Genomic DNA, 922746 nt, shown 5'->3' with positions numbered 1-922746 from the left:
GACCCAGGGCTTCGTGCGGCAGATGGTCGAGCGGCGCAAGGGCAAGATCGTCTTCGTGTCGTCGATCGCCGGCCTGCTCACCGGGCCCTTCACCGGCGCCTATTGCGCCTCCAAGCATGCCCTGGAGTCCATCGCCGAGGCCCTGCACATGGAGCTGGCGGAGTTCGGCATCCAGGTCGCGACCATCAACCCCGGGCCGTATTCCACCGGCTTCAACGACCGAATGATGGAAACCTGGAAAAGCTGGTACGACCCGCAGAAACACTTCACCGATCACTCCGGGCTGAAGTTCCCCTTCGAGCAATACGATCCCGAGGAAATGGTGGCGAAAATGGTCGAGGTGGTGGAGGCGGATGGTGGGGCTTTCAGGAACCTGCTGCCGGCGCACTTCGTCGACATCGTCAAGCAGGACCAGCAGGACGCCTGGACGCGCCAGCAGTCCTGAGGCCGGTTCAAAAGGTCTGCCCCATGGAGAACTGGAATACCTGGGTGTCGGCGTTGTCGGGTTTGCGCACCGGGTACGCCAGGTTGAAGCTCAAGGGGCCGAGCGGGCTGTACCAGGTCACGCCGACTCCCACCGAGCTGGCCATCTGGGCGAGGTCGACGCCGTCGCAACCCTGGGTGGTGCTCAGGTAGCACTTGTCCGAATAGACGCTGCCGACGTCCCAGAACACCGAGGTGCGCACCGACTTGTTGTCCTTGATGAAGGGCATCGGGAACAGGTATTCCACGCCTCCGGTGATCAGGATGTTGCCGCCCAGGGCGTCGGTGTCGCGGTCGGAGTAATACGCCTGGCCGGCGCTGGCATAGGTACCGGTGGCGGGGGTGTTGCGCGGGCCCAGGGTGCCGCTTTCGAAGCCGCGCACCGAGCCTTCGCCGCCGGCGGTGTAGTTCTCATAGAAGGGCAGGCCGTCGGTCGAGCCGTAGCCGTTGCCATAACCGAGCTTGGTATGGAAACGCAGCGAGGTGGCGCTGCTGAGCGGCAGGAAGGCCTGCCCGCTGTAGTCGAGCTTGTAGAAACTCAGGTCGCTGCCGGGCACCGTCAGCGTCAGGTTGAGGCTCTGCGAGTGCCCGCGGCTGGCCAGCACACCGCGGTTGAGGGTCGATTCCGACCAGCCGAGGTTGGCCTTGAAGTTGGTGAATTCCTTGCCCTCGCGCTCGATGAAGTCGTAGATCTCGTCGGCGCTGTAGGTGCCCGGCTCGATGCTGTCGTGTTGCACGGTCAGGCCGAAGTTCAGACGCGAGGTTTCGTTGATCGGATAGCCCAGCGAGGTGCCGGCGCCATAGCTGTTGATGGAGTAGTAGGAGACGCCGTCATCGTAGTAATCGTTGTAGTCGGTGCTGCTGTAGAACAGGTTGTAGCCCAGGCTCACGCCGTCCGGGGTGAAGTAGGGGTTGGTGAAGCCGAAGTTGTACTTGCTTTGGTATTCCGAGCGGGTCAGGCCCAGGCTGGTGTAGTTGCCGGTCCCCAGGAAGTTGTTCTGGGTGATGGAGCCGCCGAGGATCAGACCGGAGCTCTGGGCAAAACCGACACTGGCGGTAATCGAGCCGGAAGCCTGCTCTTCAACCGCGTAGTTGACGTCTATCTGGTCGTCGACCCCGGGCACGGCCGGGGTCTCGACATTGACCTCCTTGAAGAATCCCAGGCGCTCCAGGCGAGTCTTGGACTGGTCGATCAGGTAGGTCGATGCCCAGCCGCCTTCCATCTGGCGCATTTCCCGGCGCAGTACCTTGTCGTCGGTCTTGGTATTGCCGCGAAAGTTGATGCGGTTGGCGTAGGCGCGCTTGCCTGGGTCGACCACGAAAGTGATATCGACGGTGTGATCCTCGTCGTGGGGCTGTGGTACACCGTTGACGTTGGCGAAGGTGTAACCGTCGTTGCCCAGCCGGCGGGTGATCAGCTCGGACGTGCTGGTCATCAGTTTGCGCGAGAACACCTGGCCCTTTTCCACCAGCAACAGCGACCGGACCTGCTCTTCAGGCACCTTCAGCTGGCCGCTGAGCTTGACCTCGCGAACCGTGTATTTCCGGCCTTCGTTGATGTTGACCGTGATGTACACGTACTTCTTGTCAGGGGTCAGGGAAACCTGGGTCGAGGCGATGTCCATGTTGATGTAGCCGCGGTCCAGGTAATAGGAGCGCAGGCGCTCCAGATCGCCGGAGAGTTTCTCGCGGGCGTACTTGTCGTCGTTCCTGAAGAAGGACAGCCAGTTGCTGGTCTTGAGCTGGAACTGATCGGTCAGCTCCTGCTGGGTGAACACCGTGTTGCCCACCACGTTGATGTGCTGGATGGCGGCCACGCTGCCCTCGTCGATGCCGATCTTCAGTTGTACACGGTTGCGCGGCTGCGCCAGTACTTCGGCGTCGACCGTGGCCGAGTAGCGACCCTGGGCGACATATTGGCGTTGCAGTTCGTTGCGCACGCCTTCCAGGGTGGCGCGCTGGAAGATCTCGCCTTCGGCCAGGCCGGATTGCTTGAGGCCTTTCATCAGGTCGTCGGTGGAAATCGCCTTGTTGCCTTCTATGACGATGCCGGAGAGCGACGGTCGTTCGACCACGGTGATGATCAGCACGTCACCGTCGCGCCCCAGTTGGATGTCCTGGAAGAAGCCGGTCTTGAACAGGGCGCGGGTGGATTCCACCAGACGCTGGTCATCGACTTCGTCGCCGACGTTCAGCGGCAAGGCGCCGAACACGCTGCCGGCGGAGACCCGTTGCAGTCCGTTGATCCGGATATCGGAGATTTTGAAACCTTGGGCGTGGGCCAGAGTGGCATTGAGCAGCAGCGCAACCGAGCAGAGCAGGCGCGAAAAATTCATCGGGATCTTTTCCAGGACACATCGACAAGCAGCGCAGGCGCGTTTGAATGACCCGCCGCAGACGGGACAACCCACAGCGGCCTGGCGGGTGGAGGTCAAGCATAAGAGTGCGGGGTGTTTGGTGCGGTTAACCGAATGTCAAGTTAGGTAAAGGTTGGGCCTGGGGCGATGACGCTGCATGGCGCGCAGGGGATAATGCGCCGGTGCCCTTTCAAGAGTTCGCCATGATTTGCGTATTGCTCGTCGACGATGACCAGGAACTGACTGGCATGCTCATCCAGTACCTGGAGCGTGAAGGTTTTGCGGCGACCGCCGTGCACTCGGGCGAGGAGGGCGAGGCCCAGGCGCTTTCCGGAGGCTATGACATCGTGGTGCTGGACGTGATGCTACCGCGCCTGTCGGGCATCGAGGTGCTTCGGCGCATCCGTGCCAGCAGCCAGATCCCAGTGGTGTTGCTCACCGCCCGTGGTGACAACATCGACAAGATCACCGGCCTGGAACTGGGCGCCGACGACTACGTGCCCAGTGCCCAAGCCCAGCTCGCCGGGCGAACTGGTGGCGCGCTTGCGGGCGATCATGCGCCGGGTGCAGCCGGCCGAGCCGCCGACCAAGGAGGTGATCAGGACCGGCACCCTGGCCCTGTGGCCCGGCAAGCGCCAGGCCCAATGGCAGGGCGGCGAGCTGGAGCTGACCAGCACCGAGTTCAGCCTGCTCGAAGAGCTGGCCCGTTGCGCGGGGCAGGTGGTGAGCAAACAGGACCTGTCGCTCAAGGCCCTGGGGCGTCCCTTGACCCGCTACGACCGGCGTATCGATGTGCATATCAGCAGCATTCGCCAGAAGCTTGGCCCGCGCCCCGACACCAAGGCCTGGATTCAGAGCGTGCGTGGCCTGGGCTACCTGTTGATCGCCGGATGATGAAGCCCAGCCGGCTGTTCTGGAAACTGTTCCTGGCTTTCTGGCTGGCCACCAGCCTGACCTTCCTGGTCGGGCTGGGCATCCTGCTGCTGGGCAGCTTCGTTCCCGGAGATCCGCATCTGGAAGCGATCCTGGCCAGCGAGGAGCAGTTGCTGCAACAGTACGGCATCGATTCCGGCAGGCAGCTGTTGACGGTCTGGCAGCACCCGCCGGACCAGGCCATTGGCGTCTATGACAGCAGCGGCCAACTGTTGGCCGGATCGCCAGTCGCGCACCTGGCCTATGAAAAGACGCTGGTCAGCAAGGAAGGGCTCAGGCTTTCGCTCAGGTCTTCCTTGGTGCCTGGCGATCACCGCCGACCGCCGGGGCGTTTGATTCCGCTGTTGATCGGTACGCTGATGAGCGCGCTGTTCAGTGCTTACATGGCCTATTACCTGGCCTGGCCACTGGCCTATCTGCGACGGGCGATGGGCGACGTCGCCCAGGGGCGTTTCGAGACCCGGGTCAAGCCGATGATGGGCTCGCGCCGCGATGAAATCGTCGACCTGGCCGAAGACTGCGACCGCATGGCCAATCAGTTGAAACTGTTGGTGGAGGCCCAGCAACATCTGCTGCATGACATTTCCCACGAACTGCGCTCGCCCTTGACCCGCATGCAGGCGGCCATTGGCCTGTTGCAGCAGGACCCGGTACGCCAGGAAATGCTTGGGCGCATCGAGCGCGAGTCGGAGCGCATGGACACGCTGATCGAAGCGCTGTTGACCCTGGCGCGCCTTCAGGGCCGGCCCGAGAGCATCGAGAGCGAGCCGCTGGATATCATCGAGTTGCTGGCGGTGATAGTCGAAGACGCGCGGTTCGAGGCAGGCATGAAAAGCTGTCAGGTCAGTCTGCAGGCCTGTCCGGATTTTGTCAGCCGGTGCAACGGCGAGCTGCTGTATCGCTGTTTCGAGAACGTCATTCGCAATGCGGTGCGCCATACCGCGGCGGGAACCGGGGTCCAGGTCAGCGCGCGCAGCGATCTGCCCGGCCAGTGCCTGATCGTGCGCATCATCGACCAAGGCCCTGGCGTCGAAAGCACGCGCTTGCAGAGTATTTTTCAGCCGTTCGAGCGTGGCCCGGGCGAGGCGGCCAGCGGTTTCGGCCTGGGCCTGGCGATCGCCGCCAGGGCTGTGGAGCTGCACGGTGGCAGCATCGAGGCCCACAACGAGCCGGGCACCGGGCTGGCCGTGGCGATCCGCCTGCCTCGACGGGCCTGATCTTTACACGAAATTACACTGCCTTGACGGCCCTGTACGTCGCCCCTCAGTAGACTTGCGGCTCAAGCGTACTTCAGCGTTTTTGCTGTTCTGGCGGGGCCATTGAGTGGAGGTGGCGATGTTTCTGGTGCATAAAAAGGGATTCGTTTCCGGCAAGAAAATGGTCGATGGGCTGGTGCCCTACGACTTCTTCTGTGAGGACAATCCGGCCATCAACCTGTTCGTGTTCACCGGTTCCAGCGCCCCCGGCAAGGTGGTGGAGGAGCAGACACTCTGGGGGTTCACCCGTCTGGAGCGTTTCGAGGCGCTGACCCGGACCCTGGTGTTGAACAAGAAGGGCCAGGGCTGGTTTCAAACGGTCAACGTGCTCACGGGCCCCGCGCAGAATGGCACCCAGAGCCTGAAGTTCCAGCGGGTGCTGAAGATCATCAAGCATGCCGACCCCTCGGGACGCGTCGCCAGCAAGGTGGAGTACGAGATCCACACCGACGAAGGCGATACCTATTTCACCCGCCGGCCCGCGGCCACCAACAGCGGAAAGACTGTCATCTATGCAGCGGATTGCTGACTTCTGAAGGGATGCGGGGCTGGCGTGCTCCTGTAGAAGTAGGAGCGAGGCTTGCCCGCGATGGCAATAGATCAGGCGGCGCCGGTCCGCCGGATCGTCACGGCCGTACCGGCCGATCGCAGCCTTCGGCAGCGGCTACAGGTGTGCGGTCGGTCGACACTCGATTGCCCGGACTGTGCCGGGCCACAAGATCACCGCCTAGCCGAACCTCACTCCTGCCGCGAGTTGCGGGTACTGGTTTTTCATTTCGTCCAGGCATTGCCGCAGCAGCCGGGCATCCCTCGGCAAGCGCGTGGCCAGATCGTCCCAGCCATGGAATTTCAGCTGCACGGGCATTTCCACCAGGCCGCTGATGGCGTCCCAGAAGGCGTCCCAGTTGGCGCCGTACCCATTGGGGAAGCCCAGGGCCTCGCGCAGGGTGGCGTGCAGTTCGGCGGTGCTGGTCACCGCGTTCAGGTCAATGTCCAGCCGCTGGAGTCGGGGCATGTTGTGCGCCTTCGAAATTCTCGGCTGCGCAGGATACCCCGGCTTGGCGCGATTGCTCAGCCCGGCAGCGCGCCCAGTTCGAGTTTGTAACCCACTCCGTACAACGACTGGATCGGGTCTTCCCCGGGGCAGGCCTGGGCCAGTTTGCGCCGCAGGTTGCGCACGTGACTGTCGACGGTGCGGTCGGTCACCACCCGGTGGTCGGAGTACAGGCGGTCGAGCAACTGGTCGCGGGAGAACACCCGGCCAGGGGCGGCAGCCAGGGTCTTGAGCAGACGCAGCTCCACCGGGGTCAGGTCCAGGGCGATACCGTCGAACGAGGCGCGGTAGCGCTCTTCGTCGATCTGCAGGCGGGCCTGTGCGAGTGCCGTCAGTTGCGGGCTGCGGCGCAGGATGGCCTTGACTCGGGCCACCACTTCACGCGGGCTGAAGGGCTTGCAGATGTAGTCGTCGGCGCCCAGGTCGAGGCCCAGCAGGCGGTCCACTTCCTCGACCCGGGCGGTGATCATGATGATCGGCACTTCGCTGAACCGCCGCAGCTCCTGGCACACCTCCAGGCCGTCGCGCCCGGGCAGCATCAGGTCGAGCAGGATCAGTCGCGGCCGGTGGGCGCGTACCGCTGGCACCACGTCCAGGCCGTTGTCCAGGCTCAGGCTGGGGTAGCCGGCGGCATCCAGGTAGTCGCGCAGCAAGGCGGCGAGTTTCGGTTCGTCTTCGACGATCAGGATCGGTTGTCCGGTGCTCATGCTTCAGCCTTGCCGGGCAGGCGCAGGGTCAGCCACAGGCCGCCCAGGGGCGAGTGATCGGCGTCGAGGCTGCCGCCGTGGGCCAGGGCGATGCTGCGACAGATCGCCAGGCCCAGGCCGGCGCCGCCGCTGGCGCGGTTGCGCGAGGCCTCGCCACGGTAGAAGCGCTCGAACAGCCGCGGCAGTTGTTCGGCGTCGACCCCGGGGCCGGAGTCGATGAAATCGACCCGCAGGTTATCGCCCTCGACGCAGGCGCGGATGCGCAGCTGGCCGCCGGTATCGGTGTAGCGCAGGGTGTTTTCCAGCAGGTTGGCGAACAGTTGTTGCAGGCGCTTGGGGTCGGCGTCCAGCTGCATCGGCCGCTCCGGCAGTTTCAACTCGACCTCAAGCCGTGCGGCCTGGCAGCGCTCCTGGAACATCGCCACGCTGGCCTGCAGCAGCTCGTTGAGCGAGCACTCGCTCTTGCGGTAGGTGAGGGCGCCGACGTCGGCCAGGGACAGCTCGTACAGGTCGTCCACCAGCTTGCTGAGCATGCCCACTTCGTTTTGTAGCGATTGCATCGAGTGCCGGTCGAGCTTGCGTACGCCGTCCTCGATGGCCTCCAGTTCGCCACGCAACACCGACAGCGGGGTGCGCAGCTCGTGGGAGACATCGGCCATGAATTCGCGGCGCATCTGTTCGTTGCGCTCCAGGGTGTAGGCCAACAGATTGAAGTCGCGGGCCAGTTGGCCGACTTCATCGTTGGAGGCCACGGCCACCCGGTTGCTGTACTCCCCGGCAGCCAGGCGGTGGGTGGCCGCGGCCACGCGCTTGACCGGGTCGAGCAGGGCGCGCGAAATCCACCAGGCAATCAGCATCGCCAGCAGCAGCGAGGCCACGCCCACCGCCAGGCTGGTGCGCAACTGGTACTGGAAGAAACGTTCGCCGCCGGCTTCGCTGACACTCTGGAACGGCGATACCGCCAGCCAGCCGACCGTGCTGCCGGCCACCTCGATCGGCCGCAGCAGGGCATCGTCGGCGATCGCCGCATAGCCGATCACCAGCTGCTTGTCGCGGTCCAGCAGGGCAATGCGAAACAGCGCGCCGGTCAGGTCCGAGGTCAGCGGCAGTTTCAGCTTGCGGATCTGCGATTGCTCTTTGGGTCCCGGGCGCATGATGTCGAACCAGCGGTCGGGGTTGTCGCGGATGAATTCCCAGTCACCTGCCTGCGCGTAGGCCTGGGCCAGGCGCGGCAGCACTGGCTCCATGCGTTGCAGCGCCTGTTCGTTGAGGTAGCCGAGGAAGCCGCGGCCGAAGCTCCAGCCGGTGGCCAGGCCCATGCTCAGGATGACGAATAGCACGCTGGCCAGGACGGCGCCGAACAGTTTGGTGGAGATACTCAGTTTCATGGGCTCGCGCGGCTGGAGGAATGGCCCGCTCATTTAGGCCCCGGCGCGGCAAAGATTCAAGGTCGCCGGGTAATCTTCAATTTTCCTGCACATTTGCTTCGCAGCATGGCGGACAGGCACAAGCCATCCCGTTTTGCAGAGGCATTTATGTCGACCAAACTTTTCGCCAAATCCCTGGTGACCGCCGCGGTCATCGTTTCCCTGATGCTGCTGTTGGTGTTGAGCGGTTGTTCGCCAGCGGCGCCCGAAGCCGCCGCCGAGGTCCCCAAGGTCTCGGTGATCACCGTGCAGCCGCAAAGCCAGGCCCTGAGCACCGAGCTGGCGGGGCGCACCCAGGCGTTCCTGGTGGCCGAGATCCGCCCCCAGGTCGGCGGCATTGTCCAGAAGCGGCTGTTCGTCGAAGGCGCCGAAGTCAAGGCCGGGGACAGCCTCTACCAGCTGGATGCCGCCAGCTACAAGGCGGCCCTGGCGGAAGCCCAGGCCACCCTGGCCAAGGCCCGCGCCACCCTGAAGTCGGCCCAGGCCACCGCTACCCGCGATGCCCAACTGGCGAAGATCGATGCCATCAGCCAGCAGGACAACGAAGACGCCCAGGCCAGCCTGTTGACTGCCCAGGCCGATCTGCAGGTGGCCCAGGCCGGCGTCGAGACGGCGCGCATCAACCTGGCCTATACCCGCATCGGCTCGCCCATCGGCGGGCGCATCGAAACCTCCACCGTGACTCCCGGGGCCCTGGTGGTGGCCAACCAGGACGCGGCGCTGACCACGGTGCAGCAACTGGACCCGATCTATGTCGATGTCACCCAGTCCACCACCGAGCTGCTGCGCCTCAAGCGCGACCTGGCCAGCGGCGCGCTGCAAGGCAACGCAGCGGATGAAATGCCCGTCAGCCTCAAGTTCGACGACGGCAGCACCTATGCTCATGAGGGCCGCCTGAAGTTCAGCGGGGTCAGCGTCAGCCAGGGTACCGGCACCGTGACCCTGCGTGCCGTGTTCCCTAACCCGGAGCGCCTGCTGCTGCCGGGCATGTACGTGCGGGCGGTGCTGGAGCAGGCCCGCGACGAACAGGCGATCCTGATTCCGCAACGGGCAGTGAGCCGTAGCGCCAGTGGCATGACCTCGGTGCTGGTGGTGGTCGAAGGCAAGGTCGAGCAACGCCAGGTGACCATCGACCGCGCGGTGGGCAACCAGTGGTGGGTGACGGCCGGCCTCAGCGCTGGTGATCAACTGATAGTCGAGGGCGGGCAGAAGGTCCGGGTTGGCGCCGCGGTGGTGGCGCAGAACAACGGCACCGGTACCCGCAGCCGTGTGCCGCAGGCACCGTCCACCGCCCTGGCGCAGGAGGGTTGAGCATGGCGCGTTTCTTTATCGACCGACCGATTTTTGCCTGGGTCATCGCCATCGTCATCATGCTCGCCGGGGCCTTGTCCATCAGCCAGTTGCCCCTGGAGCAGTACCCGGACATCGCGCCGCCGACGGTGCGGATCTCCGCCACCTACACCGGTGCCTCGGCCAAGACCGTGGAAGACTCGGTGACCCAGGTCATCGAGCAGCAGCTGACCGGCCTGGACAACCTGACCTACATGTCGGCCACCAGCAGCTCGGCGGGCAGCGCCAGCATCAACCTGACCTTCGCCGCCGGCACCGACCCGGACGTGGCGCAGATGCAGGTGCAGAACAAGCTGCAGCAAGCCGAGTCGCGCCTGCCTCAGTCGGTGCAGAGCGAAGGCCTGACCGTGACCAAGGGCGGTTCGGACTTCCTGATGATCGCCGCCCTGGCCTCGGACGACGAGAGCGTCACCGGCACCCAGATCGGCGACTACATCTCCAGCACCTTGCTTGACCAGATCAGCCGGATCGATGGCGTCGGCGAGGTGCAGACCCTGGGCTCGGGCTACGCCATGCGCATCTGGCTGGACCCGGCCAAGCTGGAGAAATATGCCCTGATGCCGTCCGACGTCAGCGCGGCCCTGGAGGCGCAGAACACCGAAGTCTCCGCCGGGCAGTTGGGCGCCATGCCGGCGGTGCCCGGGCAGCAACTGAACGCGACCATTACCGCGCGCAGTAAGCTGCAGACCGAGGACGAGTTCCGCAATGTGGTGGTCAAGTCGTCCAGCGACGGCGCGGTGGTGCTGCTGAGCGATGTGGGGCGAGTCGAACTGGGCAGCGAAAGCTATGACATGAGTTCGGCGCTCAATGGCCGGCCTGCTTCGGCCATGGGCATCAAACTGGCGACCGGGGCCAACGCCCTGAGCGTCGGCGACGCGGTCAAGGCCAAGCTCAAGGAACTGGAACAGTTCTACCCGGCGCAGATGCAACTGAAGAACGTCATCGCCTACGACACCACGCCCTTTGTCAGCCTGTCCATCGAGGAGGTGGTCAAGTCCCTCGGCGAAGCCATCGTCCTGGTGGTGCTGATCATGTTCCTGTTCCTGCAGAACTTTCGGGCCACGCTGATCCCGGCGATCACCGTGCCGGTGGTGCTGCTGGGTACCTTCGGCGTGTTGGCGCTGCTCGGCTATTCGATCAACACCCTGACCATGTTCGCCATGGTTCTGGCCATCGGCCTGCTGGTGGACGACGCCATCGTGGTGGTGGAGAACGTCGAGCGGGTGATGGTCGAGCAAGGGCTGCCGCCCCTGGAGGCCACGCGCCAGTCGATGGCGGAAATCACCAGCGCGTTGATCGGCATCGCCCTGGTGCTCAGCGCGGTGTTCATTCCCATGGCGTTTTTCGGCGGTTCCACCGGGGTTATCTACCGGCAGTTCTCGGTGACCATCGTCTCGGCCATGCTGCTCTCGGTGCTGGTGGCGATGACTCTGACCCCGGCGCTGTGCGCGACGTTGCTCAAGCCAACCGATGCCCAGGGGCATGGACCGCAGCGTGGTTTCTTCGGCTGGTTCAACCGCCATTTCGAGCGCAGCGCCCAGGCTTATCAGCGGCTGGTCGGCGGCATCCTGCAACGCAGCCGTAGCAGCCTTCTGCTGTACGGGGTGCTCCTGCTGGTCATGGGTGTCGGCTATGTCAATCTGCCGACTTCGTTCCTGCCGGACGAAGACCAGGGCACCCTGATGGCGCAGATCCAGCTGCCGGTGGGCGCCACTGACAGTCGCACCCAGGCGGTGATGAAACAGTTCGAGAGTTACATGCTCGAACAGCCGGAGGTCGAGGCTTTGATCAGCATCAGCGGCCTGGGCATGGGCGGCAACAGCCAGAACACCGGCCGCGCCTTTATCAAGCTCAAGGACTGGAGCCAGCGCCTGGGCGCCGGCCAGGACTCGGCGTCGATTGCCCAACGCGCGACCCTGGCGCTGGCGAGCATCGGCGATGCCAATGTATTCGTCATGCAGCCGCCGGCGGTGCGCGGCCTGGGGCAAAGCTCGGGCTTCGACCTGCAGCTCAAGGACCTCGCCGGCCTGGGCCACGACGCCCTGGTGGCGTCTCGCGAGCAGTTCATTCAGCTGGCGCAGCAGGACCCGCGCCTGCTCGGGGTCCGCAGCAACGGCCTGGACGACACGCCGCAGCTCAAGGTCAGCATCGACGATCGCAAGGCCGGAGCCCTGAGCCTGAGCACCAGCGACATCAACAGCACCCTGTCCACGGCACTGGGCGGCACCTACGTCAACGACTTCCTCAACCAGGGTCGGGTGAAGAAGGTCTATGTGCAGGGCGAGGCCGCGGCGCGGATGCAGGCGCAAGACCTGGACCATTGGTTCGTGCGTAACGCCAACGATGAAATGGTGCCGTTCTCGTCCTTCGCCAGCAGCGCCTGGAGCTACGGTTCGCCGTTGCTCGAACGCTACAACGGCATCTCCTCCCTGGAGGTGGTGGGCGATCCGGCGCCGGGGGTGAGTTCCGGGGTGGCCATGGACGTGGTCGAGTCCATCGTCAAGCAACTGCCCGAGGGTATCGGCTATGAGTGGACCGGGCAGTCCTATCAACTGCGCCTGTCCGGCTCCCAGGCGCCGTTGCTCTACGGGATTTCGATTCTGTTCGTGTTCCTTTGCCTGGCGGCCTTGTACGAAAGTTGGTCAGTGCCGTTCTCGGTGATGCTGGTGGTGCCCCTGGGCGTGGTCGGGGCGGTGCTGGCGACCCGGTTCAGTGGGCTGAGCAACGACGTGTACTTCCAGGTGGGGCTGTTGACCACCGTGGGGCTGTCGGCGAAGAACGCGATCCTGATCGTCGAGTTCGCCAAACACCTGCAAGAGCAGGGCGCCAGCCTGCTGGAGGCGACCCTGACCGCGGTGCGCCAGCGCCTGCGGCCGATCCTCATGACTTCTTTGGCCTTTATGTTTGGCGTGCTGCCCCTGGCCTTGAGCTCCGGCGCCGGTTCGGCCGGACGCCGGGCCATCGGCACCGGGGTGCTGGGCGGCATGTTCAGCGCCACGGTGCTGGGGATCTTCTTCGTGCCGCTGTTCTTCGTGCTGATCCGTCGCCGCTTTACCCGTGCTTCCACCCCCTCCACTCAACCCGCTGCAACAGGTGACGCATGATCAATTTTCGTTGGGCCCTGGTGCCTGCCCTGGCGCTGTTCGGTGGCTGCATCAATCTGGCGCCCGAGTACCAGCGCCCCGAGGCGCCGGTTGCCGAGCAATGGTTGCCGGGCAGCAAGGCATCCACCGGGGAGGCCGCCGCCGATATCCATTGGCAGCAGTTCTTCACCGACAGCCGCCTGACGCGCTTGCAGGCCCTGGCCCTGGCCAACAACCGCGACCTGCGCCTGGCCAGTCTGAATATCGAAAAGGCCCAGGCGCAGTACCGCATCCAGCGCGCGGCGCTGTTCCCGGCGATCGATGCCGGGGTCAGCGGCACCCACAGCCGCACGCCGGGCTCGACATCCGGCACGGGCGTGGCCAGCACCAGCCATGACTACAGCGCGCAACTGGGCCTGAGCAGTTACGAGCTGGATGTATTCGGCCGGTTGCGCAACCTCAAGGACGAGGCGCTGGAAGACTACCTGTCGCTGGCCGAAACCCGGCGCAGCACGCAGATCAGCCTGGTGGCCGAGGTGGCCACGGCCTGGCTGACCCTGGCGGCGGACAACGAGCTGTTGCACCTGGCCCAGGAGACCCTGCGCAGCCAGCAGGCGACCTACGAGCTGACCCAACGTAGCCATGCGTTGGGCGGTTCCTCCGGACTGGCCCTGGCCCAGGCGCAGACCACCGTGGAGTCGGCCCGCGGCGATGCGGCGGTGTACGCCAGCCAGATCCTCCAGGACCGCAACGCGCTGCGCCTGCTGGTGGGCAGCGAGATCCCCGACGAACTGCTGCCCGGCGCCAGCCTGCAATCGGCGGCGCTGCTGGTGCGGGTGCCGGACGAGTTGCCGTCCAGCCTGTTGCAACGCCGTCCCGACGTGCTGGCGGCGGAACATACGCTGAAGTCGGCGAACATCGATATCGGCGCGGCGCGGGCGGCGTTCTTTCCCAGCATCAGCCTGACCGCCAACGCCGGCTCGGCGAGTTCGGCGCTGTCAGGGTTGTTCAAGGCCGGCAGCGGCGCCTGGACCTTCGCCCCGAGCATCAGCCTGCCGCTGTTCGACGCCGGCAGTAACCGTGCGACCCTGGACGCGGCCAAGGTCGAGCGCGAGATCCAGGTGCAGACCTACCAGCAGACCGTGCAGAGCGCCTTCAAGGAAGTTGCCGATGCCCTGGCCGAACGCAGCACCCTGGCTGAACGCCTGGACGCCCAGCAGGCCCTGACCGACGCCAGCCGCAAAAGCTTCGAACTGGCCGACGCGCTGTATCGCGGTGGCTCGCAAAGCTACCTCGAAGCCCTGGACGCCCAGCGTTCGCTGTACAGCGCGGAGCAGGACCTGATCAGCCTGCGCCTGACCGAGCAGAGTAACCGGGTGACCCTGTACAAGGTGCTGGGCGGCGGCTGGCAGTGAGCGCACGGCCTATATCAGGTGGGCGGCGAAGCCTTGCTGGCCGGTGGCGATCTCCGGCTGCAAGGTAAGCTCCGGGATCCGGTAGGCGCCGGCGTTCTGTGGGCGGAAGGCGATGGGCGCGGATTGTTGCAGCTGGTCGAGGCGCTGCCCGAGCTGGTCGCAGATCGTGGCGAAACGCGCCGCGTCGATGCGCCCGGTGCGGTAGATCACGAAGGGCGGCAGCACGTCGAAGCCCGGGTAATAGAGGATGCCGTGGTGGATCGGGAACAGCAGGTCGTCCATCGGCCCGTTGATGCCCCGCGGGCCATAGTGGGATTCCCAGCCGCCGGCGCTGACGATCAGCATCGCCCGCTTGCCGGCCAGGGTGCCTTCGCCGTAGCGATCGCCCCAGCGCGCATCCGAATGCTCGCCCACGCCATAGGCGAAACCATAGGCGTAGACCCGTTCCACCCAGCCCTTGAGAATCGCCGGCATGGAGAACCACCACAGGGGAAATTGCAGCAGCACGGTGTCGGCCCAGAGCAGTTTTTCCTGCTCGCGGGCGATGTCCGCCGACTGCCGGCCTTCTTCGAAGGCGCGCTTGGAGTCCAGGGACGGATCGAAGCGGCTGTTGTCCGCCCGGCCCAGGCTGTCGTCGGCATCCAGCGGCGCCTTCCAGTTCATCGCATACAGGTCCGAAACCTGGACCGCGTGGCCGGCGGCCTGCAGGCGCTTGATCGTGAAGTCCTTGAGCGAGCCGTTCAAGGAGCGGGGTTCGGGGTGGGCATACACCAGCAGTACATTCATCACAGGGTCTCCAATGTCGGGAGACAGCAGGATCGGTCGCTGCCAGGTATATTGGAAATGAATATCCAATATTCCAGGTATTGTCGTGAATAATTTAAGGCGCTTGGACATCAACCTGCTGCTGACCCTGGATGTGCTGCTCGCCGAGCACAACGTGACCCGCGCGGCGCAACGCCTGAACCTGTCGCAACCCTCGGTCAGCGTGCATCTGGCCAAGCTGCGGGAGATTTTCGGCGACCCGTTGTTGCTGCCAGGGCCGCGGGGTATGCGGCCCACTGCCAGGGCCGACGAATTGCGCGAGCCGTTGCGCCGGGCGCTGGAAGCATTGGAGCTGGCGGTGTCGCCGGCCAGCCCGTTCGACCCGGGCGCGGCGGCCAATACCTGGAGCGTATCGGCGTCCGACTACGGCGAGTCGACGGTGATCCTGCCGGCGCTGGCCGGCTTGCGCGCGGCGGCCCCCGGAACCCGGCTGGCGGTGCTCGAACTGGAGCCGGGGCGTCTGGTCCAGCAGGCTGAGCAGGGCATCATCGACCTGGCCCTGCACACCAGCGAGGACTCGCCGCCGGGGCTGCGCCGCCGCGTGCTGTTCAGCGAGCGTTACGTGCTGACGGGCCGCGCGGGCCATCCACGCCTGCAACGACGCCCGAGCCTGGCGCAGTTCGCCAAGCTGGAACATGTGGTGGTGTCGCCCGATGGCGGCGGTTTCCAGGGTGTCACCGACAGCGCGCTGGGCGAGGTGGGCCTGACGCGCCGGGTGGTGCTGTCGGTGCCGCATTTTCTGTTTGTCCTCTCGGCGCTGGCGAGCACCGACCTGGTGGCGATGCTGCCGTCGCGCCTGGTGCGCGACAACCCGGCGCTGAAGGTGGTCGAGCCGCCGCTGGAAGTCCCGGGTTATGACATGGCCATGCTCTGGCACGAGCGCTGCCACCGCGACCCGGCCCATCAATGGCTGCGGGAGTTCATCGTCGCTTCGCTGTGAACGCTGCTACGGCTCTTCCCTGGCCGGCGTTTCCCAGGGCGCGCCCTGGGCAAAGCGCGCCTCGATCCAGTGCTTGAAGGCCTGGGTGGTGGCGCTGCTGAAACGCGCTGACGGGCGCAGCAGGAAGATCCCCGAGTCGCTGTCCAGCTGCCACTGCGGCAGCACCCGGACCAGATGCCCCGAGGCCAGGTCCTGGTTCATCAGCCAGTCGCCGCCGGCAAGAATGCCGACGCTCGCCCGGGCCGCGGCGAGCAGCGCTTCGTTGTCGTTGCTCTGCAAGGTGCCGTGGATACGCACGGTTTCCAGCCGGCCCTGGCGGGTCAGCCGCCAGTCGGGCCAGGAACGCAGGCCGGTAAAGCCCAGGCAGTTGTGGCTGGCAAGATCGGCGGGCAGCCGCGGTTCGCCATGGCGTTGCAGGTAGTCGGGCGACGCGCAGAGGATGCGCCGGTGCGCACAGAGTTTACGCGCCACCAGCTGGCTGTCGGCCAGTTCGCCGATGCGGATCGCCGCGTCGAAACCTTCGCCGACGATGTCGACGAAACGGTCCGAATATTCGGTCTCCAGCGTCACCCCGGGATGGGCCAGGGCGAATTCTGCAAGGATCGGGCTGAGCCAGCGTCGGCCCATGGCGGCCGGCAAGGCCAGGCGCAGGCGCCCGCGGATCTGCGCGGCGCCCTGGGAGGCTTCGTGTTCGGCTTCGCTGATCAGGCCCGCCGCCTGCCGCAAGCGCTCCACTAACCGCGCGCCTTCGTCGGTGAAGCGCAATTGCCGGGTTGTGCGTTGCACCAGGCGAATGCCCAGGCGGCTTTCCAGTGCCGCCAGGCGCTTGGACAGCACCGAAGGGTGGCGCTGCAAGGCACGCCCGGCGGCGGCGAAAGAGCCGTGCTCGAAGAGCGCCATCAAGGTGGCGAGTTCATCGGCCTGTCGGCTGTCGAACGGATCCATGTGCCTGGGCTGCCTCGTTGTGCGGCCAAATGGCCGGAAGGAACGGAAAGGATCGGCCTCAAGGTATCAGCACAATGGCGCCTTGCGCGCGTCCGTCGTGCAGGTCGGCGTGGGCCTGGGCCACGTCGGCCAAGGGATAACGCTGCCAGATCCGCGGCTGGATGATACCCGCGGCGAAGGCGTCCAGCACATCGGCGGCGCGCATCTGGTATTCGCTGGCGCTGGCGGTGTGGGCGGCGAGGGACGGGCGGGTGAGAAACAGCGAGCCCTTGGCGTTGAGCGTGCCGACCTGCACCGCCTCGGGAGCGCCCGACGCCGTGCCGAAGGACACCAGCAGGCCGCGTGGACGCAGGCTGTCGAGGGAGGCTTCGAAGGACACCCGGCCGATCGGGTCGTACACCACATCGACCTTGTGCCCTTGAGTGACCTCGACGACCTGTCGGGCGAGGGTCGCGGCGTCGAACACCAGCACCTCGTCGCAACCGGCGGCCCGGGCCCGCTCGACGCTTTGCGCCTTGGAGACGACGCCGATGACCGTGGCCCCCAGGTGCTTGGCCCAAGGCACCATCAACTGGCCCAGGGCCCCGGCGGCGCCATAGATCAGCACCCGGGTGCCAGGGCCGACGGGGTAGGTGGTCTTGAGCAGGTACTGGGCGGTGATGCCCTTGAACAGCAGGGCCGCGGCGGCGTCCGAGGCCAGCGCCGGCGGCAGCTTGACCAGGCGCTCGGCCGGGTACAGGCGGGCGCTGGCATACGCGCCGAGGGGCCCGGTGGCATAGGCGACGCGATCACCCACCTGGACCTGGGTGACGCCGGGACCAATCGCCTTGACCAGCCCCGCGCCTTCCAGCCCGAGCCCGCAGGGCAGGGCAACCGACACCGCGCCGCTGCGCTGGCTGAGGTCCAGCGGATTGACGCCGATGGCCGTCTGCTCCAGCCAGACCTCGCCGGCACCGGGCGCCTGGGTTTGTGCCTGTTCGAACTGCAGGACCTGAGGGGCGCCGACTTGGTGAAGCTGTACGCGGGTGACCATGCTCGATCTCCTTGGAAGCTTTGCGGTAGGAAGCTGGGTGTAGGAAACGAGGATAGGGCTACGCTCCATGATCAACAATCCGGCCTGTTTGCATTTGACTGCTGCATGTGGTGCAGCAGTTGACAGGAAAATCTCGGCGCGTGGCCGGGATTTCCAGGGGCAATGCAGGCGCTTTCGCGACGCTACAGCACGGCGCCGCAGAAGCGGCGGATGGCCTCGCAGGCCTGGCGCAACGATCGATCGTCCAGGGCATAGGCGATGCGAATGTAGGGGCCCAGGCCAAAGGCGCTGCCATGCACCACCGCGACATCGGCTTCGTCGAGCAGGGCATGGGCCACGTCCTCGTCGCTGGCCAGTAAACGCCCGCCGGGCGAGGTGCGCCCGATCAGCCCGGCGCAGCTGGCGAAGGCATAGAACGCCCCGGCCGGCCGGGCGCAGTGCAGCCCGGGTGTGTCGTTGAGCAACTCGACCATCAGGTCGCGGCGGCGCTGGAACGCCGCGCGGCTGTGCTGGATGAAGTCCTTGGGGCCGCTCAGCGCGGCCAGCGCCGCCTGCTGGGAAATGGCGCTGGCGCCGGAGGTCTGTTGGCCCTGGAGTTTTTCCATGGCGTCCAGCAGCCAGCGCGGACCGGTGGCGAAACCGATGCGCCAGCCGGTCATGGCGTAGGCCTTGGACACACCGTTCATGGTCAGGGTGCGCGCGGCCAGGCGCGGCTCGACCTGGGCCAGGGTATGGAACGGCTGGTCATCGAAGATCAGGTGCTCGTAGATGTCGTCCGCCAGGATCAGCACCTGCGGCTGGGCCAGCAGCACCTTGGCCAGGGCCTGGAGTTCGTCGCGGCTGTACACCGCGCCGGTCGGGTTGGAGGGCGAGTTGAGGATCAACCAGCGGGTCCGCGGATTGATTGCCGCGGCCAGGGCCGCCGGGGTCAGCTTGAAGCCGCTCGCGGCGTCGCAGGTGACGATGTTCGGCGTGCCGCCGCACAACTGGACCATTTCCGGGTAGCTGACCCAGTAGGGCGCCGGGACTATCACTTGATCGCCGTCGTTCAAGGTCGCGGCCAGGGCGTTGTAGATCACTTGCTTGCCACCATTGCTGACGATGCTGTCCTGCCAGCCTGCTTCCAGGCCGTTTTCGTCGCGGAACTTGGCGGCCACCGCTTCGCGCAGCGCACGCACGCCGGCCACCTGGGTGTAGCGGGTATGGCCGCTCTCGATGGCCTGGATGGCGGCCTGGCGTACGTGCTCGGGGGTGTCGAAGTCCGGCTCGCCGGCGCACAGCGAGATGATCTGCGCGCCTTGTGCCCGGCGTTCCGCCACCCGGTCCATGATGCGGTAGGTCGCCGAAGGCCGGGCACTGGCCAGGCGCTGGTTGAGGCGCTGGATATCGTTACTCATGCACGGCTTCTCCACTCGGTCAGGTTCATCAGTTCCAGGGTCGAGCGGCCTTCGCTCAGCGCCTGCATCATCTGCGCTTCCTTGTGGGCGCGGGCCTCGCCTGCGGCCAGGGTGCGGGCGGCGTCGGCCTGGGGAATGACGATCACGCCGTCATCGTCGGCCACCAGCAGATCGCCCGGCGCGACCCAGGCACCATTGAAATTGAACGGACGACCCACCGAGGGCGCGCTGGCCTTGAGGGTGCCCTTGACCGAGATACCGCGGGCGAAGACCGGGAACCGGCGCTTTTTCAGGGCGGCGATATCGCGCACGCCGCCGTCGATCACCAGCCCGACCACGCCGGCCGCTTCGGCGGCCACGGTGAGCACTTCGCCCCAGTAACCGGCGATGAAATTGTCGGTGCCCACCACCAGCACGCTGCCGCGGGGCACCCGTTCCATGGCCAGGTGCAGGGCCAGGTTGTCGCCCGGTGAGCATTGCAGCGGGTAGGTCGGGGCGGCGATGAAGGCGCCGTCCCAGACCGGACGGATCGCGCTGTCGACGGCGCAGGGCAGGTGCGAGGCTTCATACAGCGTCGAGCTGCCGAGTACTTTGGCCCGCTCGTGGAAGTCGAGGGGCAGGGGGAGCGTGGTCATCGGACTTGCCTCTGCAGATGGTGGTAACCCAGGGCGGCCCGGGCTTCCTTGAGGGTCTTGCCTTGATCGATCAAGGCACGGATATCGGCTTCGACCGCTTCGATCTGCCGGGCACAGGCCGCCACTTCGGCGGCGCGGGCGCGGGGCACCACCACCACGCCGTTGGCGTCGGCGACCACGATGTCGCGGGCACAGACCCGGGCGCCGCCGATGGACACCGGCTGGTTCACCGACTGCACTTGCACCCGATCCTTGCCGGTGCGCATGAAGCGGCCCTGGCTGAACAGCGGATAGCCGTCGCCCAGGGCCTTGCCGACATCGCGGCAGACACCGTCGATCACCGTGGCGGCGATCCGTCGGCTGCCGGCGTACTGGGTCATGATGTCGCCCCAGACGGTGCAGTCGGTGCGGCCGCCGTTGGCAATCACCACCACGTCGCCCGGGGCCACGTCGTCGATGAAGTCACCGACGGTGCCGGGTGGCACGCTGGCCGAGACGTACTGCACGGTGAACGCCGGGCCGACCACCACCTGGCGGTAGTTGTCCAGCGGCGCTATGCCAAGGCACTGGCCGGGCAGGCCGAGCTTGTCCAGGGCATCGGAGACGCCGGGGGTATCCAGGCCGGCGAACAGCTCGACCAGTTGCTGATCATTCATGTGCGTGCTCCACCGCGATGGCTTCGAACTGGCGGTCATGCATCACCTCGGCGACCGAGCGGCCAGCGCGCACCGCCTCGACCATGGCGTGCTGGCGACGGTCGATGCGCTCGCCCAGGTCGAGGACTTTTTCGATATGCCGGGCGGCGACAAACACCGTGCCGCAGCGGTCGGCGATCACGTAGTCGTCTTCGCTTACCTGGACCCCGGCAATCTGCACCGGCACGCCGGCGTCGAGCTGGATCACCCGGTTGCGCGCGCTGATCATGGTCACGCCACGGCCATAGACCGGGTAGCCGATGGCGGCGCTGCCGTCGATGTCACGGCTGCAGCCGTCAATCACGCTGCCGCGGATCCGTTTGTGGCGCGCCGCGTTGGCGAGGATGTCGCCCCAGCAGGAAATGCCTTCCAGGCCGCCGGCGATCACCAGGATGCGATCGGCGCTGGCGATCCGTTCGACCACCGGGGAAATCAGGTGCACGGTCGGTGCGCTGTCGGTCTTGGCGCCCAGCAGCACGGTGCTGGCGCGGCCGACGATCTTCGGGCAGTCCCACAACGGCCGCAGGCCGACGGTGGCGCCGGGCAGGCCGAGGAAATCGAGGGCGTCGGACACCGTGTTGGTGTCCAGCGCCGCCAGGCGATCAAGCAAGGTGGCAGTGCTCATGGGGTAACCCCTGTGGTGACGGAGGGCCCCAGTGTCGATGAGCGCATTTGATAGGTATATTACGAATCAAGTAAGCCTTGCATACGAAAAACCTATGGTGCCGCCATGATCAATTTTCGCTTGATTCGTCATCTCTGGCTGTTCCTGGCAGTGGCCGAGGAACAGAACTTCAGCCGCGCCGCCAAGCGCCTGGGCATGTCGCAACCGCCGCTGACCGAGCAGATCCAGGTGCTGGAGCAGGCCCTCAAGGTCAAGCTCTTCGACCGTTCGCGCCGGGGTGCCAAGCTGACCCCGGTGGGCCAGGCCATCCTGCCGGCGGTGCGCAAGTTCGCCGAGCAGCTGGAGCGCCTGGAGCTGGCCGTGCACGAGGCGGTGGCGGGGCAGTCGGGGGTGCTGACCATCGGCGCCATCACCACGGCGATGCTCGACGTACTGCCGGCGCTGATCGAGAAACTGAAGGCCCGGTATCCGCAGCTCACGGTGTCGGTGCGGGAGATCGACAGCGTCGAGGCAATCCCGGCCCTGGAGGCCGGCGACATCGACCTGGCCTTCGCCCGCGTGGAAGGCGAGCTGGGCAGCAGCGTACGCTCGATTGCGCTGACCGAGGATCGCCTGGCGGTGGCGCTGCCCAGCGACCATCCATTGGCCGCGCGTTCGCGCATCAGCCTGGCGAGCCTGGCGGGCGAGCCGCTGGTGCTGTCGTCGCGCAAAGTCAGCCCGATGTATTTCGACAACCTGATCGCCACCTGCCGCGCCAGCGGCTTTTCCCCGCGGGTGTTGCACGAGGTACGTTCGGTGGCTTCACAGATCGCCTTTGTCAGTTGCGGGCAGGGCATTGCCCTGGTGCCGGCGTCCTTGAAAAAGGTCGCGCCGAGCAATGTGGTGCTGCGCCCGCTGAGCCAGCGGCTGAACGTGGTCACCACCGCGCTGGCCTGGAACCCGACGCGCACCAACCCGCTGGTGGAGGAACTGGTGGCGCAGTTCCAGGGCAAGGGCCGGGTCAACGTTCCATAGGTTTGCCGTATGGATGCCTTCTTGAATCCGGAATTTACATAAGTCCCGCGTCCCCGGAGAGTGCGCGATGCACCGGCCGTCACCGTCTGCCGGCGGCGATTCGTCAAAGGAGCGTTCAACGTGGCTGCGCAAGCAGAATTCATCGCTACACAGGTGCCGCTGACCGTGCAGGGCGTCGAGCTGAGTATCGCCAGCCTGCATCGCGCCGGCGAGCGGGCGCCGATCCTGTTCCTGCACGGGTTTGGCTCGACCAAGGAAGACTACGCCGACATCGTGCGGCAGGCGGCTTTCGCCGGGCGGCCGTTCGTGGCCTACGATGCACCGGGCTGCGGCGCCAGCCACTGTGCCGACCTGGGAAAAATCTCCATCCCGTTCCTGCTCGACACCGCGCTGCAGATCCTCGAGCACTTCCAGATCGAGCGCTTCCATCTGGTCGGGCATTCCATGGGCGGCCTGACCGCGCTGATGCTGGCCCATAAGCTTGCGGGGCGGGTGCTGAGCTTCGTCGATATCGAAGGCAATATCGCCCCGGAAGACTGCTTCCTCAGCCGGCAGATAGTCGACTACCCCGAGGCCGACGCCGAGCGCTTCTTCGATGATTTCATCGAGCGCGCCCGACAGGCGCCGGCCTACGCCAGTGCGCTGTATGCCGCCAGCCTGCGGCACAAGGTGCGCCCCGGCGCGGTGCGCGGGATCTTCGAGTCGATGGTCTGGCTCTCGGATCATGGCGAGCTGATGGACACGTTTCTCGGCCTGGGCTGCCCGCGGATGTTCATGTACGGCGAGCAGAATGCCCACCTGTCCTACCTGGCGCATATCCAGGCCCGAGGTGTACAGCTGGCGCAGATCCCGGCCTGTGGCCATTTCCCGATGTATTCCAACCCCGTGGCGATGTGGCAGCACATCGCCGAGTTCCAGGCCGGCGTGCGCGCCGGTTGAAGCCTGTAACCTGCCGCGCTTGCGCTACAGCGTTTTTACGAGGAGCCGCCCCATGCTGATCGATCACCTTGACCATCTGGTCCTGACCACCGTGGACCCCGAGGCCTGCCAGGACTTTTACCTGCGGGTGCTGGGCATGACCCTGGAAACCTTCGGCAACGGCCGCATGGCGTTTCGTTTCGGCAACCAGAAGATCAACCTGCACGTGCGCGGGCAGGAGTTCGAGCCCAAGGCGCATCTGCCGGTGCCGGGCGCGCTGGACCTGTGCTTTATCAGTGCCCAGCCGCTGGAGGCAGTGGTCGCCCATCTGCAGCGGCACAACTGGCCGATCGTCGAAGGGCCGGTGCAGCGTACGGGCGCCACGGGGCCGATCCGTTCGGTCTACGTGCGCGACCCCGACCTCAACCTGATCGAAATCTCGCAATACCTGTAGCGCGCAAACGCGTCGCCCCGTTGGCTCGGGGCCTTGCGCATCCCCATCCCTCTGGCGGCATTAGTCTTGAACGATCATTCACGGTTACCGGGCGTCCCCGGCATTGTTGTCCTGGGGCTGTTGCAGATCCTGGTCTGGGGCGGTTCGTTCTTCCTGATGGCGGTGATGGCCGGGCCGATCATCAAGGACACCGGCTGGGCCAGCCAGTGGGTGTATGGCGCGCTGTCCCTGAGCATCCTCGTCTCGGCGTTGCTGGCGCCCCTGACCAGCCGGCTGATCGCCCGGCATGGCGGGCGCGGGGTGCTGGCCAGCAGTGGCCTGGCGGTCGCCGCGGGTCTGGGTCTGATGGCCGCTTCGACAACACTGGCGATGTTCCTCCTGGCCTGGGTGGTGATCGGCCTGGGCATGGCGCTGGGTTTGTATGAAGCCTTGTTCGCCAGCCTGGGCGCGCTTTATGGCGAGCGGGCGGGCAGCGCGATCACCGGCATCACCTTGATTTCCGGGTTTGCCAGCACCCTGGCATGGCCACTGGTGGCGCTGCTGATCGAGCACATCGGTTGGCGCGCCACCTGCCAGGTGTATGCCGTGCTGCTGGCGCTGACCGTGGCGCCGCTGTACCTGTGGGCATTGCCGCGCGGGCGCGGGTCCCTGGCGAAACAGCAAACCGCCGTTGCTGCCGTGGTCGCGATCGACCGGCGTATTTATGGGCTGCTGACCACGATCTTCGCCCTGGGCGCGGTGATCATGACGGCGATCTCCGTGCAACTGGTTTCCCTGCTGCAGGGCCTGGGATATTCCCTGGCCGCGGCCATTGGTTTTGGCGCGTTGCTGGGGCCCAGCCAGGTAGGCTCGCGGGTGCTGCAAGTATTCGCGCGCAAGCGGCACCCGGTGTGGACTGCCTTGATCTCCGTCACCCTGGTAGCCTCGGGGCTGCTGCTGGTGGCGCTGGCGCCTGGCGCGACGGCGCTCGGCCTGGTGCTTTACGGCGCCGGCAATGGCCTGCGCGCCATCGTTCGCGGCCTGTTGCCGCTGGCCCTGATGTCACCGGCGGACTATGTCCTGCTGATGGGGCGCATGTCACGGCCATCGCTGATCGGCCAGGCCCTGACGCCTCTGGCCGGCGGCTTCCTGTTGCAAGCGCTGGGGGCGGGCGGGGTGCTGGCAACACTCTGCTCGCTGGCGCTGCTGAATGTGTTGTTGGTGGGGTGGTTGATCAGGTTGGTATCACGCGCTCCGCAAAGACCGTCATGACAGTCCTGTTAGTCTGTCGATGCCCGCCACAGGATAAAAGAAGCAGGGAAGGGGGCTTGCGCCAGACACGACGGATGCCGGCGCCGGGCATTGAATTATTTTATTCCTGTTCTTGACATGCCCGGCGAACAAGTCCAGAATTGCGTCCATTCCTGATTCAGGAACGCGAAAAACCCCTTAGAATTCAAAGGGTTGGAAGCTAGATCAAGTTCAGGTTTCCAGCTTCGAGTTGTATGCCTTTGATGCGGTTGCAAAGCATCGAAAGTTTGGCCGAGTAGCAAAATGGTTATGCAGCGGATTGCAAATCCGCCTACGCCGGTTCGATTCCGACCTCGGCCTCCAAACTGAAAAGCCCGTAGATCAATGATCTACGGGCTTTTTTATTGGCTGGAAGAAAGTAGGCGTTCCATCGTTGGGGCCAGGCGGTAGACGCGACTGAGCCGCTGGATCGGGTGGCTCTGGTCGGCGAACCCGCCTTCATGGGAGCCTTCGTTCATGCGCAGGACTTTGGCTGCGAGATAGGGTGGAGTGGGCGCCATTTTGTTCCGGCCGGCTCTTTCGGGGGGGCATCGTCCGCTGTGTGGAGGCGATGGGCTCGACTGGCGAAGCCTCCTGCCGTTGGTTCGAAGGAGGCAAACAGGATAACGAGCGGGAAGGGTTACCGATAATCCAGAAACACGGTCATTGCCCCGTTTACCGTTCCGGGTGTAGCCGTCACATCAGTCCTGATGTAGGACGCCTGCATCGGAATGGCAAACGAGCCACCTGCCGTTTTGTTGTATCCATCGACCGCTACCGAGGTCCCCAGGGTTGCCGGAGCGCCCTGGGCGTTTTCAACCCGGATCTTTATGCCGCTCGCGCTTGAACCGCCAGTAAGCGGCAATACCCCGGGCGAGTTCGCAATCACGCCGCCAACCGGGTCAAGGGTATAGCCAATCCGGTTATAGCCCTTGGGGCAGTTGTTGATCTGTATCTGGAAGCTCTGGGTGCCGGCTGTCGAGCCGATGCGGTCCAGGCGGTTCAGCAAGGTCTTGGGTAGCTTTACCGTTTGGTTCGGCACCGAGCAGGTGCCGTCGATCGGGGTGATAGTGCCTCTCAGATAGATAGCAAGTCTGGTGCCAGCTTCTTGAGTGTTGAGGGAATAGTAGTACGGTGAAGCATGGGCGCCTGCCAGGGAGCCGCCTAGATTTTGGCGACCATCGCTGAGCAACTGTACTTCGATTGGCTGGGTGAACGCGACCTCTGGATATGAACTTCCGTAGGCTGTTCCATTGATCAACAAACGAGTCGATATGCCTGAGACGTTTGTGGTCATTATTGGTGAGGTTGAGCCTGTTACGCCGCCACTTGGGTAGGCGTTAACTTTTGTGACTGTGCACTTCGATTGGCCGCATGTCTGCTGCGGAGTGATGTAATGTCGAGCCAGTATGGTGCCGCTGGCCGTGTTTTTCGGGATCGAGAGATCCAGCCCGAATGCTGTTACATCTGCTGCCTTCGCGGCCGGTGACACGGCGAGGGCTGTGAATGCTATTACGCACAGTTGCGGCACGATAAATATTGCGCTGAAAATTCTTTCTGCTGTGGTCTTCATTGCCTGTTTCTCTCTGATCGGCCTTGAATAGGGTTCGTGGGTGAATTGCTCTTGCACACCCTGGTTCCATGCGTTCGGAAATGATTTTCTTTGTTTGGGCGAAGATTGTTGGCGAAGTGTGTATTTCACTAAGAAGTGATATTCAGCCGATAACAAGACGCTGGGTTCAGCGACAAACAAAGAGTTCTGACCTTTAACCTGGCTCAACTGGATAGGTCGCCTGAGTGCTGTACCGCTACGCCATCGTCGTTGATGCTTTCGAACTCGATCTTTGTTGCTCCGCCTGGCGCCAGGGAAGATGCCCCCTCGATCGCGAATGATTGGCTTGAATAGGGGGGCAGCATGGTCGCGGGAACCGAATAACTGTTCGAACCGCTCTTGACGTTTACCGTGCCGAAAGAAATGTGAAACGCAGAGTCATTCCTGATTTCCAGGCCCGGTTTGCCCTCCTTGGACACCCTGCGCCATTGCAGCCTGGAGGGGGCCTGGTCAACGTCGCCGGGCAAGCCGGCGGGCCGGTAAAACAACTTGATGCGCTGGCGCACGGCAATCTGCAGGATGTTTTCATCCTTCGACTTCTGGGGGATTTCCTGCACGCTCAACCAGAACACCGACTCCCTGTCCGTGGGTAGCCCCAGGCCCTGATACAGGACACGCAACTGCTGTCGGGCGTTCCCGCTCAGGCGTTTCAGGGGAGGGGTGAGGGCAAAGGGGACGTCCTGATCGGAGCTTGTGCCGAAGGGCTCGATCCAGGACTGGATCATGATGGGCGTCGATTCATCGTTCAGCACCAGCATGGAAGTTTCTTTCTTCGGTCCGGTCAGTACCACTCGAGTTCCATTCAATGAGATACCGGCATGGGAGGGCAGGGCAAACAACGACAGAAGTCCGGCAAACGCCACACTCATGGCAAGGGACTTTTTCATGGAGTTTCTCGAAAGTGTTGAAAGAGACATCGGTGCGCTGCTTTCTTATGGCGTGTTCATTAGTCAATGCGGGTGATTGTGGGACTTTCATCGCATGCCTTTATAAATGCCTGGGGGATACTAATGGCACTGGACTTTCCCAGGTATCAGTCGATTCTTAAAACGCTGGTGACCCCTGGGGCCCTGGGATAGAAGTGCACAATCGGGAGTATTCCGCGACTTTTGGCAGCTATGGCGCGACCTACTCGCTATATTGATGGCGTCCCATCCACCGGCTTGCTATCGCAGCCCGTTCAAGATATTGGCTTGGCGGGTAAGGGAGTTCTGTGCCCTGTTCGCCGAGTTGGATAAGCAGCAAGCCAGCCCCGCCTCGAACGATTGCGTCGATACGCTAGCCCGCCCGATCACCGCTCAACCGAGGTACTCGCACGCGTGCTTCTGACGGCTACGTCCAGGTTTGCTCACGCCGTTCAGGTTTCTTCAGAATTGTCTTCGAGACATGCGCGTCTGCTCTGATTAGAGTGGTCGCGCTTGCCCGGCCAGGTGTGTTTACGATGGATTGCTGAACGGCCAACAGCTGGTCAGGGTGGGCGCCAATTCAGATCCGGCATTGTGCCGGGTGATGTTGTGGTGCCTTTGAATAATCCCTCGCTGAAAAAATCCGGAAGAGTGATGCAGCTCTTTCTCTGTCCTTAGGCTTCGCTGATCGCGCCTTCGCGGTTTGGCCTATGGCCTGTGTCTTCGGCTCCGCTGGCCCATGAGTTCAGCCATCCCAGGATCCCTGCGCCGGTTGGGCAAAATCTGCCTTTGCCTGTCTCGTAATTGATAATTCTTTTAAAATCATATGGTTATGATTTTTTTGGTGTGATAGCCTGCTGGCATCTCTGGTTTTATCAGTGGCATGCAGCTTCCTTCTGCGCCGGTTCGATTCCGACCGTAGCCCCCACCGATAGAAACAGCTCTGTAGATCTATGATTTACGGAGCTTTTTGTTTATTGGCCGGCTCGATATTCAGTCTTGAATTTGACGCCAACGAACTTGCTTCAAAGGGAGGGGATGTATATATTTCACCCCCTTGCCGCAAGGCGCTGAAACGGCTCAAGCCTTTCAGACTGCAACACCGCGCTACCGCCCGAATGGCGAAACTGGTAGACGCATGGGACTTAAAATCCCCCGCTCGTAAGGGCGTGCCGGTTCGATTCCGGCTTCGGGCACCATCTATTTCAAGGGTTTGCTGGCGAAAGCTGATGCAAACCCTTGTTCGTTTCCGGTCTGCAAATTCAAATCCGGTCTGCGATTTACGCGGTTGGAGAGGCTTTCTTGCCTTTCTGCTGGCGGATGTATTTCTCTGTCATTGCCATTGGGCAAAAGTCACTGGCGTATTGCAGAGAGGTCTACGCAGCTCTGCAGATGGATGTAATAAGGACATTAGGTGTTTCGGAAAGTGATTCTGTTGGTGTTGGTCAACTGCCTGAGCGGCTGCGCCGCGGTGGCGATGCGCATGGACTACGACCACCCTTGCCCCTACAAGGGCGTGCGCCTGGACTGGTGGTTGGTAGGCACCTCCCATGGAAAGCTGATTCCCTTTTTACTGATCGATGCACCGTTTTCCTTGGTGGTCGATACGGTGTTTTTTCCATTCGAGTATCAGTACAGCTGCAATGACTAATCTGTTTTGGGATTTCGTCTGCAAAGCGGCAGCCCTGCGCGATTTGCCGATGCTCTTGGGTGATGCGTATTCGCCATTAGCACACCAGCCCTAATCGTCTGCTGCCGAGGCCGGGCATATAGTGCGGATGACCATCCTCGTCGGGGTGGCTCTCACAAGAAAGTGCCGATACGAAAAAGGAGATTCACCATGCCATTCAAGAAAATCGTCTACGCCTCCGCCGTGGTCCTGGCCCTCACCGCCTCGAACGCCCATGCATTCGCCAGAGACTGTAACGACTCGCTGTGGAAGTTCAGCGGCATCGAAGCACTGACCTGCATCTTCTCGGGCCAATGGTAATCCGCCGTTTCCCGGGTTGAAGCTGTCCCAACGACAAGGCTGACTGTGAATGGCCGCTCAATCCGGTCAGCCTTGTTGTTTTTCCATTCCTGCGGATTCATCGCGCGGTTCTCAATCCTCCATCCGGCCATTGGTCAATATTTGCCGGTTGCGCAGGGGACGGTTCTGCTGGCTGGCAAAACGCAGCAGTCTGCATGAGTGGTAATGAGTACGTGGTGAACTGGGTGACACCACAGTTCTACTTTCACCTCGTCACGGCCTACAACATCCTGCGACATAACGGCGTACCACTCGGTAAAGCCGACTATGTGCAGCACATGCTCGCCTACTTGCGGCAGTAAGCGACTGTCTGATTTCCCAGGCGGACTAAAAGAAAAGTGCTGAACCGGGCGTCAAGTCTCGGTTTTATCGCGTTTTTCAGGTGAGCTTTTTCTGTTGAAGCGCGCCGAGATGTCTTGGTAGGTCTCGTTATCGGTTGCAGCGAGCAGTGTCAGGCCATCCTTCAAGGTGGCCAGAAATGTCACCTCGGTATTGTGGCCCGCCAGAAGATAGCCGGCGACGGCACCCACAGGCCCCAGAAACATGGCGCCAACCATTCCAAGGCCTATGGCGCTCTTAATGTTCTTGTTCGAGTCGGTATTTTCGACGGTGAGGTCCTTGAACTCGGAGACGAGAAAACTTTTCCCTATCAGCGGCTTATTGGCGGTCTTGAGCGTGATGGTTCCGCGCAGATACTCCGCGTCACCCTGGGGGAAGTCACCGGCCAGCACTATGATCTTTGCCATCTGGAAAGGCCCCAAGGCGATCATTTTTAGGGGGCCATTGCGCGCCTTAAGGGATAGAGCGTCAACGCTGTGACGACGACTGGCGGCACCATTGGTCTATGGCAGGGCGAAAACACCGTCAGACCTGGGTATGGGCAGGCATGCGCGGCAGTTCAAGGCTGTGCTTGAGCGGCGTGGCTTTCCAGATCCGGATGCGCCAGGTATCGATAAAAAGAAGATATCGAGTGCCGATATGCTCAAGTGCTGGCCGGATGAGTTGGGACGGGCGCGGAACAGGGGATACACTTGCCGCCAAGCCCCTGGTGGGCTGGACGGATGAACCAAGGAAGAGCTTCAGTGATAACTATTCAAAACGCGGCACCCAGACTTTCTTATGCAGAACTTGCCAAGATGGTTGAGCAAAAGAGGGCGGTAGAGCATGTCAATCTGCTTGAAGCCAAATTGAACCCAGCCTTCCTGGCCAAACTTGAGGCCGCGACAGAAAACGCGGATATGAAGCAGGAAGTTCAGCCGACTTTCCCTATCGAAGTTTGACCGACCTGGACCGGGTGATACTCGGCCAGATCCGACAACAGTGCTCAGTTTCAAGACAAGGACGAAGGATGCGAATTTTTACCGGTGAACGGGCTCGATGGCTGATGGCGGCTGGTATCACCGCCTTGGCAATGGCGACTAACGCGCAGGCGCAAACGACGCCTCAGGCAGCCCGGGAGATAAAGGGCTTGCTGGATTTTGTCGAGCACAGCCAGTGCCAGTTCGTGCGTAATGGCACCGAGTATCCAGCCCCCCAGGCACGACAGCACCTGGAGAAAAAACTGAATTACCTCGAAGGCAAGGACATGGTGAGCAGCGCGGAGGACTTTATCGATCTTGCGGCCACTAAAAGCAGCATGAGTGGCAAGGCCTATGAGGTGCGCTGCGCTACTGGATCGCAACCGGCAAGCAGCTGGTTAAAGGCAGAGTTGCAGAGGCAGCGTCAGCCTCATTGATTCAGTTTTTGGCCAGGCAAAGCCCAGCTCGTACGCTGGGCTTTTTGGTTTTTTGGAGGGCAATAAAAAGCCAGGGCTGGATATACCGTGACGGGCTACATGGATCAGAGCGGGGTGCTGCTCATAAGGTATTCCTGCTGCCCCGTTTGCTCATCCGTCTGCTCGTGGGTCACGACAAAGCCTTGTGCCAGGTAAAAGCCGCAGCTGGCCGTATTGTCCTTGTACACCGCCAGGCTCAACACGGGACGCTGTGCCCTGGCATGGGCGAGCAGTTGCTTGCCAATCCCCTTGGCCTGGAATGCAGGTGCAACAAAGAGAGCGGCCAACTGGTCGGCGTGCAGCGAATAGAAACCCCGCACTTTGGATTGTCGCTCGATGACATAGGTCTCTGACGCCGGGAGGTACAGGTTGCGCATGTTGTCGACTTGCGACTGCCAGAATGAGGCGTCGATAAAATTGTGGGCTTTCAGCGAGGCCTGCAGCCAGATGTCCAGCACGGCATCCATATCTTGCTGTTCAAATCTTCTGATCATTTCTCTTGCGCTTTTCCTGATAACGGGTTGCAGGCTAGAAGCAGGCGCTGGCCAGTTCAAGAGCCGACATATTAAAAGATGCAGGAGTGCGGCGGGGGAGGCGACCGACTGATTGAGGATCAGGCGGCCGCAGTCGGATATCAAGGCTCCACTGATTCAGTACGGATCAGTCAGGAGATGTGTGGGATTTCGTCGATATACGCGATTCGTTCGCCGTTGTGGAAGATTTCAATCGCGCTGTAGAGCGTGGCGTTGGGCGGCAGCACCCGGGTGAACCTGACTTGCGTGCAGGTGATTGTCTGAATCCATTGCCCTGGCCTTTGGTACAGGTGCAGATCCAGTAGGAGTATTGCCGGGTTGATACCCTGCGGGACTCGTACCGTCAGATAGGCCTTGATCCCTGGGTTGGCGACTTCAACGTCTCCGACTACATGAAGTTCGTCCGGTTTGGGTGGCATGGTGTCCAGCCAGGCATGCCAGTTCGTGCAGTTCGTGATCATTTTTCCGTTCCTTGAGAAATGAAACTCGAAGCTTGAGGTACTGCGGTTTCGCATGGCGCTTCGTGTGCCATCGAATCGAATGTCGGCTGCCCAATCCTCCATATCCAAGAGCGGCGCTGAAGTGGTCGGATGAATACGACCGGAAGTCCATGGTTAAAGGTGTAGATGAGGAACGGGACAGGGCGTCACGGTCTGGACGAGCGGTACCCATTGGCTGTGCCCGGACCGTCATTTTCCCCTGACTTTTGGCGCATATCGAACGTGATCTTTATTCGTTTGCGTGTCCTTATAGGCCGCTGAAGCACTGGCGTTTTGCCGCGCTCACAAGGAGGTTCCCAGTGATAGCAAAGCTGTTTGTGACGATCGGGATTATCTTCTACGCCGTTGTGGTGCCGGTGCTGGAGATCAATGAGACTCATGTTTTCAACCCGGCCTGGGAGTCGCATGCACGGTTGCATGAGGTCTGGCAGCTGTTCACCAATACGACGATCGGTGCATTCAGCCTGTGGCTGGTGTGGTTGAAGAGCAACCTTCGCCTGTCCAGCCTCCTGACGGTGTTCGTCACGGGTGGCTTCTTGCTGGCTTACGGGCTTCGGCAGTCTTACGGTGGGTCGATGGTGCTCACCGATGGCTCTGAGAAGTTGATCCTGGGCATCAACCTGGGGCTCTTTGCCTACACCCTGGCGATCCTGCTGGCGGCGATCGCGGTTGCGATCGACCGGCGCCAGCCAAGGGCGCGACTCTGAGTCAGAGCGGTTCTGTAGAAGCAAGAAAGCAGAAGCCCGGACATGGCCGGGCCTCATTGGATGGGTGCCCGTTCAGCGTGAAGAATAGGGCTTGCCTTCACGCCCCGCGTTTTCTACCGACAACCTGCGTCTACGCCTTTGAACCCAGTTCCAGAGTGCGTGCACAGGATGAATGAACACCGCCAGCACGCACAGCAGCAGGACAATGAAGATGGACATCAGACCGAGACCTTCATGGGAAAACATCGTGGGTTACTCCTGTAGTTCACTTTGTCGGTCCCGCAAGGGTAGGCACTCAGACGCTTCGCTTCATGAAGGTTACTTAAAGATAGTTTCATCTGTGCCCGAGCCATGAGGGTAGAAGAGGGCGCCGCCGGGCGAAGGCAGGAACGAAAAAGCCCGGCGCTGGGCCGGGCTTTTCATGCGGGGAGATGCTGACCAACCGAGGGTATTGAAACCGATTCAGCTGGAGAGCATGAGGCTGGGTCTATCGATCATTCTTGCTCGAGGAGACGCTGGCGTTGCCCAGGCCTTTCGAGTTGTGGTCCCCGGGCGTGGTGTCCGAGATCGCAGTGGCTTTTGACAGTCCGCGGGTATCTTTGGAATGAGCCACGCCGGAAGTGGTCGAGCCATGGCCGTTGCTGTCATTACGAATGCTGCCGTAATGGTTGCCATTTTCTCCAAGATTGCGAACCGACTTGCCGGCTGGGTCGCTTTTCAGGCCGCCGTTATGGCCCTTGCTGCTGGCCCCTCCCGAGTGACCACCTGCCTGGCCACCATGACCACCACTGTTACCACCGCCATGCCCCCCGCCGTTGCCACCGCCATTTCCGCCACCATGGCCACCGCCGTCCTTGGCATAAGCGGACGTCATGGGAAGCAGAGGAGCCGCTGCCAGCATCAGTACACAGGTCACGGCAGTCACGAGATTTTTTTTCTTTAAAAGCATGATTGCTTCCATAGATAGGGAGAGGTTTGCATGAACTAAGACGCAATCGGCTGTCTATAGTTCGGGTGTCATGACGAATGGCACCACGGCTGGATTCATGCAGAGGACTGCAGAGATGACGACTCGTTCGGTTGTAGCTGTTTTAGCAAGCGCCGCGTTTTTATTCGGCTCGACTGCCTTGTATGCGGACCCAGGGAACGGCAAGGGCAACCCCCATGGCAATCAGGGCGGACATGGCAATAAAGGCAACAAATCCCAGGACTACAAGCAGGGCGGGAGGTATGACGGCCCTCAAGTCGATGTCGGTGGTGTTCGCGTGATCATCGGCGACAGTCGTGACTACTGGTCACCCGGGCCGGCCCTGCCGCCGGGCATCCAGAAAAACCTGGCCCGAGGCAAGCCACTGCCGCCGGGCATCGCGAAAAAACTCGATGGCCGGATGCTCGGCCGCCTACCTCACTATGACGGCTATGAGTGGCAACAGGCCGGCACTGATTTGATCCTGGTCGCCATCGCCACAGGCATCATCTACGAAGTTCTGCACGACGCCCTGGACTGATTCCGGGCCGGCCCACCAGCAAGCCCGGTGCAAGACCGGGCTTTTGCCTGACATGCGGCGTCCGGCACTCCCCCAACATCCTGATGCTGGTTAGATTCCAGTGCCCCCTGTTTTCGTTGGCTCAAGTACGGATAACCGCCTTGGCGGAGATTTTGCCGAGCCTCCTCTTCAGCAACATTCCAGCGCGATCTGATAATTGAGTGGAGCGTTTCGGAAGTGTCCTAGGGACGCCGATTTGGCGCCGTTCTAAGGTTTCAGCGTTCGCCGTGTGCGCTTTTTTGACGGGTACCGACTATCGAGCCGGCTGCGTTTCGTCCATTGAAAAAGTGCATGGCGACAGGCAGGAAGAGTGGCCTGGGTGGCTGCTCCGGACTGAACCGATCGCATGTTTGCATTCAATTAAAGGAATAAATAATGCCCACTCAAAATGTTGGTAAGTTCTTTGACTTTCGCGCCAGGGTTACCGCTCCCACGTGGACGATCGATCCTGATAATGGCCTGGGGGCGAGTGGCGTTCCCGGCGCCTCACGTCGGCGCTCCAGCGGCATGGAGCGGGTGGTCGAACTGGGTACATCGAGCCTTGATGTGCTTCAGGCGGGTGGCAGCCTTCCGCAGTTTTTCAGCGTCGAGCTGAACGAAGACAGGCTCAAGGGGGCGAGCAAGGTCCAGGTCTACTTTGATGGCATCACCAGTGATGGTGTGATCTTGATGAATGACTATGAAGAGGCCGGCTCCGCACGCAATGTGGGCGTTCAGCTGCTGGACAGCGAGGGAAAAGTCGTGCTTCTGGGCCATGAAGGGCGTGCCGAATACCCGGTGGCACCGGGTTTCAGGCTGTCCTTCGCGGCAAGGTTGGTCAGCGCCAACGGGCCAGTGGAAGCCGGTGAGTTTTCCTCGTTTTCGGAGTGCGTGATCCTGTATGCCTGATGGCGGGCAAGCGGTTCACGCAGGCGTAGTCATGCGAAAAGAAGGGCGGTGGCGCTTTTTTGCTGGCGCCAACAAGGTGACGAATCGGCCATTGCCAGAAAAAACATGTGGTTATTTAAGGGCTTAGAAAATATTTAGGGTAAAAATAACCTCAAAATATATTGTTACATGTTCTTCGGGACGTTAAGATAGCCCCGCGTTCACCTACCACGGTTTATGCATTTTTAGCCCCAAGTGTCCATCAGCTACTTGGGCTTTTTTTTGCCTGGAATTTGCCTTCGGCGGGCCTTCCCGCCACTCGATGCCACTTTGGCTCCTTCCTCAAGGGCCTCCTGCAAGGCAAAAAAAAGCCCGCGGGGAGCGGGCCAATAGTTGAATGAGCAGGGTGGAATCTACCCGCCTGGCGCTCGGCTCACAGTGAAAGAAATTTCATCTGGCCATGCCCACCCGCAATCGCCGCCAATTCTGGCCAACGCTGCTTAATAGCCGCCACCCATGTCTCCCGTGTCGCTGCCTGGAGCCCTGGCTTTCTGCTGGGCGTGGCTCCATTCGGCGCAAGTGAGGAAGCTTTTGTGATCGACTTTGCCGTTGCCGTCGAAGCTGACATTGAACGGCTGGTTATGGCCGGCCTGGGTCAACACATAGTCGAAGCAGGTGCCGAGTTCCACGGTGCGAGGGGTGACGGCCACAGGTTCGCCGCCGATCTGCCGGACTTGTTCCTGGGTCATGCCGGTCTCGACCTTCGCCACCAGCGGCTGATTGCGGTAGACATGAGCGTCGCTGGTGCAGCCGGCGACGGCTGACAGCAGAGCGGTCATGACGATAAGTGTTTTGTTCATGGCAGGGCTCCCGATGGTAGGTGTCATGAAGAGACACCTGGGTGCATCAGTTGAAGTAAAGCCGAGCGACGAGGGCAGCGGGTCGTATTCGCGAAAGACGGGACGCGGGGAGGGCGGATAGACAAAAAGCCCGCATGGGCGGGCTTTTTGCAGAGGGGGAGCTGATCCGTCAGCTGCAGCCAGTGTGCGCTTGCGCTATGGCCCTAGCAACGACAGGGCGACGAAACGCAGGCCTGGGTACGGGCTGATAACGTGGCTGATGATCCGGCTCTGGCAGACCTGCCAAAACGCCATAAGCACGGCAGAAAACGCTGTTTGATCGATTACCATTCGTCAGCTGTTTTGCACCCTGCATGAGAATGGCCCTCTCATTGAAAGACATTCCATCGTGGTCGGGAGGTATCCATGAGTACGAACAGGCCAACGGGCCCGCGTTCATCCGAGCACGCTTCCGGCAAGGACGAACTAGGCTTCGACCCTGACTCTCCGGATCTGGCCGATCCGCAGGTGGACCCCATAGGTCCGGCGAAAGCGCCCAGGGACAACAGGCCGGAGAAAGAACCCAAGTCCCGGGCGTATGACCCTCTGGGAAACCTGAAGCCCAAGTGAAAGACCGGCAGCGCGTTCCTGCCCCGTGGCGATGGGTGGAACCCCCACCCGCGCGGACCGGGTGTAAGGTGTTCGCGACAACCTCGGCCGATCTCTACCGAAAGGGAGGCGATTATGAGCGTTCCAATGCTGAACAAGATGCACATGAACGGCTATGACGTGGTCAGCGTCAACAGCGGCCCCTGGCGGGTCTGCACCAAGGGCGACCGTCTTGGCTCCTTTGGCACCCGGGAGGAGGCCCTGGCCTACGCGGCAGCCTTGCCGGCCTACAAGGCGAAGGCCAAGAAGGCTGCGCGAGGGGCCAATACCCGATAACCCCATCCACGACCCTGCCCGGCAGCCTGGCTTGTTCCCTGGCTGTCGGGTTTTCTTTTGCCCTCAGGCCGGCGACTGGGCCTGGGCGGATTTCCAGCCCTTGAGCTCCTCTGCGATGAAGTGTTGCACCAGGTCGCTGTAGAGCTTTTCGATGGCGTCGGCGCTCAGGCCCTCGGCCTGGGCCCATTCCCGGCGTTGCAGGAGCATGGCGCGAAAGCGCTCGGGCGCGCGCACGGCAGTTTCCGAGGTCTTGAATTTCGACGCGGCCAAGACGTACCGGAAACGTTCGCCCAGCAGCTTGATGACAGCCTGGTCGAGGCGATCGATCTCGCGGCGGATATCCTCCATGCCTGCGCATTGTTCGGGGGCTCGCGACTGAATGACATCCATGTGAATACTCCAGGTGGGAAAGGATCGGCGGTTATCCGCTGGCGGATTTAATCACGGACAGGCTCGCCCTTGGCATCGCCTTGCAGGCCGCTGCGGCAACCGCGCCCGGCATGCTCCCCATCGCCCCCCGCGGAGGGTCTGTTACCATCGCGTTTTTTTGCGACCCCGCCCGGGTTCAGGGCAGGGTCGCGCCGGTCAAAGGAGAATGCCGTGATTATCACTACCACCCACGCGATCGCGGGGCGAGAGATCGCCGAGTACCTGGATATCGTAAGCGCCGAGTCCGTGCAGGGGATCAACGTCGTGCGGGATGTCTTCGCCGGGATGCGCGACTTTTTCGGTGGGCGTTCCCAGACCCTGGAGCGGGCGCTGAAAGAAGCCCGGGTGCAGGCGACCGACGAGATCAAGGAGCGCGCCCGCGATCTGCGCGCGGATGCGGTGCTCGGCCTGGACTACGAGATCAGCATGCCCAGCGGCCGTGGCGGCATGGTGGTGGTGTTTGTCACCGGCACCGCTGTCAGGCTCAAGTAAGCGACGGCTACCCGCATCGCACAGCCCCGCCCGTGTGCGGGGCTTTTTTATGCCTGGCATGCTCTGCCAGGCCGCCGCCCGGCCCTTGTTGATCGCCCATAAAAAAGACCCACCAGGGGAGCGGTGGGCCAGTCGGGAGTCTTCAATAAGCGTGAGCCACTTTAGCGAAGCCTTGGCAGGTTCACAGTGAAAGAAATTTCATCATTGCCGGCGAGTGGCCGCAGCCCCCGGTTGTCCATGGTTTCAGGCGCGGCGGCTGGCGGCATTGAGCCGGCGGCACTCGCGCACGGCGTCCTCTTGCAGGTCGTAGCCATCGCCGATGAAACCATCGGTGCGGGTGTCGGCGATGCGGTACCAGTGGGCGGCGATCGGCGCGCCGTGGGCGGCTTCCCCGGCGCGTCGACCCTGGATGATGATCTTGTTGCAGCGCTTTACGACAAAAATGTCTTCCATGGCGCTTCCCTGGTTGATAGCTGCTCAGAGCAACTATAGAAGCAACTTTGAAATTCGTGCAAAAGCCTGTTCATTGGTTTTCCTCGTCCAGTCTCCAGCCGGCTGGCGTCCATTGCAGCCAGTGGCTGGGCGCCATGGCGGCGAGGAACTCGCGGTCGTGGGACACCACCAGCATCGCGCCGGGGAAATCGCGCAGGGCGCTTTCGAAGGCTTCCACCGATTCCAGGTCCAGGTGGTTGGTCGGCTCGTCCAGGAGCAACAGCTTGGCCGGTGTGTCGCGCCACAGGGCAATCGCCAGCGCGGCTTTGAGCCGTTCGCCGCCGCTGAGCCGGCCACAGGGCTGGGTCACGCGCTGGGCGTCGAGTTGCAGCAAGGCCAGGCGGCTGCGCAGCAGGCCTTCCTGCAGTGGCCGGTCGAGGGCTCCCAGGTGGTCGAGGATCGAGCGCTCGGGATCGAGCAGCGACAGGCCCTGGTCAAGGCAGGCGCTGGCCACCCGCACTTCGCATTGGCCGCGCAAGGGCTGGATCTCGCCGGCCAGCATCTTCAGCAGGGTGGATTTTCCGCAGCCGTTGGGCCCGCTGACTGCGATGCGCATGGGCCCGGTGACGGTCAGGTCGAGGTAGCTGGCAGCGGCCTCGGGCGGCAGCCAGGGCAGTTGTGCTCGGGTCAGGCAGAACACCTGTTGTCCCTGGGGCACCGCGGTGCCGGGCAGCGTCACCAGGGTTGGCGCCTGCGGCACCAGCCGCGCGTAGGCGTCGCGGACCTGCTGATCGAGACTGTCTTTGTGGCCCTGCTGGCGGTTGCGTACATGGCCCATGATGTCCCGGGCGGCGCCCTTTATCTTCATCCGTTCAAAGCTGGCGATGTTGGCAGTGTCGGCATAACGTCGGGCGCCGGCGGCGTGGCGCTGGATAGTGTCGTGCTCGCGCTGCAGGCGCTTTTGTTCGCGACTGCGTTCGGTTCGGGCGTGTTCCAGGGCGTCCCGCGCAGCGCCGTGCTCGGCTTCGCGCTGGGCGCGGAACGCCGCGTAGTTGCCGCCGTAGATTCGCGTGCCCTGGGGCGTGAGTTCGATGATGCGCTGCATCTGCGCCAGCAACTGGCGGTCATGGCTGATCAGCAGCAGTCCGCCGCGCCACTGTTGAAGCTGCGTCAGCAGCCACTGGCGACCGGGCTCGTCGAGGTGGTTGCTCGGTTCGTCGAGTATCAGCAGCTGGGCATCGCTGAGCAGGGCGCCGATCACCGCGATACGCGCGCGTTGCCCACCGCTGAGACTGGCGGCCGGATCGTTGGGGCCGATCCTGTCGAGACCGGCCTCGTCCAGCAGGCGGCACAGGCGTTCGCCAAGGTCCCAGCGCTCATCTACTTGCGCCAGGTCGGCCATCGAGGCCTGGCCCGCGGCGAGGCGCCCGAGGGCGGCCAGGGCCTCAGCGATACCGGCGACCTGGGCGACGCTCTGGCCCTCCTGCGCCAGATGCTCCTGGGCAACATAGGCCACGCGGGCGAAGCGCGTGATGCTGCCCGAGGACGGTGAAAGTTTGCCGGCGATCAGGCGCGCGAGCACGCTCTTGCCGGTGCCATTGCGCCCGACTATGCCGGTGGGCAAGGCATCGAATGTCAGGTCGAGCGAATCGAACAGGGTTTCGCCATGGGCGAACTGGAAGGTCAGCTGGTTCAGGGAGACCAGCGCAGGCAGCCGTGTGACGTGAGTCATCAGCACCTCCGGAAAATGTCGAAAAAGGCCAACAAGCGCTGCAAGGCGGCTTGTCGCGAATACATTTCTGGAAGGCTTAGTTGTTCACGTCGGCAATCGTCCGGTGACGGGGAAGGGCGGCTAGCCTAACGCGCCAGCGTCCCGGATGACAACCCGGCGGTACCCGGGCGGCTATTGCGAAAAGCCTCAGGCCTGCTGCGTCAGGCGCTCGAGAAACATCCTCAGGCCGACTTCCTCGGCCCGCAGCCCTTTGCGTTTGCGCGGTCTCGGCAGGGCGGCCAGGTGCCCCTGCACAAAGCCCTCGAGCAGCGCTGGATGGATGTAGCACTTGCGGCACACGGCGGGGGTATTGCCCAGTTGCCGGGCGACGTCCTTGACCATCTCGACGATGTGCTTTTTCGCATCGGCTTCGGGTTCCCAGCGCAGCTCGCGCAGCACCGCCAGGGCCAGGGTGCTGCCGGCCCAGGTGCGGTAGTCCTTGGCCGTGAAATCGGCACCGGTCAGCTCCTGCAGGTAGGCGTTGACGTCGGAGGAGCTGACACTGTGGCGCTCGCCGTTCTCGTCGAGGTACTGGAACAGGTTCTGTCCGGGCAGCTCCAGGCAGCGCTTGAGGATCCGCGCCAGGCGCGGGTCCTTGACGCTGATCTGGTGTTCGATGCCGCTCTTGCCGCGGAACTGGAAGAGGATCGAGCTGCCTTTGATTGCCACGTGCCGGTTGCGCAGGGTGGTCAGGCCGTAGGAGCGGTTGTCGCGGGCGTACTGGCTGTTGCCGACACGAATCAGCGTGGCGTCGAGCAGGCTGATGACCGTGGCCATGACCTTGTCGCGGCTGAAGCCGGGCGTGGCCAGCAGGGCTTCCAGTCGCTGGCGCAGGCGCGGCAGGGCGCTGCCGAATTCCAGCAGGCGCGAGTACTTGTCGGCGTCGCGCACTTCCCGCCAGCGCGGGTGGTAACGGTACTGCTTGCGCCCGCGAGCGTCGCGGCCGGTGGCTTGCAGGTGACCGCGCGGGTCGGCGCAGATCCACACCTGGGTATAGGCCGGCGGCACGGCCAGGGCGTTGATCCGCTGGATCTCGTCGGGCGCCCGGATACGCTGGCCTTGCGGGTCGAAATAGACGAACGTGCCGCGCACTTTCTTGCGGCTGATCCCCGGCTGCGTGTCGTCGACGTAATGCAGGTCCGTTGGCAGGTCTTGGTGCAGTGGGCTGTCGGGCATGGCGGAATCCTTGGCAATCAATCGATAAGGCCTGTCTGGCGATTGACCGCGGCGCGGCACAGGGGTGCCAACCCATTTGCCGGGGACTCAGGCGAGCACGGCCACCGCCTTGATCTGGGCCCAGAGTTGCTGGCCCGGGTGCAGCTCCAGCTGGTCGCGGGAATAGCGGGTGATCCGTGCCAGCAGCGGGTTGCCGGCGACATCCAGGCGCACCAGGACATGCGCGGTGTTGTCGGCGGGGATTTCGCCGCTGACCGTCACCGGCAGGCGGTTGAGGATGCTGCTGTGCTCGCCCGCTTGCAGGCTGAGGCTGACGTCCCGCGCCTGGACCTTGAAGCGCAAGTGCTTGCCGATGACCATCGGCGCATGGGCGACCCGCACCCGCAGCTGGCTGCCGGGCAGTTGCAGGGCGAGCAACTGGTAACCGGCGTCGTAGTGGCTGACCTGGCCTTCGATCACTACCCCGGCGTCGTCGCCCAGGGCCAAGGGTAGGTCGAGACGGGCCAGGGTTTCGCCGATCGGCCCGCTGGCCAGGGCGCGGCCGTTCTCCAGCAGGACGATATGGTCGGCCAGGCGCGCCACTTCATCCTGCGAGTGACTGACGTACAGCACCGGGATTTCCAGCTCGTCATGCAGGCGTTCGAGGTACGGCAGGATCTCGCCTTTGCGTTTGCTGTCGAGGGCCGCCAAGGGTTCGTCCATCAGCAGCAGCCGCGGGCTGGTGAGCAGCGCGCGGGCAATGCCGACACGCTGGCGTTCGCCGCCGGACAGGTTGTGCGGGTGGCGCCGCAGCAGGTGGCCGATGCCCAGCAACTCGCTGGCCTGGGCCATGTCCACACGACGCTGCGCGCGTGGGATGCGTTTGAGGCCGAACTCCAGGTTGGCCTGCACCGACAGGTGGGCGAACAGGCTGGCTTCCTGGAACACATAACCCAGGGAGCGTTTGTGCGGCGCCACGAACAGTTGGCGCTGGCTGTCCTGCCAGACTTCGTCGTTGATCCGCACCAGGCCCTGTTCGGCCTGTTCCAGGCCGGCGATGCAACGCAGGCAGGTGGTCTTGCCGGAGCCGGAGTGCCCGTACAGCGCGGTGACGCCACGGCCTGGCAGCTGCAGGTCGAGGTCGAGGCTGAAATCTTTATAGGTGCGCTTGAGGCGCACATGGATCGATGCACTCACGATTCAACTCCAGCCAGCGCGGGGTTTGCGGCTGGAGTACAGCGCCAGCAACACCAGGAACGAGAACACCAGCATGGCACCGGCCAGCCAGTGGGCCTGGGCGTATTCCAGGGCTTCGACGTGGTCGTAGATCTGCACCGAGACCACCCGGGTCTTCTCGGGAATATTGCCGCCGATCATCAGCACCACGCCGAACTCGCCGACGGTGTGGGCGAACCCGAGAATGGCCGCGGTGATGAAGCCGGGCCTGGCCAGCGGCAGGATCACGCTGAAGAAGGTGTCCCAGGGATTGGCGCGCAAGGTCGCCGCCACTTCCAGCGGACGGCTGCCGATCGCGGTAAAGGCGTTCTGCAGCGGCTGCACGACAAAGGGCATGGAATAGATCACCGAGCCGATCACCAGGCCGCTGAAACTGAAGGTCAGGGTGCCCAGGCCGAGGGCCTGGGTGAGCTGGCCGATGGAGCCGTTGGGGCCGAGGGCGAGCAGCAGGTAAAAGCCGATCACCGTCGGCGGCAGGACCAGGGGCAGGGCGACGATGGCGCCGATCGGCCCCCGCAGCCACGAGCGCGTGCGCGACAGCCATAACGCAATCGGCGTACCGACGATCAGCAGGATCAGGGTCGTCAGCGACGCCAGTTGCAGGGTCAGCCAGATGGCGGAAAAGTCGGCACTCGATAGCGGCATTTAGCGTTGGTAACCGTAGGACTGGATGATGGCAGCGGCTTTCGGTCCCTTGAGGTAGTCAACCAGGGCCTTGGCCGCTGGGTTGTCCTTGCCCTTGTCGAGGATCACCGCGTCTTGTTTGATCGGGTCGTGCATCTCGGCCGGGACTATCCAGGCCGAGCCGCTGCTGACTTTGCCGTCTTTGTAGATCTGCGACAAGGCGACAAAGCCCAGTTCGGCGTTGCCGGTGGAGACGAACTGATAGGCCTGGGTGATGTTCTGGCCTTCGACGAGCTTGCCCTTGATCTGCTCGCTCAGGCCCAGCCTGGCCAATACCTGGGTGGCGGCCAGGCCGTAAGGCGCGGCTTTCGGGTTGGCGATGGACAGGTGCTGGTACTGGTTGGCCTTGAGCACCTGGCCCTGGCTGTCGACGTAGCCAGCCTTGGCCGACCACAGCGCCAGGGTGCCGATGGCGTAGGTGAAGCGCGAGCCTTTGACGGTGGCGCCTTCGCTGTCGAGTTTTTCCGGGGTGCTGTCGTCGGCGGCGAGGAACACTTCGAACGGCGCACCGTTCTTGATCTGGGTATAGAACTGCCCGGTAGCGCCATAGGCGGCCACCAGCTTGTGCCCGGTGTCTTTCTCGAAGTCGGCGGCGATGGCCTGGATCGGCGCGGTGAAGTTGGCGGCGACCGCCACCTGCACTTCAGCGGCCTGGGCCGGGCCCAAAGCGCAGGCGGCGAGCAAGGCGGCAAGGCAGGTCGGGGCAAAACCTGAGAGACGACGGTTCATGAACAGCTCCATTGGCGAAGGGACGTTGGGCGGTTGGCGGTATTGGAAATGGACGGCACCGGGGGTGGGTGAAACGCTGTATACGGAAATATATAGCGAATCGCCAGCGAACGGAACTGCAAAGGTCGCGCGGCCTTGAGGGTAAATGGAGGTTTTGCGCAAAACGCCGCGACCGCAGTCGCGGCGTGCCGGGTTTAGCGGCCGGTCAGCTTGGCCAGGGCCTGGGCGGCCAGGGTGCGGGTCAGTTCCGCGGTCGGCAGTTCGACCCCGAGGCGCAATGCCTGGCCGGACCAGAGGCTGGCGAAGTCGGCGTCGTCCTTGGCGCGCAGCGGCATCAGCGCGCCACCGGCGAGGGGGAAGGCCGGCGCCAGGGGGCTGAGCGGGCCGATGTCGCGCATCACCCGGTTGAGAATGCCCCGCGCCGGGCGCCCGGTGAACAGATTGGTCAGGGCGGTTTCGCTCTCCTTGGCGGTACGCAGGGCCTTGTGGTGGGCGGCGCTGACCTTGGCTTCCGGGGTGAACAGGTAGGCGGTGCCCAGTTGCACCGCCGAAGCGCCGAGGGCGAAGGCCGCGACTATGCCGCGGGCGTCGCCGATCCCGCCGGCGGCGATCACCGGCACCCGCACCGCATCGACGATCTGCGGCACCAGGGCCATGGTGCCGACCTGACTGTTGAGGTCTTCACTGAGGAAGATCGCCCGATGGCCGCCGGCCTCGTAGCCCATGGCGATGATCGCATCGCAGCCGTGCTGTTCCAGCCAGACGGCTTCATCGACAGTGCTGGCCGACGACAGGATTTTCGCCCCGGTGGCCTTGACCCGCGCGAGCAGGGCCGGCTCCGGCAGGCCGAAGTGGAAGCTGACGATTTCTGGGCGCAGTTCTTCCACCAGTTCGCAACTGACGGTGTCGAAGGGCGCGCGGCTGCTGACCGGGGTCGGCGCATCGAAATCGACGCCGAGCTCGCGGTAGTAGGGTTCCAGGGTATTTTTCCAGCGGGTTTCCCGTTCCGGGTCGGGTGTCGGGTTCTGGTGGCAGAAGAAATTCAGGTTCAGCGGCGCGCGGGTCGCCTGGCGGATGCTCTGGACATCCTGGCGGATCTGCTCGGCCGTCAGCATGGCGCAGGGCAGGGAACCCAGGCCTCCCGCCTGGGCGGCGGCGATCACCATGGCGGTAGTGGTCGCGCCGGCCATCGGCGCCTGGATGATCGGCAGCTCGATGCCCAGCAGGTCGAGAATACGGGTGTCAGGCCATTGGCTCATGTTGAATGATTCTCCGACGTCAAAAAAAGAAGGACGGCAACCCGGGGTTTGTATCAGGTGACAGGCGATCAAGGCCAGTCGACTTTGGCCGCTACCCGGGTTGCCAGCGATAACGCTATCGCGGGCAAGCCTCGCTCCTACAGACAGGACAGGGCGCGAGCGTCCTACGACGAAAAGAGCGTGGATTTTTTGCGCCCGGGCTGGGAAGGTGGCGACTTTGTAACCTGAAACTCAAGTTCACGGCCCGGCCATGGGCCTGGTGGGAGGCAGTGATGTTCAAGGGGATCTTGATCGAGAAAGACGACGCCGGTTATCGCGCGGCGCTGCGTGAGATTGACGAAGATCAGTTGCCCGAGGGCAATGTGACGGTGCGGGTGGCCTACAGCACCCTGAACTTCAAGGACGGCCTGGCCATCACTGGCAGCAGCCCGGTGGTGCGCAAGTTTCCCATGGTGCCGGGGATCGATCTGGCAGGCATTGTCGAGTCCAGCAGCCACCCGGACTATCAGCCCGGCGACTCGGTGCTGCTCAACGGTTGGGGCGTGGGCGAAGGACATTGGGGCGGCCTGGCGCAGAAGGCACGGCTGGACGGCGACTGGCTGATTCCCTTGCCCCAGGCGTTCAGCGCGGCCGAGGCCATGGCCATCGGCACCGCCGGGTACACGGCGATGCTCAGTATCCTGGCGCTGGAGCGCCATGGCCTGACCCCGGACCAGGGCGAGGTGCTGGTCACCGGGGCCAATGGCGGGGTCGGCAGCTTTGCCATAGCCCTGTTGGCCCGGCTGGGTTATCGGGTGGTGGCGTCCACCGGGCGCATTGCCGAGCAGGACTACCTCAAGCGCCTGGGCGCCAGCGAGGTCATCGACCGCGCCAGCCTGTCCGCGCCGGGCAAGCCGTTGGCCAAGGAGCGTTGGGCGGCGGTGATCGACTCGGTGGGCAGCCATACCCTGGCCAATGCCTGCGCCAGCACCAAGGCCAACGGCACCGTGGCCGCCTGCGGGCTGGCCCAGGGCATGGACTTCCCGGCGTCGGTGGCGCCCTTCATCCTGCGGGGCGTGACCCTGGCCGGGATCAACAGCGTGACCCAGCCCAAGGCCCGACGGATCGAGGCCTGGCAGCGCCTGACCCGCGATCTGGACCCGACCCTGCTGCCGTTGATCAGCCATGAGATCGGCCTCAGCGAAGCCATCGCCGCCGCGTCGCGCCTGTTGGCCGGCGAGCTGCGCGGGCGCGTGGTGGTGGATGTGAATCGCTGATACCGTGCGCGCCGATCACCCAGATAAACGCCAGACAGGAGTACCCAGCATGGATGTCAAACTGCGAGAGGTTCAGCCGTTCTGTGTCTCGGGCTTGCAGGTACGCACCTGCAATGCCGACGAGCAACAAGCGGACAGCGCGCGGATCGGGCCGATGTGGGAGCGGTTTTTTGTCGAAGGCTTGTTCGACAGCATCGGTCACCGGCAGTCGGATTCGTTCATCTACGGTGTGTACTCCAACTACGAGTCCGATGCCTCGGGGCACTTCGATGTCACCGCCGGCGTAGCGGTGGGCGAAGGCAACGCCGGTTATCCGTTGGTGCAGGTGCAGGGCGGCGAGTACCTGGCGTTCTCCGCCAAGGGGCCGATGCCGGACGTGGTGATCCAGACCTGGGGCCTGGTCTGGGCTTACTTCGAGGACAACCCGCAGGTCCGCCGGCGCTTCGCCACGGACTTCGAGGTGTACACCGGGCCGGAATCGGTGTCGGTGTACATCGGCATTCAGGCCTCGGACGAGTTCTCGCGTTCGAGCAACTGACGCTTGCGCTCCACGCCCCAGCGGTAGCCGGACAAGTTACCGTCGCTGCGCACCACCCGGTGGCAAGGGATCGCCACCGCCAGGCTGTTGGCCCCACAGGCCTGGGCCACGGCGCGAAAGGACTTCGGCGCGCCGATGCGCTGGGCGATCTCGGCGTAGCTGGCGGTGCTGCCCGGCGGAATCTCCTTGAGAGCCAGCCACACCCGCTCCTGGAACGCCGTGCCTTGCAGGTCCAGCGGCAGGTCCAGGCCAAGCGCCGGTGCTTCGATAAACCCCACCACCTTGGCCACCAGTTGCTCGAAACCCTGGTCGGCGCCGATCAGGTTGGCCCGCGGGAATTTGTCCTGCAGGTCTTGCACCAGGGCATTGGGGTCGTCGCCCAGCAGGATCGCGCAGACCCCGCGGTTGCTCTGGGCGACCAGGATCGCGCCCAGGGAGCACTGGCCGACGGCGAAGCGGATATCGGCGTTCAGGCCGCCGGCGCGGTAGTCGCTGGGTTTCATGCCGAGCAACTGGTCGGCGGTTTCGTAGAAGCGGCTGTTGGAATTGAAGCCGGCGTCGTACAGCGCGTCGGTCACCGAGTGGCCGTGCTCCAGTTGGCGCCGCACCCGCCGCGAACGGTGGGCGCTGGCGTAGCCTTTCGGGGTCAGCCCGGTGGCGGCCTTGAACACCCGGTGAAAGTGGAAGCTGCTCATGCCGGCTTGCTCGGCCAGCTGTTTCAGGCTGGGCAGCGCTTCGGCCGACTCGATCTGCCGGCACGCGGCGGCCACCAGGCTGGCATGGTGCGCGGCCACCTGGGTCTGGTCGCTGGCGCTGCGTTTGCTCGGCCGGTAACCGGCGGCTTCGGCTTGCTCCGCGGTGTCGAAGAATTCGACGTTCTCCGGCCGTGGCAGACGCGACAGGCTGCTGGGGCGGCAGTAGACCCCGGTGGTTTTTACCCCATAGACGAACTGGCCATCGGCGCTCGCATCACGGGCCAGGACGGCGAGCCAGCGTGGATCGCTGGCGGTGGTGGGCTTGGGCTGGACCATGGTCATGGGCTCTACTCGGTGGTGGATGTCGCTCAGATTAACCAAGGGCAGGGTGCCTGGCACTCTGAGTCTTGCGCTTGAATTCTCGCGGGATCAACCGGCCCGGCGAAAGGTCAGGTTGATGCGCCGTGGGCCCAGCAGCGGGTGCGTGCCTTCCTTGAGTGGCAGCACGCCGTGATAACGCAGACGGTCGACACCGCCCCAGACCACCACATCGCCATGCAGCAGCGGCACCCGCAACGGGCGGTCGCTGCGGCGCTCGCCACCCAGCTGAAACACCGCCGGCAAGCCCAGGGAGACGGAGACGATCGGTGCATCGTAATCGCGTTCGTCCTTGTCCTGGTGCAGGGACATGCGGGCGCCGGGCACATAGTGATTGATCAGGCAGGCGTCCGGTTCGAACCCGGCAAAACCGGCCTGGGTCGCGGCGGCCCGGGCCAGTTCGCGCAACACCTCGGGCATCGCCGGCCAGGGCTGGCCGCTCTGCGGATCGATGGCGGTGTAACGGTAGCCACTGCGGTCAGTGGTCCAGCCCAGCTGGCCGCAACTGCTCAGGCCCACCGACATGGTGAAACCGCCCGGCGTGACCATCTGCCGGAACGGCGCGGCGCGCAGCACGCCGCGCAGGGCCGGCAGCAGGCGCTCGACCCAGGGCAGGGCGAAGCCGCGAAGCACAAAGGACTGCGGGCCGACCTGTTCGGTGCGCGGGGCCTGTTGCGGCTCGGGTTCGCCGAACAGCTCGCCGGTGAAATTACTGGGCATCGTGGAAGATCACTCCTAGCGTATGGCGGCGACCGCTGTGCAGGCGGCTGATGCCATGGCGCAACGTCACCCGGTAATGGCCGCGCACGCCGGGTACCGGACGATGATGCACGGCGAAGATCAGCGCATCACCCTGCTTCAGACCGATGACCTGCGGCCGCGACTGCATGCGCGGGCGCTGTTCGGTGATGACGAATTCACCGCCAGTGAAATCGATCCCGGGACGGGACAGGAGGATCGCGACCTGCAGGGGGAATATGTTGTCGCCATACAAGTCCTGGTGCAGGCAGTTGTAATCCTGCGGGCCATATTGCAGCAACAAGGGTGTCGGCCGCTGCTGACCGGCGGCGTGGCAGCGCTGGAGAAAATCTTCATGCCGGGGCGGGTATTGCACGGGGATATTCATCAGCTGGTTCCAGCGATTGGCCAGCGGCACCAGGCGCGGATAGAACTGGCCGCGCAATTCGGCGACCCGTTGCGGCAAGGGGTAGGCGAAATACTGGTATTCGCCGCGGCCGAAACCGTGCCTGGCCATGACCACCCGCGAACGAAACAACTCGCTGTGGGGATACAGACTGCCGAGCTCGTGACATTGGTCGGCGCTGAGCAGGTTGTCGATCACCGCGCTGCCGTCCTGGTCGAGCTGCTGCTCGATCGAGGCCCAGTCCAGGCAGGCGAGGCGTTGTTCGAGGGAGGGGGCGGACATGCTGGCGGTTCCCGGAGTAGAGGCTGAGGTCCGCCATTCTGGGAAGTGCGCGGGCCGCTCACACTCCGCTGCTTGCGCTCGAATTCGTCACAGGTTCTAGGAGTAGGGACTTACAGCGCCTTGCTCACGCTGACATCGCTGATGACGTCGTCGGTCTGGCCATGCAGGGCTTCCAGCGCGGCCTTGGCTTCTTCCTGAGTGCCGCTTTCCAGCTGGGCGAACTCGAAACGGCGCTCGCCGTTGAGTTTGTATTTGATGACGTACTTGGTCGTTTGGGCCACGGTGATACCTGTTGGTCGCGGGCTGGGGCGGGGTTCAGCGCAGTTTCGAGCTGGACCGGCGGATGATCTTGATCGAGTGGGTCAGGTTCGGCTTGCGGGTAACGCTGATGGGCCGGCGGTTGACGGTGTCGATGGTGATATTCCAGAAGCCGGTGCTCGGCGCGGTGATCTTGGCCGGGAATTTGTCGAACGCGCCGCCATGATAGGTGTGACGTCCGCCGTTCTTGAAGCTTCGGAAGTTGGCGTCGTTCATCAGGCGGATGTTGCAGACCTGGGAGCATTCGATGACGACGATATCGTCTTCGTTGAGGTGCTCGCGCTGGTGGATAAATTTCATGGGCGCCTCCAGAAGGGCTTTTGCTACAAAATCAAAACGATGGCGCAGTTTATCAGGCCGCGGCAGGCGGCTTTGACAATTTAAAACAGTTATTTGCCGATTATTTAGGATAAATCTGACTTATCCGGAGAAAAATGCCATTTCTGCGGTCGGACGGTCTTTATCGGAGGAAATGTATGAAGTGGGGTGTGTTGATTCTGGCTTTGGCGATCAGTGGCTGTGCGACGGTCTCGGATATTAACCAGACATTGCCCACCCTGAACGTGATTTCAGGGAAAAAGCCGCAGGAGTACGCCAAGTGCGTCAGCGACAAACTGGCTGACAGTCGTGGCCAGTTGCAGGTCGAACCGCATAAGGACGGCATGCGCATTATCGTTCCGCAGAAAGTCTCGTCGGGCCCGACCGCGGTATTCGATATCGAGGAGCGTTCCGGCGGCAGCAGCATCAAGCTGCATGAAAGCATGTCCAATGTGCCCATGCGTCCGGGCGATATCCGCAAGGCGGCGGAGGACTGCATTTCCGGCTGATGGCCAAGCGATTTTTCAACAGCCCGCCCTGGCCCGGATTTCCGTGGCGAGGGCGGGTTTTTTTGTGCCCGGTGGCAAGGCAGGCCCGGCTGGTTTCGCGTTGTAGCCAAAGGTCTATTGGCCTACTCTTTGTAGGCTTATATAAAATAAGCCTAAGAATATAACTAGAAAATGGAGTTCGCCATGATCCCTGTGGATCGAATACTGCTGAGCAGCCTGATGCTGTTTTTTGTCGCCAATGCCCAGGCCGTGGATGGGCAGAAAGTCTTTACCCAGGGTGGAGCGCAGCCCGGCGCCACGGCGTGCCTGGCCTGTCATGGTGGCGATGGCCTGGGCCTGGCGGCCGCCGGGTTTCCGCGCCTGGCGGGATTGTCGGCGGGTTACCTGCGCAAGCAGCTGGAAGATTTTCGCAGCGGTGCGCGCAGCAACCCGGTCATGCAGCCACTGGCCAAGGCCCTGAGCGATGACGAGATAGACGCGGTCAGCCAGACCCTGGCGGCCATGCCGGCTGCGACGCCAGCGCCGATCAACCGCAGTTCCCTGGCTGAAGGCGTGGGTGCGAGGCTGGCCTTGCGCGGCGCCTGGGAGCGGCAGGTTCCGGAGTGCGTGACCTGTCATGGGCCGGGTGGCGTGGGCGTGGGAGACGCCTTTCCGCCGTTGGCCGGGCAACCCGCGGCGTACCTCGCCGGGCAATTGAATGCCTGGCGCGACGGCACGCGCCGCAACGATCCGAACGACCTGATGGGACACATCGCCAAGGCCCTGAGCCCCGAGGAAATCACGGCGGTGGCCGATTATTTCGCCAAGGTCGGCAGTCAGTTGGCCAAGGCCGATAACCAGGAGTCCAAGCCATGAAGCGTGATCTTCTATTGGGCTTTTCCCTCGCCTTGCTGACGGCCCAGGCTTATGGCGCCGCGGTCGCCATGGAGGACCAATCACAGTTGCGGGAGCCGGCGGTGAACGCTGCCCATCCCGGGTATTTCCAGCCACCGGCGGAGAGCGAGCTACCGGACAATGCCTACGGCAAGATGGTCCGCGACGGTTATGCGCTGTTCGTCGATACCAAGCGCCTGGCGCCGAAGTTCGTCGGCAATGGGCTCAATTGCAGCAACTGCCACCTGGATCAGGGGCGGCTGGCCAACTCCGCGCCGCTGTGGGGCGCCTATCCGATGTACCCGGCGTACCGTAAGAAGAACAACAAGGTGAACACCTACGCCGAACGCTTGCAGGGCTGCTTCCAGTTCAGCATGAACGGCACGCCGCCGGCCGCCGACAGCTACGAGATCACTGCGTTGTCGGTGTATTCCTACTGGCTGGCGAGCAAGGCGCCGATCGCTGTCGAGTTGCCCGGGCGGGGTTACCCCGAGGTGCCGCAGCCGGCCCAGGGCTACGACCTGGCCCGTGGCGAGCAGGTATACCGGGCGCAATGCGCGGTTTGCCATGGCGATAACGGCCAGGGCCAGAAGGTCGGCGCGGACTATGTCATGCCGCCGCTCTGGGGCAAGGACTCCTATAACTGGGGCGCGGGCATGCACCGGATCAACACGGCCGCGTCCTTTATCAAATACAACATGCCCCTGGGCAAGGCCGGCAGCTTGAGCGACCAGCAGGCCTGGGACGTGGCGGCGTTCGTCAACCGCCATGAACGACCACAGGACCCACGCCTGGTGGAGGGCTCCATCGAGAAGACCCGGCTCAAGTTCCACGCCAACGACGGGGTCAATCTGTATGGCCAGACGGTAGATGGCGTGCTGATTGGCCAGGGCATCCGATAAACTGTCGGCCATTGTCAAAGATGCCGTCGAAACCCAGGTTTCGGCGGCATCGTTTTTTGGGAGAAAGCATGAAGCGCGAAACAGTCCGGGAGAGGCATGCAGAGGGGCATATCTCTGCGACCCATGTGATTCAGAATCCGGCGAATTCCGGGGAATGGATCGTATTCTTCAAGAAAAGTGCGGGGCGCAGCTATTTTCTGGTGGATGACAACGATGAAGTCGAGTCATTCGACCGACTGGACGACCTGATCGAAACCATTCGCAACCTGGGCATCAAGTTTGCCGAGATTCATATGTAGGCCGTGCGCCTGCTACTTGCAGACCACCACCACGCTGCGGCTTTTGTAGTTGCCAACGTCCGCCCCCAGGGTCTTGTCGCTTTCCTTGAGCGACGGCGTGCCGTCGGTGCCAATGATCCGATAGCCGGTGCCGGCACAGGAGGCGTCGGCCTTTTCATAGCAGCTGGCCCAGGAGCTGGCTTCGCCGGAGCAATCGATGCTCAGGCCTTGCTCGCCGTTTTCCAGGTAGGTATCGGAAACGGTGGCGCATCCGCTCAGGGCCAGTACCGCGGTCAGTGCCAGAAGTTTGTGCATGGGTGTGGTCGTCGTCGAGAAGTTTGAGCCCCGGGGGAGGGCTGGACACCCTTGGCGAGCGTCTGGGACGAGATGCTATAGCGAACCGCCACTGCGGTATAGATCGGCATGAAAAAGCCCTGCGCGGGGCAGGGCTCTTTAGTGCGGAGGCGGTCTCAGGACTTGGGGCTGCGACGCGCCGAGGCGTGACCTGCGGAATCTTCGAACACCGATGCCACTTCGACCGCCATCGCCTCGCTGGCGAAAGGTCCGGCGACGTTCTCGCCCTGGGCGCTGACCAACCACCACTGACCGTCTTTCAACTGCTTGATCTGGTAACCGTTTACGCTTTTTGTTGCCGACATCTATCTGCCTCGTTGGCGGGATTCAAGGGCGCCATGATAGCGGTAAACGAGTTCCTGTAAGAGGGTGGACAAGGGCGGGGCGCAGAAAATTCAGGCTTTGCAGCCAGATGGCGGTTTACGGCGCGGGCTATCTGTACGATGCTGCGAAGCTGTGTCTGCAAGCCTGTTCGAAACTATGTGCGGAGCGTGCAGAACAAGGTGGGGAGCTATGTGGGGAACTATCCGCGGCAATATTTCTCTTAGATGGCAGCGGTTAGCCACTGCGACCCATTGTAAGGCGCACGCGGCCTGATTAGACTGCGCCGAAATTCGTACGTACAGCCCTTTTAAGGACTCATATGATCAAGAAATGCTTGTTCCCAGCAGCCGGTTACGGTACTCGCTTCCTGCCAGCGACTAAAGCCATGCCTAAAGAAATGCTGCCGGTGGTGAACAAGCCACTGATCCAGTACGGCGTTGAAGAAGCACTGGATGCCGGTCTGAACGAAATCTCCATCGTCACCGGTCGCGGCAAGCGCGCCCTGGAAGACCACTTCGACATCAGCTACGAGCTGGAAAACCAGATCAAGGGCACCGACAAGGAAAAATACCTGGTCGGTATCCGCCGTCTGCTGGACGAGTGCTCGTTCTCCTACACCCGCCAGACCGAAATGAAAGGCCTGGGTCACGCGATCCTGACCGGCCGTCCGCTGATCGGTGACGAGCCGTTCGCCGTGGTGCTGGCGGACGACCTGTGCGTCAACCTCGAAGGTGACGGCGTGCTGAAGCAGATGGTCAAGCTGTACAAGCAGTACCGCTGCACCATCGTTGCAATCATGGAAGTCGACCCGCAAGAAACCAGCAAGTACGGGGTGATTGCCGGCGACCTGATCGGCGACGACCTGTACCGCGTACGCAACATGGTTGAGAAGCCGAAGCCGGAAGATGCGCCGTCGAACCTGGCGATCATCGGTCGCTACATCATGACCCCGGACATCTTCAAGCTGATCGAAGAAACCGAGCCGGGCAAGGGTGGCGAGATCCAGATCACCGACGCCCTGATGAAGCAGGCCCAGGACGGCTGCGTGATTGCCTACAAGTTCAAGGGCAAGCGTTTCGACTGCGGTGGCGCCGAAGGCTACATCGACGCGACCAACTTCTGCTTCGAGAACTTCTACAAGACTGGCAAGGCTTACTGATAGCCCGCTTGATCCTTGTACTGAAAAGCCACCTTCGGGTGGCTTTTTCGTTTTATGCCCCTATGTAAATCCTCTAGCGCTGACCGGATACGCATCTGCGGTTATGCTGTCAGCCTGCCTGGGAGAGTGAAATGGCCTACGATTTTGATCTTTATGTAATTGGCGCCGGTTCCGGCGGTGTGCGTTCGGCGCGGTTCGCCGCGGGTTTTGGCGCGAAAGTCGCGGTCGCCGAAAGCCGCTATCTGGGCGGTACCTGTGTCAACGTCGGCTGCGTGCCGAAAAAGCTGCTGGTGTACGGCGCCCACTTCGCCGAAGACTTCGAGCAGTCCGCAGGCTTCGGCTGGAGCCTGGGCGAAGCCGATTTCGACTGGGCCACGCTGATCGCCAACAAGGATCGCGAGATCAATCGCCTGAACGGCATCTATCGCAATCTGCTGCTCAACAGTGGCGTGACCCTGCACGAAGGCCACGCCAGGCTGATCGACCCGCATCAGGTGGAGGTCAATGGCCAGCGCTACACAGCCAGGCACATCCTGATCGCCACCGGCGGCTGGCCGCAGATCCCGGACATTCCGGGGCGCGAACACGCCATCAGCTCCAACGAGGCGTTTTTCCTCAAGGAACTGCCCAAGCGCATCCTGGTGGTGGGCGGCGGTTATATCGCGGTGGAGTTCGCCGGGATCTTCCATGGCCTGGGCGCGGACACCAAGCTGCTGTATCGCGGCGAGCTGTTCCTGCGTGGCTTCGATGGTGCGGTGCGCAAGCACTTGCAGGAAGAGCTGACCAAGCGTGGGCTCGACCTGCAGTTCAATGCCGATATCGAGCGCATCGAAAAGCAGGCCGACGGGAGCCTGAAGGTCACGCTCAAGGATGGTCGCGAGCTGGCCACCGATTGCGTGTTCTACGCCACCGGCCGGCGGCCGATGCTCGACAACCTGGGGCTGGAAAATACCGGGGTGAAGCTCGACAAGCGTGGCTTCATCGAGGTCGATGAGCAGTACCAGAGCGCCGAGCCGTCGATCCTGGCGATTGGCGATGTGATCGGGCGCGTGCAGTTGACGCCGGTGGCCCTGGCCGAAGGCATGGCCGTGGCGCGGCGTTTGTTCAAACCGGAACAGTATCGCCCGGTGGACTACAACATGATCCCGACCGCGGTGTTCAGCCTGCCGAATATCGGCACCGTCGGCCTGACCGAAGAGCAGGCGCGGGAAGCCGGGCACAAGGTGCAGATCTTCGAAAGCCGCTTCCGGCCGATGAAGCTGACCCTGACCGAGTGCCAGGAGCGCACGCTGATGAAGCTGGTGGTGGATGCCGAGACCGACAAGGTGCTGGGCTGCCATATGGTCGGCCCCGACGCCGGTGAGATCGTCCAGGGCCTGGCGATTGCCTTGAAGGCCGGCGCCACCAAGCGTGACTTCGACGAAACCATCGGGGTGCACCCGACGGCCGCCGAAGAGTTCGTCACCATGCGCACGCCGGTCGCCGGTTAAGCTTGCTCTGGCGGCTCCGGCCGCTGCTCTTCTGTTTCTGGCTGCGCCTCGGTCTTCGCGGCGGCAGCCAGTTGCAGAGCCTCCAGGCTGGCCTCGGCCTTGGCGGCGCGCAGTTCCAGTTGTCGATTGTCCTGCAGCTGCTGCTCCAGGTTCTGCTTGAACTCATGACTTTCCAGCAAGGCGACGCGCAGACGTTCCTGGAGGAGGGTGTGTTCGCTGTTCAGGCGAGTGGATTGCTCCAGCAACTGGCCAAGCTTGCTGTCGGTTTTCTGTACCTGCTCCTGTGCCTGGCGCAACTCTTTCTGGGTGGCGCGTTGCTCGCTGGTCAGGCGTTCGTTGTCGCGGTGCAGTTGGGTGATCTCGTCCTGGCGCACCAATGCGCTTTGCTGGGCCTGGCGCAGTTCCTGTTGCGCTTGCTGCAGCTGGCCTTCATGGCGGCGCTGGTCCTGCTCGCGCTGCTCCTTGACCGCGCTGCGGTAATGCTCGAGGGCGTCCCGGGCGTGCAGGTGCTTTTCTTCCAGTGAACGAATCTGCTCGTCCTTGTCTTTCAGGCGCAATTCGAAGTCGGCCAGGGCCTGGTTCAGTCCGGCATTGCGCGTCTGTTCGCTCTGCAGGATGGAGCGGGTTTCCTGCAGCAGCGTGCTTTCGCTGGCCAGGGCTGCAGCCTGGGTCTGCAGTTGCTGCCGCAACTGGGCCTGTGCCTGCTCGGACGCGGCCTGCTGCGCCGCCAGTTCCTGATTCATTTCCTCCACTTGCGCCTGGGCCTGCGCCACGGGCTCCTGAGCCTGTTCGCGCAGGCGCTGGGCCATGCGCTGGATCAGTTCCGTCAGTTCTTCTTCCAGGGCTTCCTGTGGTGCGGCGCGGCGGGCTTCGCTTTGCTCCAGCTCCTTCAGGTAGCGGTGAATGGTGGTTTTCGAGCCGGTATTGCCCATTTCGATGCGCACCGCATCGATGCTGGGGTGTTCGCCGCGGGCGAGGATTGCCGAACGGGCGATTTGCACCACCGCCTTGTTAACGCCGCCACGAGCCATGGGATCTCCTACGATTACGTACTTTTTTACGTGGTATGTATAAAGTGTAATTATACAATAAAATAAAAGATAAATATTCGAATTATTGACATGGGATATACTGGTATTACCCCGTGTCATGATCAGAACGCCTTGTTGCACCCCGCCATTTCCGTACGCAAGACGAGTCGAGCAAGCCATGAGTGATCTGGATCGTTATCTGCACGCCGCGACCCGCGACAACACCCGACGCAGTTATCGGGCGGCCATCGAGCATTTCGAGGTGACCTGGGGCGGGTTCCTGCCGGCGACCAGCGACAGCGTGGCGCGTTATCTGGTGGCGTATGCGGGGGAGCTGTCGATCAACACCCTGAAGTTGCGGCTCTCGGCCCTGGCGCAGTGGCACAACAGCCAGGGTTTCGCCGACCCGACCAAGGCTCCGGTGGTGCGCCAGGTGTTCAAGGGCATTCGTGCGCTGCACCCGGCGCAGGAGAAACAGGCCGAGCCTTTGCAGTTGCAGCATCTGGAGCAGGTAATCGCCTGGCTGGAGCAGGAAGCCACCCAGGCCCGGCTCGATGACAACCAGCCGGCGTTGCTGCGGGCGCGGCGTGACAGCGCGCTGATTCTCCTGGGGTTCTGGCGTGGCTTTCGCAGCGACGAGTTGTGCCGGCTACGGATCGAGCATGTGCAGGCGGTGGCGGGTTCCGGCATCAGCCTGTATCTGCCCCGCAGCAAGAGCGACCGCGACAACCTCGGCAAGACCTGGCACACCCCGGCGTTGCGTCGGCTGTGCCCGGTCCAGGCCTATATCGAGTGGATCAGCGTCGCCGCCCTGGTGCGTGGCCCGGTGTTTCGTGGCATCGACCGCTGGGGCCATCTGAGCGAGGAGGGGCTGCACGCCAACAGTGTGATTCCGTTATTGCGCCAGGCGCTGGAGCGCGCCGGGGTTGCCGCCGAGCAATACACCAGCCACTCCCTGCGCCGCGGTTTTGCCACCTGGGCCCATCGCAGCGGCTGGGACCTCAAGTCGCTGATGAGCTATGTCGGCTGGAAGGACATCAAGTCGGCCATGCGTTACGTCGAGGCCAGCCCGTTTCTCGACATGGCCCTGACCCAGGAAAAGCCGGTCGGCGAGTAAATACGCATTTCTTCTATTAATACTGCGCGCTAATAGCCAAACCTAATCAGCAGCATCAGCTTTGCCAATGAGCCTTGGCTGGGAGCATTGGTTAGGATTCTCCCCATCAAGTTTTCAACCCAAGTTTTTACCCACTGATGGAGAATCACCGATGCCTATCATCAACAGCCAAGTCAAACCGTTCAAAGCAACCGCCTTCAAGAATGGCGAGTTCATCGAAGTGTCGGACGCCACCCTGAAAGGCAAATGGTCCGTCGTGTTCTTCTACCCGGCTGACTTCACCTTCGTTTGCCCAACCGAGCTGGAAGACCTGGCAGACAACTACGCCGAATTCCAGAAACTGGGCGTGGAAATCTACAGCGTTTCGACCGACACCCACTTTGCCCACGCTGCCTGGCACAACACTTCGCCAGCCATTGGCAAGATCCGCTACACCATGATCGGCGACCCGACCCTGGCCATCTCCCGCAACTTCGACGTGTTGATCGAAGAAGCCGGTCTGGCTGACCGTGGCACCTTCGTGATCAACCCTGAAGGCCAGATCAAGATCGTTGAAATCAACGACGGCGGTGTTGGTCGTGACGCTTCCGAGCTGCTGCGCAAGATCAAGGCCGCTCAATACGTCGCTGCCCACCCAGGCGAAGTCTGCCCAGCCAAGTGGAAAGAAGGCGAGGCTACCCTGGCTCCTTCCCTGGACCTGGTCGGCAAGATCTAAGCCTGTGACTCGCTACAGCAGGGCGGACCGCCGCACCTAAGTCAGCTGCACCGCCCCCAAGAACGCCCGGGCGAGATTCGCTCGGGCGTTTTTTTTCGATCTGAATAAAAGGAAATCGCCCGTATGTTGGACGCCAATCTTAAAGCCCAGTTGAAGTCATACCTGGAACGGGTCACCCAGCCGATCGAGATCGTTGCCTCTCTCGACGACGGTGCGAAATCCCAGGAAATGCTCGAATTGCTGAAAGACGTTGCCAGTCTTTCCAGCCAGATTACCTTGCTCGACAACGGTAGCGATGTTCGTAAACCATCGTTCTCGATCAATCGCCCGGGAAGCGACATCAGCCTGCGTTTCGCCGGCATCCCCATGGGCCACGAATTCACTTCCCTGGTGCTGGCCTTGCTGCAAGTCGGCGGCCACCCCTCGAAAGCCAGTGTCGAAGTGATCGAACAGATCCGCGCCCTCAAAGGCGAGTTCAACTTCGAGACTTACTTCTCGCTGTCCTGCCAGAACTGCCCGGACGTGGTCCAGGCGCTGAACCTGATGGCGGTGCTGAACCCGAACATCCGCCACGTCGCCATCGACGGCGCGCTGTTCCAGGACGAAGTCAACGATCGCAAGATCATGGCGGTCCCCAGTGTCTACCTCAATGGCGTGAACTTCGGCCAGGGCCGCATGGGCCTGGAAGAGATCCTCGGCAAGCTCGACACCGGGGCCAGCGAGAAACAGGCGGAAAAAATCAGTGCCAAGGACGCCTTCGACGTCCTGGTGGTCGGCGGTGGCCCTGCCGGTGCGTCGGCGGCGATCTACGCGGCCCGCAAAGGCATCCGTACCGGTGTCGCGGCCGAGCGTTTCGGCGGCCAGGTGCTGGACACCATGGCCATCGAGAACTTCGTCTCGGTCCAGGAAACCGAAGGGCCGAAACTGGCCAGCGCCCTGGAAGAGCACGTTCGCCAGTACGACGTCGACATCATGAACCTGCAGCGTGCCAGTGCGCTGGTGCCGGCCAAGGAAGTCGGCGGCCTGCATGAAGTGCGTTTCGAAAGCGGCGCGAGCCTCAAGGCCAAGTCGCTGATCCTGGCCACCGGTGCCCGCTGGCGCGAGATGGGTGTGCCCGGCGAGCAGGAATACAAGGCCAAGGGCGTGTGTTTCTGCCCGCACTGCGACGGTCCGCTGTTCAAGGGCAAGCGCGTGGCGGTGATCGGTGGCGGTAACTCCGGCGTCGAAGCGGCCATCGACCTGGCGGGCATTGTCAGCCACGTGACCCTGCTGGAGTTCGACAGCAAGTTGCGCGCCGATGCCGTGCTGCAACGCAAGCTGTACAGCCTGGCGAACGTCAACGTGATCACCAGCGCGCTGACCAGCGAAGTCAAGGGTGACGGCCAGAAGGTCACCGGCCTGGTGTACAAGGACCGCGATTCGGGCGAGTTCAACACCGTCGACCTGGAAGGTATCTTCGTGCAGATCGGTCTGCTGCCGAACACCGACTGGCTCAAGGGCACCGTCGAGCTGTCGCCTCGTGGCGAGATCATTGTCGATGCCCGTGGCGAGACTTCGCTGCCCGGCGTGTTTGCCGCCGGTGACGTGACCACCGTGCCGTACAAGCAGATCGTGATCGCGGTAGGCGAGGGCGCCAAGGCCTCGCTGAGCGCCTTCGACCACCTGATCCGCACTTCCGCGCCGGCCTGAGTCGACCGCGGAAAAAACAAAACCCCATGAGCCTTGGCTCATGGGGTTTTTTGTTGGTGGCTTCTGTAGGAGCGAAGCCTGCTCGCGATCAACGATGACGCGCTGGATCAGCCAAGTCGCTGCCTACCGTGGGCGCGTCCTGCTCCCGCAGGAAGCGCGAGTTACAGCGGTGCCGGCTGGATGATTTCAACCCAGTAGCCGTCCGGGTCCTTGATAAAGGCCAGGCTCTTCATGCGGCCGTCGTTCAGGCGCTTCTGGAAATCGCAGCCCAGGGCTTCGAAGCGCTCGCAGGCGGCGACGATATCCGGCACCGAAATGCAGATATGGCCAAAGCCGCGCGGGTCGGTGTTGCCGTTGTGATAGGCGAAGTCCGCATCGTTCTCGGTGCCGTGGTTGTGGGTCAGCTCGAGGATGCCGGGGATCGACTTCATCCACTCGGTACGGGCCGCGGCGTCGGCCGGGATCTGCGCCTTGTCCACCAGGGCGAGGAAGTACAGGCTGAATTCGGCTTCGGGGAAGTCGCGTTTTTCCACCAGCGAGAAACCCAGGACCCGGGTGTAGAAGTCCAGGGACCTGGTGATGTCCTTGACCCGCAGCATGGTGTGGTTGAACACGAAGTTGGCGGTGGCGGTGTCAGGCTGGGCGGTTACGCCGGGGAAAGTATTGAGTTCGTGCAGGCTCATGGGCCCTCCGGAAAAGAAGTGGGCAAGAATACTCATGCTAATGAGCCCCTTGGCTTGCAGGGCTTCGGGCGTCCTTGCGGTCGGCCAATAATACGCAAGAGCGGCAGGGCGCACCAAACACAAAGCTACGAATCTGTTGCTCGATACTCGTGCCAGCCTCAGACTTCAAGGCTCGTCCCTTACGTGTTCATGACCATGCGCTTATCGTTCAAAACCCTGTGTCTGCTTGCACCCTGGCTTCTGGTTCCGGCCCTGGCCGAGGCGGCGGACCCGGTGATCACCTGGCCCAGCGGCTGGCAGATCGAAGAGTTGCCACAGGCGCAAGAACAACCGGCCAAGGTATTCCGTCAGCGCGCGGTGAAGAACGATGCCGGCGGCACGCCGCTGATGGTCATGGAGTTGACCATGACTCAAGTTGAAAGCGGACATCAGGTCAATCTGCAGGCGGTCTTGCTGGAAATGCGCAAGTCGGTGCAGAAGGACTTCGGGCGCGGCGGTTATCAAAGTGTGTGCACGCGCATTCATGACACGACATTGAGTCGCCTGGTGGCGCTGGAAACCACTTGCACCATTACCGAAAACGGCCGTCATGTGTTGTCGCAAACACTGGTGGCGGCTGTCGATGGCGATAAGGCCTATGTATTGTCTTATGCCGGACAGGCTGCGGTTTATGTCGAAAGTCAGGAGGAAATTCGTGGGGTGCGAAGTAGCCTGAAACTTTAGTGGAGGGGGGGCGATTGTCCTACGTCGATCGGCGTGGTTCGCGCCTTTGAACTAAGTACAAAGTTGTAGGATCAAGCAGGGGGATTGGTAGGCAGGTGCAGTTCCGACTGGGTGTTTATGGCCGCTCAGGCAATCTAGGGGTTGCAACTTATTCGATTTCGAAACAAAGAGCCTTGGCTTAAAGGTAAAGACCCTGCATTGGCAGGGTCTTTTATATACATCGGTTGCTTAACCGCGCAGCCAGGAATCTACAGTGGCGGCGCCGTACTGTTCTTTCCAGGCTTTAAGGCCACGGTGATTGCCGCCCTTGGTTTCGATCAACTCGCCGGTGTGCGGGTTCTGGTAAACCTTGACCACGCGTGCACGACGGGTTTTCGGCGCGCCCGAGAGCGGCAGAGCGGATTTGCCCGGATTAGGATCGAGAATGGCGATAATGTCGCGCAGGCTTTTGCCGTAGGTCTTCATCAGGCCCTGGAGCTTTTCTTCGAACTCGATTTCTTTCTTGAGTCCGGCGTCGTTCTTCAGGGATTCCAGCTGGGCGAGCTGTTCTTGAAGGGCCTTTTCTGCTGCACGAAATTCAGCGAGTCTGGACAATATCTTTACTCCAATAGTGTATTTGGCTGATACCAACCGCAAACAAAGCTATAAGCCAAGAGCCTTAGAACGACTCGATTATAATGGCCCACCTGTGAATCTTGTACAGGCTTGAAAAATTGTAGTAGTTAATCTGGCGCAAGTAAATCACGTCGTTGTTGATGCACGCAATTTGTCATCTTCTGATTCAAATTGGTGCGCGAAACAATTACCGAGTTCAATAAATCTTCATGAAAAATGGCTATTTAGTGGCGCGCCAGTGCTTGTAGGAATTCTTCCCCGGGCATTGGCCTGCCGAATAAGTAGCCCTGCAGGAAGTCGACGCCATGGGCGGCCAGATAGTCCTGTTGTTCCACTGTTTCCACGCCCTCGGCGACTATCCCCAGTTCGAGCTTGCCCGAGAGTTCGATGATGCTGTCGAGTATGTGCCGGGACAGGGCATCGACTCCAATCATGGCCACGAAGCTCTGGTCGATCTTCAGGTAATCGACATTGAACTTGCGCAAGTAACCCAGGCTTGAATGGCCGGTACCGAAGTCGTCGATAGCGATCATTACCCCCAACTTGTGCAGTTCCTCGAACAGGCTGTGGGTGATCGCGGTCGGTTCTATCAGTTCGCGTTCGGTCAGTTCCAGGACCAGTCTTACCTTGCCTGGCGGGAACATGCCGAGAAACTGCCGGCAGTCCTCCAGCAACTCCAGGTCCTGGCAATGGCTGGCGGTGATATTGATACCGATATGAAAGTCGTCGATGAAGGCCGGGGCGTGGGGCGCCAGCAGCAGGGCGGTCTGCTGCATCAGCGAACGGGTCATGGGCACGATCAGGCCGGAGTGCTCGGCGAAGGGAATGAACAGGTCCGGACGCACCAGGCCTTCCCGGGGATGTTTCCAGCGCATCAGCACTTCGATGCCGGCCCACTGTTTCGTGTCGCCGCGCACCACGGGCTGGAAGTACGGGATGAACTCCGCCGCTTCCAGGGCGCGCTGCAGTTCATGGCTGGGCGACGACGAGCGTTTTTGCAGCCAGTGGCCAAGGGCCGCCGCCAGCACCCCGAAGAAGATCAACAGGCTGAACAGGGCAGGGTACTGGGACTTCATGTAGAGCCAGATATCGCCCTCGGGAAACCCCGCATTGACGCTGTAGGGGTAGCGCGAAGAGGCCATCTGATAAGGGGTGACCGGGGGCGGCGGAGCGATGGATTCATGGACCTGGCCATCGTCGGCCAGCCAGTAGGGGCCGACTTGCAGTTGCAGTTCGGCAAAGCGGCTGATCAGGCGCAAGGCGTTGCTCAGGTGATAGCCGTCGATGGTGGCCAGGACCGCGCGTTCACCCTCTTGCAGGCGATAGACCAGCAGCGCGGTATTGGGCGTGACCTGATTGCCGTCCATCAACCACAACTTGCCGTCGACATAGTCCGCCGGGTCCAGTAGGAACGAGGATTGGCCGAGCAGCGAGCTGCAGTAATTGTCATTGCGCCACACCAGATTGGTCGAGCGTACGAACGGGCGGCGAGTCACCTGTTCGCGCAGGGCCAGTTGCCGGAAGTCGTCGCAGGGCTGGCCGACTTGTGCCATCAGTGCCCGGGCGGCGAGGTCGGCGTTATCGAGCATCAGGTCGAACTGGCGGATCGCTTCCTCGGCAGTCTGCTGGCTGCTGTGAGTCAGCGCACGCTCGGCCTGCATATAAAGGATCGCCACGCCCAGTACCACCGGCAGCAAGCCGATCAGCAGGGTTCGCAGGTTGCGGGTGGAGCGTTTCAACGGGCCTTTGGCGGTCAATGGCATGGAGGAAAAACCTGTGGCGAAGTGGGGGCCAGAGAACGCTCAAAAGCCGCTGGGCGGTATGGCGGCAGGTCCGGCGGCATCCGGTCCATGGGCATGATAGACGGCGCCTCCGGGTTGCGCTCAGTCACCGCGATACAGACTCCGTGCCTGCTCGATAAAGGCCAGGGTCGCTGGTGACGCTTGCCGCCGGTCCAGCACCGCCAGCCCTACCTGGCGCCGGGCGGGAGGTGACAGCGGCTTGATCTGGTAGCGCGGGTCGCTGGCCTCGGGCAGCGACAATTGTGCGACCAGGGTCAGGGCCTCGCCGCGGGCCACGGTCTCCAGGGTGCTGAGCAGTTGCGAGCTGCGATAGCGGATGTTGGGGCTGAGCCTGGCCGCGAGGAACAGCCGGGAAACCAGCTCGGCGGAACCGGCCTCGGTGAGGATGAACGGGTCGTCGCACAGCTCGGCGAGACTCACCGAATCCTTGCTGGCCAGCCCATGCTGGCTGGGGATCAGCGCCACCATCTGGTCTTCCACCAGGGCGAAGCAGTCGAAGCGTTCCTGGGGTAGCACCACGAAACCGACATCAATGCGCCGTTCCTCCAGCCATTGCAGTACCTGGCGGTCGGGCCCCTCGTCGATGTGCACCTCGATACCGGGATGGGCCTGGCGGTAACGCTGGAGGATTGCCGGCAGCAGTTTCATCGACGAAGTCGGGCCGAACGAGCCGATGCGCAAGGTGCCGCGTTTCATGCCGCGGGCGTCGGCGGCTTCCTGTTCCATGGTGGCGGCCAGGCCGAGGATGGCGCGGGCCCGCAGCAACAATTGCTGGCCGATATCGGTGAGTTCCACCAGCGACTGATGCCGGCGGATCAGCTCGACCCCCAACTCCTGCTCCAGGGACTTGAGCGCGTGGGACACCGCGGACTGGCTGATGCCCAGCCGGCTGGCGGCGCTGGTGAAACCGCGCAGCTCGGCCACCAGGGAGAAGATCTGCAGTTGGCTCAGGGTCATGAGTAAAAGCTCATTTTACGATGATCGGGCATTAGTCGAAGAATACCCGAACCTTCCTTTATCCGCGCCTCGGGGCCTTATGAAAACTGTCGATCAAACCTGTGCCGGGCCTTCCGATTGGCCGGTGTATTGCAAACTGGCGGCGGTCACCATGATCTGGGGCGGCACCTTCGTCGCCGGGCGCCTGCTGGCCGGCACCCTGGAGCCTTTGTTGGCCGCCAGCCTGCGTTTTCTCCTGGCCAGCCTGGCCTTGCTGCTGTTCATGGCGATCGCCCGGATTGCCCTGGTGCGCCCGAGCCTGGCGCAGTTCGTCCAGCTGGCGCTGCTGGGGTTTTTCGGGATCTTTTTCTACAACCTGTGTTTCTTCGAGGGCCTGCAGTCGATCAATGCCTCGCGTGCCTCGTTGATCGTCGCCCTCAATCCGGCGGTGATCGCCCTGGCATCCTGGGCGCTGTTCAAGGAGCGCTTGAGTGGCGCCAAGCTGTTCGGCATTGCCTTGTGCCTGGGGGGAGCGGGGGTGGTGATCCTCAGCCGCGACCCGGGGGCCTTCTCCAGCGGGCCGGGCAGTTGGCGCGGGGACCTGCTGATTTTCGGCTGTGTGCTGGGCTGGGGCGTCTATTCGTTGTTTTCGCGCACCCTGAACCAGACCCTGGGCCCGTTGCAGACCGTGACCTATTCGATCCTGCTGGGCACGGCAATGCTCTGCAGCACCGCGGCCCTGCGCGGCGAGGTACGCCTCGAAGCGCTGTCGAGCCTGACCCTGGAGCAGGGCCTGAGCCTGCTGTACCTCGGCGTGCTGGGCTCGGCCCTGGCGTATATCTGGTATTACGACGGCCTGCGCAAGATCGGCGCGACCCGCTCGGGGGTGTTTATCGCGCTCAATCCGCTGACTGCGGTGATCCTTGGCGCGCTGCTGCTGGACGAACGCCTGAGCCTGGCCATGTGCCTGGGCGGCGGGTTGATCCTGTGGGGCATTTACCAGTGCAACAAACCCCTTGCGAGCCTGGAAAAAAAGCGGATTTTATAGAGAGTGCGGACAAACAGTTTTACGCTGTGTAGAATCTGGTTACGCATACAATAATAAAGTCTTCTGGCAGCAGAAGCCTCGCCCCCCAGCCGGTAAGACAAGGGTCGACATGAAGATTCTCGGGTTTCAACTGATTTACGGTGACTTCCTCGCGCGCAGCGTGCGGGGCATCTCTTGCGCGCCACCTGCCTACCTCAGCATTGCTAGCAACTAACGATCCGTTAATTCCAAGCTATTGATTCTAAAAGCATGATGAGGCGCCAACCATGGCAGATATCTTCGAAAACCCGATGGGCCTGATGGGCTTTGAATTCATCGAATTCGCATCGCCTACTCCCAATACCCTCGAGCCGATCTTCGAGATCATGGGTTTCAGCAAAGTCGCGACCCACCGTTCCAAAGACGTGCACCTGTATCGCCAGGGCGCGATCAACCTGATCCTCAACAACGAGCCCCACAGCGTCGCTTCGTACTTCGCCGCCGAGCACGGTCCGTCGGTGTGCGGCATGGCGTTCCGCGTCAAGGATTCGCAAAAGGCCTACAAGCGTGCCCTGGAGCTCGGTGCCCAGCCGATCCACATCGAAACCGGCCCGATGGAGCTGCACCTGCCGGCGATCAAAGGCATCGGTGGCGCACCGCTGTACCTGATCGACCGCTTCGGCGAAGGCAGCTCGATCTATGACATCGACTTCGTGTTCCTGGAAGGCGTCGACCGTCATCCAAAAGGCGCCGGCCTGAAGATCATCGACCACCTGACCCACAACGTGTACCGCGGGCGCATGGCTTACTGGGCCGGCTTCTACGAGAAGCTGTTCAACTTCCGCGAGATCCGTTACTTCGACATCAAGGGCGAATACACCGGCCTGACCTCCAAGGCCATGACCGCGCCCGATGGCATGATCCGCATCCCGCTGAACGAAGAGTCGTCCAAGGGCGCCGGACAGATCGAAGAGTTCCTGATGCAGTTCAACGGCGAGGGCATCCAGCACGTGGCCTTCCTCACCGACGACCTGATCAAGACCTGGGATCAGTTGAAGAAGATCGGCATGCGTTTCATGACCGCGCCACCGGATACCTACTACGAAATGCTCGAAGGCCGCCTGCCGAACCACGGCGAGCCGGTGAACGAGCTGCAGTCGCGGGGCATCCTGCTGGACGGCTCCTCGGAAGAGGGCGACAAGCGCCTGCTGCTGCAGATCTTCTCGGAAACCCTGATGGGCCCGGTGTTCTTCGAATTCATCCAGCGTAAAGGCGACGATGGTTTCGGCGAAGGCAACTTCAAGGCACTGTTCGAATCGATCGAGCGCGACCAGGTCCGTCGTGGCGTGTTGTCCACCGACTAAGCCGCATCCTGCCTGACAATCGAGCCCGGTCGGGGAATTCTCGACCGGGCTTTTTCTTGCCTGTCGGTTGGCGATTGTGAATGTGTTAATGTTCGGCCTTTGTGGCGCTCCGCGTCGCCATCCAGCCCTGTGAACGACCCGCACATGACCAACCCAAGACCTTCCCTGACATTGACCCTGCTCCAGGCCCGCGAAGCGGCCATGGCGTTTTTTCGTCCATCCCTCAACCAGCACGACCTGACCGAGCAGCAGTGGCGGGTGATCCGCATCCTGCGCCAGAACGGCGAACTGGAAAGTCATCAACTGGCGAAAATGGCCTGCATCCTGCCGCCGAGCATGACCGGCGTGCTGACCCGCCTGGAGCGCGACGAATACGTCAGCCGGCGCAAATCCCCCGAGGACCAGCGCCGGCTGTTCATCACCCTGACGGAAAAGGGCGAGGCCTGTTTCGAGTCCATGAGCGGCGACATGGAAATCAACTACCAGCGCATCCAGCAGCAGTTTGGCGAGGAGAAGATGCAGGCCTTGCTGGCCCTGCTCAACGAACTGAAGCAGATCAAACCCTGACCCCCAACGCGGACCGGTAGCCGGTGCCGCAGGCTGCGAACGAGGCCGCAGGACTCGCCATCGGCCGTGATGCGATCTGTGGGGAGCCGCGTCTTCTGTCGCGGCCGCTTCGCACGGAGTGCCGCCCAGACCGATCGCAGCCTGCGGCAGCGGCTACAGGTCTAGCGTCAGCTTCTGCGCTGACGCATCAAGTGCTTGAACCCCTCGTACACCAGCACCAGCACCGCCAGCCAGATCGGCAGGTAGGTCAGCCATTCCCCGGCCTTGATGCTTTCCCCCAGCAGCAGGGCCACGGCCAGCAGCAACACCGGTTCGACATAGCTCAACAAGCCGAACAGGCTGAAGGGCAGCAGGCGGCTGGCGATGATATAGGCCACCAGCGCCGAAGCACTGATCAACCCCAGCAACGGAATCAGCAGGTACAGCCAGGGGTGTTGATCGACCACGGCAAAACCCTGCTCGCCGCCTTGCACGAACCACAGCGCGATCGGCAGCAGCAGGGCCATATCGAGCCACAGGCCGCCCAGGTTGTCGGCGGCCAGGCGTTTGCGTAGCACGAAATAGACGGGATAACCGATGGCCACCACGAGCGTCGCCCAGGAAAAACTGCCCACCTGATACAACTCGTTGAGCACCCCCAGGGTCGCCAGGCCGGCGGCGATCTTTTGCAGCCGCGACAGCTGTTCGCCATAGACGATGCGCCCGGTCAGGACCATGGTCAGCGGCAGCAAAAAATACCCCAGCGACACATCCAGGCTGTAGCCATTCAACGGCGCCCACATGAACAGCCACAGCTGCACCCCGAGCAGCGCCGCGGACAGCGGCAGCGCCAGCAGCAGAAGAGGTTGGCCCAGCAGTCTCTTGAGGATGGCGCCGACATGCCGCCATTCGCCGCTCACCAGCATGAATACCGTCATGCATGGGGCGGTGAGCAGCATGCGCCAGCCGAAAATCTCCACCCCGGTCAGGGGCGCCAGCAAGGAGGTGTAGAAATACATGACGGCAAACAGCACCGACGCCAAGACCGATAGAGCAATACCTTTAGACAAGCTGTCCTCGTGTGACCTGAACCAGGCAAATGGGATGGTGGGAAAACTGCGGGGAATATAGAGGGTTTGGCGCGAGACGTTTACTCGGATTTATCGCAAGTTACGGGAAAATATCCCGTTTGCCGCCACTGACCGGCAGCGCGGCAGCAGGTGGCCCGCGGAAGGGGCCACCGCTGTGGGGGAGGTCAGCGCGGCGTGCGTCCGGAGACGAAGTGGCTGACGTCGTTGAAGCCGGGGGTCGAGGCATGCCCCGGAGTGACCAGCGAATCGATGAAGGCTTCATCCTCGGCGCTGATCTTCACGTCCAGCGCCTTGGTGTAGGCGTCCCACTGTTCCTCGGTGCGCGGGCCGACGATTGCTGAGCTGACCGCGGCATTGTTCAGCACCCAGGCGATGGCGAACTCGACCATGCCGACCCCACGGCCCTGGGTGTACTGCTGGATCTGCTGGGCGATGCGCAGCGACTCGACGCGCCATTCGGTTTCCAGGATGCGTTTGTCCTGGCGCCCGGCGCGGCTGTTGCTGTCGGGGGCGACATCCGGCGCGTACTTGCCGCTGAGCACGCCACGGGCCAGCGGGCTGTAGGGCACCACGCCGAGCCCGTAGGCCTGGGCCGCGGTGATCTGTTCGGTCTCGGCCTGGCGGTTGACGATGTTGTACAGCGGTTGGCTGATCACCGGTCGGTCGACGCCGAGCCGGTCGGCGACGCGGATCACCTCGGCGATGCGCCAGCCGCGGTAGTTGGACAGGCCCCAGTAGCGGATCTTGCCCTGGCGCAGCAGGTCGCCGATGGCCGACACCGTGACTTCCAGCGGCGTGTTGTGGTCTTCGCGGTGCAGGTAGTAGATGTCGATGTAATCGGTGCCCAGGCGGGTCAGGCTGGCGTCGATGCCATTGAACATGTGCTTGCGGCTCAGGCCGCTGCGGTTGGGCACGCCATCGACGGGGCCGAAGCCGACCTTGGTCGCCAGCACCCATTGGTCACGCTGGCTGGCGATGGCTTCGCCGACGATCTCTTCGGAGCGGCCGCTGGTATAGACGTCGGCGGTGTCGATGAAATTGATGCCCTGGTCCCAGGCCTTGTCGATGATGCGCAGGGAGTCCTCGGTACTGGTCTGTTCGCCGAACATCATGGTGCCGAGGGTCAGGGGGGACACGTGCAGCCCGGAATGGCCGAGGATGCGATAGCTCATGTACGAAATCCTTGTGCGTGAGGTAAGGCCGGCGCGACAACGGCCAGCGACCGGTCATGGGACGCCCATCAAATACCAGAACGGGCGTAGGGGGCAATCTGAATTATCCGGCCAGCAGCTGGCAGCGGGCCTGCAAAAAGCGTTGCAGCACCTTCACCCGTTCCGAGACCTGCAAACGGTGCGGGCACAGCAGGTTGAGCGGCACGCTTTCGCCTTGCCAGTCGCCGAGCAGGGGCACCAGGCGCCCGGCGCGGATATCGCTGGCCACATCCAGCCAGGCCTTGTAAGCGATGCCATGGCCGGCCAGGGCCCAGCGCCGCGCCACTTCGCCGTCGTCGCTGAGGTAGTCGCCGCGCACCTGGACCTCCTGCACCTCGCCGTCGCGGCTGAAATGCCAGCTGTTGTAGGGGCGACCGTTGCGCAGATAGATCAGGGCACTGTGCTCGCCCAGTTCGGCGGGCGTCTGCGGGGTGCCGTGGCGCGCCAGGTAATCGGGGCTGGCACAAGCCAGCCGGTGATGCCGGGGCAGGATCGGCAGGGCCACCAGGCTGGAATCGCTGGGCACGCCGAAGCGCAGGGCGACGTCGACGGTCTCGCGGAACAGGTCGCTGTGCCGGTCGTTGAGCAACAGTTGCAGGCGGATATGCGGGTGTTCGCGCTTGAAGTCGTCCAGCCAGGGCAGCAGCAGGTTGCGCCCGAAGTCCGACGGCGCCGCCAGTTGCAGCACGCCGCTGAGGCCCTGGCTCTGTTGCTTCAACGCCTGTTCACCCTCCGCCAGGGCCGCCAGCGCCACGCGCACGCTGTCCAGGTAGCGCCGGCCTTCTTCGGTAAGGCGCATGCTGCGGGTCGAACGCGCCAGCAAGCGCATACCCAGGCGGGTTTCCAGGCGCTTGAGGGCGATGCTGGCGGCGGCGGGGGTCAATTCCAGGCTGCGGGCGGCGGCGGAAATGCTGCCGGAATCGGCGGTACGGACGAAGACTTCAAGGTCGAGAATCGAGCTCATTGCTAAAAATCCTTTAAAGATCTTTGCGTTTTACCGGGATTTTTCCTCGATTATCAAGCTGAGAATATGCAGTCACTTCCATCGCACCAGGGTGACCCCATGAAAACGCTCAGTACGTTCTTGCCGGATCGCACCGCCGTCATCGGTGGCGGAGGTGTGTCATGACCTGGCACTTCGACCATCTGGCCTTCAACACCGCCGAGGGCGATGCCTTGCAGCAGGCATTCCAGGCCCTGCTCGGGCTGCAGGCTGGACGGCGCCCGCCGTTTCCCTTTCCCGGACGCTGGCTGTACCAGGACGGGCAGGCGCTGGTGCATGTGATCGAGCAACCGACTTTCGCCGAGACCGCGCTCAGCCATATCGCCTTCAGGACCGAGGAGGATGCCGCGCAGCTATTGCAGCGGGTCCAGGCCAGCGGCTTGCCGCATCAGGTGGCGCAAGTACCGCAGGACGGCACCTGGCAGATTTTCGTGCGGATGCCGGGTGGCCTGGTACTGGAACTGGATGCACCGGCGAGCCCCGACCTGCATCCGGGGTATCGCTATGCGGCGGACGGCGGCGCGCCGGCCTGAAACATGGCCGCGCCAATACGGGGGGCGCAAGCATCTGCTCCGTCAGCGCAGAAGCCGAAACTGTAGCCGCTGCCGCAGGCTGCGATCGAGGCCGCAGGACTCGCCATCAGCCATGACGCGGTCTGTCAGCAAAACGGCTTCTCTCCGGTCACGGCTGCTTCGCAGGGAGTGCCGCCCAAACCGATCGCAGCCTGCGGCAGCGGCTACAGGTGAATGCCTTGAAGCGCGGCGACCCCGATGGCCGGGGCCGCCGGCAATCAGGCCGAATGCAACTGGTAGCGCACCGCATAACCGCTCAGGCGCTGCTCCAGAGCCGCACGGCGGGTGGCATCCAGGCCGGGCACATGGATATCCACCCGTTGTCCATGGCGCTCGTCGCTGAGGGCTTCGACGCGGATGCCCTCGGCAACCTGGCGCACCTCGTCTTCGAACACCCGGCGAATGGCGTCCAGGCGCAGGGCCGGCTTGAAGGTCTTGCCCACGGCCGTCAAGGGGATCTGCTCAAGCAGCCAGACGTCCTTGGGCAGCGCGGCCCGTTCATGGATATGCCGCGCGGCGTGCTCCAGCAATTCGGTCGGGTCGGCGCTGGCGCCGGCCTTGAGCTGGACGTACACCACCGGCAGCTCGCCGGCCTTGATATCCGGCTTGCCCACCGCCGCGGCCATGGCCACGGCCGGGTGGCGATGCAGGGCTTCTTCGATCATCTGCGGGTCGATGTTGTGGCCGCCGCGGATGATCAGGTCCTTGCTGCGCCCGGTCAGCCAGATGTAGCCATCCCGGTCGATGCGCCCCAGGTCACCGGTGTTGAACCAGCCGCCGTCGAGCCACAGGCCCTGGTTCTTGTCGGCCTGCAGATAACCCTTGAACACTGTCGGCCCGCGCAGGCAGACGTTGCCGGGTTCGTCGGTGGCGGCGTCGCGCAGGTAATGGCCGTCGCTGTCGAGCACGGCGATCTTGACCTCGCAGTACGGCAGGCGCAGGCCGATGGAGCCGGGGCGGCGCTCGCCGTCCTGGGGGTTGCAACTGGTGGCGCAGGTGCCTTCGGTGAGGCCGTAGCCCTCGATGATCTTCAGCCCCGAACGCGCTTCGAACTGACGGATCAGTTCCACCGGCATGGGCGCGGCGCCACACACGGCAAAACGCAGGCTGGAGACATCGATGCCGTCGTTGGGCACCTGCAGCAAGGCCGCATAGATGGTCGGTACGCCGCTGAAACAGCTGACCCGATAACGCTCCACCAACTGCCAGAAATCCTTGATCAGGGTCGGGTTGCGGTAGCCCTGGGGGCCGGCCAGCAGCACCCGGGCGCCGCGGTGGAAGGCGGACAGGCCGGTGACCATCACCCCGTTGACATGGAACAGCGGCAGCCCGCAGAGCAGCACATCGTTGCTGTCGTAGTCGCCGTGCAGGCCGATGATCTCGGCCATCACCACTTCATTGAGGTGGCTGTGGGGCGCCAGTTTCGGTGTGCCGGTGGTGCCGCCAGTGTGGAAGTACGAGGCGATGTCGTCCGTCTGGATCACCCGGCCGCTTTCCAGGTGGTCGGCGGGGCAGGCGGCCAGCAGGCTGTCGAAGTCCAGCACGCCTTCCGGCATCGCCGGGCGCTGGCTCTGGATCGCGCTGCGTTGCGGCTCGGGCAGCAGGTTGGCCAGGTCGATGGTGACGATGGCCTCCAGCTCCGGCAGGCGCTCGCGCAGGTTGGCGACCTTTTGCCAGAGGTCGGTGCCGGGGAAGGGCGCCAGGGTCACCAGCACCGTGGTGCGCGAGGCGCGGACCAGTTCGGCGATGTGCGCAGGCTCCAGCAGCGGGTTGATGGCGTTGACGATCCCGGCGGCCTCGCCGCCCCAGATCACGTAATGGGTCTGCGGCAGGTTGGGCAGCAGGAACGACACCGCCTTGCCCGGGCGGATGCCCAGCCGGTGCAGGGCGTTGGCGGTACGGGTGACCTGGGCGAACAACTCGGCGTAGCTGATGTTCCAGGGCTGGTCCTGGATGCTGCCCTGGGGCAGGAAGGTCAGGGCGGTGCGCTCGCCGAAACGGCTGGCCGAGCGTTGCAACAGTTGATAGGTGCTGGCGGGAAGATTGCGCCGGGCCAGGGGCTGCTGTTGTTCGAGGGCTTGGATATCGCCGAGGCGGGCGAGGGAGATGGGCGCGGTCATGATCGTGTGGGTCTTCCTTCGGTAAGGTCTGCGAGGGAGTCATCAATCGATCCAGCCAATGGAAAACTGCCGCGGCCGGACGTCTGTCCGATATACCATGGGGGCGCTGAGGTCGGCTGTTGCTTTTTGTAGCGAGGCGATGACAAACCGCGGTTTGTCCCGGGAAGCCGGGCCCGCCAGAGGGCAGGCCCGGTGGCAGGCTCGGAGGTATGGCTCAGCGTTTCAGCGTGCGGGTCATGCGCAGGGCCAGCAGGCTACCCGCGACGATGACACCGGCCAGCAGGTACAGCGCGGCGTCGGTGGAGCCGGTGCTGTCCTTGACCCAGCCGACGATGTAGGGGCTGAGGAATCCGGCCATCTGGCCCATGGAGTTGATCAGCGCCAGGCCCCCCGCGGCGGCGCCGGCGCTGAGCAGCGCGGTCGGCACCGGCCAGAACATCGGCAGGCCGGTGAGGGCGCCCATGGTGGCGAGGGTCAGGCCGAGGATGGCGATGGTCGGGTTGGCGGCGAAGTTGACCGCGATCACCAGGCCGATGGCGCCCATCAGCATCGGTACTACCAAATGCCAGCGGCGTTCCTGGCGCAGGTCGGCCGAGCGCCCGACCATCAGCATGAACAGCGCCGCCAGCAGATAGGGAATGGCGCTGAGCCAGCCGATCACCAGGTTGTCGCTGAAGCCGAGGTTCTTGATGATCGACGGCAGCCAGAAGTTGATGGCGTACACGCCACTCTGGATGCAGAAGTAGATCAGGCCGAACGCCCAGATGGCCGGGTTCTTGAACACCGCTGCCAGGGAGTCGCCGCTGGTGCGTGGCTTGCTCGCGGCGTCTTCGGCCTGGTCGGCTTCCAGCAGCGCGCGTTCCTGCGGGCTCAGCCACTTGGCGTGGGCGAAGTTGTCATTGAGCAGGAAGTACGCCAGGGCGCCGAGGATCACCGTGGGGATGCCCTGCAGCAGGAACATCCACTGCCAGCCGGCCATGCCGCCCTGGCCCGCGGCGAAGTGGTTGAGGATCCAGCCGGAGAACGGGCTGCCGAGCAGGCCGGATACCGGGATCGCCGACATGAACAGGGCCATGATGCGCCCGCGGCGAAAGCTCGGGAACCACTGCGAGAGGTACAGCACCACGCCGGGGAAGAAGCCGGCTTCGGCGGCGCCGGTGAGCAGGCGCAGGCTGTAGAACTGGGTCGGGGTGGTGACGAACAGCAGGCAGGTCGACAACGTGCCCCAGGCGATCATCATCAGCGCGATCCAGCGCCGCGGGCCGAACTTGTTCAGCGCCAGGTTGCTCGGCACGCCGCACAGCACGTAGCCGATGAAGAAGATCCCGGCACCCAGGCCGTAGACGGTTTCGCTGAATTTCAGGGCATCGAGCATCTGCAGCTTGGCAAAGCCGACGTTCACCCGGTCCAGGTAGTTGAACAGGTAGCAGATGAAGATGAAGGGGATCAGGCGCAGGGTGATGCGCTTGTAGACGGCGTTTTTATCGTCATCGGTGGCCAGGGTGGCAGCGGCGCTCTGTGACATGGCGTGTCTCTCTTTATTATGATTTTTTGCGATGCGAGGTTAACGTTGATCGCCCCGAGAGTCTCGGTCACCCCATGGGCCGCTGTCTTTGTGCCGGCGCACAGGCTTTGCCGGCTTCCCCTGTGCCGGTGAACAAGCCTTCGCCATCGCACCCGAGCCCGCCTTCCTAGGAACACGCCGCTATGTTCGAACTGGATCACGACCTGGCGCAGGATATCGTCGACCGGACGATGGCCATCCTGCCCTACAACGTCAACGTCATGGACAGCCAGGGCCTGATCCTTGGCAGCGGCGAGCCCGAGCGCATCAATACCCGCCACGAAGGCGCGCAACTGGTGCTGGCCAACGGCCGGGTGGTGGAGATCGACGCGCAGACCGCCAAGCACCTCAAGGGCGTGCAGCCGGGGATCAACCTGCCGCTGCTGCACGACCAGCGGCTGATCGGCGTGCTGGGCATCACCGGCGAGCCGGAACTGCTGCGCACCTATGCCGAGCTGGTGCGCATGACCGCCGAGATGCTGGTGGGCCAGCGCCACCAGCAGGCCGAACAGCAATGGCGCCGCCAGCGTTGCGACGACTTGCTGGCGCTGTTGCTCAGCGACAGTGGGGATTCGCCGCGGCTGGTGGACGAGGCGCAGCAGATGGGCCTCAAGCCGCAGTTGCCGCGCACGCCTTATCTGTTCGAACTGGGACAGCCCCAGGAGGGCGGGGCGCAGACCGTCGAGGCCCTGAGTGCCTGGCTGATGTCCCGTTACCCGGACAGCTGGTGTGTCAGCTCGGCCAAGTCCTCGTTGCTGTGGTGCCGGCCGGCGACCCTGAGTGTCGATAACCCGCGACTGCTGGAAAAGCTCGACAGCCTGGGCTGGAACATCCTGCGCATTGCCGTGGGCGGCCAGGCCGACGGGCTGGCGGGGCTGCGCCGTTGCTACCGGCGGGTCGGCGACTTGCTCGCCTATGGCCGTGATGTGCTGCCCCAATCGCGCTTGCTGACCCTCAATCGTTTCCGCCTGCCGGTGATGCTCTGGCGCCACCGCAATGACGATGCCCTGGACGAGTTGCTCAGCCCTTTGCACAAGGTCATCGCCAAGGACAGCAATGGCCAGCTGCTGGCGACCCTGCGCAGTTGGTGCGACCACGACGGCCAGAGCCAGGCCTGCGCCGACGCCCTGGGCATCCATCGCAACAGCCTGCGCTACCGCATGGAACGCATCGCCGAACTCAGCGGCGTCGACCCGCTCAAGCTCGACGGCATGCTGGCGCTGTACCTGGGGGTGCAGCTGTTGCCGCAGACCGAGCCATCCCCGTTGTAATGCCAGGCCCTGTAGCCGCTGCCGTAGGCTGCGATCGGGGCAGCGCCCCGTAAACCCGGCGACGCGGTATGTCTGTCTATCGGTGTGGCGCGGTTCTGCGACCGCTGCGCGGTCGTGCGCAGCCTCGCCAGGGCTCGACAGCGGCTACAGACGCGGGCGATGCAGCTATTGTGAAAATGAACAATAAAGCCGCCCCACACTTGTGCAGCGGACCGGGGTCAAGGTCGCGGCCAACTGGCAGCATGGGCGCCATAAGAACCGGAGATAGCCCATGAAAATCATCATCGCCCCCGACTCCTTCAAGGACAGCCTGAGTGCCTCTGGCGTGGCCAGCGCCATCGCCGACGGCCTGGCGCGGGTGTGGCCGGACGCGCAGCTGATCCAGTGCCCGATGGCGGACGGCGGCGAAGGCACCGTGGAGTCGATCCTCGATGCCTGTGAGGGCCAGTTGCGTACCACCCGGGTCCAGGGACCGCTGGGCGCACCGGTGGAGGCGCGTTGGGGCTGGTTGCCGCAGAGCCACACCGCGATCATCGAAATGGCCGAGGCCAGTGGCCTGCAACTGGTGCCGCCGGGCCAGCGCGATGCCTGCACCAGCAGCACCCTCGGCACCGGCGAGCTGATCCGCGCGGCCCTGGATGCCGGCGCGCGGCGGGTGATCCTGGCCATCGGCGGCAGCGCCACCAACGACGCTGGCAGCGGTGCCTTGCAGGCGCTGGGCGTGCGCCTGCTGGATCGCGATGGCCAGGCCTTGCCCCTGGGCGGCCTGGCCCTGGCGCGGGTGGCGCGGGTCGACCTGAGCCACCTCGATCCACGGCTGGCCGAGGTGCGTTTCGAGATCGCCGCCGACGTCGACAATCCTCTCTGTGGTCCTCACGGCGCCTCGGCGATTTTTGGCCCGCAGAAGGGTGCGTCGCCACAGCAGGTCGAACAGCTGGACCGGGCCCTCGGCCAGTTCGCCGACCAGGCCGCGCGGGTGCTGGGCAAGGACGTGCGCGACGAGCCGGGCAGCGGCGCCGCCGGCGGCCTGGGGTTCGCCGCCAAGGCGTTCCTCGGCGCGCGGTTTCGTCCGGGGGTGGAAGTGGTGGCCGAGCTGGTGGGGCTGGCCGAGGCCGTGCAGGGCGCGGACCTGGTGATTACCGGCGAAGGTCGTTTCGATGCCCAGACCCTGCGCGGCAAGACCCCCTTTGGCGTGGCGCGCATCGCCAAGCAGCACCAGGTGCCGGTGATCGTGATCGCCGGGACCCTGGGCGAAGGCTACGAGCAGATGTATGAACACGGGGTGGACGCGGCCTTTGCTCTGGCCAGCGGCCCCATGCCTCTGGAGCAGGCCTGTGCCGAGGCCCCTCGCCTGTTGCGCGACAGGGCGGCGGACATCGCCCGGGTCTGGCGCCTGGCGGCGCGCCAGGGTTGAGGCCATTGCGGGCGCAGACCTGTAGCCGCTGCCGAGCCCGCGAGGCTGCGAACGACTGCGCAGCAGGCGCAAAACCTGTGATTGCTTTGGGTCTGGATAACCGCGTTGGCCCCGTTGCGGCCGCTGCGCGACCGATCGCAGCCTCGCGGGGCTCGGCAGCGGCTACAGGGGTTAGTAGACCCCGCCACCCGAGGTAGGCGTCGCCACCTCCTTGTACTGCCCCAGCAAGCCCTGCAAGCCCTTCATCAGCACCGTGGTATCCACTCCCACGGCGACGAAGTTCGCCCCCAGCTCGATATAGCGCTGCGCCAATGTCCGGTCGGCGCTGAGGATCCCGGCCGCCTTGCCGGCTTTGCGGATGCGCGCGATGGCGTCCTCGATCGCCGCGACCACCTCGGGATGCCCCGGGTTGCCGCGATGGCCCATGGACGCCGAGAGGTCGGCCGGGCCGATAAACAGGCCATCGACCCCATCCAGGGCGGCGATGGCATCCAGGTTGGCCATGCCTTCGAGGTTCTCGATCTGCAGCAGCAGGCACATCTGCTCGTCGGCCTGGTCCAGGTAACCGGGAATGCTGTTCCAGCGCGAGGCCCGGGCCAGGGCACTGCCGACACCACGAATGCCCGCGGGCGGATAACGCATGGCGCGCACCAGTTGCCGGGCCTGCTCGGCGCTTTCGACCATGGGGATCAGCAGGGTCTGGGCGCCGATGTCCAGCAGTTGCTTGATCAGTGCGGTGTCGCCCACCGGCGGGCGAATGATGCCTTGCACCGGGTAGGGCGCGATGGCCTGCAACTGGCCGAGCAGGCTGTTGAGGTCATTGGGCGCGTGTTCGCCGTCCAGCAGCAGCCAGTCGAAACCGGCGTTGGCCGCCAGCTCCGCGCAATAGGCATTGGCCAGGCCCAGCCACAGGCCGATCTGCGGCGCGTCCTGGCGCAGGCGTTGCTTGAAATGATTGATCGGCAGTTGCATGAGCGTTCTCCTCAGACAAAACGGCAGGCGATGCTGCCGAGCTGATCGTAGTCGACGTGGAAGGTATCGCCGGGTCGGGCCGCCACCGGGCGGGTGAAGGAACCGCCGAGGATGATCTGCCCGGCCTCCAGGCCGACGTCGTAGGCCGCCAGTTTGTTGGCCAGCCAGGCCACGCCCTTGGCCGGATGGTTGAGTACCGCGGCGGACACCCCGGACTCCTCGATCACGCCGTTGCGATAGAGCACCGCCGGCACCTTGCGCAGGTCGATATCGTTGGGGCGCACCGCGCGGCCGCCCATGACCACACCAGCGTTGGCGGCGTTGTCGGAAATGGTGTCGAACACCTTGCGCGTGGCCTGGGTTTGCGGATCGACCTGCTGGATGCGCGCGTCGATGATCTCCAGGGCCGGGATCACCCATTCGGTGGCGTCGAGCACATCGAACAGCGTGCAGTTCGGGCCCTTGAGCGGCTTGCCGAGGATGAACGCCAGTTCCACCTCGACCCGCGGCACGATAAAGCGCTGGAACGCAATGTCGCTGCCTTCCTCGAACAGCATGTCGTCCAGCAGGGCGCCGAAGTCCGGTTCTGTGATGTTCGACGACACCTGCATGGCCCGCGAGGTCAGGCCGATCTTGTGCCCGACCAGCTTGCGCCCGGCGCGGATCTTGTGTTCCACCCAACTGCGCTGGATGGCGTAGGCGTCCTCGATGGTGATGCCGGGAAACTCCAGCGACAGCTGGGCGATCTGTTCCCGGTTGCGTTCGGCGGCGTCGAGGCGGGCGGCGGCCTGCTGGATGTCCGAAGTGCTGAGCATGGTTACTTCTCCTGGGGATTGACGATAAGGGCTGGCACCCGCAATACCAGCCAGGCACCGAAGGCGATCAGCAGGGCCAGGGCATACAGGGCGAGGCTGGCGCTCTGGGTGGCGTCGCGGACCACGCCGATCAGGTAGGGCGCGAGGAAGGCGGCGATGCTGCCGAAGGAACTGATCAGGGCGATTCCCGCGGCCTGGGTGTTGCTGGCGAGAAAGGCCGGCGGCAGTTGCCAGAACATCGGCAGCGCGGCGCTGGCGCCCATGCCGGCCACCAGCAGCCCGGCCATCACCAGCCAGGCGTTGTCCGGGGCGACGCCTGCGACGATCAGGCCGAGGCTGGACATCAGCAGCGGCACGCCGAGGTGCCAGCGCCGTTCGCGCAGGCGGTCGGAGGAACGGCCGACACCGATCATGAACAGGCAGCCGGCCAGGTACGGCAGGGCGCTGAGCATGCCGACGCGGCTGTCGCGGGCGATGCCGGCGTGGTGGATCAGGGTCGGCATCCAGAAGGCGATGGTGTTGACCGCCAGCATCACTGCGAAATAGATGCACACCAGCAGCCAGATATGTTTGTCCTGGAGGATGCCGGCGAAGCGGGTGATCGGCTTGTGCTGTTCTTCCTCACTCAGGGCCGCGTGCAGTTGCTGCTTTTGTGGGGTGCTCAGCCAGGCGACGCTGTCGATGCTTTCCGGCAGCGCCTTGAGCACCACCAGGCCGAGCAGGACCACCGGCAGGCCTTCGATCAGGAACATCCATTGCCAGCCGCGCATCCCGCCCAGGTCATGGAAACTTTCGAGAATCCAGCCCGACAGCGGCCCGCCGATCACCCCGGCCATGGGCACGGCAATGGCGAACAACGCGGTCACCTGGCCGCGGCGGCTGGCCGGGAACCAGCGGTTGAGCAGCACCAGGATGCCGGGGAAAAACCCGGCCTCGGCCACCCCCAGCAGAAAGCGCAACAGGTAGAAGCCGGCGGCGCTGTCCACCAGCAGCATGGCGCTGGACAGCAGGCCCCAGACCACCATCAGGGTGGCGATCCAGCGGCGCGGCCCGACCCGGTCCAATGCCAGGTTGCTGGGCACGCCGAACAGCGCATAGGCGATGAAGAACAGACCGGCGCCGAAGCCGTAGACGCTGTCGCTGAAGCCCAGGTCCTGGGTCATCTGCAACTTGGCGAAGCCGATGTTGATGCGGTCCAGGTGGGCGAAGATGTAGCAGGTGAACAGCAGGGGCATCAGCCGCCAGGTGATCCGGCGATAGGTGTCGTTGGTCTCCACCGCGCTGGGCAGGGCAAGGGTCGAGCTGGACATGGGCGGGTCTCTTTTATTGTTCTTGTCGATAGGGCACGGACTCTGTAGCCGCTGCCGCAGGCTGCGATCGGCCGGGACGGCCGCAGCGACTTCAAGCTCGCTGAAGGCCTTCGGCCTTATCGCAGCCTGCGGCAGCGGCTACAGGTCACGCTTGCCGCTTGAGAAACTCATGCACGTTGTTGTGCTTGAAGTTCAGCTCGGCATCCAGCTCGCTCATTTCGAACGACAGCGCCAGCAGGCGCTGGGCCTGGAGCTCGGCGAAGTGCGCCTTGATGATCTCGAACAGGTCCTCGGCGACCTTGCGTCTTGTCGCCAGGTCGCGCCCGGCGCCGACCTGCAGGCGCATATGGACGAAGGCGTAGTCGTGCTTGCCGTCGGCCATGCGCCAGGTGTCCAGGCGCACGCCGCGGCTGCGGATGCCACCCAGCGGAAACACGCCGCTGGCCCCGAGGCAGTCATGGACCTTCTCGAACAGCCCTGGCAGGTCGGCGGCTTGCTCGATGTTGTCGGTGTATTCAGCGATGAAATGCGGCATAGGGGCCTCCTTTGGAGGCAGCGGCAAGCTACAAGCTACAAGCTGCAAGCGGCAAGATAACCCTCTTGCGGCTTGTGGCTTGCAGCTTGCCGCTGCTTCAAATCTCAAAAATGGCGTTGATCTGGCCGGTGCCGGAGCTGCCGAAAGGCGCGGTGACGATTTCCGCCGGCCGGTTGTATTCGGGGCCGCCGAGCAGGCCCAGGAGCATGGCGGTGTCGTGCATCCGGCCTTCGCCGAAGCAGTGCTCGGCATAGTCCGGGAGCATCGAGCAGAACTCGCGGAAGCGCCCCTGTTGCCACAGCTCGACCACTCGCAGGTCCATCTGTTTGTCGAACTCGCGGGTCCAGTTGTGGATGTTGGCTTCGGCCTCACGGTCGTCGGAGAAACGGTGCGACAGCGAGCCGGAGGCCAGCACCAGGACCTTGCGGTCGCTCTTCTCGATGGCCCGGCGCACCGCGGCGCCGAAGGTGAAGCTGTCTTCGAGCTTGTGCCAGGCACACCAGGCGGCGATGGAAATCACCTGGAAATGCTGCTCCGGCGGTACGTCCATGTGCATGTAGCGCATCGGCACCAGGGTGCCGTATTCCAGCTCCAGGCTGGGGATGTTGTGGGCGAGGGTGCGCACATCGGCAGCATTGGCTTGGGCGGCAATCAGCTCGCCCAGCTCCGGGCAGCCCTGGTAGTCGTAGTCCATGTTCTTGATGAAGTGCGGCAGTTCGTTGCTGGTGTAGGTGCCCTTGAAGTGCTCGCCGCAGTTGATGTGGTAACCGCTGTTGACCAGCCAGTGCACGTCGAACACCACGGCGGTGTCGGCCCCCAGCTCACGGGCGCGACGGGCGATTTCCTTGTGCCCGGCGATCGCCGCTTCGCGACAGCCGTGGTGCTTGCCCGGCAGTTCGGACAGGTACATCGATGGAACGTGGCAGACCTTGGCGGCCATGACGACTTCGCCCATGGTGCTTCTCCTGAAACATCTTATTGTTCGGCCCGTAGCCGCTGCCGAAGGCTGCGATAAGTCCCGCAGGGACTTCAAAGAGCGGCGTCTCGTTCCGAGACGAGCGCAGCCTTCGGCAGCGGCTACAGGATTGCAAAACCTTACACGCCCCAGCGCGGGATGTGGTGGCTGCCCATGGAGATACAGATGTTCTTGATCTCGGCAAACACCTCGAAGCTGTACTCGCCGCCTTCGCGGCCGGTGCCGGAGCCCTTGACCCCACCGAACGGCTGGCGCAGGTCGCGCACGTTCTGGCTGTTGATGAACACCATGCCGGCCTCGATGCCACGGGCCAGGCGATGGGCCTTGCCGATGTCCTGGGTCCAGATATAGGAGGCCAGGCCATACTCGGTGTCGTTGGCCAGGCGCAGCGCCTCGGCCTCGTCCTTGAACGGGATCAGGCAGACCACCGGGCCGAAGATCTCTTCCTGGGCGATACGCATCTGGTTATCGACGTCGGCGAACACCGTCGGCTGGATGAACTGGCCACGGCTGAGGTGCGCCGGCAGGTTGGCCGGGCGCTCCAGGCCACCGGCGAGCAGGGTGGCGCCTTCTTCGATGCCGATGCGGATATAGCCGGTGACCTTGTCGTAGTGGGCCTGGGTGATCATCGAGCCGACCTGGGTCTTCGGGTCCTGCGGGTCACCGACAATCAGGCGCTTGGCGCGGGCGGCGAACTCGGTGACGAACTGCGGGTACACGCTTTCCTGGACGAAGATCCGGCTGCCGGCGGTGCAGCGTTCGCCGTTGAGCGAGAAGATGGTGAACAGCGCCGCATCCAGGGCGCGCTCCAGGTCGGCGTCTTCGAAGATCAGTACCGGCGACTTGCCGCCCAGTTCCATGGAGTACTTTTTCAGCCCCGCGGTCTGCATGATCTTCTTGCCGGTGGCGGTGCCGCCGGTGAAGGAAATGGCGCGCACGTCCGGGTGGCGCACCAGGGCATCGCCGGCGGTGGCGCCGTAGCCCTGGACGATGTTCAGCACACCATTGGGAATGCCGGCTTCGAGGGCCAGGCGCCCCAGTTCGTTGGCGGTCAGCGGCGACAGCTCGGACATCTTCAGCACCGCCGTGTTGCCCAGCGCCAGGCACGGCGCGGTCTTCCAGGTGGCGGTCATGAACGGCACGTTCCACGGCGACACCAGCGCGCAGACGCCGACCGGCTGGTACAAGGTGTAGTTGAGCATCTGGTCGTCCACCGGATAGCTGTGGCCATCCATGCGGGTGCAGACCTCGGCGAAGAAGTCGAAGTTGTGCGAGGCGCGCGGGATCAGCACGTTTTTGGTCTGGTGGATCGGCAGGCCGGTGTCGAGGGTTTCCAGCTCCGCCAGGTGCGGCACGTTCCGATCGATCAGCTCGCCCAGCTTGCGCATCAGCCGCGCGCGTTCCTTGGCCGGGGTGTTGGCCCATTTCGGAAAGGCTTCCTTGGCCGCCGCGACCGCCTGGGCGATTTCCTCGGCACCGCCGCTGGCCACTTCACCGATGGCTTCGCCGGTGGCCGGGTTGTAGTTGACGAAGGTGTCTTGGCTTTCGACCTCGCGGCCGTTGATCCAGTGTTTGATCATTTATGCGTGCTCCTTGGCCGCCCGTTGCGTGTCGTGTTGCGTCTTGATCCTGAAGAACTCCGCCTCGCTGACGATGCGGTTGACCAGCCGGCCGACGCCTTCGACTTCCACCACCACTTCGTCGCCGGGCACCACATCGGACAGGCCTTCGGGGGTGCCGGTGGCGATCATGTCGCCGGGTTGCAGGGTCATGAAGCTGGACAGGTATTCGATCAGGTAGGGGATGTCGAAGATCATGTCGCAGGTGCTGCCTTCCTGGCGCAACTCACCGTTGACCCAGGTGCGCAGCTTCAGCCGGTTCGGCTCGGGCACGTCGGCGACGTCGACTATCCACGGCCCGACCGGGGTGGTGGCGTCGCGGTTCTTCACCCGCAGGTTGGGCCGGTAGTAGTTTTCCAGGTAGTCGCGGATCGCGTAGTCGTTGCACACCGTGTAGCCGGCCAGGTAATCCAGGGCGTCCTCGCGCTTGACGTTGCGCGCGGTCTTGCCGATCACCGCCACCAGTTCGCACTCGTAGTGCATGTAGGCGACGTTGTCCGGGCGCCAGGTGATCTGGTTGTGGCCGGTGTAGGTGCCGGGGGACTTGATGAACACCAGCGGTTCGGTCGGCGGCTTGAAGGCCAGTTCGGCGGCGTGGTCGGCGTAGTTCAGGCCCAGGGCGAACATGCTGCCGGTGGCCGGGGGCAGCCACTCGACCTGATCCTCGGCGAGCACACGGCCATCGGCCAGTTTCACGCTGTTGGGCGCATTGACCACGACGTCGTGGACCTGGCCTTGATAACGGATGCGGGCGTGTTTCATGGCGGCTCCTTATTCGGCGGCTATTTCTTCAGCGACAACGTGATTGGCGAGACGGCCCAGGCCGCTGATCTCCACTTCGATGCGGTCGCCGGGCTTGACGTCGACCCGGCCTTCGGGGGTGCCGGTGATCAGCACGTCGCCCTCGTGCAGGGTCATGAACTCGCTGATGTCGGCGATCAGCTGGGGAATACCGCGCACCAGGTTGGCGGTGCTGTTGCGTTGCAGCAGTTCACCGTTGACCCACAGTTTCAGTTCCAGGTCATGGGGATCGCGCACCTGGGCCGCGGGCACCAGTTCCGGGCCGAAGGCGCAGAAACCGTCGCGGCACTTGGCCTTGACGGCGGGGCGGTAGTAGCTGTCTTCCGGCAGGCTGAATTCGTTGACGATGGTGTAGCCGGCCACATGCTGCAGGGCGTTTTCCACGCTGACCCGGCTGGTGCTCTTGCCGATCACCACGCCCAGCGCCGGGCCCGGTTGCAGGCGCTCGACACCTTGCGGATAGATCACGGCGCCGCCATGGACATTGCGGGTGTTGGGGGTCTTGATGAACAGCACCGGCTTGACCGGTGGCTTCTGGTAGGGCGGCTGGGTGAAGGATTCCAGGTGGCTGCGCAACAGGCCCTGGTAGTTCAGCGCGACGCCGAACAGGGTGCCGGTGGCGACTTCATGCAGTGCACGGCTCATTGTGGTTTTCTCCTGAGCATCGCGGAAGACGAGGTGATTTCGTTAATGTGTTAACGTTATATTTAATATGTTAACGATCGTCAAGCACCGGCCAGGAGCAGACCTCGAACTGTCCGCCGCGTGCTGGTGAACAGGCCGCGAATCACGCAGGATGTGGGCGCTTGCCGTGGGTAAAAAATAAAAGCGTCGCGGGCGAAAATAAAAAGCGCCGCGAGCAAAAAAAGAGACATACCACCATGAGCGATCGCCAGCCGATCCCCAACATCAACATCGGCCAGGTCTACGACCAGCGTTACGCCGACTCGCAGGTGCATTACGACAAGCTGAGCAATCTGGCCGGGTTCTTCGGCCGCAACATGCCGGTGCACCGTCACGACCGGTTTTTCCAGGTGCACTACGTGAAAAGCGGCGCGGTGCGGGTCTACCTCGACGACCAGCAATACCTGGAATCGGGGCCGATGTTTTTCCTCACGCCGCCGACCATTGCCCATTCCTTCGTCACCGAGGCCGACAGCGAAGGCCACGTGCTCACCGTGCGCCAGCAGTTGGTGTGGGAGCTGATCGAAGCCGACAGCCGCCTCGCCAGCGGCCCCCAGGTGGCGCCGGCCTGCGTGGCCCTGGCGCGCCTGGACCCGGGGTTCGCCGGCGAGGCTCGGCGCCTGGCGCTGCTGTTCGATGAGTTGCAGGAGGAAGTCGCCGGGCAGGGCGCCGGGCATGCGCCGGCGCTGGAGGCCCTGACCCGGTTGATCCTGATCAGCCTGCTCAGGCTTTCGGCCAATTCCCTCAAGGCCCGCCCGGCGCGGCATGAAGACCTGCAGATCTTCCATCGCTTCAACGAACTGATCGAAGCCCGCTACCTGGAGCATTGGCCGCTGTCGCGCTATGCCGGGCAGATCGGCGTCACCGAGGCGCGCCTCAACGATGTCTGCCGGCGTATCGCCGACCTGCCGTCGAAACGCCTGGTGTACGAGCGCCTGATGCAGGAGTCCAAGCGCCTGCTGCTGTTCACCGCCAGTTCGGTGAACGAAATCTGCTACCAGCTGGGGTTCAAGGACCCGGCGTATTTCAGCCGGTTCTTCCAGCGCTACGCGAAGATGACGCCCGGGGAATACCGGGCGCGCCAGGGCGCGGCGAAACCCTCGCCCTGAGGGCAAAAAAGCTGGGAGCGCCAGCGCGCTGCGTGGGACAATCGGCGCTTTTGCCCGACAAGGAAAGTCCCATGTTGCAGCGCACCCTGATGGTTCTTTTGCTGACCGCCAGCGCCGCCCAGGCGATGGCGCAGGACGCCGCGGAAAAGGTGCCGTTGCTGCGCCAGACCAAGGAATGGATCACCGGCTGCGACAACCTGCGCAGTTGCCACGCCCTGAGCGCGCCCAACGGCGAGCACGGTGTGCAGTACAGCAGCCTGACCCTGCACATCCAGCGTCGCGCCGGCCCCGACGGCCCGCTGGAGATACGCCTGGACCAGCGCGGCGAACCCGCCGAGCTGACGGCCTTGCGCCTCGACGGCCAGCCGTTGGAGCCACAGCTGCTGGACGCCCTGGTGCTGTTGCCGGAGAAGAAAGGCGCGCAGATCCAGGTTACCCGCTATGAAATCGCCGACCCGGCCCGGGCCCGTCAGTGGCTGGAACGCCTGCGCAATGCCGAGGAACTGAAGCTGGAGGGGAACGACGAAGCCCGGGTGCCGTTGTCCGGATTATCGGCGGCGCTGCTGTTGATGGACTCGGTACAGGGCCGGGTCGATGGCGTGACGGCGTTGTGGCGGCCAGGTCAGCGTCCGGCCAGCGAGGTGCCGGCGCGGCCGCTGCCGGCTCAGCTGCGGGCTTATCCGGGGGCACCGGAACTGACGGCGGCGCAACGCACGCGGATCTCGGCGGCCGCGGTGAAATTCGCCGCGCCAGGCACGCCCAACGACGATGAAGACTTTGTGGCCGAGCCCCAGGTCGAGGTCTATCCGCTGACCGCGCAGCGGGCGTTGACGGTGGTGCTGAGCGACTGCGCGGCCTACAACTGCGACTACCTGATCAGCAGCTGGTCGCGCGGCAACCCGCCGCAGCTCGAGGAGTTGCGCCGACAGGCCTTGCCCATGAACAACGCGGACGGCTCGGGCGGCGCCCACTACGACCCCAAGACCGGGGTGCTGACCACCTTCTATCTGGCGCGCGGCATCGGCGACTGTGGTGAAACCGGACACTGGCTGTTCGACGGCGAAAGCTTCCAGCTCAGCGATTACCGGCAGATGCCGACCTGCAATGGCTTGTCCTCCGAAGACTGGCCGCGGCTGTGGAACATCGCGCCGCCGGCCAACCGCTGAGGCGTTTCAGGCCAGGCCGGGATGGCGGCGCGCGAACTTCTGTTCCAGCACGGTCTTGCCCCATTGCGCCGCCGGCTGTTCCTCCACCAGCTGGAAGCCGAAGGCTTCGTACAGGTGCCGGGCGGCGTCCAGGCCGCTGAAGGTCCACAGATAGCAGGAGGTTGCCCGCACCCGGTCGCAATGCTCCAGCGCCGCCTTGAGCAGCAGGCGGCCGGTGCCGGTGCCGCGGGCCGCCTCGTCGAGGATAAACCAGCGCAGATGGGCGACTCTGTCGGCCTGAGGGCGATCCGCGGTGTCGCCGAGGTCGATGGCGATCGAGCCGACGATCTGCTCGTCCAGCACCGCCAGCCAGACGCCGTTATCGGGGTTGTCCAGGCGCTCGCTGAACTCCGCCAGGCCCGCCGCGACGCGCTGTTCAAAGAACTGCCCGAAACCCACCAGGCGTGAGTAGTAATGCGCATGCAGTTCGGTGATGCGGCCGATCATGCCCGGCCGATAGCCACGGAGCACGCTCGGGATGGCCGCGGCGATCTGCGCATGGCCCAGGCGGCAGGCCTGCAGCGCCTGGCCATAACGGCGCAGTCCGGCGACCACCTGGCTTTGCTCGCGGGGTGCCAGCAGGCGCAGCGCCTGTTGCACCTGGGCGCTGCCAAAGGCATGGAGCGCGGCGACCTGTTTGCGCCCGCTGGCGGTCAGGCCCAGGTGCTTTTCCCGGGCATCGGTGGGGCTGGGGCTTTCTTGGATATCGCCGCGCTCGATGAGCTTGCCCAGCAGGCGGCTGACCGAGGACTTCTCCAGGTTCAGGGTCTTGCCCAGCTGGGCGGCGGTGAGCGGGGCGTGCAGGTCGAGTTCGATCAGCGCATGCACCGCAGAGGGCGGCAGATCGGAACCGGCCAGGGTGGCGCCCATAAAGCCCAGCTCGCGCACCAGTTTGCGCGATTCATTGCGGATCTGATCCACCAGCGGCGAAGGGGAGGACATGGCGTGGCTCCTTGGTAGTTGTGCAATACAACTATATGTTTGAACGGCATCAAAATCCAGATAGCCGCCGACCCGTGGGCTAGCACCTGCCGGTGCGATGCCGAATCGCTGTCGACAAGGACGCTCCGTAGCCGCTGCCGAGCCTGCGAGGCTGCGATCGGCCAACGGCCGTAAACCGGACGCCCCGTTCTTCCTGGTAAACCGCGGGCCCAGGTTTGCGAGGACTTCGTCGGAATGCCGCCCACCTCGATCGCAGCCGCGGCAGCGGCTGCGGATTCGGCGCGCGAACACGAAACCCGTAGGGGGCTTTTCAGCCAATCGCCAGGGTGGATGCCGGCTCTTCCAGGCGAACAGGGCTTTCCATCGTCGGTGGTGCTTTACCCAGCAGCAGGTCCGCGGCCTTTTCGCCGATCATGATCGCCGCCGCGTTGGTGTTGCCGGTGGTCAGGCTCGGCATGATCGACGCGTCGGCCACCCGCAGGCCCTGCACGCCGTGGACCCGCAACTGGTCGTCGACCACCGCCTGGGCGTCATGGCCCATCTTGCAGGTGCCGACCGGGTGGAACACGGTGCCCAGGTTGTCGCGAATCCACTGCTCGATCTGCGCCTGGCTTTCCACCTGCGGGCCGGGCACCAGCTCGCCCTTGAGGTGCCGGGAGAAGGCCTGGCTCGCCGCCAGCTGGCGCACCAGGCGCACGCCCGCCACCAGCTTGCGCAGGTCTTCCGGGTGGCTGAGGAAGTGACTGTCGATGATCGGCTTGTCATGGGGATCGGCGGAGTTGAGCCGGACCTGGCCACGGCTGTGCGGGTGCATCACCGCGATGTGCAGGCTGACCCCATGGCCCAGCGGCACCAGGCGCTGGGGCTGGTTTTTCAGCGCCGGGGCGACGATCAGGCCCAGCTCCGGGGCGGCGTCCTCGGGATGCAGGCGCAGGAAACCGCCGGACTCCACGGTATTGGAGGTCAGCGGGCCGCTGCGCCGGCTCAGGTACTGCCAGGGCGAACGGGCCAGGGGCAGCAGGCCTTTGGCCGACACGCCGTAGGTCAGCTCGCTGTCGCAGCGGTACATCAGCACCACGTCCTGATGGTCCTGCAGGTTGTGGCCGACTCCCGGCAGTTCATGGCGCTGGGCGATGCCATGGCGCGCCAGTTCCTCGGCCGGGCCGATGCCGGAGAGCAACAACAGTTGCGGCGAGTTGATCGCCCCGGCGCTGAGGATCACTTCGCGCCGGGCCTGCAGCCGGAACACCGCGCCATCCTGGCTGACCTCGACGCCGCAGGCGCGATTGCCCTCCAGCAACACGCGGTGGGTCAGGGTCGAGCTCAGTACGCTGAGGTTGGGCCGCGACAGCGCCGGGTACAGGAAGGCCCGCGCGGCGCTGCAACGCTCGCCGTTGATCTGGGTGACGTGGAAGGGGCCGTAGCCTTCCTGCTCATCGCCGTTGAAGTCCGGGTTGTAGCGCCAGCCCAGTTCCTCGGCGGCCTGATAGAACACCTCATTGACCGGGCTCGGGCTGCGTTGCGCGGCGACGTTGAGTTCGCCGCCCTGGCCATGCCAGGGCGAGGCGCCGGGCTCGAAATGCTCCGAGCGCAGGAAGTACGGCAGCAGTTCGTCGTAGCTCCAGCCCTGGTTACCGGCCGCGGCCCAGCGATCGTAGTCGCTGCGGTGGCCGCGGATATAGATCATGCCGTTGATCGCGCTGGAGCCGCCCCATAGCCGGCCGCGGGGGCAGGGGATCGGGCGCTCGCCGCTGGCGGCCTGGGCGCTGAACTGGTGCATCCAGTTCCACTTCGGGTTGGCGATCAGGCGGATGATGCCCGCCGGGGTGCGCACATAGGCGCCGGGCAACAGGCTGCGGTCGCTGGGGCCGGCTTCGATCAGGCAGACGCTGAGCTGCGGGTCGGCGGACAGCCGGTTGGCCAGCACGCAACCGGCCGAGCCGGCCCCGACCACGATGTAGTCGAACGAACGCGGGGCGGAGTCAGTCATGGGAGATACCTCGTTGGCAGTGAAAAGCAGGTTTACAGCCCCAGCGCCGCGCCGACGTCGTACATGACTTGCAGGCCGACGACAAAACCGTTGCCGCTGAGCTCGCGGGCCTCGGGGTTGTAGAAGTTGTCCGGGTTGATCAGGTACTGCACGCTGGGTTCGAGCGCCAGGTGCCGGGTCAGGGCGAAGTGGCCGTTGGCCTCGATGGCGTACACGTTGCGTTCGCCCAGGCTGGGGTCGCCGTCGTTGGCGATCCGCGCCTGTTGCTGGAAGCGCAGTTGGTGGTCGTTGAGACGCAGATAGCTGGCCTTGAGGTTGAGCTTGTCCTGGACGCGGTCGAAGGGCGCCAGGTAAGTCAGGCCGATCTCGGCGAAATGGCTGAAGGGCTGCTTGTCGTCGGCCGCCAGGGACAGCGAACCGAACGCCAGCAGCGCCTGGGGCGCGGTGCCCTGGCCGCCGTCGGCCCGCCAGAAGCCTTGCTGGAACTTGAAGAAGGCGCCACCGGTGCCGTGCTCGCTGGCGCCGGTCAGCGGGTCGTGCTGCTTGGCGGTGTTGTAGTAGCCATTGAGTTCATAGTGGGCGCTGTAGGCGCCGTCGTGCTTGCTGCCGATGCCCAGCAGCAGGCTGGTGCCGCTGGCGTCGTCGGTGCTGAAGTCCAGGCCCTTGCGTTTTTTCAGGTAGTCCACCGGGTTCGATTCGAAGGCACCGGCATGCACATAGAACCCCGGCGTCGCCTGGTACTTCAGGTAGCCGCCCCAGCTGCCGTAGGGCGGTGGCAGGATGCCGGTGGACGAATCGATGATCGGGTCGTTGCAGGTGACCACGGTTTCGCAGTTGTAGATATAGAAGTAGCGCCGCGCGTTGGTGCGCCCCAGGCTCATGTCGACTTGGCCGTCGAGCCAGGTCTGCTGGTAGGTCAGCAGGCTCAGCTGGTTGCTGGTGATGTCGTTGTGGATTGGCGCGCCGGCGAAGTAGCTGCCGGCGGCGCCTTGCCAGTTGCGCGAGGTCGGCTGGCCGGTGGCGGTGTCGAGGATGAAGAAGGTTTCCTCGAAATGAACGGCCGCGCCTGTAAGGCCGGCGAGGGTATCGAGGTCGAAGTCGGCGCCGACGAACAGGTCGCCGCTGTTGCCGAAGCTGTGTTCCCGCGGACCGGTGTCGAGATTCTTCATCGACAGGCTCCAGAACTGCGCATGGGGTCGGATGCCGTAGCCGGCCAGTTGCTCGCCGAGCCCGGTCAGGGGGCCTTCGCGGCCGGGTGCCGGTGTCTCGGCCTGGCACAAATGGGTGAACAGGACCGCCGCCAGCAGCGGGCACAGCAGGGGAGTGCTTTTCATGGTCGATACTCGTTTCTTGTTGTTTTTGTGAGTAGCCGCTGCCGAAGGCTGCGATCGGACGCGCAGCGTTCGCCAACGGGTTACCAGGAGGCTGCCGATTGCGCTGGCGAGGACTGCGTCCTCGATCGCAGCCTGCGGCAGCGGCTACAGGTCATGCCTTGGCCAGTTCGGGGTTGGGATTGACCAGCACCTTGATCTGGCTCTTGTCCCGCAGCAGCGCTTCGAAGCCATGCTCCACGGCTTGGTCCAGGGTCACGCAGCGGGTCACGGCGCGGGTCAGGTCCAGGCGGCCGCTGGCCAGCAGCTCGATCAGCGGCGGGTAGGCGTTGCGATAGCCCACGCTGCCGAGCAGGCGCAGCTCGTGGTTGACCAGGTGGAAGGCATCGACGCTGACCTCGCCCATCAGGCCCACCAGCACCACCTCGCCGCCCTTGCGCAGCGAGTGCAGGGCCAGGCTCAGGGTCTGCTGGCTGCCGGCGGCCTCGAAGGCCGTGTCGACGCCACCACCGCTCAGTTCGTGCAGGCGTTGCGACAGGTCGGCGGCGTGGCCATCGAGCACTTCCTGGGCGCCGAAATCGCGGGCCAGTCGCCGTCGTTCCGGGCTGATGTCCACAGCAAAGATCCGCTCCACGCCGCGCAGGCGCGCCAGCAGGATCAAGAGCAGGCCTATAGGACCGAGGCCGAACACCACGCAGCTGTCACCGGCCAGCAGGCTGCTCTGGTTCAGCGCGTGAAAGGCCACCGCCGCCGGCTCCAGCACCGCGGCCTGCTTGAAACTCACCGAATCCGGCAGCGGGTGCAGCATGTAGGCCGGCACCAGCACCTGTTCGGCGAAACCGCCGTCGCCCATCAGGCCGATAAACCCCATGGACTGGCAGAGGTTGTACTGGCCGGCGTGGCAGTACTGGCAATCGCCGCAGCGGTACTCCGGCTCCACCGCCACTCGGCTGCCGACCCGGACCCGGTCGACGCCCGCGCCCACCGCCAGGACCTGGCCGCAGAACTCGTGGCCGAGGGTCAGCGGCGCGCGGCAACCGGACAGCGGGTGGGGCACCTGTTGCGGAATCGAGTGCGGGCCGTCGGCGTATTCGTGCAGGTCACTGCCGCAGATGCCGCAGTAGGCCACCTGGACCAGTACCTCGCCCGGGCCGGGCTGTGGCAGTTGCAGATCGCTCAGGCGCAGGTCGCGGGCGGCATGCCAACGCAATGCTTTCATGGCTGGTTTCCTTGCAGGACAGGAGAGGGGGAAGGTTCGGCGCGGCGGCCGCGCGCCAGGACCGCCGGCGCGGTTTCCTTGAGGAACAGCGCCAGCAGCGCCGCCAGCAGGGCGCCGCCGCAGGAGATCCACATGACGATGGACAGGCCGAAACGGTCGGCGGCAAAGCCGGCGATGGTCGGCGAGACAAAACCGCCCACCAGCTCGCCGATGCCCATGATCATGCCCAGGGCGGTGGCCATGACCTCGCGGGGCACGGTTTCCGCCGGGATGGTCGCCATGAACAGGGTGAAGCAGCCCAGGCCCGTGTAGGTCAGCAGCATCAGCACGCCCATCAGCAGCGGGCCGTTGGCGTAGAGCAGGGCGATCGGGCAGCAGGCGGCGATCAGCGAGAACAGCACCAGGGTCGGGCGACGGCCGAAACGGTCGGAAATCGCCGCCACGCCGAAGCCCCACAGCACCCAGGCGCCGCCCAGGCAACTCATCACCGTGCCCATGCTCGCCGGGCTGTAGCCACGGACCTTGACCAGGAAGGTCGGGGTGAAGGAGATGAGGATCACGAACCAGGTGAGGAACACGCAGCTGATCAGGGTGCAGAGCACGATGTTGCGGCTTTTCAGCAGGGCCAGGCGGTTGACCGGAGCAGCAGGAGCGTTGTCCGTGATCGGTGCCGGCGGCGCGTCGTTGCGCACATAGCGCCAGATCAGCAGGGCGATCAGCAATCCGGGGATCAGCGAGACGATAAAGGCATGGCGCCAGCCGTAGGCCTCGGCCAGGGCGATCAGCACCGGCGGGCCGATCACCGCGCCCAGCAGCCCGGCCGCCGAGCCTTGCAGCAGGCCCATGTTCAGGCCCCGGCGATGGGGCGAGGAGGCCTCCACCATCAGCGATTGCGAGAGCGGCAGGATCGGCCCTTCGGCCAGGCCCATGATGCCGCGGAACAGCAGCAGGCTGAGAAAACCGGTGACCAGCCCCGACAGCGCCGAGCACAGGGAAAACAGGATCACCGCGACGATCAGCAGCGGCTTGCGCTTGCCACGGCGGTCCGACCAGGCCCCGACCAGCGCGCCGGACACCGCCCAGGCCAGGGCCAGGATCGACGACAGCATGCCCAGGTGGCTGTTGCTCAGTTGCAGCTCGTCGGCCATGAAGGGGAACAGGAAGGACAGGGCCAGGCGATCGAAAAAGACGAAGCCGAACGTCAGGAACAGCACGCCCAGCAGGATGTTCTCGTAACCGGCTTTATTGTTGTTGTAAGCCATGGTCGTTCTCCGCGGGAGGGACAGGTGAAGTCGAGACTTCAGCGAAACAGCGTGTCGATATAGGCCGCGCCGAGGCCGATCTTTTCGTAGTGCGCGCGGCACAGGGCGATGTAGGAGTGCACGTCGAAGTAACCGTCCGGCTCGCCCTGTTCGTCGAGCCAGATCAGCGGGCCCTTGACGATGAAAAACGCGCGCATCGGTTGCTCGTGCTCGTAGGCCACCAGGGTGTGGCCTTCGCCCGGGGTCTCGTAGACGAAGTCGCCGGCGGTGGCGGTCCAGTCGTGCTCCAGGTAGCCCCACTTGCCGGACAGGGTGTAGGCGAACACCTCGTGGGGGTGGTAATGCCGGTTCACCAGGCCAGCGCTGCTGGCCATGAGGATGTCGCACCAGCGGTTCTCGCTCGGCGAGATCCACAGCGGCCGCGAGGACACGGTTTCGGTGAAGGGCACATACAGCTTCAGGTCGTCGCTGGCGGCATTGGCCAGGTAGACCTCGGGCTTGGCGTCCGGCTTGAAGCAATTGGCGATCGGTTGCAAGTCTTTCCAGAATTCACGGCGGGCGGCTTCGGGCATGGTCGGCCTCTATTCGTTGTGGGAGTCGAGGCGACTTTAGGCGCGGCGCGCGGGCGGGGTTTTATCCAATCGGACGGGATTGTTGACTGGATCGGACGAGACTTTTCCTACAGGCTTCAGGGACGCCGTTTACCCTGGCAATCGACTTGTGCCCACTGCGTTTCACGTTGACAGGGCATAAGCTTCATATGTTAATGAATCGCCGCGAGCGCCACCTGTCGCGGCCTCGGAATCCGGTCACTGCCTTGCCGACCGGGAATGCTTCCTAGCCATGAGAAGAATAAAAATGTCTCCATGCGCCTTGCTCGAAACCCGGCATGCCTGCACCCAGAGCATCGCCCTGGATCAGCGGCTGGCCTTCTGGGAGGACTACAACGCCTCCACCCTGGTCGGCCTCAAATGCACTTCCTTTTGTGAAAGCGGTTTTGCCGCCAGCCAGGACAACCTGCAGCTGGAGGGCATGCGCCTGGCGCGGATCGAGGGCAACGAGCACGTGGTCGAGCGTGACAACTCGATGATCCGCGCGGTGCCCAAGGAGTCGGTGTTCGTGTCCTTCGTCACCGGCAGCGGCTCGTTCTTCTATCAGGATGGCGCCTGCCAGTTGCTCGAACCGGGCGAGCTGATCGTCTACCGCACCGACAAACCCTATCTGTTCGGGTTCTCCGGGCCGATGCGCCAGTTCATTTACGACATTCCCCAGGCACTGTTCGCCGAGCGCTGCCTCAAGCGTTTCGACCGTCCGCTGAAGATCGGCGGGCAAAGCGGCGTGCAGCGCCTGTTGCTGCGCACTCTGGGCGAGCGCACCGGAGGCTTTTTCCAGCAGCCGCTGAGCGAGGACGCCGAGAGTTATCAGAACCAGGCGCTGGAGCTGTTGGCCAGCCTGATCGCCGGGCAGGCGGGAGGGCGGCGGATCAATGCCCTGAGCGCGTCCTATCTGCTGGCGGCCAAGCAGTGCATCAGCGAACAGCTGGCCGATCCTGGCCTGAGTTGCGAGCGGGTGGCCGCGCAGACCGGCATTTCCCCACGGCACCTGAGCCGCCTGTTCGCCCTGGAAGACAGCCAGCCCAGCCGCTTTATCCTGGAAAAACGCCTGCAACAGGCCCATGACCTGCTGAGCAGCCCACGGGGAGCCGGCCTGGATATCGGCGAAATCGCCTACCGCCACGGCTTCACCAGCCAGGCCCATTTCGCCCGGGCGTTCAAGACCCATTACGGCCAGACCCCAAGCGAAGTCCGCAAAACCCTGTAGCCGCTGCCGCAGGCTGCGATAGGTCCGAAGGACCTCCTGCGGTCGGGAGATCGCTACGCCTGTTCCGGTCGATCGCAGCCTTCGGCAGCGGCTACAAGGTGGTTGAGGTACGGGTCAGTCGTTGAAGAAGGTTTGCGCCAGATCATCGATCAGTTGGCGTTGAAAGGCCTGGAACCGGGGATTGGGCTGTTGCAGCTGCACGAACTCCAGCATCGGGTCGGTCACCGCGGTCCTGACGCCGGCCAGCTCCTCGACCGTCGCCAGCCCGCAGAAGGGCACATAGGCTTCGGAATAACCGCCCTCATGCACCAGCACCAGGCGGCCCTGGCACAGGCGCTCGGCGGCTTCGCGCACCTGGCGGGTCATGGCGCGGAACGAGTCGCTGTGCAGCAGCATCCGCGCCAGCGGGTCGACCGCGTTGGCGTCGTAGCCGCAGGCAACGATGATCAGCTCCGGCTCGAAGCGCTCCAGGGCCGGGATCACGATGCGTTGCAGGGCATGCAGGTATGCATCGTGGCCGCTGCCGGGCAGCAGCGGGATATTGATGTTGGCCCCCAGCCCGGCGCCGCGGCCGCGGTCCTGTTCGCCGCTGTAGCCGGGCGGGAAGCAGCCGTCCTGGTGCAGGGAAAGGGTCAGCACGTCGCCGCGCTCCTCGAAGATCGACTGGGTGCCGTTGCCGTGGTGCACGTCCCAGTCGATCACCGCGACCTTGCCCAGGCCGCGCCTGGCCTTGGCCGCCTCGATGGCGATGGCGATATTGGCCAGGAAGCAGAAGCCCATGGCGCCGTCGGCCAGGCAATGGTGCCCCGGCGGACGCGACAGCGAGTAGGCGTTGTCGGCTTCGCCGCCGAGCACCGCGTCCACCGCGGCGATGGCCAGGCCGGCGGAGAGCCGGGCGATTTCGTAGCTGCCCGGGCCGATCGGCGCTTGCGGGCCGAGTTCGCCGCCACCGGCCTCGCTCAGGGCCTTGAAGCGTTGCAGGTACTCGGCGCTGTGCACCCGCAGCAGGTCCTCCTCAGTGGCGGCCGTGGCGCTGCGCACCTGCAGTTGGCGGGTCAGGCCGGAGACGTCCAGCAGGCTTTTCAGGCGGCGCTTGGTTTCCGGCGATTCGGCGTGCCCGGCCGCGGCGGGCGGTTGCACCCAGCCGCCCACCGGCAGCGTCAGCGCATGCAGCCCGGCGCTGTGCCAGAGGCTGAGTTCATCGAAGAAAAACGCGGTTTTACGGGTCATGGGCATCTCCATCTATGAGGGAATCTGTAGCCGCTGCCGCAGGCTGCGATCGACCGGAACGGTCGCTGGGATCTCCCGGGCGCCAGAGGTCCTTCGGACCTATCGCAGCCTTCGGCAGCGGCTACAGGGGTTCAGGGGATTCAGGGATTGCGCCGGCAGCCGAGGATCAGCGCCAGCGACAGCAGGGTCAGGCCGGCCCCGCCGATCAGCAGGGGCTGGAAGCCACCGGTGCTTTCGATCAACCGCCCGGCCAGCGCGGGGCCGATGGCCAGGCCGCCGCCGATCACCAGGTTGGAGGCGTTCATCAGCTTGCCGGAGCGGTCGAGGTCGGCCAGGCAGGCGAGGATCAGCGGCAGGATGAAAGTCCAGGTGAACTTGAAGACCAGGGCGGCGAGGGCGAAGCGCGCCAGGGGCGGCGCGCCCAGCAGCAACAGCACCGAGCCGGCCATCAGGCTGTAGCCGAACAGCAGCAACAGCAGGCGCGGCAGGCGATTGCCGATCAGCGAGGCGCAGCCGGCGCCGACGATGCCCATGACCGTGGCGACGGCCAGCAGCTCGCCGCTGGCTTGCGCGGAGATGCCGGCCTTGGCACTGATCGAACCGATAAAGGTCCAGACCCCGCTGAGGCTGATATAGAAGCCGAGGATGCCGAGAATGCCGCACAGGGCCTTCCACTTCGGTGCGGCGGCTGCCTGCCCCGCGGTTTTTTCCGGGGGCGGCGCGCCCTGGGGAAAGTAGCGCGCCAGGGGCAGGCACAGGCTCATCAGCAGCGCCAGCAGCAGGTAGCAGGCCGCCAGGCCGTAATGCTCGAACAACCGCGGCAGAATGCTCAGGCCGATTGCCCCGACCACCAGTTGGCCCATGACCCACAGGCCGTAGGTCCGGCTGGGGTTGGCGGTGGAGGCGGCGCTGGACAGGCAGATGATCATCAGCGAACCGCCGGCCAGGGCACTGCAGAAACGCAGGGCCAGCAGCGCGCCATAACCCTGGGCCCAGATCGACAGCAGGTTGGCGACTATGAACAGCGCCCCGGCCAGCAGCGCCGCGCGGCGCCAGTCGACGCGCTTGAGCCACCAGAAGGCGGGCAGGGTGGCCAGGCTCATGGCCCCCAGTTCAGTGGAGAACAGGTCGCCGATCTGCGACGGGCTCAGTTGCCATTGGCTGGCCAGTTGCGCGGCCACCGCCGGGGCGGTCATGAGGATGGTCGGGGTGATGGCGGCGAACAGCACGATGGCCGCCAGCAAAGCCAGGGATGAGGCTGTGTGCGGCTGCTCGCCGGTGAGCGCCTGGCTCTTGTCGATCATGGGGGTCGTCATGGTGGGTAGCTCCGGAAAAACGCTTCAGAACACGTGGACCAGGCGCAGCAAGGCGTCGGTGCCGTGGTAGCCGTTACGGGTGGCGACGTTTTGCGAGAGGCCGAACATCAGCTGGTTCTGCTGGTCCAGCCAGTGGCCGACCTCGAAGCCGACCTGGGTGTAGCGCTTGTGGGTGTCGTCGATGCGCTGGTCGTTGATCCGCAGCTCGCCACCGTCGGCGTGGATCAGCCGCAGGGCGCCATAGGTACTGCTGGTGAAGTCATAGGAGGCGAAGGCTTGCAGGCGGTACAGCGGGTCCTGCTTCAGGTCGCTGCCGAAGTAATCGTCGTTCTTGGCGTAGAGCTGGGCTTCGAGGTTGGCTTCCAGCACCCACTTCTCGCCGACGCCCTGGGTGTAGTTGTAAACGAAGGTCGCGCCCCAGCGGTTGGCGCCCGGCGAGACATCCGGGTTGTCGCCGTGGTATTCGCCCACCGGCAGGGTGATCAGGGTCAGCAGGCCGCTGTAGGTTCGGCTGGCCGGGTCGTTGATGAAAAACAGGGTGCCGCCGACCTGCGGGTCGCCGAAGCCGCTTTCCCCGGTGTGGCGATTGGCGCCGGGCAGGCGCGCGTCGATATCGGCGAAAGGCACGATGAATTGCGGGGTGCACAGGGTGCCGCAGATGTCGGTGAAAAATACCTGGCGATAGGCCAGGGCGTTGACCTTCAGCTCGGCCTTGCCGGTGCTGTCGGCAGGACCGTGGAAGTCGTCGGCGCGGGTCGCCGGCAGGTACAGCACGCCCAGGCTGGTGCCCGAGGGCGCGCCGAAGAAGTCACGGGCGTTGAGGTCGGCGGCGCTGGCGTTCAGGCTCAGCAGGGCGCCGGTGAAGGCCAGGGCGGTGTGGTGCGCAAGCGTTCTGGTCATGGGCGTAACGTCTCTTCTTTGAGTTGTTGTGCGGCGAAGTGCTCGCCGGTACGCGGCAGTGGCTGGAAAAAGGGCAACAGCGGCCCGTGGCCGTCAAAACGACAGCGCGAAAGTCAGTCAGCGAGGGAGGTAAACGTCAGTCGGGTGGGGCGTGCAGCAGATGGGCGATGCGGGTCTTGTCCTTGACCCCGAGCTTGTTGTAGATGGCGCGGATGTGATGGCGCACGGTGTTCGGCGACAGGCCCAGCTCGCGGGCGATTTCCTTGTAGGTCTTGCCTTCGCCGAAGCCCAGGGCCACGTCGTTTTCCCGTGGGCTCAGCTGGGTCAGCAGCGTGCGGCCGCGGGCGGCGAGCAGGAACAGGTCGCCCACCGGCGAGGCCTCGAACTGCAGGTGCCGGCCTTCGTAACCGCCATCGACCATGGGCACGGGCAGGCAGGGGCCGCTCCAGTCCGGCCACTCGCCGAGCAGCAGGTCGACGAAGCCGCGTTCGGCGCAGTGCAGGGTGCCGCGCTGGTCGCACACCGCCAGCGCCAGGTTGCGCGGGCTGGTGAGGGTTTCGCGCATGGCCACCAGGGTGCGGATCTGGTTGGCCGACACCGCGGCCACCAGGTGCAGCATCAGGTTGTTCAGCAGCAGGCAGTCGTCGGCGTCGAAGCGTTTGGCGCCGGGCGCGCGGTACAGCGCCAGGTGGTCGCTGAGGTGGGTCTGCGGGTCGATGTACACCACGCACAGCAGCTCGCCGATGCCATAGGTCGTGCCCAGCCAGTTCAGGCCGGGGCCGTTGGCCGGGTCGCGCATGTCGACGATCACCGCCCGGCCCGGGTGGGCATGGACCCGGCCGACGGTGACGTCGACGTGCTTGATCGACTGCCAGTCCGGCAGGTAGCTGGGGGGCAAGTGATGGAGGTAGGAGCTGTGTTCTTCCGGCAGGCCGTCGATCAACGCGGCGCGGCCCCACCAGGCGCTGTCGAAGGGCAGCAACTGGCCGATGCGGTTCAGCGCATGGCCATGGAAATGTTCGATGTCCTTGTGCTGCGCCAGGCGCTGCAACTCCAGGGTCAGCGAGCTGAAGGCTTCCAGCAGGCTGGCGTGAGCATGATCATGACGGCTCATCGGGTGTTCCTCTGTGCGACGTTCTTATTGTTTTCGTCACGGAGTCAGTAGGGACCGGAACGTCCAGGGACGTGGGCAGGGCCTGGGCACGAGTATCGTCGGGTTGGCGGGGGATCGCTATCCTACAGATGCAGGATGAAGGGGAGGCCTGGCGGAGATATTGGCTTCTGTAGGAGCGAGGCTTGCCCGCGATAGCCGCGCAGCGGCGATGGACCTGACAACGCGCGTTATCGTTGTAGATTTATCGCGAGCAATCGAGCGTCGACCGGCCGCTCCTACAGAAGATCAGAAGAGCTGTAGATCACGCCGCCTGGACGGCCCGCTGCAAACGATGGAAACCACGGCTGAAATACACCAGCGAGTCGCCGTGTTCGCGCACGCAGATTTCATCCAGCTGCACCAGCATCACCGAATGGGTGCCGACTTCCTGCACCTCGGTGATGCGTCCCTGCAGGCTGGCCAGGGCGCCGTCGAGCACCGGCAGGGCGCCCTGGCCGTCGCGCCAGGGGTGCAGGCTGAAGCGCTGCTCCATCTCCACTCCGGTCATGCCGGCGAAGTGCCGGGCGACCTCTTCGTGTTCACCGCAGAGCACGTTGACGCAGAGCTGGCCGTTGCGCTTGAACACCGGGTTCAGGGCGCTGTTGCGGTTGACGCAGACCATCAGGCTGGGCGGACTGTCGGTGACCGAGCAGACCGCGGTGGCGGTGATGCCGCAGCGTCCGGCCGGGCCGTTGCTGGTGATGACGTTGACCGCCGCGGTCATGTGCGCCATGGCATCGCGAAAAGCCTGTTGCTTGGGATCGAGTTGAGTCATGACAGATTCCTCGGGTGAACCCGCGGGCGCCGGCAATCGGGGGGCGCCCCGCGGGTCATTCAGGTCGGACGGCGCTTACTGGCGGATGCGGTCGAGCATGTTGATGTCGTCCGGATTGGTCAGGTGCGGCACCGTCCAGCCGTCGAGGTCGTAGTCGCCCAGGCATTGGTCCACCAGATCGGTCATGGCTTTCATCGAGCCGGTGGCCTGGGCATGGCGCAGGCACTGCATGCGGATTTCGTCCTGGCTGCCGGCGTAGTTGATTTCGTACAGCTCGTGGCGGCCGCCGAACTCGGTGCCGATGGCGTCCCACAGCAGCTTGAGGATCTTGATCCGCTCCTCGTGGCCCATGCCCGCCGAACCCCGGCAATAGGTGCTCAGGTACTGGTTGAGCATCGGGTCCTTGAGGTCGCGGGAGCCGGACGGCAGGTAGATCAGGCCGCTGGCCACCACCTGCTCGATGATCTTCTTGATGTCGGTGTAGGCCTGGGGCGCCAGGACCCGGTAGGCCTGCAAGGCCTGGGCGCTGGGCAGGAAGGCGCCATTGAGCCATTCGCTGGCGTTGCCGTGCATGGCGTCGGTCAGCGACCAGAACAGGTTGCGCCAGGCCACCACCTCGCCAACCTGCGCCTGCACCCCGCGAAACTCCAGGGAACCGGTGCACTGCAAGGCCTTGACCAGCAGCCCGGTGATGAAGTCGAGCTTGACCGCCAGCCGGGTGCAGCCCTGCATCGGGAACAGCCGGCCGAAACCGCCTTGTGGGAACCACTGCCGGCAGCGTTCGAAGTCGCGGTAGATCAGCACGTTTTCCCAGGGGATGAACACCTTGTCCATGATCAGGATCGCGTCGTTCTCGTCGAAGCGGCTGGACAGCGGGTAGTCGAACGGCGAACCGGTCATGCCGGCCTGCAGTTCATAGGACGGGCGGCAGATCAGCTTCATGCCGCGGGTGTTCATCGGCGCGATGAACATCAGGGCGAAGTCGGTGTTGTCCCCCAACAGCTGCGCCGAACCCTGGCCGACGAAGTTGTAGTGGGTCAGGGCCGAGTTGGTGGCCACCACCTTGGCGCCGCTGACGATGATCCCGCCTTCGACTTCCTCGTCCACCGAGATGAACACGTCCTTGACCTGGTCCACCGGTTTGTCGCGGTCGATCGGCGGGTTGACGATGGCGTGGTTGAGGTACAGGCAGGCTTCCTGGATGCGCTTGTACCAGGTGCGGGCGTTGTCCGCGAACTTGCCGTAGAACTCCGGGTTGGCCCCCAGGGCGCTGCCGAAGGCGGCCTTGTAGTCCGGGCTGCGGCCCATCCAGCCGTAGGTCAGGCGCGACCACTCGGCGATGGCGTCGCGCTGCTGGCGCAGGTCGTCGGCGCTTTTCGCCGAGCGGAAGAACTTGTGGGTGTAGCCGCCGTTGCCGGTGTCGGTGGCCCAGCACAGCTTGTCCTTGGTCTCGGGGTCGTGCAGGGCGTCATAGAGGCGCGCCATGGAGGCGGCGGAGTTGCGGAACGCCGGGTGGCGGGTCACATCCTTGACCCGGTCGCCATAAATGTAGATTTCGCGATCATCGCGCAGGCTGGCCAGGTATTCGGCGCCGGTCAGCGGGCGGTTGGTCTCGGCACGGAAGTCTTCGGGTTTCATCATCCACTCCAGTCATTGTTGTTATCGGTTGTCTTTATGAGCTGGGCCCCATGATGGGCAGGACGGGGCGGCGACTGAATGGCTTTTCCGGCGAATGAATTGCACTTTTCATGGGGCTGGTCATGGAGCAGGTCATGGACGCGGAACCGATCCGGCAGGCCGTCCGTTTCATCGTTGAAACACTTTCGCGGCGACGAAAAATATTTTCTCCGGGGCCTGCAAAAAACCTAAAGCCCGGCCGATATCGCTATTAGGCCCACAGACCAACTACAACAGTGGCGCCCACCTGTCAGGCCGCCAGCCGCCGCTGGCGACAGGGTTCAGTGCATGGATGCTCGCAGTCCTCAATATCCCGAGAGTCATCCTATGTCCCTACGTAATATGAATATCGCGCCTCGAGCTTTCCTCGGTTTTGCGTTCATCGCGTTGCTGGTCATCGCGCTGGGTGTGTTTGCCGTCAACCGCATGTCGATCATCCGACAGGCCTCCCTGGAAATGGAAAGCAACCAGCTGCCCAGCGTAGGGTTCCTCGGCAACGTCACCGAAAACGTGCTGCGCCTGCGGATTCTCTCGTTCCGGGTACTGGTCAACCGCGAGCCGGCCGGCCTGCAGGAAGCGCAGACGCGCATTGGCGTGCTGGTGGACAAGCTCAAGCAGGCCCAGGCCAGCTACGCCGCCTTGCCGGCGGGGGAAGAGGAAGTGGCCCTGTACAAGACCTTCGCGGCCACCCTGGAAAAGTACCTGCAAGCGCAGAACGACATGCTGGAGCTGTCGCGACAGAACAAGCTCGAGGAGCTGCGCACCCTGATCAATACGCGGATCAAGGACGGCACCGACCAGATGGGCGAACAGCTGAACAAACTGGTGGCGATCAACAAGGCCGGGGCCACCCAGGCGTCTGACCTGGCCGGTGAGCATTACCACGGCGCCATCACCGGCATCATCGCCGTGGCGGTGGTCGCGGCCCTGCTCACGGTGGTGCTGGCCCTGCTGCTGACCCGCAGCATCGTCACCCCGTTGAACCGCGCGCTGCTGGCCGCGCAGACCATCGCCGCGGGCAACCTGACCAAGGCCATCGAGGTCGACGGCAAGGACGAGCCGGCCCGCCTGCTGGTGGCGCTGAACGAGATGCAGGGCAACCTGCGCAAGACCATCGAGCAAATCTCCGGCTCGGCCACCCAGCTGGCCTCGGCCTCGGAAGAACTCAGCGCGGTCACCGAGGAAGCCTCCCGTGGCTTGCAGCAGCAGAACAACGAAATCGAACAGGCGGCCACTGCGGTCAATGAAATGACCGCCGCCGTGGAAGAGGTGGCGCGCAACGCGGTGTCGACTTCCGAAGCCTCGCACCAGTCGACCCAGGCCGCCCGCGAAGGCCGCGATCGGGTGGTGGAAACCGTCGACGCGATCCAGACCATGACCCACGACGTGCAGAGCACTTCGCTGATGATCGAAGGCCTGGCCACCCAGGGCCGCGACATCGGCAAGGTGCTCGACGTGATCCGCGCCATCGCCGAGCAGACCAACCTGCTGGCCCTCAACGCAGCCATCGAGGCGGCCCGCGCCGGCGAGGCCGGGCGCGGGTTCGCGGTGGTGGCCGACGAGGTGCGGGCCCTGGCTCATCGCACCGCGCAATCGACCCAGGAAATCGAAAAGATGGTCGCCGGCATCCAGAACGGCACGGGCGAGGCGGTGCAGTCGATGCAGCAAAGCAACCAGCGCACCCAGAGCACCCTGGAAATGGCCCGCGCCGCCGGCGTGGCCCTGGAGCAGATCGCCGAATCGATCAACCTGATCAACGAGCGCAACCTGGTGATTGCCAGCGCCTCCGAAGAGCAGGCCCAGGTGTCCCGCGAGGTCGATCGCAACCTGGTGAATATCCGCGACCTGGCCACCCAGTCGGCCGCCGGGGCCAACCAGACCAGCGCCGCCAGCCATGAGCTGTCGCGCCTGGCGGTGGATTTGAATGCGATGGTGGCGCGCTTTGTGATTTGAGTTAGGGTTGTTGGAATGCGTGCCCAAGGAGAGCGAGATGCGCTATTCAGCCCTGACCCAACGGATCGCCGGCGAAGGTGCCGCGGCCTGGCAGATTCACTACCGCGCCCTGGAGCTGCGCGAGGAGGGCGTCGATGTGCTGCTGCTGACCATCGGCGACCCGGATTTCGACACCCCGCGGCCGATCGTCCAGGCCGCCATCGATAGCCTGCTGGCGGGCGACACCCACTATTCGGAGGTGCGCGGCAATCGTTCGCTGCGCACCCGCATCGCCCACCGCCATGCCACCCGCAGCGGCCAGGCGGTGGGCGCCGAGCATGTGGTGGTGTTGCCGGGGGCGCAATGCGCGGTGTTCTCCGTGGCCCAGTGCCTGCTCGACCCCGGCGACGAGGTGCTGGTGGCCGAGCCGATGTACGTCACCTACGAAGGGGTGTTCGGTGCCTGCGGGGCCAAGGTGTTGCCGATTCCGGTGCGCCCGGAGAACGGTTTTCGTGTCGAGCCCTCCGTGGTCGCCGCGCGTATCACGCCGAAGACCCGCGCGCTGATGCTCAACAGCCCGAACAACCCCTCCGGCGCCAGCCTGTCCCGGGAAACCTGGCAGGCCCTGGCGCGCCTGTGCGTCGAACACGACCTGTGGCTGATTTCCGACGAGGTCTACAGCGACCTGCTGTTCGACGGCGAGCACATCAGCCCCGGCAGCCTGCCGGGCATGGCCGAACGCACGGCGACCATCAACAGTCTGTCCAAGTCCCATGCCATGACCGGCTGGCGGGTCGGCTGGGTGGTGGCGCCCCAGGCTCTGGCCGGGCACCTGAGCCATCTGGCGCTGTGCATGTTGTACGGGCTGCCGGATTTCGTGCAGAACGCCGCGGTGGTGGCACTGGACGCCGACCTGCCGGAACTGGAACAGATGCGCGAGGAATATCGCCAGCGCCGCGACCTGGTGTGCGCGCAGCTGAGCCAATGCCCGGGGTTGAAACCGGTCAAGCCCGATGGCGGCATGTTCGTCATGGTCGATGTGCGGGAAACCGGCCTGGGCGCCCAGCAATTCGCCGAGCTGCTGCTGGAAGGGCACGGCGTCTCGGTGCTCGCCGGCGAGGCCTTCGGCCCCAGCGCGGCGGGGCATATCCGTATCGGCCTGGTGGTGGATCAACAGCGTCTGGCGGACGCCTGCCAGCGGATCGTGCGTTGCACCCAGGACCTGCTCGAAGGCCGAACCTCAAAACGCCGCTGAGCCTGTAGCCGCTGCCGCAGGCTGCGATCGACCGGAAGAACGGTCGTGGCGATCGTCGAAACGCCGCTGCCCCTGTAGCCGCTGCCGTAGGCTGCGATCGACCGGAACGGTCGTGGCGATCTTCAGGACGCCGAGGTCCTGCGGACCTATCGCAGCCTGCGGCAGCGGCTACAGGGTGGATCGGACGGTCGGGTAGCTACAGCGTCACACCGCGGCCTTGCGGCGCTCCCAGGCCTGGGGGTTGACCAGGTTGGCCGGGCGCTGGCCGGCCAGGGCCGCCAGCAGGTTGTCGACCGCGCAGCGGGCCATGGCCTCGCGGGTCTCGAAGGTCGCCGAGCCGATGTGCGGGGTGGCCACCACATTGTTCAGCTGCAACAGCGGCGAGTCGTGGCCCAGGGGTTCGCGCTCGAACACATCCAGCCCGGCCGCGCGAATCCGCCGTTGCTGCAAGGCTTCGATCAGCGCCTGTTCGTCCACCACCTTGCCCCGGGAAATATTGATGAAGATGCTCTCGGGGCGCATCAGGGCGAACTCTTCGCGGCCGATCAGGCCCAGGGTCTGGTCCGTCAGCGGCAGGGTCAGGCAGATGAAGTCGGCCTGTTGCAGCAGTTCCGGCAGGCTGCAGTAGCGGGCGCCGAAACGCTGTTCCACCGCCGGTTTCGGGCTGTTGCTGTGGTAGATCACCGGCATGCCGAAGCCGAAATGACCGCGCTGGGCCAGGGCTTCGCCGATCCGCCCCATGCCGATGATGCCCAGGGTCTTGCCGTGCACGTCGCTGCCGAAATGCAGCGGGCCGATATTGCGGTTCCACTGGCCGGCGCGCACCAGGTTGGCCAGCTCCACCACGCGCCGGGCGCTGGCCAGGATCAGGGCGAAACCGGTGTCGGCGGTGGTTTCGGTGAGCACATCCGGGGTGTTGCTGAGCAGGATGTCGCGGCGGGTCAGGTAGTCGATGTCGTAGTTGTCGACGCCCACTGAGACGCTGGCCACCGCTTCCAGGCGTGGCGCCAGGTCCAGCAGCTCGGCGTCCAGGCGCAGGCTGGCGCCGAGCAGGCCCTGGGCGGCGGGCAGGGCGCCGCGCAGTTTGGCCAGGCCCTGGGCGCTGAGGTCTTCGATCAGGGTCACCTGGGCCTGCTCGTGCAGGCGGGCCATCAGCGGCGGCGAGAGTTTCTTGTACAGCACGACCTGTTTTTTCATGGGGTTCACCTTGTTCGATTCAGGAATGCGCCAGGCGGCGACGTACCGGCAGCGCGGTGCGGCTGCGGTCGCTGGCGCCCGGGTTGAGAAAGAGGGTCAGCAGCACCGACAGCAGCAGCGCGCCGCTCATCAGCAGGTAGGAGGCGCCGGGCGAGCCGGTGGCGCTGTTCAGGTAGCCCACCAGGTAGGAGCCGCCGAACGAGCCCAGGGCGCCCATGCTGTTGATCAGCGCCATGGCGCCGCCGGCGACGTTGGCCGGGAGGATCTCCGGGACGATGGCGAAGAACGGTCCGTAAGGCGCGTACATGCAGGCGCCAGCGATCACCAGCAGGCTGTAGGACCACCAGAAGTGCTCGGCGCCCAGCAGGTAGGAGCCGTAGAAGGCGAAGGAGGCGATCAGCAGCGGCGGCCAGACGAAACGCTTGCGCTTCTGGATCCGGTCCGAGCCCCAGGACACCCCGAGCATGGCGATCACCGCCGCCAGGTAAGGCAGCGCCGACAGCCAGCCGGCCTCGACCATGTCCATTTGCGCGCCGTGCTTGAGGATCGACGGCAGCCACAGCACGAAGCCGTAGACGCCGATGCTCCAGCAGAAGAACTGCAGGGCGAGGATGATCACCTTGGGCGAGCGGAAGGCTTCGGCGTAGTTCTTCACCGCCTTGATGCCCACCTGCTCGGCGGCCAGGGCGCTTTCCAGGTCGTGTTTTTCCTGGTCGCTGAGCCACTTCGCCGCGCTTGGGCGGTCATCGGCCAGGCGCCACCAGATAAAGGCCCAGAGCACCGCCGGCAAGCCTTCGATGATGAACATCCAGCGCCAGCTGAAATGCTCCACCAGGTACCCCGAGACCACCGACATCCAGAGCATGGTCACCGGGTTGCCGAGGATCAGGAAGGTGTTGGCCCGCGAGCGTTCGGCCCGGGTGAACCAATGGCACAGGTAGACCAGCATCGCCGGCATCACCGCGGCTTCGACCACCCCGAGCATGAAGCGGATGGCGATCAGCCAATAGGCGTTGGACACCACGCCGGTGAGGGTGGCCAGGCCGCCCCAGAGGATCAGGCTGACGAAGATCAGCTTCTTGACGCTGTGTTTTTGCGCGTAGATCGCCCCCGGTACCTGGAAGAAAAAGTAACCGAGGAAGAACAAGGCGCCGAGCAGGGACGACAGGCCCGGGGTGATCATCAGGTCGGCGGCCATCCCGGAGGCGGCGGCGAACCCGTAGTTGGCGCGGTCCAGGTACGCCAGGCTGTAGGTGATGAACACGATGGGCATGATGTACCACCAGCGGCGGGTGGCGAGTTTCAGCGTTTGCATAAGGGTGCTCCTGAGCTTGTTGTTTTTGTCGCAACAGGTAACGCGTTGGTTCAATCAGGCGGTGTTGTTTTCACGGTTTTATCGCGAGCAAGCTCGCTCCTACAGAACTTGCGCAGCCACTGTAGGAGCGAGCTTGCTCGCGATCGGTCGCGCAGCGACCGTCGGTAATTCATCGCGGCTCGGCAGGCCTTCCATGTCACCGCGGCTCTGCACCGCGCGGCTGCCGATCCAGTTGGCGCGCTGCACCGCTTCGGCGACGCTGTGGTTTTCCAGCAGGGCGCTGATCAGGCCGACGGCGAAACCGTCGCCGGCGCCCACGGTGTCGACCACCTGGGTCACCGGTACGGCCTCGACGAAACCTTCGTGCAGCTGGGTGCGGTAGTAGGCGCCATGGGCACCGAGCTTGATCGCCACGACCTCGACGCCCTGGTCCAGGTAAAACGCCGCGATATCGGCCGGGTCTTCATAGCCGGTCAGCAGGCGGCCTTCGCTCAGGCCCGGCAGCACCCAGTGGGCGAGCACGGCCAGGCGGTTGATTTCGTCGATCATCAGTTGTTCGCTGCCCCATAGGCCGGGCCGCAGGTTCGGGTCGAAGGACACGCTGCGGCCGGCCGCGCGCATCTTGCTCATCAGGCTGTGGGACAGGTCACGGGCCGAGGTCGAGAGCGCCGGGGGAATGCCGGTGGCGTGCAGGTGCCGGGCGCGCAGCAGCTGGGGGGCGATGTCGGCGACGCTCAGGTGGCTGGCCGCCGAACCGCGGCGGAAGTACTCCACCCGCGGATCGTCGCCGTGCTCCTCCAGGGACTTGAGCTGGAAACCGGTGGGGTGGTGCCGGTCGGTGGCGACGTAGCGGCAGTCCACGCCTTCGGCTTGCAGGCTGTCGATGACGAAGCGCCCCAGGGAGTCGGCGCCGACCCGGCTCAGCCAGCCGACCTTGAAGCCCAGGCGCGACAGGCCGATGGCCACGTTGCTGTCGGCGCCGGCGATGCGTTTGTGGAAGTGGCCGACCCGGGCCAGGTCGCCGCTCTGTTCGGCGACGAACATCGCCATGGTTTCACCGAACGACAGGATATCGAGCTCAGACATGGGCGTGCTCCAGGCGGGACTGGCCGAGGCGGGCGAGGGTGGCGACGTGTTCGCGGGTCAGCTGCACCAGGTCTTCGCCTTGCAGCGGGTATTCCACGGCCCGGGTCACACCTTGAGTCATGTGCCGCAGCAATTGTTCCCACAGGTGCAGGTCGGCCATGCCCGGCGGTATCGCCACCAGCTTGCCGTCGGCGCGCCGGGCCACGGCCTTGCAGTGCACGTAGCCGACATGCCGGCCGAGCAGGCGCGCGGCGGCGGAGGCGGACTGGTCCTGCCACTGCCAGTTGCCGATATCGAAGGTCATCTGCACCGGCAGGCGGTGGCGCTCGACCTCGGCGAAGAAGCGCTGGAAGGGTTCGATGCGCCCGCCGTGCAGGGTCTGGTCGTTTTCCACCAGCAATTGCACCGGGGACTGCGCCAGCAGCAGGGCCAGCTGGGGCAGGTCGTTGTGCTCGGTGAAATACCCCAGGGACACCTTGAGGCTTTTCGCGCCGAAGGCTTCGGCCCGTTGCAGCGCCTGTTCCAGCAGCGGGTTGGCTCGGGAACGCCCGGCCACCCAGAGTTCCAGCGGCGAAGAAAACACGCTTTCCAGTTGCCGCTCGCGGGTGGCCCGGGCCAACTGGGACGGGTCTTCGACGGTCAGCAGCTCTTCGCGCCATTCGATGCGCGACGCGCCGGCGGCGGCCAGCACCTCGATGAAACTGCCTTGGCCCTGCTCACGGACGCGGTCGGCGCCGTAGCTGGACAGGCTGATGGAGACAGGCGATTTATTCATGGTCATGGCCTCTGAAACCGGTTTCATTTCTTTGCAAAAAAAAGCGTAAAGTTTGCTGCCTGCATTCCGTTGCTTGCCGCATTCCCTGTAGCCGCTGCCGCAGGCTGCGATCGGCGGCGTAGCCGTGGTAACCCGGCCGAAGCGTTTTCCAGGCAGATCGCAGATACAGGTTTTGCGGCAACTGCGTTGCCGATCGCAGCCTCGCTGGCTCGGCAGCGGCTACACCGGCACCGCGATTCCCGAGTCGATCAGTGGTTACAGAGATCCTCGCTGTCGGGTGGAACCGCGGACGATCAGCTCGGCCGGAAAGTCCAGCACCCGCAGCGGCTCGACATCGCCGCGCAAACGCTTGAGCAGGCACTCGAAGGCGCTGGCGCCGATGCGTTCGGTGGGTTGGGCGAGGGCGGTGATGCCGCTGCCCACCAGCGGATACCAGTCGAGGTCGTCGAGGGCGATCAGGCCGATCTCGTCGAACAGCGGGCAGTCCAGCTCGCGCAAGGCTCGGGTCGCGGCCAGGGCGGCGACGCCGTTGGCGCAGAACAGCGCTTTCGGGCCAGGGCCGGGGGCGGCGAGGAACTGTTGCAGCTGCTGGTTCAGCGCGGTGCCGGTTTCCACCGCCGCGCCTTGCAACGCCGGGCGTTGCTCGATCTGCGCCTTGAAACTGTTGCTGCGCTCGATCCGCGAGCTGGTGCCGTCATGGGGTTCGCTGACCAGCAGCAGGTCGCGGTAGCCGCGCTCTTGCAGGTGTTCGATGGCGCTGCGCACGGCTTGCGGGTTGTCCAGGCCGACCAGGTCGCTGTGCAGTTGCTCGACCTTGCGGTCCACCAGGACCATGGGCATTTCCCGGTGCAGTTCGCGCAGTTCGTCCAGATGATGGCCCAGGGTGTTCACGATCAGGCCTTCGATGTTGTACGAGCGCAGGTTGGCCAGGTGCTGGCGCTCCTGCTCGTCGTCGCGGTCGGTGTTGCACACCACCAGGCTGTAGCCGTGCTGACGGCAGGCGGTTTCCACGCCATGCATCACGGCAATCGAATAGGGGTTGCGGATATCGGCCACCAGCATGCCGATCAGGCGCGTGCGCCCGCGTTTCAGGCCACGGGCCATCTGGTTCGGGCGGTAGCCCAGCTCGGCTATTGCCTGTTCGATGCGCAGGGCGATGGCATCGGAGAGCAGGGCGCGGTCTTCGCCGATAAAGCGCGACACGCTGGCCTTGGAGACCCCGGCGCGTTCGGCGACATCGAGCATGGTGACGCGGCTGCGCTGGGCGGCGGAAAAACTGTTCACGGGCGGCGACCTGTCTTTGGCGTTCTTGTTATGGGGTATATCCGCTCCAGGTGCGACGTTCCGCCGCATCGCTGAAACCGGTTTCAGGAAACAGCAAAGCGCTTTCGCCGTCAAGCGCGATCAGCGCCAGCGGCATGAAAAAAATGTCATGCAGTCGATCGCGGGCGGTCTTCTTCGGTAGAGGGAGGTGTCTGGCACCTGCGTTGCTGGTGATCGCGGGCAAGCCTCGCTCCTACGGGGGAAGTCATGCGCTTGACGGGCTCTTCGTAGGAGCGAGGCTTGCCCGCGAAAAGGGCCGCGCGGTTTCGCTGAAGAAAGACTATCCGAGGCAGGCCCGCAGATAGTCGAGCAGGGCGCCATACAGCGCATCCACCTCCGGCGCCAGGCCTCGGGCGCGCAGGCAGCCATGCACCAGGCCGAGGCCCGGGTACAGCTGGCTGTGGCCGTCGGCGGCCAGCAGTCGCTGGTGATACAACTCGCCGTCGTCGCGCAGCGGGTCGAACTGCGCCAGGGCGATAAAGGCGGCGGGCAGGCCGCGCAAGTCCGTGGCCAGCAAGGGCCGGGCATAAGGCGAATGCCGTTCCGGGCCGGGCAGGTACAGGGCCTGGTAGGCGTCCAGGTCGTTGCTGCCGAGCAGCGGCGCATCGGCGCACTGGCTGCGCGAGGGCAGGTCGGCGCCTCCGCCGAGGCCGGGGTACAGCAGCACCTGGGCGGCGGGCAGCTGTTCGCCGGCATCGCGCAGGGCCAGGCACAAGGCCGCGGCGAGGTTGCCGCCGGCGCTGTCGCCGATCACCAACTGCCGCCGGGCATCCAGGGCAAAGGGGCTGGCGCCGGCCTGCAAGGCGCGCCAGGCCGCCAGGCAATCGTCGAAGGCGGCGGGGAACGGATGCTCGGGCGCCAGGCGGTAATCCACGGCAATCACCAGCACCTGCAACTGCGCCGCCAGGTAGGCGGTGATGAAGTCGTGGGAATCCAGGTCGCCGACCACCCAGCCGCCACCGTGCAGGTACAACAGGCAGGGCCAGCCGTCGGCGGGCATCGGGCGGGCGGGGCAATAGGCGCGCGCCGGCACCCCGGCCAGTTGCAATTCGCTGACCCGCAGGCCCTCGGGACGGGGCGGGGTGAAGGCGCGGCACATGCGGCTGTAGTTGTCGCGCAGGCCCTGGGGGCTGTTGTCGGGGCTGGTGAAGCTCAGGGTGCGCTCGACGAAGGCGGCGAGTTGGGGAGAGAGCGGGTAGTGGCGCATGGGCGGGAGTGTCCGTTGTCTGGAAGAGGGCCATCGCGAGCTGGCTCGCGATGAGACCGGCAGGACGCCACTATTTCAGGCTGGCCTGCACCGCCGCCACGCCGTCCTTGCCCTCGAAGCTGCTGACCCCGACCAGCCAGCGTTGCAGGTCTTCGGGGTGCTCGCGCAGCCATTGCCGCGCCACGTCCTGAGGCGTCTTGCGTTCCATGATCGGCACCATCAGCTGGCTTTCCTGGGCCGCGCTGAAGGTCAGGTTCTGCAGCAGGCGCTGGACATTGGGGCAGCGCTCGGCGTAGTCCGGCGCGGTGACGGTGGACACCCTGGCCGCGCCTTCGTTGGGCCCGTAGACGTCTTCGCTGCCGGTCAGGTAGGCGATTCGCATGTTGATGTTCATCGGGTGCGGGGTCCAGCCGACGAAGACCACGAACTCCTTGCGGTTGATCGCCCGTTGCACCGCCGCGAGCATGCCGGCCTCGCCGGACTCCACCAGCTTGAAGCCCTTGAGGCCGAAGCGGTCGCTGTCGATCATCGTCTTGATGGTGGTGTTGGCGCCGCTGCCGGGCTCGATGCCATAAATCTTGCCGCCCAGTGGCTCCTTGAAGCGGGCGATGTCGGCGAAGGTCTTCAGGCCCGCGGTGGCGACATAGTCCGGCACGGCGAGGGTGGCCTGGGCGTCGGCCAGGCTCGGTTGGTCCAGGACCTTGACCTGCCCGGCCTCGAGGAACGGCGCGATGTTCTTGTCCATCGCCGGTTGCCAGTAGCCGAGGAAGATATCCAGGCGCTTGTCGCGGATGCCGGCGAAGATAATCTGCTGCACGGCGCTGGTCTGTTTGCTGTCGTAACCCAGGCCGGTCAGCAGCACGTCGGCCATGCCGCTGGTGGCGATGACGTCGGTCCAGTTGACCACGCCCATGCGCACGGTCTTGCAGGAGGCGGGCTCGCTGGCCCAGGCATTGGCGCTGAGCAGCAGGGCGCCACAGAGCAGCGGGAGACAAGGCTTGAACAGGGTTTTCATCGGAGGGTCTCGTTCGGCAGGTCGTTATTGTCGGGGGCGGCGTCTTGTTGCGCCGTGCCCACCACTTTAGGTAACCCTGATCGTTATGAAAGCGCCCTGAGGCGACTGGCTTTTGCACTGGGGCGACGGCGGCCAGCCTCTTCAGGCCCACAGGCTCGCCCAGGCCGAGACCAGCAGCAACAGTGCCATGCCCTGGTTGAAACGCTGCAAGGCCAGCGGCGAACGCAGCAGCCGGGCGGAGCCGGCGCCGAGCAGCGCCCAGGCGCCGAGGCAGGGCAGGGACACCAGGAAAAACACCAGCGACAGGTACAACACCTGGTCCTGGCGTTCGCTGCCGTTGCCGGCGAACACGCTGATCACGGCCAGGGCCATCATCCAGGTTTTCGGGTTGACCAGTTGCAGGCTGGCGGCGCCGAGCAGGCCCAGGCGCCGGTGGTGGGTGTCCGCTTGTGGGTCGAGGGACGCGGCCGGGGCACGGAAGATCTGCCAGGCCAGGTAGCTCAACCAGATCACCCCGGCCCAGCGCATGGCGCTCGGCAGGCCGGGCACTTCCATCAGCGTGCGGCCGAGGCCGCTGCCCACCAGCACGACTATGCCGGCGGCGGCCACGCAGGCGCCGACAACGATCGGCAGCGCGGCCTTGAAGCCGTAGCGGGCGCTGTTGCTCAGCACCAGGATATTGGTCGGCCCCGGGGTGATCGAGGCCACGAAGGCGAACAGCAGGAAGGGCAGCAGGCTAGGCAGGGAAGGCAAGAAGGAGAACATCGTGGGCAGGCTCCAGTGAAGATCGAGGGAGGCGATCTTCGCCGGTGCGGGTTCAGGTGTCTGGAAGGTTTGAGCAGCGCTTGCGGTAGGCCGCCGGGGTCAGGCCATAGGCGCGGACGAACCAGCGGCCCATATGGCTCTGGTCGGCGAACCCCAGGGCCATGGCCACCTCGGCCGGCTGTTCGCCGCGGGCCAGCAGGCGTCGGGCCTTGGCCAGGCGCAACTGCACCAGGTAAGCGTGGGGTGGCAGGCCATAGGCGGCCTTGAAGGCGCGGGTCAGGCGGAAGCGGTCGACGCCGCAGACCGCGCCCAGCTCGTCCAGGCTGATGTCCTGCTGGGCGTGGGCATGCAGGTAGTCGCGGGCCTGGTGCGCCACCAGGGGCAGGCGCGGGTCTGCGTGGTAGCGCTTGCGCCAGTGCAGGTGGCCGGTGAGCTGGTCGAGCAACTGGTCCATGGCGCTCTGGCGGACGATGCGCAGCTCGCCGTGGTGCAGGCTGTGGAAGGCATTGCTGGTGGCCAGGGCCAGGCGCTGGTCGCTGGCCAGGGTGGTGGCGAAACTCAGCTGGCTGTCGGCCGGCGCCTCTTCGAACAGCGCGCTCAGTTCACGCTCCAGCCAGTTCGGGTCGAGGTACAGCATGCGGTAGGTGAAGCCGCTTTCGGTGGGGGCATCGCCGTCATGGATTTCCCCGGGCTCGAGCAGGAACACCTTGCCCGGGGTGCTGTGAAAACGCTCGCGCCGGCAGTGGAATTGCTGCACGCCTTCTTCGGTCACGCCCACCAGGTAGCTGTCATGCCAGTGCGGGTCGTAGGCATGGCCGGTGAAATGGGCGCGCAGGGTTTCGATGCCGGTATCGGCGTCCTGGGCCAGATCGATCCAGTTGTGCGCGTTCATGAAGTGTCCGTGGCAAGGGCGAGCGTGACAGTTAGCGCCCGCCGGCCAGGGCGGGTCTAGAAGATTTGTGCGACTTCAACCGAACAGCCCGGCGGCGATGTTGATGGAAAACCCGAGGATCGCGGTGTTGAACAGAAAGCCGATCAGCGACTGGGCCAGGACGATCTTGCGCAGCTCGCGGGTGGCGACGCCGACGTCGGAAGTCTGCACCGCCACGCCGATGGTGAAGGAGAAGTACAGGAAGTCCCAGTAATTGGGGGTGGTCAGGCCTTCGGGAAAGCGCAGGGCCGGGTCCTTGCCGTTCCAGGTGTAGTAGAGGCGGGCGTAGTGCACGCTGAAGATCACCCCGATCAGCAGCCAGGAGCCGATCACCGTGAGGCCGGTAAAGGCGTAGTGCAGCAGGCGCCGGCCGGTTTCCAGGTCCTTGCTGCCGGACAGCGAGAGGGTGATGGCGGCGAGGCTGGCGATGGCCGCGATGCAGACCATGAGCAGTACCAGCCCGGCGTTTTCGTCCTCGACCTCGGCAATGCGTTTCACATCGTCGGCCTTGGAGCGCGCGGTGAGCCAGCACATCAGCGCCAGGTAGCTCCAGACCCCGGCGTTCCAGCCGATGAGAATCTTGCTGATCAGGGTGTCGGCCGGCACCAGGACGCCCGCGGCCAGGCCGATAAGGGCGCCGATGGTCAGGCGAGGGTGGGTACGTACAAGAAGGGACATGGCGGCTCGCAGTGGCGGATTTGCCGCAAACCTTAGCATGCCGTCGCCGCAGGGGCGGGGCCCCTGCGGTTACATGGCTCTTGTGTAGGAGCGAAGCTTGCTCGCGATGAGTCTTCAACGATGGCTTGATAAGCCTTCAACGATCACGCGGTACGCTGAAGACCCGCCGCCGCATGACTATTCGGCCGCTCCTGGCGCCGTGACGCTCACCGCTTGTTTGCCGTTGCGCCTGACCAGCCTCATCACCACCACGAAGAACACCGGCACGAATACCACCGCCAGGGTCGCGGTGATCATGCCGCCGATCACCCCGGTGCCGATGGCCTGCTGGCTGGCCGAACTGGCGCCGCTGGCGATGGCCAGGGGCACCACGCCGAGGATGAACGCCAGCGAGGTCATGACGATCGGCCGCAGGCGCAGGCGCGCGGCCTGCACCGTGGCGTCCACCAGGTCGTGGCCTTCGTCGTACAGGCTCTTGGCGAACTCGATGATCAGGATCGCGTTTTTCGCCGACAGGCCGATGATGGTGATCAGCCCGACCTTGAAGAACACGTCGTTGGGCATGCCGCGCAGGGTCACTGCCAGCACCGCGCCGAGCACACCCAGGGGCACTACCAGCAGCACCGAGGTCGGAATCGACCAGCTCTCGTACAGCGCCGCCAGGCACAGGAACACGATCAGCAGCGACAGCCCGAGCAACAGCGGCGCCTGGCTGCCGGACAGGCGTTCCTGCAACGACAGGCCGGTCCATTCCTGGCCCAGGCCGGTGGGCAGCTGGCTGACCAGGCGCTCGATTTCCGCCATGGCCTCGCCGGTGCTGTGGCCCGCGCTCGGCTCGCCGGAAATGCTGATGGCCGGGTAGCCGTTGTAGCGGGTCAACTGGGTCGGGCCCTGGGTCCAGCGCGCCTGGGCAAAGGCCGACAGCGGCACCATCTTGCCGAGGTTGTTGCGCACGTTGATCTTCAGCAGGTCTTCCACCTGGCTGCGTCGATCGCCCTCGGCCTGGACCACCACCCGCTGCATCCGCCCCTGGTTGGGGAAGTCGTTGATGTAGCTGGAACCGACCGCGGTGGACAGCACATTGCCGATGTCGGCAAAGGACACGCCCAGGGCGTTGGCCTGCTTGCGGTCGACTTCCAGGTGCACCTGCGGCGCCTCGGCCAGGGCACTTTCGCGCACGTTGACGAGGATCGGGCTCTTTTCCGCGGCGGCCAGCAAGTCGGTGCGGGCCTGCATCAGCGCGGCATGGCCGAGGCCGCCGCGGTCCTGCAGGCGGAACTCGAAGCCGCTGGAGGTGCCCAGGCCGTCCACCGGTGGCGGCAGCACGGCGTAGGACACCGCGTCCTTGATTTCACTGAAGGCGGCGTTGGCCCGGTCGGCGATGGATTGCGCCGAGTCGTCGCTGCCGCGTTGCGACCAGTCCTTGAGGGTGGTGAAGGTCAGTGCGGCGTTCTGCCCGCTGCCGGAGAAGCTGAAGCCGAGAATCACCGTGCTGTCGCCGACCCCCGGTTCGCTGGCGTTGTGCGCCTCGATCTGTTCCACCACCTGGATCGTGCGGTTCTTGCTCGCGCCCGGTGGCAGCTGGATGTCGGTGATGGTGTAGCCCTGGTCTTCCACCGGCAGGAACGAAGAGGGCAGGCGGCTGAACAGCAGCCCCAGGCCCACCAGCAGCACGCCGTACACCAGCAGGTAGCGGCCGCAGCGTTTCAGCGCATAGGCGACCCAGCGCTGGTAGCCGTCGCTGAGGTTTTCGAAGCGCCGGTTGAACCAGCCGAAGAAGCCGCCTTTTTCATGGTGCTCGCCCTTGGCGATCGGCTTGAGCAGGGTGGCGCACAGGGCCGGGGTCAGGGTCAGGGCGAGGAAGGCCGAGAACAGGATCGAGGTGGCCATCGACAGCGAGAACTGCTGGTAGATGACGCCCACCGAACCCGGCATGAAGGCCATCGGCAGGAACACCGCCACCAGCACCAGGGTGATGCCGACGATGGCGCCGGTGATCTGTTGCATCGCCTTGCGCGTCGCCTCCCTGGGCGACAGGCCCTCGCTGGCCATGATCCGTTCGACGTTCTCCACCACCACAATGGCGTCGTCCACCAGGATGCCGATGGCCAGGACCATGCCGAACATGGTCAGCACGTTGATCGAGAAACCCAGCGCCAGCATGGTGGCGAAGGTGCCCATCAGTGCCACGGGCACCACCAGGGTCGGGATCAGGGTATAGCGGATGTTCTGCAGGAACAGGAACATCACCGCGAACACCAGCAACATGGCTTCGCCCAGGGTGTAGACCACCTTGGTGATCGAGACCTTGACGAAGGGCGAGGTGTCGTAGGGGATCTTGTATTCCACGCCGGCCGGGAAGTAGCGCGACAGCTCGTCCATCTTCGCCCGGATCAGGGTCGCGGTGCTCAGGGCGTTGGCCCCCGGCGACAGCTGCACGCCGACGGCAGTGGAAGGCTTGCCGTTGAGGCGCGTGGAGAATTGGTATTCCTGGCTGCCGACTTCCACCCGGGCGACGTCGCCGATGCGCACGGTGGAGCCGTCCGGATTGGCCCGCAGGACAATGTCGGCGAACTCTTGCGGCGTCGACAGCTGCCCCTTGACCAATACCGTGGCGGTGATTTCCTGGTTCGAGTGGCTCGGCAGGTCGCCGATGCTGCCGGCCGAGACCTGGGCGTTCTGCGCGACGATCGCCGCGTTGACGTCGGCCGGGGTCAGGTTGAAGCCGATCAGCTTCTGCGGGTCGATCCATACCCGCATGGCGCGCTCGGCGCCGTACAGCTGGGCCTTGCCGACCCCGTCCAGGCGGCGGATCTCGTTCATCACGTTGCGCGCCAGGTAGTCGCTGAGCGCGGTGTCGTCGAGCTTGCCGTCGCTGGAGGTGAGGGTGATCAGCAGCAGGAAGCCGGCCGAGACCTTTTCCACCTGCAGGCCCTGCTGGGTCACCGCTTGCGGCAGGCGCGGCTCCACTACCTTGAGGCGGTTCTGCACGTCGACCTGGGCCATTTCCGGGTTGGTGCCCGGTTGGAAGGTGGCGGTGATGGTGGCGCTACCCAGGCTGCTCTGGGACGAGAAGTACAGCAGGTGGTCGGCGCCGTTGAGTTCTTCCTCGATCAGGCTGACTACGCTTTCGTCCACGGTCTGCGCCGAGGCGCCCGGGTACACGGCGTAGATCTCGATGCTCGGCGGGGCGACGTTGGGGTACTGCGCCACCGGCAACTGCGGGATGGCGAGGGCGCCGGCCAGCAGGATAAACAGGGCGACCACCCAGGCGAACACCGGACGGTCGATAAAGAATTGCGGCATGAGGGTTCCTACCTACTGTCCAGTGGTCTGGGCAAGGGGAAGAGGGCTGTCGTCGATCTGCACCTTTTCGCCCGGACGGGCGTGCTGCAGGCCCTCGACGACGATACGGTCGCCGGCCTTGAGGCCGTCGCTGACGATCCAGCGGTCCTGTTGCACGGCGCCCAGCTGCACCGGACGCTGCACCACCCGCTGCTCGGCATCCACCAGCAGCACCTGGGCGATGCCGGCGCTGTCGCGCTGGATGGCCCGCTGCGGCACGCTGATGCCCTGGCGGTTCACCGCCTGCTCCAGGCGTACGCGAATGAAGCTGCCGGGCAGCAGGTCGAGGTCCGGGTTGGGGAACTCGCTGCGCAGGATGATCTGGCCGGTGCTCGGGTCGACGCTGAGGTCGGCGAACAGCAGCTTGCCCGGCAGCGGGTAGAGGCTGCCGTCGTCCTGGATCAGCGTGGCCTTGGCCTGGTCCTGGCCGACCTGCTGCAACTGGCCGGCGCGGAAGGCGCGGCGCAGGTCGTTGAGCTCGCGGGTCGACTGGGTGAGGTCGGCGTGGATCGGGTCCAGTTGCTGGATCAGCGCCAGCGGCGTGGTCTCGTTCTGGCCCACCAGTGCGCCTTCGGTGACCAGGGCGCGGCCGACGCGCCCGGAAATCGGCGCGGTGACGGTGGCATAGCCCAGGTTCAGCCGGGCGCGCTGCACGGCGGCCTGGTTGGCGGCTACGTCGGCGGCGGTCTGGCGCGCATTGGCCCGGGCGTTGTCGTATTCCTGGGCGCTGATGGCCTGGTCTGCGATCAACTGGGCGTAGCGCTGCTCCTGCAAGCGGGCCTGGAAGGCGTTGGCCTCGGCCTTGCGCAGGCTGGCCAGGGCGCTGTCGAGGTCGGCCTTGAACGGTGCCGGATCGATGCGAAACAGCACGTCGCCCTGCTTGACGTCGGTGCCTTCGCGGAAGGTCCGTTGCAGCACCACCCCGGCCACCCGTGCGCGCACCTCGGCGATACGCGGCGCGGCGATGCGCCCGCTCAGTTCGCTGCTGATCGACAGCGGGCGAGTCTCGACGGTTTCGATCCGGACCTTGGCCAACGGCGCCTGTTCTTCGGCGGTGGAGGCCTGGTCGCAAGCGCTCAGCGCGGCTGCCAGCAACAACAGGCAGAACGGCGCAAACAGGTTTTTCGACATGCTGATACCCCAATGATGACTGCGGCATGCTAAGGGCATGCCGCCAGGACCGCTGTGAAGCTGTGTAGGTGCTGTGTGAAAAAGTGTGAAACGAATGCTCGGGCGGGCGCGAGGTTGTATATCCTTTGTGTCTCGCTGATCGGGCGACGGCTTCCCAGGGAACATTCTAAGGAACGTTGTCGCTGTGTTTTTATTCACTCAAAGACTTCAATCCCCATGCCCAACATCCTTCTGGTCGAAGACGACTCCGCGCTCTCCGAACTGATCGCCAGTTACCTGGAGCGCAACGGCTATCAGGTCAATGTCATCAGCCGCGGCGACCAGGTGCGCGAACGGGCGCGGGTCAACCCGCCGGACCTGGTGATTCTCGACCTGATGCTGCCCGGCCTCGACGGCCTGCAGGTCTGCCGCCTGCTGCGGGCCGATTCGGCGTCGCTGCCGATCCTGATGCTGACCGCCCGTGATGATAGCCATGATCAGGTGCTGGGTCTGGAAATGGGCGCTGACGATTATGTGACAAAACCGTGCGAGCCGCGGGTGCTGCTGGCGCGAGTGCGCACCCTGTTGCGCCGCAGCAGCCTCGGCGAGCCGCAGACTGCCAGCGACCGGATCCTCATGGGCAACCTGTGCATCGACCTGTCGGAGCGCACCGTGAGCTGGCGCGACCAGCTGGTGGAGCTGTCCAGCGGCGAATACAACCTGCTGGTGGTGCTGGCCCGGCATGCCGGCGAGGTGCTGAGCCGCGACCAGATCCTGCAACGCCTGCGGGGCATCGAGTTCAACGGCACCGACCGCTCGGTGGACGTGGCGATTTCCAAGCTGCGGCGCAAGTTCGACGACCATGCCGGCGAGGCGCGCAAGATCAAGACCGTGTGGGGCAAGGGTTACCTGTTCAGTCGTTCCGAATGGGAATGCTGAGTCGATGCTGAGAATCCTGATTCGCCTGTACCTGGTGACCATCGTCTCGTTCAGCGCGGCGATCTACCTGGTGCCGGAGCTGGTGGTGAAGGTCTTCCACGAGCGTTTCGTCACTTACAACCTGGATTATTCCCGGGGCCTGCAAACCCTGATCGTCAAGCAGTTTCGCGGCGTGCCCTCAGAGCAGTGGCCGGCCCTGGCCGCGGAAATGGACCAGGAATTCCAGCCGCTGCACATCGTTCTGACCCGCAACGACGATGCCGATTTCACCCTGTACGAGCGCGAACGCCTGCAACGCGGCGAGAACGTGGTGCGGGTCGGCGACTGGGGCTGGCGCACCCTCGCGGTGGCGCCGCTGGACGAGCAGATGGCGGTGCAGATGGTGGTGCCGCCGGACCCGATCGACGTCAGCCTGCTGTACTGGAGCATCAACGTGCTGATCGGCGCGACCATGCTCGCCTGCCTGTTGCTCTGGCTGCGGCCGCACTGGCGCGACCTGGAGCGTCTGAAACACGCCGCCGAGCGTTTCGGCAAGGGCCATTTGAGCGAGCGCACACAGATCCCCTCAAGCTCCAATATCGGCAGCCTGGCCAATGTCTTCGACACCATGGCCGGCGACATCGAGAACCTGCTGAACCAGCAACGCGACCTGCTCAACGCGGTGTCCCACGAGCTGCGCACGCCCTTGACCCGGCTCGACTTCGGCCTGGCGCTGGCGCTCTCCGACGACCTGCCGGCCACCAGCCGCGAGCGCCTGCAAGGGCTGGTGGCGCATATTCGCGAGCTGGACGAACTGGTGCTCGAGCTGCTGTCCTACAGCCGTCTGCAGATCCCGGCGCAGTTGCCGGAGCAGGTCGAGGTGTCGCTGGACGAGTTCATCGACAGCATCCTCGGCAGCGTCGACGACGAACTGGAATCCCCGGACATCGTCATCGATGTGCTACTGCACGGCAGCCTGGAGCGCTTCAGCCTCGACCCGCGGCTGACCGCCCGGGCGATCCAGAACCTGCTGCGCAACGCCACGCGCTATTGCGAAAAGCGTATCCAGGTGGGGGTGCACGTCAGCGAGCGCGGCTGTGAGATCTGGGTCGACGACGATGGCATCGGCATTCCCGACGACGAGCGCGAGCGGGTGTTCGAACCCTTTTACCGCCTGGACCGCAGCCGCGATCGCGCCACCGGCGGCTTCGGCCTCGGCCTGGCCATCAGCCGCCGGGCCCTGGAAGCCCAGGGCGGGACCCTGACCGTCGAAGCCTCACCGCTGGGCGGCGCGCGTTTTCGCCTGTGGCTGCCGATGCCGGCCTGAGCCTTGCCGGGCACCCCCGGCGACGGGGAATGCCCGGCAAACCGGCGTTTAGGGAAGGTGTTGTTTCAGCACAATGCGGTCGGCTGCAGCTCGCTGGCCTTGATCAGGTTCACCCCCGCCGCGCGCATCTGCCGGGTGGCCTTGTCCAGCGAGCCGTCCATGTCGATGGCCCGGCAGGCATCGACGATCACGAAGGTATTGAACCCCGCCGCCCGCGCATCCAGCGCCGACCAGGCCACGCAATAGTCCAGGGCCAGCCCCACCAGATACACCGTGTCGATGCCGCGCTGGCTCAGGTAGCCGGCCAGGCCGGTCGTGGTGCTGCGGTCCGCCTCGACGAAGGCCGAGTAACTGTCGATATCCGGATTGCAGCCCTTGCGCAGGATCAACTGGGCGTGGGGCAGGTTGAGTTTGGGGTGCAGTTCGGCGCCACGGCTGGCCTGTACGCAATGGTCTGGCCAGAGCACCTGCGGACCATAGGGCAATTGGATGATGTCGTTCGGTGCGTGGCCGTCGTGGCTGGAGGCGAACGAGATATGCCCGGCCGGGTGCCAGTCCTGGGCGATCACCACCTGCTTGAAGTGGCTGCCCAGGCGATTGATCAAGGGTACGATCTGGTCGCCTCCGGGCACGGCCAGCGCGCCACCGGGGATGAAGTCGTTCTGTACGTCGATGACCAGCAGCGCCTTGCGTGAGCGGCGGCTGCTGGCGGTTTTGGCAGTAGGCATGTGCAAGCTCCCTGGGTTGAGCAATGAGTCCATTCTCCCAGAGCATAGCGTGCCCGTTCCATGGCGCCGTTCCGCCGGTCAGGGCGTGGGAATCGACTGACTTCGGGTCTTGCCGCCAGCGGCGATGGCCTCTTCGTAGCGGTCATGGGAGAGCAGGCCACTGGCCTGGTCGGCGTCCGGTAGCCGGGTGGTGCGCTGGCTGACGCAGCGCTGGTTCTTGCTGTCCCAGACCTGGCCGTCCGGGCAGTTGGCGGCGACCGCCAGCAAGGTCGTCAGCAGGCTGCCGGCGAGCAGCAGCGGGGCGCCGAAGGCGAGGGGAGGGAGGTTCATCGCGCGGTCTCCATGCGGATAGCGGTCCCTCCATTAAAGGTCCATCGCCCTGGCCGCGCTGCCCAAACTGACAGATTTTTCATGCCGTCAGTCGCCTGGGCGGGGCTATGCTGGGCAGCACTGGCCAATGATCTGGAGCCGACCGATGAAAGACCCGCAACCTGCGATCCATCACGCTGCCGCCGACGGCTACAAGGGCGCGGCCGACACCTATGTGCGTGGCCGCCCGGACTACCCGCCGGCACTGGACCAGTGGCTGCGCACAAGCCTGGGCTTGCAGGCCGGCCAGGTGGCGGTCGATCTCGGCGCCGGCACCGGCAAGTTCACCGGGCGCCTGCTGGCCACCGGGGCGCGGGTGATTGCCGTGGAGCCAGTGGCGCAGATGCGCGCCAGGCTCGCCGCCAGCTATCCCCAGGCCGAAGCCCTGAGCGGCACCGCCACTGCTATTGCGCTGGCCGACGAATCGGTGGACGCCGTGGTCTGCGCCCAGGCCTTTCACTGGTTCGCCAGCCATGAAGCGTTGAGCGAAATCGCCCGGGTGCTCAAGCCGGGTGGCCGCCTGGGCCTGGTGTGGAACCTGCGCGATGCGCGGGTGCCGTGGGTGCAGCGCCTGGACCGGATCGTCAACGCCCTGCAAGGCGATACGCCGCGCTATTACACCGGGGCCTGGCGCCAGGCCTTTCCCCATTCGAGTTTCACGCCCTTGCAGGAGCAGCACTTTCGCAACAGCCACAGCGGCGCGCCGCAGAACGTGATTTTCGATCGGGTGCGCTCCACCAGCTTTATTGCGGCCTTGCCGGATGCGCAGAGGGCGGAGGTCGACCGGCAGATCGCCGCCTTGATCGCCGAAGAACCGGAGCTGCGGGATAAATGCGTGGTCAGCGTGCCTTACGAAACCGCGGCGTTCTGGGCCCACAAAATCCCGTGATCCGCCAATCCTCCTGCCCACAACCCATAGAGAATAGATAGGCCGTTGTGTGGCCAGTCCCGGTTTTGGCCGATGCGCTGCCTTACTGCGCGGCACAGGCCCTTGCTATAGTTCGGGCCTCATTTTTTTGCCCGGTAAGGAATGCTGCCATGTCCGAATATCAAGCCTTTCGCGTCGAACTTGCTGACAACATCGCCCATGTGCAGATCAACCGGCCGGAAAAGATCAACTCGATGAACGCCGCGTTCTGGAGCGAGATCATCGAGATCTTCCGCTGGATCGACGATACCGACGCGGTCCGCGTGGTGGTGCTGAGCGGCGCCGGCAAGCACTTTTCCTCGGGCATCGACCTGATGATGCTGGCCGGCGTGGCCAACGAACTGGGCAAGGACGTCGGGCGCAACGCGCGCCTGCTGCGGCGCAAGATCCTGCAGCTGCAGGCATCCTTCAATGCCGTCGACAACTGCCGCAAGCCGGTGCTGGCGGCGATCCAGGGTTACTGCCTGGGCGGCGCCATCGACCTGATCGCCGCCTGCGACATGCGCTACGCTGCCGCGGACGCGCAATTCTCGATCAAGGAAATCGATATCGGCATGGCCGCCGATGTCGGCACGTTGCAACGTTTGCCACGTATCATCGGTGACGGCATGCTGCGCGAACTGGCTTACACTGGGCGCACCTTCGGCGCCGAGGAGGCGCGCAGTATCGGCCTGGTCAATCGCACCTACGCCGACAGCGAAAGCCTGCTCGACGGCGTGATGGGCATTGCCTGGGAAATCGCCAGCAAGTCGCCGATCGCCGTCAGCGGTACCAAGGAAATGATCGGCTACATGCGCGACCACCGCATCGACGACGGCCTGGAATACATCGCTACCTGGAACGCCGCCATGCTGCAATCCACCGACCTGCGCGTGGCCATGGCCGCCCATATGAGCAAACAGAAACCTGAATTTCTGGACTGATTGAACATGACTTCACGCTGGACCACCGCAGTACTGGATATCGACCTTCCCGGCGGCTGGGCCGTGGCCCGTGGCCCGCAGGGCTTTCTGTTCGACGACAATGGCGCGCTGTTCCCCCGCGAATGGCTCAAGCGCCAGGACCTGCCGATCCTCGCCGAGCACGGCATCGGCCACCTGGATGGCGAGCCGGTGTACCTGCTGGAGCTCAAGAGCGTTTCCGAGGTGCCGGGCTGCAACTGGAAAGGCCTGCGGGCGTTCATGCTCGACGGCGATCACACCCTGTACAAGGTCCTGGGGTATGCCGCGCAGATCGGCACCTGGGCCCGCGAGCACCGCTTCTGCGGCAACTGCGGCCAGCCCATGACCCAGGTGATGCGCGAGCGGGCGATGTACTGCGAGCCCTGCGACCTGCGCAGCTACCCGCGGATTTCACCGAGCATGATCGTGCTGATCACTCGCGGCGACGAGGTGTTGCTGGCGCGGTCGCCGCGTTTCGTCCCGGGGGTCTACAGCACCCTGGCCGGGTTCGCCGAGCCGGGCGAGTCGGCCGAGGACTGCCTGGTGCGCGAGGTGCACGAAGAGGTACAGATCGAGGTCAAGAATATCCAGTACATCGGCAGCCAGTGCTGGCCGTTCCCGCATTCGATGATGCTGGGTTTCCATGCCGAGTACGCCGGCGGCGAGATCGTGCCGCAGGAAGACGAGATCGAGGATGCGCAGTGGTTCAACGTGCATGCGTTGCCGCCGCTGCCGGCGTCACGCTCGATTGCCCGTTACCTGATCGATCTGTATGTGGCCCGGCGCCTGGGCTTGGCGGAGCCTGTATTGCCGGGTTGAGCCCCGGCTGGACGCAAGCTGGAAGGAGCTGGAAACAAACAGCGCGGGCGAATCCATTGGGTTCGCCCGCTGTCGTTTCAGTGGGTCAAACGGCGCTGAACCAGTGCTGCCAGGCCAGGCGCACGGTCAGGCCCAGGACCACGGTGATGAACACTGGGCGAATGAATTTCGCGCCGCCGCTGATGGCGGTGCGGGCGCCGAAGAAGGCGCCGACCATCAGCGACAGGCCCATGCTCAGGCCGATGGCCCAATCCACCTGACCGGAGAAAATGAAGATCGACAGCGCCGCCGCGTTGCTGACGAAGTTCATGCTGCGCGCCACGCCGCTGGCCTTGACCAGGTCGATGGGGTAGAGCAGCAGGCTGCTGACGGTCCAGAAGGCGCCAGTGCCGGGGCCGGCCACGCCGTCGTAGAAACCGAGGCTGAAGCCTTGGGTCGATTGCCACTTTTTCTTGATCGGCGCCTCGCTGTCCAGCGGCGCTTTCGGCGTGCCGCCGAACAGCAGGTACACGCCACAGGCGAAGACGATCACCGGCAGCATCTTGTTCAGCCATTCGGCCGGCAGGTAATGGGCCACCACCGCGCCGCTCAGCGCACCCACCAGGGTGCCGACGATAGCGTGGGTCCATTGCCGCGGGTGGAACAGCTTGCGCCGGTAGAAGGTGAAGCTGGCGGTGGCCGAGCCAAAGGTCGAACTCAGTTTGTTGGTGCCCAGCACCAGGTGCGGCGGCAGGCCGGCGGTGAGCAGCGCCGGGGTGGTGAGCAGGCCGCCGCCGCCGGCAATGGCGTCGATAAAGCCGGCAATGAAGGCGACGAGGGCCAGAATGGCGAGGGTGGTCAAATCTACGCTGAGTTCGAAAGGCATGGGATCGACTTATTTCGGCGGGGCGCAGAAGAGCTGCGCGAAAGGTCGGTATCTTACCCGTAAGCTCGGATGCCTGCGACCGTGCCAGAGCCTTATCGCGAGCAAGCTCGCGCCTACAGAATGGCCTGACTCCTGTAGGAGCGAACTTGCTCGCGAAAGATCCCTCAGTCTTCCCAGCCCCTCAGGCTTGTTTGCGCTCCGGCCCGTTGCCGATCTGCCACACGAACGGCGGTTCGCTGCCATTGATCAGCCAATCGCCGACGATGCGCGCCTTGTAGATCACCGGGTTGTGCGACGACAGGGTACGGGCGTTGCGCCAGTGGCGGTCGAGGGCCTTGCCCTGGCGGATATCCGAAGCGCCCAGGGCATTGAACAGCTCGCTGGTGGCGCGCTGGATCAGCTCGGTGACCACCACCTGGGCCGTGGCCGACTGGATTTCCGCGGCGACATTGGCTGCCCGCTCTGCCTCGTCATTCCCGGCAAAGCGTGCCAGGTACGCCTGCTGCGCCGGTTCCGCCGCGCGCACCGCGCTGGCCTCGGCGGCATACACCAGGGCCGAGATTTCCCCGACCACCTGCTGCACCTGGGCATCCTCGCTGACCCGGGGCGCGTTGCCGTGGCTGTAGATGCGCTTGCGCGCGCGCACCTCGTGGGCCACATCGCGCACTGCGGCGCGGCCGACGCCCGCCAGTGTCGCCAGCAGCACCAATTGATAGAACGCGGTCTGGTATTTGAAGCGGGTGGCGAAGTCGATAAGGTTCTCGGCCTCCACCTCGGCATCGACAAAGCGCGAGGTGCCGCTGCCCGTGGTGCGCTGGCCGAAGCCGTCCCAGTCGTCGCTCTGCACGATGCCCGGCTGGCGGGTGCGCACCGCGGCGATCACGTCGCCACCGGTGTCGCTGCGCCGGGCGTAGACATCGATCCAGTCGGAGAAAATGCTCCCGGTGCTGTAGAACTTCTCGCCGTTGAGCCGCCACTTGTCGCCGGCCGGCGAGACCTGGGTGATCACCTCGCCAATGGCCACGCTGCCGATCTCGGTCCAGGCGCAGCCGACGATGTCGCCCTCGACGAAACGCTTGAACCACAGGTCCCGTGCCGGCCCCGGGGCAGCGTTGAGGCGGTCCTCGGCAAAGGCGAAATGCCCGCGCAAGGCTTGCGGCACGTTGGAGTCGGCCTCGGCCAGTTCGATCAGCAACTGGAACAACTGCGGCAGGGAGGCGCCGCCGCCACCGTATTCCACCGGCACCCGCACCGCGCCAAAACCGGCCTCCTTGAGCCACCCGATCGCCTCGTACGGCAGGCTGCGCGATTGCTCGCGCTCCACCGCGCCGGCGGCGATCCGCTTGAAGATCGGGCGGAAGCGCCCGGCCAGGGCTTCGTAGTCGACGCCTACGGACAATGGGTTGATTACCTGGTATTCGGTCATGGGCACAGCTCCTTGAGTCGGCAGTGAAAAAACGTGGTTTCTGCGGACGGGATTGCACGGTCCGTGCCGGGAGGCGGGTGGCCGTAATCAGCGGGCCGGGCGCAGGGTGGCTTGCCGGCAACTGTTGCCCAGCCAACAGCGCATCAACAAATCGACCTGTTCACGCAGGGTTCGACGGTCTACCTGTAGCCGCTGCCGCAGGCTGCGAAAAGGCCCGAAGGGCCTTCCTGCGTCGGCACAGGCAGCGTCTGCTGCGCAGCCGATCGCAGCCTGCGGCAGCGGCTACAGGGGTGCGCGGCCCTGGAGTTTTCCGGCTGGCACGGTTGCTGCTCTGTTCCCCGGACACTTCAGTCGCGAGGACACGCCAATGAGTCAGCAAGCCGTCAAATTTGCCTACTGGGTACCGAACGTCAGCGGCGGGCTGGTGGTCAGCAAGATCGAGCAGCGCACCCACTGGGGCATCGACTACAACCGCAAGCTGGCGCAGCTGGCCGAAGCCGCCGGTTTCGAGTACGCCCTGACCCAGATCCGTTTCACCGCCGGTTACGGCGCCGAGTTCCAACATGAGTCCGTGGCGTTCAGCCATGCGCTGCTGGCCGCCACCGACAAGCTCAAGGTGATCGCGGCGATCCTGCCCGGCCCCTGGCAACCGGCGCTGGCGGCCAAGCAGCTGGCGACCATCGACCAGCTGACCCATGGTCGGATCGCGGTGAATATCGTCAGCGGCTGGTTCAAGGGCGAATTCCAGGCCATCGGCGAACACTGGCTGGAGCACGACGAGCGTTATCGGCGTTCCGAAGAATTCATCCGTTCCCTCAAGGGCATCTGGAGCCAGGACAACTTCAGCTTCCGTGGCGACTTCTATCGCTTCGACAACTACAGCCTCAAGCCCAAGCCGCTGGGTCAGCCGGAAGTGTTCCAGGGCGGCAGTTCCCGCGCCGCACGGGACATGGCGGCACGCGTCTCCGACTGGTATTTCACCAACGGCAACACGCCGGAAGGCATCAAGGCCCAGGTCGACGACATCCGCGCCAAGGCTGCGGCGAACAAGCATTCGGTTAAGGTCGGGGTCAATGCCTTCGTGATTGCCCGCGACACCGAGGAGGAAGCACACGCGGTGCTGGCCGAGATCATCGACCAGGCCGATCCGGAAGCGGTGAACGCCTTTGGCGACGCGGCGAAACAGGCGGGCAAGGCATCGCCGGAAGGCGAGGGCAACTGGGCCAAATCCACCTTCGAGGACTTGGTGCAGTACAACGACGGGTTCAAGACCAACCTGATCGGCACGCCGCAGCAGATCGCCGAGCGCATCGTCGCCTTGAAGGCCGTGGGCGTGGACCTGGTGCTGGCGGGGTTCCTGCATTTCCAGGAAGAGGTGGAGTACTTCGGCAAGCGGGTGTTGCCACTGGTGCGCGAGCTGGAAGCCAAGGCGGCGCTGAAGCGCGAGGATGCCGCGGCTTGAGGTGGACGACTGTAGGAGCGAGCGGGCGGCGATCCGACTTGCCCGCGATGCCGGCAACGCGGTGTGTCCGCCAAACCGCTATCGCGAGCAAGCTTCGCTCCTACAGAAGAAGGTTACAGGCCCAGGTCGGACAGCCCCGGATGGTCATCCGGGCGCCGGCCCAGCGGCCAGTGGAACTTGCGCTCGCTTTCCTTGATCGGCATGTCGTTGATGCAGGCGTAGCGGTTGGCCATCAGGCCGTGCTCGTCGAACTCCCAGTTCTCGTTGCCGTAGGAGCGGAACCAGTTGCCCGAGTCGTCGTGCCATTCGTAGGCGTAACGCACGGCGATGCGGTTGTCGGTAAAGGCCCAGAGTTCCTTGATCAGGCGATAGTCCAGCTCCTTGGCCCATTTACGGGTCAAAAAACCCTTGGCTTCTTCGCGGTTGTGGGCGAACTCGGCGCGGTTACGCCATTGGGTGTCCAGGGTGTAGGCCAGGGACACCCGCTGCGGGTCGCGGGAGTTCCAACCGTCTTCGGCCAGGCGGACCTTTTCAATGGCCGATTCGCGGGTGAAAGGGGGAAGTGGCGGACGAACTTCAGCGTTAGATGACATTTAAAGTCTCCAATGAAAGTTGAGGTTCAGCAGTGTCGAACTTGTTTTAAACGATTACAGGTCCAATAACTTTCGCGCCATGCATTGCGCATTATCGGCGGCACTGCGATCACCCATCACAAGTGCAACGGTAATGGCGCCGTCGATCAGGATCAGCAGCTGTCTGGCTTGCTCCTCCGGATCTTCGGTGCCGGGTTTTTCCGAGGCGTGTTCCTTGCAGAGCTCGAACACGTAGTCGAACAGTTTCTGTTTGTGCGCCCTGGCCACCACCCGTACCGGGTCCTGCGGGTCGCCGGTCTCGCCGCTGGTATTGATGAAGGCGCAGCCGCGAAAGTCCTCCGAGGCGAACCAGCCGCCCAGCACCGTGAACAGGTTGAGCAGGCGCGCGGCCGCGGTCGGGGCCTTGTCCACTTCGCTGCGAAACCAGTGCATCCAGCGCAGGTCGCGGCGTTGCAGGGCGGCCACCACCAGTTCGTCCTTGGTGGTGAAGTAGCGGTAGATGCTCTTTCTGGAGACGCCGGCGGTCTTCACCAGAAGATCCATGCCCGTGGCGGCGATGCCACTTTTATAGATCAACTTTTCGGTGACATCCAGAATGATATCGCGTGTGTCGTTGCTAGTGATTTCGTTCATGTGGCGTACAGTAGAACGATCGTTCTCCTTGGTCAACAAGTTATTTTCGATCGATGAATTTATTGTCGCGACCCATCCCGTCACCCGCGCTTGCGCGGCAGGCGCCAGAGGGCAGGCGACAAATCTTCACAGCGCCCCGCAAGACCCGGGCCGGCACCTTGGTGTAAGCTCTTGCGCTCTTTTGGATTCGACCTTCTGCGAGCCCTATGCCGTCGCTTTTCAAACGTTCCCTGCTGCCAAAATTGCGCAGCTTCCCGCTGGCTGCCGATGACCTGTCCATCCTCAATGGCGCCGCCGAATTCCGCCGTTGCCTGCTGGAGAAGATCGCCCAGGCCACCCGGCGCATCTATATCGTCGCGCTGTACCTGCAACAGGACGAGGCCGGCCAGGAAATTCTCGATGCCTTGCACGCCGCCAAGGCCGCGCGTCCGGAGCTGGACGTGGTGGTCGTGGTCGACTGGCTGCGCGCCCAGCGCGGGCTGATCGGCGCCGGCAAGCAGCCGGGCAACTCGGCCTGGTACCAGGAAATGACCCGCACCCACGAAAGCGTAGTGCCGGTGTACGGCGTGCCGGTGCAGACCCGCGAACTGTTCGGCGTGCTGCACCTGAAGGGTTTCGTGATCGACGATTGCGTGATCTACAGCGGCGCCAGCCTGAACAACGTGTACCTGCACAAGTTCGACAAATACCGCTTCGACCGCTATCACCTGTTGCACAACCGCGAGCTGGCCGACTCCATGCAGCACCTGGTCCAGCATGGCCTGGTGGCGTCGCGGGCGGTGCATCGCCTGGACCTGCCGAACCTGCCGACCACCCGCAGCCTGCGCAACGACATCGGCGACCTGCGTAGCCGCCTCAAGCACGCGGCCTACGACACCAGTGCCGGCGGGGTGCTCAAGGACCAGTTGTCGGTCAGCCCGCTGCTCGGGGTGGGCAAGAACAACCCGTTGAGCCGGGTCATCTGCGAACTGATCGCCAGCGCCCAGCAGCAACTGACCATCTGCACGCCGTACTTCAACCTGCCGCTGGCGGTGACCCGGGAAATCAACCGCGCCCTGGCGCGCGGGGTGAAGATTGACATCATCGTCGGCGACAAGACCGCCAACGACTTCTACATTCCGCCGAGCGAGCCGTTCAAGGTTATCGCCGCGCTGCCGTACCTCTACGAGATCAGCCTGCGGCGTTTCGCCAAGCGGCATCAGAAGGCCATCGACAGCGGCCGCCTGAACCTGCACCTGTGGCGCGATGGTGACAATACCTACCACCTCAAGGGCATGTGGGTGGACCAGCGCTACACCTTGCTCACCGGCAACAACCTCAACCCGCGAGCCTTTCGCCTCGACCTGGAAAACGCCTTGCTGCTCGACGACCCCAAGGGCGAGTTGCTGGAACCGCGGCGCCAGGAGCTGGAAACGATCTTCCGCCACACCCGGCGCATCGAGCATTTCCAGCGCCTGGAAACCCTGGTGGACTACCCGGCGGCCGTCGGCAAGTTCCTGCGCCGGGTCAGCCGGGTGCGCATCGAGCGGTTGCTCTACCGCATCCTCTGAGGTCCGCGGCGAACGATCCACGATGGGGTCGTTCTTGCTGGCCCTGAAGCCCCTGCGGGGCTTATCGCAGCCTTCGGCAGCGGCTACACGAAGCCAGGCCCCGATCCTGTAGCCGCTGCCGAGCCCGCGAGGCTGCGATAAGGCCCGCAGGGCCTTCATCGGTCTTGAGATCGCCGCGCCCCTTCGGGACGTACGCAGCCTTCGGCAGCGGCTACACGAAGCCAGGCCCCGATCCTGTAGCCGCTGCCGAGCCCGCGAGGCTGCGACAAGGCCCGCAGGGCCTTCATCGGTCTTGAGATCGCCGCGCCCCTTCGGGACGTACGCAGCCTTCGGCAGCGGCTACACGAAGCCAGGCCCCGATCCTGTAGCCGCTGCCGAGCCCGCGAGGCTGCGACAAGGCCCGCAGGGCCTTCATCGGTCTCGAGATCGCCGCGCCTCTTCGGGACGTATGCAGCCTGCGGCAGTGGCTACAGCTGTATCAGCGGCCGGATCAGCTGGGGCTTTTCGCCGCCGGCCAGGCCGCCACCAACAGCAGCAACAGCGTGGCAATCAGGTAGGGCAGGCGCGGTTCGACGGCGTAGATCAGCGAGCCGGCCAACGGGCCGATCACCACGCCAAACCCCTGGGCCGCGCCAATCGAACCGGCGGTGGCGCCTTGTTCCGAGGCGTCCACGGCGTTGGCCGCCAGGGCAGAGAAGGACGGGAAGATCGCACCCATGCCCGCCGCCGAGACGAAGAACCCCAGCCACAGTCCCCAGGCGGTCTCCACCAGCATGCAGCCGGCAAAACCGCTGGCGGCCAGCAGCGCGCCGGCGCGGATCATCCGCAGCGGCGGCCATTCGAGTTTGCGCACCACCAGTTGCGAGCAGATCAGCGCCACGCCGACCATGGCCAGGGCGATACCGGCGGCCTGGGCGGCGTCGGCGCTGTCCAGGCCCAGGCGGTCGAGGGCGTAGAAGCTCACGGTGATCTGCGCGATGGACACGCAAAGCATGGCGACGAAGGCCACCGCCATCGGCCGGCGCAGCCGTGGGTCGCTCAGGCGTACCGAGCGCGGCGCCTGCTTGAGGTGCAGTTCCTGGCGCGGCAGCTTGTACAGCAACACCAGGAACGCCGCCAACGGCAGCACGGCCATGGCATACAGCGGCAGGCTCAGGCTGACCCGGGCCAGCAGCGCGGCCACGGCCGGCCCCAACACCAGGCCGACGGCGTTGGCGGCGCCCAGGGTGGCCATGGCGCGGGCCCGATGTTCGGGTTCGACGTTGTCGGCGATCAGGGCAAAGCCGCCCACCGGAATGGCCGCGTAGAACACCCCGATCAGGCCGCGCCCGAGCATCAGGCCGATAAAGGCCAGCCACATGCCCGGCAGCAGGTGCAGCGAGACATCGATGAACAGGCACAGCGCCCAATAGGCGAGGGTGAAGCCGGCCGTGCCGAGCAGCAGCACCCGACGGCGCCCGAAGCGGTCGCTGGCCTGGCCCCAGGGGCGCGCCAGGAGCATCCAGATCACCCCGGAAACGGTCACCGCCGCGCCGGCCTGCCAGGTGGCCAGGCCGAGCACGCGCACGATCGGGCCGATCAACGAGACGAAGGCCATCATCGACATGGTGCAGGCCATGTAGGCGAGCATCAGCGGTAGCAGTTTGAACGGCGCGGCGGTCTGCGGCGGTTGGGCCGTGGCAGTGGACATGCAGGGTCTTCCATGAAAGTCGGGAGTGCGCGGGACGTTATAGACAAAACGCGCCCGCGCCCAGGGTTATTGGCGCAGGTGATGGTAGCCCAGCAGGGCAGGTGACGGGGCGAGTCATCGGCACGCCGGCCGGACGGCTGCCTGTAGGAGCGAAGCTTGCTCGCGATAGCCGCGCAGCGGCGGTCGTCAAATTTCACCGCGTTGTCCTGGCGGGTTTATCGCGAGCAAGCTTCGCTCCTACGCAAGATCGGGCCGGGTACCCGGAGCTCAGTCCAGGCCCAGCTTGCCGCGCAGGGTCGAGAGGTCTTCGGCCAGGGTATTGACCGGGCCCACCAGCGCCTTGCGGTCGTTGTCCTTGACCTTGTCGTAGGTCTCGAAGCCGCCGTCGGCGGTTTTGTACTTGGCCAGGATCTTGTTCACCGTGGCGAAGTTCTTGTCGACCTTGGCGACGAAGGCCGGGTCCTGCTGCTCGATCTGCGCACGGAACAGGTCGACGATTTTCTTCGCCCCGTCGATGTTGCCCTGGAAGTCGTAGAGGTCGGTGTGGCTGTAGCGGTCTTCCTCGCCGGAGACCTTGGTCGCGGCCACTTCCTCCAGCAGGGCGGCGGCCCCGCCGACGACTTTTTCCGGTGGGAAGGTCAGGCCGGCGACGCGGGCCTGCAGGTCCTTGACGTCCTTGTTCAGGCGGTCGGCCAGGGCGTCCAGGCCCTGGGTGGAGTTCTGCGCGAACAGCGAATACTCGATGCGGTGGAAGCCGGTGAAATCCTCGGCCTCGACGCCTTGTTCGTGGTCGTCGACCCGCGAGTCGATGGCCGCGTCGAGGTCGCTGAACAGTTCGGCGATCGGCTCGATCGACTCGTAGTACACCCGGGTCGGTGCGTAGAGTTTTTTAGCCGTAGCCAAATCACCTTTCTTTACCGCGTCGGTAAAGGCCTGGGTGTGGCTGGCCAGCTCGTCGAGCTGCTCGGTGACGTAGATCTTGTAGTCGGAAATCGGCCCCACCAGCTCCAGCGGCGAGGTGGCGGCAACCGCCGACAGCGGAACATGCAGCAGGCCAAGGGTCAGCAACACAGCGAGGGGCGACTTTTTCATGGGACGTTTCCGTAGGGGGGTGGGTGGTGGTCAGGCGCTGGTTTTCGCTTGGGTGGCCTCGAGCAGCGTGCGGCCGAGGAAGTCCTGCTCGCCGCTGACGCCGGGCAGGCTGAAGAAATAACCGCCGCCCACCGGCTTGAGGTATTCCTCCAGGGGCTCGCCGTTAAGGCGGGTCTGTACCGCGATGAAGCCTTGCTCCAGGTCGGCCTGGTAGCAGATGAACAGCAGGCCCGTATCCAGCTGGCCGTTCTTGTTCACCCCGTTGGAGTAGTTGAACGGCCGGCGCAGGATCAGGTTGCGCTGGGTTTCGGCGGTACGCGGGTTGGCCAGGCGGATGTGGGCGTCGAGCTTGGTCAGCTGGCCGTGCGGGTCCTTGCGGTAGTCCGGCACCTGGTGTTCCTGCTGGCCGTCCATAGGCGCGCCCGAGGCCTTGACCCGGCCGATGATGCTTTGCTGTTCCTGCAAGGGTGTGCGGTCCCAGCGTTCGACGAAGTTGCGGATGATGCGCACCGCCTGATAGCTGCCGTGGGCGGCCCAGGCCGGTTCGTCGCTGCCTGGCTGGACCCAGACGATCCGCTCCATGGCCTTGCGGTCGTTGGAGTCGGGGTTGGCCGAGCCGTCGCGAAAACCCAGGAAGTTGCGCGCGCTCTGCGCCGGCTCGCCAGGACGCGCCGGGGCCTGGGGCGGCACGCTGCCTTCCTGCTTCCAGCGCACCAGCAGCAGGTCCGGGAGGTTTTTCACGATGTCGCGCAGGGCGTGGATATTGGTGTCGGCGGTGTTGGCGCAGAACTGCAGGCTCAGGTCGCCGTGGCAGCAGTCGGGCTCCAGCGCATCGTTGGGGAAGCCGACCATGCGTATCAGGCGCTTGGGTTTGGCCGCGGCCAGGCCGAAGCGTTCGTCGAACAGCGAGGCGCCCACCGAGACGGTGATGGTCAGGTTGTCCGGGGTCACCACCGGGCCGAGGATGCCCGAGTCCAGCGGCGGCAGTTTCGGGTCGACCTGGGGTACCGGGCCGCCGGTCATCAGGAAGCGGATGCGCTGGTCCAGGGTGCGCAGCAGCCGCTCCAGGTCCTCGCGGTCGCTGGCCAGCACGTCGAACGCCACCAGCATGCCGGCCGCCGGGCGGGGGGTGACGATGCCGCTTTGATGCTGGCCATGGAAGTCGTGGCGGTCCTGGGTCTGGTCGCTGTTCGGTGCTTGCGTGACCTGGGCGGCGGCTTTCCCGCCCTGGGCTGCCAGCGCCGGGCAGCTCAGGCTGCTGCCGGCCAAAGCCACACCGGCGGCGCCCATGCCCAGCAGCACGCGACGGCGTTGGGCGGAGAAATCTGGATTGGAAGCGTCTGAATCGTTCATCGGGAGGGCGTCTTCTGCTTACAGGCCGGAGAGGCCAAGGACGGGATCGATTCCATCGAGTGCATCGGCCAGAACCTTGGCCTGGTCGGCGATCCGCTTGCGCTGATCGGCGCCGACACTGTCGTAGGAGGCATAGCCCTCGGTGCTGCGCAAGGCGCTGTACTGGCTGTCGAGGGCGCCGAGGGCGCTGTCGATCTGCGCCAGCAGCGGGGCGGAGGGCTTGGCCAGCAAGGGTCGCAGCAGGTCGACGACCTTGCGCGTGGTCTCCAGGTTGGCGGCAAAGCCGTTGAGGTCGCTGTGGCTGTAGCGTTCTTCCTCGCCGCTGGCGGCGCGCACCTCGGCGATGCTGTGCTGGGTGCGCGCGACCAGGCTGACCAGTTGCTCCGGTGGCAGCGACTGGGCCAGCAGTTGTTGCTTGAGCGTGGTGACATCGCTGAGCAGGCGCTGGGCGATCGGCGCCAGGCCGCTCAGGTCGCGTTGCTGGAACAGCGCGTATTCGAGGCGGTGGAAGCCGACGAAGGCGGGGTCCTGCTCGCGTTTTTCGAAATAGTCGGCGCGGGCGTTGATGCTGTTGTCCAGCTCGCCCAGGCGCTGGGCGGCCGGGGCAAGACGCTGGTAGGCCGCGCGCGCCGGCGGGTACAAGGCCTGGGCCTGGGCCAGGTCGCCGGCCTGGATGGCGTGCTCCAGTTCGCTCACGGCCTTGATCAGGGCGCTGCTCTGGCGGCTCAGGTAGACCCGGAACTCCGACAGCGGGCCGATAAAGGCGACCATCGACGGCCGGGCCTTGGCCTGGGCGTCGGACTCGGCGGTCGGGGTCACATGCAGGGTGCCGCGCGGGTTGCTCAGCAGGCCGCAGGTGATGGCGTAGTCGCCGGGCTGCAGCCTGGCGTTGATCACCTGGCTCAGGCCCGGCGCGATGTTTTCCCGTTCTTCGACCACCAGCACGCCGTCGAGGATTTCCCATTCCACGGCGCGGTCCGAGCGGTTGACGATACGAAAGCTCGCTGGCCCGGCCGGCACGCTCAGGGCGTTCGGCTCGCAGCTGCGGGGGTGGATGGTCACGGTGATTTCGTCCTGGTGCGCCTGGCGCTTGCTGGCGGCCAGCTGCGAGGCGTAATAGAACAGCCCGCCGGCGGCGATCATCACCATCACGGAGCCCGCGAGTGCCCAGCGCAGGACGCTCGGTGCCGGGGGCTGTGGGGAGGCTTGCTGGGTCATGGAAAGGCCTTACTGGCTGGAAACGGAAGACGATGGGCTGGCGGCGGGTGCCGCGCCGGGCATGAAGAACAGCACCAGGGTCACCAGCAGGTAGATCAGATAGGCGCCCAGGGTGCTGACGGTCGGCGCGTCCTGGTAACCGAACATGCCGGCCAGCACCGAGCCCAGCGGGCCGTCCATCGGCAGGCTGGCGCTGAAGTCGAACAGCACGCCCTGCAGGTGGTTCCAGACCCCGGCTTCATGCAGGGCCTGCACCGAGTTGGCGAGGATGCCGGCGGCCACCACCAGGATGAACAGGCCGGTCCAGCGGAAGAACGCGCTGAGGTTCAGGCGCATGCTGCCGCTGTAGATCAGCCAGCCGACGACGATCGCCAGTACCAGGCCGAGCAGGGCGCCGATGGGCGCGGCGGGGCCCTGGCTCTGCTGGAACACCGCGAGCAGGAAGAACACGGTTTCCAGGCCTTCGCGGGCCACGGCGAAGAACACCATGGCGATCAGCGCCGTGACCTGGTGCCGGGAACCGGTCAGCGCCTGGTCCAGCGAGGTTTGCAGGGAATGCTTGAGCGAACGCGCGACCTTGCGCATCCAGAACACCATGGAGCTGAGGATGCCCACGGCCACCAGGCCGACGATGCCTTCGAAGAGTTCCTGCTGCTTTTGCGGAAACTCGGCGCTCATCAGCTCCAGGCCACCGCCCACCAGCAGGGCCAGGGCCGCGGCGAGAAACACGCCGATCCACACGGCCGGCATCCACTGGCCGCGTCCGGTCTGTTGCAGGTAACTGGCGATGATGCCAACGATGAGCGCGGCTTCGATCCCTTCGCGCAGCATGATCAGAAATGGAACGAGCATTCAGCACCGGCGGGGAGATAGATAGGGAGCTAAGTTGTAACATAATGATACGTATTCACAAATGGCGATGATTGCTATTTGCTGAACGTGAGCTGAACGGGGCGCGTTTCGTGGGGCGCGTGTTTGTGTCTGTAGGAGCGAGCGGGCGGCGATCCGACTTGCCCGCGATAGCCACGCCGCACAATGCCTGACACACCACAGTGCCTGCATCGCGGGCAAGCCTCGCTCCTACGAAGGGGGCGGCGGTGTTTGTGGGGTCAGGCCAGGTTCTGTTCGGTCAGGCGCTGCACGGCCAGGCGTCGGTAGTGGGAAGGGGTCATGCCCTTGAGTTGCTGGAAGCGCCGGTTGAAATTGGAGATGTTGTTGAAGCCGGACTCGAAGCACACGTCGGTCACCGGCTTGTCGCCGTCGGCCAGCAATTCGCAGGATTTGCTGATGCGCAGGCGGTTGACGAACTCGACGAAGCAGCGGCCGGTGGCCTGCTTGAACACCCGGGAGAAGTAGGTGGGTTTCATGCCCAGGTAGTCGGCGACTTCCTCCAGCGGCAGTTCGCGGGCGTAGTGGGCGAAGATGTAGTCCACCGCGCGGTTGGTGCGGTCGACGTTGTGCTCGTCGGCCAGTTGCACGTTGGTGGCGCCGGACAGCAACTGGTAATCGTCACAGGCGGCCAGCAGTTCCAGCAGGATGAAAAAGTGCCCGAGGCGGGTGATGCCGCTGGAGTCGGCGATGCGCTGCATCAGCTCCATGGCCTGGGCGATGGTGCGTTTGCAACGAAACTCGATGCCGTACTGCGCGCGCTCCAGCAGCGGCGTCAGGCTCTTGAGTTCGGCGAACACCTGATAGCCGCTTTCGAACAGCTCGTCGGTGAAGTTCACCAGCATGTCGCGCTTGGCCACCACTTCGTCCTCGGCCACCTGGCTGATCCAGTTGTGGGGCAGGTTGGGGCCGGTGAGGAACAGCGATTCGGGGTGGAAGTTGCCGATGTAGTCGCCGATGAACACCTTGCCGGAGCTGGCGACGATCAGGTGCAGCTCGTATTCCTTGTGGAAATGCCAGCGCACCAGGGGGCAGGGGAAGCCGTGCTGGCGATAGATGATCGACAGGCCGTTGTGGTCGTCCATCAATTCGTAGGAAGGGTCGGTGACTCTCGCTGATCGGCTCATGGCGCTGCGCTTTTTATCGTTGTTGCGCCCGATCATGCCTCCTTCAAACCCTCAGCACCAGTGCCGAAGCACATCCCTGTAGCCGCTGCCGAAGGCTGCGAACGACCCGAAGGGGCGCTGCTCTTGAGGGCCTTTGAAGGTCCTGCGACCAGCGTGGCCCGGACCATCGCAGACTGCGGCAGCGGCTACAGGGCCGGGTGTCCGGGGGATCGGCGGGCGTGCCTCAGGCCAGGCGGTTTTTCGCTTCGATCCACTGCGCCATGTACTGGGTGCTCTTGTGGTGATGGTGACGCAGCATGCCGCCGGTGAAGTTATCGCGGCGCAGTTGCGCCAGGTTCGCCCGGCAGTACTGCAGGCGCTCGATCAGGGCCGGGCCGTGGACCTGTTGCCGATAGCGCGCAAGCAACAGTTGGCGCCCCTGTTCCTGGGCCGCGCTCCACAGCGCCTGGTCCTGGTACAGGCGCACCGCCGCCGCGGCGATGGCGCTGGCCGACTCGGCAATCGCTCCCGGCCAGGGCGCGTCACCGTGCATGGCTTCGGCGCCGACCGGGGTGGTGACGCTCGGCGTGCCACAAAGCATGGCGTCCAGCAGCTTGCCCTTGATGCCCGCGCCGAAGCGCAGCGGCGCCAGGCAGATCCGCGCGGCGGACATGACTTGCAAGGCATCCTCGGCCCAGTTCATCACCAGGAAACCCTGGGCCGGGTTGTGCAGGGCCGCGGCCTTGGGCGGGGTGTAGGCGCCATAGAGATGCAACTGCGCGCCCGGCAGCTGCTGGCGGATCAGCGGCCACACGGCGTTCTTCATCCACAGCACCGCGTCCCAGTTCGGCGCGTGGCGGAAGTTGCCGATGCTCAGGAAGTGCGCCCGTTCGGCGAAGGGCACATAGCTGTGCGGCATGTGCTCGGGCATCAGCGGGCACCAGTGCAGCAAGGCCGGCGGCAAACCGAATTGCCCGACCAGCAGCTCGATCTCGAACTCGGAGATCATCAGGCTCAGGTCGCAGCGGTACAGCGCGGCGATTTCGCGACGGGCCTGGTCGGTGTCGGCCATGGCGGCGAACTCCTGCGCGGCGGCGGGGGCGAACAGGGCGCTGAAGTCATCGTTGTCGTCGCTGGCCTTGAGGTGCTCCTTGAGGCGCTGATGGCGGGCGTGGCGCAGGCTCTGCAGGTCGGAGGTCTCGAGCACGCGCAGCGCGCCGGGGCACTGTTGTTCGACGCGCCAGCCGAACTGTTCCTCCATCATGAACTGGTCGAACAGCACGATATCCGGCGCCAGTTCGGCGATGAAGCGGTCGAAGCTACTGTTGTTCAGTTCGATCGGGCACTCGCGGATGCCCAGGGCGCTCAGGTCTTCCTTGTGCTCGCCGGGGTTGGCCGGGCTGCTGAAGGTGATGTCCCAGCCTTGCCCGAGCAAGACCTGGAGGATCTGCATCAGGTGCCCGCTGGCCGCCGATGAGCGGGGTTCGGGCCAGACGTAACCAATGACCAGGACTTTGGTGGCGGCGGTCGGACTCATGAGTGGGTATTCCTGAAAAACGCGGGGGTGTCTGCGGGGGGCGCCATTAAACCACAGCAGGGCGCTGGCGCGGCCGCCCTGGCGCCCATGGCCGAGGCGCTCGTCGGGTCGGCGCGGGTTACCGAGGGTTCAGCCGAGGATGGCGCGGACCTTGTCGCGCAACTGGTCGATGGAGAAGGGCTTGCCGATCACCGCCATACCGGCGGGCACCTCGATGTTTTCCGCGTAGCCGCTGGCGAACAGCACCGGCAACTCCGGGCGCAAGGCGCGGGCGCTGGCCGCCAGTTCCTTGCCGTCCATGCCGGGCAGGCCGACGTCGGTCATCATCAGGTCGATCCGCAGCGCGCGGTCCTGCAACCGGGCCAGGGCCTCTTCGCTGCCCGCGGCTTCCAGCACCTTGAATTCCAGCTCCTCCAGCACATCGACAATCAGCATGCGCACGATGGCATCGTCTTCGACGACCAGGATGGTGGAATCGGTGGGGGACATGGCAAGGCTCTCGAAAATAAATGGAAAAAAAGGACGGCAGCGGAAAAAAGTGCTTGTCTCTTGCATCAGTAAATAACGCGCAATGACAAGTTCCCAAAGCTGTACAAAAAAGTAATCCTGTACAAGCTGTGCCAGAATAACCTGTCTGCTCGAGGGTGGGCAGTGCAGGATGAAAAATTGCCACCGAGCTTGTCGCAAGCATAGATACGCTCCCCTCCTTTGGGGCAAACTCCATGGTTTTTGACCCTTTACCAAGGCCTTTCAATGATCTCTTCGTCTTCGGTCGATGAACAGAGTTTTCGCAAGCTGCTAAGCCGCAACATCGCGCTTCCCCTGGGCGTGGGCGTGCTCAGCGCGGTGGTCTTTGTGTCCCTGATCAGCTATCTGCTCTCGGCGATCCAGTGGGTCCAGCACAGCGATCGGGTGATCAACGGCATCAACCAGGCGGCCAAGCTGACGGTCGACCTGGAAACCGGCATGCGCGGCTTCCTGATCACCGGCGACGAGCATTTTCTCGACCCGTATGAAGTGGCCAAGCCGCAGATCTTCAGCGAATTGCGCGAGCTGCGCGGGCTGGTGGCGGATAACCCACAGCAGGTGGATCGCTTCAAGCGCCTGGAAGCCTTGCAGGAAGAGTGGGGCCTGCACGCGAAAAACATGATCGAGATGCGCCGCCAGGAGGGCGATTATCGCCGCTCGGTGCAGTCCGGCCGGGGCAAGCGCCTGACCGACCAGATGCGCAAGGAGTACGACGAAGCGGTGGCGATGGAGCAGCAACTGCGGGTCGATCGCAACGAGAATGTCACGCGCACCACGATCCTCAGCGTGGTCCTGTACCTGCTGTTCGTGGTGGTGATCAGCGGCCTGCTGGCCTATATCGGGCGCCGCGACCTGCTCAACCTGTCGAAGAGCTACAGCGCCAACCTCGAGGCCCAGCAGCAAAGTGCCCGGAGCCTGGCGCAACAGGCCTGGCTGCGCAGTGGCCAGACCGAACTGGCCGAGCAGTTGCTGGGGCAACTGACGCTGAACCTGCTGGGGCGCAACCTCCTGCAGTTCTGCGCGCAATACCTGGGCAGCGTGGTGGCGGCGCTGTACGTGCGTGAAGAGCACGGCGGCCTCAAGCGCGTGGCCGCCTACGGCTTCTCCCGCGAGCAGGAAGAGCGCGAACAGTCGATTTTCCTCGGTGAAGGCATGGTCGGCCAGGCGGCCCAGCAGGACCGGCTGATCCGCCTGGACGAGGTGCCCGCCGATTACTTCAAGGTCAGCTCCGGCCTGGGCGAAGGCGTACCGCGCAGCGTGCTGGTGGTGCCGACCAGCGACGACGACCGGGTCAACGGGGTGATCGAGCTGGGCTTCCTGCGCGCCCTTAGCGAGCGTGATGTCGAGCTGCTGGAACTGATCGCCGGCAATATCGGCACCGCCATCGAGGGCGCGCGTTATCGCCAGCGCCTGCAGGAAGTGCTGGCCGAAACCCAGCAGCTCAACGAAGAGCTGCAAGTGCAACAGGAAGAACTGAAGACCGCCAATGAGGAGCTCGAGGAACAGTCGCGGGTGCTCAAGGAGTCCCAGGTGCACCTGGAGGCCCAGCAGGTGGAACTGGAGCAGACCAACGAGCAGCTGGCGGAGCAGCGCGACGCCATGGACCGCAAGAACGGCGAGCTGAACCAGGCCCAGGTGCAGTTGCAGGAGCGTGCTGAGGAGCTGCAGCGTTCGAGCAAGTACAAGTCGGAATTCCTCGCCAATATGTCCCACGAGCTGCGCACGCCGCTGAACAGCTCGCTGATCCTGGCCAAGCTGCTGGCGGAAAACGCCGAGGAAAACCTCACTGCCGAACAGGTGCAGTTCGCCGAGTCGATTTATTCGGCGGGTAACGATCTGCTCAACCTGATCAACGACATTCTCGATATTTCCAAGGTCGAAGCCGGCAAGCTCGAAGTACGCCCGGAAAACGCCAGCGTCGCGCGCCTGGTGGAAGGTCTGCGCGGGCTGTTCCAGCCGCTGACCGCGGACAAGGGCCTGGAATTTCGTGTCGAGTTGCAGCCTGGCGCGCCTTCGATGCTGTTCACCGACTGCCAGCGGGTCGAGCAGATTCTCAAGAACCTGCTGTCCAACGCGGTGAAGTTCACCGAGAAGGGCCAGGTCAGCCTGACCGTGTCGCGCGAGCCCGAGGCGGGCATTGCCTTTGCTGTGCGCGACTCAGGGATAGGCATCGCCCCGGAACAGCAGGAAAGCATTTTCGAAGCCTTCCGCCAGGCCGATGGCACCACCAATCGCCGTTATGGCGGCACGGGCCTGGGGTTGTCGATTTCCCGCGACCTGGCGGCATTGCTCGGCGGTTCGATCACGGTCGCCAGCGAGCCGGGGCAGGGCAGTGTCTTCACCCTGGTGCTGCCGGAACAGTACGTCGAGCACGCACCAGAGCCGCAAGAGGCGGCCAGGCCCGCCGCCGTGCGGGTGATGCCGGTGCCGAGCAAGCCGGCTGCACCGCCGGTGCCCGAGGTGGAGATTGCGCGTTTCGCCGACGATCGCGACAAGGCGCCGTTCGCCACCCGCTGCATCCTGGTGGTGGAGGACGAACCGAACTTTGCCCATATTCTGTATGACCTGGCCCACGAGCTGGGTTACCAGTGCCTGGTGGCCCACGGCGCCGACGAGGGCTACAGCCTGGCCGAGCAGTTCGTGCCGGACGCGATCCTGCTGGACATGCGCCTGCCGGATCATTCCGGCCTGACGGTGTTGCAGCGCCTCAAGGCGCATGCCACCACCCGGCATATCCCGGTGCATGTGATCTCCGTGGAAGACCGGGTCGAGGCCGCCATGCACATGGGCGCCATCGGCTACGCGGTCAAGCCCACCACTCGGCAAGAGCTCAAGGATGTGTTCGCCCGCCTGGAGGCCAAGCTCACCCAGAAGGTCAAGCGTGTGCTGCTGGTGGAGGACGACGACCTGCAGCGCGACAGCATCGCCCGGCTGATCGGCGACGACGACATCGAGATCACCGCCGTCGGCCTGGCCCAGGAGGCCCTGGAGCTGCTGCGCGACAACCTCTACGACTGCATGGTCATCGACCTGAAGCTGCCGGACATGCTCGGCAACGACCTGCTCAAGCGCATGTCCACCGAGGACATCTGCTCGTTCCCGCCGGTGATCGTCTACACCGGGCGCAACCTGACCCGCGACGAAGAGGCGGAGCTGCGCAAGTATTCGCGCTCGATCATCATCAAGGGCGCGCGCTCGCCCGAGCGCCTGCTGGATGAAGTGACCCTGTTCCTGCACAAGGTCGAGTCGCAGCTGTCCCACGAGCGGCAGAAGATGCTCAAGGCCGCCCGCAGCCGCGACAAGGTCTTCGAGGGACGCAAGGTCCTGCTGGTGGACGACGATGTGCGCAATATCTTCGCCCTCACCAGCGCCCTGGAGCAGAAAGGCGCGATCGTGGTCATCGGCCGCAACGGCCATGAGGCGATCGCCAAGCTCAACGAAGTCGAGGACATCGACCTGGTGCTGATGGACGTGATGATGCCCGAGATGGACGGCTACGAAGCCACCCAGGAAATCCGCAAGCAGCCGCGCTGGCGCAAGCTGCCGATCATCGCGGTGACCGCCAAGGCGATGAAGGACGATCAGGAGCGCTGCCTGCAGGCCGGCGCCAACGATTACCTGGCCAAGCCGATCGACCTCGACCGGCTGTTTTCCCTCATTCGAGTCTGGTTACCCAAGATGGAAAGAATCTAGTGGAGCGCAATACCGAGATCGAACTGCGCCTGTTGATCGAAGCTATCTACCTCAAGTACAGCTACGACTTCCGCGATTACTCCGGCGCCTCGATCAAGCGCCGGATCAACCATGCGCTGCGCCAGTTCGAATGCAAGACCATTTCCGCCCTGCAGGAGCGGGTGCTGCACGATCCGGGCGCGTTCATGCAGCTGCTGCAGTTCCTGACGATCCCGGTCAGCGAGATGTTTCGCGACCCGTCGCACTTCCTGGCGATTCGCCAGGAAGTGGTGCCGCTGCTCAAGACCTATCCCTCGATCAAGATCTGGATCGCCGGCTGCAGCACCGGCGAAGAGGTCTATTCCATGGCCATCCTGTTGCGCGAGGAAGGGTTGCTGGAGCGCACCATCATCTACGCCACCGATATCAATCCCAGCTCCCTGGAGAAGGCCAAGCAGGGCATCTTTTCCCTGGAGAACATCCGCGCCTACACCCAGAACTACCAGCAGGCCGGCGGTTTGCGCTCCTTTGCCGACTACTACACGGCGGCCTACGACTACGCGATCTTCGACAAGACCTTGCGTGAGAACGTGACCTTCGCCGATCACAGCCTGGCGACCGACAGCGTGTTTTCCGAAACCCAGCTGATTTCCTGTCGCAACGTGCTGATCTATTTCAACAAGAAGTTGCAGGACCGGGCCTTCGGCCTGTTCCACGAGTCGCTCTGCCACCGTGGGTTCCTGGTGCTGGGCAGCAAGGAAACCCTGGACTTCTCGGCCTACGGCGAGCATTTCGAGCCGCTGGTCAAACAAGAACGGGTCTACCGCAAATCATGAACGATGACGCCATCGGGCAATCCGCCTTGCCGCGGGTCGAGGCCATAGTGATAGGCGCGTCGGCCGGCGGCGTCGAGGCGTTGCTGAAAATCTTCACGGCGTTTCCCGAGGGCTTCAGCCTGCCGATAGTGGTGGTGCTGCACCTGCCCGAAGAGCATCGCAGCCAGTTGGCCGAGCTGTTCGCCCAGCGCCTGGCGCTGCCCGTGAAAGAGGCCCGCGACAAGCAGACCATCGAGCGCGGCACCCTGTATTTCGCCGTGCCCGGTTATCACTTGTCGGTGGAACAGGACCGCAGCCTGTCCCTGAGCCAGGAGGAGCGTGTGCATCATTCGCGTCCCGCCATCGATTACCTGTTCGACTCCGCCGCCGATGCCTATGGCCCACGCCTGGCCGCGGTGCTGCTGACCGGGGCCAACCAGGACGGCGCCCATGGCCTGGCCCAGGTCAAGCGGCGCGGCGGCCTGAGCATTGTCCAGGACCCGGCCGAGGCCCAGGTGGCGACCATGCCCGAGGCGGCCATCGCGCTGCACCGACCGGATTACATTCTCCCTTTGCACGGCATCAGCCGTCTGCTTGTCGAGCTGGAACGAATCGCATGTTAAGTAATATCCAAGCCAAGCTGCTGATCGTCGACGATCTGCCAGAGAACCTGTTGGCCCTCGAAGCGCTGATCAAGCGCGAGGACCGCCAGGTGTACAAGGCGCTGTCAGCGGACGAGGCATTGTCGCTGTTGCTCCAGCATGAGTTCGCCATGGCCATCCTCGATGTGCAGATGCCCGGCATGAACGGTTTCGAGCTGGCCGAGCTGATGCGCGGCACCGAGAAGACCAAGAACATCCCCATCGTGTTCGTCAGCGCCGCCGGGCGCGAGCTCGACTATGCCTTCAAGGGCTACGAAAGCGGCGCGGTGGACTTTTTGCACAAGCCGCTGGATACCCATGCGGTGAAGAGCAAGGTCAATGTGTTCGTCGACCTGTACCGGCAGAGCAAGGCCATGAAGCAGCAGGTCGAAGCCCTGGAGCAGAGCCGGCGCGAGCAGGAGGCGTTGCTCAAGCAGTTGCAGGCGACCCAGAACGAGCTGGAGCAGGCGGTGCGCATGCGTGACGATTTCATGTCGATCGTCGCCCACGAGGTGCGCACGCCGCTGAACGGCCTGATCCTGGAAACCCAGCTGCGCAAGATGCACCTGGCCCGCGACAACGCCGCCGCCTTCACCCTGGACAAGATGCATGTAATGGTCGACCGCGACGAGCGCCAGATCAAAAGCCTGATCCGCCTGATCGAGGACATGCTGGACATCTCGCGGATCCGTACCGGCAAGCTGTCGATTCGCCCGAGCCGGGTCGACCTGGTGCAGCTGGTGCGCGGCCTGCTGGAGAGTTTCGCGCCCCAGGTCGAGGCTGCCGAGTCGTCGATTGCCCTGAGCGCCGAAGACTCGGTACTCGGCCAGTGGGACGAGTTCCGCATCGAACAGGTGATCTCCAATCTGCTGACCAATGCCCTGCGCTATGGCGCCAAGAGCCCGATCGAAGTGCGGGTGTACAGCGCGGACGGGCAGGCGCGGGTCGAAGTGCGCGATCACGGGATCGGCATCAGCGAGGAAAACCAGGCGCGTATCTTCCAGCAGTTCGAGCGCGTCTCTGTCAATCATGCGGTGGCCGGGCTCGGGCTGGGGTTGTTCATTTCCGAGCAGATCGTCACCGCCCATGGCGGCACCATCGAAGTCGACAGCAGGATCGGCGAAGGTGCCCTGTTTCGCGTTTGTCTGCCGCTGTAGGAAAACACCGGCTCCCACGCAACCTTCTGGATGACCGGATGGTCGTATCAGCAGCTATTGACCGAACAAAGGCTTCTCATGAGTGAAGATGCACAAGACGTCGTACTGATCGTCGAAGATGAACCGGTGATTCTGATGTTGCTCGCCGACTATCTGTCGGGCCTGGGCTACCGGGTGTTGCAGGCGGAAAACGGCGAGCAGGCATTCGAGATCCTCGCCAGCAAACCGCACCTGGATGTGATGATCACCGACTACCGGCTGCCGGGCGGGATTACCGGGGTGATGATCGCCGAACCCGCGGTGAAACTGCGCCCCGACCTCAAGGTGATTTTCATCAGTGGCTATCCCACCGAGATTCTCGAATCCGGCAGCCCCATCGCGAGAAGCGCGCCGATCCTGGCCAAGCCCTTCGACCTCGACAGCCTGCAAGAGCAGATCCAGCGCCTGCTGGCGTGACCCTCTCTACAACCGCCGCGCTGTAGCCGCTGCCGAGCTTGCGAGGCTGCGATCGGACTGGGCGGCATGCCGAGGCAGTTGTCGCAAAGCCTGATTCTGCGGTGGATCAGAAAGATCCTGAACTCAGGACTTGCGCCTGCTGCGCAGGCGATCGCAGCCTGCGGCAGCGGCTACATGAAGTCTGCCGCGCTCCTGTAGCCGCTGCCGAGCCCGCGAGGCTGCGCTCGCCTGCAAAGCAGGCGTAAATCCAGGCCGCGCACTCCACCTGGTCCACCGCAGAATCAGGTTTTGCGACAACTGCGTTGTCGATCGCAGCCTTGCAGGCTCGGCAGCGGCTACAGGGAATAGCCTTTACAGGCCCTGCTGCAAGGCCGGATCGTCGGGGTTCTGTTGCTCCAGCTGGGCCAGGAGGATCTGCACGTTCTGCAACTGGCCGCTTTCCTTCCAATACTTGATCAGCAGCACCCGCGCCTTGCGGTTGGCGGGTTGGCGCTGGACGATTTCCTCGAGCTGTTTCTGCGCCGCTTCCAGCTCTTCTTCGCTGTGCAGGGTGGTGGCCAGGTCATAGCGGTAGTCGGCGTTGTTCGGCTCCAGTTCCACGGCGCGGGACAGGCCGAGCAGGGCGAACTCGCTCTGGTCGTGGTGCAGCAGCCACATGCCCAGGGCGTGTTGCAGGTAGGCGGAATCCTGTTGCGCCTGCAGTTGTTTGGCCAGCAGCTTGCGGGCATCTTCGCTGCGGCCCTGGCGGTCGAGCACCTCCAGTTGCAAGATCACCGCTTGCAGGTTGTCCGGTTGCAGGCTCAAGGCGTGCTCCAGCGTCTGCTGGGCCTGGTCCAGGTTGGCGTTGTGCAGGTACAGGCGCGCCAGTTGGTATTGCGCCTCGACGTTCTCCGGCTGGGCCTTGAGCACCTGGGTGTACTCATCGATCACTTGCTGCAGCGGTCCGAAATACAGGCCCTGTTCATCCGGCGACAAGCCGAGCAGGGCGGTGACGGCGGCGAAGCGCACGCCTTGCACTTCATCGTCCAGCAGAGGGCCGATCAGCAGGCTGCGCTGGCGCGCCGGGACCAGGCCGAGCACCGCCTGGATGGCGGCCTCGCGGACCTCGGGCTCGGCGTGGTGCAGGCCGGCGTCGGCCAGTTTCAGCGCCTGTGGGCTGGGGTAGTTGTGCAGCTCGGCGAGCAGGCGGATGCGCCGGCTGTCCGACAGGTCCGGACGCCCCAGCTGTTGATACAGCACCCGCGCCGCGCCGGGCTGGCCGTTGCGCGCCTGTTCCAGCGCCTTGCCGTAACCGTGCCTGATCGCATCCGGCACCGCCGGGGGCGTGGTACGCAGGAACAGCCACGCCAGGCCCAGGGCCAATACGACGAGGAGGCTGATCAACAGGGTGCGGCGGGGCTTGGTCATGCAGGCATCCATGGCAGGGGCGGCTTTACGAAGGCGCAAGCTTCGGTCAGGTTCCCCTCGGAGTCAAACCCGCTTGCGGGGCGGCGGGCAGGACTCGGGTTTTCGCGGCGGGGCCAGGCCGCAAGAGCGGCGCCGGCTGCTCCAATCACTCTGCTTGACCAAGCGATTGGCGCGAAGGATCGACAGTTCGGGAAAAATTGCCTTCCTGCCGGGAAGGCCGGGACGATAAGCTTTCCCGGCCGCAGACTGACTACGCTAGCCGCAGGTGCCCCTTTGTCCAGAACCCACTCATGCAGCCACTGATCAATTACTTCAAGGTCGTGATCCACCCGGGGGGCGCGGTGCTGCGCTTCGCCCTGCGTACCATCGCCGCCGGCCTCTTGACCCTGTACCTGGCGTTCATCTTCGACCTCGACCAGCCCAAGTGGTCGCTGATGGCGGTGATCATCGTCAGCCAGCCCCTGGCTGGCATGGCCCTGGCCCGCAGTTTCGGCCAGGTGGTCGGCACCACCCTGGGGGCCGCGGTGGCGGTGCTGATCATGGCGATCTTCCCCCAGGCGCCGCTGCCGTTCCTGGTCACCCTCGGCCTGTGGCTGGCGTTGTGCACCGCCGGCGGCACCTTGCTGCGCTACACCAGCTCCCAGGCCTTCGTGCTCAGTGGCTACACCGCGGTGGTGGTAGCGATGCTGGCGATCCCCGATCAAGGCAACACCCTGATGCTGGCCATTACCCGGGTCACCGAAACCCTGTTGGCGGTGGCTTGCGTCTGCGTGGTCAGCCTGCTGACGGCGCGGCCCGAGGCCGTGGCCCATGGTTACTTCGCCAAGATCGACCAGGTGCTCAAGTTGCTGGCGACCCACGCCGCGGCGGCGATTCGCACCGACGAAAGCGAGCCCGACTTCCACAAGCGGCAGATGCAGTTGCTGGGCGAGATCAGCGCCCTGGAAGGGTTGCGCCGCCACCTGTATTTCGACGCGCCACGCCTGCGCAGCGCCGATGGCTTGGTGCAACTGTTGGGCAACCAGCTGGTGCTGCTGACCTCGCGCCTCACCGTACTGCGCCACCAGCGCGAGCTGTTGCGGGCGCGCTGGGTCGGCGAGCTGCCGGAGGCGATCCAGCAACTGCGCGCCGACGAGCTGGCGTTTCTCGACGAGCTGGCGCAGCACGGCCGCGCCTTGCCCGCCGCCTCGCGGCAGCAGTTCGCGCACTTGCAGCAGCGCTTCGACGAACAGGCGCGACGCGCCGAGCGCGAGGCCGATGCCTTGCCCGCGACCCTGCGCTCCCTGGCCTGGGCCCTGCGCTGGGAGCAGGCGCGGATGCTCAAGCAGCTCGAAGACATTCTCGAATTCAGCGATGCCATCCAGGACGGTCGCCAGGCCAGTTGCCTGTACCGCCAGGGTCGCTCAAACCCACTGCACCTGGACTGGCCGCTGGCGGCGATGAATGCGCTGCGGGCCTTCACCGCGCTGCTGGTCGCCGGGCTGATCTGGATCGAAACCGCCTGGGACGGCGCGCGTTCGAGCATGGTCCTGGTGGGCATTCTCTGTTCGCTGATGGCGACCTTCCCGCGGCCCCTGGCGGCGGCGCAAAGCTATATGCGCGGCCAGGCCCTGGCGCTGGTGATCTCGGCGGTCTACGTCTTCGCCCTGGTGCCCTTGATCGGCGATTTCGAGTGGCTGGCGCTGTTGCTGGTGCCGCTGCTGTATACGGTCGCGGTGGGCCTGGCCAGCCCGATGACCGCCGGCATCGGCATGGGCCTGGGGCTGTCGAGCCTGCTGATGATCGGCCCGCAGAACATCGGCGCCTGGCAGAACAATGCCGCTCAGTGGTTCGAGTTCGCCGGGGCCTATGTCAGCGGCGGGGTGCTGTCGTTGCTGGTCTATGCGTTCATTTTTCCGTTCAACCCGGTGCTGCGCATTCGCCGCTTGTTCCGCGACACCCGCGAACAGGTGTACGCCTTGCAGAAAACCACGGCCAGCGATGAGGAGCAGTTTGTCTTCGAGAGCCGCATGGTCGACCGCCTGACCCAGATGCTCGGGCTGTTGCCCGCCGCCGGCGACCGGGCTTCCGCCGAACGTTTCGAGACCAGCCTGGCCTGCATGACCCTGGGCGTGGCGATGAACCAGCTCAAGCAGCAGAGCCTGGACAACCCCTGGCTGAGCAGCGCGGCCAACGCCGACCTGCAGCAGTTGCTGCGGCGGGTCGGGCGGTATGTGGCGGGGCGCCCGGGGCTGGATGTGGACCCACTGCTGGCGCGGCTGCGGGAACTGGGCGACCACCTGGACCAACTGCACACCGACGACCGGCCCCAGGCCCACGAACAGCTGTGGTCGGTGTTCCGCATGCGCGTCTCGCTGCTGATCGTCGGCGCCTTCCTGGAGCGCTACCGCCCCATGCTGCAACCCACGGAAACAGGAGAACCGGCCCTTGCCCATTGATTTCGAATTCGGCGGCGTCTACCTGCCGCCCATTGCCCAGGCCCTGTTGCTGGCCTTGCCGATTTTCCTGCTGCTCGACTGGGGGCTGCGGCGCCTCGGTGTATTGCGTTTCGTCTGGCACGAAGCGTTGTTCGAAGGGGCGCTGTATGCCTGCGTCTGCGCCACGGTCATTCTGTTGATGGGAAGCCTATGAATCTGAAAAATACCCTGGCCCGTTCGATCACCCTGGTGGCGGTAGTGCTGGCGCTCGTGCTGGGCTGGTTCGCCTGGGAGCATTACACCCGCGCGCCCTGGACCCGTGATGCGCGGGTGCGGGCCGATGTGGTGACCCTGTCGGCGGACGTCGCCGGGCGCATCGTCAGCCTGCGGGTGCAGGACAACCAGCACGTGGACAAGGGCCAACTGCTGCTGGAGATCGACCCGGCGCAATATGCCCTGGCCGTGGAGCATGCCAAACGCTCGGTGGAAGTGGCGGTCGCCACCCTCGGCCAGTCCGAGGCGGCGATTGCCGCCAGCGCGGCGCAGCTCAAGCAGCGGCAAAGCGAAGAGCGTCGACGCCGCAGCCTGAAGCAGGGCTTCGCGATTTCCGGCGAGGAGTGGGAGAAGTCCAATACCGATGTGGCGGTGGCCCAGGCCGACCTGTTGCGCGACCAGGCCAACCTCGGCCTGGCCCAGGCCAACGTGCACCTGGCCCAGGCCGCGCTGAAGCAGGCCGAACTGGACCTGCAGCGCACCCGGGTCGAAGCCCCGGTCAGCGGCTACGTGACCAACCTGCAGACCCGCCAGGGCGACTACGCCAGTGCCGGCGCGGCCTTGCTGGCCCTGGTGGACAGCGACTCTTTCTATATCAGTGGTTATTTCGAGGAGACCAAGCTGCCGCGGATCGAGGAGGGCAGCGCGGTGCGCATCCAGCTGATGAGCGGCGAGACCTTCAACGGCAAGGTGCAGAGCATCGCCTTCGCCATTACCGACCGCGAGAACTCCCAGGGCAGCCGCCTGCTGGCCAACATCAACCCCAGCTACACCTGGGTCAAGCTGGCGCAGCGGGTGCCGGTGCGGATCGCCATCGACCCCGATTACCCGGGCAAGGACAGGTTGCGCGCCGGCACCACGGCGACGGTGACGGTGCTGGAGTAGGTCGGGAAATGGCGGTGCCGGCGAGGGCGCCTATCGCGAGCAAGCTGTTCCATGGGCGTGCACGGCTCATGTAGGAGCGAGCTTGCTCGCGATGCTGTTCCATGGGCGAAAAAAAGCCCCGTGACCGAATGAGAACACGGGGCAAAAAATTGGTTGGTTGCGGCCAACCAAAGGAGCTCGGTTGAAGCCTTATTTGCTGGCGACCGTCTCCGGCTGCCAGCCGCCACCCAGGGCCTTGTAGATGGCGACGATGCCACGGTACAGGTCGACCTCGGCCTGGGCCTGGGAGTCCTCGGCGGCCAGGCGTTCGCGCTGGGCGTCGAGCAGCACCAGGAAATCGACGGTGCCTTCGCGGTAGCGGATCTCTGCCAGGTCGGCCGCGGCGCGGCTCGACTCGCTTTGGCGAATCAGCGAGATCAGGCGTTGCTGGCGCTTGCCGTAGTCGCTGAAAGCGTTTTCCGACTCTTCCAGGGCCAGCAGCACTTGCTGCTCGTAGGTCGCCAGGGCGCCGTCGGCGTCGGCATTGGCGCCCCGCAGACGGGCGCGCACGCTGCCCAGGTCGAAGGCCGCCCAGGTAATGCTCGGGCCCAGGGCCCAGGCATTGGCGGCCGAGGAGCCGATCTGCGAACCACGGCCGGCGGTGAAGCCGAGGAAGCCGCTGAGGCTGACCCGCGGGAACAGGTCGGCCTTGGCCACGCCGATCCGCGCGGTGGCGGCGGCCAGCTGGCGTTCGGCGCTGAGGATGTCCGGGCGGCGCTGCAGCAGTTCGCCCGGGTCGCCGATCGGCAGGGCCTTGGCAATCGCCGGCAACTGCGCGGGTTTGAGATCGACACTGAGCTTGTCCGGACGCTCGCCCAGCAGGGTGGCGATACGGTTGCGCTGGCGCACCTGTTCGGCCTGCAGTTGCGGCACGCTGGCCTCTACCGCGGCCAGGCGCGCGTCGGCGCGAACCACGTCGAGCTGGTCGCCGACGCCGGCGTCACGCAGGCTTTCGGTGATCTTGCGCGACTCCTGCTGGTTGTCCAGGTTGGCCAGGGCGATCTTTTCCCGCAGCTGAGCGCCACGCAGCTGGCCGTAGGCGTCCACCAGCTCGGCAATCATGGTGACTTGCAGCTGGTAGAGGTCGGCCTCGGCGGCCTGCTGGTCGGCTTCGCTGGCTTCCAGGTTGCGCTGGATGCGGCCGAACAGGTCCAGTTCCCAGGCCATGTCCAGGCCCAGGTCGTAGCGTTCGCTGTTGACCCGGCGGGTGGTCTGGCCGGGGATCTGACCCTTGGCCAGATCGCTGCTGGCGCGGCTGGTGATGGTCGGCATCGCATCGTTGCTGGCATCGTCGCGGATCGCCCGGGCGGCCCGCAGACGGGCGAAGGCCACGCGCAATTCACGGTTGCCCTGCAGGGACTTTGTCACCAGCTGGTTGAGCACCGGGTCGTCGAACTGCTGCCACCAGATGCCTTCGAAGCGCGCGCGGTCGAACTGCTTCTGGCCCGCGGCGCCATCGGCGGCGGCCGCGATATGGGCCGCCTCGGTGGTCGGGGTCTGGTAGTCCGGGCCGACGGCACAGGCACTCAGGGCCAGTGCCAGCAAACTCGGCAGGAAGACTTTCAGGCTCATTGTTGCGCCTCCAGTTTCAGGGCACGGGTCGCTTTGCGGGCTTCGCTGCGCTCCACATAGTTGCGGATCAGGACGTAGAACACCGGGGTCAGCAGCAGGCCGAAGAAGGTCACCCCGAGCATCCCGGAGAACACCGCGACACCCATGGCATGACGCATTTCCGCGCCGGCGCCGCTGGAGAACACCAGGGGCACCACACCCATGATGAAGGCGAACGAGGTCATCAGGATCGGCCGCAGACGCAGGCGGCAGGCTTCCAGGACCGCGGCCAGCGGATCAAGGCCCTCTTGTTGCTTGTCCTTGGCGAACTCGACGATCAGGATCGCGTTCTTGCACGCCAGGCCCACCAGTACGATCAGGCCGATCTGGGTAAAGATGTTGTTGTCGCCACCGGACAGGATCACCCCGGCGATGGCCGACAGCAGGGTCATGGGCACGATCAGGATCACCGCCAGCGGCAGGCTCCAGCTCTCGTATTGCGCGGCCAGTACCAGGAAGGCCAGCAGCACGCAGAGCGGGAAGACGAACAGCGCGGTGTTACCGGCCAGGATCTGCTGGTAGGTCAGCTCGGTCCATTCGTAGGTCATGCCGTTGGGCAGCTCTTCCTTGAGCAGTTTCTCGATCGCCGCTTCCGCCTGGCCGGAGCTGTAGCCCGGTGCGGCCGCGCCGTTGATTTCCGCGGTGACGAAGCCGTTGTAGTGCATCACGCGGTCGGGACCGGCGGTGTCACTGACCTTGATGAAGGTCGCCAGCGGGATCATCTCGCCCTTGTTGTTGCGTACTTTCAGCTGGCCGATCTGCTCGGCTTCGAGACGGAACTGCTGTTCAGCCTGGACGTTGACCTGGTAGGTACGGCCAAAACGGTTGAAGTCGTTGGCGTACAGCGAGCCCAGGTAGACCTGCAGGGTGTCGAAGATATCGCTGATGGCCACGCCGTGGGTCTTGGCCTTTTCCCGGTCGATAGCCGCGTCGACCTGGGGCACGTTGACCTGATAGCTGGTGAACAGCCCGGCCAGTTCCGGCACGCTGCGACTCTTGGCGATGACGTTCTGCACTTCTTTATACAGCTCTTCGTAACCCATGCCGCTGCGGTCCTCGACCTGCAGGCGGAACCCGCCGATGGTCCCCAGGCCCTGTACCGGCGGCGGTGGGAAGATCGCCATATAGGCTTCCTGGATATCGGCGTACTTGCCGTTCAGGGCGCCGGCGATGGCCCCGGCGGACATGCTCGGGTCCTTGCGCTCGTCGAAAGGCTTGAGGGTCACGAACACGATGCCGTTGTTCGGGCTGTTGGTGAAACCGTTGATCGACAGGCCCGGGAAGGCCACCGCGCTTTCCACGCCCGGTTGCTTCAGGGCGATGTCGGACATGCGCTTGATCACGTCCTCGGTGCGGTCCAGGCTCGCGGCGTCCGGCAGTTGGGCGAAGGCCACCAGGTATTGCTTGTCCTGGGCCGGGACGAAGCCCATCGGCGTATGGGCGAAGCCGAACCAGGTCAGTACCATCAGGCCCGCGTAGAGGAACAGGGCGATGCCGCTGCCACGAATCACCCGGCGCACGGTGCCGACGTAACCACCACTTGCCCGGTCGAAGAAGCGGTTGAAGGGTTTGAACAGCCAGCCACCCAGCAACTTGTCGAGGAACTTGGAGAAGCCGTCCTTCGGGGCGTGGTGATCCTTGAGCAATACCGCGGCCAGGGCCGGCGACAGGGTCAGGGAGTTGAAGGCCGAGATCACCGTGGAGATCGCGATGGTCAGGGCGAACTGCTTGTAGAACTGCCCGGTCAGGCCGCTGATGAAGGCCGCCGGCACGAACACCGCGCAGAGCACCAGGGCGGTGGCGATGATCGGCCCGGTCACTTCGCGCATGGCGCGCTTGGTGGCTTCCACCGGGTTCAGGCCGAGGCCGATATTACGCTCGACGTTTTCCACCACCACGATGGCGTCGTCCACCACGATACCGATGGCCAGCACCAGCCCGAACAGCGACAGGGCGTTGAGCGAGAAGCCGAACAGGTGCATCACGGCAAAGGTACCGATCAGCGAGACCGGCACCGCCACCAGCGGGATGATCGAGGCGCGCCAGGTCTGCAGGAACAGGATCACCACCAGCACCACCAGGATCAGCGCTTCGAACAGGGTATGCACCACTGCCTCGATGGAGCCACGCACGAAGATGGTCGGGTCGTAGACGATGCTGAAGTCCATGCCTTGCGGGAAGCTCTGTTTCAGCTCGGCCATCTTGGCCCGCACTTCGTTGGAAATCTCGATGGCGTTGGAGCCAGGGCGCTGGAAGATCGGGATCGCCACCGCCGGCTGGTTGTTCAGCAGCGAACGCAGGGCGTACTGGTTGGAACCCAGCTCGACCCGGGCGATGTCTTTCAGGCGGGTGATCTCGCCGTTGTCGCCGGAGCGGATGATGATGTTCTCGAACTCTTCCTCGGTCACCAGGCGACCCTGGGTGTTGACCGACAGCTGGAAGCTGGTGGCGCTCGGCGCGGGCGGGGCGCCCAGGGTACCGGCGGCGACCTGGCGGTTCTGCTCGCGAATGGCGGTGACCACGTCGGTGGCGGTCAGGTTGCGCGAAGCGGTCTTGTTCGGATCGAGCCAGACCCGCAGCGAGTAGTCGCCCATGCCGAACAGCTGCACATCGCCGACACCGCCGAGGCGCGCCAGCTCATCCTTGATATTGAGGATGGCGTAGTTGGACAGGTAGAGCATGTCGTAGCGTTTGTCCGGCGAGGTCAAGTGCACGACCATGGTCAGGTCGGGCGAGGCCTTGTCCACGGTGATGCCGATGCGCGTCACCTCTTCAGGCAGCTTGGGCTCGGTGCGGGTCACGCGGTTCTGCACCTGCACCTGGGCGTTGTCCAGGTCGGTACCCAGGGCGAAGGTGATGGTCAGGGTGATCTTGCCGTCGGCGGTGGACTGCGAGGACATGTAGAGCATGTTCTCGACGCCGGTGATGGCCTGCTCCAGGGGCGCGGCCACGGTTTCGCCGATGACTTTCGGGTTGGCGCCCGGGAAGTTGGCGCGCACCACCACGGTCGGCGGTACCACTTCCGGGTATTCGCTGATGGGCAGCTGGAACAGCGAGATGGAGCCGGCGATCAGGATCAGCAGCGACAGCACCGCTGCGAAGATCGGCCGTGAAATGAAGAATTGGGAGAAATTCATCTTGAGTCTTTTCCCTTAACCGCGTGGAGTCGCAGCGCTGGCCAGTTTCGCAGCCGCTTCAGACGCGCCCTTGGCGGGGGCGACTTGAGGCAGATTGCTGGCTTCCAGGGCCTTTCTTTGTTGCGCCAGGGCGGCGAGGGTTTCCTTGCTGGCCATCGGCACCACTTCAGGGCTGACCGGCGCGCCCGGACGGGCGCGCTGCAGACCCTTGACGATGATGGTGTCGTCCTTGTTCAGGCCGTTGCGCACGATGCGCAGGCCTTCGATCTTCGGCCCCAGCTCGACGGCGCGGTACGCCGGCTTGTTGTCGGCATCCATCACCAGCACGAACTTCTTGCCCAGGTCGGTCCCCACCGCTTCGTCGTTGATCAGCACGGCGGAGTAGGTGCCGCTGCCCACCAGTTTCAGGCGCGCATAGAGGCCCGGGGTGTAGCTGCCGTCGGCGTTGTCGAACACCGCGCGACCGCGGATGGTGCCGGTCTGCGGGTTGACCTGGTTGTCGACGAAGTTCATCTGGCCCAGGTGCGGGTGGCCTTCTTCATTGGACAGGCCGAGGTAGACCGGGGTGGTCTGGCCACGCTGGCCCTGGCGGGCGAGCTGGGCGTACTTGAGGTACACGCGCTCGTCGGCGTCGAAGTAGGCGTAGACCTTGTCGGTGGAGACCACGCTGGTCAGCGGGGTGACATCGGCGGTCACCAGGTTGCCGGCGGTGATTTGCGCACGGCTGACGCGACCGCTGATGGGCGCGCTGACCCGGGTGAAACTCAGGTTGAGCTTGGCCACGTCCAGTTGCGCCTGGATTGCGTCGACTCCGGCGCGGGCTTCCTGGGCGGCGCTGGTGCGGGTGTCGGCCAGCTCGGCGGAGATCGCGTTGCTGGTCAGCAGGCGCTGGCCGCGCTGGGCTTCATTGGCACTGCGGGTGGCGGTGGCGCGGGCTTGTTGCAGCTGGGCTTCCAGGCGGCGCACTTCGGCCTGGAACGGCCGCGGGTCGATCTGGAACAGCAGGTCGCCTTTTTTCACCAGGGCGCCTTCGGTGAAGGCCACCTGGTCGATCTGGCCGGAAACCCGTGGGCGGATCTCTACGGTTTCCGGCGCCTCGAGGCGCCCGGTGAACTCGTCCCATTCGTTGACCGGCTGTTCGAGCACCTTGGCTACGCTGACTTTGGCGGCGGGCATGCTGGCGGCCGTTTCCGGCGCCTTGCCACAAGCGCTCATCACCAGCACGGCCAGGAGTGCGAGAGGGAAGCGTAAGTGTTTGAGTGACTGTTCCATGGATCATCCGCCAATGTATTTGAGATGGGCGGATGATGCTCGGCAGGGTTGTATCGCACGAATCGAATGAGACGAAGGTAACTATCATTCGGAATGATATAAGCGCGATGAAAGCCCTCTAGCATGCACCTTTCGTTAGGGGGCTATCAATTCCCTAAACGGAATTTCATTGTTTCCGCGATTGCAAGGGTAGGAGGCAGAAGCGCGGGGAGGGGACTCATCCTGGCGCGAGCCATCGTGGATCGACCCACGGGTTTTGCACCCGACTGAAAAGCGGCATTTGCCCCGCTGGAGCGAGCCGGCTCGCGGTAGGCCTGGGTTGCGAGGGAGAGGGCTTCGGCAGGTGCGTTACGCCAGGCTCGTCTTTAAATGCAAATTTTGCATATTAAGTTATTCCTAAAATGACTTTTACAGCGCTCCTCGATGTCGTTAGCTTATAGGCTGTGGTTTTTAAGGTTTCTTCTTATATAACCAAATAGATTACAGCCCCGACTTTCGACTTCCTGGAGATTGCCTTGCGTACACTTCTGCAACTGGCCGCCGCCGCGCTGGCCGCGTCCATCAGCCTCGATGCCTCGGCGCTCACCCTCACCGTCGGCGACCAAAGCTACAACACCCGCGCGGTGATGGATGCCGCCGGTGTGCTCGACAACCTGCCTTATACCCTGGAGTGGAAGCAGTTCACCGCCGGCTCGCCGGTGGCCGAAGCGCTGAACTCCGGCAGCCTCGACCTCGGGTTGCTGGGGGATGCACCGCCGCTGTTCCTCGGTGCCCTGGGGGCGCCGATCAAGGTGATCGCGGTCACCCAGCAGAACCTTTCCGGGGTGGCCATCGTGGTCAACCAGGATTCGCCGATCAAGACCGTCGCCGACATCCGCGGCAAACGCGTGGCGATCTGGAAGGGTTCCTGGAGCCAGCAACTGCTGTTCAGCGCGTTGGACAAGGCTGGCGTGCCCCGTGACGCGGTGGACATCCGCTACCTCAGCGCCCTCGATGCCTTCCATGCGCTGGAAGGCGGCTCGGTGGATGTGATCGCCACCTGGGAACCCTACGTGACGCAACAGGAGCGGCGCGACGGCCGGGTGATCGCCACGGCGCAAGGGCTGATCCCGGCGCAGAGTTTCGTGGTCGGCAACAACCGTTCCCTGGAAGAAAAACGCGCGGCCATCAGTGATTTCCTGCAACGACTGAAAAAAGCCCGGTCCTGGAGCGTAAACGATCCCGCCCATAGCGAGGCCTATGCCGATGCCTGGGCCGAGCGCACCCGCGCCGATCGCGAGATCGCCCGTGCCTGGTTCCGTCGGGCGAAAACCGACGTGGGGCCGATCAGCCCGCAGAACATCGCCGACGCCCAGAAGACCGTGGATTTCTTCAGTGGCATTGGTCTGATCAAGTCCTACCCGGCCGCCAGCCTGTTCGACACTTCCTTTAATGCCGCCTTGCAGAATCCTTCTGTGACGCTTCAGGCCGCGCCGTAACCACCAAGGACCTTCCATGAGCACACGACAACTGAAACTGGGCGCCCTGACCATGGGTGTCGGTGGCCCCGGCCGGCACAACCTGTGGCTGGACCCCGAATTGCCGGCCGACGCCAGCGTCAATATCGACTGGTACATCGACATTGCGCGCCAGGCCGAGGCGGCGTTGTTCGACCTGATCTTTATCGTCGACAGCCAGTTCATCACCCCGGGTTCGCCGCCCCATTACCTGAATCGCCTGGAACCGCTGACGCTGCTCTCGGCCCTGGCGGTGAGCACGCGGCATATCGGCCTGGTGGGCACGCTCACCACTTCCTATAACGAGCCGTTCAACGTCGCCCGCCGCCTGGCGTCGCTGGACCTGATCAGCAAAGGCCGCGCCGGCTGGAATGTGGTCACCAGCGGCGACGCCGGCACCGCCGGCAACTACGGGCGTGACGAGCACTACGACTACGACACCCGCTATGGCCGGGCCCGGGAGCATGTGCAGGTGGTGCAGGGCTTGTGGCAGTCCTGGGAGGACGACGCCTTTGTCCGGGATCGTGCCAGCGGGCGTTATTTCGACCCGGCCAAGCTGCATGCGCTGAATCACAAGGGCGAGCATTTTTCCGTGGTCGGGCCGCTCAATCTGCAACGCTCGCCACAAGGTCAGCCGGTGATCTTCCAGGCGGGTGACTCCGAACAGGGGCGTGAGCTGGGCGCGGCGATTGCCGACGTGGTCTTCACCCATGCCCCGAGCCTGGAGCAGGGCCAGGCGTTCTACCGGGAAATCAAGGAGCGTGCGCTGCGCCAGGGCCGCGATCCCGAGCAGGTGCTGGTGCTGCCGGGGGCCGAGGTGTTCGTTAGCGATAGCGACGAGCAGGCGCGGGAGCTCGAACGCCATTACCACGCGGCCGATCACAGCTTCGAGCAGGCCCTGCTGGAGTTCGGCCGTTCCTTTGGCTGGCACGACTTCAGCCAGTACGAACTGGATGCACCTTTCCCGGCCCAGGCCCTGGAGTTCGCCCGCAGCAGCTTTTTCACGGTGGCCAAGCGCATCACCGATCGCGCGGTCAGCGAAGGGCTCAGCCTGCGCCAGGCGGTGCAAGCCTCCCGGCAATTGCGCCCGGGTGCCTTTGTCGGCAGCGCCGAAACCGTCGCGGCGAAGATGAGTGAGTGGTTCGAGGCGCGGGCCGTGGACGGTTTCAACATCTATATCGGCCACCCGGGGCAGTTTCGCCGGTTCACCGAGGAAGTAGTGCCCTTGCTCCAGGAGCGTGGGGTGTACCGCCGCGAATACCCGGGCAGCACCTTGCGCGAAAACCTCGGGCTGAGGATTCCGCGCAATCTGCGCTGATGCACAGAAACCCCCGATAGCCAGACAGTTTTTTACTCTCTAGCAACCACAAAAATCATAATTTCGGCATTTCCCGCCTTCTCCCAGAATGCGTCCTACACCTCCCACGGCTGCCTACGTGGGATCACTCAACAGGGCGCAGACATGACAACCCATAAAACAATAATCGACACGCTTGTAGTGGGCGCCGGCCAAGCCGGCGTGGCCACGAGCGAACACCTGAGCCGCCTGGGCGTGCCGCACCTGGTGCTGGAACGCAACCGCATCGCCGAAGCCTGGCGCACCGGGCGCTGGGATTCGCTGGTGGCCAACGGCCCGGCCTGGCACGACCGCTTTCCGGGCCTGGAATTCGAAGGCCTGGACCCCGATGCCTTCGCCGGCAAGGACCAGGTCGCCGACTACTTCGAAACCTACGCCCGCAAGTTCAATGCGCCGATCCGCACCGGCGTCGAAGTCAGGAAGGTGGTGCGTAACGCCAACCACCCGGGCTTCACCGTGGACACCAGCGACGGGGTGATCGAAGCCCGGCAAGTGGTGGTGGCCACCGGTCCGTTCCAGTGCCCGGTGATCCCGCCGATCGCCCCGCAGGATCAGCGTGTGCTGCAAATGCACTCGGCGGCCTACCGCAATCCGCAACAGCTGCCCGAAGGCGCGGTGCTGGTAGTGGGCGCCGGTTCGTCGGGGGTGCAGATCGCCGATGAACTGCAACGTGCCGGCAAGCAGGTCTACCTCTCGGTCGGCGCCCATGACCGTCCGCCGCGGGCCTACCGCAACCGTGACTTCTGCTGGTGGCTGGGGGTGCTTGGCGAGTGGGATGCCGAGACCATGCAGCCGGGCAAGGAGCACGTGACCATCGCCGTCAGCGGCGCCCGTGGCGGGCATACCGTGGACTTCCGCCGGCTGGCCCACCAGGGCATGACCCTGGTCGGCCTGACCAAGGCTTTCGAGAACGGCGTGGTCAGCTTCGAGGCCAACCTGGCCGAGAACATTGCCCGCGGCGACGAAAACTACCTGGCGCTGCTCGACGCCGCCGATGCCTACATCGCCCGCAACGGCCTGGACCTGCCGCAAGAGCCCGAAGCGCGGGTGATGCTGCCGGACCCGCCGTGCCTGACCCAGCCGATCCTCGAACTCGACCTGGTCAAGGCTGGCGTCGCCACCATCATCTGGGCCACCGGTTATTCGGTGGACTACAGCTGGCTGCAGGTCGACGCTTTCAAGGACAACGGCAAGCCCCGGCACCAGCGCGGCGTGTCCAGCGAGCCCGGGGTCTATTTCGTCGGCCTGCCGTGGCTGTCGCGCCGTGGCTCGGCGTTTATCTGGGGCGTGTGGCACGACGCCCGGCACATCGCCGAGCATATCGTCAAACAGCGCATCTACTTCGATTACCGCGACGCCGCGCAGCGTCAAGCCGAGCGCGAATCCGCCACTCAACCCGCCAGCCGCATGGGAGCCCGCTGATGCCTACTCATACCCGCATCCGCATGTTCAACACCAAAGACACCTACCCGAACCAGAGCCTGGACAACGACCTGTGCCAGGCCGTGCGCGCCGGCAACACCGTGTATGTGCGCGGCCAGGTCGGCACTGACTTCAATGGCCAGCTGGTCGGCCTCGGCGACCCTCGGGCCCAGGCCGAGCAGGCCATGCGCAACGTCAAGCAACTGCTGGAAGAGGCCGGCAGCGACCTCAGCCATATCGTCAAGACCACCACCTACCTGATCGACCCGCGTTACCGCGAACCGGTCTACCAGGAGGTCGGCAAGTGGCTCAAGGGCGTGTTCCCGATCTCCACCGGGCTGGTGGTCAGCGCCCTGGGCCAGCCGCAGTGGCTGATGGAAATCGACGTGATCGCGGTTATCCCCGAATAAGGAGTGCGCCATGACTTTTTCCATCCTCGGCCGCTGCGCCGAAACCGGCCAGCTGGGCATTGCCATCAGCTCGTCGAGCATCGCCGTCGGCGCCCGTTGCCCCTGGCTGCGCAGCGGCGTGGGCGCGGTGTCGAGCCAGAACATCACCTTGCCGGCCCTCGGCCCGCAGGTGCTCGACGGCCTGGGCGAAGGCCTGGTGCCCGCGCAGGCCCTGGACCAGGCGCTGACCCGCAATGGCTACAGCCAGTACCGCCAGGTGGCGGTGGTGGATGCCCGGGGGCGCACGGCGGTGTTCAGCGGCAATCACGCGCTGGGCATTAACAACGCGGTGGCCGGTGAGCAATGCGTGGCGGCCGGCAACCTGCTGGCCAGCAGCGCGGTGATCGAGCGCATGGTCGAGGCCTTCGAAAGCAGCGAGGGCTGCCTGGCGGCGCGGCTGCTCAGCGCGCTGCAGGCCGGGCAGGACGCCGGGGGCGAGGCGGGCGCGGTGCATTCGGCGGCGCTGTCGGTGGTCGGTGAGCTGGTCTGGCCGATCGTCGACCTGCGGGTGGACTGGGCCGAGGCCAACCCCATCGGCGAGCTGCACAGGCTCTGGAGCGCCTACGAGCCGCAGTTGCAGGATTACCTGACCCGCGCCCTCAATCCGACCCTGGCGCCGAGCTACGGAGTGCCGGGCGATGAGTGAGCTGCGCAGCCGCGCCTTGCTGGCCAGGCTGGTGGGCTTTGCCACGGTCAGCCGCGATTCGAACCTGGCCTTGATCGAGTTCGTGCGCGACTACCTGCACGGCCTGGGCGTGAGCTGCGAGCTGATCTACAACGCCGAACGGACCAAGGCCAACCTGCTGGCCAGCATCGGCCCGGCGGTGGAGGGCGGCATCGTGCTGTCCGGGCACACCGACGTGGTGCCGGTGGACGGCCAGCCCTGGACGCTTGAACCCTTCAGCCTGACCGAGCGCGACGGCAAGCTCTACGGGCGCGGCACCGCCGACATGAAAGGCTACCTGGCCTCGGTGCTGGCCGCGGTGCCGCTGTTTCTCGAAAGCCCGCTGCGCCGGCCGGTGCACCTGGCGTTCTCCTATGACGAGGAGGTCGGCTGCCTCGGCGTGCGCAGCCTGCTGGAAGTGCTGCCACAGCGCATCCCGCAACCGGCGCTGTGCCTGATCGGCGAGCCCACCGAGCTCAAACCGGTGCTCGGCCACAAGGGCAAGCTGGCCATGCGTTGCCATGTGCACGGCGCACCGTGCCACTCGGCCTATGCGCCTTATGGGGTCAACGCCATCGAGCAGGCGGCGCGGCTGATCGGCCGGCTGGGGGAGATCGGCCGGCGCCTGGCGGCCCCCGAGCATCACGACGCCCGCTTCGACCCGGCGTTCTCCACCGTGCAGGTCGGGGTGATCCAGGGCGGCACGGCGCTGAATATCGTCCCGGCCGACTGCCGCTTCGACTTCGAGGTGCGCGCCTTGCCAGCCTTCGAACCCCGGGCGGTGGTGGACGAACTGCAAGGCTATGCCGAACAGGAGCTGTTGCCGGCGATGCAGGCAGTCAAGGCCGACACGGCGATCCGCTTCGAAGCGATCTCGGCTTATCCAGGTTTGGCGACTGCTCCCGAAAGCGCCGCCGCGCAACGGGTGGCGAAGCTGTGCGGGAGCGATGCCTTCGGCACCGTGGCCTTTGGCACCGAAGGCGGATTGTTCGACCAGGCCGGCATCCCGGCGGTGGTCTGCGGCCCCGGCAGCATGGACCAGGGCCACAAGCCGGACGAGTTCGTCAGCGTCGAGCAGATGGCGGCCTGCGACCGGCTGATGGAGCGCCTGGCCGAATACCTCTGCACGCATCGATAACGATTTTTCAATAAGAACAAGGAATCCGCGGTGAAAGATTTCAACGAGTGGACAGCCCTGGCGCAGCGCCAACGTCTGATCGACAGCGCCTTTATCGACGGTGAGGCGTGCCAGGCCGAGAGCGGCGCGCGCTTCAATGTGGTCAACCCGGCCACCGAGAAACGCCTGGCCCAGGTGGCCGCCTGCGGCGCGGTCGAGGTCGACCGGGCGGTGCGCAGCGCCCGCCGTGCGTTCGAGCAGGGCCCCTGGGCCAGGATGGCGCCGGGCGAGCGTAAGGCGATTCTGCTGCGCCTGTCGCAGCTGATGCTGGAGCACCGCGATGAACTGGCCTTGCTCGACTCCCTGAGCATGGGCAAGCCGGTGATGGATGCCTGGAATATCGATGTGCCGGGCGCGGCCCATGTATTTGCCTGGTACGGCGAAAGCCTCGACAAGCTCTATGACCAGGTGGCGCCGAGCGCCAGCAATGTCCTGGCGACCATCACCCGAGTGCCGCTGGGAGTGATCGGCGCGGTGGTGCCGTGGAATTTCCCGTTGGACATGGCCGCCTGGAAGCTGGCCCCGGCCCTGGCCGCTGGCAACAGCGTGGTGCTCAAGCCGGCCGAGCAGTCGCCGTTCTCGGCCCTGCGCCTGGCCGAGCTGGCCATCGAAGCCGGCCTTCCCAGGGGCGTACTCAACGTGGTGCCGGGCCTGGGCGAGGAGGCCGGTCGCGCCCTGGGCCTGCACATGGAGGTGGATGCCCTGGTGTTCACCGGTTCCACCGAGGTCGGCAAGTACTTCATGCAGTACGCCGCGCAATCGAACCTCAAGCAGGTCTGGCTGGAGTGCGGCGGCAAGAGCCCGAACCTGGTGTTCGCCGATTGCCAGGACCTGGACCTGGCGGCCGAGAAAGCCGCGTTCGGCATCTTCTTCAACCAGGGCGAAGTCTGCTCGGCCAACTCGCGCCTGCTGGTGCAGCGCTCGATCGCCGATGGGTTCATCGAGCGCCTGGTGGCCAAGGCGCGCCAGTGGCAGCCGGGCAATCCGCTGGACCCGGCGAGCCGGGCCGGGGCCATTGTCGATGCGCGCCAGGCCCGGCGCATCAAACGGTACATCGAACAGGCCCAGGCCGAGGGCGCGCAGCTGGTGTGCGGCGGTCGGCAACTGAGCTTCGACGGCTCGAGCAACTTTATCGAGCCGACCATCTTCACGGGCGTGACCGCCGATATGACCCTGGCCCGCGAAGAGGTGTTCGGCCCGGTGCTGGCGGTCACGCTGTTCGACGACGAAGACCAGGCGGTGGCCCTGGCCAACCAGCACATCTATGGCCTGGCCGCTTCGCTGTGGACCGACGACCTCAATCGCGCGCATCGAGTGGCGCGGCGGCTGAATGCCGGGACCGTGTCGGTGAACACCGTCGATGCGCTGGATGTCACCGTGCCCTTTGGCGGCGGCAAGCAGTCGGGCTTCGGCCGCGACCTGTCGCTGCATTCGTTCGACAAGTACACCCAGCTGAAAACCACCTGGATTCAACTGCGCGGCTGAGGCCCCCGAAACGCGGCACCGATCTTCAAAAAAATAGAACAACAAGACGGAGCAACCGATGAACAGCAATGCAAGCGTGCAAACCGGCGCCCTGGCGCCGCCCGCGAGTCGCAAGAAACTCGGCCTCACCGCGCTGTTGGCGGTGGCCATCGGCCTGGTGGTCTCACAAGGCGTGATGGTGCTGATGCTGCAAGGCGTCGGCATGGCCGGCCTGGGCTTTATCGTGCCCCTGGGCCTGGCCTACCTGTTGGCCCTGAGCTATGCCTGTTCGTTCTCCGGACTGGCGCTGATGATCCCCCGCGCCGGCAGCCTGAGCACTTACACCGAGGTCGCCATCGGCCAGTTCCCGGCGATCCTGGCGACCTTTTCCGGCTACATAGTGGTGGCGATGTTCGCCTTGTCGGCCGAGCTGTTGCTGATGGAGTTCATCATCGACAAGGTCTACCCGCACTCCATGCCGCCGCTGACCGTGGCCCTGGGGGTACTGGCGCTGTTCACCGTGCTCAACCTGTTCAACATCGACATCTTCGCCCGCCTGCAGACGGTGCTGGCGGTGGTGATGACCGTGGTCCTGCTGGTGATGGGCCTGAGCGCGATGAACAGCGACATTGTCGTGCCCAACCCGACGCTGTTCGACAGCGCCCACTGGAACCCCCTGGGCCTGGGGGTGATCGCCCTGACGGCCATGGCGGTCTGGGGCTTCGTCGGCGCCGAGTTCGTCTGCCCGCTGGTGGAAGAAACCCGGCGTCCGGAGCGCAATATCCCGGGCTCGATGATGCTCGGCCTGACCATCATCTTCGTGATCATCAGCCTGTATGGCCTGGGCGCCTTGCTCACCGTGCCCCAGGCGGAACTGACCAGCAACGGCCTGCCGCATTACCTGTTCGCCACCACGGTGTTCGGCGAGGCGGGCAAGGTGTTCCTGGTGACCGCCGCGATCACCGCCACCTGCAGCACCCTCAACAGTTCGCTGGCAGCGATCCCGCGCATGCTGTTCGGCATGGCTCGCAATGGCCAGGCCTTTGGCGTGTTCAAGCGCCAGGGCAAGCGCACCGGCGCGCCCTGGGTGGCGGTGCTGTTCATCGCCGCGGTCACTGGCCTGCCGTTGCTGCTGATGCACGACCATGCCGATGCGATCAACCAGCTGTTGCTCTCGGCGGCCCTGGCCTGGCTGCTGGCCTACATCATCACCCACGTCAATGTCATCGCCCTGCGCCGGCGCTACCCGCAGGTGGCGCGGCCGTTCCGCACGCCGTTCTACCCCTTGCCGCAGGTGTTCGGCATCGCCGGCATGCTGTTTGCGATCTGGAACGTGTCGCCCAGCCCGGAGATGACCTTTTCGATTTTTGCCTATGCGGGTCTCGTGCTGCTGATCGTCTCGATCATCGCCGTGCTGTGGATCAAGGGCGTGATGGGCAAGCCACTATTCAAGCCGGAGCCGCTGGCCAGCGTGCTCGGCACTCTCGATAAAAAACCGCAAGGAGACTCGCAATGACCGTTCAGATCAAACCCGTGCGCAGCACCGGCGACTACCAGGCCGCGGATGCCGCGCACCACATTCATGCGTTCCTCGATCAGAAGGCGCTGAACGCCGAAGGGCCGCGGGTGATCGTGCGCGGTGAGGGCCTGGCGCTCTGGGACAACGACGGCAAGCGCTACCTGGACGGCATGTCGGGCCTGTGGTGCACCAACCTCGGCTACGGTCGCAAGGACCTGGCCGCGGCCGCCAGTCAGCAGCTCGAGCAACTGCCGTACTACAACATGTTCTTCCACACCACCCACCCGGCGGTGGTCGAGCTGTCGGAGCTGCTGTTCAGCCTGCTGCCCGCGCACTACAGCCACGCGATCTACACCAACTCCGGCTCCGAGGCCAACGAGGTGCTGATCCGCACCGTGCGCCGCTACTGGCAGATCCTCGGCAAGCCGCAGAAGAAGATCATGATCGGCCGCTGGAACGGCTACCACGGCTCGACCCTCGGCGCCACGGCGCTGGGCGGGATGAAGTTCATGCACGACATGGGCGGGGTGATCCCGGACGTGGCGCACATCGACGAGCCGTACTGGTTCGCCCACGAAGGCGACCTGACCCCGGCCGAGTTCGGCCTGCGCGCTGCGCGGCAACTGGAGGAGAAGATCCTCGAACTGGGCGCCGAGAATGTCGCGGCCTTCGTCGCCGAGCCGTTTCAGGGCGCCGGCGGCATGATCTTCCCGCCAGAAAGCTACTGGCCGGAAATCCAGCGCATTTGCCGCCAGTACGACGTGCTGCTGTGCGCCGACGAAGTGATCGGCGGTTTCGGTCGGACCGGCGAGTGGTTCGCCCACCAGCATTTCGGCTTCGAGCCCGACACCCTGTCGATCGCCAAGGGCCTGACCAGCGGCTACATCCCCATGGGCGGTCTGATCCTCTCCAGGCGCATGGCTGAGGTACTGGTGGAGCAGGGCGGGGTGTTCGCCCACGGTCTGACCTATTCCGGCCATCCGGTGGCGGCGGCGGTGGCCATCGCCAACCTCAAGGCCCTGCGCGACGAAGGCATCGTCAGCCGGGTCAAGCACGAGACCGGGCCGTATCTGCAGCGCTGCCTGCGCGAGGTGTTCGACAACCATCCGTTGATTGGCGAAGTGCAGGGTGCAGGTCTGGTCGCCGCCTTGCAGTTCGCCGAAGACAAGGCCAGCCGCAAGCGCTTCGCCAACGAAAACGACATGGCCTGGCGTTGCCGCACCATCGGCTTCGAAGAGGGCCTGATCATCCGCTCGACCCTGGGCCGGATGATCATGGCCCCGGCCCTGGTGGCCAGCCACGCCGACATTGATGAACTGGTCGACAAGACCCGTACCGCCGTAGACAGGACCGCCCGCGAATACGGTCACCTGTAAGCCCAAAGCGGCCGGCGCGCGCGGGCGCGTCGGCCTATTCGAGGAACCGCTACATGTCCAGATCCTTGCGTTGCTGTGTTCCCTTTGCCCTGGCCCTGTTGTGCACCGCGGTTGCGGCCGCACCGCAGAGCCTAACCGTCATCTCCTTTGGCGGTGCCACCAAGCAGGCCCAGGACAAGGCCTACTTCCAACCTTTCACCGCCAGCGGCGCAGGACGCGTGGTCGCCGGCGAATACAACGGTGAGCTGTCGAAAATCAAGGCCATGGTCGATGTCGGCCATACCAGCTGGGACGTGGTCGAAGTCGAAAGCCCGGAGCTGCTGCGTGGCTGTGACGAAGGCCTGTTCGAACGCCTCGACCCGGCGCGCTTCGGCGACGCGGCGCAGTTCGTCCCGGGGACCCTGAGCGAATGCGGGGTGGCCACCTATGTCTGGTCGATGGTCATGGCCTACGACCAGGACAAGCTGGCCAAGGCGCCGACCTCCTGGGCGGACTTCTGGAACGTCGCCGACTTCCCCGGCAAGCGCGGCTTGCGCAAGGGCGCCAAGTACACCCTGGAAATCGCCTTGCTCGCCGACGGGGTCAAGCCGGACCAGCTGTACCAGGTGCTGGGCACTCCCGAGGGCGTGACCCGGGCGTTCGCCAAGCTCGACCAGATCAAGGGCAATATCCAGTGGTGGGAGGCGGGCGCGCAGCCGCCGCAATGGCTGATCGCCGGGGACGTGGTGATGAGCGCGGCCTACAACGGGCGGATCGCCTCGGCGCAGAAGGAAGGCATGAAACTGAGCATCGTCTGGCCGCAAAGCCTGTACGACCCGGAGTACTGGGCGGTGGTCAAGGGCACGCCTAACAAGGCGCTGGCCGAAGACTTCATCGCCTTCGCCAGCCAGCCGCAGACCCAGAAGGTGTTCTCCGAGGAGATCCCCTACGGGCCGGTGCACCGTGACGCGCTGGCGCTGCTGCCGGCGGCGGTGCAACGGCAGCTGCCCACCGCCGAGGCCAACCTGGCCGGGGCGCGGGCGGTGGACGCGGAGTTCTGGGTGGACCATGGCGAGGAGCTGGAACAGCGCTTCAACGCCTGGGCGGCGCGCTGAGGTCAATGGCCGCCAGCTTCGTAAAGGAGGGCACCCGCTCTTTGTAGGAGCCAGCTTGCTGGCGATAGAGGCAACGCGGTGTGCCTGATGCGACGCTTCGCGAGCAAGCTGCGCTCCTACAGATGCAGATTGGGTATTGGCCGCGAGCCCGGGGCTGGCCCATAACCTGTTCAACCCTGGATAGGCGTGTTGCATTGGCCGCATCGCCGGCAAGCCGGCTTCGGTTATACCTGGGGTGCTATTTCAACCACGCAGCGAACTGTTCCTTGCAGTAATCGACGAACAACTGCGCAGGCTTGGTCAGCTGCGCCCGTTTCAGCCAGCCGGCCACCAGCGCCGAGCCGGTGACATCCTCGGCAATCTCCACACAGACCACTTCCTGGCCGTCATAGGTGCTGTTGCCATGAGGCCTGGTCACCAGCAAGGCAAAGCCGAACCCCTGGCCGACCATGCCGCGCACCATCTCGATCGACGGCGAGCCGAAGACGATATTCGGCGTCAGTTGCAACTCCTCGAAGATGCTCACGAAGTAGGTGCGGCTGGGCTGCACATCCAGCAGGATCATCGGCTCCAGGACCAGGTCGCGCAGCGACACCTGGGACTGCCCGGCAAAGCGGTGCCCGGCCGGCACCAGGGCATACGGCCGTTGCGGCGCCATCAGCGCCTCGGTTTCGATGGTGCTGTCCAGGTCGTGCTCGTAGAAGATCGCCAGGTCGAAGCGCCCGCCGGTCAACCCCTGCACCAGCTCCTGCTGCTCGCCGTCCTGCAGGCGGATCTCCACCCCCGGAAAACGCTGGCGAAAGCCGGCGATCAGCCGTGGCAGGTAGAGCGGGGCGACCGTCTCGAAACAACCGATATCGATCTGCCCGCACACCACATCGTTGTCGGCCAGGGCGTTCTGCTCGAACTCGTGGGCCATGCGCAGCAGTTCCTGGGCCTTGCGGTAGAAACGCGCGCCACCCGGGGTCAGGGACACGCCCTGGGCGTGATGACGGATCAGCAACTGCACGCCGAAGCTGTCTTCCAGGCCCTTGACCGCGGTGGAGATCGACGGCTGGGCGATATACAGCTTGCGCGACGCCTCGGCGACGCTGCCACATTCGACGGTGGTGACGAAATACTTCAATTGACGCAAGGAATAGGACGCCACAGTGCACCTCTGGCCGATGGTTTTGCTCCACGATACCCGCTCCGCGGGCCGGCGCTGCAGCGGATTTTGCTCGGCAGTGGGGATATTTTCGCTGGGTAGGCGCGCAGTGCCGCAAAGGCTTGCAGGTAGAGGTACAGCTTCCAGGTGCCGCCTGGACATGTAGGACTTTTACTTCAAGTAGGGTAGGAGAAATCTAGGTGTACTGGTTATATATCCAGTATTCTCAGGCGATTCCTCTGCCAGTGTGATGCGGAACGAAAAATGGGTGCGTGGACAGAAAATCCAGCTCGGTTAATTTGAAGACCTCTCCTTTGGAAAGGGAGAGTTTCTTAAATCAATGGAGCAATAAACATGAACAAACCACAAACCCAATCACCGCTTCGCCACGGTCGCGTCACCTCCCCAGCCTCCCGCGGCGCAGTCGCCATCGACCTGGGCCTGTTGGGCGGTTGGCAGGTCAATGAGATGGAAGGCGGCAAGAACTTCCCGGCCCTGGCCGCGGGTCCGTTCCCTGCACCGTTCAACACGGACAACCCAAGCGACGTGCCGCCGGCCGATGGCTTCATCCTCAGCGGTGGCAAGACCGATGCCCGGGACTGCGTCAACTTCACCGATGAGGAGATGAGCAAGAAGCTCGGCCGCGCCTTCACCTGGCCGACGCTCAACGTCAACCCCGGTCAGATCTTCAAGGTGACCTGGCAGTACACCGCACCGCATACCACCCGTGGTTATCGCTGGCTGATCACCAAGGACGGCTGGGATCCGAAACAGCGCATCACCCGCGCCCAACTGGATGCTCAACCTTTCGCCGAGGACTTCTATCCGCAGGTGCCTTACTACAGCCATGCCGGCGAACTGAAGGCCAAGGTCGATCACGAAGTGAAGCTGCCAGCCAATAAAAAGGGCCGTCACGTGATTGTCCTGATGTGGATCGTGGCCAATACCGGCAACGCCTTCTATCAGGCCTTCGACGTCGACTTCAAATAAGTCTGCGGATCGTCCAAACGTTCTGAAGGATTAGAACATGTCAAAGATTGACTTTACCCAACTGAAAACGACGCAGGATGATGCCGCGTCGCGGATGCCGAGCCTGGATGGCAAGAAAATCCTCATGGGCTACTGGCACAACTGGCCGGCCGGCCCCTCGGACGGCTACCAGCGCGGGCAGTTTGCCAATATGAACCTGGAGGATGTGCCCCGGGACTACAACGTGGTGGCCGTGGCGTTCATGAAAGGCAGCGGTATTCCGACGTTCAAGCCGTACAACCTGTCCGATGCCGAGTTTCGTCGCCAGGTGGGCGTGCTGAACAGCCAGGGCAGGGCGGTGCTGATGTCCCTGGGGGGCGCCGACGCTCATATCGCGTTGAACCCGGGCCACGAACAGCCCCTGGCCAATGAAATCATCCGCCTGGTGGAAACCTACGGCTTTGACGGACTGGACATCGATCTTGAACAGAGTGCGATTGACTCTGCCAGCAACAAGATCGTCCTGCCGGCCGCGTTGAAGCTGGTCAAGGATCACTATGCTGCCGAGGGCAAGCATTTCATCATCAGCATGGCGCCGGAGTTCCCCTACCTGACCGCTGCCGGTCGATACGTCGACTACCTCAAGGCGCTGGAAGGCTACTACGACTTCATCGCGCCGCAGTTCTACAACCAGGGCGGCGATGGCCTCTGGGTTCAGGAGGCCAACAACGGCAAGGGGGCCTGGATCGCCCAGAACAACGACGCCATGAAAGAGGACTTCCTCTATTACCTGACCGAAAGCCTGGTGAGTGGTACTCGCGGTTTCACCAGGATTGCCGCTGACAAATTCGTCATTGGCCTGCCCGCCAACGTCGATGCCGCGGCCACCGGATACGTGGTCAACCCGGCGGCCGTTGCCAATGCGTTCAAACGCCTCCATGCCAAAGGGCTGTCGATCAAGGGCCTGATGACCTGGTCGGTCAACTGGGACAATGGGTTCAACAAGGACCACGTGCCCTACAACCAGGAGTTCAGCCGGCGCTACGGGCCGTTGATCAACGGTGGCAAGCTGTCCTCCTCGACGCAGGAGGAGCCCCACCCGCAGAGCGCCCACTAGCATTCGGTCAAGGAGACCTCCGGCAGACGTGCCGGATGCTCGACAGTCAAGCCTGTTGACTTGATCGCTGAGGGCAAGCAATGAAAATCCGATGTCGCAAGGCATCGGATTTTTTTTGGCTTTCAAGATGGGGGCCACCCACCAGGTCCTGGCAGAGGACGGCAGCGTGGAGGGCCCGACTATCGGGCCATTGCAACTGCTGCGCATCAGTGCCGGCGACATGCTTGCCTAGGCGCTCAACTGATGAAGATGATCTTCGACACCAGTTCTGCGCTGTTCTTGGCCTGAAGCTTCTTCATCAGCCGGGCGCGGTGGACTTCCACGGTGCGGTGGGAAATGCCCAGCTTGCGCGCCACTTCCTTGCAGGTCAGGCCATTGACGATATGCAGCGAGATTTCCCGTTCGCGCGGGGTCAACTGGATCATCGGCGCCGGTTGGCGGTCCAGGCGCTCGAAATGCCAGACCATCAGCTTGAACGGGTCCTCGGCCGTCAGGGAAAAACCGTGGGCGCGGGCCCAGAACACCTCGCCGTTGCGATGCTGCATGAAGCGTTCATCGGAGTAGAAGGTGCCGGGTCCGTTGCGCAGCCAGTGCTCGCTGCGTTCGCCGATGCTCTGGTAGTCGGCCTGGGAGGGGTACAACAGCAGGGTCAGGTGGCCTTGCAAGTGTTCGCGCTCGTAGCCGAACAGGCGTACGAAGGCCTGGTTGCAGTCGAGCATCCGGCGATGTCCGGTGATCATCTGCGGTGCGGGGGAAACCTGGAAGGCCAGGCGCTCGAGGTCCTGGAATTGCTGGGCGTGTAGGGTCATCAGGCATCCTGCCTCGGGTTTATCGGCGCGCCCCTTTTTTGGGGGGGCGGGGGACTACTTACTGCCGTACGTAGTTCCCCCAACTAGCGTGTGATTCGGGTGTTGAATCATTGTATGGAATACCCGCTTCAAGGAAGAAGAAAATCACATGGTTCATGATTCCGTATCCATCGTCGCTGCCGCCCATAGTCCTTTCGGTCGTCTGGACGGCCTGAACCTCGAGGACCTGATCGTCCAGGTTACCCGCGAGGCCCTGGCAGACGCTGAGATCGAGGCTGCACAAATCGACGCGCTGTTTCTCGGGCACTTCAACGCCGGCCTGGTGGCGGACGGTTTTCCCGCCTCGCTGATGCTCCAGGCCGATCCGCAACTGCGCTTCAAGCCCGCCACTCGCTGCGAGAACGCCTGCGCCTCCGGTTCGGCGGCGATCCAGGCCGGGATCAACGCGATCCGCAGCGGCGCCGCCGAACTGGTACTGGTGGTCGGCGCGGAGAAAATGACCGGCAACAGTACCGTCGAAGTCACCCGGGCCCTGGCCGGCGCCGGCTACCAGAACGCCCTCCAGGAGGCCGGCATGAGTTTCGCCCAGCTTTTTGGCCGGGTGGCGCAGCAGTACGCCGACCGTTACCACAACCCGTTGTCCTCAATGGCCATGATCGCGGTGAAAAACCATGCCAATGCCATGGCCAACCCCCTGGCGCAGATGCACCGCGTGATGGATTTTGAACATTGCAACAACGTTTCCCAGGGCAACCCGTTGATCGCACCGCCACTGCGCCTGACCGACTGCTCGTTGATCAGTGACGGTGCGGCGGCGATCATCCTGGCCTCGCCCCAGCGCGCCCGTTCGATGCGACGTCAGGTGGCGATTCGTGCCATGACCCAGGTGAACGACTTCCTGCCCTTGTCGAGCCGTGACATGCTGGCCTTCGAGGGGCCGCGACGGGCCATCCACGGGGCCCTGCGCCAGGCCGGCGTGACCCTCGGCGACCTGAGTTTCGCTGAGGTACACGACTGCTTCACCATCGCTGAATTGCTGATCTACGAAGCCATGGGCCTGGCGCCCAGGGGCGAGGGGCACCGGGCCCTCGACGACGGCACCGTGCGCCAGGGCGGACGCCTGCCGGTGAACCTGTCCGGCGGGCTCAAGGCCAAGGGGCATCCGGTGGGGGCCACCGGGGTATCGATGCATGCCCTGGGCTTTGCCCAACTGATCGGCAAACCCATCGGCCTGGGTGTGCCCGGTGCCGAGTTCGGCTTGCTGTTCAACATGGGCGGCATGGCGGTGGCCAACTACGCCAGCGTCCTGCAAGCGGTCAAGGTCTGAGGATGAACATCGCCCATTGGCTGCACGATGCGGCCCAGCGCTGGCCGCGGCGGGGAGCTCTGTTCGAGGGCCGCCGCCAGGTCGCCGACTACCAGGCGTTTGCCGAGCAGGCCAGGGCACGCGCCCTGCAACTGCGCCATGAGTACGGCATCGAGCCTGGCGACCGAGTGGCGCTGCTGCTGAAGAACAGCTGCGGTTATCTCGAACTGTTGTACGCCATCTGGTGGAGCGGGGCGGTGGCGGTTCCGATCAACAGCAAGCTGCATGCACTGGAAGCCGCCTGGATTGCCGGCAATGCCGGGGCCCGGCTGATCTACACCGATGAGGGCCAGAGCTTCGACACCGCGACCCTGCCGGCCGGCTGCCGCGAACTGGCCGCGCCCGGGCTGGCCGTGCAAGGCCGGGTGCCGGGCGATGAACTGGTGGAGCCGCACCTGCGGGAGGACAACGACCTGGCCTGGCTGTTCTACACCTCCGGGACCACTGGGCGCCCCAAGGGGGTGATGTTGTCCCATGGCAACCTGATCGCCATGTCCTTGTGCTATCCGCTGGACGTGGATCCGGTGGCCGCTGATGACGCCGTGGTCTATGCCGCGCCGATGTCTCACGGCGCCGGCCTCTACAACTTCATCCATGTGCGCTGTGGCGCGCGGCATGTGGTGCCGACGTCCCAGGGGTTCCAGGCGGCGGAATTGTTCGAGCTGGCGCAGGCGCTGGGCCAGGTCAGCCTGTTTGCCGCGCCGACCATGCTCAAGCGCATGGTGCAGCAGGCCCGGCAGCAGGGCTATTGCGGCGAAGGGATCAAGACCATCGTCTACGGCGGCGGCCCGATGTACCTGGCGGATCTCACCCAGGCCCTGGACACCTTCGGCCCGCGGCTGGTGCAGATCTACGGCCAGGGCGAATGCCCAATGACCATCAGCGCCCTGTCCCGGGAGACCATTGCCGACCGCGGGCATGCTGACTGGCCGACCATTGCTGCCTCGGTAGGGCGTGCCCACGCCTGCGTTGAGGTGCGCGTGGTGGATACTGCGGGCCAACCCCTGGCTGCCGGAGAGATGGGGGTAATCGCCGTACGCGGGGCTGTGGTGATGCAGGGGTACTGGGACAATCCGCAAGCCACCCGGGAGGCCCTGGTGGACGGCTGGCTGCTCACCGGTGACATCGGTTTCCTGAATGAGCGGGGTTACCTGACCCTGACCGATCGCAGCAAGGATGTGATCATCTCCGGCGGCAGCAACATTTACCCGCGGGAAGTCGAGGAAGTGCTGATCCAGCACCCCGAGGTATTCGAAGTGTGTGTGGTGGGGGAGGCCGACCCGCAGTGGGGCGAGTCGGTGGTGGCCTTCGTGGTCCTGCGTTCGCCCGGCAACCTCGACGCGCAGGCGCTCAACCATTGGTTCCTGGCGCGCATGGCCTCGTTCAAAAAGCCGAAGAAGTACCTGTTTTGCGCCGAGCTGCCCAAAAATAGCTATGGCAAGATTCTCAAGACCCGCTTGCGCCAGTGGTTGCAGGACCCCACCGGGCCCTTGAGCAACCTCTGAAGCGCGGCATTTCATGGATAGCACTACGACAGGAGTCCCCACGATGGGCGTGCCACCTTCCAACCCCCAGCGCCAGCGGCGCCGGGCCTTCATCGGCGCCACTTCCGGCCACTTGATCGAGTGGTACGACTATGGCGTCTACGGTTTCCTGGCCTTGTACATCGGCAAGGCCTTCTTCGTCTCTGACGACCCCACCAGCAGCCTTCTGGCAAGCTTCGCGGCCTTTGCCCTGAGCTTCTTCATCCGGCCCCTGGGCGGCCTGTTCTTCGGCCCCCTGGCCGACAAGATCGGCCGGCGCAAGACCCTGATCACGGTACTGGTGATGATGGCCGGCTCCACCTGCCTGCTGGGCCTGTTGCCGACCTACGCCAGCATTGGCATCGCCGCGCCGGTGATCCTGGTGCTGGTCCGCTGTGTGCAGGGTTTCTCTGCCGGTGGCGAGATCGGCACCATCACCAGCTTCATTTCCGAATACGCCAGCCCAGGGCGCCGGGGATTCGCCACCTGCTGGCTGATGGTCACCGCTGTGCTCGGCCTGCTCCTGGGCGGCGCCGTGGCCAACGGCATGACTTGGGCCCTGGGCGCCGAACTGATGCAGGACTGGGGCTGGCGGATCCCGTTCCTGATCGCAGGTCCCCTGGGCTTCATCTCGCTGTATATCCGCCTGAAGCTGGAGGACAGCCCGGAATTCCTCGCCCTGGTGCAGGCCGGGCAGACCTCCAAGGCGCCGCTGCGGGAGGTCTGGCAGTGGAAGCGCTCGATCGCCCTGGTGTTCTTCATCATTACCCTGCACAGCTCGATCTTCTACCTGGTGCTGACCTTCGCCTCGACCTACATGTCCAACACCCTCAAGTTCGACAGCGGCACCACCTTGCTCTATGTATTCGTCGCCAGCCTCTCGGCGGCGGTGGTCATGCCGTTCGGCGGCGCTTTCACCGATCGCTACGGACGCAAGCCGTTCCTGATGGTGATCGGTACTCTGGCGACCCTGGCCATGTACTGGTTCTTCAAGGCCGCGCCCAACGCGACCCCGGCCACCTTGTTCTGGCCGCTGATGGCCGTAGCGATCCTGTTCGGGCTCTATGCGTCCTCGACCTACGCCCTGATGAGCGAGCTGCTGCCGACCCGTATCCGCTCCACCGGCATCGCCGTGGCCTACAACATCCCGGTGGCGGTGTTCGGCGGCAGCGCGCCGCTGATTTCCACCTGGCTGATCAAGCTCACTGGCGACATCACCGCGCCCTGGTACTTCTACGTGGCGACCGGGATCGCGTCGCTGCTGGCCCTGGTAGTGCTGCGCAAGGAGGACTTCGTCGCCTGTACCCACGACGTCCGGCACCAGGGGCATGGGGCAGCGCAACTCCTGGTCAATCCGCAAGCTTAAGCCCACCTGTCAGCGCCGGCCCCGGCCGACTGGCGTCACCCGGCCGCGTATCGCGGCCTGGCGGCCAGGACGTCGGTATGGGTCAGTGGTGGGCAATGGCGTCGGGCGGGTCGAGCGCATAGCTGCAACGCTCGGTGTCAGCCCAGAAACAGAAAAGTCCCGCGAGCGGCCAGTCAGGACTGGCCCTTTTGCCTATGGCAGACGATCCGGTTTGTGTAGGGATCAAAGGCTATCGGGGTCGCCGAAGAACATCTGAATCCGCGAGCGCAGCCAGCGTTCGCCCGGGTCGTTGTCCTGGGAGCCGCGCCAGGCCATGTGCAGTTCGAAGGTGCGCACCGGCAGGGGCGGGTCTTCGGCGCGCACGCCGCCGGCGGCGGTCAGGGCTTCGGCGGTGTAGTCCGGCACGGTGGCGACGATGTCGGTGCCGGTGAGCAGGGTGCTCAGGCCGTTGAACTGCGGGACCGCGAGCACCACGTGGCGCTTGCGCCCGAGTTTTTCCAGTTCTTCATCGATAAAACCACTGAGGTCGCCGGCGAACGACACCAGGGCGTGGGGGCGGGCGCAGAAGTCATCGAGGCTCAGGGCGCCGGGCATGCTGTCGGCCCGCAGCAGCTTGGGCAGGCTGCGGCGCAGCACCTTGCGCTTGGCGTTGGCCGGCAGGTCCTGGGTGTAGCTGACGCCGATGGAGATCTCGCCGGAGGCCAGCAGGGCCGGCATCAGCAGGTAGTTGGCGCGGCGCACCACCAGCACGATCCCCGGCGCTTCGGCGCGCAGGCGCTTGAGCAGCATCGGCAGCAGGGCGAACTCGACGTCGTCGGACAGGCCGATGCGGAACACCGCGGTGCTGGTCGCCGGGTCGAACTCGGCGGCGCGGCTGACCGCGGTGGAGATCGAGTCGAGGGCGGGCGAGAGCAGGGCGAAGATTTCCACCGCCCGGGCCGACGGCTCCATGCTGCGCCCGGTGCGCACGAACAGCGGATCGTCGAACAGGCTGCGCAGGCGCGACAGCGCCGCACTGATGGCCGGCTGGCCGAGGAAGAGTTTCTCCGCCGCCCGGGTCACGCTGCGTTCATGCATTAATGTTTCGAACACGATCAACAGGTTCAGGTCGACACGACGCAGGTCATTACGATTCATCTTGAGTCCTGGCAGAGTCAGCAAACTTGACGAGAGCGGCCATATGAGAACAATGGCCGGCATGAATCTTACGGGGAAAGGCTGCTACTCTGCACCGGCTAATTGTTTTTTCCTGTAAGGAACCCTTCGCTCCGGCACGCTGTTTCCCCGTTGTTGCAGGTGCTGCGGAATCAATGACAGGCATGTCGACTATTAATAGTCACTGATGGTCTTGGCCGGAAAGCCCAGATAGAGTTCAGGGCATTAGAGGTTACTTTGACGAGGTTTGCGATGTCCCGCACGATCCGTTTTCACAAGTTTGGTCCGGCCGAGGTGCTCAAGTGCGAAGAGCATGCGGCCGCTCTGCCTGCGCCAGGCGAAGTGCAGGTGCGTGTCGAAGCGATCGGCATCAGTTGGTACGACGTCCTTTGGCGCCAGAATCTGGCGTCTTCCCATGCCCGCCTGCCTTCCGGCCTTGGCCATGAGATGGCCGGCGTGGTGACTGCGGTCGGCGAAGGTGTCGACGACCTGGCCATTGGCGACAAGGTTGCCAGCTTCCCGGCCGAAAGCCCGAACGATTATCCGGTCTATGGCGAGCTGATTGTCCTGCCACGCTCGGCGTTGACCCGCTATCCCGATGTGCTCAGCCCGGTGGAAGCCGCGGTGCATTACACGCCGCTGCTGGTGGCCTACTTTGCCTATGTCGACCTGGCGCGGGTCAAGCCCGGGCAGTTCGCCCTGGTCACCGATGCCAGCCACTGCGCCGGTCCGTCCTTTGTCCAGCTGGGCAAGGCGCTCGGAGTGCGGGTGATTGCCGCGACCAAGACCGCTGAAGAGCGTGAGTACCTGCTGTCCCTGGGGGCCGAGAAAGTCATCGTCACCGAAGAGCAGGACCTGCTCATGCAGATCAACAAATACACCGACAACCGTGGTGTCGACGTGGTGTTCGATGGCCTGGGCGGTCCGCAGATGTCGATGCTTGGCGACGTCCTGGCGCCGCGCGGCAGCCTGGTGCTGTATGGCCTGCAAGGCGGCAACCAGACGCCGTTCCCGGCCTGCGCGGCATTCCAGAAGAACATCCAGTTCTTCGTGCACTGCATCGGCAACTTCACCGGCAAGCCCGAGCTGGGCATCATCCAGGACCAGGTGGCCTTGCAGCGCGCCTTGCGCGACATCAACCAGCTGACGGCGGACCGTGTGCTGCTGCCGCTGAAGACCCGGATCTTCCCGTTCAACGAGTTCGTCGAAGCCCACCGCTACATGGACGAGTGTCCTTGCCGCGAACGGGTCGCACTGCAGGTCGAACCGGCCTGATCCTGACGCCAGGGTTCGCCATCGCGCACTCTGGCGTTTCTGTCCTCGCAGTCACTCCCTTCCTTATTCCCGTCTCGATCCTGAGCAGCCTCTGTGCAGCAGCCGAGCATGGCCTAGCTGCACCTGCCGATTGTGCAAGCCTCCACGGATAGATCCCGTCGCGTTGCGGTCAAACTGCCAGTAAACTGCGCAGCACTCACCGAACCATCCATTTCCCGAGGTTTTGCATGACACTCAGTCCTTTTGCGGGCAAACCGGCACCGACAGAATTGCTGGTCGATCTTCCGCGACTGGTAACGGCCTACTACACCGGCCAGCCCGATGCCGCCATCTCTACCCAGCGGGTCGCCTTCGGCACCTCGGGGCATCGTGGCAGCTCGTTCGACCTGAGTTTCAATGAATGGCATGTCCTCGCCATCAGCCAGGCGATCTGCCTGTATCGCCAGGCCCAGGGTATCGATGGCCCGCTGTTTGTCGGCATCGATACCCACGCCTTGTCCACCCCGGCCGGCGCGAGCGCCCTGGAAGTGCTGGCCGCCAACGGCGTGACCGTGATGATTGCCGCGGGTGACGAGTACACCCCGACGCCGGCGGTGTCCCATGCGATTCTCTGCTACAACCGCGGCCGCACCAGCGGCCTGGCCGACGGCATCGTGATCACCCCGTCGCACAACCCGCCACAAAGCGGTGGCTACAAGTACAACCCCACCAACGGCGGCCCGGCCGATACCCACATCACCAAGTGGATCGAAGCCAAGGCCAACGAGCTGCTGGCCAACAAACTGGCCGGAGTGAAGCGCATCAGCTACGAGCAGGCGCTGAAGGCCGACACCACCCATCGTCACGACTACGTCAACAGCTATGTCGCCGACCTGATCAACGTCATCGACCTGGACGCTATCCGCAACGCCAAGCTGCGCCTGGGCGTCGATCCGCTGGGCGGAGCAGGGGTGCGCTACTGGTCGGCGATTGCCGAGCACTATCGTCTGGATCTGGAAGTGGTCAACAAGGAAGTCGATGCCACCTTCCGTTTCATGTCCGTCGACTGGGATGGCCAGATCCGCATGGACCCGTCGTCCAGCTATGCGATGCAAGGCCTGATCGGCCTGAAGAATCGTTTCGACGTGGCCTTCGGCTGCGACCCGGACCACGACCGTCACGGTATCGTGACCCCGACTGGCGGCCTGCTGGCGCCGAACAATTACCTGGCGGTGGCCATCGACTACCTGTTCCAGAACCGCCCGCACTGGCGCGCCGACGCGGCCGTGGGCAAGACCGTGGTCAGCAGTGGCCTGATCGACCGTGTGGCGGCGCGCCTGGGTCGTCGCCTGTACGAAGTGCCGGTGGGCTTCAAGTGGTTCGCCGACGGCCTGTTCGACGGCTCCCTGGGCTTTGGCGGTGAAGAGAGCGCCGGCGCATCGTTCCTGCGCAAGGACGGTGGCGTCTGGAGCACCGACAAGGACGGCCTGATCCCGGCCTTGCTGGCCGCGGAAATGACCGCCCGCACCGGCCGCGACCCGAGCCAGGCCTACCGTGCCTTGTGCGACGAGCTGGGCGAGCCGTTCTCGGTGCGCGTCGATGCCAAGGCCAACCCGCAGCAGAAGGCGCTGCTCGGCAAGCTGTCGCCGGAGCAGGTGACCTCGACCCAGCTGGCCGGCGAAAGCATCCAGAAGATCCTCAGCCACGCGCCGGGCAACGACCAGGCGATCGGCGGCCTCAAGGTCATGACCGAGAACGGCTGGTTCGCCGCGCGTCCATCGGGCACCGAAGACATCTACAAGATCTACGCCGAGAGTTTTATCGGCGACGATCACCTGAAGCAATTGGTGCAGGAAGCGCAGACCCTGGTGGACGGCGCGATCAGCGGCTGATCCAGCGGCGTTTCGCGGCAGACGAAAAAGGGGCGACCAGAAGGTCGCCCCTTTTTATTGCGGCTGTGTCTTGTAGGAGCGAGGCTTGCCCGCGATGGCTGCCGTTTGAGCGACAGCTAGCTTCAGTTGGAACGGAATCAGCTTCGGGGCTGCTTTGCAGCCCATCACGAGCAAGCTTCGCTCCTACAGAGATGGAGCATTGCTTCGCTGTCTCAGGCCAGGTCCACCAGGACGATTTCGCTGTCCTCGAGGGCGGTGACCCGCAGCAGGCGTTCATCCTCCACCGCGACACCGTCTCGAGCTTCGGCGCGCAAGCCATTGACTTCAATCACCCCGGTCGCCGGCACCAGGTAGGCCCGACGGCCCTGGTCCAGCGGGTACTCGGCGGACTCGCCGGCCTTCAGGTTGGCGGCTACCAGGCGCGCGTCGGCACGAATCCGCAGGCTCTGGTCATCGCCTTGCTTGCCGCTGGCCAGGGTCACGAAGCCTTCGCGCTGGCCTTTGGGGAACGGCTTGGCGCCCCAGGACGGCGCGGAGCCGGCCTGGTTGGGGATGATCCAGATCTGGAAGATCCTGGTTTCGCCGGCTTCCAGGTTGTATTCGCTGTGGGCAATCCCGGTACCGGCGCTCATCACCTGCACGTCGCCAGCCTCGGTGCGGCCCTGGTTGCCCAGGTTGTCCTGGTGGGTGATAGCACCTTCACGGACGTAGGTGATGATTTCCATGTCCCGGTGCGGGTGCTGCGGAAAACCGCTGCCGGGGGCGATCACGTCGTCGTTCCACACGCGCAGGTTGCCCCAGTTCATGCGTTTGGGGTCGTAGTACTCAGCGAACGAAAAGTGATGGTGGGCATCCAACCAGCCATGATGGGCGCCGCCCAGGGATTTGAAGGGTCTGAGTTCAAGCATGATCGTCTCCTGTCAGGGTTCGTCATGGGGCGCCTTGGTGGAGCCGCAGAACGAGACCGGTGATTGATGGCGCTCATCATCCATCAGCAAAGCATCGATAAAAAGCGCAAAAATCACCGTTATCAGATCTAATAAATAGATATATTTTGTAGTATTCATTCTGCTTCCAAACATTCAGTTCGGGGCTTAAGTGGATGACCTGTAAGCATTTCACTAGAAGTCATCGACGAATGAAGCGACCATACCGTCCCACACAGCCTCACACCCTGGAGTCAGCGTGCCGCAACACACCCCCGATCTTCCTCCCGAACTCTTGCCCCTGGCCGAAATGCCGCTGCTCAAGCGCTTGGCGGCCAGGTTCTTCGGTCATGGCCTCAGTCGCTTGCGCGCCCAGCATCGCGCGTCCTGGTTGCATGGCCAGGCGGACGGCTTTCGCAGCGGGCATACCGCCGGGGTGGAATACGGTTACCAGGAGGGCAAGGCCGAGGGACTGGAGCAGGGCCGTCAGGTCCTGCTGATTCGCGACAGCCGCTCCACCGAGCATCTGGCGCCCGGGGTAGACGATTATCTGTTCGACGACTGGCGCCTGCCGCTGAGCGCCGAACTGAAGAAGCGCATCAAGGCCGATGTTGGCCGCCTGCTGCCGGCCCATGCCCAACCCAGCAGCGCGCAATGGAAGATGATCTTCAGCGAAACCCCGTCCACCTCGGTGATTGCCGGCGCTGGCGCGGGCAAGTCGACTTCCCTGGTCCTGCGCATCCTGCTGCTCAATCATTACCTGGGCTTCGAGCTCGACTCGATGACCGTGGTGACCTTCACCCGCGAGTCGCGCAAGGACTTCATCAACAAGCTGCTGGAAGTGTTCGCGCTCTGGGGCCGGCCCCTGGGCCTCAAGGAGGCACGGGAACTGGTGCGCACCTTCCACTCGCGCATCCTGCCGATGGTCCGCAGCCTGCCGGGTTTCGAGCGCCTGCAGGCGTTCGAAAACCTCAGCGATCGCCCGGTGGCGGGGGATCTGGAGGTCGACAGCAACCCCTTCGACCTGCGGATCAACGACGCCCAGCGCAAGCACCTGAATGCCTGTTACCACGCCCTGCACCGGCGTGACGGGCGTTTTCGCGAGGCGATCAAGCCGTTGCTGCGCCATGCCCTGCAACTCAAGGAGCTGGAGCGCGATCACCCGGACGTGCAAAAACGCATGGCCGTGACCGAACTGGCGGCCAAGCGCGACGAAGAACTGTGCGACACCCTGGAAGACCTGTGGTTTCGTGCCGGCGCCTGGCCGATCAAGGGCATCGAGCCGAACCGGCAGACGGTCGAGATCAACGGCTCGCAGTTCCATTGCCATGGCTACGTCGCCGAGCTGGATGCCTGGGTGGTGCTGGGGTTCGACCCTCGGGAAAATCCGCAGTTGAGTCGCCCCGGATCGAAGCTTTCGGTGCGCGCGGAGTGGGCGGTAAAACGCACCCTGTTTCAAGCTTTCTGTCGTAAGCCAATGATTTGGCTGGATAGTTATGATTCGGCAAAGCGCGTCCTGTCTTCCCTGGCCGGGGATGCCAGTGCCGGGCCGGGCTTCGACTACAAGGTCAAGGGTGAGCTGGCTTCGGCGCCGCTGCTGGACTGTTTTGTCGCCGCGGCCGGGTTTATCGAGAACCTCGGGCTGGACGTCTCGGTGGCCGTGGGCCAGATGGTGTTTGCCCGGGACGACCCGGACCGCTTTTTCTTCGAGGCACTGAGCCTGTTCTGGCGGGCGCTGGATGATCATCTGCTCGACCAGTCGCCGCCGATCATGAGCTACAACCGCATGTTCGCGCTGTTCGGCGAGAACACCCCGGAGAACTTCAAGCTGCTCGGCGATGAGCACTTGCGGCCGATGTCGCACCTGATGATCGACGAATTCCAGGACGTCTCGCCGCAGATCGTCTCCTGGATTCGCGCCAGTCTGCGCGAAATCCGCAGTCGCGGGCCGGCCATGCATGTCGGCCGCGGGGCACAGCGCTCGTCGTTGCTCTGCGTAGGGGACGACTGGCAGTCGATCTACGGCTGGCGTGGCAGTTCGCCGAAATTCTTCATGGAGTTCAACAAGGAATTCCCGTCGCCGGCCACCACCCGAGTGATGCTCAGCGAGAACTATCGCAGCCATCAGCACATCATCGACGCCGCGGAACATATCGTCCGCGCGGCGCCGGCGATTGCCGGGAAGAAGGCCAAGGCCAGCGGCGAACCCAAGGAAGTGTTGCCGGTGAATGTGCTGGACCGCGACGACCAGGGGCTTGCAGCACGGCTGGCGGAGCACTATCGCAATGGCGATTCAATTTTGATGCTATTTCGAAAAAGTAGCGATAAGTCATTGATTGAAGAGCATATTTTACCAATAGTTAATGTTGATTCTAGATTGCCAGCCGAGGACCGACGCCTCAAGCAACTGACCTATCACAGCTCCAAGGGCTTGCAGGCGGATGCGGTGTTCCTGCTGGGCGATTGCCAGCACCTGACCAGTTCGCCCTACAAGAACCAGGTCTATCGCATGGCCGGGCTGGGCAAGGATGGCGACAGCGAGCCCTACGACAATGCGCAGAAGGACGAGACCTTGCGCCTGGCCTATGTCGGAATCACCCGGGCGGTGAAACATTGCTACTGGTATGTGGACCGCCCGGACACCCAGGCGGCCAATGCACCCAAGGCGTCGGACCGGATTCCCCAGGGCAAGCCGTTCTTCGCCGACCTGCGGGCCTGAAAAAGCCCGCTCGATGGCGGGCTTGAAAACAGTCTGGAGTGGCCTAGGGCCAGGAGCAGAGCGACTCTAGGCTTTCAGAGCGACCTTAGGCTTTCAGCGCGAGTGGCGGCATGAAAGCCTCCAGCTCGTCTTCCACCGCCTCGATTATTCGCTCGACATCGGTGGCGTTCATCACGGTGGCACAGGGGATGCCGGCAATGGCGATCATGGTCTCGCCGCTGGCACGATCGAAGAGCCGGGCGATCATGCTGCCGGGTGCATCCATGCTGGCCTCGAAGCCCATGGGGTGAAAATGCCAGCGCATCAGCTGGCAGGCGTTGGGAAAGGTGACTTTACTGGCGGAGACTCTATTCATGGATTGCCCACCTTGATCATTGAGCGCTTCCTTGTGCTCGCGGTAGGTACGGAAGGACCGTCACTGGACCAACCTGTGGAGCTTTTAAAAATAGCACCGGGATATGACATTCAACGGTTTTTTTCAGGCCGTTTGGCGATTGTCTGGCACTTTTTTGATGCAGGTCATTTCCGCCCGCGGTTTAGGCAAAACGCCAGTATCCAGGGGCCGTGCATTGGCCATTGAAGCGTTGGACGAACTTCGGCAAGCTGCGCCTTTCCGTCCCCTGAACCGTTATATCTGCCCCTATGTCTTCCCTTGATGATGGCCCGGCGCAAACCCAGGCCACCGGCGAGACGGTGCTGCGCTATCACCTGTGCTGGAAGCACCGCGACCTCGATGGCGTCATGGCGCTGTATCACCCGCAAATCCAGTACAACGACTTTTTCCAGAACCGCACCCTGGGCCTGGACGAGTTGCGCGAATACGTGCGCAACAGCATGCCGCGCGCACCCGATGAGGCCCTGGAGCACAGCGACCGCATCCGTCTGGACGGCAACACCGCGTTCATTCAATACCAGGTGACTCTGCGTGGCGGGCAGGGCCTGGTGTCGTTTCGCGCCAGCGAGGCGATCACCGTGCGCGACGGCCTGATCTGGCGCGTCAATGAATACGCCTCGCTGGTGCGTGAGGCCGCGCCGGGCAAGGCCCAAGGCAGCGCGCGGCCGGCGGTCAGCCGCCTGGGGCTGTCGCCGCGCCAGTTGAGTTTCATGGCCGAGGACCTGCAGCAGTACTTCGAGCGCCAGCAGCCGTACCTCGACCCCGAGCTGGACCTGCAGCGGGTGGCGAAGGAGTGCGGCTACAGCCGCAACCAGATCTCTTACCTGCTCAACCAGGTGCTGGGGCAGAGCTTCTACCGCTATGTGAACCAGGCGCGCCTGCAGCATCTGCTGGCGGCGCTGGACCAGGCGACGCCGCCGGTGCGCATCGACGAGCTAGCGTTCGCCGCTGGCTTCAACTCGCTGTCGGCGTTCTACAGCTGTTTCCGCCAGCATACCGGCCTGTCGCCCAAGGCCTACGCCAAGCAAATTTCTTTGCGTGCACGCGCGCAAGACAACCCCTGAGCCCAGGCACTAGGATCGGCGCCATCGAAGTTCGGGTGGTGGAGTGCGTGTATGCCAGCGTGGCGCAATATCAGTTTGTGGATGGATCAGCTCGACGAGCCGCTGCTGGCCCGGCCGTCGCTGGAGCAGGACCTGGATCTCGACGTGGCGATCATCGGCGCCGGTTATACCGGGCTGTGGACCGCCTATTACCTCAAGCGCCTGGCGCCGACCCTGAACATCGCCATCGTCGAGGCGCAGACCGCCGGCTTCGGCGCCTCCGGGCGCAACGGCGGTTGGCTGATGGGCAACCTTTTGGGGGAGGAGCGGTTGCTGGCCGGGCTGAGCCCCGAACAGCGCCGCGCCTCCTTCGACCTGCTGCACGGCATTCCCGATGAAGTGGCCATCGTCCTTGAACGCGAAGGCATCGACTGCGATTACCGCAAGGGTGGGGTGCTGTACTGCGCGGCGCGTTACCCCGAGCAGGAAATCACCCAGCGCCGCTACCTGGACAAGCTCTACCGCCAGGGCCTCGACGAGCGCGACTACCGCTGGCTGAGCCCCGAGCAACTGGCTCGGCAGATCCGCGTGGCCAAGGCCTACGGCGGCATCTACGCGCCCCATTGCGCGACCATCCAGCCGGCCAAGCTGGTGCGCGGCCTGGCCCGGGCCGTGGAGCGCCTGGGCGTGCCCATCTACGAAAACAGCCCGGTCAGCCACTGGCAGGCCGGCAGCCTGCAAACCGCCAAGGCCAGCGTGCGTTGCCGCTGGATAGTGCCGGCGGTGGAGGGCTATTCGGTGACCTTGCCGCCCCTGGGCCGTTACCAGCTTCCGGTGCAAAGCCTGCTGGTGGCCACCGAGCCCTTGTCGGCCGCGACCTGGGACGAGATCGGCCTGAACCAGGGCCAGGCGTTCAGCGAAAGCAGTCGCCAGGTGACCTACGGCCAGCGCACCGCGGATAACCGCCTGGTGTTCGGCGCCCGCGGCGGTTACCAGTTCGCCGGCAAGCTGCGTCACGACTTCGACCTGACCCGCAGTGAAGTCGAGTTGCGGCGCTACCTGTTCAGCGAGCTTTTCCCGCAGCTGAACAATGTGCGGATCACCCATTCCTGGGGCGGTAACCTGGGCATGTCCCGGCACTTCCGGCCGCACATGCTCTGTGACCCCCAGCGCGGCATCGCCTTGTCCGGCGGCTACGGCGGCGAAGGCGTGGGCGCCAGCAACCTCGGCGGGCGGACCCTGGCCGCATTGATTCTCCAGAGCAACAACGAATTGACGCGCCAGCCCTGGGTGATCCCCGAGGGCGGCCTCGACGCCTTGCGCGCCTGGGAGCCGGAGCCGTGCCGCTGGCTGGGCTACAACGCGATCATTCGCAGCTTCGTCCATGAAGACCAGACCCTGGCCAACCCGGCCACGCCGCCCTGGCGCCGGCGGCTGGCCAGCCGGGTGGCGGGCTTCATGGAAGGCCTGATGCACTGACCAGGTTTTGACAGCGGTTTTTTCCATCGACAGGTAGCGCCATGAGCATCACTCAATTCAAGAACACCGCCCACGTCACCCTGGAGCAATCGACTCCGGTGGCCGTGCCCCTGGGCAGCCCGGTCGCTGGTGGGCACTTCTTGTTTGGCAATAGAGAAGATTGAACTCCTAAGCAGGAAATATGTTGTACGTCTCCACTACAGATGTCCTGGGCGAGCTGGTGGCACGCACCGATGCGCATCGATGGGCCTGGTGCATAGCGTGGTGGTGATCGCCGCCAATGTTGCGGACATCACCCAGGTCGACAAACTGCTGCACGGCGAGGAAAACAAATGTTGCGCTACTTCAGACCATCCTTAGCGGCGGGCTGATTAGGCGCAAAAAACCGTACGCAAAACTTTTCGTTATACCGAATGCCTTTGCGTTTCAGTTTGTTAATTCGGAAACGGAATTTGCGTCGCTTTTCCGGCAGGCTAGAGTCTAAATCTCACAGCACATTGATGTGCCTCTTGCACGGATGCACGGAGACTGGCGGCCTTCCCCTCGTCACAGGCAGGCCGCCTGAAACAAGGAGTGTTATGAACAAGCCGATCAAGAATATCGTCATCGTGGGCGGCGGCACTGCGGGCTGGATGGCCGCCTCGTACCTCGTCCGGGCGCTCCAACAGCAGGCGAACATTACGCTCATCGAGTCTGAAGCGATCCCCCGGATCGGCGTGGGCGAGGCGACCATCCCTAGTTTGCAGAAGGTGTTCTTCGACTTCCTCGGGATACCGGAGCGGGAGTGGATGCCCCAAGTGAACGGCGCGTTCAAGGCCGCGATCAAGTTCGTGAACTGGAGGAAGTCACCCGACTCCTCGCGCGACGATCATTTCTACCATTTGTTCGGCAACGTGCCGAACTGCGACGGCGTGCCGCTTACCCACTACTGGCTGCGCAAGCGCGAACAGGGCTTCCAGCAGCCGATGGAGTACGCGTGCTACCCGCAGGCCGGGGCGCTCGACGGCAAGCTGGCACCGTGCCTGCCCGACGGCACCCGCCAGATGTCCCACGCGTGGCACTTCGACGCGCACCTGGTGGCCGACTTCTTGAAGCGCTGGGCCGTCGAGCGCGGGGTGAAGCGCGTGGTCGATGAGGTGGTGGACGTTCGCCTGAACGAGCGCGGCTACATCTCCAACCTGCTCACCAAGGAGGGGCGGACGCTGGAGGCGGACCTGTTCATCGACTGCTCCGGCATGCGGGGGCTCCTGATCAATCAGGCCCTGAAGGAGCCCTTCATCGACATGTCCGACTACCTGCTGTGCGACAGCGCGGTCGCCAGCGCCGTGCCCAACGACGACGCGCGCGAGGGGGTCGAGTCGTACACCTCCTCGATCGCCATGAATTCGGGGTGGACCTGGAAGATTCCGATGCTGGGCCGGTTCGGCAGTGGCTACGTCTTCTCGAGCCATTTCACCTCGCGCGACCAGGCCACCGCCGACTTCCTCAACCTCTGGGGCCTCTCGGACAATCAGCCGCTCAACCAGATCAAGTTCCGGGTCGGGCGCAACAAGCGGGCGTGGGTCAACAACTGCGTCTCGATCGGGCTGTCGTCGTGCTTTCTGGAACCCCTGGAATCGACGGGAATCTACTTCATCTACGCGGCGCTTTACCAGCTCGTGAAGCATTTCCCCGACACCTCGTTCGACCCGCGGTTGAGCGACGCATTCAACGCCGAGATCGTCTACATGTTCGACGACTGCCGAGATTTCGTCCAGGCGCACTATTTCACCACGTCGCGCGAAGACACGCCGTTCTGGCTCGCGAACCGGCACGAGCTGCGGCTCTCGGACGCCATCCAAGAGAAGGTTCAGCGCTACAAGGCGGGGCTGCCGCTGACCACCACGTCGTTCGACGATTCCACGTACTACGAGACCTTCGACTACGAATTCAAGAACTTCTGGTTGAACGGCAACTACTACTGCATCTTTGCGGGCTTGGGCATGCTGCCCGACCGGTCGCTGCCGCTCTTGCAGCACCGACCGGAGTCGATCGAGAAAGCCGAGGTGATGTTCGCCAGCATCCGGCGCGAGACCGAGCGTCTGCGCACGAGCCTGCCGACGAACTACGACTACCTGCGGTCGCTGCGTGACGGCGACGCGGGGCTGTCTCACAGCCAGCGCGGACCGACGCTCGCGACGCAGGAAACCCTGTAGTGGAACGCACCTTGGACCGGGTAGGCGCATTCGCGGCCACGCACGCTGCCGTGGCGGCCTGCGATCCGCTGCAGGCGCGCTCGCTCGTTCTGCAGCTGCCGGGCCTGAACCGTAACAAGGACGTGCCGGGCATCATCGGCCTGCTGCGCGAGTTCCTCCCGGCGCGCGGCGTGCCCTCCGGCTGGGGCTTCGTCGAAGCCGCCGCCGCGATGCGGGACATCGGGTTCTTCCTGGGGTCGCTCAAGCGGCACGGACACGAGCCCGCGGACGTGGTGCCCGGCCTTGAGCCGGTGCTGCTCGACCTGGCGCGCGCGACCGACCTGCCGCCGCGCGAGACACTCTTGCATGTGACGGTTTGGAACCCCGCGACGGCCGACGCGCAGCGCAGCTACACCGGGCTGCCCGACGAAGTGCACCTGCTCGAGAGCGTGCGCATCTCGATGGCGGCCCTCGAGGCGGCCATCGCAATGACCGTCGAGCTGTCCGACGTGCCCCTGCGCTCGCCCGCGTTCGCGCAAGGGTGCGACGAGCTGGAAGGCTATCTGCAGAAAATGGTCGAATCGATCGTCTACGCGTACCGCTTCATCTCGCCGCAGGTCTTCTACGATGAGCTCCGTCCCTTCTACGAACCGATCCGAGTCGGGGGCCAGAGCTATCTCGGCCCCGGTGCTGTAGAAATGCCCCTCTTCGTGCTGGAGCACGTGCTGTGGGGCTCGCAATCGGACGACCAAGCTTATCGAGAATTCAAAGAGACGTATCTGCCCTACGTGCTTCCCGCGTACAGGGCGGTCTACGCTCGGTTCTCCGGAGAGCCGGCGCTCATCGACCGCGCGCTCGACGAGGCGCGAGCGGTCGGTGCGCGGGACGAGCACGTCCGGGCTGGGCTGACAGCCCTTGAGCGGGTCTTCAAGGTCCTGCTGCGCTTCCGGGCGCCTCACCTCAAATTGGCGGAGCGGGCGTACGAAGTCGGGCAAAGCGGCCCAACAATCGGCAGCGGGGGGTACGCGCCCAGCATGCTCGGTGAACTACTCACGCTCACGTATGCCGCGCGGTCCCGCATCCGCGCCGCGCTCGACGAATCCTGATGCGCGCGACCAAGTGTTATCTCACAAGGAGAGTTTGCCCCCATGACTCAGAAGAGCCCCGCGAACGGACACGATAGCAACCACTTCGACGTAATCATCCTCGGCTCGGGCATGTCCGGCACCCAGATGGGGGCCATCCTGGCCAAACAACAGTTTCGCGTGCTGATCATCGAGGAGTCGTCGCACCCGCGGTTCACGATCGGCGAATCGTCGATCCCCGAGACGTCTCTCATGAACCGCATCATCGCCGATCGCTACGGCATTCCGGAGCTCGACCACATCACGTCGTTCTACTCGACGCAACGCTACGTCGCGTCGAGCACGGGCATCAAGCGCAACTTCGGCTTCGTGTTCCACAAGCCCGGCCAGGAGCACGACCCGAAGGAGTTCACGCAGTGCGTCATTCCCGAGCTGCCGTGGGGGCCGGAGAGCCATTATTACCGGCAAGATGTCGACGCCTACTTGTTGCAAGCCGCCATTAAATACGGCTGCAAGGTCCACCAAAAGACTACCGTGACCGAATACCACGCCGATAAAGACGGCGTCGCGGTGACCACTGCCCAGGGCGAACGGTTCACCGGTCGGTACATGATCGACTGCGGAGGGCCCCGCGCGCCGCTCGCGACCAAGTTCGGGCTCCGCGAAGAGCCGTGTCGCTTCAAGACGCACTCGCGCAGCCTCTACACGCACATGCTCGGGGTCAAGCCGTTCGACGACATCTTCAAGGTCAAGGGGCAGCGCTGGCGCTGGCACGAAGGGACCTTGCACCACATGTTCACGGGCGGCTGGCTCTGGGTGATTCCGTTCAACAACCACCCGCGGTCGACCAACAACCTGGTGAGCGTCGGCCTGCAGCTCGACCCGCGTGTCTACCCGAAAACGGACATTTCCGCGCAGCAGGAATTCGACGAGTTCCTCGCGCGATTCCCGAGCATTGGGGCGCAGTTCCGGGACGCCGTGCCGGTGCGCGACTGGGTCAAGACCGACCGCCTGCAGTTCTCGTCGAACGCCTGCGTCGGCGACCGCTACTGCCTGATGCTGCACGCGAACGGGTTCATCGACCCGCTCTTCTCGCGGGGGCTGGAGAACACCGCGGTGACCATCCACGCGCTCGCGGCGCGCCTCATCAAGGCGCTGCGCGACGACGACTTCTCCCCCGAGCGCTTCGAGTACATCGAGCGCCTGCAGCAAAAGCTTCTGGACCACAACGACGACTTCGTCAGTTGCTGCTACACGGCGTTCTCGGACTTCCGCCTATGGGACGCGTTCCACAGGCTGTGGGCGGTCGGCACAATCCTCGGGCAGTTCCGGCTCGTGCAAGCCCACGCGAGGTTCCGCGCGTCGCGCGACGAGGGCGACCTCGATCACCTCGACAACGACCCCCCGTATCTCGGATACCTCTGCGCGGACATGGAGGAGTACTACCAGTTGTTCAACGACGCCAAAGCCGAGGTCGAAGCCGTGAGCGCCGGGCTCAAGCCGGCGGAGGAGGCCGCCGCGCGGATTCACGCCCTCATCGACGAGCGAGACTTCGCCAAGCCGATGTTCGGCTTCGGGTACTGCATCACCGGGGACAAGCCGCAGCTCAACAACTCGAAGTACAGCCTGGTGCCGGCGATGAAGCTGATGTACTGGACGCAAACCAGAGCGCCGGCGGAGGTGAAAAAGTACTTCGACTACAACCCGATGTTCGCGCTGCTCAAGGCGTACATCACGACCCGCATCGGCCTGGCGCTGAAGAAGTAGTCGGCCGATGAACGACATTCAATTGGATCAAGCGAGCGTCAAGAAGCGTCCCCCGGGCGTGTACGACGCGACCACGCGCCTGGCCGCGAGCTGGTACGTCGCGATGCGCTCGGACGACCTCAAGGACAAGCCGACGGAGTTGACGCTCTTCGGCCGTCCGTGCGTGGCGTGGCGCGGAGCGACGGGGCGGGCCGTGGTGATGGACCGCCACTGCTCGCACCTGGGCGCGAACCTGGCTGACGGGCGGGTCAAGGACGGGTGCCTCCAGTGCCCGTTTCACCACTGGCGGTACGACGAGCAGGGCCAGTGCGTTCACATCCCCGGCCACAGCCAGGCGGTGCCCCGGCTGGAGCCCGTGCCGCGCGGGGCGCGCCAGCCGACGTTGGTCACCGTCGAGCGATACGGCTACGTGTGGGTCTGGTACGGCTCCCCGCAGCCGCTGCACCCGCTGCCCGAAATCGCCGCGGCCGACGTCGACAACGGCGACTTTATGCACCTGCACTTCGCGTTCGAGACGACGACGGCGGTCTTGCGGATCGTCGAGAACTTCTACGACGCGCAGCACGCGACCCCCGTGCACGCGCTCCCGGTCTCGGCCTTCGAGCTCAAGCTCTTCGACGATTGGCGCCAGTGGCCGGAGGTTGAGTCGCTGGCCCGGGCGGGCGCGTGGTTCGGTGCCGGGATCGACTTCACCGTGGACCGGTACTTCGGCCCCCTCGGCATGCTGTCGCGCGCGCTCGGCCTGAACATGTCGCAGATGAACCTGCATTTCGATGGCTACCCCGGCGGGTGCGTCATGACCGTCGCCCTGGACGGAGACGTCAAATACAAGCTGCTCCAGTGTGTGACGCCGGTGAGCGATGGCAAGAACGTCATGCACATGCTCATCTCGATCAAGAAGGTGGGCGGCATCCTGCGCCGGGCGACCGACTTTGTGCTGTTCGGGCTGCAGACCAGGCAGGCGGCGGGGTACGACGTCAAAATCTGGAACGGGATGAAGCCGGACGGCGGCGGCGCGTACAGCAAGTACGACAAGCTGGTGCTCAAGTACCGTGCGTTCTACCGGGGCTGGGTCGACCGCGTCGCGAGTGAGCGGTGATGCGTGAAGCCGAGCCGGTTTTGGCCGCGTCGCTGCGCCAGGCGCTCGCGAAGCTGGCGAGCGGCGCCACGGTCATCACGACGTACGGCGCGGCGGGCCCGCTTGGGCTCGCGGCCACCCGCTGCGTGTCGGTGTCGCTCTTGCCGAGGTATTCATGACTATCTGGCTGTTGCAACTCGTGCTGGTGATCGCGCTCTGCAACGTCTGCGGCCGCATTGCCGAACGGCTCGGCCAGTGCGCGGTCGTCGGCGAGATCGCGGCCGGTCTGCTGTTGGGGCCTTCGCTGTTGGGCATGATCGCACCGAGTTTCTACGACCTGTTGTTCGGCCCAAGTGCGCTGTCAGCGATAGCGCAAGTCAGCGAAGTCGGCCTGATACTGCTGATGTTTCAGGTCGGTCTGCATATGGAATTGGGCGAGACGCTGCGCGGCAAGCGCTGGCGCATGCCCGTCGCGATCGCAGCGGGCGGGCTCGTCGCACCAGCCGCGATCGGCATGATCGTCGCCATCGTCTCGAAAGACACGCTCGCCAGCGACGCACCGGCGCTGCCCTATGTACTCTTCTGCGGTGTCGCACTTGCGGTATCAGCGGTGCCGGTGATGGCGCGCATCATCGACGACCTGGAGCTCAGCGCCATGGTGGGCGCACGGCACGCAATGTCTGCCGCGATGCTGACGGATGCGCTCGGATGGATGCTGCTTGCAACGATTGCCTCGCTATCGAGCGGGCCTGGCTGGGCATTTGCGCGTATGCTCCTCAGCCTGCTCGCGTATCTGGTGCTGTGCGCGCTCCTGGTGCGCTTCGTGGTTCGACCGGCGCTTGCGCGGCTCGCATCGACTACGCATGCGGCGCGCGACCGCTTGGCCGTGTTGTTCTGCTTCGTAATAGCGTCGGCACTCGCGACGTCGCTGATCGGATTCCATAGCGCATTTGGCGCACTTGCGGCGGCGCTGTTCGTGCGGCGTGTGCCCGGCGTCGCGAAGGAGTGGCGCGACAACGTCGAAGGTTTCGTCAAGCTTGTGCTGATGCCGGTGTTTTTCGCGTATGCGGGGCTGCATGCGTCGGTCGGCACGATCGACGACGCGGCATCATGGATGTGGTTCGGTGTATTCCTCGCGGGCGGATTCATCGGCAAGTTCGGCGGCAGCTATCTGGGCGCGCGTGCCACCGGGCTTGCGCCACACGATGCGATGCTGGTGAGCTCGTTGATGAATACGCGCGGCTTGATGGAGCTGATCGTCCTGTCAATCGGTCTGCAGATGCAGATCCTTCCGCCAAGGGTCTACACGATCCTCGTGGTGTTCGCGCTGGTGACCACGGCGCTGACCGCACCGTTGATTCGATTCACGCTGCGCGTGCAATCGCGCGCAATGAGCCAACAGGCTGCCTGAGCCAGCTTGAGGGGAGAGATCACCATGAATGCCGCCACCGAAACCAAGGCTCACGATTTGCTCGATGCCGAGGGCCGCGGTGTCCGCGAACTGCGTAACTTGCTGGGACAGTTCGCTACCGGTGTGACCGTGATCACCACGCGCACCGCTGACGGCCGCAATGTCGGTGTGACCGCCAACTCGTTCTCCTCACTGTCGCTGTCGCCGGCGCTGGTGCTCTGGAGCCTGGCACGCACGGCACCGAGCCTGAAGTTTTTTTGCTCGGCGAGCCACTTCGCCATCAACGTGCTGGGCGCGCACCAGCACCACTTGTCGGAGCAGTTCGCACGGGCAGCAGCTGACAAGTTCGCCGGTGTAGCTCATTCCTATGGCAAGGCGGGAGCTCCGGTGCTGGACGATGTGGTGGCAGTGCTGGTGTGCCGCAACGTCACCCAGTACGAGGGCGGTGACCACCTGATCTTCATTGGCGAGATCGAACAATACCGATACAGCGGCGCAGAACCGCTGGTCTTCCATGCAGGCCAGTACCGGGGTTTGGGGAGCAATGGAACAGAAAGAGCACTTAAGCTCGAATAGCCCGGTTTGTGTGATCTTTTGGATCAAGAACGACACCAAGGTCTACCCGAGCCCGGACATGATGGGCAAGCTGTTCGCCCTGGAAGCCATGCCGCTGAAAATCGACCGGATCCGCACCGGCAGTTGAAGCATTGCTACCGCTCCCCGACTTGGCGACCGCCGTCGGGGAGCGGCGTTTTTATTGCTTTATCTTCAGGCGCATCGCCAGCATCACCCCTAGCACTGCGGCGGCCAGCACCAGCGCCGCGGGGGCGGACCAGCCGGCATAGGCGACGGCGGCGCTCAGGGCGATGGGCGCGAGCACCTGGCCCAGATAGTTGCCTTGCATCACCAGGCCCAGGCACAGCGGGATCAGCGCGGGTTCCGGCGAGGTCAGCGAGGTGCTGGCGAGAAGGGTGGCGGGCAGCATGCCGGCCACTGCGCAAAAGAAGAAACACAAAGGGATTACCAGGCCGGTCGGCGTGACCGAAAGAAAGATCCCCATCCCGAAAAGCCCCATGACGATACTGGTGCCGGCGAGCAGGGCTTGTGGGCGGACGCCCCGTGACAGCAGCAGGCCGGCGCTGAGGTTGCCGACGATATTGACCGCCACCACCGCGGCGCTGACCACCCCGGCGCTGGCGATCGACAGCCCGACCCGCTGCATCAGGAACACCGGCAGGAAGGCCATCACTGCGAAGAACTGCAGGTTGTAGGCGGTGAACATCAGCGCCATCAGCAGCGGCTGGCGGGCGCGCAGCACGCTGCTCAGCGAGTGGCGCAAAGCGGATTGCGCCTGGCGGCGCAGCGCCAGCGGGTCCCTGGGCGTGGTCAACGGCAACAGCAGCGCCGCCAGCAGGGTCAAGGCCGCGCCGGCGATCCAGCTCTGTTGCCAGCCGCCCAGCAGCGGCCCGATAAGCATCGAGGTGCCGATACCGAACGCCATGAAGGTGCTCCAGATGCCGAACGCCAGGTGGCGTTTGTGCGCCGGGACCAGGCGATTGAGCACTGCCGGCGCCGCGACCACCACTATGACGAAGCCCAGGCCTTCGACAAAACGCGTGGCCAGCAGCCCATGGAAGTCGTGCAGGCTGGAGCCCAGCGCGCTGGCGGCGCACATGATCAAAAGGCCGAGGGCCAACAGGTAGCGGTCGCCCCAGCGCTGCACGAGGATGCCGGCGGCGATGCCGCCGAACACCCCGATAAAGGGGAAGGCCGACATGATCCAGCTCAGGGACTCCAGGGGCCGGTCGAATTCCTGCTGCAGCTGCGGCAGGGCGATGGTGGCCTTGCCGATATGCAGCGCCGCGGCAATGCCGGCAAACAGCACGTTGAACACGGCGGGCCAATACCCGGTATCGGCGACGGCGTAGCTGAGGGTGTCGGGCTTGGTTGAGGTCATGGGCTTCTCCGAAAGCAGGCGGGCGGGCGAGGATCGCCGGGGTGGGGCGCGCCAATGGGTCGGAGCCGACTCTAAAAGTTAAAGTTAACTTCAAGTCAATCGGTAAAAACGGGATGCAGCGTTCTACCCATAGCACCATTGAGCCGTTGATCTCGCTGGGCGAAAGGGCCGGGCGAATGGTGCTGTCGGGGTTGGCGTGGCGGCGCCCGGTCGGGCGCCGTGGGTGAGGGAGGGCGTCTGCCGTCAGATGAGCTGCGTATTCTCCGGCAGCAGGGCGCCGCCATCGACGATCAGGGTTTGCCCGGTGATATAGCCGGCCTGCTCGGACGCCAGGAACAGCATGACGTGGGCGATGTCCTGCGGGCTGCCCAGGCGCTTGAGCGGGATGCTGGCGGCCAGGGCCGGGGAGTCGCCGAGGTTGGCCATGGCCTGGGTGGCGATCAGCCCGGGTTCGACGCCATTGACGGTGACCCGGTGTTCGGCCAGTTCCAGGGCCGCCGCGCGGATGAAACCGTTGACCCCGGCCTTGGACGCGGCGTAGTGGGACAGCCCGGGAATCGCCGTGCGCGGCCCGGTCACCGAGGAGGTGATGACGATGCGCGGATGCTCGGCCCGGCACAACGCCGGCAGCGCCGCCTGGGTCAGCCAGAAACAGCTCTTGAGGTTCACCGCCAGGGTCGACTCGAGGATTTCATCCCTCAGGTCGCGCAGGTTTTCCATCGGGAACACCGCGGCGTTGTGGATCAGCAGGTCCAGTCCGCCAAAGGCCCTGAGCGTGGCGGCCACCGCCTGGTTGGCCGCGGCCCGGGTGCTCAGGTCCACGACCAGCAGCTCGGCGCTGCCGCCGGCTTCACGGATCAGGCGCAGGGTTTCGGCGCCCGAGGCTTCGCTGCGAGTGGCGAGCAGCACCTTGGCGCCCTGGGCGGCGAAGACTTGCGCGATGGCGCGGCCAATGCCCTGGCCGGAGCCGGTGATCAGGGCGATACGGCCGCTGAGGTCGAGGATCATGGATGTTCTCCTTGAGTGACGGTGCCCAGGCATTCGTCCAGCAGGCGGTTGTGCAGGTCGACGTCGTCGCTGGTAGCCGCCGGGCAGATCAGCGCCATGTTGTGGAACGGGGTCAGCAACACCCCGCGGTTGAGCAGGTAGAGATGCAGGTAGGCCTCGATCAGGCCATGACGGGCATGGTGGGCTTCGCCGCCGTTGCGCGGCGCGTGGTCCATGAACAGGTATTCGACCCGGGCGCCGATTCGCGTCACGTGCCAGGGCAGGCGGTGCTTGGCGATCAGCGCCTGGACCCCGGTCCGCAGGCGTTCGGCCAGGGCGATCATGTGCGCGTAGTTGGCCGCGTTCATGACCTCGCTGAAGGTGGCGCGCATGGCGGCCATCTGCAGGGCGTTGCCGGCCAGGGTGCCGCCGAAGCCGAAGTGGTTGATCGCCTGGCCGGGCTGGAAATGCGGCAGTACCTGCCAGATACGCTCGGCCATGGCCTGGCTGGCGCCCCACACCGCGGTGGGGATGCCGCCGGCGATGCACTTGCCGAGCACGAAGAAGTCCGGTTGCAGGCCATGTTCGCCGCTGTAGCCGGCGGGGCCGCAGGAGATGGTGTGGGTTTCGTCGATGATCAGCGGCACATCGAAACGCCGGGTCAGCTCGCGCAAGCCGTCGTGGAAGCCGGGGGCGGGCGGGACCATGCCGACGTTGGTCATGAAGGGCTCGGTCAGCACCGCGGCCACGTCGCCGTGGGCCAGTGCCGCTTCCAGCGCCGGCAGGTCGTTGAACTCCACCAGCCGGGTGGTGGCGTCGTGGCGCAGGCCATTGGCGTGCACGCCTTCGCGGGGAATCATCTGGCCGCTGGCGTCGAACTCGACCTGGGACTCGTCGACGCTGCCGTGGTAGTTGCAGTTGAACACCAGCACTTTCTCCCGGCCGGTGATCATCCGGCACAGGCGCAGCACAAAGCGGTTGGCGTCGGTGGCGGAGGTGGTGACTTGCCAGAACGGCAGGCCGAAGCGCCGCACCAGTTCCTGGCCGACCCACAGGCTGTCGGCCGTCGGCAGCATCAGGGTCGAGCCGTGCCGGGCCTGATGCGCTATGGCCTCGGCCACGGCGGGCTGGCCATGGCCGAACATGGCGCCGGTGTCGCCCAGGGCGAAGTCGACGTAGCGGTTGCCGTCGCAGTCGGTCAGCGTCGCGCCCTGGGCGTCGGCCACCAGGATCGGGTATAGCCCCGGCCATTGCTGCATCCAGTGCAACGGCGCGCCGTACAGCCAGTGTTTGAGGTTTTCCCGGTAGAAGCCGGCGGAACGCGGGTGGCGTTCGGCGAACAGTTGCAGCTCGGATTGGTAACGGCTGGCGACGCGATCGAGGTTGAGGCCGAGGGTCATGGTCGAAGTCCTGGAATAAAGGGTTGTCGCTGACAGGTTTTTGTAGCCGCTGGCGAAGGCTGCGATCGGCCCGAAGAGCCGTAAAGGCAGCGTCTGCTACGCAGCCGATCGCAGGCTGCGCCAGCGGCTACAGGAACCAGTGTCTGGGTAGCCGCTGCCGAGCAACGCGAGGCTGCGATCGGCAACGCAGTTGCCGCGAAACCCGAGCGCGCGGTGTGTCAGGCCGAGCGCGCTGTGCGGATCGCGACAGGTAGCATCAGATGTAAGCGGTACGGTTCAGCACATGGGCGAGGGCGCCCACCGGGAAGTTGCTGGGCGCGGCGAAGTCGCTGCCCTGGTAGCCGAAGATCTTGCCATCGGTCCTGCCCGCTTGCAGGTCGATCAGCACCAGGCCCAGGGTCGGCACGATCTTTTCGCGCCAGACGAACAGGTACAGCTGTTCGGCGAGCTTGTAGTAATGACAGCGGTCGGTGTCCGCCAGGCCCTGCTCGACGCCCTTGAGGCACTGCCAGCTGTAGAAGTTGCGGTTCAGGTAGACGTGCTCGTAGGCCTCGGTGGCGCTGTAGACGTACTGGTTGCGCAGGCCGACCAGCTCTTCGGTCAGCGCGTGTTGCGGGCTGCTGGCGGTCAGTGGGATGTCGATGCTGCCGTGGATGAACTGGGCCTGGACGCTGGTCAGCTCGCGGCCGGACAGGGCGCGGCTGAACAGATCGACCCGGGTCTCGGCCTGGCTCGGCATCTGCCCGATCACTGCGGTGAAGATGTTCCGGCCCAGGTCGAGGATCAGGCTTACCGAGTGGACCTGGTGGTTCTCCGACTTGAGAAAGTCCACCAGATAAATGCCGGAACGTATTGAAGTGGCTCGATAAGTCGTCTCGCCACTGGCTTGGTTTTCAGTGTCCTGCCAATGCAGCGAGCGTGAGCCGAAAAGGTGTTCGATGCGCCAGCCATTGGCGAAATGCAGGGTCAGGCTGCGGCCGTTGAGGTCATCCAGGCTGGGCAGGATATGGTTATCGGCGGCAAAGCCTTCGGCCAGGGCGCCAACGGTAATCCATTCGGGTTGCAGGTTCATGAGGGCGGACCTTGTCGATGAAGGAGAACCTCATGTTCACCGCGCAAGCCGTTGTTGCCCATCAACCGAATGGTTGAGGCACGGCGGTTTTTTACAGGAACAGCGCGCTCACCAGTTCGGTGCGGTTGTTCACCCCGACCTTGCGGAACAGGTTGATCAGGTGGGTCTTGACCGTCGGCAGGCCCAGCGCCAACTGCTGGGCGATGGTCTTGTTGCAGGCGCCGTCGCGCAGCAGTAAGGCGATCTGCCGCTCCCGGGGCGTAAGGGCCTTCAGGCGTTCGTCGTGGCGCGAATAGGGCGCCTGGGCGGCGATTTCCAACAGGCCTTGCAGCGCCTGCAGGGTGTTCAGCTCGTCTGGCCGGAACGGGCCCAGGCTGGCATCGCGCAGCAGGGACAGGCCGGCGATCGGGCTGCCGCCGGCATTGCGCGCGAGGATCTCCACCACATCCAGCACCCCATGGCGTTGCAGGAAACCCTGGTAGACCTCGGTTTCGTGCCGCCCCTGCTGGGCCATGCCCATGTGCAGCGACAGCACCGGGCGGCCCGCCGCCACGCAGTTGCGCGGCCGCAGCGGGTCGTAGTGCCGGTAGCGTTGCAGGTAGGCCTCATGCATCTGCGGGCTCATGTGGTACAGCGAAAAATGCTCGGCCTGCAGCTGCGCGTCAATGCGGTAGAAGGCGCACAGAGTCGCCGGCACCACCCGGGTAAAGGCGCTGATGCAGCACTGGCCAAGCTGTTGGGCATCCGGCAGGTCGGTTGGCGTATGCATGGGACGACTCCCTCTTCATGAACGGCCGGTAAAGAGGGCCGTAACCCTCTGATGCCACGGAACTTCAGACAGATCGCGAGTCCAGGTTTTGCGGCAACTGCGTTGCCGATCGCAGCCTCACGGGCTCGGCAGCGGCTACACGGACACTGTGTTCCTTGTAACTGCTGCCGCAGGCTGCGAACGACCGCGTAGCGGGCGCCAAACCTGATGCCACGGTATTTCAGACAGATCGCGAGCCCAGGTTTTGCGGCAACTGCGTTGCCGATCGCAGCCTCGCGGGCTCGGCAGCGGCTACACGGGCACCGCATTCCTTGTAGCCGCTGCCGCAGGCTGCGAAAAGCCCCGCAGGGGCTTCCCGCGATCACGCAGACCGCGCTGATATCGGCTCCAGCGCGGTCCGGGTTTCAAGGCTGCGGCGTCAGGCTCAACGGGCCTGGGTGAAACCCAGCTCCAGGGCGGAGACGATGGCGTCGATCTGCGGCGGCTGGATCACCAGCGGCGGCGACAGGATGATCTTGGTCCCCACCGGACGCACCATCACCCCGTTGTCGCGGGCGATCTGCGCTACCTGGTTGGCATAGCCGCCCATGGGGTCGATCGGCTCGCGGGTGGTTTTGTTAGCCACCAGGTCGAGGGCGATCATCAGGCCCTTGCCGCGCACTTCACCGACACTGTCGAAGCGCTCGGCGAACGGCAGCAGCTTGTTCAGCATGTAGTCGCCCATCTTCGCGGCGTTGGCCGGCAGGTCTTCCTTGACCACGATGTCGAGGCTGGCCAGGGCCGCCGCGCAGGCCACCGGGTGCCCGGAGTAGGTGTAGCCGTGCATGATCGCGCCGGTGAAGTTGGCGTTTTTGCTGAACGCCGACTCGATCCGCTCGTTGACCACCGTGGCGCCCAGCGGGATGTAGCCAGAGGTGATGCCCTTGGCCAGGCACATGATGTCGGGCTTCACGCCCCACAGGCGGCTGCCGAACATCGAGCCGCTGCGACCGAAGCCGGTCACCACTTCGTCGGCGATCAGCAGTACGCCGTACTTGTCGCAGACCTCGCGGATCAGCGGCCAGTAGTTGGCCGGGGGCACGATCACGCCGCCAGCGCCCTGGATCGGCTCGGCGATAAAGGCCGCGACGGTGTCGGGGCTCTGGAACTGGATTTCCCGCTCGAGCAGGTCGGCGCAGATCTTGCCGAGTTCTTCCGGGTCCTGGCTGTAAGGGTTGCGGTACAGCCACGGGGTGTCGACGTGGAAGCAACCCGGCAGCAGGGGCTCGTAGTTGCGCCGGAATACCGTGTTGCCGTTGACCGAAGCGCCGCCGAAGTGGGTGCCGTGGTAGCCCTGGCGCAGCGAGATGAACTTGGTGCGGTCGGCCTGGCCTTCGAGTTTCCAGTACTGGCGGGCCAGTTTCAGCGCGGTTTCGATGGCATCCGAGCCGCCGGAGCTGAAGGCCACGCGGCGCATGCCCTCGGGCTCCAGCAGGTTCATCACCACCCGCGACAGCTCTTCGGCGCGCGGATGGCTGACGCCGTCGAACAGCTGGAAGTATTCCAGTTCGTCCAGCTGGGCGGTGATCGCCGCCTTCACTTCCTTGCGGTTGTGGCCGACGTTGACGTTCCACAACCCGGCGACGCCATCCACCAGCTGGTGGCCCTGGTCGTCGTACACGTAGCAGCCATCGCCACGGACAATGCGGATCGGCTCGCGTTGTTGCATTTCGTTGGGGTGCAGCATGGGATGCCAGAAACGGCTTGGTTCGCTCACGTTGAATCTCCTGAAAACGCACAGACAGCGTGGGACATAGTAGTGCGCCCTTTGCCGGATGCCTGCTTGCCTCTGTGTGCCAGGCATTTGACCGCCACTGCCATCGACCCGGCGTCCCGCGCATTATGGATCTGCCCGGAAAAATGCGTTCGCAGGCTTGGCGACGGCTACGCCGCCGAGCGCAGGCTGCGCCAGCGGCTACCGGGCACGCGGTGTTTTTGTAGCCGCTGCCGCAGGCTGCGATCGGCCATGAAGTGGTCGTCCTCCAGGCACAGTGGTTTCTCAGGCATTGCGCGTTGGCCGGTTTTGCGTCTGCTTCGCAGCCGAGCGCAGGCTTCGCCAGCGGCTACCGGGCACGCGGTGTTTTTGTAGCCGCTGCCGCAGGCTGCGATCGGCCACGAAGTGGTCGTCCTCCAGGCACCGCGGTTTCTCAGGCATTGTGCGTTGGCCGGTTTTGCGTCTGCTTCGCAGCCGAGCACAGGCTTCGCCAGCGGCTACAAAAAAACGCGCCGGCCGCGTTGCGGTGTTCCCTGGCAGCCAGTGGCAAGTTTCGCGGCAGCCAGGATCAAGACGCTGGCCGGCATTGGTCTCAGAGTTCGATCCATGAGGCCAACTAGCGAGGATTGCCCATGAGTATTGCCATCGACCCACGTGTCGCCGCCTTTATCGACAGCCAGCACGGCCTGTTGATCGACGGGCGCAGCCAGCCGGCCTTGTCCGGCGCGCAGATGCCGGTGTTCAACCCGGCCACCGGCGAAGAACTGACCCGCGTCGCCGCCGGCGCCGACGCCGATATCGACCTGGCGGTGGCCGCCGCGCGACGGGCTTTCGAGGGGCCATGGGCGGCGCAGCGCCCGGCGGATCGCGAGCGCCTGCTGCTGAAGCTTGCGGACCTCTTGGAAGCCCATGGCGAAGAGCTGGCGCAGCTGGAAACCCTCAACAACGGCCAGTCGATCCACCTGGCCCGGGCCCTGGAAGTCGGTGCCGCCGCCGAGTTCACCCGCTACATGGCGGGCTGGGCGACCAAGATCGAAGGCAAGAGCCTGGACCTGTCCATCGCCGCCGTTCCGGGCGCGCGGTACCGCGCCTATACGGTGCCGGAGCCGGTGGGCGTGGTCGGTGCCATCGTGCCGTGGAATTTCCCTTTGTTGATGGCCATCTGGAAAATCGTCCCGGCCCTGGCCTGCGGCTGCACCGTGGTGCTCAAGCCCGCCGATGAAACCCCGCTGACCGCCTTGCGCCTGGGCCAGTTGTGCCTGGACGCCGGGATCGCCCCGGGGGTGGTCAACGTGGTCACCGGCAGCGGCGCCCAGGCCGGCGCGGCGCTGGCCGCACACAAAGGCATCGACAAGCTGGCCTTCACCGGCTCGACCCAGATCGGCAAGGTCATCGGCCATGCCGCGGTGGACAACATGACCCGGTTTTCCCTGGAGCTGGGCGGCAAGTCGCCGGTGATCGTGCTCGAGGACTGTGACCCCCAGGCCGCGGCCGCCGGTGCCGCCGGGGCGATCTTCTTCAACCAGGGCCAGGTCTGTACCGCCGGTTCGCGCCTGTATATCCAGCGGGCGATCTTCGACCAGGTGCTGGAGCGTTTGTCGGCCATCGCCGGCTCCCTGAGCATCGGTCCCGGGCTGGACGAACAGGCACAGATCAACCCGCTGATTTCCGCCAAGCAGCAGAAGCGCGTGCTGGACATGATCGGCCAGGGCGTGGCCGACGGCGCCCGGGTGCTGTGCGGCGGAGTCGCCTATGGCGAGCAGGGCTTCTACGTGCGCCCGACGGTATTGGCCGACGTGCACGCGGGCATGCAGGTGGTGCGCGAGGAAGTCTTCGGCCCGGTGGTGGTGGCCACGCCTTTCGACGAGATCGACGAGGTGGTGGCGCTGGCCAACGACAATCAGTACGGGCTGGGCGCGAGCATCTGGTCCAACGACCTGGCGAAGGTCATGGACCTGATCCCGCGGATCAAGGCCGGCACGGTCTGGGTTAATACCCACAATATGCTCGACCCGTCGATGCCGTTTGGCGGCTACAAGCAATCGGGCATCGGCCGCGAGATGGGCCACGCGGCGATCGAGGCGTATACCGAGAACAAGTCGGTGTGCATCGCGTTCTGATCCCGTAGCCGCTGCCGCAGGCTGCGATCGCGCCCGCAGGGTGCGCAAGATCTCAAGATCGCCGAAGGCCTTCGGCCTTATCGCAGCCTGCGGCAGCGGCTACAGTCGGACACAACCGGCCAGGCTGCGCAGACAGCCAGGTAAAACACGCCCGTCCGGCGTGCCCTTGAAATGCCTAGAACAACAACATCACCCATGCTTTCGAGGTCCAGCACCATGTCTTTCAACGACAGACTCACCCGCCACCTGAACCAGGGCGTGGTCGGCTTTCCCACGGCCCTGGCCAGCGCCGTCGGCCTGATCATGGCCAGCCCGGTGATCCTCACCGCCACCACCGGCTTCGGCATCGGCGGCGGGGCGTTCGCCGCGGCCATGCTGATCGCCATGCTGATGATGCTCGCGCAATCGACGACCTTCGCCGAAGCGGCCTGCATGATCCCCACCACTGGCTCGGTGTACGACTACCTGGCCTGCGGCCTGGGACGCTTCTTCGCGATCACCGGGACCATCTCCGCCTACCTGATCGTGCATGTGTTCGCCGGCACGGCGGAAACCATCCTCAGCGGCGTCATGGCCCTGGTGAACTTCGAGTCCCTCAACACCCTGCTGGAACAGAGCGGCAGCGCCTGGCTGGTGGGTGTCGGGCTGGTGATCTTCTTCGGCCTGCTGAACGCCGTGGGCATCACCGCGTTCAGCCGCGCCGAGGTGATCCTGACCTTCGGCATGTGGACCACCCTGATCATCTTCGGCGTGGTCGGGGTGTTCAAGGCGCCGGCGGTGGAGCTCAGCGGCTGGTTCGGCGAGTCGATGGTCGGCACCGACCTGACCACCATCCTCTCGCTGGTGGGCATGGCCATGTTCATGTTCGTCGGGTGCGAGTTCGTCACCCCGCTGACGCCGGAGGTGCGCAAGGCGGCGAAAACCATTCCCCGGGCCATGGCCCTGGGCCTGGTGGGGGTAGCCACCTGCATGTTCATCTATGGCGCGGCGATGAAGCGCCAGGTGGCGAACATCGCGCTGAACGAAGACGGCAGCGTGCACCTGCTGGACACGCCCATGGCCATCCCGCAGTTCGCCGAGCAGGTGATGGGGCCCTACGGGAGGATCTGGCTGGGCGTCGGCCTGCTGTTCGCCGGGGCGGCGACCATCAACACGCTGATGGCCGGATTGCCGCGCATTCTCTACGGCATGGCGCTGGACGGCGCGCTGCCCAAGGCCTTCACCTACCTGCACCCACGCTTCAAGACACCGCTGCTGTGCATCGCCGTGGCGGTATTGATCCCGTGCCTGCACGCCTGGTGGCTCGGCGGCAGCACCGACAACATCATGCACCTGGTGCTGGCCGCGGTGTGTGCCTGGAGCACCGCCTACCTGCTGGTGACCCTGGCGGTGGTGGTGCTGCGCATCCGCCGCCCGGACCTGCCGCGGGCCTACAAGTCGCCCTGGTTCCCGCTGCCGCAGATCGTCTCGTCCATCGGCATCCTCCTGGGCATGTGGTTCATCACGCCGCCGGGCATGAACCCGCGGGACATCTACGTGCCCTTTGGCAGCATGCTCGGCCTGACGGCGATTTATGCGCTGGTCTGGACGGTCTTCGTGCAGAAGGTCAACCCATTCCGCCCGGTGCCGGTGGAGGAGGTGCTGGAAAACGCCTTCAACCTGCAGTCCCCCACTGAAACCCAAGCGCAGACCCTGCCTGGAGCCAAGCCCGATGAGCAGTACAAGCTGGCGGCAAAACCTCTCTGAATTCTGGCGGCGGCCACCCTCGGGCTATCGCCCGGGGGTGACCCTGAACCAGTTGCGCCGCGACCTGCCGGGGCTCGACTGTGCGCCGCAGGCGCCCGGGCTGGCGCGCTTCACCTGGGCCGAGGAGGGCTTGGATTTCGAGGTCGAGGAGCTGCCACAGGCGCAGTTCCTGATGCACCTGGTGGTTTGCGAGTTTCGCCTGCGGGTTCCCGGTTCGCCGGGGCCGCAGGCACAGATCGACATTCGCCATACCGGCGCGATCCGCCGCCAGGGCGTCGCCGCCGGCCTGAAGCAGGGCGCGCAGGATGAGTGGGCGGGGCTGTTGCAGCAGTTGCACAGCGACCCGCAGCTGCTGGCGGCGTTGCTGCCGCTGGACTTCAAGCGCCTGCAATTGCAGCGCGACGAGCAGGGCTGGCGGGTGCGCCTGGAGCCTTTCGGCGCCAGCGAGGTGGTCAACCGGCTGCCCGGCTTCCGCCGTTATATCCGCCTGAGCGCCGAGCAACGCGGCGCCTTGCTGGCAACGTTCAAGCGCCTGGATTCACTGCTGCGCGATCACTGAACTATTCCCACCCGCGCTGGCACAACCCGTGCTTAGGCTATAACGGACTATCCATTGCGCCGCGCTTCCTTGCCCGGCAAATAGATAACATGTTAATGATATCGCCATAACAACAAAGGCGGTCTCAGCCGGCTTCTGGAGGTGCACAGTGCTTGCTTCGCAAAGTTTCGGTTCCTGGATCGGCGCATTACAGGGGGTTTGCGGTCGCTTCGACGCCCGCCAGGCGTTGAACTCGGCGTTGTTCATCGGCGAAGTCGGCTTGCGCGACTACGCCGGCCTCGAGGTGGCGCAGATCCGCACCAATGCCGGACTGATCTCGCGCAAAGGCACCAGCGTCGATCATGAAGACGACCGGCACTGTTTCCTGATCATGCAGCGCAGCGGCCATGCCCAGATCAGTCAGGGCGGCGAGCGCATCGAACTGGCACCGGGGGAAATGGCCTTGCTGGACTCCGCCGGGGCCTGCGAAATCGTCCCTCACGGGCTGATCGAACATGCCTCCCTGCACTTGTCCCGCGACGAGGTGTATCGCCATCTGCCGGCGCAGCAGCGCAAGTTCGGCAAGCTCTCGCAGCAGTGCGCCAGTGGCCGCTTGATGCGCCTGCTGGTGGAACAGATCTGCGGCGAGCCGTTGCCAGGTTGCGCCGACCCGCAGGAAGGCCAGGCGTTGCAGGAAGCGCTGATCGCCTTGCTCGGCCCGACCCTGCGCCAGACGCCCAGCGCCCATCTCGACGGCTACGACAGCCAGCACGGCGGTTGCCTGCGCAGCCAGGCCCGGCAGTTGATCAACCAATCCCTCACCGAGCCCAACCTGACCCCGGTGTCACTGGCCAGCCAGATGAATATCTCGGTGCGCCAGCTGTACCGGCTGTTCGAAGAGCAGGGCGACAGCGTCTGCCGTTTCATCCAGCGCGCGCGCCTCGAGCGCAGCGCGGCGGACCTGAGCAACCCGCGCCTGCGTCACGCGTCGATCACCGACATTGCCTTCAAGTGGGGGTTCACCGACTCGGCGCACTTCAGCCGCACCTTCAAGAAGCATTTCGAGCAGTCGCCGCGGGATTACCGCGCCCGTTCGCTGAACGTTTAGGCGCGAGCTTGCTCGCGATGGCGCGGTGCCGGCACCGCGCGGCGCAAGGACCGGGTTCAAGGGTTTTCCAGGTCGTGCCCCAGGGACTGGATAAACAGCGAGAACAGCTCCGGCTGTGAGGAGATATCCAGCTTGGCGTAGAGATGGCGCCGGTGCACCTTGATGGTGTCCGGCGAGATCTTCAGCCGCTCGGCCATGGCCTTGGAGGAGAACCCACGCAGGATCAGCCGGGCGATTTCCACTTCCCGATCCGACAGCACGCCGCAGCCGAAATGGCTCAGGGCATCGCGGATCTGGCTGGCCATTTCCTCCCCGGCGGGTGGCTGCGGGCGCTGGTTGCTTTGCTGCCAATGCTGCTGCATCAATGGCAGGACCCAGGCCGAGAAGGTGGTGAGCTGGCCGATCTCCTCGGCGCTGAACGGCCGCTGCATGCCCAGCGACAGGGACAGGGTGCCGGCCTCCGGGATCTGCAGGATGAACTGCAGTTCGTCCTCCAGCACGTTGTCGTGGAAGTAGCTGGAGAAATACTCGGTCTGGCGGAAATGGTCCGGCGCCACTTCCTCCAGGCGGTACAAGCCGTTGGGATAACCCTCGCGGCAGGCCTGGAAAAACGGGTCGAGCAGGTACAGGCCATTGAGGTAGGTGAGCATCGACGCCGGCTTGTCCGAGGGCTCGGCGTCGTATTCCTCTAGGGCGATGGGCAGGCCGTTGCGCGGGTAGAAGATCGCCAGGGCGTTATCGAACGGCAAGGCCTGGTGCAGCAACAGCACCAGTTGCTTCCAGAAGCGCTCGCCGCCGATCTGCGAGAGGGTGCGGCCGAGTCCGGCATGCATGCCGATTTCCCTGAACAGAGTGATCAAATAGGTGGCTCCGCGTCGATGCCGCTGTGGTCTGGCAGGTTGCTTTCTCGCCAGGTGGCAGCAAGGTTTCGGCGATTTGCCCGGCGACGTCAAGGGGGAGTACTCCAATAGGGGAATTGGCCCTGTACCCCCGGCTGCCTAAAGTGGCCTCCATCAAGTGCGCCCCAGAGCGCATCCACCCGATGTTCTTCGTTTCTGCCTCAAACCAAAAATAACCACGAGGATAACGACATGAGCTCTCCCTGCGCGCCGCAAGGCGCCCTGAAACCCACGCTGAGTGTGTTCGATGTGGTGGCCATTACCGTGTCGGGCGTGACCCCGGCCAGTTCGGTCTTCGTTATCGCGCCGTTCGCCATTCACCAGGCCGGCAGCGGGGTGTTCCTGGCCTTTGTCATGGCGGGGCTGCTGGCGCTGATGTTCGCCTTCTGCTACGCCGAGCTGGGCCGCGCCCACAACAGCGCCGGCGGCGAGTATGTGTACGCCAAGCGGGTGTTCGGCGGCATGGCCGGGTACGCGACCTTTCTCACGGTGCTGGTGATGTTGCTGTTCATCCCGCCGGTGCTGGCCACCGGCGCGGCGACTTACCTGAACAATGCCCTGGGCACGCGCTTCGATTCGCAGACCGTGGCCCTGGTGATCGTGATCTGCAGCTATGCGCTGGGCATCCTCAACATCAAGCTGAATGCCTGGATCACCGGCACCTGTCTGCTGCTGGAAATTGCCGCGTTGCTGGTGATCGTGTTCCTGGGCTTTGGCAATGCCTCGCAGCCGGCGAGCATCCTGCTGCAACCGCAGATCGTCGAAAACGGCGTATTACACATGGCGCCCTGGGCCCTGGTGATCGGCGCGGTCGGCATCGGCCTGTTTTCCTACAACGGTTACGGCCCGGCGGTGCTGCTGGCCGAAGACATGAAATGCAAGGGGCAGGGCGTGCACAAGGCGGTGCTCTGGTCGCTGGTGCTGGTGGTGATCATCGAGCTGGTGCCGTTGACCGCGCTATTGATCGGCGCGCCGTCCCTCAGCGCCATGCTCGAAAGTCCCGACCCCATTGGCTACCTGCTCACCAGCCACGGCAACGAAACCCTGTCGCGGGTGGTCAGTGCCGGGATCTTCCTCTCGGTGTTCAACGCCATCGTCGCCATCGTGATCCAGATCGGCCGGGTGGTGTTCTCCAGCGGCCGCGATGCCTTGTGGACGCCGGGCATCAACCGCCTGTTCACCCGTATTCATCCGCGCTGGGACTCGCCGTGGCTGGCCACGCTGTTCCTGGCCATTCCCTCGGCGGTGCTCAGTTTCAGCTCGAACCTGGCCGACCTGACCTCGTTCAGCGTGCTGCTGATCATGCTGGTGTACCTGATCGTCGCTCTCAGCGCGCTGATGAGCCGGGTGCTGCTGCGCGACCGCGCCCACCCGTACCGCATGCCGCTGTGGCCGTTGCCGGCGCTGCTGGCGGTGATCGGCGCCGGGTATCTGTTGTTCAATCTGTTCCTGGACGCTTCGCTCAGGGACATCATGGTGATCGTCGGCCTGCTGGCGCTGTCGGTGATCCTGTATGGCACCAACGGCCGGTTCAGCCCGGCGTTCCAGAAACTCTGAGGAGAAGTCATGCGCGCACGTCAATTGGGGATCAGCCTGGGCCTGGGTACTCCCGGCCCCTTCAATGCCATCACCGACGTTCCGGGGGTACGGGTGGGCCACAGCACCCTCAGGACCACGGTCGACGGCAAGCAGGTACGTACCGGGGTGACCCTGATCCAGCCCCGCGAGGGCTTTGCCCGGCTGCAACCCTGTTTCGCCGGCTGCCATGTGCTCAACGGCAACGGCGATGCCACCGGCCTGGAGTGGATCCGCGAAGCGGGCCTGCTGACCACGCCGCTGGCCATCACCAACACCCACAGCGTCGGCGTGGTGCGCGACGCACTGATCGCCGAGGAGCACGCAAGCCTGGCGGACCCCGCGGAATACTGGTGCATGCCGGTGGTGATGGAGACCTATGACGGCCTGCTCAACGATATCTGGGGCCAGCATGTCGGCCCGCAGCAGGTCCGCGAGGCGCTGGCCAATGCCGAGTCCGGGCCGGTGCGCGAGGGCGCGGTGGGCGGCGGCACCGGCATGATCTGCCATGAATTCAAGGGCGGGATCGGCACGGCTTCGCGCCGGGTGCCGGGGGAGCAGGGCGGCTACACGGTCGGCGCGCTGGTGCAGGCCAACCACGGCAAGCGCGAGGAGCTGCGGGTTGATGGCTACCCGGTGGGGCGGCAACTGAGCGGCATTCCGTCGCCTTTCGCCCGGCGCGGTACGCCGGGCATGGGTTCGATCGTGGTGATCCTGGCCACCGACGCGCCCTTGCTGCCGCACCAGTGCCAGCGCCTGGCGCAGCGCGCGTCGATCGGTATCGCCCGCACCGGCGGCGGCACCGAGGACTCCAGCGGCGATATCTTCCTGGCCTTCGCCACCGGCAACCGCGACCTGCCGCCTTGCGCCTACGGGCGCCAGGGCGTGCCCTTCAGCACACCCCTGGCGATGCTCAACAACGATTACATCTCGGCCCTGTTCAGCGCCGCCGCCGAAGCGGTGGAGGAGGCCATCGTCAATGCCTTGCTGGCGGGCGAGCCGATGACCGCGGACAGTGGCGCGAGCGTTCCGGCGCTGACCGGGGAAACCCTGCTGCAAGCGATGAAACTAACCGGATGGAACAAACTTGCATGAACTAAAAACTGCGACGTAGTCGGCAAAACTATCTGTACTGTTATTTAATATTTAAATTCGAGATTGTCCGACAATTATCAGCGGGTATTGAGGTTTAAAGAATATTTCGACTCACCAGTCATTGTTTTCGGGAGTTTGCTGGAACAGCGAAAATCAGGCGTCAAAAAGTAGTGGACGCCTGATTTCAAATTGTGTCAGGTTGCTTACGCCCGGATAGGGCGAGTGATAGGACGATCTCGCCAGGGATTGTCGCTATCGGACAAAAACTGTTCCATTGATTACAAGGAAGTGTGTTTATGTCGAAAGTTAAAGCGAAAGCTATTGTGACCGCCGAACAAGAACTCGTGCCCTTGGCCGCGGCAAGTTCGGCTTACAACCAGATCAATAGCTTCAGCCATCAGTATGACCGGGGTGGCAATCTGACGGTCAATGGCAAACCCTCCTACTCGGTCGATCAGGCAGCCACCCAGCTGCTGCGCGACGGTGCCGCGTACCAGGATCTCAACGGCAACGGCAAGATCGAACTGACCTATACCTTCCTCACCTCGGCCTCCTCGAGCACCATGTACAAGCATGGCATCTCCGGGTTCAGCCAGTTCAGCGCCCAGCAGAAAGCCCAGGCCGCGCTGTCCATGCAATCCTGGGCCGATGTGGCCAATGTCACCTTCACCGAAAAGGCTTCCGGTGGTGACGGTCACATGACCTTCGGCAACTACAGCGGCGGCCAGGACGGCGCGGCGGCCTTCGCTTACCTGCCGGGCACCGGTGCTGGCTACGACGGTACGTCCTGGTACCTGATCAACAGCAGCTACACCCAGAACAAGACCCCCGATCTGAACAACTACGGCCGGCAGACGCTGACCCACGAGATCGGTCACACCCTGGGCCTGGCCCACCCTGGCGACTACAACGCCGGGAATGGTAACCCGACCTATAACGACGCGGTCTATGGACAGGACACGCGCGGTTACAGCGTCATGAGCTACTGGAGCGAAAGCAATACCAGCCAGAACTTCAGCAAGGCCGGCGTCGAAGCCTATTCGTCCGGCCCGCTGATGGACGATATCGCGGCGATCCAGAAGCTCTACGGGGCCAACACCACCACCCGTACCGGCGACACCACCTACGGCTTCAACTCCAACACCGGTCGCGATTTCCTCAGCGCGACCTCGTCGGCGGACAAGCTGGTGTTCTCGGTATGGGACGCGGGCGGCAAGGACACCCTGGACTTCTCCGGTTTTACCCAAAACCAGAAGATCAACCTCAATGAGACCTCGTTCTCCGACGTTGGCGGCCTGGTGGGCAACGTGTCCATCGCCAAGGGCGTCACCGTCGAGAATGCGATCGGCGGTTCGGGCAGCGACCTGCTGATCGGCAACAAGGTGGCCAACGAGCTCAAGGGCGGTGCCGGCAACGACATCCTCTACGGCGCCGGCGGTGCGGACAAGCTCTGGGGCGGCGCGGGTGCCGACACCTTCGTCTTCGGCGCGAGCTCGGACTCCGCTCCGGGTGCGGCCGACCAGATCCTGGATTTTGTCAGCGGCCTGGACAAGATCGATCTGACCGGCATCACCAAGGGCGCTGGGCTGCACTTCGTGAACGCATTCACCGGTAACGCCGGCGACGCGATCCTCAGCACCTCGGCTGGCAACAGCACCTTGTCGGTGGACTTCTCCGGGCACGGCGTGGCGGACTTCCTGGTCAGCACCGTCGGCCAGGCGGCCTACACCGACATCGTCGCCTGAGTCATTGCGGTAAGGTAAAAGAAGGAGGGTGGCGCCCAGGCGCCGCCCTCTGACCTTGCATTGACAGGCGAACTGCCTGAGGCTGTGGCCCGGAGCTAACCCCTTATGATTCGAACTGCCTTGATCGCTAAGGCCGGCGCGTACCTGATCGCGACGCTGATGATGTTTTATGGAGAGACAAGCATGGCAAGCAGCCTGAGATTGGCGGACCCCGCGGAACTGGCCGGGCACTGGCAACTGTCGCAGCCGGCGCAACCTGCCAACCACTGTGCCCTGGACCTCGAGCTGAACGGCACCCTGGGCGCCGGCGCCGAGTGTTTTTCCGCCTGGCTGGGCGATTCGGCCATCGGCTGGTTTCCCGAGCCGGACGGTATTGCCGTGACCGGCAAAGAGGGTTCGAAGATCATCTTTCTAAGTCGTCAGAAAGAAGGCTTATATCAAGGCACTTTGAAATCAGGCATAACCATTATATTGCAGCGTACGCCCTGAATAATCGCGGCTGTATGCATCTTTAAATGTATCTGTATGGATAAGCGTATAAGGCAGTGCCATATACGCGATGTCCTTCGTTCGATTAAAGACAACTAAATAACTAGAACTCCGTTTCGTCTGACGGTAGAGTTCTTTCGCCTGTCCGCCGCAATAAATCCAATAATGTCCCGACTCAAGTACGGGCGGTTTATTTGTCCTGCGCCCCTGGCACGGGATATTACAGCTCAGGAAAGACCAATGAAGATGGCGAAGACCACTGCACCGCTGTTCAAGGCACTGGGCGATTACAAAGGCATTCTGATCAGCGTCGGGTGTTTCACCGCCCTGATCAACGTGCTGATGCTGGTCCCCTCGATCTACATGCTCCAGGTCTACGACCGGGTACTTTCCTCGCAGAACGAAACCACCCTGGCGATGCTGTCGCTGATGGTAGTCGGGTTCTTCGCATTCATCGGCCTGCTGGAGGTGGTGCGCAGCTTCATCGTCATTCGCATCGGCAGCCAGCTGGAGCGGCGTTTCAACCTGCGGGTCTACCAGGCGGCCTTCGAGCGCAACCTGTTTCGCGGCGAAGGCCACGCCGGGCAGTCCCTGGGCGACCTGACCCATATCCGCCAGTTCGTCACCGGTCCTGCGCTGTTCGCGTTCTTCGACGCGCCCTGGTTCCCCGTCTACCTGTTCGTGATCTTCCTGTTCAATACCTGGCTGGGGGTGTTCGCCACCGCGGGCGCGGTATTGCTGATCGCCCTGGCGTACCTCAACGAGGCCATGACCAAGAAGCCTCTGGGCGAGGCCAGCGGTTATTCGCAGAAATCCACGCAACTGGCCACCAGCCACCTGCACAATGCCGAGACCATCCAGGCCATGGGCATGCTCGGCGCGCTGCGCAAGCGCTGGTTCGAGGTGCATTCGCGTTTTCTCGGCCTGCAGAACCAGGCCAGCGACACCGGCGCGGTCATCAGCTCGCTGAGCAAGACCCTGCGCCTGTGCCTGCAATCGCTGGTGCTGGGCCTGGGGGCCTTGCTGGTGATCAAGGGCGACATGACCGCCGGGATGATGATCGCCGGCTCGATCCTGATGGGCCGGGTGCTGAGCCCGATCGACCAGTTGATCGCGGTGTGGAAGCAGTGGAGTTCCGCCAAGCTGGCCTACCAGCGCCTGGATTCGCTGCTGCAGGCCTTCCCGCCGAGCGACACGGCGATGTCGCTGCCGGCGCCCAAGGGCCAGGTGAGCTTTGAGCAGGTCAGCGCCGGCCCGCCGGGCAAGCGCATGGCGACCTTGCAGCAGGTCAGTTTCAACCTCGGGGCGGGGGAGGTGCTGGGGGTGCTCGGCGCTTCCGGCTCCGGCAAATCCACCCTGGCCCGGGTGCTGGTGGGCGTATGGCCGACCCTGGCCGGCACGGTGCGTCTGGACGGCGCCGATATCCATCGCTGGAACCGCAACGAACTGGGGCCTCACATCGGTTATCTGCCCCAGGACATCGAGCTGTTTTCCGGGAGCATCGCCGAGAACATCGCGCGCTTTCAGGAAGCCGACCCGCAGCAGGTGGTGCAGGCCGCGCAACAGGCCGGCGTGCACGAACTGATCCTGCGCCTGCCCCAGGGCTACGACACCCTGCTGGGCGATGACGGCAGCGGCCTGTCCGGCGGCCAGAAGCAGCGCGTGGCCCTGGCCCGGGCGCTGTATGGCCAGCCGCGCCTGGTGGTGCTCGACGAGCCGAACTCCAACCTCGACACCGTGGGCGAAAGCGCCCTGGCGTCGGCCATCGCGCAGATGAAGGCCCAGGGCACCAGCGTGATCCTGGTCACCCATCGCTCCTCGGCGCTGGCCCAGGCCGACAAGCTGCTGGTGCTCAACGAAGGGCGCCTGCAGGCCTTCGGCCCGAGCCAGGAAGTGCTCAAGGCGCTGTCCAGTGGCGCCCAGGCACAACACCAAAACCAGGCCCAAAACCAGGAACAGCAGCAGCGGGAAAAAACCTCGGCCCCGACGGCCCCGGGCGGCTTGAGCATGAGCCGCCAGTATCAGGCCCCGACACGGAACCCAGGCGCATGAGCAAGGACAGCGAAATGATGATCGAACAAGGTTACGCGCCGGAGCGTCCCGAGCGCGATGCGCGGTTTTTCGCGCGCATGGGCTGGGTCCTGGCACTGGCCGGCGCCGGCAGCTTTTTTCTCTGGGCGGCCCTGGCGCCGCTGGACCAGGGCATCCCGGTGCAAGGCACGGTGGTGGTCTCGGGCAAGCGCAAGGCCGTGCAATCCATGAGCGGCGGGGTGGTCAGCCGGATCCTGGTGCGTGAAGGCGAGGCGGTGAAGCAGGGCCAGCCGCTGTTCCGCCTGGACCAGACCCAGGTCGAAGCCGACGTGCAGTCGCTGCAGGCGCAGTACCGCATGGCCTGGGCCAGCCTAGCGCGCTGGCAGAGCGAACGCGACAACCTCAAGCAGGTGAATTTCCCCGAGGCCCTGAGCGCCGATCCCGATCCACGCCTGGCCCTGGTGCTGGAAGGCCAGCGGCAACTGTTCAGCAGCCGCCGCGAAGCCTTCGCCCGCGAGCAGGCCGGGATCCGCGCCAGTATCGAAGGCGCCACCGCGCAACTGGCCGGGATGCGCCGGGCGCGTACCGACCTCAACAACCAGGCCGAGTCCCTGCGCCAGCAGCTGGCCAACCTGCAGCCCCTGGCGGACAACGGCTACATCCCGCGCAACCGCCTGATGGAGTACCAGCGCCAGCTGTCCCAGGTGCAGCAGGAACTGGCGCAGAACACCGGCGAAAGCGGGCGGGTGGAGCAGGGCATTCTCGAGTCGCGGCTCAAGTTGCAGCAGCACAGCGAGGAGTACCAGAAGGAAGTGCGCAGCCAGCTGGCCGACGCCCAGCTGAAAAGCCTGACCCTGGAGCAACAGCTGACCTCGGCCGGTTTCGATTTGCAGCACAGCGAAATCCTCGCCCCGGCCGACGGCATCGCGGTCAACCTCGGGGTGCACACCGAAGGCGCCGTGGTCCGCCCCGGGGAAAACCTGCTGGAGATCGTGCCCCAGGGCACTCGCCTGGAAGTGGAAGGGCACCTGCCGGTGAACCTGATCGACAAGGTTGGCAGCCACCTGCCGGTGGACATCCTGTTCACCGCCTTCAACCAGAGCCGCACGCCGCGGGTGTCCGGCGAGGTCAGCCTGATCTCCGCCGACCAGATGGTCGATGAAAAGACCGGCGTGCCGTACTACGTGCTGCGTAGCAGCGTCAGCGACCAGGCCATGGAAAAGCTCAACGGCCTGGTGATCAAGCCGGGCATGCCGGCGGAGATGTTCGTCCGTACCGGCGAGCGCTCGCTGCTCAACTACCTGTTCAAACCCCTGCTCGACCGGGCGGGTTCCGCATTGACCGAGGAATAAGGATGTTCCGTCGCATGAGTCAGTTTTCCATCTTCGGAGCCACAGTCGCTTTACTGGTATGCACCCACGCCCAGGCCATGGGGCCGTTCCAGGTCTACGAACAGGCCCTGCGCAACGACCCGGTGTTCCTCGGCGCGATCAAGGAGCGCGATGCCGGCCTGGAGAACCGCATCATCGGCCGCGCCGGGCTGCTGCCGAAACTCAACTACAGCTACAACAAGGGCCGCAACAACTCCCAGGCCACCGTGCCCGACGGTCGCGGCGGCACCAGCCACGATGACCGCAACTACGACAGCTACGGTTCCACCTTCACCCTGCAACAGCCGCTGATCGACTACGAGGCCTATGCCTCCTACCGCAAGGGCGTGGCCCAGGCGCTGTTCGCCGACGAGAACTTTCGTGGCAAGAGCCAGGAGCTGCTGGTGCGGGTGCTGACCTACTACACCCAGGCGCTGTTCGCCCAGGACCAGATCGAGATCGCCCAGGCCAAGAAGAAGGCCTTCGAGCAGCAGTTCCAGCAGAACGAGCACATGTTTCGCCAGGGCGAGGGCACCCGCACCGACATCCTCGAAGCGGAGTCGCGCTACGAGCTGGCCACCGCCGAAGAGATCGAGGCCCGCGACGAGCAGGACGCGGCGCTGCGCGAGCTGGGCGCGTTGATCGGCGTGCCGACCGTGGACATCCGCGACCTTGACCCGCTGCGCGAGCGTTTCGAGTCCTTCACCCTGTCGCCAGCCAACTACGACGCCTGGCATGAACTGGCGATCAGTAACAACCCGAACCTGGCCTCCCAGCGCCAGGCCGTGGAAGTGGCGCGTTACGAGATCGAGCGCAACCGTGCCGGCCATCTGCCGCGGCTCAGCGCCTATGCCACCTCGCGCCGGGTCGAGTCGGAAAGCGGCAACACCTACAACCAGCGCTATGACACCAACACCATCGGCATCGAAATCAGCATGCCGCTGTACGCCGGTGGCGGGGTCTCGGCGGCCACCCGCCAGGCCAGCCGGACCATGGAACAGGCCGAGTACGAACTGGATTCGCAGACCCGCACCACCCTGATCGAACTGCGGCGCCAGTTCAGCGCCTGCCTGTCCGGGGTCAGCAAGCTGCGGGCTTATCAGAAGGCGCTGACCTCGGCCGAGGCCCTGGTGATCTCGACCAAGCAGAGCATCCTTGGCGGTGAACGGGTCAACCTCGACGCGCTGAACGCCGAACAGCAGCTGTACACCACGCGCCGCGACCTGGCGCAGGCCCGTTACGACTATTTGATGGCCTGGACCAAGTTGCACTACTACGCAGGCACCCTGCGTGAAGACGACCTGGCCCGGGTCGACGAAGCCTTCAGGCCCGGCTCATGAACTGACAAAAAGGCGGCCGCGGGCGGCCCGACCTGACATTTTCGACAAAAACAAAAAACGAGAAGTCATCACATGGATAGACGCTTTTATCAGCTCAAGGCGCTGAGTCGCCGCTCGTTGCTCGCTTGCTCCACGCTGTCGGCGGTAGCACTGCCGGGCATGGCCCAGGCGCAGTACCAGGAAACCGGTCAGTTGGGGGTGCCGGCCAGCTGGCAATCGGCCGAATACACCCAGGACTGGGGCCTGGAGCGCATGCGCGCCAGCTCCGCCTATGCCGCCGGCATCACCGGCAGCGGGGTGAAGATCGGTGCCCTCGACTCGGGCTTCGACGCCAGCCATGGCGAAGCCTCGCCCGAGCGCTTCCACGGGGTCACCGCCACCGGCACCTATGTCGATGGCACGCCGTTCAGCGTCTCCGGGGTGCTCAACGGCAACAACGACAGCCATGGCACCCATGTCACCGGCACCATGGGCGCAGCCCGCGATGGCGTTGGCATGCACGGCGTGGCCTTCAATGCCCAGGTCTACGTGGGCAACACCAACAAGAACGACAGCTTCCTGTTCGGCCCGACCCCGGACCCGCAGTACTTCAAGGCGGTGTACGGCGCCCTGGCGGATGCCGGGGTGCGCGCCATCAACAACAGCTGGGGCAGCCAGCCGCCGGGTGTCAGCTACCAGACCCTGGGCGACCTGCACGCCGCCTATGCCCAGCACTATGGCCAGGGCACCTGGCTGGACGCGGCGGCCGATATCTCGCGCCAGGGCGTGATCAACGTGTTCAGCGCCGGCAACAGCGGTTACGCCAACGCCAGCGTGCGCGCGGCGCTGCCGTACTTCCAGCCGGAGCTGGAAGGCCACTGGCTGGCGGTGTCTGGCCTGGATGCGAACAACCAGCAGCGCTACAACCAGTGCGGCATCGCCAAGTACTGGTGCGTGGCCGCGCCCGGGCGGCTGATCTCCAGCACCGTGCCCGGCGGCGGTTACGCCACCAAGTCCGGCACCTCGATGGCCGCGCCCCATGCCACGGGCGCGCTGGCCCTGGTGATGGAGCGTTATCCCTACATGAATAACCAGCAGGCCCTGGAGGTGCTGCTGACCACCGCCACCCAGTTGGACGGCTCGATCACCGAGGCGCCCACCAGCCTGGTCGGCTGGGGCGTGCCCAACCTGGAGCGGGCCATGCACGGTCCCGGGCAGTTGCTGGGATCGTTCGACGCCAACCTGGGTGCCGGGCAGGGCGATGTCTGGAGCAACGACATCTCGGACAAGGCGCTGTTGCAGCGCCAGGGCGAGGACGCCGCCGAACACGCGGCCTGGCAACAGACCCTGAAGGACAAGGGCTGGGAAAACGGCCTCGGCGCCGGCGCCAGCCAGCAGGACAAGACCGACTACGCCGTCGGCATGGCCCGCGACGCGGCCGCCGCGCAGCGGGTGTACGAGGGCAGCCTGATCAAGTCCGGCGCCGGCTGGCTGGTGCTCAGCGGCAACAACAGCTATCGCGGCGCGACCACGGTCAACGGCGGCTTGCTGACAGTCAATGGCTCGCTGGCCTCCAGTGTCACGGTCAATGATGGCGGCACCCTCGGCGGTTCCGGACGGATCGGCGCGCTGCTGGCCAACAGCGGCGCCACCGTGGCGCCGGGCAACTCCATCGGCACCTTGCAGGTGGCGGGGGACGTGACCTTCCAGCCGGGCTCGACCTATGCGGTGGAGCTGTCGCCCACCAGCAGCGACCGCATCGTCGCTGGCGGCAAGGCCACCCTCAACGGCGCTGGGGTCACCCTGGCCCTGGAAAACAGCCCGCAGTTGCTCAGCCTGCAACAGACGCAAAGCCTGATCGGCAGCCAGTACCAGATCCTCCAGGCGGCGAACGGCATCGACGGGCGCTTCGGCTCGGTGGAGCCGAACTACCTGTTCCTCGGCGGCAGCCTCGATTATTCGGCCAGCAGCGTGCAGCTGAGCATCGGGCGTAACGCCACCTCGTTCGCCAGTGTCGGTCTGACCCCGAACCAGCGCTCGGTGGCGGCCGCCGCCGAGCAGCTGGGGGCGGGCAACCCGGTGTATGAAAGCCTGCTGCGCTCGCCGAGCGCCGGTGTGGCGCAACAGGCGTTCCAGCAGCTGTCCGGGGAAATCTACCCGGCGTTGGGTTCGATGCTGCTCAACGACAGCCGGCAGCTGCGCGATGCGGTCGGCGAGCGTCTGCAGGTCCCGGGTGCGGTGGTGCAGAGCGAGGGCAACCTCTGGCTCAAGGTGCTGGGCGCCTGGGGCAAGAACGACGGCAGCCACGACACCGAGGGCTACAACACGTCCATCGGCGGGTTGCTGCTGGGGGCCGACGGCGCGCTCAGCGACAGCACGCGCCTGGGCGCCTTCGCCGGCTACAGCGACAGCTCCCTGAGCATGGGCGGCGGTACCCATTCCGAGGCCTCGGTGGACAGCTATCACCTGGGCACCTACCTCGGCCACGAGCTGGGCGCCTGGCGCCTGAGCGCGGGCGCGGCGCACAGCTGGCATCGCGCCGACGTCAAGCGCGACCTGCAGTTCGGCGAAGTCAGCGGCAAGCAGAAAGCCAAGGTCGATGCCCGCACCAGCCAGGTCTTCGGCGAGGCGGCTTATCGCCTCGACCTGCCGGCGCTGGCCCTGGAACCGTTCGCCAACCTGGCCTACGTGCACCTGCACCGCGACAGCTTCAGCGAGAAGGGCGACGCCGCGGCGTTGAAAGGTGGCAGCGACAGTCGCGAGGCGGCGCTCAGTACCCTCGGCCTGCGCGCCCTGAAAAGCCTCGAGCTGTCCGGGCAAACCCGCCTGGACCTTTCCGGCTCCCTGGGCTGGCAGCACAACCTGAGCAACACCCGGGCCGAGGAACACCTGGCCTTTGCTTCCGGCGGCACGCCGTTCAGCGTCGAAAGCACCTCGCTGCCGCGCAATGCCGCGCTGGTCGGCGCCCATGCCAGCCTGGCGTTGAGCCGGGACCTGCGCCTGAGCCTGGATTACAACGGCCAGCTGGCCAGCCGCGAGAAGAACCACGGGGCGGGGCTGAGCCTGAACTGGCAGTTCTGACCCGGTTTTTGACAGCGCCGTGTCGACGCAAGGTCGCGTCGACACGGCAGCTGCTATCGGTACAGCACGGTTCGCCGTTGGCGGGCCGGCTGTTCGGTAAAACCACCCGCGCCGGGTCTGGTGCGGTGTTTCCTCTAGCAAGGCAACTATTTCCAGCAAGGCAACTATTTCTAAGCAAGGCAACTAAGGAAGGTACCGATGAAATACAGATTTACGGGGGCTGCTCCGGCGGCCAACAGCCTGGTGCGCGCCTCCTGCGGCGCTTTGATCTGTGGCCTGGCCGTGGCGGGTAACGCCCAGGCCGCGCCTTATGTCGAAAGCGGCCAGCCGGGCGATCCCGGCAGTTGGCGCAGTGCCGAGTTCAACGCCGAATGGGGCCTGGGGGCGATCCATGCCGAGCAGGCGTATGCCGCCGGCTATACCGGCAAGGGCGTCAAGCTGGGGATCTTCGACCAGCCGGTGTATGCCCAGCACCCGGAATTCAGCGGCAGCAACAAGGTGATCACCCTGGTCACCAGCGGCATCCGCGAATACACCGACCCCTACATTCCGGTCAAAGCCGGCGATGCCTTCCGTTATGACGGCACGCCCTCGGTGGGCTCCGACGGCAAGCTCGGCTCCCACGGCACCCACGTCGGCGGGATCGCCGCCGGCAGCCGCGACGGCGGGCCGATGCATGGTGTGGCCTTCGACGCGCAGATCATCAGCGCCGAAAACGGCGACCCGGGCCCCGAGGACGGGATCATTCTCGGCAACGACGGCGCGGTCTACCGGGCCGGCTGGGATGCCCTGGTGAACAGCGGCGCGCGGATCATCAACAACAGCTGGGGCATCGGCATCACCGACCGCTTCGACCAGGGCGGTCGCGACCCGGCCTTCCCGCATTTCACCGTGCAGGACGCGCAGTTGCAGTTCGACCAGATCCAGCCGCTGCTGGGCACCCGCCAGGGTGGCGCCTACAGCGGGGCGATCGACGCGGCCCGCGGTGGTGTGCTGACCATCTTCGCCGCCGGTAACGACTACAACCTGAACAACCCGGACGCCATCGCCGGCCTGGCCTATTTCGTGCCGGAAATCGCGCCGAACTGGATGACGGTGGCGGCCTTGCAGGTGAACCCGGATACCGCCAGCCCCAATCCCTACACCCTCAGCACCTTCTCCTCGCGCTGCGGCTACACCGCGAGCTTCTGCGTCTCGGCGCCGGGTACGCGGATCTACAGCGCGGTGATCGGCGGCACCAACCTGGACGACATGACCATCGGCTACGCCAACAAGAGCGGCACCTCGATGGCCGCGCCCCATGTGGCGGGCGCGGCGGCGGTGCTGATGGAGCGCTTTCCTTACATGAGCGCTTCGCAGATCGCCACGGTGCTGAGGACCACCGCTACCGACATGGGCGATCCGGGCATCGACGCGCTGTACGGCTGGGGCATGATCAACCTGCAAAAGGGCATCGACGGTCCAGGCATGTTCGTCACCGAAGCGGACATTCCCCAGGAGTTCCGTGTCGAAGGCGCCTACGGCTCCGGCCAGTTCGTGGTCGACCTGCCCGGTATCGGCGCCGTGGTGGATGCCGGCAAACCCACCGAGCGCCTGTGCACTGGCCTGTCTTGCGGGCTGGATGTCTGGCGCAACGACATTTCCGGACACGGTGGCCTGACCAAGCAGGGCATCGGCACCCTGGTGCTGACCGGCAACAACAGCTACAGCGGCCCGACCCTGGTCAATCAGGGACGCCTGGCCATCAATGGTTCGCTGGCCTCGGCGGTGACGGTCAATGACAGCGGCATTCTCGGCGGCAACGGGCGCATCGCCGCGCTGACCGCCAACCGTGGCGGTACCGTGGCGCCGGGCAACTCGATCGGCACCTTGCAGGTGGCGGGCGACGTGACCCTGCAACCGGGCTCGACCTACGCGGTGGAGCTGTCGCCCACCAGCAGCGACCAGATCGTCGCTGGCGGCAAGGCCACCGTCGAAGGGGCCAATGTGACCCTGGCCCTGGAGAACAGCCCGACCCTGCTCAGTGCCCGCGAGGCGCAAAGCCTGCTCGGCCGGCAATACAACATCCTGCAGGCGGCCGGTGGCATCGAAGGCCGTTTCGGTTCGGTGGCGCCGAACTACCTGTTCATTGGTGGCAGCCTCGATTACTCGGCCAGCGGCGTGCAGTTGCAGGTCGCGCGTAACGCCACGTCCTTCAGCGACGTCGGCCTGACCCCGAACCAGCGTTCCGTGGCGGCTGCCGCCGAGCGACTGGGGGCGGGCAATCCGGTGTACGAAAGCCTGCTGCTGTCGGAGAACGCCGCCAGCGCGCAACAAGCCTTCCAGCAACTGACCGGGGAGATCCATCCGGCCATCGGCACGCTGCTGATCAACGACAGTCGTCAGCTGCGCGATGCGGTGGGTGACCGTCTGCGTCAGGACGGCCTGCTTGATTCGTCGGCGCCCGCGGCCAGCGACAACAATGTGTGGTTCAAGGTGCTGGGGGCCTGGGGCAAGGCCGACGGCGGTTATGACCATGCCAACTACAACACTTCGATCGGCGGCCTGCTCGCCGGGGTCGATGGCTTGATCGCCGAAGACACTCGTCTCGGCCTGTTCACCGGCTACAGCGACAGCTCCCTGAGCATGGGCGATGGCACCCATTCCCAGGCCTCGGTGGACAGCTATCACCTGGGTGCCTACCTGGGCCATCAGCTGGATGCGGTGCGCCTGAGCGTCGGTGGTTCCTACAGCTGGCATCGCATCGATGTGAAGCGTGACCTGCAATACGGCGAGTTCTCGGACCGGCAAAAGGTCAAGCGCGACGCCCAGACCGCCCAACTGTTCACCGAAGCGGCGTGGCAAGTGGCGCTGCCAGGTGTGGCCCTGGAGCCCTTCGTCAATCTGGCCTACGTGCATGTGGGCAGCGACAGCTTCCGCGAAAAAGGCGGGGCCACCGCCCTGCGCAGTGGCGATGACAACCGCGACGCGGTGCTCTCGACCCTCGGCCTGCGGGCCAGCAAACGCTTCGCCCTGTCCGATGCCCGGCAGCTGGAACTGGCCGGCACCCTCGGCTGGCAGCACAACCTGAGCGACACCAATTCGGACCAGCACCTGGCTTTTGCCAATGGTGGTTCGTTCAACATACAGAGCGTTGCGCTGGATCGTAACGCCGCTGTGGTCGGGGCTCGCGCCGGCCTGTTGCTGGGGCGCGATACCCGGGTAAACCTGGACTACAACGGCCTGCTGGGTTCTCGGGACAAGAGTCACGGGGTCGGCCTGACCCTGGACTGGCAGTTCTGAGGCCTGCGGGCCAATGACCATAAGAGTGAGACACAACATGGGTGTATTCGATTACCGGAGTTTCAAGGGCGAGGCGGGCAAGGCGCTGTACAGCGATGCCCTGGCGTTGACGCTCTACGCCTACACGCCCACCGGGCAGCCGTTGGCGTCGGGCTGGACGGCGATTGGTGCCGAGCGGCTGGGGTACCAGGGCAAGGTCGGGCCCCAGGGCACCTTCTTCGGCGAGCAGCCAGGCTTTACCAGCGCCGAAGTGGAGGTGCTGGGGCGTTACGACGAGGCCGGCAAGTTGCTGTCGATCGGCATCGCCTTTCGCGGCACTGGCGGCCTGGGCTTGAGCGATACCCTGGGCGACATCAAGAACAACCTGCTGGCGGCGGTCGGGCCGGTGGGTTATGCGGCGAACTACAGCAAGAATGCCTTCGACAAGCTGTTCGCCAGCGTCGCCGAGTTCGCCAAGGCCCAGGGCCTGAGCGGCCAGGATGTGCTGGTCAGCGGCCACAGCCTGGGCGGCCTGGGGGTCAACAGCCTGGCCGAGCTGAGCGGCGAGCACTGGGGCGGTTTCTACGCTGACGCCCGCTATGTGGCATTCGCCTCGCCGACCCAGGGCCCGGGGGACAAGGTGCTGAACATCGGCTACGAAAACGATCCGGTGTTCAGGGTGCTCGACGGTACCACCTTCAATGCCTCGTCCCTGGGCAGCCATGACAAGGTCCAGGCGTCGGCGACCAACAACATCGTCAACTTCAACGAGCACTACGCGTCGACCCTGGAGAACCTGCTGCCGCAGAGCATCCTCAACCCGCTGTCGTGGAAGGCCCACGGTTCCGCGGGTTACGCCGATGGCTTGAACCGGGTGGTGGATTCGGCGTTCTACGACCTGACCAGCAAGGACTCGACCCTGATCGTCTCCACCTTGTCCGAGGCCAATCGGGGCAAGACCTGGGTCGAGGACCTCAACCGCAACGCCGAACCGCACAAGGGCAGCACCTTTATCTTCGGCACCGACGGCAGCGACCTGCTCAAGGGCGGACGCGGCAACGACTTCATCGAGGGCCGCGACGGCAACGACACCTTCCGCGACGCGGGTGGCTACAACATCCTGCTGGGTGGCAAGGGGCATAACGTCTTCGACCTGCAGCAGTCGCTCGGCAAGTTCAGCGTGGTCAACGATGGTGACGGCACCTTGTACGTGCGCGATGCCTATGGCGGCATCAGCATGACCCGCGATATCGGCGCGCTGGTGAGCAAGGAGCCGGGTTTCGCCTGGGGCCTGTTCAGCAAGGAGGTGACCCACAGCGTGACCGACCAGGGCCTGCTGGCCGGCAACCAGTTGACCCACTACAACCATTCGCTCAATGGCGATGCCTACGGCAATGCGCTGGTGGCCAGCGTCGACGGCGACTGGCTGTTCGGTCACGGCGGCGACGATGTGCTGCGCAGCGACAAGAGCGACGTGACCTTTGTCGGCGGCGCCGGCAACGATGTCATGTATTCCAGCGGCGGCGGGGCCAACACCTTCCTGTTCAGCGGCGCCTTCGGCTTCGACGCGATCCATGGCTACCAGGGCAGCGACAAGCTGGTGTTCATGGGCGTGGCGGGCGCGGGGCAGGGCTACGACTACACGCAGCACCTGTCACAGAGCGGCCAGGACACCTTGCTCAGCGTCGGCGACTACGCCGTGACGCTGGTCGGGGTCGCGCCGGACAGCCTTTCCGCAGGGGGGATCGTCTTTGCATAGATAAGTAGCAAAAAGCATTGCACTAAGGATGGGGCGCCAGCGGAGGGCGCTCCGTCCGCGTGAGCTATCTCGAACAAGTTCAACAACAAAGAGAGGCAATACCATGGGTGTGTATGACTACAAGAACCTCGGCACAGAAGACTCAAAGGCGCTGTTTTCCGATGCGCTGGCGATCACGCTGTATTCCTACCACAACCTCGACAACGGCTTTTCCGCCGGTTATCAGCAGTACGGTTTCGGCCTCGGCCTGCCGGCGACCCTGGTCACGGGGCTGATCGGCAGCAGCGATTCGCAAGGGGTGATTCCCGGGCTGCCCTGGAACCCCGACTCGGAGAAAGCCGCGCTGGAGGCGGTGCAAAAGGCCGGCTGGACACCGATCGGCGCTGCCCAGCTGGGCTACGACGGCAAGACCGACTTCAGGGGTACCTACTACGGGGAAAAGGCCGGCTACACCACCGCCCAGGCCGAAGTGCTCGGCAAGTACGACGACCAGGGCCACCTGACCTCCATCGGCATTGCCTTTCGCGGCACCAGCGGCCCCCGTGAATCGGTGATCGGCGACTCCATCGGCGATGTGATCAACGACCTGCTGGCGGCGTTCGGGCCCAGGGACTACGCGAAAAACTACGCCGGCGAAGCCTTCGGCAAGCTGCTCGCCGATGTCGCGGCCTTCGCCCAGGCCAATGGCCTGACGGGCAAGGACATCCTGGTCAGCGGCCACAGCCTCGGCGGCCTGGCGGTCAACAGCCTGGCGGACCTGAGTGGCGATCACTGGTCGGGGTTCTACCAGGATGCCAGCTACGTCGCCTACGCCTCGCCGACCCAGAGCGCGGGGGACAAGGTGCTGAATATCGGCTACGAAAACGATCCGGTGTTCCGAGCCCTCGATGGCTCTTCGTTCAACCTGGCGTCCCTCGGCGTGCATGACACGGCGCAGGAGTCGGCGACCAACAACATCGTCAGTTTCAACGACCATTACGCCTCGGCGGCCTGGAACCTGCTGCCGTTCTCCATCCTGAATATCCCGACCTGGCTGTCGCACCTGCCCACCGGCTACGGCGACGGCATGACACGGATCCTCGAGTCGAAGTTCTACGACCTGACGAGCAAGGACTCGACCATCATCGTCGCCAACCTGTCGGACCCGGCGCGGGCCACCACCTGGGTCCAGGACCTCAACCGCAATGCCGAAACCCACAAGGGCAGCACCTTTATCATCGGCACCGACAGCAACGACCTGATCCAGGGCGGCCAGGGCAACGACTACCTCGAAGGCCGCGCCGGCAACGATACCTTTCGCGACGCCGGCGGCTACAACATCCTGCTGGGCGGGCAGGGCCACAACACCCTGGACCTGCAGCAGTCGGTGAAGAACTTCAGCTTCGCCAACGACGGCGCCGGCACCCTGTATGTGCGCGATGCCAATGGCGGCATCAGCATCACCCGCGATATCGGCGCGATCACCAGCAAGGAACCGGGGTTCCTCTGGGGCCTGTTCAAGGACGATGTGACCCACAGCGTCACCGACAAGGGCCTGCTGGCGGGGAGCAACCTGACCCAGTACGCCGCTTCGGTGAAGGGCGACGCCGCGGCCAATACCCTGACCGCCCACGCCGGCGGCGACTGGCTGTTCGGCCTGGACGGCGATGACCACCTGATCGGCGGCCAGGGTAACGATGTGCTGGTCGGCGGCGCGGGCAACGACCTGCTGCAGGCGGGCGGGGGCAGTAATACCTTGCTGTTCAGCGGCAACTTCGGCCAGGACCGGGTGCTGGGTTACCAGAGCAGCGACAAACTGGTGTTCCTCGGCGTCGCAGGCGTGGTCGCCAACGACGACTTCCGCGCCCACGCCAGCACCGTGGGCAACGATACCCTGCTGACCTTTGGCGGCGACTCGGTGACCCTGGTAGGGGTGAGCCTGGACAGCCTCAGCGGCGCGAGCATCACCATCGCCTGAAGCCCGACCGCGCGGGGTGGCGATTTTTGTCTCGCGCGGTCACGGGTTTGCCTTTGCGTGTCTCTCGACCGTACTTTTTTCGCCAAAGCCAAGGGTATTTGCCCAAAGGGTGACCCGTCAGCCTGGAAGTGACTCCAATACCTGCCCCTGTGACACAGCGCTCGATAAAACATCGGCCTGTCGCCAGGCGGGTGGATGCCGCGTGCGCGCTCCGGGCCCTTAAAGTTCGCAGGAGCTTGCGCGTTATCAAGGCAGGCAGCCGCTGCCGAGGCTCATTAATGGCAACAGTGAACAGCAGGAGAAACACAAGGTGAGTGATAACCAGAGGTATGGCATCGGTCTGGCGCTGGTCCTGATGGCGGGCAGCGCAATGGCCGAGGACTTGCCTCAGCAGTCGATCCTCAAGCGCTACGGCGTGACCCCGGACCAGCTACCGGCCGCCGCGCAGGCCACCGAAAAAGAAGCGCAGCCCGAACCGGGCAGCCGCTTTCATATCGACGCAGAGCGGCCTTGGGCGAGTGTGACCCTGGGGGAGGGTAAAAAGCCTGAAACCACCGGCAATATCAGCATCGATAATGCGGCGGCCCGGGAGTTCGAGCGGTGTCAGCGGGTGCGTGGCGAACTGCGGAAGCGCGGGGAACAGCACTACATTTCCTGCGATAACAGCGTGCCGGGGCAGAATTCGGCACCCTGGTCGCCCTGAGGGCGACCGGGTTCGATCGGTCAGTCCTCTTGGCGGACGGTAGCGACATCGGCCGCCTTGATGCGGATTTTCTTGCCGGCGATGTCTTCGAATTCGTAGAACCCGTCGGCGGTCTTGGCGTTAGGCATGTCCTTGGTCAGGTATTGCGTGCCGTTCTGCAGCGTCACCACGGTTGGCGAGGCACAGCCGCCCAGTGCCAGGAAGGCTGCAACGGCCAACGGCAGGCCCAGGTATTTGACGTTCATAGACAAACCTCTCTTCATGAATCCCGTGAGTCCACCATGATTGGCGGCTCGCGACTATATGGCTATCCGCCCTTGGTGTGATTAACCGCAAGAAAGTTCTGCGGCTCCGTAAAAAAACCTGTAACGCCACTTATCCAATAGTGTTTGCCAGGGCAGGTCGGCAGCTGTTATCTGTATGCATAACCAGTATCAACCTCTTTGCGGCGCGCTTGTCCTGTGACTTCCAACCCTCTGGAAAACCCTCTTTATTACCTGCACAACTTTCAGCAGGTGCTGGCGTGGCTCGAGCTGCGCTACGCCGATGTGCTGTCACCTGAAGAGCGTAGCTTCATCGACGACTTCTCGACGCTGGCCCAGCCATCCCAGGCCCTGCTGGTGCGCATGATCATGCGCAAAGGCTGCCATTTTCGCACGTCCCGACTGGTCTATGAAGAAATCGGCGATACTCGCGCGGCCGTCGCGCCGCTGGTGCGCCTGGGCTGGGTCGACGAGCAGGCGCCGCTGACCCTGGAAGAACTGTTCAACCTGTTGCAGAAGGCGGAGATCCTCCAGGTTTTTCGCGCGGAAATCGAACAGCCGAAGGCCCGCAAGTCCGACTGGCTGGCCGCCTTGGCGCCGTTGTTCGACGAGCCGCGGAGCCTGGGCCAGTGGTGCCCGGATCTGGAGGACGGGGTATGCAGCCTGACGGTCATGGCGCTGTGCGACCGCCTGCGCCTGATGTTCTTCGGCAACCTGCACCAGGACTGGTCGGAGTTCGTGCTGGCCGATCTGGGTATCTTCACCTACGAAAAGGTCGAGTTTCGCGACGACGCCCGGGCGCTGCGCAGCCGCGACGACGTCGAGGGTTTCCTGTACCTGGAGGACTGTCGGCAGCATTTTGAAAACGGCGCGGCGCTGGAGGAGGTGCTGGTGAGCATCCAGGCGTTCGCCAGCGACAATCCCTGGTTGCAGCGGCGCCGGGCCAAGCTGCTGTTCCTGCTGGGGCAGCATTGCGAGCGGCTAGCCGAATGGCCGCTGGCGGCCGCCATCTACCAGGCCTGCGCCGATCCCGGGGCGAGAGCGCGGCTGATCCGCGTCTTCGAGCGCAGTGGCGATTACCCGCAGGCGCTGGCCCTGGCCGAGGCGGCGGCACTGGCTCCGCACAACGCGGCCGAGCAGCAGCAACTGCTGCGGCGGCTGCCCAGGTTGCGGCGCAAGCTGGGCGGCCCGGCCACGCCGCGCGGCGGCACCCAGCCGACACTGCGCCTGGACCTCAGCCTGCCGCGGGTCGATCCGGCGCTGTCGGTGGAATTCCATGTGCAGGCCCATCTCCACGAGGAGCAGGCGCCGGTGCACTACGTGGAGAACAGCCTGATCAATTCGCTGTTCGGGCTGCTCTGCTGGCCGGCGATCTTCGCGCCACTGCCCGGGGCATTCTTCCACCCGTTCCAGCGCGGCCCGGCCGACCTGTTGAGCGAGGACTTCCACAGCCGTCGCGCCGAACTGTTCCAGGCCTGCCTGGCGGAACTGGATGACGGGCGTTATGCGCAGACCATCCGCCAGCGCTACCTCGACAAGTGGGGCGTGCAGTCGCCTTTCGTGTTCTGGGGCGCCCTCGACGAAGAATTGCTGGAGCAGGCACTGGCCTGCCTGCCGGCCGAGCACCTCAAGCACTGGTTCGAGCGCCTGCTGCAGGACATCAAGGCCAACCGCGCCGGCATGCCGGACCTGATCCAGTTCTGGCCGCAGCAGAAAACCTACCGGATGATCGAGGTCAAGGGCCCTGGCGACCGCCTGCAGGACAACCAGTTGCGCTGGCTGGAGTTCTGCCGGCAGCACCAGATGCCGGTGGCGGTCTGCTACGTGCAATGGGCGGAGCAGGACGGGTGAACTACCGCATCGCGGTACGGGCGCTGTGCGAATTCACCGCCAAGGTCGGCGACCTCGATCTGCGCTTCACCCCGTCGCCCACCGCGCTGGAAGGCATCCAGGGCCATCGCACGGTGGCGGCGCGGCGCAGCGCGAACTATCGGAGCGAGGTGCCCCTCGAAGGCAGCTTCGGCGCGTTGACGGTCAAGGGCAGGGCGGACGGTTACGACCCGGACACCAACCTGCTGGAAGAGGTCAAGACCTACCGCGGCGACCTCGAGCGCATGCCGGCCAACCATCGCCAGCTGCATTGGGCCCAGGCGAAGGTCTATGGCTGGCTGCTGTGCCAGCAGTTGCAGTTGAGCAGCATCCGTCTGGCCTTGGTGTATTTCGACATCCTCAGCGAGCGCGAGACGTCGCTGGTGGAAGAGCACGAGGCCCAGGCCCTGGAGCAGTTCTTCAACCGCCAATGCAGCCAGTTCCTGCAGTGGGCCGAGCAGGAGCTGGCCCACAGGCACGCCCGCGACCAGGCCATGGCGGCGCTGGGTTTCCCCCATCCCGACTTCCGCCCCGGGCAGCGCGCGCTGGCCGAGTCGGTGTACAAGGCGGTGAGCACCGGGCGCTGCCTGATGGCCCAGGCGCCGACCGGGATCGGCAAGACCCTGGGCACGGTGTTTCCCATGCTCAAGGCGATGCTGGGGCAGCAGCTGGACAAGCTGTTCTTCCTCACCGCCAAGACCCCGGGACGCAAACTGGCGCTGGATGCCGCCGAGGTGCTGTTCGAACACAGCCCCGGGCTGCCGTTGCGGGTGCTGGAACTGGTGGCGCGGGACAAGGCCTGCGAGCACCCGGAGCTGGCCTGTCATGGCGAGTCCTGCCCGCTGGCCAAGGGTTTCTACGACCGTCTGCCGGCGGCGCGGCAGGCGGCGAGCCAGCGGTCCTTGCTGGACCAGCAGGCGCTGCGCGAGATCGCCCTGGCGCATGGGGTGTGCCCGTATTACCTGAGCCAGGAAATGGCCCGCTGGAGCGATCTGCTAGTGGCGGACTACAACTACTACTTCGATTTCAGCGCCTTGCTGTTCGGCCTGGCGCAGGCCAACCAATGGAAGGTCGCCGCGCTGGTGGACGAAGCGCACAACCTGGTGGAGCGCGGGCGCTCGATGTACAGCGCCAGCCTCGACCAGTACCAGTTGAACGCCGTGCGCCAGGTTGCCCCGGAGCCGCTGAAGAAGCCGCTGCAACGGCTCAACCGCGAATGGAATGCCCTGCACAAGGAACAGCTGCGGCCGTACCAGGCCTACGATCAGGCGCCGGCCCCGTTGCTCAAGGCGCTGTCGCTGTGTATCTCGGCGATCGGCGATTACCTGGGCGACCACCCGCAAGGGCTGGACAGCCGGTTGCAGGGCTTCTATTTCGATGCCCTGCAATTCGCCCGGGTGGCCGAACTGTTCGATGGGCAGTTCCTGTTCGATATCAGCAAGCGCGAACTCAATGCCCGGCGCAGCCTGTCCGAGCTGTGCCTGCGCAACGTGGTGCCGGCGGGTTTCCTCGCGCCGCGACTGAGCGCGGCGCGCAGTACGGTGCTGTTCTCGGCGACCCTCAACCCCTGGCATTACTACCGCGACCTGCTGGGGCTGCCGGAGACCACGGTGTGGGTGGACGTGGAGTCGCCGTTCAGTGCCGCGCAGCTGGACGTGCACATCGTCAGCCGGATCTCCACCCGTTTCGCCCATCGCCAGGCGTCGCTGGCGCCCATCGTCGAGCTGATCGCCAGCCAGTTCCGCCGGCGCCCCGGCAACTACCTGGCGTTCTTCAGCAGCTTCGACTACTTGCAGCAGGTGGCCAGCCTGCTGGCCGAACTGCACCCGGATATCCCTCTGTGGCAACAGTCGCGCGGGATGGATGAAGGGCAACGCCAGGGGTTTCTCGAGCGCTTCGACGCCGATGGCCAGGGGGTGGGTTTCGCCGTGCTGGGCGGGGCGTTCGGCGAGGGCATCGACCTGCCGGGTTCGCGGCTGATCGGTGCCTTTATCGCCACCCTCGGCCTGGCCCAGCTGAACCCGGTGAATGAGCAGATGAAACAGCGCATGGCGGCGATTTTCGGCGCCGGTTACGACTACACCTACCTGTACCCCGGCCTGCAGAAGGTGGTGCAGGCCGCGGGCCGGGTGATTCGCAGCCAGCAGGACCGCGGCGTGGTGATGCTGATCGACGACCGGTTCGCCGAGCCCCGGGTCCGGCAATTGCTGCCGGGCTGGTGGGCGCTCGACGCTCCGGGCGGTGAGGTGCTTCAGGGCGCCGGGTAGGCGGCGTCGCGGATCTCCCGGGTAAAGGCCCCCGACATGCCCTCGAAGGCGGTGTTGGTCAGCGCCACCACGGTTAGCCTGGCCTGTGGGTCGACAAACCAGCTGTGGCCGTAGGCGCCACCCCATTGCAGGGTGCCCTTGGATTGCGGGGTGCCGGCCAGGGCCGGATCGTCCAGCACCGCCCAGCCGTAGCCGAAGCCCCAGCCCGGCCCCTGGGTCTGCGCCTGGGCGCCGACCTGGTCGGTCATCATCGCCTGCACGCTGCGGGCGGAAAGCAGCGGGCCGCCACCCTGGCGCAAGGTGTCGAGAAAACGCGCCACGTCCATGGCGGTACCGGCCATGCCGGCGCCACCGGAGGGGTAGGCGCGCGGGTCGAAGATCCGCTTGAGGGAGAACAGCGTGGTGCTTTCGCCGACCCGGATCGCCGCCTCGTCCTGCATCCGGCTCGGCCGCGGACGGTCATCGCGGTACACCGCGCCGAGGCGGGCAGGGTCCTTGACCGAGAACGCGGTGTCGTTCATGTGCAAAGGCTGGGTGACCAGCTCCTCGGTCAGGGCTGGCAGGCTTTTGCCGCTGGCCTTTTCCAGCACGGCGCCGAGCACGTCGATGGCCATGGAATAGCGCCACTGCGTACCCGGCGGATAACTCAAGGGCACGCTGGCAATGCGTTTGAGGTTGTCTTCCAGGCTCATGCCCGGCTCGGCCAGGCCATCCGACACCCCGGCCGTGCGATACGCCCCATGCTCGGCCTCGAGAAAGCCATAGCTCAGGCCGGCGGTGTGGGTGAGCAATTGCTTGAGAGTGATCGGCGGGTGGGTGCCATCGGCCAGCCCTGGGCGGAAATCCGCCAGCCATTGGCTGACCGTATCGTCCAGGGACAGCGTGCCCTGTTCCACCAGGCGCATGGCGACCACGGACACCATGGGCTTGGTGATAGAGGCCAGGCGCAGGATGGTGTCGCCGGTCATGGGCCGGGCCGCCTCCCGATCGGCGAAACCGGCGGCGCGCTGGTACACCACCTGGCCGTCGCGCATCACCACCACCACGGTGCCGACGATCCGCTGTTCGCCGATGGCGCGTTCGATGGCCGTGTCCATGCGCCTGCCGAGTTCCTCGTCCGGCGTGGCGGCGCTGGCCAGCGAAGCGCCGAGGGTGGCTGCCAGGGCGAGCAGGCCTTTATGGGGTAGATCCATGGGGAGAGCCTCTATAATCACAATGTCCGCTATGATTAACCGGCATTCGTTCTAATTTCAATAGTGATCATTATGATAAATAATCCTGCTGCCGTGGTGCGCCGTCGTGGACGGCCGATTGCCTTTGATCGCGACCAGGTCCTGGGCCTTGCGGCAGAGGTGTTCTGGCGCCTGGGCTATGAAGGCGCCTCGATGCCTGAGTTGTCGGCGGCCATGGGCATCACCGTGCAAAGCCTGTATGCCGCGTTCAGGTCCAAGGCCGAGCTTTACCAGCAGGCGCTGGCGCATTACCAGCGCAGCACTGGCGCCTTTGCCGAGCGGGCACTGCGCGAAGAGGCGGATGTGGTGGACGGTTTCCTCCGCCTGCTCCGCGAGGCGGCCCATGAATACAGCCTGCCCGGGCGGCCGCGGGGCTGCATGATTTCCACCGCGACCCTGACCTGCGCGGTGGAAAACGATGCGCTGCGGGAGTTCGTCAGTGCCCTGAGGGCCAACACCCTCAAGGCCTTTGAAGCGCATATCGAGCAGGGCATCGCCAACGGGCAACTGCGCGCCGATACCCAGGCAGCGGCGCTGGCCCGGTATATCGGGGCGATCATTCAAGGCATGTCGGTACAGGCCCAGGATGGTGCGGATTGCGCAGCGTTGCTGGCCATCGGCGAGTTGGCGGGGCAGGAAATACAGCGGGCCAGGGCCTGACGGCATGCCGGCCAATGAGTGAACCTCAGCGGCTGCCGAGGCCTGTTCCATCCTGTGAGACGCGGATGAACCGGCGCAGGGTTTCACCTGGCCCGGTGCGAAACTCGGTGGGCCTGGGTTGGCCCTCGTCCGCGGCGATGAAGACGAAGTCATCGCCGTCCAGTCGATAGCTGGCAGGCAAGTGCTTGCCGGTGTCGGCGCCCATGGAGTCGACCCAGGTAATGGATTTCGGCGTGGTCCGGGTATCGAGGGTAAAACTGCCCGCGAGCAACAGCTCGCCTTCGAGCGTCACGACGCGGAACCCTTGCCCCTGGATCAGGGTAAGAGCTCCCGGGGCGCCATGTTCGTCAGGCGGGTTGCTGACCCCGTTGTCCTCGTATTCCACCTGTTCCCAGGCACCTTGAAGCTGTTGCAGGTCGAACTGGTCGTCGCAGGTCATCGTCGTCCGGGCCTTCTGTCTTCGCTGGATAAGAGGGGGTCAGTTGAAGATGTTGCGCCCGATGCAGTACGTCAGCAGGTCCTGGTCGCTCTCGACTTCCAGCTTGCGCATGGCGGAGATTTTCTGCGCGCTGATGGTCTTCGAACTGCGGTTCTGGCTGCGGGCAATGTCACTGACGCTCTTGCCGGAAACGAACAGCCGCAGGATTTCAAACTCCTTGGGCGAGAGCATGGAGATCCGGTCGTCGATGCTGGCGTTGGATTCGATGACCGAGCTCGGCGCAGGTTCCAGACTCTGATAAGAGCCTCTTTCGACAATGGTCTTGAGCGCCACCTGGATTTCATTATGCAGCTGGCTTTTCTGGATCACCCCGACCACCCCCAGCTCATGCAGGCGCGTGAGGATCAACTGGTTGGAGATCATGGTCAGGATCAGGATCTGCAGGCGCGGGAAGTGGCGCTTCAGGTACTCGACCAGCTTGAGGCCGTCGCCGTAGGGAGAGTCCCCGGGCATGTTGTAGTCGGTAATGACGATATCGACCGGCTGTTGTTCGAGGATCTCGATCAAGCCCTGTGAGCTGATGGCTTCACCGACTATTTCAAAGTTGCTTTCCCGTTCCATCAACTCGCGAACGCCGAGCAGAACAATCGGATGATCGTCGGCGATGACTACTTTAAATTTTTCCATGACTAGCCACTCGTAATACGCCGGTTGGTGAGGAGAAAGAGTAAAGGATTGCGCTCATCAAATCTTGTCGCGTCTCATTCAAGTGCATTAAGAATATCCGTCAAGCTTTGTATCAGGCTTTTCACCTCAAGGGTCACGGAAGAGGTGATCGCGCTTTGCAGTATCCGGGACTCCAGTTCGGCGCAGTTTTTCGCCAGCCCGCTCAGCTGCACGGCACCCAGCGCTCCGGCGGCGCTGTGCAGCCGTTCGGCGAGCCGCTTGGCATCCTGGGCGTCGAGGGCGTCGGTCACGCTCTGGACATCCTGGCGCATGGTGGTAATGAACAGCTCACGCATTTTCGGGGACAGTTCGATCATTGTGTCGCCGGTCGTGGGGGAAGGCGTTGCATCGATCATCGGTTGCGGTTCCTGGGCAGGCGCATTCGCGCAGAGATTCGACAGGTAGTGGTGCAGAGTCTGCAGGCTCAAGGGTTTGACCAGCCAGGCATTCATGCCGACAGCCATGCAGCGGGCGCCTTCTTCGCGCATGGCATTGGCCGTGACCCCGACGATCGGAGTCTCCCGGTCACGCTCACGCAGGGCGCGGGTCAGTTCATAGCCGTTGAGCAGCGGCATGTTCACGTCGGTCAGCACCAGGTCGAACACCTGCGGCTGCCAGAGCTGCAAGGCTTCTTCGCCATTGGAGGCGGCCGTCACCGTACAGCCCAGGGCTTCGAGCTGCTCCTTGATGATCGCCTGATTGATCGCGTTGTCCTCGGCCACCAGGATATGCAGGCCGAGCCTGTTGCTCAGGTCGCATTCGGGAGCGGCGGGCGCGATGGTTTTCCCGTGCAGGGTCAGGGACACGGCCCTGGCGATGGCCCGCACATCATGGGCATCCACGGTGCAACCTCGCGGTGGCGGTGCCGGGTGTTCGCCGGCGACGCACAGGACCCTTGGTCCGGCCCAGGCGGGTAGGGCGTCGGAGGGCAGGACATCGACCAGCAGGTTGGCCTGGCGCGACTCTTCGACAAAGGCCGGCAATGGCTTGGCGACCACGCCGAGGCGATTCAGCCAGTCACTGGTGCTCTGCGCCAGCTCCACGGCGGGAGCCCGCACATACACCGCCTGGGTGCTCGGCAGGATGTCCGCGCAACCTTCCAGAGCGCCGGGCATGACCTTCAGCCCCAGGCGGAGCGAGAAGCTGCTGCCCAGGCCGGGCTCGCTGACCACGCGTATCTGGCCGTTCATCATTTCCGTCAACCAGCGGCATATCGCCAGGCCGAGTCCGGCTCCGGCCTCGCTGGAGGCGTCGCGTACCTGGTAGAAGGTGTCGAACAGACGTTCCTGTTGCGCCGGTGAAATGCCGATGCCGGAGTCGGTGACCTGCCACTCCAGGCTGGCCTGGCCATCCACGCAGTGCAGGAGCTTGACTCGCAATACCACGCGCCCGGTGTCGGTGAACTTGATGGCGTTGCTGAGCAGGTTGCTGAGGATCTGCCGGATCCGTACCGGGTCGCCCAGCAACTGGTCGGGCAACGCCGCATCGATACAGGCGTACAGCAGCAGGCCTTTGTTTTCGGCGAAGACGCTGTAGGCGTGCAGCGTGTCCTCGATCATCTGCAGCGGGCAGAACGCCTGGGACTCGATCGCCATCTGCCCGGATTCGATCTTGGAAATGTCCAGGACATCGCTGATCAATTGGAACAGGGTGCTGGACGAGCGCTGGATGGTTTGCAGGTGCTCGCGCTGGCGAGCATCCAGGCGCGTCAGCCCGAGCAGTTCCAGGGTGCCCAGTACGCCATAGAGCGGGGTGCGTATTTCGTGGCTCATGGTGGCGAGGAACAGCGTCTTGGCTTCGCTCGCCGCATCGGCGGAGCGCCGCGCCTGCTCCAGCATGGCCGCGCCCTCGATATGGCTGGTCACGTCGTGGAAGGCACAGAGCAAGGCATCCTCGCCCTGGTAACGGGTGCTCACGAACCCTACCTGCAGGTGAGTACCGTCGATGTCCAGCCGGGTTTCACCGGCGACGCACAGGTCCTGCCGGCTCTCCAGGGCCATCCGCAGTTTTGTGCTGCCTTGCCATTGCTGGGCTTTGCGGTTTTCCAGCAGGACCTTGAAGTCCGAGCGACGCACCACGCACAGGCCAGTGGGCGCGCAATCGATCACGGCCCGGCTGAAGGCCTCGCTCTCGGCGGTGCGTTGGTAAGCCTCGTAGACCGGTCTGACGATACGTGACTGATACCGGCGACTGACCAGCCAGCCACAGCCAATGCCGCCGATCAGCAGGGCCAGCAAGACCGGCAAGGGCCACAGGGTGTAGTTGAAGTAGCTCTTGAAACCGATGGTATAGAGAGCGGTCCAGGGCTCGGCGGAATGGCTCGAGACTTTGAAGACCATGCCGTCGCCGGTGATGTTCAGCCCGTCATGCAGCACGACGCCCGGTTGCAGCGAACCGCTGAGCACCTTTCCGGAGGGGGCGACCAGGGCGACATGGTCATAGGTCGACCACGGCATGAGTCGCTTGATGTCATTGACCAGATCCATGCTGAACAGCGACGCGACGCCGATCTGGTTGCCGCTGTCCTGGACTCGTGACCATTGCGGCCCGAGATGGGTGCTGACATAAGCCAGCAGCCGGACGGGGGCCTCATTGGTCTGATGGGGGACGAGGGGCTCCCAATCGACCGCGCCATCGGCCCGTGCCGAATCTTTCGCCAGCAGACGCTTGAGCGTTTGCAGGACGAGGGTCTTGTTGGGGGTGTCGTTTTTCCAGAGCGGGTCGCGTGAATGCCCGGCGGCCGGAATGCCGATATTGAAGTTGCCCTTGGCATCGAACAGGAAAAACGGCGGTGACTGGTAATGGGAAGTGGACCAGAAGGCGCTGTAATAGTCGGTCAGGTGCTCTCCCAGGTCGGCCAGCCTGGCCAAGGTGTCAGGCTCGACGCTCTGGTGATCGACAGAGAGGCTGAAGGGCGTGGAAAAGGCAAATTCCTGGCCCAGGTAGTTGTGCGGCCCCTCTTCGGGCAAGGCGCTTTTCAGGTATGAAACCGAATCGTTGGCGTGAAGGGGGATCTTGCTACTTTGTACGGCCACGCCCCGGAGGAAGTCTTCATGTTCGCGGATGTCTTCCATCATCCGCGCAAAATGCGCTTTGAACCTGCCGTGTTGTTCTTCGAGCAGTTTGTGCGACGACCAGTAACTGATGGCGATCAACAACAGGGTCAAGCCGAGAAAAATCAACAATCCCTTGTTCAGGCGAGTCGAGTATCGTTTCAGATTCTCGATGAGCGTGTCCTGGTGGTTCATCACTGGTATCCAAAAAAGCATGAAAAAGTCGAAGCCTTGAGGATTTTACCTTTAAACAACGACTTGTCAGTGATGTGGGGCATGTAATCCTGAAGGGTGGATGTCCTCGGTTCAATAACTGGCGGCTGGACCGTCGTTCACCAGCAACTGTTGAAACTGCTCGGAGGGGACTGCGCGAGAGATCAGGAAACCCTGCACCTGGCTGCAGTCGATCTTGCGCAGCAACGCCAGCTCCTCGGCGCTTTCCACGCCTTCGGCCACCACGGTCAGGCCCAGCTGGCGACCCAGGGCAATGATGCTGGTCAGGGCCTTGGTCAGTTCTTCGCTGGCGTGGCATCCCTGGACCAGGGCGCGATCGATCTTCAGTTCGGTGAACGGGGTGGAAACCAGGTTCATGTACGAGCTGTAACCCTTGCCGAAGTCGTCCTGGGACAGGCCGAAGCCCTTGATGCGCAAGCGGCAGGCACCGGCATAGAAGTTACTGATGTCCTGGGGCACCGAACATTCCATGAGTTCGAAACAGATCTGCCCCGGCACTCCCTGGTGTTCCATGACAAAGTCGAACAGGCGGTCCGCCAGGTCGTGGCTGTTGAGCAGATGGGTCGGCAGATTGATCGACACCGGAATGTCGTAGTCCTGCTGGCGCCAGCGTGCCTGGGCCTGGATCGCCTGGCGCAGGACCAGCCACAGCAGGTCCTCCTCGAGGTCGAAGGACTTGAGGGCGGGCAGGAAGGTGTCGGGGAGCAGCATGCCCTGTGTCGGATGCATCCAGCGGACCAGGGCTTCGGCGGCGACGATGCGGCCGTTGAACAGTGATTTCTTGGGTTGGAACCAGGCTTCGAACTGCTCTTGCTCGATGGCCTGGACCAGCGCGCTCCGACTGAGCATGGAGGCGGGCAAGGGGCGCGGCGAGCTCGGCTGCGAAATGCTCAATTGCGTGGTCAGGGTCTGCAAGGCGGCAAGGTTCACCGGTTTCGAGATCAGGCCGATGACTTTCACCCCGAGGTTCTTGGCAACCAGGCTGGCACTCATCAGCATGCGCCGCGAAGCCGAGCTCATGATCGCCAGCGCCGGCTTGGAGTGCAGGGCCGCCAGTCCCTGGATGAACTGCACGCCATCCATTCCCGGCATCAACAGGTCGGTGAGCACCAGGTCGAACTTGCGCCATTTCAAGCGTTCCAGCGCCTCTTCGCCATCCCGGGCGCCTTCCAGGTAGTAGGGGCCCAGCTCACCGAACAGATGTTGCAGGTACATGTGCTGGAAGGGATGGTCTTCAACGATCAATATGCTACAGGGCTTCATTCTTCGCTCTTTCATAGGGCGCTAGGTAATTGAACAGGGCGCGTAATGCAAAAGGTTTGACCAGGCAATGGTTCATTCCGGCCGCCAGACATTGCTCTTCTTCTCCACGCATCGCGTTGGCCGTGGCACCGATGATCGGGACCGTACAGCCACGGCGTCGCAACTCCTTGGCCAGTTCATAGCCATTCATCATGGGCATGTTGACGTCGGTGAGGACCAGATCGAACCTTTCGGGGTCCCACATCGACAGGGCTTCCTCGCCGTTTGACGCAAGCTCCACGCTGCAGCCCAGCTCTTCCAGCTGATCCCTGAGGATCAGTTGGTTGATGACGTTGTCTTCGGCCACCAGCACGTTCAGGTTCAGTTGCTTCAACGTCCAGTGTTCGTTGTGATTCTCGGCCTTGGCCACCCACAGCCCCTGGGCCTGGCTGACCGCCTGATGAATGGAACGCAGGTGGTTCAGGTTCACATGCCAGCACCCGGCACGAACCTGCGGTTCGTTGTTGCCTGCCCCGGTGGCGAGGATCAGCGGACCGGGCCAGTCGGGCTGCAGGCGTTGTTCCAGTTCGCCGGGGTGAACCTCGACCAGCAGGCAATCGCTGGTCGGGGCGATCTTCGAGGGATGGCAGAGTTGCACCCGCGCGCCCCATTGGCGCAGCCAGCCGCCGATGGATTCCGCCAGCTCGCGGACGCTGGACATCACATAGATGGTTTCCGGCAGCAGCTGCGTGGCGGGCAGGGTGACCGGCCCATCGATCGCCGCTTCCAGGGGCAGGGTGAGGGAGAAGCTGCTGCCCAGCCCCAGTTCGCTGACCATGCGCAGGCTGCCGTTCATCAATTGCGTGAGACGCTGACAGATAGGCAGGCCCAGGCCGGTGCCCGCCACCACGTTGGCGTTGCCGCCGGTTTGATAGAAGGGTTCGAAGATCAACGGCTGATGATCCTGGGCAATGCCTTTGCCGGTGTCGGAGACCTGCCACAGGATGCTGGAGCGCTCGCCATCGCGGCTCAGCAGGTTGACCCGCAGCACGATGCGCCCCAGGTCGGTGAACTTCACCGCGTTGTTGAGCAGGTTGCTGAGGATCTGCCGGATCCGGGTGACGTCGCCGATCAGTCGCTCGGGGATTTGCGGGTCCACGCAGGAATACAGCAGCAGGCCCTTGTTCGACGCTGCCGCGGAATAGCCCTGGATCAGCTCGTGGACCAGGTCCAGTGGCGAGAACTCATTGAGTTCCAGGGCCAGTTGCCCGGCCTCGATCTTGGACACGTCCAGCACATCGCAGATCAACTGCAACAGGGTCGAGGAAGAACACTCGATGGCGCGCAGGTAATCGCGCTGCTGGGTATCGAGTTGAGTGCGCGCGAGCAGCTCCAGGGTGCCCAGCACGCCATAGAGCGGGGTGCGTATTTCATGGCTCATGGTGGCGAGGAACAGGGTCTTGGCTTCGTTGGCGGCGTCGGCCATCTGCCGCGCTTCTTCCAGCGCGGCTTCCACCTGCTTGCGCGCGCTTATGTCGCTGAAGGCGCAGAACAATACGTCCTCGCCCTTGTAGCGGGTGGGCGCGGAACTCAGGTAAAGATGACGCCCGTCGGTGGTCTCGAAGTAGTCGAAGCGGTTCGGTTCGTGGCTCTTGAAGGCTTGCTGGATCCAGCCGGCGCAGAGTATTTCCCGTTCGGCGCCATCGCCCAGCCACTGCTGCGCCAGGGTGTTTTCCAGGACCACTCGGCCATCGGTACGCCGCAGCACGCACAAGGCCACGGGCGCGGTCTGGATCACGTCGCGGCTGAACAGCTCGCTCTCGACCAGCGCCTGGATACGGCTCAGCGCAGGGGTGATGAAACGGTGCTCGATGCGGCGGGTCAGCAGGCAGATCAGGCTGATGCTGAACAGGCAGAACGCCAGGGCGCCGGCCAGCTGCGGCCAGAGCGCGATCAGCAGGGACTGCAGGCTGAAGGAGTAGACCAGTTGCCAGTCGGAGGTCATCAGTTGCTTGCGGATCACCAGGTGATCGGGCCACCAGCCACTGCCGACAAAACCGAAGAAGTTGCTGCCTTGCAGTTGCTGCAGGGCCTGCCCCAGGCGCCCGGCCGGGGTGTTGGTGAACAGCAGCGCGCCTTCGGAGTTGAACATCATGAACTCGCCGGCGCTCTGGTCGCTGAGGGCCTTGAGCACTTCCCGCCCATCCATTTCCAGGCCCAGCCAGCCGGAGTCATCGGTGCGCTCGTCGAGCCGGGTGAAAATGTACAGCTGCGAAGTCTGCGTGGACGGGTCGGTCAGCCACAGCTCGTCGGTGTCCGGATGCTCCCCATGGTTCAGGACCTCAAGCTTCGAGAGGATGGTCCTGGGCAGGTTGGGGGAGGTCGGGTTGCTGCTGTAGAGGCGCATGACCCGGGCCTCGGGGCCAGGGCTTACATAGAGCAGGTTGACCTGCTTGGCCTTGAAGTATTCGCGCATGCGCTGGCTCAGCCAGATGCTCCACGGATCATCGATGTCGCCCAGTTGCAGGTGCAGTTCTTCGCTGGAAGGCGGATACCCCTGGACCTGCCTGGATCGGCGTACCGCGGACAGGCTGAGGCTTTCCAGCAAGGCCTCGCGGCTGGTGAAGAAGGTCTGGGCTTCGGCGATGGCGCTGCTCATGTAGCCGCGGCGCCGGGAAATATCGTTGCTGAGGGTGGAATTGAGGAAGTTGTAGACGGCGCCGAGGATGCCGACCAAAAGAATGAGTGCGAAAAGACGCAGCAACCTGCTGGCGGCTTCAGGACTGGAAAATAGGGGACTGATCTGATGAAGGTAGGTCTTTAATCTCATTGACCCACTCTAAATAAACCCTCAAAAATCCGGGATAGGACGATCCTTAAAGTCGCTGGTATTTCGCCGCTTCCAGCCTGGTCCACGACGAAAAAACCTGGCATGGGTGCCAGGTTTTTCGGGGTGGCGCAGCTCGCGATAGCCGGCTCAGACCATCGCCAGTCGCTGCTTGCGCAGTGGCGCGGGGAAGGCCTGGTCGATGGCCGCCAGGTCTTCGTCGTGCAAGCGCAACCCGGCCGCCTCGGCATTCAGCCGGACATGCTCGGGGTGTACCGCCTTGGGAATGGCGATCACGCCGTCCTGGCGCAGGACCCAGGCCAGCAAGACCTGGGCCGTGGTCACGCCATGGCGGTCGGCGACCTGCTGCAGGGTGGGGTGGCGCAGCAACTTGCCGGCCTGGGCGATAGGGCAGTAAGCCATGAGCGGCAAGCGCTGTTGTCGCGCGGCGGGCAGCAGGTCGAATTCGATGCCGCGTTCCTCGATGTTGTACAGCACTTGGTTGGTGGCGCAGGCCGGGCTCGCCAGTTCCTCGAGGTCATCGAGGTCGAAATTGGAAACGCCCCAGCGGCCGATCTTGCCGTCTTCGCGCAGGCGCTCGAAGGCTTCCACGGTTTCCTCGAGCGGGTACTGCCCACGCCAGTGCAGCAGGTACAGGTCGATGTAGTCGGTACCCAGGCGCCGCAGGCTGCGCTCGCAGGCTTGGGGAATGCCTTTGCGGCTGGCGTTGTGCGGGTACACCTTGCTGACCAGGAACACCCGGTCGCGCTGGCCGGTGATGGCGGCGCCAACCACTTCCTCCGCGCCGCCCTCGGCGTACATCTCGGCAGTGTCGATCAGGCTCATGCCCCGTTCGATACCGGCCTGCAGCGCGGCAATCTCGGCGTTGCGCTGGTGGCGCTCCTCGCCCATGCGCCAGGTACCCTGGCCAATCACCGGGACGGGCACGCCCGCCAGCTCGAGTGTTCGCATGACAATCTCCTGAAAGGGTTAGGGATCCAGAGAAGCAAAGGCGCGGTGCTCGGTCAAGGTAACGAAGGGGACGGGAGAAATTTTATATTCATTTAAGGAATAAAATAACTACTATTTATTCCTTTTAATATGAAAAGACACAGGGCACCTTAGAGGCCTGCACGGCGATGCGCCAGTGCCCACCCCAGACAGGAAGGCCCATCATGACCATCAAGGCAATCAATGTTCGCAACCAGTTCAAGGGCGTCATCAAGGAGATCCATGAAGGCCAGGTGGTCTCGGAGATCGATGTGCAGACCGCCTCGGGCATCGTCACCTCGGTGATCACCACGCGCTCGGTGCGCGACCTGGAGTTGAAGGTCGGCAGCGAGGTCATCGCCTTCGTCAAATCCACCGAGGTGTCGATCGCCAAGCTCTGAGACCCGCGATCCCGACCCCGTGTCATGTCCCGCACCGCGCTTGCGACCCTCGCCGAACCCTGCCACAGGGCACCGGCGAGGCTGGCAAGGGGCCTTTTCCCGAGAAAAGTCGGGCCTCTTTAGAATGATTATTTCTTTGGGTTATGGGATGCGCTGATTTGCGCATATCCATCGCAGCGGAAAACACGCTGTCGTCCTGCTTCCGTCCGCCATGAAATCCATCCGGCTGCTGAAGCGGAAAATCCCGCGCGAGCGGCTGCGCTGAAGCTGTCCCGGCAGCCGCGATTGCTGTTCGATCGGCATCTTGTGCGGCGTTCGCCACTCCCTAGAATCCGCCCCATCCGCTTCGTCCAACTATCGAATCGCTTAGGGAGTTTCACCATGATGAATGCCATGCAGATGCAAATGCCGATGAACGCCAACATGCCGATGATGCCGATGATGGGCATGCCGATGATGATGGCGACCATGAGCTGCGAAATGATGGACGACGGCATGCTGTGCAAGATGATGCCGGCCGCGGGCATGGACATGGCCATGTTCAAGAACAGCGCGCAAATGATGCAGATGATGATGAACTGCGGCATGCCGATGATGATGCACTGCGCCAACATGAGCATGATGTGCATGTCCCGGGCGAGCATGGCCATGCCGATGATGGGCGCCATGATGCCAATGCCGATGATGGGCGCCATGATGCCAATGCCGATGATGGGCATGCCGATGCCGTCGATGAAGTGCGTGATGGAGTGCACAGTCGAGGCCGACTGCATGATGTGCAAGATCATGCCAATGGCCGGCATGAACATGGACATGATGAAAAGTTGCTGCGCCCTGATGATGAAGATGATGAACGACTGCGGCATGCCGATGATGATGAGCTGCAACGGCATGCCGATGATGTGCTGCACCTGCTGATTCCTCGCAGCGGCACAAAAAAAGCCCGGCCGGGATAATCCCGCCGGGCTTTTTCTATAGCGGGACTATCGATATTCGTGGCCGCTGGCGCAGCCTGCGATCGGGGCCGCAGGACCCGCCATGTCAGTACAGTCCCTGCTTGTTCAGTCCAGGCGTTCCGGGTAGGTCACCACCAGGTAGGCCACCGCTTCGCTGTCGGCGGGGTTGCGGTAGCGGTGCGGCTGGTCGGCGTAGAACAGGATCGAGTCGCCGGTGGAGAGCAGGTAGCGTTCTTGGTTGACGCTGATTTCCAGTACGCCCTGGGACACCACCAGGTTTTCCTGGACCCCCGGCCCGTGTCCTTCGGACTGGTCTTCGCCGAGCGGGCTCAGGCGCAGTTCGTAGAATTCCGACTGGCGCGCCACGTCGAAGGGGAACAGGGCGCGGCTGACAAAGGCGCCGTTGGCGCTGACCAGGCGTTTGCTCCGGCTCGACGGCAGCACCGCCACGCCTTCGAAGGCGCGGTGTTCGAGAAAGGCCGCGACCGACACCTTCAGGCCCTTGGCGATCTTGCACAGCACCTTGATCGACGGCACGCTGCGCCCGGACTCGATCTGCGCCAGCATCGCCCGGCTGACCCCGCACTGGCGGGCCAGGGCATCCAGGGACAGATGACGCTTGCTGCGCAGGCGTTGCAGGTTCTGCGCGACCCGTTCGCTGATGGGGTCTTCTTCCTGAGTTTCCAGAGGGGTCAAATCAAGGTCGGGTTCGTCGGCGCTCGCCAGAAAGCGCGAGGGTTCCTGGGCGCTCACGCGTGGTAGGTCCTGGTCGGCCAGGCCGTCTGAACCCACTGGAACGCCTGGTAACCGGCATTGCGCGCGTACATCTCCCACATGGCCCGGGCCAGTTGCTGGGCCTGCTTGCGTTTGCGGAACTGGGCGAAGTCGATAACGTTGTCGGTCGGTTTCATAAGGCACTTCACTGTCGTGACCAATGGGCGGGATGAGGTGAGAGTACGTGGTTATTTTTATAACCATAAATACTGATTATTTATTTATTAATTCCTTTGTGTTCTTAAGTGCCGGGCCGTGGCAAAGCCCGCTCAAATCACATGGGCCTTGTGCAATTCGGTCAGGGCCAACGCCTTGAGGCGGGCCAGCAGCGGGTCGCGGCGGTCCCGCGGGTGGCTCAGTTGCACCGCCAGTTCCTGGCGAATACGGCTGGGGCGGTTGTCCATCACCAGCACCCGGTCGCTCAGGTACAGCGCCTCGTCGACATCGTGGGTCACCAGCAGCAGGGCGATGGCGTGACGCTCGGCCAGTTGCAGCAGCAGGTCCTGCAGTTTCATCCGGGTAAAAGCGTCCACCGCGCTGAAGGGCTCGTCGAGCAGCAGCACCTGTGGCCGCGCGTACAGGCCGCGGGCGATCGCCACCCGCTGCGCCATGCCGCCGGACAGCGCCTTGGGCAGGGCCTGGGCAAAACCCGCGAGGCCGACTTCCTCGATCAGTTGCGCGACCCAGGCCCGGTCGTAATGCTCGTCGTCGCCAAAGCCGATGTTCTGTTCCACCGTCAGCCAGGGCATCAGCCGCGGTTCCTGGAAGACAAAGGCCAGGCGCTCGGTGTGGCTCAGCAGTTGCCCCTGAAAGTCCTTCTCCAGGCCGGCGACGATGCGCAGCAGGGTGCTTTTGCCGCAGCCGCTGGGGCCCAGCAGGCTCACGGTTTCCCGCGGTTGCAATTGCAGGTGGATATCATGGAGGACGGTGGTGGCGGCGAAAGTCTTGCGCTCCACGTGGATGTCCAGCAGGGCTTGGGGCATGGCTCGATCCTCTGTGCGTTAGTCGTTGCCGCCTTGGCCATTGAAGGTGTCGCGCCAGGCCAGGAAGCGTTTTTCCAGGCCGGCGAGAATGCCGTCGCTGAGCTTGCCCAGCACCGCGAGGACGATAATCGCCGCCAGCACGATGTCCGGCCGCGAGGTTTCCCGGCCGTCGCTGAGCAGATAACCCAGGCCCTTGGTGGCGGCGATCAGTTCGGCGGCCACCAGGAACATCCAGGCCAGGCTCATGCCGCTGCGCAAGCCGGTGAACAGGCCGGGCAGGGCGGCCGGCAGGAGAATCCGCCGCACCAGCCGACGCCGGCCGAAACCGTACATGTGGCCGACCTCCACCAGCTTGCGGTCGATATCGCGAATCGCCGCCACGCCATTGAGGTACACCGGGAAGAAGGCGCCGATGGCGATCAGCACCACCTTGGAGGTTTCGTCGATGCCCAGCCACAGCAGGAGCAACGGCACCCAGGCCAGGCTGGGGATCGAGCGCAGGCCGGCGAAGGTCGGCTCCAGGTAGGCTTCGGCCTCCCGGCTCAGACCGACCCAGGCGGCGAAGACCAGCGCCAGGCTGGCGCCGATGGCAAAACCCAGCAGCACCCGCAGCAGGCTGGCGCCGATGTGTTTCCACAGCGCGCCTTCGGCCAGGTCGCCGAGGGTCAGGGCGATCTCGCTGGGGGCCGGCATCTGGTACGACGGCAGCCAGCCGATGCGCACCACGAACTCCAGCAGCAGGATGATCACTACCGGCAGGGCCAGGCCCTTGAGGCGCAGGCGCCAGCGGGCGGGGTTGAGGCGTGGGAGCTTGCTCGGCGCGGACAGGGCCAGGCGGGTCGAGAGGTTGTTGCTGTCGCTGCTCATGGCGATTCTCCGGCAACGCCGAATCCGCGCCAGGCGCGGGCTCGGTCGTCGCCTGGGCGGTAGGTTATTGACGGGCCACGGCCTGCTTGACGCCGGTGTCGAGCAACTGGTCGATCACCTGGTCCACGTTCACCCCGCGGCGCACCAGTTCCTCGGACACCAGGATTGGCGCGGCGGCCTTGGAGGCCAGCACATCCTCGGCGCTCAACCGCGGGTTGCCGAGGTCGGTGCGCGACAGTTGCAGCCGGGCCACTTCCAGCGGCAGGCCGGATTCGTCGGCCAGTAGCCTGGCCAGCTCGTCCGGGTGCTTGACCGACCATTCGCGGGCCTGCTCATAGGCGGCGAGCACGCTGGCGATGGTCTGCGGATGTTCCTTGGCGTATTGCTCGGTGACGCTGAGCACGCCGTAGCTATTGAAGGCGCTGTTGCGGTACAGCAGGCGCGAGCCGGCCTGTACTTCGCTGGCGGCCATGTGCGGGTCGAGGCCGGCCCAGGCGTCGACGTCGCCTTTTTCCAGGGCGGTGCGACCGTCCGGGTGCTGCAGGTGCACCAGTTCCACATCGTCTTTTTTCAGCCCGGCCTGTTGCAGGCTGCGCAGGGTGAACAGGTAGGGATCGGTGCCTTTGGTGGCGGCGATCTTCTTGCCCTTGAGATCGGCGACTGTCTGGTACGGCGAGTCCTTGCGCACCACCAGGGCGGTCCATTCGGCGCGGCTGTAGACATACACCGACTTGATCGGGCTGCCGTTGGCCCGGCTCAGCACCGCCGCCAGGCTGGCGGACGAGGCAAAGTCGACGCCGCCGCTGTTGAGGTATTCCAGGGAGCGGTTGCTGCCCTGGCTGAGAACCCAGCCGACCTTGGTCTGGGGCAGGGCCTTTTCGAGAAAGCCGAAGTGCTTGAGCACCAGGCTGACCGGCGAGTAATAGGCGTAGTCCAGGTGCACTTCGGCCGGCGGATTTTCCGCGGCCTGGGCCAGGGGTTGCAGGCCTAGCGCCAGGACGCAGGCGCTGAGCAGGTATCTGGCGCGAGCCAGGGGGAAACGCAAGACGGGTTTCATGGAGCGGCTCCGGACAAGGCGGCGAGAGGGCAATGTTGTTATTTCCGCTGCTTATTTCAAAAGTCGCGGACGGCAGGAATAAATCCTGCCGGAAAGGAATATTGCAGGCTCTGTGCCATAGCCGGGGAAGGGCGGTTTCAAGGTGTTCCAACAGGAAAAAAGCCTCTGGCGATGTTGCCTGGCCAACAGTCTGTTGCCGCGCTGTTTCTCCACCAACAGCCTCCTGACGCGGGTGCAAAAGCGGCTATGAGCTTATGCGTTAACAGAATTTCAAAAGCGGATTCTAAGAGCGTTATGTTCTAGAAAATCCGCTTTTCCAATCATCCAGGAATTTCCCATGACGCTCTCCCGACGCCTGCGCCGTCTGCTCCTCAGCACCCTGTTCGCGGCGCCCCTGGCCCAGGCCGCCGAGCCGCTGGTGCTGCATGTCGGCGACCAGAACTACTACAACGTGCGCGCCTCGGTGGAGGCCTCGGGTGTGCTCGAAGGCGCGCCCTATAAGGTCGATTGGAAACACTTCCAGGCCGCCGCGCCCCTGGCCGAAGCGCTGAACACCGGGGCCCTGGACCTGGGCTTTCTCGGGGATTCGGGCTTTCTGTTCCTCGCCGCGAAACAGGCGCCGGTGAAGCTGATCGGCGTCTCGCGGCAGAACCCGGACACCATCGCCTTGCTGGTGCCCAAGGACTCGCCGGTGCAGACCATCGCCGACCTCAAGGGCAAGAAGGTCGCCTACTGGCCCGGCGCCTGGAGCCAGCAACTGACCCTGCGCGCCCTGGAGCAGGCCGGCCTGCCGGAGGACCATGTCGAGTTCATCAAGCTGATGCCGATCGACGCCGCCGCGGCCTTGCCCCAGGGCAGCATCGACGCCTTCCCGGTGTGGGAACCCTATATCTCGCAACAGATCCTGTTCTCCGGCGCGCGGCCGATCCTCACCGCGAAGAACCTGATGCCCGGCCTCAGCGCCATCGCCGCCTCGACCCCGGCCATCGACAGCAAGCGTGAAGCCATCGCCGACTTTCTCGGCCGCCTGAAGCTGGCTCGCGCCTGGGTCGACAGCCATACCGACCAGTACGCCGACCTGTGGGCGAAAAAGGCCAACCTCGACCCGAACGTCTCGCGCCATTGGCTGCGCCAGGCGCACATGAGCATCGGCCCGGTGGACCCGCAGGCCGCCGCCGACCTGCAAAGCACTGCGGACTTCCTGTTCAAGGTCAAGGCGCTGCCGGCGCCCTTGGCCACCGCGACTATTGTCGACACTTCCTTTACCCAGGCCCTGAGCCAGTGACGCCTTGCCGGGGCCAGGTCACAGGCCCCGGGGCATTCAACGCCCTTCGTGCTGGCGCCGATAAGCCCCCGGCTGTACGCCCACGGCCTTGGCGAAGGCCCGGGTAAAGGCCGCGATCGATTGATAACCCACTGCCGCGCCGACCTGTTCCACGGTGTGGTTGGCCTTGAGCAACTGGCAGGCATGGCGCATGCGCAGCGCCAGCAGGACCTGGCCCGGGGATTGCCCGGCCAGTTCGTTGAAGCGCTTGAAGAAGGCCGAGCGCGACAGCCCGGTGCAGGCCGCCATGCTTTCCAGGGGCCAGGGTTGTTCGGGGTGTTCGATCAGCTGTTCCAGCAGCGCGGCGAAGGCCGGGTGCCGGGCCAGCGCCACCAGCCCGCCAAGGCCCTGGTTATCGGCCACTTGCTGGCGCAGCACATAGAGGAACAGCAGATGGCTCAGGCGCTCCAGCAGCGCCGAGGAGGGCGCGGGCGTGCGCCGGCACTCTTGCAGGATCAGCTCGAACAGGGCCCGCGCCGCACTCAGGGACGGGTCGCCGGCGCGCAGCACGATCCAGTCCGGCAGGGCGTCGATGATCAGCGACGACAGCCCGGACTTGAAATGAAAGAAGCCGCAGACCAGGCCCACGCCATCCTCGGCCTGATCTTGTGCGTGAGCGTCGAGCGCCTGCATGGCCCTGCGTGGCAGTTCAAGGGCGGCGCCATGCGCTTGGGCGCTGGACAGGCGATAGTCCAGGTCGCGCAGCAGGAACAGCGCATCCCCGGCATTCAGGCGCTGGGCCGGCTCATGGCCCTCGATATGCAGCCAGCAATGGCCCTGCACGATCAGGTGGAAGCTGGCCCGGGCCAGGCCGTGGGTGCTGGCGTGCCAGCCGCCGCAGTAGCGGCCGACATGGAACAGGCTGGCGTCGAGTTCGAGGCTTTCTAATAACCAATCAACCAGTGGGCTGGACGAAATCATCTAATGGAAACACTCAGGAGCAAGTAATCGCTACTTTAGAATATGGATCGGAATTCTTATAACCAACAGACTGGCCGGACACCAACACAGCAGGAGTCCACCGCATGTCGCGCATCACTCTACACAGCCTGCAAAGCGCTCCCGAAGCGGCCCGGCCGTTTTTGCAGAACGCCCAGAACAACTCGGGGTTCATCCCCAATCTGCTGGGCATCCTGGCCAATGCCCCGGCGGCGCTGGAGACCTACGTTACGGTATCGGCGCTCAATGGCAAGGCCGAGCTGAGCCTGGCCGAACGGGAGGTGGTGCAACTGGTGGCCGCCACCACCCACGGTTGCGATTTCTGTGTGGCCGGGCACACTGCGGTGGCGCAGAACAAGGCCAAACTGCCGGACGAAGTGATCAGCGCGTTGCGTGAGCGCAGCCCCTTGCCGGAGGAAAAACTGCAGGCATTGGCTGCCTTCGCCACCGAAGTGATCGCCACCCGTGGCAACGTCAGCGAGCCGACGTTCGCGGCGTTCAAGGCCGCCGGCTACAGCGAGGGCAATGCCCTGGAAGTGATACTCGGGGTGAGCCTGGCGACCCTGTGCAATTTCGCCAACGTGTTCGCCCGCACGCCGCTGAACCCGGAACTGGCCAAGTACCGCTGGCAAGCGCCGCAGCAATGATGCAGCGGCTGGATTCAAGGCACGGCCGTTGGGCCGGTGCCGCGTAAAAAGGAGAAAACCACATGCTCAACCCCGCATTCAGTCAATGGCTGGACGCCGAGGCCCAGGCCCTGGATCTGGGCCACTGCGACCCGCAGCAGGTGCTGGCGCGGCTGGCCGAGGCGCAGGTGCTGCGCATCGGCATTCCGGCCGGGCAGGGCGGTAGCGACGGCGACCTGGGCGACGCCGTGGAGGCGCTGGCCGCGGTGGCCAGCCGTTCCCTGGCGGCGGCCTTTGTGTTCTGGGGCCAGCGGGCCTTTATCGAATACCTGCTGCACAGCCCCAACGCGGCCTTGCGCGAGCGTCTGTTGCCGGACCTGCTCAGCGGCGAACTGGCGGGGGCCACCGGGCTGTCGAATGCCATGAAGTTCCTCTCCGGCATCGAGGCCCTGCAAGTCCGCGCGCAGCCACGGGCGGGTGGTTGGAATCTGAACGGGCGCCTGCACTGGGTGACCAATCTGCGCAAAAGCGGTTTTGTAGTGGCCGCGGCCATCGAGCACGAGCAGGGCGGCGCACCCTTTATCCTGGCGATCCCCGCGGGCCTGGCCGGCTTGCAACGTTCCGAGGATTTGCAACTGATGGGCTTGCAGTCGAGCAACACCGCGGCGCTGGAACTGCAGCAGGTCGAGGTCGGCCACGACTGGTTGCTGCACGAGGACGCCAAGGCCTTTCTGCCAGCGGTGCGCCCGGCGTTTCTCGGCTTGCAATGCGGCATGGCCATCGGCCTGGCGCGGCGCGCGCTGGATGAAGTGCAAACTCATCTGCACAGCGGGCGTTCGATCCTGCGCGAGCCGTTGCAGGAGCAACGCCAGCAGTTGGAGGAGAGCGTCGCCGAGCTCAAGCGCGGCCTGTTGGAGGGGCGTTTCCTGACCCAGCCCGCGGCGCTGTTCCGGCTGCGCATCGCCCTGGCCGAAGCTGCCGCCAATGCCGTTCAGCTGGAGTTGCAGGCCAGCGGCGGCAAGGCCTACCTGAGCGAGCATGGCGGCGGTTTTGCCCGGCGCTGGCGCGAGTCGGCCTTCGTGCCGATCGTCACGCCGAGCCTGGTGCAGTTGCGCGCCGAATTGCAGCGCCAGGCCCGGGACGCGGCGGCATGAGCGCGGCCTTGCTCGAAGCCCGGCAGATCAGCCTCGGCTACCCCGGTGAAGCAGGCTGGCAAGCGGTGCTGGAAGGCTTCAACCTGCGCTTGCAGCCAGGGGAGGTGGTGTCGATCCTCGGCCCCAGCGGCGTCGGCAAGTCCAGCCTGTTGCGGGTCCTGGCCGGCTTGCAGGCGCCCCACAGTGGCAGCGTCAGCCTGCTGGGCCAGGCGCTGGACGGGCCGCATCCACGGGTGGCCGTGGCGTTCCAGGACCCCAGCCTGCTGCCCTGGCTGAACCTGGAACACAACGTCGCCTTCGGCCTCGATTTCGCCCGCCAGCCGGCGCTGGACACCCGGCAGCGCCAGGCGCGGATCGACCAGGCGATCGCCGAGGTCGGCCTGCAGCATGCCCGCGGGCATTACCCGGCGCAGCTGTCCGGCGGCATGGCCCAGCGCACCGCGCTGGCCCGTTGCCTGGCGCGCCAGCCGCAGGTGCTGTTGCTCGACGAACCCTTCGGCGCGCTGGACGAAGTGACCCGCGCCGACATGCAGCAACTGCTGCTCAAGGTGATTGCCGAGCACCGCACCGCGGCGCTGCTGATCACCCACGACATCGACGAAGCCCTGCTGCTTTCCGAGCGAATCCTGCTACTGGGTAACAGCCCGGCGCGGACCCTCGGCGAGTGGCGCATCGACCTGCCTCAGCCGCGCGCCGAGCTGGTGGAAGAACTGGGCGCCCTGCGTATCGAGATTCTCAAAACCCTTCGGCGGGCGAGCCGCGCTGCACAACCCCAAGCCTTGCTGCCTCAGCCTGCACCTCTGTCTCTGTAGGAGCGAAGCTTGCTCGCGATAAAAACGTCAGTGCGGCGCAGGGTCCCAGACACCCCGTCAGCGTTGAGGTCATTCGCGAGCAAGCTTCGCTACTACAGACGAGCCGGACGAGCCGGACGAGCCGGATGAGCCGCAAAAGGCGGTAAATGGCCGGGTTCAACCCCTTGCCCGAATGATCGGAGATACACCATGTGCCTGGATGACTTCACCCACAGCCGTCGCGACTTCCTCAAGCTCAGCGCCTTGCTCACCGCCGGCGGCGCCTTGCCGTTGCTCAATAGCCTGCAGGCCCGCGCCGCCGCGGAGCCGGACGCGCCGGTGCGCATCGGCTACCTGCCGATCACCGACGCCACGCCCTTGCTGGTGGCCCATAACAACGGCCTGTTCGAGGCCGAGGGCATCCGCTCCGAGCGCCCGGTGCTGTTGCGCAGTTGGGCGCAGGTGATCGAGGCCTTTATTTCCGGGCAGGTCAATGTGATCCACCTGCTGTCGCCGATGACCGTCTGGGCCCGCTATGGCAGCCGGGTGCCGGCCAAGGTGGTGGCCTGGAACCACGTCGGCGGCTCCGGCCTGACCGTGGCGCCGGGCATCACCGAGGTCCGGCAACTGGGCGGGCAGGCGCTGGCGATTCCGTTCTGGTACTCGATTCATAACGTGGTGGTGCAGCAACTGTTGCGCGACAACGGCCTGACCCCGGTGAGCCGGCCGGCCAGCAGCCCGCTGGCAGCCAACGAGGTCAACCTGCTGGTGCTGCCGCCGTCGGACATGCCGCCGGCCCTGGCCAGCAAGCGCATCGCCGGCTACATAGTCGCCGAGCCCTTCAACGCCCTGGCCGAGGAACTCAAGATCGGCCGGGTGCAGCGCTTTACCGGGGATATCTGGCGCAACCACGCCTGCTGCGTGGTGTTCATGCACGAGCAGGATTTGAATCACCGCCCCGAATGGTCGCAGAAGGTGGTCAATGCCATCGTCAAGGCCCAGTTGTGGACCCGCGACCACCGCGCCGAGGCCGCCAGTCTGCTGTCCCGCGACGGCGCCAACCGCTACACCCCGCATGCGCCCCAGGTGCTGAGCCGGGTCTTGGCGCCGAGTGCCAGCGAACGCCAGCAGTACCTGGCCGACGGCGCGATCCAGCACGCCCAGTGGGACGAGCAGCGCATCGACTTCCAGCCGTACCCGTTCCCCAGCTACACCGAGGAACTGGTCAAGCGCCTCAAGGACACCCTGGTCGAAGGCGACAAGGGCTTTTTGGCCAGCCTCGACCCGCAGCACACCGCCCGCGATCTGGTGGACGAGCGCTTCGTGCGCAACGCCATCGCGTCGGTTGGCGGGCTCAAGGCATTCGGCTTGCCCGACAGCTTCGAACGCAGCGAGGAGTTCAGCCTCTGATGGCCAAGCGATCCGCATCGAGCCTGCACGGGCTGCTGGGCGTGGCGGGGCTGCTGGGCCTGCTGCTGTTGTGGTGGCTGGGGGTGCACCTGTTCGGCGGCGCCGACGGGCTCGCGGCGCGTTTTTCGCCGGCGGCGACCCTGGCCAGCCTGCTGGAACTGCTGGGCCGCGCCGAGCTGTACGAGCATGTGCTGGTCAGCCTCCAGCGCATCCTGGTCGGCCTGGCGCTGGCCTTGCTGGTCGGCGTGCCCCTGGGCCTGCTGATCGGCAGCTACCGCCACCTGGAGGCGGCCACCACCCCGGCGTTCCAGTTCCTGCGAATGATCTCGCCGCTGTCGTGGATGCCGGTGGTGGTGATGCTGATGGGGGTAGGGGACCAGCCGATCTACTTCCTGCTGGCCTTCGCCGCAGTCTGGCCGATCCTGCTCAATACCGCGGCCGGGGTGCGCCAGCTCGACCCGCGCTGGCTGCAACTGAGCCGCAGCCTCAGCGCCACCCGCTGGGAAACCCTGCGCAAGGTGATCCTGCCCGGGGTGCTGGGCCATGTGCTGACCGGCGTGCGCCTGGCCATCGGCATTCTGTGGATCGTCCTGGTGCCTTGCGAAATGCTTGGCGTCAGCGCCGGCCTGGGCTATTTCATCCTCGATACCCGCGACCGCCTGGCCTATTCGGAACTGATGGCCATGGTCCTGCTGATCGGCGCCCTGGGCTTTGCCCTGGACAGCCTGGCCCGTGGTCTGCACCGGCGCTGGACGCACTTGCCGTAACGCCGCGACGGGCGCATTGTCAGTGGGAAGTCTGAAGTCATGCTGGCGTTCGATCCGGCGTTGACGCACTGGCGTATAGAGAAGCGGGCGCCGGTGGCCGGCGTGGGCGTCCAGCCTATCTGGAGGTGCGCCATGAGCCAGTATCAACGTTTGTTGCTGGTCATCGACCCGGCAATGCGCCAGTCCCCCGCGATTCCGCGTGCCGCTGCCCTGGCCAAGGCCAGCGGGGCGAGCCTGCATATCGCGGCCTTGCTGAAACCGGCGTCGATTCTTTCCCTGTTCGAGCACAACGTGCGCAATGAAGCGCGCGAACGTTACCGCCTGGGGCACCAGGAATGGTTGCAGGAGGAGGTGCATCGCCTGCGTGGCCATGGGGTCACGGTCAACGGCGAGGTGACCTGGGCTGACGACCTGCTGGAGGAAATCCTGCAGCACGTCGCGGAAATCCAGCCCGACCTGCTGATCAAGGACGTGCAGCACGAACCGGCGCTCAAACGCGCCTTTCTCACGCCGATGGACTGGCACCTGCTGCGCCAGTGCCCGGTACCGCTGTATCTCATGGGCCGCCACGGCCATACGTTGCCGCAAATGGTGGTCGCGGCGGTCGACCCGTCGCGGCCGGAGTACCAGCACAACGGGCTCAACGACCGGATCATCCACGAAGCCAACAGCCTGGCCCTGCAATGCGATGCCGAGCTGCACCTGCTGCACGCCTATGACGTGTCGTCGGTCTACCTGGGCGATGCCGGGGGCGGTGGCCTGGTGCTGGCGGACCTGACCCGGGAACTGCGGGTGACCCTGGAAAAAGCCTTCCTGGAACTGGCCGAGCGTTATGGCGTGCCCGAGGAACGCCGGCATTTCATCCTCGGACAACCGGTCACCGTGCTGGCCAACTTCGTCACCGAGAGCCAGGCCGACGTGCTGGTCATGGGCCGCGTGCATCGCCAGGGCCTGGAGAAACTGGTGGGCAGCACCACCGAGCACGCGCTGTATCAGCTGCCCTGCAGCCTGCTGGCGCTGTAGCCGGGCGCCTTGGGAGGTGAGACATGAGCGAATATCCGTCATTGCAGATGACCCTGCGCAACCGTCAGGCCGCCGGGCAAGGGCTGGTCGCGCCGTTGCAGAAATACAGTCGCCGGCCCGAGGTGATCGTGCTGGCGTTGCCCCGGGGCGGGGTGCCGGTGGCCTGGGAAATCGCCCGGGCCCTGGAGGTGCGGCTGGACCTGATGCTGGTGCGCAAGCTTGGCGTGCCCGGCCATGAAGAACTGGCGATGGGCGCCATCGCCAGCGGTGGTATCCGCATCCTCAATCAGGACGTCCTGAGCAGCCATCACCTCGGTGATGCCGCGCTGCAAGCGGTGACCGTACGGGAAACCCAGGAGTTGCAGCGCCGCGAACGGGTCTACCGTGGCGACCGGGCCGCGCCCGACCTGCGTGGCCAGGTGGTGATCCTGGTGGACGACGGGCTGGCCACCGGCGCCTCGATGCACGCCGCGGTACAGGCGACGCGCCTGCAGCACCCAGCGCGGATCGTGGTGGCCGTGCCCCTGGCGCCGCAGGAAACCGTCGACACCCTGAGTTTCGAGGTCGACGAGCTGATCTGCCCGATCACGCCCCTGTGGTTCGTGTCGATCGGCAATGGTTACGCGGACTTTGCCCAGACGTCGGACGAGGAGGTGATCGACCTGTTGCAGCGCGCCTGGCAGCGGCCCTGCGAAGGCGGTTCGGCATGAAGGCCCGGGCTGCCTGAACGCGGGCGCTCCGGAACCAAAACCGCCGTTGCCCCTCCAAGCTGTGCCCGGCGCTGCGCACAGGCCGGGCGAGGGATCCATGGGCGAGGGATTTTTGCCATTGAGGTGACGACCGCAACGGTCCGGCACAGGGCAAAACATGAAACAAGGCTTCAAGCTTCTCTGCGCAGTGTTGCTCGCCGCTGGTCTGGGCGGTTGCATCGCTGCCCCCATCGAAATGACCGCGCAGACCGAGCAACGCCTGCGCGCCCAGGCGCCGATCCGCTTTCTGTTGACCTTCGACGACGGCCCCAGCGCGTCCAGTTTGTACAACCCGACCGAACGGGTGCTCGACGACCTGCTCGACAATCCACTGCAACCGGCGATCAAGGCGGTGTTCTTCGTCCAGACCCGGGCCTCGCGGGCCGGCGGCAGCGACATAGGGCGGCGGATCATGGCCCGCGAGCACACCGAGGGCCATGTGCTGGGCTTTCATACCGCCACGCCGAGGCACACCAACCATCGCTCGCTCGACCCACCGGAACTGGAGGCGTCCCTGAACGACGGCAGCGCCGATATCGCGCTGATCACCGGTGTGCCGCCGAACCTGGTGCGCCCGCCATTCTGGAACTACGACAAGCGCACCTTCGCCGCCTACCAACGGCATGGCCTGCATGTGTTGCTCACCGACCTCAGCGCCAACGACGGCAAGGTCTGGGGTTTCAACGCCAGCCCACGGCGCCGGGCCAACATGCTGCGCCAGCTGTCGGAAGTGCGCGAACGCATTGCCCTGGGCCAGTTGCCGACGGTGGACGGAGTGATCCCGGTGGTGGTGACCTTCCACGACCTCAATCGCTACACCGCCCGCCACACCCGGGAATACCTGCAGATCCTGCTCGACAGCGCCCAGGCCACTGGCCTTGCGACTGCGCCCAAGCCGTTCTACGACGATACCGCGGCGCTGCAACGGGCGGTCATGGCCCGTACCGTCACCAACAGCGAACAGCCGGTGCGGTTGCCGGGGTTGTGGAACTGGCTGTGGGACAGGAATTCCCACTGAGCAGGCGTGACCGTTCGCATTGGGCAAGACATGACCGTCGGTCCGCCAGTGTCTCGCCAGGATCGAATAAAACGCTGGTTTTACAGTCACATGGGTGGTTGCAGGCGCCGGCCCCGCCGGTTCGCACAGGGCCCGCTGCGTTGCCGGGCTGCTTTGCCAACCCATCGTTCTGACCCAGGTTCTAGGACACTTCCATGAAGCGACTCGCGACACTCACCCTGACCCTTTGCTCCACGCTGCTGCTGGGTGGCTGCTACCCCCATTGGGACGACGGCCGACGCTACGATCGCGACCATGACGGTTGGCGCGACCACAGCCGTTATGACCGCGACTACTACCGTGACCGCGATCGTGACGACGACCGTTACGACCGCCGCTACGACCGGCGGGACAAGGACGGGCGTTATCGTCGCGACCGTGACGATGACGACGATGATTGAGTCGCCGGGCGCTTTTCGCCCGACCTGACAACGGCGCCCGAGGGCGCCGTTGTCGTGTGTGCCGGGCGTTACTTCACCGCATAGAACTTGCGCACATAGGCCGTGCTGTGCCACGCGCAGGGCGTGCCCTGGGCAACGAACAGCGTAGCGCCGGGGCCGGCGCTCAGGCGGCTGCCGTCCGCGCCCTCGAGGGTCACGCTGCCTTCCACCAGGTGCATCAGTTCATTGAGCTTGTGCGGCCGGCCGTGGCGGCGGTACGGCGTGGAATCCCAGACCCCGATCCGCAGGTCGCTGGCGTCGTCCTCGAAGGCGTTGCGCGAGCGGCATTGCGGTTCCGGGCCGATCAGGATCTGTGGTTCGGGAGCCGCCGAGGGCGAGAGCATGGCCCGCGGGTCGAGCAGCGTCAGGCCCGGTTCGGCGCCCGCCGCGGCACGGTTCACCGCGCAGAAGGCCCAGAGCGTGCCGGGCTCGGCTTCAAGCTTGAAGGCGCTGCCGCGGCCGATCACCACGCTGGCGCCGGGGGCCAGTTCCAGGGCCTGTTCCCCAGACGGCTCGGCGCTGTAGAGCAACACCTTGCCGGTGTGCACCACGAGCATTTCGATGTGGGGGAAATCCTCGCTGGCAAAACGTCCGCTGGTGCGCACGACACCGGCGGCAATGCCGTCGCTGCCGTTATAGGCGACCAGCCGATCGGCGCCGAAGGGGTCGTCACTGCCCAGGGCAGCAGGGGTGAACAGGCTGGCGTCGAAGCGGCCGTCGGCGCCTGCCAGCAGCAAAGCGGCGGGTGTGGACATGTAAAGGACTCTCTGGGGGTGTTGGAAAAAAAGCGCCGCGACCCAGGGGCTCGCGGCGTTGTGGGTCAACCGATGGCCTGGGTCACCAGGGCGAACTGGCGCACATTGCCGAGCGCCCGGGGCGGGGTGCCGCGGGCCATCTGCGCGACCTGGTCGACCTGTTTCAGGCCGGCGCTTTCCAGCCATTCGGCCAGGCCGCAGTCGGCCGGAATATCGATACGCACGAAAGCATCGGCAACCTTGCTCAGCAGGCTGGCGATCATCTGCCGGGCCTGCTCGGCGGTTTCCGCGACCACCGGGCCGATGCAGCGGCCACGGCCGAACGGCCGCAGCAGGGCAAAGGCGCGCAACTGGCCGTCGCGTTCGATGCCGACGCCATGCTCGACCACCGCGAACAGGTCTTCCAGCACCTGCTGGCGGTCCAGGCCGCTGCCGGCGTTGGCCAGGCTCAACTGGCGCAGGCGGTCGGCCTTGCGCAGCGGCCGGCAGCTTTCACCGGCGGGCAGGGCGCCCACCTCCGGCACCCGCACCAGGCCCTGATGCTGCTGGATCACGCCGAACTCGACGAAGCCCTGGCTGGCATACAGCGGCGCGCCGGCCAGGGTGGCGTTGAGGATCGGCGTGCGCGACTCGCAGGCGTGCAGGGCCTTTTCCATCAGGGCCCGGCCGATGCCCTGGCCCTGGTAGTCGCCGCTGACGATCACCAGGCCGATGGTGGCGTAGTCCCCCTGCAGGCAGGAGAAGGCACTGCCGATCAGGCGCTCGCCGTCTTCCACCACGAAGCCCTGGCCGACCCGCTGCAACATCGCCCAGTCTTCCAGGCGATGAGGCCACTTCAATTGCACGGACAGGGCGTGGGCCGCCGGCAAGTCGGCGACTGTCATCGGGCGGTACACATAAGCAGGGCGAGGGGTGGCGGACATGGCAAGACTCCGTGAAAAAGATAAGCGCGATCGTCGGCGATGCGCCTGTATCCCATCTGCGATCACGCCTGGCAAGAGCCCCGCGGCGATTCGGCAGAATCCCTAAAAGACCGGCCGGCAGACCACAGTAACTACTTAAAAGGGGCCCAAGGTCGGCAGCAAATGCTTGCGCTTTTTTCCTAGGATGGAGGCCTGGTTTTTACCGGCCGGGCCGGCCTTCGCCGACCTTATTGCCGCCTTCAAGTGGAGTGCTCCATGGATAGCTTCGATCCTCGTCTTGTCGCTGTGCGCAGCGCTCATTTCATCGCCGGCCAGTACCGCGACGCCGCGCCCGGGCTGGAGGTCTCGCGGCCGTCGGACGGCCAGGCCTACGGGCAGTTGCCAATCGCCGACGTCGGGCTGGTGGACGAGGCGGTGAACAACGCCTGGCAGGCATTCGCCCGCTCCGACTGGGCCAGCCGTCCGCCCCGGGAGCGGGCGCGGGTGATGCGGCGCTGGGCCGACCTGGTGGAAGCCGACGCGGCGATCCTGGCGCCGCTGGAGGCGGTGGGTTCGACTCGGCCGCATCAGGATGTGATCGGTTGGGACATTCCCTATGTCGCCGAAGGCATCCGCTTTTTCGCCGAGCTGGCGGACAAGCACGGCGGTTCGCTGGCCGCCACCCAGACCGACCGCCTGGGCATGCAGATCGCCGAACCCTACGGGGTGATCGCCGCCATCGCGCCGTGGAATTTCCCGCTGAGCATGGCCTCGTGGAAAGTCGCGCCGGCCCTGGCCGCCGGTAACGCGGTGGTGCTCAAGCCGTCGGAGCTGACGCCGTTTTCCAGCCTGCGGTTCGCCGAACTGGCGCTGCAAGCCGGGGTTCCGGCGGGCATCTTCAACGTGGTGCAGGGTGACGGCCGGGTCACCGGCGATGCCCTGTGTCGCCATCCGCGGGTGGCCAAGGTGACCTTCACCGGCTCCACCGCCACGGGGTCGAGCATCATGTCCACCTGCGCCCTGGTCGGCCCCAAGCCGGTGACCCTGGAACTGGGCGGCAAGAGCCCGCAACTGGTGTTCGCCGACGTGCCTGACCTCGCCAGGACCGCGCGCACCGTGGCCATGGCCATCACCGGCAACGCCGGGCAGGTGTGCGTCTCCGGTTCGCGGCTGCTGATCGAGCGCTCGATCATGCAGCCCTTCGTCGAGCACCTGCGGGCGTACTTCGAACAATTGCGCCCGGGGCCGACCTGGTCGTCGACCAGCACGCTGTCGCCGATCATTTCCCGGCAGCAGGCGAACCGCATCGACGGCATCGTCCAGCGTTCGCGCCAGGCCGGCGCCGAGGTGCTCTGCGGCGGCGGGCTGTTCGACGGCCTGGGCGGCGCCTATTACCAGCCGACCCTGCTGACCGGCCTGGACAACCGCAACCCGGCGGTCTGCGAGGAGATCTTCGGCCCGGTGCTGACGGTGCAGGCCTTCGACGACGAAGCCGAGGCCCTGGCCCTGGCCGAGCATGCCACCTACGGCCTGGCCGCCGGAGTACACACCGCCGACATCAACCGCGCCCTGCGCCTGGTCCGGCGCCTGGAAGCCGGCACGGTGTGGGTCAACCGCTATGGGCGCAGCAACGACTACATCCTGCCCACCGGCGGCTACAAGCGCTCCGGCATCGGCAAGGACCTGGGGCGCGAAGCCTTCGAGGCCAACCTGCGCTTCAAGAGCGTGCTGATCGATATCGCCGGCTGAAAGCCATGATCGGCAGGGGCGGGTGAACGGGGCGGTACGAAGTATGCATTGAACCTGCCGGCGCGGCCGCAGGCCGGCCGCCACCGGTTGGGGATCGATCGGCAGACACTCTGCGATTCAGCGAAACGGGCGCTTCCAGACGGGAGCGCCCGTTTTCGTTGGGGCCGGCGCAGGTTCTGCGGCGACCGGGCCCGGACTTGAGCCCCGGCGGCCGGCAAAGGTCCATAAAAGCGCATGAATACGGGCTTTGCCCAAGGCTGGCGCGCCCCGCAAAGTCTGCTGAGGGCGCCCCGAAAAACGGTGGTTTGTATCGAGCAGCCCGCGCTTTTAACGCCATCTGCTGATTTCACGGTGTTGTAATGAAGCTGTGATTGCAACGCTGCATCAGGGCTCCGGCAGCCGCGCTCTTGCGTGTCACGCCATGACCTCAACGAACTTCAGGACCGCACTCAATGAGCTTTCTTCGTCCCAAATTCATTACGTTCGACTGCTACGGTACGCTGACCAACTTCCACATGGGCACCATGACCCGCGAGCTGTTCGCCGACCGCGTCGGCCCTGAACAGATGGACCAGTTCGTCAAGGACTTCTCGGCCTACCGCCTGGACCAGGTCATGGGCGACTGGAAACCCTACGACGAAATCCTCAAGACCGCGCTGGCGCGGACCTGCAAGCGCTGGGGCGTCGAGTACCGCGGCGAAGGCCAGCTGTACTACGACGCCGTGCCGACCTGGGGCCCCCATCCGGACGTGCCGGCCGGCCTGTCGAAGATCGCCGACAAGATCCCCCTGGTGATCTTCTCCAACGCCAGCGACAGCCAGATCATGTCCAACGTCGACAAGCTCGGCGCGCCGTTCCACAAGGTCTTCACCGCCGAACAGGCCCAGGCCTACAAGCCACGCCTGGCGGCCTTCGAGTTCATGCTCGACAACCTCGGCTGCGGCCCGCAAGACATCCTGCATGTGTCCTCCAGCTTCCGTTACGACCTGATGCCGGCCCACGACATGAAGATCAAGCACAAGGCTTTCGTCGCCCGTGGCCACGAACAGCCGGCCAACGCCATCTACGGCTACCAGCAGATCCCGGACATCGGCGGCCTGGCTGGGCTGGTCGGGCTCTGATCGGTCATGGGCGCTCTTCAAGGCTGGGTCAGGGAGTCAGGCATGGGCAGTGAATCCTATTGGCTCGACAGTGCGCCGGCCTTCACCGGGGCACAGAGCGGCGCGCTGCCGGACAGCGTCGACGTGGCGATCGTCGGTGGCGGTTTCACCGGGCTGTCCGCGGCCCGCGCGCTGGCCATGAAGGGCGCCCGGGTGGTGGTGCTGGAAGCCGGCCGGGTGATCGGAGAAGCTTCCGGGCGCAACGGCGGCCAGTGCAACACCGGGGTGGCCCAGGATTACGCCGCCCTCAGCGCCAGCCTCGGCGCCGAACGCGCGCGGGCCTATTACCAGGCCTATGAGCGGGCGGTGCAGAGCGTGGTGGCGCTGGTGGCGCAGGAGGGCATCGGTTGCGACCTCAAGCGCAACGGCAAGCTCAAGCTGGCGGCCAAGCCCCTGCATTACGAAGGGCTGGCGCGCACCTGCGAGCTCATCCGCCGCGAGGTCGATGCCGATGTCGAGCTGCTGTCCGCCGAGCAGGTACGCGGCGAAGTCGATTCCGCCGGTTTTCACGGCGGCCTGTTGCAGCGCAACGGCGTGCAGATGCACGTCGGGCGCTTCGGCATCGGTCTGGCGCACGCCGCGGCGCGCCATGGCGCGCTGATCTATCAGGACTGCGCGGTCCAAGGCTGGCGGGGCAACAGTGGCGGCTACCGGCTCGACACCGCGCGCGGTTCGTTGCAGGCGCGGCAGATTCTGCTGGCCACCGGCGCCTGCCAGCATGGCGACCTCGGCTGGTACCGGCGGCGCATCGTGCCGGTGGGCAGCTTCGTGGTGACCACCGAGGTGCTGCCGCAGGCCCTGGTCGAGCGGCTGCTGCCGCAGCAGCGCTCCTATGTCACCAGCCGCACCATCGGCAACTACTTCCGCCTGACCCCGGATAACCGCCTGCTGTTCGGCGGCCGGGCGCGCTTCGCCATGTCCAGCCCCAGTTCCGATGCCAAGAGCGGCAAGGTGCTGCAGGCGGCCATGGTGCAGATGTTCCCGCAACTGGCCGGGGTCGCTATCGACTACTGCTGGGGCGGGCTGGTGGACATGACCAGCGACCGGCTGCCCCGGGCCGGCGAACGCAACGGCATCTACCACGCCATGGGCTACAGCGGCCATGGCGTGCAGATGTCGGTGCACATGGGCCAGGTCATGGCCGAGGTCATGGACGGCGCCAATCCATCCCTCAACCCCTGGCAAGACCTGGCATGGCCGGCGATCCCCGGGCACTTCGGCAAGCCCTGGTTCCTGCCGCTGGTAGGGGCTTACTACCGCTTCCAGGACTATCTGCACTGAGTTTGCTTCACCGTCGTTTTGCGTTTCCAGGACGCTCCGGTCAACCGCGAGCACTCGAGCCTTCTCATTATTCGACAGGTAGAACTGCTATGACTGACAACAAAGTCGATCCGCAACTGATTTCCGGCGAAGAAAGCCTGCGGGTTTTCGAAGGCCTGAACCGTGGCATGTCCCGCCGCAGCGCCTTGCGCATGCTCGGCGTGGCCGGTGTCGCCGCCGCGGGCGCCGGCAGCCTGTTCGGCAGTGCCGGCACCTTGCTCGCCAGCGACAGCGCGGCGCCAGCCAAGGGCAAGCCGGGCGGACGCATCCGCGTCGCCGGGATGTCCAGTTCCACCGCCGATACCCTCGACCCGGCCCGGGGCGCGCTGTCCACCGACTATGTGCGGCACTTCATGTTCTACAACGGCCTGACCCGCTTCGACAGCCACCTGGTGCCGCAGCTGGAACTGGCCGAGCGCATCGACAATACCGACGCCACGTTGTGGATCATCACCCTGCGCAAGGACGTGACCTTCCACAACGGCAAGGGCCTGACCGCCGCCGACGTGGTGTTCTCGCTGTCGCGGCACAAGGATCCGGCCACCGGTTCCAAGGTCATGCCGCTGATGGAGCAGTTCGCCGAGATCAAGGCCACCGGCACCCATGAGGTGCAGATCCGCCTCAAGGCGCCGAACGCCGAGCTGCCGTCGATCCTCGCGGTCTCGCACCTGCTGATCGTGCCCGAAGGCACCACCGACTTCAGCCAGGGCATCGGCACCGGGCCGTTCAAGGTCAAGGAGTTCAAGCCGGGCGTGCGCTCGGTCTCCGCGCGCAACCCGAACTACTGGAAGCCGGGCCTGCCGTACCTGGACGAGATCGAGTTCATCGCCATCGCCGACGAGCCGTCGCGGGTCAACGCCTTGCTCTCCGGGGACGTGAACCTGATCAACGAGGTCAACCCGCGTTCCACCGCGCGCATCGCCGCCAGCGCCGGGCACCGGGTGGTGGACGCGCCGTCTGGCAACTACACCGACCTGATCATTCGCCAGGACCAGCTGCCCGGCCAGAGCCCGGAATTCACCCAGGCGCTGAAGCACCTGCTGGACCGCGAACAGGTCAAGTCCGCGGTGTTCCGTGGCTACGCCGTGGTCGGCAACGACCACCCGATCGCCCCGGGTTCGCGTTACTACAACGCCGACCTGCCGCAGACCCCGTACGACCCGGAAAAGGCTCGTTTCCTGCTGAAAAAGGCCGGCATGGAGAAGGTCAGCATGCCGCTGGTGGCCTCGCCGGCCGCCACCGGTTCGGTGGACATCGCCGTGCTCCTGCAGCAGTCGGCCAAGCAGGCCGGGCTGACCCTCAACGTCAACCGCCTGCCCAGCGACGGCTACTGGTCCAACCACTGGATGAAGCACCCGCTGAGCTTCGGCAACATCAACCCGCGGCCGAACGCCGACGTGATCTTTTCGCAGTTCTTCCAGTCCAGCGCGCCATGGAACGAGTCGGGCTGGAAGAACGAGCAGTTCGACCAGTTGCTGATGCTGGCCCGCGGCGAAACCGACGACGCCAAGCGCAGCACGATGTACGCCGACATGCAGACCCTGGTGCACGACCACTGCGGCATCGGCATCCCGGTGTTCATCAGCAACATCGATGGGGTCGACCAGCGCATCAAGGGCTATGGCAGCAACCCCCTGGGCGGCTTCATGGGCTACATGTTCGCCGAGCAGGTGTGGCTGGACGCGTGAGGGGCGAAAGCAGGTTCCGTCGGGGCTGCAAGGCAGGAGGGAAGGGCGATGAATAGCAACACACTGTGGTTGATCGCGCGGCGCATGGGCGCCGCGGTCGTGACCTTGTTGATCGTGTCCATGGTGGTGTTCGCCATCACCGCGGTGCTGCCGGGGGACGCGGCGCAACAGGCCCTGGGGCAGTTCGCCACGCCGGAACAGGTGGCGGCGCTGCGCCTGAAACTGGGCCTGGACCAGCCCGGTGTGGTGCGTTACCTGCACTGGCTGCTCAGCCTGCTGGCCGGCGACATGGGCACCTCGGTGTCCAACGCCATGCCGGTCAGCGAGCTGATGGCCGGGCGGGTGCCCAACACCCTGATGCTGGCGGCGGTGACCGCGGTGGTCTCGGTGCCGCTGGCGCTGACCCTGGGCATCGGCTCGGCCATGGGCCGCGGCGGGCGCCTGGACAGCCTCCTGAGCTTCATCACCCTGGCCCTGGTGGCGGTGCCGGAGTTCCTGGTGGCGACCCTGGCGGTGCTGGTGTTCGCGGTGAACCTGGGCTGGCTGTCGGCCTTGTCCTACGCCAGCGAAACCCATTCGCCGCTGCAGTTCCTGCGCACCTACGCCTTGCCGGTGATGACCCTGTGCTTCGTCATCGTCGCGCAGATGGCGCGCATGACCCGCGCCGCGGTGATCGACCAGCTCGACAGCCCCTACGTGGAAATGGCCCGGCTCAAGGGCGTCAGCCCGGTGCGCATCGTGCTGCGCCACGCCTTGCCCAACGCCATCGGGCCGATCGCCAACGCGGTGGCGCTGAGCCTGTCGTACCTGCTGGGCGGGGTGGTGATCGTCGAGACCATCTTCAACTATCCCGGGATCGCCAGCCTGATGGTCGACGCGGTGACCAACCGCGACATGGCGCTGGTGCAGGCCTGCACCATGCTGTTCTGCACGGCCTACCTGGGCTTGGTGCTGATTGCCGATCTGTGCGCGATTCTTTCCAATCCGAGGCTGAGAAACCAATGACCAATCTCATGGTGAAGTCGACGCCGGCCACGCCCGACCTGGCGCTGGGCAAGGTGTCCCACGGGCCGTCCTGGCTCGGCCTGACCGGGGCCGCGATGTGTGTGCTGTGGCTGCTGGTGGCGCTGTTCGGCCCCTGGCTGGCGCCGCATCCGGTGGGCGAAGTGGTGTCCGCCAATGTGTTCGACGCCATGGGCGCGGCCTATCCGTTCGGCACCGATTACCTGGGCCGCGACATGCTCAGCCGGGTGCTGGTGGGCGCGCGGTTCACCGTCGGCCTGGCGCTGATTTCCGCGGTCCTGGCCAGCGGCCTGGGCACCGCCTGCGCCTTGCTCTCGGTGGTCGCGCCGAAATGGCTGGATGAGGTCATCAGCCGCCTGATGGACGCCTTTATCTCCATCCCCAGCAAGATGCTGGCGCTGATCATGGTCTCGGCCTTCGGCTCCTCGGTGGTGCTGCTGGTGTGCACCGCGGTGTTGAGCTTCACCCCCGGGGCGTTCCGTATCGCCCGCAGCCTGGCGGTGAATATCGAAGCCCTGGAGTACGTGCAGGTGGCCCGCACCCGCGGTGAGCGCCGGCTGTACATCGCCTGCGTGGAGATCCTGCCGAACATGCTCAACCCGGTGCTCACCGACCTTGGCCTGCGCTTCGGCTTCATCGTCCTGCTGCTCAGCGGCATGAGCTTCCTTGGCCTGGGCGTGCAGCCGCCGGACGCCGACCTCGGTTCGCTGGTGCGCGAGAACATCGGCGGCCTCAACCAGGGCGCGCCGGCCATCGTCATCCCGGCGCTGGCCATCGGCACCCTGACCATTGGCGTGAACCTGTTCATCGACAGGATCTCGTCGCGCCGCAGCCGCCGTCCGGGAGGTCATTGAGATGAGCCAGTTGATTCGAGTGCAAGACCTGCGGGTGGTCGCCGGCGGCGAGGGCGGCGAAGTGGAGATCGTCAAGGGTGTGAGTTTCGCCCTGGAGCAGGGCGAGGTGCTGGCGCTGATCGGCGAGTCCGGCTCGGGCAAGACCACCATCGCCCTGGCCCTGCTGGGGTATGCCCGCCGCGGTTGTCGCCTGGCGTCCGGGGTGGTGCGGGTCGGCGAACACGACATGCTGGCCCTGGGCGAGGAGCAGTTGCAGGGCCTGCGCGGCAATCGTGTGTCCTACATCGCGCAGAGTGCGGCGGCGGCCTTCAACCCGGCGAAGCGCCTGCTCGACCAGGTGCTGGAGGGCGCCCTGATCCACGGCCTGGACAGCCGCGCCAACCTGGAAGCCAAGGCGATCGAACTGTTCCGCGACCTGGCCCTGCCGGACCCGGAACACATCGGCCAGCGTTACCCGCACCAGGTCTCGGGCGGCCAGTTGCAACGGGTGATGGCGGCCATGGCGCTGATCAGCGACCCGCTGTTGGTGATCCTCGACGAACCGACCACCGCGCTCGACGTCACCACCCAGATCGACGTGCTGCGCGCCTTCAAACGGGTGGTGCGCGAACGCGGGGCCACGGCGGTGTATGTGTCCCACGACCTGGCGGTGGTGGCGCAGATGGCCGATCAGATCGTGGTGCTCAACGGCGGCCAGATCCTCGAACAGAGCGCCACCGCGCCGCTGCTCGAGGGCCCGGCCCACGATTACACCCGCAGCCTGCTGGCGGCCGCGCGCCCGGACTCGACCATTCGCCCGCCCAGCGATATCGCCGAGGACCAGCCGCTGCTGACCATCAAGGGCCTGACCGCCGGCTACGGCAACAAGAACCTGCAAGGCATGCCGATGATCCGCGTGCTGGAGGACATCGACCTGACCGTGCGCCGTGGCCAGGCCATCGGCGTGATCGGCGAGTCCGGCTCGGGCAAGTCGACCCTGGCGCGGGTGGTGGCTGGCCTGCTGGCCCCGGCCCTGGGCAACCTGACCTTCGATGGCCAGCCCCTGGGCGGCAGCCTGTCGAGCCGCACCGACGAGCAGTTCCGGCGAATCCAGATGGTGTTCCAGAACGCCGACACCGCACTCAACCCCATGCACAGCGTCAGCGCCATTCTCAGTCGGCCGCTGAAGATGTATTTCGGCCTCAAGGGCGCGGCGCTGCGCCAGCGCATCGACGAACTGCTGGACCTGGTGCGGCTGCCGCGCACGCTCGCGCAGCGGCGGCCCAACGAGCTGTCCGGCGGGCAGAAGCAACGGGTCAACCTGGCCCGCGCGCTGGCGGCCAAGCCCGACCTGATCCTTTGCGACGAGGTGACGTCGGCCCTGGATACCGTGGTCGGCGCGGCGATCCTCGAACTGCTGCGCGACCTGCGCCAGGAGCTGGGGGTGTCCTACCTGTTCATCAGCCACGACATTTCCACGGTGCGCGCGCTGTGCGACGACATCGTGGTGATGTACAGCGGGCACAAGGTCGAGGCCGGCAGCCGCGCGGCCTTCGGCCAGGCGCCGTTCCATCCCTATACCGACCTGCTGATCCACTCGGTGCCGGAGCTGCGCCAGGGCTGGCTGGAAAGCTGCGGCAGCACCTGCGCCAGCCTGCCGCCGATCGGCGCCAGGGCCAATGTGCCGGAGCTGTGCACCTTCCTCAATCGCTGCCCGGTGCGCATCGACGGCCTGTGCAACCGCACCGCGCCGAACCGCCGCGCCATCGACGGCGGCAGCGAGATCCTCTGCCACCGCGACAGCGGCGAGTTGCTGCAGAGCCAACAGAACTTCAATGGCATGACCGAGGGAGCCTACGCATGAAGGGGCGTTTTGTACGGCTGGGCGAGCGCGAACGGGCGCCGGTACAGCTGCGGGTGGACGGGGAGCCCATCGAGGCATTGCAGGGCGACACGCTGATGGTGGCGTTGCTGACCCAGGGGACGGCCCTGCGCCAGTCGGAGTTCGATTCCGGCCGGCGCGCCGGCTTCTGCCTGATGGGCGCCTGCCAGGACTGCTGGGTCTGGACCCGCGCCGGCGAGCGCCTGCGCGCCTGTTCCAGCGAGGTCCGCGAGGGCCTGGACATTCTCACCACACAACCGGAGGCGGTATGGCCACTGCACGGCTGAACATCCCGTCCGGCAGCGCGCCGCGGGTGGTGATAGTCGGCGCCGGCCCGGCCGGCACCCGCTGCGCCGAAACCCTGCTGGCGGCCGGCATCGTGCCGACCCTGGTCGACGAAAATCGCCGCGACGGCGGGCAGATCTACCGTCGCCAGCCCGAAGGTTTTCGCCGCGACTACGTCACCCTGTACGGCAGCGAAGCGCACAAGGCCCGGGCCCTGCACGACAGCTTCGAGCGCCTGCGCTCGCGCATCGACTATCACCCGGACACCCTGGCGTGGAACCTGACCCCGGGGCAGCTGTGCTGCGTCAGCCAGGGCCGGCACTTCACCCTGGACTACGACGCGCTGATCCTCTGCACCGGCGCCACCGACCGCCTGATGCCGCTCGAAGGCTGGCAACTGGCGGGCACCTACAGCCTGGGCGGCGCGCAGATCGCCCTCAAGGCGCAGTCGGTGTCCATCGGCCACCGCGTGGTGTTCATGGGCAGCGGGCCGCTGCTGTACCTGGTGGCCAGCCAGTACCTCAAGGCCGGGGCGCAGGTCGCGGCGGTGCTCGACACCTCGCCGCTAGGCAAGCGTATCGGCGCCTTGCCGAAGCTGCTGGCGCGCCCGGGATTGCTCTGGACCGGCATGAAGCTGCTGGCGCGGCTGTGCCTGGCCCGGGTCCCGGTGCACCTGGGCATCCAGCCGATCCGGGTACTGGGCGATGTCCAGGGCGGGGTCAGCCTGGTGCAGGTCAAGACCGCCAAAGGCGACAGCCTGGATGTCGAGTGCGATGCCCTGGCCCTGGGCTATCACCTGCGTCCGGAAACCCAGTTGGCCGACCTCGCCGGTTGCCGCCTGGCCTTCGACCCGGCGTCCAGCCAATGGCTGCTGGAACTCGACGAGGCCGGGCGCACCAGCGTCAACGGGGTCTACGCCGCCGGCGACGGGGCGAAGATCCGTGGCGCCGACGCCGCCGAACACGCTGGACGCCTCTCGGCGCTGGCTCTGCTCGAGGATCTGCAACTGCCGGTCAACGCCGCGGAACGGGACGAACAGCGCCAGGCCCTGGCGGTGATGGACCAGTTCCGTCTGGGCCTGGCCCAGGCCTTTCCCTGGCCGAGCGCCCAGGCCAAGGCACTGCCGGACACCGCCATCGTCTGCCGGTGCGAGATGATCAGCGCCGGCGAACTGCGCCGCACCGTGCGCGAGAAGGGCGCCTGCGAGGTCAACCGCGCCAAGGCCTTCAGTCGGGTCGGCATGGGCCGCTGCCAGGGCCGCTACTGTTCCCAGGCCGGGGCCGAGGTGATCGCCGCCGCGGCTGGGGTCGCGGTGCAGGAGGTCGGCCGGCAGCGCGGCCAGGCCCCGGTCAAACCCCTTTCGATGCTCACCGGGGAGGTGACGCCATGACCGTGCAACAGTCCGATGTGCTGATTATCGGCGGCGGCCTGATGGGCTCGGCGGCGGCGTTTTTCCTGCGCCGGCGCGGCCAGTCGGTGACCCTGCTGGAGCGCGACCAGATCGGCCAGTACGCCAGCGGGGTGAACTTCGGCAACGTGCGGCGCCAGGGCCGTTATCTCGGCCAGCTGGAGCTGGCCAACCGTTCCTGGGCTTTGTGGAAGCGCCTGCCGGAGCTGATCGATGACGACCTGGAGTTCATCGCCAGCGGGCATATGCGGGTGTGCTACCGCGAGGACGAAATCGCCGAGCTGGAAGCCTATGCCGCGGCGCCCGAGGCGCGTGAGCTGGACCTGCAGATCTACCGCGGCCGCGAGCTGCACGAGCGTTTCCCGTTTCTCGGGCCGGACGTCAAGGGCGGCTCCTACGCGCCCCATGACGGCCACGCCAACCCGCGCCTGGCGGCCCCGGCCTTTGCCCGGGCGGCGGTGCGCGCCGGGGCGCGGATCGAAGAACGCACCGAGGTGAGCGAGGTGCAGAAGGTTGGCGGCGGGTTCCTGGTCGGCACCAGCGACGGCCGCCAGTTCAGCGCCGAACGCCTGCTGATCACCGCCGGCGCCTGGGGCCAGAAGCTCTCCGAGCAGTTCGGCGAACCGGTGCCGCTGGACACCAACGGCCCGCAGATGGCGGTCACCGAGCCGGTGCCTTACGCCTTGCCGACGGTGATCGGGGTCTACACCAAGATCCCCGAGGAGGTGATCTACTTCCGCCAGATTCCCCGCGGCAACATCATCATCGGCGGTGGCTACCGCAGCAAACCGGACATGCTCACCAGGCGCGCCCAGGTCGAACCGCGCAGCATCCTCAACCAGATCCAGCAGATGCGCCGGCTGCTGCCGGGCGTCGGCAACCTCAACATCATCCGCGTGTGGAGCGGCATCGAAGGGTATCTGCCCGATTCGCTGCCGATCATGGGCCCCAGCGGCCAGGTCGACGGCCTGTACTACGCCTTCGGTTTCTGCGGCCATGGCTTCCAGCTCGGCCCGGGCGTCGGCGACGTGATGGCCGAGCTGATCGCCACCGGCAGCACCGGCACCTCGATCGACGCCTTTTCGATTCGCCGCTTCGCCGGCACTACCGCACAACGGAGCAAGGCCTCATGAAACCCCGGGTACTGGAGATCCTCAAGCGCCTGATCGCCTTCGACACCGTGTCCTCGGAGTCGAACCTGGCGCTGATCGAATACGTGCGCGAGCTGCTGCTGGGCAAGGGCATCGAGTCGCTGGTCGTCAAGGACGAAAGCGGGCGCAAGGCCAACCTGTTCGCCAGCACCGGGCCCCGGGAGTTGCCGGGGGTCCTGCTGTCCGGGCACACCGATGTGGTGCCCGCCGCAGGCCAGGCCTGGAGCCTGCCGGCGTTCCAGGTCACCGAGCAGGGCGGGCGCCTGTACGGGCGCGGCAGCTGCGACATGAAGGGGTTTATCGCCCTGGCCATAGACGCCATGCTCGATGCCGCGGACTGCACCTTGAGCCGGCCGCTGCAACTGGCGCTGTCCCATGACGAGGAAATCGGTTGTGTCGGCGTGCGACGGCTGCTGGACGTGCTGCACCTGGCGCCGGTGCGGCCGTTCCTGTGCCTGATCGGCGAACCCACCCATATGCAGTTTGTGCTCGGGCACAAGGGCAAGGGCTCGTACCGCGTCCATTGCCGTGGCCAGGAAGCGCATTCTTCCCTGGCGCCGCTGGCGGCCAACGCGATTCAGCTGGCCTGCGATTTCATCGCCGGTTTGCGCGAGAGCCAGCAGCGCCTGCGCGAGCAGGGCGCGCGGGACGCCGACTACGACATTCCCTACAGCACCGTGCACGTCGGGCAGATCGCTGGCGGCAAGGCGCTGAACATAGTGCCGAACCTGTGCACCCTGGATTTCGAAGTGCGTAACCTGCCGGCGGACGATCTCGAGCAGTTTCTCGAACAGATGCGCGAACGCGCCGAGCTGATCGTACGCGAGGCGCGCCAGCTTTCCGAGGTGGCGGCCATCGAGATCGAAACCCTGAATGTCTACCCGGGGCTGGAGACCCATCCGAGTGTCGAGGCGGTGCGTTTCCTCCATGACTTCGCCGCGCCCGGCACCGGCTACGCCAAGGTCGGCTTCGGCACCGAAGGCGGCCTGTTCAACCAGCGCCTGGACATCCCGGTGGTGGTCTGCGGCCCGGGTTCCATCGAGCAGGCGCACAAGCCCGACGAGTTCATCGAGGTCAGCCAGATGGACGCCGGCCAGCGTTTTCTCGAAGGCCTGCTGGGTTCCCTGAAACGCTGAGCCGGCCCCAGCAGCCGCTGCCGCAGGCTGCGATCGGGCGCTAGCCCGCCAAGCTGTATCCCGGATCGGCCTGATACACCGCGGTCAGCGGTTTTGCGACGGCTGCGCCGCCGATCGCAGGCTGCGCCAGCGGCTACATCGATCCCGGTTTTCCTGCTGAACGCCGAACCCTGTAGCCGCTGCCGAAGGCTGCGATCGGGCGTCAGCCCGCCAAGGCTGTATCCCGGATCGGCCTGATGCACCGCGATCAGCGGTTTTGCGACGGCTGCGCCGCCGATCGCAGGCTGCGCCAGCGGCTACATCGATCCCGGTTTTCCCTGGCGAACGCCGGCCCCTGTAGCCGCTGCCGCAGGCTGCGATCGGGCGTGAGCCCGCCAAGGCTGTATCCCGGATCGGCCTGATGCACCGCAGTTATCTGTTTTGCCACGGCTGCGCCAGCGGCTACAGGGCGGTGTTCAGGTTCTCGGTAGAGCCTGCTGTGACGCCGCGTTTTTCAGCATCCGACGCTGTCGGCCCGGCGCTTTCAGCATCCTGGGCTGCGGTGCCTGCTTAGACTGGGGGCTGTCTCGGAACAGGACTCGACCATGCTCAAGAATCGTTTGAAAGACCCCAGCCTCTTGGTGGAACTGGCCTACATCGACGGGCAGTGGGTGGCCGCCGACGATGGCGCGACCCTGGCGGTGCTCGACCCGGCCAGCGGCGAATGCCTGGCCCGGGTCCCGGCCCTGCAGGGCGCGCAGACCCGCCTGGCCATCGCCGCCGCCGAACGCGCCTGGCCGGCCTGGCGCGCGCGCCCGGCGGCGGAGCGGGCACAGCTGCTGGAGCGCTGGTACCAGGCCATGCTCGACAACCTCGACGACCTGGCCCTGATCATGACCGCCGAACAGGGCAAGCCCTTCGCCGAAGCCCAGGGCGAAATCCGCTACGGCGCCGGTTTCGTCAAATGGTTCGCCGAGGAGGCGCGGCGCATCTGCGGCGACACCCTGCCGGCACCCGCTGGCGACCGGCGCTTGCTGACCCTCAAGCAGCCGGTGGGGGTCTGCGCGGCGATCACCCCGTGGAACTTCCCCAACGCGATGATCACCCGCAAATGCGCGCCGGCCCTGGCCGCCGGTTGCCCGATCATCGTCAAGCCTTCCGACCTGACGCCGTTGTCGGCCCTGGCCCTGGCGGTGCTGGCCGAGCGGGTGGGGATTCCGCCGGGGGTGTTCAGTGTGCTCACCGGCATGCCGGCCGGGATTGGCGAAGAGCTGACCGGCAACCCGGCGGTGCGCAAGATTTCCTTTACCGGTTCCACCGCGGTCGGCCGCCTGCTGATGCGCCAGAGCGCCGAGCACATCAAGCGCCTGAGCCTGGAACTGGGCGGCAACGCGCCGTTCGTGGTGTTCGACGACGCCGACCTGGAACAGGCGATCGCCGGGATCATGCAGAGCAAGTTCCGCAACGCCGGGCAGACCTGCGTCTGCGCCAACCGCATCCTGGTCCAGGACGGCATCTACGCACGTTTTGCCCAGCGCCTGGTGGAGGAGGTGGCCAAGCTCAAGGTCGGCAACGGCCTGGAACCGGGCGTGAGCATCGGCCCGCTGATCAATGCCGCGGCGGTGAGCAAGGTCGCCCGGCATATCGACGACGCCCTGGGCAAGGGCGCGACCCTGCTGTGCGGCGCGATTCCCCAGGGCGAAAGCCAGTTCGTGCTGCCCACGGTGCTGGGCGAGGCCAGCACCGAGATGCTCCTGGCCCACGAGGAAACCTTCGGCCCGGTGGCGCCGCTGATGCGCTTTCACGACGAGGCCGAGGCGCTGGCCATCGCCAATGCCACGCCTTACGGGCTGGGCGCCTACTACTTCACCCAGGACCTGCGCCGCTCCTGGCGTTTCGGCGAAGCGCTGGAGTTCGGCATGGTCGGCCTCAACACCGGGATCATCTCCATGGAAGTGGCGCCGTTCGGCGGCATCAAGCAATCGGGCCTGGGCCGCGAAGGCAGCAAGTACGGCCTGGACGAATACCTGGAGATCAAGGCTTTTCACATCGGCGGCCTGTGACCCGCCCGCACCGACTTCGAGGAGACATGCGACATGAGCAAGGCATTCAGGATCGCCGCCATCGCCGGCGACGGGATCGGCAAGGAAGTGCTGCCGGAAGGATTGCGGGTGCTGCGGCAGGCGGCGCGCAAGTGGCGGCTGGACCTGGAGATCGAGGTGCTGGACTGGGCGCACTGCGATTACTACCTGGAGCACGGGCAGATGATGCCCGGGGACTGGTTCGAGCAGCTCAAGGATTTCGACGCCATCTACTTCGGCGCCGTGGGCTGGCCGGACAAGGTGCCGGACCATATTTCCCTGTGGGGTTCGTTGCTCAAGTTCCGCCGCGACTTCGACCAATACGTGAATATCCGCCCGGTGCGGCTGTTCCCCGGGGTGCCGTGCCCGTTGGCCGGGCGCGAGCCGGGGGACATCGATTTCGTGGTGATCCGCGAGAACACCGAGGGCGAGTATTCCTCGGTGGGCGGCAAGATGTTCGAGGGCACCGAGCATGAGTTGGTGCTGCAGGAGTCGGTGTTCACCCGGCGTGGCGTGGACCGCATTCTCCAGTACGCCTTCGACCTGGCCCAGACCCGGCCGCGCCAGCGCCTGACGGCGGCGACCAAGTCCAACGGGATTTCCATCAGCATGCCGTACTGGGACGAGCGCACGGCGCTGATGGCCGAACAGTACCCGCAGGTCAGCTGGGACAAGCAGCACATCGACATTCTCTGCGCGCGTTTTGTCTTGCAGCCGGAGCGTTTCGACGTAGTGGTGGCCTCCAACCTGTTCGGCGACATTCTCTCCGACCTCGGCCCGGCCTGTGCCGGCACCATCGGCATCGCGCCTTCGGCCAACCTCGACCCGCAGCGGCGCTTCCCGTCGCTGTTCGAGCCGGTGCACGGCTCGGCGCCGGACATCTACGGGCGCAATATCGCCAACCCTATCGCGATGATCTGGTCCGGCGCGCTGATGCTGGATTTCCTCGGCAATGGTGAGCAGCGCTACCGCGACGCCCACGACGGCATTCTCAAGGCCATCGAACAGGTGATCGCCCAGGGCCCGATCACCCCGGACCTGGGCGGCCAGGCCTCGACCCAAGACGTCGGCGCGGCGATTGCCGAAGCCCTGTAGCCGCTGCCGAAGGCTGCGATCGGGCGTTAGCCCGCCAAGCTGTATCCCGGATCGGCCTGATGCACCGCGGTCAGCGGTTTTGCGACGGCTGCGCCGCCGATCGCAGGCTGCGCCAGCGGCTACAGCGATCTCGGTTTTCCTGCTGAACGCCAAGCCCTGTAGCCGCTGCCGAAGGCTGCGATCGGGCGCTAGCCCGCCAGGCTGTATCCCGGGTCGGCCTGATGCACCGCGGCCAGTGGTTTCACGACGGCTGCGCCGCCGATCGCAGGCTGCGCCAGCGGCTACAGCGATCTCGGTTTTCCTGCTGAACGCCAAGCCCTGTAGCCGCTGCCGAAGGCTGCGATCGGGCGTTAGCCCGCCAGGCTGTATCCCGGATCGACCTGATGCACCGCGGTCAGCGGTTTTGCGACGGCTGCGCCGCCGATCGCAGGCTGCGCCAGCGGCTACAGCGATCGTGGGGGGTCAGTAGCCCTGGGTCCGGTCGATCTGCCCGAGCATCGGTTCGCCGCGCTGGTGGCGGCGGATATTGTCCAGCAGTACGGCGAAGGCGCTTTGCGGCTGGGTCATGGCGGCGATGTGCGGGGTCAGGAGGATCTGCGGGTGATCCCAGAACGGGTGTTCGGCCGGGGCCGGTTCCTGTTGCAGGACGTCGAGCACCGCGCCGCTGAGCTGGCCGCTGGCCAGGGCGTCGAGCAGGTCCTGCTCCACCAGGTGGCCGCCACGGCCCATATTGATCAGCGCCGCGCCACGGGGTAGCTGACGGAACAGCGTGCGGTCGAGGATGCCCTGGGTCTGTTCGGTCAGGGGCAACACGCACAGCAGGATGTCGCACTGGCTGAGAAAGGCCGGCAACTGCCGGTTGCCGGCAAAACACTGCACGCCGTCGATGCGGTGGGCGCTGCGGGCCCAGCCGGACAGGGCGAACCCCAGCGGCCGCAGGGTGGCGAGGATCTGCTGCGCCTGTTGCCCCAGGCCCATGACCCCGACCCGGCGTTGCGCCGCCGGTTGCAGCAGGTGCGCCTGCCAGCAGCGGGCGAGCTGTTGCTGCCGGTAGCGCAGCATGTCGCGGTGCAGACTGAGCACGGCGAAGCTGGCGTATTCGCACATGCCCCGGGTGATGCCCGGGTCCAGCAGGCGCACCACCGGCAAGTCCGGCGGCAGGCGCGCGAGGTCCAGTTGATCGACCCCGGCCGAGAGGGCGAACAGCACTTCCAGGTTAGGCAACAGGCTCAGGTCGTCCGGCGCCTGCCAGGCCGCCAGGTAGCGGATGTCCTCGGGGTTGCCGAGGTCCGGCCAGGCACGCCATTGAATGTCCGGGGCCTGTTCGGCGAACAGCGCTCGCCAGCGTTCGCCACGCACGGGGTCAGCTTTATAGAGAAGGGCCATGGGCGGTTCCTGATCGACGGGGGATGCTTTCATGATGCCGCAACGGCAAAGCAGGATCTGTCGAAAGGCCGCGCCCGAAAGCCTTGCGCAGCACGCTTCGAGGCCCTGGTCGGCAGATTCGGCGGGGCTGAAGGAATCTGCCGTTTGCCGGGGTGAAAACAGTGGATCCGGATTTCTCAGGGGCCAAGTTCGGCTGAGTCGGTTCCGCCGAAGCCTTAATCTGAAGCCATCGCAACCGCTTCCCGGTTGCTTGGCTCAGTATGAGGAACGCCATGAATAGCAAGGTCGACGAAACACCTCATTGGCTCCAGCAGCGCGATCGGTTCGTGCCGCGGGGCGTGGTCACTGCCCATCCGCTGGTCATCGACCGCGCCGAGGGCTCCCAGGTGTGGGACGTGGACGGCGAGCGCTATCTGGATTTCGTTGGCGGCATCGGCGTGTTGAACATCGGCCACAACCACCCCAGGGTGGTGGCGGCGGTGCAGGCGCAGTTGCAGAAAGTCTCCCACGCCTGCTTCCAGGTGGTGGCCTACAAACCCTACCTGGACCTGGCCCGGCGCCTGAGCCAGATGATCGGCGGCGCCGAGCCCTACAAGGCGGCGTTCTTCACCTCTGGCGCCGAGGCCGTGGAGAACGCGGTGAAGATCGCCCGCGCCCATACCCAGCGTCCGGCGGTGATCGCCTTTCGTGGTGGTTTCCATGGCCGCACCTTGCTCGGCAGCACGCTGACCGGCATGAGCCAGCCGTACAAACAGAACTTCGGCACTGCCCCCGAGGTGTTCCATACGCCGTACCCGAACGCCTATCGTGGGGTCAGCAGCGAGATGGCCCTGCAGGCGTTGCAGGAGCTGTTCGCCACCCAGGTCGCGCCCGAGCGCGTGGCGGCGATCATCATCGAGCCGGTGCAGGGCGACGGCGGTTTCCTCGCCGCTTCGGTGGAGTTCCTCCAGGCCTTGCGCGCTCTGGCCACGCAACACGGTATCGTGTTGATCCTCGATGAAATCCAGACGGGCTTCGGTCGCACCGGCAGTTGGTTCGGCTTCCAGCACGCCGGCATCCAGCCGGACCTGGTCACCGTGGCCAAGAGCCTGGCCGGCGGCTTGCCGCTGTCCGGCGTGGTGGGCAAGGCGCAGATCATGGACGCGCCGCTGCCCGGCGGTCTTGGCGGCACCTACGGCGGCAACGCCCTGGCCTGCGCCGCGGCGCTGGCGGTGCTGGATGCCTACGAAGAGGAACAGTTGCTGGCCCGCGGCGTGGCGCTGGGCTTGCGTCTGCGCGAAGGGTTGCTGCGCCTGCAGCGGCTGTACCCGTGCATCGGCGATGTGCGTGGCAGCGGCTTCATGCTGGCGCTGGAACTGGTCAAGGACGACGCGGCGCGCAGCCCGGATGCCGAGCTGACGCAGCGCCTGATCGACCAGGCGCGCCTGGGCGGGTTGCTGGTGATCAAGTGCGGGGTCCACCGTAACGTCCTGCGCTTCCTGGCACCGCTGGTAACAACCCCCGAGCAGATCGACGAAGCCCTGGCGATTCTCGACGCCGCGCTGGCACGAGTCTTGAACTGAGCTGATGCCCCGGTCGGCGCCGGGCTGCCGGGCGCCACCGGTGGGCATTTTTGGAGCATGGATCGATGGAACGCATCATAGGAGGCTGTACACGCCATGGGGCTGACTGATTATCGTGCGTTGCTGATCGACTGCGACGCGGTCCTGGTGGACCGCGACTCGGGGGTCTGGGCCGCCTTGCAGCCCTTGCTCGACAGTCGCCGCGGGCAGGCGGACAAGGAACAGGTGCTGGGCGAATTCGCCGAAACGGTGCGGGGCCTGTACCCGCGTTTCGCCGAGCTGGGGTTCAGCGGTCTGCTGTGTTTCGCCCATCGCCAGCTGGCCGAGCGCTGGGGCCTGAAGGCGTCCTGGGAGGAGGGCATGAGCTTCGCCCGTTCGGTGGCGGGCTGGTCGCTGTTCGAGGATGCGCCGGGGGCGATGCTGTACCTGCGCAAGTTCTATCGCCTGCTGGTGCTGGGCGATCGCGATGCCGAGGACCGCGCGTTGTTGTGCGAGCGGCTGGGGATCGCCCAGGACGACTTCATCTCCCTGGCCAGCCAGCCGTTGCAGGATCGCCAGTGGCTGGCGGACAACGACCTGCGCGCCGAGGACATTCTCCAGGTGACCCGGCCGCCGGCCACCGCGACGCAAGCGACGGCGGGCCTGTGCCTGATTTGCCGCGCCGGCAGCCGCAATCCGCAACCCTGCGCCGCCGACTACTGTATCAACAGCATGGCCGACCTGGTGGCCCAGCATCAGGCGTCGTTACGGCGCTGATCTTGCTTGTCGATTGCATCCCACAGCAATCAAGAGGTAAACGATGGAAGGTTTAGTCAAACTGGACCGTATTGATATCAACATCTTGGTTGAGCTGCAAAAAGACGGACGCATGACCAATGTCAGCCTCGCCGACGCCGTGGGGTTGTCGGCCAGTCCGTGTCTGCAGCGGGTCAAGCGCCTGGAGTCGGCCGGCTACATTTCCAGCTACAAGGCGCACCTGAACCTGGCCAAGATCACCGACTCGGTCATGGTGTTCACCGAGATCACCCTGAGCGACCACAAGCGCGAAGACTTCGCCAAGTTCGAGTCGAATATCCGCCTGGTGGACGAGGTGCTCGAGTGTCACCTGATCAGCGGCGGCTACGACTATCTGGTGCGGTTCATGACCCGCAGCATCCAGCATTACCAGGAGGTGGTGGAAAGCCTGCTGGACAAGAACATCGGCATCTCCAAGTACTTCAGCTACATCGTCATCAAGTCGCCGGTCCTCAAGGACGGCGTGCCCCTGCGTAAATTGTTGCGCCACTGACGCGTTCTTCTCTCAAAACGAAATGTTATCTGATAACATTTTGTCGCCTGATCAATCACCCTCACGCGCGCCCCTGACCGGGCGCGCTTGCGTCTGGGCCGGCCTTTTGCCGGGCCCGTGAGTGACAGCGGGTGGCGCGCAAGGAAGCAATACCGGGCATGAAAGCCCCGCGTGCACCCCGATCGGACAATCCACGCACCGCTGACCCCTGGATGCTTCAGCCTGGCGCACACCGCATAAATCGCTGTTTGTCCCGAGAAAACAGCAGGCGACGGGCGTGTGCCGCGGCAAATCGGAACAAAGCACAGAACGGCCTGCGCTGTAATGCCAGCCAGTGGTAGGTGCGCATCGTCTCCCCGGGAAGTTCAACGCCATCAGAGCGGGGGCGGCGATTCGTTGAATGAGAGCACAAAGGAGCGCAACACGATGCACAAGAGCACGGCAAACACATTGATAGGGCTGGGCGCGCTGATGCTGGCCGGCGGTACCCAGGCCCACCAGATCTGGTACGAGCACACGCCGGGGCAGCCCCTGACGCTGTATTACGGCGAGTACGACAAGAACATGCTGGAAGTGACCCCCGGCGGCCTCGACCGCTTTCGCCAGCTCAAGGGCTGGTCGGCGGCGAATCCTGCCCTGGGGCTGAGCCTGCAACGCCAGTCGTTCAGCGTCGGCCATCAGCCCAAGGCCGACGAAAGCCTGCTGGCGCAGGACACGCAGTATCCGATCTTCGACCTGCACGAAGGCGGCAAGACCCTCAAGACCTACTGGACGCCCGCCACCCGCTGGGTCGGCGACCTGCGCGCGCGCCAGCCGGAACTGGCGCTGGACATCGTTCCCACCGGCGTGGCCGCCGCGGGCCAGGCGCAGTTCCAGGTGTTCTATGGGCTCAAGCCGCTGGCCGCCCAGGCCGTGATCCTGGAAACCGGCTCGGGCGAAGTCTTCACCCAGACCAGCGACAAGGACGGCAAGGTCAGCTTCGCGCTGCCGTGGCAGGGCACCTACGTGGTGGCCGCCGAATACAAGGACCGCACCCCGGGCACCCGCCAGGGCCCGGACAACCAGGCCGAGGCCTACGACCTCAAGAGCTTCAGTTCCACGTTGTCGTTCCACCAGCCACAGGGCAAGCCGCCGTTGCCACGGGCGCCTTCAACGCTGCCGGCCTCGGAAGTCACGCGCTTGAAAAAGCAATCCTGACCCCGTGTCCCGACCCCCTGTGCCGAGTCGGCGACAGGGTTTTGCCCAGGTTCAACGACCTTCAACATGAGTGACTGATATGACTCTTTCTACTGGATTGGCAGGGCAGGCGGGCGTTGCGTCCCCTGCGCTGGCGGGCAGCGTGGCCAAGGCCAACACACGGATGCTGGCGATCGACGCCCTGCGTGGCTTCGTCATGCTGTGCATGCTGGTGGACCACGTGCGCGAGACCTTCCTCCTGCATCGCCAGGTCACCGACCCGATCGACGCCCTGAGCGTGACCCCGGACCTGTACTTCACCCGCATGCTCAGCGAGATCTGCGCGCCGGTGTTCATTTTCCTCACCGGCCTGTCGGCCTGGCTCTACAGCCAGAAACACAGCCTCGGGGAAACCTCGGTGTTCCTGCTCAAGCGCGGCCTGTTCCTGGTGTTCCTCGAACTGACCTTCGTGTGTTTTGCCTGGAACGCCGAGTTCCCGCCCAAGACCCTGTGGCTGCAGGTGATCTGGTGCATCGGCATCTGCATGATCGTGCTGGCCGGCCTGCTGCACTTCAAACGCAGCTGGCTGATCGTGCTGGGGGTGGCCATCGTCGCCGGGCACAACCTGCTGGATGATGTGGTGGTGGGCCCCGAGTCACCGTTCTTCGTGCCCTGGTCGATCCTGCACCAGCGGGTGTTCATCGACATCACCGAGTTCACCCGCGCCCGCACCACCTACCCGGTGTTGCCATGGATCGGCGTGATCCTGCTGGGCTGGGCCATCGGCCCGTGGTTCGGCAAGGACGTGCAGCCGGCGGCGCGGATTTCGCGGCTGCTCAAGGTCGGTGTCGGCCTGCTGGTGGCCTTCGTGTTCATCCGCTACCTGAACGTCTACGGCGAGAAGCCCTGGGTGCAGACCGGCGATGCGCTGCGCACCTTCATGAGCTTCATGAGCGCCAAGAAGTACCCGCCGTCGCTGATGTTCCTGATGCCGACCCTGGGCCTGGGGCTGATCCTCCTGGCGTACTTCGAGAAGGTCCAGGCGCGCTGGTCGACCGCGCAACTGGCGATCTACGGCGGCGCGCCGATGTTCTTCTACCTGCTGCACCTGTACGTGCTCAAGGCCATGTACCTGGTGGCCGTGGCCATCTGGGGCGCCAACCAGGGCACTTACTACGGCTTCGACAACCTGTCCGGCGTCTGGCTGTGGAGCCTGGTCCTCGGTGTGCTGCTGTTCTTCCCGACGCGCTGGTTCGCCGGCCTCAAGCAGCGTCGCCGCGATATCGCGATCCTCAAATACCTCTGAGTGGGATCCCGGTGGTGCGCCCGTATAGCGGCGCACTGCCTCTTATCGCCCGCCATTTATCGATTTTCGGGAGTTCCACAGTGAAGACCTTGACCCGACACACCCTGTTGTTGGCATTTTTTTGGCATTGGGGAGGCCAGAGCCTGCTCGCGCTGGCCGCGGAGCAGGACAATGCCAAGGGCTTTATCGAAGACAGCCAGTGGAGCCTGTTCAACCGCAGCCTCTACGACCGTCGCGACTATCGTCACGGCTCCTTGAGCAACGGCGCGCGCAACGCCTACAAGCCCCGCGCCGAACGCAGCGACCTGGCCGAGGAGTGGGCCTACGGCCTGATGGCCGACTACAGCTCCGGTTTCACCCAGGGCACGCTCGGCTTCGGCCTGGACGCCCATGTGTATTCCGGCTGGAAACTCGACAGCGGCGGTGGCCGGGCCGGCAAGGCGCGGTTGCTGGGGGTGGACAACGACGGCCATCCCAAGGACGAGTTCAGCCGCGGCGGCGCGGTGGCCAAGCTGCGTTTTTCTTCCACCGAACTGCGCTACGGCGAGCAGCGGGTCAAGACCCCGGTGTTCGGTTCCTCCGACAGCCGCCTGCTGCCCGAGACCGCCACCGGCTGGTTCCTCACCAGCCGCGAGCTGAGCGACACCACCCTGTACGGCGGCCACTTCAACGAAAGCACCGACCGCAACGCCACCAGCCACGACCAGGGGTTCGTGGTCAATTATTCCAATGGCCAGCAGGGCGACAGCTTCGACCTGGTCGGTGTGCGCAATACGGCAATCAAGGGCCTCAACGCCAGCCTGTTCAGCGCCCTGTACGAAGACACCTGGCGCCAGCAGTACCTCGGCGCGCTCTACAACCTTCCTTTGAGCCAGGGCCAGGACCTGACGTTCGACTTCAACCTGTACCGCACCCAGGACACCGGCAAGGCCCTGTCCGGGCGCATCGACAACACCACCTGGAGCCTGATGTCGACCTACAAGAGCGGCGCCCACAGTTTTGGCCTGGGCTACCAGAAGGTCGACGGCGACACGCCTTACGACTACGTCACCCGCGGCGCGATCCTGCTGAGCAACGCCGTGGCCCTGTCGGACTTCAACGCCCCTGAGGAAGCCTCCTGGCAGGCCCGCTACGACCTCAACATGGCCGGCTACAGCGTGCCCGGCCTGACCTTCAGCGCCCTGTACGTGCGCGGCAGCGGCATCGACGGCAGCCATATGGACCCGCGCGGCGGCTACGCCTGGCTGGGCTACGGCGAAGGCGGCAAGCACTGGGAACGTGACCTGCAGGCCAAGTACGTGGTGCAGTCCGGCCCGGCGAAAAACCTCGCCGTCACCCTGCGCCACGCCGTGCACCGCGGCAATAAAGCCCAGGCCGAGCTGGATGCCGACCAGCTGCGGCTGGCGATCGAGTATCCATTGGGCGGCAGGTTCTAGCGCCGAGCTGTCGTTGAGCGATCCTCCTGATTGAGGAGGGTATTGCTGAGGGCTTTATGGCCAGGCGCCATTAATACTGCTATGCCTTGAATAGTCCTCCACGATTTACCGCAGGTTGGCATGACACGGATGTGGGGCCACACAGGTCCTCGCTTGGCCGATTGGCAGCGCGGGAACCCCACTTGACTGCCATTCGGGCAACAAGGTTGCGGAGAGCACACAGATCATGGCGCGCCAACTGATTGTCTGTATCGATGGAACGAACAACCGTTTCTGTGACAAACCTACCAATGTCCTCCGGGTGTTTCGGTCCTTGCCCAAGAACAGCGATACGGTTCTGACCTATTACGATCAGGGCGTGGGTACGTTCGGGCTCAGCGAAACCCTGTTCGAATGGCAGAAGGTACCGTCGCGAATCGCCGGGTTGGCGTTTGGCTGGGGAATCAAGCGTAACGTGCTCAACGCCTACCGTTTTCTGATGGAGAACTATCAGAAAGGCGATCAGATATTTATCTACGGCTTCTCTCGAGGCTCCTATGCCGCTCGGGTCCTGGCGGCCATGATCCAGACGCTCGGGCTGCTTCCGCCCCGTCAGGTTCAACAGCTGGATTTCGCCTGGTCATTGCTGACCACCCGAACCCGCTCCGAGAAAGGTGCGCCCGACCCGTCTCTCAGTCGGGCAGGGAGCTATATCTGGTGGCGTCTGACCGCGCGCAAACGGCCGAACTTTCCCTTGATGACGCAGTTCAAGAAGACCTTCTCCCAGGATGTCGATGTGCACTTTCTGGGGTTGTTCGACACCGTGAGCTCGGTGGGCTGGGTCTATGATCCGCTAGTCGTTCCCTACACTGCCAACAATCCTGGCGTGCGCACTGTCCGTCATGGCGTGTCCATTGACGAGCGACGCTGTTTTTTCCGCCAGAACCTGTGGAGTGTCACCAAGGCCGACGACCTGAAACAGGTGTGGTTTGCCGGCGTGCATTGTGATGTCGGTGGTGGCTATCCGTTGGAAGAATCTCAGCTGGCCCTGATTGCCTTGCGCTGGATGATCGGCGAGAGCCTGGAGGCCGGGTTGAACATTGACGTCGCGGCGTGCCGTGGTGAACTGTATCCATCGGCCTGTCCGGTGCCGGATCCTCTGGCACAAGCCCACCAATCGCTGTCCCGGCTGTGGATGATTGCTGAGTGGACGCCGCGCTTGAGGTGGGACAGCAAGACGCACACCCGAACCCTCAAGTTCGGTTCGATGCCGCCATTCGGTAAACCCAGAGCGCGGGTGATTCCCGAGCCTGAGCCCGGACAGAAAGTCTGGGTGCATGAATCCGTGATGACGCGCTTGCAAGGGCCGTTGACCACCGGGCAGCCGCGGGGCGACCAGCTGAAATATGCACCTGAAAACCTGCTGCGGATTGATAGCGCACTGATTGATCATGTTTTCGACTCTGCCAAGCTTGACCAGCACCAATTGTAAGAACAAAAACGTGATTAGGTGGCCGGGAGCTTTGTGTAGCGGAGCGTGTCTTTTCACTGTTTTCCGATGCCAGTCTCGTCATGAGTCGGATGATCACCGGAGGGAGCATGATCAGATATAACGTGGGGTCTGAACCGGCCTTCTTTTCGACCCGTGAAGCTCATAAGACATATAAAGATGCGACAGCATATTTTTCGAGATCGACAAAAGGCGGGTTCGTCTCGAGGCCTGATATTCAACGGTTTACTGCTCTTTTTGTGCATGCGGCCGAAGAAAAGTGGTTACAGCAAGGCGTTAACAAGTGCGTTTACTGCGAGCAACTCAGCAGCAATCTGGTGGTCGATCATTTCAGACCCAAACTGGCTTATCTGGAGCCCGACGAAACGAACGAGGATGCCCCGTATTGGTGGCTCGCTTTTCAATGGAGTAACTTCTTGCCTGCCTGTGTCGAGTGCAACAATCTGAAAGGTCAGAAGTTTCCTGTATATGGTCGTCGCTTGCAGTTCAATGGCCCTGAGGTCGAGGAGAATGCTCAGCTTCTGAATCCCGCTGAAGACGATTTGACTGATCGATTTGTTTTTCTGGAAGACGGCCGTATCGCGGGGCTGGACGGGAAGGCCAGGATTACAATCGATGTTATCGGGCTAAATAGACCCAGCTTGGTTTCACTGCGCAAGGATGAGTGGTCCAAGCTGCACTCGCTGGTTTCCGCAATCACTAAAAGAAACCTGACTGCGGCGCAACTCAGATTGATTGAAGCTCAGTGTGGTGAAACCTATCCGTTTTCCGCCATGCGTCGGCAACTGTTCAATAGCTGGGTCGCATTGCAATCCGAAAATGACCCTGGCTTTTTGAAAAAACTGCAAAGAGCTCTGGGAGGGGCGGATTTTGACGAGACATCGCCCTCAAGCTATTCGGTCGGGGATATTAATAAAATTTCTGACGAACTGGATCGTCAGACCCAGGAGTTCGAATCGTTTTCGATTGAAGAAGCCAAACCGCCTGTTCAGCTGTATCAAAGGACTCAATACATTGAAAGGGTCGAAGTCTCCAATATCCGCACCATTAAAAAACTTGATGCTTCCCTGGCACCATCCAGTGACAGCGTTGGCTCCTGGTTTATGTTTCTCGGAGAAAACGGCACGGGAAAAAGCACCCTGCTGCAGGTCATCGCGGCCGCTCTGATTGGACAGAACGGTGTCGATGAACTGGGTATAACGGCCGATTCATTGCTGAAAACCGATGCCGATATCGGAACCGTGCTTATTTATCTGACCGGTCTCTCAAGACCCATAACCTTGAGCCTTGATCGAAAATACAACAGGATCAGTGTCGACCCGCCCGAGCCTAAAGTCATGGTCCTGGCCTATGGGTCGATTCGAGTCTTTGATGAGCAATTGCACGAGGAAAGCAGTTTCAGAGCGCGCAGCAAGGTCAGGAATCTTTTCAATCATTGGCATACCCTCGATGCGGGAAACCCTTGGCTGAACCAGGCTCAGGACAATGAGTTCGAGAATATTGCCAATGCGTTGACCTCGTTGCTTCCGAGGCCCGATGGGGCACGGATCATCAGAAAAAAAGGTGAAGTGTTGGTTGAAAGCCCCAATGATATTGGCGGGTTATCTTCGATCAGCAGTGGTTATCGAGCGATCATTTCTCTGGCGTTGGACATTATCGGCATCTTGCGACGAGGCGGCTGGTCGGACATTTCACAAGCCGAAGCCATCGTACTGATTGACGAAATAGATGCGCATCTTCATCCCCGCTGGAAGATGAAAATAGTTCAGCGCCTGCGTGAAGTATTTCCACGTATTCAGTTCATTGCCACCAGCCATGATCCGTTGACCCTGAAAGGGCTAGATGCCAATGAGATAGGGGTCTTGTCACGAACCATCGATGGCGATGTATTGATGCTTGACTTCTCCGATGAAGATTTGCCATCGCCACGGCATATGCGAGTCGATCAAATCTTGTCCTCGGAGTACTTCGGACTTAATTCGACCGAAGATTTGGAAATGGATCAGGCGTTTGAAGACTACTATAAACTGCTTGGGAAAACTGAGCGGACTGTTGCTGAAGAAACAAAGCTCGCAGCGCTGAAGCAACACTTGGGAACATCAAGGAAATTCGGCGTAACCGCAAGGGAACAACTGGTATTTGAAACGGCAGACCAATATATCGCCGCAAGGAAATACCAACGCGAAAGTATGCCTGATGGCGAAAAAGAGGCGTCATTAAAGAAGATGCAGGAGTTGTGGGGAAGGTTGTCGATCCAGAAAGCCGAGGGGGACGGATTTGAGGAGAGCGAGCAATGATTAAAGTTTCAAAGCCCGTCACACCGCCTCCAAGTCTTGACGGTCCCAACTCCATTGGCGGCAAGGAAACACAGGCGGCGATCAAGGCGCTTGGCAAGGGTGTCAGATACAAGGCTTATAAAAGAGTCGATGTCGTTATCGCGCTACGAAGCCTATTCAATAAGAAGTGCGCTTACTGCGAGGTCGATTATGCTGCCTCGTCACCCACCGATATTGAACATTTCAGGCCCAAATCCGGCTACATCACCAAGAACAATAAACTGTCCAAAAAGGGGTATTACTGGCTCGCTGCAGACTGGTACAACTTGTTGCCGTCCTGCATCGATTGCAATAGGCGGCGTAAGCAGCCCATTGGCAAGCAGAAGCAAGCGGTCACGGGCAAGGGCAACCTTTTTCCCGTCAGGGACGAGAGGTTAAGGTGGACGGACCATCAGGTGCCGAGCCAAGAGGAGCCCTTGTTGCTTAACCCCTGCGTCGACGATCCAGCGTTGCATCTTGAGTTTTTTGGCGAAGGCCTGGTTCGCGCCATGAGCGATAAAGGAGAAGCTTCGATTGAGGTGTATGGGTTGTTAAGGGGTGACCTTGTCGATAAGCGAAATATTTCCAGGGTAATGGTTGAGGCTGCCATCCAGCAGGCTTTGGCACTGAGTGAAGAAGTCTTGTATGCCAGCAATGCCGGGCAGCAGGCACGCCTGGAAGGTTTAGCGGTCAAGGCACTTGAAAACGCTCGTCTGCATCTGAACCCTTCATGCCCATTCCTTGCGCAGACCCGATCCATATTTACGTCCTATCATCTCCCCGTTTGATCGCAGTCCTTGGCAGTAGCGATGCCTAACAAATCGTTAGTCAGCCCACTCACTGCCGATGCCGGCGCAGCAGCTCGATCTGCTGCGCCGGCACCTGCTGGCGCAGGGCTTTGTACAGGGCGCGGGTTTCCAGCAGGTTCCAGATCCGCAGCAGGGTTTCCAGGGCGTCCAGCGGCTTGCTGATGAAGTCGCGGGCGCCCAGGGCCAGGGCACGCAGGCGGGTGTCGCGGGTGGCGTCGGCGGTCAGCACCAGGATCGGCAGGTAATCGTTGGCCGGGATCCGTCGGTTGAGCTGTTCGAGCACGGCGAAGCCATCGAATTCGGGCATGTGCAGGTCGAGGATCACCAGGTCCGGCTCGAAGCTGTTGAACAGCTCCAGGGTGCGTAGCGGCTGGGTGCTGCTCAGCACGTTGTGCAGGCCTTCGCGGGCCAGCAGCTGCTCCATCAGCTCGAGGTTGGGGCGCTGGTCGTCGATGATCAGGATGCGCAAATCATGGTTCATGCGGGCTCCGGTAAATGTTGCTCAAGGTGGGCGAGAAACGCCGGGATATGAATGGGCTTGGTCAGGATCGCCGTGGCCCCGGCCTGCAACAGGGCGCGGTGGGTCAGGGCGCTGGCGTCGGCGGTGATCATCAGCACCGGGGTGCTGGCGGTGGTCGGCGATTCCCGCAGCCGGCGCAGCACTTCCAGGCCTGCAAGGTCCGGCAGGCTGACGTCCAGCAGGATCAGTTGCGGTGCATGCTGGCGCGCCAGGTCGAGGCCCATCTGGCCCTGCATGCTCGACAGCAGGCGAATGCCCGGGCGGCGTTGCAGCAGGGTTTCGATCAGCGCCAGGCTCGACAGGTTGTCTTCGATGCACAGCACCTGGCCCCGGTATGCCACGGCCTCGGCCCGGGCCGGCAGCACCGCCGCCGGTAGCTGTTGCTCCAGGGCCAGGCGCGTGCCGGCCGCGGCCACCTGGACAAAGGGCAGTTGCAAGGTAAAGCAGCAGCCCTGGCCCGGCGTGCTGTGCACCCGCAGGCTGCCGTCCATCATTTCCAGCAGGCTCTTGCTCAGGGCCAGGCCCAGGCCGGTGCCTTCCACCCGCGGGTCGGCGCCCAGGCGTTCGAAGGGACGGAACAACTGGTCCAGGCGCTCCAGGGGAATGCCGGCGCCGGTGTCGCTGACCGCCACCTCGACCCGGGTGTCCAGGACCTTGACCGCGATCCGCACCTGGCCCTGGGGCCGGTTGTACTTGATGGCGTTGGACAGCAGGTTGAGCAGCACCTGGATCAGCCGCTGGCGGTCGGCGATCACCCCGCTGTGCTCACTCAGCGCGGGCAGGGCGGCCAGCTGGATGCCGGCGTCGGTGGCCATCGGCGAGACCAGGGTCAGGGCCTCGTGCAGCACCGCGGCCAGGGCGATCGGCTCGACATTCAGCGCCAGGTGCCCGGCCTCGATGCGGGCAATGTCCAGCACCTCGTTGATCAGGGTCAGCAGGTGCTGGCCGGCGCGCAGGATATGGCCGACCTGGGGCCGCTGGCCGCTCGGCGAGTCCATGTCCAGCAGTTGCGCGAAACCGAGGATGGCATTGAGCGGGGTACGCAGTTCGTGGCTCATGCGCGAGAGGAATTCGCTCTTGGCGCGGCTGGCGCTTTCGGCTTCCTCGCGGGCGGTGCGCAGGGCGATTTCCGCGGCGCGGCGGTCGGTGATGTCGCGGGTGATCTTGGAGAAGCCACGCAACGCGCCGCTGGCGTCATACTGCGCGGTGATCACCACGCTGGCCCAGAAGCGGCTGCCGTCCTTGCGGCAGCGCCAGGCCTCTTCCATGTAATGGCCGTCGCGGGTGGCTTCGCGCAGGGCCATGTCCGGGTGCGCCGGGCATTCTTCCGCCAGGTAGAACAGCGAGAAGTGCCGGCCGAGGATTTCCTGTTCGCTGTAGCCCTTGATCCGCTCGGCGCCGGCGTTCCAGGTGGTGACCCGGCCCTGGGTGTCGAGGGCGAAGATCCCGTAGTCCTTGACCCCGTCGATGATCAGCCGCAGGCGTTCTTCGTTGTCGCGCAGGGCGCGCTCGCGCTCGGCCAGCAGTTGCCCGGCCTCCACCAGGCGGGTGCCGAGCTGGCCGATTTCGTCCTGTTCCGGGGCTTGCGGGCGCAACGGTTGGCCGAGGGCCAGGCGCTGGGCGTTGCCTTGCACCTGCTGCACCCGGGCGACTATGCCCTTGGACAAGAACAGCACCGCGACAATCGCCCCGAACAGACCGCAGAGCGCCGCCAGCAGCGTGGCCAGCAGCAGGCGCATACGGGTTGCCGAGGCCGCGGCGCTGCGTTCGGCGAGCAAGCCGTCTTCGCGGATGCGCATGGCGCTGATCTGCTCGCGCAGCACGTCGAGCACCTGTTTGTTCTCGATCAGGATCGCCGTGATGCTGGCACTGTCGTCGGGCCGGCCGTTGCGCAGGGCCACCAGGCCGTCGAGCTTGTGGCCGATCAGCGGGGCGATGGCCTTGAGGTGGTCGCGCATGCGCGCATCGCGAATGTTGCTGTCCAGCCGTTGCAGGGCGGCCTGGATCAGCGGCTGGGCACGTTCGTAGCTGGGCAGGAAGTCTTCGCGGCGGGTCAGCAGGTAGCCGCGCACGCTGGCCGCCGCTTCGGCCAGCAGGGTGTGCACGGTCTGGATGTCGCCCTGCACCAGCAGCACCCGGCGCACGTCTTCCTCGGCGCGGGCGGTCTGGCGTTCGGTGATGTAGATCAGCACCAGTGACAGCAGCAGGATCACCAGCGGCAGGGAGATCACCACCAGCGCCTTGCCGCGCAGGGGCAGGTCGAGCCAGTGCCGGCTCGCCAGCAGCCTCATGGCCAGTCTCCCGCGGGCTGCGCCACCAGCCCCAGGGCGATGCCGCGCACCGCGGCCTGGGTGCGGTCCGCCGCGCCGAGCTTGCCGATCACCCGTTCCACATGGGCCTTGGCGGTGCCGGTGGTGATGCCGAGCTTTTCGCCGATCTCGCGGTTGCTGAAACCGCCGGCCACCAGGCCCAGCACCTGGCGTTCGCGGGTGGTCAGGGTTGCGACCTGGGCGCTGCCGCCAGCGTTGCGTTCGGCCATGCGCCGCAGCAACCGGGCGCTGACGCTGCTGTTGAGGGCTTCCTCGCCCTGGGCCACCCGCTGCAGGGCGCCGAGCACTTCGCCACGGCTGGCATCCTTGAGCAGGTAGCCGACGGCGCCGGCGGCAATCGCCGCTTCCAGGTGGTCGGGGCTGTCGTCCATGGTGAAGATCACCACCTTGATCGCCGGTTGCCGCTGGTGCAGCAGGCGCGCGGCGCCCAGGCCGTTGAGCCGCGGCATGCGGATGTCGAGGATGGCGATGTCCGGTTGCAGGCGCTCGCACAGGTCGAGGGCTTCCTGGCCATCCCGGGCCTGGCCGACCACCTCGAACTCCGGGTGGCCGGCCAGCAGGGCGACAAAACCGGTGCGGGTGACTTCATGATCGTCCGCCAGCACCAGGCGCAGGGCAGGGTTCATGGCTGTTCTCCAGCAGCGGGCAGCGGCACCCGGGCCAGCAGGCGGGTGCCGTGGCCGGGGGCGCTGTGCCAGGACAGCTCGCCGCCCAGCAGGCTGGCGCGTTCCTGCATCGCCGCCAGGCCCAGATGCTGGCCGCCGCAGCTGGACAGCGGGGTGCCCAGGGCGAAGCCGACGCCGTTGTCTGCCAGCGCCAGCGCGGCCTGGCCGTCGGCCAGTTGCAGGCTCAGTTCGACGCGGCTGGCGCGGGCATGCTTGAGGATGTTGTTGATGCCTTCCTGGGCGATGCGGAACAGGGCGATCTCGCTGGCGCCCGGCAGGCGCGCGCTGGACTGTTGCCGCCAGTGCACCTCGAGACCGGCGTCGCGCAGGCGGTCGGCTTCCTTGTCGATGGCCTTGTACAGGCCAAAGTCGTCCAGCACGTTGGGGCGCAGGCCGCCGATCAACTGTCGGCCCTCGCCGACGCAACCCTGGGCCAGGGTCAGGATGCTTTGCAGCTCGTTGTGCAGCTCCTCGGGCAATGTCGGGCAGCGCCCGGCAAACCCCTGCAGGCGCTGGTGCAGCCCGGCCAGGGTTTGCGCCAGGCCGTCGTGCAGGTCGTAGGCCACGCGCTTGCGTTCGTCTTCCTGGGCGCTGAACAGCCGGTGCACCAGTTCCGACATGGTGCGCTCCCGGGCTTGCAGGGCCTGGAGCAAGCGCTGGTTTTCCAGGTGCGCCGCCAGCAGGGTGGCCAGCAGTTGCAGGGATTCCAGGTCCTCGCTGTCGGGCGCGGCCAGGGCCACGCTGTTGGCCAGCAGCAGCGCGCCGAAGGCCTGGCCGTCGGCGCCGGGCAGGGGAATGCGCAGCACCTGGGGCAGGGCGGCATCGGTCTGCGGCAGCCATTCGGGGTGCAGGGTCGCAGACTTGGCCAGCTCATGCAGGGTGGCCAGGCGTTCGCTGCCGCCGTGCTGGGCGGTGGCCTGGGGCGGCTGGGCGGCGTGCCATTCCAGCAGCAGGCCGTGGTCCATCGCCATAAAGGCACAGGCCCGTTGCAGGGCGCGCTGGCGCATGGCCGCGGGCGGCAACTGGGTCAGTTCCTGGCCAGTGTCCACCAGCAGGCGCAGGCGCGCCGCGCGGCTTTGCGCCTGGCGATACTGGCTGCGAATGGCCAGGGCGCTGCCGGGGTCGTGGGTCGGGCTTTGCATGAAAAACAGGCTCCAGCGTGAAGGGCGTGCGCTCGCGAGCAGGCATTAGACCCGGTTGCCGGCTGTGGGCCTATCTGCCGAATGGCATAGGCCGCCGGCACCGGTTGGCCGATGGCGAGGCCGCAACGGGTGGGCAAAGTGGGCGCATTGAAACCCACTGGAGCCTTCCGATGAAACTGCCAACCACCGCCATCGCCCTGTTACTGGCGCTGACCGCGCCCCTGGCCCAGGCCCTGGACGCCACGCCTTATGTGTACCGCACTGTCGCCGAGCAGCCGCAGAACCAGGGCGACCGGGAGATCGCCGGCCTGTTCGATCGCTGGAACGCGGCCCTGCAAACCGGCAGCGCAAAAAACGTAACCAGTCTTTACGCCGCCGACGCGATCCTCCAGCCGACCGTGTCGAACCAGGTGCGCATCACCCCGGCGCAGATCCAGGACTACTTCGAACACTTCCTCGCGGGCAAGCCGGTGGGCCAGATCAACTACCGGGAAATCCGCCACCTGGGCCCGGATGCGGCCATGGACAGCGGCGTCTACACCTTCACCCTGCACGAGGCCGGTGGTGCGACCCGCCAGGTGCAGGCGCGCTACACCTTCCTCTACGAGCGCATCGACGGCCAGTGGAAGATCCTCAACCACCATTCCTCGGCCATGCCCCAGGCGCAGCCGCCATTGCAGGCCAGCCATCGCTGAGCAAGCGCTGCCGCACCTTGAAAAAAAACGCCGGGACTTGTGCCCGGCGTTTTGCTGTCTTCAGCCTTCCTGGCGATAACGCCCCGGGGTCATGCCGAACCAGCGGCGGCAGGCCTTGTGAAAGCTGCTCTGGTCGCGAAAGCCGAGCAGGGCGCCGATGTACTTGACGCTGCGCGCCGAGTTGCGCAGGAAACTGTGGGCCAGCATCAACCGCGCCTCGTCGAGCAGCGCCGAGAAGTGCATGTCTTCGTTGCCCAGGCGTCGCTGCAGGCTGCGGCTGCTGACCCCCACCAACTGCGCGATGTGCCGCAGGTCGCTGGGCCCGCCCTGGGCCAGGCGCTCGGACAACACCCGCCTTACCCGCGCGGTCATCGAGCCGTCGAGCAGCAGCTTGAGGCGGGTTCGCGCGTATTCCATGTGCAGCACATCCAGGGCCGGGTCGGCGCTGGGCAGGGCCATGGCGCAATCGCGCGGGCTGAAGCTCAGGCTGTTGTAGGGCGCCTCGAACTGCAGGTTGGCGCCCAGCAGGTGCTCCAGGGCGCGGGTGTCGGGCGGTCGCGGGTAGGTGAAGCTCGCCGCCAGCGGTTGCGGCTTGTGCCCGGGCAGCAGCCAGTGCACCAGGCCCAGGGTCTGCGCCGCGCCGGCATCGATGAAGGCCCGCGGCACCAGGCCCGGTTCGAGGGCGATATCGAAGCCGATCAGGGTGACGGCCTGGGGGCTGCGCTCCAGGCACAGGTAGAAGCCGTTGCTGACCAGCGAGTGATAGTCCACCAGGCGTTGCAGCGCGGTGTCCAGGGTGGCGCCGGACATCAGCGCGTAGCCGAGCACTTCCAGGTTGGCCGGGTGGGCCTTGGTGTACGCCAGCAGGCCGAGGTCCGGGTTGCCGCACAGGTGCACGGCGTCTTGCAGCAACGCGTAGACCAGCTCCAGCCTGACGCCCATGGGGTTTTCACAGGTCTCCTGATGGCTGCTGCCGTGGCGCTTGAGCAAGGCCTCGACCTTGACTCCGGCATCGGTCAGGACATCGGCAAGCACCCGGAAACTGGTGCCGGTCATTCTGTGCATAGTACTTCCTGGACTGGTGGCTAATTGATGTCATTGGCGCTGGCGCATGATCGCAATAAACCTCGGGCCACAGTCGAGAAAGGGCGGTGCGGTGTTTCCAAGGACAAACGAAAGGTATCCGGGAACACTTTCGAGCCGTCCGGGCAGGGGGGATCATAAATAGCAATGAGCCATTATCACGTCGGGCGCGCCGACGCATCCTGGCCAAGCCCACCCGGCGCGCTGTCGCCGCTTCGACTACGGATCTGTCATGCAAAGCGTCAAAGACTTCTATCGGGAACTGGCGCAGGGGCGACTGGCGCTGGCCTTCCAGCCGGTGGTGCGGCTGCCCGACACCAGCCGGGTGCTGTACCTGGAAGGTTTGCTGCGCCATGTCGAACAGCCCGGCAATGGCGTCTACCCGTTCGCCATGCTCGAACGCCATCAGCTGATGCGCGAGCTGGACCGCAGCGTGGTGGGGGGCGTGATCGAGCGCCTGCTGGAGGACGAGCACCTGCGCCTGGGCTGCAACATCTCGGCGCAGAGCGCGATCGTCGATCCGTTCTGGTCCGCCACCCTCGCGCAGTTGCGCGACGCGCCTTCAGTGGCCGCGCGGCTGGTGATCGAAATCACCGAAAGCGCCACGCCGCCGAGCACCGAGGCGGCCATCGAGTTTGTCCTGTGCCTGCGCGAGCTGGGTTGCCGGGTGGCGGTGGACGACTTTGGCGCCGGCCTCGGCACCCTGGAGTTCATCCGCCGGACCTGCCCCGACATGGTCAAGATCGACCAGGGTTACCTGCAACGCGCCCGCAGCGAACCCAACAGCGTGCAGACCCTGAAACACCTGGTGCAGCTGTGCAAGACCCTGGCGCCCTGCGTGATCATCGAAGGCATCGAGAGCGAAGCCGACCGCGCCCTGGCCACGGCCTGCGGTGGCGAATGGGGCCAGGGCTACCTGTTCGGCCGGCCACGGCTCGACCGCCTGGGCGCGCCATGCCGGTTGCGTGGGGTGGTGGCCGAGCCTGTGGTGACGGATTGAGCGGGGCGGTTTGCCAGCGATAGCGCTGGTCTATTCACCCAGGCCGCCATCGACCGGTCGCGGCTTCAGTAATAAACGCCCTTGGCGTCATAGGGCAGCAGCACGGTATCGACCGCCGCATCCACCGGCAGGCTGACCACCGCCACCAGCGGGCAGACGATGCTCATCCAGCAGTAGATCGTGGCGTAGCCGTCGTAGCCGCGGGCGTCACGCATGGTCAGCAGCTGGATATTCTGCTGGGTGCCTTTGTAGAGGTCGTAGGAAATGTACTGATTGCTGGCACGGGCCATCAGGGTGCCGCAGCCCGAGAGGGCGAGTGTGCCGAGCAGGACGAGAGCAGTGAGCGCTTTGATGATGCCATTCCTTAGCAAGCCGATTTGCGGCGCGCATCTTCGCATCGCTCGAGGCTGCAGGCCAGCCTGAATGGCAAGGCTCGCAGCGAGCTGCCGGCGATGACGGCGGCACCTTTGCAATCGCCACCGTCGGCAAGCCTGGCGCCTACCACCCAGGTAATCGTTATCCCAGCACCTCGCGCAACCGATGCCACAGCATGCCCAGCGCCAGCAGCGGCGCGCGCAGGGCGGGGCCGCCAGGGAAGGTCATGTGCGGCACTGCGCTGAAGATGTCCAGGCCCTGGCTGTGCCCGGCGTGGATGGCCTCGGCCAGCAGGCGCGCGGTCCAGTGGCTGACGTTGAGCCCATGCCCGGAGTAACCCTGGGCGTAATACACATTGGGGTACTGGCGCAGGCGCCCGACCTGGGGAAAGCGGTTGGCGGTGATGCCGATCTTGCCGCCCCATTGGTAGTCGATGCGCACATTCGCCAGTTGCGGGAACACCTTGAGCAGCTTCGGCCGCATATAGGCGCCGATGTCCGCCGGGTCGCGCCCGGAGTAGTGGCAGGCGCCGCCGAACAGCAGGCGCCGGTCCGCCGAGAGCCGGTAGTAGTCGAGGCCGACCTTCTGGTCGCACAGCGCCAGGTTCTGCGGGATCAGTTCGGCGGCCAGGGCCGGCGCCAGGGGCTCGGTGGCGATGATGTAGCTGCCCGCCGGCAGTACCTTGCCGGCGAGGCGCGGCTCCAGGTCATCCAGGTGGGCGTTGCAGGCCAGCACCAGGCTTGCGGCGCGCACCGTGCCGCTGGCGCAACGCACCCGCACGCTGTCGCCGTGGATCAGCTCCAGCACCGGGCTCTGCTCGAAGATCCGCACCCCCAGCGTCCGGGCCAGGGCGGCTTCGCCGAGCACCAGGTTGAGCGGGTGCAGGTGCCCGGAACCCATGTCCACCAGGCCCCCGGCATAGACCGAGGACGCCACCACCCGGGCCATGTCCTGCGGGGCGACCAGGCGGGTTTCATGCACGTAGCCCAGGGCCGCGAGGTGTTCCTGCTCGGCCTGGAACGCGGCGAACTGGGCCGGGGTGTTGGCCAGCTCGCAGAAGCCCCAGCGCAGGTCGCAGTCGATGCCGTGCTCGCGCACGCGCTGGCCGACCAGCGCCACCGAGTCGATGCCGGCCTGCTCCAGGTAACGCACGCCCTCGGCGCCGACGTAGCGGGCGAAGCCGCTGACGTCGTGGCCGATGCCGCGGATCAGTTGCCCGCCGTTGCGCCCGCTGGCGCCCCAGCCGATGCGCCGGGCTTCCAGGAGGATCACCGAGAGGCCGCGCTGCGCCAGTTCGATGGCGGTGTTGACCCCGGTGAAGCCGCCGCCGATCACGCAGACATCGGCGCTGAGGTCGGCATTCAGCGGCGGGTAGTCCGGCAGCGCGTTGGCCGAGGCGGCGTAGTAGGAGCGGGTGTGTTGTGCATGGCTGTGCTGGTTCATTTGTTGGACTTCACTTTGCTCCAGGCGCGGGTCATCAGGCGCATGGTCTGCGGGCTCTGGGTGCTGGAGATGTACAGCTTGTCGAGCACCGCCTGGGGTGGGTAGACCTCGGGGTTGTTCACCAGCTCGGGGTCCATGTATTGCTGCGACGCCGGGTTGGGGTTGGCGTAGCCGACATAGGCGCTGACCTTGGCGATCACTTGCGGGTCCAGCAGGTTGTTGATGAAGGCATGGGCTTCCTTGGGATTGCTGGCGTCCGCCGGGATCGCCAGCAGGTCGAACCACAGGTTGCTGCCTTCCTTGGGAATCGAATAGGCGATCTTCACCCCGTTCTTGGCTTCCTTGGCGCGGTTGGCGGCCTGGAACACGTCGCCGGAATAACCGAAGGCCAGGCAGATGTTGCCGTTGGCCAGGTCCGAGACGTACTTGGAGGAGTGGAAGTAGGTGATGTAGGGACGGATCGCCAGCAGCTTGGCTTCGGCTTTCTTGTAGTCCGCGGGGTTTTCGCTGCGCGGGTCCAGGCCCATATAGTTGAGCACCGCCGGGAACACCTCGTCCGGCGAGTCCATCATCGACACCCCGCACTGGCTGAGCTTTTTCAGATTCTCCGGTTCGAAGAACACCGCCCAGGAATCGATGCTGTCGATGCCCAGCACCTGCTTGACCTTGTCGACGTTGTAGCCGATGCCGTTGGTGCCCCACAGGTAAGGCACCGAGTACTGGTTGCCGGGGTCGTTCTGCTCCAGCAGGGCCAGCAGTTTCGGGTCGAGGTTCCGCCAGTTCGGCAGCTGCGCGCGGTCCAGCTTGAGAAAGGCCCCGGCCTTGACCTGCCGCGCCAGGAAGTGGTTGGACGGCACCACCAGGTCATAGCCGGTGCGCCCGGCCAGCAGCTTGCCCTCCAGGGTTTCGTTGGAGTCGAAGACGTCGTAGATGACCCGGGTCCCGGTCTTGGCCTGGAAGTCGGCGAGGGTGGTCTCGCCGATATAGTCGGTCCAGTTGTACACGCTGACTGTCGATTCGGCCTGGGCCGTGGCGCCGAACAGCACCGTCAGGGCCAGCGGAACCACTGATTTCCATAGACGCATAGCGATACCCCTTTTTGCGGTTGTTATTGGTTTGCCAAATTCATGAAGCCCTGTAGCCCTGTAGCCGCTGCCGAGCAACGCGAGGCTGCGATCGGCGGCGCAGCCGTCGTAAACCCGGCCACCGCGTTGCATCAGGTACACCGCGTGCGACGGTCTGGCGATGGCTGCGCCATCGATCGCAGCCTCGCAGGCTCGGCAGCGGCTACAACGGTGTGCGCGGCAGCGCCCGAATCGCGCAGGCCTCAGACGCTGAGCAACAGGAACTCGCGCTCCCAGGAGCTGATCACGCGCTTGAAGTTCTCGTGCTCGGCGCGTTTCACCGCGACGTAGCCGCGCACGAACTTGCTGCCCAGGTAGCGCTCGATGGTCGGGCACTCTTCCATGCGGGTCAGGGCGTCTTCGATGGTGATCGGCAGGCGCAGGTTGCGCCGCTCATAGGCCCGGCCTTCCACCGCGGCGCTCGGCTCGATGCCCTCGACCATGCCCAGGTAGCCGCACAGCAGGCTGGCGGCGATGGCCAGGTAAGGGTTGGCGTCGGCGCCGGGCAGGCGGTTTTCCACGCGCATGGCTTCCGGGCCGGAGGTCGGCACGCGCAGGCCGACGGTGCGGTTCTCTTCGCCCCATTCGACGTTGACCGGCGCCGAGGTGTCCGGCAGGAAGCGGCGGAACGAATTGACGTTGGGCGCGAACATCGGCAGCACCTGGGGGATGTACTTCTGCAACCCGCCGATATGGTGGCGGAACAGCTCGCTCATGCGGCCCTCGGCGTCGGCGAAGATCGGCTTGCCGGTGGCGCTGTCGACCACGCTCTGGTGCAGGTGCATGGCGCTGCCGGGTTCGTCGGCCACCGGCTTGGCCATGAAGGTGGCGGTGACGTTGTGCTTGAGCGCGGCCTCGCGCAGGGTGCGCTTGAACACGGTGATCTGGTCGGCCAGGTCGAGGGCGTCGCCGTGGCGGAAGTTGATTTCCATCTGCGCCGGGCCGTCTTCGTGGATCAGCGTGTCGAGGTCCAGGCCCTGGGCTTCGCACCAGTCGTAGACGTCCTCGAACAGCGGGTCGAATTCGTTGGCGGCGTCGATGGAGAACGACTGGCGTCCGCTTTCGGCCCGGCCGGAGCGGCCCAGCGGCGCCTTCAGCGGCAGGTCCGGGTCTTCGCAGCGCTGGGTCAGGTAGAACTCCATCTCCGGCGCGACGATCGGCTGCCAGCCCTTGTCGGCGTACAGCTGCAGGACTTTCTTCAGCACGTTGCGCGGCGACAGCTCGATGGGGTTGCCGAACTTGTCGAAGGTGTCGTGGATGACGATGGCGGTCGGCTCGATGGCCCAGGGCACCAGGTAAACCCCTGCGGCGTCGGGGCGGCAGACCATGTCGATGTCCGCCGGGTCCAGCAGGTCGTAGTAGATGTCGTCGTCGACGAAGTCCCCGGTTACCGTTTGCAACAGCACACTTTCCGGCAGGCGCATGCCTCGCTCATGCAGGAACTTGTTGGTGGGCGCTATCTTGCCGCGGGCGATGCCGGTCAGGTCGCTGACCACACACTCCACTTCGGTAATCTTGTGTTCTTTCAGCCAGGTAGACAGCTGATCGAAAGGGGCATTCATAAGGACCTCGTCAATGATTGTCGGTGACGCGCCAGCACTTGGAGTCGCCTATCAAGGCTTCCCCTGTGGCGCGTTGACGACTATCTTGGGCAAGCCTCGCGGTTCCATCTATCCACTTTAAGCAGCACCAAAGCGCACCAAAAGAGTGCGCAAGGTCCCTTCATGACAGCGTCGACAGCTCTCCAGGTCCAGGCCTTCAACACCTTCGATGTGGCCGATCAGATCCGTGCCACCCCGGGTTGGGTGCAGCATTACCAGCAGATGTCGCCAGGGCATTTCGCCGGGCAGGTGCGTTATCTGGACCTGCAAGGGGTGCAGATCTACGAGGAGTGCATGAACACCCGGGTCGAGCAGAATTTCAGCGCGCCCGAGGACTCCCTGGCGTTCTGTTTCGATCGCAGCGACAACGCCCTGTACCTGCTCAACGGCGAGAGCCGCAACATCTGGATCACCCCGGAGAACTACCAGGAAATCGCCGTGGTGTTCGGCCCGGAATTCGTCCGCGGCCATGGCCTCGACGCGCAGCGCCTCGACGGCCTGTTCCTGGCGCCGCTCAACTGCGGGCAGAACGCCTTGTTCAGCCGCTGGCTCAGCACGACCCTGACCCGACTGTCGCAGACCCTCGACCCACCCAGCCGCGAAGCCCTGACCCAGCAGTTGCTCGAGGACTGCCTGTTTATCCTCGACAACGCCTGCGTGCGCCTGGACGGTGGCGGCCTGCGCCGGCGCGCCGAGGAGCGGGCGATCATGCAGCGGGTGGCGCAGTGGGCGGCGGACGGCCCGGAAGACAGCCTCAACCTGCTGGAGTTGGCGCAGGTGGCCGGGGTTTCCCTGCGCCAGTTGCAAGGCGCGTTCAAGGCCTTCGCCGGCATGGCGCCGACCCAGTGGCTGCGCCTGCGCCGGCTGAACAGTGCGCACCGCGAACTGCTGCGCCGCGGTCCGGACGAAACCACCGTGGCCGAGGTGGCCATGCGCTGGTCGTTCTGGCACCTCGGGCGGTTTTCCAGCAGCTACCGCGCGCTGTTCAAGGAACTGCCGAGCGAGACCCTGCGCCGCGGCCAGCGGTGAGGTTTTCCCCAGCGCGGGCCCGCGGGACTATCGCCATTTCCAGCCTCATGCGGGGGACTCTTGTCTGCCGGAGGGCGGCGCTGGCCATTGCGGCTCGGCCGAGGCGGGCTTGGCTCATCGCCCTGGTGCGCGACGCCCGTAGGGTGTTCGCGCAGGTAGCGCCACAGCGCCCGGGCGATGGCATCGCCGTTGACCCCTTTGCCGAAGACCTGCTGGCCGATGCTCAAGCCGAGCTGGCGGTAGCTTTCGAACTGCGCCTCGTCGAAGAACTGGTCGACGGTGGGCTGGTTGGGGAAGGACGTGTTGATCAGCGCGTAGTTCTGCACGTCCGGCGATACCGAGGGGATCAGCCGGGGCTTGAGCACCAGGATGCGACTGACCAGGGTGTCCGGCTCGGTGCAGGCGTAGACGTTGAGCAGCAGCGCGCAATGCGGGTCCGCCGGCGATGGCGCGATCTTGAAGTCCTCCATGCGCCCGAACACTTTGCCCAGTACCTCGTCCCCGATGATCGCTGCGTCTTCCCTGATCTCCAGGCCGTGGTCGATGCGCGCCAGGCGGATGAGATTGCTCAGGTCGTCGAACCGGTAATCGGGATCGCAGCCACAGTCGCACATCACGATCAGCTCGACCTGGCGTTCCTGGCGCAGCAGTTCATAGGCCGCCGTGTTCTCGAAGTGGCCGCCGTCCGAGAGGTACTGATAGGCGCGCCGATGGCCGTGGAAGTGTGCGGTCAATTCGTAGAACAGGTAGGTCTGGGTCGGTAGCCAGCGCGACAGCTTCAGGCCCAGGGATTGCCTGGGGTTTTCCGGTTTAGCGTCGATAAAGCGGCTGGGCCACCAGTTGCCCAGGCGCACGTTGGCCAGGCCCAGCAGCAGCGACATGCCCAGACTGGTGGCGCGCCCCAGGCCGGTGGTGAAGGCCGCGCCGGAAACACCGATCCACTGGCCGATGGTCAGCGGGTAGGCGATTTCCGAAGCGGGGATATTCTCCAGGTCGCGCTGATAGAGCTTGCCATCGAGGATGAAGGCCCCTTCGCCCTTGACGCTGCCCGGCGCCAGGCACAGCGGCTTGCCCTTGCGGTCGCGCTGCACCAGTTGTTCGGCGGGGTCGACCGTGAGGTTCATGGTCACGTTGATCAGGTGCAGCGGGCCGGCGTTCGGCGTGCCGTAGTAGTGCTCGACGCTGATGTCGTCGTTGCTCAGTGGCTCGGCCACGCTCATGTGCTTGCGCCGTTGCTCGGGCGTGCCGTCGAAGCGCTTGCCGTTGGTGGCGCCCATGTAGGCGCGGACCAGGCGCGCGCTGTAGTAGGACTGCAACGACGAGGTATTGAGGAAACCGACGAAGCGGCTGCTGACCCAGGTCAGGGCCGCCGCCACCCCGGCCAGCAGGGCCAGCCGCAGCACATGCCCGTCTTCCTGCAGGCGGATGCTGCCATCGGCGGTGACCCATATCACGAACAGCATCCATGCCAGGCAGACTGCCGCCAGCAACAGCAGGCCGCCGATCAGGCTCATGACCTCCAGGGGCAGCAGGCGCAGCCAGCCCGGCAGGCTCTTCTCGTCCCGCAACAGCGCCACGCGGCGCACCAGCCAGATCAGCAGCGGGAGAATGCCGATGGTGCCCTGGGTCAGGGTCTGCAGGTGCAGGTAGATCGCTTCGGAGAGCGACACCAGGAACGCGGCGAACAGCAGCACCCCGAGAGCCATGATGATCTGCGACAGCACCCGGGTGACCTCGACCCGGTAGTTGCGCACGGTAAAGATCCCGTCTTCGTCGTTGGCCTTGCGGGTGCGGTATTTCAGGCGCCAGATCAGCAGCCAGGCGTAGACGATGCCCAGCAGCGCGATGGCGGCGAACCCGAGGAACAGGTAGCGTACGTTCGGCCTGTCGTCCGGCTGTTGCAGCAGCGCCCAGATGCCGACGAAGACCAGCACCATCACCGTGCAAGCCACGGCCGCCAGGTTGCTCAGGGCCGGAGGATTGCTCAGGCTGTTTTTCGGCAGCACCAGCCAGTAGGCCAGACAGCAAGGCAGCAAGCCGAGGAGGAACACCGCGCCGGGCAGCAGGAACAGATTAGGCAGGTACTTCACTTGCAACAGCATCAGCAACGACAGGACCAGGACAATCGGCATGCCGATGACAAAGTGCAGCGACAGCCAGTTGCGCCAGGTGATCGCCAGGGCGTAGAGCGCGTCCCCCGAGCCGGTCGGGGTCAGGTAGCGGCCGTTCTCCCGGAGCCAGGCCGTGGGGCCCTTGCCGATGTCTTTGTCGCTGGCGTTGGCGTAGTCGATGTGGGTACTGATACGTCCCGGCGGCTCGTAGTGCAGGACCTCATAGGCGTTGACCGCCGCGGTCCTGGCCGCTTGCTGGGCGGGCGACAGGTGCGAGGCTTCGGCGCGCTCCTGGGCCTGCTCCCGGCGCAGGCGATTGGGGATGAACAGGCTGGAGAAGAAACTGCCGATATAACCGCCGCCGCTGACCGTGCAGAGGTAGTCGAAACGCGGCAGCAGGGTGGTGGTGAGGTTGTCTTGCGGTGTCTTCGACGGTCGTGGGTTGGCCTGTTCCGGCGCATCGGCCCGGGCCATCGCCTGCAGCACCCCCAGGCAAAAGGTGGCGCTGCGGATGCCACCCCCGGACAGCGCCAGCCCCCAGATCCTGGGAGGCTGGCCGGCCGGCGCGGGAAGGTATTTGAGACCCAATGCAGTACGGCGGTTCTCGATGCGCTTCCTTTCCCCCTCGTAGTGCTGGGTCGAGTCCATGATTGCTCCTTGCAAACTGAAGTAGTGGCATTGTGCAAATAGGATTAAAGCAGACCGTCAGATTTTTCCGAATACAAGGAGCAACTCGGGATGAAGTTCACGAAATATTCTTTATTTAGAAATGTAATTAAAAATCATCGGCTTAGAGAGTTAATGCGGCTGTATCAAGATCAATGAATGCCTTGACCGCGGCCTGCAACCGCCGTGTAACTTGCTTGTTACTTGAGGTCACTACTTTGCGTGGGTCGCTATTTCCCGCCCTGTAACTTCAAGGAATTCAACCGCGTATGCCTACTCTCACTCGCAGGAAGCTCATGCAGGCCGCCGCCATCGGCTCGGCCTTTACCTTACTGCCAGACTCCATCCGCCAGGCCCTGGCGATCCCCGCCAACAACCGCACCGGCACTATCCGCGACGTCGAGCACGTGGTGATCCTGATGCAGGAAAACCGCTCCTTCGACCATTACTTCGGCACCTTGCCCGGGGTCCGCGGTTTCAGCGACCGCTTCACCATCCCGCTGCCCGGCAAGCGTTCGGTGTGGGAGCAGCAGGGCATTGGGCGAGTGGTGTTGCCGTATCACCTGGACAGCTCGCGGGGCAACGCGCAGCGGGTCAACGGCACGCCGCATTCGTGGATCGACGAGCACGCGGCCTGGGGCAGCGGGCGCATGAGCGCCTGGCCGACTTTCAAGACCAACACGTCGATGGGCTACTACCGCGAGCAGGAGCTGCCGTTCCAGTTCGCCCTGGCCAACACCTTCACCCTGTGCGATGCCTACCACTGTTCGGTGCACGCCGGGACCAACCCCAACCGCCTGTTCCACTGGACCGGCACCAACGGCCCGACCGGCGCCAACGTGGCGGCGGTGGTCAACGAATGGGACGGCCCGGGCGCGGTGGACGTCGGCTACACCTGGAAAACCTACCCCGAGCGCCTGGAAGAGCGGGGCGTCAGCTGGAAGATCTACCAGTACCTGCCGGACAACTTCGGCGACAACCCGCTGGCCGGTTTCCGCCAGTACCGCCGCGCCAGCGTGGCGGCCGGCAACCCGGCGCAGCCGCCGGAAGGCTTCACCGCCTTCGTGCCCTACAGCGATGCGCTGAATGCCCGGGTGCCGCTGTACAAGGGCAATGGCAACACCTTGCCGGCCCGTAGCGGCAGCGACCTGGAAGGCATGATCGCCGGGTTTCGCAACGATGTGCAGCAGGGCAAGTTGCCCAAGGTCAGCTGGATCGTCGCCCCGGCCACCTATTCCGAGCACCCGGGGCCGTCCAGCCCGGTACAGGGCGGCTGGTTCACCCAGGAAATCCTCAAGGCGCTGACCGACAACCCCGAGGTCTGGAGCAAGACCGTGCTGCTGGTCAACTACGACGAGAACGACGGTTTCTTCGACCATCTGCCGTCGCCCTCGGCACCTTCACGGCGCCTGGACGGCAGCTTCGCCGGCAAGTCCACGGTGGATTTCGACAGCGAGGTGTTCACCCACCCGGCGCCACCGGGGACCACCCAGCAACCGCGTCCGGACGGCGGCATCTACGGCCCCGGCCCACGGGTGCCGATGCTGGTGCTGTCGCCCTGGAGCCGTGGCGGCTGGGTCAACTCCCAGGCGTTCGACCACACCTCGGTCCTGCAATTTCTCGAGAAGCGCTTCGGCGTGCGCGAGCCGAACATCAGCGCCTGGCGCCGTGCCGTGTGCGGCGACCTGACTTCGGCCTTCAACTTCGTCAATCCCAACAGCGAAATCCTCCCGCCGCTGCACACCACCACCCGCCAGGCCGCGGACCTGTTGCGCCAGCGCCAGGAACAACTGGCCCAGGTGCCGCTGCCGGACCCCAGCCGCCAGCAACTGCCGCAGCAGCAACGCGTGGCCCGGCCATCGCGAGCCTTGCCGTATCGGCTGAATGTCGAGGCCAAGGCCAAGCGCAAGGCGTTGAGCCTGACCCTGAGCCTGCAGAACAGCGGCGAGCAGGGCGCGGTGTTCCATGTCTACGATCGCCTGCACCTGCTGGACATTCCCCGTCGCTATACGGTGGAGGCGGGCAAGCAGCTCAAGGACAGCTGGCAGACCGCGGGCCGCTACAAGCTGTGGCTGCTGGGGCCTAACGGCTTCCACCGCAGCTTCCACGGAAACCTGCTGGAGCGCCAGCCCGAGGTGTCGATGTTCAGCCGCGGCAACAACCTGCAGCTGACCCTGAGCAACCCGGGCAAGGAGCCGGTATCGATCACCATCGAGCGTTGCCCCTACACCCATCAGGGGCCATGGCGTTTCGACGTGCCCGGACGCAGCGAGGTCCACCAGATGTTCGCCTGCCAGGCCAGCGGCGGCTGGTACGACCTGACCCTGCGCGGCGAGGGCGGCTGGCTGCGGCGCCTGGCCGGGCGCCTGGAAACCGGTGCGCACAGCATCAGCGACCCGTTGATGGGCGTGTAAGCGCGCACCCGTGCCCGGCCCGCAAGGGGCCGGGCGCTGTTTCAGCAGCCGACCGGATGCTTCACCTGGATCACTTCAGCCCTGGGACCATGGTTCCAGAGCACCCGCCGATGTTCCCCAGCAGACGAAAACCAGAACCCAATCACACGAAAGGACTTGGTTTGCCTTATGAATATTAATTAGAATCAGTCTCATTTGAATAATCCTTCGCGCAGGGCTCTTGACATGATTGAAGCAGCGACGCCACCGGAGCAAAGCCTACATGCCCTGTACCGCGACCATCGCAGCTGGCTCGAGAGTTGGTTGCGCCAGCGCATGGGCAACGCCTGGGATGCGGCGGACCTGAGCCAGGACACCTTCCTGCGCGTGCTCACCAGCTCCCAACAGCTGGTCGACCTGCGCGAACCACGGGCCTACCTGGTGACCGTGGGCAAGCGCCTGCTGAGCAACTTCTATACCCGGCGCAAACTGGAACAGGCTTACCTGGACGCGCTGGCCAGCCTGCCCGAAGACAGCGTGCCGTCCCCGGAACAGCGCTGGGTGCTGCTGGAAACCCTGCAAGCCCTCGACGAATTGCTCGACGGCCTGCCGCCCCTGGTGCGCCGGGCGTTTCTCTGGAGCCAGCTGGAAGGGCTGGGCTACCGCGAGATCGCCGAACGCCTCGACGTCTCGGAACGCACCGTCAAGCGCTACATGGCCCAGGCCTACGAACACTGCCTGCTGGTGGAGCTGTGATGCGCTCGGCGCCGTCCAGCGAAACCCGCGAGGTGGCCCGCGCCGCGGCCCAATGGCTGGCGCTGCTGGAGTCCGGCGCGGCCAACGCCGACGATCACGCGCGCCTGCAGCACTGGCGCAACAGCAACAGCCGTCACGAAAGCGCCTGGCAGAAGGCGCAGCTGCTGCGCCAGCGTTTCTCCGCGCTGCCTTCGGCCCTGGCGCTGGCCACCCTGGATCGTCCCGAGCCGTCGCGGCGCGCGGTACTCAAGCGCGCCCTCGGCGTCGCCGCCCTGGTGCCGACCGCCTGGCTGCTGGGGCGCCAACTGCCCCTGGACGTATGGCGCGCCGACCTGCAGACCGGCACTGGCGAACATCGCAAATTATCCCTGGCCGATGGCAGCGCCTTGCAGTTGAACACCGCCAGCGCGGTCAACGTCGACCTGGGCGCCCGGCAGGTGACCCTGGTGCGCGGCGAGATGGCGCTCAAGGTCACCGGCAGCGCGCCGCTGACCATCCAGGCGCCTTATGGCCGCATCGTCGTCAGCCGCAGCGAAGTCTGCGTACGCCTCAATGAACACGATTGCCGGGTGTCGGTGGTCAGCGGCTCGGTGCAGCTGCAACCCTTGTTCGGCCCGCAACTGCAGTTGCGTGAAGGCCAGCGGGTGCGGCTGCGGGTGGACGGCGCCGGGCAGATCGATGCCTTCGACGCGCAGTTGCCGGGCTGGCGCGACGGCGTGCTGATGGCGCAGAACCAGCCCCTGGGGGATTTCCTGCGCGAGCTCGGTCGTTATCGCCCGGGCCTGCTGCGCTGGGAACCGGAACTGGAAGCCCTGCGCGTCACCGGCAGCTTCCGTCTCGACAACACCGACCGCGTGCTATCGCTGCTGGCCGCCAGCCTGCCGCTGGAGGTGCATTCGCGCACCCGTTATTGGGTCACCCTGACTTCGGCAAAAGAAACCCCGCCGACAAACACCCCGCAAAAAAATATTGGCTGAAGCCTGTCCCTTTTTTTCGCCTCGCCGGTCATTCCAGGTAAGTGAACAAAAAACGAGAGCTTCCTCCCATGCCCGTAGTATTGCCATACCGTTTGCGTCCGGTTTCCCCCGGACTGTTGCAGTTGGGCCTCATCCTGACACTCAGTTCCAGCCCGTTATTCATCCAGGCCAGCCTGGCCGACGACGCCGCGCGGCGCAGCTATCAGGTGCCGGCCGGCCCGCTGAGCGCCGCGCTGACCCGTTTCGCCGGCCTCGCCGGGGTCAACCTGTCGGTGGACCCACAGCTGGTCAGCGGCCGCAACAGCGGCGGCCTGTCCGGCGAGTACGGGGTGGAGGAGGGCTTTGCCCGCTTGCTGCAAGGCTCCGGCCTGCAACTGCAACCGGTGGGCGAGCAGGCGTATATCCTGACCCCGGCGCCGCAAGGCAGCAGCCTGCAACTGGCGCCGACCTCGATTCTCGGCGCCAGCGGCGCGACCGACAGCGACGTCTTCGCCGGCGGCCAGGTCGCACGCCGGGGTTCCCAGGGCCTGCTGGGCTCGAAGGACTTCATGGAAACGCCGTTCAGCATGACCACCTACACCAGCGAGGTGGTGAAGAACCAGCAGGCGCGGACCCTCGGCGACCTGATCGCCAGCGACCCCTCGGTGCGCGCCACCAACCCGGCGGGCGGCCGTTACGAGCAGTTCACCATCCGCGGCTTCAGCCTGTTCAACAGCGATGTCGCCTACAACGGCCTGTACGGCGTGCTGCCGACCTACACCATCGACATGGAAATGGCCGACCGGGTGGACATCCTCAAGGGCCCGACCCAGTTGATCAACGGCATCTCGCCGCGGGGCAGCGTCGGCGGCGGGATCAACGTGGTGCCCAAGCGGGCCACCGACAAACCCATCACCGAATTCACCGGCAGCTACGCCTCGGACAGCCAAGTGGGCGGCGCGGTGGACATCGGCCGGCGCTTCGGCGAGGACAACAAGTTCGGCGTGCGCCTGAACGCGGTCAAGCAATCCGGCGACACCGAATGGGATCACCAGAGCGTCGACCGCGAGATGGCGGTGCTGGGCCTGGACTTCCGTGGCGAACGCTTGCGCCTGTCGACCGACATCGGGCACACCGAGCGCGACACCGACGCGCCCCAGGAGCGGGTGCAGATAGGCGCCAACGCCAAGGTGCCGGACGCGGATGACGTGCGGCACAACTATGCGCAGTCCTGGAGCAAGGCACGCACCAAGGACACCTTCGGCACGGTCAACGCCGAATACGACGTCAATGACTCGATCATGCTGTACGGCGGCGTCGGCGCGCGCAAAAGCAACCACGACTTCCTGCGCCATGCCGTGTCGATCACCAACGACGCCGGCGACTTCAGCGTGCAGCCGCGCGACTTCACCCGCGACGAAAACGTGCGCACCACCACGGCGGGCGTGCGCAGTTGGTTCCACACCGGCCCGGTGAGCCATGAGGTCAACCTGGCGGCCAGCTACTTCTACATGGATTTCGAAAACGGCGGCGCGCGCTATGCCGCGTCTCCCAGCAACCTCTATAACCCGCGGCCGACGCCGACCCCGTCGCGGCCGACGCGTTTCGACCCCAAGGTCTACACCGAGAACCGCTTCAGTGGTGTGGCGCTGTCCGACACCCTGGGCTTCTTCGATGACCGCCTGCTGCTGACCCTCGGCGCGCGCTGGCAACGGGTCAAGGTCGACGACTGGAGCGACGGCGTCAAAGGCGACACCGCCTACGACGAGGAAAAGGTCTCGCCTTCGGGTGGCCTGCTGTTCAAGGCCACCGATCAGTTGTCGCTGTACGTCAACTACATGGAAGGCCTGAGCCAGGGCAAGATCGCGCCGTCGACCTCGATCAACGAAGACGAAATCTTCCCGCCGTTCATCAGCCGCCAGGTCGAGGCCGGCGCCAAGTATGACGCCGGGGCCTTCGCCCTGACCGCCGCGGTGTTCCGCATCAAGCAGCCGGCCTACGAGACCAACGCCACCACCCGGGTCTTCGGCCCGAACGGCAAGCGCCAGAACGACGGCGTCGAGCTCAGCGTGTTCGGCGAACCGCTCAAGGGCTTCCGCCTGCTGGGCGGGGTGATGTACATCGACAGCGAACTGAAGGACACCACCAACGGCACCTTCGACGGCAACCGCGCACCGGCCACGCCGAAGTACAACGTCAACCTGGGGGCCGAGTGGGACGTGCCGAAGGTCCAGGGCCTGACCCTGACCGCGCGCGGCATCTATTCCAGCTCGCAGTACCTGGACCAGGCCAACAGCAAGGAAATCGACTCCTGGGAACGTTTCGACCTGGGCGCGCGCTACGCCTTCAAGCTCGACGACAAGGACATCACCTTGCGCGCCAATGTCGAGAACGTGCTGGACAAGCGTTACTGGAGTTCGGCCGGGGCCTCGGACGACAGCGAGCCGGGCTTGACCCTGGCGACGCCACGGACCCTGTTGCTTTCGGCAACCGTGGGTTTCTAAGAAACGATGCGGACTGGCGCCACAGGGAAGGGCGCACCGCCGTGTTGGTCATGACCGGTTCCTTTGGTCGAGGAAGAAAGTATGCCCGTTATCAGTTGATCAACTTGCTCGCCTCTTGAATGAGGTGTTGGCCATTTAATGGCAACTAATGAAGTTGTCGGAAAGATGGCAATAACATGGCGGTTTCATACGTCATAAATGACGGCTTACCAAGTTTATCAACTTGGTTTTTGGCGTGGGCGCGATAGTTGACTTATATCTGCAAGTGCCATGTGACTATTCCAAATAAGTTTGAATAAGTAGTTGCGTGTTTTTATTAATGATAATAATTTGCATGTCGAATTTAACGAGGGTGAACAGATGTTGAATGATGGCATATTGCGCACTAGTCCTCTGCAAAAGACCAATGCCGACTATCTGGCCCGGCAAGGCAAGTTCGAATCCAATGTGCGCAGTTACCCGCGCAAGTTGCCACTGGCCATCGCCAAGGCGCATGGGGTCTGGGTCACCGACGTCGAAGGCAAGACCTACCTGGACTGCCTGGCCGGCGCCGGCACCCTGGCCCTGGGGCACAACCACCCGGCGATCATGGCCAGTCTCGACAGTTTCCTGGCCTCGGGCCTGCCCATGCACACTCTGGACCTGACCACCGTGGTCAAGGACGCTTTCAGCGAAACCCTGCTCAGCCTGCTGCCGGGCCAGGGCCGCGACTACTGCCTGCAATTCTGCGGGCCGTCCGGGGCGGACGCGGTGGAAGCGGCGCTGAAGCTGGCCAAGACCCATACCGGGCGGCACAACGTCATCAGTTTCTCCGGGGCCTACCACGGCATGACCCACGGCGCCCTGGCGCTGACCGGCAATACCGCGCCCAAGCACGCCATCGCCGGCCTGATGCCGGGCGTGCAGTTCATGCCGTACCCCCACGAATACCGCTGCCCGCTGGGGATCGGCGGCGAGGCCGGGGTCGAGGCGCTGACCCATTACTTCACCCAGTTCATCGAAGACGTGGAAAGCGGCGTGTCGCTGCCGGCGGCGGTGATTCTCGAGGCGGTGCAGGGCGAGGGCGGGGTCAACTGCGCGCCGGCCAGCTGGCTGCGGGCGATCCGCGAAGTGACCCGCCAGCACGGCATCGTGCTGATCCTCGACGAGGTGCAGGCCGGTTTTGCCCGCACCGGCAAGATGTTCGCCTTCGAGCACGCCGGCATCGAGCCGGACATGATCGTCATGTCCAAGGCGGTGGGCGGCGGCCTGCCGATGGCGGTGCTGGGCATCAAGCGCGAATTCGATGCCTGGGAGCCGGGCAACCACGCCGGCACCTTCCGCGGCAACCAGATGGCCATGGCCGCGGGCCTGGCGACCCTGCAGGTGCTGCGCGAGCAGAACATCGCGGCCCTGGCCGAGCGCCGCGGACAGTGGCTCAAGGAGCAACTGATGGCCTTGCAGCCGAGCTATCCGGCCCTGGGCCAGGTGCGCGGGCGTGGCCTGATGCTGGGCATCGAGATCGTCGACGAACGCCAGCCGGCCGACCGCCACGGGCATTTCCCCTCGGACCCGGGCCTGGCCGTGGCCATCCAGCAGCACTGCTTCAAACAGGGCCTGCTGCTGGAGCGCGGCGGACGCCGCGGCAATGTGATCCGCCTGTTGCCGCCGCTGGTCATCGACGACGAACAGTGCCAGCAAGTTATCCAGCGATTTACTCGCGCAATGGCGGACGCCTTATTGCAGGTACGTGCTTGAAGTGCTGTTTTTGAAGTGAACCGTATTCGATGAAAGTGTGTCGTTTTTCACACTTTTAAGTCTTGATTGAATAACTGTCGGGCGACAGGTTTTTCTTGTTAAAGGTTGCAGGAAAGTGCAAGCGGACGAGTTCGTTCGACGGGTATCTGTCGGCTTTCGGTATGGCCGAAGAGCAACTAACTATTTGCCGCGGCAGTACGCAGCCAGTGACCGCACGGGCTACTGTGGAGCATGTATGAATTATTCAGATCGCGATGTTTTATCAAAGCATGTTTTATCGACGATGGTCAGTGAGCTGGCGACCACTCGCGCCTTGCTCAATTGCCTGATCAAAGAGTTCGCCTTGCCGGAAAACTGCCTCAGTTACAGCTGGCCGACACAGATGCAGGGCATCGCGCCCGGCAGTTACCTGGACGGCCTGGAATGGAAGGGCATCCCGCTGACCATCGACCTGCCCAACCGGCAGCAGTTCTTCGTCATGGTCGACCGCCGCGACCACCTGGGCAGCCACCGTTACCTGTCGGACGTGTATGCCCGGCGCGAAGCAGGCGAGACCTGGCGCTGCCTGGCCTTTGCCGAGTTCGTCGAGCAACTGCTCGGCGCCTGCGAACACATGACCCGGGCCAGCAACGACGAGCTGCTGGACCAGGTGCTGCAAAGCCAGTCACTGACCGCCGCCATCGTCGCCCACAACATGGACGGCCAGGGCCCGGCGCCGCTGAGCGGCTACCTGGCCAGCGAGCAGGGCCTGTGGTTCGGCCACCCCAACCATCCGGCGCCCAAGGCGCGGCTGTGGCCGGCACACCTGGCCCAGGAAACCTACGCCCCGGAATTCCAGGCCGAGACCGCGCTGCACCTGTTCGAAGTGCCGCGCCAGGGCCTGCGGGTGACCGCCAGCGGCCTCAGCGAGGAGCAGGTGATGGCCGGTTTCGCCGACCAGGGCCGGGCGCGCCCGGGGCACGCGATGATCTGCATGCACCCGGTGCAGGCCGAGCTGTTCATGCAGGACCGCCGCGTGCAGCGCCTGCTGGAGCTGGGCGAGGTGATCGACCACGGGCCGACTGGGCCGCTCGCCAGCCCGACGGCCTCGATGCGCACCTGGTACATCGAGGACCACGACTTTTTCATCAAGGGCTCGCTGAACGTGCGCATCACCAATTGCGTGCGCAAGAACGCCTGGTACGAGCTGGAAAGCACGCTGATCATCGACCAGCTGTTCCAGCGCCTGCAGCGGACCCAGGCCGAGACCCTCGGCGGCTTGTCGGCGGTGGCCGAGCCGGGTTCCATGAGCTGGGCCCCGGCCCAGGCCAGCGAAGCCGATGCCCACTGGTTCCGCGAACAGACCGGGGCGATCCTGCGGGAGAACTTCTGCCGCCGCGCCGGCGCCGAGCGCAGCGTGATGGCCGGCACCCTGTTCGCCCGCGACATCCATTCGCGGCCGCTGGTGCATGACTTCCTGCAAGGGTTCAACGCCAGTGAACTGACGGACGAACAGCTGGTGGACTGGTTCGACCAGTATCAGGCGCTGCTGCTGCGGCCGGTGCTGGCGCTGTTCTTCAACCACGGCGTGGTGATGGAGCCGCACCTGCAGAACAGCGTGCTGATCCACGACCAGGGCCAGCCGCAACAGCTGCTGCTGCGGGACTTCGAGGGGGTCAAGCTTACCGATGAGTTGGGCATGGCGCAGATCGAGGTCGGCCTGCACCCGCGGGTGCGCCAGTCGCTGCTGTATTCCCGCGAGCAGGGCTGGAGCCGCATCACCTATTGCCTGCTGATCAACAACCTGTCGGAAGCGGTGCTGGCCCTGAGTTGGGAACGCCCGCACCTGGCGCCGCTGATGTGGCAGCGGGTCGAGCAGCAATTGCGGCGCATCCGTGACGAGCTGGTACGCCCGGCGCCGGAACTGGACGCGCTGATCGCCGGCCAGCCGATTGCCTGCAAGACCAATCTCAAGGTGCGCCTGGCCGCCAAGGCCGACCGCCAGGCCGGCTACGTCAGCCTGAGTTCGCCGTGGAGCGAGGAGGCCCGTTATGGCTGAGTTGTCCCAGGCGGTCCTGCGCGCCATCGAGCTGGCCCGGGCCGGCAGCGCCGATCCGCTGGCGGCCTTTATCTACGACCTGGACGCCTTGCAGGCCCATGTGCGCCAGGTGATGGCGGCGTTGCCGGCCGGGGTCGAGCTGTATTACGCGATCAAGGCCAACAGCGAGGCGCCGGTATTGGCGGCGCTGGCCCCGCTGGTCAGTGGTTTCGAGATTTCCTCGGGTGGCGAGATCGAGCGGGTGGTGGCCTGTCCGACCCGCAAGCCCTATGTGTTTTCCGGCCCGGGCAAGCTCGATTCCGACCTGCGCGCGGCCCTGGCCCATCAGGTGGAAGCGGTGCACCTGGAAAGCCTCAACGAGATCGAGCGCCTGCAACGCCTGGCCGAAGAAGCCGGGCGAGTACAGCCGGTATTCATCCGTATCAACCCGCAGTTGCCGCAGAACCAGTCGAGCCGGCTGGCCATGGCCGGCACCGCCACGCCGTTCGGTATCGACGAGCCGGAGCTGGCCGAGGCCGTGCAAAGGGTCGACCGCGCCAGCCATCTGCGTCTCAAGGGTTTCCATGTGCACGCCATGTCCCACCAGCAGTCGGTGGAGCGCCATGAGCAGTTGCTGGATTTCTACCTGCAACGCTGGCCGCTGTGGAAGGCCCTGGCGGCGCACCCCGAGCAACTGACCCACCTGAATGTCGGCGGCGGCATCGGCGTCGATTACCTCAGCGGCCAGCAGTTCGACTGGCAGCGCCTGTGCCGCTACCTGGAACGCCGGCTGGCGGAGCAGGGCGCTCAGGCACCGATCCTGCGCTTCGAGCCGGGGCGGTTTATCAGCGCCTTCTGCGGTTACTACGTGATCGAGGTGCTGGACACCAAGACCAGCCACGGCGAGCACTTCCTGGTGTGCCGCGGCGGCACCCACCAGTTCCGCCTGCCCGCGGCGCAGAGCCACGACCACCCGTTGATTCACCTGCCACGCACACCGCAGCCGGCGCACAGCGCGGAGCAGGCCTGGACCGTGGTCGGCCAGCTGTGCACGCCCAAGGATGTGCTGAGCCGGGCCCAGCCGCTCAAGGGCGTCAGCGTCGGCGACCTGCTGGTGCTGCCGATGGCCGGGGCCTATGGCTACAACATTTCCCACGCCGACTTTCTTTGCCATCCACGGCCGGCGCAGCACTTTGTGCGCCAGGGCGAGCTGCTCGAAGGAGCCGGTCTGTGAGTTTCAAGGCACCGCGCGCTTGGGTGGTGGTCAACGTGCTGCTCGGCACTATGACCGTCAGCCTCAATAACAGCTCGCTGAACCCGGCGCTACCGGCGTTCATGCAGGCCTTCGCCATCGGCCCGCTGATGGCCACCTGGATAGTCGCGGCGTTCATGACCAGCATGGGCATGACCATGCCGCTGACCAGTTTCCTCAGCCAGCGCCTGGGCCGCCGGCGCCTGTACCTGTGGGGCGTGGCGCTGTTTATCGGCGGTTCGCTGCTCGGTGCCCTGGCCGATTCCATCGCCCTGGTGATCGCCGCGCGGGTGGTGCAGGGGATCGCCAGCGGGCTGATGATCCCGCTGTCCCTGGCGATCATCTTCGCGGTGTACGCCAAGGACGAGCGCGGCCGGGTCACCGGCCTGTGGGGCGCGGCGGTGATGCTGGCGCCGGCGGTGGGCCCGCTGTGCGGCAGCCTGCTGCTGGAGTGGTTCAGCTGGCGCTCGCTGTTTTTGATGAACGTGCCGATCGGCGTCGTTGCGCTGCTGATGGGCCTCGCGATACTGCCGCCTTCCGAGCCGGCCGAGCGCAAGCCGTTCGACCTGGCCGGCTACCTGCTGATCGCCTCGGGCATCGGCCTGCTGATGATCGCCATCAGCCGCCTGCACCACGCCGCCGGGCTGCTGGACCCGTTGAACCTGCTGATGCTGCTGGTGGCGGTGCTGTGCCTGGTGGCCTTTGTCCGCCTGGAGCTGCGCCGCGAGGCGCCGCTGCTCAACCTGCGGATCTTCGCCCTGCGCGGTTACCGCCTGAGCGTGATCATCGCCGTGGTGCAGTCGGTGGGCATGTTCGAGTGCCTGGTGCTGCTGCCGTTGCTGGTGCAGACGGTGCTCGGCTACAGCGCCATCTGGACCGGCCTGGCGCTGCTCTGCACGGCGGTGTTCGCCAGCCTGTTCGGGCGCATGGGCGGTAGCGCCCTGGATCGCCACGGGCCGCGTCTTGTCGTGTCCATCGGCCTGCTGCTGACCGGGCTGTCGACCCTGGCCCTGGGTTTGCTCCCGGCCAATGCGGCGATCGGCCTGGTGTTCGCGCTGATGATGCTGCGCGGCGCCGGCCTGGGCCTGTCCTACATGCCGGTGACCACCGCCGGGCTGAATGCCTTGCCCGAGCCGATGGTCACCCAGGGCGCGGCGATGAACAACATCTCGCGGCGCCTGGTGTCGTCCCTGGGCATTGTCATCGCCTCGCTGTGGCTGGAGTTCCGCCTGGTCGATGGCGGCGCGCAGGCCCAGGCGGGCATGTCGTCCGCCATCAGCGAGGTGTTCGTGGTCACCGGCCTGCTGATCCTGCTGGCGTTGCCCTGCGCCTGGCGTTTTCCCCTTTCCGACGAGACCGCCGAGGCTGTGCCCGGCGCGCTCGAACACCGTTAACCCTTCTTCGCACAAGGTATGAACATGGCGACTGCAATCTCGACAACCTCAAGCCAGCCCTCCGGTCCCGGTGCCTGGCTGGCCACGGTGGATGGGCGTATCGACGAAAAAGTCCAGCAGCGGGTGGTCGGCCAGCTGTTGCAGACCCTGCTGTATGAAGGCGTGCTGCCATTCGGCAGCCAGCCGCTGGAGGGCGGCCCGCACGGCCATGACAGCGGCCAGCGCCGTTTCGTGGTGCTCGGCATCGACGGCCAGCAGCAGCGGGTGGAGTACCACTGCAACGGCCTGCTCAGCGCCAGCTTCGATTTGATCCGCCTCGATTCCGCCAGCCTCGAACGCCTCGACAGCCGCGGCCGGCGCAGCGTGCCGGACCTGCACCAGGCCCTGGCCGAGCTGCTCGGCGACTACCAGGACAGCCCGCACCTGGGGCGTTTCATCCAGGAACTGGAGCAGACCCAGCTCAAGGATCTGCAAGCGCGCAGCCAGGGCTACCAGGCCGAAAAGCCGGCCCACCAGCTGGACGTGGACGCCCTGGAGCAGCACTTCATGGACGCCCACAGCTACCACCCGTGCTACAAGTCGCGCATCGGCTTTTCCCTGGCGGACAACCAGGCCTACGGCCCGGAATTCGCCACGCCGATCGCCGTGGTGTGGCTGGCGGTCGCGCGCGACCGGGCCTCGCTCAACCATTCGCAGAAACTCGATTTCCCGGCCTTTATCCGCCAGGAGCTGGGCGCCGAGCGCTGGCAGCAGGTCGAGCTACAACTGGCCAGCCAGGGCCGGGCGCTGGACGACTACCAGCTGCTGCCGGTGCACCCGTGGCAGTGGGAAAACCTGATTGTCCCGACCTTCTACCCGGAGCTGCTCAGCGGCGAGCTGATCTACCTCGGCACCTCGATTGATGAGTACAAGGCCCAGCAGTCGATCCGCACCCTGGCCAACGCCACGGCCAGGGAGCGGCCGTACGTCAAGCTGGCGATGAGCATGACCAACACCTCCAGCACGCGCATCCTGGCCCGGCACACGGTGCTGAATGGGCCGATCATCACCGACTGGCTGCAACAGCTGATCGCCAGCGACAGCACCGCGCGCGAGCTGGATTTCGTGATCCTCGGCGAAGTGGCCGGGGTCAGCTTCGACTACCAGCACCTGCCCGAGTCCCGCAGTCCCCAGGCCTACGGCACCCTGGGGGCGATCTGGCGCGAAAGCCTCCACCAGTACCTCAAGGCCGACGAGCAGGCCGTGCCGTTCAACGGCCTGAGCCATGTGGAGAACCGCTACGGCACAGGGCCGCAGCAGCCGTTCATCGACGCCTGGATCCGCCAGTACGGCTTGCAGGCCTGGACCCGCCAGCTGCTGCAGGTGACGGTGCCGCCGATCATCCACATGCTCTACGCCGAAGGCATCGGCATGGAATCCCACGGCCAGAACATCGTGCTGATCGTCAAGCAGGGCTGGCCGCAGCGCATCGCCCTCAAGGACTTCCACGACGGCGTGCGCTACTCGCCGGCGCACCTGGCGCGTCCCGAACTGTGCCCGGAGCTGGTGCCGCTGCCGGCCAGCCACGCCAAGCTCAACCGCAACTCGTTCATCCTCACGGATGATGTCAACGCGGTACGGGATTTCTCCTGCGACTGCTTCTTCTTTATCTGCCTGGCGGAAATGGCGATCTTCCTGCGCCAGCACTACCAGCTCGACGAAGGCCAGTTCTGGCAAATGACCGCCGAGGTAATCCTCGACTATCAGGACGCCCATCCGCAGCACCGCGACCGTTTCGGCCTGTTCGACGTGTTCGCGCCGAGCTACGAGGTCGAAGAGCTGACCAAGCGCCGCCTGCTGGGCGACGGCGAGCGACGCTTCAAGTCGGTGCCCAACCCACTTCATGCCTACAGGCCGCAAGCATGCTGAGAAGTAACCAGCTGAAACGCAAACTGGCGGCCGGGCAGGCGGTGTACGGGCTGATCAGTTCGATCCCGGCGCCGGCGGCCATCGAGCTGATCGCCGAGGCCGGGTTCGACTTCGTGATCATCGACATGGAACACGTGCTGATCAATCCGGAAACCGTCGAGCACATGATCCGCACCGCCGAGGCCTACGAGCTGACGCCGCTGGTGCGGGTCGCCGACCTCAACCCCAAGACAATGCTGCGCCTGCTCGACGGCGGCGCCCAGGGCATCGTGCTGCCGATGATCGAGTCCGCCGAGCAGTTGCAGGCGGCGATTGCCGCCTGCAAATACCACCCGCTGGGCCAGCGCAGCCTCAACGCCGGGCGCCCCGGCAGTTTCGGCAAGCACAGCCTGGCGCAGTACGTGGGGCAGGCCAACGAGCAGATCATGCTGGTGGCGATGATCGAAAGCGCCGCCGGCGTGCGCAACGCCGCGCAGATCGCCGCGGTACCGGGCCTGGACATGATCCTCGAAGGCGCGGCCGACCTCTCGCAATCCCTCGGCATGCCCTGGCAGATCGACCAGCCGGCGGTCCGGCAGGCCCTGCTCGACAGCTGGCAGGCGGCGGACCATGCCGGCGTGCCGTACTGCGCGATTCCCCGGCAGCAGGGCGACCTGGGACGCTGGCGCGAGCGCGGGGTCCGGGCCTTTGTCCTCGGCGACGAACGCGGCATTGCCTTTCGTGCTCTCCAGGCCAGGTTGGCCACCCTTTCTCTAGAAGGAAAATAATCCGATGAACTTCACAACCATGGCCGCTGAAGTGGTGATGCAGGACCTGATCGATTGCCTGCTCGCCGAAGACTTCTTTGGCCGCGAACCCTTGCCGTTGCTGAATGCCAGCCAATGGCGCCAGGCCCATCCTGAAGCGCCAGCCCTTGAAGCCTCAATCCTTGAAAGCGCGGATGGGCAACAACGGATCTGGGAGTGGTGCTGCGACGCCCAGGAACAGCGCTTTATCAGCATCGCCCTGCGCCCGGGCATCACCCAGCAGTGGGAAAAGGTCCCGGGCACGCAGGTTCTGGCCCGCCAGGAGCAGCGCTGGACGGCGCTGGGCCCGGTGGACTTCATGCGCCGGGTGTTCACCGGCATGGGCCCGCGTTTCCAGGACAATGAAAAGGGCCTGACGCTGTTCCTCGAAGTGCTGCATATCAGCGTCTGGCAGACCGCCTTGTCCCTGGAGCACCGGGTCGACCACCAGGGCCTGATGGCCCAGGACGGCGCCACCTTTTTCCGCACCATGGAGCAGTGGGCTTCGCTGCGCGATCGTCCGTACCACCCGCTGGCCAAGGCCAAGCAGGGCTTGCTGCAGGCCGAATACCAGCAGTACCAGGCCGAGTTCGCCCGGCCGGTGGCGCTGAACTGGGTGGCGGTGCGCAAGGACCTGCTGCAAGGCGGCGCGGGCGTGGCGGACCTGGAACAGGTCTACCCGGCGCGCTACCTGTTGCCGGAAACCTTGCAGGAACGCCTGGCCGCAGAGCTGCGCGAGCGCGGTATCGGTGACAGCCACGTGGCCTTGCCGGTGCACCCGTGGCAGCTCGAGCATGTATTGCCGGCGCAGCTGGGCGATGCCTTCGCCCGTGGCGATTGCCAGCGGCTGGACTTCAGTGAGGCAACGGTATTCGCTACTTCGTCGCTGCGTTCGATGACCCCGTGTTTCGCCAGCGCCGACTACCTCAAGCTGCCGATGGCCATCTATTCCCTGGGCGCCTCGCGCTACCTGCCGGCGGTGAAGATGATCAACGGCGGCCTCAGCGAGGCGCTGCTGCATCAGGTGCGGCGCCTCGACCCGGTGCTGGAGCAGAGCCTGCACCTGTGCGACGAGAGCAAGTGGTGGGCCTTCATGCCGCCCCAGGCGACCCTGTTCGACGAGGCGCCGCGGCACCTGTCGGCGATGGTCCGCGGTTACCCGCAAGCCTTGCTCGACGACCCGGACTGCCGCCTGCTGCCAATGGCCGCCCTGGGCACGCCATTGCCCGGCAGCAACCGGCACTTCTTTGACGAGTGGATGCAGTACCGCGAACTGCCGGCGACCCAGGCTTCGGTGCTGACCCTGTTCGGCGAGCTGTGCCAGCGCTTCTTCGACGTCAACCTGCGGATGTTCCGCCTGGGCATGCTCGGCGAGGTGCACGGGCAGAACGCGGTGCTGGTGTGGAAGGCCGGCCAGGCCCAGGGCCTGCTGCTGCGCGACCACGATTCGCTGCGCATCTTCGTGCCGTGGCTGGAACGCAACGGCATGGCCGACCCGGAATACCGGATCAAGAAGGGCCACGCCAATACCCTGTACCACCAGCGTCCCGAGGACCTGCTGTTCTGGCTGCAGACCCTGGCGATCCAGGTCAACGTGCGGGCGATCATCGACACCCTGGCCCAGGTCTACGCCGTGCCGGCGACTGTACTGTGGAGCGCCTTGCGCCAGGTATTGGACGGGCTGTTGCAGAGCATCGAGTTCGACGACGAGGCCCGGGCGATGATCCAGCGCCAGCTGTTCGAAGCGCCGCGCTGGCCGCAGAAGCTGCTGCTGACGCCGATGATCGAACGCGCCGGTGGCCCGGGCAGCATGCCGTTCGGCAAGGGCGAGGTGGTCAACCCGTTCCAGCGGTTGGCCGCCGATGCCTGACCCGCTGATCCATCCTTGCAGGCGCACGCTGTTGCGCCTGTCCCTGGGGTTGCTGGCATTGCCGCAGATCGCCCGCGCCGAACCGCGGCGCCTGGTCACCCTGTTCCAGGGCGCCACCGACAGCGCCGTGGCGCTGGGCGTGACGCCCTGCGGCGTGGTGGAGTCGTCGAGCGAAAAGCCGACCTTCCGTTATTTGCGCCCGGCGCTGGCGAATGTTCCTCATGTCGGCCTGGAAACCCAGCCCAGCCTTGAGGACATCGTGCTGCTGGAGCCGGACGTGATTGTCGCCTCGCGTTTTCGCCACCAGCGCATCGCGCCGCTGCTGGAACGCATGGGCACGGTGCTGATGCTCGAGGAAGTCTTCGAGTTCAAGCGCACCCTGGCGCTGATGGGCGCGGCCCTGAACCGCCAGCAGCAGGCCAGCAGCCTGCTGGGGCAATGGCAGCAGCGGGTGGCGCGCTTGCGCGAGCAGTTGCAGGTGACTTTCGCCGGGCGCTGGCCGCCCACGGTGTCGGTGCTGGATGTGCGTGAAGACCACATCCGCAGTTACCTGCCGAGCAGTTTCGCCGGCTCGGTGCTCACGGAGCTGGGTTTCGCCTGGAACCCGGTCGCCCGCGAGTCCCGGAGCACCTATATCAAACTCACCAGCAAAGAGAACTTGCCCGTGGTCGATGCCGACCTGTTTTTTGTATTCCAGCGCGACAGCCAGGCGGTGCGGCACAACTATGAACGGCTGGTGCATTACCCGTTCTGGCAGCAGCTGCGCGCCGTGCAACAGCAGCAGGTGTGGCGGGTCGATGGCATTGCCTGGAGTTTCTCCGGAGGGATCCTCGGCGCCAACCTGATGCTCGACGACATTGCCCGCCTGGTGGCGTCTTCATGAGCCGTGGGCTGAAACTCGGCCTGGCGCTGGTCGTCCTGCTGCTGTGCGCTGGCCTGAGCCTGGCGGCCGGGGCGACCTGGATCGAACCGTCGCAGTTGCTCAAGGGCCTGCTGCAACCGGACAGCCTCAGCGCCGGCCAACAGTTGATCTTCAACAGTCGCTTGGCGCGCACCCTGATGGCCGTCGCCGTGGGTGCGAGCCTGGCGGTGGCGGGGGCGCTGATGCAGGCGCTGACCCGCAACCCGCTGGCATCGCCGGGGTTGTTCGGGGTGAATGCCGGGGCGACCTTCGCGATCATCCTGTGCTCGTCGCTGTTTGCCCTGTCGTCCATGAGCCAGTGGCTGTGGTGCGCCTTTATCGGCGCCGCGCTGGCCGGCAGCCTGGTGTGGCTGATCGGCAATCGCGGGCAGGGCAGCCTCAACCCGCTGCGCATCGTTCTGGCGGGGGCGGCGATCACCGCGTTGTTTTCCGCCTTCAGCCAGGCGTTGCTGGTGGTCAACGAGGAGGGCCTGGACACCGTGCTGTTCTGGCTCGCCGGGTCGTTGTCCGAGCGTGACCTGGGGCTGGCCGCGCCGCTGCTGGTGGGCGTCTTGCTAGCCTTGCTGGGATCGTTGCTGCTGGCCGGGCAGGTCAATGTGCTCAACGCCGGCGAAGCCATCGCCATCGGCCTGGGGCAGCGCACCGGGTTGATCCGCTGGCTGATGAGCGTGCTGATCATCGGCCTGGCGGGTAGCGCGGTGGCGCTGGCGGGCAGCATCGGTTTCATCGGCCTGCTGGTGCCGCACATGGTGCGCAAGGGCCTGTCCATCGACCATCGCTGGTTGCTGCCGGGGTGCGCGGTGCTGGGGGCGATCCTGCTGTTGCTGGCCGACACCCTGGGGCGCCTGGTGATTCTGCCGCAGGAGGTGCCGGTGGGGGTGATGACCGCGTTGTTCGGCGCGCCGTTCTTTATTTTCCTGGCCCGTCGTGGAGGTCGTTATGAATAACACCCTGACCCTGCGCACCGCCGGCTTTTCGCGGCGCATCGACCTGGCGACCCTGTGGCGGCTGTTGCTGGCCGTGCTGGCGACGGCGCTGGTGATGCTCGGCGCCTTGTCCCTGGGCAAGCTCAACCTGTCGCCGCTGACCGTGCTGGAGCTGCTGTGGCGCGGCGGCGACGAGCGCCTGCTGTTCATCGTCGAGCAACTGCGCCTGCCGCGCCTGCTGCTGGCGGCCCTGGTCGGCGCGGCGCTGGCGGTGTCCGGCCTGATTTTGCAGAGCATCATCCGCAACCCGCTGGCGTCCCCCGATCTGCTGGGCATCACCAGCGGCGCCAGTGCCGCGGCGGTGCTGTACCTGTCGTTCTTTTCCCTGCTGCTGGGCCCGCAGTTCTTGCCACTGGCGGCGATGCTCGGCGCCGGGCTGGCGGCCCTGGCCATTTACCTGCTGGCCTGGAAGCAGGGCACCTCGCCGCTGCGCCTGGTGCTGATCGGCGTCGGCGTGTCGGCGCTGCTGGCGGCGGTGACCACCTTTGTCCTGGTGTTCAGCCCGCTGACCACCACCTTGTCGGCCTATGTCTGGCTCACCGGCAGCGTCTACGGCGCCAGCTGGCCGGAGCCGCGGGCCCTGGCCGGCTGGTTGCTGGCGATCCTGCCGTTGCTGGTGTGGCTGGCGCGCCAGGTGCGGGTGCAACAACTGGACGATGCCTTGGCCCAGGGCATCGGCGTGCGGGTACAGTGGCTGCGCGCCGGCTTGCTGCTGGTCAGCGTGGCCCTGGCCGGGGCGGCGGTGGCCTGGGGCGGGGCGATTGCCTTTGTCGGGCTGATCGCGCCGCACATCGCCAAGCGCCTGGTGGCCCCGGGGTTCGCCGGGCAGGCGCTGATGGCGGCGCTGGTCGGCGCCAACCTGGTGATGCTCGCCGACCTGATCGGGCGCACCCTGTTCCTGCCGCTGGACCTGCCGGCGGGGATCTTTGTCGCGGTGCTGGGCACGCCGTTCTTTCTTTATCTTTTGATCAACCAGCGGCACTAAGGAATTCCCGATGTCCTCGATGGCAACCCAGCAACTGACCCTGGGCTATCAGCGCCAGGTGATTATCGACGGGCTGGACCTGCAACTGCCGGCGGGCCAGGTGTCGGTGCTGATCGGCAGCAACGGCTGCGGCAAGAGCACCCTGCTCAAATCCCTGGCGCGGCTGCTCAAGCCGCAGCAGGGTTCGGTGATCCTCAATGGCGAGGATATCCAGCGCAAATCCACCGCGGCGGTGGCGCGCGAACTGGCGATCCTGCCGCAGATGCCCAGCGCCCCCGAAGGCATCACCGTGCGCCAGCTGGTGGCGCTGGGGCGTTATCCCTACCAGAACTGGATGCAGCAATGGTCGGCCCAGGACGAAGCCATGGTCGAGCGCGCCCTGTTGCAGACCGGCGTGCAGGCCCTGGCGGAGCGGCCGGTGGACGCCTTGTCCGGCGGCCAGCGCCAGCGGGTGTGGATTGCCATGACCCTGGCCCAGGACACCGAGATCGTGCTGCTCGACGAGCCCACCACCTTTCTCGACCTGGCGCACCAGATCGAAGTGCTGGACCTGCTGCGCGAACTCAATCGCCAGGAGAACAAGACCATCGTCATGGTCCTGCACGACCTCAACCTGGCCTGCCGCTACGCCGACCATATGGTGGCGGTGCACCAGCGCACCGCGTTCGCCCAGGGCCGGCCCGAGGAGATCCTGACCGAGGAACTGGTCAAGCAGGTGTTCGACCTCAACTGCCGGATCATCCCCGATCCGTTTTTCGGCACGCCGCTGTGCATTCCCTTTGGCCGGGAACTGCCGCAATGAATCTGCAAGCCGCCTTCAACCCGCAAGACTGGAGCGTGCTATCCGGGCCGCTGCGCCTGAAACCCATGGCCCAACGCGACCGCCAGCGCTCCCTCAGCGCCCGCACTTTACTCGACGATGAAACCTGTATCGCGCTGCTCGACCAGCTGGGGCCGGTGATCGGTTCGCCGACCCGGGCGATCACCGCCTCGCTGCTGGCCAAGCGTTTTTCCTTCCTCGCCACCGGCGCCTGCCTGTACGCCATGTCGGTGTGCGACCAGGGCCTGCTGCTGTCCCTGGACGATTGCGTGATCGAGTACGGCCATGACGACGGGCTCTGGACATCGTCGATGCCGCTGGCGGACCGGCCGCCCCAGGCGTATGCCGCGGGTGAGCGCGACGCCTGGCGCGTGGCGATTGTCGAGGCGCTGTTCGCCGGGCTGCTGGCGCCGCTGTGGCAGACCTTCAACCGGGTCAGCGGCATCTCCCGGCGCATCCTCTGGGAAAACACCGCGGTGCGGGTCTACTCGCTGTACGAAAAACGCATGGGCAAGGTCGAGGATCCGCTGATCCGCCTGCGCCACGAGGCGGACTTCGACTGGCTGCTGCAAGAGGCCGCGCCAGCGCTGTTCGGCCTGGACTACAACCCGCTGCGGCACTTCCGTCGGCCGCCGACGCAGCTGGAGGAGGGCAAGAGCATCCGCTTTCGCCGCACCTGCTGCTTCTATTACGAGGCCACCGAGCCCGCCGAATACTGCTCCACCTGCCCGCTGCTGCGCCCGAGGAAATGCCGATGATCGCTCCGCGCCAACACCACGCCAGCGCCGCCTTGCTCGAGCATTACCGCGGTATCGCGGCCTCGACCATTGGCCACTTTGGCGATGAGGGTTACCTGCGCGGTATCCGCCCGTTGTTCGACGGGCTGCGCATGCTCGGCAATGTGGTGACGGTCAAGGTTTTCGCCCCGGATGGCGCCATCCTGCGCGACGCGCTGCTGCTCAGCGAACCGGGGGACGTGCTGGTGATCCAGTGTGTGGGCGATCAGGAGTGTGCCTGCTGGGGCGAACTGCGCACCCTGGCCGGATTGATCAAGGGCCTGGCCGGGGTGGTGGTGGAGGGCGCGGTCACCGATGTCGCCGCCTTGCGCGAGCATCGCCTGCCGCTGTTCAGCCGTGGCGTCAGCGCCTACACCACCCGCGGCATCGGCGAGCAAGGGGAGGTCAACCTGCCCATCGAAGTGGCCGGGGTGCGGGTCAACCCGGGGGATATCGCCATCGGCGACGACGACGGCGTGTTCATCCTCGACGGGCAACGGGCCGAGGCGCTGTTGCCGCAGCTGCTGGCCAAGGAAGAGCAGGACCGCGAGCGGCGCGCGGCATTCTTGCAGCGCCTGGCCGCCACCCGCTGACGCGTCGGCGAACCGGCCGGGTTTGCACTTTTATAAGGCTCGCGGCCCCGGCCTTGCACCAGGCTAAGGCGATTCCTGGCCCGGGGTAGGCTATCCGGGAGCCTTGCAGAATGACCGCGCAAGCCCGCCAGCACGGCCTTTCAAGGCGTGCGGCGCAGCCTGGCACAAAGGCTGCAAGACAGCCGCTAACGCCCCACCGCGCATGTCGCGGGCGGGCCGCCCACTCGGTCAACGCGGATCGATCGGCCAACCAGCCATGGGCACTCGGTGAGTCAGGCACAGCAGCCCGATCGCACACCGCAAATAACAGGCAAAGGCGCCTGGAACCGTAAGGTTTCAGGCGCTTTTTTTTGCTTTAAAAAAACCGTGATTGGCTTGGGTCGGGTGCTATTTATGAATGCCATTGTTGCCCCTTTGAACACACACAAAACCCTGATCGTGATCGGCAACGGCATGGTCGGACATCATTGCGTCGAACAGTTGGTGGCGCGTGGCGCCCTCGAGCAGTACCGCCTGCACGTCTTCAGCGAAGAGCCGATGCGCGCCTACGACCGGGTGCACCTGTCCGAGTATTTCAGCGGTCGCGACGCCGAATCCCTGGCCCTGGGCGATGCCGCGCTGTACCGGACACCGGGCCTGACCCTGCACCTGGGGGTGGCGGTGCTGCGCATCGACCGCGAGCACCGCCAGGTCATCACCGCCGCCGGCCCGGTGCACTACGACAAGCTGGTGCTGGCCACCGGTTCCTATCCCTTCGTGCCGCCAATCGAGGGCGCCGAGGGCGATTCGCGCCTGGTCTATCGCACCCTGCAAGACCTCGACGCCATCCGCGCCGCGGCCGCCAATGCCCGGCGCGGCGTGGTGGTGGGCGGCGGGCTGCTCGGCCTGGAGGCGGCCAACGCCTTGAAGAGCCTGGGCCTGGAAGCCCATGTGGTGGAGTTCGCGCCACGGCTGATGCCGGTGCAACTGGACGAGCAGGGCGGTCGCGCGTTGAAGGCGCGGATCGAAGCGCTGGGCGTCGGCGTGCACCTGGGCAAGGGCACCCAATCGATCAGCGCCGGCGAGCAGTACCGCTACCGGATGAACTTTGCCGGCGACGACTTCCTCGAAACCGACCTGATTGTGTTCTCCGCCGGGATTCGCGCCCAGGATGCCCTGGCCCGCGACTGCGCCCTGGAGATCGGCCCGCGCGGCGGCGTGGTGGTGGACAACCAGTGCCTGAGTGGCGACCCGTACATCTACGCGATCGGCGAGTGCGCCAGCTGGAACGGCAGCATCTTCGGCCTGGTGGCCCCGGGTTACCAGATGGCCCGCAGCGTCGCCGCCCAGCTGTGCGGCGAGCCGGGCGAACCCTTCATGGGCGCGGACATGTCGACCAAGCTCAAGCTGCTGGGGGTCGATGTCGGCTCCATCGGCGACGCCCAGGGCCTGACCCCGGGCGCGCGCAGCTACCAGTTCATCGACGAGGCCACCGCCAGCTACCGGCGCCTGGTGGTGGATGCCAGCGGCAAGCAGGTGCTCGGCGCGGTGCTGGTGGGCGACAACAGCTACTACGACACCTTGCTGCAATACATGCAGAACGGCATCGCCTTGCCCGCCGAGCCGGCCGGCCTGATCCTGCCGTCCAGCGCCGGCGCGCCGACCCTCGGCCCGGGCGCCTTGCCCGAGTCGGCCACGGTCTGCTCCTGCCACAACGTCACCAAGGGCGCGATCTGCTCGGCCATCGACGGCGGCTGTTCCGACCTCGGCCAGCTCAAGGCCCGGACCAAGGCCTGCACCGGTTGCGGCGGTTGCGCCGGCCTGCTCAAGCAGGTGTTCGAGCACGAACTGATCGCCCGTGGCGTCAGCGTCGACAAGAGCCTGTGCGAACATTTCGCCTACACCCGCCAGGAGCTGTACGCGCTGGTGCGAGTCGAGGGCATCCTCAGTTTCGACGAGATGCTCGCCAAGCACGGCCGTGGCCACGTCGGCTGCGATATCTGCAAGCCGGCGGTGGGCTCGATCCTCGCCTCGTGCTGGAACCAGCCGATCATGGACCGCTCCCTGGTGCCGCTGCAGGACACCAACGACACCTTCATGGCCAACATGCAGAAGAACGGCACCTACTCGGTGGTGCCGCGGATCGCCGGTGGCGAAATCAGCGCCGACAAGCTGATCGTGATCGGCCAGGTGGCGAAGAAATACGAGCTCTACACCAAGATCACCGGCGGTCAGCGCATCGACCTGTTCGGCGCCCAGCTGCACCAGCTGCCGGATATCTGGGCCGAGCTGATCGCCGCCGGTTTCGAGACCGGGCATGCCTACGGCAAGTCGACCCGCACCGTGAAGTCCTGCGTGGGCAGTACCTGGTGCCGCTACGGCGTGCAGGACAGCGTGCGCATGGCCCTGGAGATCGAGGACCGCTACAAGGGCCTGCGTTCGCCGCACAAGCTGAAGTTCGCGGTGTCCGGCTGCACCCGCGAATGCGCCGAGGCACAGAGCAAGGACGTCGGCGTGATCGCCACCGAGAACGGCTGGAACCTGTATGTCTGCGGCAACGGCGGCATGCGCCCGCGCCACGCCGAACTGTTCGCCACCGACCTCGACGACCAGACGCTGATCCGCTACATCGACCGCTTCCTGATGTTCTACATCCGCACCGCCGACCGCCTGCAACGCACCTCGGTGTGGCGCGAAAGCCTGGAGGGCGGCCTGGATTACCTCAAGGCGGTGGTGATCGACGACAGCCTGGGGCTGGGCGCCGAGCTGGAAGCGCAGATGCAGCTGGTGGTGGACCGCTACGAATGCGAATGGGCCAACGCCCTCAAGGACCCGGAAAAACTCAAGCGCTTCCGCACCTTCGTCAACGACCAGCGCCCCGACCCGGACATTCATTTTGTCGAGGAACGCGGCCAGCGCCGGCCGATCATGGCCGCCGAACTCAACCTGATCCCTGTCACCGAGGAGGTGCTCTGATGAGCCTGTCGACAAGCCTGCAACCTATCGAAAGTGGATTCGTCGAGCAGCCCGGCGTGCAGTGGCAGGCGGTGTGCAGCCGCCAGGACCTGGTCAGCCACAGCGGCGTGGTGGTCTGGCACGACGGCGCCCAGGTGGCGCTGATCTACCTGCCGGATGCCGCGCAGCAGACCCTCTACGCCATCGACAACCATGACCCGCAGTCCGGCGCCAATGTGATCGGCCGCGGCCTGGTGGGCTGCATCAAGGATGAGCTGGTGATCGCCTCGCCCCTGTACAAGCAGCACTTCCGCCTGGCCGACGGCACCTGCCTGGAATACCCGGAGCAACGCCTGCGCACCTGGCCGGCGCGGCTGCGTGGCGACGTGGTGGAAATCGGCGTGCAGTAGGCCGCACGCGCTTCCTTCAATACACATCCATGCCTGACCCCGCGCCGCCCGGCGCGGGGCCGGAACCCCTGTTGCTCAAGTATCGGAGACGCCCATGAAAACCGCTGCTCAGTTGCTGAAGTTGAAGGCCGTGGAACACCGCCAGGTGCACAGCATCGGCCCGGACCAGATGGTGCTCGAAGCACTGCAGATGATGGCGCAGAAAAATGTCGGCGCACTGCCGGTGATGGAAGCCGGGCAGGTGGTCGGCGTCATCAGCGAACGCGACTATGCACGCAAGGTGGTGCTGCAAGGCCGCTCATCGGTAGGCACCCCGGTCCGCGCCATCATGAGCGCCCCCGTGGTCACCGCCGACAGCCAGCACAGCATCGAACGCTGCATGGCCGTGATGACCGACAGCCACCTGCGCCACCTGCCGGTGCTGGAAGGTGAGCAACTGATCGGGCTGCTGTCGATTGGTGATTTGGTGAAGGAAGCGATTGTCGAGCAGGCGGACCTGATTCGGCAGTTGGAGCACTATATTCGGGGGCATTGAGGGAGCAGCACCTTGTGCTGCTTCATTCCGCTTGGGGGAGCACGGGCTGTCTTCCTATAGATGCTGTGCTTGGGATTTTTCGTTCAGCCTGAAGACGATGCCTTCCACTTCCATGTCGACGGTGTACTTGAACAACACGTGGATGCTCTTGGACATGCCTGGTAAACGATAGCTATCCCAGCCGCCCGTCATGCCGGAGATAGGCACTCTATAAGGCGCTCCTGACTCCAGCGGCTCGCCATATTGAGATTTAACCCACGCCTGATTCATCTTCGTTTTGAGCTGGTAGGGAAGGCTCCCTCGGTATATGGGTTCTCCTTCAAAACCCTCAAGAAAGGTAATGAACAGGTTTTCAAAACGTTGAGTGCTGGCCCAAAAACCCAATTCGACCCCTGGCTCCGGCGACACTGTCACCCTGTCGCTGTCATCAAAGATGCCCTTTGGTGGCCCTCCTGGTAGATACATTCCTGAGGCAATCATTTCGGGGTAAGTGCGCCCGAGGTTTTTGACCAAGTCATCGATCATTGCAGCGTTCATATCAATACCAGCCTTGTTCCTGATGGAGGTTATGCAGGTCGCTTCGTGCCTTTTCGACTTGCTCTTCGGTGAAGCCTTCTTCAAGCAGGAAGGGTTTGATGGCTTCGAGGTTGCTGTCTACGGCTGTGCGCAGGTCAGCGGCATCCTTAGCCTGCTGGGCCTTGTTGTTTCTACCTCCATACGTCTCACTGTACTTTTGGTGCACCCTCCGGGGAATTGCAATACCCGGGGCTTTCAGTAGGTGTTTCTTTATTTTTACTTCGGGCATGTCCGGAACGTTTTCATTCAAAAAAACCTCCAACGCCTTCTGCGACGGTATGTGATCAATATCCAACCCATCCTTGGCGCTTCTACTGGAAAGATCATTCGCCGGGCCGACTTCCAGCGGGTTGACCAGGGGCTTGGCGAAGACCAGGTACAACGAGCGCAGGCCGCTGCCGATCGGGAAGGTGATGATGCAGTCTTCGACCTTGAGCTCATCGAGGGGCGCGCCCTGGAGTTGGCTGTCGCCGCCTTCGACGATGGGGTGGACCATGAGGTTGGCCAGTTCGTCGGTCACCCCCGGGTAGGGCGTCGGGGCGGTGACCACCGGGCCGTTGTGCGGTGTCCAGGTGATGGTGAGCGTGCCGAGGTGGGCCTGCATGGCGTTTTTGTCGGCGTTCCAGTGGGCCTTGATCACCGGGACGCTGTCCTGGCCCGACTGGGCGCTGGTGTGGATGCCGTGGATGTGCAGCGCGCCCTGGCTGTCGCGGCGGAACTGGAAGCGCACCCGGGTAGTGGCGGCGCGCAGCTCGCGCAGTTGTTCTTCGCTGTAGAAGGCGTCGTCGCCGAGCAAGGTCGGGGTCATGGCCAGGAGCAACACCTGTCCCGCCGGGCCGCCGAGGGTCCTGGCCGCGGTGCCGGCCATCTGCACTGACCAGGCGAAGCTCCTGAGGAGCCGTTCGCCGGCGACCCTGCCGAGCCCGACCTCGGTCGCCGAGGATGCCATCAGCATGGTCTTGCCGAAATTGCCCGCGGGCTCGCTGGCGCTGCCGGCCCGGGTGGTGCCCCAGGGCGCGCTGCTGATGGACTTGGCGAAGACCAGGTCGGTGCGGGGAACGGGATCAGGCCAGGGGTCTGGCCGAAGGTAGGCCGGCTGCGGTTCGGGCGCGGGGCAGAGCAGGCTGCCGCTGGCTGTGGCGACGGAACTGTCGGTGACCAGCACCCAGTCGCCGTTTCTGACGGCGGCCAGAATCTCCCGATCGCTGTTGATCGTGTAGTGCTCGCGCAACAGCTCGTCCAACCCTTCAAGGCTTGACCTGTTGCGTTGCAGCGCCATGCGCACCTGGGTTTCGGCGAAATACGGATCGTGCGCGTTCCATGCCTGCCGGTCGGAGGCTTTCAATAAGCGCATGTCAGTAAGCGCAAATCAGTAAATGCATGAGCGGCCCCGGCTTCTGGATAAGCCACCCATGCTAGGGGGCCATCCTGGCGCGGCGCTCTAGGCCCTTTCTGAAACGCTCGAAAGAAAACTCGCTTGTGGGCCGGCGATAAAACCGGCGATCCGTTTCTGGCGCTAAACGCTGCCGTTCGTCACGGCGCACGGAGCGGGATTCAACTTTTGCCCACAATGATTTTCACAGCCGTTGTAAGGGCCGCACCAGGCCCGGAGGGGCTGCTATCCGCCGGAGGTTGAGCCAGATGAACGACGACTCCCTGGACGAAACGCTCGAGGAACGCCGTCAGCGCCGGGTGGCGCGGGCGCTGAGCCTGAACCCCGACGAAGTGGCGCGCTGGGTGGTGGCCATGGAAGAGGACGGCAGTGGCATGGGCTATGTCATCGAGTTTTCCGCCGCCACGCCGGTCGGGGTACTGGCCAGGGTGCCGGGGCTGGGCAGCGACCGGCTGATCAATATCGGCCCCATCGACTAGCCATCATGGCCTGCATGCCAGCACTGACCGCCGAACGCCTGCGGGCCTTGCACCGCGAAGGCTTCGTGCTGTTGCCCGGGGTGCTCGACGCGGACCGGATCAACTTGCTGCGCCACACCATCGACGGCCTCAAGCCCCAGCATTGGGACTACAGCGGCTTGCTCGAACACTACAAATGCGTGTTCAACCGCGACCCGCTGTGGCTACCGTTTCTCGACCTGCCGGGGGTGATCGAGCTGGCCGAAGCGGCGCTGGGCGACGATTGCCATGTCATCGGCCAGACCGCCTGGCGCTGTCATCCGGGTTTCCAGGGGATGGGCCTGCACCTGGATTACCTGGCGATGCAGCTGCCCCGCAGCCTGCTCAGCGATCCGGCCTTCGAGCTGCCGATGCAGATCTGCACCTGCCACCTGTACCTGGACGATATCGACCAGGACCTGTGCCCGACCCGGGTAGTGCCGGGCAGCCATCGCGCCGGGCGGCCGCCACGGGCCGGCGAGGAACATTGGCATGGCCAAACTGCCCAGGCCGTGCTGTGCCAGGCCGGCGACGCGCTGATGTTTCGCAGCGAGCTGTGGCATGCCGGCAGCGAGAACAGCAGCGCCGAACGCATCCGCTACTTGCTGCAAGTGCACTATGGCCGGCGCATGGTGGCGCAGAAGTTTTCGCCGTACCTGCACTGGCGTTTCAACCCCGAGGTGCTGGCGGCGGCCTCGGCGCGCCAGCGGCGGTTGCTGGGCGAGCATGAGGAGGCCGAGTACGACTGAGCGAAGGGACTGTCAGCTGTCGGGAAAGGGGATCGACAGCAACCAGCGGCTGAACGCCTGCAACGATGGCAGGTGCTGATAGCGGCTGGGGTAGGCCAGGTAATAGCCGCGGCCGCTGTCCACCGGCTCGAACAGCGCCACCAGTTCGCCGCTGTGGATCTCGTCCTGCACCAGGATGCGCGGCACCAGGCCGATGCCGATGCCGGCGACCACCGCCTGGATCAGGTGCGCGGTCAACTCGAACCCCGGGCCCATGCGCATCGCCCGCGGATGCAGGCCGTTCTGCTCGAACCATTCGGGCCAGGCATCGGGACGCGACACCACATTCAACAGCAACTGCCCGGCCACGTCGCCGACGGACATCGAAGCGTGCTCGGGCAGGGCCTTGGGGCTGGCCACCACCGTGAGCTTTTCCGAGAGCAGCCGATGGGCCTCGTAGCCGGGCCAGTGGCCGGTGCCGGCGCAGATGATCGCGTGCATGTCGGCGGTGTCCTTCGACAGGTCGCTGGTGACGATCCGCGAATGGATATGCACCAGGGTGCCCGGGTGGCTGGCGTAAAAGTCATGCATGCGCGGCAGCAGCCATTTCGAGCCGAAGGTCGGCAACACCGCCAGGTGCAACGGGCCGCCGCCGGCCTTGTGGGCGATGGTCTGCAAGGTGGCGTTGCGGATCCGCGCCAGGGCCGCGGCCAGTTCGTGGTGATACAGGGCGCCGGCGGCGGTCAGCTCGATATGCCGGCCGTCACGGCTGAACAGCGGCACTTCCAGCAGCGACTCCAGGGCCTGGACCTGGCGGCTGACGGCGCTCTGGGTCAGCGCCAGTTCTTCGGCGGCCTTGGTGAAGCTGCCATGCCGCGCCGCGGCCTCGAAGGCCACCAGCACCGACATCGACGGAGTGAGACGTCTGGGGTTCATTCATAAAACTCATGGAAAAAGCACATGAAATACATTTGCCCACGGTGCAAGGCTTTAGGAAAATAGGCTTTTTCGGCTGGCCGCCGCCCCTCGGGCTGCGTGCAAGCATACGTGTTTTGCATGCACCGCTGCGCCTTTTCTCTGCCTGGAAACCATTTTGATGATTGCTCTGCTTGCCCCCGAACGCGACCCGCTGGCCCACTACCAAAGCTTCCTCGACGCCCTGGCCGCCGACGGTTTTCGTGGCGAGATCGCCCGTGACCTGGGCCTGCGCACGGTGCTGGCCACCGACAACTCGATCTACCAGCGGCTACCGCAGGCCGCGGTCTTCCCCCGGGATGTCGCGGACGTGGAACGCCTGGCGCGGCTGGCGGCGAGCCCGGAACATCGCGCGGTGGTGCTCACTCCCCGTGGCGGCGGCACCGGCACCAACGGCCAGTCGCTGACCGACGGCATCGTGGTCGACCTGTCGCGGCACATGAACCAGATCCTCGAGATCAACGTCGAGGAACGCTGGGTGCGGGTGCAGAGCGGGGTGGTCAAGGATCAGCTCAACGCCGCCCTCAAGCCCCACGGCCTGTTCTTCGCCCCGGAGCTGTCGACCTCCAACCGCGCCACCGTCGGCGGCATGATCAACACCGACGCCAGCGGCCAGGGCAGTTGCACCTACGGCAAGACCCGCGACCACGTACTGGCGCTGAGCACCGTGCTGCTGGGCGGCAGCCGCCTGGACAGCGCGCCGATCGACAACCGCCAGTTGACCGACGAGGCGGCGCGGACCGATCGCATCGGCGAGGTCTACCGCTGTGCCCAGGACATCGCCGACCACCAGGCCGAGCTGATCGAGGCGATCTTTCCCAAGCTCAATCGCTGCCTGACCGGTTATGACCTGGCGCACCTGCGCGAGAGTCCGGAGCAATTCAACCTCAACAGCGTGCTCTGCGGTTCCGAGGGCTCCCTGGGTTTTATCGTCGAGGCGCGGCTGAATGTGCTGCCGATTCCCCGGCACTCGATCCTGGTCAACGTGCGCTACGCCGGCTTCATGGATGCGCTGCGCGATGCCAAGGCGCTGATGGCGCTGAAGCCGCTGTCGATCGAGACGGTGGACTCCAAGGTGCTGATGCTGGCCATGCAGGACATCGTCTGGCACGGCGTGGCGCGGTATTTCCCCGAGCAGGCGGACGCCCCGACCCTGGGCATCAACCTGATCGAGTTCAGCGGCGACGACCAGGAAGAGCTGGAGCAGCGGGTCGACGCCTTCGTCCGCCACCTGCAGCAGGACAGCTCGGTGGTGCGCCTGGGCCATACCCTGGCCATCGGCGCCCAGGCGGTGAACCAGGTGTACGCCATGCGCAAGCGCGCGGTGGGCCTGCTGGGCAACGTCCAGGGCGAGGCGCGGCCGCAGCCCTTTGTCGAAGACACCGCGGTGCCGCCGGAGAACCTGGCCGACTACATCCTCGAATTCCGTGCGCTGCTCGATGGCTACGGCCTGCAATACGGCATGTTCGGCCATGTCGACGCCGGCGTGCTGCACGTGCGGCCGATCCTCGACATGAAGGACCCCAAGCAGGCGGCGTTGATCCGGCCGATCTCCGATGCGGTGGCGGCGCTGACCCACAAGCACGGCGGCCTGTTATGGGGCGAGCACGGCAAGGGCCTGCGCTCGCAGTACGTGCCGGACTATTTCGGCGAGCTCTACCCGTCGCTGCAGGCCCTGAAGGCCGCGTTCGACCCGTTCAACCAGCTCAACCCCGGCAAGATCGCCACCCCGGCCTCGGTGCCGGAGGCGCGCCTGACCCGGGTCGACGAAGTGGTGCTGCGCGGCGAGCTCGACCGCACCATCGACGAGCGCGTCTGGCAGAGCTATGACAGCGCCCTGCATTGCAACGGCAACGGCGCCTGTTACAACTTCGATCCGGACGACGCCATGTGCCCGTCGTGGAAGGCCACCCGCAACCGCATTCATTCGCCCAAGGGCCGCGCCTCGCTGATCCGCGAGTGGCTGCGCCTGCAGGGCGAGCAGGGGGTGGACGTGCTGAACGGCGGTGGCGCGCGGCTTTCCAACCTGGCCCGGCGCGTCTACAACAGCGCGGCGCGGCTGGCCGGGCGCGAGGACTTCTCCCATGAGGTGTACGACGCCATGGCCGGCTGCCTGGCGTGCAAGTCCTGCGCGGGGCAGTGCCCGGTCAAGGTCAATGTGCCGGAGTTCCGCTCGCGCTTCCTCGAGCTGTACCACGGCCGTTACCTGCGCCCGTTGAAGGACTACCTGATCGGTTCCCTGGAGTTCAGCGTTCCCTATCTGGCGCGCCTGCCGCGGCTGTACAACGCGTTGATCGGCGCGGCGCCGGTGAGCCGGGCGCTCCAGCACCTGGCGGGGATGGTCGACAGTCCGTTGCTCAGCACCCTGGATTTCCAGGCGGTGTGCCGCCGGCGCAACGTGCGCATGGCCAACGCCGCGCAACTGGCGACGCTGTCCGCCGAACAGCGCGAACGCAGCGTGATTCTGGTGCAGGACGCCTTTACCCGGTTCTTCGAAACGCCGCTGGCGGCCGAGTGGCTGGAGCTGATCGAGCGCCTGGGTTTCCAGATCTACCTCGCGCCGTTCGCGCCTAACGGCAAGCCCTTGCAGGTCCAGGGCTTCCTCGGCGCCTTTGCCCGGGCCGCGCGCTACAACGCGCAATCGCTGCTGAAGCTGCAAGCCAGCGGCGTGCCCCTGGTCGGGCTCGATCCGGCGATGACCCTGGTCTACCGCCAGGAGTACCGCAAGACCCTGGGTGCGGCTCAGGCGCCCGAGGTGCTGCTGCCGCAGGAATGGCTGGCCCGGGTATTGCCTGAGCTGTCTGCCGAAGCGAGCCCGACCGCCGAGGCCGAGCCCTATCAGTTCCTCGCGCACTGCACCGAGAAGACCAACGAGCCGGGTAGCATCGGCCTGTGGCAACAGGTGTTCGCGCGAATGGGCCTGAAGCTGCAAGTGCTGGCCAGCGGTTGCTGCGGCATGTCCGGTACCTACGGCCACGAGGCCCGCAACCTGGCGACTTCGCAGGTGATCTACCAGCAGTCCTGGCAGCCGCTGGTGGCCCGCCACGGCCAAAGCGGCCGGCTGCTGGCCGACGGCTATTCCTGCCGCAGCCAGGTCAAGCGCCAGGAGGGGCAGGGCCTGCAGCATCCACTCCAGGCTCTGCTGGAACAACTGCGCAAACGCCCGCTAGCGACCTGACGACAGGGGGCGATGTAGCCGCTGCCGAGCCCGCGAGACTGCGTACGGCAACGCAGTTGCTGCAAAGCCTGAGTCCGTGGTCTGCCTGGAAAAACGCGGTGTCCGGTCCAGCGCCCGCTGCGCGGTCGTGCGCAGCCTGCGGCAGCGGCTACACAGGCAACGTGGTTCCTGTAGCCGCTGCCGAGCCTGCGAGGCTGCGCTCGGTTTGGGCGGCATTCCGACGCAGCGACCGCAAACCCAGCATCCCGGATCTTCCCGCCGGCGCGGGGGCTTCAGTCGGTGCCGTCCATCAACTGCTTGATGCGCAGCCAGTCGTTGCGCGCTTCCAGGTACTTTTCGTTGGCCCGCTGCTTGGCGCTGCTGAACAGGGCCAGGCGGTCGTCGTCGACATGGTCGGTGTTAAGCAGCTCATAGGCCTGGACATCCAGGCGGTCGGCTTCGGCAAACAGCCGGGCGTTGTTCGCCAGCTCGCGGTTGATTCGTTCTGTCCTGCTCATGGATGCATCGTCCTCCTTAATCCTGCATAGGGCCGGCCACGGCAAGACACCTGAGCCCATGGGTATTCACCTTGCACCGGGTGCCTCGGCCGCTGGCCGAGATATCGAGACCTTGCCTGAATATGGAGAATCGCCTTTTACCCGGGGTTCCATGGCGCTGCCGAGTGGTTGTCGGCAGCGCGCGGATGGGCGCGGGTCAAGGCTATTCCGGCGTGCCATGGATCAGCTCCAGGGCCTCGCTGCGCGACAGCGGCCGCTGCATGCGCTGCGACAACAGGGCCATGGCCCGCGGGTATTCGCAGGCGACCACCGACTCCACCTGTTCGTTGAAGCACAGCAGGGCGATAAAGCGGTACTGCTCCGGCTCGCCCTCGAAGGCGATCTGGTTCCAGCGGCGGGCGTGGCCGAGCACCTCGAAGGTCTGGTCGTAGAAGTAGGTCCAGAAGAACGGCACCACGCTGAAACTCAGCTGCTCGCCGAGCATGTTGCACGCCGCGAGCTGGCCTTGCTGCTGGGCCACGCGCCAGTGTTCGATGCGTTGCGAGCGGCCGTCGCAAGGGAAACTCACGAGGTCGCCGGCCGCCCACAGACCATCGGCCACCGCCAGGCTGGCGTCGGCTTTGAGCGAACCGTCCTCGGCCCGGTCGAGGCCTTCGACGAAGGCCGTGGCAGGGCTGACGCCGATGCCGAACAGCACCAGGTCGACGGCGATGCGCTGGTCGTTGTCGAGGACCACCTGTTGCACCTGGCCCTCGCCGACCAGGGCCCGGGCTTCGCAACCGGCGTGGTAGATCACCCCGTGTCGTTCGTGCAGGGCCCGTATGGCGCTGCCGATGCGTTCGCCCAACTGGCGTTGCAGCGGTACCGGGTGGCGACCGATCAGGTGCACCATCAGCCCGCGTTTGCGCAGGGCCGAGGCGGCTTCCAGGCCGATAAAGCTGTCGCCGACGATCGCCACGCGTTTACCGGGGAGGGCCTGTTCCAGCAGGCGCGCGGCATCCTCCCGCGAGCGCAGCATGAACACCCCCGGCAGGTCGGCGCCTTCGATGGCCGGCAGGCGCGGCTCGGCGCCGGTGGCCAGGAGCGCGGCGTCGTAGTCCAGGCGTTGGCCGTTGGCCAACAGGATCTGCCGCCGACGTGGGTCCAGGCGCAGGACCTCGGTCTGCAGCACCTGTAGATCGGCCTTGCGATAGAACTCCGGCTCGAGCAGGGGCGGAACCTCCGCCGGCGGCATTTCGCCGGCCAGCACGTATTTGCTCAGGGCGGTGCGGTCATAGGCGGGCCGCGCCTCCTTGTCGATCCAGGTCAGGTTCCTGCCGAAGCCTTTGGCTCGCAGGGTAGCCACCGCGGCGGCCCCGGCGGCGCCGGCGCCGATCACCAGCAGGCGGCGCGAGTCGGCCTGCCGTGGTGGGGCGGGTTCAGCCATGGGCTGGTCGGCAACCCAGACCCGGTTGTCATGGCGGATGTCGACTTTGTAGCGCTTGAGGCTCGCCAGCGGAGGTGGCTCGCAGACTTGCCCGCTGGCGCAGGCAAAGACGCCCTTGTGCCAGGGGCAGATCAGTCGCCCCTGATACACCGCGCCCTGTTCCAGCGGCGCCCCGGCGTGGGGGCAATCGGCCTGGTAGGCCCGGACCTGATCGCCCGTGCGAACCAGCAGCACGGCTTCGGCGCCGACCTGGACCCGGGTGCCGCGGTCTTCGGGCAACTGGTCGAGACGGGCCACGACATAAAAGGTCATCGCTTTTCTCCTGCGCATTGCGCGCCCTCGGCCATCCTTGCGCGCCACCTTCTCGGGAGCGCGGGGCCGGGTACGGAATCTTCTGCTCGAGGGCGCAACGCGGCCCGGCCAAGTGGCTTCGCGCGGCTTTCGTCATGAACGCCGCCATTCGCTGGATTAAGTGTGGACCCTGCAAAGCCCGGCCGATGGGCATGCTCCGATAGCCGGTCATGCTCGAACCGGCAGGCGCCGGGGCGCTAGATCGTCAGTTCGATCAGCTGGCCTTCGACCCGGCCGGCCTCGAGGGTCAGATACCCCAGGCTGACCGGCAGCTTGAAACGCCTTGGCCCGGCGCTGCCCGGGTTGATGTAGAGCACATCGTCCTGCCAGAACAGCCGCGGCCGGTGGGAGTGGCCGCTGACCACCACCCGCACGCCCGGCGGCAGAGGCTTCGGCACCTCGGCCAGGACATGGCAGAGCAGCAGGTCGACGCCATCGAGCCGCACGGTGACGTGATGGGGCAATGCCCGGGCCCAATCATGGGGCTGATCGACATTGCCGAATACCGCGGTCACCGGCGCCAGGTGTCCGAGGGTGGCGAGCATCTGCGGGTCGCCGATATCACCGGCATGCAGGATGTGCGCGCAGCCCTGCAGCGCCGCCAGCGCGCCGGGACGGAGCAAACCGTGGGTGTCGGAGATCAGGCCTATTTTCATGCGTCGCTTTTCATCGAAGGCTGTCTAATGTGGTTTCGCCGTGGTGCAAGCATAGCCGGTCGCGCTCGACGATAACCGGCGCGGGCAGGCCGGTGGCATGGGCGGTCCGGGCAAAAAAAGCCGGAGTGCGTCAGGGACGACACTCCGGCGTTGTGGATCAGGCTTTGCGGGTACCGCCGCCGGAGCCTTGGGTGCCGCCTTTCTTGCCTGCGTCAGGGGTTTTTTGCCGATCGGCGGGGATGTTGCCCCCCGAGCCCTGGCCGCCGGATTTCTTGCCGGTCGGGGAGGGTTTTTGAGTGTCCTTGTTGCCCATGAGTGGGTTTTTTCCGCTGGTAGCCATTTTTTCAATCCTCGATAGTGAGCGATTTGACACCTCGCAAGATTGGGAAACAAAACTGCAAACGAAAGTTTGAAAAAGTTTCTTGCGGGACGACGAGTGGCGGGGGATCGATTGCCCGCGGGCAGTTGTCCAACATGAAGTCGGTTTATAGGGCCTGCGGGATCCAGTTGTATGTTCAATTGGAGGACCGGGGGCCTAGCGGTCTGACTGAACGACGCGTGGCATTTGCCGACTGGCTGGCCGCACTTGCGTTGGCCGCGCGCCGATGGCCAGACAACCGACCCTACTGGCCCATGCGCAAGAATGCATAAAAATAGCCTGGCGGAGACCGATATGGCTGATCAGCCGCGCAGAGTTCTGGACGAGGACCGTTTTCGCTTGCTGGTCGAAGCGGTGGTCGACTACGCGATCTACATGATCGATCCCCAGGGCATCGTCACCAGCTGGAATGCCGGCGCCAGGCGGTTCAAGGGCTACCAGGAAGCGGAAATCCTCGGCGCGCACTTTTCCTGTTTCTACACCCCCGAAGACCGCCAGGCCGGGTTGCCGGAACGCGCGTTGCACACCGCGCTCACCGAGGGGCGTTTCGAAGGCGAGGGTTGGCGGGTGCGCAAGGACGGTACGCGTTTCTGGTGCCATGTGGTGATCGACCCGATCCGCGACCCCAGCGGGCAGTTGCTGGGTTTCGCCAAGATCACCCGCGACCTGACCGAGCGCAAGATCGCCGAAGAAACCCTCAAGCAGAGCGAGCAGCAGTTTCGCCTGCTGGTGCAGAGCGTCACCGACTACGCCATCTATATGCTCGACCCCGACGGTCGGGTCAGCAGCTGGAACCTCGGCGCGCAGCGGATCAAGGGCTACCTGCCGCAGGAAATCATCGGCGAGCATTTCTCGCGCTTCTACACCGAGCAGGATCGCCTCGACGGCGTGCCCCAGCGGGCCCTGGAAATCGCCACCCGCGAGGGCCGTTTCGAGAAGCAGGGCTGGCGGGTACGCAAGGACGGTACGCAGTTCCTCGCCCATGTGATCATCGATCCGATCCGTGGCGATGCCGGTGAGCTGTTGGGGTTCGCCAAGGTCACCCGCGATATCAGCGAGACGGTCGAGGCGCAGAAGGCCCTGGAAAGTGCCCGCGAGGCGCTGTTCCAGGCGCAGAAACTGCAAGCCATCGGTCAGCTCAGCGGCGGCATCGCCCATGACTTCAACAACCTGCTGACGGTGATCCTGGGCAACCTGGAGCTGGCGCGCAAACGCATCGGCGACGACCCGAAACTCTCGCGCCTGCTGGACAATGCGGTGGTCGGCGCCGAGCGTGGGGTGTCGCTGACCCAGCGCATGCTGGCCTTTGCCCGGCGCCAGGAACTCAAGACCGAGCCCGTGGCCCTGACGCAACTGATGACCAACCTCAGAGGCTTGCTCGGCAGCTCGCTGGGGCCCCAGGTGACCATCCTCACCGAGCTGCCCGAATCCCTGCCGACGGTGCTCGCCGACGTCAACCAGCTGGAGTTGGCAGTGCTCAACCTGGCGACCAATGCCCGCGATGCGATGCCGGGCGGCGGCACCCTCGTGTTCAAGGCCGATCTGTGCGACAGCGGCCAGGCCGCCGGCGTCAACCTGCTCCATGAGCGTTATGTGCGCCTGTGCGTGATCGACAGCGGCGAAGGCATGGACGAGCAGACCCTGGCCCTGGCCGCCGATCCGTTTTTCACCACCAAGGGCGTGGGCAAGGGCACGGGTCTTGGCTTGTCGATGGTGCATGGCCTGGCCGAGCAACTGGGGGGGCGGCTGATCCTCAAGAGCCTCAAGGGGCAGGGCACCACCGCCGAGTTGTGGTTGCCCCTGGCGAGCCAGGCGACCCCCGTCGTCCCGCCTCGTTTGCCGGCTCCGGACTCGCAGCAGCAGCCTTTGTGCGTGCTGGTGGTCGACGACGACAGCCTGGTGCTGACCAGTACCACACTGCTGCTCGAAGACCTCGGGCACCAGGTGCTCTGCGCGATGTCCGGCGCCCAGGCGCTGCAACGTTTCGCCGAATACCCGGCGATCGACCTGATGATCACCGACCTGGCGATGCCGGTGATGGACGGCGGGCAACTGGCGAGCGCTGTGCGCGAGCTGCGCCCGGACCTGCCGATCATTCTCGCCAGCGGTTACGCCCAGCGCCTGGAGGGGCTGGCCGCGGCCTTGCCGCGGGTGCCCAAGCCCTACACCCAGTTGCAGTTGATCGAGGCGCTGGCGCAGGCGGTGAGACAAACGCCGTCCAGCCTCAGGACGTGCCGCTGACCGGTTGAGCTCGCCGGGCGCCGACAATCTCCAGGCGCCCTGCATTCTGCTGGCTTATCCCCTTGCCCGGTCGGGATGGCGCCGGCGTTTCTTATTGCGTTCGTAGCGGGCGAGCATCGGTTGGGTGCTCAGGCCGTGGGCCAGGATGCTCAAGGCCACCACCGACAGGGTGAGGTTGCTGCTGGCGTCGGCCAGCGCCGGGTCGAGGCCGTGGTTGAGGGCATAGAACAGGTAATAGAGGCTACCGATGCCGCGGATGCCGAACCAGCCGAGCAGCAGGCGCTGGCGGCCATCGAGCAGGCGGCCCCAGGGGATCAGCAAGACGCTGAGCGGGCGGATCAGCAGGAACAGCAGGGCGCCGACGGTCAGCGCATGCCACTCCCAATGGGCGACCAGCACCACGCCGAGCAGGGTCACCAGGAACACTTCCATGGCCCGTTCCACCAGGCCGCCGAAGGCCAGCATGTCGCCGAGCATGATGCCCGCCGCGACCTGGCTCTCCTGCAGGGCCTCGACGTCGCCATGCACCGCCTGCGCCGGATCGACATGCTGGTGGCCGACCACCGGTTGCACCAGGTGTTCGGCCGGCGCCCGGGCATGGTCGCTGGAATGCACCTCGGCCTGGCGCAACCCCAGGGCGGCGGCGAACACCGCGAGAAAACCGTAGCCGTGGATCAGTTCCGCCACCACGTAGGCCAGGGCGATCAGGGCGAAGGTCAGGTAGTCGTTCGGCGAGACCGTGCTGTCGGCATGTTTGATGCGCAGGTGCAGGGTCAGGTGGCCGAGGCCGCGGCCCATCCAGTAGCCGCTGAGCAGCCCCGCGGGTACCGCCCAGAGCAGGCTGAACACCACCCAGTCGCCGAGCCAGGCGCCGGGGTCGTCGCCCTGGCGGGTCAGCAGCAGGCCGAGGATCACGAAGGGAAACGCTACGCCGTCGTTCAGCCCGGCCTCGCCGGACAGGCCGAAGCGCACCCGGTCGTAGTCCTGGGCGTCGCTGACCTGGACCAGGGTCGCCAGCACCGGGTCGGTCGGGGCGAGGATCGCGCCGATCAGCAGCGCCGGCCCCCAGGGCATGTGCAAACCGTAGTGCAGCAGCAGACCGACCCCGGCGATCGACAGCAGCATCACCGGCCCGGCCAGGCCGAAAGCGATGCGCCAGCTGCGGCTGTTGAGCGGCAACCTGAGCTTGAGGCCGCTGACGAACAGCGAGAACAGCACCGCCACTTCGGTCAGGTGTTCCATCCAGCCCGCGGCCTGGTGGATGTCCAGTTGCAGCAGGCCGAGGCCGGCGGGGCCGATGGCGATCCCCAGCGCCAGGCAGACCACCGAGGTGGTCACGGGCATCCAGCGCAGGTAGGAGGAGGTCAGCGCGAGGATCAGCAGCACCGCGCCCAGGACCGCGACCCAGGCAATGAAGGTCATGCCGGCCTCGGGTCGCGCGCAGCGAGGCTGCCTTGGGCGTTGGCGGGCCCGGCCAGCGCGGCGGCGATCATGAGCGGGCTGGGGGCGACAGGCATGGACAGATCCTCATGAACGCGGACGTACAAGGCAGGAGCGCTCGCCAGCTCGAAGCGGCGGGCCCTCAAGCTGAAGACGCCCGCCAGGCCCGGACGTTCCACCGCGCAGCCGTACGGCAGGCGCCATGGCCATTCGTCCAGTGCTTCGCACCCGGGGCGCGGTTCGGCATCGAACAAGAACAGGCAATGCCGCCCGGACCGATACAGAGGTGCTTATGACTCGCCAGCCCGTTGATCCGCGCAACGATCCGCAGAACGATCGCACGCGCGCCCCCGAACCGCTGGAACCGCAGGACGCCCACGGGTTGCCTGGCTACCCCGGGCGGGCCGCGGCCGCGGATGAGAAAAAGCCCGCCAAGGGCCCGGCCAATCGCCCCGAGCCCGAACCGGGCGCTACTGAACCTGGCAACCAAACCCCGGAACAGGACAACGAAAAAAACGGTTGAGACCGTGGCTCGCGCCGCGACGGGGCGGCCTTGGCGCCCGGGGCAACAGGGTCAGCCGCCCGAGACTTTCCAGTGCCTGACGTCGTCGGCGAAGACCACCTGGCGCACCTCGTGGGCGATGCCGTAGGCCAGCGACTCATGGGCGGCGATGACCTTTTCCTCGGCCGACAGGCATTTGAAGATGTCCAGCTGGGTCGCCGCGTCGGCGGTTTCCAGCTCGTAGATTTTCACGTAGCGCGCCAGGTCGTTGTCCAGGCTGGAGAGGTATTCGCGCAGGCGCTGATGATCCACCGAGCTCTGGCTGAAGTACCAGTTCATCGGGTGGATCAGAAAGCGCGAATGCGGCGCGGTGATGCGCCGGTTGGCGGCGAGAAACATGATGATGCCCATCGACTCGATGTTGCCGGCGTTGATCGCGCACAGCGGCACCGGCAGCGATTTGAGAAAGGTGTAGAGGGTGAAGCCGAAGTTGGTGCTGCCGCCGGTGGTGGAAAGATTCAGCAGCAGCGAGGTGGCGCCTTGTTCGATGGCTTCCAGGCAACTGTCGCGAAAGCGCTCGGTGGTGCCCTGGTCGATCTGGCAGTGAAAATGCACGATGTGCTCGGTCATCGGACGGCCTCCCGGTGCGGGCCACGGTGCGTGACCTGGCTCTACGATTGAGCCCGGGTGGCGGCGAAAGTTTCGCTGAGCAGGTGTCTGGCCAGGAGGGCCGGGCGACCGCTCATCCATTGCCCTGCACCCCCTGGCCCGGCCCGGTGCCTAACGGAGTAGGGCCCGGATTCACCGGGCCTGCCGTGAGGTGCACCATGTCCCAGTCGATGCATGACCCCAGCGAGCCCCGCACTCCTGAACCCGACCCTCTGCAACCGGTTCGCCGGCACGACCCGGTGATCGATCCCAACGTCAACGATGATGCCGAACGCGATAAGCGGCGTGACGATGACAGGGAGCGGCCAATGATCCCCGATCTGCCGGCACCGAACGAACCGACGCCACTGTCCGATGACCGCCGCTGACCGTGACACGACGGGTGGCTGAAGGAACAGGAGATCGGGGGTGGGGGATCAGTTGCGGTCCAGCCATACCGTCTGTGCGTTGCAGAACTCGCGGACGCCGAAGTGCGACAGCTCACGGCCGAAGCCGCTTTTCTTCACGCCGCCGAAGGTCACCCGTGGATCGCTGGCGCAATAGCCGTTGATGAACACGCCGCCGGTTTCCAGCTCGGCGGTCAGGCGTTCGGCCAGGGCGACATCCCGGGTGTAAATAGTCGAGGCCAGGCCGAATTCGCTGTCGTTGGCCAGTTCCAGGGCGTGCCGGGCATCCCGGGCACTGATGATCGAGGCCACGGGGCCGAACAGTTCCTGCTTGAACGAGGTCATCCGGTCGGTGACGCCGGCCAGCACCGTCGGCAGGTAGAAGTTGCCCGGGCCCTCGGCCTTGGCGCCACCCAGCAGCAGGGTCGCGCCCTCGTCCAGGGTGGCCTGCACTTGTTCGTCCAGTTCGTCGCGCAGGTCGAAGCGCGCCATGGGGCCGATGTAGGTGGCGTCAGCCAGCGGATCGCCGACTACCAACTGGCGAGTGGCGGCGACGAACTTCTCGGTGAAGGCCTCGACCACCCCTTGCTCGACGATCAGGCGCTTGGCGGCGGCGCAGACTTGCCCGGTGTTCTGGTAGCGGCCGATGACCGCGGCCTGCACGGCGGCGTCCAGGTCGGCGTCGTTGAGCACGATAAAGGGGTCGGAACCGCCGAGTTCCAGCACGCACTTCTTCAGGGCCGCGCCGGCCTGGGCGCCGATGGCGATGCCGGCGCGCACGCTGCCGGTCAGGGTCACGGCGGCGATCCGCGGATCGGCAATCGCCCGGGAGACGCCGTCCGCGGTGACGTTGATCACCTCGAACACGCCCTGCGGGAAACCGGCGCGCTGGAAGGCTTCCAGCAGCAGGTAGGCGCTACCCATGACGTTCGGCGCATGCTTGAGCACGTAGGTATTGCCGGCGATCAGCGCCGGTACCGCGCCGCGCAGCACCTGCCAGATCGGGAAGTTCCACGGCATCACCGCAAGGATCGGGCCCAGCGGCCGGTACTCGATGCGCGCCTTGCCGCTCGGCACCGGGGCCGGCTCGGGGGCGAGCATCGCCGGGCCTTCGGCGGCGTACCACTCGCAGAGCTGGGCGCATTTTTCGATCTCGCCGCGGGCCTGGGTCATCGGCTTGCCCATTTCCAGGGTGATGCTCCGGGCCAGGGTTTCGCCGTTGTCGCGCAGGGCCTTGGCCAGGGCCAGCAACAGGACCGAGCGCTGTTCCAGGCTGCTGCGGCGCCACTGGGCGGCGGCCAAGGCGGCGCGGGCGAGGACGGCGTCCAGCGCCTCGGCGGATTCATAGGGGTAGTGGGCGATCTGCTCGCCGGTGGTGGGGTTGATCGAAAGGGCGTGGGTCTGGCTGGAAACCGGGGTCATGGCAGCGTCCTGTGGGCTGGGGAATGGCCGCAGGTTAGGCTGGTACAGGGCTTATGAAAACTGAATAATAAAGAGCCTATCTTTCACGTTTGGAGAATGAGATGGACCTGGTGCAGCTGGAAATCTTCAAGGCGGTGGCCGAGCAGGGCAGCATCAGCGCCGCGGCGCAACTCATCCATCGGGTGCCATCCAACCTGACCACGCGGATCAAGCAACTGGAGCAGGATTTGGGGGTGGAGCTGTTTATCCGCGAGAAAAGCCGCCTGCGCCTGTCGCCGGCCGGCTGGAGTTTCCTCGACTACGCCCGGCGGATTCTCGACCTGGTGCAGGAAGCGCGGCTGACGGTCGCCGGCGAAGAGCCTCAGGGCCCGTTCTCCCTCGGCTCCCTGGAGAGCACGGCGGCGGTGCGAATTCCGGCCTTGCTGGCGGCCTACAACCAGAAGCACGTCAAAGTCGAGCTGGACCTGTCCACCGGCCCCTCCGGGACCATGATCGATGGCGTGCTGTCCGGGCGCCTGACCGCGGCCTTCGTCGATGGCCCGGTGCTGCACCCGAGCCTGGAAGGCGTGCCGGTGTTCGACGAGGAAATGCTCATCATCGCGCCGCTGGGGCATGCGCCCATCACCCGCGGGCGCGACGTCAACGGCGAGAGCATCTACGCCTTTCGCGCCAACTGCTCCTACCGCCATCACTTCGAGCGCTGGTTCAGCGAGGATGGCGCGGTGCCCGGCAAGATCCACGAAATGGAGTCCTACCACGGCATGCTGGCTTGCGTCAGTGCCGGCGCCGGCCTGGCGCTGATGCCGCGCAGCATGCTCGAAAGCATGCCGGGCTGCGGCACGGTGAGCATCTGGCAGCTGGCGCAGCCGTTCCGTTTCCTGCAGACCTGGCTGATCTGGCGCCGCGGCACGGTATCGCGCAGCCTGACCCACTTCGTGCGCTTGCTGGAGGAGACGCAGCCGCAAGCTACAAGCTACGAGCGGCAAGCTTAGAGCTTAGAAGAGCTTGCAGCTTAGAGCTTGCAGCTCCTCACGAGGTTGGTACGGTCTGGTTGCGCCCCGCGCGCTTGGCCATGTACAGCGCCGAGTCGGCCTGCATCAAGAGGGTCTTGAACTCGGGCGTGGCGGGCACGCAGCTGTAGACGCCGAGGCTGATGGTCACGACGCCGCCGGGGTTGTCGACATGCTCGATCGCCAGTTCCTGTACCGCCAGGCGGATGCTTTCGGCCAGCACGTAGGCGCCGCCAGGCTCGGTGTCCGGCAGCAGCACCGCGAACTCTTCGCCGCCATAGCGCACCGCCAGGTCCGAGGGGCGCCGCACGCACTGGCTGATGGCCCGGCTGACGGCGCAGATGCAATGGTCGCCCGCCACATGGCCATAGCGGTCGTTGAAGCTCTTGAAGTGGTCGATATCGAGCATGATCAGGCTGATCGACGAGCGCTGCCGGGCCGCCCGCAGCCACTCCAGTTCCAGGTTGCGCTCCAGGTGCCGGCGGTTGGCCAGGCCGGTCAGGCCGTCCTGCAACACCAGGGTCTCCAGCACCGAGCGGGCTTTCTTCAAATGGCTTTCCACCCGCAGGCCCTTGCGCACCTGTTTGAACAACAGGATGCCGACCAGCAGATTGACGAGCAGCACCACGGCGATCATCGCGGTCAGCTGATAGGTATCGGCGCGCCAGTTGCTGAGAATGGACTCCTGGGAATTGGCCGCCGCCACCACCAGCGGGTACTTGTACAGCACCCGATAGCCGAACAGGCGGTCGACGCCGTCGATGATCGACTTGACCATGACCGTGTCGGCGGGGGCACGGGGTATGTGCACGGAGAAGATTTCGCCCCGGGCCAGGGACGCACCGATGAGCTTCTCGTCGAATGGCCGCCTGGCGATGATCGTGCCCTGGGGCAGGGCGAGAAAGATCGCGCCCTTGTCGTCGATGCTGAAACGATCGAAGAAGGTGTCGAAGTACTCCATCTTGATGGTCGCCAGCACCACGCCCTTGAAGTTGCCCTGGGCGTCGTTGACCCGGCGCGAGAAGGGGATCACCCAGTCGCCCGTGGTCTTGCTGCGCAGGGCCGCGCCGACCCTGGGGGACAGGGTTGCATTCTCGCGGTGGAACTTGAAGTAGTCGCGGTCCGAGTTGTTCGCCTTTGGCGGCTTGTAGTCGAACGAGGTGAGCACCCAGTTGCCTTCCCGGTCATAGAAGAACAGGCCGTGCAACTGTTCGGTGGTGAACACGCGCTTTTTCAGCAGCTTCTGGGTTTTTTCCAGGGCCTGGGGCGACAGGTCGTCGAGGCGCTCGATCAACTCTTCGAGGATCAGGTTGGCTTCGTCGAAGGTATCGGTCGCCTGTTGTGCCATGGACAGGGCCAGGTTGCCGGAGATCAGCCGGGCTTGCGCCAGTTCATGGGCCTTGCTGTTGATGACCTGGATGCCATAGATGCTGAGAATCGACACCGCGACCACCATCAGGAAGGCGATGGTGACCGCCAGTGCGGGAAGTCGTTTCGACTCCAGGGCAATATCTTCGGGGCTGATGTCGGGTTTTCCGTCCATGGTGTTCCTTGTCTTGCCGGGAGTGAAACAGGGCTGTCGTCGGGCTCCTCGATGACAGCTGCGGCTCGTTGAAAAAGTTGCCAGGGCCTTAGCCACGATAGCTCAGGGCTTCCCACCGCAAGATAAAAAACAGGGCGCTCGCCGGCAGTGCGCCCTGCAGGGGCCGGTTCATGCGCTGGGCTGGGCCGGTGGCTCGCCAGCCGCCTTGTCCTGGCTGTCGCTGATCAGCATCAGGTTCTGCGGCGACGACAGGGCGATGCCCACTTCGCGCAGGCGCCCGAGGATGGTGAACAGCAGGTCGCTGCGGGCACCGGACACCGAGCGCGGGCTGCCGACGTAGCCGCTGACGCTGATGATCAGGCCATTGCTGGTCAGGTCCTTGAACGATACCGAGGTCGCCGGCGCCTTGAGAATCGCCTCGTGCTCGGCATAGGCCTGCAGCAACAGCTCGCGCACCTGCAGCACATCGGTTTCCAGGGGCAGGGTGAGGGTGATGCCGACCACGCCCAGGGCGTTGTCCATGGTTACGTTGCGCACGTTCTGCGAGATGAACTGCGAGTTCGGCACGATCACCGTGGAGCGGTCGGACATCTGGATTTCCGTGGCGCGCACGTTGATCCGCCGGATATCGCCCTCGACCCCGGCCAGGCTGACCCAGTCGCCGACCTTCACCGGCCGCTCGGTGAGCAGGATCAACCCGGAAATGAAGTTCTGCACGATGGCCTGCAGGCCGAAACCGATACCCACCGACAGGGCGCTGACCACCCAGGTCAGGTTGGTCAGGTTGATCCGCAGGGTCGACATCACCACGATCGCCAGCAGGACAAAGCCGATGTAGCCGACCAGGGTCACCAGTGAGGCACGCATGCCGGCGTCCATGTTGGTTTCCGGCAGCAGCCGCTCGCTCAGCCAGCGCTTGAGCACACGCACGGCGAACATGCCGCCGACCAGGAACGCCGCCGCCAGCAGCAGGTCCTGGGGCACGATGTTGAGATTGCCCAGGGACCGGCCGCTGACATCCAGCTGGGCAAAGCCTTCCAGCAGTTCCCCCGGGCTCGACCCGGACGGCATGAAGGCCAGCAGCGCCGCGGTGAACAGCAGCAGGGTCCGGCCGATGCCCGCCAGCACGGTGGTGGCCTGGGCCTGGTGGCGCGGCGACAGGCCCAGGGCCGCCGCCAGCGCCAGGCCGCCGGGCTGCTTGGGCGACAGCAGGGTTTCGCAGAGGTCGCCGAAGCAGGCGATCAGCAGGTAGGCGCTGGTGGTCACCACGCTGATCCACAGCAGCTTGACGGTGAGGAAGTACGCCAGGCTCAGGTAGCCGCTGAGCAGCGACAGCAGGATCACCGCGACCCAGACCGCCACGATGAAGGGCAGCAGCCCGGCGATGCCGGTGGGGCGCTCCAGCTCGAAGCGCCGGCGGGTACGGCGATGGCGCAGCAGGGCGAAGAAAAAGATCAGCGCGGTGACCAGCGCCGTCAGGCCGTTGACCGCCACGGTCAGGGCCAGGCTGCTGGCGATCACGCTGTTGATCCGTTCCTCGCCGGCGGTGAGCAGCAGCGCCAGCGCGAGGATCAGCGGGAACGGCCCCAGGGCCGTGGCGATCTGATCGGGAATCGGCGGCAGGCGCCAGGACGGCCGCGACAACATCAACATGGCGCGGCCGAGGCCGACGATGAAGGAGCAGAAAATCAGCAGGGTCAGCCACTGGCTGATCAGGTTGAGCACATCGGCGCTCAGGGTCGCACTGTTGACCAGTCCCCAGCGCAGCAGCGAGGCGGCGGCATTGATGGTGACGATGGTCGCCAGCCCCACGGTCAGCGCCAGGGCGCTGCGGCGCAGGCGGCCTTCGGGCAGCCAGCGGATCATCGACCAGATCGCCAGGCGTTCCAGCAGGCGCCGGCCGACCACCCAGATCAGCGCCGCGATGACCAGCGTGGTGATGAACAGCCCGCGATTGCCGGGGGCCAGTGCCGTATCGAACGCGGTCCAGACTTCGTCGGAGAGGCGGTTCAGGCGCCTGAGGTCATCCTCGGTCGGGCGGATCAGCGTGGACCAGAAGGCCGGGCTGAGGGGGCTCGCCGAGCGGGTGCTGATCTGCGAATTGAACAGGCTGCGCCGCAGGTTGATGATCTGCGCGGCGAGGTCGCGGCCGGACTGGCTGAGCAGGTTGGCCTGGCGCTCTTCGTCGAGCAGGTTGTCCTTCTGCGCGCTCAGCACCTGGCGCTGGCTGGTCAGGCTGGGCGCTTCGTCGGGCAACGGTGGGCCGAGGACCTTGAGTTGGTCGTCCAGGCGCTCGATATCGGTAGCGCGCAGGGCGATCAGGCTGTCGGCCTGCTTCTGCACTTGCAGCGCGGCCTGGCGCAGGTCCGAGAGCAGGTCGTCGTTACCGCTCGCCGACACGCTCTGGCGGATCAGCTCCAGCCGGTCGTTGAGCTGCTCGAGATCCGCGCCCTCGGCCAGCAGCGGCAGCTGATTGCGGGCAACACTCTGCGGCCCGGACGCCGGGGCCGCGAAGGCCGGCAGCGCAATACACAGCAACAGGGCCAACAGCCCCATCCCCCAGCGGTTCTGTCTCACTCGCCGCATCTGTCATGTCCTCTTTTGCTGTTCACCAGCCCTGACGAGCATAGACCGCGCCCTCCCGGCATAAATTCCCCGGTGGGCGGCCCGCTGCCGTGGCGATCAGGGTGGCGCAGCATGCCGGTTTACGCGGCGTTCGAGAACGGGGGCAGTGAAAAAATCCCTAAGGGGAAACCAGGCTGCTCAGCGCCGGCCGCCGCGATAGGCCCCCGGTGGCAGCCCGGTCCACTGTTTGAAGGCGCGCTGAAAGGCGCTGGGTTCCGAGTAGCCCAGGCGTTCGGCCAATTTGGCGACGCTCACCGAGCCGCGGGCGAGCAGGGTGCAGGCCAGGTCCCGGCGCAATTCATCGCGCACCCCGAGGAAGGTCACGCCGAGCGCCGCCAGGCGGCGGGCCAGGGTCTGCCGCGAAATGCCCAGGGCCCTGGCCGCCTCGAGTTCCGACAGTCCGGCAAAGGGCTCGGCGGCGCACAGCAAGGCGCGCAGGTGGGCTTCGAAACTGGCCAGCGGGCCGGGGGCGATCACCGCCGGCAACAGGTGGCGGGCGAAGCGCGCCGCCTCCGCCGGCCGGCGCATCAGCGGCGCCTGCAGGTTTACCGCCGGCAGCTCCAGCCATGCCTGCGTGGCGAAAGCCGGTTGGCGGCCGAACAGAAAGCGCGTTTGCGCGGTGAAGGCGCCGAGGTGCCCGGGCAGGACGATCCGCCGCAGCGGCAGGGTTTCGCCAGTGAGCCAGCTGCCGGTGTGCCAGAGCGCCAACAGCAGCATATGCGGCCAGAGCACCGAGTCGGTTTGCGCCCCGGGGCGCGGCGTCAGCACCAGGCGGGCAATCCTGGCGTGCTTTTCCAGGCGCCAGGGCGGCGAATCGTCGAACAGCTTGTAGAAGCGCGCGGCCTCTTCGAAGGCATCGGCCAGGGTCGGCAGGTGCACCAGCAGCCGCAGCAATTGCTCGAAGCTGCCCGGCGGCACGGTGCGGGCGAAGAAACCCAAGGCTTCGTCGGCGCCGACGCCCACGGCCAGGCGACTCAAGGCGCGGTAGTTGAGCGGCGCCACGCGATAGCCGTCGCGCAGGGCTTCCCTGGGCAAGTCGCAGCGCTCGAGCAGCGCGGCGCGTGCGTCGGCGTCGAGACGCAGTTGCCCCAGCATCTCGCGCACAAAACGCGCGGGAATGGTCGGGGCGACGATCCAATGCGGGTAGGGGCGGGTCATGTCAGTTGAGGCAAAGCGTCATTGGCGGCCACTCCGGCGTCCTGCAGATTGATGCGACCCACTCCCAGGAGCCAGTCGATGACAACCACAACTTTGCCCGAGCGGCACGACTACATGAGCAGCGGATGTGCCAGGACCTATAGGTCGACCGCCGGTACCCAGCCCGCCGTGCCCGCGGCGCAACTCGACGAGCTGATGGCCCGCCTGCAACGCGACGGCTTCGTGGTGCTCGAACGGCTGTTCGATGAGCAGCAGGTTAGTCGCATGCGCGAGGATCTGCTGGGACGTTTCTGCCAGACCGGGCGCAACTCGTTCGAGGGCGCACGCACCCAGCGGTTGTATGCGGTGATTGCGAAAACGCGGGTCTGCGATGGGCTGGTGGAGCATCCGCTGATACTGGGCCTGCTGGACCGACTCCTGGCGCCCAATTACCTGCTGTCGCAGCTGCAGGCGATCAATATCCTGCCGGGCGAGTGCGCCCAGCACCTGCATTACGACGATGCCTTCTATCCCATGGCCCGCCCGCGGCCGGCCTATGGCGCGGCGACGATCATGGCCCTGGACGACTTCACCGGCGACAACGGCGCCACCGTGGTGATTCCCGGCAGCCATCTGTGGGACGGGCGCCTGCCCACCGCCGCCGAACAGGCCGCCGTGCTGCCGGTGGTCATGCCCAAGGGCTCGGTGGTGTTTTTCCTCGGCACCCTCTGGCACGGCGGCGGCGCCAATCGCAGCGGCGCGCCACGCCTGGCGCTGACGGCGCAGTACTGCGAACCCTGGGCGCGCCAGCAGGAGAACTTCATCCTGTCGACACCGCGCCACGTCGCCCGGCAATGCAGCGAACACATCCAGCGCATGCTCGGTTACTCGATCCACGCGCCGTTCATGGGCATGGTCAATGGCATGCACCCCAAGCGCATGCTCGAAGAGCCGCAGGGGCGCTGAGTGCTGCCAGGCCGAGGGGCTCAGTTGCCATCGGCGACCTTCCTTTCTATCTCGGCGATTTTCCTGGCGATGTCCTCGGCCTCCTGCTCATTGCCTTGCGCAGGGCCAGGCGTGGCGGCGTCATCGAGGCCATGGCTCTGTTCTTCCTCGTCGCCAGGGTCCGGCTGCCCGGGGCGTTCTTCGGGGGCGGTCCCAGAGGCCGATGTGGATGCTTTCGGATAGTGCGATTCAGGATTCATGCTGGGGCCCTCGCTGGGGTTCTTCATCGCCAAGGGGGAGGTCTATACCCCGAAAGGAAAGGTGTCTTCTTCATGACTGAGACCGCTCGCCACCGGCAGGGGGGTAACGGCACCGGTCGTTTCATGCCAGACCAGCGCATCGAACTGCTCGCCCAGCACCGCCTGGAAATAATGGCTCTGGCGCTCCGTCGCGGGCCGGTAGATGACGCCGATCGCCCGCTCCAGCAGCGGTTCGGATAGCGCCTGGCGCAGGTCTTCGCGCTCGGGGGCGCGCCAGTCGGTCAGCGAGGCGGGAATGCCCGCCTGGAGAAACTGCTGCTCCCAGCTGTCCGCAAGGGAAGGCCGCACCTCCTTGATCCCCATGTCACCGTCCCAGTTATCGGCGGCTACCACCTGGCCGCGGTCGGTGCTCATGCCGATCAGCACGGCAGCGTCGCCGTAGGCCGTGCGGCACAGCTGGCCGATGTTGAATTCGCCGCGCCAGCCCATGTCGGTCGCCGCTGCGTTGCCGATGTGCGAGTTATGCGCCCAGACCACCGCCTTGGCACCCGCGCCGCGGTGCGCGAGCAAGGTCTGCAAGGTATCGAACATGTGCTTGTCGCGCAGGTTCCAGGAGGCGGCCGAGCTTCGGTACATGGCCCGGTAGTACTGTTCGGCAGAGCGTACGACCCGGGCATTCTGAGTGGCGCTGAAGAGCGCTTCAGGGTTGCTGGCAAGGCGTTCGCTCAACAAGGTGTTCAACTGCTGGACCACTGCTTCTTCGCAGGAAACCTCGTGCCCGCGCTCGACGAAATGGCCATACAGCGCCGGGTCGTCCTGCCAGGGCGTCAGGCAGCCATAACGGTGACGGGCTTCATGCGCCAGCCGGGCGTCGGTGCGATCGAGGTAGGCCAGTACTTCGCTGATGGAGTTGCGCAGGCTGTAGACATCCAGCCCACGAAACTCGACGCGCTGCTGCGCGGGCAGGGGGCGATTGTGGCGGTGCAGCCAACGGATGAAGTCGCACACCTCGACGTTGCGCCACATCCAGCTCGGAAAGCGGCTGAACGCCTGCTGCCCGGCGGTGGACGGGCCGAGGTCGCGCACATGCCGGTCGATGTGCCCGGCGTCGGGCCAGTCGGCCTCAATGGCGACGATGCTGAAGCCGTGCTGGGTGATCAGCCGTTGGCTGATGGCCGCGCGGGTTCGATAGAACTCACGGGTGCCGTGGCTGGCTTCGCCGATCAGCACCACCCTGGCATCCGCATAACGGTCGAACAGCTCGCCGAAAGCCGCGGATTCGAGTGGGGGCAGGGGTTCAGCGTAGCGGCGCAGCAGCGCCTGGAGCCTACTGACGGGCTCCTTGCCACGCCCGGAGATCTCCTGCCGGCCTTTGCGTGGGTTCATGGCGCAGCCTCCTTCCAGGCAGAGGATCTGAATTGCCAGGGTCGATACAGAGAAGACGTCGCCGAAGAGAGGGTGTTCCCGCCTGGGGACCGAAGGTCGGCCAGTCAACTCCTGGATGCCATCAGCCCACCGGTAAACACCGGCTGTGGCCAGGATTTCAATGGGCCTTGGCCACGACCTGCAGCTTATGAGCGGGCCATCGAAGAAGCGGTGGTGCAAAGGGTCGCCGCGTCTCTGGACGATGGCGAAGCTATTTTGGAGGACCGGTTATTACCTGTTCGTGGCGTCGCTCATAAGCTGGGTCCGTCGACCAAAGGCCAGTTGTTCAAGGCCTGGTCAGCGTTTCTGAACCTGCAAGAGAAGCACACGAGAATGAAAAGACTGCACAAGAAAATCGCCCTGGTCACCGGTTCGTCCAAAGGCATCGGCGCCGCCATCGCCAAGCAGCTGGCCAGGGACGGCGCCACGGTGATCGTCAACTACAGCCGCGGTCGCGAAGAGGCCGGGCGGGTGGTCGAAGAGGTCCTGCAGGCGGGCGGTCGCGCCCATGCCATCCAGGCGGATGTCGCCAATGCCCTGGAAGTGAAGGCGCTGTTCAAGGCCATTGTCCATGAGCACGGCCATCTCGATATCCTGGTGAACAACGCCGGCGTCTATTCCACCGCGCCCCTGGCCGAGATCGATGAGCAGGAGTTCCACCGCCAGTTCAACCTCAACGTCCTGGGCCTGATTCAGTGCACCCGCGAAGCGGTCGGCGTGTTCAACCCGGACGGCGGCAGCATCGTCAACATCAGCTCCAGCGTCACCTCGTTCACCCCGGCCCATTCGACGGTCTACACCGCCTCCAAAGGCGCGGTGGACGCCATCACCAGGACCCTGGCCAATGAACTGGGGCCGAAGAACATCCGGGTCAACTCGGTCAACCCCGGGCTGGTGGTCACCGAAGGCGTGCATGCCAGCGGCTTTTTCGAGGATGCCTTCCGGCAGAAGATCGAAGCCATCACACCTTTGGGGCGGATCGGCAAGCCCGAGGACATCGCCCCCGCGGTGGCCTTCCTCGCGTCCAGTGATGCCGGGTGGATCACCGGCGAAATCCTGGTGATCGGCGGCGGTCTGCACTAAACCTTGGAATCAGCCTTGGAATCAGCCTCGACGGCGGCCGACTGCTCGCGCTGGTACTGGCGTGGCGAGTGCGACATGACCCGCTTGAACGCGGTGCTGAAGGCGCTCTCCGATTCATAGCCCAGGGAAAACGCGATGGTCGCCACCGAGTCGCTGGAGTTTCTCAGGCGATCGCCGGCCAGCAGCATGCGCCAGTGGGTCAGGTATTCCATCGGCGCGGCGCCGACGATCTGTTTGAAGCGCAGGGCAAAGGCCGAGCGCGACATGGCCGCCAGCCGCGCCAGTTGCTCGACCGTCCAGCGTCGCGCCGGGGCGGCGTGCAGGGCGCTCAGGGCGGCGCTGAGGTTGCGGTCCGCCAGGCCGAAAAACCAGCCCATGGCATCGCGGTCCAGGCCGTTGCGTTCCAGGGCAGCGAGGTGGGCCCGCAGCACCTCGACCAGCATGATGTGCGCCAGGTGTTCGTTCATCAGCGAGCGGCCGGGCCGCTGCTGTTGCAGCTCGGCGGCAAAGCGTTCCAGCGCCCAGCGCAGGATCGACGCCTGCGGCGAGTGGCCCTGCACATGCACCAGCGAGGGCAGGGTACTGAGCAGGAACCGGGTGGGAATACCGGTGAAGTCGAAACGCCCGCCCACCAGTTGCACATCGTCGCCGCCGTAATCGAGGGTGAGTTCGTCCGGGGCCGGGGTTTGAAAGAAGCCTGCGGAATCCATGGCCGGCACGGACAGATCGCTGGACAAGGTAAAGGGCAGGCCCCGGGTCATCAGGAAACAATCGCCTTGCTGGAGGTGCTGCGGCGCTTGTTCGCCACTGACCTTGACCCAGCAGCTGCCCTTGACCACGGCCGTGAACTTGATGCCGGCCCGGCTGGGAAAGTCGAAGGCCCAGTCGCCGCCCAGCTTCAAGGCCGCCGAATGGTAGTTACGGATTCTCAGCAGCGAAAGGACACCGGAAAGCGGATCCATGGGGCACCTTTTTGGACGATTGGCAAATTTGAACCAACTTTAGCATGCCGATAATCCTGGAGCGGGGCTGCCAGGAGGAAATCCTCGGTCCAGGGTTGTCGCCGAAAATCATTGCCCGCGGCCCTGAAAGAACACGTCGCCGATCACCCCGAACACGGTGCTTTTCAGGGCATTGTCCAGTTCCACCCAGGCCAGGCCGGTGGTCGCCCGGTAGTCCCCAAGCTCCAGGGGGCGGACCACGACGTTGGCGGGTACTGCGCGCCCGGCGTGGGCGGGCAGCAAGCCAATGCCGAGCCCGGCGGACACCAGGGCGAGCATGGTGGTGAACTCGCCCAGTTCCGCGGCGACTTCCAGTTGCCGGCCATGGCTGTTCAGCACTTGCATCAGTTGATCGTGAAAGCCCGGGGCGTAACGCCTGGCCAGGATCAACACCGGCAGTTGCGCCAGCGCCGCCGGTTGCAGGGTGGCGCACGAGGCCAGCGGATGATCGCTGGGCAGTGCGACCATGAAACGCTCCTGCAACACCTCGCGGGTCTGGATGCCGGGAATGATCGCCGGCAGGCGCATCAGGCCGAAGTCCAGCTGGCCGTTTTTCAGCGCCGCGGCCTGGTCCGGCCCCGGCATGTCCTTGAGTTCCAGCTCGATGCGCGGGAAGCGCTGATGCAGGGCGCGGATCAGCGTCGGCAGGAACTCCGGCAGTACCGAGGAAACGAACCCCAGGCGCACGCGGCCGATTTCCCCACGGCCCGAAGCCCTGGCCACATCCATCGCGTGAGCCGCCTGATGCAAGGTCGCACGGGCCTCGGGCAGGAAGATCGCCCCGACCTCGGTCAGTGCCACGGCGTGGCGGTTGCGTTCGAACAGGCGCACGCCCAATTCCTCCTCCAGCAGCTTGATCTGCATGCTCAAGGCCGGCTGGACGATGGCCAGCCGTTGCGCCGCGCGGCCGAAATGCAGCTCTTCTGCCAGGGTCACGAACGAGCGCAGGTGTTTGATTTCCATCGGGCGACTCCAGGCTGAAAACGATTCGAGGCACTGATCACGAGGATTGATTACCAGATCACCAATGACGATTGGACAGCACCCGCCAGCTGCGTTGAAGTGCCCGCAAGGCCCATTTAAAAAACAGCGGCCGTCTTGCGGAGAAAAGCATGTCATTCAATCCCGGTTGTTTCCAGCTGGATGGGAGAAGGGCCCTGATCACCGGTTCAGGCAAGGGTATTGGCCTGGAACTGGCCCGGGGCCTGGGCGCCGCCGGCGCCAAGGTGGTGATCAACGATCGTAATAGAGACAAGGCCCAGGCCGCTGCCCGGCAGTTGCGCGACGAGGGCATCGGCGCGGAGATCGCGGTGTTCGACGTCACCGATCGCGCCGGGCTGTTCGAGGCCATAGACACCTTCGAGACGCAGGTCGGGGCCATCGACATCCTGGTGAACAACGCCGGCATCCAGCGGCGCGCACCGCTGGAGGATTTCGCCGCCGAGGACTGGCACGCGCTGATGCGGGTCAACCTGGACGGGGTGTTCCATGTGTCCCAGGCCGTGGCGCGGCACATGATCGGCCGGCGCCGCGGCAAGATCATCAACATCTGCTCGGTGCAGAGCACACTGGCCCGGCCGAGCATCGCCCCGTACGCGGCGTCCAAGGGCGCGGTGAAGATGCTCACCCAAGGCATGTGCGCCGAATGGGCGCGCCATGGCATCCAGGCCAACGGCCTGGCCCCGGGCTATTTCGCGACCGAAATGAACCGGGCGCTGATCGACGACCAGGGTTTTTCCCAATGGCTGTGCAAACGCACGCCGGCCGGGCGCTGGGGCCGGGTCGAGGAGCTGTGCGGCACGGCGGTGTTCCTGGCCTCGGCGGCCTCGGACTTCATCAATGGCCAGACGATCTTTGTCGACGGAGGATTGACCAGCGTCGTTTGAGCCCCGCACCCATACCTGAAAAACAACAACAAACAGGGGACACCCATGAGCCATCTCAACGAGCCGGCACTGCCGCCGCACACCCGCGACCAGGCCGGGCATGCGCCAACCACCGCCACGGGCTTCGCGCCCAGGCGCTGGCTGTACCTGATCCCGCTGATCTTCATCACCTACAGCCTGGCCTATCTGGACCGGGCCAACTATGGCTTCGCCAGTGCGGCGGGCATCGAGCAGGACCTGGGCATCAGCAAGAGCACCTCGTCACTGATCGGCGCCTTGTTCTTCCTCGGTTACTTTTTCTTCCAGGTGCCCGGCGCCATCTACGCGCAGCGCTACAGCGTGCGCAAGCTGGTGTTCTGCAGCCTGATCCTGTGGGGCCTGTGTGCGATGGCCACCGGCCTGGTGACCAATATCCCGATGCTGATGGTGATCCGGGTGTCGCTGGGCATAGTCGAAGCCGCGGTGATGCCGGCGATGCTGATCTTCATCAGCAACTGGTTCACCCGCCAGGAGCGCTCGCGGGCCAATACCTTCCTGGTACTGGGCAACCCGATCACGGTGCTGTGGATGTCGGTGGTCTCGGGCTACCTGATTCATGCCTGGGGCTGGCGCGAGATGTTCGTCATCGAAGGCGCGCCGGCGGTGCTGTGGGCGTTTGTCTGGTGGCGCCTGGCGCGGGACAAGCCCGAGCAGGTCGACTGGCTGAGCCGGCAGGAAAAAGACCGCTTGGCCGCCATCCTCGCCGAAGAGCAGAAAGGCCTGAAGGCCGTGCGCAACTATCGCCAGGCCTTCACCAGCCCGCTGGTGATCCAGCTCTGTGCGGTACATGCCTTATGGAGCATCGGCGTCTACGGTTTCATCATGTGGCTGCCGACCATCATCAAGCAGGCGGCCGCCACGGACATCGTCACGGTCGGCTGGCTGAGCGCGGTGCCTTATGTCGCCGCCGTCGCCGCCATGCTCGCGGTGTCCTGGGCCTCGGACCGCTCCGGGCGGCGCAAGTCGTTTGTCTGGCCGCTGCTGGGGTTGGGCGCGCTGGCGTTCTTCTGCTCGTACTTGCTGGGGCCATCCCACTTCTGGCTGTCGTTCGCCTTGCTGACCGTCGCCGGCGCCTCGCTCTACGCGCCTTACGGACCGTTTTTCGCGCTGATCCCGGAAGTGCTCCCGGCCAATGTGTTCGGCGGGGCGATCGGCCTGATCAACGCCTGCGGCGCGCTGGGGGCCTTCGTCGGTTCGTGGATCGTCGGCTATCTGATCGGCCTTACCGGCAATCCCGGGGCGGCCTATGTGTTCATGACCCTCGGCGTGCTGTCTTCGGCGCTGCTGATGGCCGTGGTGAAGGTCCGGCGTTGAGATCACGCCGGGCGACGACAGAACCCGGGGCCGACGGCTGCCTCGCCATTGCGCCGGCCCACCGGGTAAATACCGGCCGTGGCCGCTCGGCCACAGCCGTCTGGGGCCAGGCTATCAATGGGCCTTGGCCACGCCCTGCAGCACCGTGCTGTTGGCCTGGCTATCGTGGGCCTTGACGATATTGCCCAGGGACACCACGCCCACCAGGCGTTTCTGGCGATTGACCACCGGCAGGCGCCGCAGCTGGATATCGGCCATGTTGCGGGCCACTTCGTCGACCTCCTGGTCGTCGAAGCAATAGCGAATGTCATTGCTCATGACGCTGCTGATCGGCATATCGCAGCTTTGGCCTTTGGCCACGGCACGAATGACGATATCGCGGTCGGTGATCATGCCGACCAGCCGGTCCTCGTTGTTCACCAGGATGGCGCCGCTGTCGATGCTGGCCATCATGTTGGCGACTTCCCGCAGCGTCTGTTCGGGGCGTGCGGTCTGTACATTGCGGGTCATGACTTCAGAGATCTTCATCATGCTTCTCCTCGAAAGGCCGGGCCGCTGTGGCCCGGCATGAAAGGCAAGGGCCCAGGCCCTCGCAGGTAAGGCTCAACGATCAGCTACGACCTTCACGGGCGCCGCCGGGCTGGCCGCCTTTCTTGTTGGCGTCCGATGCTTTCTGCCGGCACTAATTGGGAGTGCCGGTTTTTTTCAAAAGTTGAAATTTGTTCGGCGGCGTACGACGAGTGGTTAGCCGCCTATGAGCGGGCCATCGAGGAAGCCCTGGCGCAAAGGGTCGCCGATCCGCAGGCGTGAGCCGGCAAACCCCGCGCTCAGGCGGGGTTTGCGGGTGCTTCACTGGGTCTTGGATTGCAGGTGCCTGGCCATGTCCAGGTGGTCCTGCAGCTTGGGCAGGGTCTCCTCGGCGAAGGCTTTCAGGTCCGGCTTGTCCGAAGACGCCACTTCTTTCTTGAACAACTCCACGGCCTTCTCATGGGCCACTACCTGGTTGTCGGCATAGGCTTTGTCGAAGGACTCGTCGCGCATCTCCAGGATCATTTGCTTGGCCTTGGCCGTCAGCGAGGCTTCGTCCGGGATCTGGATATCGAGTTTTTTCGCCAGCACCCGCAATTCCTGGTTGGCTTTGCTGTGATCACTGATCATCTGCGTGGCAAATGCCTTGACGTCCGCGGAGGCGCTTTTTTCCAGGGCCAGCTTGCTGCTTTCGATTTCATTGATCCCGGCTTGCGCGGCCTCTTCGACAAAGTCGCTGGAGCTCATCGCCATTGCACTTGAAAGGCTTCCTGCGCTCAGCAGGAACAACAGGCTCATTCGTTTCATCAGCAGGTTGTTCATGTTCTTTCTCCATTCGTGGCACGACAGGTGTCGCCTGACGGTTGATAGAGAACCTGCGGCAAAGGTTTAAATTATTTCCCGGTTTTTCGACCACCCGCAGGCAAGCCTGGCCCGCTTCGATCCGTAGGCCGCGCGCGTGCCGGGTTCAGCCAGGTATGACTCAGCGGCTGCAACGCTGGCGAATGACCCGCGCCGCTTCATCCGCGAGGATCTGGTAGAGCGCCGGGGAAGGGTGGAAGCCGTCCCCGGCCATCAGGCTGGCGGCCGGCTGGAAGCGGGTCGCCAGCAATGCGCAGCGATCCTGGCCGGCCAGCAGTTCGACCAGCAGGCTGTTGAAGCGCCGGGCCCTGAGGCCCAGGTACCAGCGCAGCGGCTGGGGCAGGGCGGGGAACAGGTGCATGGGCGGCACGGGCAGGAAGACGATGTGCCGGGCCTCGAAGCGCTCGCTCAAGAGTACGATCAGGCGCGAGATCCGCGCCTGCCATTCGGCCGCGGCGATGCGGCTGGTGACGTCGTTGACGCCGATGGACACCAGGGCCACATCGAAGGGCTCGGCCGGGCCGTCCTCCAACAGCTGGAACAACTGTCGCGAGTCCAGCCCGGACTGTGCCCGCAGCTGCCATGACAGCTGGAAGTCGCCGGCGAGGCCAGCCACCAGCCGGCCGGCAATCGCCTCGTCCTGGGTAAGGGCGCCCACGCCCGCCGCCGCGGAGTCGCCGAGGATCAACAGGCGCAGGGCCGGCCCGCTGGCGTCGGCGTGCCTGCCTTGGCGCGGGCCTTCGGCCTCCGGCAACCTGGGGGTGACCCAGCGGGTGTACAGGCCCTGGGCGAGTAACAGCGGCCCCAGGGCCACCTTGGCGAACACGTCAGTCATGGGCAGCTACTCAGAAGGCATATTGCAGACGAGTGTAGTAGTAGCCGCCAGTGAAGCCGAAGGGCGAATAACTGCCCCAGTTGTCGCCGAACGACGAGTTGCTGACGCCGATAGGGTCGGGGTACTTGTCGAACAGGTTCTGCGCGCCCACCGCCACGGTCAGTTGCTTGTCGAAGGCATAGGCCACGTCCAGGTCGGTGATCCACTTGGCCGAGTATTCGCGGTCCAGGTCCGGGTTGCTCGAACTGTTGACCTCGGTGTAGGTGCCGTAGCGGGTCAGTCGCAGGTTGACGTCGAAGTCGCGGATCGCCCAGTCGGCGGAGAAAATCATCTTGCTGCTGGGGGAGGTCTTGGTGAGCAGCGCCCGCGACTGGCGCCCGAGCAGCTGGAAGTTGCTGCCCAGGGCGCTCAGTTGCGCGGGGGTGTCGCTGACGCTGAGGATTTGCGTGTGGTTGTAGTTCAGCGCCGCGGTCCATTTCACCGAGCCGTAGCGGGCCAGGTTCTGCCGGTAATTGCCCACCACATCGACCCCGGAGGTGCGGGTGTTGGCGCCGTTGGTGAAGTACTGCGCGCCAGCGGTGGCGGGCACGCCGATGCTGTCGAGCAGGGCGGCCACTCCCGGGCCCTGGAAGCGTTCGCTGAGCACCAGGCGGTCGCGCAGGTTGATCACGTAGCCGTCCACGGTCAGGCTCAGGTCTTCGCTGGGGGTCAGGGCAAACCCCAGGCTGAAGTTGGTCGAGCGCTCCGGTTTCAGGGACTGCGCCCCCAGCGCCTGGGCGCCGGCCGAGTCCACCGGCAGGATCACATAGTTGTAGGACTGGTAGACGCCATTGATGGTGTCGAAGCCGGTCGAGCGCGCGGTGAAGATCTGGTTGGCCAGGGACGGCGCGCGAAAGCCGTTGCTGATAGTGCCGCGCAGCGCAAACACCGGGTTGAACTCATAGCGGGTGCTGAGCTTGCCGCTGCGGGTGGCGCCCACGCCTTCGTTGTAGTGCTCGTAGCGCGCGGCGACGCCCACATACCACTGCGCCACGGGGTAGAAACCCAGGTCGATGTAGCTGGCGACGCTGTTGCGGCTGATCTTCTGCTCATCCTCGGGGCTGATGCCATTGGTCACCTGGGCGCCCGGATCGGGGCGTTGCCCGGCGCGCGGGTGGCCGGCGGGAAACACATAGCCGCCATCGATATAGGCGGCCTCGGAGCCAGCACGGGTCTCGTAGCTTTCGCGTCGGTGCTCGAGGCCGAAGGCCAGGTCCAGTGGCTTGGCCAGGCCGATCTCGTAGCTGTGCTTCAGATCCAGGTTGCTGGTCAACTGGTCGGCGATATAGATGCCGGAGGTGAATTTGTTCGGAGTGTTTTCCCCCAGCGACGGGTTCTGGTTGTCGTAGGTGCGCTGCTTGGCGTAGTTGCGTCCGTAGGTGCTGCTCAGGTCCCAGGCCCAGCCGCCGAAGTCCCCGCCCTTGGCGCCGAACGCCGACTGGAAGTCGGTTTCGTTGACCAGCCAGTAGGGGCTGTAGCCGTTGGGGTAACCATTGGGGCCGGTGGTGATGGTGTTGCGGCCGTTGGGCAGGCGGAAGTTCTGGCCGTCGTTGTTCTCCCGGGTCGCCAGGGTGGAGAACGAATACAGGGTGACTGCGTCGTTCAGCGGCAGGTCGAGGTTGTAGCCGACATCGGCCAGCTGGCTGCGGGGCAGGCCGTAGCCCTTGTAGGTGTGGTGGCTGGCATCGGCCTCGCGCGGGTCGGGCGAGCCGTCGGCCAGCGGGTAGTAATGGCGGCTGTAGCCGTTGCTGCCAGCCTTGTTGTCGCGCTCCTGGTAACGGCTGTCGAGGGAGACATTCAGCACCCCGGCCTCGCCGACCTGGAAGCCGTAGTTGAGCGCCTCCTGGGCGGTGCCGCGCTTGCCGTCGTAGCCCTGGCCGAGGGTGGTGTCGGAACTGCCGCCGGTGGTCTGCTTGAGGATGATGTTGATCACCCCGGAAATCGCGTCCGAGCCGTACTGCGCCGCGGCGCCGTCGCGCAGCACCTCGATATGGTCGATGGACGCCACCGGGATCAGGTCGAGGTCGCTGGGCGCCGCGCCGCTGTTGATGCCGTTGATGTTCAAGGTGGCGCTGGTGTGCCGGCGCTTGCCGTTGACCAGCACCAGCACATGGGAGGCGGTGAGCCCGCGCAGGGTCGCCGAGCGCACCACGCCGCTGGCGTCCCAACCGGCGCGGTCGGGCAGGTTGAAGGACGGAATGAACTTGCTCAGCGCTTCCAGCAGGCTGGGTTTGCCCACCGCGCGCAGTTGTTCGCCGGTGACCACGTCGATCGGCGTCGGGCTGGTGGTCACGGTGCGTTCGGCGGTGCCACGGTTGCCCGTGACCACCACCGTATCGAGGGTCGGCGAGGCGCTTTCGGCGGCCGCCAGGTTGAACCAAGCCAGGCCGCCGGCAATCGACAGCGGCAGCAGTAACGGGCGAAACGCAGGCACGGCGTGTTGGACGGTTGAGCTGGGCATAAGCATGAAGCTCCTGAATGTCGGGGTGTCACTGCTTGCGCGCGGCGACGGCTTCGATTTCCACCAGGCCGCCGGGCAGCGGCAGGGCGACCACCTGCACCGCGGTGCGCGCCGGCTTGTGCGGCTGCTCGGCGCTGCCGAAGAACGGCGTATAGCCTTGCTGCAACCCGGCGAAATCCAGCTTGCCGCCCTTGGCCGGGTCGCCCACCAGGAACACCCGCAGCTGGATCACGTCCCCCAGGTCCAGGCCCTGGCTGTGCAGCACGCCCTTGAGCTTGTTGAGGATCGAGGTGGTCTGGGTCGCGGTGTCGCCGTAGGCGGCAAAGGAGTCCTTCGGCGCTTGCGGGTCGTGCAGGTCGGCGAGCAGGCCGCTGACGAACAGCAAGTCGGTCTGCGCCGGCACCGCCACCGCCAGGGAAATCGGAAAGTTGGAATTGGGCAGGGCGATGCGCTTGATCTCGTCGGCGTGGCTGAGGCTGGTGAAGGCGGTGGCGGTCATAAGCAGTCCTGCGAGCAGTGTGGTGGTTTTCATCGGACGGTCCTTTTTGCTGTGGAGAAAAGGGCGGAAAAATCAGGCGGCAACGCCCGGTTGCAGGCGTTCGGCATGGCGGCCGATCAGGCTGACGATGCGTCGCGCCGAATCGGCGGCGCTGTTCTGCCAGATGCCGACGCCGCCATGGGCCAGGGCATCACTGGCCAGGTAGGTACGGCCCTGGGGCTGGTTGAGGATGTGGTAGGCCTGTTCGCCGACCTCGTCGTTGACGATCCACGGGCCTTTGCTGAAGGGCACCTTGGACCAGTTGATGGCCACCGGTTTTTGCAGCTTGGCGCTGTGCCCGGGGTGCAGCAGCTCGACGGCCTGGCGCGAGGAGGCGAACTGCTCGGCCAGGGATTTCTGGCTGAAGGCCTGGGCCGCCGCGCTGGTGTTGTAGGCGGCGATAAGGATGCCCTGGGCGCTGTTCAGCCGGTCGCTGGGGTACCACAGGCCTTTGACCTCGTGGTCCAGGTAGGACAGCCCGCCGAAGATGTTGAAGTCGGTTTCCCAGAAGCGCGGCGACTGCCAGGCCACCTTGTTCGCTTGGTCGCTCTGGGCGCTGAGGATCGCCTGCTTGAATGGCGTGCTGAAGTTGTTCGGCAGCCGGGCCAGCAGCGGCAGGGGCACCGTGACGATGGCGTAGTCGGCGCTCAGGGTCTGGCTCTTGCCGGTCTGGCGGTCCTTGTAGGTGATGCGGCTGCCAAGCTCTGCGGTCTGGATGTCGCTGACTTCGGCGTGAAAGCGCACCGCATCCTTGAGCTTGTCGTAGAACGCCAGGGGAATGCGGTCCATACCGCCCACCGGCTGGAACATGGTCGAGGAAAACTCGGGGATTTCATCGAACACCAGCGCGCCCCAGAGCTTGGGGTTGAGCAGGGTCTGCAACTCCAGCGGCGCCCGGGTGATGCCAGTCTGGTCGCCGGCGCCGGGCAGGCGGGTGTAGCCCGAACGCACCGAGCCCTTGTATTGGAAGTCGGCGTTGAGGTCGCCATAGACCTTGAGAAAATTCAGCAGCGCCTGGCGGTCGTCGGCGCTCAGGTCCTGGTCCAGGGCCTTGCGGCTGACGCTGCGCGCCAGCAGTTCGGACAGCTGGCCACGGCTGTCGTTGACCGCCTGGCGCAGCTGGAACGCCGGCTGCCGGGCGTCGGGCAAGGCCAGGGCATTGCGGCTGCTGTTGACCAGCACTTGCAGCTCGACGCCCAGCTCGCGGCAATAGCCGAGAAGGGTCTGGTGATGGCTGGGAATACGCGCCGGGCCGGCGTTGAAGAACTGGCCCTCATCGAAGTCCACAGTCTGGCTGACGCCGTCGTCGAAATCGACCTTGGTGCCGCGGCGCAGGGTCCAGTTGCGTCCGCCCACACGCTCGCGGGCCTCGAGAATGGTCACGCTGAAACCGGCCTTGCGCAGTTCATAGGCGCTGACCAGCCCGGAAATGCCGGCGCCGACCACCACCACATGCTTGCCTTTGCCGCTGCTGCCCAGTTGCAGCGGGTCGAAGCTCGCCGCCATCGCCTTGGGCGCAAGCCCCAGGGCATCGAGGGCGCCGACGGCGGCGGAATAACCACCGACGGCGGCGATACGGGAAATCAGTTGCCTGCGGGTAAAAGCCATAAGGTACTCCTTGGCATGTTTGCCGATGAGGGGGTCAGAGGTCGTAGCGCACGGACAGCAAGAGGGTTCGCGGGTCGTTGACCGAGTAGTAACGGGCGCCGCTGGACGGCACGTAGCCCACCGACTGCGGGTAGGCGCGGTCGAGCAGGTTTTTCACCGCCAGGGTGGTGGTCCAGTGGCCGTCGCCGGAGATGTAGCGGGTGTTGGCGTTCCAGAAGGTCTGCCGGGGGATTTCCTGGATGTCGTCGTTCAGCGCGTTGGCGTAGGACCTGGTCTGGAACTGCGCATCGGTGCCGGCCAGCCAGGTGCCGGGCAGGCCGGCGGGGATGCTGTAATTGAGGCCGACACTGGTGTTCCAGCGCGGCGAGAACACCAGTTGTTTGCCGTTGGCATCGACCCCGGCGCCGCTGGCGTTCTCGAAGTCGTCGTACTGGCTTTGCAGGTAGCCGAGGTTGAAGGTCAGCTGCAGGTCATGGGTCAGGGCGCTGAGGGTTTCCAGCTCGACCCCGTAGGTGTGGGCCTGGCCGACATTGGTGCGCAGGCTGACGCCCAGCGCCGGGTCGTAGGCATTGGTCTGCAGGTCCTTGTAGTCGTTGTAGAACAGCGCCAGGTTGGCCCGCAGGCGACGGTCGAAGAAGTCGCCCTTGAAGCCGGTTTCCCAGGTGGTCACGTCTTCCGGGGAAAACGCCTGCTCGGCGGCGGCCCGGGTCGGTGCGCGGTTGTCGTAGCCGCCGGCCTTGAAGCCCTTGGCCACGTAGGCGTACTGGTTCAGGTGCGGCGTCCAGGCGTATTCGAAGCCGAGTTTCGGGCTGGTGGACTGCCAGGATTTGCTCGAATCGGCACTGAAATTAGTGCCGGTGATCCGTCGATTGCTGTCGATCGCGTAGTTGTCGTACTCGAAGTTCTTGTGCTCGCGGGTAAAGCGCAGCCCGGCGATCAGCGACAGTTGTGGGGTGATCTTGTAGCTGCCCTGGCCATACAGCGCATAGCTCTCGGTGTGGGTGGTGCTGTACTGGCCCTGGCCGATCACCCGGTTGCGCGCCACCGAGTAGGTGAGGTTGTCGCGCTCGGCGTCGAACTGCTCGCGGTACAGGTACAGGCCGGTGCTGAAGCTTAGGTCGTCGTAGTCACCGTTGAGCTGGAACTCCTGGGTGGCGTAGTCCTGCTTGTAGAGGATCAGGTTGTTCTGGATCAGCGCCGCCTGGCCCGAGTTGTCATAGTCCACCGGCTGGTGGAAGGCCGAGTAGGCGGTCACCGACTTGAAGTTCAGGTGCTCGTCGATGGCGTAGATCGCCCGCAGCACCGAGCTGCCCTGGTCGAGGCGGTTCTTCGGATCAAGGCTGCTGTAGCTCTTGAACTTGTCGAAACGACCGTTGGCATCGAAGGGCGTGTAGCTGGTGGTGTCGCCCCGGTCGAAGGTGCCGGCCAGGGTCAGTTGCACATCCCAGGGCGAATCGTCCGGCTTGTAGCGCAGCTTGCCGCGGTACGACTGGATATCGACGTTGTTCACGTCCTTGCCGCGGGTGGGGTTGGAGACGGTGCCGTCGCGGCTCAGGCGGATCGCCGAAAAGCTGCCGAACAGGGTGTTGTCCACCAGCGGTCCGCTGATCAGCAGGCGGCCGTTGCGGGCGTCGTAGTCACCGGCGCCGAGTTCGAGGAAACCCCGGGTTTCCTGGGTCGGGTCGCGGGTGATCACGCGGATCGCCCCGGCGCTGCTGTTGCGTCCGTACAGGGTGCCCTGGGGGCCGCGCAGCACCTCGACGCGCTCGACGTCATTGAAATCGAGCATCGAGGAAATCGCCCGTGGGATGTACAGGTCGTCGGCGTAGACCGCCACGGCCGCTTCCTGGATCGGATCGGTCTCGCCGATGCCACGGATGCCGTAGGTCTGCGCGCTGTAGGAGATCGACTGGCGGCTGAGGGTGAGGTTCGGCACCTGCCCGGAGAGGTCGCGGATGCTCTTGATCTGCTTGTCTTCCAGGGCTTTTTCATCGAACGCGGAGATCGCCAGCGGGGCCTTTTGCAGGTCCTCGGCATGGTGCTCGGCGGTGACGGTGACCACCGGCAGCGCAGCCTTGTCGGTGCTTTCTTCGGCGTGGGCCGGCAATCCGGCCAGGTTCAGCGAGACGCCGGCGCTCAGGGAGACAGCCAGCGTCAGGCGGTGTGCGGTGAAGTGCTGCATGGTGAACCCCAGGTGTGTAGGTTGGCGTTGTTTTTTTCCGGGCAAGGCTGCGCCGGGGCCATGCTTGGAAATCCATGGCGGCGGGGGGCTTGGGCCGGTTTTCAGGTTCGGGTGGAGCTATTGACCGTGGAGTGGTGTCGGCCGGAAAAAATGCAGTTCCGTGGGCCTCCACCTGGTCGGGTGGTCGGTGCTGGATGTAACAGTATTTGTATAAATACGCCGTGTAAAAGTCTGAATAGTTATAAGTTAATTATAAAAATATGTAATTTAATGCGATTAATAAATGCGTATTTCTGATGTTTATTTTGAGGGGTTCAGAACGAAATCGCGGGCAAGTCGGATCGCCGCCCGCTCGCTCCTACGGACAGTAGCGTCTGTAGGAGCAAGCGGGCGGCGAGCGGCTTTGCAGCGGCTGGCGCTAGAGGCTAATAACCGCGCTCGAGATTCGCCGGGTTCTCCAACGGCTGCCCGGCAAGAAAACGCTCGAGGTTGGCCAGGAAACCGTCGGCGATCTCATGCCGGCTGTTGGTGGAAACCGACGAGGTATGGGGCGACAGCCGCACCCTGGGATGGCTGTACAGCCGATGGCCGGCCGGCAGAGGTTCGGGTTCGGTGACGTCCAGCGAGGCCAGGCCGATGTGCCCGCTGTCCAGGGCCGCGAGCAGGGCGTCCTGGTCCAGCAGGCCGCCGCGGGCGATGTTGATCAGGTGCAGGCCGGGCTTGGCGCTGGCCAGCACCTCGCGGTCGACGATATGCCGGGTCGCTTCGGTCAAGGGCGCCGCCAGCACCAGATGGTCGCTACGGGCGAACAGCTCATGGATATCCCGCGCCGCCTGCACGCCCTCGACCTCGAACGGCGCCTGGCTCTGGCGCAGGGCAAGCACATTCAGGCCCAGGGCCCGGGCCTTGCCCGCCAGGCTGCGGCCGATCGCGCCAAAGCCGAGAAGCCCCAGGGTGCTGCCCTTGAGCGGGGTCAGCGCGGTGAAGTTCCACTGCGGGTCATGCACCCAGATCTGCGGCAGGTGCTTGGCCGCGGCGAAGATCGCGGCCAGGGCGAACTCGGCGATGTTCTCGGCCCCGCTGCCGCGCAAGGTGCTGACCGGCGGGCCGTTGAACAGCCACCGGGGATAGAAGTCGATGCCCGACGACACCACCTGGATCCAGCGCAGCGCATAGGGCCAGCCCGGAGGCGGGGTGTCCGGCGCGAGGTAGCCGCGGACATTGATCGGTCGCGCCAGCAGGATGCCGACCTCGGCCGGCAGGTCGCTGGGCACCCCGGCGGGCACGTCGAGCACCCTGGCCCCGGGGTGAGTCTGCTCAAGGCGCTGGCGGATCACCGCATTGAAGTCGGCATCCAGTTGGCTGGCGATAACGAGTGGGGTCATGACTTGTCCTTGTTCTGGCGCTGGGCGAATACCGCCTTGCCGACACCTTGCAGCACGGCATCGTTCTGCGGGGTGTGGACACGACCGCAGAGCACATCGCGGTAATGCCGTTGCAGCGGGCTGTGGCGCGACAGGCCGGGGTTGCCGCAGGCCTCGATGGCCAGCTCGACGGCGCGAATCGCGTTGCCGGTCACCAGGTACTTCAGTTGCGCGGCGTTGCTCGCCGGCGTGCGGCCTTCGGCGGCGGAATCCAGCAGGCTGCGATTGGCGAACAGCAGGGTATCGATATGGCCGAGGGTTTCCTGGAAGCGCGGCAGGGTTGCCAGTGCCGCGCCGAGGTTGGACGGCTTGCGTTGTTCCAGCCAGCCCACCAGCCAGTCCCGCGCGGCCTGGGCGATGCCGTCGTAGACCGCCGACAGCAGCACCGCCATCCACAGGAATCCATCGCCATCCAGCTCCGGTTGCGGCGCGCTCCAGGGGCTGACGCTGACGGCGTGGTCCAGCGGCACCAGCACGTTGTCGAACAGCACTTCGTGGCTGCAGGTGGCGCGCATGCCCAGGTGGTCCCAATCCTCGACGATACTGATGCCGGGGGTGTCCTTGTGCACCAGCCAGGCGCCGACCAGCGGGTCTTCGTCGGTGCTGCGGGCCCAGACGCTGAACCAGCTCAGGCCATGGCTGCCGGTGGAGTAGATCTTGCGCCCGCTGATGCGCCAGCCGGCGGCGGTGCGCCGGGCGATGGTCGCCGGCAGGCCGCCGCGGGCCGGGGTGCCAAGGTCGGGCTCGACCCGCAGGGCATTGATCAAGGCGCCGTCGCGCACCGCGTCGGCGGCCACCCGCAGGCGCAGGGCTTCGGGCCAGCTCTGGCTGTCTTGCAGGCGCGAATGCTGCAGGTACTGCATCACCAGGATCAGCGCGGTGGAGGGTTCGCCCTTGGCCACCGCGCTGATCACCTTGCGCGCCTGGGCCAGGCTGGCGCCGCCACCGCCCAGGTGCTTGGGCACCGTCAGGGCCAACAGGCCGTGCTGATGCAGCAGGGCAAAGTTGTCCCGGGGAAAGGCGCCGCTCTGGTCATACAGGTGGGCCGTGGCGCCGAGTTGCTGGCCGAGGCCTTGCAGCAAGGCGTCGAAGTCGCCGACTTCGACCGGGTGCAGCAAAGGCGGCAGGGGAGAAGAAAGACTCATGGTGACTTCACTCGATCAAGGAGGCTGGGAGCCGGTTCATAGCGGCAGCAAGGCAAAACTTCGGTCCCACAGGGGACTGACGTCGAGCCGTTCGCTGAGCACGCCGGCGTCGAAGAACAGGTCGGCGACTGCCTGCTGCGAGGCGATGGCCTGGTCGTTGACGGCGATGATCCGCGACGGCTGGCTGCGGTTGTTGTACATGTCGAGAAACACCGCCTTGTCGACGCCCAGCAACTGCGCCGACTTGCTCGCCCAGGGCCCGGGGTTGTCGTTGATCCACTCCAGGGTGCGCGCCTGGCGCTGGATATAGTCCTGAATCGCCTGCTTGCGCAGCGGCTCTTCCAGGGCCGCGGGCCGCGCGGCGATCAGGTAGTTGCCGGACAGGTAGCCCAGGGCGGTCTTCAGTACCCGGGCGCCGCTGCGGAATTTCGCCAGCTGGATAAACACGCCATAGATCACCCAGGCATCGAGCTGGCCACTCTGGAAGGCGCTGAACCCATCCTGGGGCGTGAGCGCTACCGCGGTGATGTCGTTCATGCTCAGGCCCTGTTCCTTCAAGGCCTTGATCAGGAAGTAGTGCGAGGTGGTGGAGCGCACATAGCCGACCCGCTTGCCGCGCAATTGGCCGACCGACTCGACCTTCGAGTCCTTGGGAATCAGGAACACCTGGTTGTTCACGTCGCCTTGCAGCACCGCGATCAGGCGTGGCTGGCGATGGCTCTGGATCGAGAAGATCGGCGGGATCTCGCTCATCCCGCCGACGTCCAGGCTGCCCGAGGCCAAGGCCTCGACGATCAGGTTGCCGCCGGCGAACTCCGAGTATTCGACTTTATAGGGGGTATCGGCGGTGCCGGCGTCCTCGACGAAGTAGGAGTCCTGCCCACGGTAGGTGGCGACTCCCAGGGTCAGGTCGGCAAGGCTGTTGCCCTGGGCGAATACCCGTGGCGCAAACCCCAGCGATGACAAACCCAAGGCGCCGAGGGCCAGCGAGCTGGCGGTGAGGAATCCGCGACGGTTGAGGTATTCGCTCATGCCACGGCCTCGCTCTGGGTTGCTCTGGCCTGGGATGGCTTGGCGTAGCGGTTGACCGGCACCGGCAGGCCGAGGTTGTCGCGCAGGGTCTGGCCGCTGTATTGGTCACGGAGCAGGCCGCGTTGTTGCAGCACCGGCACCACCCGTTCGGTGAAGTACTGCAGGCCGTCCGGCAGCAGCGAGTTGATGATGAAGCCGTCGGCTGCGCCGCCTTCGAACCACGTCTGAATGGCATCGGCGACCTGCTCGGGGGTGCCGACGAAGTCGCGCCGTGGTCGGGAGAAGCGCAGGGCCACTTCGCGCAAGGTCAGGCCCTCGTCGCGGGCCAGTTGCTTGATCCGCTCCGAGCCGCCTTTCTGGCTGTTGGCGCCGAGGTCGCCGAGTTCGGGGAAGGGCCCGTCCAGCGGGTACTGGCTGAAGTCATGGTCGTTGAACGGCCGGCCGAGAGCGACGATCGCATCTTCGACGCTCACCAGCGCTACCGCCTGCTGGTAACGCTCTTCGACTTCTGCGGCATCGCGGCCAACGATCGGGCGGATGCCGGGCAGGATCGACAGCAACTGTGGATCGCGGCCAAAGCCGGCGGCGCGGCGCTTCAGGTCCTGATAATAGGCACGGGCTTCGTCGAAGCCCTCGGAATTGACGAAAATCGCATCGGCATTTTCGGCGGCGAAATTGCGCCCATCCTCGGAGGTGCCGGCCTGGAAAATCACCGGCTGGCCTTGCCGGGAGCGCGCGATGTTCAGCGGGCCCTTCACCGAGAAGAATTCACCCTTGTGCTCCAGGGCATGCAGCTTGCCGGGAGTGAAGAACTCGCCGCTGTGCTTGTCGTAGGCGAAGGCGTCGTCTTCCCAGGAATCCCACAGGCCCTGGACCACCGCCACATGTTCCTTGGCGATGCGGTAGCGCACGGCGTGGGGCGGGTGCTCGGCCTTGCCGAAGTTGTCGGCGGTGCCGCTGAGCCAGGAGGTGACTACGTTCCAGCCGGCGCGACCGCCGCTGATATGGTCCAGCGAGGCGAGTTGGCGGGCGACCTGGAACGGCTCGGTGTAGCTGACGGTGACAGTGGCCACCAGGCCGATATGCCGGGTGCTGGCGGCCAGGGCCGAGAGGATGGTCAGCGGCTCGAAGCGGTTGAGGTAGTGCGGGCTGGATTTTTCATGGATGTGCAGGCTGTCGGCGATGAACACGAAGTCGAACTTCGCCGCCTCGGCCAACTGCGCCTGCTGCTTATAGAAGTCGAAGTTCACGCTGGCGTTGGCCAGGGCCCGCGGGTGGCGCCATTCGCCCCAGCCGTGACCGACGCCATGGACCATCGCGCCGAGTTTCAATTGACGTTGTTTGCTCATGGTGGTGCTCCTGAATCCGTAGCCTGGTTAGCGGGATGCCTGGTTGAGTTGCACGCGCGGGGCGTTGAAGCTCTTGTCGAAGCCCTGGGAAACGTCGATGGGCCGGGTGAGGATGCCTTCCTCGCGGTAGATGTCCGCGGTGGTTTGCAGGCCGCCGATGACCTGGTCGTCGATCGCCACCGGCTGCATGTGCGTGGCCTTGGCCACCGCCAGGTGCACCGCCAGCGGCAGGCCGGTGACCTGGGCCTGGGCGGCGGCGAACTCCTGGGGATGGGCATTGGTCCAGCGGTAGGCGCGATCGACCCGGGCGACGAAGTCTTCGAGCTGCTGGCGTTTGTCGGTGATGGCCTGGCGGGTGGCGGCCAGGTACAGATGGTTGCTCAGCAGGCTGTCGCCGCTGGCCAGCACCTTGGCCTGGCTCTGGGTGGTGGCGATGGTGGTGTAGGGGTCCCAGGTCGACCAGGCGTCGGCGCTGCCGTTGTCCAGGAGAATGCGCGACTCGCTGGGCAGCAGGTAGATGAACTGCACGTCCCGGGTGCTCAGGCCGACACTGCGCAGGGCCTTGATCGCCAGGAAGTGGCCGATGGAGCCACGGGTGGTGACGATGCGCTTGCCCTTGAGGTCGCGGGCGTCGTTCAGCGGCGAATCCCTGGGCGCGAGAATGGCCGTGGTGTAGCGCCCCTCGGCGTGGACGATGCTGACCACCTTGAGCGGCGCGCCGGCGCCGAGGGCGAACACATAGGGCGCATCGCCCAGGGCGCCGATATCCACGGCGCCGGCATTCAGCGCTTCGCCCAGGGGGGCGGCGGCGGGGAACTCGGAGAACTGGATTTCATAAGGCACGTCCTGCAGCTCGCCGGAGACTTGCAGCAAGACCTTGATCGTGGATTTCTGATTGGCCACCCGCAGCGGTTGCAGGTCGGCGGCCTGCACCGTGGCGGCGAGGCAGAGAGTGGCGGCCAGCAACAGCGGGGTGATGAAGGGCAGGGTAAGGCGCATGACGACAGGCTCCAGGCGGGTGTCGGTGGTTGGGGGTCACCTCCGCCTGGAGAAAGGGGTCGGTCCGGGTGTTGCGTCGGCTGGCTCATGACCGCTGAAGGCACATGAGCCGGGCTTCAATTCACAGGGTTCAGATCACATAAAAACCGTGGGTGCCGTCGCGGGCCAGTTGCTCCACCAATCCGAACTCCCAGTCCAGGTAGGCTTGCATGGCTTCGTGGGGGTTGTCGGTGCCCTCGTAGGGCCGGCGATAACGGTCGATGCGCGGCGAGGCCAGGCGGGTTTCGCCCGTCTCCAGCGGCAGCTGCGCGGCGATCCAGCTGGCGGTGCCCTGGTGCAGCAGGAATACCGCCTTGCCAGTCAGGGCCTCGACCTCGGCGACTGCCAGCCGTGCCAACTGGCTGCTGCCGCAGGTCAGCACATAACGCTCGGCGGGCGGCAGCTTGGCCAGGACCTGCGGCAACTGCGCGCGCAAGGCCCACCAGGCCCCCGGGATATGCCGCTTGACGTAGTTGGCGCTGCTGGTGAAATCCAGCACCAGAGTGTCGCCTTCGCCCAGCCATTGGGCCAGGGTGTCGGGGCTGATTTCCTCGGCCTGGCGCGGCGCGGGCACCGGGGCCTGCCAGGGGCCTTGTTCGCTGAAATGTGCGGGCTGCAAGTCGTCCAGCACGTACACCTGCCAGCCCAGCTGCGCCAGCCAGGAGGCGGACATATTGGCGCGCACGCCATCGTCGTCCACCAGCACCAGGCGCGCGCCGCGCACACTGGCGAAATGATCGGTTTCCTGTACCAGTTGTCCGCCGGGGGTGGAGCGGGCCGTGGGCAGGTGGCCGGCCTCGAATTCTTCCGCGGTGCGCACGTCGAACAGGTAGGTGCTGCGCTGCGTTTCCTGCTGCCAGCGTTGCAGATCGCCGAGGCTGGCGCGGCCCACTCGTGCCTTGTCGGCCACCCGCCGGGCGTCTTGGGCGGCGCTGTCTCGATGAGCTTCGCTGGTCGCAGCGAAGCGCCGCGACTGGCCATGCTCCAGCGTTTGCCCGGCCAGGGTCCAGCCGATGGTGCCGTTGCGCAGGGCGGCCACCGGGTTGGCGATGCCGGCATTGATCAGCGACTGGGTGCCGATGATGCTGCGGGTGCGTCCGGCGCAGTTGACGATGATCCGGGTCGCCGGGTCCGGCGCCAGCTCGCGGGCGCGCAGCACCAGCTCCGCCCCCGGCACGCTGATGCCACGGGGAATGCTCATGGTCTGGTATTCGTCGAAGCGCCGGGCGTCGAGCACCACCAGGTCCGCCTGGCTGTCGAGCAGGGCCTGGACTTCCTCCGCCGCCAGGGACGGCGTATGCCGTTGGCTCTCTACCAGTTCGCCGAAGGCCTTGCTCGGCACATTGACGTCGATGAACAACTCGCCACCGGCGTCGCGCCAGCCTTGCAGGCCGCCCTCAAGCAGGCTGACGTTGCTGTAGCCCAGCGCTTGCAGACGTTGCACGGCACGTTCCGCCAGGCCTTCGCCATGGTCATAGAGAGTGATCTGGGTATCGCGTCGGGGAATCCGCGCATACACCTCCAGCTCCAGTTTCGACAGCGGGATATTGGCGGCGAACAGCGGATGCCCCTGGGCGAAGGGTGCCTCTTCGCGCACATCGACGAGGGCCAGCTCTTCACGGTTCAGCAGCGCCTGGCGGATCTGCGGGTAGGAGCGGGTAGGTGCTGTGCTCATAGGGCTTGGCTCTCTTTGGACAGGTCCCAGATATTGGGCAGGTAGGCGTTGGAATAACCGGAAATGAACAGTTTTTCGCTGCCGTCGCTCTGGTACACCGCGCGGCGCACGGCACCGATATTGGCGCCGTAGACATGGATGCTGATGGACACCTGGTCGTCGAAGGCGTTGCTGACCTGATGGATGTCGCCGATCTTCGGCGACACCGCCTCGACCTGGCCGGGCAGCAGCTGGATTCGCTGGCCCTCGGCCCGCAGGCTGCCGTCGCTCTGGCGGGCAAAGCCCTGGGAATACTCCGCGCCGCGCAACATACCGATCAGCCCCCAGACCCGGTGGTCGTGGATCGGCGTGCGTTGCCCCGGCCCCCAGACAAAACTGACGACGCTGAAGCGCTGCCGGGAATCGGCGTGCAGCAGGTACTGTTGATAGCGCTCCGGGTCGGGGCGGGCGAAGTCTTCGGGCAACCAGTCGTCATGGCTGACCAGCTGGGCCAGCAGCTTGCCGCCGCGGTGCAGCAGATCGCCTTCGCGAGGATTGCTGTCGATCAGCTCCGCCAGGGCGCCTATGAATGCTCTGAGTCTCTCCGGGTGTCGGGCCTGGGTCATGGCGATTCCGTGGTCGTGGTCTAAGTTCGATATCAGGTTCGTTATCAGGATTTAAGCATAATGATTTTTCTTAATATGCTATTTTTTTATGATTAGGTTATAGCTGAAAGGAATTTAGAACCCTTGCGAATAGCGTTAGACGTTATCGATAGATGCGCCAGGCTATCCAGCCACTCACATTCAAACTATGCTTTTCGAACATCTTAATGACTGTTCTCTATGTGCGGACCAAATGAAAATTGATGATATCGACGCCTTTGTCGAAGTGATTCGCTGCCAGTCCATCAGCCATGCCGCCGAGACCTTGCAACTGACGCAACCGGCTATCACCCGGCGGGTGCAGAACTTCGAGCAGGCCTTGGGCGTGGAGCTGTTCGACCGCAACACCAAGCCGCTCAAGCCCACCCTGATCGGTACCCGGGTGTACGAGCAGTGCCGGCTGATCCTGCGGGAAATGGATGCCCTGCGCGAACTGGTGGCCACCGATGCGCCGCCCACCGGGCTGTTGCGCCTGGGCGTGCCGCAGACCATCGGCGATGTGGTGCTGCTCGATGCCCTCAAGCACCTGCGGGTCGAATACCCCGAACTGCGCGCCCAGGTGGCCACGGGCTGGGGCAGCCAACTGGTGGGCAAGATCGAGCGTGGCGAACTGGACGCGGCGGCCGCGCTGTTCCCGGCCGGCAAGATCTTCCCGGACAACATCATCGGTGAGTCGATCGGCAAGATGGAGCTGGTGGTGGTCTGCGCCAAGGCGCAATTGCCCAAGCGCCCGTGCAAGCTCGCCGACATCTACCAGAACGGCTGGATTCTCAATCCGGACGGCTGCGGCTTCCGTGCCGGGCTGCAACGCACCCTGTCGGACCAGGGCCTGGCCCTGCGGGTCAACCTGGAAACCTTCGGCACCGAGTTGCAACTGGGCCTGGTGGCCGATGGCCTGGGGCTCGGCCTGGTGCCGCGGCCGTTGCTGGAGCGCAGCGCCCACCGCGAACAACTGGCGGTGATGCCGCTCAAGGACTTCAAGCCGGTGATGGATCTGTGGCTGATCTACCCGCATTTTCTCGGCAACCTGCAAGGGCCGGTGGATGCCTTTGGCAAGCTGGTCGCGGGCTCGCTGCAGAAGATCAAGAGCGCCGCGTGAGCGGGGTAAAGAGGGAGGGGAGAGGGACGGCTTAAAATAAAAAATAATGATAATTAGCTTAGATTAAAATGTGCTTTTTATTATTTTTTGCCTTCCCCTAGGCTTGCTGGAGTTCCTTAAAGGCCATCCAGGAAGTTTTGCCATGAGCAGCGTCAGCCCGTTATCCAGCGTCTCGAAAAATGTTCGCCAGCGTGTCAGCCCCGAAGAATGGGAGGTGCGCGTGAAGCTCGCCGCGGCCTACCGGCTGGCGGCCTTGTACAAGTGGACCGATCACATCTACACGCACTTTTCCGCGCGGGTGCCGGGGCCCGACGAGCATTTCCTGATCAACGCCTTCGGCTTGCTGTTCGACGAAATCAGCGCTTCCAACCTGGTCAAGGTCGACATCGACGGCACCATCGTCGACGACCCCACGGGCCTGGGCATCAACTACGCCGGTTATGTGATCCACAGCGCGATCCACGGCGCCCGTCCCGACCTGCACGCGGTCCTGCACACTCACACTCGCGACGGCATCGCCGTGTCCGCCCAGCGCGACGGCCTGCTGCCGATCTCCCAGCACGCCATCGGCTTTTCCGGGCGCGTGGCCTACCACGGCTACGAAGGCATCGCCCTCGATCTCGACGAGCGCGAACGGCTGGTGGCGGACCTGGGGGACAAGAGCGTGCTGATCCTGCGTAACCACGGGCTGCTCACCGCGGGCATCAGCGTCGAGCATGCGTTCCAGCAACTGCATTACCTGGAGCGCGCCTGCAATATCCAGATCGCTGCCCAGGCCAGCGGCAATGCCGAACTGATCTTCCCGCCGGCCGAGGTGGTGGCCAAGGTCGAGAAGCAGGCCGAAGCCTTCAAGAGTGGTGATGGGCCGGGTGTCGCCCGGCATTGGAATGCATTGATCCGGCAGTTGGAGCGTAGCGATACGGCTTATAAGGAGTGACGCTCTGGCGCGCTGTAGTCGCTGGCGCAGCCTGCGATCGGCTTGGGCGGCATTGCGACGCAGCAGCCGTGAATCCACAACACGCGGTCTGCCTGACAAACCGCAGTCTCCGGTTTTGCGTCTGCTGCGCAGCCGATCGCAGGCTGCGCCAGCGGCTACAGGGCGTCCATCCTGCAAGGCGTGATGCTTTGTAGCCGCTGCCGAGCGAAGCGAGGCTGCGAACGACCGCGCAGCGGTCGCCAGGCCAGGCGCCGCCGCAGGTCAGTTGATAGCAAGTCGTCTGGTTGGCGGGGCAGTGCCCCGATCGCAGCCTGCGGCAGCGGCTACAGGGCGATCAGGGCTCCATGCGTCGGGGTTTCAGCTCAGGCGACTTTTTCCGCGGCCAGTCGCTCACGCTCGGCCACCCGTTTGCGGGTCAGCGGGATCAGGCGCTGGCCATAGTCGATGGCGTCCTCGAGCGGGTCGAAACCGCGGATCAGGAAGGTGGTGATGCCCAGGTCGTAATAGTCGAGCAGGGCTTCGGCCACTTGCTCCGGGGTGCCGACCAGGGACGTCGAGTTGCCCTGGGCACCGAGCAGCCCGGCGATGCCGGTCCACAGCCGCTTGTCCAGGCGCGAGCCCTGGGCCGCTGCCGCTAGCAGGCGGCGCGAACCTTCATTGGGTGGTTCGCGGCGGACAAAACCGGTCTGCTCGGCGAGAGCCGTAGCCTGCTGCAGGATGCGTTCGGCGCGGGCCCAGGCCTGCTCCTCGGTGTCCGCCAGGATCGGCCGCAACGACAGGCTGAACCTGATGCTGCGACCATGCTTGGCGGCCTCGGCGCGCACCTGGGCCACCACTTCGCGCACCTGCTCGTAGGTTTCGCCCCACAGCGCATAGACGTCCGCATGTTTGCCGGCCACCGCGATGGCCGCCGCCGAGGAGCCGCCGAAATACAGCGGGATGTGCGGCTGTTGCGGCGACCGCACCGCCGAATACGCGCCCTCGACCTGGTAATACTGGCCTTGATAGTCGAAGGGCTGGTCGCGGGTCCATTCCTGGCGCAGCACGTCCAGGTATTCGTCGGTGCGGGCGTAGCGCTGGTCCTTGTCGATGTAGCTGCCGTCGGCGCGCAGTTCGCGGTCGTCGCCACCGGTGATGATGTGCACCGCGGTGCGCCCGCCATTGAATACATCCAGGGTGGTGAACTGGCGCGCGGCCAGGGTCGGCGCGGCGAAACCCGGGCGATGGGCGATCAGGAACTTGAGCTTTTTCGTCACGCTGGCGGCGTGCGCGGCAATCAGGGTGCTGTCCGGGCTGTTGGAGTGGAACGCCACCAGGGCGCGGTCGAAGCCGGCGTCTTCATGGGCGCGGGCGACTTTCTCCACGTAGTCGGGTTGCAGCACGGGGCCGCTGCGTGGGTGGATTTCCGAGGCGTGGTGGCCGCCGATAAAACCGATGAATTCGATACTCATGGTGGATTCCCTGTTTTCTTCCAATAGTTTTTCAATAGGTGTGATTCAGCCTCCACCGGGCAAGGGGTCGGTCCGTGGTGTCGAAAGTAGGCGCAGCGCAGCGGGGTGTGAAATGCCGTTTTGTTCTAAGTTAATTATTAAATTAATTGATTATTTAAATGCTGCTTAATCAGTAATGCGCATTTATAGCGCCGTGCCCGCGCACTCCGCGAAGGACGCTGGCCGAGTCGGTTTACTATGCAAATAATTTATCTGGTTAATTTTCTATCTGATTTTTAATCATATTAGGTTATTCCCAAAAAGAATTTCACTGCGGTTTTTTATGCGAATAGCATAAATCCGAAGCTGAAACATGGCGCCTCCAGCCATGTGCTTGATGAGGAAGCAAGCCTGATGAGCGACAAGACTTTCGATACACCGGGCACCAGCAGCTCGTTTTCCGTCGATAAGGCCGCTCGCTTCAACAGTGCAGGGCAGGGTGGGGCGCGCTGGATTCCGCGGTGGCTGTGCAACTGGCGCACCCCCGAGGCGCTGTTGCGCCTGATCAGCCCGATCGTGCTGCTGTTGCTGTGGGAGCTGGCCTCGCGCTGGGGGCTGATTCCCCAGCGGGTGATCGCCGCGCCGTCGCAGATCGGCGGCACGCTCTGGGCCATGATCGCTTCCGGTGAATTGGGCAAGCATCTGCTGGTGTCGCTGCAACGGGCGCTGGTGGGTTTGAGCATCGGCGTCAGCATCGGGGTGGTCGCGGCGCTGATCAGCGGCCTGTCGAAACGCGGCGAGGTGGTGCTGGATTCGCCGATGCAGATGCTGCGCACCATTCCCTCCCTGGCCCTGGTGCCGCTGTTCATTCTCTGGTTCGGCATCGGCGAGTTCACCAAGATCGCCCTGATCGTCACCGGCACCACCTTCCCGGTGTACCTGAACCTGTTCGCCGGCATCCGCAACATCGACCCCAAGCTGATCGAGGCCGCCAACACCCTGGGCCTGAGCCGGCGCGAGCTGATCTGGCACGTGATCCTGCCGGGCGCCTTGCCCTCGTTTTTCGTCGGCCTGCGTTATTCCCTGGGGATTTCCTGGCTGGCCCTGGTGTTCGTCGAACAGATCAACACCACCGCTGGCATCGGTTATCTGGCCAGTGATGCGCGGGACTTTATGCGCACCGACGTGATCGTCATCTGCCTGCTGATCTACAGCGTCCTCGGCCTGCTGATCGACGGCCTGATCCGCACCCTGGAACGTTTCGCCCTGGCCTGGCGCCCAACTTTCGTGAGGAATTGATATGTCGAGCATCGATCTTGTGGACGCGACCAAAGCCGCCCATCCGGTACAACTGCGCAATGTGGTGCGCCAGTTCGGCGAGCAGCGGGTCATCGACGGCCTGGACCTGGACATCGCCCCGGGGGAATTCGTCGCGCTGCTGGGCGCCAGCGGTTCGGGCAAGACCACCTTGCTGCGCAGCCTGGCCGGGCTCGACAGCATCGACAGCGGCCAGTTGCGGGTGCCCAAGGCGCGGGCGGCGGTGTTCCAGGAGCCGCGCCTGATGCCCTGGAAGCGTGCCTGGAAGAACGTGATCCTCGGCCTGCGCATTCCCAACGCCCGCGCCCGCGCGGTGCAGGCCCTGACCGAAGTCGGCCTGGCCCACCGCCTGGAAGCCTACCCGGCGACGCTTTCCGGCGGCGAAGCCCAGCGCGTGGCCCTGGCCCGCGGCCTGGTGCGCGAGCCCAAGCTGCTGTTGCTCGACGAACCCTTCGCCGCGCTGGATGCGCTGACCCGGATCCGCATGCACCGGCTGATCATCGACCTCTGGCGCAAGCACACGCCGGCGGTGCTGCTGGTGACCCACGACGTCGACGAAGCCATCCTCCTGGCCGATCGGGTCATCGTGCTGGCCAACGGCAAGATCGCCGAGCAACTGAGCATCGACCTGCCGCGCGCGCGGGACACCGGCCAGGACGGTTTCCAGGAAATTCGCGCGCGTTTGCTGAGTCTGTTGGGGGTGGAAGCGGTGGAGCCCGCGCTGCAAGCAGCCGGCTCTGCACGCCAGTCTTCCAACAACAGCATTCGGCGGTTTGCCCATGGCTGAGCTCTTGATAAAGCAAGGTTCACGTTTTCGGAAAACCACAGCCCTGCTGCTGTCGGGGGCCATGTTGTTGCTTGGCGGTTGCGGTGAAAGCGGCAAGACAGAATCCACCTCCACGAAACACTCGGACCTGTCCGGCGTCACCCTGATCCTCGGCGACCAGGCCAAGGGCCTGCGCACGGTGGTGGAGGCGGCGAACGCCCTCGCGGGCATCGAGTACCAGGTGCAGTGGGCGAACTTCCAGGGCGCCGCGCCGCTGTTCGAAGCCCTGCGCGCCGGTGCCGTCGACCTGGCGCCGGCTGGCGATACCCCGGTGCTGGCGGCGGCCACCGGTGGCGCGCCGTTGCGCATCGTCGCGGTGCGCCGCGGCCAGGCGCGCGGCATCGCGATCCTGGTGCCGGCGGATTCGCCGATCCGCAGCGTCGCCGACCTCAAGGGGCGCAATGTGGTGGTGTCGTCGGCCCGCGGCAGCATTGCCCAGTACCTGCTGATTCGCGCCCTGGCCAACGCCGGGGTCGACGAGAAGGACGTCAAGGTCGGTTTCGTGCTGCCGACCGACGCCTTGCCGGCCTTCAATGCCGGGCAAATCGAAGCCTGGGCCACCTTCGGTGTGTATCAGGCTTTCGCCGAGCAGCAGGGCGCCCGAGTGCTGATCAGCGGCGAGGGCATCAACACCGGGCTGAACTTCATCACCGCCTCGGACGAAGTGCTCAGCGACCCACTGAAGCGCCAGGCCCTGAGCGATGTCCTGCAACGTTTCGCCAAGGCCCTGGAGTGGGGGCGGCAGAACCCGGACGAATACGCGCGAGTGTTCGCCAGGGTCAACGACATCCCGCTGGAGGTGTCGCAGACCCTGCGCCGTTGGGGCGACGAGTCGCTGCTGCCGGTGGCGGCCCGGGACGTCCAGGCCTTGCAGGAAGTCGACGACCTGTTCGTGGCCAAGAAGATCTTTCCCCATCGGGTCGATGTCCGGACGCTGACCGATACCGGAGTGTTTTCCGCGCCTTAGGTGGCGGTTGGCGGGAAGGAGGGCGGAGCATGGTGTCACGCTATTGACGGATTCGCGGCGTGGCGCGCTTACAATCGCAGGCCGCTGAAACCTTCTAGACGACTTACGAGCATGTGCTGGAGCGCCAGGTCTGCCTGCTTTCCGCGATTGCCGTGGACAGCCAGCCGGCCCTCTGAGCCCGCGAGCCCTGTTGAACCCCTATTGACGAAATAAGGAGTGCGAAGATGAACATCGGTTTTCTCGGGCTGGGCGGCATGGGCGCTGCCATGGCCAGCACCCTGTTCAACGCCCCGGTGCACCGCAACTATGGCCCGCAGATCGCCGAGCAACGCTTTTCCCCGGCGGCCTTCCGTTTGGTCCTGGGCCTGAAGGGCGTCGGCCTGGCGCTGGAAGCCGGTCAAAGCCGCCATGTGCCGCTGCCGTTTGCCAGCGTGATGCGCGATTCCCTGCTGGAGGCGGTCGCTCGGGGCGATGGCGAGCTGGACTGGACGGCACTGGCGCGGATACCGCTGCGGCGCTCCGGGCAGGACTGACGCCTAACCGCGCAACGGCCGGCAGGCTTCTTCCAGGGCGGCGCGCAACGCCTGGCACAGGCGATCCGGCTCGCCGCCCTGGCGAAAGCCGCTGACTTGGCGTTGCAGTTCGACGAAGCACGGGCCCTCGGCAGTCCTTGCCAGGCTCACGCGCGGATCGGGCTGGACGTAGCGCGGATCGCCCGGCCCCAGGTACAACCCGTTGAGGTTCTGGTAGTCAGCGTCGATCCAGGCGTACAGGTGATGCTCGAAACCCTCGGCAAACCGATAACGGCCGAAGTCCATCACCTGCAATTGCAACGGCTCGATGCTGGCTGTTCCGGCCAGTTGCACATTGACCCCATCGATCAGCAGCGGCGCGCCCTGGTTATCCGCCAGCAAGCGCTGCAGCGTCTCGGCCACCTGGCCACTGACCCGCAGCGCTTCGCCGTCGCGCCGCACCCGCAGTTCGCCGTTCTCCCGGCCAACCTGAAAGCGCACCGCACCACAGCTGCTGGCGGTCAGGCCATAACGGCGCAGCAACAGTTCGGCCTGCATCAGGGCGCCGGCCAGTTCGGCGCCTTGCCAATAGCGTTGCCACTGGCAGCGCGGGCGGGTGCAGGGCCGGCGCAACAGCAGCACCGCCGGTTCTGCCGGGCGCCCGTCGTGCCACAAGGCGTCGAAGCCCAGATCGATCAGGGCATAGGCCGGCAACGGCGTGATCGCGCCGCCGGCGTGGCTCATGGCGGCGAATACCAGATGCTCCATCAGCACTTCGTGCACCGCTTCGGCCAGGGTCAGCAAACCGTTGGAGTGGGGCAACACCGGGGCTTCGTCCGGCGGCACGCCGATGCCCTTGATGTCGAACAGCACCTGCGCGCTTTCCGGGGAGCACAGCACCGCGGCGCGGCCATAGCGAGGCGGGCGCCAGGCTGCCACCCGGCGGCCGTCGAGGGCGATAGGGGTGTTGATGCCCCGTGCCGCCGCCTGGCTGGTGGAGATAAAGGCGGCGTTGTGCAGCAGCCAGAGGTCGATCGCAGCCTGCTCGTCGGTGCCGTGTGGCGTCGCCCAGAGGCTGCCAAAGTCGGCGCGGATCGCCCCGTAGCTGGCGAACAGCACCCGGGCGCCGGCCACCCCCAGCAGCTGTTCTTCGGCCAGGGCCTGGCCGCTGCCGGCGTAGTCCGCCAGCTGCCTTACCCGTGGGCCGGCCGCGAAGGGCAGGTCCAGGTCATGGTTCGGTTCATTGAGCGAGTCGAAACGTTTCATCGGTGGCCTCTGGCCCAGGCGGCGAGGCGCCGTGGGTGGTCGAGAGCGGCGAGCGGGTCCAGCAGAATCCAGCTGTGGTGCAGGTCCAGGGTCGGTTCCGGCCCCTGGGCCACCTCGCCATGGCGCCCGAGCATGGGCAGGTCCCGCAGCGCGCCGCGGGCCGGGGCGCAAACCCCGAGGGCCTCGGCATGGGGGCTGTAGCGCAGCCGCTCGAACAGCGGCCGCTCGCGGATGCGGATCGGCACGAATTGCCAGCTCGGCGCCAGCGTGCCTTCGACGGCCCAGGGTTCCAGGCCGTAATCGCACAACCGCGCCAGCAGCTCCGGCACCTGTTGTCTGAGCCTGTGGGTGCGCGCCTGGACCGCGGCGACGGCGGTTATCAGCGCCGGAAAGGCTTGGATCGACAAGGGAGCGCTCGGCGCCGGCCGTGCCCGCGAACGCTGGCCTGGCGACCAGACATCGATCTCGCCATCCACCGGGCTATCGCCAAACAGTGCGCCGCCACCGCCGATATCCAGGGGTTTGCCATGGCCCATGGAAGTGACCACCAGCGAAGCTCCGGGGCCGCTCAGATCCCAAGCGCCGGCGCTGTCTTCGATGATCGGCAAGCGCTCCCCCAGCAGGTGGCGCAAGGCGGGGATATCGCAGGGCAGGCCGTATTGATGGACCGCGATCACCGCGTCCAGGCCATTGATGTGGGGCGCCAGGGCGGCAGGACTGAGCAGCAGCTCGGCGGCGTTTTCGATAATCACCGGCACCGCGCCGGCATTGAGCACGGCCGCCACCACCTGATGGCAGGTAGCGGCCGGAACCGCGACCCGCCAACCCGCGGCGACGCCCAATTGACGCAGCGCCAGTTCCAACGCCGCCGTGCCGGAGCCCAGCAGGGCGCCGTGGCGACGCCCATAGAACTGCGCGAGCCAGGATGAGCACGGCAGCCGATCGACTTCCCGTGCCCGCCACTGGCCATCGGCGGGAAGCGCGATTACTTGCACTTGTCCATGGCGCAGGCAGTCAGGGCTTCGACCTTGCACTTGTCCATGGCGCAGGCAGTCAAGGCTTCGACCTTGCACTTGTCCATGGCGCAGGCGGTCAGGGCCTCGACCTTGCACTTGTCCATGGCACAGGCGGTCAGGGCCTCGGCCCGGGGGCCGCCGATGCGCCAGCTGGTGAACTTGCTTTCCGGCAGGGCGCCGCGCTTGACCACATCCAGATGCAGGGTGCGGGAATCGTGGTCGTTACATTCGAGGAGGATCTCGTCCTCGCCGATCGCGAAGTGATCGTGCAGCAGGCAGAGTCCGAAGCGATCCAGGTTGCCGTGGCGCTCCAGTAGCTCATGCAGGTCATTGATGAATTGCGCATCAGACGCCCCCAATGGCATGGCTTCGTCAAAGGAAGGATTGGTGTGTCCGTTCATGTGGTGTACTCCAATATGTTTGATTTAAACCGGTCATCTTCATCAACAGTGCGCGGTACGTTTCTGCCTCATGCACCTCCTTGTTCCGACGGAACCTTGCTTGCGGATCGCCAAAGGGAGTCGATGCTCAAGCGATCGATGGCCTGGCTGAAGTCCCCGGTGAAGGCCGGCGGGCTGATGCGGCGCACGTTGACCGCGGCCGAGATGAAGGCGAAATCGATGCTGCCGTAGAGCAGGCCAACGCCTTTGCGCGCCAGGCCCGGCAGAGCCTGACGTGAGTCGATACGGGCATGTTCGGCGTGAAGAGCCGAAGAAGCGGGCTTTTTCCTGTCCATGTGTAGCCCTCGCGAAAGGGAGGGTGATCCGTCCCTCACGAGTAAGTTAAAGCAGGAAAACAGCAGGTTGCCAGTAGCGTTTCCGACAGCCGGAACGGTGAGGGTGAAGCCCGATAGCCAATCGCAATTACCCCTGGCTTTTCATCGCCAAATGGAAGTATTGAGCCGCTTGCCATGGCCTAGTATGGCGGCTGTAGGGCGTTGTAAGGCGATTGGCGCACCGAGGTTAACCGGCCCGGTGCGCAGGCAGTCGGTTGTTCGGCCATCAGAAAAAGAACCGGTCGCGACACAGGTGTCCCCAAGGACAGAGGGACCGGTCTGCAGCACATGCAAGGAGCAGCGCATGACACCCGTGAAGCTGATGTTGAGCATTTTCCTTCCTTTGGTGCTGTTACAGGCCTGTAGCAGCGATACGAAAAACCCCTGCGGCGACAAGCCCGGCGAGCGACTCGACGAAGCCAAATGCGTCGGCCGCGATGCCGGCAGCCTCAGAGGCGCCGACGAGGACTATTTCGCCGACATGGACTACGGCGTGTCCAGGCAACCGCAACTGCTGGTCGAGCGACTGTCGCCCTTCATCCCCGGTATTACCGAACAGCAGGCGCTCCAGGCCTTCGCCCGCGGGCGCAACAACTGGATCGTCTGGACCGCCGGCAACGATGCGCTGTGGGACAAGCTCTCGCGTGACAGCGTCGGCAACCTGGACCTGCTCAAGACCGTCTCCAACCACCCGAGCCTGAAATACAACCGCGATAAACGCTGGCAAGTGCTGGGGGTGGTCAACGAACCCTGCTACGTCAAGGGCGAGGGGCCGCGTGACGATCGCTACGGCCTGTGGCTGGACAAGCGCGACCCGTCCTGCGCCGCCGACCCTTTCGAGGACGAAACCAAATACCCCGGGGTGAAGATTGGCGCCCGGGGCAAGAACCTGCCGGTGGGCTCCTATTACGGCTACGGCACCGGGATCGTCGGCCTGCGGCTGTTCCCCAACCCGGACTTCGACGAGCACGCGCAGAAGAAGTGGGACGCCAAGCGCTATTACGAAGACCCGGCCTATTACAACGACAACAAGCTGGTGAAACCTTACCGGGTCGGCATGTCCTGCGGCTTCTGCCATGTCGGGCCGAACCCGACCAACCCGCCGGCCGACCCTGAACATCCGGCCTGGTCCAACCTCAACTCCAACCCCGGCGCGCAGTACTTCTGGGTCGACCGGATCTTCATGTGGAACCAGGACCCGAGCAGCTTCCCGTACCAGTTGTTCCACACCTCGAAACCGGGAGCGCTGGACACCTCGTTCGTCTCCACCGACTACATCAACAACCCACGCACCATGAACGCGGTCTACAACCTCAAGGCGCGCATCGAGCTGGCCTCGAACCTGGGCAAGGAAAAACTCGCTGGCGGCGGGCTGAACAACCGCCAGTTCAACGAGGTGCCCGGCGTGCCGCCGGACAGCCCGCTGGCGCAGTTCTACAAAAAGCCTGACACGGTGTTCACCCCGCGGGTGCTCAAGGACGGCGCCGACTCGGTGGGCGCGCTCGGGGCCTTGAACCGGGTGTTCATCAATATCGGCCTGTACAGCGAGGAGTGGACCACCCACTTCCGGCCGCTGATCGGCGGCAAGCCGATCACCCCGTTCCGCATCGACGTGGCGCGCAAGAACTCCTCCTACTGGAACGCCAACGAGGCGCAGACTCCGGACCTGGCGTTGTTCTTCCTGGCCTCGGCGACCCCGGACTACCTGAAGAACGCCCCCGGTGGCGCGGCACACCTGAGCGAACCGGCGGCGGTACTGGAGCGCGGCAAGGAAGTCTTCGCCGACACCTGCGCCCGTTGCCACTCCAGCAAACTGCCGGAAAAGGCCTGGACCTTCTTTCCCGACCATGGCTGCGTGAACGACGGTTACCTCAAGTGCTGGAACAATTACTGGACCTGGAGCAAGACGCCGGAGTTCAAGACGGCGATGCGCGCCATCGTCAAGGATGAGAAGTTCCTGACCGACAACTTCCTCTCCACCGAGCTGCGGGTGCCGGTCACCCTGACCGAAACCAACGCCTGCAGCCCGCTGGCGACCAACGCCCTGGGCGGCAATATCTGGGACAACTTCTCGTCGGAGTCGTACAAGCAGTTGCCGGCGGTAGGCTCGGTGCTGGTGCAGAACCCCTACACCGGCGAACCCTGGGAATACGCGATGCCGGCGGGCGGACGTGGTTATACGCGGCCAGCCTCGCTGGTCAGTGTGTGGTCCACCGCGCCGCTGCTGCTGAACAACCGCCTGGGTCAATTCCACTGGAAGGGCGGGGTGGAGGACCGCATGGCGTCCTTCGACAGCTCGATCGAGATGCTGCTGTGGCCGGAAAACCGCACCGGCGACTTCCAGGTCATGACCCGCTCCGGCAAGACCCATATGGGCACCGTCGACGTCACCAGTGAGACCAGCTATCTGCGGGTCAGCAGCGGCTATCTGCCGACCTTCCTGCAAAAGCTCGAAGGCCTGTTCAGCCACTGGCTGCCGTGGCTGTTCGGTGAGGATGGCATCCAGCTCGGGCCGATCCCGCAAGGTACGCCGGTGAGCCTGCTGTCCAACATCGACCTGGAGAAACGCGACCAGGTGCTGGACCTGCTGCTGAAGATCAAGCACGACCTCAAGCAACTGCCGCCTGGTGCCTCCGACGAGGAAGCCCGCAAGGTCTTCGCCGGCCTGGTCAAGCCGCTGCTGCAGGTGAGCAAGTGCCCGGACTTCGTGGTGGACAAGGGGCATTACTTCGGCACCAGCTTCCTCAAGGAGGAAGCGCCCCTGAGTGATGCAGACAAACGGGCCTTGATCGCCCTGCTGAAAACTTTCTAGGTGGCCAGCGATGAACAACGAAACGGATTACGAGTACATCGTGGTCGGCTCCGGGGCCGGGGGCGGCACCGTCGCCGCCCGCCTGGCCGAACAGGGCCGCAAGGTGCTGGTGCTGGAGTCGGGCAGCGACCCGGCGGCGGCGGACACCACCGCCCCGCGGCTGCCGGAGGAGTACCAGGTGCCGGCGTTCCACCCGCGCTCCACCGAGAACGATGCGATGCGCTGGGACTTCTTCGTCCGCCACTACAGCAACGATGCCCGCCAGTCGCAGGACCCCAAGTTCACCCGGACCTTCCAGGGCGAGAACGTCGACGGGGTGCTGTATCCGCGGGCCAGTTGCCTGGGCGGCTGCACCGCGCACAATGCGATGATCACCGTCTACCCGCACAACCAGGACTGGGACCATATCGCGCAGATCACCGGTGACCCGTCGTGGAACGCCAGTGCCATGCGCGAGCACTTCCAGAACCTGGAGAACTGCCACCACCGGCCGTTCCAGCGGTTTCTCTCCTGGTTCGGCATCAACCCGTCGCGGCATGGCTTCAAGGGCTGGCTGCACGTGGAAAAGGCCGTGCCGGAAGCGGTGATCGACGACCTGTCGCTGGTGCGCTCGATCGTCAAGTCCGCCGAGCAGGCGTTCAAGACCCTGGGCGAAACCCTCAAGCGCATCGGCTGGCAATTGCAGGGCGTGGGCGACCCCAATGACTGGCGGCTGGTGCGCGAGGAAGCCATCGGCCTGCGCTATCCGCCGCTGACCACCCGGCACCACCATCGCCACGGCACCCGCGAACGCCTGCTGGATGTGCAAAAGCGCCACCCGGATAACCTGCACATCGAGCTGGATGCGCTGGTGACCCGAGTGCTGCTCGATGACCAGCAGCGTGCCTATGGCGTGGAGTACATCAAGGGCGCGCGGCTGTACCGGGCCTGCACCTTGCCGCGCAATGCCACCGGTGAACTGCGCCAGGTGCACGCCAGCCGTGAAGTGATACTCGCCGGCGGCGCCTTCAACACCCCGCAACTGCTGATGCTCTCAGGCATAGGCCCGCGCGAAACCCTGGAAGCCAAGGACATCCCGGTGCGGGTCGAATTGCCGGGCGTCGGGCGCAACCTGCAGGACCGCTACGAGGTCGGGGTGGTCAACCGGATGAACTTCGAGCACTGGGAAGTGCTCAAGGGCGCGCGCTACGCCAAGGGCGATCCGCAGTACGAGGAGTGGGCCAAGGGCAAGGTCGGGGTCTACAGCACCAACGGCGCGGTCCTGGCGATCATCAAGAAATCCCTGAAGCAACGGCCGCTGCCGGACCTGTTCTGCTTCTCCCTGCTGGCGCTGTTTCGCGGCTATTTCCCCGGTTACTCGAAGCTGATCGTCGAGCACCTGAACTACCTGACCTGGGCCATACTCAAGGCCCATACCAACAACAACGCCGGCTACGTCACCCTGCGTTCGAAAGACCCGGCCGACACCCCGCTGATCAACTTCCATTACTTCGAGGAGGGCAGCGACACCCAGGGCGAAGACCTGCAATCGGTGGTGGAGGGCATCAAGTTCGTGCGCAACCTGGCCCAGCCGCTGAAAGACGCCGGGCTGATCGCCAGCGAAGAACTGCCCGGCGATGCGGTACAGACCGACGAACAGCTCAGGACCTTCGTCATGAACCAGGCCTGGGGCCACCACGCCTCCTGCACCTGCCCGATCGGCGCCGACGACGACCCGATGGCCGTGCTCGACAGCGCCTTCCGCGTACGCGGCGTGGGCAACCTGCGGGTGGTGGACGCCTCGATCTTCCCGAAAATCCCCGGCTTCTTCATCGTCACCTCGATCTATGTGGCGGCGGAGAAGGCGGCGCAGGTGATCCTGCAGGATGCTGTTGCAGCACGGGCGCAGGCGGTTCGCGGGGCAGGGCAGGCTACAGCCAGTGCGGACAGAGCGACCACGGTGGAGGCGATGGTTGCGTCAAAACGCTGAACGCTGGACAGGAGGCCGAGCCGTCGAAAGGCTCGGCCTTTTCTTGCCTTCACGGCGTGCCCGGATGCGGATCCGGATACTCAGCCATCACCTCGAGCGGCTTGGCATAAGGCCCATCCCACAATTGCCCGTGCAGCTCACCAATGCGCCTGGCCATCGCGCTGTCGTGCATCACCACTTCCAGGTTGCGCGAATTGTCCAGGTAACCGCCGAGCCAGTTGCTGGTGCCGACCCAGGCCACCTGCCCATCGATCTCCATGGTCTTGCTGTGAATCACCCGCGCATAGGGAATGAACCCCTGGGACGCCTGGGGCAGGGTGACGATCCTGACCTGGACATTGGGCAGCACCGCCAGGCTTTTCAGGTAGGGCAGTTCCAGCTTGTCGGTGTTCCAGTTGGACACCAGCAACTTGATCGACACGCCCCGCGCCGCGGCTGCCCGCACGGCATTGTCGATCACCGCGTAATAGGGCCGGGTCCGGTCAGGCCCGTAGGACAGCGGCGCATAGTCCAGCAGTTGCACCCGCACTTCGTTCTTCGCTTCGGCCAGCAGGCGCGGCAACTCCTGTTGCGAGTCGCCCACGCCGGGCGGGTTGTAGCGTTGCGGGCTGGCCACCAGGTAATTGCCGCTGCGTAGCGGCGGCTGGCCGGGGGCGGGCAGGGGCACCGGCTGGTTGGCCGCCACGGCCGCCTGGGCCCGCCAGTCCTGTTCGAAGATCGCCTGCACCTGGGCCACGGTGCTTTCATCGCTGATGCGCAACCCGGTTTCGTGGATATGCTCCAGCGAACGCCAGTCGAAGTTCTGGCTGCCGACGAACGCCTGTTTGCCGTCCACCACCATGTACTTGGCATGGATGATCCCGCCGCTCACCCGGGCATAGGGCAGTACCCGGAAGGTCAGGTTGGGAATCGCCCGCAGGCGCTCCAGGGTGGCGGGGTCTGACAGCTTCAGGCCCTTTTCTTCCAGCAGGAAGCGAATCTTCACGCCGCGTTTGCCGGCCGCCTCAAGGTGTTCGATCACCGTGCCCAGCACCGACCCGGGATGGTCCGCCGCATAAAACTGGCCGATGTCGATCCGGCTTTTCGCGCCATCGAACAGCTCGATCCACACGGGGCCGGGTTGCCGCAGATCCGCCGTGCCAAGCGCGGTGTCCACCGGCACCGTATGCACCAACTCGAACCCCGCAATGGCAAAGTCCGCCTGGACCAGCGGACTGACGAGCAAGCCAGCCAGGCCTGCGATCCGAACGCTGAGCAGCGCTCGTGGAAACTTCATGCATACGGACATAGGCGTCTCATGTCGGAAAAAGGCGGACGCAGCCTGCGCCCGCCCTGGGGGTTACGCGGTAGTACGGCTGTGCAACGGGGTCGGTACCCGCTGCGGCACCTCATCCTGCACCCGGGCGCCGGTGGCCGCGCGGATCAACAGCATCTTCAGTTGATCGTTGATGCGCTCCAGGCTGTCCTGGAAAAAATTATGGAACACCACGCAGAACAGGGCGATGGCGATCCCCAGGCCGGTGGCGAACAACGCCGTGCCGATACCGCCGGAAATCTGGCCCGGGTCGGACACCCCGGCGCTGGCCAGGGCCTTGAAGGTGTCGATGATCCCCAGGATGGTCCCCAGCAAGCCTAGCAAGGGGGCGGCAGTGGTGATGGTCTCGATGATCCACAGGCTGCGGGCCAGTGGCGCGCGGGTCGACAGGTACTGGCTCTCGATCACGTCGTCCAGGTCCTTGCGCGAACCCTGGGCAGCCTTTTGCGCCAGCACCGGCAGGACCATGCTCAAGGGCAGGCTGTCGCGGCGGGTGGCGCCTTGCGGCAAATCCCGCTCGCTGTGCACCTGACCGCCCAGGGCCTCCATCAACGCCCTGGCCTGGCGCCGTACATAGGCGAAGTAGAGACCGCGCTCGATGGCGATGAAGATCGCGATGGCCACCGCGGCATACATCACATAGAAGGTGATGTCGTGAAGCAGGTTCATGTCCATGATGCTTTACCTCATTCTTCGATATGGCGGATGACGATCAGAAATTCGCTTCCAGGGAGACGGTCACGGTCCGTTCCAGGCCCACGATGTAGGCCGGGTCACCGTCACGGAAACCGCCGTAGGGCGCGGCGTTGGTCTTGGTGGTGTACACGCCGTCCAGGTACTTCTTGTCGAACAGGTTGTCGACGTTCAGGCGCAGGGTCGCGTCCTTGACCACTTTCTTGTCCACCGGCAGGTAGATACCGGCGCCGAGGTTGAACACGGTGCGTCCGGAAATGGCTTCGTCGTTGGTCAGGTCGCCATACAGCTTGCTGGTGTATTTGCCGCCGAAGGTGCCGTAGAAGCGCCCGTCGTCGTAGCCGATGTTGGCCGCCAGCATATTTTTCGGCACGTTGGCGAACTGCTTGCCGCTGGTGGGCAGGACAATGGCCTTGCCGGCGTTGTAGACAGTCAGGTCGTCCTGCTGCTCGGCGCGGGTATAGGTGTAGGAGGTGTAGTAGTTGAAGTGGTGGGGCAGCAGGCCGCTCCATTCCAGTTCCAGGCCGCTGTTGTCGACGGCGCCGGCGTTGATGTCGGCGAAGTCGCCGTTGATGTCCCTGGACGAGACCTGGCGGTCCTTGAACTGCATGTAGAACAAGGTGGCGGCCAGGGTCATGTCGTCGCCGCTGTAGCGCCAGCCCAACTCGTGGTTCCAGCTGGTTTCCGGCTTGGAATCGATGGAGCCGACACCCTGGTCGTAGAGCACGTAGTTCTGCGGGATACGCATGTTGCGCGACAGGCTGTAGAACACCTGGTCGCGCTCGTCGATCTGGTATTTCAGGCCGACGTTGGGCAGCAACTTGTTATAGGTCTGGTGACGCTTTTCCGGCTGTTCGGTGAGGCTGCCGTGGTTGCTGCCGTCCCGCTTGACGTTCATGTAGGCCAGGCCCGCCACCAGGGTCCAGTCCGGGGCGAAATACCAGGTGTCCTGGGCCCAGACTTTCTGCGCCGGGGTAATGGTGAAGCGGTCGCGGCCCTGGACCTTGTTGCCATTGGCGTCCACCACGTTATCCGAATCCGGCCAGGTACTCTCCGGCTTGCCGCTGCTCTTGAGCGGGATGAACGGCTGGGTCTGGCTCTGGCGCGCGCGCTCATACCAGTAGCCGAATTGCAGGCTGTGGTCGCCCAGGTCCCAGTTCAGCTTGGTGGTGATGCCCGGACGCCAGGTCTGGGTCCGCGAAGGGCGGTAATAGACGCCGCTGGTGGAAGAGCCGTCGGCGTTGTACTGGGCGGCGGTCTGCAGGTTGCTGAGGTCGAACACGCCGCCCCGGTTCGAACCGCTGTTCAGCGCATAGCTGGAGGCGCCCACGCCGCTGCCATTACCCCAGTAGTAATACGGGATGACCGACAGGGCCAGGTTGTCGGCCAGTTTGAATTGCGTGTTGAGCACCGCGGTAAAGGTCTGGAACGGGTTCTGCGCCAGGGCGTAGTAGCTGCTGACCTTGCCGTTGCTGCCCAGGGCCGGCGTCGAAGGGTAGGGGTCGTACTTGCGACCGTTCTGCTGGAACTGGGTCTTGGTCAACTGGCTGTAACTGTTGTTGTCCTGCTCGTGGTACTTGAGGATCAGGTTGGCCGTGTTGCCGCCGCCCATGTCGAAGAAGCTGTTCCATTCCACCTTGTCCGCCCGCACCGCGCCGTCGCCGCGCCATTTCTCACCTTCGGTGTGGGACAGCGAAAGCCAGTTGCTCAGGCCGTTGACTTCGCCGGTATTGAGCCGGGCGAAGGTCTTGAAGGTGCCGTTGCTGCCAGCCACCTGCTTGACGAAGGCCCCGGTTTCCTTGGTCGGGCGGATGGTCACGATGCCGATGTTGCCGCCGCTGGAGCCGATGTGCGGGCCATCGGCTTCGGCCGAACCCTGGGTGACGAAGATCTGCTCGATGTTTTCCGGGTCGCCCAGCAGGTTGGAGTACAGCGCGTAGTTGCCGGAGTCGTTGATCGGCATGCCGTCCACCGACATCCCCACCTGGTCGGAGTTGAGCCCGCGCATGGTGAAGCGGAAACCCGAAAGCCCGGTGGCATCTTCGCTGGAGATGTTCAGGCCCGGGGTGTATTTGAGTTTGTCGACGGCGTTGCCGGTGGCGGTCTGTTTATCCAGCGCCTCCTTGGTCACCGTGGAACGCGCCTTGACGCTCTCCTCCTGGACCATGTAGCCACCGCCCGCCGTGGCCTTGCCTTGCACGCCAATGGTGCCGACGTCGCTGTCGCTGGTGTCTGCCATGGCGATCCCATGGCCCATGCTCGCGGCAACGAGTGCCAGATGAATCCGGGTGAACTTCATCACTGTCGTCCTGCTGTTGGGTGCTTACTGCACGCTGTAGTTGAAGGTGGCGGTGAAACGTTGCTCGTTGCGCCCACCGAAGGCTTGCTCGGGGAACGGCTTGACCTGCTTGATCCGGCGCAGGCTGTTGGTGGCGGCCCGGTTCAGCAGCATGCTTGACGCCTGGGTCTGGATCCCGGAGTCGAGGACGCGGCCCTGGCGATCCACCAGCAACCAGACCACCACCTCGCCACTGGGGCGTTCGAGGGACGCCTGGCGTCCGGTGGGGTACTGCTTGTAGGTGTCCAGCTCGTTGCGCAAACCTTTGAGATAGCCGCCTTCCAGGGCCTGGCCGTCGACTTTCGGCGGGGCAGGTGGCGCAGGCGTCGGTGTCGGTGTCGGGGCGACGGCGGGCTGCACGGGTTTGGCGGTGGCCGGCGGCGTGGGTGTCGGCGTTGCCTTGGCGGCCACGGGCGCTGGCTTGGGCAGCGGTTTTGGCTTGGGCTTGGGTTCAGGTTTCGGTTGTGGCGGTGGTTGTAACTTGGCCGGCGGCGGAGGAGGGGCCGGCTCGGCTTCCTGGTCTTCGATGAACGGCGGCGGTGGTTCCTGTTCCACCACGGGCTCGGGGACTGCCTCCGGTTCTGGTTCGACCAGGGCGATTTCAACCGCCGACTCGTCATACACCGGCTGCACTTTCAGGGTTTGCGACTGGATACCCAGTGCAATCAGCACCAGGGCGATCAGGGCCGGGACACTGCCCAGCAACTGACGCGCACGAAACAGGGCGTACATGATCAGGACTTGCGCGTGGCGATGGAGACCGAGGTAAAGCCACCCAGGCGCAGGGTGTCCATGACCTCGACCAGGCGGGAGACTTCCACGCCCTTGTCGCTGTTGACGATGATGGTCGACTTGCTGTCAGGCTTTTGCGCGGCCTTGAGCGCCGGCACCAGGGCTTCGACGCTCAGGTCCTTGCCATCGAGCTGCAACTGGCCTTCCAGGCCCAGGGTGAGGATGAACTTGTTCTGCGGCTTGAGCTGTTGCGAACTGCTGGCGCTGGGCAACTGGGTCTTCATGCCCAGTGCCGGAATCACGTTCAGGCTCACGAGTACGAAAAACACCAAGAGGAACATCATCACGTCGATCATCGGGATCAGTTCGATGTGCGCCTTGCGTTTTTTCGGTTCGTCCCAGGTTCTCATTCCGTTACCCCGTCATTGATTAGGGGCGCCACGCTAGCAACGGAAAATGACCGATTGGTTAACTTTAATTTAAGCTTTTAGGTGTCTAGGACGCGGATTTCAGAAGAACCATCAGTCATTTTTTGACGGTCATGAAATTGACATGCCGGGGGCGCATTTTTGCGCATTTATCCGGCGAGCCCCCCGACATGAGCGCTGCACTTCCTTCGTTACTCACCCCGCGACTGGCGCTCAAAGCGCTGCAAAAACACCAGGCCGAGACACTGTTCGAGCTGGCCAACGGCCCCGGGATCGCTGACAACACCGCAGCGATTCCATCGTACGGGCTGTTGCGCGCCGATTGGCGGCCCGCGTCATGAGCGACGATATCGACAAGCCGGTGGACCCGGGCCGTCGCCGGGTGCTGTCGGGCCTGGCGGTGGCGACGGCTTTTTCGATCCTCAGCCCCTTCGCCCGTAGTGCCGGCATCGACTACCCGTTCACCCTGGGCGTGGCCTCGGGCGATCCGCTGCCGGATGGCTTTGTCATCTGGACCCGCCTGGCGCCGTTGTTCAACGCGGCCGATGGGCGTGGCGGCTTGAACCGTTCGGTGCCGGTGCGCTGGCGGGTGGCCAGTGACGCGGCGATGAGGCGGATCGTGAAACAAGGCGAAGTCATGGCCACTCTGCGTTTCGCCCATTCCGTCCACGTCGAGGTCGCGGGGCTGGAGGCTGGGCGGCCCTATTGGTACCAGTTTGAAAGCCTCGGGGCGCAGAGTCCGACAGGGCAGTCGCGCACGGCTCCGCCTGTGCACGCGATGGCGTCGGCGCGGCTGGGCTTTGTCTCCTGTTCTCACTGGGAGCGCGGCTACTTCAGTGCTTACCGTCACTTGGCCGCGGAGCAACCTGACCTGGTGTTCTTCCTCGGCGATTACATTTACGAAAAATCCTATGCGCCCGACTCCGGCAAGATCATTCGCCCCCACAGCAGTGACGAGGCGCTGGACCTGGCGGGCTATCGCAACCGCTATGCCCAGTACAAGACCGATCCTGACTTGCAGGCGCTGCATGCCAGCGCGCCCAGCGTGGCGACCTGGGACGATCACGAAGTGCAAAACGACTACGCCAATCGCTGGTCCCAGGATCCGGGGACTCCGGTAGCCGCGTTCCTCAAGCGGCGAGCGGCGGCCTATCAGGCCTTCTACGAACATATGCCATTGCGCGCCACCAGCCTGCCGCGGGGGCCGGACATGCGCATCTATCGGAACCTGGACTATGGGCGACTGGCCCGATTCCATGTATTGGACGGCCGGCAGTACCGCTCCGAGCAACCGTGCATTGCGCCCAATGGCAGCCATCAGGGGCATATCGCCGAAGACAGTTGCCTGGATTTGCGCGACCCCGGGCGCACCATGCTGGGCTGGCAGCAGGAAGCCTGGCTGGACCAGGGCCTGGCCCGGTCCCGGGCGCAATGGAATGTGATCGCCCAGGACCTGCTGGTGGCGCCGCTGCTCCAGCACGTCCCGGCGAGCCAGGCGCTGGGGCACTGGACCGACGGTTGGGACGGCTACAGGGCGACTCGCGAACGGGTACTGGCCTCCATCGAGCGCCGGCGAGCCAGTAACCCGGTGTTCTGGGGCGGCGACATTCATTCGTTCTGGGTCACGGACCTGCATGCGCGCGCCCATGACCCTGACTCGCGGATCGTCGCCACTGAATTCGTAGGCACCTCGGTCACGTCCGACGGCCAGTCGTTCGACGCCATCCTGCCCTTCAATCCCCATGTAAGGTTTTTCGAGAGCCGCTGGCGGGGATATGTGGCGGTGGAGCTGGAAGAACGGAAGATGCTGACCCACCTGCGGATCATTTCCGATCCCCGGGATCCGCATGCCAGTGTCTCGACCCTCAAGTCCTTTGTGGTGGAGTCGGGGCGGGCGGGGGCGATTGAGGTCTAGTCAGTTCCACTCAAAATGCTGGCCGGGCCAATCATTTTGAGTGGGTATGCAGCGTTCAGAAGGTTGCGAGAAAAACGCCGGTTTTCGAACGGCGAGGGCAGGGCAGGCTACAGCCACTGCGGACAGAGCGACCACGGTGGAGACGATGGTTGCGCCCAGGCGCCGAATGAGTGGAGAAGGCCGAGCTATCGAGAGGCTCGGCCTTCTCGCTGCCGAGGGTACAACGACCTTCGAATAATCCAGCATCAGCATTCGGAAACAGAACGGTTGCGTGGGTCGGCCGACATCTTATCGATCGGCAGGCAGTACGCTTTTGTTCATGCCCGCCCGCTGGGAGATTGGTCGATCTTCAGAGCGGGTAAAGTGCTTTGGATGGAATGGCCGCGGCCAGGCATTAACCCTATACAAGGTCAATGCCCAGCGTACACGGTGTTTTTTTACAACACGACAAGCCCCTAAGCGCTCTAGTCAGTCACTAGCACACTAACCAGTTCGCTACGCGAAAAGGGGCCTGTCACCGGGCTTTCGCCCGTGACCTCCACTTGTATGGTGTACGAACCTGACACCGGAGTATCGAGTTGCGATATCAGTTGTCTTGCGCCTTGTTGAAAGTGCACTACCGACTGTTGATGCGCCAGAATGTCCTGTTCTGGCAATAGCTGTTGACGCAGTGCCGCGAGTTTCGCCTGCGACTCAGGGACGCCTCGTGAGATGTGAGCAGGGTTCGCCCGCACCGAACCGAGTTGATCGTGATACTTGATCAAGGCATTGGCCAGACTGATGGTCGGCCGAATCACGGAGGCATGGGCTCGGACATTCGTCAGGGGCTCGCCGCCCTCGTTCAGATTGAGTTTTAGCTCCAGCGGCCGACCGACATTGTGAGTCCGGGCAATATCGACGTTGAGTTTTAGCTCCGCGATTGCATTGCGTGTTGACGACGGGTACTGCAGTGCGCCCCCCGTGCAGTTGATCGTTTGACCTGCGCCAGCGAATTCCAGCTGGACCTGCCACTCCCCCGGGGCCGGGTTGTCGACGTTGTAGATGACAAAACCGTCGCCGATGATGGTCGGGTTCAACGGGCTGGTGGAGCCTGAAGGGTCGACCAGAGTCACTGACAGCTGATTGCCGGAAGGGCTGCCACGTGTGTAGGTGACCTCGGCGTTGGACCAGACTGCCGAGATCTGCGCGCCACCGGGACGTTGAGATACCGTCGCCGGGATTAAACGGTAGTCGTTTGTGGGAATGTCTACGAGCTGGTTCGCCAGTAGCGCAGCCGAGGCGGTTTTCGAGCGAATCTGGTGATAGACCTTCATCATGTCGGCGGCGCGGGGCGCATAGAAGAACTCTCCGTTGGTGTGCTGGGCGATTTGTTTCAGCAGGTCCTGGTCGGATTGCGGTCCCATGGCGCAGGTCATGACCGGATAGTCGGGAAGCATATCCAAGGGGGACGGTCCGGCGTTTTGGAAGCCATCGGTCAACAGCACGCAAGCCTTGGGCTGGCTCGCCGAGTCAAGGAAGGTGCGTGCCTGTTGTAACCCTAGACCTATGGCCGTGCTGTCGCCGTTGAACGATAGTTTACTGACCTCCAGGGCTGCATTGGCGGTGACGGTCAGTGCCTGGTCGACGGTGGCCAAGCCTCCATTGCCGGTATAGACATTTCTTGCCGTGGTGTCATAAGCGATAACAGCAAACTTGTCTTCAGGTTTGAGCGAACGCAGGAAGGCCTTGGTATCGATGACAGTTTGTGCCACGTAACCTTCGGCGGTCATGCTGTATGAAGTATCGACAATAGGAACGACTGAAACACTGGTCATGCTCTTTGCTCCTTTTCCAGCCCCGAATGGTCGACGCGTACAGCCAGCTGGCCGAGCGTTGACGACGCATCGAACACGGCCCGCCCTTGTTCGTCGATGGTCGCCCTTGCGACGGGTGCGCCGTCAGATAGCAACTCAAGGTCAAGTCCTTGGGCCGATTCGCCAGTGGCCAAAGTGATTTTGATAGTGATTGACATAATCAGGCTCCTGCTCAGTTCTGACGATCGATGAACGAGGTGACACCACGGGCAACAGATCCCACGAGCGTCGGGGGGGTATTGCGAAATTGCCGAAAGATATTTCGCCCGCTGGCTTTACCCGATGGATCTTCTGGCACGTTTAAGGTCGGAAAGTAACTGCCTTGCAACTCAACGAAGGCTGACCAGGGCCCGGTGTAGGATTCGTTCAGGCCATTGGTATAACTGAAGGCGTAACGCACGGCGTTACCATCCACCCAGTTGGGGGGGCTGGGGGTATGGCTTTGCCAGCCATTGGGCTGAAGCACCGGCGATGCCGTTGGCGGTTCCAGATAGCCGGTTGGTTTGTTCGGGTTGTAACTGGCTTTTAACAAGGCCAGGGTGGTGGCGCCCCACCAGTCTGCCGTCCAGTGACGGTCGTTGAGGTCGTTGATGTTTTGGCGGCGAAGTACCGTCGAACCTTGAGCCACGAACAAGGGGGAATAGTTGGCCGTGCTCAGATGGTTCTGCACCGCTTGCAGGTCGGGTAACAATGAGTTTGCGGCGTACTCGTCGGGTGTCGGCGCGGTGCCATAGAGGAAACTTTCAAAGACCTCGTCCACTGAACTTTGAACGATAAATCCAACGCGGTTGCGGTTACCGACATCGACGGTATCGAAGTAGCGCTTGTCGCCATAGGCATGCCAGTTATCGTCCTGAGTGTTGTTCACATTGAGGCCAAACTTACAGTCCTCATCATGCATATAGCGCGACAGAAAAGAGCTGACAAAGCCGGACGTGACAGTGTCGTGCAGCTGCTTGCGTGGCGTGCGCATGTGTCCGCCGGAAAACAGGTCTGATAGGAAATGGTCAGCGAAGGCGTTCATTGCGTAGGCCAGCTCAAGATCCTGGCGTTGCCCGCTTTTTCCCGCTTTGATCGCCTGTTGCAGTGCAGCGGTGTGGCCAGCCTTATAAGCGAGAACCGCCCAACTGCCGAAGTGGTCCCAGTTTACGGCTGCCAGCTTGAGATAACGACCCAGAGGGATGCCGGTAGGCCCCCCACCGGTGATCACGTTCCATTTCAGCGAGAGCGTATCGCCCAACTTGTCATAGGCTTCGTGCGCGGGCAAACCATCGTTGATCGCCTGGTTGGCGGCATCAATTTCCACCTGCATTACTTGTAGAATTTCATGCGCCTCCTTATTGGAGGCCGGTAACGTTGCCAGGGAGTTGAACGCCGCGCTAAAGCGCGCTATCCGTTCCGCAGCGGTTGCACCGTCGGAGATCGGCTTATCGGGAATGCCATAGAAGTCCCCCCCCAATGCGACGATCTGACCGTAGGTCAGGGCCAAGCCATTGGGTAGATTCAATGGGACCTGCCAGGCGGGTGTACCCGTGTCGCTACCGGAAAAGTACAACGTTACACTGTCTCCGATCGCCATATGTTCGCCGCCCTCGAATAGCTCGCGAGGACCATCGCCTCTCCTGGTAGCCACTTGTACCGGTGGTGTGACCATTTTGTGGTACTTGATGGTGTGGTCGCCCAGATCCACCAACACCAGTTCGGCACCGTCGCCAGGCACGGGAATACCTTCTTCGGTGAACAGATAATCCAGTCTGTCGTGAATCTTGCCATCGGGAGCAACGCTTTGTGGTGCGCGTACTTTTGACATGTCCTTGTCTCCTGCGGGAAGGTTATAACGCTAAAAAATGGCGTATGAACGCCACCAGTGTGCAGACGCTACAAAGCACACTGCACTTGCTGCTCTGGGGATAAAACCAAGCTTCGGCAACAGTTACAAAACGGCCGCGGCCACACTTACGGCCAGTAACACGCAACCTTGTAATGTCGGAAGGAACGGTGGGGACGTCGTGCTGAGGCGGCCTCAACCGAGGGGGGGAACTCAACCTTGAGTTTTGACATGACCTTGCCTCCATGGCATGGCGAGCACTTGTCACATTTGCGAGTGCCTATCGCGATACTGATTGACAACACTGCGAATAGAGATCACCTGGATCTTAGCCAAGGGCGGAGTGCAGTCAAACACCGTTGATACCAAAGCGCTTCCATTCGTCGCCCCACACACACCTCGAACCTGGGTGCGGCCAATGCGTAGGGGGTGAAGATATAGCGGTGTGCCAAGGCATCGTTTCAGGCTGGGCAGAGACCATCATCGCCAAAGTAAGTACCGTTCATCTGCGTATCACTGGCAAACCAGCCAGTCTAATCGTTGATGTCGTGGCGCAAGCTCCAGGGGCATCGAGCCCAGGCTTGCCGTTGGCAGTTACGGCGCTCGATTGTGTGCTCGCGGAAATTTGAGTGGATAGGCCGCGTTCACAAGGCATGGCAAGCGCCGTTTTTCGAACGGCGAGGGCAGGGCAGGTGGCCCAGGATTACTGCTTCGGCTGCCAGGCCGTCGATCCGGCCGCCGCCTTGAACCTGGCGCGGTTCTCCGGGGTGGCCGGGGGCTCGGAGTCACCGAAGATCGCCTTGAGCCAATGGCCGTCGGTAGGGTTGGGGAAGAGGACGAACTTGCGGCCGAACTGCTCTTTGTCTTCCGTCATCAGGCTGTTGCGTTGCTTGACGTCCGCGACGTAGTACTTGCGTTTGAAGTCATTGAGGTTGTCGCCCAGCATGACTACCACCTCGTAGTCCTTGGCGATTTCCGTTTGCCGTGGCTCTTTGTTGGAGCTGTCGCGATAGACCGTCAGGTGTTGTTCATCGGCAAACGGCAGCTTGTTCTTGCGCAAGTTGGCCAGGGCATATTCCTTGGTTTTTTCGCCCTGGTCGCGGCTGGTGACGTAGAACACCTCGACCCCCTTCGATTGGGCGTAATTCAAGAACTCCACTGCCCCGGGCGTGGCGACCGGGCCATTGTCGGCGACCCACTGGTCCCAGGCGCCGTCATCGAAAAACTCTTTCCCCGAATTGATCATGTAGCCCCAGTAGCTGTTGCTACCCAGCACGGTATCGTCGACATCGCTGATGACGGCCAACGGTCGGTCGCCCTCCTTGCGGGCTTGCAGGGCCTGGTCCAGACGCATCCTGGCGATGTTGAAGCCTTGGTAATAAAGCGCCTCGAACTCAGCCGCCGTCTGCTTCCAGGCAACCGCCGCGGTCAAGAGATTGGAGGGGGAACTGGCAGCCTCTTCGGCAAACACAGGCGTCCACTGGAACATCAGAAGCGAGAAGAGCGCAGGGGTAATCAAGGCTTGGTTTATTTTTGATTTCATACTCGATACCTGAATGGAAACGGAGCGGGTAAATACGCAGCAGGGCAAAGATGGCGCCGCGCTGACCAATACCGCCAAGGGGTTCTATAGCACTCGGGTGCCCCACTCAATACGGGTGTCGTGTTTTGAGATCAATGAGGCGTGATTCCGACTCAGGTCTCGCATGCGGAGGTTCAAGGCGAGCGCGTCGTCTTGAAGATGAGTTTTCCATTGCCAGGGGCAAGGGGAACCCAGAGCCCCAGGAATGCGCGCGTCAATATACTGACCTTTTTTTAAGCTCACAGCCTCATCTTAAAATTTAGACGGATTATTGACATGATGGCATTCGTATCCCAGTATCCGCTTCTGTTTTGCGTCATTTAACTGATGTTTTTTTGACGCCTGACTTCTGAAGCCCTCCAGAAAAAGGCGATACAGCCTTTGTTAAAGAGCAGGTATCCACGGAAATATCAGCCATAAGGCCAACAGCCATGGCTCATTTTCGTGGGGGTGCCGGCTTTAGACGGTGGGGGTTGCGATATTTTTTAGGGATGATCTATGTCTGCCAAACGAGTACTGGTAACCGGGGGGGCTGGCTTCATTGGTTCCCACTTAGTGGATGCGTTGCTGGCAAGAGGCTATGCCGTCCGGGTTCTGGACGATCTCTCTACCGGCAAGGTCAGCAACCTGCCGATGGACTGTGCGGCCTTGAAACTGGTGGTCGGCGATGTCGCCGATGCCGCGACCCTCACTGAAGCCATGCAGGGGTGCAGCGCGGTGGTGCACTTGGCGGCTGTCGCTTCGGTCCACGCCTCGGTCGAACACCCGGCAGCTACTCATCGGAGCAATTTCATCGGCACGCTGCGGGTATGCGAGGCGATGATCGCCGCGGGCATCCGTCGAGTGGTCTTTGCCTCCAGTGCCGCGGTTTACGGCAATAACGGGGAGGGCACCCCGATTGATGAAGACACGCCCACGTCCCCCCTGACGCCTTATGCCGCGGACAAGCTTTCCAGCGAGCACTACCTGAATTTCTATCGTCGCCAGCATGGACTGGAGCCGGTGATCCTGCGCTTCTTCAATATCTTCGGGCCCCGCCAGGACCCGTTGTCGCCGTACTCCGGGGTGATCAGCATTTTCAGCGAGCGGGTGAAAACCGGACGGCCGATCGTGGTGTTCGGCGATGGCGAGCAAACCCGCGATTTCGTCTATGTCGAAGACCTGGTGAAGATCCTGCTCCAGGGCCTGGAACACCCCCAGCCCGCGGCTGATGCCACCAATGTCGGTCTCGGCGGGGTCACCACGCTCAATGACCTGATTACGGCCCTGGAACGGATCAGTGGCAAACCGCTAAGCGTGAGTCATGCCGCTGCCCGCTCGGGCGATATCCGGCATTCCAAGGCCGACAATCGCCGCTTGCGCGAACGCTTTGGCCTGGGGTCGCCAACCACCGTGGCTGAAGGCCTGGCACGGCTTTACCACAGTCTTTAATGCCACGCCTTGCGGGCCCGGTTGCAGAGGGCTCGCGGGTCCGGTATCGCGCGGATTGATCTACTCAAGAGTGATTTATGGACATCGAGTTTCGCAGGGGGCGTGTTTGCAAAGGGGTACGGCGGCTGTTTACCGCGCTGGCGTTGTGTGCGACCCACTCGGTGGTGCAAGCCTCGCCGGCGGCGCCCGCCAGTGTCGGGTTCTGGTACGCCGATCGGCCACCGCTTCAAGAGTTGGCGCAGTTCGAATGGGTTGTGGTCGAGCCGGGCCATATGAGCACCGCCAATGTTGCCACCTTGCGCGAACTTGGCAGCCAGCCGTTCGCTTACCTGTCGGTGGGTGAGTTCGATGGCGACCGCGTCGCCCTGGACAAAGCGTCGCTGACCCGCAGCGCAAGCGCTACGCGTAACAAGGCCTGGAACAGCCAGGTCATGGATATTTCGACGCCGGCCTGGCGCGAACATCTGTTCAAGCGTGCCAAGGCGTTGCAAGGGCAGGGTTATGCCGGTCTGTTCCTCGATACGCTCGACAGCTTTCAATTGCTCCCCGAGGCTCATCGCGAACCGCAACGCAAAGCCCTGGCATCGTTTCTGCGGGAACTGCACAGCCGCCAGCCGAACCTCAAGCTGTTCTTCAACCGGGGCTTCGAGGTGCTGGGCGAGCTCGATGGCGTTGCCTCGGCCGTGGCCGTCGAATCGATCCATGCCGGCTGGGATGCCTCAGCCAAGCGTTATCGCCCGGTTTCCGAGTCCGACCGCAACTGGCTTGAAGGTGAGCTCAAGCCACTTCGCGCGAAAAACATGCCGTTGGTGGCCATCGACTACTTGCCGCCCGACCGTCGCGAAGAAGCGCGCAAGCTGGCTCGCCAATTGAGCCAGGAAGGCTTTATCCCGGTGGTCACCACCCCGGACCTCAACGCCATCGGCATGAGCACCGTGGAAGTACAGCCGCGGCGCATCGCCATGCTCTACGACCCGCGCGAAGGCGAACTCTACGATCACGCCGGGCACCGGATGCTTGGCGGTCTGCTGGAATACCTGGGCTATCGGGTGGACTATCTGCCGGCCGATGCCAGTTTGCCGTCCCACAGCTTCGCCGGCCTGTACGCCGGGGTGGTGGTGTGGATGACCAGCGGCCCACCCCAGGACAGCCGTGCCTTTAATGGCTGGATTGGCCAACGCCTGGACGAACAGGTGCCGCTGGCCATCATGGCGGGCCTGCCGATCGAGGATCGCGCATTGCTCAAGCGCCTGGGGCTGAACCTCGCGGCGCCAGGGGCTCGCGGCGCACTGCGAGTACTGAGCCAGGACAAGGCCCTGATCGGTGGCTTCGAGGCGCCGGTAGTGGCGCGCACCCGAGAGCTGACCCGTGTGACGCTGCTGCCCGACGGGCCGCAACCGGCCCTGTTGCTGGAGGATGAGCAGGGCGGCAAGTACGCCCCCGTGGCCATCGGCACCTGGGGTGGCATGGCCCTGGCGCCTTATGTGGTAGAGACCAATGTCGAGCGCAGCCGCTGGATTCTCGACCCCTTTGCCTTTATCCAGAAAGCCCTGCGCCTGCCGGCACAACCGCACCCGGACACCACCACCGAGAACGGCCGGCGGATCGCCACGGTGCATATCGACGGGGATGGCTTCCCATCCCATGCCGAAGTGCGCGGCACCCCTTATTCCGGGCGCCAGGTGCTGGATGACTACATTCGTCCCAACCCGTACCTGACCTCGGTTTCGATCATCGAAGGGGAGGTCGGGCCCAAGGGCATGTCGCCGTTCCTCGCCAGGGAGCTGGAGCCCCTCGCCCAGGAGATCTTTGCCGATCCCAAAGTCGAGGTTGCCAGCCACACCTACAGCCACCCGTTCTACCTGCAGCCGGAAAAGGCCAGGCAGGACGAGGACTTCCACGCCGAATACGGATTGCGCCTGAACATCCAGGGCTACAAGACCCTGGACTTCAAGCGCGAGATCGTCGGATCGCGGGACTACATCAACAGCCGCCTGACCACTGCGCAGAAGCCGGTGAAGTTGCTCTTCTGGCCGGGGGATGCGCTGCCCAGCGCCGAGACCATCAAGCTGGCCTACGACGCCGGGCTGAAAAACGTCAACGGCGGGCAGACCATCCTGACCAAAGCCAATTCATCGCTGACCGGCCTGTACCCCTTGTTGCGTCCCACCGAAGGCGGCTTGCAGTACTACGCCCCGGTGATCAACGAGAACATGTACACCAACCTCTGGAAAGGCCCGTATTACGGCTTTCGCGACGTCATCGATACGTTCGAGCTGACCGACAGCCCACGGCGCCTGCGCGGCATTCACCTGTACTACCACTTCTATTCGGGCACCAAGCAGGCGTCGATCAAGGCCATGGCCGATATCTACCGCTTCATGCGCGGCCAGCAGCCCTTGTCGTTGTGGATGAGCGACTACCTCGATCGGGTCCATGGCCTGTACCAGGCCAGCCTGGCCCGCACCGCCAATGGCGACTGGCAGGTCCGCGGCATGGACGGCTTGCGTACCCTGCGCCTGGACCCGGAGCTGGGCTGGCCGGATCTGGGGCGTTCGCGGAACGTGGCCGGTGTCCGTGATCTGCCCCAGGGCCGTTATGTGGCCTTGAGCGGCGACCATGCGCTGCTGGCCCTGCGGCCCGAGCGTGACCCGCGTCCGGCATTGGAGCTGGCGAATATTCCCTTGCGTGACTGGCGTTATGTGAGTGACCGACAGGTGAGCTTCTCTTTTGCCGGCCAGTTCAACCTGGAGTTCTCGGTGCGTTCGACCAGCGCCTGTCGGGTCGAGGTCCGGGGCCAACGTTATGCCGGCAAGTCCGAGCAGGGCCTGTGGCATTTCCAACTTCCCATGAAGCAGGTGAGTGATGCCCAACTCTTCTGCAACTAAGGCGCCACGCGCACGGCTGCTCAACCCCTGGGCATTGCTGCTGGTGGCGATGGTCGTCGGCGTGCTGCTGTGGGCGACCTATCGCAACGAAGATACCTTCCGTCCCACGCTCGGCCCCCCGGACGAAGTGTCCGCCAGCTATGCCGAGGTGCTGCTGGCGGCCCACCCGGAAAACAACGAATTGCGCACCCAACTGCTCGACCTGCTGATTCAGCTGGGCGATTACCCGAGGGCGGAAAAACACCTGGCCCAATGGCCACAGGCCGATCCAGCGCTGAAGTCCTACTACCGCCTGCAACTGGATGCCCTGGCGCTGACCAACAGCACCGACGGCCCAGCGTTGCAGGCCCTGGCCGAACGTTTCAAGGCCTTTGACTACAAGACACTGCCATCCCCCCAGCTTGAGCGCCTGGCCACGCTGGCCTTGAGTGTCCAGGCCCCGGGGCTGGCCGCGGACGCCTATGCCGAACTGGCGCGTCGCGATCCAGGGCAGCGTGAGCATTGGCTGCCCGAGGCGGCGAAGTGGTACCAGGCCAGCGAGCAACCCGGACGCGCCGCCGACCTCTATGTGCAGTTGCTCGATGCCAGCCAGACGCCTGAAGCGCGTCGCCAGTTCCTGCAGGAAGCCTTCAACACCCTGGTGGCGGCGGATCGCGGCGCTCAGGCGGCCGAGCTGTTGGCCCGGGAACTGGCCGCCCAGCCGGATGCGCAATTCGATGCTGCGCTGCTTGACCGGGGCGTCGATGTGGCGGTAGCGCACAAGCGTCCGGACCTGGCCGAGTCATTTTTTATCGCATGGCGCAAGTTGCAGCCCGACAACCCGGAAATCCTGGCCAAGGAGTTCAGGCAGCGACTGGCCTTCGGTGACCTCAAGGGCGCTCATGCGGCGGGCTCGCAACTGCTGGAGCAACATCCGGAGGATCCGTTGCTGCTGGAGCAGATGGCCCATCTCGCCGAATGGCGGGGCGACTCGGCCTCGGCGCTGGGCTACTGGATCAGCCTGAGCAAGCTGCGGGACAACCCGGCCGAGTTCGAGCACACCTGGCGCCTGGCGATGCAGAGCTACGACTTCGACCGGGGCATTCCGCTGCTGGCGGGGATCATGGACAGCCGCGCCCTGAGCAATGTCGAACTCGATGCCCTGGTGTACGCCGAAGAATCCCGGGGCACGCCCGAGCAGGCGGAAAAGTGGTTGCGCCGCTATGTCGCCAAATACCCGAAGCACCGCCTGGCCTGGGTCCGCCTGTTGCAGAACCTGGAAAACACCGAGCAGTACCCACAGCGGCTGGCGGTCTGGAAGAACTTCGCCAGCCGTTATCCGTTGACCAGCGCCGAGCGGGTGGACTGGGCCAACAACCACCTCAAGCTGTTTGACAGCCAGTCGGCCTGGAAGGTGATCACCGCGGTCGACGGCAACAAAATCAACGACCTCGACTACTGGCAGTCCCGTGCCGCGCTGGCCTGGGACCTGGAGTCGGACGATGAACTGCAGCTCGCACTGGAGAAGATGCTGGCCATCAAGGGCTCGCTCAATACCGGCGACGAGAGTGAGCTGATCGCCCTCTATCGCACCCGCGATCCGCGCAAGGCCTTGCAGTTGACCGTCGACAGCTGGCGCCAGGGGCACCATCCGCGGCGCCTGGTCGCGGCCCTGCAATTGGCCCAGGAGCTTCAGGACTGGCCATTGGTGATCGATCTGCTCAAGGAGGCTGACCAGTACCCGGAAGCCGCCGACTATTCCCAGGTCCTGGCAGCGCGCGGGGCGCTGCAGGTCCACCAGGGTCATCACGACGAGGCCCTGCGCCTGTATCGCCTGGGCTTGAGCCGCTTCCCGGAGGACAACACCTTCCGCGAACGCCTGATGTGGCTGTATGTCGACCTGGGGCGCACGGGCGAGATCAAGCCGCTGCTGCAGCAATGGCGTTCCCTGGCGCGCGGTGACAGCACGCTTTGGCTGCCGTTTGCCGCCGCCAGCCAGTGGCTGGGGCGCAATACCGAGGCCCTGGCCTGGTACCGCCTGTACCTGCAAGCCAATCCCCGGGACTGGATGGTCCAGGCGGCCTACGCCGATGCGCTGGAAGGCGCCGGTTATGCCGACTCGGCCCAGCGCCTGCGGCTCAAGCTCAATCGTCAGGTGACGCCCGAGCAGATCCGCGCCACGCCCCAGGGCTATGCGACCTGGCTGCGCCTGGTGGCCAGCAGCTACTCGTCGCGCAAGGCGCAGAACAAGGCGATGCAGTGGCTGGACGGCTCCAGGCCGATGCTGCAGCTGTGGTTCGAGCAAATGCTGGTGCGCCTGGATGACATCAATCAGTCGGCGCAGAAGGATGACTGGCTGGCCTGGGCCCGCGCCCGTGGCCTTAAGGTCAGTCGCTACGAACAGATCCAGCAAGCCCTGCGCGGCAACAATCGCCAAGCCCTGGAGCGCCTGGTGGCCAGCGATGGCCTGGACCCGGCGCAGCGGGTCGAGGCCCTGAACAGCCTGGGTCGTGGCGGCGAAGCGCTGGCCGTCGACCTGTCGGCGCTGGGCGAGGACCAGCCTCCCGCGATCCGTGAGCAATTGCGGCGCCAGGCCATCGAGATGACCGAGCGCACGCCCCAGGGCGTACAAATCGCCTGGGAACGCCAGGATTACGGCGGACTGGTGTTCAACGGCCCGCGCCTGAGCGCTGCGCGTTACCTGAATGACGACTGGTACGCCAGGCTCGTGGTGGAGCAGGGCCGATACAGCGGCGACACCCTCGATGAATCACGCCTGGGCAACGAGACCAATACCGGATTGACCTTGCAGCGGCAGTTGGAGGACGGCGACTACAAACTGATCTTCGACAGCAGCCTGCGCAAGGACGATGACCGCAACGGCCTGGGCGCCAGCCGCACCTGGCAGGTGGACAGCGGCAACGAACTGGACGTCGGCGCCGACTGGCACCGTAAGAACGAGGACAGCGGGCTGATGCGTGCCTTCGGCCAGCAGGACGATGTCTGGGTCGGCGGGCGGCATCGCTATTCGGCCCGTGACCAGTTGTCCTGGAGCCTGGCCCAGCGCTGGTTCTCGACCCGCAGCGGCGATGACCTGGGCAGTGGCCAGGCGTTGAAGATCGAGTTCGACCACACCTTGCAGTTCGAAGGGCCGAACTGGGCATTGCGCAGCGGCATCGACTACCAGCAAAACAGCCTGGACCACCGTTCGCTGCCCAACCTGGCCAATACCCTGGGCGGGGGCATCGACCTGGCGGGGGCCGGCCTCGAGGATCCGAACCAGATCACCAGCCAGACCCTGCTGCAAAAGCGCTACGGCCAGCTGTTCTTCGGCAGTTCGTGGCGGCGTGGCTTCCCGGGGGCACTGAACCGCACGCGTGGGCAGTACACCTGGCTGGTAGACGTCAGCTCAGGCTGGCAGTGGACCGACAACACCATCAACTACGCCATCAGTACCGGTGTCGGCACCGAGGTGATAGGGGATGACGAATTGGCAGTGACCTTCGGCTACCAGTCGGCCCCACAAGGCGGAACGGGCAAGTCCGGGGGCACGGCAGGTGTCAGCTACAGCGTCCGTTTTGGACGCTGATCATGGAATTCAAAGAGGAGTGAACCTTATGCAATCCATTCGTTGCGTGAGTCTGGCGATGGTCGCCTTGCTGATGGCCGGCTGCAGCAGCTTTACCGGTCAGGACAGCCCCGAGCTGTCGAAATCCGCCCGCTGGGGCGTGTTGCCACTGGTCAACTATTCCCAGACGCCCCAGGCCGGCGAGCGCAGTGAGCAGATTCTGCTTAGCGTACTGAGCAGCCGGGGCCTGCAACCCCAGGTCTACAACGGCGCGGCGGGGCAGGGCGAACAAGCCCTGCTCGACGATAACGAGCGCCTGGCCGGTGCCATGGATTGGGCTCGCGAGCAGAATCTCGACTATGTGGTGTCCGGCAGCATTGAAGAGTGGCAGTACAAGAATGGCCTGGATGGCGAGCCGGCGGTGGGCATCAGTCTGCGGGTGGTCGAGGCGGGCACCGGCAAGGTGCTCTGGAGCAATAGCGGCGCCCGTGCCGGCTGGTCCCGCGAAAGCCTGGCCGGCGCGGCGCAGAAGGTGCTCGACAAGCTTGTCGGTGGCCTCAGGATCGAGTGACTGTCATGAGATCTCCACACATGGACTACGCGCTGGCGCCCCGCGCCAGCGGTCCGGCGTCATGGCTGGAAACTTTCCTGGTGACGGCCCTGGTCATCGGCGTGGGTCTGTGGCTTGCGCCACAAGACCCGCTGCAGGTGCAGGGTGAGTTTCCCTGGTCGGTGCTGGCGCCACTGTTGCTGGGCGTGCGCTACGGCTTTGTCCGCGGCCTGATCAGCGCCAGCCTGTTGGTGGCGGCGTTCTTCATCCTGCGCCAGTCGGGGCTGCCCGGTTACGCGCAGATCGCTCCCTCCTACATTGTCGGCGTGCTGGTCTGCGGCATGCTCGTGGGCGAGGTGCGAGACCTGTGGGAACGGCGACTGCTGCGCTTGCAGATGGCCAACGAGTATCGCCAGTACCGGCTCGACGATTTCACCCGGGCGCACCAGATTCTGCGGGTGTCCCATGATCGCCTGGAGCAGCGCCTGGCCGGCAGCGACCAGAGCCTGCGCAGTTCGTTGCTGGGCCTGCGCGATCGCCTGCGCGTGCTGCCCAATGGCGATGACCCGCTGAGCCTGCTGGCCGAGCCCGTGCTGAGCCTGCTTGGCCAGTACGGCTCGTTGCGGGTAGCCGCGCTGTACCGTGTGGAGCAGGCCGGCCATGCGTCGCCGAACCTGACCCTGCTGGCCGCCACCGGGACCATGGGGCCCCTGGACCCCAACGACCTGCTGGTGCGCCTGTGCCTGGAGCGCGAGGAACTGGTGAGTGTGCGTGAAGAGCTGCTCGATAGCGGCGGGCAGGCTTCGGTGTCGTCCCTGCAGGCCTGTATTCCCTTGGTGGACACCCAGGGACAGGTGCTGGCGATCCTCGCGGTACGGCAGATGCCGTTCTTCGCCTTCCAGGAGCGCACCCTCAGCCTGCTGGCGCTGCTGGCCGGGCATATCGCCGACCTGCTGCACTCTGACTTGCAGGTGCTGCAACTGGAAAGCGACGATGCCCAACACTTCACACGCCAGCTCAAGCGTTCGCTGGTGGATGTCGAGCAGCACGGCCTGTCCGGTTGCCTCTATGCATTTGAATCGAACCAGGCCAACGATGAACTGACGCGGCTTTTCGAACGCAGCCAGCGCGGACTGGACCTGCACCTGGGCCTTGCCAACAACCGCGGGCACGCTCTGTTGCTGGTGCTGTTGCCACTGACCAGTGCCGAGGGCGCCCAAGGCTATCTGGCGCGCCTGGGCAAGCTGATTCACGAGCATTTCGGCATGAGCGTGGAACTGGCCAGCCTGGGGGTCACCGTGCTGCCTTACGACCTGGAGTCGGCCCGGCAACGGGATGGGCTGCGTAACTTCCTGTACAACGAGTGTGGCCTGAATGATCAGCAAGTGGCTGTTTAGCGCAGCGTTGTTTTTCGAGGCGGGGAGCTGGGCCAGCCTGACGGCGCAGTTGCCCGACCCGCAGATCGCGCTGCTGTATGCAATGACCCACGGGATCGCCTGCGCCCTGCTGACGGCGGCGGTCTGGCGGCTGCTGCCGGCGCGCTATCGCACGCCGTTGCCGTGGAGTCCGCTGTTCATTTTCAGCCTGGCGTTCTTTGTCCCGTTGCTGGGCTCGGTGGGGGTGATTGCGGCGATCTTTCCGGCGCTGTATCTGCCCCGCAAGCGCGATACGCAGATGTGGCAGGCCGTCGGCATTCCCGGCCTGCCGTTTCGCGCGCAGTCCCATTTGCATTCGCCGACCTTCGGTGACAGTGGCTTGCAGGATGTGTTGCGCCACGCGCCGGACCCCGACCAGCGCCTGGCGGCGTTGCTCGCCACCCGCAGGATGCCGGGCAAGGAAGCGGTGCCGATTCTGAAGCTGGCCCTGGGCGATCCGAGCGACGATGTCCGACTCCTGGCGTATTCGATGCTCGACAAGCAGGAAACCGATATCAACCAGCGGATCCAGTCTTCCCTCGAACAGTTGCCCGGTGCCGCGCCCAGGAAGGCCGGCGCCCTGCATGCCACCCTGGCGCGCTGGTACTGGGAACTGGCCTACCTGGGCCTGGCCCAGGGCAGCGTCCAGCTGCACGTGCTGGAGCAAGCCGGCGAGCATGCCAGGCTGGCGCTGGAGGCGGGAGAGGGCGGCGAGTTGCTGTTGCTGGCCGGGCGTATCGCCCTTGAGCGCGGCGATATCGACAAGGCGCGGCTGCATATGCACCAGGCCCAGGAAGCGGGCATGGACCCGGCCAAGGTCTTGCCGTTCCGTGCCGAAATCGCCTTTGAAAGCGGGAACTATGCCGAGATTCCCGCGCTGTTGAGCAGCTTGCCGCCGCAGATGCAACAACGTCCGCCCTTTGCCGGGCTGATAAGGACCTGGACATGAAGAAAACCGTCAACCCAACGCCCATCGCCGATGTCTGCCTGTTGCTCGAGGGCACCTGGCCTTATGTGCGCGGCGGTGTGTCCAGCTGGATTCACCAGATGATCCTCGGGCTGCCGCAACTGACCTTTTCGGTGTTGTTCATCGGTGGCCAGCGTGCAGCCTACGGTCAGCGCCGCTATGAGATTCCAGCCAACGTCGTGCATGTCGAAGAGGTGTATCTGGAGGAAGCCTGGCGCAATCCGAAGCACAGGCGAGTCGCCCACACCGCGTCCCTGGAAGAGTTGAGCAACCTTTACCGTTACCTGCACAACCCGGAAAAACCGGCCGCCGAGCTGGGCATTGGCGTGCTCGATTCCCTGGCCCAGGCGCGGATCACCCTGGATGACGTGCTCTACAGTCGCCCCAGCTGGGAGGCGCTGACCGAAGGGTACGAGCAGCATTGCGCCGATCCTTCCTTCGTCAATTATTTCTGGACACTGCGCACCATGCAGTCGCCGTTGCTGATGCTCGCAGATGCCGCCCGGCGCATGCCGCGGGCGCGGGTCCTGCACTCGATTTCAACCGGTTATGCCGGGCTGGCGGGCTGCATCCTCAAGCAACTGTGGGGGTGCCAGTTGCTGCTCAGCGAGCACGGGATCTACACCAAGGAGCGCAAGATCGACCTGGCCCAGGCCAGCTGGATCGCCGAAACCAGCAACCAGGCACTCAACGACAGCATGGACACCGGCTCCGGTTACATCCGTATGCTCTGGGTGCGCTTCTTCGAGCGCATCGGTCATCTGGTCTACGACAGCGCCGACCAGATCATTGCCTTGTACGACGGCAACCGCCAGCGACAGATCAAGGACGGCGCACCGGCTGAGCGCACCCAGGTGATTCCCAATGGCATCGACCTGCAGCTCTGGACCCAGGCCCTTGAGTCCCGGGCCGAAGGCATCGCCCCCGTGGTCGGACTGATCGGCCGGGTGGTGCCGATCAAGGACGTGAAGACCTTCCTGCGGGCCATGCGGGGAGTGGTCAGTGTGATGCCGCAGGTCGAAGGCTGGATCGTCGGGCCGCAAGAGGAAGATCCCGAGTACGTCGCCGAGTGTCGCAGCCTGGTGGCCAGCCTCGGGCTGGAGCAAAAGGTGCTGTTCCTGGGGTTCCAGAAGATCCAGGACATCCTGCCGCAACTGGGCCTGATGGTGCTGACGTCCATCAGCGAGGCCCAGCCCCTGGTGATTCTCGAAGCCTGGGCCGCCGGTACTCCAGTGGTGAGCAGCGACGTGGGCTCCTGCCGCGAGCTGATCGAGGGCGGCGAAGCGTCCGACCGCGATCTCGGGCTGGCCGGGGAGGTGGTGGCGATCGCCGATCCCCAGGCCACGTCCCAGGCAATCATCGACCTGCTGCGCAGCCCCGAGCGCTGGAAGTCCGCCCAGGCCGCCGGCTTGTCGCGGGTTCACCGCTACTACAGCGAAACCTTGATGATCGAGCGCTATCGCAGGCTTTATCACAGCGCCATGGGCACCCTGCAAAAGGAGGCCGTGTAAATGGCCGGTATCGGTTTCGAACTGCGCAAGATTCTCTCGCGCGACTCCTACACGGCGACGCTGCATGCCTATGTCTATGCCGGCCTGATCAGCTCCGGGCCCTGGGTCCTGTCGATTCTCAGCGTGATGCTGGTGGGGGTCATCAGCCTTGGACTGGTGGTCCCGGAGGTGGTGATCCGCCAGTTCCTGATCACCGTGACCTACCTGATGGCCACGTCGCTGATCCTCACCGGCGGCTTACAACTCTTCTTCACCCGTTTTGTCTCCGACCGCCTGTTCGAGCGCAAGTACGAGCAAATCCTGCCGAACCTGGTGGGCATGCTGCTGCTGGTGACCCTGGGGGCCGGGGTGCTGGGCATCCTCCTGCTGATCACCTTGTTCGACCAGGGGCTGATCTACCGCCTGCTGACCCTGGCCAACTTCGTGGTGCTCTGCAACCTGTGGCTGGTGATCATATTCCTCTCGGGGATGAAGGCTTATAACCGCATCCTGCTGGTGATGCTGGTGGGCTATGGGCTGATGGTCGGCAGCGCATTCTTCCTCAGGCACCTGGGCATGGAAGGGCTGCTGCTGGCGTTGCTGCTGGGGCACAGCAGCCTATTGTTCCTGTTTCTCTACGACATCCTGCGCGAGTACCGGGCCGAGAAACTGGTGGCCTTCGATTTTCTGGACCGGCGCCAGGTGTTTGTCAGCCTGCTGTTGACCGGGCTTTGCTACAACCTGGGAATCTGGATCGACAAGTTCATCTTCTGGTTCAACCCGCAGACCTCGAGCCAGGTGATCGGGCCGATGCGCGCCTCGATTCTTTATGACTTGCCGATCTTCCTCGCCTACCTGGCGATCATTCCTGGCATGGCGGTGTTCCTGGTAAGGATCGAAACCGACTTCGCCGAATGGTACGAGCGCCTGTTCCGGGCGGTGCGCGACGGCGAGACCCTGCAGCATATCGGTTCGTTGAAAGCCGAGATGACCTTCTCGATCCGCCAGGGCCTGCTGGAGATCTGCAAGGTCCAGGGGCTGACGGTGGTTCTGCTGTTTCTCTTTGGCCCGCGCATACTGGAGTGGCTGGGGATGTCCAGCTACTACCTGCCGCTGTTCTATATCGACCTGATCGGGGTGAGCATCCAGGTGGTGTTCATGGCGATCCTCAACGTGTTTTTCTACCTCGACAAACGGATGATCGTGCTGGAGCTGTGCCTGTTGTTCGTGGCACTCAACGGCGCCTTGACCCTGCTGAGCCTGTACCTGGGGCCGAGTTTCTTCGGCTATGGCTTCACCTTCTCGCTGCTGCTCTGTGTACTGCTGGGGCTGGCGCGGTTATCGACGGCGCTGGATGACCTGGAGTACGAAACCTTCATGTTGTCTCGTTGAAACTCAAGCCGGTCAGTGAGGATTGAACACCCCCACGCGTTATCGGCAGGAGCGATGCCCGGCTCGTTGCAGCCAGGCCATCCACCAAGAGCGCAGGACTGTGCGAACTGCGCTCTTGGCGGTGGTCTACACGCTTTGCGGATCAGTCGCCGGGAATGCCTTGCAGATCGCTGATCATCTGTTCGATGACTTGTCCTGCATGGTCGCCATAGGCTGCGGCGTCCATGTCGATCCGCCCCGAAATATGCTCGGTGTGCTCATCCAGGGTGATCTCGAAAGCCACGCGGCAGGTATCGTTGGGCAATAGCCGCAGGCTCATCCACTGGTTGTCGCCCAGGGCGATGCGGCTGCCTGCGCTGCGTGAGTTCCAGGCGTTGAACAGCTGGGGAAACGGCAGTTCGAAGCCGGCGGTGCGGGTAGACATACCCTCGGGATACAAGGCTGCCGGCTCCATGTCCTGGCGAGCCGCGGCATTGATCACCGCCCGCTGCACGCGCTTGATCACCGCGGCCAATGGCTCGCCGGGCTCATGCCGGGTGCTGACCGGGATGGTATTGGACAACGGCCCCACCAGCTTCTGGGCCGCGGCGCCCGGGCGATTGGCGAAGGGGACGCCGGTCACCACCGTGGCGACACCGCTGACGGCACTGATTGCCCGTTGGTAGATGGCCAACAGCAGCACGAACGGCGTCACGCGCTGGGCCCTGGCATAGTCCAGAACCCTGCTGCGCGGCACGCTGGAGGTGAACGTCAGGCTCTGCATGCGCCCCATGCCGCCAGCGCCTTTGGCGCGCAGTGCGTCGAGCCCGTAGGGCCCCGTCCCCGGGTAGATCTCAAGCCGTTGCGCCGCGCTTGCCGGCGGCGGTAGGTGCTGCAGCCGGCAATAGTCGTTCCAGGCGGTGCAGGACACCGGGGGCAGGCCCGAGTAATGCCGGGCGATATCCTCCAGCAGCAGGTCAATCGAGGCGCCATCGCAGGTATAGATCCAGAAGCCGATCCAGATGTGCAGGCCAGCCTCGTCTACCGCCGAGGCGATGCGCAGCCCGGGTTCGGCGGCTTGCCTGGCCCGATAGGCCAGGAAGTCCTGGTCGGTGACGGCGGCCTGCACCTTGCCCAGTTGCTCGCGCAGCGCCTGGCGCAATGCCTGTTCGCTGGGGGCACGGCCGACCAGTTGTTCTCCTTCGATCTCGAATCGGGCCGCCAGGATCGGATGCCGGGCCAGGGTCTGGGCCACGGCGTCGAATACTTGCGCGTGGCAACACTGCGCGCTGAAGTCCAGACGCAGCGCGCCAGAATAGGCGCGCCCCGTCTGGTCAAGCATCGCCCCGGTCCATTTTTCCCGCAGCCCCGCGACGCTGGAAAGCGTCGCCAGGGGTCCCTTGAAGGGAGGGATCAGGTAGTTCTGATGCATGACGATAACCTACGGCTGGGGGCTCGAGGGGGCCGGCTCGAGAGCCAGGGCATTGCGTCCGGCCCAGATCAGCAAGGCACCGCCGATCATCGCCAGCGCCGACAGTGCGAAAGCGCTGACGAAACCATTGGCGGTGATGGTCGGCACTGCGGTGCTGTCGGAGACCGCCAGGCCCACGGCAGCCAGCAGGGTGACCCCGAACACCTGGAACAGCTGCTGGATGGTGGTGGTGATACCCGAGCCGGCACCAGCATCCGCCTCGCTAAGGTCACTGGTGGCCAACGACTGAGCGACCGGTGCGACACAACCGAAGCCGATGGAGGTGACCAGCATGGCCGGCAGCATTCCCAGCCAGTAGCTATGCAGGGGTACGCCGAAGGCAAACAAGGCGAAACCCAGCGCCGAGGTTGCCAGGCCGACGACTGCTGCCGCCTGCGGGCTCCAGCGCTGCATGACGAACTGCGAAAGGAAGATGCCGGGGAAGAAACCCAGGCAGAAGGGCAGCCAGGCCAGGCCAGTCTGCATCGGGCTCAGGCCGAGGTAGTCTTGCAGCAGCAGTACGCCCAGGTAGAACAAGGCGCCGGAGGTCGCCGCCAGGATGGCCACGATGGCGTAGCCGGCCAGGCGGGGAGAGCGAGCCATCAGGCGTGCGGGAATAATGCCGTTTTCCGAGCGCTTGCAACGACGCAGCACCAGGGCGATACCCAGCAAGCCCAGCACCAGGAGCGCCACGCGTTGTCCGGGCAGGTGCTCGATGCCGGAGCCCATCACGGCCATGACGGTCGCGGCGACGGCCACCACCAGGATCAGTGCGTTGCCCAGGTCCAGAGGGGTGGAACTGCGGTGGGTGAACTTGGGAATCATGACCATGGTCGCCACGCTCAGCAGCATGACGATCGGCACGTTGATCCCGAACACCCAGCGCCACGACAGATAATGAGTCAGTACGCCGGACAGCAGTACGCCGATGATCGAGCCCAGGCCGCCCAGTGCCGCCCAGATGCCAAACGCCTTGCCGCGCTCGGGGCCTGCGGGAAACAGCAACGACACCATGGCCAGCCCGGTGGCCGAAGCCAGGGCTTCGCCGACCCCTTGCCCGGCACGGCTGACGATCAGCACGGTGGCATCTTCGGCGAAGGTCGCCAGCAAGGAAAATGCGCCAAAAATCACTACGCCGACCTGGAAGGTGCGCCGCACCCCAAAGGCGTCGCCGATCCGCCCGCCCAGCAGCAACAGCGATCCGGCGGTGATGAGGTAGGCATTGACTACCCAGGTCAGGGACCCGTCCGTGAGTCCCAGTTCGTGCTTGATCCGTGGCAGGGCCACGTTCACCACGGTGGCATCCAGCAGCAGTATCAGCTGGATGATCGAGATGACAGCCAGTGCCTGCCATCGTTTTTCATTGAGCGTTGCATTCGCGGGTGTGTGAGTCATGTTTATCCAATCCTTAGATTAATGGGTGTCGACCGGCATCCGGCCGGCACCCGAGGCTTTTTTCCAGAGCGATCAGCCCATGGGGTTGACGTTGGCCAGGGCCAATGAGTTACGGATCATCTTGATCCCGTAGTCGGAGCCGATGCTCTCGGGGTGAAACGGCACGCTTTCGATCGGCCGGGTAGGCTGGCGCGCCGCCCTGTTCACGCCATCATCCGGGCAGGCGGTGGCTGGTAACGCGCTCACAGGGCGCTCTCCCGTTGATCGCGGATACGGGCGTGCTTCCAGGAAATGTAGGCGCCGGTCTCGGTCCTCGGGTCCAGGTTCTGCTCCAGCTGCAACTGGACCGAGGTGCCGAAATGGCCGGCCATCTGCTCCTGTACCTGGGCCAGCGAACGCTCGCCGATACCCGCCACCATCGACACTTCGACATGGTCGCTGCCGTCGCTGGCGGTGCAGATCCTGACCTCGTAGCCGGAGACCCACTCGGCCGCAGCCAGCACCGCCGACTCGATCAGCGCCGGCAGTACCTGGCGACCGGCCAGGGTCATCACATCGCTCACCCGGCCAAAGACCCGCAGGCAACGAGAACGATTGCCGCACCCGCATTCCTCGGCAGCGTGCAGTCGCGCCAGGTCGCCGGTGCGGTAGCGGATCAGCGGCTTGGCCCCGGGTACCAGCATCGTCAGGCACAGTTCGCCGATATCGCCTTCCATTCCGGGAACCGGAAGAATCTCCGCCAGGTAGTTGGTCTCGGAGAAGTGCAGGTTGCCGTTGGCGCAGCCGGTGGCCACCGCATGGGCTTCCTGGGAGCCATACAGGCCATGGGTGCAATGGGCATTCCAGACCCGGGCGATATTGCTCAGCATCTGCGGCGTGCACAGTTCGCCCAGCACCATGATCTGGCCCACCGCGGTCTCGCGCGGATCGATCCCCTGGCTGACATAGAGCCGGGCCAGGGCCAGGGCCACGGCGGGCGAGCAGATCAGCGAGCGCACGCCAAGGTCGTTGATCAGCTGGGCGGCCTTGACCAGGCCGACCCGAGGGCTTTCCGGCCACAGCCGCACATAGGGAATACCCAGGTTGCGGCAGACCTCGCCATAGGTATCGCCGAACGCATACAGCTCCGACGGCCCCATGATCGCGGTAAGGGCATCGGTGGTGCCGAATGTCGACTGGTACAGGTCGGCGACGGCCTTCTGCACATAGGCACCGCTGGTGTCCACATCGATCGCCGCCCGAGGGCAGGGGGTGGGCGCCCCCGTGGTCCCGGTCGTCTCGTAGTACACCGCGATCTGCTCGAAAGGCAGGCTGCAGACCGAGCGGCCCACGGCGCGCAGGTCTTCCTTGGTGGTGAACGGTATGCCGTCCAGCGCCGGCAGCGCGCTGGGGCCACCCAGTTGCGAACGCAGGTGCCTGGCATAGAACGTCGAGCGTTCCTGGACATACTGCAAGACTTCCCGGGCCCGCAGTTGCCCCTTGGCCTCCAGTTCCTGTGGCGTGGTGCGTCCATCCAGGTAGGCGTCCACATCCTCCAGCCATTGCCGGTGCAGGTTGTCCTTGATCATGGCTGGTTCCCCGCGTCCAGGCTGTTGGCGAACTCACTGATGGTCTCGGTGAGCATGAGGTTCTCCAGGGGCACGCTGATGGACAGCTGGGACTCGAGTTCGATCTTGATCTTCATCGCCGACAGCGAGTCGCCGCCCAGGTCGAAGAAGTTGTCCTCGGGCAGTACCACCGGCTCCTCAAGATGGCTGGCGATAACCCGGATAACGGTGCGCAGGATGGTTTGCGGAGTCTTGCTGGTGGAGTCTTTCATGTCATTCCTCAGGGTTTCACGCAGGGCCAGTACATCCACCTTGCCGTTCTTCGACAGGGGTAATTGGGGCAACGGCTGGACAGTTTTCGGCACCATGTAGGCAGGCAGGCGCAGGGTCAGGGCCTGGGTGATTGCAGGAGCCAGTCCGGGCTCGCCGACATAGACCAGGGCGATCTGCTTGGGATGCCCGTCGGGACCAGGCAGGGCTACGGCACAGGCCCGCGAGACACCGGGGCAGGACTCGGCCACGCTCTCGATCTCGCCCAGCTCGATGCGCAGGCCATTGAGCTTGATCTGGTTGTCGAGACGTCCCAGGATCTCGATTTCGCCGTTGGGCAGGTAGCGCCCGAGGTCGCCGGTGCGGTACATCCGCTGGCCGCTGCGCGGGTGCAGGACAAAGGCCTTGCCGCTCAGTTCCGGCTGGCCGATGTAGCCACAGGCCAGGGACACATCGCTTTGCACCAGCATTTCCCCGGGCACCCAATCCGGGCAATCGGTCCAGTCGCCCGCCACGATGTGATAGGCCGAGTTGCGCATCGGCGCGCCATAGATCACAGAACGCACCATTTGGCCTTCTTGCTCGTCGATCTCGTGCAGCACCGACCAGTTGGTGGTCTCGGTGGGGCCTCCACAGGAGTACAGCCGTGCCTTCGGGTACAGCGCCCTGGCTCGCGGCAGCAATGGCAGAGGGATCCAGTCGCCGGCCATGACGATATTGGCCAGCGATTCCACCGCGCAGAAGCTGCGCGCGTTTTCCGCGACACTGCACAGCAAGTCCATGATGGCCGGCACGCAGGCCCAGAAGGTCACGCCGTGGCGCCGCTGCAGTCGCAGCCAGGTATCGGGGTCCGGGCCCGCGGCCTGGGCAGGAACCACCACCGAGCCGCCGTGCAGCAGGGGGCCGAAGATATCGAAGACCGACATGTCGAAGTGCAGGGCGGCAGTCGCCAGGTGGCGGGTGGAGGTATCCAGGCCAAAGCGTTCGACGACGTCATAGACGTGGTTGACCACCGCGGCCTCTGGAATCTCGACCCCCTTGGGGTTGCCGGTGGAACCGGAGGTGAAGATCACGTAGGGCGAATAGTCCGCGGGCAGGGTGGCCAGGGCCAGGTCCGTGTGCTGCCCGGCCCAGGCACGCAGGTCCTCGTCCGTCAGCACGAGCCGCTGCGCCTGCTCCGGCAACCGGGTATCGGCACCGGCGATAACCGTGCGCACCCCGGCCTGGGACAGCACCGAGCGGATACGCTCGGGCGGCAGGTCGATATCCACCGGCACATAGCCGACACCGGCCAGCAGGCAGCCGTAGACCGCCGCATAGTGGCCGCTGCCCTTGGGCAGCACGATCCCGACAAAGCGTTCGCCGGGGTTGCGGGCCTGCTGGATCATCTGGCCGATCCGTGCCGCGGCCCGGCCGATTTCGCCCCAGCTGTAGCTGCCCCGGGGATCGAGGACGGCGGTTTCCCCGGCGCGTTCGGCGATCCGTGCCAGCAGCAGGTCACGCAGGTGAACCTCCGGTACCGGCGCCTGGGTCGCGTTTACCGCCTGGCGTACTTCGATCTGCGCGGCAGGTCGCAGGTCGAGCCAGGTGCGTTGCCAGACCTCGCTGTCGTCGGCCAGTTGCTGCAGCAGCGTGCGGAATGCGCCGAACATCGCTTCCACCACGTCAGGGCGAATGACCCCGGACAGGTAGTCCCATTTGAAGTACAAGGTGCCCTCGGACTCGCGCAGTTGCACATCCAGGGTGACTTGCGGCGTTTGCGAGACGCCGTAGACCTCTTGCCCAAGACGCGCCGCGTCATGGCGGCCCGGGTGCCCGAGCAGGCTGGTGAGGACGATCGGCATCAGCGGCGCACCGCCACTGCGACGGGCCCGGGCCAGCTCGCGCAGCACCTCGACACCGTTGAACAGCCGATGGTCCAGTGCCTGCCAGATGGCGCCTTGCAACTTCTGGCCGCGAGCCTCGAGGGTATCGGCGGCCGCTGTTTCGTAAGGCACCAGCAGGGTATTGGTAAAGTCGCCGACGACCTGGTCGATATCGGCACTGACGGGCATCCGGTCCGAGACCGGGAAGTTCAGGGTGAAGCGGTCTTCTTCGCTCCAGCAGCGCAGCACTTCGCACAAGGCCAGCGCGACCGCCCCGGATGGCGAGATATTGCGCGCCTGGGCCTGGGCCTGGAGTCGCTCCCAGGCCGCGACGGCGAGGCTGCCCTCGTATCGCTCGAAGCGCGACGGGCCGCTGAACTCCCCGGGCTCCAGCTGCGGCAAGCGCGGCGCCGCCGGCAGATGGTTGATCTTGTCCAGCCAGTATTCGCGGTCGGCCTGGTACTGGGCGCTCTTGAGCACCTTTTGCCGATAGGCGACGTAGTCATGGAAGCTGGTCTGGAGCACGGGCAGCTGTGGGTCATCTTCCAGGTAGAGATCGATCAGGTCGGGGATGATCACCTGGAAGATCGACCAGGCATCGGCGATCAGCATGTCGATGCACAGATGCACACGGCTGGTGCCGGCGCTGATGCGGCTGATGCGGAACTGGAACAGTGGCCATTGCGTGGTGCCGATTTCTTCGTTGGCCATGCGTTCGCGGACCTGGTCGATCTCCCGGTCGATCTGCGCCGCATCCAGGGCGCTGAGATCGACGTACTCCACCGCCTGGGTACCGTCGACATCGCCGATGCTCTGGCGTCCGCTGGCATCGATGGTCATGCGCAGCATCGGATGGCGCTCGACCAGCAGCCCCACGGCACGGGTGAAGCGCTCGCGGTCCAGGGCCTGCACTTCCCATTCGAAATAACCCTGGCAGCCGACGCCGCCGTAGTCGTAGAACGAGCCACGACCGATCCACAGTGCCTGCTGGCTTTCGTTGAGTTCGAACGGCAGCCGTTGCTGCTGCGCCGGCAAGTGCTCGAACGTCGGCAACTGGGTATTGCGCGAGGCATTGGCCAGGCGTACCAGGTTCGCCAGTACCGGCTCCTCGAGGAACGCGCCCATTTGCACATGGATGCCGTGCTTGCAGGCCAGCTCGCCGACCATGCGCAAGGCGCGCAGGGAATCGCCGCCGGCGTCGAAGAAACTCGACTCCAGCGTCGCCTCTTCACACAGCGTCCAGGCCAGCCAGCAATCACGTACCGCGTGGTCTGCCCGGGTCACCGGGGCAAAGACGGTCTGGTCCGCATCGCGCTCGATCGGGCCGACCTGCAGCGCGTTGTAGTCCACCTTGCCGTTGCGCCCCAGGGGCAGGGTGCCGGTCACGATCTGGCCGGGCTGAGCGGCCGGGTGCAGGCGCGAGGCCAAATGCTTGCGGACCTTGGCCATCACCTCTGCGGCGTCCGGAGCCAGCTCCAGGAACAATGCCAGGGTCGCGCCCAGGTCGTTGCTCAAGCAGGTGGCCGCCGCCTTCACCACGCCCGGTACCTGCAGCGCGGTGATCTCCAGTTCAGTCAGGTCGACCCGATGTCCGCGGATCTTTACCACCGAGTCGGTCCGCCCGAAGATTTCCACGGTGCCATCGGCGGCCATGCGCGCCCGATCGCCGGTGCTGTATTGCAATGGCGACGTGGCGTCCAGGGTGTTGCCACGAAACGCCTTCTTGGTGTCCTCGGGGTTCACGTAGCCCACCGACAGCGTCTCGCCGGTGATGATCAGCTCGCCGACACAACGGGCCGCGAGCGGCTGGCCATGGCGGTCGACCACATACATCCGGGCGCCGGGTATCGCCCGTCCGACCGAGGGCAGCAAGGTGCGGCGCGGCGCGCACAGGTCCTCGATGGACACCACCGCGGCCTCCGCGGAGCCATAGACATTGATCACCCGGTAGCCGAGATCGGCCGGCGGCCATTGCTTGCAGCGCTCACCGGCGATCAGCATGGTGCGCAGGCCGGTCCGGGTCCCGGTGGCCCACAGCGCTTCGGCGATGGACGTCATGGCCAGCGTATGGTTCATGTCGCCTTCGAGCAGCCAGCGGGCCAGCAGGTTGACGTCCTGCAGCACCTGCGGGGCAGGGATGCACACCGTGCCGCCGGCGCACAGGACCGGCAGCGGGTCGACCTCGACCATCCCGTAGCCGGGCGACGATAGCCATGAGCCGCGGCTATGCTCGCCCAGCCCGGCCTGATCGATAATGGCGTCCAGGGTCGCGGCCATTCCCCGATAGGACAGGCATACGGCCTTGGGCCGTCCGGTACTGCCGGAAGTGCCGGCGATAAAGCAGGCCTCGTTGGTGGTTTCGACCCACTTGCCGTGTTCCCAGTCGACGTGGGCAGGGCGTATCTGCACCTTGTCGATATCCAGCAGCGGGCAGCTCGCCCAGTCTCGCGCCCGCTCGGTGGTGCTGCCTGCGGTCAACACCGCATGGGGGCTGCACTCTTCGATAAAGGCCCGGATGCGTTCATCAGGATGCGCCGGGTCGATCAGCACGCAGGTGCCGCCCATGCGTTGCACGGCGATGATCGAGGCCAGGTGTTGCCAGCCGCGCTCCAGGAACAGCGCCAGGCGCGGGCTCGAGCGCCGGGAAGTGACGCGTTCGCGTATGTGCTGGACCAAGGCCTCGGAGGCGTCCCAGAGTTCGGCGTAGGTCAGGGTGCGGTCGCTGTTGTCATCCACGATCGCCACGGCCGATGGCTTGCTCTGTACATGCCGGTAGATGCGCTCCACCAGGAACGGGCGCTCGCCGGTTTCGGCCGGGGCAGGGCAGGCGGGCTGGATCGTGGACGCCGGCAGGGCTTTGGGATCCAGTACCCGGGCGCAAGCGAAGGCCATCAGTTCAAGCAACTCCAGGCGCACGGCCCGGGTCATGCGATCGCTGCGTACCGACAGTTGGCAACGGCCGTCTTGCACCAGTAGCCAGACCGGCGACTGTGCCGCTGGCAGGTTGTTGCCATTGCTGATCTCGATATCGGCACGCAATTGCGTGTCGTCATGGGGCGCTTCGGCACTGTCGCGCAACTGCGCGATATAGCCCCGAGCGTCTTGCGCAAGGTTCAACGCCGTGCAATCGACGCCGAGCTGCGACCGCTTGCCGCCGTCATGGATCCCCAGGGTCACCCGGCCTTCCGGGCTGAGCAGGGAGCCCAGGACCGCGGCGACCGTAATCAGGTCGTTGATGCTGGCCGTCAGGCCAGGGGGCAGCGCAAAGTCTTCCTGCTCCCGTGCGCTGTCGGCCGATTGCCCGGCCGCCGGGCACGCGAACGCGTCCCACAGGCTGCGCTCGGTGCCTGGCAGCGATTGTGGCTCGGCGGGTACTGATGTCATGTCGTCCCTCATCTTGTTCATGCCTTCCCTGTTGTCACGCTGTGGTTTTGTTCTCGATCTGGTGAATGGCCCCGATCTGCTCCGCCAGTACCGAGGCAGCCTGAAGCACGGCTTCACGCTCCTGGTCGGCGAGTGTCGAGGCATCGACTGCGATGAAGCGTTTGCTGCCCTTGGCCGCCGTATTCCAGGTGGCGACAGCCCGGCCGCCGATGAGCACCACCGGCCGCCCGTTACCGGCCGCGTCGTAGCCGCCGACCCGTTCCAGCTCAAGGCAGTCGCGCTGTCTCGAACCGGGCGCATAGCCCATGACCAGGGGATCCCAGGCCGGCAGGAAACGGATCTGCGCCGTTGCGGGGGCCTTGGCGCGGTCGAGGAACTGCTCAAGGCGCGCCAGCCCGGCCGGGCTGTGCCACATCTGGTTTCCGACCTGGCGGGCTGCGCAGGCTTGAAGCAGCGTGCGCGCGGTTTCCTTGGAAACCCCGAGCCACCAGGCCAGGTCGTCGACCGTGACCGGTCCGTAGTGTTCGACGTAGCGCCCGGCGATATCGCGCAGTAGCAGGTCGCGGTCCAGTGGCACGCCGTCACCGGGTAGCAGCCCTTCGGGTGCAGCCGAGTACAGCCAGCGGTTGGACCATTGGTTGGCCGCCGGTATACGGACCAAGGCGCCGTCATAGGCGGCAACCGAGGTCAACGCACGCGCCTGGGGCGCCGGCAGGTCGAGGGCGCTGCCGATGTCCTGCAGGCGCACCGAGACGCCACTGCTGAAGGCGACCAGCGTCGGCAGCAGTCGCCGGTAATCGTCCAGGCCAAGCCCTACGTCCCGTAAGCGCCATTCGTGGTTGGCCAGGGGCAGGCGGGTGGCGGCGAAGACCTTGGCCGCCAGCTCGCCGGGAAGCAGGAACTTGGAGCGCCGCATGCCCGGGATCCGCAGCAGGTCGCTGGCGTTTTCCATGGCCAGTACGGTCTGGCGATCGAGGTTGCGATTGCGCGCCATGACCGCCAGCCAACTGGTAGGCCGGACCGAATAGACCCCGACATAGGCCTGTGCAATCTGTGCCACCGTGGCATCCGCCAGGCGCTCGAAGTGTTCCGACACTATCCATTCCCGCAGGTGGGTGTCGGTGAGGCCATTGCAGGCAGTTCTAATGCTCATAAGGTTCTCGATAGCTGTTGGGCTGCGCAGTTCAGTCGCCGACGACATCGAAGTTGCAGCCGCGAGCGGCCTCGAGCTGGTACATGTCGGACTTGGCCGGGACGAAGAACGTACCGTCCTTGCCCTCGCGATGGCGTTCGCCAGGTACCGAGACCGGCAGTGCCGCCTGCCCGGTGACTCGTTCGTAGTCGCGCATCAGGCGGGTCATGGAAACCATGCGATCGAGCATCCGGCGCAGCATCTCCATGCCTTCCTTGTCGCCCAGTACTTCGCCTTTCTTGTCACCCACGAGCATGGCCGGGAAGCCGTAGCCGACCATGATCATGCGGTTGAGCAAGGCGCACTGGAGCATCTGGTTGTAGACCTCCACATGGCCCATGCGCCGGCCGGTGACCATGACCCCGGCAACCTTGTTGGTGAGGGTGCGATCGTGGCGCAGGAACCCGGTCCCGACCCGCTCCAGGAATGCCGACATCAAGGGCGTGGCGCCAAAGCCATGGACGGCGCAGGCGAAGATCACGCCATCGCTGGCTTCCATGAGTTGCACGGCGCGCGCGGCATCATCCTTCTGCGCGCAGGGCTCGTCGCGAAAATTGCAATCGCCGCAGGCCCCGCAGGGGTCGATCTTGGCGCTGGCCAGTGAAAAGACCTCGAGAATCACATCCTGCTTTTCCAGGTACTCGGCCGCCCACTCCAGCGCCTTGGCATTGTTGCCATCCAAGCGTTCCGAGCCGTTGATGGCGACATATTTGATCTTGTCCGTCATGGTGCTTCTCTCTTCTTAGCGTTTGCGTATTGGCCGGGCACGACGATCGCCGGACCGTCGTGCCATGCCTCCAGCGGTGCCGGAGACTGCTTCAGCCTGCCAGGTAGTCAGCGATCGGATACTTCACGCACAGCGCCTCGGCCTCCGCGCAGAACTGCTTGCGCAGCGCCGGGTCCAGGGTGAACTCGCTCTCGCCGAGCGGAGTCACCTGGTCCAGGATCCGGCAGAGCAGGTCGACGATCTGCCGGCATCCCTGCGGGTCGACATGGCGCTGGGCGAGGGCGCCGGTACCGATGCGCAGGCCACTGGTGACGAAGGACGAACGTGTTTCGCCGGGCACCCGGTTCTTGTTGACGATGATGCCGCAGTGCTCCAGCGCGGTCTCGGCGATAGCGCCGGTCATCGCTGCGCGCAAGCGAATCAGAATGGTGTGGTTTTCGCTGCGACCGCCCACCACCTCATAGTCCCGGGCCTGGAATTCGCTGGCCATCACATCGGCCGCGTCGCGGATGCGTTGCATCTCGGCATCGAATTCGGGGGTCATGGCGTAACCCAGCGCCGTGGCCTTGGCGGCCATCATGTTGACGGCCGGCGCGCCTTGCATCCTCGGGAACACCGCCAGTTCGAGCACCCGGGCGAAGGTCGCATCGCGGCCGGGGACTTTTTCATTGGCGTCACGGCCCGAGAGAATCAGGCCGCCACGGGGGCCCGCGAGCTGTTTGTGGGTGCAGGTGGTGGTGACGTGCGCGGCGTCGATCGGGCTCGGATGGCGCCCGGTCGCCACCAGGCCGGCGATATGCGAGATGTCGGCCATCAGGATGGCGCCGGCTTCATCGGCGATCTGCCGGAAGCGCTCGAAGTCCACGACCCTGGAGTAGGCCGTGGCGCCGCAGATGATCAGTCGCGGCCGATGCTTGAGGGCCAGCCTGAGGACTTCGTCGTAGTCGATCAGGCCTTCCTTGGTGGTGCCATAGCCGATGGCCTTGTAGTAGGTGCCCGAGAACGTCACGGGGCTGCCATGGGTCAGGTGGCCACCGTTATCCAGGGCCATGCCCAGTAGCGTGTCTCCAGGTTCGAGCAGGGCGGCGAGCACCTGGTAGTTGGCGCTGGAGGCCGAGTGCGACTGGACACCGGCATATTGCGCACCGAACAGCTCCCGGGCACGGTGGATCGCCAGGGACTCGACCAGGTCCACGTTTTCGCAACCGGCGTGATAGCGGCGTCCGGGAACGCCTTCGGCGGTGACATTGACCAGCGCGGAGGACGAAGCCGCCAGGGTGCGGGGCTTGACCGCGCAGCAAGAGGCGACCAGCGAGAGGGTGCGTTGCTGGCGAGCGACCTCGGCATCCAGGATCTGCGCCAGTTCGGCGTCGTGTGCCTGAAGATCGGCCAAGCCGCGCTTGAGCAGATCGGCCTGGGTGAGAAGTGGTTGATGATTGACTGTCATGACTTGCTATCCCTTCCTTTGGTGTTGTGTGCTGCGAACGCCAGCACGGTTTCCTCGACCTCGCGCGCATGGGTACGCACGAAGTAATGCCCGCCACCTGCCAGGGTTGCGGCCTGGGTGACGTCGATGAACCTGCGCCATTGCTCCAATACCGTTTCGGGCTCGGCGGTAGCCGGATCTTCATCGCCCAGCAGGAGCAATGCCGGTACGCCGTGCGCCGGGTGCTGCGCCAGGTAGCGATAGGCCTCGCAGGCGATCAGATGGTCTCTGCGGCCGCGGGCCAGCATGCTCTCGACCTGGCTGTCGAGCAGTCCGGTGAAGGCGCCCAGGGAACGCAGGTAGTCGGTCCAGGTCTGGTCCGCCGTGGTTTCGGCGGCGCGAATCGCGGCATCGGCATCCAGCACCGGGCGCGAGGCTGCAACCACCAGTGACAGGCTCTCGTGCCTGTCGGCCATGCTCGAGGCAATGCACGCCGCGGTGGCCGCGCCGGCGCAGTGGCCGTAGATCACCAGGCGGGCGGCGCCGATCTCTTCGATCTCGGTGGCAAGGGTGTCGAGCAGGGCATGGAAGTCCAAAGCGTCCTCGACCTTGAAGTCACCGAAATCCACGCCGAAAACCTGCACATCCTGCGTGCCTTGAAACAGGCCGCGGTAGGCCGTGGCGTCTCCGCCGCCGAAAGGCACTGCAACCACCGCGGTCGAACCCGCGGCGGCTTGCGCATCGCCAAAACAGACCAGGCGCACGGATTGTCGAGTGGCTTCGCAGAGGATGCGCCGGGCCAGGTCAACGGCCGTCGGGTGCTCGAAAAGCGTCACGATGGGCAGGTTGCAGGACAAGCGCGACATCACCCGAATAGCGTCGAAGGAGTCGCCGCCGAGGTTGAAGAAATTGTCTGCAGGGCCGACATGCGGCAGCTTGAGCACCTCGGCAAACGTGGCAGAGATTCGAGCCACTTCATCGGCCAGGGCTTGTTCATCGAACTGGATGTTTTCAGTCATTCCATTCACTCCTATCCATAAGTACATCAGCGAGTTCATTGAGCAGGTGGGTGGCGGCACTGGCGTCGCAAAACGGCCCCTCGATCTCCAGGAACAGTTGCGAAGCGCCTGTGCGGCGTATTTCGATTCCCACCGGAAACGTCGCGCTCATCACCTGCGAGGCCGGGATCCCGCGCCTGCCCGCGCCGTTGATGAACAGCTCGGACGCCCGGCAACAGGCCAGCGCCTGGCGCGCCGTGGGGCAGCGACGAGCACGTGCCTCAAGGCTGGTTTGCCCGGGCAGCAGCTGTTCTCCAGGGACTGCGAAGGAGAGCGGCACAAGGCCCGTCATCATGCCGATGGCATCCTGCTGGTGAGCCGGGCGCCAGTCATGGGAGGAACACAGGGTGTCGCCCTCGGCGATGACATCGGCCCGCCGCAGGCAGGCCAGGAGCGTCGCCAAGGGCGGCTTGCCGACATTGATCGTGGCGATGTCCAGGCTGCGTTGCAGACTCACTCGCTGCCCTTGGGTATTGAAGGCCAGGCGCCCGGTTTGCCGCAGGCGCACTGGCGTCATCGGTTGCGCAACAACTGTGCGCAGCCCGTCCTCAGCGTGCGCGTGCAGGGCTTGCGCCTGGACATAATCGTCATAGCACCCGCGCCCTCGACGCATGTGCGCCAGGGCTGAACCGACGTCAGCGGATTGCGCTGCTTGCAGCCGCCGCGCCAGAACCTCGAGGCTATGTTCGTCGGCCAACCCGTGATGGATCGAGAGGAGACAGTGCCATCCAGTGCGAGTGGCCAGGCTGCCAGCGGCAAAGAGCGCAGTGCCGGATTTGACCGCCAGCTGGGCCTTGCGCAAGGCCTCGGCAGCGCTGCTGCCACAAACATCGAGCACTTCAAGATACTGTCCCAGCTCTTCGCCCCATCCAGCGATCAGCAGCTGGCGCAAGAGTCCGAGATCCGGGTCGGTCCCATCCTTGAGCGGTATGACCGTGGAAACTTCCTGGGCAACCCCGGTGTAGAAGGCCTGGGCGACCATGGCCCTGGCCTCGACGCTGAGCCTGGCGTCGGCAAGCGCCTGCATCATGCCCAGCCGTTCGATCGATTCCGTGGCTGGGCCTTGAGCTGTTGTTTTTGACATGTCCGATCCTCGGCGCGCAGGCATCATCCGGCGGCGATTTCGATCCATTGGAGAACGCATTTCCGGGCACCCGTAGCTCTCCCGTCCAGCCGGAAAGCCATAGAGCGCGCAGCGTTTTTTGTACGACGGCCTTAGTCGGTCATATCGTAAAAATGCGTCGGCTTTTTACTTGCTTCGAGCGGGCCGATCAGTTTCTAAGGCGCACGCAAAGGAGGGAGCCTGACGGAATGTCGGGCAGGGTTCCGAGGGGGTAGGAATCATTGCTTGCAGCATTTCGCTCATGGGCTGAGGTGCTGAGGGCGGGGGTTTCAAGGGGGGCTGGCAGGTTCCGGACAACAATATCGGCAAACAAAAACATTAAGCCATTCCTTAGCTTGGGTAGGAAAAATGTCGCCTTTTGGGCGATCTAAATAAAGCATCCTTTGATACGGCATCAGGTAATCCCTGATTTGGCTAGGGGATGACCCTGCTCGCCATAGGGGAAAACCTTAGTAGGTAATGTCGTAAGCGCAAGTAAGTTTTTTCCGATTTTTTAAAAAATTATCGGACTGCCCCAGGCTGCGGTTCAGCGGTGGAAAACATGCGGACCTGCCATCAGCAAAGCCGGAGGTGCGCCACGGCCAAGTAATAGGCCGCGGCGTCAGGGGAGGGGAGAAATAGAGGAAAGCAGGGGGCTCAGCAGTGAATGTGTTCAGCCGCATGCATGGCCAGGTAGGCATCGAGCTTCTTGTCGTTCAAACCCAAGGTACTGAGAATTTGCGCCATGAAGCTGACAGGCGCGCTACCAGGAGCGGTGACCACACCCTGGTCGGCAACGGCATAGGGCACATCCTGGTAATAATCCGCTCCGCGGTAATGCACCTGCTTCAGGTTCTCGGCGGAGTTGGACGTATGCTGCACGTGATCCAGCACTCCGGCCTGGGCCAGGACGCGGGTGCCGTCACAGATGCCGGCAACGACGATTTTCCTGGCGTGGGCCGCACGAACCAGCGCCTCGATTGCCGGTGCCTTGTCTGTTTTCCACACAGGACCTCCCGTCACGATCAGCAAGTCGACATCGTCCAGCGCGATGGCTTCGATGGCCAGGTTCGGGATGATGGTCATTCCTCCAGATGAGGTCACTTGCTTGCCACCGGGGGCTGCGAAACGAGTGTCGAAGCCATAGTAGGCTCGCCCCGTGGAATTGATGAGTGCGGGTTCCCAGTCGGAGAAATTCTCGGTGAGAATAGTGACGGCACGTACCATTTGAGTGTCCTTCTCAAGTATCCATGATGATCGGCGGCAATGATCCAGAATGCGGGTCCTGGCCGGTTGCCATCGAGTGTAGGCGCTGGCGCGTCGCTGAATGACGGGGCTGAGTATCGGCGGGATGCATCGGACTCGACAATGACAGTGGTCAAAGGGGCGGCGGGTTGAGGATTGAAATCGGCGGGGGGGTGGTGTTGCCTACAGGCTGCGGTAACGAGTGTGGTTGGGGCGAGCATTGATGATATGGCGCTCAAGGCGCCGTTTGTATCGGGTGGCACACCAGGACAGGTACTGCTTTAGCAATCGAATGACCCGCCATGATTTGGTTATGGACAAGAAGCCATTAGAAACAAAGGAAGTTACCGAGGATAAAACTCCCTCCACAGAAGTAATCAGTAATCCAAATCACGGCGTCCCCAGAGACTGGAACCTCCAGCAGGTAGGCCTCGTGATCGACCAGGATGCCTTGAACCGAAATGCCCCACCTTGCCGTGCCTGCGATTGAACACCTGCGTGTACACACCGTTGATATGCCGCATCAACCGCGAAAGATTCGCCTGCCGGGTGTGAAGCACGAAGTGATAGTGATTGCCCATCAGGCAGTAGGCCAACACCTGGGCATCGAAGCGCAGCATGCCCTGGGCCACGACCGCCAGCAGGGCTTCGCGGTCGGCATCGTCCACGAAGATCGGCTCGCGCCGGTCGCCTCGGGAAGTGACGTGACAGACCACGCCGGGGAATTCGATGCGGAGAGGTCTGGTCATGGGTTGGGTAAGTTAAGAGGGTAGGGGGCAAAAGGCAAAACCTGGTCCCGAGTCTTGCCGCTGCATCTGAGCTTTGCTCGGCGCACTAACACCTGATCCCTGGTCTCGTGCTTGCCCCCGAAGTGGATCATGACTTCACTACGATCGGCCGTATATAATCCGACGCTGCAGAACACGCTGAAAACGTGGGTCCGATTCGTCAATGGAGTATTCTTTCACTAGAACTCCGTTCTCGTCCCAATGCTTCTTCCAAATAGTAATCCCATACTCGTACTCTCCATCTTCTGCAATTTGTCCATTTTCATGCCACTCTCTGGCACGGCCATGCAACACACCTTCAAAAAAGTTGGATTCAACCATCGGGCGATCTGGTCCGTACCATTCTTTCGCCCCCCCCCACTGCAACCCATTGCGGTGTTCTATTTCTGTTTTTATGTGACCATTTTCCAACATTTCTACTGCGACGCCAGTAAATGGTTCATTATTAAAGTAGTAGAGCCCGTCCTGGCGATAACTAAGCTCATTTATAGGTACTCTCAGCATTTTTCTTCATCCAGTAAGTGGCACTATACCGTCAGTGACTGGTTTGCAATTATCGCAACGTGGCATCGGATCGCCAATATTTCGACCTGATGTGCCTCCCGTGTCAATATTGTAGACAGCAAAATCTTCAGGTATTGATTCGGGATCAACTCTGGCTTGCATACCTTGATTGAGCGCCTGGACCTCAGAGTGCGAACCCGGGATTCCTCTCTTCCGTGTCCAACCTTGGGCCTGCTTTTCAGGCGATGGACTGGACTCCTCGTTGAGAGCAACGACGACATCAACGCGCTTCTGCAAAAGAGGATGCAAGTCTATAGGCTCCGCTCCGGTATTTTGCCCAAAGAAATACTTTGGCGGGTCCGGTGGTTTAACCGTTAAATCCTTGACGACGGAAAGACAAGGCCGAATTCCGCTTGTGCTTGATTTTAATATGGTTCCGTCTTCCAATATTACTATACGCTTGCCTCTTTTATTGGCATCCAAAAGTTTTTTAAATACATCATCAGCAACAGTTTTCAACTCGGCCTGAAGGTCGTAAAACTCCTGTCTCGTCATTCCGGGTGGTGGAGCGCCATCATCCGTGTAATGGCGCGTCGAGGGCACATTTGGATCCGGGGATGATTCATTGCCGGATCCGCATTGTTGGGATTTGGTGGCCTCGTTAGCGTTCTTTTCAGGCTGATCACAGCTTAATCCTAGTGCATCAACCGTTATTAAAGGATTGGTGGAATAAGCGTATAAATTTATCCCTCCCGCCTGCCCCATCGGATCCGACTGCAAATACCGTCCCAACCTCGGGCAGTACACCCGAAACCGATTGCAATGCAGCCCCGTCTCCCGCTCGAACCAATGCCCCGGCCATCTCAAGTCGTATTCGACCGTATTGCCCTCGGCGACGCGGATCAGGCCGTACGGGTCGATGTCTTCCGCTCGCCAAGCCTCCCGCCCCCGGGCATCCTCGATGCGTTCCGGCAGGCCGACCTGGTTGCAGAAGACGAAGTACGCGCGCCCCGATTCGGGCGGGGCGTCGGGGGTGTCGTAGTCGAGGAACAGGAAGGGCAGAAAGGCGTCTTCATTGGCGTAGACGTAGAGCCGTAGCCGACCGTCGGGCGCGGTTTCGGCCGCGAGGCGGTCGCCGTCCCAGTGGTATTCGGTGCGGGCCGCGCCCAGGGTCTTGGCGATGCGCCGGCAGAGGCCGTCGTATTCCGCCGTCCAGGCGTCCGGGCGGTCGCTCCATCTGACCTTCGCCAGCAGGTCCATGCTGTTGTAGTGGTAGCGGGTACTGTGGCCATGGACGTCCACCACTTCGCAGAGATGGTTGCGCTGGTCGTAGCGATAGGTGCCTGCGCTGGAGGTTTCCAGGCGGTTGCCTTCGCGGTAGCGCATCCACGGCACGGCCGGGGTGGCCAGCAGGTTGCCGCCGGGGTCGTAGGCGTAGTGGCGTGTCGGCGAGCCGTCGCGGATTTCCCAGACGAGGCGGTGGGCGGCGTCGTAGCGGTATTCGCGGATGCCGTCGGTATTGCTCTCCACCCGCCGCAACTCGCCTTCACCACTGTAGTGGTAGCGCTGCCAGCGAGCCGCTTCGGGCTGGCCGGAGGACCAGTGCAGGCGACCGATACAGCGGCCGTCGAGGTTGAAGCGGCGCAGTTCGCGGCTGCCGTTGCCCAGGGCCAGCAGCAGGTGGCCGTCGGCGCCGCGTTGTAGGTGGTGGGTGCCGCCGTCCGGGGTGTGGATCAGCAGAGAGCCGCCAGGCTGCATGGCGTAATCCACGGTGAAACGGTCGAGGTAGGTGGTCCGTGCCAGGTGCCGGCCCCGGTACTGGTGGCGCACGCCCTGGCCGTCGCGCAGGTCGCTGGTGCGCCGGTCCGCCCAGTCGTGGCTCATGCACACCTCGTGGGTGTTGGTGGAGGCTTCGGTGAAGTGGCCGCGTTCGTCGTACTGGTAGCGATGCTCTTCGCCAGAGGCCAGCAGGCGCGTGCTGTGCAGGCCGTTGTCGCCCACTTCGAAGCGGAGCAGCAGGTCGCCGTGGGCGTCGCGCTTCTCGATCAGGCGGTCGCCGGTGTCGTAGGCGTAGGTTTCGCGGGTGACGCCGTGGCGGACGACGCGGGTGATGCGGTCCTTGTAGTCGTAGTCGTAGGTGCTTTCGTTGCCGTTGGCGTCGATGACCTGGCGGACCTTTTCGCGCTGGGTGTAGCCGTAGCGCACGCTGTGGCCGAGCGGGTCGGTCTCGCTGCCGCGCAGGTTCCAGGAGGTGGTGGTGTAGTGGTGCTCACGGCCGTCCTTGTCGGTGAAGCGCACCAGGTTGCCGGCCGGGTCGTGTTCGAAGTGTTCGCGGCGGCCGTAGGCATCGAGGCGCTCCACTATCCGGCCCAGCACGTCATGGCGGGTTTGCGGCGGCAGCGGTTCGGGCAGGGCGAGCACGTCGGTAGCCAACTCGGCCAGTTCGGCCGGCAGGTCGAGGGGGGTGGCGGGCAGGTGCTCGATGGCTTCGCCCCACTGCAGGCCGAGCGGCGTGCTCGGCACCTTGTGTTCCAGCGGATTGGGCAGGTTGGGGGCGTCGTCCTTGGTTGGCCAGACGTTGCCCCAGCGGTCCATGCGCCCGGTGTTGCGGCCGTCCGGGTCGTAGAGCCAGCGCATCACGCGGCGGCCGGAGTCCTCTTCTTCGACGATGTGGCCGTCGGCGTGGGTGAGGATGTTCCGCTCGCCTTCATAGGGGTCGATGACGCACACGACGGTGCCGGCCTCGTTGTAGAGGAACAGCCATTCGCCACCATCGGCCTCGGTGACGCGGGTGCGACCGGGTTCGTAGGCGAGGTCCACCCGCCACAACTGGTCCTGGCCTTCGCTGTGCACGCAGCGGCCCTGGGCGTCGTAGGCGTAGGAAAAGGAGTAGCCGTTGCGGTCGGTCACCCGCGTCATGCGGCGCTGGGCGTCGTAACCGTGGGAGCCGCTGTGGCCGAGGGCGTCGTACCAGGTGGCGAGGCAGCCGGCGCCATCGTATGCGTAGCGCGCCACGCTCAGGGTGTGGTCGGGCCGGGCTCGCAGCACCTCGGTGATGTGCCCCAGGGTGTCGTAGTGGAACCACCAGGTTTGCAGGGGCTCGCCGGCTTCGTCGACGTCGCAGAGGCATTCGAGCCGGCCGTCGGGGTGGTAGCGCGGGGTGCGGCGGATGTTGTCGATGACGATCCCGGCCAGGCGGGCCTGGATGTCCGCCGGGCCGCTGCGTTCGAAGCCGAGGATGCCGTGGCGCTCGTGGCGGAGGATGAAGCGGGTCGGGCTGGACTGGCTCAGCGTATAGCCGCCGAAGGTGCCGGTGTAACGGCCGTCCGCCTGGCGCGGGAATTCGTACTCCCGGCGGCGCGGGTCGATGTACAGGGCGCGGGTGCGCAGCAGGAGCAGTTCGTGCTGGAGGCTGTGGCGGAAGCCGAAGCCCAGCAGGCCGTCTTCCTCGCTCCAATGGCTGTAGTAGTAGCGCTCCCAGGTGAAGCGGCCGGGGCCCTGGTCCTGATAATCGACCAGTTCGTCCGCGCTGGCGCCGGTAACCGGGTCTACCGGGTGGCCGGGGCGGTCGCAATCGGGGTTGGCTTTCTTGCTCTTGGGGGCGGCGAGTTCGGGGAGCTTCTTCGCTGCCTTGGCCAGGCCGCCCGCCACGTCCATGGCGTCGGGCAGGGGAAAGCCACCGATCAGCACGGTGGGATTGCCCATCGCCAGGGTGCCGGTGCTCGGCGGGACGCCGGGGTCTTTGCCGAGCAAGGCGCCGAGGGCCATGGTGGCGGCGTCGGCGGCAGCCTGGGCGGCAGTCACGGCCGCTTCGCCACCTTCGCCACCCTCGGCCTGCGCCGCCGCCGAGAGGCCGCCCGCTGCCGCACCGGCGGCGGTCATGGCCATGCCGAACTTGCCGAAGGCGGAGGCCGGGTTGCAGTGGCGGGTGATGTCCAGGCTCATGCGGGCGGCCCGCGAGCCGCCGATGTAGGTGTTGCTGGAGCCGGTCCAGATGTCGTAGCCGGGGAAGAAGCTGCCACAGGTGGGTGCGATGCCCAGATCGCCGGCCCGCGCGGCGGGGATGCCGCCGATCAGCACGCTGACGCAGCATGAGCCCAGGGTGGTGCCGAGGCTGGGCAGTGGCGCGTTGAGGCTGGGCGGGTGCGAATGGGCGTGGGGCACCCCCCGGTGCGGCACGCCGAGCACTGCGGCGGGCATGCCCGGCGTGAGGTGGTCGAGCGGCGAAACCAGCAGCGCCAGGCCGGTGTTGAGCAGCTCGAAGGGGGTGCCGACCACGGCCAGGGCGGCGTTGACCCAGTGGCTGACCACACCGACTTCGCCCTGTTCGGGCGGCGGCGCTTCCTGGAACGCTTGGGCGGTGTTATTGACCACCTCGGCCAGGGCATCGACGCTGGTATCGCCGGTGGGGGCGATCAACGGCTCCGCGGCCGGTTGTTCGCCCGCGTCGGGGAGCTTGGCGGTGGTGTTCCAGTTCATTGGACCGACTCGACCGGTGCGGTTTTCGGCGTGCCATCGTCCAGGGCGGCTTTTTCTGCCGTGAAGCCGCGTACCTGTTCACGCAAACCGGCGTCGGCACAAAGGGCGATCAGGCGGTCGAGGATCGAGCGGCAGGGTTCGAGGCAGCCGAATTGCAGGGCCAGATCCTTGGCCGTCACCCAGGTGCGCGCCGCTTCGGTGAGCTTGCCGGCGCAGCGCTGCGCTTCACCGAGTTGCTCCAGCGCGTCGAGCTTGGCGTTGAGGAACATCAGCTTGCCGGCGCAGCGCTCGGCCAGTTCCAGATAGCCTTGCGCTTCGCCGCAGCGCCCCAGGCGCAGGCAGCTACCGCCTGCAGCCATCAGCAGGTTCAGGGTGACACTCAGGTCATTACCGTCGGCGGCTTGCGCAAGCGCCTGCTGGTAGCGCTGCCTGGCCAGGGCATGATTGCCCTGGCGGGTCGCAACGTCACCCGCGCCACCGAGGGCCAGCGCCTGGCCGATGCTGTCGTCCTGCTGGTGGTGGTAGGTATGCAGCAGGGCGTATTTCTGCGACGCCTGATCGAGGCGGCCATGGGCCAGGTCGAAGGCCGCGAGCTGGGTCAGGGCCTGCATGCGCTCGGCCACTGGCAGCGCGGGGTCGTTGACGCTGCGGACCAGACCGTCGGCTGCCCTGGCGACGGAGAAATCGATGCTCAGTACGCAGGTGTGGCGGGCCGGCGCGTCGGCGAGCCGGGGCAGCAGGAAGGGCGCGGCTCGGTCGTCGCGGACGATGAAGCGCTGGCCTTCCATCCACGGCTCGACGTCTTCGAGCGCCAGCAGGCGGATGATCAGTTCCAGGTAGCCGTTCGGGTCGCCGATCGAAGCCGGCGCGAATCCCCAGACGATACAGGCGTGCGCCGGCACGCAGCGGCGAATGTGCTCGATGGCGGCTTGCAGCCGCGCTGCCGGCTGGCCCGCAGGGTCGGAGCAGGCCAGCGGCAGCGGCGGCCACGGTGTTTGCTCGTCCTCCACGAGGAATTCGTTGCCGGCGCGAATCTGCATGGCCAGCGAATCGATGCAGCACTGCAGGTAGGCGGCACTGTCCGAGCAGTCGAACGGAAAGAGCAGGAAGATATGGCTGGGCCATTGCCGGTCCCAGTTCTTCAGGACGCCGAGCGGGAAGGCACTGTCGCATTCGGCCATGTCGAGGATGAGCGTGGGCTGGTCGGGTTGTTCGATGAACGCCTGCAAGCCGGCTTCCATCGTGGCGAATTCACGCTGCATGCATCAGCCCCCGTGGTCAGTTCAGCCGGATGAAGCGGCCTCGCAGCACGGTTTCGGCATCGGTACGAATATCGACGCCGCCACGCCCGCCACGCAGTTCGATGGCCTCGGCCCGCAGCCGCAGTTTGCCGTCGACCTGCAGGTCGACATCGTCGCCGATCAGGCGAACCACCGGCCCCTGGCTGGAGCCCTGGACCTCTATCAGCGGGTTGCCGCGGGCATCGGCGATGCGCACGCACTGGCCGGAGGGCACCGTTATCGTCTGGCTCGCTTCGCTCGGGGGCGGCTGTATTGCGCCGGGACAGGGTGGCTCCAGCGTGGCGACCACCAGGGCTTCGGGCCAGTTGGCGGGCTGCTCCAGCAGGACGCGGTCGCCCCGCTGCGGCACCACGGTGCGGACGCATTCGAGCCATCGTGCGACCTGTTCGCTGCCCGCCGACCAGCGCACGAACACGTAGCCGGGCAGCTCGGGATGATGGGTATCGATGACTTCGCCGAGCAGGGACCGGGGGCGTTCGCTGATGGGACTCGGCGTGGCTTCCAGTTCCTGCCGGGGCGGTGTCCGGCTGCGTTCCAGCAGGTCGCGCAGGGATCCGACGGGATCTTCCGTGGAGGTTTCGGAGGGCAGGGGAGTGGGGGTGGGTAGCATGTCGATCGCCTTTTATTGGGCTCCGCCCGGAGGGAGCGGGAGGTCACGTCATGGCGCCGACAGCGGGAACTGGTGCCGGTGGGGTAGCGAGGGGAGGACGTTCTCGGCCGGGTTTCTGGGCCGAGCGCCTGGGTTCCATTCGAACGCGCCTGCACATCACGGGCTCGTTGGCATTTCACACGGCGTGCGGGAAGGACTTGAAACTTTCGGAGAGAACCAATGGGGAGGGTCAGCCAATCTGCCAAACGCCGGTAATTTGCGGCGAAACATCCTTTGCATTTGGCTGAACGATAAAGGGCGTCATCGATCAGCGTGTTCACTTTGAATAATCCGTTATTTGCAGTGATTGATTTCCATTAGTGAGAAACGGTAGCTCAAGGCGAGGTTTGACTTCAACGAAACCGAATATAACGATTATTTATCGATGAGCCGTTGGTATGTAATGTGTGAAATTTGTATGTGTTTCACATTTAGCGTGACCGGGCAGAGATGCTTTTGTTTTTTGTTCTTTTTTTCTTATGTATTTCAATGTTTTGCAAGTATCGAAATTGCAGTTCGCTGGACGCCCCCATGAAATCGAAAAGCAGGCGAAACGAAATCTAGATGAAGTCTTATGGCCAGCATTCTGATTGCTAATAATGCTTTCATGCTGATACTTATCATGAGTGCTTATTGCAAAATAATCTTTCAACAAACGAAGTCATCCAAGCATTCAGGCAGCAATCTGAATTGAGGCTTCGGCTTTTGGCATAGGAATAGAAAGCCTGGATCGCCCGCAGATGTGCAGCAATAGTGTTGTAAGCGCGGTACCTGAGTTTGAGTTGGACGTAGATGAACGGGACAAGTATCGGCAACGGTGCCGCATCTTCAGTTCGCACGAGCAGCGGTACACGCTGACCGGAAGAGAAGCGGCACTCAAGGACTCGTCATGAACACGAAGGACATGGCCTGACACGAACACTGGGTTTCTTCATGCCTGAGGGCTTGTTTGTGGTTCGTAAGCCCTGGCGGGGGAATGCCCTTGCCATTTGAGTGCATTCTCAGACTGTTGGGTGCAGCGCTATTTCTGGCGGCATTGCCGTTGTCACTCGTCCGCCGATTTCTTGATTCTTGAAGCAGGGAAGGGTTGTGGTACCTCCTGACGCTGCGACTGGCTTTGCAAGCGCTTTTTACGCCGTGTCCACATGCCGGATCATGCTAATGCCATAGAACCGTTTATTAAGGAAAAGTGCGCAGGTTGTTCGGCATTTCTCGCGTTATGTCTTAAAGTAGCCGGTTGCCGAAAGAACCGTCATGGCCATAGCCATGAAGGGCTTTCATCCTTTACAAATAAGTGTGGTGAAGATGAACAAGCCTTTCATTTCGCTGTGCCCTGAAATTACTCGGGCACATGCGCTGACGTTGAAGGATTGGTTGGAGGATGAGCGCGTCACTTGCTATCTGAGCGATTCACGTGACGTTTCCCGCTCCATCGAGCAAGTCATTGATCGGACTCAATTACCGATCCTGACTCATCTATTCAACCGGGGTGGCCGATTCTTCATGGCCTATGACCGGCATGACTCCCCGGTGGGCTTTGTCCGTCTCATCAAGACCGGCTCGAATTGCGAAATAGTCCTGGTCATCGGAGACAGCGACAAATGGGGGCGAAACCTTGGCGCCCGCACGATCCGCGAAGGCATGAAACTGGCCTTCCTCGACATGCGGGCCGAGAAGCTCATCGCCAAGATCCACCCGGACAATGCGCGCTCGCAGAAAGCCTTTCTGCGCAGCGGCTTTCTGCTTGAGAGCGAAACGCCAGCATTGAAGTCATTTTCCATGACGGCGGGGCGCTATCTCCAGTTATTGCGCGAAGGTGCCGTTGGCGACTCCACGGGGATCTACATCACTGAAATCGACAAGGCCAGGCTCGAGAGTCTGATCGCGCTCGAGCAAGGCCCGGCCGTTGTTGAACTCGAACATGAGCTTGAGCGAGCCATTGTCGTCAAGCCGCAGCAGGTGGCGCGCAATGTCGTCACGATGAACTCCAGGGCCTTGCTGCAGTTGGACGACGAAGAGATCGAAGTGGCCTTGGTCTACCCTGACGACGCGGACAGCAGCGCCGGGAAGCATTCCGTGTGTTCCGACATCGGCGCCGCCATCCTGGGCTATCAGGAGGGGGACGCCATCGACTGGCGAATTTCTGATCGGACCCGCCGGATTGAGATCAGGAAAGTGCTTTACCAGCCGGAGGCCGCGGGTGATTTCCACCTGTAATTGCGCCTTTAGCTCAGTGTTCGTCCATCAGGCGCGAAGATCCCCCAAAGGACGAGGCCTCGAACTCCCGCGTTGAAGTCGAATGCATGGCGGTAAAATCCTGAAAGTAAATTTGATGGTCTGCTGATTCGCTCTCGATCACGAGATGATCAACTTCAGTGATGTGATCCAGGCGACAGGGGTTGCGGTTGCATCGCTGGAGATTGTCGATTGCCGACTCAAGAACTGGGGCATCCGCGACGGCAGACCAGGACCTGTGTGTGCTCGTCCAGATCGAGACGCAAGCGGCATTGGACAAGATCGAAGAAGTCGCAACTGAGAGCAGAGCATCGACGGAATCTTCATTGCCCGTTGAGAGAGTGGACATCAGAAGCAGGTTTGTCGAATCAGTGGTTTAACACGCTCATGAACATATCTGACATAACACATGATTTAACATAATATACATTATGCGAATCATCATATGCAGAGCTGGGGCTAGGGTTGGCCAAATTTTCAGCCTGGCAAAGCCTCCATTCTCGTAATCATGCACGGTGTGGCGTCGGTTACCGCTGCACACTTGAATGCCGTCCTCAGAAACAACGCCGTTGGCATCCCTCCGCCTCAAACCATGACGACAGCAATTGGCACCACGCCGATAGAAATCGCTAACTCTTGGGCAGCTCTCCCCACAGAAAAACCCAAGCATTTACCAGCTTGTCAATAGTGTCGTTGAGCGACTGTGCGGGAGGCAGCGCGATGGTAGGTTTTCATGGCGCCACACTACGCGAGTGCCCGATCTGTTCAGATTATTGATAAAGGCAGGTCAGGCCGATGTATAAGCCGCATGTCAGATAACTGAAAGGATTCGAACATGAAAAAGCCCATAACTTCTCTGGCCGTATCCGCGACGCTCGCTTTCACCGCAACTGTCGCGAACGCTTCCGTGCATCCGACCACCATCAAGGCCCCCCAGACCGTCAATCAGGTGACAGCTTCTATTGACACTCCTTTCGGAACCCATCAAAAAGCTGGCGAAATCCAGATGGCCAGCCTGGCCAGAAGTTGCTCCGATGAACGATATTCCTGGTGGGAATACAGCGGTTGGGAAATCGTCGGCTGTCTCATAAGCGGCCAGTGGTAATTATTGACGGGCCTGGTGCGTGACTTGCGTGGTGAGCGTGCACCAGAGCCTGTTGTAGGCTCCTCGATTTGCCGCGTAACTTGCTGACAACGGGCCTCAACAAAAGATACGAAAGTCTGCATTTTCAACCTTGCTGTCCCAGTGATCATTGCCTTCCAAGTCCAAATGAATTCCTCTGGCGGTGGTTTATCGCCACAACACACATCAATAGAGTATCCAGACAGGGCATGCTTCCGACTCCGTCCTGGTTGATGGCGCGCCACATCCTGGCGCTGCCCCCCTCCCCGATCCCGGATGTTGCCGGGTGTTTGGAGCTCTGCAATGAAAACTCGTACCTTCCTTGTCACCGGTGCCAGCAAAGGCATTGGACGTGCGCTCGCGAACCAATTGTCCCAAGCGGGCCACCATGTAGTCGGCATCGCTCGCAACAGCAACGATCCAAACTTTCCCGGCACCCTTATTTCCCTCGATCTGGGCGACCGGGCGCAGACCGAAAGAACGTTGGCGGGGCTCGTTTCTCGTTATGACTTCGATGGTTTGATCAATAACGTTGGCCTGGTACGCCCGCAGGCATTGGGCGATATACAGCTCGATGACTTTGATGAGGTCATGCGGATCAACCTGCATAGCGCCTTGCAGGCAACGCAAGCACTGCTACCGGGTATGCGCAATCGCGGTTGGGGACGGATCGTCAACATCTCCAGCCTGACCATTCTGGGAATCCCACACCGCACCGCCTATGCCGCGGCAAAAGCCGCGCTGGTCAGCTTCACGCGGTCCTGGGCATTGGAGTTGGCAGCCACCGGGATCACCGTCAACGCCGTTGCTCCAGGCCCCACGGAAACCGAGTTGTTCCGCGCCGGCAATCCGCTGGGCAGCGACGGTGAAGCGCGTTACCTGGCGAGCGTTCCCATGGGCAGGCTCGGTCAGCCGGATGAAGTCGCGGCGGCCATCGCCTTCCTGTTATCGGAACAGAGCGGCTTTATCACTGGCCAGACATTGTTTGTCGATGGCGGAGCGTCCGTTGGCAAATCGATGTGCTGATACAACAGCGCCGTGCCCTGCGTCGCCCTTGCTGGTCTGCTCAGCGATTACCTGAAGTCGTCCGCACGATCGAGGTCCCGTGTTGCGGTCTGCTGGCAGTGATCAGCTCTGTAAATGACATCGCACGCGCTGCTGCTCATTCTCCAGCAAGGCCTGGGGCTTTTCGCAGCCAGCGGTGCACAGGCCGCAACGTTCGCGGAAGAAGCAGCCACTCGGTAGCCGACGGTTCCCTGGCAATTCGGTAGGCGCCGCAACGTGTTCGGCATGCAGCGGCACGCCTAGTCGTGGTACCGCCTCGAGCAACAAACGGGTATAGGGATGGCGTGGCTGATCGAGAACCTGGGCTGCGCTGCCAAGTTCAACGATTTGCCCCAGGTACATCACCGCTACCCGGTTTGCCATATGGCGGACTACTGAGACGTTGTGGGAAATCAGGATATAAGTCAGGTTGCGAGCGCTTTGTAACTCCACCAGAAGGTTAAGGATCTGTGCCTGAACCGAAATATCCAGCGCCGATGTCGGCTCGTCCAGGACAATAATATCCGGGTCTGATGAGAGGGCTCGGGCAATGGCAATCCGCTGTCGCTGACCACCGGAAAACTGGTGGGGAAAGCGGTCCAGGTATTCCGGGCGGATACCGACTTGGGCCGCGACCCGGGCCGCCACATCGCGCATCTGCGCACGGGAGGCGTGACCTCGGGCGTATAACGGCTCGGTGATGATTTTCCAGACAGGCAAGCGTGGATCAAGCGAAGACTGTGGGTCCTGGAAAACAATTTGAACGTTGCTGCTGCCCTCGCCGCCGCTGCGACTGGCCCAGTTCAGCTCGCCGCTGCTGGGCGGCACCAAGCCCATCAATAGCTGCGCCAATGTGCTTTTGCCACAGCCTGACTCGCCCACTATTCCGAGGGTTTCTCCCGCCCGTACCTGAAGGTCAATGCCGTTCAGAGCGTGGGCATATCCCCGCGGTCGACCGAGCCAATCATTACTGATGGGGAAACGGACGCGAACATCGTCAAGTTGGAGAATCGTGGGTGCCATTTGGGTGGTGGTATGAATGACGGCATTGTTCATCACGAAAGCTCCTTAACCGGTAACCAGCACGCACTTTTACGTTGCTCATTACCATTAATGTTGTTGAGGTTCGGGCGTTTGCTACAAACCGGCATGACGTAGGGGCAACGCTCCTGAAAGGTGCAGCCCACAGGCAAAGACGCCAGGTTTGGCACTTGACCGGGGATGGTCAGCAGCGGCTGACCCGGCTCGACCATTTCTGGAAGGCCACTGAGCAACCCTTGCGTATAGGGATGTTGCGGGTTGCCCATCACTTCGACGGTACCGCCCTCTTCAACCACCGCGCCGGTATACATCACATACACCCGGTCGCAGAACTGTGAAACCAAGGCCATGTCATGGGTAATGAGCAGAATGGCGGTGCCCCGTTGCCGGGCTTTTTCCCTCAGCAGCAACAGCACCTGACGTTGCACGGTAACGTCGAGGGCGGTGGTCGGCTCGTCGGCGATCAGCAGTTGCGGCTCACAGGAGAACGCCAGCGCGATCATCACCCGTTGCCGCATGCCTCCGGACAGCTCGAAAGGGTAACTCTCCAATACTTGCTCCGGGCTGGCGATGTGCATGTCACGCAACAATGCAATTGCCTTGAGACGGGCTTGGGCCGCGCTGATCTTTTGGTGATGGATGATCACGTCGAGCATTTGCCGACCGATGCGCCGGGTCGGGTTCAGGGCCGTCATCGGCTCCTGGAAAATCATCGCGGCATCGCGCCCACGCATCTGTAGCAGCTCCTTTTCAGGAGCCGCCAGCATGTCGCGACCGAGCATGCTCAAGCTGCCGGCGGTGATCCGATAACTGCGCTCTGGCAGCAATCGCATACTGAGCATCGCCGTGACCGACTTGCCCGACCCCGACTCGCCTACCACGCCGACGATTTCGCCGGGATTGACGTGCAACGACACGCCGTTCAGGGCCTTGACGTTATTTTTGTAAGCCGGGAATTCCAGGCTCAGGTTATCGATGGCCAGTACTGGACTCGAAGTGTGCATGGTCATTTCCCCTGTTGCCGTGGATCGAGCAGATCGCGCACGCCATCGCCCAGCAGGTTGAAGCCGGTGGCTGTGATCAGAATCGCCAGACCCGGAAAGGTCGAGTACCACCAGTTATCCAGGATGTAGTTACGCCCGGTAGCGACCATCGCGCCCCACTCGGCCGTGGGCTGTTGTGCCCCCAGGCCGATAAAGCCCAGGGCCGAGGCCATGAGGATCGCACTGCCGATATCCAGGCTCAGTTGCACCAGCAATGGAGGCATCGCGTTGCGTGCCACGTGCCAGTGCACCACGTGCCAGCGTCCAGCCCCGAAGGTCTGGGCGGCCTTGACGTACCCCATCTGCCGGATGCTCAAGGCCTGGCCACGGGCCAGCCGCACATAGGACGGAATTCGCACGAGGGTAATCGCCAGCATGGCGTTGAACAGGCTCGCGCCCAACGCCGCCGCCAGGGCCATAATCAGTACCAGCGACGGCACCGACAGCATGATGTCCATCAGGCGCATGATTAACGCGTCGAAACGACCACCGACCACTCCCGAAAAACATCCCAGCAACCCGCCAATGAAACAGGAGGCAAAAGCCACGAACAGGCCGACGCCCACCGACTGCTGGCTACCGAACAGCACGCGGCTGAACAGGTCGCGGCCGACTTCGTCGGTGCCGAACCAGTGGTCGCTGGACGGTGGCGCCAGGCGTTCGGCGAGGTTCAGTGCGTTGGGATCGTGGCTGGCGAGCCAAGGGGCGAAGATCATGCACAGCAACACGATAGAAGTGATCGTCAGGCCCGCCATGGTCAGCGGGCTTCGGCGGATCTGGTAGGCCAGGTAGGCGGTTTTTTCGCTCCAGCGCGGGCGGCGCGCTGCCGTCAGGGTTACGGACATTTCAGTTCACCTCGCCGATGCGTGGATCGATCACGCGGTACAAAAGATCGATGGCCATGTTCAACAGCACGTAGATGAACGAAACCAGAATGGCGAAGCCCATCACCGCGGGGAAGTCCAGCGATTGGATCGACTTGACGACATAGGCGCCCATGCCAGGCCAGGCAAATACTGTTTCGGTCAGCACTGCGCCATACAGCAAATCACCCAGGGTCAACCCGAGGACAGTCACCGAAGGAATCAGGGCGTTGGGCAGTGCGTGGCGCAGGATCACGGTCCATCGGGACAGGCCATAGGCGCGTGCGGTGCGGATATAGTCCTCACCCAGTTGATCAAGCATGGCTGAACGAATCTGTCGTGCGACGACACCCAAGGTCACGAACCCCAGCGTTGCAGCGGGAAGAATCAGGTGCTCCACAGCATTGAGAAACAGTCGGCCATCACCGGCGAGCAGCGAGTCGATCAGATAAAAACCGGTGATTGTCGGTGGCGGTGCCAGCCCTTCGGACAACCGGCCACCACCCGGTAGCCAGCCAAGGTGACCGTAGAACAGAACGATTGCACCAAGACCGAGCCAAAAGGCCGGCGTGGAAATTCCAGTGACCGCAAGGGTACGGGCGATCTGGTCAATGACCCGGTTGTGATAAACCGCTGACAGCACGCCAAGCGGGATGCCGACCAGAACCGCCAGCACAAGCGCTACCAGCGCCAGTTCCAGGGTTGCCGGGAAGAACGCTTGCAAGTCTTCCAGAACGGGACGACTGGTGCGTATCGAGGTGCCCAGGTCTCCGTGCAGCAGGTCCATCAGATAACGACCGTATTGTTGATACAGCGGCAGGTCCAATCCCAGCTGATGACGGATGCCGGCCACCAAGGCATCGCTGGCACGGTCGCCAGCGATCAGTCGGGCAGGATCGCCCGGAATCAAGTGCGAAATTGCAAAGGTAATCAGCGAAACACCGAACACGACCAACAACAGGCCGAGCAGACGCTTGCGCAACAAAGTCAGGAAGGCCATTTGGCACCTCAGTAACACGAGCGACGAGAGTCAGAAGCCGCGCCAGCCGCGAACAGCTGGCGCGAGGAAGCGGGTTTACTTGCTCATACTGCCCAGGTTGAACACCTGTTCGAGCATGGGGTTGAACAGGTAGCCCTTGACCGAATCACGCATCGGCAGCGTGTAGCTCTTCTGATAGAGGTAGGCGTAAACGCTGTCCTTGAGCACCACCTTCTGCGCGCTCTGGTACAGCTCGACGCGCTTGGCGGTATCGCTGGTAGCGGCTGCTTCGCGGATCAGTTTGTCGACTTCCGGGTTGCTGTAGAACGAGCGGTTGCCTTGCAGGCCTTGCATCTTGGAGTCGAACCAAAAGTTCATGAACATGTACGGGTCCGCGAAGTCCGGGCTCCAGGCCCCGGCAGCGATGTCGTAGTCCGCCTGGCCGACGCGCTCACGCAATGTCGCGTTGGCGAGTTTTTCCAGCTTGAGGTTGATGCCCAGTGGCGCCAATGCGGCTTGCAGAGTCAGGCCGATCGGTTCCCAGTTGGGATCCTTGTCCGAATACATGTAGCTGAGGTTGGTGATTTTCTGCGGTGCCTTGGCGAGGCTGTCCTTGGCGGCTGCCATGTCTTGCCTCATCGGCGACAGCGAGCTGTCATAAGCCCACATGCCGTCCGGGATCGGCCCGTTCATCAGCTTGGCTTTGTCCTTGAGGATGCCTTTGACTATGCCGTTGTAATCCACGGCTTCGGTTATCGCACGACGGGCATCGACGCTGGTCAGCGGACCCTTTTTGTTGTTCAGGTACAGGTAGGTCACCCGCAACGACGGGAAATCCTTGACCACGACGCCCGGCTTGCTGGCGAGAGCGCCAAGCTGGTCTTCGGGCATGTCTTCGATGATGTCCAGGTCACCGCGTTCCAACTGCAGGCGGCGCACGGAGGGCTCACCGATGATCTTGATGACCACGGTTTTCAGCGCTGGTTTGGGGCCGGCGAAATAGGTGTTTGGCTCCATGGTCAACGACTGGCCTTTTTGCCAGTTGCTCAGGCGGAAAGGACCGGAGCCCGCGGTGTGGCTCGACAGCCAGGCGTTTACGTCCGGACTCTTGTTGACCACATCGGGGTTGATGATCGAAGCACCGTTGTGGGCCAGGGTAAACAGGAACGGCGCGAAAGGCGTTTTCAGGGTGAAGCGGACGGTCTGCGGATCGACGACCGCCACCACCATGTCCTCCGGAAATGCGCCGGAAGGCCCTTGCTTGAGGGTCATCAAGCGATCAAAGGAAAACTTTACCGCTGTGGCATCTACCGGGGCACCGTCATCGAATTTATTGCCCGGTTTGATTCTGAACTCCCAGACCAGGCTGTCAGGGGAAACGGTCCAGCTCTCGGCCAGGTCGCCCTGCACTTCAGTGCTGCTTTTGTCGCCCTCGACCTTGTAGCCGACCAAGCGTTGATACGACGGATAGGTGATGGTCCAGTCGTTGTTATCAAAGGTCACGGCCGGGTCGAGGGTCTGCGGATCGGCGGGTTTGCCGATGACCAGCGTGTCTTGGGGTACAGCCGCCGCAGCAGCCTGCCAGGCACCGAGGCTCAATGCACTGCACAAAACGCTCAGCAGCAGATTGCCGGCGCCGGGAAAGGTTTTGCTGGTCACGGTGTTCATTGGGTTCATGCCGGTTTCCTTGATCATTCGATAGGGAAGTAGGTCAGGTTTTTTATAAAAGCTATAACCGGGCAGTTGCAGGTGAAACGTAAGTGATGCTGGTTTGTTGTTGTTATCAGCCACATTGAAAGTGGGCTGTGCAGTGTGCTTTTCGAAAACTCTGTGGTTTTTCCGGGGGCGGTGTTGCGGTTCGATTGGCTTGTAAAACCCGTGGCTTACTCGTCCTCCAGCAATGGGTAATCGTCGGCGTTCGGTAGTTCGTAATGCCACCACTCGGTGGGAATTGCCTGGAAACCAGCATCCAGCATGATCCCCAGCAGCAGCAGACGATTGCGTTGCACGTCTGCTGGCAAGTCGGGGTAGAACTGATGGGACTTTTCTTCCATCGCGTCGAATGCGGTGCCCATGTCCAGTGGCTCACCATCGGCGCCCACCAAGGTCAGATCCACCGCCACCCCACGGCTATGGTGGGAGCCCAAGTGCGGGTCACGCACATAGTCGTTGTCTGGTAGCGCTTCCCACAACAGGTACTGGGCGTAGGGTGGCCGGTAGGCGTCGTAAATGCGCAGGACAAACCCGGCCTGGCGCGCGAGCTGGCTAGCTTTTTCCAGGCAAGTCGCAGCCTGACGGTGCAACCTGCAACGAGCATTCGGATAGATCACTTTTCCAGCCAGATTTTCTGCGCCGGCGTAGATCAGGTCGATTTGCACCTGATAGCGCTGGGCATCAATCTCTACAAGTGGGCTGTTGTTCACGCAAACACTCCAGTTGGGATTCGGTGGGACGATGGGATCAGCTTTCGAACTGACCGAAAGCTTTTTGCAATTGACGGTTCTTGGCCAAGCGCTCATCGAGGCGATCGCCGTATTTCTCCGCGACGGCCGACACGATGAGATTTAACAGGCAGGCCAAGGGTGCAAGGGAGTCCCAGAACTGCCCGACATCGGTTTTCAGTTGCAAGAGGTCAAGCGGGTAATCCCTGGCCCAGGGGCACTGCAGGTCTGTGATCAGGGCCAGTGGCAGGTCGTTGTCTACCGCCGCGTCGCAGAAGGTCTGGGTCACGCTGGAATAAGCACGGAAGTCCGAAATGATTGCGTAGGGATTGGCGAAGCCGGAGTTCAGGGTTTCTGCGTAGATTCCTGACAGGCCATCGACGTAGTAGACCTTGGGCCGAATGTATTCAAGGTGGCTATGAAACGCTGTGAGAATCCCGCGAGTGGACTGGATTCCGAGGATGAATACGGCATCAGCTTCGTAGATGCGCTGCACGATATCGGCAAAGGCACTGCTGCGCGCTAGACCGTACACGTGCCGGATGGCCTCGATTTCGCGACTCATGGAACGATCGAGAGCGTCTTCCTGATTGCTTTCGGCACGAAAGGCACCGATGCGGTCGGTAATCAGCCACGAGGTGGGCGTTTCACCGCGCAGGCTCTGTTTGACTTCATCAATGTTCTGGTAGCCAAGGGAGCGAAAAAAGCGCCCCACGGAAATCCCTGTGGTGGAGGTCCGCTGCGCGATGCTATCGGCCGACTCGAACGGAAGCTGTTCCGGGTTACCCAACAGATAGCTGGCGATGCGCTTGCCGGTAGGGGTCAGGCTGGAGAACTCCTGCTCCAGCAACTGTAGGAAGCTGTTCTTTTCCGTAGGCATGTCAGAGCCCCTGAGCACAGATTGTTATTGACTTGTCATCAATTTATGCAATGTTAAAAACATAACATGCGTTTTCGAGACAACACAATGCCTTTTTTCAGCAGGCACCCTAGGGCGCTATCAGGCAAGTGGATCTGCGCCGTTTCGGCTCACGTCAAAGGGTGACTCGGCGACCCGGAGCCAGATCGGGGGGGCTTCTTGCGATTAGTGGGCGTTCAGCCGGACAGCTGCTTTGCATGAGTCCAGAAACGCTGGTGCTCCTCTGGAAGCACGAGCGAGACGCCGTATCGGCGTTCGTGACCTCGAGGTCTTCAAGGTCTTCGAGACAGGTTTGAATGGAGTCCACTGCCATCAGCAGCTTGTTGAGCTAAGGCGATGCCGTTGAAGCCTCTGCGCTGTACGCCTAGTACGCGGCACATTTTAGGCTGCTGGCCGAGGCCCACCTGCACATCAAGGCACTGAAGGTGGGCTTTGGGTAACCGCAGGCCAAGCGTGAGGCGGTCACCAGGTCAAGTAGCCTACCGACAGAGCTCTTTGTATTGATTCACGTTGGAAACTGCAGAGCTTAGTGCTGTTGTTTTGTATTGATAGTAGCGGATTGCATCTGCCTGAGCGGGTCCAACATTACCGAAATATTCTTCCCAAGCGTTACTCTTAGTTAGCAAGTCAGAGAGCATGGTGCTTAGGTCGTTTGCCGTCCAAACTGTCTTGTAGCCTTTAATCTCGCCAGGGGCTGGATGGATATGTTTGACATACTTATCCACCGAGTACCCATACTCGTCGCCCTTTTTATGCTCGTAAGCCATAAAGACCGTATACACCGTCCCGACTGACTGCTTGTACCAAGGGATAACGACAAAGTGATGAACCGCTGACCCCGTAATAAGAAAGTGCCAAACAGCTGTCTGCGAGTGATCACCACGAAATAAAAGTGCCTGTTCGATTTGGTACTTCATGCTCGCATTGTTTTCAATGACATCATTTCCAACATCATCTTGCACCTTCCCGTAAACAGCGCAGCTCATTTGAGCTGGCACACCAGGACAATTCTTCAATCCCATGAGTGTTGTGTTGTTGTTTATAGCCCTGATCAGATCTTCCCCTGTCATGTCTCTTGGCTCCTGCCCGGATATTTAACACGTACTTGGAAATAATTAAGCTCACTGTCCTTGGTGAATATAGCTTCGATCCGCCCTTTATCAAATTCATCCAGTGGGTGAAGAAAGATGTCAATGGTGATCAGTGTCGTGCCATTTTTCTAAAACTAAACGTTCTTAAGAACCACAATAAAAAAGGTGTCGGCCTACGGCTGATGCGTACCTTGGCAGGCGGAGACTGGCAACCCAGGGCGGTGCTGCGCCACCCTCCCCTTGTTGCCCTGCGGTCGGGCCACGCTCGAAACCTCGAGAGGACGGCGATGGCGTCCTCTCTTCTAGCGGGTTCGCCTGCTACATCAGTTCCGCTGTTTCGGCTTGCCTCTGCTTGATAGGAATGATCTTGAACCAGATGGAGTACATCGCCGGCAGGAACACCAGCGTCATGATGGTGCCGACAAATGTACCGCCGATCAGTGTGTAGGCCAGGGTCCCCCAGAAGACCGAGTGCGTCAGCGGGATGAACGCCAGGATGGCTGCCAACGCTGTCAGCAATACCGGGCGGGCACGCTGTACCGTGGCTTCGATCACTGCGTGGAGCGGATCCAGTCCTTCTTGTGCGTTGTGATGGATTTGCCCGATCAGAATCAGCGTATTACGCATCAGGATGCCCGAAAGTGCGATCAGGCCGACCAGGGCGTTGATCCCGAATGGTTGCTGGAAGATCAGCAACGTCGGCACCACGCCAATCAATCCCAGCGGCGCGGTGAGAAACACCATGATCATCGCCGAGACCGAGCGTACCTGCAGGATGATGATCAGCAGCGTGACGGCAATCATGATCGGGAGCAGCGGCAAGATCGCCTGGCCGGCCTTGCCCGACTCCTCGATGGCCCCCGCCTGCTCGATACGATACCCGGCAGGCAAGGTGTCGATGACCGGCTGCAGCTCCTTCATGATCACGCTCGAGACGTCCGGTGGCTGCAAGCCTTCGGCAATATCGCCGCGCACGGTAATGGTCGGGGTGCGGTCACGACGCCGAAGGATCGGATCCTCCATGCGCACATCCACCTCTCCAACCTGGGACAGGGGGATACGCTGACCCGCCGCTCCCACCAATGTGAAGCCTTCAATCCGGGCGGGGTCGAGCCGGATGTCACCCGCGGCGCGCCCCATCACCTGCACTGAACGAATATCTTCACGAACCGCCGTGATCGGCACCCCGGCCAGCAGGAACTGCAACTGCTGGGCGACTGCACTGGATGTCAGGCCAACCGCCTGCAAACGATCCTGATCCAGGCTGAAATGCAGCGTTGGCGTCAGTGGTCCCCAGTCGCGGTTGACCGTCCTCATCATCGGGCTCGCTTGCATGACCTCTTGTACCCGGCCGGCAATCTCGCGCAGCGTCATCGGGTCAGGCCCCATTACCCTGTAGGCGACGGGGAATGGCGAATAGGGACCAAACACCAGTTGCGTAACCCTGACCCGCGCTTGCGGGGCAAGCCCTTCAGCAATGGCCTCGCGCAGACGGAACTTGAGGGCCTCGCGCGCCTCCTGGCTGTCCGTCAACACCACGATCTTGGCGAACGAGGGATCGGGGAGCTCCGGCGCCATCGCCAGGTAGAAGCGCGGCGCGCCTTGCCCGATATAGGCCGTGACAATTTTTGCTTCATCCTGCTTGTGCAGCCAGGCCTCGACCTTTGCGGCAGTGGCACTGGTCTGCTCGATGGAGGTTCCATAGGGCATTTGCACTTCGACCAGCACCTCGGGACGGTCCGAGGTGGGGAAGAACTGCTTCTTGACCAGGCTCATGCCGAGAATCGCCACGACAAACGCCGCGATAACCGTGCCGGCCACCAGCCATTTGCGGGCGATGACCCGCGTCAGAATCCGGCGAAAACGATTGTAATTAGGGGTGTCGTAGATGGCCGCATGACCACCTTCGACCGGCTTGATGTCCGGCAACATTTTCACCCCCAGATAGGGGGTAAAGGCCACCGCGACGACCCAGGAGGCGATCAGGGCAATGCCCACGATCCAGAACATGTTGCTGGTGTACTCGCCGGCGGTGGACTGGGCGAAGCCGTTGGGCAAAAAGCCGATGGCGGTCACCAGCGTACCGGAGAGCATTGGCGCGGCCGTATGACTCCAGGCGTACGCGGAGGCTTTGATACGGTCGTAGCCCTCCTCCATTTTCACCACCATCATCTCGATGGCAATGATGGCGTCGTCCACCAGCAGGCCAAGCGCCAGAATCAGCGACCCGAGGGTAATACGGTCAAAGTTCTTGCCCGTGGCCGCCATCACCACAAACACCACGGCCAGCGTCAACGGCACAGCGGCGGCCACCACAATACCTACATGCCAGCCCATGCTGAGAAAGCAGACAAGCATCACAACCAACAGGGCGACGAAGAACTTGACCATGAACTCGTCGACGGCCGAACTGATGTTCACAGACTGATCGGTGACCTTGGTCAGCGTCATGCCCAGCGGCATGCCTTCATTGATTTTGCTCGTCTCGGAGTCCAGCGCCTTGCCCAGGTCCAGGCCGTTCCAGCCGTCTCGCATCACGATTCCCAACAACAGAGCCTCTTCCCCGTTATTGCGCACAAGGAAGGTTGCTGGATCTTCATAGCCCCGTTCGACAGTTGCCACGTCAGAGAGCTTGAGCGTGCGCCCCTGGACCACAATCGCAGTGTCACGAATCTTCTGCACCTTATCGAAGGCACCGTCGAGACGAAGGAAGACTTGCGGCCCGTCGGTTTCAATCGAGCCGGCAGGCGTGAGCGCGTTCTGATTGTTCAGCGCGGCAAAAATATCCTGGGCAGAGACGCCCAGCGTGGCCAGCCGATCATGGGAGAAGGAGACAAAGATGCGTTCGGCCTGCTCGCCGATGATGTTGACCTTCTTCACGCCTGGCACGTGCAGCAGGCGCTGGCGTAACGACTCCGCATCACGCACCAACAGCCGCTGCGGCTCGCCTTTGGCTTTCAAGGCGAAAAGCGCAAATGTCACATCTGAGAACTCGTCGTTGACCATCGGGCCAATGACCCCCGCCGGTAGCTTGATGGCCTCGTCGTCGAGCTTTTTACGCGCCTGATAGAACTCGTCCTGCACTTGCGAGGGCGGCGTGCTGTCAAGCAACGACACCATCGTGAACGCGAGACCTGGACGCGTGTAGGTTTCCGTGCGGTCGTACCATTTCAGTTCCTGCAGGCGTTTTTCCAGGGGCTCCGCAACCTGGTCCTGCATTTCCTGCGCCGTGGCGCCCGGCCATGCGGTAATGACCGTCAGCTGCTTCACCGTAAACGGCGGATCTTCCGCCCGCCCCAGCTTGAAGAACGCCAGGGTGCCAGCAACAGCGATCAGGAAGATCAGGAATACCGTGATCGAACGTTCGCGAACGGCGATCGCCGAGAGATTGAAGCGCCCCTGGCTCATGGATGGCTCCCGGCAACGTTGACGTCACCCTGTTGAGCCAGTCTCACCTCCTCACCCTCGCGCAGCAGATGCGCGCCCAAGGCCACAATCCGTTCGCCGGCCTTGAGATCGCCGGCAACTTGCGCTGCGTCGTCGCTCAAGCCCAGGACCCGGACAGGTCGCCAGGCCACCTTCGCCGGTGTGCCAGCAATGACCCACACGCCAGTGCCTTGGCCCGGGTCATGAATGGCGGCGATCGGCACTTGCAGCACCTGTCCATTGGCGCTGCCCTCGGCGATCCGCAGGGTGACGGTCGAACCCAACGGCGCATTGGCCAGCGCGCCCTCAAGCACATACCGCGCCTCGAAGGTGCGTGTCATCCGGTCGGCCGAGTCAGAAAGCAACCTCAGCTTTGCTGTAACAGCTTGCGTGGTGTTGCCATACAGCGTCGCCTGCGCGATGGATCCCGCTGCCGGACGTAGCGTCTCGGGCAGGTGCACGATGGCCTCGCGCTGCCCTGCCCGCGCCAGTCGAACCACGGGCTGCCCCGGGCTGACGACCTGCCCGGGCTCGGCCAGCGTCTCCACCACCACGCCATCGGAATCGGCAAACAGCACCGCATAACCAGAAGCATTGCGGGCTACGTCAGCCTGCGCTTCGGCGGCGCTGAGCTGCGCCTTTGCGGTATCGGCTGCGGCTTTGACCTGGTCATAGGCCGATGCAGAAATAGCCCCCGCGGCGACCAGGTCGCGATAGCGCGCCTCGTCATCGGCTGTCTGCTTGGCTCGGGCCCGAGCGGCGATGACCGCCTCTTGCTGCGCTCGCGCCTGCAATCCCAGGTCGATTGGGTCGAGACGCATCAGCGGTTGACCCCGCTTGACGGTCTGGCCCGTGTCGACCAAGCGCTCAAGTATCTTGCCCGATACCCGAAAACCCAGGTCGCCCTGGACGCGGGCCGCCACGACGCCAGTGAAAGAGCGTGAAACACCGGACGCCCCCTGCACCGCAGAGGACCTCACCAGAGGGGCCTGCGTGCGTGGATCTTCAACGGTGGATGAGTCGCCACACGCCGTCAGGAATAGAGGCAACAGGCAAGCGGCAATGGGGACAGGTCGGAGCCGGCGCATAGGTTCCCTTACTTGAACAATAGGACATGCAGCACATTCTCAGCATAGTGACTATATCTGTCAATGGTCACACTCCGTGACGTGTCAGGATTCTCTAGGCTCACGCCATAACCGCCGTATTCATTAAGAAATCTTTAGAAGCCGATCAAATTGTGCTGATTGACAGGACGTGACCATAACGTAATATGGTCACAAACATCCTCGATTTAAGGAGCCTCAATGCCTCCCCTCCGCCCCATTGCTCTTTGGGTGAGCGCCAGCTTGATGGCAGGCTGCGCGGTCGGTCCGGACTATCAACGTCCACACGCCCCGCTGCTGGATCGTTACCTGGGTCAATCTGCCGTCGAGCAGAGGCCTGTGGCGAGGCCGGCCAGTCTTGTGGCCTGGTGGGAAGGTTTTGGTGATCCCGTGCTGACCGACTTCGTCTCCAAGGCGCTTGAACAGAACCTGGATCTGGCGCAGGCATCGGCGCGAGTCACACAGGCTCGGGCAGGATTGGGTGCCGCAAATGCCGCCTTGCTGCCCTCGGGGAACATCAGTGGCCAGGCCGCGCGTTCCTACCAATCGATCGAGACCCCGCTCGGCCAGGTGTTGAACCCGACGCCTGGTTATGATCGGTATGGAAACTCCTACGAGGTTAACCTCGGTGCGGGCTGGGAGGTCGATGTCTTTGGCGGCCTGCGACGCGGACGCGAAGCCGCACTCGCCGAGTACCAGGCTTCCGAGGCGGGCGCCGCCGCCACACGACTGGCCATCGCCGCGCAGACCGCCGATATCTACATCACCCTCCGCGGGTTGCAGGCCCGGCTGGACATTGCGAACCGCCAAGTCAAAACGCAGCAGGGGCTGCTAGAGAAAGTCCGCTTGCTTTACGGCAAGGGCCTCGCTGCCAACTATCAGGTTCAGCAGACCGAGGGCGCGCTATCGCAGGTCCAGGCGACCGTGCCGGTCCTGCAGACCGGCCTGGATGCTGCCATGAATGCACTGGATGTCATGCTCGGCACACCGCCAGGCACTCATCGCGCGCAACTGGCCAATGCAGGGAGCATTCCTCTTGCGCCGCAGATAAAGGCCACGGGAACGCCGGCCGATCTGCTGCGCCGCAGGCCCGATCTCATCGTCGCCGAGCGCCAGCTTGCGGCTTCCAACGCGCGCATCGGGGTGGCGATTGCCGAGTACTACCCGAAATTCTCCCTCAGCGCATTGCTGGGTAGCGCTACGGCTGTCTCCGCCGGCAATCTTTTCACCGGCGGCGCCAATCAGTCGGCGGGCGTGTTGGGGCTGCGCTGGAGACTGTTCGACTTTGGCCGCATAAACGCTCAAATCGATCAAGCCAAGGGCCAGGAAGCGCAAGCCCTGGCCGCTTACCGTCAGTCCGTACTGCGCGCCACCGAGGATGTCGAGAATGCCTTTTCCGCCCTGGTGAATCGGGAAGTCCAGGCAGCCACCCTGAGCGTAGGCGAAACCTCCCTGACGCAGGCTCGCCAATCGTCGTTCATGGCCTACCAGAAAGGTACGGCCAGCCTGATCGATGTCCTGCACGCCGACGAAACGATGCTGCAGGCTTCCGATGCCCGAGCGCAGGCGCGAACGGAGTCGGCACGGGCGGCGGTTGCGGCATTCAAGGCCCTCGGTGGTGGCTGGCAACCTCCTGACACCCGGTCCGTGGCGACTCGATGACTTGACCAGGCGACGCAGCGCTTTATGCACGCCCGCGACTACCCGTTCGAGAGGGGGCTATGAAAGCGAGCGAGAATTCCTGGGTGCTCATCACCGGAGCCGCAAGCAGATTTGGCGAGGAGTTTGCCCCACGCCACGCCGATTTCATCAGGAGCTCATGTCACGCGTCATGGGCGTGTGAGTGGCGACGAAGCGGCTTCCCCGAAGGAAATATGCTTTGAAAGGCCGGGAGGTAACCTGCACTCCCGGCCGGAAAACTATCGTAGAACGACGCCCTATCTTAGAAACGATAGCTGACGGAAGTGCCGAGCCCGCTCGCGCTGTTCTTGTACTTGGCGCTGTATGCGCCCCGGGTCGCGGAGGTACCCTTGACCTGCACGCTCTCCTCCCACAGATAGGAATAAGCGACATCGATCGTGACATTGTCCGCCGGAGTCCAGCCAGCCCCGAAGCTGATAACCGTCCGGTCGCCCGTTGGAATACGGGGCCCGCGATGGGTGTTGTTGGCGGGCGACTGGTCGACTGACAAGCCGGCACGAAGTACCCAGTGATCATTCAGTTTGTACGCCGTACCGATGGCGTGGGCCCACGTATCGTGCCAGTCCTGTTCTTCGGTAACCGTGCCCAGCGATCCGATCAATAAAGGAGGCAAGCCCGTGTTCTCGATGGTTAATTCCTTGAAGCGACTCCAGCGGGTCCAGGTGCTCCCCAGGTAGAGCGTCCAGTCATTACTGAGCTGATGAGTTACCGAGAAGTCCACCGACTCCGGCGTATCCACATCCAGCGAAGCGTCATAGCTGCGGCCGCTAACCCCCAACACGCTAAAGATGCCGTCGGTGACCTTGGTCTTGGCATCCAGGTGGTAACTGACCTTGGAATGGTAGGTCAATCCGAGGCGAGTTCGATCGGTAGCCTGCACCAGAATGCCGGCGTTGAAACCCAGGGCCGTATCGTCGCCGGTGCTTTTGAGTTTCCCGTCGTTGCGACCAGGGCTGAGCGGATTGGGCACCATCCCGGACAACTCGCCGCTGATACGGTTGATGGTGGGACCGAACCCGATCGAAACCTTGTCGTTAAAGGCATAGCTGATGGTGGGCTGGAAGGTGAATGTCGTGACCTCGCTTTTGTTAGCGTAGTAACGCCCCGCAAAGCCGCTGCCATAATCGGTTATCAGGCCGAAAGGCACATAAAACCCGACACCGAATGCCCAGTGCTCATCAATGGGTTTGACGTAGTAGCCCATAGGTATCGTAGTCGTGGGCACCATGTCGCCGTCTTCCTGGCCGGCGAATGTACTGCGGGTCTGGCTGATGTCGGACTTCGCGAAAAGCGTCGCCGCCCCTACGCTGACTTGTTCTCTTTTCAAGCGTGACATGCCCGCCGGATTACCGAAGACCGTGCTCGCATCTTCAGCGGAGGAGGAACGACCGGCAAATCCAGAGCCCATCCCGCTGATGCTCTGTTCATTGAGAGCGAAGCCGCTCGCAGACACATAAGAAGACGCGAGCGCAACAGCGAGCCCAAGTGGGCTCATGAGCAATATTTTTTTCATTATTAGAACTCTAGGGTTATCACCGGGATAAAACAGCAGAAGCAACGGACGCATACTTATCCATGTGACTATTTCAGTCAATAGTCACATAACAGGTAAATAAATGCCCTTCGACGGTTGGAGGAAGGGCAAAGTGAAAAGCCGATTGAGCGATACCTCGCCCAGAGCAGCAGGCGTTCGAGCGTTAGCCGAAGATCAAGGCATGAGGCTGCGCAAGATGAGATTGGAGGTGAGCGTGGGCGCCTCTTCGACAAAATCGAGGTTGTACTGCAGCAGTAGAGGATTGACGAATGGCCGCAGAGCAAGATGTATCGCGTCTACCGTCTCGTCCAGGGGAGTCTTGCGTTCAAACTCACCGACCTCTCGCCCTTCACGCACAATCTGCAAAATGAATTGCTTGATCTGTGCTTCATAAACTTGCGAACTGGACCAGCGCTCCGACACAGAAAACGCTGCGATGTCATAGAGTTTCCGATCGTTGAAGAACAGGTTCACACCTGTGGCGATCACCGTTTTGACCAGGCGCCGAAAGCGCTCCGTTGCCGAAAGGGTCTCTCCACTGATGGCCTGTTCAACAGCCGCAACGATTTCTGCCAGGCAATTTGTGCAGATGGCTTCACCGATCGCCTGCTTGGAATCAAAAAACTTGTAGATATAGGCTTTGGAAAAACCGATGGCTTTAGCCAGGTCGGAGACCGTGGTTTTGCCATAGCCGTACTGACTGAAGTGCTCGTTGGCCGCCGCGACAATCTGGTTTCGAATGTCGTGATCGGCTGGGCCACGGGCGCTGGGCGGAGATATCGATGGCTGATTCATGGGAACAGCTTACTCACCCTGTAGCGGACTGACAACTTGTGACCGATAAGATATCCAGTCACAAAACGGCCGTTCCGAACGCCTTTCCAGGGCAACTGGAAAAACTCCGGCCGAACCTGCTCTCAATACCGTCCTCATAAAGCGAAGCCGGTATTCACCGGCCTCGTCGTCAGTCATGTTTGACCAGATTGAGCGCCGGTAAAGGCCCTCCGGGAAATTGCGCGAGCTGCCCTTGTTGCAAGTCGCCCAAGTCGATGCCATGGAACCCCAGTTGCTGGATCAGCTCGCTGACCTGCTGCTTGGCGTGCGCATGCTCTCCAGAGACAAACAACACTCGCTTGCCCCCTTCGGCGTTCGGGTTGGCCAGCAGATTCGACGATAGATGGTTGAAGGCCTTGACCACGCGGGCGCCGGGCAGCATTTGCGCCACGACCTGGGTGGAAGGTTGGCCTCCCAGGTCAAAGGGCTTGAACAGCGGCGCTTCAATCGGGTTGTTGGTATCCACCACAATCCTTCCTTCCCAGGGGCCCAGCCCGGCCAGTGCCGACGGAATCTTCGACCAGTTCACCGCCAGGAACACCAGGTCTGCGGTAGCCGCTTGCTCGGCGGTAACGGCTTGAGCCTTGGGCCCCAGTTCGGCGATCAGCGACGTGAGGCTGTCAGGGCCACGGCTGTTGGCGATGCTCACGTCCAGGCCGGCCTTCGTCAGTAACCTGGCGATCGCGCTGCCTATGGCGCCTGCTCCAATGATGCTGATACTCATGTTCATGTCTGGCTCCTCAGGCGGTGAAGCCGCCATCGATCATCAATTCGGCACCGGTGACGAAACTGGCTTCGGGGCTGGCCAGATAGGCCACTGCGCTGGCGATGTCCTGGCCTTCCCCGTAGCGTCCCACGGCGATATTGGGGCGCACGAAGTCCGCCACCGGCCCCTCGGCGGGATTCATGTCGCTGTCGGTCGGCCCGGGGTGGACGGTATTCACGGTGATACCGCGGGGTCCCAGGTCTCGCACCAGGCCTCGGCTGAAGCCCGCCACGGCGCCCTTGGTCAGGGTGTAGGCGGAGGCGGTGGCGAAAGCCGCGTATTGCACCATGGAGCTGCCGATATGAATGATTCGCCCCCCCTGCCCCATGTGCTTGAGCGCCTCCTGGGTGGCCACGAAAACACCGGTGACATTCACCGCGAGGATGCGCTGGAAGTCCTCGAAAGCGATGTCTTGCGGAGCACCGAGCACACTGATGCCGGCGTTGTTGACCAGGATATCGACCTTGCCGAATAACGTGGCGACCTGCTGGACCGCGGCGCGGACAGCCTCGGGATCTCCAGCGTCGGCCGCCAGCGAAATAGCTCGACCGCCGGCAGCGGTGATCGCCTCGACCAGCGCCGCGGCACGATCAGGCGAGGCGTTGTAGGTAATGGCGACAGCGGCGCCGTCCGCGGCCAGGCGTTGGGCAATGGCCGCTCCGATACTGCGCGAGCCGCCGGTGACGATGGCGATCTTGCCAGAGAGAGGAAGGGTGACAGCGTTCATGGTGTGAGCCTCTAGTGGTGGTTGGTGAGGCTATGAAACGCTTTTCTTTTTCCATCAAGTAGTAGGGAGTGACTAGAATCACTTTCAACGTTTGCTTGAAGGTATCGATCATGGAAACCCTGGCCAATCTGCAATCTTTCGTTCGCAGCGCAGAGGCAGGCAGTTTCTCTGCCGCCGCGCGGCGCCTGGGTATCACGCCGGCCGCGGTGAGCAGGAATGTCGCCCAACTGGAAGCCAACCTGGGGGTACGCCTGTTTCAACGCAGTACTCGCCGACTGTCCTTGACCGAGGCTGGGGAGCGCTTTCTGGCTAACCTCGAGGGTGGGCTGGAGACTGTCCAGGCGGCGATTGCCGACGTAACCAGCAACGCCGGAGAACCGGCTGGAGTGCTGCGTATTTCCGCGGCGCCCGCTTTTGGCCGTGACTACCTGCTGCCGTTGATGCCGCAGTTCATGAAGCGATATCCAGCGGTGGTTCCCGAGTGGCACTTCGACAATCGCCAGGTGGAGCTGATCGCCGATGGATTTGACGTCGCCATCGGCGGCGGCATCGAGCTTTCGCCCGGGGTGATCGCCCGGGATCTGTCACCGGCGCATTTGGTGCTCGTGGCATCGCCGGACTGTCTGTCCAGGCACCCTCTTGTACGTCGTCCCGAACAGTTGAATGACCTTGAGCACCTGGCCATGCGCTCGCTACAAAGCGGCAAGGTCCGCGGCTGGACACTGCAAGGCCCCAAGGAACAGCGTGCAGCACTGGAGTTGCGCCCGCGGTTGCTGGTCAACGACCCACAAGCACTTTGCCAGAGCGCGCTCATGGGGCTGGGCGTGGCGCTATTGGCGATTCCCGACGTGCTTGAGCATCTGCAAAGTGGCGCCCTTGAACGGGTACTGCCGGACTGGTATGTCGATGCGGGGCCCATCTCGCTGTACTTCGCCGGGCAGAAACTGCTGCCGGCCAAGACGCGGGTCTTCGTGGACCTGCTGGTGAGTCATGCCCGCGAGCAGCAATGGGCGAAACGCTTTGATGCGCGAGGCTAAAGTTGCCCCACAGGTTGGCCAAAAGCAGCCATGCCCTCCTCCCCTTCACCAGCAGCGCGGATTTGTGGGGGTCATGAAGAGGTTTCCCGGGGCGAGGAATGACTGGCCGGCCGCGCGGCCGGTGTCCGGGACAGCAAGACAATGCCTACGGCGATCATCACGCCACCCAGCATTTCGTGGGTGGAAAGCATGTCGCCGCTGATGGCGAAGGTGATCAGCGCGGCAAAGAAAGGGCACAGAAACAGGAAGCCGCTGGTGCGCACGGCGCCGCCCGTATGCAGGGCCGCGAACCACAATCCCATGGCCCCCGTCGAAGCGGGAATGGCCAGCGTGGCGAGAGCCCAGCAGGTCGAGCCCGCCATGACCAGCGCTTCCGCGGGGCCGATTGCGCCGGTCATCACCGACTGCACACCGATGCAGACCACCACCCCGGCGAAGGCCAGCAGCAGGCCCAGCCAGGCCAGGGGGCGTACCCGCTCCTTGAGCAGGATGCCGGCCAGCAGCGCCACCAACAGCGGATTGCTGGCCATCAGGATTGCCGCCTTGGATGCACTGGTCTGCGTCAGGCCCATGGTCAGGAACGCCATGACACCGGTCGTCTGCAACAGGCCGATGATGGTCAGTCGCAGCCAGGGCATGACCTTGACCGGAACCGCTGTGCCGGCAGCGACCCGGGCACGGTGGCGCAGCCACAACCAGGGCAGCAGCGAGAGAGCCGCCACGAAAAACCGCAGCGCCGCCAGCCACAGCGGCGGCAATTCACTCAGGACAATCTTGCTGGCGACGAAGGACGAGCCTTGCAGAAAGGTGGAGCTGAGGATCAGCAGGAGAAAGCGCCGTTGTGCTGCATGCGAGTCCATGGAAGCCCTATCAATCGTGGCGGCGGACAGTAGGCCGCCGAATCACTTGATAGTGTGTTGCCCCGCCTCTCGTCACGCTTCGCGCAGAAAGACAACCTCTACGTCAAACAGGACAAGCGCACGCCCGGTCGACTACGCAAAGTAGCGGCTGGGCGATGCTCCAAGCAGCCGCTTGAACATGGCCGAGAACGCGCCCGGCGTGTCGTAGCCCATGTCCAGCGCCACAGTCGTCACGGGCTCGCCCGCGGCCAAGCGCGGCAACGCCGCCATCACGCGGGCCTGCTGTCGCCACACTTGAAACGGCACCCCGAGTTCGGCCGTGAACAGCCGCGACAGCGTGCGCGCTGTCGCGCCATGCTGGCCGGCCCAGTCGTTCAGCGTGCGATTATCCTGTGGGTTGGCCAGGATCGCTTCGCAGGTGGCCACCAAGCGCTTGTCGCGGCCCGTGGGCAAATGCAGCCCTTGTTCCGGCGACCAGGCAATCTCTTCGAGGATCAGGCTCAGGATGCGGCCATCCCGGCTGTCCTCGGAATAATCAAGGGCAATCGTCGCCGCACGCAGGATGAGTTCGCGCAGCAGGTTCGAAACCCGTACCGCGCCGGGGTGCACGGGTGCATCAGTGGGATAGCGATCCTGGCGAACATAGGCTGTGCGCAATGCCACCGGGCTGCCTCGGGTCTGCATGGCATGGGAGATTCCCGCGGGCATCCACAAGGCGCGTTGCGGCGGCACCAGCCACAGGCCTGTGCCCGTCCGGATCTCCATGACGCCGGAAACCGCGTAGATGAGCTGCCCGCAGGAATGGGCATGCGGCGCCACGGCATATGCGGCCGGGTAGTCCTTCGCCATGACCACGATGGGGCGGTCTACATTTTCATAGTCGCGCCTATCTACACTTCTAGCCAAAACAGAAACTCGCAGGTTGCAATCGTTCAAGGCTACAGGCTAATCCCTTAAAGCGTCTTCATTCGGCTTGCTTCTCAGCCAAACATTCGCATTCGGTGAACCGATATCTCGATGACGGCGCTGTGCCCTTCGATAAACCTTCAATATTGATAGCAGGTTCAAGGGCTCTGGCCGCTCGTAGCCAATAGCCAACGCCTTACATCTCACACAGCCAAATGCGGACATACTTTTCACTGCTGCCTGATAGCTTAAGGCCATCCAGCGGCATGCCCTATAAGCACAGCTGCTGCAGACAAGACACGGAGGTCTGGCAGTCATCATTCATCGAAGGCTGTTTCCATCAGGCACAAGGATCTGAAGCCGGCGACCACCTCATCCTCCATGACCAACGGTTCGCGCCCGCCACTTGCTGGCCTGCAGTGCGCGGCTTGTGCAGTACGTGCCGGTGTTCTCCCCATACCCTGTTTCACGATGAGCAGGCGTTTGGGAAACCCACTCGGCACAATGGATTCCGGAAACCATTCAATAGACGGGGCGGACTCCGAAAAGCCAGACGAGTAGGAACTTATATATGGAGATATATCGTATGTCGGCTCAAGAGAACTTTGTTGGCGGATGGACTCCTTACCACGAACTGACTCCAAAGGATCGGGAAGTATTCAAAGAGGCCCTGGCCGGGTTCGTGGGTGTGCACTACACCCCTGAAAAAGTTTCGACCCAAGTCGTCAACGGCACGAACTATCGTTATCTGTCGAAAGCAACGGTGCCTGGCTCGTCGGACAGCTGGCAGGCCGTAGTGGAAATCTACGCGCCTATTAAAGGCAAGCCGCACATCACCCAGATCCACCGGATCTAAGCAGGGATCAAACCCGTCGGGTCGCGCACAGGTTGCGCGGCCCGACGGTTCATCGCGACGTTCTCCTTCCAAACCCTCCCCCAAGCCGTAGCCAGCCCATAAACCCCGCCTTGTCTGTCACTCGTTGCAGTTGCTCGACGCCTTCCATCCCCGCGTTATTGCGCATTCCTCTGGAATACTTGCCTGATCCTCTGAGCTTGCCGGGTATCGGATAGGAAACCCTTGGCCCCTGGGCTAGAGTCCGATCACTAGGAGCCAGCCGCCATGACCCAAGCCCGCGCCGGCCAGGCATCGCCCCTGGCACACACCCTCGACACCTCCTCGCATTTTCTCTCGCTGGACCTTCCGGCCTACTCCGACGTGCTCGCGGCCAGCCCGGCGCACGAGGCAGCGGATTGGCGTATCCGCCCCTTTACCCGCGTTTCTTGAGCAAGGACGCGCCTGGTGGCGCCTCCTGAAGAAAAAACAAAGACACACCAACCGATGATCAGCAGGTGAGCCATGGAACTACGAATCAACCAGAAGACCTATCAGGTCGATGCCGACGCCGACACGCCGTTGCTGTGGGTGATCCGCGATGACCTGGGCCTGACCGGCACCAAGTACGGCTGCGGCCTGGCCCAGTGCGGCGCTTGTTCGGTGCTGGTGGACGGCAATGTGGTGCGCGCCTGCGTCACCCCGGTGGCAGGTGTGGTCGGCCGCGAGGTCACCACCATCGAAGCGATCGAGGCGGACGCAGTCGGCAAGCGCGTGGTGGCCGCCTGGGTCGAGCACCAGGTGGCCCAGTGCGGCTACTGCCAGTCCGGGCAGGTCATGGCGGCCACCGCGCTGCTCAAGCACAGCCCCGCGCCCAGCGATGCGCAGATCGAAGCGGCGATGGTCAACCTGTGCCGCTGCGGCACCTACAACGCCATCCATGCCGCCGTGCATGACCTGGCCGCCCAGCCTGCCAAGAAGGAAAGCGCCTGATGAACAAGCCCATCGATTTCGCTGAAGACCTCCTGGACCTGCCGCTGGACGAACCGGTCAACCTGTCCCGCCGGCGCTTTCTGACCGGCGCCGCCGTGGGCGCGCTGGTACTCGGTTTCGGCCTGCCGCTGGGTTCGGCCAGGGTCCTGGCCGCCACGGCGAGCACCGCGGAACGCGGGACCCAGGTCCCGGCGTTCCTGGAGATTCGCCCGGATGGCAGCGTGCGCCTGCTCAGCCCCTTCATGGAAGGCGGACAAGGCACCCACACCGCCATGGCGCAGATCGTCGGTGAAGAGCTGGACGCCGACCCCGCCACCTTCGTGGTCGAGGCCGCGCCGCCCGGCGAAGCCTACGTGGTCATGGAGAACGGCATGCGCATCACCGGTGGCAGCATGTCGGTGCGCATGAGCTACCCGACCATGCGCCGCCTGGGCGCCCTGGCGCGGGCCATGCTGCTGCAGGCCGGCGCCGAGCAGCTCGGCGTACCGCTGGCCGAGCTGTCCACCGAGCCTGGCCGGGTGCTGCATGCCGCTTCCGGCCGCTCCCTGGGTTACGGTGAATTGGCCGGTCGCGCCCTGGACATGCCGGTGCCCGACCCGGCCAGCATCACCCTGCGCGACCCGAGCCAGTTCCGCTGGATCGGCAAGCCGGTACGGCGCGTCGATGCCTACGAGAAATCCACCGGCAAGGCGCTGTACAGCATCGACCTGAAGGTCGACGGCATGCTCCACGCCGCCGTGCAGCACGCGCCGCGCCTGGGCATGAGCGTGGGCAGCCTGCGCAACGAGGCCCAGGTCAAGGCCATGAAAGGCGTGCACTCCGTTCACCCGCTGCCCGGCGCGGTGGCGGTGGTCGCCGAACGCTGGTGGCACGCCAAGCGCGCGGTGGAAGCCATTCAGGTCGACTGGCAGGAAGCGTCCGCCGATTCGAAGGTACGGCCAATGCCCGCCGACTTTTCCAGCGATGCGTTCCGCGATTTTCTCGCCGCCCAGCAAGGCCCGGCCCGCGACGACGAAAACGAAGGCGACGTGGCCGCCGCCCTGGCCAACGCCAAGACCCGGGTCGAGGCCACCTACCACAACCAGTACCTCAACCACGCCCAGCTGGAGCCCCCTTCGGCCCTGGCGCGCTTCAATCCCGACGGTTCGCTGGAGGTCTGGCTGCCCAACCAGGCGCCGGACATGTTCCGCTCCGACATCGCCAGGCGCACCGGTCTCGATCCCTCGCGGATCACCCTGCACTCGCCGCTGCTGGGCGGCTTTTTCGGCCGGCATTTCCTCTATGACTCGGCCAGTCCCTACCCACAGGCCATCGCCCTGGCCAAGGCCGTCGGCCGTCCGGTCAAGCTGATCTGGAGCCGCGAGGAAGAGTTCCTGCGTGACGTGCTGCGCCCGGTCGCCGTGGTCAAGTTCCAGGCCGCGCTGGATGCCCAAGGGCTGCCGGTGGCGATCGAAGCGGTGAGCGCCACCGAAGGCCCCACCGAAGCCATCGCCGGCAAGCAGGGCGAAAAACTCGACCCTTCGGCCCTTGAAGGTCTGTCGGGCAAGCCCTACGCCATTGCCAACAAGCGCATCGCGCAGATCTACGTCAAGGGACCGGCCATGCTCGGCTACTGGCGTTCGGTGGGCAATTCGCTCAACGACTTCTTCTACGAAGCCTTCCTCGACGAACTGGCGGACAAAGGCGGCCGCGATCCGTACGAGCTACGCCAGCACCTGCTGCGCGACAACCCGCGCCTGACCACCTTGCTGCAGGCGGTGGGCGAACTGTCCGGCGGCTGGAAGCGCGGCCCGTTCACCGCCGAGGACGGCACTCGCCGCGCCCGCGGCGTGGCCATGGCCTCGCCGTTCGGCTCGCACACGGCGGCGATCGCCGAAGTGTCGATCGAAAATGGCCAGGTCAAGGTCCACGACATCTGGCAGGCCATCGACCCGGGCAGCATCGTCAACCCGGCGATCGTCGAGGCCCAGGTCAATGGTGCCGTGGCACTGGGGTTGTCCCAGACGTTGGTGGAAGAAGCGGTCTACGTGGACGGCAAGCCCCGGGCGCGCAACTACGACCTGTACCCGATCCTGCCGCCTTCACGCATGGCGCGGGTACATGTACGGATTGTCGAGAGTGGCGAAAAGATGGGCGGCGTCGGCGAGCCACCGCTGCCCGCGGTGGCGCCGGCGGTGGCCAACGCGGTGGCGCGGCTGACCGGCCAGCGCATCCGTAGCCTGCCATTGAGCCGATACACCTTCAGCTGACCGACAAGGACTGCCCATGAATAACCGCCGATTCGCAAGAACCGCAGGCTGGCTGGCCTTGCCGTGCCTGGTCGCGGCAGGCCTGCTGGCCTGGTATGTCACCCGCGAGCCCGTCTCGCCCTTCGAGCAGGAACAGGCCGCGGCGACCCGCTTCGACCCCGCCTTGGTGAGCCGCGGCGAGTACGTCGCCCGGGTCAGCGATTGCGTGGCCTGCCACAGCCTGCCGGGCAAGGCGCCCTTCGCCGGCGGCCTGGAAATGGCCACGCCGCTGGGCGCCATCCACGCCACCAACGTCACCCCCGACCGGGACACCGGCATCGGCGCCTACAGCCTGGCCGACTTCGACCGTGCCGTGCGCCATGGCGTCGCCCCGGGCGGTCGGCGGCTCTACCCGGCGATGCCCTACCCGTCCTACGTCAAGCTCAGCGACGATGACATGCGCGCGCTGTACGCGTTCTTCATGAAAGGCGTGCAACCGGTCAGCCAGCCCAACGCCCCCAGCGCTATCCCCTGGCCGCTGAACATGCGTTGGCCTATCGCGCTGTGGAACGGCCTGTTCGCCCCGAGCACGCCCTACGCGGCCAAGCCTGCGCAGGATGCGTTGTGGAACCGCGGCGCCTACATCGTCCAGGGGCCGGGCCACTGCGGCAGCTGCCACACCCCGCGCGGCCTGGCGTTCAACGAGCAGGCCCTGGACGAGTCCGGCGCGCCGTTCCTCGCCGGCGCCCTGCTCGACGGCTGGTACGCGCCGAGCCTGCGCCAGGACTCCAACACCGGCCTGGGCCGCTGGAGCGAGCCGCAGATCGTGCAGTTCCTCAAGACCGGGCGTAACCAGCACGCGGTGGTCTACGGCTCGATGACCGAGGCGTTCAACAACTCCACCCAGTTCATGGCCGACGAGGACCTGGCGGCGATCGCCCGCTACCTCAAGTCGCTGCCCGGCGATCCGCAGCGCGACGGCGCGCCCTGGCAGTACCAGGCCGTGTCCGCCGCCACCCGCCTGGACAGCCCCGGAGCCCATACCTACGTGACCCGCTGCGCCTCCTGCCATGGCCTGGACGGCCAGGGCCAGGCCGAGTGGATGCCGCCTTTGGCGGGCGCCACTTCGGCACTGGCCAAGGAAAACGCGTCGGCGATCAACATCACCCTCAACGGCTCGCAGCGCGTGGTCGCCGCCGGCGTGCCGGATGCCTACCGCATGCCGGCCTTTCGCGAGCAATTGTCGGACCGGGAAATCGCCGAGGTCCTGAGCTTCGTGCGCGGCACCTGGGGCAATTCGGGCGGCGCGGTCGACGCGCAAGCGGTCGGCAAGCTGCGCGGGCATACCGACCCGGCCAGCAGCAGCCCGATCATCCTGCACATGCGCTGAAAAAAGGAGCGAGGTGCTGGCGATCCCCCTGGCCAGGAGCGGATCTGCCAGCAACCCCTCCCATGAACAACCGAGGTCCCCATGGAAAGCATCGATCTACTGGTCCTGAGCACCGCCCATGACTGGCTCCAGGCCGGTCACCGCGTGCTGCTCGCCACCGTGGCCCGCACCTGGGGCTCCTCGCCTCGCCCCGTGGGCTCGATGATGGCCCTGCGCGGCGATGGTCGGGTGGTCGGCAGCGTGTCGGGAGGTTGCATCGAGGACGACCTGATCCACCGCTACACCAACGCCTACGATGGCAGCGGCCTGCCGGACGGGCCGCCGCAGGTGGTGCGCTACGGCATCAGCGCCGACGAAGCGCACCGCTTCGGCCTGCCCTGTGGCGGCACGCTGGAGCTGATCCTCGAATTCACCCCCTCGAGGGATGCCCTCGAACGGCTGTTGACCCGACTCAACGCCGGCAAGCTGGTGCGCCGCAGCCTGGACCTGGGCAGCGGCCAGGTATCCCTGACCATCAGCGCTACCCCGGAGCAGTTCATCTTCGATGGCCGGCAGATGGTCAACACCCTGGGCCCCGGCTACCGCCTGCTGCTGATCGGGGCCGGCGCGCTGGCCGAATACCTGGCGACCATGGCGCTGTTCAACGGCTTCCGGGTCGCGGTCTGCGACCCCCGCCCCGAATACATCGGCGGCTGGAGCGTGGCGGGCGTGGAACAGTTGGTTGGCATGCCGGACGACATCGTCCGCGAATTCGCCCCGGACCTGCGCACCTGTATCGTCGCCGTCAGCCATGACCCCAAGCTCGACGACCTGGCCCTGCTCGAGGCCCTGCACAGCCCGGCCTTCTACATCGGCGCCATCGGTTCGCGGCGCAACAGCCAGCTACGCCGCGAACGCCTGATCGAACACTTCGGCGAAACCGAAGCCTCGCTCCAGCGCCTGCACGGCCCCATCGGCATCTACATCGGCAGCAAGACCCCCGCCGAGATCGCCGTAAGCGTCATGGCCGAGATCCTCGCCGCCAAGAACAGCGTCGCCCTGCCCCTCACCCTTGACGTTTCGAACGCCAAGCAAGCCCGCGAGCAAGAGGCGCCTGTGGCCTGATGACTCTGTCGGCTAAGACACACCTCTTGGTTGATTCGCTGGTGAGCCATGCCCGCGAACAGCAATGGGCCAAACGCTTCGATACCAGGGCCTACAAAGACAGAGAGACGGCAGGCCTTGATCCTGAGTACCAGACCAAGTCCTGGGCAATTTGGGGGGATGTGATCATTGGCATGACAATGAAAGCCGCTCAGCTAGCTATATCAAAAGGGACGGTAGCCCCGTCCCTTCATATGCGTTAACTAGCCAGTGTGGCATGCATTAGCACAGGTCTTGCATCCATTGGAGCGAGGGTAAATTTTCTTTGCTGATGCAACTGCCGTAGAACAGCCGGCATGCTCCCCAAGCAATGTCTTATCGCTTGGCATCCAGGTACACCCAGTCTTGTGAACCTCATGGTCGCCGTTCGATTGCGCCTTGTTGTTAACATAATAAATAGGCATGGAATTCCCTTCAGTTGAGTGTTGAATAGACCCGCTTCTCCCTGAGGGCCATCTCTCACATCCAGAGAGCAGGCAACACGACTCAGACTAGCCCAGTAATGGCTCACGGCAATCATTCATCAGAGATACAGAGCAATCGGCCGTCGCATTAAAAGCGACGAATCTCCAACGTCGCCCGCAGCCCTCCAGAGTGGCGATTCTCCAATCTGATCTGCCCGCCCAGGCGCGCTGCAATGGCCTGCACGATGGTCAGCCCCAACCCGGCTCCCTGAGCGTTTCCGCGACTATAGAAACGCTCGAAGAGCCGCTCGCGTTCAGTCTCATTGATTCCCGGCCCCTGGTCTTCGACGGACAGTTCGTAGTGATCCTGTTTCTTGGCCAGCCGCACCGTGATCAGTCCGTGGGGCGGCGAAAAGTTTGCTGCATTGGTCACCAGGTTGTTCAAGGCGATATCGATGGCGGCCGCGTTGACTCTGACACGGCCGATGCCTTCGCCGACATCGAAAGCCAGTTCGAGCCCCTGGTTCAACAGCCAGGGCGTCAGCTGGACCAGGCTTTCGCGAACCGTCGCCGCCAGATCGATGCAGGGTGCTGCATGGGTGTCCGTTTGCGGTTCAATACGCGCCATCGTCAGCAACTGATTGACCAGCCGAGTGGTTCGGTCCACGCCGGCAATCAAATGCTCGAGCGATTCGCGGCGATCCTCCTCGCTCCCCTCCTCCATCAGGTTCTGCGCATGCACCCTGAGTACCGCCAATGGGGTGCGCATTTCATGGGCGGCGTCAGCGATAAAACGCCGTTCACGGCCCATCACTTCCTGAATCTGTGCCAGCACCCGGTTGAGGGCCGCCTGCATGGGCTCGAGTTCAGTGGGCAACGGCATCAACTGCAACGGTTCGAGAGAGCCGGGATGCCTCGCGCGCAGCGTCGCCGCCATATCCACCAGTGGTTTCAAGCCCCAGCCGATCGCCAGCCAGATCACCGCAGCGAGCATCAGGCTGCCAAGCAGATTAGGGACGACGGTGTGACGAACTATCCGGTCAACCAGGTCGGCGCGTACATCGTCCCGCTCGCCGACCCATATCTTCAGGCCGTACTGCGTGTCATCAAGGGTGAATGCCCGCCATTTACGGCTATTCGGATCGGTCACGTCGCTGAAGCCGGGCGCGGCCGACGCCGCTGAAAAGACCGGCGCGCTCAAGGTGTGAACCAACAGCTCACCCTGGGCGTTCCAGACCTGGAACGCGATCTTGCTTTCATAAGGGTGGCCATCGACTTTGGGGGCTGCCTGGCCCAGCGCCTGGTTGAACGCCTGATACAGCTCGGCGTGCTCCTTGCTGGCCATCGGCATGCGCATGATCCCTTGCAGCAGGCGAGCATTCTGAGCCAGCTGGGCGTCGTAGACCTCGTCTATTTCATGATTGCTGTCGTGAAGGTTGAGTACGGTCATGATCAACAGGCCAAGGAACAGCAGCCCGAGGATCAACGTCAGGGTACGACGCCTGATGGAGGTCATGGGCGGCCTTCCACCAGGTAACCGACGCCGCGGACGGTACGGATGAGCTGGCTGGAGAACTTCTTGCGCAGGTGGTGGATATGTACTTCCAGGGTGTTGCTTTCCGCTTCCTCGCTCCAGCCGTAGAGCAACTGCATCAGGTGGTCGCGGGTGATCACGCGGCCAGGCGGCGACAACAATTCGTGGAGCAGTTGATATTCCTTGGGGGTCAGGGCCACCGGTTCGCCCTGGTAGCTGACCTGCTGGGTACCGGGGTTCAGGCTGATGCCTGCATGCTCGATCAGCATCTGGGCACGGCCGGCGCTGCGCCGCAGCAAGGCGCGCAGGCGCGCCTTGAGTTCCGCCAGGTCGAAGGGCTTGATCAGGTAATCGTCGGCCCCGGCGTCGAGCCCGGCGATGCGGTCTTCCGTGGCATCCCGAGCGGTGAGGATCAGCACCGGGAGGTTGGAGCCACTGTCACGCAGGCGTCGCAGCACATCCAGGCCGTCCATGCGCGGCAGGCCGAGGTCGAGCACCGCCAGATCAAAGGTTTCGCTGAGCAGCGAATGCAAGGCGCTACCGCCGTCCTGCAGCCAGTCAACGGTGTAGCCCTCACGTTCCAGGGCATGCTGGATACCCTCGCCGAGGGCCACGTCATCCTCAATCAGTAAATAGCTGCCCCAGCTGTGCCGTTCATCACCCAGCCGCTGTGGGTCGGCGGCACAGAGGGTCACGGGTTTCAGGCCCAGGCGATGAAAGCTGTTCACCAGGCCGATGTTGCCGGTGAACGCCACCCATTCCAGGTCCCCCATGGCCAGCAAATAGGTCATGGCGATGATGCTCAGCCGTGCACTGCCCGTGTCGCTGGCGGCCAGGTTGCCGACTTCGACGATGCCCGCCCGGTCCACGGCACGATTGGCGGCTGCACTGATCAATGGCTCGATCGGATCGTCCAGATAGCGCTCCAGGAACAGCTGCTCATGACCTGCCAGGCGCACGCCGGCCACTGCACAGAGCTCGCCCGATGCGTTGTTGCTCATGCCAAACAGCTGTGGCATGAAATGACGGATGTCGGCACCGTGGGCCTTGCGAAAACGGCGCTGGATAAAGGCTTCGAAAAGCGGACGCTGAGGCTCGTCCGGCAAGGCCCTGGCAAGACACATCGGCGGCGCTTCGATTTGGCCGAAGTGCAAAGGCAGAGCGATGTGCCAGTCGTGATCAGGCATGGATGGATGCCTCCCTGGGTAAGTTCGGGAGGAGTATCGGTGGTGTTTCTTAACGGAATCTGAAGGTGGCGAAATAATCCGGCAGGACGGCTGGGGCGACTTGAAGCCGGGCCAGTTTGCCCCTTGCCGGGAAACCGGCAAGGGGCTTTTTGCTGTCAGGACGGCAGATGTGGGGGCTGGTCGATAAGGGAAAGCTCGACGCTGTCGCGATACTCCGGCACCGAGACCGACCATCCCAGCTCCTGGCTGATGCGCCGGCGCAGCACGTCCGAGGCGTTGGGTTCGCCGTGCACCACAAAGGTGTGCTTCGGTGGCCGCTTGAACCCGCGCAGCCACTGCATGATTTCATCGGCGTCGGCGTGCGCGGACAAGGTTTCCATCGGCACTACTTCGGCGCGGATTGGCACATCCTTGCCGTGGATACGCACCGACTCGGCGCCCGCGACTATCTGCGCGCCGCGGGTGCCGCCGGCCTGGAAGCCCGGCACCAGCAACGTATTGATCGGGTTGGGGGCCAGCGCCTTGAGGTGGTGAACCACCCGGCCACCGGTGGCCATGCCACTGGCGGCGATGATCACCGCGGGCGTGCGTTGCAGATCCAGGTTGATCGATTCCTGGGTCGTGCGCACGAAATGCGCGACATGGCACATGCCTTCACACTCTTCCTGGGAGAGACGGTGCTCACTGCGAAAACGCTGGTACAGGCGCGTGACATCGGTGGCCATGGGGCTGTTGAGGTAGATCGGCAGGTCTGGGATCGCTCGCCGCTGTAGCAGCCGGTACAGGTGATACATCAGCAATTGCGCGCGCCCGACCGCAAACGACGGTACCAGGGTGATGCCGCGGCGCATCGCGGTACGGTTGATGACCTGTGCCAGTTGCTCTTCCGGCGACTCGACGGGGTGCCGGCGATCGCCATAGGTCGACTCCACCAGCAAATAGTCGGCGTGCTCGATGGTTTCCGGGGCGAACATCAAAGGGTCGTTGGGTCGCCCCAGGTCCCCGGAGCACACCAGCGTGACGCCGCCGGCCACGACTTCCACCGTGGCCGCGCCAAGAATATGCCCGGCGCAGCGCAGCTGGATGCTCATACCCGGGACGATATCGACCCGATGGTGCAACTCCAGCGGCCGCAGCAGCTTCAGGGCACGTTCCGCGTCCTGCTCGGTATAGAGCGGCAGCGCCGGGGTGTGTTTCGAGTAACCATGGCGATTGGCGAACTCGGCCTCTTCCTCCTGCAGGCGGCCACTGTCGCGCAACAGGATTTTCACCAGCTCACAGGTGGCGGCCGTGGCATACACCGGGCCTCGGTAACCGTTGCGCGCCAATACCGGCAGGTAGCCGCTGTGATCCAGGTGGGCATGGGTCAGGACAATGGCGTCCAGCTCGCGAACCGGTAGCTGGAACGGGTCCCAGTTATGCAGGCGCAACTGCTTGTAGCCTTGGAACAGGCCGCAATCGATCAACACGTGCTGGCCTTCATGCTCCAGCAGGTACTTGCTGCCGGTGACTGTGCCAGCCGCGCCGAGAAATGACATTCGCATGGCTGTCTCCTTGAACCTTCATGGGAGGGCTATTGATCGCTCCTTTCGCCCTTGCGACCGTTGACTTTTATCAACCGTGGCTGTGCCCACGGTCATTTCAGCCGGTCTCGGCGGGCGGTTTGACCAGCATCAGGCTGCAGGGGGCATGGTGCAGCAGGTTCTCGGCGGTACTGCCGACGAAAACCTCGACGCCGTGGCGGCAGGCCGTGCCCAGCACAACCATGTCGAAGGCGTTCCTGCGGGCAAAATGCTCGATCGCCTGATGGGGAATGCCGGCCAGCAAATGTCGGCGGCCCTCCTCGATGCCATAACGCTCGGCAAGCAGATCGAAGGCCTCTTGCTGGGCATCGTTGACCGCATCCCGCAAGCTGGTGTCGAGGCTCGAGGTCGGCACACTCGTCACCGCGTCACCCACCACCGACCAGTTGCTGACATTGAGCAGGTGCAAGGTCGCACCGCAGGACGTTGCCAGCGTCGAGGCCAGGTCGAGAATCCGTTCGTTGAGCCCATGGGTCAGCGCTTCCAGGTGGGACTGGTCGATGGCGGCGAGGATCTTCAGCGGCTTGGGGTTTTCCGCGCGGCTGACCAGGTGCAAGGAAGCGGGACAATCACGCAGCAACAGCCAGTCCAGAGGCCGATGGAAGACCCGGTCGAGTGCCGGCACCCGTTGCACATCCTTGATCACCAGGTCCGGGTGGAAGTCGTTCACGTACTCAAGCACGTGGGCCGGGCTCAACCTGGCCCAGACCACTTCAGTGGTCACCCGCAAGCCCTCGCAGCGTTGAAAGCGCGCCTGCTGTTCAAGCCAGTGGCGGTGCACCTGCAGGTAACCTTCCCGGGCCTGGCTCATGGCGTCGTGGTCGAACAGGCCGGCCACCGCCAGCGCGTTGACATGATCGAAAGCGACAATGTGCAACATCGCACCGGTTGCGCTGGCCAGCGCCTGCGCCCGGTCGAATGCCGGGGTGCGGGTCATCTCGATTGGGGCAATGAGCAATAAACGCTGGATTCTCGACATCGCACACCTCGTCCTGGTAACGCTTCACCTGCCTTACCGCAAGCCCGGCTTCCTGCCGGAGCCTTGGTACCCTTGCCGATGGGTCATCGGCGATGCGCGGCGCCCGATCCCGGCCAGGGCCGCGCCCTTCTGCCCTTGCTCTGCCCGCAGCCCGCTCCGGTGCCCTCCCCTAGACCGCCAGAACGCTGCAAGGCGCCTGATACAGAATATGTTCGATCGTGCTGCCCACCAGCTTGGCCAGCCCGCGGGACTGGTTCCTGCCCATCACGATCACATCCACATCCTGGGCGTGGGCAAACTCGCTCAGCACCGAGACGGGTGGGCCCTTGATGAAGTGTCGACAGTCGGCAGGCACGCCGAAGCGCTCGGCCAGTGCGAGGAAGGATTGTTCCAGATCCTCGCGCAGCTTGCGGGTAAGGTCCGCCAGGGTCAGACCGACGCCGCTCATATTTTCCAGAAAGGCCGCGGAGATATCACAGGCGTACAGCAGGTGCAGCTCGGCATCGCACTGCAAGGCGAGACTGGAAGCCTCATGGATGATCCGCTCATTGAGTTCGTTGTCCGCAGGCTTGGTGTCCGACACTTCGACCGCGGCCACGACTTTGCGCGGCAAGAGGCTGCCATTCCCGCCAGTCAGGTACACCGGTATCGGGCAATGGCGCAGCAAGTGCCAGTCCAGGGGGGTAAAGAGCGCGCGCCTGAGCCGCGGCTCATGCTCTATCTGCTTGATCAACAGGTCGGGCTGCATTTCCACGACATGGTCGAGGATGCCTTGCTGCATGTCATCGACCCATGCCACCTCCATCGTCACGGCCAGCCCCTGGCCGTGCAAGTTTTCTACCTGGGCCTTGAGCCAGTCGCGATGGTCCTGCAAGTAGCTTTCCCGGGCCTGTTGGCGATCGCCCTCTTCGAGCAACCACAGAATATCCAGCGACCTCATCAAGGCCGCGATATGCAGGCTCGCGCCGCTGGCCCGGGCCAGGGCCGCGGCGTGATCTATGGCATGGGAATGGCGTTGAGCCGGGTTGATGATCAGCAACAACCGTTGGTACTGGCTCATGATCGACCTCCAGACAGGTGGGCTTCGATGCCAGGTGCCCGTTGATGAAGGCAGCCGCTGCGCCCTCGCGGGATCGGCATCAGTGTCGACCCAGACTCCTCCCTGCGCGCCTCCAGGGTTCTGATCTATGTCAGATCCCCGCGCGAGGCGCCGAAAAGCGCCCCTGCGCAGATAAACCTGAGGACCCGCCCCTGGCGCGTCCTGCCTGAGCTCGATGAGGGGGCAGGTGTTTTTCCCATTCGTCGCCTGCTTTTCGCCAGCAGCCGAGCGGCCCGCCCTGGCAAGGCACAGGAACTATGCTTCACCCATCTGGAAAGGGGTCTCATGGCATGCCAGACACCCGAGCGTCTCCCAATCCTCATCTCAAGGCTGCCTGTGCCAACTGCAGCGTCCTGGAGCTGTGCCTGCCGCTGGGCCTGAGCGGGGCGGAGATCGAGCGCCTGGACACCCTGATCGTGCAACGCTTCAAGGTCAGGAAAGGCGTCGCCCTCTATCGCGCCGGCGATCCCTTGCGCTCGCTGTATGCGGTCCGCATAGGCTCGTTCAAGACCAGCATGGTTTCAATCGACGGTCGTGAACAGGTCACCGGCTTTCAGATATCGGGTGAGATGCTTGGTCTGGATGCCATCAGTGCCGACGAACACGCCTGCAGCGCGTTCGCCCTGGAGGACAGCGAAGTCTGTCCCATCCACTTCGCTCAACTGGAGAAACTCGCCCAGGACTTGCCATCCTTGCAACACAGCCTGAACAAACTCCTGAGCCGAGAAATCGTGCGCGATCACAGCATGTTGATGCTGATGGGCAATATGAACTCCGACGAACGCCTGGCGGCCTTCCTGCTGAACCTGTCGCAACGCCTGAGCCTGCGAGGCTACTCGTCCAGGGACTTCATCCTGAAAATGCGCCGCGAGGAGATCGGCTCCTACCTGGGGCTGAGGCTGGAAACCATTTGCCGGGGCATCGCGCACCTGCGGGACCAGGGGCTGGTGGAAATTTCCGGGCGGGAAGTCAAGGTCCTGAACCTGGAGGGGCTCAAGCAATTGGTCGCAGGTTGCCACCGCTCGGCCCTGCGCTGACCCTGCACGTCCGGAGAATCGTCATGCGCGCTATGGTCCTGCATACCCCCGGCGAGCCGCTGCGACAGGAACAACGCCCGGTCCCGACACCCGGCCCCCAGCAACTGCTGATCAAAGTCCTGGCCTGCGGCGTCTGCCGCACCGACCTGCACCTGGTCGATGGCGAGTTGCCCCAGGCGCTGCTGCCACGGGTGCCCGGCCATGAAATCGTTGGCCAGGTGACCGCGGTGGGTGCAGACGTCGCGCCCGGCTGGATCGGCCAGCGAGTGGGCGTTCCATGGCTCGGCTGGACATGCGGCGAATGCGCGTTCTGCCGCACCGGCCGGGAAAACCTGTGCGACCAGGCGCAATTTACCGGCTGTCACCTGGACGGCGGCTACGCCGACTACACGGTCGCCGACGCCCGTTTCTGCCTGCCGATTCCCGAAGCGCTCCCGGCCACCCAGGCCGCGCCGTTGCTGTGTGCCGGGCTGATCGGTTTTCGGGCGCTGCGGATGGCCGGGAACGCGCGCCACCTGGGCCTCTACGGTTTCGGCGCGGCGGCGCACCTGGCGATTCAGGTGGCGTTGGGCCGGGGGCAGCAGGTGTATGCCTTCACCCGACCCGATGACCGCGCGGGCCAGGACTATGCCCGGTCGCTGGGGGCCAGTTGGGCCGGTCCCTCGGATCAGGCGCCGCCGCACCCGCTCGATGCCAGCCTGATCTTCGCCCCCGTCGGCCCGCTGGTGCCGGCGGCGCTGGCGGTCACGGTCAAGGGCGGCTGCGTGATTTGCGCCGGCATCCACATGAGCGACATCCCGGCATTCCCTTACCGACTGCTCTGGGGCGAACGCAGCGTGCGCTCGGTAGCCAACCTGACCCGTGAAGACGGCAGCGCGTTTTTCGCAGAACTGCAGCACACCCCCGTCCACTGCGACGTCACCTGCTTCGCCCTGGACGATGCCAATCAGGCACTGGAGCGCCTGCGGGCCGGTCAGTTCAACGGGGCGATCGTGCTCACGCCGTGACGCCCGAACCGTTCACCTGACCGCCAGAATACTGCCCGGCACCGAGTACAGCGCCCGCTCGGTCGTGCTGCCGATCAAGCGGTCGATCCCCATCCGGTGCACAGTCCCCATCACCACCACATCGGCCAGGTACTGCTCGATGAAATCGCTGATCGCGGGCACCGGCGGGCCCGGGACAAAGTGCCGGCGTTCCGGCGCGATGGCATAACGCTCCGCCAGGCTGACAAACGCCAGATGCAACGACTCACGCAGCTCCTCGACGACGTCCATGCCCCAGCCACCGCTGACCAGCGGTGCATCGCCATTGAAGGCCGGCGACAGGTCATAGGCGTACAGCAGGTGCAGTGGCGCATCGCATTGCAAGGCCAGGGCGTTGGCCGTCTGGATGATGGTGTCGTTCAGGCCGCTGATCTGGGTCGGTGGATCGAATGGGTCCACCGCCGCCACGACCCTGTGCGGCAAGCCGTAACGGGCCTGATTGACCAGATGCACGGGGATCGGGCACTCACGCAGCAGATGGCAATCCAGGGGCGTGATGAACACCCGCTTGAGCAGCGGCTCCAGGCTGACGTCCTTGATCAGCAGGTCCGGACCGAGCTCCTCGACCGTCTTCAGGATGTCCAGCAGCGGATGGGTGGTGAACAACACGTCGACCGTCGCTTCCAGCCCCTGGTCGCCGAGCCGCTGGGTCTCTTCGGCCACCCATCGGCGATGGCGACGCAGATAACGCTGATAGCCCGCCTCGTCGACTCTCTCTTCCCACAGATGCACCACCGGCGCCGGCTCGGCGAAGCCGCGTACATGCAACACAGCCCCGCTGGCCCTGGCCAGCGCGACAGCCCGTAGCGAGGCTGGCGACTGATGCAGGGTTGGATCGGCGATCAGCAGCAAACGTTGGTAATGCCCCATCACACACCTCGCTCAGGCACCGGTCGAACAGGCCGGCATAGACCTAGAGTGCGCCTTGTCCGCCGGCAAGTGCCTTGATGTACATCAGATCCCACTCGATGAGCGACGCCTGTCGCCGGTGTCTGATCCAGATCAGATCCGACCGTCATCAGCGGGGTAAAACGAAGCGAACCGCGTGTGCCCTGCCGCGCGGCCCCTTTCGGCCGTATGGAGAACCCCATCATGCTCACTGTCAAAAACCACAACGAACGGGCCGCCGCCGTCTACGCCGCGGTCCCCGGAGAACACTGGATCGAAACGCTGAAGGACGGCCATCATGTGCTGATCCGTCCACTGGCGGAAAAGGACCGCGAGCGGGAGTACGCCTTTATCAGGCGCCTGTCTCCCGAATCCAGGCACATGCGTTTTCTCGCCCAGATCAGCGACCCCAGTGGCGCCTTGCTCGATCAGTTGATGCACACCGACGGCAAGCAGCACATGGCGTACGTCGCGCTCGCTCACGAAAACGGACAACTGATCGAGATCGGTATCAGCCGCTACGCCGCCACGGGCGAGCACGAATGCGAATGCGCGGTAACCGTCGCCGACGAATGGACGCACCTGGGCCTGGGAACCTTATTGATGGAGCATCTGATCAAGGCTGCCCGCAAGAACGGCTTTCGCCAGATGTATTCGGTCGACGCCGCCAGCAATGCGCCCATGCGTGACCTGGCCAAGACCCTGGGTTTCGAACGGAGTCACGATCCCGACGACAGCCGCCAGGTCATCCATCGCCTCCACCTGTAAACCAGCGCCCCGTGGCGTACCGGCCAGCGGGCCGCCACGGGCGATTCAATCCTCAATCAGAGCGTCTTGTCCGGTTTTATCGCCAGTACGCTGCACGGAGCCCGGTGCAAAAGCTGCTCGGCGGTGCTGCCCAAGAGTTTTTTCAGCCCCTTGTGCTGCACGGTTCCCATGACAATGACGTCAGTCCGGTGGGCAGTCGCAAAGTCACAGATACACGACAGCGGCGTACCCTCGATGAAATGGCGACGCTCTGGAGGCACGCCATGGCGTTCGGCCAGCGCCGCGAATGCCTCGAATTGCGCCTCGCCCAACACTTCGTAGATCCCGACGCTCAGCGGCAGCACGCCAACCCCCATGTCCTGGGCATATACCGTGGCCCAGTCATACACATGCACCAGCTCGAGTGCCGCGGCACACTGCCCGGCCAGCTTTATCGCGGCGTCGATAATCTGGTCGTTGAACACCCTGTCCTGCTCATCGCTGCGCAGCACATCGACGATGGCCAGTACGTTGCGTGGCCGTGGGTTGAGGGCATTGGTCACCAGGTGCACCGGTACCGGACAGTCCCGTAGCAACTGCCAATCCAGGGGAGTGAAGAACACGCGCTTCAAGGCAGGCTCTTCTTCGGCATCCTTGACGATCAGGGCCAGGGGCATCTCATTGACGAAGTGCAGGATTTCTTCGAACGGATGCTGCACCCAGAGCACTTCGCGAGTGACCTCGATCCCCTGTTCGCTCATCGAGCGAGCCTGCTCGTCAAGCCATTGCCGATGGCTTTGCAGATACCCGTCCCGGGCCTGGGCGATCTGTTCGGGTGCGAACAGGCCGGCCACCGCCAGCGCCTGCAAATAATCGAACGCCACGATATGCAAGGGTAACTGCATCGCCCGGGCCAGCGCCGCAGCGCGGTCGAATGCCGGTGTGCGGTTCATGGAGGGAGGGGCAATGAGCAGTAAACGCTGGGTCTGCGACATAAGGCACCTCGGCACGCGGCCATCTCAGAACACGGAATGGAATTGCAGATTGAGCGTTCCAGGGCCGGGTGACTTGATCTTTGTCAGCTACCCGAAGCGACAGGTTTCAGTACAGCCAGATGCCGGCCCACATCGCCAGCGGCAGCACGACCAGTGCGGCGATCAGCAGTACCAGCCCGTCGCGCATTTCCGCTTCGCTCAATTGACTGCGGGCGAAGTGATGCAACTTTTGTCGATACGTCAGCAGCCCCGCCATCACCACGCCAATGGCAATCGCCAATTCCGGCGCCGTGCCGCACATAGCCCCCAGCGCCAGCACCGTGAGCAACGCCACTTCGCTGGTCACGCCCGGGTCGCTGCCCAGGCTTCGCCAATACGCCACGGTGATCAGCAAGGCCACGCAGATCTCCATGATCCCCAGCAACAGGGCACCACCGACCTGCATCGCCACATACCCCAGCAGCGCGGTAATGGCGAACGTGCGCAACCCCGCACAGGCACGGCTGTCTCCTCGCCCCTTGTGCCGTTCGCGCTCCAGACCGATGAGCAAGCCGATTCCCAGCGCAGCCGCCGCGCCTTCCAGGCCAAGGGTCGCGCTCATAGAGCCTCCCTGTGGATGAACCTTGCCGCCCTGGCCACGAGGGTCACTTCAGCAGGCCAGGGCAAGCCCCCTTCCTGGTAGCCGGAGCGGATCGGTCGCCGGCTGTCCGAGGGGGGGCCTTCGTCTGGCCAGGGCTGGTCGGCCAGGGATGCGGCGCATCGATGCGCGCCCGGAGTTGACCGACGAAAGCCGTCGCGGCTTCCAGGCTGCAGAAGCCCACCGTCAGGGCATCCATGTGCACGAGCCAGCCATGGCCTGTCGGTTTCGCTGTGATGTCGATGATCATCGATCGCCTCCGCTCAAGCACCCGCGTCGCCCGGCCGGGCATCACGGGGTAATCGCCACCTTCATGACCCCGTCCCGCTGGTGAGCGAACAACTCATAGGCGGCTTCGATATCGTCGAGTTTGAAACGGTGGGTCACCAGGGGCGACAGATCGACCCCGCCGCTTTGCACCACCGCCATCAAGCGGCGCATGCGTTCTTTGCCGCCGGGGCACAGGGTACTGACGATGCTGTAGTCGCCCAGCCCGGCGGCGAAGGCGTCGAGGGGAATGTGCAGGTCGCTGGAATAGACACCGAGGCTGGACAACCGCCCGCCTGGCCGCAAGACGCGCAAGGCGGACTCGAAGGTGCCCTGGGTACCCAGCGCTTCAATGGCCACGTCGACGCCACGGCCATCGGTCAGCGCCATGATCTGCTCGACCACGTTACCGTCCTTGAAGTTGACCACATGGGTGGCTCCCAGGCGTTTGGCGACCGTCATGCGCTCGGCCACGGCATCCACGCCGATGATCTGGCTGGCACCCTTGAGCCGCGCACCGGCTACCGCGCAGAGGCCGATCGGCCCCAGGGCGAATACCGCGACGGTATCGCCGATACTGACCTCGCCACGCTCTGCCCCGGAAAACCCGGTGGACATGATATCGGGGCACATCAGCACCTGTTCGTCGCTGAGGCCGTCGGGGATCGGGCACAGATTGGCCAGGGCATCCGGCACCAGCACGTACTCGGCCTGGCAGCCATCGATGCTGTTGCCGAACTTCCAGCCGCCGATGGCGCGAAAGCCATGGCGGGTGTCCGGGCCGTCCTGGGAAGCGCAACCGCACAAGCAGGCATAACTTTGCCCGCTGGGCGTGATGGCCCCGGCAATCACTCGCTGCCCCTCGACAAAACCGCGCACCTGCGAGCCCAGCCGCTCGATGATTCCCACCGGTTCATGACCGATGGTCAGGCCCTTGGCCACCGGGTACTCGCCCCGCAGGATGTGCACATCGGTGCCGCAGATCGTCGTCGTGGTGATACGCACCAGGGCATCCAGTGGCCCCACTTCGGGGATCGGCTTTTCATCGAGCACGATCCGGTTCTTTTCAACGAAAATTGCCGCTTTCATGGTGGCCATGACGATCCTCCAACCTTGAGCCCGCGCTGAGCCCGGCAAGGCTTTCAGGCTGCGCCGGGAGCAAGGGCCTGGACTTGATCATGATCAATAATTCATCAATGGCCCCTCGCGACTGACCACACGTCAGCTGGCCCGCTCCACTGTCGGACGGGTTGATACAGATCAAGCGCGCACCGCCGGCCGCAGGCAGGATCGCAGAGGGTTTCACGGCCAAAGACGCGTTGCCGTCAATTACCCCTGGGAGAGTCGTCATGTCCGAGCAATCACGTTTCATGCTGGTCGCCTCGCCGCTGATGGAGAACAGCCCCGCCTTCGATCGGGCCGCCGCCCTGGCCAGGGCCGAAGACGCAGCCCTGCACATCGTCGCCTTCGACTACCTGGAAGGCCTGGCCACGGCCAGCCTGGTCAACGAACAGGCCCTGGAGCAGATGCGCCTGGGTTATGTCGAACGCCATCGCCAGTGGCTCGAAGAACAGGCCCGTCCGCTGCGCAAACTGGGTGTCACCGTCACCACTGAAGTGATATGGGTCGAAAGCCCGCTGCAGGAAATCCTGACGCACCTCAAAGAACAGCCCATGGCCCTGCTGATCAAGGCCCTGGAGCATCAATCGCGGCTGTCGAGGGTGTTCTTCACGCCCCTGGATATCCACTTGCTGCGTGAGTGCCCGGTGCCCCTGCATTTTGTCAGCCACCTGCAGCATGCATTGCCGCGCAAGATCGTCGCGGCGGTCGACCCGTTCCATCGCGATGACCAGTACCAGGACTTCAACGACCGGATACTGCATGAGGCGAGCAAACTGGCCAGCGCCTGCAACGCCGAGCTCGACGTGGTCTATGCCCATGACCTGTCCTCTATCGGCGCGGACGAATTCAACTTCGACCAGAGTTCGACGTTTTTCTCGACAAGCAAGGCCAAGACCCTGTTCGACGCACAGGCTGCGGCCTTCGACGAACTGGCCGAACGCAACGGCATTGCGCCGGAACGCCAGCACATGATCATGGGCAGCCCGGCCAAGGTCCTTGCCAGTTACGTCGCAGCCTATGACATCGACGTGATTGTCATGGGCAGGGTTGGCCATCGCGGCAGCTTGGGGCGCCTGATCGGCAGCACGGCGGAGCAGTTGCTGTACCAGCTGCCTTGCAGCGCATGGGTGGTGTCACCCCAGGTGCTGATGGCTGAATAACGCCCTTTTTCAGGAGACTTGCCCGCGCGCGCCAGGCCGGCCACCTTGCGGCTTTACCAGTCAGTCAGCGCGGCGCGCCAGTTGCGTGAGGTAGGCGCAGAACATGTCTGCCATCGCGTCGGCGTAGGTCCTGATCTCTGCGGCGGTGCGCGGGCTTTCTGAAAAGTCCTTGCCCACGCTGCTGAGCGTGGCGGTGATCAAGTCGCTGGCCAGGGCGCGGGTGGCCTGTGGCGCCTCGGGCAGCGCCTCCTCCATGAAAGCCTGGAAGATCCGCTCTCCTTGCGCCTTCACGGCCTGCGCTTCGGGGGCGTCGCGGTACAGCGGCGCGGCGTCGTTGAGCGCCACGCGCATCCTGGCTTCCTCGCATTCGGACTGGATAAACACCCGGACCAGCACCCGCACCCGCTCCAGTGGGGCTTTGCCACCCTCTTCGAGGATGCCGCGCAGCATCTGCGTGGTCTGTTGCCACTCATCGCTTTGCAGCCGGAACAGGATCGCCGCCTTGTTCGGGAAATATTGATACAGCGAACCGATGCTGACGCCGGCCTTCTCGGCCACCCGCGCGGTGGTGAAACGCTGCGCGCCCTCCTTGGCCAAAACCTGAGTAGCGGCTTCCAGGATCGCCGCCACCAGCTCCGTCGAGCGTGCCTGTTTAGGCGCTTTGCGCGAGGAAACCTGCGGGGTCCGGCGGTTGCTCATGATGGCCCGACAGGGCCGCAGCCAATGCGAATAGCCGAGAGGGTCACTTGCTCATATCCTCTGAATGCGACGAATTGATCGCATTTTAGCCACGCGCCGCAAGGCGTCAACTTCGGACGGGATGCCCCCATGACCAGCACATTGACCACCTCCCCACTCGCGCCCCTGCTCGATCGCCTGTTCGAGCAGGCCGATACGGCGACCAGCCCGGCCGTCGCCGGCATCTCCCGCGAGGAACGCGAACGCCTGATGCACAGCAAGACCGAATACCTGGATTTCTATGGCCGCCTGAAAGACCTCTGGCTGCCCGTTTCCCGCGAGACCGGCGAGCTGCTGTACATGCTGGCGCGCAGCACCCGGGCCCGGCACATCGTCGAGTTCGGCACCTCGTTCGGCATCTCGACCCTGCACCTGGCGGCGGCCATCCGCGACAACGGCGGCGGCCGCCTGATCGGCAGCGAGTTCGAGGCGTCCAAGGTGCAACGGGCGCGCCAGCACCTGCTCGAAGGCGGCCTGGCCGACCTGGTGGAAATCCGCGAGGGCGACGCCCTGAAGACCCTGGCGGTCGACCTCCCCGAGTCCATCGACCTGCTGCTGCTCGACGGCGCCAAGGCGCTGTATGCCGATATCCTGGCCCTGGTCGAAAGCCGCCTGCGGCCGGGCGCGCTGATCGTCGCCGACAACACGGACTACTGCCCGGACTACCTGGCCGGGGTCCGTTCGCCCGCCAGTGGCTACCTGTCCGTGCCCTTCGGCGGCGACGTGGAACTGTCGATGCGGTTCGCCTGAGTCGCCCCTGGAAGACGAGGCCCCGGTCAAGATCGGGACCTGATCACCCGCGACTTTGCCGCTGAGTCGCGCCACTGCCGCTCAGCGATCCTCGCGCCCTTCCCCCTCCAGCGGATGCTGCGCGAGGTAGCTGTCGACGGCATCGCCGATGGTCGGGAAGAACGCCGCCTCGCCGAAGCGTGCGAACAGCCCGAACCGCTTCAGCTTGTCCTTGACCGGGTCTTTCATCTGGGCCACGCACAGCTTGATGCCGGCCTGGTGCAGGGTGTCGTCCAGTTCCGCCAGCATGTCGGCGGACGTCACGTCGACGCTGGTGACCGGTTCCGCCGCCACCACCAGCCAGCGCACCGGCGTTGGCGAGGCCGCCACGGCGTCCAGCACCCGGTCATGGAACAGCTCGGCATTGGCGAAGAACAACGGGGCGTCCCAGCGAAACAGCACCACGCCGGGGATCAGGCGCGCGTCGGGATAGCGCGTGATGTCGTGATAACCCTTGACCCCTTCCGCCCGCCCCAGGACCGCCGAGTAAGGGCGCCAGCCATCCCACAGGAACTCGATGACGGCGATCACGATGGCCAGGCCGATGCCCTCGATCGCGCCCAGCACGGCCACGCCGATGGTGCAGACGATGGACAGCCAGCACTCCCATTGCTGGATGCGATAAATCCGCCGCAGGTCGCTGACTTCGATCAGGCCGATGGCCGATGCGATCACCACCGCGGCCAGGGCGCTGGTGGGCAGACTCTCCAGCAGGTTCGGGGCCAGCACCAGCAGCAAGGCCACGGCCAGGGCGCCTATGACTCCGCTCACCTGGGTCCTGGCGCCGGCGGCCTCGGCCACGGGGGTGCGCGACGAGCTGCTGCTGATGGCAAAACCCTGGAAAAATCCGGCCGCCAGGTTGGCCACGCCAAGCCCGACCATCTCCTGGTTCGGGTCGACATAGTTGTGGGTCCGCGCCGCGTAGACACGGGACAGCACGCTGGTATCGGCGAACGAAACCAGGGCCACCGCGCAACCGCCGATCAGCACCGGGCCGATATCGGCGCGGCTGATCCAGGGGATGGCGAACGTCGGCAGGCCTTGTGGCAGAGAACCCAGGACCGACACACCGGCTGTTGCCGCAAGGTCCAGCACAGCGACAGCGACGGTCGCCGCGGTGACGGCGATCAGAATGCCCGGCACCCGCTGGCTGTTCTTGAACAGCAGGATCACCGCCAGGGTCGCCGCGCCGACCATGAAGGCGGTCCAGTTGGTCTTGCCCTCCAGCACCGCTGTGGCGATGGCCCACAGGTTGCTCAGCGGCCCGTTGGCCTCGACCGAAAAACCGAAGAACTTCGGCAACTGGCTGATCAAGACCGTCAGCGCGATGCCGTTCATGTAGCCGTAGCGGATCGGCTTGGAAAGCAGCTCGGTGACAAACCCCAGGCGCGCGATGCCGGCCAGGATGCACACCGCCCCGGCCACGATCGCCATCATCCCCGCCAGGGCGACCGCGCGCTGCGGGTCGCCGCCGGACAGTGGCAGGACCACGGCGAGGATCACCGCGGCCAGCGAGGAATCCGGCCCCAGTACCAGGATCCGGCTGGGGCCGAACAGCGCATAGGCGAGCAACGGCACGATGGTCGCGTAGAGGCCATAGATGCCGGGCAGCCCCGACGCCACCGCGTAGGCGATGCCGACAGGCACCAGCACCGTGGTCAGCACCAGCCCGGCCACGAAGTCGTGACGCAACCAGGCCACGCGGTACCCGCGCAGCATGCGCAGCCCCGGCAGCCAGCGGCTCCAGCGATGCTGTTCGTCGCCGGCGTCCCGGCGGGCAATCCGGCCAGGTTCCGGGACGGGCGGAGAAGACCCCGAATGGTTCATCGGACGCTGGCCTTGGCGGGTAGATGGGCTGATGCCTGGTGCTCAGAACTGCTGCGGAACCCGTCGCAACGGATGGTCCGATTCCCGATAGCCGCCCGGCTTCTGGCGTTTGGGCAACACCACTTTCTCCCGTGGTACTTCCTTGTAGGGAATGCGGCTGAGCAGGTCGCTGATGATATTGAGACGCGCGCGGCGCTTGTCGTTGGAGTCGGCCACCAGCCAGGGCCCATGTTCGGTGTCGGTGGCCTTGAACATCGCGTCGCGGGCACGGGAATAGTCATACCAGCGGCTGTATGACTTGACGTCCATCGGCGTCAGCTTCCAGATTTTGCGCCCGTCCTTGATCCGTGCTTCGAGGCGGCGGGTCTGTTCTTCCGGGCTGACTTCCAGCCAGTACTTGAGCAGGATCACGCCCGAATCGACGATCGCCCGCTCCACCAGCGGCACCGCCTTGAGGAAGGCGACCGCCTGCTCTTCGCTGCAGAACCCCATCACCCGCTCGACGCCCGCGCGGTTGTACCAGCTGCGGTCGAAGATCACCACTTCGCCCGCCGCCGGCAGGTGCGGCAGGTAGCGCTGCAGGTACATCTGGCTTTTCTCGCGATCGGTCGGCGCCGGCAGCGCCACCACCCGGAACACCCGCGGGCTCAGGCGCTCGGTCAGGGCCTTGATGGTCCCGCCCTTGCCGGCGCCGTCGCGTCCCTCGAAGACGATGCAGATCTTGATGCCTTTTTCGCGCACCCACTCCTGCAGCTTGACCAGCTCCACATGCAAGCGGCGCAACTGGTCCTCGTAGTCTTTTTTGCTCAGTTTTGCGGGTTCAGCGGGAGCACCCTTGGTGGCGCCCTTTTTGTTTTTTGCCATGACCGGAACCTCGTGCTCGCTTTCATCGATCGCGTGAGTCTAGTCGAGGATCCGGCCTCCACAGGGCGGCCCAGCTCTCGCCGCCGCTCAGCCAGACGCCTTGCTCGCCGCCAGATAGGGCGCCAGACGGCGCGCCATTTCTTCGCCGAGGGCCTGCAGGCCGCTCATGGGACGGACCATCACCTCGAACTCGACGATCTTGCCGGCTTCGTCGAAGCGGATCAGGTCGATGCCCTTGATCTGCCGCTCGCCAACCCTTGCGCTGAACTCCAGCACCACGCTCAGGCCATCGGCGGTGACCAGTTGACGGTGATAGGCGAAGTCGCTGAACACCTTGAACACGGTATTGAGGATGGTCGAGACCACCGGCGCACCCGGATAAGGTGTATGGGCCATGGGCGAACGGAATACCACTTTCGAATCCAGCAGGTCAGGCAAGGCGCCCAGGTCACCCTGGGCCAGCATGGCGTGCCAGCGTTGCAGGGAGGCGGCAGCCTGGGGATGCAGTTTCAGATCGGACATGGTGTTCTCCTGTCACTTGCAGGGGGGTCGGGGAGCTGTCGTTCGACGGCGATTGACCGAGCCACCATAAGCGCCGCGCGCCGGGCGCAACAATGATCGCAAGTGACACTTGACTGATCGCAACGAGCAATCCGCGTGCTGGCTTTCTTCAGGGCTGGCAGAGCCGCTCGAACAATTTGGCGTGCCGCGGGAAGCGTTCGCTGAGCTGGCGCTTGCAGCCCAGCTGCATGTCCGCGTAGTCGAACCCGGGGCACACCGCTTCGCTGATCAGGCCGTAGCCCGCCGCGCCGGGCAGCAGCCGCGAAGCCTTCCATACACCGCCGGGAACGTGAAGCTGCAAGCACTGACCGGCCCGCACGTCGCTGCCCATCACCCGGGTTTCCAGGCGGCCATCCGGGAACACCAGGCAGTATTCGAGGGCATCCCCGAGGTGGAAGTAATGCAGGATGTCGGACTGGTTCAGATGAAAATGACCGATGGGCGAATCCCCGGTCAGCAGGTAATAGATGGAGGTCATCAAGTACCGCTGCCCGCCCGCACTGGCGAGCATCGGCCGCTGGTCCGTCTGGAAGGTCCGGCGGTAGTAACCGCCTTCCGTGTGCGGTTCCAGGTCGAGGGCGGTCAGCAGTTGTCGGGCGCTGCAAGCAGGCGTGGACGGGAGCGGGTCAGTCATGTCGGGGTCACAGGTCAGGGAGTTGCTCCCAGCGTAGCAGCGCCTCGCCCTGGCGCTGGCCCGACCTGGCGCATGGATGGCAGGTCGGGCCCTGGTCACTTACGCTCGCCGCGAGCCAGCTACCTTGCCGAGCGGCGCAGGCTTGCGCGACAGGTCCTTGCTCCGGCGCAGGTAGCGCACGACCCAGACCAGCAGCATGCCAAGGCTCAACAGCAGCGGAACCGCGGCGATATTGAGCATCTTCAAGGTCCTTCCAAGCTCATCGATATCGGCGTTCAGCTGGTATTGCACCTCGCGCAGTTCCTTGCGAATGCGGGTTTTCTCCTGCATGAACTGGCGCACCGTCGCCTGCTGTTCGGCGCTGAGGGTCTCGCCCTTGTCCGGCGAGCCCTGCAACTGCTGCAGCTTGCCTTCGGTTTCCTCGAGGCTCTCCTCGAGGGCGAAGCGCTTGGCGCGGAAGCTGGCTTCGGCCTCGCGGCGCAATTGCTCCACCACCACGAACGGACGACTGTAGGGGCCGCGCGAGCGCAGGCTGTTCAGGGCGTCCGAACCGGCGAGGTTGTCCAGGGTATTGAGCACGAAGGAGGCGTTGTCAGCCCATGGCCGCGCTGCCGGGCGCCCGTTGACGTCCTGCATTTCCAGCCACATCCGGTCGCTCAACAGGTCCGTATCGGCCACCACCACCAGGTTGACCTGCTGCGCCTCCTTGAGGCCGTCCTTGCGACCCTCGATGCCGTCGGCAAAGGCTGTGCGTACCGGGCCTTGCACCCGGGCGGCGATCACATAACGCTGGCTGGGCTGTTCCTGGTCGCGCAGCATCTGTTTGCGGTCGGCTGGTTTGTCGAAACGGTCCGCCTCGAAGGCCTTGGCCGAGTCGGAGCTGTACATCAGCGGGGTAAAGCGCGTGCTGGCGCCGGCCACCGGTTCGAGGATGCCGGCGGTGGTCAGGGCAATGAACTCCAGCCCGGCGGTACTCGGGTCCTGCTGGCTCAAGGCGGCTTGCGGTACACCCAGGGTGAACGGCCGCGGCAGCGGACGCCCGTCCTCCTCGGAACTCTCCAGCAAGGCATAGAGGTTGTCCCCCAGGACCTTGCCCGGCTGCATATGAATGCCCCAGGCCTTGAACAATGGCTCGAGATTGGAGGACTTGTCCTTGCTCTGGATGCCGAAGTACTCCTCGCCGGAGTCCTGTTCGCTGTAGGGATCGACGAAGGCCACCAGCTTGCCGCCGCGCAACACGAACTGATCGATGGCGTACAGGGTCGGCTGCGAGAGTTTTTTCGGGTGCAGCAACATCAGGATGTCGACGTCTTTCGGGATGTCCTGGGTATCGGGCTTGAGCTGTTGCAGATCGAACTCCCGACGCAGCTCCTGGAGCAGCATCCACGGCTCGGTCTTGCTCTGCGTGCGGATATCGAAGCCACCGTTGGCCGGCAGACTGCTCAAAAGGCCCAGGGTCGGGCGCTTGGGGTTGGCCAGGGTTTGCAGCAAGCGGCTGATGTCGTACTCGAGGAACTCTTCCTGGTCCGGCGCGAAAAACTCGATCGCTTGGGCGTTGTTCTGCTCATCGGTACCGGCCAGGCCGAAATACACGGGCGCCCCGCCCTGCCCCAGCGGCACGGCCTGCAGGCCGAACTCGGCGGCCTTGTCCTCTTCCGCGGAAAACGGCAGCGGGTCGATGACATGCAGGCGGATCTTGCCGTCGGCCTCGCGCTCGTAGACTTTGAGCAGTTCCTGGACCCGCTGGGCATAGCCGCGCATTGGCACCAGTTCCTTCGAGCCGCTGTCGGAAAAGTAGAAATACAGGTCGAGCGGTTGTTTCAGCTCCGCGAGAATCTGCCGGGTGCCAGCACTGATGGAATAGAGCTTGTTCTGGGTCAGGTCGAGCCGGACACCGGTGAGCAGCAGCCCTGTCACCAGATTGAAGGCCAGGAACAGCAGGGCAATCAGCAACAGGCCGGAAGTGGAATACAGCATGCGTTTCATCGAATCGTCCTCACTCGGCTTTCTTCAGGTTGACCGTCACCACCGTGGCCATCAGCCAGGCGACGATCACGCTGAGGAAATACAGCGGATCGCGCAGATCGATCAGTCCTTTGCTGATCGCGCCGAAATGCGTCAGCAGGCTCAGCGAGGCCAGCAAGTCCAACAGCCATTGCGGTGCCCACGGGTTGAGTGCATCCAGCACCAGGGAGAAACCGCAGGCAACGAACAGGAAACACACCATGAAGGCGAGGATCAGGGCGATCACCTGGCTCTTGGCCATGGCCGACATGCAGGAGCCGATCGCCAGGTAGGTGCCGGCGAGCAGCCAACTGCCCAGATAGCCGGTCAGTATCACGCCGTTGTCCGGGTTCCCCAGGTAGTTCACGGTGAGCACCATGGGCAGGGTCAACAGCAGGGTGATGCCGGCGACCACCCAGGCGGCGAGAAACTTGCCGACCACCGCTTCGAAACAGCTCACCGGCAGGGTCATCAGCAATTCGATGCTGCCGGACTTGCGCTCCTCCGACCACAGGCGCATGGCCAAGGCTGGCAACAGGAACAGATAGAGCCAGGGATGGACGTCGAAGAACGGCGCCAGGTCCGCCTGGTTGCGCTCGTAGAAACTGCCCAGGTAGAAGGTGAAAACGCCCGAGAGCACCAGGAAGATCTCGATGAACACGAAGGCCAGCGGCGTGGCGAAATAACTGCCCAGCTCACGTTTGAAAATCACCGGTAACTGTCTCATGCCGACTCTCCCCGGGTCAGGGTCTGGAAGACCTCGTCAAGACGACCCTGCTCCAGTTCCAGGCGCTTCATCTTCCAGCCACGCGCGGTCACCAGCGCGTTGACCTGAGGGAAAATCACCTCACCGGGCCGCGCCAGCAGCGTCAGGCTGCCCTCGGCCGGGTTCTCCTCGACACCCGCCACGCCCGGCAATACCACCAGGGCCAGCAGGTCCAGCGGCTCGTCGGCCTGCAAGGTCACCGCCTGGCGATAGCGCGAACTGCGCTCCAGCTCGTACGGCGTGCTGTCGGCCAGCAAGCGGCCATTGCTGATGATCAGGGCGCGGTTACAGACGGCCGAGACTTCTTCGAGGATGTGGGTCGAGATGATCACGATCTTGTCCTGGCCCAAGTCCTGGATCAGTTGGCGAACCAGTTGCTTCTGGTTCGGGTCGAGGCCGTCGGTGGGTTCGTCGAGAATCAGCACCCGCGGATCGTGGAGGATCGCCTGGCCCAGGCCGACCCGGCGGGTGAAGCCCTTGGACAGGGTCTCGATGGTCTGCCGGCGGACGTCACCGAGCTCCAGCAGGTCGATCACCCGGTCCACCCGCTCACGCTTCTGCGCACCGCGATAGCCGCGAACACTGGCAATGAACTCAAGAAAGCCCTGTACCACCATGTCGCTGTAGCTGGGTGCGCCTTCCGGCAGGTAGCCCATCTGCTGCTGGGCATGGCGGGTCTGGGTGCGGATGTCGAACCCCAGGATGCTCGCGGTGCCGGAGGTCGGCGCCAGAAAGCCGGTGAGCATTTTCATCGTGGTGGATTTGCCTGCACCGTTTGGCCCAAGAATCCCCAGAACTTCTCCCGGGCCGATATGACAGGACAGATCGTCGACCGCGACCTGCCCGGAAAAAGACTTGGTTAGTTTGGATATTTCGATCATGGCTTCCAGGTTCAGCAAGAGAAGTCTGAGGTGAACAGCTAAAAGCCATTCATATTCAGCAGGGGGTTGAGATTGGATAGTTGCAACAGGATCAACAGCTGTGTTGTGCCGGAATGGGCGCAATACAATACACGCTGGTATTTTTAATGAGGGTGTAAATCCATATGAATAAGACCATTCAATAGAATTATAAGATTTATCCTATGCAATCGGAGTATTGCTCTTAACGCCAGCCGACATTATTTCCTAGTATCCTAGCACTCATGTTTTTACTTGAGTTTACTGGGTGACATATGCTCTTACGCACTATCTTCATTGAAAACAAAGAGCAGCAAATGCTGACAGCGGCTTTGCTCTGCAGTTTTTCTGTTCCAGAAGCAGGTCGAAACTTTCTCGCCTATAGCCTGAACGAAAGTCTTGATGACGATAACCTGCGCGTCTATATCGCCTTGTTATTCAACGAAGGGGGCAATTACTGCCTGGGGGCCCTGGACTCGGACGAGGACGGGCAACTGGCGATTCGCGTGTTCAGCCAGATCCTGCGCGAGGCAGCCACCGGCGAACACCGTGAAAGCGATGTGCCCTACCATCTGCTGGACCTGAACAAACAACAGTTACCCCCTGCCGCCGCCGCGGACCATCGCCTGTTGAGCACCAAGAAAGAGTGGATCGCCAAGCTGCTGAGCTTTCAGAATTCGGCTCAATTCGGCCCGGCGGCCGAGCATTTGCCCACAGCCATCGATGACCAGCAACTCGACGCTGCCCTGGCGCAGCTCGACGAACAGGCAAACGACAGCGCCGAGCAAGAACACCACGAATCCACCGCGGCTGCGGGCAGCTGCGCAACGCAAAGCCCCCAGCCAGATGCGCCCGAAGCCGAAATTCGCTACTCCGATGCCGGCCCCCTGCCAATACCGGACGAACAGCAGTCCCCGGTCGAACCCCAGGATGAAGCCTGGCCTTTCCCGGGCACCGACCCCGAGCACTTCCTGCAGGATGTCGAGGCGAGCCTGATGGAGTTTTCCAGCATCGCCAATCGGCTCAAGCAACAGAAACTGCAAAGCCAGGCGCAACAGCAGACCCTGGACTCCAGAGAGTCCCAACTGCAGGAGAAAGAGCGCGCGTTCGAACAGAAGGAAGAGCAGTTACAGCAACTGCAACGGCAACTTGATGAAGATCGGCAATCCGACAGCACGGTACGGGCGCAACAAGAAGCGCGTCAGTGCGAACTGGATAAACGCGAAGAAGCATTGCAGCAAAAAACCAGGGAGCTGGCGGAGCAATTCAAGAAGCTCAACCATGCCAAGGACAACTTCAACAACACCCTTAGAAGCCTCAACGAGGTCATTCGGCTCAACGAGGATGCGCTGTCCGAATAAGCTTTTCTTGCTCACCGGACAGACTCTAATTACTACCAGGGTCGGTAAACCTGAAGCGGCTAATTATAAATTTCCAGACTTTGCCAAAGGGGCGTTATTCAGATAGCGGTCTTTGACTTTCTCGATATAACCATCACGGCGCATGGCCTCTATGGCCTTCGCAACATGGGTCACGACCTCGGCGTCGCACACTTTGGAACAAGCGAGGTACAGCTCATGACTCACCATGGGTGGGCTCATCAACAGCGGCCGGCTGGAGACGCGTTTCCAGATATACCGGCTTTCCTGAACCCCGTTGAACCAGGCGTCCACCCTGCCCTTCAACAACAATTGCGCGGGGTTCTCGCCGATCTTGATCGCATAGATCTGCTCCGGGGCGAAGCCTTTGCTGCGCAGGATTTCTTCCTGGGCACTGCCCAACCCCACGGCGATGGCCTTGAAACGCTGCCGGGCTTCTTCGAAGCTCGTCACTTTATGCTCGAGGCTGAAAAACGCCCGATCCATCGGCATGATCGGGGCAATCCAGGTGTAGCGATCTTCCCGCTCGGGCGTGCGGCTAAGCGGCGCAATCAGGATGTTGTCATTTTCGATGGCGTATTTCTGCGCCCGCGCCCACGGCAGGGTTCTGGGTTCGCTGGCATATCCACTGTTGTTCAGTGCCCGCAGAACAATGTCGCCGACTATGCCGTGACGATCGCCCTGATTGACCATGGTCAGGGGCGGCGCGTCCGGGATCAGAAACTCGAGGGCTTCGTGCGCCTCGAGCACAGGAATCGTTCCCGGGAATAGCGGCAGTAACAACAGGCTGAAAAGAGCAACGCCTTTGGCGGGTGTTATGTCAATCACACAACGAGCCTCTTGTTGGCTTCTATTCGTTATTGAATGGCCGGTGGTTATTCAGCGGTGAATGAGAGCAGTGTTATTGCCAGCGTCTTCCCTCTCCCGGATTCCGCCGACAATAGCGCCGGTTTTTTCCACATGGTTTGACTTCAGGCAAACGATCGAGCACCGCTACAAGCCCGACGGAGTATACGACGGGAACGCCATGGTCCTATCAAAGGTCGTATCGGTCGCCATGGTCGAGCGCCCCGAAGGTGTCAAGGCAGCAAGATCAAGCGTCCACGGATCGGCGGTGTGCAAACGGATGCTCCTTGGTTCAGGTGGTGCTTGAAAAACAGCGGCATCTGCAAAGGCAGAAAACTCTCTTGGCCAAATGACTTTCATCCATGTTATCCGCGAAAAAGAAGCCCTTGGGGATGCTGTAACAGGGGTTTTCCCGATCAACTAGTGGCGAAGTCTGAACACTGGCTGTCTAGGTGAAAGATAAACGCTCCGTTGGCCTTTTTTTCATGTTCGTTTCACATTTTTCCGCTTAACCTGAATCCATTCATAGACGCAGGAAATCAGCCCGGTCATCTAATCGAAACAAAAGCTAACACACTGATATGGCTTTACTTTTACCCCGCATGGTCTTTACTGCAATCAGGCATGGACGACCACACCGACCTCACTTATGGACGTACTTCAATGACCGAACCAAAAACGCCTTTTTTGAATAGTCCCAGCTGTGGCACAGGCGCTTTTTCTTCTTTCGATTGCTGAAATCCTTTTTCCCGAGGTCTCAATGAACCAGGCTTTCCTTCCTTTCTCGCGTCCGAGTATTGGCGATGAAGAGATCGCTGCGGTCGAGCAGGTTCTACGCTCTGGCTGGATCACCACCGGACCGAAAAACCAGGAGCTCGAGCAGCAATTCGCCGCGCGGGTCGGCTGCCAGCACGCGGTGGCATTGTCATCGGCCACCGGCGGCATGCACATTACCCTGCTGGCGCTGGGCATCGGCCCGGGCGACGAGGTGATCACCCCCTCGCAGACCTGGGTTTCCACGGCCAACATGATCTGCCTGCTGGGGGCGACGCCGGTCTTCGTCGATGTCGATCCGCACACCCTGATGACCGATGCCGCCACGATTGAAGCGGCGATCACACCACGGACCAAAGCGATCATCCCGGTGCATTACGCCGGTGCCGCCTTCGACCTCGACCCGCTCTACGCCCTGGCCGACAAACACGGCATCGCAGTGATCGAGGATGCCGCCCACGCCGCCGGCACCGCCTATCGCGGTCGGCCCGTCGGCGCCCGGGGCACGGCGATCTTTTCCTTCCATGCGATCAAGAACATGACCTGCGCCGAAGGCGCGATGTTCGTCAGCGACGACGAGGCCCTGGCCAACCGGGTGCGCATGCTCAAGTTCCACGGCCTGGGCGTCGACGCCTATGACCGCCTGACCCACGGGCGCAAGCCCCAGGCCGAGGTGATCGAGCCCGGCTTCAAATACAACCTGGCGGATATCAATGCCGCCATCGCCCTGGTGCAGTTGCAGCGCCTTGACGCGATCAATCGCCAGCGTGAAATCCTGGCCAAGGCCTACCTGGAGCAACTGCGCGATCTGCCGGTGCAACCGCTGCACCTGCCGCAGTATCCGCAACAACATGCCTGGCACCTGTTCATCCTGCGCATCGACGCCGAGCGTTGCGGCATCGATCGCGACGGATTCATGAAGGCCCTGCAGGAGCAAAATATCGGCAGCGGCATCCACTTCGTCGCCACTCACCTGCACAGCTATTACCGCCAGCGCTTCCCGGATGTGCATTTACCCAACACCGAATGGAACTCGGCACGCCTGTGCTCGATTCCGCTGTTCCCCGACATGACCCTCGACGATGTCGAGCGGGTCGTCGGCGCCATCAAAACCTGTCTGGACTGAAACCTTGAAACCTTATCCAATCCAGTTCGTGTCGATCGTCATTCCGGTCTACAACGAAGAAGAAAGCCTGCCCGAACTGCTGCGGCGCACTGAAGCGGCCTGTCGCCAGCTCAAGCACGATTTCGAGATCGTCCTGGTGGACGATGGCAGCCGCGACGAATCGGCACAGATCCTCGAGGAAGCAGCCGGACGCGAAGGCAGCCCGGTGGTGGCGGTGATCCTCAACCGCAACTACGGCCAGCACGCGGCGATCATGGCCGGTTTCGAGCAGTGCCGTGGCGACGTGATCATCACCCTGGACGCCGACCTGCAGAACCCGCCGGAAGAAATCCCGCGCCTGGTGGCCCAGGCCGAGCTGGGCTACGACGTGGTCGGCACGGTGCGCAACAATCGCCAGGACTCCGCCTGGCGCCGCTGGCCGTCGAAGCTGATCAACCTCGCCGTGCAACGCTCCACTGGCGTGGCCATGAACGACTACGGCTGCATGCTGCGCGCCTACCGCCGCAGCGTGGTCGACGCCATGCTCGCCTGCCGCGAACGCAGCACCTTCATCCCGATCCTGGCCAACAGCTTCGCCCGCCACACCACCGAGGTGCTGGTGAACCACGCCGAGCGTGAACACGGCGACTCCAAGTACAGCCCGATGCGCCTGATCAACCTGATGTTCGACCTGATCACCTGCATGACCACCACGCCGCTGCGCCTGTTGAGCATCATCGGTTTCAGCATGGCCGGCCTCGGCGTGCTGTTCGCCCTGCTGCTGATCTTCCTGCGCCTGGTGTTCGGTTCCGAATGGGCCGGCGACGGTATGTTCGTGCTGTTCGCCATCCTGTTCGTGTTCACCGGTGGCCAGTTCATCGGCATGGGCCTGTTGGGCGAATACCTGGGCCGCATGTACAGCGATGTGCGTGCCCGTCCACGCTTCTTCATTGAAAAAGTTCTGCGCAGCCAGCCTGCCGCCCCTGCTCCCGCTGTCACGGTCGACGGTCTAACTTCCACTCTCTCCGATCAGGTTTCGCCATGAGTCATAAAGCTGTTGTCTTCGCCTACCACGATATCGGCTGCGCGGGCATCGAAGCCCTGCTCAACGCGGGTTATGAAATCGGCGCGGTCTTCACCCATGCCGACGATCCGAAGGAAAACACCTTCTACGGCTCCGTGGCCCAACTGTGCTCGCTAAAAGGCATCCCGGTGCATGCCCCGGACGACGCCAACCACCCGCTGTGGGTCGAGCGCATCGCCAAACTCAACCCCGACTACATCTTCTCCTTCTACTATCGCAACCTGCTGAGCGAAGCGCTGCTGGCCACCGCCAGCAAGGGCGCCTTCAACCTGCACGGTTCGCTGCTGCCGAGCTACCGGGGCCGCGCGCCGGCCAACTGGGTGCTGGTCAACGGCGAAAGCGAAACCGGCGTGACCCTGCACCGCATGGTCAAGCGCCCGGATGCCGGGGCGATCGTTGCCCAGCAGCGGGTGGCCATCGAACGCAGCGATACCGCGCTGAGCCTGCACGGCAAGCTGCGCGATGCCACCGCCAGCCTGCTGCGCGACACCCTGCCCGCCCTGGCGCAAGGCAAGGTCAGCGAAACCGCCCAGGACGAATCCCGGGCCAGCTACTTCGGTCGCCGTACCGCGGCTGATGGCAAGCTGCTGTGGAGCCAGCCGGCCGAGCAACTGTTCAACCTGGTGCGGGCCGTGACCAAGCCTTACCCGGGCGCGTTCTGCGCCGTGGGCGAGCACAAGCTGATCGTCTGGAGCGCCGAGGTCATCAAGGGCAACGAAGGCCAGGCCCCGGGCCGGGTGATCAGCGTCGACCCGCTGCGCATCGCCTGCGGCCAGGACTCGCTGCTGATCAACGCCGGCCAGCGCAACGACAACGGCCTGTACCTCAGCGGCCCGCAACTGGCCAACGAGCTGGGCCTGGTGGATGGCTCGCTGCTGCGCGGCGCCGAATCCGGTCGTGCCCCGCGGCGCACCCGGGTGCTGATCCTCGGCGTCAACGGTTTCATCGGCAATCACCTGTCCGAGCGCTTGCTGCGTGACGACAAGTACGAGGTCTACGGCCTGGATATCGGCTGCGACGCCATCGAGCGCCTGCGCAACCATCCGCATTTCCACTTCGTCGAAGGCGACATCAGCATTCACTCCGAGTGGATCGAGTACCACATCAAGAAGTGCGACGTGGTCCTGCCGCTGGTGGCCATCGCCACCCCGATCGAATACACCCGCAACCCGCTGCGTGTGTTCGAGCTGGACTTCGAAGAGAACCTCAAGCTGGTCCGCTACTGCGTCAAATACAACAAGCGCGTGATCTTCCCGTCGACCTCCGAGGTCTACGGCATGTGCCAGGACCGGAACTTCGACGAAGACAGCTCCAACCTGATTGTCGGCCCGATCAACAAGCAACGCTGGATCTACTCGGTGTCCAAGCAACTGCTGGACCGGGTGATCTGGGCCTACGGCAGCAAAGGCCTGAACTTCACCCTGTTCCGTCCGTTCAACTGGATGGGGCCGCGCCTGGATCGCCTGGATTCGGCGCGCATCGGCAGCTCCCGGGCCATCACCCAGCTGATCCTCAACCTGGTGGAAGGCACGCCGATCCGCCTGTTCGACGGTGGCGAGCAGAAGCGTTGCTTCACCGACATCGCCGACGGCATCGAAGCCCTGGCGCGCATCGTCGACAACGAAAACGATGTGTGCAACGGCCAGATCATCAACATCGGCAACCCGGACAACGAAGCCAGCATCCGCCAGTTGGGCGAAGAGCTGCTGCGTCAGTTCGAGGCCCATCCGCTGCGTGGCAACTTCCCGCCGTTCGCCGGTTTCCGCGAGGTCGAGAGCAAGTCCTTCTACGGTGCCGGTTACCAGGACGTGGAACACCGCAAGCCGAGCATCGCCAACGCCAAGCGCCTGCTGAACTGGGAGCCGACCGTCGAGATGAAGGAAACCATCGGCAACACGCTGGACTTCTTCCTGCGCGAAGCCATGCTCGAAATCGCGGAGCACTCTAAAGAAGAAGCATGTTGATGCAGGCAGGTCTGCGAATCGATGTCGACACCTATCGCGGTACCCGTGAGGGGGTGCCGCGGTTGCTGGAACTGCTCGACGAGGCCGGGATCAAGGCCACCTTCTTCTTCAGCGTCGGCCCGGACAACATGGGGCGCCACCTGTGGCGCCTGATCCGCCCGCAGTTTTTGTGGAAGATGCTGCGCTCCAACGCCGCCGGTCTTTATGGCTGGGACATCCTGCTGGCCGGCACCGCCTGGCCGGGCAAGCCGATCGGTCGCGACCTCGGGCACCTGATGCGCCAGGCCCGGGAGGCCGGCCATGAGGTCGGCCTGCACGCCTGGGATCACCACGGCTGGCAGGCCAATGCCGGGCGCTGGAACCAGGCGCAGCTGATCGAGCAGATCCGTCAGGGCGTCGACACCCTCAATGACATTCTCGGCCAGCGCGTCGATTGCTCGGCCGCCGCCGGCTGGCGCGCCGACGAGCGTGTGATCGAGGCCAAGCAGGGCTTCGGTTTTCGCTACAACAGCGATTGCCGCGGCACGTCGATCTTCCAGCCCCGGCTGGCGGATGGCGGCCTGGGCGCCCCGCAGATTCCGGTCGATCTGCCGACCTTCGACGAAGTGGTCGGGCCCGCCGTCGCGGCCCATGACTTCAACACATTCATCCTGGACCGGTTCAGCCCTGACAGGCTCAACGTCTACACCATTCACGCCGAGGTCGAAGGGATTCTGATGGCCAACGATTTTCGTCAATTGCTGGCGCAAGCCCGCCAGCGCGACATTCATTTCACTACCCTGGGCAACCTGTTGCCCGCCTCCTTGCAGAGCCTGCCCCAGGGGCAGGTCATTCGTGGCGCCCTCGAGGGCCGCGAAGGCTGGCTGGGGGTGCAAGGCGCATGACCAGACGCTGGGCCCTGCCTCTTCTATTGATTGCCTTCGGCCTGTTCTACCTGCTGCCAATGGCCACCCACGGTTTGTGGATTCCCGATGAAACCCGCTATGCGCAGATCAGCCAGGAAATGCTCCTGACCGGCCATTGGGCATCGCCGCATTTCATGGGCATCCGTTATTTCGAGAAGCCGGCCGCCGGCTACTGGATGATCGCCCTCAGCCAGGCGCTGTTCGGCCAGAACCTGTTCGGCGTGCGGGTCGCTTCGGCCCTGAGCATGGGCCTGAGCGTACTGCTGGCCTATTTGATGGCCAGGCGGCTGTGGAACGACCCGCGCAAGAGCCTGGTCTGCGCCCTGCTGTACATGAGTTTCTGCGTGGTGGTCGGCGCCGGTGGTTATGCCAACCTCGACCCGCAGTTCACCTTCTGGGTCAACCTGAGCCTGGTGGCCCTGTGGTTCGCCCTGGACAACCAGACACTGCGTGGCCGTCTGCTGGCCTGGGCCGGCCTGGGCTTCGCCTGCGGCATGGGCTTCATGACCAAGGGTTTCCTCGCCTGGCTGCTGCCGGTGCTGATCGCCCTGCCCTACATGTTCTGGCAGAAACGCCTGCGCGAACTGTTCATCTACGGCGGCGTCGCGGTGCTGGTGGCGATTGTCGTGAGCCTGCCGTGGGCCCTGGCGGTACATGCCCAGGAAGCGGATTACTGGCGGTTCTTCTTCTGGCATGAACACATCCGCCGCTTTGCCGGTGACGATGCCCAGCACGCCTCGCCATGGTGGTACTACCTGCCGTTGCTGGTGGCGTTCAGCATGCCCTGGGTCCTGGTGCTGCCGGGCGCCTTGAAGCAGGCCTGGCAGACCCGGCGCCAGGCGAGCATCGGTTTCCTGCTGCTGTGGCTGATCCTGCCGCTGGCGTTCTTCAGCCTGAGCAAGGGCAAGCTGCCGGCCTATATCCTGCCGTGCCTGCTGCCCCTGGCGCTGTTGATGGGCAATAGCCTGAGCGACCGGCTGCACGCCGGGCAAACCCGGATCATCCGCCTCAACGCTGTGCTCAACCTGGTGCTGGGCCTGTTGCTGCTGTTGGCGCTGGTGTACTTCCAACTGAAGAAGCCGCTGTACAGCAACGAGCCCGGGCATCTGGTGCTGGTGTTCCTGGCCCTGCTTGGCTGGAACATGAGCAACCTGCTGCCAGCCTTCCGCCCGTTGCAACTGTGGGCCGCGCCGGCGCTCGGCAGCTGGCTGTTCATCGCCCTGCTGCCCGCCGGCCTGCCGAACTCGGTGGTCTACAACAAGATGCCGGATCAATTCATCATCGATCACGCCGAGGAACTCGCGAAGAGCCACACCCTGGTGAGCAACGACCTGGGCGCCGCCTCGGCCCTGGCCTGGCGCCTCAAGCGCCCGGATATCGCCTTGTACAACACGACAGGCGAAGTGAAATATGGCCTGGCCTATCCTGACACCCAGCATCGCTATATCGACCTGCGCAAGGTCGGCGAATGGATGCCCGAGGCCCGCAAGCAAGGCCAGGTGGGCGTGGTGATGCGGGTCAATGGCGACGAGCACTACGAAATCGATCTGTTGCCGCAGGATTTCAAACGTTATGACCAGGGCAATCTCGTGATCCTGATCTTCCCTCAGAGCCAGCCATGAGCCTGTTGCTGCTGCTCGCCGCCTGCCTGCTGACCTGCCTGGGCCAGATCGCGCAGAAGTTCGCCGTGGAAAGCTGGCGTGGCCAGCCCTCCGGCGCGCTCGCCAAACTGCGCTCGCCCTGGCTGTGGCTGGCCCTGGCCAGCCTCGGCCTGGGCTTGCTGGTGTGGTTGCTGGTGCTGCAGCGGGTCGAGGTTGGCATCGCCTACCCGATGCTGAGCCTGAACTTCGTGCTGATCACCCTGATCGCCCGCTTCGTCTTCCATGAAGCCATCGACCGCCGCCACTGGCTGGGCGTCGCGCTGGTACTGGCAGGCGTGCTGCTGTTGAGTCGCCACGCATGAGCCGGGCTCTGGGCTTCACCTTCGCCATGGGCAGCGTGCTGCTGGTCAGCGCCGCGCAACTGGGCATGCGCTGGAGCATGACCCGCCTGCCGGTACCCGCGGACTGGCTGGCGGCGCTGTCCGGCGGCCAGGTCGACCTGCTGGCGCTGGGCGTGGTGCTGGCGGCGATCCTCGCCTATGTCCTGTCGATGCTCTGCTGGCTGCTGGCCCTGCGCGACCTGCCGCTGGGCCGGGCCTATTCCCTGCTCAGCGTCAGCTACGCCCTGGTCTACCTGCTGGCCGCCAGCCTGCCACTGTTCAACGAACCGTTCAGTCTCTCGAAAACCCTGGGGGTGGCGCTGGTCATCCTCGGCGTCATTACCATCAACTCACGACCTGCTCCCGCGACAAGTCCCAGGAATACCCCATGAAAATCAGCGTATTTGGAAGTGGTTACGTCGGCCTCGTACAGGCCGCCGTGCTGGCCGAAGTCGGCCACGATGTCATCTGCATGGACATTGACGAACACAAGGTCCAGCAGCTGCAACAGGGGCACGTCAGTATCTTCGAGCCCGGGCTGTCGAGCCTGGTGCGCGACAATCTGGAAAGCCGGCGCCTGAGTTTCACCAGCGACGAAAAGCTCGCGGTGCAACATGGCCAGGTGCTGTTTATCGCGGTCGGCACGCCGTCCAGCGAGGACGGCTCGGCCGACCTGCGCTACGTGCTGTCGGTGGGCGACGCCGTGGCCCGGCACCGCGAGCAGCCGGTGATCCTGGTGGAGAAATCCACGGTGCCGGTAGGCACTGGCGACACCTTGAAAGCCCATATCGAAAAGGCCCTGGACGGGCGCGCCCTGCAGTTCGATATCGTCTCCAACCCGGAATTCCTCAAGGAAGGCTCGGCGGTGTCCGACTGCCGCCGACCGGACCGGATCATCGTCGGCTGCGAGCGCGAAGAAGTCCGCGACGTGATGCGCGACCTGTACGCACCGTTCAACCGCAACCATGACCGCATCATGTTCATGGACCTGCGCAGCGCCGAGCTGACCAAGTACGCCGCCAACTGCATGCTGGCGACCAAGATCAGCTTCATCAACCAGATCGCCGAGCTGGCCGAACACCTGGGGGCCGACATCGAGTCGGTGCGCCTGGGGATCGGCGCCGACTCGCGCATCGGCTATCACTTCATCTACCCGGGCTGCGGTTATGGCGGCTCGTGTTTCCCCAAGGACATGCGCGCGCTGATCCACAGCGCCGAGCAGGCCCATTGCTCCAGCGACCTTTTGCAAGCGGTGGAAGCCATTAACGAACGCCAGAAACACAAGCTGTTCGAGCGCATCAACGCCTTCTACAAGGGCGACCTGAAAGGCAAGACCTTCGCCCTCTGGGGCCTGGCCTTCAAGCCCAACACCGACGACATGCGCGATGCCCCCAGCCGGGTGCTGCTCGAATCCCTGTGGGCCGCCGGCGCCAATGTGCGCGCCTTCGACCCGGAAGCCATGCAGGAAACCCAGCGCCTGTACCCCGACGAACCGAAGCTGATGCTGATGGGCACCCCGGAATCGGTGCTCAACGACGCCGACGCGCTGATCATCTGCACCGAGTGGCAGCAGTTCAAGGCGCCGGATTTCCAACTGCTGCAACAGCGCCTCAAGGCCCCAGTGATCTTCGACGGACGCAACCTGTACGACGCCGAGCGCCTGGCCCGCAATGGCTTCACCTACTTCCCGATCGGCCGCGGCGAGTCGCGCCAGCTGCCGATTCCTCATCGACAATGGGCCGACGCCAGGGCCAAGGCCTGAATGCCCAGGGCCGGCAGCACGCCTTCCAGCACCCTGCATTGGCAAGCCTGGGGGCTGGGGCTGCTGGCCCTGCTGCTGTTTTGTGCCAACACCGGCCAAGTGGCGGTGATCGGCTTCGATTCGCGCTTCGTGCTGTTCGCCAAGGAAATGCTGCGCCATGGGCCGGGCTTTTTTCCCACCACCTATGGCCAACCCTATGCTGACTACTCCAGCGCCTCGACCCTGCTGATCGACCTGTTCGCCCTGGCCTCGGGCCGGGTCACGACCCTCGCGGCCTGGCTGCCCACGGCCATCGCCGGGGCGCTGATCGTCAACCTCATGTACCGTCTGCTGGCGCCCAGTTCGAAAACCTGGGCCTTGACCAGCATCGCCCTGCTGTTGCTCAGCAGCACCTTCATCAGCGAAACCCGCGCCATCTCCCTCGACCTGATGCTCACCGCCATCGCCCTGGCGGTGTTTTACCTGGGGTATGCCCACGATCACTTCGCCGCGCCGCGCCGCCTGTGGCTGATCCTCGCGTTGCTGGTCGCGGGGTTCGCCATTCGCGGGCCGATCGGCCTGGTGATTCCCTGCGGCATGCTGTGCAGCTATTACCTGCTCGAAGGCCAGTGGCGACGCATGCTGGTCTTCGGTGGCAGCGCCCTGCTGTTGTTGCTGGCATGCGTGGCGCTGTTGCTGTGGCTGGCCCGGCTGAGTGGCGGCCCAACCTTCATGCAGGAGGTGATCCGCATGCAGTTCACCGGGCGCATGGATGGCAGCGAAGGCAGCAGCGGCCCGTTCTATTACTTCAGCAGCTCCCTGGGCAACTATGCCCTGGCCTACCCGCTGGCGATCCTGACCTGGCTGGCGGTGTGGCTTGGCCCCCGCGAGCAGCAGGATCGCGCGCGCAGGCTGCTGGTGCTGTGCAGCGCCGCGGCCCTGCTAGTGTTGATCGGCCTGTCGATTCCCCAGGCGAAAAAAGCCCGCTACCTGCTGCCGATGTTGCCCATGCTGGCGATCGTCGCGGCCTATCCCTTCCACGACGTCCAGGGCCGCAGCCTGGCCTGGTTGCGCCGGGGTATCCAGGGCCTGTGGCTGCTGATACCCGGATTACTGATAGCCGCGTTGCTGGTGGCGCAGCGGCGCTTTGCCGAACCCTTGGCCGGCTTGAGTCCTCTGCTGGTGTTGCTCGGCGGTTTGCAGCTGGCGGCGCTGGGCCTGTTGCGCATGCCGCGCTGGCGGATTGGCGGCCTGGCCCTGGGCGCCGTGCTGGCCGTCTGGAGTGCCTATATCCTTGGGTTCGAGCCGCTGGCCCGGCAGCTCTACGACACCCGCACCTTCACCCTGGCCGCCTGGAAGCTGATCGAGCAAGACCCGGCCCCAGTGGTGCTGCACCATATGGGCAAGGACGCCAAGGCCATCAAGTTCATGGTCCACCTCGACCAGGACCTGCAGCCGCTGTTCACCGAGCGCCCCGAAGCCCTTGCAGCCATACCAGGCCCGGCCTGGGTGATCATGGATCAAAGCGATCTAGCGACGCTCAAGGCCACGCCGTTGGCGCGACTGACCCCGGTGCTCGGCGGGCGTTTCGACAAGAACGACTACGTCATGCTGCACCTGCCCGCCACCACGCCCCCCTGAACGGTTGATCGGTCGCGCCCTGGCTCCTTACACTCGCGCCCCATGACTCTGCAAATCCGCCTGGCCACAGAGGCCGATGCCCCCCTGCTCCCTGCCATCGAACGCAGCGCCGCCGCGCTGTTTCGCCGCGACCCCGAACTGGCCTGGCTGGCCGACGCCGAGGTGTCCGACGCCGCGCAGCACCGCGCACATATCCGCCAGCAGCGGGTGTGGGTGGCGGTGCTCGACCAAGAGGTGTGCGCCTTCCTCGACGCCGAAGCCTGCGCCGACGCGCTGCATATCTGGGAGATCTCGGTCGCCAGCGCCGCCCAAGGGCGCGGCATCGGCCGCCGCCTGCTGCAGACGGTGGGCGAACAGGCCCGTCAGCAGGGGTTTACCGCCCTGACCCTGAGCACCTTTCGCCAGTTGCCGTGGAATGAACCCTTCTACCAGCGCTGCGGTTTCGTCACCCTGGACACCGAGCAATTGGGGCCGCGCCTGCGGCAGGTGCTGGCCGAGGAAGCTCGCCATGGCCTGCCGGCGGCCCGGCGCTGCGCCATGCGCCTGACACTGCCTGCCCACCCCATGCAACTGTAGGAGCGAAGCTTGCTCGCGATGACGGCCTGACAGGCCACATCGCCGCCGTTGAATGTGCCGGCCTTATCGCGAGCAAGCTTCGCTCCTACGGAAGATGGGTGCGGTATTTGAGATGGGGTGCGGGCCTGTCTTGAAGTGCTCGCGCAACTGTCAGAGGATGGCAAGCCTGGGGCTCCAGGATCGCTAGGGATTGTCGCCCACTCAGACAACAAGGACTCGTGCACCACCGTGGCCACTTACTCGCTGGTTATCCGCCGCCTGATGATCTGCTCGCTGACCATTGTCGTCAGTCGCGCCATCACCAGTCCCCTGCTCACCCTGTTCCTCAGCGAAAAACTCGGCCTCGACCAGCAGGACGTCGGCCTGCTGCTGGGGGTCGCGGTGTTCATCGCCACGCTGCTCGCGCTGTATGGCGGCTACATCCTCGATCGCCTGGACAAGCGCCGGCTGCTGATCCTGAGCATGCTCTCCAGCGGCATCGGCTTTGTACTGCTGACCTTCGCCCACAACCTCTACCTGACCACCGCGATCCTGGTGATCACCGAAACCGCCTCGGCGCTGTTCCTGATCGGCTCCAAGGCGATCATCAGCGAAAACCTGCCGGTGAGTCAGCGGGCCAGAGTGTTCTCCCTGCGCTACACCCTGACCAATATCGGCTACGCCACCGGCCCCATGCTCGGCGTGGTGATCGCCGGGCACCTGCCGCTGGCGCCGTTCCTGATCGCCGGCGCCATCGCCTTTCTCAGCACCCTGCTGATGCGCGGCATTCCAGCCACACCGGGCCTGCCCTCGCTGAGCAAGCCGCAGAGTTTCCTCGACACCCTGGTGACCCTGAAAAACGACCGCACGCTGATCATGTTCACCTGCGGCTGCCTGCTCAGCACTATCGTCCACGGGCGTTTCACCCTGTACCTGTCGCAGTACCTGCTGGTCACCGAAGACGCGAAAAGCGCCCTCGACACCATGGCCGCCCTGCTGGCCTGCAACGCCATCAGCGTGATCCTGCTGCAGTACCAGATCGGCCGTTTCCTCAAGCGCGAACAGCTGCGCTACTGGATCGCCGTCGGCACCAGCCTGTTCATCCTCGGCCTGATCGGCTTCAGCCTGGCCGACAGCCTGCTGGGCTGGTGCCTGGCGATGTTCGTCTTCACCCTTGGCGAGATGATCATCTACCCGGCGGAATTCCTGTTCATCGACACCCTGGCGCCCGAGGCCCTGCGCGGCAGCTATTACGGCGCACAGAACCTCGCGGCCCTGGGCGGCGCCTTGAGCCCGGTGATCTGCGGCTACCTGCTGGTGCATACCCCGGCGCCGACCATGTTCTATGCCCTGAGCAGCTTGACCGCCTTGGGCGGCCTGCTGTGTTTCATGAGCGGACGGCGGGTGGCCCAGGCCGCCACAGTACAAAAATAATGCACTTAAACAGCATTATTATGAATTTGTAGGCGCTTGGTTTGATCGGCACACTGTGCCGGTTCCTCCCCCCAACTGTTGGAACGTTTCAGGGCTTTCTGGTGCTCCAGACAAGCCCTTCTTTTTGCCCGCAAAACCGGAATTGGATCGCTTCGTCATGCTCGCTCGCTGGAAACCCGCCGCCATCAATACCCGCCCCTCGGAATGGAGCCGCGCCGCGATCGGCATGGCCTTGGGCACGCTGTTCAGTGTCTGGTTGTGCGGCCGGGTGTTCGGCATGGAGGTGGCGCTGCACCTGATCGGTCCGCTGGGGGCCTCGGCGGTGCTGCTGTTCGCGGTGTCGTCGGGGGCGCTGGCGCAACCCTGGTCGATCCTCGGCGGCTACCTGTGCGCCGCGGTCCTGGCGTTGCTGGTGGCCCATGTGCTCGGGCGCACCCTGGGCAGCGCCTGCCTGGCCGCCGGCATGTCCCTGGTGCTGATGTGCTGGCTGCGCTGCCTGCATCCGCCGGCCGGCGCCGTGGCCCTGACGATGGTGCTGGCCGACCCGGCCACCATCGCCCTCGACTGGCAGGCCCTGGGCCCGGTGATGCTGGCGGCCCTGTGCCTGTTGCTCAGCGCCCTGGCCTACAACAACCTGACCCGCATCCGCTACCCCAAGGGCCAGAGCGAACCCGCGACCCAACTGCCCGTCGATCAGCCGCCGAGCGATACCCAGGCCATCACCGCCGCCGACCTCAAGCTGGCGCTGGATGAAATGCAGGAGTTCTTCGACGTCACCCCGCAAGATCTGGAACAACTGATCCACGCCAGTGAGGCCCATGCGCGCCGGCGCAGTATTGGCGAGGTGTTGGCGCCGCGGGTGTGAGCCAACGACCCAGCTGGATCGTTGGCGACTGCTGCGCAGTCGATCGCAGCCTCGCGGGCTCGGCAGCGGCTACACAGGCTCCGCAATCCCTGTAGCCGCTGCCGCAGGCTGCGATCGAGCGCGAAGCGGTCGTAAAACCAGGCGCCGCGTTTTCAAGATTGCCCCAACTCAGATCATCGGGTCCCAACGCTGCGACCAGTCGGTGTCGCTGGCGATGACTTCGCGCAGCACCTCGAAGGCCTGCTGCAGCTGCGCCGAATCCCGTTCGCGGGCGTACAGCAGGTAGGTCGGGAAGTTGAACTCCGGAGCCTTTTCCACCCGTTCCAGCACACCGCTGTCCAGGTAGCTTTGCACCACCCGGGTGCGGAAGTAGCCGCTGCCGCCGCCTTCGAGAATGAACTGCAAGGCCAGCGGCCCGAGGTTGAAACCCACCGCGGCCTTGGCCTGGTCCGGCAGCGCCGCGTCGTGCTGGCGACGGAAATCCTCGCCCCAATCGATGTACACATAAGGCTCGGGTTTGCCGGCCAGGCGCACCAGGATCAGCTTTTCCTCCAGCAACTGCTCGACCTGCAACCCCGGCCCGTACACCGGCTGGAACACCAGCGCGGCATCCAGCACGCCGAGTTCCAGCTGGCGTTGCAGGCTCGCGCCCTCGGCGATCTGGCTGCGCACCGCGTGGCTGGGAATCGCCTGGCGCAAGCGCCTTACCCAGTTGAGCATCAGCGGGTTGCAAAGGCTGACTTCACCGCCGATGTGCAGCACGTTGCGATAACCGGCCAGCAGCGGCAGGTCGCGCTGGGCGGCTTCCCAGGTCTGCACCAGCTGGTTGGCGTAGACGATGAACGCCTCGCCGTCGGCCGTCAGCCGGGCTCCGGCGCGGTTACGCACGAACAGCTTGCAGTTCAGCTGGCCTTCGAGGTTCTGCACCCGGGCGCTGATCGCGGTCTGGGTCAGGTGCAGGCGTTCGGCCGCGGCGATCAGGCTGCCGCTGCGGACGATTTGCAAAAAGGTGCGGGCCAGGTCGATGTCCATGTTGCCTCTGGGTCACGAAAGTCGAGCGCCATTGTAGCGAGCCTCGGCCATCGAACCAGGTTTTCAACTCTTGCCCGGGACTGACCATGACAAGCTGACAGCTGGATAACAGCCACGACATGTTGCAGTAAGCTTAGTTGTTTCCAACTCCGGCAACACCGCGACTTTACTGACGCCGTACAAATAATGTCTTATTTGTCAGGTTACTTCGTGAAATATCTTCCCCGACCCGACAAACAATATTTTCACAAAAACCCCACTTAACCTCGACACAACTCCTCGAAGAATTAACGGGCTCGCCATTCTGGGAATTGTCGATGTCGCAATCATTAAAAACCTCCTTCAATCATTATCTGCAGCAACTTTCCCGATATGCCCTGGTCGGCGTTCTCGCCACCTTGAGTCATTACGCGTTGTTCCTGGCCCTGCTCGCGTGCATGCCGGCGCTGCTGGCGAGCCTGCTGGGGGCCGGCCTGGGCACCTGGGTCAGCTACCAGGGCAACCGGCGCTGGACCTTCTCCCGGGCGGACCGCCAGGCCAGGGCGGATCAGGCCCTGCGGTTCTGCCTGACGGCCGCTGGCTACAACCTCGGCAATGCCTTGCTGATGCTGTTTTTGCTGCGCTTCGAACCTGACTCGCCACTGCTGATGCAAGTGCTCAGCACCCTCTGCCTGACCCTGGTCAGTTACTGGATAAACCGAACCTGGACTTTTAAAAATGAAGTTGCCTAGTTGCGTTCAACCAGACACGCACGACATGCTCAGCGTTATTATCTGCTGTTATAACGAAGCTCATGTCCTGCCCGAGTTTCATCGCCGCCTGATGTTGGTGATGCAGACACTTCCGGTAACTTACGAAGTATTGTATGTGAATGACGGGAGCCAGGATGGCAGTTGCGACTTATTGGAAGCGTTCTGCCACATGCCCGCTGTACGTTGCCTCAACTTGAGTCGCAACTTCGGCAAGGAGTCGGCGATGTCCGCCGGGCTCGATCATGCCACCGGCGATGCGCTGCTGTTTATCGATGCCGACTTGCAGGACCCGCCGGAACTGATTCCGCTGATGGTCCGCCAATGGCTGGCCGGCAACGACATCGTCAACATGCAGCGCAGCGACCGGCGCAGCGACACCGCGGGCAAGCGCCTGAGCGCCCGGCTCTACTACAAGCTGATGAACCTGCTGGTGGACAAGTACCCGGTGCCGCCGGACGTCAGCGACTTTCGCCTGATCGGCGCCGCGCCCCTGCACGCGCTGCGCGCCATGCCCGAGCGCGCCACCCTGATGAAAGGCCTGGTCAACTGGCTGGGCTTCAAGAGCGTGGAAATCCCCTACGAACGGGCGCGCCGCGGCGCCGGTGAGTCCAAATGGAGCCCCATGGCACTGGTGGACCTGGCCATGGAAGGCGTGCTGGCGTTCTCCCGCAAACCCCTGCGCTGGTTCAGCGTGCTCAGCCTGGCGGCCCTGCTGCTGACCGGCGGCTACCTGCTGCGCCAGTGGCTGATCGAGGCCTTCGACGTGCATCACCTGATCCTCGGCGCATTGGCCCTGGCCCTGGTGGGAATCGCCATGGTCGGCGAGTACATCGGCGCCACGCTGGTCGAGGTCAAGCGCCGCCCCCTGTATTTCCTGCGCAGCACCTTTGGCGGTTTTCCCCGGCGGCTGGAAGCACCGCCCAGCCTGCAGTCCAACGAACAAGACGAGATCCGATGAACAACCTTTCAACCCGCCACCTGTGGTGGCTGCTGCTCGGCATCCTGGGCCTGCGCCTGATGACCCTCGGCCTTTACCCCCTGATGGACACCTCGGAAGCGCGCTACGCCGAAATGGCGCGCAAGATGCTCGAACTCGACGACTGGGTAACCCCAATGTTCGACTACGGCGTGCCTTTCTGGGGCAAACCGCCGCTGGCCTTCTGGACCCAGGCCCTGGGCATGCAGTTACTGGGCATCAACGAGTTCGCCGCGCGCTTGCCCGCCTGGCTGCTGCATGTCGGCAGTTGCCTGATCGTCATCCGCTTCGCCCGCGAGGAATACGACGAACGCACAGGGCTGGTGGCGGCCATCCTGTTTTCCAGCTCCAGCCTGGGCCTGGTCTCGGCGGGTGTGGTGCTGACCGATCCGGCCCTGGGCTTCGCCGTGCTGCTGGCCGGTTATGGCTTCTGGCGCGGCACCGTGCATGGCGACCGGGCCTGGGCCCTGGCCGGCTACTTCGGCCTCGGCCTGGGGCTGCTGGCCAAGGGACCGCTGGCGCTGGTGCTGATGGGCGTCCAGGCGGGGCTCTGGACCTTGCTGAACAAACAATGGCGCGCCCTCCGGGCCCTGCCCTGGTTCAGCGGCCTGACGCTGATGCTGCTGGTGGCGCTGCCCTGGTATGTATGGACCGAACTGCGCAGCCCCGGGTTTCTCGATTACTTCCTGGTGGGCGAACACTGGAAACGCTATGTGATCAGCGACTGGGCCGGCGACCTGTATGGCAGCGCCCATGCCCGCCCGACCGGCAGCATCTGGCTGGACCTGCTGCTGGCGCTGTTCCCCTGGAGCCTGTTCCTGCCCCTGCTGTACGGGGTCTATCGGCAGCAGGCGGGCATGCGTCCCAGCCTGAGCTTCATCAGCCTGTGGGCGCTCACCACCCCGCTGTTCTTCACCTTCTCCGGCAACATCCTCTGGACCTATGTGCTGCCCGCCCTGCCCGCCTGGTGCCTGCTGCTGGCGCTGGCCCTGCGCACGCGCTTGAACGCCCCCGGCAAACTGGTGGCCGGCCTGGCGCTGGCCCTGCCCCTGGGGATGACGGTCGCGGTGGTCGAGGGCGGAACCTTCCAGCGCCCACAGAACCAGCAAGCCCTGGCCCGGGCCTGGAGCGACCTGCAAGCGACCGAGGCCGCGCCGCTGTACTACTGGGGGCGGCGCTCCTATTCAGGGGAGTTCTACAGCGCGGGGCAGGCGCGGCGGGTCAAGGACCTCGCGGAGTTGCCCGCCAGCGGCGCCTTCTACCTGGCGCGCCGGGCCAAGGACTTGGACCGGGATCGCGCGCAGCTGCAACCCCTGGGCTGCGAGGAGCGGCTGCGGGCCAGCCAGAGCGTGCTGTTCAAGTGTTCCGGGCGTTGAAGGCAGGCCATGGGCGGCGCTGTCGCGAGCCCCGCGCGCCCATGCAAAAATGCACAGCCAACCTGCAGTTATCCGGGTTGTACATGGCAAATTTGCACTGTTACGATCCCTCATCGTTCGCGCGCGAACACACCTATAAAGAACAATAAAAGCAGGGAGTTAGTGATGACTGCTCAGGTTCCATCCCAGGCCACGCGAGACGCCGGCGCCACGTCGGTCGAGGCCTCGCCACAGGACGTGCTGGCCGAAGTCCGCAACCATATCGGTCACCTGACCCTCAACCGCCCCGCCGGCCTCAATGCCATCACCCTCGGCATGGTGCGCACCCTGCAGCGCCAGCTCGATGCCTGGGCCCAGGACCCGCAGGTGCACGCGGTGGTCCTGCGCGGCGCCGGCGAAAAGGCCTTCTGCGCCGGCGGCGATATCCGCACCCTGTACGACAGCTACCAGAACGGCCAGACCCTGCACGAGGAATTCTTCGTCGAGGAATACGCGCTGGACCTGGCGATCCACCGTTACCGCAAGCCGGTGCTGGCGCTGATGGACGGTTTTGTCCTCGGCGGCGGCATGGGCCTGGTCCAGGGCGCCGACCTGCGGCTGGTCACCGAGCGCAGCCGCCTGGCGATGCCGGAAGTGGCCATCGGTTATTTCCCGGATGTCGGCGGCAGTTATTTCCTGTCGCGCATCCCCGGCGAGCTGGGCATCTACCTGGGGGTCAGCGGCGTGCAGATTCGCGCCGCCGATGCCCTGTACTGCGGGCTGGCGGACTGGTACCTGGAGAGCGACAAGCTGAGCCTGCTGGACCAGCGCCTCGACAACCTGCAATGGCACGACACCCCGCTCAAGGACCTGCAGGGCCTGCTGGCCAAGCTCGGTGTGCAGCAACTGCCGGACGCGCCACTGGCGGCGCTGCGCCCGGCCATCGATCACTTCTTTGCCCAGGCCGATGTACCGAGCATCGTGCAGCAACTGCGCGAAGTGACCCTGGGCGATACTCATCAATGGGCCACCAGCACCGCCGACCTGCTGTCGACCCGCTCGCCCCTGGCCATGGCCGTGACCTTGGAAATGCTCCGGCGCGGCCGCCAGTTGAGCCTGGAACAGTGTTTCGCCCTGGAGCTGCACCTGGACCGCCAGTGGTTCGAGCGCGGCGACCTGATCGAGGGCGTGCGCGCCCTGCTGATCGACAAAGACAAGAACCCACGCTGGAACCCACCGACCCTGCAGGCGCTGGACGCCGCGCATGTGGCGAGTTTCTTCAGCGCTTTCGACCCCAGCCGGAGCTGAGCCATGCACGACATTGAATTGAGCGAAGAGCAGGTGATGATCCGCGACATGGCCCGGGACTTCGCCCGCGGTGAAATCGCCCCCCATGCCCAGGCCTGGGAAAAGGCCGGCTGGATCGACGACACCCTGGTGGCGAAGATGGGCGAACTGGGCCTGCTGGGCATGGTGGTGCCCGAGGAATGGGGCGGCACCTACGTCGACTACGTGGCCTACGCCCTGGCGGTGGAAGAAATCTCCGCTGGCGACGGCGCCACCGGTGCGCTGATGAGCATCCACAACTCGGTGGGCTGCGGGCCGATCCTCAACTACGGCAGCGCGGAACAGAAACAGACCTGGCTGGCGGACCTGGCCAGCGGCCAGGCAATCGGCTGCTTCTGCCTGACCGAACCCCAGGCCGGCTCCGAAGCCCACAACCTGCGCACCCGCGCCGAACTCAAGGACGGCCAGTGGGTGATCAACGGCGCCAAGCAGTTCGTCAGCAACGGCCGGCGCGCCAAGCTGGCCATCGTCTTCGCGGTGACCGATCCCGAGCTGGGCAAGAAAGGCCTGTCGGCGTTCCTGGTGCCCACCGACACCCCGGGATTCGTGGTTGACCGCAGCGAACACAAGATGGGCATCCGCGCCTCGGACACCTGCGCGGTGACCTTCAACCAGTGCACCGTCCCCGAAGCCAACCTGCTGGGCGAGCGCGGCAAGGGCCTGGCCATCGCCCTGTCCAACCTCGAAGGCGGCCGCATCGGCATCGCCGCCCAGGCCCTGGGCATCGCCCGTGCCGCGTTCGAGGCGGCGCTGGCCTACGCCCGCGAGCGGGTGCAGTTCGACAAGCCGATCATCGAGCACCAGAGCATCGCCAACCTGCTGGCCGACATGCACACCCGCCTCAACGCCGCGCGCCTGCTGATCCTGCATGCCGCGCGCCTGCGCAGCGCCGGCCAGCCGTGCCTGTCGGAAGCCTCCCAGGCCAAGCTGTTCGCCTCGGAAATGGCCGAGAAGGTCTGCTCCTCGGCGATCCAGATCCACGGCGGCTACGGCTACCTCGAGGACTACCCGGTGGAGCGCTACTACCGGGACGCGCGGATCACCCAGATCTACGAAGGCTCCAGCGAGATCCAGCGCATGCTGATCGCCCGGGAGTTGAAGCACTATCTGTTGTGACCCCAAAAGCTTCGCGGGCAAGCCGAGATGTAGCCGCTGGCGCAGCCTGCGATCGAGGCCGAAGGACTCGCTGTCAGCCCTGACGCGGCCCATCCATTGAACCGCGTCGCCCGTCTTGCGACCGTACCGGTCGATCGCAGGCTGCGCCAGCGGCTACAGGCACACGCGCTACCCGCGATAGCTTCCGTACAAACACCACACAAAAAAAATCGCAGCCAAGGCTGCGATTTTTCATGGCGAGCGACAACCCGGACTATTTGTCCTTGAACTGCGCCTCGCGCTTGGCGATGAACGCCGCCATGCCTTCCTTCTGGTCCTCGGTGGCGAAGGCCGCATGGAACACCCGGCGCTCGAAACGCACGCCTTCCGAGAGGCTGACTTCGAAGGCGCGGTTCACGCTTTCCTTGATCATCATGCTCACCGGCAGCGATTTGCCGGCGATCAGCGCCGCGACTTTCAACGCCTCGTCCAACAGCTCATCGGCCGGCACGATGCGCGCGACGATGCCACAACGCTCGGCTTCCACCGCATCGATGAAACGCCCGGTCAGGCACATTTCCATGGCCTTGGCCTTGCCCACGGCGCGGGTCAGGCGCTGGGTGCCGCCCATGCCCGGCAGCACGCCGAGGTTGATTTCCGGCTGGCCGAACTTGGCGTTGTCGCCGGCCAGGATAAAGTCGCACATCAGCGCCAGTTCACAGCCGCCGCCCAGGGCAAAACCGTTGACCGCGGCGATGATCGGCTTGCGCCGGTTGGCCACCCGGTCGCTGTCGCTGAACAGGTCGTCCATGTAGATCTGCGGGTAGGTCAGCTCGGCCATTTCCTTGATGTCGGCGCCGGCGGCGAAGGCCTTCTTCGAGCCGGTGAGGACGATGCAGCCGATCTGAGGATTGGCTTCCAGGCTGTCCAGGGCCTGGTTCACTTCGCTGACGATCTGCGCGTTGAGGGCGTTCAGCGCCTGCGGGCGATTGAGGGTGATCAGGCCGACGCGGTCCTTGATCTCCAACAGAATGGTTTCGTAACTCATGGATCAGCTCCTGCTAAAAGTCAGAGGTTGCGCGAAATGACCATGCGCTGAATGTCGCTGGTGCCTTCGTAGATCTGGCAGACCCGCACATCGCGGTAGATGCGCTCCAGCGGAAAGTCGTTCAAGTAGCCATAGCCGCCCAGGGTTTGCAAGGCGGCGGAACAGACCTTCTCGGCCATTTCCGAGGCGAACAGCTTGGCCATCGACGCCTCCACCAGCGCCGGCTTGCCGCTGTCGCGCAAGGCCGCGGCGTAGTGCACCATCTGCCGCGCCACGGCGATCTGGGTGGCCATGTCCGCCAGGCGGAAAGCCACCGCCTGATGCTCGATGATCGGCTTGCCGAAGCTCTGCCGTTCGCGGGCGTAGTCACGGGCGGCCTCGAAAGCCGCGCGGGCCATGCCCACCGATTGCGAAGCGATGCCCACGCGACCGCCTTCGAGGTTGGCCAGGGCGATCTTGTAGCCCTCGCCCTCCTCGCCCAGGCGGTTGGCCAGCGGCACCTTCACGTCCTCGAAGAGAATCTGGCAGGTGTCGGAGGCGTGCTGGCCGAGCTTGTCTTCCACCCGCGCGACGCTGTAGCCCGGCGAGTCGGTGGGCACGATAAAGGCGCTGATGCCGCGCTTGCCGGCCGCCGGGTCGGTCACCGCGAACACGATCACCACCCCGGCGTTCTGCCCGGAGGTGATGAACTGCTTGCAGCCATTGAGCACGTAATGCTCGCCCTCCCGCCGCGCGCGGGTTTTCAGGCTGCTGGCGTCGGAGCCGGCCTGGGGTTCGGTCAGGGCGAAGGCGCCGAGCATGGCGCCGCTGGCCAGGGGCTTGAGGAAACGCTCCTTCTGCTCGTCGTTGCCGAACTTGAGGATCGGCACGCACCCCACCGAGTTGTGCACGCTCATGATGGTCGAGCAGGCGCCGTCGCCGGCGGCGATCTCTTCCAGGGCCATGGCATAGGCCAGGTAACCGGTGTCGCAACCGCCCCACTGCTCCGGCACCAGCATGCCGAAGAAGCCCAGCCCGGCCATCTCGCCGATGGCCTCGCGGGGGAAGCGATGCTCGCGGTCCCATTCGGCGGCGAACGGTTTGAGGCGTTCCTGGGCGAACTGCCGGGCCGCGTCGCTGATCTGCTGTTGTTCGTCATTAGGCAGCATGCTGATTCCTTAATACAGGCATTCGACGGCCATGGCCGTGGCTTCGCCGCCACCGATGCAGATGGCCGCGACGCCGCGTTTCAGGCCTTGCTGGCGCAGGGCCGAGAGCAGAGTCACGAGGATTCGCGCGCCGGACGCACCGATCGGATGGCCCAGGGCACAGGCGCCGCCGTGGACGTTGACCTTGTCGTGGGGGATTTCCAGCTTCTGCATGGTAACCAGGCTGACCACGGCAAAGGCTTCGTTGATTTCGAACAGCTCGACCTGGTCCAGCGACCAGCCGGTCTTCTTCATCAGCTTCTTGATCGCGCCGACTGGGGCTACAGGGAACAGCCCCGGGGTATCGGCGAACGCCGCGTGACCGTGGATCACCGCCAGGGGCTTGAGGCCACGTTTCTCCGCCTCGGAACGGCGCATCAGCACCAGGGCCGCGGCGCCGTCGGAGATCGAGCTGGAGTTGGCCGCGGTGACGGTGCCGCCGTCGCGGAACGCCGGTTTCAGCGCGGCGATCTTGTCCAGCCTGGCCTTGGGCGGCTGTTCGTCGTCGCTGATGGTCTGCTGTTCCTTGCCGACGGTGACCTGCAGCGGCACGATTTCCGCCTTGAAGCTGCCGTCCTTGATCGCCTGCTGGGCGCGGGTCAGCGAGGCCACGGCGAAGGCGTCCTGGGCTTCGCGGCTGAAGCCGTTATCCTGGGCGCAGTCTTCGGCGAAGGTGCCCATCAGCCGGCCCTTGTCGTAGGCGTCTTCGAGGCCGTCGAGGAACATATGGTCGAGCACCCGCCCGTGGCCCATGCGGTAGCCGCTGCGGGCACGGTCCAGCAGGTAAGGCGCGTTGGACATGCTTTCCATGCCGCCGGCGATCACCACCTCGGCGCTGCCGGCCAACAGCATGTCGTGGGCGGCGATGGTCGCGGCCATGCCGGAGCCGCACATCTTGTTCAGGGTGGTGCAGCGGGTGGCCTTGTCCAGCCCGGCGCCCAGCGCCGCCTGACGGGCCGGCGCCTGGCCGAGACCGGCCGGCAGCACACAGCCGAACAGCACTTCATCGACGCTGTCGCTGGCCACCCCGGCACGCTCGACGGCGGCACGGATAGCGGCGGCGCCGAGCTGCGGCGCGGTCAGGCTTTTCAGTTCGCCCTGGAAGCCGCCCATGGGGGTGCGGACGGCGCTGACGATAACGATCGGATCCTGGTTCATGATCAATCCTCTTTACTTGGCTGCCATGCGCAAGGCGCCGTCGAGACGGATCACCTCGCCATTGAGCATGCTGTTGCTAATGATATGCCCGACCAGCGCGGCGTACTCGTCCGGCTTGCCCAGGCGTGGCGGGAACGGCACGCCGGCGGCCAGGGACGCGCGGACTTCGTCGCTCATGCCGGCCATCATCGGGGTTTCGAAAATGCCCGGGGCGATGGTCATCACCCGGATGCCGAAGCGCGCCAGCTCGCGGGCGGCCGGCAGGGTCAGGCTGGCGATGGCGCCCTTGGAGGCGGCATAGGCGGCCTGGCCGATCTGTCCGTCGAAGGCCGCCGCCGAGGCGGTGTTGATGATCACCCCGCGCTCGCCGTCGGCGTTCGGTTCGCCTTCGGCAATGGCCGCCGCGGCCAGGCGCATCAGGTTGAAGCTGCCGATCAGGTTGACGTTGATCACCTGGCTGAAGCTGGCCAGGGCATGGGGGCCGTGCTTGCCGAGGATCTTCTCGCCGCGCACGACGCCGGCGCAGTTGACCAGCCCGTGCAAGCCGCCGAACGCCTTGAGCGTGGCCTGCACCGCCGCTTCGGCGGCCGCTTCGTCGGTGATATCGGCGACCGTGCTCTGGCAACCGAGCTGGCGCGCCTGGGCCGCGACAGCCTCGGCGTTGAGATCCACCAGCATCACCTGGGCGCCGGCCTTGACCAGCATCTGCGCGGTGGCCGCGCCGAGACCGGAAGCGCCGCCGCTGACGAGAAAAACCTTGTTTTCGATGTGCATCATGAGTTCCTGGGTAATTCAGGCCGAAGCCTTGTGCGCCGCGGCCTCTTGAGCCTTGGCGATTTCCTGGTTGCGCAGGATGAAGCGCTGCAACTTGCCGCTTGGGGTTTTCGGCAATTCGCTGACAAATTCGATTTCACGGGGGTACGCGTGCGCGGCCAGGCGCTTGCGCACATGCTGGCGCAGTTCTTCGGCCAGCTCCGGCGCGGCGCGGTACTGCGGGCTGAGCACGACGAAGGCCTTGACCAGCTCGGTGCGCTCCGGATCGGGCTTGCCGATCACCGCCGCCTCGACCACCGCCGGGTGCTCGATCAGCGCGCTCTCGACATCGAACGGACCGACCCGGTAACCGGAGGTGGTGATCACGTCGTCGCTGCGCCCGACGAAGCTGATGCTGCCGTCCGGGTTCAACTCCACGGTGTCGCCGCTGAGGTAGTAGTTGCCGACGAAGGCCTTGGTCACCACGCCGTGGTAGCCGTTGAACCAGCACATCGGCGACTGGCTGCGGTCGATGGCGAGGATCCCCGGCTGGCCGACCGACAGTTCCTGGTGCTGCTCGTCGAGCACCACGATGCGGTGGCCGGGCGAGGCGAAACCGGCCGCGCCGACATGCACCGGGTGCTCCAGGCCATGGTGGTTGCACAGGACCATGCCCAGCTCGGTCTGGCCGTAATGGTCGTGGATCACCACGCCAAGGTTGTCGGCGAACCAGCGGATCACCTCCGGGTTCAACGGCTCGCCGGCGCTGCTGACGATGCGCAGCTTGCCCTTGATCGAGCGGGCGAACTCGTCGCCGCCGGCGATCAGCAGGCGATACGCGGTCGGTGAACCGGTGAGGTTGCTGATCCCGTACTTGTTGATCACCCGGCAAGTGCTTTCCAGGGTGAAGGGCCCATCGTAGAAGGTGATCGGGTGGCCCAGGCCCAGCGGGCCGGTGACGCCGAAATAGATGCCGTAGGCCCAGCCCGGGTCGGCGACGTTCCAGAATGCGTCTTCGGGGCGCAGGTCGACGGCGTCGCGGGTGTAGCTCTGGAACGCGACGATGGCCTTGAGCGGTACGTACAGGGCTTTGGAGGGGCCGGTGGTGCCGGAGGTGAACATCAGCAGGAACGGGTCTTCGCCGGTCAGCAGCACGGGTTCGCACTGCGCCGGGTAATGGGCCAGTTCGGCCCAGAAACTGAAGTCGCCGCGGACGATGCCCTGGCCCTTGGCGCCCGCGACCGTGACGATGGTCGGGCAGTCGGCCACCTCATTGAGCTTTGGCCGGTTGACCGCGTCGGTCACCACCACTTTGGCCCCGGAGCTGTTCAGGCGGTGTTCGATGGCCTTGGGGCCGAAGGCGGTGAACAGCGGCTGGTAGACCGCGCCGATGCGCCAGGTGGCGAGTACCGCGATCAACAGTTCGACGTTGCGCGGCAGCAGGCCGGCGACCTTGTCGCCCTGGTCCACGCCCTGGGCCAGCAGGAAGTTGGCGAAACGCGCGGCCTGGTCCTGCAACTCGCTGAAGGTGTAGGTCGCGCTGCTGCCATCGCGGCCCTCCCAGAACAGCGCGATGCGCCCCGGCAAGGCGTGCCGGTCACAGCATTCGACGCAGGCATTGAGGGCCGACAAGGAGCCCTGCAGGGCCGCGTCGACGGTGTGCTGATAATTGAAGTGTGCCGTGGCAGACAGGTAATCGCGCATTGCCAGAATCCCTCGCTGTTCTTATTAGGATGGGAACCAATGGGAACCACAAAGACATCGGGCAAATACTGGCGCCACGGCCCGGGCGGGACAATGGTCAAAGCTTTCAAGTTGCGTGACTGGTTTGGCCAAGAACCCCATGGCGATCAAGCCCCTGTAGCCGCTGCCGAGCCTGCGAGGCTGCGACCGACCGCGCAGCGGTCGCAAGCCGGGCGACGCGCTCTGCCTGACGCACCGCAAGCTCAGGTTTTGCGGCAACTGCGTTGCCGATCGCAGCCTCGCGCTGCTCGACAGCGGCTACCCAGGTTCCCCGTAGCCGCTGCCGCAGGCTGCGATCGAGGCCGCAGGACTCGCTATCAGCCTTGACGCGGTGCATCAGAGACACCGCGCTGCACGCCTTTGCGACCGTTCCGGTTGATCGCAGGCTGCGCCAGCGGCTGCAGGGAGGCGCTCAGGTCGGCTCGTTGAGGATCAGGCTACGGTAATGCCCGGGGTTGGAGCCGGACCATTTGCGAAAGGCCTTGTAGAACGAGCTGGCGTCGGCGAAGCCCAGGCGGCTGGCGATTTCCGTGAAGCTGATCTGCGGCTCGGCCAGCCAGGCGATCGCCAGTTCCTTGCGCACCCCGTCCTTGAGGCCCTGGTAGGTCTGCCCTTCTTCCGCCAAACGGCGGCGCAGGGTCGAGGCCGACATGCACAGGCTGTGGGCCAGGCTCTCGGTTTCGGGCCACTGGGCCGCGGGCAGCTGGCGCAGGTCGTGCTTGATGCGGCTGGCCAGGCTCTCTGGGTCGCGGTATTTGACCAGGATGTTGGCCGGCGCCTGGGCCAGGAAGCGCTTGAGCTCTTCGTCACTGCGCTTGATCGGCAAATCCAGGCAGTCGGCGGCAATGATCATCCGCGTGCGCGGCCGGTCGAACCGCAGGTTCTGCGAGAACATCACCTGGTAGTCGTCGCAGAAATCCGGTTCCGCGCAGCGCAGCTCGATGGCCAGGATCGGGATGCGTCGCCCGGCCAGCCAGCAAGCCACGCCGTGGACGATCATCCAGTAGGTGAAATAGGTGAAGGCGCGGCGCGGCGCCTGCTCATCCTCCAGCAGGACGATCTCCGCCAGGCTCTGCTGGCGCACCAGTTGGGCCGGCAGCCGTTCGAGCATCAGCGACAGGAACGCCAGCCCGGATTCCAGGCCCGCGGCCAGATTCTGCCGGGCCATGGCGGTGCGACAGAGAAACTCCAGGCTGCCGGATTTGAGCTTGCGCGGGTCCATGCCGAAAAACTCGTCGTCCGTGCGCCGGGCCAGCAGGCGCCACAGCCGGGCATAGGCCAGCGCGGGCACGCGGGCGGCGCTGACGTCCAGCCGGGCCGGATCGATACCCGCCTTGAGCAGCACTTCATCGCTGGCGGCACCCGGGGCGCAGCTTTGCAGCAGCGCTTCGCGCACCAGTTGCATGGAGATGGTGTCTTTTTCCGACATCGCGCTGAACGGCTTCCTGCATAAAGAAATGGCCGGTCATCTTAGGCAGTGACCACTAAAAAGCCAGCGGGCTTTTATCTTAAGTGCAGCATACGTCCGATACCCAGTGGTGACTTTTACTGGGTTCCACCGAGAAATGTCCTAAATTTCGCGGGATAGCCGCAAGTAGCCCCCTCGCAGCCGTTCTTAGCAATCAATCTCAAATAGGATTCACTCTCACCAAAAAAGAGAGCGTTTCTTATGCAAACGAAAGCCCCATCTGCCTTGCCACAACATCGCCTGCTGGCCTCTACCCTGGGCCTTGCCCTGGCCTCCTGCGCCGGCGCGGCCGAAGCCGGCGAACGGCAGAAATCCCTGCAACTGGACAACATCAAGGTCGAGGCCGAGCAACCCGGTTCCCGCACCGAACGCTCGGCCTCCGCCAAGTACGTGGCGCCGCTGCTGGACACCCCGCAGACCATCACCGTGGTGCCACCCAAGCTGATCCAGGAACAGCAGGCGCTGAGCCTGCGCCAGGTGCTGTCGAACGTGTCCGGCATCACCTTCAATGCCGGCGAAGGCGGTGGCGGCTCGGGGGACAGCATCAACATCCGCGGCTTCTCGGCCAACAGCAACATGCAGATCGACGGCCTGCGCGACAGCGCGCAGACCAACCGTTCCGACACCTTCAACGTCGAGCAGGTGGAGGTCATCAAGGGCCCCAACTCGGTGTTCGGCGGCGCCGGCACCACCGGCGGCAGCATCAACGTGGTCAGCAAACAGCCCAAGAACCAGGCCTTCACCCGCCTCGGCGGCAGCCTCGGCAGCGACAATTACTACCGCCTGACGCTGGACAGCAACCAGCCGCTGGAAGGTGTCGGCCAGGACAGCGCGGTGCGGATCAACCTGATGGGCCATCAGAACGATGTGCCCGGCCGCGAGAAAATCGACCGCGAGCGCTGGGGCATCGCGCCCTCGTTGCGCCTGGGCTTCAGCGACGCCACTCGGCTGACCCTCAGCGCCTTCCACCAGAGCGACGACAACCTGCCGGACTATGGCGTGCCGGCGCTGGACGGCAAGAAGCTGGCCGGGGTCAAGCGCGATGCCTATTTCGGCTGGAAGAACCTCGACAAGGAAGAGATCGAACAGAACGCCTTCACCGCCGACTTCGAGCATGACTTCAACGACCACCTGCGCCTGCAGAACCTCACGCGCTACAGCCGCACCGCGCGCGACACCGTCGTCTCGGCGTCCCATGTCAACACCAGTGGCCTGCCGGCGGGCCGCTACCGCCCGGCCGGGCCCCAGGCCTACGGGCGCGACGCCACCACCGAGATGTGGATCAACCAGAGCAACCTGATCGGCGACTTCGAATTCGCCGGCATGCGCCACGACCTGGTGGCGGGCCTGGAACTGTCGCGGGAAACCCTCGACCTGAAGACCTACAACCATGGCCTGAGCACGGCCCTGTATCCGCGCAACGGCTACGCCCTTGGCAGCCCGCCCGGGCGCTGGAACGGCCCGGTCAACAAGGCTACCAGCGGCTATACCGAAACCACCCTCAAGGGCCAGGCGTACTACCTGTTCGATAACATCGCCCTGAGCGAGCGCTGGGACCTCAACCTCGGCCTGCGCTACGACAAGATCAAGGGCGATGTCGACAAATACTCGGCCAGCCATGTGAAGAGCGACAGCCTGGCCTCGGACACGAACAAGGCCAGCGCGCGCACCGGGCTGGTGTTCAAGCCGACCGAGAACGGGCGCATCTATGCCGCCTGGGGCAATTCCTTCAACCCTTCCGCCGAGAACCTGGCCTCCACCGGCGGCGGCTTGAGCAAGGGCAACCAGGACCTGGCGCCGGAGAAGAACGAGACCTGGGAACTGGGCACCAAGTGGGAGCTGCTGGACAAGCGCCTGGAGCTGGACGCCGCACTGTTTCGCGTAGAGAAGAGCAACGCCCGGGAAACCATGGCCGACGGTTCGACCCAACTGGCCGGCAAGCAGCGGGTGCAAGGTGTGGAAGTCGGCGTCACCGGGCATGTCAGCGAGCAGTGGGATGTGTTCGCCAACTACACCTTCCTCGACAGTGAGATCCTCAACGCGGCGAACACCGCCTCGGGCATCGCGCGCAAGGGCCAGGCCCTGGGCAACACGCCGCCGCGCTCGCTCAACCTGTGGACCACCTATGAACTGCCGGCCGGCTGGACCCTGGGTTACGGCACTCGTTATGTCAGCGAGCGCAACGTCAGCTCCAGCACCCGCGCCAAGCTGGATGCCTACTGGGTGCACAACGCCATGCTCGGCTACAAGGTCAACCACAACCTCGACCTGCAGCTGAACGTCAACAACCTGTTCGACAAGGACTATGTGGAGCGGGTGCGCCAGCAGAGCGGCTCGACGACACGCTCCTCGGCCATCGAATACGGCGACGCGCGCGCGGCGATCATGTCGGCCACCTATAGCTTCTGACCCCTCCCCTCAGTGCGAAGCCCCGGTCGACCGGGGCTTCGCCACTGTCATCGGCACCTTCTCGCCGTTCTCCGGTCCAGGCCGCCACGGTAAAAAAACCAATACGCAATCTCCCCTGCTTTACCCGGCCCGAACGGGCGAATCCTTGGCCCATGGCGGCTTGCGCCGAGCGGAGGATTTCATCGCAGTGCAAAAAAGTATCGATTCAAGTGTCAGGGATGATTTGTCAGCGCGGTCGTTGAGGGCTGTAATCAGCCCACATTCTTCCCAGCATCCGGAAGACACAACAACAATAACCGTCCTTCTGCCGCCCACCGGGCCCGGAAGAGGAGTGCACGATGAAACCCTGCATCAAAGCCCTGCTCGTCACCACTTGCATGACCTTAAGCGGCGTCAGCCTCGGCGCCCAGACCGTGACCATCGCCACCGTCAACAACAGCGACATGATCCGCATGCAGAAACTCTCGAAAGCCTTCGAGAGCGAGCACCCGGACATCAAGCTGAACTGGGTGGTGCTCGAAGAGAACGTGCTGCGCCAGCGCCTGACCACCGACATCGCCACCCAGGGCGGGCAATTCGACGTGCTGACCATCGGCATGTACGAAGCCGCACTCTGGGGCGCCAAGGGCTGGCTGCAACCGATGCAGGACCTGCCCGCCGCCTATGACCTGCTGGACATCTTCCCCTCGGTCCGCGAAGGCCTGTCGGCCAAGGGCACGCTGTACGCCCTGCCGTTCTACGCCGAAAGCTCGATGACCTACTACCGCACCGACCTGTTCAAGGACGCCGGCCTGGTCATGCCCGAACACCCGACCTGGGAGCAGATCGGCGAGTTCGCCGGCAAGCTCAACAAACCCGAGCAGGAACAGTACGGCATCTGCCTGCGCGGCAAGGCCGGCTGGGGCGAGAACATGGCCCTGATCACCACCCTGGCCAATGGCTTCGGCGCGCGCTGGTTCAATGAGCAGTGGCAGCCGGAATTCACCGGGCCGGAATGGAAAAACGCCCTGGCCTTCTACGTCGACACCATGAAAAAGGCCGGCCCGCCCGGCGCCTCCAGCAACGGTTTCAACGAGAACCTGGCGCTGTTCAACAGCGGCAAGTGCGCGATCTGGGTCGACGCCAGCGTCGCCGGCTCCTTCGTCACCGACAAGGCGCAGAGCAAGGTCAGCGAACACGTCGGCTTTACCTACGCGCCGCAGCAGGTGACTGACAAGGGCAGCGCCTGGATGTACTCCTGGGCGCTGGCGATCCCCACCAGTTCCAAGGCCAAGGACGCCGCGCAAACCTTCGCCACCTGGGCCACGTCCAAGGAATACGGGGCCCTGGTCGCCGAGAAAGACGGCATCGCCAACGTACCGCCGGGTACCCGTGCCTCCACCTACAGCGAGGCCTATATGCAAGCCGCGCCGTTCGCCAGGGTGACCCTGGAATCGCTGAAAGTCGCCGACCCGACCAGGCCGACCCTCAAGCCGGTGCCCTACATCGGTATCCAGCTGGTGACCATCCCCGAGTTCCAGGCCATCGGCACCCAGGTCGGCAAGCTGTTCTCCGCCGCGCTGATCGGCCAGACCACGGTCGACCAGGCCCTGGCCGCCGCGCAGCAGACCACCGAGCGCGAAATGAAACGCGCCGGCTACCCCAAGTAATCCCCGTCCTCTGTAGGAGCGAGGCTTGCCCGCGATAGCCGCACCGCGGTCTGTCCGATAAGCGCGTCATCGTTCGTCGCGGGCAAGCCTCGCTCCTGCACAGAAAACACACCTGAACGGTTGTGATCGCCATGAATACCTCGACTGCCAACGCTCATCTGCAAATACCCCGGGCCGCGCGCAAGCGCCGCCTGCTCAACCCCGGCTGGTTCCTGGTCAGCCCCTCGGTGGCGCTGTTGCTGCTGTGGATGATCGTGCCGCTGGGCATGACCCTGTACTTCTCGCTGATCCGCTACAACCTGCTGTACCCCGGCGAGAACCAGTTCGTCGGCCTGGAGAACTTCAGCTACTTCCTCACCGACTCGGGCTTCCTGCCCGGGGCCGCCAACACCCTGTTGCTGGTCGGCAGCGTACTGCTGATCAGCGTGGTGTTCGGGGTACTGATCAGCGCCCTGCTGGAGGCCAGCGAGTTCCTCGGCCGCGGCATTGTCCGGGTGCTGCTGATCTCGCCGTTCTTCATCATGCCCACGGTGGGCGCGCTGATCTGGAAGAACCTGATCTTCCACCCGGTGTCGGGGATTCTCGCCGCCGTGTGGAAGCTGTTCGGCGCCCAGCCGGTGGACTGGCTGGCCCACTACCCGCTGCTGTCGATCATCATCATTGTCTCGTGGCAGTGGCTGCCGTTCGCGATCCTGATCCTGATGACCGCCATGCAGTCGCTGGACCAGGAACAGAAGGAAGCCGCGCGCCTGGATGGCGCCGGGGCCATCGCGATCTTCTGGCACCTGACCCTGCCGCACCTGGCGCGGCCGATCGCGGTGGTGGTGATGATCGAGACCATCTTCCTGCTCTCGGTGTTCGCCGAAATCTTCACCACCACCAACGGTGGCCCGGGCTACGCCTCGACCAACCTCGCCTACCTGATCTACAACCAGGCGCTGGTGCAGTTCGACGTGGGCATGGCCTCGGCCGGCGGCCTGATCGCCGTGGTCATCGCCAATATCGCCGCGATCATCCTGGTACGGATGCTCGGCAAAAACCTGACTGACAAGCCCTGAGGTGCGCGCCATGACCCTGCAACAATCCCGCCGCCTGCAAAGCCTGCTGCTCGGCACCCTGGCCTGGGCCATCGCGATCCTGATCTTCTTCCCGATCTTCTGGATGCTGCTGACCAGCTTCAAGAGCGAAATCGACGCCTTTGCCACGCCGCCGCAGTTCATCTTCACGCCGACGCTGGAGAACTACCTGCACATCAACGAGCGCAGCAACTACTTCGCCTTCGCCTGGAACTCGGTGGTGATCTCCTTCAGCGCCACCGCCCTGTGCCTGCTGATCGCGGTACCGGCGGCCTACTCCATGGCCTTCTACGAAACCCGCAACACCAAGCGCACCCTGCTGTGGATGCTGTCGACCAAGATGCTGCCGCCGGTGGGCGTGCTGATGCCGATCTACCTGCTGGCCAAGAGCTTTGGCCTGCTGGACACGCGCATCGCGCTGATCGCGATCTACACCCTGATCAACCTGCCGATCGTGGTCTGGATGATTTACACCTACTTCAAGGACATCCCCCGGGACATCCTCGAGGCCGCGCGGCTGGACGGCGCGACCCTGGGCCAGGAAATGCTCCGGGTGCTGCTGCCGATCGCCAAGGGCGGGCTGGCCTCCACCGTGTTGCTGTCGCTGATCCTGTGCTGGAACGAGGCGTTCTGGTCGCTGAACCTGACCTCGTCCAACGCCGCGCCGCTGACCGCGCTGATCGCCTCCTACTCCAGCCCCGAAGGGCTGTTCTGGGCCAAGCTCTCGGCGGTCTCGACCCTGGCCTGCGCGCCGATCCTGATCTTCGGCTGGATCAGCCAGAAACAACTGGTGCGCGGCCTGTCCTTCGGCGCCGTGAAATAACCAGACGACTCACTACCTGTAGCCGCTGCCGAAGGCTGCGATCGAGCCGCAGGCTCGCCAGCGATCGCACAGACGCCGAGGCCCCTTCGGTGCCTGTCGCAGCCTGCGGCAGCGGCTACACCGACATTCAGAAACATGGAGGCCCGTCATGGCCAACCTGAAAATCAACAATCTGCAAAAAGGCTTCGAAGGTTTTTCCATCATCAAAGGCATCGACCTGGAGGTGCGCGACAAGGAGTTCGTGGTCTTCGTCGGCCCCTCGGGCTGCGGCAAGTCCACCCTGCTGCGGCTGATCGCCGGGCTGGAGGAAGTCAGCGGCGGCACCATCGAACTCGATGGCCGCGACATCACCGAGGTCAGCCCGGCCAAGCGCGACCTGGCCATGGTGTTCCAGACCTACGCCCTGTACCCGCACATGAGCGTGCGCAAGAACATGTCCTTCGCCCTGGACCTGGCCGGCGTGCCGAGAGCCGAGGTGCAACAGAAGGTCGACGAAGCGGCGCGCATCCTCGAGCTGGGGCCGATGCTCGAGCGCAAGCCCAAGCAGCTGTCCGGCGGCCAGCGCCAACGCGTGGCCATCGGCCGGGCCATCGTGCGCAACCCGAAGATCTTCCTGTTCGACGAGCCGCTGTCCAACCTCGACGCGGCGCTGCGGGTGCAGATGCGCCTGGAGCTGGCGCGCCTGCATAAAGAGCTGCAGGCGACCATGATCTACGTGACCCACGACCAGGTCGAAGCCATGACCCTGGCCGACAAGGTGGTGGTGCTCAACGGCGGGCGCGTGGAACAGGTGGGCTCGCCGCTGGAGCTGTACCACAGCCCGGCCAACCTGTTTGTCGCCGGCTTCCTCGGCACGCCGAAGATGGGCTTTCTCAAGGGCCGGCTGAGCCGGGTCGATGGCCAGGGCTGCGAGGTGCTGCTGGAGGCCGGCACCCGCATCCAGCTGCCGCAGAGCGGCGCCCACTTGAGCGTCGGCAGCCCGGTGACCCTGGGTATTCGTCCCGAGCACCTGGAGCTGGCCCGGCCCGGCGACTGCACCCTGCAGGTCACCGCCGACGTCAGCGAACGCCTGGGCAGCGACACCTTCTGCCACGTCCTCACCGCTTCCGGCGAGGCCCTGACGATGCGCATCCGCGGCGACCTGGCCAGCGCCTATGGCCAGCAGTTGAGCCTGAACCTGGACGCCGAGCACTGCCACCTCTTCGATGCCGACGGCGTGGCCGTGGCCAGGCCGCTGCGCGCCGCCGCCTGAACGAGAACCGAACGATGAAACTGAACCGACACAACCTCCACCACCTGGCCCCTGAAGTCCGCCTGCCCGCCTACGACCTGGCCGAGACCCGGCAAGGCATGGTGCATATCGGCGTGGGTGGTTTCCACCGGGCGCACCAGGCCTATTACACCGATGCCCTGATGAACACCGGCGAAGGCCTGGACTGGAGCATCTGCGGAATCGGCCTGCGCGCCGAGGACCGCCGGGCCCGCGACGACCTGGCCGGCCAGGATTACCTGTTCACCCTGTTCGAGCTGGGCGACAGCGATGCCGCCGAAGTGCGGGTGATCGGCGCCATTAGCGACATGCTGCTGGCCGAAGACGGCGCCCAGGCGCTGATCGACAAACTGGCCGACCCGCAGATCCGCATCGTCTCGCTGACCATCACCGAGGGTGGCTACTGCATCGACGACAGCAGCGGCGAGTTCATGGCCCACCTGCCGCAGATCCGGCACGACCTGGCCCACCCGCAGCAGCCGCAGACCGTGTTCGGTTTTCTCTGCGCGGCCCTGGCCCAGCGCCGGGCGGCCGGGGTCCCGGCCTTTACCCTGATGTCCTGCGATAACCTGCCGCACAACGGCGCGGTGACCCGCAAGGCGCTGCTGGCCTTCGCCGGGCAGCGCGACGCCGACCTGCGCGACTGGATCGCCACCCACGTCAGCTTCCCCAATGCCATGGTCGACCGCATCACGCCGATGACCAGCACCGCCCACCGCCTGCAGTTGCACGACCTGCACGGCATCGACGACGCCTGGCCGGTGGTCTGCGAGCCCTTTGCGCAATGGGTGCTGGAAGACAAGTTCGTCAGCGGCCGGCCGGCCTGGGAAAAGGTCGGCGTGCAATTCACCGACGACGTCACACCCTATGAGGAGATGAAGATCAAGCTGCTCAACGGCAGCCACCTGGCCCTGACCTACCTGGGGTTCCTCAAGGGCTATCGCTTTGTCCACGAGACCATGGCCGACCCGCTGTTCGTGGCGTACATGCGCGCCTACATGGACCTGGACGTGACCCCGCAACTGGCGCCGGTGCCGGGCATCGACCTCTGCGCCTACAAGGACACCCTGGTGGCGCGTTTCTCCAACCGGGCGATTGCCGACCAATTGGAGCGGGTCTGCTCCGACGGCTCGTCGAAGCTGCCCAAGTTCAGCGTGCCGACCCTCAACCGCCTGATCGCCGACGGCCGCGATACCGAGCGCGCCGCCCTGGTGGTCGCCGCCTGGGCCCGGTACCTCAAGGGCGTGGACGAAAACGGCGACACCTACCGCATTCCCGACCCGCGCGCCGCGTTCTGCCAGGCGCTGGTGGCGGACGACGCACTGATCAGCCAGCGATTGCTGGCGGTCGAGGAGATCTTCGGCAGCGCCATCCCCAACTCGCCGGCCTTTGTCGAAGCCTTCGAACGCTGCTACAGCAGCCTGCGCGACAACGGCGTGACCCGCACCCTGGAGCGGGTGTTGGCCCGGGACCGCTGATGCTTGCCTGTCGCGGGTGCGTTTCCCCAGGCAGATCGCGGACTCAGGTTTTGCGATTGCTACGTCGGAATGCCGCCCAAACCGGTCGCAGCCTCGCGAGCTCGGCAGCGGCTACACCGCCGTCGCACCTGTAGCCGCTGCCGAAGGCTGCGATCGGCGGCGTAGCCGACGCAAATCCTGCCAACGCGTTTCTCCAGGCAAATCGCGGACGCAGGTTTTGCGGTTGCGCTGCAACCGGTCGCAGCCTCGCAGGCTCGGCAGCGGCTACAGTGGGTTTGATTAATTTTGTGCAGGTTCATCCATGACGACGCAACAGCTTTTCCTCGGCATCGACTGCGGCACCCAGGGCACCAAGGCCATCGTCCTCGACGCCGCCAGCGGTGCAGTACTGGGCCTGGGCGCGGCGCCCCACAGCCTGATCAGCGGCGCCAACGGCCGCCGCGAACAGGACGTCGAGCAATGGCGCGAGGCGTTCACCCTGGCCACCCGCCGTGCGTTATTGGCGGCGGGGGTCAGCGGCCTGGACATCCTCGGCATCGGCGTCTCCGGCCAGCAGCACGGCCTGGTCCTGCTCGACCAGCAGGGCCAGGTGCTGCGCCCGGCCAAGCTCTGGTGCGACACCGAATCCACCCCGCAGAACCAGCGCCTGCTGGATTACCTGGGCGGCGAACAGGGCTCCCTGGAACGCCTCGGCGTGGCGATTGCCCCCGGCTACACCGTGTCGAAACTGCTGTGGACCCGGGAACAGCATCCGCAGATTTTCCAGCGCATCGCCCATGTGCTGCTGCCCCACGACTACCTGAATTACTGGCTGACCGGCCGCTGCTGCAGCGAATACGGCGATGCCTCGGGCACCGGCTATTTCAACGTGCGCAGCCGCCAGTGGGACCTGGAGCTGCTCCGGCACATCGACCCCGACGGCCGCCTGGAAGCCGCCTTGCCGGAACTGCTCGAAGCCGACCAGCCAGTGGGCACGCTGCTGCCGGAGCTCGCCCGGCACCTGGGCCTCAACCCGCGGGCGCTGGTGTCCAGCGGTGGCGGCGACAACATGCTCGGGGCCATCGGCACCGGCAATATCCAGCCCGGGGCGATCACCATGAGCCTGGGTTCCTCCGGCACCCTGTACGCCTATGCCGAGCAACCCCGGGTCAGCGCGGACGCCGCGGTGGCGACCTTCTGCTCCTCCAGCGGCGGCTGGCTGCCGCTGATCTGCACCATGAACCTGACCAATGCCACCGGCGCGGTGCGCGAACTGTTCGACCTGGATATCGACGCCTTCAACCAGCTGGTGGCGCAGGCGCCGATCGGTGCCGAGGGCGTGTGCATGCTGCCGTTCCTCAACGGCGAGCGGGTCCCCGCCCTGCCCCATGCCAGCGGCAGCCTGCTGGGTCTGACCGCCGACAACCTGACCCGGGCCAACCTGTGCCGCGCGGTGGTCGAGGGCACCACCTTCGGCCTGCGCTACGGCCTGGACCTGCTACGCCAAAACGGCCTGCAAAGCCAGGGCATCCGCCTGATCGGCGGCGGTTCGAAAAGCCCGCTGTGGCGGCAGATGGTCGCCGATATCATGCACACCCCGGTGGTCTGCACGGAGCAGAGCGAGGCCGCGGCCCTGGGCGCGGCGATCCAGGCGGCCTGGTGCTATTCCCGCAGCAGCGGCCAGCCGCAGAGCCTGGCGCAATTGTGCCAGCGCTGCGTGAGGCTCGATGCAAGCAGCGAAACCTTGCCGATAGCGGCCAATGTCGCGGCCTACCAGCAAGCCTATGAACGTTACCAACAGCATGTGGCAACCCTTTTGAAGAGCGAATGACTATGTATCTGGTCTGTGGTGAAGCACTGTTCGATTTTTTCAGCGAAGACGATGCCAGCGGTCGGGCATCGCGGGTCAACTTCCAGGCCATCGCCGGCGGTTCGCCCTTTAACGTCGCGGTCGGTCTGCGCCGCCTGGGCGTGGACGCGGCGCTGTTCGCCGGGCTGTCCACCGACTACCTCGGCCGGCGCCTGTTGCAGGTGCTGCGCGACGAAGGCGTGGCCGAGGACTACCTGCTGCACGTCGAGGCGCCGACCACCCTGGCGATGGTCGCGGTGGGCGCCGACGGCTCGCCGCAATACAGCTTCCGTGGCGAAGGCTGTGCCGACCGCCAGTTGCAGCTCAGCGACCTGCCGCCGCTCGACAGCCGGGTGCGCGGCCTGCACATCGGTTCGTTTTCCCTGGTGGTGCAGCCGATCGGCGACACCCTGCTGGCGCTGGTGCGTCGCGAGCGCGGCCAGCGCCTGATCAGCCTCGACCCCAACGTGCGCCTCAACCCGGCCCCGGACATCCAGCTGTGGCGCCAACGCATCGACACCCTGGTCCGGCTGGCCGACCTGATCAAGGTCAGCGACGAGGACTTGCACCTGCTTTACCCCGACCAGGACCCGCAGCACGTGATCGAAGGCTGGCTGCAGCATCACTGCCAGCTGGTGTTCCTGACCCGCGGCGCAGAGGGCGCGACGGTGTTCAGCCGGGTGCATGGCCGCTGGTCGGCGCCGGCCATGCCGATTAAGATGGCCGACACCGTGGGCGCCGGCGACACCTTCCAGGCCGCCTTGATTGCCTGGCTGACCGAACGGCAGCTGGATTCGTTGGAGGGTGTGGCGGGCTTGAGCCGGGACCAGATCGATCAGATGCTCAGGTTCGCCATCCGCGCCGCGGCGCTGACCTGTGGCAAGACCGGACCGGACCTGCCCTATCGCCATCAACTGAACTGATCGCAGGAACGCCACGCGGCGCTCCCACCGACCCGAATAGAGCCTTGCCTTTGACCCGCTTTGCCTGTGCCGCCGTAGTCTTCCCCCTCATCCTGACCGGCTGCGCGACCTCGCCGCCGGCCAACCCCAACGACATCTGCGAGATCTTTCGCGAGAAAAGCGACTGGTACAAAGCCGCCAAGGCCACCGAAGAGAAATGGGGGGTGCCGATCCAGGTGCCGCTGTCGATCATCTACCAGGAATCGAGCTTCAAGCAGGATGCCTTGCCGCCACGCAAATACCTGTTGTGGGTGATTCCCTGGGGTCGGGTGAGCACGGCGGCCGGCTACCCGCAGGCCAAGGACGAAGTCTGGGGCGACTACCAGCGCAAGGGTGACAACTACTGGGCCAGCCGCACCAACTTCGCCGACGCCACCGACTTTATCGGCTGGTACATGGACCAGACCACACGAGTCAACGGCGTGACCAAGCAGGACGCCTACCGCCAGTACCTGAACTATCACGAAGGCTGGGGCGGCTACCGCCGGCAGACCTATACGGCCAAGCCCTGGCTGCAAACCGTGGCGATGAAGGTGCAAAGCCGTTCCAGCCTGTACGGCCAGCAATACGCCAGCTGCCGGGAAGAGTTGAACCGCGGCTTCTGGAGCCGCTTCTGGCATTGGCTGTAACGGCCCGAACGGCGCTTGCGCACATCTCCCCGGCCTGCGTACGCCCTGTAGCCGCTGCCGAACTCCGCGAGGCTGCGACCGACTGCAAGGCAGCCGCAAAAGCCAGCAACGCGATCTATCTGAAGTGGCCGCGTGCAGATCGCGACTACTGCGTAGTCGATCGCAGCCTCGCAGGCTCGGCAGCGGCTACACAGACACCGCGAACCCTGTAGCCGCTGGCGCAGCCTGCGATCGGGCGCGCAGCGGCCGCAAAGCCTGCCAACGCGTTTCTCCAGACAGATCGCAGATTCAGAATTAGCGGTCGCTACGTCGAAATGCCACCCAAACCGATCGCAGCCTCGCAGGCTCGGCAGCGGCTACACAGACACCGCAAACCCTGTAGCCGCTGGCGCAGCCTGCGATCGGCTGCGAAGCAGTCGCAAACCAGCCAATGCGTTCATCCAGACAGATCGCGGATTCAGCTTCCGGCAGCGACGTCAGAGAATCGAGAAGTTGTAGCTGACGATCAGCCGCGTCTCGTCCACGTCCCGCGCGTATTTTTCGTAGTTGCTGCGGTAGGTGGCGTTACGCAGGCGCAGGCTGACGTCCTTGAAGGTGCCGCTCTGCACCACGTACTTGAGTTCGCTGTCGCGTTCCCACTCGCGGCCTTCCTGGTCGCTGCCCGGGACCTTGATATGGTCGCCGCTGACATAGCGGGTCAGGAAGCTCAGGCCGTTGATGCCGATGGCCTTGAAGTCATAGTCGTAGCGCAACTGCCAGGAACGCTCCTGGGCGGCGGCGAAGTCGTTGACCTGCACATAGTTGACCAGGTACGGGTTGCTGCCATCGAGGTACGGCATCGAATTGTCGCCGTTCATGCGCTGCCAGCCGGCGCTGAAGGTGTGGCCGTCGATGGCGTAGCCGAGCATGCCGCTCAGGGCGCGGTTATCGATGGAACCGGCGCGCTCGGCGCCGCTGTCGGCGCTCTTGAGCAGGCGTAGGTCAGCCTTGAGCACGCCCTGGCCCAGCGGCTGGTTGGCCAGCAGGCCGATGAAGTGCTGGCGGTAGATGTCTTCCAGCTCGGCGTAGTGATACTGACCGGTCAGGCGGTCGTTGAACCTGTAGTCGATGCCGTACATGTCGAAATGGTCGGCGGTGATGTTGCAGGCATACCGCTTGTTCTTGCAGTGCACACGGATGTCCTGGGCGTCCGTGGAGTCCCGGGCGGTGTACTTGTCCAGCCGCGCGGCCGTGAACGTCAGGTCCTTGATCTCTTTGGACGTGAGCATGGCGCCGTTGAACATGGTCGGCAGCAGGCGCCCGTCGTTGTACTTGAGCAGCGGCAGGTCCGGCAGCAGCGCGCCGTACTTGAGCACGCTCTGCGACACGCGCACCTTGGCGGTCAGGCCGAGCTTGGCGTACTGGTCCTTGGAACCCCGCGGGTCCTGGCCGCTGGACGGCAGCAGGCCGCTGTTGCTGCGGTCGGGGCTGGAGTCGAGCTTGAAACCGAGCATGCCCAGCGCGTCGATACCAAAGCCGACGGTGCCTTCGGTGTAGCCCGATTGCAGGTTGAGAATGAACCCTTGCGCCGACTCTTCGCGCTTGGAGGCACCCTGATCGTTGCCGGTATGGCCGTCGCGGAAGTCACGGTTGAAGTAGATGGTGCGCGACTCGAGCTTGGCGCTGCTGTCTTCGAAGAAACCCGCGGCCTCGGCCCGGGCGGTAAAACCCGCGCACAGGCACAGGGCGCCGAGGCCCACCGTTGGATAACGCAGCGGTCGGAATGAGTGCAGCAAAGGGAAAGGCATGAAAAGCTCCAGCAGTGCATCGGTAAAGCAGATGAAAGAAAGGCAATAGCAATCCATCTGGCGAATCATTTATGGCCAGGTGAATTGATCAAATCAATGTTGATCGCAAATGATGGCAGATGGCTTTGACGGGCTACACCCGACTTTAGTCTGAAGCGGCTACAGTCTTTGGCTCTGAACACCCTCCTTCAACGCGCTGCCCTCGCCTGGAATAAAGCGATCATTTCCAACACTCTTTGCCTTTCTCCAGGCTCTTGGCCAAGGCGCTATTCATTGGGCGCTTCGAGAGATTTTGGATCCAAGGAAGCCTGCGCCCAGGATAAAAATGAGTTTTTTCGTTAAAAACCTCTACCGCTCGTCGGATTAATTTGCCCTGCCGGGTTTGTTACCCAGGAATTGCCCCAAGGCTTTCATGAACCTTTCATTCATATTATCTAATTGATTTTAAACAGTATTATTTCTTAAATAGGGTTATACAAAACGCCTTCGTCATTTATATAACACGGCAAAACGCCAATTAACCGTCTCCATGCTGTGGTAGTGTCAAAAAAAGAACGCGTAAAGGACTTGCACCTATTCAGTTCTTTAAAAAGTGAGCCATGAAACTCACGCATTACCCATCACGGATGAGGTTCCTCCCTTGGATGTCAGCGTTTTTGGTACCGGCCATGTCGGCCTGGTACAAGCAGTCGCCCTCGCCATCGCGCGGGACATCGCTCGCCTGTGTCCCCCGGGCAGTCGCTTGCCCTGGCGCGTACCGGGGGCGCTCTGCGCATGAATATCCTGATCACCGGGGCCGCCGGCTTCATCGGCGCCCATACCGCACTGCGTTTGCTCAAGGATGGGCATCAGGTCACCGGGGTGGATAATTTCAACGACTACTACGACCCGCAACTCAAGCGTGACCGGGTGCGCTGGGTGGAGCAGCAGGTGGGACAGTTCCCGCTGTACCGCCTCGACCTCGGCGATACCGAAGCCCTCGACCGGCTGTTCGCCCAGGTTCGCCCGCAGGTGGTGATCAATCTGGCGGCCCAGGCCGGGGGACGTTATTCCCTGGAAAACCCCAAGGCTTACCTGCACAACAACCTCGGCGGCTTTCTCAACCTGCTGGAAATGTGCCGGCGCTATCCGCCCGAACACCTGATTTACGCGTCGTCCAGTTCGGTGTACGGCGCCAACCATCAACTGCCGCACAAGGCCAGCGACACCGTGGACCATCCTCTGTCGCTGTACGCCGCGAGCAAAAGGGCCAATGAGCTGATGGCCCATAGCTACAGCCATCTGTTCGACATGCCGGCCACCGGCCTGCGCTTCTTTACCGTATATGGCCCCTGGGGACGCCCGGACATGTCACCGGTGCTGTTCGCCCGGGCCATCTGCGAAGGCCGTCCGCTGAAGCTGTTCAACTACGGTATGCACCAGCGCGACTTCACCTATATCGACGACCTGGTCGAATCCCTGGTTCGCCTGCTGGGCAAGCCACCGGTGCGCAACCCCTTGTGGAACCGCGAACACCCCGACCCCGCCACGAGCATGGCGCCTTGGCGTCTGTTCAATATCGGCGGGCAACGTTCGGTGGAGCTCAAGGACTACGTCGCCACCCTGGAGCAACTGCTCGGGCGCAAGGCACAGGTCGAGTACCTGCCGTTGCAGCCCGGCACCGTGCTGAACAGCTGCGCCGATGCCAGCGCCCTGGAGAACGTCACCGGCTTCGGCCCTCAGGTCCCCCTGGCCGAGGGCCTGGGACGCTTTGTCGATTGGTTCCAGAGCTACTACCGGCCGCCGTTGCCCCCGCGTTCCTGACGCGACAACGACCTGCCCCCGGCGACAGCCTGTGTCGCCCTTGCGGGCTAGCTGGCCGACGGCGATTGCGGCGCTGGCTCGCTGCTCGAAAGCTCGTCGCCGGCCCGCGTCGCCACGGGAATCCCTGAGCGGCCATCGGCGTATCCCCTACAGCCAACTCCGCTGATGCCCGTAGGGCGTTAGCCGGATGGGTTGTCAGGCATAAGTAATGGTTATCGCGGACATTTCTGAATGTTCCGGCGGGCGGAAAGCCGCGGCGGCCTCGGCTTGAATCGACCGGCTTATTCCTGCACCATCCGCCCCCTGCTTATTCAATGGATGGATTTCACGGCATGCTGGATGCTAACGCTACCCATATTTCCCTGACGATCGAAGGCGCCTCGGTCGACCTTCAGGTCCTCAGTTTCGTTGGCCGCGAAGCCCTCAATCAACCCTTCTGCTTCGATATCGAACTGGTCAGCGCGCGTCCCGACCTCAAGCTCGAAGAACTGCTGCATAAGCCGGCTTGCCTGACTTTTGGCGCGACCGGTAAAGGCCTGATCCACGGCCTGGTGTACCGCATCGCCCAGGGCGATTCCGGGCGCAAGCTGACCCGCTACAGCATCAGCCTGACTCCGCAGCTCAACTACCTGCGCCACAACTTCAACCAGAAGATCTACCAGCACCTCAGCGTGCCGAAGATCATCGCCCAGGTCCTCGAGGCCCGCGGCATCCTGGCCGACGCCTACAGTTTCCAGCTCGGCGCCACCTACCCGGAGCGGGTCTACTGCACCCAGTACGACGAATCCGACCTGCACTTCATCCAGCGCCTGTGCGAAGAAGAAGGCATTCACTTCCACTTCCAGCACAGTGCCGGCGGCCACAAACTGGTATTCGGCGACGACCAGACGGTGTTCCGCAAACTGGCGGCGGTGAACTACCAGCAGGACTCGGGCATGGCCGCCGAACAGCCGGTGATCAAGCGCTTCAACCTGCGCCTGGAAACCCGCACCAGCCGCGTCAGCCGCCGCGACTACGACTTCGAGAAACCGCGCCTGCTGCCCGAGGGCGCGGCCAAGTCCGGGGTCATGCCGGACCTGGAAGACTACGACTACCCCGGCCTGTTCACCCAGCAGGCCCGCGGCAAGCAACTGGCGACCCGCGCCCTGGAACGCCACCGCAGCGACTACCAGCTGGCCGAAGGCAAAGGCGACGAGCCAAGCCTGGTCAGCGGCCACTTCCTGACCCTGGCCGCCCACCCGCGCAGCGAATGGAACGACCTGTGGCTGCTGCTGGAAGTGATCCACGAGGGCAAGCAGCCGCAAGTGCTGGGCGAGAACATCACCAGCGACGTCACCAGCAACAAGGACGATTTCCATCAGGGCTACCGCAACCGCTTCCTCGCCACGCCTTGGGACGCACACTACCGCCCGCCGCTGGAACACCCGAAACCCAAGTCCCTGGGCAGCCAGACCGCCGTGGTCACCGGGCCCAAGGGTGAAGAAATCCATTGCGACCAGTACGGCCGGATCAAGGTGCAGTTCCACTGGGACCGCGACGGCCAGGCCGATGACAACACTTCCTGCTGGCTCCGCGTCGCCAGCGGCTGGGCCGGCAAGGCCTACGGCGGCATCGCCATCCCGCGGATCGGCATGGAAGTGCTGGTGACCTTCCTCGAAGGCGACCCCGACCAGCCCCTGGTCACCGGCTGCCTGTACCACAAGGAAAACGTGGTCCCCTACGACCTGCCAGCGAACAAGACCCGCAGCACCTTCAAGACCCTCAGCTCGCCGGGCGGCAAGGGTTACAACGAACTGCGCATCGAAGACAAGAAAGGCGCCGAGCAGATCTACCTGCACGCCCAGCGCGACTGGGACGAGAACGTCGAGCACGACCAGCGGATCCGCGTCGGCAACCAACGCCACGACACGGTCGAGGCCAACGCCCTCACCGAACTCAAGGCCGAAGAACACCGCATCACCCACCTCGACCGCAAGAGCGAAATCCGCGCCAACGACCACCTCACCGTGGCCGTCACCCAGCACGCCAACATCGGCACCGCGCAATTCGTCGAAGCTGGCCAGGAAATCCACTACAAGACCGGAAACATCGTGGTTCTGGAAGCCGGCGCCGAACTCACCGCCAAGGCCGGGGGCAGCTTTGTGAAGCTCGATGCTGGTGGCGTGACCATCAGCGGGGCCGACGTGAAGATCAACTCCGGCGGCGCGCCGGGCGTGGGTACGCCAGCGGCGCCGCTGTTGCCGGGCCCTTTGAAACTCGCCGATAACGACAAGGCCGGCAAAGTCCCGCTGCCCAGCCGCCTCAACGAGTCGGGCATCACCCCGCTGTGCGGAAAACAGAGCAACGGCGCCTGCAGCCGTAAGGATTGCACATGCATGTAAACGCCATGAACGCCCTGCTGACCGCACCGCGTTATGCCTTCGAGCAACTGCCCCGCGAGGGCTCCAGCCAGAGCCTGTACTTCATCATCGATCGCGGCCGCCAGCCCGAGGCCATATCGATCCTGTATCGCGTCGGCGAGCCGATGAACACCCAGCCGCTGTTCGGCAATACCGACTTGGCCGAGCTGGCCAGCGAAGGCCCACTATGGCTGGTCGCCCCCTGGGGCAGTCGCCTGGCCGCCGAAGCAGCGCGCCTGTGCGCAGAGAACGGCGCCGGCATCGCCCTCACCGCCGAGGATCCCGCCAAGGCCCTGGCTCACGCCCGCTGGCTGCTGAAGGCCAATGACGGCTCCGGCGGCCAGAGCCTGCTGAGCTATCACAAGGCCAGCCTATGGGCCGCCCTGGTCTATACCGCCGGCGACACCGCGAATCAGCTGTTCGGCCCCTGGCAGAACGTCTACAGCCCTGCCCCGCGCAATTTCGGCCCACAGAATGGCCACTGGCTGGCCTGGAGCGCCGACGCCCAGCAGCCCTGGAACGCCGATGGACCAGCCTTCAACCTCCCCGCCGACACTGCCAGGGTCCAGGCACGCCTGGGCTGGGTGTACTGGGTCGACGAGCAATACGCCGCCTTCGGCGAACCCGAGGATGAACGCCTGCCAGACATCACCGAGAACCTCGACGTGCTGCTGGAACACCAGATTTATGAAGGCCGGCATTTGCTCAAGCTGGCCCCGGTGGTCAATGGGCCACTGTTTAAAACCCGGCTACAAGCCATGACCGTCCTGCAATCCAAGGAAGAGTCGTTCATCAAGGTTGAACAGCTGCAGCAACTCGCCAGCGACGCCTGATGAACCTCACCGCGCCCCGCACGAATGGAAGCATTTATGGAATCTGATACCTCTGCTGCATCGAAAGCCGCTCCCAAACCGGCAGCTCAGACGACTGTGGCCAAACCGCCAAAACAGCTGGACCCGCAACCTAAACTGCCGAAGAGTTGCGAGACCTCCTTCGAAAAGGTCAAAACGCCTTGCTCAACCACTTTCGGGGAAGTGATTTACGCAACCAAAGAGCAAATGTTTTACCTGCTTCCTGGTCGTGCGGCGACTTCGATCAAGGAGGCTATGAAGGAACTCGAGGATCATCTTTCAGCTGGAAAGTCTCCCGAAGAGCGGCAGAGAGCCATGAACAAGCTTGGGCTATTGGAGTATTTCCTGGAACCCAAACTGGCCAACTTCCTCGAAGGCGAGCAGCGCAGCCGCATGCTGGAGATCGAGAAACAGGAGCCTTACATCGACCAACCCACCATGGCCATGCGCATCAAAGCGGCAAAAAGAGAAGCCGAGTACGCTGCCAAGGCTCAGGGGGCGAAAGAACAACCCAACTCCTACCTCAGTCGCGAGCTGGCCAGCACTCAACAGGATCAGTTTCTCAAAGCCCACGAAGAAGGCATGCTTCTTCAGCGTCTGCATCATGAGTGGAAAAAGCTCAAGAAGATCGCTGTAGCCCAGGCTGAAAAAGAGGGCTACATCTACGAAAACGGCAACTTGTTCACCCCAGAAGCACTTGAAGCGCGCAAACGTGTTCAAACTTATCTGAAGGCTCGCAAAGAGCTGATTGACGACGACGAACTGACCACGCTCAGTGCGGACGATCTGGCGAAAAATAAAAAGTTCTATTTGGATGCCACCAACTGCGCGAGCGACGGCAAGGCACAAATGTGCCGCTATCTGGAATTGCAGGCTGAAGAACGCAAGAGGCTGGAGAAGAAGTTCAGCGCCTATATCGACGCAATCCTGAAAGTCGCTGACTACGGGCTGGCTCTGCCTGAATTCGCGTTGATTCCGGAAAATGGCGCCATTGAAGCGGGCATTGAGCAGTTCAAGTCCTATCTGGAGACGGAACAACAGCAAAATGACGTCAGTGAGCGGATCCGCAGCAAATACAAAGCCTGGATTGACGCTAGCGGTCAGAACATTCCCGCCCCCTCTGGTTTGATCGATGCCGAACAGGCTGAATGGGAACGCCTCCAGCAATCGAGAATTGCCTTGCGTACAACAGCGGAAGCAGCCGTGGCCAAAACCACCCCGCTCCGCCACCTGTTGTGGGAGCCGGAGCAATTCGAACCGAAACCGGAAGAACGTCGGGTAAAGGCAGGGTTCCCATTGAGGGAAGTCAGTTTGCTGAGCGCCGTGAACAAGCCCTTGAAGCACTTTAGCCTGTTGAACCTTGAAGGCATCAAAAAAGTAGTGAAAGAGGACTTGAGCAAAATAGGAGCCGATCTCGAAGAAGATCTAGTGAAAGTTCCTGGTAACAGCAGCGAAAAGTCCACTAAAGACACAACCGACAACTCATTCCACGAATGGCTACGTCTACAAGGCGCTGTCGCGATCAAAGATCAGGAAAGTAATTGGTTTGACACCCAAGGCTGGTTTGATGTCGAACTTTTCTATAAATACCTGCAAAGCAAGAACTACAAGGTCAGTACGCTTGAAGATGCCTCCGTCAGGCAGGAATGGGGTCTGCGGCTGCGCCAGTTGTTGTTCAAGGGTGAGGTTCGCAGTCAATTGAGGCTCTTCGATAGAAGCCCTCAGGCGCAGCTCATCAGGTGCCTCTCTCCTGCACAGTCGATGATTCACAAAGAGCTAAAGCTTGAAGGCCCCGAGTTCACGCTGGCCGATGGTTTCAAGGCCTCTGCTGAAGCTAGCTTCGGCATTGATCTGGCGCGTGGTGAAGTTGAACTTTTAAAAGTCGACCTCCCGGAACGCAGTCGGGCAAAAGAGTTCGTACTCAATTATCAGGACTACCAGGACCAGCCTCAGACGCTCAATCTCGGCCGCTTTTCCTTGCATCTGGGCGCCAGGGCATGGGGCTATGCCGGCGCATCGTTGCTTCTGTCATCAAGCATTGAACTGGGCGCGGGCAATGTTCGAGGCGGCATGAACCTGCAAGCCATTGAAAATGCCGAACGACCAGAAGCAAAACGAGCAATAGCGGTCACCCAACGCAGCGCCCCCATGCAGGACAATCCCACTAGTGCCTTGAAAGTTGAAGACGGTGCCAAGGCCGAATTCAGCCTGTTTGCCGGAGTCCAGGCGGGAGTTCTGCTGACAGGCGCCTTGAACTGGGCCCCCCCACAGCAAGTTGTATTACTGCGCACTGCACCGACTCCCGGTATGTCCGGTAAAGACAATGCCAATAAGGCAAGCCAATGGTTCAGCCTCGCAAGGCTCACTGCGGGATTCACCGGCTCCCTAGGCGCTGGCGCTAACGCAGACGTAACGATTTCGCTGCACGAAGGCCGCTTTATCATGAGGCTCAAAGCATCACTGATAGTAGGTGCCGGTGGCGGTGGGGAGTTCGAGTTTGAGGTGGGGTACGACGGGGTAACAGAACTGATCAACCTGATACGTCGTGAGATGCATAAGAATCAGGGAAAGAGGCTGATCTTTGTTACAGGTGAAGCATCTGAGTTTATCGACAAGCTCAACTTTATCGGTACTGCCGGGATGAATGTGGCCATGGTCTATATGATGGGATGGGATATGGCCATATCATTATACAAATCCCTAACTGGTGGGGGGCGTGGAGCTTTAATTGCTCATGCAATAATGAACTACCCTAAACCTGAGGAACTTAGACAGTGGTTTATTAATGCTACCCCACAGGCTCTTGGGCCAATGCTTATGACGCTAACCTCTGCAGCAAAGTCGTTCGAAACAACAGAATATGACGACAAAGATGCCTCATCCTCGAAAAAAGAATACTCAAAAGATGAATGCCACTTTCTTCAACAACAAGCAATAGAGCAGATCTTGGGATGGATCTTGGTAGAAGCGAAGCAAAAAAACACTATCAATTTGGTTCAAACCCAATTTGAAGAGTCATGTATGAGCATGAACGAATCTGGCGTCAAACCTATTGAAGACGCAGAGCAGACCTATTGCGAAAATAGGTTGAGAATGGACAACTTCATGTCCGAAGCAGTACAGCGACTTACAGACCCAAAGAGTGACCAGGTAAGAAGTCTATACAGAACACACATCAAGACACTTGGCGTCCGTTTGGACGGAACCTGTGTGAGAACGACCCATTACGGTAGGGACTTCCTACCTCGCGGTGCAGTTAAATATACAGTGAGCGAGTAACATGAAAAAAATCAAATCAATACTTAGCATTACCTTGCTCTCAACTTTTTTTATTTTTTTTGCATCTATAGATAACACACTAGCCGCACTAGCAAAAGAAGAAGCATTAGCAAAAAAACAGGGAATCATGCTATTCAACCAATACAAAATTGCTGAGCCAGAATTGCGTATTGCTGCTGGCGCAGGTGATCGCGAGTCGCAATTTTACCTAGCCGAATACATAAGAAAACAGAACCAGTACATCACACCTGAAGCTAAAAAGTGGTATGAAGCTTCCGCAATCCAAGGCGACTACTATGCAATGTTTAGGCTCGCCACATCTAAAAGCGATCTATGCAATGTAATCAAACAATGCCCTCCTGGTCTAAATACCCCCAATGATTGGATGAAGTTGCTGCTGAAGACTACTGAGCCACTGATACAAAAAGGTGATGGAGAAGCAATGGCCGTGATGTATAGCATCAAGGGTGAACTGGACTGGCTAAAGAGGTCTGCCGATGCTGGATACGCCCCTGCGCAACGCTTGCTAGCCAACAGATATAAAGAAGGGGAAGGTTTTTTTATTTTCCCCTGGGCACGTTCACAAGCTACTGAAGACCTATTAAAACAGGCTGCAGAGGGTGGCAACCCCAAAGCAATGATGGAGTACTTCGGCATTCTAAGAGGCGAAGGTGACTTGGCCGGAGCTCGTTACTGGTTAGAACAAGCAGCTAAAACTGGCTATGAAAGTGGCGTTTACGCTTATGGATATTTTCTAGCAGTAGAACCTGACACTTTAGGCTTCAAAACCGACTTAGTTAAGGGCCACGCCTTAATATCCCTTCTGAAAGAGCTAGATGGAGGTGGTGGCGTACAGAAGTTTGTGGATGACACACTACCTAAAATAGAATCAAAGATGACAAGCTTGCAAATTACCGAAGCCGAAAGAAAATCCGCAGAATGGAAGGCCACCCACCCACCACTCTCCTTCTTTCCTCCCAAACTAGGTTTTTAGTATTTAACTGAACATACCCTATGAAGACGCCCTTCATTGCCACAGCTCTTTCTCTAATACTCTGCGGACAGGTAAATGCCGGGCTTTCACCAGAACAGCAGGCTACTAAAGAACAAGGAATTGCATTATTCAATCAATATAAATCTGCGGAACATAAACTTCGATTAGCCGCAGAGGCGGGAGATCCTGAAGCACAGTTCTATCTAGCAGAAGAGCTACGCCTTGCTAATCAGTTCATTACCAAAGAAGCACAATCATGGTATGAGAAATCTGCAGAGCAAGGCGATTTTTACTCCATGATTAGGCTAGGGCGCAGCAAAAGAGATCTGTGTGCACTTTTAAAAAACTGTCTTGAAGGGAAACGAACCTCATCAGAATGGTTAAAATATGCTCAAGACTTGGCCAAGCCAAAAGCAGAGCAAGGCGATGCCGAAGCCATGTTTATTATGTATGAAGTAACATCAAATAAAGACTGGTTGGAAAAATCCGCAGAGCATGATCATGCTATTGCTCAATACTGGATGGCAATTGGCATTCGGCAAGGTGAAGGCTTCTTTCTGCCTTGGAAGCGAGATAACGTTGTAGGTGAATGGTTAAGAAAGTCTGCCGAAAATGGTTACCCCAAAGCTATGATGGAGTACGCAGTTTTTTTATATGAAAATGGCGGTGACTTATCTGATGTACGGAAATGGATTAAAAAATCTGCCGAGGCAGGCCTGGAAGACGGTGTAAGCAGTTATGGGGCATATTTGGCTCATGCACCGTCAAGATTTGATTTTCCATATGATGTTGTAAAAGGCTACGGAATAACTTCTCTTCTATCTGACTTGGATGGTGGCGGTGGAAATGTTCAATCTTACCTTGAAGAAGTACTTCCAGAAATTGCTGCAAAAATGACGCCCAGCCAAATCGAAGAAGCAAAAGAGTTTGCAATGAAATGGAAGTCCTCTCACCCGCCCATTTCGTATTTTCCAGACAAGCTTGGATATTGACATTCACCACTAATAACGCCCTCACTTTTTACATGGACCGGAGACAATTTTTGAAAATACCTTCCATCGTGACTGCTATTTTCTTGTTGTTCTCCGGTCTAGCGAACGCGGGACTTTCACCGGAGCAGCAGACCGCTAAAGAGCAAGGATTGATTCTATACAATCAGTTCAAAACCATTTCGGCTGCTCCTTTTTTGACTGTTGCAGCTGAGGCAGGAGACGATGAGTCTCAATACTTCTTGGCAGAATCACTCAGAAAAAAGAACCATTTCATGAGTCCCGAGGCAAGAAAGTGGTATGAGGCGGCCGCATCTCAAGGTAATTTATACGCGATGATTCAACTCGGCCGGGATAAGGATGACCTCTGTAAAGTGGCAAAGGACTGTCCTATTGAACAGAAGAGTCCAATTGATTGGCTAAATAAAGCTAAAGAACTTGCAGAACCTCGAGCTTCTGCAAAGGATGCAGAAGCGATGTATGTAATGTACGAACTTACACTAGACAACACTTGGCTTGAAAAATCCGCTGCTAACGGTCATGCGATTGCCCAGTACTGGATGGGAATACTGTACAAGCAGGGTGAAGGTTTTCTTTTTCCGTGGAACCGTGCCGAAGTAGTTGAGAAGTGGTTTAAGGCATCCGCCGAGGGTGGTTACCCAAAAGCGATGATGGAATATGCGGCCATATTGTTTGAAAAGGGTGACACAGAAGGCTTTCGTCAGTGGAATGAAAAAGCAGCTTTAACTGGTTATGCCCCGACAGTATATGGTTATGGCTCTGATCTTGCCCATGAACCCGATACTTATGGCTTTCCTTTCGACCCTATAAAAGGGTATACCCTCATCTACCTTTTAAAGGAGTTGGACGGGGGCGGTGGAATGCAAGAAAATGTTGAATACAAACTCCCTCTAATTGCAAAAAAAACGACCCCACAACAAATAGAGGAAGCAATAGAAGCATCCAAAAAGTGGAAGGCTAGCCACCCACCTCTATCTTTTTTTCCTGACATGCTAAGCCAGTAACTCTTATGAGAGTCCCTTACTGCATTACTGTTATCTTGTGGATGGTTCTCAGCCAAGCTCATGCACAGATTTCTGCGGAGCAGCAGACAGCTAAAGAACAAGGGTTGGTTCTATACAACCAGTTCAAAGCCATTTCGGCAGTTCCTTATCTAAGAGCAGCTGCAGACGCTGGTGATTCAGAGTCACAGTATTTTTTAGGTGAGACAATTCGCAAGAGCAAAAGATACATCACCTCTGAAGCGCAACGTGCTTACGAGGCAGCGGCCCTGCAAGGTGATATCTATTCAATGATCCGGCTGGCCGGGAATGCCGATGATCTCTGCGTAGTCATGGGAAACTGCCCTGAAAGCCGTAAAGAGCCAAGGGAGTGGCTGCAGATGGCTAAACAGCATGCAGGTGAGCAAGCTGCGAATGGTAATGCTGAGTCTATGTATCTTATGTACGAGCTTACTGCCGATAAGAAATGGCTCGAACAATCGACAGAGAATGGTTTTGCGCTCGCGCAGTATTTATTGGGAGTCGAATACAGGGAAGGTGGAGGGTTCTTTCTTCTGTCTTCCAGCCGTGCAGAGGCCGTTGAACGATGGATGAAAGCCTCTGCTGAGGGTGGATACCCCAGAGGAATGATGAATTATGCAGAAGTTCTTTATAATAAAAAGGATCTAGAGGGTTTCAGGAACTGGACCGAGAAGGCAGCAGAGACGGGATATACCGAAGGTGTATTCGGATATGGATATTCCCTTTCAGGAAAATACCCGGAACAAGGTTTTTCTTTGGATCTAGTAAAATCTTATGCCTTACTTTCTCTTCTTCTTGAACTTGATGGTGGTGGCACAGCTAAAGACGATGCCGAATATGTTCTTCCTAAGATAAAGGAGAAAATGACACTACTTCAGATAGCTGAAGCAGAGAAAATATCATCTGCTTGGAAGGCATCACATCCACCTCTTTCTTTTTTTCCTTTCAAGCTGAGTCGTTGATTGTTCTAATTGCCCTATGAAAATCTTTTTTGCCGAAAATCTCAGCTCAAACTCTTTTTCCCCAGCCGGGATGATTGATCAGCCCGACACCTCAAAAGTTCATTAGCCCCCTACTTAATCTCCGATTAATCCCGCCGCCCAAAACTGTACAGGACCGCGCAGCGCAGAATCCCCTGTCGCCCTCCGCGGCGCGCTCGATGCGGTTTTGTCGGGCTTATCGGAGAACGCTCATGAACATGCGTATTTTGCTGGTCGGGGCCCTGGCGTTTGCCGGGGTCGTGGGTCTGGCTCAGGCGGACACGACCCAGGTGCAGCCGGTGCCTTATCACTATGGCATGCCGCTGAAGGTGGCCAAGGTGGTGTCGATGACCGAGCCCGCGACGCCGGAGTGCAAGGTGATCACCGCGGACATGACCTTTATCGACAAGGCGGGCAAGCTGGAAGCCATCAGTTACCGCAAGCTGTCGGATGCTTGCAGTTATCAGAACTGAGGACTGCCCTGCTCTATCGCGATCACGCGCAGGATTGTCTCGATTGCAGGCGGTCCCGCGAGATTCAGGCAGGGGTTCTGGTAGCGGTGAAGGTCGAGGTTGCGCCTGGCCCGGAGGTTATCCAGGCCAGGCAAGCAACACAGGCATTGGCAAAGCCGCCGATCAATGAGCCCTGGATTTCAGGGCGATGGGCTGGCTTCCCGGATGATTCGCCAGGTCGTAGCGCAACTCGGCGATCAAATCGTTGATTTCCCGGCAGCCGTTGAGGCTCGCCGCATCGATACCGGTGACCACCAGGTCCACGCGGTCGGTTTCATGGTCGCCATAGACTTTCACAGTCATGTGCAGGTCGGGGCTCAGGGTGCACTCGCAGCGTTTGGGCAGGAAGCTGCATTCAATGATATTGCGCAGTTCCAAGGCAGATAAGAACATGGCAGATCTCTCCGTTGGTGCAGTGGCCATTCAATGATGGCAAGAATATCGTCTCGGGATTCCACCCCCGAAATACGGCGTACGGCGTGACTAAACCTCCCTGGAAGAGAAAGCCATTCATTAGACTAGGCCGTATTGGCGCATCCACTAAATTCTATTTTGCTCTGAGCAGTGAGGCTTTTTTTCACCCTCGGTCCTGGGATTTTCGTCCGCTGGAGGAGCTTCCTGCGAGCCCGATGCTGGCCTCTCGCCGATAGGGGATGGAACACAGGCATGCCGTCCTCCCGCTCGTTTTCATGCGTTATAAATCATCGACTTATCCCTGGGTATTGAAGGAAAACGTCATGTTAACTGCCGCGGCGAAGTGGGCCACGGTTTGCATGACCGGGCGTTCCCCAGTCAAACTGCCCGGCGTTTCAAGCAAACGGCTCCCTCCATTGGGAGGCCGTCGATCAACCTGCAAGGAGGCCTTATGCGCTTTTTTCCTGTTTCCACCGCCATCGCTGTGCTGTTGAGCGGTCTGTCCACCCTGAGCCATGCGGCCAAACTCGAAGACGTGGCGCCCTACCCCAAGGCTGAAGAAGGTTTTGTGCGTCAGGTGATCCACCTGCCCAAGCAGGCCAAGGAAGAGGACTTCAAGGTCGAGGTCCTGGCCGGCAAGACCCTGACCGTCGACTGCAACCGTCAGCGCCTGGGCGGCACCCTGGAAGAGAAGAACCTGGAAGGCTGGGGTTACCCCTACTACCGCCTGGACAAGGTCAGCGGGCCGATGAGCACCTTGATGGCCTGCCCCGAGGGCACCAGCAAGCAGGCGTTCGTGCCGGTGGTCGGCGAAGGCTTCGTGCTGCGCTACAACAGCAAGCTGCCAATCGTGATCTACGCCCCCAAGGACGTCGAAGTGCGCTACCGCCTGTGGTCCGCCGCGGACAAGGTCGAGAAGGCCCGCGCGGAATAACCTTCGCAGCGGCTACATCGCGGGAGATGGAGCCGCTGCCGCAGGCTGCGATCGGTTTGGACGGCACTCCGATGCAGTGGCCGCCAGGCCAGGCAACGCGGTGTATCAGTGGTTCGGCTGGCGAGCGCTTCGCGCTCGTGCGCAGGCTGCGCCAGCGGCTACAAGAGGCCCTGCTCCGTTCTTACACCAGCGCCACCGCGCCCAAGGCCGCGCGCTCGGCCACCTGCCCCAGGCGATCGAAGTTGATGTTGGCCCCGGAATCGATGGCCACCAGGGTTTCGCCCTGCGCCCCGCTGCGGGCCACGTACTGCTTGATCCCGGCCACCGCCAGCGCCCCCGACGGCTCGGTGATGGAGCGGGTGTCGTCGTAGATGTCCTTCATCGCGCAGCAGAGTTCGTCGTTGCTGACCGTGATCACTTCATCGACCAGCGCTCGGCACAACTCGAAACAATGGGCGCCGACCTGCGCCACGGCAACGCCGTCGGCGAAGGTGCCGACGCTGGGCAGCACCACCCTTTCCCCGACCTGCAACGCCTGCTGCAGACAGTTGGAGTGCTCGGACTCGACGCCGACGATGCGCACCTCGGGCCGCAGGTATTTCACATAGGCGGCGATGCCGGCGATCAATCCGCCACCACCCACCGGGACGAAGATTGCGTCCAGGCGCCCGGAGTACTGACGCAAAATCTCCATGCCCACCGTGCCCTGCCCGGCGATCACGTCCGGGTCGTCGAAGGGCGAGACAAAGGTCTGGCCGCTACGCTCGGCCAGTTGCAGGGCATGGGCCAGGGCAAAGGGAAAACTCTCGCCCTGCAACACCGCCTCGGCGCCACGGCTGCTGACGCCCTGCACCTTCAGCTGCGGCGTGGTGGAAGGCATGACGATGGTCGCCTTGATCCCCAGCTCCCGCGCCGCCAGCGCCACGCCCTGGGCGTGATTGCCGGCGGAAGCGGTGATTACCCCGCGGCGCTTTTGCTCGTCGCTGAGTTGCACCAGCTTGTTGTAGGCGCCACGGATCTTGAAGGAAAAGGTCGGTTGCAGGTCCTCGCGCTTGAGCAGCACCTGATTGCCCAGCGCCGCCGACAGGGCCGGCGCCGGCTGCAACGGCGTGCGCACCGCCAGGTCGTAGACCGGCGCCGCGAGAATCTTCTTCACGTAGTGCTCAAGCAGGTCCAGTTGCGTGTCGGGCTCGGCGGGATGGTTCATACGGCTCTCCTGGCTGTGTTGAAAGCCCCGGAGACAGAAAGAAAAAACCCGCCTCTAGGGCGGGTTGGGTGCAGTGTCAGACCCGCCAATCAGGAATGGCGGTAATAATGCTTGGCTGGGAACGCAATGAGGAAAAAGTCATGGCCAGGAAATTAACCGGCGGGTTGCCGGTGAGTCAATGGCCAATGACAGGTCGAGCTATCTGCCATTTGCCGAAAAATATACGAAACGTATATGCTTCGTATATTTACCAGGACAGAAACCCCGTGGGCATCGTCAAGATTTCAGATCAACTGCATGAACAGATCCGCGTCGCCAGCGACGCCATGGATCGCTCCATCAACGCCCAGGCCGAGTTCTGGATCAAGATTGGCCTGCTGGCCGAGCTCAATCCGCACCTGGCCTACAACGACCTGATCAACAAACTGCTGCTGAACAAGAGCGACCTGATCCGGGGGCGCAGCGCATGACCCAGGCCCTGATCAAGACCCCGCAGCAACTGGCGCTGATGCGTGAATCCGGGCGCCTGCTGGCAACGGTGTTCAGCTTTCTCGACGACCTGGTCGCGCCCGGCCTTTCGACCATGGAACTGGACACGGCCGTGGAGCGCTTTATCCGCCACGACCTGGGCGCCCGTCCGGCCAGCAAGGGTCAATACAATTACCCCTACTCGATCAACACCTCGATCAACGAAGTGGTGTGCCATGGCATGCCCCATGAGAAGGCCATCCTCAAGGACGGCGATATCATCAACATCGATATCACTCTGGAAAAGAACGGCTTTATCGCCGACTCCAGCAAGATGTACCTGATCGGCAATGTCAGCCCCAAGGCCCAGCGCCTGGTGAGCACCACCTTCGAGGCGATGTGGGAAGGCATCAAGGCGGTCCGCCCCGGCGCGCGCCTTGGCGATATCGGCCATGCCATCCAGAAACACGCCGAAACCCGGGGCTACAGCGTGGTGCGCGAGTACTGCGGCCATGGCATCGGCCGGCAGATGCACGAAGAGCCGCAGGTTCTGCATTTCGGTCGCCCCGGTACCGGCCTGGAGCTGCGCGAAGGCATGGTGTTCACCATCGAGCCGATGATCAACCAGGGCAGCGCCCGGGTGCGCGGCCTGAAAGACGGCTGGACCGTGGTCACCCGCGACAACGGCCTGTCGGCGCAGTGGGAACACACGGTGGCGGTGACCCGCGACGGCTTTGAGGTACTGACCCTGCAACCGGCCTGAAACCTCAGGCGCACTTGCCGTTGCCGCCGGCCAGGCGCCTGAGACCGAGCACCATCCCCCCTGCCCCCAGCAGCATCGCCACGAGGAACAGCGGGTAGGCAATCCACCACGGGGTGCCGGCGGTCATCATGCTGAATTCGGACATGCCGCCGATGCTGGCGATCAGGTTCAGCGGCAGGAACACCACGTTGATCAGGGTCAGTTTGCGCAACAGGCTATTCATGTTGTTGTTCATCAGGTTGCCGCGCGCGTCGATCAGCCCGGAAAACACCGTCGAATAGATCTCCGCCTGCTTGTAGCACTGGTTGTTCTCGATGATCAGGTCGTCGATCAGGCCGACGGCCTCGGCGCTGAAGTGCGCCTTCTCGGCGTGGTTGCGCAGCCGGGTCAACACCGCGCCGTTGCTGTGAATGGCGTTGATGTAATAGATCAGGCTCTCGCTGAGGTTGAACATCTGGATCAGGTGGCGGTTTTCCATCGAGTCGTTGAACTGCTGCTGCAACTCGCGGGCGACCATCTTGATCACCTTGAGGTGCCCCAGGTAGTGATGGATGTTGGTGGACAGCAGGTCCAGCAGCACATCCAGGGGGCTATTCAGGGCCTGCCGCGCGCCCAGGCCGCTGAGCTGGCTATCGTCGTGGGCGATCACCAGCAGGCGTTGCGGGGAAAACAGCAGGCCGCAGGACGACACCTCGAACGACAGGCTGCCGCCGCCGGAGTAGTTCTCCGGGCGTTTCCAGATCAGGAACAGGTTGTCCGGGTGAAACTCGATGCGCGACACCTCGTCCGGGTCCAGCGCCGAGGCCAGGGCGTGTTCGTCGAGCTTGAAGCCGGTGCGCAGCAGATCGCGCTCGGCGGGGTCCGGGTTGCTGAACAGCATCACTTCGGCATCCAGGTTCTCCACCGGCAGCAGGCGGCCCTGGCTCAACTGGTAGCTCTTGATCATCGGCCGTTCACCAGGCCTGCCCGCGGCGCTTGAGCTCCAGGCGGCGGACGAACTCCTCGAGCACCAGGGAATACAGGTCGTCGCGCAGGTAGGCATCTTCGATGCCGGCGTCCAGGTTGGGGTTGTCGTTGACTTCGATCACCGCCACCTTGTCGCCGGACTGCTTGAGGTCGACGCCGTACAGGCCGTCGCCGATCAGGTTGGCGGTCTTCACCGCCAGTTCCACCACCGCCCGTGGCGCCTCGTGGACCGCCAGGGTGCGGCATTCGCCGTTGATGTCCTGGCCCTTGGCCTTGTGGTTGTAGATCTGCCAATGCCCCTTGGACATGAAGTACTGGCAGGCGAAGATCGGCTTGCGGTTGAGCACGCCGATGCGCCAGTCGTACTCGGTGTAGAAAAACTCCTGGGCCAGCAGCAACACCGAATGTTCGAACAGCTCGGCGGTGGCCTCCAGCAGCGCCTGCTGGCTCTCGACCTTGATCACCCCACGGGAGAAACAACCGTCGGGAATCTTCAGCACCAGTGGGAAGCCCAGGCGCTCGCCAACCCGCTCGAAGTCTTCCGGTCGTTCCTTGTAGAGAATCTCGGTGGCGGGCATGCCCAGCTGGTGGCTTTTCAGCAGATCGGTCAGGTAGACCTTGTTGGTGCAGCGCAGGATCGAGGCCGGGTCGTCCATCACCACCAGGCCCTCGCTCTCGGCCTTCTTGGCGAAACGGTAGGTGTGGTTGTCGACGCTGGTGGTCTCGCGGATCAGCAAGGCGTCGTACTCGGCGATACGCGAGTAATCCTTCTTCTCGATCAGTTCGACGTCGATGCCCAGGCCCTTGCCGACCCGGACAAAATTCTCCAGCGCCCGGGCGTTGGAAGGTGGCAAGGCTTCCTGCGGGTCATGGAGGATCGCCAGGTCATAGCGGGCCAATCTTTTCGAGCGCGGCATGCGCCAGATCTTGCGACTGAAACTGTCCAGGGAATGGGCGAATTGATCTTCCTGGTCTTCGCGCAACTTATGTAAGGCACCGGACTTCACCCCTTCGATATGCCAACCGTTAGTTCGTTTGAAGTCCACCAGCAATATTGGACAAGGAAAGACTTCGAATAACTGTCGCGCCAACTCCTGTAACGGTTCGATATGAGTCTTGCCGAAGTACAGGGTCAGGGTAAAACCTTCGGTATCGCTGTAAAGATGATTGTTCAGGGCCTTTTCCAGGGTTTTATCCAGGTCGTCCAGGGCCAGGCCATAGAGCGATTTGCGGGTCAGTTCGCTGATGGTGCGTACCGAGGGAATCACCTTGTGCCCCCGCGCCTCGGCCAGCAGCGAGCAGTAGTAACCGTGGCCCAGGTACTTGTAGCTGCGGCACAGGTTGATCACCTGGACCCGCTTGCCGGGCTGGGTTTCTCGGGTCTGTTCCAGATACTCCTGAGCGCTGAGGATGTCTTCGCTGGGGAAGTAGGAGGCCCAATCTTCCTTGCGCTCGACAATAATCAGCAACTGGCTGGAAGTTTCACTCATCGCTGAAAAATAATTAACCGGAGTTATTGTCGCCGGCAGACTTTGCTCGGATACTCCACGCCAATGACCTTGTACCGCTGACATAATGTTTGATCCGCTTAAGAACAAGACCTTTTCTATTAAGCACGAACTTTTTTGAAAGTCTCGTTTCGTTACGCAACTTTTACGGCGGTTATATGGATCTTGTCTTTCGCATTGCCACACCTGAGGACCTGCCTGCTTTAGTGCGACTGGAACAGCAGTGTTTCACCACCGATCGCCTGACGGTGCGCAGCTTCCAGTGGATGATCAGCCGCGCCCATGCGTGCCTGATTGTCGCCGAGCAGGCGCAACAACTGCTGGGTTATGCCCTGGTGCTGTTCCATCGCGGGACCTCCCTGGCCCGCCTGTACTCGATCGCCATCGCGGTCGAGGCCCGCGGGTCGGGCCTGGGCAAGCGCCTGCTGGAGCGGATCGAAGCCTGCGCGCGGGAGCATGACTGCGCCTACCTGCGGCTTGAGGTGCGCAGCGACAACCCGACGGCCATCGCCCTGTACGAACGCAGCGGCTACCGGCGCTTCGCCGTGCTGCACGACTACTACGAGGACCACGCCGATGCCCTGCGCCTGGAAAAGCGCATCCTGCAGCATCGCGAGACCCGCGCCATCCGCGTGCCCTATTACCAGCAGACCACCGACTTCACCTGCGGCCCGGCCTGCCTGCTGATGGCCATGGCCGCGCTGCAACCCGGGCGCGCCCTGGAGCGCCGTGAAGAACTGCAGCTGTGGCGCGAGGCGACCACCGTGTTCATGACCTCCGGCCACGGCGGCTGCAGCCCCCAGGGGCTGGCGCTGGCCGCGTGGCGCCGGGGCTTCAGGGTCAGGCTGCAGGTCAATACCCGGGGGCCGCTGTTTCTCGGCGGGGTGCGCGACGAGCATAAAAAAGACGTCATGCGCCTGGTGCATGAGGAGTTCTGCGCCCAGCTGGATAGCAGCGACGTCTTGCAGGTGCTGGGCGGCCCGCTGGACCTGCCGAGGCTGCTGGCCGATGGCGGCCAGCCCCTGGTGCTGATCAGCAGCTACCGCCTGACCCGCTCCAAGGCCCCGCATTGGGTGATGGTCACCGACTGCGACGAAGACTTCGTCTACCTGCACGATCCCGATGTCGACCACAGCCAGCACCGCCAGCCAATGGATTGCCAGCACCTGCCGGTGAGCCACGGCGAATTCGCCAAGATGTGCCGTTTCGGCAGCGGCAAGCTGCAGGCGGCGGTGATCCTCTACCCGGCCGCAGTGCCTCTGTAGGAGCGAAGCTTGCTCGCGATAGCCGCGAAGCGGCGATTCATCCTGCCAACACGCGTTATCGTTGAAGATTTTTTCGCGAGCAAGCTTCGCTCCTACAGAAGAAGGGCCTGGGTTATTCCAGGCCAACCTTGTACAGCCTGCCCTTGTCCTCGTCGGTCAGCACATACAGATAACCGTCCGGCCCCTGGCGCACGTCGCGGATGCGCTCCTTGAGTTCACCCAGCAGGCGCTCCTCGTGGCCCACCTTGTCGCCGTCGAATTGCAGGCGGATCAGCTCCTGGGACGCCAGGGCGCCGATGAACAGGTTGTGTTGCCAGGCCTTGAAGCGGTCGCCGTCGTAGAAGGCCATGCCGCTGATGCCGGGGGATTTCTCCCAGACATGCCGCGGGCCCACGGTGCCTGGGGCAGTCTTGCCCTGGGCTTCGGGAATCGGCGCGCCGGAATAGTTGATGCCGTGGGTCGCCAGGGGCCAGCCGTAGTTCTTGCCACGCTCGATCAGGTTGATTTCGTCGCCGCCCTTGGGCCCGTGCTCGTTATCCCACAGGGTGCCGCTCCAGGGATTGAGCGCCGCGCCCTGGGGGTTGCGGTGGCCGTAGGACCAGATCTCCGGGCGCACGCCCGGCTGGCCGACAAAGGGGTTGTCCTGCGGAATCCGGCCATCCGGATACAGGCGCACGATCTTGCCTTGCAACTTGTCCAGGTCCTGGGCGGTCGGGCGCTCGTTGTTTTCCCCCAGGGTGATAAACAGGTAGCCGTCGCGGTCGAACACCAAGCGCGAACCGAAATGGTTACCGGTGGAGAGCTTGGGCGCCTGGCGGAAAATCACCTGGAAATCCTTGAGCGTCTTCAGGTCCTCGGACAGCCGTCCGCGCCCCACCGCCGTCCCCGCCGTGCCGCCCTCGCCGCCGCCTTCGGCGTAGGACAGATAGACCAGGCGGTCCTGCTTGAAGTCCGGCGACAGCACCACATCCAGCAAGCCACCCTGGCCCTTGGCCCAGACCTGCGGCACCCCGTCCAGGGGCGCTGAGAGCTTGCCGTCGGCGCCGACCAGCCGCAGGTTGCCTGGGCGCTCGGTCACCAGGATGCCCTGGCGGTCCGGCAGGAACGCCAGGGCCCAGGGGTGGTCCAGGCCCTCGACCAGCGGGGTCACGCTGAGGGGGCCCAGCTCGCTCTGCAACGGTTGGCTGGGGGCGGCCGCGAGAGGTAGCGCGCTGCTCAGAACAAGGCTGGCACAGACGGTTGCCAAGAGGGTTTTACGCAACATGCACAATTCCTTCTGTCGATAAAAAGGGTTCCGCCCGGAGCCGGCATCGGCCTCGGGCGGTCAGCGTTTATCGCTGCTGTTGGTTACGCGGTGGGGTCACGGGTGTCGGATCGATGATCCTTGGCTGGGTGATGGTGCGCGGGTAGCCGTTGCCGATGCCGCCGTTCTCCAGGGTCGGAGGGCGTTGCATCGGCACCGGATTAACCCCACGGACAGCCGGGGTGCTGGGCTGGGTGCCCTGCATGCTGTTGGGGTTGGCCCGGCGTATCGGGCTGTTGTAGGGGTTGTTGTTACCGCCGGGCAGGTTCTGCGCCAACAGCATGGCGGACGTTGGGCTGCTGCCCGTATGCGCTGCCTGGGGCGCGGCGAACACCGCGGTGCTGGCCCCGCTCATCAGTGCGAACACGACAAGACCGCGAAGCAGGTTGTCCATGGCGACCCTCTTGGATGGCGACGAGTTATCGCATTCGAGTCCAGGCTACGTCGCGCGTTCGGCCATGTTAATTAAATAATCCGTCAGACATGTAACACGAGTTATCGGCTTGCCCATGCAGGCCGGCACCCCAGGGAAACTTTCGCGCCGCGCCACGGGTCACCTGAAAACCAGTCGCTGCATGGCGATTCCACAGTCAATACGGGGACAGGCTCATGGCACGGGCAATCTGGAAAGGCGCAATCAGTTTCGGTCTGGTTCACATTCCGGTGGCGCTGGTCTCGGCGACCGCCTCCCAGGGCGTGGACTTCGACTGGTTGGACCAGCGCAGCATGGACCCGGTGGGTTACAAGCGGGTCAACAAGGTCACCGGCAAGGAAGTCGGCAAGGAACATATCGTCAAGGGCGTGGCCTACGAAAAAGGCCGCTATGTGCTGCTCAGCGAGGACGAAATCCGCTCGGCCCACCCGCTATCGACCCAGACCATCGACATCTTCGCCTTCGTCGACAGCCAGCAGATCCCGTTGCAGAACATCGACACCCCCTACTTCCTGGCCCCCGACAAGCGTGGCGGCAAGGTCTATGCGCTGCTGCGCGAAACCCTGCAGAGCACCTCGAAAGTCGCCCTGGCCCTGGTGGTGCTGCACACCCGCCAGCATCTGGCGGCGCTGATGCCGCTGGAGTCGGCGCTGGTGCTGGTAATGCTGCGCTGGCCGGCCGAGGTGCGCAGCCTCGACGAACTGACCCTGGGGCCGGAGGTGACTCACCCGGACCTGACCAAGGGCGAACGGGACATGGCCAAGCGCCTGGTGGCGGACATGAGCGCCGATTGGCAGCCTGAACAATACCGCGACAGTTTCACCGACAAGATCATGGCCCTGGTGGAGAAAAAGGCCCGGGCCGGCAAGATCGAGGACGTGGAAAGCGTCGCCGGCGAAGAGCAACGCCAGAGCGCCGACATCATCGACCTGACCGAGATGCTCAAGCGCAGCCTGGGCGCCAAGTCCAGGAGCAAGGCGCCCGCCAGCCCGGGCAAGCCCGGCAAGGCCGCGGACAAACCCGCGGCAACCAAGAAAGCCACCAAGCGATCCCGTGCCTGAACCGCCGGCTCGCCATACAAGGTAGTGGGTCATGGCCAAATCCCTGAGTGAGTACCAGCGCAAGCGCAACTTCGCGATCACCTCGGAGCCGGCGGCGGACAGACCCTCCGCCAAGTCCACCTCGGCCCTGCGTTTCGTGATCCAGAAGCACGATGCGCGCAACCTGCATTACGACTTTCGCCTGGAACTGGGCGGCAGCCTGAAAAGCTGGGCGGTGCCCAAGGGCCCGAGCCTGGACCCCAGGCAAAAACGCCTGGCGGTGCATGTCGAGGACCACCCGCTGAGCTATGGCAATTTCGAAGGCAGCATCCCCGCCGGGCAATACGGCGCCGGCGACGTGATCGTCTGGGACCATGGCGTCTGGCAACCCCATGACGACCCCGAGGCCGGCTATCGGGCGGGCAAGCTCAAGTTCACCCTGATCGGCGAAAAGCTCGGCGGCGACTGGACCCTGGTGCGCACCCATATGCGCGGCAGCGGCGACAAGGAACAGTGGCTGCTGATCAAGGAGCAGGATGCCCAGGCGCGACCGAGCGACGAGTACGATGTGGTCCGGGCCCTGCCCAGGAGCGTGCTCAGCGGTGCCACGGTGGGCGACCGCACAGCCGCCGGCGCCAAACCCCAGGCCACAAGAAAAGCCGCGAAGAAACCGCCGGGTAAAAAAGCCGTGATCCTGCCGCAAAGCCTGGCGCCGCAGTTGGCGACCCTGGTGGACAAGGCGCCCGGCGGCGACTGGCGCTACGAGATCAAGTTCGACGGCTACCGGATCCTGGCGCGGATCCAGGACGACGAGGTGCGCCTGCTGACCCGCAACGGTCACGACTGGACCAGCCGCCTGCCCCAGCAAGCCAAGGCCCTGGCCGCCCTGAAGCTCAAGGACAGCTGGCTGGACGGCGAAATGGTGGTGCTCAACGACCAAGGCCTGCCGGACTTCCAGGCATTGCAGAACGCCTTCGATATCGGTCGCAGCGTGGACATCATTTATTACCTGTTCGACGCGCCCTTTCTGCAGGGCGAGGACTTGCGCGAAACGCCGGTGGAAGAACGCCGCCAGGCGCTCAAGCAGGCACTCGGGCGCAAATCGAGCAAGGTCCTGCGTTTTTCCGAAGCCTTCGCCGCCCAGCACCACGACATCCTCGAAAGCGCCTGTGCCCTGTCCCTGGAGGGGGTGATCGGCAAGCGGGCCGGCAGCCCCTATGTGTCGCGCCGCAGCAGCGACTGGATCAAGCTCAAATGCCGGCTGCGCCAGGAGTTCGTGGTGGTCGGCTATACCCGCCCGCAAGGTTCGCGCAGCGGCTTTGGCGCCCTGCTGCTGGGAGTCAACGATGCGAGCGGGCTGGTGTACGCCGGCCGGGTCGGCACCGGTTTCGACCAGCAGACCTTGAAGCATCTGCATGGGCGGATGCAGGAATTTGAACGGGACTCATCGCCCCTGGCCAAGCCCCTGACCGCGGCCCAGGCCCGCGGCGTGCACTGGGTCGAGCCGCAACTGGTGGCCGAAGTCGAGTTCGCCGAGTGGACCCGCGAGCAGGTGGTGCGCCAGGCGGCGTTCGTCGCTCTGCGCAGCGATAAGCCGGCCAAGGAAATCGTTCGCGAGCAGCCGCAGACCTCCAAAGCCGTCGAGACGCGCAGCCGGGGCACGGCCTCCCGTTCGGACAAGTCGGCCGCTCACAGCGTCGCCGGGGTCAGGATCACCCACCCGGATCGGGTCATCGACCAGCAATCCGGCACCACCAAGCTGCAACTGGCGCAGTTCTACGCCAGCATCGACCAGCAGATCCTGCCGCACCTGCGCAACCGCCCGGTGTCCTTGCTGCGGGCCCCCGAAGGGGTGGAAGGCGAGCAGTTTTTCCAGAAACATGCCGAGCACCTGGCCATCCCCCATATCCGCCACCTCGACCCGGCGCTGGACCCTGGCCACGCGCGCCTGATGGAAATCGACAGCACTGCGGCGCTGATCGGCGCGGTGCAGATGGGCACCCTCGAGTTGCACACCTGGGGTGCGACCCACGACCAGATCGAAACCCCGGACCTGTTCGTGCTCGACCTCGACCCGGACCCGGCGCTGCCCTGGAAAAGCATGCAGGAGGCCACCCAGCTGACCCTTTCGGTGCTCGATGAACTGGGTTTGCAGGTCTTCCTGAAAACCAGCGGTGGCAAAGGCATGCACCTGATCGTGCCGCTGGCGCGCAAGGCCGACTGGGATACGGTCAAGGGTTTCGCCAAGGCCATCGCGCAATTCATGGCGCAGCAGTTGCCAGAGCGCATCACCGCGACCATGGGCCCGAAAAACCGGGTCGGCAAAATCTTCGTCGATTACCTGCGCAATACCCGTGGCGCCAGCACCGTGGCCGCCTATTCGGTACGGGCCCGCCCCGGGCTGCCGGTCTCGGTGCCTATCGCGCGGGATGAACTGGGCGATGTCCGGCATGCCCAGCAGTGGAATGTGGCGAACCTGAGGCAACGCCTGGAGGCCTTGCCCCGGGATCCGTGGCACGGCTACGCCCATCGGCAGCGGATCACCGCGAAGATGTGGCAGCAGTTGGGAGTGGACAAGCCTTGAGGACGTGATCGCGGGCCAGCCCCGCCCCTGTAGGAGCGAGGCTGGCCCGCGACCGGCAATTCGCCATCCGGCGAATCAGATGAAGATGAACAGCAGCAACAGCGCAGCGAAGATCGCCCACTTTTCCAGGTAATAAAGCTTGCGGTTGCGCTTTTTCAGCTCTTTACCGCGCAGGCGGATCTTGTACAGCTTGGTGAAGGCGCGGTTCAGGCCCCCGGTGCGGTCGCCGGCATCGTTGGGCGAACCGGCGGCGGCCATCACGGTGCGGCTGAACCAGCGGTTGAACGCTGCGGCCCAGCGGTACTTCATCGGCCGCTCGACGTCACAGAACAGGATGATGCGGTTCTGCTCGGTGGTGTTTTCCGCGTAGTGGATGTAGGTCTCGTCGAACATCACCGCTTCGCCGTCGCGCCAGTGATAGTGCTCACCGTCGACATTGATGTAGCAACCGGCGCTGTTGGGCGTTTCCAGGCCCAGGTGGTAACGGTAGGAGCCGGCATAAGGGTCGCGGTGGCGCACCAGCTTCGAGCCCGGCGGCAGTTCGGCGAACATCGCCGCCTTGATCGAACCGATGCTTTGCACCAGCTCGGTGGTCCGCGGGCACAGCTTCATCGCCGAAGGATGGCTGTCGCCGTACCATTTCAGATAGAAGCGCTTCCAGCCGGTCTTGAAGAACGAGTTGAAGCCGACGTCGTCGTACTGCTCCGAACGCTTGATCTCCCCGGCCCTGAGCAGGCTCTGGCCCTCGGCGCGGATTTCTTCCCAGTGGGCCTGCAACGGGCTCAGGTCGGGAAAGTCGGCCGGATCGAGGTACGGGCGATTGGGGATCTTCGAGAACAGATAAAGGAAGCAGTTGATCGGGGCCAGGAAGGTCGAGTGATCACTCAGCTGGCGGCCCAGTTTATGGCGCACGCGACCACGCAGGTGCACATACGCGATGGATAAAACGTAAACAGCGGCAATGATGAGTTTCACGGAAATCGTCACATGTCAGAAGAGAACATACTGCGCCCCCACGTGGGCCACCTGGGCCGGGGTCATATGCAGCGTCCGAAAGCGATAAGAGGTCCTGAAGGCACGTCCTTGAGCCCATGCCAATGATGGCATGTGGCAACTGGTCGGCATTTTAGCCACAGTTTGTAACCAAAGGTTAACTCCGATTTGTGAAAATGTGTCCGTCCGCTATGCCACGACCTAAGTCGCATTGCCCGGGACAAATCCGCAGCGGCGATTTTTACAACGCCTGACGTTTACCGGCCTGGATGAAAAATCCGTAGGTCACTGTCATACAACTGCCGGCGCACATATGCGACAATGCGCGCCAAATTCCAACATGACCTCCCACCTTTATTGCCCAGCAACTTGGCCATAGCGTCCAGATGTTGCTGTCTACTTATGCTCGCTGGCTCGACCCTGGCTCGACCCTGGCGAAATGGAAAAGCTCCAGAATGCCCCGGGAATGGCCCAAGAGCCCACACGATGCTCGCAACCCCTTGATAGGTAAAGTAATTGATCTCCACAGCTAACATCACGATGCAGTTCGGCGCCAAGCCGCTATTCGAGAACGTTTCGGTCAAGTTCAACGGCGGCAACCGCTATGGCCTGATCGGCGCCAACGGTTGCGGCAAGTCGACTTTCATGAAAATCCTCGGCGGCGACCTCGAGCCGTCCGGCGGCCAGGTCATGCTGGAGCCGAACGTTCGCCTGGGTAAATTGCGCCAGGACCAGTTCGCCTACGAAGAATTCACCGTGATCGACACCGTGATCATGGGTCACGAAGAGCTGTGGAAGGTCAAGGCCGAGCGCGATCGCATCTACTCGCTGCCGGAAATGAGCGAAGAAGACGGCATGGCCGTGGCCGAGCTGGAAACCGACTTCGCCGAGATGGACGGCTACACCGCCGAGTCCCGCGCCGGTGAACTGCTGCTGGGCCTGGGCATTCCCCTGGAACAGCATTTCGGTCCGATGACCGAAGTGGCTCCGGGCTGGAAGCTGCGGGTCTTGCTGGCCCAGGCGCTGTTCTCCGATCCGGAAGTGCTGCTGCTCGACGAACCGACCAACCACCTGGACATCAACACCATCCGCTGGCTGGAAACGATTCTGACGGCGCGTAACAGCACCATGATCATCATTTCCCACGACCGTCACTTCCTCAACAGCGTCTGCACCCACATGGCCGACCTGGACTACGGCGAGCTGCGCCTGTTCCCGGGCAACTATGACGAGTACATGACCGCGGCGACCCAGTCCCGCGAGCAACTGTTGTCGGACAACGCCAAGAAGAAAGCCCAGATCGCCGAGCTGCAGACCTTCGTCAGCCGCTTCTCGGCCAACGCCTCGAAAGCCAAGCAGGCCACCTCCCGCGCCAAGCAGATCGACAAGATCCAGCTGGCCGAGGTCAAGCCATCGAGCCGCGTCAGCCCGTTCATCCGCTTCGAACAGACCAAGAAGCTGCACCGCCAGGCCGTGACCATCGAGCAGATGTCCAAGGGCTTCGACGGCAAGACCCTGTTCAAGAACTTCAGCTTCACCGTCGAAGCCGGCGAGCGCGTGGCGATCATCGGCCCGAACGGCATCGGCAAGACCACCCTGCTGCGCACCCTGATGGGCGAGCTGACCCCGGACGCCGGTTCGGTGAAGTGGACCGAAAGCGCCGAGCTGGGCTACTACGCCCAGGACCACGCCCATGACTTCGAAGACGACGTCAGCCTGTTCGACTGGATGGGCCAGTGGACCCAGGGCGAGCAGATCATCCGTGGCACCCTGGGCCGCATGCTGTTCTCCAACGACGAGATCCTCAAGTCGGTCAAGGTCATCTCCGGTGGTGAGCAAGGTCGCATGCTGTTCGGCAAGCTGATCCTGCAAAAGCCCAACGTACTGGTGATGGACGAACCGACCAACCACCTGGACATGGAATCCATCGAGGCGCTGAACCTGGCCCTGGAAAACTACCCGGGCACGCTGATCTTCGTCAGCCACGACCGGGAGTTCGTGTCGTCCCTGGCCACTCGCATCATCGAGCTGAGCCCGAACGGCGTGACCGACTTCAGCGGCACCTACGACGACTACCTGCGCAGCCAGGGCGTGGTGTTCTAAGGAACGCCAACCAGTTGCCGGCTTGCAAGCCCCGTCCTGGTGACGGGGCTTTTTTGTACGGCTATAAAAGCATCGCGGGCAAGCCGCGCTCCTACAGACGCAGCGATGACGTCCTCCCAACCCCTATAAATAGCAGGCGATAAAGAAATCGTTAGCCTGCTTCCTTTTATTTCCGGCCCGCGCCATGATGCAGTTCTCCAACCGCCCGCCCGCGAACGAGCCCTCATGTCTGCGCAACAACAGCCCGTGCCCAGCTCCATGACGATCACCCTGCAGATCGTCTCTATCGTCTTCTATACCTTTATCGCGTTTCTCTGCATCGGCCTGCCGATCGCGGTGCTGCCGGGTTACGTCCACGGCGAACTGGGCTTCAGCGCGGTGGTGGCCGGGCTGACCATCGGCTCGCAGTACCTGGCCACCCTTCTCAGCCGGCCCATGGCCGGGCGCCTGTCGGACAACATCGGCACCAAACGGGCGATCGTCTACGGCCTGGCGGGGATTTTCCTCAGCGGGTTGCTGACCCTGGCGTCCAGCCTCCTGCAAACATTGCCGCTGCTCAGCCTGAGCGTCCTGTTGCTGGGACGTTTGCTGCTGGGGGTGGCCCAGGGCTTGATCGGCGTGGGCACCATCAGCTGGTGCATGGGCCAGGTCGGCGCCGAGCACACCGCGCGCTCGATTTCCTGGAACGGCATCGCCTCCTATGGCGCGATTGCCATAGGCGCGCCGCTGGGGGTGGTGATGGTCGCCGACTACGGTTTCGAAAGCCTGGGGCTGGCCCTGTCGCTGCTGGCGGCCCTGGCCCTGCTGCTGATCCGCAACAAGCCATCGGTGCCGGTGATCCGTGGCGAGCGCCTGTCGTTTCGCGCGGTGTTCGGCCGTATCGCGCCGTACGGCGCCGGCCTGAGCCTGGCGTCCATCGGCTACGGCACCCTGACCACCTTTATTACCCTGTTCTACCTCAGCCGCGGCTGGACCGGCGCGGCCTATTGCCTGACGGTATTCGGCATCTGCTTCATTCTCTCGCGCCTGCTGTTCATCTCCAGCATCAGCCGGTTTGGCGGTTATCACGCGGCCATCGCCTGCATGAGCATCGAGACCCTGGGCCTGATCCTGCTGTGGCTGGCGCCATCGACGGCGTTCGCCATGATCGGCGCCGGGCTCGCCGGCTTCGGCCTGTCGTTGGTGTACCCGGCGCTGGGGGTGGAAGCGATCAAGCAGGTGCCCAGCACCAGCCGCGGCGCCGGCCTGAGCGCCTACGCGGTGTTTTTCGACCTGGCGCTGGCGATTGCCGGGCCCTTGATGGGCGCCGTGGCGTTGAACCTGGGGTATTCGTGGATTTTCTTCTGCGCGGCGCTGTTGTCGCTCAGCGCCCTGGGCCTGACCCTGCTGCTCAAGCACCGGGCCGACGCCTGAGTCACTGATCCGCGGTTTGCATCCCGGCCCGGCTCGGCTTGCCCAGGGCCTGGGCAAAGAAGCGGCCGGCCTCGGCGATCAGATTGCGGTGGATGTCCTCGCGGTCGACGCCATCGGCGTCGGTGCACAAGGCCGGCATGCTCAGCAACTGCTCCTCGGTGCACGGCGCCATGAACACGAAGTGCCCGGCCCCGGCCAACAGCCTGAAGTCCGGCGCGACCGGCAGCTTGCGGGCCAAGGCCGCGGCGTTCTTGTCCAGAGCCACCAGCTTGTCGACGTCGCCGCTGTACAGCAGCACCGGCACATGCACGCCAGACAGGGTCTGGCGCCCGAACTTCAGGCTCAGCGGCGCCATCAGCAGCAACGCATGGACCCGCGGGTCGGCGACCGGTTGCAGGTCGTCGCGATCGACGATCAGTTCGCCCTGGGTATTGCAGGCATCGTGATCGTCGGGGCGCTCCTGGCAGTAGCGGCGCAGGCGGTCCAGGTCGGGGGTCGCCCCGGACAGGATCAGCGCCGTTTCGCCGCCGGCCGAGTAACCGATGACCCCGACCTGCCCGGCGTTGACGAAAGGCGACAGCATCGGGTCGGCCAGGGTCGCGGTGATGGCTTCGGAAATCTGGATCGGCCGGCCGTAGAGATTGCTCAGGGTCCCCAGCCGGCTGTGATCCTTGTAGTTGTCGCCCGGATGAATCACCGCCACCACCACGAAGCCCTTGCGCGCCAGCGAGGTGGCCAGGTCGTGCAGGGCCAGCGGCGTGCCGGTATTGCCATGGGACAGCATCAACAGCGGAAAACGGCCGATGGCGACCTTCGAATCCCGGGAGGCGGCGATCTGATAACCCTCGACCTTGCTGCTGTGTTCGATGCCAGTGGAGGGATAGAAGGCAATGGCGCGCATCGGCTGCTGGTCCAGCGGGTCGAGAAAACTCATCTCGTGGAAGCCCACGCTCCAGTGCGGATGGGGCGCGGGCGCGGCGTGCACGATAATCGGGCCGCCGAGCAGGCAGATCAGTGACATTGCCCAAAGACGCATCATGGATGCACCACCTTCCCTACCTGATGAAAACGCCGGTTCATTGCTTCACTGGCCAGGAATTCGCTGGCCTGTTGCCTGGAGCTGTCGGGCCTGGTCAAGCCACTGCATAACCCGAGCCAGAACAAATAGCACGAACACGAAAAACTCCGTATTCCGCTGCCTGGAGGGCATCAGAATACAGAGTTTAAAGGGCATTGCCTGGGGCGTAAGCGACTTTTACACAAGCCTTACGCGGCAGCGAAAAGTTGCTCGCTGATGTGCGTCCGGGCGTCGCTCAGGGCCTTGTTGCGGACTTCGTCGCCATAAGCCAGGCCGTGGGCGCGAACGAATTCGATGTCGGTGATGCCGAGGAAGCCGAACAGCACTTTCAGGTAATCCTCGTGCGCCACGCCAGTGGCTTGGCCGGCGTGCAGGCCGCCCGCGGTGGAGACCACCACGACTTTCTTGCCACCGCACAGGCCTTCAGGACCGGCTTCGGTGTAGCGGAAGGTCTGGCCGGCGACGGCGATGCGGTCGATCCAGGCCTTGAGTTGGGTCGGGATGGTGAAGTTGTACATAGGCGCGGCGATCACTACAGCGTCGGCGGCCTGGAATTCGGCGAGGGTCGAAGCGCTCAGCTCGGCTTCGTGCTGCTGCGCAGCGTTGCGCACTTCGGCCGGGGTACCGGCGGCCACCAGGGTGGCGGAGCTGAAATGGCTGATGGCATCGGCGGCCAGGTCGCGGTAGGTCACTTCAACGCTGGCATCGGCGTTTTTCCAGGCCTTGACCACGCTTTCACTCAACTGACGGGAAGCCGAGTTGTCACCAAGGATGCTCGAATCGATATGCAACAGTTTCATCTGGGATTCTCCAAGTGAGGATCGCCACCGGGCGATCAATTGAGGACAATCCTACAGATGAAACCAATAGCTGATTAGTCGGCATAAATGCGATAGTTTGTCCCATCAGCAGGACAGTAGAGTCAGGATATGCAAGACCTCAACGATCTTTATTACTTTGCCAAGGTGGTGGAAGCCGGTGGTTTCGCCGCCGCCGGGCGTTTACTGGGGGTGCCCAAATCCCGTTTGTCGCGGCGTATCGCCGAACTGGAAGAACGCCTGCACACCCGATTGCTGCAACGCACCACCCGCCAATTGAAGCTGACCGCGGTCGGCGAACGTTATCTGCGTCACTGCCAGGCCATGCTGCTGGAAGCGGAAATGGCCGACGAGGCCGTGGCCAGCATGTCCAGCGAACCTCGCGGGCGCCTGCGGGTGTCCTGCCCGGTGGGCCTGGCCCATCATATGTTGCCGACCGTCATCAGCTCGTTCCTCGAGCAATATCCCCAGGTCCAGCTGGACATGCAGTTGCTCAACCGCCGGGTCGACGTGGTCGCCGAAGGCATCGACGTGGCGCTGCGGGTTCGCGAGCATGGCGACGAAGACCCCTTGCTGGTGACCCGGCGCCTGCGCCAGGCGCAGACCGTGATGGTCGCCAGCCCGGCGTTCGCCCGGGAATGGCCGATCCACAGTCCCGAAGACCTGCACAAGGTGCCGGTGCTGGGAGCCCTGGAGGCCGACCGCATGGTGCATTTGCGCCTGCTCGACGCCCAGGGCGAGAAATGCGACCTGGTCCTGGAAGCGCGCCTGGGCATCGACGATTTTCTGGTGCGCCGCTCCTGCGCCCTCGCCGGCCTTGGCTGTACCATCCTGCCGATGATGTATTGCGAGGAAGAACTGCAGACCGGGCAACTGGTGCAACTGCTGCCCGAGTGGTCGCTGCCTGGCGGTTGGCTGCAGGCGGTCTACCCTCACCGGCGCGGTGTATTGCCAGCGGTAAGGGCCTGGATCGAGCATGTCAGCGAAGCCTTCAAAGGCTGCGGGGACCGCACACTGTGACAGCGCGACAAAAGGAAAAAACCATGACTGAAGCGGATGTGGCGCAATTCTGCCTGGACTTGCCGGGCGCGCGCGAAGACTACAAATGGGGCGGCGTGCGGGTGTTTTCCGTGGCCGGCAACAAGATGTTCGCCCTGCAGAACCTGCGGGGCGAGTCACTGGCGTTCAAGGTGGACAAGGAGCTGTTCCTCGGCCATGTCGACCGTCCCGGCATCGCGCCGGCGCCGTACCTGGCCCGGGCGCACTGGATCATCATGCAGACGCCCTACCCGCTGGGCGCCGGCGAACTGCGGGACTTGCTGCGGCGTTCGCACCAGTTGGTGGTGAGCAAGCTGCCCAAGCGGGTACAGGTGGGGTTGTTACTCTAGAACAGCGAGAACAGGCTGCCCTCGAGAAACAGCCGGTCGATCCAGAACACCTGGTGCAGCAGCACGATCAGCCAGAACACCAGTTGATAGGACAGCTTGCGGGTCTTGTGGCGAAACGCCTGTTGCGCCAGCAAGGCGCCTGGCCAGCCACCGGCCAGCTCCACGGCGTGCAAGACGTTTTCCGGGGTCCGCCAGCTGTCGCTGCGGGCCTTGCGCTTGTCGCTCCAATAGAGGAAGAACGTCAGCACGCTGACCGCGCCGTAGGCCGCCAGCGGTACCCAGGAAATCCCCTTCACGCCCAACAGCAGCGAACCGCACAGCGGCAAGGCGCAGAGCAGCAGGAAGATCACCGCCTTGAGCCTTGGCTGCTGGATCCGTGCCCCGGCGACTTCGCCGGGGCGGTTCTGATTGCGTGCGTTCATCAGGAATGGACCGCGGTCCAGTCGACCCAGCCGAACTGCCAGGTGGCGAGGATCACCAGGCCGAAGGCAATGCGATACCAGGCAAAGGCCGCGTAGCTGTGGTTGGCGATGAACTTGAGCAGGCCCCTGACCGCGATCATCGCGAAGATGAACGAGGTGATGAAACCGACGGCGAACACCGGCAGATCGTCCGGCTGGAACAGATTGCGGTACTTGTAGCCCGAGTAGACCGCGGCACCGACCATGGTCGGCATGGCCAGGAAGAACGAGAACTCGGTGGCGGTCTTGCGCGACAGGCCGAACAGCAGGCCGCCGATAATCGTGGAGCCCGAGCGCGAGGTGCCTGGAATCATCGCCAGGCACTGGGCGAAACCGACCTTCAAGGCATCTTTCCAGCTGATCTCATCCACGCTGTTGGCATGTATTTCATGCTGCCGGCGTTCGGCCCAGAGCATGACCAGGCCCCCCACCACCAGCGCCGTGGCGACGGTGATCGGGTTGAACAGGTATTCATGGATCAGGTCGGCGAAAATCACCCCCAGCACCACGGCGGGCATGAAGGCGATCAGCAGGTTGATGGTGAAACGCTGGGCGTTGCGCTGGGTCGGCAGGCCGGTGACCACGTCGAGGATCTTGCGGCGAAACTCCCAGACCACCGCGAGAATGGCCCCCAGCTGAATGATGATGTTGAACGCCATGGCGCGCTCGCCACCAAAGTTGAGCAAGTCGGCAACGATAATCTGGTGGCCCGTGCTGCTGATGGGCAGAAACTCCGTCAGCCCTTCCACAATCCCTAAAATCAATGCCTGTACGGCAGTCCAAAGCTCCATCAATCCCCCGAAGGTCATGCCGTGGCATGCCTTTTAGTTTTTCTTCAAATGTTCACTGACACATGCGTCGCGACTTCGCAGCCGCAATAGGATCATCATCGCCCCTGAAAATTCCGTGAAAAATCAGCCGGATTCAGGTTTTTCGCGATGAGGCCGAAATCCTAGCAGACATACTCGATAAACGCTGTCGCGTTGAGAGAATCAGCGGGACCGGACTGCAAGGAGCGCATGACGGATGTACGGGGTGTTTCTATTACAAGAACAACAATCGGGAGTGACAGATTCATGAACAGCTTACGCAGAATGTCGATCAGCCGCCGGCTGTGGCTCATCCTGATTGTCGCGGTACTGATGCTGATGACCCTGGGCATGTTGATGCTCAAGCAGATTCACGACGACCTGTACCAGGCCAAGGCGCAGAAGACCCAGCATGTGGTGCAGACCGCCAACGGTGTGCTGGCCTATTTCCAGGGCCTGGAAAGCGCCGGCAGCCTCGATCGCGCGACGGCGCAGAAGCAGGCGTTGAGTGCCATACGCAACCTGCGCTATGACCAGAGCGACTACTTCTGGATCAACGACCTGACTCCGGTCATGGTCATGCACCCGACCAACCCCAAGCTCGACGGCCAGAACCTCGCGGCCATTCGCGACCCGGACGGCTTTGCCGTGTTCAACGAAATGGTGGCCATCGCCAAGGCCAAGGGCGCCGGCATGGTCAACTATCGCTGGCCGAAACCGGGCGCCAGCGAGCCGGTGCAGAAGACCTCCTATGTCCAACTGTTCCAGCCCTGGGGCTGGATCATCGGGTCGGGGGTGTACATCGATGACGTGCAGGCCGAGTTCCGCAGCCAGGTGGTGAAGGCCTCGGTCGTCGGTATCGCCATTGCCCTGCTCATGGCCCTGCTGGTGTTGCTGATCGCCCGCAGCATCGTCCGCCCGCTGCAGGAAACCGTGCACGCCATGGCCAATATCGCCAGCGGCGAAAGCGACCTGACCCGTACCCTCGACACCCACGGCCAGGACGAAGTCACCGAACTGGCCCGGCACTTCAACGGCTTCACCGCCAAGCTGCGTCTCGTCGTCAGCCAGTTGCAGGTGTCGGCCGCAGCCCTGGCGCAGTCCTCCACCGACCTGGGCAGCAATGCCAGCCAGGCCCAGGAACGCAGCCAGCAGCAGTCGCAGCAGATGGAGCTGGTGGCCACCGCCATCAACGAAGTGACCTACGGCGTACAGGACGTGGCGAAGAACGCCGAACACGCCGCCAGTGAGATGCGCGACGCCGAAGCCCAGGCCCAGCAGGGCCAGGTCAATATCGACGGCAGCCTGCAACAGATCGACCGGCTCTCGGCCACCATCGACCAGGCCGTGGAAGTGATTCGCACCCTGGCCCAGGAAAGCACCCAGATCGGCAGCGTGCTGGAGGTGATCCACTCGATCGCCGAGCAGACCAACCTGCTGGCGCTCAACGCGGCGATCGAAGCCGCCCGCGCCGGCGAACAGGGCCGTGGGTTCGCCGTGGTGGCCGATGAGGTGCGCCTGCTGGCCCAGCGGACGCAGAAGTCCACCGCCGAGATCCAGTCGATGATCGAGCGCCTGCAAGGGCACTCGGAAGCCGCGGTGAAGGTCATCGGCGACAGCAGCCGGGCTTCGCAACAGACCATCGAGCAGGCTGGGCTGGCCGGGGAAAGCCTGAACGCCATCGGCCAGGCCCTGCGCAACCTCAACGGGCTGAACGCCTCGATTGCCAGCGCCACGTTGCAACAGGCCCATGTGGTCGAAGACATCAACCAGAACGTGACCCAGGCCGCCGGCCTGTCCCACAGCACCGCCCTGGCGGCCGAGCAGTCCAGTGCCGCCAGCCTGCACCTCAAGGAACTGAGCGAGCAGCTCAACGGCCTGTTGCGCCAGTTCCGGGTCTGAAGCTGACCGTGGCGGGGTTTTCGCCCCGCCACGGTTGCCGGCCTTCACTAACATGCAAGGCCGCTTCTGGTTACAATCCGCACCCTTCTCCGCTTCCAGGTAGTTTTCATGTCCGGGCTTGAACTGTTCGCCGCCGCACTCGGCGTGATCGCCGTCTGGCTGACAGTCAGACAGAACCCCTGGTGCTGGCCGATCGGCCTGGTCATGGTGCTGCTGTACAGCTGGATCTTCTTCGAAGTGAAACTGTATTCGGACATGCTGCTGCAAGTGGTCTACGCCGCCCTGCAACTCTATGGCTGGTGGCAGTGGACCCGCGGTGGCGCCAGTCATCAGGGCCGTCCGGTCAGCCTGCTGGCGCCACGCTCGATGCTGCTGGGCCTGAGCCTCGGGGCTATCGGCAGCCTGCTGCTGGGGGCCGCCATGGCCCATTGGACCGATGCCGCGCAACCCTGGCTGGACGCCGCGCTGACCGGCTTCAGCCTGGTGGCGCAGTGGTGGATGGCGCAGAAGCGCGTGCAATGCTGGCCGCTGTGGATTGCCGTCGACGTGATTTTTGTCGGCCTGTTCATCTACAAGGACCTGTACCTGACGGCGGCCCTGTACGGGCTGTTCACCCTGCTGGCCGTGCAGGGCTGGCGCGCCTGGCGAGCCGACCCGGCGTTGCGCCCGGCATGAAGGTCCTGGTGTTGACCGGCCCCGAGTCCAGCGGCAAAAGCTGGCTCAGCGGCCACTTGCAGGCACGCTTCGGCGGCATCCAGGTGGGCGAGTACGTTCGCCATTTCATCGAGCAGCAGCGACGCGACACCTGCCTGGCGGACATCCCGGAGATCGCCCGCGGCCAGCTGGCCTGGGAGGACCAGGCCCGGGCACAACAGCCGTCGCTGCTGATTCTCGACACGCACCTGCTGAGCAATATGCTCTGGAGCCAGACCCTGTTCGGCGCCTGCCCGGACTGGCTGGAACCCGAGCTGCTGGCTCGCCGCTATGATCTGCACCTGCTGCTCTCGCCGGAAGATGTCGGCTGGAGCAACGACGGCCAGCGCTGCCAACCCCAACTGAGCGAGCGCCTGGCCTTCTTCAAGGCCACCGGTGATTGGCTGGTGCAACACCAGCAGCCCTTCGAAGTGATTCGCGGCGACTGGGAAGCCCGTCGACAACGGGCATTCGAGCGGGTCGAGCGTTTACTTCAGGGTTAGCCGAATCCTTTTCCTGTCCGCTTTTTTTCTCCTCTGCTGGCGAGAAAAACGTCCATCCCTGAAACACCCGCCGCTGCGCAGAACGGCCAAATCAAAGGGCTTCTCATTGCCCTTCTGCCATCTGTTAAAACGCTGATACAACCCGCCGCGAGCCCCCCGATCCAGAGCCTCGCCACGGCCATACCGGGCTGTCGAAGGCGATACTGGTCTCATCGCTGAAACACCCCTGCCCCGGCAACACACCTGGTTATTCGTAACCTGTTGAATTTTTGAAACAATCGAAAAGCGGCACGGCTTCTGCTCTCTACCCTGGCAACGCTGACTAGGGCCAGCGAAGAAGAAGGGAATGCTGCCGTGGAGAATCTCAATTCAGCTCTGACCCACCTCCTGCTGATCGGCTGTGCCATCGGCTCGCTGCTCAGCCTCCCGGTCCAGGCTGCCGACGACATCAGGGACGGCCGGATCGTTCTCGACCGCGACGTTCAACCTCGTAGCGTCGGCCGCCCTCCGCTGCATCCTGACCCCTACCCGACCACCGTCAATGCCAACCCATCGGCCCGGGTCAAACAGATGACCAGCAACACCGAATTGAGCGACGGTGATTTTGCCGGGGTCAGCAGCGGTTCCACGATCAGCAGCAGCGTCATGCCCAACGGCGTCAACCTGCAGGGGCTGAACAGCGTCACCAACCCCAACGGCCTGACCGGCATGAGTGCCGGCCACGGCGGCGGTAGCGGTGGCGCCATCTCCGGCACCATCAACCGCTCGCTGAATTCTGGCCTGGCTCCTTTGGGCAGAATGGCCGGAGGCCAATGAGATGACTCGTACCCTCGTATGGCTTGCACTGTTCGGCTGCGCTTCGGTGATGGCCGACCCAGGCATCCAGGCGGTGGACACCGCCACCCTTCACAACTCCGGCGCCCGCTACAACGGCAACTTCAACATCAACCAGGCCGCCGGCGACCAGCAGCAACAGACCAACACACGCGCCATTGCCATCGGCACCGACGCTCAGGCCACCACTGTGGTCCGGCAGAAGCTCGGCACACCGGCCAGCAGCGCGATCGACGCCAGCAGCAACATCGGCGGCAACGCTTTCAGCAACGGCAACGGGGTCCTGGGCGTGAACCAGGGAGCCGGCGCCAACAACCAGATGGTCAACGCAATGCGGGTGAGCATCAGTGCCCAGCCGCAAAGCATCGACGACAGCGTCCTGTCCCAACAGAACGTGGCGCTGTTACCAGGCTCGGGAGCAACTGACGCTTCCAAAGGCAGCCGCCAGGTCGTTACCAGCGACCAGGCCTTCACCGGCAGCCGGGGAGTGATTCAGGTGAACCAGAGTGCCGGGGTGGGGAACCGAATGGCTAACACCCTGAGCATACGGGTCGCTGACTGACCCGCAGCAGTGCGATTGGAAAGTACCAACACTTAACCAACTAATAAGCACGGAGAAACACCATGAAACCTACAATGGCTCTCAAGCCACTGGTTTTTGCACTTGCCGCAGTGATGGCAATCGCTGCACATGCAGGTGGTAATGACGACAACCACGGAGGTCACGGTGGTCATGGCGGCCACGGTGGACATGGCGGTCACAATGGCCACCACGGCGGCCACGGCGGCCACGGTGGACATGGCGGCAACGGCGGCCAAGACCTCAACACCAAGCTGCAACTCACCGCCGGTGCCGTGGCCAACGTGACCGATGAGCAGTACAGCTCGGGCAACAGCGTCAGCAACCGCGGCACCGAAAACAACGCCGACGCCAGCGACTCGATGAACAACTCCAACGGCAACATGGGCGCCAACGTGGCTGCCGGCGCCGGCAACCAGCAAGACAACGCCGTCGCCCTGGCCACCGCCGATGAAAGCTTCATCTTCGGCAGCGCGGTAGCCACTTCCAGCGCGACCCAGACCAACACCAACAACACGGTGAAAAACTGGTCCACGCAAAACAGCGCAACACTCGACAATGCTGGCAACGGCGGCTCCGGCAACATCGGCATCAACGTCACCGCCGGCGACTTCAACCAACAGAAAAACAACCTGGCAATCGCCGTATCCGGCGGACGCGTAGCGACTGCGTCAGCTTCGGCCGACCAGACCTCCACTGGCCTGGACGTGGACAACAGGGGTGTGCGTACCTACAAAAAAGACACCCTCACCGGCGAGTTCAATGCCTCCGGCACCTACAAAGGCACCGGCTACGGCAAGATCCAGGGCGACGACGATCACCATGGCGGTGGTCATCATGGCTACAACGACGACCGTCGTGGCGGCCACGATAACGACGATCAGAAATTCACCTTCAAGGAACAAGGCACGATCGAACTTTCCGGCGTCTGGACCAAGCAAGTGCTGACCAAAGACGGCTGGAAAAACCCTGTGATCAACAACGCGTCGATGTCTGGCTCGATGAACGGCTTCTCCGGCAACGGCGGTGCCAACGTCTCGGCGGGGGTCGGCAACCAACAAAGCAACTCGCTGTCCATCGCTGCCGGCTGCAGAGCCTGCCTGTAATCACGAGAGTGACGAAAGCCCCGGAAACGGGGCTTTTCCACCGTCCCACAAGGCGTAGCGATCATGCGAATGGCGACCTTTTCCCTTTTGCTTTGTCTGACCGGCCTGGCTCAGGCCGCGCAGATGCCGGTGGCCGTGTTGCCTGGCGGCAACCTGGTGTACAAGCAGGTGCAGAGCGTGCGGGAGCGCAAATTCGCCGACCTGGTCGAGCAGAAAACCGACTTCAGTTGCGGCGCCGCCGCGCTGGCGACGGTGCTGCGCCAGGCCTACTGGCTCGACGTCGATGAGGAGCTCGTCATCAAAGGCATGCTGGCCACCGCTGACCAAGACCTTGTGCGTACCCAGGGTTTCTCCATGCTGGACATGAAGCGCTACCTGGAAAGCATCGGCATGCGCGCCCGGGGCTACCGGATACCTCCCGACAAACTGCAGGCGGTCTCCATTCCGGTGGTGGTACTGATGGACATTCGTGGTTACAAGCACTTCGTGGTCATGCAGCGGGCGCAGAAAGACTGGGTCTATATCGGCGACCCCGTCCTCGGCCATAAACGCTACTCCCACGAAGACTTTGTCAAAGGCTGGAACGGTATCGTCTTCGCCATCGTCGGCCCCGGCTACGACAAGGCCAACGCCTTGCGCGACCCGCCCAACCCGCTGACGGCCAAGAACAAGCTGGATACCTTCAACCCGGTCAAAGACGCAGAACTGATGGAATTCGGTTTCATTCAGAGCGACTTCTTCTAGGGTCGCCCTAAGGATAAAGGGGCAGGATGCTCCGGGAGCAGCAGATGAAAAGCGCTTACTGGCTGGCCGCTGCCTGCCTGGTCACAAGTTTTCCTGCGTACGCCAACGCAGGGTTCAAGCCTATAGAAATCAAGGACCAGGAACTCTCCGAGCTCCGCGGTCGCTACGTCATGCCAGGGCGGATCATCAGCTTCGGCATTGTCATGAGCAGCACCTGGCGCAATGCCTCGGGCGACCTGATCGGCGCCACGACTTCCATGCAGATCCAGCAATCGACGATCAAGCCGGAATTCTATGTCTCCACGATCAACGAAACCGGCAACGGCTCGACGCCGACCCAGGGCTCGGGCAACGTGATCGGCGGTGCGGGCCTGGCCACCACCCAAGGGGTGACCCAGAGCGTACGCGCGGCGGGCGACGGCAATAGCGCCTATAACAACGTCTCCATCGACGTCAAGGAAGCCAGCCATGCCCCGGCGTTGGTGCCGGCGCAAGGCCAGCTGTTGATGAGCGGGCAAACCATCAGCGGCAGCAATGCCGCGGGCAGCGTGGCCGTGTCCGCCACCGGTGGCGGCATCCAGATGGCCATCCAGGCCAGCAACAACCAGGGCTCAGCCCTGCAACAAGTGGCCCAGGGCGGCTTGCTGCAGAACACCCGCCTGCTGGGCGACAGCAACCTGGTCAGCAACCTGACCCAACTGAACGTCGTGCTCAACAATAACGGGGCGAGCGCCGGCGCTTTGGATTGCAACCTGACCCAGCTCAAAGGCCTTCGCAACCTGGGATATTGAACTACGCTGATTCTCGATCATTAGGCTCAAAGGGACGGCTTATTCATGTATCGATCAGTCTCGCTGCGCGCAGTTGTATGTTTGAGCACGCTCTTTCCGGCAGCGCTGCTGCAGGCAGCGCCGGATGCCGACGTAGAGGCCCTGAAACAAGAATTACTGGAGCTTAAGCAACGTTACGAAGTGCAGCAGAAAGCACTGGCGGTATTGGAACAACGGGTACGCCAGGTCGAGGAGCAACCGGCGGCGCCACCACCGAAACGCCTGGCCAAGTCGCCAGCGGACATGCGTGGTAACCAGCAGGTGGCCGGGACCACGAGCCAAGGCCCGACCCCGGCCGGCGGCAGTTCCTACGGGGAATCGCTCAAGGATGATTCACAACCGGCGCAGAGTGTGTCCAACCTGTACGACGAAGCCAGCGGCTTCTTCGGCGGCGGCAAGTTCAGTGTCGAGACCGGCCTGACCTACTCCCGTTATGACACCCGGCAGCTGATTCTCAACGGCTTCCTGGCGCTGGACTCGATCTTCCTCGGCAACATCAACCTGGACCGGATCAAGGCCGACAACTGGACCCTCGACCTCACGGCCCGCTACAACCTGGACAACCGTTGGCAGTTCGACGTCAACGTGCCGGTGGTCTACCGCGAATCGACCTACCAGTCCGGCGGCGCGCAAAACGGCGCGGCGGGCGTCACCAGCGAAAAGACCGTGTCCAAGGACCCGACCCTCGGCGATGTGAACTTCGGCATCGCCTATAAATTCCTCGACGAATCGGTCAATACCCCGGACGCGGTGTTGACCTTGCGCGTCAAGGCGCCGACCGGCGAAGAGCCGTTCGGCATCAAGCTGCGCCAGGTCCAGGACAACACCAACCTGTTCGTCCCGGATGACCTGCCGACCGGTAATGGCGTCTGGTCGATCACCCCCGGTATCTCGCTGGTCAAGACCTTCGACCCGGCGGTGTTGTTCGGCACCCTCTCCTACACCCACAACCTGGAAGAATCGTTCGACGACATCAGCTCCACGGTCAACTTGAAGACCCCGGGCAAGGTCAAGCTCGGCGACAGCTTCCAGATCGGCATGGGCATCGCCTTCGCCCTGAACGAGAAGATGAGTATGTCGTTCTCCTTCTCGGACCTGATCCAGCGCAAGAGCAAGCTCAAGGAAGATGGCCAGGACTGGCAGTCCGTGGTGTCCAGCGACGCCAACGCCGGTTACTTCAACGTCGGCATGACGGTGGCGGCCACCGACAACCTGACCATAGTGCCCAACCTGTCCATCGGACTGACCGACGATGCGCCGGACTTCACCTTCAGCTTGAAATTCCCCTACTACTTCTAAACGCCAACCAAAAAAAGGCCCGCGGCGAGGTGATCGCCGCGGGCCTTTTCGTCGCACCGCCCTAGCGGATCTGATGCTTGTGCAGCAACCGGTAGAAGGTCGGGCGCGATACGCCCAGCACCCTGGCCGCGACGCTCAGGTTGTCGCTGTGCCGATTCAACACATCGCACAGCGCCTGGCGCTCGGCCCGGTGCTTGTAGTCCTCCAGCGTGCCCATGGGCGCGATGCTGGCCTGCGGACTGAGCAGGCCCAGGTCCCGGGCCTCGATCTGCCGGCCCTCGGCCAGTACCAGGCCGCGCCGCACCCGGTTGGCCAGCTCGCGGACATTGCCCGGCCAGTCGTGCTTGCCCATGGCCACCAGCGCGTCTTCGCTGAAACTGCGCGGCCGGCGCCCGGTTTCCTGGCTATAGAAGTGGGAAAAGTGACTGGCCAGCATGCCGATATCGCCATGCCGTTCGCGCAAGGGCGCGGTGACCACCTGCAACACATTCAGGCGGTAATACAGGTCTTCGCGAAAGCGCCCCTTGTCGATCGCCGCCTCGAGGTCGACGTGAGTCGCCGCCAGCACCCGTACATCCACCGGAATCGGCTGGCTGCCACCCACCCGTTCAATGTGTTTTTCCTGCAGAAAGCGCAACAGATTGGCCTGCAGTTCCAGCGGCAGGTCGCCGATTTCGTCGAGAAACAGGGTGCCGCCATGGGCCGCCTCGATACGCCCGACCTTGCGTTGATGGGCGCCGGTGAACGCGCCCTTCTCATGGCCGAACAGTTCGGACTGGATCAGGTGCTCGGGGATCGCCCCGCAGTTGATCGCCACGAAGGGTTTGCTGTGGCGCTGCGACTGGCGGTGCAGGGTCCTGGCCACCAGTTCCTTGCCCGTACCGCTTTCGCCGCGAATCAGTACCGGCGACTCGGTGGGCGCCAGCTTGCTCAAGAGTTTGCGCAAGTCGCGGATCGGTCGGCTGTCGCCCAGCAACTCATGCTCGGGCTGAGCGACATGAATGTGCCCCTGGCCACGCAGGCGGGCCATGCCGAAAGCCCGTCCGAGCGTCACCTGGACCCGCGAGACATCGAACGGCAGGGTGTGGAAATCGAAAAACCACTCGCAAACGAAATCGCCGACTTTCTGCAGGCGCAGCACGTCCGGACTGAGCACCGCAATCCACTCGGTGCCGCTGCGGCTGATCAGGTCCTTGACCGCTTCCGGTCGCTCCAGGTGAAAAGCCTGCAAACGCAGCAAGCCGACGTCACAGCCGCGATCGACGGCCGATTCCAGGTCACAACTGTCGACATCCCAGCCCACCGTGCGTAATCCAGGCAGCAGACGATGGCAATCGTCGCACGGGTCAACCACTAAAAGACGGCGTAAGGCGGTCGCTTCAAGCATGACTGTTCCTTGGCGCCAAAAAGAGGAAAAGTTATTAGAAACAGTAGTTTGGCAAACCTGGCTGTAACATTAGCAATAACTTGACGCTGTCTTGTATCGATTGTTTATAGCGCCAATCACCATTTGGACTAACCACTACATGGATCCAAAAGCCCGGTTTAATTGCCTGCGCCAATCTTTCATTCAGCTTTCAAAAGAAGGCTCTGAATCGCGGGTGTGAACAAAAGTTGTAAATTCTGGTCTTTCTATGTGACCTGATCCCTGGTTCGAGACATCAGTACAAGTAACCAGCCGAACGGTAAGCCCAACCGACGGCACATCATTTGATTGGGCACATAGAGAGAAGACCCCATGAACGCCCCGCTCCGTATCAACGAAGCACTTTTGATCGCCGACCGCGCATTCCAGCCATTTCAATGCGTCGCCTGGGCCCCGCAAGACGGTAACGGCGAACTGAGCCTGACCGTCATCGACCGCACCAATACCCGTATTGGCCGCAAACAGATTCCAAGCAGCGCCTACTCCGACCCGGCGCAACTGGAAGACCTGCTGAAACAGGCCCGCGCCGAACTGAGCCAGGAAGGTTACACACTGCAATCCTGGGCCATGCCAGAGTAAGAACACGGACGCAGATCACCTTCGGGTGATCTGCGTTATTTTGTCGCAGTTGATATAGCCGCACTTTAGCCAGTTTGCAGAAAGTTCAACTTTCGCGGCCTGACTTGCCTCTCTCCCGCCTGTTTCAAGGCGAGTCTCCAGACACTCGTTAAAACCTCTTTATTACCGCCTTAGTCCGCGCCTGACATGGCGCTTTAGTATCTGCACATCGGGCATCCTCGATGCTCGAGTTGTTACCGAGCGAGGGCTGCACCTTGAAATGCCTCACTTCAAACCGCCAAAACGCCGATAGAAACTTTCGCCCACGTCGGGCAGCGGACCGTCGGCGTTTTCCAGCGCGTCGTTGAGCCATTCCTCGGCCTTGGCGTAGATCAGGCGATAGATGTTGCGGCAGAGCTGGCGCGCCGCCCGGCCTTCCCAGTCACCAGGGAGCAGCTCGTCCGGCAGTTGCGGATCGCGCAGCAGCAGTTTGCGGTACTCGTGAATCAGCAGCAGGCGTGCCAGGAAACAATCGGCCGGCTGCAGTTGCTCCTGCTCGCGCAGCGCTTGCCACAGCGGCCGGAACAACTGGATGAACTCGCTGTAGTGAGCCGCCAGCTCGTCGATGTTCCAGCTTTCGCGCACCTGCAGGCGCAGCGCCTTGGAGGCCAGCACATCCTGGGCGGTGGTCTCGAACACAATGGTGTCTTCCTGGGCGCCAAGGTCCACCAGGGTCGCGTTGATGTCCGCCCGATCGCTGCGGGGACAGGCCAGCACCACCGGCGAAATCGCGCCAAAACCTTGCCATTCCAGCTCTTCGCGCACCTGCTTGCGCTTGTCCTGGCCAAGCTGCGACAGCATGACCAGGCACCAGGAACCATCCCAGGCCGGCACGCTGGCGTTATAGACCCGCTTGAAGGCCTTGTCGAAACGCCGGCGACCGGTACCGGTCAGGCTGTAATAGCTGCGGCGCCCGACTTTCTCGGCGCTCAGCCAGCCTTCCTTGGTCAGGCGAAAGATCGAGGTGCGGATCAGCCGCTCGTTGATGCCGATGGGTTCGAGCAACTGGATCAGGCTGCCCAGCCATACCGTACCGCCGTGGGGTTCGATGGCATCGCCGTACAGGGTAATGATCAGGGAGCTAGCGCGAATCGGCGTCTGCTCCTGGAAACGGGTCACAAGATGATTCAACGGTGCTAGGGACGACATGGGCGTACCGGACAAAAAGGAAGAAATATACCGGGTTTCACCGGCTTGGAGTGGCCTGGAGCGCGCGACCCACTGTGCCCTGCTTGTTCACTGACCAGTATTTTTCGGGCGCAGGCCGCTGTCAGTGATCCGCGGGCGATTGGCTTCGGGTTCCGCGAGCGGCTCACAGACCTGCATCTGCTCCAGGCAGCGCCTGGCCAGCTGTTGATATTCACGGGTGCCGGCCTGCTTCCAGTACAGCTCTTCGTCGCTGAGGCGGCGTTTGACACTGGCCGGGGCGCCCATGACCAGCGACTGCTCCGCACACTCGAAGCCGGCCTTGACGAAGGCCGCCGCGGACACGAAGCAGCGTGGCGCGATCCGCGCGTTATCCATCACCACTGCGTTCATTCCCACCAGCGCATCGGCGCCGATCCGGCAGCCATGCAGCACCGCGCCATGGCCAATATGGCCGTTGCGCTCGACCACCGTGTCGCTGTCGGGAAAACCGTGCATCACACAGGTGTCCTGCAGGTTGGCCCCCTCCTCCAGCACGATCCGCCCGAAATCGCCGCGCAGGCTGGCCAGCGGGCCGATGTAGCAATGGGCACCGACTATCACGTCGCCGATCAGCACGGCGGACGGATGCACATAAGCACTGGGATGGACCACCGGGGTCAGGCCGTCGAGGCTGTAGCAGGTCATGAGGTACTCCTTGGCTAGGGCAGCGAGTCGACACATTGCGCAAAGCGATGCCGATCAGGATTTATTTTGTATCACATCAAGCTTAAACGAAAAAGCGGAAAAGCAGTATCACGTCGCTGCTCAGCAAAGGCTGCTAAGCAAAGGCCATAGCCCCAGTAAAACCCAGAAAATCACGACTTGATCGAGCCTCTTCGTCCTGGCGCAATCGATTCAAACCCTCAACATAAAGACACAACAATAGTATTTTTACGTTGCATTTATGTATCGCATTGGCGATATACTCGGCGAAAACCGGCTTCCCAGCCGATCCAATAATGACCCGGCCCTGCGCCGAGCGTGCACCGTGAGGGCATCCGCCATGCCTCAAACCCTTGCTGTCGAAAGCCTCGATGGCGGCATTCGACTGATTACCCTGCAACGCCCCGCCGCCCTGAATGCCCTGACCAGCGAATTGCTCGGCGAACTGGCGGCCGCCCTGGACGTCGCCCAGGCCGATGACACTGTCCAGGTCGTGGTGCTGACCGGCAGCCGCAAGGCCTTCGCCGCCGGCGCCGACATCAATGAAATGGCCGAGCGCGATCTCACCGGCATCCTCAATGACCCGCGCCAGGCTTCCTGGCAGCGGATCACCGGCTTCAGCAAGCCTCTGATCGCCGCGGTCAACGGTTTCGCCCTCGGCGGCGGCTGCGAGCTGGCCATGCACGCCGACATCCTGATTGCTGGCGAGGATGCCCGTTTTGGCCAGCCGGAAATCAACCTCGGGATCATGCCCGGCGCCGGCGGCACCCAGCGCCTGCTGCGGGCGGTCGGCAAGTCCCTGGCCATGCAGATGGTCCTTGGCGGCGAGTCGATCGATGCCCGCCATGCCTTGCGCGCCGGTCTGGTCAGCGAAGTCACCCAACCGGAACTCACGGTCGAGCGTGCCTTGCAGTTGGCGCGGCTGATTGCCGGCAAGGCGCCGCTGGCCCTGCGCCTGGCCAAGGAGGCGCTGCTCAAGGCGCTGGACACCGACCTCGCCAGCGGCCTGCGCTTCGAGCGCCATGCCTTCACGGTACTGGCCGGCACCCGCGACCGCGAAGAAGGCATCCGTGCCTTCCAGGAAAAACGCCGGCCCCGCTTCACCGGCCACTAGGCCGCCGCAGCGGCCAACGACTCACACGACCTGTCAGAGAGCGCCAGAACATGAACTTCGAACACATCCTGTTTTCCGTCGAGGCAGGCGTCGCCCTCCTCAGCCTGAACCGCCCCGAGCAGCTCAACAGCTTCAATGCGCAGATGCATGGCGAGGTTCGCGAAGCGCTCAAGCAAGTACGCGCCCATCCCGAGGCCCGGGTGCTGTTGTTGACCGGCGAAGGCCGGGGTTTCTGCGCCGGTCAGGACCTGAGCGACCGCAACGTCGCCCCCGGCGCGGAGGTGCCGGACCTGGGCGAATCCATCGAGCGCTTCTATAACCCGCTGATCCGCCAGTTGCGCGACCTGCCGCTGCCGGTGATCTGCGCGGTGAACGGCGTGGCCGCCGGGGCCGGGGCCAACATTCCCCTGGCCTGCGACCTGGTACTGGCCGGTCGTTCGGCGAGCTTTATCCAGGCGTTCTGCAAGATCGGCCTGATCCCCGACTCCGGCGGCACCTGGACCCTGCCGCGCCTGGTCGGCATGGCGCGGGCCAAGGCCCTGGCCCTGCTGGGCAATCGCCTGACGGCCGAACAGGCCGAGCAATGGGGCCTGATCTATCGCTGCGTCGAAGATGCCGAATTGCGTGATGAGGCCCTCAAGCTTGCGCGCCACCTGGCCACCCAACCGACCTATGGCCTGGCACTGATCAAGCGCAGCCTCAACGCCAGCCTGAACAACAGCTTCGACGAACAGCTGGAACTGGAAAAAGACCTGCAACGCCTGGCCGGACGCAGCGAGGACTACCGCGAAGGCGTGAGCGCCTTCATGGACAAACGCACACCGACCTTCAAGGGGCGTTGAACATGAACCCACTGACACCCCAGGCCCGCGTCGCGGTGATCGGCGCCGGCGCGATGGGTGCCGGCATCGCCCAGGTCGCGGCCCAGGCCGGCCATCCGGTATGGCTGCTGGACAACCGCCCGGGCGCCGCGGCGCAAGCCATCGCCAGCATCGACCGGCAACTCGCCAGGCGCGTGACCAATGGCAAGCTCGATGCCCAGGCGCACAGAGCGACCATGGCCCGACTGCAGGCGGCCGAAGCCATCGAGCCACTGGCCGACAGCGAGCTGATCATCGAAGCCATCGCCGAGAACCTCGAAGCCAAGCGCGAGCTGTTTCGCCAGCTGGAAAGCCTGTGCCGCGACAGCTGCATCCTCGCCAGCAACACCTCTTCGCTGTCGATCACTCGCATCGCCGCCGGCCTGAAACGACCCGAACGCCTGCTGGGCCTGCACTTTTTCAATCCGGCACCGGTCATGCCGCTGGTCGAGGTCGTCTCGGGACTGGCCAGCGACCGGCAACTGGCGCAGTGCCTGTACGACACCGCCACGAACTGGGGCAAGCAGCCGGTGCACACCCGCTCCACCCCGGGCTTTATCGTCAACCGCGTGGCCCGGCCGTTCTACGCCGAAAGCCTGCGCCTGCTGCAGGAAGGCGCCGGCGACTGCGCCACGCTCGACGCCCTGCTGCGCGAGGCCGGTGGTTTTGCCATGGGCGCCTTCGAACTGACAGACCTGATCGGTCATGACGTCAACTACGCGGTGACCCGCTCGGTATTCGAAGCCTATTACGGCGACATGCGCTTTCAGCCATCGCTGATTCAGCAGGAACTGGTGGATGCCGGGCACTTCGGACGCAAGACCGGCCAGGGTTTCTATGCCTATGCCGAGGGCGTCGAACGCCCCGCCCCCGTGGAGTTGCACAGCGAGCAAAACATCGAGCATTGCGTGGTCGAGGGCGACCTGGGGGCTGCCCACGGCTTGCTGCAACGCTTGCGCGAGTCCGGTGTGCACCTGGTCGAGCGTGATGGCCCTGGCCTGTTGCGAGTCGGCGATGCGGTACTGGCCGTCAGCGACGGACGCCTGGCCAGCCAGCGCGCCCGCGACCAAGGCTTGAGCAACCTGATCCTGCTGGACCTGGCCCATGACTATGCCAGCGCTGGCCGCCTGGCGATCAGTTGCTGCGCCGGCACCAACCCACTGGCCCGCGACCAGGCGGTGGCACTGTTGCAACGCGCCGGGTTCAAGGTCAGCCAGCTCAGCGACAGCCCGGGGCTGCTGGTCCTGCGCACCGTGGCGATGCTCGCCAACGAGGCCGCCGACGCCTTGCTGCAAGGCGTGGCCTCGGCAGTGGACATCGACCTGGCGATGCGTGCCGGGGTCAATTACCCCGAAGGCCCCCTGGCCTGGGCCGACCGCCTGGGCCTGCCGCAGGTACTCGAGGTCCTGCAAAACCTGCAGGCCGCCTATGGCGAGGAACGTTACCGACCGTCCCTGCTGTTGCGCCGCCGGGTTGCCGAAGGGAGGGCGCTGCATGCTTGATCACCCTGCCATGAGCCTGGCCAGCGCCTGCGCCCAGAGCCTGTTCAAACGCGACAACGCCAGCCAGGCCCTGGGCATGCGCCTATTGTCGGTGGCGCCCGGCGTCGCCCGGCTGGGCATGAGCGTGCGCGAAGACATGCTGCAAGGCCACGGCACCTGCCACGGCGGCTTGCTGTTCACCCTGGCGGACTCGGCCTTCGCCCTGGCCTGCAATACCTACGACGAAGCCACGGTGGCCATCGGCTGTAGCATCGACTACATCGCCCCGGCCCGTCTGGGCGACACCCTGACCGCCGATTGCATCGAGCAAAGCCGCAACGGCCGCACCGGCAACTACGACGTACGGATCGAAAACCAGCATGGCGTGTTGATCGCCCTGTTCCACGGCAAATCCTACAAAGTGCGCGGCCCGGTGCTGGCGCAGGAGGCCCCCAATGAATGACGCCCTGATCATCGATGCAGTCCGCACCCCCATCGGCCGTTACGGCGGCGCCCTGAGCAGCGTGCGCGCCGACGACCTGGGCGCGGTGCCGTTACGCGCCCTGGTGCAGCGCAACCCCGGAGTCGACTGGAGCCGGGTCGACGACGTGATCTACGGCTGCGCCAACCAGGCCGGCGAAGACAATCGCAACGTGGCACGCATGTCGGCGCTGCTGGCCGGGTTGCCGGTGGAGGTCCCCGGCACCACCCTCAACCGCTTGTGCGGCTCCGGCCTGGACGCCATTGGCAGCGCCGCCCGCGCCCTGCGTTGTGGCGAGGCCGGGCTGGTGCTGGCCGGCGGCGTCGAATCGATGTCCCGCGCGCCGCTGGTGATGGGCAAGGCGCAGACCGCGTTTTCGCGCCAGGCCGAGCTGTTCGACACCACCATCGGCTGGCGCTTCGTCAACCCGTTGATGGAACAAGGCTTCGGCATCGACTCGATGCCGGAGACCGCGGAAAACGTCGCCGCGCAGTTCGGCATTTCCCGCGCCGACCAGGACGCCTTCGCCCTGCGCAGCCAGCAGCGGGCCGCGGCGGCGCAAGCCAGCGGACGCCTGGCCAGGGAAATAGTCGCGGTGCCCATCCCCCAGCGCAAAGGCCCGCCGACCCTGGTCGAACACGACGAGCACCCAAGGGGCGACACCACCCTCGAACAATTGCAGAAGCTCGGCACGCCGTTCCGCCAGGGCGGCAGCGTCACCGCGGGCAACGCCTCGGGGGTCAACGACGGCGCCTGCGCCCTGTTGCTGGCCGATGCCACGACCGCGCAACGCTACGGCCTCAAGGCTCGGGGTCGGGTGGTCGCCATGGCCACCGCCGGGGTCGAACCGCGGATCATGGGCATCGGCCCGGTGCCAGCCACGCGCAAGGTGCTGGAACTGGCCCGGCTGAGCCTGGCGGACATGGACGTGATCGAGCTCAACGAGGCGTTCGCCGCCCAGGGCCTGGCGGTGCTGCGCGAGCTGGGCCTGGCGGACGACGACGAGCGGGTCAACCCCAACGGCGGCGCCATCGCCCTGGGCCACCCCCTGGGCATGAGCGGCGCGCGCCTGGTGACCACCGCGCTGCACGAACTGGAGCAACGCCAGGGTCGCTACGCCTTGTGCACCATGTGCATCGGCGTGGGCCAGGGCATCGCCCTGATCATCGAACGACTTTAAGACGGGATACACCCGCGCCCGGAGCCCCCACGGGTATCCTGGGCGCAGGCACTCAGGAGCCGCCCGCCGGCGGTTCGACACAACAATAATTCGAGTGAAGCCATGAACATGCCAATTGCCAAAGCCGTGCTTGATCCCCTGCTGGACCCGCTGGAGACCGCCAGCGTCGACCAGTTGCGCCAGCATCAACTGGAACGCCTGCGCTGGAGCCTGAACCACGCCTACCGCAATGTGCCGCTGTACCGCCAGCGCTTCGACGAGCTGGGCGTGCACCCGGACGATGTGCGCAGCCTGGAGGACCTGGCGCAGTTCCCATTCACCAGCAAGTCCGACCTGCGCGACAACTATCCCTACGGCATGTTCGCCGTGCCGATCGAGGACGTGGTGCGCCTGCACGCCTCCAGCGGCACCACCGGCAAGCCGACGGTGGTCGGCTACACCCAGAACGACATCGACACCTGGGCCAGGGTGGTCGCGCGCTCGATTCGCGCCGCCGGCGGCCGGCGTGGCGACAAGGTCCATGTGTCCTACGGCTACGGCCTGTTCACCGGCGGCCTGGGGGCGCACTACGGTGCCGAGCGCCTGGGCTGCACGGTGATTCCGATGTCCGGCGGCCAGACCGAAAAACAGGTGCAGTTGATCAAGGACTTCCAGCCGGACATCATCATGGTCACGCCCTCCTACATGCTCAACATCGCCGATGAGATCGAGCGCCAGGGCATCGATCCGCAAAAGCTCGCCCTGCGCCTGGGGATCTTCGGCGCCGAACCCTGGACCGCCGAACTGCGCAGCGCCATCGAACAGCGCCTGGGCATCACCGCGCTGGATATCTACGGGCTCTCGGAAATCATGGGCCCCGGCGTAGCCATGGAATGCGCCGAGACCAAGGACGGGCCGACCCTCTGGGAGGACCACTTCTACCCCGAGATCATCGACCCGGTGACCGGACAGGTGTTGCCGGACGGCCAGATGGGCGAGCTGGTGTTCACTTCGCTGAGCAAGGAAGCCCTGCCGATGATCCGCTACCGCACCCGCGACCTGACCCGCCTGCTGCCCGGCACCGCGCGGCCCATGCGGCGTATCGACAAGATCACCGGGCGCAGCGACGACATGCTGATCATTCGCGGGGTCAACGTGTTCCCCACGCAGATCGAGGAGCAGGTGCTCAAGGTCCGGCAACTCTGCGAATGCTACGAGATCCACCTGTACCGCAACGGCAACCTCGACAGCGTCGAGGTCCATGTGGAACTCAAGAACGAGCATCGACAGCTGGGCGACGAACAGCAGAAAGCCATCTGCGACGAACTGAGCCGGCACATCAAGACCTACATTGGTATCAGCTCGCGTATCGTTTTGCGCCCGGCCTTTTCCCTCAAGCGCTCCGAGGGCAAGGCCAGCCACGTGATGGATAACCGGCAGAAATAAGCCATTCCCAGCTTAAAGCCCCGCTTCGGCGGGGCTTTTTTTTGCTCGAGGGAAAGCCTTCAATGAGCAAAGCGATACAAAACCATATACGACACGTTATTTTGTGTTTGATATTTATTTTTGTATCACATATAAAGCTCTCCATGCCCAGGCAATCCTTCACGGCAGGAGACGCACCATGTACGCACAGCTGGTAGAGACCGGAGTCAAAAGCATCAAGCCTCGTTCGGAGATGTCCGAACAGGAACGCGCCTTCCAGGACAAAATCGATTCGGAAATCAAGATCGAAGCCAAGAACTGGATGCCGGATGCCTATCGGCAAACCCTGATCCGGCAGATTTCCCAGCACGCCCATTCGGAAATCGTCGGCATGCTGCCCGAAGGCAACTGGGTGACCCGCGCCCCGACCCTCAAGCGCAAGCTGCAACTGATGGCCAAGATCCAGGACGAAGCCGGCCACGGCCTGTACCTGTACAGCGCGATGGAAACCCTGGGCGCCGACCGCGACGAGGAAATCGCCAAGCTGCACAGCGGCCGCGCCAAGTACTCGAGCATCTTCAACTACCCGACGCTGAACTGGGCCGACATGGGCGCGGTGGGCTGGCTGGTGGACGGTGCGGCGATCGTCAACCAGGTGGTGCTGCAGCGCACCTCCTACGGCCCCTACTCCCGGGCCATGGTGCGCATCTGCAAGGAAGAGAGCTTCCACCAGCGCCAGGGCTACGAAATCCTCCTGACCATGATGCGCGAGGGCAACCAGGCGCAGAAGGACATGGTCCAGGACGCCATCAACCGCCTGTGGTGGCCGGCGCTGATGATGTTCGGCCCCAGCGACGAACACTCGCCCAACAGCGCGCAGTCCATGGCCTGGAAGATCAAGCGCCAGAGCAACGACGAACTGCGCCAGCGCTTCATCGACCAGACCATCCCGCAGCTGGAACTGCTCGGCTGCACCTGCCCGGACCCGGACCTTAGGTGGAACGCCGAACGCGGCCACTACGACTTCGGCGAGATCCAGTGGGACGAATTCTACGAAGTGCTCAAGGGCAACGGCCCTTGCAACCAGGAACGCGTCGCTACCCGGCGCAAGGCCATCGAGGACGGCGCCTGGGTGCGCGAAGCCGCGGTCGCCCACGCCCGCAAGAAAACCAATAAAAACGCCGCGTGAACCGTAGCCGCTGCCGAAGGTTGCAATAAGGCCCGAAGGGCCTTCGAGGGCCTCAAGAGCGCTCCCCCTTCGGGGTCGATCGCAGCCTGCGGCCGCGGCTACATGAATTCAGCCCCTGATGTGGAGTCACCCTTATGTCCGAATGGACCCTCTTCGAAGTCTTCGTGCGCAGCAAGCACGGGCTCAACCACAAACATGTCGGCAGCGTGCACGCCGCCGACAGCGCCATGGCCATCGAGAACGCCCGCGAGCTCTACACCCGCCGCAGCGAAGGCGTGAGTCTGTGGGTGGTGCCCTCGGCGCTGATCGTCGCCTCGTCCCCGGATGAAAAGGACCCGCTGTTCGACCCGGCGGACGACAAGGTCTATCGCCACGCCAGCTTCTACGAGCTGCCGGCCGAAGTCGGGCACATGTGAGGTCGACCATGAACACGCAAAACGAATTGATCCAATACCTGCTGCGCCTGGGCGACAGCGCCCTGGTCCAGGGCCAGCGCCTGTGCCAGTGGTGCGGCCGCGCGCCGGCCCTGGAAGAAGAACTGGCGCTGATGAACGTCGGCCTCGACCTGGTGGGCCAGGCCCGCAACTGGCTGGACTACGCCGCCGAACTGCTGGACGACGGCCGCGATGCCGACCACCTGGCGTTCCGCCGCGACGAGCGGGCCTATCGCAACCTGCTGCTGGTGGAACAGCCCAACGGCGATTTCGCCGTGACCCTGCTCAAGCAGTTTCTCTACGATGCCTGGCACCTGGAAGTGCTCAAGGGCCTGGCCCAGTCCAGCGACGAACGCATCGCCGGGATCGCCGCCAAGGCGGTGAAGGAAGTCACCTATCACCTGCGCCGCTCCAGCGAATGGGTCGAACGCCTGGGCGACGGCACCGAGCACAGCCACCAGCGCATGCTGGAGGCGATTCCCCTGCTCTGGCGCTTCACCGTCGAACTGATCGGCGGCGGCGACAGCGAAAACCACCTGCACGGCGCCGGCATCATTGCCGACCCCGCGCAGGTCGCCAGCGCCTGGCAGGCGACGGTGGCGCGAATCTTCGCCAGCGCCACCCTGCCCCTGCCAGCGGCTCCCAGCCATTTCTACCTGGACGCCCGCCGCGGCCTGCACAGCGAACACCTGGGCATTCTGCTGGCGGAAATGCAGGCGTTGCCACGAGCGTACCCCGATGCGACCTGGTGAGCTGATTTCCAGCGACCGCGGCGCCCGGGCCCTGCAACCGGGCGACCTGGAAGCCGCCTGGAACATCCTGGGCGCGGTCATGGACCCGGAGGTGCCGGTGGTCAGCGTGGTGGATCTGGGCATCGTCCGAGACCTCGACTGGCACGACGGCCACCTGCAGGTGGTGGTCACCCCGACCTACTCCGGCTGCCCGGCCACCGAGGTGATCGAGGACGATATCCGCGCCGCCCTGGAACTCGCCGGGTTTCCCGCGCCCCGGCTGCAACGCCGGCTGACCCCGGCCTGGAGCACCGACTGGATCACCGCCAGCGGCCGCGAACGGCTGCGGGCCTATGGCATCGCCCCGCCCGCGGGCAGTGGCAGCAAGCGCAGCCTGCTGGGCGAAAGCGCTGCCATCTGCTGCCCGCAATGTGGCAGCAGCCACACCGAACAGCTCAGCGAATTCGGCTCGACCGCCTGCAAGGCGCTGTATCGCTGCCGGGACTGCCTGGAGCCGTTCGACTATTTCAAGTGCATCTGACGCCGTGTCAGTGGGAGAACAACCATGAGCAAATTCCACAGCCTGACCATCAAGGATGTGCGCAGCGAAACCCGCGACGCGGTGTCCATCGCCTTCGAGATTCCGCAGCACCTGCAGGACAGCTTTCATTTCACCCAGGGCCAGCATCTGGTGATGCGCACCCAGCTGGATGGCGAGGAAGTGCGCCGTTCCTATTCGATCTGCGCCGGGGTCAACGATGGCGAGTTGCGCATTGCCGTGAAGCGCGTGGCCGGCGGGCGTTTTTCGGCGTTCGCCAATGACCGGCTCAAGCCCGGGCACTGCCTGGACGTGATGCCGCCCGCCGGGCACTTCCATGTCGAACTCGACCCCGCGCGCCATGGCCAGTACCTGGCGGTGGCGGCCGGCAGCGGCATTACACCGATCCTGTCGATCATCAAGAGCACCCTGGAAACCGAGCCCCACAGCCGCGTCACCCTGCTGTACGGCAACCGCGCAAGCTCCGCCGCCCTGTTTCGCGAACAGCTGGAAGACCTGAAGAACCGCTACCTGCAACGCCTGAACCTGATCTTCGTGTTCAGCCGCGAACAGCAGGACGTCGACCTCTACAACGGCCGGATCGACGCCGACAAATGCGCCCGGCTGTTCTCCCGCTGGCTCGACGTCAAGGCCCTGGACGCCGCCTTCATCTGCGGCCCGCAGGCGATGACCGAAACCGTGTGCGACAGCCTGAAAGCCCATGGCATGGCCGCCGAGCGCATTCACTTCGAGCTGTTCGCCGCCGCGGGCAGCCCGCACAAACGCGAGGCCCGCGAAGCCGCCCGGCAGCACGACGCGGCGGTCAGCCAGATCACCGTGATCAGCGACGGTCGCGCCCTGGCCTTCGACCTGCCGCGCAATAGCCAGAGCATCCTCGACGCCGGCAATGCCCAGGGCGCCGAACTGCCCTATTCGTGCCGCGCCGGGGTGTGCTCCACCTGCAAGTGCAAGGTGATCGAGGGCGAAGTGGAGATGGACAGCAACCACGCCCTCGAGGACTACGAAGTGGCTGCCGGGTACGTGCTGTCGTGCCAGTCGTTCCCGGTCAGCGACAAGGTGGTGCTGGACTTCGACCAGCTCTGACCTGTGGCCACTGCCGCAGGCGGCGATCGACTTGGGCGGCACTCCGACGAAGCGGGCGCACGATCTTGAGATCGCTGAAGGCCTTCGGCCTTATCGCAGCCTCCGGCAGCGGCTACAGAAAAAATTCACCGCGTTTCAACCAAAACAAAAACAACATCAAGAGAGCGCTCCCATGACCCCGCAAGACATCGAACAGATCCGCCGGCACCCCGACTTCATCCAGCTGGTGCGCCGCAAACAGAACCTCTACTGGTCCCTGACCCTGGCCATGCTGGTGATCTACTACGGCTTCGTGCTGCTGGTGGCGTTTTCCCCCAGCACCCTGGGGCGCTCGCTCAGTGGCGGGGTGACCACGGTGGGTATGCTGGTGGGCGTGGCGATCGTGCTGCTGGCCTTCGCCCTCACCGGCTTTTATGTCTATCGCGCCAATAACGTGATCGACCCGCTGAACGAAAAGCTCAAGCAGGAGTGCGCCCAATGAAGCGCTTGCTGGCGTTGTTCGCCCTGCCGTGTCTGTTCGCCACCGACCTGGCGCTGGCCGCCGAAGGCAGCGCGCGCCCCTTGAACTGGAACGCCATCGGCATGTTCCTGGTGTTTGTCCTGTTCACCCTCGGCGTCACCCGCCGGGCCGCCCTGCGCACCCGCTCGGCCAGCGACTTCTATACCGCCGGCGGCGGCATGAGCGGCTTGCAGAATGGCCTGGCGATCGCCGGCGACATGATCTCCGCAGCGTCCTTCCTGGGCATCTCGGCGATGATGTTCCTCAACGGCTACGACGGCCTGCTGTACGCCCTGGGCGTACTCGCCGGCTGGCCGATCATCCTGTTCCTGATCGCCGAACGCCTGCGCAACCTGGGCAAGTACACCTTCGCCGACGTGGTCTCCTACCGCCTGGAACAGACCCCGGTGCGCCTGACCTCGGCCTTCGGCACCCTGACTGTGGCCCTGATGTACCTGGTGGCGCAGATGGTCGGCGCCGGCAAGCTGATCGAGTTGCTGTTCGGCATCAGCTACCTCTATGCGGTGATGCTGGTCGGGGTGCTGATGGTGTTCTACGTGACCTTCGGCGGCATGCTCGCCACCACCTGGGTGCAGATCATCAAGGCGGTGATGCTGCTGTTCGGCACCAGCTTCATGGCGTTCATGGTGCTCAGGCATTTCGGCTTCAGCACCGAGGCGATGTTCGCCGGGGCCAGCGCCGTGCACGCCAAGGGCAGCGCGATCATGGCCCCGGGCGGGCTGCTGTCGAACCCCATCGACGCCATTTCCCTGGGCCTGGGCATGATGTTCGGCACCGCCGGCCTGCCGCATATCCTGATGCGTTTCTTTACCGTCAGCGACGCCAAGGAAGCGCGCAAGAGCGTGTTCTACGCCACCGGTTTCATCGGCTACTTCTATCTGCTGCTGATCGTGGTCGGCTTCGGCGCGATCGTCATGGTCGGCACCGATCCTTCGTTCCGCGACGCCAGCGGCGCGATCATCGGCGGCGGCAACATGATCGCCGTGCACCTGGCCCAGGCGGTGGGCGGCAACCTGTTCCTCGGCTTCATCTCGGCGGTGGCCTTCGCCACCATCCTCGCGGTGGTCGCCGGCCTGGCGCTGTCCGGCGCCTCGGCGGTGTCCCACGACCTGTACGCCTGCGTGCTGCGCAAGGGCCAGGCCAGCGAGCAGCAGGAAATGCGCGTGTCGCGCATCGCCACCCTGTGCATCGGCGTGCTGGCGATCGTCCTCGGCCTGCTGTTCGAGTCGCAGAACATCGCCTTCCTCTCCGGGCTGGTGCTGGCCATCGCCGCCTCGGTGAATTTCCCGGTGCTGTTCCTTTCGATGTTCTGGAAAGGCCTGACCACCCGCGGCGCCGTGACCGGCAGCCTGGCCGGACTGGTGTCGGCGATCGTGCTGCTGGTGCTGAGCCCGGCGGTCTGGGTCAACGTGCTGCATCACGAACGGGCGCTGTTCCCTTATTCCAACCCGGCGCTGTTTTCCATGAGCCTGGCGTTCCTCAGTGCCTGGCTGTTCTCGGTGACCGACACCTCGGCGCGGGCCGAACTGGAGCGTGGCCGCTACCTCGCGCAGTTCATCCGCTCGATGACCGGTATCGGCGCCTCCGGCGCCAGCAAACACTGAACCCGTTCCGATCGATGACAGGGAATAACAACAATGAACCCCGTTTCCATCGCCTCACCGAAACACCTGCTGCCGGCCATGGCCTCGCTGGGCCTGGGCCTGTTCACCTGCAGCGTACAAGCCGACTTCATCGGCGACAGCAAGGCGCGGATCGAAATGCGCAACCACTACATCAACCGTGACTTCCGCCAGGCCAACGCCGCGCAGTCCAAGGCCGAGGAATGGGCCCAGGGCTTCACCGCGCGGCTCGAGTCCGGCTACACCGAGGGCACCCTGGGTTTCGGCCTGGACGCCCTCGGCGAGCTCGGGCTCAAGCTCGACTCCAGCGCGGATCGCCGCGGCACTGGCCTGCTGCCGTTCGGCCCCAACAGCCACGAACCTGCGGACGAGTTCAGCGAGCTGGGCCTGACCGGCAAGCTGCGCCTGTCGAAAAGCGTCTTGAAGATCGGCACCCTGCAACCGCTGCTGCCCGTGGCCACTTACAACGACACCCGTCTGCTCGGCTCGACGTTCCAGGGCGGCCTGCTGACCAGCCAGGAAATCAGCGGCCTGACGGTAAATGCCGGGCGCCTGACCGAAGCCAACCTGCGGGACTCCTCGAGCAACGACGACATCGGTTATGGCGCCGCCCGCAGCGATCATTTCGACTTCGCCGGTGGCAGCTACGCCTTCAGCCCGCAGCTGAGCCTCAGCTACTACTACGGCAAGCTCGAACAGATCTATCGCCAGCACTATCTCGGCCTGCTGCATACCCAGCCCCTGGGCGGCGGCTTCAGCCTGCGCAGCGACCTGCGCTACTTCGACAGCCGTGGCGACGGCGCCGAGCGCGCCGGGCGGATCGACAACCGCAACTTCAACAGCATGTTCAGCCTGATCAAGGGAGCGCACAAAATCAGCGCCACCTGGCAGCAGCTGTCCGGTGACAGCGCCTTCCCGTTCCTCAACGGCGGCGATCCCTACGTGGTCAACCTGGTGACCTACAACACCTACACCCGCGCCGAGGAAGACTCCTGGCAGCTGCGCTACGACTACGACTTCGCGGCCATGGGCCTGCCCGGCCTGACCTTCATGACCCGCTACACCGACGGCCGCCACGTCAAGGCGGGCAACATCGACAACGGCCGCGAGACCGAACGCGACACCGACATCACCTACGTGATCCAGAGCGGACCGCTGAAGGACCTGAGCATCCGCTGGCGCAACGTGACCTTTCGTTCGGGCAACGGCCTGACCACCGACCTCGACGAGAACCGCCTGATTCTCGGCTACACCCTGGCTCTTTGGTAAACCCCGCCGGCGCGGTCGCTGGCCGCGCCGGCCTCATTCATCATCCGGAGGAATCGTGATGCCTCACGCCCCCACCCTGCAAAGCTTCATCGCCGGCCGCTGGATCGGCCAACACGGCGCCCAGGTGCTGCGCAGCGCCATCGACGGCCACGAACTGGCCCGCACCCATGAAGAACGCCTGGATTTCGCCGAGGCGCTCGACCATGGCCGGCGCCAGGGCATCGCCTCCCTCATGGCCCTGGACTTCCAGCAGCGCGCCCAGCGGCTCAAGGCGCTGGCGCTGTACCTGAGCGAGCGCAAGGAACAGCTGTACGCTATCTCCCATCACAGCGGCGCCACCCGCGCCGACAGCTGGATCGACATCGAGGGCGGCAACAGCACCCTGTTCACCTATGCCAGCCTGGGTTCGCGGGAACTGCCCTCGGGCAATATCGTCCACGAAGGTCCGGCGCTGCAGTTGAGCAAGCTTGGCAGTTTCGCCGGCACCCATATCCTGGTACCCCGCGGTGGCCTGGCGGTGCATATCAACGCTTTCAACTTCCCGATCTGGGGCATGCTGGAAAAATTCGCCCCGAGCTTCCTCGCTGGCATGCCGTGCATCGTCAAGCCGGCCACCGCCACCAGCTACCTGACCGAAGCCGTGGTACGCCTGATGGATGAATCGGGGCTGTTGCCCGCCGGCAGCCTGCAATTGGTGATCGGCGGCACCGGCGACCTGCTCGATCGCCTGCAAGGCCAGGACGTACTGACCTTCACCGGCTCGGCCGATACCGCGGCCAGGCTGCGCGCCAACCCACAGCTGATTCGCAACTCGGTGCCGTTCAATGCCGAGGCCGACTCGCTGAACTGCGCGATCCTCGCCCCGGACGTGAGCCCGGACGACGAAGAGTTCGAGCTGTTCATCAAGGAAGTGGCCCGGGAAATGACCACCAAGGCTGGGCAGAAATGCACCGCCATTCGCCGCGCCATTGTGCCGGCCCGGCACCTCGACGCGGTCGCCAGCCGCCTGCGCGACAGGCTGGCCAAGGTGGTGGTCGGCGACCCGGCGGTGGAAGGCGTGCGCATGGGCGCGCTGGCCTCCCACGACCAGCAACGGGACGTGGCCGAACGCCTGGAGAGCCTGTTGCAGAGCAGCGACCTGTTGTTCGGCGCCCGCGACGGCTTCGAGCCGCGCGGGGCAAACACCCGCCAGGGCGCGTTCTTCGCCCCGACCCTGTTGCAGGCCCGCGACCCGCATGCCGAAGGCGGCGCCCACGATATCGAGGCCTTCGGCCCGGTCAGCACGCTGATGGCCTATGACGACCTCGACGAAGCCCTGGCCCTGGCCGCGCGAGGCAAAGGCAGCCTGGTGGCCAGCCTGGTGACCCGCGATCCACGCATCGCCGCCAAGGCCATCCCGGTGGCCGCGGCCTGGCACGGGCGCCTGCTGGTGCTGGACCGCGAATCCGCCGCCGAATCCACCGGCCATGGCTCGCCGCTGCCGCAGCTCAAGCACGGCGGCCCGGGGCGTGCCGGTGGCGGTGAGGAGCTCGGTGGCCTGCGCGCGGTGAAGCACTACCTGCAACGGGCGGCGGTGCAAGGCTCGCCGACCATGCTGGCGGCGGTCACCGGCGAATACGTGCGCGGCGCCAAGGTCATCGAGACCGAGGTGCATCCGTTCCGCCGGTTCTTCCAGGACCTGCAGATCGGCGAGTCGCTGCTGACCCACAGGCGCACGGTGACCGAGGCCGACCTGGTGAACTTCGGCTGCCTGTCCGGCGACCACTTCTATATGCACTTCGACGAGATCGCAGCCAGGGAGTCGCAGTTCGGCAAGCGCATCGCCCACGGTTACTTCGTGCTGTCGGCGGCAGCCGGGCTGTTCGTGTCCCCGGCGCCAGGGCCGGTACTGGCCAACTACGGCCTGGATACCCTGCGCTTCATCAACCCGGTGGGCATCGGCGACACCATCCAGGCGCGCCTGACCTGCAAGCGCAAGATCGACCAGGGCAAGCAGAGCCCGCAAGGCATCCCCCAGGGCGTGGTGGCCTGGGACGTGGAGGTCAGCAACCAGCTGGGCGAGCTGGTGGCCAGCTACGACATCCTGACCCTGGTGGTCAAACGCGAAGACTGACCGGCACCGCCCGCAGGAGCTGGTTTATCGGCTCCTGCGCGGGCCCGGGCGGTATTTGTGGCAAAAGATTTCAGAGTTTCTTGATCTTCACCGGTGCTTGCGGCAAGTTGCGCGCTTCGTCAATACAAGGAGCAGCCAATGTCCGGTTCACTGGCCCAGGCTTTCACCCACAACTTTCTCGGCCATTCACCGCGCTGGTACAAAGCCAGCATTCTCGTCTTCCTGCTGCTCAACCCCTTGCTGCTGTTCACGGTCGGCCCGGTGGCGGCCGGCTGGATGCTGGTGGCCGAGTTCATCTTCGCCCTGGCCATGGCCCTCAAGTGCTACCCGTTGATGCCCGGCGGCCTGCTGGTGCTGGAAGCCGTGGCGCTGGGCATGACCACGCCCCAGGCGCTGTACGACGAACTGGTGCACAACTTCCCGGTGATCCTGCTGCTGATGTTCATGGTGGCCGGCATCTACTTCATGAAGGAGCTGCTGCTGTTCCTGTTCTCCCGGCTGTTGCTGGGGGTACGTTCCAAGGCGCTGCTGGGTCTGCTGTTCTGCTTTCTCTCGGCCTTCCTCTCGGCGTTTCTCGATGCCCTGACGGTGACTGCGGTGATCATCAGCGCCGCGGTGGGCTTCTATTCGGTGTATCACCGGGTGGCGTCCGGCAACGACCCGCGCCAGGACAGCGAATTCAACGACGACCAGCACTTGCCGCAACTGCATCACCAGGACCTGGAGCAGTTCCGCGCCTTCCTGCGCAGCCTGCTGATGCATGGCGCGGTGGGTACCGCCCTGGGTGGCGTCTGCACCCTGGTGGGCGAGCCGCAGAACCTGCTGATCGGCCATGAAATGGGTTGGCACTTCGCCGACTTCTTCCTCAAGGTTGCCCCGGTGTCCCTGCCGGTGCTGGTGGCCGGGCTGGTGACCTGCGTGCTGCTGGAGAAACTGCGCTGGTTCGGCTACGGCACCCTGCTGCCGGACAACGTGCGCGCGGTGCTGGCCAACTACGCCGCTGAAGACAACACCGAACGCACCGACCGGCAACGCGCGGCGCTGCTGGTACAGGGTGTGGCGGCGCTGATCCTGATTGCCGCGCTGGCCCTGCACATCGCCGAGGTCGGCCTGATCGGCCTGATGGTGATCGTGCTGATTACCGCGTTCACCGGCATCACCGACGAGCACCGCCTGGGCAGCGCGTTCAAGGATGCGATGCCGTTCACCGCCCTGCTGGTGGTGTTTTTCGCGGTGGTGGCGGTGATTCACGACCAGCAGCTGTTCACCCCGCTGATCCAGTGGGTGCTGGCGCTGCCAGCGAGCCAGCAACCGGGCATGCTGTTTATCGCCAACGGGCTGTTGTCGGCCATCAGCGATAACGTGTTCGTCGCCACCATCTACATCACCGAAGTGAAACAGGCCTTCGCTTCCGGACTGATGAGCCGCGAACACTTCGAAGCCCTGGCGGTGGCGATCAACACCGGCACCAACCTGCCGAGCGTGGCCACGCCCAACGGCCAGGCGGCGTTCCTGTTCCTGCTGACCTCGGCGATCGCGCCGCTGGTGCGCCTGTCGTATGGACGCATGGTGTGGATGGCGTTGCCCTACACCGTGGTGATGGGGGTGCTGGGCTGGTATGCGGTGAGTTACTGGCTGTAAGGATGTAGCCGCTGCCGTAGGCTGCGATCGACCCGCAGGGTCGCGGCGGTCTCCAGATCGCTGAAGGCCTTCGGCCTTATCGTCCGAACGCGGCCCGAGCCTGCGGCAGCGGCTACAGGTTTTGCATTAGCGCGGCAGGATAAATCGTTCGATCGCCTCGGCGGCGCCATCCACGACATTGCTGCCCGTCACCAGGTCGGCCTGGCGTTTCACCGCCGCTTCGGCCTGGCCCATGGCAATCGACAACCCGGCCTGCTGGAACATCGCCGGGTCGTTGCCGCCATCGCCCAGCGCCGCGGTGCGCGCAAGCGGCACCCCGAGAAACTCCGCCAGGGTGATCAGCGCCTGCCCCTTGTTGGCCTGCAGCGCCGTCACATCCAGGTACACCGGCTGCGAACGGGAGACCTGCGCCTGCCCACCGACCTGCTCCAGCAAACGCGCCTCCAGCTCCACCAACAGTTCAGTGTCGGCACTGGCGGCGACTATCTTGTCGATGCGCGGCAGGTAGTCCTCGAAGCTCTCCACCACCACCGGCGGATAACCCAGGCCATGCTGCTCGCGCGGCACCATCGGCCCATGGGGATTGCGCAGCAGCCATTCACCGTCGGCGAACACCCAGACTTCGACTTCCGGCTGCGGCGACAGCAGCGCCAGGACCGTGTTGGCGACCGCTACCGGCACATGGTGGCGCACCAGGAAACTGCCATCGGGATTGACGAGGGTGCCGCCATTGAACGCCGCGGTCGGCAGGTCGACGCCCAGGGCCTCGATCTGCTGCAACATGGCCCGCGGCGGCCGCCCAGTGGCGAGGCTGAAGAACACCCCGGCTTCGCGCAGCGCGCGCACCGCGGCGATAGTGCGCTGGCTCAAGCTGTGATCGGGCAGCAGCAAGGTGCCGTCCATGTCGCTGAGCAGGAACTGGATGGGATGCTGCCCCTCGCCCCTCATCCGAGGCTGTGCCATTCACGGCCGTCGCGGGTCAGCAACTCGTCGCCGGCCGCCGGTCCGTCTTCACCGGCCCGGTAGATATGCACCTTGGCCTTTTCCTTCCAGGCATCGAGGAACGGCTGCACCGCGCGCCAGCCGTTTTCAATGTTGTCGGCGCGCTGGAACAGGGTCTGGTCGCCGGTCAGGCAATCGTAGATCAGCGTCTCGTAGCCGGTGGAAGGCTGCATCTCGAAGAAGTTCTTGTAGGCGAACCCCAGCTCGATATTGGCCATCTCCAGGGTCGGCCCGGGCTTTTTCGCCAGCAGGTCGAACCACATGCCTTCATTGGGCTGGATCTGGATGCGCAGGTAGGTCGGCTGCAAGTGGTCGACCTCGGTATCGCGGAACTGCGCGTACGGCGCAGGCTTGAAGCAGATGGCGATCTCGGTGTCGCGCACGCTCATGCGCTTGCCGGTACGCAGGTAGAACGGCACGCCAACCCAGCGCCAGTTGTCGATCATCACCTTGAGGGCGACGTAGGTTTCGGTGTTGCTGTCCGGGGCCACATTGGCCTCTTCGCGGTAGCCGGCCACCGGCTTGTCGCCCGCCTTGCCCGCCACGTACTGGCCGCGCACCGAGTTGGCCAGGGCCTCTTCGGTGCTCCAGGGACGAATCGCCCCCACCACCTTGGCCTTTTCTCCGCGCACCGCATCGGCGCCGAAGGCCGCCGGCGGTTCCATGGCGACCATCGCCAGCAGCTGGAACAGGTGATTGGGCACCATGTCGCGCAGGGCGCCGGTGTTTTCGTAAAAGCTGCCACGGGTTTCCACCCCGACGGTTTCCGCCGCGGTGATCTGCACGTGGTCGATGTAATGGTTGTTCCAGAAAGCCTCGAACAGGCTGTTGGAGAAACGGCTGACCAGAATGTTCTGCACCGTCTCCTTGCCCAGGTAATGGTCGATCCGATAGATCTGCTTCTCGCTCATCACCTTGAGCAGGCATTCGTTCAGCGCTTGCGCGGTGTGCAGGTCGGAGCCGAACGGCTTCTCCACCACCACCCGGCGAAACGCGTTGTCCCCTTCGACCAGCAACCCCGACGCACCCAGGCGCTGCACCACTTCACTGAAGAAGCGCGGTGCGGTGGCCAGGTAGAACACCGCATTGCCGGTGCCGCTGGCGGCGATTTTCGCCGCCAGCGCATCATAGGTGCTGTCGTCCAGGAAGTCGCCCTGGACATAGCTGATGCCATTGGCCAGCTTGGCCCAGAGCGCCGGGTCCAGCGCTTGCGCGCCGCTGCCGACCTTGCCGGCAGCCTCGGTGCGAATGAAGTCCTCGAGCTTCTTGGCGAAATCCACATCGCTGATCGCGTTGTGATCGACGCCGACAATCTTCAACCCCTCATCCAGCAAGCCGTCACGGTTGAGGTTGTACAGCGCCGGCATCAGCAGGCGCTTGACCAGGTCGCCATGGGCGCCGAACAGAAACAGTGTGGTGGGTGGAGCAGGTTGAGCCTTGGACTTCTTTCGCGAGGAGGTCATTTTTTCGGAGTCTCCACGTGGCCGCCGAAGCCGAAACGCATGGCCGACAGCATCTTGTCACCATAGGTGCTCTGCTGGCGGGAACGGAAACGGGCGAACAACGAACTCGACAGCACAGGAACCGGCACCGCCTGCTCGATGGCGGCTTCGATGGTCCAGCGACCTTCGCCGCTGTCGGCCACTTCGCCGGAGAAACCGTCGAGCTGCGGATCGGTGGCCAGGGCGTCGGCGGTCAGGTCCAGCAACCAGGACGAGACCACGCTGCCACGGCGCCAGACTTCGGCGATATCGGCGACGTTGAGGTCGAAGCGCTGGTCTTGCGGCAGGCTTGGCGAGGCTTTGGTCTTGAGGATGTCGAAGCCTTCGGCGAAGGCCTGCATCATGCCGTACTCGATGCCGTTGTGGATCATCTTGACGAAGTGCCCGGCACCGGCGGGGCCGGCGTGGATGTAACCGCGCTCGGCGCGATCGTCTTCGGCCACTCGGTCCTTGGTCCGCGAGATGTCGCCCATGCCCGGTGCCAGCGCATCGAACAGCGGGTCCAGGCGGCGGACGACCTCGGCGTCGCCGCCGATCATCATGCAGTAGCCGCGCTCCAGGCCCCAGACGCCGCCGGAGGTGCCGACGTCGATGTAGTTCAGGCCTTTTTCCGCCAGCGCCTGGGCGCGACGGATGTCGTCCTTATAGTAGGTGTTGCCGCCATCGATGATCACGTCGCCCGGTTCGAGCAACTGGCTGAGGGTTTCGATGGTGTCTTCGGTGGGCGCGCCAGCCGGCAGCATGACCCAGACCGCGCGCGGCTTCTCCAGGCCGGCGACCAGGGCCGGCAGGTCGGCGACGCCCTTGGCGCCTTCGCCACTCAGGGTGCTGACAAAAGCGCTGTTACGGTCATAGACCACGGTTTCATGCCCATTGAGCATCAGGCGCCGCGCAATGTTTCCGCCCATGCGGCCCAGTCCGATAATCCCCAGTTGCATGTGCTGATGCTCCTTACTACTAAATTGTGTCAAAAGGTTATAGCCCAACGAGGCCAGTGAGGGTTAGTCCAGAGCGGTTGGACTAAGTTTCCCAAGCAGTGAGTGGATAACGACGCGAATCGCTTCGAAGGCACAACGACCGCTGAAAATAAAAAAGTTCCCTTTGCCGGCAAAAGAAATCAAAATTGCCGCCGATAGTGTTTCAGGCCCCGGAATTCGAGCGGCCGGACCACAGTTGATGCACGCCATTTGCGAGGTGAGCAATGGGCACAGTACTACCGGCACGACCAGCACAAACCCTCTACGTCACTATCCGTCGTGACGAGTTGCGCGAACTGAAGAACGAGCGCGACCAGTTGAAGCAAGAGCTGGCGCAACTGCGCCTGGCATTGCAGAACCAGGGTCAGGTGGCTGCCGTCACCCAGCTACACGCCTGAGAATCCGAGGAACCCGCCCGCCGTGGCCGGTCCTTGCAACAGGTTGTTAATGAAGCCGGCTGAGTCCTTGATGGATCGCCGGCTTCTTTTTGCCCGTCGCTTTTTACCCTGCCTGCCTCCTGGCGACGGCATTATCTGACACGCAGGTACCAACTCACAAAGTTTTCACACCTGCTTGTGGATACTCCGGCGCAATATTGCCGCCCCCACGGGCGCGGCGCGCGTTCGCCGAGGTAGTCGAAGCTTTCCGGCGAATGTCATGTTCAATGCAGCTGGAGCGTTCGATGGCAGTGTTTAAACGCGACAAGACGTCCGCGAAGGGGTTTGACTGGGCGGGCCTGGGTTGGCTCTTCCTGTTCTTCTGGTACTTCTCCGGCATTACCCAGTTACTGATCCAGCTGACCGACACCTCCGGGTTCGCCGGTTTCCGCCAGGCCTTCATCATGAGCGCGATCTGGCTGGCGCCGATGCTGCTGTTCCCGGCCCGCACCCGCGCGATGGCCGCCGTCATCGGCATCGTGCTCTGGGCCTGTTCCATGGCCAGCCTGGGTTACTTCTTCATTTACCAGCAGGAGTTCTCCCAGAGCGTCATCTTCATCATGTTCGAGTCGAACCCCTCCGAAGCCGGCGAGTACCTGACCCAGTACTTCGCCTGGTGGATGGTGCTGGCGTTCCTCGCCCATACCGCCTTCGCCCTCTTCCTCTGGACCCGCCTGCGCCCGGTCTACCTGCCGCGCGGTCGCGCGCTGGTGGCGGCCATGGCCATCCTGATCGCCGTCATCGGCTACCCGCTGATCAAACAGACCGCGCGCACCGGCAGCTTCGCCGGCGGCCTGGAGAAATTCGAGACGCGCATCGAGCCCGCAGTGCCGTGGCAGATGGTGGTGGCCTACCGGCGCTACCGCGAGCAGCTGGAAAACATGCAGGGCATGCTCGACAACGTGAGCAAGATCCCGCCGCTGCAGAACCTCAAGGACAGCATGGCCAACCAGCCTTCGACCCTGGTCCTGGTGATCGGCGAGTCGACCAACCGCCAGCGCATGAGCCTCTACGGCTACCCGCGCCAGACCACGCCGGAGCTGGACAAGCTCAAGGACCAGCTGGCGATCTTCGACAACGTCATCACCCCACGCCCCTACACCATCGAAGCCTTGCAGCAGGTACTGACCTTCGCCGACGAAGAAAACCCCGACCTGTACCTCAAGACCCCGTCCCTGGTCAGCGTGATGAAGCAGGCCGGCTACAAGACCTACTGGATCACCAACCAGCAGACCATGACCAAACGCAACACCATGCTCACCACCTTCTCCGAGCAGGCGGACGAGCAGGTCTACCTGAACAACAACCGCAACCAGAACGCCCGCCAGTACGACGGCGACGTGCTGGAGCCGTTCTCCAGGGCCCTGGCCGACGGCGCGCCGCGCAAGTTCATCGTGGTCCACCTGCTGGGCACCCACATGAGCTACCAGTACCGCTACCCGCCGAGCTACGACAAGTTCACCGACCGCACTGGCGTGCCGGCCGGCGTGCGTAACGACCAGGTGCCGACCTACAACAGCTACGACAATGCCGTGCTGTACAACGACTTCGTGGTCTCGAGCCTGATCAAGGACTACGCCAAGACCGACCCCAACGGCTTCCTGCTGTACCTGTCGGACCACGGCGAAGACGTGTTCGACTCCGCCGGCCACAACACCCTGGGCCGCAACGAAGGCAAGCCGACCGCGCCGATGTACACCATTCCGTTCATCGCCTGGGCCTCGCCGAAGTGGAAGCAGAACCATGACTGGAACTTCGCCGGCGACCTCGGCCGCCCCTACAGCAGCTCGCACCTGATCCATACCTGGGCCGACATGGCCGGCCTGAGTTCCGACGAACTGGACCGCAGCAAGAGCCTGGTCAGCGACAGATTCAAGCCGCGCCCGCTGCTGATCGGCAACCCTTATGAACGCAACGAGAAAGCCCTGATCGACTTCAGCCTGATGAAGCCCAAGGCGCCGCCACCCACCGCAGTGGTACAGAAATAAGTGGCACAGAAATAAGCGATACCAGAATAAGCCTTTTCCTACGGGGCTCACGCAGCCCCGTACTACCGGCCTTCAATGCCCCTTCATGGGGCATTGTTGCATCTGAAAGATAATAATTATTCTCGTTTGACCTAAATACCCTTCCTCCTTTTCGTCTCAGTGCAAACGGATTTTTTCCCTCGACGACAAGGAGACGGCAGCGATGCTCGCGCCATTCACCCGTTCCATGACTTTGACATTCGGCCTGTGCGGCGCGGTTCTGAGCCCCGAGCTGCTGGCCGAAAGCGAACCCGCCCGGAACCCCGACCGCGACGCCAAGACCCTGGAGCTCGATGCCACCAGCGTCACCGCCCAGGGCCTGGGCGCCACCACGGAGAACACCGGGTCCTACACCACCGGCAGCATGAGCACCGCCACCCGCCTGAACCTGTCGATCAAGGAAACCCCGCAATCGGTATCGGTGGTGACCCGCCAGCAGATGGACGATTTCAAACTCGATACCTTGTCCGAGGTGCTGGGGCAAACCACCGGGGTGGTGGTCCAGCACCTGGACTCCGACCGGGTGAGCTATTCCTCCCGCGGCTACTCCATCAACAACTTCCAGATCGATGGCATGCTCAACACCTTCAACCGTATGAAGTCCGATTCGGACACCATCATCTATGACCGCATCGAGGTGGTCCGCGGCGCCACCGGCCTGACCACCGGCGCTGGCGACCCCTCGGCCACGGTCAACATGGTGCGCAAGCGGCCGACCTACGAGTGGGCGGCCAAGGCCGGCGTCAGCGGCGGTAGCTATGACAACTACTACAGCTACGTCGACGTCGGCGGTCCCCTGGGGTTCGACGGCCGCCTGCGCGGGCGCACGGTGCTGGCCTATCGCGACAGCCAGTCGTTTCGCGACCACTACCAGCTGCAGCGGGAAGTCGGCTACGGCATTCTCGAGGCCGACCTGAGCGACAGCACCACCCTGGCCGTGGGCTACGACTACCAGGACAAGCAGGTCCAGGGCACCTCCTGGGGCACCGTGCCCTACTGGAACGCCACGGGCGGCAAGGCCAATCTGCCGCGCTCCACCAACATGGCGGCGCACTGGAGTTCCTGGCCGCTCAGGGACAAGACCGCCTTCGCCACCCTCGACCAGCGCCTGGGCCACGACTGGCACCTGAAAGCCGCCTACACCCACCGCGACAGCGACAGCGACGGCAAGGTCTATTACGGCGGTGCCGGTTTCCCGGAAGCCGACCGCTCGGGCATGACCGCCTGGGCCAGCCATATGATCGGCACGCAGAAAATGCGCGTGTACGACTTCAACCTGGCCGGCCCCTACAGCCTGCTGGGCCGCGAACATGAGCTGATGCTGGGCTACGGCGAGGCCGAGCGCCGCGAGTCGTCGCCCTACACCGTCGGCGGCCCGACACCACCGGGTTACGCCAGCATCGCCGACTGGAAATACATGGGCGGCATCGCCAAGTTTCCCGACACCGTGACCAACCTGCCCGGTTCCAGCGACAGCACCCGGCAAAAGGCCGGCTACCTGGCCACCCGCCTGAGCCTGAGCGACGACCTGCACGCGGTGCTCGGCAGCCGTTACGGCAGCTGGAGCGCCCACAGTCGTTCTCGCCGCTACGATGCCAACAACCAGCTGACCAGCCTCGAAGACACCCGCCAGCAGCACAACGACATGTGGACGCCCTACGCCGGCCTGCTGTACGACCTCACTCCCGAATACACGGCGTATGTCAGCTACACCGACATCTTCAAGCCCCAGACCCAGCGCGACGCCAGCCGCAAATACCTGGAACCGGTGGTCGGCAGCAACTACGAACTGGGGCTCAAGGGCAGCCTGCTGGAGGAGCGCCTGAACCTGGCCACCGCGGTGTTCTGGAGCAAGCAGGACAACGTCGCCGAACTGGACAGCTCGGTGCCGCCGGACCCGGTCACTGGCGAGGAGTTCTACAAGTCGGGCGGCAAAGGCGGCAAGGTCCGGGGGTTCGAGGCCGAGGTCTCGGGCGAAATCCTCGCGGACTGGAACCTCACCGCCGGCTACACCTATACCCACGCCCTGGACGGCGAAAAGCAGCGCGCCAACGGCGGCGAGCCGATGAACATGCTGCGCCTGTCCACGGCCTATCGCCTGCCGGGCCAGTGGCGGGCGCTGACCGTCGGCGGCAGCCTGAACTGGCAAAGCGAGATCTACGGCAGCAGCCGGCGGCCGGTGGGGCGCGACGGCAACGGGCGTATCGTCACCGAAAACACCCGCATCCATCAGCAGGCCTACAGCGTGGCCGGGCTGATGTCGCGCTACGAGTTTGACCCGCACCTGTCGGCTTCGCTCAACGTCACCAACCTGTTCGACAAAAAGTACTACGAACGGGTCGGCTTCTATAACGGCGTCTACTGGGGCGAACCGCGCACTATGACCCTGAGCCTGGACTGGAAGCTTTAACCCGCCCTTCTTCCTACACGGCCCATATCAGTGGGCCGTCAGCGCCTCTCATCCGGGATGACAGCATTGTCATCCCGCCTTCAGCGCCCTGTTAACCCCCAGTTAATAAGATCGCGCCATACTTCTATTACTGCTTCGTTACAGGGACGCGACGGAATTCCGATCACCGTCAATGGGACATCGCATATGAAAGCCTCCACACTCCTGCTCGCCGGTCTGATGATTGCCAGCTCGGGTGCAGCGTTCGCCGAAGGCGGCGCTGAACGCATGAAACACTACTGGGACAACTTCCCCATCAGCCAGCAGATACCCCGCACCGATAGCGAACAGACGTCCTCCGAGAACGGGAAAAAACCCCAGGCACCCGCCGAGGACCCGACCCGCGCCAGCGTGCAACCGGACACCTGAAACGCCCCGAGCTCTACTCCTCTCTGACGCTCATGCTCCCTTGCCAGAGAGGATCTTCCGGCGCCCTTTCACGGGCGCCTTTTTTATTGCCGTCGATATCAGCGACATGACCATGGGCTATCAACTTTCTGACGTCAAAATGACAATTACGCCATCTAAGCAAGCGTCACTGCCCGCTGTATTAATATAAGTTTCCGCCAAACTTCGACATATATTGAAACAGTAAATGACAGATGATCAGTTTGAATCACTTCACTTGGCTTGCTATTGGACCAGCCAGCTAACCGGCTGTCGAAAACAGGCACAAGCTATTGATATAAAGCACTTTAAATCTTGACCCTAAAGCCACTTCAGGCTTGAGCATTCCCCCGACCCAAACGGCTGAGGCTATTTATCAGCAGCAACTTCGCGGGCTTTATGGCTGGTCCAACAACAACTTCATATCCAGCGCCATTGAAATCGTATTAATGATCAAGAGGTCACTTTTCCATGCGCATTCTGGTTGTCGAAGACGAGCGTAAAACTGCCGATTATCTGCATCAGGGCCTGACCGAAAGCGGTTATGTAGTAGACCGCGCCGCCACCGGTGTCGACGGGCTTTACCTGATCGAACAGCAAAACTACGAACTGGTGATTCTGGACGTCAATCTGCCGGAAAAGGACGGCTGGCAGGTGCTGCAAGACATGCGCAAGGACAGCAACGCCCGGGTGATGATGCTCTCGGCGCGCGGGCGCCTGGCCGACAAGGTCAAGGGGCTGGACCTGGGGGCCGACGATTACCTGGTCAAGCCGTTCGAGTTTCCCGAGCTGCTGGCGCGGGTGCGCACCCTGCTGCGGCGCAGCGAGAACCTGCCGGCGACCGACACCCTGCGGGTCGCCGACCTGGAGCTCGACCCACGCCGGCACCGGGCCTATCGCGGCTCGCGGCGCATCGACCTGACCACCAAGGAGTTCACCCTGTTGCAGGTGCTGATGCGCCAATCGGGCGAGGTGCTGACCCGCACCCAGATCATCTCCCTGGTCTGGGACATGAACTTCGACTGCGACACCAACGTGGTGGAGGTCTCCATCAGCCGCCTGCGGGCGAAGATCGACGATGCCAGCGAGATCAAGCTGATCCACACCATCCGCGGTGTCGGTTATGTCCTGGAAGTGCACCAATGAAAGCCGCGCAACGCACCGCCAGCAGCCTGTCCATGCGCCTGGGCCTGACCGTCAGCCTGATGGGTGCGGGCCTGGTGCTGCTGCTCGCGACCCTGGCCTACCTGGCCCTCAGCCACGAACTGGGCAGCCTGGCGCGGGAAAGCCTGGACAACAAACTCGAACAGATCCGCCATACCCTGACCAGCGACCTGAAGACCGGCGATATCGCCGCCCGCCCGCATTCGCTGCTGGACCTGGTGATGGGCCACGACAACCTGCACCTGAGCATTTTCGCCGCCGATCCCCAGGCCGAACCGCTGCTGAACATCGGCAACCGCAACCTGGGCCCGCTGCCCGAAGCCCTGACCCAGCCGGAAAGCCCGGCGTTCCTCGGCTGGCTCGACAGCGCCGGCAACCGGTTGCTCAGCGCCTCCAGCCTGATAACCCTGCGCAATGGCGAACAGGTACGGGTGGTGCTGTCCCTGGACCGGGCCAATGACCAGGCGTTGCTCAGTGCCTACCTGCGTTCCACGGTGATCGCCCTGCCTCTGCTGCTGATGCTGATCGGCATCGGCGCCTGGTGGGTGGTGCAGCGTGGCCTGGCGCCGTTGCAGCAATTCAGCCGGGTAGCCGCCAAGGTCACCACCCAAGACCTGACCCATCGGCTGTCGCCGGACAACCTGCCGCGGGAGCTGGCCGAGCTGGCCCACAGCATCAATTTCATGCTGCACCGGCTCGACGGCGGCGTGCAGCAGCTCTCGCAATTCTCCGACGACCTGGCCCACGAGCTGCGCTCGCCCATCACCAACCTGATGGGCAAGGCCCAGGTCACCCTGTCCCGGGAGCGCCCGCCCCACGAGTACAAGGCGGTGCTGGAGTCGAGCACCGAAGAGCTGGAGCGCCTGACCCGGATCGTCAGCGACATGCTGTTCCTCGCCCAGGTCAGCCATCCGGCCTCCCAGGTGGCGTTCGAAGCAATCTCCCTGGGCGAGGAAGCGCGGCGGGTCATGGAACTGTTCGCCCTGAGCGCCGAGGAAAAGCACCTGGGCATCAGCCTGTCCGGCGATGGCCTGGTGTATGGCGACCGCCTGATGATCCAGCGGGCGATCTCCAACCTGCTGTCCAACGCCATCCGCCACAGCCCGCGGGCGTCGAGCATTTCGATCCTGGTGGAGGAACATGAATCGAGCGTGTCGCTGTCGGTGGGCAACCCCGGCGCCGGTATCCCGGAGCAGCACCTGGCGCACCTGTTCGAGCGCTTCTATCGGGTCGACAGCAGCCGCTCGCGCGCCGAAGGCGGTACGGGACTGGGCTTGGCGATCGTGCGCTCGATCATGAACCTGCATCAGGGCCGGACCGAGGTCAGCAGTGTGCCGGGCAGCTTCACCCTGTTCCGCCTGGTGTTTGCCCGACTCAATCATCCACCGCGCACCTGACGACGCTGGCCTCAGGCCCCCAGCAGCAGGCCGACGGCGCCACCGGCGAGCACCACCAGCCACGGCGGCAGCTTCCAGCGCATCAGCGCGGCCAGGGCCAGCAGGGCCAACCCCAGGTCCAGCGGCTTGAGGATGCTGCTGGTCCATAGCGGGTCGTACAGCGCCGCCGCCAGCAGGCCGACCACCGCCGCGTTGACGCCGGCCAGCGCGGCCTGGACCCGGCCCAGGTGGCGCAGGTGCTGCCAGAACGGCAGGACGCCGACGATCAACAGCATGGCCGGCAGGAAAATCATCGCCAGGCACACCAGCGCGCCGCGCCAGCCGTCGATGGCGGCGCCGAGAAAGGCCGAAAAAGAGAACAAAGGGCCCGGCACCGCCTGGGCAGCGGCATAACCGGCGAGAAACAGATCGTTGCTCAGCAGGCCCGGTGCGACCACCTCGCTCTGCAGCAGCGGCAGCACCACATGGCCGCCGCCGAACACCAGGGCACCGGCGCGATAAAAACCGTCGGCCAGCAGCAGCGACAGGCTGGGCCAGAGCCCGGCCAGCAGCGGCAAGCCCGCCAGCAACAGGGCAAAGAGCACAAGGGCCAGGTAGCCCGTGCGCTTGCCGACCGCGATCGCCAGCCCGTCCTCGCGCTGGTCGAAGGTCGGCTGGAGCAGGCCTGCGCCGATCATCCCCGCCAGCAACATCACGCAGACTTGACCGAGGGTGGTCGGCCAGAGCAGTACACTGATCGCCGAGACCAGCGTGATCAGCATGCGCAACGGCCCGCGGCACAAGACACGGGCCATGCCCCACAGGGCCTGGGCCACCACCGCCACCGCGACGATCTTCAGGCCATGCACCAGCCCGCCGGGCAACCCTGTGCCGCTACCGCTCAGGCCCATGGCCAGGGCAATCAGGATCAGCGCCGAAGGCAAGGTGAAACCCAGCCAGGCGCCCAGCGCGCCGGCCAGCCCCGCCCGCGACCAGCCCAGGGCAAAGCCCACCTGGCTGCTGGCCGGCCCCGGGAGGAACTGGCATAGGGCGATCAGCTCGGCATAGGCCGCCTCGCTCAGCCAGGCGCGGCGCTGGACGAATTCGCTACGGAAATACCCCAGGTGCGCCACCGGCCCGCCGAAGGAACTCAAGCCCAGCCGCAGGAACACCAGGAACACCGTCCAGGCACTGTCACGGCGGGTCACGGGAGCATCCAGGGGAGATGAGTTCATCGGCCGGCGGGCTCCAGGGCCTTACAGGGTTTTGTTCCAGAACAGCATCCGGCCATGGCTCGGGTCGAGCCTGGCGTCGTCGAAGCCGAACTTGCGGTAGGACGCCTGGGCCACCGCGTTGCCCTCCAGCACTTCCAGGGTGATCTTGCAGCAGCCGCGCTGGCGGGCGATCTCCTCGACCTTGTGCAGCATCTTCTGGCTCAGGCCCAGGCCGCGGAATTTATCGATCACCGACACATCGTGCACATTGACCAGCGGCCGGCCGGCAAAGGTGGAAAAACCCTCGAAGCAATTCACCAGGCCGGCGGGTTCGCCACCGACAAAGGCCAGCACGCTGAACGCGTGGGGCCGCTTGGCCAGTTCGCCGGGCAATTGCCGCAACAGATCGGCGTCCAGCGGCTGGCCGCCGCCCATCGGGTCCTGGGCATAGTGGTTGAGCACCAGGGCGATCGCCTCGGCGTGTACCGGGTTGGTGTAGCTGGCCTGGAGTACCAATACGTCTGCAACGTCCATGTTTGTCCTCAACAGTTATTGATCCGGGCGGGTCCCCGGGAGAGCGATTGTAAACACCGGCACATGACCAAACGAGCGGCTAGCGCGTCAAGCGTTACCGTTCTTTTTCCTCGACCGCCTCCGCGCCCCAGATCTGCGCTTCGCTCCAGCCCAGCTCGGCAAAGTCCTCGGCGCGCAGGGCCGCCTCGCCCGCGCAGAAAAACTCGTCCAGCTGCGGCGGCGCCACCCGGGTGCCGCTGAGCATCGCGTGCACCTGGCCACGGTGATGCAGCTGGTGCTCGAACAGGTGCGAGAGCAGGCGCAACCGGGTATCGCGCTGGGGTTTTTCCCGGGCGATGGTGACGATGCGCGCAAGGTCCACATCCCGTTGCTGCGCGCAATAGGCGATCAGCCGGCGGTCCACCAGCGCCTGCTCGCGGCGCAGGTCGGCGGCCTGGTCGAAGGGTTCCTCGACCTCGAAAAACACATAGCAGTCGGCCCGTGGCGCCTCGCCGCGCAGCTCTCGCTCCAGCGCGTCGACGTAGAACCAGTCGCAGGTAAGGATGTGGTTGAGGGTGGCTTTCAGGCTGGGAAAGAAACTCACCCGCAGCGCCGCCAGCTCGCTCGGGTCCAGTATTTCCCAGGCCTTGCCCAGGCGGTGATTGGCCCAGGCGTTCTGGTAAGCCATGGTCAGCAGATGATGGGACAGGGGCTGGTTCACGGTTAGGTCTCCCTTGTAATGATCAGGCGTGCTCAGCCGAAACGCTGCAGCTGCATCTCCTTCAGACGACTGAGGGTACGGCGGAATGGAAACTCCAGGTAGCCCTCGGTGTACAACGCCTCCATCGGCACCCGCGCTTCGAGGTAGAGCGGCACCTTGCGGTCATAACACTCGTCCACCAGGGCGATGAAACGCCGCACGCTGTCATCGTGCACCGATAGCTGCGGCAGCTCGCGATCGCCCGCCACCACTCGCTCGGCGCCATCCTCGGTGCCTCGGGCAATCCGCCCCGGGCGCTGTTGCGCGCTGAGCTCGGGCACTTCGCTGAGCAGGATCGCGCTGAAGCGGTCGCACAGGGCCATGAAGTCCATGGCGGCAAACGGCTGCTCGCACAGGTCGGCGAAACGGCACCAGAGCACCCGCTCGCTGGCCTTGATCACCCGGACCTCGCGGTAGCCCACCGACAATACCGCGCTGGACACCGCCTGCCCCGCCGCCAGTTGTTCGAACGCCGGGCCCAGAGCGCTCGGTTGGCCGGCCGGGGTCAGCCAATAACGCTGGGTGGCCGCCCCCGGGTGCAGGCGATGGTCCTGGGCGCCGTCCACCGCCACCACCTGCATATGCGCCTCGATCGCGGCAATCGCCGGCAGGAAGCGTTCGCGGTTGAAACCGTCGGCATACAGCTGTTGCGGCGGCTGGTTGGAGGTGCAGACCATCACCACGCCCTGCTCGAACATCACCTGGAACAGGCGTCCGAGAATGATCGCGTCGCCGATGTCGTTGACGAACAGTTCGTCGAAACACAGCACCCGCACCTCTTCGCTCAGCTCGCGGGCCAGGGCCTGCAACGGGTCGGCGGTGCCGGTCAGCTGGAACGAGCGCTGATGGACCCAGCCCATGAAATGGTGGAAGTGCTGACGCCGCGCCGGCACCTTGAGGCTCTGATAGAACTGGTCCATCAGCCAGGTCTTGCCCCGTCCCACGGGGCCCCACAGATAGACCCCGGTGATCGAGCGTCGCCCTTCATGCAGCGCGACATGACACTGCTGCAGGGCCAGCATCGCCCGCTCCTGGGCCTCGTCGGCGACGAAACCGCGCTCCTGGAGGGCGTACTGATAGGCGCTGAGGGGGGAATCGAAAGGCATGGGGTCCACGCATCCGCAAATGGGCCCGCAGTATGCCATGCCTCACCCGGCGACCGCTGCGGCTACAGGGAACACGGCGCCTGTGTAGCCGCTGCCGAGCAGCGCGAGGCTGCGATCGGCAACGCAGTTGCCGTAATCCGGGCCGCGCGTTCTACCTGATACACCGCGTGCCCAGGTTTTGCGGCAACTGCGTTGCCGATCGCAGGCTGCGCCAGCGGCTACAGCGAGCGCGGGCGCGATGGCTATAGCGAGATATCCAGCCGGGCGATCTTGCCCTGCTCGTCGAGCCGGAACACGTAGCGCAATTCCAGCGGGCTGCCGGGAAAGCTGCCGGAGATCAGGTTGTCCACCAGCACCTTGCCAGTGCGTTGCTGGACCTTGAGCACCTCGAGCCGGGGCTGGTAACGGCGGGCGGTGTCTTCCATCCATTGGGCGATGGCGCGGGTGCCGGCCTGATGCTGGCCCTCATCGAACACCTGGGCGTCTTCGGCGAAGAAACTGGCGACCGCCGAACTGTCACGACCATTGGTGGCCGCGAGGTAGGCGGCGATGGCCGGTGCGAGAGAAGTGGCTGTGCTGGACATGGTGCTGCGGCTCCTTGTTTATCGTTGCTGGAGCCATGCTAAAACGCCGTCGCGTCAATTCTTGTCAGGAGTGAAACGCCCGGCATCGTCCAGTTGCATGCGCTGGCGCCAGGTGCGCAACAGGTCGCTGCGCCGTCCCGGATAACGCTGGCCCTGCTCGCTCGCGGCGGCGATGCGGTCGGTGCGAAAGGTGCGGAAATCGTCGCGCAGCTCACACCAGGCGACGATCACCCGCGCCTCATTCATAAAGCCCAGGGCCAGCGGCCAGATCAGGCGCTGGCTCGGCGTCTTGTTCACGTCGGCGTAATCGATGTGCAGCTTGGCCTGCTCGCGGATCGCCTGGCGAAACACATTCAGCGGCACCACGTTTTCCGGGTAGCGATACGCCGGCGGGCCGGGCAGCACGGTTGGGTTGTGCAAGGCTTCCTGGGCCGCCGGCGCCAGCACCGCGGCGATCTTTGCCAGGGCATCGGCGGCGGCCTTGCCGAGGACTTCGTCGCCACGCTGGTCGACATAGCGCAGGCCAAGGACGATGGCTTCGGTCTCGTCGGCGTTGAGCATCAGCGGCGGCAGGAACAGGCCGCTGCGCAGCACATAGCCGATCCCGGCCTCGCCATGGATCGGCGCACCCAGGGCCGTCAGCTCGGCGATGTCGCGGTACAGGGTGCGCTCGGACACCGCAAGCTCCGCCGCCAGCGCCGCGGCGGTCACCGGGCAGCGCTTGCCGCGCAGCACTTGCAACAGGGTCAACAAACGCGTGGTACGCGACACGGCATCAGGCTCGACAGGGAAGGATCGGCGCAGCTTAACAGAGCACCCTGTCAGGATCTGTCAGTAGCGAGCCCCGTAGCCGCTGCCGCAGGCTACGATCGGTCGCGAAGCGGCCGCAATCCGGACAGCGCATTCTGTCTGATGCACCGCAGGCTCAGGTTTTGCGGCAACTGCGTTGCCGATCGCAGCCTGCGGCAGCGGCTACAGGGACCGGTGTGTCTGGGTGATTGTGAGGCTGGCCCTTCTGGCCCGGTCACCTTTCTGGCATCCTGCGCCTCCATTTTTCTGACCGGGTCCGCAGATTTTGCCTTACGTCCTTCGACAGCCCGCGTCGCGCCCCTTTTCTCCACGTGTTTCATGCCCTATCGACACGTCATTGGCAGGCTTTTTCCCATGACCGCACCTGATCGCTCCACGCCGCGCTACAAGTCCGACCTGATCTATGGCCTGGAGGACCGCCCGCATTTCAGCGCGGCGATCTTCGCCGCGCTGCAACATGTGCTGGCGAGTTTTGTCGGCATCATCTCCCCGACTCTGATCTTCGGCGGCGTGCTGGGCCTGCAGAACGAAACGCCCTACCTGATCAGCATGGCGCTGTTCGTCTCGGGCCTGGGCACCTTCGTCCAGGCCCGGCGCCTGGGGCCGATCGGCTCCGGGCTGCTGTGCGTGCAGGGCACCAGCTTTTCCTTTATCAGCGTGCTGCTCAGCGCCGGCCTGATGGTCAAAGGCCGTGGTGGCAGCAACGAGGAAATCCTCTCGACCATCTTCGGCATCTGCTTCTGCGCGGCCTTTATCGAGATGTTCCTCAGCCAGTTCATCGGTAAGCTGCGCAAGCTGATCACCCCGGTGGTCACCGGCACCATCATCACCCTGATGGGCTTGTCGCTGATCAAGGTGGCAGTCACCGACATGGCCGGCGGCTTCGGCGCGCCGGACCTGGGCGCCGCCAGCAACCTGGGCCTGGCCGCCCTGGTGCTGCTGACCATTGTCGTGCTCAACCGCTTCAGTCACCCAATGCTGCGCCTGGGCTCGATCGTCATCGGCCTGACCCTGGGCTTCGTGGTCGCCTGGCTGCTGGGCCGGGTCGATATGGCGGCGATGCCGGATGTGCCGATGGTCAGCGTGCCGGTGCCGTTCAAGTACGGTTTCTCCTTCGACCTGATCGCCTTCATTCCGCTGGCGGTGATCTTCCTGATCTCGCCCCTGGAAGCAGCCGGCGACCTGACCGCCAACTCGATGATTTCCCAGCAACCGGTCAAGGGCCCGCTGTACATCAAACGCATCAAGTCCGGCCTGCTGGCCGACGGTTTCAACTCGATGGTGGCGGCGGTGTTCAACAGCCTGCCGATGGTCACCTTCGCCCAGAACAACGGGGTGATTCAGCTGACCGGCGTGGCCAGTCGCTACGTGGCGTACTTCATCGCCGGCCTGCTGGTGCTGCTCGGGCTGTTCCCGGTGATCGGTGCGGTGCTGCAACTGATGCCCAAGCCGGTGCTGGGCGGCGCGACCCTGATCATGTTCGGCACCGTGGCCGTGGCCGGGATCAAGATCCTCGCCGAAGCCGGGCTGCATCGACGCAACGTGCTGATCGTGGCGATCTCCCTGGGCATGGGCCTGGGCGTGGCGGCGGTGCCGGAAGTCCTGCGCGAACTGCCCAAGGCGCTGCACAACATCTTCGAATCGCCGATCACCGTGGGCGCGATGTGCGCGATCCTGCTGAACATCTTCCTGCCGGAAGAGTTCATCGAGCTGGAAGAAGACGAGTTCGACCCGGAAGCGGCGACCCTCAAGGTCATGCAGGACCCGGATATGAGCGCCAAGGCCAACGCCTGAGCGACCGTGTCCCCCCTGTAGGAGCAGCCGGTCGACGCTCGATTGCTAGCGATGGCATCAGTGGTGACAACACCAAAAACGCCCGAGCATAAGCGCGATACCGGTCCTGCCGGCCTTATCGCGAGCAAGCTCGCTCCTACAGGTACGCACGGGTGGCATTTGAGGTCTGCGGTTTGTGGTGCAGACCTGGTCGCGCTAGATTCGCTACTGCCTCCTTTCCCGCAGAGAGCTTCCAATGCGCAGATTCCTCGGCCTCACCCTTTTCTTGCTGTTGCTCAGCCTGAGCGCCTGCGCCCTGTTTCCCCAGCACGATCCGCTGAATATCAATGTGGTCGGTATCGAGCCCTTGCCCAGCCAGGACCTGGAAGTGCGCTTCGCGGTCAAGCTGCGCCTGCAGAACCCCAACGAAACCGCGATCAACTACAACGGTGTGGCCCTGGACCTGGAAGTCAATGGCCAGCCGCTGGCCTCCGGGGTCAGCGACCAGAGCGGCAGCATCGGGCGTTTCTCCGAAGGCGTGCTGGTGGTGCCAGTCAGCGTCTCGGCCTTCGCCGTGCTGCGCCAGACCCTGGGCCTGAGCCAGACGCAAAGCCTCGACGACCTGCCCTACGTGCTGCGCGGCAAGCTCGCCGGCGGCCCGTTCGGCACGATGCGTTTCGTCGAAAAAGGCCAGCTGAGCCTGCCCAAGACTGCCAATTTCACCTGGTAAGCGGACGCGCTGCGCTCGCAAATACGCTTATCCAGACAGACCGCGGACTCAGGCTTTGCGGTTGCTGTGTCGGAATGCCGCCCAAACCGATCGCAGCCTCGCAGGCTCGGCAGCGGCTACACAAGCACCGCGTTTCTGTAGCCGCTGGCGCAGCCTGCGACCGGCCGCCCTTGTCCCGCCGCCCCTAGAACACCGACCAGCCGATGCGCTGGCTCAGCAATTCCAGCGCCGCCATGCCCACCAGGGAATTGCCCGCCGCGTTCAATTCCGGCGACCACACGCACACCGTGAATTGCCCCGGCACCACCGCGACGATGCCGCCGCCCACGCCGCTCTTGCCCGGCAGGCCGACGCGGTAGGCGAAATTGCCGGCTTCGTCGTACAGGCCGCTGGTGGCCATGATCGAGTTGACCTGCTGGGTCTGGCGCGCCGTGAGGATCTGCTCGCCGCTGTGCTTGCAGAAGCCGTCGTTGGCCAGGAAGCAGAAGGCCCGCGCCAGATCGACGCAACTCATGCGCAGCGCACAGTGGCTGAAGTAGCTGCGCAGCACCGCCTCGACGTCGTTGTGGAAGTTGCCGAAGGACTGCATCAGGTAGGCCATCGCCGCATTGCGCGCGCGGTGCTGGTATTCCGAATCGGCGACGCGGCCATCCACCAGCACCTGCATATTGCCGGACAGGCGTCGCACGAAATCGCGCATGGACAGCGCTGGCGCGGCGAAGCGCGACTGGTTGATATCGCAGATCACCAGCGCCCCGGCGTTGATAAACGGGTTGCGCGGACGGCCACGCTCGAACTCCAGCTGCACCAGGGAATTGAAAGGTTGCCCGGACGGCTCATGCCCCAGGCGCTGCCAGATCGCCTCGCCGGAATGCCCGATGGCCTGTACCAGGCTGAACACCTTGGAAATGCTTTGCACCGAGAACGGCGTATCGGCGTCGCCGGCGCTGAACACCTGGCCATCGTTGCCATACACCGCGATCCCCAGCTGGTTGGCCGGCACGTCGGCCAGCGCCGGAATGTAGCTGGCCACTTTGCCCTGGCCAATCAGGGGACGGACCTCGTCGAGGATCTCGTTCAACAACGCTTGCATGTTCAGACTCGCACGTTCCGCCTCGCACCGCCGCGAAGCTATCGCTGCTAGACGCATCCCGCCGCGTCGAGAACACAGTTGTCGTGGCCATCCCTGGCGCGGCCCCTCGCACCGTCCCCGCGCGGGAGAAAAAACCGTCGATGAAAATCGCCCGCGGACCGCGCATTTTTGATCGGGCAGAGCCGCAGCTGATAGGCTTTCCACTACATTCGACAGGGAGCGCTCATGGATCTCAACGCCGCCAGGATGTTTGTCAGCGTGGTCCAGTGCGGCAGCATTTCGTCCGCCGCCAACCTGCTGCAACTACCGCTGGCCACCATCCGCCGGGGCATTCGTGAACTGGAACGCAGCCTCAACGTGCAACTGCTGGAACGCTCCACCCGCGGCACCCGGCTGACCGCCGCCGGCAGCCAGCTCTATGAACACGCCAGCCGCGGTATCGAAGCCCTGGCCGAGGGCGAACAGGCTGTCAGAAATGATCGAATGCACTTGCAGGGCCGCCTGAGTGTGTCGGTGCCGGCGGCGTTCGAGAGCTGGTGGAAGCTGCTGGCCGAGTTCCAGCGGCGCCATCCCGAGGTCCAGGTCGCGGTCTATACCAGCGAGCGGGAAAGCGACCTGGCGCAGGACGGGGTCGACGTCGCCTTGCGCGCCGGTCCGCTGTTCGACGAGGAGCGCCCGGCGCGCCTGCTCGGCAGCTACCGGCATATGCTGGTCGCCAGCCCGCTGCTGCTGGAGCGCCTCGGCACCCCGCAAACCCCCGCCGACCTTCGCGGATTTCCCTGTGCCGTCTGGTCGCGCCAGGCCGATGCCCGGGAACAGTGGCAGCTGGGCGACCAGTCCTACAGCCCCGATCCGCTGTTCGCCGCCAACGATTACCTGCACCTGCGCCAACTGGCGCTGACCGCCAAGGTGGTCACCGAGCTGCCGGCCTTTCTCGCCGCCGAAGCCGTGCGCGACGGTCGCCTGCAAGCCCTGCTGCCGCGCCTGCCGATGCCGGAACAACAGCTGCACCTGCTGTATCCGAACCAGCGCCCGCCCTCGAACATCGTCCGCGCCTACCTGGATTTCGCCCAGGCCTGGCTAGTGGAAAACCCCTTGCCACACCCGCACTGAGCAGGCGCTGATGCAGATCAGCTCAGGACTGCCGCTTCGCCAGTAAAATACGCCCTCACCCGGCTGCGCCCTGACCCGCGCGCAGCCCGCGACCCATCCTATGCGCCGACACTGGCGCCATCTTTCTGGAGGTGTCCCCCTTGAAAACCTGGTACTCGGTGGTCGGCGTCCTGCTGATCACCACCCTCACCGTGCTGCTGGAAATCCCCAGCGATACCTGGCTGACCTCCGCCACCCTGAGCCTGGTCCTCGGCGCCACGGCGCTGGCCTACATGGCCCTGTCCTGCCTGCTGGCCAGCCGCTGGCGCTGGGTCGAGCGGCTGTTCGGCGGCCTCGACCGGGTCTATGAAAGCCACAAGTGGCTGGGCATCTGGGCGCTGGTCTTCGCCAGCTATCACCTGGTGTTCAAGGCCAACCTGGATCTCTGGCAAAGCGTGCCGATCATCGAACTGTCCAAGTACTGGACGCGCATGGTGCGCCAACTGAGCTACGTCGCCCTCGGTCTGATCGTGCTGCTGGCGCTGAACCGCAACATTCCCTACGGCCAGTGGCGCTGGTGGCACAAGCTGTCCGGGCCGCTGTTCGCGATCGTCATCCTGCACTGGCTGAGCTTCAAGTCGCCGATTGCCCTGGATAACCCCTCGGGTATCTGGCTCACCGCGCTCTGCGGCCTGGGCCTGCTCGGCGCCCTGTACAAGCTGCTGCTCTATCCGTTGCTGGCCAAGGCCGGCGAATACCGGGTCAGCGCGGTGACCCTGGAGAAAAACTCCCTGCACCTGGAGCTGACCCCGCTGCACCGCGGTTTCGCCTTCAAGGCCGGGCAGTTCGCCTTTCTCGCCATGCGTGAAAAAGGCCTGCGCGAACCGCACCCCTTCACCATCGCCAGCGCCCACGCCAGCGACGGGCGCATCGAGTTCGTGATCCGCGCCCTGGGCGACTACACCCAGAAGCTGCGACAGCAGGTCAAGGTCGGCATGCTCGCCGACCTCTACGCGCCCTATGGCCGCTTCAAGCGTCGGCTCGATGCCGGCCGGGAGATCTGGATCGGCGGTGGCGTGGGCATCTCACCCTTTATCTCGTGGCTGCAGGATGCCGCCGCCGGACGTTTCGATCAGGCAACCCTGGTGTACTGCTGCAACCCGTCACGGGCCTTCCCCAGCCTCGAAACCTTGCAGGGCCTGGCCGAGCAGCGCGGAGTGGCTTTCATCGGCCACACCGACGGCGCCGACCGCCTGGGCGAAACCCTGCAACGGCTGGCCAGCGAAACCGATCCGCAACAGATCCAGATCAGTTTCTGCGGACCCAAGGGTTTGCTGGCGCGGGTCAAGACGTTGATGCGCGAATACGCGATTCCCGAGCGCAACCTGCACTACGAGTTCTTCGAGTTTCGCTGAACGCCCTCAAGCCCGGCGCGGCTCATGCAGCATCAGCCGCACCACCAGCGCCGCGACCAGGGTGATGGCGATCAGCGCATACAGCAGCCAGGTGAAAGCCTTGGCATAGAGCCCGAGCAGCAGCTCCCGGCCCAGCTCGGGCAACAAGGCCGCGCTGGCCTGCAGGTTGCCGCTGGCCAGTTGCTGCGCGGCCAGCGACAGCTGCGGATGTTCCGGCAGCGCCGCGGCCATGGACAGTTGCAGCAAGCCGGCCAGCAGGGCCACCACCAGGGCCAGGGCAATGCCCTCGCCCGCCACCCGGGTGGTGCTGAAGATGCCGGTGGCCATCCCCGCCCGTTCCTTGGGCACCACACTGACCGACAGCCCGTCCATCAAGCCCCAGGGCAAACCGGCACCGAAGCCGATCAACAGCATGGGCAAGACATTGGTCGCCGGCGCCTGCCCCGGGGCGATCCGGCTGAGCAGATAGAGCCCGAGCGCGGCAATCACCAGGCCGACGCTGGACAGGGTCCCGGCGCCGAACCAGCGGGTCAGCCACGCGGCCAGCAACGGCACCACCACCATCGGCGCGGACAGGGCGATCATCATCAAGCCGGCATCGATCTCGCTGTAGCCTTCCACGCCGATAAAGCGGATCGGCAGCAGGATCAGCAACACGACGAAGCAATAGCAGGTGGCGATCGGCAGCAGCTGCACGCCGACAAAGCGCGGGTAACGAAACAGCGACAGGTCGAGCATCGGCCGCTTGACCCGCAGCTCCACCATGATGAACAGCAGCAACGCCAGCAGCGCCACCAGCAGCAGCCCCCAGACCAGCGGGCTGCCCCAGCCGCTTTGCGGCGCCTGCAAAATGCCCCAGGTCAGCGCCACCAGCGCCGCGGTGAAACTCAAGGTACCGGGCCAGTCGACCCCCGCCGCGTCCGGATCGCGGGACTCAGGCATGCGCGGCACGCCGAACAGCAGCGACAGACCGCCAATCAAGGTCCCGGAGACGAAGATCGAACGCCAGCCATAGGCTTCGATCAACACCCCGGCGAGGATCGGCCCGAATGCCAGGCCGACGCCGAAGGTGGTGCCCAGCAGGCTGAAGGCACGGGTCCGCGCCGGGCCCTCGAACGTCTGGGCCAAAGCAGCCGAGCCACCCGCCAGCGCCGCTGCACCGGCCAGCCCCTGCACCGCCCGCAACAGGTCGAGCCAGAGCACCGAAGGCGCGAAGGCCAGGGCCAGCGACGTCAGGGCGAACAGGCCGACACCGAGGCTGAACACGCGCTTGCGTCCGTACTCGTCGGCCAGGGTGCCGGCGGCCATCAGCGCGCTGCCGAAACTCAGCATGAAGGCATTGGTGATCCAGCTCAGGGCCAGGGGGCCGCCGCCCAGCTCGCGGCCGATAGCCGGGGTCGCCACGGCCACGCCGACGAAGGTCAGCGGCAGGATCAGCGCCGCCAGGCACACCGCGGCCAGCACGGCGTAGGAAGAACCGCCGGCGACAGTGTGATTTAAGGCAGCAGGCACATCGGTTGGCGAACTCATCGGCACCTCAGGGGGAACGTTAGGGTGCGATCAATGGTAGATTCGCCGCAATCACCCACAAACAGGGCTAAAGTCCGTTCTTTACGGACATTAACGCTCTAATCGAGATCCCCATGGACAACCTCAGTGGCATGCTGGCCTTTGTGCGCACGGTGCAGGCCGGCAGTTTTGTCGGCGCGGCGGAGCGCCTGGGCATCTCCGCTTCGGCGGTGGGTAAAAGCCTGGCGCGCCTGGAAGAGCGGCTCGGCGTGCGCCTGCTCAATCGCAGCACCCGGCGCATCAGCCTGACCGACGAAGGCACGCTGTTCTTCGAGCGCTGCCAGCGCATCGTCGGCGAGGTGGAAGACGCCGAAGCCGAGCTGGCGCGTATCAGCGACAAGCCCCGCGGCAAACTGCGGGTCAGCCTGCCCGCCATCGGCTATCGCATGCTGCTGCCGATCCTGCCGGAGTTCGCCGAACGCTACCCGGAGATCGAACTGGACCTGGACTTCAACGACCGGCTGATCGACGTGATCGCCGAAGGCGTCGACGCGGTGATCCGCAGCGGCGAGCTGGCGGACTCCCAGCTCAAATCGCGCACCCTGGGGCCGTTCCGTTTCGTCCTGGTCAGCGCCCCCCACTACTTCGCCCGTCATGGCCTGCCCGAGTGCCCCCGGGACCTGGAGCGACATGCCTGCCTGCGCTACAAGTTTCCCGGCACTGTGCAATTGCAGGAATGGAAACTGCGCCTGCCCGCCGACGCCCCACCGCTGCTGCTGCGCAGCGCCCTGACCAGCAACAACCTGGAATCATTGATCCACGCCGCCACCCAGGGCCTGGGCATCGCCTTCGTTCCGGACTTCGTGGTGCGTGACGCCCTGGCCGACGGCTCGCTGGTGTCGGTGCTGGACGACTATCAGATCGACAGCGGCAAGTTCTCGGTGCTCTGGCCCGGCAGTCGACATCTGCTGCCGAAACTGCGAGTGTTCGTCGACTTTCTCAGCGAACGCCTGGTATTGGGCGGACGCTGAAAAAATACCGGATCCACACAAGGAATGTGCCGCGAACATGAAGCCGTTCCACGACATAGCCAGAAACATCTTGTTGCGATGCCCTCACGTTTTTTCGACTTTCATGGTTTTATCATCCACCTTCAAAAAACTTGTACCGGAAATAGCGCTTTCACCATTACAGTCAGCTGTTCCATTTGCTGTTATCTGTAGTTAGAAGCCGTATTTTTCGATAACCGCTTTAATAGTTTGAGCCTGACCGTTTTTCTTGCTTTAGCGGTTCGCTCTGTTGCCAAAGGAATGGCGTATGCGACAAAGGGATCTGAGATTCACGTTTGCAGTGCTCTCCAGCCACATAGAATTCGACGTTGTAGCGTTCACATTGGAGGAAGCTCTTTCCGAGCCTTTTCGATTGGAACTGGAGCTTTCCAGCTACAGCACAGCGATAGATTTTGCACAGGTACTCGATTGTCCTGCATTACTGACGATCTGGCATGGCAACCAGGCCGTGCGCTACGTACACGGTCTTGTATCAGCCTTCACACAAGGTACGACAGGATTTCACCGGACACGCTATCGCGCGGTAGTCGAACCACAACTTTGCCGACTTGCTTTGTGTTCCAACTGGCGTATTTTCCAGCAGAAAAGTGTTCCCGCGATTCTGAAAAACGTACTTCGAGAACATGGCATCCTGCACTATGAACAGCACCTGACGAATGAAAACCTAGTTCGCGAGTACTGTGTACAGGCAGGAGACTCCGATCTTTACCTGCTGGACCGGCTGGCTGCAGAAGAAGGGTTTTACTACTCCTTTTCCTTTACCGCCGACAGTCACACGCTGCACCACGGCGACCGACTCTATATCCACCCTCGTATCGAAGGCGATCCTGTTCTCTACAACGACGCACCTGCCGGCGATGCCCCCCAGCCTGTGATTTATGCGTTCAGCTACACCGAAAATGTCCGTACCGCCCAGCAAACCCAACGCGATTACACATTCAAGCGCCCTTCCTATTCCCAGCACCACAACGTTGCAGGCGAAGCACTGGAGCATCAGGCACAGACCTACGAGCGCTATGACTATCCGGGCCGCTATAAAGCCAGCAGCGCTGGCAAGCCATTCACTCAGAACCGGTTACGCGGTCATCGCCGGGATGCTCGGGTTGCTCTTGTCGAAGGTGACGATCCGCGTCTGATACCCGGTGTCGGTTTCCAACTCACAGGGCACCCCAGACCCGACTTCAACCGTTGGTGGAGGCCTGTTCGCATCACCCACAAGGGCGTGCAGAACGCCAGCCAGGAAGATGAGGCCGCGGAGGTTGGGGTGAGCTACGACTACGTCGCCGAGATCATCTCGGAAGATACAGAGTGGCGTCCCGAGCCGATGCCTAAACCCAGCATCGAAGGACCGCAGATAGCCACAGTGGTAGGCCCCGAGAGTGAGGAGATCTACTGCGACGAATGGGGTCGGGTAAAGGTCCAGTTTCCATGGGACCGGGAAGGCGAACACAACGAATTCAGTTCCTGCTGGATACGCGTGGCCCATAACTGGGCCGGGGTTGACTGGGGTCATATCGCCATTCCTCGGATCGGGCAGGAAGTCATTGTCGATTACCTTGATGGCGACTGCGACCAACCGATCATTACAGGACGGACTTATCGGGCGACCAACCCTCCTCCTTACGAACTGCCGCGTCACAAGACGCGGATGACGATCAAGAGCAAGACCCACAAAGGCGAAGGCTTCAACGAGCTGCGTTTCGAGGACGAAAAGGACCAGGAAGAAATCTATGTCCACGCGCAAAAGGATCAGAACATCCACGTCAATCATGACGAGACGACCTACGTCGGCCATGACCGTAGCGAGCAGGTTGAAAACGACGAAACCATCGCGATCGGCCATGACCGCCGCGAAACCGTAGGCAATGACGAGCAGGTCACCATTGGCCGCGATCGACGCCATAACATCGGGCAGGATGATTTCCTCACCATTGGCCGCAACCATACCGTTCACACAGGCAAGGACCGGACGGAGGAAGTCGGTAACAACCGGCGCGACAAGACATTAGCCAACCACTGGATTGAAATTGGCGGACACCGTGAAGAGGCTGTTCAGGGGCACCATCGTATCGAGGCAGGACAAAGCATCGAGCGGCGAACGCAGCGCTACGAACTCAAATCCAGCAGCAGCGTTGTCATCAAGGGGCCAGGGGGAAGCATTACCATCGATGAGTCCGGTATCACGCTCGACGGCATCGCCATTCGCTTCAAAGGAGCGGTCAACCACTCCTCATCCGGAAACAACAATCCTTTCGCCGTGGTCGGCACTCCGGCCTCCGGCAAGCCTCTGGACCGGTTATGCGGCAAGCGCCCGGACGGCACCTGCCTCCTGGAAGACTGCACGTGTTTGAAAGGAAGCGCGAAATGAACAGGGATGATGGTACCGCTCTACCTGCCGATACCCCTGTGCAATTGGGCGACATCGATCCACGCGTGGCGCTGCCATCGACGTCGCGAGTGTATCTGCTGCTCACGACCCAACGACTGGAGGACTGGGCTTATCGACCTTCGCCGCCGGATGCCGGGGCTGCCTCGGCAGTGGCACCGTCGGTAATCGAGTTGGTTCGCGCACTCGAATCTTTCGCCCCACGGCGGTGGTTATGGGCCAACAGCCCGTTGGCGGACATGGAAGAGCGTGGCCCGCTCCTGGTCGATGCCACAGACAAACCCGCCTTGCTGGAACAGGCGATTACCGATTGGTCCGAGGCCGATGGCGTGATCATCATCGGTACCCAGGTTGACCTCGACACCCTTGCCCGGCATCTGGGCAGTCTCGTGCAGATCACCCTCCCCGATCACAGCCAAGCAACCTTCAACTTTCAGCCCACGATACTGGAGCCCTGGTTATCGGCGCTCGGTCAGCCGAACCGTAGCCAGTGGCTAGGCCCGATCCAGCAACTACTCTGGCGCACCCACTGGCATCGTCGCGTCAGCTGGTTTCGGCTCGACCATCCAGAAGCAGCGTCAACCGCGGACCCGCAACAAAGACTGCACCTGCACCCTCTGGAGATGGCCGCCTTCGACGCCAATACCCAGGATTACTTCATCATCAGCCTGGCCGAAGAAGTTCAGGCGCTATCGCAGTACAACGCATTCAGCCTTGAACAGATCTGCGAGAGTGTCCGCGAGAAAGTTCGAGAAGCGGCCAGCGTCAATATCGAGCGCGACACGGACGTGCGCGACTTTGTCCTTTTGCATGCCCGATACCCAGAGCCAATGGGTTCCGAGCAGGCCAAGGCATTACTTGAGGACCCTGTTGAATCGCCCGTCAGCCGGTTGCGCAATCTGACGGCCCTCATCAGTGAAAAGGAGTTCCAGAATGAATGATTCCACGGTTGGCAGCGCTGCCAGTGCTCCCGGTTGCAGCTCCCGCATTCCTCTTGTGCCAATCCGCTATGCCGTCTTACCAGGGGATGGCAAGTCCGCGCAGTACCGCTACAGCGGCAGCGGTTACGAGCTTGAGAACGGTTTCCCAGCCTTGCGCGAGGCTAGTTACACACTGCGAGCGCTGCGTCCGGGCTATGTCTATGTCTTCATGAGCGGGCCCAAAGGCGAGAAAATGGTCGTGCATGAACACGACGGTCAGGGCCATTACAAAGAGCTCAACTACACCGGCCTGGAGAACTACCACAAACGGGATGCGTTTCGTGCCGGACGTAGCATGTCATGGGTCTGGGCAGACACCTGTCCGGATACTGCGAGCGAGGTCTGGATTGCCTACAGCACCCATTTATGGACCAATCGCATCACCACAAGGATCTGCAGTGATAAAAGCGCGCGCGCGATTCATATGCAGAAAGTGGACATGAAGGAACTGACCAGCGGTGAAAAAAGCCCTTCCAAGCAAAAACATCTCCTGCCTGCGGAAGGCCTGGGCAAGTGGGTTGAGGATTACAAGCCGAGGGACAAACGCCTGCCTCTGGGCTGGAGCTGCCACTCCATCGGCGATGACTTACCTCTGGGCACCATTATCGCCGAGGGCAAGAACTACCCGATTACGCAACCGAGAGTCCCGGCAGTAGTCGCTCTTTTCGACCCACAGGGCATCAGTATCGACCTGGCGTTGATTGCTGCGGCTCGAAAACACCAGATCCTCGACGTGCAGGCCAAAAGGACTGTCGATGACCAACAGGAATTTCCCGCCTGCATGCGACTCGATGTAGAGAAACTGGCCATTGGCAGCGCGGACTTCCATCGTAAAAACCTGACCGCGACCATTCTTGAGGAAACCTTGAAACTGCTGTCGACCACCCCTGCAAAGGACGTGGAGCGCATCGTCAAACAGCGGTCCGACTGGCATCGAGCCCAGCCCAGGGGGCATCGGGTTCCCGGCAATGACGAACTGGCCTACCAGGTACTGACCGACAAGAACCTTTCACTCGGTGGTGAACGTCTGGCTAAACGGATTGATGCCGCTAAATACAATGAATTCCTCGCCTTGCGGCAAAAAGCCGACCAGGAGCTGAAAACATTACTGGCTCATTTCGACGTCGCGTGCACCAACCATGACGGCTGGCTGGCGACCGCCGAAACCGAACATAAGATAACCGCTCACAGCATTGCTGCCGCTTTGGATCTGCACGACCGCGACAACAAGATATCCGCCCAGGGACTCGAACAATCCATTGCTATTTTGATGAACGGAATGGGCTCGCCGTTGCCGGGGCGTCATGATCAGGACCCCAGGTTCAAGCGCCTGGAGCGCTGGGTCAGCAGTGATGGCAGCCCCATCTATATCGCGCTTGCCGCCTATAACCCATTCAAGGAAAAAGCGGATGCGGTAGGCGGGCTGCTGGGAGCAAAAGACCAGGTCATAGAAGAGCTTTATGGCAAATTCCCGGCTGCAGTAAATTCCACTGACCTTATTGCCCAGGACGTCACCACGGTGGTGATGAAAAAACTGCACGGCAAGACCCGCTGGGATCGAAGCCAGACGCTACGTCAACAAGTCCAGGCTGCGGCACAGGAAGCCAACGCTCAGAAAGTCATGGGGTTGTTATCCGCCCGTTATCGAATCACAGGCACGAAGGTAAAGCTTGACGCTCTTTCCATCGAGGTGAGGAACTACCTCGACAGAGGCATGGCGGAAATACAGCACAGTACCGAGGTTGTCACCACCGGCAGCCGGACCGTTACCATCAAACAAACCCAGACCATCAGAGTCCGCCCGACCCTCAAGTCGCTGGGAGTCACCAGTGGCGGGGGCGTACTCAACGCCGGCATGTTGTATTTCAACATGATCAACCTGACCCTCGCTCTGGAGAAGCTCAAGAAAGAACCCGCCACGTCAGATGTACTCAATTTTGTATCTGCCGTTCTTGGCACCATTTCGGCAATGGCTGCCACTGGAGTGAGCCTGCGTAGCATTTACGTGGCATCGGCAGCACGTTTTAGTCAAAGCCTTCCCGGGGCAGCCTTCGGAACCGGAGTCACGAGCACCCTTTCGAGCAAACTGTTCGGACGGGCACTGGGGTGGCCGGGGATTATCCTGGGCGTGATCACTGATGGCTATTCAGGGTACGAAAAACTCAACGCAGGAAACTCCACAGCAGCTGCTTACACCTGGGGGGGAGGCATCGCCCTGGCCATCGGGAGCGCGGCAATGCTCGAGGGAGGTATTGCCTTGGGAAGCGCGATGGCTGGGGTGGGGACCGCTGCCGGCGCCTCTGCAACCATTCCTGTCGCTGGCTGGATTGCTGCTGCGGTGATATTGATCGGCGGCGCCATGGTCATAGGAGCCATGTGGTTGATGTCCAGGGCCAACAAGGAAAACCATACGCCCATGGAGCTATGGGCCGCCCGGAGCGTCTTTGGCAATCGCAAGAACGATGGGCAAGTACGTCAAGGAATAAAGCTCGACAGCCAAAAGCGCCTTCCTGGTTATGCCTCCCTCAGTGATGAAATAAAGGGTTGGTACCAAGGCTATTTCGGTCCTGTACTGCTCGACGCCAGCCAGGCGAAGTCATTGGGCTGGAACGGAATAGACAGCGCCTGGCATGACAACTATTTCGAGGCCGACAAGGCCGAGTTTGCCGTGCTTTTCCCAGGCTTCGTGCAGGACCAGAGCACCTGGCAAGGCAAGCTTGCCAGCCGTGCGCCCCTGCCCATAACTGACGCAACGACTCAATGCCGACACGTTAAAGCGGGATTGATCCTGCACTTCAATCATAAAATAGGCGCCACCGATAGCGACAGGATATCCCTCGAGGTCACCTACAAGCCCAACCAGGGCTGGGACGAAACTGCCGTCACTACTGCAGCGTTTGAGCTGATCGACTAAGGAGCACCAAATGACCATCAGCTGGACCTGGACCCCAAAAGACAAGGCAGAAGCTGTACCGTCTATCGGCGACCAATACATCTCCATGGGAAAAAGCGTGTTGTGCCTGCGCAATCCGATGCCCGCAGACTCGGCGTTCATGGCCAAGCTGTTTTCCGCCACGATAGTCGTCACGTTGCTTCTGTGGTTATGGATGTTTTGCGCCGTGATCAATGACACGCCGGCTGATGAAGTGTGGGTTCTGCTCATTCCCCTGCTCTTGCCGCTGGGAATTTCGTTGTTTCTGTTTTACCGGATCCACCTGATCAGAAGTCAATCGAACTTCTATTTCAATCGCCACACGCAAAAAGTCTATTACCTGAAGGGCAAGACCCTGCTTGTCGGTGATTGGAACAACGTTAAAGCAGGCATCTGTGGTCGAACCGAGTTTTCCGGTCGATCGTTCAGTACCACTACTTCATTGATCCTCAATGCGTTCGGTACTGACCAAGACAGTCCGCAAGCCAGGCAAATCGCAGAATCCTGGGCGCCGACCTATAGCATCTGTGTCGACAGCAATGAACCCAGTGATCCTCGACCGATCTTCGTTGCACAAGTCTGGGAGTACATCCGCCAATTCATGGCCCATGGCCCGGATAAGCTGCCCGTTCCTCAAGAACCCCACTGGTGGTATGTGCCTCATAACTCTATCTGCCTGACCCCCCGTCAGGCATTTCGTCACTATGTGCCTTGGCGCACGGGAGAGCCTGGGGAAAAGCAGGGCAAGAAATGGTGGCTGATGCCTCTTTGGTTAGTGTTCTTCCCTTACAACTTCTTCGTTGCTCTTTGCTGGTGGATGACCTGTCGCCTGTTGCGCGTACGTCCGGCGGCCCCACCGCAACAAGCGCTCGAAGGAGAATCTGTCACATCAGCGCAAATGGAAATGACGGCCAAGACCATTGGACCCTAGCGTGTTGCTGACAAGCTGGAGCAGCAAAACCTTGCCAGACATTATCGAGAGCATCGTTCATTGACGACAACCCAGGTTGATTCAAAGAGGGAACTTGCATGAAACCCGTTGTACTTGTTGGTCATAGCCATGATTGCCCGATACACGGAGCGGGAACGGTTGTCAGTGGGGCGACAAGTGCCTCTATCGATGGCAAAGCCGTCGCCCGGGTGGGTGATGGCATCAGTTGCGGTGCCGTCATACAAACTGGTTCACCGACAGAGGACATCGAGGGGAAAGCGGTTGCCAGGCTGGGAGACACGACCAGTCACGGAGGCACGCTCACCGAGGGCGACAGTAGCTGGATGCTCGACTAGACAATGGATGGGTTACCCCGGAACTCATTGCCCGCAAGGAGAAAGGTTTTCATATGGCGCTGTCCCCTACCCTGTACACCGAACGCCTGATCCTGCGTCCGCTGGAGCTGGCCGATGCCGAGGCTGTCCAGCAGCAGTTTGCGCACTGGCAAGTGGTGCAATACCTCAACGCGCGGGTGCCCTGGCCCTATCCCGCCGATGGTGCCCTGAGTTACCTGCGCGACCTGGCGCTGCCGGCCATCGAGCGCGGCGAGGAATGGCACTGGTCGATCCGCCTGAAAAGCGCGCCGGAACAATTGATCGGCAATGTCAGCCTGATGGACCAGACCGACAACAACCGCGGTTTCTGGCTGGCTCCGGCGTGGCAGGGCCAGGGCTATATGAGCGAGGCCAGCGCGGCGGTCACCGAGTACTGGTTCGAGGTGCTGAGGCGTGAGGTCATGCGGGTGCCCAAGGCCGCGCCGAACCTGGCCTCGCGGCGGATTTCCGAACGTGCCGGCATGCGCCTGATCCGCAGCGACGAAGACGACTTCGTCTGCGGGCGATTGCCCCGTGATATCTGGGAAATCACCCGCGAAGAGTGGCGTCGCCTCAGATGAAACGCACGCCGGCCTTGGCCCGCTCGTCCACCGTCAGCTCGAACACATCCGGACGGGCATAGTGGCCGACCACATCGTAGTCGTAGCGCGCCCGCACCAACTCGTCAGTATCGATCTGCGCCGTCAGCAGGCCGGCGCGTCCCACCAGCGGCCCGGCCAAGACCTCGCCCATCGGCCCGACAATCACGCTACCGCCGGCAATCAGCGGGCGCTCGGCCGGCCAGTTGGCGATCTCCAGCCCCAGTGCCTGGGGTGACGCCTGCACCTGGCAGGCGCTGACCACGAAGCAGCGGCCTTCATGGGCGATGTGGCGCATGCTGACCTGCCACATCTCGCGCTCGTCCACGGTCGGCGCGCACCAGACCTGCACGCCCTTGGCGTACATCGCGGTGCGCAGCAGCGGCATCATGTTTTCCCAGCAGATCACCGCGCCGACCCGGCCGACCTGGGTGTCGAATACCGGCAGGGTCGAGCCGTCGCCCTTGCCCCAGATCAGCCGCTCGGTGCCGGTGGGCATCAGCTTGCGGTGCTTGCCCACCAGGCCGTGCTGCGGATCGAAATACAGTGCCGTGCAATACAGGGTGCTGCCAGCGCGCTCGATCACCCCCAGCACCAGGTTGGCCCCGGTGCGCGCCGCCAGGCCGGCCAGGGCCTCGGTCTCCGCACCCGGCACATCGACCGCATTGGCGAAATAACGGGCAAAGGCTTCACGGCCTTCCGGCAGGCGATAGCCGAGCTGGGTACCGAAGCCCTCGCCCTTGGGGTAGCCGCCGAGCAAGGCCTCGGGCATCACCACCAGCTGCGCGCCGGCCTCGATGATGGCGGCTTCAAAGGACAGGATCTGCTCCAGGGTATCGGCCTTGCCCCCTGGCAGGGAGCCGATCTGCAACGCGGCGACAACGGACTTGGACATCGGGGAAACTCCTGTGGCGATGAAGTGTTGCCCATTGTCCGGCCCTCGCCGATCATGCAGAAAGCCCCTCCTGATACTGAATGATATGAACCAGATGAATATCGCCCAGGTCGATCTCAACCTGCTCAAGGCCTTCGAAGCCCTGCATGACGAATCCAGCGCCAGCCGCGCCGCCCTGCGCCTGGGCGTCACCCAGTCGGCCATGAGCGCGGCGCTGCGGCGCCTGCGCGAGCTGTACGGCGATCAGTTGTTCGTGCGCACCGGGCGCGGCCTGGCGCCGACCCTGCGGGCCAACCAGCTCAAGCCGGTGGTCAGCGAGGCCCTGAACAAATGCCGGCAGAGCCTGGCCATGGTCGATCCCCATGCCAGCCATTATCAGGGCCGCTCGGTGGCGATCGGGCTGTCGGACGATTTCGAGATTGCCTACGGTCGGCGCCTGATCGAGGAAGTCGCCCGGCGGGCGCCGAAGCTGCGGCTGATCTTTCGCCAGAGCCACAGCCAGATCGTCGGCGAAGCGCTGTTGCAGCGCAGCATCGATCTGGCCATCAGCGCCGGCGGTTTCGCCGAACGCATGCTCAGCCGTCAGGTATTGGGGGAAGGCAGTTATCTGTGCCTGGCGGACCCGGCGAGCCTGGGCCCGGGACAGCAGGCCATCGACCTCGACGAGTTCGTCGCCCGCGAACATGTACTGGTATCGTCGCAAGGCTTTATCGGGATTACCGACGAGGGCCTGGCGGCCCTGGGGCTGAGTCGCCAGGTCTGCGCCTCGACTACGCATTTCGCCGCGCTGCCCTATCTGCTCAAGGGCAGCCAGGCGGTGGCGACCATTCCGGCCCACGCCGCGCGGAGCATCGCCGAACTGACCGGGCTGGCGCTGCTGCCCTGCCCGCTGGACCTGCCGCGCTACCCGATCGAGCTGGGCTGGCGCACCAGCGCGCAGATCGATCCGGTGGTATTGAAAGTGCGCGAGGCGATCGTCGCCAGCTTCGAGCTTACTTGTTCGCCGCCATCAGGCGATTGACTTCACTGCGCACCATGTTGGCGTATTCCGGCGGCGACATGCCGTCGAGCTCGGCACGCACCCATTCGGCCCATTTGCCCTTGCGCTTGCCGCGCTCGCCGAACAACCGTGCGGCTTCGCCCTTGGCCTTGCCCAGGTTGCTCTGCCACAGCTCGAACAGACGGGACTTTTCATCTTCGATCTCTGCACGCTCGGCGAGAGTCTTGTTGGCCAGATTGAAGCTCATGGGAATTTCCTGCTGCGTAAAATAGCCGACATCTTACACTGTGACGGCTGGGGTTTTCCCGCTGGCATGGAGCGGGTGGAGAAAATATCTGCAACTTTTCGCCGGCCCCGCAACTCCATTGTTCATCGCATCACTGACCCGCAAGGAGTAACTCAATGGCTCGTAAAACTGCTGCGCAAGCGGCTGACGAACAAATCAAGGACCAGGAATTCAGCGAGCTTCAAGCGTTGATCGAAGAATCGGAAAAGCTCCTGAAAAGCAGCGCATCGCTGGTGGGTGAGGAAGGCGAGAACCTGCGTCAACAGGTCGGGTTGAAACTCAAGCAGGCACTGGACTCGGTGTCCAGCGTGCGTGAGCGCAGCAAGCCGATGGTGGACGCTACCGAGCAATACATCGGCGGCCATCCGTGGCAGACCGTGGCCATCTCCGCCAGCGTCGGCCTGGTGGTGGGCCTGTTGCTGGGGCGTCGTTCGTAACCGGTTTTCTGTAACGACCAGCGCCACCCGCGACCGCTAAAAAAAGGACCAGGCTTGCAGCATGCTTGCCTGGTCCTTGCGTGTTGAAAGCGCGTTTTAAAGCCCCGCCAGTTCCCGCAACTGCTTGAGCTCCGCGGCGTCCAGGGCAATCCCCTCGCGCTGGGACTTTTCCCGCTGGCGATGCCGGCGATCCCCCGGCAGACGCTTGAGCCCTACGCCATGCATCTGGCGGATCAGCTCCTGGCTGCGCTCGGCGAAATTCTGCCCGGCGCCCTTGCTCGGATCGATGACGATCAACAACTGGCCGGTCCAGGGCGTCTTCGCGCCCGGGTGGTTGGACCAGTCGAACTCGAACGAGAAATGGCCACCGGTCAGCGCCGCCGCCAGCAGCTCGACCATCATCGACAGCGCCGACCCCTTGTGCCCGCCGAACGGCAACAGCGCGCCGCCTTCGAGAATGGCTTTCGGATCGTCGGTGGGCTGGCCGAGGCCGTCCACGCCCATGCCCGGCGGCAGGCGTTCGCCCTTGCGTGCGGCGATCTGCACGTCGCCATGGGCAATGGCGCTGGTGGCCAGGTCGAAGACAATGGGGTCGCCCCCGGCCTGGGGCGCGGCAAAGGCAATCGGGTTGGTACCGAACAACGGCCGGTCGGCGCCGTGGGGCACCACGCAGGTCATGCTGTTGACCACGCTCAAGGCGACCAGCCCTTCCTCGGCGAACGGCTCGACGTCCGGCCACAGCGCGGCGAAGTGATGGGAATTGCGGATGGCCAGAATGGCGATCCCGGCGTTGCGCGCTTTCTCCACCAGCAACGCCCGCGCCGCCGCCAGCGCCGGTTGGGCGAAACCGTTGCCGGCATCGACCCGGACAAAGGCCGGGGCCACGTCTTCGACCACCGGCACAGCCTTGCCGTTGACCCAGCCGCTGTTAAGGGTCGAGACATAACCGGGAATACGGAACACGCCATGACTGTGGGCGCCGTCGCGCTCGGCAGCGGCACAGTTGTGCGCCAGGCTGCGCGCCACTTCGGCGCTGGTGCCATGGCGCAGAAAGATCGTTTCCAGCAGTTTCACCAGTGCCTCGAGCGACAGGTGTTCCTGCGGTGTTGCAACAGCCGGGGGCGATACAGACATCTGGAGCTCCGGATTAATTATTGGAATGGGCTACAGCGCATGAGAAGGCACCCAAGTGAGTGCGCCCGACGATTAAACAACGCTTTGCGCGCGCCCTGTCAACCTCGGCCATGGCCTTGCACCGGCGATGCCAGGAAGAGACAGAGCCGCCACCAACACGCCGTCAGCCGAGGATGGCGCGCCGGAGCTCGGCAAGGTGGCAGTGGCGATGACCGCGGCCAGGGTGTTTTTGATCATTTTTTCACTCCCGCTGTGGATACTGCTGACGAAAGTCCTGTGTTTCAGAGGCTTTGCTCCAAAAATAACCCGCACTTTGATATGCATTAGCCATGACGGCGGTTCTCCAAGCCTGGCTGCGAAGGGTAGAATGCGCGAAACCAGGAAGAGCCAATGAGCGAACAGCACCTCACAGAAGCCGAATACGACGCCATCACCGATGCCGCCGCGCAGTGGTGCATGCGTCTGCATGCCGCGGACTGTACGGCCGCCGAACGCCAGGCCTTCGAGCAATGGCGCGATGCCCACCCGCTGCATGCCTTCGAATACGAAGCGATGCAGGAAATCTGGGAAGTCGCCGACCATCTGCCTCGCCCTCAAACCACCACCGTCCTGCCCTTGCCGGCGCCGCGCAAACCCTGGCGCGCCTACGGCATGGCCGCGGCGATCAGCGCCCTGGCCCTGCCCCTGGCCGCCTACAGCGGCTGGAGCCTGGGCTGGCTGCCCTCCTCCTACGAACATTTCCAGGCCGACGGCAGCATGCGCCAGGTGACCCTGGCCGACGGCAGCCAGGTCGAACTCAACCTGGGCACCGAGCTGACCTACAGCAACTACAAGGACCAGCGCCGGGTCACCCTGAAAAAAGGCGAAGCCTTCTTCAAGGTCAGCCACGACAGCGCCCATCCGTTCGTGGTCAAGGCGGCCAGCGGCCAGGTCCGGGTCACCGGTACCGAGTTCAACGTCTGGATGTACGAGGATCAGGTGCGGGTGACCCTGCTCGAAGGTTCGGTGCTGGTGAACAGCGACAACAGCCACCCCGACGCTGGCTTGCCTCTCGATCCGGGCATGCAGGCGCGTTATCGCCAGGGCGATTACCAGCCACTGATCAGCCAGACCGCTGCCAACGACAGCTCACTGGCCTGGCGCCAAGGCAAGCTGGTGCTGGACAACCTGGCGCTCGGCGAGGCCCTGCCGCTGATCAACCGCTACCTCAGCAAGCCGGTGATGCTGGCCGACAGCGCCACGGGCAACATTCGGGTCGGCGGCATCTACGACGTCACCGCGGTCAAGAGCCTGGTGACCACGCTGCCCAAAGTGTTGCCGGTGTACCTGACCCGCAACCAGGACGGCAACCCGGTCGTCAATTCGCTGCCAGGCACCGCGCCAAAAAGCTGAAGGCCGCTACCCTCGCGGGTGCGGCCTTCGCTTGACGGCAGATTGAACGCGCTTACTGAGTCGCGACCTTGCGCAACCGATCATCCACTTCGTGAATCACCTGCAACCGATACTGCGGGTCCGCCTGGATCTGCTGCTCGGTGAACGGCAACACACTCCACTGCTTCTTCGAGAACGCCTCGGTCTGGTCCCGCGAGTGCGGCGACGCCGGGTCGCTGGACAGGGAAAACGCCAGCAGGCCCTGGGCATGCGGGCCCTGCTCGTCGAAGGTCACCACTTGCAGGTAACTGGTACCGCTGACCACCTCACGCTTGCCGTCGGCCGCGGGAACGCTCTGGATCGCGTTGTACACGCCCAGGCTGGCCGGGCCGCCATGAATCGGCGTCTGCCGGCCGCCGCTGCTGACCACCTGGATATCGCCCCAACGGCTGTCGGCCTTCAGGCCCGACTCGGCCACCTGTTGCACCGAGGCCAGCATCGCCGCGCGCAGCGCCTTGGCCACCGGCGGCCGGTCGATCGCCAGGCCGCGCGGCGTGTGCTGCGGGTCCCGGGCATCGAAGGCCACGCGCCAGCGATTATCGACCGCCTCCAGCTGCTCCATGACGTTGCGAAAATGCACCAAGCCCACTCCGCTTTTCAGGTTGGCGCTGCGGTCCCAGGCCTTGAGGCTGGCACACAGCGGCGCCAGGGCCCGGGCATCGCTGCCCAGGTCGGCGGCACAGAACTGCAGCAGGTCCGGCATCACCTGCCCTGCCTGGTACACCTGGTCGTCCATCACCATGTGCTTGAGGTCGGCGGCGCTCAGCGGCTCGCCCTTGCCCGTGCCGATCAGGCGATTCAGGGCAAAACGCGCGCGCTGCCCCAGCGGCAGGTCCTGTTGGCTGATCAGCGGCGAGAAGCCTTGCAGCGGCGCGGCCGGGTTGACCATCCACGCCGAGTCGTTGGAGTTCTGCACGTAATCGCTGCGCAACAGTTGCGGCAGCTGGCTGGCCGGATAGATGCCCTTTTGCGCGGCGGCCGGGTCGATGTCCCAGGCACAGGCCGCGCGGGAACCGTCGAGAATGATCAGCTGGGTGCCGATCCGCGGGTCGCTGCAGTGGGCGAGTTTTTCCGCGCTGACGTTGGGCACCACCGACTGGTTCATGTACAGCGTCTGGCCCTGGTCATCCACGGCCAGGGTATTGACCCAGGGAATGCCCTGCAGTCGATGCACCGAAGCTTGCAACTCCTTGAGGCTGCGTGCCTGGTTCATCGCGTACCACTGTTGCAGCACCCGGTCGTTTTCCAGGTTGGCGTCGCGCAGGCTGTAGGCGAAACGGTTGTCCCAGTCCAGCTTGCCGGGCCACTGCACCAGCGGGCCGAATTGCGAACTGTAGACACTGTGGCTGACGGTCGTGAGTTGGCCGCCCTCGCCCTGCACCTTGACGCTGACCGTTTGTTTCTCCAACGGCAGGGACTTGCCGTCGAGCAGGTAGCGGGTCGAGTCCTTGGGGTCCAGTTGCAGGCGGTACAGGGTGAAATGCTTGGAGGTGTCCACCGTGTGGGTCCAGGCCAGGTGCTGGCTGAAACCGATATTGATCATCGGCAGGCCGGGCAAGGCGGCCCCCATGACGTCCAGCTTGCCGGGAATGGTCAGGTGCATCTGGTAGAAGCGCATGCCGCCCACCCATGGAAAATGCGGGTTGGCCAGCAACATGCCGCGACCATTGAACGAGCGCTCGCGCCCCACGGCCACCGCGTTGCTGCCACGGTCCAGGGCGAACCGCTGGCCGCGGGCATCCGCCTGGGCGAAGGCCTGGGCCGATGGCTTCAGCTGCGCCGTGGCGGATGGCGGGGTCGCGCCCACCAGGGCTTCGGCGAACTGGCCGACGCCACCCTCCACCAACAGCCGGCGAGTCAGCTTGACCAGGTCCAGGGCGGTCAACGGCCGTACCCAGTCACCCTGGCACTGCTCGGGCAGGCCCTGGGCCCGGCGCTCGGCCAGGGAGCGGTTATAGCCGGCGACATACCCTTCGATCAGTTGCCGCACCTGCGGCGTCTGCGCCTGCCAGAAGCCGAACACCGCCTGGGGCGTGTTCAGCCAGTTGAAGAACAGGTCGCTGGTGAGGTTTTCCCGTTGCTCGACGGTCTGCTGCTGCGGCCCGAAATACTTCGAACGCTTGCCATTGACCGTCAGCACTTCGTTGGCCAATAGGCACAGGTTGTCCTGGGCATAGGCGTAACCGATGCCGTAACCCAGCCCGCGCTCGTCGGCGGCGCGAATATGCGGGACGCCAAAACCGGTGCGGCGAATATCGGCGCTTGCCTCGCCGCCCTGGACCTCGCGTCCCTGAGCCGCAAGGCTCATCCCGAGAAACAAACCCGCAAGGCAAAACCTGGGCAACTGGCTGGAAATAATCACGCCGACTCCTGATCGAAAGAAGATGCACAACCCAGGCTGGCGCGGCATGCCGATGAGCACACAGGGGATACGGATTCCAGCCCGGTAAAGGACGGCGCGACCCGGCATCAGCCAAAGCCCGCCTGCCCTTACAGACGAAACCGCCACGGAAAATTTAGCGCCCTCGCGCCAGGCGCCGATCGCCCGCCAACCTGGCGACGACAAAGCCCTCACAAATTTTCTACAACTGATTCCTCATGATTTGCGCGGCTCGTTCGTCTAGTTATGTGAGAGCACCCGTCATTTTCCTGATCAGGCTCTGAAAAGGAGTTTTTGCATGTACGACCCGCAACTGCCAACGGATGGCCACACCGCACAACCCGCGTCCTCCCTGAACGCCGGCGCCGGTGTCTTCGGCAAGCAAGCCGAGCGCAACCGCAACGAACGCATCAGGCACCTGCTCAAGAGCTTCGGCCTGCGCACCAGCCTGATTCGCCTGAAAGTCATCGATGCCTTGCTGCAGGCAGCCGAAAGCCAGCGCGCCCTGGGGGTGCGAGGCATTCACAGTCATTTGCTGGAGCTGGATATCCCGCTGTCGTTCCTCAGCGTGCGCGAGGTGTTGAAGCGGCTGTGCAGCGAAGGCGTGATCACCCTCAATGCAGACAAGAGCTTCAGCCTGCATCAGCAGGCTGAAGCCATACTCGACGGCCGCGACTGAGGCCGCCTGGGGGTGTCTCTCAAGGCTTGACCTTGCGCCGCATCACGCCATTGATCACGACCACGGTCACCGCCACGCCAATGGCGATGTACTGGAACATTTTCTCGGTGATCATCCCGGCGTTCTGCAGGTAAGAAAGGCCAAGCATGATTCCCAGTACCACCAGGGAAATCACAATCGAATAGATCAAGCGTTGCTTCTGGGTCATTGCGGGTTCCTGAACCTGTAAAGGTGCGGCCTGAAAATGCCGCATGTAAATGTATCGACTCTGTATCGAAACAGATGCCAAACGCCTACCGAGAATCGGGGATGGGCGCGGGCGAACGGGGTCTCATGTTACAGCCGCCGAAGAGTTTTCGCTGCATCGCGGCGGTTTTAACCCCAGAGCCCTTTGAGGACTGCGCAATGTTCCGTCGAATCACCCGGCTGATTCCCCTGCTGGCGATGCTGGCCCTGTCCGGCTGCATCATCTTCCCTCACGACGGCTGGCATCACCGCCATTACGACGGCGGCCCCGGCTACTACTACCACCGCTAAGTCATCCAGAGCGCCAGTATTTCTCCCCTTGTAACCCACCACGAAATTGCCCGACGCCCGCCTCGCCGCGGGCGTCTGTCTTTACTGTCGAGCTACGCCAGCCGGGTGTTGTGAATCCCCGGCTGGGCGAACAACTCCACCAGCCAGTCGACGAACACCCGGACCCGCGTCGACAGGTGCCGGTGCGGCGGGTACAGCGCGCTCAACGGCATCCTGGGTGGCGGGATGTGCCGGAGCACTTCGCTCAGGCGACCTTCGGCCAGCTGCTGGGCGACGTGATAGTAAGGCGTCTGCACCAACCCATAGCCGGCCTCGCAGGCGGCCAGGTAGCCGTCGGCGCTGTTGACCGACACCTGCTTGGGCAGCTCCGGCAACAGCACCTGGCCCTGCACCTCGAACTCCAGGCCATAACGCTTGCCGCTGACGCTGGAGAAATACTCGATCATCTGATGCCCGGCCAGCTCGTCCAGGCTCTGCGGCACACCGCGCTGGCGCAGGTAGGCGGGACTGGCACAAGTCACCTGCTCCAGCGCCAGCAACGGCCGGGCCACCAGCGAGTCGTCGAGGCACAGGCCGCCGCGCAACACGCAGTCCACCCCTTCGCGGATCAGGTCCACCGGCCGGTCGTTGAGGCCGATTTCCAGGTCGACCAGCGGGTAGCGCTCGGAGAACGCCGGCAACGCCGGGATCACCACCAGCCGCCCGATCCCCGCTGGCATGTCGATGCGCAAGGTGCCGCGCGGGTTGTGGCGCGCGGCGGAAAACACCGCTTCGGTTTCCTCGAGGTCCGCCAGCAGCCGCACGCAGCGCTGGTAATAGGCGGCGCCGTCCAGGGTCGGCGTGACCTGGCGGGTGGTGCGCAACAGCAGCTGCACGCCCAGATGCGCCTCCAGTTGCTTGATCAGCACCGTCACCGAGGCCCGGGGCATCTGCAGGCTGTCGGCGGCCTTGGCGAAACCACCGAGGTCGACGATGCGGGTGAACACACGCATGGCATTAAAACGGTCCATTGGCTTGGCCTGTCGCGGATTATTTAGAAATTACGAATAGTGATAGCGCTTTTAGCCGGTTTATATTGTTTTTGTCGAGGAGAACAATGGCCGCCACCCCATCCACTGGAGCTTCTCCTATGCAAACCCGTCAACTGGGCAAGAACGGCCCGCAAATGTCAGCCATCGGCCTTGGCTGCATGGGCATGACCGATTTCTACACCACCGGCACCGATACCCGGGAAGCCACCGCCACCTTGCATCGCGCCCTGGAACTGGGGATCAACCTGCTGGACACCGCCGACATGTACGGCCCCCACAGCAACGAAATCCTGATCGGCCAGGCGATCCGCGGCAAACGCGACCAGGTGTTCCTGGCCAGCAAGTTCGGCATCGTGCGCAACCCCGGCGACCCGGCGGCGCGCGGAGTGAACGGCCGCCCCGAGTACATTCGCCAGGCGATCGACGGCACCTTGCAGCGCCTGGGCGTGGACACCCTGGACCTGTATTACCAGCACCGCATCGACCCGGACGTGGCCATCGAGGAAACCGTCGGCGCCATGGCCGAGCTGGTGCGGGCCGGCAAGGTCCGCTACCTGGGGCTCAGCGAAGCCTCGGCGGCAACGCTGGAGCGGGCCCACAAGGTGCATCCGATCAGCGCCCTGCAAAGCGAATATTCGTTGTGGAGCCGCGACCAGGAAGACAACGGCTGCCTGGCGGCCTGCCAGCGCCTGGGCATCGCCTTTGTGCCCTACAGCCCGCTGGGCCGAGGCTTTCTCACTGGCGCCCTGAAGAGCCCGGAGGATTTCGCCGCCGACGACTACCGGCGTTTCAGCCCGCGCTTCCAGGGTGAGAACTTCACCAGGAACCTGCTGCTGGTGGAACAGGTCAAGCAACTCGCGGCGGCCAAGGGCATCACCGCCGGGCAACTGGCCCTGGCCTGGGTGCTGGCGCAGGGCGATTACCTGATCCCGATTCCGGGCACCAAGCAACGCAAGTACCTGGAGGAGAATGTCGCCGCGCTGCAAGTCCGCCTCGACGCTGACGAACTGCAGGCCCTGGAACGGATATTCACCCCCGACGCCACCGCCGGCGAGCGTTACCCGCACGCGGTGATGGCCTTGCTCGACCGATAAACAGCCAGCCACAAAAAAGGCCCTCGACCGGTTTATCGGTCGAGGGCCTTTGTTTGTCGCCTCACGCCTTGGTGGAGCGATTCTTGTCGGTCACCGTGGTGCCGTTGCCCTTGCCGTAGCTTTGCAGGTTCTGCAGCACGTAGATGGCTTTCTTGTACTCGGGGATCAGGTAGTTGGCGTACTTGTTGCCTTTGAGGTTGTTGCTCTGGATGGTGTCCAGCTGGATCGCGAAATACTCCAGGGCGTTGAACTTGGCCTCCGGGTCTTTCTGCACGCCAAAGCGATCGAACTTGTCGCCGGCATTGAGCAGGGTCATCGCCGTCACGTCGCTGATCAGGCCCTTTTCTTTCAGGAACGTACTCATGTTGCCCAGTTGCTTGGCGCTGACGTTCTCCGGATCGAACCCCTTGATCTGCTTGTGCAGCTTCATTTCATCCATCTTGAACACGTTCAGAGCCAGCGGGTTCTGGCCGACCAGGGCCAGCATCTGCTTGACCTTGACGCTCTGGCTGACCGGCTTGCCCCGGGTGCCAGTGTCCTGCACCAGCAGACCGGCCTTGCTGGTCCAGCCGCCGACATATCCGATTGTCATAAAAGACTCCTGTGTACGGGCTTTTCCATAGCCTTATATCCACTTGCACAGCCAATTAGAGGGTTGCGCAAGTTCAACTAATAAGCGTCTGAAAAGCCTGATTGAGGGAAAACGATGCCTGTGAGTATCGGCGCGCCAGAGCACCTCTCCAACAAATATTTCGGTTTTTTACAATTTTTGTACATTTTCGATACAAATGCCTGGAAGCCACGGTTTTTCTAGCTGAAACAATTATTTAACAATCCAATCCGTGACAACTAAGCGACAACTTATGGGCATTGATGTACCGAATGGTTAGTTGCGACCAAGTGTTCTTAAGAGCATTCATGACGCCATCTTGCGGGGATCTTCCACGACATTGCTGCGCGACGACCCAACTGTGCATGGCGCTCTCCCCTTTACTGCGGGAAAAGCCTTGCATCGCCCTCTGCCGAGCCACCTCGAAGTCCGCTGAACGGCCGACTTGCGCGCCTCCATGGCAGGCGCGCGGACAACTATATTTGATGCTCCTACTGCAAGGAGGTGCATCATGGAACAACGTCAGCAGCACCTTTTGGACGAGCTCATCAGCCATGAGCTCTACATCGACGCGCCGATCGATACCGTCTACTACTACGTGACTCAGCCGGATCGCTGGCCCGAGTGGCATCCCGCTTCCCTGCGTGCCGACACCGGCCTGGCTGGCTCATTGCCAGCGGGGCATCGCTTCGGCAAAACCATCGACCTGCTCGGCCTGCAGATCCACCTGAGCTGCCGGGTGCTGGTCGCGGTATTTCCCAAGGAGTTCAAGATCGTCTTCAGTTCTGCGCCAGCAGACGGCTCGATCCACTATCAGTTGTGCAAATACGGGGACGGAACCCTGTTCAAGCGCACCCTGCACTACTGCTCCGACCTCAACCTGCTCAGCCTGCGCCCGCGTATCGAGCACTTGTCCCAACTGGCGCTGGCCAACCTCAAGCGCAACCTGGAACAGATCGCCCACTGATCCGGCAACGGGTGGCGCCCCACTGGCTGACAAATCTGTAATCTTCACCTCAGTTTTCTGACAGGCCGCGCCACTTAAGGTCGCCCCATACCTGACCAGCAGGATCGAGGGAGCCTTGGGGCATGCATGTAAAACCCACACGACGCAGTTTTATCAAGGGCCTGGCCGCCGGCGGCGTACTGGCCGGCACCGGGCTGTGGCAACAGCCGCTCTGGGCACGCAGCGAAGACGGCCAGTTGCCCGCCCTCAGCGGCCAGCAGTTCGACCTGTTCATCGGTGAATCCCAGGTCAACTACAGCGGCACCTCGCGCACTGCGATGACCATCAACGGCGGCCTGCCCGGCCCGCTGCTGCGCTGGCGCGAGGGTGACACCGTGACCATCCGGGTGCGCAACCGCCTCCAGGAGGACACCTCGATCCACTGGCACGGCCTGATCCTGCCGGCCAACATGGACGGCGTGCCGGGCCTGAGCTTCCACGGCATCGCCCCCGGCGGCCTCTACGAATACCGCTTCAAGGTCCGGCAGAACGGCACCTACTGGTACCACAGCCACTCGGGCCTGCAGGAACAGGCCGGGGTCTACGGGCCACTGGTGATCGAGGCCCGCGATCCGGAACCCTTCCAGTACGACCGCGACTACGTGGTGATGCTCAGCGACTGGAGCGACGAGGCGCCCGAGCGCCTGATGCACATCCTGAAAAAGCAGCCCGGCTACTACAACTTCCACAAGCGCACGGTCGGCGACTTTATCGAGGACGTCAGCCGCGACGGCTGGGCGGCCACCCTCGCCGATCGCAAGATGTGGGCGCAGATGAAAATGACCCCCACCGACCTGGCGGACGTCAGCGGTCATACCTACACCTACCTGATCAACGGCCAGAGCCCCGGCGGCAACTGGACCGGGCTGTTCAAGCCCGGCGAGAAGCTGCGCCTGCGCCTGATCAACGGCTCGGCCATGAGCTACTTCGACCTGCGCATTCCCGGTCTGAAGATGACGGTGGTCGCCGCCGACGGCCAGTATGTGCAGCCGGTCAGCGTCGATGAACTGCGCATCGCCGTGGCGGAAACCTACGACGTGCTGGTCGAGCCCGGCTCGCAGGAGGCCTACACCCTGTTCGCCCAGGCCATGGACCGCAGCGGCTATGCCCGCGGCACCCTGAGCCAGCGTCCGGGACTGAGCGCGCCCGTGCCGCCCCTGGACCCGCGGCCGCTGATCAGCATGGCCGACATGGGCATGGATCACGGCAGCATGGCTGGCATGGGCGACATGCCCGGCATGGATCATGGCCAGATGCAGGGCATGGACCACGACCAGATGCAGGGGATGGATTCCAGCAACATGGCCGGTATGGACCACAGCGGCATGTCGGGCATGGACCACGGCACCATGGGCGGCGCCATGCAACGCCACCCGGCCTCGGAGGACGGCAACCCGCTGGTGGACATGCAGACCATGAGCCCGACGCCGAAACTCGCCGACCCGGGTATCGGCCTGCGCGACAACGGCCGTCGGGTACTGACCTACGCCGACCTGCGCAGCACCTTCGAAGACCCCGACGGGCGCGAACCGAGCCGCACCATTGAGCTGCACCTGACCGGGCACATGGAAAAATTCGCCTGGTCGTTCGACGGCATCAAGTTCAGCGACGCCGAGCCCCTGCGCCTGACCTATGGCGAGCGGGTACGCATCACCCTGGTCAACGACACCATGATGACCCACCCCATCCACCTGCACGGCATGTGGAGCGACCTGGAAGACGAACAGGGGCGCTTCCTGGTGCGCAAGCACACGATCGACATGCCACCGGGCAGCAAGCGCAGCTACCGGGTGACCGCCGATGCCCTGGGGCGCTGGGCCTATCACTGCCACCTGCTGTTCCACATGGAGATGGGCATGTTTCGCGAAGTACGAGTGGACGAAGCCGGGAGCGCCGCATGATGCCGAAAAACGCCTTGACCCTGTTCACCACCCTGCTCGGCCTCGGCGCCGCCACCTTGCAGGCCGCCGAAAGCATGGATCACTCCAGCATGGATCATGCGTCCATGCCGGCTTCCGCGATGCAAGGCAACCCGATGCCGGGCATGGACCACAGCCAGATGACCGGCATGGACGGCGAACCGCTGCAGACCATGGAACCCGCGGCGCCCACCCGCAGCCGCACGCCGATCCCGGCACTCACCGACGCCGACCGCCGCGCCGCCTTCCCGCCGGTGTCCGGCCACGGCGTGCACGACAAGGCGATCAACTCGCTGTGGCTGGTCGATCGCCTGGAGTACCAGGACGCCGATGACGGCAGTGCTCTGGCCTGGGAAATGAACGGCTGGATCGGCGGCGACATCGACCGGCTATGGCTGCGCAGCGAAGGCGAGCGCACTAACGGCCGGACCGACAACGCCCAGGTCGAGGCGCTCTGGGGCCATGCCATCGGCCCCTGGTGGGATGTGGTCAGCGGCGTGCGCCAGGACTTCAAGCCCGGCGCACCGCAGACCTGGGCCGCCCTCGGGCTGCAAGGCATGGCCCTGTACAACTTCGAAAGCCAGGCCACCGCCTACCTCGGCGAAGGCGGCCAGAGTGCCCTGGGGCTCCAGGCCGAATACGACATCCTGCTGACCAACCGCCTGATCCTGCAGCCCAACGCAGAGGTCAGCCTGTACGGCAAGAACGACCCGCAACGGGGCATCGGCTCGGGGCTCTCCTCGCTGGAGGCCGGCCTGCGCCTGCGCTACGAGCTGCACCGCCAGTTCGCGCCCTACGTCGGCGTGACCTGGAGCCGCAGCTACGGCAAGACCGCGGACTACGCCCGTGAAGAAGGCGAAGACAACAGCGAAGCCCGCCTGGTGCTCGGTGTGCGCCTGTGGTTCTGACTTCCCTTCAATAGATAACTAAAAACAGCACGCGGCCAATGCCGCCTGGAGCCTTGCATGTCCCACCTCAAGCATCTCGTCATCGCCGCCACTTTCGGTGCCGGCCTGTTACTCACTGGCGTCGCCCAGGCGCACCCCAAGCTGCTGGCCTCGACCCCGGCCGAAGGCGCCAAGGGCGCGGCGCCGGCGAAGATCGAGCTGCAATTCTCGGAACCCCTCACCACCCGGTTCTCCGGGGCTCGGCTGCTGATGACCGGCATGCCCGGGATGAGCCACGCGCCGATGCCGGTCAAGGCCAGCGTGGCCGGCGGCGGCGATCCGAAAAGCATGATCATCAGCCCCGCCGCCCCGCTCGCGAAGGGCAGCTACAAAGTCGAGTGGCGGGCGGTGTCCGCCGACACCCATCCGATCACCGGCAACCTGACCTTCGAAGTCAACTGAGCCATGGGCGAACTCATCAACCTCGCCCTGCGTTTTGCCCTGTACCTCGATCTGACGCTGCTGTTCGGCCTGGCGCTGTTCAGCCTTTACGGGCTGCGTGGCGCGCAGAGCCAATGGCGTTTTCGCCGGCCTCTGGCGACCGCCCTGGTGCTGGGCGCGCTGCTGTCGGGCGCCGCGCTGCTGCAGCTGGCGCTGTCGATGAGTGGCGCGACCAGCCTGGCCGAACTGGACCCGGCGCTGCTGTCTGCGCTCATGCTGGAAACCGCTGTCGGCCAAAGCTGGCTGCTGCGCCTGGCGGCGTTGCTGCTGGCGGGGGGGCTGCTTCTGTTCAGCGGTGGCTGGCCGAAGTTCACCCTCTACGGCCTGATTCTGTGCACGGCGGCAGCCCTGGCCACCCTGGCCTGGGGCGGCCACGGGGCGATGAGCGAAGGCGGCCGGCATTACCTGCACCTGGGCAGCGACATCCTGCATTTGCTGGGTGCCGGCGCCTGGTTGGGAGCACTGGCGGCTTTCGCCCTGCTGCTGCGTCGTGGCGCCTGCGAAGACGAACCGCAGGCAGGCCACCTGCTCGATGCCCTGAAGGGGTTTGCCAGCCTGGGCACGCTGATCGTGGTCGTCCTGACCATCAGCGGCGTGCTCAATTACCTGCTGATCGTCGGCCCGGACCTGGCAACGTTGAGCGCCAGCACCTATGGCCTGCTCCTCAGCCTGAAGGTGGCGGTGTTCGCCAGCATGCTGGTGTTCGCCGCATTGAACCGCTTCCATCTGGTTCCACAGCTGGAGCAGGCGCTGCACCATGGCTCACCCGCAGCGGCCCTGCCCGCCTTGCGTCGCAGCATGGTCCTGGAACTGGCGGCGGCCCTGTTGATCCTAGGCCTGGTGGCCATGCTCGGCATCCTGAGCCCGGCTCCCGAATGAACGCCTATCGCGGGCATGCTTCTGTAGGAACGAGGCTTGCCCGCGATGAACGACAACGCGCAGGACCAGACAACCTGAATGGCCAGCGCTCGGTATAACGTTGAAACACAAGCGCTGCGCCGCGCTCGAGAAAAGTAGCAAAATACGCCACCCTGTCGGCCCAACACCCCGCCCCAAGGCGCCCTGATGATCAAGAGACTTCCTATGCACAACACTCTGCGCCTGGCAGCCCTGTCTGCCCTGCTCGTCGGCTCCCTGGCCCAGGCCGCCGACCTGATCCCGATCGATGTGCACCGCGATGCCAACTGCGGTTGCTGCAAGAAATGGATCGAGCACCTGCAAGCTAACGGCTTCAAGGTCAACGACCACGTCGAAAGCAACATGAGCGAAGTCAAGCAGCGCCTGGGCGTGGCCCCGCGCCTGGCGTCGTGCCACACCGCGGTGATCAACGGCAAATTCGTCGAAGGCCATGTACCGGCGGACCAGGTGCTGGCCCTGAGCAAGCGCGATGACCTGCTCGGCGTCGCCGCCCCCGGCATGCCCATGGGCTCGCCCGGCATGGAAATGGACGGCATGCCCGCCGACGCCTACCAGGTTATCGGCCTGACCAAGGACGGCAAGGACGTGGTGGTCGCGGACTACCCGGCCCATTGATCCTCACCGCCTGCCTCGGCCTGTTCCTGGCGGCCTTCGGCGCCGCCACCCTGCTGCCGCTGCAATCCGAGGCCGTGCTGGTGGGGCTGCTGCTCAACGGCCAGCACCCGGTCTGGCTGCTGCTGGCCGTCGCCACCCTCGGCAATGTCCTGGGTTCCCTGGTGAACTGGTGGCTGGGCCAGCGCCTGGAACACTACAAGGACCGCCGCTGGTTCCCCGTCGGCCCACGCCACCTGCAACGGGCCCGCAGCCATTACCAGCGCTACGGCCACTGGTCCCTGCTGCTGAGCTGGCTGCCGATCATCGGCGACCCGCTGACCCTGGTGGCCGGAATCATGGGCGAACCGCTAAAGCGCTTCCTGCTGGTCGTCACCCTGGCCAAGGGCGCGCGGTATGGCGTGCTGGCCTGGATGACCCTCGGCTGGGTCGGTTGAGCTGACGGGGTACGCCTCCAGGCTGACCACGAAGGGAACGTTTCGCCCTGGCGATGGCCTCTGCTTATTAATGTCGCGCTAATCACGCCGCGCCAGGATCAGCTCATTTCCCTCGGAGGTCATGTATGTCCCTAAGCCCCACCCGCCGGAGCCTCACCCGCTGGTTACCCGGCCTGTTGCTGACCGCCGCCCTGCCCGCCCTTGCCGCCGAAGGCCCGGCCTACGGTCCCGAGTTGCAAGGCTTCGACTATCCCTACCCGCTGCAGCACTTTGCCTTCGAGTCCCAGGGCCAGGCCTTGCAGATGGGGTATATGGATGTGCCGGCCAAGGGCACGCCCAACGGTCGCAGCGTGCTGCTGATGCACGGCAAGAATTTCTGCGGCGCGACCTGGGACACCTCGATCGAGGCCTTGAGCGATGCCGGCTACCGGGTCATAGCCCCAGACCAGATCGGCTTTTGCACCTCCAGCAAGCCCGAGCACTATCAATACAGCTTCCAGCAACTGGCGCAGAACACCCGGCAACTGCTGGACCGGCTGGGCGTCCGGCAGGTCAGCCTGCTGGGCCATTCCACCGGCGGCATGCTGGCCACCCGTTATGCCCTGCAATACCCCGAGCAGGTGCAGCAACTGGCGCTGGTCAACCCGATCGGCCTGGAAGACTGGAAGGCCCTCGGCGTGCCCTACCGCAGCGTCGACCAGTGGTACGCCCGCGAGCTCAAGCTGTCGGCCGAGGGTATCCGCAACTATGAACGCAGCACCTATTACGACGGCCGCTGGCAGCCGGAATTCGAGCGCTGGGTGGACATGCTCGCCGGCCTCAACAAGGGGCCCGGGCACACGCGGGTGGCGTGGAACTCGGCGCTGATTTACGACATGATCTTCACCCAGCCGGTGTACTACGAGTTCAAGGATCTGAAGATGCCAACCCTGCTGTTGATCGGCACCTCCGACACCACGGCGATCGGCAGCGATATCGCGCCGCCGGCGGTCAAGGCGCGGATCGGCAACTACCAGGTGCTGGGCAAGCAGGTGGCCGGGCTCATCCCGCACTCGACCCTGATCGAGTTCCCGGGCCTGGGCCACGCCCCGCAGATGGAACAACCGGCGCAATTCCACCAGGCCCTGCTGGGCTGGCTGGCGTCACATTGATGCGTTTTCCCCGGAGCCTTCATGAGTGTGCAGATCGCGGTAATCGATGATTGGCAGGACGTTGCCCGTGACGTCGTGGACTGGTCGGTGCTGGCGGGCATCGGCCAGGTCAGTTTTATCCATGACTACCCCAGCGACACCGCCGCCATGAGCGAGCGCCTGGCGCCATTCGAGGTGATCTGCGTGATGCGCGAGCGCAGCCGTTTCGACGCGGCCCTGCTGCGCAGCCTGCCGCGGCTCAAGCTGCTGCTCACCGGTGGCATGCGCAACGCCGCCATCGACCTGGCCGCCGCGGCCAGCCTGGGCATCCAGGTGTGCGGCACCGACAGTTACAAGCACGCGGCGCCGGAGCTGACCTGGGCGCTGATCATGGCCCAGACCCGCAACCTGCTCAGCGAAGCCAGCGCGCTGCGCGCCGGCCTCTGGCAACAGGGGCTGGGCGGCGACCTGCACGGCAAGACCCTGGGCATTCTCGGCCTGGGCAGCATCGGCCAGCGGGTGGCGCAGTTCGGCCAGGTGTTCGGCATGCGGGTGATCGCCTGGAGCGAGAACCTCACCGCCGAACGGGCCGCGGCGGCCGGCGTGACCTACGTGAACAAGCAGCAGCTGTTCGAACAGGCCGACGTACTCTCGGTGCATCTGGTGCTCAGCGAACGCAGCCGCGGCCTGGTGGACGCCCAGGCGCTGGCCTGGATGAAGCCCTCGGCGCTGCTGGTCAACACCGCCCGCGGGCCGATCGTCGATGAAGCGGCGCTGATCAGCGCCCTCGAACGCGGGCGCCTGGCCGGCGCGGCGCTGGATGTGTTCGAGCAGGAGCCGCTGCCCCTCGATCATCCGTTGCGCCGCCTGCCCAACGTACTGGCCACGCCCCATGTCGGTTATGTCAGCCAACAAAACTACCGGCAGTTCTTCGCCCAGATGATCGAAGACATCCAGGCCTGGGCCGCCGGCCAGCCGATCCGCCAGTTGGGCTGAACCACGCCAGGGCATTGCGCCAGCACTGCCCTGCACCATCATCGAGCGCCAGCACCTTCACCCCGCACCGCTCCCTTGCAGCCCCTCACCGTTTTCGCGCCAAGGCGAAAAAGCCTCGCCCCTGGCCGGTGCGCGAGACTGCCTTTCGTCGGCTTTATTCCGGGGCAGCGCAACCTTCGCCCCGAGAAAACCTAATCGTCACGCCCGCGCTCTAACTTCTGTCCTAGACTGGAATTCGAAAAGTGACCGGACAGTCACTCCCAGGGAAATAAAGTCGAAACTTTTGGCTCACGCCTTGGGTCAGGTTAAAGGTAGGGCCTTGGCGACTGGTGCAATCCTTGCAATGGCCCCTTCACCCTCTTTGCGTCGACGCATGAGGCTGCGTTCGGCTTTCGCATGCGCAACGTTTTTTGTGCCCGGCCACCGGATTGGCCTTTTGACACCGCCGGCAGATGCCAGGAACAGATCAATAAAACGGGAGAAACAGATGACCAGTGCCGTATTGCAAACCCAGGGAAAGCATCCTCTGCCGCTGGCCGGTGAAACGGTCTCCACATCGATTCTCGCCCCAGGTGGCAAGACGTCACTACCCTTGATCCGCCACAACCCCAATCGCAAGAAGGTCCTGTTCGTCACTTCGGAAATCGCCGACCTGGTCAAGACCGGCGGCCTGGGCGACGTGTCGGCCGCCCTGCCCCGCGCCATGGCGCACCTGCACGATGTACGCCTGCTGATCCCTGGCTACCGGCAGGTGATGCACAGCGAAAACCCGATTCATATCATAGGCGAGCTGGGCGGCCACGCGGCCCTGCCGGCCTGCAAGATCGGGCGCATGGACATGCCCGACGGCCTGGTGATCTATGTGCTGATCTGCCCCGAACTCTATGAGCGCGAAGGCACGCCCTACGGCGCCAACAACGGCCGCGACTGGCCGGACAACCATATCCGCTTCGCCCGCCTGGGCCTGGCCGCCGCCGACATCGCCGCCAACCTGGCGCAGATCCACTGGTGCCCGGACCTGGTGCACGCCCATGACTGGCCCGCCGGGCTGGCGCCGGCCTATATGCACTGGCGCGGGCAACGCACGCCGACCCTGTTCACCATCCATAACCTGGCGTATCAGGGCGTGGTCAGCCTGGCTTCCTGCCCGGAGCTGGGCATCCCCGAACATGCCCTGCAACAGGAAGGCATGGAGTTCTACGGCAAGCTGTCGTTCCTCAAGGCCGGCATGGCCTACGCCAGCCACATCACCACCGTCAGCGCCACCTATGCCCAGGAAATCACCACCCCGGCCTTCGGCTGCGGGCTTGACGGTTTCCTCGCCAGCAAGACCCAGCAAGGCCTGCTCAGCGGCATCCCCAACGGCATCGACGAAAGCTGGGACGCCGCCACCGACCCGCACCTGTCCACCCCCTTCGCCATTGGCGACTGGCAAGGCAAGGCCGCCAATGCCGCCCATGTGCGGCAGATGTTCGGCCTCGACCCCAGCAGCGGCCCGCTGTTCGCGGTGGTCTCGCGCCTGGTCTACCAGAAAGGCCTGGACCTTACCGAAGGCGTGGCCGAGTACATCGTCAAGTCCGGCGGCCAGATCGCGATTATCGGTCGCGGCGAGCCGGAGGAAGAACAGGCCATGCGCGCCCTGGCCGCGCGTTTCCCCGGGCGCATCGGGGTGAACATCGGTTTCAACGAAACCGACGCCCGCCGCATGTTCGCCGGCAGCGACTTCCTGCTGATGCCTTCGCGCTACGAGCCCTGCGGCCTGAGCCAGATGTACGCCCAGCGCTTCGGTTCGCTGCCGGTGGCGCGCAATACCGGCGGCCTGGCCGACACCATCGAGAACGGCGTCACCGGTTTTCTGTTCGACGAATCCACCGTGGCCAGCTACGAAGAGGCCCTGGGCCGCGCCTTCAAGGTGTTCGCCTATCCGCAGTTGCTCAACGCCATGCGCTGCCGGGCCATGGCCGCGCCCTTCAACTGGTGCAAGGCGGTGGAACCCTACGCCGAACTCTATGAACAGCTGGTGGCCAAGGCCTTGGGAAAATCGGCCAAACCCTGAGAGGGCACCCTGGATGCCGTCAAGGACTCTGGAAACCTGGCCCCACGGCGCTACTGCGCTCGATGCCGAGCGCACCCGCTTTGCCCTCTGGGCGCCGGACGCACAGCACGTCAGCGTCGAACTCGAAGACGGCATGTCGCTGCCCATGCTGCCCCGAGCCAACGGCTGGTTCATGGTCATCGGCCAGTGCCCGCCCGGCACCCGCTACCGCTTCGATATCGATGACCAGATCCGCGTGCCCGACCCGGCGTCCCGGGCCCAGGACGGCGACATCGACGGCCCCAGCCTGGTGGTCGATCCCCGGGCCTATCGCTGGCGGCACCCGCACTGGCAAGGCCGGCCGTGGCACGAAGCGGTGATCTACGAGCTGCATGTGGGCGTGCTCGGCGGTTACCGCGCAGTGGAAAAACACCTGCCACGCCTGGCCGAGCTGGGCATCACCGCCATCGAGCTGATGCCCCTGGCGGAGTTTCCCGGCGATCGCAATTGGGGCTACGACGGCGTCCTGCCTTATGCGCCGGAAGCCTCCTACGGTTCGCCCGACGACCTCAAGCACCTGATCGACTGCGCCCACGGCCTGGGCTTGGCGGTGATGCTCGATGTGGTCTACAACCACTTCGGCCCCGACGGCAATTACCTGCACCACTACGCCAAGGCCTTCTTCAGGGAAGACCGGCACACGCCCTGGGGCGCGGCCATCGACTTTCGCCGCCAGCCCGTGCGCGACTTCTTTATCGACAATGCCCTGATGTGGCTGCTGGAGTACCGCTTCGACGGCCTGCGCCTGGATGCCGTGCATGCGATCGACGACCCGGACTTCCTGCATGAACTGGCGCATCGGGTGCGCCGCCGGATCGACCCGGCGCGGCAGGTCTGGCTGACCGTGGAAAACGAGTACAACCAGGCCAGCCTGCTGGAGCAGCACTTCGACGCGCAGTGGAACGACGACGGCCACAACGCCCTGCATGTGCTGCTCACCGGGGAGACCGACGCCTACTACGCCGACTTCGCCGAACGCCCCACCGAGAAACTGGCGCGCTGCCTGAGCCAGGGGTTCGTCTATCAGGGCCACGTCACCCGCCACGGCACCCCTCGCGGCGAACCCAGCAGCCATTTGCCGCCCAGCGCCTTCGTGCTGTTTTTGCAGAACCACGACCAGATCGGCAACCGCGCCTTCGGCGAGCGCCTGGTGCGCCTGGCCGAGCCACAGGCATTGCAGGCGGCCACGGTGCTGTTGCTGCTGTCGCCGATGATCCCGCTGCTGTTCATGGGCGACGAACTGGCGGCGCCGCAGCCCTTCCTGTTTTTCACCAGCCACCACGGCGAACTGGCGGACGCGGTGCGCGAGGGCCGGCGCGGCGAATTCGCCGCCTTCAGCGCCTTCGCCGATCCGCATAAACGCGAGCAGATTCCCGACCCGAACGCGCCGGACACCTTCCTCGCGTCGAGGCCGCAGGCGGACCCGGTCCAGGGCGAGCAGACCCTGGCGCTGTATCGCCAGCTGTTGCAACTGCGCCACGAGCACATCGTGCCCTACCTGCCCGGCGCCGAAGCCCTGGGCGCCGAGGTGCTGGCCGAAGGCGCGCTCTGTGCCCGCTGGCGCCTGGGCAATGGCCAGGAACTGCGCATCGACCTCAACCTGAGCCCGCACAACGTCGAGCAACAGCCGCCAAGCGCGGCGCAGCGCCTGTTCGAATACCCGGCCCAGGCGTTCGAGCGGTTGCACCAAGGCACTCTCGCCCCCTATAGCGCGCTGGTCAGCCTCGGCGCAGTCGCCCCCACGCCAGACCTTGACGGAGAACACCCATGAGCGACGCGCAACTGGAAATCCTCGCCAGCCGGGCCGGCCTGGCCGTCGACTGGATCGACGCCAACGGCCGCCCGCAACGGGTCGAGCCACGGGTGCTGCGCGCCGTGCTGGCCAGCCTTGGCCATCCGGCCGACAACGACCGGCAGATCGAAGCCAGCCTGCGCCAGCTGCTACAGGTGCAGCAGAGCCGGCAACTGCCGCCGCTGCTGACCGCCGACGCCGGCCAGGGCCTGGACCTGGGGCATTACTTCGCGCCGGACACGCCCTGCGAAATCCACCTGGAAGACGGCGGTGTGCTCAACCTCAGGCTGGACGCCAACTCCATGCTGCCGGGCCTGGTGCCGGTGGGTTACCAGGAGGTGAGCATCGCCGGCCAGCACTTCACCCTGGCCGTGGCGCCCGAGCGCTGCTACAGCGTCGCCGACGCCGTGGACCAGGCCACGCCCCGTGCCTGGGGCCTGAGCGTGCAGCTGTATTCCCTGCGCCGCGCAGGCGATGGCGGTTATGGTGATACCCAAGCGCTCGAAGACTTGGTCCGGGTCGCCGGCGAACGGGGCGCCGAGGCCGTGGCCATCAGCCCGCTGCATGCCATGTTCAGCAGCGACACCGGCCGCTATAGCCCCTATTCGCCGTCCAGCCGGTTGTTTCTCAACAGCCTGTACGCCGCGCCCGGGACCATTCTCGGCGAGCGGGCCTGGCGCAGCGCGATCGATGCCAGCGGCCTCGGGCCGCAACTGCAACAGCTGGAACAACAGCCGATGGTCGACTGGCCGGTGGCGGCCCAGGCCCGGAAGAACGTCCTGCGCGCGCTTTATGACGGCTTCTGCCAGGGCGAGCATCCGCTGCACCAGGACTTCGCCAGCTTCCGCCACGCCAGTGGCGAGGCCCTGGAAAACCACTGCCGCTTCGAAGCCATCCAGGCCCAGCGCGCGGCCCGCGGCGAAAGCCTCGACTGGCGCGAATGGCCCGACGCCTGGCGCACCCCACGCAGCCCGGCGCTGGCGCAGTTCGCCGAGGAGCACGCCGCCGATATCGGCTTTTATGCCTTCTGCCAATGGCTGATCGCCCGTTGCCTGGAGCGGGTGCAGGCCACCGCCCGCAGCAGCGGCATGGGCATCGGCCTGATCGCCGACCTGGCGGTGGGCGCCGACGGCGGCGGCAGCCAAGCCTGGAGCCGCCAGGACGAACTGCTGGCGGCGCTGACCGTCGGCGCGCCGCCGGACATTCTCAATCGCCAGGGCCAGGGCTGGGGCATTTCCGCCTTTTCCCCGGAGGGCCTGGTGCGCAATGGCTTCCACGCTTTCATCGAAATGCTCCGGGCCAACTTCGCCCATGCCGGCGGCCTGCGCATCGACCATGTGATGGGTTTGCAGCGGCTGTGGGTGATCCCCCTCGGCGCCCCGCCCTGCGACGGCGCCTACCTGTATTACCCGGTGGACGACCTGCTGCGCCTGCTGACCCTGGAATCGCACCGGCACCAGGCGATCGTCCTCGGCGAGGACCTCGGCACGGTGCCCGACGGCCTGCGGGAAAAACTCAGCGCGCGGGCCATGCTCGGCATGCGCGTGTTGCTGTTCGAGCAGGAGCACGGCACGCATTTCCGGCCGATCCTCGACTGGCCGGACAACGCCCTGGCCACCACCAGCACCCACGACCTGCCGACCCTCAACGGCTGGTGGCAGGGCCGCGACATCGACTGGAGCGCGCGCCTGGGCCTGGTGGACGCAAGCGGCGAAACCCATTGGCGCGAACATCGCCAGCGCGAACGCGAGGGCCTGCGCCACGCCCTGAGTCGCGACCCGCAGAATTTTCGTGAAGCTCCCCACATAGCCACCCACATAGCCACCCACGAAGCCGACCAGGTGGTGGACGCCAGCGTGCGCTTCCTCGGCCATACCCGCGCACCGCTGGTGCTGCTGCCCCTGGAGGACGCCCTGGGCATCGACGAACAGGCCAACCTGCCCGGCACCCTCGACAGCCATCCCAACTGGCGTCGGCGCCTGGCCGGCAGCAGCGCGGCCTTGCTCGACGACCCGGACGCCGCGCGCCGCCTGGAGCTGCTGGCCTGCGCCCGGCAACAGGCCCACGAGCGCGACCGATGAAGGATTCCACGCACCACAGCCCGCCCGTGCGGGCCACCCTGCGCCTGCAGTTTCATCGCGGCTTCACTCTCGACGACGCGGTGCCGCTGGTGCCCTACTTCGCCCGCCTGGGCATCAGCCACCTGTACGCCTCGCCGCTGCTGTGCGCCCGCGCCGGCTCGATGCACGGCTACGACGTGGTCGACCCGACCCGGGTCAACCCCGAGCTGGGTGGCGAGGCCGCTCTGGAGCGTCTGGTCCGCAGCCTGCGCCAGCACGACATGGGCCTGCTGCTGGATATCGTCTCCAACCACATGGCGGTCGGCGGCGCGGACAATCCCTGGTGGCAGGACCTGCTGTGCTGGGGCCGCCTGAGCCCCTACGGCGAATTCTTCGATATCCAGTGGCACTCCCCCGACCCCTTGCTGGAAGGCCAGTTGCTGCTGCCGTTCCTCGGCAGCGACTACGGCGTGGCCCTGCAGGAAGGCGCGCTGAGGCTGTACTTCGATGCCGAACGGGGCGAGTTTCATGTCGAGCATTACCAGCATCATTTCCCGATCTGCCCCAGCGACTATGGCGAACTGTTGCGGCTCCAGTGCGAGACCGACGCCGAACCGGCCGAACGTCTCAAGCCATTGGCCGATGCCTTCAGCACCCTGCGCTACCAGTCCGACGCCCACACCCAGGCCGAGCCCTTGCAACAGCAACTGCAGGAAGCCGCCCATGAACCGCAGGTCCGCGCGGCCATCGAGCAGCACCTGGCGCGCTACGATTCGCGCCAGCCGCAGGGATTCGCCCGCCTGCACGCCCTGCTGGAGCAGCAGAGCTACCGCCTGGCCAGCTGGCGCACCGCGGCGGACGACATCAACTGGCGGCGTTTCTTCGACGTCAACGAGCTGGGTGGGCTGCGGGTCGAGCGCCCGGCGGTGTTCGAGGCCACCCACGGCAAAATCTTCCAGTTGATCGCCGCCGGCCTGGTGGACGGGTTGCGCATCGACCATATCGACGGCCTGGCCGATCCCCGCGGCTACTGCCGCAAACTGCGGCGCCGGGTCGACGCCCTGCGCCCCGGCCAGCACTTGCCGATCTACGTCGAGAAGATCCTCGGCGCTGGCGAAACCCTGCGCCGCGACTGGGGCGTGGACGGCAGCACCGGCTATGAATTCATGAACCAGCTGTCGCTGCTGCAACACGACCCGCAAGGCGCCGCCCCCCTGGCCGAACTCTGGAGCCGGCACAGCGAACGGCCAGCGGCCTTTCTCGAAGAGGCCCGGCTGGCGCGCCAGCAATTGCTCAACGGCTCGCTGGCCAGCGATTTCGAAAGCGTGGCCCAGGCCCTGCTGCAAGTGGCGCGCAACGATGTGATGAGCCGCGACTTGACCCTCGGCGCCATTCGCCGTGCCTTGCAGGAACTGATCGTGCACTTCCCGGTGTACCGCACCTACATCGGTGCCTGCGGGCGCTCGGCGACAGATGAGGGGTTTTTCCAGCAGGCCCTGCAAGGCGCCCGTGACACCCTGGGCGAAGCCGACTGGCCGGTGCTGGCCTACCTGCAACAGTGGCTCGGCGGCCGCGGCTGGCGCCAGCTGCCGCCGGGGCGCCCGCGCAAGGTGCTCAAGCATGCCTGCGTGCGCTTCCAGCAACTGACCTCGCCGGCGGCGGCCAAGGCGGTGGAAGACACCGCGCTCTATCGCTCGGCGGTGCTGCTGTCGCGCAACGATGTGGGTTTCTCCACCGAACAGTTCTGCGCCCCGGTGGAAGATTTCCACGCCGCCTGCCGCGAGCGCCTGGAGGCTTTCCCCGACAACCTGCTGGCCAGCGCCACCCACGACCACAAGCGCGGCGAAGATACCCGCGCGCGCCTGGCGGTACTCAGCGAACTCGGCCCCTGGTACGTCGAACAGGTGGAACACTGGCGCGGCCTGGCCCAGGCCCTGCGCAGCGATCCCCAGGCGCCCGGCGCCGGCGACGAGCTGATCCTCTATCAGGCCCTGCTCGGCAGCTGGCCGCTGGAACTGCACAGCGACGACCGCCAGGGCCTGCGCGACTATGCCCAGCGCCTCTGGCAATGGCAGGAAAAAGCCCTGCGCGAAGCCAAGCTGCACAGCAGCTGGGCGGCGGCCAACGAGGCCTATGAAAGTGCCGTGCACCACTTCATCGAGCGCCTGTTGCTCAGCCCCGAGGGCCTGCCGTTGCGCAGCGCCATAGGCGCGGCCGTCCAGGTCATCGCGCCCGCTGGCGCCCTCAACGGCCTGGCTCAATCCTTGCTGCGCATGACCGTGCCCGGCGTGCCGGACCTGTATCAGGGCAACGAGTTCTGGGACTTCAGCCTGGTGGACCCGGACAACCGTCGCCCGGTGGATTTCGCCGCCCGACAGCAGGCTCTGGACCCTTGCGGCGAAACCATGGAACTGTTGGCCCACTGGCGTGACGGGCGTATCAAGCAGGCCCTGATCGCCGCCACGCTGGCGCGCCGGGGCGAGTACCCGCAGCTGTTTCGCCGGGGCACTTACCAGCCGCTGCCGGTACAGGGGCGACACGCTGGCAAGGTGCTGGCCTTCATGCGCGAACACCAGGGCCAACGCGCCGTGGTGATTGTGCCCAGGCTGGTCGCCGGGCTGCTGGAAAGCGGCGCGCAACCGCGGGTCGACGCGCCGGATTGGGGCGATACGCGTGTGCATCTGCCATTCGCCGCGCCAGGACAAAACCTGAAGGGACTTTTTTCCACGGGGGCAGTCACACCCCACAAGGATCTGATAATCAGCAGCGCATTGCGGGATTTCCCGGTCAACCTTTTCATCCAAACTTGAGTTCAGTTCAGGAGCATTGCGATGAGTACCGACGACAAACGCATTCGTGAGTTCGCCTATCAAATCTGGGAATCGGAAGGCCGGCCCGACGGCCAGGAACACCGGCATTGGGAAATGGCCCGCAAGCTGGCCGAAGCCGAGGCCCTGGCCCCGAGCAAGCCGCCCAGGGCGACCCGAGCCGCCAGCGCCAAACCCGGCAAGCCCGCGGCAAAGCCCAAGGCCGTCGCCAAACCCGCGGCGGCGGCACCCCTGGTACCTCCTGGAGAAAGGGTGCCTCCTGGAGAAAAGCGGCCTCCCGCAGAAAAAGGATTGCCGCCCGGGAGCAAAAGCAGCGCGGCGAAAAAGCCGCGGGCACCGCGCAAGCCAGCGACCAGCTGACGCCTCTGCCGCGAGGCGTTCGCGCCACCCTCCACTGCCGACCTTGCCCATGTGCGTGGCGCGCCCGAGCGCCACAGGGAGCCCATTCGCCCATCTGATTCGCAGGAGCACCCATGACCACCGCCAAAACAGCCGCCACGCCGAAAACCCCGCAAGCCACCGAGCCCTCGCGCATCCGCGAAGGCCTGCCCTTCCCGCTCGGCGCGACCTGGGACGGCCTGGGGGTCAACTTCGCCCTGTTCTCGGCCAATGCCACCCAGGTCGAGCTCTGCCTGTTCGATGCCACGGGCGAAGTCGAGCTGGAACGCATCGAACTGCCGGAATACACCGACGAGATCTTCCACGGCTACCTGCCCGACGCCCACCCCGGGCTGATCTACGGCTATCGGGTGCATGGCCCCTACGACCCGGCCAACGGTCATCGTTTCAACCCCAACAAGCTGCTGATCGACCCGTATGCCAAGCAGCTGGTGGGCCAGCTGAAATGGTCCGAGGCGCTGTTCGGCTACACCATCGGGCACCCCGATGCCGACCTCAGTTTCGACGAGCGCGACAGCGCGCCCTTCGTGCCCAAATGCAAAGTGATCGACCCGGCCCACACCTGGGGCCACGATCATCGGGTCAGCGTGCCCTGGGACAAAACGATCATTTATGAGACTCACGTGCGTGGCTTCACCATGCGTCACCCTTCGGTGCCGGAGGCGGTGCGCGGCACCTTCGCCGGGCTGATGGTCGACGATGTGCTGGAGCACATCCGCAAGCTCGGGGTGTCGTCGGTGGAGCTGTTGCCGATCCATGCCTTCGTCAACGACCAGCACCTGCTGCACAAGGGCATGACCAATTACTGGGGCTACAACAGCATCGCCTTCTTCGCCCCCGACCCGCGCTATCTGGCCAGCGGCAAGATCGCCGAATTCAAGGAAATGGTCGCGCACCTGCACGAAGCCGGGCTCGAAGTGATACTCGACGTGGTCTACAACCACACCGCCGAGGGCAACGAGCAAGGCCCGACCCTGTCCATGCGCGGCATCGACAACGCCTCCTACTACCGCCTGATGCCCGACGACAAACGCTTCTATATCAATGATTCCGGGACCGGCAACACCCTCGACCTGAGCCACCCCTGCGTGCTGCAGATGGTCACCGACTCGCTGCGCTACTGGGCCACGGAAATGCACGTGGACGGTTTTCGCTTCGACCTGGCGACCATTCTCGGGCGTTACCACGATGGCTTCGACGAGCGCCACAGTTTCCTCGTGGCCTGCCGCCAGGACCCGGTGCTGCGCCAGGTGAAGCTGATCGCCGAGCCGTGGGACATCGGCCCCGGCGGTTATCAGGTGGGCGGCTTCCCGCCGGGCTGGGTGGAGTGGAACGACAAGTTCCGCGACACCGTGCGCGCCTTCTGGAAAGGCGACGACGGCCAACTCGCCGACTTCGCCGCGCGCATGACCGCCTCCGGCGAGATGTTCAACCAGCGCGGCCGGCGGCCTTATACCTCTGTCAATTTCGTGACCGCCCACGACGGCTTCACCCTGCATGACCTGGTGTCGTACAACGATAAGCACAACGAAGCCAACGACGAGGACAACCAGGACGGCAGCAACCACAACCTGTCGTGGAACCACGGCGTCGAAGGCCCCACCGACGACCCGCAGATCAATGCGCTGCGCCTGCGCCAGATGCGCAATTTCTTCGCCACCCTGCTGCTGGCCCAGGGCACGCCGATGCTGGTCGCCGGCGACGAGTTCGCCCGCACCCAGCACGGCAACAACAACGCTTATTGCCAGGACAGCGAAATCGGCTGGGTCAACTGGGACCTGGACGAGGACGGCAAGTCGCTGCTCAAGTTCGTCAAGCGCCTGGTCAAGCTGCGCATGACCTACCCGATCCTGCGCCGCGGACGCTTCCTGGTGGGCAACTACAACGAGGATATCGGGGTCAAGGACGTCACCTGGCTCGCCCCGGACGCCAGCGAGATGACCATCGAACAATGGCAGGACAGCCACGGCCGCTGCCTGGGCATGCTGCTCGACGGCCGCGCCCAGGAAACCGGGATACGCCGCCCCGGCGCCGACGCGACCCTGCTGCTGGTGGTCAACGCCCATCACGACATCGTCAACTTCAGCCTGCCGGAAGTGCCCGACGGCGGCTTCTGGACCTGCATGATCGACACCAACCAGCCCTCGGTGAAAGGCCAGGAACGCTTCGAGTTCGGCCACCGGTACTCGGTGACCGGGCGCTCGCTGCTGCTGTTCGAACTGCAGCACGAGGATGACGATTGAGCAGGTCATTGGCCATTTGCCGGATTGAATGGCGGGCAGTGGCCAGCCCATCAGACACATGTACGATGGTGCCGGATATCCATTCCCCGCTATCTTGAACCGCTGAGCGTCGCCATCGGAAAAAATCGCTGCCCCCTGCGACGGTGGCCAACGGCTGTGTATGATTGAACGCTCTTGCAAGACGGCAATCCAAGGTATGGAGCGCCGGCACCCGGACCGATACCGGGTGCGAACCCAAGCGGCCCGGTCCGTCACCGCGCGCCGACTGCCCCGGAACAAGGATGTGACACCCATGAGATCCATACCACTGAGCGACAACTGGCCGGAGCAGGTCTGGAACGGCGCCCGCCAACTGCTCGACGTCCCCTCCATCAACCTTGCCAGCCTGGTGCCGCCCGGATTTCGCGCGGTGGTCATTGCCCCGCACCCCGGCGACGAAGTGCTGACCTGCGGCGGCCTGCTGCAGGTACTGGCCCACCATGGCCATCCGCTGCAACTGATTTCCATCACCGACGGCAGCGCCAGCCACCCCGGCTCCGACCTGTGGTCGGAGCGGCGCCTGAGCGTGTTCCGTCCCCAGGAAAGTGTCGAGGCCCTGCGCCGCCTGGGTTTGCCCCTGCACAGCCTGCAGTGGATTCGCGGCGGCTTTGCCGACAGTGGGCTGCAGGAACGCGAGCATCAGTTGAGCCAGTTCATTGGCCGTTACCTGCGCCCCGATGACGTGGTGTTCAGCACCTGGCGCGAAGACGGCAACGACGATCACGACGCCGTCGGCCGGGCCAGCGCCAAGGCCGCGGCCCTGGCTGGCGTGGCGTTCCACGAAGTGCCGGTGTGGGCCTGGCACTGGCCGGCGCGCGATGAACAGCTGCTGCCCTGGCACCGCGCCCGCAAGTTGCGCCTCGACACCTGGACCGTGGCCCGCAAGCGCCATGCGGCGCATGCCTATGCCAGCCAGTTGCAGGGCGATCCGGGCATCGGCCTGGCCCCGACCCTGACGCCGGTGGTGCTGGAGCGGCTGCGCCAGTCCTACGAAATCTTTTTCATGTAGGGCTGCCCCGATGCGGGCAGACCGGGGGCAAACCTGAACTGACCGGCAAAGTGTCAGTCGCATGAGTAACCGCCCTGATTACGAGGAGTGAGCGTGAGCACCGATTCAACCAGGCGTCCGGTCACGTCGGCAGCGCCAGACGAAACCCCGGCGATCCATCGCCTGCGCATCCTGACCGTCAACACCCACAAGGGCTTCACCGCCCTGAACCGCCGTTTCATTCTCCCGGAGCTGCGTGACGCGGTCCGCAGCACCCAGGCCGACCTGGTGTTTCTCCAGGAAGTGCTGGGCGAGCACGACCGCCACGCCAGCCGCTACGGCAACTGGCCCCAGCAGTCGCAATACGAGTTTCTCGCCGACAGCATGTGGAGCGACTTCGCCTACGGACGCAACGCGGTCTATCCCGATGGCCATCACGGCAACGCCCTGCTGTCGAAATACCCGATCCGCCAGTATCGCAACCTCGATGTCTCGATCACCGGCCCGGAGCGCCGCGGGCTGTTGCATTGCGTGCTGGATGTACCGGGGCATGCCGAAGTGCACGCGATCTGCGTGCACCTGAGCCTGCTGGAAAGCCATCGCCAGCTGCAACTGGCGCTGTTGTGCCAGTTGCTCGAGTCGCTGCCGGACGATGCGCCGGTGATCATCGCCGGCGACTTCAACGACTGGCAGTTACATGGCAATGCCACCCTCGCCCGCCGCGACGACCTGCACGAAGCCTTCGAACGCCACCATGGCAGGCCGGCCAAGACCTACCCGGCGCGCTGGCCACTGCTGCGCCTGGACCGCATCTACCTGCGCAACGCCAGCAGCCACGCACCGAAGATCCTCGGGCACAAGCCCTGGACTCACCTGTCGGATCACCTGCCGCTGGCGGTGGAAGTGCACCTCTGATGCCTTCGCCCAGGCATCGAGGATCATCTGTCTGGCGGTCCACCAGGCCACTCTCGCCTCCCCGGCAACCGCGGTCGCCGGCCTGATCGACGAAGCGGCCAGCGCGCTGGCCAAGGCCTGACGCGGCCCTTGGCCCAGGAAAATTACCGACTCACCCGCAAAGGACGAGTCGGTAGTGGGCTACCGAAAATCGCTTTTCCCCGCCTCTTTCGACGTTTTTTCGCACAAACAAGAACTTAGAGAATCGCTTTTTTTCAGTCGGTTACACAGCCTGAATTACCTACGCCACTGGTCGGTCATTTTCTTGACGGCTGCCCTGTCGTCTCCTTAGCTACAGCTTACTACCCCCGGAAATACAACCAGGGGCAAGCCTCGGATACCTGCTCTAGAGCGGGTCGCCGAGCCTTGCCTCAACGAACTCGGTCGCCCCTCATTCGGGGTAGGAGAGACGCCACGGCGAGACACGGCATGCGATTGCAAGGTAGCCCTCCATGAAAACTTCACTCACCCCACAAGAGATCAAGATCATTCTGTGCACAGTTTCCGCTTCGGTATTGCTGTGCGCGTCCATGGAGGTACAAGCGTCCCCTGCCGAGGACGAGGCGCAGCTCTGGTATCGCCAGGACCTGCTCCTGAACCGCCTGTTGACACCCGCGCCCTCCGCGACGCCCATGCCGGCCAGCCAGCCCCAGGGCAATAGCCTGGGTATCGTGCAAGGCAGCCCGCAGGTCTGGGACCCGCTGTACGGGCCCGCAGCGCGGCAGACCGACGCCGGCTACCTCGGTTCGCGTTTTGCCAGCAGCATCAACGGCACGCCCGGCGGCCCGGTGCTCTACACCCTGGAAAGCAGCAGCGGGCATACCCAGCGCATCGGCCTGTTGGGCGGCCAGAGCCAGTTCCAGGCCAACGGCCAGGGCGTGCCCGGCGGTTTCAGCGACCCGCGTAACGACCGTTTCAGTGTCCAGGGTCAAAGTCTTGGCGCGTTCTGGAGCCTGACCGGTCCGCAGGGCTGGCACGTCGATCTGTCGGCCAGCGGCGCCCGGGTCAGCGGCTTCAGCCGCACCGAGCAAGGCCAGCGGCAAGCCGCCGAAGGCAGCGCGGTGACCCTGTCGGTGCAAGGCGGGATTCCCATCGGCATCAGCGACAACTGGGTGGTCGAACCCCAGGCGCAATTGATCAACCAGCGCGTCAGCCTGGACAACCCGAATGCCGACAGCAGCACCCGCTCCGCCGGCAACCTCAACGCCTGGAGCGGCCGCGTCGGGGCTCACTTGCAAGGTCGTTATGACATCGCCGGGCACTCGGTGGAACCCTATGTGCGCACCAGCTTGTGGCACACGGTGTACAGCGGCGACACCCTGACCCTGGACAAGGTCGACAAGATCAGCAGCAGCCACAAGTCCTCCACGGTCGAAGTCGGCCTGGGCCTGGTGGCCAGGCTCACCCCCGCCGTCAGCCTGTACGTGAGCGCCGACTACAGCAGCGACGTGGACGACAACGACCTCAACGGACTGATCGGCAGCCTGGGTGTGCGGATGCGCTGGTAAAAACCTGTAGCCGCCGCAGACTGTGATCGGCGGCGCAGCCGACGCAAAGGGAGCATCGGCCATACGCGTCGTCCGGGTTGCGGGCTCTGCGAGCCCGATCGCAGCCTGCGGCAGCGGCTACAGGAGATTGGGTTTTCAGGGACAACTTGAGGGTGTCTGCTCGCGATCCGCTACGCGCAGCGGCCAGTCGATATCACGCTTCGGGTTGCAGGATCAGCACCGCCAGCGGCGGCAGGTTCAACGCCAGCGACAACGCCTGGCCGTGGCTCGCCACGTCCTCGGTGAACACCCCGCCGCCATTGCCATAGTTGGACCCGGCGTAGGTATCGGAGTCGCTGTTGAACAACTCGCCCCAGCGCCCGGCGAAGGGCACGCCGATCCGGTAGGCCTGGCGCGGCACCGGGGTGAAGTTGGCTACCACCAGCAGCGGCTTGCCGTCCTTGCTCCAGCGCAGCCAGGCGTAGACGCTGTTGATCGCGTCGTCGCCGATCAGCCACTGGAAGCCCTGGGGCGCGTCGTCCTGGTCGTGCAGCGCCGGATGCTCGCGGTACAGCCGGTTGAGATCGCCCACCAGCTTCTGCACGCCGCGGTGCTCGGGGTATTGCAGCAGGTACCAGTCCAGTTGCTGATCGTGATTCCATTCGCGCCACTGGCCGAACTCGCAGCCCATGAACAGCAGCTTCTTGCCCGGGTGGGTCCACATGAAGCTCAGGTAGGCCCGCAGGTTGGCGAACTTCTGCCAGCGGTCGCCGGGCATCTTGTCGATCAGCGAGCGTTTGCCGTGCACCACTTCGTCGTGGGAGATCGGCAGGATGAAGCGCTCGGACCAGGCATACACCAGGCCGAAGCTCAGTTCGTTGTGGTGATGGGCGCGGTACACCGGGTCCTGCTGGATGTAATGCAGCGAGTCGTGCATCCAGCCCATGTTCCATTTGTAGGCAAAGCCCAGGCCGCCTTGCTGGGTGCCCTGGCTGACGCCCGGCCAGGCCGTGGACTCCTCGGCGATCACCAGGGCGCCCGGCGCCTCGAGGGACACCACGTCATTCAGGTGACGCAAAAAGTCGATGGCTTCAAGGTTCTCGCGTCCGCCATGGCGATTGGGCACCCACTCCCCGGCGTTGCGCGAATAGTCGCGGTAGAGCATCGAGGCCACGGCATCCACCCGCAGGCCGTCGACATGGAAATGCTTGAGCCAGTGCAGCGCCGACGCCAGCATGAAACCGTGGACCTCGGTGCGCCCCAGGTTGTAGATCAGGGTGTCCCAGTCCTGGTGGAAACCTTCCAGCGGGTTGCCGTATTCGTACAGCGCGGTGCCGTCGAATTGCGCCAGGCCATGGGCGTCGGTGGGAAAGTGCGCCGGCACCCAGTCGAGAATCACCCCGATGCCCGCCAGGTGGCAGGCGTTGACGAACGCCGCGAAGTCGTCGGCGCTGCCGTAGCGGGCGCTGGGGGCGAACTGCGACAGCGGCTGATAGCCCCAGGAACCGCCGAAGGGATGCTCCATGATCGGCATCAGCTCGATATGGGTGAACCCCAGGTTCTGCACATAGGGGATCAGGCGTTCGGCCAGTTCGTGCCAGTCGTACTGGCGCGCCACCTCGCCCAGATCGTCCACCTCGCATTGCCAGGAGCCGGCATGCAGTTCGTAGATCGACAAGGGAGCGTCTGTGCGCTGGCGTTCGCCGCGGGCCTGCATCCAGTCGAGGTCCTGCCAGTCGATGCTCAGCGGGCTGGCGACTTTCGAGGCGGTATCCGGCGGCAACTGAGTGGCCAGCGCCACCGGGTCGGACTTCAGCGGCAGGATGCCGTGGGCGCCGAGGATTTCATATTTGTAGGCTTCGCCCGGGCCCAGGCGCGGCACGAACAGCTCCCAGACCCCGGACGGATGACGCAGGCGCATCGGGTGCCGCCGTCCGTCCCAGACGTTGAAGTCGCCGACCACCGAGACCCGCCGGGCATTCGGCGCCCAGACCGCGAAACGCACGCCGTCGACGCCCTCCACGGTTTTCAGCTGCGCGCCGAGGCAGGCGCTGAGGTCACGGTGGTTGCCCTCGGCGAACAGGTACAGGTCCATCTCCCCCAGCAACGGGCCGAAGCTGTAAGGGTCTTCGCCAATATGTTCGCCACCGGCCCATTGCGTGCGCAGCAGATAGGGCTGGGCCTGGGCAAAGTGCCCGACGAACAACCCCGGCACCTCGGTGCCCTCCAGGCTGCCCAGCACTGTCACGCCATCGCGAGCCAGCACCTGCACACTCAGGGCGCCCGGCAGGAAGGCACGGATGAGTTGGCCGCCGGCGCCGTCGCCATGGGGGCCGAGCACGGCAAAGGGGTCCTGGTGCTCGGCACGCACCAGTGCCTCGACATCCCGCGCGGCGGGCATTGCCTGTTTGACCTGACCCTGTTCCTTGTTCGAGAAACTCATGACTGCTCTCCAGCACTTTTTGTATCGGAAAAGGGTTTCACATCACTCAACCTTCATATCACTTAGCAGCACATGCAGCCCCCGCAGCGGCACCGCGAGCCAGGCCGGACGGTTTTCCGCTTCATACGCCACTTCGTAGGCTGCTTTCTCCAGGCTGAACAAGGCCAGCGCGGCGTCCTCGCCATTCTTTTCCTGCCAGGCATGAGCAAGACTAGCTGCCGCCAGCCGGTACGCCTGGACAAACGACTCGCGGGCTTCGCGCAGATAACGCTCGGTGACCCGCTGCCGGGCCGCCAGGGCGTGGGCCGAGGCGTCGAGGCTCTGGCCGCCGAGGGCCAGCGCCGCGGCATAGTCGAAGGAGCGCAGCACGCCGCTGACGTCCTTGTACGGACTGTGCTTGCCCCGGCGCTCGTCCAGCGGCCGGGCCGGTTCGCCCTCGAAATCGATCAGGTAGGCGTCGCCCTTGATCACCAGCACCTGGCCCAGGTGCAGGTCGCCGTGGACGCGCATGCGCAGGCCGCCGACCGCCTGTTTCGCCAGGCCCTGGATATGCGCCAGGATCGCCGTCTTGTGTTGGCTCCACGACGCCACGCGCTGTCGATCCTCGGCCGTCAGCTCAGCCTGATGCTGCTTGAGCAAGTGCAAGGCCCGTTCCAGTTGTGCGCCAATCTGCCTGGCCCAGGCCTGGGCGTCCTTGTCGGTACTCGGCCGCGCGCGGAAGGCCGGGTTGGCGGTCGGCGCCGCGAGGACCTGGTGCATTTCCCCCAGGCGCTGGCCGAGCATGCCGGCAAAGTCGCGCAGCTCGCCCAGGGCGTTGTAATGCTGGTCCTGCTCGGACATGGCGTCGGCCAGTTCGTCGCGGATCGCCCGCTCCAGGTTGTTCTGGGTCCACTCCCAGGCATCGCCCTGATTGCTCAGGTAACCCTGGGCGATCATCAGCAGGCTGTCCTCGCCCTGCCCGTCCCGGCGGATCACCGAACCGAGCAAGGGTGAAATGTGCTGGAAGCCGGCGGCGGTCAGGTAGGCGCTCATCTCCAGTTCCGGGTGCACGCCGCTGGCCACCTTGCGGATCAGCTTGAGCACCAGGCTGGTGCCGATCACCACCGAGCTGTTGGATTGCTCGGCGGACAGGTAGCGCACTTCGGATGCCGCGCCCAGGCCGAGCCCGGCCAGTTGCTCCGTGGCCTCGAAGCGGATCTCGCCATCACCACAGGGCAGCACGGTGTGCGCCTGGATCGCCTGCAGGACATTGTGCACAAAACTTTCCAGGGCAAAGGCGTCGGTGATCAGCCCCACCTGGCGGCCACGGCGCACCCGCGCCAGGGCCAGTTGCTGCGGCAGCGCGGCGCCGATCTGCTCTTCGCCGAGCAAGCCGAACGGCAGCTGGTAGCGCCCGCTCTGGCCGCCGCCGCTGACCTCCAGCTCGCTGAGCAACACCGGATGCTGCGGATCGCCGAAGCGCACGCCATAGGCGATGTGCACCTGCTCGATGGCGCTGTCCTTGCCGGCGAACCAGCGACGCTTGGGCAGCCAGGTCGGCAGCGAACTCTGCTCCAGGGTGGTGCGCGACGGCGCTTCGAGCAATTCCTCGAGGCGTTTTTTCAGCACCAGGGTGGTGAAGTCCGGCATGCTCTGGGCCGGCTCCACATGCCAGCTCGGCATCTGGTTTTCCGCCGCCAGGACAAACCAGTAGAAACCGTAGGGCGCCAGGGTCAGGAGGAAATTCAGCTGGCCGATCGGCGGGAAGGCATTCCCGCCGAGCATCTCCACCGGCACCATGCCGGCGAACGCCGACAGGTCCAGTTCCGCCGCCTGGGCGCTGCGCGACACGTTGGCCACGCAGAGGATGATTTCGTGCTTGCCGTCAGGCCCGGTGTATTCGCGGGTGTAGGCCAGGATCCGGCGGTTGCTCGGCGACAGCATCTTCAGGCTGCCGCGGCCGAAGGCCTTGGACTGTTTGCGGATCGCCAGCATGCGCCGGGTCCAGTTGAGCAGCGAATGGGGGTCGCCGGCCTGGGTCTCGACATTCACCGACTGGTAGCCGTACAGCGGGTCCATGATCGGCGGCAAGACCAGGCTCGCCGGGTCGGCCCGGGAGAAGCCGCCGTTGCGGTCGATCGACCATTGCATCGGTGTGCGCACGCCATCGCGGTCGCCCAGGTAGATGTTGTCGCCCATGCCGATCTCGTCGCCGTAATACAGGGTCGGCGTGCCGGGCATCGACAGCAGCAGGCTGTTGAGCAGTTCGACCCGGCGGCGGTCGCGCTCCATCAGCGGCGCCAGGCGCCGGCGAATGCCCAGGTTGATCCGCGCGCGGCGGTCGGCGGCGTAGTAGTTCCACAGGTAGTCGCGCTCGCGGTCGGTGACCATCTCCAGGGTCAGCTCATCGTGGTTGCGCAGGAAGATCGCCCATTGGCAGTTGGCGGGAATCTCCGGGGTCTGGCGCAGGATGTCGGTGATCGGGAAGCGGTCTTCCTGGGCCAGCGCCATGTACATGCGCGGCATCAATGGGAAGTGGAAGGCCATGTGGCATTCATCGCCGTCGTCGCCCTTCACGTCGCCCTTCTTTGTTTGACCGAAGTACAACTGGGTGTCTTCCGGCCACTGGTTGGCTTCGGCCAGCAGCATGCGGTCCGGGTAGTTGGCGTCGATCTCGGCGCGGATCTGCTTGAGCACGTCGTGGGTCTCGGGCAGGTTCTCGTTGTTAGTGCCGTCACGTTCGATCAGGTAAGGAATGGCGTCCAGGCGCAGGCCGTCGATGCCCATGTCCAGCCAGTAGCGCATCACCGACAGCACCGCCTTCATCACCTGCGGGTTGTCGAAGTTGAGGTCCGGCTGGTGGGAATAGAAGCGGTGCCAGAAGTACTGGCCGGCCACCGGGTCCCAGGTCCAGTTGGATTTCTCGGTGTCGAGAAAGATGATCCGCGTGCCGTCGTACTTCTGATCGTCATCGGACCACACATAAAAATCCCGCGCCTTGGAGCCGGCCTTGGCCTTGCGCGCCCGCTGGAACCAGGGATGCTGGTCCGAGGTGTGGTTGATGACCAGCTCGGTGATCACCCGCAGCCCGCGCTGGTGGGCCTCGGCGATAAACCGCCGGGCGTCGGCCAGGGTCCCGTAGTCGGGGCTGACGCCGCGGTATTCGGCGATGTCGTAACCGTCGTCGCGGCGCGGCGAGGGATAGAACGGCAGCAGCCAGATGGTGTTCACCCCAAGGTCGGCGATGTAGTCGAGCTTGGCGATCAACCCGGGAAAATCGCCGATCCCGTCGTTGTTGGAGTCGAAATAGGATTTGACGTGAACCTGATAGATCACCGCGTCCTTGTACCAGAGCGGGTCCTTGATGAAGGTGGCTGACCTGGTTTTCTTCGCCATGGGTAACTCCTGAAAAATTCATTGGTCCGTGGCTGTGTAACTGCCCTGTAGCCGCTAGCCTGCTGGCTGCGCAAAGCCCGCAGGGCCTTCAACGGCCCCAAGAGCGCGTCCCGTTCCGGGCCGATCGCAGCCTGCGGCAGCGGCTACACCGATCGCGCCTGTAGCCGCTGCCGAGCCTGCGAGGCTGCGACAAGGTCCGCAGGACCTTCGACGGCCTCAAGAGCGCGTCCCGTTCCGGGCCGATCGCAGCCTGCGGCAGCGGCTACACCGATCGCGCCTGTAGCCGCTGCCGAGCCTGCGAGGCTGCGATAAGGTCCGCAGGACCTTCGACGGCCTCAAGAGCGCGTCCCGTTCCGGGCCGATCGCAGCCTGCGGCAGCGGCTACACCGATCGCGCCTGTAGCCGCTGCCGAGCCTGCGAGGCTGCGATAAGGTCCGCAGGACCTTCGACGGCCTCAAGAGCGCGTCCCATTCCGGGCCGATCGCAGCCTGCGGCAGCGGCTACACCGATCGCGCCTGTAGCCGCTGCCGAGCCTGCGAGGCTGCGATAAGGTCCGCAGGACCTTCGACGGCCTCAAGAGCGCGCCCCGTTCCGGGCCGATCGCAGCCTGCGGCAGCGGCTACCGGTGTGAATCAGGCAACGCTGATGCGCCAGATGCCAAACGGTTGCTGCCAGGGTTCGATCCGCATGAACTGGGTCTTGCCGTACCAGGTCCAGCGATGGCCGTTCATCAGGTCCTCGCCCTGGGTCTGCGCATCGTCGGGCAAGCCCAGTTCCCACAGCGGCAATTCGAAATGCGCTTCCTGAGCGTTGAACGGGTCGAGGCTGACCGCCACCAGGATGAAGTTGCCGAGGTCGGCGGTGCGCTTGCCGAAATACAGGATGTTGTCGTTCCAGGCGTTGTAGACCTGCAAGCCCAGGTGCGTCTGCAGCGCCGGGTTCTGTCGCCGGATGCGGTTGAGCTGGGCGATCTCGGCAATGATGTTGCCGGGGGCGCTGAAGTCCCGGGGGCGGATCTCGTATTTCTCCGAGTCCAGGTATTCCTCGCGCCCCGGAACCGGCGCCGCCTCGCACAGCTCGAACCCCGAATACATGCCCCACAGGCCCGAGCCCATGGTGGCCAGCGCGGCGCGGATGAGAAACCCCGGGCGCCCCGAGTCATGGAGAAAGAACGGGTTGATGTCCGGCGTATTGACGAAGAAGTTCGGCCGGTAGCATTCGCGCCACGGCGACTGATTGAGTTCGGTGAAGTAAGTCGCCAGTTCGCTCTTGGTGTTGCGCCAGGTGAAATAGGTGTAGCTCTGGGAATAACCGACCTTGCCCAGGCGCGCCATCATCGCCGGCGTGGTGAAAGCCTCGGCGAGAAAGATCACCTCCGGGAACCGCGCCCGCACATCGGCGATCAGCCACTGCCAGAACGGCAGCGGCTTGGTATGGGGGTTGTCCACGCGAAAGATCTTCACCCCCTCCTCGACCCAGCCGACCACGATGTCGCGCAACTCCAGCCACAGGCTGGGGATGGCCTCGATGGCATAGAAGTCGACGTTGACGATGTCCTGGTATTTCTTCGGCGGGTTCTCGGCGTATTTGATGCTGCCGTCCGGACGCCAGTTGAACCAGCCCGGATGCTGCTTGAGCCAGGGATGGTCCTGGGAACACTGGATGGCGAAATCCAGGGCGATCTCCAGGCCGTGCTCGGCGGCGGCCGCCACCAGGCGGCGGAAATCCTCGCGGCTGCCGAGCTGCGGATGGATCGCCTCGTGGCCACCCTCTTCGCTGCCGATCGCATAGGGGCTGCCGGGCTCGTCGGGGCCGGCGGTCAGCGAGTTGTTGCGGCCCTTGCGAAAGCTGCGGCCGATGGGATGGATCGGCGGGAAGTACAGCACGTCGAAACCCATGTCATGGATCATCGCCAGGCGCGAGTGCACATCGTCGAAGGTGCCATGACGGGCCGGATCATCGGTGATCGAGCGGGGAAACAGCTCGTACCAGCTGGCGAACTGCGCGCGTTCGCGCTCCACGTCCAGCGGGTATTGCGGGCTCAGGCTCAGGTAGGGACGGTGGTCGGCCTCGGCCATCAGCCGTGCACTGCGTTCGTGCAGGAACAGCGCCACCTGCTCGGCTTCGAGCAGCATCGCCAGCTGATGGTGCAGCGCCAGCAACTGCTCGCGCAGCGGCCCTTCGCTACGCTCGGCGGCGTGCAGCACATGGCTGCGGCCCTCCTGCAATTCGAGGCTGACCGCGATGCCGGCCTGGTGTTTCTTCTGCAGGTCGTAGCAGAAGCTGGCGAACTGATCGATCCAGGCCTCGATGCAATACAGGTAGCGGCCCTGGCTGGGCACTGTGAACTGGCCTTCCCAGCTATTGTTGCCGAGGTCTTCCATGGTTTCGCTGTGCCAGTGGCTGTCGGCTTCGGCGCACCAGCGGATGCGCACGGCCAGTTTGTCGTGGCCGTCGGCGAACACCTTGCTGCTGACCCGCACCACCTGCCCCGCCACCGCCTTGACCGCGAACTGGCCACCGTCGATCAGCGGCCGAGTGTTCTCGATGACGATACGCGGCAGCAGCAAGGCCTGCGACAGGGGCAGGTTCGGGTTGTATTGCAGTTCGGTCGGTCTTTTTTCGGCAGTCATCGAGCATCACTCCTTACGCCCCATGGACGCTCTGTTGCTGGTCTATTCCGGCGCGGGCCCTCTCTTGGGAGCGGCCCCCAGGGTCGGCGACGACCCGCGCGGATCAGCGAAGCACTTAGGTTCCGAGACACCAGGGCCGGGAAAGTTCACCCGGATTTGCCTCCCTTCGCGCCGGGAATCAAATCACCGAGCCGAGGGTCCACCTTGGGAGACTGTGCAAAACCAAGCACAAAGGAGGCCATGCCGATGAGTATCCCGATCCCGGCGGAAACGCCCGACCCGAACATCGACCACCCGACGTTGCCGCCAACCGAGCCGCAACCGGTGCCCGAGGAAGATCCACCCGAAACTACCCCACCGCCCAGGGAGGACCCGCCGAGCGATCCGGCACCGGTCATCGCTTGCGGTCACAGCATTACGCCCAAACCATGACAAGCGTAGACAATCGGTTGCCCGTCGCTGCCGTCGCCAACCGGCAGCGGGCATCCCTTCGTTGCTGGCGGCGAGTGTGCCCGCGACGCTTCAGGGCGTTTATCCGGGCGGTTCATCGTCGCCTTCCAGCTTGCGCACTATCCAGGGCATCACGCTGAAGACCGCCAGCGCCAGCAGGGTGCTGAACACCGCCGTGGCTTCGCGGCCGACGCCCGCCGAGACGCCGATCGCCGCGGTCATCCACAGCCCGGCCGCGGTGGTCAGGCCCTTGACGTGCCCTTCCTCGTCCTGCTTGCCCTTGAGAATGGTGCCCGCGCCGAGAAAACCGATACCGGCGATCACCCCCTGCACCACCCGGCTCATGGCATCGGCCTGGGCGCCGGACATCTGCGGCACCAGCACGAACAGCGCCGCCCCCAACGCCACCAGCATATGGGTGCGCACCCCGGCGGCCTTGCCCTTGTGCTCGCGTTCGAAACCGAGAATGCCGCCCAGCAGCGCGGCGATCAGCAGACGTACGGTGATCTGGGTGAGTTGCCGGGCATCGCCGATATCGGCGAACTCCGCTTGCAGGGTGACCCAGACTTCATGCCACCAGGCGTTCATGCGCAGGTCCTTTCCGTTCGGGTTCTCAGGTTCTTATTGGCGGGCGGGCAACGAGGCAGCCCTCCTTAATCAAAGGACAGCGACACCGGGCAAAAGGTGCGATCCGTCAGCGGGTGACCACTGATCGGTCGGGCAGCCCCCCGGACGGCAGCCGGGCCCTGAAAACCGTACCCACCGCACAACAGGATTCGCCCATGAGCCTGCGCATCGAAAACCGGATCTGCCATTTCGACACCGAAGACCTTCACGCCCGCCTGCCAGCGCCGTGACCGTGATCACCGACGCGGCCAGGTCGATGTCGGCGGTCGACCTCGAAGGCCGGCGTATCTACATCACCGAAGCAGAAGCCGACGCATTGACCGTAGCAGGCGCCACCGACGGCCGGCGTCATCTGCGCGCCAGCGACAGTGATTCGGTGATTTGACTGATCTGCATCACAGCGCCCGGCGCAGGCCTGTGCCAGACGTCGACGGCGCCCGATAGCGGGCGCCTGGCCGGGTATGGCAAGTTGTCGCAGGGCAGCGCCCGACGGGCATCTGATCTGCTTTTTATTGCGATACCTGAGTCTGTTATGCAAACAGATCGCTGGGCATAGTTCATCTGCCTGATGGAGGCTGATGAGCGAACGACCATGAGCGAAAGAATCCCCGTCCGATTAGTAGAAACATTCGAGCCTGCGCGCCCAAAGACGAAGGCCAAATCCAGCGACAACCTGATCCACACCCGCAGTTTCACCGGCCTGTTCCGCACCCTGCGCATGAGCGGCGCGGGCTTCCTGTTCCTGCTGTTCTTCGGCACCGTGTGGTTGAACTGGGGCGGCCGCCAGGCGGTGCTCTGGGACCTCGCGGAAAGCAAGTTCCACATCTTCGGCGCCACCTTCTGGCCGCAGGATTTCATCCTGCTCTCGGCGTTGCTGATCATCTGCGCCTTCGGCCTGTTCGCCATCACCGTGTTCGCCGGCCGCGTCTGGTGTGGCTATACCTGCCCGCAGAGTTCCTGGACCTGGCTGTTCATGTGGTGCGAGAAGATCACCGAGGGTGAACGCAACCAGCGCATCAAGCTCGCGGCCGCGCCCTGGAACCTGAACAAGCTGATCCGCCGTTCGGCCAAGCACACCCTGTGGCTGGCCATCAGCCTGCTCACCGGCTTGACCTTCGTCGGTTACTTCACGCCGATCCGGCCGCTGGCCGAGGAGTTGCTGACCCTGCAGATCGGCGGCGTCAGCCTGTTCTGGGTGCTGTTCTTCACCGGCGCCACCTACCTCAACGCCGGCTGGCTGCGCGAGGCGGTGTGCATGCACATGTGCCCGTATGCGCGGTTCCAGAGCGTGATGTTCGACAAGGACACCCTGACCATCTCCTACGACCCGGCCCGTGGCGAAATCCGCGGCCCGCGCAAGCGTGGCGTGAAACCCGCCAATATCGGCCTCGGCGACTGCATCGATTGCCAGCTGTGCGTGCAGGTCTGCCCGACCGGCATCGACATCCGCGACGGCCTGCAGATGGAATGCATCGGCTGCGCCGCCTGCATCGACGCCTGCGATTCGATCATGGACAAGATGGGCTATGCCCGGGGCCTGATCAGCTACACCTCGGAGCACCAGTTGCAGGGAGGCAAGACCCACCTGCTGCGCCCACGCCTGATCGGCTACAGCGCGGTGCTGCTGGTGATGATCGGCGCCCTGGCCCTGGCGCTGGTGGAGCGGCCGATGGTGTCGCTGGACGTCAGCAAGGACCGTGGCCTGTTCCGCGAAAACAGCCTGGGCCAGATCGAGAACATCTACAGCCTGAAGATCATCAACAAGACCCAGCAACGCCAGGATTACCGCCTGCAACTGGTGGACGGCGACGGCTTCCAGCTGCAAGGCAAGACCGAAGTCAGCCTGGCCGCGGGCGAGATCGTCGACCTGCCGGTGTCGGTGGCGATGATCGCCGAGCAGCCGCAGAGCAGTTCCCAGGAGCTGAGTTTCAAGGTGGTCGACGCCGACCAGCCAGAGATCTACAGCGTGGCCAAGAGCCGGTTTGTTGCGCCCTTGAACCGTTGATCCCTTAGACTGGGCGCCGCTTTGCGGCTATCGCGAGCAAGCTCGCTCCTACAGGTGCGCATTGGTCCTTGTAGGAGCGAGCTTGCTCGCGATAAATCGCTCAGCCACCGCAGCCTCCAACCCGAGCCGCCCCATGAAACGCTACGAAAAATTCGCCGACGACATCGCAGAACTGATCCGCTCCGGGGTGCTCGGCCCCGGCCAGCGCGTACCTTCGGTACGTTATGCCAGCCAGACCTATGGGGTCAGCCCGTCCACGGTGTTCCAGGCCTATTACCTGCTGGAACGCCGCGGCCTGATCCGCGCCCGGCCGCGCTCCGGCTACTTCGTCAACACCCATGCGCCGAGCCCGTTCTCGGAGCCGGTGATCAGCAGCCAGGTCAACGAGTCCACCGAAGTCGATGTCAGCGAACTGGTGTTCTCGGTGCTGGACTCGATCAAGGACCCGACCACCGTGCCGTTCGGCTCGGCCTTTCCCAGCCCGACCCTGTTCCCGCTGCAGCGCCTGTCGCGTTCCCTGGCCAGCGCCAGCCGCGAGATGGACCCACGGGTGGTGGTCACCGACATGTCGCCGGGCAACCCGCAGCTGCGCCGGCAGATCGCCCTGCGCTACATGGTTGGCGGGCTGATGCTGCCCATGGAAGAACTGCTGATCACCAACGGCGCCCTGGAAGCCCTGAACCTGTGCTTGCAGGCGGTGACCGAACCCGGCGATCTGGTGGCCATCGAGGCCCCGGCCTTCTACGCCAGCCTGCAAGTGCTGGAGCGCCTGAAACTCAAGGCCGTGGAAATCCCCGTGCACCCGCGGGACGGCATCGACCTGGGGGTGCTGGCGCAGACCCTGGAGCGGCATCCGATCAAGGCCTGCTGGTGCATGACCAGCTTCCAGAACCCCATGGGCGCGACCATGCCCGAGGCGAAGAAGCAGGAGCTGGTGGCGTTGCTGCGCAGCCATCAGGTGCCGCTGATCGAGGACGACGTCTACGCCGAGCTGTATTACGGCCAGCAGGCGCCGAAACCGGCCAAGGCCTTCGACACCGAGGGCCTGGTGATGCATTGCGGCTCGTTCGCCAAGAGCCTGGCCCCGGGTTATCGCATCGGCTGGGTCGCCGCCGGGCGTTACGCGCAAAAGATCGAACGGCTGAAACTGATGACCTCGCTGTGCGCCTCGATGCCGGCCCAGGCGGCCATCGCCGACTACCTGCAACACGGCGGCTACGACCGCCACCTGCGCAAACTGCGCTATGCCCTGGAAGAACAGCAGAGCGCCATGCTCGCCGCCATCGCCCGCTACTTCCCGGCGCAGACCCGGGTCAGCCAGCCGGCCGGCGGCTACTTCCTGTGGCTGGAACTGCCAGCGCAGATGGATTCGTTGAAGCTGTTCCAGATGGCCCTGGCCCAGGGCATCAGCATCGCCCCGGGACCGATCTTCTCGCCGACCCAGCGCTTTCGAAACTGCATCCGCCTCAACTATGGCAGCCCGTGGAACGAAGCGGCGGAACAGGCCATGGAAACCCTGGGCAGGATCGTGCGGTCGTTCTGAAGCCGGGCCAGCGCTCCACGTAAACGTGGAACCTGTAGCCGCGCAGATGGCCGAGCTCCGCGAAGCTGCGACAAGGTCCGCAGGACCTTCGACGGCCTCAAGAGCACGTCCCGTTCCGGGCCGATCGCAGCCTGCGGCAGCGGCTACACCGATCGCGCTCCCCTGTAGCCTGCGAGGCTGCGAACGGTTTGGGCGGCACTCCGACATAGCGACCGCAAATCCTGAACTTGCGATCTGCCTGGATAGACGCGCTGTCCGGCCTTGCGACTGCTGCGCAGTCGATCGCAGCCTCGCGGGCTCGGCAGCGGCTACACGCGTGAGGCTCTCAGCGGCCGCCGCCCAGGTCGATAAAGGTCCCGGTGGAATACGAGGCTTTGTCCGACAGCAGCCAGATGATCGCCTCCGCCACCTCGTCCGGGCGGCCGCCGCGGCCCATGGGGATGGCGGATTCCAGCTTGCTGACGCGGTCGGCGTCGCCGCTCAGGGCATGGAAGTCGGTGTAGATGTAGCCCGGGCGCACGCCGTTGACGCGGATGCCTTCGCCGGCGACTTCCTTGGACAGGCCGATGGTGAAGGTGTCCAGCGCCCCCTTGGAGGCGGCGTAGTCGATGTACTCGCCGGGCGCGCCCAGGCGGGCGGCGACCGAGGACACATTGACGATGCTGCCGCCCTGCCCGCCATGCCTTGGCGACATGCGCAGCACCGCGTGCTTGGCGCAGAGGATCGGCCCGAGCACGTTGGTCTTGATGATCTTGAGAATGCGGAATTCGGACATTTCGTCGAGCCGCGACTTCTGCCCGACGGTCCCGGCGTTGTTCACCAGCGCGGTGACCCGCCCCAGCTCGGCATCGACCCGCTGGTAGAGGGCGATCACTTCGTCCTCGATGCTGACATCGGCCCGCACGGCAATCGCCTGGGCGCCCAGGCCGCGTACCTGCTCCAGCACCTGGAAGGCCGCCTGTTCGTCGGCCTGGTAGTTGATGCAGATGCGATAGCCCTGTTGCGCGGCCAGCAGCGCGGTGGCCGCGCCAATACCGCGGCCGCCACCGGTGATGAGGATGACTTTGTCCATGCTGCCAACTCCCTCGCTGATCTTTGAACGCCAGCAATTAAACACCCTGCGGCGAGCGTTGCAAACCTTCTCGGGGCCGTCATCCGCCCCCTGGCTGATCGCCGGTCGGCGTGTCTATCCAGGCAGATCGCGGGCTTGGGGTTTGTGCTCGCTGCGTCGGAATTCCGCCCAGACCGGACGCAGCCTCGCAGGCTCGGCAGCGGCTACAGGAGTCGGCTAAAACGCGATCGATGTAGCCGCTGCCGCAGGCTGCGATCGGCCGGCATGGCCGTGATGTTATTGCGGTAGCACGGTCTTGGGATTTTCTACCGTCTGGTCCATCGTCATCGCGGGCAAGCCTCGCTCCTACAGACACGCTGTAGCCGCTGCCGAAGGCTGCGAACCTGCGAAGCAGGCAGGCGTTCGACGCGTTCAGAGCGCCAGCTGTTCGGCCTGATGGATGTTCTGCATGAACCGTGCGGCCGGCAGCGGATGGCCGAGGAAATAACCTTGCAGCGAATCGCAGCCCAACTGGGTCAGGAAGGTCTGCTGCACGTCGGTTTCCACGCCCTCGGCGACGATCCGCAAGCCCAGGGCCCGGCCCAGGGCGACGATGGCCGAGACGATCGCCGCGTCGTCGCTGTCGTGCTCCAGGTCGCGGACGAAGCCGCGGTCGATCTTCAACTCGTTGGCCGGCAGGCGTTTGAGGTACATCAGGCTCGAATAACCGGTACCGAAGTCGTCGATGGACAGGTCCACGCCCATCTCCGCCAGTTGCTTGAGCACAGTCATGCTGGCATCGGCATCGCTCATGGCCGTGGTCTCGGTAATCTCCAGGGTCAGGCTGTTGGCCGGCAAGCGATGCAGGCTCAGCGCCTTGGCCACGCTGTCGACCAGCCCGGCATGGCAGAACTGCAACGCGGAGATATTCACCGCGATCCGCCAGCCTTCATAACCTTCGCTGTACCACTCGCGCATCTGCCGGCAGGCCTCGTTGAGCACCCACTCGCCGATGGGGATGATCAGCCCGGTCTTTTCCGCAAGGTCAATGAACGTGTCCGGCAGCAGCAGCCCCAGTTGCGGGTGCTCCCAGCGCAACAAGGCTTCGGCGCCCACCGGCAAGCCGTTGGTGGCATCGAACTTGGGCTGGTAATAGAGCCGGAACTCGCCGTGCTCGACGGCATGGCGCAGGTCCTGCAACAGTTGCAGTTGCCGGCGCGCGTCGCTGTTCATCGAGGCGTCGAAGAAGCTGTAGCCGTTCTTGCCGGTGCCCTTGGCGTGATACATCGCCGCATCGGCGTTCATCAGCAGTTCCTGGGGCGTCAGGCCGTTGCCCGGGTACACCGCGATGCCAACGCTGGCGGAGATCTGCAACTCGTGTTCGGCGACCCGGAACGCCTGGCCGATCAGGCCCACCTGGCGCGCGGCCAGGCGCAAGGCATCGTCCGCCTCGTTCAGTTGCACCAGCAGCACGAACTCGTCGCCGCCGATCCGCGCCAGGGTGTCCTGGCTGCGCAGGTCTTCGCGCAGGCGCACCGCCACCTCGCGCAGCAACTGGTCGCCCATGTGATGGCCGAAGGCATCGTTGACCGGCTTGAAGCCGTCCAGGTCGATGAACATCAGCGCGAAGCAACCGCCCTGCTCCGTCACCCGCTGCATCGCCTGGTCGATACGATCGGCCAGCAGCGTGCGGTTCGGCAGGCCGGTCAGGGTGTCGTGCAGCGCCAGTTGGGTCAGCTCACGGTTGGCCACGGTCAGCGACTCGGCCAGCACCGCGGTGCGCGCTTCCAGGCGCGCGTCGAGTACCGAAGTCAACAAGGCAATGACCAGCACCGCCAGGGTGGTGATCAGCACCAGGTTGTCCAGGCCCTTGCCGCTCAGGCCGTCCACCGCCGCGCCACAGAAACTGCCGTCGGCGAAGCGCGCCGCGGCCATGCCGGTGTAGTGCATGCCGACAATGGCGATGCCCATCACCACCGCGGCCCCACAACGGGCCAGGCGTACATAAGGGGTATTACGGCGCAGGTGAAAGGCGATCCACAGCGCCGCGGCCGAGGCGCCGACGGCAATCAGCAGCGAGGCGCCGAACAGGCTCGGGTCGTAGTCGATGCCCGGCTGCATGCGCATCGCCGCCATGCCGGTGTAATGCATGGCGCTGATCCCGGCGCCCATGATCAGCGCGCCGAAGGCCAGCTGCCAGAGCGGCAGGCTCTGCTGGCTCACCAGCCACAGGGCGAAACCGCAGGACAGCACGGAAATCAGTAGCGACAGCGCGGTGATGCCAGTGTCGTAGCCCAGGTCGATGGGCAGGCTGAAAGCGAGCATGCCGATAAAGTGCATCGACCACACCCCGATGCCCATGGCCAGGGCGCCGCCGGCCATCCACAGCAACGCCGCCCGACCACGCGTGGTGGCGATGCGACCGGTCAGGTCGAGCGCGGTGTAAGAGGCGAGAATCGCCACAAACAGGGAAATCAGAACCAGGGCGGGAGAGTAGGTACCGGTGAGCATGAACGTCTCGTGGCGTTAGCCGGAAGCGTCCATGCCCGGCGGTAAAAAGGCGCAATTGTACTGCTTGCGTATAGAAACACACTCACAAAGTAAGCAAAAAGCCATCAGTCGGACGAAAGTAGCCGGTTGATAAAACAAACCGGTTACAGCAGCGGCGCCAAGCGTTGTCACCCCACCGGCACGCCGCTATCGATGTAGCCGCTGGCGCAGCCTGCGATCGAGCGCGTAGCGCTCGCAAAGCGGACAAGGTGTGAGGCCAGATGGAGCGCGGATTCGGGGTTTGCGGTCGCTGCGCGAACCGTTCGCAGCCTCGCGGGCTCGGCAGCGGCTACAGAGGTCAGGCAGCGACCGTAAACCCGGGCGGATCGCGGATTCAGCCTGTTACTCCTTGCTGGCCTGCAGCTGGCCGTCCCAGCCGCCGCCGAGGGCGGCGATCAGTTGCACGCTGGTGACCAGCCGGCTTTGCAGCAGGGTCAGCACGCTGCGTTCGTTGCTCAACGCCGTGGCCTGCACCACCACCACGTCCAGGTAGGCGATCACCCCGGCCTTGTACTGGTTCTCGGTCAGGCGCAACGACTCGCGCGCCGAATCCAGGGCCTGCTGGCGCACCGCGGCCTCGTCTTCCAGGACCTTGAGCTGCACCAGGTAGTTCTCCACCTCGCGAAAGCCGTCGAGCACGGTCTGGCGGTACTTGGCCACGGTCTGGTCGTAGGCCGCCTCGGTGCGGTCGACTTCCGCCGAACGCTGGCCGCCGTCGAACAGGGTCATGGCCAGTTTCGGCCCCACCGACCAGAAGCGGTTCGGCAGGCTGATCCAGTCGGCGTAGGTACTGCTGCTGTAGCCGCCCGCCAGGCTCAGGGTCAGGTCCGGGTAATAGGCGGCCTTGGCCACGCCGATATTGGCGTTGGCGGCGATCACCGAACGCTCGGCCGAGGCGATGTCCGGGCGCCGCTCCAGCAGCTGCGCCGGCAGGCTCAGCGGCACCTGGGGCAAGGCCGGGATGTCCTGGGTCTCGGCCAGGCTGAACTCGGCCGGCGGCAGGCCGATCAGCACCGCGATGGCGTTTTCCAGCTGGGCGCGCTGCCAGATCAGGTCGATCAGGTCGGCCTGGGTGGTTTTCAGCTGGGTTTGCGCCTGGGCCACCGCGTCCTTGCCGGAGACGCCGGCGCGGTACTGGTTCTCGGTCATGGTCAGCGAGCGCTGGTAGGCCGCCACCGTGGCTTCGAGCAGGCGCTTCTGCTGGTCCATGACCCGCAGTTGCAGGTAGTTCTGCACCAGCTCCGACTGCTGGCTCAGGCGCATCGCCGCGAGGTCGGCGAAGCTGGCCTCGGCGCTGGCTTCGTTGGCTTCCAGGCCGCGGCGCAGCTTGCCCCAGACATCCGCCTCCCAGCTCACCCCAAGCTGGGTGTTGTAAGTATCGCGAATGCCGCTGGAGGAGCTGCTCAGGGCCGAACTGCTGCTGCCGGTGCCCTGGCTGGCGCGGGTTTTGCCGGCGCTCAGGTCCACCGTGGGGAACAGCGAGCCACGGGCGCTGCGCGCCAGGGCCTGGGCCTGGCGGTACTGGGCCTCGGACTGCGCCACGCTCTGGTTGGCGCTGTTGAGCTTGTCGATCAGGCCGTTGAGCTGGCGGTCGCCGTACAGCTCCCACCAGGCGCCGCGGGCCAGGGAATCGCTGGGGCTGGCCTGGCGCCAGCCCGCCGCTTCCTTGTATTGCGCGGGCTCGGCAACTTGCGGGCGCTGATAGTCCGGGCCAATGGCGCAGGCGCTGAGCAGCGCCAGGCTCAAGCTCAGGCTCAACAGCCGCGAACCGCGGGCCAGGGCCAGGCGCTGAGGAAGGTTGCGGGGCGAGCAGTCAGTCATAGCGGCGTTTCCAGAGCGGCATCGGTACGGACCCCACGCCAGTGGTTGAACTTATGGCGCAGGCGATCGAGATAGAGGTAGACCACCGGGGTGGTGTAGAGGGTCAGGACCTGGCTGAAGACCAGGCCGCCGATAATGGTCAGGCCCAGGGGCTGGCGCATTTCCGCGCCTTCGGCGCTGCCGAGCAGCAACGGCAAGGCGCCGAGGATCGCCGCCAGGGTGGTCATCAGGATCGGCCGCAGGCGCAGCAGGCAGGCGCTGCGGATCGACTCCAGCGGGCCCAGGCCCTGGTGACGCTCCAGCTGCAACGCCAGGTCGATCATCAGGATGGCGTTTTTCTTCACCACGCCGATCAGCAGGAACAAGCCCAGCAGTGAGATCAGGCTGAACTCGCCGCCCAGCACGTAGATCGACAGCAAGGCGCCGACCCCGGCCGACGGCAGCGTGGAGAGAATGGTCAGCGGGTGAATGTAGCTTTCATAGAGCACACCCAGCACCAGGTACACCGCCAGCAGCGCGCCAAGGATCATGAACGGCTGGCTCTTCTGGGTCGCGGCGAAGGCGTCGGCGGTGCCGGCCATCTTGACGATCACGTCTTCGGGCATGCCGACCTTGGCGATCGCCCGTTCGATGGCCGCCGTGCCCTGCTCCACCGTCACCCCTTCGGCCATGTCGAAGGAAATGCTTTCCGAGGCGAACTGGCCTTCGTGGCTGACCCGGTCGTCTTCCAGGCTGTTTTCGTAGTGGGCGATGGTCGACAGCGGCACCCGCGCGCCATCGGCGGTGATCACCTGCACCTGGTTGAGGGTGACCGGGTCCTGGGCGTATTTCGGGTTGACCTCCATCACCACCTGATACTGGTTGAGGCTGTCGTAGATGGTGGAAATCTGCCGCTGGCTGTAGGCGTTGTTGAGCACCGCGGTGACCATGTTCATGTCGATCCCCAGGCGCTTGGCCTGGTCGCGGTCGACCACCAGGGTCACCTGCTGGGCGCCCCGCCCTTCGCGGGCGTCGATCGCGGTCAGCTCCGGCAAGGCACGCAGCGCGGTGACCACTTTCGGATACCACTCGCGCAACGACCCCAGGTCGCCGCTCTGGATGATGTAGGAATACTGCGAGGTGGTCTGCTCGCGGCCGCCGCCGAACTGCAGGTCCTGGTCGGCCATCAGCATCAGCTGGGCGCCGGGCACCTTGGGCATTTCCTTGCGCAGGCGCTCGATGACTTTCTGCGCGGACATGTTGCGTTCCTTGATCGGCTTGAGGCGCACCAGCATGAAGGCGTTGTTGGTGCCGTTATTGCCACCGATGAAACCGGCCACGCTCTCCACCGCCGGGTCCTTGAGCACTTCGCGGCGGAAGATCTCCATCTTCGGCTGCATCACGGTGAACGACAGGCCATCGTCGCCCCGCACGAAACCGATCAACTGGCCGGTGTCCTGCTGCGGCATGAAGGTCTTGGGCACCACCACGTACAGCGCGATGTTGACGCCGATGGTCACGAACAGGCTGAGCAGGGTCAGGCGCTTGTGACGCAGTACCCAGTCCAGGCTGCTGGCGTATCTGGCCACCATCCAGTCGTTGGCGTGCTGGCTCCAGCGCTGCAGGCCGTTCTCCCGGCCCGGCACATGGGGCTTGAGCCAGCGGGCGCAGAGCATCGGGGTCAGGGTCAGGGACACCACCAGGGACACGACTATGGCCGCCGCCAGGGTGATGGAAAACTCGCGGAACAGGCTTTGAATGATCCCGCCCATGAACAGGATCGACAGGAACACCGCCACCAGCGAGACGTTCATCGACAACAGGGTGAAGCCGACTTCCTTGGCTCCCAGGTAGGCCGCCTTGATCGGTGCGATGCCTTCGTCGATGTGCCGGGAAATGTTCTCCAGCACCACGATGGCGTCGTCCACCACCAGCCCGGTGGCGAGAATCAGCGCCATCAACGACAGGTTGTTCAGGGAAAAACCGTACAGGTACATCACCGCGAAGGTGCCCACCAGCGACACCGGCACCGCCAGGGTCGGGATCAGCGAGGCGCGCAGATTGCCGAGGAACAGGTAGACCACCAGTATCACCAGGGCCACGGCGATCAGCAGGGTCATCTCGGCCTCATGCAGGGTGGCCTTGATCACCGGCGAACGATCCATCGCCAGGTTGAGCTTGACGCTGGCCGGCAGCACCGCCTGCAACGCCGGCAGTTGCGCCTTGATCTCGTTGACCGTCTCGATGATGTTGGCCCCGGCCTGGCGGTTGATCACCAGCAGCACCGCCGCGTCGTCGTTGAAGAAGCCGCTGTTGTAGCGGTCCTCGACGCCGTCGCTGACCTTGGCCACGTCTTTCAGGCGCAGGGCCGCGCCGTCCTTGTAGTGGATGATCAGCGGCTCGTAATCCTTGGCCTTCTCCAGCTGGTCGTTGGCCTGCACCTGCCACATCTGCTCGCTGTTCTCCACCGAGCCCTTGGGCCGGCGCACGTTGGCTTCGGCGATGGTCTTGCGCACATCGTCGAGGGCCACGCCGTACTGGTTGAGCAACTGCGGCTCGAGCTCGATGCGCACCGCCGGCAGCGAACTGCCGCCGATCTGCACCTCGCCGACCCCGGACACCTGGGACAGGCTCTGGGACAGGATGGTCGAGGCCAGGTCGTAGAGCTGGCCCTTTTCCAGCACATCGGAGGTCAGCGACAGCACCATGATCGGCGCCTGGGACGGGTTGACCTTCTTGTAGGTGGGCATGCTGCGCATGCCGCTGGGCAGCAGGTTGCGCGAGGCGTTGATCGCCGCCTGCACTTCCCGCGCCGCGCCGTTGATGTCGCGGTCCAGGTCGAATTGCAGGATGACCCGGGTCGAACCCTGGCTGGAGCGGCTGCTCATGGTGTTGACCCCGGCGATCGCGCCGAAGGAACGCTCCAGGGGCGTGGCCACGGTGGACGCCATCACCTCGGGGCTGGCCCCCGGCAGGCTGGCCTGGACCACGATCACCGGGAAGTCCATCTGCGGCAGCGGCGACACCGGCAGCAGGCCGAAGCTGACACCGCCCAGGAGCATGATCGCCAGGCTCAGCAGCATGGTGGCCACCGGCCGGCGGATAAAGGGTCCGGACAGGTTCATGGGCGGCAGCTCCAAGCTGCAAGAGAGCAGCGGCAAGCTTCAAGCTGCAAGCGGCAAGAGAAAAGCGGGTCACGCAGCGGCTCTGGCTTTTGATTCAGCTTGCCGCTTGCAGCTTGAAGCTTGCCGCTCACGCCCCTCACCCCACTTCTCCTAGGGCTGGCTTGGCAAACCGCCGCCCCAGCCGGTCGAACGCCAGGTAGATAACGGGCGTGGTGAACAGGGTCAGGATCTGGCTCAGCAACAGGCCGCCGACCATCACCAGGCCCAGGGGCTGGCGCAGTTCGGCGCCGGAACCGGTGGCCAGCATCAGCGGCACGGCGCCGAACAGCGCGGCCAGGGTGGTCATCAGAATCGGCCGGAAACGCAGGAGCGCCGCCTGGTAGATCGCCTGCTCCGGGGCCATGCCCTGGTTGCGTTCGGCGTCGAGGGCGAAGTCGATCATCATGATCGCGTTCTTCTTGACGATGCCGATCAGCAGGATGATGCCGATGATCGCGATCATGCCCAGGTCGTTGCCGCTGAGGATCAACGCCAGCAAGGCGCCCACCGCCGCCGACGGCAGCGTGGAGAGGATGGTGATCGGGTGGATGTAGCTCTCGTAGAGCACCCCGAGCACGATGTACATGGTCACCACCGCCGCCAGGATCAGCAGCAAGGTGCTCGACAGCGAGGCCTGGAACGCCTGGGCCGCGCCCTGGAACTGGGTCTGCACGCCCACCGGCATGCCGATGTCCTGCTGCACCTGTTCGATGACGTTCACCGCCTCGCCCAGGGCCACACCGGGCGCCAGGTTGAACGACATCATCACCGCCGGGAACTGGCCGATATGGGCGATGGCCAGTTGCGCCTGGCGCTCCTCGACCCGGGCCAGGCTCGACAGTCGCACCTGGCCGCCGTCGGTGGTTTTCACATGGATCTGTTCCAGCGCCTGCGGGCCGATGGTTTCCCCGGCCTGGGCCTGCAACACCACGCGGTACTGGCTGGCCTGGGTGTAGATGGTGGAAATCTGCCGCTGGCCGAAGGCGTCGTACAGCGCGTCGGTGATGTTCGACACCGAGACGCCGATGCGCGACGCGGCGTCGCGGTCGATTACCAGGTACACCTGCAAGCCCTTGTCCTGCAGGTCGCTGGCGACGTCGGTCAGCTCCGGCCTGTGGGTCAGGGCATCCACCAGGCGCCCGCTCCACAGGGCCAGCAGGTCGGCATCCGGCGACGACAGGCTGAACTGGTACTGGGTGCGGCTGACCCGGTCCTCGATGGTCAGGTCCTGCACCGGCTGCATGAACAGGCGGATGCCCACCAACTGGTCGACCTGGGGCTGGATGCGCGCGATCACCTCGGCGGCGCTGAGGTCGCGTTCGCGGTGCGGCTTGAGGTTGATCAGCAGCCGGCCGCTGTTGAGGGTGGCGTTGTCGCCGTCGACGCCGATATAGGACGACAGGCTTTGCACCGCCGGGTCGGCCAGGATGATTTTCGCCAGGTCCTGCTGACGCTGGCTCATGGCGGCGAAGGACACCGACTGCGGCGCTTCGGAAATGCCCTGGATCACCCCGGTGTCCTGCACCGGGAAGAAGCCCTTGGGCACCACCATATACAGGAACACGGTCAGTGCCAGGGTGCCGACGGCCACCAGCAGGGTCAGCGGCTGATGCTTGAGCACCCACTGCAAGCGGCGCCCGTAGCTGGCGATCAGCCAATCGATCCAGGCGCCGCTGGCACGGTAGAACCGCCCCTGCTCTTGCTCCTTGGGCTCACGCTTGAGCAGGCGCGCGCACATCATCGGCGTCAGGGTCAGGGACACCACCAAGGAAATCAGGATCGCCACCGCCAGGGTGATGGCGAATTCGCGGAACAGCCGCCCGACCACGTCAGCCATGAACAGCAGCGGGATCAATACGGCGATCAGCGACAGGGTCAGCGACACCAGGGTGAAGCCGATCTGCTTGGCGCCCTTGAGCGCGGCCTGCATCGGGCTATCGCCCTCCTCGATGAAGCGCGAGATGTTCTCCAGCATCACGATCGCATCGTCGACCACGAAGCCGGTGGCGATGGTCAGGGCCATCAGGGTCAGGTTGTTGACCGAGAAGCCCGCCAGGTACATCACGCCGAAGGTGCCGATCAGCGACAACGGCACGGCGATCGACGGGATCACCGTGGCGCTGGCCCGGCGCAGGAACAGGAAGGTCACCATCACCACCAGGGCGATGGCGATCAGCAATTCGTGCTGCACGTCGGTGACCGAGGCGCGGATGGTCTGGGTGCGGTCGGTGAGCACGGTGACGTCAAGGCCCGCCGGCAGGTTGTCGGTGATGCTCGGCAGCAGCGCCTTGATCCGGTCCACCACCTCGATCACGTTGGCCCCGGGCTGGCGCTGGATATTCAGCAGCACCGCCTGGTTCTCATTGGCCCAGGCCGCCAGGCGTTCGTTCTCGGCGCCGCCGGCGATCTGCGCGACATCTTTCAGGCGCAGCGGCGCGCCATTCTTGTAGGCCAGGATCAGCTCGGCGTAATCCTTGGGCGAGGTCAGCTGGTCGTTGGCATCGAGCATCGACACCCGGGTCGGGCCGTCGAAGTTGCCCTTGGGCTGGTTGACGTTGGAGGCGCCGATCAGGGTGCGCACGTCCGACAGGTTGAGGCCGTTGGCCGCCAGGGCCTCGGGGTTGACCTTGATCCGTACCGCCTGGCGCTGGCCGCCGGCGATGCTGACCATGCCGACGCCGCTGATCTGCGCGATCTTCTGCGCCATGCGGGTATCGACCAGGTCGTTGAGCTTGGGCAGCAGCATGGTCTTGGAGGTGATGGCCAGGGTCAGCACCGGGGTGTCCGCCGGGTTGACCTTGTTGTACACCGGCGGCGCCGGCAGATCGCTGGGCAGCAGGTTGGTCGCGGCGTTGATCGCCGCCTGCACCTGCTGCTCGGCGACATCCATATTGATGTCGAGGTTGAAGCGCAGGGTCAGCACCGAGGCGCCGCCGGAGCTGGTGGAGGCCATCTGGGTCAGGCCGGGCATCTGCCCGAACTGGCGCTCCAGGGGCGCGGTGACCGCGCTGGTCATCACGTCGGGGCTGGCGCCGGGGTACAGGGTCATCACCCGGATGGTCGGGTAATCGACCTGGGGCAACGCCGAGACCGGCAACAGGCGATAGGCGATCAGGCCGGTCAGGACAATGGCCAGCATGCTCAGGGTGGTGGCTACCGGGCGGAGGATGAACAGCCGCGAGATATTCATGCGCCGACCTTGCCCGCCGGCATCTCGGTGGCCGGCGTGGTCGCCGAGCTGGCCGGCTGGCCCTGCAGGTGCTGGGTCGGGGTGGCCGGCACTTCTTCGGTGGTGTTGACCACTTCCACTTCACTGCCGTCCTTGAGGCGGTCGGTGCCTTCCAGCACCACGCGGTCGCCGGCTTCCAGGCCGGCCTTGATCACGGTGGAATCGCCGTTGCTGTCGCCGACCTGCAGCTGGCGGATCTTGACCTTGTTGGCGCCGTCCAGGGCATAGACGAAGGTGCCGTTGGTGCCGAACTGGATCGCCGCCGACGGCGCCAGCACCACGTTTTTCAGGGTGTCGGCAAGCACGCGCACGTTGACGAACTGATTGGGGAACAGCGCCTGGTCGCGGTTCTCGTAGCGCGCCTTGAACTTCAGGGTGCCGGTGGTGGTGTCGATCTGGTTGTCGAGGCTTTGCAGCACGCCGCTGGCCTGCAGCGCCTGGTCGCCGCGGTCCCAGGCTTCCACCGGCAGCCTGGCGCCGCTGCGATAACGCTCCAGCACCCTGCTCAGGTTGTTCTCCGGCAGGGTGAAGGCCACGCTGATCGGCTGGGTCTGGGTGATGATCGCCAGCGCGGTGGTGTCGTTGGCCGCCACCAGGTTGCCGACGTCCAGCTGGCGCAGGCCGACGCGGCCGGTGATCGGCGCGCGGATCTTGGTGAATTCGAGGTTGAGCTTGGCGTCGTTGACCGCCGCCTGGTTGGTCTTGACCGTACCCTGGTACTGGCCGACCAGCGCCGCGGCGGTGTCCAGGGTCTGCTTGGCGATACTGTCCTGGGCATACAGGCCGCGATAACGCTCGTAGTCGACCTGGGCGTTCTTCAGTTGCGCCTGGTTCTGCAACAGCGTGCCTTCGGCCTGGAGCAAGGCGTTCTGGTAAGGCCGCGGGTCGATTTCCGCTAGCAGGTCGCCGGCCTTGACCATCTGCCCTTCCTCGAAGGCCACCTTGACCAGCTCACCGGCCACCCGGCTGCGCACATTGATGGTGTTCAGCGCGGTGACGGTGCCCAGCGCCTTGTAATACAGCGCGAAGTCCCCGCGCGTGGCCGGCGCCACCCGCACCGGGATCGGCCCGCTCGCGCCGCCAAACCCCGGCCGCATGGACCCGCTGCGACCGGTGTGTCCGGCCGCGGCCTTTTGCCCGGTGGCATCCTTTGGGGTGGTCGAGGCCGGCCAGAACTTCCAGCACAGGCCGACGATGGCCAACAGGACAAGCAGGCCGAGCAGCCAGCGACGGGAGTTGCGGGAAACGGAGGATTGCATGGAGTGATCAACCATTGGGCGCGAGGGGATCTTTTTCAGAAGGCTGAAAGATAAGCACTGGCCGGTGTTTAGCAAAGCGCCTTTACCGGCAATTTACCTTGGGCTTACGTTTGCAAGTGTCTGCTAAGCCACTGAAGCACAAATAAAAACGGCCTGGACAGGGCCAGGCCGTGAATAATTGTAAAACCTGTTACTTCAGAACGGCCAAGGCCGCGTCGTAGTTCGGTTCTTCAGCGATTTCCTTGACCAGCTCGCTGTGCAGCACGGTGTCGTTCTCGTCCAGTACCACCACCGCGCGGGCAGTCAGGCCGGCCAGTGGGCCGTCGGCAATGGCCACGCCGTAGTTCTCGATGAACTCGCGGCCACGCAGGGTCGACAGGTTCTGCACGTTTTCCAGGCCTTCGGCGCCGCAGAAACGGGCCTGGGCGAACGGCAGGTCAGCCGAGATGCACAGCACCACGGTGTTGTTCAGGCCGCTGGCCTGGGCGTTGAACTTGCGCACGGAAGTGGCGCAGGTCGGGGTGTCGACGCTCGGGAAGATGTTCAGCACTTTGCGCTTGCCGGCAAAGCTGCTCAGGGTGATGTCGGCCAGACCGGCGCCTACCAGGGAGAACGCTGGCGCCTTGGCGCCGGCTTGTGGCAGTTGGCCGTTGACTTGAACCGGGTTGCCTTTAAGGGTGACTTGAGCCATGAACGGAGTCCTTTTAAACGATTGTCATTGAACAGCTGTAAAGAAAATCGAGAGGCCGGAAGTTAAACATGAAATGGCCCGGCCACCTATGCCCGGGATACAAATTGTAGAACAAGCCCCGAGAGCGGAGCGCAACGCTGGAGGCCATCGAAATACCGGCGGAACGCGAAAACACTGTAGCCGCTGCCGCAGGCTGCGATAAGGCCGCAGGCCTTCGGCGATATCGATATCCCGCGCCCGCGTTGCGGTCGATCGCAGCCTGCGGCAGCGGCTACAAGGGCCTGCTTCAACCTCGCAAGCGCAACATGAGGGAAGGCACGCAGCGGCCCCTTGAGCATCTCGTCGACGAAATGGCGATCGCTGACTTCACGTATAACCACCGCCCATGTCACCGGTATGACACTCCACATCCAGTGGCGAAAGCTGAACTGGCGCCCGACGCTGATCCGCAGGTCATTGATATCCACGCCCCGCAAGGGGGTGATGCGTTCGGGAAAGATCTTCGGGAAGTTGGCGCCTTCAAGACAGAAATCCAGCACCCGGGCCGGGCTGCGACCGGCAATGAAAGTCGTGCGTTCGAGCACAGGCATGCTGGAAAATCCTCTTGAAAATCTCAACAAAACTTAATTAAAAACATCACAATCAGTCTATAACAACCTGTTTTTATTGAATTTATTTAACTTAACAAATCACTTTAACTTAACCACTATAAAAACATGGAAATAATCACAATTCACATGAACAAGAAGGCGCAGCCTGAAACTCCGCTGCCACTCGATCCTGGCGCACGCCGCCCTGCCGCGGATGTGAAAACCTGTCACGGACGATGCCGTCAGCAGGCCTGGCGCCCTCGCCTCGCCAGCGAAACCTGTGTTCTTGATTGACTGCCGGAACTGCTCAGTGAAGGGGTCAGGTATTCGCCCTGACCCCGACGCAGTGGGCAAAAAAGCTCGGGGAGAAACCCCGGCCCTACTGTTTTTTCAGTTTCTGGAAGGACTGATGCAGGTCGGAGGCCCAGCCGTCGATGACGTTTTTCACGTCCGCAGGCTGCATGACCTGGGTGTCGTTCTGCAGCGGCTTGCCGCTGCCCTTGCGCACCACCTGGGCGATCACCTTGTTGTTGCCGCCGTCGATGAACTGCGCCTCGGTACCCAGGGTGGTTTCCTGGTCGCGGATGCCGCTGGCCGTGCTCACCGCCGCCGCCACCAGGGCGATGGGAATGATTTCGTAAGGCTTCAGGCCTTCGGTCTTGCTGCTCACGGCCGTGATCGCCGCGCGCACCACAATCACCCCCGGCCCCGGCGCGGTGGCTAGCGGCAAGTCCTTGCCGATCTCGCGCTTGAGCGCCTCGTCGTAATAGCGGTTGATGCCGTACAAGGTGTTCTGCGGGATCTTCACCGTCGGCTGCGGCTTGGGGTAGAACTGGGTGGGCTCGATATAGACGCTGCGGTACTGCTTCAGGTCCAGCTTGGGATCGACCCAGCGCATCACCTCGACGCCGGACGGCGACTTGGCTTCCTTGAGCTGGCTGTAGTCGCCGAGAAAACCGGAGTACTCGTCGGGTTGGGTGACGTTGCTGGAACAGCCCACCAACCCTAGGGAGGCCAGGCACAGCGTGCTCATCATTGATGCGAGCTTCATAGGGTAACTCCTGTCAGAAATCCGGAAGCGCTACTGGTTTTAGGAAGTGTAGGTATAGCCAATAGCGGGCATATCAGCACAGCAAAAGCGGATTAATCGCCAAAGCAGGCCAGAGAATTCTTAGCAGATCGGAAAGATACAGGTGCAGCGTCAACGCTGCACCTCTCCCCATTACCAGGTGGTTCCGCGCCTTGCCGCCGCCTCGCGCAAGGCGTTGATGCGCATGGCCTTGAGCAGGGAAAAGGTCCCGGCCAGGATGATCACGGCGCCAAATACGAAGTCGATGCCGTACAACTGGTAGTCCTGCAACGGCCCGACCAGGAACACCCGCACCGCCGCCACGCCCAGCAAGGTAGCAAGAAAGTCGATGGTCGGCTCGTCGCGATACAGCACCATCAACAGCGGCAGGCACAGCACCAGCAACAACAGCAGCACGATGATCTTGAACGAGCCTTTGCGCTCGATGCTGAAGGCGCACTCGCTGGCGCCATAGGCGGGATAGTCGCCGGGCCGGACCAGGCTGTTCTGCTCGGCGATGTAGTCCGCCGGGTTGTACAGGCGGGTCGGGGTAAAGGTATTGGACAGGTTCAACTGCGTGGTGATGCGCTTGAACGGCAGGTCGACCTGCTCGTTGCCCTTGAGGATGTACAGCACCGGCTTGTAGCCGTAACGGTAGACCTCAAAGGGAAACCGGCTGGACTCGCCGTTGACCCGGATCGGCCGGCTCTCCAGGTCGGCATAGGCATTCTTGTGCGGCGAACTGAAGTTGCGGTTCAAGGGCTTGACCTTGACCTCTTCAAAGAACAACGGCGGCATGCTGTAGGTGGACTGCAAGGGTTCCAGGCGCAGTTTCAGCGGGTAGCGGCCCAGCTCGTAGCGGTTGTAGGTGCGCTCCGAAACGTTGACCTCCCCCGAGACCTTGAACTCGCCCTGGGTGCTGTTGGTGACCCTGAGCAGCAGGTAGTCGCGCTTGAAGGAATGCGCCGAATCCGCGGCAGGGCCGCACCAGCCGTAGCTGTCGAGAGGGTCGCCGAGGCGCCCGCTGCGGGCATCCTGGTACACATAGAAATAGCCGACCCACAGGGTCAGGAGCAGCAACAACGAAAACAACCCGAGTATCTTTTTAGCAACGCTCACAGCCGCGACTCTCTTCCATGGATGGCCCATGCCAGGCACGCCGGCGACTGATCGCCAGACGCCAATCCCTGGCTCCTTCATAAGAGGTGCGACTCTACCAAAGCGCCATCATCGACCCAAGGACAAATGCCCCTGGCGACCAGACAATGGCCGTTGCCTGCCCTGTTCCCGGGCGACTGTGAGCATCGATCGAAGCGCCAGCCCGGGCAGGCGCTGCTCTTCAGCGGCGGCGGATCTCAGCGGCGCCGGAACAGCGGCCGCGGCTCGATCGCCGAGCGCCCGTAGAGCACGCTCATGCCCGCCAGCCCCTTGAGGGCGTCGTCGGCGCATTTGTCTTCGCGGATGGCAAAGCTGTCAAAACCGCATTGGCGCATATGGCTGAGCTGGTCGCGCAGCACATCGCCCACCGCCCGCAATTCGCCCATCCAGCCCAGCCGGGTGCGCAGCAAGTAGGCCTGGCTGTAGGCACGGCCGTCACGGAAGCTGGGAAAGTCCAGGGCGATCAGCGGGATCAGCTTGAGCCAGGGTCGCAGGCTTTCCACCTCGTCGTCCGGACCGAGCCAGACCCCGTCCCGCGCCGGCTCGTGCTCGATGCGGCGGATCAGCCAGCGGGCCAGCGGCAGAATCAACGGACCCTGGGGCAGCGGGCCGTCCACCTCGCGCACCAGGCTCCAGGGATCGTCCTCGACCCGCCCGGCCTGGCCATCTTGCAGACGCAGCAAATTATTCATGGCTGTAACTCCTGGCTCATGGCTGTGCTTTCTATTGCGCGGTCGCGCTGCGGGCTCATGGCTGCGCCTCCAGCACTTTCGGGTAGACCCGCTCCTTGAACGGCTCCAGGCCGATGCGCTGCACGGTGTCGACGAACAGCTCTTCGCTCTCTCGGTAACGCACGAAGGTGGCGATGATGCGCTCGATCACCCCCGGCACTTGCTCGGCGCTGAACGACGGGCCGATGACCTTGCCCAGCGCGCTGTGCTTGCCCTGGGCGCCGCCAAGGGTGATCTGGTACCACTCGCTGCCGTTCTTATCGACGCCGAGGATGCCGATATTGCCGATGTGGTGATGGCCGCAAGCGTTCATGCAGCCGGAGATGTTCAGGCTGATGTCGCCCAGGTCGTGCAGGTAGTCGAGGTTGTCGAAACGCGCCTGGATCGCCTGGGCGATGGGGATCGACTTGGCGTTGGCCAGGGCGCAGAAGTCGCCGCCGGGACAGGCGATGATGTCGGTCAGCAGGCCGACGTTGGCGCAGCCCAGGCCCTGTTCGCCGGCCAGCCGCCACAGTTCATGCAACGCGGTCTTGGGCACGTCCGGCAGGACGATGTTCTGTTCGTGGGCGATACGGATCTCGCCAAAGCCGAAGGCCTCGGACCACTCGGCCACCGCCTCCATCTGCGCCGCCGTCACGTCTCCGGGCGGCGAGGCGCTGCCGGGCTTGGTCGACAGCACCACGCTGGCGTAGCCCGGCACCTTGTGCGGCTTGACGTTATGCGCCACCCAGCGCTCGAAAGCCGGCTCCTCGGCCAGGCGGCTGCCGTAGTCGAGATCGGTGACCGGCTGGCGCTCGTAGAGCGGCGGCACAAAGGCACTGGCGACCCGCTGGTATTCGGCCTCGGTCAGTTGCGCCGGGCCGTCCTTGAGGTGCTGCCACTCCTCCTCCACCTCTTTGGCGAAGGCCTCGATACCCAGGGCCTTGACCAGGATCTTGATCCGCGCCTTGTACTTGTTGTCGCGCCGGCCGTGGCGGTTATACACCCGCAACACCGCCTCGACGTAAGACAGCAGGTGCTGCCACGGCAGGCCGTCGCGGATCTGCTGGCTGAGGATCGGCGTGCGCCCCAGGCCGCCGCCGACCATCACCCGCAGCAGCATCTGCCCGCGCCAGTCGCGGTACAGGTACAGGCCGATGTCATGCATCATGATTGCCGCCCGGTCCTGGCGGGCCGAGCAGATGGCGATCTTGAACTTGCGCGGCAGGAACAGGAATTCCGGGTTGATGGTCGACCACTGGCGCAGGATCTCCGCCAGGGGCCGCGGGTCCATCAGCTCGTCGGCGGCCACCCCGGCGAAGGCTTCGGTGGTGATGTTACGCACGCAGTTGCCGGAGGTCTGGATCGCATGCATCTCGACATTGGCCAGGCGTTCGAGGATGTCCGGCACCTGGGCCAGCTCGATCCAGTTGAACTGCATGTTCTGCCGGGTGGTGAAGTGGCCGTAGCCGCGGTCGTAGTCGCGGGCGATGCTGGCCAGGGTACGCATCTGCCGCGCACTGAGGGTGCCGTAGGGAATGGCCACCCGCAGCATGTAGGCGTGCTTCTGCATGTACAGGCCGTTCTGCAGGCGCAGCGGCAGGAACTCCTCTTCGCTCAGCTCGCCGGCCATGAAGCGTTCGACCTGATCGCGAAACTGCGCCACCCGTTCAAAGACCAGGGCCCGGTCGTACTCGTCATAGTGATACATGTCACGGCCTCATCAGTGCTGACCCCGATCCCGCCCTTGAAGCCGCTGTAATCCTGTAGCCGCTGCCGAGCGCTGCGAGGCTGCGATCGGCTGCAAGGCAGCCGCAAAACCGGCATATGCGCTCTGTCAGCCAGACCGCACCATCCGGGTTGCGAGCGCTCCGTCGGGATGCCGCCCATTCGCTGCCTCGCTGCGCTCGGTAGCGGCTACAGGGCCAGGGTGGCCACGGGGTTATGCATTCCAGGGGTGAACCGGGGGTTTTGGTGTGGCGGTGACTATGCACTTGCAGCTCAGGACGTTACAGATTCAGGTAAACACTAAAAAACCGTATCAGCAGCTCTCGGGCCTGTGCTGGCAGGCGGTCAATCTGATCCGTATTAATGCAGTTTTTCTGAGCCTGTTTTGTTTCGCCCGTGCTTTCTACAGTGCATGGCATGCCAGGCCGGGTGGCCTGGCAAGCCTTTGCAACCGTGGAAGCATTGACCATGAGCACAGCAACAATGGAACCGGCCTACAACTACAAGGTGGTACGCCAATTCGTCATCGCCACCGTGGTCTGGGGCGTGATCGGCATGGCCATGGGGGTGTGGATCGCCTCCCAGCTGGTCTGGCCGCAAATGAACCTCGACCTGCCCTGGACCAGCTTCGGCCGCCTGCGCCCGCTGCACACCAGCCTGGTGATCTTCGGCTTCGCCGGCAGCGCCCAGTTCGCCGCCAGTTACTACGCGGTGCAGCGTACCTGCCAGGTGCGGCTGTATTCCGACAAGCTCGCCGCCTTCACCTTCTGGGGCTGGCAGTCGGTGATCCTGATCATGCTGGTCACCCTGCCGCTGGGCTACACCACCACCAAGGAATACGCGGAAATCGAATTCTCCGGCGCGGTGTGGATGGCCGTGGTCTGGGTGGTCTACGGCATCGTGTTCTTCACCACCGTGGTGCAGCGCAAGACCAAACACATCTACGTCGGCAACTGGTTCTTCGGCGCCTTTATCCTGGTGATCGCCATGCTCCACGTGGTCAATCACCTGTCGATCCCGGTGGACTGGTTCAAGTCCTACCCGGTGTATTCCGGCGCCACCGACGCCATGGTCCAGTGGTGGTACGGCCATAACGCGGTGGGCTTCTTCCTGACCACCGGTTTCCTCGGGATGATGTATTACTTCGTGCCCAAGCAGGTCGGGCGGCCGGTGTATTCCTATCGCCTGTCCATCGTGCACTTCTGGGCGCTGATCACCCTGTACATCTGGGCCGGCCCGCACCACCTGCACTACACCGCGCTGCCAGACTGGGCGCAATCGCTGGGCATGGCCATGTCGCTGATCCTCCTGGCGCCGAGCTGGGGCGGCATGATCAACGGCATGATGACCCTCTCGGGCGCCTGGCATAAGTTGCGCACCGACCCGATCCTGCGTTTCCTGGTGCTGTCCCTGGCCTTCTACGGCATGTCGACCTTCGAGGGGCCGATGATGGCGATCAAGACGGTCAATGCCCTGTCGCACTACACCGACTGGACCATCGGCCACGTCCACGCCGGCGCCCTGGGCTGGGTGGCGATGATCACCTTCGGCGCCATCTACCACATGGTGCCCAAGGTCTTCGGCCGTGAGCAGATGCACAGCATCCCACTGATCAACCTGCACTTCTGGCTGGCGACCATCGGCACCGTGCTGTACATCGCCTCGATGTGGGTCAACGGCATCACCCAGGGCCTGATGTGGCGCGCGGTCAACGACGACGGCACCCTCACCTACTCCTTCGTCGAGGCCCTGCAGGCCAGCCACCCGGGCTTTATCGTGCGCTTCGCCGGTGGTGTGTTCTTCCTCAGCGGCATGCTGCTGATGGCCTACAACACCTGGCGCACCGTGCGCGTGGCCGACCCGCGCCTGGCCCTCAGCGACGCCCAGATCGCCTGATCGCCCAAGAGCACGACGCGGGCCACACCCGGCCCGCGTCGCTCATCCCTCCTGCAGCACAGCGAGCCCCCCGATGATCGAATTCGCCCTTGACCTGCTCGGCGTGACCTTCCTCTACCTCAGCATCGGCTACTGCCTGCGCCATCAATCGGCCAAGAGCCTCGACGACGCCAGCCTGATCCCCTTCGCCGACGACCCGGACGTGGCGCGCCGGGTGGAACTGGCCACCGGCAAGAAAATCGACGCCGTGGCGCCGGAACCGCAAACCGCCAGGCCCGGCTGGGGCAATATGGAGGTCTGACCCCGCCTCGCGGCCTGATCGCCACTGCGCGCCAAGGACAACCGATTGGCCAGCGGCCGGGGTTTCGCTTAGTCTTCGCCGCTGACTAAACACGGACGTTTCGAAAATGAGCGGAAAACCAGCAGCCCGGGGAACCGACCCGACGGCCTGGCCGCAGCCCGGCGCGACGACCAGAGCGCCTGCGGCGCGGCGATCGTCGGTGGGGTGTCGGCAACCGTCTTCATCAATGGCCGTAATGCAGCGGTACAGAGCAGTACCGGTAGCCACGGCAGCATTATCGTCGGCGGTTCGGGCAGTGTGATCATTGGCGATACCGTTACAGCGGCGCCGGTCAGCGCGGTGTCGGCGATGCCGAACCTGGCGGCGGCCACAGCGGCCCTAGTGCCTGCCGCTGCCCCACAGGCCGCAGCGCTGGCTGGCGCGCCAGCCGTGGCGGCACTGGCTCCGACCATCCCGGCGGTCGTCGCTGATCCGCGGGCAGCGGCAGCAAAAATTCTCGACGACTTTCAAGCGGCGCCTATGAAGGAGCGGATTTTCAACGATCAGGCTCACCCCATGGGCACCCCGCAAGACCCGTTCGAGAAGAGCAAGATTCACGAGCAGATCGAGGCTCGCCTGGCAAAGGCGCAAGGCGGCAGCCTGAAACGTTTTCATCCAATCAGCCCCTACCCCGACCAGAAAGACACCAGCCTCTGCGGTCCGGCCACCTTCTTCTATGCCTTGCTGATGGACCGTCCCGACCTGTACGCAAAAGCCATCACCGAGCTATGGGAAACGGGTGAAACCACCATCGGGCAGTTGCACATCAAGCCGAGCCACGGCGCCTGCAATCCGAAAAACTTCAGCCGTGGCACAGAAGGCGACCGCATTTGGGCTATCGACTGGATCACCCTGGCCTGCTTGCGCGACAGTGAAAACCTGCTGTTCGCCTATGACGAGCCGGATGACATGTTCTCCGGGATCACCCTGCCCGCCGGGCTCGGAAAATGGTTCAAACAAGCGGGAGCCGAGATTCTTTTCGACAACATCCAGTTCTCGTCCCATATAAACCAGGATCAGTTGAGCGAACTGTTCCAGTACATCCGCCCCGGCACTCATATGGCGACCCTTATCGGTGCGGGGATGCTGGCAGCCAATGCAGGGCAAATGAAAAACCACTGGGTGACCTGGGAGCAACCAGCGAAAACCTTATCCGGCCCCATCACCTCGACCACGGCACCCAGTGACACCATCAGTTCCTCGATGATCTTTTCCTGGGGTGAGTTATTGCATCAGATCCCAGCGGGATCGACCCTGCAGACCATTCTCAAATACATATACGGCGGCCTTGTGTTCAGCAAGATCCCTTGAACAGCTCCCAGGAAACTCCCATGAAGCGCGCACTGATTTCATCTATTGGTCTTTCACTCATGCTCAGCGGTTGTGGGCTGGGATTTCTTCCGGGCTGCTATACCCGCCCGGATCTCACGATGCAGCCAGAGACCCTGCCCACCGCCGTCGTCGGCCAGCCGTTCAGCGTCAAGCTGGAGGTGGTGGGCGCCGATACGCCACTGACCGGTTTTTATATTCACCCCGACCATCCGTTACCCGAGGGGCTGGAGTTGAGTTACCAGAAAAGAACCCATTACGCGCTGATCACCGGTAAACCGCTGACACCGGGCACCTATACCATCAACGCGTATACCAGCAGCTACGGTACTCAATGCACAGGGCAGGAAGCACAGAGGACCTATCAACTCAAGGTGCTGGAAGCTGCGCAGCCCTGATCCCGGGCCCTCACCCACGCTCCCGGGGAATCAGCGCCTGCAACTGCGACGCCAGGAAGTTGCCGTCGAAGGTAAAGACGTCGGACTCCTTCAGGCCGTTGGCCTGGCGCCATTGCCAGCTGCCGTCGGCTAAGCCCACCAGGGACACGCTGCCGTAACGCGCGGCGGTCAGGCCCATGACCGCCAGGGAAATCTGCCCGGCGGCGCCCATCACATCGGGCACGAACTCCACCGGTTTGCCGACGATGACGAGGGTCAGCTTCTCGGTCTTGAAGGTCGAGGTTTTCACCGGGACGCTGGGGCTGAAGGCCAGGTAGGGTTCCCGGCTCAAGGCCAGCAGGTCCGGCATCAGCACCGGCGCCAGCCATTGCTGGATATGCTCGAACAGCTCGGTGATACGGCTCGCCCAGACCACCTTCTGGCTTTCGAACAGCTGTTTCTTGTGGGCTTCGCTTTCTGCATAGCGCCGAAGCATCTCGCCCAGTTGCCGTACGTCGTCCATGTTCATGCCTCTTCGAGAAACCGCGGTTGCGGACCTTGAGCATGGCAGATGGGGGGTGTCGGCGTACGACTAAAAAACTGCGCGGTACTGGCTCGGGGTCAGGCCGAGGACCTTGCGAAAGGCGCTGCCCATATGGGACTGGTGGGCAAAGCCGGTTTCCAGGGCGATGGCGGCGAGCGGCAGGTCGCTGCGTTCGATCAGCCGGCGCGCCGCCTGCACCCGGACTTCGACCAGCCAGGCATGGGGCGTCATGCCGATGGCGCGGGTGAAGTCGCGTAAAAAGCGCAGTTCGTTGCGCCCGGTGCAGGCCGCCAGTTCACCGAGCGACAGGGGCTCGGCGTACTGCTGCTCGATCAGCGTCAGCACCCGGCCGAACTCGGTGCGCCTGGCGGCCTTGGCCGGTGCTGGATCGAGGGCGGCCAGGCCGGCGAACTGCAGGGCACATTGTTCCAGGGCCAATGGGTCGCCGGCGGGTTCCAGCAACAGCCGCCGCGCCTGGCGCCCCAACGCCAGGGCCCGGGCATGTCCGGGCCGTTGCAGGCGTCGCGAACCGCGGGCGATGCCCAGGGCCTGGGGGGCGGCCAGCCAGCGCAGCAGCAGGTATTCACCGCCCTGGGGCGACTCGGAAAACACCTCGACCCCGGCCGGGGTCAAGGCCAGGGTCCCCGGCCAGCTGTCAAAATCCTCGCGCCGGTCGCTGCCGATGGCATGCACGCCCTGCTGGCGCTCCAGGCTCACACCGAGGCTTTGCCACTGCAGCGGATCGCGCGCACTGTAGGCCGCGCGCGGCAGCAATTGCAGGTCGAGCGTGCCGCCCAGCAGTTCGCGGCGCAGCCGCTCGTGATCCTGGACTTTGCTGCTCAGCACGCCGGGCATGTGAAATTTCTTGATAGATCGCGGGGCTGCGTCACGGGACACTCTCGGCATTCAGGTTTGTCAGCAACAGGAGCTGTGTATGCACACCATCGGCCTTATCGGCGGCATGAGCTGGGAGTCCAGCGCCGAGTATTACCGCCTTATCAACCAACAGGTACGGGACCGTCTCGGGCCGCTGCGTTCGGCGCGGTTGCTAATGTACAGCGTCGACTTCGGGCCTGTCGAACAGGCCCAGCACGCCGGGCGCTGGGACCTCGCGGCCGGGATCCTGGTGGATGCGGCGCGCCGCCTGGAGGCCGCTGGCGCTGAATGCGTGGTGCTCTGTACCAACACCATGCACAAGGTCGCCGACGAGATTCAGGCCGTGCTCTCGGTGCCCTTCCTGCACATCGCCGACCCGACCGCCGAAGCCGCCCTCGAGGCCGGCACCCTCAGCGTGGGCCTGCTGGGCACGGCCTTCACCATGGAACAGGATTTCCTCAAGCAGCGCCTGGTCGATCGCGGCCTCAAGGTGCTGGTGCCGGACGCCGTGGACCGCCAGGCCGTGCACCGGATCATCTACGACGAGTTGTGCGTGGGCGTCATCAGCGAGGCCTCGCGCCAGCGCTACCAGCAGGTGATCCAGGCCCTGATGGAGCGCGGCGCCCAGGCCATCATCCTCGGCTGCACCGAGATCGGCCTGTTGCTCAAGCCCGAACACAGCCCCCTGCCGCTGCTGGACACCACCGAGCTGCATGCGCGGGCGGCGGTGGCGTTTGCCCTGGGCGATCAAGAGACATGATCTGTAGCCGCTGCCGCAGGCTGCGATGGTCCGGGCCACGCTGGTCGTAGGACCTCTGGCGCCCGGAAGATCGCCACGCCCGTTCCGGGCGATCGCAGCCTGCGGCAGCGACTACAGGGGCGAGTCAGGCCTGGAGCGTGCGGCGCAGGCGCGCCATGCTCACGACGTCGACATACTGGCCGTCGCGCACCGCGTAGTCGCGCAGCCGGCCTTCGCTTTCGAAGCCGAACTTGCGGTACAGGCCCAGGGCGGCTTCGTTGTCGGCGAACACCGTCAGTTCTACCCGTTGCAGGTTCATCCAGTTGTCCGCCACCTCCAGCACCGTCGCCAACAGCCGGCTGCCAACGCCCTGGCCCTGCCATTCCACCGCCACGCCCATGCCGACGCTGCCGCAGTGGGCGCGGCGGATGCGCGAGTATTGCTCGATGCTGCAACTGCCGATCACCGCGCCCTGGTGCAGCGCCACCAGGGCCACCCGCCGTTCGTTGTCCGGCGCCAGGCGATTGCGCCAGACCTCGGCGGACTGAAACGGCATCTGCAGCACCTGGCGGGCGACCGCGGGGTCGTTGTACAGCGCGGTAACGCCCTGCACATGGGCTTCGCTGAAACGTTCGATGACGATGCTGGGGATCTCTGCGGGCATAAGTCTTCCTTGGTTCATGCGATACAGCCGATGAGTGTAGAGCGCCAGCGCCGCGGATGGCGAGCGCCGGGCACAGGGATTCTCTCTGTAGGAGCCAGCTTGCTGGCGATGCCTGCGCCGCGGTGTATCAGGCAGGACGCCATCGCGAGCAAGCTTCGCTCCTACGGAGGCGTGCCGTCGAAGTCGAACCACTCGCTGCGTTCCCGGAAGGTATTGAGGATCAGGTCGACCAGTTGTTGTACTTCGGCGTCGTGCTCCACTTCGGCGTTCACCGCCATCCACACCTGGCGCGCCATGGCCTCGTCGAACAGCCCGGGCAGTGCCGTCAGGCCGCGGTCGAAGCGGCTCATGTAATGAGGCAGCAGGCCGATGCAGGCGCTGCAGCGGATCATCTCCAGCATCAGTTCGTAGGAATGCACCTGCACCACCCCCGCCAGGCGCTGCTCCACCAGCTGGTTCCACGGCCGCAGCGGCTCGACCTGACGGTCCTGCTGCCATTGCACCAGCATGTAGTCGGCCAGGTCGTCCAGGCTGTCGGGGCGCGCGGCGACCCGCGAATAACGCTTGGCGATATGCGGCAGGTAGTCCAGGCGCACCAGCGGCTGTGGCGCGCTGGTGACGAAACTCGGCCCCGGCTTGGGTGAATCCACCCCGCCCAGCCACACCACCACGTCCGCGCTCAGGGCCCGCAACGACAGCTCGCTGTCGATGGAGATGATCTCCAGGCGCACGCTGGCGTTGCGCCGCAACAGGGCAATCAAGTCGCGACCGAGGATGTCGTGCAGGATCGACTCGGCCACGGCCAGGCGCAGCAGCGGCTGTTCGAGCACCGGCAGCATGCGCTCGTGGGCCAGGGCGATCAGCTGCGCCTTGAGCTGCTGGCCTTCGCGGCTGAGGCTCAGGGCGCTGCCCTGGAAGCTGAACAAGGGGCGGCGCAACTGTTCCTCCAGGTGCGCCAGCTGTTTGCGCAGCAGCGTCGACTTGATGTTCAGGCTGCGCGCCGCCTGCATGAAGCAGCCGCAACGGGCGGTGACCAGGAAATACTGGGCCAGCTCCGGCTCGATCCCGGCGGCCAGGGCCAGCCAGGCTTCCCGGGGTTCGGCCTGGGCGATGTAGGGGGTGATGCCCGAGATCGGGACGGGTTCGAGAAAGGACATGAGTGACTCCCTGTCGTGTGGGTGATGGCATCCATTGCACGTTATTCGTAGCAGGTTGGCCGGCGTTGCCGTCCATAGCGGTATCGGCCACTCCGCCCCCTACAGCTTCTCCTCCAGCACCTTGTTCAACTGCGCGCCGTCGATACTCAGGGTCGCGGTGTCGAGCATGCCTTCCAGGTAGGCCTTGGCGATCTGTTCCTGGCGCTGCGCCCGCAGGGCCTGGGTCAGGCGTTCGCGCAACTCGTCCAGGGTCGCCGTGCGGGCCGGTTGCTGCTCGGTCAGCCTGAGCACATGAAAACCCGCCGCGCTCTGCACCGCATCGGACACCGCGCCGACCTTCAGGCGCGCCACCGCACCGCGGACCTCGGGCAGCAGTTGCTGCAATGGCTGCAACCCGGAGTCGCCGCCGCGCCGGGCGCTGTCGGGGTCCTGGGAATACTGGCTGGCCAGGGCGGCGAATTCGCCGGGGGCGGCCTGGGCCTTCTTGCTCAGTTCCTGGGCCTGCTTGCGTGTCGCCTCCAGCGCCTGCGGCTCATTCACCGCGAGGAAGATCTGGCTGACCCGGTACAAGGCCGGGGTCTGCCACTGCGCCTTGCCCGCGTCGTAGGCCTGCTGCAACTCGGCCTCGCTCGGGTAGCCGGCCGGGACCTGGCTGACCGAGCGCAAGTAGTCGCGAAAGACGATCTGCTCAGTGGCCACCCGGGTCTGCAAGGCCACCTCCGGACGCTGGCGCCAGCCCTGGGCATCGGCCTGTTCGAGCACGGCCTTTTCCGCCAGGCGCGTGCGAATCCAGTTTTCCAGGGCCGGGCGATTGCCCCGCAGCTGCTCGCGGGACGCCTCGGGCAACGCCGCGAACAGCGCCTTGAGCTCCTCCGGCGCCACCCGCTGGTTACCCAGGCGCGCCACCGCCGGACCGTCGTCGACCGGGCTGGCTACCGCCACCCTGGGCTGTTGCGCCGCCACCGGGTCGCTGCCCGGGCGTACGCCCAGCCACACCGCCAGCGCCACCAGGGCCAGGGCGCCGACACCGACCACCAGGCTTGGCTTCTTCACTGCCCAGGCACCTCAACGACAGCCTCGGCGGCGGCCGCGGGCGCTGCGTCAGGCGTCGTTTCAGGTGCATCGGCCTGGGCCTGCAGGCGCGCGGCGTGCTGGCTGTAGTCGCGCAGGTAGACGATGAATTCCTGCAACAACCGATCCCAGAGTTCCAGCTGGCTGCGCAGGTGATCGTGGCCGACCCCAGCCACCACCACGTCCATTTCCATCACCAGGAACTCGCCCTGCACCGACAGCCGGGCAAAGCGCCGCGAGGCGTTCCACAGCTCGGCCAGGCCCGCCGGCAACTCGCCCTGGACCCGCAGCGCGCAGCTGAAGGTGAAGTCCACATAGCGGCCCTGTTCAGCCCCCGCCGCGTTGCCGAAGCGCACGGCGTAGCCGATGCCCTGGCTGGCGCTGAGCAGTTGCACGATGCCGTTCTGGTCAGTCTGGTTGACCCGGTAGCCGGCCCCTTGCAGCAGCTCGGTGAGGCTCTGCGGGGTGACGCTGGCGATCAGTTGCGCTTGTTCAGTCATGCTCGATTCTTCCCTGGTATTCAGTGAGTGCTCGCTGCCCGCGGGGCATCGAACTGGGTTTTGTACAACTCGTCACCAAAGCCCTGGGCCAGTTCCTCGAACTTGACCCGAGCGCCGCCGGCGAACGGCTGGCGGATTTTCATCACTTCGGCCACATCGATCTTTTCGTAGGCCGCGAGAATCTCTTTGGCCACGCCATACATCTGCTGATTCTTGACCGAACATTGCTGCACTTGTGTGTCACGCTCGCTCAATTGCGCCTCAAGCCTGGCCCGCTCGGCCTCTTTGGCCCGGGCCATGACCAGCAGTTCGTCATAGGCCTTCTTGAACTTGCCGATCTGCTCGCTGCTGGCAGCCATCTGCGCCTGGGCCTGGCTGTGCAGGTTCTGCTGCTGGCCGGCCAGTTGCTCGGCGACGCCGCGGGCCTTGGCCAGGTCGGCGCTCAGTTGCTTGATCTGCGCCTGCGCCTGTTTGGCCTGGTTCTCGGCGGCGACCCGGGCCGCGCTGGCCTGGGCCTGTTCGCTCTGCAGGGCCTGCAACTGCTGGGTGGTGCTGCGCAACTGGGTGCGCAGGCGCTCCTCCATGCCTTCGGCGCTGGCCCCGCTGGCCATCAGCACGCCCAGGGTCAACAACAGACCGCGCCCCATCCACAGACAGCGCCCTGCCCTGGCTCGCGTGTTCATATCGAGACTGTTCATAGCAATGCACCCCTGCGCCCTAGAAGCGCGTGTTGATTTCAAGCTGCAAGACATCGATGTCGAACGGCGCGCCGTACACCGCCTCGGAACTCAGCCAGCGGCCGGTGGCGAAGACGTTCTTGGCCAGGCCGTAGTTGCCGCCGAGGAAATAACCCTTGGCGTTGGTGCCGCCGAGGTGGAACGAGGAATCGTTGAAACCGTCAGGCAGCGCATCGGGCTGGATGTACTTGTAGCCGGCGAACAGGTTCCAGTCGCCCTGCTTGGCCAGCTCCAGGCTGTTGCCCAGGGTGAACTGCACCATCCAGGCGTTGGCGCCGCTTTCCAGCTCGCCATTGCTGTCCAGGTTGTTGACGATCTGGCCTGCGGAGCGCTTGCGCATCTCGCCTTCGTCGTAACCCAGGTTGTGGATGTAGTTGGCCTGGCTGCGCAGCTTGAAGTTCTCCGGCAGGTCGGCGTCCCACGTAAGGTTCAAGTCCAGCAGGTTGAACTCCGAGGCCAGGCCGACGAACTGCGGCTGCGCGGTGGCGGCCGGGTTGAGCGGGTTGGGCGTGATGTCGCGCAGCAGGAATACGCTGTTGCCCTTCTGCATGAAGGCCACGCGGCTGCCGTCGCTGTCGCAGCCCGGCGCCCCGGCCCAGGGTTCGCAGGCACCGGAGCGCTGGCCCTCGATGTCGTCGAAGCGGTAGTAGGCCAATGCGCCCTTGAGCCGGTGGTTGCCGTTGATCGCCCAGTTGGCGCCGATCTGCGCGCCGTACAGCCATTTGTTGTCGCTCTCTTCCTTGTCGAAGCCGTTGCTGGTGGAGGTGTCGTTGGTGTATTCCACCGGGAACGCACCGACCGTACCGAACAGGCCCCAGTCACGATTGAGCTTGTGGTTGAAGATCGCCGCCACGCCGTCGAAGTTCAGGTCGTTGGAATACAGCAGGTCGGTGGAGAAGAACGGGTTGGCGATCCGCCCGCCGGTCAGGGTCAGCGCGTCGGTGGCCTTCCAGGTCAGGTAGCCCTGGTCGAGCCAGATGTCCTTCTTGCCGAACCCGCCGCCCAGGGTCTGGGTGGTGGACACCGGGTTGTTGTCCGAGCCGGTACCGATGCGGATGCCGGCGGTCCAGTCCTCGGCGACCTGGGCCTTCATGCCCAGCCGGGCGCGCAGGCGGAACAGGTTCTCGCGGTCCTCGCGGGTGTTGAGCAAGGGCGGCAGGTTGGAGCTGCTGTTGGGGTTGACGTCGTACGGGCCCTTGTCGTTGAGCTTGGCGAAGTCGACGATTTCGTTGCTGTTGCTGCCCGAGTAGTAGCGCGACTCGTCGCGCAGGCGAATGTCGCCGTCGAAACTGATGCGCGACACCCAGTCCGGGAAGGTATTGGGCTGGGCCCAGTTCTCCTGTTTGGCGGTGGCCATGACCTCGGCCTTGACCTGGTCGCGGATCTGGTCGCGGACGATGGCCGGCACGTATTGCACCCGCACATCCCCCGGCGTCGCCGCCGGCCCTGCCGCCACCGCGGTGCTGGCCTGGCGCGCCTGCTGCGCTTCGCGCTCGGCCTGGGCGATCAGGCCGTCGGCCTGCTCCTGTTTCAGCACGCCCTGCTGCACCAGCAAACGGATCAGATTGATCGTGGCGTTTTCCGAGGGCGCAGCGGGCGCGGCCGCTACCGGTCCCACCAGGGTCGCGATGACCATGCCGATCGCCAGGGACAATCGATTCACGTTGGAAATCATTTGCACACAGCTCCTTTTGGCAAAACTTGCATCAGTCGTTCGGTTAACCCGGGCGCCGCCCCTGCAGGGACAGGCGAACAGGCAGGGTCAGGGAGGCCGGTGGCCGCTCCGTCAGGTGCGGTGCGCCGCGCAAGGCGGCCAGCACCTGGGTGTCGATTTGCGGGTTGCCGCTGGACTTGACCAGCTCGACCCGGGTGATCTCGCCGACGGCGCTCAGCCAGACGTCGGTTTGCAGCGAAAAGGCCTGGTTGCGCAGGTCCGGGTTTTCCCGCAGCACGCGCTGGAAGGTGAAGGCCAGGAACTGGCTGTAGGTGCCGTTGCCCAGGCGCCCACCGCCGGAGCCGGCCATGCCGCCGCCCTTGCCGGCGCCGATGTTGAAAGCGTCGCTGCCGGCCTGGGCATCGCCATCCATCTGCATCGGATTGGCCAGGTCGTCCACCGGCGACGGCGGCGCCTCTTCCTCGGGCTTGACCTGCTCCGGCTCCGGGGTCGGTTCCGGTTCGGGCACCTTCTCCTCGACCGGCGGCTCCGGCTCCTTGGGTTTTTCCGGCGGCGGTGGCGGTGGTGGCGGCAGCGGAATGATGGTCGGCACCTTGGGCGCCTCACGGCGCACGCCGCTCATGTCGTTGGCCCACTGCCAGAGCAGCCAGGCGGCAATGGCCCCGAGCAGCAGGCCCACGCCCCACTTGAGCAGGCGCGGCGCCGTGCGGTTCTTCACTGGCGGCAACTGGATAGGTTGTTGTGCGGTCATGGCTCAGCCCTGGCTCGGTTTGCCGGTGACCAGCCCGACCTGGGACAACTCCAGCCGGCGCAACAGGTCCAGGACCTCGATGACCTTCTGGTACTGCACCGTGGCGTCGCCGCGCACGATCACCGGGAAGTCCGGGTTCAGGGCCTTTTCCATGCGCAGGCGTTCTTCCAGCTCCGACAGCGTCACCGGGTAGGCGTCGAGGAATACCTGGCCGCCGTCGTTGACCGAGATCGCCTTGGTCTTGGCCTCGGACAGCGACACCGAAGCGCTGGCCTTGGGCAGGTTGATCTGGATCCCGGAAACCTGGGCGGTGGCGGTGAGGATGAACATCACCAGCACCACCATCAGCACGTCCACCAGGGGCGTGATGTTGATGCTGTCCACTGGCGCGTCGTCATCGTCGTCGTGGGAGGCGTTCACAGAAGCCATGACGTTTCTCCTCAGGCCGGCACGCTGGCGTTATGAGCCCGCGCGGGCGCGGCTTCACTGGACTGGCTGGCGCCATGCAACTCGGCCAGGCGGGTGATGAACTCGTCGACGAACACCCGCATGTCGGCGCTGACTTCCTTGTTGCGGGTGATCAGCCGGTTGTAGCCAAACAGCGCCGGGATCGCGACGAACAGGCCCATGGCGGTGGCCAGCAGGGCCGCGGCCATGCCCGGGGCGATGGCGTTGATGTTCACGTCGCCGGCCATGGCCGTGCCGAGGAACACCACCATGATCCCCAGCACCGTGCCCAGCAGGCCGATGTAGGGCCCGCCGGCGATGGCGTTGGACAGGGTCGAGAGCTTGGAACCGAGCTGCTGGTTCTCGCGGGTGCGCACGCCGTCCATGGAGCAGCGGATGGCCTCGATGGTCGCCGCCGAGACCGACGAGGTGTCGGCGCCCTGCTCGCGACGGGTGCGGATCTCCTGGACCGCCACCTGGTACAGGCGCCACAGCGAGGAATGCTCCAGGTGATGGGCCAGATCGCGGTCGTCGGCGAACATTTCCAGGCGGGTGCCGACCCGGGCGAACTGCTCGCGGAACAGCTGGTTGGCACTGCTGACGCGGCCGACCATGCGGTTCTTGCGGATCATGATGATCCACGACTGGAACATCATCAGCACCAGCACCGCGATGATCACCCAGGCGTCCACCGGCACGGCCTTGAGCAAAAAGCCCAGGCTGCCGAAACCGAAGCCCGACTGTTCTTCATCGACGCCGTACACCACCAGCTTCGACTCGGCGCCCTGGGCCACGGCATCGGCCAGCAGCAGGCCGGCGGGACGGGCCACCTTGGACAGGCGCAGCTCGTCGATGGCGCCATTGAACGGCAGGAAGGCACTGGCCTCGGCCGTTGCCCCTGGCGTTGATGCCGGCGGCAAATCGGCGCCGATGGCCAGCGGCGAATTGAACGCCGGCAGCGCCACCGCCAGGCGGGCGCTTTCGCGGCCATTGACCAATAGCGCCAGCTGGCTGCCCTGGGCGGTCAGGGCCAGGTGCTGCCACTGCCCGGGATTGAGCGGCTGGGTCGACACCGCGCGCTGGCCGTCGACCTCGACAAAAGGCACGCCCTGGTTGACCCCGATCAGCAGGCTGCTGGCCCCTTCACGCCGGGCCAGCAGCAACTGTTCGCCGCTGGCCTGGTCCAGGCGCAGCCAGGCACTGAAGGTAAAGGCGCCGTCGGCGGTGTGTTGCAGCGACGGGCTGGCCGGCAATAGCAGCGGCTGGCCGTTGAACTGCAAGGCCCGGCCGATCACCCCATCGATGCTCGCGCCGGTGGCGTTCTGCGCATGGTTGCCGTAGGCCGTGGTGTCCTTGGCCGGGGTGCCGTTGGCGCCGTCGAAGTGATAGAGGGCGATGTAGTTCGGGTCGAAGGTCAGCTGGCCGTTGGCGGTCGCCGGGGCCTTCTGGTTGCCGTAGTACATCCAGATGTCCTGGCGCTGGCCGCCCTCCACGTTCGGCACATCGACCCAGACCAGGGCCATGCCCATCAGCGGATCGAAGCTTTCGATCTGGTGGTTGAACACGGTCTTGTCATCGGCGCTGACGAAGCGCAGGTCGGAGCCGTCTTCCTTGACCCCGTCGAAGCTGAAGTTGCCGGTGTGCAGGCGCACCAGCAACGCGGTGCGGCCCAGGGCCTGGTTGATGGCCGCGCCTTGCGGCGTGGTGTCGATGGAGATCTGCTTGCGGTAGTGCCAGTCGTCCTGCCACCACGCCTGGGCGGTCGCCGGGAGCACGAAGCCCAGGCAGATCAACAGGGAAATCAGTAAGCGCTGCATGAAAGTTACTCCGTGAAAGATCAAAACGTCGCCTGCACACTGAAGTGCACGCGCGAGTCCTGTTTCTGGGTGTTCGGTCCATCAAGCAGCGGGTAACCCCAGTCCAGGCTGCCGGAAAGCCATTTGCTCAAGCTGGCGCGGGTGCCCAGGCCGACGCTGGCCAGGCTGTAGTCGGCCTCCTGGTCGGGAAGCTCGTCGCGCAGGTACATCCGCGCGCCTTCGGCGAAGGCATAGAAGCGCCATTCGTTGACATAACCGCCCAGGTACTTGGCCAGGGACGGCGTGCGCAGCTCCTGGGAAAACAGGTAGCCGTCGTCACTGGTGCGCTCGGCCGCCAGGTAGCCGCGCACCGAGGTGGCGCCGCCGGCGGAGAACTGCTCGTTGGACACCAGCGGCCCCGAGGCCAGCTGGAAGGCCGCCTTGGACCCGGTCTGCCAGTCGTTGGCGAAGGTGTAGGTGTAATTCAGGTCGCCCTTGAGCACGGCGAAACTGGGGTTGGCGCGGTAGCGCTTGTAGTCGAAGTCTTCGTCCGAGCTGCCATAGCCGAACAGGCTGCGGGTGCCGGCCACCAGGCTCAGGCCGAGGCCCAGCTGGGAAGTCTCGGTGTAGCGGAAACCGTTGTAGGCGAAGGTGAACGGTGCGTACTTGAGCGGCACCTTGTCGCTGTCGCCGCCCAGGCTCAGCTCTTCCTCGAAGTCCTTGAAATCCACTCCGACCGAGAACGAATTGGCCCAGGCGCCGCTGGCCGGCAGGCTATAGATCAGCGACAGGCCGTAGGAATGCCCTTTGCCCAGCACGTTGCTGCCGCCGATGGTGGCGACGTTGCTGTCGGACTGGTAGCCGGCGAACTGCAGGCTCCAGCGCTCGTTCAGCGGCGCGGTGTAGGAACCGGACCAGACCTTGGCGTTGTCCTGGTCCTCGGGCGCGGTGAAATAGGTCAGGGAAATGCTGTGGCCCAGCTGCCAGAGGTTGTTGTAGCCGAGGCTAGTGACCGCCCGCAGGTGCTTGGTGTCGGCGCTGTAGTCGTTGTTCAGGCCGACGCTGGCCTGCCACGGGTTCTGGTCCTCCACCTGCAGGTCGACGTCCATGGTGCCGGGGCGCTGGCCTTCGCGGACCAGCGGCATGACCTGGCGCCCGGGGGTCTTGTTCAGGCTCGCCAGCTGGCCCTGGACCTTGGCGAAGTCCGGCACCTCGCCTTCCTGCAGCGCCGGCACCTCGTCGCGGATTTCCACCGGCGAGTAATGCTTGGCCCCCACCACCCGCACCCGCCCGACCTTGGTCTCGCTGACCTGCAGGTAGACGATGCCGTCCTCGACCTTCTGCTCCGGCAGCTCGACGAACACCGACTGGTAGCCTCGGGCCTGGTAGACCTTCTGCAAGGCGTCGCGGGCGCCCTCGATATCGCTCAGGGCTTTCTGCGGGCCGAGGAAGGGATACACCGCTTCTTCGATGGCCCGGGCATCGAGCACGGTGTTGCCGCGCACGAAGTACTCATTCACATCCACCAGCCGCGCGGGCGCGGCCTCGCCTTGCGATGCGCCGCCTTGCACCGGTTCGCCCTCCACCGGGCCGCCCTCCTCGGCCAACAACGGCTGGCTCAGCGCGACCAGCGCCAGCCAGCCGCACACCGGCAGCCAGCGCCTGGTCGGCCCCGGCCGCCCCCTATCGAACAGATGCTCCACACCGCCCCCTAGATTTCCAAGAATGTCCAACCGCGTCGAAACCGCCGTCGCCGTCTGTACGGCGTTTGGCCGCCTCAATTGCTCAAGGTCGATGTCGTGGCGTGCTTGGCCAGCCAGCTGTGCAGCAGCGCGAAGTTCAACGAGAACTCGGGCATTTGCAGCAAGGCGCCACAGAACACTTCACCGATGATTTTCTGGATCAGCAGCACCGCCCGCGCATCGTTCAACAGCGTGGCGATATCGCGGCTCAGCACGCCGAGGCTCCAGACCTTGTGGTTCAGGTCCAGGCCGACGAACCAGCGAAACAGCAGGTTGTAATTGAGCTGCTCGTACAGCTGCTGCTCGCCAGGCACCGAGTACAAGAGCTGCAACAGCAGGATGTGCATCACCGTGCGTGGGGCGATAAGCATGCCGGGCTCGGCATCCAGGCCCTGGAGGATGTCGCGGTGCTGGTCGAGCAAGGCGTCGATCTGCGGGCGCAGCAACACCAGCGAATGGCCCGGCGGGATGTAGCTCGACACCTCCTTCAAGGCGCCCTGCCAGTCATCCTGGGAAACGATCCAGACCCACGGCGCCCCGTAGCGATAGACCGATACCGGCTTCTTGCGCGCGGCTTCGACTATCTTCGACAGCCGCTGGTCCAGCTCCTGCATGCCCACTTTCGCGTAGCGTTCCATAGTCCCCATCACCTCACTCCCGGCGTCCCGCCTCGGCTCAGAACAGTGGCCAGAAGGCCCCCTCAAGCGCGTCACATATCCATGACGGGACTGGCGAAGTGCTACCGAACTTTTGTCACAAAAGCTTCATTCACCAGAGAGTGGGGTTTGTTCGCGATGACAACGCTGAGAGCACCGGGTACTCGAATCGGGTAGGGGATATCCAAGAAAGAAGGAGGTCCCGTAAGACCAATCCAGATAGTCCTGACCCGCCAGGAGACGAGTCGCAAAAGGCTGGAGCCTCGCGTTCATCGGGGCTCGAGAACGTGTAGGAGCGAGGCTTGCCCGCGATGGCGTCGGCACTGTCGCCGATAAGCTGGATGGACGACACAAGACTCCCAGCCCACCACCATCGCCGCTATAAAAACTGCCCGTCTGGCAGGTCCAGATCGATGCCCCCACTGGCCAATGCCGACGCCGCCGCCCTGGCCTTCGCCGAAAACAGCCGCAACAGCACGACCTTCCCCAGCGTATCGCTGCGCAACGCCCCATCGTGCCGGTTGCCGATCAGGACCACATCCGGCGCAATCGTCCAACCACCGGCCCGGGCATAGAAACGCGCCAAAGGTGGGTCACAGGTGAAGACGCCAATATCGAGATGGCTGTGCTCCATACAGCGGGTGGCCGCAGCGACTGTCCTCAGCCCCAGGCCTTGTCCCTGACAGTCAGGATCGGTCATAACACAACTGAGCCCGCCAATCTCGAAGGTATCGCCGCCATGCTCGATGGTCTTCATGGCAACGGCGGCATAGCTGACCACCCTGTCAGACGCGCAGATATAGAACGAAAATGCGTCGAACACAGGATCGTGCAGCGCTGCGACCGCTGCTTCTTCAGGCGCATCCGGCTCGGGATAGACACGTTGCTGCAACAAGGCAAATGCTCGCTGCAAGGCCGAAGAGGCCCGGTTGTAGGCAATAGCATCGACAGCCCCCGGTTGCGAGGGCTTGAGGTCTGTCATGGGTTTGTCCTTGTCTGGAATGATCTGGTGGATACAGCGATATGCTTGCATGCCGGTTTACTGAAATTGATCAGACAGGGTGGCATTTCCCATACTGAACATGAAAAGCGCTCGCTCGGCAGTCGCTCCTTATAGTTGTATTTAACCTCTAAGAATTTTGACTGCGATAACTTCCAGGAAAAGACTCGCCAACAACACCCATCCGATGTACTGCAACATCAGCAATCGCCCCTTGAGAGGCTCCGGAAAGTTCTCGATATCCCCCTTGTCCAACGCCCCATGTTTAATGAGATATTTCGAGAACAACAAACAGTTGCCCACTCCCGCCACCATCATCATCTTCCCCCAAGGCCCCATGAATAGATAAAACCGATAGCTATTGATCAGCGAGCAGTTCTTGACCGCCTCCAGAATGCTATCCATGCGGGTATAGCCTAAATAAAAGTAGTACCCAATCAGGGTAAACATTCCGAGAAACGTAACTCCAATAAACACACCCAGAACAATATGCGTTGTGGTGATTACCACGTATTTACTCCCTCATAAATCAGCTCTCCCAAAAACTCTCCGGCTGACTCTCCGCCTTTAGTGGCAAAGTAGCTCCCACCACCTGCCACTACCAAGCCACAGACTACAGAGCCAATACCACCCGTAGGGACTCCAATAGCCAAACAAACTCCTCCCGCGCCACCCAGACCGATTAATCCCCCCAAAACGGCACCACCGGCCACTCCCCCCGTAAAACTTCCGGCTTCTGTAAAGCGTACCTTCTCACAAGCCTGCTTATTCCCTGCTAAGCAAACGTCCTGAACCTTCACATAAGACGCTCCACCGCCCAACGCTGTCCCAAGCCAACCGCCCCACTTGATTACCTTGGAGGCTGTTGCAACACCTTCAATCTGTGTTGCGTATCCCGGTATCTGTCCCACCGCGCCTGCCTGAGTCCAGCGATGCACCAAGCTGCGGCTTGAAATATTCAAGGCACTCTTGAGTTTGGGGTGATCAGGGAAGGCAATGCTCATTTTCGTGACGGTTGTCAGGTTAGCGTCCAACTGCACGAACAGCTTTTTTCTTTCACTGAAGAACTCGACGCTACGAAGGTGGCCGTCTCGCAGGAAGAACTTCTGATGAAGCGCTTCGATATCCAGCAACGTTCTTTTCAAGCTATCCATATGGTTACCAACGGCCGCCGTGCTGACACCTAAGGCAGTCGAACCATAGGACAGTATCGATTCAACTTGCGCCCGATACTTGAGCATAAAAGCCGCTTCCCCATCGCTCATAGACGCCAAGGCCGCACCGACCTTCTCCGCCGCTTCCATCAACAGCGCTTCTTCGCGAGTGCACTGGTAGTTGTCAGGATGACTGAGCACGACGAGTTGCCCAGGTTTGGCATCGTTTGAGAGTTGAGGATTGAGCCGACGGAATTTCTCCAGCACCGCCTTATCGGCTTGACCGAACAGCACCGTCTCCAGCGCAGCTCGGCTCATGGGCGTTTGCACGATATGAAACCCCGGCTCGACCAGATGCTGCGTGTCCTGCACGGACAGCGGCGGTGAAACGATATCGCCGTGAGCAACGCTCAGGCCGCGCACCTGATCCCGCGGCACCGCATCGGCAAACTCGTTTTGCGGGTAGCCCTTATGAATGGCGTCGGCCCATCGTTGGGTATTGATCACCGCCGGCCCGACGCAATCGCTGTCGAGCGGGATGGTCGGCTGGTTCCCGGAGCAGACCGTCCACTGAGTGGCGACCAGCCGGTTGGCCCCGGTCGGACAGCCGCATTGCACCAGGCCGCCCTCCACCGCCGTGGCTTGCTGGTCATCCACCCAGGTGTGATGGCCTTCGGCGATAAAACCGACCGTCTGGCATACCGGGCACCAAGCCGGGTCGGCAATGCGGGCCACTCTTTGATTCACGACAAAGGTGGTGCCCGAGCCGGCGATGACCTTGCCGCCGGTTGTGGTGGGGTCGCCTTCCCTGATGACAAAAGCCATGGCGTACGTTCCTGGTGAGGGATAGGCCCTCGAACGTAACGGCGCATAATCGACTGCTGAATCAGGCGATCCTGAAAAGCTTGCCCCTCTGAAACCCGCGCAGAACAAAGGACAACGGACGGCGATTGGCCCTACACAACTTGCAGAAAGTGCTGACTTGTCCGCCCCGGAAACCGCGTCCTATATTCCTTGCTCGCCCATAAGGCGACCGGGTTTGGCGACCTGGCCACTCATCTACAAGCAGTCACGCTTGCAATCTTTGCCATCGAGCCTTTATGTTCGCGGCGATCTTTTATGGCGGCTGTGCGCGGGAGATCTTCGGATCTGCCGATTTGTGGATGGTCGGTTCGCCAACCTGCGTGCAGCTGCCACCCTTTCGTTTGGCGACGACGGCAGCTCCTCTCATCCGCGAAGGAGTACCCCATGAACAAGCAATACATCCCCCTCACGGGCATCGACAGCCTCATCCCTTGCCTGCTGATCGACAAAAACACCCCACTCGACGTCCTCCACGCCAACAGCGCAGCCCGCCTGCTGGCCGTTACCCAAGTGCTGGAAAGCCTCGCCCGCCTCGACCTGAAAGACGCCGACGGAACCGACCTGCAACACCTGGCCAACGCCGGCGCCATCCTGCTGCGCGACAGCTGCGACCTGCTCGACGTCATGGGCTGGCGCCTGCAAGCCTGACACCCGGTACCTGTAGCCGCTGCCGCAGGCTGCGATCGACTGCGCAGCAGGCGCAAGGTTTTGGGATCGCTGAAGGCCTTCGGCCTTATCGCAGCCTGCGGCAGCGGCTACAGAGCAAGCGTCGGGAAACTAAGCGCTCGGGCCCCCATCAGCCTGCGGGCGCCCGACAATTGAACAACCCTGGATTCAGAGCTGCTTGGCCATGGACTCGCTGATGGCCTGCAAACCAGCCTCGGTGATCAGTTTCCAGTCATTCTCGGTAATCATCTGCATGCCTTCGCGTTTCAAGGTCTTGACCTCGACAGGCGCGGACGCGCTACCGGTGTCCACCTTCAGGTGCGATTTGTTGTTCACCGCAACGGAGAACGCACCCGGCGACATCCATGACCAGAACTCGACCACATGCACGGTGATGGTCCTGGCATCCGGCGCTTGCTCGGTGCTCGGCACCACTTGATAACCGGCTTTGCCATAGGCTGCGCCGATGCTCTTGGCAATCAGCGCGCTAACCTTGACGCCCTCCGGCAACAGCACATCGCCCAGGCCCATGCCATAGCTATTGCGCTTGCGCGCAATCGCGCGCTCGGTGATCGCCTTGTCGTCGATCTCGCCATTCTTCAGCGAAGGAATGTCGGCACTGCGCGGATCGGCTTCAAAACGACGCTCGTCGAGCACATTGATCACCACCTTCTGGCCGTTGCCACTGGACACTTCAGGTCCATCGATATCCACCACCGAACGGCTGGTGGCGCAGCCGAACAAGGTCGTGGCAACCAGCAGCAAGCTTGCGAGTTTCAGGTATTTCATGGCGACTTCAATCATTGGCATCCATCCAGTTCCGATTCAGAAAACAAGGTCGCCCGACGCCGCCAGGCGTATTCGGGTGGCGCAGGATAATGTGCAATGCCATTAATTTGCCACTACCTAAATCATAAATCGTCGCAAAGGCGGCGACCGACCATCGCTAGAGGTGCAGACAAAAAAGGGGCGATCAACGATCGCCCCGAACTGTGTTGCCACGAGAGAACCTATAAGGTCAGTTGCCGCCGCTCCTCCTCGGTCAACTGCTGGCGCGCCTGATCGCTCAGCGGCCCGGCGCCCAGCACCTGCACCGGGCTGTCCGGGTTGTAACCGGGGTTGGCCCGGCTGGCGCCATCCTGGGTCGGCGCCAGGCGTTCCTGGCCGAAACTCAGCACCTGCACGCTAAACACCGACGGCATGTTCTGCCGCGCCGCCGCCTGCTGCTGGCGCGCCACATCCTCGGCGGCCTGGGTCGCCGAAGACGCCGCCGAACTGGCCGACGTCAGGGCCCCGGTGTTGACCGACGCCACCACCGGAATCCCCGAGGACTTGCCCTGGGTCTGGATATTCGCCGCGTTGACCACTTGCAAGGCGAAGATATTGACGTTGCCCGACACCCGGATCCCCGCCTCGCCGGCGTCGATGGTGCCCAAGGGCGCCAGCAGGTCGATATCCCCGGCGGGCACCTCGGCAATCGGCGCCAGGGTGGCGATCCCCGCCCCCGAGCTCGGCACGTTCGACGACAGCGTGACATTGCCCCAGTTGTCGTAGATCCGCTTGGGCGGGGTGTAAATCACGGTGGTCTTGGAGCCGCGCCCGGCGTTGATGTCGCCGGCGTTCGACCAGCCGAGGATCGACCCGCCAAAGGTGGTCATGACCCGGCTCTGCCCCAGCAGGATGCTGCCTTGGGAATACAACTGGATATCGCCGGCGCCCTGGGTGATGACCCCGGCGGTGGCCGGCGGCGCTTCACCTTCGATGCCGAATACCTGCTGCCCGCCCGGGGTGAGCATCTGGATATCGCCGCCAAACAGGGTGTGTACGCCCGCGCCGCCGTACATGGTTATGTCGCCGTCGTAAACGATCGGGTTGCCCGCCACATCCTTGGTTGGCAGCAAGGAAGCGATCGCATTGCGACTGCGCAGGAAGCTGCCGAAACGCGGGCCGTTGGCATCGTTGTATTCGCGGCCGCCCTCACGCAGTTCCTCGAAGTAGACGCGACGGGCGAAGACCCGCTGCTGCTCCGCCGGCAAGCTGGCAAAGTAGCCCCGCGCCTCGTCGCCGGAACCCTCGAAGGCAAAGTGCTCCTTGAGCCACTGCAACAATTGCGCTTCATAGGTCTTGGCGACTTTGCCCCGTTGCTCGGCCAGCGGCACGCCGGCCTCGGCCTGATTGCTCGGGTCCAGATAGGGCGTGACGAACTTCAGGTAATCCAGGCCGGCGGCCCCAACCCCGGCCTGCATGACGATGCTGGCGCCAGGCCGCGAGTCGCCGGCCACCACCGGACCGAGACTGCTCACCGAGGCCTTGTCCTGCATCAGGATATTGCGTCCGGCGCTGATCTCCAGCGTGCCGGGGCCGGCGACGTTGAAGGAGCTGAACAGCAGGTCGCGGCCAGCAGAAACGATGGAGATATCGCTGGGGTTGTTATGGACAAACAGGTTGCCGCTGCTGGTGCCGCTACCGGACCTATCCTCCAGTGAACTGGCGATGATGTTGGGGATCCCTGTCGGCTCGCCCAAAGCAGTTCCCGAGTTGACAATATCGCGCCCCGCCTTCATCCACACCGGCCCGGCCGCTTCGTACCAGGTTTGTCCAAGCCGTGAACCGGCGGTGAAGTTCAGTATTTCACCACTGCGCAACCCGACTATATCCCCGCCAACCGCATAAAAGCGCGCCGCGTCACGGCTGGCAAACTGATTGCTGGCGGTATTGGAACCAAAGGCAAACAGCGAAAACTCGGCCTTGGTGTTCGGGATCGTAATGCCGTCGCTGCTCAGATTAGTCACTATGGGGTTAGCTATGGGGTTATTAGGGTCCATACCCCAACCCGCGAATGCCGGTGTAAAAGGCGTGGGCATCGCGCTCAGAGAGGCTCCAGACTGGTTGATGGCATACCCGCCGGCATAAATCGAATCCCCGGCCAGCACTTCCAGGCGACCCTGGGTCGACGGCGCCAACAGCAACGAGTACTGCGAGTTGTTACTCGTACCCCCCAACGCCGAGCCGCCGATAAACACATCGCCACTGGCGGCAACTGCGCTCAATTGCGAAGGGAAGATGAATCGGCCATCGGTCGGCGAGCTGTTGCGGTTGCCAATAGGTTGACCGTTATTGCCTAGATCACCGGCCTGCACACTCGGGGTCAGATTGCCACCCGCCGAAAACAGGTTGATCGCAGTGCTATCGGTCCACAGCGAGAACCAGCCATAGCCCCCCGTTCCATAAGAAGTACCGTCATAGGTGAATGCCAAGGCGTTTTCAGTAGACGTCCGCCCTGGGTCGCCCGTACCGGCCAGCACCAGGTCACCACGGGTGGCCAAGCTGGCCGTGGCGTCGCCGAGCATCAACACCATGCCCCCTGTCGCGGTGCCCAGGGACGCATTGAACGGATCGTAGGCGCGGGTCTCCTTGCGGTCGTTGGATAGCGCGAGACTGCCATAGTTCAAGGCAATCCCCCCCAGGCTAGAGGCTTGCAGGCCGAGCGCGCCACGCAGGTTGCTCAAGACTCCGTTCAGACGCAGATCCTGCTGGGTGTAGTCGGTGGAGAGCGGATTAGTAATCGATGATGTAGTGGTGGCGGCCCGAGCCGACAATCCGGGGTTCAGACCGCCACCGACGCGCACATCCAGATCGCCACCTCCGGTCAGCAACAACTCGCCTGTCGGGGTCACTCGGCCGCTGCTGCCCACCGCCAGCACCAGCCCCTGACTGCGTGGCGAGGAAACCGCGTCCGGAGCACCACGACGGCTGAGCAAGCCGGCATCCCCCCCCACGTCCAGGGTCAGATTGCCGCCACCCAAGGTGCCGATACCGGTAAAGCCCACCAGCATTGGCAACTGCGCAATCAAGCTGCTATCGGGATTACCGGTGTTCTCGCCTCCGCGGCCACTCACATAAGTACCGAAGTTGATCCACCAACTGGCAGGAATCGGTGTAACCCCGGCCGTGTCGCCCGTCCCCTGACGCCAGAGCCAATTGCCCAGGTTAGAACTGGCCAATTGAGTACGAGCATTCTCGTTACGCGGAAGGGTGTAGCTGCTGAACACATCGCCGGTCAGACTGCCACCGCTACGCAACAGCAGGTTGCCGCCCTGATCCGGGTACCAGGCAGCATACAGACTCCCTAGGCCCTCGTTGACCAGGGTTTCGTAAGCAGCCCCTGCACTGCCCAGCACACTGCCATCGCTGCCCCGACTGCGCGCCTGATCGAAAGCAGCCTGCAGATCGCCGGCTCGTGCGGCCGTCGAAGCCCCGGCGGTATAGACCCCATATGACGACTGCATGGCCACATTACCCGCCGCCAGCAGGTCCAGATCCCCGGTCCCGGTGCGCAATACGCTGAAGTGCTGGGTGACTGGCGTCACTCTGTTCACCGGGCCGACGATGACCTGCTCCGGCGTGCCGGGGATGGCTTCGCCCAACGAGGTACACAGGCCTTCTGCACACCAGGATTCATATTCCGCCAGAACCGGTGTTCCCTCGACAAAGCCAGGGTCGATCAACACCCCGAGGTCGTTCCACACATAGTTGAAGCGATTGCACATACCTTCGGCGCACCAGGACTCATCCGCCGGCGCGACCCGTGTGCCTTCGACGAAACTCGGGTCGATCAACACCCCCAGCTCGTTCCAGAACCAGGCCCCCGCCGGACGCTCCGGAGTTCCCGGAATAATAATGGTCTCGTGCCCCTCGAGGACCGCGTAATGGGTATCGGCCAAGGTCAGGTCGCCAGCCATCACCGGTTTGATCGCCCGGGTGTCGGCGGCCTGGGTATCGGCCCCCGACACCAGGCGCATCGACCAGGACAACGAGCCTTCCGGCAACAACGGAGCGACGGCCCAGTTACTGCCCTGGCGCCCGCCGGTCACTGTGCGCAGGGGCACCGAAATCACCCCGGACGGCAACTTGATATCGGTTTCCGACGGAATCAACGCGCCCACCTTGAGCGCCAGCGAGCCGGCCAGTTGCACGCCGTCCGGGTTGTTCGGGCCAAAGCTGTCGCGTCTCGGCAACGGCACCCCGGCCGGCCAGGTCATGGCGCCCAGCGAGGCCGCACGGGGCAGTCGCGTTCCAGCGTCCAGGGTCATGCCGCTGGCCAGGGTCACGGCCTCGCGGATCAGGGTGCCGGCGGCATACACCTGATTGCCGGCGCTGTCGCGCACCGCTGCTTGCAGCACGGTGCCGGCCAGCAGTTCCAGCGGGGCCTGCAGGGTCGCCTCGACCGGCAGCACGGTCCCCTGCGCCAGGCGTACCGGCTTGATCGGCAACGCGTAGTTGAGGGTCTTGCCGGGCGGGAACAGGCTACCGTCGGCCAGCGTCACCCCCGGCCCCGGCACCACCACGTCGCCGCCAAAGGCCTGGCGACCGGGGGTCAAGACCCAGCCGGCATCGTCCGGGGTCGGCGGTGGCGGCGCGAAACCGTCGTTGATGCTGCCGTAGATATCCAGGTTGCCACCGGCGCGAATCACCAGGTTGCCCGGTTCGCCGGAGCCATACACCGCGGTTTTCTGCGCATGGGGATTGACGCTGGCATAGCGATAGCCGGAGAGGTCCAGGTCACCGCTGATCACCAGATCGCCCTGGGTGACGATCTCCAGCCCCGGGCGCAGGTGGAAGGCGTCGGCATAGCTGGCGTTGTTCAAACCGGCCAGCTTGCCGTTCATCAAGCTGGCATTGCCCAGGGCATTGTCGATAAAGCGCTGGCTGTCCTGATGCTTGGCGTCCAGGTAGGCCTGATCGATCACCTGGTACGGCCGACCGCTGGCGGCCGGCGCCGTGCCCTCGGGGGCATCGGTGTAACGGGCGGTGCCGTTCACTGCTATGGAGCGAGCCCCCAGGATGTTCAGCCGGCCACCGGCGTCGATGGCGATATCGCCCAGGGTCGGATCGTTGGCATCCAGGCGCGGGGCATTGAGCTCCAGCGTCCCGCGGGCCTGGCCGTCGTACTGGCCAGGCGCCGTACCGGCAGCGACCGAGGTGCCATGGCGCAGGTCGATGCGTGCGCCGTCGGCCAGGGTCAATTGGCCCTGGCCAGAGTTGAGTTCGACCAGCGCACGGTTCGGCGAATCGATGATCTTGCCGTAGCTGTCGACCCGCAGGGCCGTGCCGTGGACATCGAGCACCGAGCTGCCGGCCAGGGTCAGGCCCTGGCTGGCGGCCAGGCGAATGCTGCCGACCCGCTCGCCACTGGCGTCGATGCTGCCCAGCACCGTCAACTGGCCGTTGTCCACGGACACGTTGACTTCGCCGGCCTTGAGTTCGTTGCCGATGGTCAGGTCGCCGCGCTTGATCTGGAAGCTGCGGGCACCGAACACCTGGCCCTGGTTGAGGCGCTGGTTGAGCGCGGCGAAATCCCCCAGGGTCTGAGCGCGGATATCGACGCTGCCGGCCTTGTAGGGCATCAGGGTGCCGCCGGCGTCGTAATACCCGCTGCTGGCGCCGAGCAGCGCGCCTTGCAGATCCACCTGACCGCCGCCCTCGCCCACCGCCAGCACTTTCAGATTGCCACCGTGGTTGTTCTCTGCCGACAAGTCGATCCGCGATCCCGCCGCCTGGCGGATATCGCCCTCGCGGCTTTGCAGGATCACATCGCCGCCCCAGCTGTATTGGCTGACTTCGTTGAAGGTGACCTGGCGCCCGGCCAGGTCCAGCTGTGCGCTGTCGGTCAGGTTCAAGGCATGCTCGGCATTGACCGTCAGCTTGCCGCTAGGCAGGACCACGGCGCTGTCCAGTTCGACGTTGTTACCGGCCAGCAACACTTCAGCGCCAAGGCTGTCGATGGCCGGCAAGGCCGCCTGCTGACCCGGCGCGCGGCTCAAACGCAGGTCGCCCCCCGCCGTGAGGCGATTGACCGAACCGGCCTCGCCGGTGAGCAACGGCGTGCTGATATTCAGGTTGCCGCCGCTGTAGGCGAAGCCCTTGCCGGCTTCATAGGCACCCTGGGACTGGTACACCGCCAGGCTGCCCTTATGGTTAGCGGTCAGGCGTTCGCTGGCGCTGAGATTGACGTTGGCAAAGCCCAGGGCCAGGCGGGCGTAGTCGGCCAAAGGATCGGGCTGAGTGTTGGGGCCATAGCCGAATTCGATGCGCCGGGCCCGGATTTCCAGGGTGCCGCTGCCGGCGCCGGCGCCGTTGGCAATCACCGCGGCGGGCGTACCGGCGACCCCGTTCCAGATCAAGTTACCGGTCTGGATCAACGCCACATCGCCGGCCGCGCCGGCGCCGTAGATCGCCGGGGTGCTGAGCATCAGGTTGTCGAGCATCGACTGGCCGTTGCTGTCCAGGGTGCTCAGGGTGGTGCTGCCGTAGAAATTCAATGACTGGCCGGCGGTCAACGACAGGGTTTCCAGCGCCGGCGCCCCACTGGCGATATCGCCGCGCAGCAAGCGGTTCATGACCTCCTGGTTGAGGGTCAGCCCCGACGGCAGTGCATTGCGCGCCTGGGCGGCGGCCAACGCCTCTGGACTGCCGACATTGATCCCACCGACCGCCAGCGCCAGGTGACGGGTGCCGTAACGCACCGCGTCGCCCAACCTGAAGGTGTTGGTGGTGGCGAAGGCAATGGTGCCTTGGGAGTACAGCGTGGTTTCGCCCTGGCAGGTAGCCTGTGCACAGTCCCCGATCAAGATACTGCCAGGCCCTCGGGAAATATCACCCTCGGTCGGCGCGAGCATTTGCAGCACACCGTTGGAGACGGCCAGCACACTGCGAAGTCCGGGTTGGTAGATGAAACCATCGGTGGAGTCGTAGGCCGCTTCGCCACGCCCCAGGGTGTTGATCGATGCGCCCTGCTCGATTTGAATCGCGCCACTGGGCAGGCCGGAAACGAGGAACACTTCAGGGGCCGACAAGGTCGCGCCCTGGCGCAACGTCACCGACTCGGCGGCACGGTTCGCATCGAAGCCAACAAAATTGCCGCCCTGGCCATACACCACGGTCGGCGCTCCGCCAATGCTCATGCGGGCCGTGCCAATGGCGTTCAGATCATCGGCATGGAACGCCACCCCGTTGCCGCTGGCAGTGGCCCCGGCCGGCAGAATCTCGATGGCGCTGCCGCTGGACATCACCTCCAGGCTCGCGCCAAAACCGCCTTCGGCCGCCGCCGAACGTGCTACCCCAGCGAACTCGAAACCGTTGGGAGAACCGTTCTGGCCGGCGATCAGGCTGACCCGCAAGGTTTTGCCATCGGCCTCCAGTGCTGCGCGAGGCACGCCCTGGCGCGCGGCATCGCTACGGACAAAATCGGCATACGGGGTTTCGTTGTATTGCGAGTAACTGCGCAGCACCGCGGCCGGGGTCAGGATCACCTGGCGGCTAAAGGCATCCTGAATCCCGGTCTGGGCGACGGACAGCCGGCCCGCTCTGGACCACGAACCGTTGCTCATGACCGCGCCGCGGGTCAGCGCGGTCACGCCGAATGGCGCGGCCAAGCCATTGATCTCGACCCGGAACGCCCCCGGCAGCAAGGCATAGGTCGAAGGCAGCAAGGTGTAGGTGCCCGCCGGCAAGCCGGGGACGCCCGCGTCGATGCTGATCTGCTGGCCCACCAAGGGCGTTGTCGCCCCCGCCTCGCCACCGCTGGGCGCGACATTCGCCTGGACCCCGGGCACGATGGCGTACACCGGATTGGTATCCAGCCCCGGCAAAGTAAAGCGGCCATCGGCGCCGAACTGCACCAAGGGGTTATAGCGCGCATCGGTCGAACCGCCGCGTCCGGAAACGAATGCCGCGCCCAGCAACTGGCCACCCCCGGAGAGGTCCAGTACCGCGCCCTGCTGCACCTCGATCGACTGCCCCAGCAACTGCGCGCCCACCACCAGGTTGGCGTTGGAACTGGTGCCGCCCACACCCAGCAAGTCCACTTGCTGACCGTCGAAACGCCAGGTCACACCGTCCACCGTGCCGCCATAGGGCAAGGTCAGGCCCGCGGCGCTGACCGACGTCAGGCTGCCCGGCAGCAGGCTGAGTTCCTTGGTATAGCGCAATATCCCCACCTGGGTGCCCAGGGAAATATTGCCCAGGGGCGCCCGCAGCACGCCGCCCTGCTCGATGACGGCCGCACCAAGGGTCAGCTTGCCGAACACCGAATAGGGTTGCGCCGGATCGACGCTGCCAGTGCGGCCAATGCTCAGGGTGCGGTCTGGATCGTAGTCCAGGTCATTGCCCCGATACCCCGCGAGCACCTGGGCCACCGCGCCGGTGGCCGGGTAGATCTGCGCCGCCGCCAGCCGCAGGTCGGCCTGGGTGCTCAGGTTGGTATTGCGCGTATTGACGGTGCTGGCCAGGAAGCGCAGGTCGCCCTGGCTGATCAGTTGCGTGTCGTCGAAGGCGCGGCGGTCTATGGCCTGGCTCAGGCCGCTGGCGGTGGTGCCATGGGCACCGATACTCACGCCATCGCGGATATCCAGTACGTTACCCGCCGTGACCAACAGGCTGCCCGTCGAAGCCTGGGTCGAAACTCCACCCTGCACTGTAGGGCGCATCGAGCGGTCAGGCGCATCCACCGCGCCGACACCCGCCAGGCGTACATAAGGCGCGGCCAGTTGCACCCGCGAACCGGTCGCGGCGCCATCGCTCAACGCCAGGGCACCGGCATACAACTGCAGGCTCTGCCCCAGAGACAGCGACAGCGTGCCGTCGAAACTGATCAGGCCGTTGCTGAGCAGCGACAGGTTATCGAAGCCCCCCTCCTGAACCTTCTCCATCCCCAGCCGGGCATGGCCATAGGCAAGACGGTCTTGCACGGCTTCGGGACCGACGCCGCCGGGCAGCAGGCTGTCGGCGCTGACCTGGCCAACCACCATCTCCCGCGCCTGGCGTACCCGCTGCGACGCATTGGTGCGGTAGAGCGGTGTCTCCAGCGCCACATTCAGTGAGCCGCCCGCCGCGCCGCTGCCACCAGCGTGGGCGCTGAAACTGCCGTCCAGGTACAAACCGTTGTTCGACGCCAGGGAAATACTGCCGCCGCCGCTGGCAATCGCCACCGGCCCTTGACCCGCCACATCGACCATGGCCTGGGCGCCGGAAGCCTCCAGGCGCGCGCCTTCACGCACCACCACGAATTGATTGGCCGCGCTGGCGATACCGGTCTGCGGATCGATTTGCCCGCCGATCACGATGCTGCCACCCGCGTCCACCTTCCCGTAGCGACGCCGCAGGGCATCGGTCGCGGTAGCCGCCCGCGCGGCGACATCGAGCACCGCCTGTTCCCCCACCCAGATCGAGCGGCCATGACCGGCGCTCTCGACGTCTTCGGCCACATCCGGCGCAACCGAGATACCGCTCAAGGTGATGGCGCCGCCCCAGGCATTCAATGCACCGTCCACGGTCAACTGACCGATGCTGCCCAAGGTGATCGACTGGCCCGGATCGACACTGATGGCCGATCCCTTACCCACCACCAGCTGGGTACTGGCCATGTCCGCCGCGCTCGAACGCAAGGTGCCGGCCCGCAGGTTGATGCTCGCGCCCTGGCGCTGGCCGAGTACGGATTTGATCGGATCTTCCTGGTAAAGCTCCGGTAGCCAGCGCTCCAGCACAGAGGTCAGGTCCGCGCCCGTTGCCATACTCCTGGCCTGATCGCCCAACAGATACACCGGTTGGGTCACCTCGACCTGTGCCCCGTCGGCCACCTTCAGACCCTGATTGCCGGTGATGTCATACGCGGCGAAGCCTTTGTCGAAGAACTGCGGGGCCAGCACCAGGGTGTCGGCAGCAGTGTCGGCGGCGCGTTCACCAATCAGCACCTTGCCGCTCTGCAGGCTCAAGGTGCCGCCACCGTTCACGCCATAGCCGCGCAACTCACCGTCCAAAGTGAGCGTACCGATAGCCGCCGCGCTGTTGGCATTGGCCGCCAGGGTGACATTGCCGCCCTTGCCGGCGCGGGTCTTGCCGTCGCTCATCAGCGCCGCGCCCGACGACACGTCGATCAGGCTGCCGCTCTCCAGTGCGACATCGGCGCTGCTGCGCAGCGAGACGCTGCCGCCATTGAGGTAAGGCAAGCGACTGCCATCGGCGGGGTCCAGCAACAGGTTGCTCCACAGACCGCTGGCGTCCAGCCGGACGCCACTGCCAACTGTCAGCGTCGCGCGCTTGCCCCCCGTCGCCGCCAGGGTGGTGTCGAGCTTGCCATTGCTGGTGATCTGCTGCAGCACATTGCCCAGGGCGAGACTGCCGCCATGGGCTGTCAGGTCGGCATCAACCTGCACCTGTGGCCCATACAGGGTGATATCGCCGCCGGAACTGACCTGCAGCGCACCGTCAACCAGAATGCTGCCGGTGGCGGCGACCTTGATGCTGCTGAGCTGGAAACCGTTGAGCTGCTCGGTGTCGAGCCACAAGGTGCCCTTGCGCTCATCGGGCAGAACAGTGTCCAGGTCCAGCCCATTGGCTATCGCCGCGGCCTGCCCCAGCACCACTTGCTTGACGGTATTGGCATCGGCACTCAGGGCGTACTGCAGGCTGGCGCTGTCCTTGACGTAGTAAGGCACATAGGCCCCCACCACCAACTGCCCGCCCCGGGCCACGGCGTTTTGTCCTTGCTGGTAGCCATCGAGCCCCGGGCGTGGGGCCTGAGTCTGGCGATCGCCCTGGAAGGTATCACCGACGATCTGCCCTTCGAGTACCGCATGGCGAGTGCTGACTTCCAGGCGGCCGGCGTCTCGACCCACGCTGTAGCCTTGCTCCAAGCGCTCGCGGGGGGCAATCAATGAGTTGTAGTGATACTCGGTCTGGCCCCAGCGCACGCTGTGCTCTTCGAAACCCTTGTAGAGCCCGCTGTAGAGAATGTCGCCCGGAGCCCTGGACAACTCGATCAGCCGGCCATCGGCGGTCCGCAGCCAGGTCTGCTGGATCATTCCGTCCTGCACGTCCAGGGTGCCGCCGGAGAGGTTGATCTGCGAACCCTGCTGAGTCACCACCTCATTGCCGCTCAGGCGTACGCTGCCGCCCTGGGCCATCCATTCGCCGACGTTGTGCGGCTGGGTGCCCAGATAACCGCCCACCTCGAGCAAGCCGCCGGCGGTGTACCAGCGATCCGTGGCGTAGCCGTTGGTCCCCGCCGGGACCAGCACCAGCTCGCGGGCATCGACCCAGACATCGTTGTTGTTGAGGTTCTTGCTGTCGCGGTTGACCGAGGCGTCACGCTGCTCGTTGCCCTGGATGTTGACCTTGACGCTGTTGGACTCCATCGCCACCTTGACGCCCACCGCCCCCGACACATCGATCACCGCACCGTCGCGCACCAGGCTGCGCTGCCCGGCATTCACCGCGACCTGGCCGCCGGTGGCCAGGGTGATCGAACCGCTCTGGAAGTCCACGGTGCCGCCGCTGGCGATCTCCACCAGTGACTGGTCGCGACGATAGGTATCGGCCGGCGTCGCGTTGCCAGCCAGGTTCAAGGCTGGCGTCAGCAACCCGTCCCGCTGGCTGTCCAGGGCCGTGCTGCTGTCGATCAGGATCGCGCTGGTACTGCCCTCGCCCAGGGTGACCTTGGCGTCGCTGCCACGGGCATTCAGATGCAGGGTGCCGCGGGCGTCCACCGAGGTGCTGCTCAGGGCCAGGCCTTGTTGCAGCACCTCCTGGGCGCTCAGGGTGATGTCGCCGGTAGCCGCCTGGATCGAGCCGTGGTTGCTGACCTTGCCGATGCCCGAAGCGACGACCTCGTTGCCGCGGGTGGTCGAGGTCGGGTTGCCGTCGGTGCTGTAGCCTTTCTTGATCACAAAGCTGTCGCCGGCGACCAGAGCGGTCTGGCCCCGCGGGGTGTTGATGCTGCCCGCGTTATCCACTTCCTTGCCCAGCAACAGCACATAACCGCCGCTGGAGGTGGAAGAACCGGGAGCATGGGTCTGCAGCTGCGCGCCCTGCTCCACCAACACCTTGCCAGCGGCGTCGCTGAACGTCGGCGCACTGTCGCTGGCGCTGAACAGCCCACGGTTGTTGAACTGCTCGTCGCTGATGGTGGTGGCCGCAGCCACCAGGTTGCGCACATTGATCTGGCTGCTGCCGCTGAACACCACGCCGTTACGGTTGAGGATCATCACCGTGCCGTCGGCCTTGAGCGCGCCCTGGATCTGGCTCGGCGAGGTGCTGTTGTTGACGCGGTTGAGCGCGGCCCAATCGGCGTTCTGCTGGAATTCAACGGTGGTGTCACGGCCGATATTGAAGGTTTCCCAGTTGAGAATCGCCTTGTCGGCGGTCTGCTTGATCGACACCAGCGCCTTGCCGTTGGCATCGGTCTGCACCGGCCCCTCGGCATTGACGAACAGCGGCTTGCCGTCGGCCCCGAGCAGCACATTCAGGCCATTGCTCCCCAGGCCGTTATGCACAGTCTGTGGAGCGGTCAGCGCCGCCGCGCGCCCGGCCGCTTGCGCGGCCTGCTGGGCGGCGATGGCGGCCACGGTGTTATTGAGATTGCTCATAGAGCGTTGCAGTTGACTGCTGACCCGCTGCTGTTGTGCCAGAGGCGGTGGCGTACCGGCCGGCTGCGCCACCGATGGACGCGCAGCGCCGGCACCCTGGTTCGCGCCCATGGCCCCGAACCAGCCCGAACTGAAAGCCTGGGGCTGCGCCGCCTGGGCCGTGCCGGCAAGCATCAACAAGGCAATGGCATGCGCCAGCGGCTTGAGTCGCAGCACCGGTTGCCCGGCGACAGCGGAGGCGTTGATGAGTCGGGAAACAGGTAGATTCGGCTCAGAGCGCATCACTTGCGAGTCCTTCTTACGGTTCGGGCGAATGGCGGGTACAGCGGTCGACGCCAAAACATTCGCGGGGTTACTGCTAAGGCGGTTATGGGCAGGTGCGACCGAACTCTTGTCATGCAAAGTTCATCTACGCGACAACAGGCGGAAACGAGAAAGCCGGCAATGGCCTGAGCCATTGCCGGCTGTTACGCGAACCCTGCCGAGGGCGGGGTATCAGGACGGACGACCGATGCCGTTGCAGACGTTGGTGTTGCCGACACGCAGGGCGCTGGTGGTGTTGTAGAAGGTGTTGTGAACAGCGGACTGCCAGGCGGCCGACAGCGGGATGAAGGAGTGGCTCGACACCGTGGTGTTGTTGCCACCGGTGTAGTGGGTGTTGAGGAAGTTACGGATACGCAGGTTGTCACCGGCGTCCTTGTAGCACTGGCTGAAAATCAGGTTGGTGTAGCCAACGATTGGGTAGCCGGTGCTTGGGTTGGGGAAGGTCGGTACCCAATCCCGAGGGTTAGCTGGATCCTTGCCGCTGGCTGGGTTGGTAGGTGGCAACTCGGTATCCAGAGTGATTTGCACGTTGACTTGAGTTGGCAGGAAACCATTGACTGTGGCCACCTTGGCAGCATTGTTGAACTCGGCGAAGTCAGGGCTGACATAACCGATGGCGCCATTGGTGTTGGCCACGGTGGAAGCGATCGCGCCGCTACCGGAAACACCGACGTAGGTCGAGCCGGCTGGAGCATTGGTGGCCGGGTTGAAGCCCACGGCTGTGGCGAAGCTGTTGCTGGCGGCAGGTACCGAAGCAGGTTTCACAGCTTTCAGGTGAGTGGTGAAGATTTCGGTGGTGCCACTGCCGTCGGTGCGATAGACGACCGTGATAGGCAGGTTTGGACCGGCAACCCCGGCGAAGACGATTTGATTCCAGTTTGTGATCTTGCCCGAGAAGATATCGGCCAGTTGAGCACTGGTGAGGTTCAGCGTGGTTTGGCCAGCGACGTTGTAAGGCACGGTCACCGAAGTGGCTTCGGCCGGGATCTGAATCAAAGGACCGAAAGAGGCACGGCCCTTGTCGGCGCTGGCGTTGTAGGCGTTAAGTTCGGTCAGGCTCACGATCGAGTCGCTACCGGCGTAGTCGACGTTGATGCCAGCAGCCAGGTTGAACTTGGTGGAGTCATTGTTGAAGAAGGCCTGCTTGCCTGCGCCGCTGCCTACGCCGATGTAAGGGTTGAAGCCAGGAGTCGAGGAAGCCAGGATGCCGGTACCGGCGGTGGTGCCGTACAGGTTCTGTGGCAGAGTGGCACCGCCACCCACAACAGCCGCCATCGATTGGGCCGAAGCCAGAGCCGCTACGGCCATGGAAGCTGCGATCATAGTGCGCTTAAACATGAAGAATCTCCTTTCGTCGTGTGTATACGGAGGTCAATGGTTCTTGCATGACGCCATGGCGCTCAGATCCTCTGCCCTGCTCTGAGAGCGTTGTGCGGGGTGAGGCCATGGGTAAGAAGTTCGCAGTTTCCGGTGACAGATAAAGGAAAAAACCTCGGGAGAAAGGCCTTGATTTTCAAAAACTTTCTCGGGTGTTCGAGGGCCCTGGCACGGGCTTTTCGACGCAGGTGACAGCGAGGTGTCGCGGGGCCTTTTGCCAGCTCTTGGCCAGGCGCGGCGCGGGTCTTGGGCTGGGGGCGCTGGGGGTGGTTGTGCATGACAGAACGAGGAACCCGAGTTCGGCGGATTCGGCGCTCGGGTGATGAATGGAGTACAGAAAAAAGTTGCCTGGGCTGACCCTTTCCCCTGTAGGAGCGAGCTTGCTCGCGATGGCCCTGAACCTTGACGCGGTTCTTCCCGAAACATCCCGCTGCCTTGAGTCTTTTTCGCGAGCGAGCTCGCTCCTACAGAAAAGCGAGCCGGCAATCGATGTCGTTACTGCACCAGCTGGTTGATCTCGATGATCGGCAGCAGCACCGCCATGACGATCACCAGCACCACTCCGCCCATGACCACGATCATCAGTGGTTCGAGCAAGGCGGTCATGCCCATGGCGCGGCGTTCGATGTCGCGGGACAGGGTTTGCGCGGCGCGTTCGAGCATGGGTGGCAGGGCGCCGGTTTTTTCGCCGCTGGCGATCAGGTGGATCAGCACCGGCGGGAAGACTTTTTCCACCCGCAGCGCGGCGGCGAGGTTGACGCCTTCGCGGACCTTGGCGGTGGCGTCGCTGACGCTCTGGCTCAGGCGGTCGTTGGACAGGGTCTGGCGCGCCGCTTCCAGGGCGCGCAGCAGCGGCACCCCGGCTCCGCCGAGGATCGCCAGGGTCGAGGCGAAGCGCGCGGTGTTCAGGCCCAGCACGAAGCGCCCGATCAGTGGCAGGCGCAGCACCCGGCTGTGCCAGTTCAAGCGGGCCTGGGGGTTGCGCAGGTACATACGCCAGCTCCAGAAGCCGCCGGCCAGCACGCCGAAACACAACCAACCCCAGGCGCGGATGAAATCGCTGGCGTTGAGCATCGCCAGGGTCAGCCCCGGCAGGTCCTGGCGCGCCTGGGAAAAGGCGCTGACCACCTGGGGCACCACGTAGCTGAGCAGGAAGATCACGATGCCCACCGAGACCAGCCCGACCACGCCGGGGTAGATGAAGGCGGTGAGGATCTTGCCGCGCAGGGTGTTGCGCTCCTCGATGTAGTCGGCCAGGCGCTCCATGACCTGGGCCAGGTCGCCCGACTCTTCGCCAGCGGCGATCAGTGCCCGGTAGATGTCCGGGAAATCCCGCGGCCGCGCCGCCAGGGCTTCGGCCAGGCGCATGCCGCTGCGCACATCGGCGCGCACCGCACTGAGGGTGTGGGCGATGTGTTTTTTTTCCGCTTGCTCGACCGTGGCACTCAGCGCCGCTTCCAGCGGCAGGCTGGCGCCCAGCAGGCTGGCCAGCTGGCGGGTAGCCCAGGCCAGGTCGTTGTCCGACAGCTTGGCGCTGAACAGGCTCCCACCACCGGCCTTGGGCGTGTTGCTCTCGACCTGCACCATCAGCGCCGTCAGCCCACGGCTGCGCAGCACGCCGAAAGCAGCGCTCTGGCTGTCGGCTTCCAGGTGCCCGGACTCGATCTTGCCGAGGGCGTCGGCGGCTTCGTAGCGATAACGGTTCATCAGGCGTCCCGGGTTACGCGCAGGATTTCTTCAGGGGCGGTGGCGCCGCTGCGCACCCAGCGCTCGCCGTCCTCGCGCATGCTCAACATCCCGGCGCGACGCGCGGCGGCGCGCAGCGCCTGTTCGTCGGCGCCCTGGTGGATCAGGCTGCGAATGTCGTCGTCGATGCAGAACAGTTCGTGAATGCCGGTCCGCCCGCTGTAGCCGACCTGGTTGCAGGCCGGGCAGCCCACCGGGCGCCAGGTGCCGGGGGCGGTCGGGTCTTCTTCCTTGCAGTGCGGGCACAGGCGCCGCACCAGGCGCTGGGCCAGCACGCCGAGCATCGACGAAGCCAGCAGGAACGGCTCGACGCCCATGTCGATCAGGCGGTTGACCGCCGACACCGCGTCGTTGGTGTGCAGGGTCGCCAGCACCAGGTGCCCGGTGAGCGAAGCCTGCACGGCGATCTGCGCGGTTTCCAGGTCGCGGATCTCGCCGATCATGATGATGTCCGGGTCCTGGCGCAGGATTGCGCGCAGGGCCAGGGCGAAGGTCATGTCGATCTTGGCGTTGACCTGGATCTGGCTGATGCCCGGCAGGTCGTACTCCACCGGGTCCTCGACGGTGAGGATATTGCTGGTGCTGGCGTCCAGCCGTGCCAGGGCGGCGTAGAGGCTGGTGGTCTTGCCGCTGCCGGTGGGGCCGGTGACCAGCACGATGCCGTGGGGCTGGCGGATCAGGTGGTCGAGCTTGCCCAGCACTTGGGGGTCCATGCCTAAGGTTTCCAGTTGCAGGCGCCCGGCCTGTTTGTCCAGCAGACGCATCACCACCCTTTCGCCGTGCCCGGTGGGCACCGTGGACACGCGGATATCGATGGGCCGCCCGGCCACGCGCAAGGCAATGCGACCGTCCTGGGGCAGGCGTTTTTCGGCGATGTCGAGCTGGGCCATGATCTTGATCCGCGACACCAGCGCGCCATGCAGGGCCTTGCGCGGCGAGACCACGTCGCGCAGCGTGCCGTCGACCCGGTAGCGCACCACCGAATGGCTTTCATAGGGCTCGATATGGATATCGCTGGCCTCGTCCCGCGCGGCCTGGGTCAGCAAGGCGTTGATCATGCGGATCACCGGCGCGCCGTCCTGGGTGTCCAGCAGGTCGGTGATTTCCGGGATGTCCTGCATCAGGCGGTCGAGGTCGACCTCGTTCTCGGCGGCGCCGACCACCGCGGCGGCGCTGCCGGTGTCGGAATAGGCGCTGGCCAGCAGGCCGTCGAGTTCTTCGTCGCGCACCCGCTCCAGCCGCGCCGGGCCGAACTGGCGGCGCGCTTCGCTGATCGACCAGCCGGGGGTCGAGGGGCAGACCAGGAGTACGGCGCCCTCCTCGCCATGGCGCAGGAGGATGCGTTGGGATTTGGCCCAGGCGTAAGGGAGTTGGGGGTTCATGGGAGTAACTCCTGGGCTTGGCTGTGTACAGATCCGGTGCTGCGGTAACGGCCGTTAGCGGTTTCGCTCTTACGGCGAAGTGGGTGTACATATCCGTTGCTGCGGTAACGGCGGCTTAGGGTTCCGCCCTTACGGCGGGTCACTTTGAAGAGCCCAAAGTAACCAAAGGCTCTTGCCCCAAGCGTCCGGTCCTCGCTAAGGCTCGGATTCCCTCGCTCCGGTCCTGCTCCGTGGGCCGCCGCCACAGGCCATCCATGGCCTGGGGCGGCTAACCCGGCATCCCTGCCGGGTTGCCCACTGCGCAGAACCTCCACTCGGCCTCCCGACGGGGCAAGAAAATCAAAAACAACGCGAGGCGACCTGCCGGTCGGCCTGTCTGAGAACACGTTCCCTGTAGCCGCTGCCGCAGGCTGCGATCGGGCGCGCAGCGCACGCCAAGCCAGGCGGCGCGGTGTATCAGGCAGATCGAGGTGGATGGTTTTGCGTCTGCTGCGCAGCCGATCGCAGCCTGCGGCAGCGGCTACAAGAAGCGCGTACAACGCGCTTGGCTTTGGCTTTGGCTTTAGCTGTGGCTTTTGATCTTGCCTTTGATCCACCTGCCCCTTTCCCAGAGGCCGAACGCAGGCGTTGCGTAGGGGGTAGCGCGGCAGGGATGCCGCGCTAGCCGCCCCAGGCCATGGATGGCCTGTGGCGGCGGGCCCCCGGAGCAATGCCGGAGTGAGGGCATGCCGAGCCCTAGCGAGGCACCGAATGGAGGGACGAGCGTTTTTGCTTACTTTTTTGGCGTTTGAAAAAAGTGAGTCGCCGTAAGGGCGAAACCGCCAGCCGCCGTGACCGCAGTACCGGATATGTACCCCGCCCCCGCCGTAAGGGCGGAACCCTAAGCCGCCATTACCGCAGCAACGGATATGTACCCCGTCAGACACCCGGCGCATAACCACAACAAGCGAACTCATTGCACCGGCACCGCTCTGATCCTCGCCCTCGGCACCTGCCCCGGGTTCGGCGCTGGCGCCGATACCGGCACAGCCCCCGGCACCCCCTGCTCCGCCGTCGGCAATTGCGGCGCCTGCATGTCCGGCATGGCCCAGCTGCGGTCCGGCTGCAGGCCGCCTTGGGCGCGGCGCATGAAGTCATAGCGGTTGAGGGTGATGCTGCGCCCCGCGGCGCTGTCGCGAATGATGTAAGGCCGCAGGAACACCATCAGGTTGGTCTTGTTGGTCGAGCGGCTTTCGTTGCGAAACAGCGCGCCGATCCCGGGGATGGTCGACAGCCACGGCACCGCGTTGTTGCTCTGGCTGTAGCCGTCCTGCAGCAGTCCGCCGAGGACCATGATCTGGCCGTCGTCGAGCAGGATGCTGGTGTCGATCGCGCGTTTGTTGGTCACGGTGCCGGCCTGCACCGAGGCGCGCTGGTCGACGCTGCTGACCTCCTGATAGATGTCGAGCTTGACCGTGCCGCCCTCGGAAATCTGTGGCCGCACATTCAGCTTCAGGCCGACTTCTTCGCGCTGCACTGTCTGGAACGGGTTGTTGCTGTTGCCGCCACCGCCGGTGACGTAGCTGCCGGTGACGAAGGGAATGGTCTGGCCGACGAAGATGCTCGCCGCTTCGTTGTCCAGGGTCAGCAGGTTCGGGGTCGACAGCACGTTGTTCCCGCCCTTGCTCTTCAGGGCCCGGGCCAGCACCTTGAGGTCGAGGATCTTGCCGATCCCGGGGATGTCCACGGTGCCGTTGACCAGGCCGACGTTGAGCCCCTGGGGCAGCACGTCGATGCTGGTCTTGCCGTTGAGGTTGAGGCCGCTGCCGCCAAGGTTGGCGCCGCCGATGACGCCGCTGCCCCCCAGGTTGCCGGTCTGCCACTGCACGCCGAATTCGGCGGCGTCGTCTTCGTTGACTTCGACGATCAGGCTTTCGATTACCACCTGGGCGCGACGCTGGTCGAGCATGTCGATGACTTCGCGCAGGTTGCGGTACAGCGGTTCCGGCGCGGAAATCAGCAAGGTGTTGGTGGTGGCATCGGCCTGGATGGTCACGCCGCCGGCGCTGAAGGCGGTGTTCTGCTCGGAGGCCTGGGTGCCGCCCTGGCTGCTGCTGGAACTGCCGCCCTGGGCATAACCGCTGCCGGAGCTGGCGCCGCCGAGGCTGGAGCTGCCACTGGTGGAGCTGGTGCTGCCGCTCTGGCCGCTGCTGGAACTGCCGCCCTGGCTCATGCCGCCCATGCTGCCGAGCATGGCCCGCGCGTTGTCGCCGGTGCCGCTGTCGCTCTCGCCGGTGAGCAGGCCGCGCAGGGCCTGGGCCAGCTTGCCGGCCTGGGCGTTGCGCAGGTACACCACGTGCAGGTTGCTCGGGTTGCTCTGGGCGTTATCCAGCTTGTAGATCAGGTTGCGCGCAAGCTCGGTGCGCTCGGGGCTGCCGGTGCGGATGATGATCGAGTTGGAACGCGGGTCGCCGACCACGCTGACCTTCTGGGTCGGGTCAGCGCCCTGGGTTTCCAGCAGCTCGGAGACCATGCCGGCGATGTCCACGGCGATGCCGTTCTGCACCGGCACCACATCGGTGTCCAGGGCGCTGGGAATGTCGATGCCTTCGATGATCTGCGCCACCCGGGTGAGGTTCTCGGCGTAGTCGGTGATGACGATGCTGTTGTTGCCCGGGTAGGCGTTGATCGGGTTGTTCGGCGACACGATCGGGCGCAGTACCGGGATCAGGTTCACCGCGTTTTCGTATTGCAGGCGGAAGGTGCGGGTCAGCATGCCGTTGGCCGACGGCTTGCCGGCGTTGTAGATCGGCCCGCCGAGCAGCTTGGCGTCGGCTTCCGGCACCACCTGGGCCACGCCGCCGACATCCACCACGCTGAAGCCCTGCATGCGCAGGGCCGCCAGCAGCATGTCGTAGGCCTGGTGGGCCGGCACTTCGCCTTCGCTGACCAGGGTCAGGTTGCCCTTGACTCGCGGGTCCACCAGGAACTGCTGGCCGGTGGAACGCGCCAGCGCCCGGACCACGGCCTGGATATCGACATCGACGAAATTCAGGCGCACCGGCTGGTCGCCCAGGGGATTGCGCACCACGGTGCTGCTGGCGGCGGGAGCACCGGGCGCGCGTCCCGCACGGCTGATCGGATGCTGGAATTTGGGACGCTGGGTCTGTTGCGCCTGGGCCCGTTCCCGCTCGGCCACCACATCGCCGCCACTGCGATTGGTCTCGCCCAGGGGCCGCCCCAGTTCGCTGTCCACCAGCAACGGTGGCTGTGGCTCCTGGTTGTGACTGCACGCCGCCAGCGCCAGGGCCAGCGGCCCCAGCAGGAGCAAGGGCAGCGCCTTGCACGATTGGCGGGCGTAAAAAGAACCTGACCACTTCATGAAGCTTCCTTAGCGCCAAGCGCCTGATCCATGCGAACGGTTCCGGACAGTTTGCCTGCCGTGCCATCGATGTCGGCCGGCCCCGCGCGTTGCAGGCGGGCCTCCATCACTTCCAGGGAAAACTGCCGGGGATTGCCCAGCAGCCAACCGACCACGGCATCCGCCGGGGCCTCTTGAAAACTCAAGTGCCAGGCCTGGGACTCGCCCTCGCCCGCCACCTGCAACTGGTACAGCCCCTGCAGGCCGGCGGCATCCAGGGTCTGGCGCAAGGACTGCTCCAGGCTCTGCCCCGGCTCGCCGCCACGGGGCCCGCCGGCCTGGTGCAGCACCAGCTCCAGGGCTTCGGACTGGGAGCGCAGCTTGGGAAGCTCGGCCTGCCAGTAATCGATCTTGTCCAGCGCCGGCTCGATCAGCACCAGCCACACCAACAGGCCACCCAGCAGCGCCGCCGCGCCGGCCAGCAGGCGTTTCTCGCGCAGGGCCAGGCCGCTCCAGTACAGCTGTGCCTGGGCGGCCTGACGCTGCCAGCGTTGCCGGTAACGGCTGAGGTTCAGCTTATTCATCCTCGTCTTCCTCGCTGTCGTCGGCTTCCATCGGCACCGCGCCGGTCGCCATGCCTGTGGCGGCGCGCAGGGTCCAGCCCTGGTCGCCGGGGCTGGCTTCGAGCCCGGCCTGGGTCAGCAGGCCCTGCCAGCCGCTGTCGGGCGCAGGGACACGGGTGTCGCTGAGCAGGCTCAGCTGCAATTCGCCGTTCTGATAGTTCAAACGCTCGACCCCGCCGATCACGAAAGGCATGGCATTGCTGGCCTGCAGCACCAGGCTGTTGAAGCTGTGCGGAGCGTCGCCGCTGGCCCCGCTCTGCCGCGCCGCCAGTTGCTGACGCGCCTGTTGCAGGGGGTTGAGGATCACCGGCAATTCCGGGAACACCTGCTGCACCCGTTGGCTCATCTGCGCCTTGAGCTGCTGGCCCTGGGCCGCCTGGCGCGCGGCGTACAGGTTCAGGCCCAGGGTCCAGACCACCAGCGCCACCGCGCACAGCGCCGCGGCACGACCCCAGCCCTGCTGGCGAGCGCTGTTGTCCTGCACCCCGCCGTGCAGGCCCCAGTCGGGTGCCTGGCCGGTCCAGCGGCAGCTGTCCGGCAGTTGCTCCAGGGCCGCTGGCGGGGCCGCCTCGCCTATCCATTGCAACCCGGCGCCGTTGGCCAGCAACGCCTGCAAGGCATCTTCGGGTAGCGGTTGCACACTGCCCTGCCGCGGGCTATGGCGCAGCAACAGGTGCTGGTCTTGCAGGCAGGCGCTCAACTGGCCCGCCGCCGGCACCGGCAAGGCATAGGGCGCCGGGTACAGGCCGCGCAGTTTCAGGCCGGACTGCTCCAGCACCTGGCCGAGCCGCGCCAGCGCCTCGCGCGGCAACCAGCTGATGTGCACCTGGCCGTCGCTGTCGCGCGGGCTGTGGGCCACGTACAGGCTGTCGCTGTGGCCGAGAATCAGCGCCTGGGCGGCACAGGCCACCGCCGCGCTGACCTTGGCCGGGGCCAGGGCCGGCAGCTCGATACTCGCCAGCAGGCTGTCCTCGGGGTGCAGGAAACACTCCACCGCCGGCGCCTTGGGCATCTGCCCCAGTTGCATCAGGCTGGCTTCGCCGGCTTCCTTGACCTGGCCTTCCTTAGCCTGAAGCCGGGCAAAGCTAACCCGGCTCTCGGCCGTCAGCGAATGCAAGGGCGGCAGGCTGACGCGCAAGCGGCTCATACGCCCACCCGCGACCAGATCACTCGGGGCATGTTGTCTTCGCTGCGGTGCAGCAAGGCCAGCAGCTTGACCCGGCGCCGCTCGCCACGGGCCTGGCCTTGCAGGCGGAACCATTCGCTGGTGATGCCGACCCGCACCGCATCCGCCGGTACCTGCGGCATGCGCAGGCGATTGATGAAATCACCCTGGTTGATGAACCACTGGCCGCTGTCGCGCTCAGCGATCAGTGCCTTGGCCCGAGGCAGCGCCAGCCCCGGCACGGTCGCGGCGAGCACTTCGGCGCTGGCGGTGTTGCCGTTGACCCAGGTATTGGCCGGCAGGATGGTGACAAAGGGTTGCAGGCGCGCCAGCAGCTTTTCGTCGACGCCGTTCACCCCCAGCAAGTCGTCGAGACTGCGCAGCATCGGTTGCTTGGCCAGCAGCGGTTTGCGCGCGGCCTCGGGCGAAGTGTCGCGACCGCTGTGGAAACCGTTATTGACCGGCGCCGCCGTGCCTTCCGGGCTCAACTGCCGTGGGTAGGAAGCGATCACCCGCTGGCTGATGCGCTGGCCCAGGGTCGCGCTGACCCCGAGCAGCTCGCACAGGCGCTGGAAATTCTCTATCTGCAACGGGTCGAGCCGGTCATTGGCCAGCAGATTACGCAGGTTGAACTTGCTCTGCTCATCCTCCAGCCGCCCCTCGAACGGCCCGGCGCCCGGCCCCAGGGCCGCGAGCTGGATCGGCCGCGCCCAGTTCTGGTCGAGGCGGGTCAGCACGTCGCGCTGGCGGTCTTCCCACAGGCGCTGGCGGCTGACCTCCATGCCGCCCTGCAACTGCCAGCTGCCCTGGACCCGTAGCTGCTCGCTTTCCAGCCCGCGGGTGAACAGGGTCTGGCGGGTCAGCATGCCGCCGGCGATCACCGCCACCACGGCGGCGATCAACAAGGCGCTGATAATGGCCATGCCACGCTGTTTCGCCGCTGTCGGCGAACGGGCTGTCATGGCGGCGCTTACAACTGCCAGGAGCCGATATCGGCATTCACGCCGTCACCGTCTGGCTGGCCGTCGGCCCCCAGGGAGAACACATCCACTTCGCCATTGGCCCCCGGGTTCAGGTAATGGTAAGGACGGCCCCAGGGATCGTTGGGCAGGCGTTCCAGGTAGGAGCGCCAGTTGCTGTTCTTGGCATCCGCCGGGCGCTCCACCAGCACTTTCAGGCCCTGGTTCATGCTCGGGTAGGTGCCGTGGTCGAGGCGATAGAGCTTGAGGGCCTGCATCAGCCCGCCGATGTCCTGCTTGGCCGCGGTGGCCCGGGCCTGGTCCGGACGATCGAGTACCTTGGGCACCACCATCGCGGCGAGGATCCCGAGAATGACCACCACCACCATGATCTCGATCAGGGTGAAACCGCCCTGTCCGCGTGGGCGGCGGGGCTGGAGGCGGGGCTGAAGATGAGGCTGGGGGTGTGACGTGAAGCGCACGACATCCATCTCGACGTTCCTTGGCTTGATTTCGATTCGTCGGGCAGTGTTACAAGAAAATATGTCAGTGATATTGACGTTGCTCGGGAGCGTCCGTAGCCAATCGGTCAAATTTGCCATGTAGCCTGCAAGCCTCCATTTGCGCCACGAGACGTCCATGCCGGGGCCCCGCCAGCCACTACTCAAACGACCCGCCGGACCGCCAGCCGCTAAACAGCGGGGTTTCACCCTGATCGAGGTGTTGGTGGCGCTGGCGATCATCGCCGTGGCCATGTCGGCGGCGATCCGCGTGGCCGGCTTGATGACCCAGAGCAATGGTTTGTTGCGGGATAAATCCATCGCCTTGCTGGCGGCCCAGTCGCGCCTGGCGGAGCTGCGCCTGGAAGGCCGCCTGCCGCCCGGGACCAAAAACATCGAATGCGATCAGGGCCGGCTCAAGCTGCGCTGCGAACAGAACATCGCGCCCAGCCCCGACCCACGGCTGTCCCGGGTCAGCGTGCGGGTCCTCGACCGCAGCCGCGAGGCCCCGCCCCTGGCGCGCCTGGACACCCTGGTTGCGCGCACACCAAAAAACCCCAATCGCTAAGGAATAACCCTGTAGGAGCGAGCTTGCTCGCGATGGACGTTAACGATAATGCGTGTTGAGTGGATGAACGCGGCGTTCTCGGGTCCATCGCGAGCAAGCTCGCTCCTACAGGGGACTCCGCTAGGCATGGCCTGCGTAGCGCCGAAGGCTCCAGCGTGCAGCCACTTGTCGTACAGAGCCATCACTGCCGGGTCAGCACCGGCAACGCCGGGCTTTCCGGCAACTTGCTGACATCCAGCCGCGAGCGCTCGCCGCCGCGCTCGATCACCACCCCGTCGCCCTCGATGGCCACCAGTTGCACGCCCTGGGCCAGGCGCTCGCCCACCAGGAAACTGCGCGGCGGCGCGTCGTTGAGGCTGAGGATCGCCACCGCGCCGCGGGGGCTGGCCATCAGCCCGGTGACCTTGATGTCCAGCGCCAGCGGCTGGTTGGAAAACCACTGCTGCGCCGGGCTCTGGGCCTGGGCGGCCAGGGCTTGCGGCGGCGCCTGCGGGGTGCGTGACTCGGCGGGGGTCAGCAGCAGCGACGACCAGGTCGCCACCCCGGCCACGATCGCCAGCAGGGCCACGGACTGCACCAGCTGCGGCGGGGAAAATCGATGGACGAATGCCATGGCAAGGACCTCCTGTTTGTCCGTCTTCGCAGCCTAGCGCGCAATGGTCACGTTTTTATTTCACATTCGCCGGGCAGGATGAAAACCGACGCACAGGAGCGCGCCCCATGACCCCATCCCGACAACAGGGCTTCACCCTGATCGAGCTGATGGTGGTGCTGGTGATCATCGGGATCGCCAGCGCCGCCATCAGCCTGAGCATCCGCCCCGACCCGCTGCAGGGCCTGCGCAAGGATGCCGAGCGCCTGGCGCAGTTGCTCCAGGTGGCCCAGGCCGAGGCCCGCGTGGATGGCCGGCCCATCAGTTGGCGGGCGGATGCCAAGGGTTTCGCCTTCAGCCGGCCCAGCGACGACGGCCGCGGCCTCGATCAGTTCAAGGACGACCCGCAGCTGCGCCCGCGGCCCTGGGAAAGCCCGACGATCAAAGTGCGCATCGAGCCCGGCCCGCGGCTGGTGCTCAACGGCGAATGGATCGACGCGCCGCTGCAGGTGCAACTGTCCGACGGCCGGCACAGCCTGACGGTGCAACGCACCGCCACAGGCGTGGTCCGGGTGGTGGCACAGCCATGAGGGCGCGGATAAACAAGCGCCAAGGCGGCTTTACCCTGATCGAGGTGATGGTGGCGATCCTGCTGATGGCGGTGGTCAGCGTGATCGCCTGGCGCGGGCTGGACAGCGTCAGCCGGGCCGACAGCCATTTGCAGGCCAGCAGCGCGCAGACCGAGGAACTGCTGCGCACCCTGCACCAGCTGGAACGGGACGTGGCGCTGCGGGCCAGTGTCGAACTGATGGAGCCGGTGCCGGCCGGGGCCGATGCCGAAGCCGTCGATGTGCCGGCGGCCCTCACCGTGCGCAGCGCCGACGGCGGCACCTTCCGCCTGGATGTGATCCGCAGCTCGGCGACGCCCGGCGAGGGCCTGCAACGGGTGCGCTGGTGGCTCAAGGGCGACACCCTGTACCGCGCGGCGGCGCCGGCCCGCGATCGTTATCCGCTGCCCGCGCCGAAAAACGGCGTGGCGGTGCTGGAGCATGTCAGCGACTTGCAGCTGCGGGTCTGGGATCGGGACAAGGGCTGGCGCCAGCTCAGCGGCAACCGCAAGGAAAACCCGCCAGGCCTGGAGATCCGCCTGGTGCGGCAGACGCCCCAGGGCGAAGAGCGTTACCGCCAGGTGCTGGGGCCGTTGGAATGATTGCCGCGTCGAGCTGGACGCCGCACCTGTAGCCGCTGCCGAGCCCGCGAGGCTGCGCCCGAGGACGAAGTCCTCGCCAAACCTGAGCACGCGGTTTGCCAGGAAAACTGGATTGCCCGGTTTACGACCGCTGCGCGGTCGATCGCAGCCTCGCTGCGCTCGGCAGCGGCTACAGAAACTCACGCCCCCGTCGAAATGGAGGCTTGCCCGCGATCCAAGCCACGCGGGTTGTCTGCACGGACGCTATCGCGAGCAAGCTTCGCTCCTACGGGTTTTGTGCTTCAGCTCAATAGCACCACGCCGCCCGGCAATTCGGTGCATTTGGCGCCGTAGGCGTCGCGGATCAGCAGCGCCACGCCGGCCAGTTGGTTGAGGTTGAAACGCGCCTGCACCTTGCGCTTGCCCAGCTCGGCGTTGAGCAGCACCAGCATGCCCGGACGGTAGCGGTTGATCTCGTCGATCACCGTGTTGAGGGTGGCGTTGTCGAACACCAGCACCTGCTCGCGCCAGGCGATCACCGCCGTCGGGTCCACCGCCGTCGGCTCGCCGACCTGGCGGCTGTCGTAGGTCAGTTGGCGACCGCTGTCCAGGCGGATCAGCCGGCCGCCGACCTCGACCTGCAGCGCGCCATCGATGCAGGTCACGCAGACACTGTGGTTGGTATTGCGCACATTGAAGCGTGCCTGGGAGGCGCTCAGCCAGCCGTTGCCGGCCTGGACCCGTACCGGCAGCGCGCTCTGGCTCAACACCTCGACCTCGCCTTCGAGCAGTTCGATGCCCTGCCCGCCGTCGGCCAGTTCGCGCCGGCTGATGCGGGTCTGGGTGTTGAGTTCCAGGCTCAGCCCGTCCTCCAGTTCGACCCGGCGCTGCTCGCCGACCTCGGTGCGGTAGTCGGCGCCCAGCCCGGCAAAACCGCCGGGCACCGAGACCCGCACCGCCACCAGGGCCACCGAGGCCGCCAGCGCTCCACCGAGAAAGGCCCGGCGGCCGAAGCGCCGCGGCTGGGCCTGTTGCTGGCAGTGTTCGGCGGCCGGCTTCAGGCTATGCCACAGCAACTTGGCCTGCTCGAAGGCCTCGGCATGCTGCGGGCTCTGCGCGCACCACTGCTGCAAGGCCCGGGCGTCGGCCGCGGTGGCCCGCCCCGAGGTCAGCAGGAGCAGCCAGTCCTGGGCCTCGTTGCGCAGCCGGTGGTCCGGTGTCGCCCGAGAAGTGGAGATGCTAAAGATGTTCAAGCGTGCGGGTACTCACGGATTAATCGGGGCCTTTAGTGACTAGGACGGTTTTCCGGCGCCGGGACCGAACCGCTGAATCACTTTTCTTTCAAGGCGCGAGGCGCAGTGGCCCAGGGCAGCCTTGATTTCCTTCTCGACCATCCGTGTCGAAATGCCGAAGCGCTGGGAGATTTCCAGGTGCGGCGCCTCCTCCAGGCGCGCGGCGATAAAGATCTTGCGGCGGCGCGCCGGCAGTTCGTAGAGCGCCTTGAGCAGCGACTGGATTTCCTTCTGCCCGCCCACCACCCGCGACGGGTCCAGGGCCTCGTCGCTGATCTGCAGCAGTTCCTCGACCTCGCTGCCGGTGAGCAGCCGGGCATCGGCCTCGCGGCGGTCGGCGGCGATGTTCAGGGCCATGCGATAGAGGTAGGCATTGGGCTGGGCGAGGTTCGGCGGCTCTTCCATGCGGTCGACCCGCAGGTAGGTTTCGTGCAGCACATCGTTGGCCAGGTCCTCCGAGCCCAGGCGCCGACGCAGACGCACCTTGAAGTCGTCGTAGGAGGTCAGGAACAACCTGACCATCGCACTGTGCCCGGTATTCTTCATGCCCCAAAGGCTCCCTGGCGTTGTCTGCAATCCATGCGTTTTCCTGCGCTGTCGGGTATCAGAAGCAAGGTCACTGGCTGGCGCAGCGAACTTGGCGCGGGTCGTTCGACCCAGGTCTCACTCAGGCTCTGCACCAGCGCCTCGTCGCGCCGCAGATCGCCGGTGGTGGTGACCAGGCGGCTGTGCTCGATATGCCCGCCGCGGTCGATCCACAGTTGCAGCACCGCGCGATAACGCCCCGGCCGGGTCAGTTCCGAACGGCACAGGCCGGCCTCCACCGCGCGTTGCAGCGCACTGGCGAAACTGTCGCTGGCCCAGGCCCCGGCACCGCCGCCCATCCCCTTGGGGGCAGGTGCATCGCTGAGCTGGGCGACTTGCAAGGTAAAGGCATCGGAACGGGCGTAACGGGCCATCAAACCACTTCCTGTCAGCAGGCGACTCAGGGCGTCCCGGGCGCTGTAGCGCCCCTGGACCCGTACCGAGCGACGCCCTCGGGTCAGCTCGCGGTCCACCAGCACCGCCATCCCGGTCGAGCGGCTGAACAGTTCCAGCGCTTCGGCCAGGTCTTGCGCGGCGATGTCCAGGTCCAGCAGCCGGTGCGAATCCACCATCGGCGACGCGGGCTGCGCCGCCCGCAACCCGCCCGAGGCGGCCAGCACCAACAGCAGCGCAAGCCCCCAGCGCGCGAACACCGCGTGAAAGAAAGACCGATACCCGACCTTTGCTCGGCGTCGCTGCACGGCTGACCTGTCCCTGAAAACCGTCATCCTGAGGCCAGTTTATGAACCTGATGTGACGGTGCCCGCAAAAAAACCATCACCTTTGCGCCACCCGCCTTGCTTTACACTCAAGGACCGCAACGGCCCCTCCCGGGCCCGCCAGGAGGCCCCCGATGAAACAGCTTCGCACCCTTGTCGCCAGCCTGATGCTCGGCGCCCTGCCACTGGCCGGCCACGCCGCCGCGCCTGTCGAAGCGCCCGCCGCCGCTCCCGGCAAAACGCCCACAGAGGGGTGTATCGATGTCAGCGTGGGTGGCTACAAGGCCCCGGACTACGGTTGCCTGAGCCAGCAGATGGGCAACAACCCCGACGGCGCCAAGGCCGGGCAGAAGAACCAGGAAGCCCTGCAGGTGCCGGTCCACAAGCGCCCGCCAAACCAGATGGGCCTGGCCACTCCGGCCGCCACCAGCACGCGGATGGGCAATACCTTCGGCACCTCGGTGAAGCCGCAGCGGCCTTGAGGTTGTGTGTTCGGGCCCTGTCGCGAGCAGCCGTTTGCCGAGCATTGGCTGGCGTGGATGGAAAAGGAATCCGGGCTAGACGCTGGGCTGTTGGCGGAACGCCACGGCCAGGCGGTTCCAGCAGTTGATCGCCGCCACCGCGACCGTCAGGTCGACCAGCTCACGCTCGCTGAATTCGCCACGCACGGCCTGGAACAATGCATCCGGCACCGCGGACTCGGACAACAGGGTCACCGACTCGCTCCAGGCCAGCGCCGAACGCTCCCGCGGGCTGAACAACGCCGAATCGCGCCACACGCCGAGGGCGTACAGGCGCCGCTCGCTCTCGCCGTTCTGGCGCGCCTGCACTGCGTGCATGTCGACGCAGAACGCGCAGTGGTTGAGTTGCGAGACGCGGATCTTGACCAGCTCCAGCAGGGGTTTCTCGATGGACAGGTCGAAGCTTTGTGCCTCGAGCATCAACAAGCCCTTGAGGGCTTCCGGCGAGGCGCTGTAGTAATCCAGGCGGGGTTCCATCGGGAGTCACCCTGAGCGTGTGTTGGTGTTCCCCCAGCCTAAGGTCCGCGTCGGCCTGCCCCTATAGCCAATCCGGGGGTTTATCGGCAGTCCATCGAGCCGGGGCCGGCTCAAGACCGCCGAAGCCCTTCGGGCTTATCGCAGCCTGCGGCAGCGGCTACAGGGGTTGGTTGTGGCGCGGACTCGTGGTTTCCCCAATCGGTGTAGCCGCTGCCGAAGGCTGCGATCGCGGACGCAGTCCGCGCCAGGATGTCAGGCCAATCCCGATACCAGGCCGCTACACCAAACCCGGCCGGGCGGGTAATCTGGCGGGCACTGATCGTTTTGGAATGTCATCGATGGAACTGCATGTCGTCATCAACGGGCGCAAGGACCTGGCCGACCAGCTGTATCGGCAACTGCGCGACGCCATCGAGTGCGGGCGGCTGGCGGCGGGCGCGCAATTGCCGCCGAGCCGCCTGCTGGCCGAGCAACTGGGGATCTCGCGCAAGACGGTGTCGGACACCTACAGCCTGCTGACCTACGAGAACTTCCTGATCGGCCGGATCGGCCGCGGCACCTTCGTCAATGCCCGCCCGGTGAAGGCCGAGCCCAAGCAGAGCGCCGCCGACCTGGCCTGTGCGCAGAGCCTGGAAAAATGGCGCGAGCTGCCCTCGCCCCTGCGCCATCCGACCCTGGAAGGCACCTCGCGCTACGAGTTCATCGGCGGCGCCACCAGCCGCAATCAGTTCCCCCAGGAAGAGTGGCGACGCTGCACCCAGGACGCTTTGCGGCGGATCGCCCAGAGCGGCGGTTTCTACAGCCAGCCGGAAGGCCTGCCGGCGCTGCGCAATGCGATCGCCGGGCATGTCTCGTTCTCGCGCGGCGTGGTCTGCAGCGAGGCCGACATCGTGGTCTGCAACGGCGCGCAACAGGCCCTGGACCTGATCGCCCGGGTGGTGCTCGAACCCGGCAGCCTGGTGGCCATGGAAGACCCCGGCTACACCCCGGCGCGCCTGCTGTTCAGTGCCCAGGGCGCGACGGTGATCGGCGTGCCGGTGGACGACCAGGGCCTCCAGGTCGAGCGGATTCCCGATGGCGTGCGGCTGATCTACGTCACCCCGTCCCACCAGTTCCCCCTGGGCATGCCCATGAGCCCGGCCCGCCGCGAGGCCCTGCTGGAGCGGGCGCGGGAGCTGGGGGCGATCGTCATCGAGGACGATTACGACAGCGATTTCCGCTACGAGGGGCGCCCCACCGATTCCCTGCAAAGCCTGGATAAGCGCGGCGTGGTGGCCTATGTCGGGACCTTCTCGAAGACCATGCTGCCGCAGCTGCGCCTGGGCTACGCGGTGCTGCCACCGGCGATCCTCGGCGCGGTGATCAAGGCCAAGCGCCTCACCGACTGCCACACCTCGACCCTGCCGCAATGGGCGCTGGCCAAGTTCATCGCCGAGGGTTACCTGCTCAAGCACATCCGCCGCTGCCACACGGTGTACGCCGGGCGCCGCGAGCGCATCCTGCAGCGCCTGAACGGCGACCTCTCGCCCTGGCTGCAAGCGGTGCCGTCCACCGCCGGCTTCCACATGGCGGCGCTGTGCAAGGTGCCGGTGAATATCCCGCTGTTGCTGGAGCTGGCGAAGAAGGTCGAGGTCGGGCTCTACCCGCTGCATGGCTTCTATTATCAGGAGCCGGCCAGGGACGGGCTGTTCATCGGCTTTGGCGCCATCGAGACCCTGGACATCGACCCGGCCCTGGACAAGGTGCGCGACATCCTGCAACAGATCGCCTGATTGGCCCCGGGCTTTTCCCGGGGATTGGTTATTTTTGTTGCAATCTTGCGGCCCTATTCTGAGCCTCCAGCAAACGCCGTGACTGCAACTGCGATCTTGAGATTCTGCACCTGCTCCGTCGGAGTGCCGCCCAAGCCGATCGCAGCCTGCGGCAGCGGCTACAGGACTCGCGGAGGGTTCTAGATGTCCAGTCCAGCCATCAATATCGTGCAAATCAGGGCCGCCCAGGGCCGTTCGGAGGAGCTTGGCCAGCAGTTGACCACACTTCTCGCCGCCCTGCGCGAGGCTCCCGGTTGCCTGGCGTACAGCGCCCAGTGCAACACAGCGGACACGCACCGCTGGACCGTAAGCGGCCAATGGCGCTCGGCGGCCGAGATGCAGGCGCATTTCCATCTGCCGGCGGCCCAGGGGTTCATCGACCTGCTGGACCGCCGCCTGGCCTGCGCCCTCGACTTCGAACACTGAGGCATTGGTCTGCGCTTCTTTGCCGGGATTGGTTATAGGCCGGTCGCACCAGCGGGCTTACCTTGAGCCGGCCCCTTTCGCACCGGAGAAACCGACCATGAAGACCCTCGCTGCCCTGACCTGCGCCCTCGCCGGCCTGACCCTGCTCACCGCCCTGGGCGCCGCTGCCCATGACCCGGAGTACGGCCAGGAAAAAACCAGGATCCTGCAGGAACATGCCCTGAACAACCTGCCGGGCAAGACCGCGCTGATGCTCACCGTCGACTACGCACCGGGCCAGGCCACGGTGCCGCACATGCACAAGGGCGCGGCCCTGGCCTATGTGCTCGAAGGCGAGATCACCTCGCGGGTCAACGACGAACCGGCCATCACCTACAAGGCAGGCCAATCCTGGTACGAACCGGCCGGCTCGCAGCACCCGGTGTCGGCCAACGCCAGCGCCAGCAAACCCGCCAGGCTGCTGGTGTTCATGCTCAAGGACGCCAAGGACGATGTGCTGACGCCGCTGAAGCAGTAAGCGCCTGGCAGCAGATACTCCGTAGGAACGAGGCTTGCCCGCGATCCGCGCAGCGGCCAGGCGCCTTTTTCATCGATTTGGGAAATGGTGTTGCCTGTTCTGGCGTCATCGCGAGCAAGCTTCGCTCCTACAGAAGCGGCGGGTTTCGTAACGACAGATATCCCGTAGGAGCGGTGTGCTTTTTGTAGCCGCTGCCGCAGGCTGCGATCGAGCGGAACGCTCGCAGGGATCTTGCAGGCGCCTGAGACCCTGCGACCAGCATGGTCGGACCATCGCAACCTGCGGCAGCTACGACATTTCTTGAGGCCATGAAAAAAGCCCCGTATCTCGCGATACGGGGCTTTTTCATTTACCGCTCGATCAGGCCGCTACAAGGCCCGATTGACCGCTCATGGCCAGGTCCAGCAACTCGCGGTTGGCCACCGCGTACATGGCGTAGTCGGTGCCGCTGGCGGCACGGATTTCCACCAGCATCGCGCGCCAGCGCTCGACCATGCTCTGGTTCTGCTCAAGCCACAGGGCCACGCGGGCTTCCATGTCTTGTGGCGCATCGGCCATTTGCAGGACCGAGATGGTGATCGCCCGCTGCTGCCAGTCCACGTCGTCGCGGAAGGCTTCGCGTGCCTGGGCCTGCCAGTTGTTGGCCACCGGCAGATCGCTGATCTGCTGCAGGTACCACGGCAGGTCCAGGGCGCTGCCCACGGCGAAGTAGGCCTTGGCCACATCGGCGGCGTCGTGCCCGGTGACATCCGCGGCCTCGATGATCGGCAACAGGGTGTACAGATGGGTGGTACCTGCCACCATGCGCGCCAACAGCTCAGGCACGCCGGCTTCGACGTAGGCGGTGTAGCGAGTCTGCCAGCCGACCCGGGTCGGGCCTTCCAGCAGTTCGTCGAGCTTGAGGCCCAGCGCCGCCAGGTGCGGACCGAAGTGCGCGACGTCACGGGCGGCATCCTGCTCGTTGCGACGGCTGCGCAGGAACCAGCGGGTGGCGCGACGGCCAAGGCGCATCAGCTCGTCCATCAGCTCCAGTTGCACCTGGGCCGAGACCTGGTGGTCCAGGGCTTCGATCTGGCGGAACCAGTGCGGGAGATGGAAGATGTCACGCACGATCACATAGGCGCCCGCCACGTTGGCCGGGCTCATGCCAGTGGACTCCTTCAGGCGCTGCACGAAGGTGATGCCCATGTGGTTGACCAGGTCGTTGGCGATCTGGGTGCTGACGATCTCGCGCTTGAGGCGGTGGCGGCGCATGGCTTCGGCGAACTTGCTGACCAGGGTCGGCGGGAACGCGGTTTCCATGTCGCGGGTCAGGTAGTCGTCGTCCGGTACCAGGGAGTTGAGCAACTGTTCCTTGAGGTCGATCTTGCTGTAGGAGATCAGCACCGACAGTTCCGGACGGGTCAGCCCGTGGCCGGCGGCGACGCGCTCGTTGAGCTGCTCTTCCGACGGCAGGAACTCGATGGCGCGGTCCAGCTTGCCACGGCCTTCCAGGTCGCTCATCAGGCGCTTGTACTCGGCGATCCGCGCGAAGGCACGACGGGCCGCCAGGGACAGGGCCTGGGTCTGCTTGTAGTTGTTGCCCAGCACCAGGCCACCGACTTCGTCGGTCATGCTCGCCAGCAACTGGTTACGCTGCTTGTCGGTCATGTCGCCGGCATGCACCACTTCGTTGAGCAGGATCTTGATGTTCACTTCATGGTCGGAGCAGTCCACGCCACCGGCGTTGTCGATGAAGTCGGTGTTGGAACCGCCGCCATTGAGGCCGAACTCCACACGACCCAGCTGGGTCATGCCGAGGTTGCCGCCCTCGCCCACCACCTTGCAGCGCAGCTCGTTGCCGTTGACCCGCAGCGCATCGTTGGCCTTGTCGCCGACATCGGCGTGGCTTTCGGTGCTGGCCTTGACGTAGGTACCGATACCGCCGTTCCACAACAGGTCCACCGGCGCCTTGAGCAAGGCGTTGAGCAGCTCGGTCGGGGTCAGCTTGTCGGCCTGGATGTCGAAGCGTTCTTTCATCTGCGGCGAGATGGCGATGCTCTTCGCGCTGCGCGAGAAGATGCCGCCGCCTTCGGACATGATGCTGGTGTCGTAGTCGCTCCAGGCCGAACGCGGCAGGTCGAACATGCGCTGGCGCTCGGCGAAGCTGGTGGCCGGGTCCGGATTCGGGTCGATGAAGATGTGCATATGGTTGAAGGCCGCGACCAGCTGCAGTTTGTCGGACATCAGCAAGCCGTTGCCGAACACGTCGCCGGCCATGTCGCCGACGCCCACCACTGTGATGCTGTCTTCCTGGACATTGATGCCGCGCTCGCGGAAGTGGCGCTGCACGCCGACCCACGCGCCCTTGGCGGTGATGCCCATTTTCTTGTGGTCGTAACCGGCGGAACCGCCGGAAGCGAACGCATCGCCCAGCCAGAAGCCGTAGTCGATGGCGATGCCGTTGGCGATGTCGGAGAAGGTCGCGGTGCCCTTGTCCGCCGCCACCACCAGGTACGGGTCATCGTCGTCGTGACGCACCACGTTGGCCGGCGGCACCAGGGCGCCGTCCTTCAAGTTGTCGGTGATGTCCAGCAGGCCGGAGATGAAGATACGGTAGCAGGCGATGCCTTCGGCCGCGATCTCGTCCCGGCTGCCGCCCACTGGCAGGCGACGCGGCAGGAAGCCGCCCTTGGCGCCCACCGGCACGATCACCGAGTTCTTCACTTGCTGGGCTTTTACCAGGCCGAGGACTTCGGTACGGAAGTCTTCTTCGCGGTCGGACCAGCGCAGGCCGCCACGGGCAACGTTGCCGAAGCGCAGGTGCACGCCTTCGACGCGCGGCGAGTAGACGAAGATTTCGAACTTCGGCACCGGCTTGGGCAGCTCGGGAATCAAGTGCGGGTTGAACTTGAAGCTGAAGTACGACTTGTTATGGCCGTTGGCGTCGGTCTGGTAGAAGTTGGTCCGCAGGGTGGCCTTGATCAGGTCCAGGTAGCGACGCAGGATGCGGTCTTCGTTGAGCACCTGGACATCGTCCAGGGCGCTGAGGATCGCGTGCTCCAGGCGTTGCTGCTTGTCTTCCAGGTCATCGCTGCCGAGCTTGCGCGCCAGGTAGAAGCGGGTCTTGAACAACCGGGTCAGCTCGCGGGCGATATCGGTGTGGTTGTTCAGGGTGCTGGCGATGTAGCCCAGGTCGAAGCCCAGGCGGATCTGCTTCAGGTAACGGGCGTAGGCACGCAGCAGCGCGACGTCGCGCCATGGCAGGCCGGCGGTCAGCACCAGGCGGTTGAACGCGTCGTTCTCGGCATCGCCACGCACGATGTGGACGAAGGCGTCCTGCAGGGTGTCGTTGAGCTGCTGGATATCCAGGTTCAGGCCTTCGGCCGCGGTGAAGGCGAAGTCGTGGATCCAGAACTCACGGCCGCTGGCGTGGCGCAGGCGATACGGGAACTCGCCGAGCACGCGCAGGCCGAGGTTTTCCAGGATCGGCAGCACGTCGGACAGCGCCAGCGGGGTATCGGCGTGATACAGCTTGCAGTGCAGCAGCGGCTGGCTGGTGGACTGGGTCAGCGGCTGGTAGAAGCTCATCACCAGCGGGTTGGCCTCGGTCAGGCTCAGCAGGTGCTGCATGTCGACCACCGCCGAATGCGCGGCGAAGCGCTCGCGGTAGCCGGCCGGGAAGCCTTTCGGGAAGTCGGCCAGGACGTTGGTGCCGTGGGCTTCGCCGAAGCTTTCGACGGTCAGCGCGGCGTAGTCGTCCTGCCAGCTGCGGCAGGCCTGCACCACTTCTTTTTCCAGCAGCAGCGGGTCGATGTCGATGCGGTTCTTCGGGTCGACCCGCAGGATCAGTTGCACGCGCGCCAGCACGGACTCGGAGAAGAAGGTCCAGAACTCGCAGTCGGTGGCCTTCAGGCGATCCATCAGCACCTGCTGGATCTTCTGCCGCACTTCGGTGGAATAGATGTCGCGCGGCACATAGGCCAGGCAGTAGCAGAAACGACCGTACGGGTCCTTGCGCAGGAACACGCGGATCTTGTTGCGTTCCTGGATCTGCACGATCGACATCACGGTGTTGAACAGCTCGTCGACCGGGGTCTGGAACAGGTCGTCGCGCGGCAGCACTTCGAGGACCTGGGCCAGTTCCTTGCCCAGGTGCGCCTTGGCCTGGAAGCCGGAGCGCTGTTCGATGATTTCCACCTTGCGGCGGATATAAGGAATCACCCGCACGCTTTCGCCGTACACCGACGAGGTGTACAGGCCCATGAAGCGGCATTCCTTGAGCACATTGCCGTCGGCATCGATCTGGCGGATCGACACGTAGTCCGGGTAGGCCGGACGGTGCACACGGCTTGGGTGGGCGGCCTTGGCGAACGACAGCGGCGTCGGTTCGCGCAGGTAGTTCACGGCGTAGTCTTCGATGCGCAGGTCGTCGACGGTGAGGCCGGCGCGCAGCAGCTTGGTCAGGCCGAGGAAGGAGTCCTGGTCGTACTCGATATGGCCACCGTGGTGGTCCTCGCGCACCACGAACTCTTCGTAGCCGAGGAAGGTGAAGTGGTTGCCCACCAGCCATTCCAGGAAGCTCTTGATCTCGCCCTTTTCATCGGCGTCGATCTCGAACTGGCTGTTGCCGATGCCATCGATCAGTTCCTGGACCTTGGCTTTCATCGGCTCGAAATCGGCCACGGCGACGCGCACCTCGCCAAGCACCTGCTCCAGTTCCTTGCTCAGGACATTGAGCTCGGCGGTGTTGGCGCAGCGGTCGATCTCCAGGTACATCAGCGATTCTTGCAGGATGCCTTCGCCCTGGGTGCCCTTGGGCAGGATTTCCAGCAGCTCGCTCTTGCTCCCGCGACGCACGCTCAACACGGTGGTCTGCAGGGTGTGGATGCTGTAGCCGCGACGGTTCAGCTCGGTGCGGACCGAGTCCACCAGGAACGGCAGGTCATGGTGCAGCACTTCGACCGCGGTGTGGGTCGACTGCCAGCCATGACGTTCGTAATCGGGGTTGTAGACGCGCACTTGCGGTTGCGCGTGGTCGAAGCGCTCAAGCAGGCGCCAGGCAGAAAGGGTGCAGCCCGCCAGGTCGGACAAGCGACGCTGGGTGAGTTCGTCCAGAGAAATGATGCCGAAGAATTGTTCAGCGAACAGCGCCACTTGTGGCAGTGCCTGTTCACTGATGTGCTGCGCCAGTGCCGCTTGCAGTTGGTGCTGGAAGTCGGCCTTGCTGGCTGCGGTGAAGAACGCCATCTGTGGTACTCCGCTTGGGCTTGTTATTGAGTAAAGCGTCGCATGCAATCCCCTTGCGGGGGTGTCGGTCATCCTGCTCCTGGATCTCGGGCAGAGGTCGCAGGATGACAGGGTGGTGAAGCTGTACGAGACGCTCAGGTCACATTCACCGTTCCCGGATGGGCATCTGCAAAAACGACTGCCGCGGTGCGCCGGGCAATGCCTTTACAGGTGCTCATCCGTTGCGCAGCTTAACGAGTGCGGCAAGCGCGCTGCTTGCGGTGCTGCGACATATTCGGTCATTGGCAGGCAACTGGCGGGCCAGGCCTTGAACAACACTAGCAGCCGCCGGACAAAACGGCGGCCGCGCCGAGGCTTTACGGGACTGTCGTGCCAGAAACGGCCCGCGCCGGGAACCCACTCTCTGACACACAAAGCAGCAGAAATTCCCCCGGGCTGGCAGAATTGCACTTTGTTCGCCCCGCTCCCCCAGCGGAGCCAGACCCAGGACTCGCCCCATGCAAATGACCACCGCCCACCTGATCGCCAACCCGTGCGACGACGAAGAAGACAACATGGCCATGCTCTGCTGCCACAGCAACCAGGGCGAGATGTTCCTGATGACCCGCTACCCGGACGAGGACGAACTGGAGATCACCCTGGACGGCGAACCCTCGACCCTGGACGGGGTGAAAGTCACCCTGGGCCCGACCCGCCTGCTGATCGAAATCGCCGCGGCCGACGCCGACGCGCTCAATGGCAGCGATCACCTGGAGATCCTGCACAACACCGCGGCGGCCGACCTGGCGGAAGTCGAGGAAACCCTGCAGAACATCCTCAAGGGCACCGGCACCTATATCAGAGAGTTTTGAGCTACAAGCTTTAAGCTACAAGCTTGGAGCTTGGAGCTTGGAGCTTGGAGCTTGGAGCTACGAGCCACCGACTGGTTTCTTGACAAGAAACCGGCGCCCCGGCATTGTCTGACAACCTGACTTGCGAGCCCCTCTTCCATGCTTCAGCTCCAGCGCCCCGACACCCTGGTCGAACGAGTGGTCAACGCGATCCGCAAGGAGATCGATGCCGGCCGCCTGACCGCCGAATCGCGCCTGCCGACCGAACAGCAATTGACCGAGCAACTGAACGTCAGCCGCTCGGTGGTGCGCGAGGCCGTGGCGCAACTCAAGGCCGACGGCATCCTGGTCAGCCGCCGCGGGCTGGGCTCGTTCATTTCGCAGAATCCCAACGGCAGCGTGTTCCGTTTTCCCAGCCAGAAGGGCCGCAAGCCCGACCTGGTGCAGATGTTCGAAATGCGCCTGTGGATCGAGACCCAGGCCGCCTCCATCGCCGCCCAGCGCCGCGACGACGCCGACCTGCAACGCATGCGCAGCGCCCTGCAGGAGATGCACGACCAGCGCAGCGATCTGGCTGCGGCCGCCCTCGCCGACGTGGAGTTCCACCGGGCCATCGCCGACGCCAGCAAGAACCACTACTTCGTCGCCTTCCATGATTTTCTTCGTGGCCAGCTGGCCGAAGCGCGGCGCACCGCCTGGGAAAACTCGGCGGCCCATTCGGTCGGCGGTTCCGCCGATGCCGGCCGCGAACACCAGGCGCTGTACGAAGCCATCGCCGCCGGTGACCGGCAGCAGGCCGCCGCCTGCGCCGAAGCGCACCTGCGAGCCGCGGCCAAACGCTTGAAAATCGACCTGCCGAGTATCGATTAACCCCCTGTAACCCACTGTCTGGCGGACGCTGCCGCGCAGCGTCTTTTGTTTGCTTAGCCTTGTCTGACAACCTGATGATCAGACTCGAACAAGAATAACCAAGGTGACATCTGCATGATCTACGACTACTGCATCATCGGCGGCGGCATCGTTGGCCTCGCCACCGCCATGGCGCTGCTCGAACGCCAGCCCGGCGCCTCGCTGCTGATCCTGGAAAAGGAAAACGTCCTGGCCCGGCACCAGACCGGCCACAACAGCGGGGTGATCCACGCCGGCATCTACTACGCCCCGGGCAGCCTCAAGGCCGACCTGTGCAAGCGCGGCGCCCAGGCGACCAAGGATTTCTGTACCGAGCACGGGATCAGGTTCGAGGTCTGCGGCAAGCTGCTGGTGGCCTCCACGCCACTGGAAGTCGAGCGCATGCATGCCTTGTACGAGCGCTCGCAGCAGAACGGCCTGAAGGTCGAACGGCTGGATGCGCAAGAGCTGCAGCGGCGCGAACCGAACATCGTCGGCCTCGGCGGCCTGTTCCTCGATGCCACCGGCATTGTCGACTACAAGCAGGTGTGCGAAGCCATGGCCCGGGTCATCCAGAAGGCCGGCGGCGAAGTGCAGCTGCAAACGACCGTGCGCGCCATCGTCGAAAGCGCCGACAAGGTCACCATCAGCAGCGACGACAAGGTCTGGAGCGCCCGCCAGCTGGTGGCCTGCGCCGGCCTGCAATCGGATCGCCTGGCGGCCCTGGCCGGGGTCAGGATCGACCACCAGATCATCCCGTTCCGCGGCGAGTACTTCCGCCTGCCGGCGGCGAAGAACGCCATCGTCAATCACCTGATCTACCCGATTCCCGACCCGGAGCTGCCGTTTCTCGGCGTGCACCTGACCCGGATGATCGACGGCAGCGTCACCGTCGGCCCCAACGCCGTGCTCGGCCTGGGCCGGGAAAACTATCGCAAGTTCTCCATCAACTGGCGCGACGTGGCCGAGTACGCCGCCTTCCCCGGTTTCTGGAAAACCATTTGGAACAACCTCGGTTCCGGCACCACGGAAATGAAGAACTCGCTGTTCAAGCGTGGCTACCTGGAACAGTGCCGCAAATACTGCCCGTCCCTGGAAGTCGCCGACCTGCTGCCGTATGAGGCCGGGATTCGCGCCCAGGCGGTGATGCGCGACGGCACCCTGGTGCACGACTTCCTGTTCGCCGAAACCCCGCGCATGGTCCACGTCTGCAATGCCCCCTCGCCGGCCGCGACCTCGGCCATCCCCATCGGCCAGATGATTGCCGAGAGAATCCGCAAAGCCCGTTGATCCCCGCTGCACGGGTGCCTGGCGCCCGCTTGAAAATAACTACAAACAACAAGGAATCCTCAGATGTCAGTCCATGAGGCGGCCCCGGCCGCATGCGAAACGCCGCAACAAAAACAAAAACGCCTGCGCAAGGTCGCGGCGGCGACCATCTTCGGCTCGATGCTGGAGTGGTACGACTTCTATCTGTACGCCACCATGGCGGCCATCGTCTTCTCGAAAATCTTCTTCGATCCCAGCAACCCGAAAGTCGCCTCGCTGCTGGCGTTCTCCACCTTTGCCATCGGCTTTATCGCCCGGCCCTTCGGCGGCGTGCTGTTCGGCTATTTGGGCGACCGGTTCGGGCGCAAGCAGGTGCTGGTCATCACCTTCTGCATGATGGGTGTGTGCACCACGCTGATCGGCCTGATTCCCAGCTATGCCTCGATCGGCATCTGGGCGCCGATCATCCTGGTGCTGGTGCGGATCATCCAGGGCCTGGGTGCCGGTGCCGAGCTGTCCGGCGCGGCGGTGACCTCCTATGAACACGCCAGCGAAGGCAAGCGCGGCAGCCAGGGGGCCTGGCCGGCGCTGGGCCTGAACCTGGGCCTGCTGCTGTCGTCGCTGACCGTCTACCTGCTGACCATGAACGGCAACGACTTCCTGCTCTCCGGCGGCTGGCGCATTCCGTTCGTTTGCAGCATCGCCCTGGTCGGCGTCGGCCTGTGGGTGCGGCGCAGCATTCCGGAAACCCCGCAGTTCGAGAAGCTGGACAAGGCGCAGGAAAAGGACAGCGCCCAGGCCTCGCCCCTCAAGCTGCTGTTCAAGAACGACCTCAAGGGCCTGGCCGTGGTGCTGTTCGTGGCCATCGGCTACAACGCCCTGAGCTACATCTTCAAGACCTTCTCCCTGGCCTACCTGACCCAGTACAAAGGCGTCGAGGCCCATGTCACTTCGCTGTCGGTGACCATCGCCAGCCTGGTGGCGATAGTCGCCGTGCCCTGCTTCGGCTGGCTCTGCGACAAGTGGAGCAGCAAGAAGGTGCTGATGCTCGGCGGCCTGTGCTCGGTGCTGTTCGCCTATCCGTTCCTGAGCCTGCTCAATACCGGCGAGCCGCTGATGATCTACCTGGCCATCGCCATCGGCACCGGGGTATTGGCGCCGATGATGTTCGCGCCCCAGGGCTCGTTCCTCAGCCGCCAGTTCCCGACCCAGACCCGCTCCTCCGGCTTCGGTACCGGCCGTGAAATCGGCACCGCCATCGCCGGCGGCCTGGCGCCCCTGGGCGGGCTGGCCCTGGTGGCCAACTCGGCGACCCACTCGACCGACGGGGTGGCGCTGATCCTGGCGGTCTCGGCGGTGATGGTGGTGGTCTTCGCCCTGTGCGACCAGGGCCGCAAGCACTCCAGCTTCAAGAACTGAGCACCCGCCACTGACGCGCCGTCAATCGGACGCCGCGGAGTTTCAGGTAGGCCCGGTGCGCAGGCCTTGCGAGGACTGCGTCCTCGATCGCAGCCTCGCGGGCTCGGCAGCGGCTACAGGACCACGCACGACTCCGGTTTCCACGGGGCGGCGCTGGCCCTGGCCCTGGCCTTTACCTGTAGCCGCTGCCGAGCGCAGCGAGGCTGCGATCGGGCGCGCAGCGGCCGTCAACCGGGCGACGCGGAGTTTCAGGTAGACCCAGTGCGCAGGCATTCCGACGCAGCGGCCGTCAGGGCGACGCGCCAGGCACCTGCCGCCTTCCTCCCCCCCAGGTCTCGTGATACGACCCGGGGGTTGCCGGTTATTTACAGAAATTTGCCAGGTGCCGTTAGTCGCCGGGGGCCCGGATGGATTAAAGTAACGCCCCCAGCCCTGGCGTTATTCGAACGCCCTCGGTCACCCTCTGCAGGAACAGTCATCGATGGAACATCGTGAAGCGCTACTCGCGCTGCGAACCTTTCTTTCAACGCAGATTCTCGGCCAGGAAAAACTCATCGAGCGCTTGCTCATCGCCCTGCTCGCCGACGGCCACATGCTGGTCGAGGGCGCCCCGGGCCTGGCCAAGACCAAGGCCATCAAAGAGTTGGCCGAAGGCATCGAAGCGCAGTTCCATCGCATCCAGTTCACCCCCGACCTGTTGCCGGCCGACATCACCGGCACCGAAATCTATCGCCCGGAAACCGGTAGCTTCGTGTTCCAGCAAGGGCCGATCTTCCACAACCTGGTGCTGGCCGACGAAATCAACCGCGCCCCGGCCAAGGTCCAGTCGGCCTTGCTCGAAGCCATGGGCGAGCGCCAGGTCAGCGTCGGCCGCAGCACTTATGAGCTGTCGCCGCTGTTCCTGGTGATGGCCACGCAGAACCCCATCGAGCAGGAAGGCACCTACCCGCTGCCCGAAGCCCAGCTCGACCGTTTCCTGATGCACGTGAAGATCGGTTTCCCCGACGCCGCCGTCGAGCGGCGCATCCTGCAGCAGGCCCGTGGCGAGGCACTGAACGGCGAAACCAAGCCCGAGCGCCGCATCAGCCAGCAGGCGATCTTCGCCGCGCGCAAGGAAATCCTCGGCCTGTACATGGCCGACGCCGTGGAGGAATACCTGGTGCAGTTGGTGATGGCCACCCGCACCCCGGCCAAGTTCGACCCGGAGATGGCCGAATGGATCGCCTATGGCGCCAGCCCGCGCGGTTCCATCGCCCTCGACCGCTGCGCCCGGGCCCACGCCTGGCTGGCCGGGCGCGACTTCGTCAGCCCCGAGGACATCCAGGCGGTGCTGTTCGATGTGTTGCGCCACCGCATCATTCTGTCTTTCGAAGCAGAAGCCGCCGGCATCGACCAGGACCGGGTGGTCCAGCGGATTCTCGACGTCGTAGCCGTCGCTTGACCCCGATGAACGCCAGCCCTGTCGATGCCCCGGGCATCCGCGTCAGCCTCGCCGAGCTGATCGAGATGCGCCATCGCGTGCGCGAAGTGCAGCTGTTTTCCACGCCGAGCCAGCGCAGCCCGCTGGTCGGCCTGCACCACTCCAAGCTGCGCGGCCGTGGCGTCGACTTCGACCAGGTGCGGGTCTACCAGGCCGGCGACGACGTGCGCAGCATCGACTGGCGCGTCACCGCGCGCACCCAGGAACCCCACACCAAGCTGTTCCACGAAGAACGCGAACGGCCGATCTTCATCATGGTCGAGCAGAGCCGGCGGCTGTTCTTCGGTTCCGGACTGATGTTCAAGTCGGTGCTCGCCGCCCAGGCCGCGAGCCTGATCGGCTGGGCCGCCCTGGGCCACAACGACCGGGTCGGCGGCCTGGTGTTCGGCGACGACGAGCACTACGAGATCAAGCCACGGCGCAGCAAACAGAGCCTGCTGCAACTGCTCAACCGCCTGGTGCGGGTCAACCAGTCGCTGCACAGCGAAACCGAACCCGAGCGCGACGCCCTCGGCACCGCCCTGCGCCGTGGCCGCGAAGTGCTGCGCCCGGGCAGCCTGGTGATCGTGATCTGCGACGAGCGTGCCCTGAGCGACGCCGCCGAACAGCAACTGAGCCTGCTGTCGCGGCATTGCGATTTGCTGCTGATGCCGCTGTCCGACCCGCTGGACCACGCCCTGCCCGCCGCCGGCCTGCTGCGTTTCGCCGAACGCGGCGCGCAGCTGGAGCTGGACACCCTCAACTACGAACTGCGCCAGGCCTATCGGGCGCAGAGCGAAGCGCGCATCGCCCGCTGGGAACTGCTGGCGCAGAAGCTGCGGGTGCTGCTGATGCCCCTGAGCACCCAGAGCGAAATGGTCGAGCAACTGCGCGAGTACCTGAACCCGCAACGCCCGGGGAAAACCCGATGAGCAGCCTCGAGCAACTGCAGCCCTTGATCGCCCCGCCCGCCATCGGCCTGTGGCCGCCGGCACCGGGCTGGTGGCTGTTGCTGGTGTTGCTGCCGCTGCTCGGCTTTGGCCTGTGGCGGCTCAAGCGCTTCTGGCCGCGCCAACGCGCCCTGCCCCGCGCCGAACAGCCGCTGGACCCTCTGCGCCTGGCCGCCCTCGCCGAACTGGCGCTGCTGCCCAAGCCCTACGACGGCGCGCCCGCCGGCGCCTGGCTGCAACAACTCAATGGCTTGCTCAAGCGCCTGTGCCGCAACCATTACCCCTACAGCCAGAGCCATACCCTCAACGGCCGCAAGTGGCTGGCGTTCCTCGACAACCGCTGCCCGGCGGCCGGCCTCACGCGCTGGATGGTCCTGGTGGAAGGCGCCTACAAGCCCGAGTGCAAGCTCGACGACAAGGCCATCGCCGGCCTGACCCAGGCCGTGGAAATCTGGATTCGCAAACATGTTTGAGTTCGCCTGGCCGTGGATCTTCGCCCTGCTGCCGCTGCCCTGGCTGCTGCGGGTGCTGCTGCCGGTGGCCGACAGCGGCGAACCGGCGCTAAAAGTCAGCTTCCTCAGCGACCTGGAAGGCCTGGCCAGACGCCGCGCCCGAGCCAACCTGCCGACCTGGCGCCAGCAGGCTCCGTTCATTCTGTTGTGGCTGTTGCTGCTGGTGGCCGCCGCCCGCCCGCAATGGCTGGGCGAACCGCTGCCGGTGGCCGCCAGCGGTCGCGACCTGCTGGTGGCGGTGGATGTCTCCGGCTCCATGGACTTCCCCGACATGCAATGGCAGGACGAAGACGTCAGCCGCCTGAACCTGGTCCAGCACCTGCTCGGCGACTTCCTGGAAAGCCGCGAAGGCGACCGCGTCGGCCTGATCCTGTTCGGCAGCAAGGCCTACCTGCAAGCGCCGCTGACCTTCGACCGGCACACCGTGCGCGTCTGGCTGGACGAAGCGAAGATCGGCATCGCCGGCAAAAACACCGCCATCGGCGACGCCATCGGCCTGGCGCTCAAGCGCCTGCGCCAGCGTCCGGCGCAGAGCCGGGTGCTGATCCTGGTCACCGACGGCGCCAACAACGGCGGCGAAATCGACCCGCTGACCGCCGCCCGCCTGGCCGCCGAAGAAGGCGTGAAGATCTACCCGATCGGCATCGGCGCCGACCCGGAGCAAAGCGGCACCCTGGGTTTTCTCGGCCTCAACCCGAGCCTGGACCTCGACGAGACGGCCCTCAAGGCCATCGCCGAAGCCACTGGCGGGCGCTATTTCCGCGCCCGCGACAGCCAGGAACTGCAAGCGATCAAGGACACCCTCGACCAACTGGAACCGGTGACCCAGCAGCCGACCCAGGCCCGTTCGGCACAGGCGCTGTACAGCTGGCCGCTGGCCGCGGCGCTGCTGTTGAGCATGCTGCTGGTGGTGCGCGAGCGCTGGCCGGACCATCCGCTGCAACGCTTCTTCACCCGCGAGCGCTTTCTGCAACCTTTGCCAGACTGGCGCGAACGGCTCAAACGCCTGCGCCTGCGGAGGCGTCGATGAGCGCGCCGTTCTGGGCCGAACTCTGGCCCCACTGGTTCCGCCCCTGGTGGCTGCTGCTGTTGCCGCTGCTCGGCTGGCTGTTGTGGCAGTTGTGGCACCGGCAGAAACGCGCTGGCCGTTGGCAGATGATCCTGCCGCCGGCCTTTCACGCCGCCCTGCTCAGCGGCGGCAACGGCCGCGAAAGCAAACTGCCGTGGATCGCCCTCGGCCTGGCCTGGATTCTCGCCGTGCTGGCCCTGCTCGGCCCCGGCTGGCAGCGGGTCGAACAGACCAGCCAGAAACCGGCCGACCCGCTGGTGGTACTGCTGGAACTGACCCCGGAAATGCTCGCCGGCGACGTCCCGCCCAATCGCCTGGAACAGGCCCGGCGCAAGCTGCTGGACCTGTTGCAGGTACGCAGCGATGCGCAGACGGCAATCGTGCTCTATGCCGGCAGCGCCCACACCCTGGTGCCGCTGTCGGACGACCTGGCCACCAGCCGCAACCTGCTGGAAGCCCTCAAGCCGTCGATCATGCCCCAGCCCGGCCATCGCGCCGACCTGGCCCTGCAAAAAGCCTTGAAGCTACTGGACCAGGGTGCACTGGGCCAGGGCCGGATCCTGCTGATCGGCTCGTCCCTGAGCGAGCAGGAACGCCAAGGCATCCGCCAGGCCCTCGGTGGCCAGGCGCCGCAGCTGTTGATGCTCGGGATCGGCAGCCGCCAGGGCTCGCCGGTGGCCCAGGAAGACGGCAGCTTTCTCAAGGACGAACAGGGCGCGATCCTCATGTCGCGCCTCGACGGTCCGAGCCTGAAGCGCTTCATCGGCGAGGTCGGCGGCCGCTATCGCCCGGCGCGCCTGGACGATAACGACCTGCGCGGCCTGGGCCTGCTCAGCGGTCCGCAGAACCTGCGCAGCGACGGCCAGACCCTGCGCCTGGACACCTGGGCCGACCAGGGTTACTGGCTGCTCCTGCCGCTGTTGCTGCTGGCCGCCTGCGCCGGGCGCCGCGGCTGGCTATTCTGCCTGCCGCTGCTGCTGTTCGCCGTGCCGCAGCCCAGCTACGCCTTCGAGTTCAACGACCTGTGGCTGCGCCCCGACCAGCAGGGCCAGCGCCTGCTGGAACAGAAGCGGCCCGGCGAGGCGGCGCAGCATTTCGAGGACCCACAGTGGCAAGGGGTGGCGCTGTACGAGGCCGGCAACTACGCCGCTGCCGCTCAGCGCTTTGCCGAAGGCAACGACGCCCGCGCCCACTACAATCGTGGCAACGCCCTGGCCAGGAGCGGCGAGCTGGAAGCCGCGCTGGATGCCTACGAGCAGGCCCTGGAGCTGCAACCGGAGCTTGCCGCCGCGCAAAAGAACAAGGCCCTGGTCGAGCGCCTGCTGCAGGAAACCGAGCCCGCGCCGCCGGAAGAACCGGCCAAGGGCGAAAGCCAGGACAACGACGAAACCCGCCAGCCGCCGCAAGCCGGCGCGGCGACCCAGGCACCGGTCACCCCGGGCCAGCAGCCGCCGGAGAACAGCCACCCCACCAGCGCCGACGAGTCGACGGACGACGAGGTCGCCACCCCGGGCAACGATGCGGTTCCCGGCAGCGAACTGGGCGACGAACAGACCACCACGCCGCCGCTGCGCGATGCCCAGGACAATTTCGACGGCGAACACCGTCAGGCATTGGAACAATGGCTGCGGCAGATTCCGGACGATCCGGGCGAACTGCTGCGCCGCAAGTTCTGGTACGAACAGCAACAACATCAGGATCAGGGAAAAATTCGATGACCCGCTTCACCGCCCTCTTACTCACGCTTGTACTGACACTCGGCGCCTTTGCGGCCCGGGCCGAGGGGCTGGTCGCCAGTGTCGACCGCAGCCGCGTGAACTCTGGGGAAACCGTCGAGCTGACCCTGGAATCCAACAATGTCACGCTGTTCGGCAAACCCGACCTGACCCCGCTGCAAGCGCAGTTCGAGGTCCAGGGCACGCGCCAGGTCAACCAGTTGACCAGCCTCAACGGCGACAACCGCGCCATCACCCGCTGGATCATCACCCTGCTGCCCAGGACCACCGGCACCGTGGTGATCCCGCCCCTGCAACTGGGCGAAGTACAGAGCCAGCCGATCACCCTGCAGGTGCTGCAAAGCGCAAGCCGCAGCGACAGCGCGCCGCTGGAGCCGGTGTTCATCGACGCCAGCCTCGACCAGGACAGCGTCTACGTGCAGGCCCAGGCGGTGCTGACCCTGCACATCTATCACTCGGTGTCGCTGTACGACGACAGCAGCCTGACGCCGTTGCAGATCGACGACGCCCGGGTCGAACAGCTCGGCGAGTCGCGCACCTATGAAAAAGTCATCAACGGCGTGCGCCACGGCGTGATCGAGATCCGCTACGCGATCTTCCCCCAGCACAGCGGCGTGCTGGACATTCCGGAGCTGACCTTCAGCGCCACCCTGGCCGACACTGCCAGCACCCAGGACCCGGCGCCCCTGGGCCTGAAGCCGGGCAAGCTGATGCACGTGAGCTCGGCGCAGATGCCGCTGACGGTCAAGGCCAAGCCGGCCGAATACCCGGCCGACGCGCCCTGGCTGCCGGCCCGCAGCCTGAGCCTGGGGGAAAGCTGGAACCCCGAGCCGGACCACAGCCAGGTCGGCGACTCGCTGACCCGCAGCCTGACCCTCAAGGCCGAGGGCCTGTCCAGCTCGCAGCTGCCACCCTTGCCGGTGACCGAAGCCAACGGCCTGCGCAGCTACCCGGACCAGCCGCAACTGAGCAATCAAGTCAGCGACCGCGGGCTGATCGGCAGCCGCGAAGACAGCCAGGCCCTGGTGCCGAACCGCAGCGGCAGCATCGACCTGCCGGCGCTGGAGGTGGTCTGGTGGAACACCCATGAGGACCACCTGGAACGCAGCAGCCTGCCGGCGCGCACCCTGCAGGTGGCGAACAACCCGAGCCTGGTGGTGGACACCCCGGCCGGTGCGACGCCATCTGGCGCCGGTGGCGACAGCGGCACGCTGTGGGCCTGGAAACTCAGCACCCTGCTGCTGGCCTGCACCACCTTGCTCGGCTTCGGCCTCTGGTGGCGCGCGCGCTGGCAACCGGCAATCCTGCGCGCTGTGCAGGCCGGCCCCAACCCGCGCACCCTGCTCGACGACCTCAAGCGCGCCTGCCTGGCCAACGACCCGCAAGCCACCCGCCAGGCCCTGGACGCCTGGGCCCGCCAGCAACCGGAAACCCTGGCCGACATGGCCGCCCGCTTCGTGCCCCTGTCCGACGCCCTGGACGGCCTCAACGGCGCGCTCTACAGCGAAACCGGCCACTACTGGCAAGGCGAAGAACTGTGGCGCGCGATCCGCGCCATCCCGATCGCCGAACACGTCCAGGCCCCACTGGCCGACACCAGCAGCCTGCCGCCGCTGTATCCGAAATAACCCAGGAAACTCTGTAGTCGCCTGAGCCGATTCCCACCTCCATTTCAGAATTTTCCCCTTCCCCAGCACGGGCCGAGAGTGAGCTAATTCCCACTCTCCTCCGTCGAGGCAGGCCACGAATTTTGATCATCACCTCCAGCGCCCGATTTCTGCTTGTCACCCATTTGAGGGGCAGCGCCTTCCAGCCAGCCGACCTCCTGCGAGAGCGGCTGAACTCGATTCTTGACCGAGAGCTGAACGCGAATTGCCAGTTGTTGTTTTGCAATGCCGAGCAAACTGAGTTGGGGTGGCTGATTCAGTCGAGCCAGCCCTATCGTGTGTTAGATGCCAGCCTGTCCCGACTGGCCTCAGCCGACTGCCTGGCCCTGCGCACTACCGGATTGCGCCTGGAGCGCTTCGAACTGTTCGAGCAATATGAACAACGTGGGCTGGGTGCCGCATGGCGGGAGTGCAGGAATCTGCTTGAAAGGATGTATTTGCTACTGCTGGCGCGGGTGTGAGCGGGACTGACAGCCTGCGTTCGGCCAAAAGCAGACGCTGTCAGTCACTCGCCAAAGTGGATTTCACCCTTGAGCCTTTGCGGTTGAAATGGGCATCGAATCACGCCGAACGCTGTTCTATCCACCGCCGGTATTGGCGAGTGCGACAGGCATTGGCGAGCTGTTGCAAGAGCAGCGCGCGTAACGGTGACACGCCTGGATAGGGCTTTTTGTCCTGGCTGAGTTTGCGCAGCTGAAACTTGACGACCGCCATGTTGGCCAAGGACGCGATGGCCTTGTTTTTCCAGGTGATCGGTGGCAATTGCGGTGCATTGTCTTTACCCAGAAGCCAATCACGCGGCAGGTAGGGATCGATGGCCAGGGCCGTTCCGATACCGACCATGTCCACGCCACTCTTGACGACCATTTCGGCAATGGGACGCCGGCGTACGCCACCGGTGACCATCACCGGCATCCTGGCGACGGTCTGGATGTCACGGGCAAACTCGACGAAATAGGCCTCACGCGCCAGAGTGCGACCATCGCGCGCCTCGCCTTGCATGGCCGGCACTTCGTAGCTGCCACCGGATAACTCGACCAGATCCACACCCAGGTCGTTGAGCAGCTCAACCACCTTTTTCGCGTCATCGGCGGTGAATCCGCCACGTTGGAAATCGGCCGAGTTGAGTTTGACCGCCACCGCAAAGCCTGGGGAAACCACGGCCCGTACCGCCGTGACAATCTCAAGCAGCAGGCGTGCCCGGTTTTCCAGGGAGCCGCCCCACTCGTCCGTTCTCTGATTGGTCAGCGGCGACAGGAACTGGCTCAACAGATAGCCATGGGCCGCGTGGATTTCCACGCCGGTGAAACCGGCCTCTTCACCGAGGCGCGCAGCCCGTGCGAAGCGCTGGATAACCTCTTCGATCACGCTGGGGGTCATCGCGTGGGGCGTGGCGAAGTGCTTGGACATTTTGCCCAGGTTCAGCGGTATGGCTGACGGTGCCCAGGTCTTCTGCCCAAGGCTTGCCCGCATCTGGCGGCCGGGATGATTGATCTGCAGCCAGAACTGCGCACCGCCGGATCGACCGATCCGTGCCCAGCGCCTGAACTTGTCCAGTTGCTGGTCATCCTGCAGCACCACGCCGCCCGGCCCGGTCATGGCGCGGCCATCGACCATCACGTTGCCTGTGATTATCAGCCCGGCGCCACCATCGGCCCACGCCTGATACAGGCGCATCAGTTCTTCGGAGGGCGCCTGGTCGGCGTCCGCCATGTTCTCTTCCATGGCGGCTTTGGCGACGCGGTTCTTGATGGTCGAACCATTGGGGAGCATCAGGGTGTCGAACACATTCATGGGCAGTCCCTCATTTGACTGGGGCCAGCCTAAGTTTGAAGTGAACTTGAAGGTCAATAGCTTTTTTCAACTTCATCCGACAGTTTCATCGGACACCACCTATTCGATGTTCAAGGCGCCCGATCCTGGCAAGCGCGTCACCAGATCGGCGCCCAGCAACCTCGCAGGCGTGTAGGCACCGCCAGCCGGGCGCGCCTGTAACAGGTAGTCGACCACCGTCAGCGCACCGTAGACCGTCAGACTGTAGACATTGGTGGTGTGCACGCGCGCCACCTTGCAATCGCCGCGAGCGTTACGGGCTTCGCCCCAGACATAGGTGCCCTGATCGGCGCGCTTTTCGTCATCCGGGCCGATCACGGTCTTGCCGATGTGTGCCTTGAGCCGCTTCTGCACGAACGACAAGCCCAGCAGCGGGCGAATGAAGTTGGCGAACCTGGCGCCGCGAATCATGCCGGCGGAGCCCGGCACGAACACCTCGATATTGGCAATGCCGGTGGTGTGATAGGCCGTGGAAACGTCCCCCCAAGGAATGCTCATGGCAAGCTTCTCTCCAGCGCCAAAGTCGATACGACGCACCCGATAGGCCAAGGGTACAGACACGATTTTCCCCTCGCGACGTACCTTGCCGCCCTGGGCCAGGCCTTCGATCGAAGTCTTGGCGGTGCCCGGCGACAAGCTGGAGCGCGAATCGAACCCCAAGGCCAGGTGCGTTGCATCCGGCAGCGCGGCCTTGAGTGCGGCGGCGACGCAGTCGGTGGGGATCACGTCGAAGCCGACGCCGGGGCACATCACCACGCCCGCCGCTTGCGCACGCTCATGCAGGGACTGGGCATGCTCGAACACGGCGATCTCGCCAGTGATGTCCAGGTAGTGCGAATGGGCCCGCAGGCAAGCGTCCATCATTGGTGCGGCGGTCGCCGAAAACGGCCCCGCGCAATGCAGAACCAAGCCAAGCCCCTTGATCTGTGCCAGCAGTCGCACCTCGTCATCCAGCCCGAAAATACGTGCCTCAAGCCCCAGCTCCCGGGCCAAGGGTTCGATCCTGCCGCGGCTGCGCCCCGCCAGCACCGGCCTGAGCCCACGCTTGACGGCTTCGCGGGCGATCAGCTCGCCGGTATACCCGTAGGCGCCATAGATCATCCATTTCATCTGCGTCACGGGGTGGTCTTGCTGGCTCATGCTGTGGCTCCTGACTGGATGGTTAAGTGCGCTCTTGCCCAATCGGCGCCAGACGCTAACGTTGAAGTCAGGTTTAGAGTCAAGCAGAAGCGCGCCAGCGCCAATGGAAGCTTTTTGGAAATGTGGGTATTGACCTTAAAGCATGGTTTAAGGTGAGCATGACTGGCACTGCATGACAGTCGGAGCCCGGATGATGTTGAAGACCCTTGTTTCTTGTGCGTTGGTATTGATAGGCGGTGTATTCATGACTTTTGCAAATGCTGAAACCAACCCTTCCACTGCAATGCCGAAGGATCGCCAGATACTGGTGATCATGACCAACCACGCCAGCTATCCCTCACGCACCGACACCACGGGGCTGTGGTTGACCGAGCTGACGCATTTCACGGATGTCGTCGAGGCCGCCGGTTATACGACGGTTTTTGCCAGCCCCAAGGGCGGAGCGGTTCCACTGGACGAGCGCAGCCTCGGTTGGCTCTATATGGACAAGGCCGCCCGTGAGCATTTGCAGTCACCGGCGTTTCGCGCTCGCCTGAACAACACGATACCGATCGCCGACATCGATCCCTCCCGGTTCAGCGTCATCTATTTCACGGGGGGCCACGGCGTCATGTGGGACTTTCCCGAAAACCCGGACCTGCGTCGTGTCGCCGAAAAGATCTACAACCAGGGCGGCATCGTCTCAGCCGTCTGCCATGGCGTGGCGGGACTGGTGGATCTCAAGGATGAGCAAGGCCAGGCACTGATCAAGAACAGGAACATCACCGGTTTCTCAAATCGCGAAGAGCTGCTTTCGGGCATGAAGAACCAGGTTCCCTTCTTCCTCGAGGACAGGCTGGTCGGCCAGGGTGCGCGTTACCGCAAGGCCTGGTTGCCATTCACCCCATTTGCCATCACCGATGGACGCCTGGTGACGGGGCAGAACCCTCAGTCACCCAGGGCCGTGGCTGAAGCCGTGATGGCCTTGCTCTCGGCGGGCAATAAAACTCGCTGAGCCATTGCAAACGGCACGCTGAAAACCAACGAAAAAAGCCAGCTCACGGCACTTGACCTTAAAGTTCAGTGCCGAGCTTGCCAGGGTTCGCGGCGTTGTCGGTTATAACCTGCCGAAATGGCTGACGGGCATTGACCGAAAAGAAGAGGCTACCTCGGTGGTCTATGACATTACCGACAGCCAGACCGGCCAGGTGGACGTGTCCTTCACCGCGAAGAAGCTCAATTTGGGAAAATGCTGAAGTACGAATATGTGCCAGCGTTCCAAAGCGCGCTCTACGCGCCAAAACCACTCGTTACCCTGGTTGGCATGCACTGATCAAAGGATCATGGCTTTTTAAGCCTGTCAGGCCTTATCAGCCTGACAGGTTGCGTATTACTTGGAAGACGCACCATTACGGCGGCCTGAAGCGGGCGCCACCCCCTCTTCGCGCAGACGATGCAATAACAACTGCGTGTTGTCCGCACAGCCCATGCCCTCGGGCTTACTCTCGACACCCTCGATCACAAGCAGTAGCTGGGCTTTATTCTGGGCCAGCCGTTGCTGGAGGATTTCGATTTCCTCGACCTTGCGCTTGAGCCCACTCAGCAACTCTTCATGCCGCCATCCGTTGGCATTCATCGGCAGTAACTGGCGGATCTCCTCCAGCGAAAAACCTGCCGCCTGTGCCCCGGTGATGATCTCCAGGACCCACTCGGTGTCAGGTGCGTAGTCCCGATACCCATTGGCTTTGCGCTCGACGGATCTGATCAGGCCTCTCGCTTCGTAGAAGCGGATGCGTGAAGGCGCCAATCCGCTGATTTTCGCCAGTTCGCCAATTCTCATATTCCCACCCAAAAAAACATTGACCTTGAAGTTGACTTTAAACCTAAAGTTATTTGGCGACCAAGCAGCGCAAGCGTCGCCCCATGACTCAAGAGCTATCTTGCCGAACGCCAACTTTTGACTATCGCCAAACGGCACCGCTATTCGGCATCCAACCAAACCCCCCACCCCATTTGCCAGTAAACTCTCCCCCCTCACGCCGCTCTCCTCTTCCCTGCGGCTCACCTGATTGTTTGCGGAGTTTGCCTTGCGTCTGTTTCACACCTCCGACTGGCACCTGGGGCAGAACCTCCATGGCCAGGAGCGCGATTTCGAGCATGCCTGCTTTCTTGAATGGCTGTTGCGTCAGCTGGCGCTGCACAGCCCTGATGTGCTGCTGATCGCTGGCGATATCTTCGACACGGTCAACCCGCCGGTCAAAGCTCAGGAGCGGCTGTATGACTTTATTGTCAGCGCCCATGAACAGCAGCCCGGCCTGACCATTGTGATGATCGCCGGCAACCATGACTCAGGTTCGCGCATCGAGTTGCCGGCGCCTTTGATGCGGCGTCTGCGCACCCATGCCCTGGGCCGGGTGCTGTGGCTGGATGATGGGCAGTTGGACAGCGAGCGTCTGTTGCTGCCGTTGCCGGATGCCAGCGGCGCGATTGCCGGTTGGTGCCTGGCGCTGCCGTTCCTGCGGCCGGCGGAAGTCACGGGGCCGCACCTGGGCGACGATTACCTGCGGGGCATCGGCCAGGTGCATGAATGGCTGATCGCCGCGGCCAACGCCAAGCGCCAGCCGGGCCAGGCGCTGGTCGCCATCAGCCACGCGCATATGGCCGGTGGCTCGGTATCGGAAGACTCCGAGCGCAGCCTGATCATCGGCAACGCCGAGGCCCTGCCCGCCAGTCTGTTCGGCCCCAGCATCAGTTACGTGGCCCTGGGGCATTTGCACAAGCCGCAGAAGGTCAATGGCGAGGAGCGCATCCGCTACAGCGGCTCACCGATTCCGCTGTCGTTCTCCGAGATCGGCTACCAGCACCAGATCCTCGATATCCAGCTCGACGGCGAGACCCTGGTCAGCGTCGAGCCGCGGCTGATCCCGCGGGCGGTCAACCTGCAACGCCTGGGCCCGGCGCCGCTGGCGGAGATCCTGCTGCAACTGGCCGAGTTGCCGGACATCGACCTGCTGGCCGAAGAACAGCGCCAGCCCTGGCTGGAAGTGCGGGTGCGCCTGGACGAGCCGCAGCCGGACCTGCGCCAGCAAGTGGAAAGCGCCCTGCAGGGCAAGGCCGTGCGCCTGGTGCGCATAGCCGCCGAATACGCCGGCCATGGTGGCCGCGAGGGCGACGACGGCGCCGCGCAACTGGTGGAGCTGGACCAGCTCAGCCCGCAGGACCTGTTCAGCCGCGCCTGGCTGGACAGCTACGGCAGCGAGGTGGACGAACAGACCCTCAAGGACTTCGCGCAACTGCTCCAGGAAGTGCAGCACGAGGAGGAGCAGCCATGAAGATTCTTGCCATCCGCCTGAAGAACCTGGCCTCCCTGGCCGGCCCCTTTGAAATCGACTTCACCGCCGAGCCCCTGGCCAGCGCCGGGCTGTTCGCCATTACCGGGCCCACCGGCGCAGGCAAGAGCACCCTGCTCGACGCCCTGTGCCTGGCGCTGTTCGGCGCGGTGCCGCGGCTGAACAATATCGGCCGCGAAACCAAGGTGCCGGAGGTCGACAGCGAAATGCTCACCAGCGACCCGCGCACCCTGCTGCGCCGTGGCACCGGCAGCGGCTACGCCGAGGTCGACTTCGTCGGCATCGACGGCCATCGCTACCGCGCCCGCTGGGAAACCAACCGAGCCCGGGACAAGGCCAACGGCAAGCTGCAGGCCAGCAAGCAGAGCCTGCACGACCTGGACAGCAACCAACTGTTGGCCAGCCAGAAGCGCGACTACGAGCAATTGATCGAAGCCAAGCTGGGGCTCAACTTCGAGCAGTTCACCCGCGCGGTGATGCTGGCCCAGAGCGAGTTCAGCGCCTTTCTCAAGGCCGATGACAAGGAACGCAGCGAGCTGCTGGAAAAGCTCACCAACACCTCGATCTACAGCCAGCTCGGGCGGCGCGCCTACAGCAAAAGCAAGGACGCCGAGGAACAGCACAAGACCCTCAAGGCCCAGGCCAGCGGCATCACCCCGCTGGAGCCCGAGGCCCGCGCCGAACTGGACCAGCGCTTCGATGCCGCCCAGCAGCAGCTCAAGGCCCAGCAGGCGCAGCTCAAGCAGCTGGAGCTGCAACACGGCTGGCTCAAGGAATTGCAGCAGTTGCAAGACCAGCAGCAGAGCGCCGCCGAGCAACTGCAACAGGCGCAAATGGCCTGGGAAGGCCTGGCCAGCGAACGGACCCGGCTGACCCACCTGGAGCAGCTGGCGCCGCAACGCCATCAGTTCGCCCGGCAGGTGGAACTGAACCAGCAACTGACGCCGTTGCGCGAACAGATCCAGCAACAGCGTCAGCAACAAGGCGCAGAGCAACAACGCCAAAGCGAACTGGAGCAACAACTGAGCACGGCCAAGGCCGCGCTGCTCGGCGCCCAGGAACAGCAAAACACCAGCGCGCCGCTGCTGCGCGAGGCCTTTGCCGAGCAAAGCACCCTCGCCCACCTGGGCAAGACCTGCGGTGAAGCCGGCGCACTCAAGGACAAGCTGCAACTGGCCAGCGAGCAAGGCCAGCAGGCGATCCAGGCCATGCTCGAACAGCAGCGCCTGGTGGGCGAACGCTTGCAGCGGATTGCCGAACAGTTGGAGCACAGCACCCATCTGGCGCCGCTGAGCGATGCCTGGAACGCCTACCGCGATCGCCTGCAACAGCTGATGCTGGCCGGCAACCGGCTGAACAAGGGCCAGGAAGAACTGCCCGGCCTGCAACAACGGGCCGCCAGCGCCGCGCAGCAACTGGCCGCGCAACGCGATGAACTGCAAGTGCTGTACAGCGAAGCCGGCGCCGAGCCCCACGCGGTGGCCGAACAGTTGCAGATCCTCAGTGACCTGCTGCAAGACAACCGCAAGCAACAGCGCGCCTTCGAAGAACTGGCGCGGCTGTGGGCCAGCCAACAGGAATTGGACAAACGCGGCGCGGAACTGGCGGACAAACTGCAGGCCGCGGCGCGCGAGCGCGAAGAGCTGAACCGGATCGGCCTGCAGAGCAAGGCGGAACTCACGGTCGCCGAACAGACCCTGACGGTGACCCAGCAACTGCTGGAGCGCCAGCGCCTGGCGCGCAGTGCCAGTGTCGAAGAGCTGCGCGAGCAGTTGCAGGACGATCAGCCCTGCCCGGTCTGCGGCAGCCACGAGCATCCCTACCATCAGCCCGAGGCACTGCTGCAGAGCCTGGGGCGCCACGACGAAAGCGAAGAAGCCAACGCGCGCAAGGCGGTGGATGAACTCAAGGAAAAACTCGCCGAGCTGCGCAGCCAGGTCGGCGGCCTGATCGCCCAGCAGAAGGAATTCCTCCAGCAACAGGAGCACCTGGCAAGCCAGCAGCAGGCCCTGACGCCAAGTATCGAAGCCCATCCGTTGTCGGCGGCGCTGCTCGACCAGGATGCCGGCAAGCGCGATGCCTGGCTGAACCAGCAACTGAGCCAGTTGAACCAGAGCATCCAGCAGGACGAACAGCGCCAAGGCGCCCTGCTGAAACTGCAAAAGGACGCTGGGCGCCTGCAACAGCAACTGCAAGCAGCGATCGAAGCCAGCCACGAGGCCACGCACCACCTGACCCAGCAGCAACAACAGCTGGGCGCGGACCGTCAGCGCCTGGAAGAAGAGCTGTCGGCCTTCGCCACCCTGCTGCCGGCCGATACCCTCGAAGCCCTGCGCAACGACCCGGCCGCGACGTTCATGCAGATCGACCAGCAGGTCATGCAGCGCCTGGAACAGCTCGACCAGCAGAAGGAAGAAGCGCAAGAGCAGCAACAGCGCCAGCTGGCCCTGGACAAGGAACAGGACCGCCAGCAGACCCGCGCGCAGCAACTGCAAGCCGCCCAGGAGCAATTCAATGCCCTGGCCGAGCAACAGCAAGCCGCCCACAACAAGCTCGCGCAACTGCTGGGCGAACACAGCAGTGCCGAGCAGTGGCAGCAGCATCTGGAACAGGCCGTGGAACAGGCGCGCGCCGCCGAGGTGCTGGCCAACCAGCAGTTGCAGGAAGTCCGCCGCCTGCTGGTGCAGCTAGGCGCGGAACTGCAAGGCAAGGAGGAGCGCCTGCTGGCCCTGGAAGCCGAGCAGCAGGAACTGGGCAGCAAGATCGCCGACTGGCGCCAGCAGCACCCGGAGCTGGACGACGGCGCGCTGGAGCAATTGCTCAGTCTCGACGACCAGCAGGTCGCCGCGCTGCGCCAGCAGTTGCAAGAGCGCGAAAAGGCGGTGGAACAGGCCAAGGTCCTGGTCACCGAACGCGAGCAGCGCCTGCACAGCCATCAGGCCCAGCACGACGGCCAGCTCGACGCCGAACAGCTGGCCAGTGCCCTGGGCGAGCTGCACAACCAGCTGGCCGCCAGCGAACAGCTGAGCGCCGAACTGCGCGCCCAGCAGACCGAGGACCAGCGTCGGCAAGACGCCAACCAGGCGCTGGGCGAACAGATCGCCCAGGCCTACAGCGAATGGCAGCGCTGGGCGCGGCTCAATGCCTTGATCGGTTCGGCCAGCGGCGACACCTTCCGCAAGATCGCCCAGGCCTACAACCTCGATCTGCTGGTGCATCACGCCAACGCGCAACTGCGCCAACTGGTGCGGCGCTATCGCCTCAAGCGCGGCGGCAGCATGCTCGGCCTGCTGGTGATGGACACGGAAATGGGCGATGAACTGCGCTCGGTGCATTCGCTGTCCGGCGGCGAGACCTTCCTGGTGTCCCTGGCGCTGGCCCTGGGCCTGGCGTCCATGGCTTCCAGCACGCTGAAGATCGAATCGCTGTTTATCGACGAAGGCTTCGGCAGCCTCGATCCGGAATCCCTGCAACTGGCGATGGACGCCCTCGACGGCTTGCAGGCCCAGGGGCGCAAGGTGGCGGTGATTTCCCACGTGCAGGAAATGCACGAACGGATCCCGGTACAGATCCAGGTACGGCGCCAGGGCAACGGCCTGAGTACCCTGGAGGTGAAATGAATACGTTGTATTCGTTCCGCCGCTGCCCCTACGCCATGCGTGCGCGCCTCGCGCTGCGCTACAGCGGGGTGCCGCTGGAGATCGTCGAAGTCAGCCTCAAGGCCAAGCCGGCGGCGATGCTGGCGCTGTCGCCCAAGGGCACGGTGCCGGTACTCAGCGTTGACGGCCGGGTGATCGACGAAAGCCTGGACATCATGCGCTGGGCCCTGGCCCAGCACGATCCGCAGGACTGGCTCTTGAAGGACGATGGGCCGGCGCAGCACCGGATCGACGCGCTGATCGCGGAAAACGACCAGATGTTCAAGCTGCACCTCAATCGCTACAAATACGCCGAGCGTTATCCCGAGCAGCCGATGGAGCATTACCGCGGCCAGGGAGAAGTATTTCTACAGCAGTTGGATGGACTGTTGAGCCAGCGCGATTACCTGCTGGCGGATCATCCAAGCCTGGCGGACATGGCCCTGGCGCCGTTCGTGCGGCAGTTCGCCCATGTCGACCGCGAGTGGTTTGCGCAGACGCCTTACCGGCATTTGCAGCGCTGGTTGCAGCGGTTCCTGGAGTCGGAGCTGTTCACCCAGGTGATGGCCAAACCGCCCTTGTAGCCGCTGCCGAAGGCTGCGATCGACCGGAACGGGCGTAGCGATCTCCCGACCGCAGGAGGTCCTTCGGACCTATCGCAGCCTGCGGCAGCGGCTACAGGGTTGTTCCTCGAATCAGGCCAGCACACTGCACATCTGCAACGCCGAGCAATCGACGCTGAACGGGCCGAAGAACGCGGCCTTGGGTTTGGCTGGCGGGTTGCCGGCCAACAGGCCCAGGGCCTTGGCGGTTTCGATGTTGTGGGCGATGTTGTGATTGCATTCGATGGCCCGGGCCAGCGAGCCCGCCGAGCCCTGCCCTATCCCCAGCAAGGACGCGCCATTGGTCATGAACGCCAGGACGGCAATGACCCAGAACCTGCGCCCTTTCATAGCAGCGCCACTCCCGCATCCGCAGGGTGTTCGGCGGCTTGCGCGCGGTGCTCGAACTGGATGGCCGGGTAAGCGACCTGGATCGGCGGCTGCACTGCCGACGGGGTCTGGGCCGAGAGGCTGACCAGGAGGACCATGGCCAGGTACAGGCCAATGGCGACATAGGCGCCGCGCTTGGCAGAGGTGAGGATCGAGTGGGCCATGGTGGTCTCCGTGGGCATATTTGCGTGCCCACAGAATCCGTTAAAAGCGCCCGCCGCAGAAACAACCTCGGTGCATAGTCACCATCAGTTGGATTGATCGTGAATCCGCGGCCAATCAATCCTCAAGCAGGGTCAGCATGCGCTCGCGGGAGGTTTCCGGCTCGCCTTCGACGGGCTGGGCAGCCGAAAGAATCGGGGTGGAATAAAGGAACAGAAGAACCACTGCCAGACGCATCGCCATGCTGTCGATCCTTGGAAAGGAGGAGTCAATTAATTAGCGTCAAATTTAAACATATGGCGATATGACATTACCAAGCTAATTTGCCTGGCAAGAGGGAAAACGTCGCATACAGGTGATGCAGGAGCGACATCACTGCCGGTCCGCTGGATGAACGAGTCCATCCAGGGAAGCCAGTGACTTCGCTCCTGCATACCTGGGCGTTGCGGGGAATTTCAGTGTTGGATCTTGTGATCCAGCGCGGCGTAGAAGTTGGCGCTCTGTTGCAGGTATTTCTGGGTGTAGGTGTTGGTCGCGGATTTTTTCTCGCTGATTTCCACGTTGGCGCTGGCTGGCAGGGCCACGGTAGCGGAGATGGCGGAAGCGGCGATCACGGAGAAGAGATTGAAGTTCATTGGGTAACCCTCGTATGCAGTCGGCTTGTTTGCCCGGAAGCCTTGATGCGCCGGGCCGTGAAGCAAAACTACGCCCGAGGGTTGGCGGGTTGAAATCTTTTCCAGCAGTAGCAGATATCAGCGTCATTAATAGAAAGGCTCAGGCCCCGTCAACCGGGGCCTGTGGCTTATTGACGCACCAGGAACTTGATATCGCTGGGTGAATCGAACGGCAGTTTCTGCACGGTCTTACCGAGGAAACCGGTCTTGGCGTCGCGCTCGATCACCACGATTTCGTTGCTCTTCTGGTTGCCGATCAGCACGTACTTGTTGCTCGGATCGAGGCTGAACTCACGAGGGTGATCGCCCTCCACCGAACGGCGCTGGATCTCCTTGAGCTGGCCGGTGGCTTCGTCGATGGCGAACACCAGCAACTGATTGGCCGTGCCGCGGTTGCTCACGTACAGGTACTTGCCGTCTTTCGAGGCATGCAGCGCGCCCGCCGCCTTCTTGTCCTTGCCACCACTGGTCAAGTCGAGGATCTGTTTCTGGCTCAGCTTGCCGTCCTGGTAATCGAACATCACCACCTGGGCGCTCATTTCCAGGGTCAGGTAGGCGTGCTTGCCATCGGCGCTGAACAGCAGGTGGCGTGGGCCGCTGCCCGGCGGCAGCTCGACGAACGCCGGCTCGGCCGCGGTCAGGGGGCGTTCGACGTTGGCCTTGGGGTCGTAGCGGTAGACGAAGATCTTGTCCGCGCCCAGGTCGCTGGCGAACACGAACTGGCCGTCCGGCGACGACACCACCGAATGCACGTGGGCCGCCACCTGGCGCTCGGGGTTGACCCGGCTGCCTGGGTGGCTGCTGAGCTGGACCACCGGCGACAGCTTGCCATCGGCGCTGACCGGCACTACCGCGAGGCTGCCGCCCGGATCTTCGACCACCGAATAGTTGCTGACGAACAGGTAGCGGCCATCGCCGCTCAGGCTCGAATGCGTCGGCTCGTTGCCCAGGCTCTGCACCTGGTTGATCGGGTTCAGCTTGTGGCCCTTGGCTTCGATGCCGAAGCTGCTGACCCGGCCGATCGGGTCGGCTTGCCCCGGCCCGTTCTCGTTGACCACGAACAGCTGCTTCTGGTCCTTGGACAGGGTCAGCCAGGACGGGTTGGCGCTCTTGACCACCTGCAGCGGCTTGGCGTCGATCTTGCCGGTGCGGCCATCGAACTTGAGGCGGTAGATGCCTTCGCTCTGGCCCTGGGTGTAGGAACCGACCAGCAGTTCCTGGGTCTCGACCGGCGCGGCCTGCACGGCCATGGCGCCGACACTGCCAGCCATCAGCAGTGGCCAGAAGTTACGCATCCTCATGTTCATCCTCCTCATCGTTACGGGCACTGAAAGCACTCATGCACACCAGGCGGTGCTCACCGGAATCGCCGACGATGGTCCAGCTCTGCAGGGTATCGTCGAAGGTCGCGGCGTTGACCTGGGCCAGGCTGAAACTCCAGCGCTTGGCCGCGCGGCCGTCCATGCATTCGATCAGCAGCTGTTGGTCATCAAGGGTGAAGTCGAAGGCATGCAGCCCATCGATTTCCAGCATGTCGCAGGCTTGGAGGGCAGTCAGCAAAGTGTCTGTAGCGGCAGTCATGGTCGTCAGTCAGCAATGGAAAGCGGCCATGATAGCGGGTCCAGCGCGGCGCGGCTGTAGTGGCATTGCAAAGTTCGCCATCTACTGCCCCCTGTAGCCGCTGCCGCAGGCTGCGCCAGGGCCGAAGGCCCTCCTGGGCCCGGAAGACCGCTGCGACCGTGCCGGTCGATCGCAGCCTCGCGGGCTCGGCAGCGGCTACAGGCCATGGAGACGGGCAATAAAAAACCGCGACCTGGGTCGCGGTTTTGGTTGACGCCTCGAAGCTTAGTGGGCGAACAGCGAGTTGCCCTTCTGCCCCGCCAGTTTCTCCGGCTTGATCAGGAACCGCGCCAGCGCCGGCAGCAGCCACAGCGCGCCGAACATGTTCCACAGGAGCATGAAGGTCAGCATCAGGCCCATGTCGGCCTGGAACTTGATGGCCGAGAAGATCCAGGTAGCCACGCCGATGGCCAGGCACAGGCCGGTGAACAGCACCGCCTTGCCGGTGGATTTCAGGGTCTGGTAGTAGGCCTCCTGCAACGGCAGGCCGGCACGCAGGAAGCTTTCCAGGCGGCTGTAGATGTAGATCCCGTAGTCCACGCCGATCCCCACCCCGAGCGCCACCACCGGCAAGGTCGCGACCTTGACGCCGATGCCCATGAACGCCATCAGCGCGTTACCCAGCACCGAAGTCAGCACCAGCGGCAAGACGATGCACAGGGTCGCCGCCCAGGAGCGGAAGGTGATCATGCACATCACCGCCACGCAGATGTACACCAGCACCAGGATGGTCAGTTCCGAGCGCTTGATCACTTCGTTGGTGGCCGCCTCGATCCCGGCGTTACCCGCCGCCAGCAGGAACTCCAGGCCCTCCTTGTTGTGCTCCTTGGCGAACTCCTGCACCGCATGAACCGCGCGGTCGAGGGTCTCGGCCTTGTGGTCGTTGAGGAAGATCAGCACCGGCGCCAGCGAGCAGTTGTTGTTGTACAGGCCGTCGGCCCGGGCGATGGAGTTGTTCAGCACATCCGGGTTGCGCGACAGGGTTTCCCATTTCAGGTTGCCCTCGTTCATGCCCTTGATCATCTGCTTGGACACGGTCACCAGGGAAATCGCCGACTGCACGCCCTCGGTGTTCTGCATCTTCCACATCAGCTCGTCGATCGGCGCCATGGCTTCGTAGCGCGAGCAGCCTTCGGAGGCGGTCTTGACCATCACCACCAGCACGTCGGAACTGGTGGAGTAGTTGTTGATGATGAAGTTGTTGTCCTTGTTGTAGCGCGAGTCCGGACGCAGCTCCGGCGCGCCCTGGTCGAGGTCGCCGATCTTCAGGTTCTGGCTGTACCAGAGGCCGCCACCGAAGGCCAGCAGGGCCAGGAAGATCGATACCGGGGCGACTTTCGGGCTGGCGAAGTTCGACAGCAGGCGCCAGAACGGGTGCTCGCGGGTGGCGTCCTTCTTGCTGCGCTCGATCGCGCGCTTGCTGATGCCGACATAGGAAATCGCCACCGGCAGCAGGATCAGGTTGGTGAACACGATCACCGCCACGCCGATGGACGCGCCGATGGCCAGTTCGCGAATCACCCCGATGTCGATGATCAACAGGGTGATGAAGCCCACGGCGTCGGCGAGGATCGCGATCATCCCCGGCAGGAACAGCTGGCGGAAGGTGCGCCGGGCCGCGGTCAGGGCGTTGTCGGCACCGCTGGATTGCAGGGCGATACCGTTGATTTTCTGCACGCCGTGGGAAATACCGATGGCGAAGATCAGGAACGGCACCAGCATCGAATAAGGATCGAGGCCAAAGCCCACGGCATGCATCAGGCCCAGCTGCCAGACCACCGCCACCAGGGTGGTGATGAGCACGGCGATGGTGCTGCGGATGCACCAGGTGAACCAGTACAGCAGCACCAGGGTGATCAGGAAGGCGACGCCGAAGAACATCACCACCATGATCAGGCCGTCGATCAGGTCGCCGACCTTCTTGGCGAAACCGACGATATGAATCTTCACATTGGGGTTCTGCGCCTCGAACTTGTCGCGGATCTTTTCCTCAAGCTCGTGGGAGAACTTCTGGTAGTCCAGGGCCAGCAGCTTGCCCTGGTCCTCCGGGTCCGGGTAGGACTCCAGCAGCGGGATGTCGACGATGCTCGACTTGAAGTCGTTGGCCACCAGGCGCCCGACCTGGCCAGACTTGAGCACGTTGTTGCGCAGCAGGTCGAGGCTGTCGGCCGAGCCATTGTAGCTCTGCGGGATCACTTCGCCGCCGGCGAAGCCTTCCTCCGTCACTTCGGTCCAGCGCACGCTGGGGCTCCACAGCGATTTCAGGCCCGAGCGGTCGACGCCGGAGATGTAGAACACCTCGTCGTGGATCTGCCGCAGCGTCTCCATGTACTCCTTGGTGAAGATGTCACCGTCCTTGGCTTCCACCGAGATGCGCACGGTATTGCCCAGGTTCGCCAGGTCGTTGCGATGTTCCATCATCTTCTCGATGAAGGGATGCTCGAGCGGGATCATTTTTTCGAAGCTGGTGGACGGTTTGATCAGCGTGGCCTGCCAGAACAGGAAAACGCTGACCAGCAGGCAGATGACGATCACTGCCGGGCGGTTGTTGAAAATCAGACGCTCGAGAAACGTCGCCTTGTCGGTTTGATGACTGCTCATGGAAGTGTTCCCGCCTTCTTATTATTGGCCCGGCTTGCTTGCCCTGATTATTTTCCGAGATCGGCGCCATTCGCCGAGGTCGAGCGCACACCGCCCTGCCCCGCCAGAATCAGGTTGCCATTGCCGGCCGCCGTCACCGCTGCCAGGGAGATCCGGTCCGGACGGTTGTAGACGCTGAAGGTCAAGCCGTTGTCGGTGCTGCGCACCACGCTGCCGCCGTTGCCGACGATCACCAGCGAGCCGTCGTCCAGCAGCGTGGCGCCAGACAGGCCGAACTCCAGGCTGCCGCGAGCCGCCTTGAGCTCGACCTGCTCCCAGGTGCTGCCGAAATCGGTAGAGCGATAGAGGTTGCCGCGCAGGCCGTAAGCCAGCAGCGTGGCGGGCTGGGCGGTGCCGATCACGCCGAAGAACGAACCTTCATAAGGGCCTTCGAGGCGTTCCCAGGTCTGCCCCCAATCGGCGGAGCGGAACATGCTGCCCTGCTCGCCGACGATGAACAGGCCGGAATCCTTCACCGCGGCGATGGCGTTGAGGTGGTACTGGTCTTCGTTGTCCAGGCGGTCGCTGGCGTCTTCCCAGTGCTTGCCGCCGTCGGTGGTGGCCAGCAGCGCGCCGTAGGCACCCACGGCAAAACCGTTGCTGGTGTCCTGGAACCACAGGTCCAGCAGCGGCGCTTCGCGCTTGAGGTCTTCGAATTGCTTGGTCCAGGTCAGGCCGCCGTCTTCGCTGGCGAGCACCTGGGCATCGTGGCCGACGGCCCAACCGTGCTGGGCGTCGACGAAGTACACCGCGGTCAGCAGCTGCCGGGTCGGTACCTTGGCCTGGGTCCAGGTCTGGCCCTGGTCGTCGGAATAGAGAATGTGCCCGCGATCGCCAACGGCGACCAGGCGCGAACCGGCATGCACGACATCGAGCATCAGCCCCTTGCTGGCCTTGGCCGATTCGGTGGAATAGACAGTGTCCGCCGCGGACGCAGCGGCCTGGACCGGGGCCGGCAACAGGGCGACCCCCAACAGCGAGAGCGCTGTAGCCAGCAACGCAAATCTGCGCAAGGCCGGCGGGCGGCAGGAACTCACACCCATGACAGGCTCACTCATAGACCTTTCCCCCATTTATTATTGTTAGGTCGTTCAACCTTTACAGGGCGCCGTTCGGGGCATGGGATCCAGGACACCGTCCTGAAACCTGCAATCTAGAGCCCCTTCGGAAGCTGACCTATCCTATCGGGCTTTAGAAACGTCTGACAATCGACGCCACGTTATCTTTTGTTAACCACCGTACCCTGCCTGGAACCTGACTGCTCAGTCGATACTGAGGCAACGTACGAAGCGTAGCTGAGGCTGGAACACCAACGCCGCGGACTGCGCCCCTCAATCCCCAAGCATCTGCAGCCGATAGCCGCGCAAAGACTGATTCAGGCCATGGGCCGCGCCCCTTGGCTTGGCTATGATTGAGCTGCGTGGTCTGCAAGCCGGACTTCAGGAGTGAGCCATGATTGCCATACGCGAGGCGTGGAAAGCCGGATTGCTGGGACGCGCGCACTGGGCCCGCAACCTGGTGTCCGGGGTGATTGTCGGCGTGGTGGCGCTGCCGTTGGCCATGGCCTTCGCCATCGCCTCCGGGGTCAAGCCTGAACAGGGGATCTACACCGCCATCGTCGGTGGCCTGCTGGTGTCGCTGTTCGGCGGCAGCCGCTTGCAGATCGCCGGGCCCACCGGGGCCTTTATCGTGATTCTGGCCGGGGTCACCGCCAAGTACGGGGTCGACGGCCTGCAACTGGCGACCATGATGGCCGGGATCATCCTGTTCCTGCTGGGCATCAGTCGCCTGGGGGCCCTGATCAAGTTCATCCCGGACCCGGTGATACTCGGCTTTACCGCCGGGATCGGGGTGATCATCTGGGTCAGCCAGTGGAAGGATTTCTTCGGCCTGCCCGCCGTCGGCGGCGAGCACTTTCACCAGAAGCTCTGGCACCTGTTGCAGGCCCTGCCCGACCTGCACCTGGCCACCACCCTGCTGGCCCTGCTCAGCCTGGCGTTGTTGTGGGGCGTGCCCAGGGTCGCGCAGCTCAAACGCCTGCCCGCGCCCCTGGTCGCCATGACCCTGGCCACGGCCCTGCAGTCACTGTTCCAATTCGACGGCGTGGCCACCATCGGCAGTGCCTTCGGCGGCATTCCCCAGGGCTTGCCGGCGCTGCAGCTGCCCGAGATCAGCCTGCCCCGGGTGCTGGATCTGATCGGCCCGGCCTTCGCCATCGCCATGCTCGGCGCCATCGAATCGCTGCTCTCGGCGGTGGTGGCCGACGGCATGGCCGGCACCCGCCACGACTCCAACCAGGAACTGATCGGCCAGGGCATCGCCAACCTGGCCACGCCGCTGTTCGGCGGATTCGCCGCCACCGGCGCGATTGCCCGCACCGCGACCAATATCCGCAACGGCGGCAGCAGCCCGCTGGCGGGCATCGTCCACGCGCTGGTCCTGGTACTGATCATCCTGTTTCTCGCGCCGCTGGCGGCCAATATCCCGCTGTGCGCCCTGGCCGCGATCCTGTTCGTGGTGGCCTACAACATGAGCGAGCTGCACCACTTCAAGCGCATGGTGCAACGGGCGCCCCGGGCGGACGTGGCGATTCTGCTGGCCACCTTTACCCTCACGGTATTCAGCGACCTGGTGATCGCGGTGAATATCGGGGTGATTCTGGCGATGCTGCATTTCCTACGGCGCATGGCCTCCTCGGTGGAGGTGCAACAGGTGGTGGAACAGGACCTGCAGCACGAGCTGCACGGCAACGGCCAGTTGCATCTGCCACCGGGCGTGCTGATCTACACCATCGAGGGGCCGCTGTTCTTTGGTGCCGCGGAGACTTTCGAACGAGCGCTGGCCCAGACCCACAGCGACCCGCGGGTGCTGATCATTCGCCTGAGACACGTGCCTTTCATGGACATCACGGGCTTGCAGATGCTGGAGGAAGTGATTGGCCAGCTGCATAAACGCGCGATTGTGGTGAAGCTGTGCGAAGCCAACCTCAAGGTCCACACCAAGCTTGAGCGGGTCGGCATCCTGCACGCCATCGGCGCGCAGAACTATCACCCTGACCTGAGCAGCGCCCTGACCACCACCCTGTAGCCGCTGCCGCAGGCTGCGAACGGCCCGCAGGGACGCAAGAGGCTGGACGGGAGATCGTCAGGCAAGCCCCTGCGGGGCTTTTCGCAGCCTCGCAGGCTCGGCAGCGGCTACAGCTGTCGAGCCTACATAGGCCCAAGCCCGGGGTCAGGCGAGGCTTTTGCTCACGACCTCAAAGACATCGCTGGACAGCTCGCCGGAAGCACGAATGCGCTCCAGCTCGCCTTTCATCAGCGCCTGGCGGGCGCTGTCGTATTTGCGCCAGCGGGTCAGCGGCGCCAGTTGTCGCGAAGCGATCTGCGGGTTGAAGCCGTTGAGCTGGATCACCAGGTCGGCCAGGAAGCGGTAGCCGGAGCCGTCCGCGGCGTGGAAGTTGATCAGGTTCTGGCCGGCGAAGGCGCCGATCAGGGCGCGTACCTTGTTCGGGTTCTTGATGTTGAACGCCGGGTGCTGCATCAGGGCCTTGACCCGCTCCAGCCCGCCCGGCAGCGTGCTGCCGGCCTGGACGCTGAACCACTGGTCCATGACCAGGGCGTTGTCCTTGAAGTGCTCGGCGAACACCGCCAGGGCCTTGGCCTTCTCGGCCTCGAACGGCGAGTTGACCAGCACCGCCAGCGCGGTCAGGCGCTCGGTCATGTTGTCGGCGGCGTCGAACTGTTCGATGGCGGCCGCCAGCACTTGCGGTTTCTCGGTGAGCATCAGGTACGACAGCGCGATGTTTTGCAGGGCGCGGCGAGCGAAGTGCGCGGACTCGGCCACATAGTCGGTACTCCGGGAGACCTCGCGATTGTCCTGGTAACGCTTCCACAGCGCGTCGAACAGGCTATCGGCCAATTGCTGGCGAGCGAACTCGCGCGCCGCGTGAATGGCCTCGACATCCGCCACTTCGCTGATTTCGGTCAGGTAGGCCTCGCCCGGCAGCGAAAGCATTTCCGCGACCATGGCCTGGTCCAGGCTGTCATCGGCCAGCAGCGTAGCCAGCGCGGTGACCAGACGCTGGTCCAGCACCAGCGCCTGGCCCTGCTGATGCTGGGCAATCAGGTCTTGCAGCACCTGCACTGCCAGTTGCTGGCCGGCGTCCCAACGGTTGAAACCGTCGCTGTCGTGCTGCATGAGGAACATCAGCTGGTCGCGGTTGTACGGGAAGCTCAGCTTCACCGGCGCCGAGAAACCGCGGAGCAAGGACGGCAATGGCTGTTCGGCGATGTCGACGAAGGTGAAGGTCTGCTCGGCTTCGGTCACCGAGATCACCCGCGAAGTGCCTTGCGCGGCGGCTTCGCCAGCCAGGCGCAGGGCAATGGCCGCGCCCTGGGAGTCCAGCAGGCCCAGCTCGACCGGAATCACGAACGGCAGTTTTTCCACCTTGTCCGGGGTTTGCGGGCAGCTCTGGCGGAAGGTCAGGCTGTAGGTCTTCGCCGCCGCGTCATAGGCCTCGCTGACCGCCAGGCGTGGGGTGCCGGCCTGGCTGTACCAGCGCTTGAACTGGCCCAGGTCGATGCCGTTGGCGTCTTCCATGGCCTTGACGAAATCGTCGCAGGTCACGGCCTGGCCGTCGTGGCGTTCGAAGTACAGGTCGCTGCCCTTGCGGAAGCCTTCGGCGCCCACCAGGGTGCGGATCATGCCGACCACTTCCGAACCCTTCTCGTACACGGTCAGGGTGTAGAAGTTGGAGATCTCGATAAAGCTTTCCGGGCGCACGGCGTGGGCCATGGGGCCGGCGTCTTCGGCGAACTGGTGGGTGCGCAGGTAGGCCACGTCCTGGATGCGCTTGACCGTGCGCGAGTTCATGTCCGAGGAGAAGCCGGCATCGCGAAATACCGTGAAGCCTTCCTTGAGCGACAGCTGGAACCAGTCGCGGCAGGTCACGCGGTTGCCCGACCAGTTGTGGAAGTATTCGTGGGCGACGATCGCCTCGACCCGCTGGTGCGCGGCGTCGGTGGCGGTTTCGGCGCGGGCCAGCACGGCGCTGGAGTTGAAGATGTTGAGGCCCTTGTTCTCCATGGCGCCCATGTTGAAGTCGTTGACCGCGACGATCATGAAGATGTCCAGGTCGTACTCACGGCCGTAGGTCTGTTCGTCCCAGCGCATGGACTTCTTCAGGCTGGTCATGGCGTGCTGGCACTTGTCGATGTTTTCCGGCTCGACGTAGATGCGCAGCGCGACTTCACGCTGGTTCATGGTGGTGAAGCTGTCCTCGACGCACCACAAATCGCCCGCCACCAGGGCGAACAGGTAGGCCGGCTTCATGAACGGGTCTTCCCAGGTCGCCCAGTGCCGGCCGTCTTCGCCCGGCCCGCTGGCGATCGGGTTGCCGTTGGACAACAGCACCGGATAGCTGTGCTGCTCGGCCACCACGGTGGTGGTGAACTTGCTCATCACATCCGGGCGGTCGAGGTAGTAGGTGATCTTGCGAAAGCCCTCGGCCTCGCACTGGGTGCAGAACATGCCGCCGGACTTGTACAGGCCTTCCAGGGCGGTGTTGCTTTCCGGGTGGATCTTGACGCTGGTGTCGACGGTGAAGGATTCACTGGTCGGCTGCAGGGTCAGGTGGTTGGCGCTCAGCTGGTAATCCGCGGCTGTCAGCTCGCGATCGCCCAGGGACACCGACAGCAGCTCCAGCTGCTGGCCGTCGAGCACCAGCGGCGGCAGGCCAGCGCCATGCGCCGGGTTACGGCGCATCACCAGTTGCGCATGGACCAGGCTGTGGTCCTCGAACAACTCGAAGGTCAGGTGCGTTTCGTCGATCAGGTACTCGGGTGCCTGATAGTCCTTCAGGTAAATCATCTTCGGTTGTTCGGTGCGCATGCGGCGAATCCTTCTACTGATGCACGGCGAGCTGGTAGGCCGTGTATTTACGAATATTGATCACGCCAGTATCGAAGATCAGGTATTGGCCCTTGATCCCCAGCAGCGTGCCTTCGGCAATCGGGTTCTTGTCCAGGTTGAAGCTGACGATCTTGGCCGGGTACTGCTTGACCGGGTAGCGGATCTCGATCGGCTCGACATCGCTGACCGGTTGGATCGCCTGCAGGCCGAAGCGTTCCTGCAAGGCGCGCAGGCCCTCGGCGCAGGAAGCGAACAGCTGGTCGCGCACTTGCGCCAGGTCCACCGCCTCGGCGTCGCCCTTGAGCAAGGCGCGCCAGTTGGTCTTGTCGGCCACCTGGGTGCGGAACAGGTCCTCGACGAAACCGGACTGCTGGCGGGTCGCCACGCGCATGATCGGCAGCGCCTGGCTGGCGCCCTGGTCGAGCCAGCGGGTCGGCAGCTGGGTGGCGCGGGTGATGCCGACCTTGATCCCCGACGAGTTGGCCAGGTACACCACGTGGTCGGTCATGCAGAACCGTTCGCCCCAGGACGGCTCGCGGCAGGTACCGGCGTCGTAGTGGCAGCGTTCCGGGCTCATGATGCAGATATCGCACTGGGCCAGCTTGGTCATGCACGGGTAGCAGTAACCCTGGCTGAAGCTGGTCTTGGTCTTGCGCCCGCAATGGGTGCAGTGGATCGCCCCCAGGTATTCCAGGCGCACGGTGCTGCCGATCAATGGATTGACCGGCACCTCGGTGTCGCCAAGGCGAAAGGCATACTGCACGTCCGCCCCGTCCAGGCGCGCCGACATTTTACTGATGGAGCCACGGCCGATCTCGATCAATGGATGGCATCCGACTTGAACAGGATGTTCGGCACTTCGATCGACTTCGACGCACATTCTTGCGGGCCCATGTAGCCGGTGCGCTGCTCTTCGGGCAGGTTCTGCATTTCCCAGGCGATCATCGCCTGCAGGGACAGCTCGCGCTGCTCGGCGGTGAGCTTGCGGCCATCGGACCATTTGCCGATCTCTACCGCCAGTTTCAGGCTCTGGTAGATGTCCGGGGTGATGTTTTCAATCATTTCAACAAACGACGACATAAGCGGTCTCCAGCATTAGAGGGCCAGTTTACGGCGACTGTACAAGCCGCCCAACAAACCTGTGAGGCATCCGACGAGCAACCCACCGACGTGGGCGGCGTTGGCGATTTCACCGAAGCCGATCACCGAGATCAGCCCCGACAGACAGATCAGCAACCACACCAGCATCATCGCCAGGACTCCGCGAGGCAGGCGATAGGCCGGGTTGGGCGACAGCAACTGATAGATCCAGCAATGCCCGAGCAGGCCGTACAGCACGCCGGACAAGCCGCCGAACAGGCTCGGCCCGCTGAACAGGTATTGCGCGTAGTTCGACACCAGGCTGAACAGCAGCGTCAGGCCCAGCAGGTTGATGCTGCCCTGGCGCTGTTCGATGCGCCGCCCCAGCTCCCAGTACCACATGCCGTTCATGGCGATGTGCAGGAAGCCGAAGTGGATCAGCATCGGCGTGACCAGGCGCCACCACTGCCCCGCCGCCAGGCTGTCGGCCAGGGGCGTGAACTGGATGTAGTCGCCGACCACGCGAAATTCCAGGAAGGTCAGCCAGCGCAGGGTGCCGAGGTTTTCGCCGAGCAGGGTCAGGGCTCCGACAATCAGGCTCAGCAACAGGATCAGCGCGGTGGCCGGGCTACGGCGCAATTGCTCGACGAACCCCGGACGGCGCATGGCGGCGCCGGCCTCGGGTATGTCCAGTTGCTGCTCGGGGTCGCCCGCCGGAAACCGCTCGTACAACGAACGCACATCCTCGCTGATGGCGTCCGGCACCCAGAGCACCTGCTCCCCCGCTTCCTCGCTGACCCGGTGCGGCACCTGCATGCGTTGCAACAGTTTGACGAAGCCACTCAGGTCCACATTCAACGGCAGACGCAATACTGCAACAGCACTCATGGCAAGGACTCCTCCGGCCGCTCGACATAGACCCAGACGAATTTATCCGGGTCCAGGCGGGTTTCCTGGTCCAGGCGATAAGCCACCAGCTTGCCGTAGAGCACCGCGCTGTAATCCAGGCAGGCCAGGTTCGAGCGAATCGGCGCCGGTTTGCCGCTGCGCCAGTAATGGCCGACGAACAGCAGCGGCTCATCGACGCCGTAGCGCAGCAGGTTGTTTTTCTCCGCCGAGGACAGCGGCGTGCGGGCCACCGGCTCGGGCAGCGCATCAGGCTGGAACACGATGTCGCCGTAGGTCTGCGGGTCGTCTTCCCAGAACTTGGTGCGGAAGAACGAACGGGTCAGGCCATCGCCGCTGGTCATGGTCAAGCCATGGGGCAGGCGCATGTCGGTGCCGCGCAGCAGGCGGTCGAACACGTTATTGGCGAAACTGCCGGGGATCGCCGAGGCCTGGAGGAAGTGCTCGTCGATGCAGCCATCGGGGTATTGCGCCCGCAGCGGCTCGATCAGGCCGGCGTCCCAACAGGCATGCACCACGCGAAAACGCCCGGCGTCGACGAACAGCGGCATCTTGTAGAACCAGGCGAGGAAATCGTGCCAGTCGTTGGGGTACTGCTCGAATTGCGCCAGGGTCTCGTTGATCAGGCGGGCATGGCGCGGCGTGTGTTCGCGCACGAAGTGCCTGCCGCCGCCGGGCGGTGCCGGGGTGACCCAGCCCAGGGCGTTGAACTCATGGTTACCCATGACGCACAGCGCCTGGCCGGCCTCGACCATGTCGTGGACGATGTGCAAGGCTTCGCGGATCCGTGGGCCGCGGTCGATGATGTCGCCGAGGAACACCGCCATGCGCGACGAGTGCCGCCAGACGCCGCCCCGCTTGCGATAACCGAGCTTGTCCAGCAAGTGCTCAAGGGTCAGGGCGCAACCGTGCACGTCACCGATCAGGTCGTAGCTACGCGCGGGATCGAGCATCAGTCGCCTCCACCACCCAGTCGACTGCCCCAGCCGAGCTTGGTCCGGCAGACCTCGTAATAGTTGTGGTCCAGCGGGTGGATCAGGCGCAGCTTCTGGGCCTTCTTGCTGACGGTGATGGTGTCACCGGGGGCACAGGTGAAATGGTTCTGCCCGTCGCAGGAAACCTGCGGGTAGATCTGCATATCCTTGGACACGACGATTTTCAGCTCGCTGTTGCCATCGACCACGATCGGCCTTCCCGACAAGGTATGGGGGTACATCGGCACAATCACAATGGCGTCGAGCTTGGGATGCATGATCGGCCCGCCGGCGGACAAGGCGTAGGCGGTGGAGCCGGTCGGCGTGGCGACGATCAGGCCGTCGGCCTTCTGGCTGCAGACGAACTGACCGTCGATGTAGATCTCGAACTCGATCATCCGCGTCGACTTGCCCGGGTGCAGTACCACATCGTTGAGCGCATCGCCCTGGCCGATGGCTTCGGCGTGGCGCCGTACTTCGGCCTGCAGCAGGAAGCGGTTTTCCACCAGGTAGTGGCCATCGAGGACCTCGGCGACCTTGACTTCCAGCTCGTCCGGACGAATGTCGGTGAGGAAGCCCAGGCTGCCGCGGTTGATCCCCAGCACCGGAATGTTGTGGCGCGCCAGGGCACGGGCCGCGCCCAGCAGGCTGCCGTCGCCGCCGACCACGATCACCATGTCGCAGACTTCGCCCAGCAGCTTGCGCGAGGAGGTCTGCAGGCCGTGGCCGGGCAGGACTTCGGCGATGGTGTCTTCGAGGATCACATGCAGGTGGCGGGCGAGCAGAAACTTTTTCAGTCGGCGAACTGTGTCCAGCACCTGCGAACTGCCCAGGCGACCGATAATGCCGATATTGCGAAATTGCTCCATGGGGCTCCTGCAGGGGTTCTGGGACGGGCAAAGCAGAGATTATGGGCGAAAGCCGGCCATAGACAAAATCCTTTCAGCCTCGACGTTAGGCGCTATGCTCGCAGAATGATCCTGTTTCCCGGCTTGCTCGACCTCCCCCGCCAGTTGCGCCACCCCGAAGTGCGCGACCTGGCCTGGGTCATCCTCGCGCCGCCGATGCTCGACGAGACCCCCTGGCCGCAGCGCCATCCACTGGCCGGCAGCGACTGGGTGCAGGCGCCGCAGCTGCTGGCGCACTGGCTGCGCCAGCTGGACCAGGACGGCCGTGCCCTGCGCCGCTGGCTGGCCCTCGGGCCGACCAAGCGCCTGGGGCTCTACTACGAACGCCTGTGGCAATTTGCCGTACAGCACGCGCCCGGTGTCGAGCTGCTGGCGGCCAACCTGCCGATCCGCCGCGCCGGCCACACCCTGGGCGAACTGGACATGCTGCTGCGCGACCGCGACGGCATCCACCACCTGGAACTGGCGATCAAGCTCTACCTCGGCCCGCAATCGGGCAACGGCGCGGACACCGCGTTATGGCTGGGCCCCGGCTGCCACGACCGCCTGGACCGCAAGCTGGCGCACCTGAACGAACACCAGCTGCCGATCTCCGCCCGGGCCGACAGCCTGGAGGTGCTGGCGGCCATGGATATCCAGGACTTCAGCGCCCACCTGTGGCTCGGCGGCTACCTGCTCTACCCCTGGCCCGGCACCACGCAACCGCCCCGCGGCGCCCACCCGCAGCACCTGCGCGGGCGTTGGCTGCATCAGCGCGACTGGCCGGCCTTTATCGATCAAAGCCCGCCCGGGCGCTGGCAACCCTTGCCGCGCCAGGCCTGGCTGGCGCCAGCGTCCTACCCGGCGGAACAAACCTGGAGCGCTCCACGGCTGCAAGCCTGGCTGGAGGAACTCGACCCGCACGCTCCGGCGCAATTGCTGGTGCGCCTGACGGAAAACCGCGCCGGCGATTGGGAAGAAGCCGAACGCCTGTTCCTGGTGGCGGACCTCTGGCCGAATGTGCCGGGGACGGGTTGAGCCGCCCTCAGAACGTCAGTCCCCTCACATCACCGACAAGCGCACGGCCAGCGCCGCCAGGGTCACCAGCAACACCGGCAGGGTCAGCACGATGCCGACCTTGAAGTAGCGGCCCCAGCCGATATGAATGTTCTTGCGCTCCAGCACATGCAGCCAGAGCAAGGTGGCCAGGCTGCCGATCGGGGTGATCTTCGGCCCCAGGTCGCTGCCGATCACGTTGGCGTAGATCATCGCGTCCTTGACCAGGCCGCTGGCCTGGCTGGCGTCGATGGACAGCGCGCCGATCAACACCGTCGGCAGGTTGTTCATGATCGATGACAAGACCGCGGTCAGCAGCCCGGTGCCCATGGCCGCGCCCCAGATGCCGTAGTCGGCGAAGCGGTCGAGCCAGCCGGCCAGGTGCGTGGTCAGCCCGGCATTACGCAGGCCATACACCACCAGGTACATGCCGAGGGAGAAAATCACGATCTGCCACGGCGCTTCCTTGAGTACTTTGCGGGTGGAAATCTTGTGGCCCCTGGCCGCGATGCCCAGCAGCAGGGCCGCGCACACCGCCGAAATCGCGCTGATGGGAATACCCAGCGGTTCCAGGGCAAAACACCCCAGCAGCAGGATGATCAGCACCCACCAGCCGGCGATAAAGGTGGCCTTGTCGTGGATCGCGCTGGCCGGCTGTGCCAGCTCTTCGGGGTCGTAGGCCTGTGGAATATCGCGGCGGAAGAACCACAGCAACACCGCCAGGGTCGCCGCCACGCTGACCAGGTTCACCGGCAGCATCACCGCGGCGTACTGGTTGAAGCCGATGTTGAAGAAGTCCGCGGAAACGATGTTCACCAGGTTCGACACCACCAGCGGCAGGCTCGCGGTATCGGCGATAAACCCGGCGCCCATGACGAACGCCAGGGTCGCGGCCCGGGAGAAGCGCAACGCCAGCAGCATGGAAATCACGATCGGCGTGAGAATCAGCGCCGCCCCGTCGTTGGCGAACAGCGCCGACACCAGCGCCCCCAGCAACACCATGAAAGCAAACAGCCTGCGTCCGCTGCCCTGCCCCCAGCGCGCGACATGCAAGGCGGCCCAGGCGAAAAACCCGGCCTCGTCGAGCAGCAGGCTGATGATGATCAAGGCGACGAAGGTGCCGGTGGCGTTCCAGATGATCTGCCAGACCACCGGGATATCCGTCAGCTGCACCACCCCGAACAGCAACGCCAGCACCGCGCCGAACACCGCGCTCCAGCCCACGCCGAGGCCCTTGGGCTGCCAGATCACCAGGGTAATGGTCAGCAGGAAAATCAATGAAGCAGTCAGCATGCCGGGCAGCCTTGAGCAGGAAAAGTGAAGGTGATGAGAATTCAGCAGCAGCGCACGGGGCGATCGGCCATGGTTTGCAGGCGTTGCAGGTCAGCCTGCAGCCAGGGGCTGTTGGCCTGCAGCGTGTCGTGCAGCAGGGTGGTCACCCAGGGGGCCAACTGCGGGTGCAGCCGGTAGTAGATCCATTGCCCCTGGCGGCGGTCGGCCAGCAGGCCGCAGCTGCGCAACAGCGCCAGGTGCCGGGAGATCTTCGGCTGGCTCTGGCCCAGGGCGGCGGTCAGCTCGCAGACACACAACTCGCCTTCGCGGGTCACGAGCAAGGCGATGCGGCTGCGGGTTTCGTCGGCAAGCGCCTTGAACAGCTCGGCGGGGTTGAGAGAGTCGGACACCAGGGCCACTCCAGGCATTGGGAGCGGCGAATATATGAATATTCAGATATGCGGTAAAGCGCTTTTACCATGGCAAGCGGAATATCCATCACCCACGGGAGGCGGTCGGCCGACTCCCGCGGTAGCAGGATCAGAGCTTTTTGTGCTGCTCGACCCACTGGGCGTAGGCATTGATGAAGTTCTGCAGGAACGGCTTGACCGACTCGGACAGCTTGCCCGCCTCGTCGAAGGCCGAACCGGCGCCGCTCAGGTAGGCTTCCGGCTGCTGCATGCATGGCACATTGAGGAACACCAGGGACTGGCGCAGATGATGGTTGGCGCCAAAACCGCCGATGGCGCCCGGGGATGCGCTGATCACTGCCCCCGGCTTGCCGCTCCAGGCGCTCTTGCCGTAGGGGCGCGACCCCACGTCAATGGCGTTTTTCATCGGTGCGGGAACCGAGCGGTTGTATTCCGGAGTGACGAACAGCACGGCGTCGGCTGCACTCACCTGTTCACGGAAAGTCCTGTAGGCTGCCGGTGGATCCACATCGATGTCTTCGTTGTAAAGCGGCAGATCGCCGATCTCGACAATCTTCAGCCGCAGGTTGGCCGGCGCCAGTTCCGCCAGGGCCAGCGCCACTTTCCGGTTGATCGAGGCCTTTCTCAGGCTGCCCACCAGCACTGCAATCGTGTAGACGTTGCTCATAGCGAATTCCCGACTTCTGGTTGAGGAGGCTGGTAGTTATAGATGATCCACCCCGCCCACAGCCACCCGTCAAAGGAAGTTCCGTGAGCTTTTCCAGGCTTCACGCTGCTGTACGCCAACTGCAATCAGGGCCGCGGACTATTTTTTTTCCGCCGCTAAACTTAGTTCGCCCAGGCACGGTCTACAGGACCGCAAATTGAGTGTTTTATCTCCAGAGGCTCTAAAGATGGCAGCAGTACTCGTCGGACAATTTCATGCAAGGGACGCGGAAGGCCGTGTCTATTCGGTGCATGAGTTCCAGGAATCCACCCCCTCGCCAGAGGGCATCGCCGGCTCGGAGCCTGTCACCACCTATCGCCTGGCCATTGGCGATCGCGTCAACAAAATGGACGACAACCAGTTCCTCCTCGTGCAATCGGGCATCACCCTCATTCGCGAACCCGAGACCCTCCTTCCTTCGTAACGTACCGTTATGAGCAGAAGTCATAGGCGCGGACATGGGTTAGGATTCAGTGTGAATCCCCACCGGCTGGACATGGACTTCAAGCATGCGTTTACGTCATATCGAAGTGATTCAGGCGCTCCTGCAAACCGGACACCTGGGCACGGCCGCCGAGCTGCTGCAATTGCCGGTGGCCGAGGTGGAAACGATCCTGCGCGACGCCGAAAGCCAATCGGGCTTCATGCTCTTCGCCAGTGTTCGCGGACGCCTGCAAGCCACCCGCGAGGCCCGCGAGCTACAACCGGCGATCGCCACCCTGTATGACGCCTTCGAACCCGTGCAACGCCTGGCCGACAGCCTGAAGCAATACCAGGCGCCGCCCTTGCGCATCATCGGCACCCCGCCCCTGGCCCAGCAACTGTTGCCGCAGAGCATCGCCGCCCTGCGCCGGCGCTTTCCCGACACCCCGTGCCACCTCGCCAGCCAGGCCACCCGCGACATGGTCAAGAGCCTGTTGCTGCGCGAAGGCGACCTGGGCCTGAGCCTGCACAACCCCGATCACCCCGATATCCAGTGCGTGGCCCTGGCCCAGGGCAAGCTGCAATTGCTGGCGCCCCACGGCTGGCTGCAACCGAAGCAGAAGTACATTTCCCTGCAGGACCTGGCGGGCCAGGCCATGGTCGGCCTGGAAGGCCAGGACCCGCTGAGCGTGGCCCTGGACAGCAAGCTGCAGAACCTGCGCCCGAGCCCGACCATCCACACCCGAGTGCAAACCCACCAGATGATGCGCAGCATGGTCGAGGCCGGCGAAGGCCTGGCGATTGTCGACCCCTTCACCGCCCTCGGGGCGCGTGAGGGCGGGCTGGACGTCTGCCCGCTGTCGCCACCGATCCCGGTCACCCTCTATGCCCTGACCCGCGGCGGCAGTCCATCCTCGCCAACTCTGGAGGCGCTGCTGGAAACTCTCACGGAAAAGGCTGAAGGGATGCTGGCCGGCTAGGCCCCGGCTTGCCGCGCCAGCTCGTCGTTGAACAGCCGATACCAGAAAATCGCCACCTCGGCCGTGGTCGGATCGATCCCGCGGTAACGCAGGTGATCGATGCCGCCGACCACATAACCGCAGCGCTCGTACAAGCGGCAGGCCCCCAGGTTGTTGTTCTGGGTCTCGAGCATGATGCCCGGCAGTTTTTTCTTGCGGCTCCAGAACTGCGCCACGTCCAGCAAGGCCTTGGCCACCCCGTGGCGTCGCGCCGGCGCATGCACCGCCAACTCGTCGATATGGGCGTAGCCGTTCCAGTTGGTACTGACCACCACATGGCCGACCGGCTCGTCGTCCAGGTAGGCCATGAACACCGCGCTGTCCGCGGCATCGCGATAGCTGCTGAACTCTTCGGGGTCGATGCCGTAGCACTTGCGGTACGGGGTAATGGGGTGCAACGGCCACTTGGCCACCACCTGCTCGCTCTGTGCCTGGGCATAGGCGCTGACTTCGAAGCTGAAGTCGCTGCCCCAGACATACGCGGCGAAACCGTCGTCGGCAACGCGCACCGACAGGCCGGGGTACTTGGGATTGATCATTGGCTGCATAGCGGGAAACGTCCTCAAACCTTGATGCAATCGACGGTGTACTGCCGCCCATTGCCTTCGTCTTCATGCTGCAATCCATGCACATCCGCGACAAAGCCGGGAAAGCTGCTATCGAACGTACGGGCGAAAGCCAGGTAATCGATGATCGAGCGGGTCGACTCGGTGAAGCGCTCACCCGGCATGATCAGGGGAATACCCGGCGGGTACGGCACCAGCATCACCGCCGCCACTCGCCCGGCGAGGGCATCGATGGACACGGCCTCGACCTCGCCCCTCACCAACTGATCGTAGGCGTCGGCGGGCTTCATCGCCACCTCCGGCAGCACGGTGTACATGCGCTTGAGGTGCTTGGCCGTGGCATTGCTGCGGTAGCAGGCATGCAACTGATCGCACAGATCGCGCAAGCCCATGCCCTGGTAGCGCGCCATGTCCTGCTGGGCGATGCTCGGCAGGCAGGCGGCGAGGCTGACGTTGGCGTCGTAGTTGCGCTTGAACTCCAGCAACTCGGTCAGCAGGGTGCTCCACTTGCCTTTGGTGATGCCCATGGAAAACAGCACCAGGAACGAATACAGGCCGGTCTTTTCCACCACCAGGCCGCGTTCCCAGAGAAACTTGCTGACCACCGCCGCCGGGATCCCGCGCTCGCTCAGGGCACCGCCGGCGGTGAGCCCGGGCATCACCAGAGTGACCTTGATCGGGTCCAGCAGCACATAGTCGTCGGTGACCCCGGCGAACCCGTGCCACTCGCCTTCCGGTTCCAGCAGCCAGTCCGCGGTGCTGACCCGGTCGATGCCTTCCACCCGCTCTGGCTGCCAGATGGAAAACCACCAGTCGTCCGCGGCGATGTGCTGGCGCAGGTTGGCCAGGGCCCGGCGGAAGCTCAGGGCCTCGTCGAACATTTCCTGCAACAGCGAGCGCCCCGCCGGCCCCTCCATCATCGCCGAGGCCACGTCCAGCGAGGCGATGATGCTGTATTGCGGCGAGGTGGAGATGTGCATCATGAAGGCTTCGTTGAAGCGGTCGCGGTCCAGCTGCCGGGCGCCGCCGTCCTGCACATGGATCATCGAGGCCTGGCTGAAGGCCGCCAGCAGCTTGTGGGTGGAATGGGTGGTGAACACCAGCGGGCTGTCGGCGCTGCGCGAGGTGCCCATGCCGTAACGCCCCTCGAAGAATTCATGGAAGGCCGCATAGGCGTACCAGGCCTCGTCGAAGTGCAGCACCTCGACGCTGTTGCCCAGGCTCTGCTTGATCAGCTCGGCGTTGTAGCAAAGGCCGTCGTAGGTCGAGTTGGTGACCACCGCCAGCTTGACCTTGGGCGGCCGCCCCTGGGTCAGCGGGTTGGCGTCGATCTTGGCCTGGATCGACTCGCGGCTGAATTCGCTCAGGGGGATCGGGCCGATGATCCCCAGTTCGTTGCGCTCCGGGCAGAGGAACAGCGGGATGGCGCCGGTCATGATGATCGAGTGCAGCACCGACTTGTGGCAGTTGCGATCCACCAGCACCAGGTCATCGCGACCGACCATGGAGTGCCAGACGATCTTGTTGGCGGTCGAGGTGCCGTTGATCACGAAGAAGGTGTGGTCGGCGCCGAAATTGCGCGCCGCCCGCGCCTCGGCTTCCGCCAGGGGCCCGGTGTGATCGAGCAGCGAACCCAGCTCCGGGACCGACACCGACAGGTCCGAACGCAGGGTGTTTTCGCCGAAGAACTGGTGGAACGCCTGGCCCACCGGGCTTTTGCGATAGGCCACGCCACCGCCGTGCCCCGGGGTGTGCCAGGAATAGTTGGAGTCCGCCGTATGTTGCACCAGCGCCTTGAAAAATGGCGGCAACAGGCCATCGAGGTAATTGCGCGCCGCCCGCGCCACCTGGCGCGCCAGGAACGGTACGGTGTCTTCGAACAGGTAAAGAATGCCGCGCAGCTGATTGAGCTCGCTCATGGCGTCGGCCGGGGCGTTTTCCAGGGTCACCTGTTCGCCCAGGGCGAAGATCGGCAGGTTCGGCGCGCGCACCCGGGCCAGGCGGATCAGCTCCACCATGTTCTGCAGCAAGTGGGTGTTTTCCCCGGCGCCTTCGGCGGCGATCAGCATGCAGGCCAGACCGTGGTGGGTCGAGGCCACCAGCCGCCCTTCGGCGTAGTCCACCGCGGAAAAGATGCTGAAGCCTTCCTGCTCCAGTTCCCTGGCGATCCCCCGCACCCGGTCGCCGGCGACGGTGTCGGCCTTGATGTCGCGATGCACGATAAGAACGGGGAATTTCAGGTCTTTGTACATGGCACCAGGCATCCTGAGGCGGCGGACAAGGGTCCGCCAATCACCTCAGGGTAGAAGCTCGGGGGCCGGCGCGGAACCCCGTCAACGACCTCCTGTAACAAAAGGTCGCCCACGAACAACTACTGCTGCTGGGCCTTGGCTTCGGCCAGCTGGGTCCAGAGCGCCGGGGCACCGGCGGATTTGGCGATGATCTCGAGACGCACCTGGTGCTCGGCCAGTTCGGCTTCGCTGGCGCGAATGATCCGCCCGCGCTGGCGATCCGCCGACAGACGCCGGATTTCGCTGGCACTGTTGCCCGAACCTTCGCTGCCGTTGCCGTCCGAGGCGTTGCCGGCCAGGGACAGGCTGGTCTGGCCGCCGGTCATGGTCAGGTAGACGTCGGCGAGAATCTCCGAGTCGAGCAAGGCGCCGTGCAGTTCACGGCCGGAGTTGTCGACGTCATAGCGCTTGCACAAGGCATCGAGGCTGTTGCGCTGGCCGGGGTGGCGCTCCCGGGCCATCAACAGGGTGTCGAGGATGGTGCAGTGCTGGGTGATGTCGGCGCGGTCGTGCTGGCCCATCAGGGCGAATTCGTTGTTGATGAAGCCAACGTCGAACGCCGCGTTGTGGATGATCAGCTGCGCGCCCTGGATGAACTCGAAGAACTCGTCGGCGACTTCGGCGAAGCGCGGCTTGCCCACCAGGAACTCGTTGGTGATGCCGTGGACGCCGATCGCGCCCTCGTCGCTCTCGCGATCCGGTTGCAGGTAGACGTGGAAATGCCGACCGGTCAGGCGCCGTCCCATCAACTCGACGCAACCGATTTCAATGATCCGGTGGCCGTCGGTCACCGGCATGCCGGTGGTTTCGGTATCGAGTACAACAGATCTGTTGGCCATCAGGGGTCAGTTCTCAACGGTGGAAGTCTTTCAAGGCGCAGGATTTTAGCACGCTCTCGCGGCATGGCACGCATGGCGGATTCGCCTGGCCCCGGCGTGCGCAGTTTTTAACAATCATTCGCAAAGCTCATGCAGTTCGCCGCGTGGCGGCTTGTTAGGGTGCCCGACGATATTTTCAACGGACCTCGCCCTGTTATGACCCCCTGCAAAACCCGCCTGACCTTGCTGCTCTGCGCCTGCCTGTTCGCCGACATCGGCCAGGCCACCAGCCTGGTGATCAGCACCGACATCACCATGAGCCTGGCCTTGAGCACAACCGAAGGCAGTTCGAAAGCCACCAGTTCCTTCAAGGACGACAAACTCGTGCTCGCCGCCAGGACCGATGCCGCGGCCTTTGTCGCCAGCGCCGGCGAGATCCGCGGCGCCCAGCTGGAAGCGGCCATGCGGCACATTCGCCAGACACTCGGCAACCCACGATACTCCGACCTGCAACTGGCCAGCGCCATCCTTACCCTTTGACCGTCCCGGAACAGGATCACTAATTCACCCCGCGCATTACGCGTTTCTTTAACTGAGCGAGGTCATTGCGCTACCGTACGGCCCACTCAGGCGGGCGGGGGCTGGCCCCCGGCCTTGCGCTCATTTCCAGGAAACCGCCCTCCCATGCTCGAGACTCGACAGATGCTCCCACTGCTGGCCGCGGCCTTCATCAGTGGCTGTTCTTCCCTTCCGGCAACCGACAGCGACGCCGGGCCACGACCGTTGATCGTCGCCCATCGCGCCGGCGCCGCGGACTTTCCCGAGAACACCCTGCTGGCCATCGACAACGCCCTGCGCAACGGCGTCGACATGCTCTGGCTGACGGTGCAACTGAGCCGCGACGGCGTGCCGGTGCTGTATCGACCGGCGGACCTGAGTGCCAATACCCCGGCGTCCGGCGCGGTCAGCGAGAAAACCCTGGCGCAGTTGCAAACACTGAATGCCGGCTGGAACTTCAAGCAGACCGCGGCCGATGGCCAGGTGACCTTTCCCTATCGCTCCCAGGCGGCGACCATCCCCTCATTGCAGCAGGCGCTGGCGGCGATCCCCGGCTCGGTGCCGGTCATTCTCGATATGAAGGCCCTGCCCGCTGCGCCCCAGGCCAAGGCGGTCGCCCAGTTGCTGGAACAGCTGCATGCCTGGAACCGGGTGCTGATCTACTCCACCGATGCCAGCTACCAGCAGGCGTTCGCACACTATCCGCAGGCGCGGCTGTTCGAGTCCCGGGACGACACCCGGGATCGACTGGCCAGCGTCGCCCTGGCCCACAGCTGCACGGCGCCGCCGGCGCCCGCCAGTTGGGTGGCTTTCGAGTACCGACGCCCGGTACAACTGGTCGAGGCCTTCACCCTGGGCGAGGCCCGTTCCAAGGTCGATGCCCGGCTGTGGACGCCCGCGGCAGTGGATTGCTTCCAGTCCCGGGGCAAGGTGCGGATGCTGGCGATCGGGGTCAATACGGCCGAGGATTACCAGGCGGCCGCCTGCCTGAAGATGGACGCGGTGCTGGTGGATTCGCCCCGCGCGATGCGGGAAGTGAAGCAGCGGCTCGAACGGCCGCTGCGCTGCAACTGACTACAAGCTCAACGCATCAGGCCTGCTTGTAACCGCGCACCTCGTCGACGCCGCGGTTGGCCAGTTGGTCGGCCCGTTCGTTGCCGTGGTGGCCGGTATGGCCGCGCACCCATTTCCAGGTGACCTGATGGCGGTTGACCTGCTCATCGAGCTGCTGCCACAGGTCGGCGTTTTTCACCGGTTCCTTGGCCGCGGTTTTCCAGCCGCGCTTTTTCCAGTTGGCCATCCACTCGTTGATGCCTTTCATCACGTACTGCGAGTCGGTGACCAGCACCACCTGGCACTCGCGCTTGAGCTCTTCCAGACCGCGGATCGCCGCCATCAGCTCCATGCGGTTGTTGGTGGTGTTGGCCTCGCCACCCCAGAGTTCCTTCTCCACGCCCTTGAACACCAGCAGTGCGCCCCAGCCTCCCGGGCCAGGATTGCCCTTGCAGGCGCCGTCGGTGAAGATTTCTACGCTATCGCTCATGCCAGACTTCCAATCGAAAATACCTGTGGCTTGCCGATCGTCGATCGACAACGCCCAAGCCGGGCAGGTTCGGCCCGGCTGAATTAAAGAGGGGGTTCGCTGTGCCGGCGGTTGACCTTGGCCATCGGCAGCGGCACCAGCTTGCCCATCGGCTCGCGGCGTACCTGGCGCACCGGGCGCAGGCCGACCACTATCTTGCGCGCCACCAGCAGGTAGAAGCCGCCGCCGGACAGTTGCCAGTCCCCGGCCTTGCGCTCCCAGCCGGCCAACCGAGCCTGCCAGGCCGCCGAGGCAAGCGGCGGACGATAGCACCCGAAGCGGCGTTTCTCCAGCGCGAAGCCCAGCAGGTTCAACCAGTCGGCGACCCGCGACGGGGAAATGCAGCGCGCCTTGCGCAAGGCGTCATGGGCGAACGCATGCCGCAGGCCCCAGCTGCTCCAGGGATTGATACCGACGATCAACAGATGCCCGCCCGGTCGCACGGCGCTGGCGGCTTCGCGCAGCAGGCCGTGGGGCGACAGGCAGAAATCCAGGCCGTGCTGCAGCACCACCACATCGGCAGCATGCTCGCTGAGCGGCCAGGCCTGCTCCTCGCAGACGATCTCGACACCGGGCAGCGGCGCGCCCAGGCGGACATTGCGCTGCACCTGGGGCGCCGCCGGCGGGGTTTGCGCCGACGGGCCGTAATGCACCAGGTAGCCGCCGAAGAAGCGCCCCAGCTCGTCGTCGAGCATGCGCCGTTCTTCATCCAGCAGAAATTGCCCCAGTGGCCCGGACAGCCACTCACGGGCGGCACTGATCAGGGCCAGCCAGTCAGGATCGGCCTGAGCGAACGCTTTATCGGTCATTGCATTCTCCAACCCGCCAAGAAGTTCTAAGATGCGCCAATGTTTTCCGCTTGGCGACTCCAACGATGATACAGATCAGTGCCCTGCCCGCGTTCACCGATAACTACATCTGGTTGTTACAGGACCACAGCCATCAGCGTTGCGCAGTGGTCGACCCGGGTGACGCCGCACCGGTGCAGGCCTGGCTCGCCGAGCATCCGGGCTGGGTGCTGAGCGATATCCTGGTGACCCATCACCACCACGACCATGTCGGCGGTGTCGAACAGCTGAAAAAAACCAGCGGCGCCAAGGTCTGGGGCCCGGCCAACGAAAACATCCCGGGGCGCGACGTGGCCCTGAACGACAACGATCGGGCCCGCATCCTTGGCTGGGACTTCGACGTCTACGCGGTGCCCGGGCACACCCTGGGGCATATTGCCTACTACCATCACGGCCTGCTGTTTTGCGGCGACACCCTGTTCGCCGCCGGTTGCGGGCGCCTGTTCGAGGGCACGCCGGAGCAGATGCACCATTCGCTGAGCCGCCTGGCCGCGTTGCCCGCGGACACCCTGGTGTACTGCACTCACGAATACACCTTGAGCAACCTGCGTTTTGCCCAGGCGGTGGAACCGGATAACCCGGACATCGCCGAGCGCCTGCGCAAAGTCAGCGAACTGCGGGAAAACGGCCGCATGACCCTGCCCTCCACCCTGGCCCTGGAAAAGCTCACCAATCCTTTCCTGCGTACCGGTGAAACATCCGTTAAACAAAAAGCGGACGAACGGAATGGCCTCGATAACCGGGCCCAGAGTGCGGTTTTTGCTGCCTTGCGGGCTTGGAAAGATAAGTTCTAAGCAGGTTGCGGGTTGGTACGAAAATTCTGAATGGTTGACCGCACCGGGTGCGCTTTCTAGAATCGCCCGACATTTTTGCCCGGAACTTACTTCCAGCCAATGTCGTCATCTATTCGTAAATCCATCAATTCAGACGCATTGACGCGGTTGGCTCAAGCCATCGCGGTGGCTGTGTCCGCCACCCTGGCGGGCTGCCAAAGCACGAGCCACGTCCCGCAAACCGACGCTTCGCACACCCAGAATTTCAACGCCCGCATCAAGCAGAAACCCATCTGGCTGAATGAAAAACCCAGCCCGCAATTGCCCCAGGACGTCTGGGCGCGCATGCGCGAAGGTTTCCAGTTGCAGGAAGGCATCGGCGTCAACCCGCGCATCGAACAGCAGCGCCTGTGGTTCGCCAGCAACCCCTCGTTTCTCGAGAATGCCAGCGAACGCGGCAGCCTCTATATCCACTACATCGTCGAACGCCTTGAAGAACGCAACATGCCGCTGGAGCTGGCCCTGCTGCCGGTGATCGAGAGCGCCTACAACCCGATGGCCTATTCCCGGGCCGACGCGGTGGGCCTCTGGCAGTTCATCCCGTCCACGGGTCGTTCCTTCAACCTGCGCCAGACCCGCTTCTACGATGGCCGTCGCGATATCACCGCCTCGACCACCGCGGCCATGGATTACCTGACCCGCCTGCACGACATGTTCAACGGCGACTGGCTGCTGGCCCTGGCGGCCTACAACGCTGGCGAAGGCACGGTCAGCCGCGCCATCGAGCGCAACGAGAAGCTCGGCCTGCCCACCGACTACTGGAACCTGCCGCTGCCGTCGGAAACCCAGGCCTACGTGCCCAAGCTGCTGGCCCTGTCCCAGGTGGTGCTGGCGCCGGAAGCCTATGGCGTGAACCTGAACCCGATCGCCAACGAACCCTACTTCCAGGTCGTCGAGATCAACCAGCGCATGGACCTGTCCAAGGTCGCCGCGGTGGCCAATATCGACGAAGACGAGCTGTTCCAGCTCAACCCGGCCTTCAAGCAGCGCACCACCATCGACGGTCCCCAGCATCTGCTGGTGCCGACGTCCAAGGCGCAACTGCTGAGCGCCAGCCTGTCGACCATGAAACCCGAAGAGCTGATCAGCCAGCGTTCGTTCAAGCCGGTGTTCGAGGGTGCCGACAGTCGCGAAATGGCCCAGGCCAAGCGCAACTATCGGGTCAAGCGTGGCGATAACCTGTCGCAGATCGCCAAGGCCAACAAGGTCGACGTCAAGGACCTGCAACGCTGGAACAAACTCAGCGGCAAGCAGCTCAAGGTCGGCCAGACCCTGGTCATGCAGGACACCCGCAAAGCCAAGGGCAGCAGCAAGACCAGCGCCAAGACTTCCGGCAAGAAGACCCTGGTCGCCCGCGCCGACAAGAAGTCGACCCAGTACAAGGTCAAGCAAGGCGATTCGCTGTACATGGTGGCCAAGCGCTTCAACGTCGAGATGCAGCACCTCAAGCGCTGGAATCCCCGCGCCGGCCAGGCCCTCAAGCCAGGCCAGATGCTGACCGTCTACCTGCCTCACTGATCTGCAGCTCCTGGCGCAGGCCCTCCTGCGCCAGCAAGATCGCCGCGACCGTACCGGTCGTTCGCAGCCTTCGGCAGCGGCTACAAGGCTGCCTTGAAATCGCGATGTATCCGACGACTCTTCCGGTGTAGCCGCTGCCGCAGGCTGCGATAGGGCCGCAGGCCCTCCTGCGACAGGACGATCGCCGCGACCGTACCGGTCGATCGCAGCCTTCGGCAGCGGCTACGGATTGCGCTGTATCCAGCGGCGACAAGCAAATGTCGTGACCAGCCCGGGGCGGCCTTTTTCCTGTCGATACAAGCTGTTACTGTACGGAGCACAAAGCCCAAGCCGCCTGGATCGGATCTCTGACTTGATGCGTCCCCTCCTCCTGTCCCTAATCAGTCTGGCCTTGAGCTTTCCCGCAAGCGCAACGATCACTGAAAGTCATGGTTACGCGCAGTTCGGCACGCTCAAGTACCCCGCCAAGTTCACCCATTTCGACTGGGTCAATCCCGCCGCGCCCAAAGGCGGGACCTTGCGGGTCATGGCGTTTGGCACCTTCGACACCCTCAACCCCTACACCTTCAAGGGCAGCAGCCCGGTTTCCACGCCCAACTTCCTGCAATACGGGGTCAACGAGCTGAACGAGCCGCTGATGGTCGGCACCGGCCAGTACGCGCCGTCCGGCGACGAGCCGACTTCCAGCTACGGCCTGATCGCCCGCTCCGTCGAATACAGCGAAGACCGCAGCTGGGTGGTGTTCAACCTGCGCCCCGAGGCGCGCTTCCACGATGGCCAGCCGATCACCGCCTACGATGTGGCGTTTTCCTATCGGCTGTTGCTCAAGGAAGGCCACCCGCAATACCGCACCAACCTGCAGGAAGTGCAGCGGGTGGACATCCTCGGCCCGCAACGCATTCGCTTTGTCTTCAAGCGCTCCGGCAACCCGCTGCTGATCCTGCGCCTGGGCGAACTGCCGGTGCTGCCGCAGCACTATTGGAAAGATCGCGACTTCAAGGCCACCACCTTCGAGCCGCCTCTGGGCAGCGGCCCCTACCGCATCACCCGGGTGCAACCGGGGCGCTCGCTGCTGTTCGAGCGGGTCAAGGACTACTGGGGCAAGGACCTGCCGGTCAATCGCGGCTTCAACAATTTCAACAAGGTCGCGGTGGAGTTCTACCGCGACAGCGACGTCGCCTTCGAAGCCTTCAAGGCCGGCGAGTTCGACATCTACATCGAACACCAGGCGAAGAACTGGGCCAACGGCTACAACTTTCCCGCGGTCAATCGCGGCGACATCATCAAGGCCCAGGTGGCGCACCAGATCCCGACCCAGACCCAGGGCCTGTTCATGAACAGCCGCCGGGCGATCTTCGCCGAGCGCAAGGTGCGCGAAGCCCTGGGCCTGATGTTCGATTTCGAGTGGACCAACCGCACCCTGTTCAGCGGCGCCTACAAGCGCGCGACCAGCTACTACCCCAACAGCGAGTTCTCCGCCACGGGCCTGCCGGTCGGCCATGAATGGCTGCTGCTCTCGCCCTACCGCGAGCAGTTGCCCGCCAGCCTGTTCACCCAGCCCTTCAGCCTGCCGCAGACCGACGGCCGCGGCATCCCGCGGGCGACCCTGCGCAGGGCCCTGGGCCTGCTCGCCGAAGCTGGCTGGAAGCTCAACGGCCAGCGCCTGCTCGACAGCAACGGGCAGCCGCTGCGCTTCGAGCTGCTGCTGGTCAACCCGAACCTGGAACGGATCCTCCAGCCCTACGTCGAGAACCTGGCCAGCATCGGCATCGACGCGCGCCTGCGCACCGTGGACCGGGCGCAGTACAAGCAGCGCCTGGACCAGTTCGATTTCGACATGATCCTCATGACCCTGAACCAGACCCTGAGCCCGGGCCTGGAGCAATGGCAGTACTTCCACTCCAGCCAGGTCGGGGTCAAGGGCAGCAAGAACTATGCGGGCATCGACAATCCCATCGTCGATCACCTGCTGGAACGCCTGCTCGCCGCGCAGAGCCGCGACGAGCAACTGGCCGCCGGTCGGGCCCTGGATCGGGTGCTGCTGTGGCAGCACTACATCATCCCCAACTGGTACCTCAACTATCATCGCCTGGCGTACCGCAACCGGTTCGCCTTCGTCACCACGCCGCCCTACCAACTGGGCCTGAGCGCCTGGTGGCTGAAGTCTCTGGAGAAAGCCCAATGATGCCCCTGCGTGCCCTGCTCCCGTGGGCCGGCGGCGTGCTGCTGGCGGGGATCGCCTGCCTCGCCCAGGCCGCCCCGCAACACGCCCTGACCCTGTACAACGAACCGCCGAAGTACCCGGCGAACTTCAAGCACTTCGCCTACGTCAACCCGGACGCGCCCAAGGGCGGCACCTTCCGCGAGTCCGGCTTCGGCGGCTTCGACAGCCTCAACCCGTTCATCAACAAAGGCGTGCCGGCGGACAATATCGGCCTGATCTACGACACCCTGATGCGCCAGAGCCTGGACGAACCCTTCACCGAGTACGGCCTGATTGCCGGACAGATCGAGAAAGCCCCGGACAACAGCTGGGTGCGTTTCTACCTGCGCCCCGAGGCGCGCTTCCACGACGGCCATCCGATCCGAGCCGAAGACGTGGTGTTCAGCTTCCAGACCCTGATGCAGGCCGGCGCGCCGATGTACCGCGGCTACTACGCCGACGTCGAGGACGTGATCGCCGAAGACCCGCTCAAGGTGCTGTTCAAGTTCAAGCACACCAACAATCGCGAGCTGCCGCTGATTCTCGGGCAGCTGTCGATACTGCCCAAGCACTGGTGGGAACACCGCGACTTTTCCAAGGGCAACCTGGAAATCCCCCTCGGCAGCGGCCCGTACAAGGTGGCCGAGGTCAAGGCCGGACGCTCGGTGCGCTATGAGCGGGTCAAGGATTACTGGGGCAAGGACCTGCCGATCAACCGCGGCCAGTTCAACTTCGACGTCATGGCCACCGACTATTACCGCGACAACACCGTGGCCCTGGAAGCCCTCAAGGCCGGCCAGTTCGACTACTGGCTGGAGACCAGCGCGAAAAACTGGGCCAACGCCTACAACATCCCGGCCGTAGCCGAAGGCCGGCTGATCAAGGAACAGATCCCCAACGGCAACCCCACCGGCATGCAGGGCTTCGTCTACAACATCCGCCGCCCGCTGTTCCAGGATGTGCGGGTGCGCAAGGCCCTGAGCCTGCTGCTGGACTTCGAATGGACCAACAAGCAACTGTTCAACGGTGCCTACACCCGCACCCGCAGCTACTTCGAGAATTCGGAAATGGCCGCCACCGGCTTGCCCGACGCCGACGAACTGCAGATTCTCGAACCGCTGCGCGGCAAGATCCCCGACCAGGTCTTCACTGAAGCCTTCCAGCCCTCGGTGTGCGATGGCAGCGGCATGATCCGCGCCCAGCAGCGCCATGCCTACCAGCTGCTGCAGGAAGCCGGCTGGCGCATCGTCGACGACAAGATGGTCGACGCCCAGGGCAAGCCGGTGGTGATCGAGTTCCTCCTGGCCCAGACCGAGTTCGAGCGCGTGCTGCTGCCGTTCAAGCGCAACCTCGCGGACCTGGGGATCGACCTGGTGATCCGCCGGGTCGACGTTTCCCAGTACATCAACCGCCTGCGCTCGCGGGACTTCGACATGGTGGTCGGTGGCTTCCCGCAATCGAGTTCGCCGGGCAACGAGCAGCGCGAATACTGGAAGTCCTCCAGCGCCGACAACCCCGGCAGCCGCAACTTCATCGGCCTCAAGGACCCGACCATCGATGCCCTGGTGGAAGACCTGATCAACGCCGACTCGCGCAAGAGCCTGGTGGCCCATGCCCGCGCCCTCGACCGGGTACTGCAATGGGGCTACTACGTGATTCCCAACTGGCACATCAAGACCTGGCGCGTGGCCTATTGGGATCACATAGGCCACCCGAGCGTCTCGCCCAAGTACGACGTCGGCATCCAGACCTGGTGGATCAAGCCCGACGCCAAGCCGGCCGTGACCCCGGACACCCACTCGCAGGCCGCCCCCGACGGCGTGGAGCAATAAGATGCTGGCCTACATTCTGCGACGCCTGCTGCTGATCATCCCTACCCTGTTCGGCATCCTGCTGATCAACTTCGTGATCATCCAGGCCGCGCCCGGCGGCCCGGTGGAACAGATGATCGCCAAGCTCGAGGGTTTCGAAGGCGCCACCAGCCGGATCGCCGGCGGCGGCGCCGAAGTCTCGGTGGCCGGGTCCAGCTACCGCGGGGCCCAGGGCCTGGACCCGGCCCTGGTCAAGGAAATCGAGAAGATGTACGGCTTCGACAAGTCGGCGCCGGAACGCCTGTGGATCATGATCAAAAACTACGCGACCCTGGATTTCGGCGACAGCTTCTTTCGCGACGCCAAGGTGGTCGACCTGATCCGCGAAAAGCTCCCGGTGTCGATCTCCCTGGGGCTGTGGAGCACCCTGATCATGTACCTGGTGTCGATCCCCCTGGGGATCGCCAAGGCCACCCGCCACGGCAGCCACTTCGACGTCTGGACCAGCTCGGCGATCATCGTCGGCTACGCGATCCCGGCGTTCCTGTTCGCCATCCTGCTGATCGTGATGTTCGCCGGCGGCAGTTATTTCGACTGGTTCCCGCTGCGCGGCCTGACCTCGAACAACTTCGACCAGCTGAGCTGGGGCGGCAAGATCCTCGACTACTTCTGGCACCTGGCGCTGCCAGTGACCGCCCTGGTGATCGGCAACTTCGCCACCATGACCCTGCTGACCAAGAACAGCTTCCTCGACGAGATCAACAAGCAGTACGTGGTCACCGCCCGGGCCAAGGGCCTGACCAGACGCCGCGTGCTGTACGGCCATGTGTTCCGCAACGCCATGCTGTTGGTGATCGCCGGTTTCCCCTCGGCCTTCATCGGCATCTTCTTTACCGGCTCCTTGCTGGTGGAGGTGATCTTCTCCCTCGACGGCCTGGGCCTGATGAGCTTCGAGGCGGCGATCAACCGCGATTACCCGGTGGTGTTCGGCACCCTGTTCATCTTCACCCTGCTGGGGCTGGTGGTGAAACTGATCGGCGACCTGACCTACACCCTGGTCGACCCACGCATCGACTTCGAAAGCCGGGAGCATTGAGATGAACCTGTCCCCCCTCAATCGCCGGCGCTTCGAACTGTTCAAGGCCAACAAGCGCGGCTGGTGGTCGCTGTGGCTGTTCCTGGTGCTGTTCGGCCTGAGCCTGGGCGCCGAGCTGATCGCCAACGACAAGCCGCTGGTGGTGCACTATGACGACGGCTGGTACTTCCCGGCGCTCAAGCGCTACCCGGAAACCACCTTCGGCGGCGAGTTCCCGCTGGAGGCCAACTACAAGAGCCCATATATCCGCGAACTGCTGGCGGCCAAGGACGCCTGGGTGCTGTGGGCGCCGATCCCGTTCAGCTACCAGAGCATCAACTACGACCTGAAAGTCCCGGCCCCCGCGCCGCCCTCGGCGGACAACCTGCTGGGCACCGACGACCAGGGCCGCGATGTGCTGGCGCGAGTGATCTACGGCTTCCGGGTCTCGGTGCTGTTCGCCCTGACCCTGACCGTGCTCAGTTCGATCATCGGCGTCATCGCCGGGGCGCTGCAGGGCTTCTATGGCGGCTGGGTCGACCTGGCCGGGCAGCGCTTCCTGGAGATCTGGTCCGGGCTGCCGGTGCTCTACCTGCTGATCATCCTCGCCAGCTTCGTGCAGCCGAACTTCTGGTGGCTGCTGGGGATCATGCTGCTGTTCTCCTGGATGAGCCTGGTGGACGTGGTGCGCGCCGAGTTCCTGCGCGGGCGCAACCTGGAATACGTGCGCGCCGCCCGCGCCCTGGGCATGCAGAACGGCGCGATCATGTTCCGCCATATCCTGCCCAACGCCATGGTCTCGACCATGACCTTCATGCCGTTCATCCTCACCGGCGCCATCGGCACCCTGACCGCCCTCGACTTCCTCGGTTTCGGCCTGCCCCCCGGCGCGCCGTCCCTGGGCGAACTGGTGGCCCAGGGCAAATCCAACCTGCAGGCGCCGTGGCTGGGCATCAGCGCCTTTGCCGTGCTGGCGATCATGTTGAGCCTGCTGGTATTTATCGGCGAGTCCGCTCGCGATGCCTTCGACCCGAGGAAATGAGATGAATCAGGACAATCTGATCGAAGTCCGCGACCTCGCCGTCGAATTTGGCGTCGGCGCCCACACGCAACGGGTGGTCGAGGGCATCAGCTTCGATATCAAGCGCGGCGAAACCCTGGCCCTGGTGGGCGAAAGCGGTTCCGGCAAGTCGGTGACCGCGCACTCGATCCTGCGCCTCTTGCCCTACCCGCTGGCCCGCCATCCGTCCGGGACCATCCAGTACGCCGGCCAGGATTTGCTGACCCAGAAAGAAAAAACCATCCGCCATATTCGCGGCAACCGCATCGCCATGATCTTCCAGGAGCCGATGACCTCGCTCAACCCGCTGCACAGCATCGAGAAGCAGATCAACGAGGTGCTGGGCCTGCACAAGGGCCTGATCGGCAAGGTCGCCACCCGGCGCACCCTGGAGCTGCTGGAACTGGTGGGCATCCCCGAGCCGCACAAGCGCCTCAAGGCCCTGCCCCACGAGCTGTCCGGCGGCCAGCGGCAACGGGTGATGATCGCCATGGCCCTGGCCAACGAACCGGAACTGCTGATCGCCGACGAGCCGACCACCGCCCTCGACGTCACCGTGCAACTGAAAATCCTCGAACTGCTCAAGGAGCTGCAAGCGCGCCTGGGCATGGCCTTGCTGCTGATCAGCCACGACCTCAACCTGGTCCGGCGCATCGCTCACCGCGTCTGCGTGATGCAGCGCGGCTGCATCGTCGAACAGGCGTCCTGCGAAGAGCTGTTCCGCGCGCCGCAGCATCCCTGCACCCGCGAACTGCTGGCGGCCGAGCCCAGCGGCAAGCCGGCGAGCAATGTGGTCGGCCCGCCGCTGTTGCAGGTCGAGGACCTGAAGGTCTGGTTCCCGATCAAAAAAGGCCTGCTGCGCCACACCGTCGACCATGTGAAGGCGGTGGACGGCATCAACTTCAGCCTGCCCCAGGGCCAGACCCTGGGCATCGTCGGCGAAAGCGGCTCGGGCAAATCCACCCTGGGCCTGGCGATCCTGCGCCTGATCGGCAGCAAGGGTGCTATCCGCTTCGAAGGCCAGCAACTGGACGGCCTGTCGCAGCAGCAGGTGCGGCCGTTGCGCCGGGAGATGCAGGTGGTATTCCAGGACCCCTTTGGCAGCCTCAGCCCGCGCATGTGCGTGAGCCAGATCGTCGGCGAAGGCCTGCGCATCCACAAGATCGGCAGCGCCGCCGAGCAGGAACAGGCAATCATCGAAGCGCTCAAGGAAGTGGGGCTGGATCCGGAAACCCGGCACCGCTACCCCCACGAGTTCTCCGGCGGCCAGCGCCAGCGCATCGCCATCGCCCGCGCCCTGGTGCTCAAGCCGGCGCTGATCCTGCTGGATGAGCCGACCTCGGCCCTCGACCGCACCGTGCAGCGCCAGGTGGTGGAGCTGCTACGCAAGCTGCAGGCCAAGTACAACCTGACCTACCTGTTCATCAGTCACGACCTGGCGGTGGTCAAGGCCCTGAGCCACCAGTTGATGGTGGTCAAGCATGGCCAGGTGGTGGAACAGGGCGACGCGCAAGGTATCTTCGCCGCGCCGCAGCATCCCTACACCCGGCAGTTGCTGGAAGCCGCGTTCCTGGTGCCGGCCAGCGAAGCATGAGCGCTCGCTGGCCTGCTGTACCGGCCGGCGAGCGCGGATGCAGCAGTGACCGGCAGGCACCTCACGGCCGCAATCATCTGGGCCAGGTATCGGCTGCCTAGGCGACGCAGATGCCCGGTACCGCGACCTTCTGGAACAGATGCGGGGAAGCGACCGCCGAGGACGGATAGTGCGAAAGCTTGGCCCTGAACTCCGGATGCACGAAGGCCGCCCGGAAATGCGCGTTGGACTCCCAGACCGCGTAATTGAGATAGGTCGGGCTTTCGCCGATGGCGCGATGCAGCTGGGTGGAAATGAACCCCGGCTGTTGCTTCATAAAACTGGCATCGTCTTGCCAGGCCTGCAGGAAGGTTGGCTCGTCGGCCTGGTCCAGGGTGAAGACGTTGATCAGGATGACCGGCGCGGCTTCGAGCGTAATCTGGCGGTCGATCGGAAAGGCGGGGTCCATAGGGCGAATGAGAGACATGGCAGGCTCCAGGTGTGAGGGCTGAATTAGTAATCAAATTGCTATATTGACATCATGATGTCAATATCCCTGAAGAATCATTTTGTCTGGATAACGACGTTATGCACGAACCTGAACCCACCCCCGCCGGGGCTGCCCTGACCGACTTCATTCTGAGTATGTTCCGGGCCAGCAACCTGACGCTGGCCTGGGGCGACCGGATAGTCGCCCCCCTCGGGCTGACCAGCGCCCGCTGGCAGATTCTGGGCGCGATCGTGGCGGCAGAGCGCCCGCAGCCGGTCGCCTGGCTCGCTCGGGACCTGGAGGCCAACCGACAGAATGTCCAGCGCATCGTCAACGATCTGGAGAAGGAAGGACTGGTGACCTTCCAGCCCAACCCGCATCACCGGCGCGCGCAGCTCGTGACGCTGACAGACAAGGGTACGGCAGCCTTCAATGAGGCCATCCGCCTGTACACCCCGCTGGTCAACGATTTGTCGGCCGGACTTGAAGTTGAAGACATTCAAACGGCCCTGCGCGTGATCACCGAGTTGCGAAACAGGCTCCAAGGGCAGGCTGGCACCGAGCAATAACCCGCCGTATTGCGTCTCGGCCCAACATTCACGCCTTGAACAGCGGCCCGCGGCCCGGTCTGCTCATGGTCTGGTCGGCATCCGCCAGCAAGGCTTCCACATCGGCCGGCCGGGCCGGATCGAACTCGATCTGGCCGATGCTGAAGCAGATGTCGTAAATGCACTGCTGGGTGGCGGTGCGCTCGTCGAGGATGGCCTGCAGGCGGGTGATGATCGCCAGCTTTTCCATCCGTTCCGAGCCGGTCAGCAGCACCGCGAAACGCTGGTACTCCAGATGCCCGACCACGTCGCTTTCGCGAAAGGCGATGCGCAGGCCGTCGGCGAAGGTCTTGAGCGCCGCCTCGCCTTCTTCCGACCCGTAAGCGCGGGCGATACGGTAGATATCGTCAAGATCGAACAGCAGCAAGGTCGCCGGGCAGTTCAGGTCCTTGCAGGCCTGCAGCGCATCGCCGGCCAGCACCGCAAAGCCGTGCGAGTTGGGCAGCAGGGTCAGTTTATCGAGGTTGGCTACCTGCACCGCGGCCAGCTCCTGCTCGGCCCGACGGTTCTGATCGCGCAACAGTTGCCGGGACGGGTCGTCCGCCTCCGGGGCTGGCACCGGGTTCGGTGCCTGGACAGGCTTGTCTGGGGAAAACATCGCACACTCCATTGGCGGGTATCACCTATAGAGCTTAGTTGCCGAGGCCTGCGACTGCCCCGCAACCAGCCCTCGCTGGGGGCCCCTGGCGTCAACTTCCGACCGCCGGGCAGGGTCCGCCCGCCTCGGCCCAGAGCTTGAACTGGCTGACGAACACGTCATGGGGCACCGGTACCGGCGCGCGGTTGCCACCGGGGTTCCAGCCCCAGAGCACCAGCTTGTCTTCGCTGACATGCTTGATCAGCGCGGCAAAGTCGCGATCGCCGTTGCTGGCCTTGTCCTTGATCACCTGGCACAGGCGGTCGGCCGGCAAGCCGATCCAGGCCATCTTGTGCGCCGCCGGCGGCAGGCTCCAGTGCGGCGCCCCCGGTGGCATGTGCGGGCCATAGCTGGCCGGCGGGTTGCTTGTGCCATGGCAAGTAGAGCACGGCAGCCCCGCCGCGCCCTTGCCGTCCAGGCCACGGACCACGGCCATGGCGTGGGGCGTGCCGGCGTCGAACTGTAAGGGCGCATCCCCGGGAATATGGCAATTCTGGCAGCGCGGGCTCTGGAATACCTTCTGCACCGTCGCGAATGCCGCCAGCGCCGGTTCATCGGCGGCGAACAGGTCCGAGGCATAACCGCCCAGGCCGACCAGGATCAGCGAACCGAGGAACAGGTGGCGTTTCATCTCACACCCCCGCCAGTTGCAGCGGCAGCTCGCGCAGGCGCTGGCCGGTCAGGGCGAACACCGCGTTGGCCACCGCCGGCGTCGTGGGCGGCACGCCTGCCTCGCCGATACCGCCGGGTTTCTCGCTGCTGGCGACTATGTGCACCTCGACCTCGGGCATCTCGTTCAGGCGCAACACCTGGAAGTCGTGATAGTTGGACTGCACCACCCGGCCGTCCTTGAAGGAAATGCGGCTGTGCAGGGCCATGCCCAGGCCGAAGGTGATGCCCGACTCCATCTGCGCGGCGATGCTTTGCGGGTTCACCGCGATACCGCAATCCACCGCACAGACCACCCGGTGCACGCGAATCCGCTCGGCCTCCTGGGACACCTCGGCCACCTGCGCCACATAGCTGCCGAAGGACTCGTGCACCGCCACGCCCAGGGCATGGCCATTGGGCACGGGCTTGCCCCAGCCGGCCTTCTCCACCGCCAGGTTGAGCACGCCCAGGTGCCGTGGGTGATCCTTGAGCAGGGTGCGGCGGTATTCCACCGGGTCCTTGCCCACCGCCGCGGCCATCTCGTCGATCAACGATTCGACGACGAACGCGGTGTGGGTATGGCCCACGGAACGCATCCACAGCACGGTGATGCCGGTCATCGGCGAATGCAGGTCGACCCGGTGGTTCGGCGTGCCCTTCAGGTAAGGCCCGTCCGCCAGGCCCTCGACCGAGGTGTTGTCGATGCCGTTCTTGACGAAGCTGGCCTCGAACGAGGTGCCGGCCATGATCGACTGCCCCACCAGAACATGCTGCCAGGCCAGCGGCAGGCCCTGGGCGTCCAGGCCGACCTGCGCCTGATGCAGGAAGGCCGAACGGAAGTAGCCGCCGCGCACGTCGTCTTCCCGCGACCAGACGGTTTTCACCGGGGCGGCGGCAGCCTTGGCCACCTCCACCGCTTCGCTGACGAAGTCCGAGGTCGGGTTGGCCCGGCGGCCGAAACCGCCACCCAAAAATTGCGTGTGGATCTGTACCTGTTCCGGCTTGAGCCCGGTGATCTTCGACGCGACCATCTGGTCCAGGGTCTGGAACTGGGTGCCGGTCCAGATCTCGCACTTGTCGGCGCCGATGCGCACCGTGCAGTTGAGCGGCTCCATCGGCGCATGGGCCAGGTACGGCACGCTGTATTCGGCCTTGATCACCTGCGTCGCCTTGGCCATGGTCCCGGCCGCATCGCCGGCCTCGGCGGCCTTGGTCCCGGGGGTCAGCGCCAGTTTGCGAAAGCTCTGCATCAGGCTTTCGCTGCTCATGTTGGCGTTCGGCCCCAGGTCCCATTCGGCCTTGAGCGCATCGCGCCCCTGCTTGGCCGCCCAGTAATGCTCGGCGACCACCGCCACGCCCGTGGGCACCTGGAGCACCTTGATCACCCCGGGCACCGCCAGCGCCGCCTGGGGATCGAACGACTTGAGCGTGCCGCCGAACACCGGCGAACGCAGGACCACGGCGGTCAGCAGGCCGTCGAAATACATGTCCATGCCGAATTGCGCGCGGCCGGTGATTTTCTCCGGGGTGTCCAGGCGCTGGGTCGGCTTGCCGATCAGCCGCCAGTCCTTGGCCTCCTTCAAGCGCAACGAGGCCGGCTCCGGCACCGGTAGCTGCCCGGCGTCGTTGGCCAGGTCGCCGTAGCTCAGGCGCTGGTCGCCGGCCACCACCCAGCCCTGCTCGGTGTGCAGGGTCGAGGGCGCCACCTGCAGGCGCTTGGCCGCCGCCTCGATCAGCATCTGCCGGGCCGCGGCGCCGGCCTGGCGATAGCGGTCGAACTCCATCCAGGTCGAGGTCGAGCCGCCGGTGATCTGCATCCCGCCGAACGCCGGCAAGCCATACACCGCAGCGGCCGGCGCGTGCTCGACGCGAATCTTCGACCAGTCGGCATCCAGCTCCTCGGCGATCAGCATCGACAGCCCGGTCCAGATGCCCTGGCCCATTTCCGAATGGCCGAGCACCACGGTGACCAACCCGTCCGGGGCAATACGCAAGAACGCATTGGGCACGAACGCTTCGCTCGCCGCCCGGGCAAAACGATTGGCCCCAGGGATGACGAACGCCACCACCAGCCCGCCGCCGAGCAGCGCGCCCCCTTTGAGAAATCCACGACGCGACGCAGTGATCATGCCTTGCCCCTCTTAATGCCGACTCAGCCGATTTCAGCGGCGCGCTTGACCGCCGCACGGATCCTTGGGTAGGTGCCGCAGCGGCAGATATTGCCGGACAACGCCTGGTCGATATCGCTGTCGGTGGGCGACGGGATCTTCGCCAGCAAGGCCGCGGCCGACATGATCTGCCCGGACTGGCAGTAACCGCACTGCACCACGTCCAGCTCGGCCCAGGCCCGCTGCACCGGGTGCGAGCCGTCCGCCGACAGGCCTTCGATGGTGAGGATTTTCTGCCCGTTGGCCACTGTCGCGGTCGGGGTCACGCAGGAACGCAGCGGCGCGCCGTCGACATGCACGGTGCAGGCGCCGCATTGCGCCATGCCGCAGCCGAACTTGGTACCGGTAAGGTGCGCCACATCGCGCAGCACCCAGAGCAGCGGCATGTCCGCGGGCACCTCGAGCTGCTGGTCCTTGCCATTGATATTGAGTGTCAACATGCGCAACTCCTCAGGCCGAGGGGGGACAGGATTCACGGGATCCTGGAGCGGCGTCGCTGTGGCCGAAGGCCTACGCGCGCCGCGAGGTTTTCCATACAGCTAAGCGCAGTTTGCCGAACAGGCGGGATTCTGCGACCACCGGTCACGCCCAACCGCCCTGGACGGGGCGGCCAGGCCATGAGCGCAGCATCAGAAATCGGTGGAGGCCGACAGCGCCCGCCAGGTCGCGGTTTCCTGCTCGACGTAGGCGTTCTTCGCCGCGATGGCGCCCAGGGTGTCGGTGCCCAGGGGCAGGCGCAGCGGCGGTTGCTTGGCTTCGACCAGGGCGATCATCGCCTGCGCCAGTTTGTCCGGGTCGCCCGGCTGCTGCTGGTTATAGGCCTTGGCTTGCTGGCGTACCTGGCCAACAGTGGCGGTGTAGTCGGCGATCGAGGCCGGCGACTCCAGCAACGAATTGCCATCGAGAAAATCGGTGCGGAAAAAGCCCGGCTCGACCACCGTGACCTTCACGCCCAAAGGCGCCAGCTCGCTGTGCAGGGCCTCGCTCAAGCCTTCGACGGCGAACTTGGTCGAACAGTAGACGCCGTAACCCGGCCCCGACTGATAGCCGCCGATCGACGAGATATTGATCACATGGCCGCTGCGGGCGGCGCGCATGTGCGGCAGCACCCCGCGGGTGACGTTGAGCAGGCCGAACACGTTGGTTTCATAGACCCGGCGAATCTCGTCGCCGCTGGCCTCCTCCACCGCGCCGAGCAGGCCAAAGCCGGCGTTGTTGACCAGCACATCGATCCGGCCGAAATGCTCGACGGCCATCTGCGCCACGTCGCGGGCCTGGGCCTCGTCGGTGACATCCAGCTGCGCCGCCAGCAGGCCCGGCTGCACGCCGAAACGCTCGCTGATCGACTGGGCATTGCGTGCGGTGGCCACCACCGCATCGCCATGGGCCAGGGCCGCGGCAGTGATTTTTGCGCCAATGCCACGGGAAGCCCCGGTGATCAGCCAGACACGTTTGAAAGTCGTTTGCGAAGTCATGATCGATACCTTGCGAGAAGTGGGAGAGCACAAGGTACGCAAGCGCATTAGTTGGAAAAATGGCCTTGTGCTACAAGCACTATGAACTTCTCTTTCATAATGGCCTTGCAATGAACCAGGACCCTTTCGACGGCCTGACCGAGTTTCTCGCCGTCGCCGAACACAAGAGCTTCACCCTCGCCGCCAGCCAACTGGGGGTCACCCCGACCGCCGTGAGCCATGCGGTAAAGACCCTGGAGCGGCGCACCGGGGTGCTGCTGTTCCAGCGCACCACCCGCCGCGTGGCCCTGACGGAAGCCGGCAGCAGCCTGTTCATCCGCCTGCGCCCGGCCGCCAGTGAAATCGGCGACGCCCTGGCGGTGCTGGGCAGCTATCGCGACCGGCCGATGGGCACCTTGCGCCTGACCGCGCCACGGCTGTCCGCCAAGCTGCTGATCGAACCCCTGGTCTCGCGCTATCGCGCGGCCTATCCCGAGGTCAGGCTGGAGATTTCCCTGGACGATGCCGCAGTCGACCTGGTCAGCGAGGGCTTCGATGCCGGTATGCGCCTGGGCGAGTCGATCGAAAAGGACATGGTCGCCGTGCGCCTGACGCCGGACCTGCAATGGTCGGTGGTGGGCTCCCCGGACTATTTCGCCCGGGCCGGCAGGCCGCAGGCCCCGGAAGAACTGACCCGGCACCAGGGCATCGGCTTTCGCTTCCTCACCTCGGGCACGACCCATCGCTGGGAGTTCCGGCGCAATGGGCGGGATTTCACCGTCGGCGTCGAGGGTGCGCTGGTGGTCAACGATCGGCACTTGCTGGTCGCCATGGCGCGGGGCGGACAGGGGCTGGCCTACGCCTGCGACTTCGAGGTGGCCGACGACCTGGCCAGCGGGCGCCTGGAGTCTGTGCTGCAACCGTTCGTCCCGCTGAGCTCGGGCCTGTATCTGTACTTTCCCAGCCGCACCCAGAGCCAGCCAAAACTGCGCGCTTTTATCGACATGGCCAACGCCTGGGTAGCCGAGCAAGGGCGGCGATCCTGAGCCGGATGCGCGGGCTCGATACCGCTCCTCGCCCGGCTGCGCTTTGTCGATCTACGGCAACCCGGGACGACTATCGGCTGACTACGCTTGCTCAAGCGTGGACCACCTGCCGAGGAGAACCGTCATGTCGCTCATTCATCGCATCACCCCCTGCCTGTGGTTCGACCACCAGGCCGAAGCCGCCGCCCAGTTCTACTGTTCGGTCTTCGAGCACTCGCGCATCACCGCCCTCACCCACTACGGCAAGGCCGGCTTCGAGTTCCACGGCCGCCCCGAAGGCTCGGTGATGACCGTGTCCTTCGAGCTCGACGGGCAGACCTTCACCGGCCTCAACGGCGGCCCGGTGTTCCAGTTCAACGAAGCGGTCTCGCTGCAGGTCAACTGCCAGAACCAGGGCGAAATCGATCATTTCTGGAGCGCCCTGTCCTACGGCGGCGCGCCCGAGGCCCAGCAATGCGGCTGGCTCAAGGACAAGTTCGGGCTGTCCTGGCAGATCGTGCCTTGCGCGCTCAGCCACTGGATGACCGACCCTGACACGGCCAAGTCGCAACGGGTGATGCAGGCCCTGCTGCAGATGAAAAAACTCGATATCGCCGCGCTGGAACGAGCCTTCGCCGGCGAGAGCTAATACACTCGGTGGCCGACGCTTGCCGATGGGATGCCTTTGATGAAGCCGAGCTTGAGCCACAGCCCCGATACCGCCCCGCAGTTCTGGCGCGATACGGCGCTGCCCTTTATCGAGGCCCGCTCGATCGCCGACGGGCGCAAGGTCTGTTACGCCCGGCATGCCCACGAGCATTTCTCCATCGGCGCCATCACCGCCGGGCACAGCACCTACCTGCACGAGCAGGCGCAATTTCGCATCGGCGCCGGCACCGTGGTGCTGATGAACCCCGGCGAAGTGCACGCCTGCAACCCTATCGACGACCAGCCCTGGTCGTATCTCATGCTCTATGTCGACACCCCCTGGCTGACCGATCTGCAGCATCAACTCGGCTTCAGCCAGGACCTGGGCTTTCGCGCCTTTTCCACGCCCCACAGCGGCGACCCCGAACTCTATGCCGGGCTCAACCATTTGTATGAGGTGCTGGTGGACGAACAGGCCGAGACGCTGCACAAGCACAGCGCCGCAGTCGCGTTTTTCAGCGACCTGCAGCAGCGCCTGAACCCGGCAAGCCGACCGCCGCGCGAGAGCAACCAGAAACTGCAACGGGCCGCCGACTACATTCGCCAACACTGCACCCGTTCGCTGAAGCTCGAGGAAATCTGCCAGGCCGCCGAGCTGTCGCCGTCCTACCTGATCCGCGCCTTCAAGCAGCATTACGGTATGACGCCCCACGCCTTCGTGATCAACCAGCGGGTGCAGTTCGCCCAGTCCCGGTTGCGTGACGGCGAGCCGATCGCCGATGTGGCCCTGGAAGCCGGCTTCGCCGACCAGGCGCATTTCCAGCGCGCCTTCAAGCAGCACCTGGCGGCGACGCCGGGGCAATATCGCGGGTGATTGGCAGACCTGACGCCCTCATCGCGAGCAAGCTCGCTCCTACAGAGGACGCGATCTCTGTAGGAGCGAGCTTGCTCGCGATAAAGCCAACGCCGATTCAAGGCAACAACAGATACACCGCGCTCGCCGCCAGCAGCGCCGCCATGCTGCGGTTGAACAGGCGCATGCCCTTCGGGTTGCTCAGGTACTGGCGCAAAAACGTCCCGGCGTAGGCCCAGCAGGCAATCGACAGGTAGCAGATCACGAAGTACACCAACGCGAACTGCCACACCAGCAGCGCCTCGCCATTGGCGGCAAAGGCCCCCATGCCGGCGACGCAGGCCAGCCAGGCCTTGGGGTTGAGCCATTGCATGATCGCGCCATACCAGGCCGACGGCGCCTTGGCCTGGCCATCGCTGTTCAGCCGGCCGTCGTCCATCGCCAGCTTCCAGGCCATGAACAGCAGGAAGGCCACCCCGAACAGCTGGATGCCGCGGGTGAGGAACGGCCACAGCCGCAACAGCTCATGCAGGCCCAGGCCGATCAGCACCAGCAGCAGGACAAAACCCAGGGTCGCGCCACCGACATGCCGCAGGCTGGCGCGAAAGCCGAACTGCGCGCCGGAACTCAGGGCCACGATATTGACCGGGCCGGGGGTAATCGAAGAGGCTAGCGCGAAGGCCGCCATGGAAAACACTACGCTCATCACACACCTTCAAAGAATCAATCGGAGAGTCCGGTGACCAAGGTAAGTGCGCAGGCCGCCCCCTGTATTGAAGAAAAACACCCCTCGCTCACGGACAAATCCCATGCCCGACGCGCTCACCCTCGACGCCCGCCCGCGCTACAGCCTTGGCGCCCCGTACCCGTTCGCGGCCCAGGCTGCGTCGCCCGACGAACCTGCCCGGAGCCTGGAACCATGAGCCAGATCGAACTGCACCCGGCCCAGCGCGACGAGCTGGAATGCCTGGAAAATCTGATGCAGTTCTACCTGTACGAACTCAGCGAATGGCTGCCGATCAAGCTCGGCCGCCACGGCCTGTACGCCATCCAGCCGCAGGCCGAATCCTGGCGCCAGCCCGGCACCCGCCCCTGGCTGCTGCGGGTCGACGGCGAGTTGGCGGGCTTTGCCATCGTCGACGAGCAGGTGCACTTTGCCGAGGTGCAGTACAACCTCGCCTACTTCTTCGTGGTCCGGCGCTTTCGCGGTCGCGGCATCGGCCGGCAGGTGGTGACGCGACTGCTGGAACAGCTGCCCGGGCACTGGCAGATCCTCCACATCGATGACAACCGGCCGGCCCGGGATTTCTGGGCCCGGGTCATTCCCACGCTCGTCGGCGACGCCTACAGCTGTCATCCAATCACGGCAGACGGCTACCCCTGCACCCTGTATAAATTCCACACCCCGACATCGCCCGGGCAATGATCGAGGCCCGAAAAGCCTCGCCCAGCACCCAGGCACCGGCATGCCCCCTGAGCCACGGCAGTCGGCTGATTAACGCAAAACGCCACTCCAGAGCCTTGCGACCGTTGTTTCGCCGAGCTAAAAAAAATATCACGCGTGAGTCATTGAGCCGTAACAAAATCCCCTGTAATGTTCTCACGCGTGATACGTGCACAACGGAGTCACCCCATGAAAAAGACCCTCCCGGCCAGGCAGCCTGCTGACCTACCGGCTTCCTCAGAGAGTCGACAAGGAGAGCGCTCGAAAGCTTCCAGCAGTAAGGCCTCCAGCAACAAGGCCCCCAGCAAGGCTTCCGCCAAGAAGCCGTCGAGCTTCTACATGAAGCAGATGCGCGCGGGCCTGAGTGCCGCTGGTTATGTGAAACACGAAACCTGGGTACTTCCGGAAAACCGGAGCGTGCTCAAGCACATTGAGAAGAAGCTGCGCCAACCCCTGATCGGCGGCGCACCGGTATTGGAGAATGACATGATCGCAGGTGAGAACTGGACCATCGACCGCCTCTTCGGCGCCTTGCAGGCCCTGGACGAAGTGACCTCGAACGAAATCGGCCTGAGCCTGATTCAAGGCGCCGAGCCAAGCATCAAGCTGGAAATGCACGACTTCGGCGGCCTGCCGATCTACATCGCGGTGGTCGGCGAGCAGATCATCGTCGACACCGTGCTGGTGGACCTGGAGTCGATCAACGACGTTGCCCGCTTCAATGACGCGGTGCTGCGCAGCCGGGAGATGTTCCCCCTCTCCTCGATCGGCATCGAGTCCATGCCCAACGGCCAGACCGTCTACAACATGTTCGGCGCCCTGAGCGCCAGCTCGAACCTGACCAACGTGGTGACCGAGGTCAAGACCCTGGTGGACAACGTCCAACGCGCCACCGAAGCCTTCGAAAGCTTCTTCAACTGATTGCCGAGAATCCGGAGTACACCTACATGACTCAGTCCATCTGGAACAAACTGTTCACTGCCCTGCGCGGCGGCGCCAACGAAGTCGGCGAAAGCATCGCCGACCAGCAGGCCCTGCGCATCCTCGACCAGGAAATCCGCGACGCCGACAACGCCCTGTCCAACGCCAAGCGCGAGCTGGTCACCATCATGGCCAAGCACAAGCTGTCCACTGAGCGGGTCAGCGAATTCACCGCGAAGATCGCCGACCTGGAGTCCAAGGCCCTCGCCTCGCTGCAGGCCAACCGCGAAGACCTGGCCCTGGAAGTCGCCGAAGCCATCTCGACCCTGACCACCGGCCTGGAAGCGGAGCAGAAGCAAGCCAGCGAATTCGGCGCCTACGCCGAGAATATGCGCAAGGACATCGGCAAGGCCGAAGCGCGCATCCGCAGCCTGCGCCAACAAGTGGACATGGCCAAGGCCCGGGAGAGCGTGCAGAAAGCCCAGGTCAGTGCCTCGATCGCCAGCGGCGGCGCCAACGGCAAGCTGGAAACCGCGGTCAACACCCTCAACCGCCTGCAAGCCAAGCAAGACCAGCGCGCGGCGGAAATGGAAGCCCAGGAGCAACTGGCCGATGCGAGCAACGGCAACGACCTGGAACGCCGCCTGCGCGAAGCCAACATCGTGCCGGACCAGGGCAGCGCCAACGCCATCCTCGAGCGCCTGAAAAAACAGAAGTCGGCCGAGTAAGCCCCCTCCTGTAGCCGCTGCCGCAGGCTGCGTACGACTGCGCAGCAGTCGCAAGGCCAGGCGGCGCGGCACTTCAGAGAGGCTGCGCACTCAGGTTTCGCGTCTGCTGCGTCGGAATGCCGCCCAAGCCGATCGCAGGCTTCGCCAGCGGCTACATCCGCGGTGCCCTTTTTCTGGCCTATGGGAGGGCCTCGATGGCCGTTGCAAATGGTTTCAAGACCCTGGCGGGCCTGGCCCTGGTAATGATCGCCGTACAGGTGCTCAACAGCCTGAGCGGCTACAGCCTGAATATCTTCGGCCTGATCCCGCGCACTCTGCAGGGTTTGCCGGGGATACTCGCCTCGCCCTTTCTCCACGGCTCCTTTACCCACCTGACCGCCAACCTGGTGCCCTTCCTGATCCTCGGCGCCATGGTGATCGCCGAAGGCCAGCGGCGCTTCGTGGTGGTCAGCCTGATCATCATCCTGCTCGGCGGCGCGCTGGTCTGGCTGTTCGGCTTCAGGGGCATCCACGTCGGCGCCAGCGCCTGGGTCTTCGGCCTGTGGGCCTACATCCTCACCCGCGCCTGGTTATTGCGCAGTTGGAGCAGCCTGCTGGCCGCCGCGGTGACGATGTTTCTGTATTCCGGCCTGGTCCTGGGGTTCCTGCCACGGGCCGGGGTGTCCTTCGAAGGGCACATCTTTGGCGCCTTCGCGGGGTTTATCGCAGCAAAAGTGCTTTTATCCGGCGCCAAGCCGATGTCTAATGCCGCGCGGCAATGAGCCATGCCTTGCCCGGGCACGGCGCGCTGCATCACGGATAGATCTGCTCATCAGGAAATCAGGGATTCGATGTCGATTTTCATCTTGCTTCGGGTATACGCGGCCACCTTCTTCCAGCGCTTCGGCTGGATGGGCCTGGCCATCGCGCTCGGCGTGCATGCCGCGACCTCCTATCTCGGCCTGGTGGCCCTGGGCGAGCAGCACCTCACCGCGCCCGCGACCTTCATCTATTTCTATTTCACCACCACCCTGACCGTGGGTTATGGCGACCTGTCGCCGCAATCCGCCGCTGGCCGGGTGTTCGTCGCCGTGTGGGTGATGCTCGGCGGCATCGCGCTGCTGACCGCGGCCATCGGCAAGACCACCAGCAGCGTTATGGACCTATGGAGAAAAGGCATGAAAGGCAAAGGCGACTTCACCGGCCAGACCGGGCATACCGTGCTGGTCGGCTGGGAAGGTGCGTCCAGCGAGCGGGTGATCGAATTGCTGCTGCAGGACGAAACCTCCAACGACAACCTGATCGTCATCTGCGACGCCAGCCTCGACGAGAACCCGATGCAGGGCAAGGCCGCCTTCGTCAAGGGCGAAAGCCTGTCGTCCGCGGCCCTGCTGTTGCGTGCCGGGGTGCCCGGCGCCGAACGGGTGCTGGTGCGCACCAGCTCCGACGACCTGACCCTGGCCAGTGTGCTGGCGATCAACCAGCTGCGCCCCAGCGGCCACGTGGTCGCCCACTTCAACGACAGCGAAATCGCCACCCTGGCCGCCTCCTACGCACCGAAGCTGGAGTGCACCTCGAGCATGGCCATCGAGATGCTGGTGCGCTCCTCCCAGGACCCGGGCTCCTCGGTGGTGATCAACGAACTGCTGTGCGTCGGCCAGGGCGCCACCCAATACGTCATGCGTCTGCCCGAGACTTACGAAGGCCGTTTCGCCGAGCTCTACGTACACCTCAAGGAACGCTACAACGCCACCCTGATCGGCTACCGCGCCCGCGGCGCGCAACACCCGCAGATCAACCCGCACAGCGATACGCGGATCCAGGGCGGCGAACTCTTCTACATCGCTTCCAGCCGCCTCAAGGACATCGACAATGGGATGGTTTAAACGCTTTCTGGGGCTCCAGGCCCCGGCCACCACAAGCTCGAGTTTCGCCACCGGCCCACTGGGCCTGAGCATGGGCGCGGGCATCCGCTTCGATGCCAGCCTCAAGCTGCTGCTCGCCGACAACAGCCGCGTGGCGATTCCCGGCGACCAGGCGGTCTACAGCGAAGGCCTGGTGGACCTGGGCCAGTCCGAATGGCTGTCGCGCTACTACCTGGACGACGAGGACTACTGGCTGCAGGTGCACACCAGCGGCGGCATCGACGGCCAGGTCAAATCGATCATCCTGTTCAACTACCTGAGCAACCAGGCCGTCAACAGCGAAGCCGAGCTGCGGCGCCTGGCCGGCCCGAACAGCCTGATCGGCCAGCCCACCTACAGCCTCGACGGCGTCGAGTACCTGCGCGAATGGGGCACCGAAGCCGGACAGACCGAGCTGGTGCCGCTGCGCGAGCAGGTGTCCAAGCCGGACGAGACCTTCGCCTTCGAAAGCCATTCGATGCTGTATGCCCGCGACACCGGCCTGACCAATCGCCGCGAGTTCCTGCTGTTTTCCGTGGAGCAATACGCCGACGGCAGCGTCAGCCTGGTGACCTCACTGGGCATTTCCCTGTACATGACCGACCTGCAAACCCTCTGACAAGGACCAGAACCCATGCTTGAAGCCCTTTCCATCTCCCTGAACAAATTCGCCGTGGTCGGTTTCCTGACCTACATCCTCGGCGCGGCCGTGCTGTTCGCCCTGTTCCAGTTCGTCTACACCCGCCTGACGCCGCACAAGGAGTTCCAGCTGATCCGCGAGGGCAACGTCTCCGCCGCCATCGCCCTGGGCGGCGCCATCATCGGTTTCGCCATCCCGGCGAGCAACGTCATCGCCTACTCCATCAGCCTGCTGGACTTCGCCGTCTGGGCGCTGATCGCCGCCGTGGTGCAACTGCTGGCGTTCCTGATGACCAGCCTGGTGCTCAAGGGCACGTCGCAGCGCATCCGCAACGGCGAAATCGCCGCCGGCATCTATGTCGCCGCCGTGGCCATCAGCGTCGGCCTGCTCAACGCCGCCTGCATGACCCCTTCGCAGAACTGATCGACCGCACGGAGCCCTCGATGAAACGAAGCCAATACGTTCAGCTCTCCCTGGCCGCCTCGGTGGCCCTGGCGATCTCGGGCTGCAACTCGGAGCCGGAGACCCTCGCGGTCCAGCAGAAATTCAACTTCCAGTCGGTGCAGGAATGCGTGGACGGCAAGATCGCCGTGGACGTCTGCTCCGATGCCTATATCAAGGCCATGGCGGAGCACCGCGCCCAGGCGCCGGTCTACGACAACCAGGCCGACTGCGATGCCGACTTCGTCGAAAACTGGTGCCAGGTGGACTCCAGCGGCAAGTTCGTGCCCAAGCTCGGCGGCTTTGAAATCAACGCCCAGGGCGCCTTCACCCGCGAACAGCTGGCAGCGGCCGGGGTCAGCCCCGAGGCTGGCCGCAGCTCGTCGTTCAGCAGCAATGACAGCGGCCTGCTCACCGGCCTGCTGATCGGCAACCTGCTCAGCGGCGGCAACCGCAACTATTACTCCGAGCCGGTCTACCGCTATCGCGACGACCGCGGCAGCTACGCCAACTCGACGCTCAACCAGCGCATCGCCAGCGGCTCGACCTTCTCCAAGTCGCGCCAGGCGCAGTCGGGCAGCGGTTTGCGGACCACCACCCGGCCGATGTCCGTGTCCTCCTCCACCTCCCGCGGCGGCTTCGGCAGCCAGGCCAGCGCCCGCAGCGGCTGGGGCGGCTCCAGCTCCTCGAGCTGGAGTTCGGGACGCTCGAGCAGCTAAGGAGGCGCGCCATGAAGAAGATCCCCTGCAACGAACGCCCGGACTGGCGACAGACCGCGCAAAAACTCGGCTTCCTGTTCCACACCATCGACGGCGAAGCCTACTGGGACGAAAGCGCCTACTACCAGTTCAGCCTCAAGCAGATCGAGGACGACCTGGAAGACCCGACCACCGAGATCCATGAGATGTGCATGGACCTGGTGGACCGGGTGGTGCGCAGCGAGGCCCTGCTCGATCGCCTGAGCATCCCGCCGGCCTTCTACGACATGATCCGCACTTCATGGCTCGACGGTCACCCGCACCTCTACGGCCGCCTGGATTTTTCCTATAACGGCCAGGGCCCGGCCAAGCTGCTGGAGCTCAACTACGACACCCCCACCAGCCTCTATGAAACCGCGGCGTTCCAATGGGGCTGGCTGGAGCAGAACATCGAGCGCGGCCTGCTGCCGCGGCATGCCGACCAGTTCAACAGCATCGACACCCGGCTGCACCAGGCTTTCGCCCAGCTGGGGATCGAGCGTCCTTTCTATTTCGCCTCGATGAAGGATTCGGTGGAGGACCGCGCCACCACCGACTACCTGCGCCTGATCGCGGAAAAGGCCGGCATCGAGTCGCGGCATATCGACGTGGAAGACATCGGCCTCACCGCCGAAGGCCGCTTCGTCGATCTGCAGGACCGCTGGATCCCGCACCTGTTCAAGCTGCACGCCTGGGAGTTCATCTTCCACGAACCCTTCGGCGCGGCGATCGCCGCCAGCGACACGCAGTTCTTCGAGCCGGCGTGGAAATCCATCCTCTCCAACAAGGGCATCCTGCCGCTGCTCTGGGAAGCCCACCCGGGCCACCCGAACCTGCTGGAAACCCACCTGGACCCGCACCCGCAACGCGAGGTGCCCAAGGGCTGGGTGCGCAAGCCGTTCTTTTCCCGCGAAGGCGCCAACATCGAGTTGCGCACCCCGCAGGACGAGGTGGTCAAGGAAGACGGTCCCTACACCGACGCGCCCTACATCCTGCAGTCCTTCGCCCCGCTGCCGCGCTTTGGCGACAGCTACACCCTGATCGGCTCCTGGGTCATCGGCGACCAGGCCGCCGGTATCGGCGTGCGTGAAGACGACAGCCTGATCACCAAGGACTCCAGCCGCTTCCTGCCGCACCTGATCCTCGACTGACGATTCGCCCTATTCGCCGGGGCGCGCAATGCGCCTCGGCCTGTTCCTCAACGGCTACAGCACAATAACTATCTCCAGCATTGTTATGGCCGTCATTCAGAACTGCCTTATATAACTTGCCCATCATTTATCTGAGTTCCGCTACAGACCTTGCTTAAAGCTGAACGAACATATGATTCGTGGCAATTTAATCTTGACTTGACAGGTGGCCCTGAGTAAATTGCGCGGGCCGGCCAAACCGGCCTTTTTTCAACTCACAAAAGAAGCCAATGGACACAGTATCTAGACGCTGTCTGGTCGATGCGCTTGCGCAGGGCTGGGCACTTAACCCAGAACATGACGGGACTCGACTTTTCGGTCGGGTGAGCTGCGCTAGAGCTTGACGCTCCTTCGTAACTTGCCTTCACCGGAGCCAGTCCGGTCGCGAGGCAACTGTTATGAACTTCAAATCCACTGTAATGCCCGGCGTACGCGCCTTTGCATCGACCATGCGGGTCAAGCCCTGCGCTGAGCGCGCAGCCGTTTCCCGGGTCGGTACCCTGTATTCCACCCCCTCCTCGCAAACCCGGCCGCGGGCCAACTGGCGCGTCTGCCCGGTCACCTGCCGGCTCCAGCAACGCTGGAGTTTCGACGACAGCCAGGACCCTCAGAGTCGGAGCCTGGCCGGCCTCCTCATGCAGGCCGGCCTGCTGCTGAGCCTGTCCCGGGACTCGCACTTCTAGTTCAACCGAAGGCACTTTCAAGTCCTTCCTTAACGTTTTCCCTAATAAGGAATTCGGCAACTTCCTATTGCCTGCTTACAACTAAAAGTTGGTGGTAATTGTTATGGACGAAGCCAGTAGTAGGTTCGTCGCCTGTTCATGTTCATTGAATAGGCGGCGAACGTTAAAACCAATAAAACGCAACTACCTGAATCGATCGCTTACTTGCGGCTCGACATACGTTCGCTCGTCTTTGAATAGGTGAGTGGTCTGTGTGTCGTGCCGCAAGCCTGCGGCAGGAGCACACGTAATGACTACGGTAAAAACCCGCACCTCCTCCTCGCAAAACTCCACCCGCGACGACACCCGGCTGTCGATGCGCGCCGCCCGCGAAGCGCAGAACAGCCTTGGCGTGACCCTGGACAACGTCAAGTCGAACGCCAACGGCCTGACCGAGCTCGACGCCGAAGGCCGCCTGCAGCGCGACGGCTTCAACGAAGTGGCCCACGACCGGCCGCCTCATGCCCTGGTGCAATTGCTGCAAGCCTTCAACAACCCGTTCATCTATGTGCTGATGACGCTGACCGCCATCAGCTTCTTCACCGACTTCTGGCTGCCCCTGCAAGCCGGCGAGGAAACCGACCTGACCGGGGTGATCATCGTCCTGGTCATGGTCCTGGCCAGCGGCCTGATGCGCTTCTGGCAGGAATACCGATCGGCCAAGGCCGCCGAGGCGCTCAAGGCCATGGTGCGGACCACCGCCACCGTGCTGCGCCGCGAGCAGATGGGCATGAAAGCCGCGCTGCGCGAAGTGCCGATGCGCGACCTGGTGGTCGGCGACATCGTGCAGCTGTCGGCCGGCGACATGATCCCCGCCGATATCCGCCTGATCGAATCCCGCGACCTGTTCATCAGCCAGGCGGTGCTGACCGGCGAGGCGCTGCCGGTGGAGAAGTACGACACCCTGGGCGCGGTGCAGGAGAAATCCGCCCACCGCACGGCGGCCGACCAGCAGGACCTGCTCGACCTGCCGAACATCTGCTTCATGGGCACCAACGTGGTCAGCGGCACCGCCACCGCGGTGGTGGTAGCCACCGGGTCGCGCACCTACTTCGGCTCCCTGGCGCGTTCCATCGTCGGCTCGCGGACCCAGACCGCCTTCGACCGCGGGGTGAACAGCGTCAGCTGGCTGCTGATCCGCTTCATGCTGGTGATGGTGCCGGTGGTGCTGCTGATCAACGGTTTCACCAAGGGTGACTGGGCCGAAGCCTTCATGTTCGCCCTGGCGGTGGCCGTCGGCCTGACCCCGGAAATGCTGCCGATGATCGTCAGCGCCAACCTGGCCAAGGGCGCCGCGGCCATGGCCAAGCGCAAGGTGGTGGTCAAGCGCCTCAACGCGATCCAGAACTTCGGCGCCATGGACGTGCTGTGCACCGACAAGACCGGCACCCTGACCCAGGACCGGATCATCCTCGAGCACCACGTCGATATCAGCGGCAGCCGCTGCGACCAGGTGCTGCAACTGGCCTGGCTCAACAGCTATCACCAGAGCGGCATGAAGAACCTGATGGACCGCGCGGTGGTGAGCTACGCCGAAAACAACCCGAAGTTCAGCGCGCCCGACGCCTGGAGCAAGGTCGATGAACTGCCGTTCGATTTCGTCCGCCGGCGCCTCTCGGTGATCCTCGCCGACGCCAGCGGCCATCACCTGCTGGTGTGCAAGGGCGCGGTCGAGGAAATGCTCGATACCGCCACCCGGGTGCGCCAGGACGGCGTCACCGTGGCCCTCGACGCCGGGCGCCGGGCGGCGCTGCTGGAGCTGGCCGAGGAATACAACCGCGACGGTTTCCGCGTGCTGCTGGTCGGCACCCGCGACCTGGCGCCGGGGCAGACCCGCCAGCAGTACAGCGCCAGCGACGAGCGCGAGCTGATCATCGAAGGCTTCCTGACCTTCCTCGATCCGCCCAAGGAAACCGCCGGCCCGGCCATCGCCGCGCTGCGCGAGAACGGCGTGACGGTGAAGGTGCTGACCGGCGACAACCCGATCGTCACCGCGAAGATCTGCCGCGAAGTCGGCCTGGAAGTCGGCCAGCCGCTGCTCGGACGGGATATCGAGCACATGGACGACGCGGTGCTCGCGCGCCTGGTGGAAGAGCGCACGGTGTTCGCCAAGCTCACCCCGCTGCAGAAATCCCGGGTACTCAAGGCCCTGCAGGCCAACGGGCACACCGTGGGTTTCCTCGGCGACGGCATCAACGACGCCCCGGCGCTGCGCGACGCCGACGTCGGTATCTCGGTGGACAGCGGCACCGACATCGCCAAGGAATCGGCGGACATCATCCTCCTGGAAAAGAGCCTGATGGTGCTCGAAGAAGGGGTGATCAAGGGCCGCGAGACCTTCGGCAACATCATGAAGTACCTGAACATGACCGCCAGTTCCAACTTCGGCAACGTGTTCTCGGTGCTGGTGGCCAGTGCGTTCATTCCGTTCCTGCCGATGCTGGCGATCCACCTGCTGCTGCAGAACCTGATGTACGACATCTCCCAGCTGTCGCTGCCGTGGGACAAGATGGACAAGGAATTCCTGCGCAAGCCACGCAAGTGGGACGCCAAGAACATCGGGCGCTTCATGCTGTGGATCGGGCCGACCTCGTCGATCTTCGACATCACCACCTACGCCCTGATGTGGTTCGTGTTCGCCGCCAACAGCGTGGAAATGGCCGCCCTGTTCCAGTCCGGCTGGTTCATCGAAGGCCTGCTCTCGCAGACCCTGGTGGTGCACATGCTGCGGACCCAGAAGATCCCGTTCATCCAGAGCACCGCGGCGCTGCCGGTGATGCTGATGACCGGCCTGGTGATGGCCCTGGGTATCTACGTGCCGTTCTCGCCGCTGGGTGCAATGGTCGGCCTGGTACCGCTGCCGTGGGAATACTTCCCTTGGCTGGTCGGCACCCTGCTGTGCTACTGCGTCGTCGCCCAGACCATGAAGACCCTCTACATCCGTCGCTTCAAGCAATGGTTCTGAGGAACTGAGCCGGGACCGCGTCATTGGCCGCAGCAAGACATGTTCATGCTCGGCGATGACGCGGTTCTTCCGATAGCCAGTGGCGCGCCAATCGCGGGCAAGTCGGATCGCCGCCCGCTCGCTCCTACGGTTTTGTGCCGCCCGGAGAACAACCATGAAACCGATCACCGAGCTGCTGGCCCGCGGCGAGCGCACCTTGCGCGCCCTGCTGGTGAGCACCCTGGAAGGTATCGCCATCCTGATCACCCTGGTCGGCATCCGCCTGTATGCCAGGGGCCTGTTGAGCCGCGTTGCCATTCGCCTGCTGCTGGGCTTTGCCAGCGCCCTTCATCGCCGCTGCATCCGTCTGCTGCGATCCGCCAAGCCATGAAACACACAAGGGAGAGTCCTCATGTCGGGAACTACTCTGCTGATCAACCTCGCTGGCTCCATCGCCCTGCTGCTGTGGGGCACCCAGATGATTTCCTCGGCGCTGCTGCGCGGCTTCGGCACCCAGCTGCGCCAGTGGCTGGGGCAGCATCTGAACAACCGCTGGATGGCCCTGCTGTCCGGCATCGCCATCACCGGGGTCCTGCAAAGCAGCACCGCGGTGAGCCTGATGGCCAGCTCCTTTACCGCCACCGGCACCCTGGGCCTGGCCCCCGCGCTGGCGGTGATGCTCGGGGCCAATATCGGCTCGACCCTGGTGGTGCAACTGCTCAGCGTCGATATCTCGATCCTCACGCCGCTGGTGCTGCTGGCGGGCTTTATCGTGTTCCGCCTGCGCGACGACTCGCGTTTTGAAAGCCTCGGCTGCGCGCTGATCGGCCTGGGGCTGATGCTGCTGGCCCTGCGCATGCTCGGCGGCACCCTGGGCGAAGTGGAAGGCACGCCGGTGTTCGCCGCGCTGATGCGCGGCCTCGACGGCGACCTGCTGATTGCCCTGCTGGCGGCGGCGCTGCTGACCTGGCTGTGCCATTCCAGCGTCGCCGTGGTGCTGCTGGTGGCGTCCCTGGCCGCCACCGGGCTGCTGTCGTCGGTGACCGCCATGGCCCTGGTGCTGGGGATCAATATCGGCGGCGCCCTGCCGTCGCTGTTCAACGCCGATTCCAGCGTCGCCCGGCGCCTGCCCCTGGGCAATCTGCTGGTGCGCCTGTGCGGTGCCGCCGTGCTGCTGCCGTGCCTGCCCTGGATCGCCCAGAGCACGCCAGTCACCGCCCTCGACGCCAGCCAGCAGGTGGTCTACCTGCACAGCCTGTTCAACCTGGTGCTGGCCCTGCTGTTCATCGGCCTGACCGGGCCCATGGCGACGCTGCTCAGCCGCCTGCTGCCGGAGCCGCCGCGCGACGTCGACCCGGGCATGCCGCACTACCTGGACGAAGCCGGCCTGGCGGTGGCCAATATCGGCCTGTCCAACGCCGCCCGCGAGGCCCTGCGCCTGGCCGACATGCTGTCGCTGATGCTCGACCGGGTGCTGCGCCTGTTCCAGGCCTCGACCCCGGCCGGCGCCGATGAGGTGCGGCGCATCGACCAGTCGCTGGACCTGCTCAGCGCGGCGATCCGCGCCTACCTGGCGGATATCGGCCAGGACGGCATCAGCGACCAGGACGCCGATCGTGCCCAGGAAATCCTGCTGTTCGTGATCAACCTGGAACACGCCGGCGACATCCTCTCCAGCAGCCTGACCCAGTTGGCGGCGCGCCGGCTGCGGCGTGGCGAGCAGTTCTCGGTGTTCGAGCTGGACTGCATCGAGCCCTTGCACCAGGCCGTGGTCGACAGCCTGAGCCTGGCGATCACCGTGTTCCTGCGCGAAGACCTGGCCAACGCCCACCAACTGGTGAACCGCAAGGAACTGGTCAGGCGGCTGGAAGCCGACGCCAGCCGCGAGCACTTTCGCAGCCTGCGCGAAGACCGCACGGCCTGGGCCGAGTCCGGCGACATTTTCCAGCGGGTGCTGCGCGACTACCGGCGCGTGCACCACCACATCGCGGCCCTGGCCTATCCGGCGCTGGAGCGGGCCGGTGAACGCGACCTGGATAACGCCGAACTGGGCGAAATGCTGCTGGACAACCCGTTGAGCATCCAGCCGACGGCGCAGGAGACCGCACGATGCGTGTCCTGATCTGCGCCGGGCGCCACTGCGCCGACGTCCAGCTGTGCCGGCGGGTGCTCGACGCCTTTCAGCGCCTGCATGAAGTGCAGGTGCTGATCCACGGCGGCAACCAGTTCCTCGGCGCAGAAATAGAAGACTGGGGCCGGGAAATCGGCGCCAACATCGTGCGTTACCCGGCCAACTGGCAGCTGCACGGCAAGCTCGCCGAACGCCTGCGCAACGCCTTCATGTTGCGCGACAGCCGGCCGGACATGGTGATCGCCCTGCCCGGCGGCGACGACACCGAAGAGCTGGTGGCCCTGGCCAGGGCCGCCGGCATCCAGACCCTGTCAGTGAGCGACTGGCAATGACCCTTTTCCCACTCGACTACGCAGCGGCCCACACAGCGCGGCCGCTGCCCATGCCTTAGCGAGAACCGACATGTCCAAATACAGCCCTTCGCGCCACAACCGCTTCGCCAGCCTCACCCGCGACCTGCCCCCGGCGAAACGGCGCATGCTGCGACGCAACCTGATGTTCGTCACCATCACCCTGAGCCTGATCGGCCTGCTGACCCTGGTCGCCAAGGCCAACGCCGCGGGCGGCGCCTATGTGGTGGACGACGGCGCGATCAACGCCCCGGGAGAGTGCAACCTGGATATCTGGTACCAGAGCCTGCGTCACCAGGGTTCCAACCATGGCGCGGTGATCTCCCCGGCCTGCACCTTCGCCGGCCTGCCCTGGTTGCAGGTGGGTGCCGCCATCGAGCGCAACCGTGAGGATGGCCACGGCGAAACCCAGCTGAGCCCGCAACTCAAGGCGCAACTGTGGAACCGCGAAGACCTGGGCCTGCAGCTGGCGCTGGCGACGTCCGCGCATTTCGCCCTCAACCGCAACCACTCGTTCGACGGTGGCGACATCAGTCTGCCCCTGACTTATCAGCCCCTGGACAGCCTGCGCCTGAACCTCAACGCCGGCTGGGCCCACGCCTATGACGACGGCCAGCAGAACCACCGCTGGACCTGGGGCGGCGGCTTCGAATACGACCTGGGCGAACGCCTGACCCTAGTCGCCGAGCGTTACGGCCAGCGCGGCGGCGAGCAGGCCTGGCAAGCCGGGCCACGGCTGCACCTGGGGGCGAACCTGGACCTCGACCTGGTGCTCGGTGGCCAGTTGAACGAAGGCCGCGACCGCTGGCTGACCGGCGGCGCGACCTTGAGGTTCTAGAGGCTTCTGCAGGAACGGCCGGCCGACGCCTGGCGATAGGCACGTCGCGGTGTGCCTGACACACCGCCTCGCGAGCAAGCTTCGCTCCTACAGAAGCAGGACGCCGGTCTATCGGGTCAATGCAGCTTCAACGGATATCGCTGCGCCGATACAGGCTCAGGCCCAGCGCCAGCACCGCGAGCATGCCAGCGCAGCTGCGGTTGATCCACAGCATCGCCCGCGCGGAGAAGGTGCGCATGGCATAGCGCCCGCCAAAGGCGTAGGTCGCCATCATCACGCAATTGATCGCCGTGCTGACCAGCGCCAGGATCAGGTACTGCTGCGCCACCGGCTGGTCGGGGCGCACGAACTGCGGCAGGAAGGCCGAGAAAAACAGCAACCCCTTGGGGTTCGACAACCCCACCAGCAATGAGCGCATGAATGCCCCGCGCCCGCTGCTGGCAGCGCCGCTGCTCTGCGCGGCCAGCGCCGTTGTCGGCGCCTTCCACAGCACCCACGCCAGGTACAACAGGTACGCCGCGCCGCCCCACTTGACGATGGAAAACAGCTGCTCGGAGGCTTGCAGCAACGCCCCCAGGCCGCAGCCCACCGCACCGATCAGCAGCAGGTCGGACAGCATCGCGCCAGCCATGCCGCAACCGGCGATGCGCATGCCATGGCTGGCACCGTTATTGAGAGCCAGCAGCATCGACGGCCCCGGGGTCATCATCACCGCGCTGACGGTGACGACGTACAAAAACAATGTGGTGGCGTCCATCCGAACCCTCCGTAAAACCACAGGTACAACAGGTCGGCCAGCATACACCAGGCGCTTTCAGCCCGGCAGCGAAGCGCCCCAGTCCGCCACCTGGCGGGCGCTGATGCTGACGCCGCCGCACACCACGATTACCACGTCCCGCGCCGCGGCGATGGCCGGGTGATCGAGGTAGGCCACCGCCAGCGAGACGCCGCAGGCCGGCTCCACCAATTGCCGCAGATCATCGGCATAACGCACCACGCCGAGGATCGCCTCGGCATCCGACAACACCAGCGACTGATAGGGAAAACCCTGGATCTGCTGCAACGGCCAGGCCGCCACCTGGGCCGCGCCGAGGGAACTGGCGACGGTGTCGATCTTCGCCAGTTTGACCGGATGCCCGGCCGCCAGCCCCGCAGCAAAGGAAGCGCTGCCGGTGGTTTCGCAGGTGATGATCCGGCAGTCCTGGCGCTGGTGGTGCAGCAGGCCGGTGAGGATGCCGGCCAACAAGCCTCCGCCACCCACCGACGCCACTATCGTGTCGACCTGCGGACAGTCTTCGAGGATTTCATCGACCATGCTGCTGTGCCCTTGCCACAGCACCGGGTGGTCGAAGGCCGGCACGTATTCGCTGTCGGCAGCGCTGCTCAGTTGCAGCGCGCGCTCGTTGGCTTCATCCCAGACCTGGCCATGCACCAGCACCTCGGCGCCGGTCCGGGCGATGCGTTCGCGGGTGGTTTGCGCGGTGGTCTGCGGCACCACGATGCAGGCTTGCAGGCCAAGGCTGGCCGCCGCCATCGCCGTGGCCAGCCCGGCATTGCCGCCGGAGGGACAGACCACGCGGCGCTTGCCCTGCCGCGCCGCCTGGGTACAGAGCAGGCCCAGGCCGCGCATCTTGAACGAGCCGCCGGGCTGCAGGTTTTCCAGCTTGAGCCAGATGCGCCGGGTGGCCGTGGACAACCCGGGATGCAGGATCAGGGGGGTGCGGATATGCAGCATCATGGGCTCCTTGGACGAAGACGGGCGTCTTGCAACCATAGATGCTCAGGCCAGCCTATGCCGCCTCCCTCCTGGCCGCTCGCCGGTCAGCGAATCGGCGGAATACGGATATCGCCTTGGCGGCACTGGGTGCGCACGCCCTTGCCACAGGCGCCGAACCCCAGGTTCTTGTCCAGGCAGACCCGCACTTCGGAGAGTTCCGGGCCGCTGCACAACACCGCTACGCCCTTCTCCGGGATGCCCGGGTTGGCCTGGCGGAACAACTGCTCGATCTCCCGGGCCTCGAAGTAATGCACGGTGGTCGAAGGTTCCAGCACCTGAGGAATCTTCACCTTGCCCAGGGCCTGGTCGGAGGTCTCCAGGTAGCCCATGGCGCCCAGACCGCTGCAGGTGCCGTGCTTGCTCCATTCGTGCTCCATCAGCTTGGCGGTGGGGAACAGGGTCAGGCCCTTGGCCCGCTCTTCGGCGTTCAGCTGTGTCAAGGGCGGGCAGGATTGCGGCCAGCCGCCCTTGGCGTATTGCGGCCACAGGCCATGCAGGACAAAACCGTAGCCTTTGCCGGAGCACTGCTCGTTTTCCGGATGGGTCAGGCAAAAGGTCGGCGACCAGGACAGCGACAGCAGGTAGTAGTCGAACACCCCGGCGACCGAGTCGCGCTGCTGTCGGGCCTCTCGTGCCTGGCTGACCCCGACGGTGCAGATCATCAGCGCGGCCAGTGCCGCGGTTGCGAACAGTTTTCTCATAGACCCTCTCCTTGGGATGGGGCAGTGAATGAACGGCCCCGTAGTGACCTGGCCGGTAGCGGCCAGACACTCTTCTTGGCACGGGGCTGTTGCAGGAAGATGACAGGCCGCCTCCCCCACGGGAGAAGCCGGCCGATACTAGCGAAGCGTTGTAGCAGACAGATCGGGTTGGCGCCATGGCCGACAGATTACGAACCGGTCATGGACTCGCGGTGAATACTAGCCTCTGTAGGAGCGAAGCTTGCTCGCGAGGCGTCGTATCAGGCACACCGCGTTACCCCAATCGCCGGCAATCGAGCGTCGACCGGCCGCTCCTACAGAAGCATCTGCGGGGTGAACGAAATAACGACCATCGGCGCCAAGTGCGCAAGATCGTTCAAGCCATTTCCGTCGCGGGCTGGCACAGTCGGTTCCCGTTCCTTGATTGCAGGCTGTCATGTCCAGCGTTCTTCTTCCCCGCACCGCGTTCCTGCGCGGCGCCGTTGCCATCCTGCCGCTGTCCCTGGCCACCGCGCCCTGGGGGCTGCTGGCGGGTTCCATGGCCATCGAGGCCAACCTCACGCCCCTGCAAGGCCAGGGCTTGTCGAGCATCGTCTTCGCCGGCGCCGCGCAACTGGTGGCGATCGGCATGCTCAAGGGCGGCGCGGGGATTTTCTCGATCCTGCTCACCACCCTGCTGCTGACCTCCCAGCACCTGCTGTACGGCATGAGCATGCGTTCGGTGATTTCGCCGCTACCAGGACGCTGGCGGGTCGGCCTGGGGTTCCTGCTCACCGATGAGCTGTTCGCCCTGACCAGCCAGCACGACAAACAGCAGTTCGACCGCTGGTACGCCCTCGGCGTGGGCCTGACGTTCTATATCGCCTGGAACCTGTTCACCCTGGCCGGCATCGTGCTCGGGCGCGCCATTCCCGGGCTCGAACACCTGGGCCTGGACTTCTCCATCGCCGCGACCTTTATCGCCCTGATCACGCCGCTGGTGCGCAACGTGCCGACCGTGGTCTGCGTGGCCGTATCGCTGTTCTGCTCGGTACTGTTCAGCTACTGGCAATGGGGCTCGGCCCTGGTGCTGTCGGGCCTGCTGGGCATGACCGCGGGTTTTCTCTGCAACAAGTTCTACCGGGAGCGCACATGATGGTCTGGGCAGTGATTTTCGGCATGGGCTTGCTGGTGTTTCTCAACCGCTATGTATTTCTCGAACCGCGCCTGCCGGTACGCCTGAGCAGCAACGCCCGGCAATTCCTCGGTTTCGCCGTACCGGGCATGCTCACCGCGATCTGCGGGCCGATCGTGTTCATGCCCGAGCACCAGCTGAACCTGGCCTACGACAACCCGTACCTGATCAGCTCGCTGGTGGCCATCGTGCTGGTGATCTACACCCGCAACACCCTGGTCAGCATGCTGCTGAGCATGGCGTTCTTTTTCCTGCTGCGGTGGTGGTTGTAGGGACTCGCGGTGTGCCTGACGCATCGCTTCGCGCGCAAGCTGCGCTCCTACGGAAGCGGAAGCCGGCGTCCGCCGCCGCTTCGGCTTCTGTAGCGATGGCGGCGACGCGGTGTAACTGAACACACCGCCTCGCAAACCACCGACCGCTGACGCCCCCATTTACGACGCCTTGGCTTCGCGCAACAACTGCTGGATCACCTGCTCCTGCGTCTCGTAACTGCCTTCGCCAAAGTGGCTGTAGCGCACCTGGCCGCGAGCGTCGACAAAATAGTGGGCCGGCCAGTACTGGTTGTCGAAGGCACGCCAGATCGCGTAGTCGTTGTCGATGGCCACCGGGTAGCCGATGTCCAGCTTGCGCACCTGGGCCTTGACGTTGTCGACGACCTTTTCAAAGGCGTATTCCGGGGTGTGCACGCCAATCACCACCAGCCCGTCCTTGGCATACTTTTTCGCCCAGGCGTTCACATACGGCAGGCTGTGCTTGCAGTTGATGCAGTCGTAGGTCCAGAAGTCCACCAGCACCACCTTGCCGCGCAAGGCTTCGGCGTCCAGCGACGGCGAGTTCAGCCATTGCACCGCGCCACTCAGCGAAGGCATCGGGCCCTTGCTCGGCAGCGTCTCGGCGGGTGCCGCGCCAGCCTTGTCGATCAGGTAGTCGAGGGCCTTGGGCACGCTCTTCAGCAGGCCCTGCTCGAGGGCCGCGCCGCCTTGGGACGAGGTGCTGGCCAGCAGGCGGTCGTCCACCCCGCTGCCGATCGCCACGGCCGCCAGCAACGCCAGGTAACCGGCGGCACGGCGCAACCAGGCGGTGGCCGGCAGGGACGGCTTGAGCCGGTTGACCAGCTCTCTTCCGGCAAAGATCAGCAACCCCAGGGACAGGGCACTGCCCAGGCCGTAGGCCAGTAGCAACAGGCTGGTCTGGGCGCTCGCCCCTTGCAGCATGGCGCCGGTCAGAATCACCCCGAGAATCGGCCCGGCACAGGGCGCCCAGAGCAGACCGGTGGCCACCCCCAGCAACAGCGCCGCCAAGGGCCCGGAGAACTTGCGCGCCCGATCGAGGCGCAGGCCGTCCAGGCGATTGCCCAGGTTGACCCAGGGGCGGGCCAGCCAGTTGCCGAAGCGGGTAAAGATCAGCGACAGCGCGAACAGCCCCAGCACAATCAGCGCCAGCTGGCGCCCGATGCCGTTGGCCCGGACGATCCAGTCGCTGCCGACCACCGCCAGGCTCGACACCAGGGCAAAGGTCAGCGCCATGCCGCCGAGGGTCAGCAGCACCGAGCCGCGCGAGCGGTCGGCCCGGGCGAACAGGAACGGCACCACCGGAAGGATGCAGGGGCTGAGGATGGTCAGGACCCCGCCGAGAAACGCTATGAGCAACATGGCATCACCTGTGATCGGTCAATGTCCCGCCCGCCATCGATGGCGGGCGTATCCAGGGGTGGCAGGCCGGGTTCAGGCCTGATTGTCGGCGCGCATCCCTTGCGGGGTGCGCTCGTAGCCGCCTTCGGCGAGCAACGGCGCCGCTCGCTCTGGCTGGCCGCCCTGGCTCAAGGGCGCGAGCTGGAAGCAGGTCGTGCAGGACGCATCGGCGGCGCTGGCATCCACGGCCACGCCGGCCAGGGCCAAGGTCAGGGAAAGCAGGCAGGTTTTCAGGGTGTTCATGGGCTGATCCTCATGTTCAACAGGGACTACATGACAAGTGAGTGCACTCAGTTGCCGTCGTTACAGTTGTTGGCGAACTTGCGGTAATCCAGGGCCTGGGTGCGGCCCTGGGAATCGAGGTAAGTCATGCGGGCATTGACCACGCCGCAGCTCGGCTCGGCGTCTTCGGTCATCGACAGGACTTTCTGGATATCCAACTGGGTGCCGTAGCTGTAGGTCCGGGCCTGTACCGTGCCTTCGGCGCGGGCCGACAGGGTGCAGATATTCAGGGCGGCGAACAGGCAGGCGGCGTAGAGGGCGGTGCGTTGCATGATGGTTTCCTCGGGCGACAATGGGTTTTGGTGGCGAGGCCAGTGGCTGTGCCTCGATGGAGCCCATTGAATGCGCGCAAGGTATCGCGCCTGTGTCGGCAAACCGCCCTTGCGGTGTCCCTGCGTATCCACGCCACCGGGGGATACACAGCGATACAAAGGCGTCGGAAAAACCCTGTTTTGCATCGCCGTGTATTCAGCCAGGCGCCAGATACACTGCAATACAAAGCGCCGCAGGCAGGCCCGCACGAGCCCTATAGACTAGGCAGCACGACCCTATACAGAGGCAGCCCCATGGATCATGTCGATCACGTATTGATAGTCGATGACGACCGCGAAATCAGAGAGCTGGTAGGCAACTACCTGAAAAAGAACGGCCTGCGCACCACGGTAGTGGCTGACGGCAGGCAGATGCGCAGCTTCCTGGAAACCACCCCGGTGGACCTGATCGTGCTCGACATCATGCTGCCCGGCGACGACGGCCTGCTGCTGTGCCGCGAGCTGCGCGCCGGCAAGCACAAGGCCACGCCGGTGCTGATGCTCACCGCGCGCAACGACGAGACCGACCGCATCATCGGCCTGGAGATGGGCGCCGACGACTACCTGGTCAAGCCCTTCGCCGCCCGCGAGCTGCTGGCGCGGATCAATGCCGTGCTGCGCCGCACGCGCATGCTGCCGCCGAACCTGGTGGTCACCGAGAGCGGCCGCCTGCTGGGCTTCGGCCGCTGGCGCCTGGACACCACCGCGCGCCACCTGCTGGACCAGGACGGCACCCTGGTCGCCCTGAGCGGCGCCGAATACCGCTTGCTGCGAGTGTTCCTCGACCACCCGCAACGGGTGCTCAATCGCGACCAGTTGCTCAACCTGACCCAGGGCCGCGACGCCGACCTGTTCGACCGCTCCATCGACCTGCTGGTCAGCCGCCTGCGCCAGCGCCTGCTGGACGACGCTCGCGAACCGGCCTACATCAAGACCGTGCGCAGCGAAGGTTATGTGTTCTCGCTGCCGGTGGAGATCCTCGAGGCCGCGTCATGAAGCTGGCGTTGCACTGGCCGCGCACCCTCGCCTCGCGACTGTCGCTGATTTTCCTGATCGGCCTGGCGCTGGCCCAGGGTCTGTCGTTCGCCGCGCAGTCCTACGAGCGCTACCAGAGCGCGAAAATGACCATGCTCGGCAACCTGGAAAGCGACGTCGCCACCTCCATCGCCATCCTCGACCGCCTGCCCGCCGCCGAGCGCCCCGCCTGGCTGCCGCGCCTGCAGCGGCGCAACTATGGCTACCTGCTCAGCGCCGGCGAACCCGGCCAGCCCATGGACAGCGCCGATGTACCGGTCTCGGTGAACTCGATCAAGAGCGCCATTGGCGGCGACTACCGCCTGACATTCAACACCATCCCCGGACCGCGCCAGCACTATCAGACCCACCTGCAACTGGCCGACGGCAGCCCGGTGATCATCGACGTGCGCCCGGCGCTGACGCCGATGTCGCCCTGGCTGCCGGCGGTGCTGCTGGGGCAGTTGCTGGTGCTGATCCTCTGCGCCTGGCTGGCGGTACGTATCGCCGTGCGCCCGCTGACCCGGCTGGCCCAGGCGGTGGACAGCCTCGACCCCAACACCCACGGCGTGCACCTGGACGAAAAAGGCCCGATCGAAGTGGTGCACGCAGCCAAGGCCTTCAATGCCCTGCAGGCGCGGATCGGCGCCTACCTCAAGGAACGCATGCAACTGCTGGCGGCGATCTCCCATGACCTGCAGACGCCGATCACCCGCATGAAACTGCGCGCCGAGTTCATGGACGATTCCGCCGAGAAGGACAAGCTGTGGAACGACCTGAGCGAAATGGAGCATCTGGTGCGCGAAGGCGTGGCCTATGCCCGCAGCATCCATGGCGCCACCGAGGCCAGTTGCCGCATCGACCTGGACGCGTTTCTCGACAGCCTGGTGTTCGACTACCAGGACACCGGCCAGGACGTCGAGCTGGCCGGCAAGAACGGCGCGCTGATCGACACCCGCCCCCACGCCCTGCGCCGCGTGCTGGTGAACCTGGTGGACAACGCGCTGAAGTTCTCTGGCGCGGCGCGGATCGAGGTCCAGGCCGAAGCGGGCGATCGCCTGTCGGTCAAGGTCCTCGACCGCGGCCCGGGGATCAGCGAAGAGCAACTGGCCGAAGTGCTCAAGCCGTTCTATCGGGTGGAAAGCTCGCGCAACCGCGACACCGGCGGCACCGGCCTGGGCCTGGCCATCGCCCAGCAACTGGCGGTGGCCCTGGGTGGCTCGCTGCGCCTGAGCAATCGCCAGGGCGGCGGCCTGTGCGCGGAGCTGATCCTGGTCAGCAACAAGGCCAGCCTCTGAGCGCCTCGCTACACAGGCATACATAACCGCCCCTCGCCGACACAACCGATATACACGGCCTTGCAAAACTCCTGGGACGCGCCGCGACAGCTGCGCCCAACCTCAAGGAGCCTCTCATGCCCACTCAAACCCTTCCCTTGCGTTTCCACGGCTGGCGGCTGTTCAGCCTGCTGGCCGCCGCCGTGCTGCTGATGACCGCGCTGATCTTGCTGCTTGAGCCGGACCTGGTCGAAGCCACCCGCAGCGCCATCCGCGCCACCGCACGCTCGTCCTTCGTGCTGTTTCTGCTGGCCTTCACCGCCTCGGCATTCGCCGTGTTGTTGCCCTCTCCCCTGAGCCAGACGCTGGTGCGCGAGCGCCGTTTCATCGGCCTGGCGTTCGCCTTCTCGCACCTGGTGCACGCGTTGCTGATCTACAGCTACGGGCAACTGAACCCGGAGTTCTGGCCCGGCCGCAGCACCCTGGGCAACCTGCCCGGGTCTGTGGGTTACCTGTTTATCCTGCTGCTGACCCTGACCTCGTTCAAAGGCCCAGCCTCGCTGCTCAGCCGCACCGCCTGGAAACGCCTGCACACCACCGGCATGTGGGTGATCGCGACGATATTCGCCTACTCCAACTTCAAACGCATTCCGCTGAGCGCCTGGTACCTGCTGCCCTTCGCCATCACCTGCTCGGCCATGGCGATCAACCTGCTGGGCAAGCTGGCCCAGGCCAACAAACGCCGGCAACGCCAGGCCCTGAGCCCGCGCTGAATTCAACCGCCCTGTAGGCGCTGCGATCGACGCCGCAGGCGGCGCCGCTTTTGTAATGCCCCCCACTTTGCACAGGAGATCCACCCCATGATCCTCACGCTTTCATCCGCCCTCGGCGGGCTGCAACGCCAGCTCAATCGCCTGTCCCCCTGGGTCGCGCTCCTCAGCCTGCGCCTGTTGCTGGCCTGGGAGTTCTTCGAGTCGGGCCTGGAAAAATGGCGCGGGGAAAACTGGTTCCAGCAGATCCAGTCCGCCTTCCCCTTTCCCTTCGACCAGTTGCCGGCGAGCCTGAACTGGCAGCTGTCGATGTGGGCTGAGCTGTTGTGCCCCCTGGCGTTGCTGCTAGGCCTGGGCACCCGCTGCGCCGCGCTGGTGCTGATCGTGGTCACGGTAGTCGCCACCGCCGCCGTGCACTGGCCGGCCGACTGGTCGAGCCTCAGTGAACTGGCCCAGGGCTACGCCATCAGCAACAAGGGCCACGGCAACTTCAAACTGCCGGTGATCTACCTGGCGGCGCTGCTGCCCCTGCTGTTCCAGGGCCCGGGTAAACTCAGCCTGGATGCATTGATCGGACGCCTGCGCCACGGACGCTGATGCCTCGGGGCAGAAAAAAGCCGCAGCTTGAGCTGCGGCTTTGGTGTTTCTGCGGAGTGGAAAGTTCGATAACAGGCGCATCTCCCTGTAGCCGCTGGCGCAGCCTGCGATCGGCTGCGCAGCAGACGCGAACCCAGGCAACGCGGTGTGCCAGGGACAACGTGCAATCGGGTTTTACGACGGCTACGCCGCCGAGCGCAGGCTGCGCCAGCGGCTACATCGGGCCGATAACGCCTTGGTCGTGCAGCTGTCGCAGCAGGCTCTGGCCATTGGCGAGAAAGGTGTCGAGGTCGTCGATGCCCGCTTCCAGGGCCAGGCCTTGCAACTGGTCGCGACCGTGGAGTTGGGGGAACGCCTCGATACGCTCCAGCAGGCGCCAGGCCAGCGGGCTGAGTTCGCAGAAGCGCACCCGGTAGTCGGCATCGCGGCGGATCAACAGCAAAGTCGGCTCAGCCCCGGGCTCGCTGGGACGCCAGGTCGGGCCCAGGCGCTGCACCGGCCAAGCGTAGGCCAGCGGCCAGGCCAAGGACGACAGGCGCAAGGGCTGGGTCAGCAGCCGTCGCGGGTCGCTGGCCGGCAGCGGTTCGGCCTCGGTCTGTTGCAGGGCCATTTCGATCCACTCGTAATGGCTCAGTTCGACCATGAAGGCCGGCCAACTGCCGTCCTGCAAACCGGCGGGCGTGGAAGCCATCCAGGCCACGAATTCGCCGGCGATCTCGCCGAACTTTGGCGTGGCGCAACGGTGCTCGCGCAGGAACACCCGTAGCAGCCGGCGCCAATCCGTCTCGCCGAGCACCGAACGCAGTACCGGAAAAGTACCGCTGAGCAACGACCGCAGGTTGTCGAACACCAGCTCGCGGTAAATCTCCACCCGCGCGCGGTCCATCCCCGCGGGCGGCGCCCGGTGCTCGGGTTCGCGCAGGTAGGCGGTCAGGGCCTGTTGCTGGGCGTCGAGGGCGATCAGCGGCTTATCCATGGGCCAGCCTCCCCTGAGCCTGGCAGGCGCTGGCCTGCAATTGGCGGATGCTGTCCAGCTCGCCCATCAGCTCGGCGAATGGCGGGAAGTTGAAGTCCCGTTCCAGTAGCGTCGCCTGCACGCCGAACAACTCATAGGCACGCGCCAGCAAGCCCCAGACCACCGGCTTGACCGGCGCACCGTGGGTGTCGATCTTCAGGTTGTCGGACTGGTCGTAATGCCCGGCCACGTGCATCGCCACCACCCGCTCGGGCGGCAGGCCGGCAAGAAAGGCCTGGGGCTCGAACCCGTGGTTCACCGAGTTGACGTAGAGGTTGTTGACGTCCAGCAACAGATCGCAATCGGCTTCGGCCAGCACCGCGTTGGTGAAGGCCAGCTCGTCCATGTCCTGGCGCGGCGCGGCGTAGTACGAGACGTTCTCCACCGCCAGGCGCCGGCCCAGCACCTCCTGGGCCTGGCGGATGCGCGCCGCGACATGGCGCACCGCCTCTTCGGTGAACGGCAGCGGCAGCAGGTCGTAGAGGTGCCCGTCGTCGCCGCAGTAGCTCAGGTGTTCGCTGTACAGCGGCACATTAAAACGGTCGAGAAACTGCCGCACTTCCCGCAGGAACCCCAGGTCCAGCGGTGCCGGGCCGCCGAGGGACAACGACAGCCCGTGGCAGCTCAGCGGGTAACGCTCGGCCAGGACGCGCAACGCGGCGCCATGGGCACCGCCGATGCCGATCCAGTTTTCCGGCGCCAGTTCCAGAAAGTCAAAAGCGCCCGCAGGCGCCGTATGCAATGAGTCGAGCAAGGCTCGACGCAAGCCAAGCCCCACGGTTGCCGAAACGGGTAGCCGCGGAGCCTGGACAGATAACACGCTGTGAGAGGGTTGCATGGGCCAGTCTCCTGGTTGCCCCGGAAAAAACCGGGGGGCACCCGGGTGCCCCCCGCCACCGCCGATCAGGACTCGATCGCCGCACCGCACTTGCCTTCGCCACATTTGCCTTCGGCCGAACCGGCCTTGGCCGCCAGGTACTGCTTGGCTTCGCTCAGGCTGATGGCGCCATCGTGGTTGGCGTCGATCTTGTCGAACTCGGCGGCGCGCTCGGGGGCGGCGGCGATGAACTCCTCGCGGGAGACCTTGCCGTCGTGGTTAGTGTCGGTCTTGGCGAACTTGTCTTCGCCGCACTTGCCTTCGGCCGGGGTCTTGACCCCGTCGGCCGCGGCCAGGGTGTAGCCCTGGGACAGCTCGGTCATGCTCAGCGCCGAAGCGGCGGTGGACAGGCCCAGGCCGCCGACCAGCGCCAGGCCGAGCGCGACGTTGGAAACATTGGAGAGTTTGAACATGCTGATACCCCTTCGATGAATTGGATTAACGGTTCCCGCCACCGACACCGAGAAGCTCGGTGCTGGCGGGTGGACGTAGTTAATCCTCGGGGTGTATCCGGGTTGTGTGCGCAACCGGCGCCAGGACAAGCAGGTGTATCAGCACCGGGCCGATACACACTCCGATACAAGGCCGTCGGCCAGCCGGCCAGTTGAGCGCTGGCTCAACTGGCCGAAGTGCAACGCGGGATGTCCTGCAGCGAACGGTAGACCGGCAGGCCCAATTGCTCGCCCATGGCGACCAGGGCATCGGCACGGGCGCAGGTCCCGCCGATCCGCAGCAGCGCGTCGCAACGCTGCAACTGATGTCGCGCACGCGCCTGGAACTCGTCGAGAGCGCTCGAACCGCCCGCCGCCAACCCCAGCCACTGGCCGAACACGGGGCTGTGCCCGGCCTCGAACAACTGCGCGGCCCAGTCATCCAGGCTGGCGACCTGCTGCGCCAGCGCCGTCGCATCGTCGGTTGCCGAGTACCGGGGCGCGGCCACCAGGATCGTCAGCCGACGCGGCGGCATCAGGCGCAGTTCCAGGTATTGCAGGAGCATGATGGTCTTGCCGTCGACGATCTCGCCGCTGCGCACCCTGTCCAGCGCCTGCTGGTAACCCAGCTCCAGCACCTCGATGTCCTCGCCCTCTTCCTCCAGGCCGCCACCGTCGCCGATACGGTCGTCGGGGGAGTATTCGCCGATGAAAAAGTGGATGCGCTCGGTGACCGAGCCGGGGCTCATGAAGGCTTCATAGACCTTCTCCACCGCGCCGACGCGGTAGCCGGTTTCCTCCTCGGCTTCCAGGCGGATGCGTTCTTCCGGGCTGGCATTGTCCAGCAGGCCGGCGGCGGTCTCGATCAGGTAGCCGCTGTGCTCGTTGACGTAGGTCGGCATGCGGAACTGGCGGATCAGCAGCACCGTGCGCCGCTCGCGGTTGTACAGCAGGATGGTCGCGCCATTGCCGCGGTCGTAGACCTCGCGGGTCTGCGCCTGCCAGCTGCCGTCGCGGCGCTGCAGGTCGAAGCTGTATTTCTTCAGCAGGTACCAGTTGTCGGAGAGCATCTCCTCGGCGGTGATGCGCACGGGTGCGGCTTGCATGGTCTTCCCCCTTGGCAATGGGCCGACATTCAACACGAGTGATGCACCAGATGTCGATCCCACCCCAGGTCGAACGTTGACAGGCACCGGCCTGAACCAGCGCACAGCCCGGGCAGAAACAACAACGCCCCTCATGGGAGGGGCGTTGTCGATGACGCGTTAAGTTCGCTTACACCTGGATCAGGTTGGCGATCTTCACGTCCGGATCGACATCGGCTTCGTAGTCGACGCCGTCGATCTCGAAGCCGAACAGGCGCAGGAATTCCTGCTTGTAGCCGGTGAAGTCGGTCAGCTGGTAGAGGTTTTCGCTGGTGACTTCATCCCACAGCTGCTTCACGCGGTCCTGGACGGCAGGTTCCAGTTCCTTGTAGTCGGCACGCAGGCGGCCTTCCTGGTCGATGATCGGGTTCGGGTTGTACAGGCTGTCCTTGTACAGACCGTAGACCTGTTCGATGCAACCTTCGTGACTGCCCTGCTCTTTCATGACCTTGAACAGCAGCGACAGGTACAGCGGCATGATCGGGATCGCCGAGCTGGCCTGGGTCACCACGGCCTTGAGCACCGATACCCGCGCGTCGCCGCCCAGGTCCGACAGTTCCTTGCGGATGCCGATGACTTTCTGGTCCAGGTCCTTCTTGGCTTCGCCGATGGAACCGTTCCAGTAGATGTCGTGGGTCAGCTTCTCGCCCAGGTAGGTGAAGGCGGTGGTTTTAGCGCCTTCGGCCAGGACGCCGGCTTCGTGCAGCGCGTCGATCCACATCTGCCAGTCTTCGCCGCCCATCACGGCCACGGTGCCGTCGATTTCTTCCTGGGTGGCTGGCTGCAGGGTGGTTTCCTTAACGATTTCCTTGTCGGTGTCGACACCGCGCAGGGTCACCGATTTGCCCAGCGGCTTGAGGGTCGAGCTCAGGACTTCGCCGGTTTTCGGGTGGGTACGGCGCGGAGCGGCCAGGCTGTAGACCACCAGGTCGATCTTGCCCAGGTCGCGCTTGATGGTTTCGATGGTCTGGCGCTTGACTTCGTCGGAGAAGGCGTCGCCGTTGATGCTCTTGGCGTACAGGCCTTTTTCTTCGGCGAACTTGTGGAAGGCCGCGGTGTTGTACCAGCCGGCGGTGCCGAGCTTGCCGTCAACGCTACCGCGCTCGAAGAACACACCCAGGGTGTTGGCGCCGCAACCGAAGGCGGCGGTGATACGTGCGGCCAGGCCGTAGCCGGTGGAAGCGCCGAGCACCAGTACGTTCTTTGGCCCAGCGTCGATGGTGCCTTGTTCGGTGACGTAGTCGATCTGTTGCTTGACGTTGGCTTCGCAACCGACCGGGTGGGTCGTCACACAGATAAAGCCGCGAACGCGGGGTTTGATGACCATACACAATCTCCCAATTTCAATATGCCAAGAGCCAATACGGGCTGCAGCAGCGTCACTTGTTCAAGTCGTAGACGCTCGGAACGTCCTCGCGTCACGCCTTGGGTTTTCAATGAGTGCAGATTTGCCCGCCAGCATAAGTTCATTCCGGGGTTTGGGCCAGAAAACGCTGAGATTGCTCCATGGCCTGTACGGCCAGGGAAAAGCGGCGGTCATTTGTTCAAACGGTGGGCATCGTAGGCGTCCAGGGCCTGATAGGCGGTATAGGTCGCCTGCGCCGCGACCAGGCCGGCCAGGCCGAAGGTGGGCACCAGGCCGAACTGGCCAAAGCCCTGGGGAATGGGGATGGCCTTGGCGATGGCATCCGCCAGCACTTCCCCCGCCACCGTGGTCGGCGCCATGCCGTGACCGCCAAACCCCACGGCATGCCACACGCCGTTGTCGTCCCGGCCGATCTGCGCCATCTGCTGGCGGCCGTAGCTCATTAGCCCGCCCCAGGAATACTCGATCTCGACGTCGGCCAGTTGCGGGTAGACCGTGACCAGATCGGCTTTGAGCAAGCCGGCGATCGCCTGCGGGCCACGATTGAGGATGGAAATGCGCCCGCCCCAGAGGATCCGGCTGTCCGCCAGCGGGCGGTAATAGTCGAAAGCAAAGCGGGTGTCGTAAATGGCCGACTCGCAGTCGATCGCTTCCCGCAAACGCTCGCCCAGGGGTTCGGTCGCCACCACATAGGTGGCAATTGGCAGCGTCGCCCGCTCCACCGGGCGGTACAGCCCACGGGCGTAACCACCCGCGGCGAACACCACCTGTTCGGCCAGGACTTCACCGCCCGCGGTCCTGACCAGGTACTTGCCGCCCTGCTGCTCGATCGCCAGGGCCGCGGAGTGCTCATGGATATCGATGCCGTAGCCGGCGACAGCCGCCGCCACCCCGTAGACATACTTGAGCGGGTGGAAGTGAAAGGCATTGCTCTCGAACAAGGCGCCGAAATAGCGCTCGGTCTTGAGCTTTTCGCGCAACTCGCCTGGCGCCACATACTGCCAGTCGACGCCGTAGACCTCCTTCATCAGTTGCCGAGGCTTTTCCAGGCGCGCCGGGTCGTTGAACCAGTTGGCCAGCAGCACGCCCCTGTCGGTCAGGTCGCACTGGATACCGTATTGCCGGACGCGCTGGCGAATCAGGTCGACCGCGTCGATGGTCAGCCGGTAGAGCCGCCGCGCTTCCTCCCGGCCCAGGGTCTTGAGCAGCTCGGCATTGCCCAGGCAATAGCCGCCGAATACAAAACCGCCGTTGCGCCCCGAGGCGCCGTGCCCCACGGTGTGGGACTCCAGCACCACCACGTCGGTCACCCCACGTTCGGCCAAACCCAGCGCCGTGGAAAGCCCGGCCAGCCCGCCGCCCAAGATGCATACCCGGGTCTCCACCCGGCCGCCGAGCGCCGGATAAGCGGTCTTTTCAACCGTAGCTTCGTAATAACTTTCGAGAAAATCCTGACTCATCACTTGGCTCCGACCTGGGTCATTCGCACAGGAAGACCCGCATTCTCATTCATAGCCGATTCCAGCGGCGGGCAAGTCTCGGACTTGTTGCGAATCATCGAAAAGCTCATGTCATCGAACCTGACGAACCTGGAGCCACTGATGACTTTGTGCGCCAGCCAGATCGCCAGGAATAGCACCAGGCCAATATAGGTGGCGCTCAGCCCGGCCCAATCGATCGAGTCGCCGAGCAGGGCTTGATAGTTCTGCCCCAGGGTGACGAACAGGCACAGGACAAAGGCGAAAATCGGCCCGAACGGAAAGAACCGCGACACATAGGGCAGATTGCCCAGGTCGTTGCCCTGGCGCACATAACCGCGACGAAACCGATAGTGGCTGACCGCAATGCCCAGCCAGGCGATAAAACCGAGCATGCCCGAGGTGTTGAGCAACCAGTTATAGATCTGCCCCGGGCTGAAGATGAAGGTCAGGAAGCACAAGGCCGCCACCGTGGCCGTGGCCAGCAACGCCCACCGCGGGGTGCCGGATGCGCTCAAACGGGCGAAGATCGCCGGCGCCTTGCCCTCCAGGGCCAGGCTGTAGAGCATCCGCGAGGAGGCGTACATGCCGGAGTTCCCGGCGGACAGCACCGAGGTCAGGATCACCGCGTTCATCACCGCGGCCGCGCCGAGCATGTCGGCCCGTTCGAAGATCAGGGTGAAGGGGCTGACACGGATATCGGACACCCCATTCCTCAACAGGCTCGGGTCGTTGTAAGGAATCAACAGGCCGATGATCAGGATGGTCAGCACGTAGAACAGCAGGATCCGCCAGAAGATCTGCCGCACCGCGCGCGGCACGTTTTTCCCGGGGTCCCGGGTCTCTCCGGCGGCGATGCCGACAAACTCGGTGCCCTGGAACGAAAACCCCACGATCATCGCCACCCCGACCAGGGCCCCCAGGCCGCCGACAATCGGCGCATCGCCAATCGACCAGAGCCTGGGGCCGGCATTTTCGCCGCCGCTGAGAATGCCGAACAACATCAGAATGCCCACCGTGATAAACAGCAGGATAGTGATGACTTTAATCAGGGCGAACCAATATTCGGACTCACCGAACAAACGCACCGAGGCCATATTAAGTGCGGTAATGATCAATAGAAAACCCGCACTCCAGATATACCCCGGCACCTCCGGAAACCAATAAGCCATGATGATCTGCGCGGCCACCAGATCGACCGCAATGGTCACCGCCCAGGCATACCAGTAGTTCCAGCCCAGGGCGAAGCCGAAACTTTCATCGACATACTTGGAGGCATAAGTCGAGAACGAACCGGTGACCGGCATGCAGGACGCCAGTTCACCGAGGCTGGTCATCAGGAAGAACACCATGGCGCCGATGACCACAAAGGCCAGCAGCGCGCCGCCCGGCCCGGACTGGGCAATGGTCGAGCCCGAGGCGACGAACAGCCCGGTACCGATGCTGCCGCCAATGGCGATCATGCTCAGGTGCCGGGGCGTCAGGGTTCTTTTCAGTCCGCCGGCGCTTTTCTCGCTGTGAAAATCGCCGGTCAGGTCGCACGCACCCGGCACTTTTGTGGAGTCTGTCATGGATCACCTTTTTATTATATTTAAGCCACCGATGAGTTAACTCACGCGGTATGGCAGTGTCCCTGGATTGTTTTTCCTCCCCACTAAAGCCCACAAAAATACCGCTGACAAATGATTTTCCCGAATCACATCAGTCCCATACGGAATACGCCAACAGTTACAAAACCCAATAAGCAGAAACACTAAACACCCACAACTAAACATCTAACAAACCGTCAGGTTTAATTGGTTTTCCACGGCATAAAACAGAAAATCCCTACACACTAACAACTTGACTTAAAGAACAGAGTGTTTGAATGCCCACACCCATGCCTGGCACCGGGCAATGCCCGCAGCGGCCTTGGAAAGAAGGAAAAGAGAGGGTCGTGCACAGGCCCGTCGCGGTCCACTTCGCGTCCGCCTGGAGCGCGGCGCTGCCCCCCCCCATCGACCGGCCGGCTAACTCTGCCAGCCCACAAACCACTGCCCGAACGCCCGGGCCGGCAATGGCGAGGAAAACAGCTGGCCCTGCCCCACGTCATAGCCCCGCGCCTGCAGGATGTCACGCTGCGCGGGGTGTTCGATGCCCTCGGCGATCACCCGCAGGGACAGGCCCTTGCCGATGCCGATGACCGCCTCGCTCAAGGCGCGGCAGGAGGCGTCGTGCTCCAGCTCCTCGACGAAGCTCTGGTCCAGCTTCAGCTCGTTGATCGGCAAGCGCCGCAGATAGCCCAGGCTGGAATAGCCCGCGCCAAAGTGATCGATGGCCAGGCGCACGCCCAAGGTATGCAGGTCCTGGAGGGTCTGTTCGGTGGTCGGGCTGCTGCACAGGAAAACGCCCTCCGTGACCTCCACGCACAGGTCCGCCGGCTGCAGGCCGCAACGCTGCAACTGGCGGGCGATCAGGGCCGCCAGGTTGAGGTTATGGAAGTTGATCGGCGACAGGTTGACCGAGATGGACGGCACCCTGATGCCCGATCGACGCCAGCGCGCCAGTTGCTCGCAGGCTTCGCACAGCACCCACTGGCTGAGGTAGTTGATCAACCCGCACTCCTCGGCCAGCGCGATGAATTGCGCGGGCGGGATAGTGCCCAGGCTTGGATGCTCCCAGCGCGCCAGCGCCTCGACCCCGACCAGGCCGTTGCTGTGCAAGTCGATCTGCGGTTGATAGACCAGATGCAGGCCGTCGCTGGTCAGGGCCTGGCGCAGCGCCGTCTCCAGTTGCAGGCGCTGCTGGGCGAGCTGGTCCATCTCCTCGAGGAAGAACCTGAAACCGCCGCGCTCGGTACGCTTGGCCTGGTACATGGCGATATCGGCGCAATGCAGCAGGCTTTCCATATCCTGGCCGTCGCTGGGGTACAGGCTGACGCCGACACTGGCCGAAGGCACCACGGCGGTCCCGGCAATATCGGCCGGGGCGCCCAGGGTCGGCATCAGGCGTTCGAGAAAGGTCGTGACCCGGCTGGCGTTCATCCGGGGCAGCACCAGCACGAACTCGTCGCTCGACAGCCGGCCGACGATGTCCGACTCGCGCAGCACGCTGCGCAGCCGTTGCGCCATGAGCTGCAGCAGCTCGTCGCCCGAGGCATGCCCCAGGGCCTCGTTGACCTGTTTGAAGCGGTCCAGGTCGACATACAACACCGCCAGTTCGCCCTGCTCCAGGGCCACCTCGGCAATGCTGCGGTTGGCCTCGGCCAGCAGGGAACTGCGATTGGGCAAGCCGGTCAGGGCATCGGACAAGGCCATGTGGCGGATCGACTGGCGCGCCTCCTCGCGCTCCAGGGCCAGCATGCACAGGTGGGTCCCGGTCATGATCAGATGGGCATGGGTGGTATCGGGCTTGCGGCTCTCGCGAAAGTACAGGGCAAAGGTCGCGCGCACCCTGCCGGCGCTGTTGCGCAGCGGGATCGACCAACAGGCCCGCACCCCGGCCTGCTGCGCCAGCAAACGGTAATCGGCCCACAGCGGATCGGTCTCGATATCGGTGACCAGCACCGGCTCGCCGCGAAAGGCCGCGGTGCCGCAGGAGCCGGCGGCGGGCCCGATCGGCAGTCCCTCCATGTTCCTGGCGTAATCAAGCGGCAGGCTGGGGCTGGCCAACGGGTGCAGCAACCCCTGCGGGTCCACGCCGAGGATCGAGACGATGACCTCCGGCGCCAGGCGCTCGATTTCCTGGCACAGCAGCGTCAACACGCGTGCCAGGGGCTGCTCTTGCAACAAGGCGCCGATGACCTTGTCCTGCAGCACTTCGGGCAGCCTGGAACGGGTGATGTCGGTGAACACGATGACGATGTTGCCGATCCGCCCGCCGGCGTCGAACACCGGCGCCGAGCAGACCTGCACCCACAGCCGCTGGCCGTTGCGCTTGCTGATCAGGCCGCAGGCTTCATGGGGCTGGCCACTGAGGATGCTCTCCAGTTGCAGCTCGTCGGCCCGGGCCTGCCCCGGGGTATCGGTGACGAAGAACATCTGCGGCGAGCGCTCCAGCAATTCCTCGCGGGAATACCCCAGCAAGCGCACCAGCCCGTCGTTGATGTAGATCAGCCGGCCGTCGGCGTCGACGATGCAGGTGGCCGAGCTGCTGGCATTGACCGACATCGACAGCAAGCGCTGCTCGATATCCTTGAGCCGCGTCTGGGTCACGTCCTTGAAAAAGGCGGCATACAAAATGCGTCCCTGCAGGGTGATCTTCGAGATTGCCATCGCGCCCCAGCGCTCTTCGCCATCCTTGCGCGTGATGCACACATCGCGGCTGGTGCCGATGATCTTGTTGACCCCGGTCTCGCCGTCGTTCCGCGAGCGGATGGGGATCGGCACCAGCGTGCTGACGTCGCTGCCCAACACCTCGCACCGTGGACAGCCCCAGAAACGTTCGGCCGCCGCGTTGAAGAACACTACCTGGTTGCGATCGTCGATGATCACCACGGCATCGTTGGCCTGTTCCAGGGTCTGCACGAAAAAGTCCGCCGCCTCTTCTCCGGTCGTTGACCCGACGCTCATATCCATGGCCGCCACTGCATGCATGCCCTCACTGTCATCGTCCCTGATCACTGTGAAGCGCCATTAACCGCCCTCGAACTGGAGGGGCCCGTCCTCGAAGCAACACCCGATACGGCTCAGCAAGGCTGAGAAAAGCGTTTTTACCCGGGCGAGCAGGACATCAGGCCATAAGCGTGGACATGGATCTTTTAGGCCATCGACCTGAAATTAGAGAATAGCCGCGAAGTGGCCGGCCCATGGAAAACCGTGCGATCCGCGCCAAACCTCGGCAACGCCAGGTAGCCCGGGCGTCTGTCCATCGGCAACAGCCCCCCGTCCGTCGCCCCGGGTGGCAACTTCATCTCTGGCCGGTTCGCCACTTGCGTTGCCCGATACGCTTGGCTTCTCATGGCGCCCCTGAGCAGCACGCGAACCTGCATAGTTCTTTTCAGGTTCTTCAACCCAGGGCAACAGGAGTGGCGGTGAATAAATTCTCGGACATGAGCACCTTCGTCGCGGTCGTCGAGGCGGCCAGTTTTTCCGAAGCCGGGCGACGCCTGGGGACCACCAAGTCGCTGGTCAGCCAACGCATGCAGCAGCTGGAAAAGCGCCTGGGCGTGGTATTGCTGACCCGTGGCCGGCCGCTGAAGCTGACCGAGGCCGGCCAGCTGTTCTACGCCGATTGCACACGCATCCTGCTGGACCTGGCGCGCGCCGAAGAGTCGGTGCAGGACCACCAGGCCAGCCTCGGCGGCACCCTGCGCCTGGCGGCGCCGATGGCCTTCACCCCACGCTACCTGGCGCCGCTGCTAGCGCGCTTCGCCCTGCAATACCCGCAACTGTGCGTCGACATGGAAGCCCATGACCGGGTGGCCAACTTGCAGGATGGCCATTTCGACGTCGCCATCCGCCTGGGCAACCTCCACGACTCTTGCCTAGTGGCGCGGCCGCTGACCGAGAACCGCCACCTGATCTGCGCCAGCCCCGACTACCTGGCGCGCCAGGGCACTCCCGAGCACCCCGGCGACCTGCAGCGGCACGACGGGCTGGTCTACTACAACCGCGAACCCAACGGCATGTGGAGCCTGCCCATGGACGGCGCGCAGCACTCGTTCCGCGTCCGCGTGCGCATGCGTACCGACTCCGGGCACCAGTTGCTCGAAGGCGCGCTGGCCGGCCTGGGACTGGCGATCCTGCCAACCTTCCTGGCCGCCGACGCCCTGCTCGACGGCAGGCTGGTGTCGGTGCTGGACGACTATGCGCCGTCCGGCGGGCACATCTCGGCGGTGTACCTCAAGACCCTGAAAACCCCGCCCAAGGTCCAGGCGCTGATTCAATTTCTCGGCGAGGAAATCGGTCGCCCGGCGCCCTGGGACGCGGCGTTGATCGCTCGCGGGCTGCTGCCGGGCGGCGCCACCGCCTGAGCGCGCAGGGCCCGCCGCCTGGTCAAGCAATACTGAACGGGCGGTTCACTTTACAGTGGCTGTCGCTCAACCCGAGCGCACCTTAGCCTCAGCTTCCATCTGACAGGCATTCGCCTGCTATGGGAGATGAGCGATGAGTCACCACCAACCAGAAAATCCTTCGCGCCGCAAACTGCTGGCCCAGACAGTCGCCGGCTCGGCGACCCTGGCCATCGGCTCCATGCTGGGCGCCGGCCCCGCTTTCGCGGCAGCCCCGCAAGGCGCCAACGGCAAGCGCGACGGTAGTGCCGGCAGCCCGGTGGACGTGCTGATCATCGGCGGCGGTTCGGCCGGCGCGGTCATGGCCCGGCGCCTGAGCGAACGCCGCGAGCGCAACGTGCTGCTGCTCGAAGCCGGCCACATCTACGGCACCCGCGACTACCCGAAAGTCATCGCCAGCAGCGACAGCGTCGGCGGCGATGCCGGCAGCGACTGGGGCTACCAGACCTTGCCCGGCTATATCGGTCACCCGATCCATGCGATTCGCGGCAAGGTGCTGGGCGGCAGCTCGGCGGTCAACGGCGCGGTGGCGATCCGCGCCCGCAAGCAGGACCTGGTCAACTGGAACCTGCCGGGCTGGTCCTATGAAGAATTGCTGCCGTCGTTCAAGAAGCTGGAAAAACGCAACACCGGCAGCAACCAGCTGCACGGTCACGACGGCCCCCTGCCGGTGCACCAGCTGACCCGCAATGACATCAGCCCCATGCAGCGGGCCTTCGTCGACGCCACCGTCGCCAACGGTTTCCGCGTGATCGACGACTTCGACGGCGCCGACGCCAACGGTGTTGGTCCCTACCCGATGAACATCGTCGACGGCGTGCGGGTCAACACCGGCATCGCCTACCTCGACAATGCCGTGCGGGCCCGCGGCAACCTGCAGATCCGCGGCGACGTGCTGGTGGACAAGGTGCTGTTCGACGGCCGCCGCGCCACCGGCGTGCGCCTGGCCAGCGGCGAAGTCATCCATGCGAACGAAGTCATACTGTCCGCCGGCACCTACGGCAGCGCGGCGATCCTGCTGCGCTCCGGCATTGGCCCGCGCGAGCACCTGGCGTCGCTGTCGATCCCCCTGGTCGCCGCCCTGCCCGTCGGCCAGCGGCTCAAGGATCACCCCTTCTACTACAACGCCTACGCCGCCCGCCCTGAGCTGATCGGCAAGCAGTCCCCAGTGATCGGCGCCAAGCTCTGGACCCACAGTTCCACGGCGAAAAACGGCGATCTGGACCTGCACATCACCGCCACCCACCTGTTCCCCCACGACCAGAGCCCGACCCGGGTCGGTTTTGTCCTCGCCGTGGCCCTGACCCGCCCACTGTCGGTGGGCAGCCTGAAACTGGCCAGCCGCGACCCGGCCCAGGCGCCGCTGATCGACCTCAACTTCCTGGCCCGGGCCGAGGACCGCGCCCGCCTGCTGGAAGGGGTGAAACTGGCGCGCAAGATCGGCCAGACCGCGCCGCTCAAGGACCTGATCCACTCGGAACTGAACCCGGGCGCCCAGGCCAGCAGCGACCAACAGATCGAGCAGTCGATGCTGGCCACCCTCGACACCTACCACCACCCCACCTCCACCGCCCCCATGGGCCCTGCCGGCGACCCCGGCGCGGTGGTCGACCTGGAAGGCCGGGTCCACGGCGTGCAGGGCCTGCGGGTGGTCGATGCGTCGATCTTCCCGGACGCCATTTCGGTCGCCACCAATATCACCACCATCGCCACCGCCGAATACATCGCGCGTCGCTACAGCTAATGTGGAGAACACTGCCATGACCATGCAAAACACCCTTGCCCAACACTGGATCGACGGCGCCTGGGTCGATTCGACCGAACACCGCGAATCCATCGACCCGGCCACCTCCCGGGTCATCGGCCACTACGCCGATGGCGGCGGCGCCGAGGCCGATGCGGCCATCGCCGCGGCCGTGCGCACCTTCAACAGTGGCTGGACCGACGACAGCGCGTTGCGCGCCCGGGTCCTCGACGAGCTGGCCGCCGCCTTCGAGCGCAATAGCGAGGCGCTGATCGAGCAACTGGCGCTGGAGAACGGCAAGATCAAGCCCGAAGCCCGCTTCGAAGTCAGCATGGTGCCCTCCAAGCTGCGCTACTACGCGGCCCTGACCCGCACCGAACGCGGCCACAGCGGCACCCCGCGCCCCGACGTGCTGTCCATCGTGCTGCGCGAGCCGATGGGCGTGGCCGGCATCATCGTGCCGTGGAACTCGCCGGTGGTACTGATGGTGCGCTCGCTGGCACCGGCCCTGGCCGCCGGCACCACGGTGGTGATCAAGATGCCGGCGCAGACCGCGCAGACCAATGCCCTGCTGGCCAGGGTCATGTCCGAGGCGCCTTCCCTGCCGCGCGGGGTGATCAACCTGTTCACCGAGTCCGGCGGCGAAGGCTCGCGCCGGCTGATCGCCTCACCCCAGGTGCCGGTCATCAGCTTCACCGGTTCCTCCGCCACCGGCCGCGCGATTTCCGCGGTGGGCGCGCAGTCGCTCAAGCGCTTCGGCCTGGAGCTGGGCGGCAAGACCCCGCACCTGGTGTTCGACGACGCCGACCTCGACGCCGCCCTGCCGGTGCTGGAAAAGGCCCTGACCGTGTTCGCCGGGCAGTTCTGCATGACCGGCTCGCGGCTGCTGGTGCAGCGCGGCATCGCCGAGCAGTTGCGCGAGCGCCTGGCGGCACGCCTGCAAGCGGTGCGGGTCGGCCCGGCGTCCGACCCGCGCAGCGACATGGGCCCCTTGATCGACAAGGCCAACGTGCAGCGGGTCGACCAGGCCGTCGAGGCCGCCATCGCTGCGGGCGCCAAGGTCATCGTCCGCGGCGGCCCCATAACCGAAGGCGAGCTGGCCAACGGCGCCTTCTACCGTCCGACCCTGCTGCAAGTCAGCGACTCGAAGCTGGACATCGTGCAACAGGAAACCTTCGGCCCGGTGCTGACCCTGCAAGTCTTCGATACAGAAGCCGAAGCCGTGACCCTGGCCAACGACAGCGAATACGGCCTGGCGGCCGCCATCTGGACCCGCGATACCAAGCGCTCGCTGCGCGTGGCGCGCAAGGTGCAGGCCGGCACCGTGTGGATCAACGACTGGGCCAAGGTCTACGACGAATTCGAGGAAGGCGGTTATCGCCAGTCCGGCCTGGGCCGCCTGAACGGCGTCGCGGCCATCGACGACTTCATCGAATACAAACACATCAGCCTGTCCACCGCCGAGGCCTAGGCCCAGACCGAGTTTGACGCGCTACGTACCTGTTTATCCTTAAAGAGGCTACATCAGCATGAAAGGCAAAATCGTACTCGAGGAACACGTCAGCACCGAGCTGAACAACAGCCTGTGGGATGCGTCCGGCGAAGCCACGCGCAATGGCCGGGCCTATATGGCGGATGTGGAAAAACGCCTGCTGGACAGCGACCAGCGCATCGCCGATATGGACCGCAATGGCATCGACCTCGCCATCCTCTCCCTCACCTCCCCCGGCGCCCAGTCGCTGCTCGATCCACGCCAGGCCATCGCCTTCGCGCAACGCACCAACGAGCAGATCACCGAGCAGTTCGTCGCCCGCCACCCGCAACGCTTCAAGGCCTTCGCCACGGTGGCCCTGCAATCGCCCAGGGCCGCGGCGGACGAACTGGAACGTGCGGTAAAGGATTACGGCATGGTGGGGGCACTGATCAACGGCTACACCAACATCGGCAACGCCGATACCGCGCAGTACCTGGACGAACCGCCGGTATGGGAATTCTGGGAGCGGGTCGCGGCGCTCAACGTGCCGGTCTACCTGCACCCGCGAGAACCGCTGCCGACCCAGCGGCGGATCTACGAGGGTTACCCATCGCTGGTCGGCTCGGCCTGGGGCTTCGCCCATGAAACCGCCACCCACGCAATCCGCCTGATGCTCAGCGGCCTGTTCGACCGCTTCCCCAACCTGACCCTCATCCTCGGCCACCTGGCCGAAGGCCTGCCGCTGATGCTGCCGCGCCTGGAACACCGCCTGCACATGCAACGCGAAGGCGAAGGCCTGGGCAACGCGAAAAAACCGGTCAGCCACTACTTCAGCCACAACTTCTACCTGACCACTGCCGGCCACTTCCACACCAAGGGCCTGCTGGACGCCATCAGCGAAATTGGTGTCGATCGTGTGCTGTTTTCGGCGGACTACCCGTATGAAAGCATGGCCACGGCGAGTAGCTGGTTTGATCAGGCGCTGATCAGTGAGAACGATAGGGAGAAGATTGGGCGGGGGAATGCGCGGAGGTTGTTTGGTTTGTAGAAATCAAGAGCCAGGTATCCGGGTGGCTTGCTGGCTGCCCGGGTATCCGCGCTCTGCTTCAACCGCCCCTCCAACCTTGAGTCGACAAGCACCATACATCCGCGTCCTAGACGCCAAGAAGCGATACAGCAAGAACTTCAATTCACCCCCTGAAACACTTCATTGAGCAGGCAATAAAATGGCCAATCTCGCCGCAATCGAAAAAGCACAAAAAACCAAAGCCCCGATCGACGTCGTCAGCGCCTTCCTGGCCAACACCGCCAAAGACAGCGTCGCACACGCCGCCACCCAACTGGTCAGCGAAGACGCCACCTATGTTTCCCTGAACTTCGACAACCCCGAACTGCAACAGATCGAACCCTGGGCCGGCACCCGCAAAGGCCGGCAAATCTACGTTGACACCTTCTCCAACGTCGGCACCTACTGGGACATCAACGACTTCTCGGTCACCGATATCTTCGGCGAAGGCGAAAAAGTCGCGGTCTTCGGCAGCTTTACCTACACCTCGGTTGGCGTGGGCCATCGCTTTACCTCGCCGTTCTCGATTCTTGCCAAAGTCGTCGACGGGAAAATTGTCTATTTCCAGTTTATGGAAGACACCTACGCCTCGGCCAAGTCGTTTCGGGTGAGTGGGGAGTGGGTGATTCAGTCGACTAAGGGTGGGCAGACGTTCGAGGTGGGGGCGGATTAAAGCTGATTTTGAATCGTTACTAGTTTGGTAGAGGTTTGAGTGTGTGCTTTTGGCCGAAAGGAACCGCTCATGGCAGGCGGCTTTCGGCCAGAAACAGACGTTCAACGCTAGAATTAAGCGGATGATAAGCCGTCCAACTGGATGAATGATTAGGGCGCATTCCAGTCAATTGTGATGTCACCTGTGTTAACGAAGAGAGCGACCTCCGCAAACGAAAACAGGATGCCTCCCATTGCGGTCACTGCATGCCAGTAGCTGTATTGCCAAATTTCTGGCGATACGTGGATGCAGCTTCCATGAGCACACACAAAATATTTTCACGCCTGAATATATCCGTTGAGCGCATCGCCCCCAAAGATACTGGCTGACCGCTACGAAGGTGAAAAAGTTAAGCAAGGCAAGCACTAGCGTTGGGTACAAAACCCACCGTGCTCGATTCGACAAACTCTTGAAAGTGAGATGCGATTTCATGAGCCCGAATTACTGAATATACGAACGCTTGGGTCCGGTTATACGACCCTGATTGCGTCCAAAAACCTAGACGCCCCCGGTTCTGGTTGGAGCTTATCTTCTCTTGAGACTGGGGACTGATTTTTTCTGAGAAATAAATCAGTCTCCTTTTTTCAATGACAAAAGCTACCGTTACAGTAGCTTCTGCCAGCGACAACTTATTTTTTTGAGGATTTGCTAGGTTTCAAGTCGGGATTGTTTCCTTGCGTGTCTTTATTATCACGACGACGCTTGTCAACTTCACCGGTTGATTTAGCGATTGGTTTTGGGCCTGGTTTAAGCGCCATAAGCTTTCTCCTTAACGTTGATGTTGATTGTGGTTTTTGCACTTATCAACTTCTCATAAAGTAAATTTCCCCTTTGCCCTCCTGCCAAGGTTGATTTCTTAATTCTATGGCCAGCGCACCAAATTCAATTCCTTGATTCGAACCGCCATGGCACTGTCAGATATTCTGAATTGCTGAGCCAAAGAATTGATTGCCTTGCCGTTGAATCTGGTACAGCGAGCCAAAGCTATTTCTCGGTCGAGTGAATTTTGCGAGGCATAAAGAAGGGAATTTGGATCGTTAGCGTTCAGGTGAAAACAACTGACGTCGTTAAAATGAAACTGCCCCTTGCATCCAAACTGGCTTTCAAACCGAGCAATCACAAGCTTAGGGGGCATAAGGAAACACGCTGCGAAATAATCCGCTTCGCGCTCAATCAGAGGTTTGGTCAATAGCGAGTGATAGCCGCCTATCGGCCGGTCCCTATGCATAATTTCTTGCTCATGAAGTAGGAAATGGCCTATCTCATGAGCAGCTGTGAAACGGCGCTCATGTAATGGGAATTCGGTAGAGACTGCGATTTTTCCGGAGCGCCGATCAAATATCCCAGCTGCTTGGAATTTCTGACCTTGTGGAGCAAATCTTGTGGAACCAAGGGTTGGGAGCTCCAGATACGTCAGTCCCAACAGTGAAGCCGCAACTGCGGGATCGAGCATGCTTAATAGTGGAGGTTGTCCGCCAGGCCACAGAGCTTCCTTGTTTTCCCAAAGGCCTTCGTGAACCCAATGCGCTGCTTCTTGGATGTATTCTCGATCCATTTCGCCACCACCACATATTGTGCTAGAAGCAAAAATAACCACAATATGTAGGATATTCAACCATCTCTCCGTCAGATTTGGATCCAGCTGACGAACGGTGTTAAATAGGTCAAGCTCATGAGCAAACCACCATGCAGACGGTTTCAGGAATCGAGCCTTCCGGAAATAATCAAAATGGCAATCAAAATGGGCACGGATTTATTTTTTCGCTGATTTTGGTATTGGGAGTGGATTGGTTGAGTGGGTGGGTGGGTGGAGCCGGGGCCGGTGAGTTAAAGCGTAGGTCGGGAAGCCTCTGAAACCGGATACGGGCAAGTTTCCGCAAGTCCGCTTTCGGCCAATAGCAGCCCCTCGGGAAAATGGCTGACGCCTCGCCACCAGGAGTGGCAACCGCCCCGGAATAAACCTGCCACAGTCTGTTATACGTACAAGCAAAGCGTGTCTCGTTTGCGCCTGCCCGCCTTATCAAGACAAATTACTATAATCAGAGATGGCTAATTTTTTCTCTGTCCGTTTTGAATCCCTAAGCGGGACATATTTGAATAGTGAGCGACCAGCAGATCTTTATGTGATCGGCGGTAGTCATAGATCACTATCCGCTTTTCCTGTTGAGCAGCTTTTGTCAAAACATCTGCCAGCAGACCTGTTATGGTGCCCGGCAGACCTGTAAGCACCTTGTCTGCCAGATTTTTGGTTATAGGCATCAGCGCAAGGGTTAGACTCTTAAGATCAACGGTGTTAGAAAAGCGCTGCCAAACGGATTTAGCTTTTAACGAGACGTTATCCAATACAGCCACGTCCGACTCTCGATTATTCTCCAGACTGCTATGCGCATTAGAATATGCGGAAAAAATTTGGCTTCCCAGAAGCTCTTCAAATATTCCCACTTCGCTAGCCTTCACGCTTAGTTGTGGAATAGGTGTTAGCACTTCTATGGGAGTGACACCGGGCAACAGATTTCCAACGGCTGAAAGTATATGAGGCGAAATTATTCCATAGTAGTCTTCGAGTTTAGGGATAGGCAGAACAACCAGCATCGCCGAATCAGTTTTCAGCGCGTAAATAAGGTCAGTCAGGAAAAGGCTCAACGAGATATATTTACTCTGCTCTTTTCCTAGAGTCCCGCCAATAGCGTGCTTTTGTAGCATTTCTTGGATGGAATGGAGCATATTGTAATACTCAGTGCCGTCATAAGAAGTAATGCGCTCCTTACCAACCAAGCCCGGCAGATCTGAACTCATGCCATCTATTCTTCTGATGGAGTGCACGCCAGCCTGAATCAGAGCATGGTATACGACCTTGTCATGATACTGGCCAACCTCTATACCGAAGCTATCCCTTATCCCACTTTCCAAACCTGCCAAACCAGCTAGGTGGACCATACTGACGTTCGCCGTTCGCTTTAGCACAGACATCCTCCCACAACTGAAGCAACAGAAATTAAGTGTCGCAGGCAGAATACTCGATCCATACGCTCAGCTCTGCCGAAAGTCATTTTAGCCAAATCGCGCGAGTGGCGAGAGGCTGATGCCGCTGACGCGATTTTGACCCAGGCTGCCGGAACTCATTGACCTACCCAAATATTCAGCGAATGACGTCTTTACGTGGGTTTTCACAGGCCGCATATAGGTCAGGCTAAATCAACATCCTGGTTCAAGTCGTATCAGAGCCAACAGGTCGATACCTTCGAGCGTCTGCTTTTGGCCGTTAGCAATCACTTACAACCGATCGCTTCCCCCTAAACGAACACCTAGGAACCTCTACTCCCCCAGGTACCGGAAGTAACTGTCGGCTAAAGCACTGGCTTTCTATTCTTCAAACGTTCCTGTACGTACCTCGCCACTATGAACGTAACGGGTAATCAGCACCCCGCCAGTCGTACTGGTCGACTTCACCAACGTGAAGGCCGACGCTTGTGCATGATCATCAAACAACCGCTTGCCGCGTCCCAATACGATAGGAAAGATCATCAGCCGCAACTCATCCACCAACCCGGCAGCCAGCAGTTGGCGCACCAGATCGCCGCTACCCTGGGTCAACAGGTGGGCGCCGTCCTGCTGTTTGAGGGCTTGTATAGCGTCGGCAAGATTGCCTTGCAGCGCATGGCTGTTGTGCCAATCAAGTGTATCGGGGCGGTGGGTGGCCACATGCTTGGGTACGCGGTTGAACAGATCGGCGATGGCGCTGTTGCTTGAACCGGGCTGCATGTGCGGCCAATACCCGGCGAATATGTCGTAGGTGCGCCGCCCCAGCAGCAGGTCGAACGGTTGCGAGAACAGCTCCTGCATGGCCTGGCCGAAGGCTTCGTCGGCGTAGGGCACGACCCAGCCACCGAAACGGAATTCGCCGCTGTTGTCTTCTTCAGGCCCGCCGGGCGCCTGGATAACGCCATCCAGGCTCATGAAAGCGGCAACGATTAGCTTGCGCATGGTTTTCTCCTGGTTCGTCTGCGTAAAAGTGCTCAGGCAGGGAACGTCGACGGTCATTGCGACCCATCGGCTTCGTTCCCTGAAAGATAGTCGAACCAGACTCCGGGAAATCGACAGTGCGATGCGGGGTAACCCCCCTAAAAAACGCCGTTTCCCTGCCACCCAGAAACGGCGCTCTGCAACATCCCTCCACTAAACCTTCAGCTCCTCCCCTTCCCTCAAGCCCAGCCCCACATCATCGATCACCGCCTTGCCCATCTCCGCCAGAAAGTGCGCGGCCCAGGCGTAACGTTCGCCCTGCTCTTCCATGGCAGCATCGAGGGCGAGTTTCTTGGCGTAGTACAGCAGGGTCGACGCATGCTCCAGCGCTTGGTGCAGAGGCACGTCGGCGTTGACGCGAAACAGGGTTTGATCGCCCTCGCCGCAAGGGCCGAAGGTGACGAAGCCGAGGGTTTTGACCGGGGTGGAGGTGCTCATAGCCCACCTCCCTTTGCTCTTGGAAAGCGGGAGTAATTGGGCAGGGAAAGGAGATTAGAAAAACAGCGATCTGAAGATGATTTGCCAGCGCGCATGATTGAACTCCATATCGTTGCGCCTGTATCAAAGTCGGGCGACCAAACCCGGTCACTGCGTTTGCAGCGACGATCAAAGGCTAGTCTCGGGCTCTATACAGGGCAACGACAAAGGCGTGGCAGTTTATGTCTAACCCCAGCGTCTTGGAAATATCTGGAATGCGGTCACTCAGGGCGGGCTGCGCTCTGCGAGGGGTATCGAGAAGTCGGCCTATCCGGCCAGGGTCGCAACTGGAAACACAGTCATGCAGCCGCTCACGCGAGACTGTCAGATTCAACGCTGGAAAAACGCCAGATCAATGCCTCGCCAGCCCGGTGAACCTCTTCCTTCGTTCAACGCTCAAAGCGTGTGCGTGCGCAACGGAAATCCGTACGACTCGAAAAGATCCCAGACGTCCTCGCGATCGAAGAGCCGCCACCCCAGTGTCGTGAAGCGCATCAGGTCATCTTCGCTGGGAAAGGAGTAGTAGGCCCCTGCAGATGGATCCTGAGGCGCCCCCGTCATGGGCTCGCCGCGCTCCAGGCGTCTGATTGCGTCCAGGATGAGGCCCGCGCCGGGTTGATAAAGTGCAAGGATGTGCCACAGCAAGGAGCGCTCCTTTTCGACCGCCACCCGCGCCGTCTCAATGATGCGCCCCACATCTATGCCGGGACTGTCGATCCAATGGAGCGTACAGCCGATCTCCGGGTCACCATTGAGCAGCGCCCGGAACGTCGCGAGAACGCCTCGATAGTGAGGCAAGAGGCCAGAGTGAAGGTTGAGGACGCCGCGTGACGGAATGACCAACGCTTCATTGGAGAGGATTTGACCAAAGCGGATTGAGACAAACAGATCCGCTCCCGCATCCCGCAGCATTTGCAGGCCCGCCGGGTCCCTCAAGCTAGGCAATACCCGCACAGGCACCCCAAAGCGTTGCTGCAGTTCTGCAAAACCGAATCGATGCCCGCTGCCGACCTGGTCGCTCGATCCGCTCAACCCCGGAGCCAGGGCATTGAAGAGGTCCTGCTCGATCAATGCGAGTTGTCCGAGCATGCGGGGTACCTTGCTGCCCGTTCCCACTCTCTCCGAGAGGAAGATCCCCACTGTGCTCTCGTGAATCTCGGGCAACAGCAAGTTGAGAGTGAGATTGCTCTCCACATCTCGGTTCACCAGAAAAGCGATACGCAACTTCAGACCTCCAACAGACCAACCTTGAGAGGCAGCGACGGTCAATTAAACCCAAGCGGATCGATCCCATTCCCATTGCTTTTCCACGACGCAAGGACGCAAAGCCCGATCTGCTCAACCAATTCCGGCATCAGACCTAGCATAGTTGCTCTTTTGTCATCGCTACGTCCCCGGGCAGCTCCCGACCGATTCGGTGCCCCAGCAGCAACTCGAACGGCTGCGAGAACAGGTCCTGGATGGCCAGGCCGCAGGGAACGCCGACGGTCATTGCGATCCATCGGCTTCATTCCCTGAAAGATAGTCGAACCAGACTTTGGGAAATCGACAGTGCGATGCGGGGTAACCACCATAAAAAACGCCGCTTCCCTGCCACCCAGAAACGGCGCCCTACAACATCATCCCTCCACTAAACCTTCAGCACCTCCCCTTCCCTCAAGCCCAATCCCACATCATCGATCACCGCCTTGCCCATCTCTGCCAGAAAGTGCGCGGCCCAGGCGTAACGTTCGCCCTGCTCTTCCATGGCGGCATCGAGGGCAAGTTTCTTGGCGTAGTACAGCAGGGTCGAAGCGTGTTCCAGGGCTTGGTGCAGAGGTACGTCGGCATTGACGCGGAACAGGGTTTGGTCGCCGTCGCCGCAAAGACCGAAGGTGACGAAGCCGAGGGTTTTGACGGGGGTGGAGGTGCTCATAGCGCACCTCCTTTTGCTCTTGGGGAGCAGACGTAATTGAGCAGGAAAAGGAGATTAGAAAAGCCGCGATCTGCGGACGACTTGTCGGCGCACATAATTGAACTCCATATCGTTGCGCCTGCATCAAAACGGGTTACCAAGCCCGATCACTGCGTTTGCAGCGACGATCAAAGGCTAGCTCTGGGCTCGATACGGGGCAACGACAAAGACGTGGCAGTTTATGTCCGAACCTCAGGGCCTTAAAGGCCGCCTTTTTTTACATAGTTCCAACACACAACCATTGCTCCGCCGACCAAAAAACCACCCACGGCCAACGCAATATTCACGATATGCAACAGGATCAGCTTGCGCTTCAGGGGCAATGGAAAAGCGTCCAAGTCCGCCTGACTGACTCCACCGTGACGAAGATAGATTCCGGGAAATGTCATGATTCCCGCAATCGACGCCGTAAGCATGACTGTCCCCCACGGCCCGACGTGCATAAGAAACCTTCTTTGCTGTATTGCTTGGCAATTCTCAAGATGGCCCAGCATTTCCTCCATACGTGAATACCCGACATACAGAAAAACACCCATCAGGGCAAAGGCACCAACAAGTATTCCGGCAAATGTGAATGCAAGCACAACTGCCGCCAGGTTAAGCAGGCCCAATTGAAAACCTCATAAATAACGCCACTTATCACGACCTGATCAACTTCAGAACAATAAACTCAACTATTAGACAGACCAGGAATACTAACTGCATGTTAAACATTGCAATCAGTCTCCGCTTGAGCGGCTCAGGAAAATTATCTACATCACCAGCATCCATCATCCCCTTTCTAATTTGATAGTTAGAGTATGCCAAGGCACCCGAAATCATCCCAATCATTAAAAAGCGCCCCCAAGCGCCCATATAAAGGTAATACCTTTGGTTATTTACTACTTTGCAGTTTTTTACATACCCCAAAATCTCATCCATTCGGGTGCAGCTCAGATAGAAATACACCCCAGCAGTAATCCCCCCGCCCAAAAACGTGGCCACACCCAAAAAGGTAAGCACGTACTCCGCCGTACTTAACTTACTCATTGCCCGATCTCATAAATATTTTCTCCGAGGAGCTCTCCGAAGGCCTCTCCGCCCTTCCCTGCCAAATAGCTCCCCGCTCCCACCACCACCAAACCACAGACAACACCGCCCGTACCCCCTGTAGGAACAGCAACTGCAGCACAGATGGAGGTCATTGCCTGGGTTAAAATCGGGCTGGCGATTGCCCCTCCGAACACCCCGCCAGCAAAACTCCCCACCTCAGTAAACTTCACCTTCTCGCAAGCCTCTTTATTCCCCGCAGAACAAACATCCTGAACTTTCACGTAAGACGCTCCACCGCCCAAAGCCGTGCCAATCCAGCCACCATACTTGAGCACTGTGGAAGCCTTCGACACGCCCTCGATATGCGTCGCATACCCCGGTATCTGCCCCGCTGCTCCCGCTTTGGTCCAGTGATGAACCAGGCTGCGGCTGGAAATTCCCAGGGCGGTTTTCAGGTCGGGGTGGTCAGGAAAGGCGATGCTCATTTTCGTGATGGCGGTGAGGTTTGCGTCCAGCCGGGCGAGCAGCGCCCGCCGTTCGGCGAAGAACTGGACGCTGCGTAGATGCCCATCCCGCAGGAAGTAGGTTTGGTGGAGGGATTCGATGGCCTGCAAGGTTCTTTTAATGCCGTCCAGATGGTTGCCGGCGGCAGCGGTCGCGACCCCAAGGTTGGTTGAGCCATAAGACAGCACGGACTCGATCTGCTGCCGGTACTGGACCATAAAGGCCGCCTCCTCGGCCGTGAGGGTGTCCAACGCGGCGCTGACCTTTTGCGCTGCGTCCATCAGCAGTGCTTCTTCACGGCTGCACTGTTGGTTTTCAGGATGGCTGAGGACCACCATCTGGCCGGGTTTGGCGGTGTCCGTCAGTTGGGGGTTGAGCCGACGAAACTTCTCCAGGAGGGCCGCGTCGGGCCGACCGAAAAGCACCACTTCGAGGGCTGCACGGCTCATCGGGGACTGAACGATATAAAAGCCCGGCTCTACACTTTGTTGCGACAACCGAGCGGGCGCTGACAGCGCCGTTTCGCTGATGGGCGCCAGCCCCTTCACCTGATCGCGCGGCAGCGAATCCGCAAATGGGTTTTGCGAATATCCCCGTCTGATCGCTTCGGCCCATTGATGGGTATTCGCCACAACTTGCGGTACCAAGGCGACGGGAACAGGGACCGCTGGCTGATTATCCGAGAGGACAGAAGATTGAGTGGCGACAAGACGGTTAGAACCTACAGGGCAGCCACACTGAACGGCGCACCCTTCTACCGCGATAGCCTGTTGGTTATCCAGCCATGTGTCATGGCCCTCCGCGATATACCCCACCGACTGGCATACCGGGCACCACACCGGGTCGGTGATGCGTGCAACTTTGCGGTACTCAACGATGGTCGTTGACGAACCTGCGATAACCTTCCCACCCGTCGTGGTCGGGTCTCCTTCCCTGATGACATAGGCCATGAGTACATCCTGAGTGTCTGAAAAATTCAGGCACCGACCCTATCAATGCAGAAAAGCCGTAAATATCAGAGCTTTCCCAAACCTCCGTACTAAAAACCTCTGCTAATCGTAGGGGGCGAATAAGAGCGATCAGCACTTCCTGATTTCGCTCTTCAACGGGTCAACAAGGGACACGGATGATGGGTGGAGCTACGCCACCACACCAATAAACAAATCGAGGTGATCGGGTAAGGACTCCTTGATGGCTACGGTTATCTGACTGACCTGCTCCTTGGTCAGTGGCAACTCACCATCAGCCTCAGCGGCTAGGCTTTCCCAGCCCAAGATGTCCATTACCTTCTATTCAAATTCTGGAGCGACGCCCAGCTCATATTTTAATGACGTGTCATCAAAGCCATCGGGTAAAAAGCCGGTGAGGTACAGGTGCATAGACCGCATCCCAGTTTCTAGGCAAAAACGCTAATACAGATATCCAGATCACTCGGTATGGGTTTTCCAAGCACATTCTCAATCTGCCTGACTTGTGCTGCGGTTAACTCCATAACGCCATGTCTCACGCCCTCTTCGAGGGAGCCCCAGCCGACCAGATCAAGCACGGTCTGATTGAATTCCGGTGCTACGTCCAGTTCAAATTGCACAAATTCATTTTCGTGACCATCGGGGAAAAAGCCTGCAATACATAAATACATGAACTACTCCTAACGATTACTTTGGGGTTGTCCTACCCGGCTTAGCCGGTTTGGTCTGTTCCCCTGCCTCGGGGTCATACTCGCCTAGATGCTTACCCCGTTTGTCGTACATCTCAACAGTCCCATGCTGACTGTCCCATTCGTAAATTTTTCCTGAGCTATCCACCCAACGGTGCCGCTTCCCTCCGCCCCCTTGAATTGAGGCTTTCGATTTGGCCCATTTGGCATCAGGAAAGGCCGTCAGTCCTTTAGGGGCGGGATGATAGCTATGGTCCCCCGGAACACTCAGCGAAATATAAATCGGCTGAATACCCGTGTTGGGAAACCAGATGATCGCGTCTTGGTAGTCGGGGGGATGCACTGGGTTGACCAGTATCTTATCGGCCTGCTCAGTGGGAGGAAAAACCCAGGTCCCGGGCTTCAACGAGGCGCCTTTCAGCGCGGGGATGCCTAGCACAGTGCTTGGATCAGTTGCCGGAGTCCATATGAGCTCAGTGCAGTTCCCCAAATCCGCTACCCGTTGATCTCCTCGCGCTTGAGCCGCAATTACGGGCACCTTCTGCCACTCTGCCTTGGTCCCGGTATAGAACCCATATACGCTCACAGAGCCATCCGGCAGGTGTTTTACGTTGACCCGTACACGGGTGTTCCCTTGGCTTAACTGCGCGTATTGCTCGGAGGTATAGAACGCACTGTCAGCTGACGTATCGTCAGGCAGCAGTAATGCCGCGAAACCCACAGCTGTCGCTGGACCGGCCAACGCCAAGGTGCCTCGAAGGCGGGCTATGAGGGCGGCAGCACTGTCCGAGCCACCAATCCATTGCAGTAGGGTCCCGCTTGCGGATATCACTGGACCGGTGCCCATCACCACATAGGTACCGTACTGATTCAGTGACTCGACAGGTACAAAGCCGCCTGGGTTGCTGTGGTTTATCACCCCATTGGGCAAGGTGCAGGACTTGGCGAAGACACAGCCAACAGAACCAGGTTTTGCCTCTGGTTTAGCTGGCAGATCTTTGTATTCGGCCCAACGCTGTTCACCGATATCGACAGGCTCCACGCCTCTATTGCGATAGCCCTTCGGGGCGTTGGGTACATAGCCGCTCATCCGTGTCCACTTCCACATCGTCCATAAAAAAGCCCCCATCAGGATGGGGGCAAGTTTGGTTGCAGTTGGCAACGGAACGTTACGCTAAGTGGCGACAGCCGGGGTGTAGGAAGATTCTGAAATTGCTCGGTGCTGCTGCGCTACACGACATGCTCCGGCGGACTCAACCGCCCATCCAGCGCAAAGCGCTCCTGCAACACCAGCTCATACAACCCCGTGGCCAGCAAGGGGTTGATCAGCAGGTTCCAGCTATGGCGCGACACGCTGGAGGGGATCAGCACGAAGGGATGCTGCTCTAGCAGGCTGGCGCCGAAGGCTTGTTGGCTGTGGCTGGGGGTGCCGGGGATCAGCCAGTTGGGGTTGGGGATGTCTTCGGGGTGGACGGTGTGGACCCGCGACGGGTCCAGCACCCGGGCCGCGGTCAGGGTGTGGGGCAGGCAGTCGAGGGCCTTGAAGCCCTTGTGCACCGCCACTTCCAGGATCGCGGTCGAGGCATCCAGGCTGGCGTACACCACTTGCACCCCCTTGGGGTTCCAGCGTCCGCCGCTGCCTTCGGCGCCAATGCCGCTGTTCCAGGTCGAGGCATGCCGGGCCTGGTCGAGGCGCCAGAAATGCAAGGCCGGGGCCAGGGGGTCGGTGAGCATCAGTAGACCCCGAACTCGAGCCGGTGCAGAAAGTCCGTCACCAGCTCATAGCCCACCGGGTTGGCCAGCAGGTCGATGGGGACTTCGCCATCCAGGCCCAGCGCCGGCTGGGTCATCCAGTCTTCGGCCAGCGCCCGGGAGCCCAGCACCGCCTCGGCCTTTTCCAGCACTTGCGCGTAGTGCAAGGCGCGGGCGCTCTGTTCGGGGGTCAGGGCCTGGTCCTGGTTCTTCAGGCGCCGCGCCAGGGTGCGCTCGGAAAACCCGACGATCTTCGCCAGCACGTTGTAGCGCTTGAAGGCCTCGACCGACTCCACCAGCTCGATCACCGCACCCAGGGAGAATCCCAGCTGGGTGGCCCTGAACACCGCCATAGGGTCATCGGCGTCAGTGCCCGGCAGCAGCCCGCGCACCATGGGCGAAGGCAGCGCATAGACCGCCGCCTCTTCGCGCAGCAGGTTGGCCTTGGGGCCGCGGATGCGGCTGGCGGAGGGCTTGCGCGGTTCGACCTTGGCGATGGCCTTGGGCACACTGCCCTTGGCCTTCTCAGCCTCGGCCGAAGGTTTCACGGTGGCGGTTTTCTTGGCGGCGGCGGTCATGATCATCTCCCTGCCGGATGACAGATGGCATTCACTCTAATGCCATTTGGCAAAAGAAAGAACCGCCAGCTTACCAACGGTCGTCAGGCCCCGGTGACGCTTCGCCGGCATGAGCCACGGCGCGGCTCAGCCATGCGCCCTCTCCAACGCCCCCTCGATATTCTCGGTGGCAACCGCAGTGCCCTCCAGCCACAGGCTGTTGTCGGCCAGGCGAATGCTCAGGCGGAGCGCCTCACGCTCTCCGGGATACTTGCGCAACAGCAGCTCCACCGCCGCCGTCGATGGCGAACAGGACACCAGGTCCCACGGCCCGCCACTCAGGTCCAGCAGCACCCGGCCATCGCGAGCATCCACCACCCTGGGTGCGTACACCCAATGGCTCATGCGCATTTCATGGGGCTCGACGCTGATCGTCAGGTGTTCATAACGTCTGGGGTCCATGACCGCTCCTTGGTAACTGCTTGCCGGTCGATAGCCGTCACGCGCAATGCAGGAATATCGCGTCATCGTTCATCGCGCGCAAGCTGCGCTCCTACAGAAGCAGAGCCGCGCGGTGGTACAGGGGGACGATCCGTTGCGTGCTTCTCGTTCCCGCCTCGCGGATTCGCTACTATGTCCGCCAGTTACCTGCCTTCTGCCCAGCCACTGCGGAGCCTCAATGCCCAACCCCAAGGACATCGCCAGCGATAGCGGCGCCCCGATGATTCCCGAGCAGCGTCGCGAGCTGATCCTGCGCCAGTTGCGCAAGCACCAGGTGTTGAGCGTGCATCAGTTGATGGAGATGTTCGACTGCTCGCACATGACGGTGCGTCGCGACATTGCCCTGCTGGAGCAGGAAGGCCGGGCCTATTCGGTGACCGGTGGGGTGCGTATCGCCAGCCAGTTGCACAGCGAGCCGAGCCACCAGAGCAAGGCAGTGGTCGAGCTGCCGCAGAAGCAGGCCATGGCCCGGCTGGCGGCGCGTTTACTGCACGCGGACATGACGGTGTACCTGGACGCCGGCACCAGCACCCTGGAGATCGTGCCGTACATCAAGGCGCTGTCGGGCATGACCGTGGTGACCAATGACTTCGGCATCGTCCAGGCGCTGATGGAGGCGCCGCAGGTGACGGTGATCCACACCGGCGGCCAGCTCGACCACGACAACCATTCCTGCGTCGGCGGGCTGGCGGTGGCGACCCTGCGTCAGGTGGTGACCGATATCGCCTTTATGTCCACCAGCTCCTGGGACCTGCGCCGCGGCATCACCACGCCGTCGGCGTTGAAGGTCGAGGTCAAGCAGGTGGCGATGCAGTCGGCGTCCCAGGTGGTGCTGGTGGCCAGCAGTTCGAAGTACGGCACCTTCAGCATGTACCGCATCGCCGGGCTGGAGCAGTTCGACGTAATCATCAGCGACGACGACCTGGCCCAGGCCGCGGCGGACGGAATTCGCAAGCAAGGCGTGGAATTGCTGCTGCCCTCCGACTCGCAAGCGGTTGCAGCGAAAGACTGACAGCCGCTGCGCGGGTGCCGCTCACTGGTGCTGTTTTCTGAACCACAGCACGCAGGCGATATCCCGCAGGTCTTCACCCAGCCCGTCGAGGGCCACCCGGGTAGTGCGGCGAATGCGCCGCAGCCACTCCACCACCGCGCACAGGGTGGCGAAAAAGAACAACAGCACGAACAACTGGCGTAGGCCAAAGCCCTGGTCCAGCCCCTGGGCGCGGAAGTGGTTCCACAGCCAGAGGCCGCAGGCGGCGCTCAGCATCACCAGCAGCACGCTGGCGATATTGATCCACTGACCAAGAATGGTGGTGCGCCGGGCACGGCGGTATTCGCGCTCGATGCGCTCCAGGGTCACGGTGGGGATCTGTTCCCAATGCAGATCGCGCGGGCGACAAGGCGCGTCGTCCAGGCCCGACTGATCGACGAATATCGACTTTTCCATGCTCCCCGCTCCCATTGATGGCACCAGTGATGGCCCTGGCGACAGGGAGCCAATGTACCCGCAGCCGGGGAGCGAAGGCCGACACCTTCAGAAATGTTCAGATTCGCGCAGAATCACGGCTAGCGGGCGGCACGCACTGACCAGCGCCACCGCCCTGCCTGCCCCTCAGAAGGCTTTCCAGTCCCGCAGCCATTGCAGGCCGGCCGAGGTATCGCCGCGCGGCCGGTACTCGCAACCGACCCAGCCGTCGTAGCCCAGCTGGTCCATCAGCGCGAACAGGTAGGGGTAGTTCAGCTCGCCCAGGTCCGGCTCGTGGCGGTCCGGCACGCCGGCGATCTGGATATGGCCGATGCCGGCGAAGTCGCGACGCAGCTTGGTCGCCAGGTCGCCCTCGACGATCTGGCAGTGGTAACAGTCGAACTGCACCTTGAGGTTGCTCGCGCCGACTTCCTTGCAGATCGCCTGGGCCTGGTCCTGGCGGTTGAGGAAGAAGCCCGGCATGTCGCGGGTGTTGATCGGCTCCAGCAGCACCGTGACCCCGGCCTTGGCCGCCTGGGCGGTGGCGTAGGCCAGGTTCTCCAGGTACACCGCGTGATGGCGTTCGCGCAGCTCTTCCGAGGGCAGCAGGCCGGACATCACGTGGATGCGCGAGTTGCCCAGCACCGCGGCGTATTCCAGGGCGCGCTCGAAGCCGGCGCGGAACTCCGCCTCGCGCCCCGGCAGGGTCGCGGTGCCCCGCTCGCCCGCCGCCCAGTCGCCGGGCGGCGCGTTGAACAGGGCCTGGACCAGGCCGTTGTCGCTCAGGCGCTGCTTGAGCTCCTGGGGGCTGTAGTCGTAGGGGAACAGGTATTCCACCGCTTCGAAACCGTCGGCCGCCGCGGCGGCGAAACGCTCGAGAAACCCGTGCTGTGGGTAGAGCATGCTTAGGTTGGCAGCAAAACGAGGCATGTTGGCTCCTAAAAACGGCTCAGACAAAAGGCCAGATCAGCAAGGTAATACAGAAACCCAGGGTGCCGAGCAAGGTGGTGATGACGGTCCAGGTGCGCAGGCCATCGGCAACGTTGAGCCCGGCGAGCTTGGTGAAGATCCAGTAGCCGGCGTCGTTGATATGCGACATCGCCAGCCCGCCACCGCCCATGGCCAGGCACAGCAGCGCCATGTGGTTGGGGGTCAGGTTCAGGGTGGCGATCAGCGGGCTGATGATCCCGGCGGTGGTCACCAGGGCCACGGTGGTCGAACCCTGCACCGCGCGCAGCAGCATGGTCAGCAAAAAGCCCAGGGCCAGCACCGGCAGGCCGGTGGTGCGCAGCAGGTCGGAGACCACCGCGCCGATCCCGGTGTCCACCAGCACCTTGCCGAACACCCCGCCGGCCCCGGCGATCAGAATCACCATGGCCACGCCCGGCAAGGCCGAGCCGATCACGTCCGACACCTGGTTGCGGCTCCAGCCACGGCGCGAACCCAGCAGCCAGGCGCACAGTAAGGTGTCGATCAGCAGCGCCACCAGCGGCGCGCCGAGTACGGTCATGACACCGCGCAAGGTCGATTCGGCCGGCAGCAACGAAGTGGCCAGGGTGCCCAGCAGGATCAGCACGATCGGCAGCAGGATCAGGCTGACGATCAGGCCGAAACCGGGCGCGGGCGCCGGTGGCAGCTTGGCGACAATGGCGCTGGTGGATTCTTCCAGGCCCATGTGGGACGCCGCCACCGCCGCCTGTTGCGGGTTCTGCCCATGGCCGTTGCCATTGGTCCAGGCCAGCAGGTCCTCGTTGGTCACGTGGGGGCCATAGACTTCGGCGCGGATATCGTCGGTCATCGGGTAGAAGCGCCGGGTCATGCGCCCGGCCACGCGGTAGCCGACGTAGCACAGGAAGGCGGTGATCGGCAGGCCGAACATCAGCACCCGGCCCAGGTCGGCGCCCAGCTGGCTGGCCGCGGCCACAGCGCCCGGATGGGGCGGCAGGAACGCGTGCACGGTGAGCAGCGCCGCGCACATCGGCAAGGCGAACACCAGCAGCGGCTTGCGCGCCCGGCGAGCGACGCCATAGGCCAGCGGCATAAGGATGATCACCCCGACTTCGAAGAACACCGGTACGCCGATGATGAACCCGGCGATGGTCAGCGCCAGCGGCGTGCGGCGGTTGCCGAAACGCTCGATCAGGGTCTTGGCCAGGGCCTCGGCGCCGCCGGACAGCTCGATGATCCGCCCGATCATCGCGCCGAGGGCGATGATGATCGCGATATGGCCGAGGGTCTTGCCCATGCCGCCTTCGATGGTCGCCACCAGGTCGGCCGGTTTCACCCCGGCCACCAGCGCCACCAGGATGCTCACCAGCATCAGCGCGACAAAGGGCTGGAACTTGTACTTGAGCACCAGGAACAGCAGCAGCGCGATGCCCGCGCCGGCCGTCAACATCAGGATAAGCGGGCTCATTGCGCGGCCCCTCCCTCATAAGAGAAAGAAGCGCCGGTGAAGCCAAAACAGCTGCAGTCAGGGAACGTCATGCGGGGATGTCCTGTTGTTATTGTTTTTTAAAGGCAAGCCGGGGCCGTCGAGAGACTGAGGACGACTCCCGGGAGGTGCTTGCAGTGTCGTTTACAGCGGCGCGCTACCAGTGCGCGCCGAAGGTCTCGCGCAGCTCATCCAGGGCTACCTGATCCAGCGGCGCAGGCTTGGGATTGCTCATCAGCCAGAGCCGCGCGGTTTCTTCCAGTTCTTCCAGGGCGTAGCTGGCCTTGGCCACCGAGCTTTCCCAGACCACCGGCCCCAGGCGTTCGAGCATCACCCCGCGCACGCTGTTGGCCAGTTGCGCCACCTGCTGGGCGACCCTTGGCGAACCCGGGCGCTGGTAGCCGATCAGCGGAATGTGCCCGACCTTCATCACCTGGTACGGCGTCAGCGGCGGCAGGATGTCGTCCGGCCGCCATACTCCGGCCAGGGTCAGCGCCACCAGGTGGGTGGAATGGGTGTGCACCACGCCGCCGACGCCCGGGTTGCGGTCATAGACCTGGCGATGCAGGGCCAGGGTCTTGGACGGCTTGTCGCCGGACACCCACTCCCCCGCCAGGTTGACCTTGGCGATGGCCGCCGGGTCGAGGCGGCCGAGGCAGACGTCGGTCGGGGTGATCAGCCAGCCATCGTCGAGGCGCGCGCTGATATTGCCGGCGCTGCCCACGGTGTAGCCGCGCTGGTAGAGGCTGCGGCCGACGTCGCAGATCTCTTCGCGCAGGGCCTGTTCCTTGCTTGCCGCGGCGCTCATCGGCCACCTCCGGCCAGTTGCTTGAGGGCCTTGACGAAGAAGTCGCGGCTGCCGAAGTTGCCGGACTTCAAAGCCAGTGCCAGCGGTTCGCTGGAGTTGCTGAGGGTGGCCGGCACGCCCGGGTCGATCTGCGCGCCGATCTGCAACAGGTTGACCCCCAGCGCCTTGACCACCGCGCCGGAGGTTTCGCCACCGGCAATCACAAAACGCCGCACGCCGTTCTGGCGCAGGCCCTGGGCTATCTCGCCCAGGGCGTTCTCCACCAGCGCGCCGGCGCGTTCGACGCCGAGCTGCTGTTGCACCGCCTTGACCTCGGCCGGGGTGCTGGTGGCGTAGATCAGTACGGTTTCGTCGCTGTCGCGGGCAAAGGCCAGGGCGTTTTCCACCACCGGCTCGCCGGCGGCCAGGGCCATGGGGTCGATGCGCAGGGCCGGACGGTCGGCCTCCAGCCAGGCCGCGACCTGGCCAATGGTGGCCACCGAGGCGCTGCCGGCCAGCACCACTTCGCCGCCTGCAACGGTCGGCAGCGACGCCGCGTCGAAGTCGCGCAGTTTGCCGGCGCGGCGGAAGTTGCCCGGCAGGCCCAGGGCCAGGCCGGAACCGCCGGTGAGCAGCGGCAGGTCGGCGCAGGCGCTGCCCAGGGTGTAGAGGTCCTGATCGGACAGCGCGTCGGCGATGGCCATGCCGACGCCCTGCGCGCGCAGTTCGGCGATCTTCGCCCGCACCGCCTCGACGCCCCCGGCGATGCTGTCGTAGCGCAGCAGGCCGACTTTCAGTTGGGTCTGGGCCTGCAGCACGCGCACCAGGTTGGCGTCGGTCATCGGCGTCAGCGGGTGATGCTGCATGCCCGACTCGCTGAGCAACTGGTCCTGGACGAACAGGTGGCCGCGGAAAATGGTCCGGCCGTTTTCCGGGAACGCCGGGCACGCCAGGGTGAAATCACTGTTCAGGGCCTTGAGCAGGGCCTCGCTGACCTGGCCGATATTGCCGGCGGCGGTGGAATCGAAGGTCGAGCAGTACTTGAAGAAGATCTGCTCGCAGCCCTGCTCGCGCAGCCAGTCCAGGGCCGCGAGGGATTCCTCGACCGCCTCGGCCACCGGCGTGGTGCGCGACTTGAGGGCGATGACGATGGCGTCGGCATCCAGCCCGGCCGCCACTTCGCGGCTGGGGATGCCGATGCTTTGCACCGTGCGCATGCCGCCGCGCACCAGCATGTTGGCAAGGTCAGTGGCGCCGGTGAAATCGTCGGCGATGCAGCCCAGCAACGGGCGTGCGGTGGAATGGGTCATGGAGCGTTCCTCAGACAGGCTCGGGCTTGGCGGTCGGCAGGTCGATGCCCGGGAAAATCTTGATCACCGCCGAGTCGTCCTCGCGGCCGAAACCAGCGCTGGAGGCCTGCATGAACATCTGATGCGCAGTGGCCGACAGCGGTAGCGGGAATTTGCTGGCACGGGCGGTATCCAGCACCAGGCCCAGGTCCTTGACGAAGATGTCCACCGCCGACAGCGGTGTGTAGTCGGCCTTGAGGATGTGCGGCACGCGGTTCTCGAACATCCAGGAGTTGCCGGCGCTGTGGGTGATCACTTCGTACAGGGCGTCAGCGTCCACCCCTTCACGCAGGCCCAGGGCCATGGCTTCGGCGGACGCGGCGATGTGTACCCCGGCCAGCAGCTGGTTGATGATCTTGACCTTGGAACCCAGGCCATGGGCGTCGCCCAGGCGATAGACCTTGCCCGCCATGCCGGCAAGGATCGCTTCGGCCTTGGCGTAGGCGGCAGCCGGGCCGGAGGTCATCATGGTCATCTCGCCGGCGGCGGCCTTGGCCGCGCCGCCGGAGATCGGCGCATCGAGGTACAGCAGGCCCTGTTCGGCCAGGCGCTCGCCCAGCTCCACGGCGTAGGTCGGCGCCACGGTGGCGCAACCGATCACCAGGCTGCCGGCACCCAAGGCCGACACGGCGCCCTCTCCACCGAACAGCACGGTTTCGGTCTGCTCGGCGTTGACTACTACGGTGATGATCACATCGCAGGCCTCGGCCATCCGCGCCGGCGACGCACAGGCCACCCCGCCTTCGCTGGCGAACTGTTGGGTGACCGCTTCACGCACGTCACAGGCATGCACCTTGAAACCCGCACGCAGCAGCGAGCGGGCAATGCCCAGGCCCATCGCGCCCAGGCCGACAACACCGACATTCTTGTTATTCATGGGGTACTCCAGGGGTGACAGCAGCCTGGTCCACGCCGGCAAGGCGCGGGCGGCGGGCCGCAGGATGAATGGGAGCACGGGCGGCGGGGGCGACAGGGTCGCCTGGCGGGTGAATCGAGACCTTGTCGGACATCGAGGGCCGTCCTGTGATTTGTTGTTATCAGGTTGTGGCCGATCATCTACCAATGAACAGATTATGTGAAGTATTTTTTCAATCTAACATTTATTAACATTGCCGAACATGAACACCAGGCAGCTCGTGACAGCCTTGCAGCCCGCGCAGAATCAAACGGACGAGCGGTAGCCCATTGCGACCAGCGCACTGATCTGCGTCAACCAGGCGTCTACACTCGAGACCGATGCTGTTAGGCGCAACATCACCGATCAGTGGTACCGCCCTTCATCGCCCACCCATTGACGGTGGGCGTGGGACGGCGCTGTATGGTCAATCCGCAATGCTTGAACAAGGATATTCAACATGGCAAAGATCAATGTATTGGCTGGTGATTTTCTACAAGGGAATGGCGAGTACCGACAGGGCGTCTTCAAGCTGCCGACCGTGACCAACCCCTCGCCGGGCGTCGAGGTCAAAGCTTCCGCATTCAAACACCTGGAAATCGCGACACAGGACAGCATCACCAACAGGGACGCCATTGGCTACGGCATCGCCGGGGCCATGCTGCTGGGTCCGGTGGGTGCGCTTGCGGGCTACCTGATAGCCGGCAAGGAAACCGAGGTGACCTTCATCGGCACCTTCAAGGATGGCCGCAAACTGCTGGCGGCCACAGACAGCGAAACCTACCGGGATATCGAAAAACGACTGACGGCCTGACGCCTGTCGTTTGCCCATGCCCGCAACCTCGGGCATGGGCTTCTCCCCTTCCCTACACCGATCCGGCTTCGCCCGGCACAGCCCGGCGTTGCTGGCGTCTGCCTTCCAGCCAGATCACCAGCCCCAGCAGGCTGCCGCCGGCGATCAGCAGGCTGACGAACCAGCCCAGGGTGTCCGCCAGTTGGGTGAAGAACAGCGTGTACAGCTGGATGATGAAGAAGGTCGCGCCATAACCCACCAGCATGGAAAAGCGCAGGCGAATGCCCAGTGCCAGCAAGCCCAGGCTGAACGCCGCCCACAGCCCATTGAACAGCACCAGTTCGCCGGCTTCCGCCAGGTGCCACGGACCGTCGATCAGGTCGTAGCTGCCGAACAACGACAGCAGCCACAACGACATCTGGGCCATGAACAGCCCGGCAGAAATCCACACCTTGGCAAAGCCGCGATAACGGGCCAGCGTCGAGGCCTCGCCCCACAGATGGACAAAGCCGAACAGCGCCATGGCCAGGGCCGCGCCGAGGAAGCGCAGCGGGTAGTTCATGCCGAACCAGTAGGCGCCCCACCCCGACTCATAACCGCTGCGCCCGCCGAACCAGATGAAGAACAGCACACTGCACAGGGTCAGCAGCAAGGCGTTGTTCAGCACATAACTGAGCGCCAGCAACAGCAGCAGGTCCACCAGCAACAGCGCCGGCCAGTTGCCCGAGCCGTCGGAGTAGATCATGCCCAGCACCAGGCTCAGGCCGATCAGGGCAAAACCGCCGAGCAACTCCAGGGTCGCGCCGAGCAGTTTCAGTTGTTTGCCCAGCAGCCAGCGCCCGGCGACAAACAAGCCAACCATCAACAGGCCAAGGCCGCCCGCCAGCTTCGGCAAGGTGAACGTCAGGTGCTCATGCAGCAGGATCAGCAAGCCCGCCGCCAGGCTGATGGCGCCGAAGGTCAGGAACCAGCGCCCCAGGGAACGCCAGTCCCAGCGGGTCTGCGGGTACAGCTCGGCGATCCGCGCGTGGGCCTGGGTGTCGATCAGGCCGTCGCGCAGCCATTGGTCCAGAGCGTTGTGCACCTGGCGATTACGGCGATCCGGGTTCATTGGCCAGCCTCCCCGGCGCGCAGCGCAGTGCGTTCGAACAACCAGCCCAGGAGCATGCCGAGGGCGCCGGCCACGGCAAAAAACACCGCGGCACTCAGCTGTTCCCAGGCGTACTCATAAAAGCGCGTGTACAGGTCGATGCCGAGGAACACCACGCCAAAACCGGTGAAGCTGGGATGCTTGAAGCGCGCGCCGAGTACCAGTTGGACGATGGCGCCCAAGGTGAACAACAGGGTCCAGGTCAGGGTCTGGCGGTAAGCTTCTTCCAGGCTGAGGAACCACAGCGAACAGTTGAAGTACAACAATCCGAAGATCACATACAGCCGTCCGAAGCCACTGAACCGGCGCAAGGCGTGATCCTCGGCGCGCTGGTGCCAGAGCCCCAGGAGCGCAGTCAACGCAGCGATCACGGCCATGGAGCGCGGGTCCTGGATGCCGAAATAGTACGTGCCGGAACCGCCATACCACTCCCACGAACCCAGGCCGTGGAAGACGCAAAGCAGGCCCAGCAGCAGCGGCCAGCGCAGGCGATAGCCATAGGCGGTGGCAATGCTCAGGGCGGCGGTGACCAGCAGCGCCAGGGGCAGGTTGCCGAAGTCGCCGGTCTCGCTGTCGGAGCTGCCCAGCAACAGGCTGGCGCCCATCAGGATCAGGCCGATGGTCAGGATCGCCACCCCGGTGACCGGCATGCGTCGCGCCGGGTCGCGGGCCAGGCGCGCGCCGATCAGCCATAGCCCGACACCGGCGGCGAAAAACAGCACCGCCCCCACCAGCACCGACTCGGCCAGCAGGCCAATGCCGCCCAGCACCGCCATGCCGATCAGCAGCACCGCGCCGATGCCCAGCCATTGCAGGACAGTGGACAAGCGGTGTTCGGGACGTTCGTACAGGGCGCCGAGCCGCTGCTGCGCCTCGGCATCGATCAGGCCACGGTGGCGCCAGTCGGCGATTTCGTGGAGCAACATCTGCTGGGTGGTTTTTCTCATGGCGCTCTTGGGGCTGGGGACATGGGGACCGGCTGCATACCGGCTATAGACTCGACAGCATAGCCAAGCGCTGCGCAGCCGTTTGTCTATCAAGACGCCCAGCGGACCGCCGCGCGGCACGCCGTAACCACAAAAAAGCTGATCCCAGCTCGTTACTGTAGGAGCGAAGCTTGCTCGCGATAGCCGTTAACGATAACGCCCACTGACTGGGTAAACGCGGCGCTCTCACGTTCATCGCGAGCAAGCTCGTTCCTACAACCTCCTTAGCTGTTGGCGCGCGAACCTCGGCGGCAGCCCCTACTCCGCCGTCGTCGGATCGATGATTGAGGTGACTCGCGATACCCGGTCCGCCGGAAAACCGCCTAGCCTGGCGTGCTCCCTGACGAGTTCCTCGTCCGGGGAGATATAGACACAATAGATCTTGTCGCCCGTGACGTAGCTATGCAGCCACTGCACTTGCGACCCCAGCTCACTGATAACCTTGCAGGATTTTTGCGAGATCTGTTGCAGATCCTGCGGCGTAAGCGCCCCGGCTTCCGGCATCTCGCGCTCAATGACGAACTTTGGCATGACAACCTCCACTTCGTGAATGGCCGGGGCACGCCGACAAACAGCGTTACCCCGTATATTGGCCGAGGCAGACAGCCCTCGGCGGATCGCCAACGGTCTGCTTGCCCGTTACCTGCCAAGCGCTGCCGCCAATAGCGGCGCGGCCTGTTCATCGGTCAACGCCGGGTGCACTTCCATGCGCAGCAGGTCGCTCCACTCAAGCACCCATTTCTGCATCAGCGCGAGATCGCTGGTTTCCGCGATCCCAAACCCCGTCATGCCGCCAACGGCATGCCAGCGCCCCAACATGCTCACCCCTGCGGGTGGCGCCCCACCGGTCTTGAGAAATCGCTCGATCGCACTGTTACGACGCTCGGGACTGATTGACCAGCTGACAATGAATAACATTTGGCACCTCCAGCGAAACTGGCGCCCGTTGTTCTGCGCGCGCACCTGGCAGGCACCTTGACCACGGCCACGCATCGGTATCGACCCGCATTCCGTCTGGTCTGAAACGATTGTCCCAAGGGAAGGAATAGCAGCCTTGCGCCCCCGCCGCATGACCGCCGATCCTGTTCCCGCCCCCAGCATGAAGCCACCGGTCAGTGGCCCAATTGCTCGCGCGCCCCAGGCCGCTTGAAAGCACGCTCGTTTGGCCCAGCGACGCCCTCCCTACAGGGTCGGGAGGCCGGTAGATAAAGCCTGATCCGGGGGCTATACCTATGCATAGCGGTCGGCCCTACACCTAAGGAAGGGGGAAAAGACCATGGATAACAGCAATGGCTCAGGTAACAACCTCGTCCTCTGGTTACCCGGTAGCGCCCTCATCCTCAGTCTGGTCGTCTCGACCTTCGCCCTCACTCGCGAGCCTTTCCTCGAACCACGCCCCATCGGCGCGCAATTCCAGGCGCAACCACCGATAGAAGCGCGCCTGTGGCAGGACCCGTTCGATGCGCTCGAGCGTTATCGCAAAAAGTTCAAGGAGGGTAACAAGCCCCCAAGTAATGACTTTGAGTGCAGCCCCCAGCTTGTAGTCAGCAAGCCATTGGTACTGGACGCCGAACTGCAGCAACCACCGCCAGAGCCTCCCCAACTCATAGTGGCGCTGGTCGAAGGCGGCCCCTATGCCGATGAAGTGGAGCTGCGCCGGCGCATTCGCTATGCAATCCTGGCCGGGTTCAAAAACTCGCGCATGGTGCCCGAGGACGAACAGCACATCCGCTGCCTGGCCCTTGCCGACGACCTGTCAGGCACGCCGATAACGTCGCAAGCCGGTCAGCAAGGAAAGTCGAAGTACGCAGAAATCCCCTATGAAGCCTTCATTGCCAACCCATTCGACCCACCCAGGGACATGCAGGACAAACAGCGCCCATCCGCCCGGACCATACTGCTCTGGGTAAAGCAGGAGCATCTGGGCTCACACCCGCTACAACGACTCGAAGCCTTGCGCCTCACCCTGCAGAGCAGGCTTCATTCGGATTGCGGCCCGCCACAAACCTGCCCTGGTGTGTCCAACCAGACACTGCTGAAGGTCATCGGCCCCTCCACCTCGAAAGTCTTGCTCGATATGTATCGGGACGAAGCCAACGGCCACGCCAAGCCCAATATCGAGATTTACTCCCCCCTGGCCACTGCTGATTACGACATATTGATGCATGCCCTGGACAAGCCCTCGCCCGGCGAAGCAACCTCCCAGCAGCAAACACCAGCGGCGCCGAAACGCTCCATGAACCTGCTGCGCACCGTCAGCCACGACGGCACCATGACGCGCCTGCTGCTGGAGGAACTGAAGCTGCGCCATGTGGATCCAGTCGCGGGTGTGGAATGCAGCCAAGGGGCATTGCTGCGGGTCGGCACCCGCTGCGGCTCTGGAGGCTGGCCGCGCTCCAATCGCATCGCGCTGGTCTCCGAGTGGGACAGTTTCTACAGCCGCGCACTGAGCGAGAGTTTCAAATCGCAGGTTGCCCAGGATGCCGGCATCGACAGCAAAGACCAGGCGGCGGTCAATGACTGGGTATTGCGCTTCAGTTACCTGCGAGGCGTGGACGGGCGTTTGCCAGAGGAGGTCGCCAGCGGCAACAAGGCGCCTGGTAGCGACGACAATAAAAACGGCAAGGACAAGAACACCCTGGATCTGAGCCCGCTGGAGAAGTCCGACGGCAATTCCCAGCTCGATTACCTGCGCCGCCTAGCCGACCATATCGCGCGCGAGGACGAAGCCTATCGCCGCAAGGGCACCAGCGGTATCGGCGCCATCGGTGTGCTGGGGGCCGATACCTACGACAAGCTGCTGGTGCTGCAGGCCCTCAAGGGCCGGATGCCGAACAAAGTGTTTTTCTCCACCAACCTCGATGCGCGCATGCTCCAGCGCGGCCAGGCCCAGACCACCCGCAACCTGGTCCTGGCAGCCCCCTACGGGCTCACGCTGACCCGCGCCCTGCAACAGGATGTGCCACCGTTTCGCGAGAGTCTGCAAAGTGCCGTGTTCATCGCGGTTCTGGCTGCCCAGGCACCACAGGACTACGAGACCAAGCGGGCGAAGTTCGACTACTCCAAATCGGAGCTGCTTTCGCCGGGCATCTATGAGGTGGGTATCAGCGGCTTCATCCCCCTGTCAAACAAGCAGAGTGCCGAACGCCCCAAGGATTGCGCGGCACCCGGCCAGACCCGGCAAGCAACGCACGACCTCATGGCGTTGCGTTGCCTGCAGGATCCTTCGCCCCCTCCTTATCCCGAACTCTCCCAGTCGGTACGCGACAAGCTCGATGAAAGACAGTCGTTTTTCTGGGCCGGGCCGCTGACGTTCATCCTGCTGGTAGTGGTGATCCTCCTTGGCTGGTGGTGGACCTATGCGCAATCCAGAGACAGCAAACTGCCAGCCTGGGTGCACAGTATCCCGCTGACGCTGTATGTGGTGTCCGGACTGTCGGCGTGGCTCGCCATGCGGTTCTGGCGCGTGGAGTTCATGTGGACCGCCTTCGTACTGATCCTGCTGGGCATCGTTTGCTCGGAACTTATCCGCCGTCATCAGCCCCAACCAGCGCAACCCGGACCGGTCCCCGTTCCTGCAAGCAGTGGCTTGTTCGACGCCTCGGCGTGGTACGTCGTGGTACCGATCGTGGTATTCGTCCTGGCCTTGCTGTGGATGTACCAGATCCGGCGTGCATTGACGGATGACGGGCTGGGTGAACCGATGTTCCTGTTCGAGGGCATCAGTGCCTGGCCCACCTTGGCCCTGCGCCTGCTCGCCGTGGTCATCTCGATCACGGCGCTGGCCTGGGGTTGGCGCACCCTGCGCATCAACCGTGTCGAGATCGAAAAGGCCTACCACCTGGATCGACACATGAGCAGGCTGCAGATGAGCCTGTGGGGGCAGCTACTGCGCCTGGTCAACCGAGAAAGGGGAACAACGCCACATAGGTGGCGAGCCGCCCTGGGACGTTGCCTGTTCCTGATCCTGTTCCCGCTCTTAGTCAGCGAGCGCGACTGGCACACGCCGAAGAGACTGACGACCACAATCCAGTCATATGTTGCCGACAAGCGCAGGATCATTTTCGTCACGAGCTTCTGGAGAGAACACTGCGTGGCTGGCACCTTCGGCGCCCGAATGCTGCGCGCCCTCCTCGCCACCTGGATATTCGTCGTAATCACCAGCGCGCTCTTCGTGCTCTGGCCAATGGAAGGCGCGCCCATTCGGGGCGAGTCATCGATCTGGATGTTGAACTGGCTGCTGCCAACCCTGACCTTCCAGCTGTTGGTGTTCTGGGTAGTGGATGCCAACCTCCTGCTGACACGGTTCATCCGCAACCTGAGCACGCATTACGCGATCTGGCCAAAAGCACTGCGCAAGGAGCACTGGAGGGTTTTCGGCGTGCCTCTGCACCCCTGCATCGACGACTGGATGGACATGCAACTGATCGCCAAGCGCACGGCGACCGTCAATCGCCTGATCTATGCCCCCACGGTCGTCATGTTGATCCTGATCGCGTCACGCAACAGTGTGTTCGATAACTGGCCGACACCGCCCAGCATTGTCATTTCCTTCCTGCTGACCACCCTGATCTTGCTCGTTTCCGCTCTGTCGCTGCGACGTGCCGCGGAAAAGGCTCGGCGCGCGGCGTTACAACGTCTTGATAACCACCTGTTGGAAACACCCGACAACACACCGCTCTACAGCAAGCTCAAACTGATCCGCGAGCGCATCAATACCCTCAGCACTGGGGCCTTCTCGCGTTATTCGGAGGAACCACTGGTGCGCGCTCTGCTGCTGTCGCTGACCGGCGTGGGTGGCTCGCTGATTGTCGACGCATTGAATTACGCGAAGTTCTAGGCACCGACGGTCAGGAACGAACGGGCCGATCAGCTGTTGACGGCCATCGTTCAGGCATGACCAACCCGGCAGCCATCCATGAGTGGCTATGCTTGATCTGTTGCAGCAAGCAATCCCGCCTCGCCGATAACGGGCTACGACGGGCGCCCCCTTTTCCGTCAACGCCCCCCAGCGCCGCGCGACATCGGCAAGGAGTGGTTCGAGATGCAATTGATCAGCGTGAACATCGACAAGCCGGAAGCCACCAACTTCATTTTCGGCCAGACCCACTTCATCAAGTCCGTCGAGGACATCCACGAAGCCCTGGTCGCCAGCGTGCCGAACATCGCCTTTGGCCTGGCCTTTTGCGAAGCCTCCGGCCAATGCCTGGTGCGCTGGTCCGGCAGCGATCCGACGATGATCGCGCTGGCGCAAAAGAACGCCCAGGCGATCGCCGCCGGCCATAGCTTTATCGTGTTTCTCGGCGACGGTTTTTATCCGTTGAACGTGCTCAACACCCTGAAGATGGTGCCTGAGGTGTGCCGCATTTTCTGCGCGACCGCCAACCCGAGCCAGGTGATTCTCGCTGAAACGGCGCAGGGCCGGGCGGTGCTGGGGGTGGTGGATGGCTTCTGCGCCAAGGGCCTGGAAGGCGACGACGACATCCTCTGGCGCAAGAACCTGCTGCGGCAGATCGGCTACAAGCAGTGAGGGTCGCGCAAGATTGCCCTCCGCGCCGATCGGCTACTCGGACGGCGTGGTCCGGCAACTCTTGCGCTGACGGATCTCCTGCTCCGAAGGGCGCTCCTTGACGAACTCGAAGCGCGGCTCGCCCTCGTTGTAAGTGACCAGCCAGCCCCAGTCCAGCTCGGACTCATCCTGGCCCGGTTTCGGCGGCGCGGCCCACCACGGCTCTTTGCTGACGATCTGGCGCATGTCCTCCTCCCATTGATTCGGCCTCATCAACTATAACGTGCAGGCCCTGGGGCACTCGGATTTCGGCTGACCGGCGAACCTGTTGACAGGGTTGCCCCGAGCGTCACCGCGCCAGCGCCCATTCGGCCAGCGACCGATAACGGCCCTTATGCGACTCGTACAGGGCAAAGTGCCGGGCACTCAGCTGAAAATCCGCAGGGGTCTGGGACTCGGGCACTGGCGCCCGATAGTCGCGCATCAAGGTCAAGTGTGGGCGAAATTCCCGCGGCGAATCGACCAACCCAAGGGGCAGCAGCGCTTCCTGCAAGGCATACACCAGCTGACGCAACGCCAGCGGCGCCTGTGCCGGCGCCAGCAACAAGACCCCGGCCCGGCGCCAGACCTCCAGGCGGTCGAGCGGGACGTGCAGCGCCTCACCGGGCGTTCGCACGTTCGCCGCCGCGGCGCAGATCCGCGGAATCTGCGCCACGGTGACCGAGCCCAGGAACATCAGGGTCAAATGAAAGTTTTCCGCCGGCACCGGCCGGCCGCTCCTGAGCCCCAGGGCGCTGCGCCACTGGGCAATGGCCCGGCGTTGGGCGGCGGTGCAGGGCAAGGCGAAGAACAGCCGCTTGAACGGCTCGCCCTGCTCGCGGGACTCATCATTCATGCCCTGTCCTCCGATTCGGCCCGGGCGAAGTGCTGTCTGTCAGGTTACTCCAGGCCCCTGGTTTCCCGGTTGCCCGAACCGACGGACAGGCGGCGCACGGCAGACCGGCGGTCGGCAGCAACAGCATAGCCAAGCGCTGGGACAGCCATCGCCTGGGCGCCCGGGCCTCGTCAGCCGAGCGGGTACAGCGCCTCGTCGAACTGTGACAACCGTGGAAATTCAATCGGCAGGTCGTCAGCGAGCTGCTCCAGTCGGCGCCGGTAAGCCACCAGGAACTCCTCGCGGGCCTGATCGCTGATGTAAGGCACATGCCAGGCGACGAAGGGCTCCAGCACCTTGAACCCGACATAGGCCAGGGTGCCGCGCAGGATCGGCCGCAGCATGTCGTTCAGCGGCCCGTGAATCGCCCCCTCGCCAAACATGTGCTCGCGACCGCCCAGGGTCACGCTGACCAGTGCCTTCTTGCCGCTCAGGCCGCCCTGGTCGTAGAAACGCTTGCCGCCATAGCAGATCCCGGACACCAGCACCCGGTCGATCCAGCCCTTGAGGATCGCCGGCGCCGAAAACCAGAAGATCGGAAAATTCAGGATCAACAAGTCCGCCCACAGCAGCTTGTCGAGCTCCTGGCGGATGTCCGCGGCGATCGACTGGCTTTTCACCCCCAGGCGTTGTTCCAGCGCGTACACCAGGTAGTCGGGATTCTCCCGTGAGGAAAAATCGGCGGCACTGGCCACCGGGTTCCAGTGCATCGCGTACAGGTCGCTGACCTGCACCTGATGCCCCTGGGCCTCGAGGGTGCGCAGCGCCTGGTCACGCAGGGCGGCGGTAAAGGATTGCGGCTCGGGGTGGGCGTGGACGATCAGTACATTCATGGCAGGTTCCTTAGGCATATTCCAATGAGCAAGGCGTGGTTCGGGCGGAAAAACCGGCCGCCCGGGTAGCGCAACAAGGCGGGATCAAGCGTGCAGCCAAATGGCCAGACACAACAGCGCAAAGCTCTGTGCCCCGCCACCGGCGTAACGGGATTCAGCACTGGATGGCCTTGGTTTCGACAAACTCGGCCAGGCCCTCCTCGCCCCATTCGCGACCGTTGCCGGACTGCTTGTAGCCACCGAACGGCGCCTGGTAGTTGAACGCCGCGCCGTTGATGAAGCACTGCCCGGCGCGCAGTTGCCGGGCCAGGCCCAGGGCGCGTTCGGGGCGGGCGGCCCAGACCCCGCTGGACAGGCCGAACGGCGAATCGTTGGCCAGGGCGACGGCCTGGGCCTCGTCGGCATAGGGAATCAGGCACAGCACCGGGCCGAAGATTTCCTCCTGGGCGATGCGCATGCGGTTGTCGACATCGGCGAACAGGGTCGGCGCGACATAATGGCCCCGCTCGTACTGCGCCGCACCGCCCCACAGCAGGCGCGCGCCTTCCTGCTCGCCGAGCTGGATGTAGGCCTCAACGGTGTGACGCTGGGAGGCCGAGCACATCGGCCCGAGAAAACTCTGCGGGTCCAGAGGGTCGCCCATGCGCAGGCTCCGCGCCTCTTCCACCGCCAGCTCCAGCGCCTCGGCATAACGCCTGGCCGGCAGCAGCATGCGAGTCAGCGCGGTGCAGGTCTGGCCGGAGTTGATCATCACGTCCTGCACGCCATAACGCACCGCCGCAGCCAGGTCGGCATCCTCGCCGATCAACAGCGGCGACTTGCCGCCCAGCTCCAGGCACACCCGCTTCACCGACGGCGCCGCGGCCTGGGCCACGCGCACCCCGGCGCCGGTGGAGCCGGTGAACGACAGCATGTCGACGTCCGGGTGCCGGGCCAGGGCTTCGCCGACCTTCGAGCCCGGCCCGCTGACCAGGTTGAACACCCCGGCCGGCAGGCCGATGGCCTCGATCATTTCAGCCAGCAGAAAAGCATGCAGCGGCGTTTCCTGGCTCGGCTTGAGCACCACCGTGCAGCCCGCCGCCAAGGCCGGCGCGAGCTTGCCGATCAGTTGATGCAACGGATAGTTCCAGGGATTGATAAAGGCGCAGACGCCCACGGGTTCGCGGACCACCAGCGAGTTGCCGACCTCGCGTACTTCGTCCATCGCCCCGGCGAGTTCGACGTACTGCTCCAACCCGACGATCGGCCCGTCGACCTGCACCGCGCGGCACCACTGCACCGGCATGCCCAGCTCAGCGGTGATCAGCGCGGCCATCTCGCCGGCGCGCTGACGCAACTGCCCGGCCAGCGCCCGGATATAACCGGCACGCACCGCCGACGGTGTTCGCGACCATGGGCCGAAGGCGCGCCGGGCCGCGGCCACGGCGTTATCGACATCGCGTTCGTCGCCCAGAGGGACCCTACCGACCACTTGCTCGGTGGCCGGGTCGGCGACCTCGGCCCTGCCCTGCCCCGACGGCAGGCGCCAGGCCCCATCGATGAATAGTCGGCTGTAATCACGCATCGATCGCAGCCTCCAGCAACTCACGGGCACAGCGGGCGATCCGCTGGCAGGCCTCGCGCAGTGGCGCCGCACCGAGGACCAGCCCCAGGCGGATATGCCCGGCGGCGCTTGGGCCGAAGGCCTCGCCGGCCAGCACCGACACCCCATGGCGCTCCAGCAGGCGATCGGCGAACGCCTGGGCGCTGAGCCCGGTTTCGCGGATATCGACCATCACGAACATCCCGCCATCGGGTTTCAGCGCGCGCACGCCGGGGCAATCGGCCAGGCATTCACAGACCAGGTCGCGGCGCTGGCGATAGGCCTCGCGCATCGCGTCCAGCTCCGGCAAACCGCTGTCCAGGGCGACCACGGCGGCATCCTGGATAAATTCCGGCGAGCCGTAGAGCATGCACAGGGCGAGGTTTTCCAGGTGCGCCGCCAGCGCCGGCGGCGCGACCACCCAGCCCAGCCGCCACCCCGTCATGGCATGGGATTTCGACAGGCTGTTGAGGGTCGCCGTACGCTCGGCCATGCCCGCCAGGCTGGCCGGGCTGATGTGCTCGCCGTCGAACAGCAGCTCGCTGTAGACCTCATCGGAAATCAGCCACAGGTCATGCTTGATACACAACTCGGCCAGGGCCTGCCAGGTGCTGCGCGGCAAGCTGGCGCCCGACGGATTGTGCGGGCTGTTCAGCGCCATGGCCCGGGTACGCGGGGTAATGCGCGCGGCAACGTCCTCAGGCAACACCCGAAAGCCGTTCTCGGAACGCACCGGCACCGGCACCACCACGGCGCCACAGGCGCCGAACACCGCTTCATAGGTGACATACATCGGTTCGGCGACCAGCACCTCGTCGCCCGGATCGAGCAGGCACTGGGCAACGCTGAACAGCGCGCATTGGGCACCGGCCAGCACCATCACCTGATCGGCGCCGACCTGCTGGCCGCTGCGCTGGCGGTGCCGCCGGGCAATGCTTTCGCGCAGGCTGCGCTTGCCTCGCACGTCGGTGTAATGGGTATTGCCGGACAGCAGGCTGTCGATAGCCGCCTGCACGATCGGCGCCGGGGTGTCGAAATCCGGGTCGCCGACCGACAGCAGCAGGATGTCTTCACCCTGCTCCTGCTTGGCCAGGGCCCGGTAGTGAATGCCCCAGGCGGCGGCACCGTCGCCGGCGATACGTTGAGTCAGATCGGAAAAACGCATGGTAAGAGTCCCCGCAAAAAGCGTTGAGGGTCAGCGCGCGCAGGCGTGCTTGAGTTCGATCAGGGTCACGCCGTTGCGGCGAAAGCCGCTGCGCAACTCGTTCTGCAATTGCTCCAGGCTCTGCGGCTGGGCCACGGTGCAACCGAAGGCGCGGCCCAGCGCGGCGAAATCCGGATTGCGCGGCAACACGCCGATCGGTTCGATATCCAGGCCGAGCATGTCGTCGCGGATCTGCCCCAATGCGTCGTTGTTCCACAGCAGGATCACCAGCGGGCTGTCCAGCTCCTCGACCGCGGTCGCCAGCTCCTGCGCGGTGTACAGCAGGCCACCGTCGCCGACCAGCACCAGCCCGGGCCGCTGCGGCGCGCCGAACTTGGCGCCGATCCCCGCCGGCAGCCCATAACCCAGGGTGCCGTAGCCTGTCGGGTGCAACCAGCTGCGCGGCGCCCGGCTGGCGAACAGGTAGTTGCCGGTGTAGGCCAGCTGGGTCATGTCGCTGCTGACAAAGGCCTGCTCCGGCAGCTCCGCGGCCACCCGTTCGAGAATCGCCTGGTGGATCAGCTGCAGGGGGCCATGGCCGGCGCGTACCGCCGCGCGCAGCCGCGCCACCGCCTCGATGGCCGCCGTCGCGTCCCGGGGCCTTGGCTCCAGGCGCTGCAACAAGGCCGCGACCGTCTGCCGGGCGTCGCCCTGCAAGGCCAGCGCACAGGGATAGAAGTCATTTAACTTGCGCGGGTCGATGTCCACCCGCAGCAGCTCGGCATTCAGCGGCAGGCGCTCGCGCCAATAGTCGGTGTCGGCCATCTCGGTGCCCACGGCCAGCACCACATCGGCTTCGCCGATCAATTGCCAGCCAGGCTCGACACACAGGGTCGAGCCGGCGTTCAGCGGGGCATCAGGCGCCAGCAATCCCTTGCCGGCGACACTGCTGAAAAACGGCGCGGCCAGGCGCGTACTGAGCTGTTGCAGCTCCTGCGCTGCATCGAGCGCGCCGCCGCCGGCGATGATCATCGGCCGCCGGGCGGCCTGCAGCCTGGCCGCCGCCTGGTCCAGGGCCTGCGCCGCCGGTACGCCGCGGCCCGGGCAGCGCCGCACTTCAGTGCTCCAGTCCCGGGCCACTGGCGCCGCCAGCACATCCAGCGGCACCGAGATATGCACCGGCCGCGGGCGCTCGCTGTCGAACACCGCGTAGGCGCGGGCAATCAGCTCGGGCAGGTCCTCGGCACTCAGGGCCACCGCGGAGAACGCGGTGATCGGCGCGGTCATCGCCCGCTGGTCCTGGGTTTCGTGCAGGCAGCCCCAACCCTTGCCGAGGCTGGCGGTGTGGTTGACGCTGGAAATCACCAGCATCGGGATCGAGTCGGCGTAGGCCTGGCCG

The 922746-nt window shown here is 64.2% G+C and carries 793 protein-coding genes, 2 tRNA genes and 13 pseudogenes (2 of these 808 running past the window's edge); 408 read left to right on the top strand and 400 right to left on the bottom strand.

The annotated features are described in order from the left end of the window. Nucleotides 1-445 carry the 3' portion of an SDR family oxidoreductase gene (locus CXQ81_RS19515; RefSeq protein ID WP_101338247.1) on the top strand. It extends 335 nt beyond the left edge of the window, so the window shows 445 of its 780 coding nt (coding positions 336-780); its start codon lies beyond the left edge, outside the window; the stop codon is at nt 443-445. Nucleotides 446-452: 7 nt separating this feature from the next. On the opposite strand, the gene bamA is transcribed toward CXQ81_RS19515, so the two are convergent. Beyond that, on the bottom strand, nt 453-2819 hold the full coding sequence (gene bamA, locus CXQ81_RS19510; RefSeq protein WP_101338246.1) for an outer membrane protein assembly factor BamA: 2367 nt from the start codon (nt 2817-2819) through the stop codon (nt 453-455). A 224-nt stretch (nt 2820-3043) separates the two neighbouring features. On the opposite strand from bamA, the pseudogene CXQ81_RS19505 reads away from it, so the two are divergent. From CXQ81_RS19505 to CXQ81_RS19495, 3 genes and pseudogenes are all read left to right on the top strand, one after another. Further along, nucleotides 3044-3734: pseudogene (locus CXQ81_RS19505) on the top strand (response regulator). Continuing rightward, complete coding sequence (locus CXQ81_RS19500) at nt 3731-4990, top strand: HAMP domain-containing sensor histidine kinase (protein ID WP_101338245.1); 1260 nt, start codon at nt 3731-3733, stop codon at nt 4988-4990. The pseudogene CXQ81_RS19505 and the gene CXQ81_RS19500 overlap by 4 nt, the downstream one beginning before the upstream one ends. 118 nt (nt 4991-5108) lie before the next feature. Beyond that, nucleotides 5109-5558 (top strand): hypothetical protein, encoded by a 450-nt coding sequence (locus CXQ81_RS19495; protein ID WP_101338244.1) that lies wholly within the window; start codon nt 5109-5111, stop codon nt 5556-5558. Between the two features lie 198 nt (nt 5559-5756). Here CXQ81_RS19495 and CXQ81_RS19490 read toward each other — a convergent pair whose 3' ends face one another. Genes CXQ81_RS19490 through baeS form a run of 3 tightly spaced genes read right to left on the bottom strand, consistent with a single transcriptional unit; the run spans nt 5757 to nt 8211 of the window. Continuing rightward, entirely contained in the window at nt 5757-6044 is a 288-nt protein-coding gene (locus CXQ81_RS19490; protein ID WP_101338243.1) for a barstar family protein, read from the bottom strand. 56 nt (nt 6045-6100) lie between these two features. Continuing rightward, nucleotides 6101-6790: a response regulator gene (locus tag CXQ81_RS19485; protein ID WP_101338242.1), complete on the bottom strand. Its 690-nt coding sequence runs from the start codon at nt 6788-6790 to the stop codon at nt 6101-6103. Beyond that, on the bottom strand, nt 6787-8211 hold the full coding sequence (baeS, locus tag CXQ81_RS19480; RefSeq protein ID WP_101338241.1) for a sensor histidine kinase efflux regulator BaeS: 1425 nt from the start codon (nt 8209-8211) through the stop codon (nt 6787-6789). The genes CXQ81_RS19485 and baeS overlap by 4 nt, the downstream gene beginning before the upstream one ends. 114 nt (nt 8212-8325) lie before the next feature. Between baeS and CXQ81_RS19475 the strand changes: the two genes are divergently transcribed. From CXQ81_RS19475 to CXQ81_RS19465, 3 genes are read left to right on the top strand one after another with little or no spacing between them, the layout of a single operon-like run. After that, nucleotides 8326-9528 (top strand): efflux RND transporter periplasmic adaptor subunit, encoded by a 1203-nt coding sequence (locus CXQ81_RS19475; protein WP_101338240.1) that lies wholly within the window; start codon nt 8326-8328, stop codon nt 9526-9528. A gap of 2 nt (nt 9529-9530) precedes the next feature. Further along, nucleotides 9531-12671 (top strand): efflux RND transporter permease subunit, encoded by a 3141-nt coding sequence (locus tag CXQ81_RS19470; protein ID WP_101338239.1) that lies wholly within the window; start codon nt 9531-9533, stop codon nt 12669-12671. Then, entirely contained in the window at nt 12668-14065 is a 1398-nt protein-coding gene (locus CXQ81_RS19465; protein ID WP_101338238.1) for an efflux transporter outer membrane subunit, read from the top strand. Before CXQ81_RS19470 ends, CXQ81_RS19465 begins: the two co-directional genes overlap by 4 nt. A gap of 9 nt (nt 14066-14074) precedes the next feature. On the opposite strand, the gene CXQ81_RS19460 is transcribed toward CXQ81_RS19465, so the two are convergent. After that, nucleotides 14075-14851: an NAD(P)H-dependent oxidoreductase gene (locus CXQ81_RS19460; protein ID WP_101338237.1), complete on the bottom strand. Its 777-nt coding sequence runs from the start codon at nt 14849-14851 to the stop codon at nt 14075-14077. Nucleotides 14852-14936: 85 nt separating this feature from the next. Here CXQ81_RS19460 and CXQ81_RS19455 point away from each other — a divergent pair, with 85 nt between their 5' ends. Next, a complete protein-coding gene (locus CXQ81_RS19455; protein WP_101338236.1) occupies nt 14937-15830 on the top strand; it encodes a LysR family transcriptional regulator in 894 nt (297 codons plus the stop codon). Between the two features lie 6 nt (nt 15831-15836). On the opposite strand, the gene CXQ81_RS19450 is transcribed toward CXQ81_RS19455, so the two are convergent. From CXQ81_RS19450 to CXQ81_RS19425, 6 genes are all read right to left on the bottom strand, one after another. Further along, nucleotides 15837-16775 (bottom strand): LysR family transcriptional regulator, encoded by a 939-nt coding sequence (locus CXQ81_RS19450; RefSeq protein WP_101338235.1) that lies wholly within the window; start codon nt 16773-16775, stop codon nt 15837-15839. Nucleotides 16776-16833: 58 nt separating this feature from the next. Then, the gene (locus tag CXQ81_RS19445; RefSeq protein ID WP_101338234.1) at nt 16834-17808 is read right to left on the bottom strand and encodes a quinone oxidoreductase; all 975 of its coding nucleotides are present in this window, start codon (nt 17806-17808) and stop codon (nt 16834-16836) included. Between the two features lie 182 nt (nt 17809-17990). Further along, entirely contained in the window at nt 17991-19205 is a 1215-nt protein-coding gene (locus CXQ81_RS19440) for a pyridoxal phosphate-dependent aminotransferase (RefSeq protein ID WP_101338233.1), read from the bottom strand. Continuing rightward, entirely contained in the window at nt 19202-19840 is a 639-nt protein-coding gene (locus CXQ81_RS19435; protein WP_101338232.1) for an RraA family protein, read from the bottom strand. Before CXQ81_RS19435 ends, CXQ81_RS19440 begins: the two co-directional genes overlap by 4 nt. Further along, on the bottom strand, nt 19837-20496 hold the full coding sequence (locus tag CXQ81_RS19430; RefSeq protein ID WP_081002297.1) for an RraA family protein: 660 nt from the start codon (nt 20494-20496) through the stop codon (nt 19837-19839). Before CXQ81_RS19430 ends, CXQ81_RS19435 begins: the two co-directional genes overlap by 4 nt. Beyond that, nucleotides 20489-21160 (bottom strand): RraA family protein, encoded by a 672-nt coding sequence (locus tag CXQ81_RS19425; RefSeq protein WP_101338231.1) that lies wholly within the window; start codon nt 21158-21160, stop codon nt 20489-20491. The genes CXQ81_RS19430 and CXQ81_RS19425 overlap by 8 nt, the downstream gene beginning before the upstream one ends. Nucleotides 21161-21265: 105 nt before the next feature. Between CXQ81_RS19425 and CXQ81_RS19420 the strand changes: the two genes are divergently transcribed. The 5 genes from CXQ81_RS19420 (at nt 21266) to CXQ81_RS19400 (ending at nt 25139) form a co-directional block, all read left to right on the top strand. Beyond that, entirely contained in the window at nt 21266-22174 is a 909-nt protein-coding gene (locus tag CXQ81_RS19420) for a LysR family transcriptional regulator (RefSeq protein ID WP_101338230.1), read from the top strand. 120 nt (nt 22175-22294) lie between these two features. Continuing rightward, entirely contained in the window at nt 22295-23113 is an 819-nt protein-coding gene (locus CXQ81_RS19415) for an alpha/beta fold hydrolase (protein WP_101338229.1), read from the top strand. 55 nt (nt 23114-23168) lie between these two features. Further along, complete coding sequence (locus CXQ81_RS19410) at nt 23169-23546, top strand: VOC family protein (RefSeq protein ID WP_101339444.1); 378 nt, start codon at nt 23169-23171, stop codon at nt 23544-23546. Nucleotides 23547-23663: 117 nt separating this feature from the next. After that, on the top strand, nt 23664-24797 hold the full coding sequence (locus tag CXQ81_RS19405) for an MFS transporter (RefSeq protein WP_101339443.1): 1134 nt from the start codon (nt 23664-23666) through the stop codon (nt 24795-24797). A gap of 268 nt (nt 24798-25065) precedes the next feature. Beyond that, nucleotides 25066-25139: transfer RNA gene (locus CXQ81_RS19400), tRNA-Cys, on the top strand. A gap of 38 nt (nt 25140-25177) precedes the next feature. On the opposite strand, the gene CXQ81_RS31085 is transcribed toward CXQ81_RS19400, so the two are convergent. The 3 genes from CXQ81_RS31085 to CXQ81_RS19390 all read right to left on the bottom strand — a co-directional run bounded on the left by CXQ81_RS31085 (nt 25178) and on the right by CXQ81_RS19390 (nt 27314). Beyond that, nucleotides 25178-25336, bottom strand: coding sequence for a hypothetical protein (locus CXQ81_RS31085; protein ID WP_157832260.1), 159 nt, complete (start codon nt 25334-25336; stop codon nt 25178-25180). Nucleotides 25337-25455: 119 nt separating this feature from the next. Further along, nucleotides 25456-26595 carry a fimbrial protein gene (locus CXQ81_RS19395; protein ID WP_256593400.1) on the bottom strand — a complete coding sequence of 380 codons (1140 nt, stop codon included), beginning with the start codon at nt 26593-26595 and terminating at the stop codon, nt 25456-25458. After that, a complete protein-coding gene (locus CXQ81_RS19390) occupies nt 26592-27314 on the bottom strand; it encodes a molecular chaperone (RefSeq protein WP_101338228.1) in 723 nt (240 codons plus the stop codon). The genes CXQ81_RS19395 and CXQ81_RS19390 overlap by 4 nt, the downstream gene beginning before the upstream one ends. 1130 nt (nt 27315-28444) lie before the next feature. Here CXQ81_RS19390 and CXQ81_RS19385 point away from each other — a divergent pair. The 4 genes from CXQ81_RS19385 to CXQ81_RS19375 all read left to right on the top strand — a co-directional run bounded on the left by CXQ81_RS19385 (nt 28445) and on the right by CXQ81_RS19375 (nt 29663). Beyond that, nucleotides 28445-28531 (top strand) — tRNA-Leu (locus tag CXQ81_RS19385). A 215-nt stretch (nt 28532-28746) separates the two neighbouring features. Beyond that, on the top strand, nt 28747-28983 hold the full coding sequence (locus CXQ81_RS19380; RefSeq protein WP_007921679.1) for a YceK/YidQ family lipoprotein: 237 nt from the start codon (nt 28747-28749) through the stop codon (nt 28981-28983). 189 nt (nt 28984-29172) lie between these two features. Next, nucleotides 29173-29322 (top strand): hypothetical protein, encoded by a 150-nt coding sequence (locus tag CXQ81_RS31260; RefSeq protein ID WP_178081073.1) that lies wholly within the window; start codon nt 29173-29175, stop codon nt 29320-29322. 137 nt (nt 29323-29459) lie between these two features. Next, nucleotides 29460-29663: a DUF1993 family protein gene (locus tag CXQ81_RS19375; protein WP_371860908.1), complete on the top strand. Its 204-nt coding sequence runs from the start codon at nt 29460-29462 to the stop codon at nt 29661-29663. Nucleotides 29664-29714: 51 nt separating this feature from the next. Here the strand turns inward: CXQ81_RS19375 and CXQ81_RS19370 are convergent, their stop codons facing one another. Then, on the bottom strand, nt 29715-30107 hold the full coding sequence (locus CXQ81_RS19370) for a hypothetical protein (RefSeq protein ID WP_178081106.1): 393 nt from the start codon (nt 30105-30107) through the stop codon (nt 29715-29717). A 336-nt stretch (nt 30108-30443) separates the two neighbouring features. Between CXQ81_RS19370 and CXQ81_RS31255 the strand changes: the two genes are divergently transcribed. Next, nucleotides 30444-30641 (top strand): hypothetical protein, encoded by a 198-nt coding sequence (locus CXQ81_RS31255; RefSeq protein WP_178081072.1) that lies wholly within the window; start codon nt 30444-30446, stop codon nt 30639-30641. A gap of 68 nt (nt 30642-30709) precedes the next feature. Next, the gene (locus tag CXQ81_RS19360) at nt 30710-31096 is read left to right on the top strand and encodes a DUF5329 domain-containing protein (protein ID WP_101338227.1); all 387 of its coding nucleotides are present in this window, start codon (nt 30710-30712) and stop codon (nt 31094-31096) included. Between the two features lie 104 nt (nt 31097-31200). On the opposite strand, the gene CXQ81_RS19355 is transcribed toward CXQ81_RS19360, so the two are convergent. Further along, nucleotides 31201-31629, bottom strand: coding sequence for an N-acetyltransferase (locus CXQ81_RS19355; protein ID WP_101338226.1), 429 nt, complete (start codon nt 31627-31629; stop codon nt 31201-31203). Nucleotides 31630-31799: 170 nt separating this feature from the next. Beyond that, nucleotides 31800-32129, bottom strand: a complete 330-nt coding sequence (locus CXQ81_RS19350) for a hypothetical protein (protein ID WP_101338225.1) — start codon at nt 32127-32129, stop codon at nt 31800-31802. 338 nt (nt 32130-32467) lie between these two features. On the opposite strand from CXQ81_RS19350, the gene CXQ81_RS19345 reads away from it, so the two are divergent. Further along, on the top strand, nt 32468-32875 hold the full coding sequence (locus CXQ81_RS19345) for a hypothetical protein (RefSeq protein WP_101338224.1): 408 nt from the start codon (nt 32468-32470) through the stop codon (nt 32873-32875). A 72-nt stretch (nt 32876-32947) separates the two neighbouring features. On the opposite strand, the gene CXQ81_RS31250 is transcribed toward CXQ81_RS19345, so the two are convergent. After that, nucleotides 32948-33121, bottom strand: coding sequence for a hypothetical protein (locus tag CXQ81_RS31250; protein ID WP_178081071.1), 174 nt, complete (start codon nt 33119-33121; stop codon nt 32948-32950). Between the two features lie 241 nt (nt 33122-33362). Next, the gene (locus tag CXQ81_RS19340) at nt 33363-33824 is read right to left on the bottom strand and encodes a hypothetical protein (protein WP_101338223.1); all 462 of its coding nucleotides are present in this window, start codon (nt 33822-33824) and stop codon (nt 33363-33365) included. A gap of 115 nt (nt 33825-33939) precedes the next feature. On the opposite strand from CXQ81_RS19340, the gene CXQ81_RS19335 reads away from it, so the two are divergent. Beyond that, nucleotides 33940-34383, top strand: a complete 444-nt coding sequence (locus CXQ81_RS19335) for an anti-virulence regulator CigR family protein (RefSeq protein WP_007921700.1) — start codon at nt 33940-33942, stop codon at nt 34381-34383. Nucleotides 34384-34797: 414 nt separating this feature from the next. Next, the gene (locus CXQ81_RS19330) at nt 34798-35310 is read left to right on the top strand and encodes a fimbrial protein (protein ID WP_007921701.1); all 513 of its coding nucleotides are present in this window, start codon (nt 34798-34800) and stop codon (nt 35308-35310) included. 479 nt (nt 35311-35789) lie between these two features. On the opposite strand, the gene osmE is transcribed toward CXQ81_RS19330, so the two are convergent. After that, a complete protein-coding gene (gene osmE, locus CXQ81_RS19325) occupies nt 35790-36149 on the bottom strand; it encodes an osmotically-inducible lipoprotein OsmE (protein ID WP_101338222.1) in 360 nt (119 codons plus the stop codon). A gap of 405 nt (nt 36150-36554) precedes the next feature. On the opposite strand from osmE, the gene CXQ81_RS31535 reads away from it, so the two are divergent. Next, complete coding sequence (locus CXQ81_RS31535; protein WP_007921703.1) at nt 36555-36758, top strand: DUF6021 family protein; 204 nt, start codon at nt 36555-36557, stop codon at nt 36756-36758. A gap of 114 nt (nt 36759-36872) precedes the next feature. Beyond that, a complete protein-coding gene (locus CXQ81_RS19315; RefSeq protein ID WP_007921704.1) occupies nt 36873-37073 on the top strand; it encodes a hypothetical protein in 201 nt (66 codons plus the stop codon). 63 nt (nt 37074-37136) lie between these two features. On the opposite strand, the gene CXQ81_RS19310 is transcribed toward CXQ81_RS19315, so the two are convergent. Further along, complete coding sequence (locus CXQ81_RS19310) at nt 37137-37463, bottom strand: isochorismate lyase (protein ID WP_007921706.1); 327 nt, start codon at nt 37461-37463, stop codon at nt 37137-37139. 210 nt (nt 37464-37673) lie between these two features. Between CXQ81_RS19310 and CXQ81_RS19305 the strand changes: the two genes are divergently transcribed. Further along, the gene (locus CXQ81_RS19305; protein ID WP_007921708.1) at nt 37674-37994 is read left to right on the top strand and encodes a YbjQ family protein; all 321 of its coding nucleotides are present in this window, start codon (nt 37674-37676) and stop codon (nt 37992-37994) included. 243 nt (nt 37995-38237) lie between these two features. Here the strand turns inward: CXQ81_RS19305 and CXQ81_RS19300 are convergent, their stop codons facing one another. The 7 genes from CXQ81_RS19300 to CXQ81_RS19270 all read right to left on the bottom strand — a co-directional run bounded on the left by CXQ81_RS19300 (nt 38238) and on the right by CXQ81_RS19270 (nt 45260). After that, on the bottom strand, nt 38238-38447 hold the full coding sequence (locus tag CXQ81_RS19300) for a hypothetical protein (protein WP_007921709.1): 210 nt from the start codon (nt 38445-38447) through the stop codon (nt 38238-38240). 70 nt (nt 38448-38517) lie between these two features. Next, nucleotides 38518-40158: an ABC-F family ATP-binding cassette domain-containing protein gene (locus CXQ81_RS19295; protein ID WP_101338221.1), complete on the bottom strand. Its 1641-nt coding sequence runs from the start codon at nt 40156-40158 to the stop codon at nt 38518-38520. A gap of 186 nt (nt 40159-40344) precedes the next feature. After that, nucleotides 40345-41373, bottom strand: coding sequence for a DNA topoisomerase IB (locus tag CXQ81_RS19290; protein WP_101338220.1), 1029 nt, complete (start codon nt 41371-41373; stop codon nt 40345-40347). Nucleotides 41374-41460: 87 nt separating this feature from the next. After that, complete coding sequence (gene modC, locus CXQ81_RS19285; RefSeq protein ID WP_101338219.1) at nt 41461-42549, bottom strand: molybdenum ABC transporter ATP-binding protein; 1089 nt, start codon at nt 42547-42549, stop codon at nt 41461-41463. A 3-nt stretch (nt 42550-42552) separates the two neighbouring features. Next, a complete protein-coding gene (gene modB, locus CXQ81_RS19280) occupies nt 42553-43233 on the bottom strand; it encodes a molybdate ABC transporter permease subunit (RefSeq protein ID WP_101338218.1) in 681 nt (226 codons plus the stop codon). Next, nucleotides 43234-44001, bottom strand: coding sequence for a molybdate ABC transporter substrate-binding protein (gene modA, locus CXQ81_RS19275; protein ID WP_101338217.1), 768 nt, complete (start codon nt 43999-44001; stop codon nt 43234-43236). It abuts the gene before it with no gap. Nucleotides 44002-44195: 194 nt separating this feature from the next. Beyond that, nucleotides 44196-45260, bottom strand: a complete 1065-nt coding sequence (locus CXQ81_RS19270) for a nitronate monooxygenase family protein (protein ID WP_101338216.1) — start codon at nt 45258-45260, stop codon at nt 44196-44198. A gap of 272 nt (nt 45261-45532) precedes the next feature. Here CXQ81_RS19270 and CXQ81_RS19265 point away from each other — a divergent pair, with 272 nt between their 5' ends. Together CXQ81_RS19265 and CXQ81_RS19260 are read left to right on the top strand one after the other, a co-directional pair. Beyond that, on the top strand, nt 45533-46516 hold the full coding sequence (locus tag CXQ81_RS19265; RefSeq protein ID WP_101338215.1) for an MDR family oxidoreductase: 984 nt from the start codon (nt 45533-45535) through the stop codon (nt 46514-46516). 49 nt (nt 46517-46565) lie between these two features. After that, complete coding sequence (locus CXQ81_RS19260; protein WP_101338214.1) at nt 46566-47054, top strand: GyrI-like domain-containing protein; 489 nt, start codon at nt 46566-46568, stop codon at nt 47052-47054. On the opposite strand, the gene ada is transcribed toward CXQ81_RS19260, so the two are convergent. The 5 genes from ada to CXQ81_RS19240 form a co-directional block, all read right to left on the bottom strand. Further along, nucleotides 47018-48091: a bifunctional DNA-binding transcriptional regulator/O6-methylguanine-DNA methyltransferase Ada gene (gene ada, locus CXQ81_RS19255; RefSeq protein ID WP_101338213.1), complete on the bottom strand. Its 1074-nt coding sequence runs from the start codon at nt 48089-48091 to the stop codon at nt 47018-47020. The two genes, CXQ81_RS19260 and ada, sit on opposite strands and share 37 nt — an antisense overlap. Nucleotides 48092-48178: 87 nt before the next feature. After that, nucleotides 48179-48847, bottom strand: a complete 669-nt coding sequence (alkB, locus tag CXQ81_RS19250) for a DNA oxidative demethylase AlkB (RefSeq protein WP_101338212.1) — start codon at nt 48845-48847, stop codon at nt 48179-48181. Beyond that, nucleotides 48837-49553, bottom strand: coding sequence for a 2OG-Fe(II) oxygenase (locus tag CXQ81_RS19245; RefSeq protein WP_101338211.1), 717 nt, complete (start codon nt 49551-49553; stop codon nt 48837-48839). Before CXQ81_RS19245 ends, alkB begins: the two co-directional genes overlap by 11 nt. A gap of 110 nt (nt 49554-49663) precedes the next feature. Beyond that, complete coding sequence (locus CXQ81_RS31245) at nt 49664-49834, bottom strand: hypothetical protein (protein ID WP_007921734.1); 171 nt, start codon at nt 49832-49834, stop codon at nt 49664-49666. 34 nt (nt 49835-49868) lie between these two features. Then, a complete protein-coding gene (locus CXQ81_RS19240) occupies nt 49869-50171 on the bottom strand; it encodes a DUF1883 domain-containing protein (RefSeq protein WP_007921735.1) in 303 nt (100 codons plus the stop codon). A 176-nt stretch (nt 50172-50347) separates the two neighbouring features. On the opposite strand from CXQ81_RS19240, the gene CXQ81_RS19235 reads away from it, so the two are divergent. The 4 genes from CXQ81_RS19235 to CXQ81_RS19220 all read left to right on the top strand — a co-directional run bounded on the left by CXQ81_RS19235 (nt 50348) and on the right by CXQ81_RS19220 (nt 52772). Then, the gene (locus CXQ81_RS19235; protein WP_053261499.1) at nt 50348-50698 is read left to right on the top strand and encodes a hypothetical protein; all 351 of its coding nucleotides are present in this window, start codon (nt 50348-50350) and stop codon (nt 50696-50698) included. Between the two features lie 183 nt (nt 50699-50881). Next, a complete protein-coding gene (locus tag CXQ81_RS19230; RefSeq protein ID WP_007921737.1) occupies nt 50882-51553 on the top strand; it encodes a c-type cytochrome in 672 nt (223 codons plus the stop codon). Next, the gene (locus tag CXQ81_RS19225) at nt 51550-52473 is read left to right on the top strand and encodes a c-type cytochrome (protein ID WP_007921738.1); all 924 of its coding nucleotides are present in this window, start codon (nt 51550-51552) and stop codon (nt 52471-52473) included. Before CXQ81_RS19230 ends, CXQ81_RS19225 begins: the two co-directional genes overlap by 4 nt. A 68-nt stretch (nt 52474-52541) precedes the next feature. Beyond that, the gene (locus CXQ81_RS19220; RefSeq protein ID WP_007921740.1) at nt 52542-52772 is read left to right on the top strand and encodes a hypothetical protein; all 231 of its coding nucleotides are present in this window, start codon (nt 52542-52544) and stop codon (nt 52770-52772) included. A 12-nt stretch (nt 52773-52784) separates the two neighbouring features. Here the strand turns inward: CXQ81_RS19220 and CXQ81_RS19215 are convergent, their stop codons facing one another. Further along, complete coding sequence (locus CXQ81_RS19215; protein ID WP_007921741.1) at nt 52785-53066, bottom strand: hypothetical protein; 282 nt, start codon at nt 53064-53066, stop codon at nt 52785-52787. Nucleotides 53067-53221: 155 nt separating this feature from the next. Beyond that, nucleotides 53222-53410, bottom strand: coding sequence for a hypothetical protein (locus tag CXQ81_RS19210; protein ID WP_007921742.1), 189 nt, complete (start codon nt 53408-53410; stop codon nt 53222-53224). Between the two features lie 338 nt (nt 53411-53748). Between CXQ81_RS19210 and galU the strand changes: the two genes are divergently transcribed. Next, nucleotides 53749-54588, top strand: coding sequence for a UTP--glucose-1-phosphate uridylyltransferase GalU (gene galU, locus CXQ81_RS19205; protein WP_007921743.1), 840 nt, complete (start codon nt 53749-53751; stop codon nt 54586-54588). 131 nt (nt 54589-54719) lie between these two features. Continuing rightward, nucleotides 54720-56078: a glutathione-disulfide reductase gene (gene gorA / locus CXQ81_RS19200; protein ID WP_101338210.1), complete on the top strand. Its 1359-nt coding sequence runs from the start codon at nt 54720-54722 to the stop codon at nt 56076-56078. Here gorA and CXQ81_RS19195 read toward each other — a convergent pair. Continuing rightward, nucleotides 56075-57109 carry a DNA-binding protein gene (locus CXQ81_RS19195; RefSeq protein WP_101338209.1) on the bottom strand — a complete coding sequence of 345 codons (1035 nt, stop codon included), beginning with the start codon at nt 57107-57109 and terminating at the stop codon, nt 56075-56077. The two genes, gorA and CXQ81_RS19195, sit on opposite strands and share 4 nt — an antisense overlap. A gap of 178 nt (nt 57110-57287) precedes the next feature. On the opposite strand from CXQ81_RS19195, the gene CXQ81_RS19190 reads away from it, so the two are divergent. From CXQ81_RS19190 to ahpF, 3 genes are all read left to right on the top strand, one after another. Further along, a complete protein-coding gene (locus tag CXQ81_RS19190) occupies nt 57288-58226 on the top strand; it encodes a site-specific integrase (protein ID WP_101338208.1) in 939 nt (312 codons plus the stop codon). 151 nt (nt 58227-58377) lie between these two features. After that, nucleotides 58378-58941 (top strand): alkyl hydroperoxide reductase subunit C, encoded by a 564-nt coding sequence (gene ahpC, locus CXQ81_RS19185; RefSeq protein WP_007921754.1) that lies wholly within the window; start codon nt 58378-58380, stop codon nt 58939-58941. 123 nt (nt 58942-59064) lie between these two features. Next, the gene (ahpF, locus tag CXQ81_RS19180) at nt 59065-60630 is read left to right on the top strand and encodes an alkyl hydroperoxide reductase subunit F (protein WP_007921755.1); all 1566 of its coding nucleotides are present in this window, start codon (nt 59065-59067) and stop codon (nt 60628-60630) included. Nucleotides 60631-60791: 161 nt separating this feature from the next. Here the strand turns inward: ahpF and gloA are convergent, their stop codons facing one another. Further along, nucleotides 60792-61313, bottom strand: coding sequence for a lactoylglutathione lyase (gloA, locus tag CXQ81_RS19175; protein ID WP_007921757.1), 522 nt, complete (start codon nt 61311-61313; stop codon nt 60792-60794). 195 nt (nt 61314-61508) lie between these two features. Between gloA and CXQ81_RS19170 the strand changes: the two genes are divergently transcribed. Then, a complete protein-coding gene (locus CXQ81_RS19170) occupies nt 61509-62036 on the top strand; it encodes a DUF4946 domain-containing protein (RefSeq protein ID WP_101339440.1) in 528 nt (175 codons plus the stop codon). Between the two features lie 228 nt (nt 62037-62264). Here the strand turns inward: CXQ81_RS19170 and CXQ81_RS19165 are convergent, their stop codons facing one another. The 3 genes from CXQ81_RS19165 to CXQ81_RS19155 all read right to left on the bottom strand — a co-directional run bounded on the left by CXQ81_RS19165 (nt 62265) and on the right by CXQ81_RS19155 (nt 65410). Further along, complete coding sequence (locus tag CXQ81_RS19165; RefSeq protein WP_007921761.1) at nt 62265-62630, bottom strand: histone-like nucleoid-structuring protein, MvaT/MvaU family; 366 nt, start codon at nt 62628-62630, stop codon at nt 62265-62267. A gap of 245 nt (nt 62631-62875) precedes the next feature. Further along, nucleotides 62876-64414 carry an EAL domain-containing protein gene (locus CXQ81_RS19160; protein WP_087090561.1) on the bottom strand — a complete coding sequence of 513 codons (1539 nt, stop codon included), beginning with the start codon at nt 64412-64414 and terminating at the stop codon, nt 62876-62878. A gap of 120 nt (nt 64415-64534) precedes the next feature. Beyond that, nucleotides 64535-65410 carry a LysR family transcriptional regulator gene (locus CXQ81_RS19155; protein ID WP_101338207.1) on the bottom strand — a complete coding sequence of 292 codons (876 nt, stop codon included), beginning with the start codon at nt 65408-65410 and terminating at the stop codon, nt 64535-64537. 79 nt (nt 65411-65489) lie between these two features. On the opposite strand from CXQ81_RS19155, the gene CXQ81_RS19150 reads away from it, so the two are divergent. From CXQ81_RS19150 to hpaR, 3 genes are all read left to right on the top strand, one after another. Further along, nucleotides 65490-66437, top strand: coding sequence for a DMT family transporter (locus CXQ81_RS19150; protein WP_101338206.1), 948 nt, complete (start codon nt 65490-65492; stop codon nt 66435-66437). A gap of 266 nt (nt 66438-66703) precedes the next feature. Continuing rightward, nucleotides 66704-67780 carry a 4-hydroxyphenylpyruvate dioxygenase gene (gene hppD / locus CXQ81_RS19145; protein WP_101338205.1) on the top strand — a complete coding sequence of 359 codons (1077 nt, stop codon included), beginning with the start codon at nt 66704-66706 and terminating at the stop codon, nt 67778-67780. 144 nt (nt 67781-67924) lie between these two features. Next, entirely contained in the window at nt 67925-68347 is a 423-nt protein-coding gene (gene hpaR, locus CXQ81_RS19140) for a homoprotocatechuate degradation operon regulator HpaR (protein ID WP_007921772.1), read from the top strand. 167 nt (nt 68348-68514) lie between these two features. On the opposite strand, the gene rarD is transcribed toward hpaR, so the two are convergent. From rarD to CXQ81_RS19125, 3 genes are all read right to left on the bottom strand, one after another. Then, nucleotides 68515-69396 (bottom strand): EamA family transporter RarD, encoded by an 882-nt coding sequence (rarD, locus tag CXQ81_RS19135; RefSeq protein WP_009044210.1) that lies wholly within the window; start codon nt 69394-69396, stop codon nt 68515-68517. A 185-nt stretch (nt 69397-69581) separates the two neighbouring features. Further along, the gene (locus CXQ81_RS19130; protein ID WP_087090569.1) at nt 69582-70589 is read right to left on the bottom strand and encodes an aldo/keto reductase; all 1008 of its coding nucleotides are present in this window, start codon (nt 70587-70589) and stop codon (nt 69582-69584) included. Nucleotides 70590-70692: 103 nt separating this feature from the next. Beyond that, nucleotides 70693-71592 (bottom strand): LysR family transcriptional regulator, encoded by a 900-nt coding sequence (locus CXQ81_RS19125; RefSeq protein WP_007921776.1) that lies wholly within the window; start codon nt 71590-71592, stop codon nt 70693-70695. Between the two features lie 161 nt (nt 71593-71753). On the opposite strand from CXQ81_RS19125, the gene CXQ81_RS19120 reads away from it, so the two are divergent. Next, complete coding sequence (locus tag CXQ81_RS19120) at nt 71754-72164, top strand: hypothetical protein (RefSeq protein WP_101338204.1); 411 nt, start codon at nt 71754-71756, stop codon at nt 72162-72164. A gap of 257 nt (nt 72165-72421) precedes the next feature. Here the strand turns inward: CXQ81_RS19120 and CXQ81_RS19115 are convergent, their stop codons facing one another. Together CXQ81_RS19115 and CXQ81_RS19110 are read right to left on the bottom strand one after the other, a co-directional pair. Next, entirely contained in the window at nt 72422-74323 is a 1902-nt protein-coding gene (locus tag CXQ81_RS19115) for an acyl-CoA synthetase (protein WP_101338203.1), read from the bottom strand. Nucleotides 74324-74537: 214 nt separating this feature from the next. Continuing rightward, on the bottom strand, nt 74538-75848 hold the full coding sequence (locus CXQ81_RS19110) for an MFS transporter (RefSeq protein ID WP_053261482.1): 1311 nt from the start codon (nt 75846-75848) through the stop codon (nt 74538-74540). Between the two features lie 182 nt (nt 75849-76030). On the opposite strand from CXQ81_RS19110, the gene CXQ81_RS19105 reads away from it, so the two are divergent. Together CXQ81_RS19105 and CXQ81_RS19100 are read left to right on the top strand one after the other, a co-directional pair. Further along, nucleotides 76031-77158 carry a sugar diacid recognition domain-containing protein gene (locus tag CXQ81_RS19105; protein ID WP_101338202.1) on the top strand — a complete coding sequence of 376 codons (1128 nt, stop codon included), beginning with the start codon at nt 76031-76033 and terminating at the stop codon, nt 77156-77158. Nucleotides 77159-77429: 271 nt separating this feature from the next. Then, a complete protein-coding gene (locus tag CXQ81_RS19100; protein ID WP_101338201.1) occupies nt 77430-78572 on the top strand; it encodes a glycerate kinase in 1143 nt (380 codons plus the stop codon). Between the two features lie 171 nt (nt 78573-78743). Here CXQ81_RS19100 and hpaI read toward each other — a convergent pair whose 3' ends face one another. The 8 genes from hpaI to CXQ81_RS19060 all read right to left on the bottom strand — a co-directional run bounded on the left by hpaI (nt 78744) and on the right by CXQ81_RS19060 (nt 86245). Beyond that, nucleotides 78744-79544, bottom strand: a complete 801-nt coding sequence (hpaI, locus tag CXQ81_RS19095; protein ID WP_101338200.1) for a 4-hydroxy-2-oxoheptanedioate aldolase — start codon at nt 79542-79544, stop codon at nt 78744-78746. Between the two features lie 11 nt (nt 79545-79555). After that, nucleotides 79556-80359, bottom strand: coding sequence for a 2-oxo-hept-4-ene-1,7-dioate hydratase (gene hpaH / locus CXQ81_RS19090; protein ID WP_101338199.1), 804 nt, complete (start codon nt 80357-80359; stop codon nt 79556-79558). A gap of 2 nt (nt 80360-80361) precedes the next feature. Then, the gene (locus CXQ81_RS19085; protein ID WP_101338198.1) at nt 80362-81669 is read right to left on the bottom strand and encodes an MFS transporter; all 1308 of its coding nucleotides are present in this window, start codon (nt 81667-81669) and stop codon (nt 80362-80364) included. 145 nt (nt 81670-81814) lie between these two features. Continuing rightward, complete coding sequence (locus CXQ81_RS19080) at nt 81815-82204, bottom strand: 5-carboxymethyl-2-hydroxymuconate Delta-isomerase (protein ID WP_087090587.1); 390 nt, start codon at nt 82202-82204, stop codon at nt 81815-81817. A gap of 97 nt (nt 82205-82301) precedes the next feature. Then, nucleotides 82302-83159: a 3,4-dihydroxyphenylacetate 2,3-dioxygenase gene (gene hpaD / locus CXQ81_RS19075; protein ID WP_101338197.1), complete on the bottom strand. Its 858-nt coding sequence runs from the start codon at nt 83157-83159 to the stop codon at nt 82302-82304. Nucleotides 83160-83299: 140 nt separating this feature from the next. Then, complete coding sequence (gene hpaE, locus CXQ81_RS19070; protein ID WP_101338196.1) at nt 83300-84760, bottom strand: 5-carboxymethyl-2-hydroxymuconate semialdehyde dehydrogenase; 1461 nt, start codon at nt 84758-84760, stop codon at nt 83300-83302. After that, nucleotides 84761-85561 carry a fumarylacetoacetate hydrolase family protein gene (locus tag CXQ81_RS19065; protein WP_101338195.1) on the bottom strand — a complete coding sequence of 267 codons (801 nt, stop codon included), beginning with the start codon at nt 85559-85561 and terminating at the stop codon, nt 84761-84763. Nucleotides 85562-85570: 9 nt separating this feature from the next. Continuing rightward, nucleotides 85571-86245, bottom strand: a complete 675-nt coding sequence (locus CXQ81_RS19060) for a fumarylacetoacetate hydrolase family protein (RefSeq protein WP_101338194.1) — start codon at nt 86243-86245, stop codon at nt 85571-85573. 236 nt (nt 86246-86481) lie between these two features. Here CXQ81_RS19060 and hpaA point away from each other — a divergent pair, with 236 nt between their 5' ends. Beyond that, a complete protein-coding gene (hpaA, locus tag CXQ81_RS19055; RefSeq protein ID WP_101338193.1) occupies nt 86482-87393 on the top strand; it encodes a 4-hydroxyphenylacetate catabolism regulatory protein HpaA in 912 nt (303 codons plus the stop codon). A gap of 71 nt (nt 87394-87464) precedes the next feature. Next, the gene (locus CXQ81_RS19050; protein WP_101338192.1) at nt 87465-88559 is read left to right on the top strand and encodes a DUF1176 domain-containing protein; all 1095 of its coding nucleotides are present in this window, start codon (nt 87465-87467) and stop codon (nt 88557-88559) included. A gap of 6 nt (nt 88560-88565) precedes the next feature. On the opposite strand, the gene CXQ81_RS19045 is transcribed toward CXQ81_RS19050, so the two are convergent. The 6 genes from CXQ81_RS19045 to CXQ81_RS19020 form a co-directional block, all read right to left on the bottom strand. Further along, nucleotides 88566-89540, bottom strand: a complete 975-nt coding sequence (locus CXQ81_RS19045; RefSeq protein ID WP_101338191.1) for a helix-turn-helix domain-containing GNAT family N-acetyltransferase — start codon at nt 89538-89540, stop codon at nt 88566-88568. A gap of 310 nt (nt 89541-89850) precedes the next feature. Next, a complete protein-coding gene (locus CXQ81_RS19040; RefSeq protein ID WP_101338190.1) occupies nt 89851-91530 on the bottom strand; it encodes a GMC family oxidoreductase in 1680 nt (559 codons plus the stop codon). Between the two features lie 32 nt (nt 91531-91562). After that, entirely contained in the window at nt 91563-92864 is a 1302-nt protein-coding gene (locus tag CXQ81_RS19035) for a carbohydrate porin (RefSeq protein WP_101338189.1), read from the bottom strand. Nucleotides 92865-93015: 151 nt separating this feature from the next. Further along, nucleotides 93016-94080 (bottom strand): 2,3-butanediol dehydrogenase, encoded by a 1065-nt coding sequence (locus CXQ81_RS19030; protein WP_101338188.1) that lies wholly within the window; start codon nt 94078-94080, stop codon nt 93016-93018. Continuing rightward, complete coding sequence (locus CXQ81_RS19025) at nt 94077-95342, bottom strand: MFS transporter (RefSeq protein WP_101338187.1); 1266 nt, start codon at nt 95340-95342, stop codon at nt 94077-94079. Before CXQ81_RS19025 ends, CXQ81_RS19030 begins: the two co-directional genes overlap by 4 nt. Before the next feature lie 38 nt (nt 95343-95380). After that, the gene (locus tag CXQ81_RS19020) at nt 95381-95914 is read right to left on the bottom strand and encodes a 2,4'-dihydroxyacetophenone dioxygenase family protein (protein WP_087090604.1); all 534 of its coding nucleotides are present in this window, start codon (nt 95912-95914) and stop codon (nt 95381-95383) included. A 286-nt stretch (nt 95915-96200) separates the two neighbouring features. Between CXQ81_RS19020 and CXQ81_RS19015 the strand changes: the two genes are divergently transcribed. After that, a complete protein-coding gene (locus CXQ81_RS19015; RefSeq protein WP_101338186.1) occupies nt 96201-97163 on the top strand; it encodes a helix-turn-helix domain-containing protein in 963 nt (320 codons plus the stop codon). Nucleotides 97164-97277: 114 nt separating this feature from the next. Here the strand turns inward: CXQ81_RS19015 and CXQ81_RS19010 are convergent, their stop codons facing one another. The 6 genes from CXQ81_RS19010 to hpaB all read right to left on the bottom strand — a co-directional run bounded on the left by CXQ81_RS19010 (nt 97278) and on the right by hpaB (nt 104175). Further along, nucleotides 97278-98393 carry a class II histone deacetylase gene (locus tag CXQ81_RS19010; protein ID WP_101338185.1) on the bottom strand — a complete coding sequence of 372 codons (1116 nt, stop codon included), beginning with the start codon at nt 98391-98393 and terminating at the stop codon, nt 97278-97280. Nucleotides 98394-98533: 140 nt separating this feature from the next. Then, nucleotides 98534-99697: an MFS transporter gene (locus tag CXQ81_RS19005; protein WP_101338184.1), complete on the bottom strand. Its 1164-nt coding sequence runs from the start codon at nt 99695-99697 to the stop codon at nt 98534-98536. 36 nt (nt 99698-99733) lie between these two features. Then, entirely contained in the window at nt 99734-100609 is an 876-nt protein-coding gene (locus CXQ81_RS19000) for a transporter (protein WP_101338183.1), read from the bottom strand. 136 nt (nt 100610-100745) lie between these two features. Further along, the gene (locus CXQ81_RS18995) at nt 100746-101723 is read right to left on the bottom strand and encodes a helix-turn-helix transcriptional regulator (RefSeq protein ID WP_101338182.1); all 978 of its coding nucleotides are present in this window, start codon (nt 101721-101723) and stop codon (nt 100746-100748) included. Nucleotides 101724-102024: 301 nt separating this feature from the next. Further along, nucleotides 102025-102537, bottom strand: a complete 513-nt coding sequence (hpaC, locus tag CXQ81_RS18990; protein WP_007930913.1) for a 4-hydroxyphenylacetate 3-monooxygenase, reductase component — start codon at nt 102535-102537, stop codon at nt 102025-102027. 75 nt (nt 102538-102612) lie between these two features. Then, entirely contained in the window at nt 102613-104175 is a 1563-nt protein-coding gene (gene hpaB / locus CXQ81_RS18985; RefSeq protein ID WP_007930908.1) for a 4-hydroxyphenylacetate 3-monooxygenase, oxygenase component, read from the bottom strand. 327 nt (nt 104176-104502) lie between these two features. Between hpaB and CXQ81_RS31780 the strand changes: the two are divergent. The 3 genes and pseudogenes from CXQ81_RS31780 to CXQ81_RS18975 form a co-directional block, all read left to right on the top strand. Next, a pseudogene (locus CXQ81_RS31780) lies at nt 104503-105309 on the top strand (MCP four helix bundle domain-containing protein); the annotation flags it as partial. Next, a complete protein-coding gene (locus CXQ81_RS31775; protein ID WP_371860907.1) occupies nt 105304-106167 on the top strand; it encodes a methyl-accepting chemotaxis protein in 864 nt (287 codons plus the stop codon). The pseudogene CXQ81_RS31780 and the gene CXQ81_RS31775, both read left to right, overlap by 6 nt. 37 nt (nt 106168-106204) lie before the next feature. Continuing rightward, nucleotides 106205-107401: a pyridoxal phosphate-dependent aminotransferase gene (locus CXQ81_RS18975; RefSeq protein ID WP_101338180.1), complete on the top strand. Its 1197-nt coding sequence runs from the start codon at nt 106205-106207 to the stop codon at nt 107399-107401. Between the two features lie 204 nt (nt 107402-107605). Here CXQ81_RS18975 and CXQ81_RS18970 read toward each other — a convergent pair whose 3' ends face one another. The 13 genes from CXQ81_RS18970 to CXQ81_RS18910 all read right to left on the bottom strand — a co-directional run bounded on the left by CXQ81_RS18970 (nt 107606) and on the right by CXQ81_RS18910 (nt 122169). Further along, on the bottom strand, nt 107606-108598 hold the full coding sequence (locus CXQ81_RS18970; protein WP_101338179.1) for a D-glycerate dehydrogenase: 993 nt from the start codon (nt 108596-108598) through the stop codon (nt 107606-107608). 19 nt (nt 108599-108617) lie between these two features. Further along, nucleotides 108618-109913, bottom strand: coding sequence for an MFS transporter (locus CXQ81_RS18965; protein WP_101338178.1), 1296 nt, complete (start codon nt 109911-109913; stop codon nt 108618-108620). Between the two features lie 99 nt (nt 109914-110012). Next, nucleotides 110013-110999, bottom strand: a complete 987-nt coding sequence (locus CXQ81_RS18960) for a sugar kinase (RefSeq protein ID WP_101338177.1) — start codon at nt 110997-110999, stop codon at nt 110013-110015. Next, nucleotides 110992-111774 carry a sugar phosphate isomerase/epimerase gene (locus CXQ81_RS18955; RefSeq protein WP_101339439.1) on the bottom strand — a complete coding sequence of 261 codons (783 nt, stop codon included), beginning with the start codon at nt 111772-111774 and terminating at the stop codon, nt 110992-110994. Before CXQ81_RS18955 ends, CXQ81_RS18960 begins: the two co-directional genes overlap by 8 nt. A 255-nt stretch (nt 111775-112029) precedes the next feature. Next, entirely contained in the window at nt 112030-113058 is a 1029-nt protein-coding gene (locus CXQ81_RS18950; protein WP_101338176.1) for a LacI family DNA-binding transcriptional regulator, read from the bottom strand. A 28-nt stretch (nt 113059-113086) separates the two neighbouring features. After that, a complete protein-coding gene (locus CXQ81_RS18945; RefSeq protein ID WP_101338175.1) occupies nt 113087-113281 on the bottom strand; it encodes a hypothetical protein in 195 nt (64 codons plus the stop codon). Nucleotides 113282-113377: 96 nt separating this feature from the next. After that, entirely contained in the window at nt 113378-114304 is a 927-nt protein-coding gene (locus CXQ81_RS18940; protein ID WP_101338174.1) for an alpha/beta hydrolase, read from the bottom strand. Between the two features lie 70 nt (nt 114305-114374). Next, a complete protein-coding gene (locus CXQ81_RS18935) occupies nt 114375-115319 on the bottom strand; it encodes a choline ABC transporter substrate-binding protein (RefSeq protein ID WP_101338173.1) in 945 nt (314 codons plus the stop codon). A 141-nt stretch (nt 115320-115460) separates the two neighbouring features. Continuing rightward, entirely contained in the window at nt 115461-116084 is a 624-nt protein-coding gene (locus CXQ81_RS18930; protein ID WP_101338172.1) for a LysE family translocator, read from the bottom strand. A 52-nt stretch (nt 116085-116136) separates the two neighbouring features. Then, complete coding sequence (locus CXQ81_RS18925; protein WP_007923169.1) at nt 116137-116976, bottom strand: AraC family transcriptional regulator; 840 nt, start codon at nt 116974-116976, stop codon at nt 116137-116139. Nucleotides 116977-117051: 75 nt separating this feature from the next. After that, nucleotides 117052-117693, bottom strand: a complete 642-nt coding sequence (locus CXQ81_RS18920; protein ID WP_007923170.1) for a DUF1345 domain-containing protein — start codon at nt 117691-117693, stop codon at nt 117052-117054. Between the two features lie 177 nt (nt 117694-117870). Next, nucleotides 117871-120999 carry an efflux RND transporter permease subunit gene (locus CXQ81_RS18915; RefSeq protein WP_101338171.1) on the bottom strand — a complete coding sequence of 1043 codons (3129 nt, stop codon included), beginning with the start codon at nt 120997-120999 and terminating at the stop codon, nt 117871-117873. A gap of 12 nt (nt 121000-121011) precedes the next feature. After that, a complete protein-coding gene (locus tag CXQ81_RS18910) occupies nt 121012-122169 on the bottom strand; it encodes an efflux RND transporter periplasmic adaptor subunit (protein WP_037034818.1) in 1158 nt (385 codons plus the stop codon). Nucleotides 122170-122385: 216 nt separating this feature from the next. On the opposite strand from CXQ81_RS18910, the gene CXQ81_RS18905 reads away from it, so the two are divergent. Both CXQ81_RS18905 and CXQ81_RS18900 read left to right on the top strand, forming a co-directional pair. After that, complete coding sequence (locus CXQ81_RS18905; protein WP_009044166.1) at nt 122386-123087, top strand: response regulator transcription factor; 702 nt, start codon at nt 122386-122388, stop codon at nt 123085-123087. A gap of 4 nt (nt 123088-123091) precedes the next feature. Then, a complete protein-coding gene (locus tag CXQ81_RS18900; protein ID WP_007926529.1) occupies nt 123092-124393 on the top strand; it encodes an ATP-binding protein in 1302 nt (433 codons plus the stop codon). A gap of 65 nt (nt 124394-124458) precedes the next feature. On the opposite strand, the gene pncA is transcribed toward CXQ81_RS18900, so the two are convergent. Further along, the gene (pncA, locus tag CXQ81_RS18895; protein ID WP_053261447.1) at nt 124459-125121 is read right to left on the bottom strand and encodes a bifunctional nicotinamidase/pyrazinamidase; all 663 of its coding nucleotides are present in this window, start codon (nt 125119-125121) and stop codon (nt 124459-124461) included. A gap of 78 nt (nt 125122-125199) precedes the next feature. Beyond that, nucleotides 125200-125451: a hypothetical protein gene (locus tag CXQ81_RS18890; RefSeq protein ID WP_101338170.1), complete on the bottom strand. Its 252-nt coding sequence runs from the start codon at nt 125449-125451 to the stop codon at nt 125200-125202. Nucleotides 125452-125596: 145 nt separating this feature from the next. Between CXQ81_RS18890 and CXQ81_RS18885 the strand changes: the two genes are divergently transcribed. The 3 genes from CXQ81_RS18885 (at nt 125597) to nudC (ending at nt 128178) form a co-directional block, all read left to right on the top strand. Further along, nucleotides 125597-126379, top strand: a complete 783-nt coding sequence (locus CXQ81_RS18885) for a class I SAM-dependent methyltransferase (protein WP_101338169.1) — start codon at nt 125597-125599, stop codon at nt 126377-126379. Nucleotides 126380-126528: 149 nt separating this feature from the next. Next, nucleotides 126529-127341, top strand: a complete 813-nt coding sequence (locus tag CXQ81_RS18880) for a crotonase/enoyl-CoA hydratase family protein (protein WP_101338168.1) — start codon at nt 126529-126531, stop codon at nt 127339-127341. A 6-nt stretch (nt 127342-127347) separates the two neighbouring features. Then, entirely contained in the window at nt 127348-128178 is an 831-nt protein-coding gene (gene nudC, locus CXQ81_RS18875; RefSeq protein WP_101338167.1) for an NAD(+) diphosphatase, read from the top strand. Nucleotides 128179-128263: 85 nt separating this feature from the next. Here nudC and CXQ81_RS18870 read toward each other — a convergent pair whose 3' ends face one another. Together CXQ81_RS18870 and CXQ81_RS18865 are read right to left on the bottom strand one after the other, a co-directional pair. Next, nucleotides 128264-129043: a TSUP family transporter gene (locus CXQ81_RS18870; RefSeq protein ID WP_007926540.1), complete on the bottom strand. Its 780-nt coding sequence runs from the start codon at nt 129041-129043 to the stop codon at nt 128264-128266. Between the two features lie 181 nt (nt 129044-129224). Next, the gene (locus tag CXQ81_RS18865; RefSeq protein WP_101338166.1) at nt 129225-130469 is read right to left on the bottom strand and encodes an acyl-CoA dehydrogenase family protein; all 1245 of its coding nucleotides are present in this window, start codon (nt 130467-130469) and stop codon (nt 129225-129227) included. Between the two features lie 367 nt (nt 130470-130836). Here CXQ81_RS18865 and sfnG point away from each other — a divergent pair, with 367 nt between their 5' ends. Beyond that, on the top strand, nt 130837-131931 hold the full coding sequence (gene sfnG, locus CXQ81_RS18860; RefSeq protein ID WP_053261442.1) for a dimethylsulfone monooxygenase SfnG: 1095 nt from the start codon (nt 130837-130839) through the stop codon (nt 131929-131931). A 113-nt stretch (nt 131932-132044) separates the two neighbouring features. Here the strand turns inward: sfnG and CXQ81_RS18855 are convergent, their stop codons facing one another. Then, nucleotides 132045-132524: a nuclear transport factor 2 family protein gene (locus tag CXQ81_RS18855; RefSeq protein ID WP_053261441.1), complete on the bottom strand. Its 480-nt coding sequence runs from the start codon at nt 132522-132524 to the stop codon at nt 132045-132047. Between the two features lie 54 nt (nt 132525-132578). After that, entirely contained in the window at nt 132579-133157 is a 579-nt protein-coding gene (locus CXQ81_RS18850; protein ID WP_007932924.1) for a TetR/AcrR family transcriptional regulator, read from the bottom strand. A 206-nt stretch (nt 133158-133363) separates the two neighbouring features. Between CXQ81_RS18850 and pssA the strand changes: the two genes are divergently transcribed. After that, nucleotides 133364-134707 carry a CDP-diacylglycerol--serine O-phosphatidyltransferase gene (gene pssA / locus CXQ81_RS18845; RefSeq protein ID WP_007932925.1) on the top strand — a complete coding sequence of 448 codons (1344 nt, stop codon included), beginning with the start codon at nt 133364-133366 and terminating at the stop codon, nt 134705-134707. 490 nt (nt 134708-135197) lie between these two features. Here pssA and CXQ81_RS18840 read toward each other — a convergent pair whose 3' ends face one another. The 8 genes from CXQ81_RS18840 to CXQ81_RS18805 form a co-directional block, all read right to left on the bottom strand. Beyond that, the gene (locus tag CXQ81_RS18840) at nt 135198-136397 is read right to left on the bottom strand and encodes an MFS transporter (RefSeq protein WP_101338165.1); all 1200 of its coding nucleotides are present in this window, start codon (nt 136395-136397) and stop codon (nt 135198-135200) included. 267 nt (nt 136398-136664) lie between these two features. Continuing rightward, nucleotides 136665-137489, bottom strand: a complete 825-nt coding sequence (efeO, locus tag CXQ81_RS18835; protein ID WP_009044153.1) for an iron uptake system protein EfeO — start codon at nt 137487-137489, stop codon at nt 136665-136667. 30 nt (nt 137490-137519) lie between these two features. Beyond that, nucleotides 137520-138842 carry an iron uptake transporter deferrochelatase/peroxidase subunit gene (efeB, locus tag CXQ81_RS18830; protein ID WP_101338164.1) on the bottom strand — a complete coding sequence of 441 codons (1323 nt, stop codon included), beginning with the start codon at nt 138840-138842 and terminating at the stop codon, nt 137520-137522. 18 nt (nt 138843-138860) lie between these two features. Continuing rightward, entirely contained in the window at nt 138861-140060 is a 1200-nt protein-coding gene (efeO, locus tag CXQ81_RS18825; protein WP_101338163.1) for an iron uptake system protein EfeO, read from the bottom strand. 9 nt (nt 140061-140069) lie between these two features. Beyond that, entirely contained in the window at nt 140070-140912 is an 843-nt protein-coding gene (gene efeU / locus CXQ81_RS18820; RefSeq protein ID WP_101338162.1) for an iron uptake transporter permease EfeU, read from the bottom strand. Between the two features lie 257 nt (nt 140913-141169). After that, the gene (locus CXQ81_RS18815; protein ID WP_101339438.1) at nt 141170-142075 is read right to left on the bottom strand and encodes an AraC family transcriptional regulator; all 906 of its coding nucleotides are present in this window, start codon (nt 142073-142075) and stop codon (nt 141170-141172) included. A gap of 223 nt (nt 142076-142298) precedes the next feature. Next, nucleotides 142299-143591 (bottom strand): glycosyltransferase, encoded by a 1293-nt coding sequence (locus tag CXQ81_RS18810; RefSeq protein ID WP_007924860.1) that lies wholly within the window; start codon nt 143589-143591, stop codon nt 142299-142301. Between the two features lie 129 nt (nt 143592-143720). Further along, the gene (locus CXQ81_RS18805; protein WP_101338161.1) at nt 143721-144080 is read right to left on the bottom strand and encodes a response regulator; all 360 of its coding nucleotides are present in this window, start codon (nt 144078-144080) and stop codon (nt 143721-143723) included. A gap of 264 nt (nt 144081-144344) precedes the next feature. On the opposite strand from CXQ81_RS18805, the gene CXQ81_RS18800 reads away from it, so the two are divergent. From CXQ81_RS18800 to CXQ81_RS18780, 5 genes are all read left to right on the top strand, one after another. Next, on the top strand, nt 144345-147812 hold the full coding sequence (locus CXQ81_RS18800) for a response regulator (RefSeq protein WP_101338160.1): 3468 nt from the start codon (nt 144345-144347) through the stop codon (nt 147810-147812). Next, entirely contained in the window at nt 147812-148627 is an 816-nt protein-coding gene (locus CXQ81_RS18795; RefSeq protein WP_025808689.1) for a protein-glutamate O-methyltransferase CheR, read from the top strand. The genes CXQ81_RS18800 and CXQ81_RS18795 overlap by 1 nt, the downstream gene beginning before the upstream one ends. Continuing rightward, the gene (locus tag CXQ81_RS18790; RefSeq protein ID WP_101338159.1) at nt 148624-149229 is read left to right on the top strand and encodes a chemotaxis protein CheB; all 606 of its coding nucleotides are present in this window, start codon (nt 148624-148626) and stop codon (nt 149227-149229) included. The genes CXQ81_RS18795 and CXQ81_RS18790 overlap by 4 nt, the downstream gene beginning before the upstream one ends. Next, a complete protein-coding gene (locus CXQ81_RS18785; RefSeq protein WP_101338158.1) occupies nt 149223-150404 on the top strand; it encodes a hybrid sensor histidine kinase/response regulator in 1182 nt (393 codons plus the stop codon). Before CXQ81_RS18790 ends, CXQ81_RS18785 begins: the two co-directional genes overlap by 7 nt. A 78-nt stretch (nt 150405-150482) precedes the next feature. Then, nucleotides 150483-150860: a response regulator gene (locus CXQ81_RS18780; RefSeq protein WP_007924849.1), complete on the top strand. Its 378-nt coding sequence runs from the start codon at nt 150483-150485 to the stop codon at nt 150858-150860. A 351-nt stretch (nt 150861-151211) separates the two neighbouring features. On the opposite strand, the gene CXQ81_RS18775 is transcribed toward CXQ81_RS18780, so the two are convergent. Further along, a complete protein-coding gene (locus CXQ81_RS18775; protein WP_101338157.1) occupies nt 151212-152267 on the bottom strand; it encodes a lipopolysaccharide assembly protein LapB in 1056 nt (351 codons plus the stop codon). 290 nt (nt 152268-152557) lie between these two features. Between CXQ81_RS18775 and CXQ81_RS18770 the strand changes: the two genes are divergently transcribed. From CXQ81_RS18770 to CXQ81_RS18760, 3 genes are read left to right on the top strand one after another with little or no spacing between them, the layout of a single operon-like run. Then, on the top strand, nt 152558-154705 hold the full coding sequence (locus CXQ81_RS18770; RefSeq protein WP_101338156.1) for an FUSC family protein: 2148 nt from the start codon (nt 152558-152560) through the stop codon (nt 154703-154705). Further along, entirely contained in the window at nt 154695-154898 is a 204-nt protein-coding gene (locus CXQ81_RS18765) for a DUF1656 domain-containing protein (protein WP_007924845.1), read from the top strand. Before CXQ81_RS18770 ends, CXQ81_RS18765 begins: the two co-directional genes overlap by 11 nt. After that, nucleotides 154895-155842: an HlyD family secretion protein gene (locus CXQ81_RS18760; RefSeq protein WP_009044140.1), complete on the top strand. Its 948-nt coding sequence runs from the start codon at nt 154895-154897 to the stop codon at nt 155840-155842. Before CXQ81_RS18765 ends, CXQ81_RS18760 begins: the two co-directional genes overlap by 4 nt. Before the next feature lie 189 nt (nt 155843-156031). Here CXQ81_RS18760 and CXQ81_RS18755 read toward each other — a convergent pair whose 3' ends face one another. The 3 genes from CXQ81_RS18755 to mexE are packed head-to-tail and all read right to left on the bottom strand — an operon-like array spanning nt 156032 to nt 161901. Further along, nucleotides 156032-157453, bottom strand: coding sequence for an efflux transporter outer membrane subunit (locus tag CXQ81_RS18755; protein WP_085530681.1), 1422 nt, complete (start codon nt 157451-157453; stop codon nt 156032-156034). Next, nucleotides 157450-160629, bottom strand: coding sequence for an efflux RND transporter permease subunit (locus CXQ81_RS18750; protein ID WP_101338155.1), 3180 nt, complete (start codon nt 160627-160629; stop codon nt 157450-157452). Before CXQ81_RS18750 ends, CXQ81_RS18755 begins: the two co-directional genes overlap by 4 nt. 15 nt (nt 160630-160644) lie before the next feature. After that, the gene (gene mexE, locus CXQ81_RS18745; RefSeq protein WP_009044137.1) at nt 160645-161901 is read right to left on the bottom strand and encodes a multidrug efflux RND transporter periplasmic adaptor subunit MexE; all 1257 of its coding nucleotides are present in this window, start codon (nt 161899-161901) and stop codon (nt 160645-160647) included. A gap of 515 nt (nt 161902-162416) precedes the next feature. On the opposite strand from mexE, the gene CXQ81_RS18740 reads away from it, so the two are divergent. From CXQ81_RS18740 to CXQ81_RS18695, 10 genes are all read left to right on the top strand, one after another. Then, on the top strand, nt 162417-163379 hold the full coding sequence (locus tag CXQ81_RS18740) for an ABC transporter substrate-binding protein (protein ID WP_101338154.1): 963 nt from the start codon (nt 162417-162419) through the stop codon (nt 163377-163379). Nucleotides 163380-163395: 16 nt separating this feature from the next. Next, nucleotides 163396-164715, top strand: coding sequence for an LLM class flavin-dependent oxidoreductase (locus CXQ81_RS18735; protein WP_087090689.1), 1320 nt, complete (start codon nt 163396-163398; stop codon nt 164713-164715). A 144-nt stretch (nt 164716-164859) separates the two neighbouring features. Beyond that, nucleotides 164860-166176, top strand: a complete 1317-nt coding sequence (locus tag CXQ81_RS18730) for an NAD(P)/FAD-dependent oxidoreductase (RefSeq protein WP_101338153.1) — start codon at nt 164860-164862, stop codon at nt 166174-166176. Then, nucleotides 166176-166586 carry a RidA family protein gene (locus CXQ81_RS18725; protein WP_007924833.1) on the top strand — a complete coding sequence of 137 codons (411 nt, stop codon included), beginning with the start codon at nt 166176-166178 and terminating at the stop codon, nt 166584-166586. The genes CXQ81_RS18730 and CXQ81_RS18725 overlap by 1 nt, the downstream gene beginning before the upstream one ends. A 10-nt stretch (nt 166587-166596) precedes the next feature. Continuing rightward, a complete protein-coding gene (locus CXQ81_RS18720) occupies nt 166597-167271 on the top strand; it encodes a DUF1028 domain-containing protein (RefSeq protein WP_101338152.1) in 675 nt (224 codons plus the stop codon). Next, nucleotides 167264-168427, top strand: a complete 1164-nt coding sequence (gene argE / locus CXQ81_RS18715) for an acetylornithine deacetylase (RefSeq protein WP_101338151.1) — start codon at nt 167264-167266, stop codon at nt 168425-168427. The genes CXQ81_RS18720 and argE (CXQ81_RS18715) overlap by 8 nt, the downstream gene beginning before the upstream one ends. Before the next feature lie 30 nt (nt 168428-168457). Next, complete coding sequence (locus tag CXQ81_RS18710; protein WP_101338150.1) at nt 168458-169951, top strand: aldehyde dehydrogenase; 1494 nt, start codon at nt 168458-168460, stop codon at nt 169949-169951. A gap of 58 nt (nt 169952-170009) precedes the next feature. Then, entirely contained in the window at nt 170010-171446 is a 1437-nt protein-coding gene (locus CXQ81_RS18705; protein WP_101338149.1) for an APC family permease, read from the top strand. Continuing rightward, on the top strand, nt 171443-172825 hold the full coding sequence (locus CXQ81_RS18700; RefSeq protein WP_101338148.1) for an aspartate aminotransferase family protein: 1383 nt from the start codon (nt 171443-171445) through the stop codon (nt 172823-172825). The genes CXQ81_RS18705 and CXQ81_RS18700 overlap by 4 nt, the downstream gene beginning before the upstream one ends. Nucleotides 172826-172878: 53 nt before the next feature. Then, nucleotides 172879-173919: an ABC transporter substrate-binding protein gene (locus CXQ81_RS18695; RefSeq protein WP_053261416.1), complete on the top strand. Its 1041-nt coding sequence runs from the start codon at nt 172879-172881 to the stop codon at nt 173917-173919. A 238-nt stretch (nt 173920-174157) separates the two neighbouring features. On the opposite strand, the gene CXQ81_RS18690 is transcribed toward CXQ81_RS18695, so the two are convergent. Continuing rightward, on the bottom strand, nt 174158-175069 hold the full coding sequence (locus tag CXQ81_RS18690; RefSeq protein WP_087090699.1) for a LysR substrate-binding domain-containing protein: 912 nt from the start codon (nt 175067-175069) through the stop codon (nt 174158-174160). Between the two features lie 351 nt (nt 175070-175420). On the opposite strand from CXQ81_RS18690, the gene CXQ81_RS18685 reads away from it, so the two are divergent. The 3 genes and pseudogenes from CXQ81_RS18685 (at nt 175421) to CXQ81_RS31080 (ending at nt 177384) form a co-directional block, all read left to right on the top strand. Continuing rightward, on the top strand, nt 175421-176056 hold the full coding sequence (locus CXQ81_RS18685) for a lytic polysaccharide monooxygenase auxiliary activity family 9 protein (protein WP_101338147.1): 636 nt from the start codon (nt 175421-175423) through the stop codon (nt 176054-176056). Between the two features lie 37 nt (nt 176057-176093). After that, a pseudogene (locus CXQ81_RS18680) lies at nt 176094-177104 on the top strand (chitinase); the annotation flags it as partial. A 139-nt stretch (nt 177105-177243) separates the two neighbouring features. Further along, nucleotides 177244-177384, top strand: coding sequence for a hypothetical protein (locus CXQ81_RS31080; protein ID WP_157832259.1), 141 nt, complete (start codon nt 177244-177246; stop codon nt 177382-177384). A 4-nt stretch (nt 177385-177388) separates the two neighbouring features. Here CXQ81_RS31080 and CXQ81_RS18675 read toward each other — a convergent pair whose 3' ends face one another. Next, the gene (locus CXQ81_RS18675; RefSeq protein ID WP_007924818.1) at nt 177389-177961 is read right to left on the bottom strand and encodes a LuxR C-terminal-related transcriptional regulator; all 573 of its coding nucleotides are present in this window, start codon (nt 177959-177961) and stop codon (nt 177389-177391) included. 148 nt (nt 177962-178109) lie between these two features. Here CXQ81_RS18675 and CXQ81_RS18670 point away from each other — a divergent pair, with 148 nt between their 5' ends. From CXQ81_RS18670 to CXQ81_RS18660, 3 genes are read left to right on the top strand one after another with little or no spacing between them, the layout of a single operon-like run. Next, the gene (locus tag CXQ81_RS18670; protein ID WP_101338145.1) at nt 178110-179288 is read left to right on the top strand and encodes an acetyl-CoA acetyltransferase; all 1179 of its coding nucleotides are present in this window, start codon (nt 178110-178112) and stop codon (nt 179286-179288) included. 2 nt (nt 179289-179290) lie between these two features. Further along, on the top strand, nt 179291-180832 hold the full coding sequence (locus tag CXQ81_RS18665; protein WP_101338144.1) for a class I adenylate-forming enzyme family protein: 1542 nt from the start codon (nt 179291-179293) through the stop codon (nt 180830-180832). A gap of 43 nt (nt 180833-180875) precedes the next feature. Beyond that, nucleotides 180876-182216 (top strand): MFS transporter, encoded by a 1341-nt coding sequence (locus tag CXQ81_RS18660; RefSeq protein WP_101338143.1) that lies wholly within the window; start codon nt 180876-180878, stop codon nt 182214-182216. Between the two features lie 222 nt (nt 182217-182438). On the opposite strand, the gene CXQ81_RS18655 is transcribed toward CXQ81_RS18660, so the two are convergent. After that, nucleotides 182439-183353 (bottom strand): LysR family transcriptional regulator, encoded by a 915-nt coding sequence (locus CXQ81_RS18655; RefSeq protein WP_007924813.1) that lies wholly within the window; start codon nt 183351-183353, stop codon nt 182439-182441. A gap of 270 nt (nt 183354-183623) precedes the next feature. On the opposite strand from CXQ81_RS18655, the gene CXQ81_RS18650 reads away from it, so the two are divergent. Together CXQ81_RS18650 and pgm are read left to right on the top strand one after the other, a co-directional pair. Then, entirely contained in the window at nt 183624-184646 is a 1023-nt protein-coding gene (locus tag CXQ81_RS18650; RefSeq protein WP_009044099.1) for a zinc-dependent alcohol dehydrogenase family protein, read from the top strand. Between the two features lie 227 nt (nt 184647-184873). Further along, on the top strand, nt 184874-186517 hold the full coding sequence (gene pgm, locus CXQ81_RS18645) for a phosphoglucomutase (alpha-D-glucose-1,6-bisphosphate-dependent) (RefSeq protein WP_009044098.1): 1644 nt from the start codon (nt 184874-184876) through the stop codon (nt 186515-186517). A 212-nt stretch (nt 186518-186729) separates the two neighbouring features. Here the strand turns inward: pgm and CXQ81_RS18640 are convergent, their stop codons facing one another. Together CXQ81_RS18640 and CXQ81_RS31075 are read right to left on the bottom strand one after the other, a co-directional pair. Continuing rightward, complete coding sequence (locus CXQ81_RS18640) at nt 186730-187425, bottom strand: pirin family protein (protein ID WP_101338142.1); 696 nt, start codon at nt 187423-187425, stop codon at nt 186730-186732. 12 nt (nt 187426-187437) lie between these two features. After that, entirely contained in the window at nt 187438-187584 is a 147-nt protein-coding gene (locus CXQ81_RS31075) for a hypothetical protein (RefSeq protein ID WP_157832258.1), read from the bottom strand. A 118-nt stretch (nt 187585-187702) separates the two neighbouring features. On the opposite strand from CXQ81_RS31075, the gene CXQ81_RS18635 reads away from it, so the two are divergent. Further along, nucleotides 187703-190162, top strand: a complete 2460-nt coding sequence (locus tag CXQ81_RS18635) for a UvrD-helicase domain-containing protein (RefSeq protein WP_101338141.1) — start codon at nt 187703-187705, stop codon at nt 190160-190162. 85 nt (nt 190163-190247) lie between these two features. On the opposite strand, the gene CXQ81_RS18630 is transcribed toward CXQ81_RS18635, so the two are convergent. Beyond that, on the bottom strand, nt 190248-190517 hold the full coding sequence (locus CXQ81_RS18630; protein WP_007924808.1) for a DUF1652 domain-containing protein: 270 nt from the start codon (nt 190515-190517) through the stop codon (nt 190248-190250). 287 nt (nt 190518-190804) lie between these two features. Here CXQ81_RS18630 and CXQ81_RS18625 point away from each other — a divergent pair, with 287 nt between their 5' ends. The 11 genes and pseudogenes from CXQ81_RS18625 (at nt 190805) to CXQ81_RS18580 (ending at nt 201169) form a co-directional block, all read left to right on the top strand. Further along, a complete protein-coding gene (locus tag CXQ81_RS18625; RefSeq protein WP_101338140.1) occupies nt 190805-191620 on the top strand; it encodes an AraC family transcriptional regulator in 816 nt (271 codons plus the stop codon). A 51-nt stretch (nt 191621-191671) separates the two neighbouring features. Beyond that, nucleotides 191672-193078 carry an FAD-binding oxidoreductase gene (locus tag CXQ81_RS18620; RefSeq protein ID WP_101338139.1) on the top strand — a complete coding sequence of 469 codons (1407 nt, stop codon included), beginning with the start codon at nt 191672-191674 and terminating at the stop codon, nt 193076-193078. Nucleotides 193079-193119: 41 nt separating this feature from the next. Continuing rightward, nucleotides 193120-193206: pseudogene (locus CXQ81_RS18615) on the top strand (cupin); the annotation flags it as partial. A gap of 118 nt (nt 193207-193324) precedes the next feature. Further along, nucleotides 193325-193432 (top strand): annotated as a pseudogene (locus CXQ81_RS31770) (IS5/IS1182 family transposase); the annotation flags it as partial. Nucleotides 193433-193656: 224 nt separating this feature from the next. Beyond that, the gene (locus CXQ81_RS18610) at nt 193657-195273 is read left to right on the top strand and encodes a tryptophan halogenase family protein (RefSeq protein WP_101338138.1); all 1617 of its coding nucleotides are present in this window, start codon (nt 193657-193659) and stop codon (nt 195271-195273) included. Next, nucleotides 195273-196358 carry a monodechloroaminopyrrolnitrin synthase PrnB family protein gene (locus tag CXQ81_RS18605; protein WP_101338137.1) on the top strand — a complete coding sequence of 362 codons (1086 nt, stop codon included), beginning with the start codon at nt 195273-195275 and terminating at the stop codon, nt 196356-196358. The genes CXQ81_RS18610 and CXQ81_RS18605 overlap by 1 nt, the downstream gene beginning before the upstream one ends. Before the next feature lie 42 nt (nt 196359-196400). Further along, nucleotides 196401-198104 (top strand): NAD(P)/FAD-dependent oxidoreductase, encoded by a 1704-nt coding sequence (locus tag CXQ81_RS18600; RefSeq protein ID WP_101338136.1) that lies wholly within the window; start codon nt 196401-196403, stop codon nt 198102-198104. Nucleotides 198105-198111: 7 nt separating this feature from the next. Next, nucleotides 198112-199203 (top strand): Rieske 2Fe-2S domain-containing protein, encoded by a 1092-nt coding sequence (locus tag CXQ81_RS18595; RefSeq protein ID WP_101338135.1) that lies wholly within the window; start codon nt 198112-198114, stop codon nt 199201-199203. Then, a complete protein-coding gene (locus tag CXQ81_RS18590; RefSeq protein WP_101338134.1) occupies nt 199203-199361 on the top strand; it encodes a flavin reductase in 159 nt (52 codons plus the stop codon). The genes CXQ81_RS18595 and CXQ81_RS18590 overlap by 1 nt, the downstream gene beginning before the upstream one ends. Beyond that, a complete protein-coding gene (locus CXQ81_RS18585; RefSeq protein ID WP_101338133.1) occupies nt 199358-200593 on the top strand; it encodes a cation:proton antiporter in 1236 nt (411 codons plus the stop codon). The genes CXQ81_RS18590 and CXQ81_RS18585 overlap by 4 nt, the downstream gene beginning before the upstream one ends. Nucleotides 200594-200617: 24 nt before the next feature. Beyond that, nucleotides 200618-201169 (top strand): flavin reductase family protein, encoded by a 552-nt coding sequence (locus CXQ81_RS18580; protein WP_101338132.1) that lies wholly within the window; start codon nt 200618-200620, stop codon nt 201167-201169. Nucleotides 201170-201347: 178 nt separating this feature from the next. On the opposite strand, the gene CXQ81_RS18575 is transcribed toward CXQ81_RS18580, so the two are convergent. From CXQ81_RS18575 to CXQ81_RS31530, 7 genes are all read right to left on the bottom strand, one after another. Next, nucleotides 201348-202550 (bottom strand): CynX/NimT family MFS transporter, encoded by a 1203-nt coding sequence (locus CXQ81_RS18575; protein ID WP_101338131.1) that lies wholly within the window; start codon nt 202548-202550, stop codon nt 201348-201350. Nucleotides 202551-202793: 243 nt separating this feature from the next. Then, nucleotides 202794-203558 (bottom strand): SDR family oxidoreductase, encoded by a 765-nt coding sequence (locus CXQ81_RS18570; RefSeq protein ID WP_101338130.1) that lies wholly within the window; start codon nt 203556-203558, stop codon nt 202794-202796. Continuing rightward, complete coding sequence (locus CXQ81_RS18565) at nt 203555-204937, bottom strand: aspartate aminotransferase family protein (protein ID WP_101338129.1); 1383 nt, start codon at nt 204935-204937, stop codon at nt 203555-203557. The genes CXQ81_RS18570 and CXQ81_RS18565 overlap by 4 nt, the downstream gene beginning before the upstream one ends. Before the next feature lie 256 nt (nt 204938-205193). Continuing rightward, nucleotides 205194-206009 carry a molybdenum cofactor biosynthesis F family protein gene (locus CXQ81_RS18560; RefSeq protein WP_101338128.1) on the bottom strand — a complete coding sequence of 272 codons (816 nt, stop codon included), beginning with the start codon at nt 206007-206009 and terminating at the stop codon, nt 205194-205196. A gap of 91 nt (nt 206010-206100) precedes the next feature. Then, nucleotides 206101-206778, bottom strand: coding sequence for a LuxR C-terminal-related transcriptional regulator (locus tag CXQ81_RS18555; protein ID WP_101338127.1), 678 nt, complete (start codon nt 206776-206778; stop codon nt 206101-206103). Nucleotides 206779-207202: 424 nt separating this feature from the next. Beyond that, complete coding sequence (locus tag CXQ81_RS18550; protein WP_101338126.1) at nt 207203-208534, bottom strand: aspartate aminotransferase family protein; 1332 nt, start codon at nt 208532-208534, stop codon at nt 207203-207205. A gap of 167 nt (nt 208535-208701) precedes the next feature. Continuing rightward, the gene (locus CXQ81_RS31530) at nt 208702-208824 is read right to left on the bottom strand and encodes a hypothetical protein (RefSeq protein WP_256593389.1); all 123 of its coding nucleotides are present in this window, start codon (nt 208822-208824) and stop codon (nt 208702-208704) included. A gap of 339 nt (nt 208825-209163) precedes the next feature. Between CXQ81_RS31530 and CXQ81_RS18545 the strand changes: the two genes are divergently transcribed. The 4 genes from CXQ81_RS18545 to feaR all read left to right on the top strand — a co-directional run bounded on the left by CXQ81_RS18545 (nt 209164) and on the right by feaR (nt 214043). Continuing rightward, nucleotides 209164-210651: an aldehyde dehydrogenase gene (locus tag CXQ81_RS18545; protein WP_101338125.1), complete on the top strand. Its 1488-nt coding sequence runs from the start codon at nt 209164-209166 to the stop codon at nt 210649-210651. A 216-nt stretch (nt 210652-210867) separates the two neighbouring features. Next, the gene (locus CXQ81_RS18540; protein WP_053261378.1) at nt 210868-212397 is read left to right on the top strand and encodes an APC family permease; all 1530 of its coding nucleotides are present in this window, start codon (nt 210868-210870) and stop codon (nt 212395-212397) included. A gap of 37 nt (nt 212398-212434) precedes the next feature. Next, nucleotides 212435-212956 (top strand): DUF3156 family protein, encoded by a 522-nt coding sequence (locus CXQ81_RS18535; protein WP_101338124.1) that lies wholly within the window; start codon nt 212435-212437, stop codon nt 212954-212956. Between the two features lie 148 nt (nt 212957-213104). Continuing rightward, nucleotides 213105-214043 carry a transcriptional regulator FeaR gene (feaR, locus tag CXQ81_RS18530; RefSeq protein WP_101338123.1) on the top strand — a complete coding sequence of 313 codons (939 nt, stop codon included), beginning with the start codon at nt 213105-213107 and terminating at the stop codon, nt 214041-214043. A 56-nt stretch (nt 214044-214099) separates the two neighbouring features. Here feaR and CXQ81_RS18525 read toward each other — a convergent pair whose 3' ends face one another. Then, the gene (locus CXQ81_RS18525) at nt 214100-214903 is read right to left on the bottom strand and encodes a response regulator transcription factor (protein ID WP_007922792.1); all 804 of its coding nucleotides are present in this window, start codon (nt 214901-214903) and stop codon (nt 214100-214102) included. Nucleotides 214904-215134: 231 nt separating this feature from the next. Here CXQ81_RS18525 and CXQ81_RS18520 point away from each other — a divergent pair, with 231 nt between their 5' ends. The 12 genes from CXQ81_RS18520 to CXQ81_RS18465 all read left to right on the top strand — a co-directional run bounded on the left by CXQ81_RS18520 (nt 215135) and on the right by CXQ81_RS18465 (nt 235327). Next, entirely contained in the window at nt 215135-216499 is a 1365-nt protein-coding gene (locus tag CXQ81_RS18520; RefSeq protein WP_009044076.1) for an APC family permease, read from the top strand. Between the two features lie 9 nt (nt 216500-216508). Then, nucleotides 216509-217612: a P1 family peptidase gene (locus CXQ81_RS18515; RefSeq protein WP_101338122.1), complete on the top strand. Its 1104-nt coding sequence runs from the start codon at nt 216509-216511 to the stop codon at nt 217610-217612. Between the two features lie 296 nt (nt 217613-217908). Next, complete coding sequence (locus CXQ81_RS18510) at nt 217909-219357, top strand: serralysin family metalloprotease (RefSeq protein WP_007922785.1); 1449 nt, start codon at nt 217909-217911, stop codon at nt 219355-219357. 105 nt (nt 219358-219462) lie between these two features. After that, nucleotides 219463-219846, top strand: a complete 384-nt coding sequence (locus CXQ81_RS18505; protein ID WP_007922782.1) for an AprI/Inh family metalloprotease inhibitor — start codon at nt 219463-219465, stop codon at nt 219844-219846. A 240-nt stretch (nt 219847-220086) separates the two neighbouring features. Next, nucleotides 220087-221898 carry a type I secretion system permease/ATPase gene (locus tag CXQ81_RS18500; protein WP_007922779.1) on the top strand — a complete coding sequence of 604 codons (1812 nt, stop codon included), beginning with the start codon at nt 220087-220089 and terminating at the stop codon, nt 221896-221898. Nucleotides 221899-221912: 14 nt separating this feature from the next. Beyond that, nucleotides 221913-223229, top strand: a complete 1317-nt coding sequence (locus CXQ81_RS18495) for an HlyD family type I secretion periplasmic adaptor subunit (protein WP_009049217.1) — start codon at nt 221913-221915, stop codon at nt 223227-223229. Nucleotides 223230-223231: 2 nt separating this feature from the next. After that, complete coding sequence (locus CXQ81_RS18490; protein WP_007922774.1) at nt 223232-224587, top strand: TolC family outer membrane protein; 1356 nt, start codon at nt 223232-223234, stop codon at nt 224585-224587. Between the two features lie 159 nt (nt 224588-224746). After that, nucleotides 224747-227647, top strand: a complete 2901-nt coding sequence (locus tag CXQ81_RS18485; RefSeq protein ID WP_371860906.1) for an autotransporter domain-containing protein — start codon at nt 224747-224749, stop codon at nt 227645-227647. Between the two features lie 198 nt (nt 227648-227845). Further along, on the top strand, nt 227846-230929 hold the full coding sequence (locus tag CXQ81_RS18480; protein WP_101338120.1) for an autotransporter serine protease: 3084 nt from the start codon (nt 227846-227848) through the stop codon (nt 230927-230929). Between the two features lie 37 nt (nt 230930-230966). After that, entirely contained in the window at nt 230967-232667 is a 1701-nt protein-coding gene (locus CXQ81_RS18475; RefSeq protein ID WP_101338119.1) for a polyurethanase, read from the top strand. Nucleotides 232668-232770: 103 nt separating this feature from the next. Then, nucleotides 232771-234624, top strand: a complete 1854-nt coding sequence (locus CXQ81_RS18470; protein ID WP_101338118.1) for a polyurethanase — start codon at nt 232771-232773, stop codon at nt 234622-234624. A 310-nt stretch (nt 234625-234934) separates the two neighbouring features. Then, nucleotides 234935-235327 (top strand): hypothetical protein, encoded by a 393-nt coding sequence (locus CXQ81_RS18465; RefSeq protein WP_101338117.1) that lies wholly within the window; start codon nt 234935-234937, stop codon nt 235325-235327. 20 nt (nt 235328-235347) lie between these two features. On the opposite strand, the gene CXQ81_RS18460 is transcribed toward CXQ81_RS18465, so the two are convergent. Beyond that, nucleotides 235348-235572 (bottom strand): YgdI/YgdR family lipoprotein, encoded by a 225-nt coding sequence (locus CXQ81_RS18460; protein ID WP_007922767.1) that lies wholly within the window; start codon nt 235570-235572, stop codon nt 235348-235350. Between the two features lie 216 nt (nt 235573-235788). On the opposite strand from CXQ81_RS18460, the gene CXQ81_RS18455 reads away from it, so the two are divergent. Together CXQ81_RS18455 and CXQ81_RS18450 are read left to right on the top strand one after the other, a co-directional pair. Then, a complete protein-coding gene (locus CXQ81_RS18455; RefSeq protein ID WP_101338116.1) occupies nt 235789-237441 on the top strand; it encodes a VRR-NUC domain-containing protein in 1653 nt (550 codons plus the stop codon). Further along, entirely contained in the window at nt 237438-239726 is a 2289-nt protein-coding gene (locus CXQ81_RS18450; protein ID WP_101338115.1) for an ATP-dependent DNA helicase, read from the top strand. The genes CXQ81_RS18455 and CXQ81_RS18450 overlap by 4 nt, the downstream gene beginning before the upstream one ends. On the opposite strand, the gene CXQ81_RS18445 is transcribed toward CXQ81_RS18450, so the two are convergent. Further along, nucleotides 239711-240919 (bottom strand): serine hydrolase, encoded by a 1209-nt coding sequence (locus CXQ81_RS18445; protein WP_101338114.1) that lies wholly within the window; start codon nt 240917-240919, stop codon nt 239711-239713. The genes CXQ81_RS18450 and CXQ81_RS18445 overlap by 16 nt on opposite strands. Before the next feature lie 72 nt (nt 240920-240991). Between CXQ81_RS18445 and CXQ81_RS18440 the strand changes: the two genes are divergently transcribed. Further along, entirely contained in the window at nt 240992-241618 is a 627-nt protein-coding gene (locus CXQ81_RS18440; protein WP_101338113.1) for a TetR/AcrR family transcriptional regulator, read from the top strand. Nucleotides 241619-241643: 25 nt separating this feature from the next. On the opposite strand, the gene CXQ81_RS18435 is transcribed toward CXQ81_RS18440, so the two are convergent. The 6 genes from CXQ81_RS18435 to CXQ81_RS18410 all read right to left on the bottom strand — a co-directional run bounded on the left by CXQ81_RS18435 (nt 241644) and on the right by CXQ81_RS18410 (nt 251111). Further along, nucleotides 241644-242057 (bottom strand): TIGR03067 domain-containing protein, encoded by a 414-nt coding sequence (locus tag CXQ81_RS18435; protein ID WP_007929097.1) that lies wholly within the window; start codon nt 242055-242057, stop codon nt 241644-241646. Nucleotides 242058-242096: 39 nt separating this feature from the next. After that, nucleotides 242097-242744 (bottom strand): response regulator, encoded by a 648-nt coding sequence (locus CXQ81_RS18430; RefSeq protein ID WP_007929094.1) that lies wholly within the window; start codon nt 242742-242744, stop codon nt 242097-242099. Between the two features lie 74 nt (nt 242745-242818). Continuing rightward, nucleotides 242819-246031, bottom strand: a complete 3213-nt coding sequence (locus tag CXQ81_RS18425) for a hybrid sensor histidine kinase/response regulator (protein ID WP_101338112.1) — start codon at nt 246029-246031, stop codon at nt 242819-242821. 111 nt (nt 246032-246142) lie between these two features. Beyond that, on the bottom strand, nt 246143-247333 hold the full coding sequence (locus CXQ81_RS18420; RefSeq protein WP_007929090.1) for an EAL domain-containing protein: 1191 nt from the start codon (nt 247331-247333) through the stop codon (nt 246143-246145). Then, entirely contained in the window at nt 247320-250142 is a 2823-nt protein-coding gene (locus tag CXQ81_RS18415) for a response regulator (protein ID WP_101338111.1), read from the bottom strand. Before CXQ81_RS18415 ends, CXQ81_RS18420 begins: the two co-directional genes overlap by 14 nt. 147 nt (nt 250143-250289) lie before the next feature. Further along, the gene (locus CXQ81_RS18410) at nt 250290-251111 is read right to left on the bottom strand and encodes an aldo/keto reductase (protein WP_101338110.1); all 822 of its coding nucleotides are present in this window, start codon (nt 251109-251111) and stop codon (nt 250290-250292) included. Between the two features lie 203 nt (nt 251112-251314). On the opposite strand from CXQ81_RS18410, the gene CXQ81_RS18405 reads away from it, so the two are divergent. Further along, nucleotides 251315-251530 carry a molybdopterin-binding protein gene (locus CXQ81_RS18405; RefSeq protein WP_009049200.1) on the top strand — a complete coding sequence of 72 codons (216 nt, stop codon included), beginning with the start codon at nt 251315-251317 and terminating at the stop codon, nt 251528-251530. Between the two features lie 381 nt (nt 251531-251911). Next, the gene (locus tag CXQ81_RS18400) at nt 251912-252448 is read left to right on the top strand and encodes a hypothetical protein (protein ID WP_178081070.1); all 537 of its coding nucleotides are present in this window, start codon (nt 251912-251914) and stop codon (nt 252446-252448) included. Between the two features lie 143 nt (nt 252449-252591). Here CXQ81_RS18400 and CXQ81_RS18395 read toward each other — a convergent pair whose 3' ends face one another. The 5 genes from CXQ81_RS18395 to CXQ81_RS18380 all read right to left on the bottom strand — a co-directional run bounded on the left by CXQ81_RS18395 (nt 252592) and on the right by CXQ81_RS18380 (nt 256167). Further along, nucleotides 252592-253182 (bottom strand): helix-turn-helix domain-containing protein, encoded by a 591-nt coding sequence (locus CXQ81_RS18395; protein WP_371860905.1) that lies wholly within the window; start codon nt 253180-253182, stop codon nt 252592-252594. Between the two features lie 53 nt (nt 253183-253235). Beyond that, nucleotides 253236-253397: a hypothetical protein gene (locus CXQ81_RS31240; protein ID WP_178081069.1), complete on the bottom strand. Its 162-nt coding sequence runs from the start codon at nt 253395-253397 to the stop codon at nt 253236-253238. Nucleotides 253398-253529: 132 nt separating this feature from the next. Beyond that, on the bottom strand, nt 253530-254243 hold the full coding sequence (locus CXQ81_RS18390) for an ABC transporter ATP-binding protein (protein WP_101338108.1): 714 nt from the start codon (nt 254241-254243) through the stop codon (nt 253530-253532). An 18-nt stretch (nt 254244-254261) separates the two neighbouring features. Then, on the bottom strand, nt 254262-255110 hold the full coding sequence (locus tag CXQ81_RS18385) for an ABC transporter permease (RefSeq protein WP_101338107.1): 849 nt from the start codon (nt 255108-255110) through the stop codon (nt 254262-254264). Nucleotides 255111-255174: 64 nt separating this feature from the next. Then, entirely contained in the window at nt 255175-256167 is a 993-nt protein-coding gene (locus tag CXQ81_RS18380) for an aliphatic sulfonate ABC transporter substrate-binding protein (RefSeq protein ID WP_101338106.1), read from the bottom strand. Nucleotides 256168-256504: 337 nt separating this feature from the next. Between CXQ81_RS18380 and CXQ81_RS18375 the strand changes: the two genes are divergently transcribed. Then, the gene (locus tag CXQ81_RS18375) at nt 256505-257452 is read left to right on the top strand and encodes an ABC transporter substrate-binding protein (RefSeq protein ID WP_101338105.1); all 948 of its coding nucleotides are present in this window, start codon (nt 256505-256507) and stop codon (nt 257450-257452) included. 36 nt (nt 257453-257488) lie between these two features. Here the strand turns inward: CXQ81_RS18375 and CXQ81_RS18370 are convergent, their stop codons facing one another. Continuing rightward, nucleotides 257489-258412, bottom strand: a complete 924-nt coding sequence (locus tag CXQ81_RS18370) for an AraC family transcriptional regulator (protein ID WP_101338104.1) — start codon at nt 258410-258412, stop codon at nt 257489-257491. Between the two features lie 104 nt (nt 258413-258516). On the opposite strand from CXQ81_RS18370, the gene CXQ81_RS18365 reads away from it, so the two are divergent. From CXQ81_RS18365 to CXQ81_RS18325, 9 genes are all read left to right on the top strand, one after another. Continuing rightward, nucleotides 258517-259077, top strand: coding sequence for a carboxymuconolactone decarboxylase family protein (locus tag CXQ81_RS18365; protein ID WP_101338103.1), 561 nt, complete (start codon nt 258517-258519; stop codon nt 259075-259077). Nucleotides 259078-259139: 62 nt separating this feature from the next. Further along, the gene (locus CXQ81_RS18360) at nt 259140-260210 is read left to right on the top strand and encodes an acyl-CoA dehydrogenase family protein (protein ID WP_101338102.1); all 1071 of its coding nucleotides are present in this window, start codon (nt 259140-259142) and stop codon (nt 260208-260210) included. Next, entirely contained in the window at nt 260207-261022 is an 816-nt protein-coding gene (locus CXQ81_RS18355) for an ABC transporter ATP-binding protein (protein ID WP_101338101.1), read from the top strand. Before CXQ81_RS18360 ends, CXQ81_RS18355 begins: the two co-directional genes overlap by 4 nt. A gap of 189 nt (nt 261023-261211) precedes the next feature. Continuing rightward, entirely contained in the window at nt 261212-262411 is a 1200-nt protein-coding gene (locus tag CXQ81_RS18350) for an ABC transporter substrate-binding protein (protein ID WP_101338100.1), read from the top strand. Continuing rightward, a complete protein-coding gene (locus CXQ81_RS18345) occupies nt 262411-263178 on the top strand; it encodes an ABC transporter permease (protein ID WP_101338099.1) in 768 nt (255 codons plus the stop codon). Before CXQ81_RS18350 ends, CXQ81_RS18345 begins: the two co-directional genes overlap by 1 nt. Before the next feature lie 132 nt (nt 263179-263310). Next, nucleotides 263311-264201: a universal stress protein gene (locus tag CXQ81_RS18340; RefSeq protein ID WP_101338098.1), complete on the top strand. Its 891-nt coding sequence runs from the start codon at nt 263311-263313 to the stop codon at nt 264199-264201. A gap of 23 nt (nt 264202-264224) precedes the next feature. After that, nucleotides 264225-264911 (top strand): phosphoribosyltransferase, encoded by a 687-nt coding sequence (locus CXQ81_RS18335; protein WP_101338097.1) that lies wholly within the window; start codon nt 264225-264227, stop codon nt 264909-264911. A 157-nt stretch (nt 264912-265068) separates the two neighbouring features. Next, a complete protein-coding gene (locus CXQ81_RS18330; RefSeq protein ID WP_101338096.1) occupies nt 265069-265968 on the top strand; it encodes a polysaccharide deacetylase family protein in 900 nt (299 codons plus the stop codon). A gap of 194 nt (nt 265969-266162) precedes the next feature. Continuing rightward, nucleotides 266163-266408: a hypothetical protein gene (locus tag CXQ81_RS18325; RefSeq protein ID WP_101338095.1), complete on the top strand. Its 246-nt coding sequence runs from the start codon at nt 266163-266165 to the stop codon at nt 266406-266408. Between the two features lie 68 nt (nt 266409-266476). Here CXQ81_RS18325 and CXQ81_RS18320 read toward each other — a convergent pair whose 3' ends face one another. Continuing rightward, complete coding sequence (locus CXQ81_RS18320; RefSeq protein ID WP_101338094.1) at nt 266477-267202, bottom strand: cupin domain-containing protein; 726 nt, start codon at nt 267200-267202, stop codon at nt 266477-266479. A 65-nt stretch (nt 267203-267267) separates the two neighbouring features. Continuing rightward, entirely contained in the window at nt 267268-268125 is an 858-nt protein-coding gene (locus tag CXQ81_RS18315) for a GNAT family N-acetyltransferase (protein WP_101338093.1), read from the bottom strand. Nucleotides 268126-268380: 255 nt separating this feature from the next. Between CXQ81_RS18315 and CXQ81_RS18310 the strand changes: the two genes are divergently transcribed. The 13 genes from CXQ81_RS18310 (at nt 268381) to CXQ81_RS18250 (ending at nt 284894) form a co-directional block, all read left to right on the top strand. Next, a complete protein-coding gene (locus CXQ81_RS18310; RefSeq protein WP_101338092.1) occupies nt 268381-269853 on the top strand; it encodes an aldehyde dehydrogenase in 1473 nt (490 codons plus the stop codon). A gap of 452 nt (nt 269854-270305) precedes the next feature. Beyond that, entirely contained in the window at nt 270306-270974 is a 669-nt protein-coding gene (locus CXQ81_RS18305; RefSeq protein WP_062825965.1) for a haloacid dehalogenase type II, read from the top strand. Nucleotides 270975-271016: 42 nt separating this feature from the next. Further along, nucleotides 271017-272294: an FAD-binding oxidoreductase gene (locus tag CXQ81_RS18300; RefSeq protein WP_101338091.1), complete on the top strand. Its 1278-nt coding sequence runs from the start codon at nt 271017-271019 to the stop codon at nt 272292-272294. 89 nt (nt 272295-272383) lie between these two features. Then, nucleotides 272384-274021 carry an ABC transporter substrate-binding protein gene (locus tag CXQ81_RS18295; RefSeq protein WP_009044028.1) on the top strand — a complete coding sequence of 546 codons (1638 nt, stop codon included), beginning with the start codon at nt 272384-272386 and terminating at the stop codon, nt 274019-274021. A gap of 48 nt (nt 274022-274069) precedes the next feature. Next, nucleotides 274070-275026: an ABC transporter permease gene (locus CXQ81_RS18290; RefSeq protein ID WP_085530768.1), complete on the top strand. Its 957-nt coding sequence runs from the start codon at nt 274070-274072 to the stop codon at nt 275024-275026. After that, complete coding sequence (locus tag CXQ81_RS18285; protein ID WP_009044026.1) at nt 275023-275898, top strand: ABC transporter permease; 876 nt, start codon at nt 275023-275025, stop codon at nt 275896-275898. The genes CXQ81_RS18290 and CXQ81_RS18285 overlap by 4 nt, the downstream gene beginning before the upstream one ends. A gap of 1 nt (nt 275899) precedes the next feature. Next, nucleotides 275900-277741, top strand: coding sequence for an ABC transporter ATP-binding protein (locus tag CXQ81_RS18280; RefSeq protein ID WP_101338090.1), 1842 nt, complete (start codon nt 275900-275902; stop codon nt 277739-277741). Continuing rightward, a complete protein-coding gene (locus CXQ81_RS18275; protein WP_101338089.1) occupies nt 277738-278046 on the top strand; it encodes a (2Fe-2S)-binding protein in 309 nt (102 codons plus the stop codon). Before CXQ81_RS18280 ends, CXQ81_RS18275 begins: the two co-directional genes overlap by 4 nt. Then, entirely contained in the window at nt 278028-279434 is a 1407-nt protein-coding gene (locus CXQ81_RS18270) for an NAD(P)/FAD-dependent oxidoreductase (RefSeq protein WP_101338088.1), read from the top strand. The genes CXQ81_RS18275 and CXQ81_RS18270 overlap by 19 nt, the downstream gene beginning before the upstream one ends. Next, complete coding sequence (locus CXQ81_RS18265) at nt 279431-280585, top strand: FAD-binding oxidoreductase (protein ID WP_101338087.1); 1155 nt, start codon at nt 279431-279433, stop codon at nt 280583-280585. Before CXQ81_RS18270 ends, CXQ81_RS18265 begins: the two co-directional genes overlap by 4 nt. Then, complete coding sequence (argE, locus tag CXQ81_RS18260; protein ID WP_101338086.1) at nt 280582-281739, top strand: acetylornithine deacetylase; 1158 nt, start codon at nt 280582-280584, stop codon at nt 281737-281739. The genes CXQ81_RS18265 and argE (CXQ81_RS18260) overlap by 4 nt, the downstream gene beginning before the upstream one ends. 584 nt (nt 281740-282323) lie before the next feature. Then, on the top strand, nt 282324-283781 hold the full coding sequence (locus CXQ81_RS18255) for an NAD-dependent succinate-semialdehyde dehydrogenase (protein WP_101338085.1): 1458 nt from the start codon (nt 282324-282326) through the stop codon (nt 283779-283781). 33 nt (nt 283782-283814) lie between these two features. Beyond that, nucleotides 283815-284894 (top strand): tartrate dehydrogenase, encoded by a 1080-nt coding sequence (locus CXQ81_RS18250; RefSeq protein ID WP_101338084.1) that lies wholly within the window; start codon nt 283815-283817, stop codon nt 284892-284894. Between the two features lie 462 nt (nt 284895-285356). Here the strand turns inward: CXQ81_RS18250 and CXQ81_RS18245 are convergent, their stop codons facing one another. Further along, nucleotides 285357-286280: a glyoxylate/hydroxypyruvate reductase A gene (locus tag CXQ81_RS18245; protein WP_101338083.1), complete on the bottom strand. Its 924-nt coding sequence runs from the start codon at nt 286278-286280 to the stop codon at nt 285357-285359. A gap of 272 nt (nt 286281-286552) precedes the next feature. Here CXQ81_RS18245 and gabT point away from each other — a divergent pair, with 272 nt between their 5' ends. From gabT to CXQ81_RS18200, 9 genes are all read left to right on the top strand, one after another. After that, on the top strand, nt 286553-287842 hold the full coding sequence (gabT, locus tag CXQ81_RS18240) for a 4-aminobutyrate--2-oxoglutarate transaminase (RefSeq protein WP_101338082.1): 1290 nt from the start codon (nt 286553-286555) through the stop codon (nt 287840-287842). 96 nt (nt 287843-287938) lie between these two features. Beyond that, nucleotides 287939-288598, top strand: a complete 660-nt coding sequence (locus tag CXQ81_RS18235) for a 2-haloalkanoic acid dehalogenase (RefSeq protein ID WP_101338081.1) — start codon at nt 287939-287941, stop codon at nt 288596-288598. A 43-nt stretch (nt 288599-288641) separates the two neighbouring features. Further along, nucleotides 288642-289130 carry an Lrp/AsnC family transcriptional regulator gene (locus tag CXQ81_RS18230; RefSeq protein ID WP_009044015.1) on the top strand — a complete coding sequence of 163 codons (489 nt, stop codon included), beginning with the start codon at nt 288642-288644 and terminating at the stop codon, nt 289128-289130. Between the two features lie 426 nt (nt 289131-289556). Further along, the gene (locus CXQ81_RS18225; RefSeq protein ID WP_101338080.1) at nt 289557-290327 is read left to right on the top strand and encodes a DUF4198 domain-containing protein; all 771 of its coding nucleotides are present in this window, start codon (nt 289557-289559) and stop codon (nt 290325-290327) included. 79 nt (nt 290328-290406) lie between these two features. Further along, nucleotides 290407-291612 carry a DUF1624 domain-containing protein gene (locus tag CXQ81_RS18220; RefSeq protein WP_101338079.1) on the top strand — a complete coding sequence of 402 codons (1206 nt, stop codon included), beginning with the start codon at nt 290407-290409 and terminating at the stop codon, nt 291610-291612. 80 nt (nt 291613-291692) lie between these two features. Next, complete coding sequence (locus CXQ81_RS18215; protein WP_101338078.1) at nt 291693-293048, top strand: OprD family porin; 1356 nt, start codon at nt 291693-291695, stop codon at nt 293046-293048. 226 nt (nt 293049-293274) lie between these two features. After that, on the top strand, nt 293275-294519 hold the full coding sequence (locus CXQ81_RS18210) for a DUF2235 domain-containing protein (protein WP_101338077.1): 1245 nt from the start codon (nt 293275-293277) through the stop codon (nt 294517-294519). Nucleotides 294520-294626: 107 nt separating this feature from the next. Further along, on the top strand, nt 294627-296834 hold the full coding sequence (locus CXQ81_RS18205; RefSeq protein WP_157832257.1) for an AAA family ATPase: 2208 nt from the start codon (nt 294627-294629) through the stop codon (nt 296832-296834). Beyond that, nucleotides 296831-297640 carry a hypothetical protein gene (locus CXQ81_RS18200; protein WP_101338075.1) on the top strand — a complete coding sequence of 270 codons (810 nt, stop codon included), beginning with the start codon at nt 296831-296833 and terminating at the stop codon, nt 297638-297640. The genes CXQ81_RS18205 and CXQ81_RS18200 overlap by 4 nt, the downstream gene beginning before the upstream one ends. 49 nt (nt 297641-297689) lie before the next feature. Here CXQ81_RS18200 and CXQ81_RS18195 read toward each other — a convergent pair whose 3' ends face one another. From CXQ81_RS18195 to CXQ81_RS18180, 4 genes are read right to left on the bottom strand one after another with little or no spacing between them, the layout of a single operon-like run. Beyond that, nucleotides 297690-298142 (bottom strand): response regulator, encoded by a 453-nt coding sequence (locus CXQ81_RS18195; RefSeq protein WP_007929028.1) that lies wholly within the window; start codon nt 298140-298142, stop codon nt 297690-297692. Continuing rightward, on the bottom strand, nt 298139-300472 hold the full coding sequence (locus tag CXQ81_RS18190; RefSeq protein WP_101338074.1) for an ATP-binding protein: 2334 nt from the start codon (nt 300470-300472) through the stop codon (nt 298139-298141). Before CXQ81_RS18190 ends, CXQ81_RS18195 begins: the two co-directional genes overlap by 4 nt. Then, nucleotides 300469-301137 (bottom strand): response regulator transcription factor, encoded by a 669-nt coding sequence (locus CXQ81_RS18185; RefSeq protein WP_101338073.1) that lies wholly within the window; start codon nt 301135-301137, stop codon nt 300469-300471. Before CXQ81_RS18185 ends, CXQ81_RS18190 begins: the two co-directional genes overlap by 4 nt. Further along, complete coding sequence (locus CXQ81_RS18180) at nt 301134-302318, bottom strand: sensor histidine kinase (protein ID WP_101338072.1); 1185 nt, start codon at nt 302316-302318, stop codon at nt 301134-301136. The genes CXQ81_RS18185 and CXQ81_RS18180 overlap by 4 nt, the downstream gene beginning before the upstream one ends. A gap of 170 nt (nt 302319-302488) precedes the next feature. Between CXQ81_RS18180 and CXQ81_RS18175 the strand changes: the two genes are divergently transcribed. Next, nucleotides 302489-303013 (top strand): SgcJ/EcaC family oxidoreductase, encoded by a 525-nt coding sequence (locus tag CXQ81_RS18175; RefSeq protein ID WP_101338071.1) that lies wholly within the window; start codon nt 302489-302491, stop codon nt 303011-303013. Between the two features lie 60 nt (nt 303014-303073). Here CXQ81_RS18175 and CXQ81_RS18170 read toward each other — a convergent pair whose 3' ends face one another. After that, a complete protein-coding gene (locus CXQ81_RS18170; protein WP_101338070.1) occupies nt 303074-304078 on the bottom strand; it encodes an AraC family transcriptional regulator in 1005 nt (334 codons plus the stop codon). 250 nt (nt 304079-304328) lie between these two features. Between CXQ81_RS18170 and CXQ81_RS18165 the strand changes: the two genes are divergently transcribed. Then, nucleotides 304329-305096 carry an EAL domain-containing protein gene (locus CXQ81_RS18165; protein WP_101338069.1) on the top strand — a complete coding sequence of 256 codons (768 nt, stop codon included), beginning with the start codon at nt 304329-304331 and terminating at the stop codon, nt 305094-305096. A 65-nt stretch (nt 305097-305161) separates the two neighbouring features. Here the strand turns inward: CXQ81_RS18165 and CXQ81_RS18160 are convergent, their stop codons facing one another. From CXQ81_RS18160 to CXQ81_RS18145, 4 genes are all read right to left on the bottom strand, one after another. Then, nucleotides 305162-305467 carry a YceK/YidQ family lipoprotein gene (locus CXQ81_RS18160; protein WP_009044003.1) on the bottom strand — a complete coding sequence of 102 codons (306 nt, stop codon included), beginning with the start codon at nt 305465-305467 and terminating at the stop codon, nt 305162-305164. Between the two features lie 145 nt (nt 305468-305612). Further along, nucleotides 305613-306914, bottom strand: a complete 1302-nt coding sequence (locus tag CXQ81_RS18155; protein ID WP_101338068.1) for an FAD-binding oxidoreductase — start codon at nt 306912-306914, stop codon at nt 305613-305615. Continuing rightward, nucleotides 306911-307999 (bottom strand): polyamine ABC transporter substrate-binding protein, encoded by a 1089-nt coding sequence (locus CXQ81_RS18150; RefSeq protein ID WP_053261309.1) that lies wholly within the window; start codon nt 307997-307999, stop codon nt 306911-306913. The genes CXQ81_RS18155 and CXQ81_RS18150 overlap by 4 nt, the downstream gene beginning before the upstream one ends. A gap of 242 nt (nt 308000-308241) precedes the next feature. Beyond that, nucleotides 308242-309600: a glutamine synthetase family protein gene (locus CXQ81_RS18145; protein ID WP_092419825.1), complete on the bottom strand. Its 1359-nt coding sequence runs from the start codon at nt 309598-309600 to the stop codon at nt 308242-308244. Between the two features lie 162 nt (nt 309601-309762). Here CXQ81_RS18145 and CXQ81_RS18140 point away from each other — a divergent pair, with 162 nt between their 5' ends. Next, nucleotides 309763-310668, top strand: a complete 906-nt coding sequence (locus CXQ81_RS18140; RefSeq protein WP_009043999.1) for a helix-turn-helix domain-containing protein — start codon at nt 309763-309765, stop codon at nt 310666-310668. Here the strand turns inward: CXQ81_RS18140 and CXQ81_RS18135 are convergent. Beyond that, nucleotides 310611-313427 (bottom strand): hypothetical protein, encoded by a 2817-nt coding sequence (locus CXQ81_RS18135; RefSeq protein WP_256593379.1) that lies wholly within the window; start codon nt 313425-313427, stop codon nt 310611-310613. The two genes, CXQ81_RS18140 and CXQ81_RS18135, sit on opposite strands and share 58 nt — an antisense overlap. 287 nt (nt 313428-313714) lie before the next feature. On the opposite strand from CXQ81_RS18135, the gene CXQ81_RS18130 reads away from it, so the two are divergent. The 20 genes from CXQ81_RS18130 to CXQ81_RS18035 all read left to right on the top strand — a co-directional run bounded on the left by CXQ81_RS18130 (nt 313715) and on the right by CXQ81_RS18035 (nt 339978). Next, nucleotides 313715-315859 carry a phosphocholine-specific phospholipase C gene (locus CXQ81_RS18130; protein ID WP_009043997.1) on the top strand — a complete coding sequence of 715 codons (2145 nt, stop codon included), beginning with the start codon at nt 313715-313717 and terminating at the stop codon, nt 315857-315859. A 225-nt stretch (nt 315860-316084) separates the two neighbouring features. After that, on the top strand, nt 316085-316594 hold the full coding sequence (locus CXQ81_RS18125) for a sigma-70 family RNA polymerase sigma factor (RefSeq protein WP_007925423.1): 510 nt from the start codon (nt 316085-316087) through the stop codon (nt 316592-316594). Continuing rightward, nucleotides 316594-317571: a FecR domain-containing protein gene (locus CXQ81_RS18120; RefSeq protein ID WP_101338067.1), complete on the top strand. Its 978-nt coding sequence runs from the start codon at nt 316594-316596 to the stop codon at nt 317569-317571. The genes CXQ81_RS18125 and CXQ81_RS18120 overlap by 1 nt, the downstream gene beginning before the upstream one ends. Nucleotides 317572-317639: 68 nt before the next feature. Further along, nucleotides 317640-320054 carry a TonB-dependent receptor gene (locus CXQ81_RS18115; protein ID WP_101338066.1) on the top strand — a complete coding sequence of 805 codons (2415 nt, stop codon included), beginning with the start codon at nt 317640-317642 and terminating at the stop codon, nt 320052-320054. A gap of 360 nt (nt 320055-320414) precedes the next feature. Next, nucleotides 320415-321791 (top strand): diaminobutyrate--2-oxoglutarate transaminase, encoded by a 1377-nt coding sequence (locus CXQ81_RS18110; RefSeq protein ID WP_101339436.1) that lies wholly within the window; start codon nt 320415-320417, stop codon nt 321789-321791. A 235-nt stretch (nt 321792-322026) separates the two neighbouring features. Continuing rightward, nucleotides 322027-323829 carry an IucA/IucC family siderophore biosynthesis protein gene (locus CXQ81_RS18105; protein WP_101338065.1) on the top strand — a complete coding sequence of 601 codons (1803 nt, stop codon included), beginning with the start codon at nt 322027-322029 and terminating at the stop codon, nt 323827-323829. Beyond that, complete coding sequence (locus CXQ81_RS18100; RefSeq protein WP_101338064.1) at nt 323822-325042, top strand: type III PLP-dependent enzyme; 1221 nt, start codon at nt 323822-323824, stop codon at nt 325040-325042. Before CXQ81_RS18105 ends, CXQ81_RS18100 begins: the two co-directional genes overlap by 8 nt. After that, the gene (locus tag CXQ81_RS18095; protein ID WP_101338063.1) at nt 325039-326454 is read left to right on the top strand and encodes a DHA2 family efflux MFS transporter permease subunit; all 1416 of its coding nucleotides are present in this window, start codon (nt 325039-325041) and stop codon (nt 326452-326454) included. Before CXQ81_RS18100 ends, CXQ81_RS18095 begins: the two co-directional genes overlap by 4 nt. 18 nt (nt 326455-326472) lie before the next feature. After that, a complete protein-coding gene (locus CXQ81_RS18090) occupies nt 326473-328362 on the top strand; it encodes an IucA/IucC family siderophore biosynthesis protein (RefSeq protein WP_178081068.1) in 1890 nt (629 codons plus the stop codon). After that, nucleotides 328356-329129, top strand: coding sequence for an HpcH/HpaI aldolase/citrate lyase family protein (locus tag CXQ81_RS18085; RefSeq protein WP_101338061.1), 774 nt, complete (start codon nt 328356-328358; stop codon nt 329127-329129). The genes CXQ81_RS18090 and CXQ81_RS18085 overlap by 7 nt, the downstream gene beginning before the upstream one ends. A gap of 4 nt (nt 329130-329133) precedes the next feature. Continuing rightward, nucleotides 329134-331017 (top strand): IucA/IucC family siderophore biosynthesis protein, encoded by a 1884-nt coding sequence (locus tag CXQ81_RS18080; RefSeq protein ID WP_101338060.1) that lies wholly within the window; start codon nt 329134-329136, stop codon nt 331015-331017. After that, nucleotides 331010-331900: an ABC transporter substrate-binding protein gene (locus CXQ81_RS18075; protein WP_101338059.1), complete on the top strand. Its 891-nt coding sequence runs from the start codon at nt 331010-331012 to the stop codon at nt 331898-331900. The genes CXQ81_RS18080 and CXQ81_RS18075 overlap by 8 nt, the downstream gene beginning before the upstream one ends. Further along, a complete protein-coding gene (locus CXQ81_RS18070; RefSeq protein WP_009043986.1) occupies nt 331897-332886 on the top strand; it encodes an iron ABC transporter permease in 990 nt (329 codons plus the stop codon). The genes CXQ81_RS18075 and CXQ81_RS18070 overlap by 4 nt, the downstream gene beginning before the upstream one ends. Then, nucleotides 332879-333910, top strand: coding sequence for an iron chelate uptake ABC transporter family permease subunit (locus CXQ81_RS18065; protein ID WP_101338058.1), 1032 nt, complete (start codon nt 332879-332881; stop codon nt 333908-333910). The genes CXQ81_RS18070 and CXQ81_RS18065 overlap by 8 nt, the downstream gene beginning before the upstream one ends. Nucleotides 333911-333920: 10 nt before the next feature. Continuing rightward, nucleotides 333921-334712 carry an ABC transporter ATP-binding protein gene (locus CXQ81_RS18060; protein WP_007925442.1) on the top strand — a complete coding sequence of 264 codons (792 nt, stop codon included), beginning with the start codon at nt 333921-333923 and terminating at the stop codon, nt 334710-334712. Beyond that, a complete protein-coding gene (locus CXQ81_RS18055) occupies nt 334709-335488 on the top strand; it encodes an IucA/IucC family C-terminal-domain containing protein (RefSeq protein ID WP_087090885.1) in 780 nt (259 codons plus the stop codon). The genes CXQ81_RS18060 and CXQ81_RS18055 overlap by 4 nt, the downstream gene beginning before the upstream one ends. Further along, a complete protein-coding gene (locus tag CXQ81_RS18050) occupies nt 335485-336099 on the top strand; it encodes an RraA family protein (protein WP_101338057.1) in 615 nt (204 codons plus the stop codon). The genes CXQ81_RS18055 and CXQ81_RS18050 overlap by 4 nt, the downstream gene beginning before the upstream one ends. A gap of 393 nt (nt 336100-336492) precedes the next feature. Further along, nucleotides 336493-339054 (top strand): nitrite reductase large subunit NirB, encoded by a 2562-nt coding sequence (gene nirB / locus CXQ81_RS18045; RefSeq protein ID WP_101338056.1) that lies wholly within the window; start codon nt 336493-336495, stop codon nt 339052-339054. Then, a complete protein-coding gene (gene nirD / locus CXQ81_RS18040) occupies nt 339054-339443 on the top strand; it encodes a nitrite reductase small subunit NirD (RefSeq protein ID WP_101338055.1) in 390 nt (129 codons plus the stop codon). The genes nirB and nirD overlap by 1 nt, the downstream gene beginning before the upstream one ends. Nucleotides 339444-339537: 94 nt before the next feature. Continuing rightward, a complete protein-coding gene (locus CXQ81_RS18035) occupies nt 339538-339978 on the top strand; it encodes a CBS domain-containing protein (RefSeq protein ID WP_053261289.1) in 441 nt (146 codons plus the stop codon). Nucleotides 339979-340032: 54 nt separating this feature from the next. On the opposite strand, the gene CXQ81_RS18030 is transcribed toward CXQ81_RS18035, so the two are convergent. After that, the gene (locus CXQ81_RS18030) at nt 340033-340503 is read right to left on the bottom strand and encodes a DUF6392 family protein (RefSeq protein ID WP_101339435.1); all 471 of its coding nucleotides are present in this window, start codon (nt 340501-340503) and stop codon (nt 340033-340035) included. A gap of 13 nt (nt 340504-340516) precedes the next feature. Continuing rightward, on the bottom strand, nt 340517-341908 hold the full coding sequence (locus tag CXQ81_RS18025) for an S-type pyocin domain-containing protein (protein WP_101338054.1): 1392 nt from the start codon (nt 341906-341908) through the stop codon (nt 340517-340519). Between the two features lie 287 nt (nt 341909-342195). On the opposite strand from CXQ81_RS18025, the gene CXQ81_RS18020 reads away from it, so the two are divergent. Next, nucleotides 342196-342426 carry a hypothetical protein gene (locus CXQ81_RS18020; RefSeq protein ID WP_007925461.1) on the top strand — a complete coding sequence of 77 codons (231 nt, stop codon included), beginning with the start codon at nt 342196-342198 and terminating at the stop codon, nt 342424-342426. Between the two features lie 5 nt (nt 342427-342431). Further along, the gene (locus CXQ81_RS18015) at nt 342432-343193 is read left to right on the top strand and encodes a phytanoyl-CoA dioxygenase family protein (protein ID WP_101338053.1); all 762 of its coding nucleotides are present in this window, start codon (nt 342432-342434) and stop codon (nt 343191-343193) included. 12 nt (nt 343194-343205) lie between these two features. Here the strand turns inward: CXQ81_RS18015 and CXQ81_RS18010 are convergent, their stop codons facing one another. Next, nucleotides 343206-344108 carry a LysR substrate-binding domain-containing protein gene (locus CXQ81_RS18010; RefSeq protein WP_007925463.1) on the bottom strand — a complete coding sequence of 301 codons (903 nt, stop codon included), beginning with the start codon at nt 344106-344108 and terminating at the stop codon, nt 343206-343208. A gap of 160 nt (nt 344109-344268) precedes the next feature. On the opposite strand from CXQ81_RS18010, the gene CXQ81_RS18005 reads away from it, so the two are divergent. After that, nucleotides 344269-347325: an FAD-binding and (Fe-S)-binding domain-containing protein gene (locus CXQ81_RS18005; RefSeq protein WP_101338052.1), complete on the top strand. Its 3057-nt coding sequence runs from the start codon at nt 344269-344271 to the stop codon at nt 347323-347325. 272 nt (nt 347326-347597) lie between these two features. On the opposite strand, the gene CXQ81_RS18000 is transcribed toward CXQ81_RS18005, so the two are convergent. The 4 genes from CXQ81_RS18000 to CXQ81_RS31235 all read right to left on the bottom strand — a co-directional run bounded on the left by CXQ81_RS18000 (nt 347598) and on the right by CXQ81_RS31235 (nt 350568). After that, entirely contained in the window at nt 347598-347822 is a 225-nt protein-coding gene (locus CXQ81_RS18000) for a hypothetical protein (protein WP_007925467.1), read from the bottom strand. Nucleotides 347823-348024: 202 nt separating this feature from the next. After that, nucleotides 348025-349560: an FAD-dependent oxidoreductase gene (locus tag CXQ81_RS17995; RefSeq protein WP_101338051.1), complete on the bottom strand. Its 1536-nt coding sequence runs from the start codon at nt 349558-349560 to the stop codon at nt 348025-348027. Between the two features lie 236 nt (nt 349561-349796). Beyond that, nucleotides 349797-350255: a metallophosphoesterase family protein gene (locus CXQ81_RS17990; protein WP_101338050.1), complete on the bottom strand. Its 459-nt coding sequence runs from the start codon at nt 350253-350255 to the stop codon at nt 349797-349799. Nucleotides 350256-350412: 157 nt separating this feature from the next. After that, nucleotides 350413-350568, bottom strand: coding sequence for a general stress protein (locus tag CXQ81_RS31235; RefSeq protein WP_371860833.1), 156 nt, complete (start codon nt 350566-350568; stop codon nt 350413-350415). Nucleotides 350569-350928: 360 nt separating this feature from the next. On the opposite strand from CXQ81_RS31235, the gene CXQ81_RS17985 reads away from it, so the two are divergent. Beyond that, on the top strand, nt 350929-352875 hold the full coding sequence (locus tag CXQ81_RS17985; protein WP_101339434.1) for a PAS domain-containing sensor histidine kinase: 1947 nt from the start codon (nt 350929-350931) through the stop codon (nt 352873-352875). Nucleotides 352876-352929: 54 nt separating this feature from the next. On the opposite strand, the gene CXQ81_RS17980 is transcribed toward CXQ81_RS17985, so the two are convergent. Next, the gene (locus tag CXQ81_RS17980; protein ID WP_101338049.1) at nt 352930-354297 is read right to left on the bottom strand and encodes a sodium:proton antiporter; all 1368 of its coding nucleotides are present in this window, start codon (nt 354295-354297) and stop codon (nt 352930-352932) included. 310 nt (nt 354298-354607) lie between these two features. On the opposite strand from CXQ81_RS17980, the gene CXQ81_RS17970 reads away from it, so the two are divergent. Continuing rightward, complete coding sequence (locus CXQ81_RS17970) at nt 354608-354838, top strand: hypothetical protein (RefSeq protein ID WP_101338047.1); 231 nt, start codon at nt 354608-354610, stop codon at nt 354836-354838. Nucleotides 354839-354889: 51 nt separating this feature from the next. Here the strand turns inward: CXQ81_RS17970 and CXQ81_RS17965 are convergent, their stop codons facing one another. Then, nucleotides 354890-355447 carry an ATP-dependent Clp protease proteolytic subunit gene (locus CXQ81_RS17965; RefSeq protein WP_007925475.1) on the bottom strand — a complete coding sequence of 186 codons (558 nt, stop codon included), beginning with the start codon at nt 355445-355447 and terminating at the stop codon, nt 354890-354892. Between the two features lie 197 nt (nt 355448-355644). Here CXQ81_RS17965 and CXQ81_RS17960 point away from each other — a divergent pair, with 197 nt between their 5' ends. After that, nucleotides 355645-355854 (top strand): hypothetical protein, encoded by a 210-nt coding sequence (locus tag CXQ81_RS17960; protein WP_101338046.1) that lies wholly within the window; start codon nt 355645-355647, stop codon nt 355852-355854. Nucleotides 355855-355902: 48 nt separating this feature from the next. On the opposite strand, the gene CXQ81_RS17955 is transcribed toward CXQ81_RS17960, so the two are convergent. After that, complete coding sequence (locus tag CXQ81_RS17955) at nt 355903-357294, bottom strand: aldehyde dehydrogenase family protein (protein ID WP_101338045.1); 1392 nt, start codon at nt 357292-357294, stop codon at nt 355903-355905. A 101-nt stretch (nt 357295-357395) separates the two neighbouring features. On the opposite strand from CXQ81_RS17955, the gene CXQ81_RS17950 reads away from it, so the two are divergent. Further along, on the top strand, nt 357396-358286 hold the full coding sequence (locus tag CXQ81_RS17950; protein WP_101338044.1) for a LysR family transcriptional regulator: 891 nt from the start codon (nt 357396-357398) through the stop codon (nt 358284-358286). A 37-nt stretch (nt 358287-358323) separates the two neighbouring features. On the opposite strand, the gene CXQ81_RS17945 is transcribed toward CXQ81_RS17950, so the two are convergent. The 3 genes from CXQ81_RS17945 to CXQ81_RS17935 form a co-directional block, all read right to left on the bottom strand. Further along, complete coding sequence (locus CXQ81_RS17945; protein ID WP_101338043.1) at nt 358324-359847, bottom strand: sensor domain-containing diguanylate cyclase; 1524 nt, start codon at nt 359845-359847, stop codon at nt 358324-358326. 168 nt (nt 359848-360015) lie between these two features. Next, complete coding sequence (locus CXQ81_RS17940; protein WP_101338042.1) at nt 360016-362433, bottom strand: DUF3772 domain-containing protein; 2418 nt, start codon at nt 362431-362433, stop codon at nt 360016-360018. Between the two features lie 177 nt (nt 362434-362610). Continuing rightward, a complete protein-coding gene (locus CXQ81_RS17935) occupies nt 362611-363630 on the bottom strand; it encodes an AraC family transcriptional regulator (RefSeq protein WP_101338041.1) in 1020 nt (339 codons plus the stop codon). 78 nt (nt 363631-363708) lie between these two features. On the opposite strand from CXQ81_RS17935, the gene CXQ81_RS17930 reads away from it, so the two are divergent. Further along, on the top strand, nt 363709-364575 hold the full coding sequence (locus CXQ81_RS17930) for a phytanoyl-CoA dioxygenase family protein (RefSeq protein WP_101338040.1): 867 nt from the start codon (nt 363709-363711) through the stop codon (nt 364573-364575). A gap of 20 nt (nt 364576-364595) precedes the next feature. On the opposite strand, the gene CXQ81_RS17925 is transcribed toward CXQ81_RS17930, so the two are convergent. Together CXQ81_RS17925 and CXQ81_RS17920 are read right to left on the bottom strand one after the other, a co-directional pair. Beyond that, nucleotides 364596-364814 carry a hypothetical protein gene (locus CXQ81_RS17925; RefSeq protein WP_101339433.1) on the bottom strand — a complete coding sequence of 73 codons (219 nt, stop codon included), beginning with the start codon at nt 364812-364814 and terminating at the stop codon, nt 364596-364598. A gap of 42 nt (nt 364815-364856) precedes the next feature. Next, a complete protein-coding gene (locus tag CXQ81_RS17920; RefSeq protein WP_101338039.1) occupies nt 364857-366200 on the bottom strand; it encodes an erythromycin esterase family protein in 1344 nt (447 codons plus the stop codon). A 372-nt stretch (nt 366201-366572) separates the two neighbouring features. On the opposite strand from CXQ81_RS17920, the gene CXQ81_RS17915 reads away from it, so the two are divergent. Beyond that, entirely contained in the window at nt 366573-367322 is a 750-nt protein-coding gene (locus tag CXQ81_RS17915) for an SDR family NAD(P)-dependent oxidoreductase (protein ID WP_101338038.1), read from the top strand. On the opposite strand, the gene CXQ81_RS17910 is transcribed toward CXQ81_RS17915, so the two are convergent. Both CXQ81_RS17910 and CXQ81_RS17905 read right to left on the bottom strand, forming a co-directional pair. Beyond that, nucleotides 367319-368284: an AraC family transcriptional regulator gene (locus CXQ81_RS17910; protein ID WP_101338037.1), complete on the bottom strand. Its 966-nt coding sequence runs from the start codon at nt 368282-368284 to the stop codon at nt 367319-367321. The two genes, CXQ81_RS17915 and CXQ81_RS17910, sit on opposite strands and share 4 nt — an antisense overlap. Before the next feature lie 108 nt (nt 368285-368392). Beyond that, entirely contained in the window at nt 368393-369286 is an 894-nt protein-coding gene (locus tag CXQ81_RS17905) for a LysR family transcriptional regulator (protein WP_053261271.1), read from the bottom strand. 149 nt (nt 369287-369435) lie between these two features. Here CXQ81_RS17905 and CXQ81_RS17900 point away from each other — a divergent pair, with 149 nt between their 5' ends. After that, nucleotides 369436-370209: an SDR family NAD(P)-dependent oxidoreductase gene (locus tag CXQ81_RS17900; protein WP_101338036.1), complete on the top strand. Its 774-nt coding sequence runs from the start codon at nt 369436-369438 to the stop codon at nt 370207-370209. Nucleotides 370210-370254: 45 nt separating this feature from the next. Next, nucleotides 370255-371562: an MFS transporter gene (locus CXQ81_RS17895; RefSeq protein ID WP_101338035.1), complete on the top strand. Its 1308-nt coding sequence runs from the start codon at nt 370255-370257 to the stop codon at nt 371560-371562. A gap of 114 nt (nt 371563-371676) precedes the next feature. On the opposite strand, the gene CXQ81_RS17890 is transcribed toward CXQ81_RS17895, so the two are convergent. The 14 genes from CXQ81_RS17890 to CXQ81_RS17825 all read right to left on the bottom strand — a co-directional run bounded on the left by CXQ81_RS17890 (nt 371677) and on the right by CXQ81_RS17825 (nt 388882). Next, entirely contained in the window at nt 371677-372090 is a 414-nt protein-coding gene (locus tag CXQ81_RS17890; protein ID WP_007925499.1) for a CBS domain-containing protein, read from the bottom strand. A 321-nt stretch (nt 372091-372411) separates the two neighbouring features. Then, on the bottom strand, nt 372412-372912 hold the full coding sequence (locus CXQ81_RS17885; RefSeq protein ID WP_101338034.1) for a DUF4142 domain-containing protein: 501 nt from the start codon (nt 372910-372912) through the stop codon (nt 372412-372414). A gap of 160 nt (nt 372913-373072) precedes the next feature. After that, complete coding sequence (locus CXQ81_RS17880; RefSeq protein WP_101338033.1) at nt 373073-373786, bottom strand: SGNH/GDSL hydrolase family protein; 714 nt, start codon at nt 373784-373786, stop codon at nt 373073-373075. 10 nt (nt 373787-373796) lie between these two features. Continuing rightward, the gene (locus tag CXQ81_RS17875; protein ID WP_101338032.1) at nt 373797-376286 is read right to left on the bottom strand and encodes a TonB-dependent siderophore receptor; all 2490 of its coding nucleotides are present in this window, start codon (nt 376284-376286) and stop codon (nt 373797-373799) included. Between the two features lie 28 nt (nt 376287-376314). After that, nucleotides 376315-376818 (bottom strand): RidA family protein, encoded by a 504-nt coding sequence (locus tag CXQ81_RS17870; RefSeq protein WP_101338031.1) that lies wholly within the window; start codon nt 376816-376818, stop codon nt 376315-376317. A gap of 39 nt (nt 376819-376857) precedes the next feature. Further along, nucleotides 376858-378432, bottom strand: coding sequence for an FAD-dependent oxidoreductase (locus CXQ81_RS17865; RefSeq protein WP_101338030.1), 1575 nt, complete (start codon nt 378430-378432; stop codon nt 376858-376860). 34 nt (nt 378433-378466) lie between these two features. Beyond that, nucleotides 378467-380614, bottom strand: a complete 2148-nt coding sequence (locus tag CXQ81_RS17860; protein WP_101338029.1) for a TonB-dependent receptor — start codon at nt 380612-380614, stop codon at nt 378467-378469. Between the two features lie 425 nt (nt 380615-381039). Beyond that, nucleotides 381040-381999 carry a D-isomer specific 2-hydroxyacid dehydrogenase family protein gene (locus CXQ81_RS17855; RefSeq protein WP_101338028.1) on the bottom strand — a complete coding sequence of 320 codons (960 nt, stop codon included), beginning with the start codon at nt 381997-381999 and terminating at the stop codon, nt 381040-381042. Further along, nucleotides 381996-383183, bottom strand: a complete 1188-nt coding sequence (locus tag CXQ81_RS17850) for an acyl-CoA dehydrogenase family protein (RefSeq protein ID WP_101338027.1) — start codon at nt 383181-383183, stop codon at nt 381996-381998. Before CXQ81_RS17850 ends, CXQ81_RS17855 begins: the two co-directional genes overlap by 4 nt. Before the next feature lie 36 nt (nt 383184-383219). Beyond that, nucleotides 383220-384215, bottom strand: a complete 996-nt coding sequence (locus CXQ81_RS17845; RefSeq protein WP_101338026.1) for an ABC transporter substrate-binding protein — start codon at nt 384213-384215, stop codon at nt 383220-383222. Next, complete coding sequence (locus CXQ81_RS17840) at nt 384212-385564, bottom strand: LLM class flavin-dependent oxidoreductase (protein WP_101338025.1); 1353 nt, start codon at nt 385562-385564, stop codon at nt 384212-384214. Before CXQ81_RS17840 ends, CXQ81_RS17845 begins: the two co-directional genes overlap by 4 nt. A 27-nt stretch (nt 385565-385591) precedes the next feature. Next, nucleotides 385592-386563 carry an ABC transporter substrate-binding protein gene (locus tag CXQ81_RS17835; protein WP_101338024.1) on the bottom strand — a complete coding sequence of 324 codons (972 nt, stop codon included), beginning with the start codon at nt 386561-386563 and terminating at the stop codon, nt 385592-385594. 130 nt (nt 386564-386693) lie between these two features. Then, nucleotides 386694-388277, bottom strand: coding sequence for a rhodanese-related sulfurtransferase (locus CXQ81_RS17830; RefSeq protein WP_101338023.1), 1584 nt, complete (start codon nt 388275-388277; stop codon nt 386694-386696). Continuing rightward, nucleotides 388274-388882, bottom strand: a complete 609-nt coding sequence (locus tag CXQ81_RS17825; protein ID WP_101338022.1) for a cysteine dioxygenase — start codon at nt 388880-388882, stop codon at nt 388274-388276. The genes CXQ81_RS17830 and CXQ81_RS17825 overlap by 4 nt, the downstream gene beginning before the upstream one ends. Nucleotides 388883-389114: 232 nt before the next feature. Here CXQ81_RS17825 and CXQ81_RS17820 point away from each other — a divergent pair, with 232 nt between their 5' ends. After that, nucleotides 389115-390020, top strand: a complete 906-nt coding sequence (locus CXQ81_RS17820) for a LysR family transcriptional regulator (protein ID WP_009049085.1) — start codon at nt 389115-389117, stop codon at nt 390018-390020. Between the two features lie 142 nt (nt 390021-390162). After that, nucleotides 390163-390957 (top strand): class II aldolase/adducin family protein, encoded by a 795-nt coding sequence (locus CXQ81_RS17815; protein ID WP_101338021.1) that lies wholly within the window; start codon nt 390163-390165, stop codon nt 390955-390957. A 362-nt stretch (nt 390958-391319) separates the two neighbouring features. Here CXQ81_RS17815 and CXQ81_RS17810 read toward each other — a convergent pair whose 3' ends face one another. Further along, nucleotides 391320-392408, bottom strand: coding sequence for an LLM class flavin-dependent oxidoreductase (locus CXQ81_RS17810; RefSeq protein ID WP_101338020.1), 1089 nt, complete (start codon nt 392406-392408; stop codon nt 391320-391322). 393 nt (nt 392409-392801) lie between these two features. On the opposite strand from CXQ81_RS17810, the gene CXQ81_RS17805 reads away from it, so the two are divergent. From CXQ81_RS17805 to CXQ81_RS17790, 4 genes and pseudogenes are all read left to right on the top strand, one after another. Then, on the top strand, nt 392802-393686 hold the full coding sequence (locus CXQ81_RS17805) for an ABC transporter permease (protein WP_101338019.1): 885 nt from the start codon (nt 392802-392804) through the stop codon (nt 393684-393686). Between the two features lies 1 nt (nt 393687). Beyond that, nucleotides 393688-394491, top strand: a complete 804-nt coding sequence (locus CXQ81_RS17800) for an ABC transporter ATP-binding protein (protein ID WP_101338018.1) — start codon at nt 393688-393690, stop codon at nt 394489-394491. Continuing rightward, the gene (locus tag CXQ81_RS17795) at nt 394484-395497 is read left to right on the top strand and encodes an ABC transporter substrate-binding protein (RefSeq protein ID WP_101338017.1); all 1014 of its coding nucleotides are present in this window, start codon (nt 394484-394486) and stop codon (nt 395495-395497) included. Before CXQ81_RS17800 ends, CXQ81_RS17795 begins: the two co-directional genes overlap by 8 nt. Before the next feature lie 266 nt (nt 395498-395763). Then, nucleotides 395764-396030 (top strand): annotated as a pseudogene (locus CXQ81_RS17790) (NAD(P)-dependent oxidoreductase); the annotation flags it as partial. 3 nt (nt 396031-396033) lie between these two features. Here CXQ81_RS17790 and CXQ81_RS17785 read toward each other — a convergent pair. From CXQ81_RS17785 to CXQ81_RS17770, 4 genes are all read right to left on the bottom strand, one after another. Then, nucleotides 396034-397275: a hypothetical protein gene (locus tag CXQ81_RS17785; protein ID WP_101338016.1), complete on the bottom strand. Its 1242-nt coding sequence runs from the start codon at nt 397273-397275 to the stop codon at nt 396034-396036. Beyond that, nucleotides 397272-398270, bottom strand: coding sequence for a DegT/DnrJ/EryC1/StrS family aminotransferase (locus CXQ81_RS17780; RefSeq protein WP_256593373.1), 999 nt, complete (start codon nt 398268-398270; stop codon nt 397272-397274). The genes CXQ81_RS17785 and CXQ81_RS17780 overlap by 4 nt, the downstream gene beginning before the upstream one ends. Next, on the bottom strand, nt 398261-398692 hold the full coding sequence (locus CXQ81_RS17775; RefSeq protein ID WP_256593372.1) for a hypothetical protein: 432 nt from the start codon (nt 398690-398692) through the stop codon (nt 398261-398263). Before CXQ81_RS17775 ends, CXQ81_RS17780 begins: the two co-directional genes overlap by 10 nt. Before the next feature lie 68 nt (nt 398693-398760). Then, nucleotides 398761-399027: a hypothetical protein gene (locus CXQ81_RS17770; protein WP_101338014.1), complete on the bottom strand. Its 267-nt coding sequence runs from the start codon at nt 399025-399027 to the stop codon at nt 398761-398763. 343 nt (nt 399028-399370) lie between these two features. Between CXQ81_RS17770 and CXQ81_RS17765 the strand changes: the two genes are divergently transcribed. Continuing rightward, the gene (locus tag CXQ81_RS17765; protein WP_087090937.1) at nt 399371-401878 is read left to right on the top strand and encodes a hypothetical protein; all 2508 of its coding nucleotides are present in this window, start codon (nt 399371-399373) and stop codon (nt 401876-401878) included. A 10-nt stretch (nt 401879-401888) separates the two neighbouring features. Further along, on the top strand, nt 401889-403847 hold the full coding sequence (locus CXQ81_RS17760) for a GMC family oxidoreductase (RefSeq protein WP_101338013.1): 1959 nt from the start codon (nt 401889-401891) through the stop codon (nt 403845-403847). 49 nt (nt 403848-403896) lie between these two features. Here CXQ81_RS17760 and CXQ81_RS17755 read toward each other — a convergent pair whose 3' ends face one another. Genes CXQ81_RS17755 through CXQ81_RS17735 form a run of 5 tightly spaced genes read right to left on the bottom strand, consistent with a single transcriptional unit; the run spans nt 403897 to nt 409335 of the window. Further along, nucleotides 403897-405135, bottom strand: coding sequence for a phospholipase D-like domain-containing protein (locus CXQ81_RS17755; protein WP_101338012.1), 1239 nt, complete (start codon nt 405133-405135; stop codon nt 403897-403899). Nucleotides 405136-405186: 51 nt separating this feature from the next. Continuing rightward, on the bottom strand, nt 405187-405837 hold the full coding sequence (locus tag CXQ81_RS17750; protein WP_101338011.1) for a MotA/TolQ/ExbB proton channel family protein: 651 nt from the start codon (nt 405835-405837) through the stop codon (nt 405187-405189). A gap of 37 nt (nt 405838-405874) precedes the next feature. Continuing rightward, nucleotides 405875-408154 (bottom strand): TonB-dependent receptor, encoded by a 2280-nt coding sequence (locus tag CXQ81_RS17745; RefSeq protein ID WP_101338010.1) that lies wholly within the window; start codon nt 408152-408154, stop codon nt 405875-405877. A gap of 24 nt (nt 408155-408178) precedes the next feature. Further along, complete coding sequence (locus CXQ81_RS17740) at nt 408179-408925, bottom strand: energy transducer TonB (RefSeq protein WP_101338009.1); 747 nt, start codon at nt 408923-408925, stop codon at nt 408179-408181. Between the two features lie 2 nt (nt 408926-408927). Continuing rightward, entirely contained in the window at nt 408928-409335 is a 408-nt protein-coding gene (locus tag CXQ81_RS17735) for a biopolymer transporter ExbD (RefSeq protein ID WP_007925526.1), read from the bottom strand. Between the two features lie 188 nt (nt 409336-409523). Here CXQ81_RS17735 and CXQ81_RS17730 point away from each other — a divergent pair. Beyond that, a pseudogene (locus CXQ81_RS17730) lies at nt 409524-409655 on the top strand (GNAT family N-acetyltransferase); the annotation flags it as partial. Between the two features lie 35 nt (nt 409656-409690). Further along, nucleotides 409691-411268, top strand: a complete 1578-nt coding sequence (locus CXQ81_RS17725; protein WP_101338008.1) for an alkaline phosphatase — start codon at nt 409691-409693, stop codon at nt 411266-411268. A gap of 464 nt (nt 411269-411732) precedes the next feature. Here the strand turns inward: CXQ81_RS17725 and CXQ81_RS17720 are convergent, their stop codons facing one another. From CXQ81_RS17720 to CXQ81_RS17705, 4 genes are all read right to left on the bottom strand, one after another. Further along, entirely contained in the window at nt 411733-413082 is a 1350-nt protein-coding gene (locus CXQ81_RS17720; RefSeq protein WP_101338007.1) for a VWA domain-containing protein, read from the bottom strand. After that, nucleotides 413079-413279: a hypothetical protein gene (locus tag CXQ81_RS17715; protein WP_101338006.1), complete on the bottom strand. Its 201-nt coding sequence runs from the start codon at nt 413277-413279 to the stop codon at nt 413079-413081. Before CXQ81_RS17715 ends, CXQ81_RS17720 begins: the two co-directional genes overlap by 4 nt. 14 nt (nt 413280-413293) lie before the next feature. Continuing rightward, nucleotides 413294-414931: a phospholipase gene (locus tag CXQ81_RS17710; RefSeq protein WP_101338005.1), complete on the bottom strand. Its 1638-nt coding sequence runs from the start codon at nt 414929-414931 to the stop codon at nt 413294-413296. Between the two features lie 721 nt (nt 414932-415652). Continuing rightward, nucleotides 415653-416492, bottom strand: a complete 840-nt coding sequence (locus CXQ81_RS17705; protein WP_101338004.1) for a 5'-nucleotidase, lipoprotein e(P4) family — start codon at nt 416490-416492, stop codon at nt 415653-415655. Nucleotides 416493-417029: 537 nt separating this feature from the next. On the opposite strand from CXQ81_RS17705, the gene CXQ81_RS17700 reads away from it, so the two are divergent. From CXQ81_RS17700 to pelG, 8 genes are all read left to right on the top strand, one after another. Continuing rightward, entirely contained in the window at nt 417030-417962 is a 933-nt protein-coding gene (locus tag CXQ81_RS17700; RefSeq protein WP_101338003.1) for an NAD-dependent epimerase/dehydratase family protein, read from the top strand. A 77-nt stretch (nt 417963-418039) separates the two neighbouring features. Further along, the gene (locus tag CXQ81_RS17695) at nt 418040-420850 is read left to right on the top strand and encodes a bifunctional glycoside hydrolase 114/ polysaccharide deacetylase family protein (protein WP_101338002.1); all 2811 of its coding nucleotides are present in this window, start codon (nt 418040-418042) and stop codon (nt 420848-420850) included. Then, complete coding sequence (locus CXQ81_RS17690; protein WP_101338001.1) at nt 420828-424418, top strand: tetratricopeptide repeat protein; 3591 nt, start codon at nt 420828-420830, stop codon at nt 424416-424418. Before CXQ81_RS17695 ends, CXQ81_RS17690 begins: the two co-directional genes overlap by 23 nt. Before the next feature lie 28 nt (nt 424419-424446). Continuing rightward, entirely contained in the window at nt 424447-424968 is a 522-nt protein-coding gene (locus CXQ81_RS17685) for a hypothetical protein (protein ID WP_007925542.1), read from the top strand. A 5-nt stretch (nt 424969-424973) separates the two neighbouring features. Continuing rightward, nucleotides 424974-426344 (top strand): PelD GGDEF domain-containing protein, encoded by a 1371-nt coding sequence (locus CXQ81_RS17680; RefSeq protein ID WP_101338000.1) that lies wholly within the window; start codon nt 424974-424976, stop codon nt 426342-426344. Next, nucleotides 426322-427311, top strand: a complete 990-nt coding sequence (locus CXQ81_RS17675; protein ID WP_101337999.1) for a HEAT repeat domain-containing protein — start codon at nt 426322-426324, stop codon at nt 427309-427311. Before CXQ81_RS17680 ends, CXQ81_RS17675 begins: the two co-directional genes overlap by 23 nt. Beyond that, complete coding sequence (gene pelF / locus CXQ81_RS17670; protein WP_101337998.1) at nt 427308-428840, top strand: GT4 family glycosyltransferase PelF; 1533 nt, start codon at nt 427308-427310, stop codon at nt 428838-428840. The genes CXQ81_RS17675 and pelF overlap by 4 nt, the downstream gene beginning before the upstream one ends. After that, a complete protein-coding gene (gene pelG, locus CXQ81_RS17665; protein ID WP_007925551.1) occupies nt 428841-430211 on the top strand; it encodes an exopolysaccharide Pel transporter PelG in 1371 nt (456 codons plus the stop codon). A 142-nt stretch (nt 430212-430353) separates the two neighbouring features. On the opposite strand, the gene CXQ81_RS17660 is transcribed toward pelG, so the two are convergent. From CXQ81_RS17660 to CXQ81_RS17590, 16 genes are all read right to left on the bottom strand, one after another. Continuing rightward, nucleotides 430354-431622 (bottom strand): condensation domain-containing protein, encoded by a 1269-nt coding sequence (locus CXQ81_RS17660; RefSeq protein ID WP_101337997.1) that lies wholly within the window; start codon nt 431620-431622, stop codon nt 430354-430356. 9 nt (nt 431623-431631) lie between these two features. Then, nucleotides 431632-433056: an MFS transporter gene (locus CXQ81_RS17655; protein ID WP_087090951.1), complete on the bottom strand. Its 1425-nt coding sequence runs from the start codon at nt 433054-433056 to the stop codon at nt 431632-431634. Between the two features lie 72 nt (nt 433057-433128). Then, a complete protein-coding gene (locus CXQ81_RS31355) occupies nt 433129-433302 on the bottom strand; it encodes a hypothetical protein (RefSeq protein ID WP_218244942.1) in 174 nt (57 codons plus the stop codon). Then, nucleotides 433299-434624, bottom strand: coding sequence for a phenylacetate--CoA ligase family protein (locus tag CXQ81_RS17645; RefSeq protein WP_101337996.1), 1326 nt, complete (start codon nt 434622-434624; stop codon nt 433299-433301). The genes CXQ81_RS31355 and CXQ81_RS17645 overlap by 4 nt, the downstream gene beginning before the upstream one ends. Further along, nucleotides 434621-440122 (bottom strand): non-ribosomal peptide synthetase, encoded by a 5502-nt coding sequence (locus CXQ81_RS17640; protein ID WP_256593370.1) that lies wholly within the window; start codon nt 440120-440122, stop codon nt 434621-434623. Before CXQ81_RS17640 ends, CXQ81_RS17645 begins: the two co-directional genes overlap by 4 nt. 34 nt (nt 440123-440156) lie before the next feature. Beyond that, complete coding sequence (locus CXQ81_RS17635; protein WP_101337994.1) at nt 440157-441275, bottom strand: DNA glycosylase AlkZ-like family protein; 1119 nt, start codon at nt 441273-441275, stop codon at nt 440157-440159. A gap of 31 nt (nt 441276-441306) precedes the next feature. Next, complete coding sequence (locus tag CXQ81_RS17630; RefSeq protein ID WP_007925567.1) at nt 441307-442041, bottom strand: flavodoxin family protein; 735 nt, start codon at nt 442039-442041, stop codon at nt 441307-441309. Nucleotides 442042-442132: 91 nt separating this feature from the next. Then, on the bottom strand, nt 442133-443488 hold the full coding sequence (gene glyA, locus CXQ81_RS17625; protein ID WP_101337993.1) for a serine hydroxymethyltransferase: 1356 nt from the start codon (nt 443486-443488) through the stop codon (nt 442133-442135). Next, nucleotides 443485-444486 (bottom strand): alpha/beta fold hydrolase, encoded by a 1002-nt coding sequence (locus CXQ81_RS17620; RefSeq protein WP_101337992.1) that lies wholly within the window; start codon nt 444484-444486, stop codon nt 443485-443487. The genes glyA and CXQ81_RS17620 overlap by 4 nt, the downstream gene beginning before the upstream one ends. After that, nucleotides 444479-445609, bottom strand: a complete 1131-nt coding sequence (locus tag CXQ81_RS17615) for a hypothetical protein (RefSeq protein WP_157832256.1) — start codon at nt 445607-445609, stop codon at nt 444479-444481. The genes CXQ81_RS17620 and CXQ81_RS17615 overlap by 8 nt, the downstream gene beginning before the upstream one ends. A 675-nt stretch (nt 445610-446284) precedes the next feature. Next, nucleotides 446285-446854 carry a type 1 glutamine amidotransferase family protein gene (locus tag CXQ81_RS17610; RefSeq protein WP_101337990.1) on the bottom strand — a complete coding sequence of 190 codons (570 nt, stop codon included), beginning with the start codon at nt 446852-446854 and terminating at the stop codon, nt 446285-446287. A 395-nt stretch (nt 446855-447249) separates the two neighbouring features. Further along, nucleotides 447250-447621: a transposase gene (locus CXQ81_RS17605; RefSeq protein WP_218244941.1), complete on the bottom strand. Its 372-nt coding sequence runs from the start codon at nt 447619-447621 to the stop codon at nt 447250-447252. Nucleotides 447622-447759: 138 nt separating this feature from the next. Next, nucleotides 447760-448164: a toxin-antitoxin system YwqK family antitoxin gene (locus CXQ81_RS31070; RefSeq protein ID WP_157832255.1), complete on the bottom strand. Its 405-nt coding sequence runs from the start codon at nt 448162-448164 to the stop codon at nt 447760-447762. Nucleotides 448165-448170: 6 nt separating this feature from the next. Further along, a complete protein-coding gene (locus CXQ81_RS17600) occupies nt 448171-452643 on the bottom strand; it encodes an RHS repeat-associated core domain-containing protein (RefSeq protein ID WP_101337989.1) in 4473 nt (1490 codons plus the stop codon). After that, nucleotides 452640-453905: a tetratricopeptide repeat protein gene (locus tag CXQ81_RS17595; protein ID WP_157832254.1), complete on the bottom strand. Its 1266-nt coding sequence runs from the start codon at nt 453903-453905 to the stop codon at nt 452640-452642. The genes CXQ81_RS17600 and CXQ81_RS17595 overlap by 4 nt, the downstream gene beginning before the upstream one ends. Before the next feature lie 16 nt (nt 453906-453921). Then, nucleotides 453922-454554 carry a hypothetical protein gene (locus CXQ81_RS17590; RefSeq protein WP_007925591.1) on the bottom strand — a complete coding sequence of 211 codons (633 nt, stop codon included), beginning with the start codon at nt 454552-454554 and terminating at the stop codon, nt 453922-453924. A 1293-nt stretch (nt 454555-455847) separates the two neighbouring features. On the opposite strand from CXQ81_RS17590, the gene CXQ81_RS17580 reads away from it, so the two are divergent. The 3 genes from CXQ81_RS17580 to CXQ81_RS17565 all read left to right on the top strand — a co-directional run bounded on the left by CXQ81_RS17580 (nt 455848) and on the right by CXQ81_RS17565 (nt 458977). Continuing rightward, nucleotides 455848-456810 carry a bifunctional GNAT family N-acetyltransferase/nucleoside diphosphate kinase regulator gene (locus CXQ81_RS17580; protein ID WP_101337987.1) on the top strand — a complete coding sequence of 321 codons (963 nt, stop codon included), beginning with the start codon at nt 455848-455850 and terminating at the stop codon, nt 456808-456810. A gap of 853 nt (nt 456811-457663) precedes the next feature. Further along, nucleotides 457664-457933, top strand: coding sequence for a hypothetical protein (locus CXQ81_RS17570; protein ID WP_087090967.1), 270 nt, complete (start codon nt 457664-457666; stop codon nt 457931-457933). A 321-nt stretch (nt 457934-458254) separates the two neighbouring features. Next, entirely contained in the window at nt 458255-458977 is a 723-nt protein-coding gene (locus CXQ81_RS17565; RefSeq protein ID WP_101337985.1) for an SDR family oxidoreductase, read from the top strand. A gap of 102 nt (nt 458978-459079) precedes the next feature. Here the strand turns inward: CXQ81_RS17565 and CXQ81_RS17560 are convergent, their stop codons facing one another. From CXQ81_RS17560 to CXQ81_RS17510, 10 genes are all read right to left on the bottom strand, one after another. Beyond that, on the bottom strand, nt 459080-460051 hold the full coding sequence (locus CXQ81_RS17560) for an oligopeptide/dipeptide ABC transporter ATP-binding protein (protein ID WP_101337984.1): 972 nt from the start codon (nt 460049-460051) through the stop codon (nt 459080-459082). Further along, a complete protein-coding gene (locus CXQ81_RS17555; protein WP_101337983.1) occupies nt 460051-461040 on the bottom strand; it encodes an ABC transporter ATP-binding protein in 990 nt (329 codons plus the stop codon). The genes CXQ81_RS17560 and CXQ81_RS17555 overlap by 1 nt, the downstream gene beginning before the upstream one ends. 2 nt (nt 461041-461042) lie before the next feature. After that, on the bottom strand, nt 461043-461924 hold the full coding sequence (gene ddpC, locus CXQ81_RS17550; protein ID WP_053261166.1) for a D,D-dipeptide ABC transporter permease: 882 nt from the start codon (nt 461922-461924) through the stop codon (nt 461043-461045). Between the two features lies 1 nt (nt 461925). Beyond that, nucleotides 461926-462942: an ABC transporter permease gene (locus CXQ81_RS17545; protein WP_101337982.1), complete on the bottom strand. Its 1017-nt coding sequence runs from the start codon at nt 462940-462942 to the stop codon at nt 461926-461928. A gap of 75 nt (nt 462943-463017) precedes the next feature. Continuing rightward, nucleotides 463018-464598 carry an ABC transporter substrate-binding protein gene (locus tag CXQ81_RS17540; RefSeq protein WP_101337981.1) on the bottom strand — a complete coding sequence of 527 codons (1581 nt, stop codon included), beginning with the start codon at nt 464596-464598 and terminating at the stop codon, nt 463018-463020. 206 nt (nt 464599-464804) lie between these two features. Next, nucleotides 464805-465344: a D-alanyl-D-alanine dipeptidase gene (gene ddpX / locus CXQ81_RS17535; RefSeq protein ID WP_053261163.1), complete on the bottom strand. Its 540-nt coding sequence runs from the start codon at nt 465342-465344 to the stop codon at nt 464805-464807. 37 nt (nt 465345-465381) lie between these two features. Next, the gene (locus CXQ81_RS17530; RefSeq protein ID WP_053261162.1) at nt 465382-466242 is read right to left on the bottom strand and encodes a MurR/RpiR family transcriptional regulator; all 861 of its coding nucleotides are present in this window, start codon (nt 466240-466242) and stop codon (nt 465382-465384) included. Between the two features lie 518 nt (nt 466243-466760). Beyond that, nucleotides 466761-467351, bottom strand: coding sequence for a hypothetical protein (locus tag CXQ81_RS17525; protein WP_053261161.1), 591 nt, complete (start codon nt 467349-467351; stop codon nt 466761-466763). Between the two features lie 339 nt (nt 467352-467690). Continuing rightward, nucleotides 467691-470780 carry an efflux RND transporter permease subunit gene (locus tag CXQ81_RS17515; RefSeq protein WP_101337979.1) on the bottom strand — a complete coding sequence of 1030 codons (3090 nt, stop codon included), beginning with the start codon at nt 470778-470780 and terminating at the stop codon, nt 467691-467693. Further along, a complete protein-coding gene (locus CXQ81_RS17510) occupies nt 470777-471886 on the bottom strand; it encodes an efflux RND transporter periplasmic adaptor subunit (protein ID WP_101337978.1) in 1110 nt (369 codons plus the stop codon). Before CXQ81_RS17510 ends, CXQ81_RS17515 begins: the two co-directional genes overlap by 4 nt. A 219-nt stretch (nt 471887-472105) precedes the next feature. Here CXQ81_RS17510 and CXQ81_RS17505 point away from each other — a divergent pair, with 219 nt between their 5' ends. Continuing rightward, the gene (locus CXQ81_RS17505) at nt 472106-473566 is read left to right on the top strand and encodes an efflux transporter outer membrane subunit (RefSeq protein ID WP_101337977.1); all 1461 of its coding nucleotides are present in this window, start codon (nt 472106-472108) and stop codon (nt 473564-473566) included. A gap of 280 nt (nt 473567-473846) precedes the next feature. On the opposite strand, the gene CXQ81_RS17495 is transcribed toward CXQ81_RS17505, so the two are convergent. From CXQ81_RS17495 to CXQ81_RS17480, 4 genes are all read right to left on the bottom strand, one after another. Then, nucleotides 473847-475118, bottom strand: a complete 1272-nt coding sequence (locus CXQ81_RS17495) for an OmpP1/FadL family transporter (protein WP_101337976.1) — start codon at nt 475116-475118, stop codon at nt 473847-473849. A 195-nt stretch (nt 475119-475313) separates the two neighbouring features. Next, on the bottom strand, nt 475314-475934 hold the full coding sequence (locus CXQ81_RS17490) for a TetR/AcrR family transcriptional regulator (protein ID WP_092418801.1): 621 nt from the start codon (nt 475932-475934) through the stop codon (nt 475314-475316). Between the two features lie 169 nt (nt 475935-476103). After that, on the bottom strand, nt 476104-476697 hold the full coding sequence (locus CXQ81_RS17485; protein ID WP_256593485.1) for an NADPH-dependent F420 reductase: 594 nt from the start codon (nt 476695-476697) through the stop codon (nt 476104-476106). Between the two features lie 16 nt (nt 476698-476713). Next, nucleotides 476714-477466, bottom strand: a complete 753-nt coding sequence (locus tag CXQ81_RS17480; RefSeq protein WP_101337974.1) for a 3-oxoacyl-ACP reductase family protein — start codon at nt 477464-477466, stop codon at nt 476714-476716. A gap of 110 nt (nt 477467-477576) precedes the next feature. On the opposite strand from CXQ81_RS17480, the gene CXQ81_RS17475 reads away from it, so the two are divergent. Continuing rightward, nucleotides 477577-478503 carry a LysR family transcriptional regulator gene (locus CXQ81_RS17475; protein WP_101337973.1) on the top strand — a complete coding sequence of 309 codons (927 nt, stop codon included), beginning with the start codon at nt 477577-477579 and terminating at the stop codon, nt 478501-478503. A 71-nt stretch (nt 478504-478574) separates the two neighbouring features. Here the strand turns inward: CXQ81_RS17475 and CXQ81_RS17470 are convergent, their stop codons facing one another. Both CXQ81_RS17470 and CXQ81_RS17465 read right to left on the bottom strand, forming a co-directional pair. Then, complete coding sequence (locus CXQ81_RS17470) at nt 478575-479363, bottom strand: DMT family transporter (RefSeq protein ID WP_101337972.1); 789 nt, start codon at nt 479361-479363, stop codon at nt 478575-478577. 132 nt (nt 479364-479495) lie between these two features. Then, nucleotides 479496-480212 carry a helix-turn-helix domain-containing protein gene (locus CXQ81_RS17465; RefSeq protein ID WP_101337971.1) on the bottom strand — a complete coding sequence of 239 codons (717 nt, stop codon included), beginning with the start codon at nt 480210-480212 and terminating at the stop codon, nt 479496-479498. 643 nt (nt 480213-480855) lie between these two features. Between CXQ81_RS17465 and CXQ81_RS17460 the strand changes: the two genes are divergently transcribed. The 6 genes from CXQ81_RS17460 to CXQ81_RS17440 all read left to right on the top strand — a co-directional run bounded on the left by CXQ81_RS17460 (nt 480856) and on the right by CXQ81_RS17440 (nt 486816). Further along, a complete protein-coding gene (locus CXQ81_RS17460) occupies nt 480856-481125 on the top strand; it encodes a hypothetical protein (protein WP_007925627.1) in 270 nt (89 codons plus the stop codon). A gap of 264 nt (nt 481126-481389) precedes the next feature. Next, nucleotides 481390-481554: a hypothetical protein gene (locus tag CXQ81_RS31065; protein ID WP_157832253.1), complete on the top strand. Its 165-nt coding sequence runs from the start codon at nt 481390-481392 to the stop codon at nt 481552-481554. A gap of 72 nt (nt 481555-481626) precedes the next feature. Further along, the gene (locus tag CXQ81_RS17455; protein WP_009043866.1) at nt 481627-482094 is read left to right on the top strand and encodes a (2Fe-2S)-binding protein; all 468 of its coding nucleotides are present in this window, start codon (nt 481627-481629) and stop codon (nt 482092-482094) included. Then, on the top strand, nt 482094-484343 hold the full coding sequence (locus CXQ81_RS17450; RefSeq protein ID WP_101337970.1) for a molybdopterin cofactor-binding domain-containing protein: 2250 nt from the start codon (nt 482094-482096) through the stop codon (nt 484341-484343). Before CXQ81_RS17455 ends, CXQ81_RS17450 begins: the two co-directional genes overlap by 1 nt. Nucleotides 484344-484359: 16 nt before the next feature. After that, on the top strand, nt 484360-485712 hold the full coding sequence (locus CXQ81_RS17445) for a cytochrome c (protein ID WP_101337969.1): 1353 nt from the start codon (nt 484360-484362) through the stop codon (nt 485710-485712). A gap of 81 nt (nt 485713-485793) precedes the next feature. After that, the gene (locus CXQ81_RS17440) at nt 485794-486816 is read left to right on the top strand and encodes an XdhC family protein (RefSeq protein WP_101337968.1); all 1023 of its coding nucleotides are present in this window, start codon (nt 485794-485796) and stop codon (nt 486814-486816) included. Nucleotides 486817-487407: 591 nt separating this feature from the next. Here the strand turns inward: CXQ81_RS17440 and CXQ81_RS17425 are convergent. The 6 genes and pseudogenes from CXQ81_RS17425 to CXQ81_RS17405 all read right to left on the bottom strand — a co-directional run bounded on the left by CXQ81_RS17425 (nt 487408) and on the right by CXQ81_RS17405 (nt 493602). Further along, nucleotides 487408-488775 carry an ATP-binding protein gene (locus CXQ81_RS17425; RefSeq protein ID WP_101337965.1) on the bottom strand — a complete coding sequence of 456 codons (1368 nt, stop codon included), beginning with the start codon at nt 488773-488775 and terminating at the stop codon, nt 487408-487410. Further along, nucleotides 488772-489422: a response regulator gene (locus tag CXQ81_RS31350; RefSeq protein WP_256593484.1), complete on the bottom strand. Its 651-nt coding sequence runs from the start codon at nt 489420-489422 to the stop codon at nt 488772-488774. The genes CXQ81_RS17425 and CXQ81_RS31350 overlap by 4 nt, the downstream gene beginning before the upstream one ends. 3 nt (nt 489423-489425) lie before the next feature. After that, nucleotides 489426-489980: pseudogene (locus tag CXQ81_RS31525) on the bottom strand (thermostable hemolysin); the annotation flags it as partial. A gap of 155 nt (nt 489981-490135) precedes the next feature. Continuing rightward, nucleotides 490136-491524 carry an MBL fold metallo-hydrolase RNA specificity domain-containing protein gene (locus CXQ81_RS17415; protein WP_101337964.1) on the bottom strand — a complete coding sequence of 463 codons (1389 nt, stop codon included), beginning with the start codon at nt 491522-491524 and terminating at the stop codon, nt 490136-490138. Nucleotides 491525-491621: 97 nt separating this feature from the next. Beyond that, entirely contained in the window at nt 491622-492542 is a 921-nt protein-coding gene (locus CXQ81_RS17410; protein ID WP_101337963.1) for a universal stress protein, read from the bottom strand. 169 nt (nt 492543-492711) lie between these two features. Beyond that, complete coding sequence (locus tag CXQ81_RS17405; protein ID WP_101337962.1) at nt 492712-493602, bottom strand: universal stress protein; 891 nt, start codon at nt 493600-493602, stop codon at nt 492712-492714. Between the two features lie 329 nt (nt 493603-493931). On the opposite strand from CXQ81_RS17405, the gene fnr reads away from it, so the two are divergent. Both fnr and CXQ81_RS17395 read left to right on the top strand, forming a co-directional pair. Then, nucleotides 493932-494678 carry a fumarate/nitrate reduction transcriptional regulator Fnr gene (gene fnr / locus CXQ81_RS17400; RefSeq protein WP_007925660.1) on the top strand — a complete coding sequence of 249 codons (747 nt, stop codon included), beginning with the start codon at nt 493932-493934 and terminating at the stop codon, nt 494676-494678. A 23-nt stretch (nt 494679-494701) separates the two neighbouring features. Then, nucleotides 494702-495685 carry a zinc-dependent alcohol dehydrogenase family protein gene (locus CXQ81_RS17395; RefSeq protein ID WP_101337961.1) on the top strand — a complete coding sequence of 328 codons (984 nt, stop codon included), beginning with the start codon at nt 494702-494704 and terminating at the stop codon, nt 495683-495685. A gap of 12 nt (nt 495686-495697) precedes the next feature. On the opposite strand, the gene CXQ81_RS17390 is transcribed toward CXQ81_RS17395, so the two are convergent. After that, nucleotides 495698-496594 carry a universal stress protein gene (locus CXQ81_RS17390; protein ID WP_101337960.1) on the bottom strand — a complete coding sequence of 299 codons (897 nt, stop codon included), beginning with the start codon at nt 496592-496594 and terminating at the stop codon, nt 495698-495700. Between the two features lie 222 nt (nt 496595-496816). Here CXQ81_RS17390 and CXQ81_RS17385 point away from each other — a divergent pair, with 222 nt between their 5' ends. Continuing rightward, a complete protein-coding gene (locus CXQ81_RS17385) occupies nt 496817-497380 on the top strand; it encodes a GNAT family N-acetyltransferase (protein ID WP_101337959.1) in 564 nt (187 codons plus the stop codon). 56 nt (nt 497381-497436) lie between these two features. On the opposite strand, the gene CXQ81_RS17380 is transcribed toward CXQ81_RS17385, so the two are convergent. The 4 genes and pseudogenes from CXQ81_RS17380 to CXQ81_RS17365 all read right to left on the bottom strand — a co-directional run bounded on the left by CXQ81_RS17380 (nt 497437) and on the right by CXQ81_RS17365 (nt 500356). Then, nucleotides 497437-498354 (bottom strand): universal stress protein, encoded by a 918-nt coding sequence (locus CXQ81_RS17380; protein WP_101337958.1) that lies wholly within the window; start codon nt 498352-498354, stop codon nt 497437-497439. Nucleotides 498355-498487: 133 nt separating this feature from the next. Beyond that, nucleotides 498488-498955, bottom strand: a pseudogene (locus CXQ81_RS17375) (MgtC/SapB family protein); the annotation flags it as partial. 43 nt (nt 498956-498998) lie between these two features. Further along, a complete protein-coding gene (locus CXQ81_RS17370) occupies nt 498999-499241 on the bottom strand; it encodes a hypothetical protein (protein ID WP_178081065.1) in 243 nt (80 codons plus the stop codon). A gap of 41 nt (nt 499242-499282) precedes the next feature. Continuing rightward, nucleotides 499283-500356: an NAD(P)-dependent alcohol dehydrogenase gene (locus tag CXQ81_RS17365; protein WP_009043853.1), complete on the bottom strand. Its 1074-nt coding sequence runs from the start codon at nt 500354-500356 to the stop codon at nt 499283-499285. A gap of 251 nt (nt 500357-500607) precedes the next feature. Between CXQ81_RS17365 and CXQ81_RS17360 the strand changes: the two genes are divergently transcribed. Continuing rightward, entirely contained in the window at nt 500608-501540 is a 933-nt protein-coding gene (locus CXQ81_RS17360) for a universal stress protein (protein WP_101337956.1), read from the top strand. 60 nt (nt 501541-501600) lie between these two features. Here the strand turns inward: CXQ81_RS17360 and CXQ81_RS17355 are convergent, their stop codons facing one another. Beyond that, the gene (locus CXQ81_RS17355; protein ID WP_101337955.1) at nt 501601-502239 is read right to left on the bottom strand and encodes a TetR family transcriptional regulator; all 639 of its coding nucleotides are present in this window, start codon (nt 502237-502239) and stop codon (nt 501601-501603) included. 129 nt (nt 502240-502368) lie between these two features. On the opposite strand from CXQ81_RS17355, the gene CXQ81_RS17350 reads away from it, so the two are divergent. After that, nucleotides 502369-503028, top strand: a complete 660-nt coding sequence (locus CXQ81_RS17350) for an O-methyltransferase (protein WP_101337954.1) — start codon at nt 502369-502371, stop codon at nt 503026-503028. Between the two features lie 81 nt (nt 503029-503109). Here CXQ81_RS17350 and CXQ81_RS17345 read toward each other — a convergent pair whose 3' ends face one another. The 7 genes from CXQ81_RS17345 to CXQ81_RS17315 form a co-directional block, all read right to left on the bottom strand. Further along, nucleotides 503110-504894 (bottom strand): SulP family inorganic anion transporter, encoded by a 1785-nt coding sequence (locus CXQ81_RS17345; protein ID WP_101337953.1) that lies wholly within the window; start codon nt 504892-504894, stop codon nt 503110-503112. A 42-nt stretch (nt 504895-504936) separates the two neighbouring features. After that, nucleotides 504937-505758: a polyphosphate kinase 2 gene (ppk2, locus tag CXQ81_RS17340; protein WP_101337952.1), complete on the bottom strand. Its 822-nt coding sequence runs from the start codon at nt 505756-505758 to the stop codon at nt 504937-504939. An 87-nt stretch (nt 505759-505845) separates the two neighbouring features. Then, on the bottom strand, nt 505846-506280 hold the full coding sequence (locus CXQ81_RS17335) for a nuclear transport factor 2 family protein (protein ID WP_007925678.1): 435 nt from the start codon (nt 506278-506280) through the stop codon (nt 505846-505848). Between the two features lie 148 nt (nt 506281-506428). Beyond that, complete coding sequence (locus tag CXQ81_RS17330) at nt 506429-506953, bottom strand: cupin domain-containing protein (protein WP_101337951.1); 525 nt, start codon at nt 506951-506953, stop codon at nt 506429-506431. A 99-nt stretch (nt 506954-507052) separates the two neighbouring features. Beyond that, nucleotides 507053-508939 carry a Gldg family protein gene (locus CXQ81_RS17325; RefSeq protein ID WP_101337950.1) on the bottom strand — a complete coding sequence of 629 codons (1887 nt, stop codon included), beginning with the start codon at nt 508937-508939 and terminating at the stop codon, nt 507053-507055. Between the two features lie 10 nt (nt 508940-508949). After that, nucleotides 508950-509684, bottom strand: a complete 735-nt coding sequence (locus CXQ81_RS17320) for an ABC transporter permease subunit (RefSeq protein WP_007925681.1) — start codon at nt 509682-509684, stop codon at nt 508950-508952. Further along, nucleotides 509681-510604: an ABC transporter ATP-binding protein gene (locus CXQ81_RS17315; protein WP_101339431.1), complete on the bottom strand. Its 924-nt coding sequence runs from the start codon at nt 510602-510604 to the stop codon at nt 509681-509683. The genes CXQ81_RS17320 and CXQ81_RS17315 overlap by 4 nt, the downstream gene beginning before the upstream one ends. Before the next feature lie 335 nt (nt 510605-510939). Here CXQ81_RS17315 and CXQ81_RS17310 point away from each other — a divergent pair, with 335 nt between their 5' ends. Continuing rightward, nucleotides 510940-511983, top strand: coding sequence for a hypothetical protein (locus CXQ81_RS17310; protein ID WP_256593364.1), 1044 nt, complete (start codon nt 510940-510942; stop codon nt 511981-511983). Nucleotides 511984-512046: 63 nt separating this feature from the next. Here the strand turns inward: CXQ81_RS17310 and CXQ81_RS17305 are convergent, their stop codons facing one another. Continuing rightward, on the bottom strand, nt 512047-512829 hold the full coding sequence (locus CXQ81_RS17305; protein ID WP_101337948.1) for an ABC transporter substrate-binding protein: 783 nt from the start codon (nt 512827-512829) through the stop codon (nt 512047-512049). 778 nt (nt 512830-513607) lie between these two features. On the opposite strand from CXQ81_RS17305, the gene arnB reads away from it, so the two are divergent. The 12 genes from arnB to CXQ81_RS17245 all read left to right on the top strand — a co-directional run bounded on the left by arnB (nt 513608) and on the right by CXQ81_RS17245 (nt 526896). Next, nucleotides 513608-514747: a UDP-4-amino-4-deoxy-L-arabinose aminotransferase gene (arnB, locus tag CXQ81_RS17300; RefSeq protein ID WP_101337947.1), complete on the top strand. Its 1140-nt coding sequence runs from the start codon at nt 513608-513610 to the stop codon at nt 514745-514747. Nucleotides 514748-514751: 4 nt separating this feature from the next. Continuing rightward, nucleotides 514752-515771 (top strand): undecaprenyl-phosphate 4-deoxy-4-formamido-L-arabinose transferase, encoded by a 1020-nt coding sequence (gene arnC, locus CXQ81_RS17295; protein ID WP_101337946.1) that lies wholly within the window; start codon nt 514752-514754, stop codon nt 515769-515771. Next, the gene (gene arnA, locus CXQ81_RS17290) at nt 515768-517774 is read left to right on the top strand and encodes a bifunctional UDP-4-amino-4-deoxy-L-arabinose formyltransferase/UDP-glucuronic acid oxidase ArnA (protein WP_101337945.1); all 2007 of its coding nucleotides are present in this window, start codon (nt 515768-515770) and stop codon (nt 517772-517774) included. Before arnC ends, arnA begins: the two co-directional genes overlap by 4 nt. Beyond that, nucleotides 517774-518658, top strand: coding sequence for a 4-deoxy-4-formamido-L-arabinose-phosphoundecaprenol deformylase (gene arnD, locus CXQ81_RS17285; RefSeq protein ID WP_007925697.1), 885 nt, complete (start codon nt 517774-517776; stop codon nt 518656-518658). Before arnA ends, arnD begins: the two co-directional genes overlap by 1 nt. Beyond that, nucleotides 518655-520301 carry a lipid IV(A) 4-amino-4-deoxy-L-arabinosyltransferase gene (gene arnT, locus CXQ81_RS17280; protein WP_101337944.1) on the top strand — a complete coding sequence of 549 codons (1647 nt, stop codon included), beginning with the start codon at nt 518655-518657 and terminating at the stop codon, nt 520299-520301. Before arnD ends, arnT begins: the two co-directional genes overlap by 4 nt. Then, nucleotides 520298-520642 carry a 4-amino-4-deoxy-L-arabinose-phosphoundecaprenol flippase subunit ArnE gene (gene arnE, locus CXQ81_RS17275; protein ID WP_009043831.1) on the top strand — a complete coding sequence of 115 codons (345 nt, stop codon included), beginning with the start codon at nt 520298-520300 and terminating at the stop codon, nt 520640-520642. The genes arnT and arnE overlap by 4 nt, the downstream gene beginning before the upstream one ends. Further along, nucleotides 520639-521052: a 4-amino-4-deoxy-L-arabinose-phosphoundecaprenol flippase subunit ArnF gene (gene arnF, locus CXQ81_RS17270; protein WP_101337943.1), complete on the top strand. Its 414-nt coding sequence runs from the start codon at nt 520639-520641 to the stop codon at nt 521050-521052. Before arnE ends, arnF begins: the two co-directional genes overlap by 4 nt. After that, nucleotides 521049-522422: a UDP-glucose/GDP-mannose dehydrogenase family protein gene (locus CXQ81_RS17265; RefSeq protein ID WP_009043829.1), complete on the top strand. Its 1374-nt coding sequence runs from the start codon at nt 521049-521051 to the stop codon at nt 522420-522422. The genes arnF and CXQ81_RS17265 overlap by 4 nt, the downstream gene beginning before the upstream one ends. Beyond that, nucleotides 522423-524042, top strand: coding sequence for a glycosyltransferase family 39 protein (locus CXQ81_RS17260; RefSeq protein WP_101337942.1), 1620 nt, complete (start codon nt 522423-522425; stop codon nt 524040-524042). It abuts the gene before it with no gap. Between the two features lie 42 nt (nt 524043-524084). After that, entirely contained in the window at nt 524085-524618 is a 534-nt protein-coding gene (locus CXQ81_RS17255) for a GNAT family N-acetyltransferase (protein ID WP_101337941.1), read from the top strand. A gap of 228 nt (nt 524619-524846) precedes the next feature. After that, nucleotides 524847-526031, top strand: coding sequence for an MFS transporter (locus CXQ81_RS17250; protein WP_087090997.1), 1185 nt, complete (start codon nt 524847-524849; stop codon nt 526029-526031). 157 nt (nt 526032-526188) lie between these two features. After that, on the top strand, nt 526189-526896 hold the full coding sequence (locus tag CXQ81_RS17245; protein WP_101337940.1) for an HPP family protein: 708 nt from the start codon (nt 526189-526191) through the stop codon (nt 526894-526896). A 168-nt stretch (nt 526897-527064) separates the two neighbouring features. Here CXQ81_RS17245 and CXQ81_RS17240 read toward each other — a convergent pair whose 3' ends face one another. Beyond that, a complete protein-coding gene (locus tag CXQ81_RS17240; RefSeq protein ID WP_007925718.1) occupies nt 527065-527928 on the bottom strand; it encodes a LysR family transcriptional regulator in 864 nt (287 codons plus the stop codon). Nucleotides 527929-528245: 317 nt separating this feature from the next. Between CXQ81_RS17240 and CXQ81_RS17235 the strand changes: the two genes are divergently transcribed. The 5 genes from CXQ81_RS17235 (at nt 528246) to CXQ81_RS17215 (ending at nt 533474) form a co-directional block, all read left to right on the top strand. Further along, nucleotides 528246-528659, top strand: a complete 414-nt coding sequence (locus CXQ81_RS17235) for a GtrA family protein (protein WP_007925720.1) — start codon at nt 528246-528248, stop codon at nt 528657-528659. Next, on the top strand, nt 528646-529638 hold the full coding sequence (locus CXQ81_RS17230) for a glycosyltransferase family 2 protein (protein WP_101337939.1): 993 nt from the start codon (nt 528646-528648) through the stop codon (nt 529636-529638). The genes CXQ81_RS17235 and CXQ81_RS17230 overlap by 14 nt, the downstream gene beginning before the upstream one ends. After that, nucleotides 529635-531032 (top strand): glycosyltransferase family 39 protein, encoded by a 1398-nt coding sequence (locus tag CXQ81_RS17225; protein ID WP_101337938.1) that lies wholly within the window; start codon nt 529635-529637, stop codon nt 531030-531032. Before CXQ81_RS17230 ends, CXQ81_RS17225 begins: the two co-directional genes overlap by 4 nt. Before the next feature lie 165 nt (nt 531033-531197). Then, nucleotides 531198-532319 (top strand): enoyl-CoA hydratase/isomerase family protein, encoded by a 1122-nt coding sequence (locus CXQ81_RS17220; RefSeq protein ID WP_101337937.1) that lies wholly within the window; start codon nt 531198-531200, stop codon nt 532317-532319. 3 nt (nt 532320-532322) lie between these two features. Further along, nucleotides 532323-533474: an acyl-CoA dehydrogenase family protein gene (locus CXQ81_RS17215; protein ID WP_101337936.1), complete on the top strand. Its 1152-nt coding sequence runs from the start codon at nt 532323-532325 to the stop codon at nt 533472-533474. 253 nt (nt 533475-533727) lie between these two features. Here the strand turns inward: CXQ81_RS17215 and CXQ81_RS17210 are convergent, their stop codons facing one another. The 6 genes from CXQ81_RS17210 to CXQ81_RS17180 all read right to left on the bottom strand — a co-directional run bounded on the left by CXQ81_RS17210 (nt 533728) and on the right by CXQ81_RS17180 (nt 540771). Continuing rightward, complete coding sequence (locus CXQ81_RS17210; RefSeq protein WP_101337935.1) at nt 533728-534501, bottom strand: enoyl-CoA hydratase; 774 nt, start codon at nt 534499-534501, stop codon at nt 533728-533730. 20 nt (nt 534502-534521) lie between these two features. Continuing rightward, nucleotides 534522-535649: an acyl-CoA dehydrogenase gene (locus CXQ81_RS17205; protein ID WP_007925734.1), complete on the bottom strand. Its 1128-nt coding sequence runs from the start codon at nt 535647-535649 to the stop codon at nt 534522-534524. 9 nt (nt 535650-535658) lie between these two features. Further along, nucleotides 535659-536849 carry an acetyl-CoA C-acyltransferase gene (locus CXQ81_RS17200; RefSeq protein WP_178081104.1) on the bottom strand — a complete coding sequence of 397 codons (1191 nt, stop codon included), beginning with the start codon at nt 536847-536849 and terminating at the stop codon, nt 535659-535661. Between the two features lie 9 nt (nt 536850-536858). Continuing rightward, nucleotides 536859-537620, bottom strand: coding sequence for an SDR family NAD(P)-dependent oxidoreductase (locus CXQ81_RS17195; protein ID WP_101337933.1), 762 nt, complete (start codon nt 537618-537620; stop codon nt 536859-536861). 18 nt (nt 537621-537638) lie between these two features. After that, nucleotides 537639-539303 carry an AMP-binding protein gene (locus CXQ81_RS17190; RefSeq protein ID WP_101337932.1) on the bottom strand — a complete coding sequence of 555 codons (1665 nt, stop codon included), beginning with the start codon at nt 539301-539303 and terminating at the stop codon, nt 537639-537641. Between the two features lie 451 nt (nt 539304-539754). Beyond that, nucleotides 539755-540771 (bottom strand): AraC family transcriptional regulator, encoded by a 1017-nt coding sequence (locus tag CXQ81_RS17180; protein ID WP_101337930.1) that lies wholly within the window; start codon nt 540769-540771, stop codon nt 539755-539757. 240 nt (nt 540772-541011) lie between these two features. Between CXQ81_RS17180 and CXQ81_RS17175 the strand changes: the two genes are divergently transcribed. The 9 genes from CXQ81_RS17175 to CXQ81_RS17135 all read left to right on the top strand — a co-directional run bounded on the left by CXQ81_RS17175 (nt 541012) and on the right by CXQ81_RS17135 (nt 552934). Next, nucleotides 541012-543219, top strand: a complete 2208-nt coding sequence (locus tag CXQ81_RS17175) for a TonB-dependent siderophore receptor (RefSeq protein WP_101337929.1) — start codon at nt 541012-541014, stop codon at nt 543217-543219. A gap of 338 nt (nt 543220-543557) precedes the next feature. After that, on the top strand, nt 543558-544868 hold the full coding sequence (locus CXQ81_RS17170) for a sugar ABC transporter substrate-binding protein (protein ID WP_101337928.1): 1311 nt from the start codon (nt 543558-543560) through the stop codon (nt 544866-544868). A gap of 131 nt (nt 544869-544999) precedes the next feature. Next, nucleotides 545000-545926, top strand: a complete 927-nt coding sequence (locus CXQ81_RS17165; protein WP_101337927.1) for a carbohydrate ABC transporter permease — start codon at nt 545000-545002, stop codon at nt 545924-545926. A 10-nt stretch (nt 545927-545936) separates the two neighbouring features. After that, complete coding sequence (locus CXQ81_RS17160; RefSeq protein ID WP_009043804.1) at nt 545937-546767, top strand: carbohydrate ABC transporter permease; 831 nt, start codon at nt 545937-545939, stop codon at nt 546765-546767. 148 nt (nt 546768-546915) lie between these two features. Beyond that, nucleotides 546916-548019 (top strand): ABC transporter ATP-binding protein, encoded by a 1104-nt coding sequence (locus tag CXQ81_RS17155; protein ID WP_101337926.1) that lies wholly within the window; start codon nt 546916-546918, stop codon nt 548017-548019. 14 nt (nt 548020-548033) lie between these two features. Then, on the top strand, nt 548034-549515 hold the full coding sequence (locus CXQ81_RS17150; protein WP_101337925.1) for a mannitol dehydrogenase family protein: 1482 nt from the start codon (nt 548034-548036) through the stop codon (nt 549513-549515). Between the two features lie 301 nt (nt 549516-549816). Then, nucleotides 549817-551325 carry a xylulokinase gene (gene xylB, locus CXQ81_RS17145; RefSeq protein ID WP_101337924.1) on the top strand — a complete coding sequence of 503 codons (1509 nt, stop codon included), beginning with the start codon at nt 549817-549819 and terminating at the stop codon, nt 551323-551325. A 2-nt stretch (nt 551326-551327) separates the two neighbouring features. Beyond that, nucleotides 551328-552266, top strand: coding sequence for a carbohydrate kinase (locus tag CXQ81_RS17140; protein WP_101337923.1), 939 nt, complete (start codon nt 551328-551330; stop codon nt 552264-552266). Nucleotides 552267-552316: 50 nt separating this feature from the next. Further along, the gene (locus tag CXQ81_RS17135) at nt 552317-552934 is read left to right on the top strand and encodes a hypothetical protein (RefSeq protein ID WP_087091019.1); all 618 of its coding nucleotides are present in this window, start codon (nt 552317-552319) and stop codon (nt 552932-552934) included. A gap of 476 nt (nt 552935-553410) precedes the next feature. Here the strand turns inward: CXQ81_RS17135 and CXQ81_RS17130 are convergent, their stop codons facing one another. After that, a complete protein-coding gene (locus CXQ81_RS17130; protein ID WP_101339430.1) occupies nt 553411-554721 on the bottom strand; it encodes an OprD family porin in 1311 nt (436 codons plus the stop codon). 774 nt (nt 554722-555495) lie between these two features. Between CXQ81_RS17130 and CXQ81_RS17120 the strand changes: the two genes are divergently transcribed. The 9 genes from CXQ81_RS17120 to CXQ81_RS17080 all read left to right on the top strand — a co-directional run bounded on the left by CXQ81_RS17120 (nt 555496) and on the right by CXQ81_RS17080 (nt 567532). Beyond that, nucleotides 555496-556524: an NAD-dependent epimerase/dehydratase family protein gene (locus CXQ81_RS17120; RefSeq protein WP_101337921.1), complete on the top strand. Its 1029-nt coding sequence runs from the start codon at nt 555496-555498 to the stop codon at nt 556522-556524. Between the two features lie 332 nt (nt 556525-556856). Continuing rightward, nucleotides 556857-558905: a type VI secretion system tip protein VgrG gene (locus tag CXQ81_RS17115; RefSeq protein WP_101337920.1), complete on the top strand. Its 2049-nt coding sequence runs from the start codon at nt 556857-556859 to the stop codon at nt 558903-558905. Then, nucleotides 558896-559756 (top strand): DUF4123 domain-containing protein, encoded by an 861-nt coding sequence (locus tag CXQ81_RS17110; protein WP_101337919.1) that lies wholly within the window; start codon nt 558896-558898, stop codon nt 559754-559756. The genes CXQ81_RS17115 and CXQ81_RS17110 overlap by 10 nt, the downstream gene beginning before the upstream one ends. Nucleotides 559757-559792: 36 nt before the next feature. Further along, nucleotides 559793-563053 carry a hypothetical protein gene (locus tag CXQ81_RS17105; protein WP_101337918.1) on the top strand — a complete coding sequence of 1087 codons (3261 nt, stop codon included), beginning with the start codon at nt 559793-559795 and terminating at the stop codon, nt 563051-563053. A gap of 1 nt (nt 563054) precedes the next feature. Next, nucleotides 563055-564047, top strand: coding sequence for a tetratricopeptide repeat protein (locus CXQ81_RS17100; RefSeq protein WP_101337917.1), 993 nt, complete (start codon nt 563055-563057; stop codon nt 564045-564047). Between the two features lie 20 nt (nt 564048-564067). Continuing rightward, on the top strand, nt 564068-565039 hold the full coding sequence (locus CXQ81_RS31225; RefSeq protein ID WP_178081064.1) for a tetratricopeptide repeat protein: 972 nt from the start codon (nt 564068-564070) through the stop codon (nt 565037-565039). 50 nt (nt 565040-565089) lie between these two features. Further along, the gene (locus tag CXQ81_RS17090; protein WP_101339429.1) at nt 565090-566061 is read left to right on the top strand and encodes a tetratricopeptide repeat protein; all 972 of its coding nucleotides are present in this window, start codon (nt 565090-565092) and stop codon (nt 566059-566061) included. Between the two features lie 5 nt (nt 566062-566066). Beyond that, nucleotides 566067-567041, top strand: coding sequence for a tetratricopeptide repeat protein (locus tag CXQ81_RS17085; protein WP_101337915.1), 975 nt, complete (start codon nt 566067-566069; stop codon nt 567039-567041). 230 nt (nt 567042-567271) lie between these two features. Continuing rightward, nucleotides 567272-567532, top strand: a complete 261-nt coding sequence (locus tag CXQ81_RS17080) for a DUF2790 domain-containing protein (protein WP_101337914.1) — start codon at nt 567272-567274, stop codon at nt 567530-567532. 162 nt (nt 567533-567694) lie between these two features. Here the strand turns inward: CXQ81_RS17080 and CXQ81_RS17075 are convergent, their stop codons facing one another. Next, complete coding sequence (locus CXQ81_RS17075; RefSeq protein ID WP_007926398.1) at nt 567695-567964, bottom strand: DUF1652 domain-containing protein; 270 nt, start codon at nt 567962-567964, stop codon at nt 567695-567697. Between the two features lie 472 nt (nt 567965-568436). Here CXQ81_RS17075 and eco point away from each other — a divergent pair, with 472 nt between their 5' ends. Beyond that, a complete protein-coding gene (gene eco, locus CXQ81_RS17070) occupies nt 568437-568919 on the top strand; it encodes a serine protease inhibitor ecotin (protein ID WP_087091025.1) in 483 nt (160 codons plus the stop codon). A gap of 199 nt (nt 568920-569118) precedes the next feature. On the opposite strand, the pseudogene ilvA reads toward eco, so the two are convergent. Continuing rightward, nucleotides 569119-570126: pseudogene (ilvA, locus tag CXQ81_RS17065) on the bottom strand (threonine ammonia-lyase, biosynthetic); the annotation flags it as partial. A gap of 266 nt (nt 570127-570392) precedes the next feature. Here ilvA and CXQ81_RS17060 point away from each other — a divergent pair. Both CXQ81_RS17060 and map read left to right on the top strand, forming a co-directional pair. After that, nucleotides 570393-570596 (top strand): ParD-like family protein, encoded by a 204-nt coding sequence (locus tag CXQ81_RS17060; RefSeq protein ID WP_007926402.1) that lies wholly within the window; start codon nt 570393-570395, stop codon nt 570594-570596. Further along, nucleotides 570593-571357, top strand: a complete 765-nt coding sequence (gene map, locus CXQ81_RS17055; protein WP_101337912.1) for a type I methionyl aminopeptidase — start codon at nt 570593-570595, stop codon at nt 571355-571357. The genes CXQ81_RS17060 and map overlap by 4 nt, the downstream gene beginning before the upstream one ends. Before the next feature lie 4 nt (nt 571358-571361). Here the strand turns inward: map and CXQ81_RS17050 are convergent, their stop codons facing one another. Together CXQ81_RS17050 and CXQ81_RS17045 are read right to left on the bottom strand one after the other, a co-directional pair. Beyond that, complete coding sequence (locus CXQ81_RS17050) at nt 571362-572303, bottom strand: magnesium transporter CorA family protein (RefSeq protein WP_101337911.1); 942 nt, start codon at nt 572301-572303, stop codon at nt 571362-571364. 7 nt (nt 572304-572310) lie between these two features. Beyond that, nucleotides 572311-573813, bottom strand: coding sequence for a RimK family protein (locus CXQ81_RS17045; RefSeq protein ID WP_178081063.1), 1503 nt, complete (start codon nt 573811-573813; stop codon nt 572311-572313). A 176-nt stretch (nt 573814-573989) separates the two neighbouring features. Between CXQ81_RS17045 and rimI the strand changes: the two genes are divergently transcribed. Continuing rightward, nucleotides 573990-575096: a ribosomal protein S18-alanine N-acetyltransferase gene (gene rimI / locus CXQ81_RS17040; RefSeq protein WP_101337909.1), complete on the top strand. Its 1107-nt coding sequence runs from the start codon at nt 573990-573992 to the stop codon at nt 575094-575096. Between the two features lie 112 nt (nt 575097-575208). Here the strand turns inward: rimI and CXQ81_RS17035 are convergent, their stop codons facing one another. Next, on the bottom strand, nt 575209-576360 hold the full coding sequence (locus tag CXQ81_RS17035) for a PQQ-dependent sugar dehydrogenase (RefSeq protein ID WP_101337908.1): 1152 nt from the start codon (nt 576358-576360) through the stop codon (nt 575209-575211). A gap of 67 nt (nt 576361-576427) precedes the next feature. Beyond that, complete coding sequence (locus CXQ81_RS17030; RefSeq protein WP_101337907.1) at nt 576428-576793, bottom strand: hypothetical protein; 366 nt, start codon at nt 576791-576793, stop codon at nt 576428-576430. 215 nt (nt 576794-577008) lie between these two features. On the opposite strand from CXQ81_RS17030, the gene CXQ81_RS17025 reads away from it, so the two are divergent. Both CXQ81_RS17025 and ligD read left to right on the top strand, forming a co-directional pair. Continuing rightward, complete coding sequence (locus CXQ81_RS17025; RefSeq protein WP_101337906.1) at nt 577009-577893, top strand: Ku protein; 885 nt, start codon at nt 577009-577011, stop codon at nt 577891-577893. Between the two features lie 31 nt (nt 577894-577924). Then, nucleotides 577925-580456 carry a DNA ligase D gene (gene ligD / locus CXQ81_RS17020; RefSeq protein ID WP_101337905.1) on the top strand — a complete coding sequence of 844 codons (2532 nt, stop codon included), beginning with the start codon at nt 577925-577927 and terminating at the stop codon, nt 580454-580456. A gap of 75 nt (nt 580457-580531) precedes the next feature. Here ligD and lpxO read toward each other — a convergent pair whose 3' ends face one another. After that, the gene (gene lpxO / locus CXQ81_RS17015; protein WP_009043781.1) at nt 580532-581431 is read right to left on the bottom strand and encodes a lipid A hydroxylase LpxO; all 900 of its coding nucleotides are present in this window, start codon (nt 581429-581431) and stop codon (nt 580532-580534) included. A gap of 534 nt (nt 581432-581965) precedes the next feature. On the opposite strand from lpxO, the gene CXQ81_RS17005 reads away from it, so the two are divergent. After that, nucleotides 581966-583552 carry an ABC-F family ATPase gene (locus tag CXQ81_RS17005; RefSeq protein WP_009043780.1) on the top strand — a complete coding sequence of 529 codons (1587 nt, stop codon included), beginning with the start codon at nt 581966-581968 and terminating at the stop codon, nt 583550-583552. Nucleotides 583553-583777: 225 nt separating this feature from the next. Next, nucleotides 583778-584965: an MFS transporter gene (locus CXQ81_RS17000; RefSeq protein ID WP_101337904.1), complete on the top strand. Its 1188-nt coding sequence runs from the start codon at nt 583778-583780 to the stop codon at nt 584963-584965. A 1-nt stretch (nt 584966) separates the two neighbouring features. Here CXQ81_RS17000 and CXQ81_RS16995 read toward each other — a convergent pair whose 3' ends face one another. Further along, nucleotides 584967-586004 (bottom strand): hypothetical protein, encoded by a 1038-nt coding sequence (locus tag CXQ81_RS16995; RefSeq protein ID WP_007926435.1) that lies wholly within the window; start codon nt 586002-586004, stop codon nt 584967-584969. Nucleotides 586005-586231: 227 nt separating this feature from the next. After that, a complete protein-coding gene (locus tag CXQ81_RS16990) occupies nt 586232-586843 on the bottom strand; it encodes an FMN-dependent NADH-azoreductase (protein ID WP_007926437.1) in 612 nt (203 codons plus the stop codon). A 129-nt stretch (nt 586844-586972) separates the two neighbouring features. Here CXQ81_RS16990 and CXQ81_RS16985 point away from each other — a divergent pair, with 129 nt between their 5' ends. Further along, entirely contained in the window at nt 586973-587881 is a 909-nt protein-coding gene (locus tag CXQ81_RS16985; protein WP_007926438.1) for a LysR substrate-binding domain-containing protein, read from the top strand. 23 nt (nt 587882-587904) lie between these two features. Then, nucleotides 587905-588249 carry an MmcQ/YjbR family DNA-binding protein gene (locus CXQ81_RS16980; protein ID WP_007926440.1) on the top strand — a complete coding sequence of 115 codons (345 nt, stop codon included), beginning with the start codon at nt 587905-587907 and terminating at the stop codon, nt 588247-588249. Here the strand turns inward: CXQ81_RS16980 and CXQ81_RS16975 are convergent. Next, nucleotides 588246-588671: a DUF1294 domain-containing protein gene (locus tag CXQ81_RS16975; RefSeq protein WP_007926442.1), complete on the bottom strand. Its 426-nt coding sequence runs from the start codon at nt 588669-588671 to the stop codon at nt 588246-588248. The genes CXQ81_RS16980 and CXQ81_RS16975 overlap by 4 nt on opposite strands. Next, nucleotides 588671-589501 carry an undecaprenyl-diphosphate phosphatase gene (locus CXQ81_RS16970; RefSeq protein WP_009048894.1) on the bottom strand — a complete coding sequence of 277 codons (831 nt, stop codon included), beginning with the start codon at nt 589499-589501 and terminating at the stop codon, nt 588671-588673. Before CXQ81_RS16970 ends, CXQ81_RS16975 begins: the two co-directional genes overlap by 1 nt. 285 nt (nt 589502-589786) lie before the next feature. Here CXQ81_RS16970 and CXQ81_RS16965 point away from each other — a divergent pair, with 285 nt between their 5' ends. The 9 genes from CXQ81_RS16965 to CXQ81_RS16925 all read left to right on the top strand — a co-directional run bounded on the left by CXQ81_RS16965 (nt 589787) and on the right by CXQ81_RS16925 (nt 598010). Beyond that, nucleotides 589787-591421 (top strand): methyl-accepting chemotaxis protein, encoded by a 1635-nt coding sequence (locus tag CXQ81_RS16965; protein ID WP_101337903.1) that lies wholly within the window; start codon nt 589787-589789, stop codon nt 591419-591421. Nucleotides 591422-591529: 108 nt separating this feature from the next. Continuing rightward, nucleotides 591530-592096, top strand: coding sequence for a nicotinamide riboside transporter PnuC (gene pnuC, locus CXQ81_RS16960; protein WP_053261070.1), 567 nt, complete (start codon nt 591530-591532; stop codon nt 592094-592096). Next, nucleotides 592093-592617, top strand: coding sequence for an AAA family ATPase (locus tag CXQ81_RS16955; RefSeq protein WP_101337902.1), 525 nt, complete (start codon nt 592093-592095; stop codon nt 592615-592617). The genes pnuC and CXQ81_RS16955 overlap by 4 nt, the downstream gene beginning before the upstream one ends. 354 nt (nt 592618-592971) lie before the next feature. Further along, nucleotides 592972-593433 carry a hypothetical protein gene (locus tag CXQ81_RS16950; RefSeq protein ID WP_101337901.1) on the top strand — a complete coding sequence of 154 codons (462 nt, stop codon included), beginning with the start codon at nt 592972-592974 and terminating at the stop codon, nt 593431-593433. A 1-nt stretch (nt 593434) separates the two neighbouring features. Further along, nucleotides 593435-594013, top strand: a complete 579-nt coding sequence (locus CXQ81_RS16945; RefSeq protein ID WP_101337900.1) for an adhesin — start codon at nt 593435-593437, stop codon at nt 594011-594013. A 62-nt stretch (nt 594014-594075) separates the two neighbouring features. Further along, complete coding sequence (locus CXQ81_RS16940; RefSeq protein WP_101337899.1) at nt 594076-595137, top strand: heme utilization protein; 1062 nt, start codon at nt 594076-594078, stop codon at nt 595135-595137. A 63-nt stretch (nt 595138-595200) separates the two neighbouring features. Further along, a complete protein-coding gene (locus tag CXQ81_RS16935) occupies nt 595201-595881 on the top strand; it encodes a C39 family peptidase (RefSeq protein WP_101337898.1) in 681 nt (226 codons plus the stop codon). A gap of 44 nt (nt 595882-595925) precedes the next feature. Further along, nucleotides 595926-596672, top strand: coding sequence for a hypothetical protein (locus CXQ81_RS16930; RefSeq protein WP_178081062.1), 747 nt, complete (start codon nt 595926-595928; stop codon nt 596670-596672). A 45-nt stretch (nt 596673-596717) separates the two neighbouring features. Then, a complete protein-coding gene (locus CXQ81_RS16925) occupies nt 596718-598010 on the top strand; it encodes a transporter (RefSeq protein ID WP_101337896.1) in 1293 nt (430 codons plus the stop codon). A 61-nt stretch (nt 598011-598071) separates the two neighbouring features. On the opposite strand, the gene CXQ81_RS16920 is transcribed toward CXQ81_RS16925, so the two are convergent. Beyond that, complete coding sequence (locus CXQ81_RS16920) at nt 598072-599397, bottom strand: sigma-54 dependent transcriptional regulator (RefSeq protein ID WP_007926478.1); 1326 nt, start codon at nt 599395-599397, stop codon at nt 598072-598074. 351 nt (nt 599398-599748) lie between these two features. On the opposite strand from CXQ81_RS16920, the gene CXQ81_RS16915 reads away from it, so the two are divergent. Further along, nucleotides 599749-600015: a hypothetical protein gene (locus CXQ81_RS16915; RefSeq protein WP_007926479.1), complete on the top strand. Its 267-nt coding sequence runs from the start codon at nt 599749-599751 to the stop codon at nt 600013-600015. Nucleotides 600016-600279: 264 nt separating this feature from the next. Here the strand turns inward: CXQ81_RS16915 and paaX are convergent, their stop codons facing one another. Further along, nucleotides 600280-601203 (bottom strand): phenylacetic acid degradation operon negative regulatory protein PaaX, encoded by a 924-nt coding sequence (gene paaX, locus CXQ81_RS16910; protein ID WP_087091048.1) that lies wholly within the window; start codon nt 601201-601203, stop codon nt 600280-600282. A gap of 87 nt (nt 601204-601290) precedes the next feature. Continuing rightward, nucleotides 601291-601887, bottom strand: coding sequence for a phenylacetic acid degradation protein PaaY (gene paaY / locus CXQ81_RS16905; protein WP_101337895.1), 597 nt, complete (start codon nt 601885-601887; stop codon nt 601291-601293). A 358-nt stretch (nt 601888-602245) separates the two neighbouring features. Here paaY and paaF point away from each other — a divergent pair, with 358 nt between their 5' ends. The 16 genes from paaF to nhaB all read left to right on the top strand — a co-directional run bounded on the left by paaF (nt 602246) and on the right by nhaB (nt 619586). Continuing rightward, nucleotides 602246-603019, top strand: coding sequence for a 2,3-dehydroadipyl-CoA hydratase PaaF (paaF, locus tag CXQ81_RS16900; protein ID WP_101337894.1), 774 nt, complete (start codon nt 602246-602248; stop codon nt 603017-603019). A gap of 50 nt (nt 603020-603069) precedes the next feature. After that, nucleotides 603070-603861: a 2-(1,2-epoxy-1,2-dihydrophenyl)acetyl-CoA isomerase PaaG gene (gene paaG / locus CXQ81_RS16895; protein ID WP_101337893.1), complete on the top strand. Its 792-nt coding sequence runs from the start codon at nt 603070-603072 to the stop codon at nt 603859-603861. A 2-nt stretch (nt 603862-603863) separates the two neighbouring features. Beyond that, complete coding sequence (gene paaH / locus CXQ81_RS16890) at nt 603864-605381, top strand: 3-hydroxyacyl-CoA dehydrogenase PaaH (protein WP_101337892.1); 1518 nt, start codon at nt 603864-603866, stop codon at nt 605379-605381. After that, entirely contained in the window at nt 605374-605823 is a 450-nt protein-coding gene (gene paaI / locus CXQ81_RS16885; RefSeq protein ID WP_101337891.1) for a hydroxyphenylacetyl-CoA thioesterase PaaI, read from the top strand. Before paaH ends, paaI begins: the two co-directional genes overlap by 8 nt. Next, nucleotides 605816-607021 carry a 3-oxoadipyl-CoA thiolase gene (gene pcaF, locus CXQ81_RS16880; RefSeq protein ID WP_101337890.1) on the top strand — a complete coding sequence of 402 codons (1206 nt, stop codon included), beginning with the start codon at nt 605816-605818 and terminating at the stop codon, nt 607019-607021. Before paaI ends, pcaF begins: the two co-directional genes overlap by 8 nt. Nucleotides 607022-607123: 102 nt before the next feature. After that, nucleotides 607124-608446, top strand: a complete 1323-nt coding sequence (paaK, locus tag CXQ81_RS16875; RefSeq protein WP_101337889.1) for a phenylacetate--CoA ligase PaaK — start codon at nt 607124-607126, stop codon at nt 608444-608446. Nucleotides 608447-608624: 178 nt separating this feature from the next. Next, nucleotides 608625-609614 carry a 1,2-phenylacetyl-CoA epoxidase subunit PaaA gene (paaA, locus tag CXQ81_RS16870; protein WP_007926503.1) on the top strand — a complete coding sequence of 330 codons (990 nt, stop codon included), beginning with the start codon at nt 608625-608627 and terminating at the stop codon, nt 609612-609614. Nucleotides 609615-609748: 134 nt separating this feature from the next. After that, a complete protein-coding gene (gene paaB, locus CXQ81_RS16865; protein ID WP_007926505.1) occupies nt 609749-610030 on the top strand; it encodes a 1,2-phenylacetyl-CoA epoxidase subunit PaaB in 282 nt (93 codons plus the stop codon). A gap of 8 nt (nt 610031-610038) precedes the next feature. Continuing rightward, the gene (paaC, locus tag CXQ81_RS16860; RefSeq protein WP_101337888.1) at nt 610039-610800 is read left to right on the top strand and encodes a 1,2-phenylacetyl-CoA epoxidase subunit PaaC; all 762 of its coding nucleotides are present in this window, start codon (nt 610039-610041) and stop codon (nt 610798-610800) included. Then, complete coding sequence (gene paaD, locus CXQ81_RS16855) at nt 610787-611320, top strand: 1,2-phenylacetyl-CoA epoxidase subunit PaaD (RefSeq protein ID WP_101337887.1); 534 nt, start codon at nt 610787-610789, stop codon at nt 611318-611320. The genes paaC and paaD overlap by 14 nt, the downstream gene beginning before the upstream one ends. A gap of 24 nt (nt 611321-611344) precedes the next feature. After that, complete coding sequence (paaE, locus tag CXQ81_RS16850) at nt 611345-612421, top strand: 1,2-phenylacetyl-CoA epoxidase subunit PaaE (RefSeq protein ID WP_101337886.1); 1077 nt, start codon at nt 611345-611347, stop codon at nt 612419-612421. Between the two features lie 172 nt (nt 612422-612593). Continuing rightward, complete coding sequence (locus tag CXQ81_RS16845) at nt 612594-612902, top strand: DUF485 domain-containing protein (RefSeq protein ID WP_007926513.1); 309 nt, start codon at nt 612594-612596, stop codon at nt 612900-612902. Continuing rightward, nucleotides 612899-614545: a cation acetate symporter gene (locus CXQ81_RS16840; RefSeq protein ID WP_101337885.1), complete on the top strand. Its 1647-nt coding sequence runs from the start codon at nt 612899-612901 to the stop codon at nt 614543-614545. The genes CXQ81_RS16845 and CXQ81_RS16840 overlap by 4 nt, the downstream gene beginning before the upstream one ends. A gap of 33 nt (nt 614546-614578) precedes the next feature. Continuing rightward, nucleotides 614579-615832 carry an OprD family porin gene (locus tag CXQ81_RS16835; RefSeq protein ID WP_101337884.1) on the top strand — a complete coding sequence of 418 codons (1254 nt, stop codon included), beginning with the start codon at nt 614579-614581 and terminating at the stop codon, nt 615830-615832. Between the two features lie 58 nt (nt 615833-615890). After that, on the top strand, nt 615891-617945 hold the full coding sequence (gene paaZ, locus CXQ81_RS16830) for a phenylacetic acid degradation bifunctional protein PaaZ (RefSeq protein WP_101337883.1): 2055 nt from the start codon (nt 615891-615893) through the stop codon (nt 617943-617945). A 138-nt stretch (nt 617946-618083) separates the two neighbouring features. Further along, nucleotides 618084-619586 (top strand): sodium/proton antiporter NhaB, encoded by a 1503-nt coding sequence (nhaB, locus tag CXQ81_RS16825; protein WP_101337882.1) that lies wholly within the window; start codon nt 618084-618086, stop codon nt 619584-619586. Between the two features lie 126 nt (nt 619587-619712). On the opposite strand, the gene CXQ81_RS16820 is transcribed toward nhaB, so the two are convergent. From CXQ81_RS16820 to gnd, 3 genes are read right to left on the bottom strand one after another with little or no spacing between them, the layout of a single operon-like run. Next, complete coding sequence (locus CXQ81_RS16820) at nt 619713-620534, bottom strand: Cof-type HAD-IIB family hydrolase (protein WP_087091062.1); 822 nt, start codon at nt 620532-620534, stop codon at nt 619713-619715. After that, nucleotides 620531-622051 (bottom strand): glucose-6-phosphate dehydrogenase, encoded by a 1521-nt coding sequence (gene zwf / locus CXQ81_RS16815; RefSeq protein ID WP_053261060.1) that lies wholly within the window; start codon nt 622049-622051, stop codon nt 620531-620533. The genes CXQ81_RS16820 and zwf overlap by 4 nt, the downstream gene beginning before the upstream one ends. Further along, nucleotides 622048-623061: a phosphogluconate dehydrogenase (NAD(+)-dependent, decarboxylating) gene (gene gnd / locus CXQ81_RS16810; RefSeq protein WP_256593359.1), complete on the bottom strand. Its 1014-nt coding sequence runs from the start codon at nt 623059-623061 to the stop codon at nt 622048-622050. The genes zwf and gnd overlap by 4 nt, the downstream gene beginning before the upstream one ends. A gap of 230 nt (nt 623062-623291) precedes the next feature. Between gnd and CXQ81_RS31220 the strand changes: the two genes are divergently transcribed. The 6 genes from CXQ81_RS31220 (at nt 623292) to CXQ81_RS16785 (ending at nt 630928) form a co-directional block, all read left to right on the top strand. Beyond that, nucleotides 623292-623465: a DUF6026 family protein gene (locus CXQ81_RS31220; protein ID WP_007922719.1), complete on the top strand. Its 174-nt coding sequence runs from the start codon at nt 623292-623294 to the stop codon at nt 623463-623465. Between the two features lie 284 nt (nt 623466-623749). Further along, nucleotides 623750-625492 carry a phosphoethanolamine transferase CptA gene (locus CXQ81_RS16805; protein ID WP_101337880.1) on the top strand — a complete coding sequence of 581 codons (1743 nt, stop codon included), beginning with the start codon at nt 623750-623752 and terminating at the stop codon, nt 625490-625492. A 202-nt stretch (nt 625493-625694) separates the two neighbouring features. Next, nucleotides 625695-627941 (top strand): TonB-dependent siderophore receptor, encoded by a 2247-nt coding sequence (locus tag CXQ81_RS16800; RefSeq protein ID WP_101337879.1) that lies wholly within the window; start codon nt 625695-625697, stop codon nt 627939-627941. 186 nt (nt 627942-628127) lie between these two features. Then, complete coding sequence (locus tag CXQ81_RS16795) at nt 628128-628349, top strand: hypothetical protein (protein ID WP_101337878.1); 222 nt, start codon at nt 628128-628130, stop codon at nt 628347-628349. Nucleotides 628350-628838: 489 nt separating this feature from the next. Further along, on the top strand, nt 628839-629513 hold the full coding sequence (locus tag CXQ81_RS16790; protein ID WP_101337877.1) for a heavy metal response regulator transcription factor: 675 nt from the start codon (nt 628839-628841) through the stop codon (nt 629511-629513). Further along, nucleotides 629510-630928 (top strand): heavy metal sensor histidine kinase, encoded by a 1419-nt coding sequence (locus tag CXQ81_RS16785; protein WP_101337876.1) that lies wholly within the window; start codon nt 629510-629512, stop codon nt 630926-630928. Before CXQ81_RS16790 ends, CXQ81_RS16785 begins: the two co-directional genes overlap by 4 nt. A gap of 11 nt (nt 630929-630939) precedes the next feature. Here the strand turns inward: CXQ81_RS16785 and chrA are convergent, their stop codons facing one another. From chrA to CXQ81_RS16755, 6 genes are all read right to left on the bottom strand, one after another. Then, a complete protein-coding gene (gene chrA / locus CXQ81_RS16780) occupies nt 630940-632142 on the bottom strand; it encodes a chromate efflux transporter (protein WP_101337875.1) in 1203 nt (400 codons plus the stop codon). 21 nt (nt 632143-632163) lie between these two features. After that, nucleotides 632164-632655 carry a GNAT family N-acetyltransferase gene (locus tag CXQ81_RS16775; protein ID WP_009043737.1) on the bottom strand — a complete coding sequence of 164 codons (492 nt, stop codon included), beginning with the start codon at nt 632653-632655 and terminating at the stop codon, nt 632164-632166. Between the two features lie 94 nt (nt 632656-632749). Next, nucleotides 632750-633355 carry a DinB family protein gene (locus CXQ81_RS16770; RefSeq protein ID WP_101337874.1) on the bottom strand — a complete coding sequence of 202 codons (606 nt, stop codon included), beginning with the start codon at nt 633353-633355 and terminating at the stop codon, nt 632750-632752. 32 nt (nt 633356-633387) lie between these two features. Then, nucleotides 633388-634500 (bottom strand): cell division protein ZapE, encoded by a 1113-nt coding sequence (zapE, locus tag CXQ81_RS16765; RefSeq protein ID WP_101337873.1) that lies wholly within the window; start codon nt 634498-634500, stop codon nt 633388-633390. Nucleotides 634501-634742: 242 nt separating this feature from the next. Then, the gene (locus CXQ81_RS16760; protein ID WP_009043734.1) at nt 634743-635084 is read right to left on the bottom strand and encodes a nuclear transport factor 2 family protein; all 342 of its coding nucleotides are present in this window, start codon (nt 635082-635084) and stop codon (nt 634743-634745) included. A gap of 54 nt (nt 635085-635138) precedes the next feature. Next, nucleotides 635139-635855 carry a YafY family protein gene (locus CXQ81_RS16755; protein ID WP_062825795.1) on the bottom strand — a complete coding sequence of 239 codons (717 nt, stop codon included), beginning with the start codon at nt 635853-635855 and terminating at the stop codon, nt 635139-635141. 393 nt (nt 635856-636248) lie between these two features. Between CXQ81_RS16755 and CXQ81_RS16750 the strand changes: the two genes are divergently transcribed. Together CXQ81_RS16750 and CXQ81_RS16745 are read left to right on the top strand one after the other, a co-directional pair. Continuing rightward, nucleotides 636249-637688, top strand: a complete 1440-nt coding sequence (locus tag CXQ81_RS16750) for a nucleobase:cation symporter-2 family protein (protein WP_101337872.1) — start codon at nt 636249-636251, stop codon at nt 637686-637688. Nucleotides 637689-637923: 235 nt separating this feature from the next. Continuing rightward, nucleotides 637924-638397, top strand: a complete 474-nt coding sequence (locus CXQ81_RS16745; RefSeq protein WP_101337871.1) for an LEA type 2 family protein — start codon at nt 637924-637926, stop codon at nt 638395-638397. Nucleotides 638398-638581: 184 nt separating this feature from the next. Here the strand turns inward: CXQ81_RS16745 and glsB are convergent, their stop codons facing one another. After that, entirely contained in the window at nt 638582-639490 is a 909-nt protein-coding gene (glsB, locus tag CXQ81_RS16740; RefSeq protein ID WP_007928538.1) for a glutaminase B, read from the bottom strand. A gap of 225 nt (nt 639491-639715) precedes the next feature. On the opposite strand from glsB, the gene CXQ81_RS16735 reads away from it, so the two are divergent. Then, on the top strand, nt 639716-640603 hold the full coding sequence (locus tag CXQ81_RS16735; protein WP_101337870.1) for a LysR family transcriptional regulator: 888 nt from the start codon (nt 639716-639718) through the stop codon (nt 640601-640603). 140 nt (nt 640604-640743) lie between these two features. Next, nucleotides 640744-641997 carry a ferric reductase-like transmembrane domain-containing protein gene (locus CXQ81_RS16730; protein WP_101337869.1) on the top strand — a complete coding sequence of 418 codons (1254 nt, stop codon included), beginning with the start codon at nt 640744-640746 and terminating at the stop codon, nt 641995-641997. A 6-nt stretch (nt 641998-642003) separates the two neighbouring features. Here the strand turns inward: CXQ81_RS16730 and CXQ81_RS16725 are convergent, their stop codons facing one another. Then, on the bottom strand, nt 642004-643527 hold the full coding sequence (locus CXQ81_RS16725; protein ID WP_101337868.1) for an MFS transporter: 1524 nt from the start codon (nt 643525-643527) through the stop codon (nt 642004-642006). Between the two features lie 113 nt (nt 643528-643640). Here CXQ81_RS16725 and CXQ81_RS16720 point away from each other — a divergent pair, with 113 nt between their 5' ends. The 7 genes from CXQ81_RS16720 to CXQ81_RS16690 all read left to right on the top strand — a co-directional run bounded on the left by CXQ81_RS16720 (nt 643641) and on the right by CXQ81_RS16690 (nt 652760). Then, nucleotides 643641-644537, top strand: a complete 897-nt coding sequence (locus CXQ81_RS16720; protein ID WP_097135409.1) for a LysR family transcriptional regulator — start codon at nt 643641-643643, stop codon at nt 644535-644537. Between the two features lie 286 nt (nt 644538-644823). Continuing rightward, nucleotides 644824-646944 (top strand): type VI secretion system Vgr family protein, encoded by a 2121-nt coding sequence (locus CXQ81_RS16715; RefSeq protein WP_101337867.1) that lies wholly within the window; start codon nt 644824-644826, stop codon nt 646942-646944. Continuing rightward, nucleotides 646941-647903 carry a DUF4123 domain-containing protein gene (locus CXQ81_RS16710; protein WP_157832252.1) on the top strand — a complete coding sequence of 321 codons (963 nt, stop codon included), beginning with the start codon at nt 646941-646943 and terminating at the stop codon, nt 647901-647903. The genes CXQ81_RS16715 and CXQ81_RS16710 overlap by 4 nt, the downstream gene beginning before the upstream one ends. Beyond that, complete coding sequence (locus CXQ81_RS16705) at nt 647896-650856, top strand: T6SS effector BTH_I2691 family protein (RefSeq protein ID WP_101337865.1); 2961 nt, start codon at nt 647896-647898, stop codon at nt 650854-650856. The genes CXQ81_RS16710 and CXQ81_RS16705 overlap by 8 nt, the downstream gene beginning before the upstream one ends. Before the next feature lie 10 nt (nt 650857-650866). Then, on the top strand, nt 650867-651805 hold the full coding sequence (locus tag CXQ81_RS16700) for a DUF6708 domain-containing protein (protein ID WP_101337864.1): 939 nt from the start codon (nt 650867-650869) through the stop codon (nt 651803-651805). A 98-nt stretch (nt 651806-651903) separates the two neighbouring features. Next, on the top strand, nt 651904-652161 hold the full coding sequence (locus CXQ81_RS16695; RefSeq protein ID WP_101337863.1) for a PAAR domain-containing protein: 258 nt from the start codon (nt 651904-651906) through the stop codon (nt 652159-652161). Nucleotides 652162-652214: 53 nt separating this feature from the next. Next, entirely contained in the window at nt 652215-652760 is a 546-nt protein-coding gene (locus CXQ81_RS16690) for a GNAT family N-acetyltransferase (RefSeq protein WP_101337862.1), read from the top strand. Here CXQ81_RS16690 and CXQ81_RS16685 read toward each other — a convergent pair. Then, on the bottom strand, nt 652753-653673 hold the full coding sequence (locus CXQ81_RS16685) for a carbon-nitrogen hydrolase family protein (protein ID WP_053261042.1): 921 nt from the start codon (nt 653671-653673) through the stop codon (nt 652753-652755). The genes CXQ81_RS16690 and CXQ81_RS16685 overlap by 8 nt on opposite strands. An 85-nt stretch (nt 653674-653758) precedes the next feature. Between CXQ81_RS16685 and CXQ81_RS16680 the strand changes: the two genes are divergently transcribed. Continuing rightward, nucleotides 653759-654694, top strand: a complete 936-nt coding sequence (locus CXQ81_RS16680; RefSeq protein WP_101337861.1) for a LysR family transcriptional regulator — start codon at nt 653759-653761, stop codon at nt 654692-654694. Here CXQ81_RS16680 and CXQ81_RS16675 read toward each other — a convergent pair. Next, nucleotides 654666-654920, bottom strand: a complete 255-nt coding sequence (locus CXQ81_RS16675; protein ID WP_007928582.1) for a hypothetical protein — start codon at nt 654918-654920, stop codon at nt 654666-654668. The genes CXQ81_RS16680 and CXQ81_RS16675 overlap by 29 nt on opposite strands. A gap of 155 nt (nt 654921-655075) precedes the next feature. On the opposite strand from CXQ81_RS16675, the gene CXQ81_RS16670 reads away from it, so the two are divergent. Next, complete coding sequence (locus tag CXQ81_RS16670) at nt 655076-655396, top strand: YqjD family protein (protein ID WP_101337860.1); 321 nt, start codon at nt 655076-655078, stop codon at nt 655394-655396. A gap of 96 nt (nt 655397-655492) precedes the next feature. Here the strand turns inward: CXQ81_RS16670 and CXQ81_RS16665 are convergent, their stop codons facing one another. Beyond that, nucleotides 655493-656530: an Ldh family oxidoreductase gene (locus tag CXQ81_RS16665; protein ID WP_101337859.1), complete on the bottom strand. Its 1038-nt coding sequence runs from the start codon at nt 656528-656530 to the stop codon at nt 655493-655495. Between the two features lie 390 nt (nt 656531-656920). On the opposite strand from CXQ81_RS16665, the gene CXQ81_RS16660 reads away from it, so the two are divergent. Beyond that, complete coding sequence (locus CXQ81_RS16660; RefSeq protein ID WP_101337858.1) at nt 656921-657922, top strand: FecR family protein; 1002 nt, start codon at nt 656921-656923, stop codon at nt 657920-657922. A gap of 52 nt (nt 657923-657974) precedes the next feature. On the opposite strand, the gene CXQ81_RS16655 is transcribed toward CXQ81_RS16660, so the two are convergent. Beyond that, complete coding sequence (locus tag CXQ81_RS16655; protein ID WP_101337857.1) at nt 657975-660323, bottom strand: acylase; 2349 nt, start codon at nt 660321-660323, stop codon at nt 657975-657977. 316 nt (nt 660324-660639) lie between these two features. On the opposite strand from CXQ81_RS16655, the gene CXQ81_RS16650 reads away from it, so the two are divergent. Next, complete coding sequence (locus CXQ81_RS16650; protein ID WP_007928587.1) at nt 660640-661020, top strand: hypothetical protein; 381 nt, start codon at nt 660640-660642, stop codon at nt 661018-661020. 19 nt (nt 661021-661039) lie between these two features. Here the strand turns inward: CXQ81_RS16650 and CXQ81_RS16645 are convergent, their stop codons facing one another. Further along, nucleotides 661040-661228 carry a hypothetical protein gene (locus CXQ81_RS16645; RefSeq protein ID WP_007928588.1) on the bottom strand — a complete coding sequence of 63 codons (189 nt, stop codon included), beginning with the start codon at nt 661226-661228 and terminating at the stop codon, nt 661040-661042. Between the two features lie 197 nt (nt 661229-661425). On the opposite strand from CXQ81_RS16645, the gene CXQ81_RS31515 reads away from it, so the two are divergent. After that, nucleotides 661426-661557 (top strand): hypothetical protein, encoded by a 132-nt coding sequence (locus tag CXQ81_RS31515; protein ID WP_007928589.1) that lies wholly within the window; start codon nt 661426-661428, stop codon nt 661555-661557. A 92-nt stretch (nt 661558-661649) separates the two neighbouring features. Here the strand turns inward: CXQ81_RS31515 and CXQ81_RS16640 are convergent, their stop codons facing one another. Next, complete coding sequence (locus tag CXQ81_RS16640; RefSeq protein WP_101337856.1) at nt 661650-662567, bottom strand: LysR family transcriptional regulator; 918 nt, start codon at nt 662565-662567, stop codon at nt 661650-661652. 119 nt (nt 662568-662686) lie between these two features. Here CXQ81_RS16640 and CXQ81_RS16635 point away from each other — a divergent pair, with 119 nt between their 5' ends. Then, the gene (locus tag CXQ81_RS16635) at nt 662687-663682 is read left to right on the top strand and encodes an aldo/keto reductase (RefSeq protein ID WP_101337855.1); all 996 of its coding nucleotides are present in this window, start codon (nt 662687-662689) and stop codon (nt 663680-663682) included. A 61-nt stretch (nt 663683-663743) separates the two neighbouring features. Here the strand turns inward: CXQ81_RS16635 and CXQ81_RS16630 are convergent, their stop codons facing one another. Next, nucleotides 663744-664274: a hypothetical protein gene (locus tag CXQ81_RS16630; protein ID WP_007928592.1), complete on the bottom strand. Its 531-nt coding sequence runs from the start codon at nt 664272-664274 to the stop codon at nt 663744-663746. A gap of 529 nt (nt 664275-664803) precedes the next feature. On the opposite strand from CXQ81_RS16630, the gene CXQ81_RS16625 reads away from it, so the two are divergent. From CXQ81_RS16625 to CXQ81_RS16540, 18 genes are all read left to right on the top strand, one after another. Beyond that, nucleotides 664804-665259, top strand: coding sequence for an SRPBCC family protein (locus CXQ81_RS16625; RefSeq protein WP_101337854.1), 456 nt, complete (start codon nt 664804-664806; stop codon nt 665257-665259). 122 nt (nt 665260-665381) lie between these two features. Continuing rightward, the gene (locus tag CXQ81_RS16620; protein WP_101337853.1) at nt 665382-667199 is read left to right on the top strand and encodes a copper resistance system multicopper oxidase; all 1818 of its coding nucleotides are present in this window, start codon (nt 665382-665384) and stop codon (nt 667197-667199) included. Next, a complete protein-coding gene (locus CXQ81_RS16615) occupies nt 667196-668125 on the top strand; it encodes a copper resistance protein B (protein ID WP_101337852.1) in 930 nt (309 codons plus the stop codon). The genes CXQ81_RS16620 and CXQ81_RS16615 overlap by 4 nt, the downstream gene beginning before the upstream one ends. A 57-nt stretch (nt 668126-668182) precedes the next feature. Further along, nucleotides 668183-668566, top strand: coding sequence for a copper homeostasis periplasmic binding protein CopC (copC, locus tag CXQ81_RS16610; RefSeq protein ID WP_101337851.1), 384 nt, complete (start codon nt 668183-668185; stop codon nt 668564-668566). Nucleotides 668567-668569: 3 nt separating this feature from the next. Next, entirely contained in the window at nt 668570-669484 is a 915-nt protein-coding gene (gene copD, locus CXQ81_RS16605; RefSeq protein ID WP_101337850.1) for a copper homeostasis membrane protein CopD, read from the top strand. Nucleotides 669485-669688: 204 nt separating this feature from the next. Further along, nucleotides 669689-670138, top strand: a complete 450-nt coding sequence (locus tag CXQ81_RS16600; RefSeq protein WP_016704754.1) for a DUF411 domain-containing protein — start codon at nt 669689-669691, stop codon at nt 670136-670138. Continuing rightward, a complete protein-coding gene (locus CXQ81_RS16595) occupies nt 670135-670572 on the top strand; it encodes a YqaA family protein (protein ID WP_087091092.1) in 438 nt (145 codons plus the stop codon). Before CXQ81_RS16600 ends, CXQ81_RS16595 begins: the two co-directional genes overlap by 4 nt. A gap of 125 nt (nt 670573-670697) precedes the next feature. Then, nucleotides 670698-671723, top strand: coding sequence for an alpha/beta fold hydrolase (locus tag CXQ81_RS16590; protein WP_101337849.1), 1026 nt, complete (start codon nt 670698-670700; stop codon nt 671721-671723). A gap of 21 nt (nt 671724-671744) precedes the next feature. Further along, on the top strand, nt 671745-672698 hold the full coding sequence (locus tag CXQ81_RS16585) for a D-2-hydroxyacid dehydrogenase family protein (RefSeq protein ID WP_007926773.1): 954 nt from the start codon (nt 671745-671747) through the stop codon (nt 672696-672698). A gap of 487 nt (nt 672699-673185) precedes the next feature. Next, on the top strand, nt 673186-674754 hold the full coding sequence (gene glgA / locus CXQ81_RS16580; protein WP_007926775.1) for a glycogen synthase GlgA: 1569 nt from the start codon (nt 673186-673188) through the stop codon (nt 674752-674754). A 13-nt stretch (nt 674755-674767) separates the two neighbouring features. Further along, the gene (gene treZ, locus CXQ81_RS16575; protein ID WP_101337848.1) at nt 674768-676564 is read left to right on the top strand and encodes a malto-oligosyltrehalose trehalohydrolase; all 1797 of its coding nucleotides are present in this window, start codon (nt 674768-674770) and stop codon (nt 676562-676564) included. Next, the gene (malQ, locus tag CXQ81_RS16570) at nt 676561-678666 is read left to right on the top strand and encodes a 4-alpha-glucanotransferase (RefSeq protein ID WP_101337847.1); all 2106 of its coding nucleotides are present in this window, start codon (nt 676561-676563) and stop codon (nt 678664-678666) included. Before treZ ends, malQ begins: the two co-directional genes overlap by 4 nt. Continuing rightward, entirely contained in the window at nt 678663-681455 is a 2793-nt protein-coding gene (locus CXQ81_RS16565) for a malto-oligosyltrehalose synthase (RefSeq protein ID WP_101337846.1), read from the top strand. Before malQ ends, CXQ81_RS16565 begins: the two co-directional genes overlap by 4 nt. Nucleotides 681456-681476: 21 nt before the next feature. Continuing rightward, entirely contained in the window at nt 681477-681833 is a 357-nt protein-coding gene (locus CXQ81_RS16560; RefSeq protein ID WP_092418685.1) for a DUF2934 domain-containing protein, read from the top strand. Nucleotides 681834-681946: 113 nt separating this feature from the next. Further along, nucleotides 681947-684115 (top strand): glycogen debranching protein GlgX, encoded by a 2169-nt coding sequence (glgX, locus tag CXQ81_RS16555; protein ID WP_101337845.1) that lies wholly within the window; start codon nt 681947-681949, stop codon nt 684113-684115. Between the two features lie 292 nt (nt 684116-684407). Next, complete coding sequence (locus CXQ81_RS16550; protein WP_101337844.1) at nt 684408-685163, top strand: PIG-L deacetylase family protein; 756 nt, start codon at nt 684408-684410, stop codon at nt 685161-685163. Nucleotides 685164-685256: 93 nt separating this feature from the next. Further along, complete coding sequence (locus CXQ81_RS16545; RefSeq protein WP_009043699.1) at nt 685257-686057, top strand: endonuclease/exonuclease/phosphatase family protein; 801 nt, start codon at nt 685257-685259, stop codon at nt 686055-686057. Nucleotides 686058-686548: 491 nt separating this feature from the next. Further along, a complete protein-coding gene (locus CXQ81_RS16540) occupies nt 686549-687604 on the top strand; it encodes an autotransporter outer membrane beta-barrel domain-containing protein (RefSeq protein ID WP_101337843.1) in 1056 nt (351 codons plus the stop codon). 193 nt (nt 687605-687797) lie between these two features. Here the strand turns inward: CXQ81_RS16540 and glgB are convergent, their stop codons facing one another. The 3 genes from glgB to CXQ81_RS16525 all read right to left on the bottom strand — a co-directional run bounded on the left by glgB (nt 687798) and on the right by CXQ81_RS16525 (nt 696034). Then, nucleotides 687798-690026 (bottom strand): 1,4-alpha-glucan branching protein GlgB, encoded by a 2229-nt coding sequence (gene glgB / locus CXQ81_RS16535; RefSeq protein WP_101337842.1) that lies wholly within the window; start codon nt 690024-690026, stop codon nt 687798-687800. A 42-nt stretch (nt 690027-690068) separates the two neighbouring features. After that, on the bottom strand, nt 690069-693401 hold the full coding sequence (gene treS / locus CXQ81_RS16530) for a maltose alpha-D-glucosyltransferase (RefSeq protein ID WP_101337841.1): 3333 nt from the start codon (nt 693399-693401) through the stop codon (nt 690069-690071). Between the two features lie 632 nt (nt 693402-694033). Further along, nucleotides 694034-696034 carry an alpha-1,4-glucan--maltose-1-phosphate maltosyltransferase gene (locus CXQ81_RS16525; RefSeq protein WP_101337840.1) on the bottom strand — a complete coding sequence of 667 codons (2001 nt, stop codon included), beginning with the start codon at nt 696032-696034 and terminating at the stop codon, nt 694034-694036. 246 nt (nt 696035-696280) lie between these two features. Here CXQ81_RS16525 and CXQ81_RS16520 point away from each other — a divergent pair, with 246 nt between their 5' ends. Continuing rightward, nucleotides 696281-696466, top strand: coding sequence for a hypothetical protein (locus CXQ81_RS16520; RefSeq protein ID WP_101337839.1), 186 nt, complete (start codon nt 696281-696283; stop codon nt 696464-696466). 99 nt (nt 696467-696565) lie between these two features. Here the strand turns inward: CXQ81_RS16520 and CXQ81_RS16515 are convergent, their stop codons facing one another. Then, nucleotides 696566-697072 (bottom strand): MgtC/SapB family protein, encoded by a 507-nt coding sequence (locus tag CXQ81_RS16515; protein WP_007930978.1) that lies wholly within the window; start codon nt 697070-697072, stop codon nt 696566-696568. 194 nt (nt 697073-697266) lie between these two features. Between CXQ81_RS16515 and CXQ81_RS16510 the strand changes: the two are divergent. The 3 genes and pseudogenes from CXQ81_RS16510 (at nt 697267) to mapR (ending at nt 700659) form a co-directional block, all read left to right on the top strand. After that, nucleotides 697267-697496: pseudogene (locus CXQ81_RS16510) on the top strand (DUF3203 family protein). Nucleotides 697497-697703: 207 nt separating this feature from the next. After that, nucleotides 697704-699116, top strand: a complete 1413-nt coding sequence (gene ccoG / locus CXQ81_RS16505; RefSeq protein WP_101337838.1) for a cytochrome c oxidase accessory protein CcoG — start codon at nt 697704-697706, stop codon at nt 699114-699116. Nucleotides 699117-699249: 133 nt separating this feature from the next. Beyond that, on the top strand, nt 699250-700659 hold the full coding sequence (mapR, locus tag CXQ81_RS16500; RefSeq protein ID WP_007930974.1) for a GntR family transcriptional regulator MpaR: 1410 nt from the start codon (nt 699250-699252) through the stop codon (nt 700657-700659). A 325-nt stretch (nt 700660-700984) separates the two neighbouring features. On the opposite strand, the gene CXQ81_RS16495 is transcribed toward mapR, so the two are convergent. From CXQ81_RS16495 to CXQ81_RS16440, 12 genes are all read right to left on the bottom strand, one after another. Beyond that, nucleotides 700985-701731: an SDR family oxidoreductase gene (locus tag CXQ81_RS16495; RefSeq protein WP_053261011.1), complete on the bottom strand. Its 747-nt coding sequence runs from the start codon at nt 701729-701731 to the stop codon at nt 700985-700987. Between the two features lie 411 nt (nt 701732-702142). Then, complete coding sequence (locus CXQ81_RS16490) at nt 702143-704221, bottom strand: bifunctional diguanylate cyclase/phosphodiesterase (RefSeq protein ID WP_101337837.1); 2079 nt, start codon at nt 704219-704221, stop codon at nt 702143-702145. Between the two features lie 381 nt (nt 704222-704602). Further along, nucleotides 704603-706081 carry an efflux transporter outer membrane subunit gene (locus CXQ81_RS16485; protein WP_101337836.1) on the bottom strand — a complete coding sequence of 493 codons (1479 nt, stop codon included), beginning with the start codon at nt 706079-706081 and terminating at the stop codon, nt 704603-704605. Continuing rightward, on the bottom strand, nt 706078-709185 hold the full coding sequence (locus tag CXQ81_RS16480) for an efflux RND transporter permease subunit (RefSeq protein ID WP_101337835.1): 3108 nt from the start codon (nt 709183-709185) through the stop codon (nt 706078-706080). The genes CXQ81_RS16485 and CXQ81_RS16480 overlap by 4 nt, the downstream gene beginning before the upstream one ends. A gap of 136 nt (nt 709186-709321) precedes the next feature. After that, nucleotides 709322-712414, bottom strand: coding sequence for an MdtB/MuxB family multidrug efflux RND transporter permease subunit (locus CXQ81_RS16475; protein WP_101337834.1), 3093 nt, complete (start codon nt 712412-712414; stop codon nt 709322-709324). Continuing rightward, nucleotides 712411-713727, bottom strand: coding sequence for an MdtA/MuxA family multidrug efflux RND transporter periplasmic adaptor subunit (locus CXQ81_RS16470; RefSeq protein ID WP_101337833.1), 1317 nt, complete (start codon nt 713725-713727; stop codon nt 712411-712413). The genes CXQ81_RS16475 and CXQ81_RS16470 overlap by 4 nt, the downstream gene beginning before the upstream one ends. A 175-nt stretch (nt 713728-713902) precedes the next feature. Beyond that, nucleotides 713903-714403 carry a thiol peroxidase gene (gene tpx, locus CXQ81_RS16465; protein ID WP_007927663.1) on the bottom strand — a complete coding sequence of 167 codons (501 nt, stop codon included), beginning with the start codon at nt 714401-714403 and terminating at the stop codon, nt 713903-713905. A gap of 86 nt (nt 714404-714489) precedes the next feature. Further along, nucleotides 714490-714993: a hypothetical protein gene (locus tag CXQ81_RS31510; RefSeq protein WP_256593355.1), complete on the bottom strand. Its 504-nt coding sequence runs from the start codon at nt 714991-714993 to the stop codon at nt 714490-714492. 379 nt (nt 714994-715372) lie between these two features. Next, nucleotides 715373-716044 carry a DUF3313 domain-containing protein gene (locus tag CXQ81_RS16455; protein WP_007927665.1) on the bottom strand — a complete coding sequence of 224 codons (672 nt, stop codon included), beginning with the start codon at nt 716042-716044 and terminating at the stop codon, nt 715373-715375. Between the two features lie 171 nt (nt 716045-716215). Next, nucleotides 716216-717181 (bottom strand): hypothetical protein, encoded by a 966-nt coding sequence (locus CXQ81_RS16450; protein WP_101337832.1) that lies wholly within the window; start codon nt 717179-717181, stop codon nt 716216-716218. A 236-nt stretch (nt 717182-717417) separates the two neighbouring features. After that, nucleotides 717418-717912: a DUF934 domain-containing protein gene (locus CXQ81_RS16445; RefSeq protein ID WP_007927667.1), complete on the bottom strand. Its 495-nt coding sequence runs from the start codon at nt 717910-717912 to the stop codon at nt 717418-717420. A gap of 55 nt (nt 717913-717967) precedes the next feature. Then, entirely contained in the window at nt 717968-719641 is a 1674-nt protein-coding gene (locus tag CXQ81_RS16440) for a nitrite/sulfite reductase (protein ID WP_101337831.1), read from the bottom strand. Nucleotides 719642-720126: 485 nt separating this feature from the next. Between CXQ81_RS16440 and ccoN the strand changes: the two genes are divergently transcribed. The 4 genes from ccoN (at nt 720127) to CXQ81_RS16415 (ending at nt 723621) form a co-directional block, all read left to right on the top strand. Continuing rightward, nucleotides 720127-721554 carry a cytochrome-c oxidase, cbb3-type subunit I gene (gene ccoN / locus CXQ81_RS16430; protein WP_037035619.1) on the top strand — a complete coding sequence of 476 codons (1428 nt, stop codon included), beginning with the start codon at nt 720127-720129 and terminating at the stop codon, nt 721552-721554. Between the two features lie 73 nt (nt 721555-721627). Further along, the gene (locus tag CXQ81_RS16425) at nt 721628-721855 is read left to right on the top strand and encodes a hypothetical protein (protein WP_007930252.1); all 228 of its coding nucleotides are present in this window, start codon (nt 721628-721630) and stop codon (nt 721853-721855) included. A gap of 297 nt (nt 721856-722152) precedes the next feature. Further along, nucleotides 722153-723205 (top strand): hypothetical protein, encoded by a 1053-nt coding sequence (locus CXQ81_RS31765; RefSeq protein WP_178081061.1) that lies wholly within the window; start codon nt 722153-722155, stop codon nt 723203-723205. A 20-nt stretch (nt 723206-723225) separates the two neighbouring features. After that, entirely contained in the window at nt 723226-723621 is a 396-nt protein-coding gene (locus CXQ81_RS16415) for a hypothetical protein (protein ID WP_007930255.1), read from the top strand. Between the two features lie 10 nt (nt 723622-723631). Here the strand turns inward: CXQ81_RS16415 and CXQ81_RS16410 are convergent, their stop codons facing one another. After that, entirely contained in the window at nt 723632-724123 is a 492-nt protein-coding gene (locus tag CXQ81_RS16410; protein WP_178081060.1) for a hypothetical protein, read from the bottom strand. Nucleotides 724124-724192: 69 nt separating this feature from the next. Then, nucleotides 724193-724999 carry a helix-turn-helix domain-containing protein gene (locus CXQ81_RS16405; protein WP_101337829.1) on the bottom strand — a complete coding sequence of 269 codons (807 nt, stop codon included), beginning with the start codon at nt 724997-724999 and terminating at the stop codon, nt 724193-724195. 79 nt (nt 725000-725078) lie between these two features. Between CXQ81_RS16405 and CXQ81_RS16400 the strand changes: the two genes are divergently transcribed. Further along, the gene (locus tag CXQ81_RS16400; protein ID WP_101337828.1) at nt 725079-725780 is read left to right on the top strand and encodes an aspartate/glutamate racemase family protein; all 702 of its coding nucleotides are present in this window, start codon (nt 725079-725081) and stop codon (nt 725778-725780) included. Between the two features lie 124 nt (nt 725781-725904). On the opposite strand, the gene CXQ81_RS16395 is transcribed toward CXQ81_RS16400, so the two are convergent. From CXQ81_RS16395 to CXQ81_RS16330, 14 genes are all read right to left on the bottom strand, one after another. Further along, on the bottom strand, nt 725905-726423 hold the full coding sequence (locus CXQ81_RS16395; protein ID WP_101337827.1) for a GNAT family N-acetyltransferase: 519 nt from the start codon (nt 726421-726423) through the stop codon (nt 725905-725907). Between the two features lie 161 nt (nt 726424-726584). Beyond that, on the bottom strand, nt 726585-727580 hold the full coding sequence (locus CXQ81_RS16390) for a LysR family transcriptional regulator (RefSeq protein WP_053260999.1): 996 nt from the start codon (nt 727578-727580) through the stop codon (nt 726585-726587). A gap of 99 nt (nt 727581-727679) precedes the next feature. Then, nucleotides 727680-728633, bottom strand: coding sequence for a peptidylprolyl isomerase (locus CXQ81_RS16385; protein ID WP_007928997.1), 954 nt, complete (start codon nt 728631-728633; stop codon nt 727680-727682). Continuing rightward, nucleotides 728630-729151: a YbjN domain-containing protein gene (locus tag CXQ81_RS16380; RefSeq protein ID WP_101337826.1), complete on the bottom strand. Its 522-nt coding sequence runs from the start codon at nt 729149-729151 to the stop codon at nt 728630-728632. Before CXQ81_RS16380 ends, CXQ81_RS16385 begins: the two co-directional genes overlap by 4 nt. Before the next feature lie 20 nt (nt 729152-729171). Continuing rightward, on the bottom strand, nt 729172-729834 hold the full coding sequence (locus CXQ81_RS16375; RefSeq protein WP_101337825.1) for a DNA repair protein: 663 nt from the start codon (nt 729832-729834) through the stop codon (nt 729172-729174). Between the two features lie 34 nt (nt 729835-729868). Further along, nucleotides 729869-731563, bottom strand: a complete 1695-nt coding sequence (locus tag CXQ81_RS16370) for a putative porin (RefSeq protein WP_101337824.1) — start codon at nt 731561-731563, stop codon at nt 729869-729871. Between the two features lie 43 nt (nt 731564-731606). Then, the gene (locus tag CXQ81_RS16365) at nt 731607-732314 is read right to left on the bottom strand and encodes an energy transducer TonB (protein WP_101337823.1); all 708 of its coding nucleotides are present in this window, start codon (nt 732312-732314) and stop codon (nt 731607-731609) included. Nucleotides 732315-732317: 3 nt separating this feature from the next. After that, nucleotides 732318-732743: a biopolymer transporter ExbD gene (locus CXQ81_RS16360; protein ID WP_101337822.1), complete on the bottom strand. Its 426-nt coding sequence runs from the start codon at nt 732741-732743 to the stop codon at nt 732318-732320. Nucleotides 732744-732754: 11 nt separating this feature from the next. Further along, nucleotides 732755-734578 (bottom strand): DUF2341 domain-containing protein, encoded by a 1824-nt coding sequence (locus tag CXQ81_RS16355; RefSeq protein WP_101337821.1) that lies wholly within the window; start codon nt 734576-734578, stop codon nt 732755-732757. A 20-nt stretch (nt 734579-734598) separates the two neighbouring features. Continuing rightward, entirely contained in the window at nt 734599-736260 is a 1662-nt protein-coding gene (locus tag CXQ81_RS16350; protein ID WP_256593354.1) for a ShlB/FhaC/HecB family hemolysin secretion/activation protein, read from the bottom strand. Nucleotides 736261-736334: 74 nt separating this feature from the next. Beyond that, nucleotides 736335-736946: a transposase gene (locus tag CXQ81_RS16345; RefSeq protein ID WP_007928988.1), complete on the bottom strand. Its 612-nt coding sequence runs from the start codon at nt 736944-736946 to the stop codon at nt 736335-736337. Nucleotides 736947-737334: 388 nt separating this feature from the next. Then, complete coding sequence (locus tag CXQ81_RS16340; protein ID WP_101337819.1) at nt 737335-737937, bottom strand: GNAT family N-acetyltransferase; 603 nt, start codon at nt 737935-737937, stop codon at nt 737335-737337. Nucleotides 737938-738078: 141 nt separating this feature from the next. Continuing rightward, nucleotides 738079-738465, bottom strand: coding sequence for a hypothetical protein (locus tag CXQ81_RS16335; protein ID WP_101337818.1), 387 nt, complete (start codon nt 738463-738465; stop codon nt 738079-738081). Then, complete coding sequence (locus CXQ81_RS16330; RefSeq protein WP_101337817.1) at nt 738459-739934, bottom strand: PAAR domain-containing protein; 1476 nt, start codon at nt 739932-739934, stop codon at nt 738459-738461. The genes CXQ81_RS16335 and CXQ81_RS16330 overlap by 7 nt, the downstream gene beginning before the upstream one ends. A gap of 423 nt (nt 739935-740357) precedes the next feature. Between CXQ81_RS16330 and CXQ81_RS16325 the strand changes: the two genes are divergently transcribed. After that, nucleotides 740358-740621 carry a hypothetical protein gene (locus tag CXQ81_RS16325; RefSeq protein ID WP_062825742.1) on the top strand — a complete coding sequence of 88 codons (264 nt, stop codon included), beginning with the start codon at nt 740358-740360 and terminating at the stop codon, nt 740619-740621. A gap of 186 nt (nt 740622-740807) precedes the next feature. Here CXQ81_RS16325 and CXQ81_RS16320 read toward each other — a convergent pair whose 3' ends face one another. From CXQ81_RS16320 to gspG, 10 genes are all read right to left on the bottom strand, one after another. After that, on the bottom strand, nt 740808-741443 hold the full coding sequence (locus CXQ81_RS16320) for a flagellar biosynthesis protein (protein ID WP_256593353.1): 636 nt from the start codon (nt 741441-741443) through the stop codon (nt 740808-740810). Between the two features lie 206 nt (nt 741444-741649). Beyond that, a complete protein-coding gene (locus CXQ81_RS16315) occupies nt 741650-754345 on the bottom strand; it encodes a filamentous haemagglutinin family protein (protein ID WP_101337816.1) in 12696 nt (4231 codons plus the stop codon). 213 nt (nt 754346-754558) lie between these two features. Beyond that, nucleotides 754559-755725, bottom strand: a complete 1167-nt coding sequence (locus CXQ81_RS16310; protein ID WP_101337815.1) for a phosphate ABC transporter substrate-binding protein PstS — start codon at nt 755723-755725, stop codon at nt 754559-754561. 534 nt (nt 755726-756259) lie between these two features. Continuing rightward, on the bottom strand, nt 756260-757471 hold the full coding sequence (gspF, locus tag CXQ81_RS16305) for a type II secretion system inner membrane protein GspF (RefSeq protein WP_101337814.1): 1212 nt from the start codon (nt 757469-757471) through the stop codon (nt 756260-756262). Next, the gene (gene gspE, locus CXQ81_RS16300; RefSeq protein WP_007928981.1) at nt 757471-758892 is read right to left on the bottom strand and encodes a type II secretion system ATPase GspE; all 1422 of its coding nucleotides are present in this window, start codon (nt 758890-758892) and stop codon (nt 757471-757473) included. Before gspE ends, gspF begins: the two co-directional genes overlap by 1 nt. Nucleotides 758893-759844: 952 nt before the next feature. Beyond that, nucleotides 759845-762253, bottom strand: a complete 2409-nt coding sequence (gene gspD / locus CXQ81_RS16295) for a type II secretion system secretin GspD (RefSeq protein ID WP_101337813.1) — start codon at nt 762251-762253, stop codon at nt 759845-759847. Then, nucleotides 762250-762816 (bottom strand): type II secretion system protein GspM, encoded by a 567-nt coding sequence (gene gspM / locus CXQ81_RS16290; protein ID WP_101337812.1) that lies wholly within the window; start codon nt 762814-762816, stop codon nt 762250-762252. The genes gspD and gspM overlap by 4 nt, the downstream gene beginning before the upstream one ends. Then, the gene (gene gspL / locus CXQ81_RS16285; protein ID WP_101337811.1) at nt 762809-764002 is read right to left on the bottom strand and encodes a type II secretion system protein GspL; all 1194 of its coding nucleotides are present in this window, start codon (nt 764000-764002) and stop codon (nt 762809-762811) included. The genes gspM and gspL overlap by 8 nt, the downstream gene beginning before the upstream one ends. Beyond that, nucleotides 763999-764982, bottom strand: coding sequence for a type II secretion system minor pseudopilin GspK (gene gspK / locus CXQ81_RS16280; protein ID WP_101337810.1), 984 nt, complete (start codon nt 764980-764982; stop codon nt 763999-764001). The genes gspL and gspK overlap by 4 nt, the downstream gene beginning before the upstream one ends. 8 nt (nt 764983-764990) lie before the next feature. Next, the gene (gene gspG / locus CXQ81_RS16275; protein WP_016704695.1) at nt 764991-765470 is read right to left on the bottom strand and encodes a type II secretion system major pseudopilin GspG; all 480 of its coding nucleotides are present in this window, start codon (nt 765468-765470) and stop codon (nt 764991-764993) included. Between the two features lie 148 nt (nt 765471-765618). Between gspG and gspI the strand changes: the two genes are divergently transcribed. Further along, nucleotides 765619-766047 (top strand): type II secretion system minor pseudopilin GspI, encoded by a 429-nt coding sequence (gene gspI, locus CXQ81_RS16270; RefSeq protein WP_101337809.1) that lies wholly within the window; start codon nt 765619-765621, stop codon nt 766045-766047. A 181-nt stretch (nt 766048-766228) separates the two neighbouring features. Here gspI and CXQ81_RS16260 read toward each other — a convergent pair whose 3' ends face one another. Next, a complete protein-coding gene (locus CXQ81_RS16260; protein ID WP_007930664.1) occupies nt 766229-766660 on the bottom strand; it encodes a type II secretion system protein N in 432 nt (143 codons plus the stop codon). Between the two features lie 107 nt (nt 766661-766767). Here CXQ81_RS16260 and gspH point away from each other — a divergent pair, with 107 nt between their 5' ends. Both gspH and CXQ81_RS16250 read left to right on the top strand, forming a co-directional pair. Continuing rightward, nucleotides 766768-767229 carry a type II secretion system minor pseudopilin GspH gene (gspH, locus tag CXQ81_RS16255; RefSeq protein WP_101337808.1) on the top strand — a complete coding sequence of 154 codons (462 nt, stop codon included), beginning with the start codon at nt 766768-766770 and terminating at the stop codon, nt 767227-767229. Beyond that, nucleotides 767226-767849 carry a type II secretion system protein GspJ gene (locus CXQ81_RS16250; protein WP_101337807.1) on the top strand — a complete coding sequence of 208 codons (624 nt, stop codon included), beginning with the start codon at nt 767226-767228 and terminating at the stop codon, nt 767847-767849. Before gspH ends, CXQ81_RS16250 begins: the two co-directional genes overlap by 4 nt. 281 nt (nt 767850-768130) lie before the next feature. Here CXQ81_RS16250 and CXQ81_RS16245 read toward each other — a convergent pair whose 3' ends face one another. The 3 genes from CXQ81_RS16245 to CXQ81_RS16235 are packed head-to-tail and all read right to left on the bottom strand — an operon-like array spanning nt 768131 to nt 770277. Continuing rightward, complete coding sequence (locus tag CXQ81_RS16245; RefSeq protein ID WP_101337806.1) at nt 768131-769081, bottom strand: FecR domain-containing protein; 951 nt, start codon at nt 769079-769081, stop codon at nt 768131-768133. Between the two features lie 39 nt (nt 769082-769120). Beyond that, the gene (locus tag CXQ81_RS16240) at nt 769121-769666 is read right to left on the bottom strand and encodes an RNA polymerase sigma factor (RefSeq protein ID WP_087091143.1); all 546 of its coding nucleotides are present in this window, start codon (nt 769664-769666) and stop codon (nt 769121-769123) included. Then, complete coding sequence (locus CXQ81_RS16235; RefSeq protein ID WP_101339427.1) at nt 769663-770277, bottom strand: STN domain-containing protein; 615 nt, start codon at nt 770275-770277, stop codon at nt 769663-769665. Before CXQ81_RS16235 ends, CXQ81_RS16240 begins: the two co-directional genes overlap by 4 nt. 281 nt (nt 770278-770558) lie before the next feature. Between CXQ81_RS16235 and CXQ81_RS16230 the strand changes: the two genes are divergently transcribed. Continuing rightward, entirely contained in the window at nt 770559-770906 is a 348-nt protein-coding gene (locus CXQ81_RS16230; protein ID WP_101337805.1) for a hypothetical protein, read from the top strand. A gap of 75 nt (nt 770907-770981) precedes the next feature. Here CXQ81_RS16230 and CXQ81_RS16225 read toward each other — a convergent pair whose 3' ends face one another. Further along, a complete protein-coding gene (locus CXQ81_RS16225; RefSeq protein WP_101337804.1) occupies nt 770982-771422 on the bottom strand; it encodes a carboxymuconolactone decarboxylase family protein in 441 nt (146 codons plus the stop codon). Between the two features lie 338 nt (nt 771423-771760). On the opposite strand from CXQ81_RS16225, the gene CXQ81_RS16220 reads away from it, so the two are divergent. From CXQ81_RS16220 to CXQ81_RS16210, 3 genes are all read left to right on the top strand, one after another. Continuing rightward, entirely contained in the window at nt 771761-773194 is a 1434-nt protein-coding gene (locus CXQ81_RS16220; RefSeq protein ID WP_101337803.1) for a PLP-dependent aminotransferase family protein, read from the top strand. A gap of 183 nt (nt 773195-773377) precedes the next feature. Further along, nucleotides 773378-773659: an antibiotic biosynthesis monooxygenase family protein gene (locus CXQ81_RS16215; protein WP_101337802.1), complete on the top strand. Its 282-nt coding sequence runs from the start codon at nt 773378-773380 to the stop codon at nt 773657-773659. Between the two features lie 97 nt (nt 773660-773756). Beyond that, on the top strand, nt 773757-774176 hold the full coding sequence (locus CXQ81_RS16210) for a cupin domain-containing protein (RefSeq protein WP_007925791.1): 420 nt from the start codon (nt 773757-773759) through the stop codon (nt 774174-774176). A gap of 360 nt (nt 774177-774536) precedes the next feature. On the opposite strand, the gene CXQ81_RS16205 is transcribed toward CXQ81_RS16210, so the two are convergent. After that, complete coding sequence (locus tag CXQ81_RS16205) at nt 774537-779405, bottom strand: NAD-glutamate dehydrogenase (protein WP_101337801.1); 4869 nt, start codon at nt 779403-779405, stop codon at nt 774537-774539. A 497-nt stretch (nt 779406-779902) separates the two neighbouring features. Between CXQ81_RS16205 and CXQ81_RS16200 the strand changes: the two genes are divergently transcribed. The 11 genes from CXQ81_RS16200 (at nt 779903) to CXQ81_RS16150 (ending at nt 791665) form a co-directional block, all read left to right on the top strand. Continuing rightward, nucleotides 779903-780256, top strand: coding sequence for a hypothetical protein (locus CXQ81_RS16200; RefSeq protein WP_092418642.1), 354 nt, complete (start codon nt 779903-779905; stop codon nt 780254-780256). A gap of 138 nt (nt 780257-780394) precedes the next feature. Beyond that, on the top strand, nt 780395-781105 hold the full coding sequence (locus CXQ81_RS16195; RefSeq protein ID WP_007925785.1) for a FadR/GntR family transcriptional regulator: 711 nt from the start codon (nt 780395-780397) through the stop codon (nt 781103-781105). Nucleotides 781106-781219: 114 nt separating this feature from the next. After that, nucleotides 781220-782413, top strand: coding sequence for an L-2-hydroxyglutarate oxidase (gene lhgO / locus CXQ81_RS16190; RefSeq protein WP_101337800.1), 1194 nt, complete (start codon nt 781220-781222; stop codon nt 782411-782413). A 63-nt stretch (nt 782414-782476) separates the two neighbouring features. Further along, nucleotides 782477-783811 (top strand): MFS transporter, encoded by a 1335-nt coding sequence (locus CXQ81_RS16185; RefSeq protein WP_101337799.1) that lies wholly within the window; start codon nt 782477-782479, stop codon nt 783809-783811. A gap of 481 nt (nt 783812-784292) precedes the next feature. Then, complete coding sequence (locus CXQ81_RS16180; RefSeq protein WP_007925774.1) at nt 784293-785252, top strand: MoxR family ATPase; 960 nt, start codon at nt 784293-784295, stop codon at nt 785250-785252. A gap of 5 nt (nt 785253-785257) precedes the next feature. Continuing rightward, on the top strand, nt 785258-786202 hold the full coding sequence (locus CXQ81_RS16175) for a DUF58 domain-containing protein (RefSeq protein WP_007925772.1): 945 nt from the start codon (nt 785258-785260) through the stop codon (nt 786200-786202). Next, nucleotides 786199-786693 (top strand): DUF4381 domain-containing protein, encoded by a 495-nt coding sequence (locus CXQ81_RS16170; protein ID WP_007925765.1) that lies wholly within the window; start codon nt 786199-786201, stop codon nt 786691-786693. The genes CXQ81_RS16175 and CXQ81_RS16170 overlap by 4 nt, the downstream gene beginning before the upstream one ends. After that, nucleotides 786686-787762 carry a VWA domain-containing protein gene (locus tag CXQ81_RS16165; RefSeq protein ID WP_101337798.1) on the top strand — a complete coding sequence of 359 codons (1077 nt, stop codon included), beginning with the start codon at nt 786686-786688 and terminating at the stop codon, nt 787760-787762. Before CXQ81_RS16170 ends, CXQ81_RS16165 begins: the two co-directional genes overlap by 8 nt. Beyond that, nucleotides 787759-789519 carry a VWA domain-containing protein gene (locus CXQ81_RS16160; RefSeq protein ID WP_101337797.1) on the top strand — a complete coding sequence of 587 codons (1761 nt, stop codon included), beginning with the start codon at nt 787759-787761 and terminating at the stop codon, nt 789517-789519. Before CXQ81_RS16165 ends, CXQ81_RS16160 begins: the two co-directional genes overlap by 4 nt. Then, nucleotides 789516-791165 (top strand): BatD family protein, encoded by a 1650-nt coding sequence (locus CXQ81_RS16155; protein WP_101337796.1) that lies wholly within the window; start codon nt 789516-789518, stop codon nt 791163-791165. The genes CXQ81_RS16160 and CXQ81_RS16155 overlap by 4 nt, the downstream gene beginning before the upstream one ends. Before the next feature lie 122 nt (nt 791166-791287). Further along, on the top strand, nt 791288-791665 hold the full coding sequence (locus CXQ81_RS16150) for a hypothetical protein (RefSeq protein WP_101337795.1): 378 nt from the start codon (nt 791288-791290) through the stop codon (nt 791663-791665). A 100-nt stretch (nt 791666-791765) separates the two neighbouring features. On the opposite strand, the gene CXQ81_RS16145 is transcribed toward CXQ81_RS16150, so the two are convergent. Further along, the gene (locus CXQ81_RS16145) at nt 791766-792998 is read right to left on the bottom strand and encodes an NADH:flavin oxidoreductase/NADH oxidase family protein (RefSeq protein ID WP_101337794.1); all 1233 of its coding nucleotides are present in this window, start codon (nt 792996-792998) and stop codon (nt 791766-791768) included. 99 nt (nt 792999-793097) lie between these two features. Further along, on the bottom strand, nt 793098-794177 hold the full coding sequence (locus CXQ81_RS16140; RefSeq protein ID WP_101337793.1) for a trans-acting enoyl reductase family protein: 1080 nt from the start codon (nt 794175-794177) through the stop codon (nt 793098-793100). 190 nt (nt 794178-794367) lie between these two features. Between CXQ81_RS16140 and CXQ81_RS16135 the strand changes: the two genes are divergently transcribed. Continuing rightward, nucleotides 794368-795171, top strand: a complete 804-nt coding sequence (locus tag CXQ81_RS16135) for a type 1 glutamine amidotransferase domain-containing protein (RefSeq protein ID WP_101339426.1) — start codon at nt 794368-794370, stop codon at nt 795169-795171. 52 nt (nt 795172-795223) lie between these two features. Further along, nucleotides 795224-795489, top strand: a pseudogene (locus CXQ81_RS31215) (acetoacetate decarboxylase (ADC)); the annotation flags it as partial. Nucleotides 795490-795546: 57 nt separating this feature from the next. Here CXQ81_RS31215 and CXQ81_RS16130 read toward each other — a convergent pair. Continuing rightward, a complete protein-coding gene (locus CXQ81_RS16130) occupies nt 795547-795996 on the bottom strand; it encodes a MerR family transcriptional regulator (RefSeq protein WP_101339425.1) in 450 nt (149 codons plus the stop codon). A 247-nt stretch (nt 795997-796243) separates the two neighbouring features. On the opposite strand from CXQ81_RS16130, the gene CXQ81_RS16125 reads away from it, so the two are divergent. Genes CXQ81_RS16125 through CXQ81_RS16115 form a run of 3 tightly spaced genes read left to right on the top strand, consistent with a single transcriptional unit; the run spans nt 796244 to nt 801728 of the window. Next, nucleotides 796244-797488 (top strand): exonuclease SbcCD subunit D C-terminal domain-containing protein, encoded by a 1245-nt coding sequence (locus tag CXQ81_RS16125; RefSeq protein WP_062825713.1) that lies wholly within the window; start codon nt 796244-796246, stop codon nt 797486-797488. Further along, nucleotides 797485-801126, top strand: a complete 3642-nt coding sequence (locus tag CXQ81_RS16120) for an AAA family ATPase (RefSeq protein WP_101337792.1) — start codon at nt 797485-797487, stop codon at nt 801124-801126. Before CXQ81_RS16125 ends, CXQ81_RS16120 begins: the two co-directional genes overlap by 4 nt. After that, the gene (locus CXQ81_RS16115; RefSeq protein WP_101337791.1) at nt 801123-801728 is read left to right on the top strand and encodes a glutathione S-transferase; all 606 of its coding nucleotides are present in this window, start codon (nt 801123-801125) and stop codon (nt 801726-801728) included. The genes CXQ81_RS16120 and CXQ81_RS16115 overlap by 4 nt, the downstream gene beginning before the upstream one ends. Before the next feature lie 111 nt (nt 801729-801839). On the opposite strand, the gene CXQ81_RS16110 is transcribed toward CXQ81_RS16115, so the two are convergent. The 8 genes from CXQ81_RS16110 to CXQ81_RS16080 all read right to left on the bottom strand — a co-directional run bounded on the left by CXQ81_RS16110 (nt 801840) and on the right by CXQ81_RS16080 (nt 808290). Next, nucleotides 801840-802097: a hypothetical protein gene (locus CXQ81_RS16110; protein WP_009043616.1), complete on the bottom strand. Its 258-nt coding sequence runs from the start codon at nt 802095-802097 to the stop codon at nt 801840-801842. Beyond that, entirely contained in the window at nt 802094-802300 is a 207-nt protein-coding gene (locus CXQ81_RS16105) for a hypothetical protein (protein ID WP_007923224.1), read from the bottom strand. Before CXQ81_RS16105 ends, CXQ81_RS16110 begins: the two co-directional genes overlap by 4 nt. A gap of 115 nt (nt 802301-802415) precedes the next feature. After that, entirely contained in the window at nt 802416-802541 is a 126-nt protein-coding gene (locus CXQ81_RS31500; protein ID WP_007923222.1) for a hypothetical protein, read from the bottom strand. Nucleotides 802542-802753: 212 nt separating this feature from the next. Beyond that, nucleotides 802754-802933 (bottom strand): hypothetical protein, encoded by a 180-nt coding sequence (locus CXQ81_RS16100; RefSeq protein ID WP_007923220.1) that lies wholly within the window; start codon nt 802931-802933, stop codon nt 802754-802756. 167 nt (nt 802934-803100) lie between these two features. After that, nucleotides 803101-804273: a lactonase family protein gene (locus tag CXQ81_RS16095; protein WP_101337790.1), complete on the bottom strand. Its 1173-nt coding sequence runs from the start codon at nt 804271-804273 to the stop codon at nt 803101-803103. After that, entirely contained in the window at nt 804260-804553 is a 294-nt protein-coding gene (locus tag CXQ81_RS16090; protein WP_016704661.1) for a DUF5629 family protein, read from the bottom strand. The genes CXQ81_RS16095 and CXQ81_RS16090 overlap by 14 nt, the downstream gene beginning before the upstream one ends. Nucleotides 804554-804817: 264 nt before the next feature. Beyond that, nucleotides 804818-807193, bottom strand: a complete 2376-nt coding sequence (locus CXQ81_RS16085) for an RND family transporter (RefSeq protein WP_009043611.1) — start codon at nt 807191-807193, stop codon at nt 804818-804820. 47 nt (nt 807194-807240) lie between these two features. Further along, nucleotides 807241-808290, bottom strand: a complete 1050-nt coding sequence (locus CXQ81_RS16080) for a YCF48-related protein (RefSeq protein ID WP_007923215.1) — start codon at nt 808288-808290, stop codon at nt 807241-807243. Nucleotides 808291-808684: 394 nt separating this feature from the next. On the opposite strand from CXQ81_RS16080, the gene CXQ81_RS16075 reads away from it, so the two are divergent. Further along, nucleotides 808685-810319, top strand: a complete 1635-nt coding sequence (locus CXQ81_RS16075) for a SulP family inorganic anion transporter (protein WP_009043609.1) — start codon at nt 808685-808687, stop codon at nt 810317-810319. 144 nt (nt 810320-810463) lie between these two features. Here the strand turns inward: CXQ81_RS16075 and pepN are convergent, their stop codons facing one another. The 6 genes from pepN to CXQ81_RS16045 are packed head-to-tail and all read right to left on the bottom strand — an operon-like array spanning nt 810464 to nt 816971. Beyond that, nucleotides 810464-813121 carry an aminopeptidase N gene (gene pepN, locus CXQ81_RS16070; protein WP_101337789.1) on the bottom strand — a complete coding sequence of 886 codons (2658 nt, stop codon included), beginning with the start codon at nt 813119-813121 and terminating at the stop codon, nt 810464-810466. Between the two features lie 13 nt (nt 813122-813134). Next, a complete protein-coding gene (locus tag CXQ81_RS16065) occupies nt 813135-813965 on the bottom strand; it encodes a DUF2797 domain-containing protein (protein ID WP_009043607.1) in 831 nt (276 codons plus the stop codon). Continuing rightward, a complete protein-coding gene (locus CXQ81_RS16060) occupies nt 813962-814222 on the bottom strand; it encodes a YeaC family protein (RefSeq protein ID WP_007920905.1) in 261 nt (86 codons plus the stop codon). The genes CXQ81_RS16065 and CXQ81_RS16060 overlap by 4 nt, the downstream gene beginning before the upstream one ends. Nucleotides 814223-814237: 15 nt before the next feature. Then, the gene (locus CXQ81_RS16055) at nt 814238-815110 is read right to left on the bottom strand and encodes a rhomboid family intramembrane serine protease (RefSeq protein ID WP_007920906.1); all 873 of its coding nucleotides are present in this window, start codon (nt 815108-815110) and stop codon (nt 814238-814240) included. Beyond that, complete coding sequence (locus CXQ81_RS16050; RefSeq protein ID WP_101337788.1) at nt 815107-816081, bottom strand: metallophosphoesterase; 975 nt, start codon at nt 816079-816081, stop codon at nt 815107-815109. Before CXQ81_RS16050 ends, CXQ81_RS16055 begins: the two co-directional genes overlap by 4 nt. Further along, nucleotides 816081-816971, bottom strand: a complete 891-nt coding sequence (locus tag CXQ81_RS16045; RefSeq protein WP_007920913.1) for an NAD(+) kinase — start codon at nt 816969-816971, stop codon at nt 816081-816083. Before CXQ81_RS16045 ends, CXQ81_RS16050 begins: the two co-directional genes overlap by 1 nt. A 105-nt stretch (nt 816972-817076) precedes the next feature. Between CXQ81_RS16045 and CXQ81_RS16040 the strand changes: the two genes are divergently transcribed. Continuing rightward, nucleotides 817077-818027, top strand: a complete 951-nt coding sequence (locus tag CXQ81_RS16040; protein WP_101337787.1) for a DUF1853 family protein — start codon at nt 817077-817079, stop codon at nt 818025-818027. Between the two features lie 24 nt (nt 818028-818051). Here CXQ81_RS16040 and CXQ81_RS16035 read toward each other — a convergent pair whose 3' ends face one another. The 3 genes from CXQ81_RS16035 to CXQ81_RS16025 form a co-directional block, all read right to left on the bottom strand. After that, complete coding sequence (locus tag CXQ81_RS16035; RefSeq protein ID WP_101337786.1) at nt 818052-819338, bottom strand: arsenic transporter; 1287 nt, start codon at nt 819336-819338, stop codon at nt 818052-818054. Nucleotides 819339-819379: 41 nt separating this feature from the next. Next, entirely contained in the window at nt 819380-819727 is a 348-nt protein-coding gene (locus CXQ81_RS16030; RefSeq protein WP_101337785.1) for a metalloregulator ArsR/SmtB family transcription factor, read from the bottom strand. Nucleotides 819728-819857: 130 nt separating this feature from the next. Next, entirely contained in the window at nt 819858-820415 is a 558-nt protein-coding gene (locus tag CXQ81_RS16025) for an NADPH-dependent FMN reductase (protein ID WP_007920924.1), read from the bottom strand. A 226-nt stretch (nt 820416-820641) separates the two neighbouring features. Between CXQ81_RS16025 and CXQ81_RS16020 the strand changes: the two genes are divergently transcribed. Both CXQ81_RS16020 and CXQ81_RS16015 read left to right on the top strand, forming a co-directional pair. After that, entirely contained in the window at nt 820642-820878 is a 237-nt protein-coding gene (locus CXQ81_RS16020) for a hypothetical protein (RefSeq protein ID WP_007920925.1), read from the top strand. An 85-nt stretch (nt 820879-820963) separates the two neighbouring features. Next, nucleotides 820964-821857, top strand: coding sequence for a LysR substrate-binding domain-containing protein (locus tag CXQ81_RS16015; RefSeq protein ID WP_007920927.1), 894 nt, complete (start codon nt 820964-820966; stop codon nt 821855-821857). Here the strand turns inward: CXQ81_RS16015 and CXQ81_RS16010 are convergent. From CXQ81_RS16010 to dnaQ, 3 genes are all read right to left on the bottom strand, one after another. After that, nucleotides 821854-822444, bottom strand: a complete 591-nt coding sequence (locus CXQ81_RS16010) for a GNAT family N-acetyltransferase (protein ID WP_007920929.1) — start codon at nt 822442-822444, stop codon at nt 821854-821856. The genes CXQ81_RS16015 and CXQ81_RS16010 overlap by 4 nt on opposite strands. A gap of 14 nt (nt 822445-822458) precedes the next feature. Further along, nucleotides 822459-824714, bottom strand: a complete 2256-nt coding sequence (locus CXQ81_RS16005; RefSeq protein ID WP_009043597.1) for an arginine/lysine/ornithine decarboxylase — start codon at nt 824712-824714, stop codon at nt 822459-822461. 119 nt (nt 824715-824833) lie between these two features. Then, a complete protein-coding gene (gene dnaQ, locus CXQ81_RS16000; protein ID WP_101337784.1) occupies nt 824834-825592 on the bottom strand; it encodes a DNA polymerase III subunit epsilon in 759 nt (252 codons plus the stop codon). A 195-nt stretch (nt 825593-825787) separates the two neighbouring features. Here dnaQ and CXQ81_RS15995 point away from each other — a divergent pair, with 195 nt between their 5' ends. Together CXQ81_RS15995 and CXQ81_RS15990 are read left to right on the top strand one after the other, a co-directional pair. Continuing rightward, entirely contained in the window at nt 825788-826111 is a 324-nt protein-coding gene (locus CXQ81_RS15995; protein ID WP_007920935.1) for a DUF2388 domain-containing protein, read from the top strand. Nucleotides 826112-826255: 144 nt separating this feature from the next. Next, nucleotides 826256-827203, top strand: coding sequence for a glycerophosphodiester phosphodiesterase family protein (locus CXQ81_RS15990; RefSeq protein ID WP_101337783.1), 948 nt, complete (start codon nt 826256-826258; stop codon nt 827201-827203). 16 nt (nt 827204-827219) lie between these two features. Here CXQ81_RS15990 and rnhA read toward each other — a convergent pair whose 3' ends face one another. Beyond that, nucleotides 827220-827672 (bottom strand): ribonuclease HI, encoded by a 453-nt coding sequence (gene rnhA / locus CXQ81_RS15985; RefSeq protein ID WP_007920943.1) that lies wholly within the window; start codon nt 827670-827672, stop codon nt 827220-827222. 83 nt (nt 827673-827755) lie between these two features. After that, nucleotides 827756-828520, bottom strand: coding sequence for a class I SAM-dependent methyltransferase (locus CXQ81_RS15980; RefSeq protein ID WP_007920945.1), 765 nt, complete (start codon nt 828518-828520; stop codon nt 827756-827758). A 65-nt stretch (nt 828521-828585) separates the two neighbouring features. Between CXQ81_RS15980 and gloB the strand changes: the two genes are divergently transcribed. The 7 genes from gloB (at nt 828586) to CXQ81_RS15945 (ending at nt 838653) form a co-directional block, all read left to right on the top strand. After that, nucleotides 828586-829353: a hydroxyacylglutathione hydrolase gene (gene gloB / locus CXQ81_RS15975; protein ID WP_101337782.1), complete on the top strand. Its 768-nt coding sequence runs from the start codon at nt 828586-828588 to the stop codon at nt 829351-829353. A 99-nt stretch (nt 829354-829452) separates the two neighbouring features. Next, complete coding sequence (locus CXQ81_RS15970) at nt 829453-830910, top strand: transglycosylase SLT domain-containing protein (RefSeq protein ID WP_101337781.1); 1458 nt, start codon at nt 829453-829455, stop codon at nt 830908-830910. Nucleotides 830911-831265: 355 nt separating this feature from the next. Then, a complete protein-coding gene (locus tag CXQ81_RS15965) occupies nt 831266-833095 on the top strand; it encodes an extracellular solute-binding protein (protein ID WP_101337780.1) in 1830 nt (609 codons plus the stop codon). Continuing rightward, on the top strand, nt 833092-834945 hold the full coding sequence (locus CXQ81_RS15960; protein WP_101337779.1) for an extracellular solute-binding protein: 1854 nt from the start codon (nt 833092-833094) through the stop codon (nt 834943-834945). The genes CXQ81_RS15965 and CXQ81_RS15960 overlap by 4 nt, the downstream gene beginning before the upstream one ends. Nucleotide 834946: 1 nt before the next feature. Beyond that, on the top strand, nt 834947-836020 hold the full coding sequence (locus CXQ81_RS15955) for a microcin C ABC transporter permease YejB (RefSeq protein WP_007920957.1): 1074 nt from the start codon (nt 834947-834949) through the stop codon (nt 836018-836020). A gap of 1 nt (nt 836021) precedes the next feature. Continuing rightward, the gene (locus CXQ81_RS15950) at nt 836022-837041 is read left to right on the top strand and encodes an ABC transporter permease (RefSeq protein ID WP_101337778.1); all 1020 of its coding nucleotides are present in this window, start codon (nt 836022-836024) and stop codon (nt 837039-837041) included. A 1-nt stretch (nt 837042) separates the two neighbouring features. After that, the gene (locus CXQ81_RS15945) at nt 837043-838653 is read left to right on the top strand and encodes an ABC transporter ATP-binding protein (protein ID WP_101337777.1); all 1611 of its coding nucleotides are present in this window, start codon (nt 837043-837045) and stop codon (nt 838651-838653) included. A gap of 97 nt (nt 838654-838750) precedes the next feature. Here the strand turns inward: CXQ81_RS15945 and CXQ81_RS15940 are convergent, their stop codons facing one another. Beyond that, on the bottom strand, nt 838751-839119 hold the full coding sequence (locus CXQ81_RS15940) for an antibiotic biosynthesis monooxygenase (RefSeq protein WP_007920961.1): 369 nt from the start codon (nt 839117-839119) through the stop codon (nt 838751-838753). A 101-nt stretch (nt 839120-839220) separates the two neighbouring features. On the opposite strand from CXQ81_RS15940, the gene CXQ81_RS15935 reads away from it, so the two are divergent. After that, a complete protein-coding gene (locus tag CXQ81_RS15935) occupies nt 839221-839691 on the top strand; it encodes a MarR family winged helix-turn-helix transcriptional regulator (protein ID WP_087092849.1) in 471 nt (156 codons plus the stop codon). 28 nt (nt 839692-839719) lie between these two features. Here CXQ81_RS15935 and CXQ81_RS15930 read toward each other — a convergent pair whose 3' ends face one another. From CXQ81_RS15930 to CXQ81_RS15910, 5 genes are all read right to left on the bottom strand, one after another. Then, the gene (locus tag CXQ81_RS15930) at nt 839720-840328 is read right to left on the bottom strand and encodes a GGDEF domain-containing protein (RefSeq protein WP_101337776.1); all 609 of its coding nucleotides are present in this window, start codon (nt 840326-840328) and stop codon (nt 839720-839722) included. Between the two features lie 91 nt (nt 840329-840419). Further along, nucleotides 840420-840998, bottom strand: a complete 579-nt coding sequence (locus CXQ81_RS15925; protein WP_101337775.1) for a hypothetical protein — start codon at nt 840996-840998, stop codon at nt 840420-840422. A 1-nt stretch (nt 840999) separates the two neighbouring features. Further along, entirely contained in the window at nt 841000-843147 is a 2148-nt protein-coding gene (locus CXQ81_RS15920) for a xanthine dehydrogenase family protein molybdopterin-binding subunit (protein WP_101337774.1), read from the bottom strand. Nucleotides 843148-843170: 23 nt separating this feature from the next. Next, the gene (locus CXQ81_RS15915) at nt 843171-843626 is read right to left on the bottom strand and encodes a (2Fe-2S)-binding protein (protein ID WP_101337773.1); all 456 of its coding nucleotides are present in this window, start codon (nt 843624-843626) and stop codon (nt 843171-843173) included. A 189-nt stretch (nt 843627-843815) separates the two neighbouring features. Beyond that, a complete protein-coding gene (locus CXQ81_RS15910) occupies nt 843816-844661 on the bottom strand; it encodes an oxidoreductase (RefSeq protein ID WP_101337772.1) in 846 nt (281 codons plus the stop codon). 110 nt (nt 844662-844771) lie between these two features. Here CXQ81_RS15910 and CXQ81_RS15905 point away from each other — a divergent pair, with 110 nt between their 5' ends. From CXQ81_RS15905 to CXQ81_RS15895, 3 genes are all read left to right on the top strand, one after another. Continuing rightward, the gene (locus tag CXQ81_RS15905; protein ID WP_101337771.1) at nt 844772-845686 is read left to right on the top strand and encodes a LysR family transcriptional regulator; all 915 of its coding nucleotides are present in this window, start codon (nt 844772-844774) and stop codon (nt 845684-845686) included. Nucleotides 845687-845810: 124 nt separating this feature from the next. After that, nucleotides 845811-846314, top strand: coding sequence for a VOC family protein (locus CXQ81_RS15900; protein ID WP_101337770.1), 504 nt, complete (start codon nt 845811-845813; stop codon nt 846312-846314). A gap of 39 nt (nt 846315-846353) precedes the next feature. After that, nucleotides 846354-847187: an AraC family transcriptional regulator gene (locus CXQ81_RS15895; protein ID WP_101337769.1), complete on the top strand. Its 834-nt coding sequence runs from the start codon at nt 846354-846356 to the stop codon at nt 847185-847187. A gap of 97 nt (nt 847188-847284) precedes the next feature. On the opposite strand, the gene CXQ81_RS15890 is transcribed toward CXQ81_RS15895, so the two are convergent. Then, a complete protein-coding gene (locus CXQ81_RS15890) occupies nt 847285-847872 on the bottom strand; it encodes a LysE family translocator (protein WP_101337768.1) in 588 nt (195 codons plus the stop codon). Nucleotides 847873-848085: 213 nt separating this feature from the next. Between CXQ81_RS15890 and CXQ81_RS15885 the strand changes: the two genes are divergently transcribed. The 15 genes from CXQ81_RS15885 to CXQ81_RS15815 all read left to right on the top strand — a co-directional run bounded on the left by CXQ81_RS15885 (nt 848086) and on the right by CXQ81_RS15815 (nt 862135). Beyond that, nucleotides 848086-848592: a GNAT family N-acetyltransferase gene (locus CXQ81_RS15885; RefSeq protein WP_101337767.1), complete on the top strand. Its 507-nt coding sequence runs from the start codon at nt 848086-848088 to the stop codon at nt 848590-848592. 207 nt (nt 848593-848799) lie between these two features. Continuing rightward, nucleotides 848800-849531 (top strand): YjfI family protein, encoded by a 732-nt coding sequence (locus CXQ81_RS15880; protein WP_007920971.1) that lies wholly within the window; start codon nt 848800-848802, stop codon nt 849529-849531. Nucleotides 849532-849557: 26 nt separating this feature from the next. Then, complete coding sequence (locus CXQ81_RS15875) at nt 849558-850259, top strand: PspA/IM30 family protein (RefSeq protein WP_053260905.1); 702 nt, start codon at nt 849558-849560, stop codon at nt 850257-850259. Between the two features lie 194 nt (nt 850260-850453). Then, nucleotides 850454-851020: a rhomboid family intramembrane serine protease gene (locus CXQ81_RS15870; RefSeq protein WP_101339424.1), complete on the top strand. Its 567-nt coding sequence runs from the start codon at nt 850454-850456 to the stop codon at nt 851018-851020. A gap of 69 nt (nt 851021-851089) precedes the next feature. Then, nucleotides 851090-852124, top strand: coding sequence for a potassium channel family protein (locus CXQ81_RS15865; RefSeq protein WP_007920975.1), 1035 nt, complete (start codon nt 851090-851092; stop codon nt 852122-852124). Beyond that, on the top strand, nt 852111-852761 hold the full coding sequence (locus tag CXQ81_RS15860) for a DUF2491 family protein (RefSeq protein ID WP_053260903.1): 651 nt from the start codon (nt 852111-852113) through the stop codon (nt 852759-852761). Before CXQ81_RS15865 ends, CXQ81_RS15860 begins: the two co-directional genes overlap by 14 nt. Nucleotides 852762-852776: 15 nt before the next feature. Then, nucleotides 852777-853205: a DUF350 domain-containing protein gene (locus CXQ81_RS15855; protein ID WP_009043573.1), complete on the top strand. Its 429-nt coding sequence runs from the start codon at nt 852777-852779 to the stop codon at nt 853203-853205. A 20-nt stretch (nt 853206-853225) separates the two neighbouring features. Continuing rightward, nucleotides 853226-853942 (top strand): DUF1190 domain-containing protein, encoded by a 717-nt coding sequence (locus tag CXQ81_RS15850; protein ID WP_101337766.1) that lies wholly within the window; start codon nt 853226-853228, stop codon nt 853940-853942. Between the two features lie 11 nt (nt 853943-853953). Then, nucleotides 853954-855111, top strand: a complete 1158-nt coding sequence (locus tag CXQ81_RS15845; protein ID WP_101337765.1) for a glutathionylspermidine synthase family protein — start codon at nt 853954-853956, stop codon at nt 855109-855111. Between the two features lie 437 nt (nt 855112-855548). Then, the gene (locus CXQ81_RS15840) at nt 855549-855833 is read left to right on the top strand and encodes a hypothetical protein (RefSeq protein WP_007920982.1); all 285 of its coding nucleotides are present in this window, start codon (nt 855549-855551) and stop codon (nt 855831-855833) included. A 289-nt stretch (nt 855834-856122) separates the two neighbouring features. Next, nucleotides 856123-858837: a magnesium-translocating P-type ATPase gene (gene mgtA / locus CXQ81_RS15835; RefSeq protein ID WP_101337764.1), complete on the top strand. Its 2715-nt coding sequence runs from the start codon at nt 856123-856125 to the stop codon at nt 858835-858837. Between the two features lie 154 nt (nt 858838-858991). Beyond that, nucleotides 858992-859207, top strand: coding sequence for a hypothetical protein (locus CXQ81_RS15830; protein ID WP_101337763.1), 216 nt, complete (start codon nt 858992-858994; stop codon nt 859205-859207). A gap of 21 nt (nt 859208-859228) precedes the next feature. Then, nucleotides 859229-860938 (top strand): Na/Pi cotransporter family protein, encoded by a 1710-nt coding sequence (locus tag CXQ81_RS15825; RefSeq protein ID WP_101337762.1) that lies wholly within the window; start codon nt 859229-859231, stop codon nt 860936-860938. Next, nucleotides 860926-861279, top strand: coding sequence for a DUF2493 domain-containing protein (locus CXQ81_RS15820; protein WP_101337761.1), 354 nt, complete (start codon nt 860926-860928; stop codon nt 861277-861279). Before CXQ81_RS15825 ends, CXQ81_RS15820 begins: the two co-directional genes overlap by 13 nt. A gap of 70 nt (nt 861280-861349) precedes the next feature. Continuing rightward, complete coding sequence (locus CXQ81_RS15815) at nt 861350-862135, top strand: hypothetical protein (protein ID WP_101337760.1); 786 nt, start codon at nt 861350-861352, stop codon at nt 862133-862135. A gap of 127 nt (nt 862136-862262) precedes the next feature. On the opposite strand, the gene CXQ81_RS15810 is transcribed toward CXQ81_RS15815, so the two are convergent. The 3 genes from CXQ81_RS15810 to CXQ81_RS15800 form a co-directional block, all read right to left on the bottom strand. Beyond that, the gene (locus CXQ81_RS15810) at nt 862263-862892 is read right to left on the bottom strand and encodes a LysE family translocator (protein WP_101337759.1); all 630 of its coding nucleotides are present in this window, start codon (nt 862890-862892) and stop codon (nt 862263-862265) included. 57 nt (nt 862893-862949) lie between these two features. After that, on the bottom strand, nt 862950-863870 hold the full coding sequence (locus CXQ81_RS15805) for a pyridoxal-phosphate dependent enzyme (protein ID WP_007920994.1): 921 nt from the start codon (nt 863868-863870) through the stop codon (nt 862950-862952). An 86-nt stretch (nt 863871-863956) separates the two neighbouring features. Continuing rightward, on the bottom strand, nt 863957-864613 hold the full coding sequence (locus CXQ81_RS15800) for a ribonuclease T2 (protein WP_053260895.1): 657 nt from the start codon (nt 864611-864613) through the stop codon (nt 863957-863959). Nucleotides 864614-865049: 436 nt separating this feature from the next. On the opposite strand from CXQ81_RS15800, the gene CXQ81_RS15795 reads away from it, so the two are divergent. Further along, complete coding sequence (locus CXQ81_RS15795) at nt 865050-865748, top strand: AzlC family ABC transporter permease (protein WP_101337758.1); 699 nt, start codon at nt 865050-865052, stop codon at nt 865746-865748. Then, the gene (locus CXQ81_RS15790) at nt 865748-866059 is read left to right on the top strand and encodes an AzlD domain-containing protein (RefSeq protein WP_009043562.1); all 312 of its coding nucleotides are present in this window, start codon (nt 865748-865750) and stop codon (nt 866057-866059) included. Before CXQ81_RS15795 ends, CXQ81_RS15790 begins: the two co-directional genes overlap by 1 nt. Nucleotides 866060-866218: 159 nt before the next feature. On the opposite strand, the gene CXQ81_RS15785 is transcribed toward CXQ81_RS15790, so the two are convergent. The 3 genes from CXQ81_RS15785 to CXQ81_RS15775 all read right to left on the bottom strand — a co-directional run bounded on the left by CXQ81_RS15785 (nt 866219) and on the right by CXQ81_RS15775 (nt 868032). Next, nucleotides 866219-867439 (bottom strand): cytochrome c biogenesis protein DipZ, encoded by a 1221-nt coding sequence (locus CXQ81_RS15785; RefSeq protein WP_101337757.1) that lies wholly within the window; start codon nt 867437-867439, stop codon nt 866219-866221. 72 nt (nt 867440-867511) lie between these two features. Then, on the bottom strand, nt 867512-867721 hold the full coding sequence (locus tag CXQ81_RS15780) for a hypothetical protein (RefSeq protein WP_101337756.1): 210 nt from the start codon (nt 867719-867721) through the stop codon (nt 867512-867514). A 47-nt stretch (nt 867722-867768) separates the two neighbouring features. Continuing rightward, entirely contained in the window at nt 867769-868032 is a 264-nt protein-coding gene (locus CXQ81_RS15775; protein ID WP_101337755.1) for a DUF2790 domain-containing protein, read from the bottom strand. A gap of 294 nt (nt 868033-868326) precedes the next feature. Here CXQ81_RS15775 and CXQ81_RS15770 point away from each other — a divergent pair, with 294 nt between their 5' ends. The 4 genes from CXQ81_RS15770 (at nt 868327) to CXQ81_RS15755 (ending at nt 871729) form a co-directional block, all read left to right on the top strand. Next, nucleotides 868327-869067 (top strand): response regulator, encoded by a 741-nt coding sequence (locus tag CXQ81_RS15770; RefSeq protein WP_023968023.1) that lies wholly within the window; start codon nt 868327-868329, stop codon nt 869065-869067. Beyond that, nucleotides 869064-870383: an ATP-binding protein gene (locus CXQ81_RS15765; RefSeq protein ID WP_101337754.1), complete on the top strand. Its 1320-nt coding sequence runs from the start codon at nt 869064-869066 to the stop codon at nt 870381-870383. The genes CXQ81_RS15770 and CXQ81_RS15765 overlap by 4 nt, the downstream gene beginning before the upstream one ends. 116 nt (nt 870384-870499) lie before the next feature. Further along, on the top strand, nt 870500-871135 hold the full coding sequence (locus tag CXQ81_RS15760) for a hypothetical protein (protein ID WP_101337753.1): 636 nt from the start codon (nt 870500-870502) through the stop codon (nt 871133-871135). An 87-nt stretch (nt 871136-871222) separates the two neighbouring features. Next, nucleotides 871223-871729: a DoxX family protein gene (locus CXQ81_RS15755; RefSeq protein WP_101337752.1), complete on the top strand. Its 507-nt coding sequence runs from the start codon at nt 871223-871225 to the stop codon at nt 871727-871729. Nucleotides 871730-871943: 214 nt separating this feature from the next. Here the strand turns inward: CXQ81_RS15755 and CXQ81_RS15750 are convergent, their stop codons facing one another. The 8 genes from CXQ81_RS15750 to CXQ81_RS15715 form a co-directional block, all read right to left on the bottom strand. Then, on the bottom strand, nt 871944-872705 hold the full coding sequence (locus CXQ81_RS15750) for a DUF2063 domain-containing protein (RefSeq protein WP_101337751.1): 762 nt from the start codon (nt 872703-872705) through the stop codon (nt 871944-871946). After that, nucleotides 872698-873582 (bottom strand): DUF692 domain-containing protein, encoded by an 885-nt coding sequence (locus tag CXQ81_RS15745; protein WP_101337750.1) that lies wholly within the window; start codon nt 873580-873582, stop codon nt 872698-872700. Before CXQ81_RS15745 ends, CXQ81_RS15750 begins: the two co-directional genes overlap by 8 nt. A 65-nt stretch (nt 873583-873647) precedes the next feature. Further along, nucleotides 873648-874034, bottom strand: coding sequence for an EF-hand domain-containing protein (locus tag CXQ81_RS15740; RefSeq protein ID WP_101337749.1), 387 nt, complete (start codon nt 874032-874034; stop codon nt 873648-873650). Between the two features lie 203 nt (nt 874035-874237). Next, complete coding sequence (gene nudK, locus CXQ81_RS15735) at nt 874238-875158, bottom strand: GDP-mannose pyrophosphatase NudK (protein ID WP_101337748.1); 921 nt, start codon at nt 875156-875158, stop codon at nt 874238-874240. Nucleotides 875159-875327: 169 nt separating this feature from the next. Continuing rightward, nucleotides 875328-876524, bottom strand: a complete 1197-nt coding sequence (gene fabV, locus CXQ81_RS15730) for an enoyl-ACP reductase FabV (protein WP_007921004.1) — start codon at nt 876522-876524, stop codon at nt 875328-875330. Between the two features lie 209 nt (nt 876525-876733). Next, nucleotides 876734-878023 (bottom strand): FAD-binding oxidoreductase, encoded by a 1290-nt coding sequence (locus tag CXQ81_RS15725; RefSeq protein WP_101337747.1) that lies wholly within the window; start codon nt 878021-878023, stop codon nt 876734-876736. Next, on the bottom strand, nt 878023-879612 hold the full coding sequence (locus CXQ81_RS15720) for an amino acid permease (RefSeq protein WP_101337746.1): 1590 nt from the start codon (nt 879610-879612) through the stop codon (nt 878023-878025). The genes CXQ81_RS15725 and CXQ81_RS15720 overlap by 1 nt, the downstream gene beginning before the upstream one ends. Before the next feature lie 438 nt (nt 879613-880050). After that, a complete protein-coding gene (locus tag CXQ81_RS15715) occupies nt 880051-882642 on the bottom strand; it encodes an EAL domain-containing protein (RefSeq protein ID WP_256593351.1) in 2592 nt (863 codons plus the stop codon). A 410-nt stretch (nt 882643-883052) separates the two neighbouring features. Between CXQ81_RS15715 and CXQ81_RS15705 the strand changes: the two genes are divergently transcribed. The 5 genes from CXQ81_RS15705 (at nt 883053) to CXQ81_RS15685 (ending at nt 888990) form a co-directional block, all read left to right on the top strand. After that, a complete protein-coding gene (locus CXQ81_RS15705) occupies nt 883053-883994 on the top strand; it encodes a LysR family transcriptional regulator (protein WP_101337743.1) in 942 nt (313 codons plus the stop codon). 133 nt (nt 883995-884127) lie between these two features. Next, a complete protein-coding gene (locus CXQ81_RS15700) occupies nt 884128-885777 on the top strand; it encodes a GMC family oxidoreductase (RefSeq protein ID WP_101337742.1) in 1650 nt (549 codons plus the stop codon). A 22-nt stretch (nt 885778-885799) separates the two neighbouring features. Next, nucleotides 885800-887248, top strand: coding sequence for an aldehyde dehydrogenase family protein (locus CXQ81_RS15695; RefSeq protein WP_218244952.1), 1449 nt, complete (start codon nt 885800-885802; stop codon nt 887246-887248). Between the two features lie 58 nt (nt 887249-887306). Then, a complete protein-coding gene (locus CXQ81_RS15690) occupies nt 887307-888299 on the top strand; it encodes an amidohydrolase family protein (protein WP_101337740.1) in 993 nt (330 codons plus the stop codon). 178 nt (nt 888300-888477) lie between these two features. Beyond that, nucleotides 888478-888990 (top strand): nuclear transport factor 2 family protein, encoded by a 513-nt coding sequence (locus tag CXQ81_RS15685; RefSeq protein WP_101337739.1) that lies wholly within the window; start codon nt 888478-888480, stop codon nt 888988-888990. Between the two features lie 668 nt (nt 888991-889658). Here CXQ81_RS15685 and CXQ81_RS31495 read toward each other — a convergent pair. The 16 genes and pseudogenes from CXQ81_RS31495 to CXQ81_RS15610 all read right to left on the bottom strand — a co-directional run bounded on the left by CXQ81_RS31495 (nt 889659) and on the right by CXQ81_RS15610 (nt 901447). Next, a complete protein-coding gene (locus tag CXQ81_RS31495; protein ID WP_256214295.1) occupies nt 889659-889787 on the bottom strand; it encodes a hypothetical protein in 129 nt (42 codons plus the stop codon). A 104-nt stretch (nt 889788-889891) separates the two neighbouring features. Further along, nucleotides 889892-890644, bottom strand: coding sequence for an ImmA/IrrE family metallo-endopeptidase (locus CXQ81_RS15680; protein ID WP_256593479.1), 753 nt, complete (start codon nt 890642-890644; stop codon nt 889892-889894). Nucleotides 890645-891078: 434 nt separating this feature from the next. Further along, nucleotides 891079-891825: a hypothetical protein gene (locus tag CXQ81_RS15675; RefSeq protein WP_157832251.1), complete on the bottom strand. Its 747-nt coding sequence runs from the start codon at nt 891823-891825 to the stop codon at nt 891079-891081. 567 nt (nt 891826-892392) lie between these two features. Next, nucleotides 892393-893013, bottom strand: coding sequence for a dihydrofolate reductase family protein (locus tag CXQ81_RS15670; RefSeq protein WP_101337736.1), 621 nt, complete (start codon nt 893011-893013; stop codon nt 892393-892395). A gap of 192 nt (nt 893014-893205) precedes the next feature. Beyond that, nucleotides 893206-893490 (bottom strand): DUF3077 domain-containing protein, encoded by a 285-nt coding sequence (locus CXQ81_RS15665; protein WP_101337735.1) that lies wholly within the window; start codon nt 893488-893490, stop codon nt 893206-893208. A 435-nt stretch (nt 893491-893925) separates the two neighbouring features. Further along, nucleotides 893926-894753 carry a formyl transferase gene (locus tag CXQ81_RS15660; RefSeq protein ID WP_101337734.1) on the bottom strand — a complete coding sequence of 276 codons (828 nt, stop codon included), beginning with the start codon at nt 894751-894753 and terminating at the stop codon, nt 893926-893928. A gap of 406 nt (nt 894754-895159) precedes the next feature. Then, nucleotides 895160-895444 carry a DUF3077 domain-containing protein gene (locus CXQ81_RS15655; protein WP_101337733.1) on the bottom strand — a complete coding sequence of 95 codons (285 nt, stop codon included), beginning with the start codon at nt 895442-895444 and terminating at the stop codon, nt 895160-895162. Nucleotides 895445-895683: 239 nt separating this feature from the next. Beyond that, the gene (locus CXQ81_RS15650) at nt 895684-896094 is read right to left on the bottom strand and encodes a hypothetical protein (protein ID WP_101337732.1); all 411 of its coding nucleotides are present in this window, start codon (nt 896092-896094) and stop codon (nt 895684-895686) included. Between the two features lie 28 nt (nt 896095-896122). Next, a complete protein-coding gene (locus tag CXQ81_RS15645) occupies nt 896123-896512 on the bottom strand; it encodes a hypothetical protein (protein WP_101337731.1) in 390 nt (129 codons plus the stop codon). Further along, on the bottom strand, nt 896509-897969 hold the full coding sequence (locus tag CXQ81_RS15640) for a PAAR domain-containing protein (protein ID WP_101337730.1): 1461 nt from the start codon (nt 897967-897969) through the stop codon (nt 896509-896511). The genes CXQ81_RS15645 and CXQ81_RS15640 overlap by 4 nt, the downstream gene beginning before the upstream one ends. Nucleotides 897970-898158: 189 nt before the next feature. Next, nucleotides 898159-898398: pseudogene (locus CXQ81_RS31490) on the bottom strand (pyocin S6 family toxin immunity protein). A 17-nt stretch (nt 898399-898415) separates the two neighbouring features. Beyond that, on the bottom strand, nt 898416-898658 hold the full coding sequence (locus CXQ81_RS15630; RefSeq protein ID WP_007931843.1) for a pyocin S6 family toxin immunity protein: 243 nt from the start codon (nt 898656-898658) through the stop codon (nt 898416-898418). Between the two features lie 16 nt (nt 898659-898674). After that, the gene (locus CXQ81_RS15625) at nt 898675-899766 is read right to left on the bottom strand and encodes a colicin E3/pyocin S6 family cytotoxin (protein ID WP_101337729.1); all 1092 of its coding nucleotides are present in this window, start codon (nt 899764-899766) and stop codon (nt 898675-898677) included. Nucleotides 899767-899906: 140 nt separating this feature from the next. Further along, nucleotides 899907-900410 carry an RES family NAD+ phosphorylase gene (locus CXQ81_RS15620; protein WP_101337728.1) on the bottom strand — a complete coding sequence of 168 codons (504 nt, stop codon included), beginning with the start codon at nt 900408-900410 and terminating at the stop codon, nt 899907-899909. Continuing rightward, the gene (locus CXQ81_RS15615; RefSeq protein ID WP_007931849.1) at nt 900410-901006 is read right to left on the bottom strand and encodes an antitoxin Xre/MbcA/ParS toxin-binding domain-containing protein; all 597 of its coding nucleotides are present in this window, start codon (nt 901004-901006) and stop codon (nt 900410-900412) included. The genes CXQ81_RS15620 and CXQ81_RS15615 overlap by 1 nt, the downstream gene beginning before the upstream one ends. 126 nt (nt 901007-901132) lie before the next feature. Continuing rightward, nucleotides 901133-901447, bottom strand: a complete 315-nt coding sequence (locus CXQ81_RS15610; RefSeq protein WP_101337727.1) for a hypothetical protein — start codon at nt 901445-901447, stop codon at nt 901133-901135. Nucleotides 901448-901664: 217 nt separating this feature from the next. On the opposite strand from CXQ81_RS15610, the gene CXQ81_RS15605 reads away from it, so the two are divergent. Further along, entirely contained in the window at nt 901665-902498 is an 834-nt protein-coding gene (locus CXQ81_RS15605) for a DeoR/GlpR family DNA-binding transcription regulator (RefSeq protein ID WP_007931857.1), read from the top strand. 21 nt (nt 902499-902519) lie between these two features. Here CXQ81_RS15605 and CXQ81_RS15600 read toward each other — a convergent pair whose 3' ends face one another. The 6 genes from CXQ81_RS15600 to ltnD all read right to left on the bottom strand — a co-directional run bounded on the left by CXQ81_RS15600 (nt 902520) and on the right by ltnD (nt 908398). Further along, nucleotides 902520-902933, bottom strand: a complete 414-nt coding sequence (locus CXQ81_RS15600; RefSeq protein ID WP_101337726.1) for a hypothetical protein — start codon at nt 902931-902933, stop codon at nt 902520-902522. A 165-nt stretch (nt 902934-903098) separates the two neighbouring features. Beyond that, nucleotides 903099-903881, bottom strand: a complete 783-nt coding sequence (otnI, locus tag CXQ81_RS15595) for a 2-oxo-tetronate isomerase (protein WP_101337725.1) — start codon at nt 903879-903881, stop codon at nt 903099-903101. A 19-nt stretch (nt 903882-903900) separates the two neighbouring features. After that, entirely contained in the window at nt 903901-905367 is a 1467-nt protein-coding gene (locus tag CXQ81_RS15590; protein WP_101337724.1) for an SLC13 family permease, read from the bottom strand. 175 nt (nt 905368-905542) lie between these two features. Next, nucleotides 905543-906193, bottom strand: coding sequence for an aldolase (locus CXQ81_RS15585; RefSeq protein WP_101337723.1), 651 nt, complete (start codon nt 906191-906193; stop codon nt 905543-905545). After that, on the bottom strand, nt 906190-907482 hold the full coding sequence (otnK, locus tag CXQ81_RS15580) for a 3-oxo-tetronate kinase (RefSeq protein WP_101337722.1): 1293 nt from the start codon (nt 907480-907482) through the stop codon (nt 906190-906192). Before otnK ends, CXQ81_RS15585 begins: the two co-directional genes overlap by 4 nt. Before the next feature lie 10 nt (nt 907483-907492). Continuing rightward, nucleotides 907493-908398: an L-threonate dehydrogenase gene (ltnD, locus tag CXQ81_RS15575; protein ID WP_007931868.1), complete on the bottom strand. Its 906-nt coding sequence runs from the start codon at nt 908396-908398 to the stop codon at nt 907493-907495. A 478-nt stretch (nt 908399-908876) separates the two neighbouring features. On the opposite strand from ltnD, the gene CXQ81_RS15570 reads away from it, so the two are divergent. After that, complete coding sequence (locus CXQ81_RS15570) at nt 908877-909230, top strand: hypothetical protein (protein WP_007931870.1); 354 nt, start codon at nt 908877-908879, stop codon at nt 909228-909230. Between the two features lie 52 nt (nt 909231-909282). Here the strand turns inward: CXQ81_RS15570 and CXQ81_RS15565 are convergent, their stop codons facing one another. From CXQ81_RS15565 to CXQ81_RS15550, 4 genes are all read right to left on the bottom strand, one after another. Next, on the bottom strand, nt 909283-910320 hold the full coding sequence (locus CXQ81_RS15565) for a DUF2157 domain-containing protein (protein ID WP_101337721.1): 1038 nt from the start codon (nt 910318-910320) through the stop codon (nt 909283-909285). Next, entirely contained in the window at nt 910317-911306 is a 990-nt protein-coding gene (locus CXQ81_RS15560) for a DUF2157 domain-containing protein (protein WP_007931873.1), read from the bottom strand. Before CXQ81_RS15560 ends, CXQ81_RS15565 begins: the two co-directional genes overlap by 4 nt. Nucleotides 911307-911603: 297 nt before the next feature. Next, nucleotides 911604-911876, bottom strand: coding sequence for a DUF4242 domain-containing protein (locus CXQ81_RS15555; protein ID WP_007931876.1), 273 nt, complete (start codon nt 911874-911876; stop codon nt 911604-911606). 108 nt (nt 911877-911984) lie between these two features. Next, complete coding sequence (locus tag CXQ81_RS15550) at nt 911985-912263, bottom strand: DUF3303 domain-containing protein (RefSeq protein WP_007931878.1); 279 nt, start codon at nt 912261-912263, stop codon at nt 911985-911987. Between the two features lie 358 nt (nt 912264-912621). On the opposite strand from CXQ81_RS15550, the gene CXQ81_RS15545 reads away from it, so the two are divergent. Together CXQ81_RS15545 and CXQ81_RS15540 are read left to right on the top strand one after the other, a co-directional pair. Continuing rightward, nucleotides 912622-916185, top strand: a complete 3564-nt coding sequence (locus CXQ81_RS15545; protein ID WP_101337720.1) for a hypothetical protein — start codon at nt 912622-912624, stop codon at nt 916183-916185. Between the two features lie 204 nt (nt 916186-916389). Next, a complete protein-coding gene (locus CXQ81_RS15540) occupies nt 916390-916875 on the top strand; it encodes an adenosine-specific kinase (protein ID WP_007931881.1) in 486 nt (161 codons plus the stop codon). A gap of 33 nt (nt 916876-916908) precedes the next feature. On the opposite strand, the gene CXQ81_RS15535 is transcribed toward CXQ81_RS15540, so the two are convergent. From CXQ81_RS15535 to CXQ81_RS15510, 6 genes are all read right to left on the bottom strand, one after another. After that, nucleotides 916909-917100: a hypothetical protein gene (locus tag CXQ81_RS15535; protein WP_007931882.1), complete on the bottom strand. Its 192-nt coding sequence runs from the start codon at nt 917098-917100 to the stop codon at nt 916909-916911. Nucleotides 917101-917203: 103 nt separating this feature from the next. Further along, nucleotides 917204-917749, bottom strand: coding sequence for an RNA 2',3'-cyclic phosphodiesterase (gene thpR / locus CXQ81_RS15530; protein ID WP_101337719.1), 546 nt, complete (start codon nt 917747-917749; stop codon nt 917204-917206). Between the two features lie 170 nt (nt 917750-917919). Beyond that, entirely contained in the window at nt 917920-918621 is a 702-nt protein-coding gene (locus CXQ81_RS15525; protein WP_101337718.1) for an NAD(P)H-dependent oxidoreductase, read from the bottom strand. 154 nt (nt 918622-918775) lie between these two features. Then, on the bottom strand, nt 918776-920185 hold the full coding sequence (locus CXQ81_RS15520; RefSeq protein ID WP_101337717.1) for an aldehyde dehydrogenase family protein: 1410 nt from the start codon (nt 920183-920185) through the stop codon (nt 918776-918778). Beyond that, nucleotides 920178-921368 (bottom strand): pyridoxal phosphate-dependent aminotransferase, encoded by a 1191-nt coding sequence (locus CXQ81_RS15515; RefSeq protein ID WP_101337716.1) that lies wholly within the window; start codon nt 921366-921368, stop codon nt 920178-920180. The genes CXQ81_RS15520 and CXQ81_RS15515 overlap by 8 nt, the downstream gene beginning before the upstream one ends. A 30-nt stretch (nt 921369-921398) precedes the next feature. Next, on the bottom strand, nt 921399-922746 hold the 3' portion of the coding sequence (locus CXQ81_RS15510) for a 5-guanidino-2-oxopentanoate decarboxylase (RefSeq protein ID WP_101337715.1). Its footprint extends 260 nt past the window's final position; the window shows 1348 of its 1608 coding nt (coding positions 261-1608); its start codon lies beyond the right edge, outside the window; its stop codon occupies nt 921399-921401.

This window comes from Pseudomonas sp. 09C 129 (genome assembly GCF_002843625.1).
Taxonomy (GTDB): Bacteria; Pseudomonadota; Gammaproteobacteria; order Pseudomonadales; family Pseudomonadaceae; genus Aquipseudomonas; species Aquipseudomonas chlororaphis.
Note: the sequence above shows the minus strand (reverse complement) of the source record. Positions and strands in the feature narration are given on the sequence as shown.

Coding starts and splice junctions, on each gene's coding strand:
- bamA (WP_101338246.1), bottom strand. CDS start 2,819: ATGAATTTTTCGCGCCTGCTCTGCTCGGTTGCGCTGCTGCTCAATGCC.
- CXQ81_RS19500 (WP_101338245.1), top strand. CDS start 3,731: ATGATGAAGCCCAGCCGGCTGTTCTGGAAACTGTTCCTGGCTTTCTGG.
- CXQ81_RS19495 (WP_101338244.1), top strand. CDS start 5,109: ATGTTTCTGGTGCATAAAAAGGGATTCGTTTCCGGCAAGAAAATGGTC.
- CXQ81_RS19490 (WP_101338243.1), bottom strand. CDS start 6,044: ATGCCCCGACTCCAGCGGCTGGACATTGACCTGAACGCGGTGACCAGC.
- CXQ81_RS19485 (WP_101338242.1), bottom strand. CDS start 6,790: ATGAGCACCGGACAACCGATCCTGATCGTCGAAGACGAACCGAAACTC.
- baeS (WP_101338241.1), bottom strand. CDS start 8,211: ATGAGCGGGCCATTCCTCCAGCCGCGCGAGCCCATGAAACTGAGTATC.
- CXQ81_RS19475 (WP_101338240.1), top strand. CDS start 8,326: ATGTCGACCAAACTTTTCGCCAAATCCCTGGTGACCGCCGCGGTCATC.
- CXQ81_RS19470 (WP_101338239.1), top strand. CDS start 9,531: ATGGCGCGTTTCTTTATCGACCGACCGATTTTTGCCTGGGTCATCGCC.
- CXQ81_RS19465 (WP_101338238.1), top strand. CDS start 12,668: ATGATCAATTTTCGTTGGGCCCTGGTGCCTGCCCTGGCGCTGTTCGGT.
- CXQ81_RS19460 (WP_101338237.1), bottom strand. CDS start 14,851: ATGAATGTACTGCTGGTGTATGCCCACCCCGAACCCCGCTCCTTGAAC.
- CXQ81_RS19450 (WP_101338235.1), bottom strand. CDS start 16,775: ATGGATCCGTTCGACAGCCGACAGGCCGATGAACTCGCCACCTTGATG.
- CXQ81_RS19445 (WP_101338234.1), bottom strand. CDS start 17,808: ATGGTCACCCGCGTACAGCTTCACCAAGTCGGCGCCCCTCAGGTCCTG.
- CXQ81_RS19440 (WP_101338233.1), bottom strand. CDS start 19,205: ATGAGTAACGATATCCAGCGCCTCAACCAGCGCCTGGCCAGTGCCCGG.
- CXQ81_RS19435 (WP_101338232.1), bottom strand. CDS start 19,840: ATGACCACGCTCCCCCTGCCCCTCGACTTCCACGAGCGGGCCAAAGTA.
- CXQ81_RS19430 (WP_081002297.1), bottom strand. CDS start 20,496: ATGAATGATCAGCAACTGGTCGAGCTGTTCGCCGGCCTGGATACCCCC.
- CXQ81_RS19425 (WP_101338231.1), bottom strand. CDS start 21,160: ATGAGCACTGCCACCTTGCTTGATCGCCTGGCGGCGCTGGACACCAAC.
- CXQ81_RS19420 (WP_101338230.1), top strand. CDS start 21,266: ATGATCAATTTTCGCTTGATTCGTCATCTCTGGCTGTTCCTGGCAGTG.
- CXQ81_RS31085 (WP_157832260.1), bottom strand. CDS start 25,336: ATGGCGCCCACTCCACCCTATCTCGCAGCCAAAGTCCTGCGCATGAAC.
- CXQ81_RS19390 (WP_101338228.1), bottom strand. CDS start 27,314: ATGAAAAAGTCCCTTGCCATGAGTGTGGCGTTTGCCGGACTTCTGTCG.
- CXQ81_RS31260 (WP_178081073.1), top strand. CDS start 29,173: ATGCCATTCAAGAAAATCGTCTACGCCTCCGCCGTGGTCCTGGCCCTC.
- CXQ81_RS19370 (WP_178081106.1), bottom strand. CDS start 30,107: ATGGCAAAGATCATAGTGCTGGCCGGTGACTTCCCCCAGGGTGACGCG.
- CXQ81_RS19360 (WP_101338227.1), top strand. CDS start 30,710: ATGCGAATTTTTACCGGTGAACGGGCTCGATGGCTGATGGCGGCTGGT.
- CXQ81_RS19355 (WP_101338226.1), bottom strand. CDS start 31,629: ATGATCAGAAGATTTGAACAGCAAGATATGGATGCCGTGCTGGACATC.
- CXQ81_RS19350 (WP_101338225.1), bottom strand. CDS start 32,129: ATGATCACGAACTGCACGAACTGGCATGCCTGGCTGGACACCATGCCA.
- CXQ81_RS31250 (WP_178081071.1), bottom strand. CDS start 33,121: ATGTTTTCCCATGAAGGTCTCGGTCTGATGTCCATCTTCATTGTCCTG.
- CXQ81_RS19340 (WP_101338223.1), bottom strand. CDS start 33,824: ATGCTTTTAAAGAAAAAAAATCTCGTGACTGCCGTGACCTGTGTACTG.
- CXQ81_RS19335 (WP_007921700.1), top strand. CDS start 33,940: ATGACGACTCGTTCGGTTGTAGCTGTTTTAGCAAGCGCCGCGTTTTTA.
- CXQ81_RS19330 (WP_007921701.1), top strand. CDS start 34,798: ATGCCCACTCAAAATGTTGGTAAGTTCTTTGACTTTCGCGCCAGGGTT.
- osmE (WP_101338222.1), bottom strand. CDS start 36,149: ATGAACAAAACACTTATCGTCATGACCGCTCTGCTGTCAGCCGTCGCC.
- CXQ81_RS31535 (WP_007921703.1), top strand. CDS start 36,555: ATGAGTACGAACAGGCCAACGGGCCCGCGTTCATCCGAGCACGCTTCC.
- CXQ81_RS19315 (WP_007921704.1), top strand. CDS start 36,873: ATGAGCGTTCCAATGCTGAACAAGATGCACATGAACGGCTATGACGTG.
- CXQ81_RS19310 (WP_007921706.1), bottom strand. CDS start 37,463: ATGGATGTCATTCAGTCGCGAGCCCCCGAACAATGCGCAGGCATGGAG.
- CXQ81_RS19300 (WP_007921709.1), bottom strand. CDS start 38,447: ATGGAAGACATTTTTGTCGTAAAGCGCTGCAACAAGATCATCATCCAG.
- CXQ81_RS19295 (WP_101338221.1), bottom strand. CDS start 40,158: ATGACTCACGTCACACGGCTGCCTGCGCTGGTCTCCCTGAACCAGCTG.
- CXQ81_RS19290 (WP_101338220.1), bottom strand. CDS start 41,373: ATGCCCGACAGCCCACTGCACCAAGACCTGCCAACGGACCTGCATTAC.
- modB (WP_101338218.1), bottom strand. CDS start 43,233: ATGCCGCTATCGAGTGCCGACTTTTCCGCCATCTGGCTGACCCTGCAA.
- modA (WP_101338217.1), bottom strand. CDS start 44,001: ATGAACCGTCGTCTCTCAGGTTTTGCCCCGACCTGCCTTGCCGCCTTG.
- CXQ81_RS19270 (WP_101338216.1), bottom strand. CDS start 45,260: ATGAGCCAATGGCCTGACACCCGTATTCTCGACCTGCTGGGCATCGAG.
- CXQ81_RS19265 (WP_101338215.1), top strand. CDS start 45,533: ATGTTCAAGGGGATCTTGATCGAGAAAGACGACGCCGGTTATCGCGCG.
- CXQ81_RS19260 (WP_101338214.1), top strand. CDS start 46,566: ATGGATGTCAAACTGCGAGAGGTTCAGCCGTTCTGTGTCTCGGGCTTG.
- ada (WP_101338213.1), bottom strand. CDS start 48,091: ATGACCATGGTCCAGCCCAAGCCCACCACCGCCAGCGATCCACGCTGG.
- alkB (WP_101338212.1), bottom strand. CDS start 48,847: ATGCCCAGTAATTTCACCGGCGAGCTGTTCGGCGAACCCGAGCCGCAA.
- CXQ81_RS19245 (WP_101338211.1), bottom strand. CDS start 49,553: ATGTCCGCCCCCTCCCTCGAACAACGCCTCGCCTGCCTGGACTGGGCC.
- CXQ81_RS19240 (WP_007921735.1), bottom strand. CDS start 50,171: ATGAAATTTATCCACCAGCGCGAGCACCTCAACGAAGACGATATCGTC.
- CXQ81_RS19235 (WP_053261499.1), top strand. CDS start 50,348: ATGAAGTGGGGTGTGTTGATTCTGGCTTTGGCGATCAGTGGCTGTGCG.
- CXQ81_RS19230 (WP_007921737.1), top strand. CDS start 50,882: ATGATCCCTGTGGATCGAATACTGCTGAGCAGCCTGATGCTGTTTTTT.
- CXQ81_RS19225 (WP_007921738.1), top strand. CDS start 51,550: ATGAAGCGTGATCTTCTATTGGGCTTTTCCCTCGCCTTGCTGACGGCC.
- CXQ81_RS19220 (WP_007921740.1), top strand. CDS start 52,542: ATGAAGCGCGAAACAGTCCGGGAGAGGCATGCAGAGGGGCATATCTCT.
- CXQ81_RS19215 (WP_007921741.1), bottom strand. CDS start 53,066: ATGCACAAACTTCTGGCACTGACCGCGGTACTGGCCCTGAGCGGATGC.
- CXQ81_RS19210 (WP_007921742.1), bottom strand. CDS start 53,410: ATGTCGGCAACAAAAAGCGTAAACGGTTACCAGATCAAGCAGTTGAAA.
- galU (WP_007921743.1), top strand. CDS start 53,749: ATGATCAAGAAATGCTTGTTCCCAGCAGCCGGTTACGGTACTCGCTTC.
- gorA (WP_101338210.1), top strand. CDS start 54,720: ATGGCCTACGATTTTGATCTTTATGTAATTGGCGCCGGTTCCGGCGGT.
- CXQ81_RS19195 (WP_101338209.1), bottom strand. CDS start 57,109: ATGGCTCGTGGCGGCGTTAACAAGGCGGTGGTGCAAATCGCCCGTTCG.
- CXQ81_RS19190 (WP_101338208.1), top strand. CDS start 57,288: ATGAGTGATCTGGATCGTTATCTGCACGCCGCGACCCGCGACAACACC.
- ahpC (WP_007921754.1), top strand. CDS start 58,378: ATGCCTATCATCAACAGCCAAGTCAAACCGTTCAAAGCAACCGCCTTC.
- ahpF (WP_007921755.1), top strand. CDS start 59,065: ATGTTGGACGCCAATCTTAAAGCCCAGTTGAAGTCATACCTGGAACGG.
- gloA (WP_007921757.1), bottom strand. CDS start 61,313: ATGAGCCTGCACGAACTCAATACTTTCCCCGGCGTAACCGCCCAGCCT.
- CXQ81_RS19170 (WP_101339440.1), top strand. CDS start 61,509: ATGCGCTTATCGTTCAAAACCCTGTGTCTGCTTGCACCCTGGCTTCTG.
- CXQ81_RS19160 (WP_087090561.1), bottom strand. CDS start 64,414: ATGCCATTGACCGCCAAAGGCCCGTTGAAACGCTCCACCCGCAACCTG.
- CXQ81_RS19155 (WP_101338207.1), bottom strand. CDS start 65,410: ATGACCCTGAGCCAACTGCAGATCTTCTCCCTGGTGGCCGAGCTGCGC.
- CXQ81_RS19150 (WP_101338206.1), top strand. CDS start 65,490: ATGAAAACTGTCGATCAAACCTGTGCCGGGCCTTCCGATTGGCCGGTG.
- hppD (WP_101338205.1), top strand. CDS start 66,704: ATGGCAGATATCTTCGAAAACCCGATGGGCCTGATGGGCTTTGAATTC.
- hpaR (WP_007921772.1), top strand. CDS start 67,925: ATGACCAACCCAAGACCTTCCCTGACATTGACCCTGCTCCAGGCCCGC.
- CXQ81_RS19130 (WP_087090569.1), bottom strand. CDS start 70,589: ATGAGCTATCGCATCCTCGGCCATTCCGGGCTGCACGTGTCCCCCCTG.
- CXQ81_RS19125 (WP_007921776.1), bottom strand. CDS start 71,592: ATGAGCTCGATTCTCGACCTTGAAGTCTTCGTCCGTACCGCCGATTCC.
- CXQ81_RS19120 (WP_101338204.1), top strand. CDS start 71,754: ATGACCTGGCACTTCGACCATCTGGCCTTCAACACCGCCGAGGGCGAT.
- CXQ81_RS19115 (WP_101338203.1), bottom strand. CDS start 74,323: ATGACCGCGCCCATCTCCCTCGCCCGCCTCGGCGATATCCAAGCCCTC.
- CXQ81_RS19110 (WP_053261482.1), bottom strand. CDS start 75,848: ATGTCACAGAGCGCCGCTGCCACCCTGGCCACCGATGACGATAAAAAC.
- CXQ81_RS19105 (WP_101338202.1), top strand. CDS start 76,031: ATGTTCGAACTGGATCACGACCTGGCGCAGGATATCGTCGACCGGACG.
- CXQ81_RS19100 (WP_101338201.1), top strand. CDS start 77,430: ATGAAAATCATCATCGCCCCCGACTCCTTCAAGGACAGCCTGAGTGCC.
- hpaI (WP_101338200.1), bottom strand. CDS start 79,544: ATGCAACTGCCGATCAATCATTTCAAGCAACGCCTGCGCCAGGACGCG.
- hpaH (WP_101338199.1), bottom strand. CDS start 80,359: ATGCTCAGCACTTCGGACATCCAGCAGGCCGCCGCCCGCCTCGACGCC.
- CXQ81_RS19085 (WP_101338198.1), bottom strand. CDS start 81,669: ATGTCCAGCTCGACCCTTGCCCTGCCCAGCGCGGTGGAGACCAACGAC.
- CXQ81_RS19080 (WP_087090587.1), bottom strand. CDS start 82,204: ATGCCGCATTTCATCGCTGAATACACCGACAACATCGAGCAAGCCGCC.
- hpaD (WP_101338197.1), bottom strand. CDS start 83,159: ATGGGCGAAGTCGTCATGGCCGCCAAGGTCTGCCACGTTCCATCGATG.
- hpaE (WP_101338196.1), bottom strand. CDS start 84,760: ATGATCAAACACTGGATCAACGGCCGCGAGGTCGAAAGCCAAGACACC.
- CXQ81_RS19065 (WP_101338195.1), bottom strand. CDS start 85,561: ATGAAACACGCCCGCATCCGTTATCAAGGCCAGGTCCACGACGTCGTG.
- CXQ81_RS19060 (WP_101338194.1), bottom strand. CDS start 86,245: ATGAGCCGTGCACTGCATGAAGTCGCCACCGGCACCCTGTTCGGCGTC.
- hpaA (WP_101338193.1), top strand. CDS start 86,482: ATGAGCGATCGCCAGCCGATCCCCAACATCAACATCGGCCAGGTCTAC.
- CXQ81_RS19050 (WP_101338192.1), top strand. CDS start 87,465: ATGTTGCAGCGCACCCTGATGGTTCTTTTGCTGACCGCCAGCGCCGCC.
- CXQ81_RS19045 (WP_101338191.1), bottom strand. CDS start 89,540: ATGTCCTCCCCTTCGCCGCTGGTGGATCAGATCCGCAATGAATCGCGC.
- CXQ81_RS19040 (WP_101338190.1), bottom strand. CDS start 91,530: ATGACTGACTCCGCCCCGCGTTCGTTCGACTACATCGTGGTCGGGGCC.
- CXQ81_RS19035 (WP_101338189.1), bottom strand. CDS start 92,864: ATGAAAAGCACTCCCCTGCTGTGCCCGCTGCTGGCGGCGGTCCTGTTC.
- CXQ81_RS19030 (WP_101338188.1), bottom strand. CDS start 94,080: ATGAAAGCATTGCGTTGGCATGCCGCCCGCGACCTGCGCCTGAGCGAT.
- CXQ81_RS19025 (WP_101338187.1), bottom strand. CDS start 95,342: ATGGCTTACAACAACAATAAAGCCGGTTACGAGAACATCCTGCTGGGC.
- CXQ81_RS19020 (WP_087090604.1), bottom strand. CDS start 95,914: ATGCCCGAAGCCGCCCGCCGTGAATTCTGGAAAGACTTGCAACCGATC.
- CXQ81_RS19015 (WP_101338186.1), top strand. CDS start 96,201: ATGTCTCCATGCGCCTTGCTCGAAACCCGGCATGCCTGCACCCAGAGC.
- CXQ81_RS19010 (WP_101338185.1), bottom strand. CDS start 98,393: ATGACCCGTAAAACCGCGTTTTTCTTCGATGAACTCAGCCTCTGGCAC.
- CXQ81_RS19005 (WP_101338184.1), bottom strand. CDS start 99,697: ATGATCGACAAGAGCCAGGCGCTCACCGGCGAGCAGCCGCACACAGCC.
- CXQ81_RS19000 (WP_101338183.1), bottom strand. CDS start 100,609: ATGACCAGAACGCTTGCGCACCACACCGCCCTGGCCTTCACCGGCGCC.
- CXQ81_RS18995 (WP_101338182.1), bottom strand. CDS start 101,723: ATGAGCCGTCATGATCATGCTCACGCCAGCCTGCTGGAAGCCTTCAGC.
- hpaC (WP_007930913.1), bottom strand. CDS start 102,537: ATGACTCAACTCGATCCCAAGCAACAGGCTTTTCGCGATGCCATGGCG.
- hpaB (WP_007930908.1), bottom strand. CDS start 104,175: ATGAAACCCGAAGACTTCCGTGCCGAGACCAACCGCCCGCTGACCGGC.
- CXQ81_RS31775 (WP_371860907.1), top strand. CDS start 105,304: ATGCAGGGCAACCTGCGCAAGACCATCGAGCAAATCTCCGGCTCGGCC.
- CXQ81_RS18975 (WP_101338180.1), top strand. CDS start 106,205: ATGCGCTATTCAGCCCTGACCCAACGGATCGCCGGCGAAGGTGCCGCG.
- CXQ81_RS18970 (WP_101338179.1), bottom strand. CDS start 108,598: ATGAAAAAACAGGTCGTGCTGTACAAGAAACTCTCGCCGCCGCTGATG.
- CXQ81_RS18965 (WP_101338178.1), bottom strand. CDS start 109,913: ATGCAAACGCTGAAACTCGCCACCCGCCGCTGGTGGTACATCATGCCC.
- CXQ81_RS18960 (WP_101338177.1), bottom strand. CDS start 110,999: ATGTCTGAGCTCGATATCCTGTCGTTCGGTGAAACCATGGCGATGTTC.
- CXQ81_RS18955 (WP_101339439.1), bottom strand. CDS start 111,774: ATGAATAAATCGCCTGTCTCCATCAGCCTGTCCAGCTACGGCGCCGAC.
- CXQ81_RS18940 (WP_101338174.1), bottom strand. CDS start 114,304: ATGCGCCACTACCCGCTCTCTCCCCAACTCGCCGCCTTCGTCGAGCGC.
- CXQ81_RS18935 (WP_101338173.1), bottom strand. CDS start 115,319: ATGAAAACCCTGTTCAAGCCTTGTCTCCCGCTGCTCTGTGGCGCCCTG.
- CXQ81_RS18930 (WP_101338172.1), bottom strand. CDS start 116,084: ATGTTCTCCTTCTTGCCTTCCCTGCCTAGCCTGCTGCCCTTCCTGCTG.
- CXQ81_RS18925 (WP_007923169.1), bottom strand. CDS start 116,976: ATGAACGCGCACAACTGGATCGATCTGGCCCAGGACGCCGATACCGGC.
- CXQ81_RS18920 (WP_007923170.1), bottom strand. CDS start 117,693: ATGTCCCTTCTTGTACGTACCCACCCTCGCCTGACCATCGGCGCCCTT.
- CXQ81_RS18915 (WP_101338171.1), bottom strand. CDS start 120,999: ATGCCGCAATTCTTTATCGACCGTCCGGTGTTCGCCTGGGTGGTCGCC.
- CXQ81_RS18910 (WP_037034818.1), bottom strand. CDS start 122,169: ATGTCGAAAAACCTGTTTGCGCCGTTCTGCCTGTTGTTGCTGGCAGCC.
- CXQ81_RS18905 (WP_009044166.1), top strand. CDS start 122,386: ATGCCCAACATCCTTCTGGTCGAAGACGACTCCGCGCTCTCCGAACTG.
- CXQ81_RS18900 (WP_007926529.1), top strand. CDS start 123,092: ATGCTGAGAATCCTGATTCGCCTGTACCTGGTGACCATCGTCTCGTTC.
- pncA (WP_053261447.1), bottom strand. CDS start 125,121: ATGCCTACTGCCAAAACCGCCAGCAGCCGCCGCTCACGCAAGGCGCTG.
- CXQ81_RS18890 (WP_101338170.1), bottom strand. CDS start 125,451: ATGAACCTCCCTCCCCTCGCCTTCGGCGCCCCGCTGCTGCTCGCCGGC.
- CXQ81_RS18885 (WP_101338169.1), top strand. CDS start 125,597: ATGAAAGACCCGCAACCTGCGATCCATCACGCTGCCGCCGACGGCTAC.
- CXQ81_RS18880 (WP_101338168.1), top strand. CDS start 126,529: ATGTCCGAATATCAAGCCTTTCGCGTCGAACTTGCTGACAACATCGCC.
- nudC (WP_101338167.1), top strand. CDS start 127,348: ATGACTTCACGCTGGACCACCGCAGTACTGGATATCGACCTTCCCGGC.
- CXQ81_RS18870 (WP_007926540.1), bottom strand. CDS start 129,043: ATGCCTTTCGAACTCAGCGTAGATTTGACCACCCTCGCCATTCTGGCC.
- CXQ81_RS18865 (WP_101338166.1), bottom strand. CDS start 130,469: ATGACCGAATACCAGGTAATCAACCCATTGTCCGTAGGCGTCGACTAC.
- sfnG (WP_053261442.1), top strand. CDS start 130,837: ATGAGTCAGCAAGCCGTCAAATTTGCCTACTGGGTACCGAACGTCAGC.
- CXQ81_RS18855 (WP_053261441.1), bottom strand. CDS start 132,524: ATGTCATCTAACGCTGAAGTTCGTCCGCCACTTCCCCCTTTCACCCGC.
- CXQ81_RS18850 (WP_007932924.1), bottom strand. CDS start 133,157: ATGAACGAAATCACTAGCAACGACACACGCGATATCATTCTGGATGTC.
- pssA (WP_007932925.1), top strand. CDS start 133,364: ATGCCGTCGCTTTTCAAACGTTCCCTGCTGCCAAAATTGCGCAGCTTC.
- CXQ81_RS18840 (WP_101338165.1), bottom strand. CDS start 136,397: ATGTCCACTGCCACGGCCCAACCGCCGCAGACCGCCGCGCCGTTCAAA.
- efeO (WP_009044153.1), bottom strand. CDS start 137,489: ATGAAAAAGTCGCCCCTCGCTGTGTTGCTGACCCTTGGCCTGCTGCAT.
- efeB (WP_101338164.1), bottom strand. CDS start 138,842: ATGAACGATTCAGACGCTTCCAATCCAGATTTCTCCGCCCAACGCCGT.
- efeO (WP_101338163.1), bottom strand. CDS start 140,060: ATGACCCAGCAAGCCTCCCCACAGCCCCCGGCACCGAGCGTCCTGCGC.
- efeU (WP_101338162.1), bottom strand. CDS start 140,912: ATGCTCGTTCCATTTCTGATCATGCTGCGCGAAGGGATCGAAGCCGCG.
- CXQ81_RS18815 (WP_101339438.1), bottom strand. CDS start 142,075: ATGAGCCGATCAGCGAGAGTCACCGACCCTTCCTACGAATTGATGGAC.
- CXQ81_RS18810 (WP_007924860.1), bottom strand. CDS start 143,591: ATGAGTCCGACCGCCGCCACCAAAGTCCTGGTCATTGGTTACGTCTGG.
- CXQ81_RS18805 (WP_101338161.1), bottom strand. CDS start 144,080: ATGTCCCCCACCGATTCCACCATCCTGGTCGTCGAAGACGATGCCATC.
- CXQ81_RS18800 (WP_101338160.1), top strand. CDS start 144,345: ATGATCTCTTCGTCTTCGGTCGATGAACAGAGTTTTCGCAAGCTGCTA.
- CXQ81_RS18790 (WP_101338159.1), top strand. CDS start 148,624: ATGAACGATGACGCCATCGGGCAATCCGCCTTGCCGCGGGTCGAGGCC.
- CXQ81_RS18785 (WP_101338158.1), top strand. CDS start 149,223: ATGTTAAGTAATATCCAAGCCAAGCTGCTGATCGTCGACGATCTGCCA.
- CXQ81_RS18780 (WP_007924849.1), top strand. CDS start 150,483: ATGAGTGAAGATGCACAAGACGTCGTACTGATCGTCGAAGATGAACCG.
- CXQ81_RS18775 (WP_101338157.1), bottom strand. CDS start 152,267: ATGACCAAGCCCCGCCGCACCCTGTTGATCAGCCTCCTCGTCGTATTG.
- CXQ81_RS18770 (WP_101338156.1), top strand. CDS start 152,558: ATGCAGCCACTGATCAATTACTTCAAGGTCGTGATCCACCCGGGGGGC.
- CXQ81_RS18760 (WP_009044140.1), top strand. CDS start 154,895: ATGAATCTGAAAAATACCCTGGCCCGTTCGATCACCCTGGTGGCGGTA.
- CXQ81_RS18755 (WP_085530681.1), bottom strand. CDS start 157,453: ATGAGCCTGAAAGTCTTCCTGCCGAGTTTGCTGGCACTGGCCCTGAGT.
- CXQ81_RS18750 (WP_101338155.1), bottom strand. CDS start 160,629: ATGAATTTCTCCCAATTCTTCATTTCACGGCCGATCTTCGCAGCGGTG.
- mexE (WP_009044137.1), bottom strand. CDS start 161,901: ATGGAACAGTCACTCAAACACTTACGCTTCCCTCTCGCACTCCTGGCC.
- CXQ81_RS18735 (WP_087090689.1), top strand. CDS start 163,396: ATGAGCACACGACAACTGAAACTGGGCGCCCTGACCATGGGTGTCGGT.
- CXQ81_RS18730 (WP_101338153.1), top strand. CDS start 164,860: ATGACAACCCATAAAACAATAATCGACACGCTTGTAGTGGGCGCCGGC.
- CXQ81_RS18725 (WP_007924833.1), top strand. CDS start 166,176: ATGCCTACTCATACCCGCATCCGCATGTTCAACACCAAAGACACCTAC.
- CXQ81_RS18720 (WP_101338152.1), top strand. CDS start 166,597: ATGACTTTTTCCATCCTCGGCCGCTGCGCCGAAACCGGCCAGCTGGGC.
- argE (WP_101338151.1), top strand. CDS start 167,264: ATGAGTGAGCTGCGCAGCCGCGCCTTGCTGGCCAGGCTGGTGGGCTTT.
- CXQ81_RS18705 (WP_101338149.1), top strand. CDS start 170,010: ATGAACAGCAATGCAAGCGTGCAAACCGGCGCCCTGGCGCCGCCCGCG.
- CXQ81_RS18700 (WP_101338148.1), top strand. CDS start 171,443: ATGACCGTTCAGATCAAACCCGTGCGCAGCACCGGCGACTACCAGGCC.
- CXQ81_RS18695 (WP_053261416.1), top strand. CDS start 172,879: ATGTCCAGATCCTTGCGTTGCTGTGTTCCCTTTGCCCTGGCCCTGTTG.
- CXQ81_RS18685 (WP_101338147.1), top strand. CDS start 175,421: ATGAACAAACCACAAACCCAATCACCGCTTCGCCACGGTCGCGTCACC.
- CXQ81_RS31080 (WP_157832259.1), top strand. CDS start 177,244: ATGTCGCAAGGCATCGGATTTTTTTTGGCTTTCAAGATGGGGGCCACC.
- CXQ81_RS18675 (WP_007924818.1), bottom strand. CDS start 177,961: ATGACCCTACACGCCCAGCAATTCCAGGACCTCGAGCGCCTGGCCTTC.
- CXQ81_RS18670 (WP_101338145.1), top strand. CDS start 178,110: ATGGTTCATGATTCCGTATCCATCGTCGCTGCCGCCCATAGTCCTTTC.
- CXQ81_RS18665 (WP_101338144.1), top strand. CDS start 179,291: ATGAACATCGCCCATTGGCTGCACGATGCGGCCCAGCGCTGGCCGCGG.
- CXQ81_RS18660 (WP_101338143.1), top strand. CDS start 180,876: ATGGGCGTGCCACCTTCCAACCCCCAGCGCCAGCGGCGCCGGGCCTTC.
- CXQ81_RS18655 (WP_007924813.1), bottom strand. CDS start 183,353: ATGAATCGTAATGACCTGCGTCGTGTCGACCTGAACCTGTTGATCGTG.
- CXQ81_RS18650 (WP_009044099.1), top strand. CDS start 183,624: ATGTCCCGCACGATCCGTTTTCACAAGTTTGGTCCGGCCGAGGTGCTC.
- pgm (WP_009044098.1), top strand. CDS start 184,874: ATGACACTCAGTCCTTTTGCGGGCAAACCGGCACCGACAGAATTGCTG.
- CXQ81_RS18640 (WP_101338142.1), bottom strand. CDS start 187,425: ATGCTTGAACTCAGACCCTTCAAATCCCTGGGCGGCGCCCATCATGGC.
- CXQ81_RS31075 (WP_157832258.1), bottom strand. CDS start 187,584: ATGAATACTACAAAATATATCTATTTATTAGATCTGATAACGGTGATT.
- CXQ81_RS18630 (WP_007924808.1), bottom strand. CDS start 190,517: ATGAATAGAGTCTCCGCCAGTAAAGTCACCTTTCCCAACGCCTGCCAG.
- CXQ81_RS18625 (WP_101338140.1), top strand. CDS start 190,805: ATGTCTTCCCTTGATGATGGCCCGGCGCAAACCCAGGCCACCGGCGAG.
- CXQ81_RS18620 (WP_101338139.1), top strand. CDS start 191,672: ATGCCAGCGTGGCGCAATATCAGTTTGTGGATGGATCAGCTCGACGAG.
- CXQ81_RS18610 (WP_101338138.1), top strand. CDS start 193,657: ATGAACAAGCCGATCAAGAATATCGTCATCGTGGGCGGCGGCACTGCG.
- CXQ81_RS18600 (WP_101338136.1), top strand. CDS start 196,401: ATGACTCAGAAGAGCCCCGCGAACGGACACGATAGCAACCACTTCGAC.
- CXQ81_RS18595 (WP_101338135.1), top strand. CDS start 198,112: ATGAACGACATTCAATTGGATCAAGCGAGCGTCAAGAAGCGTCCCCCG.
- CXQ81_RS18590 (WP_101338134.1), top strand. CDS start 199,203: ATGCGTGAAGCCGAGCCGGTTTTGGCCGCGTCGCTGCGCCAGGCGCTC.
- CXQ81_RS18585 (WP_101338133.1), top strand. CDS start 199,358: ATGACTATCTGGCTGTTGCAACTCGTGCTGGTGATCGCGCTCTGCAAC.
- CXQ81_RS18580 (WP_101338132.1), top strand. CDS start 200,618: ATGAATGCCGCCACCGAAACCAAGGCTCACGATTTGCTCGATGCCGAG.
- CXQ81_RS18575 (WP_101338131.1), bottom strand. CDS start 202,550: ATGACCTCAACCAAGCCCGACACCCTCAGCTACGCCGTCGCCGATACC.
- CXQ81_RS18570 (WP_101338130.1), bottom strand. CDS start 203,558: ATGATCCTCGACCTCAGCGGCCGTATCGCCCTGATCACCGGCTCCGGC.
- CXQ81_RS18565 (WP_101338129.1), bottom strand. CDS start 204,937: ATGACCCTCGGCCTCAACCTCGATCGCGTCGCCAGCCGTTACCAATCC.
- CXQ81_RS18560 (WP_101338128.1), bottom strand. CDS start 206,009: ATGAACCTGCAACCCGAATGGATTACCGTTGGCGCCCTGGCCGAAGGC.
- CXQ81_RS18555 (WP_101338127.1), bottom strand. CDS start 206,778: ATGCATACGCCAACCGACCTGCCGGATGCCCAACAGCTTGGCCAGTGC.
- CXQ81_RS31530 (WP_256593389.1), bottom strand. CDS start 208,824: ATGCCTGAGAAACCACTGTGCCTGGAGGACGACCACTTCATGGCCGAT.
- CXQ81_RS18545 (WP_101338125.1), top strand. CDS start 209,164: ATGAGTATTGCCATCGACCCACGTGTCGCCGCCTTTATCGACAGCCAG.
- CXQ81_RS18540 (WP_053261378.1), top strand. CDS start 210,868: ATGTCTTTCAACGACAGACTCACCCGCCACCTGAACCAGGGCGTGGTC.
- CXQ81_RS18520 (WP_009044076.1), top strand. CDS start 215,135: ATGAGCTCTCCCTGCGCGCCGCAAGGCGCCCTGAAACCCACGCTGAGT.
- CXQ81_RS18515 (WP_101338122.1), top strand. CDS start 216,509: ATGCGCGCACGTCAATTGGGGATCAGCCTGGGCCTGGGTACTCCCGGC.
- CXQ81_RS18510 (WP_007922785.1), top strand. CDS start 217,909: ATGTCGAAAGTTAAAGCGAAAGCTATTGTGACCGCCGAACAAGAACTC.
- CXQ81_RS18505 (WP_007922782.1), top strand. CDS start 219,463: ATGATTCGAACTGCCTTGATCGCTAAGGCCGGCGCGTACCTGATCGCG.
- CXQ81_RS18500 (WP_007922779.1), top strand. CDS start 220,087: ATGAAGATGGCGAAGACCACTGCACCGCTGTTCAAGGCACTGGGCGAT.
- CXQ81_RS18495 (WP_009049217.1), top strand. CDS start 221,913: ATGATGATCGAACAAGGTTACGCGCCGGAGCGTCCCGAGCGCGATGCG.
- CXQ81_RS18490 (WP_007922774.1), top strand. CDS start 223,232: ATGTTCCGTCGCATGAGTCAGTTTTCCATCTTCGGAGCCACAGTCGCT.
- CXQ81_RS18485 (WP_371860906.1), top strand. CDS start 224,747: ATGGCCCAGGCGCAGTACCAGGAAACCGGTCAGTTGGGGGTGCCGGCC.
- CXQ81_RS18480 (WP_101338120.1), top strand. CDS start 227,846: ATGAAATACAGATTTACGGGGGCTGCTCCGGCGGCCAACAGCCTGGTG.
- CXQ81_RS18475 (WP_101338119.1), top strand. CDS start 230,967: ATGGGTGTATTCGATTACCGGAGTTTCAAGGGCGAGGCGGGCAAGGCG.
- CXQ81_RS18470 (WP_101338118.1), top strand. CDS start 232,771: ATGGGTGTGTATGACTACAAGAACCTCGGCACAGAAGACTCAAAGGCG.
- CXQ81_RS18460 (WP_007922767.1), bottom strand. CDS start 235,572: ATGAACGTCAAATACCTGGGCCTGCCGTTGGCCGTTGCAGCCTTCCTG.
- CXQ81_RS18445 (WP_101338114.1), bottom strand. CDS start 240,919: ATGGATCTACCCCATAAAGGCCTGCTCGCCCTGGCAGCCACCCTCGGC.
- CXQ81_RS18440 (WP_101338113.1), top strand. CDS start 240,992: ATGATAAATAATCCTGCTGCCGTGGTGCGCCGTCGTGGACGGCCGATT.
- CXQ81_RS18435 (WP_007929097.1), bottom strand. CDS start 242,057: ATGACCTGCGACGACCAGTTCGACCTGCAACAGCTTCAAGGTGCCTGG.
- CXQ81_RS18430 (WP_007929094.1), bottom strand. CDS start 242,744: ATGGAAAAATTTAAAGTAGTCATCGCCGACGATCATCCGATTGTTCTG.
- CXQ81_RS18425 (WP_101338112.1), bottom strand. CDS start 246,031: ATGAACCACCAGGACACGCTCATCGAGAATCTGAAACGATACTCGACT.
- CXQ81_RS18420 (WP_007929090.1), bottom strand. CDS start 247,333: ATGAAGCCCTGTAGCATATTGATCGTTGAAGACCATCCCTTCCAGCAC.
- CXQ81_RS18415 (WP_101338111.1), bottom strand. CDS start 250,142: ATGAGATTAAAGACCTACCTTCATCAGATCAGTCCCCTATTTTCCAGT.
- CXQ81_RS18410 (WP_101338110.1), bottom strand. CDS start 251,111: ATGCGAACACTCGAGCTGGCGGGCGTGCCCGTCCCGGTGATTGGCCAG.
- CXQ81_RS18405 (WP_009049200.1), top strand. CDS start 251,315: ATGACCATCAAGGCAATCAATGTTCGCAACCAGTTCAAGGGCGTCATC.
- CXQ81_RS18400 (WP_178081070.1), top strand. CDS start 251,912: ATGATGAATGCCATGCAGATGCAAATGCCGATGAACGCCAACATGCCG.
- CXQ81_RS31240 (WP_178081069.1), bottom strand. CDS start 253,397: ATGAAACCGACCGACAACGTTATCGACTTCGCCCAGTTCCGCAAACGC.
- CXQ81_RS18390 (WP_101338108.1), bottom strand. CDS start 254,243: ATGCCCCAAGCCCTGCTGGACATCCACGTGGAGCGCAAGACTTTCGCC.
- CXQ81_RS18385 (WP_101338107.1), bottom strand. CDS start 255,110: ATGAGCAGCGACAGCAACAACCTCTCGACCCGCCTGGCCCTGTCCGCG.
- CXQ81_RS18380 (WP_101338106.1), bottom strand. CDS start 256,167: ATGAAACCCGTCTTGCGTTTCCCCCTGGCTCGCGCCAGATACCTGCTC.
- CXQ81_RS18375 (WP_101338105.1), top strand. CDS start 256,505: ATGACGCTCTCCCGACGCCTGCGCCGTCTGCTCCTCAGCACCCTGTTC.
- CXQ81_RS18370 (WP_101338104.1), bottom strand. CDS start 258,412: ATGATTTCGTCCAGCCCACTGGTTGATTGGTTATTAGAAAGCCTCGAA.
- CXQ81_RS18365 (WP_101338103.1), top strand. CDS start 258,517: ATGTCGCGCATCACTCTACACAGCCTGCAAAGCGCTCCCGAAGCGGCC.
- CXQ81_RS18360 (WP_101338102.1), top strand. CDS start 259,140: ATGCTCAACCCCGCATTCAGTCAATGGCTGGACGCCGAGGCCCAGGCC.
- CXQ81_RS18355 (WP_101338101.1), top strand. CDS start 260,207: ATGAGCGCGGCCTTGCTCGAAGCCCGGCAGATCAGCCTCGGCTACCCC.
- CXQ81_RS18350 (WP_101338100.1), top strand. CDS start 261,212: ATGTGCCTGGATGACTTCACCCACAGCCGTCGCGACTTCCTCAAGCTC.
- CXQ81_RS18345 (WP_101338099.1), top strand. CDS start 262,411: ATGGCCAAGCGATCCGCATCGAGCCTGCACGGGCTGCTGGGCGTGGCG.
- CXQ81_RS18340 (WP_101338098.1), top strand. CDS start 263,311: ATGAGCCAGTATCAACGTTTGTTGCTGGTCATCGACCCGGCAATGCGC.
- CXQ81_RS18335 (WP_101338097.1), top strand. CDS start 264,225: ATGAGCGAATATCCGTCATTGCAGATGACCCTGCGCAACCGTCAGGCC.
- CXQ81_RS18330 (WP_101338096.1), top strand. CDS start 265,069: ATGAAACAAGGCTTCAAGCTTCTCTGCGCAGTGTTGCTCGCCGCTGGT.
- CXQ81_RS18325 (WP_101338095.1), top strand. CDS start 266,163: ATGAAGCGACTCGCGACACTCACCCTGACCCTTTGCTCCACGCTGCTG.
- CXQ81_RS18320 (WP_101338094.1), bottom strand. CDS start 267,202: ATGTCCACACCCGCCGCTTTGCTGCTGGCAGGCGCCGACGGCCGCTTC.
- CXQ81_RS18315 (WP_101338093.1), bottom strand. CDS start 268,125: ATGTCCGCCACCCCTCGCCCTGCTTATGTGTACCGCCCGATGACAGTC.
- CXQ81_RS18310 (WP_101338092.1), top strand. CDS start 268,381: ATGGATAGCTTCGATCCTCGTCTTGTCGCTGTGCGCAGCGCTCATTTC.
- CXQ81_RS18305 (WP_062825965.1), top strand. CDS start 270,306: ATGAGCTTTCTTCGTCCCAAATTCATTACGTTCGACTGCTACGGTACG.
- CXQ81_RS18300 (WP_101338091.1), top strand. CDS start 271,017: ATGGGCAGTGAATCCTATTGGCTCGACAGTGCGCCGGCCTTCACCGGG.
- CXQ81_RS18295 (WP_009044028.1), top strand. CDS start 272,384: ATGACTGACAACAAAGTCGATCCGCAACTGATTTCCGGCGAAGAAAGC.
- CXQ81_RS18290 (WP_085530768.1), top strand. CDS start 274,070: ATGAATAGCAACACACTGTGGTTGATCGCGCGGCGCATGGGCGCCGCG.
- CXQ81_RS18285 (WP_009044026.1), top strand. CDS start 275,023: ATGACCAATCTCATGGTGAAGTCGACGCCGGCCACGCCCGACCTGGCG.
- CXQ81_RS18280 (WP_101338090.1), top strand. CDS start 275,900: ATGAGCCAGTTGATTCGAGTGCAAGACCTGCGGGTGGTCGCCGGCGGC.
- CXQ81_RS18275 (WP_101338089.1), top strand. CDS start 277,738: ATGAAGGGGCGTTTTGTACGGCTGGGCGAGCGCGAACGGGCGCCGGTA.
- CXQ81_RS18270 (WP_101338088.1), top strand. CDS start 278,028: ATGGCCACTGCACGGCTGAACATCCCGTCCGGCAGCGCGCCGCGGGTG.
- CXQ81_RS18265 (WP_101338087.1), top strand. CDS start 279,431: ATGACCGTGCAACAGTCCGATGTGCTGATTATCGGCGGCGGCCTGATG.
- argE (WP_101338086.1), top strand. CDS start 280,582: ATGAAACCCCGGGTACTGGAGATCCTCAAGCGCCTGATCGCCTTCGAC.
- CXQ81_RS18255 (WP_101338085.1), top strand. CDS start 282,324: ATGCTCAAGAATCGTTTGAAAGACCCCAGCCTCTTGGTGGAACTGGCC.
- CXQ81_RS18250 (WP_101338084.1), top strand. CDS start 283,815: ATGAGCAAGGCATTCAGGATCGCCGCCATCGCCGGCGACGGGATCGGC.
- CXQ81_RS18245 (WP_101338083.1), bottom strand. CDS start 286,280: ATGGCCCTTCTCTATAAAGCTGACCCCGTGCGTGGCGAACGCTGGCGA.
- gabT (WP_101338082.1), top strand. CDS start 286,553: ATGAATAGCAAGGTCGACGAAACACCTCATTGGCTCCAGCAGCGCGAT.
- CXQ81_RS18235 (WP_101338081.1), top strand. CDS start 287,939: ATGGGGCTGACTGATTATCGTGCGTTGCTGATCGACTGCGACGCGGTC.
- CXQ81_RS18230 (WP_009044015.1), top strand. CDS start 288,642: ATGGAAGGTTTAGTCAAACTGGACCGTATTGATATCAACATCTTGGTT.
- CXQ81_RS18225 (WP_101338080.1), top strand. CDS start 289,557: ATGCACAAGAGCACGGCAAACACATTGATAGGGCTGGGCGCGCTGATG.
- CXQ81_RS18220 (WP_101338079.1), top strand. CDS start 290,407: ATGACTCTTTCTACTGGATTGGCAGGGCAGGCGGGCGTTGCGTCCCCT.
- CXQ81_RS18210 (WP_101338077.1), top strand. CDS start 293,275: ATGGCGCGCCAACTGATTGTCTGTATCGATGGAACGAACAACCGTTTC.
- CXQ81_RS18205 (WP_157832257.1), top strand. CDS start 294,627: ATGATCAGATATAACGTGGGGTCTGAACCGGCCTTCTTTTCGACCCGT.
- CXQ81_RS18200 (WP_101338075.1), top strand. CDS start 296,831: ATGATTAAAGTTTCAAAGCCCGTCACACCGCCTCCAAGTCTTGACGGT.
- CXQ81_RS18195 (WP_007929028.1), bottom strand. CDS start 298,142: ATGAACCATGATTTGCGCATCCTGATCATCGACGACCAGCGCCCCAAC.
- CXQ81_RS18190 (WP_101338074.1), bottom strand. CDS start 300,472: ATGAGGCTGCTGGCGAGCCGGCACTGGCTCGACCTGCCCCTGCGCGGC.
- CXQ81_RS18185 (WP_101338073.1), bottom strand. CDS start 301,137: ATGAACCCTGCCCTGCGCCTGGTGCTGGCGGACGATCATGAAGTCACC.
- CXQ81_RS18180 (WP_101338072.1), bottom strand. CDS start 302,318: ATGCAAAGCCCGACCCACGACCCCGGCAGCGCCCTGGCCATTCGCAGC.
- CXQ81_RS18175 (WP_101338071.1), top strand. CDS start 302,489: ATGAAACTGCCAACCACCGCCATCGCCCTGTTACTGGCGCTGACCGCG.
- CXQ81_RS18170 (WP_101338070.1), bottom strand. CDS start 304,078: ATGCACAGAATGACCGGCACCAGTTTCCGGGTGCTTGCCGATGTCCTG.
- CXQ81_RS18165 (WP_101338069.1), top strand. CDS start 304,329: ATGCAAAGCGTCAAAGACTTCTATCGGGAACTGGCGCAGGGGCGACTG.
- CXQ81_RS18155 (WP_101338068.1), bottom strand. CDS start 306,914: ATGAACCAGCACAGCCATGCACAACACACCCGCTCCTACTACGCCGCC.
- CXQ81_RS18150 (WP_053261309.1), bottom strand. CDS start 307,999: ATGCGTCTATGGAAATCAGTGGTTCCGCTGGCCCTGACGGTGCTGTTC.
- CXQ81_RS18145 (WP_092419825.1), bottom strand. CDS start 309,600: ATGAATGCCCCTTTCGATCAGCTGTCTACCTGGCTGAAAGAACACAAG.
- CXQ81_RS18140 (WP_009043999.1), top strand. CDS start 309,763: ATGACAGCGTCGACAGCTCTCCAGGTCCAGGCCTTCAACACCTTCGAT.
- CXQ81_RS18135 (WP_256593379.1), bottom strand. CDS start 313,427: ATGGACTCGACCCAGCACTACGAGGGGGAAAGGAAGCGCATCGAGAAC.
- CXQ81_RS18130 (WP_009043997.1), top strand. CDS start 313,715: ATGCCTACTCTCACTCGCAGGAAGCTCATGCAGGCCGCCGCCATCGGC.
- CXQ81_RS18125 (WP_007925423.1), top strand. CDS start 316,085: ATGATTGAAGCAGCGACGCCACCGGAGCAAAGCCTACATGCCCTGTAC.
- CXQ81_RS18120 (WP_101338067.1), top strand. CDS start 316,594: ATGCGCTCGGCGCCGTCCAGCGAAACCCGCGAGGTGGCCCGCGCCGCG.
- CXQ81_RS18115 (WP_101338066.1), top strand. CDS start 317,640: ATGCCCGTAGTATTGCCATACCGTTTGCGTCCGGTTTCCCCCGGACTG.
- CXQ81_RS18110 (WP_101339436.1), top strand. CDS start 320,415: ATGTTGAATGATGGCATATTGCGCACTAGTCCTCTGCAAAAGACCAAT.
- CXQ81_RS18105 (WP_101338065.1), top strand. CDS start 322,027: ATGAATTATTCAGATCGCGATGTTTTATCAAAGCATGTTTTATCGACG.
- CXQ81_RS18100 (WP_101338064.1), top strand. CDS start 323,822: ATGGCTGAGTTGTCCCAGGCGGTCCTGCGCGCCATCGAGCTGGCCCGG.
- CXQ81_RS18090 (WP_178081068.1), top strand. CDS start 326,473: ATGAACATGGCGACTGCAATCTCGACAACCTCAAGCCAGCCCTCCGGT.
- CXQ81_RS18085 (WP_101338061.1), top strand. CDS start 328,356: ATGCTGAGAAGTAACCAGCTGAAACGCAAACTGGCGGCCGGGCAGGCG.
- CXQ81_RS18080 (WP_101338060.1), top strand. CDS start 329,134: ATGAACTTCACAACCATGGCCGCTGAAGTGGTGATGCAGGACCTGATC.
- CXQ81_RS18075 (WP_101338059.1), top strand. CDS start 331,010: ATGCCTGACCCGCTGATCCATCCTTGCAGGCGCACGCTGTTGCGCCTG.
- CXQ81_RS18070 (WP_009043986.1), top strand. CDS start 331,897: ATGAGCCGTGGGCTGAAACTCGGCCTGGCGCTGGTCGTCCTGCTGCTG.
- CXQ81_RS18065 (WP_101338058.1), top strand. CDS start 332,879: ATGAATAACACCCTGACCCTGCGCACCGCCGGCTTTTCGCGGCGCATC.
- CXQ81_RS18060 (WP_007925442.1), top strand. CDS start 333,921: ATGTCCTCGATGGCAACCCAGCAACTGACCCTGGGCTATCAGCGCCAG.
- CXQ81_RS18055 (WP_087090885.1), top strand. CDS start 334,709: ATGAATCTGCAAGCCGCCTTCAACCCGCAAGACTGGAGCGTGCTATCC.
- CXQ81_RS18050 (WP_101338057.1), top strand. CDS start 335,485: ATGATCGCTCCGCGCCAACACCACGCCAGCGCCGCCTTGCTCGAGCAT.
- nirB (WP_101338056.1), top strand. CDS start 336,493: ATGAATGCCATTGTTGCCCCTTTGAACACACACAAAACCCTGATCGTG.
- nirD (WP_101338055.1), top strand. CDS start 339,054: ATGAGCCTGTCGACAAGCCTGCAACCTATCGAAAGTGGATTCGTCGAG.
- CXQ81_RS18035 (WP_053261289.1), top strand. CDS start 339,538: ATGAAAACCGCTGCTCAGTTGCTGAAGTTGAAGGCCGTGGAACACCGC.
- CXQ81_RS18030 (WP_101339435.1), bottom strand. CDS start 340,503: ATGATCGATGACTTGGTCAAAAACCTCGGGCGCACTTACCCCGAAATG.
- CXQ81_RS18025 (WP_101338054.1), bottom strand. CDS start 341,908: ATGCGCTTATTGAAAGCCTCCGACCGGCAGGCATGGAACGCGCACGAT.
- CXQ81_RS18020 (WP_007925461.1), top strand. CDS start 342,196: ATGAACGACGACTCCCTGGACGAAACGCTCGAGGAACGCCGTCAGCGC.
- CXQ81_RS18015 (WP_101338053.1), top strand. CDS start 342,432: ATGGCCTGCATGCCAGCACTGACCGCCGAACGCCTGCGGGCCTTGCAC.
- CXQ81_RS18010 (WP_007925463.1), bottom strand. CDS start 344,108: ATGAACCCCAGACGTCTCACTCCGTCGATGTCGGTGCTGGTGGCCTTC.
- CXQ81_RS18005 (WP_101338052.1), top strand. CDS start 344,269: ATGATTGCTCTGCTTGCCCCCGAACGCGACCCGCTGGCCCACTACCAA.
- CXQ81_RS18000 (WP_007925467.1), bottom strand. CDS start 347,822: ATGAGCAGGACAGAACGAATCAACCGCGAGCTGGCGAACAACGCCCGG.
- CXQ81_RS17995 (WP_101338051.1), bottom strand. CDS start 349,560: ATGACCTTTTATGTCGTGGCCCGTCTCGACCAGTTGCCCGAAGACCGC.
- CXQ81_RS17990 (WP_101338050.1), bottom strand. CDS start 350,255: ATGAAAATAGGCCTGATCTCCGACACCCACGGTTTGCTCCGTCCCGGC.
- CXQ81_RS31235 (WP_371860833.1), bottom strand. CDS start 350,568: ATGGGCAACAAGGACACTCAAAAACCCTCCCCGACCGGCAAGAAATCC.
- CXQ81_RS17985 (WP_101339434.1), top strand. CDS start 350,929: ATGGCTGATCAGCCGCGCAGAGTTCTGGACGAGGACCGTTTTCGCTTG.
- CXQ81_RS17980 (WP_101338049.1), bottom strand. CDS start 354,297: ATGACCTTCATTGCCTGGGTCGCGGTCCTGGGCGCGGTGCTGCTGATC.
- CXQ81_RS17970 (WP_101338047.1), top strand. CDS start 354,608: ATGACTCGCCAGCCCGTTGATCCGCGCAACGATCCGCAGAACGATCGC.
- CXQ81_RS17965 (WP_007925475.1), bottom strand. CDS start 355,447: ATGACCGAGCACATCGTGCATTTTCACTGCCAGATCGACCAGGGCACC.
- CXQ81_RS17960 (WP_101338046.1), top strand. CDS start 355,645: ATGTCCCAGTCGATGCATGACCCCAGCGAGCCCCGCACTCCTGAACCC.
- CXQ81_RS17955 (WP_101338045.1), bottom strand. CDS start 357,294: ATGACCCCGGTTTCCAGCCAGACCCACGCCCTTTCGATCAACCCCACC.
- CXQ81_RS17950 (WP_101338044.1), top strand. CDS start 357,396: ATGGACCTGGTGCAGCTGGAAATCTTCAAGGCGGTGGCCGAGCAGGGC.
- CXQ81_RS17945 (WP_101338043.1), bottom strand. CDS start 359,847: ATGGACGGAAAACCCGACATCAGCCCCGAAGATATTGCCCTGGAGTCG.
- CXQ81_RS17940 (WP_101338042.1), bottom strand. CDS start 362,433: ATGCGGCGAGTGAGACAGAACCGCTGGGGGATGGGGCTGTTGGCCCTG.
- CXQ81_RS17935 (WP_101338041.1), bottom strand. CDS start 363,630: ATGACCCGCCCCTACCCGCATTGGATCGTCGCCCCGACCATTCCCGCG.
- CXQ81_RS17930 (WP_101338040.1), top strand. CDS start 363,709: ATGACAACCACAACTTTGCCCGAGCGGCACGACTACATGAGCAGCGGA.
- CXQ81_RS17925 (WP_101339433.1), bottom strand. CDS start 364,814: ATGAATCCTGAATCGCACTATCCGAAAGCATCCACATCGGCCTCTGGG.
- CXQ81_RS17920 (WP_101338039.1), bottom strand. CDS start 366,200: ATGAACCCACGCAAAGGCCGGCAGGAGATCTCCGGGCGTGGCAAGGAG.
- CXQ81_RS17915 (WP_101338038.1), top strand. CDS start 366,573: ATGAAAAGACTGCACAAGAAAATCGCCCTGGTCACCGGTTCGTCCAAA.
- CXQ81_RS17910 (WP_101338037.1), bottom strand. CDS start 368,284: ATGGATCCGCTTTCCGGTGTCCTTTCGCTGCTGAGAATCCGTAACTAC.
- CXQ81_RS17905 (WP_053261271.1), bottom strand. CDS start 369,286: ATGGAAATCAAACACCTGCGCTCGTTCGTGACCCTGGCAGAAGAGCTG.
- CXQ81_RS17900 (WP_101338036.1), top strand. CDS start 369,436: ATGTCATTCAATCCCGGTTGTTTCCAGCTGGATGGGAGAAGGGCCCTG.
- CXQ81_RS17895 (WP_101338035.1), top strand. CDS start 370,255: ATGAGCCATCTCAACGAGCCGGCACTGCCGCCGCACACCCGCGACCAG.
- CXQ81_RS17890 (WP_007925499.1), bottom strand. CDS start 372,090: ATGAAGATCTCTGAAGTCATGACCCGCAATGTACAGACCGCACGCCCC.
- CXQ81_RS17885 (WP_101338034.1), bottom strand. CDS start 372,912: ATGAACAACCTGCTGATGAAACGAATGAGCCTGTTGTTCCTGCTGAGC.
- CXQ81_RS17880 (WP_101338033.1), bottom strand. CDS start 373,786: ATGACTGACGTGTTCGCCAAGGTGGCCCTGGGGCCGCTGTTACTCGCC.
- CXQ81_RS17875 (WP_101338032.1), bottom strand. CDS start 376,286: ATGCCCAGCTCAACCGTCCAACACGCCGTGCCTGCGTTTCGCCCGTTA.
- CXQ81_RS17870 (WP_101338031.1), bottom strand. CDS start 376,818: ATGAAAACCACCACACTGCTCGCAGGACTGCTTATGACCGCCACCGCC.
- CXQ81_RS17865 (WP_101338030.1), bottom strand. CDS start 378,432: ATGGCTTTTACCCGCAGGCAACTGATTTCCCGTATCGCCGCCGTCGGT.
- CXQ81_RS17860 (WP_101338029.1), bottom strand. CDS start 380,614: ATGCAGCACTTCACCGCACACCGCCTGACGCTGGCTGTCTCCCTGAGC.
- CXQ81_RS17855 (WP_101338028.1), bottom strand. CDS start 381,999: ATGACCCCACTCGTTATCGCCAGCCAACTGGATGCCGACTTCAATGCG.
- CXQ81_RS17850 (WP_101338027.1), bottom strand. CDS start 383,183: ATGAGTCTTTCTTCTCCCCTGCCGCCTTTGCTGCACCCGGTCGAAGTC.
- CXQ81_RS17845 (WP_101338026.1), bottom strand. CDS start 384,215: ATGAGCGAATACCTCAACCGTCGCGGATTCCTCACCGCCAGCTCGCTG.
- CXQ81_RS17840 (WP_101338025.1), bottom strand. CDS start 385,564: ATGAGCAAACAACGTCAATTGAAACTCGGCGCGATGGTCCATGGCGTC.
- CXQ81_RS17835 (WP_101338024.1), bottom strand. CDS start 386,563: ATGCGCCTTACCCTGCCCTTCATCACCCCGCTGTTGCTGGCCGCCACT.
- CXQ81_RS17830 (WP_101338023.1), bottom strand. CDS start 388,277: ATGAGCACAGCACCTACCCGCTCCTACCCGCAGATCCGCCAGGCGCTG.
- CXQ81_RS17825 (WP_101338022.1), bottom strand. CDS start 388,882: ATGACCCAGGCCCGACACCCGGAGAGACTCAGAGCATTCATAGGCGCC.
- CXQ81_RS17820 (WP_009049085.1), top strand. CDS start 389,115: ATGAAAATTGATGATATCGACGCCTTTGTCGAAGTGATTCGCTGCCAG.
- CXQ81_RS17815 (WP_101338021.1), top strand. CDS start 390,163: ATGAGCAGCGTCAGCCCGTTATCCAGCGTCTCGAAAAATGTTCGCCAG.
- CXQ81_RS17810 (WP_101338020.1), bottom strand. CDS start 392,408: ATGAGTATCGAATTCATCGGTTTTATCGGCGGCCACCACGCCTCGGAA.
- CXQ81_RS17805 (WP_101338019.1), top strand. CDS start 392,802: ATGAGCGACAAGACTTTCGATACACCGGGCACCAGCAGCTCGTTTTCC.
- CXQ81_RS17800 (WP_101338018.1), top strand. CDS start 393,688: ATGTCGAGCATCGATCTTGTGGACGCGACCAAAGCCGCCCATCCGGTA.
- CXQ81_RS17795 (WP_101338017.1), top strand. CDS start 394,484: ATGGCTGAGCTCTTGATAAAGCAAGGTTCACGTTTTCGGAAAACCACA.
- CXQ81_RS17785 (WP_101338016.1), bottom strand. CDS start 397,275: ATGAAACGTTTCGACTCGCTCAATGAACCGAACCATGACCTGGACCTG.
- CXQ81_RS17775 (WP_256593372.1), bottom strand. CDS start 398,692: ATGAACGGACACACCAATCCTTCCTTTGACGAAGCCATGCCATTGGGG.
- CXQ81_RS17770 (WP_101338014.1), bottom strand. CDS start 399,027: ATGGACAGGAAAAAGCCCGCTTCTTCGGCTCTTCACGCCGAACATGCC.
- CXQ81_RS17765 (WP_087090937.1), top strand. CDS start 399,371: ATGACACCCGTGAAGCTGATGTTGAGCATTTTCCTTCCTTTGGTGCTG.
- CXQ81_RS17760 (WP_101338013.1), top strand. CDS start 401,889: ATGAACAACGAAACGGATTACGAGTACATCGTGGTCGGCTCCGGGGCC.
- CXQ81_RS17755 (WP_101338012.1), bottom strand. CDS start 405,135: ATGTCCGTATGCATGAAGTTTCCACGAGCGCTGCTCAGCGTTCGGATC.
- CXQ81_RS17750 (WP_101338011.1), bottom strand. CDS start 405,837: ATGGACATGAACCTGCTTCACGACATCACCTTCTATGTGATGTATGCC.
- CXQ81_RS17745 (WP_101338010.1), bottom strand. CDS start 408,154: ATGAAGTTCACCCGGATTCATCTGGCACTCGTTGCCGCGAGCATGGGC.
- CXQ81_RS17740 (WP_101338009.1), bottom strand. CDS start 408,925: ATGTACGCCCTGTTTCGTGCGCGTCAGTTGCTGGGCAGTGTCCCGGCC.
- CXQ81_RS17735 (WP_007925526.1), bottom strand. CDS start 409,335: ATGAGAACCTGGGACGAACCGAAAAAACGCAAGGCGCACATCGAACTG.
- CXQ81_RS17725 (WP_101338008.1), top strand. CDS start 409,691: ATGAGCGACGATATCGACAAGCCGGTGGACCCGGGCCGTCGCCGGGTG.
- CXQ81_RS17720 (WP_101338007.1), bottom strand. CDS start 413,082: ATGACCAGTGTTTCAGTCGTTCCTATTGTCGATACTTCATACAGCATG.
- CXQ81_RS17715 (WP_101338006.1), bottom strand. CDS start 413,279: ATGTCAATCACTATCAAAATCACTTTGGCCACTGGCGAATCGGCCCAA.
- CXQ81_RS17710 (WP_101338005.1), bottom strand. CDS start 414,931: ATGTCAAAAGTACGCGCACCACAAAGCGTTGCTCCCGATGGCAAGATT.
- CXQ81_RS17705 (WP_101338004.1), bottom strand. CDS start 416,492: ATGAAATCAAAAATAAACCAAGCCTTGATTACCCCTGCGCTCTTCTCG.
- CXQ81_RS17700 (WP_101338003.1), top strand. CDS start 417,030: ATGTCTGCCAAACGAGTACTGGTAACCGGGGGGGCTGGCTTCATTGGT.
- CXQ81_RS17695 (WP_101338002.1), top strand. CDS start 418,040: ATGGACATCGAGTTTCGCAGGGGGCGTGTTTGCAAAGGGGTACGGCGG.
- CXQ81_RS17690 (WP_101338001.1), top strand. CDS start 420,828: ATGCCCAACTCTTCTGCAACTAAGGCGCCACGCGCACGGCTGCTCAAC.
- CXQ81_RS17685 (WP_007925542.1), top strand. CDS start 424,447: ATGCAATCCATTCGTTGCGTGAGTCTGGCGATGGTCGCCTTGCTGATG.
- CXQ81_RS17680 (WP_101338000.1), top strand. CDS start 424,974: ATGAGATCTCCACACATGGACTACGCGCTGGCGCCCCGCGCCAGCGGT.
- CXQ81_RS17675 (WP_101337999.1), top strand. CDS start 426,322: ATGATCAGCAAGTGGCTGTTTAGCGCAGCGTTGTTTTTCGAGGCGGGG.
- pelF (WP_101337998.1), top strand. CDS start 427,308: ATGAAGAAAACCGTCAACCCAACGCCCATCGCCGATGTCTGCCTGTTG.
- pelG (WP_007925551.1), top strand. CDS start 428,841: ATGGCCGGTATCGGTTTCGAACTGCGCAAGATTCTCTCGCGCGACTCC.
- CXQ81_RS17660 (WP_101337997.1), bottom strand. CDS start 431,622: ATGCATCAGAACTACCTGATCCCTCCCTTCAAGGGACCCCTGGCGACG.
- CXQ81_RS17655 (WP_087090951.1), bottom strand. CDS start 433,056: ATGACTCACACACCCGCGAATGCAACGCTCAATGAAAAACGATGGCAG.
- CXQ81_RS17645 (WP_101337996.1), bottom strand. CDS start 434,624: ATGATCAAGGACAACCTGCACCGGCAATGGCTGGAGGATGTGGACGCC.
- CXQ81_RS17640 (WP_256593370.1), bottom strand. CDS start 440,122: ATGACATCAGTACCCGCCGAGCCACAATCGCTGCCAGGCACCGAGCGC.
- CXQ81_RS17635 (WP_101337994.1), bottom strand. CDS start 441,275: ATGAGCATTAGAACTGCCTGCAATGGCCTCACCGACACCCACCTGCGG.
- CXQ81_RS17630 (WP_007925567.1), bottom strand. CDS start 442,041: ATGACGGACAAGATCAAATATGTCGCCATCAACGGCTCGGAACGCTTG.
- glyA (WP_101337993.1), bottom strand. CDS start 443,488: ATGACAGTCAATCATCAACCACTTCTCACCCAGGCCGATCTGCTCAAG.
- CXQ81_RS17620 (WP_101337992.1), bottom strand. CDS start 444,486: ATGACTGAAAACATCCAGTTCGATGAACAAGCCCTGGCCGATGAAGTG.
- CXQ81_RS17615 (WP_157832256.1), bottom strand. CDS start 445,609: ATGTCAAAAACAACAGCTCAAGGCCCAGCCACGGAATCGATCGAACGG.
- CXQ81_RS17610 (WP_101337990.1), bottom strand. CDS start 446,854: ATGGTACGTGCCGTCACTATTCTCACCGAGAATTTCTCCGACTGGGAA.
- CXQ81_RS17605 (WP_218244941.1), bottom strand. CDS start 447,621: ATGACCAGACCTCTCCGCATCGAATTCCCCGGCGTGGTCTGTCACGTC.
- CXQ81_RS31070 (WP_157832255.1), bottom strand. CDS start 448,164: ATGCTGAGAGTACCTATAAATGAGCTTAGTTATCGCCAGGACGGGCTC.
- CXQ81_RS17600 (WP_101337989.1), bottom strand. CDS start 452,643: ATGAACTGGAACACCACCGCCAAGCTCCCCGACGCGGGCGAACAACCG.
- CXQ81_RS17595 (WP_157832254.1), bottom strand. CDS start 453,905: ATGCAGCGTGAATTCGCCACGATGGAAGCCGGCTTGCAGGCGTTCATC.
- CXQ81_RS17590 (WP_007925591.1), bottom strand. CDS start 454,554: ATGCTACCCACCCCCACTCCCCTGCCCTCCGAAACCTCCACGGAAGAT.
- CXQ81_RS17580 (WP_101337987.1), top strand. CDS start 455,848: ATGGCCATAGCCATGAAGGGCTTTCATCCTTTACAAATAAGTGTGGTG.
- CXQ81_RS17570 (WP_087090967.1), top strand. CDS start 457,664: ATGAAAAAGCCCATAACTTCTCTGGCCGTATCCGCGACGCTCGCTTTC.
- CXQ81_RS17565 (WP_101337985.1), top strand. CDS start 458,255: ATGAAAACTCGTACCTTCCTTGTCACCGGTGCCAGCAAAGGCATTGGA.
- CXQ81_RS17560 (WP_101337984.1), bottom strand. CDS start 460,051: ATGAACAATGCCGTCATTCATACCACCACCCAAATGGCACCCACGATT.
- CXQ81_RS17555 (WP_101337983.1), bottom strand. CDS start 461,040: ATGCACACTTCGAGTCCAGTACTGGCCATCGATAACCTGAGCCTGGAA.
- ddpC (WP_053261166.1), bottom strand. CDS start 461,924: ATGTCCGTAACCCTGACGGCAGCGCGCCGCCCGCGCTGGAGCGAAAAA.
- CXQ81_RS17545 (WP_101337982.1), bottom strand. CDS start 462,942: ATGGCCTTCCTGACTTTGTTGCGCAAGCGTCTGCTCGGCCTGTTGTTG.
- CXQ81_RS17540 (WP_101337981.1), bottom strand. CDS start 464,598: ATGAACCCAATGAACACCGTGACCAGCAAAACCTTTCCCGGCGCCGGC.
- CXQ81_RS17530 (WP_053261162.1), bottom strand. CDS start 466,242: ATGCCTACGGAAAAGAACAGCTTCCTACAGTTGCTGGAGCAGGAGTTC.
- CXQ81_RS17525 (WP_053261161.1), bottom strand. CDS start 467,351: ATGACAGGGGAAGATCTGATCAGGGCTATAAACAACAACACAACACTC.
- CXQ81_RS17515 (WP_101337979.1), bottom strand. CDS start 470,780: ATGAGCCAGGGGCGCTTCAATCTCTCGGCGATCGCCGTTCGCGAACGT.
- CXQ81_RS17510 (WP_101337978.1), bottom strand. CDS start 471,886: ATGCGCCGGCTCCGACCTGTCCCCATTGCCGCTTGCCTGTTGCCTCTA.
- CXQ81_RS17505 (WP_101337977.1), top strand. CDS start 472,106: ATGCCTCCCCTCCGCCCCATTGCTCTTTGGGTGAGCGCCAGCTTGATG.
- CXQ81_RS17495 (WP_101337976.1), bottom strand. CDS start 475,118: ATGAAAAAAATATTGCTCATGAGCCCACTTGGGCTCGCTGTTGCGCTC.
- CXQ81_RS17490 (WP_092418801.1), bottom strand. CDS start 475,934: ATGAATCAGCCATCGATATCTCCGCCCAGCGCCCGTGGCCCAGCCGAT.
- CXQ81_RS17485 (WP_256593485.1), bottom strand. CDS start 476,697: ATGAGTATCAGCATCATTGGAGCAGGCGCCATAGGCAGCGCGATCGCC.
- CXQ81_RS17480 (WP_101337974.1), bottom strand. CDS start 477,466: ATGAACGCTGTCACCCTTCCTCTCTCTGGCAAGATCGCCATCGTCACC.
- CXQ81_RS17475 (WP_101337973.1), top strand. CDS start 477,577: ATGGAAACCCTGGCCAATCTGCAATCTTTCGTTCGCAGCGCAGAGGCA.
- CXQ81_RS17470 (WP_101337972.1), bottom strand. CDS start 479,363: ATGGACTCGCATGCAGCACAACGGCGCTTTCTCCTGCTGATCCTCAGC.
- CXQ81_RS17465 (WP_101337971.1), bottom strand. CDS start 480,212: ATGGCGAAGGACTACCCGGCCGCATATGCCGTGGCGCCGCATGCCCAT.
- CXQ81_RS17460 (WP_007925627.1), top strand. CDS start 480,856: ATGTCGGCTCAAGAGAACTTTGTTGGCGGATGGACTCCTTACCACGAA.
- CXQ81_RS31065 (WP_157832253.1), top strand. CDS start 481,390: ATGACCCAAGCCCGCGCCGGCCAGGCATCGCCCCTGGCACACACCCTC.
- CXQ81_RS17455 (WP_009043866.1), top strand. CDS start 481,627: ATGGAACTACGAATCAACCAGAAGACCTATCAGGTCGATGCCGACGCC.
- CXQ81_RS17450 (WP_101337970.1), top strand. CDS start 482,094: ATGAACAAGCCCATCGATTTCGCTGAAGACCTCCTGGACCTGCCGCTG.
- CXQ81_RS17445 (WP_101337969.1), top strand. CDS start 484,360: ATGAATAACCGCCGATTCGCAAGAACCGCAGGCTGGCTGGCCTTGCCG.
- CXQ81_RS17440 (WP_101337968.1), top strand. CDS start 485,794: ATGGAAAGCATCGATCTACTGGTCCTGAGCACCGCCCATGACTGGCTC.
- CXQ81_RS17425 (WP_101337965.1), bottom strand. CDS start 488,775: ATGACCTCCATCAGGCGTCGTACCCTGACGTTGATCCTCGGGCTGCTG.
- CXQ81_RS17415 (WP_101337964.1), bottom strand. CDS start 491,524: ATGCGAATGTCATTTCTCGGCGCGGCTGGCACAGTCACCGGCAGCAAG.
- CXQ81_RS17410 (WP_101337963.1), bottom strand. CDS start 492,542: ATGTCGAGAATCCAGCGTTTATTGCTCATTGCCCCAATCGAGATGACC.
- CXQ81_RS17405 (WP_101337962.1), bottom strand. CDS start 493,602: ATGAGCCAGTACCAACGGTTGTTGCTGATCATCAACCCGGCTCAACGC.
- fnr (WP_007925660.1), top strand. CDS start 493,932: ATGCCAGACACCCGAGCGTCTCCCAATCCTCATCTCAAGGCTGCCTGT.
- CXQ81_RS17395 (WP_101337961.1), top strand. CDS start 494,702: ATGCGCGCTATGGTCCTGCATACCCCCGGCGAGCCGCTGCGACAGGAA.
- CXQ81_RS17390 (WP_101337960.1), bottom strand. CDS start 496,594: ATGGGGCATTACCAACGTTTGCTGCTGATCGCCGATCCAACCCTGCAT.
- CXQ81_RS17385 (WP_101337959.1), top strand. CDS start 496,817: ATGCTCACTGTCAAAAACCACAACGAACGGGCCGCCGCCGTCTACGCC.
- CXQ81_RS17380 (WP_101337958.1), bottom strand. CDS start 498,354: ATGTCGCAGACCCAGCGTTTACTGCTCATTGCCCCTCCCTCCATGAAC.
- CXQ81_RS17370 (WP_178081065.1), bottom strand. CDS start 499,241: ATGATCATCGACATCACAGCGAAACCGACAGGCCATGGCTGGCTCGTG.
- CXQ81_RS17365 (WP_009043853.1), bottom strand. CDS start 500,356: ATGGCCACCATGAAAGCGGCAATTTTCGTTGAAAAGAACCGGATCGTG.
- CXQ81_RS17360 (WP_101337956.1), top strand. CDS start 500,608: ATGTCCGAGCAATCACGTTTCATGCTGGTCGCCTCGCCGCTGATGGAG.
- CXQ81_RS17355 (WP_101337955.1), bottom strand. CDS start 502,239: ATGAGCAACCGCCGGACCCCGCAGGTTTCCTCGCGCAAAGCGCCTAAA.
- CXQ81_RS17350 (WP_101337954.1), top strand. CDS start 502,369: ATGACCAGCACATTGACCACCTCCCCACTCGCGCCCCTGCTCGATCGC.
- CXQ81_RS17345 (WP_101337953.1), bottom strand. CDS start 504,894: ATGAACCATTCGGGGTCTTCTCCGCCCGTCCCGGAACCTGGCCGGATT.
- ppk2 (WP_101337952.1), bottom strand. CDS start 505,758: ATGGCAAAAAACAAAAAGGGCGCCACCAAGGGTGCTCCCGCTGAACCC.
- CXQ81_RS17335 (WP_007925678.1), bottom strand. CDS start 506,280: ATGTCCGATCTGAAACTGCATCCCCAGGCTGCCGCCTCCCTGCAACGC.
- CXQ81_RS17330 (WP_101337951.1), bottom strand. CDS start 506,953: ATGACTGACCCGCTCCCGTCCACGCCTGCTTGCAGCGCCCGACAACTG.
- CXQ81_RS17325 (WP_101337950.1), bottom strand. CDS start 508,939: ATGAAACGCATGCTGTATTCCACTTCCGGCCTGTTGCTGATTGCCCTG.
- CXQ81_RS17320 (WP_007925681.1), bottom strand. CDS start 509,684: ATGAGACAGTTACCGGTGATTTTCAAACGTGAGCTGGGCAGTTATTTC.
- CXQ81_RS17315 (WP_101339431.1), bottom strand. CDS start 510,604: ATGATCGAAATATCCAAACTAACCAAGTCTTTTTCCGGGCAGGTCGCG.
- CXQ81_RS17310 (WP_256593364.1), top strand. CDS start 510,940: ATGCTGACAGCGGCTTTGCTCTGCAGTTTTTCTGTTCCAGAAGCAGGT.
- arnB (WP_101337947.1), top strand. CDS start 513,608: ATGAACCAGGCTTTCCTTCCTTTCTCGCGTCCGAGTATTGGCGATGAA.
- arnA (WP_101337945.1), top strand. CDS start 515,768: ATGAGTCATAAAGCTGTTGTCTTCGCCTACCACGATATCGGCTGCGCG.
- arnD (WP_007925697.1), top strand. CDS start 517,774: ATGCAGGCAGGTCTGCGAATCGATGTCGACACCTATCGCGGTACCCGT.
- arnT (WP_101337944.1), top strand. CDS start 518,655: ATGACCAGACGCTGGGCCCTGCCTCTTCTATTGATTGCCTTCGGCCTG.
- arnE (WP_009043831.1), top strand. CDS start 520,298: ATGAGCCTGTTGCTGCTGCTCGCCGCCTGCCTGCTGACCTGCCTGGGC.
- arnF (WP_101337943.1), top strand. CDS start 520,639: ATGAGCCGGGCTCTGGGCTTCACCTTCGCCATGGGCAGCGTGCTGCTG.
- CXQ81_RS17265 (WP_009043829.1), top strand. CDS start 521,049: ATGAAAATCAGCGTATTTGGAAGTGGTTACGTCGGCCTCGTACAGGCC.
- CXQ81_RS17260 (WP_101337942.1), top strand. CDS start 522,423: ATGCCCAGGGCCGGCAGCACGCCTTCCAGCACCCTGCATTGGCAAGCC.
- CXQ81_RS17255 (WP_101337941.1), top strand. CDS start 524,085: ATGACTCTGCAAATCCGCCTGGCCACAGAGGCCGATGCCCCCCTGCTC.
- CXQ81_RS17245 (WP_101337940.1), top strand. CDS start 526,189: ATGCTCGCTCGCTGGAAACCCGCCGCCATCAATACCCGCCCCTCGGAA.
- CXQ81_RS17240 (WP_007925718.1), bottom strand. CDS start 527,928: ATGGACATCGACCTGGCCCGCACCTTTTTGCAAATCGTCCGCAGCGGC.
- CXQ81_RS17235 (WP_007925720.1), top strand. CDS start 528,246: ATGTCGCAATCATTAAAAACCTCCTTCAATCATTATCTGCAGCAACTT.
- CXQ81_RS17230 (WP_101337939.1), top strand. CDS start 528,646: ATGAAGTTGCCTAGTTGCGTTCAACCAGACACGCACGACATGCTCAGC.
- CXQ81_RS17225 (WP_101337938.1), top strand. CDS start 529,635: ATGAACAACCTTTCAACCCGCCACCTGTGGTGGCTGCTGCTCGGCATC.
- CXQ81_RS17220 (WP_101337937.1), top strand. CDS start 531,198: ATGACTGCTCAGGTTCCATCCCAGGCCACGCGAGACGCCGGCGCCACG.
- CXQ81_RS17215 (WP_101337936.1), top strand. CDS start 532,323: ATGCACGACATTGAATTGAGCGAAGAGCAGGTGATGATCCGCGACATG.
- CXQ81_RS17210 (WP_101337935.1), bottom strand. CDS start 534,501: ATGAGTTACGAAACCATTCTGTTGGAGATCAAGGACCGCGTCGGCCTG.
- CXQ81_RS17205 (WP_007925734.1), bottom strand. CDS start 535,649: ATGCTGCCTAATGACGAACAACAGCAGATCAGCGACGCGGCCCGGCAG.
- CXQ81_RS17195 (WP_101337933.1), bottom strand. CDS start 537,620: ATGCACATCGAAAACAAGGTTTTTCTCGTCAGCGGCGGCGCTTCCGGT.
- CXQ81_RS17190 (WP_101337932.1), bottom strand. CDS start 539,303: ATGCGCGATTACCTGTCTGCCACGGCACACTTCAATTATCAGCACACC.
- CXQ81_RS17180 (WP_101337930.1), bottom strand. CDS start 540,771: ATGTCGGAAAAAGACACCATCTCCATGCAACTGGTGCGCGAAGCGCTG.
- CXQ81_RS17175 (WP_101337929.1), top strand. CDS start 541,012: ATGCAAACGAAAGCCCCATCTGCCTTGCCACAACATCGCCTGCTGGCC.
- CXQ81_RS17170 (WP_101337928.1), top strand. CDS start 543,558: ATGAAACCCTGCATCAAAGCCCTGCTCGTCACCACTTGCATGACCTTA.
- CXQ81_RS17165 (WP_101337927.1), top strand. CDS start 545,000: ATGAATACCTCGACTGCCAACGCTCATCTGCAAATACCCCGGGCCGCG.
- CXQ81_RS17160 (WP_009043804.1), top strand. CDS start 545,937: ATGACCCTGCAACAATCCCGCCGCCTGCAAAGCCTGCTGCTCGGCACC.
- CXQ81_RS17155 (WP_101337926.1), top strand. CDS start 546,916: ATGGCCAACCTGAAAATCAACAATCTGCAAAAAGGCTTCGAAGGTTTT.
- CXQ81_RS17150 (WP_101337925.1), top strand. CDS start 548,034: ATGAAACTGAACCGACACAACCTCCACCACCTGGCCCCTGAAGTCCGC.
- xylB (WP_101337924.1), top strand. CDS start 549,817: ATGACGACGCAACAGCTTTTCCTCGGCATCGACTGCGGCACCCAGGGC.
- CXQ81_RS17140 (WP_101337923.1), top strand. CDS start 551,328: ATGTATCTGGTCTGTGGTGAAGCACTGTTCGATTTTTTCAGCGAAGAC.
- CXQ81_RS17130 (WP_101339430.1), bottom strand. CDS start 554,721: ATGCCTTTCCCTTTGCTGCACTCATTCCGACCGCTGCGTTATCCAACG.
- CXQ81_RS17120 (WP_101337921.1), top strand. CDS start 555,496: ATGAATATCCTGATCACCGGGGCCGCCGGCTTCATCGGCGCCCATACC.
- CXQ81_RS17115 (WP_101337920.1), top strand. CDS start 556,857: ATGCTGGATGCTAACGCTACCCATATTTCCCTGACGATCGAAGGCGCC.
- CXQ81_RS17110 (WP_101337919.1), top strand. CDS start 558,896: ATGCATGTAAACGCCATGAACGCCCTGCTGACCGCACCGCGTTATGCC.
- CXQ81_RS17105 (WP_101337918.1), top strand. CDS start 559,793: ATGGAATCTGATACCTCTGCTGCATCGAAAGCCGCTCCCAAACCGGCA.
- CXQ81_RS17100 (WP_101337917.1), top strand. CDS start 563,055: ATGAAAAAAATCAAATCAATACTTAGCATTACCTTGCTCTCAACTTTT.
- CXQ81_RS31225 (WP_178081064.1), top strand. CDS start 564,068: ATGAAGACGCCCTTCATTGCCACAGCTCTTTCTCTAATACTCTGCGGA.
- CXQ81_RS17085 (WP_101337915.1), top strand. CDS start 566,067: ATGAGAGTCCCTTACTGCATTACTGTTATCTTGTGGATGGTTCTCAGC.
- CXQ81_RS17080 (WP_101337914.1), top strand. CDS start 567,272: ATGAACATGCGTATTTTGCTGGTCGGGGCCCTGGCGTTTGCCGGGGTC.
- CXQ81_RS17075 (WP_007926398.1), bottom strand. CDS start 567,964: ATGTTCTTATCTGCCTTGGAACTGCGCAATATCATTGAATGCAGCTTC.
- eco (WP_087091025.1), top strand. CDS start 568,437: ATGCGCTTTTTTCCTGTTTCCACCGCCATCGCTGTGCTGTTGAGCGGT.
- map (WP_101337912.1), top strand. CDS start 570,593: ATGACCCAGGCCCTGATCAAGACCCCGCAGCAACTGGCGCTGATGCGT.
- CXQ81_RS17050 (WP_101337911.1), bottom strand. CDS start 572,303: ATGATCAAGAGCTACCAGTTGAGCCAGGGCCGCCTGCTGCCGGTGGAG.
- CXQ81_RS17045 (WP_178081063.1), bottom strand. CDS start 573,813: ATGAGTGAAACTTCCAGCCAGTTGCTGATTATTGTCGAGCGCAAGGAA.
- rimI (WP_101337909.1), top strand. CDS start 573,990: ATGGATCTTGTCTTTCGCATTGCCACACCTGAGGACCTGCCTGCTTTA.
- CXQ81_RS17035 (WP_101337908.1), bottom strand. CDS start 576,360: ATGTTGCGTAAAACCCTCTTGGCAACCGTCTGTGCCAGCCTTGTTCTG.
- CXQ81_RS17030 (WP_101337907.1), bottom strand. CDS start 576,793: ATGGACAACCTGCTTCGCGGTCTTGTCGTGTTCGCACTGATGAGCGGG.
- CXQ81_RS17025 (WP_101337906.1), top strand. CDS start 577,009: ATGGCACGGGCAATCTGGAAAGGCGCAATCAGTTTCGGTCTGGTTCAC.
- ligD (WP_101337905.1), top strand. CDS start 577,925: ATGGCCAAATCCCTGAGTGAGTACCAGCGCAAGCGCAACTTCGCGATC.
- CXQ81_RS17000 (WP_101337904.1), top strand. CDS start 583,778: ATGTCTGCGCAACAACAGCCCGTGCCCAGCTCCATGACGATCACCCTG.
- CXQ81_RS16995 (WP_007926435.1), bottom strand. CDS start 586,004: ATGATGCGTCTTTGGGCAATGTCACTGATCTGCCTGCTCGGCGGCCCG.
- CXQ81_RS16990 (WP_007926437.1), bottom strand. CDS start 586,843: ATGAAACTGTTGCATATCGATTCGAGCATCCTTGGTGACAACTCGGCT.
- CXQ81_RS16985 (WP_007926438.1), top strand. CDS start 586,973: ATGCAAGACCTCAACGATCTTTATTACTTTGCCAAGGTGGTGGAAGCC.
- CXQ81_RS16980 (WP_007926440.1), top strand. CDS start 587,905: ATGACTGAAGCGGATGTGGCGCAATTCTGCCTGGACTTGCCGGGCGCG.
- CXQ81_RS16975 (WP_007926442.1), bottom strand. CDS start 588,671: ATGAACGCACGCAATCAGAACCGCCCCGGCGAAGTCGCCGGGGCACGG.
- CXQ81_RS16970 (WP_009048894.1), bottom strand. CDS start 589,501: ATGGAGCTTTGGACTGCCGTACAGGCATTGATTTTAGGGATTGTGGAA.
- CXQ81_RS16965 (WP_101337903.1), top strand. CDS start 589,787: ATGAACAGCTTACGCAGAATGTCGATCAGCCGCCGGCTGTGGCTCATC.
- pnuC (WP_053261070.1), top strand. CDS start 591,530: ATGTCCGGGCTTGAACTGTTCGCCGCCGCACTCGGCGTGATCGCCGTC.
- CXQ81_RS16955 (WP_101337902.1), top strand. CDS start 592,093: ATGAAGGTCCTGGTGTTGACCGGCCCCGAGTCCAGCGGCAAAAGCTGG.
- CXQ81_RS16945 (WP_101337900.1), top strand. CDS start 593,435: ATGACTCGTACCCTCGTATGGCTTGCACTGTTCGGCTGCGCTTCGGTG.
- CXQ81_RS16940 (WP_101337899.1), top strand. CDS start 594,076: ATGAAACCTACAATGGCTCTCAAGCCACTGGTTTTTGCACTTGCCGCA.
- CXQ81_RS16935 (WP_101337898.1), top strand. CDS start 595,201: ATGCGAATGGCGACCTTTTCCCTTTTGCTTTGTCTGACCGGCCTGGCT.
- CXQ81_RS16930 (WP_178081062.1), top strand. CDS start 595,926: ATGAAAAGCGCTTACTGGCTGGCCGCTGCCTGCCTGGTCACAAGTTTT.
- CXQ81_RS16925 (WP_101337896.1), top strand. CDS start 596,718: ATGTATCGATCAGTCTCGCTGCGCGCAGTTGTATGTTTGAGCACGCTC.
- CXQ81_RS16920 (WP_007926478.1), bottom strand. CDS start 599,397: ATGCTTGAAGCGACCGCCTTACGCCGTCTTTTAGTGGTTGACCCGTGC.
- CXQ81_RS16915 (WP_007926479.1), top strand. CDS start 599,749: ATGAACGCCCCGCTCCGTATCAACGAAGCACTTTTGATCGCCGACCGC.
- paaX (WP_087091048.1), bottom strand. CDS start 601,203: ATGTCGTCCCTAGCACCGTTGAATCATCTTGTGACCCGTTTCCAGGAG.
- paaY (WP_101337895.1), bottom strand. CDS start 601,887: ATGACCTGCTACAGCCTCGACGGCCTGACCCCGGTGGTCCATCCCAGT.
- paaF (WP_101337894.1), top strand. CDS start 602,246: ATGCCTCAAACCCTTGCTGTCGAAAGCCTCGATGGCGGCATTCGACTG.
- paaG (WP_101337893.1), top strand. CDS start 603,070: ATGAACTTCGAACACATCCTGTTTTCCGTCGAGGCAGGCGTCGCCCTC.
- paaH (WP_101337892.1), top strand. CDS start 603,864: ATGAACCCACTGACACCCCAGGCCCGCGTCGCGGTGATCGGCGCCGGC.
- paaI (WP_101337891.1), top strand. CDS start 605,374: ATGCTTGATCACCCTGCCATGAGCCTGGCCAGCGCCTGCGCCCAGAGC.
- pcaF (WP_101337890.1), top strand. CDS start 605,816: ATGAATGACGCCCTGATCATCGATGCAGTCCGCACCCCCATCGGCCGT.
- paaK (WP_101337889.1), top strand. CDS start 607,124: ATGAACATGCCAATTGCCAAAGCCGTGCTTGATCCCCTGCTGGACCCG.
- paaA (WP_007926503.1), top strand. CDS start 608,625: ATGTACGCACAGCTGGTAGAGACCGGAGTCAAAAGCATCAAGCCTCGT.
- paaB (WP_007926505.1), top strand. CDS start 609,749: ATGTCCGAATGGACCCTCTTCGAAGTCTTCGTGCGCAGCAAGCACGGG.
- paaC (WP_101337888.1), top strand. CDS start 610,039: ATGAACACGCAAAACGAATTGATCCAATACCTGCTGCGCCTGGGCGAC.
- paaD (WP_101337887.1), top strand. CDS start 610,787: ATGCGACCTGGTGAGCTGATTTCCAGCGACCGCGGCGCCCGGGCCCTG.
- paaE (WP_101337886.1), top strand. CDS start 611,345: ATGAGCAAATTCCACAGCCTGACCATCAAGGATGTGCGCAGCGAAACC.
- CXQ81_RS16845 (WP_007926513.1), top strand. CDS start 612,594: ATGACCCCGCAAGACATCGAACAGATCCGCCGGCACCCCGACTTCATC.
- CXQ81_RS16840 (WP_101337885.1), top strand. CDS start 612,899: ATGAAGCGCTTGCTGGCGTTGTTCGCCCTGCCGTGTCTGTTCGCCACC.
- CXQ81_RS16835 (WP_101337884.1), top strand. CDS start 614,579: ATGAACCCCGTTTCCATCGCCTCACCGAAACACCTGCTGCCGGCCATG.
- paaZ (WP_101337883.1), top strand. CDS start 615,891: ATGCCTCACGCCCCCACCCTGCAAAGCTTCATCGCCGGCCGCTGGATC.
- nhaB (WP_101337882.1), top strand. CDS start 618,084: ATGTCCGGTTCACTGGCCCAGGCTTTCACCCACAACTTTCTCGGCCAT.
- CXQ81_RS16820 (WP_087091062.1), bottom strand. CDS start 620,534: ATGAGGGGCGAGGGGCAGCATCCCATCCAGTTCCTGCTCAGCGACATG.
- zwf (WP_053261060.1), bottom strand. CDS start 622,051: ATGACCTCCTCGCGAAAGAAGTCCAAGGCTCAACCTGCTCCACCCACC.
- CXQ81_RS31220 (WP_007922719.1), top strand. CDS start 623,292: ATGGGCACAGTACTACCGGCACGACCAGCACAAACCCTCTACGTCACT.
- CXQ81_RS16805 (WP_101337880.1), top strand. CDS start 623,750: ATGGCAGTGTTTAAACGCGACAAGACGTCCGCGAAGGGGTTTGACTGG.
- CXQ81_RS16800 (WP_101337879.1), top strand. CDS start 625,695: ATGCTCGCGCCATTCACCCGTTCCATGACTTTGACATTCGGCCTGTGC.
- CXQ81_RS16795 (WP_101337878.1), top strand. CDS start 628,128: ATGAAAGCCTCCACACTCCTGCTCGCCGGTCTGATGATTGCCAGCTCG.
- CXQ81_RS16790 (WP_101337877.1), top strand. CDS start 628,839: ATGCGCATTCTGGTTGTCGAAGACGAGCGTAAAACTGCCGATTATCTG.
- CXQ81_RS16785 (WP_101337876.1), top strand. CDS start 629,510: ATGAAAGCCGCGCAACGCACCGCCAGCAGCCTGTCCATGCGCCTGGGC.
- chrA (WP_101337875.1), bottom strand. CDS start 632,142: ATGAACTCATCTCCCCTGGATGCTCCCGTGACCCGCCGTGACAGTGCC.
- CXQ81_RS16775 (WP_009043737.1), bottom strand. CDS start 632,655: ATGGACGTTGCAGACGTATTGGTACTCCAGGCCAGCTACACCAACCCG.
- zapE (WP_101337873.1), bottom strand. CDS start 634,500: ATGCCTTTCGATTCCCCCCTCAGCGCCTATCAGTACGCCCTCCAGGAG.
- CXQ81_RS16760 (WP_009043734.1), bottom strand. CDS start 635,084: ATGTCCAGCACAGCCACTTCTCTCGCACCGGCCATCGCCGCCTACCTC.
- CXQ81_RS16750 (WP_101337872.1), top strand. CDS start 636,249: ATGACCGCACCTGATCGCTCCACGCCGCGCTACAAGTCCGACCTGATC.
- CXQ81_RS16745 (WP_101337871.1), top strand. CDS start 637,924: ATGCGCAGATTCCTCGGCCTCACCCTTTTCTTGCTGTTGCTCAGCCTG.
- glsB (WP_007928538.1), bottom strand. CDS start 639,490: ATGCAAGCGTTGTTGAACGAGATCCTCGACGAGGTCCGTCCCCTGATT.
- CXQ81_RS16735 (WP_101337870.1), top strand. CDS start 639,716: ATGGATCTCAACGCCGCCAGGATGTTTGTCAGCGTGGTCCAGTGCGGC.
- CXQ81_RS16725 (WP_101337868.1), bottom strand. CDS start 643,527: ATGAGTTCGCCAACCGATGTGCCTGCTGCCTTAAATCACACTGTCGCC.
- CXQ81_RS16720 (WP_097135409.1), top strand. CDS start 643,641: ATGGACAACCTCAGTGGCATGCTGGCCTTTGTGCGCACGGTGCAGGCC.
- CXQ81_RS16715 (WP_101337867.1), top strand. CDS start 644,824: ATGCGACAAAGGGATCTGAGATTCACGTTTGCAGTGCTCTCCAGCCAC.
- CXQ81_RS16710 (WP_157832252.1), top strand. CDS start 646,941: ATGAACAGGGATGATGGTACCGCTCTACCTGCCGATACCCCTGTGCAA.
- CXQ81_RS16705 (WP_101337865.1), top strand. CDS start 647,896: ATGAATGATTCCACGGTTGGCAGCGCTGCCAGTGCTCCCGGTTGCAGC.
- CXQ81_RS16700 (WP_101337864.1), top strand. CDS start 650,867: ATGACCATCAGCTGGACCTGGACCCCAAAAGACAAGGCAGAAGCTGTA.
- CXQ81_RS16695 (WP_101337863.1), top strand. CDS start 651,904: ATGAAACCCGTTGTACTTGTTGGTCATAGCCATGATTGCCCGATACAC.
- CXQ81_RS16690 (WP_101337862.1), top strand. CDS start 652,215: ATGGCGCTGTCCCCTACCCTGTACACCGAACGCCTGATCCTGCGTCCG.
- CXQ81_RS16685 (WP_053261042.1), bottom strand. CDS start 653,673: ATGTCCAAGTCCGTTGTCGCCGCGTTGCAGATCGGCTCCCTGCCAGGG.
- CXQ81_RS16680 (WP_101337861.1), top strand. CDS start 653,759: ATGAACCAGATGAATATCGCCCAGGTCGATCTCAACCTGCTCAAGGCC.
- CXQ81_RS16675 (WP_007928582.1), bottom strand. CDS start 654,920: ATGAGCTTCAATCTGGCCAACAAGACTCTCGCCGAGCGTGCAGAGATC.
- CXQ81_RS16670 (WP_101337860.1), top strand. CDS start 655,076: ATGGCTCGTAAAACTGCTGCGCAAGCGGCTGACGAACAAATCAAGGAC.
- CXQ81_RS16665 (WP_101337859.1), bottom strand. CDS start 656,530: ATGTCTGTATCGCCCCCGGCTGTTGCAACACCGCAGGAACACCTGTCG.
- CXQ81_RS16660 (WP_101337858.1), top strand. CDS start 656,921: ATGAGCGAACAGCACCTCACAGAAGCCGAATACGACGCCATCACCGAT.
- CXQ81_RS16650 (WP_007928587.1), top strand. CDS start 660,640: ATGTACGACCCGCAACTGCCAACGGATGGCCACACCGCACAACCCGCG.
- CXQ81_RS16645 (WP_007928588.1), bottom strand. CDS start 661,228: ATGACCCAGAAGCAACGCTTGATCTATTCGATTGTGATTTCCCTGGTG.
- CXQ81_RS31515 (WP_007928589.1), top strand. CDS start 661,426: ATGTTCCGTCGAATCACCCGGCTGATTCCCCTGCTGGCGATGCTGGCC.
- CXQ81_RS16640 (WP_101337856.1), bottom strand. CDS start 662,567: ATGGACCGTTTTAATGCCATGCGTGTGTTCACCCGCATCGTCGACCTC.
- CXQ81_RS16635 (WP_101337855.1), top strand. CDS start 662,687: ATGCAAACCCGTCAACTGGGCAAGAACGGCCCGCAAATGTCAGCCATC.
- CXQ81_RS16630 (WP_007928592.1), bottom strand. CDS start 664,274: ATGACAATCGGATATGTCGGCGGCTGGACCAGCAAGGCCGGTCTGCTG.
- CXQ81_RS16625 (WP_101337854.1), top strand. CDS start 664,804: ATGGAACAACGTCAGCAGCACCTTTTGGACGAGCTCATCAGCCATGAG.
- CXQ81_RS16620 (WP_101337853.1), top strand. CDS start 665,382: ATGCATGTAAAACCCACACGACGCAGTTTTATCAAGGGCCTGGCCGCC.
- CXQ81_RS16615 (WP_101337852.1), top strand. CDS start 667,196: ATGATGCCGAAAAACGCCTTGACCCTGTTCACCACCCTGCTCGGCCTC.
- copC (WP_101337851.1), top strand. CDS start 668,183: ATGTCCCACCTCAAGCATCTCGTCATCGCCGCCACTTTCGGTGCCGGC.
- copD (WP_101337850.1), top strand. CDS start 668,570: ATGGGCGAACTCATCAACCTCGCCCTGCGTTTTGCCCTGTACCTCGAT.
- CXQ81_RS16600 (WP_016704754.1), top strand. CDS start 669,689: ATGCACAACACTCTGCGCCTGGCAGCCCTGTCTGCCCTGCTCGTCGGC.
- CXQ81_RS16590 (WP_101337849.1), top strand. CDS start 670,698: ATGTCCCTAAGCCCCACCCGCCGGAGCCTCACCCGCTGGTTACCCGGC.
- CXQ81_RS16585 (WP_007926773.1), top strand. CDS start 671,745: ATGAGTGTGCAGATCGCGGTAATCGATGATTGGCAGGACGTTGCCCGT.
- glgA (WP_007926775.1), top strand. CDS start 673,186: ATGACCAGTGCCGTATTGCAAACCCAGGGAAAGCATCCTCTGCCGCTG.
- treZ (WP_101337848.1), top strand. CDS start 674,768: ATGCCGTCAAGGACTCTGGAAACCTGGCCCCACGGCGCTACTGCGCTC.
- malQ (WP_101337847.1), top strand. CDS start 676,561: ATGAGCGACGCGCAACTGGAAATCCTCGCCAGCCGGGCCGGCCTGGCC.
- CXQ81_RS16565 (WP_101337846.1), top strand. CDS start 678,663: ATGAAGGATTCCACGCACCACAGCCCGCCCGTGCGGGCCACCCTGCGC.
- CXQ81_RS16560 (WP_092418685.1), top strand. CDS start 681,477: ATGAGTACCGACGACAAACGCATTCGTGAGTTCGCCTATCAAATCTGG.
- glgX (WP_101337845.1), top strand. CDS start 681,947: ATGACCACCGCCAAAACAGCCGCCACGCCGAAAACCCCGCAAGCCACC.
- CXQ81_RS16550 (WP_101337844.1), top strand. CDS start 684,408: ATGAGATCCATACCACTGAGCGACAACTGGCCGGAGCAGGTCTGGAAC.
- CXQ81_RS16540 (WP_101337843.1), top strand. CDS start 686,549: ATGAAAACTTCACTCACCCCACAAGAGATCAAGATCATTCTGTGCACA.
- glgB (WP_101337842.1), bottom strand. CDS start 690,026: ATGAGTTTCTCGAACAAGGAACAGGGTCAGGTCAAACAGGCAATGCCC.
- treS (WP_101337841.1), bottom strand. CDS start 693,401: ATGGCGAAGAAAACCAGGTCAGCCACCTTCATCAAGGACCCGCTCTGG.
- CXQ81_RS16525 (WP_101337840.1), bottom strand. CDS start 696,034: ATGACTGCCGAAAAAAGACCGACCGAACTGCAATACAACCCGAACCTG.
- CXQ81_RS16520 (WP_101337839.1), top strand. CDS start 696,281: ATGAGTATCCCGATCCCGGCGGAAACGCCCGACCCGAACATCGACCAC.
- CXQ81_RS16515 (WP_007930978.1), bottom strand. CDS start 697,072: ATGAACGCCTGGTGGCATGAAGTCTGGGTCACCCTGCAAGCGGAGTTC.
- ccoG (WP_101337838.1), top strand. CDS start 697,704: ATGAGCGAAAGAATCCCCGTCCGATTAGTAGAAACATTCGAGCCTGCG.
- mapR (WP_007930974.1), top strand. CDS start 699,250: ATGAAACGCTACGAAAAATTCGCCGACGACATCGCAGAACTGATCCGC.
- CXQ81_RS16495 (WP_053261011.1), bottom strand. CDS start 701,731: ATGGACAAAGTCATCCTCATCACCGGTGGCGGCCGCGGTATTGGCGCG.
- CXQ81_RS16490 (WP_101337837.1), bottom strand. CDS start 704,221: ATGCTCACCGGTACCTACTCTCCCGCCCTGGTTCTGATTTCCCTGTTT.
- CXQ81_RS16485 (WP_101337836.1), bottom strand. CDS start 706,081: ATGACTGACTGCTCGCCCCGCAACCTTCCTCAGCGCCTGGCCCTGGCC.
- CXQ81_RS16480 (WP_101337835.1), bottom strand. CDS start 709,185: ATGAACCTGTCCGGACCCTTTATCCGCCGGCCGGTGGCCACCATGCTG.
- CXQ81_RS16475 (WP_101337834.1), bottom strand. CDS start 712,414: ATGAATATCTCGCGGCTGTTCATCCTCCGCCCGGTAGCCACCACCCTG.
- CXQ81_RS16470 (WP_101337833.1), bottom strand. CDS start 713,727: ATGGTTGATCACTCCATGCAATCCTCCGTTTCCCGCAACTCCCGTCGC.
- tpx (WP_007927663.1), bottom strand. CDS start 714,403: ATGGCTCAAGTCACCCTTAAAGGCAACCCGGTTCAAGTCAACGGCCAA.
- CXQ81_RS31510 (WP_256593355.1), bottom strand. CDS start 714,993: ATGCCTGTGCTCGAACGCACGACTTTCATTGCCGGTCGCAGCCCGGCC.
- CXQ81_RS16455 (WP_007927665.1), bottom strand. CDS start 716,044: ATGAAGCTCGCATCAATGATGAGCACGCTGTGCCTGGCCTCCCTAGGG.
- CXQ81_RS16445 (WP_007927667.1), bottom strand. CDS start 717,912: ATGAATAATTTGCTGCGTCTGCAAGATGGCCAGGCCGGGCGGGTCGAG.
- CXQ81_RS16440 (WP_101337831.1), bottom strand. CDS start 719,641: ATGTATCACTATGACGAGTACGACCGGGCCCTGGTCTTTGAACGGGTG.
- ccoN (WP_037035619.1), top strand. CDS start 720,127: ATGAGCACAGCAACAATGGAACCGGCCTACAACTACAAGGTGGTACGC.
- CXQ81_RS16425 (WP_007930252.1), top strand. CDS start 721,628: ATGATCGAATTCGCCCTTGACCTGCTCGGCGTGACCTTCCTCTACCTC.
- CXQ81_RS16415 (WP_007930255.1), top strand. CDS start 723,226: ATGAAGCGCGCACTGATTTCATCTATTGGTCTTTCACTCATGCTCAGC.
- CXQ81_RS16410 (WP_178081060.1), bottom strand. CDS start 724,123: ATGGACGACGTACGGCAACTGGGCGAGATGCTTCGGCGCTATGCAGAA.
- CXQ81_RS16405 (WP_101337829.1), bottom strand. CDS start 724,999: ATGCCCGGCGTGCTGAGCAGCAAAGTCCAGGATCACGAGCGGCTGCGC.
- CXQ81_RS16400 (WP_101337828.1), top strand. CDS start 725,079: ATGCACACCATCGGCCTTATCGGCGGCATGAGCTGGGAGTCCAGCGCC.
- CXQ81_RS16395 (WP_101337827.1), bottom strand. CDS start 726,423: ATGCCCGCAGAGATCCCCAGCATCGTCATCGAACGTTTCAGCGAAGCC.
- CXQ81_RS16390 (WP_053260999.1), bottom strand. CDS start 727,580: ATGTCCTTTCTCGAACCCGTCCCGATCTCGGGCATCACCCCCTACATC.
- CXQ81_RS16380 (WP_101337826.1), bottom strand. CDS start 729,151: ATGACTGAACAAGCGCAACTGATCGCCAGCGTCACCCCGCAGAGCCTC.
- CXQ81_RS16375 (WP_101337825.1), bottom strand. CDS start 729,834: ATGAACACGCGAGCCAGGGCAGGGCGCTGTCTGTGGATGGGGCGCGGT.
- CXQ81_RS16370 (WP_101337824.1), bottom strand. CDS start 731,563: ATGATTTCCAACGTGAATCGATTGTCCCTGGCGATCGGCATGGTCATC.
- CXQ81_RS16365 (WP_101337823.1), bottom strand. CDS start 732,314: ATGACCGCACAACAACCTATCCAGTTGCCGCCAGTGAAGAACCGCACG.
- CXQ81_RS16360 (WP_101337822.1), bottom strand. CDS start 732,743: ATGGCTTCTGTGAACGCCTCCCACGACGACGATGACGACGCGCCAGTG.
- CXQ81_RS16355 (WP_101337821.1), bottom strand. CDS start 734,578: ATGCAGCGCTTACTGATTTCCCTGTTGATCTGCCTGGGCTTCGTGCTC.
- CXQ81_RS16345 (WP_007928988.1), bottom strand. CDS start 736,946: ATGGGGACTATGGAACGCTACGCGAAAGTGGGCATGCAGGAGCTGGAC.
- CXQ81_RS16340 (WP_101337819.1), bottom strand. CDS start 737,937: ATGACAGACCTCAAGCCCTCGCAACCGGGGGCTGTCGATGCTATTGCC.
- CXQ81_RS16330 (WP_101337817.1), bottom strand. CDS start 739,934: ATGGCTTTTGTCATCAGGGAAGGCGACCCCACCACAACCGGCGGCAAG.
- CXQ81_RS16325 (WP_062825742.1), top strand. CDS start 740,358: ATGAACAAGCAATACATCCCCCTCACGGGCATCGACAGCCTCATCCCT.
- CXQ81_RS16320 (WP_256593353.1), bottom strand. CDS start 741,443: ATGATTGAAGTCGCCATGAAATACCTGAAACTCGCAAGCTTGCTGCTG.
- CXQ81_RS16315 (WP_101337816.1), bottom strand. CDS start 754,345: ATGCGCTCTGAGCCGAATCTACCTGTTTCCCGACTCATCAACGCCTCC.
- CXQ81_RS16310 (WP_101337815.1), bottom strand. CDS start 755,725: ATGTTTAAGCGCACTATGATCGCAGCTTCCATGGCCGTAGCGGCTCTG.
- gspF (WP_101337814.1), bottom strand. CDS start 757,471: ATGAACCGTTATCGCTACGAAGCCGCCGACGCCCTCGGCAAGATCGAG.
- gspE (WP_007928981.1), bottom strand. CDS start 758,892: ATGAACCCCCAACTCCCTTACGCCTGGGCCAAATCCCAACGCATCCTC.
- gspD (WP_101337813.1), bottom strand. CDS start 762,253: ATGAAGTGGTCAGGTTCTTTTTACGCCCGCCAATCGTGCAAGGCGCTG.
- gspM (WP_101337812.1), bottom strand. CDS start 762,816: ATGAATAAGCTGAACCTCAGCCGTTACCGGCAACGCTGGCAGCGTCAG.
- gspL (WP_101337811.1), bottom strand. CDS start 764,002: ATGAGCCGCTTGCGCGTCAGCCTGCCGCCCTTGCATTCGCTGACGGCC.
- gspK (WP_101337810.1), bottom strand. CDS start 764,982: ATGACAGCCCGTTCGCCGACAGCGGCGAAACAGCGTGGCATGGCCATT.
- gspG (WP_016704695.1), bottom strand. CDS start 765,470: ATGGATGTCGTGCGCTTCACGTCACACCCCCAGCCTCATCTTCAGCCC.
- gspI (WP_101337809.1), top strand. CDS start 765,619: ATGCCGGGGCCCCGCCAGCCACTACTCAAACGACCCGCCGGACCGCCA.
- CXQ81_RS16260 (WP_007930664.1), bottom strand. CDS start 766,660: ATGGCATTCGTCCATCGATTTTCCCCGCCGCAGCTGGTGCAGTCCGTG.
- gspH (WP_101337808.1), top strand. CDS start 766,768: ATGACCCCATCCCGACAACAGGGCTTCACCCTGATCGAGCTGATGGTG.
- CXQ81_RS16250 (WP_101337807.1), top strand. CDS start 767,226: ATGAGGGCGCGGATAAACAAGCGCCAAGGCGGCTTTACCCTGATCGAG.
- CXQ81_RS16240 (WP_087091143.1), bottom strand. CDS start 769,666: ATGAAGAATACCGGGCACAGTGCGATGGTCAGGTTGTTCCTGACCTCC.
- CXQ81_RS16235 (WP_101339427.1), bottom strand. CDS start 770,277: ATGGTGGATTCGCACCGGCTGCTGGACCTGGACATCGCCGCGCAAGAC.
- CXQ81_RS16230 (WP_101337805.1), top strand. CDS start 770,559: ATGAAACAGCTTCGCACCCTTGTCGCCAGCCTGATGCTCGGCGCCCTG.
- CXQ81_RS16225 (WP_101337804.1), bottom strand. CDS start 771,422: ATGGAACCCCGCCTGGATTACTACAGCGCCTCGCCGGAAGCCCTCAAG.
- CXQ81_RS16220 (WP_101337803.1), top strand. CDS start 771,761: ATGGAACTGCATGTCGTCATCAACGGGCGCAAGGACCTGGCCGACCAG.
- CXQ81_RS16215 (WP_101337802.1), top strand. CDS start 773,378: ATGTCCAGTCCAGCCATCAATATCGTGCAAATCAGGGCCGCCCAGGGC.
- CXQ81_RS16210 (WP_007925791.1), top strand. CDS start 773,757: ATGAAGACCCTCGCTGCCCTGACCTGCGCCCTCGCCGGCCTGACCCTG.
- CXQ81_RS16205 (WP_101337801.1), bottom strand. CDS start 779,405: ATGGCGTTCTTCACCGCAGCCAGCAAGGCCGACTTCCAGCACCAACTG.
- CXQ81_RS16200 (WP_092418642.1), top strand. CDS start 779,903: ATGCAAATGACCACCGCCCACCTGATCGCCAACCCGTGCGACGACGAA.
- CXQ81_RS16195 (WP_007925785.1), top strand. CDS start 780,395: ATGCTTCAGCTCCAGCGCCCCGACACCCTGGTCGAACGAGTGGTCAAC.
- lhgO (WP_101337800.1), top strand. CDS start 781,220: ATGATCTACGACTACTGCATCATCGGCGGCGGCATCGTTGGCCTCGCC.
- CXQ81_RS16185 (WP_101337799.1), top strand. CDS start 782,477: ATGTCAGTCCATGAGGCGGCCCCGGCCGCATGCGAAACGCCGCAACAA.
- CXQ81_RS16180 (WP_007925774.1), top strand. CDS start 784,293: ATGGAACATCGTGAAGCGCTACTCGCGCTGCGAACCTTTCTTTCAACG.
- CXQ81_RS16175 (WP_007925772.1), top strand. CDS start 785,258: ATGAACGCCAGCCCTGTCGATGCCCCGGGCATCCGCGTCAGCCTCGCC.
- CXQ81_RS16170 (WP_007925765.1), top strand. CDS start 786,199: ATGAGCAGCCTCGAGCAACTGCAGCCCTTGATCGCCCCGCCCGCCATC.
- CXQ81_RS16165 (WP_101337798.1), top strand. CDS start 786,686: ATGTTTGAGTTCGCCTGGCCGTGGATCTTCGCCCTGCTGCCGCTGCCC.
- CXQ81_RS16160 (WP_101337797.1), top strand. CDS start 787,759: ATGAGCGCGCCGTTCTGGGCCGAACTCTGGCCCCACTGGTTCCGCCCC.
- CXQ81_RS16155 (WP_101337796.1), top strand. CDS start 789,516: ATGACCCGCTTCACCGCCCTCTTACTCACGCTTGTACTGACACTCGGC.
- CXQ81_RS16145 (WP_101337794.1), bottom strand. CDS start 792,998: ATGAATGTGTTCGACACCCTGATGCTCCCCAATGGTTCGACCATCAAG.
- CXQ81_RS16140 (WP_101337793.1), bottom strand. CDS start 794,177: ATGAGCCAGCAAGACCACCCCGTGACGCAGATGAAATGGATGATCTAT.
- CXQ81_RS16135 (WP_101339426.1), top strand. CDS start 794,368: ATGATGTTGAAGACCCTTGTTTCTTGTGCGTTGGTATTGATAGGCGGT.
- CXQ81_RS16130 (WP_101339425.1), bottom strand. CDS start 795,996: ATGAGAATTGGCGAACTGGCGAAAATCAGCGGATTGGCGCCTTCACGC.
- CXQ81_RS16120 (WP_101337792.1), top strand. CDS start 797,485: ATGAAGATTCTTGCCATCCGCCTGAAGAACCTGGCCTCCCTGGCCGGC.
- CXQ81_RS16115 (WP_101337791.1), top strand. CDS start 801,123: ATGAATACGTTGTATTCGTTCCGCCGCTGCCCCTACGCCATGCGTGCG.
- CXQ81_RS16110 (WP_009043616.1), bottom strand. CDS start 802,097: ATGAAAGGGCGCAGGTTCTGGGTCATTGCCGTCCTGGCGTTCATGACC.
- CXQ81_RS16105 (WP_007923224.1), bottom strand. CDS start 802,300: ATGGCCCACTCGATCCTCACCTCTGCCAAGCGCGGCGCCTATGTCGCC.
- CXQ81_RS31500 (WP_007923222.1), bottom strand. CDS start 802,541: ATGGCGATGCGTCTGGCAGTGGTTCTTCTGTTCCTTTATTCCACCCCG.
- CXQ81_RS16100 (WP_007923220.1), bottom strand. CDS start 802,933: ATGAACTTCAATCTCTTCTCCGTGATCGCCGCTTCCGCCATCTCCGCT.
- CXQ81_RS16095 (WP_101337790.1), bottom strand. CDS start 804,273: ATGAGGATGCGTAACTTCTGGCCACTGCTGATGGCTGGCAGTGTCGGC.
- CXQ81_RS16090 (WP_016704661.1), bottom strand. CDS start 804,553: ATGACTGCCGCTACAGACACTTTGCTGACTGCCCTCCAAGCCTGCGAC.
- CXQ81_RS16085 (WP_009043611.1), bottom strand. CDS start 807,193: ATGAGCAGTCATCAAACCGACAAGGCGACGTTTCTCGAGCGTCTGATT.
- CXQ81_RS16080 (WP_007923215.1), bottom strand. CDS start 808,290: ATGAGTGAGCCTGTCATGGGTGTGAGTTCCTGCCGCCCGCCGGCCTTG.
- CXQ81_RS16075 (WP_009043609.1), top strand. CDS start 808,685: ATGATTGCCATACGCGAGGCGTGGAAAGCCGGATTGCTGGGACGCGCG.
- pepN (WP_101337789.1), bottom strand. CDS start 813,121: ATGCGCACCGAACAACCGAAGATGATTTACCTGAAGGACTATCAGGCA.
- CXQ81_RS16060 (WP_007920905.1), bottom strand. CDS start 814,222: ATGTCGTCGTTTGTTGAAATGATTGAAAACATCACCCCGGACATCTAC.
- CXQ81_RS16055 (WP_007920906.1), bottom strand. CDS start 815,110: ATGAGTGCTGTTGCAGTATTGCGTCTGCCGTTGAATGTGGACCTGAGT.
- CXQ81_RS16050 (WP_101337788.1), bottom strand. CDS start 816,081: ATGCTCGATCCCGCGCGTAGCTACGACCTGATCGGTGACGTGCACGGT.
- CXQ81_RS16045 (WP_007920913.1), bottom strand. CDS start 816,971: ATGGAGCAATTTCGCAATATCGGCATTATCGGTCGCCTGGGCAGTTCG.
- CXQ81_RS16040 (WP_101337787.1), top strand. CDS start 817,077: ATGATCCTGTTTCCCGGCTTGCTCGACCTCCCCCGCCAGTTGCGCCAC.
- CXQ81_RS16035 (WP_101337786.1), bottom strand. CDS start 819,338: ATGCTGACTGCTTCATTGATTTTCCTGCTGACCATTACCCTGGTGATC.
- CXQ81_RS16025 (WP_007920924.1), bottom strand. CDS start 820,415: ATGAGCAACGTCTACACGATTGCAGTGCTGGTGGGCAGCCTGAGAAAG.
- CXQ81_RS16020 (WP_007920925.1), top strand. CDS start 820,642: ATGGCAGCAGTACTCGTCGGACAATTTCATGCAAGGGACGCGGAAGGC.
- CXQ81_RS16015 (WP_007920927.1), top strand. CDS start 820,964: ATGCGTTTACGTCATATCGAAGTGATTCAGGCGCTCCTGCAAACCGGA.
- CXQ81_RS16010 (WP_007920929.1), bottom strand. CDS start 822,444: ATGCAGCCAATGATCAATCCCAAGTACCCCGGCCTGTCGGTGCGCGTT.
- CXQ81_RS16005 (WP_009043597.1), bottom strand. CDS start 824,714: ATGTACAAAGACCTGAAATTCCCCGTTCTTATCGTGCATCGCGACATC.
- dnaQ (WP_101337784.1), bottom strand. CDS start 825,592: ATGGCCAACAGATCTGTTGTACTCGATACCGAAACCACCGGCATGCCG.
- CXQ81_RS15995 (WP_007920935.1), top strand. CDS start 825,788: ATGACCCCCTGCAAAACCCGCCTGACCTTGCTGCTCTGCGCCTGCCTG.
- CXQ81_RS15990 (WP_101337783.1), top strand. CDS start 826,256: ATGCTCGAGACTCGACAGATGCTCCCACTGCTGGCCGCGGCCTTCATC.
- rnhA (WP_007920943.1), bottom strand. CDS start 827,672: ATGAGCGATAGCGTAGAAATCTTCACCGACGGCGCCTGCAAGGGCAAT.
- CXQ81_RS15980 (WP_007920945.1), bottom strand. CDS start 828,520: ATGACCGATAAAGCGTTCGCTCAGGCCGATCCTGACTGGCTGGCCCTG.
- gloB (WP_101337782.1), top strand. CDS start 828,586: ATGATACAGATCAGTGCCCTGCCCGCGTTCACCGATAACTACATCTGG.
- CXQ81_RS15970 (WP_101337781.1), top strand. CDS start 829,453: ATGTCGTCATCTATTCGTAAATCCATCAATTCAGACGCATTGACGCGG.
- CXQ81_RS15965 (WP_101337780.1), top strand. CDS start 831,266: ATGCGTCCCCTCCTCCTGTCCCTAATCAGTCTGGCCTTGAGCTTTCCC.
- CXQ81_RS15960 (WP_101337779.1), top strand. CDS start 833,092: ATGATGCCCCTGCGTGCCCTGCTCCCGTGGGCCGGCGGCGTGCTGCTG.
- CXQ81_RS15955 (WP_007920957.1), top strand. CDS start 834,947: ATGCTGGCCTACATTCTGCGACGCCTGCTGCTGATCATCCCTACCCTG.
- CXQ81_RS15950 (WP_101337778.1), top strand. CDS start 836,022: ATGAACCTGTCCCCCCTCAATCGCCGGCGCTTCGAACTGTTCAAGGCC.
- CXQ81_RS15945 (WP_101337777.1), top strand. CDS start 837,043: ATGAATCAGGACAATCTGATCGAAGTCCGCGACCTCGCCGTCGAATTT.
- CXQ81_RS15940 (WP_007920961.1), bottom strand. CDS start 839,119: ATGTCTCTCATTCGCCCTATGGACCCCGCCTTTCCGATCGACCGCCAG.
- CXQ81_RS15935 (WP_087092849.1), top strand. CDS start 839,221: ATGCACGAACCTGAACCCACCCCCGCCGGGGCTGCCCTGACCGACTTC.
- CXQ81_RS15930 (WP_101337776.1), bottom strand. CDS start 840,328: ATGTTTTCCCCAGACAAGCCTGTCCAGGCACCGAACCCGGTGCCAGCC.
- CXQ81_RS15925 (WP_101337775.1), bottom strand. CDS start 840,998: ATGAAACGCCACCTGTTCCTCGGTTCGCTGATCCTGGTCGGCCTGGGC.
- CXQ81_RS15920 (WP_101337774.1), bottom strand. CDS start 843,147: ATGATCACTGCGTCGCGTCGTGGATTTCTCAAAGGGGGCGCGCTGCTC.
- CXQ81_RS15915 (WP_101337773.1), bottom strand. CDS start 843,626: ATGTTGACACTCAATATCAATGGCAAGGACCAGCAGCTCGAGGTGCCC.
- CXQ81_RS15910 (WP_101337772.1), bottom strand. CDS start 844,661: ATGACTTCGCAAACGACTTTCAAACGTGTCTGGCTGATCACCGGGGCT.
- CXQ81_RS15905 (WP_101337771.1), top strand. CDS start 844,772: ATGAACCAGGACCCTTTCGACGGCCTGACCGAGTTTCTCGCCGTCGCC.
- CXQ81_RS15900 (WP_101337770.1), top strand. CDS start 845,811: ATGTCGCTCATTCATCGCATCACCCCCTGCCTGTGGTTCGACCACCAG.
- CXQ81_RS15895 (WP_101337769.1), top strand. CDS start 846,354: ATGAAGCCGAGCTTGAGCCACAGCCCCGATACCGCCCCGCAGTTCTGG.
- CXQ81_RS15890 (WP_101337768.1), bottom strand. CDS start 847,872: ATGAGCGTAGTGTTTTCCATGGCGGCCTTCGCGCTAGCCTCTTCGATT.
- CXQ81_RS15885 (WP_101337767.1), top strand. CDS start 848,086: ATGAGCCAGATCGAACTGCACCCGGCCCAGCGCGACGAGCTGGAATGC.
- CXQ81_RS15880 (WP_007920971.1), top strand. CDS start 848,800: ATGAAAAAGACCCTCCCGGCCAGGCAGCCTGCTGACCTACCGGCTTCC.
- CXQ81_RS15875 (WP_053260905.1), top strand. CDS start 849,558: ATGACTCAGTCCATCTGGAACAAACTGTTCACTGCCCTGCGCGGCGGC.
- CXQ81_RS15870 (WP_101339424.1), top strand. CDS start 850,454: ATGGCCGTTGCAAATGGTTTCAAGACCCTGGCGGGCCTGGCCCTGGTA.
- CXQ81_RS15865 (WP_007920975.1), top strand. CDS start 851,090: ATGTCGATTTTCATCTTGCTTCGGGTATACGCGGCCACCTTCTTCCAG.
- CXQ81_RS15860 (WP_053260903.1), top strand. CDS start 852,111: ATGGGATGGTTTAAACGCTTTCTGGGGCTCCAGGCCCCGGCCACCACA.
- CXQ81_RS15855 (WP_009043573.1), top strand. CDS start 852,777: ATGCTTGAAGCCCTTTCCATCTCCCTGAACAAATTCGCCGTGGTCGGT.
- CXQ81_RS15850 (WP_101337766.1), top strand. CDS start 853,226: ATGAAACGAAGCCAATACGTTCAGCTCTCCCTGGCCGCCTCGGTGGCC.
- CXQ81_RS15845 (WP_101337765.1), top strand. CDS start 853,954: ATGAAGAAGATCCCCTGCAACGAACGCCCGGACTGGCGACAGACCGCG.
- CXQ81_RS15840 (WP_007920982.1), top strand. CDS start 855,549: ATGAACTTCAAATCCACTGTAATGCCCGGCGTACGCGCCTTTGCATCG.
- mgtA (WP_101337764.1), top strand. CDS start 856,123: ATGACTACGGTAAAAACCCGCACCTCCTCCTCGCAAAACTCCACCCGC.
- CXQ81_RS15830 (WP_101337763.1), top strand. CDS start 858,992: ATGAAACCGATCACCGAGCTGCTGGCCCGCGGCGAGCGCACCTTGCGC.
- CXQ81_RS15825 (WP_101337762.1), top strand. CDS start 859,229: ATGTCGGGAACTACTCTGCTGATCAACCTCGCTGGCTCCATCGCCCTG.
- CXQ81_RS15820 (WP_101337761.1), top strand. CDS start 860,926: ATGCGTGTCCTGATCTGCGCCGGGCGCCACTGCGCCGACGTCCAGCTG.
- CXQ81_RS15815 (WP_101337760.1), top strand. CDS start 861,350: ATGTCCAAATACAGCCCTTCGCGCCACAACCGCTTCGCCAGCCTCACC.
- CXQ81_RS15810 (WP_101337759.1), bottom strand. CDS start 862,892: ATGGACGCCACCACATTGTTTTTGTACGTCGTCACCGTCAGCGCGGTG.
- CXQ81_RS15805 (WP_007920994.1), bottom strand. CDS start 863,870: ATGCTGCATATCCGCACCCCCCTGATCCTGCATCCCGGGTTGTCCACG.
- CXQ81_RS15800 (WP_053260895.1), bottom strand. CDS start 864,613: ATGAGAAAACTGTTCGCAACCGCGGCACTGGCCGCGCTGATGATCTGC.
- CXQ81_RS15795 (WP_101337758.1), top strand. CDS start 865,050: ATGTCCAGCGTTCTTCTTCCCCGCACCGCGTTCCTGCGCGGCGCCGTT.
- CXQ81_RS15790 (WP_009043562.1), top strand. CDS start 865,748: ATGGTCTGGGCAGTGATTTTCGGCATGGGCTTGCTGGTGTTTCTCAAC.
- CXQ81_RS15785 (WP_101337757.1), bottom strand. CDS start 867,439: ATGTTGCTCATAGCGTTTCTCGGCGGGGTCCTGACCATCCTCAGCCCC.
- CXQ81_RS15780 (WP_101337756.1), bottom strand. CDS start 867,721: ATGAACACCCTGAAAACCTGCCTGCTTTCCCTGACCTTGGCCCTGGCC.
- CXQ81_RS15775 (WP_101337755.1), bottom strand. CDS start 868,032: ATGCAACGCACCGCCCTCTACGCCGCCTGCCTGTTCGCCGCCCTGAAT.
- CXQ81_RS15770 (WP_023968023.1), top strand. CDS start 868,327: ATGGATCATGTCGATCACGTATTGATAGTCGATGACGACCGCGAAATC.
- CXQ81_RS15765 (WP_101337754.1), top strand. CDS start 869,064: ATGAAGCTGGCGTTGCACTGGCCGCGCACCCTCGCCTCGCGACTGTCG.
- CXQ81_RS15760 (WP_101337753.1), top strand. CDS start 870,500: ATGCCCACTCAAACCCTTCCCTTGCGTTTCCACGGCTGGCGGCTGTTC.
- CXQ81_RS15755 (WP_101337752.1), top strand. CDS start 871,223: ATGATCCTCACGCTTTCATCCGCCCTCGGCGGGCTGCAACGCCAGCTC.
- CXQ81_RS15750 (WP_101337751.1), bottom strand. CDS start 872,705: ATGGATAAGCCGCTGATCGCCCTCGACGCCCAGCAACAGGCCCTGACC.
- CXQ81_RS15745 (WP_101337750.1), bottom strand. CDS start 873,582: ATGCAACCCTCTCACAGCGTGTTATCTGTCCAGGCTCCGCGGCTACCC.
- CXQ81_RS15740 (WP_101337749.1), bottom strand. CDS start 874,034: ATGTTCAAACTCTCCAATGTTTCCAACGTCGCGCTCGGCCTGGCGCTG.
- nudK (WP_101337748.1), bottom strand. CDS start 875,158: ATGCAAGCCGCACCCGTGCGCATCACCGCCGAGGAGATGCTCTCCGAC.
- fabV (WP_007921004.1), bottom strand. CDS start 876,524: ATGGTCATCAAACCCCGCGTTCGCGGCTTTATCTGTGTGACGACCCAC.
- CXQ81_RS15725 (WP_101337747.1), bottom strand. CDS start 878,023: ATGAGTCAGGATTTTCTCGAAAGTTATTACGAAGCTACGGTTGAAAAG.
- CXQ81_RS15720 (WP_101337746.1), bottom strand. CDS start 879,612: ATGACAGACTCCACAAAAGTGCCGGGTGCGTGCGACCTGACCGGCGAT.
- CXQ81_RS15700 (WP_101337742.1), top strand. CDS start 884,128: ATGAGTCACCACCAACCAGAAAATCCTTCGCGCCGCAAACTGCTGGCC.
- CXQ81_RS15695 (WP_218244952.1), top strand. CDS start 885,800: ATGCAAAACACCCTTGCCCAACACTGGATCGACGGCGCCTGGGTCGAT.
- CXQ81_RS15690 (WP_101337740.1), top strand. CDS start 887,307: ATGAAAGGCAAAATCGTACTCGAGGAACACGTCAGCACCGAGCTGAAC.
- CXQ81_RS15685 (WP_101337739.1), top strand. CDS start 888,478: ATGGCCAATCTCGCCGCAATCGAAAAAGCACAAAAAACCAAAGCCCCG.
- CXQ81_RS31495 (WP_256214295.1), bottom strand. CDS start 889,787: ATGGCGCTTAAACCAGGCCCAAAACCAATCGCTAAATCAACCGGTGAA.
- CXQ81_RS15675 (WP_157832251.1), bottom strand. CDS start 891,825: ATGAGTTCAGATCTGCCGGGCTTGGTTGGTAAGGAGCGCATTACTTCT.
- CXQ81_RS15670 (WP_101337736.1), bottom strand. CDS start 893,013: ATGCGCAAGCTAATCGTTGCCGCTTTCATGAGCCTGGATGGCGTTATC.
- CXQ81_RS15665 (WP_101337735.1), bottom strand. CDS start 893,490: ATGAGCACCTCCACCCCGGTCAAAACCCTCGGCTTCGTCACCTTCGGC.
- CXQ81_RS15655 (WP_101337733.1), bottom strand. CDS start 895,444: ATGAGCACCTCCACCCCCGTCAAAACCCTCGGCTTCGTCACCTTCGGT.
- CXQ81_RS15645 (WP_101337731.1), bottom strand. CDS start 896,512: ATGAGTAAGTTAAGTACGGCGGAGTACGTGCTTACCTTTTTGGGTGTG.
- CXQ81_RS15640 (WP_101337730.1), bottom strand. CDS start 897,969: ATGGCCTATGTCATCAGGGAAGGAGACCCGACCACGACGGGTGGGAAG.
- CXQ81_RS15630 (WP_007931843.1), bottom strand. CDS start 898,658: ATGTATTTATGTATTGCAGGCTTTTTCCCCGATGGTCACGAAAATGAA.
- CXQ81_RS15625 (WP_101337729.1), bottom strand. CDS start 899,766: ATGAGCGGCTATGTACCCAACGCCCCGAAGGGCTATCGCAATAGAGGC.
- CXQ81_RS15620 (WP_101337728.1), bottom strand. CDS start 900,410: ATGCTCACCGACCCCCTGGCCCCGGCCTTGCATTTCTGGCGCCTCGAC.
- CXQ81_RS15615 (WP_007931849.1), bottom strand. CDS start 901,006: ATGACCGCCGCCGCCAAGAAAACCGCCACCGTGAAACCTTCGGCCGAG.
- CXQ81_RS15610 (WP_101337727.1), bottom strand. CDS start 901,447: ATGGACCCCAGACGTTATGAACACCTGACGATCAGCGTCGAGCCCCAT.
- CXQ81_RS15605 (WP_007931857.1), top strand. CDS start 901,665: ATGCCCAACCCCAAGGACATCGCCAGCGATAGCGGCGCCCCGATGATT.
- CXQ81_RS15600 (WP_101337726.1), bottom strand. CDS start 902,933: ATGGAAAAGTCGATATTCGTCGATCAGTCGGGCCTGGACGACGCGCCT.
- otnI (WP_101337725.1), bottom strand. CDS start 903,881: ATGCCTCGTTTTGCTGCCAACCTAAGCATGCTCTACCCACAGCACGGG.
- CXQ81_RS15590 (WP_101337724.1), bottom strand. CDS start 905,367: ATGAGCCCGCTTATCCTGATGTTGACGGCCGGCGCGGGCATCGCGCTG.
- CXQ81_RS15585 (WP_101337723.1), bottom strand. CDS start 906,193: ATGAGCGCCGCGGCAAGCAAGGAACAGGCCCTGCGCGAAGAGATCTGC.
- otnK (WP_101337722.1), bottom strand. CDS start 907,482: ATGACCCATTCCACCGCACGCCCGTTGCTGGGCTGCATCGCCGACGAT.
- ltnD (WP_007931868.1), bottom strand. CDS start 908,398: ATGAATAACAAGAATGTCGGTGTTGTCGGCCTGGGCGCGATGGGCCTG.
- CXQ81_RS15570 (WP_007931870.1), top strand. CDS start 908,877: ATGGCAAAGATCAATGTATTGGCTGGTGATTTTCTACAAGGGAATGGC.
- CXQ81_RS15565 (WP_101337721.1), bottom strand. CDS start 910,320: ATGAACCCGGATCGCCGTAATCGCCAGGTGCACAACGCTCTGGACCAA.
- CXQ81_RS15560 (WP_007931873.1), bottom strand. CDS start 911,306: ATGAGAAAAACCACCCAGCAGATGTTGCTCCACGAAATCGCCGACTGG.
- CXQ81_RS15555 (WP_007931876.1), bottom strand. CDS start 911,876: ATGCCAAAGTTCGTCATTGAGCGCGAGATGCCGGAAGCCGGGGCGCTT.
- CXQ81_RS15550 (WP_007931878.1), bottom strand. CDS start 912,263: ATGTTATTCATTGTCAGCTGGTCAATCAGTCCCGAGCGTCGTAACAGT.
- CXQ81_RS15545 (WP_101337720.1), top strand. CDS start 912,622: ATGGATAACAGCAATGGCTCAGGTAACAACCTCGTCCTCTGGTTACCC.
- CXQ81_RS15540 (WP_007931881.1), top strand. CDS start 916,390: ATGCAATTGATCAGCGTGAACATCGACAAGCCGGAAGCCACCAACTTC.
- CXQ81_RS15535 (WP_007931882.1), bottom strand. CDS start 917,100: ATGCGCCAGATCGTCAGCAAAGAGCCGTGGTGGGCCGCGCCGCCGAAA.
- thpR (WP_101337719.1), bottom strand. CDS start 917,749: ATGAATGATGAGTCCCGCGAGCAGGGCGAGCCGTTCAAGCGGCTGTTC.
- CXQ81_RS15525 (WP_101337718.1), bottom strand. CDS start 918,621: ATGAATGTACTGATCGTCCACGCCCACCCCGAGCCGCAATCCTTTACC.
- CXQ81_RS15520 (WP_101337717.1), bottom strand. CDS start 920,185: ATGCGTGATTACAGCCGACTATTCATCGATGGGGCCTGGCGCCTGCCG.
- CXQ81_RS15515 (WP_101337716.1), bottom strand. CDS start 921,368: ATGCGTTTTTCCGATCTGACTCAACGTATCGCCGGCGACGGTGCCGCC.